This window comes from Amycolatopsis sp. NBC_00438, from assembly GCF_036026695.1.
GTDB lineage: Bacteria > Actinomycetota > Actinomycetes > Mycobacteriales > Pseudonocardiaceae > Amycolatopsis.
Window position 1 is genome coordinate 7584581 of sequence record NZ_CP107923.1, and the last position, 904829, is coordinate 8489409.

The following is a 904829-nucleotide window of genomic DNA, read 5'->3' on the forward strand; positions in this document are numbered from 1 at the left end:
CACCCGTGATGACCACGGGCAGCTCACGCCCGAGCGGAGCCGCGGACGTCCACGACCCGCGTCACGTCTCGCGCGGCGTCGCCCGGACGAGGCGGTCCAGCGCGGCCTGCAGCGCCTCGACGTCCTTCGCCCACGCCAGCACCACTGTGCCGTCCGTCAGCTTCAGCGGCAGCGAATCGTACTTGCGCGGGACCGACCAGCCGCCGCCGAGCACGCGGGCGCCGACCGGCGTGCCGACGTCCGTCACCGACGCCAGCTCGGCGGCCGCGACCTTCTCACGGCCCTGGCGCAGCTGCTTCGTCGTGACTTCCAGCGAGAGGAACCGGCGCCGCGCGTACACCCACGGGATCGTGATGACACACAGGCCGAACCCGACCAGCAGCCAGCCCACGAGGTGCACCGGGCCGCCGGTCGCCAGCTCCGCCAGGGCGCCGATCACGGCGAACACCGGGCCCCACACGATGGCGACCCAGCTCACGCCCGACTCGGCGTAGAGCCGGTCGCTCACGGGCGCTTGCCGGCCTTCGGGAAGTAGCCCGCCACCGACGGCAGGTACAGCAGCACCAGCGCGATGACGAACACCAGCACCGCCACCAGCGTCAGCACGTTGATGATCGGGGCGATGAGCATGATCAGCACGAACATCACGACCGGCAGGATGGTCAGCACCGTCCGGGCCGAGCGGGTGCCTTCGCGGGCCTTGTAGGCGAAGAGCAGGAACAGCAGTACGAAGACGATCGAGCCGCCGAGCAGGTACCACAGCAGCGTCGTGACGCCGTCCGCGATCATCTGCGGCGTGTACTTCGACTCCTTGGTGCCCTCGACGAACTGGGCGATGACCGCCGACTTGCTGCTGAGCAGCTGGACGTAGCCGAGGATCAGGACCAGGCCACCGGCCAGCCACAGCCAGAACGAGACGGCCACCGGCTTCGGCGGCGCGGCCTTCGGCGCGGACTGTCCCGGCAGGACCGGATCCGGCGCGCGGCCCAGTTTGCGGCGTTCGTCGTCGGTGAGACCGCTGAGGTCGTCAGTGCTGCTTTTGGGTGTTTCAGCGTCGGTCACGCGAGGACTCTAACCGGTCAGTCCAGCCAGGCAGCGGCTTCGGCTGCCCAGTACGTGAGGATCATGTCGGCGCCGGCCCGGCGGATCGACGTCAGCACCTCCAGGACGGTCCGCTCACGGTCGAGCCAGCCGTTCGCCGCGGCGGCCTCGACCATCGCGTACTCGCCCGAGATGTTGTAGGCCGCCACCGGCACCGGGGAGATGTCCGCGGCCGCCTTGAGGACGTCCAAATAGGACAGTGCGGGCTTGACCATGATCATGTCCGCGCCCTCGGCGAGGTCCAGCTCGATCTCGCGCAGCGCCTCGCGGGCGTTGCCCGGATCCTGCTGGTAGGTCTTGCGGTCGCCCTTGAGCTGCGAGTCGACGGCCTCGCGGAACGGGCCGTAGAACGCGCTGGCGTACTTCGCGGCGTACGCGAGGATGGCCTTGTCGCTGTGGCCGACCTCGTCGAGCGCCCGGCGGATGACGCCGATCTGGCCGTCCATCATCCCGGACGGCCCGAGCACGTGCGCCCCGGCTTCGGCCTGCGCGACGGCCATCTCGGCGTAGACGCGCAGCGTGGCGTCGTTGTCGACCCCGCCGTCGGCGTCCAGGACGCCGCAGTGGCCGTGGTCGGTGAACTCGTCGAGGCAGGTGTCGGCCATCAGCACGGTGGCGTCGCCGAGCTCGGCCCGCAGGTCGCGCAGGGCGACGTTGAGGATGCCGCGCTCGTCGACGGCGCCCGAGCCTTCGGCGTCGCGGGTCTCGGGAATGCCGAACAGCATCAGCCCGCCGACCCCGGCGTTGACCGCGTCGACGGCGGCCTTCCGCAGGGTGTCCCGGGTGTGCTGCACGACACCCGGCATGCTCGAAATCGGCCGCGGCTGGTCAAGGCCTTCGGCGACGAACATCGGGAGGATCAGCTGGCGTGGCCGCAGCGTCGTTTCACCGACCAGCCGGCGCATAGCGGGCGTGGTGCGGAGCCTGCGGGGACGATGCTCAGGGAACACACCTCCAAGTTACTCCGCGCGCTTTCGCCGGGGTCTCGCAAGGGTGCCCCAGCGCATCTGCCCCGGAAAGCCGTGAAGGCCACCTTGAGGGACTCAGAGTCCCCCAAGGAGGCCTTCACGGACCAGCGAACCTCAGGAGCGGCGGGCCCGCTTCGCCTTGCGCGGCGGCGGCAGGGCGCCCTCCGCGCGGAGCCGGGCGGCGTGCTCGGCCAGGGCGTCCACCAGGTGCGGGACGTCGGCCTTCTCCGGCTGGACGTCGACCCGGAGGCCGAACTCCACCGCCGTCTCGGCCGTTTTCGGGCCGATGCACGCGACCAGCGTGCGGGTGTGCGGCTTGCCGGCGATGCCGACCAGGTTGCGCACGGTCGAGGACGAGGTGAAGCAGACCGCGTCGAAGCCGCCGGTCTTGATCATCTCGCGGGTGTCGGCGGGCGGCGGCGCCGCCCGGACGGTCCGGTAGGCCGTGACGTCGTCGATCTCCCAGCCGCGTTCGCGCAGGCCGGCCGACAGGGTCTCGGTGGCGATGTCCGCGCGGGGCAGCAGGACGCGGTCGACCGGGTCGAGGACGTCGTCGTACGGCGGGAACTCGGCCAGCAGGCCTTCGCTGGACTGCTCACCCTCCGGCACCAGCTCGGGGATGATGCCGAACGAGCGCACCTTCTCCGCGGTGGCCGCGCCGACGCAGGCGATCTTCACGCCGGAGAACGCGCGGGCGTCCAGGCCGAACTCCTCGAACTTCTCCCACACCGCGCGGACCGCGTTGGTGGAGGTGAAGACGATCCACTGGTAACGGCCGTCGACCAGGCCCTTGACCGAGCGCTCCATCTGCGCCGGGCTGCGGGGCGGCTCGACCGAAATCGTCGGGACCTCGTGCGACGTCGCGCCGTGGCCGCGCAGGCGCTCGGCCATCTCGCCGGCCTGCTCCTTGGTGCGCGGCACCAGGACCTTCCAGCCGTAGAGCGCGCGCGACTCCCACCACGACAGCTTCGAACGCTGCCCGGCGGCCTGGCCGATCGTGACGATCAGCGGCCCGACGAGCTCGCCGGCGTCGTTGGCGACCTTCTCGAGCGTGGTGTCGAGGGTGCGCTGGGTGTTGATGGTGCCGTTCGCCGTCACCGCGACCGGGGTCGACGCGGGCAGGCCGTGCCCGGTCAGCGCCGAAGCGGCCTCGGCCAGGTGCGCCGACGACGCGTGCAGCACCAGCGGGCCGGGGGCCGCGGCCAGCGCCGCCCAGTCGACGTCGCCGCGGACGTCGACCTCGGTGTGCGTGCCGCCCAGCGCGACGCCGGCGTACGCCGGGACGGCCGCGCCCGGGGACACGCCCGGGATGACGTCGAACACGGCGCTCGTGCGCGCGACCGCCTGCACCTCGGCCACGACGGCCGGGGTGGTCAGCGGGTCGCCCGCGATGAGGCGCAGCACCAGCCGGCCGGCCTTGGCCTCGTTGGTCAGGTCCTTGGCGACCTCGGTGGCCTCGCCGACGGCGGGGCGGACCTCGGCGCCTTCGGCGGTCAACGCCAGGACGGCCTGGGGCACGTCCGGGTCGGTCACCACGACCTCGGCCTTGGCCAGCAGTTCCTGGGCACGGACCGTGAGCAGGCCGGCGTCGCCGGGCCCGGAGCCCACGAACGCTACGCGCCCGGTGGTCTTTCGCGCGGGGGTCATCTGTGCGTTTCTCCTCTTGCGGCGGCCGTGCGTGATGGCACGGCCGCAGGTCTCCTACGTCTTGAGAAGCGCTCGTGAAAGCGCTACTGCGCGGGTCCGGAGAGGGCTCCGGCTCCGAGGTCCAGCAGCTCTGCGGCCAGGTCCTTGCCCAGCTGGGCGGCCTGGTGCTTGTCGGCCAGCGCGATGGCCCGGACCATGTCCACCACGCCTTCCTCGCCCTCGATCGCGGCGGTGCCGCGCAGCGAGATCCGTTCCACGACCTTGCCCTCGGCGTCGAGATCTTCGACGATCTCGGCGAGCGCGCCCACAGGCGAGCTGCACCCCGCCTCGAGCGCGGCCAGCAGAGCACGCTCGGCCGTCACCGCGGCCCGCGTGCCCTCGTCGTCCAGCGTGGCCGCGAGCAGGTGCTCGAGATCCACGTCGGCAGCCCGGCATTCCACCGCCAGCGCGCCCTGTGCGGGCGCGGGCAGCATCTGGATCGGGTCGAGGGTCTCGGTGATCACCTCGACCTGTCCGACCCTGGCCAGTCCGGCACGCGCGAGCACCACGGCATCGAGCTCGCCGTCGGTGACCTTGCGCATGCGGGTGTCGATATTGCCGCGAATCGGCACGATTTCCAAACCGAGACCCAGCGCGCGCAGCTGCGCGGTGCGCCGCAGCGAGCCCGTGCCCACCGTGGAGCCCGGCGGCAGCTCGCCGAGAGTCAGCCCGTCACGCGCGATCAGCGCGTCCCGCGGGTCCTCGCGCGGCGGCACGGCGGCGAGCGAGATGCCCGGCTCCGGCGCGGTCGGCAGGTCCTTGTACGAGTGGACGATGACGTCGACCTCGTTGCGCAGCAACGCTTCCCGCAGCGCGGAGGTGAACACGCCGACGCCGATCGTGGGGATCGGCGCCATCGATTTGTCCCCGGGCGTGGTCACCGTGACGATCTCGACCTCGGCGCCGGTGGCGCGCAGGGCGTCGGCGACGTGCCCGGTCTGGGCGAGCGCGAGCTTCGATCCACGCGTACCCATACGAATGACTCTGGTCACTGCTGCTTCTTCTCCGGTGGGGACGTCGGGCTCGCCACCGCGGCGGGTGCCTGCGGGTCGAGGCAGAACAGTTCGCGCAACGCGTTCGCGTAGTCGGTGTCGGCCGTCTCGGCGGCCAGCTGCTTGACCCGCACCGTCGGCGCGTGGAGCAGCTTGTCGACCACCCGGCGGACCGTGCGGCCGACCTCTTCGCGGACGGCGCTGTCCAGTTGGGGCAGCCGGTGGTCCAGCCGCAGCAGCTCGGCGTCGACGACCTCGGCCGCGCGGCGGCGCAACGCGGTCACCGTCGGCGTCACCTCGGCGCTGCGCTGGCCGGCGAGGTACTCGCGCACCTCGTCGAGCACGATGCCGGTGGCCTTCGCCGTCTGCCGGTCGGTGGTCGGGGTGCCGGCCTCGCGCATCCGGCGCTGGACGGTGGCCAGGTCGACGACGCGCACGGCGTCGAGCTCGCCGACCGCCGGGTCGACGTCGCGGGGCAGGCCGAGGTCGCAGACGACCAGGGCCCGGCCGGCCCGCGGCAGCACCTGCTCCGGGCCGAAGACGGCGTCCTGCGCGCCGGTGCAGCAGATCACGACGTCGGCGTCACGCACCGCGTCGGCGACCTGGGACAACGGGATCGCGCGGGCGGGCACGCCCTGCTCGGAGACGTTCGCGGCGAGCCGGCGGGCGCGGGCGTCGGTGCGGTTGGCGACGGTGATCTCGCCGATGCCGGCCTTGCGCAGCTGCGACGCGCTCAGCGCGCCCATCGAGCCGGCGCCGACGATGACGGCGTGCTTGCCGGTGACGTCCCCGGCCGCGGCGAGCGCTTCGGACACGACCGACGAGCCCAGCTGGTCGAGGCCGGTTTCGGTGTGCACACGCTTGCCGACGCGCAGCGTGGTCTGGATCAGTTCGTGCAGCGTGCGGCCGACCGTGCCGACCTCGCGCGCGGTGGCGTAGGACGAGCGGATCTGGCCGAGGATCTGCGTCTCGCCGACGACCATCGAGTCCAGGCCGGAGGTGACCGAGAACAGGTGCTCGACCGCGGCGCCGGCGTAGTGCACGTACAGGCTGTCGTAGAGCTCGGCGGGCGTCATCCCGGCCTGGCGGGCGAGGACTTCCGAGACGTCGTTCAGGCCGCCGTGGAAGGTCTCGACCACCGCGTAGACCTCGATGCGGTTGCACGTCGAGACGAGCATGACCTCGCTGATGTGCTCGGCCTGCTGCAGCTCGTCGAGCACCTTGCCGATCTCGGGCGCCGGTACCGCGACGCGTTCCAACGTGCTCAGCTCGGCGCTGCGATGGGACAACCCGACCGCCAGAACGCTCATGCCGTCACCTCGCTGACGCTCGGTGAGCGCCTAAGCGGCTGCGCTGTGTCGAATGATTCACTCGCAGGCTCGCTCATGAGCGCACCACCACTTCCCGTCCGCCGTCCGGACCCGCACCGTTCCGTCCGCTGCCCTTGCCATTGTCGGACGGCCGACCCGCGGCGGGTAATCCGGAATTGCCCTGATTGCTCGCAGCATCATCCGCCCGGCGGGCTACGTGAAATGACAGTATCTGCAGCTCGACGGCCAAATCCACTTTGCGGACCTCGATGTGAGCAGGAACTTGCAGCACGACGGGAGCAAAGTTGAGGATGCACTGGACGCCGCCGGCGACCAAACGGTCGCACACGGACTGCGCCGCGGTGGGCGGGGTGGCGATCACGCCGATGGAGATCCCGCGCTCGGCGCAGACCCGCGGGATGTCGTCCATGTGGGAGACCGGGAGGCCGCCGACCGGCACGCCGATCAGGTCCGAGTCCAGGTCGAACAGGGCCTCGACCGGGAAGCCGCGCCCCGGGAAGCCGCCGTAGTTGGCCAGCGCGTGGCCCAGGTTGCCGATCCCGACCACGGCCACCTTGTGCTGCCGGGTCAGGCCCAGGATCCGCTCGATCTGGCTGACCAGGACGCTGACTTCGTAGCCGACGCCGCGGGTGCCGTACGAGCCGAGGTAGGAGAGGTCCTTGCGCAATTTGGCGGAATTGACGCCCGCCGCCTGCGAGAGCTCTTCGCTCGAAACGGTCGTCGCGCCCTGTTCGGACATCGCGGACAGCACGCGGAGGTAGACGGCCAACCGGGCGACGGCCGCTTCGGGGATCTGCTTCGCCCGGACCACCTCGGGGGCATCCCCGTTGGGGCCGCCGCGACCGTTGACGGCGGCCGCGGGCACGGCGGGCATCTCGGCCGTCGGCGCGTTGTCGGCGTCCGGCTGGACCGGCCTGGGGGTCCGCCGTGGCGGCCGGCCGGCGGAGTCCGCTCCGTCGCGCCCCCCGCGCTGTGTCACCACGCCGTGTCTCCTGCCCGCTGCGCACCTGCCGGCCATCGCCACGGCCGTTCGGAACTGTGTCTTGACCCAGGGCCCGGCGTCCGGTTCGATGCCGGACCACCGGGAGGCGATGGTCCTACGGTAGTCCACTTGTGAACGCACGCACAAAGTCACTGGTCGGAGGCGGTTCGGCACCCCCCGAGCGTGCGCGCGGGCGGCCGTGGCGTGCTCGAGCCCGGGTCCACCGGGCCGGATCACCGGCCGTACAAGGGTTTCCGGGCCGTCAGTGCGCGTCGAGGGTGACCGAGTGCCAGCCGGTGGCGCCATCGGGCACCGGGTCGGCGGTGTTCTCCGTCTGGGTGTAGCCGTCCTGATCGGTGGCCCGGACGAACGCCTGGTGCGTGCCGCCCGGCACGTCGAGCTCGATCCACCAGAGGCGCCAGGTGTCCTTGCTCACCTCCGCCGAAAGGGTGGCTTCGCGCCACGCCCCCTGATCGAGCCGGACCTCGACCTTGGCGATGCCGGTGTGCTGCGCCCACGCCGTGCCTGCCAGCCGGACCTTGCCCGCGGTGACGTTCGCGAAGCCGGTCGGGGTGTCGATCCGGGACTCGGTCTTGATCGGCGCCTGTTCGGCCCAGCCGCGGTTGAGCCAGTACGCCTGCCGCGCGTCCCACTTGGTGAATTCGAGGTCCTTGACCCACTTGGTCGCCGAGACGTAGCCGTACAGGCCGGGGATGACGATCCGCGCCGGGAAGCCGTGCTCGACCGGCAGCGGCTCGCCGTTCATCCCGATCGCGAGCATCGCGCCGCGCTGCGGGTCGAGCGCGACGTTCGCCGGGGTGCCGCAGGTCCAGCCGTCGACGCTGGTCGCGAACATCTGCTCGGCGCCACTCTGCACGCCGGCTTCGTCGAGCAGGTCGACGAGGTCGACGCCGAGGAACGACGCGTTCGAGATCAGCGGCCCGCCGACCTCGTTGGACACGCAGGTCAGCGTCACCCGGCGCTCGACGAGCGGCCGGTTGCGGATGTCGTCGTAGGTGAAGTTCACCTCCCGGTCGACCATGCCGTGGATCTTCAGGCCCCAGTCCTCGGTGCGGATCTGGGGCACGACCAGGGCGGTGTCGATCCGGTAGAAGTCCGCGTTGGGCGTGATGAACGGCGGTGAGCCGAGCTTGACGAAGTCGGCGTCGGCGGGCAGCGGCGGCGCGGTGCGCGCGGGCACGAGCGGCCCGACGGCGGCCCGCGAGTCCTCGGCGTTCGTGCTGGTCCCGGCCACTTCGCCGACCACGGCGGCGACACCGGCCCCGGCCGCGATGCCGACGCCGGTGCGGATGAACTTCCGCCGGTCGAAACCCCGGTCGTAGCGGGCGAGTTCGGGCGGCAGCGCGAGCCGGTGCAGCATCGTGAACACGGTCAGCCCGGCGACGAGCGCGGCGACCGGCGCGAGCAGCGAGACCTGTCCGAGGTCGGTCCGCACGAACACGGCGGCGATCCCGGCCGCGCCGAGCAGCCCGACCAGCACCTGCCCGGCCAGCGGCTTGCGGCGGGAGAGCTGCCCGGCGGCCACCGCGAACAGCACCAGCACCACGGCCAGGCCGAGCTTGAGGATCGGCTTGTCCCAGGTGCCCAGCGTCCGCTCGGCCCACTTCACGATGCCGGTCGGGCTGTGGTCGATGACGTAGTTCGCCACCGCGATGAACGGCGAGGCCGTGTAGCCGACGAACCCCGCGACCAGGTGCCCGACGCCGAGCGCGGCGGCCAGGGCGAGAAGCCCGATCAGGGTCGAGACGGGCAGCGAAAGACGTCGAGGCGCCTCGGCCGGGGCGGGGGCGTCCTGCAAGGTGCTCACCCCTCCATCTTCGACAGCGGTGGGCCGATCGGGTGAGCCCTCGGTGCTTACGGACGTGTTACGGCTTCACCGGGTCGGACACTCAGGACGAAAGCGCCTTCCGCAGCCGGTCCTCTTCGACGCGCCAGTAACCGTGCTCGGCGCCGTCGACCAGGATCACCGGGACGCGGTCGCCGTACTCGGCGCGCCACTCCGGGTCCGTGTCGACGTCCTCGGCCGTCCACGCGACGCCCAGTTCGCCGCAGATGCGGGCGACGTCGGCCTCCGCCACCTCGCAGAGGTGGCAGCCCGCCCGGCCCATCACCGTCACTACCTGTGCCATGACGTCCTTACTACCGCAGCCGCACGCGGCGCAGCTTGCCGGTGGCCGAGTGCGGCAGCGACTCGGCGAACTCCACCGCGTGCGGCACCTTGTACCCGGCCAGGTGTGCCGTGCACTGGTCGACGACCTGCTGCTCGGACAGCGACGCGCCGGCGACCGGCACCACGAACGCCTTCACGGCCTCGCCGCTGCGTTCGTCGACGACCCCGACCACCGCGGCTTCGGCGACCTCCGGGAGCTGCGCGATGACCGACTCGACCTCGTTCGGGAAGACGTTGAAGCCGTTCACGATGATCAGGTCGTTGGCCCGGTCGACCAGGTGCAGGTCACCGTCGACGTCGAGGTAGCCGACGTCGCCGGTGCGGAACCAGCCCTGGTCGTCCGGCCCGTGGTCGCCGTCCGGCCAGTAACCGGAGAACAGGTTCGCGCCGCGGATCGACACCAGCCCGGTCTCGCCCTCGGCCTCGAAGACGTCGTCGACGTCGTCCGGGTCCAGCGGCACGGCCTGGTCGGTGCCGTCGCTGTCGACGAGCCGCAGCTCGACGCCGGGCAGCGGGCTGCCGACCGAGCCGGGCTTCGGATAGCCCGTGACCAGCGTCGACGTCACCACCGGCGCGCACTCGGTGAGGCCGTAACCCTCGAAGACGTCGAGGCCGGTGGCCTCCCGGATCGCGCCGAGCACCTTCGGGTGCAGCGGCGCCGCGCCCGACGTCATCCGCCGGACCGTGGCCAGCCCGCGGCCGAGCTCCCCGGCGTCGAGCGCCGCGAACTCGGCGTACATCGTCGGGACGCCGGTGATGGTGGTGACGCCGTGTTCGGCGCAGTCCTCCAGCGTGCGCTGCGCCTCGAAGCGCTCCGACAGGACGGCGGTCGCGCCGACGGAGACGGCCTGCAGCAGGCCGGGCCCGAGGCCGTAGACGTGGAAGAGCGGGATGGTGATCAGCACGCGGTCGTCGTGCTCGAGGACGCCGTCGACGCCGCTGAGCTGCTCGAGGTTCGCCAGCAGCGCGCGGTGCGACAGCATCACGCCGCGCGGCGGACCGGTGGTGCCGGAGGTGTACGAAATGACCGCGATGTCCTCGCCGGAGCCCCCGGCACCGGCGGCCTCGACTGCTCCATCCGGGTCAGCTTCGGGCGTGAGACCCATCACCCCGGCCGGCAGTGCCGTATCCGTGTCGCGATGGATGACGACCTTGGCGCCGCTGTGCGCGAGCAGCTTCTCGAGCTCGGGTCCCGGCGACTGCGGCGACACCGGGACGGCGATCGCGCCGGCCCGCAGCGCGCCGAAGAACGCGACCGCGAAGTCGGCCGACGTCGGCAGCCTCAGCGCGACCCGGTCGCCGGGTGTGACACCGGCACCCACAAGTGTCTTGGCCTGGGCTTCGACCGCGGCCGCGAGCTCACCGTAGGTCAGCGTCCGGCCGCCTCCGGTCTCCCGCACGGCCGGGTGCTCCGGCCACGTCGCGGCGGCCCTGGTGAGCAGCTCGCCGACCCCGGACAACGTCTCTGCACCGGCACTCACCCGTGGCCCGCCTTCCCGTCGTCCTGCGAAGCGTTGCAAGTCTGTCATCTCGCGCGACGTCATGGGGAGACACCGCGAGCGTCGCCCCTTCGCAACACCCGAGCCACTACCTACTTCGCGGTAACTACACGTATGCTGCACCGAGTCGTGGGGGTGGTGATGATCACTGCCGCGACCGGAGAGAGGGAGTCGCCGTGACGAACTTGCCTGCCCACGAGGCCGTGGGGCATGCGAGCCGGCAGGCCCCTGCTCGCCCGCTGATCGGAGGTACCGTGGCTCACTGGGTCACAGCCGCCGCCGGAGGTGCCGCCCGATGACCGTGCCGACCGCCGTGAACCGCGGGCCCGTTTTCATGTTCGCCGAGCGCGTCTTCGGCCGGCCTTCGGCCGTGCCACTCAGCAGGCAGGCCGCCTCGTCCGCCTCCGACGAAGAGCGCGCCGAAGCCGCCAAGGCCGAGGCGTGGGACCTGGTGCGCGCCGCGCAGGACGGCGACACGTCCGCGTTCGGCCGCCTCTACGACCGCTACGTCGACGTCGTCTACCGCTACGTCCTCTTCCGGCTGGGTGACCGTGACCTCGCCGAGGACGTCACCAGCGAGACGTTCCTGCGCGCGCTGCGCCGGATCACGTCCGTGAGCTACCAGGGACGTGACGTCGGCGCCTGGTTCGTCACCATCGCCCGCAACCTCGTGCTCGACCACGTGAAGTCGAGCCGGTTCCGCCTCGAAGTCGTCACCGACGAGGTGACCGAACCCGGTTCGGCGCCCTTCAGCGTCGGCGCGACCGCGCAGGCCGGCCCCGAGCAGGAGGCCATCAGCCGCGCGACCCGCACCGAGTTGTTGCGCTGCGTCGCGGAACTGGGCGACGACCAGCGGGAATGCATCATCCTGCGGTTCCTGCAGGGACTCTCCGTGGCGGAGACGGCCCAGATCATGAACCGCAACGAGGGAGCGATCAAGGCGTTGCAGCACCGGGCGGTACGCCGGTTGGCACAACTCCTGCCCACCGGATTGCGCTGAACCCGCGAACTTTTCGCTCTCTTCGGCCGATCCGGTAACCCTTACGGCTTCTGGATCGTTACTCCTGCCAGACCGGTGTCAGGACCGGCCACGGCCCGAGATGGAGCTGGCGCAGTGAGGTTTGCGCGTGAGCGAACCGAGATCGACCGGTTCGCGCGTGCTTTGGAGCCGTCCCCGGTACGCCGGGACGGCGAGTTCGCCGACGAGCTGGCCCTCGTCGGCGCCCTGCGCGAACTCGGCGAGGCCGGGTCTCCGGACCTGGAGACGCGGCAGCGGATCCGTGCCGAGATCGCGGGCCGCCTGGAGACGGCGGCGGCCACCCCGGTACGGCGGTGGCGGCCGCGGACCGCCGACCTGGTGGCCGCCGCGCTCTTCCTCTTCCTCGTCCTCTCCGGCCTGACCCTGGTGCTGTCCCGAACCGCGTTGCCGGGCGACGCGCTGTACGCCGTGAAGCGCGCCGGCGAGACGACGTCGTTGAACCTCACCTTCGGTGACCAGGAGAAGGCCCAGAAGCACCTCGAGTTCGCCACCAACCGCGTCACCGAGCTGAGCGAGCTGGCCGCCGAAGGCGCGAGCGAGGCCGACTACCGGACCGCGTACGACGACTTCGCCACCGATCTGCGCGCCGGCGTCACCCAGCTGACCGCGGTCGCGACCAGCGACGGCACCGGCGCGCAGCAGCTCTCCGACGTCCGGCTGTGGGCCCGCAACCAAGCGGCGCGGCTCGCGACGCAGCAGACCGCGCTGCCGGCCGACGCGGCGTCCGTGTTCGGCGACGTGCGGACCCTGCTCGGCAAGGTCCAGGAGCGCACGAGCGGCCTGGTCGCGCGGCTCAACTGCTACCAGATCACCACCGGCACCGCCGACGACCTGGGCCTGCTCCCGGCGACCGGCGAGTGCACGCAGCGTCCGGCGCCCTCTTCGGGCGGCGAGGTGTCCTCGGCGCCGACGTCCCCGACGGCGGCCGAGAGCACCACGCCGGCACCGACCGGCACGCAGCTGCCGCCCTCGGACGCGACGGCCACCGCCGAGACGCCCGCGCCGACCGGCGGGATCACCCCGCCACCGGTGTACGGCGGGCCGACGACCACGCCCCGGCCGCCGTCGACCTCGACGTCGAACCCGCCGCCGCTGGTTTCCATCCCGCCGCTGCTACCAGGCCTGCCGCCGATCATCATCGGCTGAGGTCCGGGCCACACCTGCGACACCGCGGTGGGCGGCTCGCTACGCTGTGCGAAGGATCGGACGTCCGCGAGGACGGGGTCGGACATGGGCAGACGTGGAGGCGGTGTGCGTGTCAGCTTGGCGTGGCAGGGATAAGAGTCAGGAGCTCGAACGGCTCGCCGCGCTCGCGGGCGAAGCGTCGGCCGAAGCCGCTCACGCCCGGGTGGTCTCCGAAGCCGCCGAGCCGCCCGCCCCACCCGCGCCGCCGGACCTCACCGCGGCCGCCTTCTTCGACGTCGACAACACGATGATGATGGGCGCGTCGATCTTCTACTTCGCCCGCGGGCTCGCAGCGCGCAAGTTCTTCACGTCCTCCGACCTCGCCGGCTTCGTCTGGGGCCAGATCAAGTTCCGCCTCGGCGGCCGCGAGAACAAGGAAGACATCAAGACCCACCGCGAACGCGCACTGTCCTTTGTGGCCGGACGCACGGTGGACGAGCTGACGTCGATCAGCGAAGAGATCTACGACGAGCTGATGGCGGACAAGATCTGGTCCGGTACCCGGGCGCTCGCTCAGATGCACCTCGACGCCGGCCAGCGCGTCTGGCTGGTGACGGCGACCCCGATCGAGCTGGCGGCGATCATCTCGCGCCGCCTGGGCCTGACGGGCGCGCTGGGCACGGTGGCCGAAACCCGCGACGGCGTCTACACCGGCCGCCTGGTCGGCGACCTGCTGCACGGCCGCGCGAAGGCCCACGCGGTCCGCGCGCTGGCCTCCCGTGAGGGCTTGAACCTCAAGCGCTGCACGGCTTATTCGGACTCGGCCAACGACATCCCGATGCTGTCGGCGGTGGGCACCGCGGTCGCGGTCAACCCGGACGGCGGGCTACGCGACGTGGCCCGCGCCCGGGGCTGGGAAATCCGCGACTTCCGCACCGGCCGTAAAGCGGCGAAGATCGGGGTACCTTCGGTGCTGGGGGCCGGGGCGCTGGCGGGGGCGGTGGCCGCGGGGATGGCTTACCGCCGCCGCTGATGCGCCCGGCCCAAGACGTCACTTTCCCTAGGAAAGATGCGTCACCTCACACGGACTTCACGCCCGGCCCGAGACGTCACTTTCGCTAGGAAAGATGCGTCACCTCACGCGGACTTCACGCCCGGCCCGAGACGTCACTTTCGCTAGGAAAGGTGCGTCACCTCACGCGGATTTCACGGCCGGCGGGCGGTTCGCTCAGCGGCGGAAAACGGACTTCCGCTGCGAAAGGCGCTGGTAGAGCGTCTGCTGGATCGACTCGCGCACCTGGTCCGTCAGCTGGAAGACCAGCATCGGGTCGTCCACGGCCTCCGGCCCGAACGTGTCCGTCGGGATCGGCTCGCCGAACTCGATGCTCCACTTCGTCGGGAGCGGGATCGCGCCCAGCGGGCCGAGCAGCGGGAAGAACGGCGTCACCGGGAAGTACGGCAGGCCCAGCATGCGGGCCAGCACCTTGATGTCGCCCAGCTTCGGGTAGATCTCCTCGGCGCCGATCACCGACACCGGGATGATCGGGACGCCCGCGCGCAGCGCCGCCGACACAAATCCGCCGCGGCCGAAGCGCTGCAGCTTGTAGCGGGACGAGAACGGCTTGCCGACGCCCTTGAAGCCCTCCGGCCACACGCCGACCAGCTCACCCTTGCGCAGCAGGCGTTCCGCGTCCGCGTTGCAGGCCAGCGTCTGACCGGACTTGCGGGCGAACGAGCCCACCAGCGGCACCTGGAACACCAGGTCGGCACCGAGGCCGCGCAGGTGCCGGCCGCCGGTCTCGTCGTGCACCGCGACCGCCGTCATCAGGGAGTCCAGCGGCAACGTGCCCGAGTGGTTGGACACCAGCAGGGCGCCGCCCTCGGCCGGGAGGTTCTCGACGCCGAACGTGTCGACGCGGAACCAGTTCCGGTAGAGCGCGCGCAGCGGCGGGAGGAACACGGCGTCGGTCAGCTCGGCGTCGAACCCGAACTCGTCGACGGTGTAGTCGCCGGTCAGCCTGTCGCGGATGAAGCCGAGCGCGGATCTCGCCGCGTCCGAGAGCACCTCGGGCGCCGGGGCCGGCGGCTCGGCGCCGGGGAACGCGACGACCGGGGCGTCTTCGCGCGCGGCATCGGCCTCCCGCAGGTCCGCCGCGGCCGCGGAGGCGGCGGGCTGGGCCGCCGGCTTCTCGCGGCCCGGTCCGTGCAGGGGGATGACCTGTGCCTCGGCACCGCCCACCGTCTCCGCCTCGCTTTCGAAGTCGTTCGCGTCGTGCGGTCTGCTCATCGGCTCTGCCCGGTCGCCGCGGCGACGAGCACCTTGCCGGCCAGGCCCGCGAGCCGGCCGCCGTCGAGCACCGGGCGCAGGCCGCGGCCGACGACGTAGTCGTCGAACGCCTCCCGCGTGGTCCACCGCGGCGTGTAGCCGAACTCCTGCTTCAGCTTGGTGATGTCGACCACCCGGCCGAAGTTCAGCAGCCGCACCTGGTCGGCGGAGAAGTCGACGACACGCGCGCCGCGCAGCACCTTGCCGACCGACGGGACCACGCTGCGCGGCATCGGCAACTCGACCCGGCCCGCTCGCCGGATCGCCTGTGAGAGCGTGAGTACCCCTTCGGAGCCGACGTTGAACACGCCGGGCTTGTCTTCGATCGTCGCGCGCTCCAAAACGGACAGCGCGTCCGACGAGTGCAGCAACTGGATGCGCGCGTCATAACCGAAAACGGTCGGCACCACCGGCAGCGCGAAGTAGCGGGACAGGACCGTGTCGGTCGAGGGCCCGATGATGTTGGCGAAGCGGAACAACGTCGTGGTGATGTCCGGACGGCGCCGCGTCAGGCCGCGCACGTAACCCTCCATCTCGACGGCGTCCTTCGCGTACCCGCTGGTCGACGTCGGGATGAGCTCGGAGTCCTCGGTGAACACCGCCTGCGAGCGCGCGCCCGCGCCGTACACGGCCGCGGTCGACTTGACGATCAGCTTGCGCACCAACGGCGAACGCTGGCAGGCCGCGAGCAGCCGCATGGTGCCGATGACGTTGACTTCCTTGATGGCCGTGCGCCGGCCCGGGCCGGCGGGGTGCGCGGTGCACGACGCGTGCACCACGGTGTCCACTTTGGCCGTGCTGATCACCTTGGCGATCAACGGGTTCCGGATGTCCGCGCGGACGAACTCCGCGTTGCCCATGCGCTGCAGCACCGTCTTGTCCGGCGGTACCGTGTCGACGCCGATGACCCGCTCGAAGTCGGGGTTGTTGCCGAGCCGGGCGAGCAGTTTCCCGCCCAGTTCCCCGGCGACCCCGGTCACGAGCACGATGTTCGACGGCATACGACTCCCTGCGGTGTAGGGCGTGTGAGGGGCGGACGATCACCCGACGTGCGCGAACCTGCACTCACTGGAAGCATCGCGCGGACGCCCTTGAGATGTTACCGCTCATCAGTGGTAGCTCCCGGGTGTCTTACATGCTATTAACCGCCACGCCCCGAAAAGCGACGAGCGCCTCACTCGAACAGGGGAGGCGCGTCCACCACATGGACGTGGCCCGTCCAGAGACTGGACGGGCCACGGTCACGCTCGGCTGAGCCGGGTTACTACTTACCGGCCTTACGACGCTGCACACGCGTGCGGCGAAGCAGCTTGCGGTGCTTCTTCTTGGACATGCGCTTACGGCGCTTCTTGATCACAGAGCCCATGGGCGCTCCTTAGTTCGTCGTCGGTCACGCTGCCCGGCGCAGCGTCCAACGGGTGGAGCGCACAGGCACGAGCGGTTTTCCAGGTTACCCGCCACGTCGCGCGGGCCGGTCGGCGGGCACGTCCAAGCCCTGCGCGCCGCTGGCGGCGGCGTGCCCGCTGACCGGTTCAGCTGGCCTTTCGGGGGTCCGGCTGGCGGATCCCCCGGTTGTTTCAGCCCACGTCGTAATACGCACCCTGGAGGTACTCGTGCACTGCTTTCTCCGGCACCCGGAAGGACTTCCCGACCCTGACGGCGGGTAGCTCACCCGAGTGCACGAGACGGTAGACGGTCATCTTGGAGACCCGCATCAGCGTGGCCACTTCGGCGACCGTCAGGAACTGGACCTGCCCGACAGCGGGCAGCTCTTCCTTCTTGTTCGGCGACATTTTTACCGCGTCCTTCGACACGTGTCGCGCCACGAGGCTTCCCCACCTGTGGTATCGACACGCACGTGCTCTATCGAGAGTAGCGGGACTGGTGGGACTAATGCGACGCCTGTCACCGAGATGGGCTCCTACCAGCGCTAACGCACACCCACTCGCGCGTGCAAGACCGCCACAATCGCCCATAACGATGAATCCGGGCACCATCGAGGTCGAGAGAAGCCTCGTTCGAGCGATGAGAGCCCACTCACCGGCCACCGGCGACGGGCCCGGTGCCGAGATCGCGGGGTACCGGCCGCAGACCGGCTCGAGCGGCCTCGTCGTGGACGGCCGGACCGTTCCCGACCAGCCACTAAGACGACCGGAGACGTGCGCGCCGTGACGCGGGCTCAGCTCTCGTGGGCCTTGCCCAGCGCCTCCGAGCGGTCCTTGGCCGCCTCGATGGCGTCGAGCAGGGCCGCGCGGACGCCGTGCTTCTCCAGCTCGCGGATGGCGTTGATGGTGGTGCCCGCGGGCGACGTCACGGCCTCGCGCAGCAGCACCGGGTGCTCGTCCGACTCGGCGAGCATCTTCGCCGCGCCGACGGCCGACTGGATGATCAGCTGGCCGGCGAGCGCGCGCGGGAGGCCGAGCAGGATGCCGGCGTCGATCATGGCCTCGACCAGGTAGAAGAAGTACGCCGGGCCGGAGCCGGACAATGCCGTGACGGCGTCCTGCTGGGCCTCCGGCACCTCGACGACCTGGCCGACGTGCGAGAGCAGGTCCTTGACCACGGCCAGGTGCTCGGCGGTCGCGTGGCGGCCCGCGGAGATGGCGCTCATGGCCTCGCCGACCAGCATCGGCGTGTTCGGCATCACCCGCACCACGGGCACGCCCTCGGCCAGCCGGCGCTCGTACAGCGACGTCGGCAGCCCCGCGCAGAGCGACACCACCAGCGACGACGGGCCCAGCAGCGGCGCCAGTTCGGCCAGCACGGGATCGATGTCCTGCGGCTTGACGGCCACGACGAGCACGTCGGCCTGCTTGGCGGCGTCCTCGACCTCGACGCCGCGGATGCCGTAGCGGGCCGTCAGCTCCTCGACGCGCGCCGGGTACCGCTCGGTGAAGAGCAGGTCGCCCGGCACGTGACCACCGTGCAGCAGCCCCGAGAGCAACGCCTCGCCGATCTTTCCCGCACCCAGCACCGCGATGACCGTCATGCCGTCAAGCGTGCCAGATCGTCGCTCAGCCGCCCGGGGGCGGGCCTGGGCTCGCCGCGACGCGCCCGGTGGCTCCCGTGACCGACGAGACCGCCCTGACAGCGGCGCCCAGCAGGACCGCCGGCACCAGCCCGGCCGGACCCGCGCTCAGCCGCCCGGGGCCGGGGCGAGGCCCAGCTGCCGGGCCTGGCAGACCAGCCGGCCCTGGGCGTCGATCACCGTGGCGTCCGAGTCGAACCACGACTCGTGCACCGACCGGGACTCGACGATGACCCGCAGCCAGCCCGGGGCCGGGCGGGTGCGCAGCAGGGCCGTCAGCTGGACCGTCGGAGCCCAGCCGATGCGGCCCAGGTTCATCACCACCGGCGGGTTGACGTCCGACGCCAGGAGCGTGAAGTACGGGTCGACCAGGCCGTGGCGCGGCCGGACCCACAGGCGCATCCGCGGCGGCTCACCCGTCCGGCCGGACAGGTAGCCCGCGGTCGCCGGGTCGAGCCGGACGTCGCAGCCCTTGGCCAGGTTGAACGGGCCCTCGGGGCTCTCCGGCATGGTCAGCGCCCCCGGCGACGGCTCGGCGGGCATCGACGGCACGTCGGTCCACTCCGGGCGCCGCACCGGCAGCCGGCCGGTGGTCACGCGCGCCTCGACGCAGCTGCGGCCGCGCTGCTCCAGCCGGACCTCGACGACCGTCGCGCGGCGGCCGACCTTGCGGACGTCCGTGCGCAGCAGCACCGGGCCGAGCGCGGGCGCGTGCAGGAACTCCGCGCTGACGACCAGGGGCTCGGCGTGCGGCTCCCCGCGTTCGTGCAGCGCGGCGATCCCCGCCTTGGCCAGCAGGGCCAGCAGGAACCCCCCGTGCGGATGGGACCCGATGGCCCACTCCGCGCGCAGCACCGCGGTGAAGGTGCCGTCCCCCATCGACCGCGTCGCGGTCGCCGTGTCGAAGGACACGGCGGTGCCGTCCGTTGCGCTCACGAACGCGCGGTCCCGTCCGTACCCACGGTCCCGATCGGGGAAAACAGGTCCGGACCGGGGATGGCGGAGATCAACGAGCGCAACGTGTTCACAGTCGGAACTTTACGTGTTCACGTGCCCGATTCGGTGGCGGGAGTAGTCGTGTCCTGTCGGAACGTGCTCAGTTACTGCCCCAGGTGGAAGCGTGCGAACAGCAGCGCCTCGGCGAGGTCGCGGACGCGCTGGGCCTGCGTGAGCGCGTGCCGGGTGTTGATCTCCAGCACGATCTGGCCGGCGAAACCGTTGCTGACCAGCTTCTCCAGCAGCGACGCGCACGGCTGGCCGCCGCGGCCGGGCACCATGTGCTCGTCCTTCGGGATGCCGGTGCCGTCGGCCAGGTGGACGTGGGTGAGGCCCTCCCCCATCCGCTGCGCCAGCGCCAGCGCGTCCATCCGCGCCGCCGCCGTGTGCGACAGGTCGAGCGTGTAGTGCCGGAACCCGACGTCCGTGGGATCGATCGACGGCCGGAACGCCGACACGCGCGAGTTCTTCGACCCGCCGGGCGGCCGGACCTTGAACATGTTCTCGACGGCGATCTCGACGCCGCTGGACTCCTCCAGCTCGTCGACGAGGTCGCCGAACGCGTCGCCGTAGCGGCGCTGCCAGCGGAACGGCGGGTGCACGACGACGGTCCGCGCGCCGAGCTCCACCGCGGCGTCGACCGACATCCGCAGCCGCACCACCGGGTCCGGCGACCAGATCCGCTGGGTGATCAGCAGCGACGGCGAATGGATCGACAGCACGGGCACACCGGTGCGGCGTGACCAGCGGCGCAGGGCCGCGACGTCCTGGCTGACCGCGTCGGCCCAGACCATCACCTCGACGCCGTCGTAACCGAGCTCGGCGGCCAGCTCGAACGCCGAGCCGGCCTTGAGCGGCCACACCGACGCCGTGCTGAGCCCGACGGGCACCGGCTTCTCGTCTGTCACGCCGGACATCCTGCCTCGTCACCGAGGGTGGGCCGCACGGCCGGGCCGGGAAGGGGATCCAGGTCTCATCCTCTACCCGGCGATCAGCGTCCGACCAGCAACAACGCCGCCGGTGAGACGGTCACCACCAAGCCGACCAACACGGCGAGCACGGTGGTCTGCAGGTCCTCGGCGCGGCGGATCTTCCGCACGATCCAGACCAGCGCGACGACCACCAGCACGGCCGCGACCAGCGCGGCGGCCGGGATGTTCACCCACAGCCAGTTGAAGCCCAGCCAGACGGCGGCCCCGCCGACGACGCCGAGGGCGAGCTGCCCGGCCAGGCCGAGCCACTGCTTGCCCGGCGAGCCCGCGGGCGCCGGCTCGGCGGCCGGTTCGGGCGCGTCGTCGTACTCGTCGTCTTCGTAGCCGTCGCCCTGTTCGTACCCGTAGTCGTCCTGCTCGAAGTCCGGGCCGTCGGCCGGGTAGCCGGGCTCGGCGAACTCGCGCTCGTAGGGCTCCAGGTCGTCCGGGATCGGCGTCCGCGAGGCGCGGTCGCCGGGCGCGAACGGCATCGGCGGCGGGTAGGTGCCGGTCGGCGGGCCCGCGTCGTAGGCGGCCTGGTAGCCGCTGCCTTCGGGAGCGAAACCGTCGTCCGGCTCGAAGTCGTCGTCGGGGTAGCCGTCGTCCGGAGCGTCGGCGGGCACCACCGGCATGACACCGATCTCGGTGTCCTCCATCTGCTCCTTCTGGCGGCGCTTGCGCCAGTTGGCGAGGCCCGCGGGCGTGGAGATGTCCGGGGTCTCGGGCTGCGGCTTGCCCTTCTTCGGCCGGGCCGGGGGCGGCGGCTCTTCGTCGGGGACGGCGGAGAACTGCTCGGTGTAGGCCTCCTGCTTCGGCTGCGGACGGCGCGACGGGGCACGGCGCGGCGGTCCGGGCGGCGCGGCGAACGTGCCGCTGGCCATCGGCCCGGGAGGCCCGGGAGGCCCGCCAGGACCGGCTGGGCCGCCGAGGCCGTCCACGTCGGCGTCCGGGGTGCCGTTGAGCCCGTCGAGCCGGGCCGACAGCGGGCTGCCGGGCGGCGGCGGGGTCGGCAGCTGCTGCGAAGGCTGCGGCGGCGGGGGCGGGCGGCGCCGGACCGGCGGCACGGCTGCCCGCGTCTCCTCGGCCGCCGGCGGGGGCGGCGGGGGCACCGGAAGCTGCTGGGACGGCTGGGGCAGCTGCTGGGACGGCTGCTGCGGGGGTGGCGGCTGGCGGCGCGGCGCACGCGGCGGCACCGGCAGCTGGGCCGACTCCTGCGGCCGCTGCGGCGCCGGCGGCTGAGCGGGCTCCGGGCGCCCGAACTGCCCGGACTCCTGGGGCGGCGCCGGGCGGTTGAACTGGCCCGACTCCTGCGGGACCGGGCGCGCGTACTGCCCGGACTCGGGGCCGGGGCGGCCCGGGGGCTGCGGCGGCCGCGGCAACGGCTGCGAGTCCGGCGGGACCACGCGGGGCGCGGGCGGCGGCGGGGGTGGCGGCTCGGAACGGCGCCGGCCACCCGCCGGACGGGCGGGCGGAGCGGGGGGCGGCGGGACCGTGCCCTCGGAGTTGACCCGGTCGATGATCGCCTGCGGGCCGGTGTCGCCGATCCCCGGCCGCCGGTGCGTGCCGGTCGGGCCGGGCGGCTCCGGGGTGGCCGGTTCGTCGTCGTCATCGACGGCGCGACGTCGGCGGCGGCGTCCGCCGTCGACCTGCGCACCGTGCTGGGCGAGCAGCTCAGCCACGGTCTTCTGCGGCTGGTCGCCTCCGGTCTGGTCCGTCATACCTGGTAATCCCTCGCGCGCACCGAGTTGTCAGGGCCGGCACCTCGGGAGGCTCCCGACGGCACGCCGGCGGCGCAGCGCGCGCTGTACGTCGTCCTCTGCATGTCCGTCACCTCTCCATCGTGCCCGTGCTTCAAGCAAAACACCGTCGCGGGCGAAGTCCAGTCGTCTGCTTTCACCGGTCCTCCTGTGCGCCGAAGCGCGCCACGAGCGCGGCTCCAGTTTCATCCGCGCCGGTGGAATGGTCCAGCCGCCGCAGGATGACACCTTCTCGCAGAGCCCACGGGCAAATCTCGAGTTCCGGCACGCCGAGCGCCCGCATCGTGGCCTGCGCGACGAGCGCGCCCGCCACCAGCTGGTGCGATCGGCTCGAACTGACCCCCTCGAGCTGCGCCAGATCGGCCGAGGGCATCCGCGAGATGAAGGCCAGGAGCTGGCGCAAAGCGGTGTCCGAGAGCGTACGGCGCGCTCGCGGGCCCGCGGCCGAGGGGGCGGCGCCGGTCAGCCGGGCCAGCGACCGGAACGTCTTCGACGTCGCGACGACGCGATCCGGTTCACCCCATTTGGTGATCTTCCGCGCGAGATCGGTGAGCTGGTCGTCGAGCCAGGCCGACGTCGCGACGAGCTCCGAGCGCGTCGGCGGGTCGTGCCGGAAGCGGGTCCGGGTGGTGCGGCCGGCGCCCAGCGGCAGCGATTCGGCCAGCACGGGCTCTTCGTCGCGGCCCATCGCGATCTCCAGCGAGCCGCCGCCGATGTCGAGCACCAGCAGCTGCCCGGCCGACCAGCCGTACCAGCGGCGGACGGCGAGGAAGGTCAGCCGGGCTTCGTCGGTGCCGGAGAGGACCTGCAGCTCGACACCCGTCTCGTCGGCCACGCGGGCCAGCACTTTCGCCGAGTTCTTGGCTTCGCGGACGGCGGAGGTGGCGAACGCCATGACCGCTTCGCAGCCGAGCCGGACGGCCGCCGCCTTGGCGGATTCGACCGCGGTCACGAGCTCGTCCGCACCGGTCTTGCTGAGGTCTCCGGTGCGGGTGATCCGCTCGGCCAGCCGGAGCACGGACTTCTCGGAATGCATCGGGGTCGGGTGGGCGCCACGGTGGGCGTCGACCACGAGCAGGTGGACGGTGTTGGAACCGACGTCGAGTACCCCTAGGCGCACGGGGGTCCAGCGTACCGGCCCGAGCGTCAGGTCTCGAACATGTAACCAACAACACTCGGTCCGGCCAAGGCCGCACTTTCGCCGTGAAAGTGTTCCGGAGTTACCACCTCCGGTACACTTTCACGGCGAAAGTGCGGCTTACGAGGGCTTTACGTCTCGAACTTGTAGCCCAGCCCGCGCACCGTCACGAGGTGCCGCGGCGAACCCGGGTCCGGCTCGATCTTCGAGCGCAGGCGCTTCACGTGGACGTCGAGGGTCTTGGTGTCGCCGACGTAGTCCGCGCCCCACACCCGGTCGATCAGCTGGCCGCGGGTGAGCACCCGGCCGACGTTGCGGAGCAGGTACTCGAGCAGGTCGAACTCCTTGAGCGGGAGCGAGACCTCCTCACCGTCGACCGTCACCACGTGGCGTTCGACGTCCATCCGGACCGGGCCCGCCGAGAGCACCAGCGGGGCCAGCTCGCCCTCGGCGCCGGGCTCGCCGCCGCGGCGCAGCACCGCGCGGACCCGCGCGATCAGCTCACGCGCCGAGTACGGCTTGGTGACGTAGTCGTCCGCGCCCAGTTCCAGGCCGACGACCTTGTCGATCTCGCTGTCGCGCGCGGTCACCATGATCACCGGCACCGCGGAGCGCTGGCGCAGCTGCTTGCAGACGTCCGTGCCGCTCATGCCCGGCAGCATCAGGTCGAGCAGGACGATGTCGGCGCCGTTGCGGTCGAACTCCTCCAGCGCGGCCTGGCCGGTGCCGGCCACCGCGGCGGTGAACCCTTCCTTCCGCAGCAGGAAGGCGAGCGGGTCGGCGAACGACTCCTCGTCTTCGACGATGAGAACCCTGGTCACAGGTTTCCTCCATGATCTGGGCTTTCCTGCCCGGTAACCACGAGCCTCTGGGTGCGCTCGGGGGTCTTCTCCTGCCGTGGTGCCGGCGAGGTCTTGGCCGCCCGCGCCGGCTCGGGGGCCGGTTCGGGGCTGACGTGCGCGGGGATGCGGAGGGTGAACGTCGAGCCGGTGCCCGGCCGGCTCCACAGGCCGACCGAACCGCCGTGGTTGGCCGCGACGTGCTTGACGATCGCCAGGCCGAGCCCGGTGCCGCCGGTGGCGCGCGAGCGGGCCTTGTCGGCGCGGTAGAAGCGCTCGAACACGCGGGTCTGCTCGTCCTCGGGGATGCCGATGCCGCGGTCGGTGACGGCGATCTCGACCATGCCGTCGGCCAGCCGCCTGCTGATGGACACCGGGCTGCCGGCCGGCGAGTACGCGACGGCGTTCTCCAGCAGGTTCGACAGCGCCGTGACCAGCAGCGTGCGGTCGCCCTCGATGAGCAGGCCGCTGGCCGGGTCGGTGGTGATGCTGATGTCGGCGGACTCCGCCGAGAGCGTCGTGCGGCCGAGGGATTCGCGGACGACGGCGTCGACTTCGACGACGTTGAGGTCCGGCAGCCGCTCGGCCCCCTGCAGCCGGGAAAGCGCGATCAGCTCGGTGACGAGCTGGCCGAGGCGGGTCGACTCGCGCAGGATCTTGCTGCCGAAGCGGCGGACCTCCTCGACGTCCTCGGCGGCGTCGAGGACGGCCTCGGTGAGCAGCGCGATCGCGCCGACCGGGGTCTTGAGCTCGTGGCTGACGTTGGCGACGAAGTCGCGGCGCACGGCCTCCAGCCGGATGGCCTCGGAGTGGTCGACCGCCTCGACGACGGTGAAGCCGTCGCCGAGGGGCCGGACCTGGCCGAGCACCGCCTCCGGCTGCCGGCCGCGCGCTTCCAGCGGCGAGAGGTCGATCTCCAGCGCCTCGTCGGTTTCGACGACCTGTTCGGCGGCCTTGCGGGCCCGCGGGTCGGCCTGGTTGACCCGGACCAGGCCGAGCTCGTAGGCCCGCGGGTTGTGCAGCACCATGTCGCCGAACTTGTTGAGCACGACGACGCCGTTGTGGGAGGACCGGACCAGGCGCTCCAGGAGCTCCGCGACGGTCGGGCCCGGCGGGCGGGCCTCTTCGCGGCGGGTTCGCGCCCGCGCGAGGAGGTAACCGACCACCGCACCGGCCACCAGGGCGCCGATGGCCAGTGCGAGTGAAACAGGCGTGGTCACGGGCCGATCGTAAGCGCTGTTGTGGCCCTTCGGCCTAGCGTTGTCCGCCCAGTCGTGAGCACCGCGACACCTGAGGACGACTTGTTCGCCCGGGTGTCAGCCCACGTTCACCCGGCCGATTCCCGAGCGAGACATTCCGGGTGAATCAGTTGTCCCGTTCGAGTGTCTTCAGATCCTCGTCGGTGAGTTCCAGGGCCGCCGCGGCGACGTTCTGCTCGAGGTGCGCGACGTCGCCGGTGCCCGGGATCGCGAGCACGTGCGGGCCCTGGTGCAGGGTCCAGGCGAGCCGGATCTGCGCCGGGGTGGCGTCGTGGCGCTTCGCGACCTCCGCGACCCGCGCGTCCTCACCCGTTCCGCTGGCGACGGCGAAGAACGGCACGAAGGCGATGCCGTGGTCGGCGCACAGCCGGACGAGCTCGTCGTCCTCCCGGCGCGCGGTCAGGCCGTACTGGTTCTGCACGCAGACGACCGGCGCGATCGCCAGGGCCTCGGTCAGGTGATCCGGGCCGACGTTGGAGATGCCCAGCTCGCGGATCAGCCCCTTCTCCCGGAGGTCGGCGAGCGCGCCGAAACCGTCGGCGAGGGAGCCGGTGCCGCGGTCGAGGCCTTCGCCGATGCGGTAGTTGGCGACGTCGAGGTGGTCCAGACCCAGCTCGCGCAGGTTCTGCTCGACCTGTGCGCGCAGCTGCTCGGGCCGGGCCGTGAAGAAGGTGCCCTCGAAGTCGCGGCCGGGACCGACTTTGGTGGTGAGCACCAGGTTGTCGTACGGCGCGAGGGCGCTGTTGATGAGTTCGTTCGCCGCGCGCGGGCCGGCGAAGTAGAAGGAAGCGGTGTCGATGTGGTTCACGCCGAGCTCGACGGCGCGGCGGAGCACCGCGATGGACGTCTCGCGGTCGCGGACGCCGCCGTCCGAAGTGGACATCAGGCGCATCGCGCCGTAACCGAGCCGGTTGACTTCGAAGGAGCCGAGCTTCCAGGTGCCCGCCGCGGCGGCGGGAAGGGTGTTCGTGGTCATGCCTCCAGCTTCGCCACGTGGCCGGATCCGGGCCGGGTTTGGCAGTTTGCTGCCACGCAGCGGACACTCGAAGGTGTGGAAAAGGTGACGGACGTCGTCGTGGTGCGCGGCGAAGCGGAGCTGTTCGAGCGGACGAAGCACCTGTTCGCGGCGGCGACCGAGGTTTCGTGCGCGGCGCGGGACCTGCATACGTGGGCGACGGCGCACCCGAGCGCGCCCGAGCGGGAGCAGGCGGTGCGGGAGCACACGACCGTGCGCAAGGTCTACCAGCCCGGCGTGCTGCTCGACCCCGAGCTGGCGGAGCACCTGCGGTTCATGACCACGCACGGCGCGCGCATCCGGATCACCGAACGCGAGATCAACGAGACGATCCTGCTCGACCGCCGGATCGCGATCGTGGCCGGCGACCGCGTCGGCCACGTCCGCAGCTACACCGTCGTCAGCAACCCGGAGCTGGTCCAGGGCATCCAGTCGCTGTTCGAGGCGGCCTGGGCCGGCGCCACCGACCTCGCGGCCTACCAGGCGCGGTTCACCGAGCTCGGTGGGCGGGAGATCCTCGAGCAGCTGGCGTCGGGCTGCAAGGACGAGGTGGCCGCCCGCACGCTCGGCGTCGGCCTGCGGACCTACCGGCGCCGCGTCGCCGAGCTGATGGAGATCCTCGGCGCGTCCTCGCGGTTCCAGGCCGGTGCGCTGGCCCGCGAAGCCGGGCTTCTGTGAGGCGAGCGCTGCTGGCGCTGGTCCTCGCGACGGCGGCGTGCTCGGTGTGCTCGGCGTGCTCTTCGGCCGTCCCGGGCACAGCCGCGGCGATCCCGGGCGCGGAGAACCTCGCGGTGATCGACGCCCCGGGTACGGCCGCCGCGCTCGCCGCCGTGAAGACCGCGGCCGAAGCGGTCTTCACCTACGACTCCGCGGATCCGGCCGCGTTCGGCAAGACCGCCGACGCGCATCTCACGGGCGCCGCCAAAGCGCAGTATGCGACGCTGTTCGCGCAGGTCAAGAGCAGCCCGCAGCGGGTCCGCCTGACCACCCGGGTGCTGGTGTCCGCGGCCCTCGAGCTGACCGGGAACCGGGTGCGGGCGCTGACCGTGCTCGAACAGGTCAACGGGACGACGAAGGGCCTGGCGACGGTCGCGTTCACCGCGCTCAAGGCGAACGGCGCCTGGCGGCTCTCCGACATCGCGGTGAGCCCGGCCCAGGCGCCGCCCGCGCCGCACCCAGCCGACGGCAGCCCGGCCGGCCTGCGCGACTCGGCGCTGACCGGGGCGCGGACCGCCGTGAACGCGCTGGCCTCGGCGGACAGCGCCGATCCCGAAGGCACCTACGCACGGGCCGAAGCCGTCGCCGCCGAGCCGCTGCTGAGCGAGTACCGCCGGTCGAAGGCCGCCTACGTCGACGGGATCCGCAAGGGCGGGGTGCGCGCCGTCGTCCCGCCGGACCTGATGACCGGCGTGACGTCGGTCACCGGCGACAAGGCGACGGTGCTGCTCTACGCGAACCTGCAGGTGACGGACGCGGCGGGCCAGGTGACCACCAAGCCCGTGACGGCCACGCTCGACATCGTCCGCGCGAGCGGCTTCTGGAAGGCGACCGCGATCCAGGCCGTCACCGGCTCCTGAAAGCCGTGAAGGGCACCTTCAGGGACATAGAGTCCCTGAAGGTGCCCTTCACGGCTTTGGCGTGTCAGCGGCCCTGGTTCGCGACCGCGGCCGCGGCTTCCTTGGCGGCGGCCGGGTCGAGGTACTCGCCGCCCGGCTTCACCGGCTCGAGGTCGTCGGTGAGGTCGTAGCGCAGCGGGATGCCGGTCGGGATGTTGAGGCCCGCGATGTCGGCGTCCGAGATCCCGTCGAGGTGCTTGACGAGCGCGCGCAGCGAGTTGCCGTGCGCGGCGACCAGCACGGTCTTGCCCGCGCGCAGGTCCGGCACGATCGCGGACTCCCAGTACGGCAGCAGGCGCGCGACGACGTCCTTGAGGCACTCGGTCAGCGGGGCGCTGTCGCCGAGGTCCGCGTACCGGGCGTCGCCGGCCTGGCTCCACTCGTCCTTCGGGTCGATCGCCGGCGGCGGGGTGTCGTACGAGCGGCGCCAGAGCATGAACTGCTCCTCGCCGAACTCGGCCAGCGTCTGCTTCTTGTCCTTGCCCTGCAGCGCGCCGTAGTGGCGCTCGTTGAGCCGCCAGTCGCGCTTCACCGGGATCCAGTGCCGGTCCGCGGCGTCGAGGGCGATGTTCGCGGTCGAGATCGCGCGCCGCAGCAGCGAGGTGTGCACCACGTCCGGCAGCAGTGCGGCGTCGGCCAGCAGCTGCCCACCCTTGCGGGCTTCGCCCTCGCCCTGCTCCGAAAGGGGTACGTCCACCCAGCCGGTGAACAGGTTTTCCGCGTTCCACGTGCTCTGCCCGTGCCGGAGCAGCACCAACGTCCCAAGTTCGCCCATGGGGTCCAGCCTGCCAGAACGGACCACGGCGCCCGCTGGTGACCTCCCAGGTCTGGGGTTTTCCCCAGCCGACCTACACAGAGTGCGTTACCGCGGAGTAACACCTTCACCCGATGACAAGACCACCTGCCAACAAGGGACAAATTCGGTGCAACATGCTGCACTGCGTTATCGGTCTGCGCAAAGTTCACTCGAACGGACTAGTGTGTAGTCTTGTGATTACAGGTCGAGTTCTGACAGGTTGACTTACGTCCCGAGCGGCCGGATTCCACGCACTCCCCGGCCGGTTTCGGGCTTTGACCGCGGCTCGTCTCCCCCCTGCCGAGCCGCGGCCCGCCGGCCCCGTTGGCACCCCCCTCGTCACCGGGTCCTGATCGGCGGGAACTTCAGCGGGGCGGCTCGAGATCGCGACTCCCCCCTCCCTCGAGCCGTCCCGCCTGCCCGCTTCACACCTCGGGCGTCACGGGCACCGGCCGCGAAGCGCGGCGACGGCGGTGCAGCCACCAGCCCAGCACGGCGAGCGGGCCGATGATGAGCAGGAACGGCGCGATCGCGCCCAGCACCGTCAGCAGGCCGCCGCCGAAGACGAGGAACGCGTCCCAGCCGCCGGCCAGGCCGCCGACGAATCCACTGTGGTCTTCCGTGGCGGGCGGCGGCGCGGCCACACTCCGGATGGTCATCGCGACGGTCGACATCGCGACGCTGCCGGCGAGCGAATTCCGTTGCTGTTCGAGAGATTCGAGGGTCGCTTCGCGACTCGTGAGCTCACTTTCCACCGAAGCGATCTCCGACACCGACGTCGCCTTCGCGAGCAGCGCGCGAATCCGCTCCACGGACGCCCGTTGTGTCGCCAGCCGCGCTTCGACGTCGATGGTCTGCTCGGTGACGTCCTGGGTGTTCATCTCCCGCCGCACCAGGTTGGTGCCCAGGTGGGAAAGCTGGTCGAGCACGCCGTCCAGCTTCTCGGCCGGCACGGCGAGGCTGAGCGTCGCCGTGCTCTCGCCGGTGCTCTCCTGGCCCGTGTAACCCCCGGCGCCCTGCGCGATCCCCCGGGCCTCGGCGACGACGTCGGTGACCTTCGTGGCGGTCAGTTCGAGCCGCGCGCTGCGCGAGAGCTTGCGATCGGCCGCCCCGGCCTGCGGCGCGGGGACCTGCTGCCCCTTGTTCGTCTCGGCCTTCCCGTTCCCCGCGGTCCCCTGCTGCGGTTGCTGGGGCACCGCCGGGGCCGGGCCGATCCCGGCGCTGTCCGCCGAGGACGACGTGCCGCTCTCGTTCGCCGAGCAGCCGGCCAGCACAAAAGCCACGCCCGCGACCGCGAACAGGGTTCTCCATCGAGTCCGCATCCTGCGTCTCCCTCCAGTTTCGACTGGCGGTGAGACGGATGTCCGGTTCAGCCCCGTTGCACGGGCCGGGTCACGACTCGGTCAAGCCGGGTTCGTGCGGCTTCGCGGGTCCGACGAGGTGCTTGAACGCCTCGAGATTGGCCAGGGACTCGCCGCGGGAAACGCGCCAGTCCCACTCGCGCTTGATCGACGTCGCGAAGCCGATCTCCAGCAGCGCGTTGAAGTCGCCGTCGGCGGCCTCGAGGACCTGGCCGAGCACCTTGTCGAGCTCGTCGGCGCTCAGCGTCTCCTTGCCGAACCGGCCGACCAGGTAGATGTCGCCGAGATTGTCCACTGTGTAGTGCACGCCGTAGAGCTTCGCGTTGCGCTGCAACAGGAACCGGTAAACGTCCTCATGGGACTCGTCGGGACGCCGGCAGACGAACGCTTCCACGGAGAACGCGTGGTCGCCGTCGACGAGCCACGCGTTGGTCTGCAGCTTCTTCGTGCCCGGCAGCGTGACGAAGTACTTTCCCGGGCCACGCCGGTCGTACTCGAGCCCCGCTTCGTCCAAAGTGGACTTGATCAGCTCGTCGAGACTCACACCGCCACCTCCGCGCGCAGCTCCAGGGCGCGGGAGAACGCGCTGGTGGCCTGAGCATAGATGTCGAGCAGCGCGTCCGTCGTACGACGCCAGGAGAAGTGCCGTGCGTGCAGGGCGGCGTTGGCGCCGAGCTCGGCGCACCGGTCCGGGCGCAGCGCGATCGCGGCCAGCGCGTCCGCCCACTCGTCGGCGCCGTGCCCGGGCACCAGCAGCCCGGAGACGCCGTGCGGCACCGCCATCGGCAACCCGCCGACGTCGGCGGCGACCACCGGCGTCCCGCAGGCCTGCGCCTCCAGCGCGACCAGCCCGAACGACTCGTTGTAGCTGGGCACCGCGACGACGTCGGCGGCGCGGAAGACCCGGGCGAGCGCCTCGCCCGGCTGCGGCGGCAGGAACCGGACCTGCCGCTCGATACCGAGCGACACGGCGAGTTCGCGCAGCGCCTGCGGCTGCTCCAGCCCGGTGCCGGACGGCCCGCCGACGATCAGCACGATCAGCTTCGACGCCAGTTCGGGGCGCCGTCGCAGCAGCGCTTCGGCGGCGTACAGCAGGACGTCCGGCGCCTTCAGCGGCTGGATCCGGCCGGCGAACGCCAGCACGACGGCGTCGTCGGGCAGCCCGAGCTCGGCGCGTGCGAGGTTCTTCGGGCCGGGGGTGAAGCGTTCGAGGTCGACCCCCGGCGGCACGGCGTGCACCGCGTGCGGCTCGGCGCCGTAGAGGTCGATGAGCTGCCGCGCTTCGACCGGGGTGTTGGCGACCAGCCTGTCCGCCTCGGCGACGACCTGCTCCTCGCCGATCACGCGCAGGCGCGGCTCGGGCTTGTCACCCTCGGCGAGCGCGGCGTTCTTCACCTTCGCCAGGGTGTGCGCGGTGTGCACCAGCGGCACGGACCAGCGGTCGCGGGCGAGCCAGCCGACCTGGCCCGAGAGCCAGTAGTGCGAGTGGATGAGGTCGTAGTAGCCGGGCTCGTGGAACGCCTCGGTGCGCAGCACGCCGGAGGTGAACGCGCACAGCTGCGCGGGCAGCTCGTCGCGGCTCAGCGGCTCGAAGGGCCCCGCCTGCACGTGCCGGACGGTCACGCCCGGCGCCAGCTCGACCTTCGGCGGCTGGTCCGACGCCGTCGCGCGGGTGAACACCTCGATCTCGACCCCGCGGCGGGCCATCTCGGTCGCCGTCTGGCTGACGTAGACGTTCATCCCGCCCGCGTCGCCGGTCCCTGGCTGTTCGAGCGGCGAAGTGTGCACGGACAGCACCGCTACCCGGCGCGGCGCAGCACGGAACCCCCGGATGGAGCTGGTCACCTGTCTCGTCTCCCGCGTTCTACGTCAGCATTCCTCGGCGAACTGCCGGAGCACCGCGTCGAACTCCTCCGCGGTCTCGGCGAAGGGCGCATGACCCCCGCCAAGGAACCAACGTCCGGTGGCCCCCGGAATCTTCCCGACGGCGTACTTCATCGCCGCGGCGTCGATCACCCGATCGCTCGAGCCGTGCAGGACCAGGGCCGGCTTGTCGACCGTGGCCAGCACTTCTTCACTGCCGATGTTCCGCCGGAAGAGGGCGGACCGCACCGCGGGCGGCACGCTGAGAGAAGCGCCGAGCAGAGCTTGGGCCTGGGTACCGGGGATCGGCCGGGTCACCATGTCGCGGCTGAACGCCGTGAGCGCCGGGAGCGCGATGTCCGGATCGTCCGAAAGCATCGCGCGCATGTGCTCCCGCATCAGCGGGCCGATGGTCCCGCCCGGCCGGTCCGGGCCGATCTCGGTGATCGCGCCGACGAGCACGAGCCCGCGCAGCCGTGCGGTGCCGTGCACCCGGATGTGGTCGGTCAGCACCAGACCGCCGTAGGACCAGGCGACCACGATCGCGTCCGGGCCGGCGAAGTCGAGCACCGCGGCGAGGTCGTCGGCCCAGACCACCGGGTCGTCGTACCCCGTGGCCGGCACGTCGGACGCGCCGTGCCCGCGCAGGTCCATCGCGACCAGGCGGAACCGCTCGGTCAGCGCCGGGTCGGCGAGCTGCGCGGCCCAGCAGCCGGACGACTGCGCCCAGCCGTGCACGAACACGATCGGCCTGCTGTTCTCCGCACCCTCGACCCGCAGGCCGAGACGCGTCCCGCCGTGTCCGACGACTTCGGTCCGCATCGGCTACTTGGCGCCCAGCGCCTGCCAAGCCGACCAGGAGTAGTTCCAGTCCTTGACGTCCGAGGCCATCGGCGCGCCCAGCTTGGAGCCGGTGATCTCGACCGGGTCGCCGACCAGCGCGGAGTCGAAGTAGTCCTTGGCGTCGGCCTCGAGCAGGTTGACGCAGCCGTGGGAGTTGTTGGTCTTCCCGATGTTGGCCGCGTTGTCCTGGTTCTCGTGGATGTACTCGCCGTGGTTGGAGAACCGGCAGGCCCACTTCTTGTTGACGTTCGTGTAGCCGTAGCGGGCGTTGTCGAAGACCGCCGTCGGCTCCTTGCTCATCACGATGTAGGTGCCGTTCGGGGTGTTGCGGTCGACCTCGGCGTCCAGCCCGTTCGCGCACGGGTAGCTCTTGACCTGCGCACCACCGCGGTAGACGTGCATCTGGTGCTCGGGGGTGTTGACCTTGACCACCTGGTTGCGGCCGATCTTGAACTTCGTGGTGACGTCGGCCTTGCCGTACGCGCCGCCGCCCAGCTCGACGCCGTACAGCTTCGCCTCGACGTTCACCGTGATGTTCTGCGGCCAGTACTCTTTGGGCCGGTAGTCGACCTGGCTGTCGGACAGCCAGCCCCAGGCGCCTTCGACGGTCTTGTCCGTCTTCACGGACAGGGCCTTCTCGACGGCCGCGCGGTCCTTGACCGGCGACGCGAACTTGACGCTGATCGGCATGGCCACGCCGACCTGGGCGTTGTCGGCCGGGTTGAGCGTGGCGCGGACCTGCTTCGCCGGACTGACCGTGCTGAACGTGCCGGTGAACTCGACCGGCTTGCCGTCGCTGCCGGTGGCCTTGGCCGCGTAGGTGTACTTCTTGCCGTAGCCGAGCGGCTCGGAGCTGGTCCAGGTGAGGCCGTCGGGCGAGGTGTCACCCTTGAGGTCCTTGCCGCCGTCGGCGGTGACCTTGCACTCGGTGAGCTTGCCGTCGGCGACCTTGAGCACGACGGGCTTGAGGACCGAGGCGTCCTTGGCGTCGGCGGCCGGCTCGGCCGTGATCTTCGCCACCGGCTGCGCGCCGCCGCCCTCGCCGTCGGCGTTCGCCGCCCCGGTGGGCAGCGCGGTGCCGTCGTTCGTGCCCGAACACGCCGCGACGACCACAGCGGCCCCCGCCGCGAGAGCCGCCTTGAAGACCAAGCGCCGTTCGATCACGAAATCCTCCCGAGTTCCCCCACTGACCAGCAGGTTCCACGCCCTTAGCGCTGGTGACCCGCCTGACGTTACCCGCCGAAAGGTAAAGACCAGCCGATCAGGTGCACGTCACCGTTGTCGACAAAGACGTCCGATACACGTCCAGGTTGCCCGTTTCGGCTCAAATGACGCAGTTGATCAAGAGCGGTTCGGGGTGCAGGCGGACGCCGAAGCGCTCGTGGACGCCGTCGCGCACCTCGCGGGCCAGGGCGAGCAGATCCTCCGTCGTCGCCTCGCCGCGGTTGGTCAGCGCGAGCGTGTGCTTGGTCGACAGCGAGACGCGGCTCCCCGGCCCGGGGTACCCCTTGGCGAAGCCGGCGCGCTCGATCAGCCAGGCCGCGGACAGCTTGGTCCCGCCGTCGGCCGGGTACTGCGGGGCGGCACCCTCGACGCTCTCCGCGATGCGGGCCAGGACGGCCTCGGCGTCGGCCGCCGGGACGATCGGGTTGGTGAAGAACGAGCCTGCGCTCCACGTGTCGTGGTCGGCCGGGTCGAGCACCATGCCCTTGCCGCGACGCAGCCCCAGGACGGCTTCGCGCGCGTCGGCCGCCGGGACGCGCGAGCCGATCTCGACGCCGAGCGTGCGCGCGAGTTCGGCGTAGCGGACCGGCGCGGAAAGGCCGTCTTCGCGGACCTCGAAGCGGACCGAGAGCACGACCCCGGTGTCGGTTCCCTTGAGGATGCTGGTGCGGTAGGCGAAGCCGAGCTCGTCGGCCTTGAGCGTGCGCACTTCGCGCGTCACGCGGTCGTACAGCTCCAGCGAGACGATCGACTCGGCGACTTCGCAGCCGTACGCGCCGACGTTCTGGATCGGCGTCGCACCGACGCTGCCGGGGATGCCGGAGAGGCATTCGAGCCCGCCCAGCCCGGCCTCGACCAGCCCGGCGACGAAGGCGTCCCAGTTCTGGCCGGCCTCGACGTCGACGATCGCGCCGGCACGCCGCCAGCCGGTGTTCGCCACCTCGACGACCGTGCCCGCGAACCCCGCGTCGCCGACCACCAGGTTCGAGCCGCCGCCGAGCAGCAGCACCGGCTCGCCCGCCGCGTCGGCCTCGCGGACCGCGGCGACGAGATCTTCGCTGGTCGCGGCGCTGACGAACCGGCGGGCCGGACCGCCGAGGCGCAGCGTGGTGTACGCGGAGAGCTTCGGGAGTGCGGGAGTTCGGGCGGGGTTCACGCGCCTGACGGTACTGTCCGGCCCATGGGATCCCGGATCGAGCACCGTGCTGACTTCTCCGCCGACGTCGCGGCCGCGTACACCGCCGTGGCCGGTGAAGAAGCCCTGCGGGCGCGCCTCGAGGAGCTGGGCGGGCACGCCGCGGCCCTGCTGTCGTACGAGGTCTCCGAGAAGGGCCTGCGCTACCAGCTGCGGCAGGGCATCAGCGCCGACAAGCTGCCGCAGGCCGTCCGGACGCTGCACAAGGGCGACCTGATCGTGACGCGCACGCAGATCTGGCAGCCGTCCGGCGCCGAGTACCAGGGCAAGGCGGCGGTCGAGGTCGGCGGCGTCCCGGGTGAGATCACCGCGCGGACCGCGCTGCTGGCCGACGGCGCCAAGACGGTGCTGCGGACGAGCGGCGAGGTGGTCGTGCGGATCCCGCTGTTCGGCGCGAAGCTGGAGAGCGTGATCGCCGAACAAGTCACGAAGCTGCTGGACCGCGAAGCCGAATTCTCCGCGAAGTGGCTGGCCGACGCCGCCTGAGCCCGGTCGGCGCGCCGACCCGAGGAACGACCAACCCGAACCGCCTGCGCCGGGTCGACCGGTGGATCGCCACCGCGCCCCCGACGACCCGCTTGCTGCGCGCAGCCGGCTCACCCCTGGTCGTCGACCTCGGTTACGGCGCGTCCCCGGTGACCACTGTGGAGCTGGCCCGCTGGCTGCGCCGGGTCCGCCCCGACGTCCGCGTACTGGGCCTGGAACTGGACGCCGAGCGGGTCGCTTTCGCGCAGTCCGCGGCGGCACCACCGTGGCTTGCGTTCCAGCGCGGCGGGTTCGAGCTGGCCGGTTCGCGCCCGGTGCTGGTCCGGGCGTTCAACGTGCTGCGCCAGTACGCGGAGCACGAGGTCGCGGGCGCGTGGCAGCTGATGCTGGAGTCGATGCCCCCTGAAGGGCTCCTGGTCGAGGGCACGTGCGACGAGATCGGCCGCCTCTCGACGTGGGTGCTGGTGTCCCGCGACGGCCCGGTCTCGCTGACGCTGTCGGTCCGGCTCGCGGGGCTGGACCGGCCGTCGACGGTGGCCGAGCGGCTGCCGAAGGCGCTGATCCACCGCAACGTCCCGGGCGAGCGCGTCCACGACCTGCTGTCCACCCTGGACGCCTGCTGGGCGGCCGCGGCCCCGCACCAGGCGTTCGGCGCCCGGTCTCGCTGGCTGGAGACGGTGCGGCTGCTGGGTTCCCGCGGCTGGCCGGTGCTGGGGCCGCCGGGGCGCATCCGGCTCGGCGAGCTGACCGTGCCGTGGGCCGCCGTCGCCCCGGTCGCCCCCTAGAACTGCTTGTTCACCGGCCGCACCCCGCTGCGTCACCCGCGGGTGACCTGCGGTGATCACCATGAACGCGTGGAACTCCTGGGGCACGTCACCGAGCTGCTGCGCGGCGCGCTGGGCTCGCCGTGGCTGTGGGTGCTCGTCTTCGCGGTGTCCGGGTCGGACGCGCTGCTGCCGTTCATGCCGAGCGAGACGACCGTCGTGACCGTCGCCGTCCTGTTCGGGCCGGATCCCGCGCAGCTGGCGCTGCTCGCCGCGATCGCCGCCGGCGGGGCGTGGACGGGTGACTGCCTCGGGTACGCCATCGGGCGCTCGGCCGGGCCGCGGGCGATCGCGCGGCTGGAACGCGGGCCGAACGGACGGCGGCGGTACGAGTGGGCGCGGGACCAGGTGCGGCGCAACGGCGGTCTGCTGATCATCGCCGCCCGCTACCTGCCCGGCGGGCGCGTCGCGAGCGCGCTGGCGAACGGCAGCCTCGGTTACCCGGTGGCCCGGTTCGTGCTGGTGGACGCGGCCGGCGCGGCGATCTGGGCGGTCTACAGCGTGCTGATCGGGCTCGCCGGCGGCGTGGCCTTCGCCGACGAGCCGGCGAAGGGCCTGTTGCTGTCCTTCGGCCTCGGGCTTGCTCTGGTGCTCGCGATCGAAGCCGGGCGGCGGCTACGGTCGGCGCATGGAGTTCCTGGAGGCGATCGACGTCCACGCCGACGCGCTGAAGCGGGCGGCGCTGACCGCCGGGCCGTCGGCCCCGGTCCGGAACTGTCCGAAGTGGACTGTCCATGACCTGGTGCGGCACGTGGCGTGGGTGCACTGCTTCGCCGTCGCGACGGCACTGAACACCTCGGCCGAACCGGCCCCGCCCGACGACTGGGACGAGCTGCTCGGCTGGTGGGACGGCCAGCGCATGGCGATGCGCGAAGCCCTCTCCCAGCCACCGGCGACACCGGCGCGCTCGCCGTTCCCGGGCGTCGCGGTGAGCGTCGGCGACTGGACGCGGCGGATGGCGCACGAAGCCGCGATCCACCGCCTCGACGCGGAATCCGCGCTCGACCCGCGGCCGGCCACGAGGTACTCGCCGGAGTTCGCCGCCGACGGCGTCGACGAGTACCTGACGTTCCTCGTCCCACAACGCTCGCCGCGCTACGAAAAGGCCGGGACCGTCCACTTCACGACACCCGGCCGCACGTGGGCCCTGCGGCTGGCCCCCGGCGAACACGCGCGGCCGGTACCACCGGGCACCCCGGACGCCGAACTGCGCGGCGACGCCGACGACGTCTACCGCGCGCTGTGGGGGCGGGCGCACCACGCCGAGGTCAGCGGGGATCCGGCGCTGCTCGCACCGCTGGCGGCCCCGTGAACTCCGGCGGGGGACAATATCCGGCGTGACCGCTCCCGAACGCCGCTACGTCATCACCTTCGGCTGCCCCGACCGCACCGGCATCATCGCCCGGATCTCCGGGTTCCTCGCCGAACACGGCGGCTGGATCGTCGAAGCGGCCTACCACACCGACCCGGACACGAGCTGGTTCTTCACCCGCCAGGTCGTCCGCGCGGACTCGCTGCCGTTCGACGCGACCGGGCTGCGGGCCCGGTTCGCCGAGGTGGCCGCGGACCTGTCCGCGGAGTCGAGCTGGCAGGTCAGCGACACCGGTGAGCGCCGCCGCGCGGTCGTGCTGGTGTCGAAGGCCGGGCACTGCCTGTACGACCTGCTCGGCCGCGTCGCGTCCGGCGAGCTCGACGTCGACGTCTCGGCGGTGATCGGCAACCACGAGTCGCTCGCCGACATCACCCGCGCGCACGGCATCCCGTTCCACCACGTGCCGTTTCCGGCCGGCGGCAAGGCCGAGGCGTTCGAAGAGGTCCGCGAGCTGGTCGACGAGCACGACCCGCACGCGGTGGTGCTGGCCCGGTTCATGCAGATCCTGCCCGCCGGACTGTGCCGCGCGTGGGCCGGCCGGGCGATCAACATCCACCACAGCTTCCTGCCGTCGTTCATCGGCGCGAAGCCGTACCACCAGGCGCACACGCGCGGCGTGAAGCTCGTCGGCGCGACCTGCCACTACGTCACCGCGGACCTCGACGCGGGCCCGATCATCGACCAGGACGTGATCCGCGTGGACCACGGCGACTCGGTCGAGGACATGGTCCGCAAGGGCCGCGACATCGAGAAGGTCACCCTCGCCCGCGGCCTGCGCTGGCACCTGGAGAACCGGGTCCTGGTGCACGGCAACCGCACCGTGGTGTTCTGACGCGGTTGCCGTGCCCGTCCGTCACGCGCCGATGGTGGCCGCGTCGATGACGAACCGGTAGCGCACGTCGGAGTTCTCGACGCGCTCGTAGGCCTCGTTGACCTTGTCGGCCGAGATGACCTCGATCTCGGCACCGATGTGGTGCTCGGCGCAGAAGTCGAGCATCTCCTGGGTCTCGGCGATGCCGCCGATCATCGACCCGGCCAGCACCTTGTTGCCGCCCAGCAGCGAGAAGGCGTTGTAGTTCAGCGGCTCGCCGGGTGCGCCGACGTTCACCATCGCGCCGCCGACCTTCAGCAGGCCGAGGTAGGCGTCGATCGGCAGCTTCGCCGACACGGTGTTGAGGATGACGTCGAACTTGCCCTTGAGGACATCGAACGTCGACTCGTCGCTGGTCGCGTAGTAGTCGGTCGCGCCGAGCTTGAGGCCGTCCTCCTGCTTCTTGAGGCTCTGGCTCAGCACGGTCACCTCGGCGCCCATCGCGGCGGCGATCTTGACACCCATGTGCCCGAGCCCGCCGAGGCCGATCACGGCGACCTTCTTGCCGGGGCCGGCGCCCCAGTGGTGCAGCGGGGAGTAGGTGGTGATGCCGGCGCACAGCAGCGGCGCGGCGACGTCGAGGTCGATGCCTTCCGGGATGCCGCAGACGAAGGCGTCCTTCACGACGATCTGGTTGCTGTAGCCGCCGTAGGTGTTCTCGCCGTCGAAGCCGACGCCGTTGTACGTCTGGATGTTGCCCTTGACGCAGAACTGCTCGGTGCCGGCCCGGCAGTACTCGCACTCGCCGCAGGAGTCGACCATGCAGCCGACGCCCACGCGGTCGCCGACCTGGTACTTGGTGACGTCCGAACCGACCGCGGCGACCACACCGGCGATCTCGTGGCCCGGGACCATCGGGAAGATCGCCTGGCCCCAGTCTTCCTTCGCCTGGTGGATGTCGCTGTGGCAGATGCCGGCGAAGGCGATGTCGATCAGCACGTCGTTCGGACGCAGGTCACGGCGCTCGATCGTGGTCGGCGCGAGCGGCGCGCCCGGCGCCGGTGCGGCGATGGCGTGCGTGGTCGTGCTCATGAAACCCTCCAAAAGAAGTACCGTGTGAACGAGACCCGTTGTAAGTGGCCTCTTACATCGAACTACGTGAGAGGGCTCTTACATATTCCGATCGGAAGATGTGAGCCACGCCATGGGCGGCAAGTACCACCACGGTGACCTGCGAGGAGAGCTCGTGCGCGTCTCCCTGGACCTGATCGCCGAGCACGGCCTGGCCGGGTTCTCGGTGGCCCAGGTGGCCAAGCGCGCCCAGGTCAGTCCCGGCGCGCCCTACCGCCACTTCGCGACGCGGGAGAGCCTGCTGGCCGAGGTCGCGTGCCACGTCGCCTGCCAGCTCGCCGAGCGCGTCACGGACGCGGCCGCCGCCCACGACGACCCGGTGGACGCCCTGGCCGCGGCGGCCGGCGCCTACACGCGCTACCTGATCGAGCGGCGGGCCGGGATGAACGTCATCTACGCCGACGGCCTGCAGGGCCCGGACCACGCGGAACTGCACGAGCAGACCAGGCGGCTGACCGACCAGTTCCTGATGCTGTGCCTGACGGTCGCCCCGGACCCGGGCACGGCGCTGGAGCTGATGGAGCAGCTGTTCACCCAGGCCCACGGCTACGGCACGTTCCAGCTGGACGGCATCTTCGTGAAGCACGGGTATTCGGTGGACCAGGTCGTGGCGAAGTCCACGGAGGCCGCGCGGATCGCGATCACGGGCCGGACCGTCGGCTAGCTTGGCGTCATGGGGAGCATCATCGACAGCCACGAGGCCCTGCGGGAACTCATCGGCGAGTCCTCGCCGACGACGAAGCAGAAGGTCCTCGGCCACATCGACGACCACGCCCGGAACCTGATCGCGCATTCGCCGTTCGTGCTGCTGGCGACGTCGGCACCGGACGGCAGCTGCGACGTCTCACCCCGCGGCGACCCGGCGGGCTCGGTGCTGGTGCTCGACGACCGGACACTGGTCCTCGCGGACCGGCCCGGCAACAAGCTGGTCGACAGCTTCCGCAACATCCTCGACAACCCGCACGCGGGGTTGTTGTTCCTGGTCCCGGGCATGAACGAGACCCTGCGGGTCAACGGCCGCGCGACGCTGGTGTCCGACGCACCGTACTTCGACGACCTGGTCGTCAAGGGCAAACGCCCGCGCCTCGCGGTGGTCGTCGAGGTCGAAGAGCTGTTCATGCACTGCGCGAAGGCGTTCCTGCGGTCTTCGCTGTGGAAGCCGGAGACGTGGCCGGAGCGCTCGACGCTCCCGTCCCTGGGCACGATCCTGCGGGATCAGCTGTCCTTGACGGAGTCGGTGGACGAGCTGGACGCGAGACTCACCGAAGGCGCCCGGACCAAGCAATACTGAACCCATGCTGTGCGTCTTCGACGTCAACGAGACGCTGCTCGACCTCGCCGCGCTCGACGAGACCATCGGCAGCCCCGAACTACGGCGCGAGTGGTTCGGGCTGGCCATCCACACGGTGCTGACGGTGACGGCGTCAGGCGGCTACCGCGACTTCGCGGGCATCGCCGGCCAAGCAGCCGCGGAGATCGCCGCCCGCCACGGCCGCGAGCTGACACCCGGCCAGCTCACCGCGATCGGCGAGGGCCTGCGCTCCCTCCCGGCCCACCCGGACGTCGCGGAAGGCCTGACCAAGCTGCGCAAAGCAGGCCACGACGTCGTCGCCCTGACGAACTCCCCTCTAGCGACGGCCGAGACCCAGCTGCAGAACTCCGGCCTGGCCCCACTACTCGACCGGATCTTCTCGGCCGAGCAGGCAGGCCGCCTCAAACCGGCACCGGAGCCCTACCGGCAGGTCCTCGACGCGTACGCGCTACAGCCGCGCGACGCGGTGATGATCGCCGCCCACGACTGGGACATCGCGGGCGCCCAGGCAGCGGGCATGCAGACGGCATTGCTGACCCGCCCCGGCGTCCGCCCACTGCCCGGCTCCCCCGCGCCGACTTACACGGCGTCGACCCTGCCGGAGCTGGCTGACCTGCTGAGTTAGCCCCGTTCGGTTGGGCTGCCGGGGTGGTCCGCTGAGTCAGCTCCCCGTGGGCCAGCCCTTGGGGCAGTCCGCCGGGTTGGCCCGCTCGGTCAGCCCGCCGGGCTGGTCCGCGTAGTCAGCCCGCCGGGCTGGCTCGTCGGTCAGTTCGCCGGGCTGGCCCGTCGGTCAGTCCGGCGGACTGGCCCGCGTGGTCAGGCCGGCGGATTGGCCCGCGCGGTCGCCCTTGGTCAGACCGCCAGATTGGCCGACGTGACAAGCCCCCTGGTCAGGCCACCGGTTGGTCCGCTTGGTCAGTCCGCCGGACTGGCCCACTCAGTCAGCCCGCCGAACCAGCCCGCGTGGTTAGCCCGCCGGACTGGCCCACTCGGTCAGGCCGCCGGGTTGGCCCACTCAGTCAGCCCGCCGAACCAGCCCGCGTGGTTAGCCCGCCGGACTGGCCCACTCGGTCAGGCCGCCGAACCAGCCCGCGTGGTCGTCCCGTCCGCTTGGCCAGCCCGCCCGGTCGGCCCGCGCGGGTAGCCCGCGGACGTGTCCGCCGATTAGCCCGCGCGGTTCGCCAGCCGGATTGACCCGGCGGGTCAGCCGCTTCGTCGGTCCGCCGAGGTGGTCCGCCGGGTCGCCCGTGTGGTCAACTGCTGGCTGGGCCGCCGGGTCAGTCCGCGATCCGGACCAGCATCTTGCCGGTGTTGGCGCCGGACAGCAGGCCCAGGAACGCCTCCGGCGCGTTGCGGATGCCGTCGACGACCGTCTCCGAGTACTTGATCTGACCGGAGTTCACCAGCGGCGCGATCTCGCTGACGAACTGCTCCTGCAGCCCCCAGTGGTCGATCACCAGCAGGCCGCGGATGGTGATCCGCTTGGCGATGATCTGCGAGAGGTTGCGCGGCGCCGGCGTCGGCTCGGTGGCGTTGTACTGGGAGATCATCCCGCAGACGGCGATCCGTCCGTGCAGGGTGATCGCGTCGATCGCGGCCTCGAGGTGCTCGCCGCCGACGTTGTCGAAGTAGACGTCGATGCCCTCGGGCGCGGCCTTGTGCAACTGCTCCGCGACCGGGCCGTCCTTGTAGTTGAAGGCGGCGTCGAAACCGAGGTCGTCGATCAGGTGCCGGACCTTCTCCGGCGACCCGGCCGAGCCGATGACGCGCTTGGCGCCCTTCAGCTTCGCGAGCTGGCCGACCAGCGAGCCGACGGCACCGGCCGCACCGGACACGAACACCGTGTCCCCCGGCTTGAACTCGGCCGACTCCAGCAGCCCCGCGTACGCGGTCAGCCCCGGCATACCCAGCACCCCGAGGTAGGTCGACAGCGGCGCGGCGGACGCGTCCACCTTCACGAACCGCTTCGCGTCGAGCACGGCGTGGGTGCGCCAGCCGGCCTGATGCAGCACGTGATCACCCGGCTTGACGCCGTCGACGTTCGACTCGACGACCTCGCCGACCGCACCGCCGTGCATCACTTCGCCGACCGCGAACGGCGGCGCGTACGACTTCACATCGCGCATGCGCCCACGCATTGCCGGGTCGACGCTCATGATCAGGTTGCGCACCAGGATCTGGCCCTCGCCCGGGCTGGGGATCTCCGTGTCCACGATGGCGAAGTTTTCGTCCGTGGGGACACCGTGCGGGCGGGAAGCGAGCCGGATTTCGGTCGCCTGGGCGGGTGCGTTCACCGTCGAACTCCTCAAGTCGAGACGTCAACCGGGGCAGGCGCCCCGGATTTCTCCCGGTACAACCAGGTAAGCGGGGCGCACATTCCGATTGTGACGGGTCACACCCGGCCACGTCCCCTGCTCACCGTCACACGATTTCGGCGAGCTTGCCGAGGACGCCGTCGTAGATCTTCTTGAGCCCGCCGGGCGCGAACGTCTTCTCGAAAAACCCGCCGACGCCGCCGGCACCGTCCCAGCTGGTCTCGATCCGGACCAGGCTCTTCTCGCCGGCTTCGCTGACGGTCCAGGTGGTGACCATGCTGGAGTTCGCGTCGGTTTCGACCAGCATGCCGGACTTCGGCTCGCTGACCGTGGCCTTGACGTCGCGCACGCGCTTGGAGGTCGCCTGCAGCTTCCAGCCCGCCTTGGTCCCGGCACCGACGCCGCCCTCGGTCACCTCGTAGTCGCGGTAGTGCTCGGTGAGCAGCTTCGGGCGCGTTTCGGCGTAGTCCGCGACGAGCGCGCGCACCTTGTCGGCCGGGGCGTCGATCGTCCGCTCCGCGGTGGCCGTGACCTTTCCCATCTCACTCCTTCTCCGAGTTACCGGCTCCCAGATACCGGTTTCGCGTCGACCCTAGACCGCGAGCGCGACCCCCAAGGCGGCGGCGTTCACCGCGAGAAAGCCGTTCGCCAGGCCGAACTGGCCGGAGTAGTCACCCGCCCGGATGTGCGTGTAGACGGCGCAGACGAAGAACAGCACCAACCCGGCCGCGGCGGCCGCTCCGACAGGCGGCCACCGCACTCCGGCCAGCAGGCCGAGCGCACCCGCTGTCTTGAGCGTGCCGATGGGAAAGGTCAGCCACGACTCCGGCACCCCGGCGGCGGCCATGCCCGGCAGGATCCGTTTGAAGTGCACCAGGGCCGCGATCCCGGAGAAGCCGTTGAGCGCCACACCAACCAGCGAGACGACCAGGAAAGCAGTGGTCATAGAACTCCTTTCAGTACGCCACGGCGACGGAGTGCCGCACGGTTTCGGGCAAACCGAGCGCACGGAGCGCGAAATGTGCCGCATCCGCCCGCGCGATCCGGAAGCCACCGTGGACGCTCAGCTCGCAGGCGATCCGTAGTGCCCGACCGGCGGCTTGTCGTTCCGTTCAACAACGGCAGCCGCTCATCCGCAGCTCGTGTTCCATCAGGGCGACATCCTCGTAGTGCTTCCGCAACCGCAGGTTCGCCGGCGGCGAGAGCACTGTCCGCGTGAAGAACCCATTCCCGGGCCCGCTTCGGCGGGTCCAGGCGGCTCGGCGTCGGAATCGTCGAGACGCCAGCGACGCTCACGACGACCAGCCGCGGCACCCCGGCCGCCACCATCGCCTCCACGATGGCGCGAGTATCGCTTGACACGACGCCGTACTCGCCGGGTGTCGCCGACCCAGCGCGAAGATCACGGCGTCGCAACCGTCCACTGCGGACTTGAGCGCCAGCGGATCGGGTGCGGCCAGGTCCACACGGACGATCTGAATGGGCGCCGTGACGGCGTCGGGATTCCGCACCACCGCCGTGACTTCGTGCCCGGCTGACAGTGCTTGGTCGAGCACGTGTGCACCCGTCCGCCCGGACGCGGCGAAGAGCGTCAACTTCGTTGTCGCGCCCCGAACTCGGCCGCATGGTCGGCCGCCCACTCGGCGAAGGTGCGCGCCGGCCGGCCGAGGATCTTCTCGACCTCCGGTGCCGGGGGAAACTGCGGCCGCACGAGGTGCGCGGCGTAACGGGCCATCATCGCCGTGACGAACGGTTCCGGCAAACCGTTGGCCAGCATGCCTTTCGCCGCAACGGGAGCCGGGATCTCGTGGAATCGCAACGACCTTCCGAGCGCGACCCCGATCTGCCGGACCATTTCCTCGTGGGACAGCGATTCCGGGCCGGTGAGATCGATGCGGCGGCCGAGCAGGTCGTCGTCGAGGAGCGCCTTTCCCAGCACCTCGACGAGGTCACGCTCGTGGAGTGGCGACTCCTCGAAGGCGGCGTAGACGTAACGGACGTCGTCACCGGCGCGGATCTGGCCGCCCCACGCGGTGAGGGCGTTGAGCGCGAAGGAACTGGGTCGCAAGCTGACCCATTCCAGCCCGCTCGACGCGGCCGCGTCATCGACCTCCTTGTTGCGGTCGCCGCGGAACCGCGACGGCTGCGCGTCGGGCCGGTCGTCCACGTTGGCCGCGGCGAGCGCGACCACCCGGCGGACACCGAGTTCCCGGGCCAATGCGACGACGTCGTACGCTGCGTCACCCACCGCGCGTGAGTGCAGGAAGAGTGCGTCCGCACCGCGCAACGCCTTCTCCAGAGTCGCCGACCGTTGCGGGTCGCCTTCGACGACCTCGACGCCAGGCGGGAAGCCCGGACCGAGTGGCGAGCGTGTGATGGCGCGGACGCCGTGGTCCTCGAGTTCAGTGGCGAGCAGGCGGCCGACCAGCCCGGTCGCCCCGGTGAGCACGATCATGATGAAACCCCTTCCCCCGGGTTACGCTTGTGCCTGAAGTTCAGATCATACGAGGAGAATATCATATGAGTTCCGTACCTGATGATGACGTGGACGCCCCCCGCCGTCGTCGGCGGTCGACCGTTGCGGTGAAGGAGTCGCTGCGCGATCTGCGGAACCAGCTTTCGCTGCTGAATCACCAGGTCAGCGGCCACCTGTCGCTCAAGGACGTCGACCTCGACTGCCTCGAGCTGATCGCCCGCTTCGGCCCGCTCAGCCCGAGCAGCGTCGCCCGCAGCGCGGGCCTGCACCCGGCGACGATGACCGGCATCCTCGACCGGCTGCAGAAGGGCGGGTGGATCGTCCGGGAGCGCGACCCGGACGCGACCGACCGGCGCGCGATCGCCGTGCGCGCGGTCCGCGGCCGCAACGCCGAGCTCTTCCGCCTGTATTCGGGCATGAACGCCGCGCTGGACGAGATCTGCGACGAGTACAGCGAAGCCGAACTGGACCTGATCGCCGACTTCCTCCGCCGTGCGAGCTCGGCGGGCAGCGTCGCGACGGGTGATCTGGCCAACAGCTGACCTGGTCTTTTGTGTGATCTACTCGCAGCGTGGCGGGAGACATGTGGGTGGCCGGGGACGCGTACGAGGCCTACATCGGGCGGTGGAGCCGCCGGGTCGCGGAGCCGTTCGTCCGGCGGCTCGGCGCCCCGGCGAGCCGCCGCTGGCTCGACGTCGGCTGCGGCACCGGCGCGCTGACGTCGGCCGTGCTGGCCGCGGCCGACCCCGCGGAAGTCGTCGGCGTGGATCCGTCCGAGCAGTTCCTGGAGGCCGCACGCGCCGTCGTCACCGACCCGCGCGCGACGTTCCAGGTCGCCGACGCGCGCTCACTACCGTTCGAAGACGGCCGCTTCGACGTCGTCGCGACCGGCTTGGTCCTCAACTTCGTGCCCGAACCGGCGCGCGCCGCCGCGGAGATCGCGCGGGTGACGGCGCCGGGTGGCGTGGCCGCCGCGTACGTCTGGGACCTTGCCGAAGGCATGCAGCTCATCCGGCACTTCTGGGAGGCCGCCGCCGAGCTCGACCCGGCCGTGCCCGACGAAGGCCGCCGGTTCCCGCTGTGCCGCCCGGAACCGCTCGGCCGCCTGTGGACCGAGGCGGGCTTCGACGCAGTGTCCGTCGGCGAAATCAAGATCCCGACCGTGTTCACCGGCTTCGACGACTACTGGACGCCGTTCCTGGGCGGTCAGGGCCCGGCGCCGACGTACCTGATGGCCCTGCCCGAGGCCCGCCGCTCGCAGATCCGCGAGCTGCTGCGCAGCCGGCTGCCGACCAACCCGGACGGCTCGATCCCGCTGACGGCCCGCGCCTGGGTCGTGCGCGGCACGGCTACCGCATGACGAAGGCCGCCCCTTCCGGGACGGCCTTCGTGCGGTCGGTCAGAGACCGGCCTGCGACAGCCAGTCCTTCGCGACGTCTTCGGCCTTTTCGCCGTCGGAGTCGACGCGCTTGTTCAGGTCCCGCATGACGTCGGTGGTCAGCTTCGCGCTCACCGCGTTGACGGCGGTGGCGAAGTCGGCGCCGCGCTCGTCGAGGACCTTCTTGTTCACCGCGGGCACGACGTTCTCGGTCGGCACGATGTTCAGGTCGTCCTTGAGCACGGTGTAGTTCGAGTCACCGGTCAGCGGGCTGACCGAGTCGACCGGGATCACCGTGACGGCCCCGGACTTGAGCTGCTCGACGCGCGGCCCGGCTTCCTGGATCGTCTGGAAGGTCGAGTTCGTCAGCTTGTAGACGTCCTTGAAGCCCTGGTAGCAAGGCAGGCGCTTCTCGCACTCCGGCGGGCCCGCCATGACGACCTTGTCCAGCTTCTTCAGGTCGCTGATCGAGGCGATGCCCTTTTCCTTGGCCAGGTCGGACTTGATGATGTAGGTGTTCTTGTCCTCGGCCGGGGCGAAGTTCAGCAGCGAGACACCGCTGGGCTCGAACAGCTTCGCGAGCTGGTCGTGCTCCTCCTGCGCCGTCTTGCCGGCGTCCTTGCCGAAGCCGGTGGTGATCGCCGCGCCCTGGTACTCCGGGATGAACTGCAGTTCACCGGACTTCAGCGACGGGTAGATCAGCTCGCGCGAGCCCAGGTTCAGCTTGCGCGTCACCGGGTAGCCCTTGGCCTCCAGCGCCTGCGCGTAGATCTCGGCCAGGATCTGGCTGTCGGTGAAGTTGAAGGAGGCGACGACGATCGGCGCCCCACCCTTGCCCGGCGCGGCGGGCTTGTCACTGCTGTCGCTGCCACCCCCACAGGCGGCCAAACCGAGCGTCGCCGCGACGGCCACCGCCACCACGGACGCGTTCCGGAACCAGCGCACGAATCCCCACTCCCTCGTCACTCGAACAGACGAAAGGACCCTAACCCTGCCCACCGACAAGAATCCACATGTTGGGAGATTGGCGCCAGAATTCCCAGTCTGCGGAATTTCACTGCTCGATCGGGGTAGGGTCGGACGGTGCATGTGACCGCGGTGACGCCGTTGGCCGCCGACAGCGGACCGCCGATCTTCCAGTGGCGCTGGGTCGATCGCAACGCCGACGACATCGCCCAGCGCTTCGTCGAGCACATCTCCCTGACCGGCGCCGCGCTCGGCATCGGCTTGGTCGTCTCGATCGGACTGGCCGTATTGTCGCTGCGTTTCCGCTGGTCGTACGGAGTGATCCTGAGCGCCGCGGGCGCGTTGTACGTCATCCCGAGTCTCGGCGCGTTCGCCGTGCTGGTGCCGTTCTTCGGGCTGACGTTCGTGACCGCGATGATCCCGCTCGCGACGTACACGCTGCTCATCCTGGTCCGCAACATCGTCACCGGCGTCGACCAGGTGCCCAACGAGGTCCGCGAGGCCGCGATCGGCATGGGCTACACGCGCGGCCGGATGTTGTGGCAGATCGAGCTGCCGCTGGCGCTCCCGGTGGTGATCGCCGGCCTGCGCGTCGCCGCCGTGACGACCATCGGCCTGGTCACGGTCACCTCGATGCTCGGCCTCGGTGGTCTGGGCTACTTCATCCGCGCGGGTATTCAGACGGCGACCCCCAACCCGACGGAGATCATCGTCGGCGTGTTGCTGTCGGTGGTCCTGGCCGTGGTCGTGGATCTGCTGCTGTGGTTCAGCGAACGGCTGCTGGCACCCTGGACCCGGAAGGTGCGGGCGCGATGAGCTTTCTCGACCAGCTGAACGCCTGGCTGTCCGACCCGAACCGCTGGAGCTGGACGGACAAGGCCGGCATCCCGTACCGCACGCTCGAGCACCTCAGGTTTTCGCTGCTGGCGCTGGTGATCGCGGCCGTGCTGACGATCCCGGCGGCCCTGTGGCTCGCCCACTACCGCCGGGGTGCGTTCCTCGCGAGCAGCGCGGTCAACATCGGCCGCGCGATCCCGAGTTTCGGCTTGATCATCCTGTTCTGGTTCCTGGCCAGCCGGTGGGAGCTGGACACGACGTTCTGGCCGCTGCTGCTGGCGCTGGTCGCCTTGGCGATGCCGCCGTTGTTCACCAACACGTACGCCGGCGTGGTGTCCCTGGAGCAGGAGACGGTCGACGCCGCCCGCGGCACGGGCTACCGCGAGCGGCAGATCATGTTCAAGCTCGAACTCCCGCTGGCATCGCCGGTGATCCTGGCGGGTGCCCGGGTGTCGTTCCTCCAGCTGATAGCCACGGTCGCGATCGGCGCAATCGTCAACGACGGCGGCGGCCTGGGCCGCTACATAGTCGACGGCTTCGCGCTGGGCGCCCAGGGCTACGGCGAGATCTTCGCCGGCGGTCTGGCCGCGGTGGTCCTCGCCCTGGTGTGCGACGGCGCGTTCGCGTTGATCACCCGCTTGGCGACGCCGCGCGGCCTGGCCTTGCAGAACGCTCGCCGCGACTAGGGCTCATTCCGCCTGGTGGCCCCTCCTGCCGGGGCGTGCCCCTCCGTCAAGATGCTGCGCCTTCCGCCGAGTGGTGCCCGCTTGCCGCGCTTCGTCGCGTGGGACGCCGACGTGAGTGTCGCCGAGGCCGACGGCGTCGAGGGTCCGCACGTCCTGAGGTCGCGTCGGCTAGAACGCGCCGGCCAGGATCAGCACGCCGAGCGCGATCAGCACCACCGGCAGCACCACGTCCCCCCAGCGTGCGAGAGCCCTTGCGACGGCCGGTCGGGTCGCGAGGAACCGGCCGATCACGCACCACGCTGTGACGCCCACCAGGAACACCACGCCGTAGCCGACCAGGCCCGCGGGTCCGGTCGCCGCGAACGCGGGGACGTACACGCCGATGTTGTCGCCGCCGTTGGCGAAGCACACCGCCGCGACCGTCAGCACGCCGCTCACCGGCGCCGGTTCGTCGTCGTCCTGGCGCCACGCCTGCCAGGCCGCGCGGATCCCGAGTAGCACCGGCAGCACGCCCAGCCAGCGGACGGCGCCGTCGGGCAGCAGCCCCGCGCCGAGCGCACCCGCGACCGACGCGGCCAAGATCGCCGCGAAGCCGAGGAACTGCCCGGCCACGACCTTGAGCTCACCGCGGTGGCCGGCCGCCTGGCCGAAGAACACCGCGAGCAGCACGAGGTCGTCGACGTTCGTCACCGCGAACATCACGGCCGCACGCCCGATCAGCACGACGTCCACACCCGCTCCTCCGGAAATCCGCTTGGCAGGAGCCGACGCGGCAAAGGACGATTCTGCCCATGCCCGCCGTCACGCGCCGCGACTACACCGGTCCGGACGACCTGCGGGCCATGCAGAGCCTGGCCCAGCGGATCTGGTCGCCGTCGAGTTCGGTGCACGTCGGGGATCTCGCGTGGCAGCGGTTCCAGCACGTGGGCCGCGAAGCCGAGTGGCCGACCGTGCTGTGGGAAGCGGGTGCCGAAGTCGTCGCCTGGGGCTGGGTTTCGCTACCCGGTGAGCTGTCCCTGCTCGTCGATCCGGCGCGCCCTGAACTCGCGTCCGAGGTGCTCGGCTGGTTCGAGGACACCGCCACCGCCGCCGAACTCACGGTCACGGTGCTCGACGCCGAGGAGCATGTCATCGCCGCGTTGGAGAGAAGCGGCTACGCGCTTCCAGAGAGTTCCGTTTACCAGACGTATATGTCTCGCCTCCTCGTAGATCTGCCGGAACCGGTGGTGCCCGGCGGGTTCACCGTCCGCCCGGTCGGCGCGGACGATCTGGCACGACGCGTGGCCGTGCATCGCGCGGTGTGGCACCCGTCGCGGGTAACCGAACCGAGCTACCGCAATGTCATGGCCGCCTGGCCGTACCGCGAGCGGCTGGATTGGGTCGTGGAAGCACCCGACGGCCGGTTCGCCGCCCAGTGCCTGATCTGGCTCGACGAACGCAATGCCGTCGGCGAGCTGGAGCCCGTCGGAACCTTGCCGGAGTTCCGCCGGATGGGCCTGGCCCGCGCGGTGTGCCTCGCCGCGCTACACGCCGCGTGTGAAGCCGGCGCTCGTGAAGCCGTGGTGTATCCCGTGATCGGTCATCCGAAATCCCCAGCTGCCCTCCCGTTGTATCGCGATCTCGGCTTCCGCCCTTATGCGCGCACCCTCACCTTCACCCGGCCCCACGGTCGTATCCCTCCTTCCTCGGGGTCCGCGTCCCCGGAGGGCGCACACCAACGAACGTAGCGGCCGCGATCCTCGGCCTGTCCGGTTCGGGGCCGGATTCGGCACGGTTATCCACATCGGGATCCACCTGTGGACAACTCGGTGGATTTCCCTTGCGCGGCCTGGAATCGTCGGTGCCGGCCGGTAGAGTCAAAGCCGGGGGCGCCCCCACGCGCGCGGGATAGAAGAAGAAAAACCTTGTGAGATAAGGAAGTTCGGCGCCTTGCGAACCGGGCGGCCAGGCGGAGCGACAAGCAGCCATCGGACGCTCTACGTCCAACCGAGCAATCACCGGTATGACAAGCTCGGCCCGGCGATCAGCCAGTCGGCAAGCTAGACCTCCGCCTGAGCGATCGACCTGCACCGCAAGTTTCAGTCGCCGGCAGAACGATCAGACGGCACGTCAGATCCGGCCGATCAACCTGCCCGGCAAGCCGCGATCAGGCGCTCGATCTCTGGCCCGAGCGGGCGATCCTCGTCCAGGGGTGGCACCACCGAGCGCACCCATTCGTACGACTCACGGAGCCCGGCAGCGCCTTCTCCCGAAGCCAGATACCGTGCCTGGGAACCTGTGATCAGCTCGCACGCCGTGATCGCGAACAGGTGCGCCGCGGCTGAACGCAGTTGCTCACCCGCTGCCCACGCAAACGCTTGCACGTCCTCCTGGCCGGCCGATGTGTCGATCGAGCCGAGGGTCGCGGGAGCTGCCAGGCGGCGCAGTGCGTGCAGCTCGCCCACCGCGCGCTTGTGCAGCGGCACCAGTCCCGCCCGCGGCCCGGGATCGGCCGTGAGCTGCGCAGGCAAACCGCTGAAACGCTCGTCGAGCAGCCGGTGCATCCGCTGCACCGACACTTCGCCGACGTGCACGAGCGCCGCCGTCAGCGCGTCCATGCGCAATCCGAGGTCCACCGCGTGGTAACCGGTGCCCGGCACGAAATCGCCGTCGACGAACGACGGGGAATCCCCGGGCATCGACTCCCAGCGCAACCACGTCTCGCGCAGGTCCGCGTTGACGCGGTCCGCGTGGGCGAGGGCTCGCGGCGCTACCCGCACCGAAAGCGGGGCCTGGACAACATCCGTGCGGACCGGGCCGCCGCTGACCAGGTCGTTCAGTTCTTCCAGCAGGCGCCGCAGATGGGCGTCGCCGCCGGCCATGACCGGTGAGAACACCGCGCGGGGCGCACCCAGGACGTCGATCGCGATAGCCGCCGTCAGCGTCTGCAAGCGGATCAGCTGTCGCGCTTCGGCCCAGCCGCGTTGCGCGTGCATCACCGCCAGCGGGGAACCCTGGATCAGCGACGCGCCTTCCTTCGGGCCCAGCACATACGGCGTGGCGCCACGCACGGCGAGTGCTTCGGCCGCGGGCGTCTCGACGCCGTCCTCGAGGACCGTGCCGATCCCGAGGAACGTCTGGAAAGCGTGTGACAGCGGGATGATCTCGCCCGAACTGCCCAGACCGGTCCGCGGCACCGCGGGGGTGAAACCGTCGTTCAAGCGGTCGACCAGGAACTGCACCAGGTCCGGGCTCACACCCGACCACGGACGCAGGAAGTCGCGCAGCCGCAAGACGAACAGCGCGCGGACGTCCTCCGGTGGCAACCACGGCGGACCGCCGACGGCGCGGCCGATCAGCAGGTTGCGCTGGTGTTCGGCCTGCTGCCGCGCGTCGAGCGCGACGCCCGCGAGGCGCCCCATCCCGGTGTTGACGCCGTACACCGGGTTTTCACCCTTTCGGAGGGCCGCCAAGACCTCGTCCCGACGCGCTTTCAGGGCCTCTACCAGCGGTTTGGTCAGAACCAACCGTTCACCGTCGGCGAAATCGCTTCCGGTGACGATCATCGGTACGGCAGCATGGTGCCGACGCCGGAAGCCTCGGCACGGGCCAGGATCATGTTCGCCACCGCGACGTCCGTTGTGGACAGTCCGCGGTGCCAGAACAGGATTCGCTCGGCGTCGTGCTCGCGGCCGGGCTTCTTGCCCGCCACGATGTCGCCGATCTCGGCGTGGACCCCCTCCGCGGTGAGGAGGCCGGCGTTGAGCTGCGGGCGCAGGGCGCCGAATCGCGGGTTGCCGGACTGCGATTCGCGCCAATCGTCGACGACGACCTTGTCGACGTCGTCGAGCAGCGTGAGTTCGAGCGCGCTGATCGTGCCGTAGGGCACCAGGAAAGTGCCCGGCCGGAGGTACTCGCGGCGCACCAGCGCCTCGGGTTCGACCAGCCGGGAGGCCTCGACCTGGATGTCCGCGCCGTCCAGGGTCTCCTCGGCCGTGGCGCAGACGCGGACGTCCTTGCCGAGCCGCTCGGACAGCCGGCGGCCGAAGTCCTCACGCGACTCCGGGCGCTTGCTGGTCACGCGGATCTCGGCGAAGTCGAACAACGAGTCCAGCAGTACGACGTTCCACCAGGCGGTACCGCGGGCACCGATGTGCCCGAGCACCCGTGAGTCCGGGCGGGCGAGGTACTTCGCGCCGACGGCGGTCATCGCGCCGGTGCGGGCTTCGGTGATCATCGTGCCGTCCACGATCGCCCGCGGCATGCCGGTGTCCGGGTCCAGCAGCAGGATCAACGCCATTTCCGAAGGGAGGCCCCGTTCGAAGTTCCCCACGAAGTCACCGACGACCTTCACGCCACTGACCTGCTTCGCCGACAGGTGGCCACGAAGGATGTTGAAGTGGCCCTTGCCGCCGTTGTCCGGCACGAGGTGCATACGCGGCTCGAAGACGACCTGGCCACGGCCGTGGTCGGCGAGCACGTCCTCGACCGCGCCGACGATGTCCGCGTCCGTGACGCCGAGGGAATCGATGTCGGCTCCGGTCAGGTACCGGAGCCAGACCGACGTCACTGCGCGAGACCCTCGATGACCTCGGCCCCGGGCAACGCGGCCAGCGCGGCGCCGGAGATCAGCAGCTTGCTGCCGCGGATCCCGCTGCCGATGACCAGCTCGGGCGCGTCGGCGACGGCCTTGTCGAGCAGGATCGGCCACTCGGCGGGCAGGCCGACGGGCGTGATGCCGCCGTACTCCATCCCGGTGAGTGAGACGGCTTCGTCCATCGGCGCGAACGACGCCTTGCGGACGTCGAGGCGGCGCTTGATCACGCCGTTGACGTCGGCGCGGGTGGTCGCGAGCACGAGCGCGGCGGCGAAGCGGACTTCGCCGGAGCGCTTGCCGGCGACGACGACGCAGTTCGCGGACGCCGTCAACGGCGAGCCGTAGGCCTCGCAGAAGGCGGCCGTGTCGGCCAGAGACGGATCGATTTCCGTGACGCCGACGGCATCCGGCTCGGCGAGTGCGGCCAGCGCCTTGGCGACGGGCTCGGCGAGGAGGTCAGTACGCGTGGGGGCGGGAACGACGGTCAAGCCCCCGGCGATGGTCCAGGTCACGACCCCATTAAAACAGCGCCCCCACCTGACGCGGCAGGGGCGGGAAGGAGATCACCAGTTGGAGCCACCGCGCTGGACCTCGATGAGCTTGGGGCGGACGTCCACGATGTAGACGAGCGCCGCGGCCATCGCGGGCACCCAGAAGATCATTCCCGGGCCCATCACGCTGAACAGCGCCATGGCGAGGGTTGCGCCACCGGTGATCAGCATCCAGATGGGCTTGGTCTTGCGGTCGGCCGCCGAGTAGGCGTCGGCACGCTGGAGCAACGCGTGCACGAAGGCGAAGAGGCCGACCAACGCGCTGCCCCAGTGGATGACTTCGAGGATCCAGATGGCGACTAGCACAGCCACAGCTTACGGCAAACCGCCCGAACGACCCCGGCCCCGCCGTCGGAGGTCCGATGGCGGGGCCGGGCGTTCACGGCGTTTTTACTTGTCGGTCTTCGGCGCGGCCGGCTTCTTCGCGGCGGCGCTGGTGGTCGTCGTGGTGGTCCGGCGGGCCGGGGCGGCCGTCTTCGGGGCCGTCTTGTTCGCGACCTTGCGGGACACCGAGCGGGTCTCGTGGGCGACGTCGTCACCCAGCTCCTCGACGGCCTCGGCGGCTTCGCCGGCGACCTCGGTCACCTTGCGGGCGGTCTTCTCGCCGACCGAGCGGGTGCGCTTGGTGAAGGTCGACAGCACACCGTCGACGCGGTCGCGGACGTCGGAGGTGACGTCCTCGACCTGACCCTGCGCGGTGGTGAGGGCCTCCTCGAGCTGCTCGATGGCCTTCTTGACCTGCGGCTGCGCGGAGAACTTGTCCCACGCCTGCTCGCCCGACTCGGCCAGCTTGTTGTACAGCTTGAGCGCGGCCTCGGTGTACTCGTCGATGACCTTGCGCAGCTCGGCCGGGTCCAGCTTCTCGCGGAGGCTCTCGACGTCGGTCGGCAGCTCCTGCAGGTTCTTGCGGGCGGTCTCGCTGCTCTTGGTCACGTTCTCGCGGGCCTTGGCCACGGCGTCGGTGACGGCCTGGCCGGCCAGGTTGCCGGCGCCGAGCGCGGCGAGCAGCGGGGTGCGGACCTGGTCGAGGGCGGAGTTGACGGCCTTCTTGACGTCTTCGGTCTTGGGGGTGGTCATGCTGACTCCTTCTTGGTGTCTGCGGCTGGTGAGGTGTCCGGGGTGTCTGCGGTGGGGGATTCGGCGGCCGGCCGTGCCGCGGCGTTCTCCCGCCGGAAGGACTCGTAGACGTCGAGCAGGACCTGCTTCTGCCGTTCGGTCAGCTCGGCGTCGGCGCGAATCGCGTCGCCCACCGGACCGCCCGTCGGCAGATCGAGGATCCCGGCCTGCACATACAGCGCTTCGGCTGAAATGCGCAGTCCCTTGGCGATCTGCTGCAGGATCTCGGCGCTGGGTTTGCGCACCCCGCGCTCGATCTGACTCAGGTACGGGTTGGACACTCCGGCGAGCTTCGACAGCTGGCGCAACGAGATCTTCGCGGTGTTGCGCTGCTGGCGGATGTACTCGCCGATGTCGGAAGCGATGTCCGCGACCTTCTCCATGGGGCTGCCGGATCCTGGCTGCGTCCCACCGGCTTCTGTCATCCGGTCACCTCCTCGCGACACCAACGACGCTACGCGCGCGTGCTAGCTATTGCAAGCACTCTGCTTGCAATAGCTGGTGTGGTGGTGCTCACCGCTAACGTGGTCGCATGACGAGCTCGGGCCGGCTGCGGCGACGGCTCGTCGAGCTGCTGCTCGACGAGGACGTCCTGCACGCCCCGGAATGGATCGCCGCGTTCCGCGCGGTGCCCCGCCACGTCTTCCTGCCGCGGTTCTTCACGCGCGCCGGCGGGCTGTGGGCGGCGGTCGAGCGCGGCGACCCGGGGTGGCTGGAGGCCGTCTACTCGCGCGACGTCCTGGTCACGCAGCTGGACGACGACCCCGGCCGCTGGGAGCTCGCCCGGACCACCGGCCCGGTGACGGGCACGCCCACGAGTTCGTCGAGCATGCCGGCGATCATGGCGATCATGCTCGAAGAGCTGCGGGTGCGGGGCGGGCAGCGGGTGCTCGAGATCGGCACCGGCACCGGGTACAACGCCGCCCTGCTCAGCCACCGCTGCGGCGCCGGTCAGGTGTCCACAGTGGACATCGACCCGGTGCTCGCCGCCGACGCGCGCGAACGGCTGGCCGAGGCGGGCTACCGGCCGTCGTGCGCGGTGGGCGACGGCGCGCTCGGCTTCCCGGCGGGGACCGTCTTCGACCGGGTGCTGTGCACGGCGTCGGTGACGTCGATCCCGCCGGCGTGGCTGGAGCAGACGGTGCCGGGCGGGCTGATCGTGACGACGTTGAACCGGCCGATCGGCGCCGGGCTCGTCCGGCTCGTCGTGGGCGAAAACGGCACAGGGCAGGGCCCGGTCCTCGCGCGCGACGGGCGCTTCATGCCGCTTCGCGCGCACCGGCTGCCGGAGGCGGACCCGCTGCCGATGCCGTCGCGCGACGACTGGGAGCAGACGCGGCTGCCGATGTCGACGGTGCTGCAGCCGCGCAAGCAGTTCGAGTTCTTCGCGGGGCTGTCGCTGCCGGGCGTCCGGGCGGTGCGCGAGCACGACGGCCTTGACCCGAACACGGCGGGCGGCCCGGGCGAGGCCGGCCTCGCGCTGGTGCACCCGGACGGCTCCTGGGTCCGCCACCGCAAACGCGCCGGCGCGGACGAAGTCGCCCAGGGCGGCCCGCGAGCGCTGTGGGAAGTCGCCGAAGCGGCGTACGTGGAGTGGTGCGAGCTGGACAAGCCCGACCGCGACCGATTCGGGGTGACGGTGACGGGCGAGCGTCAGGAGTTCTGGCTCGACACCCCGGACGGCCGCACCTGGCCGCTGACCTGAGGCCGCGCCGGCCGCCGTCGCGAACAGCCGCCGCCAGGGCGGCCCCCGCCCTTCCCTGGGGGGCGTCCCCGATCCCAGCGTACCGCCGCTGACCTGGGAAAACGGGGGACGCGGGAATCTGTGGACAACTGCCGGCCTGTGGATCGAGGACTTGACAAGGCGCGCTCAGTCCGGCACGCGGGACCGGATCCACTTCTCCGCGTGGTCCGCCGTCGCTTCCGCTGGGACGTCCGTGGTGTCGAAGACGTCCACGCCGAGTTCCGGCGCCGACTTCTGGAGCCAGTCGTTGAACTCCAGCATCTCCTCGATCCGCGGCTCGTCCCACTCGCGCCACGCCGGGCGCGCTCGCAGCCGGCGGCGCAGGGACTCCGCCGAACCGACCAGGGCCAGGTAGTGGATCTCGCTGAAGAACACTCGTTCCGGCAGCGGTTCGAGCTCCGGCGGGGCGACCGTGCCGCACAGGACGACCGGGCGGCCGTTCTGGTGCAGCATCGCCGCCATCCGGAGCCACGCCGACCGGAACCCCCGGATGTCGCCACGTAGCGCGTCCGCCCACAGGACGTCCTGCTCCAGCACCACCACTTCGCCCGCGAAGCGCGACGCCAGGAGCGGGCCCACCGTCGACTTGCCGGCGCCGCTCGGGCCCGTCAACGCGAACAACGGCAGCCGCCGGAACGGCCACCGGTGTCCGCAGCGGACGCACGAAAGGACCGCGCCGACGGCGACCGGGCGGTCGGCCCGGTCGCCGCACGACGGGCAGATCCGCAGGTCGAGCACCACTTCAGTCGAAGAGGTTCTCGAGGAAGCCGCGCTTGCGGTTGCCGTGGCCGTGCGGCCTCGGCGAATCCGAATACCCGCCGCGGTGCGGCCTCGGCGAATCCGAGTAGCCCCCGCCCCGATACCCCTTCGGCGAGTCCGGGTAGCCCCCGCCGCGATATCCCTTCGGCGAGTCCGGGTGGCCGCCACCGCCTCGGTACGGGCGCGGCGAGTCGGAGCGGCCGTACTGCGGAGCGGCCCCGCCGTACGGCGGTGGCTGCTGGCCGTAGAACGAGCTTTCCGCACCCGAGATCGCTTCGAGCTCACCGCGGTCCAGGAAGATCCCGCGGCAGCCCTCGCACTGGTCGATGTGGACGCCGTTCTTGTCCACGGTTCGCATCTGGTTCTGACACTTCGGACAAATCACTCATCCGAGACTACGCACAAACGGCTCAGCAGGCGCAGAGGCAGAACGGGTGGCCCACCGGATCGGCGTAGACGCGGAACGACTTCGGCGCGTCGTCCAGCAGCTTCGCGCCCAGACCGAGGACGCGCTCGTGGGCTGCTTCCAGGTCCGTGACCTCGAGGTCGAGGTGCATCTGCTGCGGGTTGTCCTCGGACGGCCACGCCGGCGGGCGGTAGCCGGGGACCCGCTGGAACGCGATGCCCGCGCCACCGGCCGGGTTGGGCAGCGTGACCCAGTGCCCGTCGTCGGAGACGTCGGGCTCACCCCAGTCCAGCACCGCCCGGTAGAACGCGGCCAAGGCCACCGGGTCGGGACAGTCGATCGCCACCACACCCAACGTCGGTACCGCACCCATCGTCGCTCCCTTCGATCACGAGTAACCAGTGAACGGATTATGTGGGTTAGGACCCGAGGGTGCAACCACCTTCCGCCGTACACTGGTTCGGTGCACACCGACGCCTCCCTCGTGGTGGAGTTCCTGAACACGGTCAACGTCGAAGAGGGCACGGACCTGCTCGAACAGCCTGGGCCGTGGCGCGAGTGGGCGGCCGGGTACGCGCTGACGGCCAATCCGGCCGCGGAGGCCCGTGCGGCGCGGGACGCGTTGCGCGCCTCGATCGGCGATCCGCGGCTGCCCGGCGGCAGCGTCGACGTGGGCACCCGGATCTCCCTCACCGACCACGGCCCGGCGCTCATGGCGGACGACGTCGTCGGCGCGGTGTTCGCCGCCTGCACCCGGCTGGTCGTGCGCGGCGACTGGATCCGGTTGAAGATCTGCCCCGCCGACACCTGCCTGTGGGCGTTCTACGACGAGTCCCGCAACCGCTCGCGGACGTGGTGCTCGATGCGCGTCTGCGGCAACCGCGAGAAGGCCCGCGGCTGGCGCGCCCGCGCGGCGACGGGCTGACCCCCGCCGGACGACACGCGTACCCGGTTGGACGACACGCGTGCCTGGATGGACGACACGGCCGGAGGTCTCATCCGAGCGGCGGACCCTCGGAGGGCTGTGGACAACTCCCCGGGCCAGCACCACATATCCACGGCCCGCCCGGGCTTACCCCCACACGTTGTGGACAGCGATTAGGCCATCACCGTGAAAAGCTGTGGATAACCCGGGGGATAACTCAGCTTCCTGTGGACAACTGGTTTCAAGGTCCCTATGTGTGGTATACGACACGGCCGTCAGAACAGCAGCTCCGCCACGGCGTAGATGACGAGCCCGGCGAGCGCGCCCACGACCGTGCCGTTGATGCGGATGAACTGCAGGTCACGGCCGACTTGGAGCTCGATCTTGCGGGACGTCTCCTCGGCGTCCCAGCGCTCGACCGTGTCGGTGATGATCGTGGTGATCTCGTGGGAGTAGTTCTTCACCAGGTACGCCGCGGCGCCCTCGACCCACCCGTCGGCCTTCGAGCGGAGCTGGTCGTCGGTGACCAGCCGCGACCCCAGCGACATCAGGCCGGTGCGGACGCGCCGGCGCAGCTCGCTCGACGGGTCCTCCGCCGCGTTGAGCAGCATCTCCTTGGCCGTGCTCCACGCCGAACCGATCAGCCGCTGCACCTCTTCGTGGTGCACGATCTGGCCCTTGACCTGCTCCGCGCGCGCCATCACGTCCGGGTTGGTCTGCAGGTCCTGGGCGAACTCGCCGAGGAACTTGTCCAGCGCCAGCCGCATCGGGTGGTTGACGTCGGTCTTGACCGCCCACGCGAACGAGAGCACCTCGCCGTAGACCTTGTCCGCGAGCATCTCGTCGACGAACTTCGGCGACCAGCTCGGCGCGCGGTCGGACACCACGCGCAGCATCGTCGTGTGGTTGTCGCGGACCCACTCGTACGCCTGGTCGCACATCAGGTCGACGAGCTTGTGGTGCGCGCCGTCGGCGAAGACGCCCTGCAGGATCTTGCCCAGCGGCGGACCCCACGGCTTGTCGATGATCCGCCGCGCGACGGCCTGCTCCATGATCGCCTGGACGTCCTCGTCGCGGAGCACCTTCACGGCGGCGCGGACCATGGTGGCCAGCTCGGACGTCACGCGCTCGGCGTTGTCCTCCTGGGCCACCCACGCACCCAGGCGCCGGGCGATCTCGACGCGCTTGAGCTTGTCGCGGATGACCTCCTCGGACAGGAAGTTCGACCCGACGAACTCGCCGAGGCTGGTGCCCAGCGCGTCCTTCTTGTTCGGGATGATCGCCGTGTGCGGGATCTTCAGGCCGAGCGGGTGCCGGAAGAGGGCCGTGACGGCGAACCAGTCCGCCAGCGCGCCGACCATGCCGGCTTCGGCCGCGGCCCGGACGTAGCCGACCCAGGCCGCCCAGCCGCTGGACTGGGCCCAGCTGGTCAGCAGGAACACGATGGTGGCGCCGATCAGGAACGACAGCGCGACCAGCTTCATCTTGCGCAGCGCGCGCCGCTTTTCCGCTTCACCGGCTGCGCCGCCCGGCGGATCGGCCGGGGTCACCTTGGCGGGGGTCAGTTGCTCCACATCCCCATTGTCCGCGAGGATCGCTGATCGTGCGCGAACCTGCTCTCGTCCCCCGCCTCCGGCCGTTCACGTCGACCATCTTCGCCGAGATGACGGCGCTGGCCGTCAAGCACGACGCGGTCAACCTCGGCCAGGGCTTCCCGGACACCGACGGACCCGCCGGCATGCTCGACGCGGCCAAGAACGCCCTGTTCGGCGGCGCGAACCAGTACCCGCCGGGGCCCGGCCGCCCCGAGCTGCGCGCGGCCATCGCGCGGCACCGGCAGCGCTACGGCACCGAGTACGACCCGGACACGGAGATCCTGGTCACCGCGGGGGCGACCGAGGCCATCACGGCAACGCTCATCGCGCTGACCGAGACCGGTGACGAGGTCATCGTCATCGAGCCGTACTACGACTCCTACGCCGCCGCGGTCGCGATGGCCGGCGCCCAGCGCCGGGTCGTCGGGCTGGTCGAGCAGGAGAACGGCCGGTTCGGCCTGGACGTCGACGGGCTGCGGGCCGCCGTCACGCCCCGGACCCGGGCGATCCTCGTCAACTCGCCGCACAACCCGACCGGCACCGTGTTCACCCGCACCGAGCTGGACGCGCTGGCCGCGCTCTGCGTCGAGCACGACCTGATCGCGATCACGGACGAGGTCTACGAGCACCTGGTGTTCGACGACGCCGAACACGTTCCCCTCGCCACGCTGCCCGGCATGCGGGAGCGGACCGTGAGCATCTCCAGCGCCGGAAAGACGTTCAACTGCACCGGCTGGAAGATCGGCTGGGTCTGCTCGACGCCCGAGCTGGTCGCCGCGGTCAAGGCGGCGAAGCAGTTCATCACCTTCGTCTCCGGCGGGCCGCTGCAACCGGCCGTCGCGCACGCGCTCGACCACGAGCTGCCGTGGGTCGACGGGCTGCGCGAGAGCCTGCAGGAGAAGCGCGACCGGCTTTCCGCCGGGCTCGCCGACGCCGGGTTCGCCGTGCGGCCGACGGCGGGCACCTACTTCGTCTGCGTCGACGTCCGGCCGCTGGGCTTCACGGACGCGGCCGATCTGGCGTGGGAACTCCCCGGCCGGGTCGGGGTCGCCGCCGTGCCCGTCAAGGTGTTCACCGATCACCCGGACGAGTGGAAACATCTTTTGCGTTTCGCGTTCTGCAAGCGCAATGAAGTCATCGACGAGGCCATCACCCGGTTGCGCACACTGGTCTGACGTCCGCCGCGGAGCCGCCGACGACTCGGAGGCGGCGGGTCCCTCACTTGCCGCATCGTTTCGTGACGCTCCGCGATCGCCCGGAGGAGCGGGATGCCGCCGTCGGGCCGCCGGTGATCACGGTCCGCAGCCTAGAGGCTCACGATTCGGAAACATGCTGATCGGTCCATCGAAATAAGCGAACACGCACCGAGCGCGACCGGTCCGGCACGGTCCGCGACCCACTCCGCGAAAACATCAGGTCAACGCCGGATGGGCCCAACAGTGACACTCGTCCGAATGGCCGCAGAGAGGCGTCCGAACGGCACTGAGAGTGATCAACTCGTCGGCCGTAGATACCTTGCCCGGTAGGGCCGTTCCGCCTTACGGGCTGGATAGAACGCGGGAGAGATGAAAGACTCCCGAGCGGTGCTAGAAAGAGTGCAGCCCCCGGGGGATCTGCGACCTGGCCGGAGAAAGACCCAGCAAGAATCAGACTCGAGCGTGCATCGCGAGAGCTTCAGGCGCGGACGGTGGTGGTGGCGATGAGCAGCACAGCATTCGTGCGCCCCGGCGCCGCGCCACGGCCCGCGCTCACCGTCGGTGAAACTCCTTCGCCTACGCGCGCGCCGCGTCCGTGGGCGTCGGCGCTGCCCCGGCCCGCGGCCCGGATCCTGCTCGCCGGCGGGCTGACGCTGGCCGGCTGGCTGCTCGGCGCCGCACTGACCGGGAACACCGCGTCCGCCGCCGAGGCGGCGACCTGCCCGCAGGCCACGACGTCCCACTCCGCGGCGTCGAAAACGTCCACTGTGGAGCACGGCAGGCACGGCCACCACCGCACGAGCCGCCGCGAGACCGGCGCCGCCACCTGCGCGCAGCAGCCGGCGACCGAGGACAGCGCGACGACCGGCGACGCGACGAAGACAGCCGAAACACCGACGGACGAGACGCCGGCCGCCGAGACGAAGACCGTCGAGAAGCAGAGCCTGGCGAAGGTCAGCGCGAAGCAACAGTCCACGAAGGACGTCCAGACCGACGAAGCGCCGGCGGCCAAGGCCACGACGTCGTCCGCCGACCTGCTCGGCGGGCTCGTCGGCGGTGTCCTCAACGTCGTCGGCGGGACGCTCACCACCGTCACGAACACGGTCGGCGCGGTCACGCACACCGTCGCCACCGTCACCGACACCCTCAGCCACACCGTGCTCGCGCCGCTGACCCAGCCGCCCGCGGATAACCCGGACGCGCCGGTGCTGCTCCCCCTCGACGACGTGCTGGATCCGCTGTTCAACGGCGGGTCGAACGCCGGCGGCGTCACGGCGACCGTGCCCGACGTCGTGAGCGGGGTCGTCACGCAGGTGACGGCGCCAGCCGCCGCCACCGTCGGAACCGCGCCCGCCACGACCCCGGCCGCGACGACCGAAACCTCGACCGGCACCCGGTACGCCGTGGTGCACCTGGTCGAGGTGCAGAACACGGTGCACGCCGTCCAGGAGCGGCCGCGCGATTCCGGCGTTCACGCTCGCAACGGCGGCGGCGACTCCACCCCCGGCCTCCCCGGTGGCACCTCGGCGCCGAGCGCGCCGGCCACCAGTGCCGCCCCGGGCCACGACGGCTCCGGCGGCGCCCGCCCGCAGTTCGCACTGCACACCGACGACGTGACCACCACGCAGCTGAAGCTCATCGGAGCCAGCCGGGACCACGACGTCGACGGCGCGGGGCGCGAAGCCGCCCTGCCCACTACCTCCCCCGACTGACACCCGACCGGGCAGCCGGGGACAACTGCGTCCAAAACAAGATCATCTTGACGGACGTCCACGCCGTTCACGCGTGACATTTCCCCAGCTCAAGTACGTAATCCGTGACTCTTTCACGTCTCGTGACGCCTTGCCGCGTCCGACGTACCCCAGGGGCGACCCATGCGCAGCAACCACAGTCTTTCCGACCGGCCGACCGCGCCCGGCCGGGTCGGATCCCGGTCCCGGCGTCGCACTGCCCCTGCGACGCCGGGACCCACACCGGGCGTGCTCCGGGAATTCCTGCTCACCGCGCCGAGCAGGGACTCGCTTTACCGAGAGCCCGCCTGAGCCGCCGGCTTCCCGGCACGTCGAGGGGCTGTGCCGGGAAGCCGCGGTACCCGCAGCGGAGTCACGTACCGCCGCGGGTGGTGGAAACAGACCGGTGCGCCGGATGCACACGAACGCCGCCCATCCCTGGGAGCAGGCTCGCATCCGGCGCACCGGTCTGTTCTTTCTCAGGAAATCGGGACGTCCAGCGAACGCGGGGTGCCCTGAACGGCGGCCGCCGCGGCGCTCAGCCTGCGGACGGCTTCGTCGATCCGCGCCGGCGGCAGCGAAAACGGCAGGCGGATCCAGCGCTCGAGGCCGCCGTGGACGCCGAAGCGCGAGCCCGGCGCGACCTGGATGCCGTGCCCCGCGGCCGCCACCGCCAGCCGCGAGCTCACCGGCTCCGGCATCCGGCACCACAGCGACAGGCCGCCCTTGGGCAGGGTGAACGTCCAGTCCGGCAGGTGCCTGCGCACCGCCGTCGCCAGGGCGTCGCGGTTGCCGCGCAGCTCCTCGCGACGGCGTCCCAGCGCCGCCCAGCCCTCGTCGCCCAGCAGCTCGGTGAACACCACCTGTTCGAACACCGGCGACCCGAGGTCCACCGCGTAGCGCGCCGAAACCAGGCGGCCGAGCAGGTCTTCCGACGCGCGCATCCAGCCGAGGCGCAGCCCGCCCCAGTGCGACTTCGACGCCGAGCCGACGCTGATCGCCAGGTCGCCGGCGAACGCGGCCAGCGGCGGCGGGCCGTCCAGCGGATCACCCTCGAGGTCCAGCTCCACCAGCGTCTCGTCCACCACCACCGGCGTCCGCGCGCGGGTGAGGACGGCACCGAGCCGTTCGCGGCCTTCGGTGTCCAGCCGCAGGCCGGTCGGGTTCTGGAAGTCGACCACGAGGTACGCGAACCGCGGTGACGCCTGGCGCAGCGCCGCGTCGACGCCGGCGATGTCCCAGCCGCGTTCGCCGGTCGGGTCGAGCGCCACCGGCACCGGGATCCCGTGCGCGGCACGGATCGCCTCCAGCGCGTTCGGGTAGGTCGGCTGCTCCACCAGCACCCGGTCGCCGGGGCCCGCGAGCATGCGCAGGGCCAGCACGAACGCGTGGTGCGCGCCGTTGGTGACCATGACCTGCGCGGGCGTCGTCGGCAGGCCGCGTTCGGTGTAGCGCTGGGCGATCTTCTCGCGCAGGCCGAGCAGGCCCCGCTCCTGGTAGCCGTGGCCCCCCAGGTGGCCGAGGAGCTCGCGGCGGGCGACGTCGACCGCCCCGATCATGCCCGGGATGGCCGGCGAGGACGCGTGGGTGAAGTCGATCAGGTCGTCACCGGCCGGCACGAGCGGCTCACGGCGGCGCCGTCCGGGCGCGGCGATCCACGAGCCCGCGCCGCGGCGGCTGGCGACGAACCCGTTGTCCCGCAAGCGGTCCAGCGCCCCGCCGATCAGCGTCCGGCTGGCGCCGAGCGCGTCGGCCAGCTCGCGCTCGGCGGGCAGCCGGGTGCCGAGCGGGAGCTGGCCGTCGAGCACCTGCAGCTCGATCGCGGCGGCGAGGTCGGCCGCGCCCTGCCGGGAGCCTTGCCGCCACGAGCCCAGCATGACGGCCAGTCGCGGGCCAGAGATCCGTCCACCCAGGGGGACCACGGGTTCCATCAGACCAATATCCTGGAATTGGCTATGGTTTACAAGGCCACTTGACGGCGATAGTGGTCATGTGGCTCAGATCGATCTCCGGCCCGTCCGGATCTCCCGTGACCCCGCCCGCCGCAGCTTCCAGCTGTTCGCGGGCCTCGCCCTCTACGGCGCCAGCGTCGCCCTGGTCACCAGGGCCCGGCTCGGCCTGGAACCGTGGAGCGTGCTGGCCGAGGGCGTGATGAACCGCACCGGCCTCACGTTCGGCACCGTGACCGGCGTGGTCTCGGTGGCCGTGCTCCTGCTGTGGATCCCCCTGCGCCAGCGGCCCGGGATCGGCACCATCGCGAACGTCGTCGTCATCTCGGTGGTGGTCGACCTGGTCCGGGCGGTGCTCCCGGACCAGCACGAGCTCGGCTGGCAGATCACGCTCCTGGTCGGCGGGGTCGCGCTGAACGCCGTCGCGACCGCCACCTACGTCGGCGCCCGGCTCGGGCCGGGCCCCCGCGACGGCCTGATGACCGGGCTCGCCGGGCGCACCGGCTGGTCGGTCCGGCTGGTGCGGACCGGCATCGAGATCACCGTGGTCGCCGCGGGCTGGCTGCTCGGCGGGACCGTCGGGGTCGGCACCGTGCTCTACGCCCTCGCGATCGGCCCGCTGACCCAGCTCCTGCTGCCCTTCGTCGTGTGGCGCGAACCGCAGCGCGAAGAGCAGGAGCCCGTGCGCTAACCGGCCTTGCGCCGCTGCACGATCCTTCGCAGCGTCAGGTAGTCGGCCCCGCGTCGCGCCAGGACGTCATCGGTGCCGCGCTGCTGGGCCAGCGCCAGCAGGATGTGCTCCTGCCCCAGGTGCTTGTCCCCCAGCCGGACGGCCTCCTTGAGGCTCAGTTCGAGGGTCTTCTTCGACTGGGCGGTGAACGGGATGTGCCCGCGCTTGGCCGGGCCGAGCCGGCCGGCCAGCGCGCCCTCGCCGTGGGTCTGCTCGACCCGCTCGACGATCTGCGCGACGTCGATGCCGAACTCGGTAAGCGCCTCGGCGTCGGCGTCACTGACCCCGCCCCGGCGCCGGGTGCGCTCCAGCTCCGCGGCGACGTCCTCGGTGGCGATGCCCAGCTCGGTGAGCAACGGGACGTCCGCCTTCAGCAGCCCGGCGAGCAGGTGCGGCGGCGCGATCTCCACCGAACCGGACTCGCGCGCCACGATCTGCGCCTCGACGACGGCCATCCGCGCGTCTTCGGTGAACCTCTCGAACATCAGTGCCTCCCGTACTTCTTGTGCACGGCCTGCCGGCTGACCCCCAGCTCGGCGGCGATCTCCTGCCACGACCAGCCGTGCATCCGCGCACTGCGGACCTGCACGGCCTCCAGTTGTTCCACCAGCCGCCGGAGCGCGGCGACCGCACGCAATCCCACCCGGGGATCGCGGTCGCCGGCCCGGGCGGCCAGGTCCGTCGCTTCCGTCATGCTGTCAACCTACGTTGACACCTTGAGCCTGTCAACCAGAGTTGACAGATTCGACGCGAGGACCCCGCCCGGCGACGTACAGTCGGGGCCATGCCCGAGATCGTGATCGCCGAGCGGGCCGGGGTGGGCGCCGACGGCCTCCCCCGCCCGACCGAAGACCACGTCGTCGTGCTGGACAACGCGGTTCTGCTCCTCGACGGCGCCACCTCGCCGGACCCCTCGCTGCCCCCGGGCGGCTGGTACGCGGAACGGCTGGCCCGGCGGCTCGCCGACGACCTGCGCACCGCGCCCGAAGCCGACCTGACCGACGTGCTGACCACCGCGATCGCCGTCGTCACGGCGGAGAACGAGCTACGCCCGCAGCGGTCGCCGTCGAGCACCGTCGCGGCCGTGCGCTGGCTCGACGACCGCGTCGACGCGCTGGTCCTGGCCGACAGCCCGGTGATCGGCTTCGGCGACTCCGAGGACTTCGGCACCGAGGGCGTCGACGTCGTCTCGGACGACCGGCTCGCCGGCCTGCGGCGGCGCGGGATGCTCCAGACCGGCGCCGACGTCCGGCGCCGGCGCAACGCCCACGACGGCTTCTGGGTCGCCGAAGCCGATCCGGGCGCCGCCGCGCACTCGGTCCGGCGCAGCTGGCGGCGGACCGACGTCGACGCCGTCCTGCTGGCCAGCGACGGCGTGTCCATCGGCGTCGACCAGTACACGCTGTTCGACTGGCGCGGCGTCCTGGCCACCACCCGCGCCAACGGGCCGGACGCGGTGCTGGACGCCGTCCGCACCGCGGAGAAGCAGGACCCGGACGGCGAACGCTGGCCGCGGCCGAAACGCCACGACGACCAGGCGCTCGTCCTCGTCGACTTCGCGGCCTGTTCCAGGGTTTGATCCGGGGGTAGTTCAGGGTCTTCCCGGATCACGGCTGTCCGGTTCTTCGGGACCCTGGACGGCATGGGGACGGAACAGGGGAAGCGCACGAGACCGTGGCGGCTCGTGGCGCTGGGTGCGATCGGGTGGGGTCTCTTCACGGCCGTGGTGCTGCACATCATCAGTTCGCACGACCCGGTGTACGACACCTTGTCGAGCTACACCGTCACCGACCGGGGCGAAGGCATGCTCGCCGCGAGTGTGCTGTCGCTGGCCATCGGCTCGCTGGCGGTGCTCGGCGCGCTGCACGTCGCCGGCGTGCCGCTCTCGCGGACGACGCGGCTGCTGCTGGCGCTCTGGTCGCTCGGGATGGCCGCCGCCGCGGTGTTCCCGGCGAGCTACCCGGCGGCGCCGGACCCGGTGAGCGGCGAGATCCACCTCTACGCGTGCCTGGTCGCGTTCTGCAGCCTGCCCGGCGCGGCGTTCACGCTGCTGGAGCCGCTGAAGGACCGGCCGGAGCGGGTCGCCGTCGTCCGCGCGCTGCGACTGTCCGCGGTCGCGTTCGGTCTCTTCGCCCTCAGCTTCGTGTTCGTGCGGCTGAGCGAAGCCGGGATCGCGCCGTTCCACGAGCTCTCGGACGTCGTGCCGATCGGCGTCACGCAGCGGGCGCTGCTGCTCGCGGACGTCGTGCTGCTGTTCGCCTTGCTGCGGGTGGCGACCCGGCTGGAGTCAGCCTTCGACGGCCGCCGCGAATTCGGGCAGGTAGCCGTACAGGCCGGGCATGCCGCCGGTGTGCAGGAACACCACGTGGTCGTCCGGGGCGAAGTGGCCCGCCCACTCGACCAGCGCGGCGGCCACTTTGCCGCTGTAGACCGGATCGAGCACGACGCCTTCCGTGCGCCCGAAAAGCCTTAGCGCGTCCCACACCGCGTCGGTCGGGATGCCGTAACCGGGGCCGAGCGTGGAGTCGCCCAGCCGGACGTGGTCGAGCGACGGCGGTTCGACGCCGAGCAGCTTCGCCGCGCCGGAGGTGAGTTCGCGCAGGTTCGCCGTGGCCTCGTCGAGCGGGTGGCTGACGCAGGCGACGCCGACGCCGAGGCCGCCGAGCAGCCCGGCGGCCAGCGCCACCCCGGCCGCGGTGCCGCCGCTGGCGTGCGGAACGACGAGGTGGGCGCGGTCGATACCGCGTTCGGCGAGCTGGGTCGCGAGTTCGTGAGTGGCCCGGACGTACCCGAGCGCGCCGAGGTCGTTCGAGCCGCCGACCGGGACCATGGCGATCTTCCGGCCTTCTTGCGCGGCTTCGGCGACGAGCCGGTCGTACGTCCGGCCGGTCTCCTCGCCGTCGGCGCAGACGTGGACGTTCGCGCCGAAGAGCTTGCCGAGCACGATGTTCCCGCCGCGCTCGTACGCGTCGCCGTCGCGCGGGACCTTCGCGGTGAGGACGAGTTCGCAGCGCAGGCCGAGCTTCGCGCACGCCGCGGCGGTCTGACGACCGTGGTTGGTCTGCAGGGCGCCGAAGGTGATGACGGTGTCCGCGCCGGCTTCGAGCGCGGCACCGAGGTGGTATTCGAGCTTGCGGAGTTTGTTGCCGCCGGCGCCGAGCGGGTGCACGTCGTCGCGCTTGAGCAGGAGGTTCGGCAGGCCGAGCGCTTCGCCGAGCCTGGGCGCCGCGTGCAACGGCGTCGGCCAACCGCCCAGGTCGACGCGCGGCACGGCGTCCAGCGCGGCGGTCGGGAATCGGTCGAAGTCGAACGTCATCGGCCCTCCAGGCTCGGTTGTCCACCCACAGTAAAGCGGGAGTGGCCGGAGACCGTCGGTATCCGGTAACGTTCGTTCGAACGAACGAGAACTCTCGGGGGCAGCCATGACCGCGACACCGAAGACCGGCCTCGACTTCACCGGGCTCGCCGCGCAGGCCGCCCAGCTCGCCGCCGGTGCCGTGACCTCGGCCGACCTGACCGCGGCCGCTCTCGGACGGGCCCACGCGAGCCAGCCCACGCTCAACGCGTTCCGCTACCTCCGCGACGACGACGCCCTCGCCGACGCCGCCGAAGCCGATCGGCGGCTCACGGCCGGGGAACGCCCGCCGTTGCTCGGGGTCCCCGTCGCGATCAAGGACGACGTCGACCTCACCGGCCTGCCCACCGCGTTCGGCTGTCCCGGCGAGTTCCCGGCCGCCACGCGGGACGCGCCCGCCGTCGCCCTCCTGCGCGAAGCGGGCGCCGTGATCATCGGCAAGACCAACACGCCCGAGCTGGGCCAGTGGCCGTTCACCGAAGGGCCGGCCTTCGGGACCACACGCAACCCGTGGGACCTCGGGCACACGCCCGGCGGGTCCTCGGGCGGGAGCGCGGCCGCGGTGGCGTCGGGGGTCATCGCGGCCGCGCTCGGCTCGGACGGCGCCGGCTCGGTGCGCATCCCCGCCGCGTGGACCGGGCTCGTCGGGATCAAGACCCAGCGCGGCCGCATCCCCACCGACGGCGAGCTGTTCCACGGCCTGACCGTGCTCGGCCCGCTCGCCCGCACCGTCGAAGACGCCGCCCTGCTGCTCGACGCCACCGCGGGCACCGGCCGGGCGTTCCAGAAGGCCGCGACGCGCGAGCCCGGGCGGCTGCGGATCGGGCTGTCGACGCGGATCCCGTTCACCGCCACCAAGACCCGGCTCGACCCGGTCGTCGAAGCGAACGTACGGCGCCTCGCCGAGTCGCTCGCCGGGCTGGGCCACGAGATCGTCGAGATCGAACCGGACTACGGGCTGATCGGCCTGACCTTCCTGCCGCGCTCGCTCACCGGCGTCCGCGACTGGACGCTGCGGGTGCCCGACCGCACCGGCCTCGATCCGCGTACCCGCAGCAACGCCGGCCAGGGCCGGCTGCTCGCCGGGCCCGCGCTGCGGCTCGCCCGCGCGCTCGAGCCGGGGCTGCACCGCCGGATCGGCTCGGTGTTCGGCCGCGTCGACGTCCTGCTGACCCCGACGACCGCGACCCCGCCGCCGCCGATCGGCACCTTCGACGGCCTGACTGCCTGGCAGACCGACCAGGCCATGATCGCCGCCTGCCCGTACGCTTGGCCGTGGAACGTGCTGGGCTGGCCGGGGGTCGGCGTCCCGGCCGGGCGCACGGCCGGCGGGCTCCCGCTCGGGGCGCAGCTGCTCGGCCCGTCGCACGCCGAGGAGCGGCTGATTTCCCTTGCCGCGCAACTGGAAGAGGTCGAACGGTGGCCGGAACGGCATCCCGAGACAAGCTGGTAAGCACCCGGGACGCCATCCTGCGCGGCGCGCTGAGCGTCGTCGGCGAACACGGCGTCGGCGGCCTAACGAACCGCCGGATCGTGGCCGCCGCCGGGGTTTCGCTCGGCACGCTCACCTACCACTTCGCCAGCCAGACGGCGCTGCTGCGCGAGGCGATGCTGCTGTTCGCCGAGCAGGAGACGACCAAGCTCGGCGCGATCGTCGACGGCTACCGCGCGGACGGCCTGAGCCTCGAGCAGGCGGCCTCGGTCGTCGAGCACGTGATCGCGCAGCTGCCGTTCGGCGCCGACGAGCTCGGCGCGCACGAGCTGTACCTCCAGTCCGCGCGGGACCCGGAGCTGCACGAAGCGTCTTCGCGCTGCTTCGCGGCGTATGACGAACTCGCCGTGACGATCCTCGAAGCGCTTGGTGTGCCGGAGCCGCGGCGGCTGGCCGGGCCGGTCGTCGCGCTGATCGCCGGGCTGCAGCTGCGCCGCCTGGCCACCGGCGACACCGCGACCCCGATCGCCGAGCCGCTGATGATGCTGATCCGCGGGGCTTGATGGCACGGGACATCGTCCGGGGCACGGCGGCGTGGAAGTACTTCGGCGACTTCCGCGACGGACTGCTGGCCGGGCAGGTCCTGGTGCTGCAGGTGGCGCACCCGGTCGTCGCGGCCGGCGTGCGCGACCACTCGGACTACGCCGCGGATCCCTGGACGCGCCTGATGCGCACGGGTGCGTCGCTCTCGATCTACGTCTACGGCGGCCCGGCGGGCGCGCGGGTCGAGGCGTCACGGCTGCGGGAGCTGCACCGCGGCTTCACCGGCGTCGCCGACGGACGCCGGTACAGCGCTTTGAACCCCGCCGCGTATGCCTGGGTGCACGCGACTTTGGTGAAGGTTCCCGTTGACGCGCAACGGTTCTTCGGCCATCCACTGTCCACTTCGGAGCTGGAGGAGTACTACGCGCAGATGTGCGACATCGGCCGGCTGCTCGGCGTGCGCGAGCAGGACCTGCCGCCGGACTGGGCCGCGTTCGAGCGCTACTACGACGAGATGGTCTCGGCCTTCGCGCCGAACCCGACGATCACCACGCTCTTCGAGACCATCCGGACCGTGCGCAAACCGGTCCGGTGGCTGCCGGACTCGTGGTGGCGGCTGCACGCCCGGGCGCAGATGTTCCTGCTCCGGGCCACGCTGCCACCGGAGCTCCGCGCCCGTCTCGGTCTCCAGTGGACAGCCGCCGACCAGCGCCGCTTCACGCGATTCGCTCGGTGGGTACGGCTCGTGAGCCTGCCGATCCCGGCGTGGCTGCGGACGGCGCACATGCGCTGGATCGGCAAGCTCAACGTCTGGTTCCGCGCCCACCCCCGCGCCTACCGCCTCCTGATCCGCCACAACGGCCCCGGCGCACGCCCCAACACGCATCTTTCATAGCGAAAGTGACGCTCTCGGCCTCCGGTGAGCTTTCACAGGGAAAGATGCGTCTGGGGCGTCAGGGGGTGTGGGGGCGGAGTCGGGCGTAGTGGGCGCGGGCTTTGGCGCGGTTTCCGCAGCGGGACATCGAGCACCACTGGCGGTTGCGCCGGGGGGATGCGTCGGAAAAGCGCAGGCCGCAGTCGTCGGCTGCGCAGATGCGGATCGAGGCGTCGCTTGTAGCCAGGTCGATGGCATCCGCGGCCAGGGCCGCGAACGCCGCCGCCACCGGGTCCGGCGGCGGCGGGACTTCGCGACGCAGGCCGCCGTCGCCGAACGCCAGCCGCGCGGGTGGGCCCGGGGCCGCGGCGGCCGCGGTGTTCAGCAGGTCGACGTCCCTCCACCTGGGCAGCTCGGTGAGCAGGACGCGGTCCGTGGCCTCGCGCAGCGCTTTTGCCGCCAGGACGTTTCCGGCCGTGACCGAGCCCGTTGTGAAGCCGGCCAGGTCGAGCCACTCGGCCAGCGCGTCCGGGCCGGTCAGCAGCTCGACGCCCTCGGTGTGCCGGGCGCGCCGCGTGTTGACCAGGTCCAGGCACGGGCGACCGCCGTCGAAGACCCATTCCATGACGCCATCCTAACCCTTGAATGCGGTTAGAAGCCCGCGTACCGTCTAACCGCATGAACCGGTTAGAGAGCATGGCGACGGTGGACGACCTGCGGATGCACTACCTGCGCGCCGGCGACGGGCCGCCGCTGTTCCTGCTGCACGGCTGGCCGCAGACGTCGCACTGCTGGCACAAGGTCCTCGAGCCGCTGGCCGAGACGCACACCGTGATCGCCCCCGACCTGCGCGGTTACGGCCGCACCGACAAACCCCGCCATGGCTACGACAAGCGCACCATGGCCGCCGACGTCGCCGCGCTGGCCGAGCACCTGGGATTCGGAAAAGTCTCCGTCGCCGGGCACGACCGCGGCGGCCGTGTCGCGCACCGCTGGGCGCTGGACCGCCCGGAACAGGTCGAACGTCTCGCCGTGCTCGACATCGCGCCGACCCGCGCGATGTGGCAGCGCCTCGACACCGGCGTCGCGAAGGCTTACTGGCACTGGCTCTTCCACCTCCAGCCCGACCTGCCGGAACTGCTGGCCGGCCAGAACATCGCCGGCTACCTCGGGTACTTCTACGAACGCTGGACCTACCAGCGGCACAGCCTCGACCCGGACGCCGTCGCCGAGTACGTCCGCGCGTTCTCCCAGCCCGGCGCGCTGCGGGCCGGGTTCGACGACTACCGCGCGTCCTTCCCGGACGACGCCGAGCTCGACGACGCCGACTTCGCCGCCGGAAACCGGCTCGGCCAGCCGGTTCTCGCGCTCTGGGGCGCGAACGGCCTGCTCGGCACGCTGCCGACGCTGGACATCTGGCGGGAGTACGCGAACGACGTCACCGGCGTGGCGCTCGCGGAGTGCGGCCACTTCCTGCCTGAGGAGCAGCCCGGCGAAGTCGTCTCCCACCTGCGGGAATTCTTCAACCCCTGAGACTTCAGGGGGTGCTTGTCCCCCGGGCTGGGGACCGAAGTTCCCTCGCCGCCGTGACGCCCGCCACCCCGCCGCGTCGCTAGGTTCGGGACCACGATGGGGACCACACCTAAAGCGACTTTGCTGCTCCTGCTGGCCTTGCTGGGGATCACGCTCGGCACGGGGACCGCGCACGCCGACGGCGCGCCGGCCGGCACCGACATCCAGGTGGCGCAGACGCTCGGCGCGCGCGAACTGACCGTGATCATCCGGCGGGTCGACACGACACCGTCGCCGCTGCGGGTCGACGTCGTGACGCATCAGGGCACCGCGCCCGGCACGCTGCACCTGACCGCCGCGGCCGACGGGGTCGTGACGTCGCGGGGTGACGTCGTCCTCGGCGCCGAGCCGGGGATGTACCCGGGGACCCTGCAGGTCGGCAAACCCGGGCCGTGGCAGCTTTCGCTGAGCGACGGCTCCGGGCCGGCCGCGACGATCCCGTTCGTCGTGCCCGCGCGCGTCGTCCCGCCGTGGGAGAAGGCGACCTACGGCGGGTTCGTCGCGGCGGGTGTGTTCCTGCTGCTCGCGCTGGTCGTCGGGGTCCGGGCGCGGCGGACGGCGTTCGCGCTGATCCCGGCCGGCGGTCTGGTCGCCGCCCTCGCCGTCGCGGTCACCGGCGCGCTGCTGTCGGCGAGCTCTCCCCCGCCACCCGCGCCCGGCAGCCAGCTCGACCCGACGTTCGACAACGTCACCGACCCGTACGCGAACGCGCGACTGTCCACAGTGGACTACTCGCGGCCGCCGGTGAACCTCGCGGTGCGCCCGGCGCCCGACGGGCTCCAGCTCGGCTTCACCGACGGCGCCACCGGCCTGCCGGTCGACGACCTGCTCATCCACGACACCGCGCTCGTGCACCTGGTCGTCGTCTCGCCGTCCGGGCGGATGAGTCACCTGCACCCGGTGCGCGTCGGGCCCGGTGACTACCGCGTCCGCGTCGCCGATCCGGAGGCGGGCACGTACGCGGTGGCCGCGGAACTCGTGCGGCGCGGCGGCGGCGTCCAGCTCGCCCGGTCCACAGTGGACTTGAGCGGCACCGCCGCACCCGGGTCCGAACCGCCCGGCGCCGGCCCGCGCACGATCGACGGCGTCCCGGTCGACCTCACGATCTCACCCGGCACGCCGACCACCGTCACCGCGCACTTCCCCGCCGGCGACCTGCAGCCGTGGCTGGGCATGCTCGGCCACCTCATCGTCGCCGGGCCGATCACCGGCCCGGACGTCGGCGCGAGCGCGGCGAAAGCACCGACGTGGGCGCACGTCCACGCCATGATCCCGCCGCTCGCGGGCCAGCTCGACCGGCCGGACGAGACCGTCGCCGCGTACGGCCCGGACGTCAGCTTCACCTACACCTTCGCCGCGCCCGGCCGGTACCGGATCTGGCTGCAGGCCGAACGCGGTTACCGCGTGCTCACCATCCCCGCGGTGGTCGACGTCCCGACGACAGGAGCCGCCCGATGAAACGCCCGACGTTGCTGATCACCGTGGTCGCGCTGGTCGTCGCGGCCGGCGCCGCCTGGCTGCTCTGGGGCGGCGGCGGCGCGAAACCCACTACGCAGCAGGCGACTTCCGGCCCGTACACCGTCCAGTTCTCCGCGGACGAGCCGCGCATCGGCGGCAACACGTTCGCGGTGGCGGTGACCGGGCCGGCGCCCGAAGCCGTCACCGTCGCGCCGGTGATGGCGCCGATGGGCCACGCGCTCACGCCGGTGCCCGCCGGGCCGGACGGGCCCGGCCGCTTCCGCGCCGCGGACGTCGGGCTGCCGATGTCCGGGCAGTGGGAGATCACCGTTTCGCTGCGTGGCCCCGGTGGGCCCGCGCAGGTCGTCTTTCCGTTGCTGGTCAAATAAAGAAAGGTCGGGGGAAATGGATCTCACCGCATCCGGCGTGCACACCGCGTCGGTGGCGAAACAGGCGCGAACGGGGTTGCTGCCGGCGAACGTCGTGCTCGGCGGTTCGCTGTTGTCGCTGGTCGGGTTGACCTGGGACATCCAGTGGCACAGCGACGTCGGGCCGGACACGTTCTTCACGCTGCCGCACCTGTTCCTGTACGCGGGCAGCGCGGTCGTCGGCCTGGCGAGCCTCGCCGTCGTGCTGCTGACGACGGCGGCGCGGCGCGCGGGCCGGCCGGTCGACGCCCGGGTCGGCGGGCGCGTGGTCAACGTGTTCGGCAAGACCTTCGCGGCGCCGATCGGCTACCTGGTCTCCGGCGTCGGCGCCGCGACGTTCCTGCTGTACGGCCTCTGGGACCAGTGGTGGCACGGCCTTTACGGCTTCGACGCGGTCATCGACTCGCCACCGCACATCGGGCTGCTGCTGTCGATCACGATCTCGCTGATCGGCACGACCGCGGTGTTCGCCGCGGCCCGGGAACACCGCTGGGGGCGGCTCGGCGTACTGGCGTCGCTCACCGTGCTGCTCACCTTCGGGCCGGTGCTGGCGCTCGGGTTGCAGCAGGTGCCGGACGACTACGCCGACGCCGTCTCGATCGGCTGCTCGATGATGGCCGTGCTGCTGGTGACGGTCGGCGCCGGGTTCCTGCGCCGCCCGGGCGGGGCGCTCGGCACCGCGGCACTGGTCGCGGCCGTGCAGGCGGTCTTCTGGTGGTTCTCGCCGTGGGCGGCGAAGGCGTACGCCGACCTCGTCGGCCTGCCGCTGCGGGACGCGATTTCCGGGGTGCCGGAAATGCCGTCGCTGACGCCGATGGCGTTGCTGCCGGTGGCCGCGCTGATGGAGGCGGGCTACCTGCTCGGCCGTCGCCGCGGCTGGCGCGCGGGCCGCGTTTCGGTGGTCGTCGGCGGGGTCGCCGGCCTGCTGATCGGGCTGAGCCTGCCGCTGCAGCGGGCCATGCTCTACACCGGCGCGCACGTGCCGCCGGTCTGGTACCTGACGACGACCGCCGTGCTCAGCGCGGCACTGGGGCTGCTCGGCGGGTTCGCCGGGTGGCGGTTCGGCGGGATGCTCTGCCTGCTGGCGCCCGCGAAGAAGGGGGAAACCGCTGATGCGTAAGGCACTTTTAGCACTGGCCGCCGCGGCCGGCCTGCTGTTCGCCACCGAGGCACCGGCGAACGCGTACGAGCCCGTCAACATCGTGCACACCGAGCACGTGCAGGCCGGCCCGTACGCGATGACCATCGGCTTCAGCACCTGGCCGCTGCGCGCCGAGCAGTCGCTGGACTTCACCTTCATCCCCGACGGCGGGATCGACGACAAGTCCGGCACGCTCACGATGGTCAACCCGGAGGGCGGCAAGAACCGGATCCAGCCGCTGGTCCGGCATCCGCGCAAGCGCGAGGTCTGGGGGCTCGACGTCCGCTCGATGCCGCGCCCGGGCGACTGGACGTTCCGGTTCGTGGTGAACGGGCCGGCCGGGTCCGGCACCGGCGAGCTGCGCGCGCTGCCGGTGCTCGAGCAGCCGGGGCCGCCGATGGGACTGAGCTGGGCGATCAGCACGCTCCCGCTGATCGGGCTCGTGGTGATCGTGGTGCTGGCGTGGCGCCGGACCCGCGGCCGGTTGCGGGGTGGGGAGCTCCCGGCAACCGGGTGAGATTTCGGTCACATACCGCAGTCACGGGTATCCACGCCGTGGCGAAGGCCCCCTTCTCTGCAAGAGGGAAGGGGGCCTTCGTGTTTTTCCTACACGGTCGGGTGATCATGATCACCCGGTCAAGGGATACGTCAGGCGGGCAGGTCGAACTGCCCCGCCTTCACGGCGACCAGGAACGCTTCCCACTCGGCGGCGTCGAACACGAAGACCGGGCTGGTCGAGAGCTTGGTGTCCCGGACGCCGATCAGGCCTTCCCGACCCAGGTTGACCTCGACACAGCTGCCACCGTTGGGCTCGCTGGCGAACGATTTCTCCCACGCGGCCTCTTCGAACAGGGACACGGCCGTGCTCGGATCGTAATCCGCGAACGACGGATAATCCGCCATGGGTCGTACCTCCGTGGATCGATGGGGGGCGCGGCCGCGACCTGGTCGAAGGTACCCGCTCCCGGCTACTCAGTGTCTCAATGGAGCAGAGTGCAGGGCCAAGCGGGTGATCAACTAGCTCCGGCCTCGACATGAAGATTATTCCAGGAGTAGGATTAATCGCATCGGCCGGGGGCGGCGCTGTCGGTGAACGACAACCCGCATGCGGCGGGCGGCAGGATCGCCGCGCCGGCCGCGCACAGCACACCATCCACCTTCGCAGTACCTCATGGGGGAGGACCAGCGTGATTACCGAGGACAGTGCGCCACCGGGCGTCGTCGTCGTGGGCAGGCTCGCCAGGGGAACCGCCGGTGAGGCCCGCCGGGTGGTCCACGTCTTCGACGTGGCGGCCACCGCGGCCACGAGTGAGCTGGTCCGTACCCAATGCGGGGAAGCGCTTTCCCGCACCGATGTCGAATGGCTGGCCCCCGGGGTCGGCATGCCTTGTGAACCCTGTCTCGGACTGACCACGGGCGAACCCGCCCGGTCACCGCGACGAGAGCTGGGGGTGTAGACGATGGCCGTCCGCTTGAACTCGCTCTTCCGTCGTGAGGAAGACCACCACGGTCGCCTCGGCATCGCGGATGAGCTGCGGAACCGGTTCGGTTTCAGCCTGATCCAGGCACCGCTGCGCAAGACCACGACCTGGGCCACGGACGTCGACGTCCCGGCCCGCCCCTCCGACGGTGTCCGCACGACGCGCCCGCTGGAGACCGCGATCGACCTGACCCCGCTGCTGCGCGGTCGCATCGGCTCGCGCGCCTGACTGAGCCCCACCACCACACCGAAGGAGCCCCGGTTCACGACGAACCGGGGCTCTTGCCGTTGTCGGGCTACGGTTTCCGCAGCAGGAGCGCGGCGCGACGGAAACGCTCGCCTTCACCGGGCACGCGGTAGACGCGCCCCATCTCGACGAGGCCCGCGTCCCGGGCCAGCCCGGCCAGTTCGTCCAGGGGCCACCGGTAGGCCGGGGTGACCGCGTGGTCGAACACCGTCAGCGGATCGCCGTCGGATTCGAAGCAGCCCAACAGAACGTGACCGCCCGCGGCCAACGTCCGGGTGAATTCGGCGAAGTACCCCGGCACCTCTTCCGGCGGGCTGTGGATCATCGAGTACCACGTCAGGATCCCGGCGAGCGAGGCGTCCGGGAGGTCCAGCGCCGCCATCGAACCGACCTCGAACCGCAGATCGGGCGCGGCCGCCCGGGCCAGCTCGATCATCGCCGGCGACAAGTCGACGCCGAAGACGTCCAAGCCGCGGTCCCGGAGGTGCGCCGTGAGGTGGCCGGGCCCGCAGCCGAGGTCGGCGACGAGCCCGGCGCCACGCACGTGCTCGACGAACGCGGCCAGGGCGGCGTTGTCCAACGGCGAAGCGTCCCAGACCTCGCGGGCGAACTCGGCGTACCGGACGGCCATCGCGTCGTAGGCGGCGGCCGTCACGCTCACGGCTTGCGGCCGAGGCCGCAGATGTGGCCGCTGAACGCCGGGTCGTTCGCGAGCTTCTTCGTCGCCCGGGACTCGATCTCCTCGGGGTGCCACTCCGGCAGGTAGACGATGCCCGGCTCGACGAGCTCCAAGCCGTCGAAGAACGACGTGAACTCCGCCTTGCTGCGCAAGTACAGCGGGGTGCTGGACTTGTTGTACTGCTCCACGACCGACGCCCGGCTGTCCGCGTCGGCCAGCGCGTCGAGGCCTTCGGTGGTCAGGTGCGAGGACAGGAAGTACGAGCCCGACGGCAGCAGCGACAGGTACTTCTGGATGGTCTCGGCCACCGGCTCGTCCTTGCCGAGGAAGTACAGGACGCCGACGATGATCAGCCCGATCGGCCGGTTCGGGTCGAGGACGCCGGTGTCGAGCGCGCGCTTCCAGATGTCGGCCGGGTCGCGCAGGTCGCCCTGCAGCACCGCGTGCCGGCTCGCGACGCCTTCCTGCTCCAGCAGGATCTGCGAGTGCGCTACGGCGACCGGCTCGTTGTCGACGTACACGCACCGCGCGTCGGGGTTCACCTCCGCCGCGACCTCGTGCACGTTGCCGACCGTCGGGACGCCCGAGCCGAGGTCGAGGAACTGGTCGATCCCGTTGCGCGCCAGGTAGCGCACGCCGCGGCCGAGGAAGTCCCGGCCGACGCGGGCGACCGTCTTGATCATCGGGAAGGTCTTGACCGCCTGCTCGCCGAACTGGCGGTCGATGGCCCAGTTGGCGTCGCCGCCGAGGAACCAGTCGTAGATGCGGGCCGCGTTCGGCCGCTCGAGGTCGACGCCTTCGGGGGCTTCGGGATCCTGCGTCGTCATGCTGTCCGTCCTCCAGGCTTGCGGCCGACACCGCCGACCACGCTCGCGAGGGGGACCGTGGCGGCGCCGGGGTCAGGGCGCCACTCTCCCACAGGCACGATTCCCGGCTCGACGACGTCGAAGGTACCGAAGAACGCGGCGATCTCGTCGAGCGATCGCGAAACCGCCGGCGAACTCGACCGCTCCGACAGCTTCACCAGCCGCCGGATCTGGTCCAGCTCCGCCCCGGTGACGCCGGATTCGGTCGCGTGGGACAGCACGTACGCCGAGCCCGGCGAGAGCAGCGTCCGGTAGTCGCGGATCGCCTCGCGCACGCCGCCGGGGTCGGGCAGGAAGTGCAGCACGGCCACGCTGAGCAGGCAGATCGGCTCGTCCGGGTCGAGCACGCCGGTGGCCAGCGCGGCTTCCCAGACCTCCTCGGCGTCGCGCAGGTCGGCGTGCAGGACGGCGTGGCGCCCGGGATCACCGGTCTCCTCCAGCAGGATCCGCCCGTGCGCGACGGCCACCGGTTCGTTGTCGACGTACACGCACCGGCTGTCGTCGACGTGGTCGTCGGCCACCTCGTGCACGTTGCCCGCGGTCGGGATGCCGGAGCCGAGGTCCAGGAACTGCGTGATGCCCTGGGAAAGGCAGTAGCGGACGGCGCGGCCGAGGAAGTCGCGGTTGCCCCGGGCGAGGGCGCGCGTCAGCGGGAACGCCTGCAGCGCCAGCTCGCCGTACTGCCGGTCGACCGCCCAGTTCGCGGTGCCGCCGAGCGCCCAGTCGTAGATCCTCGCCACGTTCGGCCGTTCCAGGTCGACGGCGCCGGGGAGGAAGTCGGGGTCCACGATGTCCCCTTCGGATGACGCAGCCGGTGGTGGGTTCGGGCGCAACAGCAGCACTCTACCGAAAGTTGTTCACCACGTGGACGTCTCGCGGGGCCGTTCGCCCTATTGGATCTGCTGCATCTGCGCGCGGTAACCCTCCGCGAGCTCCTTGAGGAACTGGCGGGTTTCCTGACGTTCCAACGCGGCTCCGCGCAGCCTGTCCCACGAGTCGACGAAGATGTTGAAGTCCTTGACGTCGTCGAGGTACAGCCCGCCCGCGGAGTGCTCGATGTAGACGAAGTCCCGGGTGCGGTCCGGGAAGCGCATGATCGTGAAGTCGTTGGGCACCGCGGCCAGCCGCGCGCCGAAGGGCAGCACGTGGACGTACACCCGCGGGTGCCGCTCGAGCGAGAGCAGGTGCTCGACCTGGTCCAGCATCACCGCGGGCGCGGACCCGCCGGGCGCCCGGCGAAGGGCGCCTTCGCTGATGATGAACCGGTAGTACGGCGGCTGCTGCTGTTCGAAGACGGCTTTGCGGTCGAGCCGGTTGCGCACCAGCGACGTCACGTCGGTGGCGCCGAACTCGGTGAACTGCTTGAGCATGTAGTGCTCGGACTGCAGCGGGCCGGGGATGCGCTCGCCGTGCCAGGTGAGGATCTCCGCGGCGGCGGGTTCCAGGTCCGTGAAGGTGCGGAACCAGTGCGGCACCACGGAGCGGTAGCCGGACCAGTGGCCGCGCTGCCCGGCGGCCGCGCGCGCCAGGTTCATCAGCGTGTCGGCCTCTTCGCCGTTGATCCCGAACGCGTTCAGCATCGATCGCACATCCCCGAGCTTGACCCCGACGGCACCGGACTCGATCTTGTTGACCTTGCCCTGGGTGCAGCCGAGAACCTCGGCAACCTGCTGCTGTGTCATCCGCGCCGCGGTGCGGGCGTGCCGGAGCTCGTTCCCGAGCTGCTTCCGGCGCGAGGTGACGGTGCTGGCCATCGCCCTGCTCTCCCGGACCACTATCAAGCGATGACGGCCCGTATCCGGAGCCGTCACCACACGCGAACTATCGAACCCACCCAGGTTAGTGCTTGCCCTGCGGATCTCGATGATGACATCGCGCAGCGTTCCAGGAAATGTCGCGGAACGCCAGCCACCTGGGTTGTCACTCGCCTGGACCAGTGAAATTCCGAATTATTCCGCCAACCGGCGGAGCCGGGTTTCGGGCAGACTGATGCGCGTGACCGATCGTTCTCCCGCCGCTGCCGCCGTCACCCGGCTGGCCGACCAGGTCCACGGGTACGTCCAGCCGGACGGCTCCTGGTACATCAACAACTGCGGGTTCGTCGCAGCCGGTGACCACACCGTGCTGATCGACACCTGCTCGACCGAACGCCGCACGCGCGCGCTGCTCGCCGCCGTCGAAGGCGCCACCGGCCGCCCGGTGACGACGCTGGTGAACACCCACCACCACGGCGACCACACCAACGGCAACTACCTGGTCGAGGGCGCCACGGTCATCGGGCACCGCAAGACCCGCGAGCTGATGGTCGCCGAGGGCATCCAGACGTTCGACGGCATCTTCACCGGCAACGACTGGGGCGAACTGCGGTCACGGCCGCCCGAGGTCGTGTTCGACGACCGGCTGACCGTGCACGCCGGCGACGTCACCATCGAGCTGATCCACCCCGGCCACGCCGCCCACACGACCAACGACGTGCTCGTCTGGCTGCCCGAGCAGCGAGTCCTCTACGCCGGTGACCTGGTGTTCAACGGCGGCAGCCCGTTCGCGCTGATGGGCTCGGTGGCCGGCTGGCGGGCCGCGCTGGACGTCATCCGCGAGCTGGAGCCCGAAGTGATCCTGCCCGGCCACGGCCCGGCGTGCGGCCCGGACGTCGTGGACACAGTGGACGACTACCTGGCCTTCGTCCAGCGGACGGCCGAACGCGGGAAGGCCGCCGGACTGGGGCCGCTGGAGCTGGCCAAGGACACCGACCTCGGCGAGTTCGCCGGGCTCAGCGAGCAGGAGCGGCTGCCGGGCAACCTGCACCGGGCGTACGCCGAGCTGGACGGCGCCGAGTGGGGCGCGCAGATCGACCTGGCCGCGGCCGTGATGGACATGGTCGCGTTCAACGGCGAGCCGATCCGCTGTTTTTCCTGAACTGAGTGAGCCGCGTCTTCGTGCCCTTCCTTGAGCGCACGTTCGGACTAGGGTCTGAATCGAGAGAGTCTTCGGAAGGATGCGGATGAGCAAGAAGGCGAGCATCGGGGTCACCGGCCTGGCGGTCATGGGCCGCAACCTGGCCCGGAACCTGGCGCGGCACGGGCACACGGTGGCCCTGCACAACCGGTCCGAGGAGCGGACCCGCAACCTGGTGGACCAGTTCGGCGACGAGGGCGACTTCATCCCGGCGTACTCCGCGCAGGAGTTCGTCGACGCGCTGGAGCGGCCCCGGCAGGTCGTGATCATGGTCAAGGCCGGCGGCCCGACGGACGCCGTCATCGACGAGTTCGCGCCGCTGCTGGAAGACGGCGACGTGATCATCGACGCCGGCAACGCGCACTTCGCCGACACCCGGCGTCGCGAGAAGGCCCTGCGCGAGCGCGGGTTGCACTTCGTCGGCAGCGGCGTCTCCGGCGGCGAGGAAGGCGCGCTCCACGGGCCGAGCATCATGCCCGGCGGCTCGAAGGAGTCCTACGAGTCCCTCGGCCCGCTGTTCGAGGACATCTCGGCGAAGGTCGACGGCGAGCCGTGCTGCACGCACATCGGCGCCGACGGCGCCGGCCACTTCGTCAAGATGGTGCACAACGGCATCGAGTACGCCGACATGCAGCTGATCGCGGAGTCGTTCGACCTGCTGCGCGGCGCGGGCGGCTACTCCCCCGCGGAGATCGCCGACGTGTTCCGCACCTGGAACACCGGCCGGCTCGACTCCTACCTGATCGAGATCACCGCCCAGGTGCTCGCGCACGTCGACCAGGCGTCCGGCAAGCCGTTCGTCGACGTCGTCGCGGACGCCGCCGAGCAGAAGGGCACCGGCCGCTGGACCGTGCAGATCGGCCTTGACCTGGGCGTCCCGATCTCGGGCATCGCCGAAGCCGTCTTCGCGCGTTCGCTGTCCGGCTCGACGTCGCTGCGTTCGGCCGCTCGCGGTCTGGGCGGCCCGGCGCGGTCGCCGCTGACCGGCTCGTCGCTGGAGCGCTTCGCCGACGACGTCGAGCAGGCGCTGTACGCGTCGAAGGTCGTCGCGTACGCGCAGGGCTTCAACCAGATCCAGGCCGGCGCGACCGAGTACGGCTGGGACATCGACCTCGGCAAGGTCGCCTCGATCTGGCGCGGTGGCTGCATCATCCGCGCGAAGTTCCTCAACGACATCACCGCGGCCTACGCCGAAGAGCCGGGCCTGCCGACCCTGCTCACCTCCGGCGGCTTCCGCAAGGCCGTCGAGGACGCGCAGGACTCGTGGCGCTCGGTGATCTCGACGGCGGTGCGGCTGGGCATCCCGACGCCGGGCTTCTCGACGGCGCTGGCGTACTACGACGGCCTGCGCGCCGACCGCCTCCCGGCGGCCCTGGTGCAGGGCCAGCGCGACTTCTTCGGGGCGCACACGTACCGCCGCGTCGACCGCGAGGGCTCGTTCCACACCGCGTGGGCCGAAGACGGCCGCCCGGAGTCCGACGCCTGAGTTCAAGTCCGTGAAGGCCTCCTTACCGGCCATAAGAGCCGGTAAGGAGGCCTTCACGGCTTTCCGGGGTGCCTGAGCGGGAAGACCCCCTGGTCCATCCCGATCAGAGCAGCGTCACTGGCCTCGCGCGGCGAGGATCTCCGTCAGGACCGCGACGATCTTCTCCTCGGCCTTGTCCTTCTTGATCCCGAGGCCGTCGAGCACCTGGAAGCCGACGCCTTCGCCCTGCTCCAGCAGCGCCAGCAGGATGTGCTCGGTGCCGATGTAGTTGTGCCCGAGCCGCAAGCCTTCGCGCAGGGTCAGCTCCAGGGCCTTCTTCCCCCCGGCGCTGAACGGCATCGGGCTGGGCACCTCGCCGGCCGGCTCGGGCAGCTGGGCCTCGGCGGTCTCCTGGACGGTCTCCAGGGTGACGCCCTGGGCGAGGATCGCGCCCGCCGCGAGGGCCGCGGGCTCGGTGAGCAGGCCCAGCACGAGGTGCACGGTGTCGATCGCCGGGCTGCGGTGGTCGATGGCCGCCTTCTGGGCCGCGACGATCACGTGCCGCGCGCGGTCGGTGTAGCGGCCGTAGACGCGCTCGATCGCGCCGGAGGCGTCACCGCCCGGGTCCACCTTCGGCACGAACCGCTTCTGCGCGGCCTGTTTGGTGACGCCCATGCTCTTGCCGATCTCGGTCCAGGAGGCGCCGGAGCGGCGGGCCTGGTCGACGAAGTGGCCGATGAGGTGGTCGGCGACGTCGCCGAGGTGCTCGCCCATGTAGACGGCGTCGGAGAGCTGGGCGAGGGCGTCCTGGTCGTTGTTGCTCTTGATGGCGGTGATGAGGTCGTCGAGTTTGACGGAGTAGTCAGGCAGGTTCATGCCGTCAACTGTAGGTTGACGCACTCGGTGCGTCAACCGCGAGTTGACGATCTCAGGCGACGCGCGCCTTCAGGTGCGCCTTCAGGTCGAACCCGCTCGCTTCCAGGTCCGCGTACGCCGGGTGCGGGTCGGCGGTGAACAGCCGTCGCGCGGCGATGTGGTCGGCCGGGCGGTTCACCGACTCGACCGCGATGAGGACGTCCTCGCGGAAGGACAGCACGGAGAACTTGCCCGCTTCGCGATCACCCGCCACCACCGTCCGGTCGGCGCGGTCGAGGATCCCGGCGATCTGCAGCTTCGCGCCCGACTGGTCGGTCCAGAACCACGGCAGGCTCGCGTACGGCTCTTCGGTGCCGGTCAGCGCCGCGGCCACGCACCGGGCCTGGTCGACGGCGTTCTGCACCGACTCCAGCCGGGTCGCCGCGCCCGCCTGCACACACGGGAAGTTCGCGCAGTCGCCGATCGCGAAGATCCGCGGGTCGGACGTGCGCAGGTGCGCGTCGACGACCACGCCGTTCGCGATGTCCAGCCCGGCGGCCTCGGCGAGCGTCGTCTCCGGCACGACGCCGACGGCGACCACGACGAGATCGGCGGGCAGGCGCGTGCCGTCGGACAGCTCGACCTCGCGGACGCGCTCGTCGCCGTGCAGCGCGGAAACCCCTTGGCCCAGCAGGACAGTGTGCCCGGCCTCGCGGTGCAGCGAAGCGAAGTAGGCGGAGATCTCGGGCGACGCGACGCGGTTGAGCAGCCGGTCCTGCGCCTCGACGATCGTCACCGGCCGGCCGGCGTGGGAGGCGAACTCGAGCCCGATGAAGCCGCCACCGACCACGACGACGTCCCGCGCGCCGGAAAGCGACGCGCGGAGCCGGTCGGCGTCGTCGCGGGTGCGCAGGGCCAGCACGCCCGGGAGGTCCGCGCCGGGCACCGGCAACGCCCGGTTGCGCGCGCCGGTGGCCAGGACGACCTGGTCGTAGGCGAGCTTGGTGCCGTCTTCGAGGGTCGCGTCCTGCTTGGCACGATCGAGGGACGCGACGCGCGCGTCGACGAGTTCGATGCCCTTCTCGGCGAAGAAGTCCAAGCCGCGCAGGTGCAGCTGGTCGAGCCCGGCGGTCCCGGCCAGGTAGGCCTTCGACAACGGCGGCCGCTGGTACGGCACGCCGGGTTCGTCCCCGACCAGCACGACCCGGCCGCCGAAGCCCCGGTCGCGCAGCGACGCCGCGGCCTGGAACCCGCTCTGCCCGGCGCCGACGACGAGAACCGTGCTCACTCCCTGCTCACCCATGGTTTCATCTGAGCACAACCCGCTCGGCTCGTCGAGGAGTCGATCAGTGGGGTTCGCCGCTCGTCCGCAACGCCCGCGGCGCGCCCAGCACGCGCGAGATCCCCCGCGCCGCCGCTCGCACGGCCGGAACCAGCGTCCGCGGGTCGGTGCCCTCGGCCGGGACCACCACCGAAATCGCCGCCGCGACTTCGTCGTCCGAGCCGTAGACCGGGGCCGCCACCGAGAGGGCGATCAGCTCGATCTGGCCGTCGCTGATGGCGTACCCGTTGCGCCGGACGTCGGCCAGGACCCGCCGCAGTTCGCCTTCCGAGCTGATCGTCTTGGGCGTGAACACCTTCAGCGGGCTCTCGACGACCTCCGCTTGGACGTCGGCCGGCGCGTGCGCGAGCAGGACCTGGCCGACACCGGTCGCATGGGCCGGCAACCGGCCACCGACCCGCGTCAGGACGTTCACCGCACCGCGGCCGGAGATGCGCTCGACGTAGACGACCTCGGGTCCGTCGAGCACCGCGAGCTGCACGTTCTGGTGCGTGGCCTCGTAAAGGTCCTCCAGGAACGGCATCGCGCTCTCCCGGAGTTCCGCGCCGTGCGGCGCGAGAGAGGCGACCTCCCACAGCCACAGCCCGACGCGGTACGCGCCGGCGTCGTCGCGGACGAGCGCACCGCGCCGGGTCAGCTCGCCGGCGATCCGGTGGGTGGTGGACAGGGGCAGCCCGACGCGGCGGCTCAGCTCGGACAGCGTGAGTTGCGGCCGCTCAGCCGAGAACGCGCCCAGCAGGTCGAGGACGCGGTCGACCACGGACGGCGGCCGCTGCGCGCTGTGTCGCATGGGATCAGTCTTCGCACCGGCGGGAAGAGCCGCAACCCGCGAGCACCGGTCGTCGACGGGGCCGCCCCGGACTCGCCCGGGGCGGCGCCGCACGTCAGAGCTCGTCGTCCGGGAGCAGCGGCCGCATGAACGACCGCCGGTAGCGCACCACGCAACCGCTGTCCTCGCGGATCTTGTCGGCCTCGATGAAGTCCGGGTCGACGCCGAACAAGGTCCGGTACTGCTCGTACGCGGCGAAGCTCTCGAAGCTGAACAACGCGCGCGCTTCGTCGCTCGCCCCTTCGGAGGGCAGGAAGTAGCCGTGGTGGACGCCTCCTTCGCGCTGCACCAACCGCATCCACGCGGCGGCGAAGCGTTCGAAATCGGCGATCTTCGCGGGGTCGATGACGTAGTCGACGACGCAGGTGATCATCAGTGGCCGCCCCAGACGCGGTCGGCCGTCTTCACGATCAGTTCCAGCTTCCGCAGCTGGTCGTCCACGGTGAGGTCGTTGCCCTCCTCGGTCGAGGAGAACCCGCACTGCCCCGACAGGCAAAGGCGGTCGACGTCGACGTACTGCGACGCCTCCTCGATCCGCCGCACCAGGACGTCCGGGTCCTCCAGTTCCGGCCGCTTGGTGGTGACCAGCCCGAGCACGACCTTCTTGTCCTTCGGCACGAACCGCAGCGGCTCGAAGCCGCCGGAGCGTTCGTCGTCGTACTCCAGGAAGAACCCGTCGACGGCCAGGTCGCCGAACACGGCCTCCGCGACGAACTCGTAACTCCCGGAAGCGGCCCACGACGACCGGAAGTTCCCACGGCACAAGTGCGTCGTCACGGTCAGGTCGTCCGGACGGCCGGCCAGCGCCGCGTTGATCGTCGCGATGTTGCGCAGGTGCTGGGTGTCCGGATCGCCGCCCATCCGCTTGACGAGCTCGCGCTGCGCCGGGTCGTTCAGGTACGCGAGGCTCGTGTCGTCGAGCTGCAGGTAGCGGCAGCCGAGACCGTGCACCGCGGCGACCTGCGCGGAATACGCCGCGCTGAGGTCGGTGAAGAACTCTTCCAGGTCCGGGTAGACGGTCTCGCTGACGGCCGCCCGGCCACCGCGGTAGTAGACCATGCTCGGCGACGGGATGGTCAGCTTCGGCGTCACACCGGGGTCCACATGGGACTGGAGGAACCGGAAGTGGTCGGCGAAAATCGGCTCCTCGAGCCGCACCTTGCCGTCGACCTGCAAGCCGGGCGGGCTGAACTCGAGATCGCCCGCCAGGTTGTGGAACTTGACGTGCAGCCGTTCGTCGCTCTTGGAGATGCCGCCGAGTGCGTAGATGAAGTCCATGTGCCACGAGGCGCGCCGGAACTCGCCGTCGGTGGCCGAGCTCAGCCCGGCCGCCCGCTGCATCTTGATCACGTCACGGATCGCGTCGTCCTCGACCGCGCGGAGCTGCTCCGCACCGATCTCACCGCTTTCGTGCCGCCGTCGCGCGTCGCGCAGCACCGGGGGCCGCAGGAGGCTCCCGACGTGATCGGCGCGAAACGGCGGGCCCACCTGGGAAATACCGCCCGATGTCATGCACCGATGGTCACACATCGCGGCCCGATCCGCCGCACCCCCGGAAACACGATCATGACGGCGGCGTCTTGCTACCGTCATCCGCACCGCGTTGGCTGGCACGGCAAAGGGGGCTGTTCATGACGAAACCCGAGGTCCACCCGGTAGACCAGGGCCTGCCCGCCGGCCGGCTGGCGCTGCTCGGCCTGCAGCACATGTCGATCATGTACGCCGGCGCCGTCGCGGTGCCGCTGATCGTCGGCAGCGCGCTCAAGCTCGACCCGGCGACGATCGGCCTGCTGGTGAACGCCGATCTGCTGGTCGCGGGCATCGCCACGCTGATCCAGTCGATCGGCATCGGCAAGCTGCTGGGCATCCGGCTGCCGGTGGTGGCGGGCGCGACGTTCAGCGTCGTCAACCCGATGATCCTCATCGCGTCGCAGTACGGCCTGCCCGCGGTCTACGGCGCGATGCTGGCGTCCGGCGTCTTCGGGCTGCTCATCGCGAAGCCGTTCGCGAAGCTGATCCGCTTCTTCCCGCCGCTGGTCACCGGGACGCTGCTGCTCGTCATCGGCGTCTCGCTGCTCGGCCCGGGCGCCGGGCTGATCGCGGGCAACGACCCGACCGCGCCGGACTACGCGGCCCTGTCGCACATCCTGCTCGCGTTCGGCGTGCTCGCGCTGCTCGTGCTGTTCACGCGGGTGCTGCGCGGGTTCGCCAACCAGATAGGCCCGCTGCTGGCCCTGGCGATCGGGCTGGTCGTCGCGATCCCGCTGGGGCTGGTGCACTGGGACGGCCTGAGCGCGGCCGGCTGGTTCGGCCTCACGGCGCCGTTCCACTTCGGCGCGCCGACGTTCCCGGTCGCCGCGATCCTGTCGATGTGCGTGGTCATGCTGGTGACGTTCACCGAGTCGACCGCCGACATGATCGCCGTCGGCGAGATCACCGGGCGCCCGCCGACGGACTCCGACCTCGCGCGAGGCCTGGCCACCGACGGCTTCTCGGCCGTGCTCGGCGGCGTGATGAACTCCTTCCCCGACACGGCTTTCGCGCAGAACGTCGGCTTGGTGCGGATGACCGGCGTGCGCAGCCGCTGGGTGGTCGCGGTGACCGGCGGGATCCTGGTGCTGATGGGCCTGGTCCCGAAGATCGGCGCGTTCATCGCGGCGATCCCCCAACCGGTGGTCGGCGGCGTCGCGGTGGTGATGTTCGCGATGGTCGCCGCGGTCGGCGCGCAGAACCTCCGCACGGTGGAGTTCTCCGGCAACCACAACACTTTTGTCGTGGCGGTGGCGTTGGGCGTCGGCCTGCTGCCGGCGTTCGCGCCGAAGATCTTCCAGCACTTCCCGGCCTGGCTGCAGACGATCGGCGGCAGCTCGATCACGGTGACAGCGGTACTGGCCTTCGCACTGAACCTGCTGTTCAACCACCTGGGCCGTGGCGAGGAACCGGATCTGCTCAAAGAGTCCTGAGCAGCCGTTCGACGAGTTGCGCCCCGACGCCCGGCTCGACCGGGAGTCGGAACAACACGCGCAGGTAGAGCGGCGCCAGGACGTGGTCGAGCACCTCCTGGACCTCCGGCACCGCCTCGCCGCGCGACGCGGCCGCGTCGAGCGTCCGCTGCAGGTCGTCGCCGCGGGCCCGGAGGTACTCCACCGGTTCGCGCTCCGGGGCCATCGTCGCGACGAGCGCGCGCAGCAGGATCTGGCCGTGGCGGTCGCGCATCGCGCTTTCGACGCCGTCCGCCCAGCCGGTCAGGTCGCCGCGCAGGGAGCCGGTGACCGGGATCGGGGACGTCGAGCGCAGGCGCGTCACGGCGGCGTCGAGCAGCAAGTTGTCGCGGCTGCCCCAGCGGCGGTAGATGCTCGTCGGGTTGACGCCGGCGCGCTCGGCGATCTTCGGGATCGCCGCGTCGATTTCGCCCGCGCCGAGCAGCTCGATGACGGCGTCGTGCACCGCGTCGCGGACGCGGGCGCTGCGGCCGCCGGGTCGGGTCATGCGGCCATCCTAAAGCAAACACGCTTGCCTTAACGAGCCGCGCCTGCGTACCCTTAAGGCAAATCAGATTGCCTTAAGGAGCTGGGACCCATGGCCCGCAAGATGACCCGCGAACAGCGCGAAGCCTTCCTCGCCGAACCACGCGTCGGCGTCCTGAGCGTCGCCGCCGAGCCCGGACGCGCGCCGCTGACCACGCCGATCTGGTACCGCTACGAGCCGGGCGGGGACGTCATGGTGATGACGTCACCCGGGCTGCGCAAGACCCGGCTGATCGAGGAAGCCGGCCGGTTCGCGCTGTGCGTGCAGGAGCAGGACGGCGTCTACAAGTACGTCTCGGTCGAGGGTCCGGTCGTCAAGACGTGGCCGATGACCAAGGAGGAACGCCACGAGGTCGCCGCCCGCTACCTGCCGCCGGGTGTCAGCGAGGCCTACACGGACGCGACCGACGCCACCCACGGGCACAACATCGCCATCACGATGCGCCCGGAACGCTGGAACACGTCCGACTTCAGCGACCTCAACCAGCAGCTCGCCTGATCACCAGCAGATGATCAGGATGCACGTGATCTGGTGCGGCGCCGAGCTCGCCGGGGGCGGCGGCGACTGAACACCCGCCGGGGTCGTCGTGGTCGAGGTGACCGTGACCCCCGGGCCGCCGCCGGTCGGCGTCGTGGTGGTCGTGCTCGAGGATTCGGTGCTGCTCGGCGTATCCGACGTCGTCCCCGGCACCTCGGTGACGGTGCCCGCGTGCGTGCCGGGGACGACGTCGCCGCCGGTGCCCCCGCCGACTCCGCCGTCGTTCGGCGAGTCCGTCGCCTGGCCCGCGCCGCCGAGGCCGGTGGTGCGCTGCGGCATCGGGACGACCTTGATCTGGTCGACCGGGGCGGCGTCCTGGTGCACCTGACCACTGCTGAACGCGACCAGCACCGCGGCGGCCCCGCAGCCGATGACGACGGCGAGCATCACCGCGACCACCCGCCACCGCGATTGCACCGGCCGGTCGCCCCAACCCTCGCGCACGAGCAGCTCGGCAACCGATACCTCGTCGTTCACGGCGGTATTTTTACCGCACAAAGCACCCGAACGGGTGAGGTACCGGCAAAAATTCGTTACGTGCTGTGCAATCTGACGGTCAGTGACTATCCACAGGGGTTTCACAGCTGCGGTTGGGGAGAATCCCAGCATGCCCGGCGAAGCTGAATCCATGCTGCTGAAAGCCGAACCGCGGGTCCTCGACCTCGCGGGTCCGGCACGGCGGAAGTGGCGGCAGCTCGTCCGGTTCATCCCGAACCCGCGGACGACGCCGTTCACCTTCGGCTATCTCGTCCTCCTGCTCGGCACGACCCTGTTGCTCCGGTTCGCCGACTCGGCGCTGACCGACCGGCTCCTGCGGCTGTCCAGCACCGACGCGCACAACCTGTGGCGGCGGCCGCTGACCTCGCTGCTGACCAGCGCGCTCTGGCTGGCCGACGAAGGCTGGCTCGTCTACGTCCTCATCTTCGCGATCGCCGTCGCGCCCCTGGAACGGCGGTTCGGCATCCGCCGCGCGGCCACCGTGTTCTTCTCCGGCCACGTGCTCGCCACGCTCGTCACCGAACTGCCGGTGATGGGGCTGATCAGCGCGCACGTCCTGCCGAGCTCGGCCGGGCACTGGCTCGACATCGGCGTCAGCTACGGCTTCTTCACCACCGCCGGCGCCCTGGTCTTCCTGCTTCGCGGCCGCACGCGGCTCCTCGCGCTGGCCGCGATGGAGGCGTTCGTCGCGGTGATCTACCTCAGCGACGACCCGACGACCCTCGACTCGGTCGTCACGCTGCTCGGCCACGCCGTCGCCGCGCACTTCGGGCTGCTGTTCTGGGGCCCGCGGCTGCGTCGCGCATCCGCAGGCCGAGCCCGGATTCCGGCGGGTATGCAGGGGCCGGAGTCGGTGGTGTAATCGACGGGCCACAGCCGCGGAGCATGGGGGACGGACGCTCATGGAGGCAGACTCCCTCGCCGGGCTGGTCGAGCTGAGCCCGGACGCGATCTGCGTCCACGAGAACGGTGTCGTCACCTACGCCAACCGCGCCGCCCTGGACGCCTTCGCCGCCTGCTCCGCCGACGAGGTCGTCGGCCGCCGGTTCACGGACTTCGTCGACGAGGACTCCCGGCCCGCGCTGCTGGAGAAACTCGCGCTGCTGGCCGAACCGGGCGCCGCGACCGAGCCCGTCGAAGCACTGATGTCCCGGCTGGACGGCAGCAAGTTCGCCGTCGAGGCGCAGACCGTGCGCACGGCCACGAACGCCTACCAGGTCGTCATGCGTGACATCACCGCGAAGAAGGCGGCCGCCGACGCCCTCCGCTACCAGGCCGCCCTCGTGTCGCACGTCAGCGACGCCTTGATCGCGACCACCGGCGAAGGTGTCGTGACCAGCTGGAACCCGGCCGCCGAGACGGTCTACGGGTGGACCGCGGCCGAAGCCGTCGGCCGCCGGGCGAGTGAGCTGATCGGCGCGCCGCTGGAGCTGCGCCGCGGTGGCGTCGCCGAGGCCGTGCACCGGCGACGCGACGGCGCGCCGCTCACCGTCCGGGTTTCGGCAGCTGAGATGAACGACGGCTGGGTGCTCGTCTGCGCGGACGAAACCGCGCGGCGGCGGGCCGAACAGAACTACCGCACGGTCGTAGCGTCACTCGACGAAGGCGTGCTGGTGATGGGCCCGGCCGGGCTCATCGAGGCGGCGAACCCGGCGGCGTGCCGGATCCTCGGCGTCGCCGAAACCGACCTCATCGGCGTCCCGTGCCACACGCTCGTGCTGTTCACCGAGTCCGGGCAGTGGATCCCGCCGGACGAGATGCCGTCGGTGGAGACGCGGCGGACCGGGGTCACGCACAACGGCCTGGTCGTGCGCCTGCGCCGGCCGGACGGCCGCGACGTCTGGGTGTCGCTGACCTCGCGGCTGCTCAACCCGGACGATCCGACGGCGGCCACGGTCGTCACGTCGTTCACCGACATCAGCGAAACCCGCGCGATCAGCGCGCGGCTCGCGCACGACGCCACCCACGACCCGCTGACCCGGCTGGCGAACCGGACGCTGGTGCTCGACCGCCTCGACGTCCGGGGCCGCCGCGGCCCGGCGACCGTGCTGTTCCTCGACCTGGACAAGTTCAAGGTCATCAACGACTCCCTCGGGCACTCGGTCGGTGACCAGGTGCTGCGGATCGTCGGCGAGCGGCTGCGACGCGGCTCGGGCCGCGCCGACCTCGTCGGCCGGCTCGGCGGCGACGAGTTCGTGGTCGTCACCGACGAAGTCACCGAGCCCGGCGAGGTCCGTGCCCTGGCCGAGCACCTGCGGGCCGCGATGGCCGAGCCGATCGGCGTGCTCGGGCGGCAGCTGCACCTCGACGCCAGCATCGGCGTCGTGCTCGTCGAGGCCGCCGACCAGCGCAGCGCCGAGGACCTGCTGCGTGACGCGGATGTCGCGATGTACCAAGCGAAAACGCTCGGCCGGGGCCGCCACCACGTCTTCGACGTCGGCCTGCGCGAGCGGATGCAGCGGCGGCTGCAGCTGGAACAGGACCTGCGCGACGCCGTGCAGGAGGGCCAGCTCTGGCCCGCCTACCAGCCGGTGGTCGATCTGAAGACCGGCGAAATGGTGGCGGTCGAGGCGTTGCTGCGCTGGACGCACCCCCGGCTCGGCCCGATCTCCCCGGCGGAGTTCATCCCGCTGGCCGAGGAGAGCGACCTGATCAACGTGATCGGCAAGGAGATGCTCCGCACCACCACCCGCGAACTCGCCTCGCGCCGCGCGAACCAGGGGCTCGACCTGACGCTGAAGGTCAACATCTCCACGCGTCAGCTCGACGACCCGCACCTGGTGCCCGCGGTCCGGGACGCGCTCGCGAGCACCGGGCTGCCGGCGGACGCGCTCTGCCTGGAGGTCACCGAAAGCGCGTTGATGCGAGACCAGGAAGCCGCCGGAGAAGTGTTGGCAGCGCTGCGATCCCTGGGAGTGCTGCTCGCGATCGACGACTTCGGCACTGGATATTCGTCACTCGCGCAGCTGCGCCGGCTGACGCTGGACACGCTCAAGATCGACCGCTCGTTCATCACCGGGATCGCCGAATCACGCGACGCCGAGGCGATCGTCACGAGCATCATCGCGATGGCCCACGCGGTCGACCTGACGGTCATCGCCGAGGGCGTCGAGACCGCGGAGCAGCTGGAACTGCTCCGCAGGCTCGACTGTGACCAGGCACAGGGGTTCCACCTCGGCCGGCCGATCCCGGCGGACGAACTGTTCGGGAGCCGGTAGCCGCTCGAGGTCAACCCTCGTGGATCACCTTGCGCACCTCGACGGCGGTGTACCGCGCGTCCGGGATCTTCCCGGCCAGCTCGACGGCCCGCTCCTCGCTCTCGACGTCGACGACGTAGTAACCGCAGAGGAAGGCCTCGGACGCGACGAAGGTGCCGTTCTCGACACGCGGCACGCCGTCCTCGACCCGGACGGTCCGGGTGCCGGCGGGATCGATGAGCGCCTTGGTCTCGACCATCTCGCCGGATCCGGTGACGAGCTTGATGAATTCGCCGTGGCCTTCGTAGACGCCGTTCTTCTGGTCGTCGGTCAGGGTGGCCCAGAGCGTCGGGTTCATGTGCAGCGTGAGCAGGTAGCGCATGGCGGTTCCCCTTGGCAGGTGGCGGCCCGTTCTCGGGCTGCCTTCGCCGGTGGGTCGACGCCGTTCCCGGGGTCCGGACACGCCTGCTTGCCGTTCACTCGTTCGGCCTAACGGGTAGCTCGACGCGGCCGTGGATCCGGATGCTCTCCCGCCACCGGACGCCTCCGCTTGGTACGAGGCCCACTACACGAACCCCGCGACCATCGATCCGACGGTCTACGATCCCGCCGCCGGAAACCGCCGACACCGGACTCGCGTCGTTCGGGCTCCGAGGCGTCGCGACCGGCGAGCTGACCCGGGCGGCCGAGGGGCGCCGGCTGATGGTCGAGAACGCCGGCCCGGCCCCTACCGGATCCAGCCGGGCACGGTGGTCGTGCTCACCGAGGGCCCCAAGCCGGTCGGGTACTTCCACGTCGAGGAAACCGGGCAACGAAAAAACCGCCCCGACTGAGTCGAGACGGTTTTCGTGAGCGGTGGCCAGGGCCGGGGTCGAACCGGCGACCTTCCGCTTTTCAGGCGGACGCTCGTACCAACTGAGCTACCTGGCCGGGAACGCCGGCCTGGAGCCGAACGATCTTGCGACCCTGACGGGACTCGAACCCGCGACCTTCGCCGTGACAGGGCGACGCGCTAACCAACTGCGCCACAGGGCCTTGCGTACTGCTTTCGTGCTTGTCCTACTGTACTGCGTACTCCCAACGGGATTCGAACCCGCGTTGCCGCCTTGAAAGGGCGGAGTCCTAGGCCGCTGGACGATGGGAGCCCGATCAGTTTCGGCTAACCGACCGACCGCGCTCTCAGGTTGTCCCCCGGGAGCGATTACAAGCATAGGGCACGCCACCACCCCGTTGCACCGGGGGTTCCTTAACCCTTCGGCAAAGCCGGGACCTGCGCAAACTCGGCCAGCTCGGCCACGCGACGGCCGAGCTCGGCGCGTTCGGCCTCCGTCAGCGCCGACTCCAGCAGCTCGCCGACACGCTCGTCGGTCAGCGCCTCCGCTCGGTGCCGGCGATCTCGGAGGTCCGGCTTGCGCGCCGCCGACGTGATCAGCTCGTCGACCGCCTCCGACGGCCACGCCGTGCGCAGCAGGCGCTCGCGGCCGCCCTCGGGGTCGGCCACCACGGCTTCCGGCACCGACAGGCCCGACGCCCGCAGCGCCGCGAAGTGCAGGCCGCCGCGCAGCTCGCGGAAGACCATCAGCGCGAAACCGAGCCGTTCCGCGTCGCCTTCCGGGCGCGCGGCGTTCTTCCAGCCCGCGAAGAGCGCGAGGCCGCTCGCGTCCGCCGCGTCGACCACGCGGAACAGCAGGTCCGCCAAGCGGCCCGGCTCCGGTGCGGCCGAAAGGTTGACGCGGGACCAGCGCGCCGATGACTCCGCGTAGGCACGCACCGCGGCGGGCGCGTCCAGGGCCGCCGTCGACGGCGGCAGCACGACCTCGAACAGCCAGTGCGGGAAGATGCCGAACAGCTCCGCGGCCACCTTCGGCGGGACGTCGCCGAGCACCGCCGACCGGCCTCGCACATACAGCGAACGCGGCGGCAGGCCCACTTCGGCTTCGACCTCCGCCAGCTCCGGCGACGTCATGAACTTGCCGCCCAGCACCTGCACCACCGGGCGGATCCGGTTCGCCAGCCCGGCCGCTTCTTCGATCGCCAGCATCTCCGGCCCCTTTCGACGCGGCAAACGTAACACTGTTACGAAACCCGCGTCAAGAAACCTCCGACCACTCGGGAATCACTGCCACAAAAGAACGGCGACCTGCACGAACATCACCGGAAAGGCCCGGCGGCGACCACCCGGGCCGCCGGACCCGCCGACCACCTCACCGCTGGACCGGCGCCTGCCCGTCCTCGTCCAGATTCAAGCCCAGCATCTCCAGCAGCTGGACGCAGTCGCCGACCCCCAGCGCACCGTTCGCCACCGCCAGCCGGGCCCGCCGGACCTGATCGTCCGACACCCGCTGCGTATCGGCGGCACCACTGCGCTGCGCCGGCAAACCCCCAGCGAGCACAGCACCACCCCCATCGGCACCTTCGTACCGAAGGAGGAACTCTCGCACTTCGACAGACCCGCTCATAGCCCCTCCACACGGCTCACAACAACTTGGCCGCGAGGCTAACCAGCACCGGGCGCCACACACAGCCCCCCGGAGAGTGAACCTGGCGCCACGCTGCGCTCAACGCAGCGCAATCAGCACTCCCGAAGAACAACACCACCCGAACGAACGTCACCCCAGCGCAAAGTGACACCGCACGCGGAAATTTCCCGCTCGCCACTCGCCCAACCACGCAAGTCGTGCAACAATCGAGGTGCTGACACACCCCCGGTCAGCGCCTGTGGAGATCCCCTCCGACCCCCGCGTTCCTCCCCCTGGCGCGGGGGTCCTCCATTTCTCGGGGCGGGCTTCGGGCTTCGCCCTTCGCGCCCCGATCATTCCGGCGTATCTCCCGGGGGCCGAGCCCCCGGACCCCCACGGTGCCTTCGCCGGGCTTCCAGCGTGGTTTCGGCTTTGGGCGCTTCGCGCCCTTGCCTTTCTTTTGAGTGGTCCCTTTGTGTGATCGACTCGTACTGTTAGTGACTGGTTGCGGTGTGTTCCATTTACGTTGAGCTATTCGGGTGGGGGTTGGGCTGATTGGGTAAATAAAGGGGCGTGTCGTGGCTCACAGTGGTTTGTGTGGTGAGACCCAACCGTTATCGTGTGGTTCGTGCCCCTTCCCTCACTCGGCCGCTTAGGCAGCCGCACGAACCTCAAGGCAGTGTCCTCCGGGCGTCACCGCGGTGCCGCCAAGACCGCCGACGACGGTGTTGTCGAGGACAAGGAACTCACGAGCTACCTGGCCGCCCTGGCGCCTGATGCGGACAATGAGAGCACCGGAACCGGCAAGCGGTTCGGTGAAGCGCAGGTGTTCCAGCTGCGGATGAGCCTCATCGCCAGCAAGCAGCTCACCGACGTCGCCGAGGCCCGCGGCATTTCGCCCCAGGCCCTCGCTCAGGAGTGGATCCTCGAGCGGCTCAACTGGGAGGGGCAGGCCGCCTCCCTCCAGGACCAGCGGCAGGTCGGGGCCGAAGAGGTCACCGACCTCACCGACGAGTTCCACTTCCCCGCCGACGCGTTCGACGCGCCGGCCGTCGGACGGCGCTGACCAGCCCCGCAGCTCATGAGAAAGGGCCCCCGGCGGAAGCCGGGGGCCCTTCACTCAGGCCTTGAGAGACGCAAAGGGCCTGCGAGACTTGTTCAGCCGTCGCCCGCCGCAAGGGCGTGCGCACGAACCAGCGGGTCTGTGTGCGGGGCGCGGTGGGCTGACCGGAACAAGCCTCGGTCTCAGATCGCGCGGACCTTCTGGGCCTGCGGGCCCTTCTGGCCCTGGCCGACCTCGAACTCCACTCGCTGGTTCTCCTCGAGGGTGCGGAAGCCGCGTCCCTCGATCTCCGAGTAGTGCACGAACACGTCGCCTTCGCCGCCGTCCTGCGCGATGAAGCCGAAGCCCTTCTCCGCGTTGAACCACTTCACAGTGCCTTGCGCCACCGCTGTTCTCCTCGTTACACAGATCCGCTTCGAATGCCACCGAAGCGGCACCCCGGCCGTCCCGGGCGGTTCCAACGAGTCGAGTCAAGAGCGTGTCGGCTCCATGGCTCGCGTCAGAAGTTCCGCGAGTGTGAAGCCACGAACACGCAAAACGACGGCCTGCACGCAGACTACCGGGATCTGGCCAAAGTTGAACCCCGTGATCGAGGCGAAAAACGCCTGCCCGGGCCAAGGTCACCGGAACGTCGTAGGGCTCCGCGCCCGGTTCTGTCGGACCCACCGGTTAGTCTTGCGCGACACATCGACTCCGTGATCACCGGATACGGCTCGGAGTCGGTCGTGCCCCCTCTGTATAAGCCTCTCCGGGCGACTGTGACGCTCGTCACTCGAACACTGCTCAACGTTCGAGGTCCGCGAGGCGTCTCGTAAGAGGGGAAGCACCAAAGGGGCAAAGGGGAATAGCAGTGACGGTGAGGACTTCCACGCGGCGCCGGGGCGCGGCTGTGGCACTGGGCTTGGTCGCCGTGCTGACACTGGGGGCGTGCAGCAGTGAACCCACGGTGTCGGCGAGCGGGACGTCGGGCGGGGGCCCGACGCAGGCGCCGGCGCCCACGGCGCAGCCCGCGAAGCTGGCGGTGACACCGGCCGCGGGCGCGCAGGACGTGGCGCCCGGCGAACCCGTCGGCGTCAAGGTCGACAGCGGCACGATCGTGTCGGTCACGCTGACCAACCCGGACGGCAAGCAGGTCCAGGGACAGACGTCGGCGGACAAGAAGAGCTGGAGCACCACCGAGCAGCTCGGCTACGGCAAGACCTACACCTGGGCCGGCCAGGCCGCGGGCGCCGACGGCAAGAACGTGCCCATCGGCGGCACGTTCACCACCGTCAAGCCGAAGCGGCAGACGCAGGCCAGCCTGAACGTCGGTGACGGCCAGACGTACGGCATCGCGATGCCGATCGCCTTGAGCTTCCCGAGCCGTGTCACGGACAAGGCTTCCGTCGAGAAGGCGCTTTCCGTCGAGACGACGCCGAAGACCGAGGGCTCCTGGGCTTGGCTGGACGGCGACACTTCGGTGCACTGGCGGCCGAAGGAGTACTTCAAGCCCAACACGCAGGTGAAGGTCAACGCCAAGATCTACGGCGTCAAGATCGGCGAAGGCGTGTACGGCAAGCAGGACGTGTCGGCCAGCTTCGCGATCGGGCGCTCGCAGATCGTCAAGGGCAACACCACGCAGCACACCATGCAGGTGATCCGCGACGGCCAGCAGATCGCGGACTACCCGGTGAGCTACGGCCTCGACTCCGACCCGGGCCGCGTCACCCACAGCGGCACGCACGTCGTGATGGGCAAGCAGTCCACGTACGCGATGAGCAACCCGAAGTACCACTACGAGAACGTCGTGGTGCCGTGGGCGGTCCGGATCTCCAACAACGGCGAGTTCATCCACGGCCTGGCCGCGTCGGTCTGGGCCCAGGGCAAGAAGAACATCTCGCACGGCTGCCTGAACCTGTCGCCCGCGCGCGCCAAGGAGTACTACGACGGCGTGCTCACCGGCGACCCGGTCGAGATCACCGGCAGCACCCAGACGCTGACCGCCAAGGACGGCGACTACAGCGACTGGACCTACGACTGGGCGAGCTGGCAGAAGCTGTCGGCGCTCGCCGGCTGAGAAAAGACCTTCGAGGAACACCGGGCGGCCGGGAAGCCCAGCACGGACTTCCCGGCCGTTCGTGCTTTCCGCGAAACCCGGGGAATCCGATGCAACCCCGGCGATCCCCCACCGCATGACTACGGGCAGAGGCGCGGCGATCGACGGCCGCGCCCGCGAGAATGAGGAGCTGTCTTGCGTATCCGCATCGCCTTGTCCCTCGGCGCGCTCGTGCTCGCCGGTGGCGCCCTGACCGGTGGCATCGCCATGGCCGCCCCGTCGCCGACGGCGCCGCCCCAGGCGACGACGACCCGGCCGGCCGAGCCGCCCACCCAGGCTCCGGCCCCGGCCCAGACCACCCGCAAGCCCGTGTCGGCGCCGAGCGCCGTCCCGGCGACGTCGAAGGCCCCGCGCGCCGAGCAGGCTCCGCGTGTCCCCCGCGCCGTCCCGGCCGGCCCGACCGGTGATCTGCACCTGCCGGCCATCGGGGTGACCCGGTAGTCAGGTGATCACCCGCTCCCGTCCGTCGACCGGGCCGGGCTCGCCGTGGGACGGCGAGTTCGCCCGGTACTTCGGCGAGCGCGCGCACAGCCTCCGGTCCACGGCGTACCTGCTCTGCGGTGACTGGCACCAAGCCGAAGACCTCACGCAGGCGGCCCTGATCAAGCTGTACCTCGCCTGGCCGAGGCTGTCGCGCCACGACACCCTGGACGCCTACGCCCGCAAGGTCGTGCTGCGCACGTTCCTCGCCGAGCACCGGCGCAGCAGGTGGAAACGGGAGCGGCTCACCGACACCCTGCCCGAGCTCCCGGCGGAAGCCGCCGGGAGCGAGCAGGACATGCTGGTCCGGCAGGCCTTGGCCGTGCTGGCCCCCAAGCAGCGCGCCGTGCTGGTGCTGCGGTACTTCGAGGACCTGAGCGTCGAGGAGACGGCGCAGGCGCTCGGCTGCAGCACCGGCACGGTGAAGAGCCAGGCCTCCCGGGGCCTGGCCACCCTGCGCAACCGGCTCGGCCCGCACTACACCGCGCTGACGTTCAGCGCGCCCACGGAGGGGAGGTGACGAACATGGACCCCGAAGACGACGTCCGCGTGATCCTGACCGGCGCGACCGGTGACACGCCGCCGATGCGGCTGGAGGCCGCCGACGTGATCGAACGCGGCGGCCGGATCCGGCGGCGGCGAAAGCGCCTGGCGGTCGTGGGCACTTCGACCGCGACGGCGGTGATCCTCGCGGTGGCCGGTTTCCTGGCCGGCCACCGCCTCGGGCCGCCGGACCCGGTGCAGCCCGCCGACCCCGGCCTGTCCACGCTCGGCACCACCGCTCCCCCGTCGCCCCCGTCGCCGCTGCCGATGCCGTCCCAGGAGGAAGTCCCGGCGACGTCGATCGCGCCGCCGGAGGCCCAGCCGGGCCGCTCGGTGCCGCGCACGCAGCGGCCGGCCGGCCCGCCGGTCGCCGCGAGCACCCGCAAGTCGGAGCAGTCCAAGTCGGCCACGCCGCCGTCCGCGAATCCGACCCAGACGGTCCCCGAGGCACCTCGCACGACGTCACCCTGACGATTTCCGCAGTTCAGCGGCGTGGTGCAGATCACTCTTCCGAAGTGGGTTTCCGACGAAATGCCGCGCGGGTTCGTGGCGATATGCCCTGTGGCGTTCGTCCGGACGCCGGGCAACTGCTCAGCCGGCTCGGTCGCCGGCCCGAGAACCCGAGGAGGAAGCACATGGTGTTCGCCGCACTGATCGTCGAAACCGGAGTGGCTGTTGTGGTCGCGAGTGCACTGGCCGCCTGGTCCCGCAAGCGCTTCGCTCCTCGTAGCGACGCCGGCTGACCGGCCCGCAACGTACGTGTGCCCCGCCCGGTGATCCGGACGGGGCACACGTATTTCGAGGCGCGGGACCGCTCAACGCTGAGCGGACGCGCCGGTCAGGGACTTGCCGCCCCCGCTGTCTTCGGTGTCGATCTGCTCGATCGGCACCTGCGATGTCTCCGGGATCTTGATGATCGGGATGATCGCGATCAGCGCCGCGGCCATCAGGTAGTACGCCGGCCAGTCCGGGTTTCCGGTGCTCTGGATCAACGCCGTCACGATGACACCGCAGGTACCACCGAACAGGGACGTCGAGATGTTGTAGCCGATCGCGAACGAGCCGTACCGGACGCGGGTCGGGAACATCGCCGGGAACGTCGAGCCGATCACCGCGAGCATCAGCACCAGCAGGATCGCCACGATCAGGAACCCGACGAACAGCCAGAAGATGCTGCCGGACTGCATGAGCTTGAGCGAAGGCCAGCTCAGCACCAGGAACCCGATGGCCGCGGTGAGCAGCAGCGGTTTCCGGCCGATCTTGTCGGACAGCGCGCCGAGCGGGATGATGATCGCCATCTGCAGGACCTCGACCGCGATGATGATCAGCGTCGAGGTGTTGTCGTTGATCTTCAACGTTTCCGTGAAGTACGTCGGCATCGTGGTCAGCAGCAGGTAGTCCGCGACGTTCAGCAGCAGCACGATCCCGATCAGGTTGAGGATCATCCGCCAGTTGCGGGTGAAGATCTCCTTGAGCGGGGCCTTCCGCGGCTTCTCGCCCGAGGCCTCCAGCCGGCGGAACTCGGGGGTGTCCTCGAGCTTGTTCCGCAGGTAGAGCCCGACGAGGCCCAGCGGCAGCGCGACGAAGAACGGGATCCGCCAGCCCCAGGCGTCGACCTGGTCGGCCGACAGCGAGAGCGTCACGGCGAGCACCACGAGGTTGCCGAGCACGTACCCGGCGAGCGTCCCCAGTTCGAGGAAGCTGCCGAAGAAACCACGGCGCTTCGTCGGCGAGTACTCGGCGATGAACGTCGCCGCGCCGCCGTACTCACCGCCGGTGGAGAAGCCCTGGATGATCCGCAGGAGCAGGATCGCGATCGGGGCCGCGATCCCCATGCTGTAGCCGCCGGAGTACGTCGGCAGGACGCCGACGAGGAAGGTGCAGCCCGACATCAGCAGGATCGTGATGGCCAGGACCTTCTGGCGGCCGATCTTGTCACCGAGCGGGCCGAAGAACGCCCCGCCGAACGGCCGCACGATGAACCCGACCGCGAGCAGTGCCAGCGACTTGAGGACGGCGTTGCCGTCGCCGGGGAAGAACTCCGAGCCGATGCTGACGGCGATCGCGCCCGAGGTGAAGACACCGTAGTCGTACCACTCGGTGGCGTTCCCCATCGCGGAAGCCCACACGGCGCGCTTGACGGTTCTCTCGTCCACTTCCGGTTTGCCCGTCGTAGCTGCTGGTTCGCTCATGCCGGCGACGACCTCCTCCGTACCGTGCCCCGTGGGCCGTTCGAGCTCATCAAGCCAGTCTTGCCCGGTTGCCGCAGGTCGGCAGTCTGAGCCGGAGAATCTCTACAGTGGGGAACTTTCCGGCTACCGAGAGGTGTAGGTTGCCCGGTCACGGCGCGGGTCGGACGAAGTGGACGACTACCGGCGAGTTAACGTCAGCGCATGAGTCGTGTTTCTCAACCCTGGCCGCCGGTACCGGTGGAGCCGGCGGTCCCGCACCCGAAGGCACCCGCGGCGGGCACCGAGCTCGGCGTGCACTTCGGGGAGTGCTTCGGCTGCGGTGACGAGGCCGACGCGGGTCTGCACCTGCGCTCGACCGTCGGCGAGGGCCAGGTCGTGCATTCGCGGTTCACCGTCACCGCGGCCCACCAGGGCGCCCCCGGGCTCGCCCACGGCGGCCTGCTGGCCTGCGCGTTCGACGAGGCGCTCGGCTCGACGGTGGGCAACCTGATGCGCCGCCCGGCGGTCACCGGGAAGCTGGAGACGGACTTCCGCCGCCCGGTGCCGGTCGGCTCGACGCTGTTCATCACCGCCCACCTCGACGGCATCGCCGGCCGCAAGATCTACGTCAGCGCGGACGGCCGCCTCGACGCCGAGGACGGCCCGATCGCGGTCAGCGCCCGCGCGCTGTTCATCGTGGTGGGCTTCGACCACTTCTCCAACCACGGCGACCCGCAGGCCCTGGAGAAACTGGCCGCCCAGCACGAGAAGAACCAGCGCGAACGCGGCGACTGGGAGATCAACCCCTGACGTGCGTCACTCTCCCAGAGAAAGTGTCCCGTACGTATCTTTCCTAGGGAAAGTGACGCCTCAGGGGCCCTCCGGCTTATCTTTCCTAGGGAAAGTGACGTCTCGGAACCCGGTCAGGTGAGGGTGCGGGGGCGGATGGCGTTGGCCTTGTCCACCAGTTCGACGCGCTGCTCGACCGTCGCCGCCAGGCGGGCCAGCGCCCGGTAACAGCGCTCCAGCCCGAAACGCAGCTCACGCTCTTCCAGCGGGCAGCCCAGCACCCGCGCTCCCGGCGTCGGCGGGCCCTGGCGAGGTCCGCGAAGCCACTCGTACGCGGCTTCGAGCACTCCGGCCGAGAGCCTCGTGCGGCGCTCGGCGTCCAGGCGCAGGCGCTCCAGCCGGGCCGACGCGTCGAGCAGGTCGTGCTCGGTGACCAGGGCTTCCTTGCCCGCTGCCCGGGTCGCGGTCGTTTTGATCTTGATCGCCGCGACCTGTGCGTCGATGTAGTGCGTCGACGACGACGGCACCATCTCGAGCACCTCGACCGCGCTGGTCCGCGCGCCTTGCGCGAGGTAGACGCGGGCCAGGCCGAACGCGGCGCTGACGTAGCTGCGGTCCGTGCGCCAGACCAGCTCGTAGAACCGCGCGGCCGCGAAGTAGTCGCCGACACCTTCGGCGCTGACGCCCAGCGCCAGCTTCGGCGCGATCTCACCCGGCAGGTCGTCGTACACCGCTTCGAACGCGACGTGCGCGACGCGCGAGCGGCCGCCCGCGAGCTCGATCAGGCCGCGGTACCAGTCGATCCGCCAGTCGTGCGGGAAGCCGTTCTTGATCGCCAGGTACTGCGCCGCCTGCAGCTGCCGCTGCGCCTCGGACAGCTCGCCCAGCTCGATCCGGGCGCGGACGATCCGCAGCCGCACCTCGATCGACTCGCGGGGCGCGCCGGCCAGCGCTTCGATCGCGCCACGCGGCTCGAGCGACGTCGTCGTGGCGAGCACACCCGCCGCCGGGTCGTCCGTGTCGACCTGCGGGATCGGCAGGCCGGCGACGACCTCGGCCGCGCCGGGCAGCGGCACGCTGCCGCCGGCCTCCGGCACCACGAGCTGGACGCCGAACGTGCGGCTCTCCGGGCCGAACACCGTGGACGCGCCGGGCCGCGGCTTTCCGGTGCCCAGCGCCATGATCTCGCGCAGCACGCCGGTGAGCTGGTCGGCCATCTCCTCGGCGGAGAGGAACCGCCGGTCCGGGTCGGCGTGCGTCGCGCGCTTCAGGAACCGGTGGTACGAACCGAACAACGCGAACAGCGGGACGGTGTCCGAGCCGGGCAGGGTCGTCTTGAACTTGCTGGTGTAACCGGTGAACTCGAAGCTCAGCACGGCGAGCGTGCGCCCGACGGTGAACAGGTCCGACGCGATCGACGCGCCCTGCGTCGCCAGCTCCGGCGCGCTGTAGCCGGTGGTGAAGAACAGCGGGCTCTCGTAGTCGTCGGTCCGCCGGACCGCGCCCAGGTCGATCAGCTTCAGCTGCTCGTTCGTCTGGATCACGTTGTCCGGCTTGAGGTCGCAGTACAGCAGCCCCTGGCTGTGCAGATAACCCATGGCGGGCAGGATTTCCAGCCCGTACGCGAGCACTTGGCCGATCGGCAAGGGCTCCGGGCGCCGGCTTTCCCGGTGGTGCGCCAGCGCGAGCTGCCGCAGCGACTGGCCGCCGATGTACTCCATCACGATGTAGCCGACGGTCGTGCCGCTCTGGCGGTCCGGGTGCTGCACGAAGTTGTGGATCTTGACGATGTTCGGGTGCTCGACCTCGGCCAGGAAACGCTGCTCGTTGGCCGCGGCCGCCATCGCCGTCGCGTCGCCGGTGTCGATCAGTCCTTTGAGGACGACCCAGCGGTCGGACACGTTGTGGTCCTGTGCCAGGTAGATCCAGCCCAGGCCGCCGTACGCGATCGCGCCGAGGACTTCGTACTGCCCACCGACGAGCTCGTTCGGCTGCAGCTTCGGCACGAACGAGAACGGCGTGCCGCAGTTGTCGCACTTTCCTTCCGCCGCACCGGGTTTCCCGTCCTTACCGCGGCCGACCTTCGCGCTGCAGCTGCCGCAGAAGCGCTTTTCCTCCGACACCATCGGGTTCGTCAGCACGGCGGACGCCGGGTCGCGCGACGGGACCGGCGGGACCTCGACGAGACCGGCGCCGAGCCGGCCGCGGCGGGATCGCGAGGTGCGCGACGACGTCCGCCGCGACGTGCCGGGGAACGGGCCCGAACCGGACACCGCGCCACTGCCACTGCCACTGCCGGTGCCCGTCCCGGTGCCGGTACCGGTGCCCGTGTGCCGCCCGTCGCTGCTGCGCTCCGGCAGCACGCTCTCGGTGCCCGGGTCCGGCAACGTGCCCGGCCCGGCCTCCGGCCGCGGGACCGGCGGCATGATGCTCTGGGTCTCCGGCGCCGGCGCCGCGAGCACGCTCGTCGGCTGCGGCGCGTTCGGGTCCACCCGGACGGCCTGGGTCGCCTCCGCCGAAGGCGCGACCGGCGGCGCGACGGGCGGGACGACCGGGTTCATGCTGCCCGGCGGCCGGGTCGGGTCGTCGGCGCCCGGGATCTGCCCGCGTACGAAGGACGACGACTGGCCGCGCGGCGGGGTCGGCGCGGTGGGTGGACGCCGGACCGGGGCGTGGAAGACGGTGCGCTCGGCGGCGGGCGGTTCGGTGTCGTCGAGGCGGCCGGAGATCGACGGTTCCGGCGTCTCCCACCGCACCGGTGGCGGGGGCTGCCAGCTCGGCGTGGCCACCTGCGGCTCGTCGTCCGGCGCGGCGTGCCGAGGACGGCGCGGCTCCTCCGACACTGCTACCTCCCAGATCCCCGACGACGTACGAGGACCGATCCTAGTCGCGAGCGGCTCACTGGTACTGCGGCGACGGCGGCGTGGCCGGGCCCAGCGAGGGCTCCACCCACTTGCGGTAGCTGTCCTGCCAGGCGCCGCTGTTGCGGACGTTGTCGAGCACGGCGTTGACGTACTTGACCATGTCCGTGTTGTCCTTCGGCACGCCGATGCCGTAGTTCTCCTCGGTGAACCGGTCGCCCACGACCTGCAGCGTCGGGTCCTGCGCGGCCATCCCGGCGAGGATGGTGTCGTCGGTCGAGACGGCTTCGACCTGGCCCTGCTGGAGCATCACCAGGCAGTCCGACCAGTTGTCCACCGACACCGGAACCGGCTTCGCGGGGTCCGTCGCGATCTTCGCCAGCGACGTCGACTTCTTCGTCGCGCACACCCGCTTGCCGCTCAGGTCGGCCAGCTTGGTGACCTTCGACTCCTTGGTGACGAGGATCCGCTGACCGGCCTTGTAGTACACGGAGGAGAACTGCACCTTCGCCTTGCGCGCGCAGGTGATGCTGTAGGTCCGGACCACGATGTCGACCTGGCCCTGCGTCAGGACGTCTTCGCGCTGCGACGACGGGATCGCGCGGAACTGCACGCGCCCTTCCGGCGCGCCGAAGATCGCCCGGGCGATCTCGTTGACCATGTCGATGTCGAAGCCCTCGATGTTGCCCGAGGTAGGGTTGCGGAACCCGAAGAGGTACGTGGTCTGGTCGACGCCGGCGATCAGCTTCCCGCGTTCCTTGATCTTCGCCATGGTCGAGCCGTCGGGGATCGACGTGCCGCTCGGCGCGAGGCTGGCCTGCGGGTTGCAGCTGGTGTCGGTGCCGCCGCCGGCCGTCGAGTCCGGGCCGCCGACGTGCGCGGGCTGCGGCCAGGCCGCGTTGCCCACCGGCGCGGGGTCGACCGGTTTCCCGGGGCTCCCGCAGGCCGCCGCCAGCATCGCGACGACCGCCAGCACCCCGATCCGGACCGTGTAACCCCGCCTGCTCACCGGTACTCCCTCAGTCGCTCCCGAATTCCCATGGTGGCCCCCGCCGCGGCGACGATCGCGAGCACGGCCAGGCCCGGCGCGAGGAGCGTCAGCGCGCCGTCGCCGCTGTGGGTGCTGTCGAGGAACTCCTGCCGGCCGACGTCGATCGCGTCCTGGAGGGCGTCGTCGAGCCGCCGGAACGCCGGGGCCGAGCCGTCGGTCTTGTCCTCCAGCACGGCGAAGTCGACGGCTTCCTGGTACTGCCCGGAGTCGTCCTGGGACCGGACCGTCTTGTGCGCCTTGAACCAGTCGTTCGCGGCCTTCGTCGCGTCGACGACCTTCGCGGCGCCGTCGCCGTCGGAGATCAGGCTGCGGGCTTCGCCGAGCAGGCCGCCCTGGCCGTCGGCCCCGGCCAGCTGGACGGCGTTGGCGCCGAAGTCCTTTTCGTACGCCGCGCCGTCGCCGCGGGCGACCAGCGTCAGCGTTTCGTCCGCGCGGGCCTGCAGCGCGGCGATCCGCGCGCGCACGAGGACGTCGACGCGGTGCGAGCCGTCGTCCTGGCCGGCCCCGACCAGGCTGCCCTGCACGACCAGCGCGACCGCGCCCCACAGCAGCGACAGCACGACCGCGACCGTCGCGACGACGAGCCCGACGTTCAGCAGCCGGTTCGTCCGCCGGGTCAGGTAGATCTGGGCGACGACGAGCGCGGCGAGCAGCGCGACCACCAGGATCGTGGCGAGCCACGGGAAGCCGGTGGCGCTGTCCTGCTCTTCGATCAGTTTCTCGGTGTCGACGCGGTAGAGGTCCTGGGCGGCGGGCAGGATCTTCGCCCGCATCAGCTCGGACGCCTCGCGCAGGTAGGACGCGCCGACCGGGTAGCCGAGCCGGTTGTTCGACCGGGCCGTCTCGACCAGGCCGGTGTAGACGGGCAGCTGCTGGTTGAGGACGTCGACCGGGCCGGCGGCGTCGGCGACGTCACCGGAGTCCGAAGCGGCCTTCGCGAGCGCGGCGCCGGCCTCGGCGATGTCACGCTCGTAGCGCTGGCGGAGTTCGGGCGGCTCGGTGCCGATGGAGAGGAACGCGCTCGCCGCGGTCGCGTCCGCGTCGGACAGCGACCGGTAGACCTGCTGGGAAGCGGCGGCGAGGGGTTCGCGGTGGTCGATGACGCCGGTGATCGTGTCGTCGCGGCTCTGCACCGAGAGCGTCGCGACGAGCCCGGCGACGAGGGCCAGCAGCACGAGCCCGACGGCGATGACGGTGAGCCGGCCGGGGGTGGTCGCGGCGGACCGGATGATCGCGCGTATCCCCTGGCCAGGCAGGTCCAGCAGGCCCAGGAAGCCGCTGCGGCCCCCGGCCCGGTCACGGCCTTCCGGCGGTGGCGGTGGTGTCGGCGGCGCGGGCCCGGACGCGGGCGCCGTGGGACCCGGCGCCGTCGCAGTGCTGGTCATCCCCGATTCCTCCCCATGAGCCGTACCCGCAGAAAGGTAGCCGAGTCGCCGTGTGCGCAGCCACCGGCACCGCCCGCTGTCATCAGCACGTGATCTCAGAGCTGGTGGGACAGCGCATACCGGACGGCCTCCGCGCGATGACGGGCGCCGATCTTCGCGAAAGCGTTGTTGATGTGGGTCTTGACGGTCGCTTCGCCGATGAACAGCTCCCCCGCGATCTCCGCGTTGGTGAGACCCCGCGCGATCAGGCCGAGAACCTCGGCTTCGCGGGTGGTCAGGCCGTCCGGCAGCTCGGTTTTGGTACGCGCCGCGGGCCGGCCGTCGAGCGCGGCGACGAGCCGGTCGGAGACCGCGGCGGTGAAGATCGCCTGCCCGGCGGCCGCGGATCGCAGCGCGGCGGCGATCTCGGTGCGGCCGGCGTCCTTGGTCAGGTAGCCGCGGGCGCCGGCGCGCAACGCGTCCGCGATCGACGTGTCGTCGGCGTAGGTCGTCAGCACGACGACGGCGGTGCCGGGGTGGTCACGCCGGATCAGCCGGGTCGCGGCGACGCCGTCCAGCTCCGGCATCCGCAGGTCCATCAGCACGACGTCGGCGGGGTGCGCGGCCAGCGTTTCGACGGCTTCGCGGCCGTTGGCCGCCGAGGCCACGACGGTGATGTCGTCGAGCAGGCCGAGCAGCGCGACCAGGCCTTCGCGGACCGCCTGCTGGTCGTCCGCCACGACCACCCTGATCAACTCCGCACCTCCGCGAGCACGCGCCACCGGCCGTCTTCCGGGCCCGACGCCAGGGTGCCACCGGCGAGCGCGAGCCGCTCGCGCATCCCGGCAAGGCCGAAACCTTCACCTGTTCGAGTGAAGTCGCTCGTCGTGTTGACGACTTCAAGCCGCACGACGCCTGGTTCGTACGTCAACCGCATCCGGACGTCCGCACCGGACGCGTGCTTGCCCGCGTTCGTCAGCGCTTCGCGCGCGGTGCCGACCAGCGCGACGACGGCCGCGGACGGCAACGGGCGCGTCTCCCCTTCGGCGTCGAAGGCCACGGAAACCCCGTGGTCACGGGCGTGCGCGGCGGCGACCGCGGCGAGCGCGTCGGCCAGCGGCAGGACGTCCCGGCGGAGCGCGGCGACGGCGTCGCGCGCTTCGGCCAGGCCGTCGTTGGCGAGCCGCCGGGATCGCCGGACGGTCGCGAGCGCACCGTCCACATCGGACTTCTCGGCGAGCAGCGCCTCGGCCAGTTCGAGCTGGACGCCCAGCGCCCCCAGGGAATGCGCCAAGACGTCGTGGAGCTCGCGCGCGATCCGCGTGCGTTCGTCGAGCGCGGCGGCCCGGGCGTGCTCGGCCTGCGCGAGCCGCGTCTGCTCCAGCAGCGCTTCCGCTTGTTTCGCCTGCGCTTCGTACTGCCGCCGGTTGAGCCCGAGCAGCACGAGCAGGAGCATCACGCCCAAGTCGACGAGCCCGAGGTCCCGTCCGGCGGCGGCGTACGACGTCGCCGCCAGCAGGACGTCGGCCACGCCGGCCGCGACGATCGCCGCGACGCTCACCGTGACCAGCGTCGCGAGCCGGCCCAGCGCGACAACGGACAGGACGATCGCCGACGAGTCCCCGGCCCACCCGAGGACGGCCGCCGGCACCGCGCCGGCCACCGCGAGCAGCGCCGCCGCCGTCCTCGGCAGTCGGTACGCCCGGACGACGAACCCGAGCCAGCACGCGGCGGAGACGCCGTAGCAGGCCCAGATCCGCGGGTCCGGCTCGCGCGCGGTCAGCAGCGTCGCCGCGATGAAGAGCGTGCCGAGCGCTTGGACCACCAGCCAAGACGGCGCGATGGTGTCCGGCAGCAGCGGCCTACGCCGCATTTGGGGGGGTCCAGGGGGGCTTGTCCCCCGGCTGGGGTCTGGGGCTCGGCCCCAGAGATTGCGGCAACGCTCCCCCTCTACTTGTGGGTCAGGCTCGTGATCAGCTCGACGAGGATCAGCCGGTAGGCGATGAACGCCACCAGCACCACCACGCCGATCACGGCCAGTGCGAGCACGGTCTTCCCGGTCATCTTTCCCCCACGGTTGTGTTCCGTCGCCTTGGCCAGCGCCAGGCGGATGAGCTCCGACTTGTCCATGGCGCTGACGCTACGAACGGACCGGGGTGGACCGGGACCGTCGGCGGGTGGAGCCGGGGGTGGAGTTCAGCCGCGGATGGCCGGGGCGAGCGAGTGCGGCAGCACGGCTTCGGCGTTGGCCGGCCGCCGGACCAGCACCTCGACGTCGTCGGCGAAGCGGTACGGCTTCGCGCCGAGGATGCCGCCGAAGTGCCGCCGGAGCCGGGACATCTCGGCGCGGACGGTGACCGTGCGGCCGGCGTCGCCGAACAGGTCGAGCGACAGCTCGGACGCCGAGCGGCCGGCCCGGTGGCTGGCCAGCACGTACAGCATCTCGGCGTGGCGCGGGCTGAGCCGGTGCGTCCAGGTCCCGGCGCCGCCGGAGACGGTCAGCTCGGGCTCGCGCGCCGACCGGACGTCCAGGACGACCCGGGTGGCCGGAGCGGTCTCGGCGTCGGCCTCGGTCAGCCGGATCAGCCAGCCGCCCGGCACCGGTTCGACCGCGACGCTGCCGTACGCGGGCAGCCACGCCAGGCCCGGCGCGAGCCCCGACGGCAGGGCGATCCGGTCGACCGGCGCGAGCCCGGCGGCCGCGGCGATCCAGCCGTGCTCGTCGGCCACGACGGCCGGCCCGCCGACCTTCGCGAGCACCGGAACGGCGAAGCCGCGAAGGCGTTCCAGATCGGTGAGGTGGGTGGTGCGCAGCTGCGTCTCCGCCAGCCGCGTCACGGCGTCGACCAGCGCCAACGTCGACGCGTGGACGGTCGAAGCCGGACCGGAGAGGTCGACGACGCCGAGCAGCCTGCCGTCGCGCGGGTCGTGCAGCGGCGCGGCGGCGCACGTCCAGACGTGCTGGGCCCGGACGTAGTGCTCGGCGGAGTACACCTGCATCGCGCGGCGCGTGACCAGGGCGGTGCCGATCGCGTTGGTGCCGACGGCTTCTTCCTGCCAGTCGGCGCCTTCGACGAACCCGACCCGGTCGGCGAGGCGGCTGACCGCGGTGCTGCCGTCGCGCCAGAGCACCGCGCCGCTCGCGTCGACGATCACCATGATGTGGGCGGCCTGCTCGGCGAGGCTGATCAGCCCGCCCCGCAACGTCGGCAGGGCCTGGACCAGGCCACTCGTGCGGCGGCGGGCCTCGAGCTGCTCGAAGGTCAGGACGGGCGCGGACGGCCGGCCCTCCGGATCGACGCCGAGCCGGCGCATCCGTTGCCAGGACGCGCTGATCACCGGCCGCAGCCGGGTGGGCAGTTCCCGGCCGGCGACCGCCGCTTCGTGCACCCGGGCGAGGGCGCGTGCGTGCTGCCGGGGGTCCACCCCGGCCGGCAACGCTGCCTCGAGGTCCTGCTGACCCAACCGCCGCTCCTCGCGCTCGACCCCGTCAGTGTGCCTTTTCTGCCGGTTGATCGGTAGGTGGGGACGATCTCGCCGTCGGCTCTTGCTTTTGGCGACGACGGCGCCCGAGCTGCGCCGGCCCGCGCGTCAAGTCCACTGTGGACGGCATTGGAGCTGCACCGACACCCGGTCACCGCCGGTACTCCACCACCGCCTTCGCGGCGTTGAGGACCTTCTGCGCGTCCGGGATGTAGAGATCTTCGAGGGTGTCGGAGAACGGCACGGGCGTGTGCGGCGGCGTCACCATCTCGATCGGCGCCCGCAGCGCGCCGAACGCCTCCTTCGCGACCAGCGCGGAGATGTCCGTCGCGAGGTTGCAGCGCGGCGAGGCCTCGTCGACGACGACCAGCCGGCCGGTCTTCGCGACGCTCTCCAGGATCGTTCCGGTGTCGAGCGGGCTGGTGGTGCGCGGGTCGATGACCTCGGCTTCGACGCCGGTCGCGGCCAGTTCGTGCGCGGCCCGCCGGGCCATCGTGACCATGCGGCCGATCGCCACGATCGTCACGTCCCCGCCGTCGCGGACGACCTTCGCCTCGCCGAACGGGATCGTGTAGCTCTCCTCCGGCACCTCGCCGCTGGTGTCGTAGAGCGCCCGGTGCTCGCAGAAGATCACCGGGTCGTCGTCCCGGATCGAGTGGATGAGCAGGCCTTTCGCCTCGTACGGGCTCGACGGGACGACGACCTTCAGGCCGGGGATGTGCGTGAAGATCGGGTACAGGCACTGGGAATGCTGTGCCGCCGCCCGCAGGCCGGCGCCGTAGGTCGTGCGGATCACCACCGGCGTGCGCGCGTTGCCGCCGAACATGTACCGGAACTTCGCCGCCTGGTTGAAGATCTGGTCGAAGGAGACGCCCATGAAGTCGATGGACACGAGCTCCGCGACCGGCCGCTGCCCACGCGTCGCGGCGCCGATCGCCGCGCCGACGAACGCCGATTCGGCGGTGGGCGTGTCCAGGACCCGGCCGGGGAAGAGTCCCCGGGCGGCACCGGGAACCCCACCCAGCACGATGACCGACTCGTCACGGGCCATCTCCTGCGCGAGCGCTTCGTCGATCGCTTCGCGGTAGCTGATCGTCCGGGTCATGGCGATCAGTACGTCGCGTAGACGTCGGTTTCGAGGTCCGCCCAGGTGGGTTTGGGCGCGGACTTCGCCTCGGCGACGGCGTCTTCGACGAGCGACGCGACTTCGGCGTCGATGTCGTCCAGGACCGCTTCGGCCAGCTCGCCGCTTTCGGTGACGCGGGCCCGGAACCACGCGAGGCAGTCGAGCCCCTTCCGGTAGCCGAGGAACTTGACCTCGATCAGTGTCGGCCCGCCGCCTTCGCGGGCGCGTTCGATGGCCTCACCTGCGGCTTCGTACACGGCGAAGAAGTCGAAGCCGTCCACGATCACGCCCGGGATGCCGAAGCCGGCCGCCCGGTCGGCGATGTTGTCCGACGCGACGGACCAGCTGCTCGACGTCACCTCGGCGTACCCGTCGTTCTCGGCGACGAAGATCGCCGGCAGGTGCCAGATCGCCGCGAGGTTCAGCGCCTCCAGCGTCGCGCCCTGGTGGCCGGCGCCGTCACCGAAGAACGCGACCCCGACACCGCCGGTGTCCTGCTGTTTCGCGGCAAGCGCGGTGCCGCAGATGAGCGGCGGGCCACCGCCGACGATGCCGTGGGCGCCGAGCATGCCCTTCGAGAGGTCGGCGATGTGGGTCGAGCCGCCTTTGCCATGGCAGGAGCCGGTCCGGCGGCCGTAGACCTCGGCCATCATGCCCTTGACGTCGACGCCCTTGGCGATGCAGTGGGCGCGGTGGGTGCCGGCGATCGCGTCACGGTCGTCGAGGTGGGCGCAGACACCGGCGGCCGACGCCTCCTCACCGGCGTCGAGGTGCACGAACCCGGGGATCTCGCCGGTCGCGAACTCCTCGTGCACCCGGTCTTCGAAGGCCCGGATGGTGCGCATCGTGCGATACGCCTCGCGCAGGGTGTCCGTCATCGTCGGCGCTCCTTCGTCAGTTCGGCTCGCTGCGCAACAATCCTTTTCGTGCCGCTTCCGCCATGGCCGCCCGGACGTCGACGCACCACGGCCCGTCCGGCTTGAGCTCGACGAACGCGCTCTCCCCGAGCTTCAGTTCGAGTTCGCGCTCGCCGTCGAGCGCGATCACGCCACCCGCCGCGGCGAGCTCGACCCGCATGCCCGGCTGCAGGACGCCCCAGCCCCGCACCCCGACCGGCCGCACCAGCCCGGGCGCGATCGGCGCGTGCACGACGTAGGGCGTCTCCCCGACCGGCCCGAGCTGTAACGCGACGCCGTCCGGGCTCGAGCGCGGGCTCGGGCAGAGCTGGCCGGCGACGCTGGAAAGACCGATGCCGTCGGGCTCGGCGAAGGTGCAGTACAGCTCGGTGAGCGACGCCGGATCCCACAGCGCCCGAGCACCGATGTGCCTGCTCAGGGACACGCAGACGTCGACGAGCGCGATCTCGCGGCGTGCTTTGGTGACGACTTCGAGCACGCTGACCCGGTGCGTGACGAGGTCGGGATCGATCTGCCCGGTGGCGATCAGGCCGGCGGCCAGCCCGGCGACGGTCGCCTCCCGCATCTGCGGGAACGCGTTGTTGGTCCCGGTGGAAAGGGCCAGCAGCGGGACGTCTTCGCAGGCCGCGGCGGCGACGCGGGCGGTGCCGTCACCCCCGAGCACGACGATGACGCCGGCGCCGGCGTCGACCATCCGGCGTACGGCGTTGCTGGTGTCCTTGGCGGTGCCGCTGAGCGGATCTTCGTCCAGGAAATCGACGTTCGGCCAGGTCCCGCCCCGCCCGAGCGCCCGCAGCACGGCGGCGGAGATCCCGCCGAGATCGGTCGAGACGAGGGCGCGATCGACCCCGGCCACGGCGAACGCGGCCAGCAGCCGCTGGACCATGTTGGCCTTCTCCGCGGTGGGGAACACGGAGGCCTGCGCGACCAGCCGGCGGATGTCCCGCCCCGACGCCGGGTTCGCGACGATCCCCGCCACCGTTTCGCCCACCTGACCTCCCGATTCCGTGTCGGGTACCAGGAGACTCCCTCGACGGTGCCGGAGGGAAGGGTTGCAGGGCGTTGCATGTGATGGGCTGCGTGTAACAAGGCGCGGCGAAGGTCACAAAGAGGACTCGCGGCCCGGGCGTGGCGCTGGTGTCGGAGTGGGTGCGGCCGATCGGCCCAACGGGTCAGCTACTGCGTCGAGACTGAGCTGTGTGGACTGTCCAACCTGGATCTTCGCCGGAGAAGAACCAACCGGTGCGGCCTACGGCACCAGGCTGACCACACCGACGTAGGTGAAACCCGCTTCTTCGACCGCGGTGCGGACGTCCTGCTCCGCCAACGCGACGCCGGCGCGCACCACGACCCGGCCGGTCGCGACGTCGACGTCCACTTCGGTCACTCCGGGCAGAGCGGTGATTTCCTCGGTGACCGACTGCGCGCAGTGCCCGCAGCTCATCCCGGAGACGGTGTACCCGTGCTCGATCATGGTGGGAGAGCATACGAAAAGGGCCGCCACCCCGAACGGGTGACGGCCCTTTCCCAAGATCAAAGTCAGATCAAGGTGACCGACGTGGCCTGGGGGCCCTTCTGGCCCTGGCCGATCTCGAACTCGACGCGAGCGTTCTCTTCAAGGGTCTTGAAGCCGTTACCCTGGATCTCGCTGTAGTGAACGAAGACGTCGCCGCCACCGTTGTCGGGGGTGATGAAGCCGAACCCCTTCTCGGAGTTGAACCACTTCACAGTGCCCTGAGTCATAAAAAAGTCTCCATGTGTAACACCAAAACAGGAAGCCACTTCGGCGACCCGGGTCAGTACCCGGACGGTTTGCTTCCTCGGCGAGGAGACACTACGCCCGCGGAATTCTGCGAGCGTGAGCTAACACGAACACAAAAATCGACCATCTGAAGTAAAGCACAGGTTCACCTGCGCCGACAAGCCGTCTTCACCCCGGAGAGGTGAGCTATTCGCCACTCGCCGCGCGCAGGCCCTCGGCCGAGAACGGCGAGCGCCAGGCCGTTTCGTGCTCGGCGACGACGACCGCGTCGTCGTGCGCCTCCGCGCTGGCGCTGAACAGCACCGGTACGACGCCGGACTTCCGCGCTGCTTCGGTTGCGTGCTGCTGATCGGCCACGTCGAAACTCCCCTCGTTCCCTGCCCGCTGCGATGCGGGTGATGACCGTGATGGTGCCATGCGGCACCGACAGAAACCGGTTGTCTCCCGCCGGGACCCGGCCGGGAAGGTTCAGCGGCGAACCACCACCGGAACACCGTCAGATTACCCCAGCCAACGCCGTGCTACCACTGAACATTCCCGGCGTTTCCCAGAACGAAACCGAGGAGAATCGTTACTGGGCCGGAGGTTGCGGGCGCGCTTGACCCAGCAACGCCGAAAGCCGCACGTCCGGAGTCACCACATCGGGGTCCGTCCGCACGTCGATGACGCACGGACGCTGCCGCACCAGCGCGCTGGCGATGATCGGCTCGAGTTCTTCCCGATCGTCCACCGTGTACCCGGCCGCGCCCAGTCCACGCGCCCACGAAGCGAAGTCCGTCAACGGGATCGACACCCCGGACAGCCGGCCGTGGGTGCGGGCCTGGTGCATGGCGAGCCCGCCGTGCAGGCCGTTCTGGAACACCACCACCATCACCGGCGCCCGGTAGCGGACGGCCGTCTCGATCTCCTGGCCGGTCATCAGGGTCCCGGCGTCTCCCACCATGGCTACCACGGTCCGCCGCGGTTCGGCCAGTTTCGCCGCCACGGCCGCCGGCACGGCGTAGCCCATCGCGGCGTTGGACGGGCCGAGCTGGCTGCGCGGCGCCGTGAAGCACCAGTACCGGTGCATGAACTGGGCGAAGTTGCCCGCGTCGCTGGTCACGATGGTGTCTTCCGGGGCCAGTTTACGCAGTGCGCGGACGACGTCCACGGGGTGAACGCGGGTGTTGCCGCTGGTGTCGGGCGGGGTCATGAAGGTGTGCACCGCGGCATTGGCCGCCGAAGCCCGCCGCGTCCGCGGCGACGCGACTGCCCGCAGCTCCCGCAGGAACGGCTCGACCTCGGAATCCACCCGGAACGTCAGCCCGCGCCGGCGCATGCTGACCTCGATGCCGGTGCCGACCATGACCAGCGTCTGCTGGGCCGTCGGGTAGCGGTAGGCCTGGGTGGTCACCTCGTCGAGCTGGGTGCCGAGCGCGAGCACGAGGTCAGCACGTTCCAAGGCGTCGAGCTGCCGGGCCGGGATGCCGAGCCCGAGGTGACCGGCGTAGCGCGCGTGGTTCTCGGGGAAGGCGTCCTGGCGCCGGAAGGCGTTGTAGACGGGCAGCGCGAGCTCGTCGGCGACCGCGATCAGCTCGTCGCGCGCCGACCGCGCCCGCCCGCCGACGATGACGACCGGGTACTTGGCCTCGTCCACCAGCTGCGCCACGGCGTCCGCCGAACGGCCCAGCGTGCCGGACGCCGGCGGCCGCACCCGCGCCATCGGCTTCGCCGCGTCGTAGGGCATCCCCCAGATGTCGCAGGGCACGCCGAGCACGACCGGCCCCGGCCGGCCTTCTTGCGAAGTGGTCAGCGCGTGCGCCAGCAGGCTGGGCAGGCTGTCCGGGTCGGTGACGCTCAAGGTCGACTTGGCGATCGACTCGAACATCGCCGTCAGGTCGGATGTCGGCAGCTCACCGGACGTCCACGTCGCCGGCTCGGTCGCCGGCGTCTCCAGCAGCACGACCATCGGCGTCTCGTCCTGGTACGCCGTTTGGACGCCGATCGCCAAGCTCGCGGCGCTCGGCCCCCGGCTCGCGAGGAGCACGGCGGGCCGTTCGGTGAGCTTGCCCTCCGCCTCCGCCATGAACGCCGCGCCCGCGTCGTGGCGCGCCGAGACGAGGGTGATCTCCCGCTCGCGTTGAAGGGCGTCGAGCAGTTCCAGGAAGGACTCACCGACCACCGCGTAGACACGGCGGACACGCGCCTCGGTCAGGATCCGTACGGCCGTCTGGGCGACGGTCGCTCCCAGTTGGTATCTAATGAGGAGAGCTTAGGCGGGCACCGTTCAGTGCAGTCAAGTGATCTTCGCCGAAACCCCGGCAAGGTTGGGCTGAATGTCCGCTTTGACCGACTGGATCCGATCAAGGGAGCGAGGACCGCAGTCTTGGCCGCGACGGAACATGAAACCGTTTTTACTTACGGTGCACCGGCATTGAAGTACGGCACCGGCGCCAGCGACGAGATCGGCTACGACCTGACGCAGTACGGCGCGCGCCGGGTCCTGGTCGTGACCGACCCGCAGGTCGCCGCGACCGGCTGGCCGCGCCGCATCGCCGACGGCATCACCGGCTACGGCATCGAGACCGAGGTCTTCGACGGCGTACACGTCGAACCCACCGATGTCAGCATGCAGAAGGCGGTTGACTTCGCCCGCGGAACCGGTCCGTACGACGCCTTTGTGGCCGTCGGCGGCGGTTCCTCGATCGACACCGCGAAGGCCGCGAACCTGCTGACCAGCAACGACGGCGACCTCATGGACTACGTCAACGCACCGGTCGGCGGCGGCCGCGCGCCGGACCGCCCGCTGAAGCCGCTCGTCGCCGTGCCCACGACCACCGGCACCGGTTCGGAGAGCACCACCGTCTGCGTCCTGGACGTGCTGTCCCTGCGCGTCAAGAGCGGGATCAGCCACCTGCGGCTGCGCCCGGCCCTCGCCGTCGTCGACCCGCGGCTCACCGTCAGCCAGCCCGCCGGCGTGACCGCCGCGAGTGGCATGGACATCCTGTGCCACGCTGCGGAGAGCTACACCGCCAAGCCGTACACCGAGTTCGACCGCAAGCGCCCGGAGCAGCGCGTGCCGTACTGCGGCGCGAACCCGCTGGCCGACATGTTCGCCGAGCAGTCGCTCCGGCTGCTGTCGTGGGCCCTCCCCGCCGCAGTGCGCGACGGCTCGGACCTCAAGGCACGCGAGGCCATGGCGCTGGCCGCGACGTTCGCGGGCCTCGGGTTCGGCAACGCCGGCGTGCACATCCCGCACGCGAACGCGTACCCGATCGCCGGGCAGGTCAGGGATTTCCACCCGGACGGCTACCCGGGTGACGAACCCATGGTGCCGCACGGGATGGCCGTCTCACTGACCGCGCCCGCCGCGTTCCGCTTCACCTTCGACGCGGCGCCGGACCGCCACCGGCAAGTCGCCCGCCTGCTGGCGCCCGGCTTCGAGTGGTCCGGCGACGCCGCCGGCCACCTGCCCGCGGTGCTGGTCGACCTGATGCGGAAGATCGGCATCCCGGACGGCATCGGTGCCGTCGGCTACACGGAGTCCGATGTGGACTCACTGGTCGAGGGAACCCTGAAGCAGCAGCGATTGCTGGCCACCGCACCCCGCGAGGCGTCCGAGGAGGACCTCGCCGGCATCCTGCGCGACTCGGTGTCCCTGTGGTGAACGGTTACCCGCACTGGCAGACGGTTCCGTTGCGCTGGAAGGACAACGACGTCTACGGGCACGTCAACAACGTGGTGCACTACTCGCTGATGGACACAGTGATCAACACGTGGCTGATCGAGCAGGGTGGTCTCGACCTCGAGACCGGGGAGGTGATCGGGCTGTGCGTCGAGTCGCACTGCGGGTATCACTCATCGGTGTCCTTTCCTGGTTCGCTGCGGATCGGTTTGCGTGTCGCACACCTGGGGAAGTCCAGCGTGCGCTACGAGATCGGGATGTACGCCGCCGACGAGTCACTGGTCGCGGAGGGCCATTTCGTGCACGTGTTCGTGGACCGCGAGACGCGCCGGCCGGTTCCGGTGTCCGGCAAGCTGCGCGGGGCCTTGGAAGAACTGCAACCCGGATGACGTGCCCCGCCGGCTGATCACCTCCCTCTGGCGGTGCGGTTGTCCGAGTCGTGTTCTTCCGTTGCTTCCGATCATGCACGACCCCACCGACAGAACCCGGCGATCGACCCGAGTTATCCACATGTGGTGACAAGAAGGCCGAGTTATCCACAGATTCGCGATGGCGGGTTCCCGAGTCCCTCGGCGGCGGTAGCGTGGACGGTAGTGAATATGTCCACAGTGGACGGGCGAGTGGTCATCTGGCCCGGACGGCACGCGGAACCGGCGAAGGCCGCCACGGAGGTGGCTCCGTGGCGGCGTCGACGGGCACGTCCGCGGCGGTGGTCCCGGGACGGACGGAAAGGTCACCCGAGACAACTGCCGGGGCGTCATCGGCAAGGTCACCCGAGAACGCGCCGCCGACGGGGCTGCTGACGGAGACGGCAATCTCGGAACTATCGGCGGCAGCAGCGGTCGCGGCAGCACAGGCAGCGGTCGTGGCAGCGGAACGGGCTGGACCACCATCGGCGTCGGCGGTCGCGGCACCACCGGCACCAGCAGCGGTGGCGGCAGCGCGCGTGGCAGCACCAACCGCTGAGCCACCGGCGGCAGCAGCGGTCGCGGTACCACCGGCGGCGGTCGTCGTGCCAGCGGCGGCGGCAGCAGCGGTCGCAGTACCACCGGCGGCGGTCGTGGTCGTGCCAGCGGCAGCGGCGGCAGCAGCAGTCGCAGTACCACCGGCGGCGGTCGTGGTCGTGCCAGCGGCAGGGGCTGAACCACCCCCGTCGGCGGCCGGAGCCGTCGCGGCGTCTCGGACCAGACCACCCGCGGCTGCTGCCGCGGACTCCGTGCCGGCGACCCCGCCCGCAGTTGCAGATCCAGCGCCTTCGGCGGCTGCTCCCCCAGCCACCGGCGTCGCCCAGGCCTGCATCAGCTCCGCGTAGCGCGCCGACCTCACCAGCAGGTCGGAGTGCCGGCCCACCGCGGTCTCGCGGCCGTCCATGACCAGGACACGGTCCGCGCGCAGCGCGGACGACAGCCGGTGCGCGATCACCACCAGCACACCACCCCGCGCGGCGAAGGCCCGCTCCGCGCGGGCTTCCGACACCGGGTCGAGATGGGAGGTGGCTTCATCGAGGATCACGAACCGCGCCGAACCGGCGTACACCCTGGCCAGCGCGAGCAACTGCGCTTCGCCTGCGGAGATGCCTTCGCCGCCGTGGCCGATCTCGGCGTCGAGACCGCCCAGCCGTCTCAGCAGCGCGCCCGCGCCCACCGCAGTCGCGGCGGCGGCGAGCGCGTCGTCCGAGGCTGACGGGGCGAACAGGGCGACGTTGTCGCGGACGGTTCCCGCGAAGACGTACGCCTCCTGCGGGATCAGCGCCACGAGCTCGTGGCGCTGGACCGCGGGCACGTCCCGGACCGGGACGCCACCGAGCAGCACCCGGCCGTCCTGCGGGGTGAGCATGCCGGTCAGCAAGCCGGCCAGTGTCGACTTGCCGATCCCGCTCGGGCCGACCACGGCGAGGTGCTCCCCCGGCCGCAGCCCCAGGTCCAGACCACGGACCACGGGTTCGGCCGTCGCGCCCCAGCCGAACGTCAGGGCGTGGACCCGGACGTCGGTGCCGCGCGGGGTCGCCGTGCCGTCCGGACGTTCCGGCAGTTCGGCCGTCTCCGCGAGCCGGCGGAGCGCGACCAGCAGGCGCAGCACGACGGTGCCGGCCGTCGCCGCCAGCCCGCGCAGCGCCGGTTGCATCGTCGTGGCCAGGTAGACCAGCGCGCCCAAGGCCGCGCCCGCGGTCAGCTCGCCGGTCGCGACCAGGCCGGGGGCCAGCCACAGGGCGAGCAGCAGCGGCAAGAACCCGCCGAGCGAGATCACCAGCGACCGGAGGGCACTCGACCGCGCGACCCGCACGGCGGCCGCGGCTTGGGCGTCGACCGCGTCGTACATCGCCAGCGCGGCGATCGGCTCGGCGCCGCACGCCACGACGTCGCGCATCCCGGCCAGGGACGCGCCGGCCGTCGCGGCCGTGTGCTCGTCGGCCAGGGCCAGTGCGCGCTGACGACGAGCCAGCGAAGGGAGGAGACAACCGAACACGACCAGGGAGGCGACCACCGGCACGGCGACCGGGAGCACCAGCGCGCCGGCGACGGTCACGAGCCCGGCGAGCGCCGAGGCCGTCGTCACCAGCATGGCGCGGGCCTGCACCAGCAGCCCGGCGGTCGCGTCGCGGACGACCTCGACGTGCTGGGTGATCCGGGCGACCCCGCTCGAATCGGGCTGGTTGCGCGGCGGGGACTCGTCGTGCAGCACGCCACGCACGACGGCCGTCACGAGTGCGTCGCGCAGGGGTTCCACGACCTTGCCGAGCTGGTGCCAGACCATCCGAGAACCGAACGCGCCCAGCACCGCGGCCAGCCCGAACAGCGCCAGCCAGCCGAGCCCGGTCCGCGGGTCGCCGACGGCGAAACCGCGGTCCACGGACAACTCGACCAACCGGCCCGAAAAGAAAGCAGGGAGCCCTTCGAGCACCGAACACACGAGCAGCACGACGCCGCCACGCCACTGCCCGGTGAGCGCGGACCAGTACAACCGGCGCAGGCTCACTCGTCGTCCTCCGTGAAGACCCCGCGGTATCCCGGCTCCCGCCAGAGGGCCGCGTGCGGGGCGACCGCGCGGATCCGGCCCTCTTCCAGCCAGGCCACGAGGTCCGCGCGGGCGGCGGTGCCGGCCCGGTGGGTCACGACGACGCGCGTCCGGCCGGGCAGCGCGCTCGCCAGCGCGCGCTCGACCGCGGCCTCGGTGACCGTGTCGAGGCTGGCCGTCGCGTCGTCGAAGATCAGCACGCGCGGCTGGTGCACGATCGCCCGGGCCAGCCCGAGGCGCTGGGCTTCGCCGCCCGACAACGGCGTCTCGGCCAGCGGGGTGCGGTAGCCGTCGGGCAGGCGGACGACGACCTCGTCGACCTGCGCGGTCTGACAGGCGGCGCGGATCGCGGACTCGCCCGCCCACGTGCCGTAGCCGACGGCGTCGGCGACCGTCGCGCCGAGCAGTGTGGGGCGTTCGAACGCGTAGCCGACCACCGCGCGCAGCTCCTCGGGGCGGATGCGCGCGAGGGGACGTCCGTCGAGCAGGACCTGTCCCCGGTCGGGCGTGACCAGCCCGCCGAGCACGCCGGCTAGCACGGACTTCCCCGCGCCCGAACGGCCGACGATCGCGAGGCACGTGCCGCCGCGGATGGTCAGGTCGACTTCGGCCAGGGCGCCTGTGACGCCGACGCGGCGCAGGTCCAGCCGGCCGACTCCGGGCCGCAGCGGGAGCATGCCGCGCTCGGGTTCGGGCTCGTCGAGGACCTCGGCGAGCCGTTCGGCGCACCCGCGCGCGCGGGACAGCATCGTGAGCAGCGGGATCTGGGTGACCAGGCCGAGGGCGAGCGCGACGTAGCCGAGCACCGCGACGACATCGCCGACGCTGAGCCGGCCGGCGAGCACGCCGAACCCGGCGGCGGCCAGCACGGCCAGCTCGACGGCCGGGGTGAGCAGGCCGGCGCGCCAGACCATCCGGGCCTGCGTGCGCCAGATGCCCATGCCCGCGAGGGTCAGCTTCGGGAGCGGGCGCAGCACGCGTTCGGCTTCACGGTCGGCGGTGCCGGACGCGGCGATCGTGCGAAGACCGGCGACGGCGTCGACCATCCGGGCTGCCAGCTCGCCGGAAACCTGTTGGTAGGCAAGGACATCGTCGGCGGTGTGCTTGAGGTGACTGCGGGCGAGCAGCAGCGCGAACGGGATGCTGCCGAGGAACACGAGCGCGAGGCGCCAGTCCAGCACCGCGAGCAACACCACGGCGCCGGACGAGATGACCAGCATCGAGCCGCACTGGACGATGATCGTGACGATGCCGCCGGCGCCGACGCAGTCGCCGGTGAGCCTGCTGATCGCGTCACCTTCGGCGAACTTCGACCGGGTGCCGAGCACGAAGAGCTTGTCGGAAAGCGTGCGACGCAACCACGCGGACGCCGTCGCGGTCACGCGGGTGGTCAGGATTCCGCCGATGACGTCCGCGGCGATCTCCGCGCCGCCGACGAGCAGCAGCCAGGAGACTTCGGGCCGGCTCGGACGGCCCGCGACCACGGCGTCCACCGCGGCCGCGAGGGCGCTGGGAAGGAGCAGCCCGGCCGCTGTGGCGACCAAAGCCGTGACGACGATGGCGGCGAGTCTCGGTCGATCGAGGCTGGCCACCCGGGCCAGCAGCCGATCGGCGGAGCCCCGCATCTCACTCCTTCGGACGATGTACCGCGAAGGCGGTACCGGGGCCACAATGAACGTGCGGGAGCGGCGCACTTGGCCTGTGCCGCTCCCGCACTGTTCACCTAGGCACTACTTGCGTGCGATCCGCCAGGTCAGTGGCAGGTCAGCAGCGAGAGGGTGCTGTTGGTGCAGGAGGCCAGCAGGCTCAGGTTCGACGGCGCGCCGCCACCGCCACCGTGACCACCGTTGAGCACCTCGGGGGTCTCCAGGGCCTGCAGCTCCAGAACGAGTTCCATGGTTTTCCTCTCGATTGTTCTTCGATTCCGCCGGTCCTCAGCGACCGGAGGTGTGGGGGGACGGCGTGCCGCCCAGGAAAGGCAGCACCTCCTTGCCGTCCAGGAGAGCGGCGAGCGTGAGGAGGATCCCCGCGCCGCCGGTGGTGACGTCCATCGACAACCGCAGCAGCTGGTTGCCGGGGAAGGCGAGCCCGCCGCGGAACGGCACCGCGTACCAGGCCAGCCGGGCCAGGTGCAGGTCGATCGCGTCGCGGACCCGCTGCTCGGGTTCGGCGCCCATGCCGAGCGCGACCGCGAGCCCGGACCGGCCGTAGAGCAGCCCGGGGTGGATGACGAACTCGCCGCGGCACGACTGGCGCAGCTCGGGCAGACTCTCGCAGGCGGCGGCCTCGGGCCGGTACCGCGCCAGCTGCTCGGCGACCAGGAGGATCCCCGCGCTGCCGATGCCGGCGTACGGGAGCGTCCGTGTGGCGCCGTCCCGGACCTGCAGTGACGCGTCGTCGGCGAGCACGCATTCTTCGAGGTCACGGCCGAGTGCCTGGTCGGCGAACGCCAGCCAGGCGGGCTCGCCGGTGCGCTCGAACAGCCGGATGAACAGCAGCGCCGGCCCGGACCAGCCGGACAGCAGGCCCGCACGGGCGAACTTCCCGGGCGGCGCCGCGGTTTCGAGCGCCTCGGCCAGCCGGACGGCGGTGGTGAGCGCCTGCCGGCCGAACTCGTTGTCCTGCCGGGCCGCGGCGAAGTGCAGCAGGGTCAGCCCGATGCCGGCCAGGCCGCCCTCGAGCGCGTGGTCGGTGGTCTGCTCGACGAGCCGCGCCGACGACGTCAGCAGCCGGCTCGCCTCGTCGTGGTGCCCGAGGTTCTCCAGCACGTAGGCGATGCCGTAGCTGCCGTCGTAGAACCCGGGCCGGGTCGGCGGGTCACGGTGGACCGACTCGATCAGCCAGCGCTCGTGCTCGGGGAACCGCCCGACGCCGGTGACGTCGAGGGTGTGCAGCACGCCCGCGGCACCGACGCCGAAGCAGGCGCCGCCGACCCGGAACTGCTCGATGTCACCGGGGAACAGCCGGTCCTGGCGCTCCGGTGTCGCGCTCGCGAGGATCGCCTCGGCGATCTGCTTGCGGACCAGCGGCCAGTCCGGTTTCTCCTGGTCGAGCTCGGTGTGGACCGGTGCCGGCTCCGTGGATTTCGCACGCGGAGCCAGCACCGCGACTGCGGCGTCGGCGTACCCCTCGGGCAGGCCGAACCGGCGTTCGACGAAGTCGGCGATGCCGCGCAGCTTCGCCGGCGCCAGCTCCAGCAGCGCGGACAGCGGCAGGAAGAGCCACAGCCGCAGCGCCGCGAGAGCGTGCTCGTCGATCTCGAAGCCGACCCGGTCGGCCGGCGCCCGGAAGCCCGGCGCGCCGAGCGCGGGCCGTTCGCCCGACTCGACGTCGGCGGCCATTTCGAAGTCGATCAGCGAAACGCGGCTCTCGTCGTCTTCGTCGATCAGGATGTTCAGCGCGTGCAGGTCACCGAAGACGAACCCGCGGGCGTGGATCGCCTCGACCGTCTCCTCGACCTTCGCCAGCACGGCCAGCGCGCGCTCGGCGTAGGCGGTGAGATCGGCTTCGGTGGTGTCACGCCTGGTCAGCGGGTAGTTGCGGGCCAGCCAGTTGCCGAGCGAGGTGCCGGGCATGTACTCCATGGCGAGGTAGTGGTGCTCCCAGACGGTGAACTGTTCGATGGCGCGGGGCACGCCGGGGATGCCGGTGAGCTTGTCGAGCACGTCGTGCTCGCGCCGCAGCCGTTCGACGGCGTCGACCTGGGCCCGGTCCAGGCCGGCGTGGGGCCGCGCCTCCTTGAGGACGACCTGGTCACCGCCCGCTTTCGGGTCGGCGAGGTAGACGCCGCCGCCGTTGGAGAAGTGCAGCGAACTCGTCACCCGGTAGGGGAACTGAGCCGGGTCGCCGGCCTTGCGGGCGGCGATACTGCTCTGCAAACAGGCCGGAATCTTCACCCAGTCGGGGACGGAGAACGTCGGTTCCCGTTTGTCGGGAACAAGCCTGCCGTCCGGCTTGCGGATCGCCAGGACGCGGTTGCCCTCGTGTTCGACCCACTGCTCGGCGAATCCGCCGTAGCGGACGTACAGGGGGCCGTCACCGTACCGCAAGTCGCTCAGGATATAGGCCCCGTGCTCGCCTTCGAGACGCACCGACAGATCGTCGAGCACCCGCTTGAGCTCGTCTTCATTCGCCGGATAAATCGTGATCAGTTTCCCGCTGCCGTCGCGGGGCGCGTATTTCGAGTTCCGGGCCAGCAGGATCAGCGGGGAGCGCAAGTGCTTGTAGGCGACCCGGTACTCCAGACAGTACTCGTGCACCTGCACGAGCACCCGCCGAGCGTTGCCCAGACCGGCGGAGACGTGGATTTTCCAGCCCTGGCCGGGGAGTTCACGGCCTTCGGGGTGCAGGACCCGCCACACGCCGCGCTGAGCAGTGAGCCAGCCGGCCTCCGGTACGGGCAGGGCCGAGGCGTACTCGTCGACCGACGCACCGATTTCCTGTTGTTCGTCGTAGAACAACGGGTCGGCGAAGCAAAAAGCTTCGTAGCGCAGGTCCATCGAAGATTGCCCCTCTGTGCGTTCCCCCGGTGCGGCATGGCTTCCGGGACGAGGAATATTCCCCCATGCCGAACGGGCCTACGCCAATCCGCCAACCCGGGGGTTCAACTGGGCTATCCGAGGTAGGCAAAAGAGACACTTACCAGGCGGTAGCCGAACCCAGCGTGATTTCCGCCAGGCAACCAACCACTCTGTCGGGGTGTAACACGAAGGTCTTTTCGTCATTCCCGCAGGTCCGAACAAGGCTCCCCGGGAATAACCCGGCGAATTGGCAGAATGCCATCAAGGACACCTCGTGATCAATTTTCCCGATATCGCGAGATCGGGTTGGTTGTCCGGTCCACTGTGGAGCACCCCGGCGTGGCCCGCGCCACGCCCGCGGCACTCGCCCGGCGGGCCGCCGGGTAGCCCGGAGTAAGTTGACGCCGGCGGACCGGAAGGAGGAACGGGTGATCTTCGGATTCGCCGTGACGGTCGCCGTGGCGGCCACGCTCGTCGCGCTCTGGAGCTTCGTCCAGTCGGCCCGCAACCGGGAGCCGGACAACGCGCTCCTGATCGCGCTCGCGGTCATCGAGGTGCTGCTGATCGTCCAGCTGGTGATCGGGATCGTGCTGCTCGCCGGCGGTGAGCGCCCCGGCAGCCTGGCGACGTTCCTCGCCTACCTGATCGGCTGCCTGGTCGTGCTGCCCGCCGGCGCGGCCTGGGCGCTGGCCGAGCGGAGCCGGTCGAGCACGGTCGTGCTCGGTATCGCCTGCCTGGCCATCCCGGTGATGGTGCTGCGACTGAACGAGGTGTGGAGTGGAGCAACAGCGTAGGACGGCCACCGGCCCCGGACGGGTGCTCGTCGCCGTGTACGCGATCTTCGCGCTGGCCGCGACGTCGCGGGCCGGCGTCCAGATCAGCACGAAGTTCCACGAAGCGCCGCTCGCGTACATCCTTTCGGCGTTCGCCGCGGTGGTCTACATCGTCGCGACGGTCGCGCTGGCCCGCCGCGGCGACGGCTGGTGGCGCGTGGCGTTGACCGCCTGCTCGATCGAGCTGCTGGGCGTGCTGACCATCGGCACGCTGAGCATCGTCGACGCGGCCGCGTTCCGGCACCCGACCGTCTGGTCGGTCTACGGCGAGGGGTATCTCTTCATCCCGCTGGTCCTGCCGGTCATCGGCCTGTACTGGCTGCGGAAGTCGGCCCCGGCGCGCGTCACTGCCTGACCGCGCAGTCGAACAGCACCCCGGCCGTCGCGGCGTCCGGCCCGATCCGGGCCGGCGGCACCGGGCGGCAGTGCTTCGCCTCCCAGCCGATCCGGCCGACCAGCTCACCCGCGTCGCCCACGACCTGTTCCGAACCACCGCCGCGCCCGATCTCGAGGTACACCCGCGGGAGCAGCACGAACCGCAGCTTCCCGGCCGTCACCCAGCTCGGCAGGTCTGCCGCGGCCGGCGCCGGGTCGAAGCCGAGGTAACCCCCGAGCGGCGCCACGCGGGCGTCGGTGTCGAGCAGGAACGGGTCCGCGCCGTACGTCCCACCCTCGACGGCGAGAGTGCTTCCCCGCACGTACGCGAGCACTTCGCGCTGCCCGGGACTCAGCTCGTACGCGCTGTCCATGAAGCGGACGTACGCGGCTTCGGCGCCTTCACCCGTGTTGACGCTGACGACTCTGTTCAACGCGGGCGTCGACGACGGCCCGGCGCTCGGATCGGCGGACTCCAGCACGCTGACCGGCCGCGCGGCGGTGTCGACGACGTAGGCCGCCGGCCCAGCGGCGATCGTGACCAGGCCTGTCACGACCACTATCCGGCTTCGCAGCAAGGCCGCGACGACCGTGAGCAGCGCCAGCGCGAGCACGGTGTACCGCAGCCACGGCAGCCACCCGGGCGTCCGGGCCAGGATGACGAACGCGAGCGCGGCCGTCGCGACGACCGCGGCGGGCAGCACGAACCGGGCGTCACGCCACCGCCAGGCCGTGACCAGGCCGGACGCCGCGAGCGCGGCGATCGCCGGCGCGAGTTCGGCGGTGTAGTAACCGTGGAAGATGCCGCCGGTGAACGAGAACACGGCGGCGCCCACGACCAGCCAGCCACCCCACAACGCCCAGCCCGCCTTGGCCTCCGGGGTCGCGCCGCGGGCCCGGCACACGGCGACCACCAGCGACCCGAGCGCGAGCGGCAGCAGCCAGGCGATCTGCCCGCCGACCTCGGCATCGAACAGCCGCAGCGGACCCGGGCCGCCGCCGAGCGCCGCACCGACCGTGGCGCCGTACCCGCCACCGACGCCGGTCGCCCCGCCGACCAGCCGCGTCACGCCGTTGTAGCCGAAGGCGAGCTGCCACACCGAGCCGTCCGTGGTGCTGCCGACGAACGGCTTCGCGCCCGGCCACAGGCTCACGACGACCGGCCAGGACAGCGACACGACCAGCGTCACCAGGCCCGCGAGGCCGAGCCGGAGCAACCGGCGGCCTTCACGCGCCCCGACGAAGTACGCCAGCGCGAGCCCGGGCAGCACGATCCACGCGGCGAGCATCTTCGTCAGGAAGCCGAGTCCGACGAACACGCCGGCCCACACCAGCCAGCGCGTCCCGTTCCCCTCGACCGAGCGCGTGACGCAGTACGCGGCGAGCAGCAGAAGGAGGACGAGCAACGTGTCGGGCAGGTTGTCGCGGTTGATCGCCGCGGTGATCGGCGTCAGCGCGAACAGAGCGGCGGCGAGCAACGCCGTCCCCGGCCCGGCCCAGCGTCGCACGACCCGGTGCAGCACGAACACCGCGGCGACGCCTTCGAGGGCCTGGACCAGCGCGATCGCCCAGGGGTGGAAGCCGAACACGGCCACGCCGAGCGTCTGCGTCCAGAACGCGAGCGGCGGTTTGTCGACCGAGACGACCCCGGCCGGGTCGAAGCCCGCGAAGAAGAACGCTTCGACGTTCCGGGACATCGAATGCACCGCGGCGGCGTAGTAGGGCTGCAGCGTCCGGCTGCCCAACGCCCAGCACCACAGCGTCGCCGCGACGACCAGCACCGCCCCCACCGCGACGCGCTCACTTCTCGCCGTCATGTCTCCCCCTCCGGTCCCTTTTGCACAAGGACGCTAGGGCGGCGCGGCGCCGGAGTCCTCAAGCCCGGGATTGATCCGGGATCTCCACCCGTGGGTTGAGCGCGGAAACAGTAGGTAGCCCGCCCCCGGAAATAAATAGGGGTTCGCCGGGCGACTTTCGGCGGTTCCGGAAATTCGTCCCGTAAACGGACAATCCTCACGTTCGGTCCCCACCGGCCTTTTCCGTGCGGCACCCCGCACCCATGAGGAGTGAGCGTGAAAATACGCTTCGGCAAATTCGTCCTGCTGGCCGCGAGTACGGCGTTGGCCGTGGTCGGCCTCGCCGGCCCCGCGACGGCGCAGACGTCGATCATCGGCGGCAGCAACGCTTCGAGCGGTCCCTGGGCGGCGCGGCTGTTCGTGAACGGCCAGCAGAACTGCACCGCGACGATCATCGCGCCGCAGTACATCCTGACCGCGAAACACTGCGTCAGCAGCGCCGGGACGTACACGTTCCGGATCGGCAGCCTGGACCAGACCACTGGCGGCACCACGGCCACCGGCTCCACGATCACGAGGAATCCGAGCGCCGACCTGGCGATCGTCCGCTTGACGACGTCGGTGAGCGCGACGTACTCCCCGCTCGGCGCCGTCGGCAACGTGGCGGTCGGCCAGAACGTCTCGGTCTACGGCTGGGGCGCGACCAGCCAGTGCGGCTCCGAGATCAACTGCCAGTCGCGGTACCTGAAGGTCGCCACGGTCCGGGTGAACTCGATCGGCTGCAGCGACTACGCGGGCGGCATCGCGGTGTGCGCGAACCGCGTCAACGGCATCACGGCCGGCGGCGACTCGGGCGGCCCGATGTTCGCCTCAGGCCGCCAGGTCGGCGTCGCGTCGACGAGCGACCGCTCGAACAACACCGCGTACACGAACGTCACGCGTTACCGCAGCTGGATTTCCTCGGTCGCCGGAGTCTGATTCAGGCGAAATCCCGCGGCCGGAAGAAAGCGGTCAGCTGGGCCCGCTCGAGACGGGCCCAGCTTTCCGTCACTGCGAATACCGCAACGGCACCGGTCGGAAACGCGTCGATCGCAGTTCTTCCGGCGAGCTGAAAAGTCACCTCGCTGACACTGGGCTCGTGCCCGACAAGCGCAAGCCTCGTGACGTCGTCCGCCGTCCGGCGCGCGATGTCCAGGTAGTCCCCGCCGTAGAGCTCATCATCGAACTCGACGAGCGGCTGTTGTTCGAACTCCCCGGAGACGAGCTGCCAGGTCTCCCGCGCCCGGCGGGCGGTGGAGCAGCGGACGCGCTCGGGCAGGTAGCCGTGTTCCTGCAGCCAGCGCCCGGCCTTGGGAGCGTCTTTGAGCCCCCGCGGCCCGAGCGGGCGTTCGTGATCGTCAACGCCGTCCGGCCAGGCCGACTTGGCGTGCCGGAGAACAAGAAGCAACCGGGTCTGGTCCACGTCACCACCGTCCCACGGATTCCGGCCGCACTCGACGGCTCACGTAGAGGTACCAGCTGCGGGCGGAGACCCCGAGCCGACCCACAGCCACGAAGTCCACACGCTGGAGAGCCGGTCGGCTCACGCGAAGCCTCCACGCAGACGCAACCGCACCCGCCGGCGACGGGGATGGCCGCCGACCAGGGAACTTGAGTGGGCCGCCTGGGGCTCGAACCCAGAACCTACGGAGAATAAGCCCAGGTCAGCGGCTAGTTCTCGTCATCTGTCGATACCAGTCTTTACCTGCATGAGCGTCCGCGCCAAACGATCATGCTCGGTCGCTGGTTCTCGTCGTTCTGTGTCGTTTCCCGGGGGAAAACCGGGGAGATGATCATGCTCTTTTCGAGGCTCTTGCTACCAGCTCGCGCGTACCCACTCTACCGCCCACAGCTCCCCCGCCATCCCGATACGAAGCCAGCACGCGGCCGGTGGCGTCGGGTCAAGGCACGCTTTCCAGCCTTGACGCGGCGTCACCGGCCGTTGTCACGATCAAGCTTCGGGATGGTGCTTACCGCCAGTCGGGCGTAACACACCAACCGTTGATGGCGACCCGGGGTGTACGACTGAAACAAGGGGAGGCCTGGCGTTGGTCGAATGGCAGAGACACGCAGCTGCGAGCGGCGCCACGAACCTGCCCCGAAGGGGCCCACGTCCCTCGGCCGGTCGGCGGAGCGGAGCGGAGCCGGCCGTGTCGAACCGGGGCGTGGGCACCAACGGATACGGCTGCGCAAGGTTGGTTCACGTGCCGCTGAGCGGCACGTGGCTTGATCCAATAGAGCTAAGTTCGGCAGCCACCGTCATACCTTGGCCAACAGACTCAGCGACGTGATCCAGATCACTACTTCTACCGTGTGAACCTGGACTCCCTAGCAAGTCCAACGGCGTTTTCGCTGGTCAGAGCCGGGCAAAGACTGTAGAGTTGGAGGTGGAAAGATAGTGGAAAGCACTGCTGCGACCGAGGGACCGAGGGCCAACATGTTCAACATTCCACCCCTCCGAAACTACAAGCTTCACAACCCGCCGCTAGTCCAAGCTCTTGCGCAGGTACGTTTTCCAGTCATTGCAAAGCTTGCCAGCTTAGAAGGTGTCGCAGGCCTACAGGACGCATTACGGGAGTTTTTCCCCTACATGGATGGCATCACCGAGAACGAGCTATCCGTAGACCTTGCCTCCGATAATGTCACTCGCGAAAAGACTACGAGTTGGCATTTTACCGACAACACTGGAACTTTGCTTTCGGTAAACACGAACAGCGCCACCCTTTCCATGGGAACGCAGTATCTCAGCGCTGAGTCTTTTATCAGCACGTTCGTCAGATCATTAACGATTATTCAAAAGGAACTCGCAATCCTTCGCTGCGACCGTGTTGGCGTTCGATTCCTCGACGTGGTGAATGACTCTGGTTCACCTGAAGCCAGCTGGAAGACCTGGTTTAAACCTGAAGTTGTGGGCTGGCCTGGCAGTGACCTCATCAAACCAGAGACACATGTAGCGTCTTCCATAACCCAGAGTCAGCTTGTTCACAAACCCATTGGCGATTTCGCAAATTTCGCATCCTCGGTAAATGCAGTCGTTCGCCACGGCGTAGCCGAATCGGGAGCCATAGTTCCCGGAATTCCGCCTTACCCGCTCCCCACTCGTTCATTCATTCTAGACCTGGATTTTTACGTAGCAAGCCAGCAGCCTTTCGATGTTAATGAAATCTCCGACCAAGTCCGCTCTCTACATTCTCATATCGACAGGTTTTTCCGCTGGACGTTGACCGAAGCTGGCGAAAAAGAGTTTCGACTTGAGGAGGTAGAGGCATGACTGGAAGTATCTTTACGACTTCCGGCACAGTCCGCCAAGCAATACTTCCAGTCGGCACCTGCCTGGTCGAAACCGGAAGATCTGTATACACATCAACCGAACAGACCTTCTCCGACTGGCTGCGACCAGTTCATGAGCACTATCAAATTTCCGGCAGCGAATCGGTGGCCGAGATGCTAAATGAGATCATTGTCTTGACAGGCTGGTCTCATCGACGTGTCGCATCTCTCTTCGGAACTTCACATCCAACTATCGCATCCGTACTTCGCGGCCACGCTCCAAATCGCGTCTCCGGTCTTGAGGATGCCATTTCCGATACGTTCGATCTCGTTCGAAAACTCGCAGAGATCTGCGGCAGAGATAAGGATTGGTTGAGCAAGATCCTTCTAGTGAAAGGCGAAGAAGGATATTCACCGCTTGACCTTATCAACTCCGGCGATCACGCTGGAGCATATCTTACCGCGCTTGACTTCTTACGCCCGCAGCAAGCGGAAGAATCTTTGGTAGTTTCGGACATGAAGAGAGTTCCGCACCTAGAGACAGAGCCCTTGGCGGATGAATGATGAGTGGCGAAAATCTATACGAGAAGGGATGGCGACAGGGAGCCGTCATCCAAAGCTCATTACCGTACCTTTCTGTTCGGATAAATAATAGTGAAATGCAGTCAGAAAAATGCGTCCATGACACTTGGGTCGTCGTAACGCAGGACTGCAACCTAAACCGTTCGAAGCCAACCAATAACAGCCCCATAGTCGAGTTGCGGCAGGTTCACGGCGACACACCGCCTACGTCATGGGGAATCCACGCTCGAAAATTTCTTCTGGACGCGGACCGCGGCCACTACATCGTGGACGACAAGCCCTCCCTCTTCGTATCGCCCAAGTATCTAAACTCCCTGGACGACTCAGTTCTGATTTACAAGCTTCCACCCGACCGAGTCATGGCACTCAAGACCTGGCTCGGCAATAGGTACGACCGACCTGCCGTGCCAACAGAATATGTCGATCTCGCTAAGGCGATCTCAGAGGCGGTGAGAGAGGAGGGCAGGTCGGACGTTGGTCGTTCTGTGCGCGACGTCTACATGACTTTCTCAGAAACCGAATCCGGCCTTTCATACTCTTTATATGCGGTCATGGTCGACGAAGCTGATCCTAAGATCGTGCGACGCTGGTTAGCGAGTGCCGCCCTGGAGGTCTCCTCAAACCTAGGCGTGGCAGTCCGCATCGAAGCGTTGTACTCGAGGCAGGTATCGCTGGAACTGATTGAAAACTCCTATTGCGCCGACCTCAGCCAGCTAACATGGGACAATGAAGGCGAAATTGACGGCGCGACGTAACCTAAAGACCCAATACTAAGAATTGGCGACTAGACCAGCCATGGTTGAGGTGACAGCGTCAGCCTCAGCAAGAAGCGCAGACTTTCCCACCTTGTTGGCAAACCCGATGGATCGAACTCCCGCCGCCTCGGCAGCTTCGACGTCAGACAGTGAGTCTCCAATGAATACGCATTCATTGGGCGTGACGTCGAGATCATTGATCGCCTGAACCAGAAGATGAGGGTTCGGCTTGAGCAATGCAGTATCTGGACCAGTTCGACCAGAGACCACATCAATCGCCGCACGGATGTCGTAGAGGTCGAGGTACGCGTTAATCGCCGACGTGCTGTTGTTACTGACAATTGCGATTTTCCTACCAGATGCGTGCCATGTACGAATGAGGCCGTGCGCTCCCTCCGTCGGCATCGCACTGGGGATCGCTTCGACTTCGTGAGCGGCAAAGGCGACTTCGACGTAGCGAGCCTCATCGCTGCCGACCGTGGCCGCGTAGTGCAGGACATCGAACGGGTCAGCGCTTGTCGCGACAGAGCCGGGCAGGTTCGCATGACCGCCCTCGGCAAGTACCTGCCTTAGTTGCTCGGCAACAACCGACGCCGGGAAGCCCGCAAAGACCGCACATACTGGACCGTCGAAGTCGAGCAGCAGCGTGCCTGCTTGAGCGATGACCTCAGCCGGCCTCACCGTTGATAGTCCTTGGCGACGCTGTTCCAGAGGCTTTCGAACCATTCCCTGGCCTGCTCGACGTACTGCGATCCGGTCGAAGTGTCGTCGTCGTTGATCGAGTGGTGGAAGAGGATCGCGTCCTTGCCCATGAGGTCGTATATCGCCTGGGTCTCGCCGCCAAAGTTGATGACGTGCTCGCGGACCGGGTAGAAGCCGAAGAAGGTCTCTTCGTTGTTGATCAGGTAGAGCTTGAACATCGGTGGTGCCGGGTGCACGCGGACCTGCGCGGTGGCTTTGTTGACCAGGCCCATCTCGGCGAGTTCGGTCACTGAGTCGACGATGGCCAGGGTGTGACGTCGCATGATCTCTTCGGCGCGCTTGCGGAACAGCGGGCTGTCGGCGTGCTCGTCGACCGTGACTGGGAGGGACCACGGCTGCGTTGGGTCTGGGACCAGCAGTCGGACGGTGATCGACTCTGGTCGTAGCCGGCCAATTCGGATCTTGTCCAGCGGTTCGGTGATGACGCCGTGGAGGGTCTCGCCGGAGAAGCCAGCGAAGTCGATTGTGACATCCTCGACCTCGAAGGCGCGTTCAATGTGCGGTCGGAGTCCCACGGGGCGTTCGGTGCGCTCTCGAACGAAGACTCCGCTGCCCTGGCGCGACACGATCAGGCCCTCGTCGCGGAGTTCACGGATGGCATTTTGCACGGTCATCGGCGCGACGTTGTACGTCTTCGCCAGCTCGTTTCGTGACGGCAGCTTGTCGCCCGGCGTGAACTTCCTGGTCAGGATCGCCGCGCGTAGTGCGTTCGCCACCTGCACATAAGGCGGCCTCGGGTCGTCCGGGTCGAGTGCCATCGATACCGCCTTCCTTGACTGGTGGTCCAGCTACGCGTCAAGTTTCGCGGACTGGGTGCAATCTTGTCTAGGCGACCTAGCGGTCTAGGCCGATTTCGACTTGCTTGACTTGGCTAGTCAACCTAGCTAACCTGATCAAGTCAGCCAAGCACGGCAGCGCCGAGTGAGGCGCCTGACCAGGAGGTACCGACGTGGCAGTAGCACGTGGAACGCGTTTCGAGATCGAGCACGACGTCGTGTTCCCGGCCGGAGCGGCGATCGTGGGTCCGGTCACGCCGGACATGGAGTACGTCTCCAACGAGGACAAGGCCCGGGGCAAGCAGCCCAAGCAGAAGATCGACGAGCAGACCGGCCTGCCCCAGTGGAAGGTCACCGTGACCGACCCGTCTGCGGAGAAGGACCGCGACAAGTCGGCCACGGTCACCCTGCTCGACCGGGTCCAGCCCGTTCCGCCTCCGGCGGCGATGCAAGGGTTCGACTTCCGGCCCGTCGTGTTCGAGGGTCTGATGGTCGAGGCCCGGGTGATGGGCGAGAAGTTCAAGTACCAGGGCTGGGTGCTGCGGGCTACCGGTATGCGTGAGCCGGGGCGGGGCGCTGGCTCGAAGCAGGCTGCTGCGAAGACGCCGGCCGGTGAGGGCTCGGGCAGTCAGCAGAAGGCAGCGTGATGGCGGGGCGGCCGTCGCGTGAGGCGGTCGCTCGGTGGAACGAGGCATACGCGGAGCAGACGTCCGCACTGTTCGCCGCGATGAGGTCAACTTCGGACGACCTGGCAGCAGTGCGGCGTCTTGCTCTCGCCTACCACGCCGTGGCGGTCGCCTGGCGTGCCTTGTCCGCCGATCTGGCTGCACCGCTCTGGGCGCGTCACGCGTCGGCGGTGGCTGCCGAGGAGTTCATGAGGCGGGCACACCTGGAGTTCGGCCGCGCCGATTCGGATCGTCGACCAGGGGAGATGCCATGACTCGGTGGGAGCTGGTGCGAGCCTGGGAGCTGGCCTACGCCCGATACCCGACCGCGTCGGATGCCGAGTTGTCGTCGGTGTCGCGGGCGGTCGCCGCAGCGTGGCGTCACCTTGCGGCCGAGTTCGAGCTTCCCGCGTGGGCGCACGCGGCGGTCATTTCCGCGGCTCAGGCGTTCGAGATCCAGGCCGACAAGTGGGACACCCGCGTCGACGGGTACGGCATTCGAGATGAGGTAGGGCATGTCGACCGGATGGGACGGGTTCGGCGTGACGTGGGTCGTCGGACCGCAGGCGGAACTCACGGTCGAGGAGACTGGTTCGGAACCGACGCACCCACCGATGCTGGTGCTCGAAGGAGCGCCGTGCGTGGTGATGCTCCGGCCGCCGGACGACCCGGCGATGTGGCCGGCGTGCGTGACGTTCCTTCGCCAGCTCCGCGACGGCGCGGAGGACCTGGCGGCGCTCCTCGAAACCCGCATGACGGCCCGGCGGGTGCGTGATGAACAAGCGTAAGGAGCCGCGCACCCTCGGGGACGCGCACGAGATCGCGATGGAACTCCGGCCCGCGCCCAAGGCGAATCCGTCGGCATGGCTGGCCTTTCGGCAGGCCAACGCACGGATGTACGAGACGGTCGCCGACGTCGACCGGGGGCATCACCACGAGGCGCTGTACTGGGCGGACTTCGAACGACGCAAGGCGGCGGAGGTGTCGGCGGCGATCCAGGCCGCGAAGTCCAAGACAGAATAGTCCTGTGTAGAGACACAGTAAGTCAATCACTGCAACAAAAACCGTGCGCTATGACGTGCGGCGCTGAAACGCGTCCTCTTCCGGTGACGCGGAACCGTAAGGCGCAGAAGCGGAAACTCGGCTACCAACCATGCCGCTCCTGCGCTGTCCACAACCGCGAGGTGTGAACAATGCAGACGCTAGACGATGACAAGCAACCATCGCCAGTGGGGGTCACCCGCTCGCGATGCTCCGACTGCAAACGCTTTGCTCGGCTGCTGCCCGGCGAAATCAAGTGCGCCCCGTGTCTGGGTGCGTTGCCGCTGGATCTCTCGGCGGTGCTGGGTGGTGGTCGGCGATGAGCTCCCCCGGAATGCTCGTGATCGCCCTGGCCGGCCTCGGCCTCGGCGTGTGGGTCCTGGCCAAGATCGGGCGCGCGCTGGCATCGATGGCTGACCTTCTGACCGCCATGGTGGTCGTGTTCGTCGGCCTGTGGTGGGCGTGCAAGGTCGTGTTCTGGCTGTTCTCGCAGGTCGTGATCCACTGGCGCACCTCGTTGACTGTTGTCGCGGTCTACTTGTGGTGCGTCTGGGTCGGCTGGGTCTGGCTCGTAATTAATCTCGTCGGCCTGACCCTGATCCTGGGTGTGTGGCGGCTGCTCGACGTCACCTCGTTCGACCAGTGGTGCGGCCGGCCCTTGCGGTCGTGGTGGCTGCGCTGGGCCGTCTATCACCTCAAGCTGCCGGGCTGGCTGCACGCCTGCGGCCTCAGCGTCCGGGACGCGGCGCTGCCGGTCGAGGTGACCGTGAACCTGGTCGGTCGTCGGAAGGCGTCGCGGGCGACGGCTCGGCAGTCCGGGGTGCAGGTGCCTAAGGTTCTCGGCGTTCGCTCCGGCCCGTCCTGGGATGAGGTCCGGGTGCAGCTCGTGCCCGGCCAGAAGCCCGAGGACTTCGACGAGGCGGCCCGTGCTCTGGCTTCGGCGCGGAACGTCGCGAGGTGTCAGGTGCGGGAGCTGAAGCCGAACGTGGTCTCCGTCGACTTCCAACGCCGCGACCAGCTGGCCGCCCTCGTGCACTCCCCCGCGCTCCCGGAGGGGCAATCCGCGGTGGACCTGCGCAAAGTCTGGGCCGGTCGGACCGAGTACGGGCACAACTGGCGAGTGCCGTTGCTCGGCTCCGGCGCGCACTGCCTGACCGCTGGTGCCTCGGGTGCGGGGAAGAACTCGGTGATGTGGTGCCCGCTCGTCGCGGCGGCCCCGGCGATCCGCTCGGGTGTGATCCGCATGTCCGGTATCGATCCGAAGGGGATGGAGCTGGCATACGGGCGTGGGATCTTCTCCCGGTACGCAGTGTCCGGGAAGGACGCGCTCGAGGTGCTTGACGGCCGGTCGAGGAGATGGAATCCCGGAAACGGGAGTTCGCCGGCCGCGTCCGCACCATCCCGCTCTCGACCGAGTACCCGCTTGAGCTGCTGGAGTTCGACGAGATCGGGGCCCTGACCAAGTACACCGACCGCAAGACCCGCGAGCAGATCGTCGAACGGGTGGCGCTGTTGAACACGCAGGGGCGGGCACTGAACATCTCCGTGCGCGGCTACGTCCAGGAGCCGACCAAGGACACCGTCCCCGTGCGGGAGCTGTTCACTCGCCGGGTGTGCCTGCGGGTGACCTCGAAGACGCATGTCGGCATGGTCCTCGGCGACGGCGCGTACGAACGCGGCGCGTGGGCCAACCGCATCGGCGACTCCGAAGCCGGTGTCGGGTTCGTGTGGGGCGAAGGCATCCGCGAACCCCTGCGTATCCGCGCGGGCTGGGTCTCCGACGAGACGGTCAAGGCGCTGGAGCAATACGTCACCAACGGCGGCGTGACCCGCCCTGTGCTTGGTGGCGAGGGGGTGGCGGCGTGAACCGGCTGATGGTCTTCCTCGACACCATCCGAGACCACCTCGACCTCCACCAGCTCCCGCCGGTGGCAACGGTGACCGTGCGGACCTGGTCGGACCCGCTCACAGTCCAGCTCGATGCCCACCGGCTGCCCGACGTCGCCGGGGCCTTGCTGACCTGGGCCAACACGCTCGACGGCGTGGCCGCACAGCTGTGGCGGACCCGTGACGGCCGTTCAGTGCACCTGTCGGTCACTGGCCGGACGCCGTGCGGGATTCCGGTTCTGGTCTACGGCGGCGTCTCGCACGACCCGGCGATGTTCCCGGACCTGCCCGCCGGTGAGCGGCAGGACATGCCCTTGTTCCAGCTTCGGCAATGGTCCCGCCCCGGGGAGGTGGCTGCCTGATGACGGAAGAACAGACCCCGGCGGCCGGGACGCGGGCTGAACGGATGCGGACACCGCTCGCCGCTGACGTCATTCGCGCGACGGCGGAGAAACACGGCGTCTGCGTCCGGCCGTTCACGATGGAAGTCGGCGACACCACGACCGGCGAACTCCGCTACGTTCCGGTTCCCTGCGGCTCCACAGTGGAATCGGTGTGCCTGCCCTGTGCTCGGAAGGCAAAGGCGCTTCGGCAGGCCCAGTGCCGTGAGGGCTGGCACATGACCGAAGAGCCCGTCCTCGCCGCCGAGCCGCCCTCGGAGGATCACAAGGAGCTGTTGACCTACCGCGCCGACCTCGTCGCGGCCTATCGGGAGGTCGGCGAACACGACCAGGCGGAGGCCGAGGAGCTGCGGGAGGAGGTCGCCGGAGTCGATGCGGAACTTCGGCAACTCGGGATGCGGGGCCGGCTGCCCGCTCTCGACGTGCCGACCAAGCGGACGGTGAAGCGGTCGACCAAGCGGAGGCAGGATGCGCCGAACCTGCCTCGACAGAAGGTCGCGAAGACCACCGTCGGGCGGGAGTACGCGGGCAAGTTCCGGCCGTCCATGTTCGTCACGCTGACCTGCGACACCTACGGCCCGGTCCGTGATGGGGCACCGGTCGACCCGGCCCGGTACGACTACCGGCGGGCGGCCCGGGACGCGGTGCACTTCTCGGCGTTGGCGGATCGGTGGTGGCAGAACCTGCGGCGCGTCGTGGGTTGGGATGCGCAGTATTTCGCGACCGTCGAGCCGCAGAAGCGGACTGCTCCGCACCTGCATGCGGCGATCCGTGGTGCGATCCCACACGACGTCATCCGGCAGGTCACCGAGGCCACGTATCACCAGGTGTGGTGGCCCAACCACGACCAGGTCGTCTACGTGGATCGGCTCCCGGTTTGGGATGGCGGCACTCGGATGTTCCTCGACCCGGACACCCGTACGCCGCTGACCGCCTGGGATGACGCCGTGGAAGCGGTCGAGGACCCGGCGCACGTGGTGACGTTCGGGCGGCAGGTGCATTCGAAAGGCATCCTCGGCGGGACGGAGGAGGCCGGCCGCCATATCGGCTACCTGACCAAGTACCTGACCAAGTCCACCGGCGAGGTTGTGGAGGCGGATACGGCGCGGCTGCGGGATCACCACGACCGGCTGCACGCCGAGCTATCGGTGACGCCGTGCTCGCCTCGGTGCGCGGTCTGGCTGCTCTACGGGATCCAGCCCAAGGGCGCGGGCAGCAAGACCACGCCGGGGCACTGCAAGGGACGGGCTCACCGGCGGACCACGCTCGGGCTGCCGGGGCGTCGGGTGCTGGTGTCGCGCAAGTGGTCGGGCAAGACCCTCGACGACCACAAAGCCGACCGCAAGGCGTTCGTCACGCAGGCCCTAGCGGCGATCGGGATCGAGAAGCCACAACCGGACCCCGCCCGGCTGGTCTGGCGGAAGGTCGAGCCGGGAGACCCGCAGGTTCCGCCTCGGCCGCACCTGGTTATGCGCGCGATCGCAGAGCGGATCACGTGGAAGGCCGAGTACGACCGGGCGTTACTCGCTGCCGCCGGACCGCCAGGGGACGGTCCGGAAACTTCGGCAACTCAGCTCGCGGCTTGATTTGGAAGGGGGAGGCATGAACAACTTCGCGGGGTTCAGTCGGTTGTGGACGGTTGAGGACGTCTCGAACTACCTCGGCGTCCCGGTGTCGACGCTGTACCAGTGGCGGACCAAGGGATACGGTCCGGCCGGCCGTCGGATTGGCAAGTACGTCCGGTACCGGCCGGAAGACGTCAGTTCGTGGGTCGACCAGCTGTCGGACGAGGTGGCGTGATGCCTCGCCCTCAGCTGGAGATCGGGACGTACGGGGAGATCCGCTATTCGGCAACTGCGAAGGGCTGGCGAGCTCGCGCGCTCTTCCGCGACTTCGACGGCCAGACGCGGGAGGTCGAGCGCTCGGGAAAGACGAAAGGTAAGGCGGCACAACGACTTCGGGACGCGTTCCTCGATTGGACAGGCTCGACGACCGGTGAGATCACCCGCGAGACCCGGCTCAAGGATCTCGCCGACGTGTGGATGGAACAGGTCCGGCAGGACGTCAGGGAGGGCATCAAGTCGCCGACGACCATCAACACGTACGAGTCCATCCTCAAGCGGCACGTGATCCCGGGGACGGGTGAACTACGGGTGCGCGAGGCGACCGTGATGCGGCTGGATCGGTTCCTGGGCGCTCTTCAACGGACCGTCGGGGCGTCGACCGCGAAAACCGCGAGGACGGCGCTGTCGGGGATGCTCGGCCTGGCCGCGCGGTACGACGCGATCGACAGCAACCCGACGCGGGACACGCGGCGCATCCCGAAGAGCAAGAAGAAGCCCCGCGCCCTGGACGCGGAGGAGCGCACGAAGTGGCTGGCCAGGGTCGAGGCCAACGAGAAGGCGCGGCGCTGGGATCTGCCGGATCTCTCGCGCTTCATGATGGCGGCGGGCGTCCGGGTCGGCGAGGCGCTGGCGACGTTCTGGGAAGACGTCGACTTCGTCGAGGGCACGGTAGACATCACGCACACGGTCGTGCGGGTCAAGGGTGAGGGCCTGCTCCGCAAGCCTCGGCCGAAGACGGAGTCGAGCATGCGCGCACTCCCCCTGCCTTCCTGGGCGCTGGCCCTGCTGGAGCGGCGGTGGGCTGAGGCGAAGGCAGATGGCCGGCCACTGGCTAGCCCGGTCTTCGCTAGCACGGTCGGCACGCTGCGGGACCCGAACAACGTCCTGCGGGTGCTCCGTGAAATCCGGGGATCCGATGACTTCCTGTGGCTCACCTCGCACAACTTCCGCAAGACCACGGCGACTGCGCTGGACGACGCGGGCGTCCCGACGCGGCTGATCGCGGACCATCTCGGCCACTCCCGGGTGTCGATGACGCAGGACACCTACCTGGGCCGGAAGACGGTCGACCCAATGACAGCACAGGCTCTAGAAGGTCTCTTGGACGATACGCAGACTTCCCAGGAAGAAAGTATTACTCCTAAGGTAGACTTCCCTCGCAAATAAATTGAATACGGTACAAGACCGTACTAATTGCAGACTTAACAACAAGGAAGATAACTATGACAGATCCCCTATCGGAGAGGATGAATACCATTCAAGCCGTCATCCTAAGGTGCCATGAAGTTCAAGAACTAATCAAGTCATTACCTACTGAAGTTCGTGAACGATATGCGAACGCTTCATCCTTCAACACGCCAGGGGCGATCAAGCGACTTGATTCCACTCTAGCCTCTACCGTTGACCTACTAGCCGACCTTCTTCGAATCAACGATAAGATTCTCGACCATCGAGCAAGCCAAGAGATCGAGGAAAACCTGCGGCTCGTAATTTCCGAGCTTAAAACGTCACTCAACTTTCCGCAGATGTCACTCAACTCTCTTGCCTATCAAACAAACTCCATTTCGGAGATAAAGAGAAACACAGAACTTATTGATTCCGGAACTTCGGAAATACGGGAGCAACAGAAGCTGATCGTCTCAACGTTAGGCGATCTTCGAGATGCACAAAGAGGCGCGGGGCTTGAAACAGTCGAAATAGACGCGACCCTCAAGACGTGGTCCAACGTACTAGAGATCGAAGATCTTCGCTCATCAGCGGAAAGCGCCGGAGAGCAGGTTGAACGCGTCCTAGAAGTTTCTCGTCAAGCTGCCGGCCAAGTTGCAGAGAACACACTCTCTACTCATTTTAAGACGATCGCCGACAGGGAGCGTAAATCTTCGACCATCTTGCGTATAACCGCAGTAGCTTGCCTATTAGTAGCCGCATCGGCTGGCTATCTTCTTTCCAAAGATAAAGCCACGACTGCCATGCTTACCGAACGTCTGTCCGTAGGCATTCCTTTACTCCTCCTCGCTGCATACTTCGCCAGAGAAGCAGCTCACCACAGGAAGGTTTCCCGATGGGCTGAAGAAATCGAAGTAAAGCTTCTAACCATGGACGCCTACATTGAACCGTTAGATAAATCTCAACGAAACGAACTTCGCACGGACTTTGGCAAGCAAATATACCAGATGCCCGAAGGTTCGACACAAGTCCCAGACATCGGACTAGGGGTTCTCGGAGAAGTGAACGGGCTAATCGACCGAGTATCCAAGCGAAAGGAATCACCCAGCTAAGTACGAAGCGTCATTATCCAATCACCGAGTGCAGTACCTGCCACGAAACGCCGAACCTTCGCCGATACCGACGTCCATCGAGGCGTAAGCCACGACACTGGCCATGCCGCGCCGACGACGAGACAGCCAATAGTGAGCCAGCTCACAGACTACCTCTAGCTCCTGGGTCGCACCTAGTTAACGGGTTCGACCCGAACCCGGGGATAACCCGGGGAGCTGATCTTGACCGGTGGCGACCGACAGGCCGCTGACCAGGGAGTTTGAGTGGGCCGCCTGGGGCTCGAACCCAGAACCTACGGATTAAAAGTCCGCAGCTCTACCAATTGAGCTAACGGCCCGTGCTACCAGCTTAGCGGGGCCCGCTCAGCCGCCGTCCGCGGGTGGATCAGGCCGCCGGGAAGGTCAAGACTGGTCTTGGCCGGCGGAGCTGCCCATGATGGCGTCCATGCCTGACAACGCCGGTTCACTGCTGATCCTGACCGGGCCGCCCGGGGCCGGGAAGTCCACCGTCTCTCAGCTGGTCGCCACGGGGGCGGCGCGGCCGACCGTCCACTTGCACACCGACAGCTTCTACGTCTGGATCCGGACCGGGTTCGTGCCGCCGTACCTGCCCGGCGCCGCGCGGCAGAACGAGGTCGTGCTGGGCGTGCTCGCCGATGCCGCGTGCGGCTACGCCCGCGGAGGCTACGACGTCGTCCTCGACGGCATTGTCGGGCCGTGGGCGCTGCAGCCGTTCCGTGACGCCGCGGTGCGGGACGGTCTGGACCTGTTCTACGTCGTGCTGCGGCCGAGCCTCGAAGTGACCCTCGCGCGCGGGACCGCTCGTGAAGGGCGGGAGCTCACCGAGGTCGAGCCCATCAAGGGGATGCACGGCGCGTTCACCGCGCTGGGTGAGCTCGAGCGGTTCGTGCTGGACACTTCGGAGCAGAGCGTCGAGGAGACCGCGTCCGCCGTGCGGCAACGGGGCCGCACGGCGGACTTCGCGCTCTGACGCTCCCTTATGGACGGATCAGCACGTCACGTAGAGACCCGTGTAGGCCGTGCACTTCTTCGACGCCGCGTCGTTGGCCGTGTTCGGGTCGGCCGGGGTGCTCGCCGCGCGCTGGGCCGTGGCCGTGAACGCGCCCCAGGCGAGGATGCCGCCCTCGGACGTGAACTTGGCCGTCGCCGAGGCGCCCGGGGCCAGGGTGCCGATCGTGCAGCTCAGCGTCGCGCCGGTCTTGGTGCAGCCGGTCAACGAGGTGACCGTGCGGTTCGCACCCGGGTTGACCGTCACGCGGACGCCGGTCGCGGAGGCCGGGCCGGTGTTCGACGCCGTGACCACGTAGTCGACGCGGGCGAACACGCCGACGCGCGGGGTGGCCGTCAGCGCGACCTTGACGTCGGCCTTCTGCGCGGCCGTGATCGTGACGGCCGGGCCGTCCTCGACGCCGAACGCGTAGTTGTCGCCCGCGAACTGGTGCTGCAACGTGAACTGGCCGCCGGCGGCGTCGTCCTTGACCTTGAAGGTGAACGTCACCGACCCGCTCTCACCCGGGGCCAGGTCGCCGACGCCGCCGCGGTAGCTGCTGAAGTACGGCGCGCACGGCGCGATCGAACCGGTGCAGGACACCAGGTCCACCAGGTCGACGATCGGCGTTTCCTTGGTGTAGACCGCCGCTTTCGCCCCGGTGACCGTGAAGTCGTTCGGGTTGTAGAGCTGCTCCGTGACCGTGAACGTGTCGCCGGCGTGGAGGCTGGTGTCGCTGACTTCGAGGGCGCTGACGGGCGGGGCCGCGGACGCCACCGCGGGGATCGCCACCAGGGCCGCCGCGGTCAGCGCGGCCAGGACAGCGGTTCTTCGACCGGTTCGCTCCATAGTTCGTTCTCCTGTTTCCGGACCCGAAGGGTGCCGCTCCGACCGGTGGGGACTGGTACTGCGCAGCAGGTGACGAAGATCAGATCGTCGCTCCCGAAGATTCGTTACCGGGTCCGCGAAACCGTGTCTGAACTGGGGTTTTCGGCCGTTGCCCGGTCACCGCCAGCCGCCGCGAACCGAAATTGTCGTACCCTTCTGGCACGCTCCGCACATGACCGAACACATCGTCTACGGGCCCCGGCTCACCGGTGAGCGCGCCGAGCTGACCCAGGTCGCGGGCGAGCTGCAGGCTCTGACCGAGACCGTCGACTACTACCGGCGCACGTTCGAGCTGAAGTGTGCCGGTCTAGCTCCGGCGCAGCTGGCGGAGCGCTCGGTGTCACCGTCGACACTGTCGCTGCACGGGCTGCTGCGGCACCTCACCGGCGTCGAACGGTGGTGGTTCCGGATCCAGTTCGCGGGCGAGGACGTCCCGAACCTCTACACCTCCGACGACGACCCGGACTTCGAGTTCACCGTGCTGGACGGTGACGTCGAGGAGGCATTCGCGTTGTGGCACGCGGAATGCGAGCGGTCACGCGCGATCGTCGCGGCGAGCTCACTGGATTCGACCGGCACCCGGATCAGCACCGGCACGCCGTTCACCCTGCGCTGGCTGATGTTGCGGATGATCGGCGAGTACGCGCGCCACTGTGGACAAGCCGACTTGATCCGCGAACGGGTCGACGGCGTGACGGGCGAGTGAATCAGGCTTTGCGGAACCGAAGGAGGAGACCGGAAACGAGCGGAACGACGATCCAGCAGGCGTAGGCCCACTCCGTGAAGAACGCGACCGGGATCGACACGGCGAAGGCGGCGATCATCACGCCGGCCCCGCGGTAGGTCCTGCCGAAGAGCTCCGGCGGGGTGTCCGCGCGGTGGAGGTGGTGACGCTGGATCTGCCAGACCATCAGGACGAACACCGTCATCGCGATGACCTGCACAAGGGCGTAGAAGACGAAGCGGAATTCGAACGCGCCGTCTTCGCCGATCACCTTCGTGGCGAAAGGCATGATCACCTGCATCAGCAGCCAGGCGAAGCTGAGCCTGATCAGGCCGGAGTTCACGGTGGTGACGTGTTCGAACAGGCGGTGGTGGGCGCGCCAGTGCCCGCCGATGACCGCGAAACTGATCAGGAAGGAGATGTATTCGGACTTGTGATCGCCGAGTGAGTGCAGCAGCTCGGTGCCGGTGAAGCCCTCCGGCAGCGGCAGCTCGAGCGCGAGCAGGGTGATGGCGATGGCCACGACGGCGTCGGAGAAGAAGACGAGCCGCTCGGCGGCGAACAACCGTTCCTGGGATGCGGCGGCGGTGTCTTCGCCGGGTGTGGCGTCGGTCATGGTCGGAAAGGGTGCCAGACGCGATCGGGTGACGGCGGCCGAGGTCGGCCGACGCGCTCGCGCCTCCCGGGGTGGTTGCTCGGCCGGGCGGGAGGCCGGACGCGTGCGATGCTGACGCCATGACCGTCGACCCCGATTCCGGACTGCTGTCCCCGGTGCGGGCCGGGACCCCGGCCGAGACGTCGACCGGTGACGAAGCCTGGCTGCGCGCCATGCTCGACGCCGAAGCCGCGCTGGCGAGAGCGCAGGCCCGGCTCGGCACGGTGCCCTCGGCGGCCGCGGCCGCGATCACCGAGGCGGCGGGCAGTGCGCGGATCGACGTCGTCGAGCTGGCGCGGGGATCGCGGGCGACCGCGAACCCGGTCGTCGGGCTGGTCAAGGCGCTGACGTCGGCGGTCGGGGCGATCGCGCCCGACGCCGCCGAGTACGTGCACCGCGGCTCGACCAGCCAGGACATCTTCGACACGGCGATGATGCTGGTCGCGGACCGGACGCTGCGGCCGCTCGCCGACGACCTCGACGCCACCGCCGAGGCGCTGGCCGGGCTGGCTCGCAAGCACCGGGACACGGTCATGGCCGGCCGCACACTGACGGCCCACGCCGTGCCGACCACGTTCGGGCTCAAGGCCGCGGGCTGGCGGCAGGTGGTGCTGGACGCGGCCGTCCGGGTCCGGCGCGTCCTGGACGGCGGCCTGCCGGTCTCCCTGGGCGGCGCGGCCGGAACGCTGGCGGCGTACGTCGAGTACGCGCGCCTCGCCGACGCCGCGCCGGCTGACGCGGGGCTGACTGACGCAGGGCTGGCTGACGCGGGGCTGACTGACGCAGGGCTGACTGACGCAGGGCTGGCTGACGCGGGGCTGGCTGACGCGGGGCTGACTGACGCAGGGCTGACTGACGCCGCGCTGGCTGACGCAGGGCTGGCTGACGCCGGGTCGGCCGTTGGCGTGCCCACCGACTCCGGGCCGGCCGTTGGCATACCCGCTGATGCCGGGTGGGCCGTTGGCGAACCCGCCGATGCTGGTCCTGCCGTTGCTGAGCCGGATGACGCTGGGCTTGGCAAGGCTGGGCGTCCCGCAGGCGTGCCTGCCTGCTCTGGGCCTGCTGGCGGAGTGGCTGCCAGCGCCGGGTCGGCCGTTGGCGTGCCCGCCGACTCCGGGTCGGCTGACGCTGGACTCGCGGACGCCGGACCTATCGAGCCCGCGGGTGCTGGGCCTGCGGGCGCGGCGACTGCAGACCGTGGGCCGGCGGGCGCAAGGCCGGCCGATGCTGGGTATGCGGAGCGGCTGACCGCGGCGTTTGCCGAGGAGACCGGGCTGGCTGCGCCCGTGCTGCCGTGGCACTCGCTGCGGACGCCCGTCGTGGACCTCGCCGGGGCGCTTGCCTTCGCGGCCGGCGCGCTGGGGAAGCTGGCGGTCGACGTCGAGACGCTTACCCGGACCGAGCTCGGCGAGGTTGCCGAGCCTGTTGCCGATGGGCGGGGTGGGTCGACGGCGATGCCGCACAAGCGGAACCCCGTGCTGGCGACGCTGATCCGGTCGGCCGCGCTGCAGGTGCCGGTGCTGGCTGCCGGTGTCACGCAGTCGATGCTCGCCGAGGATGAGCGTTCGGCTGGGGTTTGGCATGCCGAGTGGCTGCTCGTCCGTGAGTGTCTGCGGTTGACCGGGGGCGCCGCGCACACGGCCGTCGAGCTGGCGCGGGGGCTGATCGTGCAGCCTGGCCGGATGCGGGACAACCTGGCGTCGACGCATGGGCTGATCGTCTCCGAACGGCTTTCGGCTGTGCTTGCGCCGTTGCTCGGGAAGGCCGCCGCCAAGGAGCTGCTCGGTGAGGCGTCCCAGCGGGCGGTGCGTGAGGACCGGCCGCTGCGTGAGGTGCTGGACGAGGTACCCGCCATCACCGGCGTGCTGACCCCGGCAGCGCTCGACGGGCTTCTCGATCCGGCCGGCTACACCGGTGCGGCGCCCGCTCTGGTCGACCGCGCCCTGGGCGACGACAGGGCGGCCGGCACGACAGCCGGCACCACGGCGGACACCACGACCGGCACGACGGCGGGCGAAGCCGCGGGCAGGTAGAGGCCGACACAACTGCGAGCAGCGCCGCGGGCGGGCGGCGAGCAGCAGGTCGCGACGCGTAGTAAAGGCGACCCGCGGCTGGGCTCAGCGCCTCGGCCTGGGCCGGAAGGTCCGCGAAAATACTTTGAACCGCCTTCGCCGAGTGTCCGTGTAGTGGGTATCAGGCAGCCGCACCGAGCGGCGGAAAACCCTACGGACACAAGGAGAACTTCCATGCTTCGCACGCGCATCGCCGTCTCCGTCGCCGCTGCGGCAGCCGGGCTGGCAGTGCTCACCGCTTGCTCGGGCGCCGAAACCGCACAGCCCGTTGTCGCTCCGGCGGCTGCTGGTGGCACTGGCGGCGGCCAGATCGGGAACGCAGCCCCGGCGTCGAACGAGTCGAAACTCGTCGTCGCCGATGTCGCCAACGTGGGCCAGGTCCTCACCGACCAGAACGGCATGACTCTCTACCGGTTCGACAAGGACACGGCGAAGCCGCCGAAGTCCAATTGCGCCGACGACTGCGCCAAGGCCTGGCCGCCGATGCTGGCCAGCGGGGACGTCCAGGTGCAGGGGGTCGACAAGAGCCTCGTCGGGAAGGTGACCCGGGCCGACGGGACCGAGCAGATCACCGTCGGCGGGTGGGCGCTCTACCGCTACGCCAAGGACACCAAGGCCGGTGACGCGACCGGCCAGGGGGTCGGTGGCGCCTGGTACGCCTCGAACGCCAAGGGTGGCAAGGCCGGGCAGGCCGCGACCGGTGGCACCGAAGCCGGCGTCGTCAAGCTCAGCGCCACCAAGATCGACGGCCTCGGTGACGCGATCACCGACCAGAACGGGATGACGCTCTACCTGTTCACCAAGGACACCAAGAAGGCCAAGACCTCCGCCTGCAACGGCGACTGCGCCAAGACCTGGCCCGCGGTCCTGTCGAACGGCAAGGTCGAACTGCAGGGCATCGACTCGAAGCTGCTCGGCAGCATCAAGCGCGCGGACGGCACCGAGCAGGTCACCATCGGCGGCTGGCCCGTCTACACCTTCTCGAAGGACCTGAAGCCGGGCGACGCGAACGGCATGGGCGTCAACGGCACCTGGTTCGTCATCGAGCCCGCCGGCTGCAAGCTCGGCACCAACCCCGCGACCGCCGCCACCAGCCAGGCTCCGGCCAGCAGCGGCGGTACGGGAAGCAGCTCCAACGACTCTTCGGGCGGCTACAGCTACTGAAAGCCCTGACCACCCGAAGGATCTGATCTAGTGCGCGAGGCCCGGCGGACGCTCTTCACGAGCGACTTCCGGGCCTCGTTCCACGTTGTCCCGGCGACGCAGGAACGAGCGGCGACGCGGCTCTTCGGTGTCGGCGACGGCGACGCGGTCGTCGTTCGCGACGTGGTGCTTCTCGGTCACGCGGTCGTTGTCCACCACGCGGTCCGTGCGCTGCTCGACGACGGTCGGCTCGTCGACCACCTCGTCTTCCTCGGGCACGAGAATGGTGCGGCGGGCCGGCAGGACGGCGATCAGCAGACCGAGCGCGGCGACACCGAGGTGCAGCCAGGTGTCGGCCCGGCCGAGGTCCATCGGGTTGCCGGCGGTGGCGAAGGGGTTGTTCGAGATGAGACCGTCGATCATCAGGCCCCAGACGAACAGGGCGCCGTAACCGATGAACAGCAGCCAGCCGAACGTCCGGGCGCGGCCCGAACCGAAGGCGAGCAGCAGACCGACCACGCCGGTGACGACGCGGACGAGGCTGGTCAGGGGGTTGCCGGAGAACCGCCACAACCCGGCGTCGTGGTGACCGGCGAAGTTCCCGACGCCGGTCCTGGTGAATCCGATGATGCCGACGATGATGAACGCGATCCCGGCCAGTCCGGCCAGTACCTGCGCCGGCTGCAGGCCGCGAACCCGGATGCGTGCGCCTTTCGCGTGAGCCATGACTCCAGTCCTTCCCAGCATGTGGTGACGACTGTCACCGCACCCAGGTACCCCGCGACCACTGTGCGCGAAACGAGGCGAAAACCCCCAGACGTCCGATCACTGGCACCACACCGATGACAACGATGTCGGAAATCGCCGGACCGTCCTCAGTGGACGAATAACGGCTACTGGTCGGTGTCGGCCAGCGCGCCGTGCGCGCCCGAGCGCGGCAACGGCCAGGGCTGCACGCCGCCGGTGGTCTCGACCTGTCGGCCGACCGGGCCGGGAGCCGAGCTGTGCGCGCCGATCCACGCGAGGACGTCGGGGATCTGGGACTTGAAGGTGTTCATGTTGTGGCCGGCGTCCGGGATCCGCCACGACGAAAACCGCAGTGGCGGCCGAGCCGCGTTGCGGATCTGGTCGATGGCAAAGCTTTCGTAGCTCTCTTTGTCACCCGCGATGGCCAGGATGTCCACCGGCGACGGGTGCAGGCGCACGTTCAGCCGGACGTTGTTGGCGTCGTTGATGTCCTGCCGGCCGTGGAAGAGGTCCTCGGTCTCGGAATCGACCTGCGCCTTGTCGTAACCGCTGACGCTGACCGCCTGCCCGTACCACTGCGGGTGCCGCGTCACCAGGTTCATCGCGCAGTACCCGCCGGACGACCAGCCCGCGATCGTCCAGGCCCGGCGGTCCGGCGCCGCGCCGAGCTTCTGCAGCGCCCAGTCCCGCAGGTCCGCGGTCAGGTACGTGTCGTTCGCGGTTCCGTTGACCTCGTCGACGCATTCGGTGTCGTGGCCGACCTTCGGGACGCCGGTCGGGTCCGGCACGACCACCACCGTCGGGGTGAGCAAGCGCTTGCCGATCGCCGCGTCCAGCTGCTCCGGCAGGTGGTAGCCCGCGGTCACGACCTCGGGGCCGGACGGGTAGTTCGGGATCCACTCGATCACCGGGAACTTGAGGTCCTTGAAGCCCGCGTCGAAGTACTGCGGCGGCAGGTAGACGGTGACGTCGCGGGTGATCTTGGTCCGGCGCCCGGTCACCTTCATGTGGACGACCGTGCCCTTGCCCTCGCGGGCGTGCGCCACCGCGGTGTCCCGCAGCTTCTCGAGGTCCTCGCCGTTCTGCGCCGCCTCGGCGTCGGTGCCCTGCGCGGAGTAGACGCCGGTGCCGAGCAGCGAGCCGACCGTCGGGAAGAACCCGCCGATCATGTTGCCCGCCATGCCGGCCGAGACGACCAGGAGGACGACCGCGAGCAGGATCGTCGCGCTGCGCCACAGCCGCTTGCGCTTCCAGCGGTCCCAGAACCACGGCACCGCGATGATCGCGAGCAGCGTCAGCACGACCACCACGATCATGTTGACCGGCGAGTCCAGCCGGATGCTGCTGAGGTGCATGGGACGGGTCCTTCCAGGCGGGCAGGAATGCGCGCCCGGAATGCGGGACTCGCGTATATAGCACGTTTGACCCACCACATGCGTTGCGGCCCTGTGAGTTCCGTCATAGGGCCGCAACGCGGTGCTCGCTCAGCGTTCTCTCAGGAATTCACTTCGCGAACGCGCGCGACAGCACCGAGATCGCCTGCGTGATCGCGGCTTCGGCGGCGTGGGTTTCGCGCATCGAGTTCACCATCACGAAGTCGTGGATGATCCCCTGGTACCGCACGGCAGTGACGGGCACACCGGCCTGACGCAGCTTCGCCGCGTACGCCTCGCCTTCGTCGCGAAGGACGTCCGCCTCGCCGGTGATCACGAGGGCCGGCGGCAGTCCGGCGAGCTCTTCGAGGGACGCGCGCAGCGGCGACGCGGTGATCTCCGCGCGCTGGGCGGGGTCCGTCGTGTACTGGTCCCAGAACCACTTCATGCCTTCGCGGCCGAGGAAGTAGCCCTCGGCGAACTTCGTGTACGACTCGGTGTCGAAGTTCGCGTCGGTCACCGGGTAGAAGAGCACCTGCTGCCGGAAGGTGACGTCGCCGCGCTGCTTGGCCAGGATGGTCAGCGCCGCGGTCATGTTCCCGCCGACCGAGTCGCCGGCGACGGCGATGCGCGTGGTGTCGAGCCCCTTCTCGGCGCCGTGCTCGGCGACCCACTTCGCCACGGCGTAGCTCTGCTCGATGGCGACCGGGTATCGCGCCTCCGGTGAGCGGTCGTACTCCGGGAAGACGACGGCGGCACCGGTCCCGGCGGCCAGTTCGCGCACCAGGCGCTGGTGGGTGTGGAAGTCGCCGAAGACCCAGCCCGCGCCGTGGACGTAGACGATCACCGGCAGCGGACCCTCGACACCCGCGGGACGGACGATCCGGGTTTCGACCTCGCCGGTCGGACCGCCCGGCACCCGAAGGACCTCGATTTCGGCGTCGGCCATGGCGATCTCGCCGTCCTGGACGCCGTCGACGGCCTTGCGCCCCTCCTCCGGCGGCAGCTGGAACAGGTACGGCGGCTGGTCGGCGGCCTCGGCGAACGCCTGCGCGGCCGGTTCCAGGGCGATGTGGTGCGGGTTGGCGGTCATGCCTGCCTCCTCGGGGCGGGTGGAGCAACCTGATGGCACAAACGTAGCCCTCAACTGAGTTGTGCACAACTCAATGACACTCAATGAGATCAGGGGCACTTAAGTTGCCGTGCAACACCCGATCGGGGACCATGGAGAGTTACGAGAGAGGAGGCCGCCATGACGGAGAACGGCTCACTTCGGCTGGACGACCAGCTCTGCTTCGGCCTGTACTCGGCGTCCCGCGCGGTGACGTCGCTGTACCGGGTCGTCCTGGCGGAGCTCGACCTGACCTACCCCCAGTACCTCGTGATGCTGGCGCTCTGGGAGCAGGACCACCGCCTGGTCAAGGAGCTCGGCGCCGAACTGAACCTCGACTCGGGCACGCTGTCGCCGCTGCTCAAACGGCTGCACGCGGCCGGGCTCGTCGAGCGCAACCGGCAGGAGGACGACGAGCGCGCCGTCATGGTCAGCCTCAGCGTCGCCGGGAAGGCGCTGCGCGACAAGGCCGTCGGCGTCCCGAACGTGATCGGCGACGCGATGGGCCTCGACGCGGCCGGGCTCGCCCGGATGCGCGGCGAACTCGACCGTTTGACCGCATCCGTGAACGCCTATCGGGAGGCCTTGTCCCCGGCGTGATCACGCTGTCCCCGGCCGTCGTTAGCATGGGCCACGAAGCAGTCAGGGGACGCGAATGATCAACCACGACGACGCGCTCAAAGCCGTCGAGAGCAGTCTCGACCGGCCGTCCGCCGCCCGGATCTACGACTACTTCATCGGCGGGAACACGAACTACGCGATCGACCGCGCGTTCGCCGAGAAGGTCCGCGCCCGGCTGCCGCTCATGGGCGAGTACTGCCTGACCAGCCGCCAGTTCCTCGGCCGCGCCGTGCGCGAGTGCGTGCGTGCCGGCATCCGGCAGTTCGTCGACATCGGTTCCGGGCTGCCCACGGCCGGCAACGTGCACGAAGTCGCCGACGAGACGCGCGAAGAGCTCGACACGCACGTGCTCTACATCGACAACGAGCCCATCGCCCTCGCGCACTCGACGCTGCTGCTCGCCGACACCGCCGACCCGGAGCGCCACCACGCGATCGCCGCGGACTTCCTGCAGCCCGAGGACCTCTGGGCCCGGGTGGGTGCGTCCGCCATCATCGACGTGCGGCAGCCCGTCGCGCTGGTGATCAACGCCGTCATGCACTTCATCAAGGACGACCAGGAGCCCGACCGGCTGCTCGCGTTCTACCGCCGGAAGCTCGCCCCCGGCTCGCTGCTGGTGCTGTCGCAGATGACCAACGAGAACCCGGTCAACGACGACGAGCGGCAGGCACTGATCGACCTGCTCGAGTACTACGAGACCACGACCAACCCGGGTTTCCTGCGGCCGATGGCCGAGTTCGAACGCTTCTTCGGCGGCTGGCCGATGCTGGAGCCCGGGCTCGTCTACGCGCCGGCGTGGCACCCGGACGCGCGGACCGTGTTCGCCGGTTCGCCGTCCGAGTCGCGGGTGATCGGCGGCATCGCCCGCAAGCCCTGATCCACCCGGCTTCCACCCCGGGGTTGACGCTCCGGGGCGCCGACGCGAGCACCGTGGTGCCCACGCACCGCGAAGGGGAACGCTCGTGAACAGCTCGGTCAACATCCTCATCGGACTCGTCGTCCTGGCCTGGATCCTGTGGCGTCAGACGCAGAAGCGCCCGGTCCGGGAGGACCGCAGGCCCACCGTGCTGCTGATCCTGCTGGTGCTCGGGGTGCTCCAGCTGAGCGCGTTCTTCAAGTCCGCGTCGTCGACGGGCCTGGTGATCAGCCTGCTCGTCGGCAGCCTGGTACTGGCCGCGGGGTTCGGCGTGGTCCGCGGGTACACCGTGCGGCTCTGGCGCCAGGACGGGCAGCTGTTCCGCCAGGGCACCTGGCTCACGATCGTGCTGTGGCCGGCCGGCATCGGTGTCCACATCGGACTCGACGCGCTGATCGACAGCAGCGCGAAGGGCCTGGGCACCGCGTCGATCCTGCTCTACCTGGCCGTCTCGCTGGGGGCGCAGCGGCTGGTCGTCCAGTCGCGCGCGCACCACGCCGTGCGCGTCTAAGACGCTTCGCGCAGACCTTCCAGGACGTCGAGGACGGCGCTTTTGCCCAGGTCGACGGCCTTGCGCAGCACCTCGGGATCGCGTTCCAGCACCGCCACGTCCGGCGCGCCCATCGGCGGCCGGACGCTGAGGATGCGCGGGTCGGTCGCGAGGATCTCCTCGTCTTCGACGTCCCGGCGGTAGGTGTCGTGCCAGGCGGTGATGGTGCCCGGCGCCTGGCGGCGCAGGAATCGCGGCACGACGACGTCCTGCACCCGCGGCGGCCGCAGCGGCAGCTCGTCGGCGCGACGGGTGCGCAGCACCAGGACGTCGGTCGCGTCCTGGGCGAGCGCGGTGCGGAACGGGATCGGCTCGGCCACCCCGGCGTCGACGAACCGGCGCCCGGCCATCGGGATCGGCGGCCCGGCCAGCACCGGCATGCAGGACGACGCGGCGAGCGCGACCTTGATCGCGTCGACGTCGTCCAGAAAGGGGTGCAGGTCGGTGGACTCGCCGGTGTCGGCGTCGGTGGCCAGCGGGTGGAACGTCACCGTGTTGGCCAGGATCGCCGGGAAGTCCATCGGCTCCAGCACCGAATAGACCTGGTGGACGAGGTATTCGAGGTCGATCACCGCGCGGCCGCGCAGGGTGTGCAGCGGGTTGATGATCCGCCGCATGACGACCGGATTCCACCAGGTCCGCACGCCCGTCGACGAGCGGCCGCAGAGCAGCCAGGCGCCGTTCAGCGCGCCGGCCGACGAGCCGTAGACGGCGTCGAGCGCGGGGGTGATCCCCAGTTCGTCCAGCGCCAGGACCATGCCGCTCGAATAGGTGCCCCGGCTGCTGCCGCCCTCGATGGCCAGCGCGAGGCGCCGGCCGTCCGTGCGTTCGCCCGGGACACTGCCGGTCGCCAGCCGTTCGGAGATCAGTTCGAGTACCGGGTGCACTCCTCCCATCCTGGTCTTTTACGGCGATTCGTCGACCCGTTTTGAGAACTACGGAGTGCGTCACTCGCGCGGGTGAAGTGATGCGCGCCTCGTTGCACTGCACCTAGTTGCATAGCACCCTCGGAGCATGGCTTTGGAGCACGCGATCCTCGTTTCGCTGTCCGAGCGCGCCGGCTCGGGCTACGAGCTGACGCGCCGGTTCGAGAAGTCGATCGGGCTCTTCTGGAGCGCCACCCACCAGCAGATCTACCGCGTGCTGAAGCGGATGGAAGAGGCCGGCTGGGTCGCTGTCGACGTCGTCGCGCAGTCGGGGCGCCCGGACAAGAAGGTCTACACGGTCAGCGAAAGCGGTCACACCGAACTGGTCCGCTGGCTCGCCGAGCCGGACCCGTCGGCCGGGCCCGTCGAACTCGCGGTCAAGATCCGCGGCGCGAGCTTCGGCGATCCCGGGGCCGTCGCGGCCGAGATCGTCCGGCACCGCGCCGCGCACGCCGAACGCCTCGACGTCTACCGGCAGATCGAGAAGCGCGACTTCCCCGCCCCGGCCGGTCTCGAAGGCCGGCACCTGCACCAGTACCTGGTCCTGCGCGGCGGCATCCGCGTGGAAGAAGGCCAGGTCGAGTGGTTCGACGAAGTTCTCGCTGCTCTCCACCACGAGAAGGACGCGTGATGACCGACTACCCGAACTTGCTGGCCCCGCTGGATCTCGGCTTCACGACGTTGCGCAACCGCGTGCTCATGGGCTCGATGCACACCGGCCTCGAGGACAAGGCCGCGCACTTCCCCGAGCTGGCCGAGTACTACGCCGAGCGCGCCCGCGGTGGGGTCGGGCTGATCGTCACCGGCGGGTTCGCGCCGAACCGCACCGGCTGGCTGCTGCCGCTCGCGTCGAAGCTGACGACGTCCGCCGAGGCGCGGCAGCACCGGCAGCTCACGGCGCCGGTCCACGAGGCCGGCGGCAAGATCGCGCTGCAGATCCTGCACGCGGGCCGCTACGCCTACCACCCGCTCAGCGTGTCCGCGTCGAGCCGCAAGGCGCCGATCAACCCGTTCCGGCCGCGCGCGCTGACCGGTTACGGCGTGCGTCAGCAGATCCGCGCCTTCGCCGACTGCGCCGCTCTCGCGCGCGAAGCGGGCTACGACGGCGTCGAGATCATGGGCTCCGAGGGCTACCTGATCAACCAGTTCCTGGCCGAGCGCACCAACAAGCGCACCGACGCCTGGGGCGGCACGGCCGAGAAGCGCCGCCGGTTCGCCGTCGAGATCGTGCGCCGGACGCGCGAGAAAGTCGGCGACGACTTCGTCATCATCTACCGGCTTTCGATGCTCGACCTCGTGCCGGGCGGCCAGCGGTGGGAGGACGTCGTCGCGCTCGCGAAGGACGTCGAGGCCGCCGGGGCGACGATCATCAACACCGGCATCGGCTGGCACGAGGCCCGGGTGCCGACGATCGTCACGTCGGTGCCGCGCGGCGCGTTCACCTGGGTCACCGGGAAGCTCAAACCGCACGTCGGGATCCCGGTGGTGACGTCGAACCGGATCAACATGCCGCAGGTGGCCGAGGAAGCGCTGGCGAACGGCGACGCCGACCTCGTCTCGATGGCCCGGCCGTTCCTCGCCGACCCGGAGTGGATCCGGAAGGCCGCGAGCGGCCGCGAGGACGAGATCAACACCTGCATCGCCTGCAACCAGGCCTGCCTCGACCACGCCTTCAAGCGCAAGCTCGTGTCCTGCATGGTGAACCCCCGCGCCGGCCACGAAACGACGTTGACGCTCACCCCAACACGGCGCGTCAAGCACATCGCGGTCGTCGGCGCCGGGCCCGCCGGGCTGTCGTCCGCCACCGCGCTCGCCGAACGCGGCCACCGTGTCGAACTGTTCGAAGCGGACGACGAGATCGGCGGCCAGTTCGGCATCGCGCGGAAGATCCCCGGCAAGGAGGAGTTCGCCGAGACGATCCGCTACTACCAGCGGCGCCTCGAGGTGACCGGCGTGAAGCTGCACCTCGGCACGCGCGTCACCGCGGCGGACCTGACCGGCTTCGACGAGGTCGTGGTGGCCACCGGCGTCGCGCCGCGGGTGCCGTCGCTGCCCGGCATCGAGCACCCGAAGGTGCTGTCCTACGTCGACGTCGTCCGGCACGGGAAGCCGGTCGGCGACCGGGTCGCGGTGATCGGCGCGGGTGGGATCGGCGTCGACGTCAGCGAGTTCCTCACGCACCTCGGCTCCCCCGCGCTCGACCTCGACGCGTGGATGACCGAATGGGGCGTCGCCGACCCCGAGCACGCGCCCGGCGGGCTCACCGAGCCGAAGCCCGAGCCGTCACCGCGGCAGGTCTACCTGCTGCAGCGCAAGAAGTCCGGGATCGGTGCCGGGCTCGGCAAGACGTCCGGCTGGGTGCACCGCGCCGCGCTGAAGGCGAAGGGCGTCGAACGGATTCCCGGCGTCACCTACGACCGCGTCGACGACGCCGGCCTGCACATCACCGTGGCCGGCCGGGCGCGGCTGCTGGAAGTCGACACGGTCGTCGTCTGCGCCGGTCAGGAGCCCGTGCGCGACCTCGCCGACGAGCTGACGGCCTCGGGGCTGCCGGTGCACGTGATCGGCGGCGCCGACGTCGCCGCCGAACTCGACGCGAAACGCGCGATCGACCAGGGCACGCGGCTCGCGGCCGCGCTGTAGCCCGGGGAGCCTCCCACACTGGCAGGATGAACCCCGTGCGAGACGTATGCGTGATCGGGCTCGGGCTGATCGGCGGGTCGCTGCTGCGCGCGGCGGCCGCGAGCGGCCGCACGGCGTGGGGAGCGGCGGTTTCCGAAGTGGACGCCGACGCGGCGAGCAGAGCGGGGTTCGACGTCACGACCGACGTCGAGGCCGCGCTGCACCGGGCCGCCGCCGAGGACGCGCTGGTCGTGCTGGCCGTGCCGCTGCCCGCTGTCGAGGACCTGCTGCGCCTGGTCGCCCAGCACGCGTCGCACTGCCTGCTCACCGACGTCACCAGCGTGAAGGCGCCGGTCCTGGACGCCGTCCGCCGCCGGGTGCCGTACACGCGCTACGTCGGCGGGCATCCGATGGCCGGGACGTCCCACTCGGGCTGGCTGGCCAGTGACGCCTCGCTGTTCCGGGGCGCGGCGTGGGTCGTCGCCGTCGAGGACGACACGGACCTCGAAGCCTGGGCCGAGGTGGCGCAGCTGGTGCTCGACCTCGGCGCGCACGTGGTGCCGCTGCCCGCGGAGTCGCACGACGAAGCCGTCGCGCGGATCTCCCACCTGCCGCACCTGTTCGCCGCGATCCTCGCCACGATCGGCGCCGAAGGCGGCCCGCTGGCGATGTCGCTCGCGGCCGGTTCCTACCGCGACGGGACACGCGTCGCGGGCTCGAACCCGCACCTCGTGCGCGCGATGACCGAAGGAAACCGCGACGCGCTGCTCCCGATCGTCGACGAAGCCCTCGGCCGGCTCGGCGCCGCGCGCGGTTCGCTGGCCTCGACCGGCGGCCTGGCGGCCACGATCAACGCGGGACACGAAGGCGCGCAAGCGTTTGCGGCCGGCCTGGACGCCGAGCGGGCGGGCGTCCGGATCAGCCTGGCCGCCCCGGACGCCCGGGACGGCCTGATCGCCCTCGGCGAGCGCGGCGGCCGGATCACCGGCCTCGCGGACGGCGTCGCGACCGGCGAGGTCCAGTAAAAGCCGTGAAGGACTCCTTACCGGCCTTAAGAGCCGGGAAGGAGTCCTTCACGGCTTTCGGGAACTACGGCTGGGTCGGCTGGGCGGGCGGCGGGTTGTCCGGGGTGTTGTCGAACTTGTTGAGGAAGTCCTTGGCCTTCTCGACGCCGCCGTCGATCTGCGAGTCGTGGCCGGCGAACTTCGACTTCGCGAAGTCGGCGGCCTTGTCGAGGCCCTGCTCGATCTTGTCGTTGTGCTCCCGCAAGGCGTCTTCGGCCTTGCCCTTCAACGCGTCGAAGTCGATTCCCATGAGTGCATTGAACAGCACTCATGTCACGTCCGCCTGTGGTAGGGCAAAAACCGCCTGACCAGCCGCAACGGCGTGTGTTCGACCAGGTCCGGCCCGCGGACCGCGTCGAACGCCGACTCCAGCTGGTCGACCACGCCGGCCAGCTGTGCGCTGTCGGGCAGCGGCACCGACTCCGGCGTCCGCTGCTCGCGGATCGACGACGCCAGCTCCTCGATCGCGGTGGTCAGCAGCCCGACGTCCGACGGCGCCGGCGGCGCCACCCCGCGGCCGATCGTGACGCCGACCTCGGTGACGGCGTCCGCGACCCGTTCCTGCGCCGCGATGACCGGCCACCACGCCACCGCCTGGCGGCCGTTGGCCGACGGCTCGACGACGACCTGCTGGAACGCCGTCCGCAGGTCGGCCAGCGCCCGGTAGGCGCCGCGCCGGGCCCGGGACCGCGCCAGCCGCGCGTCCCCCGACGACGCCTCGACCAGGGCGTACTCGACGTACTTCGCGACGGCGTCCAGCCCGTCGGCCAGCCGGCCGCCGACCTGGGGACGCCGGCTTCCCGGCCACAGCAGGTAGCCGAAGACGAGCACGATCACGCAGCCCAGCACCGTGTCGACCAGCCGGGCCACGACGACGTCCCAGCTCGCCGTGTTCGCCAGGTCCATCTGCAGGATGATCAACGGCGTGACGAACGCGCTGAGGATGCCGTAGTTGCGCACCTTCCCGACCGCGACGCCGCCGGCGAAGATCGCGATCAGCGCCACCAGGATCCAGCCGCGCCCGCCCGCGACCAGCACGGCGGCGCCGATCCCGACGCCGACGACCGTGCCGATGCCGCGCAGCACCGCGCGGCCGAAGACCGAGCCGAAGTCCGGCTTGAGCACGATGCCGACGGTCAGGGTGAGCCAGTACGACCGCTCCAGCGGCACGAGCAGGCCGACGACCTCGGCGATCGCGACGCACAGGGTCAGCCGCAGGGCGGCGATCCAGGTCAGCGGGCCGGACGCCAGCGAGCGCCCCCAGTCCCGCAGCCGCCGGTACCAGGGCGCCTGCTCCCGGCGCTTCCGGTCGTCACCCTTCCCGATCCGGATCAGCCCGGCGTACAGGGCGGCCCGCAGCGGGTCGGCGTCGTCCTCGGGCTCCGGTGGCGGTTCCGGCAGCGGCTGGCTCGCCAGCACCGCGGCCGAGAGCGCGACGAAGTGGTCGATGACGTCGCCGGACACCCGGCGGCCGGCGTTGACCAGCGCCACCGACGCCTCGACCGCGGGGGTCGTCGCCGAGAGCAGGTTGAGCAGCTGCCGGTACGCGGCGTCGCGGCCGGACAGCCACGAGCGCGCGGTGAGCAGCTGGTCGTAGGCGGTGTTCATGGCCGTGGTCAGCCGGTGGCGGGCCACCCGCGAGACGGCCTCGTCGGTCGCCGAGAGCATCGCGGCCAGCTCGACGTAGACGTGCGCGACGGCGCCGCGTTCGGCGCTGGTCGCGCGGACCGTCCAGGTGACGAGCGCGACCAGCAGGCTCCACGCGGCACCGACGCAGAAGTAGCCGAACAGGATCTCGACGCGGACGCCGGTCGCGTGCTGGCCGGTGCCGAGCACGCAGAACACGAACATCTGCAGGCCGGCGACCGAGGCGTTGCTGCCGGCCGCGCTGATCAGCGCGGACACCGCGGCGACCAGGATCACCGCGGGCACGGACAGCGCCGGCGTGCCGCCGGTCAGCAGGCCGACGACGTACCCGGCGGTGGCGGCGAGCGTCGCGCCGCCCAGGCGTCGCGCGCGGTAGCGGTACGGGCCCGCGGACTCGGACAGCACGGCGGGCAGCGCGCCGGTCGAGATCAGGGCGCCGACGGCGATGTCACCCGCGGCGAAGCCCACCGCCAGCGGGACGGCGAGGGCGAGCACGGCCCGGGCGACCATGTTCCACGGCACCGGGACCGGTTTGCTCCGCAGCAGCTGGACGAGCCAGTGCGGCGCGGCGATGTCGGGACGCGGCGTGCTCACGCCCCCATCTTGACCTACGCTGCCGGGAACGCTTAATTATCAACCTGTCAACAACGTGGGAGGTTCCGGTGGGCCGCAAGTACTCCTTCGAGGTCAACCGCACGAGCACAGCGCCGCCGTCGGCGCTGTTCGCGCGCGAAGCCGACGGCCCGCGCTGGGCGGAGTGGGGAAAACCACTGATCATCCAGGCGAGCTGGGCCCGGCAGGGCACCGACGAGCCGAACGGCGTGGGCGCCGTCCGCGCGGTCGGCCTGTGGCCGGTGCTGATCAAGGAGGAGACGGTCGAGTACGAGCAGGACCGCCGCCACGTCTACACGTTCTTCGGGAACAACCCGATCAAGGACTACCGGGCCGAGGTGTTCTTCACCCCGACCGTCGACGGCGGCACGCACCTGCGCTGGACCGGCTCGTTCACCGAGCCCGTGCGCGGCAGCGGCCCGATCCTGGCCGCCGGGCTCAAGAACGTCATCCGGCTGTTCTCGGCGAAGCTGGTCAAGGCGGCCGAAACCGGGCACTGACCTGGGTGCGTCAGGCCACACAAGATCGTTTGACGCAACTTCGCGCCCCACCTGAACGTCACCCTTTCGGGTAGTCCTCGACTACCCTTCGAAAGGGGGACGCGGGGATGTTCAGCAAAAGGCGACACGGAAGAGTGACAGCGGTGGTGGCCGCGGCGGTGTTGGCGCTCACGGCGTGTTCGAGCGCCCAGCCGGCGCCGCCCGAGCCCAGCCAGCCGAACCCGGCGCCCGGTGGCGGCCCCGGCTCGACGCCGTCCGGGCCCTACGCGTTCGGCACCGTGCAGCAGAAGGCGCCGGCCGTGGCGAACGGCGAGGTCCAGGTCGTCCGCAAGATCACCACCGACAAGCCGTACGTCTTCCTCACGATGGACGACGGCGCGGTCAAGGACCCGGACGCGCTCAAGCTGATGCAGCAGTCCGGCACGCACCCGGTGCTGTTCCTGAACCAGAAGTACGTGAAGGGCCACGAGGCCTACTTCAAGCAGATCCTCGACGCGACCGGCGCGACGCTCGGCGACCACACGGTCGACCACCCGAACCTCAAGGGCAAGCCGTTCGAGTTCCAGCGCAAGGAGATCTGCGACGACGCCGACGACTTCCAGAAGGGCCTCGGCGTCCGGCCGTCGATCTTCCGGCCGCCGTTCGGCAACTACGACCACACCACGCTGCGCGCGGCGGCCGCGTGCGGGATGCGCGTCGCGGTGCTGTGGACGGCCGCGGTCAACGACGGCCACGTCCAGTTCCAGGCCGGCGACAAGCTCAAGCCGGGCGACATCGTGCTGATGCACTTCCGGAAGACGTTCAAAGAGGACTACACGGCGTTCGTCGAGCAGGCGAAGAAGGACGGGCTCACACCCGTCCCCCTCGCCGACTTCCTGGGCTAGAGAACGACTGTCGGCGTCACGACGGTCCGGCGGCACGTCACGTCACCCAGGTGCACCAGGATCTGCGTGGTCCCGCGCGGCACGTTGTCGAGCACGAACCGCCCGCCTTCGTCGGCGGTCGTGGACGTCGTCCCGTGCTCGGCGACGCGCACCTCGACGCCGTACTGGCCGGCCGGCACCAGCCAGCCGTCGATGCGGTGCTGCTTGCCGATCTTGGTCAGGTTGATCATCACGGTGAGGTCGCTGACGGTGAAGGTGATCGTCCCGGTGCCGCTACCGCGTACGCCGGCCAGGTTGTCGAGCCGTTCCCAGCGGGCGACCTCGACGTCGAGGTCCTCCAGGGCGAGCGCGAACTGGACCCGCTGCACGAGGTCGTCCGGCGGCGGATCGAGCTCGTCGAGGAAGCGGCCGATGTCGGCCAGCAGGATTTCGTCGTCCGCGGAGGCCGTGCCTCCCGGTGCCCCGACGTCGTTCATCGGCTGCCCCCTTCACTGGCGAGGAGATCGCGCATCTGGTCGAGGCAGCGCCCTCTGGTCGGTCCGACGCTGCCGCGCGGCATCCGCAACGCTTCGGCGACGAGCTGGTACTCCGCACGGCCCGCGAGGACGGTCAGCCGGAGCAACTCCTGACAGCGGTGGGGCAGCCGGACGAAGGCGCGCCAGACCCGGCGGTCGCGGTCGGCGCGGACGGCTTCGTCTTCGGGAGCCGGTTGGGTGCTGGGCATCGCGTCGGCCACCTCGTCGCTCAGCGGGACGGGCTGGATGCGGCGGCCGTGGGGATGGGTCGCCTCGCGCCGGGTCGTGGTGATCAACCAGGCGGCGAGCGCCTTGGGATCACGCAGCTTCCCGAGCTGGCTGAACAAGGCCAGCCACACGGTCTGGACCACGTCTTCGGCGACCGAGCGGTCGAGGCCGTTCGCCCTGGCCACGTGCCAGACGAGCGGGGTGAGCTCGTCGACCAGGCGGGCCATCGCCTGGCGGTCGCCTTCTCTCGCCGCGTGCATGCAGGCGGCATGCAGCTCGGCGCCGGTCAGGCCCTCCCAAGGAGGATCAACCTCTGCGGTTTGCACGTCGGTCACCGTATCTGCCCCTCTTCGGAAACGTCTTCGAGTCGGCTTCGGCAGTATCGCGGGTCCTTCGGGGGGAAGGAGCGTGCAGGTGGATCTCGGATACATCAAGTCTCTTAGTCGTCGGTCACGCTCGCGGTCAACGGCTGCGGGGGAGGTACCGGCCGACGCGGGCGGGTGGACTCGCGCCGACCGGTACTCCCCTCCCTCACGGGCCCGCTCCCCAACGGGCCCCGCCGGGTGACCCCTCCCCCGAAGGGCACCCGGCCGACGGTGTCCGGGGGCCCCCTCGGCTCCCGGCCACCGCGTTTTCCTCCGAATCCGGCACCCCCTGCCGCGATCCGATCTCCGTGCTTGGCTGCTCCACAGGACGCAGTGGGGGGACCCCCAGATACACGAACGCCGAAGTTTTTTCGAAGCTCGACGGAATGCGGCTACTTGATCACCGAGAGTGCACCGGCAAGCGTTTGCGCCCACCGCGCGTATCCCGCAGGCCCGGGGTGGAAGCGGTCCGACGCGAAGGCCGCGGGGTCGAGGAGATCGGGAGCCATGGGTACATGGGTCACGCCGGGGACGCGCGCCACGGCGGCGGCCGCGGCGTCGAGCGCGGTCGACCGGGCGGCGAGGACGTCCCGCAGCGGCCGCGGCAGCGAGGGGAAGCGTGCCATCGGCGGCACCCCGGCGAGGACGACCTCGACCGGGCCGAGGCGGCGTCGCAGGTCGACGACCAGGGCCAGCAGGTCACGGCGGTAGCCCGCGGCGGAGCGCAGCTCGATCGTGTCGTTGACGCCGAGCGCGATCACCACGAGATCGGCGGGCTCCACGAGCGGCGCCAGTTCGGCGCGGACGGTCCGGGCGTTGGCGCCGGTCTTGCCGACGGCCTGCCAGCGCACGGCCCGGCCGCCCTTCGCGAGTTCACGGGCGAGGCAGCCGGTCAGCGCCTCTTCGTGGGTGGCCGCGCCGACACCGTCCACTGTGGATTCGCCGAGCACGGCCAGCCGGACCGGCTCCCCCGCGCCGTCGACGACGCCGTCGCCGGGCCCGGCGGCCCCGGGCAGCCGCGGCGTCGTCCGCTTGACGTAGACCGCCTGGGCGGCGAGGAGGAGAAGCACACCTCGACGTTAGCTGGCGCGGTTCTTCTCTTCGCGCATCTTGTGCCAGCGCTCATACATCCCGTTGAGCTCTTCGAGCATGAACGACAGGAAGTCCCGCATCTCGGCGAGCCGTTCGCCGGCGGGCGAGCCCTCGCCCAGCGCGTCGATGCCGTTCTCGGCCGCGTCGCGCCACATGATGATCATGCGGTCGCGCTTGAGGAACGTGGCGTACCAGAGGTCGTCGAAGAGGCGGTAGTGGTCGCGGCGCTCGCCGGGCTCGCGTTCCTTCGCGACCAGGCCGATCTGCTCCAGGAAGCGCACGGCGCCGGAGACGGCCGCGGGGCTGACCGACAGCTGCGAGGCCAGGTCGGCCGCGGTCAACCGGCCTTCGTCGGTGGTCATCAGGGCCGCGAACACCCGCGCGGACATGCGCTGCATCCCGATCTGCGAGAGCACCAGGGCCAAGCTTTCGACGTACCGGCGGACGGCGTCTTCATCTCGCTTCGTGTCAGGCGTCGTCATCCGGCCATCCTCTCGCACCACCCAGTCAAGATCACTCAGTCTAGACATTTTCTTAACTTCACAACTTCGTGAAATCAGTGTAGCTTCCGAAGCATGGAAAATGCCATCGCGATCTCCGGCTTGCACAAGTCGTTCGGCCGGACCAAGGCCTTGGACGGCCTCGATCTGCAGGTACCTACTGGGGAAGTACACGGATTCCTGGGCCCGAACGGCGCCGGGAAGTCGACCACCGTCCGGGTCCTGCTCGGCCTGCTCCGTAAGGATCCCGGGGCGGATTCGGGGGACGTCCGGCTGCTCGGCGGCGACCCCTGGAAGGACGCGGCGAGCCTGCACCGCCGGCTGGCCTACGTGCCCGGCGACGTCAACCTCTGGCCCAACCTCTCCGGCGGCGAGGTGATCGACCTGCTCGGCCGGCTGCGCGGCGGCCTCGACGAGAAGCGGCGCGCCGACCTGCTCGAGCGGTTCGACCTCGACCCGAAGAAGAAGGGGCGGACGTACTCGAAGGGCAACCGGCAGAAGGTCGCCATCGTGGCCGCGCTCGCGTCCCGGGTCGACCTGCTGATCCTCGACGAGCCGACGTCCGGCCTCGACCCGCTGATGGAGGCGACGTTCCAGTACGCCATCCAGGAGGAGCGCGAGCAGGGCCGCACAGTGCTGCTCTCCAGCCACATCCTCGCCGAGGTCGAAGCGCTCTGCGACAAGGTGAGCATCATCCGCAACGGCCGCACCGTGGAGTCGGGCACGCTCGCCGAGCTGCGCCACCTGACCCGGACGTCGATCACGGCCGAGCTCGCCGGACCGCCCAACGGGCTGGCGAACCTGGAGAACATCCACGACCTCAAGGTCGACGGCAACCGCGTCCGGTTCGACGTCGAGACGCGCTCGCTCGACGAGGCGCTGCGCCAGCTGACCCAGGTCGGCGTGCGGAGCCTCGTCAGCCAGCCGCCGACGCTGGAAGAGCTGTTCCTGCGGCACTACACCACCGAGGCGAGCGCGAAATGACCGCGACCCTCTCCCGCGAAACCGAACCCGCGCCGGCACACGAACTCGCCGGCACCTGGCACCTGACGCGGCTCGCGCTGCGCCGCGACCGCGTGACCCTGCCGATCTGGATCGTGCTGCTCAGCGTCATCCCGGCGAGCACCGTCAAGACGTTCGCGCAGTTCTACCCGACCGACGCCGACCGCCTCGCGCTGCAGGCGGGCGCGAACGCCAACCCGTCGTACGCGCTGCTCTACGGGCCGCCCTTCGACCTGACCAGCGCGGGCGGGTTCATCGCCTGGCGCATGTGCGGGTTCCTGGCGCTGCTGATCGGGCTGATGGCGGTCTTCACCGTCACCCGGCACACGCGCGCCGAGGAGGACACCGGGCGCGCCGAGCTGCTCGCGTCCGCGGTCGTCGGCCGGTACGCGGCGCTGACCGCCGGGGTCCTGGTGGCCGGCGCGGCGAGCGTGCTGATCGGGCTGATCCAGGTCGGCTCGATGATCGGCGCGGGTCTGCCCGCGGCCGGTTCCCTCGCCTTCGGCGCGTCGATCGCCTTGGCCGGGCTGGTGTTCACCGCGGTCGCCGCCGTCGCCGTCCAGCTCGCCGAATACTCCCGCACGGCCAACGGGATCGGCACCGCCGTGGTCGGCGCCGCATTCCTGCTGCGCGGCGCCGGTGACTCCACTGTGGACGCTCGCTGGCTGTCGTGGCTGTCGCCGATCGGCTGGGTGCAGCAGATCCGCGCGTTCGCCGGCGAACGCTGGTGGGTGCTGCTGCTGCCGGTGGCGTTTGCCTTGGTGGTCGGCGCGGCCGGGTACTGGCTGCTGCCCCGCCGCGACGTCGGCGTCGGTTTCCTGCCGCCGCGGCCGGGCCCGGCGCGGGCGGCCGCGAGCCTGCGGTCCCCGCTCGCCCTGGCCTGGCGGCTGCACCGCGGCCCGCTGTTCGGCTGGACGATCGGGATGGCCGTTGTCGGCGCGGTGTTCGGCTCGATCGCCAGCGGCATCGGCGGCCTGGTCGGCTCGAGCCCGCAGGCGCAGCAGATCATGGAACGGCTCGGCGGCGCGCACGGCCTCACGCAGGCGTTCCTCGCCACGATGGCCGGTTTGTTCGCGATGGTCGCGTCGCTGTACGGCATCCAGGCCGTGCTGCGGATGCGCGGCGAGGAGACGGCGATCCGGCTCGAACCGGTGCTGGCGACCAGCGTCGGCCGGCTGCGCTGGGCGGGCGGCCACCTGCTGTTCGCGTTCTTCGGCACGGCGTTGCTGCTGCTGGCCGGCGGTCTGTTCCTGGGGCTGGCCAACGGGTTGCGCACGCACGACGTCGGCGGCTCGGTCGGCGACATGCTGAGCGGGATGCTGGTCCAGCTGCCCGCGACGTGGGTGGTGATCGCGCTGGCGGTGACGCTCTTCGGGCTGCGGCCGGCCTACTCGGCCGCGGCGTGGGGCGTCGGGGCCTTGGCCCTGCTGATCAGCCTGTTCGGCCCGATCGTCAACCTGCCGCAGGGCGCGCTGGACGTCTCGCCGTTTCAGCACCCGCCGAAGCTCCCGGGCCAGGAGTTCGTGGCGACGCCGCTCGTCTGGCTCCTGGTGGTCGCGGCCGTCGCGCTGGGCGCGGGCCTGGCCGGCTGGCGCCGCCGCGACGTCGGCTGAGCGCTACTTCGGCCGGATCTCGCGGTCGGCCCCGACCACGAGCTGCGCTTGCGGCCCCGCCTGTCCGCACGCGGGGCCGCCCGGCTCGACCCAGGCGGGCGTCACGTCGGTGGTGTGCGGCCGCCCGTCGTCGAACCGCACGGTGACCCGGATCGGCTCGGCGGGCAGGCCCGGGAGATCGACGAAGCCCTGAAGCCCGCCCGTCGCGGTCTGCTGGGCGGAGCAGACGCCGGTCGCGCAGGTCGTGCTGCCCGCCGCGGTGCCGGGCATGAGGTCGGCCGGGCGCGTCACGCACCGGCCGTGCCAGCACGCTTCCAAGGTGGCGCGCGAGATCCCGGCCGCGGGCGGGACCGTCAGGCCGACGCCGACCCGGACGCCGATCGCCGGGCACCCCGGGCCCTCCCCGGCGCCACCACATCCGGCGGCGAGGACCAGGACCGCCACGAGCCACAGAACTCCGCGCATGCCCACCAGACGGTGCCGGCCGCACCACGGTTGCATCAGTCCTGACTGGTGATGACCACCAAGGACGTCGAGGTCGGCGTCGGGGCCGGGGTGGTCGTCGACGGCGTCGGCGGCGGGACCGTCACCTGGACGAGCGTGGTCGAGGTGACCGGCGGCGAGGTTTCGACGTCGGTCACCGTCGTGGCCGGGGGCGCCGGGGCCGTCACGGTGATCGGCACCACGGGAGTCGAGGAAAGCAACGTCGGACCGCTGACCTGCGGCGATGGGACTGTGGGACGACCGGCCACGAGCAGCGCGGCGACCAGCAACCCGGTGGCGAAGCCCGCCAGCCCGATCACCACAGCGGAGCCCCAGCTAGGTCGTCCGTGCATCCGGGCACCCCCTCGCCACGCGAAGCGCAGGTACGAGGAAACTCGCGTCGATCTTAACTCTTGTTACACACAGTCCGCCTTGAGCGTATTTGACTCAACTTTATTGCATCCAGTGCGCTCATGTGCCAGGTTCACGATCATGGGGGCGTTGCGGAACCGGGATTTCCGCCGGTTGTGGCCGGCCGACCTGGTGAGTCAGCTCGGCTGCAGGCCGGCGCGTGGTGCGACCGCGTGCGCCACCGGCCGGTGCTGATCGCCGCGGACTTCGGCCGGGCCGCGCTGATCGGCTCGATCCCGGTCGCGGCGCTGTTCGGCGTCCTCGGGCTGCCCCAGCTGCTGGCGGCCGTCCTCGGTGTCGGCCTGCTGACGATGTTCTTCGACATCGCCCACCAGACGTACGTGCCGCGGCTGGTCACGCGCGAGCAGGTGCCCGACGCCAACGCCCGGCTCGCGACGAACCTGTCCATGGCCGCGGTGGCGGGCCCGAGCCTGGCCGGGTTCATCGTGCAAGCCCTGGGCAACGCGACGGCGCTGGCCGCCGACGCCGTCAGCTACCTGTGGTCGGCGCTCTGGCTGCGCCGGATCCGGACGCCCGACGCGCGGCCGGAACCTCGCGAGCGGCACCTGCTCCGCGAGATCGGCGAAGGTCTGCGAGTGGTCCGCGGCGATCCGGTGCTGCAGGCCATCGGCGGGTACTACGCGTTGACGAGCTTCTTCCAGTCGGTGCACCTGGCGATCGTGATCGTCTTCCTCAGCCGCGAAGTCGGCCTCGCGCCGCGCGGCGGCTCGGCGAGCGCATCGGCCCGGCACGTGCGTTCTGGGGTCTCGCGGTGCTGACCGGCCTGGTGTACCAGCTCTACCCGTTCACCGGCCGCGGCTGGGCACTCGCGTGTTACGTCGCCGCCGGAGCTGCTGGGCCGGGTCAACGCGACCATCCGGACGCTGATCTGCGGCGTCATCCCGCTCGGCAGCCTCGCCGGCGGCGGGCTGGCCGGGTGGCTCGGGATGCGCGCTGCGCTGCACGTCGCCGCCGCCGGGATCCTCGTGTCGGTCGCCGTCCTCCGGCCGCTGCGGAAGCTGCGCGACCTGCCGGTCACCGCGTCTTGAGTCCGTCGACGACCACGCGGACCAGGTGCCCGCTGCCCGGCGAGTACCGCTCGACGGCGAGGCAGCCGACCATGAGCGCCCGCAGGTCGTCGCCGTCGATGTCGGCACGGACGGCGCCGACGGCCTGGGCGCGTTCGAGCAGCAGGCCGAAGGCGGCGCGGAAGTCGTCACCCGCGTCGGCCTTGAAACCGATGCCGCCGGCCTCGGTGAGGGCGTCGCAGATGGCGCGGTTGAGCGAGGCCTGCTTGATGACGCGGCCGAAGTACTCGAAGAACACTTCGCCGGGGTCGTCCGCGGCGGCGAGGCCGCGGGCCTCGTCGGTGAACTGGGTGATGCGCTCGAGGACGACGGCCTGGAACAGCGCTTCCTTGCTGGGGAAGTGCCGGTAGACGGTGCCGGCCCCGACGCCGGCCAGCCGCGCGATGTCGTCCAGCGGCACGGCCAGCCCGTCGGCGGCGAACGCCTCTTCGGCGGCAGCCAGGACTTTCGCCCGGTTGCGCCGCGCGTCCGCCCGAAGGCCGGTCTTCTCCATCAAGATCCTCCTCGTTGACAATCGGAACGCAAGTTCCGTATCGTCCTAAGCGGGTGCACCGTTCCGATTCAACGCACATCTTCTCAGGAGAATTCCGATGCCACGCACCGCGTCCGAGATAGCCGAGCTGGTCCGCACCGGGATGGCGACGATCGACGCCTCGGCGCTGTCGGACGTCTTCGCCGAAGACGCCGTCTACGAGCTGCCGTTCCGGTCCGAACGCATCGAGGGCCGCGACGCGATCCTGGCGGCCCTGACCGCGGGCGGCGTCCGCGCCCGCGCGCTGGGCCTGGAGAAGACCGAGGTCACCGTGACCCCGACGGAGTCCGGCTTCGTGCTGGAGCTGGTCGCCGTCGGCCGCGCGTTCCGGTTCCCCTCGTCGGTGGGCGTCGTGACGGTGGTGGACGGTGCGATCACCTCCTACCGCGACTACCCGAACGTCTCGGGCGCGTCCTCGGCGGCGCGGGCCGTGTTCGACGCGTTCCTGGCGGCGTCCGTCGAGAACCGGTGGGACGACCTCGCCGACCTCTACGCCGAGGACGTCGTGCTCGAGATGCCCTTCACCCCGGCCGGGGCCGACCGCTTCACGAAGGGCCGCGAGGAGCTGCGACGCCGGTTCACCGCCGCGGCCGCGGTCCGGCGGATCGTCAAGGCGGACAACGTCGTGGTGCACGAGACGTCGGACCCGGCGGTGCTGGTGGCGGAGTTCGACCTGCACCAGGAGATGGGCGGCGAGGCGTTCGTCTCGACGCACGCGATGGTCATGACGGTCGCCGGCGGCCGGATCACGCACTCCCGCGACTACGCGGACACCGCCGCGTCGGCGGAGCGGATCCGCCGGTTCAGGGAGTCGTCGCCTGCTGGCTCGTCGGGGGGATGAACAGGCGCTGGAACGTGCTGCTCGTGTACTGCCACACCCCCGGCACCAGCAGGATCCCGGCCAGCGCGAAAACCGGGAAGATCAGGCGCTTCTCGACCTTCTTGCCGGTCCGGAACCGCAGCGGCTTCGGCGGCCGGATCTCGTACCAGGTCTCGCCGGCGATGGGGATCGGGAAGAGGAACGGGCAGCCGGCTTCGGTGAGCGCGTCACCGAGGCAGTGGGTCAGGCAGCCCGCCGCGACCGCGACGCCGAGCCAGCCGGTGATCGACGCCAGCTCGCCCGCGCGGTCCGGTGGGGCGGTGAAGAACCACCACGCCACCGCCGCGCCGCTCACCGGCAGGAGCCAGTCGCCCAGGGCGCCTTCCGCCAGCATCAGCCCGAAGACCACCACGCCGACCACGGCCCACGGGCCGCCGGCTTCGGTGCCCCAGGACGTCAGCGCGCCGAGGCCGGCCGCGAACAGGATCGTGTGGGACAGGTGGCGGTGCTTGCCCGTGACGTTCTCGTCGCGAGGCCCCTTCGTCAGGGCGTAGAAACCCGCCGAGACGCGACGCAGCACCCAGGACAGGGCGCCGGTCAGCCAGCCGAGGAGGCGGGACGCGCTCGCGCCGGGGTGGTCCAGGTCGGGCAGCAGGGCGAAGCCCGCCGTCGTCGCGGCGAAGACCACCGCTTGGTGGACCGAGCCCGCGCCGACCGCCGGCGCGATGGCCAAGCCCGCGCACCACCCGGTCAGGGCATGCGTGCGCCCCATCATCGTGCCGCCCCCAGGATCCGCGAATCGAAATCGATCCGCAGGACCGTAGCGGGGGATCAGGCTTTCGGGTCCTCCGACACGCTCAGGTGTTCGGCCACGCCGGTGAGCTCGATCACCCGGCTGACGGCCGGGCTCGGGACGACCGCGAGCTGGACGTCCTGCTCGCCGGCCTGGCGCTGGGCGCGCAGGACCACGTTCAGGGCCGAGGAATCGAAGAAGGTCACCCCGGTCAGATCGGCCACGACCCGCTGCGCTCGCTTGTCCGCGATCAGCCCGGCGAGGGCCTCCTGCAGCTGCGGGCTGGTGAGCAGATCGAGCTCACCCGTGACCACCACCCGGGGCTCCGTCGCGTCGGTGTCCAGCGTGATGCCGAACCCGGGCGGGGTGGCGTTCTGGTCGGCTGCGGGCATGCAGTTTCTCCTCGTCAGGCGCTGCTCCTGCGCCGGGTACGCGCCTGTTGTCTCAAGCGGCAACCGTGTCACCGTGCCTTTCGCAATCCGGGGCGGGAACCCCGGCGTAGCGCGAGGATCGACCCCGCACCGGACACGGTCAAGGCAACTCCGGGACCAACCCTAACCCAGCGAGCGACCGAGCCCGCCACGGCCGCCGCCCTTTCGTGTGGAGTGCTCACCTGCGATGGGATCCTGCCTGCTCAGAGCGGTGTTCGGCGCGTGGTTCAGTGCGCACTGACGGCCTTGCGCTCGGCCCGGCGCTGCCGGAGGAACAGCTGCCGCCGCTCGATCTCGCCGAGGCCACCCCAGATGCCGTAGGGCTCCTGTACGGTCATCGCGTGCGCGCGGCACTGGGCCAGCACCGGGCAGGCCTGGCAGATGGCCTTCGCCCGCGATTCGCGCCGCTCCCGCGCCGAACCCCGTTCGTTGTCGGTGTGGAAGAAGAGGCTGCTGTCCGCACCCCGGCACGAGCCGCGCAGTTGCCATTCCCATTCTTCAGCAACCACATTGGGCAGCCGGCTCACGTCAGCCATGTCGTTCCTGCCTTTCCCCGGATCAGCACGTCGACCGCTATGTGCCCGCCGGTGGAGCGGATCAAACGCGGGTTTGGTTTGCTCACCCCAAGGGCATCTCGCTGACCGGGCGTCGAGGGACACCGCCAGTTACGCCGGCGTGAGTGCGGAGAAAGGAACAAACGTGGAGGACAACGCCCCGCTCGTGCCGGGAGGCGCGCAGGTCATCGAGGTGCGGACGGCCGCGATCCCGCACGTCGTGCCGACGTTGCGCACCATCGTGGCGGACATCGCGATGCGGCAGGACTTCGACCTCGACGCCGTCGAGGACCTCCGGATGGCGGTGGACGAGGCGTGCTCGCTGCTGCTGCCCGCCGCCTCCGACGGCAAGCTCACCTGTGTCTTCTCCTGGAGCGGCCCGCGCATCGAGGTCTCGGTGTCCGTTCTGTCGGACTCGCCCGACCACGGTGACGACACCGGTCTCTCCTGGCAGCTGCTGACCGCGCTCGCGACGTCGGCCGAGCGGACCGTGACCCCCGAGGACGGGCGCTACCTGTCCCGGGTCGACCTCGTCCGGGAGAGCCAGGCGGCCGGCTCGTGACCGATCCCGCCGGGAGCAGCGGGTCCGACCTCGACGTCAGCGCGCTGTTCACCCACCTCGCCGCCTTGCCGGCGGACTCCCCGGAACGGGAGCGCATCCGCGACACCCTGGTCCGGAACCACCTCGAACTGGCGCGCAACCTGGCGCGGAAGTTCCGCAACCGCGACGAGGCGATGGAGGACCTGGTCCAGATCGCCACGGTCGGGCTGATCCACGCCGTCGACCGGTTCGACCCGGCGCAGGGCACGGACTTCCTGGCGTTCGCGGTCCCCACCATCTCCGGCGAGCTGCGCCACCACTTCCGGGACAACAGCTGGTCCGTGCGGGTGCCGCGGCGGCTCAAAGAGCTGAACGCGAACATCTCCGCCGCGCGTGAGGAACTCACCGTGCAGCTCTCGCGCGCGCCGCGCCCGAGTGAGATCGCCTCGCGGCTCGGCGTCCCGATCGAGGACGTCTACGAAGGTCTCCGCGCCGGTCAGGGCCGCTACGGCGCGTCGCTCGACCACCTGCTGGAGAACGCCGCACACACGCGGTTCGGGGCCCCGGACGCCGAGCTCGGCCAGGCCGAGCTACGCGAGGCGCTGCGACCGATGCTGGAGAGCCTGCCGGACCGGGAGCGCAAGATCGTGGCGCTGCGGTTCGGCTCCGGGATGAGCCAGTCGGACATCGCGCGCCGCGTCGGGGTCTCCCAGATGCAGGTGTCGCGGTTGCTGGCTGCGACCCTGAAGAAACTGCGTTCGGGCCTGGACGAATCCGAGCTCGCCGACGGCACCTGATTAGCTGCTCAACGCCGTGGGTACTTCGCGGACAGTACCGAACTCACAGGGAGGGGGGACCCCGATGACGACATCCGAGATGCCGCAGCGCACGGCCGTGCCGGCCGCGCCACTGAAGGTGCTTCTCCCGTCGGACGTCACCGCCCCGGCACTGGCCCGCCACGAGGCCCGCAAGGCCATGCTCGCCTTCGGCGTGGCCGAGGCGCCGCTGGAGGACGTCCTGCTGGCGACCTCGGAGCTGGTCACGAACGCCTTCGAACACGGCGAACGCCCCCAGCGCTTCGAGATGGAGTACGCCGACGGCCACCTGACGCTGCGGGTGTTCGACACCGGCCGGATGCTGCCCGAGCTGCGGGCGCCGTCCCCGGCCGAGGCGCGCAGCCGCGGGCTCGTGCTGGTCCAGGCGCTGTCCGAGGACTGGGGTTTCGAGCGCTGCCCCGGCGGCAAGTACGTCTGGGCGGTCTTCCGCGTCGCCTAGGCGTCACAGCAGTTCGCGGGCGGCTTCCGTCTCCCCGATCCGCTCCCGGAACGGCTTCCGGTCCAGGGCTTCGACGATCGAGTCCAGCAGAGCGCGCAGCGAGTGCGGCAGCTCGGCTTCCAGCGCCTCCCACGCCTCGGTCGTCGCCGTCCACTCCGCCTCCACCAGCGGCAGCAGGTCGCGCGTTTTCGGCGTGAGCGAGACGATCCGCTGCCGCGCGTCGGCGCCGGGTTCGAGCGTCACCAGGCCGGCCCGGTTCATCTGCGCGACGGTCTGGCTGGCCGCCGAGTGCGTCACGCGCATCTCCTCGGCCAGGTCCCGGATGGCCAGCGGCCCCTTCGCCAGCAAGGCGCGCACGACCGCCGAGTACCGCGGCCGGTAGTCCTCGAGGCCGATGTCGGCGAGGAACTTCGCGACGTCGCCGTCGAGCAGTTCGAGGACGTGCCGCAGCCGCGTCCCCAGCCCGTCCGGACCCGCAGTCATGGCCATGACGGCCGATCATAGGTGTGCTTGGATCGCGGCATGGAGAACCGGAAGATCACCCGCCTCGGCCGCGAGGTCTCGGTCGTCGGGCTCGGCTGCTGGCAGCTCGGCGCGGACTGGGGCGAGGTCGACGAGAAGGACGCCCTCGCCGTACTGCACGCGGCGGCCGACGCCGGCGTCACCTTCTTCGACACCGCGGACGTCTACGGCGACGGCCGCAGCGAACGGCTGGTCGGCCGGTTCCGCGCGGACCACGATGCGGTGTTCATTGCGACCAAGATGGGCCGCCGGGTCGACCAGGTGCCGGAGAACTACGTCGCCGCCAACTTCCGCGAGTGGAACGACCGGTCGCGCCGCAACCTCGGGATGGACACGCTCGACCTGGTGCAGCTGCACTGCCCGCCGGCGTCGGTGTACTCCACGGACGCCGTCTACGACGCCCTCGACGCGATGGTCGGGGAAGGCCGGATCAAGGCGTACGGCGTGAGCGTCGAGACCTGCGACGAGGCGCTGGCCGCGCTGGCACGGCCGAACGTCGCGTCGGTGCAGATCATCCTCAACTGCCTGCGGCTCAAGCCGCTGGAGCGGGTGCTGCCGGCCGCGGTGGACGCGGGAGCCGGCGTCATCGCGCGGGTGCCGCTGGCCTCGGGCCTGCTGTCCGGGCGCTACACGGCGAGCACCACGTTCGCCGCCGACGACCACCGGAACTTCAACCGGGGCGGCGACGCGTTCGACGTCGGCGAGACCTTCTCGGGCGTGCCGTACGAGGTCGGATTGGAAGCCGTCGAGCGCTTGCGCGGGCTCGTCCCGGAGGGGCAGACCTTGGCGCAGTTCGCGCTGCGCTGGATCCTCGACCAGCCGGGCCTGAGCACCGTGATCCCGGGCGCCCGCAACCCTTCGCAGGTGTCGGCGAACACGGCCGCGGCCGCGCTCCCGCCGCTGCCGGAGGAGGCGGCGGCCGGCGTCCGCGCGACGTACGAGGAGCTGATCCGCCCGCTCGTGCACGATCGCTGGTAGGCCCGGCATGATGAAGCGATGATGACGCCCGAAGAGCTCCTGACGACCACCAGGACCGTCCGCAAGCGGCTGGATTTCGACCGGCCGGTGCCGCTCGACCTGGTGAAGCACTGCATCCAGGTGGCCCTGCAGGCGCCGAGCGGTTCGAACACCCAGCGCTGGCAGTGGCTGGTCGTCACCGACGACGCCCAGCGGGCGGCGCTCGGCGAGATCTACGGCCGGGCGTGCAATGAGTACCTGGAGTCGGGCAACGCGGCCGGCAAGCTGTTCGCGGACGACCCGACGCGGGCCCCGGTGCAGCAGCGCGTCGGGTCGAGCGTCGCGTACCTGGCCGACCGGATGGGCGACGTCCCGGTGCTGGTGATCCCGTGCCTGGAGACGGCGTCGGACGAGCTCCCGGCGGGCAACCAGGCCGGCCTGTGGGCCTCGCTGCTGCCGGCGGTGTGGAGCTTCATGCTGGCGGCCCGCTCGGTGACCCTGGGCACGGCGTGGACGACGCTGCACCTGAAGTACGAACAGGAAGCGGCGGAGGTCTTGGGCCTGCCGAAGAACGTCCACCAGGCGGCCATGATCCCGACGGCGTTCTACACGGGCGAAACGTTCAAACCGGCGTCGCGCCAGCCGCTGGACGACGTGCTGCACCTCGATCGCTGGTGACGTGGGCCGGAGTCCGGGACCGGCTGGCCGACCTGTCGGCGGCCGACCCGGACTTCACCCGCTTCGGCGCCGGGAAGCATCGGTACCGGCTCGAACCGCCGGTGCCGGCGGCGGAGATCGCGGACTTCGAGGCGCGCCACGGGGTGACGCTGCCCGAGGAATACCGCGGCTTCCTGCTGTCCGTGGGCGGACACGGCGCCGGGCCGTACTACGGCCTGTATCGACTGAGCGCGCCGGAATGCCCCGACGAAGACGGCTGGCGGCCCGGGTTCCTCTCGACGCCGTTCCCGTTCACGGAGGCGTGGAACCGCGCCGAGCACCACCCGACCGACAACGAGATCCCCGACGACCTGTACTCCGACCAGCGGTGGATCACCGGCTCGCTGAAAGTGGCCCACTTCGGGTGCGGTGCCTATTTCCGGCTGGTGGTCACCGGCCCGGAACGCGGGCGGCTGTGGTTCGACGACCGCGCGTCGGACGGTGGCGTTTCCCCGTGCGGCACGGGCTTTCGGGAGTGGTACCTGAAGTGGCTCGACGGCCGCGAGCCATGAAGGCCTCCTTGCCGGGGCGAAGGGGGACGTCGGCAAGGAGGCTTCACGGCCTTTCGGCGGCCAGGTGGCTCTAGCGCACCGTCAGCGTCAGCCGCTGGATGCCCCACGCGTCGGCCTGGGAGCCCGGTAGCCAGACGTCGACGATGTCGTCCTTGATCCAGCTGCCGATGTCCGCCGCGTAGCACTCGCCGTAGCCCGGGACGGAAAACCTGGTGCCCCACGGGATGTTGCGGGCGTCGACCGCGCAGAAGCCCGGGCCGGCGCTGTAGCCCAGCGCCGTCTGGGCGACGTCGTTGTACGACGTGACGCGGTAGCTCAGCGTCGTGCCGGCCGGGATGCGGTAGGTCGCGAGGCGGTTGCCGGTGTCGAGGCGGTAGGCCGTGGAGATCTGGCCGAGCGAACCGGGCGAGTTGTCCTCCGCCGTCATCGCGTAGAGCTGGTAGTTCGCGTTCTGGCACGGGCTCGCGTCGGTCACCGTGAGCGTCGGCTGACCCCAGTCGGAAATCCACTGCAGGGCCTGGCCGTTGCGGAACGCGCGGTACGCCTTGGCGCCGCTGACGCGGGCGAACGTGAACGTCACCTTTCCGTCCGCGCCGAGGCCGCCGGTGACGGAACCCGGTGCGGGCAGCCGGTTCGAGACGTCCGCGGCACCGACGAGGGTGCCGGGGCCGTGGCCGCCGGTGACCGGGCGGTCCGGGATCGGGCCGGTGTAGAAGTGCTGGCACGCGGGCAACGCCGCGGCGGACGCCGGGGCGGCGGGAGCGACGAGCAGGCTGCCGGCGGCGAAGGCCGTCAAGGCGAAGATCCTGGCGAAGCGCATGACGGGGGAACCTCCATGGCGGGGACCGGGGCGGAGGTGAAACAGGTGGGAGGTGCGGGTTCGCCGCGAAACAGACGTTAAGTGGCCTGGACCACACAGTCAATAGGTCTAGACCTTTAAAGGTTGCCGGTAGCCCGAACGGCTCAAAGCTGGGCTAGAGGTAACTCACCAGCTTCTCGGCGATGGCGGCCGGGTGGCTGAGCGGCGCGCAGTGCGGGCCGTCGACTTCGTCCGGCTCGACGCCGAGCCGCGAGCGGGCCACCCGGCGCTGGAAGTCCGGCGTGAAGAACCGGTCGTCGCGGAAGAGCACCGCTCGCGTCGGGACGTCCGGGTGGGCCGGCAGCGGCCACGGCTCGTCCCATTCCTTGCTCACCTGATCACGCACGTGCGCCTGGCACTCTTCGGCCAGCGAAGGCGCGACGCCGTTGAAGAACTGCTCGGTCTCGCTCAGCCCGGTCGGCGCCGCGAAACCCGTGTTGCCCCACCACTGTCCCGGCTGCTCCCCCGGCACCGGGATCATCCCGGCGAGGTAGACCAGCACCCGCGCCCGCACCTTCGCCGCGACCAGCGGCGCGGTGAAGCCGCCGTACGAATGCCCGACGACGGCGACGTCCGAAGCGTCGCCCAACGCGGCCAGCACGGTCTCGGTGAACTCCGCGAGCCCGGCCGAAGGATCGGTGATCGGCAGGTCCGGGGTGACGGCGTCGTGGCCGCGGGCCGCGAGCTCGGGCACCAGCCGGTGGAAGTCCCAGCCGCTGCCCCCGCCGCCGTGGATCAACGCGAACGTCGTCATGGCGGTCAGCTCAGCAGCGGCGGAGCATGTCCGTCAAGGCGGTCTTCTCACCTTCGGTCACGGTCAGCCCGTAGAAGTGCTTCACGACGATCCAGTCGGTCGCGTAGGTGCACCAGAACGCCACGAGCGGCGGCTTCCACTGGTCGGGCGCCTTGTCGCTCTTCTGCTGGTTGAGGTTGTCGGTGACGGCGAACAGCTGCGGCCGGGTCAGGTCGTTGGCGAACTGCCCGCGCTTCTCGGTCGTCCACGCCTTCGCGCCGCTCGCCCAGGCCTGGCCGAGCGGGACCATGTGGTCGATGTCGAGGTCGGTCGCCGTGGTCCACGTCTCGTTGTCGTAGACGCTCGTCCAGGTACCCGATGTCGCCTTGCAGTCCTTGTCGGTCTTGACGTCCTTGCCGGCGCGCTTCAGCACGACTTCCCGCGTGTCACAGCTCGACCCCTGGCTCGCCCAGTGCGGGAACTTCTCACGGGAGTAACCGTCCATGGACGTCCGCGCCGCGACGGTCAGCTCGCCGAGCTGCTTCTGCGCGTCGGCCGCGTTGACCGGGACCGGCCCCGAAGGGGCGGCGGAAGACGTCGATGGGCCGGCGGACGGGGTCGCGCCCGCCCCTCTCGTCGCCCAGTAGCCGAAGAGGGCGACCGCGAGGATCGCGACTACCAGCAGAGTTCGCTGCGTCACGCTGAGCCGAAAGCCGCGGGCCGCCAAGATTTTCTCCTCTCACCTGGGGGTACGCGCGGCGTAGTCTTCCTGCTGTCGACGTGGGAAAACCGCGTCGACACGACGGCCTGGCGCGAATGTGATCTCGCCCACCCATGGCAGAGATGTCACATCGGGCCCATGAACTGCGACTACCGGAGCAAGGACCAGCCGGAGGGAGCAGGCCGATGCCCGGTCGGCTAAAGAAGTGGAACTCGAACTTCGACGACTACCTGCAGCGCAAGGCCGCCGAGGGCGGCAACGTCGTCGCCATGGCCCGGATGGGCGCGGCGATGCGCGAGCGCGGGGAGGTCGACGAGGCCGAGTCGTGGTACCGCAAGGCCGCCATGGGCGGGGACCGCACGTCGATGACGGCGCTGGCGCACCTGCTCAACGAGCGCGGCCTGCTGGAAGAGGCCGAGCGCTGGTGGCACGAGGCGGCGCTGGCCGGCGACCCGCACGGGATGCTGAACCTCGCCCGCTCCTACGAGCGGCAGGGCAAGCGCGACGACGCCCAGCACTGGTTCGGCGAGGCCGCGCGCACCGGCGACCTGTCGTCGATGGCCGCGCTGGGGCACCTGCTGCGTGAGCAGGGGAAGACCGAAGAGGCCGAGTCGTGGCTGCGGCAGGCCGCCGACGCCGGTTACACCGGCGCGATGATCGACCTGGGCATCCTGCTCCGCGACCGCGGCCAGGCGGCGGAGGCCGCCCGGTGGTGGCGCTCGGCCGTGCTGGCCGGCGACCTCGGGGGCGCGTGCCAGCTGGGCCGGCAGGCCGAGCGGCTGGGCCGGCCCACCGACGCCGAGAACTGGTACCGGCAGGGCGCGATCAGCGGCAACGTCGAGGCGATCGTCCGGCTCGGGCTGCTGCTGCACCGGCGCGGCGACCTCGAAGAAGCCGAGAACTGGTACCTCGACGCCGCCGAGCGGGGCGACCCGGCCGCGATGACCAACCTCGGCGTCCTGGCCCGCAACCGCGGCGACGAAGGCGAGGCCGCGGCCTGGTACCGCAAGGCCGCGGAACACGGCAGCGTCCCGGCCCTGACCAACCTCGGGCACCTCGCCGAGCACCGGGAGGACCTCTCCGAAGCCGAGCGGTGGTTCCGCCGCGCCGCCGAAACGGGGGACGTCCAGGGCATGCTCAGCCTGGCCCGGATGCTGCGGTCGCGGGGCGCCGCCCATGAGGCCGAACTGTGGCTGGCCCGGGCGGAGCACGATCGGGGCGACCGCGAGCACCAACACTGATGCCGGAGGAACGAGCGAAAAAGTCACGCTCCGCCGACCATCACGGACCACGAATCACCCGAGTAGATCTATTGTGTGATCCAACTCACACCTCTAGCCTGGGGAAGCTCCCACCACCGAGCAGCTCCCGAGGAAGTGCCGCGATGCCGTGGTCACCGAATCACCCCGACTCCGTCGACGCGCTCTTCGCGCGCCGGGAGGGGCCGGTCCTGGCGTTGGCCGACGACGCGAGGGAGGTCGCGCGGGCGTGCCACGGCATGGCCCGCCGGTTCCACCGCGGCGGCAAGCTCGTCGTCTTCGGCAACGGCGGCCCGAGCACCGACGCCCAGCACGTGGCCGTGGAGTTCGTGCACCCGGTGATCGTCGGCAAGCGCGCGCTGCCCGCCGTCTCGCTGACCGCCGACGTCGCGACCGTCACGGGCGTGGCCAGCCGCGCCGGCCTCGACGACATCTTCGCCCACCAGCTGCGGATCCTCGGCGAACCGGCCGACATCGCGCTGGGCATCTCCACCGACGGCGACTGCGGCAACGTGAAGCGCGCTCTCGAAACGGCCCGTGACCTCGGCATGCTCACCGTCGCGCTGACCGGTCGTAACGGCGGCGCGATCGCCGCGACTACTGGGCTGGACCACGTCTTCATCGCGCACTCGGACGACCCGCGGGTCGTCAAGGAGGTACACGTGACGACCTACCACGTGCTGTGGGAGCTCGTGCACGTCTTCTTCGAGCAACCCGGCGTCCTGGCTCCGGAGGTGGCGTCTTGAGCGCCGCTGACGCCGACAGAGCGGCCACCCCCGTCTGCCACGACGGGGTGTGCATCACCTGCTCGGACACCGCGGTCGAGGTGACCGTGGTCGAACTCCTGGACCTCGGGTTCGCCGTTGTGGAAACCGGCTCCGGCCGGGAAGAGGTGAGCGTGGCGCTGGTTTCGGCCGGCGTCGGCGACCGAATCCTGGTGCACGCCGGGGAAGCCATCGCTCGCCTGGAGAATTCCTAGCCGAGGAGTTGACGCGCCATGTCGCGGGAACACACCCCCGTGGGCGCGGACGGTCTCGAAGCGCTGTACCCGTTCCTCTACGCGGGGTCCAGTGACGTCGACGCCGTCCTCGATCAGGTCGAAAAGTCCACTGTGGACAAAGTGCACGAGATCGTCGCGTTGCGCGCCCAGGTGCTGGCGGCCGATCGCGAGCACCTGTTCGCCTGTGTCCAGGACGTCGCTCGCGCGTTCGCCGGGGGCGGCCGGCTGCTCGCGTTCGGCAACGGTGGCAGCTCGACCGACGCCCAGGACCTCGCCAGCCTGTTCCTGAGCCCGGCGGGTGCCGCGAAACCGTTGCCCGCCTTCGGGTTGACGAACGACATCGCGGTGGTGACCGCGCTCTCCAACGACATCGGGTTCGACGTCGTGTTCGCCCGGCAGCTCGCCGCGTTCGGGCGCGCCGGCGACATCGCGGTGGGCCTGTCCACCAGCGGGAACTCCGCGAACCTGCTGCGCGCCTTCGACGAAGCCGCCCGGCTCGGCATGGTGACGGTCGGCATCGCCGGCTACGACGGCGGGAAGATGGCCGAGCTCGACAGCATCGACCACCTCTTCGTCGTCCCGTCGCCGTCCGTGCACCGCATCCAGGAAGCCCAGACGACCCTTTACCACGCGCTGTGGGAACTCACCCTCGGCGCGCTCGACGAGCTCGGGGTTAGGTGACCAGCCGTGACGCACGCGTCAGACACCGAAGAGAAGCCCATCCACATCCTCTGGATCAACGCCGGCCTGTCGTGCGACGGCGACTCCGTCGCGCTGACCGCCGCCACGCAACCGAGCATCGAGGAAATCGTCCTCGGCGCCTTGCCCGGCCTGCCCAAGATCGCGGTCCACTGGCCGTTGATCGACTTCGAGTGCGGGCCCGAGACGGGGGCCGACACGTTCATCGAGTGGTTCCACAAGGCGGACCGCGGTGAGCTGGACCCGTTCGTCCTGGTCGTCGAGGGGTCGATCCCGAACGAAGCGATCAAGGAAGAGGGCTACTGGTGCGGCTTCGGGAACAACCCCGAGACCGGCCAGCCGATGACGACCAGCGAATGGCTGGATCGGCTGACGCCCAAGGCGCTGGCGGTCATGGCGGTCGGCACCTGCGCCACCTACGGCGGCATCCACGCGATGGAGGGCAACCCGACCGGCGCCATGGGCGTGCCGGACTACCTGGGCTGGGATTGGAAGTCCGGCGCCGGCATCCCGATCGTCTGCGTGCCCGGCTGCCCGACCCACCCGGACAACCTGTCCGAGACCATCGTCTACCTGCTGTACCAGGCCGCCGGCCAGGCGCCGATGATCCCGCTCGACGACCACCTGCGGCCGCAGTGGCTCTTCGGCGCGACCGTGCACGAGGGCTGCGACCGCGGCGGCTACTACGAGCAAGGTCAGTTCGCCGACACCTACGACTCCCCCAAGTGCCTGGTGAAGCTGGGCTGCTGGGGCCCGGTCGTCAAGTGCAACGTGCCCAAGCGCGGCTGGATCAACGGCGTCGGCGGCTGCCCGAACGTCGGCGGCATCTGCATCGGCTGCACCATGCCCGGCTTCCCCGACAAGTTCATGCCGTTCATGGACGAGCCCCCGGGCGCGCACGTGTCGTCGCTGGCCAGCGGCGCGTACGGGTCGGTGATCCGGCGGCTGCGGCAGATCACCGAGCGCAAGCTCGACAAGGAGCCCAAGTGGCGGCGCACGGGCAAGAAGCTCGACACCGGCTACAAGTCCTCGTGGCGCTGAAAGGGATCGGGAAATGACGGACAAGGGCGTGAGCACCAAGGGCCGGACCGACCTCGTCGAGATGGCCTGGGACCCGATCACCCGGATCGTCGGCAGCCTCGGGATCTACACGAAGATCGACTGGGCGGCCAAGCGCGTCGTCGAGTGCCACAGCACGTCGTCGGTCTTCCGCGGCTACAGCATCTTCATGAAGGGCAAGGACCCGCGCGACGCGCACTTCATCACCAGCCGGATCTGCGGGATCTGCGGCGACAACCACGCGACGTGCTCGGTCTACGCGCAGAACATGGCCTACGGCGTCCGCCCGCCGCACCTGGGCGAGTGGATCCTCAACCTCGGCGAAGCCGCCGAGTACATGTTCGACCACAACATCTTCCAGGAGAACCTGGTCGGGGTGGACTACTGCGAGAAGATGGTCGCCGAGACCAACCCCGGCGTCCTGGAGCAGGCCAACCGCACCGAAGCGCCGCACGCGCGCGACCACGGCTTCAAGACCATCGGCGACATCATGCGCTCGCTGAACCCGCTGGAGGGCGAGTTCTACCGGGAAGCGCTGCAGGTCTCCCGGAGCACGCGCGAGATGTTCTGCCTGATGGAAGGCCGGCACGTCCACCCGTCCACGTTGTACCCGGGCGGCGTCGGCACGGTCGCCACCGTGCAGTTGTTCACCGACTACCTGACCCGGCTCATGCGCTACGTCGAGTTCATGAAGCGCTGCCTGCCGATGCACGACGACCTGTTCGACTTCTTCTACGAAGCCATCCCCGGGTACGAAGAGGTCGGCCGGCGCCGGATCCTGCTCGGCTGCTGGGGCAGCCTGAACAACCCGGAGTACTGCGACTTCAGCTACGAGAACATGGAGTCCTGGGGCCGGAAGATGTACGTGACGCCCGGCGTGGTCGTCGACGGCAAGCTCGTCACCACCAGCCTGCTCGACATCAACCTCGGCATCCGGATCCTGCTCGGCAGCTCGTTCTACGAGGACTGGGCCGACCAGCCGATGTTCGTCACGCAGGACCCGCTGGGCAACCCGGTCGACCAGCGCCACCCGTGGAACCAGCACACCATCCCGCGCCCGGCCAAGCGCGACTTCGACAGCAAGTACTCGTGGACGATGTCGCCGCGCTGGTTCGACGGCAAGGACCACCTGGCCCTCGACACCGGCGGCGGCCCGATCGCGCGCCTGTGGGTGACCGCGCTCGCCGGGCTCGTCGACACGCCGTACGTCAAGTCGACCGGGCACAGCGTCACGATCAACCTGCCGCGCACGGCGACCAAACCCGAGGTCAGCTTCGAGTGGAAGATCCCGCAGTGGAGCAACGCGCTCGAGCGCAACCGCGCCCGGACGTACTTCCAGGCGTACTCGGCCGCGATGGCGCTGCACTTCGCCGAGCAGGCCCTCGGTGAGGTCCGCAAGGGCAACACGAAGACGTGGGAGCCGTTCAAGGTCCCGGACGAAGGTGTGAGCTGCGGCTTCACCGAAGCGGTGCGCGGGGTGCTGTCGCACCACATGGTGATCAAGGGCGGCAAGATCGCGAACTACCACCCGTACCCGCCGACGCCGTGGAACGGCAGCGTCCGCGACAGCTTCGGCACGCCGGGGCCGTACGAGGACGCCGTGCAGAACACGCCGATCTTCGAGGAGAACACGCAGGAGAACTTCAAGGGCATCGACATCATGCGCGCGGTCCGCAGCTTCGACCCGTGCCTGCCCTGCGGCGTCCACATGTACACCGGCAAGGGCAAGGTCGTCGAACGGCTGCACACCCCGCACGCGTTCGGCGGCGAGATCGCATGACGGACGTCGGCCGGGTCGGCGAACGCATCGAGCAGCTGCTGGGCGAGTTCTCCGGCCCGGACGCCGAGATCGCCGAGGAGCTCGTCCACACGCTGCTCGAGTTCTACGGCGCGGGGCTGGAACGGATCGTGGACGTCGTCGGCGGGGCGGACCGGCTCCTGCTGGGCCGCCTCGCCGAGGACGAGCACGTCCGGGGCCTGCTCGTGCTGCACGACCTGCACCCGAAGTCCACGCACGAGCGCGTCGCCGAGGCGCTCGACAAGGTCCGGCCGTACCTGGGCTCGCACGCCGGCGACGTCGAGCTGGTCGGGATCGACGCCGACGGCGTGCTCAGCCTGCAGCTGCAGGGCACGTGCGACGGCTGCCCGTCGTCGACCGTCACCGCGAAGTACGCCATCGAAAAGGTGGTGCGGGAAGCGGCGCCGGAGATCTCCGACGTCCACGTCGAAGGGGTCGTGCCCGAGCAGACCGGCCCGGGCGGACGTCCGCTGCTGCCGCTGGAAGCACTCGAGTGCCCGGTCCCCGCGGAGCCGGTGTGACGGGCGGGCTGCGCAGGTTCCGCAACCCCGTCCAGCGGACGGCACCCGGCGAACGGTGCGAGCTGTGCGCCGAGCCGATCGGCGGGGAGCACGGGCACGTGATCGACCTCGAGTCGCGGGCGATCATGTGCACCTGCCGGGGCTGCTACCTGCTCTTCACCCACCGCGGCGCGGGCGGGAAGCGGCACCGCGCGGTGCCGCAGCGGTTCCGGCACGCGCCGCGGTTCGCCCCCGGCGCCGCGTTGTGGGAGACGGCGGGGATCCCGGTGAAGACGGCGTTCCTGTTCCGCAACTCGGTGCAGGACCGGACGGTCGCGTTCTACCCGAGCCCGGCAGGGGCGACCGAGTCGCTCCTGCCGCTCGGCACCTGGGACGAGCTGCTGGCCGACACCCCGGCGTTCGCCGACGTCGCCGACGACGTCGAAGCGTTCCTGCTGAACAAGCTCGACCTGGGTTTCGAGTGCTTCCTGGTGCCGATCGACGTCTGTTACGAGCTGGTCGGGATCGTGCGGACGACGTGGCGCGGCTTCGACGGCGGCACCGAGGCGCACGAGGCCATCGACGGTTTCTTCGCGAGCCTGCGGGAACGCAGTGAGGTCGTGGCGGATGGCTGAGCTGACCTTCGACTGCGTCGACGTCCAGCCGATGAAGTACGCCGCGTCGCCGACGCTGGCGTTCAAGCTGCGGATCACCGAGCTGTCCGGGCAGCCGATCCACGCGATGGTGCTGCGCGTCCAGATCCGCATCGAACCGCAGCGGCGCCGGTACGCCGACGACGAGACCGAGCTGCTCACCCACCTCTTCGGCGACCGCTCCCGGTGGGGCGAAACGCTGAAACCGTTCCAGTTCACGACGGTGTCGGTGGCGGTGCCCGGCTTCACCGGCGCCACCGAGATCGACGCCGAGGTGCCGTGCACCTACGACCTGGAAGTGGCCGCCGGCAAGTACTTCCACGCGCTGACCGAAGGTGTCGTGCCGATGGTGCTGCTGTTCAGCGGCACGGTGTTCGGCAAGGGCGGCACCGGGTTCTGGGTGGAGCAGGTGCCGTGGCACGCCCAGGCCGAGTACCGGATGCCGGTGAAGGTGTGGGACGAGCTGGTCGACCGCTACTTCCCGAACGTCGCGTGGATCAAGCTGCCCAAGGAGACGGTGGACGCGCTGCTCAAGTACAAGGCGCGCCACGCCATCCCGACCTGGGAAGCGGCGATGGAACGACTGCTGGCCGGTGAGCCGTGAACGTCCTCGACCAGGCCCGCGCGGTCGGCGACGCCGTCCTCTACGAGGGTTACCTGCTCTACCCGTACCGCGCGTCGGCCGGGAAGAACAAGGTGCGCTGGCAGTGGGGGGTGCTGATGCCGCCGTCGTACGCCTCGGCGGACATCGGCGAGCACGCGTCGGCGCGCGTCGAATGCCTGCTCGAACCCCTGGCGCACACGATCCTGCACGTCAAGCTGCGGTTCCTACAGGCGCAGGCACGTCTGGTCCACAACGGCGGTCGTTTTGTCGACACGGCGACCGTCGACGGCGTCGAGTACACGACCTGGGACGAAGCCGTCGAGCGTGAGCTGGACTTCGTGCTGCCGCTGGCGGAACTGCCCGCCGACACCCCGTTCTCCGTGCCCGGCGGCGAAGAACGCGAAGACGTCGGCGAGGGCTGTGCGCTGGTCCGGCGGACGCAGGCGCTCTCGGGCGTCCTCAGCGTCCGGCTCGACGCCCTCGACGGCCCGTTCGGCGGCGCCCGGGTGCGCCTGGACCTGTACAACACGACGGCGTCGCGCACGGACGGCACCCGTGAGCAGGCCCTGCACCACGCGCTGGTCGCCGCGCACCTGGTGCTCGGCGTCGACACCGGGCACTTCCTGTCCATGCTGGACCCGCCGGAGTGGGCGAAGCCGGCCGTCGAGGCGTGCCGGCAAGAGCGGCTGTGGCCGGTGCTGATCGGCGACACCGCGCGCAGCCGGGCGATCCTCGCGTCGCCGATCATCCTGTACGACGACCCGGCGATCGCCGCGGAGAGCCAGGGCGACCTGTTCGACGGCACCGAGATCGACGAGATACTGACGCTGCGCACGATGACGTTGACCGACGAAGAGAAACGCCAGGCCCGGGCCACCGACCCGCGCGCGGCGGCGATCGTCGACCGGGTCGACGCGATGCCGCCGGAGCTGCTCGACCGGCTGCACGGCACCGTCCGCTACCTGCGGTCGGTCACCGGGGAGCCCGAGCCGGAGACGGTGACCGTCGCGGGCGTCGACGTCACCGCCGGGTCGAAGGTGCGGCTGCGGCCGAACCTGCGCGGCACCGACGCCCAGGACATGTTCCTCGCCGGCCTGACCGCGACGGTCCGGAACGTGCTGTCCGATGTGGACGGTGTGCGGTACGTCGCGGTCACCCTCGACGACGATCCGGCCGCCGACCTGCAGGTCACGCACGGCCGGTTCCGGTACTTCTCCCCCGACGAGATCGAGCCATTGGAGGTCGCGGAATGAGGCCACGAGTGCTGGTGGCGGGCATCGGCAACATCTTCCTGAGCGACGACGGCTTCGGCGTCGAGGTGATCAAGGAGCTCGAAGGGACCGAACTGCCGGAGTGGGTGCAGATCGCCGACTACGGCATCGCGGGTTTGCACCTGGCCTACGACCTGCTCGGCGGTTACGACACCACGATCCTGCTCGACGCCACCCCGCACGGAAAGCCGCCCGGCACGCTCTCGCTCATCGAAGCCGACGTCGACGACCTGGCGGCGTCGGCCTCGATCGACGCACACGGCATGCAGCCCGAAGCCGTGTTCCGGCTGCTGCGGCTGCTCGGCGGGGACGCCGGGCGGGTGCTGATCGTCGGCTGCGAACCCGCGTGCCTCGACGAAGGGATCGGGCTTTCCCCGGAGGTCGAGGGGGCGGTGCCGGCCGCGGTCCGCGCCGTCACCGAGCTCGCCTGGGGCACCAGCCCGACCCTGCCCGGCAAACAGAAGACGGAGGTCTGAGCCATGTGCCTCGGGATCCCGGGCGAAATCATCGAGATCAGCGAGGATCGACCGGACCTCGCGAAAGTCTCGGTCAGCGGCGTCAAGCGGCTCATCAACATCGGCCTGCTCGACGACGACCCGCCGAAGCCGGGCGACTGGATCCTCATCCACGTCGGCTTCGCACTGTCCAAAATAGACGAAGCGGAGGCCGCGGCCGCGCTGGACTTCCTCGAAAGCATCGGCAAGGCGTACGAGGACGAAATGGCCGCGTTGCTCGAATCCCAGATCGAATAAGGAGTCGTCATGCGTTTCGTCGACGAGTTCCGCGACGCGGAGAAGGCGCGGGCGCTGTCCGCGAAGATCACGTCGCTGTGCGAGCCGGGCCGCCAGTACAAGTTCATGGAGGTCTGCGGCGGGCACACGCACACCATCTACAAGCACGGCCTGGAGGACTACCTGCCCGAGAGCGTCACGCTGGTGCACGGGCCCGGCTGTCCGGTGTGCGTGATCCCGATGGGCCGCGTCGACGACGCCATCCACATCGCGCGGCAGCCCGGCGTGCTCATGACGTCGTTCGGCGACATGATGCGCGTGCCCGGCTCCGGCGGGAACTTCTTCGACTCGAACGCCGAGGGCACCAACATCCGGATGGTGTACTCGCCGCTGGACTCGCTGAAGATCGCCCGCCAGAACCCGGACCTGCGGGTCGTGTTCATGGCCATCGGCTTCGAGACGACCACGCCGTCCACCGCGATGACGCTGCTGCGCGCGGCCGCCGAAGGCATCGAGAACTTCTCGGTCTTCGCCAACCACGTCACGATCATCCCGGCGATCAAGGCCATCCTCGACTCCCCCGACCTGCGGCTCGACGGGTTCATCGGCCCGGGGCACGTCTCGACGGTGATCGGCTGCCGGCCCTACGAGTTCATCGCGCGCGACTACGGCAAGCCCGTGGTCGTCGCCGGGTTCGAACCGCTCGACATCCTGCAGTCGATCTACATGCTGATGGTGCAGCTGTCCGAGAAGCGGTCCGAAGTGGAGAACCAGTACTCGCGGGTGGTTCCGTGGAACGGGAACATGGTCGCGTTGAAGGCCATCAACGAGGTCATGGAGCTGCGGCCGTACTTCGAGTGGCGCGGCCTCGGGTTCATCTCGCACTCGGCGATGGCCGTCCGCGAGAAGTACGCGTCCTTCGACGCCGAGCGCATCTTCGAGATCCCCGGCCTGCGTGTCGCCGACCCGAAGGCGTGCCAGTGCGGCGAGGTGCTCAAGGGGGTGCTGAAACCGTGGGAGTGCAAGGTGTTCGGCACCGCGTGCACGCCGGAGACGCCGATCGGGACGTGCATGGTTTCGCCCGAAGGCGCCTGCGCGGCGTACTACAACTTCGGGCGGTTCAGCCGCACGCGCGTGCGGGAGGCGAGCCGGCATGAGCACGTCTGAGCGGCGCTCGACGATCGCGGTGCCGATGACGACGTCCGACCGCGAGCAGCAGGTGCTCGACCGGATCGACCGCGCCCGCCGCCGGCGCGCGAAGGTCCGCGAAGAGCGCATCACGCTGTCGCACGGCGCGGGCGGCAAGGCGACGCAGACGCTCATCGAGGCCGTCTTCCTCGACGCGTTCCGCAACCCGCTGCTGGAGCCCCTGGAAGACGCGGCCTCGTTGACCATCGGCGACGCCCGCCTCGCCCTGACGACCGATTCGTACGTCGTCTCGCCGCTGTTCTTCCCCGGCGGCAACATCGGTGACCTGGCGATCAACGGCACGGTGAACGACCTCGCCGTCTCCGGCGCGCGGCCGCTGTACCTGACCGCGGGGTTCATCCTCGAGGAGGGTTTCCCGGTCGAGGACCTGCTGAAGATCGTCGAGTCGATGAAGGCGGCGGCGCTCGCGGCCGGCGTCCAGATCGTCACGGGCGACACGAAGGTCGTGCAGCGCGGGAAGGCCGACGGCGTCTACATCAACACAGCGGGGGTCGGCGTGCTCACGCGCACCGGCCTCGGGGTGGCCACCGTGAAGCCCGGAGACGCCGTCCTCGTCTCCGGGCCGATCGGCGACCACGGCGTCACGATCATGCTGGCCCGCGGCGAGCTCGACATCGACGCCGACCTGGAGTCCGACACCGCGCCGGTGCACGACCTGGTGGCCGGCCTGCTGGCCGCGGTGCCGGGTGTGCGCGCGATGCGGGACGCGACCCGCGGCGGCGTCGCGACGATCCTCAACGAGATCGCCAAGGCGGCGGACGTCGCGGTGGTCGTCGACGAGAAGGCCGTGCCGGTCCGCACCGAGGTCCGCGGCGCGTCCGAGCTGCTCGGCATCGACCCGCTGTACGTCGCCTGCGAAGGCCGGATCGTGGTGGTCGTCGACGGCGCCCAGGCTTCGGACGCGCTGGCGGCGTTGCGCTCGCACCCGCTGGGCGCGGACGCGGCGATCATCGGCCGGGTCGCCGACGACCCGCCGGGCCTGGTGCTGCTGAACACCGCGTTCGGCGGTACCCGGATCGTGGACCTGCTGGTCGGGGACCCGCTGCCGAGGATCTGCTGAATGCACGAAATGTCGATCACGCAGTCGGTCGTCGACGCGATCGTCGCCCGCCTCGGCGAGGCGACGGTCACGAGCGTGCGGCTGGAGATCGGAAGGCTGTCCGGCGTGGTGCCGGACAGCGTCCGCTTCTGCTTCGACGTCCTGTGCAGCGGCACGTCGCTCGACGGCGCCCGCTTGGAGATCGACGAGCCGTCCGGGCGGGCGCGCTGCCGCGACTGCGGCGCCGAGTTCGCGCTGGACGACTTCATCCTGCTCTGCCCGTGCACCAGCGCGAACGTCGAAGTGCTGGCCGGGCGCGAACTGCGCATCACATCGGTAGAGGTGGTCTGACATGTGCGATACCTGCGGCTGTTCCGACTCCGACGTCCGGATCACCGACCAGACGCACACAGTGCTGCTGGAGCAGGACATCCTGGCGAAGAACGACGACCTGGCCGAGCACAACCGCGCACACCTGCGCGCGTCCGGCGTCTTCGCGATCAACCTGATGAGTTCGCCGGGCGCCGGGAAAACGACGTTGCTGGAGCGCACCATCTCCTCTTCGGACACGCCGTGCGCGGTGATCGAAGGTGATCAGGAGACGCTGCTGGACGCCGAGCGCATCAAGGCCACGGGCGCGCCGGTCGTCCAGATCAACACGGGTGCCGGCTGCCACCTGGACGCGTCGATGCTGCACCGGGCGCTGCACTCGCTGTCGCCCGCGCGGGGGTCGATGCTGTTCATCGAGAACGTCGGCAACCTGGTCTGCCCGGCCCTGTTCGACCTCGGCGAGGCGGCGCGCGTGGTGATCCTGTCGGTGACCGAGGGACCGGGGAAGCCGCTGAAGTACCCGCACATGTTCGCGGCGACGGACCTGGTGCTGCTGAACAAGATCGACCTGCTGCCGTACGTGGATTTCGACGTCGACGAGTTCACCCGGGACACCCGCCGCGTGAACCCTTCGGCGGCGATTCTCCAGGTCAGCGCGACCCGCGGCGACGGTCTCACCGAGTGGTACGACTGGCTACGGCAACCTGCCCGAAGCTGATCCCGCCGTCGTTGGCCGGCACCCTGCGGTGGGTCAGCACGCGGAAGCCGCTGTTCTCCAGGTTCTCCACGGTCCGGTCCAGCAGGAAGACGTTCTGGAACACGCCACCGGACAACGCGACGGTGGTGCTGTGCTCGCGGAACCGGTCGCACGTCCGCGCGATGGCGTCGGCGACGCCGTTGTGGAACCGCGCGGCTCGCGTCGCCTCGGGACTGGGGTCGTCCAGCAGGGCGGCGATGAGGTCTTCGCCGTGGACGACGTCGTCCACGCGCGCCCGGTACGCGGTTTTCTCCGCCGGATCGGCCAGCTGCTCCAGCTCGATGGCGGCCTGGCCTTCGTAGTTGACGGTCTCCCGGACGCCGAGCAACGCGGCGGCGGCGTCGAACAGGCGTCCCGCACTGGACGTCAACGGTGAGTTGAGGCCGCTGCGGATGAGCTTCACGACGTCTTCCCGCGCCGGTCGCCCGAGTGCGTCCACATAGGACGCGGCCATCCGCCAGGGTTGCCGGATGGCTTGCGCCCCACCGGGCATTCTCACCGGGTTCAGGTGGCTCAGCCGCTGGTAGGTCGTCAGGTCCGCGAGCAGGAACTCCCCGCCCCAGATGGTGCCGTCGGGCCCGAAGCCGGTGCCGTCGAAGGCGACGCCGAGCACGGGCCCGTCTTCCCCGTTGTCGGCCAAGCAGGACGCGATGTGGGCGTGGTGGTGCTGCACGCCGAGCAGCTCGGCGTCCTGGTCGAGGGCGTATTTCGTGGACAAGTACTCGGGGTGCAGGTCGTGCGCGACGACCACGGGGTCGACGTCGAAGAGGCGCTTGAAGTGCTCGATGCCCTCGGTGAAGGACCTGAGGGTCTCGTAGTTCTCGAGGTCGCCGATGTGGTGCGAGAGAACGGCGTGCCGGCCTTTGCCGAGGCAGAAGGTGTTCTTGAGTTCGGCGCCGCAGCCGAGAAGGTGCTGTTTCGCCGGTTGTTTCAGGCTCACGGGCTCGGGCGCGTAACCGCGCGAACGCCGTTGCAACTGCTCCCGGTTCCGCACTATCCGCACCACGGAGTCGTCCGTGCGAATGTGGATGGGCCGGTCGTGGGTGAGAAACGCGTCGGCGATGTCGCCCAGCCGCCCGAGTTCGTCATCCCGGTAGACGATGGGCTCGTCGGAGACGTTGGCGCTGGTCAGCACGATCGGCCCGGTCAGTTCCAGCAGAAGGTGGTGCAGCGGGGTGTAGGGCAGCATGAGCCCGATCCGCCGGTTCCCCGGCGCGACGGCGGCCGCCAGCTCCCCCTTCTTCGGCAGCAACACAATGGGCCGCCGTCTGCTGCACAAGGCCGTTTCCGCGGCATCGTCCACTTCGGCGAGTTCCCTCGCCTGGCCCAGATCGGCGACCATGACGGCGAAGGGCTTGTCCTCCCGATGCTTCCTCGCGCGCAGGTTCCGCGCCGCCTCTTCATGCCGGGCCCCGACGGCGAGGTGATAACCCCCGAGCCCCTTGACAGCCAGAACGGCACCTTGCGCCAGCGCCTCGGCCGCTTTGTGGATCGCGTCACCACCGCCGGGTTCGAACCGCAAGGTGGGCCCGCAGGCGGGGCAGCAGACGGGCTGGGCGTGAAACCGCCGATCCCCGGGGTCCTCGTACTCCTGCTTGCACTCGGCGCACATCTCGAACCCGGCCATGGTGGTGAAGGGCCGGTCATAGGGAACACCGGTGACAATGGTGAAGCGGGGCCCGCAGTTGGTGCAGTTGACAAAGGGATACCCGAACCGCCGGTCGGCCGGATCCCGCATTTCGCGCAGGCAGTCGTCACAGGTGGCGGAGTCGGCGGAAATCAGCGTGTCGGCCACTCCCTCGCCCGGACTCTCGACGATGACGAACCCGACGTCACCCTTCGCCGCGATTTCCCGGACCTGAATCTCGTCGACAACGGCCAGCGGCGGCGCTTCGGTCTTGAGCGCCACCAGAAAGGCCTCGACGGCCTCCCCTTCGACCTCGGCGAAAACCCCGCGAACGTCGTTCCCCACGAAGCCGGCGAGCCCGAGCCGGGAGGCAAGCTGATGAACGAAGGGCCGAAACCCCACGCCCTGCACAACCCCGAAAACCCGGACGGCCACCCGCACGCGCTCAGTCTGCGCCCCAGAAGGCCATCCCAGCCAGCTTGGCCCGCCTGCCGCCGTCACCAGATCCGGTGAAGCCAACCGCCGGCATCAGCGTTCTTGTCGGTCCGTGGCGCTACTGTCGTACACATGTTCGACCACAGCCGTAACGGCAGCGACCGCGTCGTCCAGCGGCTGGTGTTCCCAGATCCGCACGACGTGCCAGCCTGCACGCCCCAAAGCGTCGTTGGCCGCTCGATCACGTTCGACGTTGCGGCGCAGCTTCGGTGTCCAGTACCACTCGTTGGAAGTCGGCTGCCTGCCATGCTCGGGGCAGACGTGCCAGAAGCAACCGTCCACGAAGACGGCCACCTTCCGCGCTGTGAATACGACGTCAGGCCGGACCCGGACCCCCTCAGGCAGATCGAGCCGGAGGTCCTTGCGGTAGCGGTAACCCAGCCGATGCAAGGCACTACGCAACGCCACTTCGGGTTTCGTGTCGGTCCGGCGGTTCGCGCGCATGTTCCGCGACCTGCCTTCGCTCGAAGGCGCTGGGTACAGACCCTTAGCGTGCGCACGCTCCCGGGCGTCCCCGCTGTCAGGTGACGACACGCTCACCACTCATTCGACCCAATCAAGCCGAGCCACTAGTCCGTGAGGGAAGATACCCGATGAGGACTGCGCGCAGCTCGGCTCCACCCGGAAGGCACCACACATGAAGTACAACGTCATCGAGATCTGCGCCGGTGCAGGCGGCCAGGCTCTCGGGCTGCACCGCGCTGGCTTCAAGCACAAACTGGCTGTTGAGCTCGACCAGACCGCGGCCGACACTCTGGAAACGAACTTCCGCGAGAAGCTCAAGATCGATGCCAAAGTAGCCGTTGGGGACGTAGCGGATCCTGACGTGTGGGAGCCGAAGCACTACGCCGGAGATGTCGACCTTCTCGCAGGCGGAGTACCGTGCCCGCCCTTCACCATCGCAGGCAAGCAGCTTGGCGCGAACGACGAACGAGACCTCTTCGCCTGGGCCATCGAGCAGGTTGGCATCATCCAGCCTCGAGCTCTTCTGCTAGAGAACGTCCGAGGGCTCAGCCTCCCCAGATTTGCTGGTTACCGGCAGCACGTTCTCGATCAGCTCGCCGAGTTTGGCTACATCGGCGAGTGGCGCCTGCTCCAAGCGTCAGACTTCGGCGTACCACAGCTGCGCCCTCGTTTCGTCCTGGTTGCGTTCAAGCCCGATGACGCTGCGTACTTCCACTGGCCGGAGCCCCAGGGCGATGCCCCCACGGTGGGGGAAACACTGCGGGAGCTCATGGGATCCCGGGGCTGGAAGCACCTCGACGCCTGGGTCTCCGCTGCCAACAAGATCGGTCCCACGATTGTCGGCGGTTCCAAGAAGCACGGCGGGGCAGACCTCGGCCCGACCCGGGCTAAGCGAGCGTGGGCGCAACTGGGCGTCGATGCGCTAGGCGTCGCCAACGAGCCGCCCGGGCCGGACGACGAATTCGCCGTCGGGCCGAAGCTCACGACCGAGATGGTGGAGCTCATCCAAGGCTTCCCCGGCACCGGAGCCTGGGACTTCTTGGGAAAGAAGACTTCGCGCTACCGGCAAATCGGCAATGCCTTCCCGCCCCGAGTGGCCGAGGAGATCGGGAAGGCTATCTTTGCCGCACTAGAGCACACTGGCACACCCGCCCCCCGGGAGACCGTGGAGCACGATCCCGTCTACAAGGCACTGAAAAATGCCAAGGGCCCAATCCGCGCAGACCAGATGCTGAACGCGGACGGCGAGCCACTGGATACCGGTGAAATCGAGAAGCGGATAACCATGCTCAGCGCGGACTTCGAGATCAACATCGAGGTCAGGAACAACGTGACCCGGTATGAACTGGGCGAATTCAAGGCCTTCACCGGCCAGGACGACCACGGTCGCCACGAGGTTTTCCTGAAGAATCGCGCCAGAATCAGCTAGCCGCTGCCGGTGATCCGGAGTTTTCGTCCGGATCACCGGCAGCGGTCACACATCAAGTGTCATTGTGCTTGCGCGGAACAAGAGGTGCCGGAACAATCGGGTCAGCCGCATCTGCGCGACGCCACCAAGCACCCTCGATTTTTGCCGCCTGCCGAGAGTCCTCAGGCCCAGCAGGCGCAACCCGCGTGACGACGAACTGACCTTTTTCCGGCTGCGGCAGCCCCAATGCGGCAATGACAGCGGGGTCGTTGTCTTGATGTCCGAGCACTAGAAGCCCTTCGGGGCGAAGGGCTTCGCGGGCGCCGCCATTGCTTCGCATCCGCTTCAGCGGGTCATCTAAACCCCATCCCACAGTCTCCACGGTCGGTCGCGTAATCACCTGATTGTGCACTTCGCGGCACAGCTGGAAAAGTCGCGCCTGCCCGTGCCGATCCCCGCGGCGAGCGCGAGCGCTCATTATTCTTTCACGCTTGCTGCGCTCCATGTGCAAGAGAACATTCTCAGGCAGGTGACCAGCAGCTTTCCAGAGCCATCGGACACTGTCCCGTCCCTGCTGATTCAGCGTCCTCTTGGCATCGCGGTTGGTGCTGGTTCGAAGCCTCTCCTGAGTGGCACGAACCAGCCCGGCGCGCCACGCCCCTTTCAGGTCGTCGGCCCACAGGACCAGGCATATCTTTCCGATCAGCTCCGGTCCAACCTCCCAGCCGCCAACCCTCTGCGAAAACTTGCAGTCAACGTCTACGTCAGCGATCTTGTAGTCGGTCGCGTCTCCGTCGTAAAAGTCGAACTCACGATGAAGATTGATTTCGACGAGCGTGCCCATGTGGATCTTTTCAGTCTTCCGGAGATCGTGATAGTCCCACCTCCCACTGCGCCGCCCGTCGAGGAGCTGGTCGTAGGTATCCCGCAGAACCGACGCCACACGCTCGCCCGTTGGATCTAGCCCGATAAGGTGATCCTCGACAGCGTCCAGCTCGGCATCATCGCCTCTGGCCGGAGCCCCGGCAACCAGCAGAAGTTCCTCGCCGATTTCCTCGACCATACTTCAGCATCCCTCCTCCTCGCATTCCGCCACGAAACTAACCAACCATTTTCTCGAGTTCTTTCATCAATTCACTCTTCGCCTTAGCCGACAGTCGGCGCACTTCAGCGTAAGCAATGTCAAGCCTACTCTTGTTCCTTCGGCCAGCCTGCAGCCAGTCCAGAAGCGTTTGCTTGTCTTTTCGCGGGAGTCCCCGGATGTCAGGAAGAATCTCTGGCAGAGTCAACGGGTTCTCCACCCCGTCGCGCACCGTCTCGTTGCATCGAGCACACTCTGCCTGCAACTCGTCAACCGACGCACCGCGCAGAAGTCGCTTACCCGGAATACGGTGCCCGAGCGTCAGCCGAGCCCGCTTTTCCGGCAAATCGTCGTACGATTCTCCGGCCGCGATGCCGCAGACGACACAGGTTCTCCCATCCCTCTCGAAGACCCGTCGCCGGACACTGTCAGACGGGGCATCGTTCTTCGGCCTTGACCGGCCCAACCCCGGGTGCCACCCCTTGGCGTCCAGACGGTACTCGTCATGCCCCAGAGAACCGTCGTCTCTCGCCGAGGGGATCTGCCACCCGTCGCGCTGCCGCAGGACCCGCAAACGCCGGTTGAGGTGCTCCGCCGCATTCGGACGATCCTCCTCGCCGAGAGCCGCACGCAGCTGCCGCATCGTGATCCTGTCGCCCGGTACGCAGTTGAAAGCGAGCCACGCAGCAAGTTTCTGCTCGTCGCCAAACGGCCGTTTGGCGCCTGGAGCGAGCTTGAGCTGCCACCAGAGAGTCCCGTCAGGGACATAAGCCGCAAGCGGATAAGAACCTTGATAGCCCTCCACTCATAAAGATCTACCAGCAACGCTGCCCAGCAGCCGCAGTTATTACCCATTGTCGTTAGCTAGATGCATAGGGTGTCCATCATGAGGGGTTGCCCGCCCATTCGGCCAGGGCCGGGAGGTCCGGCGGCTGCCGCAGCGCGTCGAGCACGACGTTCACCGCCGCGCGCAACGGTGAACCCCGGCGGACCACCGCCGCGATCGTCCGGTTCACCGGGGCCGTCAGCTCCCGCGTCGACACCCGGTACCGCCGGTCCACCGCCAGCCCCGGCAGCAAGGCGATCGACAGCCCGGCCTCGACGTGCTGCAGCGTCATCAGGTAGTTGCCGAACCGGCACGCCACCCGCGGCTCGAAACCCGACTCGCGGCACAGGCGCAGCGTCAGGTTCGCCATGTACGACTGCGGGATGTCGAGCGCCCACGGCTCGTCCGCGTAAGCGGCCAGGTCCGCCGGGCCGCGCGGGCCGTCGGCCGCCGTGACCAGCACGATCGGGTCGGTTGCCAGCTGGACGATGTCGAGGTCCGGGCCCAGCGGCAGCTCGACGAAGTCCGTCGTCGTGATGATGACGTCGGCGTCGCCGCCGCGCAGGGCCGGGATGCTCGCGTGCGGCTCCAGCTCCAGCAGCTCGACGTCGAGGTGCGGGTACGCGGCCGCCAAGCGGGTGACGGCCGGCACCGCCATCGTGTGGATCGCGCTCTGGAACGCGCCGAGCCGGACCAGGCCGACCGGCTCGTCGCCGAGACCGCGCAGCTCCGCCTCGACCGTGTCCATGTGGTCGAGGATCGCCCGCGCGCGCCGCGCCAGCATCAGGCCCGCGGGCGTCAGCCGGACCCGGCGGCCGGTGCGTTCCAGCAGCTGGGTGCGGGTTTCCGTCTCGAGCACGGCCAGCTGCTGCGACACGCTCGACGCGCTCAGGTTCGCGTCCTGGGCGACCGCGCGGACCGTGCCCAGGGTGTCGAGCCGGCTCAGCAGCCGCAAGCGCCACGGGTTCAGCATCCATCCATTGTTGTTCGGATCAACCGAACAGGACAGCCGGAATTGTGAGATGGACGTGACGCTCGGACCGGACTTACCGTCGAAGACATGGCTGCTCCGACTTCCGTAACCACTTCTGGGACCACCTCCGCCGACGCCTTCTGGGCCGACGCCGACAAGCACCTGGTGCGCTACGGCGGCGCGTTCACCCACGAGATCATCGACCACGCCGAAGGCAGCTTCGTCTTCACCGAAGACGGCCGCCGGATCCTCGACTTCACCTCCGGCCAGATGAGCGCGATCCTCGGGCACTCGCACCCGGAGATCGTCGAGACGCTCCGGCGGCAGGTCGGGAAACTCGACCACCTCTTCAGCGGCATGCTGAGCCGCCCGGTCGTCGACCTGGCGCGCCGCCTCGCCGAGACGCTCCCGGCGCCGCTGGAGAAGGCCCTGCTGCTGACCACCGGGGCCGAGTCCAACGAGGCGGCCATCCGGATGGCCAAGCTCGTCACCGGCAAGCACGAGATCGTCTCGTTCGCCCGGTCGTGGCACGGCATGACGCAGGCCGCGGCGAGCGCGACCTACAGCGCCGGCCGCCGAGGCTACGGCCCGGCCGCACCCGGCAACTTCGCCATCCCGGCACCCAACCGCTACCGGCCGGACTTCACCGACGCCGACGGCAACCTGGACTGGCGGCGCCAGCTCGACTTCGGGTTCGAGATGATCGACGCGCAGTCGGTCGGCAGCCTGGCCGCCTGCATCGTCGAGCCGATCCTCAGCTCCGGCGGCATCATCGAGCCCCCGCCCGGCTACTTCGCCGCGCTGCAGGAGAAGTGCCGGGAACGCGGCATGCTGCTGATCGTGGACGAAGCCCAGACCGGCCTCTGCCGCACCGGCAACTGGTACGCCTTCGAGCGCGACGGCGTCGTCCCGGACATCCTCACGCTCTCCAAGACGCTCGGCGCCGGCCTGCCGCTGGCCGCGGTGCTCACGAGCGCCGAGATCGAGCAGAAGGCGCACGACCGCGGTTTCCTGTTCTTCACCACGCACGTCGCGGACCCGCTCCCGGCCGCGGTCGGCAACACGGTGCTCGACGTCCTGACCCGCGACCGCCTCGACGAGCGCGCCCTGCAGCTGGGCGGCCTGCTCCGCCACGGCCTCGAGCGCATCGCCCACCGGCACGAGGTGGTCGGCGACATCCGCGGCCGCGGCCTGCTGGCCGGCCTGGAACTGGTGCTGGACCGCGAAACCAAGCGCAGCTCGGACGAACTGGGCGCGCGCGTCACCAGCCGCTGCCTGGAGCTGGGGCTGCACATGAACATCGTGCAGCTGCCGGGGATGGGCGGGGTGTTCCGGATCGCCCCACCGCTGACGGCGTCCGAAGAGGAGATCTCCCTCGGCCTGGCCATCCTCGACGAGGCGATCGGAGACGCCGTCAAGACGCTTTGACCGGCCTGAAGAGGTTGACGAGCGTGCCGTCCGGGTCGCGGATCAGCAGCGACCGGTTGCCCCACGGCATCGTCGTGGGTTCGTTGACGAACTCGATCTCGCCCTGCTTGAGCCGCGCGTACTCGGCGTCGACGTCGTCCACCAGGAACTCGATGATCGCGCTGTGGTTGTCGGCCGGCCGGGCTGAGCCCGGGGCGAAGATGCCGACCGTGCGCGTGCTGCCGATGGCCAGGGTGAACGCCGGCGTCGAGATCTCGGCGAAGTCCGGCGTGGCCCAGGTCGCGGTCAGGCCGGTGACGTGCTCGTAGAAGCCGGCGAGCCGCGCGACGTCGTCGGTGATGATCCGGAGGGAGGCGATCTGTGTGGTCATGCCGACGACGTTAAGACCAATACCGGACAGGATCCGCCCGGTATTCGGCGCCCGATGAGAAAGGCCTCCTTGCCGGCCCGGGGAGCCGGCAAGGAGGCCTCTGTTCACGACAGCGTCAGAAACCCGCCGTCACCCTGGTGAAGTCCCAGTCGCTCTGGGCGATGCCACTGCAGTCGGACACCACGCCGCCGCCCGGGCAGCCGCGGTCGCGGTTGACCGACCAGAACGCCAGGCGGCCGATCTTGTTCGTCTTGGCCCAGGTGGTGATCTGGGTCCACGTCGGGAGATCGGTCAGCTCCTGCTGGTCGGACAGGCCGTTCATGCCCGAGATGCCGAGGTGGTTGTACGCCGTGGCGTCGTTCCACCCGAACGTCGACTTCAGCTTGTCCCGCAAGCCGTTCGCCGCGTTCACCGTGCTCTGGTACATGTTCGCACCGCCGCCGAAGTCGAACGGCATGATCGTGTAGACGTCCACCCCGGCGCCCAGCGCCTTCGACTGGTCGATGAGCCGGTTCCCGTAGTAGTTCGGGCCGGTCGTCGAGGTGCCGAAGGTCAGGATCGTCTGGATCCCCGGGTTGTTCTGCTTCACGATCTTCAGCGCGTTCAGGATGCGGTCCTGCACGGTCTCGTTCTCGAACTCGTCGGAGTTCTCGATGTCGATGTCGATCGCCTTGAGGCCGTACGCGTTGATGACCTGCTGGTACGCGCCGGCCAGCGCGGCGGGCGTCGAGCAGTTCGGGCCGAGCTTGTTGCCGCTCCAGCCACCGAACGACGGCACGACCTGACCACCGGCCGCCTTGATCTGCGCGATCGCGGTCGCGTCCGCGCTGCCGCTCAGCGGACGGCTGCTGTCCCACGCCGGGTTGCAGCCACCGGAGGCGTTGACGAACGCCATGGTGAACCACTTGACCCCGGTCGCGTTCATCACCGTCTGCGGGTTCGGCGGGCTGCCCCAGCCCATGTAGAGGTACGGCGCGCCGCGGCCACCGGGCTGGTTCGGCGGCGTGGTGGTCGGCGGGGGCGTCGTCGTAGGCGGCGGTGTGGTCGTGGTGGGAGGTGTCCCCCCGGCCGCACACGACCCGCCGTTGAGCTTGCAGTTCGCCGGCGCGGCGTACGAACCCGAGTACGTCACGTTGAAGCCGAAGCTCGCGCTACCGCCGTTGCCGACGTTGCCGTTCCACGTGTTCTTCACCGTGACGTGCTGGCCGGACGCCGTGTAGCTGCCGTCCCACAGCGAGCCGATCTTCGCGCCGCTCGGCAGGTCGAACTCCACCGTCCAGGTCGGCAACACCGAGCCCGAGCCGTTGGCGATCGTGTACTTGCCCTCGTACCCGGTGCCCCAGTCGGAGCCCTTCGCGAAGGTGGCACTCACGCCGCCGGCCGCGCTCGCCGGCGCGATCACGAACATCGCGCCGACCGTGGCGGCCGCGGCCGCCAGCCCGAGCGCCGGCAACCACCGACGCGTCACGACAGGCCGTTCTTCATGGCGGTGATCAGCTCACCGTTGGTGGTGTCGCCGGACAGCTCCCAGAAGAACGCGCCGCCGAGGCCCTGCTGCTTGGTGTAGCTCATCTTCCCGCCGATGGTCGCCGGAGTGTCGTAGCTCCACCAGTTGCTGCCGCACTTGGCGTACGCGGTGCCGGCGATCGTGCCGGTCGACGGGCAGCTGTTCTTGAGGACCTTGTAGTCCTCGATGCCCGGCTCGTACGTCGCCGCCGCGGGGCCGGTCGCCGTGCCGCCCGGGGTGGCCTGCGTGACGCCGGTCCAGCCGCGGCCGTAGAACCCGATGCCCAGCAACAGCTTGCTCGACGGGACACCCTTGCTCTTGAGCTTCTGGATCGCGGCGTCGGAGTAGAAGCCCGGCGTCGGGATGCCCGAGTACGACGTCAGCGGCGAGTGCGGGGCGGTCGGGCCCTGCGCGGCAAAGGCGCCGAAGTAGTCGTACGTCATGACGTTGAACCAGTCGAGGTACTGCGCCGCACCGGCGTAGTCGGCGACGTCGAGCTTGCCACCGTTGGTGCCGTCGGCCGAGATGGCCGAGGTGACCAGGAACGACGAGCCGAACTTGGACCGCAGCGCGGAGATCAGGTTCTTGTAGGCCGCGGCACCGCTGGTGTCACAGCTCAGGCCGCACGAGTTGGGGTACTCCCAGTCGATGTCGATGCCGTCCCAGATGTCGGCCCAGCGCGGGTCCTTCAGCAGGTTGTAGCAGGACTGCGCGAACGCGGCGGCGTTCTGCGCGGCCTGGCCGAAGCCACCGGAGTACGTCCAGCCGCCGAACGACCAGATCACCTTGAGCCCGGGGTGCAGCTTCTTCAGCTTGCGCAGCTGGTTGAAGTTGCCGGCGACCGGCTGGTCCCAGGTGTCGGCGACGCCGTCGACGCTGGTCGAGGCGTCGTAGGTCTTCTGGTAGTCGGCGTACGGGTCGTCGTTGGCCGTGCACTGGCCGTTCTTGACGTTGCCGAACGCGTAGTTGATGTGGGTCAGCTTGCTGGCCGAGCCCGACGTCTCGATGTTCTTGACGTGGTAGTTGCGCCCGTAGACGCCCCACTGCACGAAGTAGCCGACATTCTTCTGCCCACCGGGCGGGGGCGGCGTGGTGGTGGTCGTCGTCGGGGGCGTGGTCGGGGTGGTGGTCGGCTGGGTCGGGGTCGTCGGCGTGGTGGTCGGGGTGCCACCGCCGGCGTCGCAGGAGCCGCCGTTCAGCTTGCAGTTCGCCGGGGCCGAGTAGGTGCCCGAGTAGCTGACGTTGAAGCCGAAGCTGGCGGTGGAGCCGTTGCCGACGTTGCCGTTCCAGGTGTTCTTGACGGTGACGTGCTGGCCGGCCGCGGTGTAGCTGCCGTCCCAGAGGGAGGCGACCTTCGCGCCGGACGGGAGGTCGAACTCGACCGTCCACGCGGCCAGCGTCGAGCCGGAGCCGTTGCTGATCGTGTACTTGCCTTCATAACCGGTGCCCCAGTCGGAGCCCTTGGTGAAGCCGGCGCTGACGCCTCCGGCGGCGCTGGCCGGCACGGTGATCAGACCGACGGTGATCGCGCCGACCGCGGTGAACAGACCGAGGAGGTGCCATCTCTTTCTGGACATTCGTCTCCCTTGACGCAGGTGCTTTGTGCGACGTTCCGGGTACGGCGTTCACGAACACCACCGACGGGACCAGGTGGTGTTTTTGCGCCGTTTGCGAAGACGGTACGTGGTCCAGACCAATTATGGAAGCACGAGTACGGAGAGTGCCGAAGGGCGACTGAACGGCTTAAACCTGTGATCGGCGTTGCGGGTTCACTGGTCCAGTCCAGTTACGCAACGCGGTCGATTCCCTGAAGTCACCACGAGCCGCAGGGGCCCGACGCCGTCCCTCGCCTCGGACCTCAAGAACTACGCCGAGCGCTATCCGCGCTTCGGGGAGCCGATCACGTGCCGCACCTCCGGACGCACCGGACGAGAGCACTCGGCGGTGGGAGTTTCACGGTGGCTTCGACGCATTCCGGGAGAACCTCGCAGCGGGGGCCTCGCTCACCCCGGAAGGCTTTCCCGGCGCCGTTTACGAGGGCGAGCGGGCCTGATGCGGCAACCCGGAAACACAAAAGAGCCCCCTCTTGCGAGGGGGCTCTAGTGCTGTCTCAACCAGACGTGCGCCCGAAGGGATTCGAACCCCTGACCTTCTGATCCGTAGTCAGATGCTCTATCCAGCTGAGCTACGGGCGCGTGTTCAGTTGTAACCTAGCACCCGGCGAACCGAGTACCAGCGGAGGCTCCGGGATTTGAACCCGGGAGGGGGGGTTACCCCCAACCGCATTAGCAGTGCGGCGCCATAGACCAGACTAGGCGAAGCCTCCTGGGCCCAACGACCACTGCTCAGATAGGTTACACACCCCCCGAACCCCCTCGGTAACCACCCCCCGTCACGCCCGGCGCAGCAGCCTGAGCAGGCGTGGAGATCGTCCGCCGAGGCCTTCGGCCTCGAACGTCGCGATGCCGACGCGCGGCAGCTCGCGGACTCCCGGGTACACCAGGTAGCGCGGCACCCAGCGCGGCCGGAACTTGGCGTTGAACTTGTAGAGCGTCTCGATCTGGATCCAGCGCGAGAAGAAGTGCAGCACCTTCGCCGCCGTCTTCGCCACCGGGCCGGCGCCGATGCGCTGGCCCTGTTCCATCAGGGCACGGAACGCCGCGAAGTTCAGCGACACCTGCTTGACGTCGTGGCGGGCCGCCGACAGCAGCAGTTCCGAGATCATCAGCTCGTTGACGCCGTTGTCGGCCGTGCGGTCGCGGCGCATGACGTCCAGGGACAGGCCGGTCAGCCCCCACGGGACGAACTGGAGCACGCCGCGGACCCGGCCGCCCTGCTCGGCCGTCACCAGGACCGATCCCGGGTCGCCCATGCGGCCGAGGGCCATCGAGAAGCCGCGCTCGGTGTCCGTGCCGCGCCAGTTGGCGGCCAGCGTCTCCAGCTCGGCCAGTTCGCCCGGCCGAAGGTCTTCCGTGCGCCGGACCAGGACCTTGTAGCCCGCGCGCTTCGTGCGGGCCGCGGCCTGACGGACGCCGCGCATGACGCGGCCGTCCAGGGTGAAGCCGTCGACGTCGACGACCGCCTCGTCGCCGATCTCCAGGACCTCCAGGCCGAACCGGGCCCAGACCGTCGCGCCCAGCTCCGAGACGCCCATCGCCGCGGGCACCCAGCCGTTGCGGCGGCACACCTCCAGGTACTCCTCGATCGCGCCCGGCCAGGCTTCGTGGTCGCCCAGCGGGTCGGCCGAGCAGAGCGCGACCCCGGCGATCACGCGGTAGGTGACCGCCGCCTTGCCCGTGCGGGAGAACACCGCGAACTTGTCGCGGCGCAGCGCGAAGTAGCCCAGCGAGTCCCGCGCGCCGTGCTCGTCCAGGAGCTTGCGCAGGCGGTCGACCTCGTCGTCGGTCAGCCGCGGCGCGGGCTCGGCCGAGCGCAGCAGGAAGTACGCCGACACCAGCACCGCGGCGATGCCGAACAGCAGGCCGACGGCCGCCGTCAGGTCCTCCAGCCACATGCCGTGGAACACCGCCGGCCCGCTGACCCCGACCAGTGCCAGCGACGACTCCGCCAGCCGGTCCGGGAAGCTCATCGGCTCCAGCACCGCGTGCGAAGCCACCGACAGCAGGATGAGGTTGATCACGAACCCGGCCAGCGCGAGCTCGACGAAGCTCCGCACCGCGCGCCAGCGCCCGACCACCGGGTCCGGCTTCGCGACGAAGTACTTCCGGGTCGCGATCAGGCCGACCAGCAGCACCACCGACACCAGGCCGGCGCCGAAGACGTGCTTGAGCCCGATGTGCGACACCGTGAGCAGCACCGTCGCGCCGACCGCCAGCTGCCACGCGCGCCGCTTGCGACGCCGCAGCCCGGCGGCGAGCAGCACCAGCAGCACACCCGTGACCAGCGCGACGGTCGCCGCGGCGACCGTCGCCTCCTGCGGCAGCTCCAGCCATTCCGACAGGTGCCCGCGCAGGTTCCGGCGCCCGGCCGGGACCAGGACGGCGACGAGCGTCATCAGTCCGGCCAGCCGGGTCACCCAGGTGATCACCCCCACGGAAGTGGCCCCCGCCACCCGCCAGGTGGTCTGCGCGCGTGTCCCCGTCACCACCTGTACAACCCGTTGCGGACGATCATGCTTCCCCCATCCACCCCCCGGCGAGCTCCACGAACGGCGTCAACGCCGCCGGGTTGGCCAGCGCGTCCCGGCTGACGGCCCGGTCAGGAGCCACACCGGCGAGGATCTTCTTCACCGGTACCTCACACTTCTTACCGTTCAAGGTACGAGGTATCTCGGAAACCACTACGAACCGATCGGGTACGTGGCGCGGTGACAGGGCGCTACGGAGCTCTTTCCGCAGCGCAGGCTCGATGTCGTCGATCGCGACGTCGTTCGCGAGCACGACGAAGCAGAGCAGCTGCCCGTCCTCGTTCCCGGCCGCCGAGGTGTCCACGACCAGCGAGTCCGCGATCTCGTCGTAACCCTCGACGACCCGGTAGAACTCCGCCGTGCCCATCCGGACGCCGCCGCGGTTGAGCGTCGAATCGCTGCGGCCGTAGATCACGGCCGAGCCGCGGTTCGTGATCCGGATCCAGTCGCCGTGGCGCCACAGTCCCGGGTACATCTCGAAGTACGCCTCACGCAGCCGCGAGCCGTCCGGGTCGTTCCAGAAGAACACCGGCATCGACGGCATCGGCTTCGTGATGACCAGCTCGCCGACTTCTTCGAGCAGAGCGTGGCCGGCCTCGTCGAACGCGTTGACCGCGGCACCGAGCGCCGGACAGGACAGCTCCCCCAGCCAGACCGGCACGTCGGGCGCCGAGGCGACGAACGCCGCGCACAGGTCGGTGCCGCCGGAGACCGAGCAGATCTGCACCTTCGCGCAGACCTCGTCCACGATCCACCGGAAGCCCTCGACGCTCAGCGGCGCGCCGGTGGAGCCCAGCGCGCGCAACGCCGTCAGGTCGTAGCGCTCGGCGGGCTTGACGCCGGCCTTGAGGCAGCTCTGGATGAACGGCGCCGACGTGCCGAAGTAGGTGACGCGGTGCTGCTCGGCCAGGTGCCAGAGCGCGTTCAGGTCCGGGTAGCCCGGGTTGCCGTCGTAGAGCACGATCGTGGTGCCGACGAGCAGGCCGGAGATGAGGAAGTTCCACATCATCCAGCCGGTGGTGCTGAACCAGAAGAACCGGTCGCCGGGGCCGAGATCGGTCTGCAGGGCGAGGGCCTTGAGGTGCTCCAGCGTGATGCCGCCGTGGCCGTGGACGATGCCCTTCGGCAGGCCGGTGGTGCCCGACGAATAGAGCACCCACAGCGGGTGCGCGAACTCGACCGGCTCGAACTCGAGCGGCGCGCCCTCGTGCTCCGCGAGCAGCTCCGCCCAGTCGAGGGTGCCTTCCATCCGGCCGTCACCGACGTACTCGACGAGCACGGTCGCGGCCAGGGAAGGCAGCTTCTGCCGCAGTTCGGCCACGGTCGTGCGGATGTCGAACCGGCGGCCGCCGTACGCGTAGGCGTTGACCGCGAAGAACAGCTTCGGCTCGATCTGCACGAAGCGGTCCGCGACCGCCCGGACGCCGAAGTCGGGCGAGCACGACGACCAGATCGCGCCGATGCTCGCCGCGGCGAGGAACGCGATCAGCGTCTGCGGGCAGTTCGGGGCCAGCGCGACGACGCGGTCGCCCTTGCCGACGCCCAGTTCGACGAACGCCGCCCGCGCCGCGGCGACCTGTGCGCGAAGGTCGCCGTAGGTGAGGTGGTCCGCGAAGCCGTCTTCACGGTGGAAGATCACCGCGGTCTCTTCGTCGCCCTTCGCGGCGCCGGCGACGCCGGGGGTGAGCGCGTGCTCGGCGTAGTTCAGCGTGCCGCCCTCGAACCAGACGGCGGCCGGCATCCCGCCCGAGAGCACCTCGCCCGGCTGCTCGTGCCAGCGGACGCCGAGGAAGTCCGCGACGGCGGCCCAGAAGTCCGGCCCGCGTTCGACGGAGAACTCCCAGAGCGACTGGTAGTCGCCGACCTCGACGCCGCGTTCGGCGCCCAGCCAGCGGCGGAAGGCGTCGATCTTCGTGTCGGCGACGTGGCCCGGCTCGGGGCGCCAGAGGACTTCGGGAGCGTCGGCGGTGTACGTCACTCCCCGAGCGTAATCCGCCTAACGCAGGTGTGCGTCGAACCAGTTGAGCGTGCGCTGCCAGGCCTCCGCCGCCGCGCCGGGGTCGGCGTCGAAGCGGTGGTTCGCGCCCGGGTAGTGGACGACATTGGTGGCGACCTTCGCCGACGCGGCCGCGTCCCGCAGCCGCTCCACCTCCGCGCCGCCGGCCTCGTCACCGGCGTCGCCGTACATGCCGAGCCACGGGCTGGTGAGCTTCCCGGCGATCTCGACCAGCGCGGGCAGCTCCGCGGCCTGCTGGCCGCCGACGCTGACCGCCGCGCCGAGCCGCCGGTGCGAAGCGACGACGAGCGCCGCCGTGCCGCCGAGGTCGAAGCCCATCACGCCGAGGAGGTCGCCCTGGACGCCGCGTTCGACGAGCCACGCGAGTGTGATGTCCGTCGCCTCGAGCAGGTCCTGCTGGGTGAGGGCCTGGCCGTCGAGGTGGGGTGTGACGGTCAGCCAGCCCTCCGTGGCGAGACTGGCCAGCAGGAGCTTCACGCCGTCGGTGACGCCGTCCGCTTCGTGCAGCACGACCAGGCCGCCCCGCAGCGCGCCTTCGGGTTCCGCGAAGGTGAGGCGGCGGGTGGGGCCGTCGGTGCGCTGGTAGTCCACGGTGCTGGTCGACGTCATAACGTCACTCAATCACTTCGAGGTGAACGGCGGGAACCCGCGGTACCGCCGGAAGGGAGTCGCGGGACGACGGCCCGGAAAGATACGGTGGTCGGGCCGTCCCGCCGATTCCCAGGAGCGCCGAAGATGTCGTCCGTGTCCCCGCGTGCCGATCTCGAATCGTTGCCGAAATACGTCCCAGGCCGGACGATCCAAGGTGCGATCAAGCTGGCGAGCAACGAGGTGCCCGGCGGCGCGCTGCCGAGCGTCGCGGCGGCGATCGCCGAGGCGGCGGCGGGTATCAACCGTTACCCGGACACCGGCTCGCAGCTGCTGCGCGAGCGGCTGGCGCGCGACCTGGCCGTGCCGGTCGAGCGGATCGCCGTCGGCTGCGGCTCGGTTTCGCTGTGCCAGCAGACGATCCAGGCCGTCTGCGCCCCCGGTGACGAGGTCGTCTTCGCCTGGCGCTCGTTCGAGGCGTACCCGATCGTCACGCAGGTCGCCAACGCCGTCTCGGTGAAGGTGCCGATCACCGAGGGCCAGGAGCTCGACCTCGACGCGATGCTCGCAGCGATCACCGACCGGACGCGTGTGGTCTTCGTCTGCAACCCGAACAACCCGACCGGTACGGCCATCCGCCGCGCGGAGCTGGAGCGGTTCCTGGACGCCGTCCCCGAGCGCGTGCTGATCGTGCTCGACGAGGCGTACAAGGAGTTCGTCACCGACCCCGAGGTCCCCGACGGCGTCGAGTACACCCGCGACCGCGCGAACGTCATGGTGCTCCGCACGTTCTCGAAGGCGTACGGCCTCGCCGGCCTTCGCGTCGGTTACGCCGTCGCACCGGAGGCGATCGCGGACGCGTTGCGGCAGGTGTACGTGGCGTTCTCGGTGAACATGCTGGCCCAGGTGGCGGCGGTGGCGTCGCTGGACGCGGCGGACGAGCTGCTGGACCGGTGCAAGGACATCGTCGCCGAGCGCGGCCGGGTCCGGGACGCGCTGATCGCGGCCGGTTACCAGGTGCCGGAGACGCAGGCGAACTTCGTCTGGCTGCCGCTGGGTGAGCAGGCGGTGCCGTTCGCCGAGCACGCGCTCGACCGCAAGCTGATCGTGCGGCCCTTCGCCGGCGACGGCGTGCGCGTGACCATCGGCACGCCCGAGGAGAACGACCTGTTCCTGGCGGCGGCGCGCGAGTTCAGCCGCTGATTCAGCTGAACTGCTTGACGACCAGCTGGATCACGGCCGCCGTGCCGACCACGACGATCACGCCGCGCAGCACCGCCGGCGGCAGCTTCCGGCCGATCTTCGCGCCGAGGAAGCCGCCGGCGGTGGAGCCGATCGCCAGCCAGAGCACGACGGGCCAGCTGATCGGCGCGACGAACGCGTAGATCAGCCCGGCGATGACGTTGACCACGGCGGCCAGGACGTTCTTCACGCCGTTGAGCTTCTGCAGCGGTTCCGACAGCAGCATCCCCATGACGGCCATCAGCATCACGCCCTGCGCGGCGGTGAAGTACCCGCCGTAGATGCCGATCAGGAAGATGAAGAACATCAGCAGCGGGCCGGGTTTGTGCTCGGCGCCGTTCTCGTCGCGGCGCTTCGCGACCCACTTCGAGACGCGCGGCTGCACGATCACGAGGACCACGGCCAGCCCGACGAGGATCGGCACGACGGCCTCGAAGGCGTCCTTCGGCAGCGAGAGCAGCAGGATGGTGCCGCCGATCGCGCCGAGGAACGACGCGACCGCGAACTTCGCCGTCTGCCGCCAGTAGCCCTTGAGCTCGTGCCGGTAACCCCAGGCACCGCTGAGGGTGCCGGGGGCGAGCCCGATCGCGTTGGAGGTCGTCGCCGTCACCGGCGGGTACCCCAGCGCGACCAGTACCGGGAACGTCACGAGCGTCCCCGACCCGACCACGGCGTTGATGGTCCCGGCCCAGATCCCGGCGATCAGGACGATCGCCGCGTGCCACCACGTCATGAAGCACTCACGTGCGGAGCCTAAGCACCGTGGCCGCGTCCCGCGACGCGGATGTGTCTGGTCAGACACCCACCGGGTGGCGAAAGCCGCTTCGCCGGCCGCGATACCGACGTCCCGGCTGCGTAGGATCCGCGCGGACGAAGGGAGCACGGCCCATGGACGTCACCGGCGTGGTGGCCACTGATGCCGGGCTGTTCGGGCTGTGGTCCCCTGCGTCGTTCGCCGGCGTCGTCGACTACCCCACGTGGGAAGCGGCGCTGCTGGACGACGACGACCTCAAGCGCCACATCGTCGCCGGCGCCTTCGTCCCGGTGAACATCGGCGACGACGGGGCGTTCCAGGTCCTCGCCCGGGCCGGCTCGGAGTCGGCCGCGGCCGGCCTGACCCAACGAGAACGCCGGTACCTCCTCGCCGCATCGAAGCCGTACCTGTTCCGCACTACCGGCGACGCGAAGATCAGCGGCATCGAGCACGTCGGAGCCGCGGTGGACGCCGGCCTGCGCGTCCCGCTGCCGGCGGGCCGGTGGAGCGTGACCATCGCCCTGATCGAATGGGATGCCGAACCCGGGCAGAAGGACACCGCCGGCCGGCCCGCGCCGACCGCGTTGCCCGATTTCGTCCTGCTGCTCAACCCGGACCGGGGTGCCGGGCGCTACCGCACCGAAATCCGGACGTTCGACCGGTGACCTCCCGTCACCCGGGGGCGAAGAGGCAGAACTCGTTGCCTTCCGGGTCGGCCAGGATGTCCCACCTGATGTCGTCGTCCTCCGCTCTCACCAGGGTCGCGCCCAGCGCCAGCAGCTCGGCGCGGTCGCCGACGACGTCCAGGTGCATACGGTTCTTGACCGTCTTCGGCTCGGCCACCGGGTTGAGCCAGATCAACGGGCCCTTGCCTTCGGGGTCGACGATCGGGATCGGGTCGCCCGGCGGGCGCTCGGCGGCGGAGGCGTGGCGGACGTAGCCGATCGCCGAGCACCACCAGTCCGCCAGGGCCTGGTGGTCGTTCGCGTCCAGCGCGAGGTCCTTGAACCGGGCCGTCATGCCGGTTCCTCCGCGAGAGTGTCCACGCCCTCGATCATGGCAGCCACCCCCGACAATTCCGGGCGTGCGGCAGGATGGGGCCGTGGGTGAGGACACCGAGCAGGTCTGGAGCGCGACCGTCGACCACCTGCGGGCGATGATCGACTCCGGTGAGCTGGCGCCGGGTTCGCGGCTGCCCGCCGAGCGCGTGCTGTGCGAGGACCTGGGCATCAGCCGCGGGTCGTTGCGGCAGGCGCTGCGTGTGCTCGACTCCATCGGGTACGTCCAGATCCGCGCGGGCTCGGGCACGTACGTCGCCGAGACGCGGGAGCAGCCGCTGAGCACCTGGTTCACCGAGCACGACCAGCTCGTCGAGAAGCTGTTCGACCTGCGCGCGACCGTCGAGCCGACGCTGGCCGACCGGCTCGCCCGGCACGCGACCGCGAAGGTCGTGAGCCGCCTCGAGGACAACGTCGCCGAGATGGCGCAGGCCGCCGAAGACGGCGACATGCTGCGCGTGATCGCCACCGACGCCGAGTTCCACCGGGTCATCGCGCAGAACGCGGGCAACGACGACGTCGCCGGGCTGCTGCGGTCGGTCCTGGCCCTGGTCGGCGAGGAGCGGCGGGCGGCGCTGCGGCTGCCGGGGCAGATCCGCAAGGCCGTCGACGACCACCGCGCGATCCTCGACGCGATCCGCCGGTCGGACCCGGCCGAGGCGCGCGAGCGCACCCTCAAGCACCTGGTGGACGCGAAAACCTACGCGCACGACTTCGCCGCGCACCCCGAAGAGCGCTAGCCTTTTCACAATGTTGTGAAACTTCTGGGGGTCGTGATGGAGAAGGTCCACTTCACCGAAGAAAAGGCCACCATGCTGGCCACCCTCTACGGCCGCGCGCTCGACAGCCGCGAAGCCGACCCGGTGCTCGGCGACCACGCCGCCGACGAGGCCGTCCGGCAGATCGACTACGACTTCACCAAGCTCGGCATGACCCGCGACGCCGCCGTGTCGGTCGTGCTGCGGGCGAAGCCGATCGACGCGTGGGCCGCGGCGTACCTGGCCGCGCACCCGGACGCGATCGTGCTGCACCTCGGCTGCGGCATGGACACGCGCTTCCAGCGCCTCGCCCCGCCGCCGACGGCGCACTGGTACGACGTCGACTACCCCGAGGTCGTCGCCCTGCGCGAGAAGCTCTACGCGGCGACGCCGAACCACACGAACATCGGCACGTCGGTCGTCGACTTCGGCTGGCTCGACCAGGTGCCGGCCGACCGCCCGGCGCTGATCGTCGCCGAGGGCCTGACGATGTACCTGACCGCCGGCCAGGGTACCGAACTGGTGCGGCGCCTGGTCGCGAAGTTCCCGTCCGGCGAGCTGATCTGCGACCTGTTCAGCAGGCTGGGGATCAAGGCGCAGAAGCTCAACCCCCCGGTCCGCAAGTCGGGCGCGACGCTGATCTGGGGCGTCGACGACCCGCGCGAACTGGAGCGCTACGGCCTGACGTGTGTGTCCTCTTTGGACGCCGGCCACTGGGCGACGCCGGAGGTCATGGCGCGGGTGCGGCCGGTCACGCGGCTGCAGCTGCGGATGCTGAAGTATTTCCCGCCGCTGGCCCGGATGGCCCACATCGTCCGGTACCGCTTCTAACGCGACTCCAGCACCCGCGCGACGAACTTGTGCACCTTCTCCTCGAGCCGCGCGAGACGTTCCTCCAGCGTGAGCGTCTCGAACGGCTGGGGCACGTCGGACTTCAGCTCACCGCGCACGTACTGGCAGCACCCGAGGTTGCCGCAGACGTAGATGCCCAGCGTGTTGCCCTCGCGGCCGGGCTTCCCGGCGCGCTTGCCGGAGAACAGCGTGACGTCGGCCAGGCCGTGGGTCGTGGTGCAGAAGCCGCAGATGTTGCTGCGCAGCCGTGACTTCGGCGACGGCGCGGCCCGCAGCGCCAGGCCGACGACCTCGCCGCCGTACGGCAGCACGAGGTAGGCGCGGCCGGGCGCCTTCGGGTCGCGCCAGCCGAGGAACTCCCGCCGGTCCCAGGGGATCTCCTCGGGCCGGGCGGGCAGCGTCACGCCCTTGGCCTCGCCGCGGGTGCAGTTGACGAACGAGGCCCGGATCTCCTCCTGGCCGAGTGGCTCCATGATCGGCACGGTAACCGGGCGGCGAGGGGCGTGGCCACGCCTTTTCCGGCCGCACGCCATACGATCAACGCCGTGCGCGAGAACGCCGGGAGGTTTCGGGTCGTCCTGCGCACCAGCCTGGGCTTCGCCGGGCTGGGGCTCGGCTCCAGCGTCGCCGGCTCCGGCGTGGTCGCGCTGCTCCTGCTGCTGCAGGGCCTGCCCAGCGACGTCGGCGACCGCGGCTGGATCCTCGGGATCGTCGCGGCCGGGATCGTCGCCGTCTCGCTGCTCGTCGGGACACTGTGGACGGCCTGGCTGCAGCGGCGCACGGCGATCTGGTTCGTGCTCGGCCGCCCGCCCGCCGAAAGCGAGGCCCGGCGGGCGCTGCGGCTGCCCGTCGACATGGCCGTGGTCAGCGGCACGCTCTGGCTGATCGGCACCACCGTCCTCGGCGTGCTCGCCGGGGTGCTCGGCTCGGCGGCGGACGCGGCCGCGATGGCCACGACCATCGGGCTCGGCGGCCTCACCACCGTCGGGCTCACCTACCTGGCCGCCGAGTGGGTGGCGCGGCCGGTGATGACGATCGCGCTGCACGTCGTCCCGCCGCGCGGGTCGCTGCCGGTGACCGTGCTGACCCGGCTGATCGTCACCTGGGCGCTGACCTGCGGGGTGCCGCTCGTCGGCGTGCTGCTCGTCGCCACGCCGCCGGACTTCGGCTCGGGCGACCACACCGCGAGCCTGATCATGCTGTCGGTGATCGGCCTGGTCGTCGGCGCGCTCGGCACGGCCCTGCTGGCCCGCGCGGTCGCGGCGCCGCTGCACCGGCTGCGCGGGGCGCTCGACAAGATCGCGCGCGGCGACAACGAGGTCCTCGTCGACGTCGACGACTCCAGCGAGATCGGCCTGCTCCAGACGTCGGTGAACCAGCTGGCCGCCGGACTGCGCGAGCAGGCGCGGATGCGGGACCTGTTCGGCCGGCACGTCGGCGCCGAGGTCGCCCGGCACGCGCTGGAGTACGGCGCGTCGCTCTCCGGTGACGTCCGCGAGGTGACGGCGTTGTTCGTGGACGTCGTCGACTCGACCGCGCTGGCCTACCGGACGCCGCCGGAGGAGCTGGTCGGGAAGCTGAACCGGCTGTTCGCGGCCGTCGTCACCGCGGTGAACGCCCGCGGCGGCCTGGTCAACAAGTTCCAGGGGGACGCCGCGTTGTGCGTCTTCGGCGCGCCGACGCGGCTCTCGGACGCGCCCACCGCCGCCCTGGCCGCGGCCCGGGCGATCCGGGACGCGGTGCGCGAGGCCGGCGAGCTGGACCTCGGCATCGGCGTCTCCAGCGGCCCGGTGTTCGCCGGGCAGCTCGGCACCAGCAGCCGGCTGGAGTACACCGTGATCGGCGACGCCGTGAACGAGGCCGCGCGGCTCACGGAGCTGGCCAAGGCGACACCGTCACGCATCCTCGCCAGCGACGCCGCCGTGTCCGGCGCGCTGAAGGGCGAGCGCGCCTTCTGGGTCGAGCACGGCGAGCTCGAACTGCGGGGCCGCCAGGCGCCGACGCCGACTTGGACAGCCGGCCCGGAACCTCAGGACAACTGACCCAGATCCGGCCAGCGCAAGACCGTCGAACCCCAGGTCAGCCCCGCGCCGAACGCGCTGAGCAGGACGCGGTTGCCGGGCGCGAGGGTGCCGTCGCGCCGGGCGTCGTCCAGCGCGAGCGGGATGGACGCGGCACTGGTGTTGCCGACGCGGTCGATGTTGGCGACCACGGCGTCGGCGGGCATGCCGAGCTGCTTCGCCGTCGCCTGGAGGATCCGGATGTTGGCCTGGTGCCCGACGAAGCGGTCGACGTCGCCGACCATCCAGCCCGCGCGCTCCAGGACCGTCCGGGACGACTCGGCCATCCGCGCGCAGGCGTGCCGGAACACCGCGGTGCCCTGCATCGCGAGGAAGCGGTCGCCCGGGTCGTCCGACAGCCGGCGGCGCGAGCCGCCCGCCTCGACCCACAGCAGGTCGGCGTGCTCACCCTCGCTGTGCAGGTCGAACGGCCCGAACGCGCCGGGTTCGTCCGCGTCCCCGGCGCGCAGAACCACCGCGCCGGCGCCGTCGCCGAAGATCGGGACGGTGGTGCGGTCGTCCGGGTCGATGAGCGTGGTGAAGGTGTCGGCGCCGATCACGAGCACGCGCTCGGCGAGGCCGCCCGCGATGAACCCGGCCGCGGTGGCCAGCGCGTAGACGAACCCGCTGCACACGGCGTTGACGTCGAAGGCCGCGGCGGTGCCGAGCCCGAGCCGGGCGGCCACCTGCGGCGCGCTGGCCGGGCAGGGCTGGTCGGGGGTGGCGGTGGCGAGCACGACCATGTCGGCGCCGCCGTCGGTGGAGGCCAGCGCCTTGCGGCCCGCCCCGACGGCGAGGTCCACAGTGGACTCCCCGGGGCCGGCGACCCGGCGTTCGCGGATCCCCGTGCGGGCGCGGATCCACTCGTCCGAGGTGTCGAGCCGGGCGGCGATCTCGTGGTTGGCCAGGACTTTCGTCGGCAGCCACGAACCGAGTCCGGTCAACACGGCGGCAGGTGCGGGCACGGGAGAGCCTCCCCACGCCGGCGGGTTGGCGGAGCGTCCGGCTGGTCTTCCACTTGTATGGGCTACCCCCTGGTAGACCGGTCAGTTGTGTTCGATGTCACTGAAAAAGTTGTTTCATCTTCCCTGGCCAGGAGGTAGTGAGCACCGTCACGAGCGAGTGAGCCCATCGATAACTCGCGGCGGATCGTCGGTGGTCCCGGTTAGCCTGCTGGAGTGCAGACACCCGACCTCGACCAGCTGGACATCGCCATCCTCGCCTGCCTGCAGGCGGACGCCCGCACGATCGCCGAGACGATCGGCGCGAAGGTCGGCCTCTCGGCCGCGGCGGTGCAACGGCGGATCAAGCGGCTGCGCGAGGCGGGCGTCATCGAGCGCGAGGTGGCGGTGCTGTCGCCGCGGGCGCTCGGGCTGAGCATGACGTTCGTGGTCATGGTCGAGATGGAGCGGGAAAACCTCGCGGTCCTGGACGCCTTCCGCCACCAGGTCCTCGGTGACGACTGCGTCCAGCAGTGTTACTACGTCACGGGCAACGCGGACTTCGTGCTGATCGTGACGTGCCCGGACATGGCGGGCTTCGAGGCCTTCACGCGGCGGATGTTCTTCGACAACCCGAACGTCCGGCACTTCACGACGAGCGTGGCGATGGACCGCGTGAAAGTGGGCCTCAACCTGCCGCTGGGCCCCTAGGCGGCGCGCGCTTTGGCGACGCCGTCGTGGAAGACCGGCTTGAGCGCGGCTTCGCAGACCGTAAGGTCGGCGCAGAGCGCGTAGGCGGTGACGATGTACCCGCCGACCTGGGCGACGTAGGTCAGTTTGGTGGTGTCCGCGCCGGTCGTCACCCTGATCGCGAGGATCTGTTCCGGCTCGGCCTGCGGGTTCGGCAGGACCGCGAACCGGATGACGAGGGAACTGCCGTCACCGACCCGCGCGCACCGCACGGCCGGCTCCTGGACGGCGGCCACGTCGAGGGTCCCGTGGGCGACGGTCGCGCCGACCGTGATCGCCTGGTCCGGCCCCACCACCGTGGTCTTGCCTTCGAAGACGTACGCGTCGAGCGCGAAGGACGTGCCGGAGTAGGGCGCGGCATCCGGGTTGCTGAGGGCCGTGCAGGCCGCCGGGATGTAGACACCTTGCGGCACGAGCGCGCCGAAGACGTTCCAGGACGAGCTCCCGGCGATGTCCGGCAGGGTGAACACCCGGTGGGCGAGCAGGTCGGTCCGCGTCAGGTGCGGTGGGTAGGTGGCCGGGGCGGGCAGCAACGTGAGGAGGTCCGGTCCGGCGGGGACGCCGACCGCCGCCGTTCCGCCGGCCGGGCCGGTGCACGCCGTCGCGCCGATCGCCACCAGGACCGGTACCAGCCATCGCCCGAGCCGCACGGCGTCCTCCTCACGGCGGCCGGGAGCTCCGGCCGTCTCGGGCACCGGAGTCGGCGGAGCGCGAAGCCGTGTTACGCGCGGACCGGAGGCCACGCGATAGCCTGAAGCGCTGTCCACTGGGGGAAAGCATGCTTCGTCACCGCCGGATCTTCCTGGCCGCGACCTTGATCGACGCGCTCGGCAGCGGGCTGTGGGTGCCGTTCGCCCTGCTCTTCCTGGTGCACGGCCAGGGCCTCGGCCTGCTCGACGCGGGCGCGTCGCTCAGCACCGGCGCCCTGCTCGCGCTCGTCTCCGGGCCGGCGACCGGCGCCGCGATGGACCGGTTCGGGCCGCGGGCGCTGCTCATCACCGGCAACCTGGTGCGCATCGTCGCGTTCTGCGCCTACCCGCTGGTGCACAGCAGCTGGCAGGTGATCGTCGTGTCGGTCGTCGCCGGGTTCGGGGACCGGCTGTTCTGGACGTGCAACGCGCCGATGGTCGGCCTGCTCACCGAGGGCCGGGACGCCGATCGGATGCTGGCCACCCAGACCGCCGGCCGGTTCGCCGGCGCGGGTCTCGGCGCCGCGGCGACGGCAGTGCTGCCCGCCATCACCAGCCCGTGGGCCTTCCACCTGCTCGCCTACGTGAACGCCGCGAGCTTCGCCGTCGCGGCCGTCCTGATCCGGCTGCTCCCGGCACTTTCACGTGAAAGTGCCCACCTGGGCGCGGCACTTTCACGTGAAAGCGCCGCCTCGGGCGGCTGGCGCGCGGTGCTCGGCGACCGGCCGTTCACCGGCTTCTGTGTCACCCACATGGCTTTCACGCTCGCCGGCGCGAGCAAGTTCGCGGTGCTGCCGATCGTCGTCCACGACCTGCTGCACGGTCCACAGTGGATCGCCGGGACGGCCATCACGCTCGGCACCGTGGTCGTGGTGGCCGGGCAGCGCCCGATCGTCGCCATGCTCGCCGGCCGGAGCCGGACGGCCGCGCTGATCGGCGCCGCGACGCTCTTCTCGGCCTGCTTCGGGTTGCTGATTCCCCTCGAGGCGGTCTCCCTGCAGGTCGCCACCGGCCTGATCCTCTTCACGAGCGTCGGCTTCTCGGTCGCGGAGGCGATGTTCGGCCCGACCGCCACCGCGGCGGCCGCCGCGGCCGCACCTCCGGGCGCCGAAGGCCGGGCGAGTTCGATCTTCCAGCTGTCCTGGGGCCTGCCGATCGCCCTCGCGCCGGGCCTGCTCGCCGCCCTGCTCAGCGTGGACAACGCGCTGACGTGGTCGGTACTGGCCCTGACCTGCGCGGCAGCCGTCCCGGCGCTGCTCGTGCTGCGGAAGAAGCTGCCGGTCGCGCTGCGCGAACCGTCACCACCAGTCGCCGCCTGAGCGCAAGGGGTATGTGCCCGGCGTTACACCACAATGGACGGATGCAACCGATCAAGTGAACGTGAAGGTTTCTTCGTCATGACCGTAGGCCCTGGTCATCTCCTTGCCGAACAGTTCGCGCCGCGCGAACCGAAGCGAGACTCCAGGAGGGCCCGTGCACACCGAAGCCGTACACCAGAGCCAGTTCGTGGTGCTGAACGAGAGCACCACGCCCGTCCTGTCGCGCCTGTCCTACCACGCCGAGGAGCCGTTCGCGGTCACCGTGGCGTTCCGGACCGAGCGCGGCCGGTGGATCGAGTGGACGTTCGCCCGTGAGCTGCTCGTCGAGGGACTGGACGAGCCGGCCGGCCTGGGCGACGTGCGCGTCCGCCCGGACCTGTCCGAAGACGAAGACTTCCTGACCCTCGAAATCGAGTCACCGGACGGCTATGCGTCGTTCGAGCTGGAGATCGAGGACGTCCGCACGTTCCTCGATGCGTCCTACGAGCTGGTGCCGCTCGGTGAAGAGGGCGCGTACTTCGACGTCGACGGGCTGATCGAGGAGATCAGCAACGTCTGACCCGCAAACCTCCCATTCCCGCGGCGAGGACGAAGGGCGGGTTTCGGCAGCGCTGGAGGCTGCCGAAACCCGCCCTTTCGCTGTTTCCGTGAAGATTCCTCCGGGAAGATCAGCCGAGGCGGAGCGTGGTGCCGGTCGCCGAGAGCGCGGCACCGATGGGGAAGAAGTACGTCACGCTCGTGTTGCCGCCGGACAGGATGCCCTGCGCCGAGTTGCCGGCGATGAAGCCGCCGCCCGAGTCACCCGCGGCCGAGCGGACGTTGGTCGCGGTCATGCCGTTGACCGTGCCTTCGGCGTAGCGGACGCTCTGATTCTTGGCGCCGACGGTGCCGCAGGTCCAGCCGGTGGTCGAGCCGGCCTTGCAGACCGACGTGCCGGTCGCCGCGTTCGACGAGCCGGTGACGCGGGTGCCGTTGTTCATCTGGCCGACCGGGGTCCAGCTGCTGTTCGTCCGGACCGAGGCGTAGTCGCTGCCCGGGAACCGGTAGGTGCCCCACGAGCCGAGCGCGGCGCCGTTGGACCCGGTCAGGGAGCCGCCGCCGGTGAGCGCGGCGCAGTGCCCGGCGGTGAGGAAACCGGTGGTCGTGGAGAAGCCGACCGAGCAGCGCGACGAGCCGCCGATGTAGTAGGCGTCACCACCCCGGATGTTGGCGTACAGCGACGGCTTCGCGGCCGTCTCGAGGATCGTGATCGACGACTTGTCCACCCCGGACTTCGTGAGGAACGCGTCCGCCGCGCTGTTGTGGCCCTGCAGCACGGTCAGCGTGACGCGGTTGGTCGTGGAGTCCACGCCCCAGCCGGTGACCGAAGCGGGCGCCGAGCTGTCGGCCGCGTTCAGGGCGTCCACAGTGGAATCGAGCTGACGGGCGCTGAACTTCACGAGTTCGGCCTCGGCGCCGGCTTCGCGGATCTTGCCGAGCTGGGCGGCGTTCGTCGTTTCGATGTGCGCCTTGCCCGTGGTGGCGTTGTAGGTGACGCCGCCGAGTGCGTCGCCGAGCGCCGCGGAGACGGCCGCGGAGACCTTGCTCGCGACGTCCTCGCTCTTCAGCCGGGCCACCGCCTGGTCGTGGGTCAGGCCGAGGTCACGCTGCATCGCGGGCACGATGTCCGGGTTCAGCAGGTCCTGCCCGGACGCGGGAACGGCGATCGCGGCGAGCGCGCCCGTCGTCATCACGGCAACGGCAGCGGCACCGAAGAGTCTGGCGATCTTCATGCTTCTCCCTAGAGGTGGTTACGCGCGGCTCCCCACCGGCCACGCAGAGGAACTCCCCCGGCAGAGCGTCCCCGCAGTGGGCGTTACGGTGCAATCCGGGCACCCGGCGAATGGGTATACGCATTCCCCTCGGACGAATCCCCTGCTCCAAGCGGTCGTAAGGGCGGGCTGTCACCCGGTCGGACAGGTCCGTAAGTAGGGTTTCCGCGCACTACTTTCGGTAGCCGGCGTGATAACGCGACCGCGTTAAGCGACGCCCGAATGCGAGAGACGCCGACGTTTCGCTCGCGCGGCGGCCCGGGAGCGGCGATTCCACCGGCAACCCGGTGACAGCCGGTAGGCGGACGTGCGTGTGCGGTGTCGGCCACCTATTCGGTGAAAGGTTTACGGACGGGTTGGGCGCTGCTTAGGCTCCCGCGCACAGCCCCCGGTGTGCGTCGAGGAGGTCACATGTGGTTGACCGCGCCCCGCCCCACCTCCGTCTCCGTCCGGTCCGGACCGGCGCGGCTGACCGGCCGCGACCCCGAGCTCGACACGATCGTCGACGTCCTCCGGCAGCGCCCGGCCGCCGTGTTGATCGAGGGCGAGCCCGGGATGGGCCGCACCCGGCTGCTCGCCGAGATCGCCCGGCGCCCGGAGTTCGACGGCGGCCGCGTCCTCGTCGGCGCCTGCCAGCCACTGCGCGAACCCTTTCCCTACGGCCCGATCCTGGAGGCGCTGCGATCCGCGGGCGACGCGCCGCTCGGCCCGCTCAGCCCGGTCGCCGGCGTGCTGCGGCCGCTGCTGCCCGAACTCGCGGAAGCGCTTCCCCCGCGGCCCGAACCACTGGCCGACCCGGTCGCCGAACGCCACCGCGTGTTCCGCGCGGTGCGGGAGCTGCTGACCGCGTGCGGGCCCGCGCTCGTGCTGCTCGACGACCTGCAGTGGGCCGACGAGGGCACCATCGACCTGCTGCGGTTCCTCGCCGGGTCGATGCCGCCGGAGCTGGCCGTGGTCGCCGCCTCCCGGATCGAGCCCGACGTGCGGCCGGGCGCGCCGCTGCGGACCGGGCCGGCCGTGCACTCCGCGCGGGTCACCCTGGGCGCGCTCGACGTCCCCGCGGTGCGCGCGCTCGCCGCCGAGCTCCTCGGCCTTCCGCGCGTCACCGACGAATTCGCCGCGAAGCTGCACGAGTGCACGGCCGGGATCCCGTTCGTCGTCGAGGAAACCCTGCGAGCCCTGCGGGACGCGGCCGACCGGCTGCCGGTCGGCGAGGTCCTCTCCGACCGGTTGCTGGAGAACCTCGAAGTGCCGGTGCTGCTGCGGGAAGCCGTCACCGAACGGCTTTCCGGGCTGCCCGCGCCGGCGGTGCGGCTGGCCGGCGCGGCCGCGGTGCTCGGGGTCGGCGCCGAAGCCGGCGTCCTGGGCGAGCTGGCCGGGCTGGCCGGCGACGAGCTGCGCGCGGCGTTGCTCGCCACGCTGTCCGCCGGGGTGCTCGGCGAGGTCGGCGAGGTCGGCGACAGCAAGTACGGCTTCCGGCACCCGTTGGCGCGCAAGGCCGTCTACGACACGGTGAGCGGACCCGAGCGCGCGCTGCTGCACGCGCAGGCGATCCGCGTGCTCGCCGCGCAGCCGGTGCCGCCGCTCACGCCGCTGGCGCGGCACTCCCGCGCGGCGGGACGCGTCGACCAGTGGCGCCACTACGCCGAGGCCGCGGCCGACGAGGCGATCGCCCGCGGCGAGACGTCCCGCGCGATCGACCTCCTGCAGTCGGTGCTCGCCGAACCCGGCCCGGCGCAGTCCGACGTCGGGCGGGTGGCGGGCAAGCTGAGCCAGGTCGCGCTGCGCGGGTTCCGCCCGGACGTCCTCGGCACGCTGGAGCACGTCCTCGAAGAGGTGACGCTGCCGCCGTCGGTGCGCGGCTCCATCCGGCTGAGCCTCGGCATGCTGCTGGTCCGCACCATCGGGCAGCTCGGCCGCGGCCGGCTGGAGGTCGAGCGCGCGGTCGGCGAGCTGGTCGACCGGCCCGACCTCGCCGCGCGCGGGATCACCCTGCTCGCCCAGCCGATCGACGGGCTGACGCCGTTGTCCTGGCACGAGCTCTGGCGCGCCCGCGCGGGTGAGGTGTACGACCGGCTCGACGACCCCGAGCTGCGGCTGGCGCTGACCGCCGACCGGATCGCGGCCGCGTCGCACGTCGGCGACCCGTCGGCGTGGGCGGAGTTCGAAGCGCTGTCGGACACCGTCGGCACGGTCGCCGAGCGCGTCCAGCTCGCCCGGCTGTGGTGCAACCTCGCCGACGGGCAGGCGTGGGCCGGCTACCTCGACCGGGCGCAGCGGCTGGTCACCGAAGGCGTCCGGCGCGCGACCGACGCGGGCGCGCTGTACGCGATCGGGCTGATCCAGGGCACCCGCGTGCGGCTGGACTGGGTGCGCGGGCAGTGGAGCGGGCTCGCCGAAACCGCCGAGCAGCTGCGCGGCAGCTACCCGGAGCTCGGCCCGATCGTCATGGAGTCGTCGCTGGTGCTGGGCGGGCTGGCCGCCGTCCGCGGGGAGTTCGCGGCCGCGGAACGGCACCTGAGCGCGGCGAGCGTGCACGCGCCGGACCGGGGCCCGATCCCGGTGGTGCTGTCCGCCGCCGGCGTGCTGATCAGCGTCCGGCTCGCGACCGACGACGTCGACGGCGCGTGCGCGGTGGCCGACACGGCGGTGGCCGCGGCCGGGCGCAAGGGCGTCTGGATCTGGGCGGCCGCGCTGGTCCCGGCGGCGGCCCAGGCGTACGCGCGAGCCGGGCGCTGGCCCGAGGCCGACAACGTGGTCGAGGCGTTCGCGCGGGGCATCGAAGGCCGGGACGCGCCGGTGGCGACGGCCGCGCTGGTGGCCGGCCGGGCCGTGCTGCTCGAAGCGCGCGGCAAGCACCTGGCCGCGGCGACCCTGTTCGACGAAGCGGCGTCGGGTTATGGGGCGTTGCCGATGCCCTACCCGGCGACGGCCATGCGGGAGCGGGCCGCGATGTGCCGCCTGGCCGCGGGCAACCGCGACGCCGTCGACGAGCTGAGCGCCGCGGCCGAGGCCTACGAGCAGCTCGGCGCCACCCGCGACGCCGGCCGCTGCCGCCACCAGCTGCGCGAGCACGGCGCGTGGGCGCCCTCGCAGCGTGGCCGTCGTGGTTACGGCAGCGAACTGTCCCCGCGGGAACGCGAAGTCGCGCGGATGCTCGCCGAAGGCCGGACGAACCGGGAGATCGCGGACGGGCTGTTCCTCTCGCCGCGCACGGTCGAGCAGCACGTCGCGAAGGTGCTGCGAAAGCTCGGCGCGCGGTCCCGGACCGACGTCGCGCACAAGATGCCGGCCGACGTCACGACGGCGCCTGCGGGCTGATCGCCGCGGACGTACCGTGACCCGGGTGACAGAAGAGGCACTTCCCGCGTGGCGTCGCCGGACCGCCGGTGAGACGCGCTGGCCGGCGATGGGCGTCGTCGTGGCCACGCTCGCCCTGCAGCTGGCCCTGCCCGGCGAGGTGGCGGTGCGGCCGTGGTGGCTGCTGCCGTCGATGTCCGCCCTGCTGGTGGGCGCGCTGCTGCTGGTCAACCCCGGCAAGATGGACCACTTCAGCGCGGTCGAGCGGGTGATCTCGCTGCTCGTGGTGGCCGCGGTGACACTGGTCAACGGCGGGTCGGCGGTACTGCTGGTCTACGGGATCGCCACCGCGACGCTCACCGCCCCGGCGGGCGCGGTCCTGCTCAGCGGCGGCATCGTCTACTGGACGAACATCGTGGCGTTCTCCCTCTGGTACTGGGAGTTCGACCGCGGCGGCCCGGGTCGGCGGGCGCTGGGCCGCCACGTGTTCCCGGACCTGCAGTTCCCGCAGATGGCCGACCCGGACCTGGCGAAGCAGGACTGGGAACCGTCCTATTTGGACTACCTGTACTTCTCGTTCACCAACGCGGCGGCGTTCAGCCCGACCGACGTCCTGCCGCTGCGGATCTGGGCGAAGATGACGATGATGCTGCAGGCCGTGATCTCGCTGGTGCTGGCCCTGATGGTGGTCGCCTGGGCGATCAACAACCTGAAGTGACACCACCGGTCGTGAGTGTTTAGTCGGGTTCTAACCCGACTAAACACTCACGAGGGGTCAGTGGCGCGAGATGGTGAAGCTCTGGCCGTCCGAGCCGATCGCGCCCGGGGTCCAGGTGTTCGTGCCGCGGTCGTCGGCGCTCAGGCCGGACGGGCTGGTCGAGGCCAGGTTCGTGCCGTTGAACTTGACGCCGGTGAACTTGATGCCGCCGGAGATCGTCGGGTAGGAGTCGGTCGGCGACTCGATGATCGCCTCCGCCGACGCGTGCTTCGAGGTCAGCGACTTCGTCGTGGTCTTGGTCCAGCCCTTGGTGGAGTCGGTGAGGTCCAGCTTGTAGGTGTTGGTCGCGGTCCGCGTCACGGTCGCGGTGATCTTGTCACCCGCGCCGACCGACACGTTGTAGTACACGGGCGCGGCCGGGTACATCTCGTACCAGGCCGAATACACCGGGCGGCCGCTGGAGCAGTCCGTCTCGACGCCGGTCTGTTCCACAGTGGACGATCCGTCGCCGTCGATGCCGACCCAGGGAGCGAACAGGTCGTTGCTGGAGCGGCAGGTCACCGTCGGTTCGGTCCAGCTCGCCGTGGCCGTGGTGAAGCTGCCGAAGCTGACGTAGCCACCCCAGTTGCCCCCGGCGAACTGGTGGCCATGGAAGTGCGAGCCGTACTCGACGGCGGCGTGGGCCGGGCCGGCCATCGCCAGGCCGGCGGCCGCGGCGGCGGCCACGGTGAGCACGCGGACAGCACGCGAAGAAACGAATCTGGTCATGACGGAGACTCCATTCACAGGGTGGGGACCCGGGAAACCGTGTGACCAGTGTTGAATCCGCGACAACCGGAAGGTAGCTACTTTCGAAGGGTCTTCACATTCCGGGAACGAATCACGATATTTGCCGTATTTGCTCCCGAATGGACGAAAAGACCCGTGAAGGCCTCCGCGGGGGAAGAGGCCTTCACGGGTCCATGCTGCTCACCAACCGCCCGGTCAGGTGAGCGGGGTCACTGGACCGCCTGTGCGCGTGCCGCGTCGACGAACTTCGTCGTGTACGTCTTCGACAGGTCGATCTTGTCCTTCTTCGGCTTGACGTTGCTGGACGAATCACCCAGCACCTTCAGCACGTTCTGCGCGCCCGCCGGGTCCATCCGGCCGTCCGCGGTGAACATCGGCAGGCTGTCCTCGAGCGACTTCACGTAGAGCGCCTTGTCCCCGCCGGCGAACGACGGCGGCATGATCGACGCCACCTCTTCCGGCGAGTGCTTCGAAAGCCAATTCAGCGACGCGACGTACGCGTTGGCGAGTTTCTGCACGACGTCGGGATAACGCTCGACAATGGTGCAGCTCATGTACAACGAGCTCGCCGGGTACAAACCGCCCAAAGCGGCTTTGGTGCCTTCGATCGTGCGCATGTCGTAAAGCACCTTGGCCTGGCCCGTGTTCGTGAGCTGCGCGATCGTCGGGTCGGTCGTCATCCCGGCGTCGATCGTGCCCTGGTTCAGCGCGGTGATGAACGTCTGCCCGGCGCCCGCCTTGTACGGCGTGTAGTCCTTCGAGCTGACGCCGCCGCGCTGCGCGAGGGCCTTGGTCAGGAAGTCCGTCGACGAGCCGAGCGACGTCACGCCGAGGGTGCGTCCCTTGAAGTCCTTGCCGGACTTGATCTCGCCCGCCTTGGCCGCGGCGACCATCTCCGCCTCGCCCGGCACGTTGGCGAACTGCACCACGCTCTGCATGCACTGCCCCTTGGCCTGCAGGTCGATCGTGTGGTCGTAGAACCCGACCACCCCCTGCACCTCGCCGGCCAGCAGCGACGTCTCCGCGTTGGCGCCGGACGGCTGGTCGAACAGTTCGACGTCGATGCCCTGCTTCTTGTACTCGCCGAGCTGCTGCGCGAGCTGAGCCGGCAGGTAGATCACCTTGGACAGGCCACCGACCATGATCTTGATGTGCGGCTGCCCGCCGTCGCCGAAGTCGATCGAGCGCGAGTCGCGGCACGCGGTGACCCCGCCGACGGTGACGGCCAGCGCGGCCGTGATCGCGAGTGTCCTCTTGAGACGCATGTCAGATCCCCTGCGCCGCGGAGCTGACGTTCGGCCGCCAGCGCAGCAGGCGGCCTTCCAGGGTGCCGATGCCCCATTCGGCCAGCAGCGCGACGACGGTGATGATCAGCATCCCGGCGTACACCCCGGCGGTGTCGAACGTGCCCTGCGCGTTGCTGATCAGGAAGCCCATGCCGGCCTTGGCGCCGGTGTACTCGCCGACGACCGCGCCGATCAGCGCGAACCCGAAAGCGACGTGCAGCGAGGACAGGATCCAGGACGTCGCGCTCGGCAGCACGATCGACTTCAGCACCTGGCCGCGGGTCGCACCCAGGATGCGGGCGTTGTCGATCAGGTTGCGGTCCACTTCACGAGCGCCGGTGAAGGCGTTGAAGAACACCGCGAAGAACACCAGGACGACGACGGTCGCGACCTTCGACGACAGCCCGAGGCCGAACCAGATCACGAACAGCGCCGCGAGCACGATGCGGGGCAGGGCGTTGGCGGCCTTGATGAACGGCGCGAGCACCTGCGCGAAGTACTCACTGCGGCCCAGGATGACACCGAGCACGACCCCGGCGATCGCGCCGATGACGAAGCCCAGCACGGCTTCCTCGACGGTGGTGAAGATGTTGTACCAGATCGAACCGAAGTCGGTCCCCGTGCTGAACCACTCGACCAGCCGCTGCCAGATGTTCGACGGCTTCGAGTAGAAGAACGGGTCGATCCAGTACGTCGCGGTCAGCTCCCAGCTGCCCAGCCAGACGACCACGATCGCCAGCCGCAGCAGCCAGATGTTGCGCTTGCGGCGTGAGGACGCCTGCTTCGCGCGGGCCATGATGTCCTGCTCGGTCTCCAGAACCGGCAGCGGAGCGGCGGACGGGGCCGCCGGAGTCTCAAGCGACACTGGTCGCTCCCTTCTCGCGGGCCTTGTCGACCTCGCTGCGCAGCGATTCCCAGATGTCGGCGTAGAGCTTGCGGAAGTCCTCGGTGAGGCGCAGGTCCTCGACCTTCCGCGGCCGCTCCAGGGGAATCTCGAAGACGTCCTTGACGGTGGCCGGCGAGGACGTCAGCACGACGACCTTGTCCGACAGCGCGATCGCCTCGTCGAGGTCGTGCGTCACGAAGATCACCGCGGCGCCGGAACCGGACCACAGCCGCAGCAGCTCGTCCTGCATGAGCGCGCGGGTCTGCACGTCCAGCGCCGAGAACGGCTCGTCCATCAGCAGGATCTTGGGCTTGGTGACGAGCGTCTGGGCCAGCGCGACGCGCTTGCGCATGCCGCCGGAAAGCTGGTGCGGGTAGTACTTCTCGAACCCGGCGAGCCCGACCCGGGCGATCCAGTCGACGGCCTGCGCGCGGGCCTCGGCCTTAGGCACGCCCCGGAAACGCGGCCCGGACGCGACGTTGTCCAGCACCGAGCGCCACGGCATCACGGCGTCGGTCTGGAACATGTAGCCGACACCGTCCGGAATGGACTTCACGTCGGTGCCGTTCACCTGCACCCGCCCGGCGGACGGCGGCTGGAGCCCGGACACCAGCGAAAGCGTCGTCGACTTGCCGCAGCCGGTGGGGCCGACGACGGCGACGAACTCGCCGGGCTGGACGGTCATGGTCAGGTCGCGGACGGCCGTGTGCACGGAACCGGACCCGCTGGGGAACCGTTTGGTGGCTCCGGTGAGTTCGATCAGTGGGGGAACCATGGGGAGGTGACTCCTTCGTCGCAGTGTCGGTGTGGGGGTGCAACCCCCACACCCCGGCCCGGGGGGCTTCGCCCCCGCGGACCCCCCAAAACCGGGTGGTGCCTGTCACGTTGGAAGGAACGTTAAGTACGCGAGTCGCCGAGGTGAAGCTTGTCGACGTTCTGCGTGCGAGCTGCGCGTTATGCATGTTTTGCTCATTTAGCGCACCCCCGTGAGCTGGGGGTATGTTCCCAGCCATGCCAAAGTGGGCGCTCTTCCCGCGGATGCGGTTCAGCAGGCAGGTACTGCTGCTGCAGATCGGCGTGGTCGTCCTCGTGGTCGGGCTGGGCGTCGCGCTGGTCAGCGTCCTGCTGAGCCGCACCCTCACCGACCAGTACGGCCGCCGCGCGCTGGCCATCGCGAAGTCCGTGGCCGCCGACCCGGTGGTCGTCGCGAACGCGGCCGCGAAGCTCCCCGGCGGCCCGCTCGAGGACCGCGTCCTGGCGGTGACCGAGGTCAACGACGCGCTGTTCGTGGTGATCACCGACGACCAGGGCATCCGGCTCGCCCACCCGACGACGAGCCTGATCGGCCAGCGGGTGAGCACGTCCCCGGAGCTGGCGCTGGCCGGGCAGGACGAGATCAGCGCGGTGCAGAGCGGCACGCTCGGGCTGTCCGTGCGCAGCAAGACGCCGATCTGGCAGGGGCGGCGCGTGGTCGGCGAGGTGAGCGTCGGCTTCGAGGTCGGCGACCCGACCGGCGACTTCAACCGGCTGCTCGTCATCACGCTGCTGTTCGCCGGCGGCGCGCTGCTGCTCGGCGCGGGCGCGTCCGCGCTGCTCAACCGGCGCCTGCGGCGCGTCACCCACGGCCTCGAGCCGCACGAACTCACCGAATTGCTCTACGAACGCGAAGCCGTGCTGCACGGGATCGGCGAAGGCGTGCTGGCCGTCGACGACGCGAACCGCGTCTCCGTCCGCAACGACGAAGCCGAGCGACTGCTCGGCACGCAGCTCCCGATCGGCGCCGCGCTGGCCGAGCTGGAGCTGTCGCCGCGGCTGCACAAGGCCGTCGGTGAGGGCCGGCCGGTGGACAACCTGCTGGCCGTGGCCGGGAACCGCGTCCTGGTGATCAACTCCCGCGCGGTGCGGCTGGACGACCGGCCGATCGGCACCGTGCTGACCTTCCGCGACCGCACCGACCTCGACACGCTCACCCGGGAGCTCGACGGCATCCGCGCCCTCTCCGACGGCCTGCGCGCGCAACGCCACGAGTTCGCGAACCGGCTGCACACGCTCTACGGGCTGCTCCAGCTCGGCCACCACACCGAAGCCGTCGAGTACCTGCAGACGCTCACGGACTCGCCGTCCACGCACCCGACCGAGCTGGGTGACGCCGTCGCCGACCCGTACCTGCAGGCGCTGCTGGTCGCGAAAACCGAGCAGGCGCAGGAAAAGGGCCTCACGCTCACGCTCGCCGACGACACCTGGGTGCCGGCGGCGGTGACCGACCCGATCGCCGCGAACACCGTGATCGGCAACCTCGTGGACAACGCGCTGCACGCCGCGCGGATGGGGCCGCGGCGGCCGGCGACCGTCGAGATCGGGCTGCTGACCGACGGCGCCACGCTGCACGTGTCCGTTGTGGACAGTGGGCCCGGCGTGCCGGCCGACCTGCGGCGGACGCTGTTCGACGAAGGCGTCTCGACGAAGATCGCGCCCGGGCACGGCCTCGGGCTGGCGCTGGCCCGCCAGGCCGCGCGCGCCCGCGGCGGCGACGTCTGGCTGGCCAACGCGGGCGAAGGCGAGACCGGCGCGCTGTTCGTCGCCAAACTGCCCGGAATGCTGACGGAGGACGGATGATCCGCACGCTGATCGTGGACGACGACTTCCGGGTCGCCGGCGTGCACGCCGGGTTCGTCGAGGAGGTCGCGGGCTTCGCGGTGGTCGGCACCGCGCACACCGCGGCCGAGGCGCGGGCCCGGGTGCGCGAGCTGACGCCGGACCTGGTCCTGCTCGACGTCTACCTGCCCGACGAGTCCGGCCTCGCCGTGCTGCCGGACCTGCAGACCGACACGATCGTGCTGTCCGCGGCGACCGACAGCGCGTCGGTGGCCGCGGCGATCCGGGCCGGCGCGCTGAACTACCTGATCAAGCCGTTCACCACGCGGCAGCTGGCCGAGCGGCTGACGTCGTACGCGCGGTTCCGCGGTCTGCTCGCCGACGGGCGCACGATGGCCCAGGACGACGTCGACCGTGCGTACCGGGTGCTGCACGACCAGGACCGGACGTCCGCGCCGAAGGGCCAGTCGACGGCGACGTCACGGCTGGTCTCGGAGCAGCTGCGGCGCGCCGGACGTCCGTTGTCGGCCGCGGAAGTCGCCGGTGAGCTCGGCATGGCGCGCGCGACGGCGCAGCGGTACCTGACGGCGCTGGCGGAGTCGGGCACGGTCCAGATGCGGCTGCGTTACGGCGCCACCGGCCGCCCGGAGCACGAATACCGCTGGTCCGACGCCTGATTCAGCGCCCGCCGGTGGTCTCCGAGCGGTACTGGTACTGCTGCATCATGCTTTCCGCCGCGTTCATCCAGGACTGGACCGGGTTCGTGGACGACGGCGGGGTCGTCGCCGACGGCAGGTCGACGCGTGGCACGTCCGTGTCATCGGCCGAACGCTTCTTCGGCTGGGCTTTCGCCTGCACCTGAACCTGTTTCGACGCCGGCTTCGACGCGGGCACCGGCACGTAGACGGTCGACGGCGGCGGCGTGACGACCGGCGCCGGCGGCTGGGGCTGGGGTTGCGGCGCCGGAACGGCCGCGACGGCGGGCCGCGGGTCGACCTGGGCGACGTCGTCCGCCGGTGACGGCGCGAACAGCCCGCCGCTCAGCACCCCGCCGGCGACCCAGCCGGCCGCGACGAGCAGCACCGCGGCGCCGCTGCCCAGCCACGTGCGGGCGCGGCGGCGGATCACCACGGACTTCGGGCGCAGGTCCTGATCACACACCGGCGGCCGGGTGTAGATCGGCTCGGCGAGCTCGGGCAGCTCGTCGTCGGTGCGGCGGCGCCGGGGCAGGCTGGCCGCGACGATGCCGGTGCGATCCAGCAGTTCCACCGCGGCGCGGTCGCTGGACGGACGGGTCGCAACGCTCGGTGCGGTGCGCGGCATCGGGGACCTCCGGTACGGGGCTCACGGACCCCACGCATTCTGGACCATTTCGGACGGCCTTGTCAGAAACGCAACTCCATTGAGTGACGCGTTCCGGAGCCGACCAGGCCGCGAACGGCGATCCAGAGTGGCGCAGGTCCGTGTTCCCGGACCAGGGTGTTCGCCCGAAAGGCGCAATAGCGAAAAGAGTTTCAGCTTCCCATCTGTTTCAGGCCGAGTCGCGCGAGGACGGCGAGCGGCCGCTGGTAGGCGGAGCCGAGGACGCGCGGGATGGCGTCGATCACGTAGGCGTCCGGTCCGATGAGGATCCTCGCGGACTTCCGTTCGATCCCGCGCAGAATCGTCGAAGCGGCCTTCTCCGGCGTGGTCTGCGCGATCCGGTCGAAGCCCACCGCGGCCTTCTCCTGGTCGCCGTCGCCGCCTCGCGCGTTGCGCACGATGTTGGTTTTGATCCCACCGGGGTGCACGCAGCTGACGGCGACCGGGCGCTTCGCGATCAGCATTTCTTCGCGCAGCGCTTCGGTGAATCCGCGGACCGCGAACTTCGCCGCGTTGTACGCGCTCTGCGTCGGCACGCCGACGAAGCCGAACACGCTGGAAATGTTCACCACGTGCCCCTCGCCGGAGGCGATCAGGTGCGGCAGGAACGCCTTCGTGCCATTCACGACGCCGCCGAGGTTGACGCCCATCAGCCAGTCGTAGTCCTCGAACGCCATCTCCTCGACAGTGGCGCCGAGCGCGACACCGGCGTTGTTCACGATGACGTTCACACCCCCGAAGTCACTCACGACCTCCTCGGCGTGCGCGAGCACCGCGGCCCGGTCGGCGACGTCGAGGCGGTAGGCCCGCGCGTTCTCGCCGGCCAGCTTCGCCGTCGCCTCCGCGTTCGCGGTGTCGACGTCGGAGACGGCCACCCGCGCGCCCCGCCGCGCGAACTCCAGCGCCGTCGCCCGCCCGATCCCCGACCCCGCTCCGGTGATCACCACGACCTTGCCCGCGAACCGCTTCATCGGCCCTCCCGCCCATTAGGTGTTACTCCCGAGTTACGGATACTAGCGGCTGTGAGGTTGCTGTGGGTGTGCTGAAAGTGTCGGAGTGACGTCCTAAGGTGATCCGGACGACCGAGGGGCGAGCGGACGAGGAGGCGATGCACGTGCGGCGGCCCGCCGTCCTGCTGTCCCTCGCCGCGATCCTGCTGCTCGGCGCGGCCTTCGTCGTGGTCGGCGTCGTCCGGCGACCCGGGTCCGCGGACGCGACGACACCTCCGGCCGACGCGACACCGGCGTCGGCCATCGACCTGCCCGCCGTGTCCAGCCCGGCCGTCGGCGCGCTGTTCGTCGACGGCGCGCACTACTGCACCGCGAGCGTCGTCCACAGCCAGCAGGGTGACGTGCTGCTGACCGCCGCCCACTGCATCCACGACGGCGAGGGTGGCGACTACGTCCCCGGCGTCACCTTCGCGCCCGGCTACCACGACGGCCTCGCGCCGTTCGGCTACTGGACGGTGTCCGACGAGCTCGTCGCGCCCGGCTGGACCGAGTCGTCGGACCCGGACCTCGACGTCGGTTTCGCCACCGCGCACCAGGCGGGCACCACGAAGACCCTCGAAAGCCTGGTCGGCGCGAACACCCTCGCCACCGGCAGCGCGTTCGAGCAGGCGATCACCCTGACCGGCTACCCGGACGACTCCGAGACCCCGGCCGTCTGCCGGAACACGACCAGCCGCCAGGACACCTTCCAGCTCAAGGTGGACTGCGCGGGCTTCCCGACCGGCACCAGCGGCGGCCCGTGGGTGGTCGGCGAGGACCCGAAAACCCGGCTGGGCACGGTCATCGGCGTCATCGGCGGTTTCGAGTTCGGCGGCGACGATCCCGACACGTCGTACTCGAGCTACTTCGACACGGACGTCCAAGGTCTCTACCGGCAGACGGCCGCCCGCGCCTGACCCGGCATGATGCGCGTATGACCGACCCCGTCGACGTACCCATCACCGGCGAGCCGATCCGGCTCGGCCAGTTCCTCAAGCTCGCCGGCCTCGCGGAGGACGGCTCCCACGCGAAGGACCTGATCGACGCCGAGGAGGTCACGGTCAACGGCGAGGTGGAGACCCGCCGCGGCCGCCAGCTGACCGACGGCGACGTCGTGGCCGTCGGCCCCGACCGCGGCAAGGTCATCCTGGTCCGCTGACCCGGGCCTCAGCCCACGTTGGTCAGCGGCGGCAGCCCGAGCGACGCGGCGAGGCCGTCCAGCTCGCGCCGCACCGGGCCGGCCAGCGGGACGCCCAGCGCGCGGCACTGCTCGAGGTGCTGGGCCTCGCGCCAGCCGGGGTAGCGGATCGGGGCGCCGCCCTCCCAGCCGAGCATGCTGCCGAACAGGGCGCTCGCCGCGCGGTAGAAGCCGTCGGCGCTGCGCAGCGTCGTCGGCGCGATGGCCATCACCAGCAGGCCGGTGTCGTGCTCGTGGTCGGCGACGCCGGAGAGCACCCCGGCGAGGACCTCGACGAGCAGCGTGAACCCGGCCGCGGCCTCCTGCCCCGGGTGGTCCATGTCGAAGACGAACTCGGGGTACGCGCCACCCGGCGCGGCCATGCCCAGCGGGTTCATCGGCTGGCCGGGCTCACCGCCGGCCGCCAGCACCAGCCCGATCATCGCGTGCGGCAGCGCCCGCGCGGCGTGGTGCCCGGCCCGGCCGAACGGCCCGACCCCGCGCAGCGAGACGAGCCCGACGCCGAAGCGGCCGGCCCGCGTCACCGCGCGGTCCATCGCGTCGCCGACGGCCCAGAGGCCGGGCGCGCGCCGGTAGTCGAGCAGCGCGGCCGCCCCGCGATCGGCGATCATCAACGGCTCGGCGTGCGGCACGACGTGGCCGTTCTTCACCAACGGCAGGTGGGTCCGGGTCAGCTCGGCGACGCCGGTGCCGGGCGAGCCGGTCAGGTCGCCGTGGCAGAGCGCTTCGGCGGCGATGCGGGCCCGCGCTTCCGGGAAGCCGTGGGCGGCGAAGACGTGTGCCACGAGGGTGACCAGCTCGTCGGCCCGCACGCGGGGCCAGGCCTGTTCCGGGATCGGGGTTTCTTGCCTCTTGTCGACGCCGGCTTCGAGGACGGCGGGTTCGGGGCGGGCGGAACGGAAGGGACGCGGTCTGAGGGGCACTACCCCGACATTGCCCAAGCGCGGGCGGCAGCGTCAACGACGTCGGCGACAGCCAACCCGACCGTGTGATCCGGACCTCCGCGGAGTCGTACCCTGGTCGGCATGTGCCGAAACATCACCACCCTCCGGGGACTGCAGCCGTCCGCGACGGACGAGGAGATCGAGGCCGCGGCGCGCCAGTACGTCCGCAAGGTGACCGGCGTGCAGTCCCTGTCGGACGCCACGCGCGAGCCGTTCGAAGCGGCCGTCGCGCAGATCACCGAGATCACCACGAGACTGCTGGAGCAGCTGCCCGAACGCCGTCAGCCGCCGGCGACCGTGCCGCCGCTGCGCCGCCCCGAGGTGCGCGCCCGGATCGCCGCGAAGCAGCTGCGCCAGCCCTGATTTCGCGGCTCCGTTGCCGAAAACTGTCGGTGGGGGCCGTTAGGGTGCGGGCATGAGCGGACAGGCGTTGGTGCTGGGTGGCGGCGGGGTCGCCGGGATCGCGTGGACCACAGGGTTGCTGGCCGGGCTGGCGGGTCACGGGCAGGACCTCACCGGCGCGGACCTGATCGTCGGCACGTCGGCGGGCGCGACGGTCGCCGCGCAGGTCACCAGCGGCGTGGCGCTGGCGGACCTCTTCGCGCGCCAGGCCGACCCGGCGCGGCAGACCCCGGAGATCCCGGCCGAGATCGACATGGAGAAGTTCGTCGCGGACTTCGGCGCCGCGTTCGAGGACGCCGGCTCGCCCGCCGAGGTGCGGCAGCGGGTCGGTGAGCTGGCACTGAGCGCCGAAACGGTGTCCGAAGCGGACCGCCGCGCGGTGATCGCCGCCCGCCTGCCGTCCCACGACTGGCCGGAGCAGCGCATCGTCCTGGTCGCGGTCGACGCGGAAACGGGCGAGCCGCGGCAGTTCGACCGCACGTCGGGCGTCAGCCTGGTCGACGCGGTGGCGGCCAGCTGCGCGGTCCCGGGCATCTGGCCCCCGACCACGATCGACGGCCGCCGCTACATCGACGGCGGCGTCCGCTCCGGCGAGAACGCGGACTACGCGTCGGGCGCCACGCGCGTCACGGTGGTCGCGCCGCTGGGCCTGGAATCGCCGTTGCCCGGCGAGAAAGCGCTGCTCACCGTGCTGGAGGACTTGCGAAAGGCGGGCGCGGAGATCGCGGTGATCAGCCCGGACGAGGCTTCGGTCGCGGCGATCGGCCAGAACCCGCTGGACCCGTCGACCCGCACGCCGGCCGCGGAAGCGGGCCGAGCCCAAGGCACGGCACTGACGCTCACCTGGAGCTGACTCGCCGACGCCGAAAGCCGGTCAGCTACCCTCGTGACCAGAGGTAGCGTGTCCGAGCGGCCGAAGGATCATGTCTTGAAAACATGCGAGGGGGAAACCTCTCCGTGGGTTCGAATCCCACCGCTACCGCAAGCAGACCGGGTGCGCGGCTGACGCGAAACCGCGTCAGCTCTCCACCTCGGTCAGGTGATCCAGCACCCGCCCGAAGGCCGAGGCGATCGTCGCCTGTTCTTCCGGGCTCAGCAGGTCGATCAGGTGCTCGCGCACGCCCTCGACGTGGGTCGGGGCCGCGGACTCCAGCAACCGCACGCCGTCTTCGGTCAGCTCCGTGATGACGCCGCGCTTGTCCTCCGGGTCGCGGACCCGCCGGACCACACCCGCGTCCTCGAGACGGCCGACCTGGTGCGAGAGCCGGCTCTTCGTCGAGCCCATCAGGGTCGCCAGCTCCGTCATCCGCATCCGGTGCGCCGGCTGCATCTCCAGGCAGACGAGCACCTCGTAGTCGGTCAGTGAGACGTCGTGCCGGTCGGCCAGCTCGCGGTGCAGCCGCTGCCGCAGCCGCAACGTCGCGACGATGTAGGAGCGCCACGCATCAGACTCGGCTTCGTCCAACCACCGCACAGGCCGCTCCTCGGTCATAAGGCAGCGTAGAACGTTGATCAAGGGACCGCGCGGTCCGAGTCCGAGTTGTCTGCCGGTAAAAATACCGTCGCAACATCGCCCGAAGGTGGGGTTACGAAAAGGTTGAGACTCGGCCGGAAAAGGCGCATTCTGCTTGTCGGCGGACGTTGACCAGGGTATGGGCACGACAACGACGACGTGCCGGCCCGGCTCTCCGCCAGAGAGGTCAGGTGGTTGCGTGACGGGTGACTCTCGCGGTTGACCGCCAGCTGCGTCCCCGCGACCGGAACGGACACCTACCGGGTCGGTCGTGACCGAGGCGAACCAGCCTCACTGCGAACAGCTCCGTGCGGACTTCCCTGCGTTCACGCACTCGGCGTCGATCGGGCCTGTGTCAGGTCACGGTCTCAGCAACCGTGACGACAGCGCCTGAACGCCGGTCCGCTCGCGGCCAGCCGCTCTACAACGACAAACCTCGGTACAAGTCCTGGGCGCGGCCGCGAACGCCGCGCCCAGGCCCTTGTCCGGCTACGATCTCCCGCGTGAGATTCGACGACGACGCGGGCCTGGACGCTTCCGAAGTCCAGGACATGCGCGGCAGCGGTGGTGGGGGCGGCGGGATCGGCGGCCGCGTGGCGCTCGGTGGTGGTGGGCTCGGCGTGGTCGGGCTGATCATCTACTTCGTGATCTCGCAGCTCGGCGGGATCAGCCCGGGGGCGGTGAACCTGGGCAGCGGCGGCGGGCTCGGCAGCGTCGGCTCCGGGCAGCAGGTCGACAACTCCCAGCTCGCGAACACCTGCAAGACGGGCGCGGACGCGAACAAGAACCACGACTGCGCCATCGTCGCGATCGTCAACTCCGTCCAGGACTACTGGGCGCAGCAGTTCGCGCGCTCCGGCTCGACCTACCGGAAGGCGCCGACGAACTTCTTCAACGGCGGCGTCCGCACCGGGTGCGGCAGCGCCAGCTCGGACACCGGGCCGTTCTACTGCCCGGCCGACTCCGAGGTCTACATCGACCTGAGTTTCTTCAACGAGCTGAAGACGCGCTTCGGCGCGCAGGGCGGCCAGTTCACCGAGGCGTACGTGCTCGCCCACGAGTACGGCCACCACGTGCAGAACCTGCTCGGCACGTCGAAGAAGGGCACCGGCACCGGCCCGACGTCGGGCTCGGTCCGGCTCGAACTGCAGGCCGACTGCTACGCCGGCGTCTGGGGCAACCACGCGACGACGACGCCGACCGACACCGGCAAGCCGCTGATCCTCGACATCACCCAGGACGACATCGCGTCCGCGCTGGACACGGCGTCCCGGATCGGCGACGACTACATCCAGACCAAGCTCGGCGGCGGCCAGGTGGACAGCTCGCAGTTCACCCACGGCACGTCCGCGCAGCGCAAGAAGTGGTTCACCACCGGCTTCCAGACCGGCGACCCGGCCCGCTGCGACACCTTCGGCGCCAGCAACCTGGGCTGAGGCATGACAAAGGGGCCGTCCCGAGTTCGGGACGGCCCCTTCCGTCTGTCCTCAGGAAGTCAGCGCGTGCGGGTCGCCGGCGACAGCGTGCGCGGAGAAGTTCCGCTGCCCGCTGCGTTCGGCGGCCTTCTGCTTGACGTTCTTGGCCTTGCCCGGCTTGACGCCGTTGATGCTCTCGGTGCTCGTCGCGTAGACGCCGAGGGACCAGGCGACGCCGTCCGCGTTGCGGTCCAGCGCGACCCGGTCGATGTTGCCCAGGTTGTCGCAGGCCTGGTGGTAACACGGGTCGAACGCGATGCCGGCCGTGCCGCCCCACTTCGCCGCCTGCGCCGGGGTCTTCAGGACCTCGGCGCCGGTGTCCAGGCCGCCGGCCGGGATGCCGACGGCGATGAACTCGCCGTAGTCCGAACGGCCGGTGAAGTCGGTGCCTTCGAGGGACACGCCCCGCGCGGCCTGCAGGTAGTCGACGAAGGTCTTCTCGATCTGCGCCGAGCCGTACGGGCCGGGGCCCGCGCCGACACCGTCGGAGTTGTCACCGTCGTAGGCGAAGTACCCGGCGTTCGGCGAGCCGATCATGTCGAAGTTCAGGTACAGCGCGATGTCGAGCTGCTGCTCGAAGCTCAGCGAGTCGACGTAGTAGGTCGAGCCGATCAGGCCGAACTCCTCCGCGCTCCAGAAGCCGAAGCGGACGGCGTTGTTGACCTTCGGGCTGCTCCCCAGCTGCAGCGCCGTCTCGAGCAGGGTCGCCGAGCCGGTGCCGTTGTCGTTGATGCCGGGGCCGGCCGGGACGCTGTCGAGGTGCGACCCGAGCATCACGACGTTGTCCTTGCGCCCGGACTTGGTCTCGGCGATGACGTTGTAGCTGGTCCGCGCCTCCTGGAAGGCCCGCAGCTCCAGTGTCACGGACTGGCCGCCCAGGGTCGCCAGCTGCGCGCCCGCGGCCGCGGTCACGCCGCCGGTCGGGATCTTCGCGCCGGCCGGGTCCCCGAGCGTCCCGTTCAGGTCGCCGTCGGTGTTGTTGTAGACGATGGCGCCGATCGCGCCGGCCGCCGCGGCCGTCGCCTGCTTCTGCGCGAACGAGCAGCCGCCGCGCTTGATCAGCGCGATCTTCCCGGCGACGTCGGCGGTGTAGTCGGTCGCCTCGCAGCCGCTGGTGTCGTCGACCGCGACGACCGAGAGGGGCGCGGTGATGCCGCCGACCGGCGTCGACGGGGTGTACTCCATCGCGATGACGGGCACGTTCGCGCCGCCGGCGGTCAGCTTCTCGGCCAGCGTTTGCGAGAAGGTGAAGGGGAACTCCTGACGGGTCACCTGGAAGCCGGCCGCCTCGAGCTTGGTGGCGATGTACTCGGCGGACTTCTTGTGGCCGTCGGTGCTCGCCGCCCGGTTCCCGCCGTTGGTGTCGGCGATGCGCTGCAGGGCGATCAGGTGGCGGTTGACGCCGTTGATGTCGACCTTCTTGACGAGCTGTTTCGCCAGGGCAGGGCCGTCGGGGACCGTGGTCGCGGCGGCGGCCGGGGTGAGGCCGAGCGCGAGTGTCGCGCAGGCGGCCAGGGCCACCGGCGGGACGAATCTCTTTCGGAAGAGTGACATGGTTGCTCACTTTTGTGCGATATGAGAGGTACGTCAATGCGTCATTCGGCGGGACTCTCACCCACCGGTATACGGTCGACGGATGTACGCGATCACCATCCGTGAACCAGGTGACCCGGACGTCCTCGAGTGGACGGAGATCGCGGATCCGCGGCCCGGACCCGGCGAAGTCCTCCTCGACGTCGCGGCGAGCGCGGTCAACCGCGCCGACCTGCTCCAGCGGCAGGGGCACTATCCCCCGCCGCCCGGCGCTAGCGAAACCATCGGCCTGGAGTGCTCCGGCACGATCGCCGAGCTCGGTCCGGACGTCGAAGGGTGGAACGTCGGCGACGAGGTCTGCGCGCTGCTCGCCGGCGGCGGTTACGCGCAGAAGGTCGTCGTCCCGGCCGGGCAGCTGCTGCCGGTGCCGGGTGAGGTGGACGTCATCACCGCGGCCGGGCTGCCCGAGGTGGCCTGCACCGTGTGGGCGAACGTCGTGATGCACGCGAAGCTCACCGAGGGCGAGGTGCTGCTGGTCCACGGCGGCGCCGGCGGCATCGGCACGCACGCGATCCAGGTCGGCAAGGCGCTCGGCGCGACCGTCGCCGTCACCGCGGGCTCGGCCGAGCGGCTCGAAAGCTGCCGCCAGCTCGGCGCCGACATCACGATCAACTACAAGGACGAGGACTTCGTCGAGGTGCTCCGCAAGGAGACCGGCGGCGCGGACGTCATCCTCGACAACATGGGCGCGTCCTACCTCGGCCGCAACGTCGACGTCCTCAAGTCCGACGGGCGGCTCGTGATCATCGGCATGCAGGGCGGGGTGAAGGGCGAGCTGAACGTCGGCGCCATGCTCGGGAAGCGCGCCGAAGTGTTCGCCGCGGGGCTGCGGTTCCGGCCCCTGGACCAGAAGGCGGCGATCGTCGCCGACGTCCGGGAACGCTTGTGGCCGCTGGTTTCCGAAGGCGCCGTCAAGCCGATCATCGGCCAGGTCATCCCGATGTCCGAAGCCGCGTCCGCGCACCGCGCCATGGAAGAGGGCAGCGTGTTCGGGAAGATCCTGCTGACCGCGAAGTCCTAGCGCAGCTCTTCGAGCACCCGCACGAGCTGGTTGATCTCGAAGACGTTGGAGTAGTGGGCGAGCCCGATCCGCACGGCGCCGCCCACTTCTCCGACGCCGAGGGACGCGAAAACGCCGGCCGCACCGTCGTCGGCGAACGCGCACAACCCTTGTGAGGCCAGGTATTCGGCGACTTCCGGCGACTTCTTGCCGGCGACGGCGAAGGCGAGCGCGGGGATCCGGCGCATGGCGTTGCCGATGACCATGATGTGCCGCAGCGACAGCAGCTCGGTGGACAGCTGCGCGAGCAGCCCGGCGTGGTACGACTTCGCCGAGCCGAGCGAGGTGACGAGGCGTTCGCGCCGCGACCCGGAGGCCGCGTCGTCGAGGCCCGCGAGGTAGTCGATCGACGCGATCAACCCGGCCAGCAGCGGGTAGGCGTGCGGACCCAACTCGAGCCGGGCCGCGCCGCGCGCGCCGGGGTCGAGCGAGACGGACGGGATGCGTTCGATCAGTTCGGGGTCGCGGAACACCAGCGCGCCCACCGAAGGGCCGCCCCAGGCCTGCGCGGACACGACCATGACGTCGGCGCCGAGGGCGTTGATGTCCAGGGGCAGGAACGGCGCGGCGTACGTGGCGTCGACGACGACGAGCGCGCCGACGCGCTTGGCGAACTCGATGATCGTCGGCACGTCCGGGCGGGTGCCGACCGAGCCCGACGCGAGCGTGACCGCGACGGCCTTCGTGCGCGCCGAGACGAGCTGCTCGTACTGCCACGCGGGCAGCTCACAGGTCTCGATGTCGATCTCGCCCCAGCGCACGACCGCGCCGACGCGCTTCGCGGCGCGCTGCCACGGCGCGAGGTTGGCCTGTTCGTCGAGCCGGGAGACGACGACCTCGTCGCCGATCGTCCAGCGTTCGGCGAGCGCGTCACAGAGGCGGCGCAGCATCACCGGCGAACTGGGTCCGAGCACGACGGCGGCCGGGTCGGCACCGACCAGGTCGGCCACGGCCCTGCGGGCCGCGGTCACGATGCTGTCCGCGCGCTGTGAGGCCGGAAACGCTCCACCCGGCCCCGACACCGGGGCGCGCATCGCCGTCGAAACGGCCGAAGCGACCTGTTCCGGGACCAGCATTCCGGCGGCGCCGTCGAAGTGGATCCAGCCGTCACCCAGCGCGGGAAAGAGCCCACGGATACGAGCGACGTCGAACGCCATGGGGACACCGTACGGACGTGCGGTTTCGCCGTGCGTCCGGGGTTGGGTGGAGAGCCACCGGGAACGCCGATTGCGGCTACGCTCGGAGACGGACACCCCTCGGGTGTCGCGGAGCGTGTTGAAGGCAAGCCAGGATGGAGCACATGACCGAGCCGAACTTCCGGGAATCGGGCACAGCGGGTGACGCCGGCCACGAATCTTCACCCCACGTGGTGGTAGTAGGACCGGACGGCGAGCCGCTCGAAGGCGCGGAGCACGCCGAGGCGGTGGGCGAGCTCATCGAAGAGCCGGCCAAGGTGATGCGGATCGGCACGATGATCAAGCAGCTCCTGGAGGAGGTCCGCGCGGCCCCGCTCGACGACGCCTCCCGGACCCGCGTGCGCGAGATCCACCAGACGTCGGTGAAGGAGCTGTCGAACTCGCTCGCACCGGAGCTGCGCGACGAGCTGGAGCGCCTGGTCCACCCGTTCACCGACGACTCGACCCCGTCGGACGCGGAGCTGCGGATCGCGCAGGCGCAGCTGGTGGGCTGGCTGGAAGGGTTGTTCAGCGGAATACAGACCGCGCTGTTCGCCCAGCAGATGGCGGCACGGGTCCAGCTGGAGCAGATGCGCCGGGGACTGCCCGCGGGTCCCTCGGCCGGCGGCGTCGGTGGCATCGGCGGGCCGGGGCTCGAAGGGCACGGGCCGGGGATTTCGGGGACCGGGCAGTACCTCTGAGGTTTGTCCGTTAAGGCTTTCTCGCCCGGGTCTTGTGGCCGATGCAGGGTCCTGAGGTCCGCGGTGTGGCTGTTGTCTGGCACCGGGTGGTCGATGCCGTGAAGGCCTCCTTGAGGGACTCTATGTCCCTCAAGGGGGCCTTCACGGCATTTCTGGGTCTCCCCTGGGGTGCTGGGTCTCCGTCTCGACGCTCGGCTCGGCTCGGCTCGGCTCGGCTCGGCTCGGCTCGGCTCGGCTCGGCTCGGCTCGGCTCGGCTCGGCTCGGCTCGGCTCGGCTCGGCTCGGCTCGGCTCGGCTCGGCTCGGCTCGGAGCAGGTTGTCCACAGGCTTGCCGTCTTGTGGACAACTCCTGTGGACAACCCGCTTTCCGAGGGGTCCGGTCCGGGGGTGCCGATAGACTGGACGTGGGGACGCCCCCCTGGGGAGGGCGGGGGGCGCTGGTCCCCGGCTCAGCGCAAGCCGCGGAAGAACGTGCGGATGTCGCCGATCAGGGCGTCCGGTTCCTCCAGTGCCGGGAAGTGGCCGCCGCTCGGGAACTCCGTCCAGTGGACGATCTTGTCCGTGCGCTCCGCCAGGGCCCGGATCGGCAGGCCGATGTCGTTCGGGAACACGCCCACGCCCGTCGGGACCGTGTTCGGCGGCGGCGGTGCGCCCCACGCCCCCGTCAGGGCCGCGTACAGCCGCGCCGAGGAGTTGGCCGTCTCCGTGAACCAGTAGATCGAGACGTCCGCCAGGAGGTCGTCGCGGTCGATGAGGTCTTCCGTGGTGTTCGAAAACGAGCGGAACTTCTCCGCGATCCACGCCAGCTGGCCCGCCGGGGAGTCGTGCAGGCCGTACGCCAGGGTCTGCGGCTTCGTCGACTGGATCATCGCGTAACCCGTGCCCGTGTAAGAAAACCGCTGCCCCTTCTCCAGCGAACGCCGGCCCGCGGCGACGTCCGGCAGGCCTTCCAGGTCCGCTTCGCTCCGGGCCACCGCGAACGGCAGCATCGTCACGTGGATCCCCAGGACCCGCGCGGGGAACTGGACCGCCAGTTCGCGCGAGATGATCGCGCCCCAGTCGCCGCCGTGGGCGCCGAACTCCTCGTAACCCAGGCGGGTCATCAGTTCCGCGAACGCCCGCGCGACGCGGTCCGGGCCCCAGTCCGGCGTCGGCGTCGGGCCGGAGAAGCCGTAACCCGGGATCGACGGCACCACCACGTTCAGCGCGTCCGCGGGGTCGCCGCCGTAGGCCCGAGGGTCCGTCAACGGCCCGATGACGTCGAGGAATTCGACGATCGAGCCCGGCCAGCCGTGCGTGAGCAGCACCGGCGTCGCGTCCGGCTCCGGCGACACCACGTGCAGGAAGTGCACGTTCGTGCCGTCGATGGTCGTCGTGAACTGCGGGAAGCCGTTGAGCCGCGCTTCCTGCGCCCGCCAGTCGAAGCCCAGCCGCCAGTACTCCGCCAGCTCACGCACGTAGTCGACCGGCGCACCCAGCCGCCACCCCGCGCCGGCGGGCTGGTCGGGCCAGCGGGTGTTCGCGAGCCGCGCGCGGAGGTCGTCCAGGTCGGACTGCGGGACGTCGATGCGGAACGGGGTGATCGTCATGCCACGACTCTAGGAACGATCGCGGACAGGGACGGTCCTCGATCAGAGGGAATCGAGGACCCGATCCACGCCGCGACCATCCACTGTGGACGATGCCGTCGCGGACAGCGTCCGGCGGAGCTCGGCGTCGGACAGCAGTCCGCGCAGCACCGCCGTCACCTCCGGCAGCCGCGAGGCGAGCGAATCCGCGTGGCCCAGCCCGGCCGCGAGACCCAAGTCCAGCGCGGCCCGGTAGCCGGCCTCCTGGTTGGCCACCAGCTGCACGGCCGCCGTCGGTACGCCGAGGCAGCACAGCTCCACGAACGTGACCCCGGCCGCGCTGACGGCGACGTCGGTGGTCGCGAGCAGCTCCGGCAACGCCGGGCTCGGCGCCGAGACCCGGATCGACTGGTCCGGCCGCAGGGCGGGCAGCGCGGGCTCGCCCCGCACCAGCACGTCCGCCACGAACGGCAGCTCCGTGTCGCGAAGTGCGCGGAGCAGCAGCTCGATCGTCTTCGTCCACTCGGCGCCGCCGCCGAGGACCACCGTGACGTGCGGCGGCGGCGCGGCGGATACCCGGTGCGTGCGCAGGACGACGTCCCGCAGCGGTGCGTAGGCGATTCCGCGCAGCAGGACGTCCGAGCCGTCGTCCGGCCGCGGCCCGGGCGCGAACCCCGAGTCGACGACGACGTCGGCGGACCGGCGGCCGAACACGTCGTCCTCGATCGAGACGAGCTTCGCCCCGGCCGCGTTGACCTCTTCGCGCAGGTCACCGAGGCCGTAGTGGTCGACGACCACCGCGTCGAACCCCACCGCGTCGAACCCCGACGGGTCCGGAGTCCCGGCCCGCGCCACCCCCAGCTCGTCGAACCGCGTCGCGAGCCATTCGGCGTTCGCCGTGCTCCCGGCGAAGGAGACCTGCCAGCCCCGCGCCACCGCGCGCTCGGCGTAGGCGATCACCCGCGCGATGTGGCCGGCGCCGATCGACGCCGACGAGTCCGCCCGCAGGAGCAGCTTCACCGCCCGACCTTCTTCTGCTCGACCTCGGCGTTCAGCGCCACCAGGTCCGGCCGCGACCGCAGCAGCGCGACCACGGACCGCCAGTCGCCGACGCGGTCGCCCAGCTCGGCCACCACCGCTTCCAGAAGCGCCCAGTCCTCCGCGGTGTCCAACGTCACCCGCAGGTCGCCGGCCGCCGGGCTCACCACGATCCCGGTGCACGAATAGCGCGCAGGCTGCGAATAGACGCCCGAGGTCACGTGCTCCCGGTCCGCTCCGGTAGCGGTGGAAACCTGTTCCGCCAGAACGGAAGCGCGCACCAGCTCGGCGTCGAACCCGCGCGGCAGGGTCCGGACGAGGGTCGTGCTGACGTAGTCGAGCGACGGCTGGGCGCGCCAGAGCGTCGCCAGCTGGCCGATCAGCGACGGGTCCAGCAGCGGGCAGTCCGCGGTGAGCCTGATCACGGCGTCGGCCGGGTGTTCCCGGAGGGCCAGCCCGAACCGCGCGAGGACGTCGGCCAAGGGGCCTCGGACCACCGAAGCGCCGCACCGCGCGGCCTCGGCGGCGACGTCGTCGTCCGAAGCGTCCGACGAGGTCGCGACGATCACCTGGTCCACGCCGGGAGCGGCCGCCGCGGCCCGGACGACCCAGCCCAGCACACTGCGGCCGGCGAGCGGGCGCAGCACCTTGCCGGGCAGCCGGGTCGACGTCGACCGGGCCTGGATGACGGCGTTGACCCCGGGCACTGCACGCATGGGTGACATGATGTCCGACGGCACCCAACCCCGAACGCGGAGGTCAACGATGTCCGAGCTGGATGGCTCCAGCATCCTGCTCACGGGCGGGACCGGTTCCTTCGGCAAGGCGTTCATCGCGCACGCCCTCGCCGAACTGAACCCGAGCCGGCTGGTCGTGCTCTCCCGCGACGAGCTCAAGCAGTACGAAGCCCGGCAGTTGTTCAACGACGACCCGCGGCTGCGCTGGTTCATCGGCGACGTCCGCGACCGGCGCCGGCTCGAGCGCGCCATGCACGGCGTCGACTACGTCGTGCACGCCGCCGCGCTCAAGCAGGTCGACACCGGTGAGTACAACCCGTTCGAGTTCGTCCAGACCAACGTCATGGGCTCGCAGAACGTGATCGAGGCCGCGATCGACACGGGCGTCAAGAAGGTCGTCGCGCTGTCGACGGACAAGGCGTCCAGCCCGATCAACCTCTACGGCGCCACGAAACTGTGCGCCGACCGGATGTTCATCAGCGGCAACCACTACGCGGCCGCACACGTGACCCGCTTCTCCGTGGTCCGCTACGGCAACGTGATGGGCTCCCGCGGCAGCGTCATCCCGTTCTTCCGCAAGCTCGCCGAGCAGGGCGAGTCGCTGCCGATCACGCACAAGGAGATGACCCGCTTCTGGATCACGCTCCCGCAGGCCGTGCGGTTCGTCGTCGACTCGTTCGACCAGATGCGCGGCGGTGAGCTGTACGTGCCGCGGATCCCGAGCATGCGGCTGGTCGACCTGGCGCAGGCGATCGCGCCGGGCAGCGAGATGCACGAGGTCGGCATCCGGCCCGGCGAGAAGCTGCACGAGGAGATGATCGCGCCGGACGACGCGCGCCGGACGGTCCAGCTGGCCGACCGCTACGTCGTCCAGCCGCACCTCGCGGGCTGGGGTTACGAGTCGCCGGCGGACGGCAAGCCGATGCCCGACGGGTTCGCCTACCGCTCCGACACGAACGACCTGTGGCTGGACGCGCAGGAGCTGCGCGAACTGGTCGAGCAGTATGGCTGAGTCCGATGCAGCCTCCGCGGGAAAGAGTACGTCGGCTGAGCCGTTTCTCCCTTACGGCCGCCAGTCGATCAGTGACGCGGACATCGAGGCGGTCGTCGCGGTGCTGCGCGGCGATTGGCTGACCACCGGGCCCGCCGTCCAGCAGTTCGAGACGGACCTGGCGGCGCACACCGGCGGCACCCCGGCGGTCGCCGTGACGTCGGGAACCGCCGCTTTGCACGTCGCGTACGCGGCGGCGGACATCAAGCCGGGTGACGAGGTCGTCACGAGCCCGATGACGTTCGTCGCGACCGCCGCCACCGCGGCATTGTTCGGCGCGAAGGTCGTCTTCGCCGACGTCGAAGCGGACACCGGGAATCTTTCGGTCGAAGCGGCCGCCGCCGCGGTGACCGAGCGCACCAAGGTCGTCGCCGCGGTCGACTACGCGGGTCACCCCGCGGAGCTGGACGCGCTCGGCAAGCTCGCGCACGACGCCGGCGCACTGCTTCTCGAAGACGCGGCGCACTCCGTCGGCGGCGCGTGGCAAGGACGCGCCGTGGGCTCGATCGCCGACCTGACGACGTTCTCGTTCTTCCCGACCAAGAACCTCACCACCGCCGAGGGTGGCGCGGTCGTCACCCCGGACGCGCACCTGCTGGACCGCGCCCGGAAGTTCCGCAACCACGGCCTGGTCCGCGACCGCGCCGAGCAGCGCTACCCGGACGAAGGCGCCTGGCACCAGGAAGTCCACGAGTTCGGGCTGAACTACCGCCTGCCGGACGTCCTCTGCGCGCTCGGCAGCAGCCAGCTCACCCGGCTCGGCGAGTTCAAGAAGCGCCGCGCCGAGATCCACGCCCGCTACAGCGCGGCGTTCGCGGACGTCGGCGGCGTCGCGACCCCGCCGAGCCGCCCGGGCGCCGATCCCGTGTGGCACCTCTACCCGCTGCGGGTGCTGGAAGGCCGGCGCAAGGCGCTGTTCGAGCACCTGCGCGGCGTCGGGATCGGCGTCCAGGTCAACTACATCCCGGCGTACTGGCACCCGGTGTTCGAGGACCTCGGCTACCGGCGCGGGCTCTGCCCGAACGCCGAGGCGTACTACGAGCAGGAGCTCTCGCTGCCGCTGTTCCCGTCGCTGACCGACGCCGACGTCGACCGCGTCGTCGACGCCGTGCGCGACTTCTTCTAGACGAGGTCCCAGGTCAGGGGCGTGCCCTTCGCGGCGTCGACGCGGAAGGTGCGCCCTGTCACGGCCGTGATCTCGGCCGGGGCCAGGCCGCCGGCGGGCCGGATCGACCGCACGTTCGCCGTCGTCACCTCGTCCCCGGCCCGGACGTCCTCGACGACGTAGAGGGACCGGCGCAGCCGCAGGCCTTCCTTCTCGCTCTCGCGCGGGCCCAGCACGGGCTCGCCCAGCGCTTCCCACGCCCGGTGCGTCTCGGTCACCAGCCCCGCCAGTTCCAGCGGCTCCAGCGAGAACTCCGAGTCGACGCCGCCGTCCGCACGGGCCAGCGTGACGTGCTTCTCGATGGCCACGGCGCCCAGCGCGACGGCCGCGACCGGCGCGCCGATGCCCGGCGTGTGGTCCGACAGCCCCACCAGCGTCTGCGTCAGGCCCGCCAGCAGCGGCAGGCCACGCAGGTTGCTCTCCCGCGGCGACGCCGGGTAGCTCGCCGTGCAGCCGAGCACGATCAGCTGGTCGTTGCCCGCCGCGCGGGCGGTGCGGACGGCGGCGTCGATCTCGGCGACGTTCGCCATGCCGGTCGAGATGACCAGCGGCTTGCCGGTGCGGGCGCAGAGGTCGATGAGTGGCAGGTCGACGATCTCGGACGACGCGATCTTGTACGCGGGTGCGTCCAGCGACTCCAGCAGCTCGACGGCGGTCGGGTCGAACGGGCTGGAGAAGATCTCCAGGCCCTTCGCACGGGCGCGCTCGAAGATCGGCGCGTGCCACTCCCACGGCGTGTGGGCCTTTTCGTACAGTTTGTACAGATTTTCGCCGCCCCACAGGGAATGCGAATCACCGATCCGGAACGCCGGGGTGTCGACGTCGATCGTGATCGTGTCCGGGCGGTAGGTCTGCAGCTTGACCGCGTGCGCGCCGGTTTCGGCGATGGCGTCGACGATGGCCAGCGCCCGGTCGAGGTCGCCGTTGTGGTTGCCGGACATCTCGGCGATCACGAACGGCGGGTGGCCCGGACCGATCTGGTGCGCGCCGAACCGGATGTCGTGCATGGTGCCTCCCCGGGGTGGACTGCGGGTCAGCTCAGAGTCTTGCGCAGCTGCCGGAAGCCGCTGACGGCAGGCGCGGCTTCGGCGTACCCGGCGTGCTCGAAGAGCTTCGCCGAGGCGGTGTTGTCCTGGTGGACGGCGGCCAGGACGACCCGGACGTCGAGCCGCTCGCGCAGCGCCCGCTCCCCCTCGGCGAGCACCGCCCCGGACAGCCCGCGGCCGCGGCTCGCCGGGGCGAGCGTGATGCTGACCTCCCAGCCGTCGGCACGCCGGTCGAACCGGACGGTGCCGACCGGGGCGTCCTCGTGCTCCACGACGAGCAGCAGCCGCTCCTCGTCCGCCAGCACACCGCGCAGCCACGCGGTGTGCTCGGCCAGGGAGACCTCCGCCGTCGACCGGGACGACCGCCGCGTGCGCGGGTCGTTGCGCCAGCTCAGCAGCAGCTCGGCGTCCGCCTCGGTGGCCTCCCGCGCGCGCAAGTTACGGCGCGACCGGCTGCTGCTGCTGCTCGACCTGGTCCTCGACGCGGTCCTCGAGGCGGCGCAGCCGGTCTTCGTAGCGGGAGATGCCGGCCAGCCGGGCGCGGATCTGCGCGTGCTGGCGCTGGATCTCCTCGATCAGCGTGCGGGCCTCGGCGAGCTGCGGGGTGTCGGTGTTCGGGACCAGGGAAATCGACTCGCGCAGCGTCTCCAGCCGGCCTTCCTGGGCGGCGACGTGCGGGATCAGCCGGTCCAGCTCGGCGCGGGCCCAGCCCAGGTCGCCGCGGGCCTGGTCGAGGTTGTGCTCGGCGTTGTCGAGCCGGCGCCGGTGGTCGGCGGTCGCGTGCTCGAGGTTGTTGACGCGGTCGGCGAGCCCGCGGGTGCGCTCGTCCACGCGGAAGTCGACGACGCGGACGATCCGGTCGATCAGGCCTCTGCCGAGTTTCTGCACTGCCATGGGTGTTCCTTACGTACGTGGGGTGGGGACGCGCGTCAGCGCAGGAGGGTGGTGTCGCCGGTCTTGGTCCAGGAGTCCAGCAGCCGCCCTTCGGCGGCGATCTGGTGCTCCGGGCCCACGATGCAGGAGTCGCCCGCGGCGTGCTCCCACGACGTCTGCTCCGGGTTGTCGATGAACGAGAACCCGGTGAGCACGAGCTGCGCGCCCGGGAACGACGTCCGCGCGATCCAGGCCGCCAGGGTGCCGGTGGTCGACCACGTCGGCTCGTCGCGCGTGGGCAGGCCCAGGGCGTCCGAAAGGGGCAGCACGACCTCGCGGTTCGGCACCTGGACCGCGCCCAGGTCTTCGGGCCACCAGCCCGGCAGGTCCTCGGGCTCCCAGTGCATCCGGCCGGGCTCGACCAGCAGGTAGAGCCGCTTGCGGTAGTCCTGGAAGACGTACGGCGTCGCGCGGATCGCGCGGTTGAACACCACCACGTGCGTCCGGGAGCCCACGACCTCTTCACCGGGCTTGTCGACGACGAAGCCGTTGACCCGGATGACCAGGTCGCAAGCGTCGATCGCCTTGGCCCGCTGGGGGTCGGGAGGGAGCGGCTGGTTGCCGACGACGGCCACCGAACGCGGTTCGGGCCGGTCGGCGTAGGCCGCGAGCAGGGTGACCATCAAGCTCGCCGCGCCGAGAGCAGCAGTCATAAGCCGAGAAAGTACCAGCACGCAGCAGCCGGGCAGGCGCATAGCGGCCAGAACGTCTACCACAGCGACGGGGTGGCCAGGACGCCGCTCATCCCATCGGTACCCTCGTCCACGTGCATGCCACCAGCACGGTTCAGGCCGCAGACTCACCCGTAGCGACGTCGGCACCGCCGAGGTCGGACAGTAAGACGTTCTCGCGCGCCTTCGCCGACATCCAGGCCGGTTTCTCCGCCCGCGAGCTGTGGGGTCACCTCGGCTGGCAGGACATCAAGCAGCGCTACCGCCGCTCGGTGATCGGGCCCTTCTGGATCACGATCAGCCAGGCGGTCATCGCGCTCGGGCTCGGGCTGCTGTACTCGCAGCTGTTCCACTCGCCCATCGAGGTGTTCCTGCCCTACCTGAGCACCGGCTTCATCCTCTGGGGCTTCATCAGCGGCTGCCTGGCCGAGGGCATGGAGACGTTCATCGCCAACGAGGGGATGATCAAGCAGCTCCCGGCGCCGCTGAGCGTCTACATGCTGCGCACGGTGTGGCGGCAGACGCTGCTGCTCGCGCACAACATGATCGTCTACGTCGTGATCCTCGTGATCTTCTTCGGCGCGCTGGACAACCCGTATTCGCTGGGCTCCCCGGACGGCCTCTGCCACGCGGACCTGTACTGCCACCCGGGCCTGAGCTGGAACATCCTGCTCGCGATCCCCGGTTTCCTCCTGCTGGCGCTGAACGCGGGCTGGGTGACCCTGCTGCTGGGCATCATCTCCACCCGCTTCCGCGACATCCCGCAGGTCATCAACTCGCTGATCCAGCTGCTGTTCTACGGCACGCCGATCGTGTGGCCGGTCGACCAGCTGCTCGGCGGCGGGGCCCGCGCGAGCATCTCGTGGGTGCTGCCGATCATCCAGCTGAACCCGCTGTACCACTTCATGCAGGTGGTCCGCGCGCCGCTGCTCGGCCAGTCGTTCACGGCGGGCAACTGGATCGTGGTCGGCTCCATCACCATCGTCGGCTGGGCGCTCGCGCTCGTCGCGATGCGCAATTACCGTGCCCGCGTCTCCTACTGGGTGTGACACATGGTCTCCATTGACGTTCAGAACGCTTTCGTCGACTTCCCGATCTTCGACGCGAAGACGCGGTCGATGAAGAAACGCGTCCTCGGCAAGGTCGGCGGCAAGATCGGCACCGACACCAAGGTGCCGATCATCGAGGCCCTCCACGACGTGACCCTCAACCTCCGCGAGGGCGACCGGGTCGGGCTGGTCGGCCACAACGGCGCCGGCAAGTCCACGCTGCTGCGGCTGCTCGCCGGGATCTACGAGCCCACCCGCGGCTCGTCGCGGATCACCGGCAAGATCGCGCCGGTCTTCGACCTCGGCATCGGCATGGACCCGGAGATCTCCGGCGAGGAGAACATCATCATCCGCGGCCTCTTCCTCGGGATGACGGCCAAGGAGATGGAGAAGCGGGTCGACGACATCGCCGAGTTCACCGAGCTCGGCGACTACCTGCAGATGCCGCTGCGGACGTACTCCACGGGTATGCGCGTGCGGCTCGCGCTCGGCGTCGTCACCTCGATCGACCCGGAGATCCTGATCCTCGACGAGGGCATCGGCGCGGTCGACGCGGCGTTCCTCAACAAGGCGCGCGACCGCCTCAAGGACCTGGTGAAGCGCTCGGGCATCCTGGTGTTCGCCAGCCACTCGGACGAGTTCCTCTTCGAGCTGTGCGACTCGGCCCTCTGGATGGACGAGGGGCACCTCAAGCAGCAGGGTTCGCTGCGGGACGTCCTCACCGGGTACAAGGGCCGCGACCCGTTCATGGACATGAGCCAGGAAACGCTGCAGCGCCTGGGCATCGAGCCGGTGGCGACGACGAACGGCGGGGAATGATGGCCAGCGAGACCCAGCAGCTGCCCGACGGCGCGGTCGTCGGCGTCGTCGTCACGCGGCACCGGCGCGAGCTGCTCGCGGACTCGCTGAAGGTCATCGCGGCCCAGACCCGCCCGGTCGACCACCTGGTCGTCGTCGACAACGGGCCGGACAACTCGGCCCGCGAGGTCGTCGAGAACTACCCGCTGCCCCACACGTACCTGCCGTCGCACCGGAACCTCGGTGGCGCCGGCGGGTTCGCGCTGGGCATGCTGCACGCGCTCTCGCTGGGCGCGGAGTGGGTCTGGCTGGCCGACGACGACGGCCGCCCGGCCGACGAGAACGTGCTGGCGATCCTGCTGGAGGAAGCGGAAAAGCGCGGCCTGGCCGAGATTTCCCCGGTGGTGTCGAACATCGACGCCCCGGAGAAGCTCGCGTTCCCGCTGCGCCGCGGCCTGACGTGGAAGCGGTCGCAGTCCGAGCTGGGCGTCGACTTCCTGCCGGGCATCGCGTCCCTGATGAACGGCGCCCTGTTCCGGGCGTCCACTTTGGACGTCGTCGGCGTGCCGGACCTCCGCCTGTTCTTCCGCGGCGACGAGGTCGAGCTGCACCGGCGGCTCGCGCGCTCGGGCCTGCCGTTCGGCACGTCCCTGAAGACGAAGTACCTGCACCCGGACGGCTCGGACGAGTTCAAGCCGATGCTGGGCGGCAAGTTCCACGCGCAGGACCCGGAGAACGAGGTCAAGCGGTACTACACGTACCGCAACCGCGGCTACCTGTTGTCCCAGCCGGGAATGCGCAAGATCGGCGCGCTGGAGGTGCTCCGCTTCGGCCTGTACTTCGTGGGCGTGAAGCGCGACCCGAAGGCGTTCCTGGCGTGGCTGAAGCTGGTCCGCCAGGGCCGGGCGGAGAAGTTCTACCGCTACTGAAACTGCCCTTCCAGCAGCACCGGAACGGCTTCGACCCGGACGTCGGTGAGTTCGGCGGCGGGCACGGTCTGCCGCCACACCCGGTAGTCCACTTCGGCCAGACCGAGGTCGCGCGCAGTCAGGAAGTCCTCGTCGACGAGGATCAGGTCGGCGGCGTCCCGGGTCCGGCCGAGGACCTCGAAGGTGCCGCCGCGCCAGCGGCACAGCGTCCGGACGAACGTGAGCTCGTCCAGCTCGACCTGGTCGACGGCCTTCATCCGGAAGCCGTAGGTCTCCCCGAAGTCGGCCGGCGCCGGAGCACCCGGCAACGGGTGCAGCACGACCCGGGCCGGTCCGGCGAACTCGGCGTCGAAGTCGCCCCCGCGGTAGCGGGCGGTGTACCCGCGCCGCACCAGCGGCGGCAACGACACCGGCGGCGGGAAGAACGTGGCTTCGCCGAAGGCATCCTTCTGTTCCGGGATCCAGCCGACCTTCCGGCTGTGGTATTGCCCGAGCCGGGTCTCACCTTCCGCCGTGCGTACGACCAGTTCCGCGCCGACGGGAAGTTCGATGAGCCGCAGCACGTACTCCGGCAACGGGTGGTCGACGCCGGGGAAGTACCCGGTCCCGAGGAACGGCGGCGGATACACCCGCGCCACCCCCAGCTCGGCCGCGATCTCCCGGTCCGAAGCACCGTAGGACGTGCGGAACGGAAAGGTGTGGCCGGCCTGGAACTTGAGCAGGTACAGCTCGTCGAGCGGCCCCCAGCCGGGGATCTTCGCGAGCCCGTAGTTCCGGACCATGGCGGCGGTGTCGAGCTCGGCGACGTCCTCGGCGCGCCCGGCGAAGCCCTGGACGCGGTGGGGTTCGAAGCGTCCGGGGACGATGACGTTGCCGAGGTAGAGCCCGACGAGCCCGGGCTTGACCGGCAGCTGGACGACGGTGCCGCCCGCGAGTCCGGCGGGAGCGTCAGGACTCACGGGATTCACGCTCTTCCTGCTCTTTCCGCCACGGTCCGAGGAGGTCCGTACGGACCTCGTGGATGTCGGCTACCTTGTCTTTCGGCGTGACCGCGATGAACGTGTACATGTCCTGCCGTTGGAACTGCACGTCCGGGTGAGCTTCCGGCTCGGCCCAGACTCGTGCCGCCCACTGACCGTCGCCGGCCATGTAGAACAGCGAGTAGCAGCCGTCGCGCTCGTCCACCACCTCGAACTCGTGCTCGAGGAAGGTGCCCCAGATGCGGACCGAGTACCACTCGTCGAGGTCCGCGATCGGCACCTCGGCCACCTGGGCATCACCTTCGTAGAGCGCCAGCCGGCCGGGCGGCCGACCGGAGGCCTCATACGTCCTGCCCTGGTGCACGGCATAACTGTCAGGCACCGGATCCTCCTCGACCGCGAACGTCGAACCAACCGCGCTTCTCCAGATAGACACCGGCCAGGGATTCCGTCCCGTCCGCGTGCACCAGCCACATCTCACCACGCCCCGCGTAGCCGCGTGGGGTGTGCATCCACTCCGGCACACCGCCGCCGGTGTAGCCGGTTCCGAGGAACGGCGGCTTCAGCTCACGAGGTCCCTGCTGTCCGGACAGCGATTGCATCTCGTGGGCCGTCACCGGATCCGTGCCGCCGTAGCTGATCTCCATGGCCTTGCTTTCGTCCAACGCGGGGAAGCGCAGCTGGTAAGCCTCACCGGCGCCCGCCTTGATCGGGGTCCACCCGGCCCCTTTGTCGTCGAGTGCGAGCCTGTCCCGGAATTCCTGAGGAGTCCCGTACTGCGCACTGTCGCTGCCGCGGGCGATCGACCCGGCCACTGAGGTGGGGTAATTGGTCTCGGTCGCCCCGGAGTGGAGGTCGACATATGTGGTCTGGTTGGCGAGCGTGGCCTCGCCGATCTCCGGCTTCACGACCTTCGTCATGAGCTCGCCCGGATTGGCCTTCAGCTCGTTGCGCACCGCGACGATCTCCGCACGCTGGGCCGGGGTCAGGCTCGCCGTCGGCTGCAGCGTCATCGCCAGGTGCCGGTCCGGGTCGTAGCCCAACCTGCTTGCGGTGGCGCGGATCTGGTCGTCCGTGGACGTCGGGCGGGTCTGCATCGAGTCGCGGGTGTACTGGCCGCGCAGCTCGTCGTCGGTGGCGTGGTGGCCCCGGTTGTTGTGCATGCCGCCGGGGTCGTCCGGTGGGCGGGGCGGGTTCGCACCGGGCGGTGGGGTTCCGCCGCCGCCCGAACCGCTCGCCGCGGTCTTCTCCGTGGGCGCGTCGACGTGCTTGCCCGCGGCGGTCATCGTGTCGGCGGCGTTCGCCTCGGTGGTCTGGTAATGCTCGCGGACCGCCTTGGTGCGGGTGCCGGCGTCCTCGACCGCCTTGCCCGCCCGGGTGACGTGCTCCTTGGCCGCCGAGACGGTGGTGTTGAGCGTGCCGGTCATGGTGGAGCCGACCAGGCCCATGGACTGGGCACCGAAGTTCGCGCCGGAGACGGTCCGGCCGACCGCGTGCACCTTGTCCTTGGTCCGGCCGAGGTGGCCTTCCATGGTGCCCAGGGACTCCGTGTGCAGGGCGTACCCGCCGCCGTGGCCGCCACCACCCGTCGTCGGACGCGGCTCGGTGGGGTGCGGGCTCGACGTCTCGTGGTGCGCCGGCGAGACGTCCGGAGTGTGGTGAGGCGTGCTCGTGTGGTGCGGGGTGCTGGTGTGGTGGGTCGCCATCACGCCTCCGCCGGCTGCTGGGTCTCGTACGGCTTGGCGGCCTGGTACGCGCCCATCGCGAGCCCGCCGACCGTGGAGAACCGGTCCAGGCCCTTGGTGAGCTTCTCCATGGCTTCGAGGAGCTTGGCCAGCCGGCCGCCTTGGCGCGCGAAGCCCTCGAGGAGCTTGCTGATCTTGCCGGCGATCTTCGACGCGGTCGCCGCGGCGCGGGCCGACGCGACCCCGCAGAACGCGGCGATCGAGCCGCCGAAGGTGCACACCGCCGAGGCGGCCGCGATCAGCGCGTCCCGGATCAGCTCGGCGATCACCGACGAGATCAGCCCGAAGACGATGCCGCGCAACGTCGTGACGAGCATGCCGGAGATGCCGGCCACCGCGGCCGTCCCGTCGAGCGTCTTGCCGAGCGACTCCAGCTCCTCGGCCATCTTCGTGAGGCTGTCGCGGTAGGCGTCGGCGGCCTGGCCGGTCCATTCGGCGACGCTGCGCAGGTCGTCCCGGTGTTCCTGGGCGAGCGTGTGCATCTCGGCCGCGGCGGACTTGAGCTGGTCGACGTTCGCGTTGATCTCGTCGGGGTTGCCGAGCAGGGCGTCCAACGGCTCGCGCAGGAAGCTGATGTGCTCCAGCAGCCAGCCGACGCCGGCGTTGAGGACGGCGCCGAGCGGGTCGATGGCGGCGCCGACGGTGTCGACGACCGCGCCGGCCGCGCTGATGGAGACGTCGAGGACGCGTTGGCCCTCGGACTCCGAGTCGGCGGTCACGGAGTCGACGAGCCCGGCGTAGGTGTCGAAGACGCCGGCCCCGGAAGTGGCGGTGGTCATGTCCGAAATCCCCTCAGTCGCGGCGCATGATCGCGGAGCCGCCGAAGTCGTCATCGTCGTCGCGCGGCGGGCGCGTCGGACGGCGTGGCGGTGGCGGCGGCGTTTCCGGCTCTTCGTGCTGCCAGAGCCGTCGTTCGCGGATGGGCTCGGGAGCCGGTGGCTCCTCGGGTTCCTCCGGCGGGACGTAGCCGGTGACCATGTGCATGGCCTCGGAGTCCCCGCCCAGCGGCGCGAACGCGGCCGCGACGTTGACCGCGGCGTCGCGCTGCGCCTTGCGGGCGAGCTTGAGGATCTCCTCGGCGAGCTTGGCCCCGGACTTGCCGGCGACCGCGGAGTCGGTGAGCCGCAGGTCGGTCAGCGAACCGTTGGGCGCGACCCCGACGTGGATCGTCCCGTCGGGCGAGGCGACGGTCGTGCCGGCGGCCTCGAGCCCGACGCGGAACTCTTCGGCCTTCTCGCGGACGTCGGCGATCTTCGTCTCGAAGTTCGCCAGCCATTCCTCAGGTGTCATCCCGGCCTCCCCGCAGTCCGACGCGCGGGGAAGGTTACTGGTTCCGTGACCAGCGTGGACGCGAAACACCCCGCACCAGGATTCCGGTGCGGGGCGTTTCGCCGAGCTGTTATTCGCCGATGACCGGCGGGGCCGTGCGCATGTCGGTGCCGAAGACCTCGTCGGGGTCGCCCTCGACCAGGTACGTCGGACGCGAGTGCTCCGTGTCCTCGTCGCCCTCGCCCTTCTGGCCGCGGCCCATGCCGCCGCCCGAGCCCATCCCGCCGCGGCCGGCCGCACCGCCCGAGCCGAGCCCGCCCATGCCGCGTCCGGCGGCCGCTTCCGCCGCGCCGATGCCACCCGGCCGGGCCGCGCCCGAGGCGGCGCCCGCGCCGGTCGCGCTGCCGGAGCCCGAGCCACCGGGGCCGAAGCCGGAACCGCCCCGGCCGCTGCCTCCCGCTCCGCCGCCGAGCTTGGAGTTGTAGGCCTCGTCGCCGCCGAAGCCGCCACCCATGCCGCCGCCCATCGGCATCGGGCTCATCGGCATGCCGCCCATGGAGGTGTTCGGGTTCCCCGCCGACCCGGTCGGCACGGCCCCCGGCTGGAAGCCCGACGGCGTGGTGGTCCCGGCCGGCAGGATCCCGGCGCCCGTGGTCGAGCCGGGCCCGGAGATGTGCGGCGTGACGTTGGGGCCGGGAACGTTGCCGCCGGTGAAGTTGCTGCCGGTCGAGTTGTTTCCGGTGGAGTTGCTGCCGCCCGGCATGTTCACCGAGCCGGAGCCGGGCATGTTGACGCCCGACGGGTTGTTGATGCCGTTCTTGTCGCCACTCCCGTTGGGGTCACCGGTGCCGCCCCCGGTGCTGAAGCTGGGCGGCGGCGCGAAGGCGGGCTGCTTCGACGCGGCCTCGTAGAGGTTCTTGTCGTAGGTCGACATCACGCTGGCGGCCTGGTCGTGCGCCGCCTGGCTGTCCTTCTGCTTCTGCAACGACTTGTCGACGTTGTCCGGCAGGCTGAACGGGTTGGACGTCGCCCAGTTCTTCATCTCGTCGGTCCAGCTGAACGGGATGGGGGCGGGCATCGAGTTCTTGGCCGTGGAGGCGGCCTGGCCCTGGTCGTAGATGGTCTCCGAGGCGAGCTTCGCGTTCTGCGAGTTGGCGTCGGACCACTTGCCGAGGCTGGTGAAGTAGGACTGCGCGTTCTCGGCGGCGCCGCCCTCCCAGGTGCCCTTGGACGAGTTCACGGCGGTGTTCATCGACGTGGCGAACTTGTCGAAGACCTTGTGGACCTCGTGGTACGCCGTCGAGACGTCCGAGACCTGATCGACGTTCAGGTTGCTCTGCAGGTAAGCCTGAAGCTGAGTGTGATCGCTGCCCTTGTAGTCCGCGTTCGGAGCGTTCAGGCCGGTGACGTAGTCGACATCGCGGCCCTTCGTGGCCTCCGCGACGTTCTTGTCGCCCATCTCCTGGGACTGGTTCTTGGCCTGCTGCTGGGCGATCCACTGCTGGAGCGGCCCGAAGAGCCAGTTGCCGGGGTCGACGCCTTCATCGGCCTTCGTCTGGAGGTAGGCGTCCCGCTCGGCGGGCGCCATGTCCTGGACCTGCTGAGGCGTCTTGTCCGGCGTCTTGGGCGCCGGCGGCTGCTGTCGCGTGCTCATCTGGGTCCCCTTATCCCTTCGGCAACCGCGGTTCGACGGCCTTGGCCACGGCTTCGACGACCTGGCAAGCTTTTTCGGTCGAGTCGACCGCGGTGACCAGGACATCCACCCGGGACGCGTCCCCCACGGGCAGGGCCAGGGTGCAGCCGATCGTCTTCGTCTCGGGAGCTTCCTTGGCCGACCGGCCGTTGATGTCGCGGTCGAGGATTCCGGCGCCCATGTCGACGAGCTGGTCGGGGCGCGCGTCATCCCGGACACCGACTCCGACGGCCATTCCCTCGTCGCTGGCTGTCTCGGTCTTCTTGAGGTACTTGCACACCCGCGCGCTGCCGAGCGTCGTGTTCTGCGGCGGCTTGAACTCGCCGTACGACCCGAGATCCGCGGCTTCCAGGAGCGTGCACGGGTCGGTGATCGAAGCGGTCGACGCGCTGCCCGGCGCGTCGGAGGTCGGGGCCTCGGACGAGGGTGCCGAACTCGCCGAACCGGCCGGCGAGGCGGTACCCGACTTGGTGCTGTCGCACCCGCTCAACACCAGGAGGCCGACAGCAACCGGCAGAGCAGCCCGCAAAAGGAGTTTCGTCATCCCTGTGCCTTGGTCGACATGGCCGTGACCGCCTGGTTCTCGGCCTCTTTGTACTGGCCCGCCGCACGAGCGAGGGCTTCGTCCGCCTGCTTGGCCACTGCCTTGAGCTGCCCCAGCACGACACGGGCCGATCCTTCGGCTTCCGTGGCACCTTTCTGGTCGTGGGAGGCGACCGTGTGCCCGTAGGGGTGATTCCCCAGCTGCGGAGCCTGGTCGAGCATGGCCGCGTTGAAATCGAGGCTGTCGAGGTCGTTGACCAGGTCGTTCAGCGCGTCCCGGATCGGTTTGACACCTTCGGGGGTGATCTTGAAACCGCCGCCCTTGGCGGCGTCCACCAGCTTCTGGGTCTCCGCGGTGACGCCCTTGATCGCCTCGCTCATGCTGCCCGAGGAGAGCGGGTTGACTATGTCCGCGAACGAGCCGCCTCCGCCGCCGTCGGCAATCAACATCGCTGTTCCACCCCGTATCGCTTCGCCCGTGCGTGTGCACCCGGGAGTCTACTAGCCGGGCACCCTGCGCAACTGCCGTTCACCGATCTTCACTTCGGACGCAGGGCCGCCGCCCGAGGTTCCCGCAGGGTCAGAACTGGCCTTCGAGCTGGGCGTACAGCTGCTGGGCGAGGCGGGCGTTGTCGGCCGGGGCGTAGGTGATCCAGCGCTGGCCGTCGTCGGACCTGCGGGACGACATCAGCCAGCGGCCGTGGTCGGTGTCGAACCAGGCCAGCGGGGGGAACGTGCCGCCTCGGGTCTGGGCCGTGAACTGGCCGATGCGCTTCTTGGGCTCCTGGAAGACGCGCTCGATCATCCGGACCTGCGGACCGCCGCTGCCGCTCTGCGAGCGCGGGCCGGTGACGCCGGCGAAGGGGTCGTACGCGTCGTCGCGGCGCTGCTGGCGAGGCTGCTCGGCCGGGCGGGAGATGGTGACCGACTGGCCGGGGGCGGCCGGGGTCAGCGGCAGCAGGTCGACGATCGCCGGGACGATGCCGGTCGGGCGGACCTCCTCGAAGACGATGAGGTTCTCGTCCTGCTTCGCGAGCACGGCGAACTGGCCGTCGGAGGCGACGCGGGCGAAGAGCTGCTTGCCGCCCAGCTCGGCGACCGCGCTGATGGTCAGGCTGCCGCGGACGAAGGTGGCCAGCGCCAGCTCGACGTCCGCGTCGAGGCGCCCGCGCTGCCACAGCCCGCGCCCGGTGAGGTCGCGGACGACGGCGTCGCGGATCATCCCCCGCTGCTCGACGGTCGTGCCGACGTGCGGGACCTCGAACGGCGTCGGCGCGCGGCCGAGGCCGAGCCGCTCGATCAGGATGTCCACCGCCGCCAGCGACAGCGAGAACGTGTGTGGCATCGCTTGCATCTCCCCCGCGGGTTTCAGTTCTCCGGAAACGGTAGTCCACCGCGGGCGAGGGCCGCAGCCGGACGCCGAAGCCGCTGCGCCCTCAGCGAACTCGCTTGCCGCGCGAAGATCGCCGCTGGTCCGATGGGTGCATGGCTGACCAGAAACCCGCACTCGTGCTGCACCTCGCCACCGGCGGCGAACCGCTGCTGTTCGCGCTGACCACCGAAGAATCCGGGAAGCTGGCGGGCAAGCTCGCCCAGCTGGTGAAGTCCGCCGCGGTGGACACCGTGACGACCAGGAACGAGGCGGAAGTGACGATCAACTTCGCCCACGTCGCCGCCGCCTACATCGACGACCTCAACCGCAAGACCAACGTCTTCGGCATGCACACCTGACGCACGAAGGCCGCCTCACGACGGATCGTGAGACGGCCTCCGGGACGCCTGGGTCAGAGCTTGTAGAGGCGCTTCCAGTTCTCGCGCGAGGTCAGCTCGGGCATGGCGCGCTTGTACTGCTCCTGCACCGCCGCACCTTCCTTGCGCAGCCGCTGGACGACCTTCGCGCCGCGCTTGGCCAGGTCGAACATCTTGACCTTGTCGTAGGACCGGACGCGGACGCCTTCCTGGTTGGCGTCGGTGACGACCGCCGTGTCGAACAGGGCGATGTGCCACCAGTTCGCCTCGTCGATCGGCACGGCGCCGAGCCCGAAGCGGCTGCGGCCGAGCACCCGGTCGAGCACGCGCTTGATCAACACCAGGCGCTGCATGCTGGGCCGCGGCGCGCTGTTGATGATGCCGATGTCGTTGGACGCGATCCCGGGGACGTCGGTGGCCTTGTGGCGCTTGGTCTCCGGGTACTGGTCGCGGATCCGGCGGATCTCCTTCATCGCCTCGACACCACCGTCACGCAGGACCTCAGGGCCTTCGAGGAAGTCCTCCACGGCCTTGATCAGCGTCGCCGACAGCCCGTACTGCATCCCCAGCAGGTACCGCACCAGCTGGGCCAGCAGCACCCGCGAAAGCAGGTTGAGGTTGAACGGCGAGTGCAGCGCGGCGGTGATGATGGAGTTGCGCAGGTTGAAGTAGCGGTGCCACTCGTCCCAGTCCTTCATGTGGAAGTCCGCGTGCCACACCCCCGCACCCGGCAGCGTCACCGTCGGGAAACCGTGCGCGCGGGCCCGGTAGGAGTACTCCGCGTCGTCCCACTGGAAGAAGAACGGCATCGGATACCCGGTGGCCTGCACCACCTCGTACGGGATCAGGCACGACCACCAGCCGTTGTACCCGGCGTCCAGGCGGCGTTCCTGCCGGTTCGGCTTCAACGTCTCCTCGTCCACCCCGAGCAGGTCCGCGGTGGTCAGGGAGTGCTCGACCGGCTGACCGGGCTCGAGGGTGTTCAACCGGGCGTATTCGGCGCCGACGTGGAGCTGGTTGGGGTGGAACAGGTTCAGCATCTGCCCGCCGACGATGATCGGGTTGGCGGCGCGGTTGGAGAACGCCGTCATCCGGATCACCAGGTCCGGCTCCAGCAGCACGTCGTCGTCCATGAACAGGACGTTGGCGTGGGCGGTGGCGGTGTGCCCGGCGACCTCGTAGAGCCCGCGGGTGAACCCGCCGGCGCCACCGAGGTTCGGCTGCTTGATGTAGTGCAGCTTCTCCCCGAGGTCCTTGACGACCTGGTCGAACCCGTCGCGGGATTCGACGAGGTCGGTGCCCTGGTCGGCGACGTAGATCGCGTCCAGCGTGTCCAGCGACGACACGTCCGCGGCCAACGCCTGCAGGTTCTTCAGGCAGTCATCCGCGCGGTTCATGGTGCAGATGGTGACCGCGGTCGGGCGGATCGTCTCGGGCGCTTCGACGGTCCAGCGGACCTGCTCGACGCGCAGGGTCTGCCCGCCTTCAGTTTCGAGGTCGAGCCAGAGGGCGCCGCCGTCGTAGAACTTGTCGAGCTTCCCGGTGAGGGCGATTTTGTGCTGGGTGACGTCGGTGACCTGCTCGGCCTCGATGACCCGCGGTTCACCTTCGACGTCGGAGGCGCCCATGGACAGCAGCCCGGTGCCGGTGACGACGGCCTCGACGGAGACTTCGGTGACGGTGGTCCAGCGCTGCCAGTAGGAGGCCGGGAACCGCCCGAAGTACGTGTTGCCCGACACCTTGGAGGCGGGCTCGAGGCTGATCGCCGCACGCTCCCGCACGGCCGAGCCCCACTCGAGCTCGGCGTAGAGGTCCTTGCTGACGATCGGCGCCGGGCCGGCGTAGAGCCCGCGCTGCGCCGTCAGGCGACCCTGCGGAGTGTGCTCGGTGAACCGCGTCTCGGCGGCCGCGCCGGCAGTGGTGGTCGGCGCCGGGGTAGCTGTTTTACCGGGCATGAAGTTCCTCAGTTCTCCTCAGTCGACGGCTCGCGGAAGACGACCCACTTGAGCATCACGAAATTGATCACGGTGGCGGTGGCCTGCGACACGGCCCAGCACAGGGTGTGCTGCCACGCGGACTCCGGCAGCACCTGCAGCATCAGCTGGTTCACCCCGACCGCGACGAAGAACGTCACGGTGTAGAGCATCACGAACGAGCCGACCTGCGCCTTGCCGTCGCGGCGCCCGCCGGAGAAGGTGAACTTCCGGTTCAGGAAGAACGCCGTGGTCGTGCCCACGATGAAACTGATAGCGCGGGCGACGTCGACCCACGGTGAAGCGGCCATCCCGGCCACCTGGGTCAGCAGCGTGTACGTGCCCAGGTCGACCAGGGCGCAGAAGCCACCGATCAGGGCGAAGCGAATGAGCTGCCCGAGCAGTCCGATCGAGGACGGCTGCGCAGCCGGTATCTCAGCTTGCGGATCGGTCGCCACCACTGCTTTACCTCGTTGCCTGAGTCATGGTCACCCGCGCGGGCGCTTGTGCCTTGATGCGCAAAGTGTAGAAGCGAGCACTTCAGGGTCACGTTCCGGGCGTCGTTCGGCGTGGCTACCCTGGTCGGGTGACCCAAGCACCCGAGACACAGCGTCGCACGCTCACGGGCTGGGCGCGGACGGCACCGACCACCGCCGACGTGCTGAGCACCGCAGACGTCGAAGTCATCGCGCGGGCCGTTACCCAAGCCGGCGAGCGCGGTGTCATCGCGCGCGGCCTCGGCCGCTCCTACGGCGACCCGGCGCAGAACGCGGGCGGCCTCGTCATCGACATGACGGCCCTGAACCGGATCCACTCGATCGACCCGGACAGCGCGCTCGTCGACCTCGACGCCGGCGTGAGCCTGGACCAGCTGATGCGCGAGGCGCTGCCGTACGGCCTGTGGGTCCCGGTGCTGCCGGGCACGCGCCAGGTGACGATCGGCGGCGCGATCGCCAACGACATCCACGGCAAGAACCACCACAGCGCGGGCAGCTTCGGCAACCACGTCGTGTCGATGGACCTGATCACCGCGGACGGCAAGGTCCGCACGCTGACGCCGGAGGGCCCGGACGCCGAGCTGTTCTGGGCGACCGTGGCGGGCATCGGCCTGACCGGGATCATCGTCCGGGCCAAGATCCGGATGACCAAGACGGAGACGGCGTACTTCCTCGCCGACAACGAGCGCACGAACAACCTCGACGAGACGCTGGAGCTGGTCAGCAACGGCTCCGACGACAAGTACACGTACTCCTCGGCGTGGTTCGACACGATCTCCACCGGCTCGAAGCTGGGCCGCGCGGCCTTCGGCCGCGGCTCGCTCGCCAAGCTCGACGAACTGCCGCCGAAGCTGCGGGCGAACCCGCTGAAGTTCGACGCTCCGCAGCTCGCGACGCTGCCGGACGTCTTCCCGAACGGCCTGGCGAACAAGCTGACCTTCGGCACGATCGGCGAGCTGTACTACCGGAAGACGCCGAAGGAAGCCCACGGCGTCATCCAGAACCTGACCGCCTTCTACCACCCGCTGGACATGTTCGGCGAGTGGAACCGGGCCTACGGCTCCAAGGGTTTCCTGCAGTATCAGTTCTCGACGCCGCTGGGCGCGGCCGAGCCGCTGCGAAAGATCGTCAAGAAGATCGCCGAGTCGGGGCACGTCTCCTTCCTCAACGTGTTCAAGCGGATGGGTGAGGGCAACGCGGCACCGCTGTCGTTCCCGCACCCCGGCTGGATGGTCTGCGTCGACTTCCCGATCAAGGACGGGCTCAGCCGGTTCTGCCAGGAGCTCGACGACGACGTCCTCGAGCTCGGCGGGCGGCTGTACACCGCGAAGGACTCGCGCACCTCGCCCGAGACGTTCGCGAAGATGTACCCGCGGCTCGAAGAGTGGCGCAAGGTTCGCGCCGCCGTGGACCCCGAAGGCGTTTTCGCCTCTGACATGAGCCGGAGGCTCGCACTGTGATCGACGCCGTTGGCAACCCCCAGTCCCTGCTGCTGCTCGGTGGCACGTCCGACATCGCGCTGGCGATCGCCGAGAAGTACCTCGCCGAGAAGCCGCTTCGGGTCGTGCTCGCGGCGCGCCCGTCGCCGCGGCTGGACGCGGCTGCGCAGCGCCTGAAGGACAAGGGCGCCGAGGTGGCGACCGTCGACTTCGACGCGAAGGACCTCGCGTCCCACCCGGGCGTGCTGGACAAGGCGTTCGAAGGCGGCGACATCGACGTCGCGGTCGTGGCGTTCGGCCTGCTCGGCGACGCCGAGGAGCTCTGGCAGGACCACGCGAAGGCCGTCGAGCTGGCGACCGTGAACTACTCGGCCGCGGTGTCGGTCGGCGTCGCGCTGTCGGAGAAGCTCAAGGTCCAGGGCCACGGCACGGTGATCGCGCTGTCGTCGGTGGCCGGTGAGCGCGTCCGGCGCTCCAACTTCGTCTACGGCTCGACCAAGGCCGGTTTCGACGGCTTCTACCTGGGCCTCGGCGAGGCGCTCGCGCCGCACGGTGTGAAGGTGACCGTCGTCCGCCCCGGCCACGTCAAGACGAAGATGACCGAGGGCATGAAGGACGCCCCGCTGGCGCAGACCGCCGAGCAGGTCGCCGAGATCGCCGTGTCGGCCGCTCGCGCCGGCAAGGACCTGGTCTGGGCGCCGGCGCCGTTCCGGCTGGTGATGTCGGCGCTGCGGCACGTCCCGCGGCCGATCTTCCGCAAGCTCCCCATCTGAGATCTCTCCTGGGGCCTCCACCCGCGGGTGGAGCCGGATTTCCATCCACGCCCGACCCGCGGGTCGATGTGTCGTGGCGGCAGTCGAAACAGACTGTCGTCATGACGCACACTTCGAGTGACCGCGGCGGGCTGACGATGCTCCTGCGCGACGTCGCTCTCCCGATGGCCCTGTTCTACGTCCTGCGCTCCTTCGACGTCGACGCGCTGTGGGCCCTGCTGGTCAGCGCGCTGCCGCCGGCGATCCGCTCCGGGTACGTCCTGGTACGGCACCGCCGGATCGACCCGATCGGCGCGTTCGTGCTGGCCATGCTCGTGGTCAACGGCGCGGTGGCGCTGATCTCCGGTGACCCGCGGCTGCTCCTGGTCCGCAGTGCCTGGGTCGGGCTGCTGCTGGGCGGGCTGATGCTGGCGAGCCTGGTCGTCGGCCGGCGGCCGTTCCTGTTCCGGGTGATCTGCACGCTCCAGCCGGCCCGTGCCGCCGAACTCGAAGCCGGGTGGGCCGCCGACGAGGACTTCCGGCAGCCGTGGCGCACGGTGACCCTCTGGTGGGGTGTGGGCGGCGTGCTGCTCGGCTGCGCCGTCGTGCTGATGGCGTTCACGCTGCCGGTCGACGTCGTGCCGTTCCTCGACACCGCGCTGACCGTCGGCTGCCTGCTGCTCGGCGTGAAGCTCACCCGGCAGCGGTTGACCGCCGGCATCAACCGGACGGTGGATGCGTAGGAGCCAGGTCGACGATGGCCCGGGCCCGGCCCGGCCGCGAAGCTCGGGTCATGGGGAAATCGCTCGTCGCGCTGCTCTGCGACATCGCCGCGCCGGTCGGCGGGTACTACCTGCTGCGGGCCTTCGACGTCGCGCCGATCTGGGCGCTGACGTTCAGCGGCCTGCCGCCGGCACTGCGGATGCTGTACCTGGCGCTGCGGCACCGGCGGGTCGACGGCATGGGCCTGTTCGTGCTGTTCATCGTCGGGATCGGGCTGGTGACGTCGCTGCTGACCGGCGACGCGCGGCTGCAGCTGATCCGGAGCGCGTGGTTCAGCATCCTGATCGGCGTCTGGATGCTCGCGAGCCTGTGGGTGGGCCGCCGCCCGACGACGTACCAGGCCACGCTGGCGCTGGTTCCCCACCGCGCTGACACGCTGGAGGCGCGCTGGGCGGACACGCCGTCGTTCCGGCGGGTCTGGCGGGTGCTGACGGTGGTCTGGGGCGTCGGTGGGCTGGTGCACAGCGGGCTGAGCGTGGCGCTGGCGTACACGTTCCCGGTGGACAGCGTGCCCGGGCTCGATACGGTGCTGTCGATCGCGAGTTTCGTGGTGCTCCAGGTGGTCACCCAGGTGCTGCTCGCGCGGGAGGGCACGATGAACCGGATGTGGGCGCGCCGATGATCGAGATCCCGCCGCCCGGCGAGTACCGGCTGGACCCGGCGCGGTGCCGGGTCGGCGTCTCCGGCACGCACCTGTTCGGCATGTCGACCGTGGCCGGCGAGTTCCCGCTGCGCGGCGGCACGGTGCTGGTCAGCGACCCGGTCACGGCGTCGCTGGTGACGGCGGAGATCGACGCGACAGGCCTCTCGACCGGTGACCGGCTGCGCGACACCGAACTGCAGTCCCGCAGGTTCCTTCACGGCCGTGAGCACCCGCTGATCACCTTCACCGAGGGCCACCCGCGTCAGGACGGCTCGCGGTGGCTGCTGGACGGCGTCGTGACGGTCCGCGGGACGGCGGGCCGCGTCCGGTGCGCGATCGACGCGGTCACGCTGACTCCCGACGGCTTCACGGCCCGCGCGGCGACGGTGGTGGACCGCTTCGCGTTCGGTCTCACGTACGGCAAGCGGATGGGCGGGCGCGAGTTCACCCTCACGCTGGACGTCACCGCGCTGCGGACTTAGCTCCCGGCCGCGTGGGCGGGCATCAGGTAGAGGTTCTGCGTGCCCATCCACGGCGAGTCGATGCGCCAGCTCGCCAGGGCCGTCGACGGCGGCGTGTGGCGCGTGGTCGCCAGGACCAGCTCCGGGCTCATCGGGGCGACGCTGTGGTCGAAGTTGTGGAAGTTGGCCTCGAGCAGCGCGCGGCCGAGGTCGCCGCTGCGGCGTTTCGTCTCGGCGATCGCCGGATCGACGGCGCCGCGGTCGGAGAACTCGTCCACCAGCTCGCAGTCGCACGCGTATGCGAGCGCGCCGACCTCGCCCGCCGTCTCGACCGTGCGGCCGTGGGCGATCGCCGCCAGTTCCTGGCCGATCTCGCGGTACTCCGTCGTCGACGCGTGGTTGCTGGTGATCGGCGCGAACCGGCGCGGGACACCCGGCAGCACGTACACCGCGACGCTCGCGGCGAGCACCGCGCCGGCGCCGGTCCACGCGGCCTGCTTCGCCCGGTGCGGCGCCGCCGTGACGCAGGCGCCGAGGAAGATCGTCGCGCCGATGATGCTCGGCGCGTAGTACCAGTGGTACGGCGGCACGCCGAGCCGGCTGTAGGCGACGTAGTGCAGCGCGCCCGCGACGGCGAGCAGCGCGAACGGCGTCAAGCGGCGGGCCGTCGCCGAGCCGCGGCGGAACTGGACGAGCCAGAGCACGCCGGCCAGGCCGCCGACCAGCAGCGGCAGGAACGACAGCGTGGCCGCGGCCGGGAAGTTGCGCCAGTAGAGCAACGGGCCGTTGGTGAAGCTGAACGGGCCCCACGACTGCTGGCTGATCTTGATGACCAGCGTGTCCGGCACGGCCGAGCCGAGCACCAGCCAGCTGAAGCCGAACCACGGGACCGTCACGGCGAGCGCGCCGAAGACCGTCCGCCAGATGCCGTCCCAAAACTCGCGGCGGGCCAGGAACACCACCGCCGCGATCAGCAGCAGGTCGATCCGGACGAGCGCGAGCAGCCCGATCACCAGCCCCAGCCGGCCGGGGTGGCGCTCCCCCGCGTAGACGAGCGCCCAGACGACGCCGGTGGCGCCGAGGGCGACCTCCAGGCCGACCGACGACAGCAGCAGCGGGTTGACCAGCAGCAAGCCGAACGTCAACGGCGCGAACGCCGGCGGCAGCTCGGCGCGCTCGGCCAGCCGGCGCAGCCCGAGCACCAGCCCGACCTGCGCGGCGACGAACACGATCCCGGCGGCCAGCACGGCGTCGCGGACGACGAACGTGACCGCGGCGAGAGCCAGGACGTTCAGCGGCGACGTCGCGGTGTTGGCCGTGCCCTGCTCGATCAGGCCCCAGTGCGCGTGGAACGCGAGGTTCTTGGCGTAGGACAGCGTGATGTACGTGTCATCGATCAGATGATGGCTGACCAGGGCGAACACCACGGCGGAGGCCACCGCGACCCCCGCCGGGAGGACCCAAGGACGGGTGACGGAGCGGGCCACCGGCAGCGCACCGGTGGCCTCGTCGAGTTCTGCGGAGGCGCTTCGCATCACGAACACCGTACCCTGCTCGTGATACTTCCGTGATCTGCCCGGTATCAAGTGGCGCAGCCGGACCTTCGCTCGCCCGAGTGCCGTCAAGGCCACCGCACGGGCGTCTGACGTCCGTACGGCGGCCTTGACGGCAGGTCAGGGGTCAGATGCCGGGGCCGGAACCGTCGTCGGTGCCGTTGGTGTTGCCGCCGTTGGGGGTGCCGGAGTTGCCGCCGCCGCGGTTTCCGAAGCCGCCGCGGCCGTCCATGCCCGGGCCGGCGCCCGGACCGGAGTACTGGCGGTGGATGCCCGGACGGCCGTCGCGGGGGCCGTGGCTCGTGGCCGCGGCGATCCCGCCGACGATGCCGCCGCCGACCAGGAGCCCGAGCACGCCGACGGCCACCAGCTGGGTGGCCCGGTGCCCGACGAACCGCCGGAACCCGCCGGGCTGTCGCGGCGCGGCCGCCGCGGGAGCGCCCCAGGCGCCGTAACCCGGGCCGGGAGCGCCGTAGGTCTGCCCGGGGCCGGGCTGGGAGAGCTGCGGGGTGGGCGGGGCCGCCTGCCCGTGCGCGGCGGTCTGGTCGGCCGCCGGAGCGGCGGGATCGCCCTGGGCCGGCGCGGCCGCGGCCGGTGGCCCGGCCGAGGGCAGCGCCATGGTCGGTTGCCCGGACGACGGCTGCCCGGCGGCAGACTGCCCGGCCGCCGGTTGCGCGGCTGACGGCTGCACGGCGGTGGGCTGCTCGGCGGCCGGTTGTCCGGCCGCGGGCGTAGTGGACGGCTGTCCGGCGGCAGGCTGTCCGGCCGACGGCGGTGCCGTGGCCGGGTGCTCAGCCGCGCCGGCCTGGGCCGTGGGCTGTTCGGCGGTCGGTTGCTCCGCGCCCGCGTTCGGCGGGACCTGGTGGGGGTCGCGCGGCTGGTCGGTCATGGTCGCTCCTGTGGTCTACGGGGACGAGCGTGCTGCCCGCCCCCACCACCTCAGGGTGACCCCGTCAGCTGTGCTGAACCTGAAGCCAACCTGTCGATCCGCCATGAGAAGGAGTCACAGGTAGAACGACAGGAACAGCGTGGCCACCCAGGTCGCGCCGAGCACCTGGAGCACGCGGTCCTTGAGCGCGATCTCCTCGGGCTCGCCCGCGATGCCGCCGTCGACGTCGACCGCGTAGCGCAGCACCGCCACCACGAACGGCACCATCGAGATGAGCGCCCACACCGAGTTGTGCTCGGTCTGGCGGATCTCGAACGCCCACAGGCAGTAGGACATGATCAGGATCGCCGCCGACGTCGCCCAGACGAACCGCAGGTAGCTGGCCGAATACTTCTTCAGCGACGACCGGATCTTCGCCCCGGTGCGCTCGAACAGCATGATCTCCGCGTAGCGCTTGCCGGCCACCATGAACAGCGAGCCGAACGCCGTGACCAGCAGGAACCATTGCGACAGGGCCAGGCCGCCCGCGACACCACCGGCGATCGAGCGCATCAGGAAGCCCGAGCCGACGATGGCCAGGTCGACCACCGGCTGGTGCTTGAGGCCGAAGCAGTAGCCGAGCTGGACGGCTTCATAGACCGCCAGCACGACCGCCAGCTGCCAGCTGGCGAGGAACGAGACGCCGAGGCCGGCGAGGAAGAACACGACCGCGGACCCGTACGCGACGGGCACCGGCACGATCCCGGCCGCGATCGGCCGGTTCCGCTTGGTCGGGTGCGCCTTGTCGGCCTCGACGTCGACCGCGTCGTTGATGAGGTAGACCGAGCTCGCCACCAGCGAGAAGGCCACGAAGGCGACGATCGCGTCGAGCAGCAGGCCCGTGCGGTCGGTCGACTTCGAGAAGGCGAAGAACGGGGCCGCGAAGACCAGGACGTTCTTCACCCACTGGCGCGGACGGGCGGTCTTGATCACGCCGCCCACCAGGCCGAACGGGCCGCGTGCCGCGGTCTCCGTCGTCGTCTCCGCCGGCACCGGGGTTTCCGGTGTCTCGGGAGTCACGGCCGCTTCGTCGCTGTTGCGCTGCTCGGTCGTCTCGCTCATGGGTTCTTCTTCAGCTTCCGTCGTATCAGACCACCGACGAGCCCCCCGAGGGCCGCACCGGCCAGAACGTCTGTCGGATAGTGAACGCCGAGCACGAGCCGCGAGGCGAGCATCGGCGGTACCAGGGCGGGCACCAGGTTACGCCCGGTCAATCCGGAGTAGAGCACCGCCGCCGCCGTCGTGGACGTCGCGTGCGACGACGGGAAGCTCAGCTTGCTCGGCGTGCCGACCAGCACCTCGACGCTCGGGTGGTCCGGACGCGGCCGCCTGACCACGCGTTTCACCGCGATCGACGCGGCGTGGGCGCCGACGACGCCGGCCGACGCGATCAGCCAGTCCTTGCGCCGCTTCTTGTCGACCGCCGCGCCGATCAGGCCGATGCTGAACCAGCCGATGGCGTGCTCGCCGAAGTGCGACATGCCGCGCGCGGCTTTCACCGAGACGTCATTCTTCAGAAAACCCTGTGCCTTGGAAAGGACAGCTACCTCGCCCGTCCCAGCTGCAGTTGGGGGGTCCAGGGGGGCTTGTCCCCCGGCCGGGGTCTGGGGCTCGGCCCCAGACGGCACTGCGCCCTTCTCAAGCATCGAGGGACCCGTCGAGCGGCGCGCCGTCGGTCAGGTGCGGGGCGATCTTGTTGTCGAACGCCGAGAGCGCCGACCCGATGGCCATGTGCATGTCGAGGTACTTGTAGGTGCCGAGCCGGCCGCCGAACAGCACGTTCCGCTCGCGCGCCTCGGTCTTGGCCAGTTCGCGGTAGGCCTCGAGCTTCTCGCGGTTGTCCGGGGTGTTGATCGGGTAGTACGGCTCGTCCTCTTCCTTCGCGAAGCGGGAGAACTCGCGGAAGATGACCGTCTTGTCCTTGGGGTAGTCCCGCTCCGGGTGGAAGTGCCGGAACTCGATGATGCGGGTGTAGGGGACTTCCTGGTCGTTGTAGTTGACGACCGAGGTGCCCTGGAAGTCTCCGGTCTCGGCGACCTCGGACTCGAAGTCGACGGTGCGCCAGGTGAACCGGCCCGCCGAGTAGTCGAAGTAGCGGTCCAGCGGACCGGTGTAGACGGTCGGGGTGCCCGCCGGGATGTGCTCGCGCACGTCGAAGTAGTCGACGTTCAGCCGGATCTCGATGTTCTCGTGCTCGGCCATCTTCTCGAGCCACGCGGTGTACCCGTTGACGGGCAGGCCCTCGTAGGCGTCGTTGAAGTACCGGTTGTCGAAGTTGTACCGGACCGGCAGGCGCGTGATGATGTTCTCGCCCAGGTTCTTGGGGTCGTTCTCCCACTGCTTCGCGGTGTACCCGCGGATGAACGCCTCGTAGAGGGGGCGGCCGACCAGCGAGATGGCCTTTTCCTCGAGGTTCTGCGCGGCGCCGGTCTCGAACTCCGACGACTGCTTGGCGATGAGCTCGCGGGCCTCGTCCGGCGTGTGGGACTTGCCGAAGAACTGGTTGATCAGCGCGAGGTTCATCGGGAACGAGTAGACCTGGTCCTTGACCCGCGCGAACACCCGGTGCTGGTAGTTCGTGAACTCGGTGAAGCGGTTCACGTACTCCCAGACGCGCTTGTTCGAGGTGTGGAACAGGTGCGCGCCGTACTTGTGCACCTCGATCCCGGTCTCGGGCTCGGCCTCGGAGTAGGCGTTGCCGCCGATGTGGCTGCGCCGTTCGAGGATGAGGACCTTCTTGCCCAGCTCGGCCGCGGCCCGTTCGGCGACCGTCAGGCCGAAGAATCCGGACCCGACGACGACGAGGTCGTAACCTGCGAAATCGGCTTCAGTAATCTTGGCGGGGTTCGTGTGCGCGCTCACGGGCGTCGAGGGTACGCAGTCCGCTGACCCGGCCCGCACCCGACTATCACAATTCGGCCCACGACACACCTGGAAAGCAGTGCCTGCACCCGAGGACTTCTGGAGTTACTTCGCCGCGGTGGCCACCTACGTGGCCGTGCTGGCGGTCCCCGGCGGCGTCGTCGGGTGGGCCGCCGGCCTGCGCGGCTGGGCCCTCGCGGGCCTCGCGCCGCTGCTCAGCTACGCCATCACCGGCCTGGCCGGGCCGTGGCTGGCGATCGTCCACGTGCCGTACGGCCCGCTCAGCGTCGCCGCGTGCACGCTGCTGCTCGCGGGCGTGCTGTACGGCCTGCGCCGGCTGGCCGTGGCCCGGGGGTGGATGACGCCCGGCGCCGAGGAGCCGCACCAGGCGTGGACCCGCCGGGCGCACGCCGCCGTGGCCGTCTGCGTCGGGATCGCGACGGCCGTGTCGATCGCCGTGGTGGTGTCCGGCCGCGGCGGCACGACCGCCGTCTTCCAGCGCTGGGACACCGTGTTCCACGCGAACGGCATCCGCTACATCGCCGACACCGGCGACGGCTCGCTGACCGGCATGGGCACGCTCAACTGGTACCCCGACGGCTCGTTCTACCCGAACGCGTACCACCTGGTCGGCGCGCTGGTCTACCAGCTGTCCGGGACGTCGATCCCGGTCACGCTCAACGCCGTCACGATGCCGATCGCCGGGCTGTTCGCCCTGGCCCTGGTCGCCCTGGTGCGCCAACTCGGCGGCCGCGCGGTGTTCGCGGGCTGCGCCGCGCTGGTCGCCGGCGGCGCCACGACCGGCGCGTACGAGTCGGTGTCGAGCGGGTTGCTGCCGTTCGCGCTGGGCATCGTCCTGACGCCGCTGGCCGCGGTCGCGCTGCAGCGGTTCGTGGTCCGGCCGGGTGTCGACACCGGCGCGGTGCTGGCGCTGAGCGCGGCGGGCCTGCTCGCCGCGCACTCGAGCGCGTTGTTCGGCGCGATCCTGTTCGCGTTGCCGCTGGTGGTGCAGCGCTGGTACCGGGCGCTGCGCGGCCGCCGCGTCGACGGCGTTCCCGAGGGCAAGGCCGCCTGGCGGGTCGCGGGCGGCGACGTGCTGAAGATGATCCCGGTGATGCTGGGGGCCGGCCTGCTGGCCGCACCGCACATCCTGGGCGCGATCACCTTCACGTCCGGGTCGTACCCGTACCACCCGTGGGGCTCGCACATGCCGGTGTGGAAGGCCCTGGCCATGCTGGCGACGTTCAAGCAGGTGCTGCCGGTGCCGCAGATCTGGCTCACGGTGTTCCTGGCGTTCGGCGCGCTCACGCTGGTGGCGCTGCGGCGGCTGCGCTGGCTGATGCTGTCGGCGCTGGGGCTGTCGGCGCTGTTCGTCGTCGTCGCGTGCTTCGGCGGCGAAGACTGGGTGATCTCGCTGTCGCGGCCCTGGTGGAACGACCGGTTCCGGCTGATGGCGCTGGCGGCGATCCCGATGTGCCTGATCGCGGCGCACGGCATGAGCGAGGCCCAGCGCCGGCTGGCGATGCTCGCCGACGGACGCGCGTGGGTGCGCGCGCGGCCGTGGCTGACCGGCCGGGTCGGGCTGGCGACGGCGGTGCTGATCGTGGTCGCGATGGGTGTGCTGACCGGCGGGTTCTACCGCGCGGCCAACGCCAAGACGGTTTCGCTGCTGTACTACAACGGCCTGCCCGGCGAGGTGGTCCCGCCGGTCAGCCAGGACGAGATCGACGCGATGGACCGGCTCGGCGAGCTGGGCATCCCCGGCGACCAGAAGGTGCTCAACGACCGCCTCGACGGCACGGCCTGGATGTACGCGCTGACCGGCGTGCACCCGGTGGCCGCCCACTACGACGCCGGCGCGGTGAATCCCGACGCCGTCTACCTGGCGGTGCACTTCCGCGACTACGACACCGATCCCCGGGTCCGCGCCGTGACGCAGCGGCTGAACGTGCACTACGTGCTGGTCGGCAGCGGCACGATCCGCCGGGACACGCCGATCGCGCCGGGCCTGCAGAAGCTGGACGGGCTGGACTTCGTGAGCGTCGTCTACCGGAACCCGGGCGCCGTCATCTACCGGATCACCAAGTAGGCCCGATCGTCGAATAGACAAAGCCCTCGTGGCCGCGGCGCCCCGTGCCGCGGCCACGAGGGCCTCCCGTCCCCCAACCACCCCCGGGGTGATCCTTGACGTCTGCTGTGAAGGACGCCTGAGGGACGGCAATCGGTTTCCCGGTCACCCGGATGTCACCCGTTCGGCCTAAGCATGCAGCTCCGGCAGGACATCGTTCGCCACCTGCTCCAGCACCGCTTCACGCCCCTCGTACGGCGACGACGACCGCGGCCAGTGCGAGATCACGTCGGTGAAGCCCAGCTCGCCCGCGCGGCCCACCGCGTCGCGGAACGCCTCCACGCTGCTCAGCGAGAACACTGGCGACGCGTCCAGGCTGAGGTGGCGCTGGATGCCCGCCCGCTCGCGGCCGACGGCGTCGAGGCGCTGGTCGAAGACGGTGCACAGTGCCGCCACCCCGCGCCACCACTCGTCGACGGTCGCGCCGCCCTTGCCGGTGGTCACCCAGCCCGCGCCGAAGCGGGCCGCGAGCGTCATCGTGCGCGGGCCGTTCGCCGCGACCACGAACGGCAGCCGCGGCCGCTGGACCGTGCCCGGCAGGTTGCGGGCGCCGCGGGCCTTGTAGTACTCGCCCTCGAAGTCGAACTTGTCGGTCATCAGCAGCCCGTCGAGCGACTCGACGAACTCCGTGAACCGGTCGGCGCGCTGCTTCGCCGTCAGCTCCGGCGCGCCGAGCACCTCGCCGTCGTAGTGCTGGTGGTCGACGCCCGCGCCGACACCGAGGACGAACCGGCCGTCGGAGACGTCGTCGAGGGTGACCAGCTCACGCATGAACGGCACCGGATGCCGGGCGACCGGCGACGCCACGAACGTGCCGAGCCGGATCCGCGACGTCACCATCGCCGCCGCCGTCAGGGTCGGGACCGCGGAGAACCACGGGCCGTCGACCAGGTTGCGCCAGCCCAGGTGGTCGTACGTCCACGCGTGGTCGAAGCCGTATTCCTCGGCCGCCCGCCACTTCGGCTCGGCGGCCCACCAACGATCTTCCGGGAGAATCACGATGCCTACTCGCACACTGCCGGACGATAGAGGCAACCACCGACATTCGCGCGGACGGGCGGGACCTCACCCGGACGTGTCAGGGACAATGACGGGGTGGAGAGACCCCTTCTGATCGCGTCCGACGTCGACGGCACCCTGCTCGGCCCGTCCGAAGCCCTGAGCGAGCGCACCATCGCGACCGTGCGCCGGGCGGTCGAGGCGGGCGTGCCGTTCGTGCTGGCCAGCGGCCGGCCGCCGCGCTGGATCGCGCCGATCGCGCGGCCGCTCGAGCTGACCGGGTACGCGGTGTGCGCGAACGGCGCCGTCCTCTACGACTGCGGCAGCGAGGAGATCCTCGAGGTCCACGGCCTGCTCGAGCCGACCCTGCTGCACGACATCGCGAGCGCGCTCGACAAGGCGCTGCCGGACTGCCGGCTGGCCGCCGAGCGGGTCGCCACCGGCCCGGTGGACCACGACATGCGCAACTTCGTGATCGAACCGGACTACCACAACCCGTGGGGCGACAGCGAAGGCCGCGTCGGGCCGCGGGCCGAGGTCCTCGGGCACCCGGCGATCAAACTGCTGGTCAGCCACCGCGGCATGACGTCCGGGGAGATGGCCGACGCGATCACGGCACTGTTCGGCACCGAGGTCGACGCCACCTACTCGTCGTCGGGCGGGCTGGTCGAGATCGCCGCCCACGGCATCACGAAGGCGACCGGCCTCGCCGACGTCGCCGCGCGCTTCGAGGTCTCGGCGGACCGCGTGATCGCCTTCGGCGACATGCCCAACGACGTCGAGATGCTGCGCTGGGCGGGCCACGGCGTCGCCATGGAGAACGGCCACCCTGCGGTGCTCAAGGTCGCCGACGAGGTCACCGGCCCGGCCGGGGACGACGGCGTCGCCCAGGTCCTCGAACGCTGGTTCTGAGTCAGGAGCGGTTGTCGAGCTCGGCCGCTTCCTCCGGGGTGGGCGCGGTCCCGCCCAGGTGGGCGGGCAGCCACCAGCGTTCCTCGTCGGAGGCGGGCCGGTCCGGGTAGCCGGCCTGGGCGCGGTCGACGAGCGCGCTCATCCGGGCGCGCAGCTCCTTCGTCACGACGTCCCAGTCGTCACCCTTCGCCGGGTGCATCGGCTCGCCGATGAGGATCGAGATCGGCACGTGCCGGCGGGTCAGGTCCTTCGGCCGGCCCTTCGTCCACAGCCGCTGGGTGCCCCACAGGGCCATCGGCACGACCGGGACGTCCGCCGCCGCGGCCATCCGGACGGCACCCGACTTGATCTCCTTGACGGTGAACGACCGGCTGATGGTGGCCTCCGGGAAGACGCCGACGACCTCGCCGTCCTTCAGCTTCTGGAGGGCCTCGCGGTAGGAGGCGATGCCCGCGGCGCGGTCGACCGGGATGTGGTGCATCCCCCGCATCAGCGGCCCGGCGATCCGGTTGTCGAAGATCTCCTGCTTCGCCATGAACCGCGTCAGCCGCTTGGCCGGGCGCGCGCCGAGGCCGCAGAAGATGAAGTCCAGGTAGCTCACGTGGTTGCACGCGATGACCGCGCCGCCGGTGCGCGGGATGTGCTCCGCGCCCTCGACCCGGATGCGGTTGTCCAGTACCCGGAACATCGCCCGGGCCGCCGCGATCACGGGCGGGTACACGAAGTCAGCCATCCCACCAGGTTACGGGACCGTAGGTTACGGCCGGCCCTTCAGCGGGGAAGAACACAAACCGCGCGAACCTCACACCGCCCGCACGCGCTCCCGCCGGACGGGCACGGCGAGCACCAGAGCGAGCAGGAGCGTGAACAGCGCGACGGACTGGTGCTTGACGCCCTCGATGCCGTCGCCGAGGGCCGCCATGCCGAACTGCGACACCGAGACGACCAGCAGGAACGCCAGCACGACGCCCAGCGCGGCCCGGCGCCGGCTCCACGCACCGGCCAGCACCAGCAGCCAGAGCGGCACCAGCGCGAACAGCCCGAGCGGCGCGATCAGGCCGGTCAGCCACGACACGACCGGCACCCGGTACTCCTGCGCGTGCGGCGCGAAGCCCGCGGACCGGTCGAAGCTGCCGAGGTAGTCCGGCCGCGCGGTGAGCTGGTCGGTCGCGGCGCGGTTCAGCACCTCGAGCGTCCGGCCGGGGTGGCTCGCGAAGTACGCGATGACGTTCGCGCGGTCCATCCGGTCGCGGTAGGCCGGGTAGCGCGGGTCGATCCGCGCCGGGTGCGGGTGCCACCAGCCGTTGCCCGCGTACTGCGCGAACGACGGCGGCAGCCCGAGGTCCGCGAGGTCGGCCCGGGTGTCGTGCCGGCCGTCGACGATGTTCAGGAAGATCGTGTTGAACATGTTGATCTCGCGCGAATCGTCGCCGGGCAGCTCGGCGAGCGTCCCGTCGGGCGCGACGGCCGGTTCGACGCTCTGCTGCGCGGCGAGCGTGGCGACGCCGAGCGCGCCGACGACCAGCACCGCCGCGGCCCACCGCCGGGCGCCGCGCAGGGTCCCCGGGCGGACCAGCAGGATCGCGACCACCAGGATCGGCAGGATGGTCAGCGTCTGGACCTTGGCGTTGACCGCCAGGACGCCGCCGGCGAGCGTCACGGCCATGCCCGCGTAGCTCCACCGGCCCTCGCGGGCGGTGAGCAGCAGGCCACCCGCGATCAGCAGCAAGCCGAGGAAGGCCGCACCTTCGCCGAGCACCGCCGCGAAGTACCCGAAGAACGCCGAATCGGCGACGACCAGCAGCAGCCCGGCCGCTACGGCGAGCCGCGCCCGGCGGCCGTACGGCAGGCCGAGCACGATCGCGGCGACGGCCGCGGCGGCGATCAGGCTGCTCAGCAGGCCGAGGACGACCAGGCTCAGCGTCGAGGGGAAGCCGAAGACCCCGGCGAGCCGGACGGCCAGGTCGGCCAGCCAGCTCTGCGTCAGCAGGTAGGTGGGCCGGCACGGCGCCGCGCCGGGCGGCGCGCTGTAGGCGAGGTGGATGAACGGCTCCGGCAGGCCGCGCCAGGTGATGCCGGCGCCGCAGAGCACGCGGCCGCCGTCGCCGTTGTTGGACATCGCGACCGGGCGTGGCACCAGGAACCGCACCGCGAAGAGGGTGAACGACGCCGCGAAGATCCCGAGCCCGAGCGCGGCATCGGTGGTCAGCCGCCGCTTCGGGACGTCGAGTTTCACGAAGGACAGGGTACGTAGCGGAAGTCCGGGTCCCGGTCGAGGTCGTCGACCAGGGACTTCGCCTGCTCGGCCCGCGGGTAGACGGAGACCCAGTACGGCGTGCCGACGCGCCGGAACGTGGCGACCTCGTACTGGCCCGCGTAGACCGGGTCGATCGCGCAGTGCTGGCGGTCGGCGTAACCGCCGTCGGCGGGGACCGCGACGGTGGGGCGGCGGCCGTTGACCACGTAGTCGTAGTCCGTGGCGTACCCGCCGTCGTGCTGCCCGTCACGGGCGATGTGGTCGTCGGTGCGGCCGAGGACGTCGATGATGAGCAACTGGCCGCCCCGGGCCGAAAGCGCGCCGGGCGCGGCGGCGCTGACGACCGACCCCGGCGGCAGGTACGTGCCCAGCCAGCCGCCGATCTCGGTGAGCTCGGTGCCGTAGGTGCGCCAGTCGCGCACACGGCCGAGCATGTCGGGGCTGAACACCGAGACGAGCACGGCGATCCCGGCCAGGCCGCAGGCGGCCACCGGGACCAGCCGGGTGCCGGCGGGCCAGGCGCGCGGCCGCGGTGACGGCTTCACCTCGACGTCCGCTGTCAGCACGCCGTACGCCGCGACGGACCCGACGGCGAGCAGGGGCGGCACCCCGGCCAGCAGCCGCCACGACGGGCCGGCGTCGCCGCCCGACAGGACGGCGGCCGCGGCGAGCCCGGCCGCCATCGCGAACATCAGCCAGATCAGCGCGCGGGACTCGAGCGCGGCGCCGGCCGCGCGGCGCAGCAGCAAGGCGACCGCGGCGACCAAGGCGAGCAGCAGGAAACCCTGGTGCACCAAGGCGAATCCGGACAGGTACGGCCAGCCGCCGGCGACCTGCGTGCCGAACGGGCCGCCGAGTTTGGCGGCCAGCGGCGCGGGCACGTAGTGCTGGTAGAACGTCAGCCGCCAGGCCAGCCGGGGGATGAGGAACACCAGCGCGCCCAGAATGTAGCCCGCAGGCGCCCACCAGGTGTGCTGCTTCTTCGCGGCCGCGCCCGCCAGCCAGAGACCGCCGAAGACGCCGACGACCAAGCCTTCCGGGCTGGTCATCACGGCGAACGCGACGAGCACGCCGGCCACCACCGGGCGGCGCGCCGCGAGCGAATAGCAGACAGCGAGGACGAGGAGCACGAACAGCGGCACCTCGGACCCGGACGGCCCGTAGACGGCCAGCCCGCCAGCGGCCGCGGTGAGCACCGCGGCCGCGACCCCGATCGCCGGCCGCGGCTCGGCGTCGGCCGGTGTCGCGGCCACGACCACCCGGTTGACGAGGAAGTAGGAAAGCAACACACAACCGAGCGCGGAAAGAACCCCGAACACGATGGCGGTGGTTTGCACGTCGGCGCCGAATGCGGCACGCGGAAGGGCGATCAGCACCAGCCAGAGGAAGTTCGTATATCCCTCGACGCGTTCACCGGGGTTGAAGACCGGGCCGTTGCCCTCGGCGATGTTCGCCGCGTACCGGAACGAAACGAGCGCGTCTTCCGTGACGGTCGCGAACAACAGCTGGTGGAGCAGGGAAAGACCGAGGGTGAGGGCGAGGACGAACCCGCGCAGGCCGCGGTCGGTGCCCAGCCTGCCCCAGGTCAGCACCACGATCGCGGCGAGTACCAGCCACGCCCCCACGACCGCGTAGACCACCCGGCCCCCTCACCTCGTCACCCCGCCGGCCCCGCCAGGTTATCGGTCATCGGGTGACAGACCAGGGGTCAATATAACCCGATCGGGTGGCAATTCCGACGGCTGAACCGACGGCCCCGGAATTCCGGGTAAAAGACCTGATCAGAGCCGTCCCCCGGACTTTCCGGCCGGCCGTTGTCGGCTTAGTCTCCAGCGTGCTCTCCGTCTGCGTCGCCATTGCCGTCATCGCCGTCCCGGGCTTCCTGACCGGGCTCGCGGCGGGCGTGCGCGGCTGGGCCCTGGCCGGGCTGACGCCGTTGCTGAGCTACGCCATCGGCGGGCTGACCGGACCGTGGACCGCGGCGGTGGGCCTGTCGTTCACTCCCCTGACCTACGCCGTGTCGACCGTGGTGTTCGTGGCGATCGCTTTCGGTGTCCGGAAACTGACTGTCCGCCGCTGGGCACCGGAGCCCGAACCGGGGTTGTGGGCGCGGCGCGGGCACGTCGCGGTGGGGGCGTGCCTGCTGTTCGCGGCGGCGATCGGCGTCTACGCGACGCTGCTCGGCCTGGGCCACCTCGGCGCGCTGCCGCAGGGATTCGACGCGGTGTACCACGGGAACGCCGTCCGCTACATCGCCGACACCGGCGACGGCAGCCTGTTCGGCACCGGCCACGTGAACTGGTACGGCGACGCGGCGCCGGTGTTCTACCCCAACGCGTACCACCTGCTGGCGGCCGTGACGTACCGGCTGAGCGGGGCGTCGATCCCGGAGGTGCTGGACGCGAACACCGTGCTGCTGCCGGGTTTGCTGGCCCTGTCCTTGGTGACGCTGGTGCGGGAGTTCCGCGGCCGCGCGGTGCTGGCCGGCGCGGTCGCGCTGACGGCGGTGGCGCCGGTGATGGGCGTCTACGAGTCGATGGACCGCGGCCCGCTGCTGCCGTTCGCGCTGGGGCTGACGCTGACGCCGTTGAGCGCGGTGGCGCTGCGGCGGTACCTGGAGCGGGTCGCGCCCGACACCGGGCTGGTGCTGCTGCTGGCCGCGGTCGGGCTGCTGTGCGTGCACTCGTCGACGTTGTTCGGCGGGATCCTGTTCGCCGGCCCGCTGCTGATCCAGCGCTGGCTCGGCGGCTGGCGCCGGATCGGCCGCGACCTGCTGGCGCTGCTGCCGATCGCGGCGGTGGCGCTACTGGTGGCGTGGCTGCAGCTGTTCGGGGCGCTGGGCCTGGCGAACAGCGCGGTGCCGTACTACGGCTGGCCGAGCGAGTGGCGCGCGTCGACGGCGCTGGGGGCGCTGCTCGGGTTCCAGCACCAGGAGCCGCACCCGCAGATCTGGCTGTCGGTGGCGCTGTTCCTGGGCATCGTGTTCTTCGCCAGGGCGGGAGCGCTGCGCTGGATCGGCCTGACGGCGGCGGTGACGGGCCTGGCGTACATGGCGGTGGCGTCGTCGAACGCCTCGCTGGTGATGGCGCTGTCGAGGCCGTGGTGGGACGACCCGTACCGGTTTTTCGCGATGGCGGCGGTCCCCCTGTGCGTCCTGGCGGCCCACGGCTTGGCTTCGACGCAGGCCTGGCTGTCTTCGCGGTTCTCCCGGCTCCCGGCGGTCGCCGTGGCGGTGGTGGTGCTGCTGGGGTTCGTGCTGCTGTCGAACGGCTTGTACGTCCGGTCGAACGGGTCCCGGGTAGCGGCGGGCTACCAGGCGGCGGACCCCTCGAAGCTGCGGGTGACGCCGGGCGAGGCAACGGCGATGGAGCAACTCGGGCGGCTGGCCAAGCCGGGCGAGTGGGCGATGAACGACCGCTTCGACGGGACGGCGTGGACGTACGCGCTGTCGGGAGTCCGAACGGTGGCGGGCCACTTCGACGAGACGCTCCCGCCGTCGGACGCGGTGCTGCTGGCGGACCGGTTCCGCGACTACGAGACGGACCCGGCGGTGCGGGCGGCGGTGAAGCGGCTCAACGTGCGGTGGGTGATCTTGGGGAAGCCGTCCACGGAGCCGGGCAAGCCGTACCAGCCGGGGCTGATCGGGCTGGCCGGTGAGCCGTTCCTGCAGGAGGTCTGGAGTGACTCGGACGCGGTGATTTATCGACTCCGGCCCTGAAGTTGTCCACAAGTGCACAAGCACCTGTGGACAACTTGGGTACATGTCTGTGGGCAGGTGCCCGATGGGGCGGAAATCGGGGTGGAATGCTGTGACAGCCTCGGAAAGCGCGTGAACGTCACGGTGACGAAAGTGTCCGCGAAGGGCGTCCGGGAGGGCTTGGGCGGGCTAGTTGTCCACAGGCCAAGAGCGAATCGGCAGGTCAGGCGGCTGCGGGGGTCTTGCCGCGCAACGAGCGGGCTGCCAGGGCCGCGCCGCCTGCTGTGAGGAGGTCGGCGACCGTGAACATCACCCGGGAGGCGACCGCGAACGCCGTGGCCTGGCCGACCGTCAGGCCGCTTGCCGTGAGGACCGCTACCTGGGCCACTTCGCGGACACCGACGCCGCTGGGGAGGATGAACGCGAACGTGCCCACTGTCATCGCCACCGCCATGGCGCCGACGCACAGGATGAAGCCGCTGAAGCCGGGGGTGCCGACCGAGTTCGCCAGGAGCCACAGGTGGACGCCCTGCAGGCACCACGCCACCGTCGAGGCGCCGAAGACCTTGCCCACCACTCGCCAGCTCAGCGGGTGCTGCAGCGGCGGGCGGCGCAGCACGCGCAGCACCAGCGACGTGCCCCACGTCAGGATCTTCGGATGCAGCATCGCCAGGCCGACCGGGATCAGCACGAACAGCCACAGGGCGCGCGGGCTGTTGCTGAACACCGCCGGGGCCGCCAGCAGCGACACCACCAGCGCCGACACGATGCCGACGCCGAGCTGGATCAGCGAACCGGTGAAGATCCTGGCGCGGGCCAGGCCCGCTTTGCGGCCCAGCTCCATCTGCAGCAGGTACGCCCAGACCGAGCCCGGCACGTACTTGCCGAGCGAGCCGACCAGGCAGATCTGGGCGCCGCGGGCGTAGCCGATCGGCTTGCCCAGGTCATCGACCATCACCTGCCAGCCCCAGGTGGACACCATGATCGCCGCGACCAGGGCCACCAGGCTCAGCAGTGACGACTCCCACGCGACGTCGTGCAAGGTGCGCCAGAACTCGCCCCAGTTCGACGCGAGCTGCTTGGCCGCGAAGCCGATGACCAGCAGGATCGCGACCCACCTGACGACGTCGAGGATCTTCGCCTTGGTGGACTTCGGCTGCTTTTTGGCAGCCGGCGTCTCCCACTCCGGCGACTCCAGTGTCGTCATCGACGCATCTCCTCAGGCCTGCACGGTGACCAGGCGGCTGAACTCGGCCAGCAGATCGTAACCGTCCCAGACCGCGGAGAACGTCAGGGCGGAGCCGAACGGCACGATCCGGTCGACTCCGCGACCGGCCAGTTCGTGGGCGAACGCCGTGAGCTCTTCCGTGGTAAAGCCGAACTGGCCGACCGTCTGGTCCTTGCGCAGCACGATCGGGACCAGATCGGACAGCGACGCGACGCACGCGTTCGCGAACGTGCCGGCGCCGAGCCACTCGCGCGGCATGACCGCCGAGTCGGTCAGCTCCAAAGTGGCCAGGCCGTTGCCCTCGAACGCGATTTCCTTGACCAAGCCGTCGACCGCCGCGCCGTACGCCGAGACGCGCTTCTGGACCGCCATCGCCGGCTCGGTGACGTGCTGCTTCGTCACGAGCACCTGCGCCAGCAGCGTGCGGAACTCCTGGCCCGCGACACGCGCGCCCTCGTCGTCGCCGACCCAGAACACTGCGCGCGGGGACGAGCAGGCGGCCTGGTCGAACCAGTACGAGTCGTTGTAGAAGCCCTCGGCGGCCGCGCGGCGCTCGGTTTCGGACGCTCGCTGCCAGCCCGCCACCGAGGCGACGGCGAACGACGAGCGGTCCGGGAACGTCAGGTCACGCGCGTGCGGGGCCAGCGGGTACTGCCGCAGGGCCGCGACCGAACTGTCGCCGCCCCAGATGACGCGCAGGTCGGCGGCCAGCGACAGAGCGCCGCTCACCTCGTCGCTGCGGTCGTAGGTGACCATCCGCTGGGTCGCCGTGATCGCCGCCGCGGTGTCCGGGTCCACTTCGGACAGTGCGGCGTTCAGCGCGTCCAGCACCGCCTCGGCGGCACCGGCCGAGCGCGACGACACCCGCACGACGTTGTGGTTGCCCGCCAGGGCGGACAACGCCCACGAGTAGACGAAGATCGTGTCGACGTTCGCCGGCGGCACGTGGAACACGAGCCCGCGCGGGAACCGCAAAGAACCGGCCGAAGTGTCCAAAGTGGACAGCGCCTTGGCGATCTCGCCCTTGCGCAGGAAGAAACCGAGGGACGCCAGCTCCGGGAACCGGCGCGCCGTGGCCGGGGCCAGCAGCTTGCGGGCGAACTTCGTGACGAACTCGACGACCCGCGGGTCACCGACCCGCAGCCGGCCGCCCGGCGGCTCGGCCCGCAGCTCGGAGACCAGGTCGCTCACCGGAACATCGGGAGCAGCGGGGAAACGCTGGGTCAGGGAAGTGCTCACGCCGCCGCTCCCGAGAACGTGTCCGAGCAGCCGCGGGCCTCGGCCTTCGGCAGCCGCCCGAGGACGGAGAAGTGCTTACCCGGCCAGTCGCCGTCGTCGATCCCGTTGTAGACCCCGAGATCTTCGGTGAGCAGCACGTGCCCGGGATAGGACCGCGGCAGCGTCGAGACGACCTCGATTACACCCGGCTCGCCGACCGGCTGCTCTGCCCAGGTCTCCGGGTTCCGGATCACGACGTCGGCGAAGTCCGGGCAGTACAGCGAGTTCCCGGACGGGCCTTCGAGGAACACCGTGCCGATCTGCTCGATCATCCCGTAGTAGTTGTGGATCCGGGTGAGCCCGGTGTCCTCCTTGAACCGGCGCCGGAATTCGGTGTTGTCGACCGCGCGGTCGATCAGCTTCTTCCAGCCACCGGAGTGGACGAGGATGCCGTTCGACAGGTCGAGCTTGTTCTCCCGGGCGACCTCGTACAGGTACTGCCAGACCATGAACGTGAAGCCGAAGATCAGGAACGGCTTGCCACCGTACTCGGCCAGGAACTTCTTGACGGCTTCGACGTCCGGCTTGTCGTTCTCGTCGAGCACGTAGGTGTGCTTGCGGCCGAAGTTGGCCATGCCCAGCACGCCCGCGCCGCGCGCGGAGAACGAGCGGCGGTTCTTGATGATGCCGATGGTGTCGACCATCAGCATCGGCAGCCGCTCGCCGCCGAGGACCTCCTGCAGGGTCGCGCCGAGCTGCTTGGTCTGCGCGCCCGCCGCCTCCTTGTCGAGGTAGATCCGCGACGCGCCGGCGCCGGTGGTGCCCGACGACGTCAGCGTCTTGAAGACCTCGCTGTCCGGGACCGACTTCAGGTCGTGCGTCTTGAACATCCGCACCGGCAGCCACGGCAGGTCGGCGATCGACGCAAAAGACGCGTCCGGCGCGATTCCCAGCGACGACAGGATCCGTTCGTAGCCTTCGGAACTCGCCCGGTGGTGTGCGGTCAGGGCGGCGAGCTCGGGCAGCAGCAACGCCTCCCGGTCAGCCTGCGACCGAGTGAACACACTCATGCGCCGACCTCGCTGACGCTCAGGTCGGCCTGAGCGGCCAGCGCTGTGTTGAATGATTCACTCGCAAGCTCGCTCATACCTTCGCCTCCAACGACCGGTAGTCGATCTTGCCGCTGGCCAGCAGCGGCACGGTGTCGATCGGGCGCACGTCGAACCCGCTCGTGTGCAGGTGCAGCCGCTCGGACAGCGCCTTCGACGCGTCCTTGCAGATGTCCTTGTCGACGCCCTCGGCGAACAGCACGACCTTGTCGCCGGCGGGCACCGCCGCCACGACGTCGATCCCCACCGCCGCGGTGCGGACGGCCTGCTCGAGATCGTCGAGGCTGACGCGGTTGCCGAAGACCTTGCCGATGCGCTTGAGCCGCCCGGTGATGAACAGGAACCCGTCTTGGTCGAGGTACCCGAGGTCACCGGTGGCCAGCACGCCGCCGTATTCGTCACCCTTGGCCAGGCCGGACTCGTCGTCCGCGTAACCCAGCATCACATTGGGCCCACGGTAGACGACCTCACCGACAATTTTCGGGTGCGTGGTCTCCGACCCGTCGTCACGGCGGACGGCGAACCTGCCACCCGGCAGCGCGGGCCCGGCGGAACCGAGCTTTTCGGCCAGCCGTTCGGCGGGCACCGTCGTCATCCGCGGCGCCGCCTCGGTCTGCCCGTACATCACGTACATCCGGCCGCCGACGGCGATCATCTTGTCGTTGAACTCGGCGATCAGCTCGTCGCGCAGCTTCCCGCCGGCCTGCGTCAGCGTGCGCAGCGTCGGGTACTTCGCGGGGTCGAACTTGAGCCGCCGCAGCATTTCGTAGTGGTACGGGACGCCCGAAAGGGACGTCACGCCGTACGTGGTCACCGCGTCCCAGAAGCCGCGGCCGAGCACACCCGACGGCTCGATCACGACGGTCGCGTCGCGCACCAGGTGCGAGTTCAGCACCGACAGGCCGTAGCTGTAGTGCAGTGGCAGGCAGGTGGGCGCGACCTCGTCGGAGTCGATGTGCAGCACCTGCGCGATGGCGTCGGCGTTCGACAGGATCGCCTGACGTGAGAGCCGCACGAGCTTCGGGTTGCCGGTGGATCCGCTGGTCGGGAGCAGTACGGCGAGGTCGGGGTGCGGCGGGACACCCTCCGCGGAGTCGCGGATCCAGTCGTCGCCGCGGGTCGTGTAGCCCGCGGGCGCCTCGCCGGACGCCGACAGCACGGCGGCCGGCCGGAAGCGCGAAACCAGCCCGGCGAGCACGTCGACGTCGAGCGCCGGGTCGATCAGCGCGATCGCCCGGCCGGACTCGAACGCGCCCAGGTAGGTCAGCACGCTCGGCAGGTCGACCGACATCCGCGCGAACACCACGCCGACCGGCAGCGAAGCCAGCTCTTCCATCCGGCGGCCGACCTCGGCCGACAGTTCCGCGCCCGCCAGCGTGCGGCCCCCGGCCACATCGACCAGCCGGGCTCCCGCACCCAACAGCGTCACAACACCAAGCCTCCGTCGACGCCCAGCACCTGACCGGTGATGAAGGACGCTTCATCACTCACCAGGAACCGGATCGCGTTCGCCACGTCCTCCGCCCGGCCGAGCCGCCCGAGCGGCGTCCTGCCGGTGTTCTCCGCCTTCGCATCCTCGCTCAGGCCCGCGGTCAGGTCGGTTTCGATCACGCCGGGCGCGACCGCGTTGACCCGGATCCCGGACCGGCCGAGCTCCTTCGCCGCCGAGCGCGCGATGTTCGCCACGGCCGCCTTCGACGCCGCGTACACCGTCTGACCAGCACTTCCGTACTTGCCGACGATCGAGGCGAGCACCACGATCGAGCCGGTTTTCTTCCGCATCATCGCCCGGGCCGCGGCCTGCACGGTGTGCAGCGTGCCGGCGACGTTCGTGCTCAGGGTCGTGTCGACGAGTTCCTCGCGGATCATCCCGAGGAGCGCGTCCTCCATGATCCCGGCGTTCGCCACGACGATGTCGAGCCGGCCGTGCTCCTTCGCGACGCCCCTGACCAGCGAGGACACCGCCTTCGCGTCGGTGACGTCGAGGGCGAGCCCGGCCGCGGCACCCGCCGCTGAAGCGGCTTCCTTGGCGCGGGCCTCGTCGCGGCCGGTGAGCACCACCGTCGCGCCCGCCTCGGCGAGCGCGCGGACGGTGGCCAGGCCGATCCCCCGCGTCCCACCCGTGACGAGCGCGACGCGACCGGACAGGGACTGGTCAGTCATTCTTCGACTGGAGCTCGGTGACCATGTCCACGGCGACCTTGAAGCTCGACATGTCGATGACCTGGTCGGTGTCGAACTCGACGTCGAACTCGTCCTCGATGGCCGCGACCAGCGCCATGTGGCCGACGGAGTCCCACGCCTCGAGGTCGCGGTACTTCAGGTTCTCGACGTCCACGTCCGTGTCGAGGTCCAGCGCCTCGACGAAGACCTCGCGCAGCTTGGGGGCAACCGACATAGCCATGACTCCTAGTGCTCTTCGCGCGGGCGGGCGTCCCACGCCTTTACCAAGGTAGAGAGGTCGCCAGGCAGGGTGTCGTCCGGGAGACCTTCCTTACCCTTCAGCCACGGCCCGAGCGCTTCGATGGTCGCCTCGTCGAGGCCGCGGCGCGACAGGCCCACCACGTTGACGCCGGTGACCCGGGCCGGGTTGCCGACGGCGATGGTGAACGCGCCGATCTCGCGGCGGACCGCCGAGCCCATCCCGACCATCGCACCGGGGCCGATCACGACCTTCTGGTGCAGCACGGCGCCCATCCCGAGGTTCGCGCCGTCCCAGATGTGGCAGTGGCCGCCGGTGACGACGTTGGACGCGATGGTGACGGCGTCGCCGACCAGGCAGTCGTGCGCGATGTGGGAGCCGCGCAGGTAGTAGCCGTCGCTGCCCAGCGTCGTCGTGCGCCAGGTGCCCTGGTGGACGCTCACGTACTCGCGGATCTTGTTGCGGCTGCCGATGACGACGCCGTGGCCGTCGTGATCCGGGTCACCGGTCGGCGCCTCGTCCCAGGCCGCCGGGTGGGGGCGGCCGCGGTCCTCACCGGGCGTGCCGATCGTCACGTGCGGGCCGATCCAGTTGCCGTCCCCGATCCGCGCCGGACCGGCGATCACCGTGAACGGGCCGATCACGTTGTCCTCGCCGAGTTCGACGCCTTCGCCGAGGACGGCGGTCGGGTGGATGCGGTTGGCCACGGGTCGGGTGTCCGTTCGTCGGCGGCTGGGTACTGGGCGTGCTACCGCGCCCGGTAACGTGAGGCCCGCGTTCATGCAGGGCGGCCGGGCGCAGAACCGGCGGCTCACTGTACCGGACGCGTCGAAATCGCCTGCCGAGAGAGACTGCCCATGATCCCCATCACCGTGGTCGACGTCCGCGACGCGGAGGACCTCGTCGTCGAGGTCCTGCGTTCCGGCGCCATCGCACAGGGACCGATGGTCAAGCGCTTCGAAGACGCCTTCGCGGCGGTCTCCGGGACGAAGCACGCGATCGCGGTCAACAACGGGACGACGGCACTGGTCGCCGCGCTCCAGGTCCTCGACCTGAAGCCGGGCGACGAGGTCGTCACGTCGCCGTTCACCTTCGTCGCGACGCTGAACGCGATCCTCGAAGCCGGCGCGACCGTCCGCTTCGCCGACATCCGGCGCGACGACTTCGCGATCGACCCCGACGCCGTCGCCAAGGCCGTGACGGCTCGCACCAAGGTCCTCATGCCGGTGCACCTCTACGGCCAGACCGCGGACATGGGCAAGCTCGCCCCGCTCGCGGCCGAGCACGGCCTGAAGGTGATCGAGGACTCGGCGCAGGCCGTCGGCGCGTCGTTCGAGGGCAAGCAGGCCGGCTCGTTCGGCATCGGCTGCTTCTCGCTGTACGCGACGAAGAACATCACCACCGCCGAGGGCGGCGTCATCACGACGGACGACGACGCGCTGGCCGACAAGCTGCGCGTGCTGCGCAACCAGGGCATGCGCGCCCGCTACCAGTACGAGGTCGCCGGCCACAACTACCGGATGACCGACCTGCACGCCGCCGTCGGCATCCCGCAGCTGGAGAAGCTCGACCAGCTGACCGCCGCCCGCCAGGCGAACGCGAAGCGGCTCTCGGAGGGCCTCGCGGGCACCCCGGGCCTGGACGTCCCGCAGGTGCTGCCGGGCCGCGAGCACGTGTGGCACCAGTACACCGTGCTGGTCGGGCCGCACGCGTTCCTCTCGCGCGACGAGCTGGCCGCGGCGCTGACCGAACGCGGCATCGGCAACGGGATCTACTACCCGAAGATCGTCTTCGACTACGACTGCTACCGCGGCCACGACCTGATCCCGGGCGCGCGCGTCGAGGACTTCCCGGTCGCGAAAGCCGTTTCGGAGCAGGCGCTTTCACTGCCGGTGCACCCGCACCTGACCGAGTCCCAGCTGGACACCATCATCGAAACCGTTCGCGAGGTACTGGGCGCATGACGCATCGGATCGCTCTTGTCGGGACCGGGAACATGGGTTCCCTGCACGCCCGCGTGCTCGCCGCCAACGAACGCGTCGACCTGGTCCGCGTGATCGATCCGCGCGAGGAGGCCGGCAAGGCCGTCGCCGAGCGCTACGAGACGAAGTGGACGCCGGAGATCGGCTCACTGTCCGATGTGGACGCCGTCGTGCTGGCCTCGGCCACCGAGGTGCACTACGACCTGGCGCAGGAGATCCTCGGCCAGGGCACGCCGATGCTGGTCGAGAAGCCGGTGTGCAACAGCTTCGAGAAGTCGCAGGAAATCGTGGCGCTGTCGAAGAAGCAGGGCGTCGCGCTGATGTGCGGGCTGCTCGAGCGCTACAACCCCGCGGTGATGACCGCGCGGGCGCTGGTGCAGGAGCCGATCCACCTGATGGCCCGCCGCCACGGCCCGTACGCGCCGCGCATCAAGACCGGCGTCGCGTGGGACCTGCTGGTGCACGACGTCGACCTGGCGATCCAGTTCTTCGGCGGCGCGACGCCGGCGCGCGTGACGTCCGGCGCGGGCTACTTCCACCCGTCGTCGGTGGCGGGCGCGGAGGACACCATCGAGACGGTGCTGTCGTTCCCGACCGGCCTGGCCACGGTGTCGGCGTCCCGCTTGGGGCAGAAGAAGGTCCGCTCGCTGGTGGTGTCCGAACTGGACCGGCTGATCGAGATCGACCTGCTGCGCCGCGACGTCACCATCTACCGGCACATCTCGCACGACTCGGTCACCCCGGACGGCCTCGGCTACCGGCAGCAGACGGTCATCGAGATCCCGGAGCTGATCACCGCGCGCGAGCCGCTGGCGACGCAGCTGGACCGGTTCTGCGACCTGCTGGAAGGCAAGATCGACGCCGACACCGAGCGCGACCTGATCCTGCCGTCGCACCACGTCGTCGAGCAGGTCCTCACGCAGGCCGCAGCCTGACGCTCCCCGCCGCCGTGTTGGCCACTCCGGTCAGCACGGCGCACTGGGCCAAGTCGTCCAGGCCGGCTTCCCGGCGCCGGTGCTCAGTGCTTGACCGGAGTGACCAACACGGCGAGGTGGGCTACTTGGTGAGCCGGCTTCCCTTGCTGTCGTAGGCGATCAGCGGCGTCAGCGAAGCCGAATCCGGGACCGCGACCGGGTCGAACCAGAAGATGACCACGTTCGGGTCCTTGCTCCACTTCGCCAGGTTCGCCTGGACCGTCTTGCCGCGGACCGTCGTGGTGATGCTCGCGGCCTGGCCGGCGAAGTAGCCGAACACCGGGATGGTCTGGTCGTTCAGCACCTCGCCGCCGTCGGTGGCGTGGAAGCCGAACGAGCGGTCGGAGCCGCGGAACTCGTTGGTGGCCAGCACGGGTTCCAGGTTCTCGCCGCTGCGGAAGCCGGCGACCAGTCCGAAGTGGATGTCCGGGAAGAGCTGCGGGTCGTCGACCGCCTTCGCGAAGATCACGATCTCCCCGGCCGCGGTGCGGATACCGGTGCCCACGACTTCGCCCAGGGGCTCGGGCGGAGGCGTGTCGGCGGTCGTCGGCGGCGGGACCGACGATGCCGCCGTGGGCGCCGGCGGTCGCGCGACCGGCGCCGGTGACGGCTGCCGGAGCTGGAGGGCGAACACGACCACCAGCACGACGACGGCCGCGGCGGCGAGCCCGCCGGTGGTCGTCAGCACGCGGCGGCGACGTCGGAGACGGGTGCCCTCGGCCATGATCCTGCTCAGGTCCGGCTCGGCGAAGGGCTCGGCCGGCGGTTGCCGGAGGGCGGCGCGGAAGTCGTCGAGGTCGTTCATCGCCCGCTCCCCCCGATCAGCGTGTCTTCGGTGCCCGCTTTGATCCGCAGCTTGGCCAGGGCCCGCGAATTCGTGCTCTTCACGGTACCCAGCGAAACGCCCAGTTCGCGCGCCACGTCGGCTTCGGGCAGGTCGAAGAAGTGCCGCAGCACGACGACGGCGCGTTCGCGGGCGGTCAGCGTCTTCAGCACCGACGTGAGCCATTCCCGCTGCGTGACGGCCTGGTCGACGTCGGCGCGGTCCGGCCGCTCGGGCATTTCCTCGGTCGCGTACTCGCGGATCGGGCGGCGCCAGCCGTCGATGACGTGGTTCATCAGGACGGTCCGGGCGTATCCGTAGGCGTCTTTGTGGCGGACCCGCGACCACGCCGCGTACGTGCGGGTGAAGGCGGTCTGGGCGGCGTCTTCGGCCTGGTGCCGGTCGCCCGTGAGCAGGAACGCGGCGTGTGTGAGACGGGTCGAGGAAGCGCGCACGAAGTCCGCGAACTCGTCGTCGCCGCGCGCCATGCGTCACCCCTTTCGCCCCCAGCGACGGCCGGGCCCCGGAAAGGTTGCGCGGGCGCGTCTCAACCTTTTCGAGCGTACGCCCGTAGTCCCCGTGGACGATCTTGCCGACCGGGAGGGAACCCGTGAAGAAACGCCTCGTCATCGCCGGTACTGTGGTCGCCGCTTGCGGCACGCTGGCGGCCTCCGGCCTCCTGACCAGCGCGAACGCCGAGACGAAGCCGGCCCCGGTGGCAAACGGGGCGCCGGCCGCGCCGGTTTCGCCGCCGCCGACCCGGGACGCCGCGCCCGAGCACGAGGTGCTGGGCGACGTAATCGGCACCGGTCTCCGGGACAGTTCCGGCGAGCTGGTCTTCTACGGCGTCAAGCTGCGGGAGCCGCGGCTGCCGGACACGACGTTCGGCATCATGGGCGGCATCCGCGACGCGGCGGGCGGGCTGACGGACTTGATCGTCGCCAACGAGTTCGCGGGCCGCGACAAGGCCCCGGGCTTCCATTCGGTGACCGGGGGCGCGAACCTGGACGGCCACGACGTGCCGAGCTTCGGCTACTACGCGGGCCCGGCCGCGAAGATCACCTCCACCGGCGGCGTGGTCGCGCACCAGGCGACGTGGAGCGAGGACCCGAACGTGGTGGTGTTCTGGTTCGACTCCGCGGCCGATCCGGGCCGCCTGCGCGCGTACGACGCGGCGGGCAACAAGCTCCCGACGGGCAACACGGGTGTCGGCCACGGCTGAAACGTTGCGTAACCGATATCCTGCGCTCGGTGACCGGGCGCTAGATTGACGTCGGTGCGCCTCTTGGGGGGAATCTTCGCCGCCGCATGCCTGCTGACCTGCGTCACAGCGTGTACGAGCGGCTCCACGACGGCGGCGCCGGCGACCACGCCGGCGCTGCCGTCATCCACTTCGACGAGCAAGCCGAAGCCGACGGCGCCGACCTTCACCCCGGCCACCTCACCGGCGAAGCTGAGCGCGGCGTGCCCGTTCCTGAGCTCCGACGAACTCATCCAGGCGATCGGCCACTCCGTCAGCGGCGGCGCGAAGGAAACCGAGCCGCTCCGGACGAAGGTCGGCACCGCGCTCGTGTGCGAATACGGCGGCGGCCAGACCGCCTCCTTGTTCGTCGGCCCGGACACCTCGGTGGCCCGGTTCGTCGCGGGAGTGAAGTCGGAGTGCAGGAACGCGGTCATGGTGCCGGGCGCGGGTGAGGCCGCGCTGCACTGCGAGTCGACGGGTCAGGACGGCGGCACCGAGCTGGCGGTCGCGAAGCACAGCCACGGTGAGCTGCGGACCGCCGAGCTGAACCTCTACGTCTCGGTCGGCGAGGACACCTACGCCACCCTCGGAAAGCTCCTGGCGGACCGGCTCTAGGGGCGCTGGGCTCGCCGGGTGGTGAGTGCGTTCAGGTCGATGGTCAACGGATGGCCGCCGAAGTCGAGTTCGGCGATGCCGGACTGTTCACCGAAGTTCTCGTAGTCTTCGTCGACCAGCCGGTAGGTGATCATGCTGATCGGCGGGTCGAGGTCGACGATCCAGTAGTGCGCGATCCCGGCTTCCGCGTACTCGGAGAACTTCGTGACCTGGTCGGTCCGCCTGGTGCCCTCGGACAGCACCTCGATCACCAGCTGCACGTCAGCGGCATCGAGCCGAGCCGGGTTCGTCGCCACCAGCGCCGCCGGGGCCACCAGCACATCGGGCACCCGGACGGTCAGCGGTGCTTCGGCGATGACTGCTTCGACTTCGCTCAGCGCACAGTACTCATCCGGGAGCTGCTCGTTGATCAAGTAGCCCAGCCGGGTAAGGGCGAGCTGGTGGAATGGCATCGGACGCGGCGCCACGACAAGAACCCCTTCGACCGCTTCGACCTGGTACTCCGGGGTTTCCGGCAGATCGATCCAGTCTTCAAGGGACAAGAGGTGGTGAGGCCACTCCATGACACTCATCGCCTTCTCCTCGCCGCAGTTACTGGACGTCATCTTCGCACGTCAGACTGCCGGAAAGCTACTGCTCCGAGTAGTCGCCCGATGGTGCTCCCCAGCCCGAAGTGTTCTGCCCTTGTGACTCCGCGATCTCGCGGCGGCGGGCGTTGTCCGCGCGGACCCGGTCCACTTCGGACTGGATGTAGTCCTCGTCGTAGCGCTGGAAGACCCGGGCCGGGTTGCCCGCGACCAGCGTCCGCGGCGGGACGTCCTTGGCCACCACCGAGTTCGGCTGGACCGTGGCGAAGTCGCCGATCGTCACGCCCGCCATGATGACCACCAGGCCGCCGATGAAACAGCCCTTGCCGATCTTCACCGGCTTGCGCTCGATCAGGTCGCTGCCCGAATGGTTCTGCAGCGTCATGTTCGCGAGCCAGCTGGAGTGCGTGAAGATCAGTGTGTTCAGCCCGATGCTGGTGTGCTCGCCGATCTCCAGGCCGCCGCTCGCGTCGAGCGCCGCGCCTTCGCCGACCCAGCAGTGGTCGCCCATCTTCAGGTTCTCGGGGCTGATGATCTTGACGCGCTCGCGCACGCGGCACGTCTCGGGCAGGCCGTAGTACTTCGCCCGCTCGGCGTCGTTCATGTACTGCGAGACGAGCTCGGTCAGGATCTGCGGACGCAGCCGGTGGCTGCGCTCGTCATCGAAGAACATCGGCGTCCGACACCAGTTTCTCGAAGGTCCGCAGGTGCTCCTCGGCCACGACGTCGAGGCCGAAGTTCGCCCGCACCATTTCGCTCTCGCGCTGCGCGATCAGCGCGCGCTTCTCCGGGTCGTCGAGCAGCTCGATGACCGTCGAGGCCACGGCTTCCGCGTCGTCCGGGCGGACCAGCAGCACGTTCTCGCCGTTGCGCAGCTCGATGCCCGGGTAGTTGTCCTCGGTGACCGACGCGATCGTCGCCGTGCCGGACAGCATCGCCTCCAGCGACGCCGTGCCGCAGCCGCCGTTCAGGTCGTGCGTCACGATGTCGGCCGCCGCGAAGTACGCCGGGACGTCCTCCTTCGGCACCGCACCGGTGACGACCAGCGCCTCGGAGACGCCCAGTTCGGCGGCCCGCCTCAGGAACGCGTCGTGGTAGACGCGGCCGACGACGACGACCCGCACGCCCGGGTGTTTGTCCAAAATGGACGGCAAGGCTTCGATGAGCGGCAAGCGGTTGCGCAGCGGGATGACGTGTCCGAGCGAGACGATCAGCGGCGCGTCGCCGATTTCGTGCTCCGCGCGGACGTCCTTCGTGACCGGCTTCGCGAAGTGGCCGGTGTCGACGGCGATCGGGTAGTACTCCGAGTTCGCGTCGCTGGTGCCGTAGCGCTCGACGCAGTAGTCGACGCCGAGCTTGTCGAGGATGACGTACCGCGGCCGGATGTAGCGGAGGATCGGCCGTACGAGCACCGCGTCGAGCAGGCGAAACACGCCGCCGTACAGCTTGTTGTCGCTGATCAGCAGGGTGTGGATGGTCAGCAGCACCGGGATGTTCCGCCGCCGCGCGTAGATCCCGGCCAGCCACGACAGGTCGAAGAACTGGCCGTGCAGGTGGATCGCGTCCGGCTTGAACTCATTCAGCAGCTTCCACAGCCGCCGCCAGTTGCCCGGCCGCGGCGACGCGAAGCTCATGTCGAAGTCGATCGACAGCCCGACCTGCGGCATCTTCACCGCGGGGAGACGCACGACGCGGTAACCGTCACGCTCCTCCTCGGCCGGCGCGTCGGCGTAGGCGGCCGTGATCGCCAGGACCTCGTGGCCCTCCTCGACGAACTGAGCTGCCAGTGACGCCGACATGTGCGCGCTCCCGCCCACCCGGGGCGGGAAGAAGTTGTTGACCACCGCGATGCGCATCGCACGTCCTTGGGCAGGGCCCGCGGCGGCACTCACTCGGAGTCCTTGACCAGCTGTCGCATGCCTTCTTCGACAGTGATCCGCGGCTCCCAGCCGAGCACCTCGCGGGCGCGGGTGATGTCGGCGGCGCGCCGCGAGACCAGCACGTCACGCTCGTTGAACAGCGGCTCGACGTCGACGCCGACAGCCTCGATCAGGATCTTGGCCAGCGCGGCGATCGACGTGTCGATGCCGGTGCCGATGTTGATCGGCAGGTTCGCCCGCTCCGACTCGAGCGCCGCGACGACGGCCCGCGCCAGGTCGGTGACGTGCACGAAGTCCATCGACTGGTCACCGCGGCCGTCGATGATCGGCGGCTGGCCGGCGCGCAGGCGCTGGATGAAGTGGTTGATCACCGAGGTGTAGTACGCCTCGATCTTCTGGCCGGGCCCGTACACGTTGAAGAACCGCAGCGCGTTCCAGGACAGGCCCTTCTGGCGCTCGTAGAAGCCGAGCATGTCCTCGCCGGCGCGCTTCGAGATGCAGTACGGCGTGAGCGGCTTGAGCTCGTCGTCCTCGTGCATCGGCAGCCGCTTCGGCTCGCCGTAGACCGACGCGGTCGACGCGAACACCAGCCGCTCGACGCCTTCGTCGGCGGCCGCGGCGAACACGTTGTGGTTACCGGTCATGTTGATGTCGAACGACTCGTGCGGGTCGGCGATCGACTTGTTGATCGAGACCGTGGCGAAGTGGATGACGTGGGTGCAGCCGCGCATCGCCTCGCGCACCGCGCCGCCGTAGCGGACGTCCTTCTCGACCAGCTCGACCTTGCCGGTGGCGACGAACTCGTTGACGCGGGCGCGGTCGCCGCGGGTCATGTTGTCGAAGATGCGGACGGTGTAGCCGCCCTCGATCAGCAAGGGGATTACGTGTGCGGCGATGAACCCACCGGCCCCCGTGAACAGGACCTTCTTCTCGGACACCAAATTCTCCTCGGTCGGTGGCTTCAGGACAGGGACTGCACGGCGGCGCGCACGACCTCGCCGACGCGCGCCACTTCGGCGTCCGTCAGGTTGGCGTGCATGGGGATGGCGAGCTGACGCGCGAACGCGTCGGCCGACACGGGCAGCGGGGTCTGGGGGCCGTAGATCGGCTGGAGGTGGGAGGCGTAGGTGCCGAAGTTGCACTGGACGCCCTGCTCGCGGATGCGCAGGGCCAGCTGGTCGCGGCTGATCTCCGGAGCGACCGTGAGCAGGTAGGCCTGCCACGGGTGCTCGCGGTCGGGCAGCTCGACGGGGACGGTCAGCGCGCCGACGTCGTCGAAAGCCTCGTGGTAGCGCTTCGCGACCGAGCGGCGGGCGGCGAGGAGGTCGGGCAGGCGGTCGAGCTGGACGTTCATGATCGCGGCCTGGACGTCCGACATGCGGAAGTTGTACCCGAGCTCGTGGAACTCCGGGATCGGCAGTGAGGTGGCGCCTTCGCGGCTGATCGCCGGTTCGATGCCGTACGTGTGGAGCTTGCGGGCGTGCGCGATCAGGTCTTCGCGGTCCGAGACCAGCGCGCCGCCTTCGCCCGCGGTGATGCCCTTGCGGCCGTGGAAGGAGAACGCGGCCAGGTCGGCGAGGCTGCCGGCCGGGCGCGTCTTGTACGTCGCGCCGGCGGCGCACGCGGCGTCTTCGAACAGCCAGAGGCCGTGCTTGTCGGCGATCGCGCGGTACTCGTCGAAGTCGCCCGGCTGGCCCGCGACGTCGACGACGAGGATGCCGGCCGTGCGCGGGGTGATCAGGGTTTCGATGTGCGCCGGGTCGGCGCTGAAGACGTCCGGGCGGATGTCGGCGAAGACCGGCTTCGCGCCGGCCTGGACGACGGCGTGGCCGGTCGCCGGGAAGGTGTAGTCGCCGACGATCACCTCGTCGCCCGGCTGGACGCCGAGCACCTTGAGACCGAGGAACAGCGCCGAGCCGCAGTTCGCGGTGGTCAGCGCGTGCGCGGTGCCGGTGACCTGCGCGAACCGTTCCTCGAAACGGCGGCACGCGGGACCGGCCCCGGCCAGCCAGCCGGAGCGGAAGACTTCGGCGACGGCGGCGAGCTCTTCCTCGCCGACGGTCGGCTGACCTAGGGCAATGCTGTCGGGCGACATACCTCTCCCATTGCGTGGGGACCCGGCGAAGTGTATATACGTACGCTCAGCTGATTCACAGGCCCACACCGAACCCCTCTTTCGAGTGACGCCCACCATGAGCCTGACCACGCCCTACGCTGGGCGCATGCGATTCGGGGTCCTGGGGGCCGTCACCGCGTGGCACCCGGACGGCGCACCAGCGGTGGTGGGCGGCCCGCGCTCGCGCACGCTGCTGGCGCTGCTCGCCCTCGACGCCGGCCGGTTCGTCCCGGCCGAGCGGCTGATCGACGGGATGTACGGCGAGCACCCGCCGGACGGCGCGGCGAACGCCCTCCAATCCCAGGTGTCGCGGCTGCGGACGGCGTTGAAGGACCTGGCGCCGGTCGAGTTCACCGCAGCGGGCTATCGCCTGGTCGTCGATCCGGACGAAGTGGACGTACACCGCTTCGAACGTCTCGCGCGCGAAGGCCGCGGTCTGCTGAAGGCCGGCTCGCCCGCCGCGGACGTGCTGGGCGAGGCCTTGGCGCTGTGGCGCGGGCCGGCGTTCAGCGACCTGGCCGACGCGCCGTTCGCCGCCGCCCAGGCCGCCCGGCTCCACGAGCTGCGGGCCGACGCGGCCGACGACCACGTCGAGGCCCGGCTGGCCCTGGGCCAGGCCGAAGACGTCCTCGCCGGCCTGCGCGAGACGATCGCCGCCCGGCCGCTGCGGGAGCGGCCGCGCACGCAGCTCGTCCGCGCGCTGCACGCCGCGGGCCGATCCGCCGACGCGCTGGCCGCGTTCGAGGACGCCCGCCGCACCCTGGCCGACGAGCTGGGCGCCGACCCCGGCGCGGAACTCGCCGAAGCGCACCTCGCCGTGCTTCGCGGCGAAACCGAGAAGCCCGCGATCTCGGCGCTGCCCGCGCAGCTGACCAGCTTCGTCGGACGCGACGACGAGCTGCGGCAGGTCTCGGAGCTGCTGGCGCGCGCCCGGCTCGTGACGCTCACCGGGCCCGGCGGCACCGGCAAGACGCGGCTGGCCGTCGAGGTCGCGGCGGCCGAGGCGGGCCCGGTCGCCTTCGTCGAACTGGCACCGCACGGCCCCGCGGACGTCGTCGGCGCGGCGCTGACCGCGCTGGGCCTGCGGGACACGCCCCTGCGCCAGCGTGAGGCGCAGGACCCCGCCGACCGGCTGATCGCGGCGCTGCGCGACCGCACGACGCTGCTGGTGCTCGACAACTGCGAGCACGTCATCGACGTCGCGGCCCGGCTGGCCGGGCGGCTGCTCGGCGCGTGCCCCGGGCTGCGGGTGCTGGCCACCAGCCGTGAGCCCCTCGGCATCACCGGTGAGCAGCTGGCGCCGGTGCCGCGTCTGGCCGTGCCGCCGCCCGGGACGTCCGCCGCGCGGGCCGGCGAGTTCGCGGCGATCCGGCTGTTCGCCGACCGCGCGGCCGCGAGCGATCCCGCGTTCGCCGTCGACGAGTCGACGATCGGCGACGTCCAGCACATCTGTGCGGCCCTCGACGGCCTGCCGCTGGCCTTGGAGCTGGCCGCGGCCCGCGTCCGCATCCTGCCGGCCGGTGAGATCGCGGCCCGGCTCGACGACCGGTTCCGGCTGCTCGCGCGCGGCAGCCGCACCGCCGAAGCGCGGCACCGGTCGCTGCGCGGCGTGGTCGAGTGGAGCTGGGACCTGCTCGACGACGAGGAGCGTGAACTCGCGCGGCGGCTGACGGTGTTCCCCGGCGGCGCGACGAGCGCCGCGGCCGCCGAGGTGTGCGGCGCGGACGTCGACCTGCTGCCGGAGCTGGCCGACAAGTCGCTGGTCGAGGCGGTCGGCGGGCGGTTCCGGATGCTGGAGACGATCCGCGCGTTCTGCGCCGAGAAGCTCGCCGAAGCGGGCGAGACGGACGCCTTGCACCGCGCGCACGCCGAGTACTTCCTGCGGTTCGCCGAAGAGGCCGACCCGATGCTGCGCACGGCGGCGCAGCTGGAGTGGCTGGCCCGGATCGACGCCGACTACGACAACATCCTCGCGGCCCTGCGCTGGGCGGCCGACGCGGACATCGTGCTCGCGTTGCGGCTGGTCACGCCCCTGGCGATGTACTGGTGGATGCGCGGCCGGCGGTTCGAGGGCGCGGGGGTGTCGCTGGAGGTCGTCAAGCGCTGCGGGCCGGAAGTGCGGGCGGAGTACCTCGAAGAGTTCCTGCTCTGCATGCTCACCGCGCTGGCCGGCATGCCGAACGAAGAGGCCCTCGCGCCGTACGTGCCCCTGGCCCAGCGGTACGCCCGGGATTCGATGTGGATGCCGCGGCACCCCATGCTGATCATGGTGCTGGCGGTGGTGGTCGGGCCGCCCGCCGACGACGCGGAGCTGTACGGGCGCGGCGAGGCGATGCTGGCGCAGGGCGACGCGTGGAGCTGGGCGCTGGTGCCGACGGGGCTCGGCCTGCGGTCGATGATGACCGGCGACCTCGGCCAAGCCGAGGAGGGCCTGCGCGAAGGCGCCGCGCAATACCGTGCGCTGGGCGAGCGGTGGGGCCTGTCGATGGCGCTGGACCACCTGTCCCAGCTGCTGAGCTGGCGGGGCGAGCACGCCGAGGCGCTGGTGAAGATGGACGAGTCGCTGGCCCTGATGCACGAACTGGGCGCGACGGACGACGTCGCGGACCTGATCACGCGCCGCGCCTGGACCCGGGTGCTGCAGGGTGACCACGACGGCGCGCGGGCGGATTACGAGCTGGCCGCGTCGACCGCCCGCCGCTCGGGCATGCCGGAATCCCGGGCGGCGGCCTACGTCGGCCTGGCGGACCTGTCCCGGCTGGCCGGTGACCTGGCCACGGCGCGCGCCTTCTGCGAACGCGCGCTGGCGGAGTGCGAAGGCGGGTCGTTCGCGGCCGAGACGGCCCACGCGCGCGCGTTGATCTCGCTGGGCTGGCTGGCCCTGGCGGAAGGCCGGGTTTCCGACGCGGCCGGTTCGCACCGGCAGGCGCTGCTGGTGGGCCGGCACTGGCACGCGGGCGACGTCGTGGCGTTCGCGCTGGAGGGCCTGGCCGGCGCGGCGGCCCACCCGGAGCAGGCGGCGGTGCTGCTGGGTGCGGCCGCGGCGGTGCGGGGGACGGCGATCAGCGGCGACCCGGACGCGTCGTCGATCCGGGCGCGGGTGCGGGAGTCGCTGGGGGCAGCGGGTTTCGAACGGGCCTACGGCGTCGGGCTGGGGATGAGCGCGCAGAAGGCGCTGACTACGGCCGGGCTCGCGGACTGACCAGCGGGACCGCGTACCGGTCCCCCGACTTCACCATCGCCAGCAACGGTTTTGTCGCCACGCCCAGCACGCGCGCGGCCCACCGGCGGCCGTTGCGCCGGGCGATGTCCGGGCCGAACCGGTCCATCAACGCCACCAGCCCCGGCAGCGTGCGCACGAACAGCGTCACCTCTTCGATCAAGCCCGCGGAGTTCAGCCGCAGCAGCGCGGCCTCTTCGATCGGCTCGCCGCCGATGCGGGCCGTGTAAACCACCACCCGGGTCCGCTCATCACCCACGTCCGTGTGGAACCGGAGTTCCGTCAGGTGCGAGTACGCCACCTCGATCAGCGCGCGCAGTTCCGCGTGCCCGGTGAAGCGCACCCGCGAAGTCAGCGGCGAGTGCAGCACGGCGTCCGGGGCGAACGCCGTCATCGCCAGGTCCACGTCGCCGGTTTCCGCCGCGATCCGGTACGTCTCGGTGCTCATCGCTCCCCCTTGGTCAGCGTGGCCAGGCCGCGCCACAGCAGGTCGACCGTCAGCGCCACGACCTCGTCGCGCGGGACTTCCCGGTGGCGCCACCACCACGTCGCCACCGCGTTCAGCGCGCTCTTGCTCGCGTCCGCCAGGACCTCGTCGGCCAGCTCACGCGGGATGCGGGCGGTCAGGTCGAGGCTCGGGATGCCGCGGAACAACGCCGTCAGGTTGGCCGTCGCCCGGTCCTGGCCCGCCCGGTGCGTCGCCGCGACGGCCGGGTCCGACGGCGGCTCCGCGAAGATCATCCGCCAGCCGCGTTCGTGGGTTTCGATCCACGCGAAGATCGCCGACACGCGGCTGCGCAGCAACACTTCCGGGTCATCCGAGAGCGGCAGCTCGGCCCAGCCCGCCAGCAGATCGTCCACTTCGGACTCCAGCAGGGCCGCGTACAACTGCGCCTTGGCCGGGAAGTGGTCGTAGAGCACCGGCGTGCTGATTCCGGCCGCTGCCGCGACTTCGCGCATGCCGGCCGCGTCGTAGCCCGCCGAGGCGAACACCTCGGCGGCCGCGGCGACGATCAGCTCGCGCCGCGCTTCCCGGGTCAACCGCTTACCTGACATTGGTCAGGTACGTTACCTGACGAACGTTAGGTAACGCCAGGGGGCGGCGCGCACCAGGGACTCGCGTAGCCTGGTCGATCGTGCGCAACGTGGTGGTCGTCGGGGGCGGGATCGTCGGTCTGGCTGTGGCCTGGGAGCTGACCAGGCGCGGGCTGGACGTCACCGTGCTGGAGAAGGAGCCGCGGTGGGCGGCGCACCAGACCGGGCACAACTCGAACGTCGTCCACGCCGGGCTCTACTACAAGCCGGGTTCCTTCAAGGCGCGGATGTCCGTCGCCGGCAACCGGTCCATCGTGGACTTCGCGCGGCAGTACGGCGTACCGGTCGAGGTGTGCGGGAAGCTCGTCGTCGCCACCGACGAGAAGGAGATCCCGGCGCTCGACACGCTCGCCGAGCGGGCCGAGGCCAACGGCGTCCCGGCGAAGAAGATCTCCCCCGCCGAAGCGCGGGAGTACGAGCCCGAGGTCGCCTGCGTCGCCGCGCTGCGCGTCGAGTCGACCGGGATCATCGACTTCCCCGCCGTCTGCGAGGCCCTCGTGCGGCTGCTCGACGAAGCCGGCGTCGACCTGCGACTGAACAGCCCGGCGGTGGCCATCCGGGCCGGCGCGAACGGCGGGGTCGAGGTCGCCACCGGGTCCGACGTCATCGTCGCGGACGGGCTCGTCAACTGCGCCGGCCTGCACTCCGACCGCGTCGCGCGGCTGGCCGGGCTGACGCCGTCGGCCAAGATCGTGCCGTTCCGCGGCGAGTACTACGAGCTCAAGCCCGAACGCCGCGGGCTGGTCAAGGGCCTGATCTACCCGGTGCCGGACCCGACGCTGCCGTTCCTCGGCGTGCACCTGACCCGGATGCTCGACGGCAGCGTGCACGCCGGCCCCAACGCCGTGCTCGCGCTGCGCCGCGAGGGCTACCGCTGGAGCGACTTCTCCGCCAAGGACGTCGCCGAGGTCGCGGCCTTCCCCGGCGTCTGGCGGCTCGCGAAGAAGTACGCGGTCCCGACCGGCCTCGACGAGGTGCGGCGCTCGTTCTCGAAGAAGCGTTTCGCCGCCAGCCTCGCCCGGCTGGTCCCGGCCGTCACCGAGAACGACATCGTCCGCCACGGCTCGGGCGTCCGCGCGCAGGCGATGCGCCGCGACGGCTCGCTCGTCGACGACTTCCTCATCGAGACCGCCCGCGACCAGGTGCACGTCCTGAACGCGCCGTCGCCGGCCGCGACGAGCGCGCTGGAGATCGCGCGCCACATCGCGGACCAGGTCTCGGCCTGAGGTTCAGGCCGGCAGGTTCGCCGTCACCAGCGGCAGGCCTTGTTTGACGACGTCGCACGTCTTGGTGTCGTCCCCGATGAACCCGCTGACCACCTGCACCGACGAGGTGTCCGTGATCGGCAGGGTCGCGCCGCAGGTCGCGCGCAGGCCGCCCATGTTCGGGAAAACGCCCCACTTCTTGCCGCCGACGTCGACGGTTTCGGTCGGCTGGACGTCCGTCGTGCCCGGCCAGTCGGCCACCGGGGTGCTGGGGCCGACCCAGACCTCGAACGCCTTCTGGCCGTCGTTGCCGTCGGTGTCGTCCCACAGGCAGTAGGACGAGTTCGGCACGACGTTCGAGACGGTCTTCTCGCCGCTCGGCGAGATGTTCTTCAGCTGCGCCAGCTGTTCCGGCTTCATCAGCGTGCACGGGTCGACCGACAGCAGCGGGCCGCCCGGCTCCGGCTTCGCCGACGTCGACGGCGTGATCTGGGGCGCGTCCTGACCGCCCGGCAGGTGCGAAGCGACCTGCGGGATCGCCGGTTTCGCCAGCGCGCAGGACTTGGCCAGGTCCGTGCCGGAGACGCTGACGTAGGCGAACGACTTCTCACCCAGCACGGTGTAGAGCGAGCAGTCACCGGCCAGGATCGACGCGTACTGCGTCCAGCTGAAGCCGCCGATCCGCTCCGGCGAGGACTTCGGGACGGCACCGGCGAGGTACTCGTCGATGCTGATGTCCACCGCCATGCCGACGTTCAGCACCGACGACATCTCGGCGTCGTCCTTCGAGTTCCAGAGGCACATGGCCGCTTGGTTCCGCGATTTGTCGCCCGGCACCGACCGGCCCGCCCCTTGGTAGCCGAGGGCGTCGACCTGCTCCGGGGTCAGCAGCGAACAAGCGTCGACGACCTTGGTCACCGGCCCCTGGCCCGGCACCGGCGACGCCGACCCGCCGACCGTCACCGTGCAGCCGGTCACCACGGTCGCGGCGGCCGCCAGCGCGACCACGGCCTGCCACTTCATGCGCATCCGAAGAATCCTCCCGTTCGGCCCGGACATTACTGGGCCGAACGGGTGCGCACCTGGCATAACCCCAAATCAGCGGGGCGTGAGGACTTCCTTGCCGCCGACGAACGGGCGCAGCGCCTCGGGGACGCGCACGGAGCCGTCCTCCTGCTGGTGGTTCTCGACGATCGCGACGATCCAGCGGGTGGTGGCCAGGGTGCCGTTGAGCGTCGCGGCGATCAGCGGCTTGCCGTTCTCGCCGCGGTAGCGGACCGAGAGGCGGCGGGCCTGGAACGTCGTGCAGTTGGACGTCGAGGTCAGCTCGCGGTAGGCCTCCTGGCTCGGGACCCACGCCTCGCAGTCGAACTTGCGGTGCGCGGACGTGCCGAGGTCGCCGGTCGCGGTGTCGATGACCCGGTAGGGCACCTCGATCTTCGCCAGCATCTGCTCTTCCCAGTCCAGCAGCCGCGCGTGCTCCGCCTCGGCGTCCTCCGGCTTGGTGTAGACGAACATCTCCACCTTGTCGAACTGGTGCACGCGGATGATGCCGCGGGTGTCCTTGCCGTACGAGCCGGCTTCGCGGCGGTAGCAGGACGACCAGCCCGCGTAGCGCTTCGCGTCGTCGTTCAGGTCGAGGATCTCGTCGGCGTGGAAACCCGCGAGCGGCACTTCCGACGTGCCGACGAGGTACAGGTCGTCGTCGGCGAGGTGGTAGATCTCGCTCGAGTGCTGGCCGAGGAAGCCGGTGCCGGCCATGATCTCCGGGCGCACCAGGGACGGCGTGATCATCGGCGTGAAGCCGTTTTCGAGCGCCTGCGCGATGGCCATGTTGAGCAGGCCGAGCTGCAGCTGCGCGCCGATGCCGGTGAGGAAGTAGAACCGCGAGCCGGACACCTTCGCGCCGCGCTCCATGTCGACGCCGCCGAGCGCTTCGAGCAGCTCGAGGTGATCGCGCGGGGTGAAGCCGAGCTTGGTCGGCTCGCCGACGTGCTTGACGACGGCGAAGTCGTCTTCGCCGCCGATCGGCGCGTCCGGGTGCACCAGGTTCGGCACGGTCCGGAAGAGCTGGTCGAACTCCTCCGACGACGTGTTCTGCTCCGCCTCGGCGGCCTTCACCTGGGCGGCGAGCTCCTTGGCCGTCGCCAGCAGCTGCTGCTTCTCCTCCGGCGGGGCCTTCGGGATCTGCTTGCCCAGGATCTTCTGCTCGTTGCGCAGCTTGTCCGCGGCCGCGATCGAAGAGCGGCGCCGGGAGTCGAGGGAGAGCAGCTTGTCGACCACTCCTTCGTCCTCGCCACGGGCGCGCTGCGACGCGCGCACGGCTTCCGGGTCATCGCGCAGAGTCCTGGGGTCAATCACGAAGACAGAGGGTAGTCCGTACAGACTGTGCGCCCGTCAGCGGTTGTCCCGACAGTCTGATCGTTGAAGCTCTGTTCGCGGGCTCCCCATACTCCAAGGAGACCCCGAGGAGGCGCCCCGATGACCGACGAGCTGCTCGCCCGCCACCGCGCTGTGATGCCGTCCTGGATGTCGCTGCTCTACGAGGAGCCGATCGAGATCGTGCACGCGCACGACCGGCGGATGACCGACTCGCAGGGCCGCACCTACCTCGACTTCTTCGCCGGCGTGCTGACGAACTCGATGGGCTACGACGTCGCCGAGATCGGCGACGCGGTCCGCAAGCAGCTCGACACCGGCATCCTGCACACCTCGACGCTGTACCTGATCCGCTCCCAGGTCGAGCTGGCCGAGCGGATCGCTTCGCTGTCCGGCATCCCGGACGCCAAGGTCTTCTTCACGAACTCCGGCAGCGAGGCGAACGACACCGCGCTGATGCTCGCGACACAGTTCCGGCGCAGCAACCAGGTGCTGGCGATGCGGAACTCCTACCACGGCCGGTCGTTCGGGACGGTCGCGATCACCGGCAACCGCGGCTGGTCGGCGTCGGCGCTGAGCCCGGTCAAGGTCAACTACGTCCACGGCGGCTACCGCTACCGCAGCCCCTTCCGCGACCTGTCCGACGCGGCGTACATCGACGCCTGCGTCGCCGACCTGGTCGACGTGCTCGACACGGCGACGGCGGGCGACGTCGCCTGCCTGATCGCCGAGCCGATCCAGGGCGTCGGCGGCTTCAGCCTCCCGCCGGACGGCCTGTTCCGCGCCATGAAGGAAGTGCTCGACTCCTACGGCGTGCTGTTCATCTCGGACGAGGTCCAGACGGGCTGGGGCCGCACGGGCGAGCACTTCTGGGGCATCGACGCGCACGGCGTGACGCCGGACATGATGACCTTCGCGAAGGGCCTCGGCAACGGCCTCGCGGTCGGCGGCGTGGTCGCCCGCGGCGACGTGCTGGACTGCTTCCAGGCCCAGTCGTTCTCGACGTTCGGCGGCAACCCGGTCTCGATGGCCGGCGCGACGGCGGTGCTGGACTACATCAAGGACCACGACCTCCAGGCGAACTGCGCGGCCCGCGGCCGTCAGCTGCTGTCGGGTCTGCAGGCGGCTTCGTCACCGCTGGTGGCGGAGGTCCGCGGCAAGGGCCTGATGATCGGCATCGAGCTGATCAAGCCGGGCACAACAGAACCGTTCGTGGCCGCGGCGGCGCGCATGCTGGAGGAGACGAAGAAGCGCGGCCTGCTGATCGGCAAGGGCGGCCTGCACGGCAACGTGCTGAGGCTGGGCCCGCCGATGACCCTCACCGCCGATGAGGCCCAGGAGGGCCTGGACATCCTGGTCGACTCGCTGGCGGCGACCCACGCGGCGCTCGCCTGACCTGAGCAGCCCCCGATTCAAGCCTAGCGAGCGCCCCCGACAACCCGGGGTCATGAAAAGCCGTGAAGGCCTCCTTACCGGCCATAAGAGCCGGTAAGGAGGCCTTCACGGCTTTAGGGCGAGCGGAACTGTCGGCCCGTCCCGGTAGCGTGGAAATCGGGGGCTGCTCAGCTCAGGATGAAGCGCACCACGTGCTCGGCCAGCTCCTCGCCCGCGTCTTCCTGCAGGAAGTGACCCGCCCCGGTGATCACCGGGTGCTCCAGCCCCTGCGCGCCCTTCAACGAGGCCTGCAGCACCGGGGCCAAGGCGCCCGTGATCGGGTCGCCGTCGGAGAAGGCCACCAGGAACGGGAGCTCCAGCTCCGTCAGCACCTTCCACGCGTCGCGGTTCGCCACGGACGCCGGGTTGTCCGGGCGGTACGGCACCAGGCCGGGCATCGCCCGGGGCGCGGCCTTGTACATCTCGTTCGGGAACGGTGCGTCGTACGCCGCGCGCACCTCGGCCGGCAGCGGTGACTTGCAGCCGGACTGGACGAAGCGCGAGACGTCCAGCACCTGGGCCTTCTCGATGGCCTCGCGGAACGCGTGCCACACCGCCGGCATGTCGTGGTCGCCGGTCGGGAGGCCCGTGTTGGACGCCACGACGCGTGCGAAACGCGCAGGGTGCTCCGCGACCAGGCGGAGGCCGATCAGGCCGCCCCAGTCCTGGCCGACGAGGGTGACGTCGCGCAGGTCGAGGGCGTCGAAGGCGAAACCGCGCATCCACTCGACGTGCCGGGCGTAGGTGTGGTCGACCATGTCGCCCGGCTTGTCGGACCGGCCGAAACCGACCAGGTCCGGCGCGATGGCGCGCAGCCCGGCGGCCGCCAGCACCGGCAGCATCTTGCGGTAGAGGTAGGACCAGCTGGGCTCGCCGTGCAGCAGCAGCACGGGTGGCCCGTCCGCGGGGCCGGCCTCGACGTAACCCACTCTGATGACGCCGCCGTGCGGGTCGTCGAGCTCGACGTACCGCGGCTCGAAGGGGAAGTCGGGCAGGTCCGTGAACCGGTCGTCCGGTGTCCTCAGCAGGCGCACGAACTCCACGCTAGTGGGAACAAGAGAGCCGGGCCACGCACGTGGCCCGGCTCACCTGGATGCGAGGGAGATCAGGAGATGCCGACCGCCACCACGAGGCCCAGGCCGATGTGCGCGGCCGCGACGACGATGCTGACCGGGGCGAACTTCTCGCTCTCGATGGTCGACGCGACGTCGATGCGGGTCGCCCACTCCAGCAGCCGGACGGCGATCACCTGGACGGCGATCCCGAGCAGGCCGTAGACCAGCGAGGTGATGAGGCCCTCGGTGAGGTCGCTCGCCGAGTTGAAGATCGCCACGACGACGATGAACGCCATGGAGAGCAGCCCGGACGCGGTCACGATCACCGCGTTCGGCAGGCCCTGCGTGACCAGCTTCGACAGCTTGCCGGGCGTGGTCCAGTCGATGGCGTAGAAGCCGGCGAACATCAGCAGCAGGCCGATGACGCCGTAGAGCAGGATCGCGCCGATCCCCCGCACGAGGTCGGAGCCGAACGTGTCGGACAGCGCAAGGGTCGTGTTCACGAGTTCTCTCCCAGGAAAAAGAGCTGATCAGCAGCGGTGTTGTATCACGACTCGGGGATGCGGTGTGGGACAAATGCCGCACCGTCGTCGGTGACCAGGCCGCCGGTCTCCCGGATGCCCAGTCCCGCGGAGCTGTCGCCGACGATCCACGCGCCGAGCGCCGGCCGGTAGCCGTCGAACTCGGGTAGTGGGTCGAACGCCTGGTAGACGAAGCCTTCGGCGCCGTAGACCCCGTCGGTCTGGGTCTCGTAACCGGTGGCGACGATCTGGACGTTCGCGCCTTCACGGCCCAGTTTCGGCTTGCGCACGTACTCGGTGAGCAGGCCGGGGTCGTCGGCGAACGCGGGCAGCAGGTTCGGGTGGCCCGGGTAGTTCTCCCACAGGATCGCCAGCAGCGTCTTGTTGGAGAGGATCATCTTCCAGAGCGGCTCGACCCACAGCGTCCGCGGCAGCGACTCGACGGCGTTGCGGCCGAACTCCTCGTCGACCAGCCATTCCCACGGGTACAGCTTCAGCACGGTCGCCATCTGCTGCTCTTCGAGGTCGACGAACCGCTTGAGCACCGGGTCCCAGCCGACCTCCTCGATCGCCAGGCCCACGGTGTCCAGGCCGGCCTCGGCCGCCGTCTCCTGCAGGTACGCCGTGGTGACGTTGTCCTCGCCGGACGGGTCGGCCGCCGACCAGGTGAAGTGCAGCTCGTTCGACGGCAGCTTGTCCTGCAGGAAGGACCACCGCTCGACGAGCTTCTCGTGGATCGAGTTCCACTGGTCGTCGTCCGGGAAGACGTCGGTCTTCCAGTGCCACTGCAGCAGCGACGCCTCGAGCAGCGTGGTCGGCGTGTCCGCGTTGTACTCGAGCAGCTTCGCGGGCGACCGGCCGTCGTAGCGCAGGTCGAACCGGCCGTAGACGTGCGGGTCCTGCCGCTTCCACGACTCGGCGATGTGCGGCCAGACCCACTCCGGGATGCCGAACCGCTGGTAGCCCTCGGTCGTCACGACGTTGTCGACGGCTTCGAGGCACATCGAGTGCAGCAGTTCGACGTCGGCCTCGAGCGAGAGGACCTCGTCCATCTCGAAGACGTAGTGCACCGACTCGTCCCAGTACGGCCGCACCCGGCCGCTGCTGTCACGGGCCGGCGTGCCGTAGACGAGCCCCTGCTCCTCGACGATCCGCTGCCAGTCGCGCCGCGGCTCACGCCGGTCCCGGTACACCTAAGATCCCCCGCTCTTGCCGCTGCCGCCGGTCCCGCCGGTGCTGCCGCTCTTGCCGCTGATGCCGAAGCCGCCGCGCTGGACGGACTTGCCCGACTTGGTGTTGACGTTGGTGCGCGACGACGGCGCGTCGAACGAGCCGCCGGACACGCGCTGGCCGATGGTGCCGGTGCCGCCGTAGTTGTACCGGTAGCTGTTGTAACCGCCCCCGCCGATCGGCAGGAACAGGAAGCCACCGCTGGAGTACCCGCCGTGACTGGTCACGTAGTTCTCGTCGCAGTTGTCGTCGCCCTGGACGATGCCGTTCGAGTCGGTGCAGACGGCGGTGACGTCACCGGCCGGCTTCGCGACCGAGTAGAACGTCGCGACCAGGCCGACGAGCCCGACCGTGACGCCGCTGCCGATGAGGATCTTGCGCCGGGTGGCCGCCTTGGCGTCCGCCTGACGGGCCAGCTCCTCGTCGCGTTCTTCCTGGGCGAGCGCCTGCTGGCGGGCCCGCTGTTCGGCGAGCGAAGGCTCGCGCCGTTGCGTGCTGGAGTCCTGGAACCTCATGGAACCGCGCTTCGGCGGCTCCGAGGGCGGCTGGTCCCCAGTGTTGTTGTCCTGCGTCATATACGCTCCGTAATCACCGGCCACCACGAAACCGTGACCACCCTAACCACCCGGATCGCGCACGTCGCGCGCGACGCGGGCATCATGGACTGCGATGTCTTCCAGCGCCGATCGGTTCCCTGCCGCCACGCAGACGCTGCGCACCCGCGTCGTGATGGGCGGCATCTTCGCGGGCGCGCTCATCGCGCTCGCCCTCAGTGTCGTCTTCTCGTGGGGCGGCGGCATCACGGGCGGCGTCGGGGGTGGGGCCGGCAAGCTGTCGGCCGCCGCCGAAGAAGCCTTCCATTCGCCGCCCGGCAGCTGCCTGACCTGGGACAATCCCGACGCGAGCGACGCGCGCAAGGTGGTCTGCACCCAGCCGCACTTGTTCGAGGTGACCACGCTCGTCGACATCGGCGCCCAGTTCCCGGAGGGCGCGCCGACCCCGACGCTGGACCAGTGGCAGCAGATCGCGCAGCAGAAGTGCACCGCCGACGTGAAGCCGTACCTCGGGCACAACCTCGATCCTTACGGAAAGCTGACGACGAACCTGCTGCGCCCGACGACGTCACAGTGGGATGACGGCGACCGCCAGCTGCGCTGCGGCCTGCAGTGGGCCGGCCCCGGCGGCAAGCTGCTGCCGACCACGGCCCCGGCGAAGGAGCAGGACCAGTCGCTGGTCTTCGAGCCCGGCACCTGCCTCGCGCTGCTCGGCAAGGGCGTCGGCGACCCGGTCGAGTGCACGAAGCCGCACTCCTACGAGATCATCGCGACCCTCGACCTCAAGTCGAAGTTCAAGGACGGCTACCCGAAGCAGGACGACCAGAAGGCCTGGCTCGACACCGAGTGCACCAAGGCGGCCGCGGACTACACCGGCGGCGCCGACCTCGACGCCAAGCACCTGATCCTGACCTGGGACCTGCGGGAGCAGGAGAGCTGGGACGCGGGTTCGACGAAGGTCAACTGCAAGGTGGCGGCGAAACTCCCCGACGGCAGCGGCCTGCAGGCCGTGACCGGCAGCATCAAGACCGCGCCGGCGGGCACCGACGGCGGCCAGCCGGGTGACGGCCCACCCGCCGACGGCCCGCCGTCCGACGGCGGTGGCGGCCCGGAGACGTCGAGCTCCGCGCCGCCGACCTCGAAGCAGAACGGCTGATGCCCGTCGAGATGAGCCGGGAGCGGTTCGAAGAACTGGTCTCGGAGGCCCTGGACGAGGTGCCGGCGGAGTTCGCGAAGGCGATGGACAACGTCGTCGTGCTCGTCGAGGAGTTCAACGACGAGGCGCCGGACATCCTCGGTCTCTACCACGGGATCGCGCTGACCGAGCGGACGTCGTCGTACGGCGGGGTGCTGCCGGACCGGATCTCGATCTACCGGCAGCCGATCCTGTCGATGTGCGAAGACGAGGACGAAGTCGTCGAAGAAGTCCTCATCACCGTCGTGCACGAGCTGGGCCACCACTTCGGCATCGACGACGCCCGGCTCCACGAGCTCGGCTGGGGCTGACACCAGTAGTAACTCTGTGACCACGCTGGGGTGAACGCACCGTTATCCTGTTACCCGAAGTCATTGGGTGACTGCGAACAGTGCCGGGGGCCCCGATGGACACCTCCCGAAGACTCACGTGGCTGCTGACGTCGAGCGCCGCGTCCCACCTCGGGGACGGCATCGGCAAGGTGGCCCTGCCCCTGCTGGCCACGACGCTGACGCGGGACCCGGTGCTCATCGCCGGCCTGTCCGCCACCCAGTTCCTGCCCTGGCTGCTGTTCGCCGCGGTCGCCGGCGCGCTCGTCGACCGGATCGACCGCCGGCGCGCGATGGCCGTCGCGAACACCGCGCGCGCGGTCGCCGTCGGCGCGCTCGCGGTGCTCGTCGCGAGCGGCGGGCTGACGATCTGGCTGGTCTACCTGACCGCGCTGGTCATCGGGACCGCCGAGACGGTCGCCGACAGCGCGGCCAACGCCCTGGTCCCGGCGGTGGTCGGCGACGGCTCACTGGACGCGGCCAACAGCAAGCTCCAGGCGTGCGAGATCGTCGGGCAGACGTTCCTCGGCGGCCCGATCGGCAGCACGGCGTTCGCGCTCTTCGCCGCCTTCCCGTTCGTCCTCGGCTCGGCCGGGTTCGCGATCGCCGCGGCCGTGCTGCTCGGGCTGGCCGGGACCTACCGCCCACGGACCGAGGCGCCCGCGCAGCGGCTGCGCGTCGAACTGGTGGCCGGGCTGCGCTGGCTGCGGGGCCACCCGCTGCTGCTGCGCCTGGTCGCCGTCGCCGGGCTGCTCAGCCTGGTCAGCGAGCTCGCGCAGGCCCAGCTGGTGCTCTACGCGCTCGACGACCTCCACCTGTCCGACGCGGCGTTCGGGTTCTTCGCGTTCGCCGGCGGGATCGGCGGGCTGCTCGGCGCGGGCGCCGCGCCACGGCTGGTGCGTGCGTCGAGCCGGCGCGCGGTGCTGCTCGGCGGGATCCTCGGCTGCGGCCTGGGGTTCGGCGGGATGGGGCTGGCGCGTTCGCCGGTGACCGGGGCGGCGCTGTTCGGCCTGTTCGCGGCGGCGGTCGTCGCGGTGAACGTCGTGCTCGCGACGGCGCGGCACACACTCGTGCCCGGTGAGCTGCTCGGCCGGGTGCTCGGGGTCTGGCGCACGGTCGTCTGGGGCGCGATCCCGGTCGGCGCCCTGCTCGGCGGCGTGCTGACCGAGGCGCTCGGCACCGCCGCGCGCACGTTCGCCGTGTCCGGGATCGCGATGCTGATGATCACCGTGTTCGCGTTCGGCGCGCTGCGGCGGTTCGCACTCGATGACGAATCGGCCTCAGCCGGGGCGCTTCCGCACCAGGATCCGTAAATGTGAGCTGAAATGTCTCATCACCCAGGTGGTGGGAGGCGGATATGCGCACCGTGGACCCCGGTACCGGCACCGACGCCGGTCCCGACTACGAAGAGTCTTCGGCCGAATCCGGTGAGCCCGCGGCGCCGACGCCGCCGTCTCGCCGGTTGCTGGTGCTCTGCGCGGTGGCCGGGTTCGTGCTCGGCGGTGGCGTGCTCGGGCTGCTCTGGGGGCTGTCCGGGGTGCACGCCGGCGCCCTCGACGACGCCCTCGCGGCGTGCCAGGCTCTCGACCGCGTCGGCGACATCCCCGACACGAGCCGCGAGACGCAGCCGGCGCTGACGCCGGGGCTCACGCCGGAGCGGCTGCACCGGATGACCGCCGCCCGCGAGCTTTCGGCGGCGGCCGCCCAGGTCAACGAGAACTACCAGCCGCTGGCCGACCACATCGACGGAGTCAGCCGGATGGTGCTCAGCCTGCACTTCAACGACATCTCCGGCCAGCGGCACCTGACCCAGGCGCGGGAGATCTGCGCCCGCATCTGACGTCTAGGCCGGGTGCACCGTCTTCACCGCGAGCTGGTTGCCGGGGATCTTCGTGCTGGCGCAGCCGGTGCCCGGAGCCGGCACGAAGTTCGACGCCGTCTCCTGCGGCAGGTAGATCCGCAGGCCCTTGACCTCGGCCGGCTGGCAGGTGGCGGAGTCGAAGTTCCGCACGTTCACGAACTGGATGTCGGCGGCCGCGGACTGGCCCGGGTTCAGCTTGACCGCGTTGCCCTTGGCGCCCTCGCGGAAGGCGTCCTTGCCGACCTGGTGCCCGTCGGTCCCGCCGACGTAGGAGACGCCGGGGAAACCCTGGATCTCGCACGGCTTGCCGCTCGAGTTCGTGATGACCAGCGACCGGTACAGCGAGCCGGCGCCCGCGTCCCCCTGGCCGAGCGCGAGCTTGACGTCGCCGGCCTTGCAGAGCCCGTTGTCGACGGGCGCGGCGGTCGGCGAGGTGGCCGGGGCCGGGCTGCTGGAGCTCGGCGTCGCGGTGGGGGCCGTCGAGGAGGTGGCGGACCCGGACGTCGACGGCGTCGAGCTGCTCGCCGCCGGCGTCGTCCCGCCGCTGCCGCAGGCGGAGAGCGCGAGGACGCCGGCCGAAGCCGCGACGACCGGGAAAAACCGTGAAAGCCTCGTACGAACCATTTCACTCGCCTCCCTGTGCTGGGTGCTACTAGTGGGTAGACGCACGGGCCCCCCACCAGGTTGGTTCCGCACCGTGAATCACTCACGAACCCTATGCGGATCTTGTCCGAAGTACCCGGCGGTGACCTGCGCCAACCCGCTGAACTCACCCGTGTGTGTGAGGGGCGGTCAGAGCGGCGTGTCGACCCAGGTGAGGCAGTACCACTGCGCGTCCGGCCGCGCCTGCAGCTCGACGATGCCGGTGTTCGGGATCAGGGCCGCGTTGGCGACGTCGGCGTGCACGTTGGGCGCCAGCCACTCGGCGCCGAGGCGGATCGCGCCACCGTGGCTGACCAGGGCGACGACGCCGTCCGGGTGGGCCTGCTCGTGCTTGGCGCGCAGGCGGCCCACGGCGTCGAGCATCCGGGTGCGCACGCTCGTGCCGTTCTCACCGCCGGGCAGCGCCGGCTCGAGCTCGCCGAGCGTCCACTTCTTCACGGTGTCCATGTAGGTCCGGATCGACTTGTGGTCGGTGGCGCCTTCCAGGTCGCCGGCGACGACCTCGTGCACGCCGTCGACGACCTGCACCTCCAAGCCGAACCGCGCGGCCAGCGGCGCGGCGGTCTGCTGGGCGCGGGTCGCCCGCGACGCGTAGACCGCGACCACCGGCTCCCCCGCCAGCAGGCCCGCGAGCGCCGCGGCCTGCGACTGCCCCAGCTCGGTCAGCGGCGGCCCGGGCAGCGCGGTGTCCAGCGCGCCGCGGACGTTCCCGTCGGTCTGGCCGTGGCGGATGAGCAGCAGCCTCACGCCAGGTCCCCCTTGCGGACGGCGTCGGCCCAGACGGCCGCTTCGACGAAGTCGTCGTTGCCGAAGCCGGGCTCGAGCGTGGTCCGGGTGCTGTCGGCCCGCGGGTGCGAGCCGAGGAAACGCAGGTTGCGGCAGTGCCGGCGCAACGCCGTCAGCGCGTCGAGGATCCGCGGCTCAGCCACGTGCCCCTCGAAGTCGATGAAGAACCGGTACTCGCCGAAGTTGCTGCGGGTCGGACGCGCGTCGAGGCGGGTCAGGTTGATCCCGCGGTCGGCCAGCGCGGTGAGCAGCTCGGCGAGCGTGCCGGTGCGGTTCACGGCCGCGGCCACCACCGAGGTCCGGTCGGCGCCGGTCGGCGCGGGCAGGTCGCCCGGCGGGCGGACCAGCAGGAACCGGGTCGCCGCGTCGGTGACGTCGGCGACCTCGGTGGCCAGCACCTCGAGGTCGTAGTGCTCGACCGCGACGGGCGCGCAGACCGCGGCGTCGAAGTCGCCCTGCAGCACGCCGACCGCGGCCGCGGCGGTCGAGGACGACGCCACCGGGTTCGCGTCCGGCAGGTTCGCCTCCAGCCAGTCGCGGACCTGGGCGAGCGCGTGCGGGTGGCTGGCCACGGTCCGGATCTCGCGGTCACCCGGCCGGGTGAGCACGCTGAAGTGGACCGGCAGGATCGTTTCGGCGATCGCGACCAGCGGCGTCGACTCGCTGAGCGCGTCGAGGGTCGCGGGCACCACACCTTCGACGGAGTTCTCGATGGGGACGCACGCGGCGTCCGCCTCGCCGTTGCGGACGGCCGTCAGCGCCAGCCGGACGGTCTCGACGGGAATCAGGTCCCCGCCGCCGGCGAGGACCCGCGCGGCCTGTTCGGTGAACGTCCCCTGGGGGCCGAAGTATGCGATCCGTGACACAACACCCAGGTTACGGGGCCGGGGCGTGGCGACATTCACTCGGACAGCCGGTACGCCACCCGGTTACGCCGGGTGGTGTTTTTTGCGATGCTTGAGGGGTGACCGCCGACTCGGGCACGCACGCCGGCCACGAGGGCACCCACCCGCCGGTGTCCCCTCGGTCCCCGGAGCTGGTGCTGTGCGCCGTCGATGAACCGCTCGCCACCGCCTGGACCGCCGTCGCCGGGAAGGTGGCGGGCCGCGTCCGGGTGCACCGCGGGTCGGTGCTCGACGTCCTCGCCCAGGCCGTGGTCAGCCCGGCCGATTCCTACGGCCGGATGCGGGGCGGCATCGACGCCGTCTACGCGCGGGCGTTCCCCGGCGTCGAGCAGCACGTCCGCAGCGCCGTCCTGGCGTTTCACGGCGGTGAGCTGCCGATCGGCGAGGCCGTGATCGTGCCGACCGGCGAGGCCGAGCCGGCGTGGCTGATCAGCGCGCCGACCACGCGCGAGCCCGGCGAGGTGCTGCCCGCCGACACCGTGCACCCCTACCTGGCGGCGCGGGCGGTGTTCCTCACGTGGCGGGACGGCCTGCTCGACGACGGCCCGGTGCGCGAGTCCGTCGAGACGATCGCGATGCCCGGGCTCGGCACCGGCGCGGGCGGCGTGGACCCCGCGACCTGCGCGCGTCAGGTCGCCGCGGCATGGGACGACGTCTTCCGTCACTCCAGGTGAGCACCCCCGGGTGGGGTGGACATCACAGCGCGTTCAACGGCCGCAAGCCCTACCGTTGATGGACGCAGGTGAACGTCCGCCAGTGCAGGCGACGGTCGGAGGAGTGTGCGATGACCCGGGTCCGCGAACTCAGCCCTTATGTCGAGCTGCACCGGGAACAGTGGAAAGAACTGCGAAGTTCGACGCCGTTGCCGTTGACGGCGGACGAGCTGCTGCGCCTGCGCGGCCTCGGCGAGCAGGTCGACCTGGCCGAGGTGGCCGACGTCTACCTCCCGCTGTCCCGCCTGATCAACCTGCAGGTCGCCGCGCGCCAGCGGCTCTACGAAGCGACCACGACGTTCCTCGGTGACGACTCCCGCGGCACGAAGGTCCCGTACGTCATCGGCATCGCCGGGAGCGTGGCGGTCGGCAAGTCGACCACCGCCCGCGTCCTGCGCACGCTGCTCGCCCGCTGGCCGGACCACCCCCGCGTCGACCTCGTCACCACGGACGGGTTCCTCTACCCGGGCGCCGAGCTGCAGCGCCGCGGGATCATGCACCGCAAGGGCTTCCCGGAGAGCTACGACCGGCGCGCGCTGCTGCGGTTCGTCACCGAGGTCAAGTCGGGGGCCGAGCGCGTCGCCGCGCCGGTGTACTCGCACCTCGCCTACGACATCCTGCCCGGCGAGGAGCAGGTCGTGCAGCGGCCGGACATCCTCATCATCGAGGGCCTGAACGTGCTGCAGCCCGGCCCGCGGCTGACGGTGTCGGACCTGTTCGACTTCTCGATCTACGTCGACGCCCACACCGACGACATCCAGCGCTGGTACGTCGAGCGGTTCCTGAAGCTGCGGCACACGGCGTTCGCGGACCCGGCGTCGCACTTCCACCACTTCGCCGGCCTGCCCGACGACGAGGCCCGCGCCGAGGCGCGGCACCTGTGGCACTCCATCAACGAGCCCAACCTGATGGAGAACATCAAGCCGACCCGCCCCCGGGCGACGCTGGTGCTGCGCAAGGACGCCGACCACACGATCAACCGGGTCCGGCTCCGCAAACTCTGACACCGTCACCCCGGCCGTTCACCCACATGTCGTCTTTTCCACTGTGGGCGAACGGCCGGGCACGCGCGGTGGCTCTCAGCTCCGGTTTCCCGGCCGATCGGCCGAGGTGGACCGCTCAGCCGTAACCGGTTGGCCGATACCGGCGACCCGTTCCGAAAGCGACCCTGAGGGAACCAGGAAAACGACTCTGAGCTGGGAGGAGGCCCGCGATGTTCGCGATGATCCTGACGTGGGTCGGTGCGGTGCTCGGTCTGGCCCTGCTGATCGCGATGGCCGCCGGGGCGTTCGTCGTCGACTTCGACGACAAGCTGCAGGAGCGACGCCACCGGACCAAGCCCGTCGAACCGGCGGGCCCCCTCCCGTGAGTCAGCTCAGTTCGGCCAGCGCCTCCAGGTAACCGTCGGCGTCGTATTCGAGCGCCTCTTCGGACTCCAGCAGCGTGCTCTCCAGCGCGTCGATCAGCCGGTCGAAGATCTCGACGCGGTCGAGCTCGCCCTCCTGCAGGCGCTGCACGGCCTGCCAGGCCTCGACGGGCTCGTCGTCCCACAGCTGGTCGACGACCGTGGCGCGCAGCACCAGCCGTTCTTCTTCCTCGTCCTCGTCCGCCTCGGCGATGACGAGCGCGCGCCGCTGCTCGGGGTCGGCGGGGTCGAGGTCGACCTCTTCGTCGCCGATCTCCGCCGTCAGCGACGGCACGGCGAACATCCGGCGTTCCAGCGCGTCGGCCAGCTCGGACGGCGACAGGTCGCCGACGTCGCCGAAGTAGCGCTCGAGCGGGGAGTCGTCTTCGTCGTTGTACTCGCCCAGGTACTCGGCGACGGCCTCTTTGAGCGCCGCCGTCGCGGTCTCGGTCAGGCCTTCGCGCCCGGCCGCCCACTGCGCCCACGCCAGCACCACCGGCTCGACGGCCTCCTCGTGCTCGGCGTCCAGCTCGTACTCCTCACCCAAGAGGCCCTCGAGGAACCGCGCGAGCTTCTCCGGCCCGACCCGCAGCGGGTTCGCCGGGTCGGTGCGCAGGCCGTGCTCCAGCAGCAGGCCGCCGATCGCGCGCGCGGCGTCGGCGTCTTCACCGCTTGCGACGGCGAACTGCTCGACGACGGCGGCCCGCTCGGTGTCGGACCACTCGGCCACCTCGGGCACGAGCGACGGCTCGGGCAGCGCGCGGCACCAGGTGAGCGCGACGGCGTGGAAGCGTGCGTAGTCCTCGCTGACGTCCGCCTCGTCGAGGCGGTCGGTCGTGTCGAGGCCGTCGGCGATCAGGCGGTGCGCGTCGGCGGGGTCGACCGGTTCCAGCACGACCAGCTCGGGGTCGGCCTCGGCCTGTTCGCGCATCTCCTTGAGGACCTCGCCGGGCTGGTCGATCACGACGAGGTCGCGCACCCGGCCGCCCTCGGTGAAGTCCAGCAGCGCGAGCAGGCCGTGCACCTGGTCGCCGTGGCCGAAGATGATGAGCAGGGACGACTCGTCGCCGTAGACGTCGCCGGTGCGCCAGCACTCGCCCGCGGTGACGCGGCCCAGCCCGCCGGCCCACGGCGGCGCGGGGATGCCGCGGCCGAGGACGGTCTCCAGGCCGGCGTCGGCGGCCTTGCGCTCGACGTCGGTCTCCGCGACGACGGCCAGCGCGGCCAGCAGCGCGGCCGCGCCCGGGGTGATCTTGCGCTGCGCGAAGGCGATCAGCTCCAGGCCGAGCGTCTCTTCGCCCTCTTCGAGCGGTACGTCGTGGAACTGGCCGAGCACCTCGGAGGCAAGCAGTTCGACGTCCACCGGCGCCGGGTCGGCGCCCATCGCCGAGAAGTCGTTCAGGACGTCCTTGAACAGACCGGTCACGCTGTGCGTGACGGGTTGGGGGGCCTTCTTGCGGGCGCGACTCACCGGGCTCATGGGGTCATGTTTTCATGCACGCTTTGCGGGGGTTCGGGTGGCGGAGCCCCCGGCCCGGGGCAACGCCCCGGACGTCACAGCCTGCTTTGCGGGGGTTCGGTCCGGTTACGGCCGAGCAGGTCGCGGTGGCCCTGGCGCGGGTCCCGCCGGCCGCTCGACGGGGAGGCGCCGAGCCGGCCGGTGGAACAGGGCCACCGCGACATCACTGGCCAGAAGCGGTGTGACCGCCTTGGCGGGCTCGATGCCGGCGATGCACGTGCAAACCGGTTCAGCCGGTCAACGAGCCGCGCGCGGTGAGGTTACGGCTTTCGGCAGGGCGATGCGCGCGGCGCGGATTTCCGTGATCAGCCGCGTTTTCCGCTTGTGGGTTTCCACCAGGGCGCCGAGGTAAGCGGTGAATTCGTCCGGGGTTCCGGCGCGTTTGTGCAAGGTGCGCAACAGCTTCAGCCGGCGCGCGGCGTCCTGGTAGGCCTGCGGGTCCTTGCGCTCGATGAGCTCGTCGACCTCGGCGCGGAACACGGGGATCGTCTCGGCCGGGTGCTCGGCCGAGCGCAGCTCCGCCAGCTCGAGCCTGACCTGCGGTGATGCCTCGAACCGGACGCAGGCGCGCCACGCTTCGTCGGGCCGGCCGTCCTCGAGCAGGACACGCGCCAGCTCGTCGGCGTGCTCGACGCCGTCGGCGGCCCGCTCGCGCAGGCGGGCCAGCGCGGCCCGGCGCTGCACCGGCCACTTCCCCGCGTCCGACGCGGCTTCGCGCAGCGCGGCGTACGTCTCGCGGCCCGGCCGCTCGTCGAACTCCTTGCGGCGGCGCGAAACGTCGTCGTCCTCTTCGGGCTTCGCGGGCGGCGGCCGGAGGTGCTTGTGCGGGGTGAGCGCGCGGGCGGCGTGCGCGATGGCCTCGCTGTGCCGGCCCGCGGCCCGCAGCACTCGCACGATCTTGAGGCTGACGTCGACGCGCGGCGGCTTGGCGGACAGGATCGCGACCAGCCCGTCGACGTCGCCGAGCACCTCGGCCAGCTGTTCCTGCAGCCGCTCGGCCACGTCGCGGCGGTGCCCGGGCCCGCTCGCGGCGAGCACGTCGTCCACAGTGGACTTGATCCGGCGGAGGCCGGGTTCGCCCAGCGGCGGCGCGAACTCGGCGAGGTCGATCACCGGGCGGCCGGGGCCGTCGAACTCGACCTCGAGGATCCAGTCGGCCAGCTTCTCCGGGTCCGGCGGCCGGGCGGCGCACGCGCGGGCGTAGATCTCGACGGCGCGGTCCAGCCGGTCGCCGAGGTCGCCCGGGTGGTCGCCGGCCTGCTCGTACATCTCGCTGATGTCGTCGACGGTGCGGCGGGCCAGCGGCGCCAGGTCGGCGCGGCTGCCGGCGTCGAGCATCCGCTGCAGGGTGTCGAGGACCGCGCCGACTTTCGCGGTGTACTCGACGTTCCCGTCGGTCACCGCCGTGTCCAGCAGCCGGTGCGCCTCGCTGACGTCACCGGATTGGGTCGCGGCGCGCAATTCGAGCGAATGGCGTAGCTCAGGGTCACGCTCGGCTTGGGCGTGCAACAGGTCCGCCAGCGTCTCCGCGTCCAAAGTGCGCAGGTAGGGGCGGAGATCCGAGGGGGGACTCACGCGCACCAGTCTGCCCGACCACGGCGAGGTGGCGTGTGGGCCAACCGCGTGCTCTTTTCGGAGTAGTACTTCACGTTCGGTGAGCGCTTCATCGGTGTCGCAGGTCTTCGAGCACGGCTTTCCTCGGCCACGGCTCCGGCACCCGCGCCGATAGTGACCGAGCGTGGCGGGGCCGCGGGATGACCGTGTGGGCCGCCGGGTGCATCGTGGGCACCATGATCGGCACGACCGGCACCGGCACGCGCGCCACCAGCCGCCGGACGACCACCAGCAGGAGGACGGCGAAGAGCAGGATCCCGGTGCCCGCCGCGAGCGCGCCGGCGAGGGTGCGGCGGCCGTCGTCGAGGGTCAGCTGCACGGCGTACTGGCTCTGCCGGCTGTAGAGCTCGCCGAGCTGCTTGGAGACGGCGTAGGCGGCGCTGCGCCACGCGGATTCGGGGATGGGCAAGGGTTCGGCGGCGCCGAGCGCGTCTTCGGCGGCGGCGAGCCGGCTCCAATCGGCGCTGCGGGTGACGGCCTCGTAGACCTCCCGGCCGGTCTCGGTGAGCTGCCCGGAAACCTGCGCCAGCTCGGCCCGGTAAGCGGCGACGGCGGTGACGAACGACCGCCGCGTCACGCTGTCGAGGCCCGCCAGCGCGAGGGCGTCCGCGCGGTACATGCCTTCCGCCACGGAAAGCAGCTCGATCGCGGTCGTCTGCTGGTACCCGGATTCGGCGTCGGGCGCGCGGCGCGCGTAGTCGCGGAGTCCGGCGATCGCGTCGTCGATCCGCTGGGTGAAAATCGCGTACGCCGACGACCGGTGGTCGGGCGCGGCCATCGCCGCCCCGCGCTGGGCCTGCAACGAGACGACCGCGCGCGCCGTCCGGTCCGCCGCAGCGGCGGTGTCCATGGCCTGGTCGCGCGTCCGAACCGCTTGCTGGACCAGAAAAGCCGCGATCACCAGCGCGACGACGACGAGCGCGGACCCGGGGATGAACGCGATGCCCAGCATGCGGCCGCGCACGGATCGCAGGTACTTCAAGTACGTTCCTTTCCCAGCACCTGGCCCCGCAACCATCCCGACGGTGGTCAACCTATTGAGTGAGAGATTCACCGGTCAACGCCAGTCCGCCATACGGCCGTTAGCGGTCCGTGACCGCCGAGGACAATCGGCCCCGTGACCTTCGACGACGTGACCCAGCGGCTCCGCGACTTCGCGGCCGCGCGCTCCTGGGAGCCGTACCACACCCCGAAGAACCTGGCGATGGCGTTGTCCGGCGAGGTCGGCGAGCTGACCTCGCTGTTCCAGTGGCTGACACCGGAGGAATCCGACGCGTGGCGCTCGGACCCCGAGCTGGCGAAGAACGTCCTGGACGAGATCGCCGACGTCACGCTCTACCTGCTGCAACTGGCGGACCGCCTGGGCGTCGACCTGCCCGCGGCGGCGCACGCGAAGATCGACCGCAACGAGCTGCGCTTCCCGCCGCCCTCGCCGAGCTGACCCCGGAAGATCCCGTGGGGATGGCGACCGGCGCGTCCGGGTAGGCGAGCCACTTGCCGTTGTGATCGGCCCACTTCACCGACCAGATCCCGTGCTCGTCGAGCCGCGGCTGAGCGATCTTCTGTTCGGTCCACTCCGGCCCGGCCTGCGGCCGCCACGGCGCGCGGCACTCCAGGATGGTGACCGTCCGCCCCCGCGTCCGGCACTCGACCCGAGTCTGGTCCAGGACCCGCTCGGGCACCCGCTGAGCACACCACCGTTCGATCTGCCGCAGGGCCAGTTCCGGAATCGCCGCCATGGGACCGGTGAACCCCATCCCGTCCAGACCTACGACGACCTCGTCGTAGGTCTGGTGGGGAGCGCACCCGTCGGTCCACATGACGACACAGCCGGGCCGCTGTGGCAGGTAGGCGGCGAGCTGGTCGTAGATCCGCGCCACGACGGCGGTCCCACCTCGACCCTGGACGACGTCGTCGACGCCGCTGTTCGTCCCACTCGCCACCCGCGCGGCGAACCGCTCCAGGGCGACGGGCTTTTCTGCGGTCAGCAGGATTTCGCGGTACTCGGCCCCGGCCCGCACAGCGGCGGCCTCGAAGGCCTCGATGTCCCTAACCCGCGTAGCGATCTGCGGCATGACGACGTCGTGCCCGTCCGCAGGCGCGCCTCCGCCATGGCGACGGCGAGCACCTGCGCGGCCTTGAAGGTCTAGAAGAGGTCTCCCCGCCACCCGCCGATCAGGCAGACGACCCGATCGGTATCGAGGTTCAGCACCCCCGGCCGCACCTCGGCGTACCGCTGCGCGATCGTCGACTTCCCGATCCCGGACGGCCCGTTCAACTGATCAGTTTCGGCACCGGACCGAGGCGAGGCTACCGAGTTTCCGGTGCCGCCAGCCACCAGCCGCCGAGCAGGGCCCCGACGCCGAAGATCGCAACGAAGATCCCGGCGGCCAACGGGGTCCCGCCGAACATCGCGAGGACCACGCTGAACATCAGCAGCAGCCCGACGCCCATCAGAACCCGCCCACCGATCACCTTTCCGGTCCGGGCAGGCGCTGCCGCGACGGGTTCCGGCACCGGAGGCATGACCGGACGGGGCGTGAACTGCGTCGGCCGGGGCTCCGGAGGACGGGGCGCGACGGGTTTGGGCGACACGGGCGAGGGTGCGGGCGCGACAACGGCGGTACGCGGCGCTGGCGCCGGCTCGACCGGCGCGGCCTCGAACCCGAGAACACCCGGAGCTTCGCGGACGCCGAGCACCACAGCGCCCAGTTCGACAGCACGCGCCAGCCTCGGTTCGTGATCCGGCACCGTGTCGTCGCGAACCAGATGGGTCACCGTCGCGGTCAGCTTCTTGGCAAGCTGCGCACCTTCATCCAGGACGCGGGCGCGGATGCGGTCCGCCGCCGCCGTGCTGCCGAGCACGAGCACTCTCGTGGGCTTGCCATCGCCGGCCGGACGCAAGTCACCGACAATTTCGGCCACGCCGAGCGCGGTCGCCACCTGCTGCAGCTCACGGGCCTCCGTGGTAGTCACCACCCCGTCACCCTCGGCGACGGCCCGGAGTGCCAGCACGAACTGCTCGTGAGTGGAGCGGACCTGCGCTTCGGGAAGCCCGGCCTCGGTGGCTAGCGAGGCCAGGGCCCAGACCTCGTCATGCGTCAGGTGCGCATCGGCGACAACTCCGGCGAGCAGGTCGAGGTACGCGTAACCGAGCGCAGGATCCTCGCCGACCGGCCCCATGGCGACGCGCTCGACGACGTCGGCCATCCACCCCTGCTCGGCCTCCGGCCGCGCAACACGAGGGTGCAGCTTCCCTGCGGTCCCGTACCGCGGCACGGGCGGGAATGCCGGCGCGACCGCGAAGGTGAACCCGTGCCGGCCGAAGAGCGTCGTCACCAGACGCGCGACCATCCGCGCGTCGATCAGCGCCGCCTGCCCGAGTTGGCCGGGCACACCGAAAGCGTGCGCCACGGTCGCAAGCCGGTAGTTGGGCAAGCGGGCGACGTTCTGCGCCGCAGCCACCGTGCCGACCGCGGGAAGCGCCGGCAACCGGATGCCGAGGCGAGCCACTTCGCTGTTCAGGAAGCCGCCGACTAAGGGCAAGTTGTGCGCGGCGATGACGCTGCCGGCGCACAGGTCCAGCAACGGGCCCAGCACCGCGCCGAACGGCGGCGACTCATCGAGTTCTTCCCGCGTGACACCGTGGACGAGCTCCGAGCCCGGCGAGATTCCGCGTCCGGGGTTGACCAAGGTCGTGAATTCACCGATGACGGCACCGTCCGATCGAACCCGCACGGCCGCGAGCTCGACGACGCGCCCCGGCTTCAACCCCGTAGCGCGGATTTCCACCGCGGTGAAGTCGATACCGTGCGCTGAATGGCCTCCGGCGGCCGACAACGGGAGAGATTCGATCACGCTGACAGATCGCTTCGCGACACGGAGCCGTGACAGCTTTTCGACCAAGAACTGTTGTTCGTGACCAAATCGTGACAGCAAGATTCCGCCGGGTAACAGATGATGGTCCGTTACGTGCTGAGGCGTAACGTCGTCCAGAGTTTTCACGAACCCAGGATCGGCACGTCGCGTCGAGGAACGAGGACAACTTCGCATGCACCCATCCGATCCGGGTCACCCGCGCCCGAAAAAGCGATTCCCGAAATGGCTTACGATCACCTTGGCGGTTTTCGGGGTCTTGTTCGTCCTCGGCGCGATTTTCGGGAAAGCACCCCAGCAGGACACGACCGCGGCGCCCGCGGCGACGACGTCGGCCGCGCCGGCCACCAGCGCCTCCCCGGCACCGGTCGCGGTGACGTACACCGTGGCGACCGTGTCGGATGCCGCTACGTTCGAAGCGCTCGGGAGCGACGGCACGCGCAAGACCGTGCACGTGCTCGGCGTCGTCACGACTGGAGCTAGTACGGACTGCTTCGGCGCGGAAACCCTGGCGTGGGCGGGCACGAAGCTCACCGGCACGGTGATCCACCTCGGCGCGGAGACGGCGGAGGGAGTCGCGGTGGCACTGGCCGACGGCCAGGACTACGCGACGCTGGCGCTTCAGAATGGCTATCTCAAGTCCGCGACAGCCGCCGCGTCCGGCGCTGAAACCGCTGCACGACAGGCTGCCAAGGGTTTCTGGGGACCACCGTGCAACGGGTCCGCGAGTCTTCCGGCGCCCCCGGCACCGCAACAGCCGACCACGATGCCCCCGGCGCCGAGCACCAAGGCAGCGCCGAAGCCGCCACCGGCCCGGACGACCACCGAGGAGCCGCCTCCGGCTCCCGAACCGGATACCAGCAGTGGTGTGTACTACAAGAACTGCGCGGCCGCGAAGGCCGCGCACGCGGCGCCGCTGCACATCGGGCAGCCGGGCTACCGGGCCGAACTGGACCGTGACCACGACGGCGTGGCCTGCGAGACGTAACCCGGTCGATCGAAGGCCTGGCCGCGAACCGCGACCAGGCCTTCGCCGTGCTCACGACCCGATCGGCTGCAGGTTCTGCTCCAGATCGTTCAGGATGGCGTGCACCGGCGCCCAGCACAGCATCACGCTGTCCGCGTCGAACCGAGGCTGCTCCGACATTTCCTTTCGGGGATGGATGAAGTTCCGGAAATCGCGGACGTTGTGCGCGAACTTCTTCGCGTCGAGCTGAATCCAGTCCTTCGCGTGCGTGATGTCGATGAGCATCTCCAGCGTCGCCCGATCGGCTTTGATCCGCTGGCTCTGCTGTCGCGGATTGACGAATCCGTTGGCCCTGATGTCGTTGTCGCGTTCGGTCAGCACGGTGAGCAGCAGGCCTTCGACAAAACTGCCGATGCCGATGATCGCCATCGTGTAAGCGCCGCCGGCCTCGCAGGCCTGGGTTTCCTCCACCCGTCGCGTCAGCATGTCGACCGCGCCCGTGTCGGTGATCAATGAACCGAGGCGTTTCCGGATCTCGGGCGGAACCGAGTACCTCGGCTGCTCGCCCTCCGCGGTGAGTTCGCCGATCACCGGCCGGCCACCGATCAACGTAACCACCAGGCCTTCCGGAGCCAGCTTCTCGTTGACCACCGCACGGAAGTCGTCCGCGGTCGCCGCACCGTCGTCGTATTCGATCGGATCACACACCCGGCAGAGCAGGCGTTCGACCTCGGCATGGCTGTCGGCGCGCTCCGTGAGCTGATCTCGTAACCACGGCACTCGCGGGGAGCCGTCGTACTCGGGCGGGTCCGCCCAGCCGGCGTGCCGGAGTAGCTCCTCCAGCTGGTAGCCCTTCCGCTCGTACGCGCCACCCATGTCGACGATGACCTCGGCCAGCCGGCCGACCGTCCGGGAGTCCAACGGGAACATTCAGTTCTCCTCTTTGTCCGCGAGATGTTGCGCGATCTCGATCGCGCGGCTCAGCCGCTCGACGATGCGCTGGCCACGACGCCGGAAACCCAGCTCGGCCACGGCCTGTCCCAGTCGCTCCTCGGCGTCGAGCAGCAAGCCGTCGCTCATGAGCCAGCGGCAGATCTCGATGAGCTGCCGCTCGCTGTATTCCTGGATCGGCAGCCCCGAGGGGATGCGCGGACGCGGTCCGCGGACCGCGGGCGGTGGCGGTTCGGCGCGCGGCGGGGAAATGGGTTCCACAGGCGATTGCGGTGCGGCGTCGGCCTCGGCCATCGCCTGGTGCCAGGCCATGACGATGTTGTCGGCTTCTTTCTCCGGGTCCGCGAACCAGGCTGAAGACCAGACACGGTGGAAGCGCCAGCCGAGGTTTTCCAGGTGGGCCTGGCGGAGCCGATCCCGATCCCGGGCGCTGTGAGACTGGTGGTAGCGGTGTCCGTCAGCCTCGACAGCCAGGACCATCCGCCCAGGCTGATCGCGATGCTCCAACGCGAAGTCGATCCGGTATTCGGAGAAGCCCCACTGCGGGTGGACGGGAACACCCCGGCCCACCAGCGCGTCGAGGATCGACCGTTCGAACCCGTTCAGCGGCAGGTCCGCCGGCCTTCCAACCTGGTCGGCATTCAGGTGGGTGGCGAAATCGAGATAGCGCCGGAGCAGTTCGGTGCCGGTGATCTCGGTGGACGGCTCGATGTCGTGGTGGGTGAACGACGCCACCACCGTCATCCGGCGCTTCGCGCGCGTCACCGCGACGTTGACCCGGCGCTCGCTGCCCTTCCGGTTGAGGAAACCGAACCCCGTCTTGTTGATCTTGCCCGACGCAGTGCGCGCGACACCGACACTGAGGATGATCGCGTCCCGCTCGTCACCCTGGACGCTTTCCAGGTTCTTGACGAAGAACCGGCGGCCCAGCTCCTTTTCGTCGTCGGAAAAGAACTCCTCGAGGTCCGGGTTGTCTCGGCGAGCGCGCATCAGCCCTTGCTCGATGCGCGCCTGATGCTTGATGCCGGGGGTGATGACGCCGAGGCTTTCGCCTCGCCTGGTCCGAGCGTGCTCCATGATCAGCTCAACCACGCGCTCGACTTCCGCCGGAGCCGAACCGCTCTGCCCGGGTGACGCCTCCCCGTTCACCGTGACGAGCGTGACCGGCGTTTCCTGCTCTGCGCCGGGAAAAGTGACCAGGCCGTTGCGGTAGATCTCTTTGTTGGAGAACGCGATCAGACGCTCGTCGGCACTGCGGTAGTGCCACCGAAGCATCTCCTGCGACGGCATGATCGGCCGAAGGGCCGTCAGCACGGATTCGTAGTCCGAGAGATCGCCTTCGTCGTTGTCGTCGTCCTCGTCGTCGACGGTGATGGCCCGGTCGAAGAAGCTGGACGGCGGCAGCTGCTTCTCGTCTCCGGCGACCACGAGGTGCTCGCCGCGCATGATCGACGTGATCGCGTCGTGTGGGCGGATCTGGCTCGCTTCGTCGAAGATCACCAGGTCGAACAGCCGCTCGGCCGGTAACATCCGGCTCACCACCAATGGCGACATGGCCCAGCACGGCCGGAGCGAGAGCAGCACGTCCGACGTCTTCTCGACGAGCTTGCGGGTCGGCATGTGCCTTGTCTTCAGGCTCGCCTGCTTCTTGAGGATCTGAGCCTGGTCTCGATAGGTGTCCTGGGCTTCGCGAGCGTGCTTGGCCACCTGCCGGCGCACTCGCCGGGCCGCAGTCGCGAAGTGCTCTCGATCAGCGGCCCGGAAGTCGGCCGCGGCCCGGCTCTGCCGGTCCGCGACGAACTGCCCGAGTTCCGGCACCCGCAGCTTGAAGTCGTCCTCGATCGACGAGAGCCAGATGCGTTCGAAGGCGCGCCAGGCTTCGTCGGAACCGAGGTTGCGGGCCGCGATGTCGTTGAGCAGCTGGTCGAGGCCCAGCCGCCGGAGCCGGTCAAGCAGCACGTTCAGCCCCGGCATCTTGAACAACATGTTCCGGTCGCTCTCCAGCGCCGCGAGCTTCTGTTCGACCTCGGGCGCGGGTCCGGCGGCCAAATCCGGCCACTGCGCGGACACGGCCACAGCCGCGAGCTGGTTACGCAGCTGCGCGAAGTCCCGGGTGACCTGGTCCAGGCCGATGATCTCGGCGGGCACCACATCCGGACCGCCTAGTTCCCGCCAGTGCTGCCGCTGCCCGAGCACCGTCGTCAACGCCGCGTAGAGCGCGGGCTTCTTCGTCAAGCCGGTCCTGGTGATCGACCGGAGTTGTTTCACCAGCGCTCGTCGCTGTCCCCACGACAGCCGGCGCTGGTAGCGCGCACGCGTGGCCCGATCCCCGGTCGCCTGCGCGAAGTCGTCGAGCTGGGTCCCGAAGATCGTCGGACCGAAGACGCCGACACTCTGGGTGATGCCGTCGAGCAAGCTGAGCACCTGATCCCAGCCGGAGAAGTCCTGGGGCTGTCGCAACCCGACCTGCGCGACCAGCCGCTGCATTCCGGTCTGGCTCCGCTTCAACGTCTGGTTCGCCACCTGATCAAGCTGGACCAGCACCGCTTCGGCTTCGTTTTCGGTGCGGACCTGCGTGTTGCACCACGGCGTCTCACGTCGCAAGATCCGCAAGCCGCCCTGGTCGACAAAATCCTTGATGTCCTGTTCGAGCCGGGCGACGACCGCGGCGTCCAACGCTCGCAACTGGTTGCCGCGAAAGGCGCCCCGGACATCCGGGCCCGGCGGCAGGTCGAGCAGCCGCTGCCGGACGTCGTACGCGCTCAGGTCCCACGGCTGCCGCCGCGTGTGGAGTTCACGAGAGTGGTCGAGCAACCGCTGCCGGGCGCCGGACAGCCGGTTGTGCAACGCCGTGACGTCGACCGGCGGCTCCCTCGACAGCTGGTCCAGGCTGAGCGCAAGCTGCTGCGCTACTTCCCGCTTGCTGATCTTCTGCTGGTGCAGGTCGAACATCAGGCCGTCGAGCCCGACGGCCGCCAGCCGGTTGAGGACCGCCTCGATCGCCGCCCGCTTCTCGGCGACGAACAGCACCTTCTTCCCGGTGGCCGCGGCCCCGGCGATGATGTTCGCGATCGTCTGGCTCTTCCCCGTGCCGGGCGGTCCTTCGATGAAGACGTGCCGGCCCGACAAGGCCGTCATGATCGCCCGGTGCTGCGACGAATCCGCGTCTTGGACCAGGAACTCGTCAGCCGGCGGCAGGGAGTCCACGGGCGGCGGCCGGAACCCACCCTCCGCGACCAGTGACTCGCCGGCCGGTACGAACCCGGCCATGGCCGCGACCAGGTCGTGCGATGCCAGCAGCTCGGTCGCGCTCGCCAGATCTTCGACCATCGGGAGCTTCTCGTAGTTGAAGGTGCCGAGCACGACGGCCTTCTCCAGCTGGAGCTGGATCCCCTGAGCCGCGGCGACCTCGGCCAGCCGGGCGTGCGCGGCCTCCATCTGGGTCGTGTGGTCCGCGGCGGTGTCGATCACCTCGCCGACCCGGTCCGCAAGCCCCTCGACGTCGACGCCGTACTGCTCGTTGAGGGCGTGGAGCAGCACCGGGTTGAGTTCCGGCTCGTCCGTGAGTTCGAGCGTGTAGTCGCTCTCGGAGGTCGTCCTGGCCTTGATGGTGACCGGCCGCAGCAAGAGGGGCGCCCGCAAGGCGGGCACCGGAACTGCGCCTTGCCGCTGCCCGGGTGTGGTGCGCACCAAGCCGAACGCGATCCGGCCGACGTCAAGGCCCTGCTCCTCTTCGAAGAGCTGGATGCGTTTGCCGAGGCTGCGGGCTCGGCTGCAGGCGTCCTTGAGTTTCTCGGGCGCGGGCACCAGTTTGCTCAGCCGCACCTTGGAGCGAGTCGTCAGCTCTGTCAGCGCGGCCGGGTCGGCGTCGGTCAGCTCGAGGCTGCCCAGCTTGGTGCTCTTGAAGTAGAGCAGGGTATTGCGAAAGCTGAGGTCGATGAGGTTGCGCCGCCATTCAACGGCCTTCGCGGCGACGACGTCGAGCCGCCCGGTGTCCAGTTGTGCGGTCATGCCGCTGTTCCCCCTCGGCAGAACGGTTTGGTTGACCTGACGTGACCGGCACGCAAGGGCCCGCCGTTCTGCGACGAGCCCTCCAGTCTTCCAGAAGATCGCATCCGGCGGAACTCACTCGATCGGATTGCATCGAGTGCGGTCATCGCTCTCCTCCCGGGTTCCGGTGAGAGATCGTTTACCGCGACTCGCTTGTCACACCCAAACGATCAATCCACCCATTCGGCCCTGACGGACGACACCATCCGGTGATGGCTAGCCTGGGCCGATGACCACCGCCGACGGATTGCTCGGCCGGCTCGCGGGGCTCGACCGGCAGCGCCTCGCGACCGTGCTGGCCCACCGGCCGGACGTGCTCGGGGAGCCGTGGCCGCGACGGCTGGACGTCGTCGCGGCGCGGCTGGCCACGGCCGCGTCCGTGAACGAGGCCCTGCTCGGGTTGCCGACGCCGCACGCGCAGGTCGTGCGGGCCTTGCAACTCTGTTACGCGCTGGGGACGTGGCCGGCGCCGGTCGCCGAAGCCGCCCGGCTGCTCGGCACCGGGCCCGGCGTCGTCGAGTCCTTTGTGGACGAACTCGCGGAGCGCGCGCTGGCCTGGCGCGAGCCCGGCGGCGTCACGCTGCCGGAGCTGCTGCGCAGGACGGACTTCCGCGCGAACGGCCTCGGCCACCCCGCCGCGGACCTGCTCGGCGAGCTCGGCACGACGCGGCTCGCGCGGCTGTCGCGGGCCGTCGGGCTGCCGGACGACGTGCGGCGAACCGATCTGCTGCAGGGTCTCGTCGGGTTCTTCCGCGACGCCGAGGGCCTGCGCGAACTGGCCGGCACCGCGCCCGAGCCCGTGCAAAAACTGTTGCGGGACATGGCCGAGGGCGTTCCCGAGGTCAACGCCGCGACGCCGCTGCCGGGTACTCCGGAAGCCTGGGCGTTCGAACGCGGCTTCCTGTTCGGGACGTATTACGGCAGCGCCGCCATGCCCGTCGAGGTGTCGCTGGCCCTGCGCGGCCCGGACCACCACCTGCCGTTCACGCCGAACGAACCCGGGTGCCCCGTCGTCGACATCGGGGCCGAGTCGGCCGAAGCCGCGTCGTCGGCCGCCGCGTTACGGCTGCTCGACCGCGTCTCGGCCGTGCTCGAACTCGCGACCGCCGAGCCGTTTCCGCTGCTCAAGGTCGGCACGATCGGGTCGAGGCTGATCAAGAAGGTGGCCAAGGAGGTCCGCGGCACCCCCGAGGAGATCGAGCTGGCCATCGACCTCGCCGTGCAGACCGGGCTGCTGCTGGCCGAGGAGCCCAACCCGCCGCGGCGGGGCCAGAAGACGCCACCGCCGACGCTCGAACCGGACCCCGACGTCCTCCGGCCCGCCCCGGCGCTGCTCCACCGCCTGCTGTTGACGACCTGGTGGGACTCCGCCTCGCCGGTGGACGGCACGGACGTCGGCGCGCAGGTGCGGCGGCTGGTCGTCCGGCTGCTGGCGCGCCTCGACCCCGGCCGCGGGATCACCGACGCCGGCGCGCTGACGCGGCTCGCCGAGTGGCACGCGCCGATGCTGCCGACCGAGGACTTCGCCGGGCACGTCCAGGCCGTGCTCGCCGAGGGTGAGCTGCTCGGCGCCGTCGCGCACGGCGCCGTCACCCAGGCCGGGCGCGCACTGCTCGACCCGGGCAAGCTCGTGGAAGTCACCGAAGCGCTCGTGGCCCACGCCCGCACGACGGCGTTGTTCGGCACCGACCTGACCGCGATCGTCCCCGGCTCCCCCGACGCCCGCCTCGCCGCGCGACTGGACCGCGCCGCCGATCGCGAGACCCAGGGCACGGCGACCAGCTGGCGGTTCTCGCCGTCGACCGTCCGGCGGGCCTTCGACCAGGGCGCCACCGCCGCCGACCTGCTCGACGAGCTGGGCGCGATCGCGTCCGGCGAGCTGCCGCAACCGTTGGTGTACTTGATCAACGACGTCGCGCGGCGCCACGGTGAGGCGCGGGTGCTCGACGTCGCGAGCGTCGTCGTCGGCGAACCGCCGGTGCTCGCCGAGATCGCCGCGCACCGCAAGCTGGCGAAACTCGGCCTGCGTGCGGTGGCCCCGACCGTCTTGACGTCCACAGTGGACGCGTCCGGCACGCTCGAGGCGTTGCGCGAAGCCGGTTACGCGCCGACGCACCACGCCGCCGACGGGAGCATCGTGCTGCCCGCCCGGGAGCAGGCCGAGCCGAAGGTCGCCATCCGCGATCCCGAGGCCGCCGACCGGAAACCCGACCCGCTGGCCCACGCGGACCGGCTGCTGGCGGCCCCGGTTAGCGGCCCGAACCTGCAGCGCGGGCAGCTCGCGCGGGCGATGAGCGACCGCTACGCGGGGCGGCTCACGCCGAAGCAGCAACAACTCTGCTGGCAGCTGGAAGCCGGCGTCCCGGTGGACGTCGTCTACCGCGCGGACGGCGCCGAACCCGCGCGGCTGGTCGTCGCGTACCCGGAGCTGGACGACGACGTCCTCGACGTCTGGTCGCTGCACGACCGCGCCTACCGCCGGCTGGAGCTGGCGCGGATCGACCTGGCCTAAGCCTCGACAGCGGTGAGGTTCGCGAAGGCCACGACGTTGTCGAGGTAGTTCCCGCTCGAGTGGTCGAACGCGCCGCCGCAGGTGATGAGCCGCAGCTCGGGCCCGGTCGTGTCGCCGTAGACCTCGTCCGTGGGGAAGTCGGCCTTGGCGTAGCGGCCGACGCGGTAGACGGTGAAGACCGCCGTCCGGCCATCGGTGCGGCCCACCCGCACCTGCTCGCCGGAGCGCAGGTCCTTGAGCTTGCTGAACGCACCGGGCACGTGCTTGTAGTCGACGTGCGCGGCCAGCACCGCCGGCCCGACCTCGCCGGGCGACGGCGCGCCGGTGAACCACCCGACGGTCGTCGCGTCGGGCGGGACCTGCAGCTCACCGCCGGGCGTGAGCCCGAGGTCGGCGATCGACCCGGCGCGCACGCCGATCGCCGGGATGCTCAGCGACGCCGGTTTCGCCGCCGGGAGCCCGCCGTGGGGCGGGGTGGCCGTGGTACCGGCGCCCCCCGCGGCGCTCGTGTAGGGCGGCGACGGCGGCGGCGCGACCTGATCCGACGCCGGTGCCGAGAAGGCCAGGACGAGTGCCACGACCACGACCACGCCGAGCGCGGCGGCGACCGCCGCGATCGCCGGCCACAGCGGTGGGTGCGGCCGCCTCAACTCGTGCGCCGGCGCAGGTAGAGCACCATCCCGCCGGACGTCGCCGCGGCCAGCAGCGCGCCGCTGAGCAGGAGGAACCCGGGGGTGTCTTCGTCGGGCTCACCGCCGCCGGTGGCCACGCCGCCGACCGGCTTGACCTTGACCTGGCCACCTGTGGTGGCCTTCTTGGTGGTCGTCGACTTCGGGGTGGTGTGCGTCGAGGTCGACGGCTGCGGCTGCGCCGAAGTGGGCGCGGGCTTGGAGGTGTTCTGCACCGGGCGGTGCGGCAGGTCTTCACAGGCCTTGCCGTCGTTGTCCTTCCCGTCCAGGCCGTTGGGGTCGGACGGGTCCTGGTCGTAGACGGCCTGCGCGTCTTCCTGGTACTGGAAGTCCGAGCAGTTCTTGTCGCCGACCGCGAGAGGTGTCGCGAGCTGCGCGGAGGCGAGGGAGACGGGGCCGAGGAGAGCGAGCCCGGCGACGGCTGCGGCCGTCGTCAGGGCACGACGAAATAAGGACAACGGAAGTCCTTCCGGGGAAGAATCGGAATCGAACACGGCTCTGGCGCCGCGATGCGTGGTTAATATCGCGACCACGTCGAGGCCGTTACGGACATTTCCGAAATTCGCGCGGCCGCCGGCGAACGCCAGCGCCCAACCAAAATCCGGGCGCCTCGTGATTCTTCGCCGGATCGCTGGTCGAATCGCCTTGACCAGCGTTTTCTTCCGCCCGGAAATTCGTTGTAATACGTACCGGTCGGAATGTCGGACGATCTCCGTCACCTCTTCGAGCGAATTGGCCGCCCACCCCGTAACCTGGGGGTATGCCGATCCAGGTACTGCTCGTCGACGACCACGAACTGGTCCGCCGCGGGCTCCGCGACCTCCTCGGCGACGAGCCCGACATCGAGGTCGTCGCCGAAGCGGGCAGCGTCGAAGAGGCGTTGGCGGTCGCGATGCACGTCGAGCCGGAGGTCGCGGTGGTCGACGTCCGGCTCGGCGACGGCGACGGCATCACGCTCTGCCGCGAGCTGCGGTCGAAACCGAATCCGCCGGCGTGCCTGATGCTCACGGCGTTCGACGACGAAGAGGCGATGGTCGGCGCGATCATGGCCGGCGCGGCGGGCTACCTGCTGAAACAGGTGCGCGGGCAGGACGTGGTGACCGCCGTCCGCGAGGTCGCGGCCGGCCGGTCGCTGCTGGACCCGGTGAGCACCGCGCGGGTGCTGGACAAGATGCGCCACCCGCCGACGGACGAGCTGGCCGCGCTGACCGAGCGCGAGCGCGACGTGCTCGAGCTGATCGGCCAGGGCCTGTCGAACCGGGAGATCGCCGAGCGGCTCTTCCTCGCCGAGAAGACGGTCAAGAACTACGTCACTTCCGTGCTGGCGAAGCTCGGCATGCAGCGCCGGACGCAGGCCGCTGCCTGGGTCGCGCGCCGGGAGAAGTAACCCGCCGCAGCGGGACTGTCCGCAAGCCGCCGTTCGCTGCGTACTTTTCACGGCCGTGTCACCGTGCGCCACGTCAGGCCGGGTTTACGCACCCCGGATTCACTCGAACGTGAGTCGAATATATGTTCGAGAATTCGGTAAGATTCTTCCCGAGGACGTGGGAAGGAGGCTTGGATGACCCGAGAAGGGTGAGCCCGAGTCAGGTGTGCTTGTCAGTCGAGAGGCAGGTCGAACGCCACCAGGGTGCCGAGGCTGGGTGAGGAGTTCAGGAAGAACTTCCCGCCCGCGGCGTCAGCGCGTTCGGCGAGGTGGCGCAGGCCGCGAGTGGCGACACCTTGGGGGACGCCGGAACCGTTGTCCCGGACGCGGAGCTTCACGCCGTGCGAGTCCCGGGCCAAAGTGACGCGGGTTTCGCTCGCGCCGGAGTGTCTGACCACATTGGACAGTGCTTCGCGCAGGGCGGCCCGGATGTGATCGGCGCGTTCGGCGGGGACGTCGGCGAACTCACCGGACAGCTCCAGGGTCGGCGGGTAGCCGAGCAGCTCCCCCGCGATACGGACCTCGCCGCGCGCCGATTCGGCAAGGTCGGCCGGCGTGCCGGTGTCGTGGCGAGGTTCCGCTGACCGCAGCGCGCGCACGGTCCCGCGGATCTCCTCGATGGTCTGGTCGAGCTGGTCGATCGCGTCGGACAGGCGAGCGCCGTCGGCCTGGGCGAACCGCTTGCGCATGTTGCGCCGCACCCGGTCGAGCTGCATCCCGGCGCCGTAGAGGCGTTGGACGATGACGTCGTGGAGCTCACGGGCGATGCGCTCCCGCTCCTCGTAGAGCGCGACACGGTGGCGAGCGTTGGCGCCCTCGGCGAGCGCGAGCACCACTCCGGCTTGCGCGGCGAAAGCGACGAGCATTTCCACCGTCCCCGCGGAGAAGGGCTCGCGCCCCTGCTTCCGGTAGACGGTGAGTGCGCCGAGCACGCGGCCCCCGGACCCGAACGGCGCGGCGGCGAAGGGCCCGTACCCGTGCAGTTCGGCGGGAACGTAGGGCGCGGTCCGCGGATCGACGGTGAAGTCATCGCTGGCGATGGGTTCACCACCGCGGGCGACCCGTCCGGCCGCGGAGTCGGCGGGAAGGGACAGCCCGCGGAGCGACTCCCCGACCACCGGGACGTCAGTACTGCTGTCGGCGGCTGCCGGTTCGCTGCCGCGCGCGCTCGGCCGCGAAGTGTCCGGCTCCGGTGCGGTCGGCGCTGACGCGGCTGACCCCGCGACGGCGTTGCCGGCCGAGGCGTTCGGCTCGCTCGCGCGTCCGGGCTCGCCTTCCGGCTCGACCTCGGTGACCCCCGTGCGAGTCGGCGTGGCGCGTAGCCCGTCGGCGGACGCGGCGACCTCGCCCGGGTGAGGTGTGGCGTAGTGGGCGGCCTCGACGACCACGCGGCCGTCGTCGGCGCTGACCATGGCCAGGCCGAGGTCGGCGTCGGCGAGTTCGGCGGCGCGGGCGACGACCGTGTCCAGCACCGCGCCCGGGTCGTCGCCGGACAGGGCGGTGCTGGTGATCTCGGTGGCGGCGGACAGCGCCCGCGCGGCAAGCGTCGGATCCATGAGTTCCGTCATTATCGCGCGGCGCAGCGGCGGCGCGGCAAGGACACGGCGCGAATCGATCACGTCGCCCCGGCCACCGGCACTCGTGTGACGACCCGGCCGTCCCGGACCTCGAGCACCACGTCCGCGTCCCCGGCCTCGTCGGCGCGGTGGGTCACGTGCACCACGGTCCGCCCCGCGAGCGCCTCCCGAAGCCGCGCCCGCACGACGCGCGCGGTCGGCTCGTCGAGGTGGGCGGTGGGCTCGTCGAGCAGCACGAGCCCCGCCGAAGGCGCCCCGAGCAAGGCCCGCGCCAGCGCAACACGCTGCACCTGCCCACCGGAGAGCCCGCTACCGCCACTGCCGAGCACAGTCGCCGGCTCGACGTCGTCGAGCGCCACTCGGTGCAAGGCTTCGCGCAGCTCGTCCTCGGTGGCGGCCGGCCGCGCCAGCCGAAGGTTTTCGCCGACGGTGGTGGCGGCAAGCATCGGCTCCTGCGGCGCCCAGGCAACACCCTCGGGCGCGCTGACGACACCCCGAGTCGGCGCGAGAAACCCGAGAAGAGCGGCAACCAGAGTCGACTTGCCGGCCCCACTACCCCCGACGACGGCCGCATAGGTCCCCGGCGCAAGAGCCAGATCGACACCACGCAACACGACGGGCCCATCCGGCCACCCGAGGTCAGCACCCCGCAGCTCAACGGACGGCACCTCGTGGTCCCTCGACGGGTTCCGGACCTGCACAGCAGTCTCGAGCTCAGCCGAAGGTCCGGCAATCTCGACCAGAGCCCGAGCGGCACTCGCGACACCAGCCGACCGCGACCCGGCGGCCTTGCGCGACCAGGAGGCCGTCAACCCCGACCGACGCTCGGCGACACCCTCAAAGCCAGCCGACTCCCACCCGGCAGCCCCAACCTCCGACTCGGCGCGAGACCCAGCGGCACCCCCAAAGCCAGCCGACTCCCGCCCGGCAGCCCGGACCTCCGACTCGGCGCGTGGCCTAGCGACACCCACGAAGCCAGCCGACTCCCACCCGACAGCCCCGGCCTCCGACCCGGCGCGAGACCCAGCAGCACCCACGAAGCCGGCGGGTTGCTGCGCGGCGGTCCAGCCCGACACTGCCGCCACCTCGACCGTCGGCTCAGCGGCATCTGCAACCTCAGCCAGTTGCCGACTGGTGGCCCGGCGCATTCCTGCCGTCGCCGACTCGGCGCGAGACTCCGCGGCACCGGCTGGCCGCGAACTGGCGGCCACTGACTTGCCCTGCCCGGCGCGCGGAGCTGGCTTCGCGGCTCCGTCGGGGGTGTCGGCCAGGCGGTGGCGGGCCTGCTTCAGCGTGTCCCAGTGCTGGGCCACCGGCGGCAGCAGCGCGAGCACCTCCGCCAGCGCCAACGGCACCAACGCCAGCAGTGGCGCCAGCACCGGATCAAGCCGTCCAGCCGAGACTGCCTGGGCCGCGAAGGCCGTGCTCACGATCGCCGCCGTGCCGCAGGCCAGTGTCACCAGGGCCTCCGCCGCGCCCACTCCGAAGGCCTGGCGGCGGGCCTGGGTCACCAACCGGGTGTCGGCCTCGGCGAGGGTGTGGCGATGCCCCGCCGCCCGGCCGAACGCCAGCAGCTCGGCCGCTGCCTCGAAGAGCACCAAGACCCGCGATGCGACGTCGCGTCGGCCGGTCGCCAGCGCTGATGTCGCGCGGCGTTCGGCTCGCAGCGCGACCAGCGGTGCGCACAATCCGGCCGCGACCGCCGCCGCGAGCGTCCAGCCCGCCGCGGGCAGGACCCAGGTCTGGACCGCGATCGCTCCGGCCGCGACCAACGCCACCACCAGCGGCGGCGACACCACCCGGGGCAGCAGGTCGCGCACCGTGTCGACGTCGGCGACCAGGCGACGCTGACCCTCGCCCGCGCGCAGGCCTCGCGCCGGGCCGAGGCGGACCAGGGAATTCCACAGCCGCACGCGGAGGCGGCCTGCGATGCGGAACGCCGCATCGTGCGTGACCAGGCGTTCCGCGTACCGGAGGCCGGCGCGGCCCAGGCCGAACGCGCGGACGCCGACCACGGCGACCGTCAGCGTCAGGATCGGCGGCTGCTGGGACGCCTTGGCGATGAGCCAGCCGGACGTCGCGGTCAGCGCGACGCCGGCCAGCAGGGCCACCGCGCCGAGTGCCGCGCCGCCGAAGAGACGTCCGTCGAGGAGGGCTCGCCAGGGCAGCGGCGTCGCGAATGAGTCCTTTGTGGATGGTTCAGGCGCGCCCGGAGGAGAAATCGACATAGCGACGGCGGCGGTGCGCTCGTGGGCCGCGATCACCGCCGCGGCTCCGTTGTCGACCGCGCGCTGCACCGCGTCGAGCACCAGCCGCGCGCTGGTCTCGTCGAGGTGGGCGGTCGGCTCGTCGAGCAGGAGGAGCCACGCGCCTTCGCGCACTCGCTGCAAGGCCCGCGCGACCGCGACGCGCTGACGCTGCCCCAGCGAAAGCCTCGCCACCGGACGGTTCGCCAGCCCGGCCAGGCCGAGCTCGGCGAGGCCGGCGTCCGAGCCGACCTCTTCGCGGACCGTGCCGCCGGTGAACACCGGCGACTGCGGCACCCACGCGACCTGCTCGCGCCAGCGCGTGAGGTCGGCGTCGGCGAGGTCCGTCGCTCCGACCGTGATGCTTCCGTCGTGCGCGGGAACGAAGCCGAGGAGCGCTGCGAGCGTCGTCGATTTCCCGCCACCGCTGGGGGCGCGGAGCCAGTGCGTCTCGCCCGGGCGGATCGTGAACGTCTCGCCGTCCGGCGCGAAGCCGCCCCGACGGGCCACCCGCAACGAAGAAACGTGCAGGTCACAGCCATCCGGGACCGCAGAACCGATGGCAGGCGCCGGGACGGCCAGCAGGTCGGCGACCCGGCGGACCGCCTCGACGCCGTCCTCGCTGGCGTGGAACGCGGCGCCGACCGCGCGCACCGGCTGGTAACACTCCGGCACGAGGATCAGCACACCCAGCCCGATGGCCAGCGGCAGGTGGCCGCCCGCGAGCCGGACGCCGATCACGACCGCGACGAGCGCGACCGAAAGCGTCGCGATCAGTTCGAGCACGAACGCCGAGGAGAAGGCGGCTTTCAACGTCTTGAGCGTCGCGCGGCGGTGACGTTCGGAGAGCTTCCGGACTGTCTCGGCCTGGGCGGCCGCGCGGCGGAACGCGGTCAGCACCGGCAGCACGCGCACCAGTTCGAGCAGCCGCTCGGACATCCGGTGCGTCGCGTCGGTGGCGCCGGCGACGCGGCCGGCCGTGAACTTGCCGACCAGGATCGCGAACACCGGGAGCAGCGGCACGGTCAGCGCGACGATCACGCCCGACGGCCAGTCGGCGAACAGGATCGCCGCGCCGGCGCCGAGCGGCACGACGGCCGCCGTCACCAGCGCGGGCAGGTACTCGCGGAAGTACGCGTCGAGCGCGTCGAGGCCGCGGGTCGTCAGCGCGGTCAGCTCGCCGTGGCCGCGGCGGGCGATCCACTCCGGGCCGAGGCGCAGGGCGTGGTCGACGGCTTTCGCGCGCAACTCGCGTTGCGCGGTCGCCGCCGCGCGGGCGGCGACCGTGCGCACCGCCCAGCCGGTCAGCGCGCGCGTCGCGACGAGCGCGAGCAGCGCGGCCAGCTGGGCGGTGCGTCCCCCGGAACCCGCTCCGACGATCGCCGCGAGGACGTCGGCGAGCAGGAATGCCTGGGCCACCAGCGCGGCGGCGTTGAGGAACGAGAGGAATCCCACCAGGGCCAGCGCTCGGCGCACGGCCGGCACGAGGGCCGGCAATGCGCCGAGCGGGCCCTTTCCCGGCCGCGCCGAGTCCACTGTGGACTCCGAGGCGAGAAGGGGAGCGCGCCCGGGAAGCTGCGTCATGGTGCGTGGACCGCCGGGATGTGCTGGGTGCCGATGCGCTTGCGGAACACCCAGTACGTCCAGCTCTGGTAGATCAGCACGGCGGGGGCGCCGAAGACGGCGACCCAGGTCATCACCGTCAGCGTGTACGGGCTCGACGCCGTGTCGGCGATGGTCAGCGTGTTGGCGGCGTCGAGGGTCGAGGGCAGGACGTTCGGGAAGAGCGAGCCGAACATGGTGACGGCGGCCCCGGCGATGACGACGCCGAGCGCGGCGAACGCCTGGCCGTCGCGGTCGGCGCGCAGCTTCAGCCAGGCGACTACGGCGGCGAGAGCACTGATCCCAAATGCGAGCAGTGTCCACAGCGTGCCTTCGCGCCACTGGACGACCGCCAGGAACGCGACGACCGGCACCATCGCGAGGGGCAGCAGCCTGATCGCCAGGTTCCGGGCGCGTTCTCGCAGTTCACCGGTGGTTTTGAGGGCGAGGAACGCGGCGCCGTGGGTGATCGAGAAGGCGGCGACGGCGACCGCGCCGAGCAGGGTGTCCCAGCGGAAGGCGGCGAACGCGGAGCCGACGCGGTTGCCTTCGGCGTCGAGGGGCAGGCCGAGGACGGACGTCGCGAGGATCAGCCCGACGCCGAGCGGCGGGATCCACGAGCCGACCATGATCACGCGGTCCCAGGTGCGGCGCCAGCGGTCCGAGTCGACCTTGCCGCGGTATTCGAAGGCGACGCCGCGGCCGATCAGGGCGAGCAGCAGGAGGAGAAGCGGCAGGTAGGCGGCGGAGAAGAGACTGGCGTACCAGCCGGGGAAGGCGGCGAACATCGCGCCGCCGGCGACGATCACCCAGACTTCGTTGCCGTCCCAGACCGGCCCGATGGTGTTGACCATGACGCGGCGCTCGGTGTTGTCGCGCGCGAGCACCGGCAGCAGCATGCCGACGCCGAAGTCGAAGCCTTCGAGGAACAGGTAGCCGGCCCAGAAGAAGGCGATGACGCAGAACCAGATCGTCGCGAGGGTCATCGGACGCCCCCTACCACTTCGGTCCGACGTTCGGCCGTGGCCAAGCCTCGATCGCCGTGAGTTATCCACAAGTGGTCGAGTTGTCCACAGATTTGCTGTGGGTAACCCGTGAGAGTGACCAAGCCGATACGCTGGGTTCGGGGACGCCCCCCGGGACGGGTGGGGGCTGCTTTGGGGGCGATTGGGCCTGCGGCAGAGGGTTTTGGCTGGTCAGCGGGGGTGGGCTCGGCCGGGGTGTGGGTTTTCGTGGTGCTCATCGTCGCCGCCTCAGTAGGCGAACGCGAGCGTGTCGCCCGGTTCGTTGTCGTCGTTCTTGGGCTTCGGCGGGGGCATCACCGCGTCGATGCCGCCGCGGATGTACTTGCGCATCAGGTACAGCTCCACCACGCCCAGCACCGCGTACACCGTGGTCAGGGCGATGAGGGACGTCCAGACCTCGCCCGTCGACAGCCGCGAGACGGCCTGGGCCGTGAACATCCAGACGCCGTCGACGCCGGACGGGTTCGGGGCCACCACGAACGGCTGACGGCCCATCTCCGTGAAGATCCAGCCCGCGCTGTTGCCGAGGAACGGGGTGGCTACGCCGAGGAGCACCAGCCACGGGAACCAGCGTGAGCCGGGGATGCGGTCGCGGCGGGTCAGCCAGAGGGCCAGCAGGCCGATGCCCGCCGACACCGCGCCGAAGCCGATCATCATGCGGAAGCCCCAGTACGTCACCGGGAGGTTCGGCACGTAGTCGATCGGCTTGCCCGCCAGCGAACCCAGGTCCGGGTCGTCCGGGTAGTTCGTGCCGTACTTCGCCTGGTACTCCCCGATCAGGTCCTCGACGCCCTTGACCTCGGTCTTGAAGTCGTTGTGCGCCAAGAACGAGAGCAGCGCGGGCACGTTGAACGTCTTGACGTCCTCGCAGTCGGACCCCGCGACGTCGCCGATCGCGATGATCGAGAAGCTCGCCGGCTTTTCCGTGTGGCACAGGGCTTCCGCCGACGCCATCTTCATCGGCTGCTGCTCGAACATCAGCTTGCCCTGCGTGTCCCCGGTGATCGCCAGGACCGCGAACGCGGCGACGCCGACCCAGCCGCCGAGGCGCAGTGACGTGCGCCAGACGTCCTGGTGGTCGCCGCGCCGCCAGAGGTGCCAGCCCGCGATGCCGACCAGGAACGCCGCCGCCACCGAGAACGCGCCGGCCAGCGTGTGCGGGATCGCGGCCAGAGCCGTGTTGTTCGTCAGCACCGCCCAGATCGAGTTCATCGTCGGCTTGCCGTTCTCGAACGTCACGCCGACCGGGTGCTGCATCCACGAGTTCGCGGCCAGGATGAAGTACGCCGAGGCCATCGTGGCCAGCGAAAACGCCCACGCGCAGGCCAGGTGCACCTTCTTCGGCAGCCGGTCCCAGCCGAAGATCCACAGGCCGAGGAACGTCGACTCGACGAAGAACGCGACGAGCCCTTCCATGGCCAGCGGCGCGCCGAAGACGTCGCCGACGAACCGGGAGTACGCGCTCCACGTCATCCCGAACTGGAACTCCTGCACGATCCCGGTCACCACGCCCATGGCGAAGTTGACCAGCAGCAGCTTGCCCCAGAACTTGGTCATCCGCAGGTGCCGCAGCTCGCCGGTGCGGACCCAGCGGGTCTGCATCGCCGCGACCAGGATCGACATCCCGATGGTCAACGGGACCATCAGGAAGTGGTAGACGGTGGTGATGCCGAACTGCCACCGCGCTAGCTCAAGGACCTCCACGTAGCCCAGCGTGCTCCGGGCCCGGCGGCGCGACCAGTTCAACTGGTCCCGATGTGCCCAGGACCAACGTCCTGGGTGACTACAACCGGTCGAGCGCCGCCCGCGCTTCCTCGGCGACCGCGCGCCGCGGGCCGGTGTCGCCGAGCTCGAGCACGTGCTTCAGGGCCAGCGCGTACGCCGTGTCGAACGCCTTCTCCGCGTCGACCGGGATGTCCGGGCGGACGCCGGTGCCTTCCCAGTTCTCCCCCGTCTCCGGGTGGAACGAGCGGGCGATCGACACGGTCACGTCGAGATAGGTGTCCACTTTGTACTGTTCACGCGGGTGCGCGCCGCCGCGGCTGGGCTCGCCGACGGTCTTCGCGCGGCCCTGCTGCTGCAGGGAGAACGCGAGGTCCTCGCCGCCGGAGAACGTGCGCGGGCCGGTGAGCACCCAGATCGGCTTCGTGCCGCCGAACTTCGCGCCCGGCACGTACGGCAGCGTCCACATCTGGGTCGTGCGGTCGCCCTCGCGCTCGTAGATGTTCAGGTAGTTGACCTGCTCGTCGACCAGGTAGCTCTGCAGCAGCGCGCTCGTGCCCGGGGTGCCGCCGCGGTTGCGGCGCACGTCGAGCAACAGTGCGTCGGTAGGCGCCAGCAGCGTCATCGCCGCCGCGATCGCGGGCCCGGCCAGCTCGGCCGGGTAGAGGAGTGTCGTGTCGAGGTAGCCGACGTTGCCCGCCAGCCGCCGGACCGCCGCGATGCCGAACGCCTCCAGCTCGGCTTCGACCCGGAACTCCTCGGAGTCGAACTTCGCGTCCCCGTCTTCGGGGACCGGGTCGAGGTGGTGGCGCAGCCGCACGTGCTTGTCGCCGTTCACCGACTGCAGATCCACTGTGACGACCGTCGCGAACTCGGCGTCGTCGAGATCCGCGTACGCGCCTTCATCGAGACGCCGGCGAAGCACCTCCGCCAGCTTCGCCGCGACGTCCGGGAAGACGTAGTGCGCGTCCAGCCGGCGGATGACCTCGTTGACCTGCGCAGTGCGCGCTTGTGACCCCATGCCCGCAACCTACCGCAGACCACAACCGAAAATTCGGCGCGCCGAAGAAAATTGTGCGCCCGTCCGCGATGACAAATTCATGGGCACCGATTCGGCAATTTCGCGGAAGCCATCAGCTTGCGACTCGCTGAACCTCCCCTTTATCGTTGCAGTGAAAGGGGAGAGAAATACACATGACTACCGCGATGGTGGCGCTGATCAGCGCGTTCGGCCTGGTCCTCGCCGTGGAGCTGCCGGACAAGACACTGGTCGCGACCTTGGTGCTGACCACCCGTTTCCGTGGCTGGCCGGTATTCGCCGGGGTGTGCGCCGCGTTCGCTGTGCAATGTGTCATCGCGGTCGCGTTCGGCAGTGTGTTGACGTTGTTGCCGGACGTCGTCCTTTCCCTGGTCGTGGCCGGCATGTTCGGGCTCGGCGCTTTCATGCTCCTTCGCGAGGGATTCAGCGGAGCCGACGAAGCAGGCGAAGACGCTTCGCGCACAGGCCCCTCGCCAGCGTCCTTCTGGCGTTCCGCGCTGACGTCCTTCGGTGTGCTCTTCGCCGCCGAGTGGGGTGACGCCTCCCAGCTCGCGACGGCGAGCCTGACCGCCCGGATCGGCAACCCCCTGGCCGTCGGCGTCGGCTCGTTCGCCGCGCTCGTCGTGGTGGCCGGGCTCGCGGTGTTCATCGGCGGGAAGATCCGCAACCGGATCCGGCCGAAGCTGATCCAGCGCATCGCCGGGTTCGTGTTCGCCGGGTTCGCGGCGTTCGCCCTGCTCCAGCTGGCTTTCTGACCTGGACGTACGGACTCTTCACAGGATCACGCGGTAACCTTTCGGGAACGAAAGGGTGAGGGCAAGGTGAACACCACCTTGCCCTTCTCCTTGTCCTCGATGTGCCAGGAGAACCGCAAGTGACCGCACCGCAGCCGCAGACCGCCGTCTCGCCGGTGCACGGCAGGCTCGCGCTGGGCGGCATCGGCCTGGCCGTGGCCATCTCGATCGACCTGCACCTGCGCCTCTCGAGCCAGGTCAGCCCGATCTGGCAGACGCTCTCGGAATACGTCTACGGCAAGCTCGGCGGCTCGTCGGCCGCGCCGCTGTTCAGCGCGATGTGCCTGGCGCTCGCGCTCGGCTCGGTCGCCCTGCTCACCGGCATCGCGAAGGCGCGCCGCCCGGGCACCACCGCCGTCTGCGTGCTGCTCGGTGTCTGGTCCGCCGGGCTGCTGGTGTGCGGGCTCGTGCGCGTCGACCCGGACGGTGAAGCGCGTTCGCTGTCCGGACAGGTGCACAACATCGCCGCGCTGACGGCGTTCGTCGCGTTGCCCGCGGCCGCGTTCGTGCTGACCCGCAGGGGTCGCGAGCGGTGCCCGTGGGAGCCGCGCCGCAGCACGATCCGGCGCCTGGCCACGGCGAGCTTCGCCAGTGTCGGCGTCGTGCTCGGCGGCTTCGTCGTCACGCTGATCATCGGCCCGGCGCACCAGGAGGTCACGCTCGGGCTGTTCGAGCGGCTCCTGTTCAGCGTCGACGTCGCGCTGCTGCTGACCATGGTCCGGCCGCTCGTGGCCGCGTCCCGGCGCTAGTTCGACTCCCCCGGCCCGACCAGGATCGGCTCGACGCCGTGCCCGGTCAGCCACCACGACTCGTACGCCGGATCCGGCCAGACCGACAGCTCGGCGCCGTCGTCGAACGTCAGCGCGAGGCTGCCGGACCGCAGCCGGACGGCGGTCACCGTGCGGCCGAACAGGTCCAGCACCGGCGCCAGCGCGGCCCCGGTGGCCGGCCTGAGGTCGTGGCAGCGGCCTGCGGCGTCACGCAGCCGGAACGCCGTCTCGACGACCAGTTCGGCGTCGACCCGCGGCTCCTCGTCCGCCGGCTCGTCGACGAGTTCGAGACGCACCTGGAAGTCGAACGCGGTCCGGCGGACCGCGCAGCCGACGAGCTCCTCGGGAATCTTCACCGCACCCCCGGCCGGGTCACGGCGGCTCCCCGGCGAGCCGCCTCTGGCACCACGAGATCACATCCCGGCGCCCGTGCGCCAACTACGCATCCGTTCGGAGCACCCCGGTCAGCCGGGCGGCGGCCGCGACGACCTGCGGACCGACCTCGGTGGCCTTGAGAGGTTCGAGGGAGACGACGCCGACGCTCGCCCGCAGCCCGGGCACCCCGCGGACCGGCGCGGCGACACCGGACGCGCCCGCTTCCAGCTCGCCGGCCGACGTCACCCAGCCGTCGCCGCCGGGGCGCAGGGTCATCGCCTTGCCGGCCGCGCCCGAGTTCAGGGCGTGCCGGCTGCCGACGCGGTAGGCGACGTGAAAACTCGTCCAGGACGGCTCCACGACAGCCACCGCAAGCGCTTGCGCCCCCTGGGCGACCGACAGGTGCGCGGTCGCGCCAACCTTCTCGGCCAGCTCGCGCAGCACCGGGCCGGCCGCGTCCCGCAGCTGCGGGAGCACCTGCCCGGCCAGCCTCAGCAGGCCGACGCCGAGCCGGACCTTGGTGCCGTCGCGCCAGACCAGCCCGCGCTCGGACAGCGGCACCAGCAGCCGGTAGACGGCCGCGCGGCTGGCCCCGATGGCCACGGCCAGCTCGGAGATGGTCGCCGCGTCGCCGCCGGCGTCGGCCACCGCCTGCAGCAGCGCCAAGCCCCGGTCGAGCGTCAGCGACCCCTCCCGGCCGGTCACAGCAAGCCGAGTTCGCCCATGTCGGCGACCGGCTCGTCGAACGAAGCGGCCGCGTAGGACGCGAAGAGCTCTCGCACGGCCTTCGCGGCCGGCTCGGGCAACGCGCGGGCTTCGTCGGCCAGCGCCTGGCCGTCGGTCTCCTCCAGGGCCGCCCGGACGTCGCCGCCGGCCAGGCTGCGCGCGGACGCCACGAGCAGGTTGAGGAAGCCGTGGTGCACGAAGCCGGTACCCGGGTCGGCGTGGCGGACGGCGCGGTGGAGGCTGTTCGTCGCCTTGAACGAGGCGCCGGCGGAGCCGCTGACGACGGCCAGGAAGTCCGCCACCTCGTCGACGCTCGGGAAGTTCTCGCCCGCCTTGCCGCCGCAGCGGATCTTCGGCCAGCTGCCGTGCTCGATCACCTTGCGGACGCCGTCGAGCCAGCCGACGCCGCGCCGCGGCTCGACCACCCGGATGACGTCCTCGGGGACGAACTCCGAGACGCGTTCCAGCCACACCTCGTCGACGTCGGAGGGGGCCGGCATCTCGACCATCCGCAGCGCGAGCAGCTCACTGCGCGACTCGACGATGGAAATCGCCTTCGGCACACCGCCGAGCCCGGTGTCGATGATCAAGGAAAGCGGTAGCGGCTGCTTCGGCTTGATCTTGATCAACTCGGTGATCAGCTCGGGCAGACGGGACGCCTGGCAGAGAAAAACCCCCAGTACACCTGCGTGTTCGGACTCCCGGCTCGCGAAATGCGCGCGCAGGGCTTCGGGCATGGCCGCATCGCCCGGCGGGAACAGCGCCGAGTCGTCGACGAGCCTCGCGAACAGGGGAGGGATCCCACGGGGGCCGGGGGGCGTGAGTTCCACAGCGCTTGACACGAATGACACGCTAGTAGCGTACGACATGAGGACAAAATCGTTCGCACAACGGACACGTCAGGAGGGGACATCGATGCCTTACTACCGGCGGGTAGGCGAGATCCCGCACAAGCGGCACACGGCCTTCCGCAAGCCGGACGGCGGGCTCTACGCCGAAGAGCTGATGGGCGTCGAAGGCTTCTCCGCCGACTCCGCGCTGCTCTACCACCGCGGGCTGCCGACGGCGATCGTCGACGCGGTCGCCGTCGAGGAGGACCGCGGGTCGCTCACCCCGAACCACCCGCTCAAGCCGCGGGCCTACAAGACCGGCGAGCTCAAGTTCGGCGGTGACGCCGACGCGGTGACCGGCCGGCGGCGGCTTTTCGGCAACGCCGACGTCTCCATCGGCTTCGTGACGGCGACCGCGCCGAGCCCGCTGTACCGCAACGCGGCCGGCGACGAGCTGTTCTACGTCCAGGGCGGTTCCGCGACCGTCGAGACGATCTACGGCAGCCTCGAGGTCGGCGACGGCGACTACCTGGTGATCCCGACGTCGTGCACCTACCGCGTCCTCCCGCACGGCGAGGTCAGCCTCTTCACGCTCGAAGCGCGCGGGCACATCGGGCCGCCGAAGCGCTACCTGTCGGCGAAGGGCCAGTTCCTGGAGCACTCGCCGTACTGCGAGCGCGACGTCCGCGGGCCGGCCGAGCCGCTTCTGGAAGACGGCGAAGACGTCGAGGTGCTCGTGCGCCACCGCGCCGGCCTGACCCGCTACACCTACGCGACGCACCCGTTCGACGTCGTCGGCTGGGACGGCTGCCTGTACCCGTGGGCGTTCAACATCGACGACTTCGAGCCGATCACCGGCCGCGTGCACCAGCCGCCGCCCGTGCACCAGACGTTCGAGGGCCCGAACTTCGTGGTCTGCTCCTTCTGCCCGCGGAAGGTCGACTACCACGAGGACTCGATCCCGGTGCCGTACAACCACGCGAACGTCGACTCCGACGAGCTGATGTTCTACGTGCGCGGCAACTACGAGGCCCGCAAGGGCTCGGGGATCGGCGTCGGCTCGCTGTCGCTGCACCCGTCCGGTTTCACGCACGGCCCGCAGCCGGGCGCGGCGGAGGCGTCGATCGGCGCGGAGTTCTTCGACGAAACCGCCGTCATGGTCGACACTTTCGCCCCGCTGGAGCTCGGCGAAGCGGCCGACGCGTCCGAAGACCCCGGTTACGCGTGGACGTGGTCCAAGCGCGGCCCTAAGGGATAGTCAAGTTTCGGCAACGTGACCCCGGCGCTCCCCCGCCGACCGGATAATGGAATTCCGGTCGGCGGAGGGGGCGTTTTCGGTGATCAATTCCCAGCCAGCGCGAAGAAAGAGAAAGATTCTGCCCTTTCTCGCCGCGATCGTTGTCGCGGCGGGGCTGATCATCGGGATCCGGGCCTGGACCAGTGGTTCGGACGACGAGGCCGACGCGCCGAAATGCACCGGCTCGGACGCGATCGCGCTGAACGTCGCGTCGTCGCCGGAAAAGGTCGGCATCGTCCAGGAAGCCGCGAAGACCTACTCCGGCCGGTCGGTCGCCGGCCATTGCGTCGACGTCGTCGTGAAGTCGAAATCGTCGGGTGTCGCGATGCAGGCGCTGGCGAACGGCTGGAACGAAGCCACCGACGGGCCGCGCCCCGACGTCTGGACGCCGGCCGCGAGCGGCTGGGTCAACCTCCTGCGTGTCAACGCCAAGGGGGACAGCGGATCGATCGTGCCCGACGGGGACACGCAGTCGATCGCGAACTCGCCGCTGACCATCGCGATGCCGAAGCCGATGGCCGAGGCGCTCGGCTGGCCGTCGAAGCCGATCGGCTGGAAGGACCTGGCCGCGCTGGCCACGGACCCGGCGGGCTGGGCGAAGTTCGGGCACCCGGAGTGGGGCAAGTTCCGGCTGGGCAAGACGAACCCGAACATCTCCACGGCCGGCCTGAACGCCACGATCGGCGCCTACTACGCCGCGACCGGGACGTCGTCCGACCTCACCGCCGCCGCGCTCGAGAAGCCCGAGGTGAAGCAGTTCGTCACGAACATCGAGCAGGCGATCGTGCACTACGGCGACAACACGCTGACGTTCCTGACGAACCTGCAGAAGGCCGACGACAAGGGCGCGGCGCTGTCGTACATCTCGGCGGTGACCGTCGAGGAGAGCTCGCTGATCGGCTACAACCAGGGCAACCCGACGAACGACCCGGCGAAGGTCGGGCAGCACGCGCCGCCGAAGGTGCCGATCGTCGCGATCTACCCGTCGGACGGCACGCTCAACTCCGATCACCCGTTCGTCACGCTCAACTGGGCCGATCAGACGCGCAAGCAGATCGCCGCGGACTTCCTCGGCTACCTGCGCGGGCCGGAGACCCAGCAGAAGTTCGCCGCGCTGGGGTTCCGCTCCTTCGACGGCAAGCCGGGCGCGCAGGTGACCACCGCCAACGGCGCGCAGCCGGACGCGAAGATCAGCTTCCTGCAGCCGCCGTCGCCGTCGGTGCTGGCCAAGCTGCTGACGACGTGGACCGAGCTGCGCAAGAAGGCGAACGTGCTGCTCGTGGTCGACGTCTCCGGCTCGATGGGCGACGAGGTCAAGGGCACCGGCAAGAGCAAGATCGACCTGGCGAAGCAGGCCGCGATCGACGCGCTCGGCCAGTTCGTGCCGCGCGACCAGGTCGGGCTCTGGCAGTTCTCGACCCACCTCGACGGCGACCGGGACTACCAGGAGCTGCTCCCGGTGCAGGCCCTCGGCAACAGCGGCAAGGAGACGCTCGCGTCGCGCCTGAGCGGGCTCACGCCCCAGGCCGGCACCGGGCTCTACGACTCGTCGCTGGCCGCCTACGAGTACATGAAGGCCCACCTCGACCCGGCCGCGATCAACGCCGTGGTCGTGCTGACCGACGGCCGCAACGAGGACTCCGGCGGCGTCGACCTCGACCACCTGCTGCCGCAGCTGCGGCCCGAAGGCAACGCGGAGACGGTCCGGTTGTTCACCATCGCCTACGGCGGCGACGCCGACCAGGACGTGCTCAAGCAGATCGCCGAGTCGACCGAGGGGTCGGAATACGATTCGTCCAAACCGGACTCGATCAACCAGGTCTTCACGTCCGTGATCTCGAACTTCTGATGAGATTCGTCCGCGAGCTCGCCGAACCGTGGGGGCTGCTGCTCGGCGCCACGTCGGCCGGCGTGGCGTGGGCCGTCCAGCTGCCGGTGGCCGCCGCGCTCGGCGTCGGCGTCGCGGTGCTGGCCGCCCGGGCCGGCGTCGCGCTCGCAACCCGCGAGAAGGAGCCTCCGGCCCGCGAAGCACGGGTCCTCGACGTGACGCCGGGGTCGGCCGAGGCCAACTGGCTGCACCGCGCCGAGCACGCCGCCGACGGCTTCGCTTCCCTCAGCGACTCGCTGGACTCGGGGCCGCTGGCCGACCGCGTGTCCGACATGGAACCGGTGGTCCGGGAGACGCTCTCGACGCTGCAGCGTCTGGCCGGCCGGGCCTCGGCGACGGGAAAGGCGTTGTCCCGCGTCGACTTGGACGCCGTCAGCCGCGAACAGCGCCGGCTGAAGGGCGAGCTGCGGTCGGCTCGCGAGGACGTCCGCGGCGACCTCGAGCAGGCGCTGAGCGCGGTCCAGGCCCAGGCGGACGTCCACGCTCGGTTGTCCGGGGCGCGGGACAAGCTGCTGGCGCAGCTGCAGTCGGGCGCGCTGGGCCTGGACAGCCTGGTGGCGCGCGTCGCCGAACTGACGGCGGCGACGACCGACTTCGCCGTGGACACCGGCGCGGTCCGCGAGCTGAGCGACCAGCTGGAGGGGATCCGCCAGGGAGTCTTGGAGACGGAGCAGGCGACGCGGCGGTCGTTGGGCTGACCGCGTGCTTGACCGCACCACCCGGTGGTGTGAACTTCCGTCCCATGAAGGCAGAGTCGCGAAGTCAGTGGGTCCTGGAAGCGCACGGGGTCGGCGACGAGCCCGTGCCGCCGTCGGTGCTCGCCGAATGGCGGCGCTACCAGCGGTCCTCGTGGGCCGCGCGGCGCCGGCACTCCGTCGTCGAGGTCACGAGCCTCTTCGTGACGGCCACGATCCCCGTGCTCGCGGCCTTCGCCATCGACGCGCGGCTCATCGCCGCCGTCGGGTCGCTCGCGGTGCTGGTCAACGGGATCCGGGCGCTGGGCGGCTACAAGGAGAACTGGACCAGCCGGACGCGGGCGCGCTACGCGATCGAAAAGGAGATCGCGCTCTTCGCCGCCAAGCACGGCAACTACGCCGAACCCGGCGCGGCGGCCGTCCTGGTGGAGACCGTCGAGGAGATCTGCGCCGGGGAACGCGACGGCTGGGTCGCGCTCCGGCTGTCCTACGGCAACTCCCGCGAGAAACCGACGACCTAGCTCGCCCAGCTCGGCCGCCACGTCGTGGCGGCCCGGGCGCCCGGGCGGAGGTGGGCGCGCAGCCGGGCCAGCGCGGGGTGCGCGTTGTCGCCCCGCCAGATCAGCGAGTGCGGGTAGACCGGGGTCGGGTTCTCGAGCGGGACCCGGCGCAGGTCGAGGCCGGCCGGCCACGACAGGCGGATTTCCGCGCCGACCAGCGTGGCCACGTCGGGAGCGTCGGCGATGGTTTCGAGCAGGACCTCCGTGCCGAAGTTCGGGCCGACCGCGTCGATCGAGAGGCCGAACGCGGTCGCCAGCTCGGCGTAGTAGGCGGCCCACTCGGTGCCGGGCACCAGGCCGGGCATCCAGATCCGGTGCCCGGTCAGCTGCTCCGGACGCAGGGCCGTGGCGTCGGCCAGCGGGTGCGCGGGGCCGGTGAGCAGCTGGAGCGGCTCGTCGAGGACCCAGGACGCCTCGACGCCGTCGGGCAGCTGCCGCACGGCCACCGCGCGGAACGACGCGTCGATCGAGCCGTCCCGGACCGCCGCGACCGCCGCGTCGGCGTCGAACAGCGTCGCGACTTCGAGAGCGACGTCCGGGTGGGCGCGGTGGAAGCCCCGCAGCAGCGTCGCCGTCCCCAGCCGCCGGCCGATGACGTCGACGCGCAGGGCGCGGCGCCCGGAGCGCACCGACGCCATCGCCCGCGCCTCGGCCAGCAGCAGCTCGCGGGCGTGCGGCAGGAACGCTTCGCCGTCGCCGGTCAGCCGGGCGCCGCGGGCGGTGCGCGTGAACAGCCGCGCGCCGAGTGTCTTCTCCAGCGCGGCGATGCGCTTGGAGACGGCCTGCTGGGTGACCGCGAGGTCGGTCGCGGCGTCCTGGAACCGGCCCGCGTCCGCGGCGGCGACGAACGTACGCACGGCATCGAGATCCACGGCAGCCGACTCTAGGACCACAACGCCACGTTGTGGCTCGCCGCCACGACGGTTGTTTGCTCCGCGGCCGTCTTCTTCGCTTTGCTCTCCGGGTGAGGCGCAGGCGGTCGCTGGGGCCGCGGTTCAGGTGGCTGTGGACGGCTTACGCCGTCAGCGCGTTCGGCACGTGGCTCGGGTTCGGGGCGTTCCCGCTGCTGGCCATCCTCGTCCTGCACAGCGGGCCGACGGCGGTTTCGGTGCTGGCCGCCGTCGGGCCCGCGGTGGGGGCGCTCGTGGCGGTGCCGCTGGGGCCGTGGATCGAGTTCCGGCCGAAGCGGCCGGTCATGGTGCTGATGGACGTGATCCGGTTCGCGGCGCTGATGACCGTGCCGGTGGCCTACGCGCTCGGCTGGCTCGGCTTCACGCAGCTGCTCGTCGTCTCGGTGATCGTCGCCTCGGCGGACATCGCCTTCACGGCGGCGAGCGGCGCTTTCCTGAAGGCGCTCGTGCCGCCGGCGGACCTGCTCGTCGCGAACGGCCGGTTCGAGTCGACGACCTGGACGGCCACCGCACTCGGCCCGCCGCTGGGCGGCGCCGCGTTCGGGCTGCTCGGGCCGGTGACGACGGTGGTCGCCAACGCCGTCAGCTTCCTGCTCTCGGCGCTCGGGATCCGGGCGATCGGCGGGACGGAACCGCCGCCGGCGCGCACGGCGTCGCGGCTGCGGCCGAGCGACCTGGCCGCGGGCTGGCGCTTCCTGCTGACGCACCCGGGTCTGCGGCCGCTGTTCCTCAACACACTGCTGTTCAACGGCCTGATCATGGGGACCGAGCCGCTGCTGGCCGTGCTCATGCTCGGGCAGCTCGGGTTCACGCCGTGGCAGTACGGGCTGGCGTTCGCGGTGCCGTGCCTCGGCGGGCTCGTCGGCTCGCGGCTGACCCCGCGGCTCGTCGAGCGGTTCGGCCGGCACAACGTGCTGTGGACGTCCGGCGTGCTGCGCGCGTTCTGGCTGCTCGGGCTGGCTTTCCTGCCCTCGGGCCCCGGTGGGCTCGCGTTCGTGATGGTCATCGAGTTCGGCCTGATCTTCTTCTGCAGCGTGTACAACCCGGTCCTGGCCACCTACCGGCTCGACCAGCTCCCCGCCGACCGCGTCGCGCGGACGCTGTCGGCGTGGACCGTCAGCACCCGGGCGAGCATCGCGGCGACGACCGCGCTCTGGGGCGTGCTGGCCGGCTTCACCGGCCCACGCGTCGCGATCGGTGTCGCCGGGGTGCTGATCCTGGCGACGCCGTTCCTGCTCCCCCGCCGCGACCGCACGCCCGCTCAGCCGAGCCGGACCGTCCCCAGCACCGGGTAGCCGGGGACGCCGGTCGCGGCGCGGCCCGGGCGCGGGACGCCGGCGATCCACAGGCGTCCGGTCGCCGCGACGTTCGCGGCCATCGACGGGTCGGCGTCGTGGATCCGGAACGGGACGACCCGGCCGTCGGCGAGCATCGTCAGGCCGCTCACCCGGGCGGATCCGTGCGGGCTCATCCGCACCGGCCCGTCCGGCACCGCGCGCAGCTCGGTCCAGTGGTCCGCCGGCTGCGGTCCGAGGTAGGCCACCGAGCGCGCCGCGACGGCGATCGCGGCCACCAGCGCGAGCGCCGCGATCCCGGTGAACACCAGGACGACGAACCCGCTCGCGCGGTCGTCCGCCGGGAAGTCGAGCCGCACCCAGAGCGAGAACCCGGCCAGGGCCAGCAGGAACGTGGCGGCTTCCCGCAGGTCGCGGGCGTGCCGGCGGCGGTGCGCGGCCAGCACGGGGTCGAGGCGCGGCGAGCCGGACCAGGCCGTCGGCGCCACCGCGACGGCGCCGGCGGGCGGCGTGTCGTGGATCCGGGCGCGGCGGACCCGCACGACACCGGGGAAGCCGACGAACACCTTCGGGCCCGAGCCCAGCAGCCACACCCGCCGGTCACCGGCCAGCAGCAGCCGGAACGCCTCGTCGAGCCGGATCCGCAGCCACCGGCCGTCCGGCAGCCGCACGCCGACGGTCCGGCCGGCGGCGACCAGCCCGTCCGCGGCGACGTCGACCCGCCGGAACCGCTCGCGCTTCAGCCGCTTCTCGGGCACCTGGACGCGCCCGCGGTGGAGCCAGAACACCTGGAAGAAGCCGAAGAGCACGACGAGGAACACCGGGATGGCGACGCCGTTACCGGTGAAGAACTGGGAGACGCCGAGGAGCACGAACGGCCAGCCCGCGAGCCGCTGGTTCGTGAGGGTGCGGCCGATCCGGTCGAGGTACTCGCCGAAGATCGGCAGCGCGCCGGACGGCATGGCGGAGTCGAACTCGAACGCTCGCACGCGCTCGGGCACCGGGACGATCTGCACGCTGGGCCCCCACCGTGTCGGCACTGGTCACCGACCCTTTCGGCAAACCGGTCATCGGCGTTACCTGATACTCCGTTCAGCGGAACGGGTCGTGACGCCCGCCGCAAACGAGCGACTACCCAGACCGGCGGATTCAAGTTAGGCTCACCTAAGTAGGAGGTGAGCCGTGACCGAAGCACCGACATCCATCCGCCGCCCGCCGGCCCCGAACCCCGCCGAGCGCGCGAAGACGATCGCGACCCGCAACGGCCCGGCGTCGCTGATGCCCACGTGCGAACGCGCCGGGCTGGAGTCCGAGCGCGTCGTCCCCGTCCTGCACCACGTGCACCACAGCGGCAGCGTGAGCGTGCTGCTGCCCGACGAGCACCCGATGGTCCGCGCGAGCAGCCAGACCCAGCGCGGCGAGCTGGCCGTGCTGGTGGAGCTCGCCGACCAGGCGCCGGTCGACCTGCGCGAGCCGATCCGCGGTCTGCTCTGGATCACCGGCTGGCTGCGGCCGCTCTCGCCGGTCTCGGCCCGCGCGCGGGCGGTGGCGATCGCCGAAAGCCGGCCGGACGAGCGGCTCCTCGACGTCGGCCACGGCCTGACACTGCTGCGGCTCACCCCGGCGTCCCTCGTGCTCGCCGACGCCGAAGGCACGCACTCGCTGCGGCCGCACATGTTCAGCGCCGCGCCGCCGGACCCGTTCCACGACTACGAGGCCCAGTGGCTGCGGCACCTGGAAACCGACCACTCCGACGTCGTCGGGCAGCTGGCGAAGCACCTGCCCGCGGATCTGCGCGGCGGCCGGATCCGGCCGCTCGGGCTGGACCGGTTCGGGCTGCGGCTGCGCGTCGAGTCCGACACCGGCGACCACGACGTGCGGCTGGCGTTCTCGAAGTCGGTGGACAGCCCGCCGCAGCTCGCGATGGAGCTGCGACGGCTGGTCGGCTGCCCGTTCCTGCGGGGCGCGTCAGGCTAGTTCGGCGGGGAAGCCGCCCTTCGCCAGCGGTCCCCAGCTCTCGATCGTCACGCGGATGATGCTCTTGCCCTGCTTGACCATGGCTTCGCGGTATTCGTCCCAGTCCGGGTGTTCGCCCGAAATGCTGCGGAAGTAGTCGACGAGCGGCTCGACCGAATCCGGGATGTCCAGCACCTCGGCGGTGCCGTTGAGCTGGACCCACTTGTCGTTCCACTCGTCGGACAGGATGCAGGCCGAGACCTGCGGGTTGCGCTTGATGTTCACGATCTTCGCGCGCTTCGGGTAGGTCGAGATGACCAGCCGGCCCTCGGCGTCGACACCGCAGGTGACGGGCGAGAGCTGCGGGCCGCCGTCGGCCTTCGTGGTCAGCAGGATCGCGCGGTGGCGGGTGGACAGGAACTCGACCAGCTCGGCGCGGTCGACGGTTTCGTTGGTGGCGATAGTGCGGGGCATGACCCGACGGTAGCGTGCGGCCATGACGTTCACCGCGCGATCGTGGCTGGCCCCGGCCCGCCCGGAGTTCCCCGTGACGATCGAGGACCCGCGGGAACGCAAGGCGATCAAGATCGAGCTGCTGATCGTCTTCGGGATCACGCTGGGCCTGTCCGGCGTCCGCAGCCTGCTGTCCCTTGTGGACTCCCTGCTGCAGCCGGCGCCGTTGGCGCAGCAGCAGGTCCAGCTCAACGTGCCGCAGGCCGCGGCGAGCCTGATCGACCTGCTCAAGCAGCTGCTGTCGGCCGCGCAGCTCGTCGGCTGGGGCGCGCTCGGGCTGTACCTGCTGTGGCGCGCGGGCGTGAAGATCACCCAGGTGGGGCTGGACCGCCGCACCCCCGGCCGCGACGCGCTGCTGACCGTCGCGCTCGCCGCCGTCATCGGGATTCCGGGGCTGGCGCTGTACTTCATCTCCTACCACCTCGGGTTCAGCCTGGCGGTGCAACCGTCCACTTTGAACGACACGTGGTGGCGGCCGATCTCGCTGACCCTCTCGGCGTTCGGCAACGCCTTCGCCGAGGAAGTGCTGGTGATCGGCTACCTGCTGACCCGGCTGCGCCAGCTCGGCGTCCGCGAGAACAACGCGCTGTTCGGCGCGGCCGTGCTGCGCGGGTCGTACCACCTCTACCAAGGCTTCGGCGGGTTCGTCGGCAACCTGATCATGGGGCTGGTGTTCGGGCGGCTGTGGCAGAAGACCAACCGCCTGTGGCCGCTCGTGGCCGCGCACACGCTGTTCGACTTCGTGTCCTTCGTCGGGTACGCCCTGCTGAAGGGTCACGTTTCCTGGTTGCCCTGACTAAGCTCGGGTCGTGATCGACGAAACGACACCTCCCCGGGTGGACAGCGAAGTCGGACCTCTGCGCGCGGTGCTGCTGCACCGGCCCGGCAACGAGCTCAAAAGGCTGACGCCCCGCAACAACGACCAGCTCCTGTTCGACTCGATCCCCTGGGTCGACCGGGCCCAGGCGGAGCACGACGCGTTCGCCGACGTGCTGCGCGGCCGCGGCGTCGAAGTCCTGCTGCTGGCCGACGCGCTCCGCACGGCCCTCGAGGACACCCGCGCGCACGCGTCGGGCGTCCACGCGGCGGTCGACGACCGGCGCCTAGGCGGCGATCTGGCCGATTCCCTGCGGTCGCACCTTTCGGGCGTCGACGCGGCCGGCCTCGCCGAGGTGCTGATGGCCGGGATGACGTTCGAGGAACTGCCGTCGGCCGAAGGCGCGTCGCTGGTGCGGATGATGAACCACCCGCACGACTTCGCCGTCGACCCGCTGCCGAACCTGCTGTTCACGCGCGACTCGTCGGCGTGGATCGGCGACCGGGTGGCGATTTCGTCGCTGACCATGCCCGCGCGGCGCCGCGAAACGGCCGTGCTCGACCTGATCTACGCGTACCACCCGTACTTCCGCCACGCCGCCCGCGCGTACGGCGCGCATTCGGCGCCGATCGAGGGCGGCGACGTCATGCTGCTGGCGCCGGGCGTGCTCGCCATCGGCGTCGGCGAGCGCACGACCGCGGCCGGCGCCGAGTCGCTGGCCCGCTCGGTGTTCGCCGACGGCATCGCGCACACCGTGCTGGCGGTGCCGATCGAGCAGTCCCGCGCGACCATGCACCTGGACACCGTGTGCACGATGGTCGACGCCGACGCGGTGGTGATGTACCCGCTGGCCCGCGACTCCCTGACCGCGTTCACCATCCGCCCGACCGGCGACGGCGGCGTCAAGGTGGCCGGCCCGACGCCGTTCCTGGCCGCCGCGGCGGAGGCGATGGAGATCGACCGCCTGCGCGTCATCGACACCGGCCTGGACCCGGTCACGGCCGAGCGTGAGCAGTGGGACGACGGCAACAACACGCTGGCCCTGGCGCCGGGCGTGGTCGTCGGCTACGAGCGGAACGTCGAGACGAACGAGCGTCTCGAGGCGGCGGGCATCGAGGTGCTGCCGATCGCCGGGTCCGAGCTGGGCTCCGGCCGTGGCGGCCCGCGCTGCATGTCGTGCCCGGTGCGCCGCGACCCCCTGTGAATGAAAGTAAGCCTTCCCTAAATTGCGTCGACAATTTAGGGAAGGCTTACCAAAATTAGGTTCGTCTTCCTTTAGGAATGGTAACCTAATAGGGGGTAGATCACCACTCTGAAGTGGCATTGATTCGCATTCTGACGTACTGTTATGACATGGCCCTCACCAAGAAGAAAGAACCGCGCTCCAAGTTCTACGAACTGCTCCAGGCGCAGATCCACAACGAGTTCAATGCGTCCCAGCAGTACATCGCGCTTGCGGTGTGGTTCGACGCCGAGGACCTGCCGCAGCTGGCGAAGCACTTCTACAAGCAGTCGGTCGAAGAGCGCAACCACGCGATGGCGCTCGTGCAGTTCATGCTCGACCGCGACCACCACGTCGACATCCCCGGCACCGGGGAGGTGCGCAACGACTTCTCCAGCGTCACCGAGCTCCTCGAGCTCGCGCTCGAGCAGGAGAAGGAGGTCGCCACCGACATCTCCGCGATGGCCAAGGCGGCCCGCGCCGAAGAGGACTACATCAGCGAGCAGTTCACGCAGTGGTTCCTCAAGGAGCAGGTTGAAGAGATCTCGCAGATGAACACGCTGCTGACGATCGTCAAGCGCGCGAACGGCAACCTGTTCGAGGTCGAGGCCCACCTGCACCGCGAGTCCGTCGGCGACGCCGGCGTGGACGCGCAGATGCCGCCGGTGGCCGGCGGCGCGCTCTAGGCTTCCCACCACGCTGCGCCCATTTGCAAGAACGCAGAAAACCCGGGCTCTCCCCCTGTGGACAGCCCGGGTTTTCCGTGTGCGGCGCCGGTCAGCCGGCGCAGTCCTGGTTGAGGCTCATCAAGCTGGTCTGCACGACCCCGGTGTCGTCGAGCCGGAAGTGGTACTCCGACGTCGCGCCGGCCGGAGCGCCGATGCCGCCCGACTCTTCCTTGGCCTCGGGATAGGTGGCGAGCACCTGGTCCTTCGTGGATCCGGCGCCGACACCCTCGGCGGTGTGCGCCGCCTGCTGGGGCGTGACGACGGTCAGCCCGACCGCCTTAGAAATGACAACGGTCGCCGCGGCCGGCACTCCGCTGCCCTGCGCCGTGTAGACCGTGCAGCTCGCGCCGGGCTCCGCGCCGCTGAGCGTGACACCCTGCGCGGTCAGCTGGGCCTCGGACATGCCCAGTTTGATGCTGCCGAAGCCGTCCGACGCGAGCAGTGGTCCGCTCAAGACGGGCGGGAGCTTCGAGGGCGGCTGGGCCGACGACGGTCGCACCGTCCGCGGGGGCGCCGAGCCCGGCGGCGGGGAGACGTCGATGTCCTGCGTGCTGGTCGGCGCCGGGATCGACGGCTGCGGCTGCCGGCCGGGCGTGAGGTTCTCGGGCGGTTTGACGCTGATCGGGGCGCCGTCGGCGGACATCACCGCGGTGCCTTCGTCGGCGTGGAGCCGCACCATCGTGAGCCCCCCGGCGACGACCACCACCGCGGCCGCGACACCGACCGCGGTCAGCGCGCCTTGACGACGGTGGCGACGGCGTCGCGCACCGGCGACGATGACCGTGCCGGCGTCGGGTGGCGGAGGCAAGTCGAGCCGCTCATCGGCGAACAGGGCGCGCAGGCGCTGCTCCAGTTCGTCCTCGGAGATGTTCAACCCGCGTCACTCCCTTCACCTTCGCCGTCGGCCGCCTTCAGTTTCATCCGCAGCGACGCGATCGCCTTGCTGGCCTGGCTCTTGACGGTGCCCTGCGTGACCCCGAGCGCACCGGCGATCTCCGCTTCCGAGAGACCTTCGTAGTAACGCAGCACCATCACGGCGCGTTGCCGCGGCGGCAGCGTTCGTAACGCGCGCCACAGCGGCTCGTGCTCGAACGGGTCATCCGGAACGTGCGGGTCGGTGTCCGGCAGGTCGGCCACCAGGTTCTCGCGGCGCGTCCGGCGCCAGCGGCTGACGTGCGCGTTCGCCATCGAGCGGCGGACGTAGGCCAGCGGGTCGCCGGTCTTCTCGTGCACGTAGGTCCAGCGTGAACCCATCTTCTCGAGCACGGTCTGCACCAGGTCCGCCGCGTCGTGCGGGTTGCCGGTCAGCGCGTGGCCGTACCGCAGCAAGCCCGGCAGCACGGCTTGCACGAAGTCCCCGAAGTCGGCGAGCTCACCCGGCAACGTCGCGGCCCTCCCTCGGCCTGCGCTGGTCACCCAGGTATCTCCCCCGGTGAAGACGGGTGCCGCAGCGGTCACCGTATCGCCTCCCATCGGGGTCGGGTAGCCAGAAGCCGAGTCACCTTCCTCCCCAACACGCATCACAACCCCCTCAGGTTGCCCGCGTCCCCGAACGAATCCGGAGACGCTCTGACGTGCTCCGCGTCAGCGGAGCGCGAGCGACTCCGGCAGCCGGAAGCCGCCGTCCGCCACTTCGGTGAACTCGTGGACGTCCACGACGGCGGCCCGCGGGATCGGGCCGTACACGTGCGGGAACCAGACCCCGGCCGGATGCGGTGGCTCGCCGTCCTCCCAGCGGACCGGGACCTCGAGCTTCGCCGGGTCGATCTCGAGCAGCACCAGATCGGTGCGGCCCTGGTAGAGCGCGTTGGCCGGCAGGTGCGCCGTGCCGAAGTCCGAGCAGTGGATGAACCCGACGTCGTCCAGCGACGCCGCCCGGTATTCGCCGCCTTCGACCGCCTCGGCCCACTCGGCCGCTCCGCAGATGTGGAGTATCACGCCGAGAATGGTCCCACCAGCGCGATCCGTCGGCGGTGTCTCGTACGCCACATAATGCCTGGTTGAACGCTCATCGAGCGGTGAGAGAGCACCCGTTGACACCGGCAGTCCGGCGACAGATGACGAAGGGCCGTTCCCGCGTGGGAACGGCCCTTCGTGGCTCTCGTGGCTCCTGGTCAGCGCAGGGTGAGCTGACGGCCGATCAGGCCGTCCCGCGCCCGCCGCTCGGCGGCGTTCAGCGGCTCGGCGTCGAGGGACTTGAGCGCCGTCTCGAGCCGGACGCCGAGGGCGTCCTTCGCATCCGCCCACTCGCGGGCGTGGGCCTCGGAGTCGAGGTCCCAGACCGGGACGAGCAGGCCGTGCGCCCGGAACGAGCCCGCGTAGCGCGACCCCTCACCGAGGCCGAGCTCGCCCGCCGCGGACAGCCGCGCCAGGGCTTGGAGCAGCAGGTTCTCCGGCTCGGGCCGGACCCAGCGCAGGTGCGCCTTCTCGCCGGCGAGCACCCAGTAGGCGCCGAAGCCGAGCCGTTCGGTCGGCATGATCGCCGCGTTGGCGCGCTCGAGGGACACCGCGACGTCACCGCTGGCGTCCGCGTCTTCGGGCAGCCACCACGCGAAGTCGCTGTGCAGCGTGACGTCGAGTTCCGCGCCCGGGGTCAGCAGGTCCTGCAGCCGGGCGTGCTCGTCGGCCTCCGGCGGGGTGGTGGTGTCCGGCACGCCGAGGACGTCGCCCTCCTTGGCGTCCAGCAGCCACTTCAGCGAGCGGCCGAGGTCGCGGCTGATGTCGGAGGACCGGGTCTGCACCTGCAGGCCGAGGTAGCGCTCACCGTCGGAACGGACGAACGCGGCCGCGGCCATCGGCAGCACGGTGGCGATGGTGACGTCCCCGCCGCCGGCGAGGGTGAGCTTCGCCGTCGCGGACGGCACGAACTCGCGCAGCGCGATCAGTTCGGGCTCCGCCGCCAGCCCTTCGAACGGCTGCCCGACGAAGACGTCGCGCACCTTCGGCTTGCGGTCCGACGCCTGCTTGGGACCCTTCTTGCGCGCGCCCTTGCCCACGGCTGCCTCCTCTGGCTCGGCCTGGAACGCTATCGAAGGGTTAGTCTCGCGACGTGTTCGACCCCCGCGATCCCGAGTTCCTCGAAGACCCGTACCCGGCTTTTGCCGCCCTCCGCGCACAGGGCGACGTCCATTTCCACGACGGGCTCGGCTTGGCCGTGGCGGTGTCGCACGCCGCGTCGTCGGCCGTATTGCGCCACCGCGGCCTGGGCCGGATCTGGCAGGACGCCCAGCCGCTCGAACGGTTCGCCTCCTTCAACCTCCTGCACCGCAACTCGCTGCTGGAGAACGAGCCGCCGGCCCACACCCGGCTGCGCCGCCTGATCGCGGGCGCGTTCGGCCGCGGCCACGTGCAGCGCCTGCGCCCGATGGTCGCGACCCTCGCCGCCAAGATGGTCGACGACCTGGCCGCGGCCATCACCACCGACGGCAGCGCGGATCTGCTGGAGCACCTCGCCCAGCCGCTGCCGGTCGCGGTGATCGCCGAACTGCTCGGCGTCCCGGGCACCGACGGGCCGCGGATGGTGCAGCTGTCCAACGCGATCGTGAAGATGTACGAGTTCGGCCTGCCCGAGGAGGATCGCGACGCCGCCGAGCAGGCCGCCGGCGAGTTCGTCGCGTACGTCCGCTCGGTAGCGACGTCCCGGGCCGCCTCGCCCGGCGAAGACATCATCAGTGACCTCCTGCGTAGTGAGCTGACCCCCGACGAGCTGGTCGCAACGGCGGTGCTGCTGCTGATGGCCGGCCACGAAGCGACGGTCAACGTGCTCGGCAACGGCATCACGGCACTCCTCACGCACCGGGACCAGTGGGACCGGCTGCTGGCCGAACCTTCACTGCTCGATTCGTGCGTGGAGGAACTGATCCGGTTCGACGCGCCCCTGCAGCTGTTCGAGCGAACGGCAACCGAGGACGTGACGATCTCCGGCTTCGTGGTGGCACGCGGCCAGAAGATCGGTGCACTGCTGGGAGCCGCGGCTCGCGATCCGAAGGTGTTCGATGAGCCGGATCGCCTCGACATCGGACGGACACCGAACGCGCACCTCGGATTCGGCATGGGGATTCACTACTGCGTAGGCGCTCCTCTCGCTCGGGTGGAGATCGCGGCGGCGCTGACCGCGTTGGTGGAGAAGTTGCCGGGGCTGCGGTTGACGGGGACGCCGCTGCGGCGGCCGGAGTTTGTGATCCGTGGGCTGCGGGAGTTGCGGGTTACGGCCTGAGGTTCGGATTGGCTGTTACGGCTGGGGTTCGCAGAGCCCACGGTTTGTGCGCAGTCGCCTGACCGCCCGGACGCGCGGCAGCCTGCGGCAGCGCCGGCTGTGGCGGGCTCGGCCGGACCTCAAGCCGCGTGGCGCCGGTCGTGGCGGGGTTCGATCGGCCGGGCCGGCGTACCGGGTGCCAGGGCGGCGTTCGGCGAGCCGCGGCCCGCAGGATGGTGGTCCTGGCGGGCTCGGGGAACCCACAGCCCGCAGGGCGGACACCGCGCCAAAGCTCGACGAAGCCGCGGCCCGCGAGGCAGACCCCGAGGTGCGGCTGAGCGAGGCGCGGCCTGCCGGGCGGGCGGGTGGCCATGGCGGGCCCGGGGAACCCACAGCCTGCTAGGTGGACGCCGTGCCAAGGCTCGACGAAGCCGCGGCCCGCGAGGCAGACCCCGGGGTGCGGCTAGGCGAGCCGCGGCCTGCCGGGCGGTAGCCATGGCGGACCCGGGAAACCACAGCCCGTACGGCGGACACCGCGCCAAGGCTCGACAGAGCCGCGGCCCGCGAGGCAGACCCCCGAGGTGCGGCTGAGCGAGGCGCGGCCTGCCGGGCGGGTGGCCATGGCGGGCCCGGGGAACCACAGCCCGTAGGGCGGACACCGTGCCAAGGCTCGGCAGAGCCGCGGCCCGCGAGGCAGACCCTGGGGTGCGACTGGGCGAGGCGCGGCCTGCCGGGCGGTGGTCGTGGCAGGCCAGGGAACCCCCAGCCTGCCGAGCGGCGGCCGTGGCTGGCCAGGCGAGCTCTGGCCTGTGGGGCGGTGGTCGTGGCGGGCTGGGTGGGCCGCACATGCGTGGTGGCCGCCGCGGGGGCTTGGGGAACCGCGGCCGGTCCGGCGGACGCCGTGGTGGGGGTGGGTGACGCGCGGCATCCCGGGGGCGGTGGTCGTGGCGGGGCTCGGTGAGCCGCGGTCTGCGGGCGGATGCCGTGGTGCGGCACGGCTGCGGGGTGTGGGGCCGGATCACGGGGTGACTCCCGTGAACAGGTCTGTTTCCAGGTCGGCGCCGGGCGCCGGGTGGGCGAGGTGGTAGTCCTCGAAGGGCCAGGCCTTTCTCTCTATTTCGCGGGAGTGGTTGAAGAACGGGTGAGCAGGGTCCACCTGCGTGGCGTGGGCCAGGAGGGCTCGATCTCGGGTGGAGAAGTGGTCCTCGCAGCGGATTTTGGTGGTGCTGAGCAGCTTGTCTTCCGGCGGTAACTCCTCCAGGACCGCGCCCATGGCCGATTCGAGGCCGGCTTCGAGGGTGGCGTTGTGCAGGGCCTCGAACCACGCTCGGCTCAGGGTTGCTTGGTAGTACAGCTTTTGTGGTCGCCAGGGGTCTCCTGTGCCGGGGTAGCGGGTGGGGTCGGCGGCCGCTGTGAAGGCCTCGATCGTCACGTCGTGGGTGCGGATGTGGTCCGGGTGGGGGTAGCCGCCTGTTTCGTCGTAGGTGATCACCACGTGTGGGCGGAACTCTCGGATCAGCGCTACCAGCGGGGCTGCCGCCTCTTCGAGCGGGAGGGCTGCGAAAGAGCCTTCGGGTGGTGGCTCGCCTTCCGCTGGGAGGCCGGAGTCCGTGTGGCCGAGGAACTGCTGCCGGATGCCCAGGATCTCGGCCGCCGCGGCCATTTCCCGGCGGCGGAGGGCGGGGAGATCGGCTCGGGTTTCCGGGGTGTCGAGGGCTGGGTTGAGGACGTCGCCGCGTTCGCCGCCGGTGCAGGTTGCTACCAGGACGTCGACGCCTTCGGTGGCGTAGCGGGCGAGGGTGGCCGCGCCTTTGCTGGACTCGTCGTCGGGGTGGGCGTGGACGCTCAGGAGGCGGTAGGTCATGCCAGGCTCCTCTTCGGACTTGAGGATTTCGGGAAGAACGCTGCGGGGACGAGGGTCAAGGCGGACAACGCCAGGGCCCAGGTGAAGGTGGCGCCGAACGCCGTGGGGGCGGCTGTCGCGGCCAGTTCGTGGTGGAGGACCGCCGCCAGGAGTGCGGTGCCCAGGGAGCCGCCGATGCGGTTGACCACGTTGAACGCGCTCGCCGCACGGGGGATGCGGGATCGCTCCAGCGAGCCGTAAAGCGTGGTCATGCCGGGGGTTGTGGCCGCGCCCAAGCCCGCGCCGCGGATCAGCAGGGACACGGTTAGCAGGACGCTGCCAGGGGACGAACCCAGCTGCGTGAACGCGATCGTGCCCAAGAGCGACAACGTGATTCCGGCCAGCATCATCGTGCGGGGACCGAAGCGGGCCAAGAGGCGGCCGCCCGTGAGCAGCACCGCCGCCGAGCCCAGTGCTTGCGGGGCCAGGAGCAAGCCCGCTTGCAACGCGCTCGCGTGCTCCACCTGCTGGTAGTACAGCGGGAGCAGCAACATCGAGCTGTACAGCGACGCGCCCAGCAGGAACGTGCTCGCGCTCGCGACCGCGAAACCCTTGTCCCGGAACAGCTTCAGGTCCAGCACCGCCCAGCGGGTACGGGCCGCGTGGACGCCGTAGGCGAGCAGCAACGCCGCTCCGGCGACCGCCGCGACGACGACGCCTTCGGCCAGGCCGTACACGAACGCGCCCAGCCCTGGGGAAAGCAAGGCGATCCCCCGGACGTCGAGCGGCTCGCGGACGCCGCCCGGTGCCGGGGCCGGGAGCAGGCGCCGGGCGAAGACGAACGTCGCCACGCCCAGCGGGACGATGCCGAAGAACATCCACCGCCAGCCGAAGTCCGCGACGAGGGCGCCGCCGAGCATCGGGCCGAGGACCGGGGCGACCGTGGCCGGCAGGGTGATCACGCCGATCATCCGGCCCAGGGCCGGGCCCGCTTCCTGCGCGAACACCGCCTGGCCGACCGGCTGCATCAGGCCGCCGCCCAGGCCGTGGAGCACCCGGAACACGATCAGCGCGGGCGCCGACCACGCGAAGCCGCACAGCAGCGTGCCCGCGGTGAAGAGCGCGACCGCGGCCAGCCAGACCGCGCGGCCGCCGAACCGGTCGGTCAGCCAGCCCGACAGCGGGATCGCCGCAGACGCCGCGAGCAGGTACGCGCTGGCGACCCACTGCACGGTTGTCAGCGGACTGCCGAGGTCACGGGCGATCGAGTCGATCCCGACGGTCACGATCGTCGCGTCGAGGATCGACAGCACCGCGCCCATGATCAGCACGCCGCCGAGCCGCCACAGTGCCTTGTCCGGCCGGACTGCCGTTGTCATGCCCACTCCCCAGTCGTTAGGTCCGACCTCAGATTAGGTCGGACCCACTCGATGGGTCAAGCACAAGTTTGGGTCCGACCCAGTAGAGTGACGGCATGAGCGAGGGACTCCGGGCCCAGAAGAAGCACGAGACCAGGAGGAACATCTCCGACGTCGCGACTGGCCTGTTCATCCGGAACGGCTTCGAAGACGTGACGATCGCCGAGATCGCCGCCGAGGCGCGGGTGGCCAAGATGACCGTGACGAACCACTTCCCGCGCAAGGAAGACCTGGTCTTCGACATCCGCGCGGACTTCGCGGCCTGGCCCGCGGCGCTGATCCACGACAGCGCCTTCCACGACACGCGCGAGGTCTACTTCGAGGCCCTCGGCGCCGAACACGCGCTGGTCGGCTTTTCCGGCCGGGGGTTCGCGCGGATGATCAGGGACAGCCAGGTCCTGACGAACGCGCTGCACGAGATGCACCGCGAGCGCGAGGCGGCGCTCACGCACCTCCTGCTCGGCCGGCACCCCGAGCAGGCGCTCGAGCCGGTCCTGGCCGCCGCGCACCTCGCGACGGTGCTGCGGGTGCTCTTCCAGGAGGTCTTCGACCGGACGCTCGACAACGAGCCCGGGAAGCGGATCGCCGACGCCGTGTGGCCCCTCGCCGAACAGGCCTTCGACCAGCTGGAACCGATTCTCGGCAGGTACTGAGCCGGCGGTGCTAGCGGACCGCGCCGGCCGGGCGCTGGGGCCGCAGCTCGGGCTCGGGCGCGCCGTCGACCTTCAGCACGCGCAGCTCGCGCACACCCATCGCGTCCGACGGCGCCAGCAACGCCGTGAACCGCCGCACGACCAGCGCCGTCACCACCGCGAGCGCGGCCGCGGCCAGGTCGGTCAGCGCGACCAGGACGACGCTGTCCGCCATCGACTGCACGTCGGTCCGGAAGCGCCAGACGATCGTCACGCCCAGCATGACCCAGTTCAGCAGCCAGGCGCCCCACCAGACGACCACCTGGCGGGACGGCTTCGGGCGGACGTCACGCGGGCGCCCCAGCACCGCGTGTTCCAGCTCGCCGACGATCGACAGCGCCATCGGCAGGTTCGCGAGCGGCACCAGGATGCCGACCAGCACCTGCAACACCGGGCGCGGCGGGTCGTCGCCCGAGGCGTCCGCGGCCGCGTGCCGGGCGACCAGCAGCCACCAGACGGACAGCCCCGCCGGCAGCAGCGCGAGGATCGACGCGAGCAGACCCGCGGTGAGCACGAACCCGTCGGAGAACGCGACGACCGAGCGGGACAGCGCGGCTTCGCGGCCCTGGACGAGCAGCACGTACCGCCAGACCTCGGCGCCGGCGGCGACCACCGCGAGCACGGAGAACGCGAAGAGGATGCCGACCAGGCTGCGGCTGAGCACCCGCACCCGGTCGATCGGGCGGACGGCGTCGGACGCCGTGCCCGGGACCGACGTCGGACGGCGCCAGACCAGGTTCGGGAAGCCCCAGCGCGGCGGCACCGGGTAGGACGGCGGGCCGTAGTAGCGCTCGGGGGCCACCGCGCGCCGACGCGGCCACGCGCCGGGCGGCGGGGTCGCCACCCAGCGCAGCTTCGGCCGGTGGACCGGACGGCGGTGATAGGGGTACGGCTCCGGTTGCGCGGCCAGCGCGCGGCCGTGCAGCTGCTGCGCGTTCGGCGGCGGCGCGGCCGGGCGCGGCCAGTACCCGGGTGGGTACGGCTGCTGACCCGCCGGAGGCTGACCCGGGTGCAAGGCTAGATCACTTCGGGATCGATGCCGGGGTGCTCGCCGACCATCGGCCGCCCTTCGCGGTGCCACGCGCCCATGCCGCCGGCGACGTTCACCGCGTCCCAGCCGCTCTGGTTCAGCCACGCTGTCGCGCGGGCGGACCGGCCGCCGCTGCGGCAGATCACGTGGATCGGCTGGTCGTCGGGCAGGTCGGTCAGCTCGCCGACGCGGGCCGGGAGCTCCCCCATCGGGATGTGCACGGCGCCGGGCGCGTGCCCGGCGGCCCACTCGTCGTCCTCGCGGACGTCGAGCAGTACGAGGCCGTCTTGGGGCAGGTCGCGGACCTCGGCGGTCGGCAGTTCAGCAGGGCTCACCACGTTGACCATGCTGCCACGTCGGGGCGTTGCCCGCGTGTGAGGTGTGCGTACGAACGGTCCGTTCGCGACGGAAGGGACGCGAACGGGGGCGTTCCTATCTGAATCGGCACGGCAGAAAATTGGGAGGTCGACACGGCGAAGGGGCCTTCCGCACGCCAGTGCGGAAGGCCCCTTCGTGAGGTGGAGCTAGTGCGAGACGGCTTTTTCGGCGCCCGCGCCCGTCAGGGCCCGGACCTCCATCTCGGCGTACTTCTTCTTGTTGTGTTCCTTCGACAGGACGGTGCCCAGCCAGCCGAGGAAGAACGCGATCGGGATCGAGAACAGGCCCGGGTTGTCGAGCGGGAACCAGTGGAAGTCGACGCCCTGGATCATCGACGCGCTCTTGCCCGTCTTGGCGTCCACCGGCTTCCCGGAGACCGCCGGCGAGAACACGATCAGCACGATCGTCACGACCAGCCCGCCGTAGATCGACCACAGCGCGCCCTGGGTGTTGAACCGCTTCCAGAACAGCGAGTAGAGGATCGTCGGCAGGTTCGCCGACGCCGCCACCGCGAACGCCAGCGCCACGAGGAACGCGACGTTCTGCGTCTTCGCCAGGATGCCGCCGAGGATCGCGAGCGCGCCGATCACCAGCGCGGTGATCCGGGCGACCCGGACCTCGCCGCCCGTGGAGACCGCGCCCTTCTTGATCACGTTGGCGTAGACGTCGTGCGCGAACGACGCCGACGCCGTGATCGTCAGGCCGGCCACCACCGCGAGGATCGTGGCGAACGCGACCGCGGAGATGAACCCGAGCAGCACCGGGCCGCCCAGTTCCAGCGCCAGCAGCGGCGCCGCGGAGTTCGTCGTGCCGGGAGCCTTCGCGATCTTCTCCGGCCCGACGATCGCGCCCGCGCCGTAGCCCAGCACCAGCGTGAACAGGTAGAAGATGCCGATCAGCACGATGGCCCAGACCACCGAGCGCCGCGCGTCCTTGGCCGTGGGGACGGTGTAGAAGCGCATCAGGACGTGCGGCAGGCCCGCGGTGCCCAGCACCAGCGCGACGCCGAGCGACAGGAAGTCCAGCTTGGTCGTGCCGTTCTTGCCGTACTGCTTGCCCGGGTCGAGCAACGCCGCACCGCCCTTGCCGCCCTTGTCGACGGCGGCCTGGAACAGGTCGGACAGGTTGAAGCCGTACTTCCCCAGCACCCACAACGTCATCGCGAACGCGCCGATGATCAGCAGCGCGGCCTTGATGATCTGCACCCAGGTGGTGCCCTTCATGCCGCCGATCAAGACGTACAGGATCATGATCACGCCGACCACGGCGATCACCAGGTCCTGCCCGAGCTCGCTGTCGATGCCGAGCAGCAAGTTGACCAGACCACCCGCGCCCGCCATCTGCGCGAGCAGGTAGAAGAACGAGACGGCCAGCGTCGAGACGGCCGCCGCGGCACGCACCGGACGTTGTTTCATCCGGAACGCGAGCACGTCGCCCATCGTGAACTTGCCGGTGTTGCGCAGCAGTTCCGCGACCAGCAGCAGCGCGACGAGCCAAGCGACCAGGAAGCCGATCGAATAGAGGAAACCGTCGTAGCCGTTGACCGCGATCGCGCCCGCGATGCCGAGGAACGACGCCGCCGAAAGATAGTCACCGGAAATCGCGATGCCGTTCTGCGGGCCGGTGAACGCTCGCCCGGCGGCGTAGTAGTCGGACGCCGTCTTGGTGTTGCGGCTGGCCCGGAACACGATCACCAGCGTGATCGCGACGAAGACCAGGAAGATGATGATGTTGAGGGTGGAGTTGGAACCCTCCACGCCCGCGGCGAGGTTCATCGGCCGGGCTCTCCTTCGATGCTCGCGCGGATCTTGTCGGCCACCGGGTCGAGCTTCCGGTTGGCGTAGCGCACATACAGCCCGGTGATGACGAACGTCGACACGAACTGCAGCAGGCCGAAGACCAGCCCGACCGTGATGTTGCCGAACAACTTCGTGCTCATGAACGCGTGCGCGTAGTCGGCGAGCAGGACGTAGAGCAGGTACCAGAGCAGGAACAACGCCGTCATCGGGAACACGAAGACGCGCAACCTCCGGCGCAGGCCGGTGAACTCGGGGCTTTCCTGGATCCTCTCCCAATCTGTCTGCGACTCGGCGCCACCGACATCTTCCTCGGTGCTGCTCACAGAGGACCTCCACCTTTCCCGTTTTTTCGTACTGTCCGTACTGTTTGAAGCCAACGGACCGTAAAGAGTTAACGGCGTAGTTGGTAAGCCCCCAATCGGGCGCTTGACCTTGCGTAGAAATTCCGCTTGGGATTCGCGTGGGATGTCCGTTTAGCGGACGGGTGATCACTCGATCGGGTAATGCGTTCTCACGGCGAGTCAGCGAATTACTTGCGGTGCCGTCCCCGACCGGCGACCCGGGTCTTCTCTTCGGCTTGACCGAATCGGGCGACAGCGCGGTCGTGCATGAAGCCGAGCGGGTCCGGAGCGTGTAGGCGCAGCATGATGTCGTGCACGTGGTCCGGCCGGCCGTACCCGGTCACCCGGCTGACCAGATACGTCGTGACGAACGCGACCGGCACCGTGATCAACGCCGGCTGGGTGGCGAACCACGGCGCCCAGCCCCCGGTGTACCCGCTGACGATGTTGACGATCAGCGCGGCCAGCACCAGCCCGCCGCCGACGAACATCCCGGCCAGCGCACCCGGCCAGGACAGCTTGCGCCACCAGATGCCCAGCACCAGCAACGGGCTGAAAGTTGACGCCGCGAGCGCGAACGTCATCCCCACCGACAGCGAGAGGTCCTCCGGCCGCAGCGCGACGGCCAGCCCGATCGGGAACAGCGCGACCAGCACCGTCGCCACGCGGAAGTCCCGCACCCGGCCGGGCAGCAGGTCGGTCGACACCACCCCGGCGACGCTCACCAGCAGACCGGACGTGCTGGACAGGAACGCCGCGAACGCGCCGGCCGCGGTGACCGCGCCGAGGATCTGACCACCGATGCCCGGCAGCATCGCCGAGGGCAACCGCAGGATCGCCGCGTCCGTCTTGCCGGTGACCAGCAGTTCCGGCACGTACATCCGGGACAACGCGCCCAGCAGCGTCGGGAACAGGTAGAACAGGCCGAGCAGCAGCAGGACGTGCACCGTGGTGCGGCGCGCGGCCTTGCCGTCGGGGTTGGTGTAGAAGCGGACCAGCACGTGCGGCAGGCCCATGGTGCCCAGGAACGTCGCGAAGATCAGCGAGTACGTCTGGAGCAGGTCGGTCAGGCTGCCCGAGCCCGGGTGCAGCCAGTCCCCGTTGTCGGCGACGGAGTCGGTGACCACCGGCACCGGCGTGCCGGCCAGGAACTTCAGCTTGGTGCCCTCGGACACCGTGTGCGGCGCCAGCGGGGTCCAGTGCGTCGGCCCGGCGGCCGGGCCGTTGTCCGTGCGGCCGTACGCGTAGAGGAACGTGTCCGAGGTGACGTGCAGGGTGACGTCGGTCTGGACGTCCACTGTGGTGTCGGTGGTGAACACCGGCGGCGCGGGCGTGCCGAGCGGGCGGAAGCCGTCCGGGCCGCCACCGGAGAAGAACACCATGCACAGCACGAACGCGGGCACCGAGATCGCGAACAGCTTGAGCCAGTACTGGAACGCCTGGACGACGGTGATCGCGCGCATGCCGCCGGCGATCACGTTAAACGCCACCAGGACCATCACGACGACCGCGCCCGCCCAGGCCGGCACCGGCAGGATCGTCGCGAGCGTCAGCCCGGCGCCCTGCAGCTGCGGGACCATGTAGAGGATCCCGATGAACACGACGAACGCCGTGGAGAACCGGCGCAGGCCGATCGAGCCGAGCCGCATCTCCAGGAAGTCCGGCAGCGTGTACGCGCCGGAGCGCCGCAGCGGCGCGGCGACGAAGAGCATCAGCGCGAGGTAGCCCGCGGTGAAGCCGATCGGGAACCACAGCGCGTCGGCGCCCTCCTTGAGCACGATCCCGGCGATGCCGAGGAACGACGCCGCGGACAGGTACTCACCGGAGATGGCGGCGGCGTTGCGCCGCGACCGCACGGTGCGCCGCGCGACCAGGAAGTCGTGGGTGCTCGTGGCCGACCGCGACGAGCGGTGCCCGAGGTAGAACGTCGCCACGGCGACCAGCACGATGCCGGTCAACGCCCACGGGTTCAGCTGCACGGAGGAATCCTCGCACGAGGAGGCGCGAAACTAGTTTTCGATCATGTCCACGAAGGCGCGCTCGTTGCGCTCGGCCAGCCGGTTGTACCAGAGGCCGACGCCGAACAGGAACGGGAACGGCAGCACGCCGAGGATCAGCCAGGCCACCGGGATACCGGCCAGGGTCAGCCGGGAGAAGCCGGGGAGCAGGTAGAACAGCACCGGCAGCGAGCCGAACACGACGACGACCAGCAGGGACAGCAGCAACGCCGTCCGCAGCTGCACCTTCACCAGGTGATCCCGGACGAGCAGCTTCCCCCAGCTGGTCTGTTCCTCCAGCTCGACGCGGGCCCTCAGGGTGCCGGAGGCGCCGCGCCGCGGGTCGTTGAGGATCACGCGTTCGCGCTTGGGTTTCGCGTGGTGTTCCGGCTTCGGCGGCTCGTCCGCCGGGGCCGGGGGCAGCGGTTCGACGACGGCGCGCTCGGTCGGCTGCGGCAACGGCCGCTGCGGCCGCCGGCCGAGGGTCGGATCGGGCTCGCGCACACCGTTCGCGCGGCGGTCGTAGAAGTCTTCGGTCATGACCGGTCCCGGCTCAGCCGTTCCGGCCCGAACCGACCAGCCGGTCCTTCAGCGCGCGAGTGTGACGCCGGCTCACCGGCAGCACCTTCTCCTCGTTGCCGATCACGACCTGGTAGCCGCCCTGGCCCATCCGCAGCTCGGTGATCAGCGGCAGGGCGACCAGGAACGACCGGTGGATCCGGACGAAGCCGGCCTTCTCCCAGCGCTCCTCGAGCTGCGCCAGCGGGATGCGGACCAGGTGGCTGCCTTCGGTGGTGAACAACCGCGCGTAGTCGCCCTGGGCCTCGACCCAGCGGACCGAGGAGCGCGGGATGAGCTTGGTGGTGCCGGCCAGCTCGACCGGGATGACCTCGTCGTCGTTCTTCACGCCGGGCTCGCCGCCGGCCGCGCCGGGGGCCGGCGCCGCGGCCGAGGCCAGCTTTTCGATGACACGCAGGATCGCGCGGTCGAGGCGATCCTGCTGGTACGGCTTGAGCACGTAGTCCAGGGCGCCGAGGTCGAAGGCGTTGACGGCCTCTTCGGCGTGCCCGGTGACGAACACCAGCGCGGGCGAGGGCCGCAACGCCGCGAACACGCGGGACATCTCCATCCCGGACAATCCGGGCATGTCGATGTCCGCGAAGACGGCGTCGACGATCGGCAGGCCACGCTCCTTGCGGTCGCGTAGTCTCGGGTCGTCGGTCGACAGGAGCCGAAGGGCCTCCGACGCGTCGATCGCCGGGAACACCTTCGCCACGTGCGGGCTGTTGGTCAGGCAGTGGACGAGTTCGTCCAGACCTCGAGGCTCGTCGTCCACAGCCAGGACCACGAGCTTCCGGGTGTCATCGTGAGCACTCACAGTGAAACGCATCCTGCCCATTGCCGAGTGCAATGTCCAGCCCCCGTCCGCCTGAAGTGAGAGACCCGCGGGCGACAGCGCCGCCCGCGGGTCCCTCGTAATCAATGCACGAAGGTGAACCAGTTGAGGTTCACGAAGTCGGCGGGCTGGCCGCTCGTGAACGTCAGGTACACGTTGTGCACGCCCGTCACGGCGCTGGTGTTCGCCGGCACCGTCCGCCAGGTCTGCCAACCGCCCGTGCTGCCGACAGCGAAGCTCCCGATCGGCGCGTTGGACAAGCTGTCCAGCCGGACTTCCACCAATCCGCTGACCCCGTTCGAGGCACCGGACGCCACGCGCGCCTGGAAGTTCGTCGCCGCACTGCTGCCGAAGTCAACGCTCGGGTAGAGCGCCCAGTCGCCGTTGCCCGCCGGGCCGATGTTCTGGCCGCCGCCGGTGTCGGTGGTTGTCTGCTTGGCCAGGCCGTTCTGCTGGGTGTACGACTCGGCCTGGATGGTGCTGTACGCGCTGCTCCCGCCGGACGGCGGAGTCGTCGTGGTCGGCGGCGTCGTCGGGGTGGTCGTGCCGCCCCCGCCGGAGCCGCGGGTGCTCACCGTGACGTAGTCGACGACCATCGGGTGCCCCGGCACGATCCCCGCGCCCGGCGTCGTGGTGCCGGAGTTGTTGTTGGGGAACGCGCCGCCGATGGCGACGTTCAGCAGCACGAAGTAGCCGGCGTGGCCGGTCATGTTGGCCCAGGTCGTGGAGTCGACCTGGTTCTGGCTGACCGAGTGGAACTGCTGCCCGTCGACGAACCAGCGGAACACCTGCGGGCTGACGCTCGCGTCCCATTCGAAGCGGTAGGTGTGGAAGCCGGCCTGGCAGGTCGCGCCCGGGCAGGCCCGGTTGTTGACGATGCCGGTGGTCTCGTTGCACGGGCCGCCGGGGTTGACGCCGCAGTGCATGACGCCCCAGACGGAGTTGATCCCGTTGACGTTCTCCATGATGTCGAACTCGCCGATGGCGGGCCAGTTCCACCAGTTGCCGCGGTAAGGCCCGCCGAGTGCCCAGAAGGCCGGCCAGTAGCCGAGCGCGGCGGCGCCGGAGACGTTCGGCATCTGGATGCGGCTCTCGATCCGCATCACCCCGCCCGCCGGCGGCTTGAAGTCGGCGCGCTGGGTTTCGATCCGCGCCGACGTCCAGTTGCCCGCGCCGTCGCGCAACGGCGTGATGCGGAGGTTGCCGGAGCCGTCGAGGGCGAGGTTGGACGTGCTCGACGTGTAGTTCTGGATCTCGCCGGTGCCCCAGTTGCCGGGGCCGCCGGGGTAGGCGTGGCCGGTGTCGATGATCCAGTTCGAGCCCGACGGCAAAGCGCCGGAGCCGCCGGTGAAGTCGTCGGCGAACACCGTCGTCCAGCCGGAGTCGGGCGGCGGGATGGACGCCGACGCGGGCAAAGTCAGCGGGATGGCGATGAGCGCGGCGCCGGCCAGGGCACCGAGGGCCAACCGTCTTGAGGTGCGGGAGAGGTGGGGCATCGGGGACGACCTCCTCGTCGATCCGGATTTGTTGCGGGTCACAACAAAGCCCGTTGACGAGGAGACCTCCCGGAGCTCGGTGATCGCCAGAGGCGTTACGAAGCAAGAGTGATACAGGTCACAAAGTATGCCCCGAAGTACCCGAATCGGACAGTCCGAGCAAGGCCGACCCGATGACGTGGACGGCGTCCTCGGCTCCCGGCAGCGCGCGCAGGTGCGGCGTCCGGGCGACGTCGTTGACCACCGTAAGCGCAGCCTGGACGCGCACGCGTGCCAAGTCCGGGTGGACGTCGCGCAGCAGCCGGACCCAGGCCTCGACGTACTCGCGCTGAGTGCGGCGCAGCTCGTGCCGCTCGGGTTCCGGCAGCAGCCCGACCTCGGTGATCAGCAGGTCGACGACGTCATGGTGGGCCAACGAGTATCCCGCGTACGACCGCAGCAGCTCGGACAGCGACGCCGTCCGCAAGCCCTCGCCGAGCGCGTCGGCCCCGGTACGCAGGGCCGTCAGCAGCAGCTCGGCCTTGCTGCCGAAGTGGTGGTAGACGCTCGGCCCGGCGATCCCGGCCGCCGCGCCGACCTCCTCGATGGCCACGCTGTGGAAGCCGCGCTCGGCGAAGAGCCGGGTCGCGGTCGTCAGCAGCAGTTCCCGCCGGGACGCGGGCTCGACGACCGGCTCCGGTGCTCGTTCGCCCAGGTCCGGGAGCCGGACGTCGGCGACCGCGCCGGCCAGCGACGTCATCAGCTCGTCGTAGGCCGGGCGCGGCAGGCCGACGCGCTGGAACGAGACGCTGACCAGCACCGCGAGCACCGACCAGGCCAGCAGCCCGGCCTGATCGGCGGTCAGCTCCCGGCGCCGGTCCCGCAGCTGCCCGGTGAGCTGCCCCGCCAGCCGCCGCAAGGGCTCGCCGACGCGGTGCCGCTCGGCCGGTTCGAGGTGGCGGGACTCGCGCTGCCACAGGACCCCGACGTCCCGCCGGTCGAGCGCGCCGGCCGCCAGGTCGGCGAAGCCGGTGACGGCGAGCGCGGTCAACGCGTCTTCGACCACCGCGGCGAGCAGCTCCTGCTTGCCGCGGAAGTGCCGGTACAGCGCCGACGGGCCGATCGCGACGGCGTCGGCGATGTCGCCCATCGCGACGTGCGGGTAGCCGCGGCGGACGAACAGCCCGGCGGCCGCGGCCACGATCAGCGCGCGGCGGTTGCGCGGCCGGGTGCCGCGAGCGGGTGCGGACAACTCAGTGGACCCCGCGGTCGCCGTCGGTCCAGTGGCGCTTGCGCAGCTCGCGCTTGAGGATCTTGCCCGCGCCGGACATCGGGAGCGCGTCGGTGAACTCGAACGTGCGCGGCACTTTGTAGCCCGCGATCGCTTCGCGGCAGAAGCCGCGCAGCTCGTCACCCGTCGCGTCCCGGCCGTCCAGCAGCACGACGACGGCATGCACCCGCTCGCCCCACTGCTCGTCCGGCACGCCGATCACCGCGCACGCGGCCACCGACGGGTGCCGCGCGAGCGCGTTCTCCACCTCGGCCGAGTACACGTTCTCGCCGCCGGACACGATCATGTCCTTGATCCGGTCGACGACGAAGACGTACCCGCGCTCGTCCATGTAGCCGCCGTCGCCGGTGTGCATCCAGCCGCCGCGCAACGCGGTCGCCGTCTCCTCGGGACGGTTCCAGTAGCCGAGCATCACGTGGTCGCCGCGGCAGACGATCTCGCCTACGCTGCCGCGCGGAACCTCGACGTCGTCGGCGTCGACGATCCGGACCTCGGCGTGCGGCGCCGCGCGACCGGCGGCCCGGCGCAGCGCGGGGTCGTCGTGGTCCTCCGACGACAGCAGCGTCGCGACCGGCGACAGCTCCGTCATGCCGTACGCCTGCACAAAACCCGCGCCGGGGAAGACTTTGCGCGCGCGGTCGAGCACGGCTTCGGAGATCGGCGAGGCGCCGTAGACGACGTGGTTCATCGAAGTCAGGTCGTACTCGGTGACGCCGGGGTGGTCGACGAGCAGCTGGATCATCGTCGGCACCAGCAGGGTGTCCGTGACGCCGCGGCCGCTGATCGCCTCGAGCACGCCGACCGGGGTGAACATCGGGACGATCACATGCGTGGCGCCGACGAGCTGCCCGGCCGCCCAGGCCGCGCCGTCGGCCAGGTGGAACATCGGCGCGGCGTGCAGCAGCTTGCCGCGGGCGGTGAGGAACCGGCCGGTGGCGAGGCTGCCCAGCGCCGACGTCAGCAGGTTGCGGTGGCTGAGCATGACGCCCTTGGGCGTGCCCGTGGTGCCGCCGGTGTAGTAGACGCCGAGCAGGTCGTCCCCGCCGCGGCGGGCGTCGTCGACCGGATCGGCGCCGGCGACGAGGTCTTCGTAACCCAGCATCCCGCCGGGCGTCGGCGTCTCTCCGATGTGGACGACCGTGGTCACGCCGGCTTCGCGCAGCTTCGGCACCATCGGGACGAAGGCGTCGTCGACGAGCAGCACGCGCGTGTCGGATTCGGTGAGCGAGTAGGCGATCTCCGCCGGGCTCCAGCGGATGTTGATCGGGTTGAGCACGGCGTTCGCCCACGGCGTCGCGAGGAGGTACTCGTGGTAGCGGTCGGAGTTGAGGGCGAGGATGCCGACACGGTCACCGGCGCCGACGCCGAGTTCCTTGAGCGCCCCGGCGAACCGGGCGACCCGGCCGGCGACCTCGCCGACGGTCCGCACCCGGTCGCCGAACTCGGTCATCGGCCGGTCGGGTCCCTGCTGCACGGCCTGGTGGAGGGTCTGCGTGAGGTGCATCCGCCGCTCCTTTGCGGTCCGGTTGCCTAGCGCTGATTCACATAGCCTAACCGCGATTCACTTAGAAGGCCAGACCTCGACGGCGACAAGGCCGTCGAGGAGGAGAGGGTCAGAGGCCGAAGCGGGACCAGGCGGCCTTCTGCGTCACGGCGTCGAGCACCGCGGAGGCGGCGGCCGGAGCACCGATGCCGAGGCGGGCCAGGAGCGGCCGCTTCGGTTCGGCGACCGAGATGTCGGCGTCCGGATAGCGCTCGGTGATGATCTGGCGGAGGCTGCCGAGGCCGTCGATCAGGCCCAGCTCCGCGGCCTTCGCGCCGAGCCAGACGTCACCGGTGAAGAGGTCCTCGGTGTCGGTCAGCCGGTCGCCGCGGCGGTCCTTCACCCAGGTCACGAACAGGTCGTGGAGCTGGGTGTGCATCTTCTTCAGCCACTCGACGTCTTCGGCCTTTTCCGGCGAGAACGGGTCGAGCCGCGACTTGTTCGCGCCCGCCGTGTGCAGCCGGCGTTCGATGCCGAAGCGCTCCAGCAGCCCGGTGAAGCCGAAGCCGCCGCTGATGACGCCGATCGAGCCGACCATCGACGTCCGGTGCGCGTAGATCTCGTCGGCCGCGCAGGCCAGCCAGTACCCGCCGGAGGCGGCGACGTCCTCGCAGAACGCCAGGACGGGCACGCCCTTCTCGTCGGCCAGCTGCCGGATCCGCTCGGCGACCAGGCCGGACTGCGTCGGCGCGCCGCCCGGCGAGTTGATCAGCAACGCGACGGCCTTGAGCCGCTCGTGGCCGAACGCCCGGGTCAGCGCGGACTCGACCGCGTTCAGGTTGATCGCGCCCCTGGCCAGCGGGGACGGCGACGGCGTGATCACCCCGTGCAGCTTCACCACGGCCACGACGTCCTTGCGCTCGACCCGGTCGGCGAGACCCGGGATCCGCGAAGCCAGCTTGTCCGTAACGCTCATGACGCCAGGCTAGCCGGATTCAGCCCATGGGGAGGATGCCGGACCGGGTGCCGTTGACGCCGTTCGCCTCGGCGCTGTTGAGCTGCGACGGACCGCCCTGCGACGGGACGTCGGCATCGGCGTCCGAGCTGTAGTCCGGCATGTTGGGCCGGACGCCGGGGACGAACTTGGGCACCCGCAGCGTCACCTTCATGCCGGCGCCGGGTGCGGTCTCGACCATCACCGCGTAGTCGTTGCCGAAGACCTGCTGCATGCGCTGGCTGATGTTGCCGAGCCCGACGTGCGCGCCGGTGCTGTGCGCGTTCTTGACGTCCTTCAGCCGCCGCGGATCCATGCCGATGCCGTCGTCCTCGACGCTGATCAGCGCCTCGGTGCCGTAGTCCTGCGCGATGACCGTGACGCAGCCGCCGCTGGGCTTGCTGGCCAGGCCGTGCTTGACGGCGTTCTCCACCAGCGGCTGGATGATCAGGAACGGCACGACGACGCTGAGCACCTCGGGCGCGATCTTCATCCGGACCTCGAGCCGGCCGCCGAAGCGGGCGTTCTCGATGGTCAGGTAGCGGTCGATGTTGCGCAGCTCCTCGGCGAGCGAGGTGAACATGCCCGACGAGCGGAACGAATAGCGCGTGAAGTCGGCGAAGTCCTGAAGCAGCTCTCGCGCCTCTTCGGGGTCCGTGCGGATCAGCGCGGAGATCGTGTTCAGCGCGTTGTAGACGAAGTGCGGCGAGATCTGCGCGCGCAGCGCCTTGATCTCGGCCTGCTGCAGCTGCTGCTTCGACTCGTCGAGCCGGGACAGCTCGAACTGCGTGCAGACGAACTGGGCGACGGCGTCGGCCATCTGCACCAGCCGGCCGCGGGTCCGGCCGACGACGATCAGCGCCGCCTCGGTCTCGCCCTCCACCAGCAGCGGCACGATCACGGCGGTCTTCATCCGGCAGGTGCCGCGGTGGTTGCAGGGCATCCGGTCGTGCGCGACGACCTCACGGCGGTGCTTGCGGATGGCCGCGCTGATCGCGTCCACGAGGTCGACGTAGTGCTCGTTCGCCTCGCCGTCCCACGACAGCAGCGTGCCTTCGCTGTCGGTGATGCCGACGGCGACGCAGTCGAGCATCTGCAGCAGCTGCGTGGTGATCTTGTCGGCGGCGTCCTCGTCCAGGCCCGAACGGAGGTTCGGCGCGGCTTTCGACATCCGGTGGACCGCCTGCAGCATGGCGTCCTCGACGACGCTGGCCGGCTTCCGCTGCTTGAACAGCAGCACGATCACCACGATGCCGAGCAGCACCGCGAGACCCCACGGGACGATCTGCGCAAGCGGAAACCCGGACACGGCGTCCATGCTCTGCGCTCGACCAACCGGGTGCAAGGCCTGATCCCACTTTCTGTTCAAACGTGACGACCGAGGGTGGGGATGACCCTACTAAGAGTCGGGTGGTGGCCCCCATGGTCACAGTCAGCAACGCGCGGGAAGCTTGTGCTGTTCCGCCGATCCCGGGGAAATCGGCAGGAAGGGCGTGGTTTCGGGGACCGCGACCGAGGGGTGCCGGTGTGGGGACCGGCGACGGCGGAGCACCTGCCGCCGAATGGGGGAATCCGGTGCGTGACGTCGTGACCACGCGTGTCACGCACCGGGTCGGCGCTACTTCAGCAGCCGGGACATCCGGCGATCGGCCAGCGGCTTGCCGCCGGTCTGGCAGGTCGGGCAGTACTGGAACGACTTGTCGGCGAAGGAGATCTCGCGGATCGTGTCGCCGCAGACCGGGCACGGCAGCCCGGTGCGGGCGTGCACCCGCAGCCCCGACCGCTTCTCGCCCTTCAGCCGCGCCGCCTTCTGGCCGACCGAGCGCTCGACGGCGTCGGCCTCGATCTCGTGGATCGCCTCGGCGAGGACTTCCAGCGCGCCTTCGTCGAGCTTGCCGATCGTGGCGTACGGCGAGAGCTTCGCGCGGTGCATGATCTCGTCGGAATAGGCGTTGCCGATGCCGGCGATCAGCGACTGGTCGGTCAGCGCCCACTTCAGCCTGGTGTTCTTCCCGGCGAACAGCTCCCGCAGCTGGGTGGCGTCCAGCGCCAGCGCGTCCGGGCCGAGGCGGGCGACGCTCGAAATCTCCTGCGGGTCCTTGACGATCCACACCGCGAGGCCCTTCTTCGTGCCGGCCTCGGTCAGGTCGAACCCCGGCCCGGTCGCCGACTCGAGGTGCACCCGCAGCGAGATCGGGCCCTTGCCCGGCTTGAGCGGCGTCGCGGACAGCCCGTCCGACCAGCGCAGCCAGCCCGCGCGGGCCAGGTGGATGACCAGGTGCAGGTCGCCGGCGACGAGGTCGAGGTGCTTGCCGTGCCGGGTCGCGTGGGTGATCTCGCGGCCGTGCAGGTCGGTCCACGGCGGGGTCGCCGTCTTCAGCACGCTCAGCGATGCGACATCGATCCGGAAGATCGTCCGACCGACCGCGTTCTCACGCAGGTAGTGGGCCAGCGCTTCGACCTCGGGTAACTCGGGCATGCCCTCAGTCTCACCCTTTCGGCCGAAATCCGGTACCGGCTACTCGACCGGGTGCAGCGGCCCGTCGAAGTCCGGCAGCGAGTGGCGCTGGATGGTCTTGGAGATCTTCTTGACCTCACCCTGCACGGTGAACATGCCGCGGATGGTGCCGACCCAGCGCTCGGACGGCCGGTCGCCGGTCATGTCGCCCTCGGTCTCCGCGACGACCGTCCACGGCCGGCGCAGGATCCACCGCAGGGGGAAGAACAGCATCACCAGCAGCAGCGCGAGCAGCACCCACGCCGGCACGCTGACCTGGTCCGGGGTCCACACGACGAGGATCACGGCCAGCAGCACGGTCACCACGATCATCGCGATGCCCGGACCGTACGTGCCCGCGACGTCGTGTTCGAAGTCGTCGGCCGTGGCCGGTGCCCGCCATTCCATCTGGGCACGGACCACCCAGTCGCGGCCGTCTTCGCCGCGCACCAGCCGGTTCATTCAGTAGCCTCCCGGGCCGCCCGCAGGGTGAGCGTCACCACGGTACCGTGCGCGGCCTCGCCCGCGCGAGGGCGGAATCGGACATCCCGCCACGCGGAGTTGATCACCGCTGTTCAGGAGCCCGCCGACGCGGTCGCCGTCGAATCCGGTGATTCGCCCGAATCGGTGACTTCCGAGGTGCTGCTCGGGCACGGCTTGCCCGAAGTCGGCGTCACCGTCGTGGACGGCTCGGCCGACGGGTCCGTGGCCGCGGAGTCGTCGCCGGACGGCTCGGGCTTGGTGGTCTCGGTCGGCGAACCCGTCGGGCGGCCGGTCGGCGACAGCTCGGGCGCGTCGGCGCTCTCCGGCACGTCGGGGTCACTCGACTCGGTGATGGTCAGGTCCGGGCTCGGCGTCTCCGTGTCGAGCCGCGGCAACGTCGAGGAGTGGTCGGGGGTACTGAACGTCGACGGGGCTTCCTCATCGTCCCGCGGAGCGAGCCCGCCGGTCCCGTTCCCGGTGTCGCCGGCGGAGGTGGTGGTGCCCGCCGGGACGTCGCCGCTCGGCACGCTCGGCACCTCGTTCGCGCCGAGCTGGTTCCCACCACCGCGGGACGCCCGGCCCGGGATGGCGATCCCGGTGCCGCGGCCGTTGAGCACACCGATGCCGATCCGCGGGTCCTGCTGCGGCTGGGGCGGCGGCTGGTGGTGCGCCCCGCTCGGCGGCACGACCACGAGCTCCGGCGCGCCGCCGGTCAGCCCGACGTCCTGCACCGGCGCCGAGCCGAACAGCACCGGCCCGGCGGCAACGCCGACCGCACCCACGGCCGCGGTCGACGCCAGCGCGAGCCCGATCTTGACCTTCGAGCCGACCAGGACACCCTTGACGGTGGCGCCGATCCCGGCCAGCACCCCGCTGCCGCCGACCGCGGCCCCAGCGGCCGGCACCAGCAGCACCAGCACACCGGCGTGAGCGCGCAGCGACGAGCAGACGTCGCGCAGTTCGTCCTGGGTGGCGCGGCACGACGGGCAGCCGTGCAGGTGCGCCTTGATCCGCTCGGCCTCGGCCCCGGTGATACTGCCCGCGGTGAACCCGCCGAGCTTCTCGACGACCGCGCGGCAGGAGTCCGGCCCGCGGTTCACCGAAAGGTGGGCCTGCAGGTAGGCCGCGCGCAGCCCCTGGCGGGCCCGGCGGGCCAGCGCCGCGGTGGCGTTCGCGCTCAACCCGAAGTGGGTGGCGACCATGGAAGGCTGCTCACCCTCGACCTCGGTCTGCCACAGCACGGTCCGCCAGCGCTCGGGCAGGCTGGTGAACGCGGTGGTGATCAGCGTGTGCTCGGCCGTGCGGGCGTGCGTGTCCGCGCCGGCACCGGCGCGGAAGGTCAGCTCGTCGTCGGAGACCGGGACGTCGCGGCGCGCGCCGTGCCACTCCCAGGACACCCGGCGGGCAACGGTCAGCAGGTAGGCGCGGACGTAGTCCCGGGGACCGGAGCCGCGGCGCAGCGCCTGCAGCACGCGGAAGAACGTCTCCGCGGTGATGTCCTCGGCCTCGGACCGGTCGGACGCCAGGCTCTGCGCGAGTCTCCGGACGGCGGCGGCGTGCAGCTCGAACAGCTCCCCGAACGCGGCGTCCTCGCCGTTTCGAAGTCGATGCAGCAGTGCCTGCTCGTCGGATTCCGAGGCCGCTGGTGGCGGCACCGTGCCCAGCTCGGTCATCCGGCCCGGCACCTCCTCCCCGAAGGTCTCCCCACTCGGTCGAATGGGGACACCATACGGAGGGAATCAGCCGTCGTCACCCCTTGTACGCCAGCTGTGACACCGAAGCACCGGGTCAGGGCACTGGGGGACCCGCTCATCGGAGCAGTCTGGCGAGGGTATAGAGTTCTTCTCACAGCAGCCGCAAGGACGCTGTACGCGGATGTAGCGCAGCTGGTAGCGCATCACCTTGCCAAGGTGAGGGTCGCGGGTTCGAATCCCGTCATCCGCTCAGGTTCCGAAGGGCCTGTGTCGACAGAAAGCGTCGACACAGGCCCTTCGCCGTTTCACCCGGGGGGCCGAGCCCCCCGGACCCCCCACGGTGCCTTTCTTGGACTTCCGGGGCTGCCGCTGCCTCTCGGTGCTCGCCTAGCGCTGGTTCTCTCCGCGCTTGCCTGGTGCTGGTTCTCTTCGCGCTTGCCTGGTGCTGGTTCTCTCTGTGCTTGCCTGTGCTTTTCTCGGTGTTCCGGTGGGTGCTACTCCTTGCGTCTTTCGGTCCATTGTCTGGACCGATGGCACCAGCCTCGCGGTGGTGAAGTTGGGCCGGGCGGTGGTCTGAACCATTGACGTGAATTCTTCACACTTCTGGGGTACCTGTTGTGAGAGGAGTCACATGGTCAAGAAGCTCGTCCTCGCCGTCGCAGCCGCTCTCGCCCTTCCGCTCCTGTTCACCGGTGTCGCCTGGGGCCACGGCTACACCACCACCCCGCCCAGCCGGGCGTACAAGTGCAGCACCGGCGCCGTGACCGGCTGCGGCGCCATCCAGTACGAACCGCAGAGCACCGAAGGCCCGAAGAACTTCCCCAGCGGTGGGCCCGCCGACGGGAAGCTCTGCTCCGCCGGCGTCTCACGCTTCGCCGAACTCGACGACCAGCGCGGTGGCACCTGGCCGGCCACCAAGCTCACCAGCGGCGCGACCTACACGTTCAAGTGGACGCTGACCGCGGCCCACTCGACGACGTCGTTCCGCTACTTCGTCACCAGGAACGGCTGGAACCCCTCGGCGCCGCTCACCCGGGCGCAGCTGGACACCACGCCGTTCCTGACCGTGCCCTTCAACGGCCAGCGACCCGGCACCACGGTGTCGCACAGCGGCAAGCTGCCGGCCGGCAAGAGCGGGCGGCACATGATCCTCGCCGTCTGGGACATCGCCGACACGGCCAACGCGTTCTACCAGTGCTCGGACGTTACTTTCTGACCTGGTTCGTGCTGGTTCGGCCACGGTTTTCACTTCGTGTTCCGCTCGCGTTCCCGGTTGCCACCTTTTCGGGTGACAACCGGGAAACGAAGGTGTCAGCCATGACCGAACTGACTCGTCGCCGTCTTCTCGGATCTGCCGCCGGGGTCGCCGCCACCGCGGCCGCGGCCACCCTGATGCCCCCGAACGTCCAGCGCGCGCTCGCCCAGGGCGCCCCCAAGCACGGCTCGCTGAAGGACATCGAGCACGTCGTGCTGCTGATGCAGGAAAACCGCTCGTTCGACCACTACTTCGGCACGCTGTCCGGCGTCCGCGGGTTCGGCGACCCGCACGCCGCGCGGCTGCCAGACGGCAAACCGGTCTTCTACCAGCCGGACGCCGAGAACCCGGCGGGTTACGCGCTGCCGTTCCACCTCGACACGCACGCGACCAACGCGCAGAAGATCCCGTCGACGTCGCACGCGTGGCAGGTCCAGCACGACGCCTGGAACGGCGGCAAGATGGACAGCTGGCTGCCGGCGCACCGCAAGGCCGACGGCAAGAACGGCCCGTACGTGATGGGTTACCACACCCGCGCGGACCTGCCGTTCCAGTTCGCGCTGGCCGAGGCGTTCACCATCTGCGACAGCTACCACTGCTCGGTGTTCGGCCCGACCTGGCCGAACCGGATGATGTGGATGACCGGCACGATCGACCCGGACGGCGAGCACGGCGGCCCGATCCTCGACAACAAGGCGCCGGCCGGCGGCTACACCTGGACGACCTACGCGGAGCGGCTGCAGGCGGCCGGCGTCAGCTGGAAGGTGTACGAGCAGACCGACACCTACGGTTGCAACATGCTGGAGAACTTCGCGAACTTCAAGAACGCGCCGGCCGACTCGCCCCTGGCGGTCAACGGCCTCACGCACCGGCCCGAGGGCCAGTTCGAGTACGACGCGCGCAACGACAAGCTGCCGACGGTCTCGTGGATCATCTGCACCTCGACGGCGTCGGAGCACCCGCAGTACACGCCGGCCGAGGGCGCGGCGTTCGTCGCGTCGAAGATCGACGCGATCGCCGCCAACCCGGAAGTTTGGGCCAAGACCGTCTTCATCCTCAACTACGACGAGAACGACGGCCTCTTCGACCACGTCGTCCCGCCGACGCCGCCCGCGGGCACGCCGGGCGAGTTCGTCACCAAGACGTCCCCCGGCGGCACCCCGGGCAACGGCCTCCCGGTCGGCGCCGGCTACCGCGTCCCGGCCATCGTGATCTCGCCGTGGACCGCGGGCGGCTGGGTGTGCAGCGAGAACTTCGACCACACGTCGACGCTGCGGTTCCTGGAGAAGGTGACGGGCGTGGCGGAGCCGAACATCTCGCAGTGGCGCCGGCGCACCTTCGGGGACATGACGTCGGCGTTCCGCTTCGACGACCACAAGTCCGAGCCGCCGGTGCTGCCGGACACGTCGGGCCCGCTGACGCTGTCGCGGTACGAAGCGGCGAACCTGCCGGCGCCGACGTTCCCGGGCACCGGCCAGAAGCCGCCGAAGCAGGAGCCGGGCGGGCGGCCGCGGGTGCCGCGCCACTGAGGTCCTGGACGGCCACCCTCTTTCGCGAGGGTGGCCGTTTCCCGTCACACGGTCGTTTTGTAGGGATCGTGCTCGGCGAGCAGCTTGTCGAGCCGGGCCTGGTCGACGCGGGAGACGACGGAGGTCTCGTCCTGTCTGTCCCGCACGCACTTGGCGAGCGTGAACGCCGAGGTGACCAGGTAGAGCATGCCGAGGGCGAGAAAGCCGCGGACCCAGCCGTTCACCGGCAGGTACACGATCCCGGCGGTGACGGCGGCCAGGGCGAGCCCGAAGGAGAGGGCGGCCTGCGCGTAGAACGCGGTGGTGGTGGGTGACGCTGCGGAAGAACCGGACTTGGTCATGTGACCACGGTCTCGCCGCGGACCCACGGGTGTCTTGAGCAGTACTACTCAGCCGGCATTGCGATGCGGCTACAGCTCGTAGACGTCCAGGACCGTCGGGGCCACCGGTGTGAGGTGCGGGTCTTCGCGCTCCGTTACCTGGCCTCGGGCCATGCGGTAGACGCGGAAGTCGTTGTCGTGCTCGGTGTCCTGGTCGTCCCAGACGTAGAGCAGGCCGTACGAGCCCGCGGCCAGCTCGCCGACCCTGGTGAACATCTCCAGGAGGTCGGGGGCCAGCTCGCCGCCGTGTTTGTCGAAGCCGCCGAAGTGGAGCATCGGCATGCCCGCGCTCCAGCGGAGGTCGACCAGGTCGAAGTCGCCCGCGTCGCGGATGGCGCGATGCACGCGGTCGACCAGGCGCTCCAGGAGCGCCGCGTCGTCATCGCCGCTCGCGGTCGCCTGGATGGTCACCCAGCCGTGGTATTCGAACACCGGCACAACGGTAGCAAGAGATCAACCAGCGCAGATGCCGGGCTAGCGGGCCAGCGCGGACGGCTTCCCGTCGCGGCGCAGGACGTTGCCCAGCACGCCTTCGCCGAGGCGCTCGAACGCCGACACCAGGGGCTCGCCGAACACGCAGAGCGTGCGCTCCCACGGATGGCCGAGGGTGCCGAACGAGAAGTCCCGGGCCAGGAACAGGTGGTAGTCCGCGCGCGGGAACACCGGCACCGGCCAGCGGGCGCCTTCGGTCACCAGGTGCGGGCGGACGCGGTAGGACTGGTGCTGCCAGTGCAGCGCCCACAGCCAGTCGTCCGGGCCGCAGACCTCGCGGAACGCGGCCAGCGCGATGGACGCGACCTGGCGCTCGTCCACCGCGTACGGGCCGAGGCGGAACTCCGCCGACGCGCGGTCGAGGTCGCCGGGTGAAAGGTCCCAGGTGCGCGACGGCACGGGCTCGCGGAAGCCGGGCCAGGCGTGGGCGTAGGTGCTCGGCAAGAAGGCCAGCTTGTCGTACACCCAGTACCAGGCGGGCTCGTCGGCGACGCGGGAGACGGCTTCCCAGGCAGCATTCACTTTTTCGACCTCTGACTTGGCCAGGCACGAAAGAACACGCGAAAGCTTCGTGTTCGCTCTCCGGTTTGTCCAGTCCTCGTCCGCTCATCGCGAACTGTGTCACTCGACCGGGTGGGTTCTGTCAGGTTGTCACCATAGGGGTCATCTTCGTGCACGGGGCCTTCGTCCGCGACGGCGAGCAGTGGTGGCGGACGTCCTGCCGGCTCAGCCGACGACGTAGCCCAGCAGGAACTCCTTCTTCTTGCCCTCGCAGCCGGCGTCGAGCGAGTCGAAGTGGCTCGCGCCCGCGTCGCAGCGGTAGAGCGCCCGTGAACCGGACCAGGTCGGCGGGTCGGCGTAGACGTAGCCGAGCAGGCCGAGCGCCTGCTGGCCCTCGCACTTGCCGCTCTGGTCGGGCGAGGTGAACCAGTCCTTCTTGTCCTTCACCTTGCAGGCGAACAGCTTCCGGGTGCCCGGCTCGGCCGTCGCGACGAGCGAACCGAAGGCGCCTTCCTTGCTGAAGCCGGCCGGCGGGCCGACCTTCTTCGTCCCGCTGAAGTGGCCGCCGTCCGGGTGGTGGAAGCGGATCAGCGGCACCTTCACCGGATCCGGTTTACCCGCGGTCGACGACGGCGCGCCGGAACTCCGGGACGGCGTGGGTTTCTTGCTGCTGCTGTGCTTCGTGGTCGCCGGCGTCGCGGAAGACGTCGGCGTGGGGCCCGGCGCGCCCGCGGCCACCGGCGTCGTGCTGTCCGGCTTCAGGAGGAAGATCGCGCCGAGCGCGGCGATCACCGCGACCGCCACGCCGGTCAGCACCAACGGCAGCCGCCGTTTCCGGTCCGCGGTGGCCGGCACCGCCTGGAAGGCGGTCGTCGGCAGGTCGGCCGGATCCACGGCTCGTGTCCGCGTGCCGGTGCGCGCGGCTTCCAGCAGCCGCCGCGTGCCGGCCGCGTCCAGCCGGTCCGAAACGGACTGCGTGAGCAGCCCGCGCACGGCGTCGGCGAGCGGGCCGCGGCAACGTTCGAGCACCGGCTGGTCGTACATGATCGCGTGCAGCGTCGCGGCCGTCGTCGTGCGCTGGAACGGCGCCCGGCCTTCGGCGGCGTGGAACAGCGTCACGCCCAGCGACCAGAGGTCGGACGCGGGTGACGGCCCGGCGCCGGCGAACAGCTCGGGCGGCATGTACCCCGGCGAGCCCATCACGCCGCCGGTCTGGGTCAGGCCCGGGTCGTCCATCGCCCGCGCGATGCCGAAGTCGGCGAGCTTCACGCGGTCGCCGGGCAGCACCATGATGTTGCTGGGCTTGACGTCCCGGTGCACGATCCCGGCCGTGTGCGCGCTTTCCAGCGCGCTCAGCACCTGCAGGCCGAGCGCGGCGACGCGGTCGTTCGCCAGGTACCCCTCCCGGCCCACGAGGTCGGCGAGCGTCGGCGCGATCACCAGCTCCATCACGATGAACGTGGCGCCGTGTTCGCTGACGACGTCGTAGACCGTGACGACGCCGGAATGGGTCAGCCGCGCGGCCGTGCGGGCTTCGCGCAGGACGCGCTCGAGGTGCACCGGCGAGGCGCCCGGCGGCGTGGCCAGCTCCTTCAACGCCACCGGCCGCCCGAGGAACTGGTCCTCGCCGCGCCAGACGACGCCCATCCCGCCCCGGCCCAGTTCGGCCGAGATCGCGTACCTGCCCGCGACAAGTCTCATTCGTCGCCCCCCCCTGAGCTCGGGGCGATGCTGTCATATCCGGGGCTTCGCCCCGGCCGGGGGCTCCGCCACCCGGACCCCCGAAAGACGCGTGCCAGGGAGGCGCCGAGCAAACCCGGCGCCTCCCTGGCTCAGGCGACGTCCCAGAGCGTCAGGAACGCCGAGGCCTCACTGCGGGCCCAGGGCCGCAGCCGTTCGCGGTCGCGTGGGGTCAACTGGAACTCCTTCGCCCGGCGGACGTCGATCACCAGCGCCTCGCCGCCCGGCAGGATGTCCGGCATCGCCTGCTCCAGCACCCACAGCGCGAGCTGGGCCGACGACTTGGTCAGGGTTTCCTCCTTGAAGTACAGCCAGGTCGCGTAGCGCCGGCCGTTGCTCTTGCAGAGCCCCAGCTGCGGGCTGACGCCGATCTCGAGGTCACCCAGCCGGCACCGGCCGCGGCCGACCTCGATCAGCCGGGGCGACCTGCGGCCGAGGTAGCGCAGCCAGCCCTCGGCGATCGCGCTGTAGTGCGGCTTCGTCCGTTCGTCCGCCGCGTTGACCAGCGCCCGCAGCGCCACCTCGTCCTGGTTCGCCGCGCGTCCCGACCGCACGGCGTTGGCCGCCCGCCGGTAGTAGTTGAACGCGGCCCGCGCCGGGTCCTCGTACAACCGCCGCTGGCGCCGCACGAACGACGACCGCGACGGACCGGAACTGGCGCTGTAGCCCACGAATGTGGGCAGGGTGATGTAGGCCATGGCCCTGCCTTCCTCCATCACACCACCCGCGGTTGCGAGCGGCATCTCCCTGTACAACGCCAATTTTAGAACATATGTACGACAGTTTCGGGGTCCTGACGGGTGACGCGGGGAGGTTGCCCGGCGGGACTCCCGAAATCCGGCGACTTGCGCTACGTTGCCGATCAACCTCAAACCGCAACCTCGCTGGTCGGCAGCCCGTGCCAGACTGATGCCCCGAATGGTGGATGGGGGTCCAAGGATGAGCTGGCAGGAAGAGCTTCGCCGCCTCGACGCGGAGCTTGCCGAAGGTCGGATCGAGCCCGCTGACCACCGCAAACAGCGGGACGAGCTGCTCGCACAGGCCTCCGGATCGACGGTTCCGTCACCGGTGCCGTCCCCGCTACGCCGTCCGGGTGAAGCCTGGCGGAGCACCAACCCCGCCGGCCACCCCTCGCAGGCCCAGCAGGGCCCGCCGCCGCAGCGCATGGAGTCGCCGCGGCCGATGGTGCCGCACGCACACGCGCACGCGCAGCGGCCGCACCCGCCGTGGCAGCGGACCGGGCTGCCGAAGGCGATGTCGACCAGCAGCGTGCCGGCCCTGCCGGACCACATGACCACCGCGCCGAGCCCGGCCGACATCACCCCGACCCGCTACCTGCGGGTCGACGGCCAGGTCGAGCAGCCCCCCGGCAGCCGGTTCCCGCCGATCACGCCGCCGGGCGGCGAGACCCAGCAGCACGAAACCGAGCCGGTCGACGACGGCCCCGGGAAGCACCGGTGGGGGGTCGACGACGAGGAGTCGTCCGGGCGGACCTGGACGACGTGGCCGTTCATCGCCCTCGGCGTGCTGGTCGTGCTCGGCATGATCATCGGCGCGACCATGTGGCTGGGGAAGGACGACCCGGCGCCGAACGCGCTCACGACGTACACCCCGAGCGTGACGCAGCCGCCGGCCGCCGCGGCCCAGCCGCAGCTGGAGGACCAGGTCCCGCCGCTGCCCGGCGTGCAGCACCCGGAGAGCTCGACGATGTCGCTGGCCAAGGGCCTCGACCTGAACCTCTACCCCAAGGAGACCGCACAGGTCTTCTCGCAGCACGGCGTCACGCAGCTCGTCTACCGCGCGTCGAACTCCGGCGACACCGGGTTCCTCGCCTACGCGATCCCGACGGAGAACGAAGACGGCGCGAAGGCCGTCGTCGAGTACCTCCGCGCCGCCGCCGACGCCGGCGGGTTCAAACCGCTCGACGCCGACGGGAAGGTCGTCAGCGGCCGCAGCGGCGAGCAGCGGATGGACGGCACCTGGTACACCTCGGGCAAGGTCGCCGTGGTGCTCTGGGCGTCCCTGCCGTTCAACCAGGACAAGGCCGGGCTGAAGACCAGCCTGGACAACGCGCTCGCGGTGTTCCAGAAGGCCTTGCCACCCAGCTGATCACGCCCCGTCGAGCACGCCCTCCAGGGTGCGGCGGGCGACGTCCGCGCCGAACAGGCGGTCCACCACGGTCTTGCCCTCTTCGGACAGCCGCTGCCAGAGCTTGTCGTCGTCGAGCAGGGTGACGATCTCCTCGGCGAGCTCCTCGGCCGAGCTGCCGACGAGGACGTCCCGGCCGTGCGTCAGGTGCATGCCCTCGGCGGCCAGCGGGGTGGCGACCACGGGGACGCCGTACCCGAGGCTCTCCCCCAGCTTCCCCTTGACGCCGGCGCCGAAGCGCAGCGGCGCGACGACGGCCCGGGCCTCGCGGTAGGCGCCGTCCAGGTGCTGCACCCAGCCGCGGACGACGACACCCTCGCGCTCGAGTTCGAACATCTCCTGCGGCGGGTTGCTGCCGACGATCTGCGCGACCGCGTCCGGCCGGCGGCGCCGCACCAGCGGCATGATCTCGGTCGCCAGCCAGCGTGCCGCGTCCCGGTTGGGCAGGTGGTCGAAGCTGCCGACGAACAGCACCCCCGACCGTCCTTCCGGGACGGCCACCGAGCCGTCCGCGTGGTGCACGTTGGACAGCACCTCGACCCGCGCCGACGGGACCAGCTCGGCCAGCAGCGCACGCTCCACATCGGACACGACGAAGGTGACGTCGGTGGCGCGGGTCAGGCCCAGCTCGGACTCCCGCAGCACTTCGGCGCGGCGCCGCAGCGTCAGCTCCTCGCGGGTGTCGCCGAGCTGCGCGGCCAGGTCGGCCTGCCGGTTGAGCCGGACGAAGTGCAGGTCGACCGTGTCGTAGGCGATGAGGCAGTCCGGCGCGTGCTCGCGGACCTGCTCCAGCAGCTGCCACGCGACGTGCGGCCGCGATAGGACGGTCAGCTTCAGGTCGGCGCCGGCTTCGCGCAGGAACTCCAGCTGCTCGCCGAGCCCGGTGACGACGGTGACGCCCGCGCGGTACAGCGCGCCGGCGTACGGCTCGGGGAGCGCGTTGTTGAGCGGCATGAACACGACGCGGTGGCCGAGCCCGACGAGCAGCTCGAGGATCCGGAACATCCGCACCGAGCCGGAGTCCTTGTCCGGCATGGGCACCTGGTGGTCGGCGACCAGCACGGTGCCGCCGCGGTGGCCGTCCTTCGTGCGCTGCCGCCCGGCCCACACCGCGCGCGGGCTCGCCTCGGGGAAGTGGTCGCGCAGCTGGACGCTCCACTTGTCGACGAAGACGCCGCGGTTGAGCTCCTGGTGCCGCTTCACGCCGGAGGAGACGTCCGTGCCGTTGGTGATGCCTTCGTGGTGCACGACGACCGACGCGGGCTGGACCATCGTCCGGTACCCGGCCGCCCGCACGGCGAACGCGAGATCGGTGTCCTCGTAGTAAGCGGGCGAGAAGCGCGTGTCGAAGCCGCCGACGCGCTCGAACAGGTCGCGGCGGACCATGAGCGCCGCGCCGGAGCAGTAGTCGACGTCGCGCAGCGCCTGGTACCAAGGCGCGTCCGGCGACTGCAGCCGCCCGTAGTTCCAGCCGGTGCCGTCGGCCCAGATGATGCCGCCGCACTCCTGCAGCCGGCCGTCCGGGTAGACGAGCTTCGAGCCGACGAGCCCGACGTCGGGGCGCGTCTCGACGACGCCGACGAGCTCGTCGAGCCAGCCCGCCGTGACCTCGGTGTCGTTGTTCAGGAAGAAGATGAAGTCGCCGCGGGCGTTCTCGGCGCCGAGGTTGCAGGCGCCGACGAACCCGAGGTTCTTCGGCGCGCGGACCAGCCGGACCCCGGCGCACCCGGCGACGCGGTCGGCGGAGTCGTCCCGCGAGGCGTCGTCGACGACGATGACCTCGAACGGCGTCGAGGGCAGGTGCCGCTGGATCGAGTCGAGGCAGCCGCGGGTGAACGGCCAGTTGCCGTAGACCGGGATGACGACGCTGACGATCGGCTGGTCGCTGGTGGTCACCGCGACCGGGCCGGGCACCGCGGCGGGCTGGCCCGGCAGCACACCGGCCGGGCGCCCGAGCGCCGTCTCGTAGAAGTCGCGACGGCGGGTGCCGCGGGGCGCGAACTTCTCGATCGAGCCGCGGTACTTGCCGATCGCGCGCTGCACGAGCGCGGACGTCTCGGCGCGCAGCTTTTCGTTCTCGGCGGCGAGCCGGCCGATGGTGTCGGAGAGGCCGGAGTTGTTGCTCGCCAGCCACTCCAGCCGTTCGCTGTCGTAGCCGGCCTTGCGCTGCAGTCGGTTCAGCTCGTCGGCCGCGCGCTGCCGGTCCTCGCGGGCTCGGTCGGCCTGGCGCAGCGCCTCGTCGCGTTCGGTCGCGGCCTGCCGCTCGGCGGCCGTCATCTCGGACAGCTGAGTGGTCAGCTGGGAGACGGACGCGGTCGCCTGCGCGCGCTCGGCTTCGGTGCGGCCCAGCTCGTCACGCAGCCGGCCGGCTTCGGCGGCGGCGCGCGCGACGAGCGTCAGCTTCGGGTCGACCATCGCGGACGTCGAGGGCACGTCGATCGGCTTCGCGGAGGCGACCGAGACGAAGTAGGTGTGCGGCGCGCCGGTTTCGACGACCCAGCCGTCGGCGTCGTCCTGCGCCACGGTGAGGACCTCGGCGCCGGAGCCGGCGCCGTTGTCGTGGATCAGCGAGCCGACCGCGACGTTCTGGCGCAGCACGACGACGTGCTCGAAGCTGCCGGCGAGCAGCGACCGGAACGCGGACTCGGTCAGCTCGTGCACGTGGTACGGGTTCTCGTTGCCGTGGTCGTGCGTGTAGACCTCGATGTCCGGCGTGCTGCAGAGGAAGACGCCGCCCGGCGCGAGCCGGCTCGTGACCAGCTCCATCAGCTTGTCCTGCTCGTCGACGTGCTCGATCGCCTCGAAGCAGGTGATGACGTCGAAGGTTTCGCCGTCGAGGGCCTTCGGGTCGGTGATCGAGCCGACCTCGAAGCGCGAGTCCGGGTAGCGGGTCCGGGCGTGCTCGACGGTCCGCGGGTCGATCTCGAGGCCGACGACCTCGGCGGCCGTGCGCGCCAGCAGCGCGCCGCCGTAACCCTCGCCGCTGGCCAGGTCGAGGACGCGCTTGCCGTCGACGAACCGGGCCGCGAACGCGTAGCGGTGGTAGTGCTCGTAGATCACCTGGAGGTCTTCGGTCCACGGCACGCACCGCTCGCCGGTCCAGTCGATCAGCCGCTCGGCGTTCGTCCCCTTGCCCATGCCGGGCAGATTAGCGGCCCCAGCGGCCCCGCCGGGCCGCTACCTCACCTTTCGATCAGGGACAGCCCGACGAGGATGTAGGAGAGCGTCCGCCGGTCGCCGCCGAGCCCGGCGGTCAGCGACCAGTCGGCGTCGACGGACAGCCGCACCTGGCGGTGGGCGTCGAGCCGGACCGGCAGGACCTGCTCGACCAGCCCGGGTCCGACGTCGGCCTTCGCGACCGGGACGCCGTCCACGGAGACGGTGACGCCGCCGTACTCGGTGGCGTCGTCCGGCAGGTAGGTGCGCAGTTCCAGGGCGCCGACCGCGGTGGTCGGCAGCAGCGGGAACTCGATCGACGGCGCCGCCCAGTCATCGTGGTAGAGGCCGTTGATCCGGCCGGTCGCGATCCCCGCGCCGCGCACCAGCCGTTCGCCGCCGGTGCCGCCGGGGCGGAACGACGCGCGCCCCGCCGGATCGACGACGCGGGTGTCGCGAACGGACCGTTCGGGCGTCCGGGTGCCGTGCACGCGCAGTGGCTGCGGTGTCGGGTGGAACAGCGCGGTCAGCCGCGTCCCGGTGACGACCCCGAGGTCGAGCAGGGTGTCGTCGAGCACGCCGACCTGGTCGAGCAGCTCGACGTGGACCGGGTTGCCCAGGTCGACGTTGTGGCCGTAGATCCGGTCGACGAACGGGTCGATCACGTTGCCGTAGGGCAGGAACAGGCTCGGGTGCAGGTGGTCGAGCAGCACCGGCAGGACGTCCTGGGCGCGGATGCCCTCGAAGCCGTCGGCCGCGCAGTCGATGTCGACGAACTGCTCGTCGACCTGCCCGGTCAGCGCGTTGCGGCGCAGCTCCGGCGGCAGCGTCGCCCAGATCCGGTCGACGACCTCCAGGGCTTCCGGCCACCGGCGGTGCCCGTTGCGGCCGATCATGTCGTGCACGACCAGGACGCCGTCCCCGGTGAGGCTGCTCGTGATCTGCGCGTAGAGGTGTTCGAGGTCGAGCACGTGGTGCAGCGCCTGGAAGCCGACGACGACGTCGTGCTCGGCGTCGGCGCGCCAGGTGTTGAAGTCCGCGGTGATCAGCTCGACGCGATCGGCCACACCCTGCTCGCGGGCGGCCGCCTCGGCGCGGGCCTGCATGTCCGGGTTCAGCTCCAGCAGCCGCAGCCGGACATTGTCCAGACCGGCCTCGGACAGGCCGCGCAGCCAGCCGAGCTCCTGGTCGCCGTTGCCGCTGCCCAGCGACAGCACGACGGTGTCGCGGTCGAGCCGCGAAGCGCGTTCGGCGATCTGGCCGACGATCAGCTCGTCGATGCCCGGCACGCCGAGCGCGTCGAGCTTCGGCCGCACGTGCTTGTTGGACCAGCGGTGCGCCGACGGCGGCAGGTTGCCGTGGATGTCCTCCTGGTCGGCGAAGGTGTCCCGTTCCCGGGCCAGCCGCTGGTCGTAGCCCGGCCCTCGGCCACCGTTCATCGCACGTCCCCTCGCGTTCACCTGTTCGGGGCCGCCACGCTCCGGCCCGGCGCTAGGATACGGCCGTGTCCTCCCGTCCTCCGTCGCAGTTGCCCACCGACCCGGGCCTGCCGAGGACCCCGGAGTCCTGGCTGCCGAAGGAGCACAACCTCTACCGGCCCCGGCACAGCAAACGCCAGCGCACGGCGCTCGCCTGCGCCGCCTTCTTCTTCGTGACGCCGCTGCTGCTGTCCGCGGTCGGCGTGCACCCCACCGCCTTCGAGAACCGGCCGCTGCGGGACTTCCCCAGCCTGGGTGACGGCTGGGGCTTCTTCACCGGCATGGCCGGCTGGGCCACCGACCACCTGCCGCTGCGCCAGGCCGGCGTCCAGGCCGCCGACGGCATCAGCACCGGCGTCTTCGGCGACCCGCCCGGGTCCGGCCAGGGCACCAGCCACGAGGGCGGCACCGTCGGCGTCGACCAGGGCCAGCCCAGCACCGGCGACGTCCCGGGTTACGTCTACCCGACCGTGCTCCCGGGCAAGGACGGCTGGATGTACCTCGGCGAGGACATCAACGCGCGGTGCCGGCCGGTGATGGACACCGATCACGTCGTCGCCGCGCTGCGGAAGCTGCGGGCCGCGGTCGAGAACTCCGGGCGGAAGTTCGAGCTGGTCATCGCCCCGGACAAGTACAGCGAAGAGCCGTCGCACCTGCCGGACAACTACGTCGGCAAGCCGTGCGCCCAGGCCCGCACCGCCGAGTTCTGGAACCGCGTGCCCCGCGAGACGGGCGCGATCGACCTGCGGCCCGCGCTCGCCGACGCCGAGAAGCGCACCGGCCACTCGCTGTACGACCCCAACGACACGCACTGGTCGTTCGACGGCGGCCTGGTCATGACGTACGCGCTGGGGCAGTCCATCCAGCCGGGCAGCACGGTCCGCTGGCAGGCGGCGCCGAACGGCACCCGGCCCTGGCCCGCGGACCTCGCCCGCGTGCTCGGCCGTGACGAGCAGCGGAAGCTGACGACCTACAGCCTCTCGACCGACGGCGGCGCCGACCGCACCCGCTACATTGCCAGCGACTTCAAGACCCCGCTGCACCTGACCCAGCCGGACGGCGCCAAACCGGCCGGCTCGATCGGGCAGAACACCGCTGTCGTGGCCGACTCGTTCACCCAGTTCGCGAGCCCGTTCCTGGCCGCGACCTGCCAGGACGTCACCATCGTGCACGCCGAGACGACGGCGCAGAGCAACGCGCGGGAACTGACCGGGTTGTTCGCCGACCGGGACGTGATCACCTTCGAACTGGTCGAACGGAGCGTGATCGGCGGATCGTCGCCGCTGCTGCGGAACCAGACCATCGACCAGCTCGCCGCCGTGCTCGCGCAACACCCCAGGTGACCTGGGAAGCGGGATCCGCCACCCGAAGGTAACGACGGGGTGGTGGGCGACGAACAGGTGAGCACACCCGTGCACAATGACTCCGTGCGGTCACGCGGCTGCACCCACACTCTCGCACGATTTCGCAGGCGATCTACCCGAAGGGGGTACCGGGGTGACCTGGCAGGAAGAGCTGCGCAGGCTTGACGAGGAACTCGCGGCGGGAAACCTGACGGCCGACGAGTACCGGTCGCGGCGTGATCGGGTGCTGTCCATGGCCGTCACGACCGGCGACAGCCAGGCCGCCCCCGCCCAGCCCGCGCCGCAGCAGCCGGTGGGCGACAGCGCCTCCGAGACCCAGATCATCGCGCCGGTGGCCCTGCCCGCGCAGCCGGCCGAGTCGGCCGAGGCGACGCAGGTCGTCTCCGCGTCCGACGCCGGGGGTGGCGAGCGGACCCAGGTCGTCCCGCAGTGGCAGCAGCAACAGCAGCCGCAGTACAGCCAGCAGTCGCCGGCCGGCGGGTTCCCGCAGCCGCAGCAGCAGTACGGCCAGCAGTCCCCCGCCGGCGGCTTCCAGCGGCCGCCGCAGCAGCCGTCCCAGCAGAACCCGTGGGGCGCGCAGCAGCAGGACGTCAGCCCGCCGTGGGGCGGCTCGGACTTCCCGCCGATGTCGCAGCCGGGCAACGCGGACTGGATCAGCCAGGGCCCGGAGAGCTTCCAGACGCAGCCGTCGTCCGGCAAGGGCAAGAAGATCGCCTTCGCCGTGATCGCCGTCCTGGTCGTGGCCGGCCTCGGCTACGGCGTCTGGGCGCTGTTCATCAAGGACAACGGCACCACCCCGCCGGTCGCCCAGCAGAGCACCACCCAGCAGCCGCCGCCGGCCCCGACGGTGAAGCCGCTGCCGGAGCCGCCCGCGGCCAAGCCCGAGCCGAGCGACAACTCCGCGGCGCTGGTCACCCCGGCCGGTACGACCCGCGCCGGTGGTGGCGAGTTCGACCTGGACAAGCTGCAGTCGGCCAAGTACCTGCCGACCACGGTCATCGAGAAGCTCAAGTCCGGCGGCATGACCGACGGCCTGCTCAAGACGACCAAGGACGGCGACGTCACGCTCGGCCTGTTCGCGCTGGAGCTGCCGAACACGCAGGCCGCGTCCGCGGTCGCGGCGGAGTACGCGAACGCCGAGCAGGAGGGCGGCCTGACCGCCAACCGCAACCTGTCCCTGCACGGCGTCCAGGTGTTCTCGGCGGCGGACAGCAGCCAGCAGGTCTACCGCGCCGTCTACGTCCTCTACAACCGCGTCGTCATCGTCGACTCGTTCGGCCCGTCCAAGGACGCGACGCTCGCCTCGTTCAAGACGCTGCTGACCGCCCAGGTCCAGAAGGCGCCGCCGACGGAGCGCACGAACAACTGAGCACGGCTTAGCCCGAAGGTGTGACTTAGGCCGTGTCGGTGAACCCCCTCCCCCTCCCGGACGCCCTCTGAACAGAGCATCGTCCGGGAGAGGAGGCGCCGTGATCTGGATCTGCCTGGTCGGCGTCCTCGCCGTCGTGTTCCTGGTGCGGGCGGTTCGCCTGGTGCGGCGGGTCAAGCGCGGCTGAGCTGTGGTTGGGTCGTCGGCGTGCCCCAGCTCGTGACGCGCCGGATCACCCTCGCCGGCTTCCTGCTCGCCCTGTTGCTCTTCCTGTTCCTGCCGTGCCTGGCCGCGTCCTGCGACGCGCCGGACGGCACCCGGGCCGCGGTGACCTACTCCGGCGCCGATCTGGCCTCCGGCCAGCAGAAGTTCACCGGGATCGACGGCCTCGGCCTGACCCCGGCGGAGCAGACGGCCGTCGAGGACAAGTTCGACATGCCGGGCCTGGTCCAGGTCCTGGCGATCGCCGCCGGGGTGCTGCTGGTCCTCGGCGTGGGGACGGCGTTGCTGCGGACGCCGAAGGCCCGCGCGCTGACCGCGGTCGTCCTCGCCGGCGCGGGTGCCGCGCTGCTCGTGGTGACCGAGGTGTTCGCGCTGCAGAACCTCACCGACTACACGCGGAGGATCGCGGCCACCGTCTCGACCCTGTCGACGAGCCGGCCCGACCTCGACGACGAAGCCAACGCCGCGGTCGACCTGCGGCCCGGGTTCTGGCTGCCGGTGAGCCTGCTGCTGGTCGTCTTCGTGCTGAACGTCTTCGTCGCGTTGCGCCGCTCCCGCGTCACGACCGACGTGGAGTGACCAGGCCGGACTCGTAGGCGAGCACCACCAGCTGGGCGCGGTCGCGGGCGCCGATCTTCGTCATGATGCGGCTGACGTGGGTGCGCGCGGTCGCCGTCGAGATCACCAGGTGGGCGGCGATCTCGTCGTTCGACATCCCGCCCGCGACCAGGCCGAGGACCTCGCGCTCGCGGTCGGTGACCTCCCGGACGGCGCTGGTGTCGATCCGCCGGTTCTCCGGGCGGCCGACGAACTCCTGGATCAGCCGGCGCGTGACGGTCGGCGCCAGCAGTGCCTCCCCGCTCGCGACGACGCGCAGCGCGCGCAGCAGCTCGACCGGCTCGGTGTCCTTGAGCAGGAACCCGCTGGCGCCCGCGCGCAGCGCCTCGTAGACGTACTCGTCGATGTCGAAGGTGGTCAGGACCAGCACTTTCGTGCCGGCGAGCTCGGGGGTCGCGGAGATCCGGCGGGTGGCTTCGAGGCCGTCGACGCCGGGCATCCGGATGTCCATCACGACGATGTCGGGTTTGTGCTCGATGGCGAGTGCGACGGCCTGCTCGCCGTCCCCCGCCTCGGCGCAGACGTCGAAGCCGTCCTCGGTCTCCAGCAGCACCCGGAACCCGGCGCGGACCAGCACCTGGTCGTCGGCCAGCAGGACGCGGATCATGCTTCTCCCTCGATCGGTAGTTCGACGAACACTTCGAAGCCGCCGTCGACCGGCTGGGCGGTGAAGCGCCCGCCGAGCGCCGCGGCGCGTTCGGCCATGCCCCGCAGGCCGTGGCCCGGGGTAGGCCGGCCGGTGCCGCGGCCGTCGTCGCGCACCCGGAGTGTGAAGGCACCCGGCGGCCGCCCGAACCGGACGTCGACGTGGTGCGGCTGGTCGGCGTGCCGGACGACGTTGGTCAGCGACTCCTGCAGGATCCGGTACCCGGCGGCGTCGACCGGTGCCGGGAGCTCGCCGGTCGCGCCGTGGACGTCGACCGTGAGCCCGGCGTCGCGCGCGTGGGCCAGCAGCTCGGCGGCCTGGGCGAGGCTCGGCGCGGGCGCCTTGTCCTCCCCGGACCGCAGCACGGCGAGGGTGGCGCGCAGGTCCTTGAGCGCGGACGCGCTGGCCTCCTTGATGTTGAGCAGCGCCTCCTTCGCCTGCTCGGGCCGCCGGTCGGCGACGTGCGCGGCGACCCCGGCCTGGACGTTGATCATGGCGAGGCTGTGCGCGACGACGTCGTGCACCTCGCGCGCGATCCGCAGCCGCTCCTGCTCGGCGAGCCGGTGGCGGTGCTCGTCGGCCTGCTCACGCCGGGCCGCGACGGCGGCGAACTGGTACCGGACGGCGGTGCCGATCCCGATCACCGCGACCAGCCAGACGACGAGGAACCCGGCGCCGAGGGCCAGCACGAACGACCCCGACGTGACGATGTGGGCCAGGTAGAGCACGGCCAGCGCACTCGCGCCGGTGATCCCGGCGACGAGCGGGCCGCGCTGCCGGGTCAGCACGAACAGCGCGATGGTCGGCACGACGATGACCGGCCCGCCGGGAAACCCCGAGGCGTAGTAGCCGAACGCGGACGCCGTCGTGACCAGGAAGAGCGTCAGCGGGAAGCGGTGGACGAGCAGCAGCGTCAGCGTGGTGGCGACGAGCCAGGCGCCGGCGAGCGGCGTCATCTGCGGCGAGCCGGGCTGCCAGCGCGACGCGCCGCTGGTCGCGCCGAGCACGAAGACCGTGACGACGACGGTGCGCACCCCGCGCCCCACCCACGGGGACAGGCGTGACTGCGGCGGCCGTCTCATACCGCGAAAACTACCGGTCGGCGGCGGTGACCGCGTCCGTCCGGAAGCGACTCTCCGCGTACGTCGGATGCCGTAGTCAGTCGAACATGAGCGGCAGCTTCGCCGCCGTCTCCGCGTCCGCCGGGGTGTAGGTCGACACGGTGATCTCCGAGCGGCGGCCGAAGTAGAGGTAGGTGAAGTTGAAGCACAGCAGCCCGACGTCCGGGTGCAGGTAGCGCTTGGTGCGGATCGGCTCGGAGTTGACGTCGTGGTGCGGCCAGAGCTCGGCGAACAGCGGCGACTCCGCCTTCAGCCGCTTGACCAGCTGCTTCCACGCCGGCTCGGCGACGTGTTCGGCCATCGCCGCGCGGAACGACGCGATGACGCGCGGGATGTTCGTGTCCCAGTCCAGCATCCGCTCGCGCCACCGCGGGTTGAGCAGGCACTGGACGAGGGTGTTGCGGTCCTCGAACGGGATCGCGTCGACGTCGCCCATCAGCCAGCTGTAACCGCGGTTGTAACCCAGCAGGTCGCAGCGGGCGTTGCGCACCGCGACCGGGTACGGCTCGAGCTTCTTCAGCATCATTTCCAGCTGCGGCGAGAGGACCTGGCAGTCCTTCCCGGTCTCCGGCTCGGGCGCGCCGGCCAGCCGGAAGAGGTGGGTGTGCTCGTGCGGGTCGAGGCGCAGGGTGCGCGCGATCGCCTGCAGCACCTGCTCGGACGCGTTGATGTCGCGGCCCTGCTCGAGCCACGTGTACCAGGTGACCCCGACCCCGGCGAGCTGCGCGACCTCTTCGCGGCGCAGCCCCGGCGTCCGGCGCCGGCCCACGAGTGGCAGGCCGACCTGCTCGGGCGTGATCCGCGCACGCCGGCTGCGCAGGAACCGCGCCAGCTCCTGGCGGCGGAGTTCGGATTCGACGGCCGTGGTCATGGTGCCAGGATCGCACGTCACCGGAACTGGTACCAGGTAGTGACGGTACCTGGATAAACAACAACTGGTACCAGGTTAACTCGAGGTCGATGGTAGTACTCATGACCACGACCCAACTCGCGCCGGCCACCCCCGGCGTCCCGGCCAGGCCGGGACTGACCCCCGCCGGCCTGGTCACCGTGCTGCTGGGGGCGGCCCTCCCGATCATCGACTTCTTCATCGTCAACGTCGCCCTGCCCACGATCGACGCCGACCTCCACGCGTCCACGGCCACCCTGGAGCTGGTGGTCGCCGCCTACGGCATCGCGTACGCGGTGCTGCTGGTGGTCGGCGGCCGCCTCGGCGACTCGTTCGGCCGGCGGCGGCTGTTCTTCGCCGGCCTCTGGCTGTTCACGCTGACGTCCCTGGCCTGCGGGATCGCCCCGACGGCGACCACGCTGGTGATCGCCCGCGCCGCGCAGGGGGCGGCGTCGGCGTTGCTGCTCCCGCAGGTGCTCTCGATCATCCAGGCGACGACGTCCGGCGAGGAGCGGTCCCGCGCCCTCGGCTTGTTCGGGGCGACGGGCGGCATCTCGACGGTCGTGGGCCAGCTCGCCGGCGGCGCCCTGGTGGCGGCGAACCTGTTCGGCACCGGCTGGCGGCCGATCTTCCTGGTGAACGTCCCGATCGGCCTGGTGGTGCTGCTGATGGCGCGCCGCCTGCCGGAAAGCCGCGCGCACAACCCGCTGGGCGTCGACCGCCTCGGGACCTCGCTGCTCGCGGTGACGCTGTTGTCGTTGCTGGTCCCGCTGATGGAAGGCCGCGCGCTGGGCTGGCCGGTCTGGTCGATCGTGCTGCTGGCGCTGTCCCCGGTCGCCGCGGCGGCGTTCGTGCACGTCGAGCGCCGTCTCGAGCGCCGGGGCGGGACGCCGTTGCTGCCGCCGTCGGTGATGCGGCTGCCGAGCGTCCGCCGCGGGCTGCTGGTGGGGGTCCCGTTCTTCGCCGCGTTCGGCTCGTTCATGTTCGTGATCGCGATGACGCTGCAGCAGGGCCTGCACTTCGGCCCGCTGGGCGCGGGCGCGGCGCTGACGCCGATGGCGATCGCGTACTTCACCGTGTCGATGCTGAGCAGCCGCCTGGTGGCGCGCTACGGCCAGAAGGTCGTCGCGATCGGCGGCGCGATCAACGCGGTGGGCATGGTGGCGCTGCTGTGCACGTCGCTGGCGCAGTGGCCGCACCTGACGGTCCTCGACCTGGCCCCGGCCATGGTCGCGATCGGCGTGGGCAACGCGCTGGCGATGACGACGTTGTTCCGGATCGTGCTGTCCCACGTCCCGACGGACCTGGCCGGCGTCGGCTCGGGCGTGATGACGACAACCCAGCAGACGTCGCTGGCGCTGGGCATCGCGACGCTCGGAAGCCTGTACGCGGCCCTGTCGGCGACGGGCGCGCGCAACGCGTTCGCGCTGGTCATCGGCCTGGTGGCGGTGCTGGCGGTGGTCGTCGCGATCACCGCGCGCCGGCTGCCGGACCCGCGGGTGTGAAATCGTCAGCTGCTCGGCTGCTCCCACAGCCAGAACTCGATGCCCTGGTTGTCGGTGCAGTCCGCGGTGAAGCCGTACGGGTGGTTCTCGACTTCGCCCGCTTGGCCGCCCTGGTCCCGCACCCGCGTGAGCGCGGCGGCCAGGTCGTCCACGGCGAACATCAGCTTCCAGCCGACCTGGCGGCCGGGCCCGCCCCAGAGGCCACCCGGGCGGCCGTCACCCTCGATGCCCCAGGCGCCTTCGACCGAGCCGGGCGAGAACTGCCAGCCGAGCACCGCGCCGTAGAACGTCTTCGCGGGTTCGGCGTCCGGGACCTGGAACGTGAAGTACATCGACTCGCCCGGCTTGGGCTGCGGCTCGGGCTGAGGCGTGCTCCGGGGCACGGCCTGCGACACGAGCCAGCGCTGGCCGAACGGGTCGCGGAACGAGCCGCCGCGGCCGTACGGCGAGTCGCTCACCGCGCGGATCAGTGTCGCGCCCAGTTCGAGGGCGCGAGTGACGCTGACGTCCGGATCCGGCACCTCGACCCGCACCGACGCGCCACCCTCGGCGGCGACGTGCCCGATCTCCGGGTACTCCTCGGCGAGCATCAGCACGGCGTCGCCGATGGCCAGCTCGGCGTGCCCGACGCGGCCGTCGTCCATCAGGATCGGCTCGCCGCGCCGGGTCGCGCCGAAGACGTCGACGTAGAAGTCGAGCGCCGCACGGGCGTCGGAGACGGCGAGGCAGGGCGTCAGCGACCGCAGCTCGGCGGTGGTGGCAGGGGCTTCCGTCGTGGTCATGTCGGCTCCGTTCAAGATCACGCGACGCAGGTTGTCGCGCAGTTCGGCGGCGAAGTCCGGATCGGGGACGACCCGGTCGGAGGGCCGGCGGAGCGCGTCGAACGGCTCAGGCATCGCGACCCCCCTTCTCGTAGGAACGCCGGAACGCGGCGCGGGCCCGCACGAGCAACGCCTCGGTGGCGTGCACGCTCCGGCCCAGGTGGCCGGCGACCTCGGGCACCCCGAGGCCGTCGACGTAGCGCAAGGTCAGTGCCGCTTGGTGGTGGGGCCCGAGGGATTCGAGCACCTGTCTCGCGCGCAGGGCGTCGAGCTGCTCGTCCCACGGGTCCTCGACGTCGGGCGCACTGTCGTGCACCAGGCGCAACCCGCGTTCCTCACGTTCTCTGCGCCGCCAGTGGTCGGCGAGCTTGTGCCGGGCGACGCCGATCAGCCACCCGGTGCTCACTGGAGGTGCGTACTCCTTGCGACAGGCGGCGACCGCCCCGAGGAAGGTCTCGGAAGTGAGCTCCTCGGCGAGCGTCCGGTCACCGCACCGGGACAGCAGGTACCCGTAGACCTCCGGCAACGCGGTCTCGTAGAGCCCGAGCAGCGCGAAGGCCGGGTCCGGCTGTACCCGAGGTTCCGTCACACCCTCATCGTCGCTCGGGGGCGAGGTTTTCCGACGGGTGAATCCCGGATTTTTTCGATCGGCGCTACCGGCCCGCCGCGTAGCCCTGCATGCCGCGGGCGTTGGCCGCCGCTCGGAGCACGCCGTCGTCCGACCTGGAGACCGCCGAGAGGCGGCCCAGGGCCCAGTCGCCGGCGTCGATCAGCTCGTGGCCGCGGTTTCGCAGGCCGTCCAGTGTGGACGCGCCCAGTCGCGACTCCACCACCAGCTCGCGCGGGTTCCACGAGCGCGGGTAGAACGAGCTGGGGAACGCCGTCGTGTGCCAGGCCGGCGCGTCGATCGACTCCTGGAGGTTCAGGTCGCCGTAGACGTGGGCCAGCCAGAAGCACAGCTGCCACTGGTCCTGCTGGTCGCCGCCCGGGGTGCCGAACGCCAGCGCCGGGACGCCGTCGCGCAGGGCCAGCGACGGCGACAGCGTGATGCGCGGGCGCTTGCGCGGGGCCAGGGAGTTCGGCAGGCCTTGTTCCAGCCAGAACATCTGGCCACGCGAGTCGAGGCAGAAGCCCAGCTCGGGGATCGTCGGGCTCGACTGCAGCCAGCCACCGGACGGCGTCAGCGAGACCAGGTTGCCCGCCGCGTCGACGACGTCGAGGTGGACGGTGTCGCCGCGGGTCTGGCCCTGGGGGCCGACCGTCGGTTCGCCCGTCGCGCCGCCTTCCGCCCGCAAGCCCTGCAGCGAGTCCAGGATCGCCGGCAGCCGGGCCGGGCCGCGAGCGTCGCCGGGGCGCAGGTCAGCGGACGCCGTGTCGGTGATCAGCGCGCGTCGGGCATCGGTGTAGGACGCCGAGAGCAGCACGTCCAGCGGGACGTCCGTGTCGCCGTACCAGGCCTCGCGGTCGGCGAAGGCGAGCTTCGCCGCCTCGACCGCCAGGTGCACTGTGCGCTCCGACGCCACGCCGTCCACAAAGGACAGCTCGTCGCGGAAGCCGTGCATCAGCAACGCCTGCTGCAGCAGCGCCGGGCCCTGCGTCCAGCCGCCCAGCTTCACGAGGCGCCAGTCGTCGACGTCCACCGAGACCGGGTCTTCGTAGCTCGCCGACCACGACGCCAGGTCGTCGCCGGTGAGCAGGCCCGCGTGGTCGCGGCCTGAGTCGTCGCGGAACGCCGTGCGGCTGAACGCGTCGATCGCTTCGGCGACAAAACCCTGTGACCAGGCACGACGGCCGGCGTCGAGCTGCGCTTCACGTCCCGATACGGCCTCGGCCTCGCGCAGGAGACGCTCCCACGTGTCCGCCAGCGCCGGGTTCTTGTGCAGGCCGGCCGCGGGCTTGCCGCCCGGCAGCCAGAGCGCCGCGGACGTCGGCCAGTGCTCGACGAACAGTCCTTCGACGGCGCGGATCGTGTCGCCGACCCGCGAGACCAGCGGGGTGCCGTTGCGCGCGTAGCCGATCGCGTAGCGCAGCACCTCGCGAAGCGACTTCGTGCCGTAGTCGCGGAGCAGGAGGAGCCAGCCGTCCCAGGCGCCCGGGACCGTGGCCGGGAGCAGGCCGCTGCCCGGGATCAGGTCGAGGCCCAGGTCGGCGAAGTGTTCGGGTGTCGCCGCCGCGGGCGACGGGCCCTGGCTCGCGAGCGCGCGGGGTGTCGGGTCGTCCGCCGTCACGAAGATGCCGGGGACCTGGCCCGCAGGGCCGCACAGGTGTGGCTCGGCGACCTGCAGGACGAACCCGGCGGCGACCGCCGCGTCGAACGCGTTGCCGCCGTCCTCCAGCACCGCCATGCCGGTGGCCGAAGCCAGCCAGTGCGTCGACGCGACCATCCCGAAGGTGCCGGCCAGCTCGGGCCTCGTCGTGAACATGCCCCGATAGTACGCATTGCTAAGGACTCCGCGCGCCCCTTGGACGCGCGGAGTCCGGGACAGCTACCAGCGGGCCGGGCGTTGCCGCTCCGGCTCGTACGGCTGCGTGATGATTTCCATCCCGTTCCCGCCGGGATCCAGGAAGTAGACACCACGGCCGCCGTGGTTGTGGTTGATTTCGCCGACCTGTTTCCCCATCGGATCGGCGTGGTAAGTCACGCCGGTTTCGACGAGCCGCGCGAAGACGGCGTCGAAATCGTCTTCCGGGATCAGGAAACAGTAGTGCTGCAGGCGGAGATCCTGCTCGGGGATGGTCGCGAAGTCCAAGCGGACGCCGTTGCGGACCTCGACCGGGATGAACGGCCCCCATTCCTCCCCGACCTCGAGGCCGAGCAGGTGCGCCAGGAATTCGGCGGATTCCCGGTTGTTCCGGGACGGGACGATCAGATGGTTCAATTCAACGGAAACTGATACTGACACGAGTGAAATGCCTCCGGGGCACTCCCGCCACCTCCATGCCTCACCCAGCCGGTGACCGACACGCGATGCCGTGCCGCCGATCTTAGCCAGCCGAGGGCACTCAGGAAACCTTGATTCGCGCCGCCGCCCGCGGCCGCCCGACACCCTGCCAGGACAGCCCCGCGTCGACGATCACCCGCGGGTCCAGCAGGTTGCGCGTGTCGACGACGTCGACGCCGTCCATCAGCTCGGCCATCGCGGTCCAGTCGAGGCGCTTGAACTCGGCCCATTCAGTCAGCACGACGACGGCGTCGGCGTCCTTCGCGACCTGGTAGGCGTCGTCGACCACAGTCATCCCGGGCAGCTCGCAGCCGACCGCCGGGTCGTAGGCGATCAGCTCGGCGCCGAGCGCGCCCAGCACCGAGCACACGGCGAGCGCGGGCGAGTCGCGCAGGTCGTTGGTGCCCGCCTTGAAGGCCAGGCCCAGCACGCCGATCCGGGCGCTGGCCAGCGTGCCGCCGACCGCGCCGGCGATCTTCGCGACGATCCGGTCGCGCTGGGCGATGTTCTCGTCGATGGCCGAGGTGAGCATCTTGAAGTCGTAGTTCACCGACTCGGCCACCTTGACCAGCGCGCTGGTGTCCTTCGGCAGGCACGAACCGCCCCAGCCCGGGCCGGGTTTGAGGAACGTCCGCCCGATCCGGCGGTCGTAACCCATACCCTCGGTGACGAGGTCGATGTCCGCGCCGAGGCGCTCGCACAGCTCGGCGATCGAGTTCACATAGGACAGCTTGAGCGCGAGGTAACAGTTCGCGGCGTACTTCACGAGCTCCGCGCTCGCCGCGTCGGAGACGACGACCGGCGCCGCGAGGTCCGCGTACAGCTCGCCGACCCAGCGCGCGGCGGCGAGGTCGTCCGAGCCGACAACGATCCGGTCCGGGCCCAGGAAGTCCGCGACCGCGGTGCCCTCGCGCAGGAATTCGGGGTTCGACACCACCGGGACGTCGGTGCGGCCCAGCATCGCTTCGATCCGCTTCGACGTGCCGACCGGCACGGTCGACTTGGTGACCAGCGCGCAGCCGGCGGGCAGGACGTCGCCGATCTCGGCGGCCACCGCCTCGACCGCGCGCAGGTCCGCGGAACCACCGGCGCCCATCGGCGTCGGGACGCAGAGGAACACGGCTTCGGCGTCGCGGACCGCGTCCCGCGCACCGACGACGAACTGCAGGCGCCCGGCCGCCACCCCGCGGCCGACCAGCTCGGCCAGCCCCGGTTCGAGGATATCCACGCGCCCCGCGCGCAGTCTCGACACCTTCGCGCGGTCGACGTCCACGCAAGTGACGTTATGACCCAGACTGGCCAGGCAGGCCCCCGTGGTCAGTCCGACGTAACCCGTTCCCACCACCACGATCCGAGCAGGCGTCATGGTGCTGAAGGTGACAGCCGGACGTGACCACCGCGCTAACAGGAACAGTCGCTCCCGGGAGCGGTGAGCGAAGACACGAATCGCGGCCATGCGAACGAGCGTTAACCTTGGGCGAATCGAAGGACGAAGGGACCGCATACATGCAGATCACGGACACGGCCGCACTCGTCACCGGGGGCGCGTCCGGCCTCGGCGGGGCGACGGCGAAGGCCCTCGCGGCCAAGGGCGCGCGGGTGTTCGCGCTCGACCTCGCGACCTCGATCGAGAAGGCCGAGCAGGTCGACGGCATCACCTACGTCGAGGCCGACGTGACCGACGTCGACCAGGTCGAGGCCGCCGTCGCGACCGCGTCCGGCTCGGGGGTGCCGCTGCGGACCGTCGTGAACTGCGCCGGTATCGGGCCGTCCGCGCGGATCCTGTCGAAGAAGGGCCGCCACGACCTCGCTCTGTACGCGAAGGTCGTCCAGATCAACCTGATCGGCAGCTTCAACGTGCTGACCATCGCGGCCGAGGCGATCGCGAAGACCGAGCCCCTCGAAGACGACGCCCGCGGCGTCATCATCAACACCGCGTCCATCGCCGCCTACGACGGCCAGATCGGGCAGGTCGCCTACGCGTCGTCCAAGGGCGGGATCGTCGGCCTGACCCTGCCCGCGGCCCGCGACCTGGCCTCGCAGGGCATCCGCGTGCTGACCATCGCGCCCGGCATCGTCGACACCCCGATGCTCGCCACCGTCAGCGACGACTTCCGCGCGTCGCTCGCCGCCGGCGTCCCGTTCCCGAAGCGCCTCGCGCGCCCGGACGAGTACGCGCAGCTCGCGCTGTCCCTGATCGACCACGACTACCTCAACGGCGAAGTCGTCCGCATGGACGGCTCACTGCGCATGGCCCCGCGCTGACCCCAAGGACGGCACTTTCGCTAGGAAAGATGCGTCCGAGGGGCTCTCGGACGCATCTTTCCTAGGGAAAGCTCGTCTCAGTGGGTGAGACGGACCTCCAGGCCGATGCCGGCCTGGGAGACCGAGCAGCCGCCGAACGCGCTTTCGGCGGCCAGCTCCTCGAACTGCGCCGGGGTGAACGCGCGGCGCCGCAGCCAGCCGAGCGTCTGCCGCACGGTGAAGCCGTTGATCAGGCCCACGTCCATCGAGTCGACCTCACGCTGGATGTCCGCGCCGGTGGCCTGGTGGTTGAGGTCGTGGATCACCGCGAACCCGCCCGGCCGCAGCACCCGGTGCATCTCGTTCAGCGCCGTCAGCGGCTGCCGGAAGTTCTTGAACGCGGCCTGGCAGACCACGAGGTCGAACGACTCGTCCGCGAACGGCGCCGTCGTGACGTCGCCCTGCCGGAAGTCGACGGCTTTCCCGGCGCGCGCGGCCTCTTCGAGCGCGATCTCGACCATCGTGTGACTGATGTCGAGCCCGGTGACGCGGAAGCCGAGCTTCGCCAGCTCGATGGCGAAGAACCCGGGGCCGGGCGCCACCTCCAGGATCTCGGCGCCGGCCGGCAGCCCGGCCGCGACTTCGGCCGCCTGCCGCCGGTACTGCTTCAGCTGCGCTTCGGTGCCCCGGTTCTTGGCGTACCAGCGGGCCTGGCGGCCTTCCATCTCGGGCACTTTGTGCTTGCGGGTCGTTTCCATGGATCTCTCCTCTTCGGATGAGCCGAACCGGAGAGCCGCCCGGTTATCCTTACCGGTGCCACCTAGTGACCGGGCGTGCTCGGTTCGGGTTGAGGACTCCGGGCGGTGTGCCAGCACTGCCCGGAGTCCGTGCTACTTCTCTTTTTCCACGAGCTCCCCCAGGTCAGCGGGAAGTTCGCCGGTCTTGTAGTAGCGCCGCCACGCCTCGATGCCGGGCACGGCGCCACTGGTCAGGTCGCCCAGGAAGGCCCGCGTCCAGTCCACTTCGGCCCGGGTCATGGCGACGTCGTATTCGACTTCCACCAGGAACAGCCGCGGCATCAGCGGCCGCAGCTGCTCGAGTGACGCTCGTTGCGCCTCGATGTGGTCTTCGAGCTGCTCGATGCGGTTCCGCAGCAGGCTGATCGTCTGGTCCGGGCCGAGGACACCCATCATCGACAGCCCGGACTGGAACCGCGGGGGTTCGCGCTCGACCGTGCCGACGAGCTCGCGGACCCAGTCCTCGAACTCCTCGTGCCCGGCCTTCGTGATCCGGTAGACGGTCCGCTCGGGCCGGCCGCCGTCCTTGACGCTCTCGACGGCTTCGAGGAAGCCGTGTTTCTGGAGATTCGCGACGACCGTGTAGAGGGAGCCCCACTTGATCGGCAGGTCGGCTTCCTTGCCGCGGTGCTTGAGCACGGCCGCCATCTCGTAGGGGTGCATCGGGCGTTCCAGCACGACGGACAGCACGGCCAGCCCGAGCATGTTGCCGACCTTCCGCCGCTTCATCCCGCACTCCTCGTCTACGAATACTCGTGAACGAGTATACGCAAGACACGTCGGCAGGCAAGTGTCTTAGCGGGTGAAACAATCAGAGATCGAACATGTACGGGACCTCGGTCTGGGCCCGCTCGCTGATCCAGCTCCGCAGGGCTTGGGTCGCGAGGACGTCGTCCTCGTTGTAGCGCAGCAGCCGTTCGCGCTGGGTGTCGTCCGGCGTCTCGCCGTCCATCCCGACGGCGTCGCGGTACCAGCGCATCGACGCTTCGCCGCCCGCCTCCGGGTCGCGCCAGGAGAAGCCGGCGGCCGGAGCGATCACCTTCAGGCCCTTGCCCTGGGAGCAGAGGAACTGGTCGGTGACGCTGCGGAAGAGGTCGACCCACTCATCGGAATCCACAAAGGACTGGACTTCCTTCTTCGTGGGGATGCCCGGGTGGTCGCCGAAGCGCTCGACCGAGCCGAAGAGCCAGCGGTTCTCGGCGAGCGCGTTGTAGCAGTAGGCGCGGAAGGTCAGCCCGGCTGCTTCGGTGCGCTCGCGGACGTCGGTCAGCCACGCCCAGAACTCGGCGAAGGAACGGGCTTCGTCACCGGTCGGCAGCGGGTCCCACGTCGCGAACGCGCGGTACCCCGGCTCCAGGCCGATGTCGGCGCCGCTGAGCAGGCAGCCCCAGAGGTACGCGCCGGCGTCGCCGAAGCTCTCCATGTCGACGTCGACCTCGACGTCGCCGCGCGGGACGTCGACCCGGTCGACGCGGCGGACGAGCGTGAGGTCGGCCAGCCAGGCGCGGGCGAGCACGACGGCGTCCGGGAACGTCACGCCGGTCCAGTTCACCACCGGCGCCTCGCCCGCCGGATCGAGCGCGGCCAGGTTGTCCACAGTGGACACGCCGGCGCGGCGCAGCTCCATCGCGTCCTCGCCGCGCACCACGAGGCTGACGTCGCGGGTCTCGGTGAGCAGCGCCTCGCACGTCGGCCACCACGGGCAGCTGCGGCACTCCAGCACCCGCGACGGCTCGGCCAGCGGCTCCTCGCCGTTCGCCGCCGCGTTGGCGATGGCGAGCCGGTCGGCGAACCGGGCCTGGTACTCGGTGATCGCGCTGCGCCCGTTCGGCCAGGTGCCCGCCGTGAGGTCGTGCCAGACGACGACGTCGGCGTCGAGGCCGATCACGCCGCCGAGGACGAGGCCTTCGTCGGCCTGCCCGAGCGTCTGCAGCATCCGGCGGATGTGCACCAGCCGGAGCTGGTCACGCGGCTGGGAGCGGACCTTGCGGCCGCTGTCGGACGCGCGGTGGGCCGGGTCGAGGTCGGTCATCCCGGTGACGATCGCGCCGGTGCCGCGGTCGGTGATGCGGTGGCGCACCACGAGCACCGGCACGTACCCGCGGCCGGTGCGGACGAGCAGGTCGATGCCGCCGCGCCGGTGCCCGGCCGGGTCGACCGGCAGCAGCGCGCCCCAGATGAAGCGCGCTTCGGCGGCGAAAGCCCGCTCGGTGCGTTCGACACGCTCACCCGCCGGGAGGTCGCGGTCGATCTTCACCCACTGGCCGGGACCACCGGTCGCGGCCATCAGCCGGGCGACGATGTCTTCGCGATGCGCTGCGGCGTCGGCGATCCGCTGCTGCGCCGTCGGGTCCGGCGGCGACAGCGGGACCTCGCGCATCAGCGGATCGTGCTCGAGGTGCACCCGGCGGCGGCAGCGGCTGACCGCTCCCGCGTCGAGTACCACCTCGCCCTTCATGGAGATCACTCTAGATGCCACCGCCGAGCCGCCATGCCCGCCACGGGCAAGACCAGTAAGTTCGACCTCGACACGTCGCAGGAGGTGCCATGGCGCGCAAGGCCAAGGTCGAGGGTGAAGGCCGATTCACCCCCAAGAAGACGAAGAACGCGGTCGCGGTGGCCAAGGTCCTCGGCCCCGTCGTGATTCCCGTGGTCGCGCCGTACGCGGTGCGCGCGGCGGGCGCCGCCCGGGAGATGTACGACCGCTACCAGGCCCGGAAGCTCGGGGTGGACGTCGACCAGCTCGGCAGCTACACCGGCCGCGGCGCGGCGCTGCACGCCCGGATCGCGGGCATCGCCGAAGGCTGCCGGGACCTGCAGAAGTCCGAGAAGGCGACGCCCGCCGACGTCGAGTTCGCGAAGGACTCGCTCGGGACGCTGGAGCAGCTCTCGGCGACGGTCCGCGCCGCCGAGCGGATGCCCGCGGCGCGCCGGAAGTCGGCGCACCGCGCGGTGGCCGGCGAGCTGGAGCGGTTGGAGGGCCAGCTGCTGCACCGCCTGGGCATCTAGCCGCTAGCGCATCCCGACCTGCTGGCTCTCGGGCTCGATGAGCGCGACGAACCGCTCCTGACCGCGCGGGTACGGGCCGCCGGTGTACTTCTTCGCGATGCCGTCGATGATTTCCCAGCCGGCGTCGCCGTCGACCCATTCGACGACCTTGCCGCGGATGATCACCGGCTGGAACGGGTTGTCGGCCGGCGTCAGGGAGAGTGCGACGCGGGGGTCGCGGTGCAGGTTGCGCGCTTTGCGGGAGTCCGGGCCGGTGAAGACGGCGATGTGGTCGCCGTGGGTGCCGATCCAGACCGGGACGGCGTGCGGGCCGCCGTCGGGCAGGACGCTGGCGAGGTGGGCGATCGGGGTGCCGGCGAGGATTTCGCGGACGTCGTCGTTGATCATGGTGAGCTGCTCCTTCAGTTTTCGACTGCGTATCGAAGATGGGTGACACCGGGCGCCGGGACAACTTCGAGAAGGCGCAGGCGCACGTGCGCCTGCAGGTCCCCGAAGAACGGGCGGCCGCCGCCGAGGAGGATCGGCACCTGGTGCAGGACGACTTCGTCGACGAGCCCCGCTTTGAGTCCTTCGGTCAGGACGCCGCCGCCCATGAGGGTGACGTCCTTGTCGCCGGCGATCTCGCGCGCCGCCGCGACCGCGTCCGCGATCCCGGTGGTGACGAGCGTCTGCCGGTCGGTGATCTCCGGCGCCGGGCGGTGGGTGAGCAGGACCAACGGCGCCGTCGGGTGCGGGCTGCCGCCGCCGAAGCGGTCGGAGTCCTCGTAGGTGTTCCGGCCCGCGACGACCGCGCCGACGCGGCCGGCGACGTCGTCGAAGACCCGGGCGCTCGGCTCGCTCAGCTTGAAGCCGTCGAACACCCCGCTGGGTGTGTCTCCGGAGAAGTACCAGTCGAAGAGCGTCCCGCCGTCGCCGAGCCCGTGCCCGGGTCCGGGACCGCCGCCGGTGATGTACCCGTCGACCGACACCGCGTGTGCGCCGAAGACCTTGCCCATCTCGTCATCCTCCCAGAGTTCCTTCAAGAGACTCCAGAACCGTAGCAGGCAGAGTTCCCTAAGGGAACCCCAAGGCGTAGGCTGGGGTCATGCAGCGCACGAACTTCGGCGGGATGGCGTGCTCGATCGCGCGCACGCTCGACGTCATCGGAGAGCCCTGGTCACCGCTGATCCTGCGGGACGTCTGGGTCGGCTTCACCCGGTTCGAGCAGCTCCAGGCGGACCTCGGTATCTCGCGCAAGGTCCTGACCGAGCGGCTGAACCACCTCGTCGAGCACGGCGTGCTCGACCGGCGGCCCTACGACCAGCGGCCACGCTACGAATACGTCCTGACGGAGAAGGGCACCGACCTCGTCGACCTGCTCATGGTGCTGGCCGGCTGGGGTGACAAGTGGCTCGCCGGCGAGGCGGGGCCGCCGGTGGTCTACCGGCACCACGGGTGCGGCGAGATCAGCGCGGCCGGCCTGCGGTGCACCTGCTGCGGCGAGCCGATGCACGCCCGCGACGTCGACCCGCTGCCCGGGCCCGGCGCGGCCGTCTGACGCGAAAACGGCCGGGCAGCGTGGGCCGCCCGGCCGTCTCCGTGTCGTGGAGGGCTACTTCACGAAGCCCTTCTTGACCATCCAGTCGTGGGCCACCTTGCCCGTGTCCTGGCCGTCGACGTCGACCTGCTTGCAGAGCTGGACCATCTGCTCGTTGTCGATCGCCGCGCTGATCTTCTCCAGCGGGCCGCGGATCTCCGGGTGCGCGTTGACGAAGTCCGTGCGCAGCGTCGCGACCGCGTTGTACTGCGGGAACGCCTTCTTGTCGTCCTCGAGCACCCGCAGGTTGAGCCCGGAGATCCGGCCGTCGGTGGTGAACACCTCGCCGACCGGGCACGTGCCGCCCGCGACCGCCGAGTAGATCGTGCCGATGCCGAAGTTCTCGATCTTCGGGTTCTGGAAGCCGTAGGCCTTCACCGCGGCCGGGAACCCGTCCTGGCGGCTGGTGAACTCCGTCTCCAGGCAGAACACCGCCTGGTCCGGCTTCTGCTTGATGAACGCCGCGAGGTCCGACGTGGTCTTCAGGTTGTTCTGCGCGCCGTACGCCTCGGTGACGGCGAAGGCGTACTGGTCGTTGAGCGGCGAGTAGTTCAGCCAGGTGACGCCGAACTTCTCCGCGTCCGCCTTGGCCGTCGCCTCGTACTGGGCCTTCTCCCCGCCGGGCACCGGGAGCTCGTTGCCCTGGTAGTTGATCCAGCCCGTGCCGGTGTACTCCCAGGTGACGTCCGTCTGCCCGGACAGCAGCGCCTGCCGCGACGAGTTCGACCCCTTGATGTCCGACAGGTCGACGACGTCCGCGCCCGACGCGGTCAAGGCCATCTCGGCCATGTACGCCAGGATGATGTTCTCGGTGAAGTCCTTCGACCCCACCGTCACCTTCAGCCCCTGCAGTGACGGGATCGGCTGGATCGAGCCCGGCTGGATGTCGTACGGTACCCCTGGATTGAGAGACAGCCCGCACGCCGAGAGCGTCGCGCCCAGCACCACCACCCCGAAGAGAGCTTTCAATCGGCGGAGTTTCATCGCAGCCCCTTCGGTCCGAAGAACTGTTCGGCGAGCGCGCCCAGCCAGTCGACCAGCAGCGCGAGCGCCACCGCCAGCACCGAACCGGTGACCAGCACCGAGGTCAGGTTCAGCTTGTAGCCGGTGTCGATGAGCAGCCCGAACCCGCCGGCGTTGACGAACATGCCGAACGTCGCGGTGCCGACCGCCAGCACCAGGGAGGTGCGCAGGCCGGCCAGGATCAGCGGGACGGCCAGCGGCATCTCGACGCGGAACAGCACCGCCGTCGCCGACATCCCGATGCCGCGGCCCGCGTCGATCAGCGACTCGTCGACCTGCTGGATGCCGACCATCGTGTTCCGCAGCACCGGTAGCAGCGAGTAGAAGGCCAGCGGCAGCGCCGCCACCCACAGCCCGCCGGTCGCGCCGGTGACGATGAACCACAGCACCAGCACACCGAGCGCGGGCGCGGCCTGGCCGATGTTCGCGATCGCCAGGAAGATCGGCGCGAGGAACCGCGCCCACGGCCGCGTCACGATCACCCCGAGCGGCACCGCGACCAGTACGACGATCGCGGTCACCACCAGCGTCATCAGCACGTGGTCACCCAGCGCCGTGAACAGCGACGACGCGTTGAGGGTCTCCTTCTCGGTCGCGGTCAGCCCGCTCGAGAACACCCAGATCAGGGTCACGGCGACGATCAGCAGCACCACGACGGGCTGCGCGAACAGCCGGACGCGTTCCGCGCGCTTGGAGCCGGACTCGGTGGAAAAGCCGGTATCGACGGCAGCCGTCATGCGGACACCTCCTCGCCGTTCGTGTGCTCCTCACGCAGCTGCTGGATGGTCGCGATGACCGTGTCCAGCTGGATGGTGCCCGCGTACTCGCCGCGCGCGCCGGTCACCGGCACCGAGCCGCCCTCGGCGAGCATCGCCTCGAGCGCGTCCTGCAGCGTCGACTGCAGGCTGACGATGTCGCGCAGCGGCCGGCCGGCGGTCGCCAGCGACGCCCCCGCCGTCAGCTCGCGTGCGTGCGCCCAGCGGATCGGCCGCTTGCGCTGGTCGAGCACCAGCGCGAAGTGCTTGCGCTGGTCTTCGAGCTTCTTGCGGACCTCGGCCGGGTCGTCGTCGACCGTCGCGGTCAGCGCGTCCTGCTGGAGCTCGACGTCACGGACCCGCAGCAGCGTCAGCTGCTTCAGCGACGCGCCCGCGCCGACAAACCCGGCGACCGTGTCGTTGGCCGGGTTCGCCAGGATCGCCTCGGGCGTGTCGTACTGCAGGATCGACGACTGGTTGCCCAGCACCGCGATCTTGTCGCCGAGCTTCACGGCCTCGTCGAAGTCGTGCGTGACGAAGACGATGGTCTTCTTCAGCTCCGTCTGCAGCCGCAGCAGCTCGTCCTGCAGGTTGCCGCGGGTGATCGGGTCGACCGCGCCGAACGGCTCGTCCATCAGCAGCACCGGCGGGTCGGCCGCCAGCGCGCGGGCGACGCCGACCCGCTGCTGCTGGCCACCGGAGAGCTGCCGCGGGAAGCGGTCGCGGAAGTCGGACGGGTCGAGGCCGACCAGGTCCATCATCTCCTCGACCCGGGAGTTGACCTTCGCCTTGTCCCAGCCGAGCAGGCCCGGCACCACGCCGATGTTCTGCGCGACGGTGAAGTGCGGGAAGAGCCCGGCCTGCTGGATCGCGTAGCCGATCCGGCGCCGCAGGGTGTCGACGTCCAGCTTGAGCGCGTCGTCGCCGCCGATGGTGATCCGGCCCGAAGACGGCTCGATGAGCCGGTTGATCATCCGCATCGTGGTGGTCTTGCCGCAGCCGGACGGGCCGACGAAGACGACGATCTTGCCGGCGGGCACGACCATGGAGAAGTCGTCGACGGCCGCTTCGCGGGTGCCGGCGTACTTCTTGGTGACGTGCTCCAGTTCGATCTCGACGCCGGAGACTCCGTTTTCTTCTGTCACAGCGTTCTCAGCCACGGACACCCCTCGAGATGGTGAAGCGCTTGATCAGGACGTAGACGCCGTCGAGGATCAGGGCGAGGATGACCACCCCGACCGTGCCGGTGACGGCTTGGTTCAGGGAGTTCGTGCTCCCCGCGTTCGTCAGCCCGGAGAAGACCTCCGCGCCGAAGCCGGGACCCTTCGCGTAGGCGGAGATCACCGCGATGCCCATCAGCATCTGCGTGGCGACCCGCATGCCGGTGAGGATCGCCGGCCAGGCCAGCCGCAGCTCGACCCGGGTGAGCACGCCGAAGCGGCTCATCCCGATGCCGCGCGCGGCGTCCGTGATCGCCGGGTCGACGCCGTCGAGCCCCACGATGGTGTTCCGGACGATCGGCAGGAGGCCGTAGAGCACCAGCGCGATGACGGCGGTCGTCGGACCGAGCCCGGAGATCGGGATCAGCAGCCCCAAGAGGGCGAAGGACGGCACCGTCAGGATCGTGCTGGCCAGCGCGGTGGCGACCGCCGAACCGATCGGGCTGCGGTAGACCGCCACCCCGATCAGCACGCCGAGCACCGCCGCGAGGATCGTGCACTGCACCACCAGGCTGGTGTGCAGATAGGCCTCCAGCCACAACTTGCTCGCCCGGTCCGAGATGTACTCGAAGAGATTCATCCGTGTCCGCACTCCCGCCCGCGTCCGTGAGGCTTCACCCGAACGGGCTAGCTCCTGACCGACGGCTCAGTACCCACCGTGCTCCGAAGCCAAACCCCCGTTCCAGGCCTCATTGATTCCGACACCGTTCCGTATCCGAGCGTGATCGGCAACAAAAAGCCGATTTTTCGGAGGTTCGGGTGGCGGAGCCCCCGGCCCGGGGCGGAGCACCGGAGATGACAACGGCTGAACCGATCCCGCTCGGGAACCGTGAACTCCACGTGTGCTCAGTTGACGGGATCCGCAAATCACCCGTCGGGGAGTCGCTTAGAGTGTTCGCCATGAGCACCTCAGGACGGCGTCCCGCCGTGCTGGGTGCTACTCGGGGCGTGTTGCTCGCGGTGACCGCGGGTGCGCTCACCGTCACCGCACACCGGCTCGCCGACGGCGGGCTGCCGGATCCGGCGATGACCGTGCTGCTCAGCGGCCTGTTCGGCTGGACGGCGACCGCACTGGCCCGCAAGGCCCGCGGCCCGCTCGCCACCATCGGCCTCCTGGGCGCCGCCCAGCTCGTGATGCACCTGCTGCTCACGACGCTCGCCGGGCACCACGACATGTACGCCATGCCGGGCACCGAGAGCCTCGGCATGGTCGCCGCGCACGCCGTCGCGACCGTGGTCACGGCGCTGCTGTTGTCCCGCGCGGACCAGACGCTGCTCTCGCTGCTGGCCGCGTTGCGCGCGATCCTGCCGCGGCTGCTCGGCTCGCTGCCGGTGCCGGTCGCGCCCGCCACGCTCGTCCCGGCCCGCACGCCGGCCCCGTCCCACCTCGTCGGCGTCGACCTGCGCCGGATCCACGGGCGGCGCGGCCCGCCGCAGCACTCCTGACCTGACCTTTCCCCCTTCACGGCCCGATCCCCGAATCGGCGCCGTCCCCTTTTGAGTTCATCAGGAGTGAACGACCCATGTCCCAGCACGTCTTCAAGCGCGCCGGTTTCCTCGCCGCCACCATCGGTGTCGCCGGTCTTCTCGGCACCGGCGTCGCGTCCGCGCACGTCACCGCCAACGTCTACGGCGCCCAGCCGACGAAGGGCGGCTACGCGGCGATCGTGTTCCGCGTGCCGAGCGAAGAGCCGACGACCTTGACCACCAAGGTCGCCGTCGACTTCAAGGCCGACTACGGCATCGGCAGCGTGCGGACCAAGCCGATCCCCGGCTGGACCGCCGAGGTCACCAAGTCGAAGCTGCCGGCCCCGATCACCAAGGACAACGGCACGCAGATCACCGAGGCCGTCACCGCGGTGACGTGGACCGCGGCGGCGGGCAGCGAGCTCAAATCCACCAACTACCAGGAGTTCGAGGTCAGCTTCGGCCCGCTGCCGTCCAACGTGGACGAAGTCGAGTTCCCGGCGCACCAGACCTACAGCGACGGCAAGGTCGTCGACTGGAACCAGCCGACCCCGGCCGGCGGCGAAGAGCCCGAGCACCCGGTGCCGGCCATCAAGCTGGCCGCCAAGGCCGCAGAGGGTGACGAGCACGCCGGCATGGGCGCGAACACCGCGGCGACCGCCGGCGAGCACACTGAAGCAGCGGCGTCGTCGACGTCGGACAGCACCGCGCGCTGGCTCGGCGGGGCCGGCCTGCTCGTGGGCGCGATCGGTCTCGGGGTCGGAGCCGGCGCGACCATCCGGGCCCGCAAGGCCACAGCGAAGTCGGGAGGCGCCAGCTAAATGCGGAAAGCGCTCGTGGCGCTGGCGTTGACGGTGGTGGCCGTGCTCGGCACGGCCACCCCGGCGCTCGCCCACAACGTGCTGATCTCCTCCGACCCGGCGAACGGCTCGTCCGTCACCGCCGGGCCGCAGAAGGTCAGCCTGACGTTCGACCAGTACGTGCAGGGTGCGGACGTCAACCAGATCGCGGTGACCGGACCCGGTGGCGGCCAGTGGGCCGAAGGACCGATCAGCGTGGTCAACAACGTCATCAGCGCGCCGCTGCGGCCGCTCGGACCGGCCGGGAAGTACACCGTCGGCTACCGGGTGCTCTCCGCGGACGGCCACCCGGTGACCGGCGAGCTCACGTTCACCCTCACCGCGGCGGGCACCGGCACGCCGGCGACCGTGGACGCGGCGAAGTCCCCCGGCGGCACCACCTCGCAGGCGACGTCGCCGTCGTCGTCGACCGGGGTGCCGATCTGGGTGTGGATCGCCGGCGCGGTCGTCCTGCTGGCGATCGGGCTGGTCGTCGCCCTCCGGTCGGGCGGCCGGGCTGCGGAAGAGAAGAACTAGGACGATGACCCAGGCCGAGACCACCACGAAGCCCCGGTACGTGACGCTGCTCTGCGTCGTGACCGCGGGGCTGCTCGGCGCCCTCATCGGCGTCGCGCTCACCGCCAGCACCCCGGTCCCCGGGGTGGTGGAGCCCGGCGCGGTGGTCTCGGCCGGCATCCCGATCGTGCGCGTCCTGCTCGACCTGGCCGCGGTCACGACGATCGGCCTGGCCCTGCTTTCGGTCCTCGTCGGCTACGACCGGCCGAAGCTCACCGAGCCGATCATGCGGCTGGCCCGCCCGGCCGGCGTCGCGGCCGCACTGGTCTGGGCGACGACCGCGGTGGTCGCGCTGATCCTGCAGACCGCGGAGTACAAGCCGGGCTCGTCGACGCTCACGGCGTCCGACATCGGCGGCTACATCGCGAACGTCGGCGCCGGGAAGGCGCTCGTCATCGTCGCCGTGCTGGCGCTCGCGCACGCCGGGATCGGCGCGCTCGCCCTGCGCTACGGCGAGAAGATCCCCGCCGAGGTCCGCGTCGGGCTCGGGCTGTTCGCGCTGCTGCCGCTGCCGGTCACCGGGCACGCGTCGAACTGGAGCTACCACGACTACACGATGATCTCGATGGAGCTGCACGTCATGAGCGCCGTCGCCTGGACCGGCGGCCTCGGCGCGATGGCCGTGCTGCTCGTCTCGAACCGGACGCTGCTGGCGCACGCGATGCCGCGCTTCTCGAAGCTCGCGACGCTCTGCCTGATCATCTCCGCGGCGACCGGCCTGTTCAACGGCCTGATCGAGATCTCGCTCAACCCGACCATCGGGTTCTGGGCGGCGATCTTCACGACGCCGTACGGGCAGCTGCTCATCCTCAAGCTCGCCTGCACCGGCGTCATCGCGCTGCTCGGCGCGAACGTCCGCTGGCGGCTGATGCCGCAGATCGTCCGGCACAACCGCACGGCGCTTGCCGCGTGGGCGACGCTCGAGCTGACCGTCATGGGATTGGCGTTCGGCTTCGCCGTCGTGCTGACGCGCGCGCCGGTCGTCGCGTCCTGAGCCCCGTCAGCGCAGGTAGAACCGGATGCTGAGTCACGGCGTGTAGCTGCAACTTGCGCATTGGAATGACTGGGCATCCATTGGAGGTGACCGGTCGGGCAGAACTTTCTACCGTGAGCAGACGACATTCCGTAAGCGACGAGCGGTCATCCGCGGTCGTCGAATGCACGTGCAGAATGTGGCACCGGTCACATGATGTGACAGCCTCGGCTCACCGGTAACGCGTCCACCGAGCGTCCGTTCGGCCGTGCCGCAGATCGTCCAGACGCCGGAACAGCTCCGGCCGCACCTGGGGCCGGCTGCGCAGGATGGGCAGCACGCTGGTCGTCAGCTTCAGTTCGCGGATCCCCCGCAGCACGGCGAAACCGGGCCAGGACGTCACGTCGAAGCCGTACGCCGCGGCGAACGTCCGGTACTGCACCGGCGGGTCCCCGAACCGCTCCCGGCCGACGGCGAGCGGCGTCAGGTCCCATTCCGGCGGCCCGACGCACGAGGAGTCGAAGTCGCAGAGCACCGGCCCGTCCGGGCCCGGGATGACGTTGCCGGGGTACGCGTCGCCGTGGACCAGGCCCCGGGGCAGCGGAAACGCCAGTTCGGCCAGCGCGGTCTCGAGCTCGGCGCAGCGCTCCAGCAGGAACGCGCGGTCGGCGGCGCTGATCTCCTCGGCGTCGGACACCCGGGCCCGCACCGCGGCGAACGGCGCCCACTCGGCGAGGTCGTCGGGCGCGGGCAGGGCGTGCACCTGGCTCAGCAGCCGGGCCAGGTCGGCGGGCGACGCCGGACGGCCGATGGTCGGTACCTGGTGCCACACGGTCACGAGGTGTTCGCCGACCTCCATCGGCTGCTCGACGCCGCCGAGCAGCCGGATCGCCGGGACGCCGTGCTCCTCGAAGTGGCGGGCGACGCGGACCACGGTCCCGACGCGGTGCCGGAGCCGGGTCGAGCCGACGATCCGGACCACCACGGGGGCCGTGACCAGCGCGTACACCGCGTTGTTGGTGAACCGCAGCAGCCGCGCGCCGGCGGGGTCGAGGCCGAGCAGCGTGCAGGTCTCGGCCAGCACGCCGCGCAGCTTCTCCTGGGTGAACCGTCCGTCCAAGACGGTTCCGGCGTTATGCGGCGTAGAAAGCGTGGAGGCGATCGGCGAGGTCACGGGCGTCGGCGTTGTTGCGGCGGCGCTCGGCCTCTTCCTGCAGGGGCCGCATCCGGTCCTTGACGCGCTCGGACTTGATGCCCTCGGCGCAGTCGATGGCCTTGCCGCCGACCTTGGAGCCGTGGTCGAGGTCGCCGTCCAGCAGGTGGTTCGTGGCGAGCGCGCTCAGCATGAAGGTCTTGGAACGGGCCATCTCGTCGTCGTAGGAGTCGACGGCCCTGCTCAGCGCGGGGATCGCGAACTTGGTGTGCTCGGCGTTCTTCTGCGCGAGGACCGTGTGGACGGTGCCGACCATGGCGTAGACGTCGGTCTCGGTGAAGAACTTCACCCACGACTCGGCTTCGGCCAGGTTGGCGCGCTCGAACTCGTCCTTGCTCCGGCCGAGCAGCTTCACCGCCTGCTCCTCGTTGCCCATCATCGCGTAGGCCCAGGCCTCGTTCGCGCAGAGCACGGACACGGCCAGCTCCGAGCCCGATTCCTGGGCGGCGATCTGGCCGAGCTGGAACAGCTTCAGCGCGTCGTTCGGGGCGTCCTGGTGCAGGTAGACGCGGCCCATGCGGTAGAGCACGTTGGCCACCAGCGGGTGGTTCTCGCCCTGCTTGGCCAGGTCCAGCGCGTTCGCGAAGTGGCCGCGGGCGGAGTCCATCAGGCCCGTGTCGAACGACGTCCAGCCGGCCAGCGAGTGCAGGTCGGCGAGCGCCACGTAGAGCCGGTTCTTGACCAGGTCGGTGCCGTTGGACTCGAGCATCTGCTGTCCCCAGGACAGCTGCGCCACGACGGCGTCGCGGCAGAACCCGCCGCCGTACTGGTAGTCCAGGGCGCGCAGGGCACGCGTCGCGGCTTCCACCTGGCGCACGTCGGTCATCCCGATGCGCCCGGGAGCCGGCGTCCGCGCCGGTCCCGCCGACCACGTGCCCGATTCCGGACCGAACACCGCCGCACCCATCGTGACCTGGGCGGCGTGCGCGAGGAACCTCCGTCGCTTCACGGACTCGTCCTCCTCAGCCTGCTGGCCGTCGGCGGAGCCGACGACGCGTATCGCCGTGGCCTCGTCGTAGGCGAGGCCCATGTATCCACGGGGGACACCCAGGCCGTCGGCGATCCGCGTGAGGACGTCGTAGGCCATGACCTGGCGACCCTTGAGGATCTCCGACACCTCGGACTGGGACTGGCCGGTCATCGCGGCGATTTGGCGCTGCGAGACACCGTGCTTGCGAAGGAGCCGGTAGACGGCGCTGATCTCGCGGGCGGCGAGAGCAGCTCTCATCTCGGGCTGCTCCCACGCGTCAGCGGGAACGGCGTGGCTCTGCCGGGCTTCGGCACCGCCACCGTTACTGGCGTCCATCGCGCCCCCTCCACTGTCCGGTCGGGCGTCTGTGAAACAGCGTAAGCAAAGCTGACGAACCATGTGAACCAGCCGAACCGCGCCCTGATCGGTCCGGCAGAAGTCCGTTGACCGCTTACCGTGGAACCGAGTCCGGTCACCGCTATGACGCCATTTCGACCTTCTATCGCACCAGGTTTCACCTCACTGTAGTTGTCAGATCTCCGTCACCGCCCGGACACCGGTTGCGATCACGGAGAGCTACGAAAACCGCAGTGTTGTTGCGGAGCGATGTGCAGAAGGCAGTTCGAAGAGGACGACAGAGCGGAGAAGGGCGTGGAGTTCGTGGACTCGTTCGCAGGGGGACATGCCGGTACGGCCACCCGCGCCGTGCGGCCGGCGGTCTCTCCCATCTCCCCTGTCCGTCCGGTCACCCCCGCCGCCGCGGTGGACCCCCGCACCGCGGCCGTCCGCCACTACGAAGGCGGCCAGCTCGTGTGGCGGGTGCAGTGCGGAGACCTCATCGAGCGCGAACGCGCCGTGACGGTCTTCGTCGAGGACAACCAGGTGGTACTGGTCTCGCCCCCCGGCGAGACCGCGCGGTTGACGTCCGGCCAGCTCGGACAGCTGCGCGCCGCGCTCAACGAAGCCGCCAAGATGGCGGAAAGGTAACGGTGAGCTGATCATGGATCAGGTACTCGGGCAGGTCCTCCGCAATGCGGTCTGGGAGCGCCTCGACATGCTGACCGACCTGGCGAACCGCGCCGACGCCCAGTCGCTCGTCTCGGTCGCGCGCTCCGAACTCCCCCGCCTCACGGAGGCGTGGCGCGCGATGCTGAAGATGCACGAGCCCGACGAGCGTGGCGACTGCCCCACCTGCTCGACCCGGTGGCACCGCTGCAAGGCGCCGTGCTCGGTCTGGCAGGTCGCGCACGAGCACCTGGTGGCCGGCGGCCTCGCCCCGCAGCAGGCCCCCGCGGCCCGTGGGCTGCAGGGCCGGCGCACCAGCCCGGTGCCGGCGCAGAGCCGTCCGGTGCCCGCCGCGTCCCCGGCCGAGACCACCGGGCGCCACGCCCTGGTGAACCCGCGTCGCGCGGTCACGGCCTGATCCACCCCGCTCAACCACTTTCCCGATGTGAAATCCGCGTGAGCAGATGCATCTTTCCTAGGGAAAGTGACGGCATCAGCCGAGCCACCCCCAAGTCTGGCGAGCGCGGCCGACCGATCGCCCCATCGGACCCGCGCCGGCTCTCGCCTCGGCCGAGGACTGTTTCGCCCGCACCCCCGAGTAGTGCGAACCAGTCCTCGGCCACCCCCTGGTCCCTATCGCGATTAATCGAAAAAAATACGCGTTAGACCTAGCCCGGGCGGTAATCGCCCGCTAGATTGATCATCAAGCGCAGCGTGACCGGTACCTGGTTCGCCGCGCGCCCCGCCCCTTACGTGCGGCCCCGAATTCCGCGGGCCGGTGCCGTTGCACTCCCCTCCCCCGACCGGCACCGGCCCGCGGTTCCACGTCTGCGTCCGGTCCCTACCGGACCGCCTTCACCCGCAGGACCAGCACCGCGGCCAGCAGCGTCGCGACGGCCGACGCGGCGAAGAGTCCCGAGTAACCGCCGAGGTACGCGAGCACCAACGGCGTCAGCAGCGGGGCGACCACCTGCGGCAGCGAGTTCGCGATGTTGATGACGCCCAGGTCCTTCGCGCGGTCCTGCGCCGTCGGCAGCACCTGCGTCAGCATCGCCAGCGCGACGGCCATGTACGCGCCGAAACCGACGCCCAGCAGCGGCGAAGCGGCGAGCGCGACCGGCCAGCTCTGCCAGATCACCAGCAGCAAAGCGGCCAGCGCCATCACGCCGGAGGCCGCAAGGACGTATGGCTTACGCCGTCCGGACTTGTCGGAGAAGTGCCCGGCGAGCACCGCGCCGATCACGAGGGCGACGCCGTAGAGCCCCATCATGATCAACAGGCCCGTGTCGGGGTCCGGGTAGTGCACCGCGTCCTTGAGGAAGAACAGCAAGTAGAGCGTGCCGAACGCGTTGCCGAGGTTGATCATGAAGTGGCACGACCAGGCCCACGCGAAGTCCGGATGCCGCCGCGGCGAGACCCAGAGGTTGCGCAGCACCTCACCGGCCGCCGACGACGGGCGGTGCTCGACCGGCAGCCGCGCGTCCGGCGTCCGGAGCACGAAGAACGCGGCCCCGACCAGGACGATCCCCGCGCAGACCGCGTAGGCCAGCGGGATCCCGGCGATGCCGAGCATCACGACGACCACCACCGCGCCCAGCACCGTGCCGAGCATCTGCGCGATGCCGACCAGCCCGCCGACCTGCGCGCGCTGCCCGACCGGCACCCGGTCGGCGATGGCGGACATCAGGGTGGCGAGCATGCCGTTGAGCCCCGCCTGCACCAGGCACCAGCCGGCGATCAGCAGCGCGACGTCCGGCGCGAACCCCAGCACCAGCAGGCCCACCGCGGCGACGACCGCACCGACGACCGTCCACGGGTGGCGGCGGCCGAAGCGCGAGCACGTCCGGTCCGACAGCAGCCCGACCGCCGGGTTGACGATCAGGGCCACGATCGCCCCGGCACCCATCACGATGCCGAGCACGAACTCCTTGTTGACCTGGTCCAGCAGCTCGGCCTGCTGCGGCAGCAGCACCTGGATGGGCGCGTAGATCCCCAGCCAGAGCGCGATGTTCGCGAAGAACAGCAGGCTCATCCAGCCGGGCCGCACCCGCACGACGGGTTCGGCGAGCGCTTCGGGCAGGCCCGTGGCCTCGGTCGTCTCACTGCTCATCCCGCACCAGCTTCCGGTACCAGTGGAACGAGTCCTTCGGCGTGCGCCGGAGGGTCTCGTAGTCGACGTGCACCAGGCCGAAGCGCGGCGCGTAACCCTTGGACCACTCGAAATTGTCCATCAGAGACCAGCAGAAGTACCCCCGGACGTCGACCCCGGCGTCCATCGCCTCGCGCACCGCGACGAGGTGACTGTGCAGGAAGTCGATCCGCTCGGGGTCGTGCACGCCGCCGTCCTCGGCGACGACGTCGGCGAAGCTGCAGCCGTTCTCGGTGATCTGGATCGGCGGCAGGCGGTCACGGTAGCGCCGGTGGAAGTCCAGCAGCAGCTCCCGCAGCGCGTGCGGGACGATCGGCGAGTCGTTGGTCGTCATCGGGTAGCCCTCGATCGGGCGGAGGTCGAACGGCAGCGGGTTGCCGGGGCTCGGTTTCGCGACGCCTTGGGGTTCGTAGTAGTTGACGCCGTAGAAGTCGAGCGGCTGCGCGATGACCGGCAGGTCGTCGGCGAACCCCGCGGGCAGGTGCTCGTGAAGCTCTTCGGGGTAGGTGCCGAGCAGGACGGGATCCGCGAAGAGCCGGTTGAGCAGCGCGTCGAGCCACACCGCGGCCGCGTCGTCCTCCACACTGTCGGCGACCGGCCAGATCGGCGAGTGGTTGTTGGCCGTGCCGATGTTCGTGGCACCGGCCGCGCGCAGCGCCTGGACGGCGAGACCGTGCGCGAGGTTCTGGTGGTGGGCGGTCGGGATGGCGTCGAGCAGGAGGGTTTTTCCGGGTGCGTACTCGCCGATCGCGTAGCCGAAGATCGACATCACCATCGGCTCGTTCAACGGGATCCACAGCTTCACCCGATCGGCGAAACGTTCCCCGAGGATGTGGGCGTACTCCGCGAAGCGCTCAGCGGTACCGCGGGCGAGCCAGCCGCCCTCGTCTTCGACGGCTTGCGGGGTGTCCCAGTGGTAAAGCGTGACGGCGGGCGCGATGCCGGCCTCGCACACGGCGTCGATGAGCTTGTCGTAGAACCCGAGCCCTTCGGCGTTGGGCGCGCCTTTCCCGTCGGGCTGGATCCGGGGCCAGGCGATGGACATCCGGTAGGCGCCGACGCCGAGTTCCGCCATCAGCGCGATGTCTTCGGGGTAGCGGTGGTAGTGGTCGGCGGCTACGTTTGCCTCTTCACCGCGCGCGATCTTGCCTTCCGTCGCGGTGAACGTGTCCCAGATGGACGGACCGCGCCCGCCTTCGGTGGTGGCGCCTTCGATCTGGAACGCCGAGGTCGAAACACCCCAAAGGAAGTCTGGCGGGAAGTTCGGGTTCTGCACCGGCTGCTGACCCCTTCGTCAGGCCACCCGTACGGGTGAACATGAAAAGTTCTCATATACTAGGTCTTCACTCGTCCGGGGGGAAGCCCGTCGGCGCGATAAAGTCCCAGATCAGACGAGGAGGAGTGCCGTGTCCGACATCCAGGCCGCGAAGGTGCCGGCAGAAGCGACCCCCCTACGCCGGCAGCCGGTCCAGCAACGCAGCGCGAAACGGGTCGAGCAGATGCTCGACGCGAGCGCGGCGCTGATCGACGAGCTCGGTTACGACGCCCTGACGACCACCCTGATAGCCAAACGGGCAGGGGTCGCCGTCGGTTCGCTGTACCAGTTCTTCCCCGACAAGCGCGCCGTCGTCCAAGCGCTGACCGCCCGGAACCTCGAACGGTTCGTCGGCGCGGTCAACGAGCGCCTCAAACAGCTGGGCCCGGAACACTGGTGGGACGTCGTCGACTCGATCCTCGACATCTACCTGGAGATGCACCGCTCGGTACCGGGCTTTTCGAAGGTCCACTTCGGCGACATCATCGACCGCCAGCTGCTCGACGAGACCCGCGACAACAACGCCGTGATCGTGGATTCGCTGACGGATCTCCTGGCGTCGCAGGTGGACCGCCCGGTGGAGGACCTCCGCTTCGCGATCACGATCGCCAACGAGGTCGCGGACGCGCTCCTGAAGCTGGCGTTCCGCAAGGAGCCGAGCGGCGACGAGAAGTTCGTGGCGGAGGCGAAGTACGTGGTCAAGGGGTACCTCGCGGCCCGGTTCGGGGAGAAGTAGGCGCAGTTGTCCCCAGAAGTTGTCCACAGCTGTCCGTGGCTGTGGACAACCACCTGTTCGAGGCGTGACTGTCGGTGTGTACCGGTAGACTGAACGTGGGGGTTCCCCCGGGGAAGGGCGGGCTGCGTCCGGCCGGCGCGCCCGCTCGCTCACTCGCTCAGCCGAAGTTCCGGTGCTCACCGCGGTACGTCGGGACCGTGCGCTCCACCCGGTCACCCAGCACCAGGTGGTAGTGCGTGAAGCGCTCCGCCAGTTCGCCCGCCTTCGCGTGCCGCAGCCACACCCGGTCGCCCAGTTGCAGGGTCCGGGCGGCTCGGCCGGTCACCGGGGTCTGGACCTCTCCCGCGCCTTCGAAACCGAGGAACTTCAGGCCCGTCGGCAGATACGGCGAAGGCTGGCGCGAAGGACCCGTCGGGCCGGAAGCGATGTAGCCGCCGGAATACAGCGTGGCGATCTTGCGCGTGGGGCGGCGGACCACCGGCAACGCGAACAGCGCCGCCGGGCGGGGCTTGAAGCGGGTGTACGCGTCGAACAGCGTCGGGCCGATCAGGCCCGAGCCGGCCGCGATCTCCGTGACCACCGCGTCCGCGCCTGTCGACTCGATGCTGCCCGTGCCGCCGCCGTTGACGAACTCCAGGTCCGTCACCTCGCGGACCGCGCGGACCGCGGCGCCGCGGCGGCGGGCCAGTTCGGCCGCCGACCGGCGTTGCATCCACCCGACCACCACCCGGTTGACACGGCGACCCGCCGCGTCGCCGAGGCCCGCGATCTGGCCTTCGTACGCCATGACGCCGACCAGGCGGAAACCCGGGCGGGCCACGACCTGGCGGGCGAACGTCGAGGCCTGCTTCGGTGTGAAGATCGGGGACCGCCGGGTGCCGACGTGGATGCCCGGGATCGGGCGCCACGACGCGTCGAGCTCCAGGCAGACCCGGATCTCCGGGTGGCCGTGGCCGAGGGCGGCGTCCACCAGGTCCAGGTGCTCGGGCGAGTCGACCATGATCGTGATCGACGCGCGAGCGCGGTCGGACGCGGCCAGGCGGCGGAGGGCGTCGTGGTCCGCGGTCGGGTACGCGACGACGACGTCGTCGGTCGTGCCCTCCTCGACGTGCCAGATGGCTTCGGCCAGCGAGTAGCACATCAGGCCTTCGAAGCCCGGCATCGCGAGGACCCGTTCCAACAGCGCCCGGCAGCGGACCGACTTGCTCACGACGCGGATCGGCTTGCCGCCCGCGCGTCGGTGGAGGTCGTCGGCGTTCGCGTCGAACGCGGCCAAGTCGACGACGGCCAAGGGTGGATCGAGGTCCTTGGTCGCCAAGTCGTACACCGTCGCACTGGTCACGAGGTCTAAAGTACGACAACAAAGCTTGAAACGCGAATACTGTTCACATACTGTCTCGGACATTCGACCGATGGAGGGGGCGCGCATGACCCGGTGGACCAACTGGGCGGGCACGGCGTCCGCCTCACCGCAGTACGTTCACCAGCCGCGCAGTGTGGCCGAGATCGCGGCGACCGTCGCGAAGATCGCCGCGGCCGGCCGGACCGTGCGCGCCTGGGGCAGCGGCCACTCGTTCACCGCGATCGCCGTCGCCGACTCCGACGCGCTCGACCTGCGTGGCTGGACCGGCATCGAGCGGGCCGACCTCGAAACCGGGCACGTCACCGTCCGCGCGGGCACCACGATCAAGCAGCTCAACGCCGCGCTCGACACGCTCGGGCTGGCCATGACCAACCTCGGCGACATCGACGCGCAGACCATCGCCGGCGCGATCTCCACCGGCACGCACGGCACCGGCGCCCGCCTCGGCGGCATCGCCACCCAGATCGTCGCCCTGGAACTGGTCCTGGCGGACGGCTCGGTCGTCACCTGCTCGGCCGGCGAGCGCCCGGACCTCTTCGCCGCGGCCCGCGTCGGGCTCGGCGCGCTCGGCGTTATCACCACCGTGACCCTGCAGTGCGAGCCGTCGTTCGTGCTGCGCGCGCAGGAGCGTCCGGAGCCGCTGGAGCAGGTCCTCGAAGGCTTCCACGACTCCGCCGCCGACAACGAGCACTTCGAGTTCTACTGGTTCCCCTACGGCAAGAACGCACTGGTCAAGCGCAACAACCGCTGCGAGACGGCGGAACCGCTGAGCAAGGTCCGCGAGTTCGTCGACTACCAGATCATGGAGAACGTCGCGTTCGGCGGGCTGTGCCGGACGGGCCGCCTGATGCCGCGGCTCGTCCGCCCGCTCAACAGCTTCGCGTCGAACATGCTTTCCGCGCGCGAGTACAGCGACCTCTCGCACCGGGTCTTCGTCACCGCCCGGAACGTCCGGTTCACCGAGACCGAATACGCGGTTCCACGTGAATCAGTGCTCGACGTCCTCGCCGAGCTGCGCGCCCTGGTGCCGAAGCTGAGGGACCCGGTGATGTTCCCGGTCGAGGTCCGCGTCGCGGCCGCCGACGACATCTGGCTCTCGACCGCGCAGGGCCGCGACTCGGCCTACATCGCGATCCACCAGTTCACCGGCATGCCGTACCGCGAGTACTTCAGCGCGTTCGAGAAGATCGCCGGCGCGGTCGGCGGCCGCCCGCACTGGGGCAAGATGCACGACCTCGACGCCGGCGTCCTCCGCTCGCGCTACCCGCACTTCGACGACTTCCTGCGGGTGCGCAAGGAAACCGACCCGAGCGGCGTCTTCACCAACACCTACCTGGACCGGGTGCTCGGCCCCGTCGGCTAGAAGAGCGCGGACACCGATTCGCCGTTGTGGATCCGGCGGATCGCTTCGGCCATGGCCGGCGCGATCGAGAGGATCTTCAGCTTCTCGGTGCGTTCCTCTTCCGGGACCGGGACGGTGTTGGTGCAGACGATCTCCAGCACTTCCGGCCGGTCGCCGATGCGCTCGATGGCCTTCGCCGCGAACAGGCCGTGCGTGCAGGCGACGCGGATCGAGCGCGGTTCCAGCTCGGCCAGCCGGTCGAGCAATTCGAGGACCGTGCTGCCCTTGGCGATCTCGTCGTCGAGGACGATCACGTCGCGGCCGGTGATCTCGCCGATCACCGAGGTGATCTGGACGCGGTCGTCGGGGAACCGTTCCTTCGCGCCGGCCGCGACCTGGACGCCGAGGAGCCGCGCGAAGTGCGACGCCTCCTTCGCGTTGCCCAGGTCGGGCGAGACGACGGTGGTGCGCGAGAGGTCGTACTGCCGGAAATGCTTCGCCAGCTCCTGCAGCGCGTGCAGGTGGTCGACGGGGACGCTGAAGAAGCCGTGCACCTGCGGCGAGTGCAGGGTCATCGCGAGCACGCGGTTCGCGCCGGCCGCCACCAGCAGGTCGGCGACCAGGCGGCCGCCGATGGAGATGCGCGGCGCGTCCTTCTTGTCCGAGCGCGCGTACGAGTAGTGCGGCATCACCGCGGTGATCCGGGACGCCGAGGCGCCGCGGGCCGCGTCGAGCATCAGCAACAGCTCGACGAGGTGTTCCTGCACCGGCTTCACCAGCGGCTGGATGATGAAGACGTCCCGCTCGCGGCAGTTCGCCTGCAGCTGGACGCCGAGGCAGTCGTTCGCGAAGCGCTCGATCTCGACGGGCCGCAGCGGCACGCCGAGCTGCTCGCAGATCTCTTCGGCCAGTTCGGGGTGCGCGCTGCCGCTGAAGACGGCGATTTCTCTGGATTCTTCGTTCACAGTGCTGAAATCGCCTCGTCGATCGCGGTTTCGCCCGAAATCAGTTCCAGGGTACGACGCACGGTCGCCGGGGCGTCGAGGAGCGCGACGAGCGTCGCGGCGACGTCGTCACGCGGGATCGGGCCCCGGCCGGTCTTGTCGGCCAGCAGGACCTGGCCGGTGCCGGGGTCGTCGGTCAGGGCGCCGGGCCGGAGGATCGTCCAGTCGAGGTCGCGGGCCTTGAGGTCGTCCTCGGCCGCGCGCTTGGCACGCAGGTAGACGCGGAAGTCCTCGGTGACGTCGGGGTTTTCCGGGTTGTCGGCCCCCATGGAGCCGACCTGGATGTGCCGCCGCACGCCGGCCTGCACGGCCGCGTCGGCGAAGAGGGCCGCCGCGCCGCGGTCCACAGTGTCCTTGCGGGCGGCCCCGCTGCCCGGGCCGGCGCCCGCGGCGAACACCGCGGCGTCGGCGCCCTTCAGCGCCTCGGCGACGGTGTCCACATCGGAGTTTTCCAGGTCGAGCACGACGGCTTGGGCACCGGCGGCTTCGAGATCCGCCGTGTGGGCGGGATTCCGGATGATCCCGACCCCTTCGTCACCGCGCGCGGCGAGCAACCGCTCGAGCCGCAACGCGATCTGACCGTGTCCACCAGCTATGACGACTCGCATGGCCCCGACCCTAGTAGGGATCGATCAAGACCGTCAGTCGAGCTCGGCGGGCACTTCGGCGGTGCGGAGCAGGTGGTCGTAGACGATCTCGTTCACCAGCCGGGAAACCGGGTCCTCCGCCAGCACGACGCGCTCCGTGCGGCCCTCGAGGTCGAGGTCGACGACCGCGTTCGGGTCGGCCGAGACGATCGCGAGGCCGTACGCGCGGGCTCGCGGCAGGCAGTTGCCGACGTAGTCCTCGGTCAGCACGGCCGGCGACGGGAGCACCATCGCGGCCTCGCCGTAGCGGGCGAACGGAACCGCGGAGGCCATCGCGGTGCGCCAGTGGCGCGCGACGGCCAGGACGCCGATGATCTCGGCGGCCGGGGCGGGGGCGGTTCCGGCCAGCTCCGGCCAGGTCCAGGTGTCGACAGTGGCCCGATCGGCCACCGGGCCGGCACCCATCGCGATGCGTTCGGCGTGCACGTCGGTGCGAAGCTTGGCGACCACGCAGACCTTGCGGCCCAGGATCGTGATCTCGGGGAGGACGACGCCGTTCCAGCCCAGCTGGGCGGCGGCGGTGCGGGCGAGCTCGTCGACGGTCGCGGGAAGCTCGATCGGCGGCACCACCCGGCTCGGCATCGACCGGCTGCGCTTCGCGCCACCGGCGACCGTCGAGCGCTCGGTGTTCTGAGGTGTAGCCGCCACGAGTCCGCCTCCTTCAAACCTGCACTGCTTCGTGACCGGGGAAAACCGGCACCTCACTTGTCTAACAGCGCGGCGGCGCGGCGTCGCCGGGTAGCGCGAGTGGCTGCGATCGGCGGCGGCCAGCGGTCGATGACCGGTCGGTAGGCGGTCATGGGACTTCGGTCGAACGGTGCGGCCAACCGAGTGATCGCGAGGTGAGTGGCACTACGGTCCGCCCGCGAACGATTACCCAGGGCGCGAATCCGGGCCGGTGGATCACCTTCACCCGACTAGCCCGTTCGGCGCAACCCGGGGAGAATCCACAGTGGACGCAGGTCGCTGAGCTGCGGTTGTCCGCCGTCACCCACATGGCGGTGAGCCACGCCGCAGCGGGCACGCGCGCCCGCGACTAAAGTTACCGACCAGTCACTTAGCTGCCGCCAGTCGTCGCCGTGGAGGACCGATGCGCTCCCCGAAGGACTTCTTCGCCCCGCTCGCCCTGGGCGCGCCCGCCCCCGTGCGGGAGATCCCGGTGACGCCGTCCCGGATGATCCACTTCTTCGACCCGAGCAACGAGAAGATGGCCGCGAAGGCGCCGGACATCGCCAAGAAAGTCGACGTCCTGCTGGGAAACCTCGAGGACGCCGTGCGCGCCGACCGCAAGGAGGCCGCGCGCGCCGGGCTCGTCGCCATCGCCCAGGCGAACGACTTCGGCAAGACGCAGCTGTGGACCCGGGTCAACAGCCTGGACTCGCCGTGGGTGCTCGACGACCTGGTGACGCTCGTCACCGAGATCGGCGACAAGCTCGACGTGATCATGGTGCCGAAGGTCGAGGGCGCGCAGGACATCCACTACGTCGACCGGCTGCTGGCCCAGCTCGAGGCGCGCGCCGGCCTGACGAAGCCGTTGCTGGTGCACGCGATCCTCGAGACGGCGAGCGGCGTGGCCAATGTGGAGGAGATCGCCGGCGCGAGCCCGCGGATGCAGGGCATCTCGCTCGGCCCGGCCGACCTGGCCGCGAGCCGCCGGATGAAGACCACGCGCGTCGGCGGCGGCCACCCCGGTTACCTGGTGCGCACCGACCCGACCGGCGACGACCTGACCGAAGGCCGGACGACGTACCAGCAGGACCTCTGGCACTACACGGTCGCGCGGATGGTCGACGCGTGCGCGATGCACGGGATCCTGCCGTACTACGGGCCGTTCGGGGACATCCGCGACGTCGTCGCGTGCGAGGACCAGTTCCGGAACGCGTTCCTGCTCGGCTGCGTCGGCGCGTGGAGCCTGCACCCCGTGCAGATCGACATCGCGAAGAAGGTGTTCTCGCCTTCGCCGTCCGATGTGGCCTGGGCGCGGCGCGTGATCGCGGAGATGGGCGACGGCACCGGCGCGGTGATGATCGACGGGAAGATGCAGGACGACGCGTCGGTGAAGCAGTGCCGCGTGGTCGCCGAACTGGCCGACGCCCTCGCGGCGGACGACCCCGGACTCGCGAGCGCGTACGACGCCGCCACCAAGGAGATCCTCGGATGACCGAGCTGAAGCCGAGACGTTCCGTCCTCTACATGCCGGGCGCCAACGAGCGCGCGCTGGAGAAGGCCAAGACCATCCCGGCGGACGCGCTGATCCTCGACCTCGAGGACGCCGTCGCGCCGGACGCGAAGGAAGCGGCGCGCGAACGCGTCTGCGCGGCCGCGTCCTCGGGCGACTACGGCGATCGCGAGGTGACGATCCGCGTCAACGGCCTGGACACCGAGTGGCACGACGCCGACCTGCGCGCGGCCGCGGCCGCCGGGCCGGCCGCGGTGGTCGTGCCGAAGGTGAACTCGGCGTCCGAAGTGCACAACATCGAGCGCGCGCTGGAGCTGGGCGGCGCGCCCGGCCACACGAAGATCTGGGCGATGCTCGAGACGCCGGTCGCGATGCTGCACGCCGAGGAGATCGCGGCGGCGTCCGAACGGCTGACCGTGCTGGTGATGGGCACCAACGACCTGGCGAAGGAACTGCACGCGGAGTTCGTCCCGGGCCGCGGCCCGCTGCTGGGCGGGCTTTCACTGTGCCTGCTGGCCGCGCGCGCGACCGGCAAGGTGATCCTCGACGGCGTCTACAACGACGTGAAGGACCTGTCCGGGTTCGAAGAGGAGTGCGTCCAGGGCCGGCAGTACGGCTTCGACGGCAAGACGCTCATCCACCCGTCCCAGGTGGAGCCGTGCAACCGGGTCTTCGCGCCGTCCGAAGAGGAGATCGACCGGTCGCGGCGGATCATCGAGGCGTTCGAGAAGGCCGGCAGCGGCGTGGTCACCGTGGACGGCCGGATGATCGAGAACCTGCACGTCGACAACGCGCGCCGGGTGCTCGCGCTCGCCGAGGCGGTCAAGGCCTGACGCGAATGTCGGTGGTCGCCCGTAGAGTGAGGTCATGGCCAGGCAGCCGCTGAAAGCGATCCGGATCGAGGGCTTCACCTCGATCCGGTCGGCGACCGTCGACCTCGGGCAGCTGAACATCCTCGTCGGAGCCAACGGTGCCGGGAAGAGCAATTTTGTCCAGGCGTTGGAGCTGCTCGGCCGGATCGTCGAGAAAGAGCTGGGCTTGTTCGTCGGGCTGAACGGCGGCGCCTCCGCCCTCCTCCACATCGGCGGCGAGCCGGCCAACATCCGTCTCGAGCTGGACGCCGATCCGAATTCGTACGAGGCCACACTGATGCCTGCGGCGAACGACGAACTGATCTTCATGCAGGAAAAGACCTCGTTCTGGGCGGAAGGCTACGACCGGCCATATTCCGACGTCCTCGGCTCCGGACACCGGGAGACACGGTTGACGGAGGAGGCCGAGCGCAGGCCGGGCAGGATCGCGTCCTACGTCATCGATCTGCTGAAGGGCTGCAAGGTCTTCCATTTCCACGACACCAGCGCCGACGCACCGGTGAAGCGCTTGGTGCCGACTGCCGACAATGTCTCCTTGCGCAAAGACGCCGGCAACCTCGCGGCCTATCTGCTTCGTCTGAAGGAAAGCACGGATCGCGCCGATCAGGCGGGTTACCGCAGGATAGTCAAGTCGATCCAGCTCGTCGCGCCGTTCTTCCGCGACTTCGTCCTGGTCCCCGACAGCAACGACCGGATCCTGCTGCGCTGGCTGCAGCAGGACTCGGACGCGGTCTTTTCCGGCAACCAGATGTCCGACGGAACACTTCGGTTCGTTTGCCTCGCGACTTTGCTGCTCCAGCCGGAGCTGCCGGCTTTGGTCGTCCTCGACGAACCCGAACTGGGCCTGCACCCATTCGCGATCGTCCAGCTCGCCGGGCTCCTCCGGCAGGCCTCGGCGAAGAGCCAGGTGTTGATCGCCACACAGTCCGTGACCCTCATGAACCAGTTCGAAGTCGAAGACCTGATCGTCGTGGAGCGGAAAGCGGGTGCCTCCGAGTTCACCAGACCGGATCTGGCGGCGCTGCAGGTGTGGCTCGACGAATATTCCCTGGGTGAGCTGTGGGAGAAGAATCTCCTCGGTGGACGCCCCAGCCGCGAGGAATCCGCCCAGGCATGACGAGTGGCTATCGGCGCCTGCACATCCTGGTCGAGGGGCAGAGCGAAGAGATCGTCGTCACGAACGTCCTCGAACCGTACCTACGAGGTCGTGGCTGGACGGTAAGCCAGTCGATCGTCGTCACGAAACGGTCGGCCAGTGGATCGCTCCACCGCGGAGGTGTGAGCAGCTGGGCCAAGATCGAACGCGAGATCCGCCTTCTCCTGCGGAACAGCGATCTGGACGTTCTCACCACGCTGTTCGACTTCTATGCCTTCCCGGAGGACGCCCCCGGCATGGATTCACTGCCCGCAGCTGATCCCTACCAGCGAGTCGAACATGTCGAGAACGCCATTGCCGAGTGTGTCGGTGACCGGCGCTTCGTTCCGCACCTGATCCTCCACGAACTCGAGACCTGGGTGTTCGCAGCCGCCGAGCAGCTCGGCTGGCTGCTCCCCGATCCGGGCCTGGTAGCGCGGCTGGAGGCCGACGTGATCGACGCGGGTGGGCCGGAGTTGGTCAACGACCATCCGTCGACCGCACCGTCCAAGCGGCTGGCTGCCTACTGCGCGACTTTTTCGAAGACGAATGACGGGCCGCTGGCGATCGCGGATCTGGGCATCGAGCCGCTTCGTGCGCGGTGCCCGCACCTGGACAGGTGGCTCTCGGCCCTGGACAGCTGACGCCGGTGGCCGGGCTACCCCATGGCCCGGCCACCGGAGGAGTTCAGTTCGGCAGGTTGTCCGTCCACCCGGAACCGATCTCGAAGGTGGTGCCCTCGGCGGCCTGGGCCACCGCGCCGTCCGCGGTCACGTACATCGAGGTCTGGTTCACGCGGCCGGTCGCCGGGTCGACGACGAGCAGTGCGCTGCCTCCCGGTCCCGGCACCTGCAAGCCCTGCCCACCCGGCACCGCGCCGACCGCGCGCACCCCGGGGTACGCGGCGATCGCCCGGAACGACGCGGCCCGGACCGCCGGGGGCGCCGGCAGCGTGGACACGAGGGAGACCAGGCCTTCGAGCACCGCCTGCTTCCGCTGATCCGCGGTCAGCGGTCCGGCGCTGGTCCGGATGTCGCTGTGGGCCACCAGGTTCGCGATCCAGTCCCGCAGGGCCGCCGGTTCGGCGGGGAGGGCCTGGATCCGGTCCATGGTCACCTCGGCACCACCCAGCCTGAAGGGCGTCGGCATCGCCAGCGGCACAACCCGGTGACCGGACTTCGCGCCGCGGAACCACACGTGCCCGTCGGCCTTGGTCCAGTACTCGTAGGTCTCCGACTCGGCGATCTTGACGTGCCAGTAAGTGCCGGTGCTCGCCGGGGCCTTCGCGGCGACTGTGGCCGCCGCGAGCAGGACTTCCTGGCCGGTGACGGCGACCGGCGCCGCGGCCTGCGGGGCCGGCGTCGGGGCCTGGGCCGGGGTTCCGGGCAGGGTCGCCACCACGACGGCGGCCGCGGCCGCGACGGCGACGAGGCCGGCCCCGACCGCCACGCGGCCGGTGCGCTTGCGCCGGCCGGTGAGCATGTGGTTCTGCAGCCGGTGCCGGCTGCGGTCGGCGACGTCCTGGGTGGGCTCTTCGGGGGTCAGCGCCGCGCGCAGCGTCTGCAGGTCATTCATCACGGGCCTCCGGGGTGAGAACAGGGGTGAGCTTCTTGCGGGCGCGGCTGAGCCGGGAGCCGACCGTGCCGGGGGAAATGCCGAGGGCCTCGGCGACTTCCGCGTAACCGAGGTCGGCGAGAGCGACGAGCAGCAGCACGTCACGCTCCCCCGAGGTCAGTCGCGACAACGCTTTCGCCAGTTGCCCGCTCAGCGCGACGCGGTTTTCGTGGCCCTCGGCGGGCCGGGGCGTTTCGAGCCGCGAGAGCGCGCGGTAGTGCCGGGCTTCCTTGCGGCGGTGCCGCGACACGAGGTTCGTCGCGATGCCGAACAGCCAGGCCCGCAGCTCGCCGCGGGTGGCGTCGAACGTCTTGCGCCGGTCGAAGGCGACGAGGAACGTCTCGGCGGCGAGGTCCTCCGCCGCCTGGGCGCCGAGCCGGCCGGCGACGTACCGGTAGATGGCCGCGAAGTGGCGGTCGTGCACCTCGGTGAACAGCTCGGTGCCGAGCACCGGGGCCGCCGTCATGTGGCTGCCTCTGTCATGGAGATCCTTCCCGTCGGCGACAGTTTCACCACCACTTCGCCGCGGGCCCGGATCTTCTTCCCTCGTTCTTTAACCGACCGGCCAGGGCCGCTGCGGCGGGCGGATCGCTTCGTACGCCGCGGCGGCGCGCAGGACGCCGATGTCGTCGAAGCGGCGGCCGCTGATCTGGAGGCCGATCGGCCGGCCGTCGTCGGTGTAACCGCAGTTCAGCGACACCGCGGGCTGGCCGGACATGTTGTAGGGCACGGTGAACCCGATGTGCTCGAACGGCCGCGCGGGGTCGTTCGTCGGGGACGCCCACTCCGCCGGCGGGGCCGCGACCGGGCAGGTCGGCGAGAGCACAACGTCGAACGACGAAGTCGCGCGCAGGGTCGCGACGCTGATCGCGTCGATCCGGGCGAAGCCGCGGTAGACGTCCACCCCGGACAGGTCCGCGCCGCCCGCGGCCCATTCCGCGATGTAGGGCAGCACCTTCGCGCGCCGGTCGAGCGGCAGCGACGTCAGGTCGGCCCAGGCGCGGGTGCGCCAGAACGTGTCCAGGCCACTGAGCATCTCGCGGGTGAGGAACGGCCCGACCGGCTCGACGACCGCGCCCGCGGCCTCGAACGCGCGGGCCGCAGCGGTGACGGCGTCACGGGTCGCCGGGTCGACCGGGAGGCCGGGCCCGGAGTCGAGCTGCAGGCCGACGCGCAGCCCTTCGAGCGAGCCGTCGAGCGAAGACCACGGCAGGTCGGCGGGCGGCAGGCTCAGGTGGTCGCGCGGATCGGGCGCGGACAGCACGCTCATCAGCAACGCCGTGTCGGCGACCGTGCGGGTCATCGGGCCGGCGACGCGGCCGAGGAACGGCGGGTCGACCGGCACGCGGCCGAAGCTCGGCTTCAACCCGACCAGGCCGCACCAGCCCGCGGGCAGCCGGATCGAGCCGCCGATGTCGGTGCCGACGTGCAGCGGGCCGTACCCCGCCGCGCCCGCCGCACCGGCGCCGGCGCTCGAGCCGCCGGGCGACGCCGACGGCTGCCACGGGTTGCGCGCGGTGGTGTGGAAGCTCGACAGGCCGGACGTCAGCATCCCGTAGTCCGGCATGGTCGTCTTGGCCAGCAGGACGCCGCCGGACTCGCGGATCCGCGCCGCGGCCGGGGCGTCTTCGGCCGCGGGGACCAAGGCGGTGGCCGCGGTGCCCAGCGGGACCGGGGTGCCGCGGGTCGCGATGTTCTCCTTGAGCGTCAGCGGGACGCCGTCGATCGGGCCCAGCGGTTCGCCCGCGTGCCAACGCGCTTCGGCACCCTTCGCGTCATCACGCGCGGCCGAAGGGTCGTACGCGTACAACGCGTGCAACTCGGGTTCCCGCGCCTCGATGCGCGCCAGGACCGCTTCGGTCACCTCGACCGGTGAAAGCGTCTTCGCGCGGTACTGCGCGACAAGTTCGACGGCGGTCAGGTCGGGCAGCTCGGTCATGAGCCCTCCTTCACGAAGCGGGCGGTTCGAAGCGGCCGTCGACGGCGGTCCAGCCACCGTCCACCGCGAGCACGGAGCCGGTGACGAACGTCGAAGCGTCCGAAGCGAGGTAGACGACGGCGCCGGCGAGCTCGTCGGGACGTGCCCAGCGACCCAGCGCGCCCTTCCGCGCGTACGCGTCGTACCACTCCGGATTCGCCTTGATCTGCGCGGTCAACGGCGTCTCGACGACGCCGGGGGCGATCGCGTTGACCCGGACGCCGGCCGGGCCGAACTCCGCGGCGGCCGTCCGGAACAGCTGGACGAGCCCGGCTTTTGTGGCGGCATAAGGGCCCTGACCGGGCTCGACGGTCGTACCGCGGATCGACGAGAAGCCGATGATGCTCCCCCGCCCGCGCGCGACCATGTCGGCGCCGAACGCGCGGACGACCTCGAACGTCACGCCGAGGTTGAGCGCGATGACCCGGTCGAACTCTTCGCGGGTGTAGTCGAGCAAGCGCTTGCGGACATTCGTCGCGGCGGTCAGCACGACGACGTCGAGCGGCCCGAGGTCACTCGCCGCGCGGTCGACGGCGCCGGGTTCGAGGAGGTCGATCTCGTACGCCTCGCCGACGCCGGTTTCGCGGGCCGCTGTGACATCGCGGTCCGCGACCACAACTGACGCGCCGTGCGCGGCCAGGGCCCGGGCGGCTTCGCGGCCGATCCCGCTGCCACCGCCGAGCACAACGGCACGGCGTCCGTCCAAGCGGAACAGGTTCTCGTAGTTCATGGCCGCAGCACCGCCATCCTCGTCACGGTCAGCTCTTCGACGGCGAAGCGCGGGCCCTCGCGGCCGATGCCGGAGTCCTTCACCCCGCCGTACGGCATGGTGTCCGAGCGGAACCCGGGCACCTCGTTGACGACGACGCCGCCGACGTCCAGTTCGTCGAGCGCGCGGAACGCCGTGCGCAGCGACCGGCTGTAGACGCTGGCGTGGAGGCCGTAGCGGGACGCGTTGACGGCGGCGAAGGCTTCGTCCACATCGGACACCGTACGCAGGCAGACGACCGGGCCGAAGATCTCCTCGTCCCAGGCCTCGACGCCGTCCGGGACGTCGAGCAGGACGGTCGGGCGCAGCACGGTGCCTTCGACACCGCCGCCGACCTGGCGAGCGCCGGACTTCTCGATCCACGTGGCGACGCGGTCGGTGGACGCGGGGTCGATCAGCGCGGACACCCGCGTCTTCTCGTCGCGGGGATCGCCGACGACGACCTCGTCGAGCCGCGCCAGCACGCGTTCGGTGAAGTCGGACGCCACCGACGCGACGACCAGCACGCGCTGCACCGAGATGCAGGCCTGGCCGGACGCGTAGAACCCGCCGCGCAGGACGGCGTCCGCGGCCGCGTCGAGGTCCGCGTCTTCGGCGACGACGAGGGCCGCGTTCGAACCCAGCTCCAGCAGCGTTTTTGTCGGGGCCGCGTCGCGGGCGATGCGGTGGCCGACCGCGGCCGAGCCGGTGAACGAGACCGCGCCGATCCGGCGGTCGGTCGTCAGCGCCGCGCCGACGGACGCGTCGCCGGTGATCAGCTGGACCATCGCCGGAACAGGCGCGATCTCCCTGATCAAGTGCACGAGCCACAGCGTCGTCAGGGGTGTCTGCGGCGCGGGTTTGACGATCACCGGGCAGCCGGCGGCGATCGCGGGGGCGATCTTGTGCGACGCGAGCAGCAGGGGGTAGTTGAACCCCGCGATGCCGACGACCACACCGATCGGCTTGCGTTTCCAGAAGCCGACCAGCCCATCACCGGAAGGCAGGAGATCCAGCGGCACGGTCTCGCCGTGCAGCCGGGACACTTCCTCGGCCGCGGCCTCCCACGTGACGATCGTGCGGGCGACCTCGACGCGGCAGTCCACCAGCGGCTTGCCGGTCTCCAGCACCAGCAGGTTCTCGAACTCCTCGCGGCGTTCCTGCAACGCGGAAGCGACGTCGTTCAGCAGGGTGCGACGAGTCCGCGAAGGCAGCGAAGCCACTTCGCGCGCGACGGCGACAGCCTCGTCTACAGCACGCGTAGCCAGCTCCGGCGTGCCGATGGGCGCGGTGCCGATGACACTCCCGTCGTACGGGAACACCACCTCCAAAGTGTCCACAGTGGACATCCAGCCCGCGCCGATCGGCAGGCCGTCCGGGTAGTCAGGCATCCTCGCCTCCGCTCAGCCGGGCCAGTTCCGCGCGCAGGTTCGGCGCGGCGGCCAGGAGTTCCCGGGTGTACTCGTGCTGCGGCGCGTCGTAGACCTGCTCGACGTCGCCGAGTTCGACGATCTCGCCGCGGCGCATCACCGCGACGCGGTCGCAGACGTGCCGGACGACGCCGAGGTCGTGCGACACGAAGATCAGCGTCAGTGCGAACTGGTCGACCAGCGAGCCGAGCAGGTCGAGGATCTGGCCGCGCACGGAGACGTCGAGAGCGCTGACCGGCTCGTCCGCGATGAGCACACGAGGGTTCGGCGCGAGCGCACGCGCGATCGAGATGCGTTGCCGCTGGCCGCCGGAGAACTGGTGCGGGTACCGCCCCGCCGCGTCCTCGGGCAGGCCGACGGCGGCGAGCAACTCCGCGACCCGGTCCGGATCGCGGTGGCCGAGCGGCTCGGAAATGATGTCCCGCACACGCATCCGCGGGTCGAGCGAGCCCATCGGGTCCTGGAAGACGATCTGCAGTTCCGACCGCAGGAACCCCAGTTTCCGTTCCGGCAGGTTGTCGATACGTCGACCTTGGAACGACACTGTGCCGGCGGTCGGCTTGTCGAGCGCCGCCAGCAGCCGGACCAGCGTGGACTTGCCGGAACCGGACTCGCCGACGATGCCGAACCGCTGGCCGGCCTCGACGTCGAAGCTGACACCGCGCAGCGCGTGCACGTCTCGTCGGGCGTAGCGCCGTTCCAGGTCGCGGACTTCGATGATCATCGGCGCGCCTCCAGATCCGACGCGTCCAGGAGCTTCCGCGTGTACTCGTGCTTCGGCGACGTCAGCACTTCGCGCGTCGAGCCCGCTTCGACGATCTCGCCGTCGAGCATCACCAGTACGCGCTCGCACACCGACGCCACCACCGCGAGGTCGTGCGTGATGAACAGAAGGGCACTTTCACGTGAAAGTGACGTCTTGATGAGCGCGAGGATCTGGGCCTGCACGGTGACGTCGAGGGCGGTCGTCGGCTCGTCGCAGATCAGCAGGGACGGTTCGTTGGCCAGCGCCATCGCGAGGACGACGCGTTGCCGCTGGCCGCCGGACAGCTGGTGCGGGTACGCGCGGGCCGTGCCCGGCAACCCCACAGCGTCGAGGAGCTCCTCGGCACGACGGCGACGGCCGTGGATCCGGCCCGGCTCGGTGACCTGCCGACCCACGCGCATGGCCGGGTTCAACGCCGTCATCGGCTCCTGGAACACCATCGCCAGCTCGTCACCGCGCAGCCGGGAAAGGTCCTTTTCGGACATTCCCAGTAGCTCGCGGTCACCGAGCCGCACCGAGCCGGCCGCGCGCAGCTCGTCGGGCAGCAGGCCCGTGATCGCCAGCGCCGTCAACGACTTCCCGGAGCCGGACTCGCCGATCAGGCCGACGCGCTCCCCCGCGCCGATCTCGAAGGAGACGTCCCGGACCAGCGAAGACACCGACAACCCCGTTACCGAGAGAGTCATACGCGGGCCGCCAATCGGGGGTCGAGGCGGTCGCGCAGGCCGTCACCGAGGAGGTTGAACCCGAGGACGGCTACGGCGATCGCGATGCCCGGCACCAGCGCCAGCCGCGGCTGGACCGTCAGCAGCTCTTGGGATTCCTGCAGCATCCGGCCCCACGACGGGGTCGGCGGCCGGGTGCCGAACCCGAGGAACGACAGGGCCGCCTCGGCGAGCACGGCGATCGCGAACGACACCGACGCCTGCACGATCAGCAGCCCGGAGATGTTCGGCAGCACGTGCCGCACGGCGATGGTGAGCCGCGACCGGCCGCCGGCGCGGGCGGCGAGCACGAACTCCGTGCTCATCACCTGCAGCGTCCCGGAGCGGGCGATCCGCGCGAACGACGGGATCGTGGCGATGCCGATCGCGACCATCGCGGTCAGCGTGTCCGCGCCGAACACCGCGCCGAACATGATCGCCAGCAGCAGCGCGGGAAACGCGAGCACCAGGTCGTTGACGCGCATCACGAACTCGCCGAGCCACCTCGGCGACATCCCGGCGAGGATCCCGAGCGGCGTCCCGATCACGGCGGCGATGCCGACCGCGACCACGCCGACGTACAGCGTGGTCCGCGCGCCGACCATGAGCTGGCTGAGCAGGTCACGCCCGAACTTGTCGGTACCGAACCAGTGAGCGCCTCCGGAGCCGAGCAGCCGGTGGGCCGCGTCGACCTTCACCGGGTCGAACGGCGTCCAGAAGAACGACAGCACCGCGGCCAGGACAACCAGGCCGACCAGTACCCCGCCGATCACGAGATTGCGCATCACGAACCTCGCAATCGCGGGTCGAGCACGGTGTAGAGGACGTCGACGACGAAGTTCACCAGCAGCACGCCCACCACCAACACCAGCACGATCCCCTGCACGGTCAGCAGATCTCGCGACGCGACCGCGTCCAGCAGCATCGAGCCCAGCCCCGGCAGCACGAACACGCGCTCGACGACGACCGCACCGATCAGCAGCGTCGCGAGCTGCAAGCCGAGCACAGTGACGACCGGGACGGACGCGTTGCGCAGGCCGTGCCGCACCAGCGCCTGTCCGGGACGCAAGCCCTTGGACCGCGCGGTGCGCAGGTAGTCCTGGCCGAGCGTGTCCAGCACGGCCGTGCGCACATACCGCGTGAGCACCGCGCCCTGCACCAGACCGAGGGACAGCGCGGGAAGAACGAGCCCGCGGAGGAACTCGCCCGCGTCCTGGTCCGGCGGCGTCCACCCGCCGGACGGCAGCCAGCGCAGCTGCACCGCGAAGATCTGCACCAGGATGATCCCGGCGAGGAACGCGGGGATCGCGACGCCGATCTGCGACAGCCCGGAAACGCCCGCACCGGACGCCTTCCGGTGCTTGACCGCGGCGAACGTGCCCGCGGGGATGGCGATCACCAGCGCCACCAGCGTCCCGGCGCCGACCAGCCAGAGCGTGACGCCGAGGCGGTCGAGCAGCTGCGGGCCGATGGTGTCGCGGGTGACGTACGAGCGGCCGAAGTCGCCGTGCAACACACCACCGATCCAGTCGAAGTACTGCGTGACCAGCGGCCGGTCGATGCCGAACTCGGCGCGGGTCTTGGCGAGCAGCTCCGGCGTCGCGTTGACACCGAGCGCGACCTGCGCCGGATCACCCGGCAGCACGGCCATGAAGAGGAACACCACGATCGACGCGACCAGCACGCTGACCACGAAGATCGCCACCCGGCGCAGCACCTTGGCGGTCATCGCGGCGCCAATCCGGTCAGGTCGAACGACTCGCTGACCTGGTTCGCCGCGAACCCGCCGACCTTGGCCTTCGCGACGATGACGTTGGGGAACAGGAAGAGCCAGTCCGCGGCCGCATCCGTATTCAGCTGCTTGGCCACCTGCTTCATGTCCGCGACCTGCTGCTCCGGCGTCCCGCTGTCGGCTTCGGCGAGCAGCTGCTGGACCCGCTTGTTGTCGTAGCCCCAGTAGTACGTCGGCTTGCCGAACGTCGTGATGTCGCGCGCCTCGACGTGCTGGATGATCGACAGGTCGTAGTCGTGGTCGGTGAAGACCTGCTTCAGCCAGACGGCCGGGAAGTCGAGCGGCTCGATCGTCGTCCGGACGCCGACGTCGGCCAGCTGCGACTGCACGACCTGCGCGGCCGAGACGGCGTAGGGCAGGTTCGGGATCCGCAGCCGCAGGTTCAGGTTCGTCGCGCCGGCCTCGCTCAGCAGCGCCTTCGCCTTCGCCGGATCGAACGGGTAGATGTTCGACAAGTCCTCGTACCAGGGGTCGGTCGGCGGGACCATGCTGCCGATCAACGTCCCGCGCCCGGCCCACGCCGTGTCGAGCAGCGCCTTCCGGTCGATCGCGTACGTCAGCGCCTGGCGCACCCGCGGGTCGGTCAGCGGCGCGCGCTTGTTGTTGAACGCCAGCGTGACCTCGCTGTTCGACGTGCCCTGCACGACCCGGAACCGGTCGTCCGCCTGGAACTGCGGGATCGAGTCGGGCGCGGTGATCGCCGAGATGACGTCGATCCCGTTGCTGTACAGGGCGTTGTTCAGCGCGGTCGGGTCCTTGATGTACTTCAGGACGACCGTCTTGTACGCCGGCTCCCGGCCCCAGTACCCGGGATTCGCCTTGAGCACGACGGAGTCGCCGCGCTTGCGGGCGGCCACGACGTACCGCCCGGTGCCGATCGGTTTGTTCGCCAGATCCGCGACGCCGGTGGGGCTGAACATCGCGCCCAGCCGGCTCGCGAGGCTGAACAACCAGCCGTTCGACGGCTTCGAGAGCACGACCCGCGCGTGGTCCGGCGCCACGACGTCGACGTGGTCGACGACGTCCATTGTGGACTTGATCGAGATCGTCCAGTCGGTCTTCACGCGCAGCAGCGAGAACTTGACGTCCTCGGCGGTGAACGGCGCGCCGTTGCTGAACTCGACGCCCGGCCGCAGCTGGAAGTCGTAGGTCTTGCGGTCCGGGCTGATGGTCCACGACTTCGCGAGCAAAGGCACCACGCGACCCTGCGAGTCGAGCTTCACCAGGCCTTCGTAGACGTTGTACAGCAACGCCTGCGGGATCGCGGCACCGTCGGTCTTGGTGAAGTCGAAGTTCGCGGGCTCCGCTGTGAAACCCACGGAAAGCGTGTCCGGACCTGCGGAAACGCTCGCCGACGAGCCGGCCGAGCAGCCCGACACCACGAGCAGCAGCGCCGCTGCCAGCGCGGGAATCCGGGCTTTCATCTGGCCTCCAGGTAGGTACACTGGTCTGACCAGTAGCCTGCACGCGACGGACGTCGAGGTCAAGGGATGCGGTTCGAACCGGTGGCTCCGGTCCGCGCGTACGAGCGGGTCGTCGAACAGATCGAGCAGGCCGTGATCAGCGGCGAGCTCAAGCCGGGTGAACGGCTGCCCAGCGAGCGCGAGCTGATGATCCAGTTCGGAGTCGGCCGCTCGACGATCCGCGAAGCTCTGCGCGTGCTGCAGGCCGCCGAGATGATCCGTTCGCGCCCCGGCGATCCGCGGGGGCCCGAGGTGCTGGCCGCGTCCCCGGTCGCGTTGCACCGCTCGATGCACCGGCTCGCCCGCGCCGACCACGTCGGGCTCGCGGACCTGTTGCAGTTCCGGATGATCCTCGACGGCTCGGCCCACCTGCTGGCCGCGGAGCTGCGCACCGACGACGATCTGACCGGCCTGGCCGAAGCCCTCGAAGCGATGCGCGAAGGCGTTTCACGCGGGTACGCCGAGTTCAGCCGCGCGGACGTCGCGTTCCACGAGGTCATCGCGCGGATCTCGCGGAACCCGTTGCTGGTGGTCAGCGAAGAAGTCGTGCGCGGAGTGGTGCTGGAACTGATCGAAGACAAGCTGGAGCACGCCAGCAACCGGGCGTCGTTGATGCGCACCTGGCTCGCGCACCACGCCGAAGTGCTCGACGCGGTCCGCGCGGCCGACGGCGCCGGCGCGGCCCATCTGGCCAAACAGGCGTTGTACGACAACTACGCCGAATACGTCCCCGCCGGGCAACGCCCGCTGCTGACGCCCTTGCTGCGGTAATACACTCGGCCGGGTGGATTCCACGGAGCGTTCCGGCGTCGGCCTGGCCCTGTCCGGCGGCGGTTACCGCGCGATGCTCTTCCACACCGGCGCGCTCTGGCGCCTCAACGAACTCGGCTGGCTGCCGAAACTGACCACCGTCTCCAGCGTGTCCGGCGGGTCGATCGCGGCCGGCGTCCTGGCCCACGCGTGGCACAAACTGTCGTTCGGGGACGACGGCATCGCGGACAACTTCGGCAAGTTCGTCGTGGAACCGATCCGGAAACTGGCGCGGACGAACCTCGACGTCCCGGTGACGCTGAAGGCGATGTTCATCCCGTGGCGCAGCGCGGGCGAGGAACTCGCGCGCGTCTACGCGAAGCACCTCTTCGGCGACTTCCGCCTCGACCAGCTCGACCCGGCCGGGCCGCACTTCGTGTTCACCGCGACCAGCCTGCAGGACGGCTCGCTGTGGTGGTTCTTCCGCCAGGACGGCCCGCACGGGCAGATCCCGCTGGCCACCGCCGTCGCCGCGTCGTCCGCGTTCCCGCCGCTGCTCTCGCCGGTGGTGATCCCCGACCCGAACCGGCCCGACCGCAAGATCGTGCTCAGCGACGCGGGCGTGTACGACAACCTCGGCCTGGACCCGATCGAGAACCAGCGCGCGGTCGTCCTGGTCAGCGACGCCGGCAAGAAGATGAAGCACGAGGACAACCCGAAGCGGAACTGGCCGATGCAGCTGCTGCGCGTGCTGACCGTGATGGACAACCAGGTCCGCGAGCTGCGCACCGGCACGCTGCTGAAGTCCTACCAGGACAAGACGTACGCCGGGACGTACTGGGCGACCTACAGCGACATCGAGCACTTCGAGCTGCCGGACGCGCTGCCCGCGCCGGTCGCGCAGACCCACGCGCTGGCCGTGACGAGCACCCGGCTGACCCACACCTCGGAACGACTGCAGGACCAGCTGATCAACTGGGGTTACGCCGCCTGCGACGCGGGCATGCGCAAGTGGGTCGACCGGGCCGCGGTCGCGCCGAAGACGTTCCCGTACCCGGGCTCAGGCGTTGGCTAGGTTCGCGTAGACGACGATGTTGTCCTTATAGCTGTGGGCGGCGTGGTCGAACACCCCACCGCACGTGATCAGCCGCAGTTCCGGCTTGGCGCTGTTGCCGTACACCGCGTCGCGCGGGAACGTGTCCTTCGGGACCTGCGTGACGTGGTCCACGACGAACTTCAGCTTCTTGCCGTCGCTGCGGTCGACGTCCACCTCGTCGCCGGGCACGAGGTCCTTGAGCTTGTAGAAGATGCCGGGCTGCTTGTCGCCGTCGACGTGGCCGAGCACGATCGCCGGGCCGACGTCACCGGGTACCGGCGAGAGCTTGTACCAAGCCGCTTGCATCGGCGTGTGCACCGACGGGACGGAGATCGAGCCGTCGGTCTTGAGCGCGACCGCGAGCAGGCTGGACTCGGCGCCGATCTTGGGGATCTTCACCGACGTCGGCCGCAGGCCCTTGAACGGCGCGGTCACCGGGACCGACGACGGCACCGGCGCGGCGGCCTTCGGCGTCTCGGCGGAGCTGCAGCCGACCAGCGTCAGGGCGAGGGCGAACGCGGCGACCGCCGCGCCCGCCCGGCGGACGGTCACCTGGCCGTGCCGCCGAAGCCCGTTTCGATCCCGCCCTGGGGCGCGACCTTGACCTGGGCCTTCGGGGCGGCGTTGCCGGAAGTGCTGGTTGTGGTGGTGGTCGACGCGCTCGGCACGCTCGACGTCGTGGTCGGCGCGGTGCTCGACGGCGCGCTGGTCGTGGCCGGCGCGCTGGTCGTGGTGCCGCTGGTCGGCGGGATCGTGGTGCTGGTCTCCGGCGGCGGCGCCTGTTCGAAGTCGACGACACCTTCGCCGTCGACGCCGTTGCAGGTCCAGCTGAACTTGCCGGTGGTGGTGCCCGGAGGCAGGTTGTTGACGCGCACGGAGTAGTTCCAGGTCCGGCCGTCGGACTCGTCCTGGTCCGGACCGCCGGTGACGTCGAGGTACTGGGTCGCCACGTTGCCGGGCGCGCCCGAGGCGCAGTTGATGACCAGGACTCCCTCGCCGCCGACGCCGACGAAGCCGTGGCCGGTGTTGTCCTGGTAGCCGTCCGACGGCGGCTCGGCCGTCGTGGTCGTGGTCTCCGGGGTGGTGGTCTTCGTGACGTCGGTGGTCGGGTCGGCCGAGGTCGTCCCGGTGGTCGTCACCGGGGTGGTCGGGGCCGTCGTGGTCTCCGAGGTGCTCGGGACCGTCGTCGTGGTCGTCTCGGAGGTGGAGGTGGTCGTCTCCGTGGTCGACGGCGCGGTCGTCGTCCCGGTCTCCGCGAATGCCGCCGGTGCGGCGGCGAAAGTGATCAGCGCGCCCGCGGAAACGATCCCCGCGACCCGGTGCAGCGTTCTACCCACGGTCAGACTCCCAACGGCATTGAACTGCGATGCCGCGACTATCGAGGATTCCTCCGTTGGTGTTACTCCGCGAGGGCGATGGACAAATCGCGCCAAAGGTCATCCGGATCTTCGAGACCGACGCTGAACCGCACCAGACCGGCCGGCACACGTTCCTCACCCGGCAGCCACGCCCGCCGCTCGACCAGGCTTTCCACCCCGCCGAGGCTGGTCGCGGACCGGATCAGCCGGACGGCCGCGCAGAACTTGTCGGCGGCCTCGCCGCCGGCCAGTTCGAAGGCGACCATCATCCCGAAACCCGGGTAGCGCACCTTCGTCACCGCGGGGTGCTCGCGGAGGCGCTCGGCCAGCAGCGCGGCGGTCCGGGACTGCTCGGCCAGGCGCGCCGGCATGGTCCGCAGCCCCCGCAGCGCGAGCCAGGCTTCGAGGGCGCCCGGCGTCGACCCGACGCGGGTCCGCGCGCCACGCAGCTCGTCGGCGACGGCCGGGTCCTTGGCCACGGTGAGGCCCAGCAGCAGGTCACTGTGCCCGCCGATGAGCTTGGTCGCGCTGTGCACGACGACGTCGGCGCCGAGTTCGAGCGGCCGCTGCTGCAACGGCGTCGCGAAGGTGTTGTCGACGACGACCCGGCCGCGCGCGGCCGCGGCGATGGTCTCGATGTCCATGACGTCGAGCGTCGGGTTGGTCGGCGACTCCAGCCAGACCAGGTCGGACGTCGCCGCCTCGGCCACCCAGGCCGCGGTGTCGGTCGGCTCGAGCTCGGTGACGGCGAGCTTGCCGAGCTTCTGCGCGTGGGCGAGCACCCCGCGCGTCACGGCGTAGCTGAACGTCGGGACGACCACCCGCGACCCGACCGGCAGCAGGTCCAGGACCGCCGACAGCGTGGCGACGCCGGACGCGAACGCCGTCGCGTAGCCGCCTTCGAGCGCCCCGATGGTCTCCTCGAGCGCGTGCCAGGTCGGCGTGCCGTCGCTGCGCGCGTACACGGAATCGCCACCGGCCTGGTACGTGCTGGTGGCGACGAGCGGGGTGTTCAACGGCTCACCGGGACCGTGCGGCCGGCCGGCGGCGATGGCCTTGGTGCGGGGCGTCCAGTCGTCCATGCGATCACCGTAACCGCAGGTCATCTCCCCGGTCACTGTGACGAAGGCGGCCGGCTCGCCCGCGCGTCCGCGGGCGAGCCGACCTGGCTTCAGTGGGCGTACACCTCGAACTCGTACAACGAGTAGCCGTACTTCGTGCCGCGCTGGACGCCCTGCAGTTTCACGAACCGGGCCTGCGTCGGCGCGAAGGACACGTTGTCCTGCCCGCCGTCCCCGTTGGTGACGACCGCGGCGTCCGTCCAGTTCACGGCGTCCGGCGAGGTCTGGATCTTGTATCCCTTGCCGTACGCCGATTCCCAGCTGAGGGCTACCCGCGAGACCGGCTGGACCGAGCCGAGGTCGACGGTGATCGCCTGGTCGTCGCTCCAGTCGCTGGCCCAGCGGGTCGAGGCGTTGCCGTCGATCGCGTTCGACGCCGGTGAGGGGTAGAAGCCGGTTTCGGCGCTGGTGGCGCTGACCGTCTTCCCGGGCGCGAGGTTGGCGATGTTGTCGCCTCGGTGCGCGGTGTACTCGACGACCTGCTGGAACGTCGGGCGGTTCTGCCAGGTGATCTTGTCCTGCGTGATGCCGCCCAGCGGGTTGTGCACGATCGTGTCGGCACACCACTGGTCGCCCGCGGAGCAGCTCGCGTCACCGGGGTAGACGGTGTTCGCGGCCTGGCCCGCGGCGGTGGTCAGCGAGTCGACGAGCGCCTGGCGGCACGTGGTGACGTTGCCGCCGCCGCAGAACGTGCTGCCGAGCGGGCCGGCCACCGGCTGGCCGAGCACCTGCCGGATGTCCTTGCTGACGTAACCCCACCAGCCGAACTGGAACGACGAGCCCTTGTGCGGCTGACCGGTGTGCTGGCCGTTGCCGTTCTGGAAGCCGGACGGGCTTTCGTTGATGCCCAGCACGCCCGTCATCGCGTTGTAGGCGTTGTCGCCCATTCCCGGCTTGAACTCGGCCTGGACCAGCAGCGGCCACCACGCGTCGAAGATCCGGATCGCGTCGGCGTCGGCGTACGCCTTGCTGCCGGCCGTGGTTTCCGTCCGCTTGTGGCCGTTGGCCATCCACGCCTTCAGCTTCGCCTCGGCATCGGCCGCCGCACCGGTGGTCGGCGTCTTGTCGAGCACCTGCAGCAGCAGCGGCAGGACGCGCTCGGCACGCAGGTCGGCCAGCGCGGCGTCCTCCATCGCCTGGGTCAGGTTGACCCGGGTGACCTTGGTGCCGGTGAGGATCATCGTCTTGACGCGCGTGTCGAGCAGGTCGACGCGGTGCACGGCGGACTTGTCCGCACCCGCCGCCGCGTAGCCGTTGACCTGCGCGTTGTTCCAGCTGACGTAGTAGTCCTGGTTGACCGACTGCGGGTGCTGCGACGCCGGGGTGTAGTTCGCGACGTTGCCCGCCGGGTTCCAGCCGATCCAGTCGTGCCCCTGGTCACCCCACACCGGCAGGTTCGGGTCCACATTGGACTGCCGGGCCGGGTTGGCGCCGGAGTTGAAGTACGCGATGTCCTTCGAGTCGGCGTAGAACCAGTTGAACGTGAAGTTGATGTCGGCCGCGGCCTTCTGGAAGTCCGCCGCGGACTTGACGTAACCCGGGTCGTTCAGCTCCTGGAAGCCGATCAGCGAGTCGGCCTCGTGGAAGAGCGAGGACCGCAGCTGCGCGTACGCCATGGGTTTGCCGCCGACCGTCGCCCGGCTCAGCACCGGGCCGTACTTCGTGCGGTAGGCACGCAGGGTGTACGAGCCGGCCGCGGTGCCGTCGGCCACCGTCGGGCTCCAGGAGTCCTTGACCTCCACCGTGTCCATCGGCAGGCACTGGCCCTTGTACGTGTAGTAGTTCGAGTCCTTCGTCGGCGCCTTGCCGCTCGGGTCGCACAGGTTCAGCGCGTAGGTGTCGATGATGTCCTGCGCCGACGTCGTCGCGCTCCACGAGTAGTCCTGGCCGCGACCGAGGAGCACGTACATGCTCAGCCCGGCGAAGGCCGCGCCGCGGGCGCTGATGCCCGGGCCCTGCAGTTCCTGCAGCAGGAGCAGCTGCGGCGCGAAGTACCCGGTCTGCGGGCCGAAGACGGCGACCGGGTGGCCGCTGGCGGTCTTCGAGCCGGACACGACCAGCGCGTTCGACATGCCGTGCTTGTCGGTCAGCATGTCGCCGGGCAGCACGCCGTTGTCGAACATCCCGCGGGCGGGCTCCTGCGCGGCCGGCGCCGGGACGTCCACAGTGGACGGAGTCGCGGTCGACGCCGAACCGGTCTGGTCGAACACCAGCTGCTGCGGGGTCACCGAACCCTTGTCCGGCAGGGCCTGCCCGACGGCGTTGGCCGGGGTCTTGCCGTAGGGGAACGTCTGCCCGTCGTGCAGGGTCTTGACGGCCTCGGGGTCGTCCTCGGACCGCAGGCTCTGCCAGACCTTCTCCCCCTGCGCGGCGCCGTACTGCTCCTGCAGCGCCAGCTTCGCGACGGCGTTCTGCACCTCACCGCCACCACCGGCGCCGAACTCGGCGCCGACCAGCGACGCGAGCGCGACCAGGTCGGTCAGCTTGAACGGGTCGATGGTGCCGTTGTTGGTGATCGCGTCGACGTGCCCGGTGAGCACGTACTCGCCCGGGAAGTAGCGGCCGCTGTGGGAGTCGGTGATGTACTTGTTGATCCCGTCGACGTACGCCTGCGCGTCGGACAGGCCCTGCGCGCCGCGCGGGCCGCTCGCGGCGACGTGGTCGATCTGCTGCTGCAGCTCGGCTTCGGTGTAGGGCGCGTTCGCGAAGAAGCTCTGCTCCAGCTCGCGGTTGGCCTGGGCGCCGCCGGCGAACGACGTCACCTGGCCGCGGGCGGCGTGGCGCAGGACGTCCATCAGCCACAGCCGGTCCTGCCCGGCCGCGTACCCGGCGCCGAACTCGGTGCCGGCGCGCGTGGTGCCGGTGATGTGCGGGACGCCGAGGGCCTTGTCGCGCACGATCGTCACGTCGGAACGCGGCTGGATCGTGCTGGCGACCTGGTCGGCGGCTACGCCGAACGACGAGTCGTTGAAGTACTGGTTGATCGCCCCGGTGGTCAGCGTCTGGTAGCCACCGGCCAGCGAGGAGTACTTGCCGAGCTGGTCGGCCGCGTGCGCCGGGCGGGTGCCGAGCACCTTGTGCGCCAGGATGTCCGCCAGCGTGCCGTTGCCGTTTTCGCCGGGCGGCAGGATGTCGCTGCACTGCCCGCCGCAGTAGTCGTTGGGTGCTGCGGCCGCCTCGGCGGCCGGAGCGGTGACAGCGACCTGGGTGAGCCCGGCGACCAAGCCCGCCAAAGCCGTCAAGGTCAGGGTGCGGATGCCGCGTCGCATCAGGGCTCCCTCGGGGTCAAGGAGAGTGACGAAGCGCACGCTACCGAGCAGTAGCACACATGTGAAGAGTTTTCGCGTTTTTCAGCCCTTGGGCGTAGTCCGAACGGCGCAGCCTCGCGCGCGTGGGTACGGTGGGCGCCATGACCTTGGAAAAGCCCCAGATCGACCGCCCGGACGGCACCCCGCCGGCCGACCTCGAGATCACCGACATCACCGTCGGCGACGGCGCGGAGGCCACTCCCGGCAAGGCCGTCACCGTGCACTACGTCGGTGTCTCCCACTCCACCGGCGAGGAGTTCGACGCATCCTGGAACCGCGGCGAGCCGCTGCGCTTCGGCCTCGGCGCGGGCCAGGTCATCTCCGGCTGGGACCAGGGTGTCGCGGGGATGAAGATCGGCGGGCGGCGCAAGCTCGTCATCCCGCCGCACCTGGGCTACGGCGACCGCGGCGCGGGCGGCGTCATCAAGCCCGGCGAGACCCTCATCTTCGTCGTCGACCTGGTCGGCGTGAACTGATTTCCGCCGGCGGTGGCGGGACTTCCCGCCACCGCCGCACCGGGTTTCGCTACCCTCGCCCCCATCGCCGGCCGGACGCCGGCCCAACCAGGGGGTTGAGAATGCGCATCCGCGCTTTGCTTTCCGCAGGTCTGTTCGCGCTCGCCGCGGCGGTCGTCACCGCCGCACCGGCATCGGCCGTGGCCAACGGCGCCGACGTCCCGCAGGGGACGTTCAAGTTCGCCGCGAAGCTGACCATGACGGACATCCCGCGCACCGACGGCACGAAGTACAACAGCGCGTGCTCGGGTTCACTGATCGCCAAGAAGTGGATCATCACCGCCGGCCACTGCTTCCACGACGCGGCCCGCAACCCGGTCTCCGGCCCGGTCCCCTACCCGACGTCGGTGCTGCTGGGCACCACCACCGTCGACAAGCCGGGGATCACGCGCAACGTCGTGACGGTGTACCAGTCACCGAGCAACGACATCGCGATCGCCGAGCTCGACAAGCCCGTCTTCGGCGTCGAACCGCTGTCGCTCAACCACAAGACGCCGGTCGTGGGCCAGAAGGTCGTGCTCGCGGGCTGGGGCAGCTTGACGTCGGTCGACCCGACGCCGGGCACGAAACTGCAGCAGGGCTTGATGAAGGTCGCCACCGTCGACCCGCTGTACACCGGCGTGACGGGCTTCGCCCCGACGTCGACGACCAGCGCGTGCACCTACGACTCGGGTGCCCCGTACTTCGTGCCGACCGGCAAGAACGGCGGCCGCCTGGTCTCCATCGAGAGCGACGGCCCGGACTGCCCCCACGACCAGGCCGAGTCCACCGCGCGCGTCGACGTCGTCGCGGACTGGATCGCCTCGCACATCGGCTGAGACTTTCCCGGGACATTCCCGGGACATTCCCGGGACATTCCCGGCAAAACGGCCCCGGCGCTGAGCGTCGGGGCCGTTTTCTTACTCCGAGCAGCGCAGTCCGACCCCGCCCGCCGTCGCTACGCTCGAAGGTGATCGCCGGCGCGAGCCGCCGGTGCGTGACAAGGGGGATCCACCGATGCGCGTTCGCGCTGTGCTTTCCGCTGCCCTGTTGACCCTCGCCACCGCGGGTCCGGCTTCGGCCGTGGCCAACGGTTCCGACGTCCCGGCGGGCCAGTTCCAGTTCGCCGCGAAACTCACGATGACGAACATCCCGAAACCCGACGGCACCAAGTACAACAGCGCCTGCTCCGGCGCGTTGATCGCGGCGAAGTGGATCATCACCGCCGGGCACTGCTTCCACGACGCCAACCGCAACCGCGTCTCCGGCCCGGTGCCGTACCCGACGTCGGTGCTGCTCGGCACGGTCAACCAGAGCACGCCGGGCGTGACGCGCAACGTGGTGACCGTCTACCAGGCCGCCGCGAACGACATCGCCATCGCGACCCTCGACGCCGACGTCACCGGCATCACGCCGCTGACGGTCAACCGGCTCACGCCGTCGCTCGGGCAGCAGCTGACGCTCGCCGGCTGGGGCAGCCTCACGGCGACCAACCCGACGCCGTCGACGAAGCTGCAGCAGGGCACGGTGAAGGTCGGCCAGGTGGCCACCTCGACGCTGGGCGTGCAGGGCGTCGCGCCGACGTCGACGACGAGCGCCTGCGTGTACGACTCGGGCGCGCCGTACTTCGTCGCGGCCGGCACCGGCGGGCAGCTGGTCTCGGTGGAGTCGTCCGGTCCGGACTGCCCCCACAACCAGCTCGAGACGACTTCGCGGGTCGACGTCGTCGCGGATTGGATCTCTTCGCACACGGGCTGACCTCCTTCCGGGCGTCACCCGGTGGCCCACCGGGTGACGCCCGGCCAGGGAATTCCCCCGGCCCGGCCGCGGCAATAACCTCGAACGTCGATCATCGGTTCGACGAAGGGGAAGAATGCGCCTGCGCGCCCTGCTAGCCGCTGTTGTCCTGACCATCACCACCGCCCCTGCCGCCTTGGCCGCGCCAGGGATCGCCAACGGCTCAGACGTCCCCCAGGGTCGGTTCGGGTTCGTCGCGAAGCTCGCGATGACGAAGATCCCCCGCCCGGACGGTTCGACGTACAGCAGCTACTGCACGGGCGCGCTGGTCGCGCCCGGATGGCTCCTCACCACCGGCCACTGCTTCCACGACGCGGCCCGCAACCGCGTCTCGGGCAAGGTCCCCTACCCCACCACCGCGACCCTCGGGCTGACCGACGAGGCCACGGAGTCGGGCGTGGCCCGCAAGGTGACCGAGGTGATCCAGGCGAAAGAGAACGACGTGGCGCTGGCCCGCCTCGACACCCCGGTGAGCACGGTGAAGCCCCTGCCGCTCGACCGCACGCTCCCCAAGGTGGGCGACCAGCTGACCTTGGCCGGCTGGGGCAGCCTGACCAGCACGAACCCCAAGCCGGCCACCCGGATGCAGCAGGGCACGGTAGCGGTGGCGACGGTGGCCCCGACAACGCTGGGAGTCCGCGGCGCGAGCCCGGCGATCACCACGAGTGCCTGCACCTACGACTCCGGAGCCCCGTACTTCACCCCGAACGGCCTAGTAGCGCTGGAAGCAACGGGCCCCGGCTGCCCGCACGCGGGCATCGAAACCACGTCCCGCGCGGACGTCCTGGCCGACTGGATCACCAAGACGACGGCCTGAACCAGCCAGACAGGGCCTAAATACACCCCGAACTCAGCCGTAAGCGAACACCACGCAGAGCCAAACGGGTGATATTCCCCACCAGGAGAACCCCGCTCAGCCACGCTGGAAGGTGAGCGAAGGCACCGTGGGGGGTCCGGGGGCTCGGCCCCCCGGGAGACACAAGGACAACGGGAAGAGCCCCGGTCGCGCTAGCGACCGGGGCTCTGAACAGCGTGGGCGAGGAGGGAGTTGAACCCTCACGTCCTTTCGGACACACGGACCTGAACCGTGCGCGTCTGCCATTCCGCCACTCGCCCGAGTGCTTCCTTGCGGCAGCGAGGAGAACACTAGCAGGTCGTTCGCACCGGTTTCACCGGGGGCCGTGTCGAGGCTCGCTCACCCGGATAGGATCGGGGCGGAAGCACAAGTGTGAGGAGGTTTTCCCCGGTGGGCCGCGCCGAAAGATTCGACAGGCGACTCGAGAACCTGGTGGGGAACACTTTCGCGCGCATGTTCGGTGGCAACGTCGTCACGCAGGAAGTGGCGATCGCACTCGAGCGGGAGAGTGAGGAGAACGTTCGTGAGCTGGCAGGCGGTCGGCAGCTCGCCCCGAATCACTACATCGTGTCCTTGGGGACGGCTGACCACGAGCGCATGGCCGGTGACGAGCAACGCGTCACCCAGGTGCTGGCCAAGGCGGTGGCCGAACACCTCGCCGCCGAAGGCCTGGACACCTATGGTGACGTCGTCGTATCACTCGAGCGCAACGAGGCGCTGCATACTGGACAGTTCAAGACCCGTTCGTCCGTCGATCCCGACGCCCGCCCCGCAGGCGCCGGTTCACCGCGGTCGGCACGACCCAGCAACGCAGGAGACCCAGCAATGAGCCAGCCCCCCGGCTACGGCCAATACGACCAGGGTGACCCGTACGGCCAGCAGGGCCAGTACGGCTACGGACAGCAGGGTGGCCAGCAGCCCGGGTACGACCAGGGTTACGGCCAGCAGCAGGGCGGCTACGAGCAGGGCGGCTACGGTCAGCAGCCCCCGGCCGGTGGCTATGAGCAGGGTGGTTACCAGCAGGGTGGCTACGACCAGGGCGGGTACGCCCAGCAGCCCCCGCAGGGCGGCTACGACCAGGGTTACGCCCAGCCCCCTCAGGGCGGTGGCTACGACCAGGGCGGGTACGCGCAGCCCCAGCAGGGCGGCGGGTACGACCAGGGCGGCTACCAGCAGGGTGGCTACGACCAGTACGGCGGCCAGCAGCAGCAGCCCGGGTACGACCAGTACGGCGGTCAGCAGCAGGCCGGTTACGACCAGTACGGCCAGCAGCAGGCGTACGGGCAGCCGGCCGGTGACCCCTACGCGCAGCAGCAGGGTGGCTACGCCGCCCCCGCGGCGGGCCGTCAGCTCGCGGCGAGCCTGCAGCTGGACGACGGCTCGAACCGGACGTACTCCCTGAAGCAGGGTGGCAACGTCGTGGGCCGCGGCCAGGACGCCGACTTCCGGCTCCCCGACACCGGTGTCTCGCGCCGTCATCTGGAGATCACCTGGGACGGTCAGAGCGCCACGCTCGCCGACATCGGGTCGACGAACGGCACGACCGTGAACGGCACTCCGGTGCAGACCTGGCAGCTCGCGGACGGTGACGTCATCCGGGTGGGGCATTCGTCCCTGGTGTTCCGTACGCAGGGCTGACTCCGGGCCCGTAATACTGTTCCCGCAGAATTGACGTGCGGGGGGACCGCGGCGTACCCGCGTCGCGGCTGCACGGAAGAGTCGGGAGCGGACACACCAAGTGCCAGAGCTGGTCGTACAACTCACCAGGGTGGGCTTCCTCGTGCTGCTCTGGCTCTTCGTGTTCGCCGCGCTCAGAGTCGTCCGCTCGGACCTCTACGCGGCGTCCGGCATGCGTGTCCAGGTGCCGACCTTCGGTCGCAAGAAGGAGAAGAAGCCGCGCGGCGGGAAATCGCCGCAGCAGCTGCTGGTGACCCACGGGGCGCTCGCCGGGACCCGCATCGCGCTGGACGGCAGGCCGATCCTGATCGGCCGCGCCGACGACTCGACGCTGGTGCTCGACGACGACTACGCGTCGACCCGGCACGCCCGGATCGCCCAGCGCGGTGAGGACTGGTACGTGGAAGATCTGGGCTCGACGAACGGCACTTATCTGGACCGGGCTAAGGTCACTGCACCCCTCCGGGTCCCGCTCGGAGTCCCCATCCGGATCGGCAAGACGGTGATCGAGCTTCGCCCATGACTCTCGTCCTCCGCTATGCAGCCCGCAGCGACCGGGGCCTGGTGCGTTCGAGCAACCAGGACTCCGTGTACGCCGGCCCTCGCCTGCTCGCGCTCGCCGACGGCATGGGTGGTCATGCGGCGGGCGAAGTGGCCAGCAAGGTCGTCATCGCCTCCCTCGCCCCGCTCGACGACGACGAGCCGGGTGACGACCTCCTCGCCCAGCTGCGCGAGGCGGTGGCGAACGGCAACGCCGCGATCGCCGAGCTCGTCTCGCAGGACCCGGACCTCGACGGGATGGGCACCACGCTCACCGCCGTGCTGTTCGCCGGGACCCGGCTGGGCCTGGTGCACGTCGGCGACTCGCGCGCCTACCTGTTCCGCGGCGGCCAGTTCGCGCAGATCACGCGCGACGACAGCTTCGTCAACGAACTGCTCGAACAAGGCCGGATCACGCCCGAAGAGGCGGCGGTGCACCCCCAGCGGTCGCTGCTGCTGAAGGCGCTGACCGGGCACGAGGTCGAGCCGAGCCTCACCGTGCGTGAAGCGCGCCCCGGCGATCGGTACCTGATCTGCTCGGACGGCTTGTCCGGCATGGTCAGCGACGAGACGCTCGCGGAGGCCGTGCAGATCCCGGACCCGCAGCAGTGCGCGGACCGGATGATCGAGCTGGCGCTCAAGGGCGGCGGCACCGACAACGTCACGGTGATCATCGCCGACGTCGTCGACGTCGACTTCGGTGAGGACGCGCCCATCGTGGGCGGCGCCGCCGGGGACGGCAGCGACGAGCGGCACCAGGGCGACTCGCCCGCGGCGCGGGCCCGGGCGCTGACCCAGCCCCCGCCGCAGCCGCGCCAGGAGCTGCCGCAGCCGAGCGTGGACCCCAAGGCCAAGCGCCGGAAGCGGTTCCGCTGGCTGGCCGGCGCGCTGGTGGTGCTCGTGGTGCTCGCCGCGGCCGCCATCGCCACCCGCTACTTCGTGCTGAGTCAGTACTATGTCGGCGAAGGTGCGGACCAGGAGGTCGTGATCTACCGCGGCGTTCCCGGCAGCATCCTCGGCATCGACCTGCACACCTACGAGCAGGGTTCGTGCCCGCCTAACCAGGTGTGCACGGACAAGCTCCGCGTCAACCAGCTCCAGGAAGACGCGCGGCTGGCGGTGCAGAACGGCGTCAAGAAGGACAGCCTCGACGACGCCCGGAAGTACATCGACGACTTCCTGCAGCTGCACAAGCGCTTGAACAACTGCGCGCCGGTGAACGGCCAGCCGTCGCTGACGCCGACCCCTACGGCCACGCCGACGACGACTCCGTCGGCACCGGCCGGTTCCACCGCTCCGTCGTCGGCGAACCAGCCTGCGGGGAGGGACTGCTCGACGCCGAGTTCGACGGCACCGACGACGGGAGGCGGTAACTGATGGGCCAGCCTGCCGCGAACACCGCCGAGCCGCTCGCGGCCCAGTTCCAGACGAACCCGCCGCGGGACGTGCCGACCCGGCGCAACACCGAACTGGTGCTGCTGGGGTTCGCGGCCTTCATCGTGACCATCGCGCTGGTCCTGGTGGAGGCGAACCAGGAGCAGGAACTCACCGCGTCGATCCTCTGGCTCGGGCTCGCCTACCTCGGCGTGCTGACCGGGGCGCACCTCGCGGTGCGCAAGTGGGCGCCGTACGCGGATCCGGTGCTGCTCCCCTGCGTCGCGCTGCTCAACGGCATCGGCCTGGTGATGATCCACCGGATCGACCTGGCGCAGGCCGAGAAGGCGCTGCAGAACGGCAAGGACTTCTCGCCGGACGTCACCAAGCAGGTGCTGTTCACGGTCATTTCGCTGGCGCTGTTCATCGTGGTGCTGGTGGTCGTCAACGACCACCGCACGCTGACCCGTTACGGCTACACCGCCGGCCTGATCGGCATCGTCGCGCTCGCGCTGCCGGCGCTGCTGCCGTCGAGCCTGTCCGAGGTCAACGGCGCCAAGGTGTGGCTGAAGCTGCCGTTCTTCTCGATCCAGCCGGGCGAGTTCGCGAAGATCCTGCTGATGATCTTCTTCGCCTCGTTCCTGGTGTCGAAGCGCGACCTGTTCATGGTGGCGGGCAAGAAGTTCCTCGGCGTCGAGCTGCCGCGCGCGCGTGACCTCGGCCCGATCCTGATCGCCGCCGTCGTCTGCATCGGCGTCCTGGTCTTCGAGAAGGACCTCGGCACGTCGCTGCTGTTCTTCAGCGTCATCCTGGTGATGCTCTACGTGGCGACCGAGCGGGCCATCTGGGTCGTGCTCGGGCTGAGCTTCTTCGTCGTCGGCTGCGTGATCGCCTACAACCTCTTCGGGCACGTGCAGCAGCGCGTGGCCAACTGGCTGGACCCGCTGGCCACCTACGACAAGCCCGGCGGCGGCTACCAGCTCGCCCAGGGCCTGTTCGGGCTCGGCACCGGCGGCGTCGGCGGCACCGGCCTCGGCGCGGGCCGGCCGGACATGGTGCCCGAGGCCGCCACCGACTTCATCACCGCGTCGATCGGCGAAGAGCTCGGCTTCATCGGGCTGGCCGCGGTCCTGATGCTGTACCTGCTGGTGGCGATGCGCGGCATGCGGAGCGCGCTCGCCGTGCGCGACACGTTCGGCAAGCTGCTCGGCGGCGGGCTGGCGTTCACCATGGTCATGCAGATCTTCGTCGTCGTCGGCGGCGTCACGAAACTCATCCCGGAGACCGGTATCACCGCCCCCTTCCTCTCCAAGGGTGGTTCGTCGCTGCTCGCGAACTACATCCTGGTCGCGCTGCTGCTGCGGATCTCCGACGCCGCCCGCAGGCCCAGCGCCCGGCCGAAGCCCCAGCAGCCGCAGGCGCCGATCGCCGAAGCGCACACCGTGCTCGTGCAGCGCCCGCCGGCGAACGGGGGCGCCCAGGCATGAACACCCCGCTCCGCAAGGTCGGCATGGCGATGCTCGTGATGGTCGTCCTGCTGCTGGCCAACGCCACCTACATCCAGGTCGTGAAGGCCGACGACTACCGCACCGACTCGCGCAACGCCCGCGTGCTCTACGACGAGTTCGCCCGCCGGCGCGGCCAGATCGTGTCGCAGGCGAACGGCGAGGTGCTGGCCAAGGTCGACCCGTCGAACGACAAGTACAAGTACATCCGGTCCTACGTCGACGGCCCGATGTACGCGCCGGTCACCGGCTACTACTCGATCAACTACGGCTCCGGCGGCCTCGAGCGCGCCGAGGACGACGTGCTGAACGGCTCGGACCCGCGGCTGTTCGTGCGGCGGCTGTCGGACATGGTCACCGGCCGCGACCCGAGCGGCGGCAACGTCCGGCTGACCATCGACCCGGCCGTGCAGAAGGCCGCGTACGACCTGATGACGCAGCGGAACTACACCGGCGCCGTCGTCGCGCTGGAGCCCAGCACCGGCCGGATCCTGGCGATGGTCTCGACGCCGTCGTACGACCCGAACCAGCTCGCGTCCCACACGTCGAAGACGCAGATCGACGCCTGGAACGCGAACATCAAGAACGACAAGAACCCGATGCTGAACCGGGCGATCTCGGAGACCTACCCGCCGGGGTCGACGTTCAAGCTGGTCACCGCGGCCGCCGCGCTCGAGGACGGCAAGGGCCCGGACACCCCGGTCAACCCGGCGCCGAACACGAAGCTGCCCGGTACGAGCGTCACGCTGGAGAACTACGCCGGCGAGGCCTGCCCCGGCGCCACGTTCAAGGACGCGCTCGCGCACTCCTGCAACGTGCCGTTCGCGGAGTTCGCCGGCCAGCTCGGCGCCGACAAGATGAAGGCGACGGCGGCGAACTACGGCATCGGGCAGACGGACCTGACCGTGCCGATGAAGGTGGCGCCGTCCACCGTCGGGCCGCTGGACTCCCAGGGCGCGCTGTACCAGAGTGGCATCGGCCAGCGCGACGTCCGGCTCACACCGCTGCAGGACTGCCTGCTCGCCGCGACCGTCGCCAACGGCGGGATGGCGATGAAGCCGCAACTGGTCCAGTCGGTACTGGCTCCGGACCTCTCCACCATCGAGGACTACAGTCCCACCGAGCTCACCGGCACACCGGCGCTGTCGTCGTCGAATGCCGCGATCCTCAAGGACATGATGATCGCTTCCGAGGGCTTCACCAAGGGCGGCGGCAAGCGCCCGGACATCCAGATCGCGTCGAAGACCGGCACCGCCGAGCACGGCACGGACTCCAAGAACACTTTCCCGCACGCCTGGTACACCGCGTTCGCCCCGGCGAACGACCCGAAGATCGCGGTCGCCGTGATCGTCGAAGACGGCGGCAACCGCGGGCTCGCGGCCACCGGCGGCTCGGTCGCCGCGGAAATCGGCCGCGCGGCGATCAACGCCAAACTCGGGGGTGGATAGCGCATGCTGTCCTCCGGTCAGCTACTGGCCGAGCGCTACAAGCTGACGAGCCGGATCGCCGTCGGCGGGATGGGCGAGGTCTGGCAGGCCAGCGACACCCGGCTGGACCGGACCGTGGCCGTCAAGATCCTCAAGGCCGAACTCTCCGGCGACGCCGAGTTCCTCCACCGCTTCCGCACCGAGGCGCGGATGACGGCGTCCTTGAACCACCCCGGCATCGCCGCGGTGCACGACTACGGCGAGACCATCTTCGACGGCGACCTGTCGATCGCGTACCTGGTGATGGAGCTCGTCGACGGCGACCCGCTGGCCGGGTTGCTCGCCAAGCACGGCCGGCTGTCGGCGGAGTTCACGCTCGACATGCTGGAGCAGGCGGGCAACGCGCTGCAGGCCGCGCACGAGCAGGGCCTGGTGCACCGCGACGTCAAGCCGGGCAACATCCTGGTGACGCCGGCGGGCCAGGTGAAGATCACCGACTTCGGCGTCGCGAAGGCGGCCGACGCGGCACCGGTCACCCGGTCCGGCATGGTCATGGGCACGGCGCACTACATCGCGCCGGAGCAGGCGCTCGGGCACCCGGCCGAGCCGGCGTCCGACGTCTACTCGCTGGCGGTGTGCGGCTACGAGTGCCTCGCCGGGCACCGGCCGTTCCTCTCCGAAAACGCCGTCACGGTCGCGATGATGCACATCCGCGACATGGCACCGCCGCTGCCACCGGACGTCCCGCCCGCCGCGCGCGCGGTGATCGAGGCGACCCTGGTGAAGGACCCGCGGCAGCGCTACAACAGCGGCGGCGAGTTCGCGGCCGCCGTCGCCGCGGTGCGCGCCGGGATGCCGCTGCCGGCGCCGTCCGGCCTGGTCAACGCGTCCTACGCCACCGGCCAGCACCCGGCCTCGACCGGTCAGCACCCGATCCAGCAACAGCCGCCCGTCCAGCAGCCGGTGCCGCAGCAACAGCAGCACATGCCGATCGGGCCGCCGTCCCCCGCGATGAACCCGATGCCCGTCATCGGCCCGCCGTCCCGGCCCGCGATGCGCCCCGTCATGGTGCCGGTCACCCGCAAGAAGTCGCAGTGGGGCTGGTGGGCGCTGCTGGCGGCGATCCTGCTCGTCGTCCTGGTGGCGGGCATCGTGCTGATCGCGAAGATGATCGGCGGCTCCGGCTCCGGCTCGCAGCAGCACGGCGGCCAGACGACGAGCCAGGTGGTCCCAGGCAGACAGCCGCCCGCGGAGGATCCGCCCGCTTCTTCGAGCGCCTACCCGGCGGACACTCCCGGCACGACCGACGATGGCCAGCAAGGCATCATGAACACACCTTGGACGGAATGGAACGGCACCCAGAGATGAGCACACCCAGACTGCTCTCCAACCGGTACGAGCTGGGCGAGACGCTCGGCTACGGAGGCATGTCCGAGGTCCATCACGGCCAGGACGTGCGTCTCGGCCGGGAAGTCGCGATCAAGATCCTCCGTGCCGACCTCGCCAGGGACCCGCAGTTCCAGGAGCGTTTCCGCCGGGAAGCGCAGAACTCCGCCGCGCTGAACCACCCGGCGATCGTCGCGGTCTACGACACCGGCGAAGCGAACACCGAGTTCGGTCAGCTGCCGTACATCGTCATGGAGTTCGTCGAAGGCCGGACGCTGCGCGACATCGTCAAGACCGAGGGCCCGATGTCGCAGAAGCGGGCGATGGAGGTCATGGCCGACGTCTGCGCGGCACTCGACTTCTCGCACCGCCACGGCATCGTCCACCGCGACGTCAAGCCGGCCAACGTGATGATCACGAAGAACGGCGCCGTCAAGGTGATGGACTTCGGCATCGCGCGCGCGATGCACGACGGCCAGTCCGCGATGACCCAGACCGCCGCGGTGATCGGCACGGCGCAGTACCTGTCGCCGGAGCAGGCCCGCGGTGAGTCGGTCGACGCCCGGTCCGACGTCTACGCCGCCGGTTGTGTGCTGTACGAACTGATCACGGGCGAACCGCCGTTCACCGGCGACTCCCCGGTCGCGGTGGCCTACCAGCACGTCCGGGAGGACCCGAACCCGCCGTCGTCGGTGAACCCGGCGGTCGCGCCCGAGCTGGACGCCGTCGTGCTGAAGGCGCTGGCGAAGGGCCCGGCGAACCGCTACCAGTCGGCCGCGGAGATGCGTTCGGACCTGGTCCGCACCCTGTCGGGTCAGCGCCCGGCCGCGCCGATGGTGATGTCCGAAGACGAGCGCACGCAGGTGATGAACAACGACCGGCGGCAGCCGCAGCGCTACGAGGAGTACGCCGAGCCGGACGACGAGGACCCGAAGGCCAAGCGCCGGCGCCGCACGATCCTGGGTGTGCTGGCGGCGGTGTTCGTGCTGGGCGCGGTGCTGCTGATCATGTGGCTGGCGGGCTCCTTCAAGAGCAGCACCGACACGGCCGCGATCCCCGACGTGGTGCACCAGACGGTCCCGCAGGCGCGGGAAACCCTGACGGGCGCCGGTTTCACGTCGATCGAGACCAAGAACGTCACCTGCGGGGTGCAGCCGACGGACGGCAGCCCGCAGTGCGAGCAGGGTGACGTCAACCGGGTCATCAAGATCGACCCCGCGGCCGGGACGACGGTCAGCACCAGCACGAAGATCGCGCTGTACGTCGGGGTCGCGCCGGGCAAGGCCCGCGTACCGGACCTCAAGAACAAGACGCGCGACCAGGCGCAGCAGGCACTGACCGACGCGAAGCTGACGCTGGACACGAACGTCGCGGAGGTCGAGGTCGACGACCCGAACCAGGCCGGCTTGGTGCAGCAGCAGACCCCGACCGCGGATTCCGAGGTCGACGAGGGCACCTCCGTGAAGATCACGGTGGCCAAGTCGAAGGAACTGAAGCAGGTCCAGGACTTCACGGGCAAGCCGTACTCGCAGGCCGACGCGGCGCTGCGGGGCCAGGGCTTCAAGACGAAGCGCGTCGACCAGGCTTCGGACAGCGTTCCGAAGGACAGCGTCATCACCCAGAACCCGAACGGCGGTTCGGTGATACCGGGCACCACGATCACCCTCACCGTGTCGACCGGTCCGGAGCAGACCGACAAGATCGAGATGCCGAACCTGAGCGGCATGACGACCGATGAGGCGCAGTCGAAGCTGCAGAGCATGGGCTGGACCGGGAACCTCCGGACGCAGTCCGACAAGACCAGCAAGGAACCGGAAGGCACGATCACCAAGCAGAACGTGACCCCGGGCACCCAGATCGACAAGAACCAGGCGATCACCGTGGGTGTGTCGGAGGGCAACGGCGGCTTCCCGTTCCCGACGACGTCGTCGGGCACCCCCGGCGGCTGACGGATCCACGAGAAAGGCCCGCACGGTTCGCCGTGCGGGCCTTCTTCGTTTTCAGGCTTTGTCGAGAAACCCTTGGACGGCGCCGAGAACCTGCTCGGCGTCGCTGCCGGCGCCGCAGTCGATTTCCAGTTCTTCGGCGGCGCCCGAGCGCTTGACCTTCAGGGAGACGCGGGACTGGCAGCGGCGCAGCCACCCGAAGAGCGAGCGGCAGAAGACGCCGGCGGAGTTGCTCGTCACGCCGACGAGGACGGCGTCGAAGAGCTGGACCCGGCCGCGGAGCTCGTCCTCGCCGCGAAGCCAAGCCGCGAGGTCCCGGAGCTCACCATCGGAGTCGGGCACGGTGATCGCTACGATCCCAGCCGTCACCCGGTCTCCCTTCACCCAGAACCGGAGAGGACCCGAACCTTAGTCGTGTTCGAGGACCCCCGGGAAGCCCGGCGGGGGAATTGAAGATTGCAAATTGCACTCAGGAACGACGCTGCACCAGCCGTGAGACGACCACGAAGCTGACGCCCAGCAGCACCGCCGACGTCACCACCGCCAGTGCCAGCGGACCGCCGACCGGTTCCTCGTCGGTCAGGGCGTGCAGCAGCGGGTGGACCAGCGGAATCTTCGCCAGCAGCACGACGAACAGGGTCACCACGGCGGCCAGCACCGTCCAGCCGATCCGGTGCACCAGCAGCCGCGAGCACGGCAGCGCGATCGCGATGCCCAGCAGGGCGCACGCGATGTGCGCCAGCAGGCCGATACCCAGCGCGGCCGGCTGGATCTTGAACGACTTGAGCGCCGACCACGCCTCCGTGATCACCGTCAGGACCAGCGAGCAGCCCAGCACGGTCAGCACCGCGCCGGTGATCAAGCGCCGCCACTGCCGCGCGTGGCTCAAGGTCACCAGGCGCTGCACCGGATCCTCGATGTCGAGCAGCGCGATCGTCAGCCAGCACGACACGACCAGCAGCCCGCCGGCGCTCACCCCGAACAACGGCAGCGGCGGCGAGTGCGGATCGGCGTAGAGGATCACGCAGAGCGCGAGGTAGGCCAGCAGCGCGGGCAGGTACCGCTGCGAATGTCCGAGCAGTGCCAGGTAGTACCGCGTCAACGCGAGCACGGCGCGACCTCCCGGACCGACCAGCCGTCCTTCAACGCGCGCAGCAGCACGGCGTCGACGGAATCGACCTCGACCGTGAGCACGACTTGAACTCCTTCGACGACCGCGTGCCGCACACCGGGTTCGTCCGCCCAGCCGGTGCCGTGGCCACGCAGCACGATCCGCGTCGTGGGCTCGGAGTCTTCTTCCGTCAAACGGCCGGCGTCCATCAGGTGCACGACGTCCGCGTGGTCGTGCACCACCGGCGGCCGGTGGTCGGTGAACACGACGCTCGCGCCGCGCGCCCGCGTCTCGTCGACGACTTCGCCGAGGATCGCGTGCGTGGCGACGTCGAGCCCGGACCACGGCTCGTCGAGGATCAGCAGGTCCGGCCGCACCAGCACGGCCTGCGCGAGCCCGACCTTCTGCGCGTTGCCCTTGGACAGCGTCCGCAGCGGTGCCGTCGGACCGCCGACCAGGGCGAGCCGTTCGAGCAGCGGGTCGATCATCGAGAGGTCGGTGAGGCCGCGGATGCGGCCCATGTGCCGCAGGTAGGCCCGCGCGCCCATCCGCTGGCCGGCCGGGAACCGGTCCGGCAGGTAGCCGATCCGCGGTCTGCCGGTGACCGTGCCGGTGGTGGCGTGCGAGACGCCGGCCATGATCCGCAGCAGCGTCGACTTGCCGGAGCCGTTGGTGCCGAGGATGCCCACGACCCGCCCGGGTTCGACGCTCAGGTCGACGTCACGCAGGACGAAGTCGCCGCGCCCGTACCGCTTTCCGACGCCCTCGAGCCGGATCACGCAACGGCGGCCTTCTGCAGTGCCTTCGTCGCGCGCTCCAGCTCGGCGACGCGCTGGGCGTCGACGGGGTGGCCGGCCGACGCCATCCAGGTGGCCAGCATCCGGTGGCCGCCCTCGGTGAGCACGGACTCGGGGTGGAACTGGACGCCCTCCAGCGGCAGCTCGCGGTGCCGCATGCCCATCACGATGCCGGTGGCGGTGCGGCCGGTGACTTCGAAGACGTCGTCCGGGATCGTCTCCGGAAGCACCGTCAAGGAGTGGTAGCGGGTCGCCGTGAATTCTTCCGGCAAGCCCTTCAGGACGCCGACGCCGGAGTGGCGCACCTGGCTCGTCTTGCCGTGCAGCAGCTCGGGTGCGCGGTCGACGGTCGCGCCGTAGACGACGCCGAGCGCCTGGTGGCCGAGGCAGACGCCGAGCATCGGGGTCGACGTCTCGGCGCACTTGCGGATGACGTCCATGCTCTGACCAGCGCGTTCGGGAGTGCCGGGGCCGGGCGAGACGAGCACGGCGTCGAACTCGGAGACGCGGTCGAGGTCCACGACGTCGTTGCGCCAGACGGTGCAGTCCGCGCCGAGCTGGGCCAGGTACTGGACCAGGTTGTAGACGAAACTGTCGTAGTTGTCGACGACCAAGACGCGCATGCGGCGAGCTTACCGGCTCCCACTGGGTGGACCGTACCGCAAATCACATTTTAGGTTAGGTAAACCTAACTTACCGTGGTAAGGGTGAGCCGATCCCTTCGCGTAGCCGTCGTGGGCGCTGGTCCCGCCGGCATCTACGCCGCCGACATCCTGGACAAGTCCGACGCCGACGTCACGATCGACCTGTTCGAGCGGATGCCCGCGCCCTTCGGGCTGATCCGCTACGGCGTCGCGCCCGATCACCCGCGCATCAAGGGCATCGTGACCGCGCTGCACAAGGTGCTCGACAAGCCGAACATCCGGCTGCTGGGCAACATCGACTACGGCACCGACATCAAGCTCGACGAGCTGCGCGAGTTCTACGACGCGGTGATCTTCTCGACCGGCGCGTCCGCCGACCGCGCGCTCGACATCCCGGGCGCCGACCTCGACGGCAGCTACGGCGCCGCCGACTTCGTCTCCTGGTACGACGGCCACCCGGACGTCCCGCGCAGCTGGCCGCTCACCGCGACTTCGGTCGCGGTGCTGGGCGTCGGCAACGTGGCCTTGGACGTCGCGCGCATCCTCGCGAAGACGGCCGACGAACTGCTGCCCACGGACATCCCGGACAACGTCTACCAGGGCCTCAAGGCGAGCCCGGTGACCGACGTCCACGTGTTCGGCCGCCGCGGCCCGGCGCAGGCGAAGTTCACGCCGCTGGAGCTGCGCGAGCTGGACCACGCGCCGAACGTCGAGGTCATCGTCGCCCCCGAGGACATCGAGTTCGACGAGGGCAGCATCGCCGCGCTGCGGGCGTCGAAGCAGATCGACATGGTCGTGAAAACGTTGCAGGAGTGGGCGATCCGCGACGAAGGCACCCGCCCGAAGCGGCTGCACCTGCACTTCTTCCACTCGCCGTCGGAGGTCCTGGGCGCCGACGGCCGCGTGACGGGCCTGCGCACGGAACGCACCGAGCTGACCGGCGACGGCAACGTCCGCGGCACGGGCGAGTTCCACGACTGGGACGTCCAGGCGGTGTACCGCGCGGTGGGCTACCTGTCGTCGCACCTGCCGGAACTCCCGTTCGACCACGTCAAGGGCGTCGTCCCGAACCAGGCGGGCCGCGTGCTGGACCTGGACGAGGACCAGTTGCCGGGGGTGTACGTGACGGGCTGGATCAAGCGCGGCCCGATCGGCCTGATCGGCCACACGAAGGGCGACGCGGCGGAGACGATCGCGAGCCTGCTGGCCGACGCCGACACACTGACCGCCCCGAAGTACACCGCGCCGGACGCGATCCTGGACTTCCTGGCCGCGCGCGGAATCCCGTTCACCACCTGGGAAGGCTGGGGCAAACTCGACTCGCACGAGAAGTCGCTGGGCCTCGCGGCCGGTCGAGAGCGGATCAAGGTGGTGGAGCGCGAGGAGATGACCCGGGTCTCGCGCACCTGAGTTTCCCCGACGCCGTGGCGGCCATTCCCGGATAGGCCGGACCGGCCGCCACGGACCAGTTTCGACCCCCGCCCGCCCACGAGCAGCCCCCGCCACTCCACGAGCAGCCCCCGCCACTCCACGAGCAGCCCCCGCCACTCCCTGGGGGGCGTCCCCTGTCCAGCGTATCGAGACTGGGTCGCTCAGAAGAGTGACGCGGTGGATCTGTGGACAACTCGCCTGCTGTGGATGGTTTGGTTGCGCTTCAGCTCGCGCCGAGGTAGGCGAGCACCGCGAGGACCCGGCGGTTCGTGTCGTCCGAGGCGGTGATGGCCAGCTTGGCGAAGATGTTCGCCGTGTGCTTGCCGACCGCTCCTTCGCTGAAGTGCAGCCGGGAAGCGATCGCCGCGTTCGAGCAGCCTTCCGCCATCAGCCCCAGCACTTCACGCTCGCGCGGGGTCAGCGCGGCCAGCGGGTCGGATGCGTTGCCCGCCAGCAGTTTGGCGATCACCTCGGGGTCCATCACCGTGCCGCCGGCGGCGACCCGGCGGACCGCGTCGACGAACTGGTCCGCGTTGAACACGCGGTCCTTCAACAGGTAGCCGATCGCACCGGTGCCGTCGGCCAGCAGCTCGCGGGCGTACAGCTGCTCGACGTGCTGGGAGAGCACCAGGATCGGCAACGCCGGAATGTCGCGGCGGACCGCGAGGGCCACTTGGATGCCTTCGTCCGTGTTCGTCGGCGGCATGCGTACGTCCACAATGGACACTTCCGGCCGGTGAGAACGCAAGGCCGACTCGAGTTCCGGACCGGTGCCGACCGCGGCGACGATGTCGAAGCCGTGGGCGGTCAGCAGGTGCGTCAGGCCGTCTCGGAGGAGGTACTGGTCTTCGGCGATGACGGCTCGGGGTCTATCTGGCACGGGATCTCCACGGACGCCCTCGTCGGCCCGCCGATCGGGCTGGTCAGCGTCAACCTACCGTCGAAGCCGCCGAGCCGGCGCTCGATCCCGCGCAGTCCCGAGCCGCGCGCCGGGTCCGCGCCGCCCGGGCCGTCGTCGGTCACCACCAGGGCCAGCAGGTCGTCCGCGAACGAGACGTCGATCGTCGCGCGTCGCGAGCCGTGCTTCGCCGCGTTGCCCAGCAGCTCCGACACCGCGAAGTACGCGCACGCCTCCACCGGTTCCTCGACGCGCCCGGGCAGCGAGCCGGTGACCTCGGCCTTCAGCGGGCTGTCCAGCGCGATCGCGCGCACCGCGTCCAGCAGCCCGCGTTCGGACAGCACCGGCGGGTGAATGCCGCGGATCAGCACCCGCAGTTCGGTGAGCGCCTCCGCCGACGACGACCGCAGCTCGGCCGCCAGCCGTTTCGCCGCCGCCGGGTCGTGGTCCACCAGCGCTTCGACCGCGCCGAGCTTCATCCCCATCGCGACCAGCCGCGACTGGATCCCGTCGTGCAGGTCGCGCTCGATCCGCCGCAGCTCGGCGGCCTGGGCGACGGTGACGTCCGTGCGCGTCTGCTTCAGCCGTTCGACGCGCTGGGCGAGCCGGGACGCCTCGGTCGGGCCCAGCAGCAGCCGGGCGAGCTTGCCCGCGTGCCGCGCCAGGAACGCCGTCGGGACCAGCCCGAGGAGGAACGCGCCGAGCGCGAGCGGGGTCAGCGCGAGCGCGTGCCCGGTGTCCGGCGGAACGCCGAAGAACCACGGCCAGGTGACGTTCCACACCGCCATGATCGGCCGCCAGATCCACAGGCCGATCAGGCCGAGGAAACCCCCGAACACCAGCACGGCCGTCGGCAGCGCCAGCAGCCCCGAACCCAGCGGCAGCACGACGGCCGCGAGCACGTCGCGCCAGGTCGCCCGGTCGCGCAGCACCCACCGCGTCCGCGAGAGCTGCATCGGCCACCACGGTTCTTCGTAGAGCTGGTTGCCCACCTGGAAGAGCCCGTCGGGCCGCGGCGTCGGCAAGGGTGGCGGCGGGAGGTACGGCGACAGGATCCGCACGCCCGTCCAGTTGCCGACCTCGCGGCGCAGGGTGTTCGCGATGTCGCGGCTCCACCGCACCGTCCGCGCCGCCATCGGCGGGGCCACCAGGAACAGGGCCACCGGCCACACGGCGAATGCCGTGAGCACCACCGAAAGCGCGAAGATCCCCAGCTGGTGCCCGAGCGAATCCAGCCGCTGGTGCACCCACCGCAGCGCGCCGATCTTCGCCACCGCGCCGGGACGACGGCCGATCCACCAGCGCGTCCAGTGGCCGTAACCGCGCAGTGCCATCGGCCCGCCGAGCAGCACGAAGACCGGCAGCAGCAGCGTGAGCAGCGGGTTCACCAGCTGCCAGCCGAACTCGCGCTGCGCCGCCGGATCCTCCATCACCCAGGTGAGCCGGCGGCTCCAGCGGATCCAGAACGCCCGCTTGTAGAGCGTGTTGCCGTCGCGGTACCAGCCGTCGCGCTCCCGTTCCGGCTCCGGCGGTTCGGGCTGGTAGGGCGATTCGACCTCGACACCGCACCAGCGCGCGGCCAGCGCGCGGGCCGTCGTCGACCGGTGCCGGGTCCATTCGATCGCGGGGCCGAGGAAGAAGACCAACCCGAGGCACAGCAGCGCGAACGTGAGCAGCTTGACCAGCACGTCGAACCAGCTCAGCAGCGCGAACGCGGCGAGCGCGAACGCCCGGCCGACCGCACGCACGTAGGTCATCGGCGCCTCCTTCCCCCGTGATCCTCGCCGATCCGCCCGCTCGCGCGCACTGACCGAGGCCCTACGACCGGGGTGGGCCCAGCCCCACCCCGGCGTCAACAAAACCCTACTTGAGCTGGGGATTCAGCAGGATTCTGCGCGCCGCGCCGAGTTCGTAGCGTTCGAGTCATGCCCCTCATCGAAGTCACCGACCTCCGCAAGGTCTACGGCAACCGGGTCGCGGTCGACGGCGTTTCGTTCTCCGTCGACCGCGGCGAAATCTTCGGCATCCTCGGCACGAACGGCGCTGGGAAGACAACCACGGTCGAATGCCTCCAGGGCCTGCGCCAGGCCGACGCCGGCACGCTGTCGGTGCTCGGCTTGAACCCCGCGACCGACCGGGCGGCGCTGACCCGCCGCGTCGGCGTCCAGCTGCAGGAAAGCCGGCTGCCCGCGAAGGTGCGGGTGCGCGAGGCGCTGGAGCTGTTCGCCGCCTTCTACCCGGAGCCGGCCGACGTCGACGTCCTGCTCGACCAGCTCGACCTGCGCGACCACGCCCGCAGCTACTTCGGCAAGCTCTCCGGCGGCCAGAAGCAGCGCGTCTCGATCGCGCTCGCCCTGGTCGGGAACCCGGAGCTGGCGATCCTCGACGAGCTGACGACCGGCCTCGACCCGCACGCCCGCCGCGACACCTGGCAGCTCGTCGAGGCCATTCGCGACGCCGGGGTCACGGTCCTGGTCGTCACGCACTTCATGGACGAGGCCGAGCGGCTCTGCGACCGCGTCGCGATCTTCGACGCCGGCCACGTCGTCGCCACCGGCACCCCCGCCGAACTCCGCGCCGCGGCCGGAGAATCCACTTTGGACGACGCGTTCGTCTCGCTCACGAGGAGTGCCCGGTGAACACCTTCGCCAAGATCACCGCCACCGAAACGAAACTCTTCCTGCGCACGCCGATGTGGGCGGTGTTCGGCCTCCTGCTGCCGCCCGCCCTGCTGCTCGGCATCGGCGCCATCCCCGGCATGTCGGAACCGAGCGAGGTCACCGCCGGCTACCGGTTCATCGACCTGTGGGTGCCGTCGCTGATCGTCGTCAGCCTCGCGATGCTGGCGCTGCAGGCGATCCCCGGCGCCGTCGCGAGCTACCGCGAACAGGGCGTGCTGAGACGGCTGGCCACCACGCCCGTCCACCCGGTGAACCTGCTGGGCGCGCAGCTGCTGATCCACGCCGTCGTCGCGCTGGCGGGCGTCGCGGTCGTGCTCGGGCTGGGCCACGCCGTCTACGACATCCCGCTGCCCCGCCACCCGCTGATGTTCCTGGTGACGCTGCTGCTCGGCACCGTCTCGGTGTTCGCGCTCGGCCTGATCGCGGCCGCGGTCGCCCGCACCGCGAAGAGCGCCGGCGGGCTCGCGATGATCGCGTTCTTCCCGATCATGTTCTTCGGCGGCGTCTACCTGCCGCGGCCGCTGTTGCCGGACGTCATCCGCCGGATCGGCGACTACGTCCCGCCGGGCTCGCAGCCGCTGCAGGACGCCTGGGTCGGCAACGGCGTCCAGCCGCTGCAGCTCCTCGTGCTCGCCGCCTTCGCGGTGCTCGGAACGGCGTTGGCGGCCAAGCTCTTCCGCTGGGAGTGACCGGCCTTCCGCCATATTGGTGATGATCATCGTTTTCTCTTGTGGCCGGGCCACCCGGCCGGTAGCCAAGAGGGTGGCCCTGCTCAAACTGGAGGTTCGATGTCCCTGGACGTGTCACCCGCGCTGCTGGAGAAGGCCGAGCGCGGGGAGGTCTCCGACGCCGAGTTCGTCACCTGCGTCAAGGAATCCCTGCCCTACGCCTGGGAGGTCATCACCGGCGTCATCGCCGACGCCGAGGGAGCGGCGGACGGCTTCGCCGACAACGAGACGCCGCCGCCGAGCGAGGTCGCCCGCGGGCAGCTGCTGCGGGCGCTGGCCTCGGACGCGATCCGCGGCGGGCTGGAGCGGCACTTCGGCGTCAAGCTGGCCTTCCAGAACTGCCACCGGGTCGCCGTGTTCAAGAACTCCGAGCTCGACAGCGACCGCTACCGCGCGTTCGTCTCCCCGCGCGGGCAGCTGCTCAACCAGAGCCCGGAGCTGCGGGACTGCTAGCCCGCAGCGCGGGCAGCACCTCGGCGCCGATCCGCGCGATTCCCTCCGGCGTACCGGACGCCTCCACGAGCATCAGCACGTGGGAGACGCCCGTGCGCCGGAGGCTCGTTCCCGGCGTCCGCACGCAGTGCGCCGACCAGGAAGATCCCGAATTCAGTTGACCGCGACCTCGTTGAACCACAGCCGCGGCTCGAGCCACGGGAACACGATGAACATCAGCAGGGCGACCACGCCGAGCGCGAGGACGACGGACACCGTCAGCTTCGCCGCGAACGGGCCCGGCAGCTTCCGCCAGAGCCAGCCGTACATCAGGCCTCCCCGATCTTCGAGAGCAGGTCGCCGTAGTCCTTGACCTGGTTCTTCGGCACCTGCTGGGTGAGCACCGAGGTGATGATGAGCCGCTGCTGGGCGGAGAACTGCGGGTGACACGTGGTGAGCGTGAGCAGCGCGGCCTGCTGGGCCTTCGGCAGTGTCTCGGCGTCCTTGTACGGGACCGGGTTCACCGCGGTGCCCTGGCTGGGTAGCACGACCTTGCGGCCGAACGTCTCGCTGTACGCGCCGCCTTCTTCGGCGTTCGTGTCGCGCAGCGTCGAGACGCCCTTGCACCGCGGGTCGGCGCCCTTGCCGCCGGCCCAGTCCTTCATCTCGTCGTCGTACGGGAGGACCTTGTAGATGTAGAAGTCGGTCGAAGTCTCGATCACGATCTGGTCACAAGATGAGAGGTTGTCCAGATCGTTGAACGGGGCGCCCTTGCCGACGCGGTGGCCGGCGACGGCGAAGTTGCCGGGCTCGCCGGGCAGCGCCGTGCCCTTGTAGTGGCCGGGACCGACTTCGAGCGAGGCGTCGTCGGTGCCCTCCTGGATGGTGAAGTTGTAGTCGACGCCGAACGTCGGGATGTGGATCCGGGCGAACGCCTTGCCGTCGACCAGCTCGGGGTGCAGCGTCCGGTCGTGCTCCCACTCGCCGTTGAGCTGGTCGCTCGCCTCGGACTGCTTGCCGGCCGAGAACAGGTCGGTCACGTACAGCTCGTAGACCATGAACAGCAGCACGACCAGGCCGAGCGTGATGAGGATTTCGCCGGCCGTGCGGATGGCGACGCCACCCTTGCCCAGCGGGGCCGGGGCGGGTTTCTCCTTGGTCGCGGTGCCGCCCTTCCCGACCGGGGCGAAGACGACGGTCTCCTCTGCCGAGCCGGGTGGCGGGGCGGGGCTGGTGTAGCGGCGGGGCGGCGGCCCCTGGGGACGGCGCGGCGGCGGGCCCTGCGGCACCTGGCCGCGCGGCGGCGTCGGGGGCCGGCGGCGCTGGGGCACCGGCCGCTGTCCGGGGTGTCTGCGCCGGTCGTCATCCGGTCCTTCGCGCGTAGCCACGCAAGCTCCTCTCAAGCCGCGTCGAACCCTGGGTGACGCCGTTGTCACGGTCCGGGAAATCCGACCACTCCTGGCCGCTGCTTTCCTGCGGTCATTTACGTTAACGTGTGCACGTGGCGCCGGTTGCGCACCCTCAGCGGGACAGCGCCACCTGACGAGCCCGAAGAGCACCGCGAGGAATCACACGATGCCCAAGTCCAAGGTCCGCAAGAAGACCGCTTACACCCCGCCTGCCGACCGGCGTACGCCGGTGAAGGTGCGGGCCGCAGGCCCCACCGGCCTCGCCTGGAAGATCCCGATGTTCGGGTTCATGGTCCTGGGCTTGGTGTGGCTGCTGGTGAACTATATCGCCGGGGACAAGATCTCCTGGATGGCCGACCTGGGCAACTGGAACTTCGCCGGCGGGTTCGCGCTGATGATCGCGGGTCTGCTCATGACGATGCGCTGGCGCTGATTATTACTCCGAATGGCGGCTTGACGTCGAATTACACCGGTGTGACTCATCCCCAGTGTGGATAACCTCTGTGGATAACTACCCCACCTCCTGGGCGCCGCGCCGGGCCCTTGTGGTAGCGGCTTGGGCCGTCACGGCGTTGCTCGTGCTCGGCGTGGTCGTCGACGCCTTGACCGGGGACCGCGGCGGGCTGGTGCTGTTCGCGCTGGCGGCGATCGCGGTCGGCGCCTTCGCGACGCACGCCACGATCGTCCGGCCGAGGCTGGCCGCCGACGCCGAAGGCCTGCTGGCCAGGACACTCGGCGGCACGCAGCGGCTGCCCTGGGCCCAGACCCGCACCCGGCTGCGCACCACGCGCCGGATGGGCCGCGACGGCGTCACCCTCGAGATCGAGCACGACGACCGGTTGTACGTCTTCGGGTGGCTGGAGCTCGGCGAGGACCCGCGGGATGTCCTGGACGTCCTCAGCAGCCTGCGGGCGCGCGGCTAGCCGCAGTTGTAGTACAGGCCGTCGCGGTACTGGACGAACTGGCAGGTCTCGGCCGCGAACTGGGTGTCCCGGTAGAACAGCAGGCCGAGGATCGCGAGGGCGATGATGGCGATGCCCCCGGCCTGCCAGCGCGCCTGGTCGACCTGCGGGGCGTAGAGCAGCGCGACGGCGACCAGGGCCCCGGTCAGCAGTCCGCCGACGTGCGCGTAGATCGAGATGCCCGGGATGCCGAACGTGATGAACGCGTTCAGGGCGAGGGTGATGAGCAGGCTCGTCGGGTTCAGCCGCAGCTTCAGCACGATGATCGCGTAGGCGCCCATCAGCCCGAACAGCGCACCGGACGCGCCGGCCGTCCCCGGGTACTCGGCCGGGTTGCCGAAGAGCAGGACCGCGGCGGACGCGCCGAGCATCGAGACGAAGTAGAGCGCGAGGTAGCGGCCCCGGCCGCAGACCTGCTCCAGGGCCCGCCCCATCATCCACAGCGAGAACATGTTGACCGCGATGTGGATCGGCCCGTAGTGCAGGAAGCCGCTGGTCAGGACGCGCCACCACTCGCCGTGGCCGAGGGTCGCGTCGCCGTAGAGGCTGCCGTACTGGAAGAGCGATCCCAGGTGGTTGTCCGTGAGGCTCCGCGCCTGGAGCGCCGTGACCAGGAAGACCAGGACGTTCACCGCGAGGATGACCTGCGTGACGAGCACCGACTGGGACAGCCGCGCGCCGAAGACGGTGCGCTGGCCGAACCCGGCCTCCTGGTAGCTGCGTTGCTGGCGGCGCTGCTGCTGGCTGCCGGCGTGCACGCAGTCGGTGCACTGGAAGCCGACCGGGGCCTCCTGGAGACAGTCCGGGCACGCCGGACGCCCGCACCGGGAACAGCTCAGCCCGGTCGGGCGGTTCGGGTGCCACCAGCACCCGGGCAGTGCGGCCTGGGGGTGCGCGGCGGGGTTCGGCGGTTGGCTCACGATGAGAACCAACCTACCGAAACCTCCGCGGCTCAGCCCTCGTGGTCGATCGTGACCTTCTCGATGACGACGTCGGACAGCGGACGGTCCGCCGGCCCGGTCGAGGTGCGCCCGATCGCGTCGACGACGTTGCGCGACTCCTGGTCGGCCACCTCGCCGAAGATCGTGTGCTTGAAGTTCAGGTGGGTGGTCGGCGCCACGGTGATGAAGAACTGCGAGCCGTTCGTGCTCGGCCCGGCGTTCGCCATGGCCAGCAGGTACGGCTTGCTGAACTGCAGCTCCGGGTGGAACTCGTCGCCGAACTTGTAGCCCGGGCCGCCGCGACCGGTACCGGTCGGGTCGCCGCCCTGCAGCATGAAGCCGTCGATGACGCGGTGGAAGATCGAACCGTCGTAGAACGGGCCGGAGTTCGTCCCCGCCGCGTTCGGCTGGGTGTACTCCTTGGTGCCCTCCGCGAGACCGACGAAGTTCGCGACCGTCTTCGGCGCGTGGTCGGGGAGCAGGATCAGGTTGATGTCACCCTGGTTGGTGTGCAGCGTCGCTTTCACGCCTTTCATCGTGCCATCTGCGGCGGGCGGCGGGGAAAAGGGGCACGATAGGTTACGGGCAACAGAGCAGTGTCAAAACGATTGATGAGGTGAAGGCCATGTCCCGGGCGACAGCCCAGGCCGTCGATGCCGCCGACAAGCTTGTCTCCGAAGGAGCCAAGACCGGCCGCCGCGTGCAGAAACAGCTCGCGAAGAAGACGGAACTGACCCGCAAGGAGCTCAAGAAGAGCTCGAAGGCCGCCCGCAAGGAGGCCCTCGCCCGGCTCTCCGAGCTGCGCAAGCCTGGTCGCAAGGCGAAGAAGGCCGCCATCAAGGCCGCGAAGGCGGCCGGCGACTCGAAGCGTCGCGGCAAGAAGGACTTCAAGTCCGCGAAGAAGGACTTCGCCGCTGCTGTCGTCGAGGCGAAGGCTGCCGCCAAGGGCACCCGCAGCCGTCGTCGCTGGCCGTGGCTGCTCGGGCTGGTCGTGGTCGGCGCCGGCGCCGCCTACGTGCTGCGCTCGAAGCAGGAGCCGCCGGTCGCCCCGGCGCCGCCGAAGGCCACCCCGCCTGCTCCGCCGAAGCCGGCCGAAGCAGTGAAGCCCGCCGCGGCCCCGGCTCCCAAGCCGAGCCCGCAGGCGAACGGCAAGGCGCCGACCTCGACGCCCGCCGAGAAGAAGAACTGACGGCGACACGAAGAGGCCCCCGGTGGTGCACCGGGGGCCTCTTCAGTCGTGCTCAGGGGCTGCTCAGACGGCAGCGGCGTGCTTGTCGACCAGCTGGCCGAGGCGGGGCAGCGCCTCCTCGACGTTCTTCTTGCCGTTCGGGCGCAGCTTGCCGTAGACCTTCTTGATGCTGTCGCGGCTGCTCTTCTCCGCGCGCGAGTCGGTGACGCTCAGCAGCGCGTCCGACGCCTCGTCCGAGCGGCCGACCAGGTAGGCACCGAAGTCGTTGCCACCCTTGGCGCGGTAGTCGCCGTAGAACGGCTCGAGCGCGCCGACGAAGTCGGGCAGCAGCGTGTCGACGGCCGAGGGGATGATGCCCGGCTTGATCTTCTTGACCGCGGCGAAGCCGGTCTTGACGACGGCACCCGAAACGCCGCCCTTGTCCGAGACCTCGGCGTCCACGAGGCCTTCGAAGTCGCTCACGACAGCCGGGCGACGGCTGGAGTCGAGCAGGATGTCCTTGAGGGTGTCAGCCACGAATCTTGTCCTTTGTCGTTGCAGAGTTGGTGCCCCGCCCCGGGGTGGGGGTTCCCCGGCGGCTGCGGTGCGCGAGTCCACGAAGCCTGCGCGTGACGCACAGGGTAATACAAGATCAACTTCACTCACCCGTGTGGCTACGACTACCTAGAGCTTCAGGGCGGTGATGGCCTTCCTGACCACAGAGCGTGCCTTCACGCTCTGTTTCTGGTTGGTCGTCGCGACGACCGCCGCGGTCCCCTTCGAGACCGCGTAGACAGCGCCGTCGTCGGTGGATTGGTAGCCGCCTTTCCAGCCGGTCGGGTCGCTGGCCGGGTTGGACGTCTCGACCGGCGCCGCCCGGTTGACCAGCGCCGTTGCGACGGTGGCCGCCCCGACGTAGACCCGGACGGTCAACTGGATCTTGCCGTCCGGGCGGTAGAAGAAGCACGCCGGATGGGGCTCGTCGGTGGACACGCGTACCTTCGAAACGTGCTGACCGTTCGCATCGGCCACGAACTGGCTGTCGAGGTACGGGCAGTCTTCGGTCGCTCCCGGTTGCGGATCCGGTGGTAGTTCGGTGCCCGCCGCCGCGCCGGCGGACTTGGACGGCGGACTGGGAGTCGCGGTCCCGGACACGATGGTGGCGCTGCAGCCGGCGAGGAGAGCCACGGCGGGCGCGAGAAGTACGAGTCGTCGCATAGCGCGCTCAGTCAATCATGTCCAGTCACACGACCGAGCGCGGTCGAAAGTTCAAGTACCGCTCAGTATCGGACCAATCACACATTGTGTTCCCTGGAGGATTAGGGTCTCCTAACCTGGCTGTCACGTTTCTTTCCAACAGCCAGCCTGGGAGACAACGATGATGACGCTGTTCGACAAGGGTCGAGACCACGTGATGGCGCTCTTCCGCATTGTGTTCGGTTTCCTGTTCCTGTGCCACGGCGCTTCGCGGCTTTTCGGCCTCTTCGGGGCCAGAGCGGCAGATTTCGGGGCGTGGCCGTCGTGGTGGGCGTCGGTGATCCAGGTTGTCGGCGGCGTGCTGGTGACGATCGGCGTCGCCACCCGGCCCGCCGCGGTGCTCTGCTCCGGCTCGATGGCGTTCGCGTACTTCACCGTGCACCAGGGCGGCGGGCTCCTGCCGATCGAGAACGGCGGCGAGGCGGCCGCGTTGTTCTGCTGGGGCTTCCTGCTCATCGCGTTCGCCGACCGCGGCCGGTGGTCGATCGCAGGGGCGTTCCGCCGGACCCCCGCCCGGGTGGAAACCGCAGCGTGACGCGACCGGCCTGACGACGTCGGCGCCGCCCGGCATGGGACCATGACCGGGCGGTGCCCGTCTGTTCGTCCGTGTTCGTGTTCGGTGAGGGAGGTCCCCCGGCGTGCTCACCTCCGAGCAGTACCTCGGTGCGGTGGCCGAGCGCATCCAGCGCTCCGGTGGCCGGCTGAACTCCGTGCAGTTCGGGCCCGCGGTCGCCGTGGTCGGCCTGTTCACCGAGTCGGTGATGCTCTCGACGATGAACTACTGCGTGGTCGCCTGCGCCGTCCCGGAGGTCACCGCCGCCGCGCTGTACGACTTCACCGGCCGCGCGACGCAGCACGCCCGCGCGAACGTCATGGGCACCGTCGGCTGGACGGCGGCTTCGGTCGTCATCGCCGGGCTCATCGGCCAGCGCGTCCACCCGGACGCCGCGCAGGCAGCGTCGGCGAAGTCGGGCAACCAGTTCGGCGGCGAGACGCGGATGGTCGCCGTCGACGTCTCGGCCGGGCAGATGTACGCGTTCGTCGGCGGGAAGTTCTGGGGCGCCGCGGTGCAGGGCTCGGTCAACGCGAAGCTGACGTACTGCTTCCCGCAGCCCGCCGAGGTCTACCAGCAGGTGCAGTGGCAGCAAGCGCAGCAGCAGCAACAGCTTCCGCCGGCGCCGGCGGGTCAGCAGCCGGGCCAGCAGCCGCCGCCGGGCTGGCAGCAGCAACAGCCGTACTACCCGCCGCAGCACCAGCCCCCGTACGGTTACTGACATGGTCGCGTTGCGCGGATGGCCGTCGTTCCCCGAAGAACTCCCGGCGTTCACGCCGGAAACGGCGTCACCGGACCCCCGGGAGCTGTTCCTGGAGTGGCTGACCGAAGCCGGCGAGCACGTGCTGGCACCGCACGCCGTCACACTGTCCACAGTGGACGCCGAGGGCGCGCCGGACGCGCGGGTGGTGATCCTCAAGGACGTCGGCCCCGGCGGCTGGGCGGTCGCGACCAGCTCGGAAAGCCCGAAAGGCCTGCAGCTGCGCAAGGATCCGCGCGCGGCGTTGACGTTCTTCTGGCCTGGCCGCGGCCGCCAGGTGCGGCTGCGCGGGCCGGTCTCCGCCGCCACGCCCGAGGTGTCGGCCGAGGACTTCCTGGCCCGGCCGCCGGCGTCGCGCGTCGAGGCGTTCATCGGGCACCAGTCGCAGGTGCTGCGCGACCCGGCCGAACTCGACACCGCGGCCGCGGAAGCCGCGCGGTGGGTTGCGGACAACCCCGGCGTCGCCCCGGAAACCTGGACGCGGTACCTCGTCGACCCGGACGAGGTCGAGTTCTGGCAGGCGAGCCACGACCGCCGGCACGTGCGGCTGCGGTACCGGAAGGCCGACGGCGCATGGGTCCGCGAACGGCTGTGGCCCTGACACCGGGGCCTTGACGCGCCGGTGCGGGCAGGCGGGGAATCCGACAAACGGCGGCACCGGCCAGGACCGTGTGTGGCGAGCTGCCGGACAGCCGGCTGTGCGTCACGCGGTCCGACGGCGGCCGGCGGGACAACTCTTCCGAACCCCGCGGGCGAAGGTTTCCGGCGTACGCCGGTGAGTCGGTCCATTCGGGGGTTTACGGCACCCGGGCCGGTGTGGCCATGATGGATCATGCGTTCGAAACTGCTGACCGCCGGGCTGGTCCTGGCGCTGACCGCCGCGCTCGGGGGTGTGGCCGCGGCCGGCCCGCGTCCCGGGGGACGACCGGCGCTGACGGACTCGCACCCGTGCCCGGGACAGCCGGGCTTCACGTGCTCGACCCTGACCGTCCCGCTCGACCACACCGGCCGCGTCCCGGGCACGCTGAAGCTGCCGATCGCGGCCGCGGACAACGTCGACGCGCCGAAGGGCGTGCTCCTGTTCCTCACCGGCGGCCCCGGCCAGGGCGGCGTCGGCACCATCACGCGGATCGCCACGCAGCGGCTGCCGGAGGTCGCGAAGGACTACCGGTTCGTCATGCTGGACCAGCGCGGCACCGGCCCGTCGGGGGCGCTCCTGTGCCCGGGCCTGCAGGCGCAGATGGGCAGTTCGGACATCGCGACGCCGACGCCGGACGCGGTCACCGAGTGCGCCCGCATCCTCGGCGACACGGCGCCGCTCTATTCGACCGACCAGACCGTCGAGGACTTCGACCAGCTGCGGCAGGCGCTGAACGTGCCGAAGATGGTCGTCGACGGCGTCTCGTACGGCTCGTTCACGGCGGCGCGGTACGCGATCGCGCACCCGGGCAACGTCAGCAAGGTCGTGCTGGACTCGGTGCTGCCGCACCACGCGACGGCGTCGGCCTCGCTGTACCTGACCGGCCTCCAGGCCGAGGCCCGCGTCCTGCGGCTGGCCTGCGCGACGCCCCCGGCGTGCGGCTACGACCCGGCGGAGGACCTCGCGTGGGTGGTCCGCCACCGGAGCACCGCGGACGGCGTGAAGATCTTCGACACGATCGTCTCGTACGAGTTCAGCGACCCGTCGTACCGCAACCCGGCGGCCGGCGACATCATCGGCGCCCTCCACGCGGCCCGCGGCGGCTCGAACGGACCGCTGGACGACCTGCTGGAAGCGTACAAGTCCGGCGGAGACAACCCGGCGTCGTTCAGCGCCGGCCTCCACGCGGCGACGCTGTGCGCGGACCAGCGCTTCCCCTGGGGCTCGGCGGCGACGCCGGTTTCCCTGCGCCAGCCGCTGCTTTCGCTGACCGCGCGCGCGTTGCCGCCGCAGGCGACGTGGCCGTACACGACGGCGGTGGCGACCCAGCAGGGGTTCATCCAGAGCTGCCTGCCGTGGCCGGCCGAGCGTCCGGGCTCGAACCCGTCGGTACGGCTGCCCAACGTCCCGGTCCTCCTGCTGAACGGCGACCACGACCTGTCGACCCCGCTGGAGTGGGCGAAGGAAGAGGCTCGCCAGGCACCGCGAGGGAAGCTGGTGGTGGTCCCCGGGGCGTCGCACTCGATCCAGAACCGCGAGCTCGGCCACGCGGGCCGCGACGCGGTGATCGGATTCCTCGGCTGAACGACCTCAGGGCCAGGTCAACGGATGACCTGGCCCTGAGGGGTCGTGGAGCTGAGGGGAATCGAACCCCTGACCCCCGCCTTGCAAAGGCGGTGCTCTACCAATTGAGCTACAGCCCCGGGTGCGGGCGGCGAACCGCCCGCACGAAGACTCAGTTGTGGGACGCGCCCGCCGGCTTGGCCGGGGTGGTTCCGTTGTTGGAGGGGACCGGAGCGGTCGCCTCGCGCCAGAGGTCGGCCTCGGCCTTCGCCGCCTTGTTGCGCTTGACCACGAACAAGACGCCGCCCGCGATGACCGCGAGTGCCAGCAGCTTCTTCACCGAAGCCCCCTTCTCAGCTTGCTTCCCGTACCCCGCGATGTTACTGCACCCGCCCGGCCGGAGGTCGGGCGGTGCCGGAGCGCGCTGTTCCACGTGGAACCACTGGGAACACTGGTAACCCACGTCACACCAGGCCGGAAATACCGCAGCCTATGACGTCGTTATATGGAGTGGTCGACCACGCACTCAGCCCTGCCGGTTCCTTCTCTTCCCGGCAGGGCTGACCTGTACGCGCTGATCACCGGCGCCGAACGATCCGCTTCCCTTCGCGCCCCCGGTCCTTGAGATCGACGACCAGGGCGATGGACAGAAGCACCACGATCATGGTCCCGGCGATGACCCAACCCATGAGAAGCCCCCTTCGTCCCAGTCAACGTAAGGGAAGACGACGGCGAAGGAACCGCCACTTGACCAAAATTTAGGAAGAAACCCCCGGAACGGAACAACGCCGGGTCAGGAACCAACCGCGCGCGCTCAGATCACCGTGGTGCCGCCGTCGGCGACCAGCTCCATGCCGTTGACGTAGCTCGAGTCGTCCGAGGCGAGGAACAACGCGACCGAGGCGATCTCTTCAGGGCGGCCCATCTCTCGCCGCGGGATCACCGATTCGAATTGCGCTTTCGCCTGCTCGTCCATGACCTCCGCCAGAATCGGCGTGGCGACCTGGCCGGGGGTCAGCACGTTCACCCGGATCTTCCGGTCCCTCAGTTCGGCCACCCACACCCGCGCGTAGGCGGGCAGCACGGCCTTGCTCGCCGCGTACACACTCCAATCGGGGTAGCCGCGGAGTGACGCGTTCGACCCGGTCATGACGATCGAGCCGCCGTCGTTGAACAGCGGAAGCGCTTTCTGGACCGTGAACAGCGTGCCGCGCGCGTTCAGCGAGAAGGCGGCATCGAACTGCTCCGGGGTGATTTCACCGAGCCTGCCCTGCTCGCCCGTTCCGGCACTCGCCCACACCACGTCGAGCGTGCCCTTTTCCCGTTTGACGGTCTCGAACAACCGGTCCAGGTCATCGAGGTCCGCCGAATCGCCTTGCACACCGGTCACGTTCCGGCCGATCTCCTTGACGGCTTCGTCCAGCGCGTCCTTCCGCCGGCCCGAAATGAAGACGTAGGCCCCTTCGTCGACGAACAGCTTCGCACCGGCCAGCGCCATCCCGCTCGTCGCGCCGGTGATCACCGCGACCTTGCCATCGAGTTTTCCCACGATCACTCCGTTCACCTGCCGTGCCGATGTTATGTACACCGATCTGAGTGCTTAACGTAGCGAGGCGTCGCGCAGGGCGCAAGCTATGCACACCGATCGGTACCCGAGTGCGCTACGCTGGGGTTGTGACAGAGTCGGAGAAGGGGCCGCGAGGACTGCGCCGCGGCCGGGGCGCACGAGAGCGCATCCTCAGCGCGTCACAGCAGCTGTTCCGCGATCAAGGCATCAACAGCACCGGCATGGACCAGCTCTGCACGGTGGCCGAGGTGTCCAAGCGCACGCTCTACCAGCACTTCGCCGGCAAGGACGAGCTGATCGCCGAATGCCTGCGCCGATTCGATCCCGACGTCCTGCCCGAAGTGTTCGACCGCACCGACCTCACACCTCGCGAACGACTCCTCGGCGCGTTCGACGTGCACTCGCCCTTGTGCCCTTTCATCGCGGCGGCCGTCGAAATCCCCGATCCGGGCCACCCGGCACGCGTACACGCCCGCGACTACAAAAAGGCCTTCGCCGCCCGGCTCACCGAAACCGCCCGCGAAGCCGGCGCCGCCGACCCCGAACAGCTCGGCGAACAATTGGCGCTTTTGCTGGACGGCGCCTCGGCCCGCAGCCGGGTCCTCAACGCCGAAGCGTTCACCACCGCCGCCGCCATCGCCGCTGTCCTCGTCGACAACGCCATCCCCGCAGCAGCACCGGCCGGTGCTTCGCGCGGGTGATGACGACCGGGCAGCGCAGCGATCGAGAAATTGCCGCGCAGCAAGGGATTGCGGCAGCGCACCAGGCAAGGTGGCTCTCACAGTACCTGGTTCACCAGGGTCTCCCAGCTGTCCAGGAAGCCTGTCAATCTGCTTCCACGACAGAAGGGACGAAGACCAATGACGGACAACCAGTTCACCGCTCACGCAGATCTTTTCGATCTGAGCGGGAAGTACGCACTTGTCACTGGCGGCACCAAGGGAATTGGAATGATGATCGCGCGCGGCCTTCTGCAGGCCGGCGCCCGCGTCGTTATCAGTTCACGTGACGCGGACACATGCGCGGACGCCCAGCGTCTGCTGTCCGAATTCGGCGATGTTCAAGCAATCCCCGCCGACCTGTCCAGGTACGACGAGTGCCGGCGTCTCGCCGATCTTGTCGAGGCCGACTCGGAACGCCTGGACGTTCTCGTCAACAACGCGGGAGCGATGTGGCGCGAGCCGCTGGAGACGTTCCCGGTCGAGGCCTGGGACTCGGTGATCGACCTCAACCTCAAGTCGCCGTTCTGGCTGGTGCAGGCGCTGCTCCCGGCACTTCGCAAGGCGGGCACCGCCGATGATCCCGCGCGGATCATCAACATCGGCAGTATCGCCGCCATCCACGTCGCCGCGTCGCCCAACTACTCGTACGCCAGCAGCAAAGCGGGACTCCACCAACTCACCAGGGTGCTTGCCAGAGAACTGGGTCCCCAGCACGTCACGGTGAACGCGGTGGCCCCAGGACCGTTCCCGTCGCAGATGATGGCGTCCACGCTCGACGCCATCGGCGACACGATCGCGGCGAAGGCCCCGCTGCGCCGGCTCGGCCGCGACGACGACATGGCCGGTATCGCCGTGTTCCTCGCCAGCCGGGCCGCGACTTACCTCACGGGCACCATCATCCCGGTCGACGGCGGCATCGCCACGACCGCGACGGGTACCTAGGCGTCGGCGCGAGGCGGGTACCAGCAGAACCTCCCTTCGCCTGCGGACAGGGCCTACCGTGACGGGGTGGCCACGATCGACCTGCGCACCGAGATCAAGGAGTTCCTGCGCTCCCGTCGCGCGCGGATCACGCCCGAGCGGGCCGGACTGCCCGCCTACGGCGGCAACCGCCGGGTCAAAGGCCTGCGTCGCGAAGAGGTAGCTCTTCTGGCCGGGGTTTCGGTCGACTACTACGTGCGTATGGAGCGCGGCAGCCTCGCCGGCGCCTCCGACGGGGTGCTCGACGCGCTGGCCTCCGCCTTGCAACTCGACGAGGCCGAGCGCGATCACCTGGTCCACCTCGCGCGGCAGTCCAAGGCCCCCAGCGGTCCACGCCGCCGGCGACCCGCTTTGACGGTGCGTCCGGCGCTTCAGCAGGTGCTCGACGCCATCACGGATGCGCCGGCGTGGATTTGCAACGGCCGCTATGACGTGCTGGCCGTGAATCACCTTGCCCGCGCGCTGTATTCCCCGCTGCTGGCCGACACGCGACGGCCGGCGAACACCGCGCGGTTCGTATATCTGGATCCCGAATCGGCGAGAACGTTCTTCGTCGACTACGACCGAATCGCCTGCGATGTGGCGGCGAAGCTCCGCATGGAAGCCGGTCGCGATCCGCACGACGAGGAGCTGATCGCCCTGGTCGGCGAGTTGTCAACCCGCAGCGAACTGTTTCGGCGGCGGTGGGCATCCCAGGACGTTCGGCTCCACCGCTCCGGACGCAAGCGTCTGCACCACCCGGTGGTAGGCCAGCTCGACTTGGACGTCGAGTCGATGGAACTGCCCGCCGAACCCGGCTTGCACCTGACCGTCTACACCGCGCCCGCCGGCACGGCGCCCGCGGACGGTCTGGCCCTGTTGGCGTCGTGGGCGGCCGGCCAGGAGAAGCTGGTGCGGTGAGCGGCAAGGATCACCGGGGTTGGTGACAGTCACCCGGTTTGTCACCCAGGTCACGCAAAAGCCCGGCTCGCACATCGCGAACCGGGCTTGCCTTGCGTGGGCCTACCAGGACTTGAACCTGGGACCTCTTCGTTATCAGCGAAGCGCTCTAACCACCTGAGCTATAGGCCCTTGAACGAGGAGAACTTTACAGGACCCCCGAGGGGGCCCTGCAACCGGGTTACTCCCGTTCCGACAGCGTGACTTCCAGGCCTCCGGCGAGGTCGGCCGACACGTTGTAGATGAACGCGCTGACCGTGGCCAGCGCCGAGACCAGGACGATGTTGATCGCGCCCAGGATCGCGGCGATGCCGAAGACGCGGCCCGCGCTGATCAGCGGTTCGGAGGACGCGTTCGCGCCTTCGCCGCCGACCAGCGAGGAGTACGTGCCGTTCAGCTTGTCCCAGACGCCCATGCCGTCGAGGACCGTGTAGAGGACGCCGACCGCGACGAGCCAGACGAAGAACATCGCGACGCCGAGCACCAGGGACAGTTTCAGCACCGACCACGGGTCGAACCGCTTGACCTGCAGGCTCGCCCGTCGCGGGCCGCGGCCCGGGCGCCGGAGGGCGCTCGGGCGGGCTCGCTGAGTCGACGCCGACGGGATGGCGGCCGCGGACGGCTCGCCTCCCGGCGGGGTGTCGCCGCCGCCGAAGAGGCGGGGGGCGGCGCTGCCGGTCACCACCGGGTGCTCGGCCGGCGAGACGGGCTGCGTCTCGCCGGCCGGGCGCACCTCATCCGTGGCCAGCCCGACCGTCGCCTCAGCGTCGCCGCCGTCCTTGCCGACCCGCTGCCAGGGTGGGCTCGCCGGAGTCCCGTTCGAACCCGCTGCCTCGGGATTCTCGGATGGTGTCACGAAGAGTCAGTCCTTACCCGTGCCGTGGTGACGCCGTCTCACTGCTCCGGCGGCGCCGTCGTTTCTTCGTCCGCGTCTGTCGTCTCGGCCACCGCTTCGGTCACGGCTTCCGCCGTTTCTTCCACGGTGACGTCCGCTTCCGCGGTTTCCGCGTTGTCGTCACCTGTGGCGACGTCCGAGGGCTCGTCCGCGTTGCGTGCGACCGCGAGAAGAGTGGTGCCTTCGCCGAGATTCATCAGCCGCACCCCCTTCGTCTGCCGCCCCGCCTTGCGCACGTCGACCGCCGGCGTGCGAATCACGCCGCCGCTCGAGGTGATCGCGTACAGCTCGTCCTCGGCGTCGACGATGAGCGCCCCCACCAGCCTGCCACGTTTGCGGTCGTGCTGAATGGTGAGCACACCCTTGCCACCGCGACCCTGCACCGGGTAGTCCTCGATCGGCGTGCGCTTCGAGTATCCGCCATCGGTCGCGACCAGCAGGAACTTGTCCGGCTTGACCACGCTGATGCCGAGCAGCTCGTCGCCGTCGTTGAACCGCATGCCGAGCACGCCGGACGTCGGGCGGCCCATCGGGCGCAGCGCTTCGTCCGTCGCGTGGAAGCGGATCGACTGGCCTTCGGCCGATACCAGGAGCAGGTCGTCCTCGGCCGCCGCCAGCACGGCGCCGACCAGCTCGTCACCTTCGCGCAGGTTGATCGCGATGAGGCCGCCGGAGCGGTTCGAGTCGAAGTCGGTGAGCTTGGTCTTCTTCACCAGGCCGCGCTTGGTCGCGAGCACCAGGTACGGCGCGACCTCGTAGTTCTTGATCTCGATGACCTGGGCGATCTGCTCGTCCGGCTGGAACGCCATGAGGTTCGCCACGTGCTGGCCGCGCGCGTTGCGGTTGGCCTCGGGCAGGTCGTACGTCTTGGTCCGGTAGACGCGGCCCTTGTTCGTGAAGAACAGGATCCAGTCGTGCGTCGAGCAGACGAAGAAGTGCTGGACGATGTCGTCCTGCTTCAGCGTCGCGCCCTGCACGCCCTTGCCGCCGCGCTTCTGCGAGCGGTACAGGTCGGTTTTCGTCCGCTTGGCGTACCCCGTGCGGGTGATGGTGACGACGACGTCCTCGACGGCGATGAGCTCTTCGTCGGTGACGTCGCCGCTGAAGCCGATGATCTTCGTGCGCCGGTCGTCACCGTACTTCTCGACGATCGCCATCAGCTCGTCGCGGATGATCCCGCGCTGCCGCTCGGGCTTCTCGAGGATGTCCTTGAGGTCGGCGATCTCGAGCTCGATCTCGGCCAGCTGGTCGATGATCCGCTGCCGCTCCAGGGCGGCCAGGCGCCGCAGCTGCATGTCGAGGATCGCGGTGGCCTGGATCTCGTCGACGTCCAGCAGCTCCATCAGGGCCGGCCGGGCCTCGTCCGCTGACGGCGACCGCCGGATCAGCGCGATGACCTCGTCGAGCATGTCGAGGGCCTTGACGTACCCACGCAGGATGTGGGCCCGCTCCTCGGCCTTCTTCAGGCGGAAACGGGTCCGCCGGACGATGACCTCGACCTGGTGCTTCACGTAGTGCCGGATGATCTGGTCGAGCCGCAGCGTGCGCGGCACGCCGTCGACCAGGGCCAGCATGTTGACACCGAAGTTCTGCTGCAGCTGGGTGTGCTTGAACAGGTTGTTCAGCACGACCTTCGCGACGGCGTCCCGCTTGATCGTGACGACGATCCGCATGCCGGAGCGGCTGTTGGACTCGTCGGCGATGTCGGCGATGCCGGTGAGCTTGCCGTCGCGGACCAGGTTCGCGATGTTCTCGACGAGGTTGTCCGGGTTGACCTGGTACGGCAGCTCGGACACGACCAGGATCGTGCGGCCCTTCGCGTCCTCTTCGACCTCGACGACCGCGCGCATCCGGATCGAGCCGCGGCCGGTGCGGTAGGCGTCCTCGATGCCGGACGTGCCGAGGATCATCGCCTTGGTCGGGAAGTCCGGGCCCTTGATCCGCACCAGCAGCGCGGCCAGCAGCTCGTCGTCGTCGGCCTCGGGGTTCTCGAGCGCCCAGACGACACCCTCGGAAACCTCGCGCAGGTTGTGCGGCGGGATGTTCGTCGCCATCCCGACCGCGATCCCGGAACCGCCGTTGACCAGCAGGTTCGGGAACCGCGACGGCAGGACGTCGGGCTCCTGCGTGCGGCCGTCGTAGTTGTCGGAGAAGTCGACGGTGTCTTCTTCGATGTCGGCCAGCATCTGCATGGCCAGCGGCGCGAGCCGGGACTCCGTGTACCGCATGGCGGCGGCGGGGTCGTTGCCCGACGAGCCGAAGTTGCCCTGGCCGTCGATCAGCGGGTACCGCAGCGACCACGGCTGGGCGAGCCGGACGAGCGCGTCGTAGATCGCTGAGTCACCGTGCGGGTGGTAGTTGCCCATGACGTCGCCGACGACGCGGGAGCACTTGTTGTACCCGCGGTCCGGCCGGAAGCCGGAGTCGAACATCGAGTACAGGATCCGGCGGGCGACCGGCTTGAGCCCGTCGCGCACGTCCGGCAGCGCGCGCGACACGATCACGCTCATCGCGTAGTCGATGTACGAGCGCTGCATCTCCTGCTGGATGTCGACCGGTTCGATCCGGTCGTGGTCCGGAGCCGGCGGCAGAGTTTCCGTCATGGGTCCTTCTCGAGTGCGGGTGGTCCTGGCGGGACGACGAACGGGGGACGGCTACACGTCCAAGAAGCGCACGTCCTTGGCGTTGCGCGTGATGAACGAGCGGCGGGCCTCGACGTCCTCGCCCATCAGGACCGAGAACAGGTCGTCGGCCTGGGCGGCGTCGTCCATCGTGACCCGGCCCAGCAGGCGGTTGGCCGGGTCCATCGTGGTCTCCCACAGCTCTTCGGCGTTCATCTCGCCGAGACCCTTGTAGCGCTGGATCGCGTCGTCCTTCGGCAGCCGCTTGCCGGCCTCGACACCCGCGCGGATGACGGCGTCGCGCTCGTTGTCGGAGTACACGTACTCCGGCTCCGCCCGCGGCCACTTGATCTTGTACAGCGGCGGCCGCGACAGGAAGACGTGGCCGTGCTCGATCAGCGGCTTCATGAACCGGAACAGCAGGGTGAGCAGCAGCGTGGTGATGTGCTGGCCGTCGACGTCGGCGTCGGCCATCAGCACGATCTTGTGGTACCGCAGCTTCTCGAGGTCGAACTCGTCGTGGATGCCGGTGCCCAGCGCGGTGATCAGCGACTGGACCTCGGTGTTCTTGAGGACGCGGTCGATGCGGGCCTTCTCGACGTTGATGATCTTGCCGCGGATCGGCAGGATCGCCTGGTACATCGAGTCCCGGCCCTCCTTGGCCGAGCCGCCGGCCGAGTCACCCTCGACGATGTAGAGCTCGCACTCCTCCGGCTTGGTGGAGCGGCAGTCCTTCAGCTTGCCGGGCAGGCCGCCGATGTCGAGCGCGCCCTTGCGGCGGACGAGGTCACGCGCCTTGCGCGCGGCCATCCGGGCCTGCGCCGAGGAGATCGACTTGTTGATGATCGTCTTCGCCTCGGCCGGGTTGCGCTCGAACCAGTCGGCCAGCCACTCGTTCGACTGCTGCTGCACGAACGTCTTGGCCTCGCTGTTGCCCAGCTTGGTCTTCGTCTGGCCCTCGAACTGCGGCTCGCTCAGCTTGATCGAGACGATCGCGGCGAGGCCCTCGCGCACGTCGTCACCGGTCAGGTTGGTGTCCTTCTCCTTGAGCAGCTTCTTGTCGCGCGCGTACGTGTTGACGACGCGGGTGAGCGCGGCGCGGAAGCCCTCTTCGTGGGTGCCGCCCTCGTGGGTGTTGATCGTGTTGGCGAACGTGTAGACCGACGGCGTGAACCCGGTGTTCCACTGCATCGCGACCTCGACCTCGAGGCCGGGGCCCTTGGCGTCGAAGGAGATCACGCTGGCGTGGATCGGGTCCTTGCTGCCGTTGATGTGCTTGACGAAGTCCTCGAGCCCGCCCGGGTAGCAGTAGACCTTCTCCTTGACCCGGGCGACCTTGCCTTCGGCGTCCGCCTCGGCCTCCTCGTCGGCGACGCGCTCGTCGCGCAGCGACAGCGTCAGTCCCTTGTTGAGGAACGCCATCTCCTGGAGGCGGCGCGAGATCGTCTCGAAGTTGTAGGTCGTGGTCTCGAAGATGTCGCCGTCGGCCCAGAACGTCATCGTCGTGCCGGTGTCGGTCGCCGGGCCGAGGTCCTCGAGCGGGCCGGGGATCTGGTCCGTGTAGAGCTGGCGCCAGCTGCGGCCGCCGTACTTGACCTCGGCGAGCAGCCGCGTCGACAGCGCGTTCACCACGGAGATGCCGACGCCGTGCAGGCCGCCGGACACCGCGTAGGAGTCGCTGTCGAACTTGCCGCCCGCGTGCAGCTGGGTGAGCACGACCTCGATGGTCGGCTTGTGCTCCTTGGGGTGCATGTCGACCGGGATGCCGCGGCCGTCGTCGACGACGCGCACCCCGCCGTCGGCGAGGAGGGTAACCTCGACCTTGGTGGCGTGGCCGGCCATCGCCTCGTCGACCGAGTTGTCGACGACCTCCTGGACGAGGTGGTGCAGCCCGCGTTCACCGGTGGAACCGATGTACATACCGGGGCGCTTGCGGACCGCTTCGAGGCCTTCGAGCACCGTGATCGATGACGCGTTGTACTCGCTCTTGTTCTCGGTCACAGGCCTTGTTTCTCCTCGTCTCGCCCGAGCGGACGTTCGCTCCCTCCCAGTGTACTTGGCCACGTCCGCTGACATGCGGCAAGGACACCCCTGAACGCGTCACAGGCGGACGAAATCGGTCCGACCCGAGTCTTGACGTATTTCAGCGCGTCTGGATGCGTTCTCGGGGCATTCAACCGAGCAACGCGCAACCCGGGTCAGCCGTACGTGTCACGCGGGCCGCGACCCGACACGTGCCGGGGCCCTTTCCGCCAGCTCGGGGCCATCGGACCCTGGATCCGCATGCGCTTGACCACGCCGTTCCCGACCCCCGCCGCGATCTTGGCCAGCAGCTTTCCCTGCAGCAGCCGCAGCTGGGTGGCCCACGCCGTGGAGCTGGCGCGGACCGTGAGCTCGCCGTCTTTCAGCGCGACGGGCTGGGCGTGTTCCGCGACGTCCTCGCCGACCAGGCGCGCCCACTGCGCGAAGACGCGGGCGCCGGAGACACTTTCGTTCCAGCCGCGGTCGCTGACGAGCCGCGAGACGAGCCGGCCGAGGGGCTGCGGGTCACGCGCGTCCGCACCGGGTCCCGACCAGCGGCGGCGCCGCGGGTTCTGGCCCCCGCTCGCGACGCGGCGGCGGTGTCCCGGCGGGACGCCTCGCTCCTTCGCCTTGGCTTTCGCGGCCTCGAGCGCGGCGTGCGCGAGGTCCCGGCCCGTCATCGCCGCCCCGTTCGGAGCAGTGCCGTTCTCACTCTGCGTACTCGGCGTGGCGTCGACCGCCGGATTGACCCCCTTGAGGGGCTTGTCAAGCGGCCGATCCGGCCGTTTGGTCACGCGCGGCGATAACCCGGGCACGGGTTTATCCACACTGTCCACAGGTTTGTCCCCAGATCGGTGGGCAACTCCTGTGTCAGCGGTCACACCGGGTGGTCGAGTCGATCTTGGGGCGCCTTGTTTGCGCTGTTCAGCCACGCGTGACCTCACCATCCGCCACCACGAACCGGCTCCCCGCCAGCTCGCTGGGCACGTCTTCGTCGACCGCGGCGGTCACCAGCACCTGTTCGGCGCTCGCGGCCACCTCGGCCAGCCGGGCCCGGCGCTTGCGGTCCAGCTCGGCGAACACGTCGTCGAGCAGGAGCACCGGCTCACCCGCCTCCCCGCGCAGCAGCTCGTAGCTGCCGAGCCGGAGGGCGAGCGCGAACGACCACGATTCGCCGTGGCTCGCGTAACCCTTGGCCGGCGCCTCCCCCAGGATCAGCTCCAGCTCGTCCCGGTGCGGGCCGACCAGGCTGATCCCCCGCTCCAGCTCGGCCTTGCGAGCTTCCCCGAGTGCCTTGAGCAAGACGTCCTTCAGGACTTCGGGTTGCGCCCGTTCCCCGTCCGGTACGCCGTACGTCTCCGGCAGGCCGTCGCCCAGCGAAGACTTGTACGAGATCTTCGCCGGCCGTGAGTCCGGAGCGACGCCCATGTACGCGGCGGCCGCGTACGGCCCGAGGTCGGCGACGAGGTTCAGGCGCGCGGCCAGCAGCTCCGCCCCCGCCACCGCGAGGTGGTCGTCCCAGACTTCGAGCGTCGACAGCGCGTACGGGTCCTCACGCCCGGTCCGGCGTTTACCGGCCGTCTTGAGCAGGGCGTTGCGCTGCTTCAGCACCTTCTCGTAGTCCGCACGAACCCCGGCGTACCGCGGCGCGCGCAGCACCAGCAGCTCGTCGAGGAACCGGCGTCGCTCACCCGGGTCCCCCCGCACGAGCGCCAGGTCCTCCGGGGAGAACAGCACCGTGCGCAGGATCCCCAGCACGTCCCGCGGCCGGCCGACCGCGCCGCGGTTGACCCGGGCGCGGTTCGCCCGGCCGGCGGTGATCTCGAGCTCGACGGTCAGTTCGCGGTCGTCGTTGACCACCGCGACCCGCACCAGCGCGCGCTCACAGCCGTGCCGGATCAGCGGCGCGTCCGTCGCGACGCGGTGCGAGCCCAGCGTCGCGACGTACCCGATCGCCTCGAGCAGGTTGGTCTTGCCGCGACCGTTCTGGCCGACCAGCACGGTCGGCCCCGGTTCGAGGGCGAGATCGGCCTGGGGCCAGGAGCGGAAGTCGGTGACCTGCAGATGCCGCAGATACACGTGGTTCCTTCCCGGACGGGACCTACCCGCCGACCTTCTTCACGGCGTGCCCGCCGAACTGGTTGCGCAGCGCGGCGACCGCGCGCATCGCGGCCGAGTGCTCCTGGCGGGAGGCGAACCGGGCGAACAGCGCGGCCGAGATGACCGGCGCCGGCACCGCGTTGTTGATCGCCTCTTCGAGGGTCCACCGGCCTTCGCCGGAATCCTCGACGTACCCCTCGAGGTCGTCCAGGTCCGGGTCCTCGTCGAGCGCGCGCACGAGCAGGTCGAGCAGCCAGGACCGGACGACGGTGCCGCGCTGCCAGCCCTTGATCACCGCGGGCACGTCGTTGACGACCTTCGCGGCCTCGAGCAGCTCGAAGCCTTCGGCGAAGGCCTGCATCATGCCGTACTCGATGCCGTTGTGGATCATCTTCGCGTAGTGACCCGCGCCGACGTCGCCGGCGTGCGAGAAGCCCTCTTCGCGCGGGCCCTCCGGACGCAGTGCGTCGAAGATCGGCATCGCACGCTCGACGTCGGCGGCGGTGCCGCCGACCATCAGGCCGTAGCCGTTGTCCTTGCCCCACACGCCACCGGAGACACCGCAGTCGGCGTACCCGATGTTCTTCGCGGCGAGCAGGTCGGCGTTCAGCCTGTCGTCGGTGTACTTCGAGTTGCCGCCGTCGATGACCATGTCACCTTCGGCGAGCAGGTTGCCCAGCTCGGTGATGGTCTGCCGCGTCGGGTCGCCGGCGGGGACCATGATCCAGACGATCCGCGGAGCGTCCAGTTTGGACACCAGGTCCTCGAGCGACGTCGTGTCGCTGACGTCCGGGTTGCGGTCGTAGCCGACCACTTCGTGACCGGCCGCGCGCAGCCGCTCACGCATGTTGAAGCCCATCTTGCCCAGGCCGATCAGACCGAGCTGAACCATGAGATCCCCTTACGTACTAACAAAAAGTTGTGGGTCAGCCCGGAAGACGGACGGGCATCAGGAGGTAGAGGTAGCCGGGGACGAGGTTGCCCTCGGCGTCGGCCGGCTTGATGAGGGCGGGGCGGTTCGGCGTCGTGAACGTCAGCTCCGCCCGGTCGCTGTGGAGGGCGCCGAGGCCGTCGACGAGGTAACCCGGGTTGAACGCGATCGTCACCGGCTCACCTTCGTAGTCGACCTGGAGCTCTTCTTCGGCGCTTCCCTCGTCGTCGCCGCCCGCGGACAGCCGCAGCGTGTTGTCCCCGAACTCCAGTCGTACCTGAGTCCCCCGCTCCGCGACCAGGGAAACGCGCTTGATCGACTCCGTGAGAGCCGACACGTCGATGACCGCGCGCGACGTGTGCGTCGCGGGCAGCAGCTGGCGGTACGGCGGGAACTCGGCGTCGAGCAGGCGGGTCGTCGTGTAGCGCCCGGAGCCGGACAGGCCGAGCAGGCCCTCGCCGCTGGCGAGCGCGAGCCGGATCGTGGCGCCGCTCGCGCCGAGCGTCTTGGCCGCCTCGGCGAGGGTGCGCGCCGGGACGAGCACCGCGGCGTCGGCCAGGCCTTCGGCGGGCTGCCAGGTGAACTCGCGCATGGCGAGCCGGAACCGGTCGGTCGCGACGAGGGTCAGCGAGCTGCCGGAGATCTCGAGCCGCATGCCGGTCAGCATCGGCAGCGTGTCGTCCTTGCCCGCGGCGACGACGACCTGGGTGACGGCCTGGCCGAACGCGTCGCCGGCGAGCTCACCCGCGAAGGCGGGCTGCGAGGGCAGCTGCGGATAGTCCTCGACCGGCATGGTCGGCAGGGAGAAGCGCGCGCTGCCGCACGTGATCGTGGCGCGAGAGCCGTCCACGGCGATCTCGACCGGCTGGTTCGGCAGGGACTTGGTGATGTCGGCGAGGAGCCGGCCGGACACCAGCAGCCGGCCGCCGTCGGCGATCGTCGCCGGGACGCCCACCGTCGCGGACACCTCGTAGTCGAAACCCGACACGGTCAGCGCGTCGGAGTCGCCGTCGGAACCGGCGTCGAGGAGCACGCCGCCCAGTACCGGCACCGGAGGCCGGGAGGGGAGGCTTCTCGCCACCCACGCGACGGCGTCGGCGAGCCCGTCACGCTCGACGCGGATCTTCATGCGCGCATCCTTTCGACGACCGAGCACGTTCGGCTCGGACAGGGCGACGGGGCCGGCCCGGCCTCGCTCTGGCTGGGCAGTGACCGGCTGCCCGCTCCGGCCGGTCCGCCCTCCGCCTCGACTGCCGGAGCACGGACCAGGTGCAGACATCCACGGTAGGCCGTCGCGGGGTCGGCCGTCACCTCGGCCTCCCCTTGACTTTGTCGACTTGACGACACGCTCTCACGGTTGTCCCCAGATTCGTCCTCCGCCTGTTTTTATCTTTTTCTCTCTTAGAAGAGATCTAAAAGGCAGTAGCAGTAGTAAGTCCTGTGGATTGTGTGGATTGAGGTCGTTCGCGCAGGTCGGAGGGCGTGCGGGCGTGTGGAGAACCCTGGTGGCGGATCTGGGGACAGATCGGGCCGTCCGTGGACAACTTCGGGCGGCCCCGGATCCGTCCACAGTTGTCCCCAGTTATCCCCACGGTTGTCCCCAGGTGTGAGGCCTTCTGTACCCAGGGTCTGTGGGTCTTCCCCGTGGTCCGGTTCGCTCGTCCGAGTGACGGGGCCCTCCTGTGCACACAATGTGGGCAACCTGTGGAATCAGCGTGGACAACGGTGTGGATTTCTTGTGGATCGCCTGTGGGCGGGGTGTGGACGGATTTCGGGTCGTCGCTGGTGGGAGATCCGCCGGCACTGTGGGCAAACTGCCCACACCATGGGGAAACTTCCTTGTGTACAAACAATTTTCGCGACTTTGCGAAGCGCGCGTACGTACGCTTCGCCGCTTCGCGGGCGTAGGCGTGCCTCAGGCAGTCCAAAAACGACTCAGGGGCGTCCGCTCGATGCGGACGCCCCTGAGTCGTGAGGAGTTTGCTGGGAGGTAAGGAAGAACGGGCTACTGGCGGGCGCGCTGCTTGATGCGCGACGTCAGCTCCTGCACCTGGTCGTAGATCCGCCGGCGCTCGGCCATCTCCTTGCGGATCTTCTTGTCCGCGTGCATGACGGTCGTGTGGTCGCGGCCGCCGAACGTCTGCCCGATCTTCGGCAGTGACATGTCGGTCAGCTCGCGGCAGAGGTACATCGCGATCTGGCGGGACGTGGCGAGCGCCTTCGTCTTGCCCGGGCCGCACAGGTCGTCCAGCGAAACGTCGAAGAACTCGGAGATGACGCCCATGATGGTGGGCGCGGTGATCTCCGGGGCGTGCGAGTCGGGGATGAGGTCGCGCAGCACGATCTCGGCCAGCCCGGCGTCGACCGGCTGCTGGTTCAGCGACGCGAACGCCGTGACCCGGATCAGCGCGCCTTCGAGCTCCCGGATGTTCGCCTCGACTCGCGAGGCGATGAACTCCAGGACGTCACCCGGCACCGCCAGCCGATCCTGCGCCGCCTTCTTGCGGAGGATCGCGATGCGCGTCTCGAGCTCGGGCGGCTGGATGTCGGTGATCAGGCCCCACTCGAACCGCGTCCGCAGCCGGTCCTCCAGCGTTTCGAGGCGCTTGGGCGGGCGGTCGGAGCTGACGACGATCTGCTTGTTCGCGTTGTGGAGGGTGTTGAAGGTGTGGAAGAACTCTTCCTGCGTACCTTCTTTGCCCTCCAGGAACTGGATGTCGTCGACGAGCAGGATGTCGATGTCGCGGTAGCGGCGCTGGAAGGCGACCTTGCGGTCGTCGCGCAGCGAGTTGATGAAGTCGTTCGTGAACTCTTCGGTCGAGACGTACCGCACGCGCATGCCCGGGAAGAGCCGTTGCGCGTAGTGGCCGACCGCGTGCAGCAGGTGCGTCTTGCCGAGCCCGGACTCGCCCCAGATGAAGAGCGGGTTGTACGCGCGGGCCGGTGCTTCGGCGACGGCGACCGCGGCCGCGTGCGCGAAGCGGTTGGACGCGCCGATGACGAACGTGTCGAAGGTGTACTTCTCGTTCAGCTTCGTCTTCGACGTCTGCGGCTGCGCCGGCGCGGTGTAGGGCTGGCCGGCGATCGGCTGCCCGGAGAACGTGGGCCAGATCTCGTGGACCGCGGCGAGCGCTTCGCCCTCTTCGTCGACTTCCTCGTCGGTGTCGTCACCGTCGTCGGGCTTCGGCCCGGCGGACTGGTGCGCCGGCCGCGGCGGGGTGGGCTCGGGGCGCGGCGGCGGCAGCATCGGGCCGGGGCCGGGCATCGGCGCGGGGGCCGGCTCGGCGCTCACGCCGCTTTCCACCCGGCCGGGTGACGGGACGTAGCGCGGCGCGGCGATCGGGGCGAGGGTCTCGGCGGTGTCGACCTTGACCGCGAGCGAAATGGCGCGGCCGAGCCGCCGGGAGAGCGCGTCGGTGATCGCGCCGCGGAGCCCGCGTTCGATCGCTTCCTTCGCGAAGTCGCTGGGGGCCGCGAGCAGGGCAGTGCCGTCGAGCAGGCCGATGGGGCGGGTCACGCGCATCCAGGCACGCTGCTGGGGGGACAGGGTCCCGTCGGACAGTTCGCGTACCACCTGTTCCCAGATGACACCCAGGTTGTGCTGGTGCTCCGACACCTGTCTGGCCCCTCCCCTCGACGGCGTGTGCGGCCCGACCGGCTCCGGAACGCCCCTGGTCACACCGCCCGAGGACCCCCTGCGGACCTGGCCGGGTACCGGCACAGCGAATATCCACATAGTTGTCCACAGCTGTGCACTAATGTACGGCGACCCGCGGCGACGCCACCTGCGGGCTCGTCGTAAGCCGGTGGGCACTCCACCACCCGGATACTCGTGCACCTCGACCGGTGACCCGAGAGAAGGCACGCTAACAAGCCCCGCTCGCTGCCACAAGGCATCCTGGGTCGCAAGCATTTCACGGTGTACGGCGTGTTGCCATTCGATGCCACGGCGTCGACTAACGCGCCTCGCGCGGCCCGTCGCGGACGGTGGCCGAGGGGGTGGTTACCGGGCGCCGGTCGGGGGTGCGTACCCTCGTAAGGTCTCCCGTATGCGACGGGCGCGTTTCGCGTGCCCTAGTTGTCGTCGCTCGTCGTGACGAGGCCACACGTTGGTAGGAGACACCAGAGACTGCCGTGCGCCCGCACGACACGCCAGGTGCGAGGGATGATCGTGTCCCTCTCCGGGCGGGTGGGCAGACGACACAGCGACACACAGGAGAAGCAGTGAGCAAGGGTAAGCGGACCTTCCAGCCGAACAACCGCCGTCGCGCCAAGACCCACGGGTTCCGGCTGCGCATGCGGACCCGGGCAGGCCGGGGCATCCTGGCGGCTCGCCGTCGCAAGGGCCGCGAAGCGCTGTCGGCCTGATCCGGCACGTCGGGGCGCGCCGTGCTGCCGGCTGCCGCACGTCTGCGGCGGAGTGAGGATTTCCGCGTGGTCCTCCGTCGCGGATCCAAGGCAGGCAGGCGCCGCCTCGTCGTCCACGCGTTGACCACGGACCCGTCCATGGCCGCCGATGCTTCGTCGGCGACCAGGGCGGGTTTTGTGGTGAGCAAGGCCGTGGGGAACTCGGTGGTCCGCCACCGGGTGTCCCGCAGGTTGCGTCATCTCGTTTCGGCCCGGCTCGGAACCCTGCCCGCCGGCAGTGCGTTGGTCGTACGGGCATTGCCGCCGTCCGCGACCGCGTCCAGCGCGGAGCTCGGGGCCGATCTCGACGCCGCGCTGCGTCGGCTGGGACTACTGTCGTCGCGCCGTCCGGCCGGGGATGTCCTCCGCCCGACGCGTCCCGCGGACGCGGCCCCCGACCACGGATCAGCGGTGTGACCGGTATGCGAGCCACCCCCGAGCACTCAGTGCACGACGAGCACGACCACGACGACGAGCCAGGGCCCGCCCGGCCCGGCCCGGTCGCGTGGGTCCTGTTGCTCCCCATCAAGCTCTACCGCAAGGCGATCTCGCCCTTCTTGCCACCGGCGTGCCGGTTCTACCCGAGCTGCAGCGCGTACGCAGTCGAAGCCCTCACCCGGCACGGTGCCGGCCGTGGCTCCTACCTCGCGTTGCGCCGGCTGCTGCGTTGCGGCCCGTGGACCATGCCCGGCCGCGACCCCGTGCCCGAGACGTTCTCGTGGCGGCACCGCAGACCTGAAACACCGATCGAGGAGTAGCAGCAGTGCTCGATTTCATCTACTACCCCGTGTCCTTCATCCTGTGGTGTTGGCACAAGGTCTTCGGACTCGTCTTCGGTGAATCCGCGGCGATCTCGTGGATCCTCGGCATCATCTTCCTGACGTTCACGGTCCGCGGCATCATGTTCAAGCCGTTCGTGAACCAGGTCCGGTCGATGAAGAAGATGCAGGACTTCGCGCCGGAGATGAAGAAGCTCCAGAAGAAGTACGCGAACGACAAGCAGCGCCAGGCGCAGGAGATGCAGAAGCTCCAGAAGGAGCACGGCGTCAACCCGCTGGGCAGCTGCCTGCCGATGCTGCTTCAGATCCCGGTCTTCATCGGCCTGAACCACGTCCTGCGCGCGTTCACGATGCCGCCGCCCGGTGGTGGCCCGAAGACCGAGAACTACTTCTTCTCGCAGGCCGACGTCCACTCCTATGTGAGCGCGAAGCTCTTCGGCGTCAACCTCGGCGAGGCCGTCTACAACGGTGTCGGGGTCGTCAGCGGTGGTGCCGCGAACGTCGGGTTCCAGTGGAGCGTGCTCCCGGTCGCGCTGCCCCTGATGATCGTCGCGTCCATCGCCACGCACCTCACCGCGCGGCACTCGGTGGCCCGCCAGAACGCCGCGTCGGCCACCTCGCAGACCGCGATCATGAACAAGCTGACGATGTACATCTTCCCGCTCGGTGTCCTCGTCTTCGGTGCGCTGTTCCCGCTCGGCCTCCTCTTCTACTGGCTGGCGAACAACGGCTGGACCCTGATGCAGCAGCGCCTCGTCTACACGAAGATCGACAAGGAAGAGGCGGCTCGCAAGGCGGAGGCCGCGGAGAAGCGCGCGACGCTCGGCCCGAAGCCCGGGCAGAAGCCGACGGCGCCGAAGGTCGGCCAGAAGCCCGTCCAGCAGCGGAAGAACCAGCCCGCCCAGACCGGCTCGCAGAAGAAGGTCACCAAGGCGGGTTCGGCGCACGGCTTCGCGCAGACCACGCCGGCGGAGGCCGCCGCGGCCAAGGCCGCCGAAGCCGCGGCCGCCAAGGCGGACGGCGCGACGGCCGTGGACCAGACCCCGGCCGCCACGAACGGCCAGAACGGCTCACAGGAGAACGGCACGGGCGTGCCCGGGCTCCTCAAAGACTCGACCAGGAAGTCGGGCCGGAAGCGCCGCTGAGGCGCGACCGGTTCGGAGAGGAGACGAATGATGTCGGAGACGATCGACACGATCGACGCCGATCAGGACGACGCGGCCGCGGGCGCGGCCACCGAAGAGGAGAGCGACCGGAAGGCGGGAGGTGGCGACGACGTCCTCGTCCAGGAGGGCGACATCGCCGGCGACTACCTCGAGCGCCTGCTGGACCTGCTCGACTACGACGGTGACATCGACCTGGACGTGGAAGCCGGCCGCGCGATCGTGAGCATCGACGGCGGCGAGGACCTCGAGAAGCTCGTCGGCCCCCGCGGCACGGTGCTCGAAGCGCTGCAGGAACTGACCCGCCTGGCGGTCCAGCAGGAGACCGGCTCGCGCAGCCGCCTCATGCTGGACATCGCGGGCTGGCGCGCGGACCGCCGCGAGGAACTCCGCGAACTCGGCCGTTCGACGGCGGAGTCCGTGCTGTCGAACGGCGAGCGGGTGCGGCTCCAGCCGATGAGCCCGTTCGAGCGCAAGGTGGTCCACGACGCGGTGGCGACGGTCTCGGGCGTCATGAGCGAGAGCGAGGGCGAGGACCCCAAGCGTCGCGTGGTGATCTTCCCGGAGTCCTGAGTCCACGGACTCCGCGGCGGCCCATCGGACTTCGGTCCGGTGGGCCGCTTTTTGTTGTCCTTGGCCCGGGCTCGCCCGACTGCGACGGTTTGTGGCGCGCGTCTGGTGCGTCGGACTGCCGGGCGGCTGGCCCCGAACTTGCCTGCGTTCTAGTCCGGCTCGACTCCGTGAACCGGGTTCGCGGAGTCGAGCCCGGTCACGCGCTACTCGCCCTTACCGCCGTGGAGCCGGCTGGCGATGTGCCGCGGTTCTACGCGGAGGCGGTGGTCGTTCGTCGAGCGACGCCTTCGGCTGCTTCTGCGGGGAGGGGTTCGGCCAGACCTCACCGACTGGCCGATCGGAGACAGCTGGGCCGACGCGGTCCGCCGGTCATCGGCGGTCGCGATGACGAGGCTGCGGCCAGTCCCCGTCCCGCCGCTGCGCGACGGGTTTTCGAGTGGGACCGTCGCACGCCCGCCGCGTGGTCCTGGGACCGCCGTCGATCACCTGCTGGCGGCCAGCAGTGCCGCGTGCCCGGACTTCTGCCACGCGATCGCGGTCATCTCGCGACGGCCAGTGCCGAGCCTGCAGCCGCTTCAGGGAGGGATGGGGAGGTGCAGGCCGCTCGATCTCTCCCCTGCCGGCCTCTTAGGTCGCCCGCTGTTGCCCTTATCGCCACGGGCACCGGCTGCCGCAATCGCCCGTGGCCGGAGGTGCAGGCACCACGTGACAATCGATGCGCCGTGGGTGCCACCTGTCTGCCTCCACGGACGTCGCCTGCCGCCGCTACCCCGCCTGCCGCCGTCCCTTGGCCAGCCGCCACCGATGGTGCTGTGCGCGGCCACCCGCCTGCGTCACCGATGCGCCTTGGCGTGGCCACCGGCCGTCCGCGTCAAGGGTGCTGCGGCTCCGCGACCGCGACAGGAGCGGCAGCCGAGCCTCAGCCGCAAAGCGGCTGAGGCTCGACCGCTCGTCTCTCTCGCCAAGCGCCCGGCTACGACTGCCTGTCAGTTGACCCACGCTGATGCTGTCTGCAGACGCCGCCCTGCTGGTCCCTCAGCCGTAACCGCACGACCACGAGAGCTGCGATCACCGCCGCCGCCACCGCAGCCGGTACGACGACTGTGAGCCGATCCTCCTCCTCTGGCCGGGAGCGTCTGACCGCCACCGCGCAAAATGCTTGGCAGCTGTGCCGCGGTCTGCGGTTGATCTGGACTAGGGCGCCACGGCTGCCAGCGCTGTGTCCGTTGCCGCCGCCACCTCCATCGCTCAGGACGCTGCTGCCACCGACGTCGCCGAGGCGCCGCCGGTGTTGGCCGCCATCGTTGCCGCCGTGCCCGCCGCCTCGGTCGAGGTGTCGCCTTAGGCGACCACGATCGCCGCACCGCCCGCGCCGCACCGCCCGCACCGCACCGCCCGCACCGCACCGCCCGCGCCGCACCGCCCGCACCGCACCGCCCGCACCGCGCCGCCCGCACCGCGCCGGCCGCCCGCGGGGGCCGCGTGCCGTGACTGCCGCGGCCCGCAGTTGCGGCCGGCGGCTGCGGCCCAACCGTCGCGACCGCTCGCTGGCGCGTTCGCGTCTCAATGCGCGGCTGGGTGCTAGTGCCTGCTGCTGGCTGGCGCGCCACCGACGCTCCAGAGGGGCCGCGGTCGCCCTGCGGTCGCAACGGTCACAGGGCACGTGGGCACGGGGTCGCCGGGCTGCGCGGGGGCGCGGTGATGCGGGGTCGCTGCGGGGGCGGGGTCGCTGCAGGGCGCGACGGTCGAGGAGTCGCGTGGCCGCCGGCGGCCGCAGCGGCGACAGCGACGGTCGCGGCGGGCGAGCGGGACCGGGCTCGAGTGCGCGGGCAACGGAGGCGACGGAGACAGTGGTTACGAGGCATCGATGAGATGGCGACAGCTGAGCGGCCTGCAGCCTCATTGCCGTTGCCGCCGCTGCTGCTGCTTGCGCCCGGCCGCTGACAGCGCCTCACGGTCGGTGCCGTCGGCCCACGTGTTGCTGCCGCGCGCTGGCCGTCGTCGTGCGTCGTTGCTCGGTGACTGCTGCTCGCCGCCGGGCTCGGTCGCAGCGGCGGCGATCGTGCTTGCCCGCGCTCGCGGCTGAGGCGCCGGAGGTCGACTGCCGCTGTCCGTGCCGCCACCGGACCCGTGAGGCGATCGCACCTGTGACTCGTCGGCGCCGGTTGCGTGGTGGCCGGCGGCGATACCGAGGTCTCCTCCGGGCGGACCGCGCGGGCGGGGAGCGAATTACAGCCGTGATGTTTCACGTGGAACTCGCGCCGGATCGGCCGGCCCTGCCGACCTCCGTGCGGTCGTGCCGACGGGGGCGCGGGGGCGGTGTTTCACGTGGAACCGTCCGCTGGCTGAGTGGAGTTGTCCACATCTGCGGTCTGTCGGCTCGTTTTCGCGTGGACATCAGGGACAATCGCTTGAGCGCCGTTTCACGTGAAACGCGCGGACTAGGAGTAGTCGGAGTGAGCTTGGAGCAGGCCGCTGGTGCGGTGCGGACCGCGGCGGAGCGAGTGTTCGGGGCGCACGTCGACCAGGCGGCTGGGTATGTCGAACTCCTCGAGAGTCACGGGGTCGAGCGTGGGCTTATCGGTCCGCGGGAAGTCGAGCGGCTGTGGGAACGGCACGTGCTCAACTCGGCGGTGATCGGCGAGCAGATGCCTGAGGGGGCTCGCGTCGTCGATGTCGGGTCGGGGGCGGGGCTTCCGGGAGTACCGCTCGCGATCGCGCGACCGGACCTCGATATCGTCTTGCTCGAACCTATGGCCCGCCGGGTGGACTGGTTGGCCGAGGTGGCCGAGAAGCTGGAACTCCCGATCACCATCGTCCGGGGACGCGCGGAGGAGCGGCCTGTGCGTGAGCAGCTCGGTGGGGCCGACATCGTCACCGCTCGTGCGGTCGCCCCCCTTGCCCGGCTTGCGGACTGGTGTTTGCCGCTGGTTCGTCCCGACGGCTTCCTGGTCGCTCTCAAGGGCGCCAGTGCGGCGGAAGAGATCGAGCGGGACGGGGTCGCCATCAGGAAGGCGGGCGGCGCCGATCCGGTGATCGTGGAGTGCGGTGTGGCAGTACTAGAGGTCCCCAGCACGGTCGTGAAGATCCGTCGCCAGCCGTCGAAGGTGGCTCAGGGGCGGAGCAGGAAGCGCTAGCGCAGACAACGAGCCGCGGTGTTCCACGTGAAACGACGCGACTCGTCCATCGACCAGACGTCTATATGGAGGAGGTGTCGAGACCGGTGAATCCCCCGCCGTCCGACTCCACGGAGACCAGCCACGACGTGGGCTGGACGCCGATCGCCGAAGAAGCCACCCGCGCCGCTCGTCTGCTGCACCCGGACGGGTCGCTGCCGCGGCCCGGCCACCGCCGCGTGATGACCGTCGCCAACCAGAAGGGCGGCGTCGGCAAGACCACCAGCACGGTCAACCTCGCCGCCGCGCTCGCCGTCCACGGGCTCAAGACGCTCGTCGTCGACCTCGACCCGCAGGGCAACGCGAGCACCGCGCTCGACGTCGACCACCGGTCCGGGACGCCCTCCATCTACGAAGTGCTCATCGGCGAGGTGACGCTCGCCGAAGCGGCGCAGCCGACCGAGCAGTCCCCCAACCTCTTCTGCGTCCCCGCGACGATCGACCTCGCCGGCGCCGAGATCGAGCTCGTCTCGATGGCGTCGCGCGAGTCCCGGCTCAAGGAGGCCATCTCCTCGGAGATCCTCGACGAGATCGGCGTCGACTACGTCTTCATCGACTGCCCGCCGTCGCTCGGCCTCCTGACGGTCAACGCGATGGTCGCCGCGCAGGAGGTGCTCATCCCGATCCAGTGCGAGTACTACGCGCTGGAAGGTCTCGGGCAGCTGCTGAGCAACATCGAGCTCGTGCAGCAGCACCTCAATCGCGAGCTCCGCGTCTCGACGATCCTCCTCACCATGTACGACGGCCGGACCAAGCTGGCCGACCAGGTGACGAACGAGGTGCGGAACCACTTCGGCGACACGGTCCTGAAGACCGTCATCCCGCGCAGCGTGAAGGTCTCCGAGGCACCTGGGTACGGCCAGACCGTGCTCGCCTACGACCCCGGTTCGCGCGGCGCGTTGAGCTACGTCGACGCGGCGAAGGAGATCGCCGAGCGAGGCGCACAGTTGGAAGGGAGTAGTTCGACATGACCGAGCGCAGAGGAGGGCTGGGGCGCGGCCTCGCCGCTCTCATCCCGACCGGGCCGGCCGGCGGTCCGCTGCCCGCGCCCGGTGAGGGGTCGGCTGCGGACAAGAAAGCGGCCGAGGAAAAGGGCTGGTTCGCGGCGAACGGTCAGGCGAAGCAGCACAGCGGCGAGGTCGCCGGGGCGGTCTACCGCGAGATCCCGGTCGGCTCGATCAAGCCGAACCCGAAGCAGCCGCGCCTGGCTTTCGACGAAGAAGCACTCGCCGAACTCGAGCACTCGATCCGCGAGTTCGGGCTCATGCAGCCCATCGTGGTCCGCGAGCTCGGGAACGACGAGTACGAGCTCGTCATGGGCGAGCGGCGGCTCCGGGCGTCGCAGCAGGCGGAGCTCGAAGCGATCCCGGCGATCGTCCGGCAGACCGCCGACGAGTCGATGCTGCGCGACGCGCTCCTGGAGAACATCCACCGCGTGCAGCTGAACCCGCTCGAAGAGGCGGCGGCGTACCAGCAGCTGCTCGACGAGTTCGCGGTCACGCACGAGGAGCTGGCGAGCCGGATCGGTCGCAGCCGGCCGGTCATCACCAACACCATCCGGCTCCTCAAGCTCCCCCTGCCGGTGCAGCGCCGGGTCGCCGCGGGCGTTCTCTCCGCCGGGCACGCGCGTGCGTTGCTGTCGCTGGAGGACGCCGACAGCCAGGAAGAGCTCGCCGCCCGCATCATCGCGGAGGGCATGTCGGTGCGGGCGACCGAGGAAGCCGTCACGCTCAAGAAGAGCGAGAAGCCGGCCAAGCCGAAGCCCGCGCCGCGCAAGCCGATCCAGGCGCCCGGACTGCAGGACCTCGCCAACCGGCTTTCGGATCGGTTCGACACCCGCGTGAAGGTCGACCTCGGCCGGCGCAAGGGCCGGATCGTGCTCGAGTTCGGTTCGGTCGACGACCTCGAGCGCATTGTCTCGATCATCGACGCGAATGGGGCGAATCAGACACCGGATTCCGATTAGGGATCACCCCAGGGTGTTTCGTCACGGTGATGATTGCGAATCGCTGACATCGCCGCGACGCTGAGCAACGAGGGCGGCAGCGTGTGGGATCCGACCGGAACGCTCGGCCGAGTGCTCCGGATCGGGGGAACCGAACCGGGTCCGCCGCGCGCCGGAAGAGATAGCGGCTGACGCTCGCGCGATTCGCGGTGCGGGTTCGAGTGGGCGCTCGACGACTTGCGTGCGCTCGACTCGCCGGCCGCGAAGGCGCGAGAATTCGGCTTCCGGGTACTGGAAGTCGACAGCCCCCGGAAACAGAAGAAGTGGCCGACCCGGTGGCCGACCACTTCTGTCCGTACTTCTGGTTCAGCGGGAGATCGCGCGCCCGATCAGGTCGGCGAACACTGTGCCGAGTGACTTGCCCGCCGCGTCGATCGCCATCGGGACCGTCGACGTCTCGGTGAGCCCGGGTGACGGGTTCACTTCGAGGAAGTGGACCGTGCCGTCTTCGGCGACGATCGCGTCGGTCCGCGAGATGTCCCGGAGCCCGAGAACTCGGTGCGCGGCGACGGCCAGCTCGGCCGCCGCCTTGGCCGCGGCGTCGTCGAGGCGGGCCGGGGTGAAGAAGTCCGTCAGGCCGGCGGTGTAGCGGGCCGTGTAGTCGTAGACGCCGCTCTCCGGCACGATCTCGACCGCGGGCAGGGCCTCGGGGCCGTTCTCGCCCTCGATGACCGTCACGGCCACCTCGACGCCGGCCACGAACCGCTCGGCGAGCACCGTGTCGCCGTAGGCGAAGCAGCCGACCATCGCCGCGGGCAGTTCCGCCGCTTCGCGCACCACCTGCGTGCCGAGCGCCGAGCCACCCTGGTCCGGCTTGAGGATCAGCGGCAGGCCGAGCTGCTCCACCATCGCGTCGAGCACCGCTTGGGCGCCGAGCTCCCGGAACGTGCTGTGCGGCAACACGACCCAGCCCGGCGTCACGAAGCCGGCGTTCTCGATGAGCGCCTTGGCCGTCGGCTTGTCCCACGCGCGGCGGCAGCCCTGGGAGCCGGTGCCGACGAACGGCACGTCCAGCATTTCCAGCACCGTCTGCACCGAGCCGTTTTCGCCCTCACCGCCGTGCAGCGCGACGACCACGGCGTCCGGGCGCTGCGTGCGCAGGCGCTCCAGCAACCCCGCGTCGGTGTCCCACTCCTCGATGCCGAGGCCTTCGGACTTGAGCGCCGCAGAGAGCCGTCGCCCGGACCTCAGCGAGACGTCGCGTTCGTGCGAAAGCCCGCCGGCGAGCACGGCAACGGTACGGTCGACCACCGTGGAAACTCCTTAGCTGGAATGAATTTCAGACCGTGTCGGGGGACGGGTTCGGCGGCCCCTGGATCTGGCGCGCGCTCACGTTACCGAAGGTGCGGGCCAAGTCCATTTCGGACTCCAGCACGGCGGCCAGGCGCCGGACGCCCTCGCGGATCCGCTCCGGCGTCGGGTAGCAGTAGGACAACCGCATCTGGCGGCTGCCGAAACCGTCGGCGTAGAAGCCGGTGCCGGACGCGTACGCCACCCGCGCGGTCACCGCTCGCGGCAGCATCGCCTTGGTGTCGACGCCTTCCGGCACGGTCACCCAGACGTAGAACCCGCCGTCCGGCTTCGTCCACGAGCAGCCCGGGGGCAGGTACTGGTCGAGCGCGGACAGGATCGCGTCGCGCCGTTCGCGGTAGTTCTCGCGGAACTTCTTGATCTGGCCCTTCCAGTCGTGCGTGGCCAGGTACCGCGACACGATCAGCTGGTTGAGGGTCGGCGGGCACAGGGTCGCCGACTCCGCGGCCAGCACGAGCTTTTCGCGGACGGCGTGCGGCGCCAGCACCCAGCCGACGCGCAGGCCGGACGCGAACGTCTTCGAGAACGAGCCGAGGTACACGACGTTGTCGGGGTCCGTCGAACGCAATGCCGGGTACGTCTGCCCGTCGAACCCGAGTAGCCCGTACGGGTTGTCTTCGACGACCAGGACACCGTGCTCGCGGCAGATCTCCAGGATCTCCGCGCGGCGCTCCACGGCCAGCGTGACGCCGGCGGGGTTGTGGAAGTTCGGGATCGTGTAGAGGAACTTGACGCGCCGGCCGGCCTTTTCCGTCTGCGCGAGTGCCTCGCGCAGCAGTTCCGGCACCAGGCCGTTTTCGTCCATCGCGACGTGCACGACCTGCGCCTGGTACGCGGCGAAGGAGCCCAGCGCGCCGACGTAGGAGGGGCCTTCGGCGATCACGACGTCACCCGGGTCGCAGAACAGCCGCGTGACCATGTCCAGGCCCATCTGGGAGCCGACGGTCACCACGACGTCGTCCGGGTGCGCCTTGATGCCTTCCAGCGCCATGATTTCGCAGATCTGCTCGCGCAGCGCCGGGACGCCGTGCGCCGAGCCGTACTGCAGGGCCACCAGGCCGTCTTCGGCGATGATCTCCGCCACCTGCGCCGAGAGCGTGTCGAGCGGCAGCGCGGCCAGGTTCGGCATGCCACCGGCGAGGGAAACCACCTCGGGCCGGCTGGCGACCGCGAACAGCGCCCGGATCTCGGAAGCGGTCATCCCGGCGGTGCGCGCGGCATACCGCTCGAGGTGCGGGTCGAGGTTCTGGCGGCCGCTGTGCGGCTTGCTGGGGCGGTTCTCGGTCATCGACGATTCACCCGGGGGTCGGTGGACACGGTCCGCTCCCGCGCGGGAGCGGTAGATCCATCGAGTGTAACCGGGGCCTGTCGAGGACCCCTGACCTTTCGGTGCTTCTCACATCGGCCTACCATCGACCATGGCTCCCGTGTTCGTGCGGTGTTTCCGCGCGGCTTGACGGCCGAGGAGTCCACCGGGAGCGCAGGTCAGGGAGGTCGCGGGTGTCGCGTCGCGTCGTGGGCGTCACACTGGACAACCTCGAGCATCTGCCGAAGAGCTGTCGCAGGTGCGTGTACTGGGAGCTGGCCCCGCACCTGAAGAACCAGGCCGAGGAGTTCGGCGCCACCGAGGTCGAGAAGGAAGCCTGGGTCTCGAGCGTGCTGCTCGAGTGGGGTTCCTGCGGCCGCATCGTCTACAGCGATACGCTGCCGGTCGGGTTCGTGCTGTACGCCCCGCCGAACGCCGTCCCGCGCTCGCTGGCCTTCCCGACGTCCCCGCCGAGCGCGGACGCGGTGCTGCTGACGGCCTTCCAGATCCTCCCCGAGTTCCGCGGTGGCGGCCTCGGCCGGATGCTGGTCCAGGCGGTCGCGAAGGACCTCACCAAACGCGGCGTCCGCGCCATCGAGGCGTTCGGTGACGCGCGCCCCGACGAGTCGGACCCGGACGGCGGCCACAGCTGCGTGCTGCCGTCGGCATTCCTGCAGAGTGTCGGCTTCAAGACCGTCCGTCCCCACCAGAAGTGGCCGCGCCTGCGTCTCGAGCTGCGTTCGGCGATCACCTGGAAGGAAGACGTCGAGGCGGCGCTGGAGCGGCTGCTCGGCCAGGTGACGATCACCACGGCCGAGCCGAGCCTCGGCCGCGCCTGACCACTCGCAAACGTTTGCGCCGGTGTTTCAGCACGCCTGGAACACGGATTCCGTCGTGCGTGCCCAGCTGTGGAAGAAGTGCCGAGTTATCCACAGAGCGCTGATAGGCGCGGTGGACAACCTGTGGATGACTGCGCCAAAACCTGGGGACGGCGCGTAAGCGTCCCCAGGTGTGGTGGAGCAGGTAAAGGTGAGCCGCTAGGGGTTGTGGTCGCCCTACTCGGCCTTCGCGAGTTCGTGCGCCAAGACGTCCGCGAACGTGAACGTGCCCGTCGGCTGGTCGCCCTCGCCGAGCAGATACAGGCGCTTGACGGCGATCAGGATGCCCTCGGCGACGATGTCGCGGAAGGCCGGGTCGCCGAGCTTGCGGCTGTCGTCCGGGTTCGTCAGGTAGCCGATCTCGACCCGGACCGCCGGACAGCGGGTGCGGGTGAAGATGTCCCACGACTTGTAGTGCGTGCGGTTGTCCTGCAGGCCCGTGCGGGCCGCGACCTCGCGCTGGATGAAGCCGGCCAGCAGCTCGCCCACGGTCGAGGTCGTGCCGTTGCCGTTGCCGAAGTGGAAGCTCGCGACGCCCTGGGCGCGCGGCGAGGGGTTCTTGTCGCTGTGCAGCGAGAGGAACAGGTCGGCGCCCGCGTCGTTCGCGAACTTCGCGCGCTCCAGCTCGGTGGGGCTGTGGTTCGGGCCGCGGGAGATCAGCGCTTCCATGCCCGTGGCCTTCATCCGGCCTTCGAGGCGGCGCGCGAGGTCCCACGCGATGTCGGCCTCGCGGAGACCGCCGGCGACCACGCCGAGGTCGTCGCCGCCGTGGCCGGGGTCGATCACGATGCGCTTGCCGCGCAGGCGGGGACCGGCCTGGCGCACCTGCTCCTGCTCGCGCAGGAACACGGGGCGGCCGCCCCGGGCCCGCGGCGAGGACAGGCGGTGCAGCTCACGGATGGTCGCGGGGCCGCACATGCCGTCCGGCGTCAGGCGCATGTCGCGCTGGAACGTCTTGAGGGCGCGCTCGGTCGCCGCGCCGAAGTAGCCGTCCGGGCGGCCGGCGTCGAAGCCGAGTTCGGTCAGCCGCTCCTGCAGCGTGAAGACGTCGTCACCCTGGATCGGGGCCGCGATCGTGTACGACAGCAGCCGGCTGCCCAGGTGGTAGCTGGCGCCCTTGAGCGCCTGGAAGGTGGCCTGACCCACGATGCCGTCGGTCATCAGCCCACGGCTCTGCTGGAAGGCCCGAACGGCGTTCTCGACGGCGACATCGAACGTGTCGTAGGCGTCGGTACCGGTGACCGGCGGGAGCAGGTCCATCCCGGCCAGGATCGACCTGATCTCGGCGACGTCCGGACCGGCGTCACCGCGGCGGAGTACCCGCATGCACTCCTCGCTCTTCCTCAGGCACCGATGGGGGTTCGGCGCGGGGTAAAACCTCGGGGGAAAACCATCACTGGGACGTACCCAGGTCTTCTATTGTGCCTTGCGAACTCTCGGTGACACCGCAGGCCCGGTCGGTGCGTCAAGAGCCCGTTCGTGGCGTACCGGTGGTGGCCCTCGTCACGCAGGATTCACCCACACCGGTGAGATTCCCCCGAACGACGAGAACCCGGGGCCCGCAGGAGGGTTCCCGCAGGCCCCGGGTTCGCCGGGCTTGCTCGGTTCAGAGGACGTCGGCGAGATCCGACAGCAGCGCGGCCTTCGGCTTGGCGCCCACGATCTGCTTCACCGGCTTGCCGCCCTGGAACAGGATCAGCGTCGGGATGGACATCACCTGGTAGTCACGCGGCGTGTTCGGGTTCTCGTCGATGTCGATCTTGGCGATGGTCAGCTTCTCGCCGTTCTCCGCCGCGATCTCCTCGAGCACCGGGGCGACCATCTTGCACGGCCCGCACCAGGTGGCCCAGAAGTCGACCAGAACGGGCTTCTCGCTGGTCAGGACCTCGTCGACGAACGTCGCGTCGGTCACCTTGACGGTGTTGGACATGGTTTCTCCTTCAGGTGGTTGTACGCCGGAAAGTCAGTTGGTGCCCGGGCCGTAGCCGCCGCCGACGAGCTCGGCCGCTTCGTGCGCGTCCGATTCGCCGTGCTCCGCGAGCCAGCGTTCCGCGTCGATCGCGGCGCTGCAGCCCGAGCCGGACGCCGTGATCGCCTGCCGGTAGGTGCGGTCCACCAGGTCACCGGCCGCGAAGACGCCGTCGAGGTTCGTGTACGAGCTGCGGCCCTGGGTGATGACGTAGCCGTCCTCGTCCAGGTCGATCTGCCCGCGCACGAGCTCGCTGCGGGGGTCGTGCCCGATCGCGACGAAGAAGCCGGAGACGTCCAGGGTCGACTCGGAGCCGTCCTGGGTGTCCTTCAGCTTCAGGCCCTCGACCTTGTTGCTCCCGACGACGCCGGTGATCTGCGAGTTCAGCTTCCACTTGATCTTCTCGTTCGCGCGGGCGCGCTCGAGCATGATCTTCGACGCGCGGAACTCCTCGCGCCGGTGCACCACCGTGACGGACTTCGCGAACTTCGTCAGGAAGGTCGCTTCCTCCATCGCCGAGTCGCCGCCGCCGGCGACCACGATGTCGTGATCGCGGAAGAAGAAACCGTCACAGGTCGCACAGGCCGACACACCGCGCCCGAGCAGCTCCTGCTCCCCCGGCACGTTGAGGTAGCGCGCCGCCGCGCCCATGGCGAGGACGACCGCGCGGGCGGCGTACCGCTTGCCGTTCGCGGTCACGTACTTGACTTCGCCGGTCAGCTCGACCGACTCGACGTCCTCCGCCCGCAGCTCGGCGCCGAAGCGCTCCGCCTGCTTGCGCATCTCCTCCATCAGGTCCGGACCCATGATGCCGTCGCGGAACCCCGGGAAGTTCTCGACCTCGGTCGTCGTCATCAGAGCGCCACCGAACTGCGTCCCCTCGAACACCAGCGGTTCGAGTTGCGCCCGCGCCGCGTAAACGGCAGCGGTGTATCCGGCAGGACCCGATCCGACGATGATCAGGTTCCTGATGTCTTCGGCAGCCACCCGTGACCTCCGCTCGTAGTGACCCGTGTACCAGGCTCAACACGATCGTAGGTGGCCATGTTCCCAGCCGTGACAGCCGCTACTTCTCCCCGACGACCTTGTCGAACAGGACGGCCGGATTTCCCGGTCCGCAGTCCGCGCCGAAGGCGACCAGACGGAACTGGGCCAGCTTGCCGGTGGTCAGGATGATCATGACGCCGGCCTTGCCGCCGACGTTGACCGGGCGGATGCCCTCGGGCCGCACCTTCGGGTCCATTCCGGCGGCCTGGACGCAGGCGTCGAGCCGGTCCTCGGTGCCCAGCGGGCCGAAGTCGCGGACGCCGACCGCCTTGCCGACGAGGGCCTGCGCGCCGCTGCCGTCGGCGCCGACCGTCGGGCCGGACGGCGGCGGGGCCGCGACGTTCGGCGTGCCGCTCTGCTGCGACGTGCTGGGGATCGCGACCGTCACCGCGACGACCGCCGCGGCGGCCGCGGTCAGGACGCCGGCCGCCCAGCCGAGCCGCTTGTTCCGGCGCCGCCGGGCCGCCGCGAGGTCCACCACCTGGGCGTCCCCGGTCCCGGTCTGCTCCGGTGCCGGCGCCGTGCGTTGCTGGGGAAAGGCGGCGGCCGCCTCGGCCGCCAAGGCCGCGTCGAGCCGCGCCGCGAACTCCGCCGGCATCGGCGGAGCGGGTGCCTCGGCGAGCGAGGCCAGGTCGGCCTGCGTCGCGTCGAGGGCGTCCAGGATCGCGCGGGCCTCCGGGTCGGCGTTGACGGCCGGCCACAGCTGCGCGGCCCGGTCGTCGTCCAGCACGCCGGCGTGGAGATCGGCGAGCACGTCGACAGACCAGGGTGGACCGACGGTCCCCCCGATCCCCCGGCTTTCGTCCGTCATCGTCCCTCCCCGCTACCCGGCTGGCGCCCGGCCCGTTTGCTTTCGTGAGTTGGGACGTTCGCAATCGCATCGGGGTTCCGCAGGTGTCCGAGAACCTTCGCGAGTTTTCCGCGGCCCCGGGCACACCGGCTCTTCACGGTGCCCTCGGCGATCCCGAGCATCTTCGCCGTCTCGGCCACGGAATAGCCCTCGACGTCGACGAGCAGGATCGGCGCGCGCTGGTCTTCCGGCAGCTGGTCGAGCGCCTCGCGCACGAGCAGGCTCGTCTCGCGCTCGGCCATCGAATCGCGCGGGGTGGCCGGCTCGTTGAAGCCGGTTTCCGGCAGCGGGACGGTCGGGCGCGCCTGGCGGCGGCGGATCCGGTCGAGGCAGGCGTTCACCACGATCCGGTGCAGCCACGTCGTGACCTGCGACTCGGCGCGGAACTTGCCGGCGGCCCGGAACGCCGAGATGAACGCGTCCTGCAACGCGTCGGCGGCTTCCTCCGGGTCGCGGACCGTGCGCAGGGCGACCGCCCACATGCGGTCGCGATGTCGCTGGACGAGTTCGCTGAACGCATGAGGGTCCCCCGCGGCGTGAGCCGCTATCAGATCCGCATCCGTGGGAGCTGCAGCTGTCACCCGCGAGAGCCTACTGACCCTGTCGGGTGCGTCACCCCGCAGGCAGGAAGGACAGGTCCGCGATCTGGGTCAGGAACTGGCCGTCCTCGCCGCCCAGCTGGGTGATCCAGACGATGAAGTACTCACCCTGGGTGGGCTGAGCCAGCGGGATCGTGGTGTCGCCGTCCTGCAGGTCGCCGTTGCCGACCACCTTCGTGTCGGCCAGGTCCGGGTTCTTCTCGGTCGCCGAGCGGATCTCGACCTTGGTGCCCGCGGTGCCCCCGGAGACCTTGACCTGGCTCAGGTTGATCGGGTCCTTGAAGGTGACGACCAGCCCGACACCCGACTTGATGACGGGGAACTGCTGCTTGTACTTCTCGGTCCGCCAGACCGTCTCGGGCTTGCCGTCGGTCGCGTACTTCGCCCGGGCGGTGTTGTCGCCCTTGCCGTCCGGGTTGTAGACGGCGACGGCCTGCGGTGTCGCCGCGGGGCCGACCGTCGGCGACGGCGGGGGCGCGGGCTGGCTCGACGCGGGCGGCTGCCCGGCCGGCTGGCTCGACGCGGGCGGCGCCGCGACGTTGATCGTCGGCCCGCTCGCCTTCGAGTCGCCTTGGAAGACGTTGATCAGCATCAGCCCGCCCCAGGCGAGGATGACGACCGTCGCGACCACCAGCACGGTGACGCCGAGCGCGAGCTTGCGCCGCCGGGCGACGTCCTTGACCGGCTTCTTCGTGGTCCAGACGGTGCCCTCGGTCTCGGCGGCCGGATCACCGCCGACGGCCTTGATCAGCTGGGTGCGCTCTTCTTCCTCGGCCACCTGCTCGAGGACGCGGAGGATGGCCGCGCTGGTGCGGATACCGCCGTTGCCGCCGTCCTCGATCGTGCGGACGGCCAGCGACGACAGGTCGGCGGGCACGGTCGGGATGAGCTGCCGCGGCGGCACGATCCGGCCCTGCGGGGTCAGCGGCGCCGCCGGGATGGCGGGCGGCCCGCCGGGCAGCGCCCAGCGGCCGGTCAGCAGCAGGTACAGGACCGCGCCGAGCGCCTTGACGTCGTCGCGCAGCGTCGCCTCCGGCAGCGGGCCGGGGAACGCGAGCTTCAGCGCGCCGTTCGGCGTCAGCCGGAGCCGCTGCGGGTGGTCGAGACCGAGGACGAGACCGTTCTGGTGGGCCTGCTCGACCGCTTCGGCCAGCGCCTGCACCATCCGGGCGGCCGCACCGGGCGCCACCGGGCGCTGCGCGACGAGGTCGACCAGGTCGCTGCCCTTGGTCCATTCCGCGACGACCACGCCGAGCAGGCCTTCACTCGACGTGATGCCGCTGCCGAGCGCGAGCACGTCGAGCACGCGGGCGACCCCGCCGTGGCCGAACTTGGACGCGTGCGTCGCGCGTTCGAGGGTCCGCCGCGCGAGCCGCGCGGCTTCCGGGTCCGCCGGGTCGCCGACCAGCAGGGTCAGCGCGACGTCCCGCTTCAGCTGGCCGTCCCGCGCGCGCCACAGGTGCGCGTCACCCCGCTCGTCCACGCCGAACTGTGCGAGGAGGCGGTAGCGGCCGTCGCCGACCACACGTCCGGGGGCGAGCGATCCGACCTGGGTCTTGCCCACGTGGTTCGCACCCCCTGCCTGTTCGCTGCGCCTCGTATCCACCCGCACTCTCCCGTTAGCTCCCCGCGTCGAGGGTACCCAGAATACGACGCGGGAGTCGTCGTCATCCGTACCGGAATCGTTACCCGCGCTTGATCAACCGGGTGAACCTGCTCGTGGCCGGCTGAAGCTCCTCCACCTTCAGGGCCATCAGCACCCCGAACGAGACCACGATGCCCACGACGCTTTGCAGCAGAAGCTTCACCCAGGCCCCGAAAGTAGGCCCGAACGAGTCCGGGACGACCTTGCCCACGACCCACGCCGCGGCCACCCCGAGCCCGCTCGCCACGACCGTGAACAGGATCACGCCTATGACGCGCTTGCTCCGCAGGTTGCCCAAAGTCACCCAGAGCCACACCTGGCCGAGGATCGCGCCGACGACGAACGTCAGCGCGTTGACCATCATCACGCCGAGCACGACGTTGTCCGGCGACAGCAGCACCGGGCAGAGGTAGAGCAGCGGCACCTTGACCAGCGTCATCACGATCATGATCAGCGTCGGCGTCCGGGCGTCCTTCATCGCGTAGAACACGCGCATCTGGAGCATGACCAGCGCGTACGGCAGCAGCGCGAACGCCGAGATGGCCAGCGCGTCACCCAGCCGCTCGGCGGTCTCGACGGTGCCCTTGCCGAACGTGAACAGCGCGATGCCGATCGAGCCGCCGACCACGGTCATCACCGCGGAGATCGGCACGAGCATCACCGTCGAGATCCGCGACGCGTAGGACAGGTCGCCGATCAGCTTCTTGTGGTCGCCGTCGGCGGCCGCGCGGCTCATCCGCGGCATGATCGCCGTCAGCAGCGAGACGCCGATGACGCCGTACGGCAGCTGGAAGAGCAGCCAGGCGTTGCTGTAGGCCGTCACACCGCCGGGAGAACCGCTGGTCAGGACGCGGGTGTTGATCGTGTAGCCGATCTGGCTGACCGCGACGTACCCGAGGATCCAGAGTGCGAGGCCGCCGAACTCCTTCATCTGCTTGTCGAAGCCCCAGCGCCACTTGAACCGGAAGCCCGACCGCAGCAGCGGCGGGACCAGCAGGATCGCCTGCGCGACGATGCCGGCGGTGACGCCGATGCCCAGCGTCAGCACCTTCGGGTCGGTGAGCGACGGGTGCACGGTGTCGATGTCGCCCGGCATGATCCAGACGACCAGGATCGTGAAGATGACCACCAGGTTGTTGATCACCGGCGCCCAGGCCGTGGGCCCGAAGATCTGCTTGGCGTTCAGCACCGCCGAGAGCAGCGCGAACACGCCGTAGAAGAAGATCTCCGGCAGCAGCAGGTAGGCGAACGCCGTGGTCAGCCCCGAGCTGGCCTTGCCGGAACCGTCGACGTAGAGGCTCGTGAACGCCGGCGCCGCGACGACCGCGACCGCCGTGCCGACCAGCAGCAGCGAGAACGCGACCGTGATCAGGCGCTGGGTGTAGGCCGCGCCGCCGTCGGGCTCGTCCTGCGCGCGCACCAGCAGCGGCACCACCACGCTGGCGAGCACGCCGCCCATCAGCAGCTCGAAGATGATGTTCGGCATCGTGTTCGCGACGTTGAACGAGTCGTTCGCGATGCCCTGGCCGATCGCGCCGACCAGCAGCAGCTTCCACAGGAAGCCGGTGATCCGGCTGATCAGCGACGCGATGGCCATCCGGCCGGACGCCTTCGCGAGCGACGGCGCCTTGGCCGGGGCCGCGCCCTCGGTGCCGGGTTCGGCCGGCTTGACGAGCGGCGTCTTGATCGCCGGCATGACCTGCGTCGCCAGCGCGTCGTAGGGCCGCATGACGTCGGGGTCGGCGACCGGCCAGCGCGAGGCCATCGGGACGCCGGCGGTGCGCGGGATGAACCGCGTCGCCTCCGGGTCGACGGGGCGCTGGGCCTCCTCCTGCCACGGCCGGACCGGCGCCGGACGACGCGGCGCGCGGCCACGCGGCGGCACCGGGATGCCCGGGGGCGGGGTGCCCATGGCCGGGCTGCCGGCGGCCGGGGTGCCGGGCGGCGGTGTCGCCGGCGGCACGGCGACCGGAGGCGTCACCGGCGGGGCCGGCTGCGGCAGCCGCCCCTGGTGCGCTGGCGGGCCCTGCTGCGGAGGCGGGCCCGCCGGGTTCGGCGGCGGCGGGATGGGCGGCACCGGCTGGACGCGGGTGGGCGCCGGACCGGCCGCGTTGCGCGGCGGTTGCCCGCCACGCGGCGGCTGGGGCGGCGGACCCTGCGGGGGCGGGACGCGGCGGGGCGGCCGGTCGTCGCGCAGCGCGCGGTCCTCCCGGCCGGGGTGGTCGTCGGGGCCGGGGCGCTGGTCGCGGACCGGGCGCGCCGGTCGCTCGTCGTGGCCCGGCCGGTCGTCCCGGGGCGGACGTTCGCGGACCGGGCGGTCGTCCTGGACCGGCGGCTTGCCGCGGGCGGCCCGGCCGTCACGCACCGGGGGTTCCGCGCGGTCTTCCCGCGGCGGGCGGCCGTCACGGACCGGCCGGTCGTCGCGCGGCGGACGGCCTTCGCGGACCGGCTGGTCTTCGCGGGGCATCTGGCGGGTGTGGCCGTTGCGGGGCGGCTGGCGGCGGCCGCGCTCCGGGGGTGGCGGAGGCGGCTGCTGCTTCGGCGGGGGCTGGCGGCGGCCCGGCTGGGCCGCGCGGGGCGGCCCGTCACCGCGTTGCGGGGGCGGTGCGCCTTCGCGCCGAGGACGACTCGCACGCTCGGGTGGTAGGCCCGGCTCTCTCTCCAACGCGTGCCCAATCCTCAGTGCTCGGTCCCCGGCGCCGCGGCCCGTTCGCCGCGTGCGTGCGGACCCAGGGTAATCGGGAACCGCCCGGAACACTCAAAGGCCGAGGGATCAGTCCACCGGGCCCCGGCCGGCCTTGGCGTCCTTTACCCGCCGGTAGATGCGCCGGGAGGCGAGCAGAAGCAGCGCCGCACCTGCGGCGACGGTCGCGATGATGGTGATCGCGCCGTACTCCGTGGACGTCAGTTCGAACCGCGCGGATGACCCGAGAGGGGTATCGGTCGGCGTGCGCAACGACACATCGACGCTGAACCGGCCGGCCCGCAGCGCCTCGACGGGGAGGAAGTAGTTCTTGCCGCCGCCGGCCGGGAAGAACCGGGCCTTGGCGTCGTCGGAGCGCAGGCCGGTGTTGTTGGTCAGCACGAACCGCGCGTTGATCCCGACCGGCAGGTCGTTGCTGACGTACACCGGCAGCGGCGAGTTGCCCGAGGCCAGGGCGATCGTCTGCTTGGGCTGCGAAACGGACACCTGTTCGCTGATCGCGGCCAGATCGGCCCGTGCGTTCGCGGTCGCCGCATCGGCGGGCAGGCCCCGCCACGACGTCGACGCGGCCCGCAGCTCGGCCAGCCGGACCGGCGCGACGACGTCGTCCGGTTTCACCCGTTTGGTGGGATCCAGCTGCATCGCGCTCGCCAGCCCGGTGGTCTTTTCGTCGAGGCTCGACAGCGTCGAGACGACGGCGGGGTCGGCGGCCGCGGCCTGGCCGCCGTCGCCGACCGGGCCGGGGCCCGCCGGGTCGGTGGCCAGCAGCGTCGGGAGCGAGGTCGCCGTGACGAGCCCGGCGTCGAGGAAGTTGCCGACCTGCTGCAGGTACGCGGTGAGCTCGGCGGCCGGGGCGTCCCAGCGCCGCGGCGGCGCGACCAGCAGGTGATCGGGCCGGTCCTGCCCGGCGGGCAGGCCGAGGCCGGCGCGGAAGGCGAGTGCGCCGAGGCCGTTCTGGCTCGTGACGGCCGCCTCGGTGGTGGCGGGCATGGTGACCGAGTCCGGCACGGTCGGCACGCCCGTCATCGCCGAGGAGATGAGCGAATCGGTCGGCTGCGCGCGGACGGTGCTGCCCTGCACGGTGACGCCGCCGCCGGCCGCGGCGGGCGCGAGCTTGCCCGCGTCGGTGAGCACGGTCCGGATCCCGGCCTGCGCCAGCGCGGCGAGCACGGACGCGTTCGGCGTGCCGTCCGGCCACAGCACCCCCGACTGCGGCGTGACGCCGGTCAGCCCCTGGATCGTGGCCGCGCCGGCGGCCGCCTGGGCGATCAGGGTCGCGTCACCGGGACGGATCTGCGAGACGGTGTCCAGGTCGGCGTCGGCGAAGGGCAGCGCCACCACGCACCGGCTGCCGACCAGCGAACGGACGGCGGCCAGCCACGTCTGCGCGGTCTGGGCGCCCTTGCCGTCGATGGTCCCGGCGTCGGTGTGCACCTGGTAGCCGCGGCTCATCGCGTCGACGGTCGCCAGCAGGTCCGGGTCGAGTGCGAAACACATCGACCGGGCCAGGCTCGGGTCGCCCTGCACCGCCGTGTGCGCGGCCGTGACCAGCGCGTTCAGCCGGCCGTCCGGCCCGATCTCGTCGGCCAGGCGGTCGTCGGCCAGCACCGCCCTGCCGCCGAGCGGCGACGCGTACACGTGCGGGACGCTGCTGGTCAGCGGCCAGAGCAGGGTCATGCTCGGCGCCCCGGACCCGCGGCTCACCGTCTTGCCCGGCCCCGCCAGCACCGGCATCAGCATGCTGACCGCGCCCAGCCGGGCCGGCCCGCCGAACTCGGGGGTGCCGTTGACGTTCACCAGCAGCGGGTAGACGCCGGGGCGGCTGAACTGCGCCGCGCGCGCGCCGGTCAGCGTCACCGAGATGTTCAGCGGCGCGCTCTGCCCGGGCTCCAGGGTGTCCGCGACGGACGTGAAGTCCGTCAGCGGGCTGTCCTTGATGACCGCGCCGGACAGGACGTCGCCGATCCCGCGTTCGGTCGTCTGCCGCTCGCCGACCTGCAGCCGCACCTGCGGCCGGGTGACCTTGCGGTCGCCGGTGTTGGTGACGGTGCCGGCGACGGTCAGCGTCGTCGTCGAACCGGTGATCACGCGCGGGTTGAGCTCGTTGAGCTCGACGCGCAGTCGGGCGCCCTCTTCCGCGTCGGCCACCGTGGCGCCGGCCAGGGCGGGGACGGCCAGGAAGAGGACGGAAAGGAAGGCTGCGGCGAACCGCTTCACTCGGGGGCTCCCTCAGGGGCGTGCTCGTCTCGTCCGTGGACGTCCGGGCGCGCCAAAAGTTCCTTGGCTTTCCGGACGAGCTTCCGCTCGTCGGAGTAAGCGAGTTTGGTCTCCAGCTCGGCCAGCGGGACCCAGGCCACCTCGGTGACCTCGACGTCTTCGTCGGACAGCTCACCGCCGAGCGCTTCGAGCAGGAAGTGGTGCACGGTCTTGTGGATCCGCCGCTTCTCGGCGACGAACCAGTAGTCGATGGTGCCCAGTGGCCGCAGGACCCGCGCGGAGATGCCGGTTTCCTCCTTCACCTCGCGCACGGCCGTCTGTTCCACCGTCTCACCGTCCTCGATGTGGCCCTTGGGCAGCGACCAGAGCAGTCTGCCGTGCCGGTCGAGCCGGCCGATCAGCGCCGCCTGTTCGCGTGCCTCGTCCAGCACGAGGCCACCGGCCGACGTCTCGTCGACCGTGGTCAGGCGCCTGCCGCGCTGCCGCCTCCGCCGCCTCCGCGGCTTCGAGGCGCCGGGGCGGCCGGCTGATCCAGACATGCTGCGATGCTAGAGCAAACGGTTGCCCCGGTAGGCTGGCTCTCCGTGTCCTGTCCGGTGGTGCCTGTAGTAATCGCACCCGAAAGTAGTGGGTTTTCCGTGAACGACGTGGTCGCCAAGCAGAACGCGGTGGTGGAGCGGATGCACATCCCTCCCCTGGCGGAAGAGCTGGCGGAAAGGTTCGCCAGGGCCGGTCACCGCCTGTACCTCGTCGGTGGCAGCGTGCGCGACACGCTGCTCGACCGGCGCTCCGGTGACCTCGACTTCACCACGGACGCGCGGCCGGACCGCGTGCTGAAGATCGTCAGCGAGTGGGGCGACGCCGTCTGGGACGTCGGGATCGCGTTCGGCACGGTCGGCGTGACGAAGAAGGGCATGCAGCTCGAGATCACGACGTTCCGCGCGGACACCTACGACCGCGTCGGCCGCAATCCCGAGGTCACCTTCGGCGACACCATCGAGGGCGACCTGCTGCGCCGCGACTTCACGGTGAACGCGATGGCCATCGACCTGGCGTCCAAGACCTTCATCGACCCGCACGACGGCCTGCACGCGCTGGCCGAGCGGGTGCTCGACACCCCGGCGACGCCGCAGGAGTCGTTCGCCGACGATCCGCTGCGGATGCTGCGGGCCGCGCGCTTCGCCGCCCAATTGGGCTTCACCGCCGCGCCGCGGGTGATCGACGCGATGACGTCGATGGCCGAGGAGATCGACCGGATCACCGCCGAGCGGGTGCAGGCCGAGCTGTCGAAGCTGCTGCTGGCCGCCGACCCGCGCCCGGGCCTGGAGCTGCTGGTCGACACCGGGCTGGCCGAGCGGGTGCTGCCCGAGGTCTCCGGGATGCGGCTGGCGATCGACGAGCACCACCAGCACAAGGACGTCTACCAGCACTCGCTGACCGTGCTGGCCCAGGCGATCGACCTGGAGACCTCGCACGAGCCGACGTCGGAGCCGGATCTGATCCTGCGGCTGGCGGCGCTGCTGCACGACGTCGGCAAGCCGGCGACGCGGGAGTTCCAGGCCGGCGGCGGGGTGAGCTTCCACCACCACGAGGTGGTCGGCGCGCGGATGGCCCGCAAACGTTTGCGGGCGCTGAAGTTCTCCAAGGAGATCATCGACGACGTCTCCCAGCTCGTGTTCCTCCACCTGCGGTTCCACGGCTACGGCAAGGGCGAGTGGACGGATTCGGCGGTCCGCCGGTACGTCACCGACGCCGGCCCGCTGCTGACCCGGCTGCACAAGCTGGTCCGCGCCGACTGCACCACGCGCAACCGCAAGAAGGCGGCCGCGCTGCAGGCGACCTACGACGACCTCGAGGCCCGGATCACCGCGCTCAAGGCCAAGGAGGACCTCGACCGCGTGCGGCCGGACCTCAACGGCGAGGAGATCATGGAGCTGCTCGGCCTCAAGCCGGGCCCGGACGTCGGCAAGGCGTGGAAGTTCCTCAAGGAGCTGCGGCTGGACCGCGGGCCGCTGGAGCACGACGACGCCGTGGCGGAGTTGAAGAAGTGGGCGAACGCGGAGGGAATCGGGAACTCCTGACCAACCTACGGTGAATTCCGTCGAAAGCTGGACCTCGGCGCCGCGGATTGGGGATACTCCGGACCTCGGCTCACCGATGTGACCAGGGAGTTGTCTGCGCGATGTCCACCGAAGCGCCCGACTCGCCGAAAGCGGTGGGCGGGGGCAGCTTCTTCGTGGCGCTGCTGCGGCAAGGCGCGCCGGCGATCGCGACGGCCACCAGCGAGCTGTCGGACGAGATCGGCGACCCGACCCCGATCCACGCGCTGAAGCGGATCTCGAAGATGGCCGGGCCGATCGACCCGGCCCAGCGCGACGGCCTGCTGCTGCGCGCCACCCGGTACGTCGTGCTCATCCCGCTCGCCTACCGGCTGCTCGCGGTGCCGGGTCAGTTCGGCGTCCACGTGCTGGAGCACGGGACGACCGGGCTGCTGCCGGTCGGCGTGTTCACCCTGCTCTCGGTCGTGCTGAACGTCGTCGGCTTCCGCTGGATGTTCCGCTCGGCGCCGTTCCACGGCCGCGACGCCGGGAAGCTGCTCGCCGTCGACATCGCGTTCACCGTGCTCTCGCCGCTGGTCCTCGCGCTGACCGTGCCGCGGGGGGTGTACTTCGACGCGCTCGCCGTCAGCAGCATCCACCTCTTCGGCGAGGCCGGGCTGCTGACGCTCGCCCTCGGCGTCCCGGCCGGGCTGGTCTTCGCCTTGATCAGCTTCCCGCTGCGGATGCTGGCGAACTGGCTGAACACCGGCCAGTTCCACGTCGACGCCGCGTTCTCGACGTACTCCGCGCTGCTCGCGCTGATGTTCCTGGCCACCGCCGCGCTGGTGCTCACCGGCCTCGGCACCCGGCTGGCGCTGGCCTACGGCACGCGCAACGGCCGGCTCGCCGAGCGCGCCCAGCAGCACCGGATGCTGCACGACACCGTGCTGCAGACCCTCGAGGCGATGGCGCTGTCCGGCAGCGCCGACCCCGAGCAGCGGCTGATCGAGATCCAGCGGCTCGCCCGGGCGCAGGCGATGGAGATCCGGCACACCATCGAGTCGGCGGCGTCCGAGCGCGCCGAAGCCGGGGCCCGGCCGCTGGGCGAGAAGCTCGCCGGGCTCGCCGCCGAGATGGCGCGTGACGGTCTGCGCGCCCAGCTCGTGGTGGCCGAGCTCGACGACGACACGCTGTCCGAGGTCCGGCAGATCGCCATCCGCGACGCCGTCCGCGAGGCCCTGCGGAACACCATGAAGCACTCCGGCACCGACCGCGTCGTCGTGCGGGTCGAGGCGCGTGACGGCGGGATCGCGGTCATCACCCGCGACCACGGCACCGGCTTCAGCCCGGACGACCGCCCGGCCGGCTTCGGCATCAGCGAGTCGATCACCGCGCGGCTGGCCGAGGTCGGCGGGACGTCCCTGGTGGAATCGAGCCCCGGCGGGGGCACTCGGGTGACGCTCTGGGTCCCGTTCTGATATCTCCTGAGCATGACCTCGATCGAGCTGCTCGCCGACGCCCTTGCCGCCTACCGCGCCGGTGACCGCGACCAGGCCACCGAACTCGCCGCCCGAGCCGGCCGCGACGGCTCTTCACTGGCCGACGAACTGCGGACCTACCTCGCCGGCGACGGCGCCGCGCCGGTGTACGACGCGCCGAGCGCGTTCACGGCGTTCATCCGCGGCGGCGGCAACGTGGGCCTCTACCGGGCCCTGAGCGCCGAACTCGCCGCCCGCTACGACGCCGGGAAGCCGGAATCGCTGCTCGACCTCGGCTGTGGTGACGGCCTGGCCGTCGTGCCCGCGCTGGAGCAGGCGACGCACGTGCCGAGCCGGATCGACCTGGTCGAGCCGTCGGCCGCGCTGCTCGAAGGCGTCCACGAGCGGGTGCCGGCGGCGCAGTGCTGGCAGTCGACCGCGCAGGAGTTCCTGGCCCGGGACGATCTCGGCTGGGACTTCGTCCAGTCGACGTTCGCGCTGCAGTCCATCGAGCCGGAGCAGCGCGCGGAGGTGCTTCGCACGCTCCAGCTGCGCGCCGGGACGCTGGTGCTGGCCGAGTTCGACGTCCCGGAGTTCACCGAAGGATCGCCCGAGCACCTGCGCTCGCTCGTCGAGCGCTACGAGCGTGGCGTCGCGGAGTACGGCGAAGACGCCTCGCTGGTCGCGCAGGGATTCCTGCTGCCGGTGCTGCTCGGCCTGGTCGCCGGCCAGGAGCGGACCAACTGGGAGCACCCGGCCGCGGCCTGGGCCGAGCAGCTGAAGACGGCGGGCTTCACCGACGTCGTCGTCGAACCGCTCGCCGACTACTGGTGGTCGCCCGCCGTCCTGATCACGGCCTCCTGATCAGACCCGGCTGAGCGAGCCCGTCTCGAGGTGCTGGGCGAGCGGCCGCGGCAGCAGGTACGCGACCGCGCCGCCCGGCATCCCGCTCCACGGCGCGGTGACGCCGGTCAGCACCCGCACCGACCGCAGCACCCGGTACAGCCGCTTCTCCCGCTCGCGCTCGAACGCCAGCGACGTCTCGACGAACCGCGTCGGCTCGGCGTGGACCAGGTTGCCGGTCTCGTTGCCGAACCGGACGACCGTCGTGCCCGGCGGCAGGACGATCAGGCGCTTGCCGCGGTAGAAGTTCAACGGCGGTTCGCCGCGCATCGGCAGGATCGGCCAGTCGGCGGGCTGGTCGGACTCCTCCGCCGGGCGCACCGGCTGCATCAGCAGCACCCCGAGCAGGAACCGGGCCGCGTCACCGAGCGAGGGGAACGCCACCGGCTCGTCGGCGGGCGGGCGCGAGACCTCCCAGCCGTTCTCGGCGCGGCGGAGCGTCCAGACGCCTTCGGCCGGCACCTCGTTCGCGCCGATCCGGTAGGCCGCGGCCGGCACGCCGTGCTCGGCGAGCCGCTGCTGGAGCAGCTCCAGCGTCTCCGCGCCCTTCAGGTTCCGCACCTGCTCGCCCTGGGCGACGCGGGTGAGCGCGCGCTCGTCGGGCAGGTCGGCGGCCGTCTGCGGCGGCCGCGGGTGCCCGGCGACCTCCGCCTCCGCCGTCGCCCGGACGAGCTCGCCGACGAACGGCGGCCGGAAGCCGGCCGCCCGGACGTGCTCGACCAGCTCCGGCTCCGGCGGCACGCCGTACTTGCGCAGGTAGTGCGGCACGGCGGCGGGCCAGATCCAGGTGCCGTCGGTGTGGAACGCGTTCGGCACTTCCGGCTTCGCGCCCGGCACTCCGAAGATGTCCGGCAGCGGCGTGGGCCGGTGCAGCGCGACCGGCGCCCGGAACAGGTAGTCGAGCACGCCGCGGACCTGGTCCGGCGGCACCGGCGGCCGGTTGACGACCGGACGTTCGCCCTCGGCGTGCGAGTCGGCTGCCCGCGCGAGCCGGAAGGTCAGGTCGAGCGGGAGCCCGGCGCGCGCGGTCAGCCACGACGGCAGGTGCTTCGCCGAGCGCGGGAACGTCGCCAGCTCCAGCTCGTAGGCCGCGGTCGACGGCCGGCCGCCGTCGTTCGGCGGGACGCGCCAGTCCGGCTCGCGGTCGGCGTCGAAGTCGAAGTCGAACTGCGACGCCGAGTCCAGCGTGAACGTCCCCTGGAACCACGTCCCGGACTCGGGCTGGTACATCGACGCGCGCAGCCGCGCGAAGAGCCCGCCGAGACGCGGGACGGCGGGCAGCGACACCGAAACCGGGCCGTCCTCGTCGCCGACCGCGCGGAGCTCGATCTCGGCGTAGTCGCCGACCTGCCGGAACTGCGCGCCGACGCGGGTCCAGCCGCCCGGCACGGTGTGCAGCAGCGTCCGCCCGATGGCCCGCAGCAGCGCGTTCTGGTCGCCCTCGCCCGGCTTCGGGCGTGCGTCCGGCGCTTCGGTGAAGTCCTGCCGCGCCTGCCAGATCGACTGGACGCGCTTCGCCGGCACGGTCACCGAGAAGTCGGTCAGGCCCAGCTGCGCCGCTCGCGCGGCGTCATCGCGGACCCAGCGCAGCGTCAGCTCGGGCCGCTCGCCCGGAGCGACTTCGAAGATCTCGTCGTCGTACTCGCAGAAGGTGCGCAGCGTGAACGTCGCCGGCACCTCGCTCGCCGGCACCACCCGCGCCGGATGGCCTTCGTGCTCCTTGTCGAAGCCGGCAGGTGCTTCGTCGTCCGGCAGCACGGACAGCAGCACCGTGCCGTCCGTGGTGGAGCGTTGCGCGCGGTAGGTCCCCTCACCCCACGCGGCGTACAGGCCGTCCGGGCGTTCGGCGACCTCGACCCGGTAACGCACGTTTTGTCCTCCCCTGACCCCAGTGACCCCAGAAATCTAGTCGAGCGGGTACCGAGCGAACCACCGGTCTTCGTCCGGCGCATCCGCGCCGAACTCGGTGAGCGCGTCGTCCGCCAGCTCGACGATGACATCGCGGAGCTCGAGCCGGTCGAGCCAGCTCCCCCGCAGTGCTTCCTCGCCGTACATCGCGCCGACGAGGTTGCCGCAGACCGACCCGGTGGAATCGCTGTCCCCGCTGTGGTTGACGGACGCCAGCAGCGCCGTGTCGGCGTCCGCCGTGGTCAGCGCGACGTACACGGACATCGACAACGCCGTCTCCCCGACGTTGCCCTGCCCGAGCGACTCCACCTTCTCCGGCGTCGGCGGTCCCTGCTCCGCCAGCGCCAGCGCGGCATCGAGCGCCGCGCTCTGCTCCTCGTGCGCCGGGTACTCCACCAGCTCGGCCCGCGCGGTCGCGACGGCGTCGAGGAGTGCCCTTCCGTGCAGCAGTTCGTGCACGATGACCGCGAAGCAGCCCGACGACAAATACCCGCTCGGGTGACCGTGGGTCAGCGCCGCGCTCTCCGCGCCGAGCCGGAACACCTCGGCGAGGTCGTCCGACCAGAGCGCGACCGGCGCCGCGCGCATCACCCCGCCGCAGCCCTTCGAGTTGTTCACCGGCCGGTCCATGGTGCCGCGGACGCCGGAGCGGCCGTACGCCTCCAGCTCGCCGAAGCACGTCAGCCCCGGCGCGCGGCGGCTGAACAGCTCCTGGTGCGTGACCAGCCAGCCGTCCGGCGCTTCGACGTCGGAGCGCGGCCCGCGCGCCCGGTCCCACGCGACACCCTGGGTGTGCAGCCAGCGCTGGTAGGCCAGCTGCAGCGAGTGCACGACGTCGGCCGAGCCGGTGTGCCGCCGCTGGGCGTGCGCGCGGATCAGCGCCTCGAGCGTGAACAGCGTCATCTGCGTGTCGTCGGTGATCCGGCCGACGCCGCCGTACGCGGGGATGAAGTCGGTGATCCCGGCCGGTCCGGCGATCTCGCGGATCCGGTCGATCGAGTCGAACTCCGTCTTCGCGCCGAGCGCGTCGCCGATGGCGCCGGCCAGCAGGCTGCCGCGCAGCCGGGACCGCCGGTCCGGCCCCGCCGGAGCAGGGTGCGAGGAGGGTTTCGGGGTGAACCGGCCGCTCGGGTACCGGCGCTCCCACCGCGCGTGCTCGGCCGTCTCCGTCTGGAGGCCGTTGCGGTTGAAATACCAGAAGACGTCGCTCGCGACGTCGTCGAGCAGCCCGAGGTCGGGCAGCGCCGCGACCCAGGCGGCGGGCAGGCCGGGCACGCCGAGCCGGGCGCCGACGAGGGCTCCGGCCAGGGAGCCGGCGACCGGGCCGGACCGCGCGGCGAGCGTGATCGCCGCCTCCGGGTCGTGGCCGCGCTTGGCCGCGGCGAACAACGCCCGGCCCAGCACCGACCGGACGCTCCGGCCGTCACCGATGCTCTCGAGCTGCGTGACGTCGTCGGCGTCGCGGTCCTCGCGCAGCGCCAGCGTCGAGGCCGCCTGCTCGCCGCCGAGCTCCCGCAGCCGCAGGTACACCGGCGGCGCGAACTCCTCCCGCGTGAGCAGGGCCTGGAACAGCGCCACCAACAGCTCGACGCCTTCGGTGACCTCCGCCCCGGCCGCACTGCCGGTCAGCTCGCGGGCGACGTCCTTCGCGTACTGCTCGCCGTCGACGTCCGCCAGCGCCACCGCGCCGGCCGGCGTCGCGGCCAAGGCCGTGGCCAGCAGCGAGGAGAACTCCGCGGGCGCGGGCCCGGCGTGCCGGGTCGCGACGGCCAGCCAGCCGACCGGATCCGGCTCGGGCAGCGTCGCGGGCACCTCGCCGGTGGGAACGGGCGGGAGGCCGCGCAGCACGGCGTCGGTGTGGAACAGCAGGTGCCGGGTCAGGCCACCCATCGCCAGCGGGCCGCCCGGGTCGGCGCCGCCGCCGAGCGCGTCACCGATCGCGAAACCGACGTACGCGCCGACGATCCGGTGCCACGCGAAGCGTGCGCCGAGCGTGCCCTGGGCGAAGAACTTGCCGAACGTCCACGGCACCGGCCGCGCGCCGGCGTCCTCGCCGACGTGCGCGATCAGGCCGTTCCCGGCCAGGTCGGCCGGCCATTCCGGGTCCTGGCCCGCCCGGCGCCGGACGCCGTTGCGGTGCTGCCAGGCGAACCCGCGCAGGTACCGGACGCACTCCTCCGGCGTCAGCTCGACGCGGTGGTCGCGGGCCTGGTCGACGGCGTAGCGCAGGTGGCGGGTCAGCAGGTCCGGCGGCTCGATGCCGAACTCCCCGACCAGCGCGGGCAGCGCCTCGGCGACCTCCGGCCCGGCTTCGGGTGCCGGCTCGTCGATCCACGGCCGCGGCTCGGTGTCCTCCGGGACGTCCGCCAGCTCGGTCGCGGCCAGGCTGCGGACGAGCCCGGTGCCCGGGTCGAGCGTCAGGCCGGTCCCCGGCCGGTGCCGCAGCAGCTCGCGGACGACCACCCGCCACCGCTGCGGATAGCGGCCGGGCACCTTCGCCGAGGAGCTGTAGGCGATGACCTCGTGGCCCGAGGTCCCGGGAACCGGCCGCAGCAGGGGCTCGCCGTCCGGCGTCGGCACGAGGACCTCGGTGTCGAGCAGCGCGTGCGCGAACTCGGCCCGGCTGATCCAGTTCGCGCCCAGGTAGTTCAGGAGTTTTTCGGCGTCGGTCGCCGGCTTCGGGAAGCCGCGCCAGGCCGGGCCCAGGGTGTACCCCTCGTTGCCGCGCCGGGCGCCGGTCGCCTCGCCGAACGGCGAGTACTCCGTCCAGCCGCGGATCGCCCGGGCCGGGATGCCCAGCTCGGGGAACGCCTTCTCGTCGAACTCCGGGTCGACGTCCGGACGCCACTCGGTCTCGGCCGGGGGGCCCGCCATCGCCGCCAGGTCGTAGGTGATCTCGCCGTCGTCCGGCACGAGCAGCACCGGGCTGGGGACCAGCCCCGCGCCGACGTCGGTGCCGTCGAGGTAACCGGCGGTGTTGACCGTGAAGCGCCAGCCGTCCGGCCGCCGCGCGGAGTACTCCGGCCGGATCCGCAGCCGGTCGCCGCCGGGCCGCGTGCGCAGCCACTCCCGCACGCGCGCGGCGGCTTCCTCTTCGTTCATTCTCCCCATCCTCGCGCTAATGCCGCGGGTACCGCTCGACCCACTGGCCGCCCTGCGCGCTCAGCGCCGAGTGCCGGTCGAAGTGCCAGTAGGCGTCCGAAGCCACGTTCTCGACGAGGTAGCGCAGCTCCAGCTGATCGACCCACTTCTGCGGCAGCCCGGGGATGCCGGTGCGCGCGCCGAGCAGGGCGCCGGCGATCGCGCCGGTGAGCGCGCTGCGGCCGGAGTGGTTGACCGCGCGCAGCAGCGCCTGCTCCGGGTAGTTTTCGAAGCCGGACAACGCGGCGAACGCGCGGCCGAGCACCGAGAGCGTGCTCTTGCCGTCGCCGATCAGCTCCGGCATCCGCAGGTCGGGCAGCCCGTGCTCACCGAAGAACGGCACCGACTCGGCGACCATCTCCTTGATCTCGGTCCACTCCGGACCCTGCTGGAACTGGTTGTCCGGGTTGAGGATCTCCCGGCCGAGGTTCCAGATCGGGAAGCTGAACGCGTCCTTGGTCAGGGCCTGCTCGAACAGCCAGCTCAGGTAGGTCGCGGCAGCCAGATCGGGCTCGCCGGGGTGGGTCACGCCGGCCATCTCGCGCACCGCCTGGCGCGCGCCGCCGCTGAGCCCGCTGCCGGGGCCGGCCATGGTGAGCGCGGCGGCCAACGCGGGGATCAGCGCTTCCGGGCCGGTCAACGGCGTGCCGCCGGCCCCGGTGGCGAGCTGGTGGTAGGCGTTGAGCTCGGCGTCGTCGGCGTCGCGGCGGGCGTGCAGGTCGGTGACCTGTACGAGCCAGCCGTCCGGGTGATCCAGCGGCGCGCCCTGCGTCTTCAGCCAGCGCTGCAGCGCGCCGCGCGTGACGTCGGGGAGCAGCTGCTCGGCCTCGCGGGACTCCGGCTGCTCGCGGTGCGGGCTGCGGATCACGGCTTCGGTGTAGAACAGCAGCCGCTGCGTCAGCGAGCCGATCCGGCCCGGCTGGTCGAACGCCTGGACCAGGTCGGTGACACCTTCGATGCCGTACTGCGCGTGGATGTCGTGGAGCGGCATCCGGTCGACCGCGGCGCCGAGAGCTTCGCCGAGGGCGAAGCCGACGTACGCGCCCGTGACGCGCTGCCAGCCGTAGCGGAACCCGTCGAGGTCCCGCTCGAAGTACTTGCCGAACGTGTCCAGCCGCGGCACCGGGCGCCCGGCGTTGTCGTACGTCGGGGCCAGCCCGTTCGCGCGCAGGTCGTTGGGCTTGCTGCGCGGCGGCTCCGGCATGGTCATCCGCTTCAGCCACGACTCGCCGAGCACGGTCTTCGCGCACTCCTCGGCGGTGAGCTCGTACCCGCGCTTGCGGGCCCGCTCGGCCGCGGCGAGCGGCGGCCGGACCGGCGCCGGCAACCCCATCCGCGACGCCGTGTCGGCGGCGACGCGGATCAGGTCCTCTTCGGCCTCCGGGCAGCGGCCGTGCACGTCGATGCGCGGCTCGTGCCGCGGGAACCGCTTGACGATCTCGGCGAGCTCGCCGCTGGAGACGTCTTCGATGGTCGTCGGGCCGCCGTTGATCACCAGGTTCGGCGGGTGCTCGAACTCGGCGAGCGTGGCGACGTCGACCCGCCACCAGCCGTGCTCGCGCGAGGGCAGGTGCCGCGTCGAGCTGAAGACCTTGAGCTCGTTGCGCTCCTCGGCGAAGTAGAACCGGTCCGTCTTGCCGGTCTCCAGGTCGAGCGGGACGAACACCTCGCACCGGATCAGCCCGATGAGCAGCAGCTCCCGGGTCAGCCAGCCGACGCTGGCGAACGACAGCAGCGTCTCGAGCGTGTTCTCCGGCTTCGGGTACCCGCGGCGGATCGGCCCGGCCTTGTACTCCGGGTTCTCCCGCTCCTCGCCGGTCTGGTTGCCGTCGGCGTCGACCTTCACCCAGCCCGCGACGGCCTGCAGCGGCACGCCCAGCTCGCCGAGCCCGGCCTTCACGTACTCGGGGTCGACGACCTCACGCCAGTTCTCCTGGCCGGGGAACGCCACCGGCACCGAGAGCCCGCCGGGGTGCGGGTGCGCCTGGCGCAGCTCGCCGTCCGGCTCGCGGACCACCACCGACGGCGGCGGGAAGATCTCCTTGTCCGGCCGTCCCTCGTCGAGGAACGCGATCGTGTTGTAGGGCACGGACCAGCCCTCGGGGATGCGCAGCACCTTCTCGGTGTCCACCCGGAGCCCGGCGGGACCGGAGACGTCCGGGCCGTGCACCGCGCGCAGCCACTGGCCGACCTTGGCAATCGCTTCCGCCGCTTCCACCTACTCGATCCTCTCCAGGCTTCCGTCGGACTCGTGCTCGGCGATCGTCTTCGGCAGCACGCAGGCCACCGCACCGCCCGGCAGGTTCGCCCACGGCACCGTGATGCCGGTGATCACGTGCAAGGGGCGTCTCAGCCGGTAACTCCGCCGCACCCGTTCGCGTTCGAGCGGCAGCGACGTCGTGGCGAACCGTACCTCCCCGTGGTGAACGAGGTTGCCGGGTTCCTCGCCGAAGCGCAGCACGACCGTACCCGCCACCAGCCGGGTGATGCGCTTGTTGCGGAGCAGGGTGAGGGGAGGCTCACCCGGGGCCGGGTGCACCGGCCAGTCGTCCAGTTCCCTGGCCGTCTCCAAGGGGGTTTCGTGGCCGGCGGTCATCCGGGCGGGGTGCAGCAGCAACGCGCCGAGCAGCTGCTGCGCGGCGTCCTCGAGCCGGTCGAAGTACTTCGGTTCGCGGGGCGCTTCGTCGGCGTACGCCGCGACCTCCCAGCCGTCCGGCGTGTAGTTGAGGCACCACGTGCCGTCCGCGCGGTCGCCGACGCGGTACGCCTCGGGCCACACCCCGTGCTCGCCGAGCCGCTGCACCAGGACGGTCAGCAGCTCCTCGTCCCCCAGCGCCGGATCCGGCGTGGTCTCCAGCTCCGCGACGACGTCCCCGGCGGTCTTCTTCCCGTCCCCGCGGCCCGGCTTCGGCCGCGGCTCGCCGAGCAGGTCCGCCTCGGCGGTCCGCCGCACCAGCGGCTCGACGTACGGCGGCTGGAAGTGGTGCCGCCGGATGTGCGCGACCAGGTCCGGTTCGGGCGGCAGGCCGTACTTCGCCAGGTAGTGCGGCACCGCCGCGGGCCAGATCCACGTGCCGTCGGTGTGGTGACGGTCGGGGACGTCGGCCGGCGCGTCCGGCGTGAAGACGTCGGCGCCGAGCTCGTCGCCGGCCCGCACGACGGCCTCGCGCTCGAGGTACTGCAGCACCAGCGGCGCCTCGGTGTCGGTCAGCAGCGGCCGTTCGGTCTCCGGCCCGCCGACGTCCGCGTGCCGGAAGACGAGGCCGAGCGGCAGCTGCGCGCGCAGCCGCCACCAGTCCGGGATGTGCTCGTCGGGCCGCGGGAACTCGCCGAGCTCCGCCGGGTAGGCCGCCGCCTCGGGCGGGTCCGTCCACACCGGATCGTCGTCGAGCGCGAAGTCGAAGTCGAAGCTGCCGTCGGGGACGAGCGTGAACCGCGCCTGCAGCCAGGTCCCGCGCTCCTCGGTGTACATCCCCTGCCGCAGCCGGCCGAAGAGGTCGGCGAGCTCGTCCGGCGTCGCCGAGTTGTGCCCCTCGATCTCGACGTGCTTCCCGACCTGCCGGAAGTCGACAACGGCCGGCCGCTCGGCGTCGGCCCGGTGCGCGCGCACGAGCTTTCCCAGCTGCACCAGGAGGGCACGCTGCTCATCGGGCGAAAGTCGTTGTTCCACGTGAATCATTGCCTCGGGTAGCGCGGCTTGGCTTCGAACGTCGGCGCCTCACCGGCCGCACGACGGGTGGCTTCGTCTTCCCACATCTTGAAGGTCCGCTTCCAGAGTGCCTGGACCAACGCGGTTTCCTGCGGGGTCCGGCGGCGTCCTTCCCGGACAGCGACGTCGTCTATACCTTTCACGGTCTCGTAGAGCGCGAAGATCGGACCGTCGCCCGTCAGGTACCGGCTCCGCAGCTTTTCGGTCTCCCGGACGAAGTCTTCCTCGCTCATCGGACCTTTGATGTTCGAATCGGTGGTGGCCCGCAGGACCTCACGGATGTGGCTGCCGTCCTGGACGAAGAAACCCGTCTGCAGGTCGAGGAGGGTGCCCGCCAGACCGCCGTTGGGCACCTTGTCGATCCGATAGGTCTGGGCGTAGTACCGGTAGAACGTGGGCTCCTGGATGGCCATCAGCTACTCCCCTCGGATGACAGTCCCTGCCGGAACGCTTCCTCGAAACGGCCTCGGACCTGCTCGGTTAGCGCCGCGTCGAGCGCCGCCTCTTCCGGCGAAAGGACGCCTTCGCGGCCGTCCTTCTTGCTGAAGGTCTCGAAGTCGCGGCGGACCTCGTACAGCGCGTGCTCGTACGACGCGACGTCGTCGATGTGCGTCAGGTGCAGCCGCAGCTCGGCCACGTGCCCGTTCGGCAGCCGGACGTTGAGCTGCAGGTCCCGGTAGCCGCTGTCCTGCGGGCTGGCCAGCCGGTCCGAGAAGTCGACGATCGTGAGTTCGGGATCGTTGCGCACCGCGTCCAGCGCGCGGTACATGTCCGCCACCTGCTCGAACTGGATCTTGGTGCCGACGAGGTCGTGCAGCAGTGAACCGTCCCAGTTGCGCTTCTCGATCTTCGCCAGAGCCCGCACGTCGTCCTTCGGTTCCGGCCGGAACCCCGCGTGGCCGTCGGTCTCACCCGCGATGCGTTCGGTGATCCGGTTCAGCGTGCCCTGGGTCTCGGGCCAGCGCTCACGTTCTTCGGCGACCCACTGGCGGCAGTACTCCGGATCGCCGATCCTGCCTTGGTCGAAGCTTTCGTGCTGCAGCTGCTCTTCCGGGGTGTCGTGGGCGATCGCCGCGACGTCGGCGGAGATCTCCGCCTGCTCCGGAGTCGGGTCGAACGGCTCGACACCCTGGTGCTCGACGTCGTCGACCACGCTGTACCCGCGCTCGTTCACCTCGTGGACGGCGTCCTCCAGGATCGGGATCGCCTCGGGGTGCTTGAGCAGGCTGGCCAGCGTCTTCGGGTTGTCGAGCAGCGAGCGCGTCAGGTAGTCGTTGGCCGGGTCGGCGAGCATCCTGGCCAGCTCGGGGTGTTCCGGCAGGTGGGCGCGGATGTAGTCCGCGTCCGCGTGGCCGTCGAGCGCCGCGGCGACGTCGTCGCGGTCCAGGAAACCGGATTCGGAAATGCCGTAGCCGCCGTGTTCGCCGTGCACCTCGGTCCGGACGTGCTCGGTGCCGGGCGTACCGACGTGCAGCAGCTTGATGTCCTTCGGCGGCTGCGGCAGGTGCATCAGGTCGCCGGACTGCGGGTCGATGAACGCAATCACCGCGTCGCGCGTGTGCACGACCATCGCGACGTGCCCGTACTCGACGCCGCCGCGGCCCTCGTACTTCACCGCGACCACGGCGTGGTGGTCCACCGGCCGCTCGCGCATCTCGCGGATGACGTCTTCGTAGCTCGCGCGATCGGAGAACGTCTCGCCGAACCGGCTCTCGATGTGCTCGAGCGTGCCGCGGGTGCCCATCTCGTGCAGCGGGATCGGCTCGGCCGTCGCGTCGCCGCCGTGCAGCCGGTCCCAGTACGCCTCGGGGCCGCGGGTGCAGTTGGAGATGTAGCCGTTCTCCAGTGCGCCCGGCTCGTGGAAGCCCGGGTTGACCTCGCGCAGGTGCGGGTGGCGGTCCTGGACGTAGGCCGCGCGCTCCGCCGGCGTCGCCGCGCCGGCGTGGATGGCCGGCTCGGCGGGCGGGTTCGTCGCGCGTGCCAGCGACGAGTAGTCGTGCACCGGCGCTGGTTCGATGTGCTCGGCCGGGCCGTCGAGGACGTCGCTGACCTTCGGCTGCTCCGGCTGGTGGTGCTCCGCGACCGGCTCGTTGAGCCCGCCTAGGCGTTCGGCGATCGACTCCTGCTTGCGCCGGTCGAACTCGGCCGCGTTGTGCTCGTTCTCGGCGCGCCGCTCGGCCATCGTCCGCTGCGCGGCCTCGGGGTCGAGGTAGCGCGGGTGCCCGGGCCCGATCTCCTCGGCCTCGATCACCCACTTGCGGCGGCCCCCGGGCGTGATCTCGAGCCGCTTGTCGTGCACCAGCAGCTGTGTCCCGGGCGGCGACAGCGACTCGCGCTCGCCCGGGTTCTCGGCGAGCTTCGAGATGTCGCGGACGTTGTCCGACCGGACGTGCAGCTCGACGTCGTCCCCGAACTTCGACGTCGAGAGCTCGCCGGTCTTGATGGACGCGCTGGAGAACGCGGGCTCGACGACCACCGCACCCGGCTCGTACGGCCCGGCGACCAGCTCGGCCAGCCGCGGATCGCCGCCGACGTCGATGCCGCGGACGGTCTCCCCGGACGTCCGCGGGACCTGGCCGAGGCCGTCGACGATCGCGCGGGTGTTCGCCTGCGCGAGGTCGAAGCCGGGGTGGCCGGGGCCGCGGCGCAGGGCGTCGTTGACGTCGTAGGCGTACTCGCCGCGGGTGTAGCCGTGGACCGCGACGGCGCCTTCGTCGGTCAGCGGCAGCCCGGCGGCGTCCCGGCGGGCGAGCGCGCGGTCGTGGACGTCCTGGTAGACGCCGTCGTCGCCGACCGCACGGCGGATGCTGTCGTGGTCGGCCGGGGTGGCGTGGTGCTCGCCGTCGAAGAGGTAACCCTCGTCGTGCGGGACGCGCTCGGGCGTGGGGTTGAGCCGGTCCGCGATCTCCGGCACGTGGTGCGGCGCGTCCCCGCCGCCCAGCGGCATCTCGTGGATGCCGGTGGCGTCGTGGGGCAGCTCGGCCAGACGTCCGGTGACCGGATCGGCGAACACGACACCGTGCTCGGTGTGCACCCCGGCGACCAGCCGCGTCTCGCCGTCGATCTCGAAAGCGACGGCCGTCCGCGCGCCGACCGGACGTTCGCCCAGGTCATGGGCGACGTCGCCGAAGCTGTCGCGGCCGCTCCACTGCCCGCCGAGCTGCTCGCCGACGTGCGCGAGGCTCTGGTTCGTGCCCGGCCCGGCGACGACGTCTTCGCCGTTCATCCGCCGCTCGAAGGCGACCATCGACTCGGCGGAGTTGGTCCGGAAGCCGTGGTCGAGCGCGTCCGGGCCGTAGTGGTTGCGGGAGTTGACCGAGCCGAGCTCGGGAACGGCGTCGCGAACGAGCCGCGCGTGCTGTTGCGGGCTCTCGACGGACCCGGCGTGGAGCACGGGCTCGCCGCCCGGCGTGAGCGGCTCGGCGAGCCGCGACCAGCCACCGTCGGGCTCGCGGGTCGCCGGCACCCGCCGCTCGGGCGCGGGCGTGTCGGCGTCGTCCCCGCCGAGCAGCTTGAACAGGTTGCCGCTCGGCTTGAGCTCGGGGTGTTCGGCGTAGAACTTCTCGGTCTCGGCGTCGGCCTCACGCTGGAACCGCTCGTCGTCGGCCCGCTCCTGCGCCCGCCGCTCGTCGATCGCGTGCTGCGCGTCGGCCTCACCGAGGTGCCGCGGATCGCCGGCGGTGACCTCTTCGGCGTGCACGATCCACTGCGGCTGGTCCATGGTGCCGCCGGAACCGCGGACGTGATCGGGGTGCTCCGGGTGGCCCGGCCCCTTCTCGATCCCGGTGATCTCGAACTGCGACCCGGCCTTGAACAGCACCTCGCGCTCACGCCCGATGCTGGCCATGGACTCGACGTCCCGCCCGGACCGGGACTCGATCCGCATCTCGACCTCGCCGGGGAAGATGCTCCGCGGGTGCTCGGCATCGACCTTCGACGAGCTGAGGAACGACGGCTCGGTGACGTGCGCACCCTCGTGGAACCGCCCGAGGAAAGCCTGGACCCGCGCGGGATCCCCCTGGAAGTCGATCCGCCGCGAAACGGTCCCGACATGCGGCGGCAGCTCGTTCAACCCGGAGACCAGCGCCCCGGCCTGCGGCGCGAGGCCCGCAAGCTCCGGCCCACCGAACCGCAGTGCCCGGTTGAGCGGCCCGACCAGCTCGTGCCGCGTGTAGGCGTGCACGGCGAAGGCGCCGTCGTCGGACATGCCGGGATGGAACTCGTCGCGCCGGAGGAGCGCCTCCCGGCGGACCTGCTCGTGCCGCCACTCACCGGTCTCGGAACTCTGCCGCCCGGAGTCGATGAAGGTGTCCTCGATCCGCCGAACCCCGGCGGGATCGTCGGTGTGGAAGTGCTCGTCGGTGAGATACGGCTCGTCGACGACGTGCATCGATTCGTGTGCGGCCGGGTCCTCGACCCCGAAGCCGTCCTGCTCGCCGGTCGCCTGCTCGGTCGCGTGCTCAGCAGCCACGTGCTCGGCAGGCACCTGTTCGTCGTGCACCGGTTCGGCGGGCGTCTGCTCCACCAAGTGCTCGGCCGGCACCTGCTCGGCAGCGGACTGCTCGTCGCCCGATCGCCGCGCCGACTGGTCGACCGCGGCGGTCTCGCCAGGCCGTTCAGCCGCCGCCTGCTGTTCGGCAGGGGCCTTCCCCGCGGCTGGTTCTTCGGGAGGTCGTTCTGCCGCGGGTGTGCGCTCAGCCGCGTGATCGGCCGTGGACGGCTGCCGGCCCGCCCGGTCCTCGGCTACCTGCTCACCGGCGTGGTTCTGCTCGTCCGTGCGCGCCGGCTCGGGCGCGTGGTGGTGGGCAGGCGCCTGTTCGACCGGCCGCGGGCCGGCGGGCTGCTCCGTCGGCGTGGCAGGCGGACGCTGTCCAGGAGGCAGACCCTGTTCGCCGGGTGCCGGACGGTGCCCCTGCGGCTGCTCCGGCGCGCGATCGATCGGTCGAGGCTGGTCGAAGGCCCTCGGCGGTTGGTTGTGCGGGCCTCGTGGAAGGTTCTCCTGCGGCGGACCGAAGCGGGGCGGCGGCACCTGCGGCGGCCCGGCCGGACGCGGCGGACCCACCCGCGGATCGTGCGGCGGCATCGGCGGGCGGCCACCAGGCGGCGGAGGCGGCATCGCCGGACGGCCGCCCGGACCCTGCGGCCCACGCGGCTGGTTCGGATACCCCGCCGGTCGTTGCCCACCCGGCATCGGCGGACGCTGCTGAGGCCCACCCTGCGCCGGCCACCCACCCGGCGGCATCCGGCGCGGATCGTTCGGATGCGGCCCACCCTGCGGCGGCTGCGCACCCTGCGACGGATGACCCTGCGGAGGCTGGCCACCGTGCGGCGGCTGCCCACCACGTCCACCCTGCGACGGCACACCGTTCGACGGCCCCTGCACTGGCCGCCCAGTCTGCGGCGGCTGCCCACCACGGGGCGACCCACCCTGCGGCTGCCCACCGTGAGCAGCCTGCCCACCCTGCGGCTGCCCACCCTGCGACTGCCCACCGTGAGTAGCCTGCCCACCCTGCGGCTGCCCACCCTGGAGCGGCTGCCCGCTACGCGGAGCCGGCCCACCCTGCGGCTGCCCACTATGCGGAGCCGGCCCACCGTGCGGTTGCCCGCCCTTGGGCACCTGGCCCCCGTGTAGCGGTTGCCCGCCTTGCTGAACCTGCCCGCCCTGTGGCGGCTGTCCACCGCGCGGGGCCTGCCCACCGTGCTGCGGTCCGCCTTGCTGTGGTTGCCCACTGTGCTGAGCCTGCCCGCCGTGAGGTGGCTGCCCAGCTTGCGGCGGCTGTGCGCCATGCGGGGCTTGTCCACCGTGCTGAGCCTGCCCGCCGTGTGCCGGCTGCCCGCCCTGCGGTGGTTGCCCACCGTGGATTGGTTGCCCGCCCTGAGGTGACTGCCCAGCTTGCGGCGGCTGTCCGCCATGCAGGGCTTGTCCACCGTGCTGCGGTTGCCCGCCGTGGATTGGCTGTCCGCCCTGCGGTTGTCCGCCATGCGGGGCCTGCCCGCCCTGAGGCGGGCGGCCACCCTGCGATATCGGCGGCTGACCAGGCTGACCACCCGGCGGCATCCGGCGCGGGTCCTGCGGTGGCACGCGTCGCGGCTGTTCGTGCGGCGGCTGGCCACCTCGCGGCGGGGGCATCGGCGGCGTCGGTCCGCCGGCACGCGGGCCACCCGCGCGACCGCCCGGACCACCGCCGTTCGGCATTCCTCCCGGCGGTGGCGTGAGTCCACCCGCAGGCGGGGGCGACATCTGCTGCGGCGCCCCGCCACCCTGGAACGGCGTCGGCCCCGCGTCCGCGGCCGGCGGCTGGCCCGTGAACCCGGCCGCGCCGACGTTGTCCGCCGCCGGACGTCCGCCGCTCTGCCGTCCCGGCTCGGGGCCAGTCCCCGGTGGGGCCATGCCGTATCCGCCGTTCGACGGACCGGCGGCCGCACTCTCGCCGTGCGGCGAGCCTCCGGCCCGTGCCGGGCCACCTGACGTGCCGCCCGAGAAATCCGCACTGTGCGAACCGCCGGACGACGTCCCGCCCGCCGCGCTCGGCATCCCGCCACCACCCATCGGCGGGGGCGATCCACCCACCGGTGCCTGCTGTTGGGGAGCGGAACCGTCCGACGCCACTCGCTGCTGTGCGACAGGCTCCACCTGACGCTGGGCCCCCTGTTGTGCCTCGGGCTCCGAACGGTGCGACGCGGATTCCGGCGGAGCCTCGCTCCGCGATTCCGGCTCCCGGTGAGACGGAGCCTGCTCACCTCGCGACTCCGAGCCCCCGGACTCCGGATCGGAAGACGACGCACTCCGGGTTTCCGGCTCCGACGAAGTCCCGCTCCGAGACTCCGCCTCGGCCGACGACTCCGCCCGCGACGATGGCTCTTCACCCCGCGACGCCGGTTCCGACGACGAACTCGGCTCCTCCGAGCCCCGCCGCGATTCCCCGGACTCGTCAGCACGCCGAGACTCCCCGGAGTCACGCGAATCCCCAGCGCCGCTCGGCTCACTGGAGCTGCGCGAGTCCCCGGATCCGCCCGACTCACTCGAGCTCCGGGACTCCCCAAAGCCGCTCGGCTCACCGGAGCTTCGGGACTCCCCAGCGCCGCTCGGCTCACCCGAGCTTCGGGACTCCCCAGAGCCGCCCGAGTCCGAGCCGGAGGCGCCCGAGCTGGAACCCCCGGGCTCGCCGGCGCCGCGGGACTCCCCAGCGCCAGAGTCCCTCGCGCCCGGACCCCCAGAGTCCGAATCCCCCGAGCCGGAATCCCCCGAGCCGGAAGACGAGCCCGAGTCCCCCGACCCCGAGTCCCCCGCGCCGGAATCCCCCGAGCCGGAAGACGAGCCCGAGTCCCCCGACCCCGAGTCCCCCGCGCCAGAGCCAGAGTCCCCGGAGCCAGAGCCAGAACCCGAGTCCCCCGAACCATCCGGCTCAGCCCGCGGAATGTTCGCCTCGTGCACCGAGTGCATCTGTTCCTTGGCGCCCCCGACAGCTCCACCGACCGCCCCGCTGGACGCGCCTGTCAGCAGCTGCTCCGGCGTCAACGACCCCAGATCCCCCGTCACCGCCGCCTGACCGACGGTCTGCGCGACACCCTCGACCGCACCCCGAGCCCCAGCCCGCATCGCCGCATCCGCGATCTGCCCACCAGCGCTGTGCGACAGCCCCTCGGTCGCCCCGCGGCCGATCGCGCCGCTCCCAGCGCCGACGACGCCGCCGACCGCGCCCGAGATCGCCGCATCGGACGTCTTGGACCAGTCCCAGCTCTGCCTGTCGCCCTTGGCCATCTGCAGGCCCTGGATGCCGGCGTCCATGCCGAGGTTGATGGCCTCGTTCTTGAGGACCTCCATGCCGATCTTCTTGATGCCCTGCTTGAGCAGCTTCTCCAGCAGCTCCTTCGCGACCTGCTTGAACCCCTGCTGCGCCAGCTTCTCGAGCAGCTGCCGGAACAGCATCTGCACGGTCATCCGCGTCGCGACCTGGGCCGGCGCGATGCCCGCCGTCGAGCCGCCGAACGTCACCGCCACGGCCGCGATCATCGCCGCGATCTGGGCGGCCAGCACGATCAGCGAGATGATGATCATGTACTTCGTGTACTCGACGTCCAGGGCCGTCTGGTCACACGAGTCGCCGAGGGCCTTGGACGCGTCGGCCAGCTGCTTGAAGTACGCCTCGTCGCCCTCGACGAACTTCTTCCACTGCTCGACGAACGCGTCGGCGCCGTCACCGGTCCAGTTGTCGCGGATGCCGGAAGCCGCTTGGTTCCCCGCGTCCGAGGCCGGGCCGATCGCGGACGACGCCGTGTGCCACGCGTCGCGCAGCGCGCGCAGCTTGGTCTCGTCGCCCTCCGGCCAGCTCTCGCCGACGACGATCGGCAGCAGCCACTTGACCGCGTCGGGCATCTCCATACCCACGGGTCATTGCCCCTTGCTGAGCTGCGAGGTCACGTCGTCGTCGGCGCCCGACAAGGCTTTCATCGACTTCGTGACGTTTTGCTGCATCCCGCGCAACCCCTGCACGAGGTTGGTGAAGCCCTCGACGGCGCCCTGTGCGCCCGGCACGTAGTCCTTCGCGAACTCCTTGCCGGAGTCGTCGTCGCCCCAGCACTCGCCCTGCGCGGACAACGCGCCCTGTAACGCCTTCAGCGCGTTGTCGAGTCCGTCCGCGGCCGTGACCAGCCCGTTCGACGCGCTCAGCACGGCGTCCGGCTCCGCGGTGAACCCGGCACCCCCGTCCGGCATCAGTCGCCCCTCGTCATCCAGGACGACGGCGGCTCCTCGTCCTCGTCCGCACGCGGCGGGCGGGCGCGCTGGGGTGCGGGCGCGGGAGCCGGAGCCGGAGCGGGCACCGGCGGCTGCTCGTTGCGCAGGATCGAGCCGCCGTCTTCGAAGGATTCGGGGCGCGGCGGCTCGGGAGCTTCCTCTTCCTCGGCGAAGTCCGGGATCGGCGGTACCAGCCCGGCCAGCGACGGCGCGCCCTCGACCAGGTCGGCGAGATCGGGCAGGCCTTCGGTGATCGGCGCCATCAGGTCCGCGATCTTCTGCTTGACCTGCAGCGATCCTTGCCGCACCAGGGCCTGGACGGTGTTCGCGAGCTGCGCGGGGGTCGTGCGCTCGAACGTGTTCGGCGAGAACTCCAGCTTCGCGAGGCTGCCGCCGGCGTCGATGGTCGCGCGGACCAGCCCGTCGGCGGACGCGACCTGCGCGGTCGTTTCGGCGGCCGCGGCCTGGGCGTCGCGCAGCTGCGCCGTCTGCCGCTCGAAGTTCTCCAGGAGGGTGTCCATCTGGTCCTTCATCGCGGCATTGCGCGCCTCAAGGCGCGCACGGTCGTCGCCCGCGGTGGTCACAGGAGCCCCCGGTGTCCCTCGAACCTACTAATGACTTGCCGTCACCCTAATGCCAATGGAGCAGTCATCGGAGCCGGTTCGGGCTTTTGCCTCAGCTGATCGTGCGGCGCCGGGCGAGGAGGTACCCGGCTCCGCCGACCAGGTAGCAAACGGTTGCGGCGATGAGCAGCCCGGGCGACCGGCCGTCGTCCGGGATGACCAGCGCGCCCAGCGATACCGCCGCCACCTGGGTGATGTTGAAGAGCGTGTCGTAGAGCGCGAAGACGCGGCCGCGGGCTTCGTCGGCGACGTCGAGCTGGATCGACGAATCGACACAGAGCTTCAGCACCTGACCCGCGCCGGTGATGAAGAACGACGCGAGCAGCGCGCACGGCAGCACCATCGGCAGCCCGAGCGCGGACTGCGCGATCGCCGCGACGACCAGCGCGCCGAGCACCGCGCGCACCCGCCCGGCACGGCGGATCAGCCGGGCCGTCAGCAAGCCGGCGATGAGCAGCCCGGCCCCGGCCAGCGCCGCCATCTGCCCCAAGCCGGGCAGGCCGGCGCGCAGGAGGCCGTGGTCGGTGAAGTAGTTGCGCATCAGCAGGACGGTGACCAGCAGCGAGACGCCGAACGACGCCCGGTGCGCGAACAGCGCGATGAACCCGGCGGTGACGCTCGGCGCGCGCCACGCGTGCTTCGCGCCGTCGGCCAGCCCCCGGGCGACCGCGACGAGCGGGTTCGCCGGTTCGTCGACCACGGAAGGCCCGAGCAGCCCGCGCGCGAACCCGCGGGCGATGAACGCCGCGACCAGCGTGCCGAGCACCGCGAACGCCGTCGTGTACGCCGAGCCGGCGTCGTCGCTGCCGAACAGCGCGCGCAAGCCGATCGCGCAGCCGCCGCCGATCACGGCGATGACCGAGCCGATCGTGGTGGCGAACGCGTTCGCCGTCACCACACTCGGCGGCGGGACGACGTGCGGCAGCGATGCCGAGAGCCCGGAGCCGATGAAGCGGGAGATCCCTTCCGCGGCCAGGGCCAGCGAAAACAGGCCGACTCCGCCGAACCCGAACCCGACGGCGGCGGCCGACGCGAGGATCGCCAGGCCGCGCAGGAGGTTCGCGAAGATCAGGACCTTGCGCCGGTCCCAGCGGTCCAGCAGAGCGCCCGCGAACGGGCCGACCAAGGAGTACGGCAGCAGCAGCGCCGCGAACCCGCCCGCGATGGCCAGCGGGTCGGCGCCGCGTTCGGGGTTGAAGAGCACAGCGCCGGCGAGGCCGGCGCGGAAGACGCCGTCACCCCAGCTGGCGGCGAAGCGGGTGAAGAGCAGACGCCGGAAGGCCGGGTCCTTGAGCAGCTCGCGAGGGCCCTTTCGCCCTGTGGCCACGTCGGCGCTGATCGTCACGAAGCCAGACTAGAGGGTGGCCGACGCACTGAGGTCGCCTCTCGGCGGCTATGCGCAGTGTGGCTCCTGCCGGACGGTATTCCACAAAGGCGGTTCTTCAGTGAGCCCGGGGGACACGGAGTGCGCCGACCACTGTTTCAAACGGGGCGGGTGGGGCGATTGTTCCCGAGCCGAAGTAATTCGCCGGGCCAGAGGTGAGATCATGGGTCGCGTGCCAGCGGACGCCGAGGTTGAGCCGGGAACGCTCCTGGTCGCCGCCCCCACCATGGTCGACCCCAATTTCCGCCGGACCGTGGTGTTCGTCATCGATCACCGCGAGGAGGGCACGCTCGGCGTCGTCCTGAACCGGCCCAGTGACGTCGCCGTGCACGACGTGCTGCCCAACTGGGGTGGCCACGTCGCCGAGCCGCAGTCGGTGTTCGTCGGCGGGCCGGTGGAGAAGAAGACGGCGTTGTGCCTGGCCGCGCTGCGCACCGGCGAGACCGCGGCGAGTGTGCCGGGCGTGATCGCGGTCCGCGGGCCGGTCGCGCTGGTCGACCTGGACACCGATCCCGAGGTCCTGGTGCCGAAGGTCCGCGGCGTGCGCGTGTTCGCCGGCTACGCGGGCTGGGACTCGGGTCAGCTGGCCGGCGAGATCGAGCGGGACGACTGGGTGATCGTGCCGGCCCTGCCGAGCGACATCCTGGCCTCGCCGAGCGGCGACCTGTGGAGCCAGGTGCTGCGCCGCCAGGGCGTGCCGATCGCGCTGCTGGCCACCCACCCGGGTGACCTCCAGCGCAACTAGCTCGTCAAAAGATCAGGCCTTCTTGAAGACGCCGCAGCCGCCCTCGCCGCACGCGCAGCCGCTGCAGCCGGCGGGCGCCGCCGGAGCCGGCGCGGGGACGGTCAGCGCGGCCCGGTTGCCGAGCACGCCACCGCCAACGACCAGCACGAACATCGCCACGATGCCCCCGAGCGCGGCGGCGATCAGGCCCCCGGTCGACGGCATCGCGAGCCCGGCCAGCCCGGAGAGGATCGAGATCGCGCCACCGGCGGCCGTCGGCAGCCCGGCGACGCGGTTCGCGAGCTTGAACGCGTCTTCGCTGCGCAACGCGGCTTGCGTGCGCACGCCGGTGCCGCCTTCGCGCGTCAGTTTTTCGCGGACGCCGAGGACACCGCCCCAGCCGACGACGACACCGAGCAGGATCGGAACCAGCGCGATAGCGAACACGGGTCAAGGATAAGCGTGACGTCCCGGCAACCTGCTGGATACCCTGGTCGACTGTGCTACAGGCCATGTCACCCCGCGTACTGCCCACCGTGCTGGCTCTTGCTCTGATCGGGGGATTGGCCGCCGCAGCGCCGGCCAGTGCCACCGAGAGTCACCAGCGTCCGATCCGGTTGCTCGGCGAAAAGATCGTCCCGAACTCCCTGCCGTACCAGGGGACGATCGTCGGCGGCCTCTCCAGCATCGACTACGACCCGCGGACCGGCGGTTACGCCCTGATCTGCGACGACCGGTCGGCGATCAACCCCGCCCGGTTCTACACCGCGACCTTCCCGGTCACGGCGAAGGGCGTCGGCGACGTCACCTTCACCAGCACGAAGCCGCTGCTGCGGCCCGACGGCACGCCGTACCCGCCGCTCACGCAGAACGACCCCACCCGGCCGCAGAACGAGCAGACGATCGACCCCGAAGAGCTGCGCGTCGACCCGTGGACCGGCGACTACTACTGGTCGCAGGAGGGCGAGCGCACCACGACGACTTTGATCGACCCGTCGATCCGCGAGGCGCGCCGCGACGGCAAGTACGTCCGTGACCTGCCGATCCCCGCGAACGAGAAGATGACACCGACGGCCGGCCCGCGGCAGAACCTGGTGCTCGAGGGCATCACCTTCGCCGGTTTCGGCGCGCTGCTGGCCAGCGAGGTCGAGGGCCCGCTGCTGCAGGACGGCCCGGAGCCGACCACGACGTCCGGCGCGCTGTCGCGGATCACCTTGCAGGCGCGCTTCGGCCCCGTCCTGGCGCAGTACGCCTACCCGCAGGAGCCGCTCTTCGCCGCGCCGGTGCCGTCGACGGCGTTCGCGACGACCGGCGTCTCCTCGATGCTGGCCGTCGACCAGGCCGACCCGACGAAGTTCCTGATGATGGAGCGCTCGTTCGTCACCGGCGTCGGCAACAAGGTGCGCGTCTACGAAATCGACACGAAGGGCGCGACGAACGTCCTGGACGTGCCGTCACTGGGTGCGGCGAAGCACGTCACGCCGGTCAAGAAGCGCCTGCTCTTCGACGCGGCCGACCTCGGCTTGTCCACTGTGGACAACATCGAGGGCATGACCTGGGGCCCGAAGCTGCCGAACGGCGAGCGCAGCCTGGTGATCGTCAGCGACAACAACTTCTCGCCCACCCAGGTCACGCAGTTCGTCGCACTGGCGGTCCCCTCCGAACGGCTTTGACCAGCAAGTTACGATGAAGCTATGAACACGGCTCGGCTGCTCCTTAGCCTGCCGCGCTGACCGGGCCCCGGCCGGCGCGGCGACCCCTCATGCCCTCGAGGCTGAGGGGTCGAGTTGTTTCTGGAGTACCTCGCGACGAAGGAAGACGGCGATGACCGAGACAACAGGGACCGACGTCCCGGCGCACCGCTACACGGCCGCGCTGGCCGGTCAGATCGAGCGGCGCTGGCAGGACTTCTGGGCCGACCACGGCACGTTCCACGCGCCCAACCCCGTCGGGCCGCTCGCGGTCGAGGGGCAGCCGGTCCCCAGCGACAAGCTGTTCGTCCAGGACATGTTCCCGTACCCGTCGGGCTCCGGCCTGCACGTCGGGCACCCGCTGGGCTTCATCAGCACCGACGTCTTCGCCCGCTTCCACCGGATGATCGGGCGCAACGTGCTGCACACGATGGGCTTCGACGCGTTCGGCCTGCCGGCCGAGCAGTACGCGGTCCAGACCGGGCAGCACCCGCGCAAGACGACCGAGGAGAACATCCGGACCTACCTGCGCCAGATCCGGCGCCTGGGCCTGGGCCACGACGAACGCCGTCGCATCTCCACGATCGACCCCGAGTACTACCGCTGGACGCAGTGGATCTTCCTGCAGATCTTCAACTCCTGGTACGACGTCGAGGCGGGCGGCGCGCGCCCGATCGCCCAGCTGGAGGCCGCCTTCGCCGACGGCTCGCGCCCGACGCCGGACGGCCGTGACTGGGCGTCGCTGAGCACGGTCGAGCGCAAGACGATCATCGACGACCACCGCCTGGTCTACATCTCCGAGGCGCCGGTCAACTGGTGCCCGGGCCTGGGCACGGTGCTGTCGAACGAGGAGGTCACCGCGGACGGCCGCAGCGAGCGCGGCAACTTCCCGGTGTTCCGCCGCAACCTGCGTCAGTGGATGATGCGGATCACGGCGTACGCGGATCGCCTGGTCGACGACCTGGACCTGCTGGACTGGCCGGAGAAGGTCAAGTCCATGCAGCGGAACTGGATCGGCCGCTCGCACGGCGCCCGCGTCACGTTCAAGGCCGGCGAAGACGCGATCGAGGTCTTCACGACCCGGCCGGACACCCTGTTCGGTGCCACCTACATGGTGCTGGCGCCGGAGCACCCGCTGGTCGACAAGCTGACTGCGGCCACCTGGCCCGAGGGCGTCGACAAGCGCTGGACCGGCGACGCGGCGACGCCCGCCGACGCCATCGAGTCCTACCGCGTCGCGGCGTCGCGCAAGTCCGAGCTGGACCGGCAGGAGAACAAGGAGAAGACCGGCGTCTTCACCGGCGCGTACGCGACGAACCCGGTCAACGGCAAGCAGATCCCGGTCTTCGTCGCCGACTACGTGCTGATGGGCTACGGCACCGGCGCGATCATGGCCGTACCCGGCCAGGACGTCCGGGACTGGGAGTTCGCCGAGAAGTTCGGGCTGGAGATCATCCGGACCGTGCAGCCGACGGAAGGGTTCGACGGCAAGGCGTTCACCGGCGACGGCCCGGCGATCAACTCCGGCTTCCTGGACGGCATGGACGTCGCCGAGGCCAAGAAGACGATCATCGAGCGCCTGGCCGAAGACGGCACCGGCGTCGGCACCGTGCAGTTCAAGCTGCGCGACTGGCTGTTCTCGCGCCAGCGCTACTGGGGCGAACCGTTCCCGGTGGTCTACGACGAGGACGGCGAGGTCCACGCCGTCCCGGAGTCGATGCTGCCGATCGAGCTGCCCGAAGTCGCCGACTACTCGCCGGTGACGTTCGACGCCGACGACCGCGACTCGATGCCGTCGTCCCCGCTGGCCCGCGCGACCGACTGGGTCGAGGTCGAGCTGGACCTGGGTGACGGCCCGAAGACCTACCGCCGCGACATCAACACGATGCCGAACTGGGCCGGTTCGTGCTGGTACCAGCTGCGCTACGTCGACCCGACGAACGCGGAGTCGTTCTGCGCGCCGGAAAACGAGGCGTACTGGATGGGCCCGCGCGCCGCCGAGCACGGCGCGGACGACACCGGCGGCGTCGACCTGTACGTCGGCGGCGTCGAGCACGCGGTGCTGCACCTGCTGTACTCGCGGTTCTGGCACAAGGTGCTGTTCGACCTGGGCCACGTGACGTCCAAGGAGCCGTACCGGAAGCTGTTCAACCAGGGCTACATCGAGGCGTACGCGTACACCGACGCCCGCGGCGTCTACGTCCCGGCCGAGCAGGTCGAGGAGCGCGACGGCAAGCACTTCTTCGAGGGTGAGGAAGTCAGCCAGGAGTACGGCAAGATGGGCAAGAGCCTGAAGAACGTCGTCACGCCGGACGAGATGGCCGAGAACTACGGCGCCGACACGTTCCGCTTCTACGAGATGGCGATGGGCCCGCTGGCCATGTCGCGCCCGTGGGCGACCAAGGACGTCGTGGGCTCGCACCGCTTCCTGCAGCGGCTGTGGCGCCTGATCGTCGACGAGGCGAGCGGCGAGCTGCGAGTGTCCACAGAGGACGCTTCGGAGGCGGACCGCAAGGTGCTGCACCGAACTGTGGCCGGCGTCCGCGAGGACTACGCGGAGATGCGCTTCAACACGGCCGGCGCCAAGCTGATCGAGCTGAACAACCACGTCACCAAGGCGTACGGCGCGACCGCGTCGACGCCGCGTGAACTGGCCGAGCCCCTGGTGCTGATGCTGGCCCCGCTGGCCCCGCACATGGCGGAGGAGCTGTGGCACCGCCTGGGCCACGCGGATTCCCTGGTGCAGGGCCCGTTCCCGGTGGTGGACGAGAAGTACCTGGTCGAGGACTCGGTCGAGTACCCGATCCAGGTCAACGGCAAGGTCCGCTCCCGCGTCACGGTCCCGGCAGGCGCCGCCGCGGACGCGGTCCAGGCGGCGGCGCTGGCGGACGAGAAGGTCGCGGCCCTGGTCGGCGACGGAACGCCGCGCAAGGTGATCGTGGTGCCGGGCAAGCTGGTCAACATCGTCCTGTGACCCCTGTGGTGGCCACCTCTTTCGCGGGGGTGGCCACCGCCGGTTTCCTTTCCGGCAGGTTGTCCGCATCTGCCACCGGCTTCGCGCATGCCGCGGTTGCCCGCACTCGACGTCGCCTTCCGGCAAGAGCTCGACGTCCTCGATCCGCCTGCGCGGCGGCTGTCCGTACGCGCCGCCGTTTCCTGCGGGCGCCAGTTGTCCACACCCACCGCCGAATGTGGACAACCGTTGCCGCACAGCCCCTTTTCCGGCCCTTCGTCGTACCCCGCCGATAGACTGGACCTGGGGACGCCCCCCTGGGAGTGGCGGGGGGACGGCCGGGCTCGCAGCGCGACGGCGGAAACGTGCCAGTGCTCGCGAGGGGTTCGCGATGTGATTGAGCGGTCAAGGAAATCCGCTCGATCGAAGGAGAACCCGGCATGACCCTCGACGGCAAGGTGGCACTGGTGACGGGCGGCAGCCGCGGCATCGGCGCGGCCACGGCACTGCGGCTCGCCGAGGACGGCGCGGACGTCGCGCTGACGTACCAGCACAACGCAGGGCAGGCAGCTGAGGTGGTCGACAAGATCAAGGCTCTCGGCCGTCGCGCGCTGGCGATCCAAGCGGACTCGGCGGACGCCGCGGCGGCGTCGGCGGCCGTGGAGACCGCGGTCGCGGAGTTCGGCCGGCTCGACGTCCTGGTGAACAATGCCGGCGTCGGCTTCGTCGGCCCGCTGTCGGACACCGCACTCGAGGACGTCGACCGCGTGCTGGCGGTGAACGTCCGCGGCGTGCTCGTCGTGACCAAAGCGGCGGCGGGCCACCTGGGCGACGGCGGCCGCGTGATCACGATCGGCAGCTGCGTGACGGACCGCGTGCCCGGCCCGGGCATGGTCCTGTACGCGACCAGCAAGGCGGCGATGGTCGGCCTGACCAAGGCCCTGGCGCGCGAGCTCGGCCCGCGCGGCATCACGGTCAACCTGGTCCACCCGGGCCCGACGGACACGGACATGAACCCGGCCGACGGCCCGTACGCGGCCGACCAGCGCGCCCTGACGGCGTTCGACCGCTACGGAACGCCGTCGGAAGTCGCCTCGGCGGTGTCGTTCTTGGCGGCCCCGGCCGGCGCCTACGTCACGGCGTCGACCCTCTCGGTCGACGGCGGCCACGCGGCCTAGCTGCGGTCGAGCCCGATTTCCTTCGCGAGGTCGATCAGCATGGCCTCGAAGAGGACGTCCGGCTTGGACATCGGGATCGGGTAGTTGCCGAAGACCTCGAGCGTGACGTGCCCGTAGAGCCGGGCCCAGAACTGGATCATCAGGTACGTCACGCCGAGGTCGAGCCGCTCCGCCGGAATGTTCTGCCCGGACTCCGACAGCACGTCGGCCAGCGACTGCTGGAACGTCATGAGGTCGTCGCGCAGCTCGTCCGGCACCCCGCTGCTGGGCGGCGTCACCAGATCGTGCATCGCCAGCACCCGCCCGGCGGCGGCCAGGAAGATCCGCCCGAACGGCTCGTCGACCCGGCTCAGCGCACTCCCGGCCGCCGACCCGACCCCACCGGTCGGCGACGCGAAGACGAGCGTGAACTCCTTCGTGTGAGTGAGCGCCCACCGCCGGAAGCCCTTGCAGATGGCGAACAGCTGCAGCATCCCGTCATCGGGCAGCTCGGCGATGTCCTCGGCGAGCTCGTCGGCCAGGTCCGCGCAGACGTCCAGCCGCAGGTTCTCGACCAGGTCATCACGAGACTCGTAGTACCGGTACAGCGCGGGCGCGGTGATCCCCAGCTCCCGCGCGATCGCGCGCAGCGTGACCGCCTCGGGCCCCTGCTCGACCAGGAGCCTCCGGGCGGTCCGCCGGATGTCCAGTTCGGTAGCCGCACGCGCGCGACCCCTCCGCGTGGGGTGGCTCATCCGAACAGTCTAGGCGCTTACGACAACAAGTCCCGAACCAACGCGGCGGCGAAGGTTACGGAAAGGTGCAGCTCAGGCCTTCGCCTTGAGGTTCAGCGCGACCACGTCCGCAACCTGCCGCCCGAGGTCGAACGAATCTTTGCCCTCACTGGTGGCCTTGTCGCCGAGCGTCAACCCGATCGAGAACGCGAGCTCGTCGGTGACACCTACGACGATGACGCACGCGCGTATGTCGTCCGAGTTCGCGTAGGCGACGGCCGGAAATCCCTGGATCGGTTCGAGCGGCTGCCACCGCGCGGCAACGGGTTGCACGTTCCGATAGGCCAGACCGATCCCCTGGTCGGACTTGGTTTGGTAGCTGATCGCGATGCCGGCGCCGCTCCCCGTGTTGCTGCTCCAGTTGCAGATGGGCCCGAGCTGGCTGTCGCTCTCCCTCCCTCGAGTCGCGTCGCCCAGGAATGTGCTGACTTGATCGGACGTCAACGCCGTCTCACACGGGCTGCCGTCCAAAGCATCCGCAGACAGTGGGTCGCTCACCTGCGGGGCGCCGCTGTCCGGCGTCTCCGTGGTGCTCACCGGCGCCGGGGTGGCCATCCCGGCGGTTCGACGTGCACCGGCGCAAGCCGTCAGCGACGTCGTTCCCACGGCGACAACGGTCGCCGCCACCAGCATTCGACGAATCACTATGCGCGGGCCTTGAGGTTGGTCATGACCGTGTCTGCCACACCTCGCCCGACCTGACAGGCGTCCTTGCCCGCTTCCGCGGCTTCGTCGCCGAGCACCAATGAGAGCGAGTAGGCGAGTTCGTCGGAGACCCCGACAACGATCACGCAGCTTCGTTTGCCGCTGGCCCCCACGTCCACGTAGCCGACCGTCGGATAGCCCTGCACGGCTTCCAGGTCGTCGACCCAGCGGGAAGCTTTCGGCTTCTCATTCTTGTAGGTGAAGCTGATTCCTTGTCCCGTCTTAGTTTCGTAGGCGACGAGGATGCCGGCGCTGCTGCCCGAGCTACTTGCCCAGTCGCACATGGGACCCAGCTCGGAGTCCTTCGGTTTCGGCGCACCTGTTTGTCCGAGATAGCCGGTCACCTGTTCCCCGGTGAAAGCCGAATCGCACGGGCTGCCGTCCAGAACCTTGGCGGGCAGCGGGTCGTTCACCTTGGGAGCGCCGCTGTTCGGCAGCTCTGTGCTGCTGCTCGGCGCGGCTGTTGCGGTACCGGGTGTGCGGCGTTCACCGGTGCACGACGTCAGCAACGTCGCACCGACGACCACCGTGGTGGTACCGATGAGAACTCGTCGGATCATTCGAGCGACCCCTTGATCGTTTTCGTCGAATCCGCAGCTTGCTGGTCGGCCGCTTCAGTGATGCCGAGGGCTTGCCTCATTCTCAGGGTCAGCTCCGTGTAGTAGTCCAGTTGGTACTGCAGGTGGCCCTGGTAGTAGCGCCCGGTTTCGTTGACCCCGTTCGGACCGTTCACCGCCTGCTGGCTGACCGGCTCCTCAGCCGGCGGTTTGGCCCTGCTCAGGATTTCGGCGCTTCGCATCTGTTCGCTGATGGTGTTCTTCTGGTCTTCGGCCTTCTTGAGCATCGCCCGCATCTCCGAGCTGCTCATCGCGAACCCCTGCCCACCGGCAGGCCGCGAAGTCCCGCTGGGCATATCCGTCGCCCAGAAGCCGACGCCGCTGAAGATCGCGCTTCCCGGATCCGTCATCGTGCTCCTCCCCCTAGACCGTTGAGCGTCGCGTACAGCACGTCGACCAGTGCCGCCCGGGTGCCCGGCTGGAAGCTGACCATCCGTTCGCGTCCCGGGAACGCGTACGTCAGCACCCGTCCGACGCCGAGCGCGTCCACCGCTGTGATCGGCGCGCTGCGGGAACCGCCGTTGACCGCGTAGCACTGGTGCAGCCCCGTCCGCTTTGCCGCCATCAATCGCCGGGCCCATGGCAGGGGGTCGCGGGCGTCGTCGGACGTCGGGTCGGAGAGGTCGTACGAGTCTTCGACGGCTCGGCCCGAGAACCTCGACTCCGGGATCGCCACGCGCTCGATCCGGGCGGGCGGGACCGGCGGCAGCACGTCCACCAGCGCTTCGGCGAGCCGCGCCGGCTCCACGGTGTCGATCCGGACCGTGTCGTCCTTCCGGATCAGCCGGAACGCGGCCGGGCCGTCGGCCGAGACGAGGACCGTGCCCGACTCGTCGGCTTCGATGTCGCCCAGCCACGCCGTGAACTGCCGCGAGCCGCGCGCCAGGACGCGCAGGATGTCGCGGAACTCGCGTGTCAGCGTGCCGCGGGCGGCGAGCCGAAGTGACGTGAGGACGTCGAGCACCTTGTCGTCGAGCCGCTTGCGGGTTTCGTCGCCGAGCCAGAGGTTGTCCGGGCCGAGGACCGCCGGGGGTGGGCCGTGCCGCTCCCACTCCCAGGCCGTGAGCAGCGCGGACTTGGGCAGGTAAAGCACCGTCACAGCCCGATCACCGGGGGCACGGTCCTCTCGTCGGAGCCGCCGAAGACGCTCTCCGGGTCGGCTTCCACCAGGTACGACGCGCGCTGGTGCTCTTCGTCCTCGGTCTTGCCGCCCTTGGCGCCCTGGCCCATGCCGCCCATCCCGGACGCGCCCGGCTTGCCCGCCGCGCCGCCGCGGATCCCGCCGGCCGCGCCTGGACGTCCTTCGCCGGGAAGCCCCGCTCCGGTAGACGCGCCGGGAGCACGGGCGCCGGTGGCGCTGCCCGTTCCCGGCGACGAGCCCGAGCCCGGGCCGAATCCGCCGCTGCCACCAGGGCCGAAGCCGCCACCGGGACCGAAACCACTACCGGGACCGAAGCCGCCACCCGGGCCGAAGCCGCTTCCCGGTGAATACGGCGAACTGCCCGGCGGCTGGTAGCCCGGCGGGAACTGCGTCGACGACGGTGGGACGTAACCCTGCGCCCGGACGCTGTCGTCCACGCCCGGTACCTGCGTGTGCGAGCCCGGCGGCGTGACCTGGCCCGGCGGCGTCACGTGGCCCGGCGGTGTCACCTGACCCGGAGGCGGCGGCGCGACAGGCGGATGGACCGCCGGCGGTGGCTGCACCTGTGCGTCGATCGAGTGGTCGTGGTCGCCGCGGACCTGGGTGCGTTCCTTCTTCCCCGGCGGCTCGACCGGGTCCTTCACCTCGAAGTCGCCGCCGTCGTACGCGCCTAGCCGGCCGTAGTCGATCGTCCGGCCCGCGGTATTCGTGCTCGACTGCTGCGAATACGAGTTGTACCGCTCGACGTTCTCCTGGGCCTTCTGGTTGTACTGGTTGATCTTGTCTTCGGTGTCGGTGTCCCACGGGGTCGCGACGTCCCAGGCGCTGCGCGTCGGCGGCTGGTCGGTGACGTCCGGGTGCAGCGAGTTCCGCATCTGGTGGAACTGGTCGATCTGCGTCTGGGACAGCGTCGAGTTGCGGTCCAGGGTCGCCGACGCCGAGGTCGCCGACGCCGTCAGCGGCTGGAGCCGTTCCCGGGCCGCGTCCGAGGCGCCGCCGGTCCACGCCGACTCGAGCCCGGACGTCAGCTCGCGCGTTCCTTGCTCCAGCTGCCGCTGGTACGTCGACTGGTCGACGCCGGCCTTGTGGACGTCCTGCAGCGAGCCGGTGCCCGGCCCGGTCAGCACGGCGTGCACCAGCTGCCCCGGCGACAACCCGGCGGCCTGCGGATTGTCCGCGCCGGTACCCGTTTGTGAAGCGATGTAGCCACCCGCGATCGCGCCGAGCGGACCGCCCGCGAGCAGGCCGACGCCCGCTCCGGTCAGGACCTTGCCGAGCCCCTCGGCCCCCGACTCGACGGTGTGCGCGATCTCCGACCCGACGTGCTTGGCAGCGTCGAGCATGTCGCCGAACAACCCCACCGAACTGCGCTCCCCTCGCGTTCGATCTCCCCTCTTGCGTTACGGACAATAGCGCACCGGTTACAGCTGGTGGGAGGAAACGACCTGGTCGGGGCTCCGGGTCTGCCACCGCGTCAACGGCCGCAGCAGCCACATGCAGGGCACGGTCATGCCGAGCGCGCAGAAGAAGTGCACGATCCACGCCCCGGTCAGGGAGGGCCCGCCCCACGAGCCGGCGGCGTCGGCGTCACTCCAGAAGAACCCGAAAGTCGCGATGCGGCCGACGAGGTACCAGACCAGCAGCGAGACGAGGAACGCCGCCGCGCCGGCGGCGACGCCCCCTCGCCGAGGTTCGGCGCCCAGCAGCCGCCGCGCCAGCCGTCGCCGCACCTCGGGGCCGCCCAGGTACGCGGGGAGCGCGAGGAGGGCGTAGATCGTCCGCTTCCAGTCGGAAATGCTCATGAAGAGCACGCTAGGACGCGCTGAACAGCGCAAACACCCGGTTGGCCGCCCAGTCGGGTGGGGAAAACCACGGGGCGTTCGTCACAAAGTGCGCAACTGCCCGCGACTGTCGGTGCCGTATGCCACACTCGGTCGCCGTACGGTTACTGACGTGAACGGGGAGGTTCGCGTGACGAACCCTGAGCAGTTGATCGCGGACTTCGAGTCCAGGATGGCCGAGTCTCAGCGCAAGGCTCAGCAGATGGTCGGCGAGATCGAGGCGGTCTCGGTTTCCGAGCGCAGCAAAGACGGCCAGATCGGGGTCGAGGTCGACCACGCCGGCAATCTGGTCGGCTTGGAAATCGGCATGAGCGTGCGCGAAAAGCCGAACCTCGCCGACGAGATCCTCCGCACGGTCAAGGCCGCCCAGAGCAAGCTCGCGGCGGCTGTGCAGGCCGGGGTCACCGACCCGGTCGGACCGGAAGTGATGAACGAGCTGGTGAGCCGGCTCCGGCAGAGCTTTCCGCCACCGGACCCCGAAGGTTTTCCGACGCCGCAGGCGACACCTCAGGAAGACGTCCGGTTCGTTCCCGAAGAGGAACGCGGGTTGCCGCCAGAGCCGAAGCCGCCGGCTTCGCCACCGCGCCAGAGCCGGCCGCCGACCGGTGACGGCCATGACGACGACTACTTCAGCGACGGCGATTACCTGCGCTGAAGCGCGGGAGGGGAGGGCAAGTCATGGCGGGACCAGGTGGCCCGGGCTTCGCGGTCGACACGCATGAGCTGCAGACGCACCGGGAACACATTGAGGCACTCACGGACCGGATCGATCGGTGCAAGGAAGCCGCTCAGGCGACGGAGCACCCCGAGGCTTTCGGCCTGCTGGGGATCCCGCTCGCGGCGATCTGCGCCGTTGCCCAGCAGGTCGCGGAGATCGCGATCGAATCGGCGTCGACCGCGTCGTACGACCACTCGGCCCGTATTCAGCTGTGGCAGCAGATGAAGAACGCCGACGAGGCTGAATTCAAGGACCTGTTCAAGGTGGAGGACTGATGGCCGAGTCGCAAGCGGCCGCGAATCCGCTGATCAAGACGGATGCGGAAGACGACCGCAGCGCGCTCGAAGGTGCGGGTCTCTTCCAGGACTTCTGGGACGCGGGCACCGCCGTCGCCGACGGCAACTGGACCGAGGGACTGGCCAACGCCGCGTTCGGCGCGGGGGGCATCGCGGAACTCGTCGCGGATCCCATCGGCACGCTGGCCTCCGCTGCGGTCGGCTGGGCGATGGAGTTCTTCCCGTGGTTGCGAGAGCCGCTCGACTGGCTCACGGGCGATCAGACGGCCTTGGAGAACATGGTCGGGACCTGGGAGAACGTCGGTAAAGAGCTGGAGAAGATCAGCACCGACCTCCAGGACACGGTCAAGAAGGACAGCGAAAACTGGACAGGTCCCTCGGCCGACGCGTATCGCGCTTTCACCGACGATCGCGCGGCGACGTACGCGGGCGTGGCGACCGGCGCCAACGCGATCTCGAAGCTGGTCGAGATCTGCAAGACGATTCTGAGCGTCGTGCGCTCGATCGTGCGGGACCTGATTTCCGAATGCGTCGGCAAGCTCATCAGCATCGCCTGTCGCTACCCGGGGCCGGCGTTGCCGGCGGGCATGGCCACCGAGGGCACCGCGGAAGCCGTCAAGACCGGCAGCAAGTGCATGGAGTGGATCAAGAAGCTGGTCAAGGCCTTCAAGAAGGCCCAGGAGCTCTTCCACCGGATCAGCGGCATCTTCAACCGGGTCAAGGACGTCCTGCGGCGGGGCGCCGACCGCCTGCCCGGCCCGCTCCGGCGAGTCGGCGGCATGCTCGAGTCGAAGGATGCGCAGTCCTTCGCCGACAAGGTCCGGAAAGCGCGCCCCACCCGGCAGAAGTGGGGCCAGGTCGTTTCCTCGGAGCACTCCATCGGCGAGAACCTGCGGGACGCCGGACGGGAGTTCACCAACGACGCCCGTCGGGAGTTCAGTGAGAAGTTCGGCGAGAAGTTCGGCGAAGAGCTCAAGAACGCCACCAAGGAGGAAGCGGGCAAGGAAGTCCTGAAGCACTTGGCCGAGGGGCTCGACGGCGATGACGATGACGATGTCGAGTCGCCGGACGAGCAGTCCGCCGCTCGACAGCCTGTCTTCGACCACCAGGGTGGCCGGCGGATCTCGGGTTCGATCGAGTGAGCGTGCCGGAAGGGGACCGATTCGTCGTTTCCCGGACCGCCGGCCGGCACTGGGTCTTCGCCGTCGTCTTGCTTCTGGTGGCGTCCGGGTTTCTGTGGATGGCACTGGCCTCGACCCAGCAAAGCCCGCGGGTCGCCGGGTTCGTCTTCGGCGGTGCGTTCGGGCTCCTCGGCCTGAACCTGGTCCGGCGGTCGCTGAAGAAGCCCGTGGTCAACGAGCTCGTCATCGATTCGACGGGGATCTCGCGGGTGATCGGCGGTGTCGCCTGGGCGGTTCGCTGGGACGAACTTCGCGCAGCTTCGGTGGTGACGCGGAAGAACGATCAGGTGGTGCTCAGCCCCGCCGTCGATCGGTTCGAGGACCTGCACCGGAGCTTGGTTCGCATCAGCGACGGCGACTACCTGGTGGCGGGAATCGAGTTGGACGACCGCGAAACCCCGCGCGTGCGCGATGCGCTGGCGAAGTACGTCAAGGTCAACGCCGAACGCGTGACCGATGACCGCCCGGTCCGGCAAGGGCGAACAGTGGCGGCTCCGCTGTCGCCGATGCCGTCCGGTGCGGTGCTCGCCACCGCCGTCACGATCCACGTGAACGGCTGGAACCGAGCAGGGCTGCGGCTGATCCAGTTCTTCGCCCTCATGATCGAGCTGGGGCTCGGCGTCGCGATCGAGTTCGGTCCGCGGAACGGGTTTCGCTCCGCGTGCCAGGTCGTTTTCATCGCCGTCTTCGTCGGAGCGGTCTGGCTGGAGATCTTCGAACAGCGGAGTCGCTCCCGGAAGTTCCGCATCACCCTGGAGCTTTCGGCCGCCGGTCTCCACTGGAGGTCCTACTACCGGCAGATCGTGGTCTCTTGGCCGGAAATAGCGGAGCTGCGCGCGCCGTCCGGACTGGTCGAATTCCGGCCCGCAGACGACGACTTCCCGCTCGACCGCCCCGAACTCGGGCACCTGCGCCAGGGCGATGGCTGGTATCGGCTGCCGTGCGCGCTGAGCGCGACGGCTGCGAAGGAGTTCGAGGCGCGCATTCGCGGGGTCCTGCCCGCGAGCGTGCGCTTGGCCGAGCGCGCTGGTGTACGCCAGTGACTTCGTTGCCGATCGGCCCCAAGCCGGTTTCCGGGAGTTCGCCGCCGGCGTGGCGGCGGGGGCGCCGCCGACGCCGATCACTCGGGGGGCTACGTGATCGGCGCCGGCGACCCGATGCCCTGCCCGGCTCGCGCCGGTCGGGCCACGTCATCACGTCTCCGCGATGACGCACCAAGAGAGCGGAGCCGGTCTCTGAAGTGACGTCCGGGGGACATGCATCCCCCGAACGAGTGACGGACATCCGCTGCTCGCATGATTGTCGCACTCAGCCCCGGATAAGTTACAAAAACCTTCACTTTCTTCCGCCGCGACCCTGATGACCTGGTCGGACGGTGTTTCGTGGCAAAGTACGTCCATGAACTCGGACGTGCTCGTTGTGGGATCCGCCAACGCCGACCTCGTCGTCGCGGTGGATCGGCGTCCGGGCGGGGGCGAGACCGTGCTGGGCGGCGACACCGTGCTCTCCCCCGGCGGCAAGGGCGCCAACACGGCGGTCGCGGCCGGGCGGCTCGGGGCGGACGTCGCGATGCTCGGCGCCGTCGGCGACGACACGTACGGCCGGCTGCTGCTCGATTCGCTCCGCGCCGCGGGCGTCGACACCGGGCTGGTGCGGACCAGTGACCGGCCGACCGGCATCGCCTACATCACCGTCACCCCGGACGGCGAGAACTCGATCCTGGTCTCCCCGGGCGCCAACTCGAGCCTCGAACCCGCCGACGTCGAAGCCGTCTTCGACGGGGTACAGGTCATGGTCGCCTCGCTCGAGGTGCCGGTGCCGACCGTCGAGCACGCCGTCGCGAAGGCCGCCGAAAAGGGCGTCAAGGTCCTGCTGAACCTGTCGCCGGCGGCGAAGGTCTCCGCCGAGACGCTGGCCAAGCTGGACGTCCTGCTGGTCAACGAGCACGAAGCCGCCTGGCTGACCGGGCCCGGCGCGGACTTCCGGAAGCTGCTCGACCTCGGCCCGCGCGCCGCCGTCGTCACACTCGGCGCGGCCGGCGCGGTCGTCGTCGAAGCCGGTTCCGCCACCGAAGTCGCGTCGCCGAAGGTCGAGGCCGTCGACAGCACCGGGGCGGGGGACGCCTTCGCCGGCGCGCTCGCGGCGTCCCTCGCCGACGGCGCCGACCTGGTCGTCGCGGCGAAGCGTGCCGTGCGCGTCGCGGCGTTCAGCGTGACCCGGCACGGCGCACAGCCGTCCTACCCGACGGCCGCTGACCTGGGGGAATGATCATCCGGACGCCCGTGTTGCACCTCACATGGGCGATTCGTTCGGCTCGGCCTGGTGGCGTGGCTACGCAGCTCAGCTGAGGGCGATAGCCGAAGCGAGACGCGCGGACCACCTCGCGATCATGCCGCTCGACGAGACGCTGAAGGCGCTCGGCAGGCAGTTCGAGATCGACGAAGGCGGCTACGACGTGCCGCTGGAGGACATCGTCGGCACCGTGGCCCGCGCCGGCGACTTCGACCGCGAGTTCCGGCCGCGCAACCGGGCTCTGCGCGAACGCTGGGAGAGCCTGACGCGGACGTCGGCCGAGCTCCCGCCGGTGCGGCTCGTGCGGCTCGAAGGCGGCACCGACATGTTCTTCGTCGACGACGGCCACCACCGCGTCGCCATCGAGCGGGCTCGCGGCGCCCGCACCATCCGCGCGCGGGTCCGGCGGATCTGCACGATCGCGTGCGCGATGCGCTGCCTGACGCTCGCGGACCTGCCGTCGAAGACCGCGGAGCGGCTGTTCCTGGAGCGCGTGCCGCTGCCGGACGACGTCCGCTTCGGCCTGTGGCTCGACGATCCGGCCGACTGGTTCCGGCTCGCCGACAGCGCGGAGGCCTGGGGGTTCCGTCGTATGCTGGCCGGACGGCCGGTGTCCAGCCGCGACGAACTGGCCGAATCCTGGTGGCACGAGGAGGTCCGGCCGGTGCTCGAACAGGTACGTCGCCGTGGCTTGTGCCCGCCACCACGAGATATCCAGGCCTATCTGAGCTATGGTCTAGACCATGTCGTCTGAGCTTGATGCCGCCTCCGCTGAGGGACGTACGTCGGTGGGGCCTTTGTCCGGGGTCGCCGTCAGCCCCGGCCGCGCGAGTGGTCCCGTCGTCCGCGTCGCGGAGCCGCTGGGTGAGCCCGCCGCCACTCCGGCCCCGGCCGATCCGGCCGCCGAGGCCGCCCGGATCGCGCCCGCTGCCGAGGCCGTGGCCGCGCGCCTGGAGAAACAGGCCGAGACCGCGTCCGGCGAAGCGGCGACGATCCTGATCACGACCGCCGCGATGGCCGCCGACCCGGCGCTCGCCTCGCAGGCGGAACAGCTGGTCAAGACCCAGGGACTGCCCGCCGCACGCGCCATCTACCAGTCCGCCGAGGGCTTCGCCGAGGCGCTGGCCGCCGCGGGCGGGTACATGGCGGAACGCGTCCGCGACGTCCGCGACGTGCGTGACCGGCTGATCGCCGAGCTGCTCGGCATCGCGCCGCCGGGGGTGCCCGAGCTGGCGTCGCCGAGCGTGCTGGTCGCCCGCGACCTCGCGCCGGCCGACACCGCCGGTCTCGACCCGGCGAAGGTGCTCGCGCTGGTCACCGAAGAAGGTGGCCCGACCAGCCACACCGCGATCCTGGCCCGCGCGCTCGGCATCCCGGCCGTCGTCGCGGTCCGCGGGCTGCTGGCGCTGGATGCGCAAGCGCTTGCGGTCGACGGTGACACGGGTGCCGTCGAGGTCGCCGACCCCGCGGCCCCGGTCGTCACCGCGACGGTGGCGCAGCTGGCCGAGTGGAACGGCACCGGCGCGACGTCCGACGGCCACCGCGTGAAGGTCTACGGCAACGTCGGCTCCCCGGCCGACTCACAGGCCGCGGCGGACGCGGGCGCCGAAGGGGTCGGCCTGTTCCGCACCGAGTTCTGTTACCTGGACGCGCCGGACGAGCCGTCGGTGGCCGACCAGCGCGCGGCCTACACCGCGGTGCTGTCGCCGTTCCGCGGCAAGCCCGTGATCGTCCGGACCTTGGACGCGGGTGCCGACAAGCCGCTGGCGTTCCTGTCACCGGAAGCCGAGCCGAACCCGGCGCTCGGGGTGCGCGGGCTGCGCGTGGCGTTCGACCGCCCGGAGGTCGTGGACCGCCAGCTCGAAGCGATCGCGGGTGCCGCGGAGGACTCGGGAGCCGAGGTCTCGGTGATGGCCCCGATGGTCGCGACGGTCGAGGAAGCCGCCTGGTTCGCCGACCGCGTCCGCGCGGCGGGGATCGCCCGGGCCGGCGTGATGATCGAAATCCCGGCGGCGGCGCTGAGCGCCCGCGAAATCCTCGAGGTCGTCGACTTCGTCTCGGTCGGCACGAACGACCTGGCGCAGTACACGTTCGCGGCGGATCGCCAGCTGGGCGCGGTCGCGAAGCTGAACGACCCGTGGCAGCCGGCGCTGCTGCGCCTGCTCAAGCTGATCGGCGACGCGGCCAAGGCCACGGGCAAACCGGCGGGCGTCTGCGGCGAAGCGGCGGCCGACCCCCGGCTGGCGCTGGTCCTGACGGGCCTCGGCCTGACGAGCTTGTCGATGAACGCCCCGGCGGTCCGCACGGTGGGCGCCAGCCTGGCGAGCACGACGCTGGCGGAGTGCGAGGCTGTGGCGGAAGCGGCCTTGGCGACGTCGGACCCGACGGCGGCGCGTGCCGCCGCTCGCCCCTGATCCTCGGTACCCGGTCATCCGGCAGGTCGGGCGCAGACGTGCCGCCTCGGGCCCAGACGCCTGAGCCGGTCGAAGGGATGGCCCCGGCAAAGTCGGAGTCACCCCGCGCCTTGCCCGATCGGGTGACGAGGTTGCCGCGCCCCCCGCCCTCCCCAGGGGGGCAGCCCCACGCTCAGTCTATCGGTCATCACCGACGGTCCGGGTTTGTGCGAACCTGGGAGGCGGAGTTGTCCACAACGTTCGAGGGGTGTGGACAACAACGTCCGTGAAGGCCACTTCGGACCAAGTCCGAGGTGGCCTTCACCGCGTCCGGAAGACGTTCGGAAGAAGTAAGAAGCGGAGAACTGTCGATTCCGGCCCGTCCCGCTCGACGCAGGGGTGAAAGGGAAAGCCGAGCCGGGAGGACAGCGACATGACCACAAGTACCCGGGCCGGGCGGCGGGAGTGGGTCGGGCTGGCCGTGCTCGCGCTGCCTACCCTGCTCGTTTCGCTCGATGTCTTCGTACTCGTCCTCGCGCTGCCGAAACTCGCCGTGAGCCTGCACGCCGATGGGACCGAACAGCTCTGGATCATGGACACTTACGGCTTCATGGTCGCCGGGTTCATGGTCACCATGGGGACCCTCGGGGACCGGATCGGCCGGCGGAAGCTGCTGCTCGTCGGGGCCACTGCCTTCGGGCTCGCCTCCGTCGCCGCCGCCTTCTCGACCAGCGCCGCCATGCTCATCGCCGCGCGGGCGGTCCTCGGGATCGCCGGGGCGACGCTCGCTCCCTCGATCCTGGCGCTCATCGGGACCATGTTCACCGACGCCCGGCAGCGCGCGTCGGCGATCGGGATCTGGGCCGGGTGCTTCACCGTCGGGGCGATCATCGGGCCGATGGTCGGCGGGTTCCTGCTCGAACACTTCTGGTGGGGCTCGGTCTTCCTGCTCGGCGTCCCGGCGATGGTGCTGCTCCTGGTCATCGGCCCGAAACTGCTGCCCGAGTACCGCGACGAGACCGCCGGCCGCCTCGATCTGCCCAGTGTCGGGCTCTCCCTCGCCGCGATCCTGCCCGTCGTCTACGGCGTCAAGGAGCTCGCTCGCGACGGCGTCCACCCGCTGCCGGTCACGGCGCTGGTCGCCGGGATCGCCGTCGGGTACGTCTTCGTGACGCGGCAGCGGACGCTCGACGAACCGCTGCTCGACCTGCGGCTCTTCGCCGGGAAGGCGTTCCGCACCGCGCTCGGCGGGATGCTGCTGTTCAGCATGCTCGGCGGCACCACGATGCTGTTCGTCGCGCAGTTCTTCCAGCTCTCGCTGCACCTCTCGCCGGTCGGGGCCGCGCTCGGGCTGCTGCCCGGGATGGCCGCCTCCACCGTCAGCTTCCTCGCCGCGCCCGTGCTGGCCCGGCGGTTCCCGACCGGCACGCTGATCGCGGGCGGTGTCGCCTTGGCCGCGCTCGGCATGGTCGTGCTGGCCTTCGCCGACGCCGGGCCGGTATGGCCGGCGATCCGGTTCGCCGTGACGTCGCTGGGGGTCGGGCCGATGGTCGCGCTCGGCACCGACCTCGTCATCGGCTCGGTGCCGCCGCGCAAGGCCGGGGCGGCCGCGTCGCTCGCCCAGACCGTCAACGAGTTCGGCTACGCGCTGGGCATGGCGACCGTCGGCACGCTGGGCAACGCCATCGTCCGCTCGCACGACGAGGCCGTCGGCCTGCACGCCGTCGCCGGGCTGAGCGCGGTCGCCTTCGCCGTGCTGGTCTGGTTCGTCGCCCGGCACCTGCGGTCCGCGCAGCCGCTCGCCGTGTGACGGGCGAAGGCCTCCCCTGCCCGATGCCTGGGCGGGGGAGGCCTTCTTGACGCCGGGGGCAGAGGGGCCCCGGCTAGCCGAAGAGCCCGCGCCGCGGGTGGCGGATCACCAGGGAACCGCCGTGGACGCGGCCGCTCAGCACGTACCGCGGGGTGCCCATCCGCCCGTTGCTGTGGGTCTTGTCCTCCATCGAACCGAACTTGACGTCGCTGATCGCGTTGACGTCGACCGCGGCGTGCTCGGGGATGACGATCTCGACCGAGCCCCACTTGGCGTCCAGCTCGATGTGCACCACCGGCGACTGGACCTGGGCTTCGGTGAAGTCCAGCTTGGTCGAGCCGTACTTGTTGCGCACCACCATCTCCGACGGCACCACCCACGGGCCGCCGCGGTGCAGCGACGAGTACTTCGCGTTGAGCTCGAAGCGCTGACCGGGCACGTAACCGCCGCTGAAGCCCACCGGGGGCGCGTACGACGGCGCGGCCGCACCGGCCGCGGCCGGGTGGTAGAGGCCGGCGAGGTCGGCCAGCACGGTGTTCAGCTCGCCCCGCGTCCTCGACGCGAGCGCGCGGTCCGTGCGTTCGGTGAACTCGTCCAGATCGATCATCCCGCGGCCGATAGCCTTCTGGAGTACCCCGACGACGTGCTCGCGCTCGTCGTCGGAGACCCGAAGATCGCGCTCGCTCAACGGCTTGGTCTCGGTCATCGGTTCCGCCGTCGTGGTCTCTTCCTCGCCCATGTCCACGATGGTAGAACCGGATTTCTCCAGGGAGATCGGGGGAAAACCCTGAACGGACCCGTATTCCGCGGTGCCGCGCTCGGCGCGGCGCTCCTCGTGCTGGCCGCGTGCACCGGTGACGAGCCCGCTCCGCCGCCGGCCCCGGCGAGGACCAGCGCGCCGCCGACCGCCGCGGCACCGCTACCGGAGGGCCTCCACGGTGTGGCCGCCACCGGCGGGATCGGCGTGAGCGCGCTGCTCCCCACCACGGGCCCGACCCTCTTCGACGCCGACCGCGGGCCCGCGGGCACCCCGCCCGGTTACCCCGGCGGTGACGTCGGGATGAGCGTCGTGCGCGTCGGGAAGTCCGCCGTCCTGACCGCCCACAACGACAAGGACCCGTTCGACGTCTTCGTCTACACCGGCCCGGCGACGCCGCCGCGGTCGCTCGGCCGTGCCTGGTCGGTGGCGCCGGGTGCCGACGGCACGAGTGCGTGGGTGATCCGGCAGGACGCGCCGGACAGCTGCCGGCTCCAGCACGTCAAGCTCGACGGCGGTGAGCTCGGTCAAGGGCAGTCCGCCAGCTGCCACACCCAGGTCCGCGCCGAGACGGAAAACGGCCTGCTGATCACCATCAACGCCGACGGCGCCGAGTCGACGGACGCGCTCATCGAGCCGGAGACCGGCCGCACGGTGCAGCAGGCGCCACGCATCCTCGCCGTCGCCGGGAACTGGATGCTGCTCGACGGCCTCACCGATCTCACGCTCGTCGACCTGCGGGACAACAGCCGCAAGAAGCTCAGCCGGCCGACGGTCGGGCCCGCGCCGACCGTGGTGCCGTCGCGGGAGGGCGCCCTGTTCGCCGCCGACTTCGCGGTCCATTCCTACCGGGCCACCAACACGCAGCTGCGCGACGTCTGGCTGCTCCGCCCGGACTCGCTGAGCTGGGAACACGCGCCGGGGATGCCGTTCATCACCGAGCACCTCCAGGACGGTGGCGGCATGGACTGGAGTGACGCGGGTGACCTCGTGCTCGCGGACGGCGTCCTCGCCGCCTGGCACCCGGGCGAGCCGAACTGGCGGCTGGGCAAGGCCGCGCTGCCGAACGGCGACTGGAGCGGCATCACCGTGCTGCCGTGACTACTCCTCGTCGAGGCCGTGCTCGATCGCGTACCGGGCCAGCTCGACGCGGTTGTGCAGCTGCAGCTTCCGCAGCGTCGACTGCACGTGGTTCTCGACCGTCCGGTGTGACAGCACGAGCCGTTCGGCGATCTGCCGCGCGGTGAGCCCCTTCGCGACCAGGCGCAGGACGTCGGTCTCGCGCTCGGTCAGCCGCGGCGGCTCGGCCCCTTCGGCCGGGGCGTCGGCCATCCGTCGGTACTCGCCGAGCACCAGGCCGGCCAGGCCGGCGGTGAACACCGGGTCGCCGGCGGCGGTCCGCCGGACGGCGTCCACCAGCTCGACCGCGGACGCCGACTTCACCAGATAACCGGACGCGCCGGCCTTCACGGCTTCCAGGACGTCCTGGTGTTCCCCGCTCGCCGAGAGCACCAGCACCCGCGTCGAGGGCAGCGCCGCGGTGATCTCGCGGGTGGCGTCGACGCCGGAGGTGGTGCCGAGGTTGAGGTCCATCAGCACGACGTCCGGCTGCACGGTCCGCGCGATCCGCAGCGCCGCGTCGGCGTCCGGGGCGGTCGCCCGCACGTCGAAGCCGTGTTCGGTCAGGTCGCGGGCCACCCCGTCCCGCCAGATCGGGTGGTCGTCGACCACCATCACCGAAATCCGTGGTTCGCTCATGACGCGCTCCTGGTGCTCGGCACCCTGACCTCCCACTCCGTGCCCCGGCCGGGACCGGTGTCGAGGGCCGCGCTCCCGCCGAGGTCGCGCACCCGGCCCCGGATGGATTCCACCACGCCGAGGTGCCCGTTCGCGGCCGCTCGCTCGAGAACGCCGTCCGGAATGCCCGGTCCGTCGTCGCGGATGCTCACCACCACCTCGGTGCCGAGGTCCTCCAGCAGCACCCACGCCCGCGCGTTCGTGCCCGCGTGCTTCTCGACGTTGGCCAGTGCTTCGCGGGTGACGGCGGCGAGCTCTTCGGTGACGTGCGCCGGCAGCTCGACGTCGTCCGCCGGGGTCGAGACCTGCACCGACGGCGTCGCGAGCAGCTGCAACGCGGTGCGCAGGCTCGTCGTCCCGGTCTCGCTCGGCTTCAGCGGTTCCGTCGTCACCAGCGACCGCAGCGCGATCTCCTGCTCGCCCGCCAGCCGGGCCAGCTCGGCCGCCTCGCCGCCGACCTCGTTGCCGCGCTTGCGGACGCGGGCCAGGACCTGCAGCACGCTGTCGTGGATCGACCGGGCCAGCCGTTCGCGTTCCGCCGTCGCCGCTTCCTTCCGCAAGGCCTGCGCCAGGCGGGTCGCGGCCTGCCGGCTCAGCGTCGCCGCCATCCCGACCAGCAGCCCGGCGGCCGCGAGCAGGACGCCGTCGCGCGCGACGTCGAGGTCGAACTTCTCGCGCGCGATCCCGGTCGCGACCCCGACGACCAGGCCGGCGAGCACCCCGCCGACCGCGCCGAACCGCGCGCCCGCGGCCACCGGCGGCACCGCCGCCCAGACCGTGGTGATCAGCGGGACGTTCAGTGCGAACTGCGCGTCGCTCAGCACGAAGGGCGAGGTGAGCAGCAGTCCGGTGCCGACCACTAGGTCGACGACGACCAGCCACGGCGGCCGCGTCCGCTCGCGCAGGTACAGCAGGCTGATCACGACCGACCAGACCGCCATCGCGCCCAGCAGCGTCCAGGCCAGCCACTCACGCCGGTAGTGCTCGTGCTGCACGATCACCGTGCCGCCGGCGAACGCCCAGGTGAGCACGCGGAACGCGTTCACGCCGCGCCACAGCGGCGTGATCGGGTCCGGCGTCCGCGCGGTGGTCATTCCTTCTTTTCGTCCTTGTTCACGGCGGTCGCCGCGCGGGCGTTCTTTTCTTTGTCTTCTTCGTCGTCCTCACCGATCGTCGGCACCTCGGCGTCGGGTGTGCCGGGTTCGGCGTCGTTCGGCTGCGCGGCCTGGTCCTTGAGGACGTCGACCTCGGCCGGGTCCGGGTTGCGCTCGTGCAGCAGCGACCGGACGCCGGCGTTCAGCACGGCCAGCAGCGGCACGGCCAGCAGCGCGCCGGCGATCCCGCCCGCGACCAGGCCGGCGGTGATGGCCAGGACCACGGCCAGCGGGTGCAGCTTCACCGCCCGCCCGAGCAGCAGCGGCTGCAGGATGTGGCTCTCCAGCTGCATCACGCCGATCACGATGCCGAGCACGATGACCGCGCCGATGGGGCCGTTCGTCACCAGCGCGATCAGCACGGCGACGCCACCGGTCAGCACGGCGCCGATGATCGGGATGAACGCGCCGATGAAGACCAGCGTCGCCAGCGGGATCACCAGCGGCACACCCATGATCCACAGGCCGACGCCGATGCCGACCGCGTCGACGACGGCGACCGCGGCCGTCGCGCGGACGTAGCTGACCAGCGAGGCGAACCCGCGGCGCCCGGCGACGTCGACCCGGTTGCGGACCCGGCCCGGCACGACGCGGACCAGGAACGTCCAGATGCCGTCGCCGCCGCTGAGGAAGAAGATCGTGATGAACAGCGTCAGCAGGAAGCCGGTGAGGATCTCACCGACGGTGCTCGCCGTGGTCAGCGCCGTCGTGGTGATGGACGCCTGGTTGTTCTGGATGAAGCCGATCGCCTGGTTGATGAAGTCCTGGATCTGCTCCTGGCGCAGGTGCGGCGGCCCGTTGAGCAGCCAGTTCTTGATCTGGTCGAGGCTCGCGTTCAGCTGCTGCTGCAGCTGGGGCAGCCCGGAGGAGAACTGCGTGATGACGAACGTCAGCAGCCCGCCCAGCACGGCCAGCCCGGCGATCACCACGATCGCGGTCGCCAGCCCGCGGGGGAACTTCAGCGCCACCAGCTTCTGCACCGCCGGCGCCAGCAGCGCGGAAACCAGCAGGGCGATGGACAGCGGGATGACGACCACCGAGAGGTAGCCGATCACCCACACCACCGCGTACAGCGCGGCGACGATCACGATGAACCGCCACGCGAGCGCGGCGCTGATGCGCAGCCCCCGGGGGATCAGTCCCGTGATGTCCTCGTGCTCCGGCAGGAACGGGTCTTCTCCTCGCGCGTGGCTCACCGCCACACCGTACTGGCTGGGACGTCCGATTCGCCGGACTGCCAGCTGTGATCACTGATCGTCAGTCCGGAATACACCGTGTGTTCTTCACACGATGGGGGCATCAAGTCGGTTCGAGGGTGCGCGTCACGCCCTGTGTTTGGTTAGGTCGCTACCGCAACGTTATGTGGCAGTAGGTCACGAGACAGACACAGCACCAGCGCGTCAGGAGACAACGAGTGGCGAACACCGCGACGAACGAGGGGCAGGGCGCCAAGCGCTCGCGCCGTCTCGTGTCGCGTGCGCTCCTCGTCGTCGGTGGCGCCATCGCCGGCACCGCCGCCGCGTGGCTCGTCTCCGGTGCGACCGCTTCCGCCGACACAGTCGAGGCGGGCACGGCTGCCGTTACGCCGGCCACCGACGCGACGGTCGGCAGCCTCGGCGACGTCTCGCACGTCCCCGGTGACGTCGCCGAAGCCGGTTCGCCCCAGGACGTCACGTCGTGGAGCAAGCCCCGCGTCCTCGAGCACGAGGTCTCCGAGCGCGTCAGCGACTCGGTTTCGGACCTCACCGAGGACGCCGTCGTCAGCCCGGCGCACCGCGCCCTGGGCGCGGTCGAGCACATCGCCCGCAAGCCGCAGGACACCCGCGAGGTCCTCGAACAGACCTTCACCCCCGAGCCGGCGCACGATGTGCTGCAGCTGCTCGACCCGGCCGGCAAGGGCGACCTGGTCCCGCTCCCCCAGCTCCCGGGGCTCGCCCCGGTCGAGCAGGAGCCGGTGACCGAAGGCGTCGGCCAGGCCACGGACACGGTCGCCGTCTCGACCGTCCAGCTCCCCGCCGTGTTGCGAGCCGCGCTCGCGATGCCGACGGGTGTCCAGCAGAACGACGTCACCGGTGCCGCGGGCGAGTCCCGCGACTCGCACCGTGAGCTGCCGTCGTCGCCGCTGGTCCCGGTGCAGCTTCCGGCCGCACCGTCTGTTCCCACTGCCCCGGGTGGCAGCTCTGCCCCCGGTGGTCACCTCGACGGCTTGAACTTCGGCGTCCCCTCGTGGGTCTCCGCTGCCGTCAGCGATGCCGCCGCCAGCGCTTACCGCGGCGGCCTGCGGCACACGCCGCGCACCCCGGGCACGCAGCCCGGTGTCACTCCTGACTGAAACACCTCCCTCCACGGGTAGCTGACGCGCCCAAGTCCGTCTTCATCTGACGGCATTCGCGTCCGCACGAATCCCCGTGGCACGGCGGTGCGCGCCTTCTTGGAATGTTCCAGCGCGCCCGCAAGAAGTTCCTTCCCCTCTGGTGTTGCTCGGACGCACCTATTTCGAATTCGACGAGCGCACCCCCATAAGCCCGTAAGGGAACCCGAAATAAAGGAGAAACACCCCATGCAGACGTGGGCAAAGCGCGGCCTCCAGACCGCGCTGGTCACGGGTGGTTTGCTGATGCTGGGCACCGGCATCGCCTCGGCTGACGAGAACGTCAACCCCGACTCCCCGGCCTCCCCGCTCGACCTGAACGTGACGGCTCCGATCTCGGAAGCCAACAACGCGGTCGGCACCCCGTTCGGCCAGCTGGACCTGCCCGCCGGGCAGACGGAGCTGAGCACCAAGCCGGTCACCAAGGCCGCGAACGAAGCGGTCAAGCAGCTCGACGAAGCGAGCCCGATCAGCCAGAGCACCCTCGGCGGTGCGACCAAGGCCGACGGCGCGGGCGCCTTCACCCCGGGCCACCGGAACCTCAAGGGCAACAAGGTCGCCGGCGACGTCGTCGTGCCGATCCAGATCGTGGACAACGCGATCGGCGTCATCGGCGACGCGAACGTCGACGGCACGGACCACTCCCAGACCTGGGCGCACAACCAGGACGTCGCGACCGACGGCTCCAAGTCCGGCCTCGCCGGCAACGCCGTCGTCCTCGACTGGGCGCTCCCCGTCCAGATCGCCGGCAACGCCGGTGGCGTGGCGGGCGGCAGTGGCGCGGTGCACGGCGGCTCGGCCAGCCAGAGCACGACCGAGACCGGCGACATCGACACCGACGGCACCGGCTCCGGCCTGTCCGGCAACGTGGTGGCCGGCCAGTTCGCCACCCCGGTCCAGGTGACCGGCAACGCCGTGTCCTACCTCCTCGGCAACGCGTACAGCCAGTACGACGCCGACAGCGACGCCACCTCGGGTGGCTCCATCAAGTCCGCCGGTGACGGTGGCGCGGGCTCGGGCAACATCGTCGGTGCGCCGATCGCCCTGCCGGTGAAGTTCAACGGCAACGCCGGTGGCGTGTGGGGTTCGGACGCCGACACGGTGTCGAACTCGGCCGCCGACGCCAAGGCCGGGGACACCCGCGAAGGCTCGCTGGGCATCCCGACCTACGAAGAGACGAGCGGCAACGACTCGTTCCTCGACGGCAACGCGGGCGCCGTGTCGCTGTCCCCGGTCGCGAACGTCGCGGGTGTCGCGGCGTCGTGGATCGGCAACGCGGCCACCGGCAACGCGACCGCGGGCCGCGACGGCGAAGAGACCCAGGGCGGCAGCTCCTCCAGCACTGTCGACTCGGGTGGCTTCGTCAAGACGGCCGGCGACGGCTCGGGTGCGGGCGGCAACGTCATCAACCCGTCGGTCGCGCTCCCGGTCGAGGCGTTCGGCATCGGTGGCACGTACATCGGCAACTCGCACGCCAGCCACGACAACACCACCGACGTCAACGCGGGCAACGGGTCCTACACCCGCGGCAACGACGGCGTGCTCGGCGGCAACATCGTCAACACCCAGACCGCGGGCGCGCCCGAGGTCTACGGCATCGGCGCCAGCCACATCGGCAACGCGACCGGCCAGTCCACCGAGGACAAGACGGTCACCGCCGGGGCGTACGACGGCTCGCAGGGCGACGACTCGTCCGGCTCGGGCAACGTCGTCCAGGTGCCGGTCGCCGTCCCCGCCGAGGTCTTCGGCGTGGGTGGCTCCTTCATCGGCCAGGGCTCCGGCTCGGCCGAGGAGACCAAGACCGTCGTCGGCGGTGGCGGCGGCAGCACCAAGGACGACAACGGTTTCCTGAGCTCCAACCTGGGCACCGTCCCGGCGTCGCTCCCGGTGCAGGTCGCCAACATCGGCGGCGCGTTCATCGGCCAGGGCCACGGCAAGGGCTCGACCGACACCACGTCGGCCGCGGGTGGCGACGTCACCGCGAACGGCCCCGCGGGTGCGGGCGCCGGCAACATCGTCGAGGCTCCGGTCTCCCTGCCGGTGCTGGCCGCCGGCTCGGGTGCGGCCCTCGGCGGCATCGGCACCGGTGAGAACGACAACATCACCGACTCGACCGCGGGCGGCAACGCGCTGACCGACGGCCAGGACGGTGCGATCGCCGGCAACATCGTGAAGGCCCCGTTCGCGGGTGCCGCGCAGCTGTTCAGCGACGGCGTCGCGGGTGCGGCCCTGGGCCACGGCACCGGCACGAGCGACACCGTGTCCACCGCGGGCGGCGACGCCACGACCAACGGTGACCGCGGCGCGATCGCCGGTGACATCGTCGGTGTCGACGGCCTGCCCGTGGCGCAGATCTTCGGCGACGCGGTGAGCGTCGGCGGCGTCTCCAGCGGCAACGGCATGAACACCACCACGGTGACCAACGCGGGCGACGACACCACCTCCGGTGTCGAAGGCGCGCTGGCCGGCGACATCCTGGACATCCCGGTGACGGCGATCGCCCAGGTCTTCGGCGACGCGGTGGCCGTGGGCGGCGTGGCCCACGGGACCGGCGACGACGTCCTCACCACGGAGAACGGCGGCGAGCCGGTCACCGAGGGTGACGGGTCGAGCCTGTCGGGGTACAACTTCTACCACGACCTCGCCGTGCCGGTGCAGATCTTCGGGGTGCCCCTCGAGCTGATCGGCAACGCGACCGCCGACGCGACGGACATGACCAGCATCGACGGTGACTCGGCCGACTCGGCCGACGCCATCTCCAACCCGGTCGAGGGTTCGGAGCTGGGCGCCGGCGAGCTGCCGTCGCTGACCGGGCTGGCCAGTGGCCTGCCGACCGCCGGGCTGCCCACCCAGGGCCTGCCCGCGCTGCCGACGGCCATCCCGACCCAGCGCGCCGACGTGCCGGACTCCCCGGTCTCGGGGATGCCGCACCTGCCGACCCCGGGTCTGCCCACCGCTGGTGGCCTGCCCGGCCTGAGCAGCCTCTCCGCGCTGGGTGGTGCCCTGCCCGGGCACAGCACCGAGCGTGCGGACCTGCCGACCGGTGGCCTGCCGGTGCACGTTCCGGCCCTGAGCGGCGGCCTGCTGCCCACCCTGCCGGCCGTCCCGGCCCTGGGTGGCGGCGTCCCGACGCTGCCCGTCGCGCTCCCGGTGACCCCGGCCCTGCCGGCGAACCCGCAGCTGCCCGCCGCCCCGACGACGCTGCCGGCCGCGCCGGCCGCGCTGCCGGTGAACGCGAAGCTGCCCGTGCTCGACGGTGCGGCTCCGGCCGCGCAGGTCCCGGCCATGTCGGGCCTGGACTCCACCAGCTTCCTCTCGAAGCTGCTGGGTTTCGTCAAGCGCAAGTAGTTCTGATTTCGCGCAGTAGTACTGCACTAACGGTTTCGGGGGCTCCGGGTGGCGGAGCCCCCGGCCCGGGGCGAAGCCCCGTTGTAACTGAATAGACTCTCCCTCCCTGGAGACGACGAGCCCCAGGAGCCAGCGCCGGCTCCTGGGGCTCGTTCGCGTCCCAGGTCAGGAGAACTGGAGAGAGCGCTTCGCCAGTCCGTGCCAGAAACCGTCGATCACCGTGCGGCCTTCGCCGGAGCTGGCGCCGAGTGAGACGAACAGCGGCGCGAAGTGCTCGATCCGCGGGTGCGCGAGCGTTGCCGCCGGCGCCTTGTGCCGGAAGTCGAGCAGCGTGTCGACGTCGCCGCTGCGCAGGACCTCTTCACCCCAGTGGTCGAACTCGGCCGACCACGCCGGCGGCGTCCCGTCGGTGGCGCGGGCCATGCCGCTCAGGTTGTGCGTGAAGAAACCGCTGCCGATGATCAGGACGCCCTCGTCGCGCAGCGGCGCGAGCTTGCGGCCGAGTTCGTAGAGTTCCCGCGGGTCGAGCGAGGGCATCGAGACCTGCAGCACCGGGATGTCGGCGTCCGGGTACATCTCGACGAGCGGCACGTAGGCGCCGTGGTCGAGGCCGCGGTCGTGCGCGTCGTGGACCGGCGTCTCAGGCGTGCGAAGCAGCTTCTTCACCTTCGCCGCGAGCTCCGGCGCGCCGGGCGATTCGTACTTCACCTGGTAGTAGCGGTCCGGGAACCCCCCGAAGTCGTAGACCAGCGGCACGGTCGTCGTGGCCGAGAGGGTCAGCGGCGCTTCTTCCCAGTGCGCCGACACGACCAGGATCGCGCGGGGTTCCGGCAGGCCGGCGGACCAGGCGGCGAGCTGACGGGTCCAGGTGGCGTCGTCGGCGAGCGGCGGCGCACCGTGGCTGAGGTAGAGGACCGGGGTGCGGGTCATCGACGGCTCCAGTGCTTGAAAGTTCAACTACTAGAGTACCTGACGTCGCCTCGGCCCCGGTTATTCCTCAGGCTGGTTCGAGGTTCGCCGCGCACCGCTCGAGGGTGCGGATCGTCGTGCGGTAGTCGTCGTCGCTGACGCCGTCGGTCACCGACGTCCGGAACTCTTCGACGCGCGCTTCGGCCCGGGCGTGCGCTGCGCGGCCTTCGCCGGTGAGCTCGCCGGTTTCGGCGACCCAGCCACGCTTGCGCAGCTCGGCGAGCTGCGCGGACGTCGAGCCGAACGGCGCCAGCGCGACGTCGATCTCCGCCGGCGTGCGGGCGCCGAGAGCGATCGTATTGAGCACCTGCCACTGCCGGCGGGTCAGCGACTCCGGTTCGAGGGCCCGGGCCATGGAAGATTCGAGCAGCTCGTGGACGTGGCGAAGCCACCAGCCGAGGGGTTTCATGGATACTCCTGAATGTTGTAGAACAACTACATGTAAAAGTACATGCAGCTGGGGAGTGGAGCAACCATGACGGACGCGGTGGCCGAGGTCGAGCGCGCGATGATCGCGATCCGCCGCAGCCAGCAGCGGCGCGCGCTGAGCCGGATCGCCAAGGAGCGCGGCCGCGGCGGCCACGACCCGGTGCACGAGCTGCTCGACGTCGTCGAAGAGCTCGCCGAACGCGGCGAAGCCGGCACGGTGACGGCGCTGAGCGCGGCGATGGGCGTCGACCAGCCGCGCGCGAGCCGGCTGGTCGCGCGCGCGGTCGAGCAGGGACTGCTCCGGCGCGAAGCGGACCAGCACGACGGACGGCGTGCGGTGCTCGTGCCGACCGAGGCCGGTCAGGCCCACCTCGACGAGCTGCACACCTTCCGCCGCGCGGTGTTCGCCGAGGTCATGGCGGACTGGCCGGCCGACGACCGGGAGAACTTCGGCCGCCTGCTGGCGGCGTTCGTGCGCGGGTACGGCGAACTCGGCCGCCGGGCGCTGCCGGAGTAAGCCTGCGCGAAGACCGCGGGCGTGACTTGCTCCGGCAGCGCTTAGTCGTGGGACAGGTCGACGAACCGGCTGTAGTGCAGCTGGTGCGCGACGACGATCGTCGCGGTCGGGCCGGCACGGTGCTTCGCGATGATCAGGTCCGCCTCTCCGGCGCGGGGGTCGTCGCGCTCCCAGGCGTCCGGGCGGTTGACCAGGATGACGAGGTCGGCGTCCTGCTCCAGGGAGCCGGACTCACGCAGGTCGGACAGCATTGGGCGCTTGTCCGTCCGCTGCTCGGGACCACGGTTCAGCTGGCTGATCGCGATCACCGGGACCTCGATCTCCTTCGCCAGCAGCTTCATCTGCCGGGAGAACTCCGAGACTTCCTGCTGCCGCGACTCGACGCGCTTGCCGGACGTCATCAGCTGCAGGTAGTCGAGGACCACGAGCTTGAGATCGTGCCGCTGCTTGAGCCGGCGGGCCTTCGCGCGGATCTCCATCATCGTCATGTTCGGCGAGTCGTCGACGAACAGCGGTGCTTCGGAGACCTCGCTCATCCGGCGGGCCAGGCGTGTCCAGTCGTCGTCGGACATCTTGCCACCGCGCATGTCGGCGAGCCGGATCTTCGCCTCGGCCGAGAGCATGCGCATGACGATCTCGGTCCGGCTCATTTCCAGCGAGAAGATGACGCTGGTCAGGCCGTGCCGGATGGACGCCGAACGCGCGAAGTCCAGCCCCAGTGTCGACTTGCCGACACCGGGACGGGCGGCGACGATGATCATCTGGCCCGGGTGCAGGCCGTTCGTCAGCTCGTCGAAGTCGGTGAAGCCGGTCGGGATGCCCCGGGACTGCCCGCCACGGGACGCGATCGCGTCGATCTCGTCCATCGTCGGCTGCAGCAGTTCTTCCAGCGCGACGTAGTCCTCGCTGGTCCGGCGCTCGGTGACGTCGTAGATCGCCGCCTGGGCGCGGTCGACGACCTCGTCGATGTTCGCGCCGTCCGCGGCCGCCGCGCCGTAGCCGTACTGCACGATCCGGGTGCCCGCCTCGACCAGCCGGCGCAGCACCGCCTTCTCCGCGACGATCTCCGCGTAGAAGCCGGCGTTCGCCGCCGTCGGCACCGTCGCGATCAGCGTGTGCAGGTACGGCGCGCCGCCGATGCGGCCCAGCTCGCCCCGGCGTTCGAGCTCGGCGGAGATGGTGATCGGGTCGGCGGGCTCGCCGCGGCCGTAGAGGTCGAGGATGCAGTCGTAGATGGCCTGGTGTGCCGGGCGGTAGAAGTCGTCGGGGCCGAGCGCCTCGATGACGTCGGCGACCGCGTCCTTGGACAGCAGCATGCCGCCGAGCACGGACTGCTCGGCCGTGATGTCCTGCGGCGGCTGGCGGTCGAACCCGCCCCCGGAGCCGGGGTCGCTCGGACCCGGGTCGTTCTCCGCATACATCGGGCCGCGGTCGTCGGTCAGCGCCACCGCTACGGACACCTCCTCGTCATCATGCGAACACCCGTTCGATTATGCCGGATCTTCGCTCTCGAAGCACGTGGCGCGAGCCGCGCCACCAAGTCCTCTTCCGCCGTGTCCTCCGATGATCGGCGACAACGTCGCGCGGCTCCCGCAGACACGCGGGGCGCCACCGTGAGTACAGGCTCGGCGGGGACGCTATGTCCCCCGGAAGGCCGAAAGCAATTCAGGGTGGGGACCCATCTGTGGACAACCTGTGGATGAATGGGGGTAACCAGTCACAGGTGCCGCGAGAGCTGTGGACAAGTTGGGGACAAAGGTGATCGGCTTCCACGAATCCGCAGGTCACGCCCTGTGAGTAAGGTGTGGAGAACTTCCGCAAAACTCGTGCGGCGTGTCGTGTGAAACCCGTCGTTCGGCGTGTCGTGGACCAGTCCGGGTCCATTGAACCCCAGGGCCTGTGGATGAAAACTACGGACGGTAGAGGCGTAACCCGGTGGGCTGAACGGCCGTCGTGTCACGCCGCGGTGAGCCGGCCCTGTGCGCTGCGTAACCGATCAGCGAGAACGCGCTGGTCGGCCGGGGTGAAGGCGATCCGGTTCTCCCCACGCCCCGGAATCTCCTCGGTCAGCCAGCGGCCTTCCGAGGTATCGATGTAGTTCACCGGACGTTCGATGCGCTGCCACGATCCGGTGCGGCTGCGGGCCGCGACGTACAGGCTGCCGCTGCCCATTCGGCGTAGCGCGAGGATCCGCCGGAGCTCGTCGGCCTCCTGCGAGCCGTCGGCAGGCCGGTCGTTGCGCATCAGCGCGAAGCCGTCGTCGTCCCGGCGTCCGGAGCCCTCGAGCCGGCTCTTCGGCACCGCGAGCGGGGTCCCGCGGCCCGGCGCGAGCTTCGGGATCTGGCCGAGGAAGTCGTCGAGCACCTCGCCGGGCCGGGTCGACTCCAGCACGACGACGTCGAGCTGCTCGTGCTTGGCCAGCACGAACGCCTCGCCGCCGGCGCTGCCGGCGAGCAGCCGGTAGCTGACCGGCTTGCCCTGGAACCCGCCGTCCACCCAGCCGTAGTACTCCAGCTGCGGTTGCGCGACGGCTTCGATCGTCGCGACGAACCCCGGGTGCATGCCGCGCGGGCCGAACAGACCCGCCTTGGTGAGCTCGGCGTTGACGCGCTCGTCCTCGGCGCGCTGGGCCTCGTCGCTGTACCAGGTCGGCGCCTCGGCCAGCACCGTGTGCGGCTCCCCGCCGCGGCGCCGGATCAGGTTGATCACGGTGCCGGTCGAAAGGGTGACCTGCCTGTCCAGCACCGCTCTTCCCCCTAGTGAAGATCAGCTTGATGAACCCGGAAAAACCGGGCGCGCCCATCTTGGCACGCGCCCGGTGGTCCCGCGTGTGTTACTCGCCGATGACCGGCGGCGCGGTCAGTTCGTCGGTGCCGAAGATGTCGTTCGGGTCGTCGCCGAGCAGGTACTTCGACGTGCGTTCCTCGTCGCCGCCGCCCTGGCCCTTCGCGCCGTGGCCCATGCCGCCCATGCCACCCATCCCGGTGGAGCCGCCCCGCCCGGCCGCCGCGCCGCCCGCGCCCATCGCGCCGCCGGCTCCGGCACCCATGCCGCCGCGGCCGGCGCCGGACGCGCCCGCGCCGCCGGGCATCGACGCGCCGGTCGAGCCGCCGGGCCCGAAACCCCCGCTGCCGCCCGGCCCGAATCCCGCCGTCGGGTCGCCGATCCCGCCCAGGCCACTGGAACCGCCGGGGCCGAAGCCGCCGGCGCCGCCGCCTCCCGGAACGGAGAAGTTCGGCGTGCTGCCCGGCCCGAACCCCGGCATGCCGGGCACGTCCGAAGGCGAGAAGCCCGACGAGTGCGTGCCGTCGGAGGTGAAGTTCGGCGGGGTGTAGTTGCCGGTCGGCACCTTCGACGGGTCGTAGTTGCCGCCGCCGGGGACCTGCGACGGGTCGAAGCTCGGCACCTTGGAGGGGTCGTAGCTCCCGCCCGGCACCTTCGACGGGTCGAAGCTGCCGCCGGGACCGCCGCCGGGGCCGCCGCCGAAGGACGGCACGCTGCCGGGCCCCGGCATGTTCACGCCGCCCGGACCGCCACCGGGACCGCCGCCCGGCTCGCCGCCGCCGTTCCCGTTGCCGTTGCCGTTCTTGTCGTCCTTCTTCTTGCCGTCTTTGCCCTGGTCGACGTTGACGTTCTCCTGCTGCCCCTGCAGCGCGGAGTACGTCGGCATCTTCTGGCCGTTGTCGTTGCTCGCCTTGTAGTAGGTGTTGAAGGCGTCGACGTTGGCCTGGCCCTTGGTGTTGTAGTCGCGGATCGCCCGGTCCGTGTCGGTGGTCCACGGCGTCACCGCGTTGAGCAGGTTGTTCTTCGGCGGGTCCTTCGGGACCTCCTGCACCTGGGCGTGCACCGTGGTGAAGGCGTTGTTCTGCTCGCCGAGGTACTTGTCGGAGTCGGTCAGCTTGGTGCCCGAGTCCTCCATCCACACCCGCAGCGGGTGCGCGCCCGCGTTCTGCGCCGCCTCGGAGCCGCCGCCGGTCCAGGCCGCGTCCATGTCCTTGGCCAGGCCGTCGATCGTGGTGAGCCGGTCCTGGTAGGCGCCCTTCAGCCGGCTCGCCGCCGCCTGCCCGTTCGAGATCGAGCCCGTGCCGGGACCGGTGGTGATCTGGTTCCAGATGTCGTAGCAGTCGATCTTGCGATCACCCTGCACCGAATCGTGGTCGTCCGAGTGCGTGGTCGCCATGTTGTACGCGGCGAACCCGCCGAGCAGGACCAGTTCCAGCATCTCAGCCCCCCATCAAGGTCTGGATCATCGACTCGCCGAACTTCTGCGCCACCGAGCACGGGTCCGACGCGCCGGCGCCGTTGTCGTACTGCACCAGGATGTTGACGGCCAGCTCGTCGGTCACCCCGATGAAGACGCCGCACTTGCCGTCCTTGCGGTCGTCCACCGCGGCGGCGTAGACGGCGGGGTACCCGTAGGCCTGCGTCTCTTCGAAGTAGGCGTCGTTCGCCTTGGTGTCGTAGACGTCCTGGAGGCCGTTCTTGTTCGCCGTCACCGTGGTCACGTCGATCTGGTTGCCCGGGTCGGCGGACTCCTGGAACGTGCAGCTCGGGCCGTTCGCCGTGGTGCGCGGGGTGCCGTCGCCGAGGCTCAGCTTGGAACGGCCGGTCGCGTCGATCGTCGTGCAGGCGTCCGAGGTGATGTTCGCGGCGTTCAGCGCGTTCGGCACCCGCGGCGCGGAGTCGGCGGCGGACCGGGACGTCTCGCTGCCGCTCGAATCGGCGGTCGGCGCGGGGTTGGCGGTGCCCCCGGTGCGGCTGGAGCAGCCGGCGACGGCGAGCACGGCGAAGGCCAGGGCCGGGACGGCGAGGAGTCGTCGGTTCACGTGGCCTGGTTCCCCGTCTTCGAGAGGTCGGCCTGGGTGTCCGACTCCTTGGTGGTGATCTTCTTCTTCGCGGCCGTCAGCGCCTCGATGTAGTTCTTGACGTAGTCCTGCATCTTCTTGTTCTGCTCGAGGAACGCCTTGCCGGACGGGTTCGCGAGCTTCTCCCAGTCACCGCTGGCGAACTCCTTGCCGGGCGCCTTGACGTTCGCCATCAGGTTGGCGTCGTCGTAGTCGCGCTTCAGGTCGGCCTGGAGGTCCTGCCACTGCTTGATGACGCCGTCGATCTTGTCGGCGTCGAACGTGAACCCGCCGCCGCCGGCCGGCGCGGACATGTTGACCTCGTTACCCATCCGGATCCACCCCTTCGCGTCCCCGCCCATTCTCCTACGACGTGGCCGTGGTGTCCGGGGTTCCCCCGAAACGCGTGAAGGCGGGCCGCCCACCAGGGGCGACCCGCCTTCACGACGGTGGAACGGGCTACTTGGCCTTGACCTCGAGCCGGACCTCGACCTTGACGTCGGGGTGCAGCCGGGCGCCGACCGAGTGCTTGCCGACCGTCTTGATGTGGTCACGCAGCTCGATGACGCGCTTGTCGAGCAGCGGGCCACCGGCCGCCTTGATCGCGTCCACGATCTCGCCCGAGGTGATCGAGCCGAAGAGCTTCTTCGAGCCCTCGGCCGCCTTGCCGGTGAGCTGGATGGCGCCGAGGCCCTCCAGCGTCGCCTTGATCTCCTTGGCGTGGTCGAGGTCGCGGATGCGACGGCTCTCCTGCGCGCGCTGGATGGTGCGCACGTTCTTCTCCGCGCCCTTGGACGCCGCGATCGCGTAGCCCCGCGGGAGCAGGTAGTTGCGCGCGTAACCGTCCTTGACCTCGACGATGTCGCCGGGGCCGCCGAGGTTGGCCACGTCGGTGGTGAGGATGATCTTCGCCATCTCCGGGCCTCCTTAGCGCGCGGTCGAGGTGTAGGGCAGCAGCGCCATTTCGCGGGAGTTCTTGACCGCGATGGCGATGTCACGCTGGTGCTGGCTGCAGTTGCCGGTGACGCGACGGGCACGGATCTTGCCGCGGTCGGAGATGTACTTCCGCAGCAGGTTGGTGTCCTTGTAGTCGATCAGTTCCGGACGGCCCTTTTTCTCGGCCTTGCAGAACACGCAGACCTTCTTCTTGGGCTTGCGAATGGGTGGCTTGGCCACTGGTTACTCCTGGAATTCAACTCTTGTGGATGTGTACGAGATCAGAAGGGAGGCTCGTCGGAGAAGCCGCCGCCGCCGCCACCGCTGCTCGCGGCCGGGGCGGAGCCCCACGGGTCGTCGGCCGGCATACCGCCGCCACCGCGGTTTCCGCCGCCACCGCCACCGCCGCCGCCGAAGTCACCACCGCCGCCGCCACCGCGGCTGACCTTGTTGACCTTCGCCGTGGCGTAGCGCAGCGAGGGGCCGATCTCGTCGACCTCGAGCTCGACGACGGTGCGCTTCTCGCCTTCCTTCGTCTCGAACGACCGCTGCTTCAGCCGGCCCTGGACGACGACGCGAGCGCCGCGCGTCAGCGACTCGGCGACGTTTTCCGCCGCCTGCCGCCAGATGTTGCAGCGCAGGAACAGCGCCTCGCCGTCCTTCCACTCGCCCGACTGCTTGTCGAGCGTGCGGGGCGTGGACGCGACGGTGAAGTTCGCGACCGCCGCACCGGACGGGGTGAAACGCAGTTCCGGGTCGGACGTCAGGTTGCCGATCACCGTGATGACGGTGTCTCCAGCCATCGGGAATACCCTTCGGCTCAGGCCTTGGCGGCGGCGACGGGCGGCTTGGCCGCGGCGGCGCGCTTGATCTCGCGACGCATGACCTTGGTGCGGAGCACGGTCTCCTGAAGCGACAGCTGGCGGTCCAGCTCCTTCACCGCGTCCGAGGACGAGTTCAGGTCCAGCAGGGCGTAGATGCCCTCGGCGTGCTTCTTGATCTCGTACGAAAGCCGGCGCCGGCCCCAGACGTCGACCTTCTCGACGCTTCCGCCCGAAGTGCGGATCACGTTGAGGAAGGTGTCCAGCGTCGGAGCGACAGTGCGCTCGTCGAGCGTGGGGTCCAGGATGACCATTACCTCGTAATGGCGTGACACAACCACTCACCTCCTATGGGCTCGCGGCCACGGACTGTCCGTAGCAGGAGGGTTTGTCCAGGTAAGGCTACCTGGCGGGGCCGGGAGGCCCGGACAGCGGGGTGGGCTGGGCCTCAGGCGGCCCGGCGCAGGACCCAGGTCCGCACGAGGCCCGCCGTGACGCCGGCGAGCACGATCACCGCGAGCAGCATCGGCAGCTGGACGTCGTTCGAGCCGAGGGGCGAGGACAGCGACTGCGCGTTGCCCGCGTCGCGGATGTCGGCGCCCTGGCCGGTCTGGTCACCGGTCCCGGCCTGGGGCGCGGAGGCGTCACCGGGGAGCGTGCCGTTCGCCGGGTAACGCACCCCCGGGGCGACGGCGGTACCCGCGGTCGCGGTGGGGATGCCGCCGTAGTCGCGCATCGGCGCGGTCCCGCCGCTGCCGCCCGCGGTGCCCGGGTTCAGGTTGGAGAGGTTGCCGGTCGAGCCGCCGGGGGCGGTCGCGGTGCCGCCGCCCTGCTGCGCACCGGTCCCGCCGGCACCGGGCTGGCCGCCCGGGGTGCTCGGTGCGACGTAGTTGGCGGCGAGCAGGGTGAGGTTGCAGCTCTTGGCGACCGTGCTCTCGACGCTGTTCAGCGTCTTGTTCCAGTCCAAGCCGAGACCCCACGTGCCGGAGGCCGACAGGGCGGCGCGCACGGCCTTGCCGATCGCGGCCCCGCTCGCCTCGCCGCCGGCTGTGTTCGGCACCTGTCCCACCAGGATGGCGTGGTTCTTGGCGATCGAGTCGCCGGCCCAGCTGCCGACCGCCAGCGTTCCCGCGTTGTTCGCGCCGTTCGTGACCAAGGTCTTCACCGAAGCGCCGTCGATCGCGACCTGGTCGCCCATCTGCCCGGAGACCGTGCCCGTGCAGCTGTTGCTCACAACCTGCTGGCCGGCCGAGGCGGTGCCCGCGGACAGGAAGGCGCCCCCGGTGACGAAGGCGGCGACTGCGGTGACGGTCAGTGCGCGGCGGGTCGTCTGCCAGGTGGGGATCTTCCGCACGAGCACTGACCTCCGGAGGTCTATCGGGGCGTCGTCCTGGGCAACAGCAACACCAGGTGTACCAGGATCAACGACGGGGGTACGTGAAAGATACTCGGCAGTCGGCTCAATTCGCAGCGGCCATCCGGCGGAGTACCCAGGTGCGGACCAGACCCGCGCTGACTCCGGAGAGTGTCAAAACCGCGATCAGCAGGGGCAGATTCGACCCGTTCGTGAAACCGTCCTGTGCGGACGGTAGCGCTTCGGCCTGCCCGGCCGTCTGGATTCCGGAGTTGCCGGCCGCCGCGTCGTTCGGACCGGTGAGGCCGTACTGCGGGGCGTAACCCGGGATCTGGCTGCCGTACCGGATCGCCGGCGACGGCGTGAACAGCCCGGCCGTCGCGAACGGGATGCCGCTGTAGTCGCGCATCGGCGCGTAGCCGGTGCCGATGGAGAACGGGAAGCCGCCGAACACCGGGCTGGTCGCGAAGCCGGGCAGAAGCGGGCTGTTGGCGTCCGGGATCGGGGTGGTGCCCTGCGGGGTCCCGCCCTGCGGCGCGCCACCGGGGTTGCCCTGGGCCGGCGGGTTCTGCTGCTGGTTGCCACCCGAACCGGGCGCGGGCGACTGCTGCTTGCCGCCGCCGGACAGCGCGGTCAGGCCCTGCTGGGTGCCGCTGGTCAAACCTTCGACGCCCTGGTTGACGGCGCTCGCGGCGGGCGCGCCGATCACCGGGACCGGCGACACGACGGTGTTCACCACGGTCACGGTCACCTTGCAGAGCGTGCCGAGGATCGAGTTGATCGTCCCGGTCAGCACCTGGGTGCCCTGGGTGACGATGCCGAGGTTGAGCGGGATGCCGAGGAGCGGGGTCGTGCCCTGGACCGTGTCGCCGGGCTTCGCCGTCACGCTGCCACCGCAGGGAGCCGTTTTCGTCTCGGCCGCGGACGCGGTCCCGGGCAGGCCCAGGACGGCCGAACCCGCGAGGACGAACGCCGTCGCACCGACCGCCGTTGCTCTGCGTGCCCGGTTCGCCATGCTCGCCGCCCCTTGTCTCGTGCCCTCTGCCCAGGACAACGACGTTAAGGCAGACGGGTAACGCCCGCTCGCTCAGGAATGTCCGGCATTCGAGTGGAAGCGGGCGTCACGGTGGGTGAATCTCAGGCGGGGCGGCGGCGGATCCAGGCCCGGACGAGGGCCGCCGCGACGATCGCGAGGGCCAGCACCGCGAGCAGCATCGGCAGTTTCGCCGGCGGCGTGACGCCGGGCAGCGCCTCCGCGGTGCCGGACTTCTGCTCGTCGACCGTCGGGACCTGCGCGCCCGGGATGATCTGGGTGATCACCGGCACCTGCACCAGGCTGCCGGGCAGCAGCGCGGCGTTGGTGAAGACGCCCGAGATCGCGTCACCCGGCAGGCCCGCGCCACCGGCGCCGGTGAGCACCGGGCCGAGGCTGTCGCCGGGCGAGGTCTGCCCGGGTGGCGTCGGCTGTCCGGGAGGCGGCGTCTGCCCGGGTGGCGTCGGCTGCTGGGGCGGCGCCGGGGGTGTGCCGGGCGGCAAGGGCAGCGGCGGCGCGCCGGCTTCTTGCAGGATGCCCTGTGTCGTGTTTCCGACAGCGTTGACAGCGCCCTGCGCGACGGGGCAGACGGCCTTCGCGGCGGCGTCGCCGACCACCGGCACGTCACCGAGGCCCAGCGCCCGCACGGTGTCGCCGACGGGGAGGTTCAGCAGGGGCGTCGAGCCGTTCGTGTTCTTCGCGCTCGAGTCGAGGCCGACGGTCAGCCGGTCCGGGGAGTTGAGGGGCGCGCCGGCGTCCAGGAGCAGGCCGTTCGACCCGCCGCGGGCCTGGCTGTTCTGGAGCGTGGCCGCGCAGTCGCCGCCGAGGGTCGGGCTGGTGTCCGCGCTCGCCACGCCCGGTGCCGCGAGGGCGGCGGAAGCGGCGAGGGTGAACCCCAGTGCGGTGATCCGGGCGACGTGCTTCCCCATCGATGCCCTCCGGCAGTCGGACCAATCTGGATCACGGAACGCGCTCACGGTACTCCACGAGCGTCACCATCCGGGTCCGCAGCCCGAAGTTCATCCGGGAGTAGCGTGCTCGGCATGCTGATTGGCGCCCATGTCCGTGACGACGACCCGTTGACCGCGGTCGCCGACCGCAAAGCCGACGTCGTCCAGTTCTTCCTCTCCGACCCGCAGGGCTGGAAAGCCCCGAAACCGCACCCCCACGGCGAGGCCATCCTGGCCGACCCGGTCGAGGTGTTCATCCACTCGCCCTACCTCATCAACGTGGCGTCCCTGAACAACAAGATCCGGATCCCGTCCCGCAAGAACGTCACGCAGCACGCGGACGGGGCCGCCGCGGTCGGCGCGAAGGGCCTGATCGTGCACGGCGGGCACGTCGGCGACAACGACGACATCGAGGCCGGTCTCGACAACTGGCGCAAGCTCTTCGAGCGCGAGCAAGAGAAGGGCGGCTTCAAGGTCCCGATCCTGATCGAGAACACCGCCGGCGGCGAGAACGCGATCACCCGCGACCTCGAGGTCATCGCCCGGCTGTGGGACAAGGTCGGCGAGTTCGGTGCCGGGTTCTGCCTGGACACCTGCCACGCCTACGCCGCCGGCTGGGACCTCGCGACCGCCGTCGAGAAGGTCAAGGCCATCACCGGCCGGATCGACCTGGTGCACCTGAACAACTCCCGCGACGAGTTCGGCTCGACGCGGGACCGGCACGCGAACGTCGTCGACGGCGAGGGCACGATCGACCCCGAGGTGCTGGTCGCGGTCGCCCGCGCGGCCGGCGCGTCGGTCGTCGTCGAGACGCCGCCCGACGGCCAGGCCGCCGACATCGCCTACCTGAAAGAGCAGCTGAGCTGAGCCGTGCGGGGCACCCTCATGGCGACAAGAGCCGTGAGGGTGCCCCTCACGCCTGCGGGACGGCGACGGCTTTGCGGCGGCGCTGGGTGGCGTTCGGGATGATCACGTCCCGGGCGCCGTCGAGGAAGCCGCCGGCCGGGTCGTCGTCGCCGGCGAGCCGGACCAGGTCGGTGGCCGGGCGGTAGATCTCGCGGATCACCAGCACGCACAGCCCGACCACGGCCAGGTCGCGGACCACGACCGTGCCGAGGAAGAAGCCTTCGGGCAGGCCCTTGTGGTCGACGCCGAGGTAGTAGAACATCCGCGGCACCCAGACCAGCGCGTCGATCAGCATCCAGCCGAGCAGCAGCCGCCAGCGCGGGATCGCCAGCACCGCCAGCGGCACCAGCCACAGCGAGTACTGCGGGCTCCACACCTTGTTCGTCAGCAGGAACGCGGCCACGACGAGGAACGCCAGCTGCCCCAGGCGCGGCCGCCGGGGTGCCGCGAGCGCTACGTACGCGATGCCCGCGCAGCAGGCGAGGAACAGCACGGCGATCGTCCAGTTGAGGTACGTCGGCGGCTGGTTCTTCTGCAGCACGCCGTCGAAGCCGGCCCAGCCGGTCGTGTACGAGAAGACGTTGTAGAGCGAGTCCGGGTCCATCGGCCGCAGGGTGTTCATCCGGAAGAACTCCCACCAGCCGCGGGTCGCGGTGAGGATGAACGGCGCGTTCACCGCCACCCACGTCACGACGGCGGCCGCCGCGGTGCGCCAGAACGGGCCGAGCTTCCCCGCGCGCAGGCAGAGCACGAACAGCACGCCGAGCAGGAGCAGCGGGTAGAGCTTCGCCGTCGCGCCCAGGCCGAGCAGGAGCCCGGCGAGCAGCGGCCGTTTCCGGGACCAGGCGAGCAGACCGGTGGCCGTGAACGCGGTCGCGATCGTGTCGAAGTTGGTGAAGGCGTGCACCAGGACCAGCGGTGACGCCGCCACCAGCACCATGTCCCACGGCCGGCGTTTCATCGTCCGGCCGGTCGCCCACACGGTGACCAGCCAGGCCATCGACAGGAAGAACGCCGTGATGTCGAAGTAGATCGCCACCGGTAAGGCGCCGGGTAGCCAGCCGGTCTCGGCGATGTTGAGCCAGCCCGCCGCCAGCTTCGCGTTCACCCACTGGAAGAGCCCGGTGAACACCGGGTACTCCATGTACCGGGTGTCGTTCTCCGCGGTCTGCGAGCTCTCCTTCCACGACGTGTAGTACGGGAAGGTGCTCGGCCGGTCGAGCCGCTCGGAGCTGTAGAGCGGCACGATGTCGGAGTAACACATCGCGACGAACGGGCGGCCCGCGCGCCAGTCGAGCTGGGTGGCGCCGCTCGAGTCCTGGTACTGCTGGATGCACGAGCCCTTGCCGAACCAGCAGAGCATCAGGGCCAGCGTCGCCAGGAGCAGGCCGACGCGCTGCGGGGACCAGAACCAGTGCCTGCCGACCGCCGCGTGCTCGCCCAGCGGGCCGCCGACGGGTCTGGTGACCGCCGCCGCGAGGGGGTCGTTCCAGCTCGGGACGACCCGATCCGCCCTGCTCAGCGTCACGGGGCCGGGGTCCGGCTCGCGCGTGGTCTCCTCTGGCACGACCGGGATGTTATCGGTGATCGCCCGACGGCGAGGTGAAGGTGACGATCACGCCGGATTCGCGTAGTACGAGGCCAGGACCTCGGCCGCCGCGCCACGCGTGACGATCTCCTCGCCGAAGGAGTCCTCGACGACCTCGATGCGCTGCCAGTGCGGCAGCGGCAGCAGCTCCTCGAGCCGCTCCGAAACGGCGTCACGGAACGTGCCCGGTTCGTCCCGCACCGCACGTCCGGCCAGCACGATCCGTTCCAGATCGAGCACCTGGACGAGGTCGGCGAGGCCGATCCCGAGGAAGCCGGCGGCGGTCCGCGTGTCGGGGGCCTGCTTGGCCATGATCTCGACGCAGCCGCGCCGCCCGCAGGCGCAGCGGGGGCCGTCGTAGGCGATCGTGGTGTGCCCGAACTCACCCGCGTTGGTGCGCGGGCCGCGGTAGAGCCGGCCGTCGATCAGCAGGCCGACGCCGATGCCGGTGCCGACCAGCACGACCGCCGTCGCCGTCGGCTCGCCGTGCGGCCAGAGCTGGGCGAACGCGGCGGCGTTGGTGTCCTTGTCCAGCAGCACGGGCAGCCCGGTGCGCTTCTCGAGCAGGTCGCGCAGCGGGACGTCGTGCCAGCCGGGCATGCTCGTCGCGTCGCGGACCAGGCCGGCGAGGTGGTCCAGCGGGCCGACCGAGCCCAGGCCGAGGCCGAGCACTTCGAAGCCGTCCGCCAGTTCGAGCGCCGTCGAGCCGATGGCCTCGACGGCCTGCTCGGGGGTGAACCCGACCGGGAGCGGGCCGCCGGCGGTCTCTTCGACCTCGCCGATGAGGTTGGTCCGCAGCACGCGGTACTCGTCGCGGTCGAGGCGTGCGCCCAGCGCGTGCCGCGCGCCGGACCGGACGGTCAGCTGCGTGCGGGGCTTGCCGACCCCCACGGACGGCTGACGCTCCTCGTCCAGGAGGCCGGCGTCGAGGAGCTCGGGCACGATCTTGGAGACGGCCTGCTGGGTGAGGCCGGTGCGTTCGGCGAGCTCGACCCGGCTGAGGCCGCCGGCCCGCAGGATGTGCGACAGGAGGAGGGCGCGGTTGTGCTCGCGCACGTTGCGCAGGTTCCTCCCGGTGGCCGCCATGGCCAGATCTTCGCACGCCTGGTCAATTTCGCAACACTGTTGTTTAATGGGCGTCATGGTGGACGACTTGCGGGTGGGCATCCTCGGCTACGGCATCGGGGGACGCGTCTTCCACGCCCCGCTGGTGGCGGCGACGCCCGGGCTGACCCCGGCGGTCATCACGACTTCGAGCAATGCCGTTCAAGCGCGCACCGACAACCCCGGCGCGACGGTCGTCCCGGACGCCGACGCGCTGTTCGAGCGCGCGGGCGAACTCGACCTGATCGTGGTCAGCACGCCGAACCGCACGCACGTGCCGCTCGCGCTGCGGGCCATCGAGGCCGGCGTACCGGTGGTCGTCGACAAGCCGTTCGCGCCGACCGCGGCCGAAGCCGAGCAGGTCGTCGCCGCGGCGAAGGCGGCCGGCGTCGGGCTCACCGTGTTCCAGAACCGCCGGCTCGACTCCGACTTCCTCACCGTGCGGAAGGTCCTCGAATCCGGCCGCCTCGGCGACGTCTTCCGCTTCGAGTCCCGCTACGACCGCTGGGTGCCGAAGCCGAAGGACAACTGGCGCGAGTTCGGCGACCCGACCGAGGCCGGCGGCCTGCTCTACGACCTCGGCGCGCACATCGTCGACCAGGCGCTGCAGCTGTTCGGCCCGGTCACGCGGGTCTACGCGGAGGTCGACCGCCGCCGCGCCGGCGTCCAGGTCGACGACGACGTCTTCGTCGCGCTGCACCACGCCAACGGTGTCCGCTCGCAGCTGTGGGCGTCCGCGCTCACCGGCATCCAGAACCCGCGGTTCCGCGTGCTCGGCGACCAGGCGACGTTCACCAAGTACGGCCTCGACGTCCAGGAACCCCAGATCAAGACCGGGATGCGGCCCGGCGACGACGGCTGGGGCGTGGAACCGACGGCGGACGCGGGGAAGATCGGCGTCGGCAACGACGTCAAGACCGTGCCCACCGAAACCGGCCGCTACGAGCAGTTCTACGCCCAGGTGCGCGACGCCCTGCGCGGCGAAGGCGAGTTCCCGGTCGATCCCGGGTCGTCGGTCGCGGCGCTGCGGGTGATCGAGGCGGCACACCGCTCCGGCGTCGAAGGGATCGTCGTCGAGCTCTGACCCCCAGACCGGCCGTGACCTCGGTGTCCCCCAGCTCCGAGGTCACGGCCTTCTTTTCGGCTGCGGGTGGTCAGCCGCCCGGATTCGGGTCGCCGCTCTGGCCGGAGTCGTTGCCACCGTTGTTGGTGGTGGTGGTGGTGGTGGTCCCGGTGGTGACGCCGTTGTTGTTCCCGTTGTTGTTGCCGCCGTTGCGGTTGCGCTGCCGGTCCTGCAGCTCCTGAAGGCGTTGCTGGAACTGGCGAAGCTGGTCCTGCTGCTGCCGGTTGCCGGGCTGGGCCTGGTTCCGCTGGTCGCGCGGCGGCTGTTGTTGTTGCTGCTGTTGCTGTTGCGGCGGTTGCCGGACCTCGACCTGCTGCTGGTCCACCGGCGAACTGATCGCCGCGACGCGGTCGAAGCGTTCCGCCGGTTTGCCCTGCAGGTACAGCTGCATGAAGCGGTCCCAGATCGGGCCGGCGAGCGTCGACCCGAAGATCGGCGCGCCACCCGGGCCGTGCAGCGCCTTGTCACCGTCACTGCCCACCCACACCGCCGCCGAGACCGAGGGTGTGTAGCCGACCATCCACGTCTGGGCGTTCGCGTTGGCGGCCGACGCCGGTTCGTCGTTCTGCGGGGTGTGCTGCTGGGTGCCGGTCTTGCCGGCGCACTCGTGGCCGGTCGGGCAGGTCAGCCGCGAGAACTGGATGACCGGGGCCAGCGCGGCCGTCACGTTGCCCGCGATCTGCGCGCTGCGGGCCGCGTCGTTGTCGGCGAACGCGTCGCTCGCTCGAGCCTTGGCCTCGTAGGCCGTTTCGCCGTTCGCGTTGGTCACCTTCTGCACGAAGTGGCGGTCGCGCTGGACGCCGCCGGCGGCGAACGTCGCGTAGCCCGACGCCATGTCCGCCGGCGTCACCTGGGTGCCGCCGCCGCCGATCGAGATGTTGTTGTCGCCGGTGAACAGCTGGCTGCGCCCACCGTTTCCGGAGGTCCGGATACCCGCTTCCTGCGCGGCTTCCGCCACCCCGGACGGCTTCGTCACGTTCAGCACCATGTCGTAGAACACCGTGTTCGTGGACCGCTGCATCGCTTCCGCGACAGTGCACTGATCGGAACAGCTGCTGCTGTCACCCGCGTTGCGGATCGGCAGGTCGACGCCGGGGAACGTCCGCGGTGAGGTGCCGTCGAACCGCGCGTCGAGGCCGCGGCCGAGCTTGAGGAACGCCGCCAGGTCGAACGGCTTCATCGACGACCCGGGGTTGTGCGGCTCGTCGGCCCAGTCGCGTCCGGCCTGGTCCTCGCCGTTCGGGCCCTTCACCACCGGATCGCCGCCGTAGTAGGCGAGCACCCCGCCGGTCTTCGGGTCGACGGCGACCAGCGCGTCGAGGATCTGGTTGTCGGTCTGCTCGGCCATTCCCTCGGTCACGGCCTGCTCGGCCGACTGCTGCGCCTGCGAGTCGATCGTGGTGAACACCTGGAACCCGCCGCGGTAGTACTCCTGCTCGCTGATCCCCTGCGCCGCCAGCTCGGCCTTGACCTGCTTCTTGACGAACGGGTTCAGCGCGCCGGCCTGCTTGCTCTCCACCAGCGGGATCGGGGTCGGGAACTTCGCCCCGGCACGCTGGGCCGGCGTCAGGTAACCGTTCTTGAGCATCCGGTCCAGCGCCGTCGTCCAGCGGGCCGTGGCGACCGCGGTGTTCTCCGAGCGGCCCGGCTGCTGGATCAGCCCGGCCAGCAACGCGGCCTGCGAATAGTCGAGCTGGCCGACGTCCTGGCCGAAGTACGCCTGCGCGGCGGCCTGGATGCCGTACGCGCCGCGGCCGAAGTAGATGATGTTGAGGTAGGCGGTGATGATGTCCGCCTTCTCGTAGGTCTGGTTCATCTTGAACGACTTCGCGAGCTCGGTCCACTTGCGCGTCAACGTCGGATCGTCGTCGCCGGACGCGTTCTTGATGTACTGCTGGGAAATCGTCGAACCGCCACCGGATCCGCCGGTGACCTGGTTGTACGCCGCCCGCAGGATGCCGCCGACGTCGAAGCCCGAGTTCGTCTCGAACGACGCGTCCTCGGTCGCGATCACGGCTTTCTTGACGACGTCCGGGATCTGGTTCGCCGCCAGGATCTGCCGGTTCCCGCCGGCGGGGGTGTCCTTGCCCATCTCGGTGCCGTCGCGGTAGAGGTACGTCACGGCCTGGCCCTGCGCCTGCGCGACGGTCTCCGGTGACGGGACGTCGACGGCCAGGTAGGTGATCACGAACGCGATCGCGGGGACGACGACGAACAGTCCCGCCGCCACGTACCCGATCCGCCGGATCCGCCGCCAGCGCCGTTTCCGCACGTCCTGCTGGGTGCTCGGCCGGGGCCGCTGCGGCGGCCGGCCCGGGCGCGGCACCAGGATCGGCACCGTCGGCGGGTCGTCCGGCTCGGTGCCGTTGTGCACGTGGTGGGTGATCAGCTCCGGTTCGCTGCCCTGCAGCCCGGCGCGGGGCAGCGGCCGGGCGGCCGGTCGCCGGGTACGGCGACGCGGATCGGGAGCGCGACCGGAAGACGTGCGGGTTCGGTCGTTGTTCACGGGCCGGCCTCCACGGTGGGCTGCGGACGCAGTCCTCTCGGAGGGCACACGTACCGCGGCCCACCGTGGTTCAGCCGTGACTAGTTGCCCGGGTCGGCTCCCGAGGTCGGCGTCTCCTTCGACGACGTCGGCTTCGTGTGCTTCGGCGTGCTCTCCTGCGTCGACGACTGGTTGCCGTGGCCGTTGTCGTTGCCGTTGTCCCCGCCGTTGTCACCCTGGTCGCCGCCCTGGTCGGGGTTCTCGTCCGTCGGCGTCGATTCGGTCGTCGTCGCCACGTCCGACGACGGCGGCGGCGCGACCTCGCCGCCGATCCGGTCCACCTTGTCGAACTTCTCGCCCGGCTTGCCCGCCAGGTAGAGCGACATGAACTTCTGCCACATCGGGCCGGCGATCGTCGAGCCGTAGATCGGCGAGTTGTTCTTGCCGTGCAGCGGCTTGTTGCCGTCACCGCCGACCCAGGCCGCCACCGAGACCGACGGCGTGTAACCGACCATCCACGTCTGCGAGTTCGCGTTCGCCGCCCACGACGGCTCCCCCGCGGTCTTCGTGTGCTGCTGCGTCCCGGTCTTGCCGGCGCACTCGTGGCCGGCCGGGCACTTCAGGTGCGAGAAGTCGATGACCGGCTTCAGCGCTTCGGTGACGTTCCCGGCGATCTGGCGGCTCTTGTCCGAGTCGCTGTCGAACGCCGGCTTGGAGTCCGCCGAAGCCTCGTACGCGACTTCGTTCTGCGCGTTGACGACCTTCGTCACGAAGTGCCGCGCGCGCTGCTCGCCGTTGGCCGCGAAGGTCGCGTACGCCGAGGCCATGTCCACCGGCGTGATCTGGGTTTCCCCGCCGCCGAGGGAGATGTTGTTGTCCTTGGTGGAGATGATCGACTGGCCGCCGTCGTCCTTGGTCGTGACGCCGGCTTCCTGCGCGGCTTGCTTGACCGGGCCCTGCTTCGTCTGGTTGAGGACCATGTCGTAGAACACCGTGTTCGCCGAGCGCATCATCGCCTCGGAGACGGTGCACTCCTTCGAGCAGCTGCTACCCGGGCCGGCGTTGCGGACGACACGGCCGTCGAACGTGCGGTTGTTGGAGCCGTCGAACGTCGCGTCGAGGCCCTTGCCCATCTTGAGGAACGCCGTGAGGTCGAACGCCTTCATCGACGAACCGGGGTTCTGCGGGGTGTCCGCCCAGTCGCGCCCGGCCTGGTCCTGCCCGTTGACCTGGATGATGGGCTTGCCGCCGTAGTAGGCGAGCACGCCACCGGTCTTCGGGTCGACCGCGACGAGCGCGTTGAGCAGCTGGTCGTCGACCTGGCCCTTCATCGCCTCGGTGGCCGCCTGTTCCGCGGCCTGCTGCGCCTTCGGGTCGATCGTCGTGTGCACCTGGAAGCCGCCGGAGTAGTAGCGGTCCTCCGGGATGTCGTGCGCCGCGAGCTCGTCCTTCACCTGCTGCACGACGAACGCCGGCGGCGCGCCGGCCTGCTGCTTGCTGTCCTCGAGCGGGATCGGCGTCGGGAACTGCGCCGACTGGCGCTCGGCCGCGCTGATGTAGTTGTTCTTCAGCATCCGGTCGAGCGCGGTGTTCCAGCGGTCGTGCGCGACCTTGTCGTTCTCCGACCGGCCCGGCTGCTGGATCAGCCCGGCGAGCAGCGCCGCTTCCGAGTAGGTCAGGTCCTTCGCGTCCTTGTGGAAGAAGGCCTGCGAAGCCGCGCCCACTCCGTACGCCCCGCGTCCGAAGTAGATGATGTTCAGGTACGCGGTGATGATGTCCTTTTTCTCGTACGTCTGGTTCATCTTGAAGGACTTGGCCAGCTCGGTCCACTTGCGCGTCAACGTCGGGGCGTCGTTGTCGGTGGCCTTCTTGATGTACTGCTGCGAAATCGTCGAGCCACCGCCGGTACCGCCGGTGGCGTTGTTGAACACCGCGCGCAGCAGGCCGCCGACGTCGAAGCCGGAGTTCGTCTCGAACGAGTCGTCCTCGGTCGCGATCGCCGCGTGCTTCATGATGTCGGGGATCTGGTCCGGGCTGAGCAGCACCCGGTTGCCGCCGCGCGGCACGTCCTTGCCCATCGGCGAGTTGTCGGCGTAGAAGTACGACACCGCCTGGCTCTGGTTCTGCGCGACCTCCGTCGGCGACGGGACGTCGACCAGGAAGTACGTGATGACGAACGCGATCGCGGGGAGCACGAGGAACACCCCGACGAAGCCGTAGCCGACGCGCCGGATGATCTTCCAGCGCCGCTTCTTGCGCTGTTCCGGCGTGAGGACCGGTTTGCCGTCGCCGTCGGGCTCCGGGTCGTCGTAGGCGTCCGGCTCTTCGTACGCGTGGTGCGTCATCAGCTCCGGACCCCCGCTCAGCGGCGGCGGTTCGGGCCGGTGGCCGCGTGGCTGCTGCCACGGCTGCTGTGGCTGCGCCGGGGGTTGCTGCTGCGGCCGGCCCCCGGGCGGCGTCGGCGGGCGGCGCGGACCCTGGCCGCGGGGTCCCTGTGGTCCGGACGGCCCCTGACGGCGCGGATCAGGACCCTGGCCGGGCCAGGAGCGGGATCGATCGTCGGGCACGGGGCAGTCCTCCAGTCGATGACATCCGGGACTTCGCCCCGGCCGGGGGCTCCGCCACCCGGAACCCCCGCAAAACAGCCAGTGGGCGGCAATGGTCGCCACCCCTGTTGGAAGGGACGCGCGTGAAGCGCCCGGGTTGCCGATGATCACTCCGGAAACGGTTCAGGGCCCTCCGCGCGATCGCGGAGGGCCCTGAACGGAGTGGTTAACCCGGGCCTGCGCCCGGTGGGGCAGCGATCCCGCCACCACCTCCGTTGCCGAACGTGTTACCGATCCCGGGATCGGGGGTTCCCGGCGGGCCGGGTCGCGTCCGGCTCGTCTTCGTGGTCGACGTGTTCGTCTCGGTGCCCGTCGGCTCGGTGCTGGTGGTCGTCTCCGGGGTGCTCGGCGGCGGCGTCGTGGTGGTCGGCGTGTCCGGCGGCTTCGTCGGCGTGGTCGTCACGGCGTTGACGTCCTTGCCGATCGCCTGCACCTTGTCGAACTTCTCCGCCGGTTTGCCCTTGAGGTAGAGGTTCATGAAGTTCTGCCACGTCGGACCGGCGACGGTGGCACCGAAGATCGGCTTGTTCTTCGGGTCGTGCAGCGGCTTGTTGCCGTCACCGCCGACCCAGACCGCGGCCGACACCGACGGCGTGTAGCCCACCATCCACGTCTGCGCGTTGCGGTCTTTGTACGCGGCCGGGTCGCTGTCCTTCGCCGTGTACTGCTGCGTACCGGTCTTGCCGGCGCACTCGTGGCCGGTCGGGCACTTCAGGTTCGAGTGCGCGATGACCGGCTGCAGCGCCTCGGTGACGTTGCCCGCGATCTGCTGGCTCTTCGACGCGTCGTCGGCGAACGCCGGGTTGGTCTTGATGTTGTTCTCGTCGAACTCCACCTCGTCCTGCCCGTTCGTCAGCTTCCCGACGAAGTGCTGCTCGTGGTAGACACCGCCGCTGGCGAACGACGCGTACGCCGCCGCCATGTCCTCCGGTGTCACGGCCGTGCCACCACCACCGAGCGAGATGTTGTTGTCGTCGGTGTAGAGGACGCTCTTGCCGTCCGGCGCGACCTTGACCCCGGCTTCCTTCGCCGCTTCCGCGACCCGCGACGGCTTCGTCACGTTCAGGACCATGTCGTAGAACACGGTGTTCGCCGAGATCTCCATCGCCTTCGCGACGGTGCAGTCCTTGCCGCAGCTGGCGCTGTCACCCGCGTTCCGGACGACACGGCCGCCCAGCGACCGGTTGTTGGAGCCGTCGAACGTCTCGCCGAGGCCCTTGCCCATCTTCAGGAATGCCGTGAGGTCGAACGCCTTCACCGACGAACCCGGGTTTCGCGCCTGGTTGGCGTGGTCCTGGTTGATCTGGTCCTTGCCGTTCGGGTCCTTCACCAGCTCCGGGCCGCCGTAGTAGGCGATCACCCCGCCCGTTTTCGGGTTGACCGCGACCAGCGCGTTCAGCAGGTTCTCGTCCGTCTGGCCCTTCATACCCTCCTGGGCGGCCTGCTCCGCCGCAGCTTGGGCTGCCGGGTCGATCGTGGTGTAGATCTTCGCGCCGGTCGAGAACAGCTTGTTCTCGTCGTACCCCTTGGCGAACAGCTCGTCCTTGATCCGCTGCTGGAGCTGGTAGGTCATCTTCCCCGAATCCTGCTCCTTGTTGGAGTTCTTCGGGATGGGCGTCGGGTACTGGGCGGCGGACCGGTCGGCCTGGGGCAGCCACTTGTTGGCCACCATCTGGTCCATCACGTACGTCCAGCGCTTCTGGGCGTACGCCTCGTTCTCCGAGCGGCCGGGGCCCTGGATCAGGCCGGCCAGCAGGGAGGCTTCGGAGGCGTTGAGGTCCTTGGCGTCCTTGTTGAAGTAGGCCTTGGCGGCCGCCTGGATGCCGTTCGCCCCGCGTCCGAAGTAGACGATGTTCAGGTAGGAAGTGATGATCTCTTCCTTGGACTGCTGGTTGTTCATCTTGAACGACTTCGCCAGCTCGGTCCACTTGCGGGTCAGGGTCTGCTGGTCGTTCTGCGTCGCCTGCTTGATGTACTGCTGGGAGATCGTCGAACCACCACCCTGGCCGCCGGTCACCTGGTTGAAGACCGCGCGCAGGATGCCGGTGACGTCGAAGCCCGAGTTGGTCTCGAACGTCGCGTCCTCCGCCGAGTAGACGGCGTGCTTGACGACCTCGGGCACCTCGCCCGGCTTCAGCAGCTGGCGGTCGCCGCCCGGGGGCAGCTCGCGGCCCAGCTGCTGGCCGTTGGCGTCGAAGTAGGTGATCGGCTGGCTCTGCAGTGCCTTGATGCTCTCCGGCGTCGGCACGTCCACCAGGAAGTAGGTGATGACGAACGCGATCGCGGGAACGACGAAGAACAGGCCGACGAAGACGTAGGCGCACCGGCGGATGATCTTCCAGCGGCGCTTCTTCTTCTGCGCCGGCGTCAGGACCCTCTTGCCCTTTTCGTCGAGCTCGGCCTGGGGCTCGACGTCGTCGGCGTACTCGTTGAACGCGACGTCGTCGTCGTAACCGTCGTCGTACGGGTCGCGGCCGAGGTCGTCGGTGCCGTTGTGCGCGTGGTGGGTGATCAGGTCCGGCTCGCGCCCGGGCGGCGGCACCGGACGACGGCCGCCCGGTGGCTGGCGGAAGCCCTGCGGCGGCGAGCCGGGCGGACCCTGCTGCGGCCGCTGACCGGGCGGCGGCGGGACCGGCCGCCGCGGCGGCATGCCCTGCTGACGGGGTCGCTGCGGACGGCGCGGGGGTTCGTCGGCGGGCCACTGGGGACCGCCTTCGTCGCCGGCCGGCCACTCGGGCGCGGCGCCGCGGCCGTTGGGGACACCGCGCGGCGGCGTGCCGCGCTGGGGTCGCCGGGGGGCTTCTTCGCCGGGCCAGGCCGGTCCGGGGTCCTCCCCGGGCCACGGGCCCGACTGGGCACGGCGAGGTGCATCTGGCTCCTGGCCGGGCCAGGAGCGGTTGCGATCGTCGGTCACGAATGGGCCTCCCAGACCGGCACCCGGTAGCGCGCCGTTCTGCGCTCTTCAGCGGTAGTGATACAGCTCACCGGCCCGCGGTCCTTCGCGGACCGTCGGCCGGCTCCCCCGTGCCCAGGACGTACGACCGGACCAGGTGGTTCCAGTGGCACGCTTGGCACACCTCGACGTCATACACGGTGAACTCGGCGAACAGGCCGGCCATCCTGGCCAGCTCTTCGGGGGTCCTCGCCGAGCCCGCGACGTGCTTGAGTTCGTCACCGTAGACCCAGGACACCAGGGTCAACGGTTCCTGGCGGCAGATCGGGCAGGGCTGGTCACCGGCCCGGCCGTGGAACTTCGCCGCCCGCAGCAGGTACGGGCTCGCGTCGCAGGCTTCATAGCCGCCGACGCGCCCGGAGCGGACTTCGGCCAGCAGCGCACGGCGCTGCAAGGCGAAGTCCACGACCTGCCGCTGGTTAATCACCAGGACAGAGTACGGGCTCTTCCTGTGTGGTCCACGCCCCCTAGCGTGACCTCTCTCGCGGTTGCCGGGGACACGCCGGACGTTCGATAACTCTCCGGTGAATTTCGCCCACGATCTGCTGATCCCGCCTGTTGGCTTCGCCACTTCGATGTATCGGAGCGATATAGTGGCTGAGTAGGTTGAACCGAAGCGATCATTCGGAGCAACGTCGATCGCCGAGGTTTGTTCCCGGAAGGGGGTGCGCTGTGCTGGAGTTCGCGATCCTGGGTCTTCTGCACGAAGCGCCCATGCACGGGTATGTGCTGCGCAAGCGGCTGCACGAGACGCTCGGCACGCTCCGGACGTTCTCGTACGGCTCGCTGTACCCGACCCTGCGGCGGCTGCTGCGGGCCGGGTACCTGGTCGAAGAGCTCGACGAAGCCGACGATCGCGCGTGGTCCCGGCGGGGCAAGCGGGTCTACAAGCTCACCGCGGAGGGCAAGGAGCGCTTCGGTGAGCTGCTCGGCGACGCCGGGCCGCAGACCTGGGACGACGAGGGGTTCGGCGTGCACCTGGCCTTCTTCTCGCGGACCCCGGCCGACGTGCGGCTGCGGATCCTCGAAGGCCGGCGCCGGCGCGTCGAAGAGCGCCGCGAGGGTTTGCGCGCCGCGCTGGCCAGGACCGAGGAGAGGATCGATCGCTACACCCGCGAGCTGCACCGGCTGGGCCTGGAGACCAGCGAGCGGGAGGTGCGCTGGCTCAACGAGCTCATCGCGCACGAACAACACGAACAAGCCGAGCGGCAGGGTCCCGAGACCTGAGCCGGGCGGCCGCGCCGCAGCGTAGCGGCAGACCTACTGAACAGACACGGATTGAAGGAGAAACCCCCATGGGCGAGAACCGCCGCGTACGGGTGGCCATCGTGGGCGTCGGCAACTGCGCGGCGTCGCTGGTCCAGGGTGTCCAGTACTACCGCGACGCGGACCCGGCCACCCGCGTCCCCGGTCTGATGCACGTCGACTTCGGCGGCTACCACGTCCGCGACATCGAGTTCGTCGCCGCGTTCGACGTGGACGCCAAGAAGGTCAGCCGCGACCTGTCGGAGGCGATCTTCGCGTCCGAGAACAACACCATCAAGATCGCCGACGTGCCGCCGCTCGGCGTCACCGTCCAGCGCGGTCACACCCACGACGGCCTCGGCCGCTTCTACCGCGAGACGATCGAGGAGTCCGACGAGACCCCGGTCGACATCGTCGCGGCGCTCCGCGAAGCGCAGGTCGACGTGCTGGTGTCCTACCTGCCGGTGGGTTCCGAGGTGGCCGACAAGTTCTACGCGCAGGCCTGCATCGACGCGGGCGTCGCGTTCGTCAACGCCCTGCCGGTGTTCATCGCGTCCGACCCGGAGTGGGCGAAGAAGTTCACCGACGCCGGCGTCCCGATCGTCGGTGACGACATCAAGTCCCAGGTCGGCGCCACCATCACGCACCGCGTGCTGGCGAAGCTGTTCGAGGACCGCGGCGTCCAGCTCGACCGGACGATGCAGCTCAACGTGGGCGGGAACATGGACTTCCTGAACATGAAGGAGCTGGAGCGCCTCGAGTCGAAGAAGATCTCGAAGACCCAGTCCGTCACCTCGCAGATCGACCGCGACCTCGGCAAGGCCAACATCCACATCGGCCCGTCCGACTACGTGCAGTGGCTCGACGACCGCAAGTGGGCCTACGTCCGGCTCGAGGGCCGCGCCTTCGGCGACGTGCCGCTGAACCTGGAGTACAAGCTCGAGGTGTGGGACTCGCCGAACTCGGCGGGCATCATCATCGACGCCGTCCGCGCCGCGAAGATCGCGCTCGACCGCGGCATCGGCGGCCCGATCCTGTCGGCCTCCTCCTACTTCATGAAGTCGCCGCCGGAGCAGTACGACGACTCGACCGCGCGCGACGCCGTCGAGAAGTTCATCCGCGGCGAGCTCGAGCGGTAGCTCTCGCGTTCGGTCGGAGGCCACCACCGGGGGAAACCCTGGTGGTGGCCTTCTTCGCGTGCTGCACTAAACCGGTGGGGTGGGGCGCGCGTGAGCGTGGTGTGAGTGCGAGCGTCGGGGAAAGCGTGCCGGGGGACCTGGGCGCGCCGACCTTCCACGCCCTGTTCCAGGAGTACTTCGCCCAGATGACCCGGCTCGCTCACCTGCTCGGCGCGGACGACGCGGAAAACGTCGTCCAGGAGGCCTTCGTCAAGCTCCACCAGCGCTGGGACACCCTGACGGACCACACCCGCGTAGCGGGTTACCTGCGCGCGACCGTGGTGAACATGTCCCGGTCGCGGACCCGGCACCTGCGCGTCGTCCGGCGGACGCCGCAGGAGGTGGCCCCGGACGAGCTGTCGGCCGAGGTCCGGGCGGTGGCCAACTGGGAACACCAGCGGATCCGCGCGGTTCTGGGCAAACTGTCCAGGAGGCAGCGCGAGGTGCTGGTGCTGCGCTACTGGCTGGACCTGAGCACGGCGGGCATCGCGGAGACATTGGGGATCTCTCCGGGCACGGTCAAGGCGACCACGCACCACGCGATGGAGAATCTGCGCAAGCACCTGGGGGACGACCTGGGAGGTGAGCGATGACCGACCTCGAACGCAAACTGGCCGAGACACTGCGGGAGCAGGGCGGGGAGGTCACGCCCGACCTCGCCGGCGCGTGGGCGGAACAGCTGCGTCGCCAGCGAAGGCCGCGAGCGGCCCGCCGCCGGTTGACCCTGGTGGTCGCCCCGCTGGCGGCGGCGCTGGTGGTGCTGACCAGCGTGCTGCTGGCGACCCAGCTGCAGACGGCGCCTGCTCCGGTGCCGCCCGCGAGCCGGGGTCAGGAGCTGACGCTGCCCAAGCCCGAGTACTCGCCCGCGGGCTTCATCGAGAAGGGTGAGCCGATCGCCCTCACCGACTTCGTGGGGCAGACCGACAACTGGACTTCCTACGCGGTCTTCGCCTCCGCCCTGAACACGACCTTGTTCTGTGTCGAGGCGTTTCCCAAGGACCTCAAGGGCGCACCCAGTCCCGGCGTGGTGCAGGCGCAGTTCGGGATCAAGTCGCCGTCGTGCGTTCCTCTTTCGACCGGCAGCGTGTGTGCCGGCTACGTGGGCGAGGCCGGCGGTCCGCTGCCGGCGGGCAAGGCGATCTACCTCGTCGACCCGGCCGTGCGGGAGCTGAACCTCTTCGACGCCAAGGGCGACCTGAGCCAGGCCAAGCTGGTCGGCCGGCTGGGACAGCAGCAGCTCTTCCTCGCCGACGTGAACCCGGATTCGTCGCCGGTGCGCTTCGAGGTCAGCTCGGACGAAGCGCGGCCGGCAAGCCGGTGATCGTCTCCACCACCGCCGTCGCCTGCTTCAGCACCTCGGGATCCGGCGGGAAGTGCGGGTTCGGCACGGCGTACACCGCCATCCCCGCCGCCAGCGCCGACCGCAGCCCGTTCGTCGTGTCCTCCACCGCCGCGCACTCCGACGGCGCCACCCCCAGCAGCTCCGCCGCCCGCAGGTACACATCCGGCGCCGGCTTCCCCGCGCCGACCTGCTCGGACGACACCGCCGCGCCCACCGGCAGGCCCGTGACGTCCAGGAAGCCCTTGATCAGGATCACCGGCGACGAGCTGGCGATCGCGACCGGCCACTTCTTCGCCACCGCCCGGACGACGTCGACCGCGCCGTCGATCAGCGGCGGCTGCTCGGCGTACCGGGCCGCCATGCGCTTGACGACGATCGTCGCGATCTCGGGTGGCGTGAGCCGCGCGCCCAGCTCTTCGACCAGGTAGCGGGCCCATTCCGGGGTGCTCATCCCCTGCTGCGCCCGCGTCGCCTCCTCGCGCCAGGTGCCGCCGTGTTCGGCGACGACCGCGCGGCGGACCTCGTCCCAGATCCGCTCGGAGTCCACGAGTACGCCGTCGAGGTCGAAGATCACCGCGTCCATGCTCCCGAGCGTAGCCTGTGAGACGAGTTACTTAGCTACCCTTACTAATATTTGTTAGCCTGGCTAAGTGACTTCCCCGATCGCCGATCTCGCCCACCGGCTCCGGCCGCTGGTCTTCCGGCTGTACCACCAGGTGCGCCGCACGACCCCGCAGCTGACGCTGACCCTCACCCAGGGGTCGGTGCTGAGCGAGCTGGTCAACGGCGGGCCCCGGCGGATGAGCGCGCTGGCGGAGTTCGAGCAGGTGAAGCTGCCGTCGATGACCGACGTGGTCGGCCGCCTCGAACGCCTCGGCCTGGCCACCCGCACGCCGGACCCCGCCGACCGGCGGGCGGTGCTCGTGGACGTCACCGACGAGGGTCGTCGCTTCTACGCCGAGATGGTCACCGCCCGCGAAGAGTTCCTTCGCGATCGCCTGATCGCGATGGACGACGCCGACCGCGCTGCGATCGAAGCCGCCCTGCCGGCTCTCGCCAAGCTACTCATCGACACGAAGAAAGAAGCACTGATCAGTGATGAGCGCTGAACACCACTCGAGCCTGCTGGACGCGGTCAAGGGCCAGCCCAAGCAGGTGTGGATCACCGCGTTCGCCGCGGTCATCGCCTTCATGGGGATCGGTCTCGTCGACCCGATCCTGCTGTCCATCGCCAAGGGCCTCGACGCGACGCCGTCGCAGGTCACCCTGCTCTTCTCGTCCTACCTCGGCGTCCAGGTCATCGCGATGCTGGTCACCGGCGCGGCGAGCGCCAAGTTCGGGCCGAAGCGCACCGTGCTGGTCGGGCTGACGCTGATCGTCGCGGCCACCGCGCTGTGCGCGGCCGCCGGGTCGATCGAGCAGCTCGTCGGGCTGCGCGCGGTCTGGGGTCTCGGCAACGCGTTCTTCATCGCGACGGCGCTCTCGGTGATCGTCGGCGCCGCGACCGGCGGCCAGTCCGGCGCGATCCTGCTCTACGAAGCCGCCCTCGGTGTCGGCCTGTCGGTCGGCCCGCTGCTGGGTGCCCTGCTCGGCAGCATCTCGTGGCGCGGCCCGTTCGTCGGCACGTCGATCCTGATGGCCGGCGCGCTCGTGCTGTGCGCGATGTTCCTGAAGAGCGACAAGCACGAGAAGCGTGATCCGATCAAGCTGCTCGACCCGCTTCGCGCGTTGAAGCACGCCGGCCTGCTGCGCACTTCGGTCGCGTCGGCGCTGTACACCGCCGCGTTCTTCACGGTGCTGGCCTGGTCGCCGTTCGTCCTCGGCTGGAGCGCCATCGCCGTCGGCCTGATCTTCTGCGGCTGGGGCCTGGGTGTCGCCGTCGCGGGCGTTGCGCTCGCGCCGCGGCTGGCCGCCAAGCTCGGTGAGCGCCACGCCGCCGCGGCCGCCGTCTTCGGGTACGCCGTCCTGATGCTGGTGCTGGCCGTGCCGAGCAAGCCGGTGCTGGTCGCCGGGATCATCGTCTCGGGGCTGGTGTCCGGGCTGCTGAACACGCTGTTCACCGGCACCGCGATGTCCATCAGCGACGCGCCGCGCCCGGTCGCCAGCGCGGGGTACAACTTCTGCCGCTGGCTCGGCGGCGCCGTCGCGGCGACGCTGGTCGGGCACGTGGCCGAGTGGTTCGGTTCGCCGCAGTCGCCGTTCATCGCCGCCGCCGTCCTGTGCGTCGTCGCCGGTGGCCTGCTCTCGCTGCGGGAGAAGAAGACCGACTCGCACGCCGTCCCGCAGGAAGCCGCGCTCGTCGGCGAAGAGTTCTGACGAAGGCCAGTACATCCGGCGTTCACTCGAATGTCTGTATTGACTGGTTTGGGAGACTTACGGTCGGTTCGTTCCCGAACTCCCACCATGGAGGCCTCGTGCCCGACCGTCTGCTCCCGCTCTTCCCCGCCCACCCCGGCGGCCGCTCCCCGGTCACCTGCGAATACCGCTGCGGCAACGCCTGCGCGCACCCCGAGCCGAACGAGTCCGGGAACGCGTACTTCGGCGACGTCGTCAAGGACATCTCCCGCCGCCGGGCCTTCCAAGCGGGAGCCGTGATGGCCGCCGCCGCGGGCGGGTTCGCCGCACTGTCCGGGACGGCGGCCGCGGCGCCCGCGCCGAAACCGCGTCCGGCGCCCGGCACCGACTTCGACCCCGTCCCGCCGAACAAGCTGGACGCGGTCGTCGTCCCGGACGGTTACGCGCAGCGCATCGTCATCCGCTGGGGCGACCCCGTGGTGCCGGGCGCGCCGAAGTTCGACTTCACGAAGCAGACGGCGGCCACGCAGGCGAAGCAGTTCGGCTACAACAACGACTTCGTCGGCCTCATCCCGCAGGACGCGCTGGGCCTGGACAACTTGCTCGTGGTGAACCACGAGTACACCGCCGAGGTGCACCTGTTCCCGGCCGACCAGTACGACCCGGCGAACCCGACCGAGGAGCAGGTGAGGATCGCCTGGGCGGCGCACGGTCTTTCGGTGCTGCAGGCGCGTCGCGACCCGATCCGCGGCGGCCTCGAGGTCGTGCCGAGCCGGTTCGCCCGCCGGATCACGCTCGACACCGTCTTCGAAGTCCGCGGCCCGGCCGCCGGCTCGAAGTACCTGAAGACGTCGGCCGATCCGAGCGGGCGCAGGGTCCGCGGCACGCAGAACAACTGCTCCGGCGGCGTGACGCCGTGGGGCACCGTGCTTTCCGGCGAGGAGAACTTCCACCAGTACTTCGCGAACTCCGAGACGGTGACCGACCCGGTCGCCGCCGCGCGGCTCAAGCGGTACGCCATCGGCACCGGCGCCAGCACCCGCAAGTGGGAGCGGTTCGACAAGCGCTGGGACGTCGCGCAGGAGCCGAACGAGCCGAACCGGTTCGGCTGGGTCGTCGAAATCGACCCCAACGACCCGCACTCGACGCCGGTCAAGCACACCGCGCTGGGCCGCTTCAAGCACGAGGGCTCGAACATCAAGATCACCGCGGACGGCCGGGTCGCCGCCTACTCCGGGGACGACGAACGCTTCGAGTACATCTACAAGTTCGTCTCCAAGGGCAAGTACAAGCCGGGCAAGAGCGCGCACGCGCGGCGCCACAACTCGGCGCTGCTCGACGACGGCACGCTGTACGTCGCGCGCTTCACCGGTGACAGCCCGGTATCCGAGATCGACGGCACCGGAAAGCTCCCGTCGGACCACGAGTTCGACGGCACCGGCGAGTGGCTCCCGCTGGCGAGCGGCAATAAGTCCTTTGTGGACGGATTCACCGCCGAGGAGGTCTACGTCTTCACCCGGCAGGCGGCCGACAAGGTGGCCGCCACGAAGATGGACCGGCCCGAGGACATCGAGCCGAACCCGGTCACCGGCCGGGTCTACGCGGCGCTGACCAACAACAGCGACCGCGGCGCGGCGGGCAAGGCCGGCGTCGACGAGGTGAACCCGCGCGTGGCCAACAGGAACGGGCAGGTGCTGGAGTGGGAGGAGGCCCGCGGCGACGCGGCGTCGACGACGTTCTCGTGGCGGCTGCTGCTCGTCTGCGGTGACCCGGCCGCGGCGGACACCTACTACGGCGGTTTCGACAAGAGCCAGGTCAGCCCGATCTCCTGCCCGGACAACGTCGCCTTCGACCGCCACGGCAACCTCTGGGTCTCGACCGACGGCAACGCGCTCGGCGTGAACGACGGCCTGTTCTCGGTCCCGGTCACCGGTCCGGAACGCGGGCACGTCAAGCAGTTCCTGTCGGTGCCGGTCGGCGCCGAGACGTGCGGCCCGAACGTCACCGACCACGTCGTGCTCGTCGCGGTGCAGCACCCGGGTGAGAACGCGGCGAGCTCGGCGGCGCCGACGTCGCACTGGCCCGACGGCGGCACCGCGCAGCCCAGGCCGTCGCTCGTCTCCGTGTGGAAGAAGGGCCGCTTCGGCCGGCCCGGCCGGATCGGCGAGCGCTGACGCGCCGGGTCCGCACCGGCCGAGGTTCACTCTGAAGTGGACCGCTCTCGGCCGGTGCGGGCCCGGGCCCCGCGCCATAGTCGGGGGGTGATCTTCTCGGCGCGCGCGATGGCAGTGGCGATGGCGGTCTCGGGCGCGGCGGTGCCCGTGGCCGCGGCTTCCCCCGCGGACCCGCCCCCGGCCTGTGGCGGCGTCGCGGCGAACCCGAGCGTCGAAACGACGGCGGCGAACGGCGCGCCGGACGGCTACGTCTTCACCCCGGCCGCGCCGGTGCCGCCCGGAACGCCGTCCGCGAAGCAGCCGAAGCTGCTGACCGAGCAGGCGTACGCCGTCGACGGCCGGCGGTCGGCGGTGATCCAGACCCCGGACGGCAAGGCGAGCACGGCCTCCCAGACCGAGAAGTTCGTGCCGGGCGGCGTTTACACACTCAGCGTGTCGACCGGCGCCGCGCTGCCGAGCGGGAATCCGGCCACCGGCCTGCGGTTCTACGACGCGACCGGCGCCCAGGTGCTGGAGAACAAGCTCGTCGCCGACCACAACGCGAGCGACGGGCACCTCGCCAAGCAGGACTTCCCGGCGTCGACCGCGCCGGCGAAGGCGTCGGCGGTGAAGTTCTTCGCGACGACCAGCGCGGAACGGCTCCGCTGGGACTGCGTCGTCGTGCAGCTCGCGGCGTACTCGGTGAAGAAGGAAGTGCAGAACCCGGCGACCGGCGCGTGGGGCCCGTTCGCGACGGTCACGGCGGGCGAGACCGCGCACTACCGCGTCACGGTGACGAACGAGGGCACGCAGGACCTGAGCGGGATCACCGTCCAGGACCCGTGGTGCGCCACGCCGTTCGAGCCGTTCACGCTGGCCGCGGCTGCGAACCAGCAGCTGACCTGCGATCACCCGAACCTGACGGTGGCCGACACCGGGCACGTCAACACGGCGAAGGTGACCGGCGTCCACTACCCGGGCGGCACGCTGGGCGACAAGACGTCGTCCGCGACGATCACCGTGGTCCCGCCGCCGGCGATCGCCAAGATCGGCGACTTCGCCTGGAACGACCGCAACCGCGACGGGCTCCAGGACCCGGGCGAACCCGGCGTCGCGGGCGTGCGGGTGACGCTGAAGGACGGCGCCGGCGGCACGGTCGGCACCGCGACGACCGACGGCGGCGGCAAGTACGGCTTCGAAAAGCTGAAGGACGGCACCTACCAGGTGTGCTTCGCCGTCCCGGCGGACTTCACCGTGACGCGCAAGGACGCCGGCAACGACGACCAGGACTCCGACGCGGACCCGGACGGCTGCACCGCGCCGCGCACGCTGGGCGGGCCGAAGCGCGAGGACTTCGGCGTGGACCTCGGCCTGGCCCCGCCGACCAACCGGATCGGCGACTTCGCCTGGACCGACACGGACGGCAACGGCCTGCAGGACGCGGGCGAGCCGGGACTGGCCGGGGTGAAGGCGACCCTGAACACCGGCACGAGCGTCGTCACCGGCCCGGACGGCGCCTACGCGTTCACCGGCCTCGAAGACGGCACCTACCAGGTCTGCTTCACCGCGGAGGGGCACACGCCCACGAAGAAGGACGCCGGTGACGACGCGCGCGACTCGGACATCGACCCCTCGGGCTGCGCCTCGCGGACGCTCGGCCCGGGCAACCGCGAAGACCGCACGGTGGACGCCGGATTCGCCGTTACGGTGGGGGCATGACGGATCTTCCCCTCGCCCTCGTCACCGGAGCCTCGCGCGGCATCGGCGCGGCGGTCGCCCACCAGCTCGCCCCGACTCACCGCCTCCTCCTCGGCGGCCGGGACGCGGATGCACTGGCCGCACTGGCGAAGGACCTGCCGGGCGCGACGCCGTGGCCGGTCGACCTGGCCGACCCGGCCTCCCTCGAGCGGGCGGCCGCGGACATCGCGTCCCTGGACGTCCTGGTCCATTCGGCCGGCGTCGCCCGCCTGGGCCGGATCGAAGAGGCTTCCGCCGAAGCGTGGCGAGAGAACTTCGAGGTCAACACCCTCGCGGTGGTCGAGCTGACCCGGCTCCTGCTCCCGGCCCTGCGCGCGGCCCACGGCCACGTCGTGGTGATCAACTCGGGAGCGGGCCTGAACGCCCGCCCCGGCTGGTCCCCGTACGCGGCGAGCAAGTTCGCCGTCCGCGCCTTCGCCGACGCCCTCCGCGAGGAGGAACCGGACATCCGCGTGACGTCGGTCTACCCGGGCCGCACGGACACGGAGATGCAGCAGACGATCTTCAAGGGCGAAGGCCGCGAGTACGACACGTCGCACCTGCTGAAGGCGGACTCGGTCGCGACCGCGGTGGTGACGGCGATATCGGCCACCCCGGACGCCCACCTGACCGAGCTCATCCTGCGCCCCCGCTGACCAGAGCGGCACTTTCACGTGAAAGTGCCGCTCGCTTTCCTCTGCGGATTCGACTGGGCAAGAGCGTATTGCCCGGGTCATGTCAAAGGGTGGCGAGGGCGAGGACGCGGCCATGAAGCTGTGAAGGCCGGCGGGGAGATTTTCGGTGCGGCAAGTGGTGGAGCCGTGGGCCTCGTTCTGGCTGGACCTGACGGTGCCATTGTTGGTGGGCGGCAGGAACTGCGATTGGTCTTACGCTGAAGGAGGTCGCCGGACGGATTCTGAGCAAGCGTGAAAAAGTTCGAGTCGGTGCTGCTCTTCTATTTGTGGTCGTGGCAGTGAACGAGAGACTGTCTGCCGGGGATGAAATTCGTCAAGATGACTTCTTCAACTCTCATCTCGGCGGGCAGAGCAAGGCGGCTGAGTTCGTTGAAGGCGTCGTGATCTCAGCGCAGCGCAGCACGAAGAGCGTAAGGTGGAGTACCTGGGCTACCTGCTGGGAAACGTGACTTTCGAGGAAGGTGTCGACCCTAGTCTGGCCAACCTGCGGCCACATGGAGTTCAGTGGGAATTCACGAGCAACTGCTGGATCTCGGCCTCGGTAGGCGTGACCCTATCGGCGCTCAGTCGCACAAGACTCCGAGACTTGGTCTCAATGTTCCAAATCTTGTGCTCCGTGAGCAAGTGTCAAGGAATATGGGTTGCGCTGGCGATCGAGAATTCGCAGGCGTCGGCCGATGGATCAGCGGGGGCCTGACAGGACAGCAACTCGACCTTGTCAAGCCCCCGCTAAGACCTCAAGCCCGCAGCCGGGCCGCCGTATCCGCCACCCCGGCCTGGACCTTCGCCCGGTCCACCTTCGTCGACTCGCCGTCCGTGACCACCTGCTCGCCCGCGACCCACACGTCGCGGACCCGCCGCGATCCCGCCGCCCAGACCAGGTTCGACAGCAGCTGGACGTCCGGGACATCGAGGCCGCACGCGAACGCCGGGTCGTCCAGGTCGACGTGCACCAGGTCGGCCCAGCGGCCCGGCTCCAGCGCGCCGATGTCGTCACGGCCCAGCGCCGCTGCTCCACCGCGGGTGGCCAGCAGGAACGCGTCCGCCGCCGTCAGCACCGTCGAATCGCCCGTCGCGAGGCGGGCGAACATCGCCGAGAGCTGCAGCTCTTCCCACAGGTCGATGTCGTCGTTGGACGCCGGGCCGTCGGTGCCGAGGCCGACCGCCACGCCGGCCGCGCGCAGGTCCGCGATGCGCGCGATGCCCGAAGCGAGCTTCGCGTTCGAACCCGGGCAGTGCCCCACGCCCACGCCGTGGGCGGCGAACAGCGCGATGTCGGCGTCCGACAGGTGGATCGCGTGCGCCGCCAGCACCCGGCCGTCCAGCATGCCGAGCTCGGCCAGCAGCGCGGGTACCGAGCCGTGCGAAGAACGCACGTCCGTGTCTTCCGCTGCCGCCTCGGCGATGTGGATCTGGATCAGCGCGCCACGGGAAGCAGCCGACTCCGCCGTCGCGCGCAGGCCCTCTTCCGACAGCATGTACGCCGAGTGCGGGCCGTAGCCGAGTTCGATGCGGTCGCCGTGGCCGAAGCGCAGGCCGTCCGTGTCGATCCAGCGCTCGATCGCGGCCAGCTGGGCGCGCCAGTCGAGGCCCGGCAGCTCCATCACCGGCGGTGCGACCAGCACGCGGCCGCCCGTCGTGAGGACCGCGTCGACCAGCTGCTCGCCTTCGAAGTACATCTCGGCGCTGGTCGTGACGCCGTGGCGCAGCATCTCGACCGAGCCCAGCAGCATGCCGGTGCGGACGTCCTCGGGCCGCAGCTTCGCCTCGGCGGGCCAGATGATCTCGTTGAGCCACGGCAGCAGCGGCAGGTCGCCGCCCATGCCGCGCAGCAGCGTCATCGGGCTGTGCGCGTGCGTGTTGATCAAGCCGGGCAGCAGGATGCCGGTCAGGGTGGTGACCGGTGCGGCGGACTCGGGGGCGGTGGCCGCCGGTCCGCAGTACGAAATTCGCCCATCGGTGTCGACATCGACGACCGCGTCGCGCAGGAGTGAACAGGACGGGTCGGCGGGGAGAACGACAGGAGCGTGGAAACGGCGTTGCATGTCGGGATACTACGCACCCGCAATTACGAGACGACTCCGCTCCGCCACGCCCAGGCCGCGATTTCCACCCGGTTCCGCGCGCCGATCTTGCCCTGCACCGACGCGAGGTGCGTCTTCACCGTCGAGAGCGACAGGTAGAGCTCCGACCCGATCTCGGTGTTCGTCAGCCCACGCGCGGCCGCCTTCACGACGTCCATCTCACGCGCGGTCAGCGGCTCGGAAGGCGGCTTGACCTGCGGTTTCGCTGGGCCACTCCCGTCGAAGTGCTTGAGCAGCCGGACGGTGATCTGCGGCGACACCAGCGCGTCGCCGCGGTCGGCCGCGCGGACCGCTTCGATCAGCAGCGCCGGGCCGGCGTCCTTCAGCAGAAATCCGGACGCGCCGTTGCGCAACGCCGTGTGCACGTACTCGTCGAGGTCGAAGGTGGTGACCACCACTACCTTCAGCGGGTCGGTGACGTCCGGGCCGGCCAGCTGCCGGGTGACCTCGAGACCGTCGAGGCCGGGCATGCGGATGTCGAGCAGGCAGACGTCCGGGCGCAGCTCGCGGGCTTTCGAGACCGCCGAGACGCCGTCCGCGACGTCGGCGACGACCTCGATGTCGTCCTGCGCGTCCAGGATCATGCGGAACCCCATCCGCACCATCTCCTGGTCGTCGGCGATCAGTACCCGGATCACTCGTCCCCTTCCGCTTCTTCGGTGGCCGCCAGCGGCAGCCAAGCTTCGACGCGCCAGCCGCCGTCCGGGCCGCGCCCGGCCGAGAGCCGGCCCTTCAGCAGCGCGACGCGTTCGCGCATGCCGACCAGACCGTAACCGCCCGATCCCCCGGCCGGCCGTTGCGTGCGCTCGCGCCCGTTGTCGGTCACCCGCAGGTGCAGCTCCGGGCCGCTCACCTCGGCGAGCACGAACGCGTCGGTCGCGCCCGAGGCGTGCTTGCCGACGTTCGTCAGCGACTCCTGCACCAGCCGCAGCGCCGAGCGGCCGACCTCGTGCGGCAGGTCCGGCGGCAGGTCGAGGTGCATCGACGTCGGCACGCCGTGGTTGGCGCCCTCGACCAGCTTCCGCAGGTCGGCGCCGAGATCCGTGGTGGCCTGCTCGCTGAACTCGCTCGACCCGGCGGGCGCGTCGCCGCGCATCGAGCGGACCAGCCGCCGCATCGCCGCGAGCGCCTCGACGCCGGCGTTCTCGATCCGGCCCATCGCCTCGACCGCGATCTGCGGATCCCGCTCGGCCATCATCCGCGCGGCCTGCGCCTGCACCACGATCCCGGTGACGTGGTGGGCGACGATGTCGTGCAGCTCGCGGGCCAGCGCCATCCGCTCGGCGGTCTGCGCCTCGGACACCGCCGACTGGACGACCGTCGTGCGCTCGGAGTCCCGGGATCGCAGCATCAGGCCGACGGCGATCGAGATGCCCAGCATCAGCGCCGCGGCGAAGGCCAGGATCGAAAGCGTTTGCGGGTCGGTCTGCAGGTTGCCGGCGGGCTGGTTCGAGTTGAGGATCGCCCCGAGCGCGACGACGGCGGACAGCACGGCCACCCGTGGCCACGAGGCGCTCAGCCCCCGGGCGCGGGTCAGGTTCACGACCACGCCCATCCCGGCGATGACCTGCACGAACGGCACCCCGCCGGGCATCGGGTAGGAGCTTCGCAACTGCAGCAACGGCGTGACGACCGCGGAGAGCAGCAGGACCCCGGCGATGCCGAGGACCGCGTCCGCGGGCCGCCGCGGCGACAGCACCGCGATGACGGCCGCGACGAGCGAGCAGAACAGGATCGGGAAGCCGCGGGCGGTGCTGGAGTACGTGTAGCCGAACTCGAAGAGCAGGGCGAAGGCGAGCAGCCCGATCAGCGGCCACTGCCCCAGCGCCAGCTGGCTGACCCGGTTGAGCTTGCGCGCCCGCGGCTCACCCTTCGGGCTGCGGTCCCGCGCCGCGACGGCGGGCACCACCGCCCCGAGGAGCAGGAGCAGGCCGAACAGCATGGCCTGGTAGGCCGCACCGCTGTCGATCCCGCCGACACTCTCGTAGCGGCCGAAGACCGCGACCAGGCACCCGACGGTGAGGGCGCTGACCACGCAGAACGCCACGCCCGCCCGCGCCCGGCGCGTCACGTAGTAGAGCATCAGCTCGCCCGCCACGACCTCGGTGATCGTCACCTTCGGCAGCACGCTCGAGTACGGCGGGATGTGGAACGCGTGGATGAAGAGGGTGGAGAACACCAGCACAGCGGCGCCGGTCGCACCGGCGACGGCGGCCCGCTTCTGGGCCCAGAGCGCGCAGGCCACCATCGCGAAAATGCCGGGCAGCAGCCCGAAGTCGACGAAGCGCGGGCCGTGTTCGTCGAGCGCGGCCTGCGTCGTGAAGACGACGTCGAACAGCAGCGCGGCGAACAGCACGGCCGCGGGCACGCCGATGCGCCGCACCAGGGCGGCGGTGCGGGTGTAGAGCGTGTTCGGAGGAGGCGCGGCGGTCACAACGTGACGTTAGAGGATCCGCGGGCGTCCGCACCTTGGCCGAGTGGCTCGCGCTCCCTCGGCCGATCGGCCGATGCGGGCGGGCCCGTGACTGGCCGTCTGCCCGAAGTGGACACCCCCTGGTCTCGGCGAAGCTCATCGGCATCAAGATCCCGACCGACAGGGGAGAACCTCGTGGACCCGAACACTCCACAGTGGACCGATGGCCCGGTGTTGTCCGGCCGTGGGCTGGTCAAGCGCTACGGCGCCCAGCACGCTCTGGCCGGCATCGACATCGACATCCAGCCGCGCGACGCGGTCGCCATCGTCGGGCCGTCCGGCTCGGGCAAGACGTCGCTGCTGCATGTGCTGGCAGGCATCCTCCGCGCCGACGACGGGCAGATCTTCCTGGCGGGGCAGCGGATCGACCACCTCGGCGAGAAGAAGCGCAGCGAGCTGCGCCGCACCGAGTTCGGTTTCGTCTTCCAGTCCGGGATGCTCGTCGCTGAGCTGTCGGCGGAGGAGAACGTCGCGCTGCCGTCGCTGCTGGCCGGCCTCGGCCGCAAGGAAGCCATCGACGCCGGCCGTCAGTGGCTCGCGCGGCTCGGCCTGGCCGGCAAGGAGGGCCGGCGTCCCGGCGAGCTCTCCGGCGGTGAGGCCCAGCGCGTCGCGATCGCCCGGGCGCTCACCCACCGGCCGAAGGTGATCTTCGCCGACGAGCCGACCGGCGCCCTCGACACGCGCACCGGCCGCGACACGATGGACGCACTGCTCGGCGCCGCGCACGAGACGGGCGCCGCGGTGATCGTCGTGACCCACGACCGCGAGCTGGCCGAGTCGATGCCGAAGACCGTCGCCATCCGGGACGGCCTGATCGCCACGAGGCTCGCGGCATGAACTCGCTGCAGATCGCCCTGCGGGTGCTGAAGGTCGACCGGCGGACCCGGACGTCGGCGATCCTCACCGCGATCGGGGTGGCCGTCGCGACCGGGCTGGTGCTGCTGCTGGCGACGCTGCCGTTCGCCACGGTGCACCGCGAGCAACGCGCCCTCTGGCAGGGCGACCAGTTCTACAGCCGCACCAACGACGGCCCGGCCAAGATGGCCTTCGCGGCGACGAAGGACTACTTCGACGGCAAGCAGATCATCCGCGTCGACGTCGCACTGGCGCCGGGCGCCACCGCGGCCGGCATCCAGCTGCCGGCGGGGGTGCCGCAGCTGCCGGGACCCGGCGAGACCGTCGTGTCGCCCGCGCTCGGCCGGCTGCTGCAGAGCAACTCGGCCGCGCAGCTCGGCGACCGGTTCGGCAAACCCGTCGGCGCGCTGGGCGACGACGCTCTGCGCTTCCCCGAACAGCTCGTCGCGCTGACCGGGCACACGCCGGACGCGATGCCGGAGGCGTCGTCGCAGGTCTCGGGCTTCCCGAGCGGCGAAGCCCGGCCGGACGGCCTGCTGATGCTGCTGTCCTGGGTCGGCATCATCGTGCTGCTGGTGCCGAGCCTGGTGCTGGTCGCGTCCTCGGCGCGGCTGACGGCGGCCCGGCGGGAACGGCGGCTGGCCGCGCTCCGGCTGGCCGGCGCGACGCCGGGGCAGGTCACGAACATGGTGGCCGCCGAGACGACGTTGTCCGCGGGCATCGGCGCGCTGCTCGGCCTGCTGCTCAGCCCGGCGCTGCACGGCCTCGCGTCGTTCGTGCCGTGGGCGGGCGGCACCTGGCAGGCCGCGGACTTCGTGCTGCCGATCGGCTTGACGGTGTTCATCGTCGTGGCGATCCCGGTGCTCGTGGTGCTGGCCGGTGTCCTCGGCCTGCGTCGTGTGCTGAAGAACCCGCTGTTCGCCACCGGCGGCCACACCAAGAAGCCGTTGCGCTGGTGGCGGCTGCTGGCCCTGCCCGCGGCCGGGCTGTTCTTCCTCTACGCGGTGTCGACTTCGGGTGACTCCGGCGGCATCGGCATGGTGATGGTGGGGCTGTTCCTGCTGGTCGGCTCGGCCGCGATCGTCGGGCCGTGGGTGACGTCGGCAGTGGGCGGCACGTTCGTCCGGATCTGGCGGCGGCCGTCGTCGCTGCTCGCCGGACGTCGCCTGCGTGACGACCCGAAGAGCGCCTACCGCGCGTCCGCCGGGATCGTGCTCGCGGTGTTCGCCGGGTCGATGGCCCTGACGCTGCTGCCGACGTTCGAGTCGATGGCGGGCGGCGGCCGGTCCTTCCAGGACTCCGTGCTCTACGTCGACACCGACGGTCAGCACGCGAGCAGGATCGTCGACCAGGCCAACGGTTCGCTGCAGAAGTACGGTCAGTCCGAGAAGGCCGTCGCGGTCGGCCAGGTCTACCTGGTGCAGGGCGAGGGCTCGCACCGCAGCGGCCACCGGGCGCTGGTGATGAGCTGCGCGGACGCGGTCAAGCTGACCCGGTTCGGGCTCACTGCGGAGAACTGCACGGGCGGTCCGGCCGTCTTCGGTGACTCGGCGCTCGACCTGGCGCAGTACAAGATCGCCGACAACTGGGAAGGGCCGGCCGTGGCCGTCCGGTCGGGGACGCGGGCGGAAGCCGTCCACCTGCCGGACTCCGACCTGGCCGGCACGTCGATCATCGACCCGGCCGCACTGCCGGACGGCCTGACGCCGAAGTACGTCACCGTGGTCGCGCCGACCACCGACGCCAACCGCGAGATCATCCGGACGGCGCTGGCCGGGCCGGCCGCCGGCGAGGAGATCGGCAGCCGCGACCAGTACCTGTTCAACCAGCAGACCGAGCTCGGCGACCTGCGCCGGGTGACCGTGATCGGCCTGATCGCGGCCGGAGTCCTGGCCGGCTGCAGCGCCGCGGTCGCGACCGCGGGCTCGGTGATGGACCGCCGCCGCACCTTCGGGGCGCTGATGGCCGCCGGCACGCCGGTTCGGGTGCTCTCGAGGGCGTTGCGGATGGAAGCCGCGCTACCCGCGCTGGTCGCCACCATCGGCGCGGGAATCGTCGGGGTACTCGTCGGTGTTGGGCTCTACAGCATGGTCGATCCACGCGGGATCGTGCTGAGTCCGTGGCTCCTGGCGCCGGTGGTGCTCGGGGTGGGCGTGGCCCTGCTCGGCGCGTCGGTCTGCACGCCCGCCCTCAAGCGGGTCCAGGCCGAGCCGCTGGCCGAGGAATAGGACGTTCGCCCCTCTGTCGGGGGAGGGGCGAGCACCGGGGGTAGTGAGCTGAAGGGGACCTTTCTCCGCGGGGATCCGGGGAGAGGTCCCCTTCAGCGTTTCTAACGCTTCTCGAAGATCAGGTCGTGCGAGACGCGGCCGTCGACGTCGGCGCGCTGTTCGAACTTGGTCACCGGCCGCCACTCCGGCCGCGGCGCCCAGCCGCCCGGCTCGTCGGCGTACCGGTTGCGCAGCGCGGGCTCGGCGGAGCAGACCTCGAGCATCTGCTCGGCGTAGTTCTCCCAGTCGGTCGCCATGTGGAACGTCCCGCCGGGCGCGAGCCGCGACGCCACGAGGGCGGCGAACCACGGCGACACGATCCGCCGCTTGCGGTGCTTCTTCTTCGGCCACGGGTCCGGGAAGAACAGCCGGACGCCGTGCAGCGTCCCGGGCTCGACGTGCTCGGTGAGCAGCACGACGGCGTCCCCGTGCAGCAGCCGCAGGTTCTCGACGCCGAGTTTTTCGGCGCGCAGCATCAGCTGGCCGAGGCCCGGGTCGTAGACCTCGACGGCGACGTAGTTCAGCTCCGGCGCCGCGGCGGCCAGCTGCGACGTCGTCTCGCCCATGCCGGAGCCGATCTCGACGAGCACCGGCGCCTCGCGGCCGAACCACGCGCCGAAGTCCAGCGTCCCGGCGGGCAGTTCGCCCACCGTGCGGCCGACTTCCGGCCACAGCTCGTCCCACGCGCGTTGCTGCCCGACGGTCATCCGGCCGCCGCGTTTGACGTAACTGACCACGCTGCGCAGCCGTCGACTGTCTTCGTTCTCCACGCACTGAATGTAGCCGGGCGCGGAGCGCCTCCGTTGAGGGTGGTGGCGGGGGCATGGATGGATAACGAACGGTCACCGAGCGGCTTCGAACTCCCCGAGCCGGGACCGCAGCCCGGCCAGTCCGGCGACCGGGATCGGGTCCGGCGTCGGCCCGGTGTGCGCCGGGAGGACGTCGATCCAGCCGGCGTGCCGGTCGGTGTTCATCACCGTCGTGGGAATCGCGTGTCCCGATTTCCCGCGTTCGGACGGCATGAACTCCCAGTAGCCCGATTCGCCGTCCGCGGCCCAGGGAACGAATTCCCAGCCCGGCCGCCTGCCGAGCAGTTGCGCGATGCGGTCCTCGACGCGGAAACCCTGTTCCCGGGAATCGAGCTTGCCGTCCGCGACCGCGCGCAACCACCACGGCGCGGGGATCGGCCCGGCCATCCCGGCCGACGCGCGGAACAGGGCGAGGACGCTGTCCTCGGGTGCGCGATGCACCCAGGCGCGGCGAAGTTCGGCGGGCGTGCCCGCCGCCATGGCGTTCTGCGGGAGTTCGATGGCCCGCGACCATTCAAGATCCAACATGGGTTCGAGCCGTGGTGCGTCGTCTTCGACGCGGGCCCGGGGAATCGTGCTGCCCAATTCTTGACCGGTGTCCACCGCCAAGGATCACCTCCAGGGGAGCTCAGACGGGTCCGGTTCGCTCTCTTACGAATATTGCCTGGTCATAACATTATGTCCGGCGCCTGTGAGAGAAGCCACAACGTTTTCATCTTCTCTTAACACAGTTTTGTGGAGTAGTGAGACGACGATCACGCTCAGGCGTCACGCCTCGCCGTGACGAGCACCCCGGCCACGAACAGGGCAACGCTGATCGCCGCGAAGTAACCGAGATAGCCCCACGGGCCGAGTGGCGCAGCCGGCAGCTGCAGCGCGCCGGCGCCGAAGCCACCCGCGCCGACGAACTGGTCCGCGGCGTGGAACGGCATCCACTGGTAGATGTGCCGCCCGGCGCCCGGGATGAAGACGACCAGCCCCTCCAGCAGCTGCGTCCATACGAGCACCGCCGTCAGCGCGAAGGCGACGTTGCGCAGGAGCAGCGCGACCCCGACCCCGGCCACCGCGGTGAGCAGGAAGACCAGGCTCTGGCCGAGCACCGACCGCCACTCGGCGCCGGAGTGCAGCGCGAGATCGGCGTCCGGCTGCACCAGCGTCCCGACACCCCAGGCCCCAAAGCCGACGACCAGCCCGAGCACGGCCCCCACCGCGCCGATGATCGTCACCTTCGCCAGCAGCGCGGGGACCCGGCCCGGGACGGCCTGGAAGGTCAGCCGCATCGTGCCCCAGCCGAACTCCGACGCCGTCGTGAGCACGGCGAGCACCAGCAGCACGGTCCGGCCGTTGCCGCTCGCGAGCTGCGTGTTGCCGACGGTCGCCGGGATCTCCGGTCCGGCCAGCGCGAAGAACAGCGCGGTGAAGCCGAGCGGCGCGACGAACGCGAGCGCCAGGCACCACCACGGCGCCCGGGTGCTGAAGAGCTTGATCCGCTCCGCGCGGAGGAGGTTCGACGTCGTCGTGGTCACTGCGCGACCTCCGAGGCGGAGAATTCGACGGCCTCGCGGGTGAGGTCGAGGTAGGCCTGTTCCAGCGAGCCGGCGATCGGGCTCAGCTCGTGCAGCGTCGCGCCGGCGTCGAAGGCGAGCTGCCCGATCCGGTCACTGTCCACTCCGGACACCACGAACGCGCCGTCGGCTTCGGTGAACTCCACCTGCCCGGTGAGCGCGGCCCGCAGCTCGGCGGCGTGCGGGGTCCGCACGCGCACGCCGTGGTGGCTCGTGCGCGCCACGAACTCGTCCATCGTGCCCTGGTAGATCAGCCGGCCGCGGCCGATCACCACCAGGTCCTGGGCGGTCTGCGCCATCTCGGGCAGCAGGTGGCTCGACACGAACACGGTCCGGCCCTCGGCGGCCAGTGAGTGCAGCAGCTGCCGGATCCAGGCCATGCCCTCGGGGTCGAGGCCGTTCACCGGCTCGTCGAACAGCAGCACCCGCGGGTCGCCGAGCAGCGCGGCGGCGATCCCCAGCCGCTGCAGCATGCCGAGGGAGTACCGCCCGGCCCGCGTCTTCCCGACGCTCGTCAGCCCGACCAGGGCCAGCACCTGGTCGACCCGCCGGTCCGGGATGCCGTTGGTCGCGGCCAGCCAGCGCAGGTGGTCGCGGCCGCCGCGGCCGGGGTGGCGCCAGGCGGCGTCCAGCATCGTGCCGACCGTCTTCAGCGGATCCTTCAGGTCGCGGTACGGGACGCCGTCGATGAGCACGGTCCCCGCGTCCGGGGTGTCGAGGCCGACGGCGAGCCGCATCGTCGTGGACTTGCCGGCGCCGTTCGGGCCGAGGAAGCCGGTGACGCGGCCGGAGCGCGCGGTGAAGCTCAGCTGGTCCACGGCGGTCGTGTCGCCGTACGCCTTGGTCAGTGCCGTTGCTTCGATCATCCGCCCACCCGTCCCGTCGCGGTGAGCCTAGCGAGAAACGAAAAATCCGGGTCGCCCCCCGACAGCGCGACCCGGATTTTCCGTTTTCCCCTGTTTCCCCTCAGGCGTCCCGCTTCTTCGCCACCCCGAGTGCGATGAGCAGGAACACGATCGAAACCCCGGCGAAGTAGGCCAGCGCCCAGCCCGGGCTCAGCGGCGAGTCCGACGGCATGGGGCCGTTTCCGGCCGGCGTCGAGCCGACGAGGAACTTGTTGGCCACGTTGAACGGCAGCCACTCGTGGATGTGGTTGCCGATCTTCGGGATCAGCTGCACCAGGCTCTCGACGGCCAGTGCGTAGATGAGCAGCAGGGCGATCGCGCCGGCGCTGTGCCGGATCATGATGCCGACGGCGACGGCGAGCACCGCGCTGAAGGCGAAGACCACGCCGAGCCCGGCGACGGTGGCCCAGTCCTGGCCGGTGGCCAGGGCGAGGTTGTCGTTCGGCCGCATCACCTTCGCGAGGCCCCACGCGCCGAACGCCGAGATCTCGCCGATGACCAGCGCGAGCAGCCCGACGACCGTCGCCTTGGCGACCAGCGCCGGCGAGCGGTGCGGCACCGCCTGGAACGTGGTGCGGATGGTGTTGAAGCGGTATTCGGTGGTCACCGCGAGGGCGGCGAGCACCATGACGACGGCGATACCGAACTGCGTACCACCGAACTGGGTGGCCGAGACGGTCAAGGAGTCGCCGGCTTCGGTCGCGCCGGCCAGGATGGCGGCGAAGCCGACGGACAGGACGATGGTGATGAGCGCGCACCACCACGGCGAGCGGGTGGTGAACAGCTTGATGCGTTCGACCGCGAGCAGGTTCATGATCTTGGTTTCCCCGTGGAATTCGGTTACTTGGCGGACTCGAGTACTTGCTGCGCCTCGGTTTCGAGACCGGTGTGGTACTCGACGGAGTCGCCGGTGATCTGCATGAAGGCCTGTTCGAGCGAGCCGGTCTGCGGGCTCAGCTCGTGCAGCACGATCCGGTGCTCGGCGGCGATCTCGCCGATCTTGTCGCTGTCCATGCCGGACACGACGAGCGCCTTCTCGTCCCCCGTGACGCCGGCGCTCGCGCGCTGGAGGACGTCACGCAGCTCGGTCAGCTGCGGCGAGCGGACCTTGACCGTGTTCTCCGCGGCGCGGGAGACGAAGTCCTCCGTCGACGACTGCGAGATCAGCTGCCCGCGGCCGATCACCACGAGGTTGCTGGCGGTCAGCGCCATCTCCGAAAGCAGGTGGCTCGAGACGAAGACCGTGCGGCCTTCCTCGGCCAGCCGGTGCATGAACTTCCGGATCCAGAGGATGCCCTCCGGGTCGAGGCCGTTCACCGGCTCGTCGAACAGCAGCACCTCGGGGTCGCCCAGCAGGGCGGCCGCGATGCCGAGCCGCTGCGACATGCCGAGTGAGAACCCGCCGGCGCGCTTGTTCGCGACGTTGCTCAGGCCGACGGTGCCGAGCACCTCGTCGACGCGGGCGGTCGGGATCTTGTTGGACTTCGCCATCCACTGCAGGTGGGCGCGAGCCGAGCGGTTGGGGTGCACCCACTTCGCGTCGAGCAACGCCCCGACGGTCCGCAGCGGCTGCTTGAGGTCGTGGTACTTCTTGCCCCCGATGGTGACCTGGCCCCCGGTGGGGTTGTCCAGGCCCAGGATCATGCGCATGGTGGTCGACTTGCCCGCCCCGTTGGGGCCGAGGAAGCCGGTGACCTGGCCCGCGGCCACGGAGAACGACAGGTTGTTCACCGCCAGCGTCTTTCCGTACCGTTTGGTGAGGCCCGTTGCCTCGATCATGGCTTGCTCCTCTTCGCCCCTCGCTTACGACGTACCTATCGTCGCGGGTGAGGACCTGTTCGCGCGTCACCCTGTAGACCGAACCGGGCCCCCTACCTGAGTAGTACCTTCCTGGCTTTTCGGCCGATGCGCGATCGGTGATGACCCTGACCCGACCCTGATGCGTCCCCGGGTGACACCATTAATGAACTGTGGTTCAATAATGGGGTGGCCAGGCCGAGGAGCATCACCGACGAGCGCCTGCTGGCCGCGGCGGAGGTCGTGATCGGCCGGTGCGGACCGGGCTTCACCCTGGCCCAGGTGGCCGCGGAGGCCGGGGTCGCGGTCGGCACGGCCGGGCAGCGGTTCGGCTCGAAGGCCGGTTTGCTGCAGGCGCTGAGCCGGCGCGCGACCACCCGCGCGGTCGAGCAGATGCGGGCGTGCGCGGATTCCTCGGATGACCCGATCGTGGGACTACGGGCCGCGGCCGTGACGGTCTACGCGGTGCTCGGCGACGCCGAAGAGGCGGCCAACCACCTGGGCCAGCTCGGCGTCGACATCGGCGACCCGGTGCTGCGGTCGCTGCTGGGCGAGCACTACGCGGCGGTGGAGGCGGAGCTGGGCCGCCTCGTCCGCGCGGCGGCGGCCGAGCTGCCGCACGCGCCGAGCGTGCCGCGCGCCGCGCGGGCCCTGCTGGCGGTCATCAACGGAGTGTCGCTGGACTGGTCGATCCGGCCGCAGGGGCGGCTGGCCGACCGGCTGGCCGAAGACGTCGACGCGGTGCTGACCGCGTGGCGGGGACGGGAGAGCAGATGAGTTTGCAGGGCAAGGTCGCGGTGGTCACGGGGGCGACCCGGGGCTGCGGCCGCGCGATCGCGGTGGAACTGGGCCGCGCGGGGGCGACGGTGTACGTCACCGGCCGGTCGACGCGCGAAACGGCGTCACCGATGAAGCGCCCGGAGACGATCGAGGAGACGGCGGAACTGGTCGAGGCGGCGGGCGGCAAAGCCGTCCCGGTCCGCTGCGACTTCACGTCGGTGTCCGATGTGGACGCGCTGAAGGCGCGCATCGAGTCCGAAGCAGACGGAGTCGACATCCTGGTCGACGACGTCTGGGGCGGCGACATGTACTTCCACTTCGACGCGCCCTTCTGGGAGACGCCCCTGGAAGACGCGCTGAACCTGACGCACAACGCGCTCGACACGCACCTCATCGCGCTGCACAAGCTCCTGCCGCTGGTGGTCGCCCGCCGCGGCCTGGTCCTCGAGGTCACGGACGGCGACAACGACGACTACGTCGGCGCGGGCCTGCCGTACTACCTGGCCAAGTGCGGCATCCGCGCACTCGGCCGAGCGCTGGGCGTCGAGCTGAAGAAGAACGACTGCGTCGGCTTGGCGGTCACCCCGGGCTTCCTGCGCTCGGAGTCGATGCTGGACGTCTTCGAAGTCACCGAAGCCACTTGGCGCGACGCGGTGGGCAAGCTCGCCCCGGTCGACTTCAAGATCTCCGAGACCCCGTACCTGCTGGCCCGCGGCGTCGCAGCCCTGGCGCAAGACCCCGACGTCGCCCGCTTCGCCGGCCAGACACTGGCGTCCTGGACCCTGATGCACGAATACGACTACACAGACATCGACGGAGACCGCCCGGACTTCGGCCGCTGGCTCACCGAAGTCCGCAACGCCGGCAAAAACCCAGCAACAACCCCACCCGACAACTACCGCTAACCCAACCTCGCCACTTTCTCCAGGAAAGATGCGCCCTGGAGGGGCTAAAGCGTCACTTTCTCTAGGAAAGATGCGGGGTTGTGGAGGGATTTCGGGGGATGTGGATAAGTAGGCCGTAGTTGATCTTCTGCGGGCCTGGTTGTCGGTGGTGTGACGCAGGTTTGATGGGTGTTCCAACGTCGCAGCAGAGACCTGGTCGACTTCATCGAGCCCTTCGTCGGAAGCCACGCCGTGGCCGAAGACGCGTTGACGTTGCTCGAATTGCGGTCCCCGTCGTTCACCCGGTTGTTCCGGAACGTCTACGTCGCCTCGACGACTGAAGTCACGCACTCGATGCGGTGCCGGGCCGCTGCACTGCTCGCACCGAGTGGTGCCGTCCTGACCGGGTGCTCGGCAGCGGCCGTCTGGGGCCTTGAACTGGTCGGTCCGCAGGACCTGGTCGAATTCGTCGTGCCCGAGAACCTGAAGTTCAATCGGCAGGCCGGACTGCACATCCGGCGGACCAGCCGGGTGATCGACAGCGAGCCGTGGGGTGACATCCAGCTCGCTACGCCACCTCGGCTGGCGTTGGACGTCGCCACGAACACCAAGCTTCATCGTTCGCTTCCCCGCACTGTCGGCTACCTCGATGCCTTCCTCGGCAGCGGGCTGGTGAACCTGGCCGAACTGCAGCGTTATCTCATGCCGCGCCGCGACAACGGAATGGTGCGAGCCAAGAAAGCGCTCGCGCTGGTAGACGCTCGGGCAGAGAGCGTTCCCGAGTCTGAGCTACGGGTGTGGCTCACCGTCGCCGGGCTCAAGCCGGAGGTCCAAGTCGACGTCATGACAGGGGCGGGTGGCTTCCTCGGCCGCCTTGACCTGGCATTCCCTGCGCAGAAGCTGGCCGTCGAGTACGACGGTGAGTGGCATCTCGACGGCATTCAGCCGCACCTCGACGCGCAACGCCGCTCCGCGATCGAGGCCGAGGGCTGGCGCTTCGTGATCGTCACCAAAGCTGACCTGTACGGCGATCCGAAGCGAGTGGTCGCGACCGTCCGAGCGTCACTTTCCCTATGAAAGATGCGTCCAGGGGCCCTCCGGACGCATCTTTCATAGGGAAAGTGCGGACCTCAGTCAGGCGAGGCCGGGGCGGGCCAGGCCGGTTTCGTAGGCCAGTACCACCGCCTGCACCCGGTCGCGCAGGTCCAGCTTCGCCAGGATCCGGCCGACGTGCGTCTTCACCGTCGCCTCCGAGAGGAACAGCGCCTCGGCGATCTCCAGGTTCGACATGCCCTTGGCGATCAGCACGAGCACCTCGCGCTCGCGGTCGGTGAGCACGTCCAGCTCGGCCGTGTCGCGCATCGGCGTGCCGCCCGCGCCGACGAAGCGGTCCAGCAGCCGGCGCGTCACCGACGGTGAGACGACTGCGTCGCCCGAAGCCACCGCGCGCAACGCCGAGACCAGGTGGTCGGGCTGGGTGTCCTTCAGCAGGAACCCGCTCGCCCCGCCCTGCAGCGCCGCGTAGACGTACTCGTCGAGGTCGAACGTCGTCATCACGAGCACGCGCGCGGTGCCGTCGGCGACGATCTTCTTCGTCGCCTCCACCCCGTCGAGCACCGGCATCCGGACGTCCATCAGGACGACGTCGGGGCGCAGCTCCTCGGCCATCCGGATGGCCTGGGCGCCGTTGCCGGCCTCGCCGACGACGTCGATGTCCTCCTGCGCGCCCAGCACCATCCGGAACCCGACACGCATCAGTTCCTGGTCGTCGACGACCACCACACGGATCACTGCGCCAACCTAACCGGCAGCGCCGCGCGGACCTGCCACCCGCCACCTGGAGCCGGACCGACCTCGAGGGTTCCGCCGTAGACGTGCGCGCGTTCGCGCATGCCGATCAGTCCGTTGCCGCCGGGGACGGACAGCCCGCGTCCGGCCGGGGTCAGCTGGGGCAGGCGGCCGGCGCCGTCGTCCGAGACCAGGACTTCCACCAGGTCGCCGGTCCGGTGCAGCCGCACGGACGCGGTCGCGCCGCGCCCGGCGTGCTTGAGCGTGTTGGTCAGCGACTCCTGCACGATCCGGTACGCCGCGAGCGACACCCCGGCGGGCAGGTCGCCGAGCTCGTCGGTCTCCAGCGTCACCGGCACGCCCGCCGCGCGCATCCGCTCGGCCAGGTCGGCGATCGCGTGCGCGTCCGGCTGCGGGACGCGCGGCTCGCCTTCGGCGCGGTCGTTGCGCAGGACGTCGAGCAGCGCGCGCAGCTCGCCGAGCGCGCCGCGGCCGGTCTCGGAAATCGTCTGCAGGGCCCGCTGGGCGAGCTCGGGGTTGCTGCGGATCGCGTACGAAGCGCCGTCGGCCTGGACCACCATGACGCTGACCGCGTGCGCGACGACGTCGTGCAGTTCGCGCGCGATGCGGCCGCGTTCCTCGGCCACCGCGATCCGGGTGGCCTGGTCGCGTTCGGTTTCGAGCAGGTGCAACCTCGCCTCCACTTCCACGTCGTAGGCGCGGCGCGCCCCGACGAACTCGCCGAGCGTCCAGCAGAGCGCGATGCCGAACGCCAGGAAAAGCACCGCGATGAGGATGTCGCCGGACTGCTCGATCAGCAGCTGGATCGCCGACGCGACCACGACCGCGCCGACGAACACCACGCCCTGGCGCCGCCCGGCGTAGACGACGACGGAGTAGATGCTCATCGCCAGCCCGGCCGCGCTGCCGATGCCGAGCATCAGCGCCGCGTGCACGATGCTGATCACGAGCACGACGTACGCCGACCACAGCGGCGACTTTCGCCGGAAAACCAGCGGCGTCACCATCGCGATGATCACCGGGATCCCGACGTACCAGGGCGGCAGCTCGGGCACCTCGGCGAAGCCGTCGGCGGCGAAGAGCATCAGGTCGAACAGGCCGAGCAGGACAGCGAGCACCGAGTCGCCCGCCATGGGGTGGGCACGCATCCAGAGACTCAGCCGTCGCACCAGACAACACTAGGTCCCGGCCCGGGGCCCGCGCGTCGGTCGCCGGTACCACCTTCGGTGCGACCCGAGGATGAGGCGCATGGGACGATTCCCCGGGTCGTGTCCGTTCGACCGGGGAGGACTGGGGGTCGTGACGTCACCGGAGCAGAACCGGCTCGCGGGTCCGCTGTCGATGTCCGTGGCCAACCTGTGCCACCGCCTGCAGTCGCAGGTGTCCGCGCGGACGTCGGCCGGGTTCGCCGAGGTGCTGCGCCGGCTCGGCGCGCCGCTGCAGGTGGCCGTCGCCGGGCGGATCAAGTCGGGCAAGTCGACGCTGGTGAACGCGCTGATCGGGCGCCGGGTCGCGCCGACCGACATCGGTGAGTGCACCCGGCTGGTGACCCGCTTCCAGTACGGCACCGTGGACCGCGTCGAGATCGTCTTCACCGACGGCCGCAAGCAGGTGCTCCCCTTCGCCTCCGACGGGATGATCCCGGCCGAGCTGGGCGTCGACATCACCAAGGTCTCGCACATCGAGGCCTACCTGACCAACGCCGTGCTGCAGGGCATGACCGTCATCGACACCCCCGGCCTCGGCTCGCTCGACGCCGCGTCGGTGTCGCGCACCGAGCTGCTCCTCGGCGCCGCGAAGCACCGCAAAGACGACGAAGAGGGCTCCGACGACCTCGACGACACCTCGCGCAACGCCGTCGCCGGCGCCGAGGCCGTTCTCTACGTCGTCACGCAGGGCGTCCGTGCCGACGACCAGCAGGCGCTCGCCGCGTTCACCGCCGCCACCGCGAGCCGCGAGGCCGGCCCGGTCAACGCCATCGCCGTGCTGAACAAGGCCGACACCATCGCGCCCGAGTCGGTCGAGGGCGCCGACGGCGACATCTGGAAAGCCGCGACGATCCTGTCGGAGAAGCAGGCCTCGACGCTCAAGCCGCGCGTCGCCGACGTCCTGCCGGTGATCGGGCTGATCGCCGAGTCCGCCGAGTCGGGCGGCTTCACCTCCGCCGACGCCGAGGCGCTGCGGCAGCTGGCCGAGCTCGACGACGACGTCCTGCAGACCATGCTGATCTCGGCCGACATCTTCACCAGCTGGGAGTGCGACGTCCCGGCCGGCACCCGGCTGCGGCTGCTGGAGAAGCTCGACCTGTTCGGCGTCTCGCACGCCGTCGACGTCATCCGCAAGGAACCGGAGATCACGGCGGGCGGGCTGCGGCGGTCCCTGCTGGACGCGTCCGGCCTGGAAGCCGTGCGGCAGCGGCTGTCGATCGTGTTCGCCGCCCGCGCCGACGGGATCAAGGCGGCCGCCGCGCTCGCGTCCGTCACCGCGCTCGCGCACGCCTCCGGCGATCCGGCCGAGCGCCAGCGCGTGCACGACGCCATCGAGGTGCTGCTCGCCAAGCCCGAGGCCCACCAGCTGCGGCTGCTCGAAGCGCTGACGCTGGTCGCCTCCGGCGCCGTCGACATGCCCGAAGACCTCTCCGAAGAGGTGCTGCGGGTGGGCAGCAACGCCGACATCGGCGCCCAGCTCGGCAAGCCGGGCGCGCCCCGGCCGGAGCTGGCCGCGCACGCCCTCGAGCGCGCGGGCTGGTGGCGGTCCTTTGCGTCGTTCGGCGCAACGCCGGCGCAGAGCCGCGTCGCGCATGTGGTGCACCGTGCGTATTTCCTGATCTGGCAACAGGTGCGCGAGCAACCGGCCTGACGCTTGTTTCACCTTGCCGACTTTGCCGGGATCAGCGGCTTTCCCGCGTACTCTGGAAAACGTGCAGCTGGAGAACACGACATCCTGGCGAGCCGGGTGGAGCAGCGAGACCGAGATCGACGTCGCGCTGTACATCCGTGACGCCCTGGCGCTGTCCGTTTCCGAAGGACAGGTCCTGCCGCCGGTGGAGCCGCAGGTCCCGGTGCACGTCCCGCCGGAGATCGACCGCGCCGCCGTCCAGGAGCAGTGGGCGGACTGGTGGAACGACCTCCTCGCGTTCCTGCGCGGCCGGGTGGACCCGGATCCGCGCAGTCCCCGCAACCGCTACGGCCGGCCCGCGCTCGCCCACGATTCGGCGATGCGGCAGGCGATCGAGTACTTCGCGCCGGCCGCGTCCCGGCACTTCGCCAACGCGCGCGGCCCGGCGCTGCGCGGTGCGGGCGAGCCGTCGGGCACGACCCCGTGGGCACCCGGCTTCTACCGGCGCCAGATCGTCGCCGGCGAACGGCTCGGCCAGCTCGTGCGGGAGGCCGAGGTGCGGCAGGGGCGGCGCGCGTACCCGTTCCGGCTGAACGTCATCGAGATCTCCGTGGCCGGTTCGATCTGCCTGCGCACGGCCGACGACCAGCTGCTGGTCTCGTCCCGGTTCGCCGAGGACGGCCCGGGGCTGGAGGCCAAGCTCCGCGAAGTGATCAACGAACTGGTCTGACCCGGCTTTCATAAACCGAGCGCGCGGTCTGATAATAGGCGGCATGGAGACGACCGTCGACGAGCCGTCGTGGCTGCGCACCGGGTCCTGGGTCGGCTGCCCCCTGGCCGGCGCCGCCGTGGGCGTCGGGGTCTGGGCCGTCGCCGCGTGGGTCGCAGGCCTGCCGGCCTTCCCGTTCCAGGGTGTGTTCAAGGTGCTCACGAAGCTGCCGCAACCCTGGGCGACGCTCGCCGCCGTCGCCGGCGGCCTGGTGCTCGGGTTCGCGTTCGCGGTGATCTGGGCGCACGACCGGCTGGTCGTCACGGTGTCGCCGACCCGCGTCACCCTGGTCCGCGGTGAGAAGACGCGACGCATCGAAGCCGAGCTCGACGCCGTCTACCTCGACGGCAAGGAGCTCGTCCTGCACACCGCCGACGGCCGCGAGATCGCCCGCGAGAAGACCGACCTCGGCGGGCCCGAGCTGGCCCGGGCCTTCGCCGAGCACGGGTATCCCTGGCGCGACGAGCCGCCGGCCGAGCGATGAGGACCGTCGACCCCGCGAAGCACGCGGCCAAGCGCCGGGCGATCGTCGACGCCGCCGCCGGGTGCTTCGCCGAGAAGGGCCTCGAGCGGACGACGACCGCGGACATCTGCCGCGCCGCGGGCATCAGCTCCGGCAGCCTCTTCCACTACTTCCCGAACAAACGCGCGGTGTTCACGGCGATCTTCGAGGAGGACGCCCGCGACACGGCCGAACGGCTCGCGGCGGCGGCCGAGGCGGGCGACCCGTGGACCGCGCTGCTCGACGTCGCGCTCGCGCTGGCCGCCGAGGTCGCGCACCCCGCCATCGCCCGGCTGGTGCTCGAAGCCGCCGCGCAGGCCGCGCGTGACGACGAGTTCGCCGAGCTGATCCGGCACAACGAACGCGCGCTGGCCGACGGCCTCGCCGTCTTGATCGAGCGGGCCGTGGCCGCCGGCCTGATCGACCCCGGCGTCCCGCCGCACGCCGCGGCCGGCTGGGTCGCCGCCCTCGCCGACGCGCTGATCACCCGGGCGGCTTTCGACCCGGACGTCGACACCGCGGCCGAACTGGTGATCCTCCGGACGATCTTGATCCGCTTCCTGCGCCCGGTCTCGGCCGTTTCGCCCCCGGATGGCGCTTGAGTGCTCCAAACTGGTGGAATCTCAGCGGAGCCGGACGGGGTGGTGCGGGTGGCGTGGTTTCGTAAGGACGGCGTGGTGGATGCCGATGAGACGCCCACCGGCCAGATCCCGGCGCTGAGCATCGCGCAGATCATCGAGGAAGCCGATGCGGAGAAGGGAACCGACGGCGCGAAGCCGGCGTCGGACACCGATGTGCACCCCTTGCAGCCGGTCATCACGTCCCCTGTAGGCCTGGAGCGCGCACTCGCGGACCGTGACGCGCTGATCCAGATGTGCTTGTACGCGCTGGATCGCGCCCGCAGCGGCGGTGTTGTCGAACGCCTCGAAGAGGGGCTGGCCGCGATCGGCGTCCACGCCTTGCGGCCCGACGGCGAGCGGTTCGACCCGGCCTGGCACGAAGCCGGCGGCGCGCTGCCGACCGAGGACCCGGCGCTGGACGGCGTCGTCGCGGAAACCGAGGTCACCGGGTTCGCCGACCACGACCGCCTGCTGCGTGCCCCGATCGTCATCGTCTACGCGAAGAAGACCCCGTGAGCGCGCCCACCGCGCCGAGCCTGCCCGCGCAGGTCCAGGCGGCCCGCGACCAGCTGCTGACCGTCGTCCGCGACGCCGATCCCGACGCCGCCCGGTGGGTCGACGACATCCGGAAGGCGCGGCCGAAGAAGCCGGCCGTCGTGGTCGTCGGTGAGACGAACCGCGGCAAGAGTTCCCTGGTCAACGCCCTGCTCGCGCGGCCGGGACTATCCCCTGTGGACGCCGACGTCGCCACCGCCACCTACCTCGTGTTCGACCACGCGGACGCCTGGGGCGCGCAGGCCTGCTACCCCGGCCAGCTGGCGCCGGTGCCGATCGACCTCGGCCAGCTGATCAACTGGGTCTCCGCCGCGCATGAGCTGCCGCCGGGCCAGATCCCGCCGCGCTACGTCGAGGTCACCGGGCCGGTGCCGCTGCTCGAACGGCTTTCGCTGGTCGACACCCCCGGCGTCGGCGGGCTCGACTCGATGCACGGCGAGCTGGCCAAGGAAGCCGCCGCGGGCGCGACGGCGCTGCTGTTCGTGGTCGACGCCTCGGCGCCGTTCACCTCGAGCGAGCTGCAGTTCCTGCGCGACGTCGGCGAGCGCGTCGAGACGGTGGTGTTCGCGCTGACCAAGGTGGACATGTTCCGCGGCTGGCGCGAGGTGCTGGCGGCCGACCGGCAGCTGCTGGCCGAGTACGCGCCCCGCTTCGCCGACGCCGTGTTCCACCCGGTGTCGGCGCGGATGTTCGAGACCGCCGCGAAGGCGCCCAACGAGCAGATGGCCGCGATGCTGCGGGAGAAGTCCGGGGTCGCCGCGATCCAGACCGCGTTGCAGGAACTGCTGGTGGGCCGCTCGGCGATGCTCGGCGAGGCCAACACGCTGCGCGCGCTGTCCAGCGCGCTCGCCGTGCTCAAGGCGAAGCTGCAGGCCGAGAGCCGCGCGCTGTCGGCGGGCGAGGCCGAGGCCGAGCAGCTGCGCGAACGCCGTGACCAGCTGCAGGCCGAGCGCCGGACGTCGACCCGCGGCTGGCAGCTGAAGCTGCGCGGCGAGGTGCAGCGCACCCGCGTCGAGGTGCTGCACGAGAGCAGCCGCCAGATGCGGGACGCGCAGACCCACTTCCGGCAGCTGATCGACGCCGCCAAGCGGGACGAGCTGGCCGCGTTGCCGCAGCAGGTCGACATCGCGCTGCAGACGACGTCGCAGCGGATCTCGATGCTGCTTTCCCAGCGGCTCAACCAGGTCACGAACGTCTCCCTGTCCGAGCTGTTCTCGCCGGAGGAGCTGGACGTCATCCGTGCGCAGTTCGCGCGCGCCGGCGGCCCGCCCGTGGTGCTGCGCCCGCCGGACAAGAAGCCGCCGACGGCCGAGGACAAACTGCTCGTCTTCATGGGCATCTCGGGCGGTGTCGGCGCGGGCAAGGTGGCCGCGCTCCCCCTGGCCGGCGTCGCGATCCTGAACCCCGTGGTGCTGCCGGTGACGATCATCATCGGCCTCGGCGCGGGCTGGTGGATGGCCCGCACGCGCAAGCACGCGGCCGACAAGCAGCACCTGAAGCAGTGGCTCGTCGAAGCCATCGCGGACGCCCGCTCGACGCTCGACCAGCTCGTCGCCGAGCAGCTCATCGAGGCCGAGCAGCAGCTGTCGATGGCCCTGGACGAGGCCCTCGGCCGGCGCATCGACGCGATCGAGGGCGAGCTGAAGGAAGTCGACAAGACGATCAAGATGGGCGCCCAGGAGCGGGCGAAGAAGATCGCGATCGTGTCGAAGCGCCTGAAAGAGGTCAGCGACGGCCGGGACCGGGCGGAAGCCTTCCTGACCCGGATCCGGGCATTGCGGGACAAGACGGCCTGAGCGCGCGTCCGGTTGTGGTGGGGAACCGAACCGGCCTACGGTGAGTCATACCCTCAGACAGCAGGTCGGAGAACGGCGTTACCCGGTTCGAAGGGGGAAGTCCCATGTGGGTCGACGAGAGTGGCGGCAGCGACACCGACGCCAACGGTGCCGAGGCGATGACCGTGCACGTCGACGGCCAGGAGTACCAGGCCGAGGTCAACTACGACGTGAACGACGACGGTGTCAACGACACCGCGATCGTCGAGCACGACGACGGCACGGCCCAGGCCTTCATCGACTCGAACCACGATGGTGAGGCCGACCAGTACGCCGTCCTCGACGACACGGGGCACGTCGTCGAGCAGGCCGTCTACGACGAGGCCAGCGGTGAGTGGGTCCAGTCCGGTGGCGGGGGCCACGATGACTCGGACACCGGCAGCGGCCACGAGGACAGCTCCGGCGGCCACATCCACGCGGACATGCCGGACGGCGAGGTCGACGCGGGCGCGGCGACCATCGACACCGACCACGACGGGCACAACGACACCGCTGTCGTCGAGACGAAGAGCGGCGGCACCATCGCCTTCACCGACAAGGACGGCGACGGCGAAGCGGACATCGCGGTGCAGGTCGACGCCGACGGCACGAGCACGACGTTCGAGCACAGTGGCCCGGGCCAGTGGACCGAGGTCTCCAGTGGACTGCTGGATTCGGGCGGCGACCAGCAGATCGGTGACCCCGCGGGTGACGCCGAGTGGGGCGGCGCGGGAACGCAGACGCTCGAGGGCGTCGCGCACATCGACTCCGGCACCGGACAGTGGATCTCACCCAACTGAAACGTTACCCAGGTCACAGTTTGAAAGCCCGGCGCACCAGCGTCGGGCTTTTTTCATGTCGAAAATGAAAACAAGCAGGTCACGGGTGTGAGGCCGCCCACCGCAAGATTTACTGCAAATGCACCGATCCGGTGACGTCTGAATCGATTCCCTTATCGTTCTTGTGAGAGAACGTACACGTCAGCTCTCGGTTACCTGCCGGTCATGCGGCTACTCTCGGGGAATCCCAAAAAACGCACACCGGCTTCGCCAGCCGGTGTGCGAAGCCATTCGGTCGCCGGCAACGAAGCCCGCATCGGAACACCGTCGTTCCGAGCGGGCTCATTTGTCGTCGGAAGTCAGGAGTAGAGATGACCGCAGTCGCCATCCCCGGACTGGACACCGCGCCGACGACGCACAGTGGCGTGCTGTCCTTCGTCCGGGAGGTCGCCGAGCTGACGACCCCGGACCGCGTGGTGTGGGTCGACGGGTCTGACGAAGAAGCCGCCCGGATCAACCAGGAGCTCGTCGAAGCCGGCACGTTCGTGCAGCTCAAGTCGAAGCCGAACTCCTTCTGGGCCACCTCCGACCCCAACGACGTCGCCCGCGTCGAAGACCGGACCTTCATCTGTTCGGAGCGTCCCGAGGACGCCGGTCCCACCAACAACTGGACCGACCCGGCCGAGATGAAGGCCACCATGACCGAGCTCTTCCGGGGCTCGATGCGCGGCCGCACGATGTACGTCATCCCCTTCTGCATGGGTCCGCTCGCCGACGAGAATCCCAAGCTGGGTATCGAAATCACCGATTTCGCCTACGTTGTGGCGTCGATGCGCGTGATGACCCGCGCCGGCAAGGCGGCCCTCGAGAAGTTCGTCGGGCCGGACGGCAGCGAGCGCGAATTCGTGCCCGCGCTGCACTCCGTGGGCGCGCCGCTCGAGCCGGGTCAGAAGGACTCTTCCTGGCCCTGCAACGAAACGAAGTACATTTCGCACTTCCCCGAAGAGCGCGCGATCTGGAGCTACGGCTCGGGTTACGGCGGCAACTCGCTGCTCGGCAAGAAGTGCTACTCGCTGCGCATCGCCTCGGTGATGGCGCGCGACGAGGGCTGGCTCGCCGAGCACATGCTGATCCTCAAGCTGATCTCCCCCGAGGACAAGGTCCACTACGTCGCGGCGGCGTTCCCGAGCGCCTGCGGCAAGACCAACCTCGCCATGCTGCAGCCCACCATCCCGGGCTGGCGCGCCGAAACCCTCGGTGACGACATCGCGTGGATGCGCTTCGGCGAAGACGGCCGCCTGTACGCGGTCAACCCGGAGTTCGGCTTCTTCGGCGTCGCGCCGGGCACCGACTGGCACACCAACCCGAACGCCATGCGCACCATCGAGCAGGGCAACACGGTCTTCACGAACGTCGCCCTGACCGACGACGGTGACATCTGGTGGGAGGGCATGGAGAACCAGCCCGAGCACGCCACCTCCTGGAAGGGCCAGGAGTGGACGCCGGAGTCGAGCGAGAAGGCCGCGCACCCGAACTCGCGCTACTGCACGCCGATGTCGCAGTGCCCGATCCTCGCCGACGAGTGGGACGACCCGAAGGGCGTGCCGATCTCGGCGATCCTGTTCGGCGGCCGCCGCAAGACCACGGTGCCGCTGGTGAACGAGGCCCGCGACTGGCAGCACGGCGTGTTCATGGGCGCCACCATGTCCTCGGAGACGACGGCCGCGGCCGCCGGCGCGGTCGGCAACGTGCGCCGCGACCCGATGGCGATGCTGCCGTTCCTCGGCTACCACGCCGCCGACTACTTCAAGCACTGGCTGACGCTGGGCAAGAACGCCGACGCGAACAAGCTGCCGAAGATCTTCTACGTCAACTGGTTCCGCCGCGGCGACGACGGCCGGTTCCTGTGGCCGGGCTTCGGCGAGAACTCGCGGATCCTGAAGTGGGTCATCGAGCGCGTCGAGGGCAAGGGCAACGCGGTCGAGACGCCGGTCGGGTTCGTGCCGCGCGCCGAGGACCTCGACACCGAGGGCCTGACCGAGCCGATCGAGGACATCCAGGCCGCCCTCGACGTCAAGCCCGAGGAGTGGCGCGCGGAGCTGCCGCTGATCGAGGAGTGGTTCGACAAGATCGGCGACAAGGTGCCGACGTCGCTGCGTGACGAGCTCGACGCGCTGGCCCAGCGCCTCGCCTGAGTCCGCTGAGAAGAAGGGGACGTCCCACGCGGGACGTCCCCTTCTCCGCGTCTGCGGGTAGGTTCGCGGCCATGAGACCGTTCCGGTTCGGGGTGGCGCTGGTGGCGCCCGGCTCACGGGCCGAGTGGGTGGCGAAGTGCCGTCAGGCCGAGGACCTCGGTTACGACGTCGTCGGCGTGGTCGACCACCTCGGGCGGGTCGCGCCGGTGCCGGCGCTGCTGCTGGCGGCCGAAGCCACCGAGCGCGTCCAGGTCGGCACGTACGTGCTCAACGCGAGCTTCCACAACCCCGTGCTGCTGGCCCGCGACCTCACCGGGCTCGACGAGTTCACGGGCGGCCGTCTCGAGATCGGGATCGGCGCGGGGTACGTCCGCGCGGAGTTCGAGGCCGCCGGGATCGAGTGGGGCACACCCGGGCAGCGGTTCGCGCGGCTGAAGCGGGTGGTCGCCGAGATCGAGCGTGCGTACGAGGGTCGCCCCCGGCCGCCGCTGCTGCTCGGTGGCCGCGGCGACCGGATGCTGCAGTTCGCCGCCGAGCACGCCGACACCATCGCCTTCACCGGCACCGCGCCCGGCGCGGCCGAAGGGCGCCTGGCCCTGGCCGCGCCCGCCGCGGTCGCCGAGCGCGTCGGCTTCGTGAAGCGGGCGCTCGGCGGCCGGGACACCGAGCTCAACCTGATGGTCCACCTCGTCCGGATCACCGACGACCGGCAGGCGGCACTCGAAGTGGCCCGCCGGCTCGTGCCGCACCTCGGCGCCGCCGAGCTCGCCGAGCTGCCCACCGTCCTCATCGGTTCGGCGGAAGCGGCGGCCGAGCAGCTGCTGCGCACCCGGGAGACCCTCGGCGTCAGCTACTTCACGGTGATCGAAGAGGACCTGACCAGGCTGGCCCCGGTGATCGAAAAGCTCCGCTGAGTACCTTGTCGGTATGACTGGGGACTTCCGCTTCGGCGTGAACATGGTCGTGCCGGACAGCCGCGCCGCGTGGGTCGGGAAGTGCCGCCAGGCCGAGGACCTCGGCTTCGACGTCGTGTCCGCGGCCGATCACCTCGGGATGGCGCCGCCGTTCCCGGCGCTCGTGCTCGCCGGCGAGGTCACTTCGCGCGTCAAGCTGAACACCTTCGTGCTGAACACGCCCTTCTACAACCCGGTGCTGCTCGCCCGCGACGTCACGGGCACCGACCAGTTCACCGAAGGTCGGCTGGAGCTCGGGCTCGGCGCGGGGTACGTCAAGCAGGAGTTCGAGGCCGCCGGGATGCCGTTCCCGTCCGCTCGCGAGCGCGTCGACCACCTCGAACGCACGATCCTCGAACTCGAGCGGAGTTACGCCGACCCGGAGCACAAGCCCGCGCCGGTCCGCGCCGGAGGACCGCCGCTGCTGCTCGCCGGCCGCGGCGACCGGATCCTGACGCTGGCCGCCGAGCACGCCGACATCATCGGCTTCACCGGCACGGCCAAGTCGCCGGACGGCGCCGCGCTGATCCCGGCGAGCGCCGAGGACATCGAGGAGCGCGTCGAGTTCGTCCGGTCGAAGCTCGGTGACCGCGACCCCGAGTTCAACCTGCTGTGCCACTTCGTGAACATCACCGAAGACCGCGCAGCGGCGCTGGAAGAGCTGGCGAAACGGACGCAGGGTGTGCTGAGCGCCGGCCAGCTTGCCGAGGTCCCGACCGCGCTCGTCGGCTCTCCCGCCGACGTCGCCGAGCAGCTCCACGCGCACCGCGAGCGGTTCGGGCTGACCTACTACACCGTCCTGGAGCAGGACATGGCCCAGTTCGCCCCGGTGCTCGAAGCGCTCCGATGATCGACGCGAAGGGGATCGGCGTCCGCGCCGGCGACATCTGGTTGTTCGACGACCTCGACTTCGGCGTCGACGCCGGTGAAGTCGCCGCGATCGTCGGGCCGAACGGCGTCGGCAAGTCGACGTTGATGCGCTGTTTCTACGGCATGCAGAAGCCGCAGCGAGGGCGTGTGCTGGTGGACGGCAGGCTCCCGGACGAGCGGGACGTCGAGTTCCGGCGGAAGGTGTCGGTGCTGTTCGACGACTCCGACTTCTTCGCCGAGCTGACCCCGTTGCAGCACCTGGATCTTCTCGCCGGCACGTTCGGCGCCGACCTCGGCGACCACCGGGAACTGCTGCGCGACGCGGGTCTCGGCGAGCGCATGCACGTCACCGCCGGGCATTTCTCGGCCGGCCAGCGCCGCCGGTTGCTGCTGCTCGGCGTCACCGCGCGGCCGCACCGCGTCCTGCTGCTCGACGAGCCGGAGCGCGCGCTGGACACCGCGGGCAAGGAATGGCTGGTCGACGTGATCGCCCGCTCGACGGCGGCCGGCGCGGCGGTCGTGGTGGCCACCCACCACCCGCCGCTGCTGGAGGCCGCGGACAGTGTGCTCGAACTGTGGTGACCCTTTCGCCGCGGCGGATGAAGATCCCGGGCCGCAAGCGGTTCGGCGGGATCTTCAGCGGCGACACGGCGTCGTTCGTCTTCCTGTTCGGCTTCGGGTTCCTCTTCACCGCGTTCTTCCACGTCGACGGCTGGCGCCCGGCGGTCTACGGCTCGTCGCAGGTGGACTTCCCGGCCGTGCTCGGGCTGCTGACGCTGTGCTGCGCGGTGGGCTGGCGCGGCCTGCTGCGCCGCGGGTTCGCGTGGGTGGAGCCGGCGGAGCTGACCTGGCTGGACTTCGCGCCGGTCGACCGCGGCCGGGTTGTCGCGCTGCGGCTGCTCGGCGCGTGGACCGGCGTGGTGGCGGTGACCGGTTACCTGGTCGCGCTGCTGCTCGCGGTCGGCGGCGGCGGGCTCGACGAGTGGCGCGCGGGGATCGCCGTCGTCGCGGCGACCGCCGTGGTGGCCTACGTGACCGCGCGGCGGACGGCGTTGTGGTTCGACGCGGCCGGCCCGCTGGTGCTGGCGGTGCTCGGGCTGGCGATCGCCGCGTTCCACCTCGGCGCCGCCACGGTGGAGTTCGTCGCGGCCGGCGTGGTGCTCGCGGCCCTGCCCTTGGCGTTCGGCGGCGAGCCGGTGACGCGCGCGGGCCGGTCGACGCTGCTCGCCGGCTGGGAGGGCCGGGTGCTGCGCTCGGTCGCCGTCACCTTCCTCGACCCGATGATGCTGCTCCCGCCGTCGGCGCCGGTGGGGCGGATCCCGGTGCGCCGGCCGACACCGTTGCGGCTGGCCTGGGCGGGCACGCTCGGACGCTCCAAGTACGCGGGCGCGGCCGTGCTGGTCGGTTTCGCGATCGTCGTGGCGCACATCGCGCTGCCGACGTTGCCGGCCCCGGTCCTCGTCGGCCTCGGCGCGTACCTCGCGTTGACGCCGTTCAGCGCCGGGCTCGGCGAGCTGTGGCGCAACGCGGGCCGCCGTCGCTGGCTGGGCTCGCCCAACCGCGACCTGGTGCTGGCGAACGGCCTGGTGCTCGCCGGCGTCGGCCTGCTGTGGGCGGCGGTGCTGTACGGCGTCACGCTGGCGGCCGGCACCTCGTTCGCCGGGCCGGCGTGGCTCGCGGTACCGCTGTCGGTGCTCTCGATCCTGCGGACGGTCACCCGCAAGGCCATCGACTACGGCAACCCGGCGTTCGTGGACACCCCGATGGGGCCGATGCCCGCGAACCTCGTGCGGCAGCTCTTCCGCGGGCTCGACCTGCAGGTTATTGGGATCGTGCTGCTTTCAGCGGCCATCTGACCTACCCTCGATGCGACGAATGGAGCAGTCATGGGTGGCGGACACGCGTCGGGGGTCGGGCGCAGGGCGACCAGCGAGTTCCCTCCGGGCTGGAGCGACGAGCACATCATCTCGGTGGTGAAGGACGTCGCGAACGACCCGAGTGAGGCCCGGCGACAGCAGCGGAACGGCCGTTGGCGGTGTGCGGGCGAGCGGTTCAACGTGCACATCGTCGTGCTGGTCGAGGAGAACGGGTACGTGCACACGGCCTACCCGGTGGCGGGCCCCGGCGTGACCCGCAACCCGGACGCGGCCCGCGACCCGGCGAACCCGACGGTCGCCGACCTCAAGGAGAACCGGATCAGCTTCTTCGCCGACAGCGTCCTCACGATGCTCGGCGACCGGCTCTCCCCCGAGGACTTCACGCACTACCGGACCCTGCTGTGGTCGGGCGAGTGGGAAGAGCTGGCCGACGTCCTGGCCGCGCACGCGACAAAGGTCGACCTGAAGTTCTCGGCCGACGAGCTGTCGGACTTCGAGAAGCTGCTGAACAGCTACGACCTACCGGTGGCGGGCTGCGCGTTCCTCAACGACCGCGACCACATCCTGACCCAGCTGCGCACCTCGTGAGTGGTTAGGGCGGTTAGAACCGCCCTAACCACTCACGAGGCTTGGGAAAGTGATGGTGACGCGGCTGTCGCGACCGCCGCGCGCAGTGCGTCCAGCGGCAGCCCGACGGCGTCGGCGATCGCCGTGACCGTGAAGAACGCCGGCGTCGGGATGCGGCCGGTCTCGATCTTCCGGAGCGTCTCCACCGAGATCCCGGCCTCGATTGCGACGTCGACCATGCTCCGGCCGGCCCGTGCCGTCCGCAGCGCCTGACCGAGGCGTTCGCCTCGCTCGCGCTCTTCGTCCGTCAGCGGCACCCGCACCATGAACCCGATTCTAATACCACCAGTTGTCCACCGCCTGTGGATAACTCTGTGCACAGGTCGGGGACAGATGTGGAAAAGCCCCGCCGAACCGGAGTTCGACGGGGCTTCCACAACACCTAGTGGCGTCAGGCGCCCGGAGGCACCGGAAGTGCCACACCGGGCAGGCTCTGGTCGTTCGGCACGACGCCGTCGACCAGGTAGGCCTCCACGACCTTGTCCACACCCGCGTTGCCGCCGGCGTAGATGCCGTGGTCACCCTCACCGGTGATCGTCAGCATCCGCGAACCGGCGAACGCCTTGTGCGCGCGGCGCGCGCCCTCGATCGGCGTCGCCGGGTCGTGCTCCGACTCGACGATCAGCACCGGCGGGACACCCTTGCCGTCCAGCACGGGCAGCGGGGCCGGGGTCTTCTTCCAGAACAGGCACGGCTGGATGAACCAGCCGGCGCCGAGCAGCGGCTGCTGCTTGTCGATCAGCTTCTGCGAGTCCTTGATGGCACTGTTCGTCGTGCCGGTCCACGGACCCTCGTTGCACGGGATGGTCCAGAAGCTGGCGTCGTAGGCGTCGCCGTCGGTCGGCACCATCAGCGGCTGCGCGCCGTAGGTCGTGGTGCTCTTGTCGGCGGCCTTGACCTTCTGCGCGGCCGCGGTCTTCGCCTGGGCCGACGTGCCGCCCTGGGTCAGCGTGCGGACGCTGACCAAGTAGTCGGCCAGCCCCGGGAAGGAGCGCTTCGAGTAGATGCTCGACGCGATGAAGGCGTCCAGGCCGTTGGCCGACACGCTCGAACCGTCGGGCAGGGTGACCGCGCCCTGGGTCAGGACGTAGCGGACCTGCTCGTAGGTCTGGCGAGCGGCTTCACCGGTGGTGCCGAAGTGGTAGAGCTTGTCGTACTTCGCCATCCACGGGAGGAAGTCCTGCCGCCAGCGGCGCTCGAAGCCGAGCGGCTGCCAGTCGAAGGACTTCTGCCAGGTGGTCGTGAACTCCGTCGACGAGTCGAGGACGAACCGGCCGGTGCGCGTGGGGTAGGCCTGGGCGTAGTGCGCGCCCATCCAGGTGCCCGCCGAGTAGCCGACCCAGTTGATCTTGTCGCGGCCGAGCAGCACGCGCAGCAGGTCGATGTCCTTGACCGTCTGGTCGGTGTTGATCAGCGGGCCCAGCTCGCCGGACTTCACCTGGCACGACTGCGCGGCGTACTTCGTCGCCTGCAGGATCAGGTTCAGGTTCGCGCGGTCGCGGTCACGCGGGTCCAGGTCCGAGCCGGTGCCGATCGCACCGCCGCACGTGATGTTCGTGCTCTTGCCGGTGCCGCGCGGGTCGAACCCGACGATCTCCTGGTGCTCCCGCAGCTTCGGCTGGTTGCGCAGCCGGGCCGGGAAGTTCCGGCCGGGCGCGCCGGGGCCGCCGGGGTTGGTGACGACGCTGGCCGTCGCGTCGCCGGTCGCCTTCAGGCGGCTGACGGCGATGGTCAGGTCGATCTGGGCGTTCGCCTGGTACCAGTTGCGCGGCGTCTTGTAGGTCGCGCACTCCATGCCCTCGGCGCCCGCGGGCGGGGCCGTCGGCAGCTCGGAGGGGACGGCGCACTTGTGCCAGTCCAGCTTCTGGTTCGCGTACTGCGCCGGGATGTTCGTGGAGTTCCGCGGCAGCTTGGCCGCCGCGGCCTCCTGACCTGCGAACGCAGGCGTGAACCCGGCCAGCAGGGTGCCCGCGATCGCCGGGATCACCACCGCGTAGCGGAGTCGTGTCATACGGTTGCCCCTTTGGCTTTTCTCAAGTGGAGTCGCGCTATTGATATAGGGCGGGTAACGGCGGGGCAACCGACGTTGGTCGGCAACGCGGTGCGCGGCGATCAAATCGATATCGGACAGACGTGACGGCCTCCTCACCCAGGTTCTAAGGTCGGACGGTCGGTTACGGGAGTGTTAGGTGAGGTCCGATGTCGACTGTGAAGCAAGACAGGAAGGTGCCCCGGAAGCCGTTCAATCCGTGGTACCTGCTCTTGATCGTCCCGCTGCTGGTCCTGGTCACGCCACTGTTCAACATGGACGGTCCGCGGCTGTTCGGGATGCCGTTCTTCTACTGGTTCCAGTTCCTCTTCGTCGTGGTCGGCGTCCTCAGCACGTGGATCGTCTACCTGATGACGCGGGACAAGCCGGCCGGTGACGCCCCGGACAAGCTGAGCGTCGACGACCTGGACGAGGGGGACGCTCGATGAGCAACCTGCAGTGGCCGGAACTGATCATCTTCACGATCCTGTTCCTGCTGGTCACCGTGCTCGGGTTCCTGGCGGCGCGCTGGCAGCGCGGCGGCGGGCTGGACCACCTGGACGAATGGGGCCTCGGCGGCCGCAAGTTCGGCTCGTGGGTCACCTGGTTCCTGCTCGGCGGTGACCTCTACACGGCGTACACGTTCGTCGCGGTGCCCGCGCTGGTGTTCAGCGCCGGCGCGCTCGGCCTCTACGCGCTGCCGTACACGATCGTCGTCTACCCGATCGTCCTGCTCCCGGCGCTGCGGATGTGGTCGGTGTCGCGGGTCCGCGGCTACGTCACCCCGGCCGACTTCGTGCGCGGCCGCTTCGGCTCGCCGATCCTCGCGCTGCTGATCGCCATCACCGGCATCGTCGCGACCATGCCGTACATCGCGTTGCAGCTGGTCGGCCTCGAAGCCGTGCTGCGGACGATGGGCATCAACGGCTCCGGCATCGTCGGGCACCTGCCGCTGCTGATCGCCTTCATCATCCTGGCGGTCTACACCTACCAGTCCGGCCTGCGGGCGCCCGCGCTGATCGCGTTCGTCAAGGACATCCTGATCTACATCGTCATCCTCGTGGCGATCATCTACCTGCCCTCGAAGCTGGGCGGCTGGTCGCACATCTTCGACACGGCGGCGGCGAAGCTCGGCACGCCGAACCCGGCCACCGGCAAGCCGGCCGGGTCGATCCTGCTGAACGCCAACAACCAGCTGCAGTACGCGACGCTGGCCCTGGGTTCGGCGCTCGCGCTGTTCCTCTACCCGCACTCGCTGACCAGCGTGCTGGCCTCGCGCGGCCGCAGCGTCATCAAGAAGAACATGGTCGCGCTGCCGGCGTACTCGCTGGTGCTGGGCCTGCTGGCGCTGCTCGGGTACGTCGCGATCACGGCGGGCGTCAAGCCGCTGACGAACGCGGCGACCGGCAAGCCGGACGGCAACACGATCGTCCCGGTGCTGTTCGACAACCAGTTCTCGTCGTGGTTCGCCGGCATCGCGTTCGCCGCGATCGGCATCGGCGCGCTGGTGCCGGCCGCGATCATGTCGATCGCCGCGGCCAACCTGTGGACGCGCAACATCTACAAGGAGTACATCCGCAAGAACGCGACCCCGCAGGAAGAGGCGAAGCAGGCGAAGCTCGCGTCGCTGGTCGTGAAGCTCGGGGCGGTCGCGGTGATCATCCTGATCGACCCGCAGTTCTCGATCGACCTGCAGCTCATCGGCGGCGTGCTGATCCTGCAGACGCTGCCGGCGGTCGCGCTCGCGCTGTACACGCGCTGGTTCCACCGCTGGGGCCTGATCGCGGGCTGGGTCGTCGGCATCGGCTGGGGCCTGATCATGCTGTACGGCATCCCCAACCCGGCCAACGGCAAGCTCCACTTCGGCGGCTCGGCGCTGTCACTCGGCAACCTGTCGATCTTCGGCTGGCACCCGTTCTCGGGTTCGCTGGTGCAGATCTACGTCGGCTTCGTGGCCCTGATCGCCAACCTGGTGGTCGCCGCGATCGTCACGGTGATCGCGCGGCAGATGAAGGTGTTCAACGGGACGGACGACACCGACCCCGCGGACTACCTGGCCGACGAGCACGACAAGAACCTGCGCCCGATCGGCGCGGCTCACTGAGTGGTGCGCCGGAGGACCAGCGTGCGGGAAACGAGGTAGAGCACCACGCCGTTGAGCAGGTGCCAGAGGAAGTGCGTGCCGGCCGGGACGTAGTCACAAACGTCCCGGTCGAGCGTGCGCAAGCTCAGTGACAGCGCGAAAATCGCGCCGGCCACGGCGAAGTGCGTCCAGTCGTCGTCGCGCGAGAACACGAGAAGCGCGACGACGACGCCGAACGCGATGAGCGCGGAGAGGTAGAGCCCGCCCCCGAGCAACGCCGTGACGGCGGTGAGCACGAGGAACGCGGGCGCGGCCAGCCACGACAGCCGCCGGCCGTAGAACACGCGCGCGAACAACACGACGTACACCAGCACGAACACGAGGATGCTCACCGAATCCGCGACGCCGGCCCAGCGCGTCGCGAGCAGGTGGAACACCGTGCTGGCCGCGAAAACCAGCCCGATCAGCGCGGCGAGCAGCCGCCCGGCCCGACCTCCCGCGGCCAGCCGCCACACCAGTACAGCGGCCACGAGGAACGCGAGATTGCCGAGACTGTTGAGCGGCTCTCCCCAGAGCCCGGGCGCGACCCGTTCGCAGTACCCGTCGACGTAGTCCGTCACGGGGACAGCCAACCATGACTAGCGTGGGGTGGATGAGCGACGCGGTGAGCCGGTTCCCGGTGACGGAACTCGAAGACCTGCCCGACGACCTGCGCGAGCGCGTCGGCGTGATCGCGGAGAAGTCCGGGTTCACGCCGAACATCTTCCGCGCGCTCGGCCACCGGCCGGCCGAGCTGCGGGCGTTCCTCGACTACCACGACGCGCTGATGGAACGATCCGACGGACTCAGCAAGGCCGAGCGCGAGCTGGTCGTCGTCGCGACCTCGGGCGCCAACCACTGCACCTACTGCGTCGTCGCGCACGGCGCGATCCTGCGCATCCGCGCCAAGGACCCGGAGCTCGCCGACCGCGTGTCGAGCAACCCGTGGCAGGTGGAGCTGGACGAACGCGGCCGCGCGATCGTCGACCTGGCGCTCGCGCTGGCGCAGGACTCGGCGCTGTTCGGCGAGGGTGACCTCGAAGCCGCGCGCGACGCGGGCCTGACCGACGACGAGATCTGGGACGTCGGCGCGATCACGGCGTTGTTCGCGATGTCGAACCGGCTCGCGCACCTGACGGCGTTGCGGCCGAACCCGGAGTTCTACCTCCTCGGCCGCGTCCCGCGTTAGAAATCCAGGCGCCAGATCTCCTCGGTCAGCTCGGGACCCCAGCCGTCGAAGGCCGTCTCTTCGACGAGTTCGAACCCGGCCGCGCGGTAGAGCGCCCGGGCGGCGTCGAGGATGGACACCGTCGACAGCTCCACCGCGCGGTAGCCGCAGGCCCGGGCGAACTCGACGCACTCGGTCACCAGCCGCTTGCCCACGCCGCGACCCCGGGCCGACGGCTCCAGCAGCAACAGCCGCAGCTTCGCGACGTCCGTGTCGGCTCCGCGGGCGCACCCGATGCTGCCGGCGCGCTCCCCGTCGAGCTCCGCGATCCAGAACGCCTGGCGCGCGTCGTCGTGCACGGCGAAATCCGCGACGATCCGGGCGACCAGCCCCTCGAACCGGGTGTCGAAGCCGTACTCGCGGGCGTACAGCGCGCCGTGGCGCTGCACCACCCAGCCGAGGTCGCCCGGTCGTGGCGGGCGGAGGACGAGTGCCGGGTCGCGAGGGCGGTCGCCGACGACGTCGCCGATCGTGCGCATGGCGGTCAGGAGGCGCCGCTGGTCTTCGTCGGGAAAGCGCCGCAGCAGTCCGCCGATCTGCTCGGTGGACCGGTGGTTGAGCAGGGCGAACGCGTCCCGGCCGGCGTCGGTCGGCCGGACGAGCTGACGGCGGGCGTCCTCGTCGGACCGTTCGCGGGTGATCAGGCCGCGGGACTCGAGGCGGGCCAGCAGCCTGCTGGCGTACCCGGCGTCGAGGTCGAGGCGTTTCCGCAGGTCGGTGACGGCCAGCGGGTCGCGCTGGGTCAGCTCGAAGAGCACCCGGGCTTCGGGGAGGGAGTACTCGGCGTCGGCCGGGCCTTCGTCCAGCACGCCGATGACTCCGGTGTACAGCCGGTTGAAGGCGCGGACCGTGGCGACCCGGTCGGCCAGCTCAGCGTCGTTCATTGACCACCTCAAGCAAAGTCGTTGACGAAGTCAATGATTACTCGACAGAGCGGCGTCGGCAAGGGAGTTTCGGGGAAATGGAAAACCCCGTGATGCTGCCAGGTCGGGGGTCCGCCAGCATCACGGGGTCGTAGGGGGTATCGACGCGGATTTGCGCGGCGTTACACCTTCACCAGTTTGTGGCCTAGGTCACCCGAATGGGCGACCGCCACCTGGTGAGTCGATCAGCGCATGTAGCCCGAGCGAGCCTGCGCGATAGCGATGAGTTCCTGACGGACCGTCGCGGTGGCGGCGGTGTCGATCGCCCGATCCAGCGCCCGGCGAGTGCGAACCTCGGCGCGACGGGCTCGGAGCTTGGCGGCGATGTTGTTCATCGGTTTCTGCATCCCCTTCGGAGGGTCTTGGTGGCTTGTAGCTCTAGTATGCACCTTTTTTCACAAGGAATCCAACGAATGTCCGGTGATGTGGCGCACTCGCCGATGAATCATCGGCAAATTTGGGAAACAGCCGAAGAGATCAAGGTGTCGGCGGTCACGGCAGGGCAACCCCTCTGTCGTTGTCTACGACCGTCTAGCGATTTGCCGATATTTGGCTAGCGACGCGCATAGAGCGCAAGACGCCCAGGTCGGCAGCGTCGGACGCGTCAGTCGCGGCTGAGCAGGTAGTGCCCGAAGTGCGGGACGGTGAAGGCGATCTGTCCCCGCTCGGCGGAGAACACGAGGCCCTTCTTCATCAGGCTGTCGCGCGCCGGCGACAGCGACGACGGCTTCCGTCCTAGGAAGACGGCGACGTCGGCGGTCCCGGCGGCCTCGTCGCGGCCCTGGGTCAGTTCGGCCATCGCGAGCAGGTACTCCCGTTCGGCCGGCGTCGCGCGCTCGTAGCGCGAGCCGAAGAACCCGACGGCCAGCTCGGACTCCGCCTCCGGGGCGGCGACCTGGACGTCCTTGAGGGTGATCGGGTCGGCCGGCGCCGCGTCCCAGGCCGCCTTGCCGTAGGCCTGGATGAAGTACGGGTAGCCGCCGGACGCGTCGAAGAGCGCGTCGAGCGCCTCCGGCTCGATGCTGGCGTCCTCGCGCTCGATCGGCGCCATCACGGCGAAGTCGGCGTCCGCCCGGTCGAGCCGGTCGATGCGCGCGTAGCGGAAGAGCCGCTCGGAGTACGACTTGGACGCCGAGAGCACGGCGGGCACGTGCGGCAGCCCGGCGCCGACGACGACCAGCGGCGCCCCGGACTGCGAGAGCTCGTGACAGGCGGCGCAGAGCGCGGAGACGTCGTCGGGCTGCAGGTCCTGGATCTCGTCGATGAGCAGTGCGACGCCGGTTCCGACGTCCGCGGCCAGCTCGGCGACGTCGGTGAACAGCTCGACGAGGTCGATCTCGATGTCCCCGGAGTCGGCGCGCCCCTGAGCGGCGGGCACGTCGATGCCCGGCTGCCACCGGTCCCGCAGCTTCGCGTCGGCCTTGTTGGCCCGCAGCGCAAACGCCTTGAGCACCCCGAGCACCTCTTCGACCCGATCCGGCGCCCGATGCCGCACGGCCAGATCCCGGATGGCCCGGTGCAGCGCGGCGGAAAGGGGCCGCCGCAGTTCGGCGTCCGGCCGAGCCTCGATCTTCCCGGCACCCCACTTGTGCCGCACGGCCATCGCCCGCAGCTCACCGAGCAACACGGTCTTCCCGACCCCGCGCAGCCCGGTCAGCACCAGACTGCGTTCAGGTCTCCCGCGCGCCACGCGCTCCAGCACCACTTCGAAGGCCTTGAGCTCACGCTCACGCCCGGCCAGCTCGGGAGGCCGTTGCCCGGCGCCCGGCGCGAAGGGGTTGCGGATGGGGTCCACTCTGCCAAGCTATCGACGTATCTAGCGCGAGCCCGATATTCGGCCATAGACAGCTAGCGCGTGTCGCCGGAGTTCGACCGGATGGCCGAACGACCACCGGCAGTGCCGCCATCTCGCCACCTCGACCTACCGGCGGCCCCCACCCATCCCTGGGGGGCTGCCCCGTGTCCAGCGTATCGGCGCCCACCGACGAACCGGCTCGGCTGCCGCGATTCCGGCCCAGTTGTACACAACGGCACCGTCCTGTGGACAACTGTCGTCGGAGCCTCCTGGCAGCCTGCTCCGCCCAGTGGGTACATAGAGACGAACAGGTCTGCAGCCCTGCTCGTCCCTACCCCCAGCGCGCACTACGACGCAGCGCTAGTCGCTCAGGTTCCGCTCCGCGTAGATCTTCATCGCGTCGCGCACGAATTCCGCCGTCGCGCCTTCGAACCCGTAGCGCGGGTCGTCCACGTACAGCTGCCCGAGGCCCGCGAAATAGCCCGCGGACACCGACGAAACCGCCGGCCGGAGCCACTTGTGCAGCCGGCGCGTGATCCCTTGGACCTCGACGGAGTCCGGGGCGAGTCCGGCGTCGCGAGCGGCGCCGAACGCGGTCGAGACGTCCACCTGCTCCTGCTGGTGCGCCTTCTTCTCCTCGGCCGACAGCGAGCTCCACCACTGGTCGCCCGCCTTGTACGCCGAAGCGCCCCAGCGTCGCGTGACCTCTTCCTGGTACTGCGTGTGGTCGAAGCCGTCGAACACTTCTTCTGCCATCAGTCGTTCACCTCCCTTCATCTTCCGTAGCGTCGTGCGGACCGAGGCGATCTGCCGTCCGATCCGCCGCTGCTCCTGTTCGAGCAGGTCCAGGTGGGTCTCGAGCGCGGCCGCGCTGTCGCGCTGCCCGCCGAGGACCTCGGCGATCGCCGGGAGCCCGAGGCCGAGCTCGCGCAGCAACAGGATCCGCTGCAGCCGGACGAGCGCCTGCTCGTCGTAGTAGCGGTAGCCGTTGCCGCCGATCCGGCTGGGCTCGAGCAGGCCCACCGCGCCGTAGTGGCGCAGCGTCCGGCTCGTGGTCCCGGCCGAGCGGGCGATGTCCTGGATCGACCACTCCATGCCTTCGACGATAGAAGTTGACGCAACGTCAAGGTCAAGCGCTAACGCTTTCTAGCGCTCTCTAGCAGCGACACGATATTTGCCCAGACAGTGCTAGGAGGGTTCGGCGCCGGGCCGAGCGGGCATTCCAGCTGTAGGTTTGACCAGGAAGAAGCCCGGACCAGGAAGGCAACGACCGTGATACTCCGTCGTGTGGCTCGCCCACTGATCGCTGCGACATTCGTGTACGGCGGGATCAACGTGCTCCGGAACACGCAGTCGCACGCGAAGACCGCCGAGCCGTTCCTCACGGACGCCTTCGACAAGCTCGAAGGCGTCATTCCCGAGCAGGTGCCGCGCGACCCGGCCACGCTCGTCCGGATCGACGCCGCCGTGAAGATCGGCGCGGGCCTCGCGTTCGCGACGGGCAAGGCGCCGCGGCTGGCGTCCGCGCTGCTGCTCGGCAGCCTGGTCCCGACGACGCTGGCGGCGCACAGCTTCTGGACGTTCCAGGACCCGGCCGAGAAGAAGAAGCAGCAGATCCAGTTCCTGAAGAACGCCGGCCTGGCCGGCGGGCTGATGCTGGCCGTCGCCGACACCGCGGGCAAGCCGTCGGTCGGCTGGCGGGCACGTCGCGCGGCGAAGGACGCCGGTCACGGCGTCGAGAAGCTGGGCCGCAAGGCCGAGAAGCGCGCGAAGAAGCTGGCGAAGAAGGCCGAGAAGGCTCTCCCCAACTGACGTAGAAAGCCGTGAAGGGCACCTTCAGGGACTTAGAGTCCCTGAAGGTGCCCTTCACGGCTTTGAGCGCTACTTCTCCAGGATGGCCGTGACGCCCTGGCCGCCCGCCGCGCAGATGGAGATCAGGCCGCGGCCGGATCCCTTCTCGTGCAGCAGCTTCGCCAGCGTCGCGACGATCCGGCCGCCGGTCGCGGCGAACGGGTGCCCGGCCGCCAGCGACGAGCCGTTGACGTTCAGCTTCGCCCGGTCGATCGAGCCCAGCGGCTCGTCGAGGTCCAGCTTCTCCTTGGCGAACGCCGGGTCCTCCCACGCCTTGAGCGTGGCCAGCACCTGCGACGCGAACGCCTCGTGGATCTCGTAGTAGTCGAAGTCCTGCAACGAAAGCCCCGTGCGCGCGAGCATCCGCGGCACGGCGTACGCGGGCGCCATCAGCAGGCCTTCCTCGCCGTGCACGTAGTCGACAGCCGCGGTCTGCGAGAACGTCAGGTACGCCTGCACCGGCAGCTTGTGCGCCTTCGCCCACTCCTCGGTGGCCAGCAGCACGGTCGACGCGCCGTCGGTCAGCGGCGTCGAGTTGCCCGCGGTCATCGTGCCGCCCGGGCCGCCGAACGCCGGCTTGAGCTTCGCGAGCTTCTCCGCCGTCGAGTCCGCGCGCAGGTTCTGGTCGCGCGCGAGCTTGAGGAACGGCGTCACGAGGTCGTCGAAGAACCCGCGGTCGTAGGCGGCGGCGAGGTGCTGGTGGCTGGCGGCGGCGAGTTCGTCCTGCGCCTCGCGGGTGATCTCCCAGATCTTCGCGGTCAGTGCCGCGTGCTCGCCCATCGACAACCCGGTGCGCGGCTCGGAGTTGCGCGGGATCGCCGGGACGATGTGCCCGGGGCGGATCTTGGCGACGAGCTTCAGCCGGTCGGCGAGCGTCTTCGCGGAGTTGAGCTGGATGAGGATCTGGCGCAGGTCCTCGTTCACGGCCAGCGGCGCGTCGCTGGTGGTGTCGACGCCGCCGGCGATGGCCGAGTCGATCTCACCGAGCGCGATCTTGTTCGCGACGTTGACGATCGCCTGCAGGCCGGTGCCGCACGCCATCTGCACGTCCGACGCGGGCGTCGCGGGTGAGAGCTTGCTGCCCAGCACGCTCTCGCGGGCCAGGTTGAAGTCCTTCGAGTGCTTGAGCACGGCGCCGGCCGCGACCTCGCCGATGACCTCGTCCTGTAGCGAGAAGCGGCTGACCAGGCCGTCGAGCGCGGCGGTGAACATGTCCTGGTTCGACGCCTTCGCGTACGGGCCGTTCGACCGCGCGAAGGGGATCCGGTTGCCGCCGATGATCGCGACCTTGCGGACGGCTGGTGCTTTCTTGGGCGGCATGAACGTCACCTCTCTGGTCGGCTCTCTCACACTGTAACCTACTCGCAAGTAGGTTAGACTGCGGCGTGACGCAGACTGCACGGGAGGCAACCGATGGCTGACAGGTACCAGCAGTTCACGAAAACCCCGGTGGGGAAGTTCGTGGTGCCGAAGCTCGGCCTGCCCAACCCCGCCACACTGCGCCGGTACCAGCCCGGGCAACCCGCCCTCGAGGGTCCCGCACTTCTCGGCGCCGCGCCCGGCGGACGTCTGGAGAAAAAGGTCCGTGACCAGCTCGCGGACGCGGGCATCAACGTCGTCACCACTTCGGGTGACAGGCACGCGGCGCTCGTGTTCGACGCCACCGGCGTCACCGAGCCCGGTGGCCTGCGCGCGGTCTACGACTTCTTCCACCCGGTGATCCGCAGCGTCGGCCCGTCCGGCCGCGTGGTCATCCTGGGCACGCCGCCGGAGCAGGTCGAAGGCCGTGAACGCATCGCGCAGCGCGCTCTCGAAGGCTTCGTGCGCTCCGTGGGCAAGGAGCTGAAGCGCGGCGCGACCGCTCAGCTCGTGTACGTCGCCGAAGGCGCCGAAGACGCGACGGAGTCGACGCTGCGCTTCCTGCTGTCCGCGAAGTCGGCCTTCGTCGACGCGCAGGTCATCCGGATCGGCGCCGAAGGCAAGACGGCTGTTGCGCCCGCGAACTGGGAGAAGCCCCTCGACGGCAAGGTCGCGCTGGTCACCGGCGCGTCCCGCGGCATCGGCGCGGCGATCGCCGACGTCCTGGCCCGCGACGGCGCGCACGTCGTCGCCCTCGACATCCCCGCCCAGGGCGCCGACCTGTCGAAGGTCGCCAACAAGATCGGCGGCTCGGCGCTGCAGCTCGACATCACTTCGCCGAGCGCGCCCGCGAAGCTCGCGGAGTACCTGAAGGAGCGTCATGGCGGCGTCGACGTCGTTGTGCACAACGCGGGCATCACGCGCGACAAGACGCTGGGCAACATGAGCGAAAGCGCTTGGGACTCGGTGATCGCGGTCAACCTCGCGTCGCAGCTCGCGGTGAACGACAAGCTGCTCGGCGACAAGATCCTGAACGAGAACGGCCGCGTCATCGGCGTCTCGTCGATCGCGGGCATCGCCGGCAACGTCGGCCAGGCGAACTACGCGACGTCGAAGGCGGGCGTCATCGGCATGGTGAACGTCGGCGCGCCGCAGCTCGCGGAGTACGGCGGCACGATCAACGCCGTCGCGCCGGGTTTCATCGAGACGAAGATGACGGCGGCGGTCCCGCTGTTCATCCGCGAAGCCGGCCGCCGGCTGTCCAGCCTCGGCCAGGGCGGCCTCCCGGTCGACGTCGCCGAGACGATCGCCTGGTACGCGAACCCGGCGTCGGCCGCGGTCAACGGCAACGTGGTCCGCGTCTGCGGCCAGGCCCTGCTGGGGGCCTGACGTGGCGATCCGCGAACTCGACAGCACGCCGAGCTTGGCGACGCTGTACCCGAAGGCGCTGCTCGGCGGCGTACTGCGCAAGCCGTCCGGCTCTTCGCTGCCGGACACGGAACTGGTCCGCACCGGCGTCGTCGTCGACCCGGCACACCTCGCCGCGTACAACACGGTGTGCGGCTTCCGGCTGAGCGACGAGCTGCCGGCGACGTACCCGCACATGCTGGCGTTCCCGCTGCAGATGGCGCTGATGACCGAGCAGGGCTTCCCGTTCCCGCTGCTGGGCATGGTCCACGTCGCGAACCGCATCACCCAGCACCGCGCCCTGCGGCTGGGCGAGCCGCTGACGATCCGCGTCCGCGCGGAGAACCTGCGCCCGCACGAGAAGGGCCGCCAGTTCGACGTCATCAGCGAGGCCCAGGTCGGCGACGAGACGGTGTGGACGGACGTCAGCACGTACCTGCGCCGCGGCGGCTCTTCTGGCTCCACGTCCCGCCGCGAGCAGCTCGCGCCCCCGACCCCGGACGCGATCTGGCGCGTCCCAGGCGACATCGGGAGGCGTTATGCGGAGGTTTCGGGCGACCGCAACCCGATCCACCTCCACCCGCTGACGGCACGGCTGTTCGGCTTCCCTCGCGCGATCGCGCATGGCATGTGGACGAAGGCCCACGCGCTCGCGGCGTTCGAAGGTCGGCTGCCGGAAGCGTTCACGGTGGCCGTCCGGTTCAAGCAGCCGGTGCTGCTGCCGGCCAAGGCGGGCTTCACGTCGTGGTCCACCCCGGAAGGCTGGGCGTTCGAACTGTGGAGCAAGTCGAAGCCTCACCTGGACGGCTCGATCACCTCACTCTGAGGGCTTCCAGACCTCGCCCTCGATGAGGTCGTTGAAGCCGAGCCAGACGAGGTTCATCAGCCAGGACGCCAGGACGCCGTCCGAGATGTCGGGGTGGTCGAGGGCCCAGTCGGCCAGTGACTCGGCCGCCCCGACCAGGGCCGCGGACAGGCCCTCGCCGGAGAACTCGGCCTGCTCGCCGACGCCCTTGCGAGTGCCGGCCGAGACGACGAGCGCCGCGACCAGCTGGATCGCGCGGGCCCGCATGTCGGTGATCTCCGCGGCGAACGCGCCACCGACGGTCATCGCCTGGCGGTGCAGGACCGTCCACGACTCGCGGTACTCGGCGACGAACCGGTAGAACGACCGCAGCCCGTGCCACAGCTGCATGTCCGGCGGGAGGTCGGGCTTCACGCCGGCCTGGATGGCCTCGAGCAGCCGCGTCGCCTCGCGGCGGATGCACGCGCCGAACAGGTCCTCCTTGGAGCCGAGATAGGTGTAGATCATCGGCTTCGAAACGCCGGCGACGTCGGAGATCTCGTCCATCGACGCCGCGTGGTACCCGTGGCGCGAGAAGACCTGGACGGCCGCGTCCAAGATCTGGCGCTCGCGCACCGCACGGGGCAGCCGCCGAGCCCGTTCGGGCGGACGCTGATCATCCTCTGACACGCTGGACCTCCCTGTTACTGACCGGAGACGGTACCGGGCGTTGACCCGGTGGGGTGATTTCGGCACGCTTGCCCGCCTACCTACTCACGGGTAGCCTTACGCTCGGGTAACTGGAGAGGGAGTGACCATGGCCGACAATGCCGGGATGACCAGCGACGATCAGATCGTCGGCCTCCGCGGCGCGGCGTTGCTGGACACGCTGGAGCGGCTCGACCCACTCAGCCCCGACGCGCACGCCCTCGACGTCAACACCCTCGCCGACGCGGTGAACCCCCGCGATCTCGGCAAGGACGACTTCCGCCGGCTCCTGAACGCGCTCCTGCGCCTGGCCGAGCGCGCCCCCGCGTTCGACCTGAGCAAGGTCGACCCGGCGCGGTTCGCGTCGCTGGTCGCTGCCGCGTCGCGCGCCCAACTCGAAAGCGTCGTCGCGGAGCGGCCGTTGCGGGAGCGTGTACTGGACGAGATCTTCGCCCGGATGGGCGCCCACACCCGGTCCGATCGTGCCCGCGACCTGCACGCGGTCGTCCACTGGCGCATGGCCGGTGGCACCGGTGAAGGCGGCTACGACCGCTACGAGACGGTCATCTCGAAGGGTTCGTGCACGGTCAGTCGCGAGATGCGCGAACGCCCCCGCGTCACGATCACGATCGCCCCCGTGGACTTCTTCCGGCTCATCACCCACCAGGCGACGCCGGCCGTGTTGTTCGTCACGGGAAAAATCAAAGTCAAAGGTGACCTCGCCTTTGCCGCCGGCTTGATCGGTTTTTTCGATCTACCGAAACCCGCCTGACCGGATACACTTTCGGCCGTGCCCCGAAATGCGGATGACCGCCCCTGGCGATCCCGCCTACGCGCTTCCCGCCGTCCGGTCCGCATCCGGGCGAGCCATGCGATCAACGGCTTCGCCGAGAAGCTGGTGATCGGCAACCTGACGGCCAAGCAGTTCATCCAGGTCCTGGAAACCCTGCACATGCTGGGAAACGCGGGCGCGGGCATCGAGCTGAGTTCACTGTCGACAGACGTTCTGGTCGACGTGGTCCGCCGCGCCTCCCGCGATCAGCTGAAGGCCATCGCCGACCACCCGGAACTCCGTTCGGTCTTCTTGGACGAGATATTCCGCAGAATGTCGGAACACTTCCTCCCCGAGCGGGCTCGCCACGTGGACTTCGTGGTTTCCTGGCGCTTTTCCGACGGCACCGGCGAAGACGGCTACGACCGCTTCCAGACGGTGATCGAGGACGGAGTGTGCGTTTCTTCGACGGATCTGTCCAGGACCCCGGACACGACGATCACCCTGTCGGTGGACGACTTCATCCGCATGGCCACGGGCAACGCGGCGGTGGCAGCGATGTTCGTGACGGGCCGGGTGAAGGTGAAGGGCGAGTACGCCCCGGCGGTGCGGTTCTCGAGCTACTTCGACATTCCGAAGCCAACGGTGGACTAGCTCCTGGTCGCGTCATGCCGGCGTGTCGACTTCGGCGGGACCAGTTCGTGTCGGGGCTGCCTTTTGGACTCCCGTTCCATGACCGACGGACAGGTGCCCCTGCCTCTTCCTGCGCAGGTCGAGATGGTGGACTCTTCGCCGGTCCGGGTGGTCTCGACGTTGCCACCCACTGGCTCGGTGTGTCCGTCGCCAGGGTCGAGTGGGATGAAGCGCGTGCGCCACTCGCGCGAAAGCCGGGCTGCACACCAAGCAAAGCGATGTCCGCCTCTCGAAGCCTGCCAACTACCCGGAGGCACGTCTTCTGAGCGGAGGGCCGCCGTGTCAGACGTACACGGTCCGCCGGGCCGGGAGCCGGCAGGCGAACGCTGGAACAGGTGCTGACGTTCGTCAAAGCCATCGCCGGCGGCGAGGAGATCGCCGAAGAGCTGGCGCAACTCGACGATGAGCGCACCGGTTTGGTCTTGGAGCCCCTCCGGTGGATCGTCGACGCAGGTGTTCCCTATGAGGCGATCGTCCTGGAGCAGGTTCCCGCGGTGCTCCCGGTCTGGGGAGCTTACGCGGAGGTGCTCGAAGGCCGCGGTTACAGCGTCGACTACGGAATTCTCCACACGGAAGACTTCGGCGTACCGCAGACGCGGCGCCGGGCAATCCTGATCGCCCGGCGCAACGGAGAGGCGAAACTGCCGAAGCCCACCCATCGGCGTTACTACAAAAGCCAAGCGCGTGGGGAAGGCGATCAAAGCCTGCGTCCGTGGAAGACCATGGGCGAGGCGCTCGGTTGGTCGGAACAGTTCACCGTGGTGTCCAACTACGGCACCGGCGGTGACCCGAAGGCTCGTGGTCAGCGGCTTTCGACGCAACCGGCTTTCACGGTCACCGGCAAGGTTTCCCGCAACCGCTTGGTCGGACGACCGAAGGGAATGCCCGACCGCTTCTCCGACGACGAAGCGGGCAGGCTTCAAACCTTTCCGCACGACTACCCTTGGTCCGGGCGTGGCATCGCCCAACAGATCGGGAATGCGATCCCGCCGCGGTTGGCGGCGCATGTCCTCGCTGCGGCGCTGGGCAAGGAACTCGACGTGACGGTCTTGGATCGATGCGTCAAGCAAAGTTGGAAGCAGACTCGCAACGGGGTCGACGGACTGCTGAAAGACGTCGACAAGAGCTGAGTCTCAGCGGCGTTCCCGGACCGCGGTGATCACCCGGGTCGCGGCGGCTTCGACGGTCTCGTGCTCCCAGATCCGGAGTGCGAGCCAGCCGGCTTCGTCGAGCCGTGCGTCCGTGTCGGTGTCCCGTCTGCGGTTGGTCTCGATCTTGTCCCGCCAGAATTCGGCGTTGTTCTTGGGCCAGGTGCCGTGATCCGGGCAGCCATGCCAAAAACAGCCGTTTACGAACACCGCGACACGAGCAGGGCCGAACACCAGGTCCGCCTCGCGGCGTACACTTTTCACCGGCCGACGGTGCACTCGATACCGGAAGCCGGCACTGTGCAGGGCCTTGCGCAGCGCCACTTCGATCCCGGTGTCCCGGGACTTCTGCTTGCTCATTCGGACGCGCACCGCGGACGTGGTCTTCAGCTGCTCCACGCGCTCATTGTGGCAAGGTTCCTGCGTCCAGGGGGCTCAACCCTCGATGACGCGGCCTTCGATCACCGGGTGTGGCTTCTCCGTCGACGACGGTGATGACGATGGCGGCACCACCTCGCTGTCCACCACCATCACCGGACCGCGGTGTTGGTTGGCGAACTTCACCGCTCGCTTCTCCATCCGCTTCAGCCACAGCCGACGGGCCACCGCGCGCGACGGCGGCAGCATCAGCAGCAGGCCGAGCACGTCGCTGACGAAGCCCGGGATCAGGATCAACACCCCGCCAAGGCCGACGAGCATGCCGTCGGTGAGTTCCTTCTCCGCGGAACGCCCAGCTCGGGACGTCTCCATGAACGCGCGCATCGCCTTGGCGCCTTCGCGGCGGGCGAGCCAGGAGCCGACGAACGCGCCGGCCAGGAGGAGGCCCAGCGTGCCGAGCACGCCGACCGCTGAGCCGACCGCCCAGATCGCGGCGATCTCGGCGAAGACGTAGAGCAGGAACGCGACAGCCATACCTGGACAACGAACGAGCTGTCCGATTTGATCCCGGGCCCGCCGGCCACCGGCTAGTCTCACCCTTCGTGTCCGACTGGCTCCGGTGGCTTCTGATCGCGATCGCGGTGCTCGCGGCGGGGGTGCTCCTGGTCGGGAGACGGCGGCCTCGGGTCACGTTGCCACAGGTCAGGGTGCGTGGTGGCATCGCGATGTCCGTGTTGGCGTGGCTGGTCATCGGGATCGTTGTCGCGGGCGCGACCGCTGGTGGGCTGCTGTGGTTCCTCGGCTGGCCGCACCTGCCGAGCGCGGCTGTCTTCGATGTCACCCAGGTGCTCGACCTGCTGAAGATCGCCCTGTCCGTGGTCGCCGGGTTCGGCGGGGTCGTGCTGCTCGCCGTCAACTACCGGAAGCAGCGGATCACCGAGAACGAGCACGCTCTCGCCGTCGAGAAGGCTGAGCGCGAGACCGTCCAGGGTTTCAACGAACGTCTCGGCACCGCCGCCGAGCAGCTCGCTCACGACAACCCCGCGGTGCGCCTGACCGGCGTTTACGCGCTCGCGGGCCTCGCCGACGACTGGGAGGACAAGCGCCAGGTCTGCGTCGACGTCCTCTGCGGGTACCTGCGCCTCGCGCCCGATGCGGTGTCTCCTGGCGAGGACGAGGTGCGACAGGCGATCCTGCGGATGATCCGAGATCGCCTCGGGGCCGGCGTCCGGTGGCGGCGGCCGGTCGACTTCGACTTCACCGGTGTTGTGTTCGAGAACGCGGACTTCTCCGGGCTGCGCTTCCCCGGCCGGGTGATCTTCGACGGGGTCGAGTTCACCGGCGAGCTGACCTCGTTCGAGGGCAGTTCGTTCGTAGGCGAGCTCAGCTGTCATGGAACGCACTTCGCCGCGAGCCGGACGACCTTCGCTCGCGCCAACTTCAAGGGTGGCACCGAATTCGTCGGGGCCGAGTTCGCCGGCGGCGATCTGGATTGCTCGTCTTGGGACGTCGACGGCCGGATCGCCTTCTACCGGTGCGAGATCCGGTGCACCCGGATCGATTTCTCCTACCTGACCATCCAGCGAGGTGAGGTCCGGTTCGAACGGATCGAGTTCGCCGACGCCGAGGTGAAGTTCGACGTCTTCGGCGACTGGGACAAGAAGAACTTCTCGCGGCTCGTTTTCGACGAGGTGCGGTTCCTGCGTTGCCGCCTGCGGCTCGAGCTCTCCCAGGATCGGGAACGCATGGTCTGGTTCATCGACTGCCTGCTGGACTCGGTGACCGTCGAGCTCCCCGATTTCGACTGGTCGATGCCCTGGCTGAACCTCCGCGACGTCGAGCTCCGCGGCACCGAAATCCCCGAGCCGTACATCCGGCGATCAGCGCAGGAGCGTCTCGATCATCGAACGGAGTCCGGCCGCCAGCCGATGTGATTCGCCCGTGCGCAGCAGGTGGAGCGCCCGCACCCGCTCCTCGACCACCGCGCGCATCAGGCCTTCGCGGTTGCCGAAGTGGTGGAACACCGTCCCCTTGCCGACGCCGGCCGCCTGCGCGACGCGATCCATCGAGACGTGCTCCAGGCCGTGTGTGGCCAGGAGTTCCTCGGTCGCGCGCATGATCGCCTGGCGGTTGCGTGCCGTGTCCGCGCAGCACGGCACGGGTGGTCCCGAAGTGCTGAAGTTCGAGGAACGACCGGAACCGGGCCGCGGCGAAGGTGAGGTGCTGATCCGCGTCGAGGCGATCTCGGTGCTGTTCTACGAAACCCAGCTGCGGTCCGGGATGCTGCCTGGTGGGGAGCCCGCGGTGTTCGGGCACGAGGCCGTCGGTGTCGTGGCCGAAGCCGATGACGAACAGCTGGTCGAAGCCGCGTCCGGGGCGATCGGCGGGCTGCGGGCCGCCGAGATCCTGGCGAAGGTCGTGCCGCGCGAGCGGATTCTCGCGTACGGCCTGCTCAGCGGCGAGTTCCCGGCGATCACCGTCGCCGATTTCATCCCGCGCGGACTCACGCTGATCGGTTTCGGCGGGCCGGCCGCCTATGGGAAGGACGTCGCCGCCCGCCCGCGACGAAGTAATGAGCCTCGTCGCGGACGGCACCCTGACGCTCGTGATCGACCGGACGTACGCGCTCGACGACGTCGTCGAGGCGCACGCCCGGGTCGAGAGCCGCGAGGGTCTCGGCAAGGTTCTTCTGGTGCCCTAGCTCGGGATCTCGTCCAGGTACGCCTGCGCCTGGAGCGTGAACAGCTCCGCGTAGCCCGCCTTCGCCGCCATCAGCTGCTCGTGCGTGCCGTACTCGGCGACCTTTCCGTGCTCCAGCAACAGGATCCGCTCCGCCTGGCGCACGGTCGAGAACCGGTGCGAGATGTACAGCGTCGTGCGGCCCTCGGACAGTTCGCGCAGGCGCGAGAACAGGTCGTGCTCCGCCTGCGCGTCCAGGGCCGACGTCGGCTCGTCGAGGATCAGGATCGGTGCCTCCCGCTGGAACGCCCTGGCCAGCGCCACCTTCTGCCACTCGCCACCGGACAGGCTGACGCCCTGGTCGAACCAGCGTCCCAACGGTGTTTCGTACCCCTGGGGCAGGCGCTCGATGCGCTCGTCCGCGCCGGCTCGGCGGGCCGAGTTCTCGATGTGCGGGCGGTCTTCGAGCCGGGTCAGGTCGCCGAGGCCGATGTTCTCGGCCGCGGTGCCCTGGTACGTCACGTAGTCCTGGAACATCGCGCTGATCCGCGTCCGCAGCTCGTCCGGGTCGTACTCGCGGATGTCGACGCCGTCGAGGCGGATCCGGCCGCCGGTCGGGTCGTAGAGCCGGCAGAGCAGCTTGAACAGCGTCGACTTGCCCGCGCCGTTGCGGCCGACGACCGCGACTGTTTCGCCTGGCCGGATCTCGAAGCTGACGCCGTCGAGGGCCGGTTCTTCCGCGCCGGGGTAGGCGAACGTCACCGAGTCGAACTCGATGTGACCCTCCACAGTGGACGGCATGGGGCGCGGCGAAGCCGGCGCGGTGATCTCCGGTTTCGTGCCCAGGAAGCGGTAGAGCGTGTCGAGGTAGAGGTTGTTCTCGTACATCCCCGAAAACGCGGTGAACAGCCCGGACACCGACGTCTGCACGGACGCCGCCGCGGCCGTGTACAGCGCCAGGTCGCCCAGCGTGAGCCGGCCGCCGACCGCCTCCAGTGCGATGTACAGCGCGATCGCCGAGCCCACGAGCGTGCTCAGCAGCCCCCAGGACGTCGAGCTGATGTTGCGGTTGATCGTCAGCTTCCGCTGCCGCTCGTAGGAGACGACGCCGAGCCGGCGGAACCGGTCGACGAAGTACGGGCCGAGCCCGAACAGTTTTGTCTCCTTGGCGTACGTGTCCGTGGTGACCAGCGAGGACAGGTAATCCATCCGCCGCTTGATCGGCGACATCAGGAAGGTGAGCCAGAACGCGCGCGAGCCGTACTTCGACTGCGAGATGAACGCCGGGATCGGCGCGAGCAGCGCGACCAGCGCCAGCAGCGGGCTGACGGCCACCAGCAATGCGATCATGCTGCCGAACGTGATCAGCGTCCGCACGAGACCCAGCGCGGAGTTCATCATCGACAGCGGTCGCGTCGGTGCCTCCTGCGCGGCCTGGCGCAGCATGTCGTAGGACGCCGAGCCCTCGAAGTACGCCAGGTGCAGTTCGCTGGAGTGCGCCATCACCTGGTGGCGGATGGTCAGTGTCATCCGCTCCTGCAGCAGCGTCTGCGCGATCGACGTCATCGCGCTGCTGATCGCGGTCGCGGCGAGCACGCCGAACTGGAACAACGCGACGTTGACGATGTCCATCGTCGTCCCGCGGTGCTGGATCGCCGCGACGACCGAGTCGAGCAGCAGCTTCGCGATGTACGCGGTCGCTGTCGGCAGCAGGCCCGACAGCAGCGTGATCAGCGCCAGCATGATGGTCAGGACCGGGCTCGCCTGCCAGGTCAGCTTGATGACCTTGGGCAGGCCGCGGACGGTGCCCGAGACCGACGTCTTCGCGCGTTTCAGCCGGGAGCGCCAGTCCTTCGGCTGGTCGTCCTGCTTCGGCTCCGGGATGTCGACCGGGCCGGTCAGCCCGCTGTCCGGGACCGTCGAGATGGCTCGCCGCCGGCCGCGCCGCGCGATCGCGAACTCCATCCCGCCCCCACCACCCGGGATCATCTGGCCTCCACGGCGCCGTGCAGGAAGACGTCGACCACCTGGCGCGTGGTGGGCGCGTCGTCGTCCGGGGCCATCCGGCGGCCGCTGAACAACATGGTCAGGAACAGTGCGGCCAGGTGCTCGGGCGACAGGCGCAGGCGGTCCTTCTCGGGCTCGAACAGTTCGGTCATGGCGCCGCGCATGGCGGCCATCGACTCCCGGCGGCCGCCCTTCCAGCTGCCGCGCAGGCGCTGTTCGGGGTCGCGGTGCTTGACGCGGCCGGAGGCGTGCAGGGCGCCCATCAGCGCGCCCATTCGCTCGAGGTGCGCGCCGAGCGCTTCGGCGGCTTCGACGAGCCGGTCCTCCAGGGGCTGGTCGACGGGGATCTCGGCGATCGCGTCGAGCACGTGGTCGGGGCGCAGGGCCTCGGCGGTGCAGGCGTCGAACAGCTCGTCCTTGTCCTTGAACGCGCGGAAGATGGTGCCCTCGCCGATGCCGGCGGCGCGGGCGATCTGGCTGGTCGTGACGGTGGCCCCGTGCTCGATGAGCAGGGGCAGCACCGCGTGCACGATCATGCTGCGCCGGGCTTCGACGCTCATGCCCGGCGCTCTACGCCGGGTTTCGGGTGCTGGTGTCATGCGACCAGTGTGCGGAGTGAGCACTCACTCCGTCAAGCGAGTATAAGTTGGCTCTCATGGGTGTGGTCTGGGCGATGGCGTTCCCGATGCTGCTCGTGCTGCTGTTCCTGCTCGCCGTGCTGGAGGTCTGGGGCCGCCGGTTCCTGCCGTGGCACCGTCGCGGCGACGGCCAGCGCGTGGCGAGCGTCGCCGCGACCGAGGAGGTCGAAGCGCTGCTCGGCGGCACCAAGCACCACGACCTCGAGCAGCGTCAGGTCCAGCTGATGCTGGTCGACGACGAAGCCGACGGCGCCCCGCCGCGCACCCGCGTCGACCTGGACGCCGGGAAGTTCGTGATCCGCGAACGCTGAAGGCCGCCCCGGAACTCCGGAGCGGCCCTCAGCGGTCAGTGCGTCAGTAGGTCATCGCCATGGCCGGGTCGGCCAGCAGCGCGCCGACGTCGGCCAGGAACTCCGAGCCCTGCTGGCCGTCGACCACGCGGTGGTCGAAGCTCAGCGACAGCTGCAGCACCTTGCGGACCTTGATCTCGCCGTCCACGACCCACGGCTGGTCCTTGATCGCGCCGAGGCACAGGATCGCGGACTCGCCCGGGTTGATGATCGGCGTGCCGGTGTCGACGCCGAACACGCCGACGTTGGTGATCGTGATCGTGCCGTTCGCCATCGCCGCGGGGGACGTCTTGCCTTCGCGCGCCACGTCCGTGAGCTCCGTCAACGCGGCCGCGAGCTCCTTCAGCGACAGCGAGTCGGCGTCGCGGACCTTCGGCACGATCAGGCCGCGGGGCGTCGCCGCCGCGATCCCGAGGTGGACGTAGTCCTTGTAGACGATCTCCTGCGCCGCCTCGTCCCAGACCGCGTTGATGTCCGGGGTGCGCTTCGCCGCCAGGCAGACAGCCTTCGCCGCGAACGTCAGCGGCGTGACCTTCACGCCGGCGAACTCCCGCGACTTCTTCAGCTTCTCGCGGAACTCCATCATCGGCGTGACGTCGATGGTCAGGAACTCCGTGACGTGCGGAGCGGTGTACGCGCTCTGCACCATCGCGGCCGCGGTCATCTTGCGGACGCCCTTGATCGGGACACGCCGCTCGCGGGTGGCGGGGTCGTAACCGCTGTCCACAGTGGACGGCGCTGCGGCCGGTGCCGAACCGTTGGCCGCCTTGTGGACGTCGTCGCGCGTGATGACGCCGCCGTCGGCGGTGCCGGTCAGCGCGTGCAGGTCGACGCCCAGCTCCTTGGCCAGCTTCCGCACCGGCGGCTTGGCCAGCGGGACGTAACCCCCGCGCGGCGCAGGCGCGGGGGCAGCGGGAGCAACAGGCGCGGGAGCGGGAGCGGCGACAGCAACAGCGGGCGCGGGCGCCGAACCCTTCCGGGCCCGCCGCTGCGTGACGACGGCCTTGGAGCCGTAGCCGACCAGCGGCTTCATCTCCTCTTCCTCGACCGGAGCCGACGCGGCGGCCGCAGGAGCGGCGGCCGGCGCGGGAGCCGCCGCGCCACCGGGGTCGACGTCGATGGTGAGGATCGGCGTGCCGACCTCCACCGTCTGACCCGGCTCGACGTGCAGCTCCGTGACCACACCGGCCCACGGGATCGGCAGCTCGACGGCGGCCTTCGCGGTCTCGATCTCGACGACGATCTGGTTGACCGTCACCGTGTCGCCCGGCTTCACGTGCCAGCTCAGGATGTCGGCTTCGGTCAACCCCTCGGCCGTGTCGGCCAGGGGGAACTGCTTGAACGTTGGCATGACGCGGAAGTCCCCCTTACCAGGCGAGCGAGCGGTCGATGGTGTGCAGCACCCGGTCCAGGTCGGGGAGGTAGTGCTCCTCGAGCTTGGCCGGCGGGTACGGCGTGTCGAACCCGGTCACCCGGAGGACGGGCGCCTCCAGCGAGTAGAAGCACTCCTGCTGGACGCGCGCGGCGATCTCCGATGTCAGCGACGACTCGGACGGCGCCTCCGACAGCGCGATCAGCCGGCCGGTCTTGCGCACCGACTCGAACACCGGGCCGAGGTCCAGCGGCGAAAGCGTGCGCAGGTCGATGACCTCGAGGGACTTGCCCTCGTCTTCGGCCGCGGCAGCCGCGTCGAGGGCGACCTTCACGGTCGGGCCGTACGCGACGACCGTCGCCGTCGTGCCCTCGCGCACGACCTGCGAGGAGAACACCGGCGACGGCGTGCCGGCGACGTCGATCTCCGCGCGCAGCGCACCCGAGTGGTAGAGCCGCTTGGGCTCGAAGAACAGGATCGGGTCGTCCGACTTGATCGCTTCCTGGATGCCCCAGTAGGCGTCGACGGCGTTCGAGATCGAGACGACCTTCAGGCCCGGGATGTGCGCGAACAGCGACTCCGGGGACTCCGAGTGGTGCTCGACCGCACCGATCCCGCCGCCGAAGGGCACCCGGATCACGACGGGCATCTTGATCTTGCCCTGCGTGCGGTAGTGCAGCTTCGCCAGCTGGGACGAGATCTGGTCGAACCCGGGGAAGATGAAACCCTCGAACTGGATCTCGCACACCGGCCGGAAGCCGCGCACGGCCAGGCCGACCGCGGTGCCGATGATGCCGGACTCGGACAGCGGCGTGTCCAGCACGCGCTGCTCGCCGAAGTCCTTCTGCAGGCCGTCGGTGATCCGGAAGACGCCGCCGAGCTTGCCGACGTCCTCGCCCATGATCAGGACCTTGGGGTTCTCTTCCATCGCCCGGCGCAGGCCGAGGTTGAGCGCCTTGCCGATGGTGAGTTTCTGGAGGTCGGTCATCAGTGCTCACCCGCCGCTGCGAAGCCGTCGAGGTAGGACAGGAACTCTTCGCGCTGCGCGTCCAGCACCGGGTTGCCCTCGGCGTAGACGTTGCTGAAGATCCGCTCCGGCGGCGGCTCCGGCATGTTGAACGTGTACTCGCGCAGGTCGGCGGCGAAGGCGTCGGCCTCGGCCTGGACCTGTTCGAAGAAGTCGTGGTCGGCGCCGCCCTTGCGGGCCAGGAACGCCCGGACGCGCTCGATCGGGTCCTTGAGCTTCCACTCTTCGAGCTCGTCGGACAGCCGGTAGCGCGACGGGTCGTCGGTCGTCGTGTGCGCGTCCATCCGGTAGGTGAACGCCTCGATCAGGACGGGACCGTTGCCGTGGCGGCACTCGTCGAGCGCCCAGCGGGACACCGCGAGGCAGGCCAGGACGTCGTTGCCGTCGACGCGGATGCCGGGGAAGCCGTAACCGCGGGCGCGCTGGTAGAGCGGCAGGCGCGACTGGCGCTCGGTCGGCTCGGAGATCGCCCACTGGTTGTTCTGGCAGAAGAACACCAGCGGCGCGTCGTAGACCGCGGCCCAGACGAAGCCCTCGTGGACGTCGCCCTGCGAGGTCGCGCCGTCACCGAAGTAGCAGATCGTGGCTTCGTCAGTGTCAGAAGGAGAGCCGTCACCGTCGGTGTTTCCTACTCTGCCCTCGAACCGCTGCCCCATCGCGTAGCCGGCGGCGTTGAGCACCTGGTTGCCGATGACGATGCAGTACGGGTGGAAGCCGTGCTCCTTGTAGTCCCAGCCGCTGTGGTCGGTGCAGCGGAAGATGCCCAGCAGGTCCTTCATGTCGACCCCGCGCGCGTACGCGACGCCGTGCTCGCGGTAGCTGGGGAACGCCATGTCGTTCTTCTTCAGCGCGCGGCCCGACCCGATCTGCGCGGCCTCCTGGCCGAGCAGCGGGACCCAGATACCGAGCTGGCCCTGGCGCTGCATCGCGTTGGCTTCACGGTCCGCGCGGCGGACGAGCACCATGTCGCGGTACAGGTTGCGCAGGGCTTCGTCGTCGACGTCGTCGACGTACTTGTCGAACTGCGGCGACGGGACCCGTTCGCCTTCGGGGGTGAGCAGCTGAGTCAGCTCAGCGCCACCTTCGCTGGTCGCTCGCAATCCGGCGATCACCTGCTCGGGGGACGGCTGGGCCGCGACGGCGGCCGGTCCATCTCCTGGCTCCGGGTGCGTCCACTGTTCGGACGGCATGGGCGTTGCTCCTCGGTGTCGGTGCCTCTGGCGGCCGCTTGTGGCGACCACAGCGACTGCACCGGCGGGGACCAGCGTTTCGGGTCTCCGAAGCGCTCGGTCACCGTCGGCGTTGACGGTTCACGCCGACATCCTGGCACGAAGGTCCACGTCTTGGTCAGTCGCGGTTGCTGATTTGTTGCTGAGAAACGGGCTCTGAACAGGCAAAACGCTAGGAAGCCCGAGCATTGGACCTACGAGAGTATGGCGCCGGTCCGCGCGTTCACCAGGCTCGCACGCTTGGGTGCGTACCTGTGCGTGTGCGCGCCTGCGCCCTCCGGAGACGACCTTGTGATGTGCCGCACGCCCGAACCCGCGTGGCACGATGGACGTTGTGGAGCCGAAAACCGTGCGTGAATCCGTCGTGTCCGGCTGGACCGACGACGTCATCCCGAGCCTGTCCGGGCTGGTGGCCATCCCCGCGTTGTCCCCGGCGTTCGACGCCGACTGGGCGAAGACCGGGCACCTGGCCGCCGCCGTCGAGCACGTCCGCGCGTGGATCGCCGCGCGCGACCTGCCCGGCGCGACCCTCGACGTCGTCGAGCTGCCGGACCGGACCCCCTTGCTGCTCGTCGACGTCCCGGCGACCCCGGGCGCGGCGGCCGAGGGCACCGTCCTGATGTACGGCCACCTCGACAAGCAGCCCCCGGTGGGCGGCTGGTCCGACGGCCTCGACCCGTGGACCCCGGTGATCCGCGACGGCCGGCTGTACGGCCGCGGCTCCGTCGACGACGGCTACTCCGGCTACGCGGCGACGACGTCGATCGAGGCCGTGCACGCCGCCGGCGGTGAGCACGCGCGCATCGTCGTGCTGCTGGAGACCGGCGAGGAGTCCGGCAGCCCCGACCTGCCCGCCTACGTCGAGCACCTGGCCGACCGGATCGGCGAGGTCTCGCTGGTCGTCTGCCTCGACGCCGGCGGCAGCGACTACGAGCGGTTGTGGCTGGTCACGAGCCTGCGCGGGATGCTGCACCTGGACGTCAACGTGCAGCTGCTGGGCTCGGCGCAGCACTCCGGCGTCGCCTCGGGCGTCGTCGCGAGCTCGTTCCGCATCCTGCGAAGCCTCATCGAGCGGCTCGAGGACAGCGCGACCGGCGAGCTGCTGCTCGACGAGCTGAAGGTCGACGTCCCGGCGGACCGGCTGGCCGAGCTGGAGGCCGTCTCGAAGGACTTCCCGGAGGCGCTGTCGAAGGCGTTCCCCCTGGTCGAGGGCGGTCGCGTGATCACCGAAGACGCGCTCGAGCTGATGCTCAACAACGCGTGGCGCCCGACCCTGTCGATCATCGGCGCCGACGGCTTCCCGAAGCCGGCCGACGCGGGCAACGTCCTGCGCGAGAGCACGACGTTGACACTGAGCTTCCGCCTCCCGCCGACGGTCGACGCCGCGAAGGCCCTCGAAGCCGTGAAGCGGACCCTGACCACGGACGTCCCGTACGGCGCGAAGGTGACCTTCGGCGACAACACGCAGTCGGAGGACGGCTGGAACGCGCCGACCGAGGCGCCGTGGCTGACGGCGGCGCTGCAGACGGTCAGCGATGGCGTCTTCGGCCAGCCGCACCGCGCGACCGGCATGGGCGGCTCGATCCCGTTCATGGGCCTGCTCTCGCGCAAGTACCCGGAGGCGCAGTTCCTGGTCACGGGGGCGTGCGGATCGGACTCGAACATCCACGTGCCGGACGAGTGGCTGCACCTGGAGTATGCGCAGCAGGTCACGGAGGCCGTCGCGCACATCCTGGACGCCCACGCCCGCGGCTGACCCAAGCCGAGCCGGCGCGTTCCGACCTTGGGGCGCGCCGGCTTTGGTGTTGCCCCGATCGGGTTTGCGTATTACGGTGTAATACGTTACTGGAGTGAGAGGCGAGTTTTACGATGGAATCCCTCTGGAGCTCCTGCTCTTCGAGGAGGTGCGAGTACTCGACCCGACGCATCTGCGCCGGTCGCTGCGTTATCGAGGTGCCATGGACATCGAACCGGAGCACGCGGTGGAGGCTGCGCTGGATCCCCGCCGGTTGGTCGGTCGCGACCCCTCGTCGAGAACCGGCGAGTCGATCCGGGTGGTCGGCCATTCAACCGGGATGGGGCGCTTGCTGACAGTTGTCCTGCTACCGGACCGGCATCCGCCGGACGGCGTTTGGCAGGTTGCGACGGCTTGGCCCGCGGACAAGCGAGTCCGGCAGGTTTATCAAGGACTTTGGGAGGTTCCGTGATCACGGACGAAGAACTTGTCGCTCGCGTGGCTGAGGCCGCGGAGGCCGATCCGGACGCTGACGCCGAGGTCAACTGGGTGCGGCATCAGCGGCCGTCCAAGAATCCCACCGCCGTCTACAGCGTGCGCATTCCCGTCGACCGGATCGAGGAGCTGCGGCAGCTCGCCGTGGCCCGGAACGTGCAGCCGACCGCGTTGATCCGGACCTGGGTGCTCGCCCAGCTCGACGCCGCCAAGAGCGGGGACGAGGACGCGCGGCAGTGGGAAACCGAAGTCCGCGCGACCATCGACCACCTGCGCGCCTTGCTCGACGGGCGAGGATCGCGAGCCGAGCCCGAAACCGCCTAGGCCAGCCGGGTGAGGTGGACTGAGACGTCCAAAGTGGACTGCCCACCCCCGGTGAAGATCCCCTTCAACGGCGCCACGTCCGCGTAGTCCCGCCCGGTCGCCACCCACACGTGCCGCGGGCCGACCGGGATCGCGTTCGTCGGGTCGTACGCCCACCAGCCGCCCGTCCAGACGTCGACCCAGGCGTGGGACTCGCCGGCCACCACTTCGCCCAGCTTCGCGTCGCGCTTCGTGTGCAGGTAGCCCGAGACGTACCGCGCCGGGACGCCGATCGCGCGCAGCATCACCAGCGTCACGTGCGCGAAGTCCTGGCACACGCCTTCACGCGCGTTCCACGCGTCGGTCGCCGTCGAGTGCACGCCCGTGGTGCCCGGCTGGTACTTCAGCTGCTTGTGGACCCACTCGCACACGGCCAGCGTCGCGTCCGCCGGGTCGAGACCGGTCCGCAGCGCGCGGGCCTCGCGGGCCAGCGCGAGGTCGCGCGGGGTGTAGTCGGTCGGCGTCAGGTACTCCGTGCGGTGGTCGACCACCGTGTCGCTGCGGAGGTCCTTCCACGACGCCGTGCGGATCGGCTCGGCCTCGTCCGCCGTCTCGACCACCGACGTCGCCAGCACGGTGAACTCCGTGTGCGGCGCGTGGAGGTCGAACGACGTCACGACCGTGCCCCAGTAGTCGGTGTAGCGGTACGCGCGGGTCGCGGGCGTCGTCTCGATGCGCGTCGCCACCGTCGTCTGGCGGCGGTCCGAGCGCGGGGTCAGCCGCGCCTCGTTGTACGACTGCGTGGCCGGCGTCGCGTACCGGTACCCCGTCCGGTGGGCCACCCGAAGCTGCCAGGTCACAGCGAAACCTCCGCACCGCTCCACGCCACCCACGGCGACGTGCTGAAGTACTGCATCGACACGGCTTCGCCGATCTCCTTGATCGACGTCTGCAGCGTCCCGAGCCGCCGCGGCAGGTCGGTCAGCAGGTCCGACGGGCGCAGGAACTCCAGCTCGCTGCGGGCCCGGCCGAGTTCGCGCAGCGCCTCGGACTTCTCGTTGTTGCGGGACGCGCCGCCGGGGTCGAGCCGCTGCAGGCACTCCTCCGCCTGCCGCAACGCGTGGAATACCGAACGCGGGAACAGCGTGTCCCGCAACAGGAACTGGACGACGCGGCCCGCGTCGAGCGCACCGCGGTAGGTGCGCAGGTAGGTGTCCTGCGCGCCGGCCGAGCGGAGCACGGTGATCCAGCCCGGGGACGACGCGCGGTCCGCGACGACCCGGGACAGCAGCAGCCGCACGACCATGTCCGCGCGTTCGATCGACCGGCCGAGCACCATGAACAGCCAGCCGTCGTCGCGGCTCATCGTCGAGTCGGCGAGGCCGGCGAACATCGCCGCGCGCTCCTCCACGAACGACAGGAACGCGTGCGGCCCGGCGCGCCGGGCGTACCGCTGGCGGTCCGGCACCGCGTTCCACGTCGCGTTCAGGCATTCCCACAGCTCGGTCGAGACGACTTCACGGGCGCCGCGGGTGTTCTCGCGGGCCGAGTTGATCGAGCCGACGATCGACGCCGGGTTGTCCTTCGCGTACGCCACCAGCTCGGTCAGCTTCCACACGTCGAGGGACTCGGTGCCCTCCGACTCGATGCCCAGGACGGCGAGCAGCTGACGGCTCGCGTGGTCCGGGTCGACACTCGCGTCCTCCAGCAGCTGGTGGACCGAGACGTTGAGGATCCGGGAGGTGTCGTCGGCGCGTTCGACGTACCGGCCGATCCAGTACAGCGACTCCGCGTTGCGTGCCAGCATTTCGAACCCCCTAGCTCTGCTGTTGCTGCTGTTGTTGCTGCTGTGACAGAGACAGCTCGGGACCCTGCTCCGCGATCATTCCGTCCACAGTGGACACCGCGCCCAGTGCCGGCTGTTCCAGCTCGCGTTCGGCGGTGGACGTCCGGGAGGCCAGCACCCACGTGTCCTTCGAGCCGCCGCCCTGCGACGAGTTGACGACCAGGCTGCCTTCCGGCAGTGCCACCCGGGTCAGTCCGCCGGGCAGCACGAAGATGTCCTTGCCGTCGTTGACGGCGAACGGGCGCAGGTCGACGTGCCGTGGTGCCAGCCGGTCCTCCACCTTCGACGGCACGGTCGAGAGCTGCACCACCGGCTGCGCGATCCAGCCGCGCCGGTTCGCCCGCACCTTCCGCCGCAGCGCCGTCAGCTCCGACGGCGTCGCCTCCGGCCCGAAGACGATGCCGTAACCGCCGGAGCCTTCGACCGGCTTGACGACCAGTTCGTCGAGGTGCGACATCACGTAGTCGAACTCGTCCGGCAGCCAGCAGCGGTAGGTGTCCACATTGGGCAGCAGCGGCTTCTCGCCGAGGTAGTACCGCACCATCTCCGGCACGTAGGTGTAGACGAGCTTGTCGTCCCCGACGCCGTTGCCGATGGCGTTCGCGACGACGACGTTGCCCGCGCGCGCCGCGTTGAGCACGCCGGCGATGCCGAGCACCGAGTCCGGCCGGTAGTGCACCGGGTCGAGGAACTCGTCGTCGATCCGCCGGTAGATGACGTCGACCGGGCGTTCGCCCTCGGTGGTCCGCAGGTAGACGACGTTGTCACGGCAGAACATGTCGCGGCCTTCGACGAGTTCGACACCCATCAGCCGCGCCAGCAGCGAGTGCTCGAAGTACGCCGAGTTGTGGACGCCGGGGGTGAGCACCACGACCATCGGGTCGGCGACGTTCGCCGCGGCCGCCGCGCGCAGGGCCCGCAGCAGGTGTGCCGCGTAGTCGCCGACCGGGCGCACCCGGTGCTGGGCGAACAGGTCGGGGAAGACCCGCGCCATCGTCCGCCGGTTCTCCATCACGTACGACACCCCGGACGGGTTGCGGAGGTTGTCCTCCAAAACCCGGAACGTGCCCTCCTCGTCGCGCACCAGGTCCACACCGGACACGTGGATGCGCACGCCGTTCGGCGGGTTGATGCCGTACGCCTCACGCTGGAAGTGCTCGCACGACGTGATCAGCCGCCGCGGGAAGACCCCGTCCCGCAGGATCTGGCGATCGCCGTAGATGTCGGCGAGGAACGCTTCGAGCGCGCGGACCCGCTGCGCCACCCCGCGTTCGAGCTTCGACCACTCGGCCGCCTGGATCACCCGCGGCACCAGGTCCAGCGGGAACGGCCGCTCCTGGCCGGACAGCGAGAACGTGATGCCCTGGTCGACCATCGCCCGGTCCAGCGCGAGCGACCGCGAGTTGAGGTCGTGCGCGTCGAGCGCCGCGATCGATTCGTAGAGCGCGCGGTACGGGCCGCGGACCGTGCCGTCGTCGGCGAACATCTCGTCGTAGGCGTCCGCGTGCGGGCGTTCCGGGGAGAGGTACCCGTCGAACCGGGCACCCGGCCGGGTGATCCGGCGGGTCGTCGCCTTCCTCGCGCGTCGACCGGAGGGGGGCAGCCGGGGCGGGATCGCGTTCATGAACGACATCCTCACCTACGTGCCCACCAACGCGCGACACTCCCACGCTGGTGGGCGCGGTGCGAAACGTCGCTGTAACTCGACAGTGCTGTGCTTTGGTATGGATGAGTGGCAATATGCGTGCTCTCACGAACTGAGAACTACGAGGAGTGACGACGTGGCCCGAGGACCCCAACTCAAGGCGCTCGCCCTGTTGCCGGCATTCGCCCTGGTCGGACTGACCATGGCCTGTGGCGCGGGTGGTAGCGGTGCCGGCGACGTCGGCTCGAGCAGTGCCGCTCCGGCGGGCACTGGTTCGGGTGACGCCGGCACGGTCGCGAAGGACGACGCGCTCGCCGCGCTCGTGCCCGCCGACGTCAAGACCGACGGCAAGATCCTCGTCGGCCAGGACCAGAGCTACCCGCCCAACGAATTCCAGGACAACGGCAAGGCCACCGGCTTCGACGTCGACCTCGGCACCGCCATCGGCCAGGTGCTCGGCGTGCAGATGGAGTTCCAGAACTCCTCGTTCGACGGCATCATCCCGGGTCTCGGCGCCAAGAAGTACGAGATGGGCATCTCGTCCTTCAGCATCAACGCCGACCGGCTGCAGTCGGTCGACATGATCTCCTACTTCAGCGCCGGCACGTCGCTGGCCGTGCTCAAGGGCAACCCCGACGGCCTGAAGATCGACGACCTCTGCGGCAAGAAGATCGCCGTGCAGAAGGGCACCACGCAGGTCGAGGACCTCGACAAGAAGAACGCCGCCTGCACCGGCGGCGGCAAGCCCGCCATCGAGGTGACGCAGCTGCAGGCCCAGACCGACGTCAACCTGGCCCTCACCGCCAAGCGCGTCCAGGGCGAGCTGGCCGACTCCCCGGTCATCGACTACGCGGTCAAGCAGACCAACGGTCAGCTCGAGTCGGTCGGCACGCCGTACGACACGGCGCCGTACGGCATCGTGCTGCCGAAGAACAGCGGTGACTACGGCAAGGCCGTCCAGGGCGCGATCCAGAAGCTCATCGACAGCGGCGCCTACAAGAAGATCATGGACAAGTGGGGCCTGAACGCCGCCGGCGCGGTCACCAAGTCGGAGATCAACCCGGCCAGCTGAGTTAGGACTTGTTGCGCGTGTCCAGTTCTTCCGAGGCGTCGCCTGTCGACGCCGAGCCGATCAAGGCCGTCCCGGTGCGCCACTACGGGCGCTGGGTGGCCGGGGTCGTCATCCTCTTCGTGGCGTTCATCGTGATCCGCAGCGTGATCACGAACGACGCACTGCAGTGGCCGGTCGTCGGGGACTACCTCTTCGACGACCGGATCCTGCGCGGCCTGCAGAACACGTTGATCCTGACGGTGATCTCGATGCTGATCGGGATCTTCGGCGGCATCCTGCTGGCCGTCATGCGCCTTTCGCCGAACCCGCTGACCTCCGGCGCCGCGGCGCTCTACATCTGGCTGTTCCGCGGGACCCCGCTGATCACGCAGCTGATCATCTGGAACTTCCTGGCCCTGGCCTACCCCCGGCTCGGGCTCGGGATCCCGTTCGGGCCCGAGTTCGTCAGCTGGGACACCAACCAGCTGATCACGCAGTTCACGGCGTCACTGCTCGGCCTGGGCCTCAACGAAGCCGCGTACATGGCGGAAATCGTGCGAGGCGGCATCCAGTCGGTCGACGACGGCCAGCTGGAAGCGGCGGGCGCGCTCGGGATGAGCCGCACCAAGACGTTGCGGCGGATCATCCTCCCGCAGGCCATGCGGGTGATCATCCCGCCGACCGGCAACGAGACGATCTCCATGCTGAAGACGACGGCACTGGTCGTCGTCATCGGGTACTACGAGCTGATGGTCGCGGCGCAGACCATCTACGCGCAGAACTACAAGACCGTGCCCCTGCTGCTCACCGCCGGGGCCTGGTACTTGTTCATGACGTCGGTGCTGACGCTGATCCAGATCCAGATCGAGAAGCGGTTCGCACGCGGCACTTCGCGTGGTGAGGCGAACAAGACCAAGTGGGCGGGCCGGATGCTGGGCTTCCGGTTCGGCTCCGGCGCCAGCGGCGGAGGGGGGAAGGCCTGATGACTCCGGTCGTATCCGCGCAGAAGATCCGCAAGAGCTTCGGCACCGTCGACGTCCTCAAGGGCATCGACCTCGAGGTGCAGGAGCGTGAGGTGCTCTGCTTGATCGGGCCGTCCGGCTCGGGCAAGTCGACGCTGCTGCGCTGCATCAACCACCTCGAGAAGATCGACGCCGGCCGGCTCTACGTCGACGGCGTGCTCGTCGGCTACCGGGAGCGCGGCGACAAGCTGCACGAGCTGCGGGAGAGCGAGGTCGCGTTCCAGCGCAAGGACATCGGCATGGTGTTCCAGCGGTTCAACCTCTTCCCGCACATGACCGCGCTGGAAAACGTGATGGAGGCGCCGATCCAGGTGCGCCGCGAGCCGAAGGCCCAGGTGCGGCAACGCGCGTTGGAGCTGCTGGACCGCGTCGGCCTCGGTGACAAGGCGAAGAACTACCCGGCGCAGCTGTCCGGTGGGCAGCAGCAGCGCGTCGCGATCGCCCGGGCGCTCGCGATGAAGCCGAAGCTGATGCTGTTCGACGAGCCGACGTCCGCGCTGGACCCGGAGCTCGTCGGCGACGTCCTGGGCGTGATGAAGCAGCTCGCCAAGGACGGCATGACCATGGTCGTCGTCACGCACGAGATGCAGTTCGCGCGCGAGGTGGCGGACAAGGTCCTGTTCATGGACGGCGGCGTCGTCGTCGAAGAGGGCCCGCCCGACCAGGTCATCGGGGAGCCGCGGGAGGAACGGACCAAGTCGTTCCTCGCGCGTGTGCTCAACCCCAACGCCTGAGGATCTCGCGGCGGAAACGGTGTTCCGGCACCGTTTCCGTCGCGTTTTCGCTACCGTGATGGCGGGGTGAGGGGAGATCCGCCATGTCGACCGAAGGCGTGCTGCCGCCGTTGGACCCGTTCGCGGGTATCCCCGACAAGCGTTACGAGGTCAAGGCCTCCGAGCTGCTGAAACCCGGCAACGGCGGGCTCCTGCGCTGGCGCCGGCAGGCCACGAACGCGCCGACCGTCTACGTCGAGGACGCCTACATCACCGGGACGCTGGACCTGCGGGCCGCGGACCTGAAGTACCTGTTCCGGTTCGAGCGCTGCCGCTTCGAGCAGCCGCCGGACGTGCGCGAGGCGAACCTGCTCGGCCTGGTCTTCCGCAAGTGCTGGCTGCCCGGGCTCAAGGCCCGCAACATGCGCAGCCGCAACGACGTCCGGCTGATCCGCTGCGTCGTGCAGGTCGACGGCGACGACCGCGAGATCGAGGAGACCACGGTCCAGCGCGGCGACGACCGCGAGCGCGGCATGCCGAACGCCGCCGTCAACCTGACGGACGCGGTGATCGAAGGCTCGATGGTGCTCACCCGCACGGTGATCTCGCACCCGCACGGCAAGGCGATCCAGGCGGACCGGCTGGTGCTCACCGGCGCGCTGCTGGCGTACCGGATGGTCGCGAACGGCGAAGTGCGGCTCCCCGGCCTGCGGACCGGCGGTAACGTCAACTTCTCCGGCGCCACGCTGAACAACCCGGACGGCTTCGCGCTCAACGGCAACGGCCTGCACATCGGCGGCAGCCTGCTGTGCGAAGTCGATAACTACGGCCCGGCCAGCCAGCGGAAACGCTTCTCCGCCACCGGGATCATGTACCTGCCGAGCGCCACGGTGGACAGCGACATCATCCTGCGCGAGGCGAAGCTGACGGTGTCCCAGCAGGGCCCGATCGCCGTCGACGCGTGGAAGTCGAACGACCCGTACCTCGACCCGCGCCCGGCGCTGGTCGCCGACCGGCTGAGCGTCGACGGCAACCTCGAGCTGTCCGACGGCCTGCAGGCGCTGGGTACGTTGCGCATGGTCAACGCGCGGATCGGCGGCTCGCTGCGGCTGGCCGGCGCCGAGGTCAGCGTCGTGCGCGGGAAGACGGCGCCGTACTACGACCGCGCGCTGCACCTGGACGGCACCGAAATCGGCGGCGACATCGAGGCGACGAGCCTGCGCGTGCCCGCCGGGCAGCTGCGGCTGGCCGACGTCACGGTCGGCGGCAACTTCCTCGCCTGGAACTCGATGTTCCGCCATCCCGGCCGGGACGTGTTCTCGGCGCGACGGTCGAAGATTGCCGGCAACTTCCAGCTCACGGACGCCACCATCCACGGCACGCTGCGTCTGCAGGGCCTCGAGGTCGGCGGCAGCATCAACCTCGCGGGCACCCGGCTGACGGACCCCGGACGCCGCGCGACCAGCAGTTTCTCTCTCGACGTCCGCACCGGCCGGATCGGCCGTGACCTCCTGCTGCGCGACGACAACAGCCGCGCGTTCGTCGCCGAAGGCGGCATCAACCTGGACGGCGCCCAGGTCGCGCGGCGGGTGGACATCCGCGGCGCCCAGCTGGGCTCGTTCCCGCCGTTCAACGTCGCCCTGGACGCGGGCGACGTCGCCGCGGACGAGTTCACGTTCACGCCGAGCAGCCCTCCGGGCGGCCGCGTGGTGCTGCGCCGCGCCCACTGCGGGACGCTGACGGACAACGAGGCGTTCTGGGCCGCGACCGAGGGCATCGAGCTGGAGGACTTCCGCTACGACGCGTTGAAGAAGGGCATCCCCCTCGACGACGACAAGGCTCTCGACCACCGCATCGAGCTGCTGCGCAACGCGATGCGCGGCTACCGCCCCGGCCCGTACGACCAGCTCGCGCACATGCTCCGCGCGGCGGGCAACGAGGAGCACGCGTCGACGGTGGCGCTGCGCAAACAGCAGTTCCGCTACGAGGCGCTGGCCCGCGGCTTCAAGTTCTTCGGCCCCGGAGTCCGGTTGTGGAGCTGGCTGCAGCGCTCGATGGTCGGCTACGGCTACCGCCCGGTCCGCGCGCTGGGCTGGCTGTTCACGCTGCTGGTGCTGGGCAGCCTGTGGTTCGGCCTGGGCTCGGACGACTGCGTGAACTGGCCCGCCACGGATCAGGCCCACCAGATCATCGCGAACGGGCCGCGCTGCGTGGTGAACCAGCAGGACACGGGCCTGCAGTGGAACCCGGTGATCTACACAGCGGACCTGCTGGTCCCGATCGTCGACTTCGGCAACAAGTCCCGCTGGTACATGCACGGAGCGGACAACTGGGTCGCGGCGGGCTTCACGGCGTCAGGCTGGATCCTGGCGACGACGGTGGCCGCGGGCGTCAGCCGGATGCTGCGCCGCGAGAGCTGACGCCGTCTCGCGGTTCCTAGCCGCCTATCGGCCTTTCTAGCGCGAGCCCGATAGCGCCCCAGAAACCCCGAGCAACCCTCGGCGGAGGCCTCAGCCACCCCTACCCAGCCCCCGCCCTCTCCGGGGGGCGTCCCCAGGTCCAGTCTATCGGCGGCCTCTGACGAACTCGGTCGATCGGCGGGTTCGGGGCCGAGTTGTCCACATCGCCCGGACGCCATCCACAGGCTCTTCACCTGACCGCGGTCGGTGACATACTCTCGGTATGTCACCGTCGACGCGGAGGTCACCATGAGCGAACCCGACGCCACCGGCCGGATCGAGGTCGGTGCGGCTCCGCAAGCCGTATACGCCCTGGTCAGTGACCCGGCGAGGCTGGCCGACGTCGCCGAGGAGTACGCCGGGCATCGGTGGGTCGGCCGTGTGCGCGGGGCCGTTGTCGGCGCCCGATTCCGGGGGCGCAACCGGCGCGGCCTCAGGCGCTGGAGCACCCTGTCCACCATCACCGACGCCGATCCGGGACGCCGGTTCGGCTTCGAGGTCACCTCGGTCGGGCTGCCCGTCGCACGGTGGCAGTACGACTTCGAACCCGCCGGTGACGGCTGTGTCGTCGTCGAAAGCATGTGGGAGCGGCGGCCGGCGTGGTTCCGGGTGCCGACGTCGACGGTCACCGGGGTCTGGAACCGGCGCGAGGCCAACACGGCGAACATCGCCGCGACCCTCGCGCGGCTCAAAACAGCCGTCGAAGCTAGTCGATGAAGCGGGACCAGAACGGTATGTAGCGGGGGCCGTCCGGCGGGGCCGTGCTGATGCCGCCCGTCGAGAACTCGCGGTGCAGGTAGTCCCGCAGGTCGGAGCCGTAAACGATGATGTCGGTCTGGTACACCGACAGCACCGGGTTGCCGGACGTGCCGGCGAGACCGGGCAGATAGCGGTGGCCGCACACCGGCACGAGCTGCGGGACGCCGGCCAGGCGTTGCCGCGCTTCGCGGACCGCGTCCTCGGGGCCGACGGGGCGCGTGCCCCAGTCGGGCAGCCAGAAGCCGTTGTGTTCGACGTCGTACAGCACGCCGTCGACCGGCCATGCCAAACGTTTGCGCAGCTGCTCGGCGTTACCGCAGCGCCAGTCGGGCCAGCGGTCGCCGATCGGGACGCCCGCGGCGAGGAACGTGCGGTGATCCGTGGCGAAGCGGAAGCCGAACCGGCGCTCGACGTCGTCGAGCTCGGCCTCGCTCAGCCCGGGACGCACCGGTTCCCGGAGGTTTTCCTGCAGGTGCCGCGCCTCCTCCGGGGAGAGGGCGCCGGCCGGCTGGACGGGTGTCATGACTCAAGAGCGTAAGTGGCGCCCGACCCCGCCGCGCGTTCTTTTCTGCCGTCTTGACGGCCGGCCAGGGGTGACCCCGAGCGGGTGAGTTTGTTCTCTCATCGGCTGGACTCCGGAACAGAGGGTGAGCGCGTGTAGTTCACTCTTGCCGTGACATCTCCCCGACCGCAGGCCCGCGTGCGCGCTCCCGAGCTGCGCGGCGACGTCTGGCTGAACACCGGCGGCCGCCCGATCACCCTGGCCGAACTGCGCGGCCGCATCGTGCTGCTGGACTTCTGGACCAGCGGCTGCGTCAACTGCCTCCACGTCCTCGACGAGCTGCGCCCGCTCGAGGCCGAGTTCGCGGACGTGCTGGTCACGATCGGCGTCCACTCGCCGAAGTTCCTGCACGAGGGCGAGCGCGCGTCCATCGAGGCCGCGGTGCGCCGGTACGAGGTCCACCACCCGGTGGTCAACGACCCGAAAATGGAGCTGTGGTCGCAGTACGCGGTCCGCGCGTGGCCGACACTGGTGATCGTCGACCCCGAGGGGTACGTCGTCCACGTCGCCGCCGGTGAAGGGCACGAAGAAGCGCTTCGCCGCGTCGTCGCCGACCTCGTGAAGAAGCACGAAGCGAAGGGGACGCTTCGCCGCGGCGGCAGCCCGTACGTGCCGGTCGAGGAGCAGCAGAGCGAGCTGCGGTTCCCGAGCAAGGCCGTCGCCACCGCCGAAGGCCGCATCCTGGTCGCCGACACCGGGCACCACTCCGTCGTCGAGTTCGCTTCGGACGGCGAGACCGTCATCCGCCGCTTCGGCAGCGGCGAGCGCGGCGGGCAGGACGGACCGTTCGACATCGCCACGTTCACCGAGCCGTCGGGCATCGCGCTGCTGCCCTACGACGTCGCCGAGCGCGCCGGTTACCACGCCGTCGTCGCCGACACGGCCGGTCACCGGCTGCGCGGCCTCGACCTGATCACCGGCGAGGTGACCACGGTCGCCGGCACCGGCGCGCAGTGGCGCAACGGGCCGGACGCGGGCAAGGGCGTCGAGGTCGACCTGACCAGCCCGTGGGACGTCATCTGGTGGGGCCCGGCCGGCGGGGTCGTCGTCGCGATGGCCGGCAACCACACGCTGAGCGTCTTCGACCCGGTGTCGGGACGCATCCGCCGCTTCGCGGGGACGACCGTCGAAGGTCTTAAGGACGGCGACGTCCGCGAAGCGTTCTTCGCACAGACGTCCGGCCTCGCCGCGGACGGCGACAAGCTGTGGCTCGCCGACGCCGAGACGTCCGCCCTGCGCTGGATCGAGCCGGCAGGCGACTCGTTCACCGTGCAGACGGCGATCGGGATCGACCTCTTCTCCTTCGGCCACACCGACGGCCCGGCAGACAAAGCGCTGCTCCAGCACCCGCTCGGCCTCGCCGTGCTGCCCGGCGAACGGATCGCGATCGCCGACACCTACAACGGCGCCGTCCGCCGCTTCGACTTCTTCACCCGCGACGTGACGACGCTCGCCACCGGCCTCGCCGAGCCGCAGGGGCTCCTGCTGACCGACGGCCAGCTGCTGGTCGTCGAGTCCGCGGGCAACCGGATCGGCCCGGTCCCGCTGGGCGACCCGTCGGTGGTGAGCGGCGACGCGCACGCCGTGCGCCGCCCGCCGACGGTGCTCGCGCCCGGCGAGATCGACTTTTCGGTCGTCTTCACCGCGCCGCCCGGCGAGAAGCTGGACGACCGGTTCGGCCCGTCGACACGGCTGGAGATCAGCGCGTCACCGCCGGAACTGCTGGCGGACGGCGTGGGTGCCGGGACCGAGCTGACCCGCAAGATCCGCTTCGCCCCGGGGGTGACCGAGGGCGTGCTGCAGGTCGTCGCGCAGGCGGCGAGCTGCGACGACGGCAGCGAGCACCCCGCCTGCCGGATCACCCGGCAGGACTGGGGCGTCCCGGTGCGGTTCGACACGGGCGGGGCGCGCGAGCTGAGCTTGGTCATGGCCGGGGAACCGCGCGAGGCCGAGTAGGATGCGGACCGTGTCAGCCGGGCCGAAACTCGAAATCCAGATGCTGCACGACCGCGTGCTCGTGCGGCTGTCGCCGGAAGAGGGCGAGCGGCGCAGCAGCGGTGGCATCGTGATCCCCGCCACCGCGCAGGTCGCGCGGCGGCTGTCCTGGGGTGATGTACTGGGCATCGGGAACAGTGTGCGGAACGTCAAGATCGGCGACCGCGTGCTCTTCAACCCGGAGGACCAGCTCGAGGTCGAGATCCAGGGCGAGGGGCATTTGGTGATGCGCGAACGCGACATCCACGCCGTGGCGACCGAGCGAACCGAACACGGCACCGGGCTCTACCTCTAGGGCCCGCGAAGGGCAGGGGCGTGGCAGACGACGAGGTGCGCGACCGCGCCGACGCGCCCGAAGCGCCGAAGGCCGGACAACCGCCGAAGCCGCCCGCTTCGCCGAACGGTGTGGCTGCCGCGGAGCCGCTTGCTGCCGAGCCCGGGTCTTCGCCGGAAGGGCCCGCGGCCGGGGTACCGCAGGCGGGGGTGCCGCTCGTCGAATCCGACGTTGTGAAAGCGGCCGGCGCCGAGGTGCCGCAGGCGGAGGTGCGACCCCTCGAATCCGACTTTGCTGAGGTGACCGGGTCGGCTGATGCCGGGGTACGGCAGGCCGACGTGCCGCTCATCGAATCCGACTCTGCTCGGGTGACCGAGTCGGCTGATGCAGAGGTGCCGCAGGCGAGGGTGCCGCTCGTCGAATCCGACTTTGCGGAGGCGCCCGGATCAGCCGGCGCTGAGGTACCGCTTGCTGCCGGGTCATTGCCACTGCGGGAACGGTTTGCTGAATCCGAGTCGGCTGAGGCGACCGCGTCGCACGAAACTGAGGTGCCGTCCGCCGCCGGGGCTGGGCCGTCCTGGGACGGGGCTGCTGCTGCTGAGGCGCGGTTCGCTGCCGAATCCGAGTCGGCCGTTGCGAACGGGTCGGGCCGTGCCGAGGTGCCGCTTGCCGACTCCGGGGCGTTGCTGGAGGAACCTGCGAGTGCGGTGAAGTTTGCGGCCGGGTCTGGGGTTGTTGTGGCGATCGGCTCGGCCGGTGCCGAGGTGCTGACCGCCGGCGATCCTGCGTTGTCGCCTGAAGTGCCTACCGTTGCGGTGCCGTCGGCCGGGCCGCCGTCGGCCACCGGGTTCGACAGCCCTGTGGCGGACGAGGCAGCGGAGGTGCCGTTCGGGGCGTTGCGGCCGGCGGCTGAGGCGGTGTCGCAGCCGGATGGACCCGTGGCCGTGGAACCAGCTGCGCTGGTCACCGACAGTGCCGAATCCGGGCGGTCGCTGGCTGAACCGGAGGGCGCCGGGCCGTGGCCGGATGAGCGTGCCGCTGCCGAGGCCGAGACTGCTGCCATCGCGGCGGCGCCCGGCCGTGCGACGGTTGTCGACGATGCCGTGGTCACCACCGATCTCTTCGCCGAAGATCTGCTCGGCGAGCTTCTCGAAAACCCCGCCGCCCCAGCGGTGCCGGAGACTCCGGCGAAGAAGCTGCGCAAGGGTGTCGCGCGGACCATGATGATCATCGGGCTCGCGCTCGGGCTCTTCGTCATCCTCTACGCCGTCGACCTCCTCGCCAGCGCCGGCGATGTGCCGCGCGGGGTGACGGTGGCCGGGATCGATGTCGGGGGGATGACGCACGCCGAAGCGGAAGCCAAGCTGCGCAAGGAACTCGAGCCGCGGCTTACCCGGCCGGTCGTGGTGCACGGCGGGGACGTTCAGGCCGAACTCGTTCCGTCGCGTTCCGGGCTCGGGCTCGACTGGCCGAACACGCTCGGGCTCGCCGGGCATCAGCCGCTCAGTCCGATCACGCGGATCATGTCGTTCTTCAGCAGTCGCGAGGTCGGTGTCGCGACGCGGACCGATGAGAACCAGACCAGCCAGGCCGTTCGCGCACTGGCCGACGGCAAGCTGAACCACGCCGCCACCGAAGGCGCCGTCGGGTTCATGCCGCTGCAGGGCAGCGACGGCGGTGTCACGCCCTACCCGATCCTGCCGCGCCAGGGGCAGCAGCTGACCGACCTCGCCGGCGCCGTCCACGCCGTCACCGAGCACTGGCTGGACCCCGGCGGGGTCAAGCTGCCGATGGCCGTCACGCCGGTGCGGGCGACCGTGGCCGGGGTGCAGGCCGCGTACCAGCAGATCGTCGTGCCCGCCGTGGCGAAGCCGGTCGTGGTGCACGGCCAGGGCAAGGACGTGCCGCTCAAGCCGGACGCGATCGCCTCCTCGTTCCAGTTCGCGCCCGTCGAAGGCGGTGCCGTCGAAGTGCGGATCGACCAGGGCAAGCTGCAGGCCGCGCTCAAGGACGGCCTGGCAAGCACCGAGACCGACGGCAAGGACGCGCAGATCGTCTTCGCCGGCGACCAGCCGGCCGTCGAGCCGTCCGAGGACGCCCGGAAGATCAACTGGGAGAAGACCTTCCTGCCGCTGATCGACGTCCTCAAGAAGACCGACGGCCGCGATCTGCCCGTCGCCTACAACGCGTCGAAGCCCAGCGTGACCACCGAAGCCGCGGGGGCGCTCGGCATCACGGAGGTCATCGGCGAGTTCACCACCGGCGGGCTCACCGGCCCGGCGGCGACGAACAACCGCACGCTGGCCGACCGCGTGTCGGGCACGATCGTCAAGCCCGGCGAGACGTTCAGCCTCGGCGGCCGCTCCGGTCCGCGCACCGCGGACAACGGCTACGTGCCCGCGCCGGCCAACGAAGACGGCACCGGGCCGACCGTCGTCGGTGGTGGCGTCTCGCAGCTGGCGTCCACGTTGTACAACGCGGGTTACCTCGCCGGCCTGGCCGACGGCGGTCACCTCGAGCACGACACCTACCTCGACCGCTACCCCGTCGGCCGCGACGCCAAGGCGATCAACGCCGACGGCAGCCCGGTCGAGCTCAAGCTGACCGACGACGCGCCGACCGGCATCGCCCTGCAGGCCGTGGTTTCCGGCGACTCCGTGACGGTCCGGATCTGGGGCACCCGGCACTACCGCGTCGAGGGCTCGACCGGCGGGCAGACTCCTGGCGACCCGCCGCCGGTTCAGTTCGGGGGCACCACCCCGTGCCAGCCGTCGATCGGCACACCCGGCTTCAGCGTCACCGACACGCGCGTGCTCTACGACGTCGCGAGCGGCGCCGAGGTCCGCCGGTCGTCGCACACCGCGAACTACGGGCCGCGTCCGACGATCCTGTGTTGAGTTGTCAGCGAAGGACCATGCAACCCGCCTCCTCGAAGTCCCGCAGCCACGACGGCTCCCGGAAGTGCTTGTTCCACCGCAGGTCCAGTTTGTCCAGTTTGGACAGCTGTGCGACCGACGCGGGCAGCGTCACCAGCGAGTTCTCCCGCAGGTCCAGCTGACGCAGCTCGCTCAACGACCCGATCGACGCCGGCAGCTCGCGCAGCCGGTTGCCGCGCAGGTGCAGCTCCCGCAGAGAACCGAGCGCGCCGATCGACTCCGGCAACGCGCTCAGTTCGTTGTGGTACAGCCGGAGTTCGCGCAGCGACGCGAACCCGGAGAGGTCGGGCAACGCGCCGATCCGGTTGTCCGTGCACCCGAGGTACCGCAGTTTTCCCAAGCGGCACAAGGCCGACGGGAACTCCGTGAGCCGGTTGTCGCTGAGGTACAGGTACTCGGTGAGCCCCGCCAGCTCACCCAGCTCACCGGGCAAGGAAGTGAACCGGTTGTGGCCCAGGTCGAGCGTGTGCAAGGACGACAGCGCGGAGATCCCCGGTGGCAGCTCGGTCAACCGGTTCGTGGCCAGGTTGAGCACCTGCAACCCGGTCAACCGCCACAGGGAAGGCGGAACGGCGGAGATCTCGTTCGCGTACAGGCTCAAGTGCTCCAGCTCGATCCCCAGGTCGGGCACCGACGTCAGCCGGTTGCGATCCAGATCGAGCCGAGTGACGTCGTCCGGCACGGAAGGCACCGAAGTCAGCTCCTGCCCGCTGAGGTCCAGCCACGTCACGAGCCCTCCCGGGGGAACCGGGTCGCGGGCAGCAACGCCCAGGTGGCGGCGTCCTTCGGCGTCGACACCTGGATCCGCAGGCCCGGCACCTCCGACACCGCCAGCTCGGTCAGCCGGAAGTCCAGCCGCCCCGCTCGCGGGTGGTCGAACCGCCGCAGCCGCGCCCGCGGTTCGGCGACCTCGTTGCGCGCCCACAGCTCGGCGAACTCCGGGCTCAGCGCCGACAGCCGCCGGATGTCCTCCTCCCAGCACGGGTCGCCGAGGTGCCGGCCGTATTCGGCCCGCATCCGCGCGACCATGTGCGGCACCTCCTCGTCGTAGTTCAGCAGGAACGCCCGCGCGTTCGGCTCGGTGACGCAGCACCAGAGCAGGTTCTTGTGCAGGCACGGCAGGCTGTGCCACTCCCAGAACAGCTCCTCCTGCGCCGCGTTCGACTCGAGGACGTCGAACCGGCCGTTGACGACCGCGGCCGGCAACGGTTCCAGCGCGCGCAGCACCTCGCTCACCGCGTCCGGCACCGTCTCGACCGCCGACGGCAGCCGCGAAGGAGTCAGCTCCGCGAGCCGGTAAAGGTGCTCCCGCTCGGTGTGGTCCAGCCGCAGGGTCCGCGCCACCGCGTCGAAGACCTGCGCGCTCGCGTTGATCGGCCGCCCCTGCTCCAGCCACGTGTACCAGGTGACGCCGACCCCGGCGAGCAGCGCGACCTCCTCCCGCCGCAACCCGCTCGTGCGACGGCGCAGGCCGGGAGCGAGCCCGACCTCCTCGGGGCCGATCCGCGCCCGGCACGCCTTGAGGAACCGGCCGAGTTCCTCCCGGCGGCTCGCGTGGACCTGCGTCTGGGTCATGAGGGCATCGTGCCCGAGGGGTACGACAGTTTCCGGAACAAGCAGGTACCGGGGGTACCAGCAGCACCGGGCTCTCGGTGTCCCCGAAGGAAAAGCCGCAGGGTCGGGGCATGACACTCACCACCCCGGCCCCGGCCGTCCCGGGCCGCTCGACGCGGCCGTGGTTCATGCTCGGCGTGCTGCTGCTCGGCCAGTTCATGGCGCTGCTCGACGTCACCGTCGTGAACGTCGCCATGACCGACATCCGCGCCGACCTGCACACGTCCGGCGCCGCGCTGCAGCTCGTCGTTTCCGGTTACACCGTGGGTTACGCGATGCTGCTGATCACCGGCGCCCGGCTCGGCGAGCTGTACGGGCGACGCCGGCTGTTCGTCACCGGCGTCGTCGGCTTCACCCTCTTCTCCGCCCTCTGCGGCCTGGCGCCGGACGCGCAAACCCTCGTCGTCGCCCGGATCGCGCAGGGCGCCGGCGCGGCGCTGATGATGCCGCAGGTCATCAGCGTCATCCAGGCGCAGTTCAGCGGCCCCGCGCGGGCGAAGGCGCTGAGCGCGTACACCGCGGTCATCTCGGTCGCGTTCGTCGCCGGTCAGGTGGTCGGCGGTGTGCTTGTCGGCGCGGACCTGTTCGGCGCCGGCTGGCGGCCGATCTTCCTGGTGAACGTGCCGATCGGCGTGCTCGTCGCCGTGCTGGCGGCGAAGCTGGTGCCCGGCGGCGGAACACCGAACGGCCGTCGGCTCGACCTGGCCGGGCTGGTGATCGCGGTGCCCGCGGTGGTGTTCCTCGTGCTGCCGCTGGTGCTCGGGCACGAAACCGGCTGGCCCGCCTGGACGTTCGCCTCGCTGGCCGCCGGCGCTCTCCTGGCCGTGCTGTTCGTGGTGGTGGAACGCCGCGTGCGCGACCCGCTCGTGCGCCTCGACGTGCTGCGGATCCGGGGTGTCGCCCCGGGTCTGGCCGCACTGGCCGCCGGGGTCGCGTCCTACGGCGGGTTCCTGTTCTGCCTGGCCTTGCACCTGCAGACCGGATTGGGTGACACGGCGTTGACGGCCGGCCTCACGATGGCACCCGGTGGCGTGGTCTTCGGGCTGTGCGGGTTCTTCTGGAACCGGCTGCCCGCGCGGATCCACGCCGCGCTGACGCCGATCGGTTACGTCGGCTCGGCGGTGGCGTACGGCCTGCTCGCGCTGAGCCTGCGCGATGGCGGCCACGGCGGCGCGTTGTTCTTCACGGCGTTGACGCTCTTCGGCCTGTCGATGGGCCCGGCGTTCGGCTCGCTGATGACGCAGGCCCTCACGCACGTCCCGGTCGCGAGCGCGGCGGACGCCAGCGGGCTGCTGACCACGACGTTGCAGCTGGGTCAGGTCATCGGCGTCGCGACGTTCGGCAGTGTCTTCCTGACGATCGCGACGGCGTCGTCCGCGCACGCCATCACCACGACGATGACCTGGGCCGCCGTGCTGCTGCTCGGGGGCGCCGGGTTCGCCGTGGTGCTGGCGCGCGCGTCGGTCAGGCGTTAGTGCGGCTGCCGCCCTTGATCCGCGCGTAGATCGCCGAAGCCGCGACGACGCCGACGACGGCGGCGACGATCTGGAAGATGTGCCGGATCCAGTCGATGCCGTTCGTGTCCCGGACGCCGAACACGCCGGCGAGCCAGTTGCCGATGAATGCGGCCACGATGCCGACCACGATCGTCAGCCAGATCGGGATCTTCTGGTCGCCGGGCGCGAACAACCTGCCGAGCACGCCCAGGATCAGGCCCACGATGATCGTCGAGATGATGCCCCAAAGTCCGCCGAGCACAGTGCCTCCTCCGATAGCCCAATAAGCGCAACCGTGACACCTATTCGGACGGCCCGCCTCTCTGGACCCCTGATGGAGTGAGACACAAAAAGGCCCGGTCCGGCTCGCCCCCGACGGCGAACCGGACCGGGCCGGGATCGTGGGTGTTACCTCGATACCCCGCGACGGCCGTAGGCGCCGGCGGCGATCGACACACCGATGGCCGCGAGGACGACCTGGGTGAGGATCTCCAGCCAGTCGATGCCGTTGGTGTCGGCGTAGCCGATACCGCGCGCGATGGCCGTGCCGATGAACGCGGCGACGATACCGATCACGATGGTCAGCCAGATCGGGATGCTCTGCTTGCCCGGGGCGACCAGCCGCCCGAGCACACCGATGATCAGGCCGATGATGATGGCGCCGATAACACTGGCGATTGTCATCGCTTCTCCTCTCAAGGGATCCGCGGTCCCGGTGTTCCGGGGCTCCGCGGCTCGATCGTCGGAATGCCCCGGGTGGGTGACGGCGAAACACGGTGTACCGGGAATTACCCTCCCCGCCGCCGCATCGTTACGACGTCTGCCGGACACGGCGAAGGGGCCCTTCCCGGCCGGGAAGAGCCCCTTCGGACGTGGCTCAGAACGCGGCTTCGTCGAGCTCCATGAGCGCGTTGTCCGCGGCTTCGACGATCGCGCGGCGAGCGGTCAGCTCCGGCAGCACGCTCTTCGAGAAGAACGACGCCACGGCGATCTTGCCCTCGTAGAACGGGACGTCCTTGGCGGACGCGCCCGCGTCGAGCTTGGCGATGGCGACCTCGGCGTGCTTGAGCAGCTGCCAGCCGATGAGCAGGTCGCCGACCGACATCAGCAGGCGGACCGTGTGCTGGCCGACCTTGTTGATGTTCTGCGGGTCCTCCTGCGACGCCGTCAGGTAGCCGATCAGCGAGCCCAGCATGCCCTGCGTGTCTTCGAGGGCCTGCTTGAGCAGCCCGCGCTCGTTCTTGAGCCGGCCGTTGCCCGCCTCGGACTCGATGAACTTTGTGATCTCGCCGGCGACGAAGCCCAGGGACGCGCCCTTGTCGCGGACAATCTTGCGGAAGAAGAAGTCCAGCGACTGGATCGCCGTGGTGCCTTCGTACAGCGAGTCGATCTTGGCGTCGCGGATGTACTGCTCGATCGGGTAATCCTGCAGGAAGCCGGAGCCACCGAGGGTCTGCAGCGACTGCACGAGCTGCTCGGTGGCGCGCTCGGAGCCGACACCCTTGACGATCGGCAGCAGCAGGTCGTTGACGCCGTGCGCGACCTTCTGGTCACCTTCGCCGGTCCACAGCTGGTCCTGGAACGACGCCGTGTAGAGGTACACCGCGCGCAGGCCCTCCGCGTACGCCTTCTGCAGCATCAGCGAGCGGCGGACGTCCGGGTGGTGCGTGATGGTGACGCGCGGCGCGGCCTTGTTCAGCATGTTCGGCAGGTCGGCGCCCTGGACGCGCTCCTTGGCGTACTCGAGCGCGTTGAGGTAACCGGTCGACAGCGTGGCGATGGCCTTGGTGCCGACCATCATCCGGGCGTACTCGATGACCTGGAACATCTGCGCGATGCCGTCGTGCACCTCGCCGAGCAGCCAGCCCTTGGCCGGGGTGCCGTGCTGGCCGAAGGTCAGCTCGCACGTCGTCGAGGCCTTGATGCCCATCTTGTGCTCGACGTTCGTGACGAAGGCGCCGTTGCGCTCGCCCAGCTCACCGGTCTTCGAGTCGAAGTGGAACTTCGGCACGAGGAACAGCGACAGGCCCTTGGTGCCGGCCTTGGTCTCGATGCCGGGACCCTCGGGGCGCGCCAGCACGAGGTGCATGATGTTTTCGCTCATGTCGTGCTCGGCGGAGGTGATGAACCGCTTCACGCCGTCGATGTGCCAGGAGCCGTCCTCCTGCTGGACGGCCTTGGTGCGGCCCGCGCCGACGTCGGAGCCGGCGTCCGGCTCGGTCAGCACCATCGTGGCGCCCCAGGCGCGGTCGATCATCAGCTGGGCCCAGTGCTTCTGCTCTTCGGTGCCGTTCTTGTTCACGATCATCGCGAAGTTGGGGCCCGCGAGGTACATGAACAGCGGGGCGTTGGCGCCGAGGATCAGCTCGGACGCGGCCCACTGGACGGTCGGGGGCAGGCCGAAGCCGCCGAGGTCGTCGGTCAGGCCCAGGCGCCACCACTCGCCGTCGAGGAGCTGCTTGTAGCTCTTCTTGAACGACTCGGGGATCTTGACGCTGAAGGTCTTCGGGTCGTACACGGGCGGGTTGCGGTCGGCGTCGGCGAAGGACTCGGCCAGCGGGCCGGACGCGAGCTTGTTCAGCTCGGCCAGCACCCCGCGCGCGGTCTCCTCGTCCGACTCGGCGAGCACACCCTTGCCCAGGCGCTCCTGCACGCCGAGTACCTCGAAGAGGTTGAACTCCAGGTCTCGGACGTTGCTCTTGTAGTGGCCCATGTCGTCACTCCAATGTGTTCGGCTCCCCGGCCGGGCACACACTTGCCTTACTCGCCGGTAACTTCAGGATATTACCTGCGGGTAACTGGAGCAAGCAGATCCGCACTTCCGGGTACCGGAAATCCACCGGAAAGTGGGCCTGGACCAGGCTGGCGCGGGTCAGCGGTGGCCCGGGACGGCCGTTGTGTCCGCCGTCACCGGTGTGTGGCCGTCCTCCGCCCTCGCGATCAGTATCCCGCCCCGGAACGCGATCGTCACGGCGTGTGTCCGGTCGCGTGCGGAGAGCTTCCGCAGGATGCTCTTCACGTGGGTCCGCACGGTCTCGACGGACAGGAACAGCAGCTTCGCGATCGCCGAGTTCTCGAGGCCTTCGGCCACCAGCTGCAACACCTGGTATTCGCGCCTGGACAGCGGCATTCCGCCGCGCGGCGCCGGTGGGCTGTCGTGGGCGAGGTCCCCCTTCGGCACGGTCGAGCGCTTCGGCCGGGCGGTGAGCGCGGCCAGCCCGGGGTCGATGTACCGGCGTTCGGTGTGAGCGCGGCGGATCGCTTCGGCGAGCCGTCGTGAGTCGATCGACCGCGGCACGATCGCGTGCGTCCCGGCGGCGATGGCGGTCGCCAGGTACTGCTGCGTGCGATTCGCGTCACGGATGAGCGTGACGATGATCAGCGCCGGGTCGCCGGCGTTGAGCAGCTTCGTCAGGTGGCAGTTCGGATCCAGCGCCGAATCGAGCACGACGACGTCCGGTTTCACCTGCTCGCACAGCTGCAACGCGGCGTGGTGGCTGGCCGCCTGACCGGACCAGTGCAGCCCCTGGCTGCGGTGGACCAGCGCGGCGAGGCCGTCGCGGTAGATCGGGACCGGGTCGACGACAGCCACGCCGAGACTGCGCCCGCCGGGTCCGGCCGGCCCGATGGGCCTGCGGGTGGGCTCGATGCCGTGCATCGTGGGCCTCCGTCTCTGCGCTGTCGCTCTTGGGACGCCGGACGTGTCCCCTCGGTTTCACGCGATCCGGCACCACCCGGTCCCCCCTGCCGGGACCGGCCAAAAGTGACTCCCTCTGCTTGGTACGAGTCGCAAGTGCGCAGCTCATGACGCCAATTCCCCCTCATGGCCCAACCCGCCGGTTACAGCAAACTCTGGGTAGAAAACCCCTCCAGGAGTGCGGCTCGACCGAGAGCAGAACGACCTGATGGGGCGGCGGGTGCTACTGAGGGTGGCCCGGGGCGCGGGACGTGGAACCGGCTGTCGCTCCCCTTCCTTCCGGCTCGTCCCCCTCTAACGTCCGATGCGGCCGTTGGATGCGGGTTGTGACTGGTCAGCAGGGTGCGAGCAGGGCTAGCGACTCACGACCGCGGCCCGCAGCGCGGCGAACTCCGCCGCCAGCCCCTCGGGCGTCCAGTGGGCGTTCAGGCCGCTCGGATTCGGGAGCACCCACACGTGTGTCCCTCCGATGCGCAGCTCCTGCGGGCCGACGCGCGCCTTCGGAAAGCCGAAGGCGGTCCGGTACGCCGTGATCCCGACGACCGCCAGCCACCGCGGCCGGTGTTCGAGCACCTTCGCGGCCAGCACTTCGCCGCCGTCGCGCAGCTCGTCGTCGGTGAGCTCGTCGGCCCGCGCGGTGGCCCTGGCGACGACGTTCGTGATGCCGAGCTTCAGGCCGAGCAGCTCGTCCTGTTCGGCCGGGCCGAACCGCCGCGGCGTGAAGCCCCCGCCGTGCAGCGCCGGCCAGAACCGGTTCCCGGGCCGCGCGAAGTGCTGCCGGAGCGCGCCGGAGTAGAGGCCGGGGTTGATCCCGCAGAACAGCACGTCGAGGCCGGCCGCGATGACGTCCGGGATGGTGGTGCCGTACGCGGCGGCCAGCTGGTCCTTGGTGGGTCGGGTGTTCACCCGTCCAGTCTCCGGTACGACTTTCGGACCGGCAGGGCACAACTCCCCCCGCCGGCGACGCCGATCACCCGTCCGGTTCGGTGGGTCGCGGCCCGGTGGTTGTCCACAGGCTCCCGCTGTTGTGGACAACTGCTGTGGATTTCCCCGCTCCGCCCGGGTTCGTCGGTGGGCGCCGATACGCTGGAGGCGGGGCCGGCCCCCAGGGATGGGCGGGGGATGTTCTGGGGGGCGGATTTCCGGCGCCGGACCTCGCGGGGCCGGACGGACGGGAGCCGCGCGGGCCGTTCGGGCAAGCTCGGGGGATGGACTCCGGCCAGGTCACCGCGGACGGCTGTGCCGTCGACGTCTACCTCCTGCTTCCGCCGGACGGCGAACCCGAGATCGTGCACGCCGCGCTCCCGCCGGGCTCCTCGATCCTCGAGCTCGGCTGCGGAGCCGGCCGGGTCACGCATCCGCTGCAGGCCCTGGGGCACGAGGTGGTCGCCGTCGACGACTCGGCCGCCATGCTCGCGCACGTCCGGGCCGAGACCGTCCGCGCCCGGATCGGTGACCTCGACCTCGGCCGGGAGTTCGACGCCGTCCTGCTCGGCAGTCACCTGATCAACACCGCGCGGGACGAAGACCGCTTGGCCCTGCTCGCCGCCGCGCGGCGGCATCTCGCGGCCGACGGGCGGCTGATCGTCGAGTGGCACCCGCCGGAATGGTTCGACACCGTGCGAGACGGTCAGGGCGGGCGCCTCGGCGACGTCGCCGTGGAGCTGGCCGACGTCGTCCGCGACGGTGATCTCCTGTCCGCGACGGTCCGCTACGAGGCCGAGGGCCGGCGCTGGGACCACGAGTTCACGTGCCGCCGGATCGACCTCGACGCCGTCCTGACCTCGGCCGATCTGATCTTCGACGCCTGGCTCGCCGGGGAGCGGACCTGGTTCGCCGCGCGGGGCCGTCGCCGGGGGTAGCGAATTCACCACTGACCTGCGTACCCTGTGTGATCTCCCGCACAGCGCCGTACCGAGGAGGATTTTGTGCAGCTTCCGCTCGTCCTCGGACTGGTCGCGCTGGTCCTGGCCGTGGCCGCTCTCCTGGTCGTTCTCGAGGACCGCCGTGCCACGAAGCGCGCCGCGCTGCAGCGCAAGGCCCGGTTAGCGCGTCTGGGCGAGGTGGATCCGCGGGCTCCGGGCCGGCTGCACGTCGACCGGTGAACGCTCGGCCCGCAGCAGGGTCAGCAGGAGCGCCCCGAACACCCAGCCGACGCCGGCGCCGAACGTGTTGTTCATGAGGTCGTCGACGTCGAAGATCCGGTAGACGTACGGCGCCGTGCCGAAGTTCGCGGTGACCTGCGTGAGCTCGATGAGCAGCGACGCCGTGAAGCCGATCAGGGTCGTGCCGATCAGGCCGCGGCGCCACAGGATCCGGGCGAACACCCCGAGCGGGACGAACAGCAGGACGTTCATGCAGGCCTGCTGGAACGTCTGCGTCATGAACCACTGCGACAGCGGCTCACCGTGCTTCAGCAGTTCGGTGTGGATGTCGGTGATCCACTGGAACGGGTGCAGCTGCACGGTCTGGCTCAGCCGGCGGGTGCCGGGGCCGGGCAGCGGCAGGAACACGACCGCGAAGGTCATGCACCCGTAGAGCAGCACGGCCGCGGTGGTGACGATGCCGCGCAGCCGAAGGCCGCCGTGCCGCGCGAGCTGGGTGAGCAGCTGCGGCACCAGCACCACGGTCCACAGCGCGAAGAAGCCGATGAGTCCGTACTGCAGGGCGGTGACCTGTGCGTTCGTCATGCCACCGACGGTATGGATCTTGACCGGGGTGCCACTTCGGTCGATCAGCCGGACGCCGCGCGCGCCCATCGGCCACTTGGCCGATCCGGGGACGGGCCGATCGGTCAGGGCTGATCGGGCAACGGCTCGTCCTCGCGCTCTTCCGTGCGCTCGGCACGCCACGCGCTGAACACCGTGCCGCCGATCATCAGCACGACGACGGCCAGCACCACGAGTACGACCTCGATGCCCATTCTTCCCCCACTGCCGGAACTCATCGCCTCATCGTGACCGCGATAGCCGGTGTTACCGGACACGCCGGAGTACTTCGGCTCGCTCGTCTGCGGCTGGCCGGATGCGGCCGAATGGCTGGTCTTCTCGATGTGGGTTGCGCCACAACTACGTGGTCACGGCTTGGCCGCGCTGCTCGTGGACGCGGTCCGCGCGGCGGCCGGAGAAGCCGGCGCGCAGGCCATCGCCCTGCACGTCTTCGAGGGGAACGACCGCGCGAGACGCGTCTACGAGCGGCTCGGCTTCGTGCTCACCGGGGACAGTGAGGACGTTCCGGGCCACGGCCGTCGTCACCGGATGCGGCTTGCGCTCACGCGGGAATGACCGCGACGCTCGGCACGTAAGTCTTGTGGGGGAAACGAAAGGAACACTCATGGCACCGGTCCGGGTCGGCATCATCGGGCTCAGCGCGAACGGCGGCTGGGCCGCGACCGCGCACGTGCCCGCGCTGGCCGCGGTGGAGGGCTACGAGCTTCGCGCGCTGAGCGCGAGCAGCGCCGAGTCGGCGCGCGTGGCCGGCGAGAAGTACGGCGTGCCGCTGACCTTCGGCGACGCCGGGGAGCTGGCGCGGCACCCGGAGGTCGACCTGGTCGTGGTCGCCGTGAAGGTGCCCGAGCACCGGGCCCTCATCGAGCCCGCGCTGGCCGCGGGCAAGCAGGTGCTGAGCGAGTGGCCGCTGGGCGTGAGCCTCGCGGAGACCCGGGAGCTGGCCGAAGCCGCGAAGGACGGTCAGACGGCTGTCGGGCTGCAGGGCCGCTCCGCGCCCGCGTTGCGTTACCTGCGTGACCTGATCAAGGACGGTTACGTCGGCCGCGTGCTGTCGACGTCGCTGATCGCGTCCGGCGGGAACTGGGGCTCGAGCGTGCGCGCCGGCCGTGACTACCAGCTGCACCCCGAGGGCGGGGCGACGCTGCTGACGATCCCGTTCGCGCACACCGCCGACACGCTGCACATGGTGCTCGGCGGGTTCGCCGAGCTGTCGGCCACGATGGCGACCGTGCGGCCGCGGGTGCGCGACGAGGTCACCGGCGACGCCGTCCCGATGACCGTGCCCGACCAGATCGCCGTCTCCGGCGTGCTGAACGGCGGCGCGATCGTGTCGCTGCACCTGCGCGGCGGCACGTCGCCGGCCACGGACTTCCTCTGGGAGATCAACGGCACCGAGGGCACCCTGGTCGTCGACGCCGCGGATCCGCTGTTCTGGATCTCCAAGCTGACGTTGCGCGGCAGCCGCACCGGGACGCTGGAACGGCTCGCCGTGCCCGCGCGGTACGAGCTGCCGCAGCTGGCCGGGCGCGAGTCCGAACCGTCGTACAACGTCGCGCACGCGTACGCCCGGCACCTCAAGGGCGACCTGCCGGACTTCGGGCACGCGCTGCGCGTGCACCGGGTGCTCGACGCCGTCCAGCGATCGGCCGACACCGGGACGCGGGTTCACCCGGACGCAGAGTAACTGTTACCGGCGGTAGTAGATTTTCCGCCGGCCCGGACCTACTCTCGGGTAATGGACGACGTTGTCTACGACCGCGCGGGCCGGGGCGAACCGCTGGTGCTGATCCACGGCATCGGCCACCGCCGCCAGGCCTGGTCCCCGGTGTTTCCGCTGCTCACGCCGCACCGGGACGTCATCGCCGTCGACCTGCCCGGCTTCGGCGACTCGCCCGAGCCGGCCGGCGGGTACGGCGTCGAGCCCGCGCTGGTGATGTTCAAGGACCTCTTCACCGAGCTCGGCCTCGACCGGCCGCACGTCGCGGGCAACTCGCTCGGCGGCCTGCTGGCGCTCTCGCTCGGCCAGGCCGGGCTCGTCCGCAGCGTCACCGCCCTGTCGCCGGCCGGGCTGTGGAACCGGCGGCAGAAGCTCTACGCGATCGCGACGCTCAAGGCCCACCGCGCGCTCGCCCAGCGCACCCCGCCGAACGTCGTGCGCCGGCTCGCCGCGACGGCGGCCGGGCGGAAGGCGCTGGTGGGCATGATCGTCGGACGCCCCCAGCTGCTCTCGCCCGAGATCGTCGCCGAGGACGCGCACGCGCTCGCGACCGCGCCGGGCTTCGAGCCGACCGCGGCCCAGTCCCGCGGCAGCTTCCGCTTCACCGGCCCGGTCACCGGCGTCCCGGTGACGATCGCGTGGGCCCAGCAGGACCGGATCCTCGCCCGGCCGCGCCTCGCCGAGCTGCGGAAGGTCGCGCCGGACGGGACGTTCAAACTGCTGCCCGGCTGCGGGCACGTGCCGATGAGCGACGACCCGCAGCTGGTCGCGAAGACCCTGCTCGCAGGAAGCCGTTAGGTGACATTCGCTTTACGTCCGTCTTTTGACCCTGGTCGCTGACCCCTCAGCGAGGCAGAATCCTCCGCCGTGCGCCCGTTTGGGGACCTTGGGCGCGAATCGGAGGAAACACGCATGAGGCTTTCAACCCGGCTCGTGGTGCTCGCCGCGGCCGCGCTGGCGACGACGGCGGTGACCACCGCACCCGCGTCCGCGGGCCAGCGCCCGGACCCGACCACCGACGTCCGGATCATCGCTTTCAACGACCTGCACGGGAACCTGGCGCCGCCGACCGGCTCCAGTGGCCGCGTCACGCAGTCCGACGGGACCACTGTGGACGCCGGCGGTGCCGCTTACCTGGCGACGCACGTGAAGCAGCTGCGGTCGCAGGTGCGCAACTCGTTCGTCGTTTCCGCCGGTGACAACATCGGCGCGTCGCCGCTGACCTCGGCGCTGTTCCACGACGAGCCGACCATCGACTTCCTGAACATGCTGGGCGTCAACGCGTCCGTCGTCGGCAACCACGAGTTCGACGAGGGCTACAAGGAACTGCAGCGCATGCAGTTCGGCGGCTGTCACCCGACCGACGGTTGCCAGTTCGACAAGAAGTTCAAGGGTGCGGGTTTCCCGTTCCTCGGGTCCAATGTGTACTTCACCAACGGCCTGCCGGCGCTGCTGCCGTTCACCGTCAAGTTCGAGGGTGGCGTGCCGATCGGCGTCATCGGCGCGACGCTGAAGGACCTGCCCTCGGTCGTCACGCCGGAGGCGATCAAGGGCCTGAAGTTCGGCGACGAGGTCGAGGCGATCAACCGCACCGCGAACCTGCTCGACTTCCTCGGCGTCAAGTCCCAGATCGTACTGCTGCACCAGGGTGACAGCACCGAGCTCGAGGGCCCGAACGACTGCAAGGTCCTGCCGGGCCCGGCCACCGCGATCGCGAAGGCGGTGACCCCGAAGGTCGACGCGATCTTCACCGGCCACAGCCACCAGCAGTACAACTGCGTGATCAACGACCCGGCCGGCCAGCCGCGCCCGGTCATCCAGGGCGCGTCCTTCGGCCGGCTGCTGTCGGTCGTCGACCTGAAGATCAACCTGAAGACGCGCGACGTCGTCCGGTCGGCGACGCAGGCCCACAACGAGATCGTCACCCGCACGGTCACCCCGGACCCGGCCGTGGCGGCGCTGGTCGCCGACGCGACGGCGAAGGCGGCCCCGATCGGGAACAAGCAGGTCGGCACGATCACCGCGGACCTGAAGGCGGCCGGGAACGCGGCCGGCGAGTCGGCACTCGGCGACGTCATCGCCGACGCGCAGCTGGCGGGCACGCAGTCGAACAGCGCGGTCATCGCGATGACCAACCCGGGTGGCATCCGCGCCGACCTGACCTACGCGTCGTCCCCGGCGGGCGAAGGCGACGGCGTGGTGACCTACAGCGAGGCGTTCACCGTCCAGCCGTTCTCGAACATCATGCAGACGATCACGCTCACCGGCGCGAACTTGAAGAACGTGCTGGAACAGCAGTGGGCGCCGGGCGTGAACCCGAAGTTCCTGCAGATCTCGAGCTCGCTGCACTACAGCTACTCGGCGTCCGCGCCGCAGGGCTCGCGGGTCTCGAACATCACGGTGAACGGCACGCCGGTCGACCCGGCGGCGACGTTCCGCGTGTCGGTGAACAACTTCCTCGCCGCCGGCGGTGACGGCTTCACCGAGTTCACCAAGGGGACGAACCTGGCGGGCGGGCCGGTCGACCTGGACGCGCTGACCGCGTACCTGGGCGCCCACCCGAACCTGGCCCCGCCCGCGGCGGACCGGATCACCCCGCTGCCGTAGGTCCGGTTTTTCCAAGACGCCGGGTCCGACGGGGTTCGACAATGGACCCATGACGACTTGGGAAGACGTCGTCCGCCTGGCCTCGGAACTGCCCGAGGTCGAGGCGGCGACCTGGTACCGCACGCCCGCGCTGAAGGTGGCGGGCAAGGGGTTCGCGCGGCTGCGCGACGAGGCCGAAGGCGGCTTGGTCGTGCTGTGCGGACTCGAGGAGAAGGCCGCGTTGCTGGAGTCCGGCGACGCGGCCTTCTTCACGACACCGCACTACGACGGCTACGGCTCGATCATCGTCGACCTGGACGAGGTCGACGTCGATCAGCTGCGTGAGCTGCTCGAAGAGGCGTGGCGGCTGAAGGCGCCGAAGCGGCTCACCAGGTGAGTTCGCCCTTGAGCATGCTCATCAGGATCATGTCGTGGCGCTCGCCGTCGGGCGCCACGAACGCCTCGCGGTGGCGGCCGTCTTCGGAGAAGCCGACCTTGCGGTAGACGTGCCGGGCGCGTTCGTTCTCGGCGACCACCCAGAGCGTGATCATGTGCAGCCGCATGGCGTTGAAGCCGTAGCGGCACATCAGGCGCAGCGCCTCGGTGCCGTAACCGCCGCCGCCCCGGTAGTCGGCGTCGCCGATGTAGATGTCCAGCTCGGCGTTGCCGATCTCGGGCTCGGCGTCCCGCAGGTCGATGACGCCGATGAGCTTGCCGTCGGCCTCGATCCCCAGGACGACCAGTTCGTAGCTGTTGACCGGCCGTTCTTCGGCGTGCTTGCGCAGCTGTGCGAGGGAGCGCGGGTGGCTGGTGGTCATCCACCGGCCGATCTCGGGGTCGTGGATCCACAGGTGGATCTTCTCGGCGTCCTCCGGCTCCAGCGCGCGCAGCCGGACGAGCTCCCCCTCGAGCATTTCTCCCCCTAGTCCCGCTTGAGCAGCAGGAAGTCGTGGACGTTCAGCAGGCCGAGGAACTGCCGCACGGGGGTCGGCATGGCCTGGCGCGACTCATCATGCACGAGCCGGGCGCCGTGCACGGAGTGGTTTTTCCGCTGGGTGACGACCGTGCAGCCGCCCGCGGCCAGCACGTTCTTCACCCAGTCGGCGTCCGGCCCGTAGGTCAGCGCGACGACGAAGCCCTCCGCCGTGCCGAAGACGTTCACCGGCGTCCGGTACTCCTTGCCCGACTTCCGTCCCTTGTGGACGATCATGCCGAACCCGGGTGCCCAGTTGACGACGTACTTGTTGACGCGGTTGGTCGCGACGCGGTTGAACCGGGCGAGGCCCTTGGGGAGCACCATGGCGGTCATAATATCAACGTGTGATGAATTTGGCGACCGGACGACCCCGGCTCCCGGTCCGTCGTCGCCCGATGGTGGGATACGGGGCATGTCGACCGAATGGCCGTTGCGCCAGGATCCGGAAGCACCGGTGATCATCGCCCTGGCGCTGGTTTCCGACGCGGACGCGCTGGGCTTCGTCGTCCTGGACGACGAAGACGACTGGTTCATCAGCGACGGCACCGAGCTGTCGGAAGAAGTGCAGGTCAACCGCGAGAACTTCGGCAAGCTGTCGGTCCGCGAGGCGCTCGAGCTGCTCCCGCAGCTGGCCGCGCTGGCGGACCTGCCGACGGGCATGGCCGCCGACTGGGACCCGGACCACCGCACGTGGCTGCTCTCCTCGGTGACCGGCTCCGACGACGAGGACGAGGACATCCGGCTGCTCGCCCAGCGCCGCGCGGCCTGGGAGTTCGAAGGTTCGCCGGACGACGAAGCCCAGATCAGCAGCGGCCTCACGGAGCTGCCGACCGGCTCGGAGCGCCCGGTCCGCGCGGTCCGCCAGGTCGTGCGCGAGCAGGACGGCACGTGGCTGTTCGTCGGCTTCGAGGTCCCGGAAGCCGAGGACTTCGAGGTCGAGGGCCTCGAGCTGGAGCACGTCGCGAAGCTGTACCCGGAGGTCCGGACCGTGCTGAAGGCCGCGCCGGGCCAGGTCTACGACCGCGCGACGCCGGACGCCGAGTGGGAGCTCGTCGAAGGCTGAGAAAAAGTCCGGCGCGGTTGTCCTGGAGACGTCCGCGCCGTTCGTCCTTACAGTGAGAGCCGGCGATCGGCGCCGGCCGACCTCTGTGAGGAGCTGTCATGCCCAAGTACGCCGCCATCATCTACGCTTCCGACGTCGACCCGACCCAGCCCGAGGCCACCGGGATGATGCGGGACTACGACGAGTTCGGCGCGGCCGCGCAGGCCGTCATCCGCGGTGGCGCGGCCCTGTACCCGACCGCGACCGCGACGACCGTCCGCGTCACCGGCGGCAAGGGCGGCGACATCGTCACCACCGACGGCCCGTACGCCGAGACGAAGGAAGCCCTCACCGGCTTCTACCTGATCGAGTGCGCCGACCTCGACGAAGCCGTCAAGGTCGCGGCGCAGATCCCGGGCGCCTGGGACGGCGCGATCGAGGTCCGGCCGGTCGTCGAATTCGGCAAGTGACCCTCGCCGGTGACGCGATCGCGAGGCTGGTCCGGGACGAGGGCACCCGGGTACTGGCCACGCTGGTCCGCGTCACCGGCAGCGTCGACCGGGCCGAAGACGCGGTCCAGGACGCCGTGGTGCGCGCCCTCGAGACGTGGCCGCGCGACGGCGTCCCCGCCAACCCGCGCGGCTGGCTGCTGGTCGCGGCCCGCCGGCGCGCGGTCGACGTCGTCCGCCGCGAAGCGAAGCGCCTCGGGAAGGAGGCCGACGCGATGCCGCCCGTCGACCCGTTCCCCGACCCCCTCGCGGTCCGCGACGACCTGCTGAGGCTGGTCTTCACGTGCTGCCACCCGGCGCTGTCCCTGGACGCGTCGGTGGCGCTGGCGCTCCGGACGCTGGGCGGCCTGTCGACGGCGGAGGTGGCCCGCGCGCTGCTGCTCCCCGAAGCGACGCTGGCGAAGCGCCTGACGCGCGCGAAGCAGAAGATCGCTCAGGCGCGGATCCCCTACCGCGTGCCTTCTTGCGAAGAGCTGCCCACACGGTTGGCCGGCGTGGCGTCGACGGTCTACTTGATCTTCAACGAGGGCTACACGGGCCGTCTTTCGTTGGCCACCGAAGGCGTGCGCCTCGCCCGTTTGCTGGCCGAGCTGATGCCGGACGAGCCGACGGCGCTGGGCCTGCTGGCGTTGGTACTGCTGCAAGACGCCCGCCGCGCGGCCCGCGTCTCCGCGGGTGTGCCGGTGTTGCTGTCGTCGCAGGACCGCTCGCTCTGGGACCCGTCGCTGATCAAGGAAGGCGTGTCGCTGGTGGGCGCAGGCCTGCGCCGGACGCCGTCGGTGCCGGACCCGTACGTGATCCAGGCGGCGATCGCGGCTTGTCACGACCTCGCGCCCACGTACGCGGAGACGAACTGGGACGCGGTGATCTCCTGGTACGACGTCCTGTTGTCGGTCCAGGACACGCCGGTGGTCCGCCTGAACCGCGCGGCGGCGGTGGCGGAACGGGACGGTCCGGCGGCGGCTTTGGCGCTGGTGGACGGATTGCCGGGCTTGGCGGACTACCCGTGGTGGCACGCGTCGCGGGCGGAGTTGTTGCACCGCTTGGGTTCCCCGGCGGCGTCCGAGGCCTTGTCCCTCGCGGTGGAGGCCGGACTTCCGGCCGCCCACGCGGCCCACCTGCGGGCGCGGATCGGTCCACAGTAGACGCCGGAATTCGGGGCCGGGAAAGCGAAAAGCCCCGGATGTGAAATCCGGGGCTTTCGGCTGAGAGCGGATGACGGGAATCGAACCCGCGTATTCAGCTTGGGAAGCTGATGTTCTACCATTGAACTACATCCGCAGTGCGTGGCCAGCATACACGGCGTGGTGATCCTCCTGTCCAGACCCCTCCTCGCTCGACCTCCTTGACGTCGGCGCGTCAAGTGACAACACTTGTTGTCGACATCGGAGGCGATATGGACGATCCCGAGCTGTTCCGGCAGGGCGGGTTCCGGCTCGCGTCGCGGCTGTTCATCGAGGGTGACATCCGGGGCGACGAACGGCAGGTCGCCCGGTTGCGGGAGTTCGCGCAGGTCGAGGACCGGCTGGCCGATGACGTGGTCGCCTGGATGGCGCGGCAGCCGAAGGGGCAGGGGCGTGAAGCGTTCGAAGCCGCCCTCCGTGACGGGGTTGCGGTCGATGCGCCCGGACCCTTGAGGGACTTCTTCGCCGACGTCGAGGCCAAGCCCTACTGGGTTGATGACGAGCGGCTCGAGCGCGGTGCGAAGGCCATCACGCGGGCCGGCTTGCTCGGGCTCTTCCCGCTCGGGGACATGTCGCTCATGGGCGGTTACCTCGCCTCGCGCGCGACGAAGTCGCTGGTCGGGACCGGGGAGATCGAGTACCAGGCCACTCGGCGGCTCGTCGAGACCGCGGCCTGGTGGATCGACGTCACCACGCCCGGCGCGCTGAAGCACGGCGCCAAAGGGTACGTCTCCGCGTTGCGGATCCGGGTGGTGCACGCCCACGTGCGCGCCGCCATGAACCGGCGGGAGGACTGGGACTACGCCGCCTGGGACAAGCCCGTCAACCAGGTGCAGACCGCCGGCACCCTCCTGCTTTTCTCGCTCGTCTACGTCTTCGGGACGCAGCTGCTCGGCCTCCGGTACTCCGCCCGCGAGCGCAGCGACATCCTGCACCTCTGGCGCTACATCGGCTGGCTGATGGGCGTCGACGACGAACTGCTGCCCAGTGACGAAGAGGACGCGTGGCGGCTGCTCTGGCTGCTCGCGGCCACCGAGTTCATCCCGGACGACGACTCCAAGCGGCTCGCGAAGGCGCTGGTCGAGGCCAACGCCGCCGTCGGGGAAGGGCGCGGCGCCGTCGGGAAGGTGCTCTCGCACGTCTCCGTCGCCGTGCACTCCTCGATCTCGCGGCTCGTGCTCGGGAAGACCAACGCCGACTTCCTCGAGCTGCCGAACGACCCCGTCGCGCAGGCCGTGATCGTCACCGCGGCCGGGGTCAACTTCGCCGCCGAGACGGTGCGGCGGTTCATTCCCGGGGCCACCGCCCTGCAGGAACGGATCGGGGAGGCCGGCCGACGCGGGTACGTGAGGCGACTGGAGAAGATCTTCGGACCTGACACGACCTACGCGCAGCACATGCGGGCGGCCTAACCGGCTTTCGGGGGGTCCGGGTGGCGGAGCCCCCGGCTCGGGGCGGAGCCCCGGATATCCCAGCCCACCGGATAGGCTTCCCGGCGTGCTGCTCAGTGACCGTGACCTCCGCAAAGAGCTCGACGCCGGCCGGCTCGGCATCGACCCCTTCGATCCCGGCATGGTCCAGCCGTCCAGCGTCGACGTCCGGCTCGACCGGTTCTTCCGCGTCTTCAACAACAGCAAGTACACCCACATCGACCCGCAGCTGCAGCAGGACGAGCTGACCTCCATGGTCGAGAAGGAGGGCGACGAGCCCTTCGTGCTGCACCCGGGCGAGTTCGTGCTCGGCTCGACGTTCGAGCTCGTCACCCTGGCCGACGACCTCGCCGGCCGCCTCGAAGGCAAGTCGTCGCTCGGCCGGCTCGGGCTGCTCACCCACTCGACGGCGGGCTTCATCGACCCCGGCTTCTCCGGGCACATCACGCTCGAGCTGTCGAACGTCGCGAACCTGCCGATCACGCTCTGGCCGGGCATGAAGATCGGCCAGCTGTGCATCTTCCGGCTGTCCAGCTCGGCCGAGCACCCGTACGGCTCCAGCGAGGCCGGCTCCCGCTACCAGGGCCAGCGCGGCCCGACGCCGAGCCGGGCGTACAAGAACTTCCACCGCGTCGACACCTGGCGCTAAGCCGCGACCTTCTCGTTCCAGTCGATGTGGTGGTTCCACATGAAGGCGTTCGGGTCCTCGGTCTGCGGCTTCGCGAACGCGCGTTTGATGAAGAAGTCGCGGATCACCCGGCCGACCGGGCCGATCACCTTGTCGTCGCCGTTGCGCTTGCCGCGGGCGACGACCGCTTCGACACGCTCGCGCCGCAGGCCCTCGTAGGTGGCCAGCGCCTGCTCGACGTCCGGCACGTCGCGCAGGCATTTTCCCAGCGTGACGGCGTCTTCGATGGCCATCGACGCGCCCTGGCCCGCCGCCGGTGACGTCGCGTGGGCCGCGTCGCCGATGATCACCATGCGGCCGCGGTGCCAGGTCGGGACGGTCGGGAAGTCGTATGTCGGCCACGCCGGGTAGACGTCGCGGGTCGCGCGGATGATCTCGGCGGCCGGTGTCCGGTCGCGGGCCACCAGGTCCAGCAGCTCCGTCCGTAGTTTCTCGCCGGCGAGCGCGGCCAGCTCGGAGCCGGTCGGCTCGGTCTTGCGGGCCGGGTTCGCGAACCACCAGACACGCCCGTCCGGGCTGACGACGTGGCAGAAGAACAGGCGCCGGCCGAAGACCATGTTCAGCACGCCCGGCTCGTCCGGCAGGGTCAGGCCTTCGGCGAACCCGCCGGTGTTGAGCAGCGGCACGTACCGCGGCGACGGCGCGTCCGGGTCGATGATCGTGCGGACCCGGGAGCGCAGGCCGTCGGCGCCGATCAGCAGGTCGCCCTCGGCGTGCGAGCCGTTCGAGAACTCGGCTTTGACCTGCGCAGACGTCTGGTGCGCGCCGATCAGGCGCTTGCCGTATTCGGCGTGGATCCCGCGCCTCGCGGCTTCGTCGCGCAGGGCGACGTACAGGTCCGAGCGCAGCACGGTCTGGCTCACGGTGCCGTCCGGCAGTGTGCCGCCGAGCGGGAACTCGGCCAGCCGCGTGCCGTCGCCCAGGCCGATCGACATCCGCGGCGAGTCGAAGCCGGCGCTCTTGACCACGTCTTTCAGGCCGAGGGGCAGCAGCGCGTCGAGGCCGTTGACGGCCAGCGTCAGGAACGCGCCGACGCCCTCGGCGCCGCGGTCGTACGCCTCGAACAGCAGCGGTTCGTGGCCGGCTTCGTGCAGCGCGATGGCCGTGATCGTCCCCGCGATCCCGCCCCCGATGATCAGTGCCCGTGTCATGTACTTCGTCCTCTCGAAACTCTTAGAAACTAATTCGTTCTGTCGAACTAAAGAGTGGGCTACGCTGATCGCCGTGTCAAGCGAGCGAGCGAAGCTGGTCGAAGAGGTCCTGCTCGGGGCGCGGGAGCTGTCGACGGAGACGGTCATGTTCCACACCGCGATCGCCGAGACGCGCGGCCTGTCGCCGGTCGAGAACAAGGTGCTGGACTACCTCGCCCGGCTCGGCCCGCAGATGCCGAAGGAGCTGGCGCGGCTGTCCGGCCTCGCGCCCGCGTCCGTGACGGCGTTGATCGACCGGCTCGAGCGCAAGGGGTTCGTCAGCCGCGAGCCGCACCCGGACGACCGGCGCAAGGTCCTCATCGCACTCGACCCGGGCGCGATCGAGCGCAGCGTGCACCTCTGGGACCACCTGATCGCCAAGGTGCTCGAACTCTGCGAGGGCTATTCCGACGACGAGCTCCGGACGGTGATCGGGTTCGTCGCGGCGGCCGCGGCCATCACCCACGAGTCGACGGTGAAGCTGACGGATTCCCCGGGCGGGTGATCACCGGGGTCAAAAAGGGCGGGAAAGACGGGAGCGTGCCAGGCTCCGAAAGTCGCCTCGGCCCCCGGGAGTGCTCGTATGTCGCCGTCCAGAAAACCACTCCGGCTCCTGCTGGTCCTGGCACTGGTTTTCGCAGCCTCGGTTATCACCCCGCTCGCCGAAGCGGCGGTGGTGAAGCCGTTCGAGCTGAACTACGACGACGTCGTCTACGGCGATTTCCTCTACGCGGGCAACGGCGTGGTGCGGTGCCCGGTGAACGCCGACAACGCGCCGACGACCGGCAGTGGCAACACGCCCGCGACCTGCGCGAACACCGCCGACCGGCGGGACACCCTCGTCAACGACAACTTCTTCATGCAGTGGGCCGACGTCGACGCCGACCGCGGCACCTTCGATTCCGCGAAGGCGACGGTCACCATTCCGCCGGGCGCGAAAATCGTCTTCGCGCGGCTCAACTGGGCGGGTAACACCGGCGCCTACACGACGTCGCCGGGGGTGCTGTCGCCGACGAAGATGTGCCAGTCGCGCAACAACAACACGGCCGCGATCGTGCCGCCCGGAACGCCGGCGAAACAGGACGTCCGGCTCACCATCGGCGACGGGAAATCCGTCGACGTGCCGCCTGCGGCCTACACGGAAGACCCGCTCGACACGTTCAGCGGCGGCCAGTACTACTCCGCCTACGCCGACGTCACCAAGCAGTTCGCCGCCGCGCCGACCGGGTCCGCGCTGGACCTGACCGTCGGCAACGTCTGGGCGCCGAAGGGCTTCAACTGCATGGGCGGCTGGTCGGTCGCCCTGGTCTACGCCTACCCGGAACGCAACGCCGACTACGCGCCGAACAAGCGCGAGGTGTTCGTCTACGACGGGCACGTCCGGCAGAACAGCACCGACAAGCCCACGAACACGACGATCACCGGGTTCCGCGCCGCCGCCGCGGACGCGCACGTCGGCGTCACCGCCTACGAGGGCGACTGGGGCATCTCGGGCGACCAGTTCCTGATCAACGACAAACCGGCCGCCGAACCGTCGGCCGGCGGGACGTCGAACTTCTTCATCTCCAACGCCGACGGCGCCGCCGATCCCGCGGTGAAGAACAACTTCAGCGTGGACGCCAAGTCGTTCAACGTCGACACCATCCCGGCCGGCGCGACCAGCGCCAAGCTCGGCTTCGCCACCAGCGGCGACTCCTACCTGGCCCAGAACCTCGCTTTCTCGACGCCGGTGCCCGAACTGCAGATCAGCAAGCGCGCGGAACCGGCCCAGGTGCACCCGGGCGAGCCGGTCACGTTCACCATCGTCGTGACCAACCCGAGCGCCGCCCCGGCGTCCGGGGTGAAGGTCGCCGACGACGCGTTTCCCGCGTGCAGCAAGGACATCGGCACGCTCAAGGGCGGGCAGACGGTCAGCTACACCTGCACCACGACGGCGTCGGACAAGGACTTCACGAACACCGCGAAGGCCACCGGCACCAGCGCGCTCGGCGATCCGCTGGACGGCACGGCGACCACCTCGGTGAACGTCATCCACCCGGCCATCGGCATCACGAAGATCGCCGACAAGCCCGCCTACCGCGCCGGCGACACCGTGACCTTCACTCTCAAGGTCACCAACACCGGTGACGCCAACCTGACCGCGGTGCAGGTGACCGACCCGAAGACGCCGTCGTGCGCGCAACGGCTCGCGGGCGTGCTGAAGCCCGGCGAGACCCGCACCCTCACCTGCACGACGAAGGCCCCGGTCGCCGACGGCGTCAACACCGCCACCGCCGAAGGTGTCGACGGGCTCGGCAAGCGCGTCACGGCCACCGCCGACGCACCCGCGCCGACGATCGCCCCGGCCATCGACGTCACGAAGACCGCGACCCCGCCGGTGATCCACGCCGGTGAGGCCGTCACGTGGACGATCACGGTCAAGAACACCGGCGACAGCCCGCTCGCCCCGGTGAAGCTCACCGACGACACGACGACGTCGTGCTCGCGCACCGTCGACCGCCTCGCCGCGGGCGCGTCGCAGACCTACACCTGCACCGCGAACCCGTCGAAGACCACGACGAACACGGTCACCGCCACCGGCACCGACCGCTCCGGTCAGCCGGTCACCGACACGGCCCAGGCGACCGTCACGGTGATCAGCCCGGCGCTGACCATCACGAAGGACGCCTCGCCGACGACCGTCCGCATCGGCGACCAGATCACGTTCACGATCACCGTCACGAACTCCGGTGACGTGCCGCTGGCCGACGTCGCCGTCACGGACGACCGGACCCCGGCGTGCGCGAAGACGTTCGGCACCCTGGCGCCACAGGCGAAGCAGAGCTACACCTGCACCGCCCCGGCACCGGCCGACGACTTCACGAACACCGCGACCGCTACCGGCAAGGACCAGCTCGGCCGCGAGGTGAAGGTCACCGACGACGCCGTCGTCGACGTGATCCACCCGGCGGTCGCGATCGTCAAGGACGCCGCTCCCGCGCAGGTCCGCGAGGGCGACACCGTGACCTGGACGATCACCGTGACCAACACCGGAGACGTGCCGCTGACCGGCGTCGCCGTGGCCGACGACCGGGTCGCCCCGTGCGCGAAGCCGCTCGGAACCCTGGCGCCGCAGGCGAAGCAGACGTACACCTGCACCACCGTCGCAGGTGCGGCCGGCTTCACGAACACCGCGAAGGCCACTGGCACCGACCCGACGAAGCGGCCCGTGGACGCGTCCGACGACGCCTCGTTCACCGTGCAGCACCCGGCCGTCACGATCACCAAGGACGTCACCGGCGGGCCCTTCCGCCAGGGCGACACCGTGCCGTTCCGGCTCACCGTCCGCAACACCGGTGACGTGCCGCTGACCGGTGTCCGGGTCACGGACGCGCTCGTCGCAGGTTGTGCGCAAACCTTCGACGGCACGCTCGAACCCGGTGGCACGTGGGGCTTCGGCTGCACCGGCACCGTGCCGGCCGACGACTTCACGAACACCGCGCAGGTCACCGGCACACCACCGGTCGGCCCGGCGGTGACCGCCATTGATACAGCCGCAATCGACGTGATCCACCCCGGCATCACGATCACCAAGGACGCCGACCCGAAGGTCGTCCGCGCGGGCGACACCGTGACGTTCACGCTCACCGTGACGAACACCGGCGACAGCCCGCTGCGGGACGTCTTCGTGGCCGACCGGCTCGCCCCGGAGTGCGCTCAGCGTCTCGGCACGCTGGCGCCCCAGGCGAAGCAGACCTACACCTGCAAGCTCGTGGCCGGCGAAGCGGACTTCACCAATACCGCCACCGCCAACGGGACCGACGGCACGAACCGCCCGGTGACGTCGACCGCCGAGGCCGCGGTGGACGTGATCCACCCGGCGATCAGCATCACCAAGGACGCCGCGCCCGCCCAGGTCCGTGAGGGCGACACAGTGACGTTCACGATCGTCGTGAAGAACACGGGCGACGTGCCGCTGACCGAAGTGTCCGTTGTGGACAGCCGGACGCCGTCGTGCGCTCAGACCATCGGCTCCCTCCCTCCTGGTGCCGAACAGCACCACTCCTGCACCGTAACCGCGGGCACCGACAGTTTTACGAACACGGCCACCGCGACCGGTACGGATCCGACCGATCGCCCGGTCACGGCCACCGACGACGCGTCGTACACGGTGCTGCACCCGGGGCTGGCCATCACGAAGGACGTCAAGGGCGGGCCGTTCCGCGCGGGCGACACGGTGACGTTCACGATCACCGTCGAGAACACCGGCGACTCGCCGCTGACCGCGGTGACGGTGACCGACGATGTCGCGCCGGCGTGCGCCAAGACGTTCGAAACGCTGGCACCGAAGGAAAAGCAGACCTACGACTGCACGATGGCCGCGCCGGCGGACGACGTCGTCAACCGGGCCGAGGTGACCGGGAAGCCGCCGACCGGGCCGCCGCTGGACGCCGACGACACCGCGAAGGTCGACGTCATCCACCCGGCCATCACGATCACGAAGGAAGCTTCGCCGAAGACAGTGCGTGAAGGCGACGAAGTCACCTTCACCATCGTTGTGACGAACACGGGCGACGTCCCACTGTCCACTGTGGTCGTCACAGACGACAAGACGCCGGATTGCGCCAAGACGTTCGACACCCTGGCGCTCGCCGGAGTCCAGACCTACACCTGCACCACCAAGGCCTCGAGCGACGACTTCACCAACACCGCGAGCGTCACCGGCACCGACCCGACCGGCCGTCCGGTGACGTCGACCGCCACGGCCGCGGTCGACGTCATCCACCCGCAGCTCGCGCTGATGAAGGACGCGACGCCGTACGAGGTCCGCGAAGGCGACACCGTCACCTTCGCCATCCTGGTGAAGAACACCGGCGACGTGCCGCTTACCGACGTCACGGTCGCCGACGACCGCACCCCGGCCTGCGCGCACACCGTCGCGAGCCTGGCGCCCGATGCCGAAGAGACGTACACATGCACCACGGTGGCGGGTCGGGACGGCTTCACCAACACGGCCACGGCCACCGGCCAGGACTCGACGAATCGGCCGGTGACAGCGACCGACAGCGCCACCTTCGTCGTCCAGCACCCGGGCCTGAGCATCACCAAGAACGTCCGCGGCGGCCCGTTCCGCGTCGGCGACTCGGTGCCGTTCGACATCGTGGTGACCAACACCGGGGACGTCGACCTGCACTCCGTGACCGTCGCCGACACGATCGCCCCCGAGTGCGTGCGCAGCATCGGCGCGCTGCCGGCGAAGGGCGTCGAGCGCTACGCGTGCACGATGACCGCGCCCGCCGACGACGTCACGAACGTCGCGAAGGTGACCGGAACGCCGCCGACGGGCGACCTCGTGACCAGCGAGGCGAAGGCGGACGTCGACGTCATCCACCCGGCGGTGAAGATCGACAAGTCGGTCTCGCCCGCGCAGGTCCGCCCGGGTGACGAGGTCACTTACACGATCGTGGTGTCCAACACCGGCGACGTGCCGTTGTCCACTGTGGCCGTCACCGACGACAAGACGCCGGGGTGCGCCTTCACCGTCGCGAAGCTGGACGTCGGGGGCACGCAGACGCGCCAGTGCACGGTGGCGGTCCGCGAGGACGTCACGAACGTCGCGTCGGTGACCGGCGACGACCCGACCGGGCGACCGGTCACCGCTTCGGACGACGCCAGCGTCAACGTGATCGGCCCGGGCATCACGGTCACGAAGACCGGCCCGGCGAAACCGCTTCTCCCCGGACAGGAAGCCGTATTCACGGTCGTCGCGAAAAACACCGGCGACGTTACGCTGACCGGAGTAACGCTGAATGACCCGATCGCGCCGAAATGCTCGGTCGTGATCGGGACTCTCGCGCCCGGAGAATCGTCGAAACCGATCTCCTGTTCCGTGACGATGAGCGAGGACGACGTCACGAACACGGTGACCGCGACCGGCGACGATCCGAACGGAAAACCCGTCACGGCGACCGACGACGCGCCGGCCAAGGTCGCGAAACCCGCGATCGACCTGCAGAAGGAGGCCGACCCGACGATCCGTCCGGGTGGGACGGTGACCTTCACGCTCGTCGTGCGCAACACCGGGAACGTCGACCTGGTCGGCGTCGACGTCACGGATCCGGCGTATCCCGCCTGTGCCCGGAAATTCCCGCGGCTTCCCGTCGCCGGCCGGCAGGAATGGACGTGCACGACGACCGCGCCGGCCGGTGGTGATCTGAGCAACACCGCGACGGCCACCGGGACGCCCGATACCGAGCAGCCCGGGAAACCCGTGCAGGACAGCGCATCCACCACAGTCCGCGTCACGACGACGCCGGTTTCCCCTGGTCAGGACCCGAAGCCGGCGCCGTTGCCGAACACCGGTTACGACCCGGTGCCCGCGGGTCTGACGGCGTTGTCGCTGCTGGGATGCGGTGTGCTGCTGCTACTGGGCCTCCGAAGGTCGCGTCGGAGCTGACGGAAACCGTTCTCGAAATCGCGTGTTCGGCACAATGCGAAGAGTCACAGTTCGTTAGGAGGGTTCTCGCTGTAATCGTTCCGTGATACGTTCCTGCGCCGTGTCCCCCATTGGTGAACGTGCTCGCGTGGTGATGGTGTCACTCAGTGTGCTGCTCGGCGTCTTTTCCGCGGCGACCGGCACCTGGATGGCCACCGCCGAAGGAAACACCTCCGAGGCGGCCGCCGCGGCTCTGGTGCTTCCGAACGAGCCCGGCGGGTCCGGCGGTGCCAGCGGCACGGAGCTGAACGGCCAAGCGAAGAACTCCGGGGGACAGCAGCCGGCGCCGACGACTTCGGCCGCGGCGCCGACGACGTCCAGCGCGGCCCCGGCGCCGACCGAGACGTCCGCGGCCCCGCCGCCGTCCACCTCCGCCGCGCCGGCGCCGACCACGAAGCCCGCGGCCCGCGTCGCCTCCTCGGTCGCCGAACAGGTCCTCTCCCTGGTCAACGACGAGCGCGGGAAAGCGGGCTGCAAGCCGCTGGCCGAGGAATCACACCTCACGAAGGCCGCGCAGGACTACAGCGACGACATGTCCGCCCGGAACTTCTTCTCCCACACCAACCCCGAGGGCGTCACGTTCGACCAGCGCATCAAGACCGCCGGTTACTCGAAGCCGGGCGCGGAGAACATCGCGAAGGGTCAGACGTCGGCGGCGCAGGTCATGGACTCGTGGATGAACTCCGAGGGCCACCGCGCGAACATCCTGAACTGCTCGCTCACGAAACTCGGCGTCGGCTTCACCAAGGCCGGCAACTACTGGGTCCAGGACTTCGGGTACTGAGCTAGGCCGGTTTGTTCCACCGCTCCGCGACCTCGCCGTAGCGGGCCAGGACGGTCGCGCGCAGGTCGGGATCCGTCCGCGGCACCGGCTCGATGAACACCTCGGTGACGTCGTTGAACGACTCCGTCAGCTCGGCGGCGATCCGGACGCAGGCGCGCTCCAGGTCCGCGGCGCCCAGGGAGTCGTCGAAGTCCACGCGGGTGCAGACGAGGACCTGGTCGGTGCCCATCAGCATGGTCTGCAGGTCCACGACGGCCTCGATCTCCGGCGCGGCCGACAGGTGGTCGCGAACGCCGCGGACGATCTCCGGGTTGGCCTGACGGCCGATGAGCAGGCCGCGGTTGGTCCGCCCGAGCAGGTAGGCGACGCAAGCGAGCAGCACGCCGATGACGATCGACGCGACGCCGTCCCACACCTCCGAGCCGGTGAGCTGGTGCAGCCCGATGCCGGCGAACGCGACCAGCAGGCCGACCAGCGCGGCCGAGTCCTCGAACAGCACGGTCTTCGGCGTCGGGTCGTCGATCAGGCGCAGGTAGGCCCAGAAGGACCGGTTCTCGGCCTTGGACTCCCGGCGGGTCTGGCGCACGGCCTGCACCCACGACGTGCCTTCGAGCAGGAACGCCACGGCCAGCACGATGTAGCTGAGGATCGACGTGCTCTGCGCTTCGCCGTGCCCGAAGAGCGTCGCGACGCCTTCGTAGAGCGCGAACATCGAGCCCGACGCGAAGATCGACACGGCGGCGAGCAGCGACCAGAAGTAGCGCTCCTTGCCGTAGCCGAAGGGGTGCACGCGGTCGGCCGGGCGGTCGGAACGTTTCAACGCCGTCAGCAGCAGGGCCTCGGTGAACGTGTCGGCCACCGAGTGCGCGGCCTCGGACAGCATCGCGCCCGAGCCGGTGATGATCCCCGCGACCAGCTTCATGATCGCGATCGCCAGGTTCACCCCACCGGCGAGCAGAACGGTCAGGGTGCTTTCGCCGCCGGTGTTGCCGGATTCCTCGCTCACGTGGTGAGCGTAATGGTCAAAGCTGTCGCAGGCCGTGCAGCACGCGTTCCATGAGGGCGATCGCGGGCCGGCCGTCGACGCTCACCCGGGTGTCGTGGATGGTCACCAGGCCCTGCTCGGCCATGTCGTCGAGCAGCACCCGGGCGACGCCGAGCGGCACGCTGAGCCGGGCCGCGACCTCGGCGACCGACCGCGGGTGGTGGCACAGCGTCCGCACCGACCGGAACTCCCCGGTCAGCCGGGCGCCGTTCCAGTGCACGCCGGCCCGGGTCGAGACCATCGCCTCGATGGCGAGGTGACGCCGTGACTGCGTACGGCCGCGCGTGAGGACGTACGGGCGCACGAGCGTCCGCGAGGCGAGTACGTGGTCCTGGGGCGGGATGACGGGCTCGGCGAAGGCCTCGTTGAGTTCGACCTCGACGAGGACTTCGGGTTCGGGGGACGGCTCGGGCGCCGGCACGATCCGGTCCGCGGCCGCCACGGACGGGAAGCGGGCGCCGACCCGGCCGACCGAGGGCGACGGGTCGGGCGACGCGAAGCGCTCTTCGGCGTCGTCCGGGAGGGTGTTGAGGGCGTGCCGGCCGGCCGACGGGAAGCGTGCGCCCACTCGTCCGGTGGTGGTCCGCCGGTCCTCGCCCATCCTTGCCGCCCCCTGATTACGCGTTTGTCAAAGGTGATCCCGGCGGCTGCGCCGACGTCGGGGAAAGGCCAGGATACGCCGGTTGTCCGGCGGACAGTCCCGGATTTGTCCTCGTCCTGCTCCGCCATTTCGGTGATTTTTGCGATCGCTATTGGGGTAATCGATTGCCTTGAGGAATTCCCAGCTAGTGGACCTTCGGAACACTCACCTGGGTACGAACTCTGCGGGCCGTGACAACGAGTAGTGCCACGGACACGAAAATGACCGCGGGCTGTTCGAATATCGCCGCGGCCCGTGCTCGATCACCGTTTTCGGTCCCAGCTGGCAAAAGGTGAGCCGCGCTCCGGCGGCCTGCGGGAACGCGACCCCGGGCCGGGCCCGGCGCCCGGAACCGGAACGCCGCCACGACCAGGGCGACAACGACCACGGCCCGGCCATGACATCCGTCGTGGCCGGGCCGGGTGCGCGTCAGGCTTCTTCGGACGTCTCCGCGAGCGACGGTGCCCCGAGGGCCACCGGCTTCGGCTCCGGCTTGCGCTTCACCGACTCGAGCAGCATCTGCGCGACGTCGACGATCTCGACCTTCTCACTCGCGCTGCCGTCGGCCTGGCGGGCCGTGAGGCCGTCGTTCAGCATGACCTTGCAGAACGGGCAGCCCGTCGCGATCTTCGACGGCGCGGTGCCGAGCGCCTCGTCGACGCGCTCGACGTTGATCCGCTTGCCGATCTTCTCTTCCATCCACATCCGCGCGCCGCCGGCGCCGCAGCACATCGACTTGTCGCCGTGCCGCGGCATCTCGCGCAGCTGCGCGCCGGTCGCGCCGACCAGCTCGCGCGGCGCGTCGTAGACCTTGTTGTGGCGGCCGAGGTAGCACGGGTCGTGGTAGGTGACGTCCTCGGCGACCGGCGCCACCGGCACCAGCTGCTTCTCCCGCACCAGCCGGTTCAGCAGCTGCGTGTGGTGCACGACGTCGAACTGGCCGCCCAGCTCCGGGTACTCGTTGGCGAGGGTGTTGAAGCAGTGCGCGCAGGTCACGACGACCTTGCGCGTCCTGCGCTCCCGGCCCTCGAACACCGAGTTCAGGATCTCGACGTTCTGCTGCGCCAGCATCTGGAAGAGGAACTCGTTGCCCGCGCGCCGCGCCGGGTCACCGGTGCACGACTCCTCCGAGCCGAGCACCTTGTACTTGACGTCGGCCATGTGCAGCAGCTCGGCGACCGCGCGCGTCGTCTTCTTCGCGCGGTCCTCGAACGCGCCGGCGCAGCCGACCCAGAACAGGTACTCGGCGTCGCCCATGTCGCCGTCGAACACCGGGACCTCGAAGTCCAGGTCCTCGGTCCAGGCCAGCCGGTCCTTGGCGTTCTGGCCCCACGGGTTGCCCTTGTTCTCCAGGTTCTTGAACATGCCGTTCAGCTCGCTGGGGAACGACGACTCGATCATCACCTGGTAGCGGCGCATGTCGACGATGTGGTCGACGTGCTCGATGTCCACCGGGCACTGCTCGACGCAGGCGCCGCAGCTGGTGCAGGACCAGAGGACGTCGGGGTCGATGACGCCACCGGTAGCACCATCGCCGCCGATTAGAGCTTTTTGCGACTCGGCGATCGCGAGGACGTCGATCCCCGCGTACATGTTGTCGCCGGACAAACCGACCTCGTCACCGGCCATGTCGCGCTTTCCACCGGCCAGCAGGTACGGCGCCTTCGCGTAGGCGTGGTCACGCAGCTGCGTGATGAGCAGCTTCGGCGACAGCGGCTTGCCGGTGTTCCACGCGGGGCACTGCTCCTGGCAACGGCCGCACTCGGTGCACGTCGAGAAGTCCAGCCAGCCCTTCCAGCTGAAGTCCTCGATCTTGCCGACGCCGAAGGTGTCCTCGTCCGGGTCGGCTTCCTCGAGGTCGAGGACCTTGCCGCCGCTCATCATCGGCTTGAGCGCGCCGAGGGCGACGCCGCCGTCCTGGTCGCGCTTGAAGTAGATGTTGAAGAACGCGCTGAAGCGGTGCCACGCGATGCCCATGGTCATCGTGCGGGCGACGACGATCAGCCAGACCGTGGCGCTCATCAGCTTGACGAACGCGAAGACCGTGACCAGGTTCGGGCTGGCCGGCAGCAGCTCGCCGAGCGGGTTCGAGACGAAGGCGGCCCAGGTCGGCGTCTCGTGCGCGCCGAGCGCGGCCTTCGCGGCGCGGACGCCGATGATGCCGATGCCTTCGATGAGGACGACGGCCTCGATGAAGTAGGCCCACTTGAAGTTGGAGCCCTGGAAGCGCGACTGGCGGTCGGCGCGGCGCGGGTGGTTGCGCTGGCGGATCGCCATCAGCACCAGGATGCCCACGATCGTGCCGAGCCCGAGCAGCTCCATGAGCAGCTGGAACGGCGGGAAGTCGTCGAGGACCGGCCAGCCCCAGGTCGGGACGAACACCTCGCCGTAGGCCTCGAACAGGGCGAGCGAGCCGAGCAGGAAGCCCCACATGACCAGCCAGTGGGCCGGTCCGACACTGCGCTTCCGGTTCATCCGGGTGTGGGCCGCGAACTCCTTGATCAGCGTCTTCATGCGCGGCATGAAGGGGCCGTTGCGGGTCGCGTCGGGCTGTCCGAGGCGGATGACCCGCACGAAGCGGGCGATCGTCGCGGCGAACATGCCCCAGGCGACGAGGCCGAGCAGGACGGAGATCCCGCCGAGCGTCAGTTGCAGAGCGCCCATCGTTCGGGTGCCTTTCGTCCGGATGGATCAGTGGTGGTGCCGGGAGACTAACCTTCCTTACTGATGAGTAACCCGTTGAGTGGGGCTAAGTCCCACCGATGTGGTGTACGTCGCTCTTTGTTTCGGGACGATCGTCCAGGTAGTTTTCACCCTATGGGTGCGTACCTTCTCCTCGCGCTGGCGATCGCCGCCGAGGTCTCCGCGACGGTCTCGCTGAAGCTCTCCGAGGGCTTCTCGAAGCTCGGCCCGTCGATCATCGTGGTGCTCGGGTACGCCGTCGCGTTCGTCGCGCTGGTCGCCATCGTCGGCGTCGTGTTCCTCAAGGAACCGGTCAACGCGGCCATGATCGCCGGGCTGGCGCTGGTGATCGGCGGGGTAGTGCTGATCGAGATCGGGAGTGCGTCCACGTGAAACTGCAGGTCGACGGCCGGAAAGTGCGCGGCGAGAAGCGTCGCGCGGAGCTCATCGAGGCGACGCTGCGGGTGATCGAGCGCGACGGCGTCGCGGGCGTCACCCACCGCACGGTCGCCACCGAGGCCGGCGTGCCCACGACGTCCACGACCTACCACTTCTCGTCGCTGGACGACCTGCTGGTCGCGACGCTCATCTCGTGCGCCCGCGACATGGCGACCGAGGTCTACTGGATGATCGACCGCGCCCGCTCGCGCGGCAGCCGCGGCGCCGACGAGGTCGCCGGCCTGCTGGCGGAAGCGCTCGGCCCGCGTCGCGGCCGCACGATGGCGGAGTACGAGCTGTACCTGCTCGCCGCGCGCAAGCCCGAGCTGCGCCCGGCCGCGCGGCGCTGGCTGGACGTCCTGACGTCGATGGTCCGGCACGACGACGAAGTGGCGTTCCGGGTGTTCCTCGCCGGGATCGACGGGCTGCTGATCCAGGGCCTGATCGACGACGAGCCGCCGTCCGCCGACGAACTTCGCCCGGTTGTCGCCTACCTGCTGAAACCTCGTTGATCTAGCGTCGGCCCATGACGACCAAGCAAGAAGCCGCGGAAGCCGTTCTCGCCGCGAAAGTCCGGCTCGGCCTCAGCTGGGCCCAGCTCGCCGAAACCCTGGACGCGCCGCTCGCCTGGACGACGTCCGCGCTGCTCGGCCAGCACCCGGTGCCCGCGGAGATCGCCGCGAAGGCCGCGCAGGTCCTGGAGCTGGACGCCGACGCCGAGGCCGCGTTGCGCCTGCAGCCGACCCGCGGCGCGCTCGACGACGTGGTGCCGACCGACCCGACGATCTACCGCTTCTACGAGGTCCTGCAGGTCTACGGGCCGACGATCAAGGAGCTGATCCACGAGCAGTTCGGCGACGGGATCATGAGCGCGATCAACTTCAAGCTCGACGTCTCGCGGCGGGAAGACCCGGGCGGCGAGCGCGTGGTCGTCACCATGGACGGCAAGTTCCTCAAATATCAGTGGGGCTGAGCCGTTTCCCTGGTAGCTTGCCGATCATGCGGACATTCGGCGACTACGAACTCGACGACGACCGGGCGCGGCTGGACCTCGAAGTGGTGTGGAAGTTCCTCTCCACCGAGGCGTACTGGGGCCGCTGGCGCACCCGCGCGCAGATCGAGGCGGCCGTCGAAGGCTCGTGGCGGGTCGTCGGCGCCTACCGCGGCGAGGAGATGGTCGGCTTCGCGCGGGCGTTCTCCGACGGCGTCTCGTCGGCGTACCTGGCCGACGTGTTCGTCGTGGACTCCGCGCGCGGCACCGGCGTCGGCAAGGAGATCGTGCGCGAGATGATCGACAACGGGCCCGGCGCCGGCTTCCGCTGGATGCTGCACACCGCCGACGCGCACGGGCTGTACCGGCAGTTCGGCTTCGGCGAGCACACGAAGGGCCGCTACCTGGAGCGCGAGGGCGTCAACGCGGAGTCGTTGCGCTGACGGGCTTCGGCCGGGGTGGGACCGGGGTGTCGTTGCCGATACCCCGATCCGGCGCCGTCAGCCCTTGTTCTCGTAGACCGGCGTGAGCACCGCGCGGGCCAGCGTGTGGCCGAACATGTTGAAGCCGAGGAACGCCGGTGTCGAGTCCTCGCCGATCTCCAGCTTGTCGACGTCGAGCGCGTGCACCGCGAAGTAGTAGCGGTGCGGGCCGTGCCCGGGCGGGGGCGCGGCGCCGAGGTACTGCTTGACCCCGCCGTCGCCCTTGAGCGTCACCGCGCCTTCGGGGAGACCCGAGCCGTCGCCCGCGCCCGAGGCCAGCTCCGTCACCGACGCCGGCAGGTTGAACACGGCCCAGTGCCAGAAGCCGCTGCCCGTGGGCGCGTCCGGGTCGTAGCAGGTCACGACGAAGCTCCTGGTCTCCGCCGGGAAGCCCTCCCACGACAGCTGCGGCGAGCGGTCCTCGCCGCCGGCGCCGAAGATGCCGGACAAGTGGGGCGTCGCCAGGGTTTCGCCGTCGGCGACGTCGGTGCTGCGGAGGGTGAAGGACGGCACGTCGGGCAGGGATTCGTACGGGCCGGGTTGCTGCGGCATGGATCCTCCTGATCACGGAACTGGAGACGTCCGCCAGGTTAGGCCCCGGAGCGCGACCCCGCGTGTCAGGGACGGATCTCAGGGTTCTTCGGGGGGTTACCCCCATGTACTGGGTGGTGCCCCGGTCCTAACGTTTTCCGGGCAGAGGAAACTCACTGAGGGGACCAAAGACCATGGCGCGCCCGCTTCTGGCTCTGGGTGGCATCGCACTGATCGGCGTCGGCCTGGCGACCGCCTTCGGCTGGGGCTGGGGATCGGACTTCCAGAACGACAACACGCTTGCGCAGACCATTCGCAGCGTGAAGCTCGACGGCGACTCGGGTGACGTGAAGATCCGCACCGGCACCGGGCCGTCGACCGTGCACCAGGAGATCAACTACCACTGGCGCGGCAACCCGGGCGACACCTTCTACCGCGTCGACGGCGACCAGCTCGTGCTCGGCGACTGCGGGAACAACTGCTCGGTCGACTTCGAGGTCGTCGTGCCGGCCGGGGTGCCGGTCACCGGCAAGGTCGACTCGGGCGGGCTGGACATCGCCGGCGTGGCGAGCGTCGACGTCCAGGCCGACTCCGGGAGCGCCCGCGTCGAGGACGTCTCCGGCGCGGTGCAGCTCCACCTCAGCAGCGGGTCCATCGACCTGCACGACGTCGGCGCGGTGACGGTGCAGAGCGATTCCGGCAGCGTGACCGGCGACGGCGTGCGCGGCCCGGTCGACGTCGGCGCCGAAAGCGGCCGCGTCGAGTTCACGCTGGCGCAGGCGAACGACGTCAAGGTGCACGCCGACAGCGGCAGCGTCGAGCTGACCGTGCCGGGCGGCCCGTACCGCGTCCAGGGCGACAGCGACAGCGGGCACCGCGAGATCGACGTCCCGACCGACGGGTCCGCCGCGCACACGCTCGACCTCACCACCGACAGCGGCAGCGTCACGGTCCGCGCGGCCTGACGCTTCCCTATACACACAGGGGAAAACTTTCATGGGCAAGATCGAACGGCGCGTGCTGGCGGCCGCGCTGCTGGGGGCCGTCGCGATGTTCGGGGTCGTGGGGTTCACCCGCGGCGAGAACGCCGAGACGCCGGCGCAGGGGGTGCCGGTCGCGGTGGATTCCCACTATCGGGTGACTTCGTGGTCGGGTACCGCCGCGGAAACCATTGTGCTGCAAGAAACTCCGGATTTCTTCTTCTCGTCCTGGACCGGCCGCCGCTCCTGAATTGTCGGGGGCCGCTGTTAGGAAGGGGGCACGCCGAAGGCCGGCGTGCAGGGGAGGAACAGATCATGGACATGCGCCGGATCGCCGCGGCTCGCCGGACATCGCCGGCTCCGGGTTGACCTCGTGGCCTCGTGGCCTCGGCGGCCCCGAGCCGGCCTCCTTCGTGGACGTGGGCCCGCGGCTCCCGGTGCTCGCGCGCAGGTGCTCGGCGCGGTGTTTGAACGGCGGCCGGCGGTGCCGTCCGGCTGTCTCGGCGAGGCGGTGCCGGGCGGCCACGAGCGTCGCCCTCGCTTCGACCCCGTGCGCCGGTCTCGCGACGCCGTGCCGTTCGGCACGCCCGTCATCCCAGGTCACCTGCGTGGTGAGCGGCCTCACACCCGGTCGAGGTCAAGTCCGTAGGGCAGGCCGGGAACAAGACGGCCGAACGGCTCGTTAGGCTGCATGTAGAGGTTGAGCGCAGTCGACTCAAGTCCGACTTGACGAGTCGCGCAAAGGCCCGATAGAACTTGCCAGTACCTCGCTCAAGGCGAGGACGAATGTGCAGGTCACGAACCAAGCAGGTTTACACAGGAGGAAGCACCATGGCGCGAGCGGTCGGCATCGACCTCGGCACGACCAACTCGGTCGTCGCCGTCCTGGAGGGCGGCGAGCCGACGGTCATCGCCAACTCGGAAGGCTCCCGGACCACCCCGTCGATCGTCGCCTTCGCCAAGAACGGCGAAGTGCTGACCGGTCAGCCGGCGAAGAACCAGGCGGTCACGAACGTCGACCGGACCATCCGGTCCGTGAAGCGGCACGTCGGTACCGACTGGAAGACCGAGATCGACGGCAAGAACTACACGTCGCAGGAGATCAGCGCGCGTGTGCTGATGAAGCTCAAGCGCGACGCCGAGGCGTACCTGGGCGAGACGATCACCGACGCGGTGATCACCGTCCCCGCGTACTTCGAGGACGCGCAGCGGCAGGCCACCAAGGAAGCCGGGCAGATCGCCGGCCTGAACGTGCTCCGCATCGTCAACGAGCCGACCGCCGCCGCGCTGGCGTACGGCCTGGACAAGGGCGAGAAGGAACAGACCATCCTGGTCTTCGACCTCGGTGGCGGCACGTTCGACGTCTCGCTGCTGGAGATCGGCGAGGGCGTCGTCGAGGTCCGCGCGACCTCCGGTGACAACCACCTCGGTGGCGACGACTGGGACGAGCGCATCGTCAAGTGGCTGGTCGACAAGTTCAAGGCCACGAACGGCATCGACCTCACCAAGGACAAGATGGCGCTGCAGCGCATCCGTGAGGCTGCGGAAAAGGCGAAGATCGAGCTGTCCAGCTCGAACTCGGCCGGCATCAACCTGCCCTACATCACGGTCGACGCCGACAAGAACCCGCTGTTCCTCGACGAGCAGCTTTCGCGCGCCGAGTTCCAGAAGATCACCTCGGACCTGCTCGAGCGCACCCGGAACCCGTTCAACAACGTGATCCGGGACGCGGGCATCGCCGTCGGCGACATCGACCACGTCGTGCTCGTCGGTGGTTCCACCCGCATGCCGGCCGTGTCGGACCTGGTCAAGGAGCTGACCGGCGGCCGCGAGCCGAACAAGGGCGTGAACCCGGACGAGGTCGTCGCGGTCGGCGCGGCGCTGCAGGCCGGTGTGCTGAAGGGCGAGGTCAAGGACGTCCTGCTGCTGGACGTGACCCCGCTGTCGCTGGGCATCGAGACCAAGGGCGGCGTGTTCACCAAGCTCATCGAGCGCAACACCACGATCCCGACCAAGCGCTCGGAGATCTTCTCCACCGCGGACGACAACCAGCCGTCGGTGCAGATCCAGGTGTTCCAGGGTGAGCGCGAGATCGCCGCGCACAACAAGAAGCTCGGCATGTTCGAGCTGACCGGTCTCCCGCCCGCCCCGCGTGGCGTGCCGCAGATCGAGGTCACCTTCGACATCGACGCGAACGGCATCGTGCACGTCCTGGCGAAGGACCTGGGCACGAACAAGGAGCAGTCGATGACGATCACCGGTGGCTCCGCGCTGCCGAAGGACGACATCGAGCGGATGGTCAAGGACGCCGAGGCGCACGCCGAGGAGGACAAGACCCGTCGCGAAGAGGCCGAGACCCGCAACCAGGCCGAGACGCTGGTCTACCAGACCGAGAAGTTCCTCAAGGACAACGACGACAAGCTGCCCGAGGACCTCAAGGGCAAGGTCAAGTCCGCGATCGACGAGTCGACCGAGGCCCTGAAGGGCACCGACTCCGCGAAGATCCGCGAGTCGATCGAGAAGCTGAACACCGCTTCGCAGGAGCTGGGCACCGCCCTGTACGCCAACGCGAACGCCGACGCCGCCGCCGGTGCCGCCGGTGCTTCGGGCGCGGCCGGTGACGCCGGCGCGGCCGGTCCGGACGGTGCCAAGGCCGATGACGTGGTGGACGCCGAGATCGTCGAAGAGGACGAGAAGAAGTGACTCACAGCTACGACGAATCCGAGAACCAGGGCCGTAGCCCCGAGGAGCCGGTGGTCGTGCGTGATCGGCGCCGCGTGGACCCGCAGACCGGGCAGGTTCGCCCGCCCGGTCCGGCCCACGCCGCGCCGGAGCCCGACGAGGCGCCCGTGGAACACGCGGGCCCCTCGCTCGGCGAGTCCATTGTGGACGATTCGGTGACCGTGGTCTCCGACGTCGAGAAGGAGCTCTCCGAGCGCACCGCCGACCTCCAGCGGTTGCAGGCGGAGTACGCCAACTACCGCAAGCGGGTCGAGCGTGACCGCGAAGCGGTCGTGATCGGCGCGAAGGCGACGGTGGTGAACGACCTGCTGCCGCTGCTCGACGACCTCGAGCGGGCCGACCAGCACGGTGACCTCACCGGGGCGTTCAAGGCCGTCGGCGACAAGCTGATCAGCGGCCTGCAGCGCGCGGGGCTCGAGTCGTTCGGCAGCGAGGGCGAGCCCTTCGACCCGAGCGTGCACGAGGCCGTGCAGCACAACACCTCGCCGGACGTGGCGGGCCCGACGGTCACCGTGGTCATGCGCCGCGGCTACCGCTTCGGCGACCGCGTGCTGCGGGCGGCGCTGGTCGGCGTGACCGACCACGAGCCCGGTGCGGCCCCGGTGGACCCGCCGGTCGGTGGCGAGCTGCCACTCGACGGCGCGCCCGATGCGCAGCAGCAGTAAGCAGTATCCGGTTCCAGCGGAAGGAGGAGGCGCCCGATGAGTGCTCGGGAATGGATCGGTAAGGACTTCTACCGGGAACTGGGCGTCTCCTCCGACGCCACGGCGGACGAGATCAAGAAGGCCTACCGCAAGCTGGCCAAGGAGAACCACCCGGACGCGAACGCCGGCAACGCCGAGGCGGAGCAGCGGTTCAAGGCGGTCTCCGAGGCCTACGGCGTGCTCTCCGACGCGAGCAAGCGCAAGGAGTACGACGAAGCGCGGCGCCTGTTCGGCGGCAGCGGGGGTGGCTTCAACTTCCCCGGTGGCGGCGGCGGTTCCGGCAGCTTCGACGTGGGCGACATCTTCGGCCAGGCCGGCGCGGGTGCGGGCCAGCAGCAGGGCTTCGGCGGGCTCGGCGACATCCTCGGCGGGCTCTTCGGCCGCGGCCGGACGACGGCGGGCGCGACGGCCAACCGGCCGCAGCGCGGCGCCGACGTCGAGACGGACGTCCGGATCGACTTCACCGAGGCGGTCAAGGGCGCGACCCTGCCGCTGCGGTTGTCGAGCCCGGCGACCTGCTCGACGTGCGGCGGCAACGGCGCGAAGCCGGGGACGTCGCCGCGGACCTGTCCGACCTGCAGCGGGTCGGGTCTGGTCAGCCGGAGCCAGGGGGCGTTCGCGTTCTCGGAGCCGTGCCGCGACTGCCGCGGCCGCGGGCAGATCATCGACGACCCGTGCCCGGAGTGCGGCGGCGAAGGCATCAGCACGCGGACCCGCACGCTGACCGTCCGGATCCCGCCGGGCGTCGACGACGACCAGCGCATCCGGCTGGCCGGTCAGGGCGAGCCGGGCCGGGGTGGCGCGCAGGCGGGCGATCTGTACGTCCGGGTGCACGTCGCGCCGCACGCGCTGTTCGGGCGCAAGGCGCTCGACCTGACGATCGCCGTGCCGGTGGACTTCACCGAACTCACGCTCGGCACCACGATCACGGTGCCGACGCTCGAGGGCAAGGTCTCGCTCAAGGTGCCGCCGGGCACCGCGAGCGGGCGGGTGCTGCGGGTGCGCGGCAAGGGCATCGCGAAGCGCGACGGTTCGCAAGGTGATCTGCTCGTCACCCTCCAGGCGGCGATTCCCGCCAAACTGGACGACAAGGCGCGCGAAGCTCTGCAGTCGTACGCCGAGGCGATGGCCGGGCACGACCCCCGGCCGGAGATCACTGAGCTGCTCGAAGGCAGGTGAGTGGGATGTTCGGCGGGATTCCCCCGGAGGGGGACGAAGAAACCCCGGTGTTCGTCATCTCGGTGGCGGCCCAGCTGGCCGGGATGCACGCGCAGACGTTGCGCACCTACGACCGGCAGGGCCTGGTGTCGCCGGGCCGCACTTCCGGTGGCGGGCGCCGCTACTCGATGCGGGACATCGCGCTGCTGCGCGAGGTCCAGCGGCTGTCGCAGGAAGACGGCGTGAACCTGGCCGGCATCAAGCGCATCATCGAGCTGGAGAACCAGGTCGACGCGCTGCGGGCCCGCCTGACGGAGCTCACGGAGGAACTGGCGGCGGCGTACGCGGCCGGGGAACAGGCCGCGGCGGCGGCGCACGCCTCCTACCGCCGGGACCTCGTCCCGCTGAACCAGCAGACCGCGATGGTGGTCTGGCGCCCCAAGCGCCGCTAGTCCGCAAAAGCCCGTGAAGGCCCCCTCACCGACTCGGTGAGGGGGCCTTCACGGCGTTCAAGCCCCGGGCGCGTCAGAGCTTGAAGTTCAGCAGCTGCTTCACCTCGGCGCTGCGCGACTCGATGACCCGGCGGGCCAGGTCGCGGGCCTGGGCGTTGACGCCGCCACTCGTGCCGTTCTCGGTCTGGGCCAGCTCGACGGCGCCCTGCTGCTGACCGGTCAGGACGTCCAGGAACTTGCGGCCGAACTCCGCCTCGGGTGCGGTCTTCAGCGTGCCCACCAGGTCCGGGGCGGTCATCTGCATGCCTCCGTGGCCGGCGTGGGCCTGCGGGTTCATGTCCATCGCCTCGGGCTGGTGCCAGTCGCGCAGCCAGTTCTTCATGTCGTCGATCTCGGTCTGCTGCGTCGACTCGATCGCCGCCGCCAGCACCTTCAGGTCCGCGGGCAGCGAGCCGCGGTCCCGCACGAGCCGGACGATCTCGATGCCCTGCTGGTTCTGGGGGATCAGCATCTGCAGGAACATCACGTCGGCCGCGTTGTAGGAGGGGGCGGACGCCGTCGCGCCGCTGCCGCATCCGGCCAGCAGCAGTGCGACGGCGACCAGCAGGAACCTCACTGGCGCTGCCAGAGGGCCGGGGTGTTCGGCGGCTCCCAGCCCGCGATCGCCGTGTGCGGCTGGAGACAGCGGTAGCTCACGCCGCCGTAGGTCACGACGTCACCGGCCTTGTACGCCTTGCCCGCGGTCCACGTTCCGCCGGCCGGCGGGGTCGTCGTCGGGGGCGGGGTCGTGGTGGGCGGCGGGGTCGTGGTCGGGGGCGGCGTGGTGGTGGGCGGCGGGGTCGTCGTGCCGCCGCCACCGATCTGGAGGTCGACGCAGCTGTAGAACGCGTTGGCCGTGTCCGAGATGTTCCAGATGGCCAGCACCTTCACCCGGCCTGAATAGCCGGCCAGGTTCACCGTGTGCGACAGCGTCGCCGGTGGCTGCTGGTTGTTGCCGGCGAACGTCGCGACGCGCGTGTTGCCGATGTAGTAGTCGTAGCTCGAGGTGGCGTGCCGGGCGGTGAACACCCAGTTGAACGTCACCGTGGTGCCGACGGACTTGGCCGGCCACGGCTTCGACTCGTCGGTCAGCTCGGCGAACTGGGACAACCCGGCGTTGCAGCTGCGCAGGCCCTTCGGGCCTTCGACGCTCTGGGGTTCGTAGACGATCTGGCCGCAGTTCGGCACCTTCCCCGCCGCGCAGTTGGCCTGCCTGCTGGGTGGGTCGGAGATGTAGCCGTGGGCGCTGGCGGAGGCAGCGGGCAGGACGACCACCAGCACCGGCGCGAGGATCGCACCGGCGGCAGCCGCGAACAGCTTGCGCTTCAAGGTCATTTCGGCTCCTCGAAGGGGGAACGACGTCGTTCCGGAGGGAGGGCGAACGAGCACATCCGGGGGAGATGTGGTCTAGACCATAAGTCGATTCGGGCACAACGGTCAACGAACTACCGCCATTCGGCGGTTTTGCTGCTCCGCTCGGCTCAGCGCGAAGGTCGGTCCAGGTGTTCGCCGAAGAAGCTCGTCACCCGGCGCCACGCGTCCTCGGACGCTTCGTGGTGGTAGGTGAAGCCGACGACCTTGAGCAGCAGGTTCAGCGGCGCCGCGACGTCGACCTTGTTGGCGAACCCGTGGCCGGCGCCCGGGTACTCCTTGACGTCGTGCGGGATCTCACGCTCGGTGAGAGCCGTCTCGAGTTTCGCGGCCGCGCCGCGCAGGCCGAAGTCCTTCTGGCCGAAGCTCGCGACGATCGGGCAGGCGTCGTCCAGCACGGAGAGGTTCTTTGGCAGCTGGCCGTAGTAGGGCGCGGACGCTTCGAAGCCGCGCGACGCCGCGACGAGCGCGAAGCCGCCGCCCATGCAGAACCCGGCGATGCCGATCCGCCCGCTGCAGTCCGGGCGCGCGGCCAGGAGCGCGCGGGACGCCTCGATGTCGTCGAACGCCCGGCCCTTGTTCGCGAACATGTCCGAGAACACGCGTCGTACGCACTTGCGCATGCCGCCGCGCGAGTACAGGTCGGGGCTGAGCGCGAGGAAGCCCTCGCCGGCGAAGCGGTCGGTGATGTTCCGGGTGTCCTGGCTCAGCCCGAACGCGTCGTGGATGAGCACCACGCCCGGGTGTGGTCCCGGCCCCTCGGGTTCCGCCAGGTAACCGCCGATGCCGCCCGAAACCGGAATAGTCATCTCCATATCGGCGACGATAGCGAGGATCGGGAGTTCGCGCGCGCCTCGGATTCCGCCATTCCGGACACCGGTCAGTCGAGGGTGAACGGGTCGTACGATATTCGTTCCAGGTCGACGCCCTTGGTCAGCAGTTTCGCAATGGTCGCCTGGATCATCGGCGGGGAACCGGAAACGAGCACGTCGTGGTTCTTCCACGCGCCGCGCTGGGTCACTGCGTGGGCGAGCGTGCCGCGGTCGCCGCCGGACAGCGCGCCTTCTTCGGTAACCGGGGTTACCGTCAGCCACTTCGACGTCGCGGTCAGCCGTCGCAGTTCTTCCAGCACGTAGAGGTCTTCGGGTTTGCGGCCGCCGAAGAACAGGTGCACCGGCGGGTTCCGCTTCCAGCGCTGGAGGTCGTCGAGGATCGCGAGCAACGGCGTGACCCCGGTGCCGCCGGCGATCATCAGCAGCCGTTTCTTCGTGGTGCTCGGCCGCACGTTCAACGCGCCCATCGACGGCCCGAGGCGCCAGACGTCGCCCGGTTTGGTGTGGTTGACGATGGCGCCGCTGACCCAGCCGCCCGGCACGGTCCGCACGTGGAAGGTGAGCTCGCCGTCGCCGCGCGGTGCGTTCGCCGGCGAGAGGTAGCGCCACAGCCGGGGCCGTTGCGGCACCTCCACGCTGACGTAGCCGCCGGCGCGGTAGGGCAGCAGGCCTTCGGTCCGCACCTTGACCAGCGCGACGTCGCGGGTGAACTTCTTGTGTTCGATCACGGTCGCCGACCACGACGCCGGCCCGGTCTCGGCCTGGGCGGCCTCGCGCATGGTCTTGGCGATGATGCTGTACGCCCTGGACCACGCGGACTCCACCTCGGGTGTCCACTTCTCCTTGAGGAACCGCTTCAGCGCCGCGAGCAGCGCGATGCCGACGGCGTCGTAGTGGCGCGCGACGACGGCGAACTTGCGGTGGTCGCGGCCCAGCTGGCCGAGGAACGTGACGAGCTCGTCCGGCCGGTCGACCATCTGCACGACGTACACCAGCGCGCGCAGCAGCCTGCTGCGCTGGGTCGCCATGGAGATCGGGAACAGGTCACGGCAATCGGGCGCGACCACGAACAACGCGCCGTAGAAGTACTGCGCGAGTTCGTCGGCTTTCGGCTCGACGACGGCGAAACTTTCCCGGATCAGCCGGGCCATCTCTCGGCCTTCCACGGCCGTAACGGGAACGGGGGCGGGTGCGGGCAGGGTGGGGATCTTCACGGATTCAGCAGTCATCGGGAACGGTTTTCTCCAGTCGTGCATGGCTTTTTGGCGCCGTCCACGCGGCACAGCTGTAGCGGTACCGCCCCCGAGGGTTCCCGACTGTAGGCGCATTCCCGTGCAGATGCGCGTGATTTCGCGCGTTCCCCTCGAACGGAGCAATTTCGCCACGCGCGGTCAACCCCGCCTGGCACTGCGTAAAAACGATCACCCGGATGGATTCACGAAAACCGGTAACAATTGCCGAAGTTTGGCCGATTCATTCACCGGACAGATGCGTCGCGATTACCGGACAAGGCCGGACGGCTAGTCGATCGTGAACGGGTCGTACTGGATCTGGTCGAGCGCGCTGCCCGCGACGAGCATCCGCGAGACGGTCGCCCGGATCATCGCCGGCGAGCCGGAGACGAGCACGTGGTGCCCGGGCCACGAGCCGTAGCGCGTAACGGCCTCGGCGAGCGTGCCCTGCTCGAACCCGGGGACGTCGCCGCCGCGTTCCACTACGGGCGTCACGTTCAGCCAGGGGTTGATGGAGGCCAGCGCGCGCAGTTCTTCGAGGTCGTAGAGGTCCTCGCGGGACGCGCCGCCGTAGAAGAGGCGCACCTTGGGGTTCTCGCCCCACAGCGCGAGGTGGTCGAGGATCGAGCGCAGCGGCGCGATCCCGGTGCCGCCGGCGATCATCAGCACGTTCCGGGCCGCCTCGCGGTCGACCGTCAGCCGGCCCAGGGGCGGCCCGAGCCGCCAGACGTCGCCGGGCTGCGTGTGGCTGACGATGGCGCGCGAGACCCAGCCGCCGTCGACGGCGCGGACGTGGAACTCGATGCCGCCGTCCTCCCGCGGCGCGTTCGCCGGCGAGAGGTAGCGCCACAGCCGCGGCCGCTGCGGTACTTCGACGCTCATGTACTGGCCGGGGTGGTAGGGCACCAGCTGGTCCGGGACGAGCCGCACCAGGGCGAGGTCCCAGGTCAGCCGCCGGTGCTCGACCACCGTGGCGTGCCACGACGGCGGGTTCTGGTCGGCCGCGGCGGCGTCCTGCATGGCCCGCGCGGCGATGGTGAACGCCTCGGCCCAGGCCCGTTCGACCTGGGGCGTCCACTCCCGGCCGAGGTGGTTCTTCAGCGACGCCAGCAGTGCCGTCCCGACGGCCTCGTAGTGCCGGGGCACCACCCCGAACTTCCGGTGGTCACGCCCCAGCTGCCGCAGGAACGGCGCCAGGTCGTCGGGCCGGTCGACCATCTGCACGATGTGCACCAGCGCGCGCACCAGCCGGCCGCGCTGGATCTCCATGTTGATCGGGAAGAAGTCGCGCGTGGTCGGGGCCAGGGTGAACAGCATCCCGTAGAAGAACTGGGAGATGTCCGCGATGTACGGCTCGGACTTCGCCCAGCTGTCCCGGATGAGCTGCACCATCGCGGTGACGGCCGCGGGCGCTTCGCGCGATGTCGAGGAGCGTGGGAGCGGGCTGACCGAGTCGGCGGTCATGGGCCGGCGGTCGCGGGTCGGGGACGGCGGGAGGGCGGCACTCGATCAGCCACCGCCGGCTCGGGCAGGGTGACGGCGGTTCTGCGCACAGCCGCCTCCTGTGTCCATCGCTTCCGCCTCTGTCACTCGGCGCACGCGTCGCGCGCGGCCCGTCCGCAGGGTAGCGGCCGGGCGCCCTTTTGCCCGCATTGTTGCTCCGACCGGGTGTACTCGCCCCGGTGACGGCGTGGGCGACCTCACCGGTCCGATGCTTGCCCTGCGCAAGTGTCCGGCAATAAACTTGTATTGAACAACTAACAGGCAGTACCGGGAGGGTTCCGATGAGCTTCGACGACACCGAGGACGACGTCCGGGTCGAGCTCATGCGCGAGCTCAAAACGGCGTCGCAGCTCCAGCACGCCTGGGTCATGCAGGCCTGGCAGGACCAGCCGGGACTGCACCCCGCGGCCGCGATGCTGCTGTCCGACCTGGCGAAGAACGGCGAGGCGCGGCCGTCCGAGCTGGCGAAACGCCGGTTCGTCGACCTGTCCGTCGTCAGCAGGCAGATCACGCAGCTCTCCGCCGCCGGCCTGATCGACCGCCGTCCCGCGCCCGAGGACGGCCGGGCGACGCTGGTGAGCGTCTCCGAGAAGGGCCGCGACGCGCTGTCCCACTGGCGGACCAACTACCTCGAGTTCATGGAGCAGGCCCTCGGCGGCTGGGACGACGCGCGCGTCACCGACCTCACCGGGCGGCTCGCGGAGATGAACACCGACCTCCGCCGCGCGCTCGGCAGCGCCGCGTGCCTCGCTGACACGACCAAGTGACGGGCAGGCAATCGGTCACACCGCCAGTTGCATTCGGCGTGACCGATTGTCTCCGTTCGGTCCTGACTTCCCGGTGCTGCGCAGAGTTAACGTCGATGGGTGACGCGTAGCCGGGTCGCACTGCTGTGCGCGTTGGGGATCGACAACTTCGGCTCAGGTCTTTTTCTCCCGCTCGCCCTGGTCTACGTGACCCAGGCGCTCGGCGTGCCGCTCGCCGTCGCGGGCACGGCGGTCACCCTCGGTACGGTCGGTGGCCTGGTCGTGCCGCCGCTGGCCGGCCGGCTCGTGGACCGCGTCGGGCCGCGCGTCGTCGTCATCTGCGCCCAGCTGCTGCAGGCCGCTGGGGCCGGCGCGTACCTCCTGGCCGACGGCGCCGGGACGGTGGTGTTCGCCGCGGTCCTGCTCGCCGCCGGGCAGCAGCTGTTCTACAGCTCCCTGTTCGTGCTCATCGCCGACGTCGCGGGCGACGTCCCGAAGGATCGGCCGTTCGCCGAGGCGGGGATGGTGCGGGCCGGCTGTTTCGGCCTCGGCGGCCTGGTGGCGGGGGTCCTGCTGACCTGGCGGGGCACGGACGGGTACCGGGTCGCGCTCCTGCTGGACGTCGGCACGTTCGTCGTCGCCGCCGGCATCCTCGGCTTCTGCGTCCGGCTGACGCGGCCGCACCAGCGGGACTGCGACCGGCCCGCGCGGGTGCTGCGCAACCGGCCCTACCTCGCGTTGATCCTGTTCAGCGGCCTCTTCGGGCTCTCGCTGGACTTCTTCCTGATCGGCACGCCGGTGTTCGTCCTCGACCGGCTGCACGGCCCGGCCTGGCTGCCGGGCGCGATCCTCGCCCTGCTCACCGTGCTGACCAGTGTCGGCGGCACGCTCGCGCTGCGGCTGACGGCGAAGCTGACCCGGATCGGCGCGATGCGGGCCGGCTCGGCGCTGTTCGCCGCTTGGTGCCTGGTCAGCCTCGGTGTCCTGCTCGTCCCCGACGACTGGCGGGTGGTCTACCTGCTGGCCTCGACGCTGGTGTTCGCCGCCGGCGACCTGGTCTTCGGGCCGCGATCGGGGGCGCTGGCCGAGGCCGCGGCACCTCCGGACGCCCGCGGGCGTTATCTGGCTGCGTACCAGTACGCGTTCACCATGGCGCAGGTCCTGGCGCCCGCCGTGGTGGCCTTGTTCTCGGTCGCCGACTGGTTACCCTGGGTGCTGGTCGGGGTGTGCGCCGGCCTCGCCGTCGCCGGGCTCGGGACGCTCGCACCCCGGCTTCCGGCGAAAGCGGTCGCACCCGGGCAAAGTTGAGCGGAACAGACTCAAGTCTTCGTGCGTTGTATCAGACGATGGGTCTCGGCCAGGCCTGTCACCAGGACTTTCTTGTAATCGAGCATGAGGTGAGGGATGGACGCTTTCAACCCGACCACGAAGACCCAGCAGGCGATCTCGTCCGCGGCGCAGGCGGCCACCATGGCCGGCAACCCGCACGTTGCGGCCGCCCACCTGCTGGGCGCCCTGCTGGCGCAGGGTGAGGGGCTGACCGCGCCGCTGCTGACCGCGGTCGGGGCCGACCCGGAGGTGGTGCACAAGGAGCTCGAGCCGATCACCGCGGCGCTGCCGTCGGCGACCGGCGCGACCGTGTCGAGCCCGCAGTTCGACACCTTCGCCGTGAAGTCGCTGACGCACGCCCAGAAGCTGGCGACCGAGCTGGGCGACGAGTACGTCTCGACCGAGCACCTGCTGGTCGGGCTCGCCACCGAAGGCGGCCAGGTGGCCGACCTGCTCAAGCGGCACGGCGCCACCCCGGACGCGCTGCGGGAGGCGTTCGCCAAGGTCCGCGGCTCCGCCCGGATCACCAGCGCGGACCCGGAGAGCACGTTCAAGGCGCTGGAGAAGTACGGCGTCGACCTCACCGCGCGCGCCCGCGCCGGCGAACTCGACCCGGTCATCGGCCGGGACACCGAGATCCGCCGGGTCGTGCAGGTGCTCTCGCGGCGCACCAAGAACAACCCGGTCCTGATCGGCGAGCCCGGCGTCGGCAAGACGGCCATCGTCGAAGGCCTGGCCCAGCGGATCATCGCCGGCGACGTCCCCGAGTCGCTGCGCGGCAAGCGCGTCATCGCCCTCGACCTCGGGTCGATGGTGGCCGGCGCGAAGTTCCGCGGCGAGTTCGAAGAGCGGCTGAAGGCCGTGCTCAAGGAGATCACCGACTCCGCGGGTGAGGTCGTCACCTTCATCGACGAGCTGCACACCATCGTCGGCGCGGGGAGCTCGGGCACTGAGTCTTCTATGGACGCCGGCAACATGATCAAGCCGATGCTCGCCCGCGGTGAGCTGCGGATGGTCGGCGCGACCACGCTCGACGAGTACCGCCAGCACATCGAGAAGGACGCCGCCCTGGAGCGGCGCTTCCAGCAGGTGCTGGTCGGCGAGCCGTCGCCCGAGGACACCATCGCGATCCTTCGCGGGCTGAAGGAGCGCTACGAGGTGCACCACGGCGTCCGGATCACGGACGCCGCGCTGGTCGCCGCGGCGACGCTGTCCGATCGCTACATCACCGCGCGCTTCCTGCCGGACAAGGCCATCGACCTGGTCGACGAGGCCGCGTCCAAGCTGCGCATGGAGATCGACTCGCGGCCGGTGGAGATCGACGAGGTCGAACGCGCCGTGCGCCGCCTGGAGATCGAGGAGATGGCGCTCGCCAAGGAGAGCGACGCCGCGTCCAAGGACCGGCTCAACGCGTTGCGCGCCGAACTGGCCGAGAAGCGCGAGACGCTGACCGCGCTGACCGCGCGCTGGCAGAACGAGAAGGGCTCCATCGAGAAGGTCCGCGAGCTCAAGGAGCAGCTGGAGCAGCTGCGCGGCGAGTCCGAGCGCGCCGAGCGCGACGGTGACCTGGGCAAGGCCGCCGAGCTGCGCTACGGCCGGATCCCGGCGCTGGAGAAGGAGTTCGAGGCCGCGACGGCCGCGAACGAGGCGAGCCAGCAGAACGTGATGCTCAAGGAAGAGGTCGGGGCCGACGACGTCGCGGACGTCGTGGCCGCGTGGACCGGCATCCCGGCCGGCCGGCTGCTCGAAGGCGAGACCGGCAAGCTGCTGCGGATGGAAGAGGAGCTGGGCCAGCGGGTCATCGGGCAGGCCGAAGCCGTGCAGGTCGTGGCGGACGCGGTGCGCCGCGCCCGGGCCGGCGTCGCCGACCCGGACCGGCCGACCGGGTCGTTCCTGTTCCTCGGCCCGACCGGTGTCGGCAAGACCGAGCTGGCCAAGGCGCTGGCGGAGTTCCTGTTCGACGACGAGCGGGCGATCCAGCGGATCGACATGAGCGAGTACGCCGAGAAGCACTCGGTGGCGCGCCTGGTCGGCGCCCCGCCGGGTTACGTCGGGTACGACCAGGGCGGGCAGCTGACCGAAGCCGTCCGGCGCCGGCCGTACTCGGTGGTGCTGCTCGACGAGGTCGAGAAGGCCCACCCGGACGTCTTCGACGTGCTGCTGCAGGTCCTCGACGACGGGCGGCTGACCGACGGCCAGGGAAGGACGGTCGACTTCCGGAACACCATCCTGATCCTGACCTCGAACCTCGGTTCGCAGGCCATCGCCGATCCTTCGCTGGACGAACGCCAGCGGCGGGACGCGGTGCTGAACGTGGTGCAGCGGCAGTTCAAGCCGGAGTTCCTCAACCGGCTCGACGACATCGTCGTGTTCCACTCGCTCGGCACCGAGCAGCTGACGTCCATTGTGGACATCCAGGTGGCCCGGCTGGCCGCGCGGCTTGCCCAGCGCCGGCTGCACCTGGAGGTCACCGACGGCGCCCGCGAGTGGCTCGCCCTCAACGGCTTCGACCCGATCTACGGCGCCCGCCCGCTCCGGCGGCTGGTCCAGTCGGCGATCGGCGACAAGCTGGCGAAGGAACTGCTGTCGGGCGAGGTCCGCGACGGCGACACGGTCCGGGTCGACATCCCGGACATCGAGGCGGGCAACGCGCTGACGGTGACCCGCGTCTGACCTCGTGAGTGGCCGGCCGGGTGCCGGCCACTCGCGACTGTTCACCCGGCCAACCGGCGCTCGCCTTTGTCAGGCGGCGCCGGTTGGCCCGTTTTCGTCCACAGTGGCCGGCCGCGGGGTCGAGGTCGTCGTCACCGACGCGGGACGTGCGGAAGCCGCCCGCACGCGGCCGGTGCACGCCGCCGCCGTACCGCTCACCTGGTCCAACCGCTCGGAAAGGCCGACCGGGCCACGTTCTTCGCGTGCCTTGCAGCCCTGGCCGAATCGCGAGATTAAGCGATTTGTCGACGTAACAGACGAGAAATGCTCCGAACGGGCGCGGCGACACGGGTACCGTCGCTCATCTCTTCGGCGTAGCAGGCGATACCCTGGCGATCGTGGGTATTCCGGCGTGGATCTGGTTCGTCATCGCGGCCGTCGCCCTGGTGGCGGGGCTGGGGCTGCTCGCTGCCGACCGGGCGAAGGAGGGCTCGCGCAACCGCGAGCGCATGCGCTGGGCACAGTTGCGCGGCTGGCAGTTCGTCGAAGAGGACGAGCGGCTGCCGCAGCAGTGGTCCAACGGTGCGATCGGTTACTTCGGCGCGGACGCCGCCGTCAACGTCGTCGCGGGCTCGACCTTCACCTCCGACGGCCGCCGCCCCGTGTTCATCTTCGACATCGAGTCCGAGGGGCAGATCCCGGCGGTCGTCGTCGCCGTGCGCTGCAACAAGAAGCACAAGATCCCGATCGAGATGTGGCTGTCGAGCGTGCCTTTCCAGCGCGCCGACATGCCCGAGATGCTCGGTCCGATCGGCTCCCGCTACGCCTTCGCCGACGACGCCGACGGCGCCCGTGCGGTGATCACCCAGGAGCTCGTCGACGCCGCTGACCAGCTCGGCGGCGACGTCGGCGTGGCGTGGCTCGAGGCCGAGTGGGTGCTCGCCAGCGTCGTCCCGACCGCCGGCCCGTCACGGCTCGAGCGCCTGCTGCGGGACCTCGGCGAGATCGCGGACATCGTCGACCCGTTCGACGAGGACTACGACGCCGGGCGCCACCAGGCGAGTGCGCCGATCCCCGCCGTGGGCACCGCGCCGGGCACCCCGGCCGCCGGGATCCCGGCGCAGCAGCCGCCGCCCGCGGACCAGCCGACGAAGGACTAGAGCAACGGCCGGTCCCGCACGCTCACCGACACCGAGGGGTGCTGGTCGAGCGTGCCGCGCACCGACGTCGTGCTGCCCTGGACGTGGACGACGTGGTCGACCCCGAAGTCGCCGCCGAACGAGCCCGACGTGAGGCTCTGCGACGTCTTGACCAGGCCGGACGCCGGACCCAGCTCGCCGCCCACCTCGTGCCTCTGCCCGACGTCGAGCACGCCCCGGAAGCTGCCGATGACGTGCTGCTCCGACGTCGTGCCCACCGCGCCCAGCTGGCCGAGGTCGACGGCCTGGCCGGACGAGCGGCGGGCGGCGATCCCGCCCGTGAGGTCTCCGGTGAACAGCCCGGTGTCGAGCTGCTCGGCGTGCTCGCTCAGGACGTCGATCCCGTGGCCCAGCCAGACGCCCTGGTGAGCGCTCTCGGCGACCCCCGCGCGGTTGCCGCTCGTGGCGATGGCCTCGGTGCGGTCGGAGACGAGCCGGGCGTCCCCGAGCCGCTTGCCGACGACGTCGCGGCGGGTCGCGGAGAGGGCGTCACCGTCGTTGTTCAGCGTGGTGGTGTGCCGGTGGTCGATCGGCAGCGCCAGGTCGGACGGCGCGGCGAACGCGGCGACGGGGGCGGCGAAGAGGAGGGCGACGGGCGCCGCGCCGGCGGCGACCCTGGGCAGATAGCCGCTCTTGCGCCTGCTGTGCTTACCCATGCCGGGGACGATAACCCGGGCGCCAAACGGCTGCACCTCGGGCCCTGACCAGCGGGTATGGTTCACCCACATGACCACCACCAACTTCTTTGCCGGGGGTCCGGGTGGCGGAGCCCCCGGCCCGGGGCGAAGCCCCGGACGTCGCACCGCCGTGATCACCGGAGCCACCGCGGGCATCGGCGCGCAGTTCGCGCGCACGCTCGCCGCCGAGAAGTACGACCTGGTGCTCGTCGCCCGCGACGCCGCGCGACTGGAGGCCTACGCCGCCGAACTGCGGGAACGGTACGGCGTCGCCGTCGAGGTGCTGCCCGCCGACCTGTCCGAAGTGGACGGACGCGCCGCCGTCGAGGAGCGGCTGGCCGCCGGCCCGATCGACCTGCTGGTCAACAACGCCGGGTTCGGCCTGGGCGGCGACTTCTGGACCGTCTCGCCCGACGCGCTCCAGCGCCAGCTCGACGTCAACGTCACCGCGGTCCTGCGGCTGACCCGCGCGGTGCTGCCCGGCATGGTCGAGCGCGGCCGCGGTGACGTCATCCAGGTCAGCAGCGTCGCGGGCTTCTTCAGCGGCCGCGGCTCGACCTACACCGCGAGCAAGAACTGGGTCACGTCGTTCACCGAAGGCATCGCCGCGTCGCTGCCGAAGGGCGTCCGGATGATGGCCCTCTGCCCGGGGTTCACCGCGACCGAGTTCCACGAGCGCGCCGGCATCGACAAGCCGGGCCCGAAGATCGCCTGGCTGGGCGTCGAACAGGTGGTCAACGAGGCGCTCGCCGACCTGCGCCGCGGCAAGGTGATCTCGGTGCCGAGCCTGCAGTACAAGGCCGTCGTCGCGATCGGCGGCCTGCTGCCGCGCGCGGTGCTGCGCAAGATCAGCGGCGGCTTCGGCGGCAAGGGCCGCACCTGAGTAGGGCTGTCCCTACCTTCGAAACGCGCGTCTGCACCAGGGAGGTCCGGGCGCTACCTGCCTAGCGTTGTTCCCATGACAACTGGGTGGCACGAGGCAGCCGACGCGGTCCGGCTCGAAGCCGTGCGCAAGGAGTACGGCGAAGGCGTGGTCGCGCTGGACGGGGTCTCGATCTCTTTCCCCCGCGGCGGTTTCACGGCCGTGATGGGCCCGTCGGGCTCGGGCAAGAGCACGTTCCTGCACTGCGCGGCGGGCCTCGACCGGCCGACGTCGGGCCGGGTCGTGCTCGACGGGCAGGACCTCGACGGCAAGAGCGAGACCTACCTGACCAAGCTGCGGCGCGACCGCGTCGGCTTCGTGTTCCAGGCGTTCAACCTGCTCCCGGCGCTGACGGTCGAGCAGAACGTCGTCCTGCCGCTGCAGCTGGCCGGGAAGCGCGCGGACAAGCGGCTCGTCCAGCGGATCCTGACGCACGTCGGGCTCGACGGGCGCCGCAAGCACCTGCCGGGGCAGCTCTCCGGCGGGCAGCAGCAGCGCGTCGCGATCGCGCGCGCCCTGGTCACCGACCCGGCCGTGCTGTTCGCCGACGAGCCGACCGGCGCGCTCGACACCCGCACCGCCGCCGACGTCCTGGGCCTGCTGCGCGAGTCCGTCCGGGCGTCGGGCCAGACGGTGATCATGGTGACGCACGACCCGGTCGCCGCGTCCTACGCCGACGACGTCGTGTTCCTGGCCGACGGCCGGATCGCCGGGCGGCTGGCCCGGCCGACCGCGGCGGCCGTCGCCGAGCGGATGACCCACCTCGGCGCCTGGGACCGGTCGGAGGTGCGGGTCTGATGTTCAAGCTCGCATTGCGCACCCTGCGCCAGCGCAAGGGCGCTTTCCTGGCGACGTTCGTCGCCGTGTTCTTCGGCGCGCTGATCGTCTCGGCGTGCGGTGGCCTGATGGAGTCGGGCATCCGCTCCGAGACGCCGGTGCAGCGGCTGGCCGGGGCGCCGATCGTCGTCGGCGGGCAGCAGACGCTCAAGCTGCCGGAAGACGACCCGGCGACCCTCGACCCCGACGACAAGCACAAGTTCGAGAACGGCACCCTGGCCGAGCGTGTCCGCGTGGACGCCACACTGGCCGACCGCATCCGCGCGGTCCCCGGCGTCACGAACGTCGTCGGCGAGGTCAGCTTCGCGGCGCAGATCGGCTCCGCGAGCGCCCTCGGGCACGCCTGGGACTCGGCCGTGCTGACGCCGTACACGTTGCAGGGCCAGGCGCCGAAGCCCGGCGAAGTCGTGGCGGACGTCGGGCTGGGGCTCGCCGTCGGCGCCACGCTGCCCGTCGCGGCGCACGGCGAGGTCGCCCAGTACCGCGTCTCCGGCATCGCCACCGCGCCACAGCCGATGCGGGACCCGGCCGTGTTCTTCGCGCCTTCGGACGCCGAACGCCTGGCCGGGCACCCCGGCCGGTTCGACACGATCGGGGTCTTCGGCGGTGACGTCGCCGCGGTGACGTCGGCAGTCGGCGACGCCGGTGTGGTCCTGACCGGCAGCGACCGGGGCCTGCTGGAGTTCCCGGAGGTCGACAAGGGCGGCGAGAACCTCATCGTGCTGTCCGCGGTGTCCGGCGGGCTGTCGGCGTCGGTCATGGTGTTCGTCGTCGCCGGGACGCTCTCGCTGTCGACCCAGCAGCGCCAGCGCGAACTCGCGCTGCTGCGCGCGATCGGCACCACCCCGCGTCAGCTGCGGCGGATGGTCCTCGGCGAGGCACTGGTCGTCGGGCTGCTCGCGGTGGGGGCCGCGATCGCCCTCGGCCCGGTGCTCGGACGGTGGCTGTTCGACCGGCTCGCGGCCAACCACGTCGTCCCCGACGTGCTGCGTTTCGAGCAGGGCTGGCTCCCGGCGACCGTCGCCGCGGGCGCGTCCCTGCTGGCGGTCGTCGGCGCCGCGTTCGTCGCGGGACGGCGCGCGTCGAAGGTCCGCCCGACCGAGGCGCTCGCCGAAGCCGCCGTCGAGCGGCGCTGGCTGACGCCGATCCGCCTGATCACGGCGATCCTGTGCTTCGGCGGCGGAACGGCCCTGGCCATCGTCACGGTCGCGGTGATGACCGGCCCGGTCGCGGCCAGCACGTCCGGCCCGGCGGTGATGCTGTGGGCGTTCGGCCTGGCGGCGATCAGCCCCGGCGTCACCAAGGTGATGGCGACGCTGCTGCGCTGGCCGGTGCAGGCGATCACCGGCGTCACCGGCCGGATCGCCATGCTCAACACCCGGGTCGTCGCGGTCCGGACGGCCGGCGCGGTCACCCCGATCATGCTCGCGGTCGGCATCGCGACCGCGAACATCTACCTGCAGACCACCCAGGAAGCCGTCTCGAACCAGGCCTACACCGAGGACCTGCGCGCGGACGCCGTCGTCGGTTCGCCGATCGGGCTCGACCCGTCGGTGGTCAGCCGGGTCCGGGCGGTCCCGGGCGTCGCCACGGCGTCGGAGTACGTCACGAGCACGGTGTTCATCGAGAAGCCGTTCGACTCGAACCAGGACAAGGACGGCTGGCCCGCCATCGGTGTCAGCGAGCTGACCGGCAACGCCGTCACCGTGCCGGACACGCTCGGCCGCCACGTCGGCGACACGCTGTCGCTGCGGCTCGGTGACGGCACCCCGGTGGACGTGCGGGTGGGGGCCGTCGTGCGGCAGCGCGCCGGGTTCGAGAACCTCGTCCTGCCCGCCGGGTTGCTGGCGCCGCACACGACGATCGGGCTCGCCCCGCAGCTGCTGGTCCGGGCCGCTCCCGGCGTCGACCCGGCGACGCTCACTTCGCACCTTCGCGAGGCGACAGCCGGGTTGCCGGTCCAGGTCGGCGATCGGGACGCGCTGATCGCGGCGCACGCGAAGGGCAACGAGGTCGGTGCCTGGGTCAACTACCTGCTCGTCGGGATGATCATCGCCTACACCGTGATCTCCGTGGTGAACACGCTGGTGATGGCGACCGGCAAGCGGCGCCGCGAGTTCGGGTTGCAGCGGCTGAGCGGGTTCACCCGCGGCCAGGTGCTGCGGATGGCAAGTGTCGAAGGCGGGCTGATCGCGACCATCGCGATCCTGCTCGGCACGGCGACGGCGGCCGGCGCGATCGTCCCGTTCTGCCTCGTGGTGACCGGTTCCGTGCTGCCGTCGGGGCCGCTCGCGATCTACCTGACGGTGCTCGCCGTCGCCGTAGTGCTTGCGCTGGTGGCGATCTTGGTCCCGGCCTGGGCGGCGACGCGCGGGCGTGCGGTCGACGCCACATCCATCGGGGAGTGAACCCGGTCGTGTGTAAGACTCACGGCCGTGGCGAACCCCGTTCTGGATCAAGCGGCGAAACTCGAACTGGCCAGGCTGGTCACCGATCTTTCCGTGGTGCACGGAAAAGTGACCCTGGCGTCCGGCAAGGAAGCCGACTACTACATCGATCTCCGGCGGGCGACGCTGCACCACGCGGCCGCGCCGTTGATCGGCAAGCTGCTGCGGCAGCTGACGGCGGACTGGGACTACGTGGCGGCCGGCGGGCTCACGCTCGGCGCCGACCCGGTCGCGCTGGCGATGCTGCACTCCGCGGCGACCGACGGTGTCGTGCTCGACGCGTTCGTCGTCCGGAAGGACACGAAAGCGCACGGGATGCAACGGCGGATCGAGGGCATGGAGGTCCGCGGGCAGCGCGTGCTGGCCGTCGAGGACACCTCCACGACCGGCGGCAGCGTGCTCACCGCCGTCGAGGCGCTGCGTGAAGCCGGCGCCGACGTCATCGGCGTCGTCACGGTGGTTGACCGCGACACCGGCGCGCGTGAGGCCATCGAGAAGGAAGGCCTGCCGTACCGGTACATCCTCGGCCTGGACGACCTGGGCCTGAAGGGCTGAACCCCGTCAGTCCGTGAAGGCCTCCTTGAGGGACTCAGAGTCCCTCAAGGAGGCCTTCACGGACTTGGGTGACAGCTCACTTCTTGCCGAAGAGGTCCTTCGCCGCGTCCTTGACGTGCTCGACGGCGTCCTTCAGACCGGCCTTCGCCTGGTCGCCCTGGCCCTCGGCCTTCAGCTGCTCGTCGCCGGTGACGTTCCCGGCGGTCTCCTTGGCCTTGCCGCCCAGGTCCTCGGCCTTGTTGCTGATCTTGTCGCCCAGCGACATGGTGTACCTCCCTCACCTCGGCGCCCCGGTCGGGCGCCTGTTGCCGGAAGGACCACCGCGGCGGCCGATCGTCACGGAGTCGCACGAGTGATGGCTGTCACCCACAATCAGGGCGTGACGTTTCCCGGGCTCAGGTGTCCTCTCTCCGAGGAGGTGCCGTGACGACGACCAGCGCGGAACCCGGCACGCCGCTCGACGACGCGACCCTGGTGGGCCGCGCGCGGGACGGCGACGTCCGGGCGTACGAACAGCTCGTGCTGCGCTACCAGGGCCCGATGTTCCGGCTCGCCGCGAAGATGCTCGCCAACCGCGGGGACGCCGAGGACGTCGTCCAGGAGGTGTTCCTCAACGCCTGGCGCAAGCTCGACCAGCTCGGCGAGGACGCCGCGTTCGTCGGCTGGCTCTACCGGGCCACGACGAACCGCTGCCTGAACGTCATCCGCGCGCGCCGGCCCCAGGCCGACGTCGACCTGGACACAGCGGAGTCGCCGCGCGGCGACCTCCAGCCCGAGCGGGCGGCGCAGGTGAGCGGCCAGCTCGCGGCGTTGAACACGGCCTTGGCGCAGCTCACCCCGGAACAGCGGGCGTGCTGGCTGCTGCGTGAGGTGCACGGCCGGTCCTACGAGGAGATCGGCGAAATCGTCGGCGTGAACGGCACCGCGGTGCGGGGCCGGATCGCGCGGGCCAGGGCACAGCTGGCGGAGGTGATGAAGCCATGGCGATGACGGACTACGAACTGCCCTGCGAACGCGATGTCGAGCAGGTGTGGGAGCGGCTCGACGCGGTCGGCGCCGGGCTGGCCGACGAACACGAGCTGACGTGCCCGCACTGCCGGGCCGCGCGCGAAAGCCTGCTCGCGTTGCGCGAGGCGACGTCGGAACTGGTTCTCGAGCAGGACGCGCCGCCGCCGGACCTGTTCGGCCGGATCATGTCGGCCGTCCGGGCCGAGGTGCGGCGCGGGCAGATGGTGCCGCTGCCGACCCCGGAACCCGGGTTCGTCGAGATCAGCGAGCAGGCGGTGGCGGCGGTGCTGCGGTACGCGGCGGACACCGTCGAGGGCATCCGCGCGCGGCGCTGCCGGATCCGCGACGACGGCGCGGGCGTCGTCGAAGTCGAACTCACCCTTGCGGTGAGTTTCCGGAACGTTACGGGCGGTGAAGCGTTGTCGCTGGTGCGGGAGCGGGTGACCGCGGCGGCCGCGGCCCGGGTGGGCCTGACGCTGGCGAGACTCGACCTGCTGGTGGATGACGTCTACGGGGAGCCAGGGGAATGAGTGTGGAGTACGTCATCGCCGACCCGGTGATCGCCAGCGTGGCGGCCCGGGCGGCGATCACCGCGCCGGGCGTGGTGCGCCTGGAGCCGGGCCTGCGCGGACTGGTGACGGCGTGGACGCGAGCGGCCCGCCAGCGCTGGAAGGGCCTCGACCCGGCCCCGGCCGACGGCGTCCGCGTCCGCACGGTCGACGGCCGGCTGAGCGTCCAGGTGGATCTGGTCGCGTCGGGCATCGACCAGGCGGCGACGGTCGGCCGATCGGTGCAGCGCGCGGTGAGCCGGTACGTGACGTCGCAGACCGGCCTGGTCGTCGACGAGGTGTCGGTGTCCATCATGGACATCGAAACGGCGAACCGGTGATCGCGGGCGAAGCGGTCGAGAAGATCGTCGTCGCGATCAAGGGCGTCCCCGGCCTCCGCCCGGCCACCCCGGTCTCCCCCGGGACGACGTGGCTCCCGGTTGACTGGGAGGGCATGGCCGTCGATCTGACCCCGGAACTGGTGCAGATCCGCCTGATCGCGTCGCGGTTGCCGATCCCGCCGTTGCTGGACCGCGCGACGGAAGTGGTGCGCCCGGTGCTGGCGGGCACGGAGTGGGAGAACGCCCGGCTGCGCCTGGTGGTCACGGACCTCGACGGCGCGGCCTTCGCCTGACACCGGCATTTGCCCCCACATGCGCTCCTGGCGGGGTTCCCGGCAACGTCGATCCAAGCGTCCGCCGGCCGTTTCCGGAACGGGGTTGGGGAATGGTCGCTGGGATGTGTCGTCGGCGTAGGTAGGAGCGGATGGCCCGGCTGGAATGGCCCTTGTCCGCCGGCACTCGGCTCGGCCGGGTCGGCGGACGGTCTGGACCCTGCCGACGGAACTCGATCCCGGCCATGGCCTGGGTGAGCATTGTGCAGTCGTTGACGTTGCCGCCGGTCGACACGATCGACAAGGGCCGTCTGTGACCGTCGCAGGCGAGGTGGATCTTGGTGGTGGGTCGCGTCGGCGACCACCCGGACCTGTGTCACCAGGACGGACGGGGTGCTGGTGCGTGATCAGTGCCAGAACCGGTTGTGGACCGTCTTCCACGGCCCGTACCGCTCCGGCAGGTCCCGCCAGGTCACCCCGGTCTTGGCCTTGCACAACATCCCGTTGATCACCCGCCGGTCATCGGTCAGCTCATGCCTGCGCACCACAACTCAAGCTCAAAGCAGGTCACATCACCTAATGCGAGGACAGGCCCTAGGGGGGCGTGCCCTTGTCCAGCGTATCGGCGCCCACCGACAGAACCGGTTTCCCGAAGCGAGAACCGCCGAGTTGTCCACATGTGGCTCACCCTGGGGACAACTCGGCCGGAAGGCCACGGATCCGGGTGACAGACCGCGGTTCGGGACGACCGGCGCCGTCGACGAGAGCCGAGACCCACGTCACACGATCGGGGCAGTGACGATCTCCCATCCCCGGTGTCCTTACCTACGAACCAGGCGGAAAAGCCTGATTCCCCAGGACATTCCCAGGACATCCGAGGAGTACCTCATGACCGCGACCGCCGAGAAGACCGTGGTGACCACCGCGAACGACGCCACCAGCGCGCTCGTCTCGAAGCAGGGCACCACCACCATCGCCGACACCGTCGTGCAGAAGATCGCCGGTCTCGCCGCCCGTGAGGTCAACGGGGTGTACGACCTCGGCGGCGGCGCCGCGCGGGCGCTCAGTGCCCTCCGCGACCGCATCCCCGGTGCGTCCGCCAGCGTCGGCCAGGGGGTTTCGGTCGAGGTCGGCGAGAAGCAGGCCGCCGTCGATCTGCAGCTGCTCGTCGAATACGGCGTCGCCATCGCGGATCTCGCGCGGGCCGTGCGCCGCAACGTGATCACCGCGATCGAGCAGATGACCGGGCTGGAGGTCGTCGAGGTGAACATCAACGTCAACGACGTCCACATCCCGGGTGACGACGACGCGCCCGTCGTCAGCGACCGGGTGCTCTGATCGTGAACGGCACCCTGATCGGCCTGCTCTTCGGCCTGGCACTGGGGTTCGCGGCCGCGTTCGGCGGGTTCGGCGCCTTCGTCGCCGTGCTCGTGCTGGGCGGCCTCGGCCTGCTCGTCGGCCGCTGGGCCGACGGCAAGCTCGACCTGTCCGCCCTCGTCGGGGCCGCCCGGGATCGGAGGTGACCGTGTCCACGCCCACCGCTCGCCACCGTCGCGACGACCAGACGGCCGACGAGGAAGACGAGCGCGGCGAGACGACCGTCGAACCGCGTGCGGTCGGGCGCATCGCCGCCCGGGCCGCGCGGGAGGTCGACGGCGTCGCCGCCGACGTCACCGCCAAGGCCACAGTGGACGGTGAAGTGACCACTGTGGACATCCGGCTCCCGGTGGTCTACCCGGCGCCCGTCACCGGCACCGCCGACCGGGTCCGGGCCCACCTGCTCGGCCGCACCACCGAGCTCACCGGCCTTCGCACGCAGCGCGTCGACATCACGATCGCGCTGCCGCCGGTCGAACGGCCGAAGGGGCGCGTCCGATGAGGCGGCCACGGCGGAGCGTGCCGGCGGTGCTCACCGCGCTCGTCCTGCTCGCCGCCTGCGCGTTCGTCGTGACGGCGCTCGTCCAGCGGCTGCTCGGCGCGCCGCCGGTGCTGTCCTACGACGCGGTCGCCGCCCGCGTGCACGACACCTCCTGGAACGAACTGCCCGTGCTCGTCGGGGGCGGGGCAGCGGTTCTGGTGGGGTTCGCGCTGCTCGCGGCGGCCGTGCTGCGCGGCCGTCCGGTGGTGCTGCCGCTGGCGCCGGAGCCGGGGTTCGACACCGGCACCACGCGTCACGGCCTGCGGACGTCGCTGCGGGCGACCGCCGCGCGCGTCGACGGCGTCTCGGCGGCCGCGCTCAAGCTGCGCCGCCGCACCGTGCGGGTGAAGGTGAAGACCAGCCGGACGCGCACCGACGGGCTCGCCGACGCCGTCCGGTCCGCGCTCGAAACGCGGCTCGGCCAGGTCGGCCTGGCCACGCCGCCGCGGGTCCGCGTCCGCGTGCGAGGTGCGCGATGAACCGGCCCGCCGCGCTCAACCGCGTCCTGCTCGCCCTGATCGGGCTCGTCCTGCTCGCCGCCGGCGGGTTCGCGCTGGCCACCCACTTCGGCCGGTTGCGCGTCCTCGACCCGGCGTCGTCGCTGGTCCCGGGATCGACGGCGCCGCCGACCTGGGTGTTCTACGCGGCCATCGCGGTCGCCGTGGTGCTCGGCCTGCTGTGCCTGCGCTGGCTGGCCGCCCAGGCGTTCCGGCGGCCGAAGACCGTCTCCTGGCGGGCCGAGGACGTCGACGGCGACACCGTGCTGGACTCGGCCACGGCCGCCGCGCCGGTCGCGGCCGACGTCGAGGGCTACGACGGCGTCCGGTCCGCGTCGGCTTGGCTTACCGGACCGCGCGACGCGCCGGCGTTGTCGCTGGTCGTGACCACCGACCAGGACGCCGACGCGGGTGCGATCCGGGAGCGGATCGCCGGGCACGCCCTCCCGCGGCTGCGCCAGGCCCTGGAAGTGGACGCCCTGCCGGTGCGGCTCGAAGTTCGGCTGACGGCGAAATCCGGCGCTCGCGCGCGGTGATGTGGTGGCCGCCGGGGTTACCGTCGACGGATGGACGAGCAGCCGTCGACGCCCGGTGAGCCGCACCGCCCGGGGGACCCGAACCGGAAGAAACCGGATGGCGCGCCGGATCAGTACCCCCACGAGGAACCGACGAACTATCCGGCGAAACGCCCGCCCGAATTTCCACCCGGTGTGACCCCTCCGTCACCGCCCAGGTGAAGAAGTTGCTCCGGTGGGTTGAACATCACACGCCTGGGCATTCTTCGAGGAGGCCGATTCCGGGCAGCGGAGTAAAGTCGCTGGTAGGGGGATCGGGGTAAGGGGGTGGACGGTGGCGAAGTTCCTGGCCGACGTGACCGTTGCGGTGCACATTCTCGCCCTCTTCCTGATCGGGTTCGGCGGATTTCTCGCGTGGCGCTGGCCCAAGCTGATCTTCGTCCACATGTTCGCCGCGGCGTGGGGCATCCTGGTGAACGTCGCGCCGGTGCCGTGCCCGTTCACCGCGCTGGAGAACTACTTCCGCCACCAGCAGGGCCTCGGTGACCTGCCCGGCGGGTTCAACGCGTACTACCTCTACGACACGGTGTTCCCGCGCACGTGGCTGCCGGCGATCGGGATCGTCGCGATCATCGTCGTCGCCTACTCCTACGTCGGCGTGTACCACCGCCGGCACCGCGACCACCACGAGGACGCCCACGCGCACGCCGTCCACCTGGGTTAGGCGACAATCGACGCCGTGAGCACACCCCACGACGTCGGGCCCACCGAGTGGGTGAGCCGCGAAGAGGTCGGCGTCGGCCCCTGGCCGGGTGACTGGCCCACGGACGAGCGTTACGACCCGGACCTCCTGCGCGACGGCGACCGCCGCAACGTCGTCGACAAGTACCGCTACTGGCGCCGCGAGGCGATCGTGTCCGATGTGGACGCGCGCCGGCACCCGTTCCACGTCGCCATCGAGAACTTCCAGCACGACCACAACATCGGCACGGTCGTCCGCACGGCCAACGCCTTCGCCGCGGCCGAAGTCCACATCGTCGGCCGCCGCCGCTGGAACCGCCGTGGCGCGATGGTGACGGACCGCTACCAGCACCTCCGCCACCACGACGACGTCGCCGGTCTGCTCACCTTCGCGGCCGAGCAGGGCCTCGCGGTCGTCGCGGTCGACAACACGCCGGGGTCGCAGCCGGTCGAGACCGCCGACATCCCGCGCGAGTGCGTGCTGCTGTTCGGCCAGGAAGGGCCGGGTCTGTCGGAGGCCGCTCAGGCCACGTCGTCCCTGGTGGTGTCGATCGCCCAGTTCGGCACGACCCGCTCGATCAACGCCGGCGTGGCGGCGGGCATCGTGATGCACGCGTGGGTCCGGCAGCACGCGGACCTGTCCCAAGCCTGGTGACCAGCGCCTGTTCTAGGCCGGCGCGACCTCGACCGGGATGCCGTTCAGCACCGACGTCCCGGACGGCACGTCCAGCAGCGTCTCGTCGGCGACCAGGTTCGAGTTGACGCCCGGGTTCGCGCTGGCCACCCGCGTGCGCGAGCCGGCCGCGTCGTGGCCCCAGCCGTGCGGGATGCTGATCACGCCCTCGCGGATCTCGTCCGTCACCTCCACCGGGACCTCGAGCTTCCCCGCCCGGGAGGTCACCGACGCGAGGCCGCCGTCGGTCAGGCCCAGCCGCGTCGCGTCGCTCGGGTGAACCTGGACCGTGCAGCGGTTTCCGCCGCGGACCAGCGGCGCCAGGTTGTGCATCCACGAGTTGTTCGAGCTCAGGTGCCGCCGGCCGATCAGCACCAGGCCGTCGTCGAGCGGGCGGTTCAGTTCCTCGCGCAGGCGAGGGACGTCCGCGACGATCGTCGGCGGCGCCAGCTCGATCCGCCCGGACGCCGTGCACAGGACCTCCGGGATCCGCGGTTTCAGCGGTCCGAAGTCCACGCCGTGCGGCGCTGCTTCGAGGTCGGCCAGCGTGACGTCGTACGGGCCGCCGCGCAGCATCAGGTCGACCAGCCGTGCCGGGCCCGTCCGGTCTCCGGTGAGCTCCACCTTGTTCCGCCGCGCGGTCTCGGCCGCGACGAAGTCGTCGAGCGCCGCGACGTCCGCCTCAGGCCCCTGACCGGTGACGATGCCGGTGAGCCGCAGCATGGTCTCCCACTCCTGCGGGAGTTTCGACGGCAGCGTCGGCGGTGTCCAGTTGGCGATGTTGCGCACCGAAAGCTGGTAGAAGGCCAGGTCGAAGTGCGGGCGCTCGAGCGGCGACGGCCCCGGCAGGATGACGTCGGCCTGGCGGGACGTCTCGTTGAGGTAGACGTCGACCGAGATCATGAAGTCGAGGCTCTCGATGGCCGCGGCCAGACGGCCCGCGTTCGGCGTGCTCAGGCACGGGTTGCCGCTGACCGTGATGAGCGCGCGGACCTGGCCTTCGCCGGGGGTTTCGATCTCGTCGGCCAGGGTCGCGACCGGCAGCTCGCCGACGACCTCGGGGTAGCCGCGCACGCGGCTGTGCCAGCGCCCGACGGCGAACGGCCGCTTGTTGCCGGTCGGGGTGCACGCGGCCAGCGGGAACATCGCGCCGCCGGGCTCGTCGAGGTTGCCGGTGAGCACGTTGAGGACGTCGACCAGCCAGCTCGCGATCGTGCCGAAGGTCTGGGTCGTGGTGCCGATCCGCCCGTAGACCACGGCGTTCCCGGCGTCGGCCAGCTCCAGGGCCATCCGGCGGATCTCGCCGGCTTCGATGCCGGTGCGCGGCGCGACGGCCTCCGGGGTGAACGGCTGGGCCAGCGCGCGGACGTCGTCGAGGCCGTTGAGGTGCTCCGCCAGCCGGCCGAGCTGGACGCGGTTCTCCGCGAACAGGACGTTGACCAGCGCGAACAGCAGCAGCGCGTCGGTGCCGGGCCGGATGGCGTGGTGCTCGTCGGCGAACTGCGCGGTGCGCGTGCGCCGCGGGTCGACGACGACGATCTTGCCGCCGCGTTCGCGGATCCCGCGCAGCCGGCCGCGCATGTCCGGCGCGGTCATCAGGCTGCCGTTGGACACCAGCGGGTTCGCGCCGAGGATCAGCAGGTGCCGCGTGCGGTCGAGGTCGGGCACGGGGATGGCGATCGGGTCGCCGAACATGGTGCCGGCGGAGTAGTGCTTCGGCATCTGGTCGACCGACGTGGCGCTGTAGAAGTTCTTGGTGCCCAACGCTTTGTAGAGCACGCGGCTGTAGAGCGTCAGCGCGATGTTGTGCACGCCGGGGTTGCCCGCGTACACGGCGACGGCGTTGCGGCCGTACTGCTCGAGGATCGGCGGCAGCCGGCGCTCGATCTCGTCGTAGGCCTCCTGCCAGCTGACCTCGACGAACTCGCCGTCGCGCTTGAGCAGCGGCGCGGTCAGCCGGTCGGGGTCGTGGTGCAGCGCCCCGAGCGACGCGCCCTTCGGGCAGATGTAGCCCTTCGAGAAGACGTCCTCCTGGTCGCCGGTCACGCGGGTGACCTGCTGGTTCTCGTCCAGCGTCACATCGAGGCCGCAGGTCGCTTCGCACAGCGGGCAGGTGACGTGTGCCGTGGTCATGAGTACCTCGCAGGCCGTCGGGTCCCTCAACGTACCGAGCGGTATGTCGGTGGGCAAGGCAGGATTGCGACATGGACGTCTCGGCCGCCGAACGCGCGGTGACCTCGCGGCACCTGCGCCGGGTGTGGGGGCTGCCCGGCACGGTCCTCGGCCGCGGCGGCTGGCCGGCGACGCCGGGGCAGCGCCTGCACTGGCACTGGAACTACTGGTGGCAGGCGCACCTGCTGGACACGCTGATCGACGCGCAGCTGCGCGCGCCTTCTCCCGCGCGACTCGCCTTGATCCGTTCCTTCGTCCGTTCGGTGCGGTTGCGCAACTTCGGCCGCTGGACGAACGACTTCTACGACGACATCGCGTGGCTCGGTCTTGCGCTGCAACGGGCTTCGTCACTGGGCATCGACGTCGGCCCGGCCTTGGCGGCGATCGACACGCAGCTGCTGTCGGGCTGGACGGAAGCGGCGGGCGGCGGCATCTGGTGGCGCGTCGGCGACGAGTTCAAGAACGCCCCGGCCAACGGCCCGGCGGCGATCTTCCACGCCCGATCCGGCAACATCACGCGCGCCCGCGAGATGACGGACTGGATGACGTCGACCCTGGTGGACCCTTCGACGGGCCTCGTCTGGGACGGCATCCGGACGGACACGGGCGAGCTGGTGAAGCACATTTACACGTACTGCCAAGGGGTTTACCTCGGCGCGTGCCTGGAACTGTCCTTAGTGGACGAGGCGGCGCGGACGGTCCGGGCGGTGGCGGCACACTGCGCCCCCGGTGGCATCATCCGCGGCCAAAGCGGCGGCGACGGCGGCTTGTTCGCGGCGATCCTGGCCCGCTACCTGACTCTGGCGGCCCGTTCTCTACCCGGCCCCGAAGCTTCGGTCGCCCGGTCGCTGGTGCTCGACTCCGCCGAGGCGTGCTGGTCAGGCGCCGCGGAGGGCCTGGTTTTCAGCGCGTTCTGGGACCGCCCGGCGCCGTCGCCGCTGCCGGAAGACGCCCCGGAGCGCGACATGTCCGTCCAGGTGGGCGGCTGGATGCTCCTGGAAGCGGCGGCCACGCTGTCCCAGACGTCGTGAGTGGTTAGGGCGGTTAGAACCGCCCTAACCACTCACGACAAGCCGCGGCAGGATGATCAGCAGCCGCAGGAAGCGCCGTGCAGGAAGCGTGGTGTCAGCTGCACCGACTCCGGGGGCCGGTCCGGGTCCGCCATCCGGGACAGCAGCAGCTGCACCGCTCGGCGGCCGATATCGGCGATCGGCTGGACCAGCGTCGTCACCGCCGGGCTCACCCGGCGGGCCCAGTCCATGTCGCCGTAGCCGACCACGGCCAGTTCCGAGCCGATGTGGATGCCCCGGCGGTGGGCCTCGTACTGGACGCCCACCAGCATGGCCTCGTCCGCCACCACCAGCGCCGTCGGGGAGGGCCAGCCGTCCAGGAGCTTGGCCGTCGCGCGGGCCGCGCCGCCCGAATTCGAGAGGCCGGACTCCACCAGTTCGCGGTTCCAGCGCAGGCCCGCCTGCTCCAGGCCCAGGCGATAACCCCGGACGCGCTCGCGGCTGACGTCCAGGCCTTCGTCCCCCGAGATCAGGGCGATCTTGCGGTGCCGGCGCTCCGTCAGGTGCTTCACCAGCCCGCACACCGAGTGGACGTTCTCCGTGCCCACCTGGTCGACGTCGTTGCGCGCGGCGACGCGGTCCATCAGGACCGTCGGCACGCCCATCCGGACCAGGCCGTTGACCACCGCTTCGTCGCCGGGCGTGGGGACCAGCAGCACGCCGTCCACCAGATCCGCCCGCAGCGCGCGGACGACCGCGGCCTCTTCGCTGACGCTGTCGCCGGTGTCGGCCAGGGTGACGTCGCAGCCGGCCTGCGCGGCGGCGGCTCGGATCGAGCGCAGCAGTTCACCCGAGTAGGGGTGCGCGTTCGCACCCATCGCGACGCCGATCCGGTAGGTGACCGGGGGGTCCCACAACCGGAGCTCCGGCGAAAGTGCCGTCATAAGCCCTCGCAGACGCTCAGCCGAAAGGTATCCGCTGAACGGCCGGGTAGCGGCCTTAACACCCCAGAATCACTGATGTGAGTGAATCGCCGGGCAGCCGCACGACTCACGGTGACGCAGGGTTGGCGGTAGGCGCACGGTTTCGGCCTTGCGGGCCGGGTCGTTGATGCGTGCCAGCAGCAGCCGCACCGCCTGCCGGCCGATCTCCTCGATCGGCTGCGCCATCGTCGTCAGTGGCGGGTCCACCAGGTCCGCCCACTCGACGTCGTCGTAGACCACGACCGGCAGGTCCTGCCCGATCTTCAGCCCGCGCCGCCGCGCTTCGTGCAGCACCCCGACCATCATGCTGTCGTTGCCGACGACCAGCGCGGTCGGCGGTTCGGGCAGCGCCAGCAGCTGGCTGACAGCGAGTGCGCCGCCCTCGTGCGACGAGTTTCCGCAGGCCACGAGGTCGGCGGACCACGTCAACCCGGAGCGGCCGAGCCCCAGCCGGTAGCCCAGCACGCGCTCCTCGCTGGTCGACAGCCCGGGCGCGCCGCTGATCATCCCGATCCGCCGGTGCCCGAGCGTCGCCAGGTGCGCGGTCAGCGCCGAGGTCGCCTGGATGTTCTCCGTGCCCACCTGGTCGACGTCGACGCGGGTGGTCAGCCGGTCGATCAGCACCGTCGGCACGTCGAGGGAAACCAGCTCGCCGATCACCGAGCCGTCGCCCGGCGCCGGCGTGATGAGGAGACCGTCGACACGGCGGGAGCGCAACGTCCGGACCGTCTCACGCTCCGTGTTCACCGTGTCGTGCGTGTCCGCGAGCAGCACGGTGTAGCCGTGGGTGGACGCCTCCCGCTCGATCGCCTGCATCAGCGTCGCGAAGTAGGGGTTCGCGACGAGCGAGATCGCCATCCCGATCGAGCGGGTGCCGCCGGTGACGAGCGAGCGCGCGATGGCGTCGCCGGTGTAGCCGGTCGTCTCGATCGCCCGCAGCACCGCGGCCTTGGTGTCCTCGGCGACCGCGCGCGTTCCGTTCACCACGTGCGAAACGGTCGTGATCGAGACGCCGGCGAGCTCGGCGATGTCCCGCTGGGTCGGCCGCGATGATCTCGGCTGGGGCATACCAATCCTTACTTGGGAGTATCTCGGCAAGCGTTTGCGCAAACGCTTGCGTCCGGGGTTGAGTCTGTCTACCTTCCCGACCATCGGCAAGCTTCGACCTATAAAAGGGTGGGAACTCCATGAGACAGCGAAGTCTCACAGCACTCGCGCTGGCCGCCGTCCTCGCCACGACGACCGGGTGCACCGTGGAACGCCACTGGGGTGGCAACACGAACACCGGTGGCAGTGGGAAGGCGAAGGTCGGCCTGGTCACCAAGACCGACACCAACCCGTACTTCGTCGCCCTGCGCGATTCGGCGAGAGCCACCGCGCAGGCCAACGGCGCCGATTTCAGCGCCCTCGCCGGTCAGTTCGACGGCGACAACGACGGCCAGGTCCGCGCCATCGAGAACCTCGTGCAGCAGGGCGCGAACACCATCCTCATCACCCCCAGCTCCTCGACCGGCGTGCTGAAGGCGATCAAGGACGCGCGCGACGCCGGGATCCTGGTCATCGCGCTCGACACCGCGACCGAGCCGCCGGACGCCGTCGACGCCACCTTCGCCACCGACAACTTCGCGGCCGGCCAGCAGCAGGGCGCGTACGTCAAGGCGGCGCTCAAGGGCGCCCCGCCCAAGCTGCTGATGGTCGACGGCACCGCCGGCAGTTCGGTCGACACCCAGCGCCACGGCGGGTTCCTCAAGGGCATCGGGCTCACCGACGGCTCGCCCGAGATCAAGGGGCACACCGCGGCCAACGGCGACCAGAGCCTCGCCCAGCAGGGCATGGAAAACCTGCTGCAGCGCACCACCGACATCAACGCCGTCTACTCGATGAACGAGCCGATGGGCCGCGGCGCGAACGCGGCGCTGAAGGCCCGCGGGCTCACGAACCAGATCGTGATGGGCTCGATCGACGGCGGCTGCGAAGGCGTCCAGAACGTCAAGGACGGCCTCTACGCCGCGACCGTCATGCAGTTCCCCAAGAAGATGGCCGAACAGGGTGTGCTCGCCGCCGTCGAGTACGCGAAGACCGGCAAGAAGCCGACCGGCTTCGTCAACACCGGGTCCGCTGTGATCACCGACAAGCCGCTGCCCGGAGTCGAAAGCCACGACACCGCGTGGGGCCTGCAGAACTGCTGGGGAGGCACGAAGTGACTACGGCCACCGTCACCCGTCCATCCACAAAGGAACGCGAGTCGCTCGGCGAGTTCCTGCTCCGCGCCCCCGCGGTCGGCCCGGCGCTCGCCCTGATCGTCGCGATCGTGGTGTTCTCGCTGTCCACGGACACCTTCTTCGACCTCGACAACCTCTCCACCGTCGTCCAGCAGTCGCTGGTCGTCGGGACGCTCGCGCTGGGCCAGACGCTCGTCATCCTCATCGCGGGCATCGACCTGTCCAACGCGTCCTCGATGGTCGTCGCGACGCTGATCATGGCGAAGCTCGCCGCGGCCGGCACGAACGGCTTCGTCGCGCTGCTGGCCGGTGTCGCGCTGACGATCATCGTCGGCATCTTCATCGGCGGGCTCGCGACGCGGATCAAGCTCCCGGCGTTCATCATCACGCTCGGCACGTTCACCATGCTCACCGCGGTGTCCAAGCTGATCGCCGGCGGCCAGGCCGTGCCGGTGACCGACGGCCTGCTGCAGTGGCTCGGCACCAAGCGCTACCTCTTCGGCGGCATCCCGATCACCTACGGCATGACGCTGGCGCTGCTGATGTACCTCGGCGTCTGGTACGCGCTGACAAAAACCGCGTGGGGCAAGCACGTCTACGCGGTCGGCAACGCGCCGGAGTCCGCGCGGCTGTCCGGTATCAAGGTCAACCGCACGGTCCTGTCGGTGTACATCGTGGCGGGCCTCGCCTTCGGCCTCGCCGCGTGGCAGGCGCTCGGCCGGACGCCGAACGCCGACCCGAACCAGTTCCAGCTCGGCAACCTCGACTCGATCACCGCCGTCGTCCTCGGCGGGACGAGCCTGTTCGGCGGCCGCGGTTCGGTGCTGGGCACGCTGATGGGCGCGCTGGTCGTGGCGGTGCTGCGATCCGGGCTGACGCAGATGAACGTCGACGGCAACTACCAGGACCTCGCCACCGGGGCGCTGCTCATCGCCGCGGTCGTGGTGGACCGGATCGCGCGGAGGCAGCAGTCATGACCGAACCGATCCTGCAGGCCCGCGGCCTGGTGAAACGCTACGGCCGGGTGACCGCCATCGACGGTGCCGACTTCGACCTGCTCCCCGGCGAGGTGCTCGCCGTCGTCGGCGACAACGGCGCCGGGAAGTCGTCACTCATCAAAACCCTTTCCGGGGCCGTGATCCCGGACGAGGGAGAGGTCAAAGTGGACGGTGAGACCGTCCACTTCAAGTCCCCTTTGGACGCCCGGCAGTACGGGATCGAGACGGTGTACCAGGATCTCGCCGTCGCACCCGCGCTGGACATCGCGTCGAACATGTTCCTCGGCCGCGAGAAGCGCATCGGCGGCGCGTTCGGGTTGTTCCGCAAGCTCGACACCGCCACCATGCGGAGTGAGGCGCAGCGGATCCTCGACGAGCTGGGCATCAACATCAAGTCGATCACCCAGCTCGTGGAGACGCTCTCCGGTGGCCAGCGCCAGGGTGTCGCCGTCGCGCGGGCGGCGGCGTTCGGCACCAAGGCTGTGATCATGGACGAGCCCACCGCCGCGCTCGGCGTCGCCGAGTCCGGCAAGGTGCTCGACCTGATCGGCCGGATCCGCGACCGCGGCCTGCCGGTGGTGCTGATCAGCCACAACATGCCGCACGTGTTCGACATCGCCGACCGCATCCACGTGCACCGCCTCGGCAAGCGCGTCGCGGTCGTCTCGCCGAAGACGCACTCGATGAACCAGGTCGTCGGCCTGCTCACGGGGGCGTTGCGGCTCAACGAGAACGGCGAGATCGAAGAGGCGGCTGCCGCGACACATGTGGCCGGCTTGAAATGAGGGTGCTGCTGGCGGGTCTGTGCACCGTGGACGTCGTCCAGCGCGTCGCCGAACTCCCGGCCCCGGGCGAGAAGGTGCAGTCGCTGCAGGTGGACGTCGCGGCCGGGGGGCCCGCGACGAACGCCGCGGTGACGGCCGCCGCGCTCGGGGCCGAGGCGACGCTGCTGACCGTCCTCGGCGCACACCCGCTGGCGGCGCTCGCCCGCGCCGACCTCGAAACCCACGGCGTCAAGGTCGTCGACCTGGCCCCTGACCACCCCGACCCGCCGCCGGTCAGCGCGGTCGCCGTCCGCGACCGCGACGGCGAACGCACAGTCGTCTCCCGCAACGCCGAAGACCGCACTTTCCTAGGGAAAGATCCGTTTTTTGGGGCTGGCGAGGTTGGTGGGGCTGATGTGGTGTTGGTCGACGGGCACCTTCCGGAACTCGCGCTGGACGTCGCGAAGGCGGCCAGGGCAGCTGGCGTGCCGGTCGTGCTCGACGCCGGGAGCTGGAAGCCCGTGCTCGACGAACTGCTCCCGCTGGTCGACGTCGCCGCCTGCTCCGCGCACTTCCGGGCGCCGGAACCCGGCCTCCACCAGCGGGGTGTGCCGACCGTCATCACCACCGCCGGCCCTGGTCCGGTGCGGTGGTCGACCGCCGACGGCGCTTCGGGAGAGGTGCCCGTGCCGGCCGTCGAAGCGCGGGACACACTAGGTGCGGGAGACGTCTGGCACGGCGCGCTCGCCGTCGCCGTGGCGCGAAAACTCACGGTGACGGGCCGGATCCGCTTTGCCAACGAGGTGGCCGCCGAACGGGTGCGGTTGGTGGGACCGCGGTCTTGGACGACCGCGATCGCAGGAAGGAACAGGACATGACGGCGTTCGACGATCTGCTCGCCCGGGCCGAGGGACTGACCGTGCGCGGGCAGCGCAACGTACTCGGCATCATCGGCGCGCCCGCGTCCGGCAAGACCACGCTGGCCTGGGCGCTGGCCAACGCGCTCGGTTCGCGCGCCGCCGTGGTCGGGATGGACGGCTTCCACCTCGCGCAGGTCGAGCTGCGCCGGCTCGGCCGCGCCGAGCGCAAGGGCGCGCCGGACACCTTCGACGCGGCCGGCTACTACCACCTGATCCGCCGGCTCGCCGAAGGCCGCGAGACGGTGTACGCGCCGGAGTTCCGCCGCGAGATCGAAGAGCCGATCGCGGGCGCGGTCGCGGTCGCGCCGGAGGTCCAGCTGGTCATCACGGAGGGCAACTACCTCCTGCTGCCGGACGACCCGTGGAGCGCCATCCGGCCGCTGCTCACCGAGGCCTGGTTCCTCGCGCCGGACGAGCCCGAGCGCATCGAACGGCTGGTGTCGCGCCACCGCCGGTACGGCCGTTCGCTCGTCGAGGCGCGGCAGCGCGCCCTCGGGTCGGACCAGCGCAACGCCGACCTGATCACGCAGACGCGGGACCGCGCGGACCTCGTGCTGGAGAACCTTCCGCTGGTCAACTTCGCGCTGTGAGCGTCCTGATCGTCACCGGCGGCAGCCGGGGGATCGGTGCCGCCATCTGTGAGCTGGCCGCGTCGCGGGGTTACGACGTCGTGGTCAACTTCTCAGGTGATCCGGCGCCCGCGGAAGAGGTCGCGGCGAAAGTGCGGGCCCTCGGCCGGCAGGCGCTGGCGGTCCGCGCGGACGTCTCCGCCGAGGACGACGTGCGTGCGCTGTTCGACGCCGCCGCAGGCCTCGGGACGGTATCCGCGCTGGTCAACAACGCCGCCATCACCGGAAACACCCCCGGCCGGCTCGACGAGTACGAGGTCGAGGTGGTCCGGCGGACCCTCGACGTGAACGTCACCGGCGTCTTCCTCTGCTGCCGCGAGGCGGTCCACCGGATGTCGACGCGCCACGGCGGCGCGGGCGGCGCGATCGTCAACATCTCCTCGACGGCCGCGCGCACCGGCTCGGCCGGGGAGTGGGTGCACTACGCCGCGTCGAAGGCCGCCGTCGACACGCTGACCTTCGGGCTCGCCCAGGAGGTCGCCGGCGAGGACGTCCGGGTCAACGCCGTCGCGCCCGGGATGATCCACACCGGGCTGCACGAGGCGGCCGGACTGCCGGGCCGGATGGCGAAGTACGCCCCGCAGATCCCGATGGGGCGCGCCGGCCAGCCGCACGAAATCGCCGAAGCCGTGCTCTGGCTGCTGTCGCCGGCGGCGTCGTTCACCACCGGAGCGGTGCTCGACGTCGGTGGCGGTCGGTGATCGGCCGGGTACGGTACGATACGTCGATCTGACCGTCCGTCACCGTTGTCCGCGTACTGGGACGGCCGGAGACGGCGAGATCACGATTGTCCCGGGAACTTGGTCACCGACGTTTTGCCAAGCGAACGCTGTGCAACTCTGGGGAGCCGCCACGCGAAAGGACGGCTTCGAAAGCCATGGCAAAACTCATGTCCGTGCACCACCTGGCGCTGACCGTGACCGACGTCGACCGCAGTGTGCCGTGGTACGCCCGGGTCCTGGACCTCGAGGAGGTCACCCGGCGCGAAGAGCCGGACACGGGACTGCGGAAGGTCGTGCTGCGCTCGGCCGGGGACGAGTTCTCCGTCGTGCTGGTGCAGCACGCCGACACCGGCAGACGCGGGTTCGACGAACGCCGGACCGGTCTGGACCACGTCGCGTTCAAGGTGGGCTCGGCGGCCGAGCTGGCCGAGTGGGAAGACCGGCTCGCCGAGTTCGGCGTCTCCTACGTGCCGGCCGCGCCGTCCCGCACCTTCGAGGGATCCCGGGTGGTCGTGTTCCGCGACCCCGACGGCATCCAGCTGGAGATCTGGGCCGACCCCGAGCTGTGAGTCACGCTCGGGCGTCGTCGGTCTCCTCGACCTTTTCGATGGGCCGGCGCATTTCCTGGCGGTAGCGCAGCACGCCGTACGCGGTCCCGAACACGAAGAACGCGACGCTGGCCCAGAGTGCGGCCGTCTTCAGCCACGGCAGGACGTCCAGCAGGCCGGCGCCGTAGTAGCCGAGCAGCACGAGCGTCGGTACCCAGAGCAGGCCGCCGAGCGCCGTCGCCAGCATGAACCGGCGCGGATCCATCCGGGCGGCCCCGGCGATGAGCGGCGCGAGCGTGCGGATCCACGGGATCCACCGCGCGGCGACGATCGCGAAGAAACCCCGGCGGTCCAGGAACTCCTGCGCGCGCTCGAGGCTCTGCCGGTTGAGCACCTTCCCGTCGCGGCGCGCGAGCAGCTTGGAGCCACCGGTGCGCCCGATGTAGTACCCGATCTGGTTGCCGAGCACGGCGACGATCAGCGCGGCGCCCGACAGCAGCCACGCGTTCAGGTCCGAGCCGTGCTGGGCCAGCACCACGCCGGCGCCGAACAGCAGCGAATCACCGGGCAGGAACAGCCCGATGATCAGCGCGCATTCCACGAGCACGAAGCTCAGCACGATCACCCAGACGAGCAGGGGCCCGGCGGTGTCCAGCCAGCTCACGCCGACGCCCGCGGCCTCGATGCTCACGACGTTCACACGACGAGCCTACGTGGCCGAGGTGAACGCTCCGCGGCCAATGACCGAATCGAGCTCTCCGGGATATTCACCTCGTACGAACCGTGAAGGCCCCCTCACCAGCGGTGAGGGGGCCTTCGACGCGGTGGCTCAGAACTGCGGCAGTGACTCGCCCTGCACCGCTTCGACGTCCAGCTCGACCTTCACCGTCGTGCCGACCGCCGCGACGCCCGCGCGGACCATCGCGCTGTAGTTGATCGCGAAGTCGTTCCGGTGCAGCGTCGTCTCGGCGTGGAACGCGACGCGCACGCCGCCCCACGGGTCCGGGCCCCAGCCGCCGTAGGTCAGGGCGAGCTCGATCTCGCGGCGCTCGCCGTGCAGCGTGAGGTCGCCGACCAGGGTCCACGAGTCCACGCCGTGCTGGCGCATCCCGGTGCTCACGAACGTGATCACCGGGTGCACGTCGACGTCGAGGAAGTCCGGCGACCGCAGGTGGTCGTCGCGCATCCGGATGTTCGTGTCGATGCTCGCCGCCTTGATCTCGGCGTGCACCGACGACCGCTCGGCCGGGCGGCCGATCTCGATCCGGCCGGACACGTCCGGGAACCGCGCCTTGATGCTCGCGATGCCCAGGTGGCGGGCGGTCGCGACGACCGACGAGTGCATCGGGTCGATCACCCACGGCCCGGCGGGCGGCAGGTCGATCGCCTCGGCGACCGGGGCCAGTACGACGTCGCCGAGCGAGCCGGAGCCGTCCGAGGCGATCTGCGCCATCCGGGCGACCGGGGTGTACCCGGCCGCTGTGACGACCGCGGTGTAGGTGCCCGGCGCGAGCGCGTCGGTGGCCACCTCGCCGCGGACGTCGGCCGCCTGCCGCGAGACCTGCCGCCCGGCCGGGTCGGTCACGGTGAGCACCGCGTGCTCCACCGCCCAGCCCTCGGCCGTGCGGAGGGTGGCGCGCAGGCCGGTCATGACCGGTCGACCAGCTCGTCGAGGGCCTGGTCGTAGCTCAGCCGGACGTCGTGGTCCGCTTCGCCGCCGGTCAGCTCCACCTGGCTGGTCGCCGGCGGGTAACCGCTCGCGACCACGGTGTACGCGCCCGCGGGCAGGTCGCTGACCACGTACCGGCCTTCACCGTCGGTCCGGGCCACGGCGGCCACGTTGCCTTCGGCGTCGAGCACGGTGATCCGCGCGTCCGGGACCACCCGGTCGCCCTCGGTCCGCGCGGTGCCCGCGAGGAGCACCGAGCTGGCCAGTTCGACGTCGTGGCGCAGCACGCCGCTGTCCGGCACGGTGAGCGTCACCGCGACGGGCCGGTAGCCCGGGCCGCTGGCGACCAGGGTGTAGGCCCCGGCGCCGACCCCGACGAAGGCGTAGGTGCCGTCCGTGGTCGTGATGAACGCGCCGTTCACCTCGCCGCGGCTGTCGGTCAGCGTGACCGTGACGTTCGCCAGGGGCGAGCCGGTCGCGGCGGCCTTGACGGTGCCGGTCAGCTCGCCGGACCCGGTGAGCGTGACGTCGACCGTCGCCGGCCCGTTGCTGATCACGACGCTGGAAGCCTGCGGCTGGTGGCCGTGGGCCGACACGATCAGGACGTAGGCGCCCGGACCCTGGCTGGGCACCGAGTAGCTGCCGTCGCCGGCCCCGGTGGCCCGCGCGACCTGGCGGCCGCGCTGGTCGATCAGCGTGAGCGCGGCGCCCGGGACGTGGCTGCCGTCCTGGCGGCGCACGTGCCCGACCACCGGCACGCCACCCGCGTTGACGGGGGTGTCGAGCTCGGCGTCCGAGATCGAGTTCGTGATCGGCAGCGCGCCCGACACGGCCTGGTAGTCACCGTGCCCGTTGCTCAGCGCGTGCTTCCCGCCGCCCACGAGCGCCGGTTCGCGGTCGAGCGGGCGGACCGGCTCGACGATCTCGGTGGGAGCGTCCGCGAAGTCCTCGGCTTCGGCCTCGTCGAGGAACGCTTCGCCGCCTTCGACGGCCGCCGCGGCGGGGTTCATCCCGGCCAGCGGGATCTCCTTCATGAACAGCAGCACGATCGTGGCCAGCAGGGCCACCGCGCCCGCGACGTAGAACACCGTGGTGATCGACTCGGTGAAGCCGATCAGCACCGGGGTCTTGATCGCCTCGGGCAGGTCCTGGATGCCGCTGGTGTTCTCGGACAGGTTGCCGATCCCGGCACCCGCGCCGGCCGGCAGCTTGCCGCCGAACGCCTTGGTGATGTTCGGGCCCAGCGTGTTGAACAGGATCGTCAGGAAGATGGCGACACCGGCGGTACCACCGATCTGGCGGAAGAACGTCGCCGACGCGGTCGAAGCGCCCATGTCACTGCGCGGGCCGGCGTTCTGCACCGCGATGACCAGCGTCTGCATGCACTGGCCGAGACCGAGGCCGATGATGGCCGCGGCGACCAGCGGGTGCCACAGCGCCGAGTTGTACTCGACCTGCGCGAAGAAGAACGCGCCGATGGCGATCAGCAGGGTGCCGAGGATCGGGAAGATCTTGTAGTGCCCGGTCTTCGACGTGATCCGGCCGGAGACGATCGAGCTGGTCATGATGCCCGCCATCAGCGGCAGCATCAGCAACCCGGACTCGGTCGGCGTGTAGCCCTGCACGACCTGCATGAATTGCGGGATCATCGTGATCGCGCCGAACATCGCCACACCGACGATGACACCGCCGATGATCGCGACGGTGAACGTCGAGTTCTTGAACAGCCGCAGCGGGATCAGCGCGGCGTCCTTCATCATCCGCTCGATCAGGATGAACGCGATCACGCCGACGCCGCCCACGACGTAGCAGAGGATCGCCTTGCCGTCGCCCCAGCCCCACTTCTGGCCCTGCTCGGCGACGATCAGGAACGGCACGACCGCGACGACCAGCGACAGCGCGCCCCACCAGTCGATCTTCTGGTCGTGGCGCTCGTGCGGCACGTTCAGCACCTTGGCGACGACGAACAGCGCGATGACGCCGATCGGGACGTTGATCAGGAAGACCCAGCGCCAGCCGGCGATGTCGTAGCCGAAGAAGCTGCCCAGGGTGTCGAAGCCGGCGAAGAAGCCGCCCAGCACCGGGCCGAGCACGGTGGAGAGGCCGAACACGGCGAGGATGTAACCCTGGTACCGCGGGCGTTCCCGCGGCGGGACGACGTCACCGATGATGGTCATGGCCAGCGACATCAGACCGCCGGCGCCGAGGCCCTGGACCGCGCGGAACGCGGCGAGCTCGTACATCGACTGCGAGAACGTCGAGGCCAGCGAACCGGCGACGAAGATGGTGATCGCGGCCAGGTAGAACGGCTTGCGCCCGTAGATGTCGGAGAGCTTGCCGTAGATCGGCGTGACGATCGTCGAGGTGATCAGGTACGCCGTGGTGGCCCACGCCTGCAGGTCGAAGCCGTGCAGGTCGTTGGCGATCTTGACGATCGACGTACCGACGATCGTCTGGTCGAGCGCCGCCAGGAACATGCCGCACATCAGGCCGCTCAGGATCGTGACGATCTGGCGGTGGCTCAGCTGCGGCAAGGCCTTCGACGGCAAGGGCAGATCGGGTTTTTCGACGGTGGTGCTCATGCAGTGGCCCCCTTGGCCGGTGCAGCGGTCGGCGCCTGCGCGTCGGCCAGCTGTGGAGAGTGTGTCTCGATACCTGTGTTCAGCCGGCCGAAGAGCCGATTGAGGTTCTGGCGGTCCTCTTCCGACCAGTCCTCGAGCACTTCGGCCAGCCACTGATTGCGTTGCTTGCGGTTCTCTTCGAACACCCGGAGGCCCTCGGCTGTCGGCGCGAGCAGGCAGGCCCGCCCGTCCTCGGGGTCGGCCTGGCGCTCGACCAGGCCGTGCTGGACGAGCGAGCTCGACTGCCTGCTGATCGTCGAGATCTCGGCGTGCAGCGACTCGGCCAGCCGGCTGGTGCGCTGCGGGCCCTCGTGGATGAGAGTGAAGAGGATCGCGTAGGCCGCCCGCTCGATCCCGTCCGGTCCCTGCTTGGAGACCTGGGACTTCGCCTTGTTGATCAACCGGATGAAGCGCACGAGCTCATGGCCGAGCGAGTCGGCCAGGTCCAGTTCGGCCTTCGGCCGGGCTGCTGCTGAGCTGTTCGGTGCCATGGTTGATCCTCACGCGGCTTTGGTTGGCGGCTGCAACTAGTTGCCTCAGGCAAGGATGTGCCTTTACGGACGGTTGTGCAAGCGAGGACCTGCTCGATGTGTCACAACACACTTTAGTTGCCGTATGCAAGCAGATTTCCGCGCCCCGGTTTGTCGCTTCTGCGCGGTTCGGTGGCCCTGAGCTGCACTTTCAGGTGACACTCGGCCGTGGCGAGCGCGTCCTCCGCCCTGCGGAACAACGAGAGCGGCGACGGGTTGGAAAGGGTATGACCGACGACACAGCGTTGAGGGATTTCATCACCACGCACCGCCACGGCGTCCTGGCGACCATCCGCCGCGACGGCCGGCCGCAGCTGTCCACCATCACCCACCTCTACAACCCGGAGACGGACACGATCACCGCGTCCATCACCGAAACCCGGGCCAAGACGAAGAACATGCGCCGCGACCCGCGGGTCACCTACCACGTGGGCAGCGAGGACGGCTGGAGCTACGTGGTCGCCGAAGCCCGCGCGGAACTGACGCAGCCGGCTGCCGCGCCGGACGACGCCACGGTGGAAGCCCTGGTCGGCTACTACCGCCGCGCGGCGGGCGAGCACCCGGACTGGGACGAGTACCGCGAGGCGATGGTCACCGACCAGCGCGTCCTGCTGACCTTGCACTTCGACAAGGTCTTCGGCGTGATCCGCTGACCCCCGGCCCGCTGGTCTTCGAGGTGGATTCGAAAGAAGATTTCCGCAGTGCGGACTATTCGGGCTTACCATGAGGTCATGAGCGACGAAGCTTTGGTCACCCGGCTGCGTGAACTGCTCGGCAAGAGCGCCGTGCTCACCGACTCCGACGTCACGGCGTCGTACTCGCGCGACATGATGCCGCTCGCGCCCTCCGGGAAGCCGCTGGCCGTGGTGCTGCCCGAGAACACCGAGCAGGTGCAGGCCGTCGTGAAGGCCTGTGCCGCGGCGAAGGTGCCGATCGTGCCTCGCGGCGCCGGGAGCGGGCTGTCCGGCGCCGCGAACGCCATCGACGGCTGCGTCGTGCTCGCGCTGACCAAGCTCAACGAGATCGTCGAGATCGACGCCGGGAACCGGCTGGCCGTCGTCCAGCCCGGGGTCGTCAACCTGGACTTCCGCAACGCCGTCGAGAAGCACGGCCTCTTCTACCCGCCGGACCCGTCCAGCTACGACTGGTGCACCCTCGGCGGCAACCTCTCCACCAACGCCGGCGGTCTCTGCTGCGTGAAGTACGGCGTCACCACCGACTCCGTCCTCGGCCTCGAGGTCGTCCTGGCGGACGGCGAGATCCTCAGGACCGGACGCCGGACCGTCAAGGGCGTCGCCGGCTACGACCTCGCGCGCCTGTTCGTCGGCAGCGAGGGCACGCTCGGCGTCATCACCCAGGCGACCGTGCAGCTCAAGCCGCTGCCGCAGGCGCCGGCGACGTTCGTCGCGGGCTTCACCAGCACCGAAGCCGCCGGTGAGGCCGTCGCGCGCGTCGTCCGCGAAGGCCTGGTGCCGTCGCTGCTGGAGATCATGGACGCGTCGTCGATCAAGGCGTCCGAGGCCTACCTCAAGACCGACCTCGGCGCGGGCTCCGACTGCCGGGCCCTGCTGCTCGGCCAGTCCGACGCCGGGGGCGAGGTCGCCCGCCGCGAGCTGGCCAAGCTGGAGCAGATCTGCGTCGACTGCGGGGCCGACCTCGCGTACACCACCGAAGACCTCGAAGAAGGCCGGATGCTGCTGCAGGCCCGCCGGGTCGTGCTGACGGCCCTGGAGACCTACGGCCTCTGGCTCACCGACGACGTCTGCGTGCCGCGCACGCGCATCGCCGAGCTCATCCGCGGCTGCGAGAAGGTCAGCGAGGACGTCGGCCTGCGGATCGCCGTGGTCGGGCACGCCGGCGACGGCAACATGCACCCCACGATCGTCTACCAGCCCGACGACCCGGACGAGTTCGCCCGCGCCCAGCGCGCGTTCGACGAGATCCTCGAGATCGGGCTGGCCCTCGGCGGCACGGTGACCGGCGAACACGGCGTCGGCAAGATCAAGCGCGAGTGGCTGGAACGCGAGATCGGCCCGGTCGGGATGCGCGTCCACCGGCAGATCAAGGGGGCCCTCGACCCGGAGAACCTGTTCAACCCGGGCTCGATGTTCTCGATGACCTGATCCCGTGGAACGGCGAAGGGCCCTCACCGCCGACCGGTGAGGGCCCTTCGCCGTTTTCGGGAAAGAGTCAGTCCTTGATGCGCGGGATGCGCTGCGTGACCTCGGGGTCGGACGACGCCATCGTGGCCGACGCCTTCTTCTCGCGGCGCGCCTTGAGGTACTCGATCACGATCGGGACCACCGAGACCAGCACGATCAGCACGAAGATCGAGTCGACGTTGTTCCGGATGAAGCCGATGTTGCCCAGCAGCGAGCCGAGCACCGTGATGCCCGCGGCCCACAGGATGCCGCCGATGACCGTGTACGTGAAGTAACGCTTCGGATCCATCCGGCCGATGCCGGCGATCCAGGTGATGAACGTCCGGACGAAGGGCACGAACCGGGCCAGCACGACCGCCTTGGGGCCGTGCTTCTCCAGGAATTCGTGCGTCTTGTCGATGTACTCGCGCTTGAAGAACTTCGAGTCCGGCCGGTTGAACAGCTTGGGCCCGGCGAAGTAACCGAGATAGTACCCGACGACGTTGCCGAGCAGTGCCGCGACCGTGACCAGCACACACACCAGCCACAGCGAGGCGTCGAGGGTGCCGTTCGCGATGAACAGACCGGCGGTGAACAGCAGGGAGTCACCGGGCAGCACCGGGAAGACGCTGCTCTCGATGAAGATGATCAGGCACAGCACCGCCAGGACCGGGGTCGTCAGGCCGCTCAGCAAGTGCTGCGGGTCCAGCCATGACGGCAGCAGCGACATCGTGTTGACCGTGCTCTGGGCGAGAATCACCTCAAAAACGGTACAGGGTCACCCTGAGTGCCTGATAAGACCCGTTCAGACCAGGGTGAGCAGGCCCACCACGGACCCCGCGGCGAGGCCCAGCAGGACCGCCAGCATCAGGATCCAGTACGCCGGGAGCTGCGCGCCGGACGACGCCGGCTGCCGGAAGGTCTCCGGCTCCGGGCGCGGGGTGAACGTCGTGGCCGCGTCGGCGTCGACGGCGTCCAGCGCCGCGCGTTCCCGTTCGAGGGAGTCCGCGCTGGCCCCGGAGAGCAGCCCGTACGCCGAGGGCAGCTCGGCGGGGGTGGCCAGCGCGTCCGTGGGCACGGCGTCGGTACCCGGCTCGGAATCCCGGGCCGGGGCGGGTGACACCTGCGGGGCGAAGACAGCTTGCGCGCGAAGGGCGTCCGCCAGCAACTGCTCGGGGTCCTTCGGCTCGCTCATCCCGCCCGTCTCCTCGAAGTTGAAAACTAGGTGCTCAAGGTAGCCGTTCCCACCTCGGCGACCCATTGTCCCCGGCGCAGCACCTTGGCCGGCCGCAGGTCCGTGTCGAGCACCACGACGTCGGCCACCTTGCCGGGCGTCAGCGAGCCCGTGCGGTCGGCGATGCCGAGCAGCTCGGCGGGCCGCAGCGACGTGGCGTGCACCGCGTCGAGGATCCCGAGTTTCGCACCGTTGACGAGGTTGCGGAAGGCGGTGTCCATCGTCAGGGTGCTGCCGGCCAGCGAGCCGTTGTCCGCGAGGGTGGCGACGCCATCGTGCACGTCGACCTCGAGGCGGCCCAGCGTGTAGCGGCCGTCGGCGGCGTCGGTGGCCGACATCGCGTCGGTGATGAGCACCGTCCGGTTGCGGCCGGCGTGCTTGGCGGCCAGCCGCACCACGGTCGGGTGCAGGTGCACCAGGTCGCAGATGAGCTCGATGGTGATGCGCTCGTCGTCCAGCAGCGCGCCGATCGGGCCGGGCTCGCGGTGGTGCAGCGGGCGCATGCCGTTGAACAGGTGCGTCGCGACGCTCGCCCCGGCGTCGATCGCCGGCAGCAGCTGCTCCTCGACGCCGTCGGTGTGCCCGATGGCGGCGATGACGCCCGATTCGGCCAGCTGCCGCACGGCCTTCACGCCGCCGTACAGCTCGGGGGCGATGGTGACCATCCGGATCGCGCCCTGGCCGGCCCGCAGCAGCTTGTCGACCGTGCCGGTGTCGGGCTCGAGCAGCGTCTGCGGGTCGTGCGCCCCGCAGCGGGCCTTCGAGATGAAGGGACCCTCCAGGTGGATGCCCGCGACCTCGCCGTCCTGGACGATCTCACGCAGCGCGGCCACCTGCTCACACAGGATGTCGATCGGATCGGAGACCAGGCTGGCGAGCATGGTCGTGGTGCCGTGGCGGCGGTGCGCCCGCACGGCCGTCAGCAGCTCCTCGGGATCGAGGGAGGTGAACGAAGCACCTCCCCCGCCGTGGCAGTGGGTATCGACGAATCCAGGCACGACCAGTGCCCCGCCGACGTCCACGTGCTCGCCGGACGGCGGGGTCCCCGAACCCACGCCGGCGATCCGCCCGTCGGAGACGGCCAGCCAGCCGTCGTCGAGTACACGGTCCGGGGCGGCGACCCGGCCGCCCATGATCACGAAATCTCCGGCGCCTCTCACGCACCCCAGCATATATTGGTCTGGACCAAGCATGGTGATACGACTCAGTGATCGGGATGGTCCACCCGGGTCACTGTGGGGCCTGCATGGCCTTCTGGAGGGCCTCGAGCGCCCGGCTGGCGGTCGACTTGACCGTACCCTTGGAGATGCCTGCGGCCTCAGAGATCTCGGCTTCGCTCAGCCCGCCGTAGTACCGCAGCACCAGCACCTCGCGCTGGCGGGGCGGCAGCTTGGACAGCGCGCTGACCACGGCCTGGTGCTCGCTGGAGAGCATCGCGAGGCTCTCCGCGGACCGCGCGTTGACCGCGTGCGGCGGCACGTACTCCCGGGCGGTCTTGCGGCGGCGCAGCACGCTGCGCGACCCGTTGACCACGGCGGTGCGCAGGTAACCGACGGCGGCCGCGGCGTCACGCAGCCGGCCCCAGTTGCGGTGCAGGCCGGTGAAGGCCTCCTGGACCACGTCTTCCGCCGTCGCGGGCTCGTCCACCAGCAGAATCGCCAGCCGGACCAGCCGCATCCGGTGCTGGCGGTAGAGGTCTTCGAGGTTCAGCGGCGCCGGCGTCTGCACCGGCGCCGGCCCGTCCATGACCCGCAAGTGGCCGAGGGTCGCCTCGACACTGCGTTCCGCATTGCCTTCGAGCATGAACCCCTGCCTGTCCTCGACCCCGGTTTGCACGGTGTGCCGCGTCAGCAGGTTCACGGTATTCACAGCGCTCACACAGGTACTGACGCACACCTAGCCTATCGGGTTGGCCCCGCGTCGCCAGCGTTCGGATGCTGGGACACAGAGTAGCGTCGGTCGCATCCCGCCCTTCCGAGCACGGAGATCCACATGGCCTGGTACCTCGTCGAAATCACCTACGTCCAGGAGAAACTGCAGGAGGTGCGGCCGCGCCACCGCGAGTTCCTGGCCAAGCTCGCCGAAGAGGGCCGCGTCGCGGTCGCCGGACCGCTCGGCGACGGCACCGGCGGCGTCACGCTCTACCAGGCCGACGACGAGGCGCACCTGCAGGAGACGATCGGCAAGGACCCGTACTACCTGGAAGGCGTCATCGCGCAGCGGTCGGTCCGCGAGTTCAAGCCGGTCATCGGCGCCTGGGTGCCCGAAGGCTCATAACTCCAGCGTCGCGGGGCCGCGGTCGACGCAGAGCCGCATCGACCCGCCGCCGGCCGCCGGCACCGCGCAGGTCCCGCAGAAACCCTGGCGGCACGAGTACGGCGTGTCGGGCAGGACCTCGCGGACGACGTCGAGGGCGGACCGGTCGCCCGGGACGTCCAGCACCCGTCCCGAGCGGCGCAAAGTCAGCCTGAACGGCTCTCCGGCGACTATCGGCGGCGGGGCGAACCTTTCGAAGTGCACCGCGCCCGTGGTCAGGGCCAGGTCGACCCGGACGCCGGTGATCATCGGCACCGGGCCGCAGCAGTACACCGAAGCGCCGTCGGGCATGCCGTCGAGGAGCTCGGCGCCCGAGGCCGGGATGCCGTACTCGGTGTCCGGGCGGATCCAGGCGCGCTCGTAGGCCGCCAGTTCGTCGACGAACGGCATCGACGCGCGGCTGCGGCCGGTGTAGACCAGCCGCCAGTCCGCTCCGCTCGCGGCCACTTGGCGGACCATCGGCAGGATCGGCGTGATGCCGATACCGCCGGCGATGAACAGGAACGGTCCCTCGCCGACGAGCGGGAACGCCGTCCGCGGCCCGCGCACGACGACCCTCGTGCCCGGTGTCAGGGCGTGGACCTCGGCCGACGCAACGCCGATCTTCCGCACGGCAATGCGGTAATGGTCCTTTTCGGACGGGTCGCCGCAGAGGGAGTACTGCCGCACCCGGCCGGACGGCAGCACGAGGTCGATGTGCGCCCCCGGCCGCCAGCTCGGCAGCGGCGCGCCGCTCGCCAGGCGCAGGCTCACGACGCCCTCGGCTTCGGGGCGAACCGCTTCGACCGTCAATGGCAGGTCCCGGTCGACCGCGCGCACCGGCGGCCGCCGCTTCCCGCTGACCTGCGAGAGCCGGCGGTACACCCCGACCACCCCGACCATCGCGGACATCAGCCGGTCGGTCCGGTCGCTGCCGTCCAACCGGGTCGGCCGCCCAAGTCCGGCACTTTCACGTGAAAGCGCCCACCTGGGGGCGGCACTTTCACGTGAAAGTGCCGCTTTCGGCTCGGTCACCTCGGTGCGTCCGCCGCCCGCGCGGCCGGTGAACTCGCCAGGTAGGCCACGGCCTGCTCGGTGTTGCCGGTCTCGGTCGGGTGATACGACTTCCGGAAGTACGGCCGGATCTCGCGCAGCAGCTCGCGCCCGGTCGGCAGCAGGCCCTTCTTCGCCGCTCGGCGATAGCCCCGCAGTGACGCGCGGCCCGGGCGTGTCGGGTCGTTGCGCATCAGGAACCGCGTGCCGCGGGCGAACACCCAGGCCAGCACCGGCGTCACCGCGGCCATGCTGCGCACGCGGCGGGTGTAGCGGCCGTCGAGGTGCGTGAACAGGTCGTAGGCGACCGACCGGTGTTCGACTTCTTCCGCGCCGTGCCAGCGCAGCAGGTCGAGCATCACCGGGTCGGCGCCGGCTTCGGCGAGCGGCGCGTCGAGCACCCACTGGCCGAGGAACGCCGTGTAGTGCTCGATCGCGGCGATGATGCCGAGCCGTTCGATCAGCCACTCCTCGGCGGCCTGACCGGTGAGGTCGCGGTCGCCGAGCAGCTTCCGGAACAGCCACTCCATCTGCGCGATGTACGGCCGGACGCGCACGCCGGCGGCTTCGAGGTGCGCCGCGGCACCGTCGTGGGCCTCGGCGTGGACCGCTTCCTGGCCGATGAAGCCGAGGACGTCCTCCTTGAGCCGCTCGTCGCGGATCAGCGGCACGGCCTGCTTGAACACCTCGACGAACCAGCGCTCGCCCTCGGGCAGCGCGAGGTGCAGGACGTTGATGGTGTGCGTGGCCTGCGGTTCGCCGGGGATCCAGTGCATCGGCAGGCTCGTCCAGTCGAACTTGACGTCCCGGGCGTGGAGGACGACCTGTTCGTCCGTCATGACGCGCGCCCGGAAAGCTCGTAGTCGGCGGGGTCCACCTTCCGCGTCTCCAGCCAGTAGCGCCAGGTGAAGCCGGGCCAGATGGTCCGGTTCACGCCCTTGGCGTCGAGGTACCAGCTCTTGCAGCCACCCTGCGTCCAGACGCCCTTGACCAGCTTGTCCTGGATGTCCTGCTGGAACTTGTCCTGCACACCGGGCCGGACGTCGACCGCGGCGGCGCCGCGCGAGTCGGCGAGCTTGATGGCGTCGACGACGTACCGGGACTGCGACTCGATCATGAACACGACGGAGTTGTGGCCCAGCGCGGTGTTCGGGCCGAGCAGGAAGAACAGGTTCGGGAAGCCGGAGACGGTGATGCCCTTGTGCGTCTGCATCCCTTCGGCGGCCCACTCCTTGGCCAGGTTGCGGCCGTCGACCCCGGTGATGTCCAGGTACTCCAGCGCGTCGGTGACCTTGAACCCGGTGCCGTAGACGATCGCGTCGACCTCGTGCTCCACACCGGCGCTGTCGACGATCGAATGCGCCTTGACCTCCTTGATCCCGGAGGTGTTCACGTCGACGTTCGGCCGGTCGAGCGCCGGGTAGTAGTCGTTGGAGATGAGGACGCGCTTGCAGCCCATCGTGTAGTCCGGGGTGACCTTCTTGCGCAGCGCGCGGTCCTTGATGCCCTTGGTGATGTTCCGCTTGGCGATCAGCTCGCCGGCCTTCATGACGCCCGGGTGGCCGTTGAAGCCGATGGCGCGGGCTTCGAGGAGCCAGTAGAGCGCGTTGCGGTAGGCGCGCTGGGTGCCGGGGACGCGGCGGAACAGCGTCTGCGCCCACTCCGGCATCGCGTGGTCGGGCTTGGGCATGATCCACGGCGGCGTCCGCTGGAAGAGCGTCAGCTCGGCGACGTCCGGGGCGATCTTCGGGACGAACTGGACCGCGCTGGCGCCGGTGCCGACGACGGCGACGCGCTTGCCGCGCAGGTCGTACTCGTGGTTCCACTGCGCGGAGTGCCAGGTCTGGCCCTGGAAGTTCGCGATCCCGGGCAGCTCGGGGACCTGCGGGATGTGCAGGCCGCCGACGCCGGAGACGAGGAACTGCGCGGAGAACTCCCGGCCGTCCTTGGTCGTCGCCGTCCAGCGGCGCTCCCGCTCGTCCCAGTGCGCGCCGGTGAGCTCGACGCCGAAGCGGATCTTCTCGCGCAGCCGGTACTTGTCCGCGACACCCTTGAGGTAGTCGAAGATCTCCGGCTGCGGCGAGAACGACCGCGACCAGTCCGGGTTCTGCTCGTAGGAGAACGAGTACATGTGCGACTGCACGTCACAGGCGCACCCGGGGTACGAGTTGTCGCGCCAGGTGCCGCCCACCTCGGTGGCCTTCTCCAGGATCACGTAGTCCCGGATGCCGGCCTTTTCGAGCTGGATCGCCTGGCCGAGCCCGGAAAATCCGGTGCCCACGATCACGACCTTGAACCGCTCGGTCATCTGTCGGCCTCCGCTGCGCTGGGGGTCTGCCGCAGATGACGTTACCTCAAGTAACAGTTACTTGGAAGTACTACCTACCCGCTAGTACGTCCCGCCGAGCTTCGTGTGGTCCCAGCTGACGATCTTAGTCGGCCGGAAGATCAACCCGACCCGCTTGGGGGCCTGACCTGCGATGAAGCCGCTCAGCTCGGACGGTACGGGGTCGCCCGGCTTGGCGCCCGCGTAGCGCTGCATGAGCGTGATCCCCATCCGGGTGACTTCTTCGGTGTCCTCGACGAGTTCGACGTCGGCCTCCAGCGAGACACCGCGGAGCTTCTCGTAGCTTTCGCCGTCCTCGATGAGCACGGTCGCCTCCGGCAGCCGGCGCAGGTTCTTGGCCTTCTGCGACGTGCCGTAGGTCCAGGTCGCGACGCCGTCCTCGTGCGGGTAATACCAGAGCGGCGCGAGGTGCGGGCGGCCGTTCGGGCCGACGCTGGCGACGTTGATGACCTTCTGCTCGGCGAAGAACCCGCGGACCTCGTCCTCGGTCATCCTGATCTGGTCGCGACGTGACATCCGCAGCTCCTACGACTTCGTCGTGGCCGCGCGGCCGCCGTGCCCGGTGACCGCGGACTCGAACGCGCCGCGGGCCTCGATGTCGGCGAGCGCGGCCTTGTCCGCCGAAGGTACCCGGCTGCGGGACCCGAGTTCGATGATCGGCGGCAGGAACGCGCGGATCAGCTTGAGGCCGCCGACCCAGCGCGGCACGTGGATCGTCCGGCCGCGCTTGAGGATCCCGGCTTCGAGGTCGTCGAGGGCGACGTCGAGCGGGTAGGTCTTCCCGATCAGGCCGGGCATCGACGAGCGGAGCTTGCCGAACACCGGGTGCGCGTCGGCGCTCTCGACGAGGTCGGTGCGGATCCACGTCGGGTGCGCGACGCCGACCTTGACGCCCAGGTGGGCGACCTCGGCGCGGAGGCTGTTGGCGAACGCCTCGACGCCGGCCTTGGCCGCGGAGTAGTTCGCCATGCCCGGCGCGTGCGTGATCGCGGCCAGGCTCGAGATCGCGAGCAGGTAGCCCTTGCGGTCGATGACGTGCGGCAGCGTGACGCGGAACGTGCGCCAGACGCCGAGCAGGTCGACCTCGATGACCTTCTCGAACGCGGCCCGGTCGACCGAGCGGACGAAGCCGGCGGTCGCGATGCCGGCGTTCGCGATGACGATGTCGATCCCGCCGAAGTGCTCGACGACACCGGCGGTGGCGGCCTCCAGGGCGTCCCAGCTGGTGACGTCGGCTTCCCAGGATTTCGCGTTCGGCCCGATCCGGTCGGCGACCTTCTGCTGCTCCTCGGCTTCGAGGCCGACGAGGGCGACCTTCGCGCCGCGCGCGGCGAGGCGTTCGGCCAGCCCGGCACCGATGCCGCGGGCCGCGCCGGTGATCAGGACGACTTTGCCGTCGACCTTCTTGGTGCTGCCGCTGAGCAGCGAAAACGGGTTGGCCACGGTGCCCTCCTGGACGTCGCACGTCGCTTCTGAAGGGCACCGTACCTCAACTTACCCGCAGTAAGCTACCCGATAGTAGGTGTCACTTTCGCAGGGAAAGTTACGTCGTCAGGGCCTCGGGACGCATCTTTCATAGGGAAAGTGACGCTACTTCGTCTGTAGTCAGGTCGAGTGCTACTGACGCGATCAGGTCTGTCAGTTGCTCGGGGGTTCGGGCGCTGGCGATCGGCGCGGCGACCGTCGGTTGAACCCGCAGCCAGGCCAGCGCCACCGTGGCGACCGAGACGCCGTGCGCCTGCGCGACCTCGTCGAGCGCCGCGAGCACGCGCTCGCCGTGGGCGTCCAAATAGGACGACGCGCGGGCGGCGCGCGGGCTGTCGACCGTTTCGTCCTTCGAGCGGTACTTGCCGGTGAGGAAACCCTTGGCGAGAGCGAAGTACGGCAGGGTGGCCAGCCCTTCGCGGGCGACGAGCGGCGCGAGGTCCTGTTCGTAGTCGCGCTCGACCAGGTTGTAGTGCGGCTGCAGCACGGCGAACCGCGCGAGGTTGTTCTTGTCCGAAGTGGACAGTGCGTCGGCGAGGCGTTCGGCGCTGTAGTTGGACGCGCCGAGGTGGCGGACCTTGCCCGCGCGGACCAGCGCGTCGAACGCGGTGAGCGTCTCCTCGAGCGGGGTGTCCGGGTCGTCCCGGTGCGCGTAGTAGAGGTCGATGTGGTCGGTATGCAGGCGCCGCAGGGAGTCCTCGGCCGCGGCCTGGATGTTCTTGGCCGAGAGACCCGGCCGGCCGTCCCACATGCCGACCTTCGTCGCGACGACGACGTCGTCCCGGTTGCCGCGCGAGGTCAGCCAGTTGCCCAGGATCTCCTCGGAGCGGCCGCCACCGCCGTAGAGGTCGGAAGTGTCCACGAAGTTGCCGCCGGCCGCGGTGTAGGCGTCCAGCACGGCGAAGGACTGCGGCTCGTCGGCCGTCCAGCCGAAGACGTTGCCGCCGAGGTTGAGCCCGTACACGTCGAGGTCGGTGTTGCCCAGCTTGGTCATGTCACCACGCTAGCTTTCCCACGAACTGGGAGGGTGGGAGGAAAACGGCCGTCCCACGCGTTGGAGTGTTCCATGGCAATCGAACTGGGCAAGCTCGGAATCTGGCGGTACCACGGGAACGTCGACGCGAAGTTCGCGGCCGACGCGGAGGAGCTCGGCTACGGCGCGATCTGGCTGGGCGGCTCACCCGGCGGCGACCTCGCGTACGTCGACGAACTGCTCGCCGCGACGGACTCGCTGGTCATCGCGACCGGCATCGTGAACATCTGGCAGGACGAGCCCGCGGACATCGCGAAGGCCTACCACCGGATCGCCGGGAAGTTCCCGGACCGCTTCCTGCTCGGCGTCGGCGCGGGGCACCGCGAGGCGACCAAGGAGTACAAGAAGCCGTACGCGGCGCTGGTCGACTACCTCGACGGCCTCGACGCGGCGGACGTCCCGGTCGAGGGCCGGGCGCTGGCCGCGCTGGGCCCGAAGGTCGTCAAGCTGTCCGGCGACCGCACGGCGGGCGCGCACCCGTACCTGACCACGCCGGAGCACACCCGCGACACCCGCGGGATCCTCGGCGCGGGCAAGCTGCTGGCCCCGGAGCACAAGGTCGTCGTGTCGACCGACGCCACCGAAGCGCGCGCGATCGGCCGCAACACGGTGAAGTACTACCTCGGGCTGTCGAACTACGTCGCCAACCTGCGGAAACTCGGTTTCACCGACGCCGATCTGGAGGGTGAGGGCAGCGACCACCTGATCGACGCGCTGGCCCTGCACGGCGACGCGGAGACGGTGGCCCGCGGCCTGTCGGCCCACCTGGAGGCGGGCGCGGACCAGGTGGTCGTCCAGGTCCTGAACGAGGACCCGTGGCCGGCCTACCGCGCGCTGGCTTCCGAGCTGCGGTGACCCTCGTCCGGCCGCCGGTTCGCGGCGGCCGGACGCACTCCTTCTGAACCGATTCCACGTGCGGAGAAGTTTCGGAGCGGGGACCGGTGTGCGGCGGCGGTACACCTCGTACGATGCGGTCGGGACCCATCCCTGCCAAGGAGGAACACCGATGCCCATCGCGACCCCCGAGGTCTACGCGGAGATGCTGGATCGGGCCAAGGCGAACGAGTTCGCCTACCCCGCCATCAACGTGACCTCGTCCGAAACCGTGAACGCCGCCATCCGCGGCTTCGCCGAAGCGGAGAGCGACGGGATCATCCAGTTCTCCACCGGCGGCGCCGAATTCGCCTCCGGCCAGAAGATCAAGGACATGGTCGTCGGCGCGTCCGCGCTGGCCGAGTTCGCGCAGGTCGTCGCCGCGCGCTACGACGTCAACGTCGCCCTGCACACCGACCACTGCCCCAAGGACAAACTCGACGGATTCGTCCGCCCGCTGCTGGAGATCTCCGCCGAACGGGTCAAGAACGGCGGGCTGCCGCTGTTCCAGTCCCACATGTGGGACGGCTCCGCCATCGACCTCGACGAGAACCTCGTCATCGCGCAGGAGCTGCTGGCCAAAGCCGCCGCCGCGAAGATCATCCTCGAGGTCGAGATCGGTGTCGTCGGCGGCGAAGAAGACGGCGTCGAAGCCGAGATCAACGAGAAGCTCTACACCGCCGAAGGCGACTTCCTCAAGACGATCGACGCGCTCGGCTCCGGCGAGAACGGCCGCTACCTGCTGGCCGCGACGTTCGGCAACGTCCACGGCGTCTACAAGCCCGGCAACGTGAAGCTGCGCCCGGACGTCCTCAAGGGCGGGCAGGAAGCCGCGTCGAAGAAACTCGGCCTCGACGCCGGCTCCAAGCCGTTCGAGCTGGTCTTCCACGGCGGGTCCGGGTCGCTGCCGGAAGAGATCCGCGAAGCGGTCTCGTACGGTGTGGTGAAGATGAACGTGGACACCGACACGCAGTACGCGTTCACCCGCCCGATCGTGGATCACTTTTTCAAGAACTACGACGGTGTGTTGAAGATCGACGGTGAGGTCGGCAACAAGAAGGTCTACGACCCGCGGTCGTACCTGAAGGCTGCTGAGGGTGGCATGGCCGCCCGGATCGTGGAGGCCTGCCAGGCCCTCGGTTCGGCCGGCACCAAGCTCAAGTAAGACGCACACACGAAGGGCCGCCACGGTTTCCGTGGCGGCCCTTCGTCGTGTGGTTGATGATCTTCACCAGTCAATTGTCGCGTGCTACGCCGCGACTCGCCGGGCCACCCACCGCCGGGTCACCGGCCCGGCCGCCGCCCACAGGACGAACACCGCCACCAACGCCACTCCCGCCGTCCAGTACTCCACCGGGGGTGCCGACTCCGTGTGCGCGTCCCCGAGCACCCACGGCCTGAACTGCGACTGCGCCCACAGCGCCCCGTACCCGAACGCCGTCACCAGCAGCGCTCCCGCGCCCGCCGTCAGCAGGCCGTGACCGCGGCCGATCGTGAACGCCAGGTCCACGGCGAGACCCACGAAAAGCAGGTAGAACGGGATCGTCGAGACCGGGAAGCCCAGGCCCAGCAGCAGCGGCCACATCACCGCGCGGTACACGATGTACGCCAGCGCCACCAACGACGCCGACCAGCGGAAGCCCAGCGTGCGCCGCGCCAGGGCCAGGATCAGCGCCATCACGCCGATGCCCCACAGCGGGTACACCCACTCCGGGATCGGCATCGTGAAGTGCAGGATCGCGGTCCGGTCGACCGGGTGGCCGATCTGGTTCGCGGCGAACGACAGCAGGGACGGCTCGGCCTCCGGGGCGCCGCGTTCCCAGGCGCGCAGGCCGAGGATGCCGTACTCCTGCTGGCCGTTCGGGAAGAACGTGTTCTCCAGGAAGAACGCCCACAGCGCGAGCAGCACGCCGGTGCGGAAGCGGCCCGGCGGCGACGACCGCAGCCAGCCGAGCAGGACGCCCGCCTGCATGATGCCGGTGCCCAGGTAGAGCATCATGTGCGACGGGCTCCACGCGGTCAGGTCGAGGCCGTTGACGCGGTGGTTGATGACGTCCAGCGGCGCCGCGACCAGGAACGTCAGCAGGCCGATCTGCATCAGCCGCAGCGACGTCTTGTCGGCGCCCAGGCCGGTGTAGCTGTGGATCGCCACCAGCACGACGATGATCACCGTGCCGACGGTGTTGATCAGGTGCGGCGGCGCCAGGTCGTCGCGCAGCCACATGAAGTGCCACGACATGTCCCACGACGAGCCGACCAGCTTGAACGCGAACGCCGCGAGCCACATCCCGTAGCAGAACCGGAGCACCCAGCCGGGTGTCGGCTGCCCGGGTGCGCCGCGGTGCCAGTGCCGCGTGAAGAACAGCCGCGTCTTGCCGATGGGGCTGCGCGGGATCACGTCCACGACCGGGACGTCGACTGCCTTGGCCATGCGGACATCATGGCCGTTCATGGTCACGAGCGGGCCAAGACAGTGGTAAACGACGCCAAAATCGGGGTTCACCCCTACGGGTGGACGATTTGCTTTCGGGCTGCGGGGCTTGGCAGTGTGTGCCGCCATGATGCCGAAACGAGTTGTGGCCGCTGTCCTGATCGGCGCGCTGGTGCTGGCCGGCGGCGGGGTTCTGGCGGGCCTGTTCTTCTAGCCGGCGGGCGTGGGCAGAATGGGCGCATGACGCACAACCTGCTCGGCCCCGAGCCGACGCTGCTGCCCGAGCACACCGCCGCCCAGGCCGCGCTCGACGCCGGGAACGACCCGGCGACCGTCGCGGCCGAACACCCCGACTACAGCGAGGCGTGGGCCACGCTGGCCGAGAAGGCCTTCGAGTCGGGCGAGACCGTCGCCGCCTACGCGTACGCGCGCACCGGCTACCACCGCGGTCTCGACCAGCTGCGCCGCGCGGGCTGGAAGGGCTTCGGCCCGGTGCCGTGGACGCACCGGCCGAACCAGGGCTTCCTGCGCGCCCTCGCCGTGCTGGGCAAGGCCGCCGGCAAGATCGGCGAGACCGAGGAGTACGACCGCTGCCGGACGTTCCTCGCCGACTCCGACCCGGCCGCCGCGGAAGCCGCCGGCCTCAAGTGACCCCCAAGCCGTGAATGGCCCGTTGAGGGACTCAGAGTCCCTCAACGGGCCATTCACGGCTTTCCGCGTGCCCGGTGAGCAGAACCAGTGAGGTGGGTCACCCATGTCCAGCCCCGCTCCGCGCGGGCGGCCGCGGAAGCTCCCGGTCGGGGAGCAGCGCGCCCGCGTGCTGCGGGCGACGGCGAAGGTCGTCGCGCAGCACGGGATGCAGGGCGCGACGATCGAGCAGATCGCGCGTGAGGCCGGTGTCTCGCGGCAGGCCGTCTACGAACAGTTCGGCGACCGGACGACGCTCTTCGCCGAGGTCGTGGCGGAGGTCGAGGAGCGGGCCTTCGCGGCCATCGCGAGGGCGTCCGCGGCCGACCCGCAGGCCGGCCTGCGGGAGTGGGCGCGGGCCAACTACGCCTCCATGGTCACCTTCGTCGCCGACAGCCCGGAGGCCTACGGCGTGCTCCGGGCGGCGGAACGAGCCGGCGACCCCGCGCTCACGCGGCTGCGGGAGCGGCTGGCGAAGGTCTACGCCGACGCCAGCGCCAAGCGCTGGGCCGCGCACGGCATCGACTCCGGCCGCGCCGACCGGGCGCTCGTCACGCTCTTCTTCGCGATGACCGAGTCGCTGGTCCAGGCGACCTGGGACGGCGAGCCACCGCCGCAGGACGCCCTGATCGACCTGCTGACCGAATTCACCGTCGGCGGCGTCGCCCGCCTGCAGACCAAGGCGAGCGACGTCATCGAGCGGCTGCGCTAAGCGGCCGCCATCGCCAGGGCCGGCGACCCGACCACGCGGTTGCGGCCGCCGTCCTTCGCCGCGTAGACCGCCGCGTCGGCGGACGCCATCACTTCCTCGATGGACGTCCCGTCGAGCGGGTAGGCGGCGACGCCGATGGACGCCGTCTGCCGTTCGATGTCGACGGCTTTGCCTTCGTTGGTCTTGGTGCTGATGATCAGCTCGCTGACCCGTTGCCGGATCCGTTCCGCCGTGACGATCGCGTCGTCCTTGGACGTCGACGGCAGCAGCGCGACGAACTCCTCGCCGCCGAACCGGCCGACCAGGTCGTGCGCCCTGGTCTCCTGCTTGACCACGGCCGCGACCGCCTTGAGCACGTCGTCCCCCGCGAGGTGCCCGTAGGTGTCGTTGATCCGCTTGAAGTGGTCGAGGTCGATCATCATGGCGCCGAAGCTGCCGTTCTCGCGCGCCGCGCGCGAGATCTCCCGCTGTGCGCCGTCCTGCCAGGTGGTGGCGTTGAGCAGCTGCGTCTTCTGGTCGGTGGTGGCGAGCTCCTCGAGCCGCTTGATCAGCACCGACCGCTGCAGTACGTAGAGCGGCAGGATGACCAGTACGGACAGCAGTGGCTCGGTGGTCAGGACCATGACCAGCAGACCGCCGACGCACAGCGTGGCGAGCTCCAGCAGGTTGTCGTCCATGTTGCCGAGGCAGCCTTCGACGGTCGCCTTCTCGGGGGCGGCCAGGTACAGGCCGAGCCCGGTGAGCGCGGTGTTGGTGGCGAAGAAGGCGATGGCGGCGAGCGCCACGGCCGTCATGCCGTGCCCGTGGAGCAGGTCCGCGACGACCCCCGCGGCGAACCCGGACAGGATCATCGTGGTCGCGTTGGCCGCGACACGGTGAGCTTCACCCGGACGGGTTCCGGACCAGCTACGGAACGCGAGGTACACGTAGAGCAACGTGCCGAGTACCGCGACCAGCTGCGGCGGCACCAGCAGTCCGGCGGGCAGCAGCCAGACCGAAGTCATGTTGATGTGCGGGCCGTTGCTCAGGATCCGGCGCTGCCGTTCGATCCGCCTGCTGACCTCGGTCTGTGCCACCGCGAGTCCGGTGAGCAGCGCAAACGTCCCCACGTTCGCGAGCGTGACCGGTATCGTCAGTGCTGTGGTGACCGTCCAGGCGAGCATCACGGCGATCGCGGACAGCGTCGCCGCGATCCACGCGCGCGGCCTCGACCACAGTGCCCAATGCGCAACACCGTGTACCGAGTCTTGTCCAGCCTGTTCCCCCGATGTGACCATTTTTCCCCCAGCCCCTTGCGCAGGTACTCAGTGACAATCTACTCACGGACAGTTTCAGTCCGTTTGCCTGCTGTCCACAAGGGCAAGAGGTGTGTACTTTTTTCTTTGACACCGGAGTGAGAGGTGGCCAGCGATGCGCGGCAAAGATCAGTGACCGCACAGCGCACCGCAAGGTCGCGCAGGTCAAGCCCACGCGCGGGGCAGGTTCAGGCAGGTTCTGCGCGTGCGGCTTCTTTGTCGATCCATCGATCAGGCTCTCCGGACAGGGCGCGCGCCCACAGCACGGCCAACGGCAGGGTGAGGACGATCCCCGCGAGGCCGAAGATGCCGACCGTCGAATGCGGGCTCAGCTGATCGGCCAGGACACCGCCGATCAGTGGGCTGATCCCCATCATCGTCGTCAGGCCGGTGTTCGACAGGCCCATCACCTGCGCCCGCTGTTCGTCGGGCACGGCCAGCGTCAGTGACGCGGTCGCCTGCAGCAGGCACACCGTGCCGAACCCGCCGGACACGATGAACAGGATGATCGAGGTGACCGGCCCCGGCACGAGGAAGCAGGCGATCAGCGGGATCGCGCAGAGCGCCGACAGCGGGCCGATCAGCTTCGGCCGGGCCGAAGCCGGGACCCAGCGGGTGTAGACGAACGTCGCGATCACGCTGCCGATCGGGTCTGCCGCGAGCAGCAGGCCGATCGACTCGGGGCCGCCGCCCGCCGCCGCGACGTACGGCGCCGCGATGCCCTCGTAGACCGGCAGCAACCCCATCAGCCAGGTGAACAGCACCAGCGTCCGCAGCGGCGAGTTCGCGAAGGCGGCGCGGCCACCGCCGCCGAGGGTCGCGAAGAAGGACTTGCGCTTCTCGCCGCGCGCCGCGGCCGGCCGGGCCCGCACGCCGAAGCGGACGAACGCCGCCGAGAGCAGGAACGTCGCGGCGTCGATGGCGAGCGCGATGTGCGGGTCGAGGGCGATCAGCAGCGCGCCGCCGCCGGCGAAACCGAGCAGCTGGGCGCTCTGCACGGTCATGCTCCGGATGCCCATGCCGACGACGAACCGGTCGCCTTCGAGCACCTGCGGCAGCATGGCCAGCTGGGACGCCTTGAACGGCGGGTTCAGCAGCGAAACCCCGCCGACGAGCACGCACATCAGCCAGAACGGCATGCCGGGCACGGCGACGAGCAGGATCAGGGCCGCGCGCAGGACGTCGACCAGCACCATCACGCTGCGGCGGGGGAAGCGGTCGGCCAGCCCGGTCAGGAAGATCCCGCCCAGCAGCGAAGGGGCGTAGGTGAGCGCGTAGGTCAGACCGGTGAGGGTGGCCGAGTTGGTGCCGGTGAACACCAGGATGGACAGAGCGACTCTCGCCAGCTGGTCGCCCGCGATCGACAGCAGTTCCCCGAACCAGAGCGCACGGAACTCGGCGATTCCGAACACCTCGCGGAACGTGATCCGATCCGGCGGTGCTGCCATGCGTGTCTCCCGACCTCTTCTGCGGATCGTGCCCCGTGCATGACCGGCGGTGAGGGTGAGGACCGGACGGTCATGGGGTGGTCACGAAACGTGATTTACCCAAGCCAGTGTCCCGTGACTGTTGGTGAATCTCTAGGTGCTTTCGCCGGTATCGAAGGTGTCACGGAGCTTTCCCGAACGTGTCAGACGATAGCCCGCAGTGTCTGAGTGGTCGCCCAGGAGTCACCAATGGATCATTCCGTACCCCTTGGCCCAGGGCCAGAGGCAAAAGTAGCCACCTCGCGCGGGGCGAGGTGGCTACTTGGGGGAACGAGACTCAGCCGTCGACGGCGAGGGCGTCCTCCGCGGGAGTCCGGGTGGTTCCGGCGGCCCGGGCCGCGTCGCGCTTGGCGACCTCTTCGCGGACGATCGGGATGACGTACCGGCCGAAGTCGATGGTGTCGCCGAGCATGTCGTAACCCCGCGCGGACAGGATCCCGACGCCGAGGTCGTAGTAGTCCAGCAGCGCCTGCGCGACCGTCTCCGGCGTGCCGACCAGCGCGTTCGAGTTGCCGGCGCCGCCCGTCGCGGCCGCCGTCGGGGTCCACAAAGCCCGGTCGAACCGCTCACCCCGCTCGGCGACCGCCAACAGCCGCTGGGAGCCCGTGTTCTCCGGTTCGGTCAGGTTGTGACGACGGGTCAGTGGCTGCCCACCCTTCGTGCGATCCTTGATCGCGCCGACCGTGCGGTGGGCCTTCTCCCAGGCCAGCTCCTCCGTCGGGGCGATGATCGGCCGGAACGCGACCTGGATGCGCGGCACGTCCGTGCGGCCGGCGGCCCGCGCCGCCGCCTTGACCGACTCGATCTGCTCGGCGGTCTGGGCCAGCGGCTCGCCCCACAGGCAGAAGATGTCCGCTTCGGCGCCACCGGCGGCGTACGCGGCCGGCGAGGACCCTCCGAACGAGACGCCCGGCCGGGGCTGCTGCACCGGCTTGATGTCGCTGACGTAGTCCGCGAAGCGGTAGTACTCACCCTCGAAGTCGAACGGCTCGTCCGACGTCCAGGCCTTCTTGATGATCTGGATGGCCTCGCGGGTACGCCCGTAGCGCTGGTCTTTCGTCAGGAAGTCGCCCTCGCGCTGCTGCTCGTGGTCGTTGCCGCCGGTGATGAAGTGGACCGTCAGCCGGCCGTCGGAAATCCGGTCGAGCGTGGCGAACGTCTTCGCGGCGAACGTCGGGTACGAGACGTTCGCCCGGTGCGCGAGCAGGATCTGCAGTTTGTCCAGCTTCGTGGCGACGTACGCGGCCGCCTGCGCGGGATCCGGCGAACCCGAGCCGTAGGCGAACAGCACGCGGTCCCAGCCGAAGTCTTCGTGCGCGCGGGCCAGGCGCAGCGTGTACTCCTTGTCGAACACCCCGCCCGAGCGGGCGTGCGTCTCCGACCCGTCGTGCGTGCCCCCGATGCCCAGGAACTCCACCGGCATGACGTCCACCTTCTCTCGCTTCGCTGCCTCCACGGCTACGCCTGGGCGCACCGCGGCGGCAACGACGTCCGCAGGGTGGAACGGCTCAACGCCGGCGGACGCGTTCGATCACCTCGATCGACGCGCGCACCTGGTCGAAGGTGGGCGGGTCCGCCCGGTTGAACACGACGGTCAGGGACCGGCGCGGGATGACCACGAACTCGACGTCGACCCCGGCTCCTTCGGCGGCGGCCTCGACGACGTCCCGCCAGTGCTGCGGGTCGAGGCCGTCCTGGTCGCCCCATTCGTGTGCGTAGATCGCCCAGTTGCCCTTGAGCAGGGTGCCGACCACGTCCTGCGCGGTGTGGACGCGGTGCGGCGTGCCGATGTCATCGGCCAAGTCTTCGGCGGCCGGGCGACGTCGAGAAGGCCCGGGCGCCTGGGTGGGTGAGGGACAAATCCGCTCCTTTTCGCCAGGTGGGCGGGGCACTGCGGCGGGGATTCGGCGCCACCGGGCGAAGTGATTGGTCCGGCTCGGATTCCGCTCGGGAATTCCGCACTGTGAGAAGCACGTCCGGCGCCCCGGCTCCGGCGTAGCTTCGATCGCGTGGCCGATCCAGCGCCGTTCACACTCGCCGTCGTGGGCGCCGGACCCCGCGGGGTCGGCGTCCTCGAACGGCTCGGCGCGAACGCCGCCGAACTGCTCGGCGACCGGCGCCTCGAGGTGCACCTGATCGATCCCTTCCCGCCCGGGCCGGGCCGCGTGTGGCGCTACGACCAGTCGCCGTTGCTGCGGATGAACTCCATGCCCGAGGACGTCACGATGTTCACCGACGAATCGGTGAAGATGGCCGGCCCGGTGCTGCCGGGGCCGTCGCTGCTGGAGTGGGCGCGGCAGGTGCGGGACGGGTCGCTCGAGGCCGAAGTGCCCGCCGACGTCGGCGCCGAACTCACCGCGCTGGACGCCTTCCACTTCCCGACGCGGCGGCTGCAGAGCGCGTACCTGACCTGGGTGTACCGGAAGATCCTCGGCGACCTGCCCGGCGGCATCGGCGTCGTCGAGCACGCGGCGCGCGCGGTGGACGTCGACGGCTCGCTCGTCCGGCTCTCGGACGGTTCGGAGCTGAACGCGGACGCCGTCGTGTTCACGGTCGGGCACCTCGACGCGGAACCGGACGAGCGGGAGCGCGAGCTGGCGTCGTTCGCCGGGCGCCACGGCCTGGCCTACTATCCCGCCGGCTACACCGCCGACGTCGACTACTCCGGCGTCGAACCGGGGGAAACCGTGCTGGTGCGCGGGTTCGGGCTGGCGTTCGTCGACCTGATGCTGCTGCTGACCGAAGGCCGCGGCGGCCGCTTCGAGGAGCTGGACGGCGGCGGCCTGCGCTACCACCCGAGCGGCGCCGAGCCGGTGCTGCACGTCGGCTCGCGGCGCGGTGTGCCCTACCACGCGAAGATCGGCTACCGGCTGCGGGGGAAACCGTTGCGGCTGCCCCGGTTCTTCGACGCCTACGCGATCGACGAGCTGGCCGGGGCGCCGGGCGCGCTCGACTTCCGCGCCGACGTCTGGCCGCGGGTCGCGAAGGAACTGGCCTGGGGTTACTACAGCGAGCTGTTCACCGGGCACCCGGACCGGGTGCGGCTGGACTTCGCCGTGTTCGCCGACGCTTTCGCCGACCTGGCCTGGGATTCGCCGGGGATGCGGGACCTCGTCGCCCGGGCCGTGCCCGCCGAGGAGGACCGCCTCGACCTCGACCGGCTGGACCGGCCGATGGCGGACCGCGCGTTCGGCACGGCCGAGGAGTTCGGCAAGGAGCTGCGCGAATACCTCGAGGCCGACCTCGCGCGCCGCGCCGACCAGACGTTCAGCGCCGACCTGGGCGCGTTCATGGCGCTGCTCTCGGTGTACGGCCAGATGCCCGCGCTGGTCCAAAAGCGACGGTTGAACGCGGCCTCCCAGGTGTCCGATATGGACGGCTGGTTCCACGGATTCTTCTCGTACTACGCCAGCGGCCCGCCGCCACGGCGGCTGGAAGAACTGCTCGCGCTGCACGAGGCGGGCGTGGTTTCGTTCGCGGGCGCGGAAATGCGTGTCACGGCGGACGCCGCGCGCGGCGTCTTCGTGGCGTCCGGCGCGAGCTACCCGGGCGAGGTCGAGTCCCGCACGTTGATCGAGGCGCGCCTGCCGGCCCCGAGCGTGACCCGCGCGGCGGACGGCTTGCTGCAGCAGCTGCGCGACACGGGTCAGCTGGCCGAGGAGACGGTGGCGGACCCGGAGACCGGCGTGCACCTGCCGTCGGGCCGGATCCACACGCGCGTCTCGGACTCCCGTCTTCTGGACGGCGCGGGCCACCCGCACACGCACCGGTTCGCGGTGGGTCCGCACACGAGCGCCCGCTCGGCCGCGGCCTTCACGCGGCCGCGCACGAACGCGGCGTCGTTCCGGCAGAACGACGCCGTGGCGCGCGAGATCCTGGCGCTGGTCAACCCACCCAGCTGACGAGTTCGGCAAGCACCTGTTCCGGCGCGGGCATGGCCGCGATCTCTCGTGCGACGCCCTGGGCGATCTCGCGCGGTTCGGGGTCGGCCAGCAGTTCGCGGGCCGCGGCCGCGATCGCGGCCATCCGCACGGCGTCGCCCACCAGGGACTTCGCCGCGCCCAGGGCGGTGAGCGCCTCCGCGTTGACGAACTGGTCGGCGCCCTGCGGCAGCACCAGCTGCGGCAGGCCGGCGGCGAGCGCGGCGAGCACCGTGCCGGTGCCGCCGTGGTGTACCACCAGGCCCGCGTGCTTCAGCACCTCGGACTGCGGCACGAACCCGGCGGCCCGCACCCCGGGCGGCAGCTCACCCAGCAGCGCGGGATCACCGGGGCCGAGCGCCACCAGCACGTCGGCCGGCAGCCGGGCCAGCGCGTGGAGCGCGCCGCGCAGCACCTGCGTCGCGCCGAAGACGACCGTGCCCAGGGTCAGGTAGACGAACCCGTCGGCCGGCAGCGGCGGCAGGGGGACGTCGGGATGGACCGGCGTCGGACGCATCCGGAACACCTTCGGCACGCCCGCGGTGCCCGGGTCGCGGACGCTGTCGGGCCAGACGTCGACGCAGGCGTCGCCGAACATCGCGTCCGCGGGGAGCGTGCCCCAGAGCGGGGCCAGGCGTTCGGTGGCGAGGGCCAGCAGCTCCGGCGGCATGGACCGGCCGATCACGACGGAGACGGCGGGGATGCCCGCCCGTCGGGCCGCCACCCCGGCGCCGACGTCGCTCTGCTCGTAGACGACCAGGTCCGGGCGCAGCCGCGGGAGCAGCGGCGTCAGGTCGTCGAGCAGTGCCGCCGGCAGCAGCTCGCCGAACATCGTGATGCCGACCTCGGCGAAGCCGGCGTCCTCACCGTGCCGCGCTTTGGCTTCGGTTTCGGCGTCGCTGATGGAGATGCCGGCGCGGTGGACCTCGAAACCGAGGTCGCGCACGGTCGCGAGGAACGCCTCACCGGTGCCGAACACGACGTCGTGCCCCGCCGCTTTCGCCGCGTTCGCCAGCGGGAGCAGGGGAAAGAGGTGGCCGTACGCCGGGCGGCACGAGAAGAGGATTCGCACGCACCCGAGCGTAGTAGTTCAGCGACTCACGACGGGACGAGTCTCGTCAGACCTCCTGCACCGAACGCCCGGGGATCGCCGCCAGTAGTTCCTTCGTGTACTCCGCCTTCGGCTCGTGCAACACCTGCGCGGCCGGGCCCAGCTCCACCAGCGCGCCCGCCCGCAGGACGCCGACCTGGTCCGCCAGCTGCCGGACCACCGCCAGGTCGTGCGAGATGAACAGGTACGACAGCCCCAGCTCCGCCTGCAGCTCCGCCAGCAGCCGCAGGATCTGGGCCTGCACCGAGACGTCCAGCGCCGACACCGGCTCGTCGCACACCACCAGGTCCGGCCGCAGCGCCAGCGCGCGGGCGATCGCCACCCGTTGCCGCTGGCCGCCCGACAGCTCCGCCGGCTTGCGGCGGGCGATCGACGCCGGCAGCGCCACCTGTTCCAGCAACTCCGGGACCCGGTCGCGCGGAAGCCCGAACGCCCGCAGCGGCTCGGCGACGACGTCCTCGATCGAGAACTTCGGGTTCAGCGACGCATACGGGTTCTGGTAGACGATCTGCATCCGCCGCCGCAGTCTTCGCAGTTCGGTGCCGGACAACGCGGTGATGTCCCGGCCGTCGAACTCCACCGAACCCGCCGACGGTGTCTCCAGCCGGAGCACCATGCGGGCGGTCGTCGACTTGCCCGAGCCCGACTCGCCGACCAGCGCCAGCGTCTGGCCGCGCGGGATGTCGAACGAGATCCCGTCGACCGCGCGGATGCCGCCGTCGAACGTTTTCGCGAGGTCGCGCACCGACACCAGCGGCTCGGCGGTCGGGGCCGCCGGACGCAACGTGCTCGTCATGCTCGGCGCCGCCGCGAGCAACTGCTGCGTGTACGGCTGCGAAGGCGCGCTGACGATTTCGGCGGTCTTGCCCTCTTCGACGACCGAGCCCTGCGAGAGCACCACGATCCGGGACGCGCGATCGGCGGCGACACCCAGATCGTGCGTGATCAGCAGGATCGCCGTGCCCATTTCGAGAGCCAGCGACGTCAGGTGGTCGAGGATCCGGCGCTGCACGGTGACGTCCAGCGCCGATGTCGGCTCGTCCGCGATGATCAGCTTCGGCCGCCCGGCCAGCGCGGACGCGATCAGCACGCGCTGCCGGAGCCCGCCCGACAGCTGGTGCGGGTACTGCTTCGCGCGCAGCTCCGGCGAGGGCACGCCCGCGCGTTCGAGCAGTTCGACGGCCTGCAGCGCGGCACCGCGCCGGTCCGCGAGCCCGTGGATCTTCAGCACCTCCGCGACCTGGTCGCCGACCCGGTGCACCGGGTTCAGCGACACCGCTGGGTCCTGCGGCACCAGCGCGATCTCGCGCCCGCGCACCCCGCGCCACTGCTTGTCCGACAGGGAAAGCAGGTCCCGGCCGTCGAAGGTGATCGAGCCGCCGTCGACGCGGCCGCCGCGGGGCAGCAGGCCGATCGCCGCGTGCGCCGTGGTCGACTTGCCCGAGCCCGATTCCCCCACGACGGCGACCACCTCACCCGCGGCGACGTCCAGGCCGACGTCACGGACCGCCGGGATCTTCCGGTACGACACGGCCAGGTTTTCGATGCGCAGCAGGGTCATCGCTCGCCTCCGTCCAGTGCGCGGGACAGCCGGTTCGCGGAGAGGACCACCGCCGCGACCGTCAGTCCCGGGAAGGTCGTCATCCACCAGGCCGTGGCCAGGAAACTGCGGCCGCCGGCGACGAGTGAGCCCCACTCCGGCGTCGGCGGGGTCGCGCCGAACCCGAGGAAGCTCAGCGCCGACACCTCGAGCACGGCCGTGCCGAGGGTGAGCGTCGCCAGTGCGAGCACCGGGCCCGCCGCGTTCGGCAGGACGTGCCGCAGCAGCACGCCCGACCAGCGCACGCCGCTGGCTCGCGCGGCTTCGACGAAAACGCCGCTTCGCACGCGAAGCACCTCCGCGCGCATGACGCGTGCGAAGGACGCGAGGTTCGCGATGCCGACGGCGATCGCGACGTTCGTCGTGCCGAAGCCCAGCGCCGTGACCAGGGCCAGCGACAGCAGGATCGGCGGGATGGCCAGGAAGACGTCGACGATCCGCATGATCACGGTGTCGGCCCAGCCGCCGCGGAACCCGGCGAGCAGGCCCAGCGCCGAGCCGGCGATCAACGCCGTGAGCACGGCGATCGCGGTCGCGCGCAGCGAGAGCGACGCGCCGTGGATCACCCGCGCATAGACGTCACGGCCGGTTTCGTCGGTGCCGAAGAAATGGTTCAGGGACGGCCCCTGCAGCCGTTCGGCCGGGACGCCGGTGATCGGGTCGTAGCTGGTCAGCAGCCCCGGCACGAACGCGGCGAGCAGCACGAACGCCAGCACCACGACGGCGATCACGAGCCCGGGTGAGAACGGCACTTTCACGTGAAAGTGCCGCTTGGTCGCGAGGTCAACCACGGGCCACCGCCTCGGGGGTACGCGCGATCCGCGGATCGAGCAGCGGGTACAGCAGGTCGACGATCAGGTTGAGCACCACGAACACCAGCGCGGCCAGCACGATCACCGCCTGCACCACCGGGACGTCCTGCGCGGTGACGGCGGCCGCGGTGACCCGGCCGACGCCGTCGCGCGAGAACACCGTCTCGGTGATCACCGAACCGGCGACCAGGTTGCCCGCCACCACGCCGGCGACGGTCAGCGTCGGCACGGCGGCGTTGCGCAGCAGGTGTCCGAAGTGGACGCGCCAGCGGCTCGCGCCCTTGGCCGCGGCGATCTCCGCGTACGGCTGCTCCTGCTGCGTGGCCAGGCTCTTCGCCAGCACCTGGCCGATGATCGCGCCGGTCGGCAGGGCGAGGGTGATCGCGGGCAGGATCAGCGCCGCGAACCCCTGCGTGCCGAGCGCGGGCAACAGCCGCAGCCGGAACGAGAAGAACTGGATCAGCAGCAGCCCGACCCAGAACGGCGGCAGCGAGATCGCCAGCGACGGCAGGGACAGCAGCGCCTGGCGCAACCAGCGGAACCGCGTGAACGTGCCGAGGAACGCCGAGCCGCCGCCGAACAGCACGGCGAACACCAGCGCCAGGCTCGTCACCGCGAGCGTCGGCGGCAACGCCGTGACGACCATGTGCGTCGCGTCGTCACCGGTCGCGACACTGCGGCCGAAGTCGCCGTGCAGCGCCGAGACCAGCCGTTTCAGGTACTGCACCGGCAGCGGCGAGTCCAGACCGTACTCCGCGCGGGCCGCGGCGAGCTGCTCCGGCGTCGTCGACGACCCGGCCTCCCCGCCGGCGAGCTTCGCCGAAACGGCGTCCCCCGGCAGCAGGTAGAGGATCAGGAACGACAGCGTGAACGCCGCCCACAGCACGAAGACCGCTTGCGCGACCCGGCGGAGCAGGTAGTTCCTCACGACAGCCACGCGTCGAACAGCTGCAGCCGTGACGACGCTTCGAAGTCGACGGCGTGCGCCTGCGCGCTCTGCGCGACGACCTGGGTCAGCTCGAACACCGGCACCGCGTAGGCGTGGTCGACGATCAGTTTCTGGGCCTCGTCGGCCGACGGCTTGCGCTTGGCGTTGTCCACAGTGGACGACTGGGCGTCGAGGGCGACGTCGAGCGGGTTGCCCGGCGTGAGCCGGCTGCGGTTGCCGGCCTTCGTGGAGAACTGGCCGCGCAGGATGTCCGGGTCGGCGCGGGTCACGTTGTACCAGAGGAAGTCGTAGTTCCCGGCGAGCTGGATCTGCGTGGTCTCGGCGTTGGTGTGCTGCTCGATCTTCAGGTCGAAGCCGATCTTGCGCAGCTGCTGCTGGATCAGCTCCAGCACGCTGCGGTTCTGGTTGAACACCGGCGAGAACACCACGGCCGCGCTCAGCCGCTGCCCGTTCTTCGTGCGGATCCCGTCGGCGCCGGGCACCCAGCCGTCGCCGTCCAGCAAAGCTGCGGCGCCCTTCTGGTCGTACGCGAGCTGCGCGGACAAGTCGCTGTGCAACGGCGTCGCCGAGCCCAGGATGCTGGTGGCCGGCTTGTAGCTGGGCGTCAGCACGGTGTTCACGACCTCGGTGCGGTCGACGCCCTTGAGCACGGCCTGGCGCACCTTTTCGTCGGTGAGCACGCCGCGGGTGGTGTTCGCGTGCAGGTTGAACACGACGCCGGGGTTCGGCCGGATGTTCTCGGTGAAGCCGTTGCTCGTGAACTGCGGCTCGTCGACCGGCTGGACGTCGGTGATCGCGTCGAGCTGGCCGGAGGCGAGGCTGCCGGTGCGGACGCCGGGCTCCGGCACGATCTTGTAGTCGATCTTGTCGAGGTACGCCTCACCCTGGTGCTTGAACAGCGACGAGCCCCAGGTGTAGCCCTTGCGCTTGGCCAGCACGATCTCCTGGTTCTGCTTCAGGCTTTCGAAGACGAACGGCCCGGAGCCGACCAGGCCGTTGCCCTGGCAGCGCTGCTCCGGCGTCTTCTTGAAGGCCGCGGGGGCCAGGACGCCGAGTGACACCGTCGAGCTGGCCTGCAGGAACTGGGCGCTGGGCGCGGAGAACTCGAGGCGCGCGGTCCGCGGGTCGACGACGGTCGTGCTCTTGTAGGCCGCGAGGTAGCCGAAGCCGAGCTGGGCCTTCGTGCCGAGGGCCTTGATGCCGTCGAAGCTGGTCTTGATCGCGGTGGCGTCGACCGGAGTGCCGTCGGAGAACGTCGCGCCGGCCCGCAGGTGGAAGGTGAACGCCGTCGAATCGGCGTTGCTCTCCCACTTCTCGGCCAGCCACGGCTTGATCTCGCCGGTCTTCGGGTCCTGGTCGGTCAGCGAGTCGACCAGCTGGCGCGCGACGTTGATCGACGCGTTCGTGGCGGTCTGCTGCGGGTCTATGCAGTCGGGCGCGGACGAGATGCCGAGACGGAGCGTGCCGCCGGCCTTGGGCGGCCCGGAAGCGGCTTGTTCGGTGCCGGCGGCGGCGCAGGCGGTCAGGAGGATGGGCAGGGTGAGCAGGGCCGCGGCGTTGCGGGCACGGGAAAGCGGGGACACCGACGGCCTCCAGCGGGGAGTGGTTGCGTCTTCAAGCGCGACGCTAGTTCCGCCCTTGAGGCCGTCCCACAGAGCGAACCGGGGTCCCATTCCCTGGCACCGCAGGGATTCCCCCTTGACACGCCATGAGGGGCACCCTCAGGGACCTGGAGTCCCTGAGGGTGCCCCTCATGGCGAACCGGAGGTCAGCAGCGGCCGAGCATGTCCGTCAGCGCGCTCTTCTCGGCGGTGTTGACGGTGAGCTTGAACTTGGTCTTCACCGCGACCCACATCTTCGCGTAGGTGCACCAGTAGCTCGTGAGCGGCGGCTTCCACTGGTCGGGCGACTTGTCGCCCTTCGACTGGTTGACGTTGTCCGTCACGGCGATGAGCTGCGGGTCGGTCAGGTCGTTCGCGTACGCCTGGCGCTGGGCCGTCGTCCAGGACGACGCCCCGGTGCGCCACGCGGCGGCCAGCGGCACCACGTGGTCGATGTCCACATCGGACGCCGCCGTCCAGGTCTCGCCGTCGTACGGGCTGAACCAGCTGCCGGAGGTGGCGGCGCAGTTCGACCCGGTGACGACGTTCGTGCCGTCGCGCTTCAGCACGACTTCGCGCGTGTCGCAGCTGTTTCCCTGGTCGATCCAGTGCGGGAACTTGTCGCGGCTGTAGCCGGTCTGGGACCCGTCAGCCTTGACGCTCAGCGAAGCCAGCTCGGACTTCGCCGTCGCGGCGGACGGGATGCCCGGCGGGGTGGCGTCGGCGACGCCGGCCAGCGTTCCGGAGAACACCGCGGTAGCGGCGAGGACGGCCAAGGAATGACGAACAGCACGCCTGGTTGGCATATTGCTGCCTCCATGTCAGGTGTGGGGACAGCTCACCCTGATACACCTGAGTGGCGAGTGCAACACGTATAGGTGACATGTTGCTGGCCGTTCGCGAACGCTGAGTGTGCAGATCTGCACTTCAGAGTGAACAGTGCAGGTCAGGCGGCGCCACGAACGAGTCGCAGATCCTCCGTGTGCCGATACCAGGTCCACTTGTTCACCGCACGGTCGAAGACCACGTCGTCGCTCACCGGCCGCGTGGGGATGCAGCCGATCTGGAACGCGCGCGAGTAGAGCGTCGTCGGCCGCTTGAAGACGGTCCCCTTCACGACCCGGACGGCCAGCCCGGGCCCGCCCGGATCCGGTGTCACCTCGATCGACGCGGCCGGCCCGCGCAGCGCGACCTGCTCGTCGCAGTAGGCCACCCCGCGGACGAGCCGCAGCAGCCCGCGCCCGACGAGCACACCACCGACGTCGTCGCGGATCAGCGGCACCGGGTCGACCTCGCCGCGCAACGCCAGGGCGAGCGCCTGCAGCGGCGTCTTCGGCAGTCCCCAGAGCGCGGCGACCGACGAGTCCGGCGACGACGGCACGAACCCGACCGACACGCCGGAGATCGCGTCCTTCCGCAGCAGCCGCAGCACGACCGCGGCGAGATCGGCGTCCGTGCCCGACACGACGAGGTGATCGTGTTCGCCCAGCAAGGGGTCGATTTCCGCCTTGCCGGGACGGCTCGGCACGCGGATCGATTCGACGTCGTCGACTTCCTCGAACCCCGCCGCGCCGTCGCCACAGGCCACCACTATTCCGCGCACCCGCGGGTCCTCCGTTACAGTCATGCACCGGCATTTACCAGCGCCACCGGTGTCCGTCCCGGACACTAAACCTCACGTCGTCGAACACCTTGGAGTGTCACATGCCGGCCATCGTGCTCATCGGTGCCCAATGGGGAGACGAAGGCAAGGGCAAGGCCACCGACCTGATGGGTGACCGCGTCCAATGGGTCGTCCGCTACCAGGGTGGCAACAACGCCGGTCACACGGTCGTCCTGCCGAACGGCGAGAACTTCGCCCTGCACCTCATCCCCTCCGGCATCCTCACCCCCGGCGTGACCAACGTCATCGGCAACGGCGTGGTCGTCGATCCGGGTGTGCTGCTGGACGAGCTGTCCGGACTGGAAGCGCGGGACGTCGACACGTCCAAGCTGCTGATCTCCGCGGACGCGCACTTGATCATGCCGTACCACGTGGCCATCGACAAAGTCACCGAGCGCTACCTGGGCAGCCGCAAGATCGGCACCACCGGCCGCGGCATCGGCCCGTGCTACCAGGACAAGATCGCCCGCGTCGGCGTCCGCGTGCAGGACCTGCTCGACGAGAAGATCTTCCGGCAGAAGGTCGAAGCCGCGCTGGAGTTCAAGAACCAGGTGCTGGTGAAGGTCTACAACCGCAAGGCGCTGGAGGCGAACCAGGTCGCCGACGAGGTGCTCGCGGCCGGCGAGAAGTTCGCGCACCGCATCGCCGACACGCGGCTGCAGCTCAACCAGGCCCTCGAGCGCGGCGAGACGGTGCTGCTCGAAGGCTCACAGGGCACGCTGCTCGACGTCGACCACGGCACCTACCCGTTCGTGACGTCGTCGAACCCGACGTCCGGTGGCGCGAGCGCCGGTTCGGGCATCGGCCCGGGCCGGATCGGCACGGTGCTCGGCATCCTCAAGGCCTACACCACGCGCGTCGGCTCCGGCCCGTTCCCGACCGAGCTGAACGACGAGTCCGGCGAGTACCTGCGCAAGCAGGGCGGCGAGTTCGGCGTCACGACCGGCCGCTCGCGGCGCACCGGCTGGTTCGACGCGGTGATCGCGCGCTACGCGGTCCGCGTCAACGGCATCACCGACTACTTCCTCACCAAGCTGGACGTGCTGTCCGGGCTGGAGAAGGTGCCGGTGTGCGTGGGGTACGAGGTCGACGGCTTCCGCACGCAGGACATGCCGATGACGCAGACCGACGTGCACCACGCGATCCCCATCTACGAAGAGCACCCGGGCTGGTTCGAGGACATCTCGGGCTGCCGCACGTTCGAGGAGCTCCCGGCGAACGCCCGCGCGTACGTCGAGCGCCTGGAAGAGCTGTCGGGCGCCCGGATCTCGGCGATCGGCGTCGGCCCGGGCCGCGACCAGACGATCGTGCGGCACCAGTTCGTTTAGGTCAGCTTCGTGCTGACCGGCGTCTCGTTGCGGAACAGGTCGAGCACCGGGCAGTGCTCGTCGACCTCGCGCTTGAGGTCTTCGTAGCGCTCCCGGCTCGCCGGCCCGTCCAGCTCGACGGACACCCGGACGTCCCCGAAACCGGGGCGGGTGTTGAGCGAGAAGCCGAAAAAGCCGTGGAGGTCGAGGTCACCGTCGACGGTGACCTTGATCGAGTCGATCGGGATCCCGCGCTTCGCCGCCCAGAACTGGTACGTGATCACCTGGCACGACCCGAGCGCGGCGAGCGCGAACTCGACGGGGTTCGCGGCCTGGTCGGTCCCGCCGAGCGCCGGAGGCTCGTCGACGGTGAACTCGTGCCCCCGCACCTTCACGGCGACTTCGGTCTTGGTGCCGGGCTTCAGGGTGTGGTCCACGCTGAAGGAAGCAGCGGCGTTGTGCGGGTCGGCGTCGACGGCCTTGCGAGTGCCGTCGATGACATCGGTCAGCGACATGGGATCTCCTGAAGATCGTGATCGGGATCTCGCCCAGGGTGGGGGATTCTGGCGCGGCTCGCGCGAGTTCCCACGCGCTGGGAGCGGCGGTTCCCGGGATGCGGAAGCGCTTGCCTGACCGGCCGATGCGGGGATCATGGCGCGGTGGTCCGCCTTCTGGCGTGAGCCGGGCTTGCACGGCCATCCCGCCGCCGAGGCCCACCCCGCCCTTCCCTTGGGGGGCCGGTCCCGTCTCCAGCGTATCGGCACCCCCGGCGCGAAAACGGGGCCGGACGAAATCTGTGGACAACCGAACCCATTGTGGATAAGTCCGCTTCTCAAGCGCTGAGAAGCCGGAAACCGGTGGCAGCGCTCGCTAACTTGGAACGCATGACCATCGGAGTCACGCTTCCCTCAGGCGATACCGCCTCCGCGCCCAACCTCGTCGACGAACTCCTGCAACAGGTGCGGCAAGCCGCCGATGCCGGGCTCAAGTCCGTCTGGTTTTCGCAGCTTCCGCTCAGCCAGGACGCCATCACCGTCGCCGCGCTCGCGGGGCGGGAGAATCCCGGGCTCGAGGTCGGCACCTCCGTGGTGCCCATCTACCCGCGGCATCCGCTGGTGGTCGCGAACGCGGCGCAAACCGCGCACGCCGCCACCGGTGGGCGGTTCACCCTCGGGGTCGGGCTCGGCTCGAAGGGCTTTCTCGGGCCCGTCTACGGCGTCGAGTACCCGCCGCCCATCAAGCACCTGCGCGAGTACCTGACCGTGCTCAAGAAGGTCTTCACCGGCGAGGAGGTCGACTTCGACGGCGAGACCGTCCAGGCCCACGCGCCCGGACTGTCCACTGTGGGCGGTGACGTGCCGATCATCGTGGCCGCGATGGGGCCGCAGGCGCTGCGCGTCACCGGTGAGCTGGCCGACGGGACGCTGCCGTTCCTCGCCGGGCCGCGGGCGCTCGCCGAACAGATCGTGCCTCACCTGCCCGCGGGCAAGCGGATCCTCGCCGCCGTGCCCGCGATCGTCACGAACGAGCCCGATGCCGTGCGCGCCCTCGCCGTCGAACAGATGGGTTTCTACGCGCAGATCCCATCGTATCAACGGATCCTGGCCGCGGAAGGCGTCGATCATCCGGCGGACCTGGCGATCATCGGCGACGAGAAGACCGTCCTGGCCGGGCTTCAGCGCTACTACGACGCCGGCGCGACCGACGTCCTCGTGTCGCAGACCGGCCTCCGCTCGTCCGAAGAGCGGCGACGGACCTGGGAGGTGATCAGCTCAATCGGTTCGTGAGCGTCGTCGACACCGACAGCTCCTCCAGGTCCAGCTCACGCAGCATCTTCCCGAGGATCTCGTCGTCGAGCCGGCCCGCGCGGTTCTCCTCGATCATCGCCTTGCGCTGGGTGATCAGCAGCTCGCGCCGGGCCTTCGCGAACTGCGCCTGCGGGCTGCCGGTGCGGTCCTCGCCGGACAGCGTGATCGCCGCCTTGGCGAACCGGTAGCGCGTGTCGACGAGCCGTTCGAGGCGCTCCTTCAGGCGCTGGACCTTCTCCGGCGGCAGGTCCAGCTGGGCGAGCCGGTCGCGGCTGATCTCGCGCAGCCGCGCGTGCGCCGCCTTCTGCGCGACCTCGCGGGCCGCGAGTTCCTCCGCCTCGTCCCGCGAGGTCTCCGAAGGGTCCTGCACCTTCAGCACCCGGATCAGCGGCGGCAGCGTGAGGCCCTGGATGAGCACCGTGCCGATCGCCACCGCGAACGCGAACAGCTGGATCTCCTCACGCCCCGGTGTGCCGGCCGGGACACCGGCGGCCGCCGCGAGCGTGACGACGCCGCGCATGCCGGTCCACGAGATCACCGCGATGGTCTGCCAGTCGGGCGCCCGGCGGACCTGGCCGAACAGCCGCAACGTTTTCGGCAGGTACGCGAAGAGGGCCACCGCCGGGATCCGCACCAGCATCGTCACCGCGAGCACGGCCAGCGCCACCAGCGCGAGGGTGCCGTTGTCGCGGGCCGCGTGCGCCGCGTCGTCGAGCACGAACGGCAATTGCAGGCCCATCAGCGCGAACACCAGCGCCTCCAGCAGGACGTCGATCGACGCCCAGACGGATCTGTCCTGCATGCGCGTCGCCGGTGACGCGTAGAGCGAGCGATGGCCGAGGTAGAGGCCCGCGGCGACGACGGCGAGCACGCCGGAGCCGCTGAACTCCTCGCCGAACGGGTGCAGGTGTTCGGCGGTGACGTACGCGCCGAAGGGCACGATGATCCCGAACGCCGACTCCAGCAGCGGGTCGTCGAGCAGCCGCCGGATCCCGACGACGAGCGCGCCGATCGCCAGGCCGACCCCGATGCCCAGCACGGTCGCGACGCCGAACACCGCGACGCCGTGCCCGGCCGAGCCCGCGGTGCCGGCGACGGCGGCCAGCGCGACCTTGTAGAGCGTCAGCGCGGCGGCGTCGTTGACCAGGCTTTCGCCGGTCAGCACGGTCATCACGCGCCGCGGCAGCCCGAGCTTGCGGCCGATCGCCACCGCCGTCACGGCGTCCGGCGGCGCCACGACCGCGCCCAAGACCAGCGCCGAGGCGAACGGCACGTCCGGCAGCAGCAGGTGCACGACCAGCGCGACGACCACCGCCGTGACGGCCACCAGCACCACGCCCAGCGCGACGATCGGCCGCAGGTTGCGCTTGAAGTGCGTCAACGAGCTTTCGAGTGACGTCGAGTAGAGCAACGGCGGCAGCACGACGGTGAGGACGAGCTCCGGCTCCAGCTCCAGCCGTGGCACGCCGGGGATCAGCGCCACCCCGAGGGCGACCACCACGACCAGCAGCGGCGCGGACAGGTTGTAGCGCCGCGCGATCGCCGTCAGCGCCAGCGAACCGGCGAGCACGCCCATGAGCACCAGGATCTCCACGCGCGTGATCTTCGCGCAGGTAGACGGCTTGCGCTTGCCTTCCGGTGAATGGAAGCGACCTGGATTACGGCAAACCGGATGTGCATACTTGTGCGCACTACGCACACTTGTGCGGATGACGTGCACCGACGCACATCCGGAGGTTCCCCATGTCCCCTGGCACCCGTTCCTGGGTCGTGCCCCTGGCCTGGACCGCCGTTCTGCTCGACGGGTTCGACCTCGTCGTGCTCGGCTCCGTGCTGCCCGTGCTCCTGCGTGACCACGTCTGGGGCCTGACACCCGCCACGGCGTCGATCGTCTCGACGGTCGGCCTCGCCGGGATGATGCTGGGCGGGCTGGCGATCGGCACGATCACCGACGTCATCGGCCGCCGGAAGTCCCTGATCATCTCGGTCGCGTTGTTCTCGCTGTGCACGCTCTTGTGCGCGTTCGCGCCCTCGACGTTCATCTTCGGCCTGCTGCGCTTCGTCGCCGGGCTCGGCCTCGGCGGCTGCCTGCCGACGGCGATCACGCTGGTCACGGAGTACGCGCGCCGCGGCAAGGCCGGCAGCGCGACGACCACGGTGATGACCGGCTACCACGTCGGCGCGGTGCTGACCGCGTTGCTGGCGATCGTGCTGATCTCACCGCTGGGCTGGCGTGCGATGTTCGTCGCCGGCGCCCTGCCCGCGGTGGTGCTGATCCCGCTGATGCTGAAGTTCCTGCCGGAGTCCGAGTCGTTCCAGCGGGTCCGCGAGACCGAGCGGTCGGCCGGGCACGCCGTCGCCGGCCTGTTCCGCGGCGGGCTGCTGCGCGCCACCATCGCGTTCTGGGTGACGTCGTTCATGGGCCTGCTGCTGGTCTACGGCTTGAACACGTGGCTGCCGGAGATCATGCGCCAGGCCGGTTACCCGCTCGGCGCCGCGCTCAGCCTGCTGCTGACGCTGAACGTCGGCGGCATCGTGGGCCTGCTCGTCGCGGGCCGGGTCGCCGACCGCGTCGGCATCCGGCCGTCCGCGCGCGTCTGGTTCATCGCGGGTGCCGTGTTCCTGGCGCTGCTGAGCGTGCGGCTGCCGGCAGTCGGGCTGTACGCCGCGGTGTTCCTGACCGGCTGCTTCGTCTTCAGCGCCCAGGTGCTGGTGTACGCCTACATCGGCCGCATCTACCCGGACGCGATCCGCGCGACCGGCCTCGGCTGGTCCGCCGGCATCGGTCGGATCGGCGCGATCTCCGGCCCGCTGCTGGGCGGCGCGCTGCTGACGGCCGGAATCGCGTACCCGTGGGGCTTCTACGCCTTCGCCGCGGTCGGCGCCCTGGGCGCGGTGGCGGTCACGGTGGTCCGCCCGGGCCACGAGGTCCGGGCCGAAGAACCCGCCCCGGCGCGGGAAGCCCGGGCTTCCTGAGTCTGCCGCGGCTTGTCGTGAGTGTTTAGGGCGGTTCTAACCGCCCTAAACACTCACGACAACTTGCACCGAGCGTCAGCCGAGTTCCTTGAGTTCCTGTTCCACGGCGGCGAGTTCGGCTTCGGAGCCCTGGACCTTGGGGCCCTTGAACCACTTCCGGGCCGAGAGCACCCACCACAGACCCGCGCCGCCGAGCACCACCAGGAACGCGATCGGTGTGTAGTTGAACGAGTCCACCGTCACCGGGGACGCCTGCGGCAGCATGAACAGCACGAAGATCAGCACGACCCAGACCGTCGCGATGATGCCGACCGGCTTGCCCCAGCGGCCGAGGTGCCACGGCCCGCGCTCGAAGTCGTCACCCTGCCGGACCCGCAGGAACACCGGGATCACGTAGGCGACGTACAGGCCGACGACGGCGATGGACGTGACCGCGCTGTAGGCGGTGTAGCTCCACAGGTAGGGCAGCGCCAGGATGAGCGCGCCGCCCGCGCCGAGCCAGACGGCGTTGGTCGGCGTCTGCGTCCGCTTGTTGATCTTGTGCCAGAACTTCGACCCCGGGATCGCGCCGTCGCGGGCGAACGCGTAGATCATCCGCGAGTTCGCGGTCACCGACGCCATGCCGCAGAACAGCTGCGCGCCGATGCAGATCAGCAGCAGGAACTTGCCGGTGACCGCGCCGGTCGCGTCGATGAAGATCTGCGCGGGCGGGACGCCGGTGGCCGAGCCGACCTCGCCGGCGTAGTCCTGGATCGCGAACGTCAGGCCGATCAGCAGGATCCAGCCCGCGACGAGCGAAACGACGATCGACATCACGATGCCGCGCGGCCCGGCCGTCGCCGCGCTCTTGGTCTCCTCGGTCATGTGCGCCGACGCGTCGTAACCGGTCAGCGTGTACTGCGCGACCAGCAACCCGATCGCGAAGACGTAGAACGCCGAGCCCCAGCCCGTCTGGTTCACGAAGCTGCCGAAGACGAACGACGCGTCCTGGTGCTTGGCCGGCACGATGATCAGCACGCCGACGATCACCAGCACGCCGATGAGGTGCCACCACACGCTGACGTTGTTGAGGATCGCCACGATCCGGACGCCGAAGGTGTTCAGCAGGCCGTGCACCACGAGGATGATCGCGAGCAGCAGGATCGTGTGCCCCGGCGTCGCCGAGAAGCCCCACTGCAGGTCGAGGAACGCGTTGAGGAACAGCGCCGCGCCGAAGTCGATGCCCGCGGTGACGGCGATCTGCCCGACGAGGTTGAACCAGCCGGTGAACCACGACCACGCGGGGCCGTTCTTCCGCGCCAGCCGCGCCGCCCAGTAGTACAGCCCACCTGCGGTCGGGTAGCTGGAGCAGACCTCGGCCATGCCGAGGCCGACCAGGATGACGAAGATCCCGACGAGCGGCCAGCCCCAGATCATCGCGGCCGGCCCGCCGGTCTTCATGCCGAAGCCGTAGAGCGTCAGGCAGCCGGACAGGATGGAGATGATGGTGAACGAGACGGCGAAGTTCGAGAACCCCGACATCGTCCGCTTGAGCTCCTGCGCGTAGCCGAGCTGGTGCAAGCGCGCGGAGTCGTCGTCTTGGGCGGGATCGTGGTCGGGAGTGGTCTGCTGGTCGGAGACATCCATCGGGCACCTCTTGAAAGGTATGCGGCCAGACCATTGAATTCGCCGAAGTTAGCCCTGGTGGGCGAGGGGTGTCAAGGCTTCGTCAAGAACTCGTCCAGCTGCCGGAGCAGCGGTCCGCCGCCCCGGTGGTGGTTCGAGATGAGCGTCGCGGTGACGCCGTTCGCGTGCGTGCTCCGGAACGAGACGCCGTGGTCGCCGCCTTCCAGCCGCACGGCGCCGGGCCACGGCAGCCAGAAGCCGAGGCCGTACCGGTCCGTGTGCGGGCGCAGCATCCGGGTCACCCACTCGCGCGCCACGATCCGGCCGCCGAGGAACGCGGGCCAGAACTTCCGGATGTCCGGTGCGGTGCTGTAGATCCCGCCGTCGCCGAAGCCCGCGACCGGCAGGCTGAACACGTTGGTGCGGCCGTCTTCCAGGTAGCCGGTGGCGGTCCGGCCGGGCAGCGCGTCCGACCGGAGGAACGCCGTGTCGGTCATCCCGGCGGGCGCGCAGACGCGCTCGTGCACGAGGTCGGGGAACGGCCGGCCCGCGACCCGTTCGGCGAGCAGGCCGAGGACGGCGAACGCGCCGTTGCTGTACCGGAACTCCGTGCCGGGCACGGATCTCTGCGGAAAGCCGTCGAGCGCGCCCAGGTAGTCGGCGGAGGTGGCGAGCAGCGGAGTCGGCGGTGGATCCGCCTCTTCGTCGCAGTAGTCGCCGATGCCGGAGGTGTGCGTCAGCAGGTGCTCGACCGTCACGGCGTCGTCGATCAACGGCAGGTCGGCGCCCAGGATCGAGCGGGCCGTCGTCTCCAGCGAAAGCCGTCCCTCGGCGATCAGCCCGACGACGACCAGCGCGGTGAACCCCTTGGTGCCGCTGGCGATCGCGAACCGCGTGTCGGCGGTGTTCTCGACGCCGTAGCCGCGGTGCGCGAACCCGCGCGCCTCGGACACCAGCGTCTCGTCGCCGCGGCTCACCAGCACCACGCCGGAGAACGCCGTGAGGGGCACCTTCATGGACGAAGAGTCCCTGAAGGTGCCCCTCACGGCAAAGGGATTACCGGCCCAGGAACGCGTGCAGCGACTCGAGCGCCGTGTCGGCCTGGTCGGCGAAGAAGCCGTCGACGCCCGCCTGGAGGAACGCCGCCTCCTCGGTGAACACGTCACCGTAGGCGTCCGGCTCGGCCGAGGACCGCAGGTTGGCCGGCAGGAACGGGTTCTCGTTCCGGAACGTGTACGGCTGCACCTTCAGGCCGGCCTTGTGCGCGTCGGCGACGATCGCGGACGGCTTCGTCAGGTTCCCGGCGGCGTCCAGCGGGATGATCTGGCTCTTGTCCGGCCCGAGGTACTTCGCGTACTTCGCGACGTCCTTCAGCCCGGACGCCGAGACGATGTCCGCGTACGTCCGCTTGTCACCGCTCGCGACGAAGTCCGCCGGGGCGCCGGTCGCCGACGTCAGCTGCAGCAGCGGCGTCCGGACCTGCTTGTGCAGCGCGATCAGGTTCGACACCTCGAAGGACTGGATGATCGCCGGCGCGTCCGGCCGGTCGAGGCCGTTGCGCTTCAGGGCCGAGACCAGCTTCGGCTCGATCGGGTTGCCGATCGACTGGAAGAACGTCGAGTGCTTGACCTCGGGGTAGGTGCCGAGCGTCCGGTGCAGCTGCTTGCCGAGCCGCTTGGTCAGGTCGAGCACCTCCTGGAAGGAGGCGATCTGATAGCGCCCGTTGTACAGCGTGTTGTGCGGCCGGTTGACCGGGATCCGCTCGACCGCGCGCAGCGTCTTCAGCTCGGCCAGCGTGAAGTCCTGGGTGAACCAGCCGGTCGTCGAGACGCCGTCGATCACCAGGGTCTTCTTGCGGGACGCGAACTCCGGGTGCCGCGCGACGTCGGTGGTGCCGCCGATCTCCGGCTCGTGCCGGGCGACCAGCTGGCCGTCCTTCGTGGGCACGAGGTCGACATCGACCCAGTCGACGCCGAGGCGGTAGGCGAGCTCGTACGAGGCGAGCGTGTGCTCCGGCCGGTACCCGGGCGCGCCGCGGTGTCCGATGATCACGGGATCATCGTGACCCCGCCCGTGCGCGGCCGCATCGGCGGACCCGGTCTCGGCCGCGTTCGCCGACCCGATCGCGAATCCGGTGACGCTCAGCAACGCCAGTCCGGCGAGTGCCAGGACGCCGACACGTTTGCGCTTCATCTGGTGACCTCTTTTCACAGGGTGTGCCCTGACTACCCGCGTCACCCTTGATGCCGCAAGCGTCCGAAGGTCGTACCTGGGCGGTCAGCGCGGTAAACGACACGTGGACACCCGCCCCGGGGACGGCGGGATGTCCGGCGCGGAGCCGTCCGGATACGCTGTGCGGCGTGCGCGTACTGGTAATCGGCTCCGGCGCCCGTGAGCACGCTCTCGTCCTCGCGGCGTCCGGCGACCCCACGGTCACCGCCCTGGCCTGCGCGCCCGGCAACGCCGGGACGGCCGCGATGGCCGAGCAGCTCGGTGTCGAGGCGGCGGACCCGGACGCGGTCGCCGCCCTCGCGAAGAGCTGGCAGGCCGACCTGGTGGTGATCGGGCCCGAGGTCCCGCTCGTCGCCGGCGTCGCCGACGCCGTCCGCAAGGCCGGCATCGCCTGCTTCGGCCCGTCGGCCTCGGCGGCCCGCATCGAAGGCTCGAAGGCGTTCGCCAAGGACGTCATGGCCGCGGCGAACGTGCCGACCGCGCGCAGCGAGGTGGTCGACAACCCGGCCCGCCTCGACGCCGCGCTCGCCCGCTTCGGCCCGACCTGGGTGGTCAAGGACGACGGCCTCGCCGCGGGCAAGGGCGTCGTCGTCACGACCGACTACGACGTCGCCCGCAAGCACGCCATCATGCTGCTCGACGGCGGCCACCCGGTCCTCCTGGAGTCCTTTTTGGACGGTCCGGAGGCCTCGCTCTTCTGCTTCGTCGACGGCCACACCGTCGTGCCGCTGCTGCCCGCGCAGGACTTCAAGCGCGTCGGCGACGACGACGCCGGCCCGAACACCGGCGGCATGGGTGCCTACGCCCCGCTGCCCTGGGCGCCCGAAAACCTGGTCGACGACCTGGTCGAGCGGGTCGTCCAGCCGGTCGCCGACGAGCTGGTCGCGCGCGGCGCGCCGTTCTCCGGCCTGCTCTACGCCGGGCTCGCGCTGACGTCCGAGGGCCCGCAGGTCATCGAGTTCAACTGCCGCTTCGGCGACCCGGAGACCCAGGTCGTGCTGGCCCTGCTGCGCACGCCGATCGCCGGGCTGATGCAGGCCACGGCCACCGGCAAGCTCGCCGAGCACCCGCCGCTGGAGTGGTCCGGCGGCGCCGCGGTCACCGTCGTGATCGCCGCCGACGGTTACCCGGGCAAGCCGCGCACCGGCGACGTCATCACCGGCGGCGAGATCGACGGCGTGCTGCACGCCGGCACCCGGCGTCGTGACGACGGCGCGGTCGTGTCCTCCGGCGGCCGCGTGCTGTCGGTCGTCGGCACCGGCAAGACGCTCAAGTCGGCGCGCAAGCACGCGTACGAAGCCGTGGAGAAGGTGCACCTCGCGGGCTCGCACCACCGCACGGACATCGCGCTCAAGGCGGCGAACGGCGAGGTCGGCGCCCCGGTGGCGCAGCAGAACGCGTGAGCTGACGCATCGCGGGAACCGGCGGGGGACGAACTTCGTCCAAACTCAGGCTGCTGCTACACCCAGGTTGGTAGCCTCTTGAGGAGTCGGCCGGTCACTGTCGGTTTCACGTCAGGGGAGAGCATTGTCAGGACCCTCGTACGACCTCAGCACGGCCGTCCCGGTGGCGCCGGCCGCCGCGGACGTCCTGGTCCACCCGGACAAGGTCCTCGCCGTCGCCCGGATCGTCGAAGAACAGGCCAACGCCCTCGAAGACCAGCTGCTCACGCGGCTCGGCGAGCTGCGGATCGACGCGCCGTCCGCCGACGTGATCAGCACCCAGTCGATGGCCGCCTGGAACTCCCTGATCGCCGACGGCGACCGCTCCTACGCGGGCCAGGTCCGCGAGTACGTCGCGGGCCTCAAGCGCCTGGTCTCGCAGCTGCGTGACGCCGCGAAGGACTACCAGGTCAGCGAAGACGAGAAGGCGGCGGTGTTCGGTGACCGCGGCAAGCACGGTGCGTAACCGGACCTTGCGGATCACCGGGGGCGTGCTCGCCACAGCGGCGCTCGCCGGCTGCTCGGCGGGCACCGAAGGCACCCCCTACCCGGTCGAGACGGCCGCGACCGCGGCGTCGCAGAGCGCCAAGGCGGCTCAGCTGCCGCAACGGCCCGCCGAACTGACCCTGCAGGGCGTGAACCTGTGCGACGTCTTCCCGCAGGTGCAGCTCGACGCGCTGAAGATCACCAGCACGCCCCGGGAAGCGCCGGAGCAGGACGGACCGACCTGCGTGTTCGACGCGGACGGCGCCGAGCCGGTGCACTCCTACCACGTGCGGGCGGTGTCGTCCGACCTCGAGCAGTGGATCACCGGCGCCCGCAAGAAGAACAGCATGACCACCGAACCGAAGAACATCGGCGGTTATCCGGCGCTGACGAACTACCGCGCGGCCGGCGAACCGGCCGACTGCGAAACGCTCGTCGGCGTGGCGAGGGGCCAGACGCTGGCCGTCCAGACCTTCGCCATCACCCGCGGCCAGCTCACGCAGCCGCAGCTGTGCGACATGTCGGCGCACGCCGCCGACCTGGCGCTGCAGTCCTTGAAGTCACGCAACTAGGGAGGGCGCGTGGAATTCTCCGAGCTCGCGGCCGGGATCCAGGACCACCGGTTCGACGGCTGGACCAACACCGCGATCGCCGACCAGATCACGCGGATGATCACCGGCGACGGCACCGGCAGCATCGGCACCGCCGTCGACGCGCTGAAAGCCGTCGCGACGGCGCTCGCCCACACCGACCAGACGCTGCGCGCCCAGCTGCTCAAGCTCGGCGTCGAATGGCAGAGCCAGGCCGGCGGCGCGGCGAGCCAGGTGCTCACCGAGCAGGCCGGGTTCTCCCAGGACGCCACCACGAAGGTCGCGCACGCCGCGGAGATGGTGTTCGAGCAGGGTGAGGCGTTCAACCGCACCAAGTACAAGCTCCCGGACGCCGAAACGGTCCGGAAGGGCGCGGGCGGCTACACCCTCGGCGACGGCCTGCTGCTGAGCCTGATCGGCTTCGAGACCGACCACGCCCGGCAGGTCGAGGCCGCGAACAACGCCAAGGCGCAGGCGACGCAGGCGCTGAACGAGTACGCGCAGGACAGCGGCACCAACCTGCTCTCGACGCAGTCGCTGGCCGACCCGGAGTCGCTGAAACTGGCCGCCCCCGGCGTCACGCCCGGCGTGCTGGACGTCGCCGCCGCGTCCGTCGCGGTCACCCCGGACGGCAGTGTGCGGCCGGCGTCGGACAAGGTCCGGTCGGTGCACGTCGACCCGCCGGTGGTGCAGCCGGTGTCGCACACCGTCCACGCCGACCCGCCGACCCCGGCCTACGGCACCCCGGTCCAGCAGCAGCAGCAGCCGTCCCGGCCCGTGGCGCCGCCGCCGCGGCACACCGGCGCGACCGCCCCGGTGAGCCAGGGCACGACGCCGAGTTCGGCGACGGCGCCCTCGAGCGCGAAGCCGCCGACGTCACCCGGCCCCGGCTGGGTCAACGCGCCGGGCCGCGGCACGTCCGGGGAGCCCGGCCGGCCGGGTGGATTCAACCCGGGCCTGCCCGGTGGCGGCGACCCGAACACCTTCGTCCCGCCGGGCGCCCCGGGTTCGGCCGGCTCCGGCCAGCTGCCCGGCGGTCCGGGCACCGGCTCGACGTCGACGTCGCCGATCAAGGCCCTCGGCGGCGGCGGTGCGTCCGGCGCCGGCGTGACCGGGCTCGAAGGTTCGGCCGGCGGCGCGAACCGCGGCGCGGACGGCCTGCTGGCGAAGGGCCGCACGGTCGGCTCCGCCCCGCAGGCCCCGATCGCCCCGGGGCAGTTCACCGCCGAACGCGGGTTCGCGGCGAAGCCGGGCGCGACCCCGGGCGAGCTGGGCGCGGGCGCGGCGGCGGTCGGCGCGGGTGCCGCCGGTGGCGCGCTCGCCGGCGACAAGGACCGCCAGAAGCGCGGCCAGAGCCAGTCGAAGGGCCCGGTGCGGCCGCTGCCGGTCGGCGAGCTGCCCGAGGAAGAGGCGGCCGCGCTGCGGAAGTCGGAGCAGATCGGCACTAAGCAGAAGGGCGAAGATCCGAAGTTCCTGTCGAAGGCCGCGCCGCAGGAGGAGGACGCCGAGCACGTCCGCCGCTTCGGCGTCGACGACCAGGACCTGTTCGCCGACCAGCGGATGGTCTCGCACGACGTGATCGGTGACCACGACGGGGACGGGCACTGACCGTGACACTGGTGCTGTCCGCGCTGGAGTTCGACGTGCTCTGGGAGTCGCTCGAACTGCCCCGCCGGCACGTCGTGCTGGACGTGCCGAGCGGGGGAACCACCCGCACGGAACGTCTCGAGCTGGTGGACGCGGCGTGGGCGTCGCTGGGCGAACGGCGCCTGGCCCGCAACCGCCGCGTGTCCGGCGAGATCGCCGACATGCTGCACCTGCTGGCGCGCCCGCAGTCCGGCATCGACGTGTGGGTCTGGGCGGAGCGCGAGATCCGCGGCCGCGCGGTCAGCGTCCGTGGCCAGGCGGTCCTGGCGGTGCTCGACAACAACGAGGTCTGGCTGATCCCGGCCACGGAGGACGGCCTGCCGGAGGCGGCGGTCTCGGTGACGGGCGACCTGGGCCCGGGCATCGGCCAGACGGTCAGCATCCCGTACGACACCCTGCGCGCGGCCGACGCGGCCGCGAAGGGCGACCCGAAGGCGCTGGTCACGGCGTTGGAAGACCAAGGCGTGGTGCTGTTCCAGGCCCAGGAGCTGTCGGGAATGCTGCTGGGCCAGGAAGCCCGCGGCCAGTTCGGCGCGGAACGCACGGGCCGCGACGGCATGGCCCACCGGGCACCCCGGGTACTGGCGTTCTTCGACACGGACGCGGGCCGCTACCTGTTCCAGGTGGCCAAGGACCGCGACGGCCGCGAGTGGGCGACCGTGACGCCGGCGGACAACGCCCTGCTGGCGACCCGGATCCGCGAGCTGATGGCGGAGGCCTGAGCCCCGCCGGGTGGAAGTTGGCGGAGATCGGTACGCACCGTGCGCGGGACGTCATAAAGTATGCGGGGAACCGTCCTGGTCGTGACGACGTCTGATCGGGCGGACACCAGTTTTCCGAAGGGGATGACGAACCGTGCCTGTCTACGACACCGACTCGATGGCCATCGCGGCCGGCCAGGTGGAGAAGCTGAAGGACGAGTTCGAGAAGTCCAAGCGGAAGGTCACCGGCTTGGACCACGAGAAGGAAAGCCCCTTCGGCGGCATGGACGACAAAGGCGACGCGCACGGCGCGGTCGGCAAGTTCAAGGACGGCGTGCACAGCCAGTTCGACGCCGCGGGCAAGCACATGGAGGCGCTGGGGTTCGCCATGCGCAAGGCCGCCGGTTTGATCGCCGAAACCGACCAGGTCGGGGCGAGCGACCTGAAGCTGCACGTCGACAAATGAGCTGAGCAGGGGGCACGAGAGTGGCATTGAACGGGGTCGGCGCCGGAACACCGGACAATTGGGACGCCTTCATGAAGAAGGTCGACCAGGTCGAAAAGGTCAATCTGCAGAAAATCACCGACGCCGCGACGCAGTTCCGCGACGCCGGGAAGAACGCGGGTGACCACAATGCCTCGCTGAAGACCTCCACCGAGGCGCTGGACGCGAAGGTGTGGGCCGGTCCGGCGGCGGACCAGTTCTTCACCTACGTCCGCCAGGTCCGCGACGCCGGCACGAAGGTGCAGACCCACCTCGAGGACGTCGCCAAGGACCTCGACGACCTGCAGCAGAACCTCGCGCAGATCAAGAAGACCGTCCAGGACAAGCAGCTGGCCGCGGAAAAGGCCGTCAACGACCGCAACACCACGGCCGAGACAGCCATGAACAAGGCCCTGGCCGACGCCAAGACGGCGATCGACAACGGCAAGCCGGCCCCGAGCCCCAGCGCGGCCGAAATCCTCGCCACGGCCAAGACCGACATCCACACCATCACCGCGGGCTACGACGGTGACGTCGCCGGGCTGCAGACCCAGGCCGACACCGCGATCAAGGCCTCGCAGAAGCTGATGTCCCAGCAGATCGAGGGCGGCTACGACCAGGTTCCGCTGCCGGCCAGCACCCCCTCGGCGCCCAAGAGCACCGGCGGCATCCACTCCAACGGCGCGTCCCACGGCGGCGGTGGGGGCGGAGGCGGCGGTGGTGGGGGTGGCGGCGGTGGTGGCCTCGGCCCCAGTGGCGGCCCGCCCGCGTCACCGCCCCCCGGGAACGTCCAGCAGTGGATCCAGGAGGCCATCAAGGCGCTCCAGGCCGCCGGCGTGCCGGTGACCGACGCCGACATCCCCAACATCTGGGCGATCATCCAGCACGAGTCCGGCGGGAACCCGAACGCGATCAACAACTGGGATTCGAACGCGGCCGCGGGGCACCCGTCCAAGGGGCTCATGCAGTGCATCGACTCGACGTTCAACGCGCACAAGCTGCCCGGCCACGACAACATCTACAACCCGGTCGACAACATCATCGCCGGCGTGAAGTACTCGATCGACCGCTACGGCGGCCTCGGGAACGTGCCCGGCATCAAGGCGATGGCCCACGGCGGCGCCTACCAGGGCTACTGAGCCAAAAGCCGTGAAGGCCTCCTTACCGGCCATAAGAGCCGGGAAGGAGGCCTTCACGGCTTTTCGGTGACCGGGAGCTAGCCTGGCGGCATGGTCGACCTCGGAGCCTTCGCCGGGCCCGCGCTGCGGGCCGCGGTGCCGCCCTTCCACGTCATGGACGTCCTTTCCGCGGCCGGAGCACGGCAGCGCAGCCACGGCGATCTCGTGTCGCTCGCCGCCGGGCAGCCGTCCGCACCCGCGCCGAAACCCGTGCTCGATGCCGCGGAGAAGGCGCTCCGGAGCGGCACCCTCGGCTACACCGAGCAGCTCGGCGTCCCCGAGCTGCGGGACGCCGTCGCGGGGCACTACCAGCGGAAGTACGGCCTCGACGTCTCCGCGCGGGACGTCGTCATGACGACCGGGTCGTCCGGCGGGTTCCTGCTGGCCTTCCTCAGCGCGTTCGACCCCGGTGCCCGGGTCGCGATGGCGCGGCCCGGCTACCCGGCCTACCGGAACCTGCTGTCGGTGCTCGGCTGCGAGGTCGTCGAGTTCGCGACGACCGCCGAGACGAACTTCCAGCCCACCGTGGCGCTGCTCGACGAACTCGGGCCGATCGACGGCCTGATCGTCGCGAGCCCCAGCAACCCGACCGGCACCGTGCTGCCGCCCGGAGAGCTCGCCGCGATCACCGGCTGGTGCGCGTCGCACGGCGTCCAGCTGATCAGCGACGAGATCTACCACGGCGTCTCCTACGGTGCCGAACTTGAGTGCGCGTGGCAGTTCGGCCGCGAGCCGATGGTGCTCGGCAGTTTCTCGAAGTACTTCGCGATGACCGGCTGGCGGCTCGGCTGGATGCTCGTGCCGCAGCGCCTGCACCGCGCGGTCGACGTCCTGACCGGCAACTTCACCATCTGCCCGCCCGCGGTCTCGCAGTACGCGGCCATCGCCGCCTTCACGTCCGAGGCGTACGCCGAGGCCGACGCGCACGTCGAGCACTACCGCGCCAACCGCGACCGGCTCTTCGCCGGCCTGAAGGGCATCGGCCTCGACAAGCTCGCCCCCGCCGACGGCGCCTTCTACGCCTACGCCGACGTCAGTGCCCACACCGAAGACAGCCTCAGCTGGTGTCAGCGGCTGCTGGCCGACACCGGGCTCGCCATCACCCCCGGCATCGACTTCGACCCCGTCGACGGCGGCAAGTACGTGCGCTTCTCCTTCGCGGGAAGCGCCGGCGACATCGACGAGGGCGTCCGCCGGCTGGGGGCCTGGCTGGGCCAGGGGGAACCCTGATTCATCCCTGAACGTTGCTCTTCCGAGGGGAGTTTCCCCGGCCGAGGTGGCACGCTTGAGTCACCGGGCCGGAGGGGCCACGGGAAGACATCGGAGGAGCCATGTTCTGGAAGATCGTCGGCGGCCTGATCGTCGCCTGGGTGGCGTTCATGGTGCTGGGTGCCGTGATCGGCTTCGTGTTCAAGGCTGTTCTGTGGATCGCCATCATCGGCGGCGTGATCTTCCTCGGCACGGCCGCCTACGGCGCCATCAGCGGCAAGAAGGACCCCAAGCGCATCAACCGCTACTGAGCGGGACGCCGGAGCGGCGCCGGGCGGCTCAGTCGAGCCACGCCCGCGCCGCCTCGGCGCCGTTCCACAGCTGGGCCTTGAGCCCGACCGCCTTCGCGCCGTCCACATTGGACTGACGGTCGTCGAAGAACAGGCAGTCGCCCGGCTCGGCCCCGAGCTGCTCCAGCAGCAGCTCGAAGATCTTCGCGTCCGGTTTCACGCACCGGACGTCGCCCGAGAACAGCGTCACCTTGAACAACCGCGCCCAGTCCTGCGCGCGGACCCACTCGCCGAACACCGACGGCGCGTTCGAGAGCAGGGCCAGCGACGCGCCCGCCTCGGCCAGCGCTTCGAGCAGGTCCTTCGATGACGGCTCCAGGTGCGCCCAGCCTTCGACGTCGATCCTGGTCAGCTCGTCGGAAAGCGCCTCGTCGACGGGCCGGCCCACGGCGTCGCCGACCGCCTGCCAGTACTCCAGCGGCGTGCTGCCGGCGTCGTAGGGGATCCGCAGGTCCCAGTAGGCCTGCTCGAACGCCGGCAGCGGCGCGCCCAGCTTGGCGGCCAGCTCCGGCCGGGCCGCGCTCGGCTTGCTGAGCACGTCGCCGTAGTCGAAGACGATCCAGTTCACTGTTTCTCCATCCGGCGCAGGGTTTCGTCGATGTCGGCCGCGCTCAGGTCCCGGTGCGTGACGAACCGGACCTTGCCCGACATCGGGCCGGTGCGGATGCCGAGCGAGTCGAGCCAGGCCAGCGCCGCCGGGACGTCGGGCACCTCGGCCAGCACGATGTTCGTGTCCGGCGTGTTCGTCGGCCAGCCGTGTTCGTTCAGGCCTTCGGCCAGCCGCCGCGCGTTCTCGTGGGAGGCGGCCAGGTCGGGCACGCGGTCCAGGGCCACCAGGCAGGCCGCGGCCAGGACGCCGCCCTGCCGGACGCCGCCGCCGAGCATCTGCCGCATCCGGCGGGCCCGTTCGACGAAGTCCACGCTGCCCGCGACGACCGAGCCGACCGGCGCGCCGAGGCCCTTGCTGAAGCAGGCCGACACGCTGTCGACCCCGACCGTCAACGCCGCCGGCGGCACCTCCAAGGCCACCGCGGCCTGCCAGAGCCGGGCGCCGTCGAGGTGCACGGTCAGCCCGGCTTCCTTGGCGACGGACAGCAGCTGAGCGTGCTCGTCGGGCGGGGTCACCGCGCCGCCGGCCGCGTTGTGCGTGTTCTCGAGGCAGAGCAGAGATGTCCGTAATGTGAAGTACGGCCCGGGTTGTCCGATCGCCGCTTTGAGGGTGCCCGGCGAAGGGCGGCCCGGGCCGCCGTCGTGCGCCAGCGCCTCCGGCATGCCGCCGGCCAGCCACGCGGCCGAGCCCAGCTCGTTGGCGAGCACGTGCGCGCCGCGCGTCGCGAGGAACCGGTCGCCGCGCTGCAGGTGCAGGCTCAGCGCGACGAGGTTGGCCATCGTCCCGCTCGGCACCCACAGGGCGGCCGGCATGCCCAGGACGTGCGCGGCCCGCTCTTCGAGCTGGGCGACGGTCGGGTCGCGTTCGAGCACGTTGTCCCCGACCTCCGCGGAGGCCATCGCCGCCCGCATCGTGTCGTCCGGCCGGGTGACGGTGTCGGAACGGAAGTCCAGCGGCTGCGGCGTGAAGGTCACGGAGTGATCACATCACACCGGCCGGACGGGGATCAATGAGCCCTTGAGTGGTCGAACCCGGGCCGTCCGTGCAACCGTGGACGCCCCTGATTCCGTCCTACCCACCGACGACAACAGAGCGGAGCACGACAGCGCGTGGATCAGCGCGACGAACAGGAGTTCGCGGAGTACTTCGCCGCCCGGCGGGACGCCGTGCGCCGGACCGCGTACATGCTCTGCGGCGACTGGCACCGGGCGGACGACCTCGCGCAGACGGCGTTCGTCGCGCTGCACCGGAGGTGGAAGAAGATCAGGGATCGCGCGGCGACCGACGCGTACGTCCGCAAGACGCTCGTGCGGGCGACGATCGACGAATCGCGGCGTCCGTGGCGGCGCGAGTGGCAGACCGAGACGTTGCCGGAGCGGGTCGACGACGGCCCCGGGCTCGACGATCTCGTCGCGACCCGGGAAGACCTGCTCGCGGCGTTGGAGGAAGTGCCGCCCAAGCAGCGGGCGGTGCTGGTCCTGCGGTTCTTCGAAGGACTGGACGTGACCGGCGCGGCGCAGGCCCTGGGCTGCAGCGAAGGCAACGTGAAGAGCCAGACCGCCCGCGGGCTGGCGAACCTGAAGCAGGTACTCGAACGGGAGGTGGAGACCAATGGATGAGCAGGAGCTGCGCTCGTTGTTCTCCGCCGCGCCCGGTGACGGGCCTTCGGCGGGGTTCACGCAGGAAGACGTCGTCCGCGAATCCCGCCGCCAGACCGTGCGGCGCCGGAACCGGATCACCGCCGGGGTGAGCGCCGCGGCCCTGGTCGTCGTCGGTTTCGGCGCATACGGACTGCTCTCCGGGGGTACCCCCGGGTCACTGACCGCGGCGAAGGACAACGCCGTGTCGGCGCAGTCGGGGCAACCCGGCGTCGGCCCGGCACGTCCTCAAGCCGGTGGGGAGTCACCGAACTTCACGTCGACGCCGCCCCAGCAGGGGGGCAGCGGAGACGGGAAGACCGGCCAGCTGGCCGAAGGCGCCTCCGGGTGCGAAGAGGTGGACGGGGAGCTCGCCATCGCCCTCGCTGGCGAGCTCCCCGGCCACTTCGCCGCTTCCCAGGCGTCCCCGGGCAGCGCCTGTACGACGGCGTCGCGGTCCGCGGGGTTCCCGGTTCCGGGCGGCGAGGTCGCCGCGGCGGTGTACCCGAAGGGCATTCCGGCGGCCTTCAAGTCCCAGCCGGCCGGCACGGTGACGGCGCGGGTGGCCACGGCGTCCGGCGGCACGTTGGTGCTGGTCAGCGTCCCGGACGCGGCGAACGCGGCCCCGTACGCGGGTGACGTCGACCGGTTCGCGAGCGAACTCGCGCCCCGCTTCTGAGCGGCCGCCGGGCCGCTTGGCAGAATGAGCGGCCATGACCGCTGCGGCAACTCCCAAGGGGGAACGACGGCGCGCCGCGCTCGTCGAGGCCGCCGCGAAGCTGCTCGTCGAGGGCGGGTTCGACGCCGTGCGGCACCGTGCGGTGGCCGAGCGGGCCGGGCTGCCGCTCGCGTCCACGACGTACTACTTCGACTCGCTGGAAGACCTGGTCGCGGCGGCCGTCGAGCACCACGGCAACGCCGAGCTCGACACCGGCCGCCGCCGGCTGGAGGAGCTCGCGACCCGCAACCGCGGCGTCCAGGCGATGGTGGAGCTGGTGCTCGACCTGCTGCTCGGCCCGGAGAGCGGCGACGAGGCGGCGGACGCCGAAGCCGTGCTCCTGCGCTACGAGCGCCTGGTCGCCACCGGCCGCCGGCCGTACCTGCGGCCGCTGATGCGGACGCTGTCGGTGCAGCTCAACGAGCTGCTGACGGAGATCTTCGCCCGTTCGGGCACGCCGGTGAGCGAGACCGAGCTGGAGAAGCTCGTGGCGCTGGTCGACGGCGCGGTCGTCAACGCCCTGATCGCCGTCGACCCGGCTCCCCGCGCCGCGGCGGCCCGCATGCTCCAGGCAGCGCTCGACGGCTCGTGAGTGGTTAGGGCGGTTCTAACCGCCCTAACCACTCACGAGCGGGTGCGCTGAGCTTTCGCCAGGTCGTCGCGGGACTTGGTGACCAGCGCCAGCATCGCCTGCTCGGCCGCCGCCGGGTCCTGAGCGATGATCGCGTCCAGCACCTTGCGGTGCGACGGCACCGGGTCCTCCGCCGCCGACGCGCCGTGCACCACCTTGTCGCGCTCGGCGAGGCCGATCGCGATGATCCGCTCCATCCGCATCAGGAAGTTGTTGTGGGTCGCGGTCATCAGCCGCCGGTGGAAAGCCAGGTCGGCCTGGACGCTGGCCTCCGGACCGTCCGCCGCGGCCATGTCGTCGAGGGCCTCCCGCAGCGACTCGACGTCCTCATCGGACGCTCGCTCGGCCGCGATCCGCGCCGCGGCCGGTTCGACGACCGCGCGGACCTCCGTCAGCTCGTCGAGCAGGCCCGGGTCGTCGGCGGCCGCGGTCTGCCAGCGCATGACGTCGGCGTCGAGCATGTTCCACTTTTCGCGCGGCTGGACGAACGTGCCGCGCTTCTGGCGCGCGTCGATCATCCCCTTCGCGGCCAGCACTTTCAGGGCCTCGCGCAGCGCGGTGAGGCTGATGTCGAGCTCTTCGCGCAGCGCCGGCAGGTCGAGGACGGTGCCCTCGCCCCACTCGTTCGAGAGGATCCGGCTGGCCAGCGCCTCCACGGTTTGGCCGTGCAGCCCGCGTGGCCGGTGTTCGGTCAATGGAGGAGCCCTCTCAGCTGGCGGCGATCTAGCTGGCTGCATCCTACGCCGCCTGCGAAGTCGTCATAAATTATGAATACATCTTGACAGCGACGGCGCCCGGTTGCACTCTTTGGCAGCAGTTACGCCCGTGCGGACATCGAGACAAAGGGGTCAAGAGATGACGAGTGCCGGCCTGTCCCGCCGTCGTTTCCTGCGCAACGCGAGCTTGGCCGGGCTGGGCGCGATCGGCTCGAGCAGTTTCCTCGCCGCCTGCGCCACTTCCGCGTCCAACGGCCCGGTCAAGCAGGCCGCCGGCGCGGTCACCGTCCAGTCGAACCTCTCTTCGCCCGAGTCGAAGAAGGCGATCGAGGCGCTGGCGAACGCGTTCAGCGCGAAGGGCGGCACGAAGGCGACGGTCAACACCGTCGCGTCGGAGACCTTCCGCACCCAGCTGCCCAGCTACCTCACCGCGGCCAACCCGCCGGACACCTTCACGTGGTACCCGGGTTCGCTGCTGTCGGGCTACGCGCGCAAGGGCCTGCTGCTCGACGTCGGCGACGTCTGGCAGACCATGGGCAACTACAGCGCGGCCTTCCGGTCGCTGTCCGGCGACGGCGCCGGGCACCAGGTCTTCGTCCCGACGTCGTACTACTGGTGGGGCTTCTTCTACCGCAAGTCGAACTTCGCCAAGTGGGGCGTGCAGCCGCCGACGAACTGGAGCGAGTTCCTCGCCCTGTGCGAAACGTTGAAAAGCAAGGGCATCGCGCCGATCGGCATGGGCGCCGGCGGCACCACGCCGTGGACCGCGTCGGCCTGGTTCGACTACCTGAACATCCGGATCAACGGCGCGCCGTTCCACCGCGAGCTGCTGGCCGGCAAGCAGCGCTTCGACGACCCGCGCGTCAAGAAGATCTTCGACCCGTGGCGCCAGGCGCTGCCCTACACCGACCCGAACGGCACCGCGATCGCGTTCCAGGACGCGACGACCGTGCTGCTGCAGGGCCGCACCGGGATGATCCTGACCGGCACGTTCTTCGCCGACGCCGCCCCGAAGGACGCCCTGGACGACCTCGACTTCTTCCAGTTCCCGATCCTCGACCCGGCCGTCCCGGTCGCCGAAGAGGGCCCGACCGACGGCTTCTTCGCCAGCGCGCGCACCCCGCACGTCGCCGAGGTCAAGGAGTGGTTCTCCTACGCCGCGACGGCCGAGGCGCAGGAGCTCTACATCAAGAACTCCTCCGGCACGGTCCTGCCGACCAACCCGGACGCCAAGGACAACGGCACGCCGCTCGTCCGAAAAGGACGGAAGCTGCTCACCGACGCCAAGGAGATCACGCAGTTCTTCAACCGCGACTCCTCCGACGCGCTGCAGCCGACCGCCGACGCGGCCCTGATCCGGTTCATCCAGAAGCCGAACGAGCTCGACTCGATCCTGGCCGACTGGCAGACCGCCGCGCAGAAGGTCTGGCAGTCCTGACATGGCGGTGCTGACCGCGAAACGGCCCGAGACGGCGTTCCCGGCCGCGAAACGCCGGCGCCGCCGGGTCTCGCCCGTGTTGCTGGCGTTTGTACTGGTTCCCCTCGTCGTCGAGGGGTTCTGGGTGTTCTGGCCCGCGCTGCAGGGGTTCTACCTGGCGCTGACGAACTGGGACGGCGTCTCCGCGCCCGAGTTCGTCGGCCTGGGGAACTTCGCCGAGATGTTCTCCGACGACATCTTCGGCACGGCGGCGCTGGACACGGTGATCTGGATCGTGCTCTTCGGCGGCCTCTCGGCCGTCGGCGGGCTCGCGTTGGCCACGCTCCTGCAGAAGGAGCGTCGCGGCGTCGGGTTCTACCGCGCCGCGCTGTTCACGCCGGTGGTGTTCTCGCTGGTCGCGACGTCGCTGATCTGGCAGGTGATCTACCAGCCGGACGGCGTCTTCAACAAGGTGCTCGGCGCGATCGGGCTCGGCGGCTGGCAGCACGCGTGGCTCGCCGACCCGGATACCGCGCTGTACGCGGTGCTCGTGCCGGCGCTGTGGCGGCAGCTCGGTTACGTCATGGTCCTGTACCTGGCCGGGCTCAAGGGGATCGACCCGGTGCTGTACGAAGCGGCCGAATTGGACGGTGCCACGGCGTGGCAGCGGTTCCGCAACGTCACGTGGCCGCAGCTGCGCACCGTCAACTCAGTGGTCCTGTCGGTGATCATCATCGACTCGCTGCGCTCGTTCGACGTCGTGTGGTCGATGACCAAGGGCGGGCCGTACCATTCGTCCGAGCTGCTCAGCACGTACATGTACGCGACGGCGTTCCAGTCGCTGCGGCTCGGCTACGCGTCCGCGCTGGCCGTCGTCATCTTCGTGCTGGCGTTCGGCGTGATCGTGACGTATCTCGTGCGCGCATTCCGGGAGGACTCGTGAGGAGCTCGCGGACCTTCGGGTTCCACCTGCTCGCCGGCGGGCTGTCGGTGCTGTGGCTGCTGCCGATCGCGCTGGTGCTGACGACGAGCGTCCGGACGTTCTCCGACATCGCGTCGAACGGCCTCGGCGCGCTGCCCGCATCGTTCTCGCTCGACGGCTTCGGCCAGGCGTGGGGCGAGGGCGGCGGCGGGCACGCGATGCTCAACAGCCTGATCGTCACGATCCCGACCGTGCTGCTGTCGCTGCTGCTCAGCGCGGCGGCGGCGTTCGCGCTCAGCCGGTACCGGATCCCGTTCCGCCGCACGATCATCCTGGTGATGCTGTCCGGGAACCTGCTGCCACCGCAGATCCTGCTGGTCCCGGTAGCGAAACTGGCGGAACTGCTGGGGATCTACGACACGCTGACCGCGCTGATCATCGTGCAGGTCGGGTTCGGCCTCGGCTTCTACACGTTCGTGCTGCAGGGATTCATGCGGTCCATTCCGGACGAGATCCAGCAGGCGGCGCTGATCGACGGCGCCGGCGTCGTGCAGATCTTCGCGCGGATCATCCTGCCGATGACCCGCCCGGCGCTGGCCGCGCTCGGCGCGCTGGCGTTCACCTGGACGTTCAACGACCTGCTGTGGTCGATCACCGTGCTGCGCACCGGCACGGTGATGCCGGTGACGCCGGCGCTGCTCGGCCTGCAGGGGCAGTACGTGTCGAACTGGAACGTGATCGCTGCGGGCTCGGTCATCGCGGCCGTGCCGACCGTCGCGGTGTTCCTGCGGTTCCAGAAGCACTTCATCTCAGGGCTCGCGATCGGAGCGATCAAGTGATGTGGACCGTGACCATGAAGTCCACTTCGTACACCGTGGCGCTGGATCCTTCTTCCCGATGGGCCGAACTCGTCGCCTGGGGGCCGTCCGGGATCGAGGACGGGCCGTCGGTGTTCGCGAACGCGGGCGACGTCCACTTCATCACCGACGCGGACGCGGCCCCGGTCGAGTACGCGCCGCTGGGCCTGCGCCCGTTCTCCGGCGCGGATGTCTCCGTGCGGGGCGGTTCGTGGTGGCGGTTCGACGGCTCCTCTTCGGATGCCGACCTGCGGTTGTCCTTTGTGGACGAACTGACCGGGCTGCGAGCGGTGCTCTGCTACCGGCCGGTGCCCGAAACCGACGTGCTAACCCGCTGGGTCGAGTTCTCGAACGGCGGTTCGTCGACGCTGGAGTTCGACCGGCTGGGTTCGGCGGGCGTGTGCGTCCCGACGGTCGGCGGCGCCCAGCTGACGTATCTGACCGGCCAGTGGTCACAGGAGTTCACGCGGCGGTCGGTGTCGCTGCCCGCCGGCGGTTTCCGGATGGAGAGCCGGTTCGGCGTGCCTGGCCACGCGTACGTGCCGTGGCTGGCCGTGCAGGACACTGCCGGCGGACCTGCTTGGGGCGTCTCCCTGGAGTGGCCGGGATCCTGGGAGATCTCCGCCGACATCGAGCCTTCCGGCTTGACGCGCGTCCGGGCCGGGCGGCTGCCGTCACCAGGCCCGGTGCTTTTGGAACCCGGCGCCTCTCTGTCCACACCGGCGGTCGCCTTGGCGTCCAGTGTGGACGGCCTATCGGGGTTGGCTTCGGTCTGGCACGACTACGACCGCGTACTGGCCGGCTCGCGCTGGCGGCGCCCGCGTCCGGTGCTCTACAACTCCTGGGAGGCCACGGGTTTCGACGTCCGGAGTGCGCATCAGCTGGAGCTGGCGAAACGCGCGGCCGACATCGGCGTCGAGCTGTTCGTGGTGGACGACGGCTGGTTCACCGGCCGCGACGACGACACCGGCGGCCTGGGCGACTGGACCCCGGCGGAGGCGTCGTTCGGCACGTTCGTGGAGTCGGTGCGCGAGCTGGGCCTGGAGTTCGGCCTGTGGGTGGAGCCGGAGGCGGTCAGCCCGAAGTCGCAGCTCTACGCTTCGCATCCGGACTGGGTGTACCGCATCGACGGGCGTCCCTTGACGTTGATCCGGAACCAGCTCCTGCTGGACCTGGGCCTCCCCGCGGTGGTCGCGTTCGTCAAGTCCACTCTGGACACACTGTTGTCGACGTACCCGATCTCGTACCTGAAGTGGGACATGAACCGCCCGCCGACGGAACGCGGCCGCCCTGGGGCCCCCTTCGCGGACCTCGACGCGGAGCACGTCGCGGGCTACTTGTCGGTGCTGGACCACCTGCGCACGGCGCACCCCCACGTGACGATCGAGGCCTGCGCGGGCGGCGGCGGCCGCACGGACCTGGCGACGGTGGCCCACACTGACGTCGTCTGGCCGAGCGACAACACAGGCCCCCTGGATCGCCTGGCCATCCAGGACGGCTTCCTGCTGATGCACGCGCCGCACCTGATGAGCTCGTGGGTGACGGACTCCCCGGGCATCTTCGACCCGCGGCCCCGGTCGCTCCGGTTCCGTTTCGTGACGGCGATGGCCGGAGTGCTGGGCATCGGCGCGGACCTGTCGCAGTGGTCTTCCGCGCAACAAGCAGAAGCGGCTTCGCTGGTATCCCTCTACAAATCGATCCGTTCGGTGATCCACCACGGCGCCGCTCGCGTGCTGGCCGGCCCATCCGAACCGACGGCGGCGACCCAATACACGTCCGAGGACGGCGACACGGTGGTCGTCCTGGCCTGGAGCACCGGCCCCCTGACCGGTGCGCCGCTGGTCCCGGGCCGCTCGTCGCGGGTACGCCTTTCGGTGCTTCCGTACTCGTCCTATGTGGACTCGGCGGGGAACCGCTATTCGGGAGGACACCTGAAGCACGCGGGGCTGCCGTTCGACTGGACCGCCGACCACGACGCCGACGTCGTCATCCTCCGTCGAAGGGAGTGAAGGCCTTCACAGCTTTATGGTGCGACGGATCTGGTTGACATAGGCAGGCATTACTCTGCGGATGGAAGCCTCGTCGGCGTCGCCTGCGAGCGCGGCGATGGCCATCCGGACACCTGGTGTGTCAGAGCCACCGAACTGTTGTTGCAGGTACCGCAGACCGTTCGTGGCAACTTCGCCGACCCGGTTGTTGCTAAGTGCTGATTCGAACCCCTCAGCTATTTCGCGGGGGCTGATTTTGAGCATGATGCGGTAGACGTCTGCCGCGTCTTTATCGCTGAGCCTGTCCGGCTTGGTTGCTTGCTGTTCGAGCCGGTCGTTGATCTTGTACGCCTTGGCCACGAGCAATGCTGTTGGGCCGGCCACGTTGACGGTGATCGCGCGTGAGTCCTGGCTCTCCAGTGCGATGATGGTCAACGGTGATCGATCGACTGCGGCAACTTCCAGACCCGGTACTTTCTTGGCGGTCTTCGGGTCGTGCGGTGGAATGCGGGCGCTACGTTTACCTTGCTTGGGCGCCAGTGTCTCGCCGACCAGCAGGTCGAGTTCGACAGGGACTGGCTCGTACGAACCGGCTACCACCTCGAGGCGACACCACAGGCCGGGCTGGTTCACGTCCATGAGTTCGAAGCCTGCGTCGCGAAGAGCCTGTTCGATCAGTGGTTCGTTCACCAGAAGCAGGGGATCGAGGCTGAGGTCGCCATCGGAAGTGAACGCGGATGTCGCCAGCGGTACATCAGGCGTACGCAGGTACACCGCTTGTGCTCCCACCACGGTGACGGCCGGCAGTTGGGTCGCGAGAGCGGTCAGGCCGTCCAGGAGTACCCGGCGTGCCACGACAGTGAGCTGTTGGTCATCGACGTTTCCCGGCTTCTGTGACATCTCTTCCCGCCTCGATTGAAGGGGAGACAGTAACGTGTCGCACGAGTTCGCGTGAATCACCGATTCAGGCGAACTCGCCAGCTTTCGTCCTCGCTAAGCACCTTCAGGATTGTCTCGCCTTCGGCGGGCATCCGGCCGGTGCCTGTGAGGCTGTCCAGCACGAGCTGGCTATACCCGACCTGCGTTACGCCGTCGACGACGCGGTAGCGGTCGAACACGGCGGTATCCGGGGCTCGGAGCAAGAGCACGTCGGGGTGTTCGTCCACGCGGATCAGCCCGAGCTGTTCCTGCCATTCGTCGATAACGTGCGGCAGATGGTCGACGTACAGCATCAGCTGGCCGCCGACCGTGTGTGGGGCGATCGTTCGTGCCGCATATGAACCTGTTACCGCGATGTTCGGGCTCCCTGACAACAGGGATGGGATGTTCCGCAGCCTGTCGAGTACGGCTTTCGCTCCGCTGGGAGCGACCATCTGCTCGTGATTTCCGGGACGTAGCAAGGTGTACGCGTCGGCCCTGGCTCGGAGGAGTTCGGGCCAGCGGACCTCGACGATGTCACGCCCTTCCCGTTGGATCAGCAACTGGTCTTCCAGCTGACCGAGCAACCGCGACACCCATGGCGCGCTCACGTTCGCCTGGGTGACGATCTCGCTCGCGCGGTAAGGGGGCAGGTAGTCGGCGAGGAAGCGGACGATGCGACCGGCGCGTGGGCCGGCGAGTGTCACGCTCCGGGTGGAAGTTTCCCGGCTCGGTGCTCGCGAGGCACCTTGGGTGTGGATCCGGATCGCCGGGTAGGTAACCGCCAAGGACACGTTCCCGGTCAGATCCAGGTAGGCGATGTCGTGCTTGCGCAGTACCTCCTGCGTGCGGGGGCTGAGCCACGGTGAGATGACGAGCAATGCGACCCTCGACTGCGCTTGCCGCAGCACGGTGATCATGGGGACTGTTCTGTTCAGGACCTCTCGCGGGCTCAGCGGCTTGCTGCGCACCTCGACCAGCAGTTCGGTGTAGGGGCTGCTGTCAGGTGGCGTGACCTGGACTCTGGCGTCGAAAATGGCAGACGGCAGCGCTGACCTTTCGTCAGTGAGCTGCGCCACCTTCCAGCCGTGTCCCAGCAGCTGCTCGAGCGCGGCCAGCCCGGCTGCGAGTACCTCTTTAGTGCTCTGGGCTGCAGGTTCGTCGTCGACCACGTGTCAAGCATGCCACATGATCAAGGAGCGTGCGAGGCAAAGTTGCCTCAAAATGCAATTTGCCTCTATGGGGCAAGGTGCGATCAGAGGCAAAGTTAGTTCGAAGCGCTCCTTGCCTGGTGCAGGCAAAAGTGGTCGGTACGCAAGTTTGCCGCCGAACTGCAGCTCGCGACATCTAGGAAGCCTTCACGGCTTCAGGGAAGCGAAACCGGCAGCACGAACGTCGGTGACCCCGTCGGGTATCGGTGCAGCTCCGCGTCCCCGGAGGCCGTCAGCGTGAACGCCGTGATCGCGTCGTCGCTCTGGGCCGCGACGTAACACGTGCCGTCCACCAGGGCGAAGTGCCGTGGGTTCGCGCCGCAGGGCTGGTCGGCGACCGCCAAGGCGTCGTCGAGGGCGAACTCCGTGACGCAGTCCGGGCCGCGGTTCGACACGTACATCCGCGAGCCGGCCAGTTCCAGGTGGGCCACCAGGTTGGGCGTCACCGTAGACAGGGTCGATGCGGCGACCGACACCACCGAGAAAGCGCCCGGCGAAGTCTCGCGGACCGTCACCACCGTCCCGGCCAGCTCGCCCACCACGTACGCCAAGTCGGTGCCGGGCCGCCGCACCAGTTGGCGCGGACCCGTGCCCGGCGGCAGGGAAGACACCGCGAGCAAGTCCAACGAGCCCTCAGAAGACAGCGTGTAGCTACGGATCTCGTCCGTGCCGAGGTCGACCGCGCTCACGATGCCATCGCCGGGAACCGCCATGTGGACGTGCGCTGCCTCCTGCCGATCCGCGGAAGGGCCGCTTCCGGTGTGCTGGACCACGGCCGTCCGGGAGACCAAGGCGCCCGAGGGAGACAGCGAGAACACGGCCAGGCTGCCGCCGGTGTAGTTGGCGCACAGCAGGAACCGGCCGTCCGGGGTCACCGCCAGGTGGCACGGGTGCGCGCCACCCGTCTCCAAAGTGCTCAGCACAGAAAGGGCCCCGGAAGAGGAGACAGAAAGCGCCGTGACGCCACCCGAAGCTGTCTCGTTCGCCGCGTAGATCACCGGCAGCGACGGGTGCCGGACAAGCCACGACGGTGACTCCAACGGCAGCGAAGCGACCTCGGTCAGGTCGCCGGACGACGATCGCGAGAACGTCGTGATCCCGGTGCCGTTCCCCGCGTCGCCGGTGTAGCACCCGACGAAGACCAGCTCAGCCATGTGCGCTCCTCAACAGCGTCTCGACGCGGGCGGAGATCTCTTCGGTGGTGCCGCGGGTCAGCGCCGAGCCGACCCCGCACGCCACCGCGCCCGCCGCCAGCCAGCGTGGCACGTCGTCCGGGCCGATGCCGCCGGTGGGTACCAGCGGCGCCTGCGGCAGCGCCGCCCGCACGTCCGAGATCCACGACGGCGCCAGCGCGGACGCCGGGAACACCTTCACGGCGTCCGCGCCTTCCTCCAGCGCCCGCACGATTTCCGTCACCGAACCCGCGCCCGGGAACGCCGCGACGCCGTACCGGTGCGCGGTCCGGATCACCGCCGCGTCCACCGACGGCGACACGAGGAACCGCGCGCCCGCGCGGATCGCCAGCACCGCCGACGCCTCGTCGAGCACCGTGCCGGCGCCGATCGTCGCGTCCGGGTACGCCGCCGAGAGGCCCGAGATCGCGTCCAGCGCGCCGGGGTTCGTCAGGGGCAGCTCGACCGAGCGCAACCCGGCCTCCAGAACAGCGCGTGCGGCTTCCACCGCGGACTCCGCGTCGTGCGTCCGTACGATCCCGACGACGCCTTGGCGCAGCGCATTCGCCGTGATCTCCCAGCGGTAGGTCATCGGTCCACCTCCATGCCGATCAGTGCCTTGGTGAGTTCGCCCTGGTCGGGCAGGCCTTCGAGGTCGGTCCGCGTGCCGACGACCAGCGCCGCGCAGGCCGCGCCCGCGCGCAACGCTTCGGCCGGCGAAGCGCCCCGAAGCCACGCCGACAGGTAACCCGACGTCAGCGCGTCACCCGCACCGACCGGGTCGACGACCTGCGTGACCAGGCTTTCCTGCTTCCACGAGCCATCCGCCGTGACGGCTCGCGCGATCTTGTCCCGCTGCTTGACGACCACCGTCTGCGCCCGGCCCGCGAGCAGCGTGTCGGGCGTCTGCCCGAGCAGTTCGAGTTCGTCCTCACCGGCGAAGACGAGGTCCGCTCTGGTCAGCAGCGGTCCGACGGTCTCGCGCCAGCGCTCCGGGCTGCCGAGCTTCAGCCGGACGTTCGGGTCGAAGGACACCCAGGCGCCCGAAGCGCGCGCGAGCGCGAAGAGCGCTTCGACGGCTTCGTGCGCTCCCTCGGACAGCATCGCCGTGATGCCGGAGACGTGTACGAGACGAGCGCCATCGAGGCCCGCGTAGCGCACGTACGCGGCCGACACTCCCGAAGCAGCGGAGCCGCTTCGGTGGTACTCGACCGTCTCGGGGTCCCGGATCAAGAAGCCCGTGAAGCGCTGAGGATCAACCTCGACCTGCGAGACGTCGACGCCGTCCGCGCGCAGCGTCGCGAGGACGTGAGCGCCGGACGGGTCGTCGCCGACGCGGCTGAGCCAGCGGACGCTGTGGCCGAGCCGGGCCAGGCCGACCGCGACGTTCGTCTCGGCGCCGGCGACCGATGAGGTGAAGGTGTGCGCGCGCCGCAGCGCGACGCCGGGCTCGGCGAGCAGCAGCCGCATCGCCTCGCCGAGAGTGACGACTTCGGTGTTCATCGAGCAGAGCATAGCGCATGAAATCTTAATTTAGGATTTATTCTTGACGGAGGATCACGCGCCCCGGCATGCTGCTCCCGGCTTAGCTCGACGCTGTAACAACCGGGACTCCGCCCCGGGCCGGGGGCTCCGCCACCCGGAACCCCCGAAAAGCACCTGTTCACTGGAGAAGGGTGTCCAGCAACATGCTCCTCAAGAGATCCCTTGCGGTCGCAGCAGTGGCAACCGCCGCGCTCACCGCGATCGCGATCCCGGCCGAGGCAACCCCGGCCGTAGACCAAGGCGCTCCCGACTACTACGACAGCGGGGTCGCGAAGACCCCGTACATGGGCTGGAACACCTACTACGGCCTGGGTGCGCCCAGTGAGGTGTCGGTCAAGTCCGTCGCGGACTTCCTCGCCTCCAGCGGCCTGCGCGACGCCGGCTACCGCTACGTCTGGATCGACGGCGGCTGGACCGCCCCCGACCCGCGTGACGCGCACGGCAACCTCCTCGCGGACCCGGCCAAGTTCCCGAGTGGACTGTCCACTTTGGTCAATTACCTGCACGCCCGCGGTCTCAAGGCCGGCATCTACACCGACGCGGGGGCGTCGGACGGCAAGAACTGCGCGGCCGGCTCCGGCGGTCACTACGAGCAGGACACCAAGCGGTTCGCGAACTGGAAGTTCGACGCCGTCAAAGTCGACTTCCTCTGCGGCATCGCCCAGAACCTCAAGCCCGCCGACGCGTTCTCGCAGTTCAGCAAGGCCCTCGCCAAGGCGGGCCGGCCGATGGTGCTCAACGTCTGCAACCCGGTCACCGACGAGTGGGGCACCCCGCACGGACCGGACCAGGTCGCCGGCATCGCCTACAGCTACGGCCCGCTCGTCGCCGACTCCTGGCGCACCAGCACGGACATCGCGTTCGGCACGCCGTACGAGGGGATCTGGACGGACGTCCTGCGCAACATGGACGCCAACGCCGCGCACCCCGAGGCGAACGGGCCGGGGCACTACAACGACCCCGACTACCTGATCCCGATGCGCAAGACCGAGCAGGGCACCTACGAACTGAACGAGGAGGAGTCGACCACCCAGTTCGTCATGTGGGCGGAGATGGCCTCCCCGCTGATCCTCGGCTCCGATCCGCGCACGCTGCCCGCGTCGATGATCAGCACGCTGAAGAACCCCGAAATCGTGGGCGTCAACCAGGACCGCCTCGGCACGCAGGGCGTCCGCGTCGCGAACAACGGCAGCACCGACACCTACAGCAAGGTCCTCTCGCGAGACGGTGACCGCGCGGTGGTGCTGCTCAACCGCGGTGAGACGCCGACCCAGATGACGCTGGACTTCGCCGACGCCGGGCTCAAGGGCCGGGTGTCCATTCGGGACCTCCGCGCCCGCGCCGACCGCGGCAGCGCCAGCGGCTCGTACACGGTCACCGTGCCCGCGCACGGCACGGCGTTCCTCCGCCTGCACGGCACCGACCTCGTCCCGGGTGACGACCTCGGCGGCGACGCGTCGGCCAGCCCGGCGATCGTCCGCACCGGCGGCAAGACGGTGACGTTCTTCCGCGACCAGAGCGGCTCCCTGCAGGTCAAGGGTCTTGACGGCCCGCGTCAAGTCGGGGGCAAGTTCCTCGGCCAACCCGCCGCGGTGACCACGCCCACCGGCATCGACGTCTACGTCCGCGGTGTCGACAACGCCCTCTACCAGCGCAGCTACTCGAAACGCTGGAGCGACTGGAAGCGGCTCGGCGGCACGCTCACCGACTCGCCGTCCGTCACCGCCGACGGGACGGTCTTCGTCCGGGGCGCCGACGGCCAGGTCTGGCAGCGGACCAGCGCCGGTCAGTGGTCCGGTCTCGGCGCGCCCGGCGGCAAGCCGATCTACGGCCGTCCCGGCGCGGCGACGTCCACGAGCGGCACGGTTGTCGCGGTCCGCACCGCCGACGACAGCGTCTGGACGCGCACCAAGACCGGCGGCACGTGGTCGGACTGGACGGGCATCGGCGGCACGGTCAGCAGCAGCCCGACACTCGTCGCGGTCGGCGCGAAGGTCGCACTCACCGCGTCCGCGAGCGACTACTCACTGTGGGCCAACGAGTGGTCCGGCACCTGGGCGGGCTGGTTCAACCGGCCGGACTACCCGAGCGGGAGCATCGTGGGAACCCTCGGCGCGGCATCCGACGGCGCGTCGCTGTGGTTCGCCGCCCGCGGGCCGGACGACCATGTCCATGTAGCGAAGTTCTAGGAACGGGAGAGGCGATGTCCACGCGGACAGCGGTGGTGACCGGAGCGGCGTCCGGGATCGGGGCGGCGACGGCCCGGAAACTGCTCGACGACGGCTACCGCGTGCTCGGCGTGGACATCGCCGAACTCCCCGGCGGTGTCACCCCGGTCCGGGGCGACGTCGCCGACGAGGCGACCTGGGCGGCCATCGGCGAGGTGGACGCCCTGGTCAGCAACGCCTACGTGCCCAGCACGGGCGCGCTGCACGAGATCGACCGCGACGAGTGGCGGCGCCAGCTCGACGTCAACCTGACCGGCGCGTTCCTCGCCGTGAAGGCCTGCCTGCCGTCCCTGCGGGCCCGGCGCGGCGCGATCGTGCTCGTCTCCTCGGTGCACGCGCACTTCGGCCTGCCGGGCCACCCCGCGTACGCCGCGAGCAAGGGCGCGCTGGTCGCGCTGGCCCGGCAGCTGGCCGTGGAGTACGCCCCGGACGTGCGCGTCAACTCCGTGCTGCCGGGGCCGGTGCTCACCCAGGCCTGGGACCGCATCCCACCCGAGGACCGCGAACGCAGTGCCCGGGCGACGCCGGCCGGGCGCCTCGGCACGCCGGCGGAAGTGGCGAACGTGATCGCCTTCCTGCTCTCGGAGGCCGCGTCGTTCGTCTCCGGGGCCGAGCTGACCGTCGACGGCGGCTGGTCGGCCGCCAAGGATTCCGCATGATGGGGACGCAGATGGGGGACACGGGTGAAGATCACCGGGGTTGAAACGTTTCTGGTCGCGCCGCGCTGGCTGTTCCTCAAGGTCAGCACGGACGAGGGCGTCAGTGGCTGGGGCGAGCCCGTGGTCGAGGGCCGCGCGGAGACCGTGCGCGCGGCCGTGCACGAGCTGTCCGAGCTGCTGATCGGCCAGGACCCGCTGCGCATCGAGGACCACTGGCAGGTGCTGCGCCGCGGCGGTTTCTACCGCGGCGGGCCGGTGCTTTCCAGCGCCTTGGCCGGGTTCGACCACGCGCTGTGGGACATCGCCGGGAAGGTCCGCGACGCGCCGGTCCACGAGCTGCTCGGCGGCCCGGTCCGCGACCGCGTCCGGGTCTACAGCTGGGTCGGCGGTGACCGGCCGGCCGGCATCCGCGAAGCGGTGACCGCGCAGGTCGAGGCCGGGTTCACGGCGGTGAAGATGAACGTCGCCGGGCCGATGACGGCGATCGCGTCCCCGCGTGAAGCCGACGCGGCGGTGGCGCGCGCGTGGGAGGCGCGGGAGGCGCTCGGGCCGGACCGCGACCTCGCGATCGACTTCCACGGCCGCGTCTCGCCCGCGATGGCCCGGCGGCTGGTCAAGATGCTGGAAGACGTCCAGCCGATGTTCGTCGAGGAGCCGATCCTGCCGGAGACGCAGGGCGACGCGCTGCGCTCGGTCGTCGAGGCGTCGACCGTGCCGATCGCGGTCGGCGAGCGGCTCTATTCACGCTGGGAGTTCAAGCCGGTGCTCGACGCCGGGGTCGCGGTCGTGCAGCCGGACCCGTCGCACGCCGGCGGCATCTCCGAGCTGCGGCGGATCGGCGCGCTGGCCGAGATGTACGGCGCGTCGCTCGCGCCGCACTGCCCGCTCGGGCCGATCTCGCTGGCCGCGTCGCTGCAGGTCTCGTTCGCGACGCCGAACTTCCTGATCCAGGAACAGAGCCTCGGCATGCACTACCACGAGGGCAGCGAACACTCCTACCTCGTCGACTCGTCGATCTTCACCTTCCAGGACGGCTACGCGGCCCGCCCGCTCGGCCCGGGTCTCGGCATCGAGGTCGACGAGGCCGCCGTCCGCCGGGCCGACGAGATCGGGCACGCCTGGCGCTCGCCGGTGTGGCGCCACGACGACGGCGGCCTCGCCGAATGGTGACCTGGCTCGAGCGCGGTGACCTGCGCCTCGGTCTGGTGCCGGAGCTGGGCGGCCGGCTGCTCTCGGTGCGCCATCGCGGCGTCGAGCTGCTCTGGCGCAACCCGGCGCTGCTCGGCGACGACCTGCGCGGCGACCACGTCCCGAACTCCGGGCGGATGGGCGACTGGGTCAACTACGGCGGCGACAAGACGTGGCCCGCACCGCAGGGCTGGGACGGCCCGGACCAGTGGGCCGGCCCGCCGGACCCGGTGCTGGACTCCGGCCCGTACGCCGTGGCCGCCGACGGCGACACGGTCACCATGACCAGCGCCCCGGACCCGCGCACCGGCCTGCGGTTCACCCGCGCGATCACGATCCTCGACGACGGCTACCGGCTGGACCTGCGCGCGGAGAACGTCTCCTCGCGGGTGGTGCGCTGGGCGCTGTGGAACGTGACACAGTGCCCCGGCGGCGGCGCGGTCACCGCCGGACTGCGGCGGCCCGACGTCGTCGGGCTGGTGGCCGGCACCGGGACGCCGGAGTACACAGTGGACGGTGACCGGCTGGTGGTTCCCGCGCAGGACGTCGTCGGAAAGCTGGGCGTGCCGGGCACGGCGGGCTGGGTGTCCTACGGCGCCCTGACGCTCTCCTTCGACGTCGACCCGGCCGGCGAGTACCCGGACGAAGGCTCGCCGCTGGAGATCTGGCTGGAGCACCCGCTGCCCGCGCCCCTCGCGTCGCTCGGCGACCTGGACCCGCCGGCGCGGATCGTCGAGCTGGAGGTCCTCGGCCCGCTGACGACGCTGGAGCCGGCGGCCTCGACCGCCCTCACGATCCGCGCGACCCTCGCCTGACCTGCACAGGTATCGTGAAAGCCGTGACGGACAAGCCCCGCATTCCCAACGTGCTCGCCGCCCGCTACGCCTCGCCGGAGCTGGTTTCGCTCTGGTCGCCGGAGTACAAGGTCGTGCTGGAGCGGCAACTCTGGCTTGCCGTCCTGCGCGCGCAGAAGGACCTCGGCGTCGACGTGCCCGACGGCGTCGTCGAGGCGTACGAGCGGGTCATCGACCAGGTCGACCTCGAGTCGATCGCGGCCCGCGAGCGCGTCACCCGCCACGACGTCAAGGCGCGCATCGAGGAGTTCAGCGAGCTCGCCGGCCAGGAGCACATCCACAAGGGGATGACCTCGCGCGACCTCACCGAGAACGTCGAGCAGCTGCAGCTGCTCCGTTCGCTGGAGCTCGTGCGCACCCGCGTCGCCGCGGTGCTGGCCCGGCTGGCCGTGCTCGCCGTCGAGCACTCCGACACCGTGATGGCCGGGCGCTCGCACAACGTCGCCGCGCAGGCCACCACCCTCGGCAAGCGCTTCGCCACCGCCGCGGACGAGCTGCTGGTCGCCTTCGAGCGGCTCGACAACCTCATCGGCCGCTACCCGCTGCGCGGCATCAAGGGCCCGGTCGGCACCGCGCAGGACATGCTCGACCTGCTCGGCGACGAGTCCACTTTGGACGAACTCGAAGACCGCGTGATGCAGCACCTCGGCTTCAACCGCCGGTTCGTCAGCGTCGGCCAGGTCTACCCGCGCTCGCTCGACTTCGACGTGCTGTCCACTGTGGTTCAGGTCGCGGCGGCACCGTCCAGCCTGGCCAAGACGATCCGGCTGATGGCCGGCCACGAGCTCGTCACCGAGGGCTTCAAGCCCGGCCAGGTCGGCTCGTCCGCCATGCCGCACAAGATGAACACCCGCTCCTGCGAGCGCGTCAACGGCCTCGCCGTCGTGCTGCGCGGGTACCTGTCGATGATCGGCGAGCTGGCCGGCGACCAGTGGAACGAGGGGGACGTCTCCGACTCCGTCGTCCGCCGCGTCGCGCTGCCGGACGCCTTCTTCGCGCTCGACGGCCTGCTGGAGACGTTCCTCACGGTGCTCGCCGAGTTCGGCGCCTTCCCGGCCGTCATCGAACGTGAGCTGGATCGCTACCTGCCCTTTCTCACCACGACGAAGGTGCTCATGGCGTCGGTCCGCGCGGGCGTCGGACGTGAGACGGCCCACGAAGCCATCAAGGAGCACTCCGTCGCCGTCGCGCTGGAGATGCGTGAAGGCCGCGCGGAGAACGATCTGCTCGACCGGTTCGCGGCCGACGAGCGCATCCCGCTCGACCGCGGTGAGCTGGACAAGCTGCTCGCCGACCGGATCTCGTTCACCGGGACGGCCGGGCGCCAGGTCGACCAGCTGCGGGCGCGCGTCGAAGAAGTCCTCGAGCGGTTCCCGGAAGCGGCGGGCTACGCGCCCCAGCCGATCCTGTGAGCTGACGCACGAGTCCACGGACTGGAACGAATCCACACGAACGGGCGAAATCCCTAATCTCGACCGCTGAACCCGGAGCGTCAGAACGTCTACCCGATGAACTGACGTGCTTTTCTCGCGCCACCGGCGCGCCGACCTCTGGAAGAAGCGATGAGATCCACGCTGTCGAAGATCGCCGCTGTTGTCACCGCGGGCGCGCTGACACTGACCCTGGCCGCCTGCGGTGGCTCGGATTCCGCCGCCGCGGGCACCCTGCGCGTCGGCACCTTGGGTGACGCCCCGCCCTCGATCTTCCTGGAGAACGGCCGGTTCACCGGCTACGACAACGAGCTGCTGCGCGACATCGCGAAGCGGGAAGGCTTCGAGGTCGAGTTCGTCGGCACCGAGTTCTCCGGCCTGCTGGCCGGCGTCGCGACCGGCAAGTTCGACATCGGCAGCTCGACGATCTCCAGCACCGAGGCGCGGAAGAAGACGGTCTCGTTCTCCAACGGCTACAACACCGGCTTCACCACGGTCGTGACCAAGAAGGGCGCGAACCTCAAGGACCCGGCGGCGTTCGCGGGCAAGCGGCTCGGCGTCGTCCAGGGCTCGGTGCAGGACGAGTTCGCGGGCAAGGCCGCCGGTGCGCAGGTCGTCCGCTTCCCCGACTACAACGCGGGTTTCGCGCAGCTGAAGAACGGCACGCTGGACGGCTGGGTCGTGCCGCAGGACATCGGCCAGAAGTACCTGGACCAGAACCCGGCGGTGCCGCTGGAGCTCGGCTACACGGTCGAGGACAAGGACACGCCGTCGGCGTTCGCGGTCGCCAAGACCAACCCGGACCTGCTGAAGAAGCTGAACGACGGCTTGGCCAAGGCCATCGCGGACGGCACGGTCGCGCGCATCTACGGCCAGTTCTACAAAACGACGCCGTTGTCGAAGGAACTCCGGCAGGGCGGCCCCGGCCTGCCCGTGACGAACCTGGGTGCGTGACATGAAGAAGCTGATCGTCACCGCACTGGTCGCGGCCCTCACGCTCACCGCGTGCGGCGGCGGCTCGGACAGCGCTTCCCCGACGTTGCGCGTCGGCACCCTCAGCGACGCGCCGCCGAACATCTACCTCGAGAACGGCAACTACACCGGCTTCGACAACGAGCTGCTCAAGGCCATCGCGGCCAAGCAGAACCTGAAGCTGGAGTTCGCCGCGACGGACTTCTCCGCGCTGCTCGGGCAGGTCGCGTCGGGCCGCTACGACCTCGCCAGCTCGGCGATCGCGCAGACCGACGAGCGCAAGAAGACCGTCGACTTCTCGGCGGCCTACGACTTCGAGACGATGAGCATCCAGGCCAAGCAGGGCACGCCGATCACCGACGAGAAGGCGCTGGCGGGCAAGCGGGTCGCCGTGATCCAGGCGACCGTCGGCGACCACTGGCTGGGCACCACGGTGCCGACCGCGCAGGCCGTGCGCTTCCCCGACTACGCCGCCGCGCTGACCGCGTTGAAGACCGGCGGCGTCGACGCGTACATCCTGGACCAGAGCATCGCGGAGAAGAACGTCACCGCCAACCCGGACGAGAAGCTCGTCGTCGTGAAGAGTTTCGTCACGGACGTGCCGCACGGGTTCGCGGTGAAGAAGGGCAACACGGAGCTGCTCGGCAAGATCGACACCGGGCTCAAGCAGGTGATCTCCGACGGCACCTGGCTTAAGCTGCACCAGCAGTTCCTGCCGACCGCTCCAGTGCCGGCCGGGTTCCAGGGTTAGGAGAACCATGAAGAAGACACTGGTCACGGCGCTCACCGCGACGCTGCTGGCCGCGCTCACGGCGTGCGGCGGGGGCTCGGACAGCGGGTCGGGCACCCTGCGCGTCGGCACGCTGAGCGACTCGAAGCCGAACGCCTACCAGGAGAACGGGAACTTCACCGGGTTCGACAACGAACTCCTGAAGGCCATCGCGCAGAAAGAGGGCCTCAAGCTCGAGTTCGTCGCGACGGACTTCTCCGCCCTGCTCGGCCAGGTCGCGAACGGCACCTTCGACATCGGCAGCTCGGCGATCTCGCAGACCGACGCCCGCAAGAAGACGGTCGACTTCTCGGCGCCGTACAACTACCAGTCCCTCGGCATCGAGGCCAAGGAGACCGCGGGCATCACCGACGAGAACTCCTTGGCGAGCAAGCGGATCGGCGTCGTCCAGGGCACGGTGTCGGACACCTGGCTCGGCACGAACGCGCCGACCGCGCAGGCCGTCCGGTTCCCGAACGACGCGGCCGCGCTCAGCGCGCTGAAGACCGGCGCGGTCGACGGCGCGGTGTTCGACCAGGCCACCGCCGAGGACTACGCGAAGAACAACCCGGACGCGAAGCTCAAGGTGACCAAGGCGATCACCACGACCATCCCGCACGGCTTCGCCTTCAAGAAGGGCAACAACGACCTCATCACCAAGGTCAACGACGGCCTGAAGAAGGTCATCGCGGACGGCACCTGGGTGAAGGTGCACGACCAGTTCGAGGCCACCGCTCCGGTGCCGGCGGAATTCAAGGCGGGGCAGTAGCCAGGATGGAAAACTCAGCTGCGCGAAGCGCTTCCGTTGAGGGTGGAGGTGGGTGACGGGTGGGACAGTTCTTCAGCACCTTCCTCGACTGGGAGTACATCTGGCAGGTCTTCCCCGACCTGCTGAAGACCGGCCTGCTCAACACGCTGATCCTGGCGTTCGCCTCCGCGGTGATCGGCACCGTGCTCGGCATGGTCGTGGCCGTGATGGGGCTGTCCACCAAGGCGTGGCTGCGCTGGCCGGCCCGGGTGTACACCGATATCTTCCGCGGCCTGCCGGCGATCCTGACCATCCTCGTGATCGGCCAGGGGCTCGGCACCCTGGCGCGGGGCGTCATCGGCAACAACCCGTACCCGCTGGGCATCCTGGCGCTGAGCCTGATCGCCGCCGCCTACATCGGCGAGATCTTCCGGGCCGGCATCCAGAGTGTCGAAAAAGGACAGCTGGAGGCCAGCCGCGCGCTCGGGATGAGCTACAGCAGGGCGATGCTGCTGGTCGTCATCCCGCAGGGCGTGCGCCGGGTGCTGCCGGCCCTGGTGAACCAGTTCATCTCGCTGGTCAAGGACTCCAGCCTGGTGTACTTCCTCGGCCTGCTGTCCGAGCAGCGCGAGCTGTTCCGGATCGGGCAGGACCTCGCGGCCAACACCGGGAACCTGTCGCCGCTGGTCGCCGCCGGGTTCGTCTACCTGGTGATCACCGTGCCGCTGACGCACCTGGTGAACTACATCGACAAGAAGCTCCGGACCGGGCGGAAGGTGCGCCCGGAGGAGCCGGACGAAGGTGACCCGGTGGAGATCGGTCCCGGCGGAAGGGTGAGCGCGTGGTGACGACGGCGGTGCGATCGTCCAGTGTGGAACTGCGCGACATCCACGTCAGCTTCGGCACGCTGGAAGTTCTGCGCGGGGTCGACCTCAAGGTCGAGAGCGGCAAGACGACCTGCGTGATCGGGCCGTCCGGCTCCGGCAAGTCGACACTCCTGCGGTGCGTGAACCGCTTGCAGGAGCCCGACTCCGGCGACCTGCTGCTCGACGGCGAGTCCGTGATCAGGTCCGACCCGGACGCGCTGCGCCAGCGGGTCGGCATGGTTTTCCAGCACTTCAACCTCTTCGGTCACCGGAGCGTGCTGGACAACATCGTGCTGCCGCTGCGCAGCGTGAAGAAGCTGAGCAAGGAGGAAGCGGCGGCCGTCGCCCGCGCGCGGCTGGCGGACGTCGGCCTGGCCGACAAGGCGCCGTACCGGCCCAGCGCGTTGTCCGGCGGTCAGCAGCAGCGCGTCGCGATCGCCCGGGCCTTGGCGATGGACCCCGAGGTCATGCTGTTCGACGAGGCCACCAGCGCGCTCGACCCGGAGCTGGTCAAGGGCGTGCTGACACTGATGGCGGGCCTGGCCGAACGCGGGCTGACGCTGATCGTGGTCACCCACGAGATGGGCTTCGCGCGCAGCGTGGCCGACGAGGTCGCGTTCATGGACGCGGGCAAGATCGTGGAGCAGGGCTCCCCGGCGCAGCTCTTCGACGAGCCGCAAAGCCCGCGGCTGCAGCGGTTCCTCTCCCAGGTGCTCTAAAAGCCGGGGCTACCCGGGCGAGTGCCCGGGTAGCCTGCGGACATGGCGAGGATCGCGCGGCTGACGTACTACCCGGTGAAGGGCTGTGCCGGCACTTCGGTGCCGGTCGCCGACGTCGGGCCCGCCGGGCTGGCGTACGACCGGGTCTTCCAGGTCGTCGCGCCGGACGGCGACTTCCGCAGCCAGCGGCGTTACCCGGTGCTGGCCGCGGTCCGCCCGCAAGTACGGGGTGACCAGCTCGCGCTGTCCGCCCCGGGTGTCGAAGACCTCGTCCTCGACGTCCGGCGGGACGGCCCGCGGCACCCGGCGTCGACCTTCTCCTGGCACGGCGACGGCGTCCACCAGGGCGCCGAAGCCGCGGAGTGGTTCTCGACCGTCCTCGGCCTGCCGTCGGTGCTGGTCGGCGTGGCGCCGGACCACGAGCGCGTCACCGGCGGCGACACGCCGGGCACGGCCGCGTTCGCCGACGGCCACGCGCTGCTCCTCGCCTCCGAGTCCTCTTTGGACGAACTGAACGCCCGGATCCTCGAACGCGGCGGCGAGCCGGTGCCGATGGATCGCTTCCGGCCCAACGTGCTCCTGTCCGGCTGGCCCGAACCGCACCGCGAGGACGACGTCCGGGTGATGTCCGCCGGCACCGCGAAGTTCGGCTACGCCCGGCAATGCGTGCGCTGCACCGTGCCGATGGTCGACCAGGAGACCGGCGCGAAAGCCGGCCCCGAGCCGATCCGCACCCTCGCGAGCTACCGCCGGCACCCCGACGGCGGCGTGGTGTTCGGGATGAAGGCCGCGGTGCTCCGGCCGGGTCAGGTGGCCGTCGGCGACGAGGTGATCGTGCACTCCTGGGCCGGGCCCAGCCCGAGCACGGCCGCCGCCGAACCGCCGTTGATCGCGACGGCGAGCCGTCCCGCCGAGTCGGTGTAGAGGACGCTCGCCCCGGCCGGCACGTCCGCGAAGGTCCGCCCGACCGCCGTGGTCACCGCGACCCGCTCGCTGTGCACCGAAACCGCGCCGGTCAGCCCGCTCAGCTCGAGGTCGGCCGGCGTCGCGGCGAGCTGGACGTTGCCGAAGTGGTCGACCGTCAGCACCTCCGACACCAGCTTGCCGGGGAACGCCGCCACGAACGGCTCGGGCAGCTCGACCAGCGTCTCGACGGCGTCGCCGAAGTCCGCCGGCGCGACGCCCAGCGCCAGGTGCGCGGCCGCGGGCGCGAAGACGTCCCGCCCGTGGAACGTGGCCGACGTCACGGCCAGCTGCAGTGACGGCTCGGCCAGCTCGTACGCGGCCCGCACGCCGCCCAGCGCCTGCGCGGCGGGCAGCAGCAGGCCGTTGTCCGGCCCGACAAGCAACCCGCCGCCGGCGACGACGACCACGCCGAGCCGCGCGGTGCCGACGCCCGGGTCGACCACGGCGACGTGCACCGCCTCCGGCAGGTACGGCGCCGTCTGCGCCAGCGCCATGGCCCCGTGGCGGACGTTCTGGGGCGGCACTTCGTGCGTCACGTCGATGACCCGGACGGCCGGCGCCAGCCGCGCGATCACGCCGTGGCAGGCCGCCACGAAGCCGTCGCGCAGGCCGTAGTCGGTCGTCATCGAGACCCATGTCAGCGGCATGTGCAGCATCATCCTCGGTGGCGGAGCGTGCCCGTTAGGGTTCAGCCCGTGACACCCCTCCCCAGACACCCCAAGCTCGCCACCGGCAAGGTCCGCGACCTGTACGACGCGGGCGACGACCGGCTCCTGATCGTTGCTTCCGACCGCATTTCCGCATTTGAACGTGTATTCGCCACACCCGTCCCGGACAAGGGCCGGGTGCTCACGGCGATGAGCGTGTTCTGGTTCGGCGAGCTCGCCGACGTCCTCCCGAACCACCTCGTCGCCTGCGACGGGCCCGCCGTTCCGGACACGGTCCGTGGTCGGGCGATGCTCGTCGAGCGGCTCGACATGCTGCCCGTCGAAGCCGTCGTCCGCGGTCACCTCACGGGCCGCGGTTACGCGGACTACCGCCGCGAAGGTGCGGTGTGCGGCGTCGTGCTGCCGCCCGGGCTGACCGAATCCGCGCGGTTGCCCGAGCCGATCTTCACGCCGTCGACCAAGGCCCGTCCCGGCGAGCCCGACGAGAACATCGACTTCGGCACGTTCGTCTCGATCCTCGGCCGGGCGCTCGCCGAGGAGGTCCGGGAGGCTTCGCTCGAGCTGTACCGCCGCGGCGCCGCGCGCGCCGCGGAGCAGGGCCTGCTGCTGGCCGACACGAAGTTCGAGTTCGGCATCGGCAAGGACGGCGGCCTGGTGCTGGCCGACGAGGTGCTGACGCCGGATTCGGCGCGCTACTGGCTCGCCGACGGCCACCGGCCGGGGCGCCCGCGGCCGGCGGTCGACAAGCAGCACGTGCGCGACTGGCTGATCGACCCGGCGTCCGGCTGGGACTGCGTGTCCCCGCTGCCGCCGCTGCCGCCCGAGGTGGTGACGGCCACCCGGGACCGCTACATCGAGGCGTATCACCGCATCACCGGGCTTTCCCTGGCAGACTGGCCCCGTGATCCTGCTGATCTGCGGCAGCCTGCGAGCAGGCTCGGGCAATGCGGCGGTTCTGGGGACCGTCGCGACCCTCACGGAGAGCACGACGTTCACCGGGCTCGGCGAACTCCCGCACTTCAACCCCGATGACGACCGCGACCCGCTGCACCCCGCCGTCGCGGGGTTGCGGGCGGCCATCAGGGACGCCGACGCGGTACTGATCTGCACCCCGGAGTACGCCGGTGGTTTGCCGGGCTCGTTCAAGAACCTGCTCGACTGGACCGTCGGCGGCGGTGAGATCTACGGCAAGCCGGTCGCCTGGATCAACGCCTCGTCCGTTGCGGCGCCGACTGGCGGCGGCGACGCACACGACTCGTTGCGCAAGGTGCTGACGTACGCGGGCGCCAAGATCGTCGACGACGCCTGCGCACGGATCCCCGTGTCGCGCGCGGTGGTCGCCGACGGCGAGGTCTCCGACCCCGACCTGCGTGGCCGCATCGCCGTGGCGGTCCAGCGCCTGCGTGAAGGCGTCTGACCCTTCCGGCAACGGCCGCCCGCCCGTTCTGCGCAGTTCACGCCGACGTCAGACGCGTGCGTCCCAATGGTGGGGTGGACGCTCAGTTGCTGGTTTCGCTGTCGGGCATCACCCCGCGCACGCTGCACCGGTGCGCCGATCTCGCGGCCGAGCTCGACCGCCGCAAAGTACCGCTGTCGGTGCTGTACGCCGCTCGCACCGGCGAAGGCCCGGTGACGGAGTGGGTGCGCACTCGCGCCCGCACGGGTGATTCCGTGCTGCTGCACGGTTACGACCACGTCGTCACACCCACGCACCGCACCGTGTACCTGGGCAAGAAGGCGGAGTTCGCGACGCTCCCGGCGCACGAGGCGCGGCTGCGGCTGATCGCCGCGAAGGCCGCGCTGGACGCCGCCGGGCTGGGCGTGGACGGCTTCGCGCCGCCGCGCTGGATCGCGTCCCAGGGCACGCTCCAGGCGTTGGCCGAGCACGGCTTCCGGCTGTGCGCGGACCTCGGCGCGGTGCGCGACCTCGTCACCGGCGAGGTGCGCCGCGCCCGCGTCCAGGAGTTCACCAGCCAGTCGCAGCGCACCGAGACGGTCCGCTGTTTCGCGCTGGTGCTGGCGTCCGCACGGGCGGCTCGCCGAGGCGGCCTGGTCCGGCTCGGCGTCGACGCCGTCGACCTCATCCGCCCCGGCCTCCGCCAGGCCCTCCTCGACGCGGTCGACGTCGCGCTGGAGAACCGCGCGTTCGGCGCGACCTACGGCTCCCTGCGCACGGTCGCCGCTTAGAGCTTCACCGGCTCCGCGCGATCCAGCACCTTCACCTCGGTGCCCTCGGGCGCGAGGTTCCCGAACAGGCCGTAGTGCAGGCCCGGGTTGGCGAGCACGGCTTCGTGGATCGGCACGGCGATCCGCGGCGCCACCGCGCGCAGGTAGTCGACGGCTTCGCCGGCCTTGAGCCACGGCGCGCCGGTCGGCAGGCCGAGGACGTCGACCTTCTGCTCGGGCACGAAGAACGAGTCGCCCGGGTGGAAGAACGCGCCGTCGTCGAAGACGTACCCGATGTTCGGGATCGTCGGGATGTCGCTGTGGATCACGGCGTGCTCGCCGCCGACGGCCTTGATCGACGTGTCCCCGACCGCGAAGGCGTCCCCGACGTTGGCGACGTCGAACTCGACCCCCAGCTTCCCGACGGCCTCGGCCGAACCGGGATCGACGATCAGCTTCGCGCCCGGGTTGGCTTCGAGCACCTTCGGCAGCCGCTCGACGTCGAGGTGGTCGAAGTGCTGGTGGGTGATCAGCACGGCGGACAGCTCACGCTCGCCCTCGAAGTCCGTGGAAAAGGCGCCGGGGTCGATCAGGATCCGCTCCGAGCCGGTCTCCAGCAGCACACAGGCATGTCCGAAATGGACGATACGCATCGATGATTCTCCTTCACGGGTGGTCATTCCAGCCTAGTCAGAGTTTGCCGGTGAGCAACGCGTCGCCGAGAGCCGTTCGCCGGTACAGGACCCGGTGCCCGCTGCGGTCCGACGCGAGCAGGCCGGCCGCGCGCAACGCCGTCAGGTGCGCCGACACCGTCGCCGGGGCAAGGGCGAAGCGGTGTGCCAGGTCGGCTGTCGCGGCGGGGACGTCCAGTGTCGCCAGCAGCAGGGCCCGCGTCCGGCCGAGCACCTCGGCCAGCGGTTCCGGGGGCGCCGCCGCCGACGTCCACAGGGACGCGACGCCGCGGGCGGGGTAGAGCAGCGACGTCTGCCACGGCGGCACCGTCACCACCCCGACGTTCGGCCACGCGAACACGGCCGGGATGAACAGCAGGCCGCGGGAGTCGATCTCCAGCCGTTCCCGGGACCGGACGTCGACCAGCACCGACGTCCCGGTCAGCCGCACCTGCGGGTGGAGCTCGGCCAGCATCGCGGTGATGCCCCCGGAACCGAGCTGCCGCGTCCGGTACGCGATGTCGGCCGCCAGCAGCTCGCGCAGGCGCGGCCACTGCGGCGCGAGCAGTGCGTCCCAGACGATTTCGAGCTGATCGGCCAGCAGGTCGCGCGCGGTCGCCGGGTCGTCCGGGAGCAGCGAAAGGTCGGCGTCGACCATCGCCAGCTCCAGCGCGACCTGGTGCGGTGGCGTCTCGCGGACCACCCGCAGCTGGGCCTCGGCCGTCGTCTCCGGGCCCGCGGGCGGCGGGCTGAGGAACTCCGTGATGTAGTGCCGCGCGCTCAGGACCGCCGTCAGCTCGGGGACGTCGAGCGACGGCGCGCCGGCCACCCACGGCAGGTGCGCCGGGTGCCCGCGCAGCCCGAGCAGGGTCTGGACGGCGCCGAGGACCTCTTCCAGCGGCGAGATCGCGAAGCGGACGCGCTGGCTGCCGGCCGCGCTCAGGACCAGCTCGATCATGGCGACCTCACGATTCGCTCGTGCCCGAATCAGTATGGCGCAAACCGTCGCCGTAAGAGCGTGCTCGCATGTCGTTGTTCACCCATCGCGCCTACTGGCGCTGGTCGGCCGGCGTCCAGTTCGCCCGGCTCCCGGCGACCATGGCGCCGCTCGCGTTCACCCTGCTGACCACGGCCACCACCGGCTCGTACCGGCTCGGCGGCGTGCTGATGTCGGTCTACGTCGTCGCCGAGATGGCCGGCGCGGTGCCGGTCGGGCGGCTGCTGGACCGCGTCGGCGTGACGCGCGGCCTGCCCGCGCTGCTGCTCCTGACCGCCGCCGGCTTCGCGGTGCTCGCCTTCGCCGCGTCCGCCGGCGCGCCGAACGCCGTGCTGCTCGCGCTGGTCCTGCTGCCCGGCGCCACCGCAGGTGCGTTGTCCGGCGGGTTCCGGACGCTGCTCGCGGACACCGTCGACGACGCGCTGCTGCCGCGGGCCATCTCCGTCGACGCGATGCTGCTCGAAGGCGTGCTGATCGGTGGGCCGGCGCTGGTCGCGCTGCTCGACCTGGCCGGTCCGTTCGTCCCGCTCGCCGCGATGGCCGCCGCCTGCGTGGGCGCGGCGGTGCTCGTCCCGCGCCGCGCGGCCGAGCGCGAGCGGGAGGAAGCCGGGCCGGACGTGCCGCCGGTCGGTGTCGGCACCTACCTGCCGTGGCTGTGCTGCGCGTTCACCGTCGGGCTGCTGCTCTCGACGATCGAGGTTGCGCCGCTGCCGCTCGTCCAGCGGCTCGGCGCGCCCGACACGGCCGCGCCGGTGGTGATCGCGGTGCTGAGCGGCGCGAGCATTCTGGGCAGCGCGCTCTACGCGTGGCGCGGCAAGACCGGCGACCCGCGGCTGTTCCTCGGCGGGTTCGTCGTCGGCGGACTCGCCCTCGCGGGCGACTTCGGCTGGCCGGGCCTGATCGGGTCGGTGGCCGTGATCGGCGGCTGCACCGGGCCGCTGGTGGCCGCGACCTCGGTCAACCTGCAGCGACTGCTGCCGAAGAATCGCAGGTCAGCGGGGTTCTCGCTGTCGTTCACGGTGCAGGCGTGCGGCTTCGGGCTCGGCTCGCTGGCGGTCGGCGTGCTGCCGCTGTGGCTCGCTCCGGTGTTCGGTGTCTTTGCTGCGGCCATCGCCGGTGCAATGCTGGTGGCGAAGCCCGTGGGCGCTATTGGCACTACGTCAGTAACGTCGTAACCTGGGCTGAACCTCGACCCGCGGGAGACGCCGATGACTGCCGTCCAGCCTAAGCCGACGTCGCTCGGCGAGACCTTCGACTCGCTGAGCCCGGCGACCGACGAGGTCGTCGGCACCTACCCGGTGCACAGCTCCGAAGATGTCCAGGCCGCCGTCGCGCGGGCGCGCGTCGCGGCGAAGTGGTGGGCTGACCTCGGCTTCGCCGGACGCGCGGAGCGGCTTCGCGCCTGGAAGGGCGTGCTGACGCGGCGGCTGCCGCAGCTGTGCCAGGTGGTGCGCGACGAGACCGGCAAGCCGATCGCCGACGCGCAGCTCGAGAGCGTCCTGGCCATCGAGCACATCGCGTGGGCCGGCAAGCACGCGAAGAAGATCCTCGGCAAGCAGAAGCGCTCGGCCGGCCTGCTGATGTCGAACCAGGCGGCCACCGTCGAGTACCAGCCGCTCGGCGTCGTCGGCGTGATCGGCCCGTGGAACTACCCGGTGTTCACGCCGCTCGGCTCGATCGCGTACGCGCTCGCGGCGGGCAACGCCGTCGTCTTCAAGCCCAGCGAGTACACCCCGGGTGTCGGCAAGTGGCTGGTCGACGCGTTCGCCGAGATCGTGCCGGAGCAGCCGGTGCTGCAGCTGATCACCGGCTTCGGCGAAACGGGCGCGGCGCTGGTCGGCGCCGGCGTCGACAAGATCGCCTTCACCGGCTCGACGGGCACCGGCAAGCGGATCATGGCCGCGGCCGCCGAAACGCTCACCCCGGTCGTCATCGAGGCGGGCGGCAAGGACCCGGTGCTGGTCGACGCGGACGCCGACCTCGACGCCGCGGCCGACGCGACGGTCTGGGGCGCGTTCTCCAACTCCGGCCAGACCTGCATCGGCGTCGAGCGGGTGTACGTCCACGAGAAGGTGCACGACGAGTTCGTCGCGAAGGTCGTCGAGAAGTCGAAGGACGTCCGCGCGGGTTCGGACGAGGCCGCCCAGTACGGCCCGGTGACCATGCCGTCGCAGCTCGGCGTGATCAAGCGCCACATCCAGGACGCCCTGGCCCGCGGCGGCAAGGCGGTGCTGGGTGGCGAGGAGTCGGTCGGGGACCGCTACGCGCAGCCGACGGTGCTGATCGACGTCCCGGAGGACTCCGAAGCCGTCACGGAAGAGACGTTCGGCCCGACGGTGACCATCGCGAAGGTCCGCGACATGGACGAAGCGATCGAGAAGGCGAACAACACGAAGTACGGCTTGGGTTCGACGGTCTTTTCGAAGTCCCGTGGCGTCGAGCTGGCGGAGAAGCTGCGCACGGGCATGACGTCGATCAACGCCCCGCTCTCGTTCGCGGGCATCGCCTCGCTGCCGTTCGGCGGCGTCGGCGACTCGGGCTTCGGCCGCATCCACGGCCCGGAAGGCCTGCGCGAGTTCGCCCGCACGAAGGCCATCGCCCGCCAGCGCTTCACGGCACCGCTGACGCTGACGTCGTTCACCCGCAAGCCGTCGACGGACGCCATGGTCGCCAAGCTGGTGACCATCCTCCACGGCAAGCGCTGACCCGCTCCGGGGTTGTGGACAACTCGTGTCCGCAGCCCCGGAACTGTCGGTAGCCCCCGGTAAACTGGATACCGGGGGCCGCGGCCCGCCCGCCCTCACCGCCCCCGGATGAGGTCCGCCGCCTTCTCCGCCACCATGATCGTCGGCGCGTTCGTGTTCCCGCGCGGCACCACCGGCATCACCGACGCGTCCACCACTCGCAGCCCCTCGACCCCGCGCACCCGCAGCTGCGGGTCGACCACGGCCTGCTCGCCGGTGCCCATCGCGCACGTCCCGACCGGGTGATACAGCGTCTGCGTGTTCTCGCGGATGTGCTCGACGAACTCGGCGTCGGTCAGATCGTGCCGGGTGGGCAGGTACGGCTTGTCGAGGAATCGCTTGAGCGGCCCCGACTTCCCGATCTCGACGAGCGCCTTCAGCCCGGCGATCATCGCGTCCATGTCCTTCGGCTCCGCGTAGTACGCCGGGTCGATTTCCGGCTTCCACAAGGGGTTCGCCGACTTCAGCCGCAGCCGGCCGCGGCTCGCGACGTCCACCACGGTGGCGGCGGAGGTGAACCCGGCGACGTTCGGCTCGCGCAACCCGTTTTCGTAGAACAACGACGGCACGACGTGGATCTGCATGTCCGGTGCGGTCTGACCGTCCACAGTGGAGAAGAACGCACCCGACTCGCCGATGTTCGACGTCAGCGGCCCGCGCTTGGTCAGCTGGTAGCGCACGAGCCCGGCCGGCGTCGCCGCGTCGACCAGGTCGGTGGTGCCGCGGGTGGTCCAGATGATCCCGCAGGCCGGGTGGTCGTGCAGGTTCTCGCCGACGCCGGGCAGCGCGGCGACGACGTCGACGCCGTGTTCGCGCAGGTGCTCGGCGGGGCCGACGCCGGAGACCATCAGCAGCTGCGGCGAGTTGACCGCGCCGCCGCTGAGCAGCACCTCGGTGGACGCGCGGGCCGTGCGCTCGACACCGTTGTCCAAATAGGACACGCCGACGGCGCGGGTGCCCTCGAAGACGATCCGGGTGGCCGGCGCGGACGTCTTGACGGTGAGGTTCGGCCGGTCCAGCGCCGGGCGCAGGTAGGCGTCGGCGGTCGACCAGCGGCGGCCCTTCTTGCAGGTCACCTGGTAGTCGCCGGCGCCGTCCTGGGTCTCGCCGTTGAAGTCGTCGGTGCGCTTGAGGCCCCACGCGACGGCGGAGTCGACCCACGCGCTCGACAGCTCGTGGGTGAACCGGCGGTCCTCGACGTTCAGCGGGCCGTCGGTGCCGTGCAGCGGCCCGCCGAGCCGCTGGTTGCCCTCGGCGCGCTTGAAGTACGGCAGGACGTTGTCCCAGCCCCAGCCTTCGGCGCCGTGGGAATCGCGCCAGCCGTCGTAGTCGGCGCGGTTGCCGCGGATGTAGATCATGGCGTTGATCGACGAACAGCCGCCGAGCATCTTCCCGCGCGGCCAGTACGCGGGCTTGCCGGTGTGCTTCTGCTCGACGGTCTCGTAGTTCCAGTCCCACCGGGTCTTGAACAGCGACGCGAACGCGGCCGGGATGTGGATTTCGTCGGCGGTGTCCTCGGCGCCCGCCTCCAGCAGCAGGACCTGCGCCGACGGATCTTCGGTGAGCCGGTTCGCCAGCACGCACCCGGCGCTGCCCGCACCGACGATCACGTAGTCATAGGAGTCCACGGTGCCTCCACAGCTGTTGGCGCGATGTCAACGACTCATCATGGCGCAGGGGCGCGCCGTCGGCCAGTCTAGGTTTTCCGGTGGCCCTCGACACCTGGGCGGCGGGTCGGCGGACCGGGTGAACTATGCTCGCCGGGTACCCACGACCTGCGTGAATAAGGAGCAGCCTGCCGTGGCCCGAGTCGTCGTCGACGTCATGCCCAAGCCCGAAATCCTCGACCCGCAGGGACAGGCCGCGCTCGGCGCCGCCGGCCGTCTCGGCTTCACCGGGATCAAGGAGATCCGCCAGGGCAAGCACTTCGAGATCGAGGTCGACGACTCCGTCGACGACGCGACGCTCGAGAAGATCGCCGAAGGGTTCCTCGCGAACCCGGTGATCGAGCAGTGGATCATCACGCGGGTCGGCGCGTGAGCGCCCGCATCGGCGTCATCACCTTCCCCGGCACCCTCGACGACGGCGACGCGGCCCGCGCGGTCCGCTACGCCGACGCGGAGGCCGTGCCGCTGTGGCACGCCGACGAGGACCTGCGCGGCGTCGACGCCGTGGTCGTCCCGGGTGGCTTCTCGTACGGCGACTACCTGCGCGCGGGCGTCATCGCCCGGTTCGCGCCGGTGATGACGTCGGTGATCGAGGCCGCGCGGGCCGGGATGCCGGTGCTCGGCATCTGCAACGGGTTCCAGATCCTCTGCGAGGCCGGCCTGCTGCCGGGCGCGATGATCCGCAACCAGGGCCTGCACTTCATCTGCCGCGACCAGTGGCTGCGCGTCGAGAACACCTCGACGGCGTGGACCTCGCGGTACGAGCAAGGTGCCGAGATCCTCATCCCGATGAAGAACATCGACGGCTGCTACGTGGCCGAGCAGTCCACTTTGGACGCGCTGGAGGCCGAGGACCGGGTGGTGTTCCGCTACGTGGGCGGCAACCCGAACGGCTCCCGCAACGACATCGCGGGCATCCGCAGCGAGAACGGCCGCGTGGTCGGGCTCATGCCGCACCCGGAGCACGCGATCGACGCGCTCACCGGCCCGTCGGACGACGGTCTCGGCATGTTCTTCAGCGCGGTGGACGCGCTGGTCAAGGCCTGAGGCTCGGACCGCGGCCGGGCCTCACAACCCGGCCGCGGCGCCGCCCTCCAGCCACGCGTGTCGTCCACCCAGGTACGCGTGTCGTCCACCCAAGTACGCGTGTCGTCCACTCGGGTACGCGTGTCGTCCACTCGGGTACGCGTGTCGTCCCGCCGATCACGTGTGTCGTCCATCCGGGTGCGCGTGTCGTCCACTTGCGTGCGCGTGTCGTCCTGCTGATCACGTGTGTCGACCCTTCAATCACGCGAGTCGACTCTTCAAGCACGGGTGTCGGCGCTTCCCGCACGGCCACCGGCCGGAACTCGCGACCCGAGCGCCGCACTCCCCGCGGGAAGTGCGGCGCTCGGTCGAAGGGGCAGGTCAGCTCGCCGCTGCCACCAGCCGGGCGTACGAACCTCCGGCCGCCAGCAGTGCCGCGTGCGGGCCCAGCTCCGTGATGCGGCCGCCCTCGACCACCGCGACGCGGTCGGCCGCCGCCGCCGTGTGGAGGCGGTGGGCGATCGCGATCACCGTGCGGCCGGCCAGCACGCTGTTCAGCGACCGCTCCAGGTCGCGCGCCGAGCCTGTGTCCAGCAGCGACGTCGCTTCGTCGAGCACCAGCGTGTGCGGGTCCGCCAGCACGACCCGGGCCAGGGCCAGCTGCTGCGCGACCGCCGCCGGCACCGGGTACGCGCCCGAGCCGATCTTCGTGTCGAGGCCGTCCGGCAGGGCCGCGACCCAGGCGGACGCGCCCGCCGACGCCAGTGCGGTCGTCAGCTCGTCGTCCGTCCAGTCGCCGCCGGCGCGGCGGGCCGGCAGGGCCAGGTTCTGCCGGAGCGTTCCCGAGAACACGTGGTGCTCCTGGGTCAGCAGCAGGACCTCGCCGCGCAGGACGTCGTCGGCCAGGGCCGAGACGTCCTGGCCGCCGATCCGCACCGAGCCCGCGGACGGCACCGCGATGCCGGCCAGCAGCCGCCCGAGCGTGGACTTGCCCGCGCCCGACGGCCCGACGATCGCCAGCCGTTCGCCCCGCGGGACGCGCAGGTCGATGCCGTGCAGCACCTCGCGGTCGGCGGTGTAGGCGAACCGGACGCCGTGGACGTCGATGTCCCGCCCGCGCGGCACCTGCGTCACCTTCGGTGTCTCCTCGACCGCGACCTCCCGGACGCCGAGGATCCGGCGCGCCGCGGCGGCCGCGACCTGCAGGTCTTCCAGCCAGAACAGCGCGGAGTTGAGCGGGTTCGCCATCGCCTGCATGTACAGCAGCATCGTGGTGATCACGCCGAGCCCGGCCCAGCCTTGCGAGTAGGCGAGCAGCCCGAGCAGCAGCATGACGGCCAGCGGCAGCACGTAGCTGATCTCCAGCGACGGCAGCCAGCGCAGCTGCAGCGCCCGCATCCGGCGTTCCGCGAGGATGCTCCGGTCCAGGTCGTCGTGGGCACCGGCGACCCGCCGCTCGGTCAGCCCGAGCGCCTCGACCGTGCGGGCGCCCTCCGCCGTCTCGTGGACGCTGGTCGTCAGGTCCGCCCAGCGGTCCAGCATCCACTGCATCAGCGCCGGGATCCGCCGCTGGTACCAGACGTTGACGCTGATCAGCAGCGGCGCCGCGACGAGCAGGCCGAGTGACAGCAGCGGCGACGTCAGCACCATCGCCGCCACCGTGAACACCACGGTCACCGCCGCGACCAGGATCTCCGGCGCGGCGAACCGCGCCGCGTGGTCGATCCGGCCGAGGTCGGTGGTGGCCCGGCTGAGCAGGTCGCCGGTGCCGGCCGCCTCGACGGTGCCGAGCGGCAGCTGCAGCGCCGTGCCGACGAACTCTTCGCGGGTCTCGGCCAGCACCAGCTCGGCGAACACCGCGCCGCGCAGCCGCGCGACCTTCCGGGAGAGGGCCTGCAGCAGCAGGATCACGACGAACACACCCGCCAGCACGTCGACGTGCGTGGTCGTGGTCCCCGCCGCGACGGAGTCGACCAGCGAACCGAGCAGCTGCGGCCCGGCCAGCCCGATCAGCGTGGACCCGGCGAGCGCGCCGAGCAGCAGCGCGCACTCGCGTTTGTGGGTCGCAGCTGTCCGCAACGCCCAGCGGCGGACGTCCCGCCGGGACGCCGTGGGGAGCCGCTTCATACCGTCACTACCTTCGTCGTGAAAACCTCGTCGGCCACATGTGTCCACAAAGGACTCTGGCTGAACACCACCGTCGTCTTGCCGCGGCGCAGCGCCGCGACACGCTCGGTGATGCGTGCCTCCGTGTGCGCGTCGACCGCCGACGTGGGCTCGTCCAGCACCAGGACGTCCGCGTCCACGGCCAGCGCGCGGGCCAGGTTCAGCCGTTGCCGCTGGCCACCGGACACCTCGCGGCCGCGTTCGCCGATCACTTCGTCGACGCCGTCGGGCATCGCCTCGACGATGTCGTCGGCGTCGGCCGCGTACAGCGCTTCGGTGATGTCGACGCCGCTCGGCCGCGCCGGCGTCAGCTGCTCCCGCAGCACGCCGGAGAACCAGATGTCCTGGTTGTGCGCGTACACCACCCGCCGCCGCAGCTCCACGAGCGCGACCTGGTCCGCCCGGACCCCGCCGACCAGCACTTCTTCGCCCGCGGCCGGGTCGGCGAACCGGGCCAGCCGATCGGCCACGGCCTCGCCGCCGGCGCCGAAGTCGACGACCGTCAGCTGCCCGGCCGCGACCCGCACGCCGGACTCGGTGTCGACCAGTTCCAGTGGCCCGTCGGGCAGCCGCACCGGCGTCTCCGGATCCGCCAGCGCGGGTTCCAGTGCCAGCAACGCCACCACCTTCCGCGACGCCACCAGGCCGGACGTGAACGACCCGACCGCCTCGGTGGCCGCGGAAACCGGCCAGATGAGGAACATCGAGACGCCGTAGAACGCCACCAGCTGCCCGACGCTGATGGTGCCGCCCACGGCCAGCCGGGCGCCCAGCCAGGTGATCACCACGGTGACCAGGCCGGGCAGCGCGATCTCCGCCGCGGCCAGCCACGACTCGGCCTTGCCGACCTCGATACCCGCCCGGCGCACCCGCTGGCTGGTCTCGCGGAAGCGGCCGGAGAACCGCCGTTCACCACCGATGCCGCGCAGGATCCGCAGGCCAGACACGATGTCCGCGCCGAGCGCGTTGACCTCGCCGCGCATCTCGCGCTGGCTCGCCTTGCGCTTCTGCAGCGGGGCCAGCAGCGGCCCGATGCCGAGCACCGCGAGCGGCACGCCGACCAGCGCGACCAGGCCGAGCAGCGGCGACGTCGAGACCAGCCAGATCGCGACCACGACGAACGCCAGCAGCGAGCCGAACGCCCGCCCGGCCATCTCGACGGTGTTGCCGATGTGGTTGATGTCGGTCGTGGCGATCGCGACCAGGTTGCCGGTGGTCGTCTTCTCGCGCAGGCCGGCGCCGACGCGCGTGGTGTGCGCCGAGACGAGCCGCTGGGTGGAGCCCGCGCCGTGCAGCCACAGGCCGTAGTTGAGGAAGTGCATCCAGGTCCCGGCCAGGGTCTGGGCGACGCCGAGCGCGGCCGCGGCCAGCGCCCAGCGCCCGACGCCCGCCCCGTCGTGCGCGGTGATGGCGCCGATGCCCTGGCCGATCACCAGGGGCAGCAGGGCGCCCGGCAGCGCCCACACGACGCCGATCGTGGCCGAGCCCAGCACCGTGCCGAGCCGGGCTCGGAACACGGCGAGCAGGAACCGGCTCGCGGTCGGCCGTGCGGGCAGCCGCAGCGGCGGAAGGGGGTATGTGGCGGAAAGCACGATTCCCGACGTTAAGCCGACAACCAGCGGAAGGCGACCGATTTTCGCCCGCCAGCCTGCGGCCGCACCTCCGCTCGGTGGTCACGCACCGGGCCGGTCGCCCGGATGCCGCAGCGCCGGATCAGCCGATCCGGGACCGGAAGAGCTACTCCGCGCGGGCCTTCCGCCGTGGCTCGCGGGTGATCTTCGCCCACTCGGGTTGTCTGCTCCGTCACACCCGGAACGGTGATATCCGGTGGGGCGGCCCAGTGTCCGGGGCACCCGGGCCCGGCACGTATCCTGGCGGCCGTGGCGAACCCTGACACGGACACCGTGACCAGCACCGTTGACACCACCGAGCGGGCCGGGGCGACCCCGGACCACACCCAGCCCTATCGCGAGCTCGGGCTCGCCGACGACGAGTACGCCCGCATCCGGGAAATCCTCGGCCGCCGGCCCACCGACGCCGAGCTGGCCATGTACTCGGTGATGTGGAGCGAGCACTGCTCCTACAAGTCCTCCAAGAAGCACCTTCGCTACTTCGGCGAGACCGCGACCGACGAGATGAAGGCCAAGATGCTGGCCGGCATCGGCGAGAACGCGGGCGTCGTCGACATCGGCGAGGGCTGGGCGGTCACCTTCAAGGTGGAGAGCCACAACCACCCGTCCTATGTGGAGCCCTACCAGGGTGCCGCGACCGGCGTCGGCGGCATCGTGCGCGACATCATGGCGATGGGCGCGCGCCCGCTCGCGGTGGCGGACGCGCTGCGCTTCGGCCCGGCCGACGCCCCCGACACCAAGCGCGTGCTGCCCGGAGTCGTCGCCGGCGTCGGCGGTTACGGCAACTGCCTCGGCCTGCCGAACATCGGCGGCGAGCTGGTCTTCGACCCGTCGTACGCGGGCAACCCGCTGGTGAACGCGCTGTGCGTCGGCGCGATGCGCGTCGAGGACCTGCACCTGGCGTTCGCGTCCGGCACCGGCAACAAGATCATCCTGTTCGGCGCCCGCACCGGCCTCGACGGCATCGGCGGCGTGTCCGTCCTGGCGAGTGACACCTTTTCGGGTGACGAGTCCTCGGGTGGCCGCAAGAAGCTGCCGAGCGTCCAGGTCGGCGATCCATTCACCGAGAAGGTGCTCATCGAGTGCTGCCTCGAGCTGTTCGCGGCCGACCTCGTCGTCGGCATCCAGGACCTCGGCGGCGCCGGGCTGTCCTGCGCGACGTCGGAGCTGGCCGCGGCCGGCGACGGCGGCATGCACGTCTACCTCGACCGGGTTCCGTTGCGCGCCACCGGGATGACGCCGGCCGAGGTGCTCTCCAGCGAGTCGCAGGAGCGCATGTGCGCGGTCGTCTCGCCGGAGAACGTCGAGGCGTTCATGGCGGTCTGCCGCAAGTGGGATGTCATCGCCACCGACATCGGCGAGGTCACCGACGGCGAGCACCTGGTGATCACCTGGCACGACGAGGTCGTCGTCGACGTCCCGGCGCACACGGTGGCGCACCAGGGGCCGGTGTACGACCGGCCGATCGAGCGACCGTCCTTTCAGGACGCTCTGATCGCCGACACCTCGGCGAACCTGCCGCGTCCGTCCACTCCGGACGAACTGCGCGCCGACGTGTTGCGTCTCATTTCCTCGCCCAACCAGGCATCGAAGGAATGGGTGACGTCGCAGTACGACCGCTACGTGCGCGGTAACTCCGTGCTGTCACAGCCGTCCGACTCGGGCATGATCCGGATCGACGAGTCGAGTGGCCGAGGCGTCTCGGTGGCGACGGACTGCAACAGCAAGTTCGTCTACCTCGACCCGTACCGCGGCGCGCAGCTGGCGCTGGCGGAGGCGTACCGCAACGTGGCGACCGGCGGCGCGACCCCGGTCGCGGTGTCGGACTGCCTGAACTTCGGCGCGCCGACCGACCCGGGCGTGATGTGGCAGTTCGAGCAGGCCGTGCACGGCATCGCGGACGGCTGCGTCGAGCTGGGCATCCCGGTCACCGGCGGCAACGTGAGCTTCTTCAACCAGACCGGGTCGACGGCGATCCTGCCGACGCCGGTGATCGGCGTGCTCGGCGTGATCGACGACGTCACCCGCCGCATCCCGACCGGCATCGGCGCCGAAGCCGGCGAAACCCTGCTGCTGCTGGGTGAAACGCACGACGAGCTGGACGGTTCGGCGTGGGCCCGCGAGCTGCACGGCCACCTCGGCGGCGTGCCCCCGAAGGTCGACCTCGCCCGCGAGAAGCTCCTCGCGGACATCCTGGTGGCGGGTTCCCGCGACGGCATGATCTCGGCCGCGCACGACCTGGCGGACGGCGGCCTGATCCAGGCGTTCGTCGAGACCGTCCTCATCGGACAGTGCGGTGCCCGGTTCTTCCTCGACGACGGCCAGGACCCGTTCGTCCAGCTGTTCTCCGAGTCGTCGGGCCGCGTGCTGGTGGCGGTCCCGCGCACCGAGGAGCTGCGCTTCACGGAGATGTGCACCGCGCGCGGCCTCCCCTGGCGCAAGACCGGCGTGGTCGACCCGGAGTCGGGCAAGCTGGAGCTGCAGGGCATCACGGAGTTCACGCTCGACGAACTGCGCGAAGCCTGGGAGAAGACGCTCCCGGCCCTGTTCGACTGACCTGGTAGACCTGGGGACAGCTGACCGGAGGGCACCGATTGTTGTCGGTGCCCTCCGCTAGCCTGGAAAACGGGGGCTGCTCAGGGCAGTTTCGTCCCGTCCGGAAAGGTCGCCTCGCCGAAATCGGGCGGCAGCGCGAACTCGACGCCGTCGAACGTCACTTCGTCGTGCACGGTGAAACCGCGGAAGCCCGTGCCCGAACCGAACTTCGTCCGCACGAACTCGACGGGCCCGTGCATTTCCGCGCCGGTGAAGAACGCCGAACTTTCGAACGACGTGTCCACGAACCGGGCGCCGGTGAAGATCTTCATCTGCTGCCCGCCGAGCCAGGCGATCCGCTTGTGCGCGAGGGTGAACCGTTCGAGCCGGGCACCGGAGAGGTCGAGTGCGTACGCCGGCCCGTCCGGCTCGTCGACGTCCGCCAGCAGGGTCTGGACCAGCTGCTGAGCCGTCCGCCGGACCTGCCGCTCCCGCTCGGCCGCGGCGGAATCCTCGACGACGTCACCGAAGTCCTCGTGGGCGAACGGCAGCCGCAGGTACGCGCACAGCACGTCGAGCACGGTCTGCGCGTAGACGTCGGGCCGGGTCCGCGCGAGCCCGGCCAGCGCGTGCATCGCCCCGACCCGGACCTGGTCGGCCTGGTGCCCGAGCAGTTCGACGGCCTTCGCGAAGCGCTCGTCGGAGATCCGGCCGCGTTCCAGCTCGTGCCGGTCCTCTTCGGTGCGCCGGCGGCGGTCGTTAAGCCACAGCCCGTACAGCGCCGCGACCGCGCCGCCCGCCAGCCCGGCCGTCTTGAGCGCGTCACCCCGGCTGGTCCCGCGGTCGGCGAGCAGCCACACCAGGACACCGGCGAAGATGACGGCGCTGAACAGAAAAGCGGCCACCAGGGGCGAAAAGCGCTTCACTCGGCCACGATCCGCACGCCGCCGTCACGCAGTTTTTCGAGCTTCCAACCGGCCGGCAGCTGAACGTCCTTTTCGGACTGGACGCGCGTGTTGTACAGCGAGACGGACTCGGGCAGCGCGGAGAACCGCAGGTCGGTCTGACCCTCGAAACGGGTTTGGTGCAGATCTAGCGAGCCTGTCGCGCGAACATCCTTGAAGACCGCGTCGCGGGCGAACTCCGCGTCCTTGAAGGTGGTCTCACCCGCGAAGGTCGTCTCGGTGAAGTCGGCGAGTTCGGCGAACCGGGTGCCGCTGAACCAGGCGTGGCTTTCGAAAACCGCGCCACGGCACCGGAAGTTGCCGATCAGGCGCCCCGCGTCGATGCCCGCCGCCGTGAAGTACACCCGGCGGGTGAAGCGGCAGCCGCTCAGGTTGGTGCTGCTGTGCAGCGCCGCGTACCGCAGCACCAACCCGCCGATTTTGCACGCAGAGAGATCGAGGTATTCGACGACCGCCCCGGTCAGGTCGAGGTCGTAGCCCGGGCCGTCCGCCTGGCCGGCGGACGGCAGCAGCTCCCGGATCAGCCGCTGCGCGGTCAACCGGACCTGGAGTTCCTGTTCCTGCTCGGGGGTGCCCCGCCTGGCGTCGCGGTCGTGCCGGTCGACGCCCGACTCGTACCGCGGGTGCTGGAACGGCCGCCGCAGGTAGGAGCACAGCACGTCCAGCACCGTCTGCGTGTACTCCGGCCGGCTTCGCGCGAGCCCCGCCAGTGCGTGCAGCGCCCCCACCCGCACCTGGTCGGCGGCGTGGCCGAGCAGCTCGACCGCCTTTGCGAACCGCTCGTCCGCCACCCGCTCGCGGTCCTGCTCCGCGCGTTGCGACTCGAGTTCGTGACGCTGCCGCTCGATGTCCTGGCGGCGTTCCTCGACGCGGCGGCGGCGGTCGTTCAGCCAGAGCGCGTACAGCGCCACGATCGCGCCGCCGGCCAGGCCGCCGGTCTTGAGCGCGTCACTGCGGCTGGTGGCGGGGTCGGTCAGCAACCAGCCGCCGACCCCGAGCAGCAGCACCAGTGACGCGGCGAACGTCCACGCCAGCGGTGATCGCCACAGCTTCACCAGCTCAGGACACCAGCATGGTGCTGACGCAGAAGCCCTTGTCGTCGAAGTTCGTCGCGCTCAGCGTGCCCTTGACGGACTTGCCCGCGGACGTCCCGGTGACCTGGCCCTCGACGAGGTACTCGTCGTCGGGCACGTCGCCGAGTTCGAGCTGCAGCGGCGACTTGAGGAACGTCTTGAGCCACGAGTCGAGCAGGTCCTTCGAGTCCGAGCAGCCCATCGCGATCGCGGCGTTGTTGTCGCCGGCGTTCAGCTTGTCGATGAAGCCCTGCAGCACGACCTTGCCCTGGCCCGAGCCCGAGCCACCGCCCGGCGTCGAGGCCTTGGTGCTCGGGGTCGTCGACTTCTTCGGGGTGCTCTTCGGCGTCGTCGGCTTGGCCGAGGTGCTCGTGCCCGGGGACGCCACGTTCGTGTTGTCGTCCTTCGAGAGGAAGAACCCGGGTGCCACGAACCCGGTGATGCCCAGGCCGGCCAGCACCAGCACCACGACGGCGCCGACGGCGATCCACATCCCGGTCTTGCTCTGCTTGGGCGGCGCCGGCGGCCCGCCGAAGCCCTGCCCGTAACCACCCTGCTGGTCCCAGCCCGACATCTGGCCGCCGGAGTTCGGGTCCCACGCCTGCTGGCCGTACTGCTGGGCGTTCGGGTCCGCCCACGCCTGCTGCTGCTGCGCGTTCGGGTCGGCCCAGCCCTGCTGCTGCTGCTGGTTGGGGTCACCCCAGCCCTGCTGCGGGTAGCCGGCGGTACCGGGCTGCTGGTAACCCTGCTGGTTCGGGTCCCAGCCCTGCGGGTACTGCTGCGTCGGGTACGGCTGTTGCTGCTGGTTCGGGTCCCACCCGCCCTGCTGGGGATACGGCTGCTGCGGGAAGCCGCCGGACTGCGGCTGCTGGCCGTACGGGTCGGGCTGGCCGGGCTGGCCCGGCTGAGGCGGGTAGGTCATCGGTCATGCCTTCCGGGCGCGGGGTGTTCGTGCGCATCCGACGCCCGGCGGACGCGTGCGGTTCCCCCAGGACGTCGTGAGCAGCATTCTGCAAGCTCGGACGGTACGGCATGAAACCGGCTCCCGGCCGAGACGACGCGAAGTCGTCACGATCCGGGAGCCGGGGGTGGTGCGGGTCAGCCGTTGGCGAGGGCCTGGAGCCGGTCGATGGCACCGTTGAAGGTGTCCTGGTCGAGCGGGCTCGAGGTGTACTGCCAGACGGTGTAGAAGCCCCAGTTGTAGGGCAGGGTGCCGACCGACGACGCGTACCGCGCGACCCACAGCGGGGCCGTGCTGGCGAAGTCGGCGTTGACACACTGGTTCCACCAGCTCTGGGACGTGTAGATCACCGGGTACCGGCCGGTCTTGGCGTGGTAGGTGTCGTGGAAGTCGAGGATCCACGACGTCATCGCCGCCTTGCTCAGCCCGTAACAGGTGGCGCCGTACGGGTTGTACTCCATGTCCAGGGCGCCGGGCAGGGTCCTGCCGTCCCGCGACCAGCCGCCGCCGTGGGCCAGGAAGTAGTTCGCCTGGGCGGCGCCGCTCGCCGTGTTCGGGGTGGCGAAGTGGTAGGCGCCGCGGATGAAGCCCTGGTTGAAGGAACCGTTGTACTGCTGGGCGAAGTACGGGTTGGTGTAGCTCGTGCTTTCGGTGGCCTTGGTCCAGACGAACCGCTTGCCCTGGTTCCACCAGCTCGCCCAGTCGACGTTGCCCTGGTAGCTGGCGACGTCCATGCCGGCCACCGTGGCCAGCACCTGGCCGGGGATGGCCTGGGCGGGTTGCGGCTGCTGCGCCGCTTTCTGCGTGTCCGGCGTCGACTTGTCACCCTCGACGCGCCGGATCTGCGAGCCCATGTCGTGGTTGTGCACGGCGATGTCCGCGTTGATCGCGGACACCGGATCGACCTCGGGGGAGATGGTCGCGGCCGTCGCCTGGACCGTGCTGCCGAGCAGGAGCAGCGTGGCGGGGACGGCCAGGGCAGCGAACAGCCGCCCTCTTCGGGAAGTGGACATCGTTGAATCCCTTCACAGATACCCTCGCTGAGGACGGCTTACTGCAGGTAGCCGCCCGAGCACGATTGTTAGCGACGCACCAGGGGTTTGTCACTCATTTCCGTGAAATTGGGTATACGCGTGGGTGATTTTCCCGGGAAGTTGATCGTCAATTGGTGACTGGTTAACACCTATTACCGCGAACGGCTGAGCCGTTCAGCCGAGTGCGAGCGCCCGCAGACGGGCGGCCGCGCCGTTGAACCAGTTCTGGTCGCCCGGCAGCGTGCCGCGGTCGGCGAACTGCCAGATCGTGTGCACGCTCCAGCCGGCCGGGAGCTCGCCGATGGAGGTGTTGTAGCGGGCGATCCAGAGCGGGTTGGCGCCGAAACCGCCGTTGTTCGCGGTGCACCGCTTCCACCAGCTCGTCGACGTGTAGATCGTCGGGTACCGGCCGGTGGCCGCGCGGTAGGTCTCGGAGAAGTCGCTGAGCCAGCGGACCATTCCGGCGGCGTCCTTGCCGTAGCAGGTTTCGCCGTACGGGTTGTACTCCGCGTCGAGCGCGCCCGGCAGCGTCTTGCCGTCGGCGGACCAGCCGCCGCCGTGGGCCAGGAAGTACTTCGCCTGCGACGCGCCGTCGGAGACGTCCGGCCGGGCGAAGTGGTAGGCGCCGCGGATCAGCCCGGCGTCGTAGGACCCGTTGTACTGCTGGGCGAACTGCGGGTTGACGAAGCCGGTGCCCTCGGTCGCCTTGACGTAGACGAACTTCGCGCCCGCCCCCGCCGCGCCGCCCCAGTCGACCGGCCCCTGGTGGCCGCTGACGTCGTGACCGAGCTGCTGGTCGTCGGCCGCGTACAGCACGTCCGGGAGCGCGTCGATGCCTTCGGCCTTGGCGATCTGCGAACCGGCGTAGTGGTCTTCGGCGCCGTCGTAGAGGTCGACGGCGGTCGCCGGGGCCTGCCCGGCGACCAGGAACACGGCGGCGGCGAGGAGCGGCAACGAACGGCCTCTTCGTAAACGGCCCAGCACCCTCATGCCCCCCACCTGTCCCGTGAGCCTCATCGAGCCTCACGATGCACCCGTGTCGCCGGATCGGCTACCCGGTGACACTCGAAAGAGTGAGGGGCTCAAGGGCGACGCCGTCAGCGCTGCTGTTCGTCCGCCAGCGCCTTCATCAGGTGTTCCGCCGGCACGACGGCGGTGATCAGGTCGTGCGGGTTGATCGCGACCGGGTGACCCCCGAGCAGGCCGACGATGTCGCGGCCGACCACCGCGCGGGCGTGCGGCCACTCGCGCGGCACCAGGGCCTTGCGGGTGTAGGCCGGCACCATGACCCGGCCGTCGGTGTTGTGGAAGCCGATCACCGTGCGCTGCACCGGCGACATCGCGTAGACGAACAGCGTCGAGTCGAGGACGACCTTCGGCAGGTCCGACGGCGGCCGGTGCTCGGTCCGGACGAGCTGCAGCAGCTGCTCGAGGTCGTTCGACGGCTCCGGGAACCCGAGCGCCTTGGGCGAGGGCCGGTAGCGGTCGTTCGCGTGGAAGTCCGCGACCACGTCGCCGGCGTCGTTCACCGGGTACGCGCCGACGACCGCCCACGACGGCACCGGGCCGTTCGGGTCGAAGGCCTCGTCGATGACGTAGAGCCAGCTGTTGGGGTTGGCGCGCGCGTTCGCGCGCATCTCCTCGGTGATCTCCGGCGTGCCGTGCTTGCCGGAGCGCCGGGCCTGCTGGCCGCCTCGCCGCGCCGACCGGCTGTGCTTGCCGTGCTTGCCGGGGCGATCCGGTCCGTTTCCGGCTGGCTGCTGCGAAACCATCCGATCTGCCTCGTCCCGCTGCGCCATCGTGATCCCCACGTTCTCGGGTGTGCCGGAAAACTCTTGGTGCGCCACTCTACTGTTTGCCCATGGCCTCTTCGCGTTCGGTCGACCCCGGACAGTTACGTGCGGCGGTGCAGGCGATTTCCCCGTGGCTGCAGGGCGACGGGCCCGACCCGGCCCGCCCGGAGCTGGCCGCCGCCGTCCGGCTCAGCCTGCGCGCGCTGGCGGCCGACGCTCCCGGAAGGACGGTCGAGGTCCGGGTGCCCCCGTTCGCGGCGGTCCAGTGCGTGGACGGTCCGCGCCACACCCGCGGCACGCCGCCCAACGTGATCGAGACGGACCCGCGCACCTGGCTCGAACTGGCCACGGGCCGATTGGACTGGACCACTGCGGTGGCCGGTGGCCGGGTGTCCGCTTCGGGCTCCCGGGCCGACCTTTCGCAGTGGCTCCCGCTCGTCCGCGTCTAGTTACGGCTTGCGGCCGACGCCGCCGGCGATGGTGCGCTGCGCGACGTTGAGCTCCTTGAGGCGCGGGCCGTCCGGCCACCAGTCGGCGCACAGGGTCACGCCGGGATCGACCATTTCGAGGCCGGCGAACAGGGCCTCGATGTCCTTCTGCGTCCGGAACGTGCCCGAGCCCATCGGGCTGTGCACGAAGAAGTCCTCCATGCGGCGCGCGGTCGCGGAGTCTTCGTTCTCCGGGTCGAAGAAGTGGCTGAGGCCGACGAACGAGCCCGACGGCAGCGCGTCGACGTACTCCCTCATGATCTCCGCCGGCCGGTCGTGGTCGCCCTTGAAGTGGTGCAGGGTGCCCATCTGCAACATGATCAGCGGCTGCGTGAAGTCGATGTGCTCGCGCACGATCTCGTTCTCGAGGATCCGCGCCGGCTCGAAGATGTCCTCGGCGACGAAGTGGGTGTGCTCGTTCTCTTCCAGCAGCGCCCGGCCGTGGGCGAGCACGACCGGGTCGTTGTCGACGTAGACGACCCGGGTCTCCGGGTTGATCCGCTGGACGACCTGGTGGGTGTTCTCGGCGGTCGGGAGACCGGACCCCAGATCGAGGATCTGGGTGATACCCGTTTGGCTCGCGAGGAAGCGGCACGCGCGAATGAGGAAACCGCGGTTTTCGAAGGCCAGGTCCTGCGCTTCGGGAGCGGCCTGCTGCACCTGCTTCAGGACCTCCCGGTCGATCTCGTAGTTGTCCTTACCCAGCAGGAACGCGTCGTAGACCCGCGCGATGCTGGCCCGGGTCGGGTCGACTCCGACGGGAACTCGTTCGGTCCGGGTCGCGGCGTCGGGCATCTTGAACCTCGCAAGTTCTGTGTCGTAAGTCTCGTACTCTACGTAGAGTAGGACTACACAAGCATGCGGTAAACCGGGTCACCTCTTTGCGCAGGACGGCCCAACGTGTACTTTCGGTAGTCGGGCTAGAGCCCCCTGGTGACTGACGCGCGGAAGGTCCGGGAATGAACGCGGTGAACGCGTCCAGTGCTGAACAGAACATCGGCCCGACGGCGCGGCGGATGATCCTCGGCTCACAGCTGCGCCGGCTCCGTGAAGAAGCGGGCATCACGCGGCAGCAGGCCGGCTACAACATCCGCGGGTCCGAATCGAAGATCAGCCGCCTCGAGCTGGGCCGCGTCGGCTTCAAGGAACGCGACGTCACCGACCTGCTGACGATGTACGGCGTCGAGGAGTCCACCGAACGCCAGACGTTCCTCGACATGGTCAAGCAGTCGAACGAACCTGGTTGGTGGCGCCGCTTCGGCGAGACGATGCCGAACTGGTTCACCGACCTCGTCGGCCTGGAAGAGGCCGCGGCCCGGATCCAGATCTGGGAGCCGCTCTACGTCTCGGGCCTGCTGCAGATCGAGGGGTACGCGCGAGCGATCTTCAGCCACGGCCGGCCGGAGATGGCCGACGACCGGGTCGACCAGCTGGTCGCGCTGCGGATGCGGCGGCAGAAGATGTTCAGCAGGCCGGACGCGCCGCGCGTCTGGATGGTGCTCGACGAATCGGTGCTGTACCGGCCGATCGGCGGCGTCAAGGTCCTCAAGCGGCAGATCGAATACCTGCTCGAGATGAGCGCGCTGCCGCACGTGTCGGTGCAGGTCCTGCCGTACTCGCGCAGCGGGCTGTCCGCGGAGCACGCGTTTTCGCTGCTGCGGTTCGGCGAGCCGGAACTGCCGAACATCGCCTACGTCGAGTACCTCACGGGCGCGCACTACATCGAGAAGCGCGAAGAGATCGAGAAGTACAGCCGCGCGCTGGACATGCTCGCCGTCGACGCGGAGACCCCCGACCGGAGCCGCTCGATGCTCGCGAAGCGCCGTCAAGAGATCTGAACGACCCGCGTTCGACAGCATCGACTAGTACCGCTGAGCGGTAACCAGGGGTAGCGACTCGTCCATTCGAGGACGTTTCTGTAGCCCGTTGGATGAAGTGTGACCTGGTGATCCTTCACTGGGGGAGAACTTTGCAAGAAATTCTGCACGTGCATTTACCGCTGCAAGCACACGTGCTAGCGTGCTCCACGCGGGCAAATGCACATGCATCTGCACCGCCCCAGGTTTCCGCATCGAGAGGTTGGGACCATGGCAGAGCGATTCGAGAACGGCATCCCGGCCGATCGGCTGTCCGGTGCCCCGTGGCGCAAGGCGAGCTACAGCGGCGCCGTCGGCAACTGCGTCGAGGTCGCCCCCCTGTCCAACGGCGAGATCGCGATGCGCAACTCGCGCTTCCCGACCGGCCCGGCGCTCGTCTACACGCGCGCGGAGATGGCGGCGTTCCTCGCGGGCGCCAAGGACGGTGAGTTCGACGATGTCCTCGGCTGAGGCTCCCGTCGCTCCCGTCTACGACATCGAGACCGGGCTGCAGGAACTGGTGGCCCGTGGCTACCAGTTCGTCCACCCCGCCGACGACCGGGGCGAGGTCCTCGCCGTCGTCGGTGTGCGAGTGCACGACGACGTCGTGGACGTGGTCCGGCTCAACGCCGAGGACGACGTGGTGGCGACGCGCATGCCCGGTACCGAAGAGAACATCTTCGAACCCGAGCGGTGGCTGTGGCGCCGCAGCGGTGACGGAGCCCGGGTGCTCTCGGAGATTCTCTCGCTGCCGGATGCCTGCTAGCGCACGGAAAAAACTTCAGGCCCTGTCCGAAGTGGTCAGAACCACGTCGGGCGGGGCCTGACTCATGTCCGGACCGTTTACACTGAAACCGGCCTGACCGCGTCTTCCTGGGAGCACCTCGGTGGTTTCCGACCCACAGCTCGTGTCCTCCGACCAGCCCGACCCGGAACCCCGCGAGGAGTGTGGCGTCTTCGGCGTCTGGGCTCCCGGGGAAGAAGTCGCCAAACTGACCTACTACGGCCTCTACGCCCTGCAGCACCGGGGCCAGGAGGCCGCCGGCATCTCCGTCTCCGACGGCTCCCAGATCGTGGTCTTCAAGGACCTCGGCCTGGTCAGCCAGGTCTTCGACGAACAGATCCTGCAGTCCCTGCAGGGCCACATCGCCGTCGGCCACTGCCGGTACTCGACCACCGGCGCCACCATCTGGGAGAACGCGCAGCCGATCTTCCGCACCACCGAGACGGGCAGCGGCCTGTCCTTCGCGCACAACGGCAACCTCGTCAACACGGCGGAGCTGCGTGAGCGCACCATCGCCGCGGGCCTCAAGCCGCACGCCGGGCTGACCGGCTCGTCCAGCGACTCGGACCTGATCTGCGGGCTGCTCGCCGCGAACGCCGCCGACAAGGGCATCGAAGGCGCCGCGATGGAGCTGCTGCCCACGCTCAAGGGCGCGTTCTGCCTGGTGTTCGCCGACGAGAACACGCTGTACGCCGCGCGTGACCCGCACGGCGTGCACCCGCTGGTGCTCGGCCGCCTCGAGCGCGGCTGGGTCGTCTCCAGCGAGACCGCGGGCCTGGACATCGTCGGCGCGTCGTTCGTGCGCGAAGTCGAGCCGGGCGAACTGATCGCCATCGACGCCGAAGGCCTGCGCTCGTCGCGGTTCGCCAACCCGGATCCCAAGGGCTGTGTCTTCGAGTACGTCTACCTGGCCCGCCCCGACACCACGATCGCCGGCCGCGGCGTGCACGCCACCCGCGTCGAGATCGGCCGCCGGCTCGCCGGCGAGCAGCCCGTCGAGGCCGACCTGGTGATGCCGGTGCCGGAGTCCGGTACCCCGGCGGCCATCGGGTACGCGCAGGGCTCGGGCATCCCGTACGGCACCGGCCTGGTGAAGAACGCCTACGTCGGGCGCACGTTCATCCAGCCGTCGCAGACCATCCGCCAGCTCGGCATCCGGCTCAAGCTGAACCCGCTGCGCGACGTCATCCGCGGCAAGCGGCTGGTCGTCGTGGACGACTCGATCGTCCGCGGCAACACCCAGCGCGCGCTGGTGCGGATGCTGCGCGAGGCCGGCGCACTCGAGGTGCACGTCCGGATCGCGTCGCCGCCCGTGCGGTGGCCGTGTTTCTACGGCATCGATTTCGCGTCGCGGGCCGAGCTCGTCGCGAACGGCGTCGACCTCGACGGCATCCGCCGCTCGATCGGCGCGGACTCGCTGGGCTACATCTCGCTCGACGGCCTCGTCGCGGCGACGGAACAGCCGAAGACGCGGCTGTGCACGGCGTGTTTCTCCGGCGAATACCCGATCGCCCTGCCCGACGACGCGCTCATCGGGAAGAACCTGCTCGAGAGCCTCGACGCGGTCAATGGCGCGGCGACCCCGGTCAGCCCGGCCGGGTACGGTGCCGAGGACGCAGTTCGGCGTCCCTAGCCCTCCGGCTAGTCCTTCCAGTTGGGAGTCCTTCTACCGTGAGCGAGTCCACGAGCGCCACGTACGCCGCCGCCGGCGTCAGCATCGACGCCGGCGACCAAGCCGTCGAGCTGCTCAAGCCGCACGCCGAACGCGCCACGCGGCCCGAGGTGCTGGGCGGCGTCGGCGGTTTCGCCGGGCTCTTCTCGTTGAAGCTCGACAAGTGGAAGGAACCGATCCTCGCCTCCTCCACCGACGGCGTCGGCACGAAGATCGCCGTCGCGCAGGCGCTGGACAAGCACGACACTGTCGGCATCGACCTGGTCGCGATGGTCGTCGACGACCTGGTCGTGACCGGGGCCGAGCCGCTGTTCCTGCAGGACTACATCGCCGTCGGCAAGGTGCACCCGGAGAAGATCGCCGCGCTGGTCGGCGGCATCGCCGAAGGCTGCGTCCAGGCCGGGTGCGCGCTGCTCGGCGGCGAGACCGCCGAGCACCCGGGCCTGATGGGCGAGCACGACTACGACATGTCGGCCACCGGCGTCGGCGTGGTCGAGGCGTCCGCGCTGCTGTCGCCGGAGAAGGTCCGCCCGGGTGACGTCGTACTGGCGCTCGGCTCGTCGGGACTGCACTCGAACGGGTACTCCCTGGCCCGGCACGTGCTGCTGGACATCGCGCGGATGCCGCTCGGCGGCCACGTCGAGGAGTTCGGCCGCACGCTCGGCGAGGAACTGCTGGAGCCGACGCGGATCTACGCGAAGGACTGCCTCGCGCTGGCCGCGGAGACCGAGGTCCGGACCTTCGCGCACATCACCGGTGGTGGCCTGGAGGCGAACCTGGCCCGCGTCATGCCGCGCGGCCTGGTCGCCCGGCTCGACCGCGGCACCTGGTCGCCGTCGGCGGTGTTCGCGCTGATCGGCCACCGCGGCCGGGTCGAGCGCGCCGAGCTGGAGAAGACGTTCAACATGGGCGTCGGCATGGTCGCAATCGTCGGGGCCGAGGACGTCGACCGGGCCCTGGCCATGCTGACCGCGCGGCACGTCCCGGCGTGGGTGCTGGGCGACGTCCAGCCGGCGGACGACGTCGACGGCCCGCGCGCGCTGCTCTCGGGTGACCACCCTCGCTTTTAGAAACATAGTTGAACGCGGCTGTCACACTGATGACATGGCAGCCGGAGACGTGGTGATCGGCTCCCGGTTCACGATCCCGGGAGCCGAGCTGAACGAGCGCTTTTCGCGGTCGTCCGGCCCGGGCGGCCAGGGTGTGAACACCACGGATTCGCGGGTCGAGCTGTCGTTCGACGTCGCCGCGTCGCCGTCCATCCCGGAGCACCTGCGGGACCGCGTCCTGGCCGGGCTCGAGGGCCGGCTGGTCGACGGCGTCCTGACGATCGCCGCCAGCGAACACCGCTCCCAGCTGCAGAACCGCGAGGCCGCGCGCGGCCGCCTGGCCAACCTGCTGCGCGACGCGTCGGCCCCGCCGCCCGCCAAGCGGCGTCCCACGAAGCCGTCCCGAGGTTCGAAGGAACGCCGCCTGGCGTCGAAGAAGCGCCGGAGCGACGTCAAACGAGGCCGCTCCGGCCGCTTGAACGACTAGCGCCTAGCTCAGCGAGAGGTGCACGCACTCCCCGGCCGGCCGGTAGCCGACCCGGGCGTAGACGTTCCCGATCCCCAGGTCACCGGGGGTGAGGAACGCCGTGTGCGCGCCGGACTCGTGTGCTTCGCGGGTGAGCCGGGCGGTGATCGCCGCGGCGATCCCGCGGCCGCGGTACGGCTCGAGCACGGCGACGCCGACGACCTCGGTGGTGCCGTCGACGATCGCGAGCGTGAGCCCGCCGCCGATGACCGCGCCGGTGGTGGCGTCCTCCGCCAGGAGGTGCCGCACCCCGGCCTCGATCCCGGACCGCAGCCGCTCGACCTCCGCGTCGGAGACCTCCGGTGACTCACCGAACGCCGTGTTCTGCGCCGACCGCAGGCCCCGGATGTCCTCGCCGGACTCCGGCGCGCGCAGCCGGATCCCCGCCGGGACCGGCCGGTCGACCAGTTCGGCGGGGGCGCACGTCATCAACGGCACCCGCCGTTCGAGCTGATAGCCGGCCTCGACCAGGAGTTTCTCCAGGCCGGGGGCGACGTCGGTGAAGTACTCCAGCCGCGGGAGCAGGCCCCGCCGCCGGTACGCGCCGGTCAGCGCGTCGATCTCGGCCGCCGACGGCCGCGCGCCGTCGTCCGGGATCGCGTAGTTGAGCATCGGGTGGTCGTTGTCCGGTGAGTAGGTGGCCAGGAACGGCCCGACCTGTTCGGTCGCCCGGCCGCGGGGCGCCGTCTTGCGGACATACGTCTGAATGGCGGACATTGCTGGTGGAAGCCCTTTCGAGAGCACGTCAAGGAACCGCAGCTCAGTGCGGTGGATCGCTGGGCGTCGGGCCTAGCGGAGGCCGACGCCGGAGACGGCGCCAGGCATAGGCGTTCATTCCTCGAGTCGAAAGGGCTGTTCCAGGCCAGTGTGGCACGGCCCGCAAGCCGGTTACTGCCGGTCGGGGTGGGCGATGGCCGCGTACCGCGCGTCCCAGACCGACCGCGGGACCCGCATGGTGAGGGTCGGGGCTTCGCAGACCGTGCGGCGCTGCTGCGTCGGGATGACCACCGGCGGTGGTGGCGGCGGCGGATCCAGCGAGCGCCAAACGCGCCTGCTCAACGCGGCGCCGAGGATCGCGCCGGTGGTGTTGAGCAGGACGTCGTCGGTGGAGGTCACCCGGCCGGTGTGGATCAGATATTGCGTACCTTCCACCAGCACGGAGACGAGCAGAGCGGCCAGTGCGATCCGCACGAGCGCGCGCAGGCCAGGCAGCCGCAACGGGAGCAGCGCGCCGAGCGGGCAGAGCAGCAGGACGTTGCCGATCACCTGCCAGAGCGAGCCGTCGTCGCCGAACGCGGCGGTGATGTCGGCGCCCGGTACGAGGTCGAGCGTGCTCTGGCCGGACCCGCCGACCGGCATCGTGACCAGGCACAACACCAGAAAACCGACCAGGACGGCGGCGCTGTCGACGCCGGCGGTGGCGCTCGCGTAGCGGGGCGGAAGTCTTCGCCGTCGTCGCGCCGCGAGCAAGGGCCACCCGAGCAGCGCGTACGGCAGCGCGATGGCCGAAACCGGAATCATCCCCCAGAAGGCGCGCAGCAGGGTTTCCATGCGCCTCCCTCCTTGAGCACCCAAAGATCGTCTGTGCGCTGGAAACGGCCCTCCCAAGATCACCTTCGCATCACAAGATCGTCTCGGCACGCTGAGGGAGGCGCACTAATCGGTGATCTTTCCGGTGGCGCGACGGAACTTTCCGTGGTTCGGTCGGGAGGCGCACTGTCCACAGTGGATGCTGTGGACAACCCTGTGGATGAATCGGGGGATACTTTCGAAACCCCTTATTTCACAACGGAAACTCTCAGAGGGTGCCTGTGTACTACTTTTCGCCGGCCAGCTCGCGAGCGCGCTCGATCAGGCCCTGCAGGTGCAGGCCGCGGCGGACGTCGCAGGGGTGGGCCGTGGTGCCGCTGGCGATCATCGCCGCGAAGTCGTCCAGCATCGCCGTATAGGACTCCGACGCCGAACCGGGCTTGCGGCCGAGCGTCCGGTAGCCGTGATCGCCCCAGACGGCGACCTCGACGACGGTCGGCTGCACGGGCAGCCGCAGGGACAGCGTGGCGGTGCTGATCACGCTGTTCTCGTGGGCCAGCATCAGGTGCCACAGGTCGCCGGGGCTCCGCCGCGCGGCGACGACGTCGGTGATCGGCCCGAGCGCGGCGTCCAGCAGGTCGAGGGCGTGCGGGCCGATGTCGAACAGCGCGCCGCCGTCGTCCTGGCGCCACTCCGAGGCCGCGTACTGGCCGCCGAGCAGGGCGCCGGACAGCCAGCGCGCGCCGCCGCCGGCCCAGCCGCCCGCCTGGGCGAGGTCGGCGAGCCACTCCTGGGTCTGTGCCGAGTACCGCAGGGTCAGCATGACGAGCGCGGCGACGTCGGCGGCCGCGACGGCGTCGGCCAGCCGCTGCGCGCCGGCCAGGTCGGCGGCGATCGGCTTCTCGAGGATCAGGTGCTTCCCGGCCTCGGCCGCACGGACGCCCAGCTCGGCCTGGATCGACGGCGGGACGGCGAACGCGACCGCGTCCACCTGCGCGAACAGGTCTTCGATGCTCTCGGCGGCGGTCGCGCAGTGGGTGTCCGCAAGCGCTTGCGCCGCCTCTGGGCGCCGGGCCCAGACCGCGGTCAGCGCCGTGCCGGGGTGATCCGCCAGGCCGGGCGCGTGAATCGTCGTCGCCCACGGACCGGCGCCGACGAGGCCGACCCGCAGCTGTCCCTCCGCGATGAGCTGTCCCACGGGCCGCAGTCTAGGTGTGGTCGGCGTCGCGCCGGAACCGCACCTGCGACGGCGGTCGTCCTGGTTAAAGTGCCTGCATGATCACCCTGCCGTCCCGCATCGCCGCGGTCTGTCTCCTGCTCCTGGCCACCTGCTTCGCCGGGGCCGCGCCCGCGTCGGCGACGGGCGCGGACGGCACCTGCCCGGCCGGCGGCGGCGTGACGGTGGTCGTCGACTTCGGCGACCTGGGTCCGCAGCCGCTGATCCGCTGCGCTCCCGGCACGCCCGCGTCCGGCATCGCGGCGCTGCAGGGCGCCGGGATCGACGTCGCGGGTTCGCAGAAGTACGGCCTCGCCGTCGCCTGCCGGATCGACGGCAAACCCGGCCCGGACGTCGAGTCCTGCGCGGGCATGCCGTCGGCGACGGCGTACTGGAGCTACTGGCACGCCCCCGCGGCCGGTGGTACGTGGGAGTCGAGCCAGGAAGGCGCCCAGACGTCGAAGCCGGCGGCCGGCGGGTTCGAGGGCTGGGCGTTCGCGCGGCCGAAGACGGCCAACGACCTGCCGGCGCCGCCGCGCGTGGCGCCGGTCCGCCAGGCCGGCTCGACCCCGGCCCCGGCGCCCGCGGCCGAGGGCAGCTCGTTCCCGTGGGGGCTGGTCATCGCCATCGCGGCGATCCTGCTGATCGGTGGCGCGGCTTGGGTCGCCGCACGACGTCGTCGGACGTGACCGGCAGGGCCCTGCACCCCGGCGCGTGGTGGGCGTGGGCGCTCGCGCTGGCCGTCGCGGCCAGCCGGACCACGAACCCGCTGCTGCTGGGCCTGCTCATCGCGATCATCGGCTTCGTCGTCGCGAACCGGCGGAGTGACGCGCCCTGGGCGCTGGCGTTCCGGCTGTACGCGTACGTCGGCGCGGTGATCGTCGCGACGCGGGTGCTGTTCCGGATCCTGATCGGCGGCGAGGACGGCGGGCACATCCTGTTCACCCTGCCGACGATTCCGCTGCCGGCGTTCGCGGCCGGGGTGTCGCTGCTCGGCTCGACGTCGGCGGAGGAGCTGCTCGGCGGCTTCTACGACGGCCTCCGGCTGGCGACGATGGTGCTCTGCGTCGGCGCGGCGAACGCGTTGGCCAACCCGAAACGCCTGCTCAAGGCCGTGCCGGGGGCGTTGTACGAGGTCGGCACGGCCGTGACGGTGGCGCTCACGGTGGCGCCGCAGCTGGTCGAGAGCGTCCAGCGCGTGCGGCGGGCTCGGCGGCTGCGAGCGGGGCGGACTCGCGGGCTGCGGGCGGTCAAGGGCATCGTGGTGCCGGTGCTGGAGGACGCGATGAACCGCTCGCTGCTGCTGGCGGCGGCGATGGACTCGCGCGGCTACGGGCGGCGCGCGTACCTGAGCGCCGGCGTGCGCGCGGCGATCGCCGGCTGCGTGCTCGGCGGGCTGGTGGGCGTGTGCGTCGGCGTCTACGGCGTGCTCGACGGGACGTCGTCGTGGCTGGGCGTGCCGCTGCTGGCCCTGGGCCTGGCCGTGGCCGCGGCCGGGTTCGTGCTGGGCGGGCGGCGGATCCGGCGGACGGCCTACCGGCCGGATCGGTGGCGGTGGCCGGAGACGCTGGTCGTCGCGTCCGGGGTCGGGGCGTGCGCGCTGCTGTTGTTTTCCTCACGGGTCGACCCGGGGAACCTGTACCCGTCGCTGAGCCCGCTTCGCTGGCCCGAGGTGTCGCTGTGGCACGCGGTGCCCCTGCTCATCGGGGTGCTGCCCGCGTTTGCCGCACCCCGTCCCCCGTCGTTGTCGGAGGTGGTCCGGTGATCGAGTTTTCGCAGGTCACGGTGACCTACCCGGACGCTCTCGCGCCGGTGCTGTCCGACGTCTCGCTGCTGGTCGAGGAGGGCGAGCTGTGCCTGGTCGCCGGGCCGACCGGCGTCGGCAAGTCGACTTTCCTCGGTGCGATCAACGGTCTCGTCCCGCACTTCACCGGCGGCCGGCTGGCCGGGCGGGTGCTGGTCGACGGCTTGGACACTTCCTCGCACCCACCGCGCGAGCTGGCCGCGGTGGTCGGCGTCGTCGGGCAGGATCCCCTCGCGGGGTTCGTGACCGACACCGTCGAGGAGGAGCTGGCGTACGCGATGGAGCAGCTCGCGGTGGCGCCGGACGTCATGCGCAAGCGCGTCGAGGAAACCCTGGACCTGCTGGGTATCGCGGAGCTGCGCCACCGTCCACTTCGGACACTGTCGGGCGGGCAGCAGCAGCGCGTCGCGATCGGCTCGGTCCTGACGGCGCACCCGCGCGTCCTGGTGCTCGACGAACCGACGTCCGCGCTGGACCCGACGGCGGCCGAGGAGGTGCTCGCGGCGATCACGCGGCTGGTGCACGACCTCGGGACCACGGTGGTCGTCGCGGAGCACCGGATGGAACGCGTCGTGCAGTACGCCGACCGGCTGTTGTACCTGCCGGGCGACGGCTCGGTGCGGTCCGGGCCGCCGTCGGAGATCCTCGCGACGGCGGAGATCGCGCCCCCGATCGTCGAGCTGGGGCGGCTCGCGGGCTGGTCGCCGTTGCCGCTGTCGGTGCGGGACGCGCGGCGGGTCGCGGGGCCGCTGCGCTCGCGGCTTCAGGAATTGTCGGTGGTGGGTCGTACCCTCTCGGTGACCGGTCGAGCACTGGATGTGAGAGGGGTGGTGGTCCGCTACGGAGATGTCCTGGCGGTGCGTGGGGTGGACCTGCGCGTCGGGCCGGGGGAAATCGTCACGCTGATGGGACGCAACGGCTCCGGCAAGTCGTCGCTTCTCTGGGCGGTGCAGGGCAGCGGGCCGAGGTTGGCGGGGAAGGTCGACGTCGGCGGTGTGGATCCTGCGTCGCTCAAGCCGAGAGCGGCCCGTCAGCGTGTGGGGCTGGTCCCGCAGTCACCCGCCGATCTGCTGTACCTCGATTCGGTCGACGCCGAGTGCGCACAGGCCGACACCGAATCCGGGGCTGCGGCAGGCACGGCGAGGTCACTGCTGGACCGCCTGGCCCCCGCGATCGCCGGTGAAGCGCACCCCGGCGACCTGTCCGAAGGGCAGCGACTGGCGTTGGTGCTGGCCGTCCAGCTGGCGGCGGCACCCCCGGTGGTCCTGCTCGACGAGCCGACGCGCGGCCTCGACTACCACGCCAAACGGCGCTTCGCGGCGATCCTGCGAGAGCTGGCCTCGCAGGGCCACGCGATAGTGCTGGCCACCCACGACGTCGAGTTCGTGGCGTCGGTGGCCCACCGGGTGGTGGTCATGGCGGAGGGCGAGGTGGTGGCGGACGGCCCGACGAAGGATGTCATCGTCGCGTCCCCGGCGTTCGCGCCGCAGGTGGCGAAGGTGCTGGCACCGCAGGAGTGGCTGACGGTGGACGAAGTAGCGGAAGCCCTGTCATGACGACCGCCACTCGACGTCGCTCGCCTGCTGCGCCCTCGCGCAGCTTCGCGCCGCTGGTCGGCTCGCGAGCCGGTGTCGGCGGGTGGGCGCGGTCTCGCGCAAGTTCGTGCGAGTGGTCGCGCGTCGACCCCGCGTGGTGCCTGAACGCGCCGGGAGCCGCTTCGCGCACCTCCGCCTCGCCGGTCGATTCGCGAGCCGGTGTCGGTGGGTGGGCGCGGTCCCGCGCGACTTCGTGCGAGTGGCCGTGCGTCGACCCGGCGCCGTGCGTGAGTGCGCCGGGAGCTGCATCGCGCACCTTCGCACCGCCGTTCGGTTCGCGGGCCGGTGCCCGTAGGCGGGCGCGGTCCCGCGCGACTTCCGGCGAGGTGCTGACGTGACCGGTTTCCTCGACCCGCCGCCCCGGGTCATCCGTCTCCGCCCGCGTCCCGCGCTGGTGCTCACCGTCGCGGCGGTGCTCGGCCTTGTCATGTTCTGCTGGCCGCTCTTCGCGCACCCCGCGCCGAGCGCGTCCGCGCACACCGCCGATGCGCCGTTCGTCTTCATGGCGACCCTGCCCGTGCTGATCCTCGTCGTGCTGGCCGAGCTGTCGCGCGGTGGAATCGATGCGAAAGCGCTGGCGCTGCTCGGTGTCCTGTCCGCGGTGAACGCCGGGCTGCGGCCGCTCGGGGCCGGGACCGGGGGGATCGAGCTGGTGTTCTTCCTGCTCGTGCTCGCCGGGCGGGTGTTCGGGCCCGGGTTCGGTTTCGTTCTCGGCTCGACGTCGCTGTTCACCTCGGCGCTGCTGACCGCGGGCGTCGGGCCGTGGTTGCCGTTCCAGATGCTCGCCTCGTCGCTCATCGGGCTCGGGGCCGGGCTGCTGCCGCCCGGCCGCGGGAAGGCGGAAATCGCCCTGCTCGTGGTGTACGGCGTCTTCGCGGCGTACCTCTTCGGGCTGCTGATGAGCCTGTGGTCGTGGCCGTTCCTCGCCGGCTCGTCGCTCGGCGGTGCCACCGCGGGCCTCGGTTACGTGCCCGGCGCGCCGGTGCTGGACAACCTGCACCGGTTCGCCGTCTTCACCGTCCTGACCTCGACGCTCGGCTGGGACACCGGCCGCGCGATCACCAACGCCGTCGCGATCCTCGTGCTGGGGCCGGCGGTCCTGGCCGTCCTGCGTCGCGCGTCGCGGCGGGCGGCCTTCGACGCGCCGGTGAGCTTCGATCAGGAGCGCGTCAACCCGTCGTAGATGTCGACCAGCTCGGCCATCTTCGGCGCGTCCGGGACGTGGCTCGTGTCCAGGTCGACCACGTGAAAGCGGTTTCCCGGCGTGGCGGCGTCGGCCTCGCGGATCATGCGGTCCTGGAGGGCGAGCGGGATGATCCGGTCCCGCAGGTGCCGGACGTAGACGCGGGGCACCCGGCCCCACCGGTCGCGGTCGCCACGGGCCGGGGTGGCTCCCTTGCCGAGGAGGTCGTCGGGCGCCATCGTGTTGAGGAAGGCGTAGAACTCGGCGTCCGTGCCCTCGGCGACGAACGCCTCCTTGGCCTTCGCGAGCAGCGCGCGGTCCGCCGTGCGCCAGTTGAACCGGACGGCGCCGATCACCGACGGGTCGGCCGCGGCGAACCCGAGCAGATCGCCCACGCGGGTGTCGGCCGCCTCCGGGGTGGCCATGTACTCGTCCGGGGTCGCGAGGGTGGCGCAGCAGAACGCCGCGTCGTAGACGAGCAGGTCGATCAGGTCCGGCACCGCGTCCGCGACCAGGCTGATCGCCGCACCGCCGATGCTCGCGCCGACCAGGATCACCGGGCCGTGTGCCGCCGCGCGGCGGACGACCTCGACGGTGGCCGCCACCTGGTCGGCGACCGTGACGCCGGCCAGCGCCGACGGCTCCGTCGCGAACGCCGCCAGGTCCTGGGGCGCCTGATAGGAGAGCCGGAACTGCTGTCCCGGCTGATCGACGCCGACCCCGCGGTGGCCGCGCAGGACCAGCTCGTCCGGGGCGGCCGAGACACCGTTGGCGCCCGCGGCGAAGACGAAAGTGGTCACTGCGTGACGCCGTTGCGTGGTGGCGTCCGCGGGCGAAACACCCGCGAAAGCGGGCGCGACGACGCCGGCGGCGGAAGCGGCGGAAGCGGCGAGGGCGGCACGGCGGCTCAGATCAGGCATGCCTGACAGTCAAGCGAGCCCGGCCGTCCGGCCCAAGACGACAAAGTCGCCGCACGGACCACCGAAAGTGGATCGTGCGGCGACGAAGGTCGCTCAGCCGTAGGAGTAGAAGCCGCGGCCGGTCTTCTTGCCCAGCAGGCCCGCGTCCACCATGCGCAGCAGCAGCGGCGGGGACGAGTACAGCGGCTCCTTGAACTCCGCGTACATCGAGTCCGCGATGGCCTTGATCGTGTCCAGGCCGATCAGGTCCGACAGCCGCAGCGGGCCCATCGGGTGGGCGGTGCCCAGCTCCATGCCGCGGTCGATGTCCTCCGCCGAGGCGAAGCCAGACTCGATCATGCGGATCGCCGACAGCAGGTACGGGACCAGCAGGGAGTTCACGATGAACCCGGCGCGGTCCTGGGACCGGATGACCGTCTTGCCCAGGGCCGTCGTCGCGTGCTCCTCCGCGCGGCGGGCGGTCTCCTCGCTCGTCAGCAGCGAGGGCACCAGCTCCACCAGCGGCAGCACCGGCACCGGGTTGAAGAAGTGGATGCCGACCACCTGCTGGGGGCGGTTCGTCGCCATGCCCAGCTTCATGATCGGAATGGACGAGGTGTTGGACGCGAACAGCGCGTCCTCCGCCTCGACGATCTTGTCGAGCTGGCGGAAGACGTCGACCTTCGCCTGCTCTTGCTCGAGGATCGCTTCGATGACCAGTTCGCGGTCGGCGAACTCGGCGATGTCCGTGGTGAAACGGAGGCGGCCGCGGGCCTCATCGGCGTCCTCGGGGGACAGCTTTCCGTTCTTGACGCCGCGCTGGAGCGACTTCTCGATCCGCGCCTTGCCCGCGTCGAGCGCCGGCTGGTTCACCTCGGTGACCACGACGTCCAACCCGGACCGGGCGTGCACCTCGGCGATGCCGGAACCCATCAGTCCCGCCCCGACGACTCCGACCCGACTTACCACCGGCTTGCTCCTTTGTCCGCCTCGTAGCCCAGATCTTGGGCAGCACACAGCGCGCGAGGGCGGTCGCCAGGTTGTGCCCGGCTATGCCCTCGCGCGGTTACGCGTGCTCAACGACGGTACTCGTCGTACCCGTCGTCGTACGGATCTTGATCATTGCTATCGGGCTCCTCATAGTGACCACTAGAGGAACCAGTCGACAGCTCGCGCTGCAAAGCATCGAAGTCGGTTTCGTGCGAGCTGTACTTGAGCTCACGCGCCACCTTCGTCTGCTTGGCCTTAGCCCGGCCGCGCCCCATGGCTCGACCCCCTCGCACAGGGGCGGGGCGGCCGGGGGAATCGGCGGCCCCGCATCGTCTCGACAATTCTTTCCTGCCCACACCGTACCGTGTCCGGGGGGTTCGATGCGACGTGGCACGGTGTGCCGGGGGTGACAGTGTCCGCCGGACACCGGTTACCGGCCGGTCGGTGACGATCGGCGCAGGTCGGCGTGCCACGATCTACTCGTGCTCCGTCCCTTCGTGGCCTATCTGCGGGTGTACGAACCCCTGCTCGCCCTGGGCGAGCCGCCGGACGATCGGCTGCGCGCGGCCGTCGCGGCGGCCACGCTGGGGCGGACCGACGCGGGCCCCCGCGAGCAGGCCATGTGGCTCAAGTCACAGGTCGCCGCGCCGCGCCGGTTGCTGCCCGCCGAGCTCGCCAACGGCAAGGCCGCGCCCAGCCTGCAGACCGACGTCCTGGTGCTCGACCCGGCCGACGTGCCGGCCGCCCAGCGGGTGCACGGCCCGTTCGTCTGCCCGCTGGAGCTGCGCGCCCGCTCGGCTGCCGCGCTGGTGACCTTCCTCGGTGACGCGCACCCGGCGCTGAAGAACGTCGTCCTCGACGAAGGCGGCTTCACCCAGGACACGATCCGCGCCCGCACGAAGTCCGCGCTGTCGGACCTCAGCACGTCCGCCGCGCACACGCTGTCGACCACCTGGACCGTCCCGCTGCCGTGGTTCGTGCTGGTCGACCCGGAGGAGCGCAAGCTCGTGCTCGGCACCGGCCGCGACGACCCGAAGCGCGAAATGTCCTGGCGGACCACCCTCGCCGACGCCCAGCACCGGGCGCGCGAGGCCGGTGACCTGCTGGAACAGACCTTCGGCGACTCCGGTCCCGGCCGGGTGCTGTTCGAGACGCGGCGCTGGCTCGACAACTTCCACGCGGACTCGATCGTCGAGCTCGACTACGGCGGGCTCGTGCAGCTGTTCGCGGATCCCATCCTCGAAGCCGACACGACCGCCGACGAGGTGCACGACATCCTGGACGCGCTGCGCTCGGGCAACGTCGAGGAGCTCGCCGAACTGTTCTCCGACCTGCGGGAGTTCTGGGGCGACCTGGCCTCGCGGGAACGCGCCAACTAGGCGCGCAGCTCCGGCACCCGGATCTCGCCGACCGGGCGGCCGCCGCCGAGCACCGAGCCGTGCGCGAGCTCGCCGAGGTCGGAGACGTCCACACCGAGGAACCGCAGGGCTTCGACGGCCAGCGGCGCGCAAGCCCGCTTCGCGCCGTCGTCGATCTTCAGTGCCACCGCGAAGCCGTCCGGCAGCGAGAACGCCTGGACGCCCTCAGCCCCGCCCTTCGCGACGAGACCGTCCACGGCGGACATGAGCTCGGTGTCCTCACGCCCGGTGCCGGCGACCAGCCACGGGTTCGCGCGCATCGCCTCGGCCACTGTCGCTTCCGGACCGCCGGAAGCGCTGCCGACCCGGCCGAACGCGCGGGCCAGCCCGGTCAGGGAGAACGCGAAGAGCGGCGCGCCGCAGCCGTCGATGCCGGTGTGCGCGATCGGCTCGCCGGTCAGATCGGCGACGGCGGCCGCGATCGCCTGTTGCAGCGGGTGGTCCGGCGCCTCGTACCCCGCGGTCGGCCAGCCGGCGCGGACGCAGGTGGTGAGCATGCCGGTGTGCTTGCCGGAGCAGTTCATCATCACGCGCCGCGGCTCGGCGGCGTCGCGCATGCTCGGCACGTGCAGCGGGAAGTCGGCCGGGCACGCGAGGTCGTCCTCGGTCAGGCCCGCCGCCTGCAGCAGCTCCAGCACACGCTTGACGTGACTGGGCTCCCCGGAATGGGACGCGCAGGTCAGCGCCAGGTCCTCCCCGGTGAAGTCCAGTCCGGACCGCAGCATGCCGACGGCCTGCAACGGCTTGTTCGACGAACGCGGGAACACCGGCGAGGTGACGTCGCCCAGCGCCAGCCGGACGTCGCCTTCCGGGCCGGTGACCACGAGGGCGCCGCGGTGGACGCTTTCGACAAAATCGGAGCGGACGACTTCGGCCAGGACGGGGTTGGTCACTGAGCCTCGTGCCCGCCTTCACTCTCGAGCAGCTCGTCCACAGTGGCCGAACCCTGCTGGTACCGCTGCGCGATTTCCGCGTTGAGGGTGTCCATGACGTTTTGGACCTCGCGCCGGAACGACGACACCGAAAGCTCTTCGCGGGCGTAAGTGTCCAAAGCGGAGGCGAGCTTGTCGTCGGTCAGGGAGCCGACGTCGGTCAGGTCGGTGTCGCCGATCAGCGCCTCGGCGTGACGCCGGTGCTCGCCGGCGCGCGACGGTTCGAGCTGCTGGTGGCGTCCGGAACCCGCGGCCGGGCCCAGCGCGTTGTCGGCGAGGATCGTCGCCAGCTGGTCGACGATGCTGGACTCGCCGCCGGAGCTGCGCCGGGTCTGCTCGGCGCGGACGATGTCGATCCGGGCGTGCAGCAACCGGCGCAAGTAGGACAGATCGGTCTCTTCTTGGGCGGCTTCGTCGCGCCGCTCGCGGAGCACCTTCAGCGGCAGGTCACCCAAGCCGCTGAGGTATCCCGGGCCGAGCACGCGGTCGATCCGCCGCCTGCCGCCCGGCCGCACTTCGATCACAGCGCAGTTTATCCCGGTTGGGCGTGATCCTGCTGTCAGGGGTTTTTGATCAGCCACGAAGTTGCGCCGCCGCGGCCCGTCCGGGCGCCGGCTGTTCCGACGGCACGGAGTCGGGGTCGATCGCCGCTTGGACGAGCTCGTCGGGGTGGTCTTCGGAGCCGGCCAGCAGCTCCGCGTCCACCGGCGTCGACCGCTTGACCAGGGCCAGCGCGATCGGGCCGAGCTCGTGGTGCTGGATCACCGTGCCGACGCGGCCGACCTTGCGGCCGTCGAGCAGCACCGGGTCGCCGGGCTCCGGGCGGATCTCGGGTGAACCGTCCAGGTGGAGCAGCAGCAGGTTGCGCGGCGGCCGGCCGACGTTGTGCACCTTCGACACCGTCTCCTGACCGCGGTAGCAGCCCTTCGCGACGTGTGCGGCCGAGCCGACCCAGCCCACTTCGTGCGGGATCGTGCGATCGTCGGTGTCGACGCCCAGCCGCGGCCGCAGCGACTCGACGCGCAGCGCGTCGAACACCCAGCTCCCGGCCGCCCGGGCGCCGGCGTCGGTGAGCCGTTTCCACCAGCTTGCGAGCTCGGCGCGCGGTACCGCGAGATCGACGCTGAACCGGCCGGGCCACGGCATCCGCCGCGCGAAGCCGCCACCGGGCAGCGCCGCGACGGCGTACGGCTCCGGCCCGACCTCGGCGCCGACCGCGCTCAGTACGCGCTCGCTGTCCGGGCCGAGCACGGTGAGCAGGGCCAGCTCGTCGGTCGCGTCGCGGATGTCCACCTTGGACCAGAACTTCATGGCTTCGAGGTACTCGCGCAGCGTCTGGGGGCCGCCCTTCGGCAGTGCGCTGGTGACGCTCGTGTCCGGGTCGCTGTCGAGGTACACGGTGCCGTCGAGGTGCGCGACCACCATGTGCGTCTCGACCCGGCCCTGGCTGTCGAGCACCAGCGCTTCGGTGCCGGAGCCTTCGGCGAGCTCGGTCACGTGCTGTGAGATCACCAGGTGCAGCCAGGTGAGCCGCTCTTCGCCGGACACGGCCAAGACCTCGCGGTGTGACCGATCGATCACGACGACGCCGCGCGAAGCGGTGCGCTGCTCCGCGAAGGGGTCTCCCCAGTGCCAGGGGACGCCGGCTTCGGGGTGGTCGTCAGGCGGGGGGATGGATCCGGGCACGTCCAGCAGCGGCGAGCGGTACGGCATACCGCCCAGCCTAGGTGAGTACCGTGTCGGCATGCGCGTGCTCGTCTTCCTCGACGGAACCCTGGCCGACCCGGACACCGCCCAGATCAAGGTGGACGACCTCGGATTGACCCGCGGCGACGGCGTCTTCGAGACGATCCTCGTGGTCGACGGCAAGCCCCGGGAGCTGCGGCCGCACCTCGACCGGCTGGCGCGGTCGGCGGCCATGCTCGACCTGCCGGAGCCCGATCTCGCGGCCTGGGAGCGGGTGGTTTCGCTCGTGCTCGAACAGTGGAGCGGCAGTGCCGAAATGGCGCTGAAACTGGTGTACACCAGGGGTTCCGACGGTGATCCCGACGCGGTACCGACCGGCTTCGCACTGGGTTCGGAGGTCGCGCCGTCGATCCTGAAAGCGCGTGCCGAGGGGGTCGCCGCGATCACCCTGGAACGCGGCTTCCCGCCGGACCTCGCCGAGCGCGCGCCGTGGCTGCTGCTCGGCGCGAAGCCGTTGTCGTACGCCATGAACATGGCCGCGCTGCGCGAAGCGCGCCGCCGCGGCGCCGAAGATGTGATTTTCACCGCCGCCGACGGCTCGGTGTTCGAAGGCCCGACGTCGACCGTGGTGCTGGCGAAGGGGCGGACGCTCTTCACCCCGCCCTCGAGCGTCGGCATCCTGCCGGGCACGACCCAGGCCGCGCTGTTCCGCGGCGCCGAGAAGGCCGGCTGGTCGGTCAAGGTCGAGCCGCTGCGCGTGGCCGACCTCGTGGCGGGCGACGGCGTGTTCATGGCTTCGTCGGTCCGCAAGCTGACGCGGGTGCGCACGCTGGACGGCGCGCCGCTGCCGGACTCGTCGGCGGTGTACGCGGAACTGGTGGCGGCTTACGAGGCCGAGTACGCCTGAGTGATCCGCACGACCGCCGGGGCGATCTCTTCGGCCCGGTAGGCGGCGATCTTGTGGTGGCCGTCGAGGATCAGCTCGCGTTCGGCGTCGGCCAGGACCACGGCGACCGGCCGGTGCCCGGTGCGGATCGCGGTCCGGTAGTAGCCGACCCGCGCCTCGTCGGACGGCGGCCAGGTGTCGGTGGGGGTGAGGTCCTGGTCGTCCGGCACGCGTTCCGGGCCGCTGACGCGGTAGTCGCCGTCGACGAGCAGGTCGAGCACCGGGCCGAGCGTGGTGGCCAGCGGACGCCGCAGCTGCCCGGTGGCGAGCGCGATCCGCAACGCCTGGGGCAGCTCCGCCCGCGCACGCCTGTTCACGTCCAGGAAACCCGTGCCACCGCTGATCGTCACCTGTTCCACAGCTATCAGGACGGGCGGCGCCGCGACATGGTTCCAGCCCTTACCCGGACGGGTGCACGGCGTGATCCGGGTCTCACCCGCGTGGCGGTACAGACCTTTCACGTCACCCGGAAGCGCACCCGAGTACCGGGCCGGGCCTGGGCGAGCGCGCCCAGCGCGGCGGTCCGGACCACTGCGGCCACGGGGTAGCCGCCGGTGGTCGGGTGGTCGGCCAGGAACACCACCGGGAGGCCGCTCGGCGGCACCTGGATCGCGCCCGTGACGACGCCTTCGCTCGGCAGTTCCGTCTCGGCGAACTCCTCGGCCCGGCGCAGCGGCGTGCCGTCGAGACGCAGGCCGACGCGGTTCGACTCCGACGTCACCGTCCACCACGCCGACAGGCCCGCGGCCGGGGACGCCAGCCAATCGTCGCGGGGGCCCGGAGTCACCGGGACGACCAGGTCCGGCGGCGCCGCGGCCGGGACGACGACGTCCGCGCCCGCCGGGACTCCGCGCGCCACGCCGAGCGGGAGGACGTCACCGGCGCTGAGCGGCGAGGGGCCGATGCCCGACAGGACGTCCCGCGAACGGCTGCCCAGCACCTCCTCGACGTCGATCCCGCCGGACACCGCCAGGTAGCAGCGCAATCCCACCGCGGGGGTGCCCACGGCAAGCGTCTGTCCGGCCCGCACCGCCACCGGCGTGTGGGAGCCGACGGAACGGCCGTCGACGTCGACCGCGACCGGCGGGCCGGTCACCGCGACCGTCGCCGACGTCGTGAAGCGCACCGAAAGGCCGCCCAGCAGGGCTTCGACGCCGGCGAAGCCTTCAGGGTTGCCGGCGAGCCGGTTCGCCAGCCGCAGGGAGGCCGCATCGAGAGCGCCCGACGGCGCCACGCCGAGGTGCGCGTAACCCGGCCGGCCGAGGTCTTCGATCAGCGCGTGGGGGCCCGGCGAGACGACTTCCAGGGACCTCACCGGACGCTCCGGAACCGCACCCGGTCGCCCGGTGCGAGCAGGGCGGGCGGGTCGGCGTGGGCGTCGAACAGCGGCGTGGACGTGTGCCCGAGCAGCCGCCAGCCGCCCGGGGACTCGCGCGGGTAGACGCCGGTGAACTCGCCCGCCAGGCCGACCGCGCCGGCCGGGACGCGGGTGCGGGGTGTCTCCAACCGGGGCTGCCGCAGGGGGGCCGGAAGTCCGGTCAGGTAGCCGAAACCGGGCGCGAAGCCGGTGAACGCGACCGTGTAGCCGGCGCCCGTGTGGAGGTCGGCGACGGCGTCGGCGGAACAGCCGGCGTCCTGGGCCACCAGGGCGAGGTCCTCGCCGTCGTAGTGGACGTCGAGGGTCACTTCGCGCGGGTCGTCGGCGGGCGGGTGCGTGAGGTCGGCGCCGTCCAGCAACGCGCGTACCGCGGCGACCCCGCCGACGACCAGCAGGCTGCGAGCGCCGGGTACGAGGTCGGTGACGCCGTCCGGGCGCGCGGCGAGCACGGTCGCGTGCGCCGCCCGCATCTGGTCGAGCGAATCGCAGTCCAGCAGGGCGGCGTCCTCGCCACACCGCCGCCAGCGCATGCCGGGTGCCGTCAGCCGACCACGCGGTGCAGCAGGGCCGAGGTGTGCGGCTGCAGCTCCTGGCCCATCATCGCGCGCTCCTCGACGTAGCCGAGGGAGCCCTCGATCAGGCCGTACAGCCGCTGGGCGGCCTTGACGTCCTTCGCGCTGGCCGTGCGGATCACCGCGTCGGTGCCCAGCTCCCAGGACGTCTGGTTGCGCGGCTTGCCGTAGTACAGCTCGACGAGCCCGGTGTTGTGCGTGAGCAGCAGCTCGAGCGTGTCGTCCGCCTGCGGCCGCCAGAATCCGGACTCGCGCGCGGCGGGGCGGATGACGTTGCCCTCGTCGTCGAGCAGCCAGGACCGCGACTCGTGGATCAGGAACGGCCGCCCGTCGTGCGCGATCGTCAGCTGCTGCGCGAACTTGCGGGGGCCTTCGATGGTCGGGTAGTCGACCTCGCCCTCACCGCGCCAGACACCGACCATCGGCAGCAGCGCGAGGCAGGCCTCGTTGAGGTCCGGCCCCTCGCGCAGGTTGGCCGTGTCGTTGGGGATGGGCAGGTCGTCCCACAACGGGAGGTTGCGCGCGCGGGTGCTCTGCGCGCGCATGTCCGCTGCTGCGATGGCGTCGTCGCCGCTGTCGGTCATGGGTCAGCGCTGGTCCGCGTAAAGCCGGTAGACGACGTACACGGCGAACCAGGTGATCGCGACGCCGGCGAGCACCAGCAAGGTCGTAAACAGTGCTTCCACGCCCAGCAGGATAGTCCGCCGCCGCTCACCCGGCCCGGCGCAGGGTCACCGCGGTGAGCACGGTCACCGCGAGCAGCACCACGCCGGCCACGCCCATCGCCGCGTGCAGGCCGCTCGGCAGCGTCGCGCCGCCGGCCAGCAGCGCGCCCAGCGCGGCGACGCCGAGGGCGGTGCCGGTCTGGCGGGCGGCGTTGACCGTCGCCGACGCGATCCCGCTGCGGTGGCCCGGCAGCCCGGCCAGCCCGACGATGTTCGACGGCGTCACCGACAGCCCGACCCCGGCGCCGGCCAGCGCGAACGCGATCGCCACCAGCCAGTACGGGCTCCGCGCGTCCAGTACCAGGAACGCGAAGGAGCCGACGGCCGCGACGAAGTAGCTGATCGGCAGGAGCCGCTCCGCGCCGTAGCGCGCCGAAAGCCGGCCGGCGGCGAAGGCCGCGGCGACGTTCGCCAGCACGTACGGCAGCATCTGGACACCCGCCTCGGTCGCCGTCGCGCCGCGGGCCTGCTGCAGGTAGACGCCGATCAGGAAGACCGCCGGGTAGGCCGCGAACCCGAGGCTCCACGCGGCGAAGATGGCCACCGAGAACCGCGTCCGGGCGAACAGCCGCACCGGCAGCATCGGGTGCTCCGCGCGCAGCTCGACCACGATGAACGCCGTCAGCGCGGCGAGCCCGAGAACGCCGGTGACCAGCACGGACGTGCTCAGCCCGAGCCGGCCGGCCTCGATCACGGCGTACGTCAGCAGGCCGATCCACAGGGCGCCGAGCACCTGCCCGGTCAGGTCGAGCGCGCCGTGCGCCGGGTCGCGGGACTCGGTGATCCCGCGGCGGCCCAGCACGACGGCGACCAGCCCGATCGGCACGTTGAGCAGGAAGATCGACGGCCAGCCGAACGCGTCCGTCAGCGGGCCGCCGATCAGCGGGCCGAGCACCAGCGCACAGCCCGCGACCGTGCCCCACAGGCCCATCACCCGCGCCCGCGCGGCCGGCTCCGGGAACGCGTGCGCGAGCAACGCGACCGAACCCGGGATCACGGCGGAGGCGGCGAAGCCCTGGATGATCCGGGCGACGACCAGCAGTTCGAGCGTCGGCGCGAGCGCGCAGCCGACCGAGGCGACGGTGAACAGCGCCAGCCCGCACAGGTAGACGAGCTTGCGGCCGTAGCGGTCGCCGAGCGTGCCGCCGGAGAGGATCACGGCGGTGAGCGCCACGGTGTAGCCGTCGATGATCCACTGCAGGCCGCTGAAGCTCGTGCCCAGCGTCCGCTGCATGGTCGGCAGCGCGACGCTCACCACGCTGACGTCGAGCAGGGCCATGAAACTGCCCAGGAACACGGCCACCAGCAGGCCGGCCCGGCGCGTCACAGGAGCGGTGAGGGTCACCTGGACAGCTTGCGACCTCAACCCGGTTCGAGGTCAACTCGTCGCATGCGATCCACCGCGTCCGGGCTGCCGCCGAAAAGCCGTGAGGGGCACCTTCAGGGACACGGTGTCCCTGAAGGTGCCCCTCACGGCAGTGCAGAACTCAGGCGACCGAGATGGCCAGCTGGTGCAGGCCGGGGCCTTCCGCGGTGACGGACACTTCGCCGTTGCCGCTGCGGTGCAGCGCGCGCACGGTCCACTCGCCCGGCGCCGCGTAGAAGCGGAAGTCGCCGTCGGCCGAGGAGACGACCTCGCCCGTGAAGTCGCCGCCGCCGTCCAGGAGCCGGACGAACGCGCCGCCGACCGGCCCGTCCGCGCCGGTCACCTTGCCGGCCAGGACGACCTGGCCCTTGGTGTCGTAATCCGCCGGCGTGGCCTCCTGGACCGGTGCGCCGCAGCTGTCGTCGACCGCCATCACTTGGCTCCCAACTCGACCGGCACGCCGACCAGCGAGCCGTATTCCGTCCAGGATCCGTCGTAGTTCTTGACGTCCTGGTGGCCCAGCAGCTCGTGCAGCGCGAACCACGCGATGGACGAGCGCTCACCGATGCGGCAGTAGGCGATGGTGCCCTTGCCGGCGTCGATGCCCTGCTCCTTGTAGAGCTCGTCGATCTCGCCCTCGGTCTTGAAGGTGCCGTCCTCGTTGGCGACCTTCGCCCACGGCACGTTCAGCGCGCCCGGGATGTGGCCGGGGACCTGGGACTGCTCCTGCGGCAGGTGCGCCGGGGCGAGCAGCTTGCCGGAGAACTCGTCCGGCGACCGGACGTCGACGAAGTTCTTCGCGCCGATGGACTGGACGACCTCGTCGCGGAACGCGCGCAGGGACAGGTCCTGGTCCTTGGCCTTGTAGTCGGTGGCGTCGCGCTTGACCTCGTCGGAGTTCAGCTCGCGGCCGTCGAGCTCCCACTTCTTGCGGCCGCCGTCGAGCAGCTGGACGTTCTCGTGGCCGTAGAGCTTGAAGTACCAGTACGCGTAGGCGGCGAACCAGTTGTTGTTGCCGCCGTAGAGGATCACGCGGTCGTCGTTCGAGATGCCCTTCTCCGACAGGAGCTTCTCGAAGCCCTCCTTGGAGACGAAGTCGCGGCGCACCCCGTCCTGCAGGTCCTTGCGCCAGTCGAACTTCACCGCGCCCCGGATGTGGCCTCCGTCGTACGCGGTGGTGTCCTCGTCGACCTCGGCGAACACGACGCCGGGGGTGTCCAGGTTCTCCTCGGCCCACTGGGTGGTGACCAGGACGTCTTCACGGCTCATGGAGATGAACTCTCTTTCTGGGGTTGAACTTCAGGACGACGCGCGGGCGGGGCTGAAGCGTTTGATCAGCAAGAACATTTCGCAGCCCAGGCAGAAGTCGAAGGCCGCGTTGAGGAAGGCCGCGAAGAGCGCGAAGGCCGTCGCGACGATGCCGAGGGGCGTGATCCCGACGGCGAAGCCGATGGTGCCGACGAGCGCGAACACGAACCCGACGGCCTGGGCGAACCGCAGCGGCGCCGCGTCCTCCCGCTCGGTCGTCGGGCCGAGGCGCGGGGCCACCAGGTAGCGGTACAGCAGCGAGTACGGCGCGGGCCTGAGCCCGGCGAACGCGCCGATGGCGAAGACGACGGTCTGGATCGCCAGCAGCGGCCACCACTGGGTGACCAGGACGACCGCGAGCACGATCGTCGTCAGGATGGCGGCGAACCGCGGGCCACGCGGGTCGACGGCCGGTCCGGCGGACATGGTTCCTCCAGCTGGAGCGGAGAGAGTGCGTGCGAACGGCACGCGTCAGCGTTTTCAGGCTGGCTGGGGACCGAGGCGAAGAAGGCGTCGTTCAGCGCCGGTCGGACTGAACCCGACACAGGCTGCTGCGGACGCGGCAGAAGTCCACTGCGCGCCGCTGCGTCAAGAAGGTGGTCAGCCTGGTCACGGGTGCGAGGGTACCCAGTGCTCCCTCAGAGTGGGAACCACGTTCACACCTTGGGACGATTCCCGCCTACTGGGACCCTCCGACCCCCCGGACGCATCTTTCCTAGGGAAAGTGACGACGTCGTGTGCGAGTGCGAACGGCGGGTCAGGATGTTCGCGCGGTGAGGTGCGGGCGCAGCGCGTCCAGTAGGTCGGCGCCTTTCGGGACGCCGCCGACGCGCAGCAGCTCCCGGCCGTCCGGGGTCAGCGCGATCGTGGTCGGCGTCCGCAGCACGGCCAGTGCCTGCGCGACCTCCGGCTGGTTCGTGACGTCCAGCTCGACGTGGTGCAGGCCCTCGGTGCGCTCGGCCAGCGGCTCGAGCACGGCCTTCGCGTGCCGGCAGGGCGCGCAGAAGGTGGTGGAGATCTGGACCAGCGTCACAGCGGACGCCGGGTCGAGCGCGGCGGCGACGGGGCCGGGCAGCTCACGCACGGGCTGGGCGTCCCGCGCCTCCCGCACGCGGCCGTTGCGCGCCCGCAGCACGAGCCCGGCGGCCGTCCCGGCCACCAGTACCGCCACGAGCACCCACAGCCCCGTCACCGGCCACTCCTACTTGCTCAGGTCCGCGAATGAGACGTTCGACGCCTCACCCTTGATCGTCACCGATCCGCTCTGCACCCGCACGCCGGTCGGGGTGACCGACAGCGGCAGGTCCTTCGTCGCGATCGACGCGTTGAAGTTCGGCAGCAGTGCCTTCTGCACCGCCTGGGGAACGACGGTGGTCTCCTGGTCATTCCCGAACTGCAGCCGCTTCGGCGCGAAGGTGATCGTCCCTTGCTTCGCGTCCGCCTCGATCATCGCGAAGCAGAAGATTTCCAGATCCTTGCCCGCGAACTGAAGGTGTCCCGAAATGCGGACACCCGTGCTCGACTCGTCGACGGGCTGGCCGTCGGCGGCGGTCGTGGTCGTCGGCGTCGGCTCGGCCTGCCCGGAGTCGCCGTTCTGGACGTAGTCCGTGGTCGCGGGGTCGATCCGCAGGTCCTTGATCTTGTCCAGCGGCGAGATGCGGGCCAGGTCGGCGGCCTTGATGGTGACCGCGCCGGTCAGCTTGCCGATGGTGATGGCCTTGGTGTTGCCGTTCGTGAGATCCGACAGCGGCGCGGTGACGTCCTCGAGCTCGGCGTTCAACGCGACGTCCTGGAGCTTGTCGCCGACCGGCACGCCGGCGGCCGACACGCTGATGTGACTGTAGTCACCGCCCAGCGCCTGGGTGAGGAACGGGAAGCCGTGGATGGTGACCGACGGGTCGTCGGTCAGCTGCAGCTGCGTGCGCGCCTTCTGCGAGATCATGTGCTCGGCGAACGCGGCGGCCCCGAAATCGGCGCCGACCAGCAGGAGGACCAGTACCACGAGGGCGATCACCCACCGCCGGCCGCGGCGGCCCCGGCGTTGCGCGTCCGGCCTCGGTGCGGGTCGGTCGTCCCGGGCCACGGGCCTGCTCACCATCGCGTCCGTACTCCTGTTCCGTCGGGGTTCATCGGGGTTCGTCGGGCGCACCGGGGGTTTCTCCAGGTGTGATCGATCCAGCAAGGGTTAGGTACCCGGCCGTTCAGCCGCTATTCTCACTTAGCACCGACTAACGCCACCGTGAGGCGACGACTTGAGAAGGCGGTGCGGCTCATGAGCCTGGACCTTCTGGTACTGACTGCGGAAGCGGATGCCACGTCGGTGCTTCCCGCGCTGGACCTGCTGCCGCACACCGTACGCGTCCGGCCCCCCGAGGTGACCGCCCTGCTCGACGCGGGTCACCGGGACGTCATCCTGCTGGACGCGCGCAGTGATCTGGCCTCGGCCAAGAGCCTCTGCCGGCTGCTCAAGGGCACCGGCGAGGACGAGGCCTCCACCCCGATCATCGCCGTCGTCGGCGAAGGCGGGCTGGTGGCGGTCAGCGCCGAATGGCGCACCGACGACATCCTCCTGCCGACGGCCGGCCCGGCCGAGGTCGACGCCCGGCTGCGGCTGGTCACGACCCGCGACGGCG

The 904829-nt window shown here is 70.5% G+C and carries 892 protein-coding genes, 12 tRNA genes and 6 pseudogenes (1 of these 910 cut by a window edge); 413 read left to right on the top strand and 497 right to left on the bottom strand.

The window, feature by feature from the left end; all coding sequences use genetic code 11:
* Window positions 1-61: 61 nt before the first annotated feature.
* The 10 genes from OG494_RS34315 to OG494_RS34360 form a co-directional block, all read right to left on the bottom strand.
* Window positions 62-508, bottom strand: coding sequence for a hypothetical protein (locus OG494_RS34315; RefSeq protein ID WP_328445830.1), 447 nt, complete (start codon window positions 506-508; stop codon window positions 62-64).
* Entirely contained in the window at window positions 505-1062 is a 558-nt protein-coding gene (locus OG494_RS34320; RefSeq protein ID WP_328445832.1) for a hypothetical protein, read from the bottom strand. Before OG494_RS34320 ends, OG494_RS34315 begins: the two co-directional genes overlap by 4 nt.
* Window positions 1063-1079: 17 nt before the next feature.
* Entirely contained in the window at window positions 1080-2051 is a 972-nt protein-coding gene (gene hemB / locus OG494_RS34325) for a porphobilinogen synthase (protein ID WP_247060290.1), read from the bottom strand.
* Window positions 2052-2183: 132 nt separating this feature from the next.
* Complete coding sequence (locus OG494_RS34330) at window positions 2184-3716, bottom strand: bifunctional uroporphyrinogen-III C-methyltransferase/uroporphyrinogen-III synthase (protein ID WP_328445834.1); 1533 nt, start codon at window positions 3714-3716, stop codon at window positions 2184-2186.
* Between the two features lie 83 nt (window positions 3717-3799).
* Entirely contained in the window at window positions 3800-4729 is a 930-nt protein-coding gene (hemC, locus tag OG494_RS34335; protein WP_328445836.1) for a hydroxymethylbilane synthase, read from the bottom strand.
* Between the two features lie 14 nt (window positions 4730-4743).
* The gene (locus OG494_RS34340; RefSeq protein ID WP_328445838.1) at window positions 4744-6057 is read right to left on the bottom strand and encodes a glutamyl-tRNA reductase; all 1314 of its coding nucleotides are present in this window, start codon (window positions 6055-6057) and stop codon (window positions 4744-4746) included.
* A 73-nt stretch (window positions 6058-6130) separates the two neighbouring features.
* Complete coding sequence (locus OG494_RS34345) at window positions 6131-7060, bottom strand: redox-sensing transcriptional repressor Rex (protein WP_328445840.1); 930 nt, start codon at window positions 7058-7060, stop codon at window positions 6131-6133.
* Window positions 7061-7322: 262 nt separating this feature from the next.
* Entirely contained in the window at window positions 7323-8888 is a 1566-nt protein-coding gene (locus OG494_RS34350) for a molybdopterin-dependent oxidoreductase (protein ID WP_328445842.1), read from the bottom strand.
* Window positions 8889-8970: 82 nt separating this feature from the next.
* The gene (locus tag OG494_RS34355; RefSeq protein ID WP_328445844.1) at window positions 8971-9210 is read right to left on the bottom strand and encodes a glutaredoxin family protein; all 240 of its coding nucleotides are present in this window, start codon (window positions 9208-9210) and stop codon (window positions 8971-8973) included.
* A gap of 10 nt (window positions 9211-9220) precedes the next feature.
* Window positions 9221-10780, bottom strand: a complete 1560-nt coding sequence (locus OG494_RS34360) for an AMP-binding protein (RefSeq protein ID WP_442874319.1) — start codon at window positions 10778-10780, stop codon at window positions 9221-9223.
* 265 nt (window positions 10781-11045) lie between these two features.
* Between OG494_RS34360 and OG494_RS34365 the strand changes: the two genes are divergently transcribed.
* From OG494_RS34365 to OG494_RS34375, 3 genes are all read left to right on the top strand, one after another.
* Window positions 11046-11750, top strand: a complete 705-nt coding sequence (locus OG494_RS34365; protein ID WP_328445848.1) for a sigma-70 family RNA polymerase sigma factor — start codon at window positions 11046-11048, stop codon at window positions 11748-11750.
* Window positions 11751-11864: 114 nt separating this feature from the next.
* Window positions 11865-12935: a DUF5667 domain-containing protein gene (locus OG494_RS34370; RefSeq protein ID WP_328445850.1), complete on the top strand. Its 1071-nt coding sequence runs from the start codon at window positions 11865-11867 to the stop codon at window positions 12933-12935.
* Between the two features lie 109 nt (window positions 12936-13044).
* A complete protein-coding gene (locus OG494_RS34375) occupies window positions 13045-13947 on the top strand; it encodes an HAD family hydrolase (RefSeq protein WP_442874320.1) in 903 nt (300 codons plus the stop codon).
* A gap of 195 nt (window positions 13948-14142) precedes the next feature.
* Here the strand turns inward: OG494_RS34375 and OG494_RS34380 are convergent, their stop codons facing one another.
* The 12 genes from OG494_RS34380 to OG494_RS34435 form a co-directional block, all read right to left on the bottom strand.
* Entirely contained in the window at window positions 14143-15201 is a 1059-nt protein-coding gene (locus tag OG494_RS34380) for a lysophospholipid acyltransferase family protein (protein WP_328445854.1), read from the bottom strand.
* A complete protein-coding gene (locus tag OG494_RS34385; protein ID WP_328445856.1) occupies window positions 15198-16241 on the bottom strand; it encodes an NAD-dependent epimerase/dehydratase family protein in 1044 nt (347 codons plus the stop codon). The genes OG494_RS34380 and OG494_RS34385 overlap by 4 nt, the downstream gene beginning before the upstream one ends.
* A 263-nt stretch (window positions 16242-16504) precedes the next feature.
* Window positions 16505-16606, bottom strand: coding sequence for a 30S ribosomal protein bS22 (locus tag OG494_RS34390; protein ID WP_007030867.1), 102 nt, complete (start codon window positions 16604-16606; stop codon window positions 16505-16507).
* 211 nt (window positions 16607-16817) lie between these two features.
* On the bottom strand, window positions 16818-17033 hold the full coding sequence (locus tag OG494_RS34395; protein WP_285456379.1) for a helix-turn-helix domain-containing protein: 216 nt from the start codon (window positions 17031-17033) through the stop codon (window positions 16818-16820).
* A gap of 386 nt (window positions 17034-17419) precedes the next feature.
* Window positions 17420-18229 (bottom strand): pyrroline-5-carboxylate reductase, encoded by an 810-nt coding sequence (proC, locus tag OG494_RS34400; RefSeq protein WP_328445863.1) that lies wholly within the window; start codon window positions 18227-18229, stop codon window positions 17420-17422.
* A 147-nt stretch (window positions 18230-18376) separates the two neighbouring features.
* Window positions 18377-19147, bottom strand: a complete 771-nt coding sequence (locus OG494_RS34405) for a thioesterase family protein (protein ID WP_328459107.1) — start codon at window positions 19145-19147, stop codon at window positions 18377-18379.
* A 221-nt stretch (window positions 19148-19368) separates the two neighbouring features.
* Entirely contained in the window at window positions 19369-20181 is an 813-nt protein-coding gene (locus OG494_RS34410) for a sugar phosphate isomerase/epimerase family protein (protein ID WP_328445865.1), read from the bottom strand.
* 74 nt (window positions 20182-20255) lie between these two features.
* On the bottom strand, window positions 20256-21953 hold the full coding sequence (locus OG494_RS34415) for a hypothetical protein (RefSeq protein WP_328445867.1): 1698 nt from the start codon (window positions 21951-21953) through the stop codon (window positions 20256-20258).
* Window positions 21954-22128: 175 nt separating this feature from the next.
* Complete coding sequence (locus OG494_RS34420) at window positions 22129-23112, bottom strand: Ppx/GppA phosphatase family protein (RefSeq protein ID WP_328445869.1); 984 nt, start codon at window positions 23110-23112, stop codon at window positions 22129-22131.
* 149 nt (window positions 23113-23261) lie between these two features.
* Window positions 23262-23951: a response regulator transcription factor gene (locus OG494_RS34425; RefSeq protein WP_247060263.1), complete on the bottom strand. Its 690-nt coding sequence runs from the start codon at window positions 23949-23951 to the stop codon at window positions 23262-23264.
* Window positions 23948-25189, bottom strand: a complete 1242-nt coding sequence (locus tag OG494_RS34430; protein WP_328445871.1) for a sensor histidine kinase — start codon at window positions 25187-25189, stop codon at window positions 23948-23950. The genes OG494_RS34425 and OG494_RS34430 overlap by 4 nt, the downstream gene beginning before the upstream one ends.
* A gap of 145 nt (window positions 25190-25334) precedes the next feature.
* Window positions 25335-26204, bottom strand: a complete 870-nt coding sequence (locus OG494_RS34435; protein WP_328445872.1) for an oxidoreductase — start codon at window positions 26202-26204, stop codon at window positions 25335-25337.
* A 75-nt stretch (window positions 26205-26279) separates the two neighbouring features.
* On the opposite strand from OG494_RS34435, the gene OG494_RS34440 reads away from it, so the two are divergent.
* Window positions 26280-26921, top strand: a complete 642-nt coding sequence (locus OG494_RS34440) for a DNA-binding response regulator (RefSeq protein ID WP_328445874.1) — start codon at window positions 26280-26282, stop codon at window positions 26919-26921.
* Window positions 26918-27820: a hypothetical protein gene (locus OG494_RS34445; protein WP_328445876.1), complete on the top strand. Its 903-nt coding sequence runs from the start codon at window positions 26918-26920 to the stop codon at window positions 27818-27820. Before OG494_RS34440 ends, OG494_RS34445 begins: the two co-directional genes overlap by 4 nt.
* A gap of 64 nt (window positions 27821-27884) precedes the next feature.
* Here the strand turns inward: OG494_RS34445 and OG494_RS34450 are convergent, their stop codons facing one another.
* The 7 genes from OG494_RS34450 to OG494_RS34480 form a co-directional block, all read right to left on the bottom strand.
* The gene (locus OG494_RS34450; protein WP_328445878.1) at window positions 27885-28634 is read right to left on the bottom strand and encodes a phosphoglyceromutase; all 750 of its coding nucleotides are present in this window, start codon (window positions 28632-28634) and stop codon (window positions 27885-27887) included.
* Between the two features lie 446 nt (window positions 28635-29080).
* Complete coding sequence (locus tag OG494_RS34455; RefSeq protein ID WP_328445880.1) at window positions 29081-29977, bottom strand: DUF4349 domain-containing protein; 897 nt, start codon at window positions 29975-29977, stop codon at window positions 29081-29083.
* A gap of 70 nt (window positions 29978-30047) precedes the next feature.
* Window positions 30048-30560, bottom strand: coding sequence for a YbjN domain-containing protein (locus OG494_RS34460; RefSeq protein ID WP_328445881.1), 513 nt, complete (start codon window positions 30558-30560; stop codon window positions 30048-30050).
* Window positions 30557-31861: a D-inositol-3-phosphate glycosyltransferase gene (gene mshA / locus OG494_RS34465; RefSeq protein WP_328445883.1), complete on the bottom strand. Its 1305-nt coding sequence runs from the start codon at window positions 31859-31861 to the stop codon at window positions 30557-30559. Before mshA ends, OG494_RS34460 begins: the two co-directional genes overlap by 4 nt.
* Window positions 31862-31885: 24 nt before the next feature.
* The gene (locus tag OG494_RS34470) at window positions 31886-32701 is read right to left on the bottom strand and encodes an alpha/beta fold hydrolase (protein WP_328445885.1); all 816 of its coding nucleotides are present in this window, start codon (window positions 32699-32701) and stop codon (window positions 31886-31888) included.
* A 3-nt stretch (window positions 32702-32704) separates the two neighbouring features.
* Window positions 32705-33886, bottom strand: a complete 1182-nt coding sequence (locus OG494_RS34475) for a L,D-transpeptidase (RefSeq protein WP_328445887.1) — start codon at window positions 33884-33886, stop codon at window positions 32705-32707.
* 160 nt (window positions 33887-34046) lie between these two features.
* Window positions 34047-35102 carry a UDP-N-acetylmuramate dehydrogenase gene (locus OG494_RS34480; RefSeq protein ID WP_328445889.1) on the bottom strand — a complete coding sequence of 352 codons (1056 nt, stop codon included), beginning with the start codon at window positions 35100-35102 and terminating at the stop codon, window positions 34047-34049.
* A 24-nt stretch (window positions 35103-35126) separates the two neighbouring features.
* On the opposite strand from OG494_RS34480, the gene OG494_RS34485 reads away from it, so the two are divergent.
* From OG494_RS34485 to purU, 5 genes are all read left to right on the top strand, one after another.
* Window positions 35127-35627 carry a DUF2505 domain-containing protein gene (locus OG494_RS34485; RefSeq protein WP_328445891.1) on the top strand — a complete coding sequence of 167 codons (501 nt, stop codon included), beginning with the start codon at window positions 35127-35129 and terminating at the stop codon, window positions 35625-35627.
* The gene (locus OG494_RS34490) at window positions 35606-36412 is read left to right on the top strand and encodes a class I SAM-dependent methyltransferase (RefSeq protein ID WP_328445893.1); all 807 of its coding nucleotides are present in this window, start codon (window positions 35606-35608) and stop codon (window positions 36410-36412) included. The genes OG494_RS34485 and OG494_RS34490 overlap by 22 nt, the downstream gene beginning before the upstream one ends.
* Window positions 36413-36481: 69 nt before the next feature.
* Window positions 36482-37189: a DedA family protein gene (locus tag OG494_RS34495; protein WP_328445895.1), complete on the top strand. Its 708-nt coding sequence runs from the start codon at window positions 36482-36484 to the stop codon at window positions 37187-37189.
* Window positions 37080-37763 (top strand): maleylpyruvate isomerase family mycothiol-dependent enzyme, encoded by a 684-nt coding sequence (locus tag OG494_RS34500; RefSeq protein ID WP_328445897.1) that lies wholly within the window; start codon window positions 37080-37082, stop codon window positions 37761-37763. The genes OG494_RS34495 and OG494_RS34500 overlap by 110 nt, the downstream gene beginning before the upstream one ends.
* Before the next feature lie 25 nt (window positions 37764-37788).
* The gene (purU, locus tag OG494_RS34505; RefSeq protein ID WP_328445899.1) at window positions 37789-38655 is read left to right on the top strand and encodes a formyltetrahydrofolate deformylase; all 867 of its coding nucleotides are present in this window, start codon (window positions 37789-37791) and stop codon (window positions 38653-38655) included.
* Between the two features lie 21 nt (window positions 38656-38676).
* On the opposite strand, the gene OG494_RS34510 is transcribed toward purU, so the two are convergent.
* Entirely contained in the window at window positions 38677-39726 is a 1050-nt protein-coding gene (locus OG494_RS34510; protein WP_328445901.1) for an NAD(P)-dependent alcohol dehydrogenase, read from the bottom strand.
* Window positions 39727-39826: 100 nt separating this feature from the next.
* Between OG494_RS34510 and OG494_RS34515 the strand changes: the two genes are divergently transcribed.
* Genes OG494_RS34515 through OG494_RS34525 form a run of 3 tightly spaced genes read left to right on the top strand, consistent with a single transcriptional unit; the run spans window position 39827 to window position 41702 of the window.
* Entirely contained in the window at window positions 39827-40429 is a 603-nt protein-coding gene (locus OG494_RS34515) for a TetR/AcrR family transcriptional regulator (RefSeq protein ID WP_328445903.1), read from the top strand.
* 9 nt (window positions 40430-40438) lie between these two features.
* On the top strand, window positions 40439-41056 hold the full coding sequence (locus tag OG494_RS34520; protein WP_328445905.1) for a pyridoxamine 5'-phosphate oxidase family protein: 618 nt from the start codon (window positions 40439-40441) through the stop codon (window positions 41054-41056).
* A 4-nt stretch (window positions 41057-41060) separates the two neighbouring features.
* Window positions 41061-41702: a haloacid dehalogenase type II gene (locus tag OG494_RS34525; protein ID WP_328445907.1), complete on the top strand. Its 642-nt coding sequence runs from the start codon at window positions 41061-41063 to the stop codon at window positions 41700-41702.
* Window positions 41703-42354: 652 nt separating this feature from the next.
* Here OG494_RS34525 and OG494_RS34530 read toward each other — a convergent pair.
* The 5 genes from OG494_RS34530 to OG494_RS34545 form a co-directional block, all read right to left on the bottom strand.
* Window positions 42355-43371, bottom strand: coding sequence for an NADP-dependent oxidoreductase (locus OG494_RS34530; protein ID WP_328445909.1), 1017 nt, complete (start codon window positions 43369-43371; stop codon window positions 42355-42357).
* Window positions 43372-43498: 127 nt separating this feature from the next.
* Complete coding sequence (locus OG494_RS34535) at window positions 43499-43933, bottom strand: SRPBCC family protein (protein WP_328445911.1); 435 nt, start codon at window positions 43931-43933, stop codon at window positions 43499-43501.
* 51 nt (window positions 43934-43984) lie between these two features.
* A complete protein-coding gene (locus tag OG494_RS34540) occupies window positions 43985-44338 on the bottom strand; it encodes a DoxX family protein (protein WP_328445913.1) in 354 nt (117 codons plus the stop codon).
* Between the two features lie 346 nt (window positions 44339-44684).
* Window positions 44685-45032, bottom strand: coding sequence for an NAD(P)H-binding protein (locus OG494_RS48475; protein ID WP_442874321.1), 348 nt, complete (start codon window positions 45030-45032; stop codon window positions 44685-44687).
* Complete coding sequence (locus OG494_RS34545) at window positions 44984-45847, bottom strand: SDR family oxidoreductase (protein WP_328445915.1); 864 nt, start codon at window positions 45845-45847, stop codon at window positions 44984-44986. Before OG494_RS34545 ends, OG494_RS48475 begins: the two co-directional genes overlap by 49 nt.
* A 65-nt stretch (window positions 45848-45912) precedes the next feature.
* On the opposite strand from OG494_RS34545, the gene OG494_RS34550 reads away from it, so the two are divergent.
* Window positions 45913-46410: a MarR family transcriptional regulator gene (locus OG494_RS34550; protein WP_328445917.1), complete on the top strand. Its 498-nt coding sequence runs from the start codon at window positions 45913-45915 to the stop codon at window positions 46408-46410.
* Window positions 46411-46439: 29 nt separating this feature from the next.
* Window positions 46440-47228: a class I SAM-dependent methyltransferase gene (locus OG494_RS34555; protein WP_328445919.1), complete on the top strand. Its 789-nt coding sequence runs from the start codon at window positions 46440-46442 to the stop codon at window positions 47226-47228.
* A gap of 39 nt (window positions 47229-47267) precedes the next feature.
* On the opposite strand, the gene OG494_RS34560 is transcribed toward OG494_RS34555, so the two are convergent.
* Window positions 47268-48191 carry an ABC transporter substrate-binding protein gene (locus OG494_RS34560; protein WP_328445921.1) on the bottom strand — a complete coding sequence of 308 codons (924 nt, stop codon included), beginning with the start codon at window positions 48189-48191 and terminating at the stop codon, window positions 47268-47270.
* 138 nt (window positions 48192-48329) lie between these two features.
* Here OG494_RS34560 and OG494_RS34565 point away from each other — a divergent pair, with 138 nt between their 5' ends.
* Window positions 48330-49028, top strand: coding sequence for an ABC transporter permease (locus OG494_RS34565; RefSeq protein ID WP_328445923.1), 699 nt, complete (start codon window positions 48330-48332; stop codon window positions 49026-49028).
* Window positions 49025-49735 carry an ABC transporter permease gene (locus tag OG494_RS34570; RefSeq protein WP_328445925.1) on the top strand — a complete coding sequence of 237 codons (711 nt, stop codon included), beginning with the start codon at window positions 49025-49027 and terminating at the stop codon, window positions 49733-49735. The genes OG494_RS34565 and OG494_RS34570 overlap by 4 nt, the downstream gene beginning before the upstream one ends.
* Window positions 49736-49903: 168 nt before the next feature.
* Here OG494_RS34570 and OG494_RS34575 read toward each other — a convergent pair whose 3' ends face one another.
* A complete protein-coding gene (locus OG494_RS34575; RefSeq protein WP_328445927.1) occupies window positions 49904-50467 on the bottom strand; it encodes a cadmium resistance transporter in 564 nt (187 codons plus the stop codon).
* 59 nt (window positions 50468-50526) lie between these two features.
* Between OG494_RS34575 and OG494_RS34580 the strand changes: the two genes are divergently transcribed.
* Entirely contained in the window at window positions 50527-51462 is a 936-nt protein-coding gene (locus OG494_RS34580; protein WP_328445929.1) for a GNAT family N-acetyltransferase, read from the top strand.
* A gap of 396 nt (window positions 51463-51858) precedes the next feature.
* Here OG494_RS34580 and OG494_RS34585 read toward each other — a convergent pair whose 3' ends face one another.
* The 6 genes from OG494_RS34585 to OG494_RS34610 form a co-directional block, all read right to left on the bottom strand.
* Window positions 51859-53280, bottom strand: a complete 1422-nt coding sequence (locus tag OG494_RS34585) for an aromatic amino acid lyase (protein WP_328445931.1) — start codon at window positions 53278-53280, stop codon at window positions 51859-51861.
* Window positions 53277-54284 carry an ornithine cyclodeaminase family protein gene (locus tag OG494_RS34590; RefSeq protein ID WP_328445933.1) on the bottom strand — a complete coding sequence of 336 codons (1008 nt, stop codon included), beginning with the start codon at window positions 54282-54284 and terminating at the stop codon, window positions 53277-53279. The genes OG494_RS34585 and OG494_RS34590 overlap by 4 nt, the downstream gene beginning before the upstream one ends.
* On the bottom strand, window positions 54281-54823 hold the full coding sequence (locus tag OG494_RS34595; RefSeq protein ID WP_328445935.1) for a YbaK/EbsC family protein: 543 nt from the start codon (window positions 54821-54823) through the stop codon (window positions 54281-54283). The genes OG494_RS34590 and OG494_RS34595 overlap by 4 nt, the downstream gene beginning before the upstream one ends.
* A 51-nt stretch (window positions 54824-54874) precedes the next feature.
* The gene (locus OG494_RS34600) at window positions 54875-55168 is read right to left on the bottom strand and encodes a DUF2516 family protein (RefSeq protein ID WP_328445937.1); all 294 of its coding nucleotides are present in this window, start codon (window positions 55166-55168) and stop codon (window positions 54875-54877) included.
* 84 nt (window positions 55169-55252) lie between these two features.
* On the bottom strand, window positions 55253-55939 hold the full coding sequence (locus OG494_RS34605; RefSeq protein WP_328445939.1) for a hypothetical protein: 687 nt from the start codon (window positions 55937-55939) through the stop codon (window positions 55253-55255).
* Window positions 55936-56361, bottom strand: coding sequence for a helix-turn-helix domain-containing protein (locus OG494_RS34610; protein WP_328445941.1), 426 nt, complete (start codon window positions 56359-56361; stop codon window positions 55936-55938). The genes OG494_RS34605 and OG494_RS34610 overlap by 4 nt, the downstream gene beginning before the upstream one ends.
* A gap of 149 nt (window positions 56362-56510) precedes the next feature.
* On the opposite strand from OG494_RS34610, the gene OG494_RS34615 reads away from it, so the two are divergent.
* Window positions 56511-57683: a methyltransferase domain-containing protein gene (locus OG494_RS34615; RefSeq protein ID WP_328445943.1), complete on the top strand. Its 1173-nt coding sequence runs from the start codon at window positions 56511-56513 to the stop codon at window positions 57681-57683.
* 165 nt (window positions 57684-57848) lie between these two features.
* Here the strand turns inward: OG494_RS34615 and OG494_RS34620 are convergent, their stop codons facing one another.
* The 3 genes from OG494_RS34620 to OG494_RS34630 are packed head-to-tail and all read right to left on the bottom strand — an operon-like array spanning window position 57849 to window position 59260.
* On the bottom strand, window positions 57849-58463 hold the full coding sequence (locus OG494_RS34620; RefSeq protein WP_328445944.1) for a nucleoside kinase: 615 nt from the start codon (window positions 58461-58463) through the stop codon (window positions 57849-57851).
* Between the two features lies 1 nt (window position 58464).
* Window positions 58465-58866 carry a TFIIB-type zinc ribbon-containing protein gene (locus OG494_RS34625; RefSeq protein ID WP_328445945.1) on the bottom strand — a complete coding sequence of 134 codons (402 nt, stop codon included), beginning with the start codon at window positions 58864-58866 and terminating at the stop codon, window positions 58465-58467.
* A 25-nt stretch (window positions 58867-58891) separates the two neighbouring features.
* Window positions 58892-59260, bottom strand: coding sequence for a VOC family protein (locus tag OG494_RS34630; RefSeq protein ID WP_328445947.1), 369 nt, complete (start codon window positions 59258-59260; stop codon window positions 58892-58894).
* 90 nt (window positions 59261-59350) lie between these two features.
* Between OG494_RS34630 and OG494_RS34635 the strand changes: the two genes are divergently transcribed.
* Window positions 59351-59812 (top strand): CGNR zinc finger domain-containing protein, encoded by a 462-nt coding sequence (locus OG494_RS34635; RefSeq protein WP_328445949.1) that lies wholly within the window; start codon window positions 59351-59353, stop codon window positions 59810-59812.
* A gap of 275 nt (window positions 59813-60087) precedes the next feature.
* Here OG494_RS34635 and OG494_RS34640 read toward each other — a convergent pair whose 3' ends face one another.
* On the bottom strand, window positions 60088-61386 hold the full coding sequence (locus tag OG494_RS34640; RefSeq protein WP_328445951.1) for a DUF445 domain-containing protein: 1299 nt from the start codon (window positions 61384-61386) through the stop codon (window positions 60088-60090).
* A gap of 29 nt (window positions 61387-61415) precedes the next feature.
* Here OG494_RS34640 and OG494_RS34645 point away from each other — a divergent pair, with 29 nt between their 5' ends.
* Together OG494_RS34645 and OG494_RS34650 are read left to right on the top strand one after the other, a co-directional pair.
* The gene (locus OG494_RS34645; RefSeq protein ID WP_328445953.1) at window positions 61416-62582 is read left to right on the top strand and encodes a pyridoxal phosphate-dependent aminotransferase; all 1167 of its coding nucleotides are present in this window, start codon (window positions 61416-61418) and stop codon (window positions 62580-62582) included.
* 524 nt (window positions 62583-63106) lie between these two features.
* Window positions 63107-64315, top strand: coding sequence for a hypothetical protein (locus tag OG494_RS34650; RefSeq protein ID WP_328445955.1), 1209 nt, complete (start codon window positions 63107-63109; stop codon window positions 64313-64315).
* A gap of 497 nt (window positions 64316-64812) precedes the next feature.
* Here the strand turns inward: OG494_RS34650 and yczR are convergent, their stop codons facing one another.
* Window positions 64813-66264, bottom strand: a complete 1452-nt coding sequence (yczR, locus tag OG494_RS34655; protein WP_328445957.1) for a MocR-like transcription factor YczR — start codon at window positions 66262-66264, stop codon at window positions 64813-64815.
* Window positions 66265-66325: 61 nt separating this feature from the next.
* Here yczR and yczE point away from each other — a divergent pair, with 61 nt between their 5' ends.
* Window positions 66326-66973, top strand: coding sequence for a membrane protein YczE (gene yczE / locus OG494_RS34660; protein ID WP_328445959.1), 648 nt, complete (start codon window positions 66326-66328; stop codon window positions 66971-66973).
* On the opposite strand, the gene OG494_RS34665 is transcribed toward yczE, so the two are convergent.
* Both OG494_RS34665 and OG494_RS34670 read right to left on the bottom strand, forming a co-directional pair.
* Window positions 66970-67497 (bottom strand): Clp protease N-terminal domain-containing protein, encoded by a 528-nt coding sequence (locus tag OG494_RS34665; protein ID WP_328445961.1) that lies wholly within the window; start codon window positions 67495-67497, stop codon window positions 66970-66972. The two genes, yczE and OG494_RS34665, sit on opposite strands and share 4 nt — an antisense overlap.
* The gene (locus OG494_RS34670) at window positions 67497-67706 is read right to left on the bottom strand and encodes an ECF-type sigma factor (protein ID WP_328445963.1); all 210 of its coding nucleotides are present in this window, start codon (window positions 67704-67706) and stop codon (window positions 67497-67499) included. The genes OG494_RS34665 and OG494_RS34670 overlap by 1 nt, the downstream gene beginning before the upstream one ends.
* 90 nt (window positions 67707-67796) lie before the next feature.
* Between OG494_RS34670 and OG494_RS34675 the strand changes: the two genes are divergently transcribed.
* Together OG494_RS34675 and OG494_RS34680 are read left to right on the top strand one after the other, a co-directional pair.
* Window positions 67797-68591, top strand: a complete 795-nt coding sequence (locus OG494_RS34675) for a hypothetical protein (protein ID WP_328445965.1) — start codon at window positions 67797-67799, stop codon at window positions 68589-68591.
* A gap of 63 nt (window positions 68592-68654) precedes the next feature.
* Window positions 68655-69218 (top strand): annotated as a pseudogene (locus OG494_RS34680) (DUF998 domain-containing protein); the annotation flags it as partial.
* An 81-nt stretch (window positions 69219-69299) separates the two neighbouring features.
* Here OG494_RS34680 and OG494_RS34685 read toward each other — a convergent pair.
* On the bottom strand, window positions 69300-70328 hold the full coding sequence (locus OG494_RS34685; protein WP_328445967.1) for a D-cysteine desulfhydrase family protein: 1029 nt from the start codon (window positions 70326-70328) through the stop codon (window positions 69300-69302).
* A gap of 106 nt (window positions 70329-70434) precedes the next feature.
* On the opposite strand from OG494_RS34685, the gene OG494_RS34690 reads away from it, so the two are divergent.
* From OG494_RS34690 to OG494_RS34700, 3 genes are read left to right on the top strand one after another with little or no spacing between them, the layout of a single operon-like run.
* Window positions 70435-71820 carry an amidase gene (locus OG494_RS34690; RefSeq protein ID WP_328445969.1) on the top strand — a complete coding sequence of 462 codons (1386 nt, stop codon included), beginning with the start codon at window positions 70435-70437 and terminating at the stop codon, window positions 71818-71820.
* Window positions 71787-72362 carry a TetR/AcrR family transcriptional regulator gene (locus OG494_RS34695; RefSeq protein ID WP_328445971.1) on the top strand — a complete coding sequence of 192 codons (576 nt, stop codon included), beginning with the start codon at window positions 71787-71789 and terminating at the stop codon, window positions 72360-72362. Before OG494_RS34690 ends, OG494_RS34695 begins: the two co-directional genes overlap by 34 nt.
* Window positions 72362-73237: an oxygenase MpaB family protein gene (locus tag OG494_RS34700; protein WP_328445973.1), complete on the top strand. Its 876-nt coding sequence runs from the start codon at window positions 72362-72364 to the stop codon at window positions 73235-73237. Before OG494_RS34695 ends, OG494_RS34700 begins: the two co-directional genes overlap by 1 nt.
* A 58-nt stretch (window positions 73238-73295) precedes the next feature.
* Here the strand turns inward: OG494_RS34700 and OG494_RS34705 are convergent, their stop codons facing one another.
* Complete coding sequence (locus tag OG494_RS34705; protein WP_328445975.1) at window positions 73296-73841, bottom strand: CGNR zinc finger domain-containing protein; 546 nt, start codon at window positions 73839-73841, stop codon at window positions 73296-73298.
* A 53-nt stretch (window positions 73842-73894) separates the two neighbouring features.
* Here OG494_RS34705 and OG494_RS34710 point away from each other — a divergent pair, with 53 nt between their 5' ends.
* From OG494_RS34710 to OG494_RS34730, 5 genes are all read left to right on the top strand, one after another.
* Complete coding sequence (locus OG494_RS34710; RefSeq protein ID WP_328445976.1) at window positions 73895-74749, top strand: alpha/beta fold hydrolase; 855 nt, start codon at window positions 73895-73897, stop codon at window positions 74747-74749.
* 96 nt (window positions 74750-74845) lie between these two features.
* Window positions 74846-76246 (top strand): hypothetical protein, encoded by a 1401-nt coding sequence (locus tag OG494_RS34715; RefSeq protein ID WP_328445977.1) that lies wholly within the window; start codon window positions 74846-74848, stop codon window positions 76244-76246.
* Window positions 76243-76635 (top strand): FixH family protein, encoded by a 393-nt coding sequence (locus OG494_RS34720; RefSeq protein ID WP_328445979.1) that lies wholly within the window; start codon window positions 76243-76245, stop codon window positions 76633-76635. The genes OG494_RS34715 and OG494_RS34720 overlap by 4 nt, the downstream gene beginning before the upstream one ends.
* Before the next feature lie 16 nt (window positions 76636-76651).
* Window positions 76652-77794, top strand: a complete 1143-nt coding sequence (locus tag OG494_RS34725; protein ID WP_328445981.1) for a hypothetical protein — start codon at window positions 76652-76654, stop codon at window positions 77792-77794.
* Complete coding sequence (locus OG494_RS34730) at window positions 77787-78332, top strand: hypothetical protein (protein WP_328445983.1); 546 nt, start codon at window positions 77787-77789, stop codon at window positions 78330-78332. The genes OG494_RS34725 and OG494_RS34730 overlap by 8 nt, the downstream gene beginning before the upstream one ends.
* 131 nt (window positions 78333-78463) lie before the next feature.
* On the opposite strand, the gene OG494_RS34735 is transcribed toward OG494_RS34730, so the two are convergent.
* A complete protein-coding gene (locus OG494_RS34735) occupies window positions 78464-78718 on the bottom strand; it encodes a DUF397 domain-containing protein (protein ID WP_328445985.1) in 255 nt (84 codons plus the stop codon).
* A gap of 557 nt (window positions 78719-79275) precedes the next feature.
* Here OG494_RS34735 and OG494_RS34740 point away from each other — a divergent pair.
* Window positions 79276-79524, top strand: a complete 249-nt coding sequence (locus OG494_RS34740) for a hypothetical protein (RefSeq protein ID WP_328445987.1) — start codon at window positions 79276-79278, stop codon at window positions 79522-79524.
* Between the two features lie 67 nt (window positions 79525-79591).
* On the opposite strand, the gene OG494_RS34745 is transcribed toward OG494_RS34740, so the two are convergent.
* The 4 genes from OG494_RS34745 to OG494_RS34760 form a co-directional block, all read right to left on the bottom strand.
* Window positions 79592-80197: a class I SAM-dependent DNA methyltransferase gene (locus OG494_RS34745; protein WP_328459108.1), complete on the bottom strand. Its 606-nt coding sequence runs from the start codon at window positions 80195-80197 to the stop codon at window positions 79592-79594.
* A gap of 2 nt (window positions 80198-80199) precedes the next feature.
* Window positions 80200-81048, bottom strand: coding sequence for an SAM-dependent methyltransferase (locus OG494_RS34750; protein WP_328445989.1), 849 nt, complete (start codon window positions 81046-81048; stop codon window positions 80200-80202).
* The gene (locus tag OG494_RS34755) at window positions 81045-81875 is read right to left on the bottom strand and encodes an SAM-dependent methyltransferase (RefSeq protein ID WP_328445991.1); all 831 of its coding nucleotides are present in this window, start codon (window positions 81873-81875) and stop codon (window positions 81045-81047) included. The genes OG494_RS34750 and OG494_RS34755 overlap by 4 nt, the downstream gene beginning before the upstream one ends.
* Window positions 81876-81977: 102 nt before the next feature.
* The gene (locus OG494_RS34760) at window positions 81978-82841 is read right to left on the bottom strand and encodes a helix-turn-helix domain-containing protein (protein ID WP_328445992.1); all 864 of its coding nucleotides are present in this window, start codon (window positions 82839-82841) and stop codon (window positions 81978-81980) included.
* 241 nt (window positions 82842-83082) lie between these two features.
* Here OG494_RS34760 and OG494_RS34765 point away from each other — a divergent pair, with 241 nt between their 5' ends.
* The gene (locus OG494_RS34765) at window positions 83083-84003 is read left to right on the top strand and encodes an MBL fold metallo-hydrolase (RefSeq protein ID WP_328445994.1); all 921 of its coding nucleotides are present in this window, start codon (window positions 83083-83085) and stop codon (window positions 84001-84003) included.
* 85 nt (window positions 84004-84088) lie between these two features.
* Complete coding sequence (gene gndA, locus OG494_RS34770) at window positions 84089-85528, top strand: NADP-dependent phosphogluconate dehydrogenase (RefSeq protein WP_328445996.1); 1440 nt, start codon at window positions 84089-84091, stop codon at window positions 85526-85528.
* 114 nt (window positions 85529-85642) lie between these two features.
* On the opposite strand, the gene OG494_RS34775 is transcribed toward gndA, so the two are convergent.
* From OG494_RS34775 to OG494_RS34795, 5 genes are all read right to left on the bottom strand, one after another.
* The gene (locus OG494_RS34775; RefSeq protein ID WP_328445998.1) at window positions 85643-86383 is read right to left on the bottom strand and encodes a Clp protease N-terminal domain-containing protein; all 741 of its coding nucleotides are present in this window, start codon (window positions 86381-86383) and stop codon (window positions 85643-85645) included.
* A 52-nt stretch (window positions 86384-86435) separates the two neighbouring features.
* The gene (locus tag OG494_RS34780) at window positions 86436-87650 is read right to left on the bottom strand and encodes an NAD(P)/FAD-dependent oxidoreductase (RefSeq protein ID WP_328459109.1); all 1215 of its coding nucleotides are present in this window, start codon (window positions 87648-87650) and stop codon (window positions 86436-86438) included.
* Between the two features lie 58 nt (window positions 87651-87708).
* Window positions 87709-88494 carry an IclR family transcriptional regulator gene (locus tag OG494_RS34785; RefSeq protein WP_328445999.1) on the bottom strand — a complete coding sequence of 262 codons (786 nt, stop codon included), beginning with the start codon at window positions 88492-88494 and terminating at the stop codon, window positions 87709-87711.
* A gap of 94 nt (window positions 88495-88588) precedes the next feature.
* Window positions 88589-88906: an NIPSNAP family protein gene (locus OG494_RS34790; protein WP_328446000.1), complete on the bottom strand. Its 318-nt coding sequence runs from the start codon at window positions 88904-88906 to the stop codon at window positions 88589-88591.
* The gene (locus OG494_RS34795; protein ID WP_328446001.1) at window positions 88906-90045 is read right to left on the bottom strand and encodes a 5-methyltetrahydropteroyltriglutamate--homocysteine S-methyltransferase; all 1140 of its coding nucleotides are present in this window, start codon (window positions 90043-90045) and stop codon (window positions 88906-88908) included. The genes OG494_RS34790 and OG494_RS34795 overlap by 1 nt, the downstream gene beginning before the upstream one ends.
* Before the next feature lie 119 nt (window positions 90046-90164).
* On the opposite strand from OG494_RS34795, the gene OG494_RS34800 reads away from it, so the two are divergent.
* Window positions 90165-91496: a nucleobase:cation symporter-2 family protein gene (locus OG494_RS34800; protein WP_328446002.1), complete on the top strand. Its 1332-nt coding sequence runs from the start codon at window positions 90165-90167 to the stop codon at window positions 91494-91496.
* On the opposite strand, the gene OG494_RS34805 is transcribed toward OG494_RS34800, so the two are convergent.
* Window positions 91483-92022: a TetR/AcrR family transcriptional regulator gene (locus OG494_RS34805; RefSeq protein WP_328446004.1), complete on the bottom strand. Its 540-nt coding sequence runs from the start codon at window positions 92020-92022 to the stop codon at window positions 91483-91485. The two genes, OG494_RS34800 and OG494_RS34805, sit on opposite strands and share 14 nt — an antisense overlap.
* 90 nt (window positions 92023-92112) lie before the next feature.
* Between OG494_RS34805 and OG494_RS34810 the strand changes: the two genes are divergently transcribed.
* Window positions 92113-92559: a pyridoxamine 5'-phosphate oxidase family protein gene (locus OG494_RS34810; protein ID WP_328446006.1), complete on the top strand. Its 447-nt coding sequence runs from the start codon at window positions 92113-92115 to the stop codon at window positions 92557-92559.
* Here OG494_RS34810 and OG494_RS34815 read toward each other — a convergent pair whose 3' ends face one another.
* Window positions 92560-93075 carry a hypothetical protein gene (locus tag OG494_RS34815; RefSeq protein ID WP_328446008.1) on the bottom strand — a complete coding sequence of 172 codons (516 nt, stop codon included), beginning with the start codon at window positions 93073-93075 and terminating at the stop codon, window positions 92560-92562.
* A 130-nt stretch (window positions 93076-93205) separates the two neighbouring features.
* Between OG494_RS34815 and OG494_RS34820 the strand changes: the two genes are divergently transcribed.
* Together OG494_RS34820 and OG494_RS34825 are read left to right on the top strand one after the other, a co-directional pair.
* Complete coding sequence (locus OG494_RS34820; protein WP_328446010.1) at window positions 93206-93958, top strand: rhomboid-like protein; 753 nt, start codon at window positions 93206-93208, stop codon at window positions 93956-93958.
* Window positions 93959-93998: 40 nt separating this feature from the next.
* Window positions 93999-96314: a sensor domain-containing protein gene (locus tag OG494_RS34825; RefSeq protein ID WP_328446012.1), complete on the top strand. Its 2316-nt coding sequence runs from the start codon at window positions 93999-94001 to the stop codon at window positions 96312-96314.
* A 10-nt stretch (window positions 96315-96324) separates the two neighbouring features.
* Here the strand turns inward: OG494_RS34825 and OG494_RS34830 are convergent, their stop codons facing one another.
* The 6 genes from OG494_RS34830 to OG494_RS34855 form a co-directional block, all read right to left on the bottom strand.
* Complete coding sequence (locus OG494_RS34830; protein WP_328446014.1) at window positions 96325-96675, bottom strand: YciI family protein; 351 nt, start codon at window positions 96673-96675, stop codon at window positions 96325-96327.
* Window positions 96676-97149: 474 nt separating this feature from the next.
* A tRNA-Phe gene (locus tag OG494_RS34835) sits at window positions 97150-97223 on the bottom strand.
* Between the two features lie 31 nt (window positions 97224-97254).
* A tRNA-Asp gene (locus OG494_RS34840) sits at window positions 97255-97328 on the bottom strand.
* Window positions 97329-97365: 37 nt separating this feature from the next.
* Window positions 97366-97438: transfer RNA gene (locus tag OG494_RS34845), tRNA-Glu, on the bottom strand.
* Window positions 97439-97539: 101 nt separating this feature from the next.
* Window positions 97540-98334: an SCO6745 family protein gene (locus OG494_RS34850; RefSeq protein ID WP_328446016.1), complete on the bottom strand. Its 795-nt coding sequence runs from the start codon at window positions 98332-98334 to the stop codon at window positions 97540-97542.
* Window positions 98335-98497: 163 nt separating this feature from the next.
* On the bottom strand, window positions 98498-98752 hold the full coding sequence (locus OG494_RS34855; RefSeq protein WP_328446018.1) for a hypothetical protein: 255 nt from the start codon (window positions 98750-98752) through the stop codon (window positions 98498-98500).
* A 628-nt stretch (window positions 98753-99380) separates the two neighbouring features.
* Here OG494_RS34855 and OG494_RS34860 point away from each other — a divergent pair.
* A complete protein-coding gene (locus OG494_RS34860) occupies window positions 99381-99818 on the top strand; it encodes a hypothetical protein (protein WP_326945766.1) in 438 nt (145 codons plus the stop codon).
* Window positions 99819-99997: 179 nt separating this feature from the next.
* Here the strand turns inward: OG494_RS34860 and OG494_RS34865 are convergent, their stop codons facing one another.
* Window positions 99998-100201: a cold-shock protein gene (locus tag OG494_RS34865; RefSeq protein ID WP_003097368.1), complete on the bottom strand. Its 204-nt coding sequence runs from the start codon at window positions 100199-100201 to the stop codon at window positions 99998-100000.
* Window positions 100202-100671: 470 nt separating this feature from the next.
* On the opposite strand from OG494_RS34865, the gene OG494_RS34870 reads away from it, so the two are divergent.
* From OG494_RS34870 to OG494_RS34885, 4 genes are all read left to right on the top strand, one after another.
* Window positions 100672-101871: a L,D-transpeptidase gene (locus tag OG494_RS34870; RefSeq protein ID WP_328446024.1), complete on the top strand. Its 1200-nt coding sequence runs from the start codon at window positions 100672-100674 to the stop codon at window positions 101869-101871.
* A gap of 174 nt (window positions 101872-102045) precedes the next feature.
* Complete coding sequence (locus OG494_RS34875) at window positions 102046-102351, top strand: hypothetical protein (RefSeq protein ID WP_328446026.1); 306 nt, start codon at window positions 102046-102048, stop codon at window positions 102349-102351.
* Window positions 102352-102355: 4 nt separating this feature from the next.
* Entirely contained in the window at window positions 102356-102910 is a 555-nt protein-coding gene (locus tag OG494_RS34880; protein WP_328446028.1) for a SigE family RNA polymerase sigma factor, read from the top strand.
* Between the two features lie 5 nt (window positions 102911-102915).
* Window positions 102916-103404: a hypothetical protein gene (locus OG494_RS34885; RefSeq protein WP_328446030.1), complete on the top strand. Its 489-nt coding sequence runs from the start codon at window positions 102916-102918 to the stop codon at window positions 103402-103404.
* Between the two features lie 344 nt (window positions 103405-103748).
* Here OG494_RS34885 and OG494_RS34890 read toward each other — a convergent pair whose 3' ends face one another.
* Window positions 103749-105125: an MFS transporter gene (locus OG494_RS34890; protein WP_442874322.1), complete on the bottom strand. Its 1377-nt coding sequence runs from the start codon at window positions 105123-105125 to the stop codon at window positions 103749-103751.
* A gap of 201 nt (window positions 105126-105326) precedes the next feature.
* Here OG494_RS34890 and OG494_RS34895 point away from each other — a divergent pair, with 201 nt between their 5' ends.
* Window positions 105327-105914, top strand: a complete 588-nt coding sequence (locus tag OG494_RS34895; protein WP_328446032.1) for a PaaI family thioesterase — start codon at window positions 105327-105329, stop codon at window positions 105912-105914.
* A gap of 113 nt (window positions 105915-106027) precedes the next feature.
* Here OG494_RS34895 and OG494_RS34900 read toward each other — a convergent pair whose 3' ends face one another.
* From OG494_RS34900 to OG494_RS34965, 14 genes are all read right to left on the bottom strand, one after another.
* Entirely contained in the window at window positions 106028-108736 is a 2709-nt protein-coding gene (locus OG494_RS34900; protein ID WP_328446034.1) for a serine/threonine-protein kinase, read from the bottom strand.
* Between the two features lie 55 nt (window positions 108737-108791).
* Window positions 108792-109712 carry a glutamate ABC transporter substrate-binding protein gene (locus OG494_RS34905; protein WP_328459111.1) on the bottom strand — a complete coding sequence of 307 codons (921 nt, stop codon included), beginning with the start codon at window positions 109710-109712 and terminating at the stop codon, window positions 108792-108794.
* Window positions 109713-109759: 47 nt separating this feature from the next.
* Complete coding sequence (locus tag OG494_RS34910; protein WP_328446036.1) at window positions 109760-111190, bottom strand: hypothetical protein; 1431 nt, start codon at window positions 111188-111190, stop codon at window positions 109760-109762.
* Window positions 111191-111285: 95 nt separating this feature from the next.
* A complete protein-coding gene (locus OG494_RS34915) occupies window positions 111286-111924 on the bottom strand; it encodes a response regulator transcription factor (protein WP_328446038.1) in 639 nt (212 codons plus the stop codon).
* Entirely contained in the window at window positions 111921-113042 is a 1122-nt protein-coding gene (locus OG494_RS34920) for a sensor histidine kinase (RefSeq protein ID WP_328446040.1), read from the bottom strand. Before OG494_RS34920 ends, OG494_RS34915 begins: the two co-directional genes overlap by 4 nt.
* 77 nt (window positions 113043-113119) lie before the next feature.
* On the bottom strand, window positions 113120-113299 hold the full coding sequence (locus OG494_RS34925) for a hypothetical protein (protein WP_328446042.1): 180 nt from the start codon (window positions 113297-113299) through the stop codon (window positions 113120-113122).
* A gap of 66 nt (window positions 113300-113365) precedes the next feature.
* The gene (locus OG494_RS34930) at window positions 113366-114634 is read right to left on the bottom strand and encodes a GAF domain-containing protein (RefSeq protein ID WP_328446044.1); all 1269 of its coding nucleotides are present in this window, start codon (window positions 114632-114634) and stop codon (window positions 113366-113368) included.
* Window positions 114635-114803: 169 nt separating this feature from the next.
* The gene (locus OG494_RS34935) at window positions 114804-115757 is read right to left on the bottom strand and encodes an alpha-ketoacid dehydrogenase subunit beta (RefSeq protein WP_328446046.1); all 954 of its coding nucleotides are present in this window, start codon (window positions 115755-115757) and stop codon (window positions 114804-114806) included.
* Between the two features lie 5 nt (window positions 115758-115762).
* A complete protein-coding gene (locus tag OG494_RS34940; RefSeq protein WP_328446048.1) occupies window positions 115763-116656 on the bottom strand; it encodes a thiamine pyrophosphate-dependent dehydrogenase E1 component subunit alpha in 894 nt (297 codons plus the stop codon).
* Between the two features lie 16 nt (window positions 116657-116672).
* Window positions 116673-117686: an ATP-NAD kinase family protein gene (locus tag OG494_RS34945; RefSeq protein WP_328446049.1), complete on the bottom strand. Its 1014-nt coding sequence runs from the start codon at window positions 117684-117686 to the stop codon at window positions 116673-116675.
* Window positions 117687-117944: 258 nt separating this feature from the next.
* On the bottom strand, window positions 117945-118169 hold the full coding sequence (locus OG494_RS34950; RefSeq protein WP_328446050.1) for a heavy-metal-associated domain-containing protein: 225 nt from the start codon (window positions 118167-118169) through the stop codon (window positions 117945-117947).
* 65 nt (window positions 118170-118234) lie between these two features.
* Window positions 118235-118438 carry a cold-shock protein gene (locus OG494_RS34955; RefSeq protein WP_328446052.1) on the bottom strand — a complete coding sequence of 68 codons (204 nt, stop codon included), beginning with the start codon at window positions 118436-118438 and terminating at the stop codon, window positions 118235-118237.
* Window positions 118439-118643: 205 nt separating this feature from the next.
* Window positions 118644-118814: a hypothetical protein gene (locus OG494_RS34960; protein ID WP_328446053.1), complete on the bottom strand. Its 171-nt coding sequence runs from the start codon at window positions 118812-118814 to the stop codon at window positions 118644-118646.
* Window positions 118815-119028: 214 nt separating this feature from the next.
* The gene (locus OG494_RS34965) at window positions 119029-120687 is read right to left on the bottom strand and encodes a thiamine pyrophosphate-dependent enzyme (protein ID WP_328459112.1); all 1659 of its coding nucleotides are present in this window, start codon (window positions 120685-120687) and stop codon (window positions 119029-119031) included.
* A 183-nt stretch (window positions 120688-120870) separates the two neighbouring features.
* Here OG494_RS34965 and OG494_RS34970 point away from each other — a divergent pair, with 183 nt between their 5' ends.
* Both OG494_RS34970 and OG494_RS34975 read left to right on the top strand, forming a co-directional pair.
* The gene (locus OG494_RS34970; RefSeq protein WP_442874323.1) at window positions 120871-122103 is read left to right on the top strand and encodes a hydroxyacid-oxoacid transhydrogenase; all 1233 of its coding nucleotides are present in this window, start codon (window positions 120871-120873) and stop codon (window positions 122101-122103) included.
* Window positions 122097-122510: an acyl-CoA thioesterase gene (locus OG494_RS34975; RefSeq protein WP_328446055.1), complete on the top strand. Its 414-nt coding sequence runs from the start codon at window positions 122097-122099 to the stop codon at window positions 122508-122510. The genes OG494_RS34970 and OG494_RS34975 overlap by 7 nt, the downstream gene beginning before the upstream one ends.
* A gap of 235 nt (window positions 122511-122745) precedes the next feature.
* Here OG494_RS34975 and OG494_RS34980 read toward each other — a convergent pair whose 3' ends face one another.
* From OG494_RS34980 to lanKC, 4 genes are all read right to left on the bottom strand, one after another.
* Window positions 122746-125097, bottom strand: a complete 2352-nt coding sequence (locus OG494_RS34980) for an ABC transporter ATP-binding protein (protein WP_328446057.1) — start codon at window positions 125095-125097, stop codon at window positions 122746-122748.
* Window positions 125094-126761 (bottom strand): ABC transporter ATP-binding protein, encoded by a 1668-nt coding sequence (locus tag OG494_RS34985; RefSeq protein WP_328446058.1) that lies wholly within the window; start codon window positions 126759-126761, stop codon window positions 125094-125096. The genes OG494_RS34980 and OG494_RS34985 overlap by 4 nt, the downstream gene beginning before the upstream one ends.
* 128 nt (window positions 126762-126889) lie before the next feature.
* Window positions 126890-127033 carry a SapB/AmfS family lanthipeptide gene (locus OG494_RS34990; protein ID WP_155548626.1) on the bottom strand — a complete coding sequence of 48 codons (144 nt, stop codon included), beginning with the start codon at window positions 127031-127033 and terminating at the stop codon, window positions 126890-126892.
* Between the two features lie 37 nt (window positions 127034-127070).
* Complete coding sequence (gene lanKC / locus OG494_RS34995; protein ID WP_328446061.1) at window positions 127071-129635, bottom strand: class III lanthionine synthetase LanKC; 2565 nt, start codon at window positions 129633-129635, stop codon at window positions 127071-127073.
* 449 nt (window positions 129636-130084) lie between these two features.
* Here lanKC and OG494_RS35000 point away from each other — a divergent pair, with 449 nt between their 5' ends.
* Entirely contained in the window at window positions 130085-130450 is a 366-nt protein-coding gene (locus OG494_RS35000) for a hypothetical protein (RefSeq protein ID WP_328446062.1), read from the top strand.
* 22 nt (window positions 130451-130472) lie between these two features.
* Window positions 130473-130844 carry a hypothetical protein gene (locus OG494_RS35005; RefSeq protein ID WP_328459113.1) on the top strand — a complete coding sequence of 124 codons (372 nt, stop codon included), beginning with the start codon at window positions 130473-130475 and terminating at the stop codon, window positions 130842-130844.
* Here OG494_RS35005 and OG494_RS35010 read toward each other — a convergent pair.
* Complete coding sequence (locus OG494_RS35010) at window positions 130834-132681, bottom strand: ArnT family glycosyltransferase (protein WP_328446063.1); 1848 nt, start codon at window positions 132679-132681, stop codon at window positions 130834-130836. The two genes, OG494_RS35005 and OG494_RS35010, sit on opposite strands and share 11 nt — an antisense overlap.
* Before the next feature lie 261 nt (window positions 132682-132942).
* Between OG494_RS35010 and OG494_RS35015 the strand changes: the two genes are divergently transcribed.
* Entirely contained in the window at window positions 132943-133638 is a 696-nt protein-coding gene (locus tag OG494_RS35015) for a S1 family peptidase (protein ID WP_328459114.1), read from the top strand.
* Window position 133639: 1 nt separating this feature from the next.
* Here OG494_RS35015 and OG494_RS35020 read toward each other — a convergent pair whose 3' ends face one another.
* Window positions 133640-134122: a SixA phosphatase family protein gene (locus OG494_RS35020; protein WP_328446064.1), complete on the bottom strand. Its 483-nt coding sequence runs from the start codon at window positions 134120-134122 to the stop codon at window positions 133640-133642.
* A gap of 975 nt (window positions 134123-135097) precedes the next feature.
* On the opposite strand from OG494_RS35020, the gene OG494_RS35025 reads away from it, so the two are divergent.
* From OG494_RS35025 to OG494_RS35035, 3 genes are all read left to right on the top strand, one after another.
* Window positions 135098-135970 carry a TIGR04255 family protein gene (locus tag OG494_RS35025; protein WP_328446065.1) on the top strand — a complete coding sequence of 291 codons (873 nt, stop codon included), beginning with the start codon at window positions 135098-135100 and terminating at the stop codon, window positions 135968-135970.
* Window positions 135967-136533 (top strand): hypothetical protein, encoded by a 567-nt coding sequence (locus tag OG494_RS35030; protein WP_328446066.1) that lies wholly within the window; start codon window positions 135967-135969, stop codon window positions 136531-136533. Before OG494_RS35025 ends, OG494_RS35030 begins: the two co-directional genes overlap by 4 nt.
* 95 nt (window positions 136534-136628) lie before the next feature.
* A complete protein-coding gene (locus tag OG494_RS35035) occupies window positions 136629-137306 on the top strand; it encodes a hypothetical protein (protein WP_328446068.1) in 678 nt (225 codons plus the stop codon).
* Between the two features lie 15 nt (window positions 137307-137321).
* On the opposite strand, the gene OG494_RS35040 is transcribed toward OG494_RS35035, so the two are convergent.
* Both OG494_RS35040 and OG494_RS35045 read right to left on the bottom strand, forming a co-directional pair.
* On the bottom strand, window positions 137322-137987 hold the full coding sequence (locus tag OG494_RS35040) for an HAD family hydrolase (RefSeq protein ID WP_328446070.1): 666 nt from the start codon (window positions 137985-137987) through the stop codon (window positions 137322-137324).
* Window positions 137984-138826, bottom strand: coding sequence for a GntR family transcriptional regulator (locus OG494_RS35045; RefSeq protein WP_328446072.1), 843 nt, complete (start codon window positions 138824-138826; stop codon window positions 137984-137986). Before OG494_RS35045 ends, OG494_RS35040 begins: the two co-directional genes overlap by 4 nt.
* Window positions 138827-139017: 191 nt before the next feature.
* On the opposite strand from OG494_RS35045, the gene OG494_RS35050 reads away from it, so the two are divergent.
* The 9 genes and pseudogenes from OG494_RS35050 to OG494_RS35090 all read left to right on the top strand — a co-directional run bounded on the left by OG494_RS35050 (window position 139018) and on the right by OG494_RS35090 (window position 146961).
* Window positions 139018-139491 (top strand): hypothetical protein, encoded by a 474-nt coding sequence (locus OG494_RS35050; protein WP_328446074.1) that lies wholly within the window; start codon window positions 139018-139020, stop codon window positions 139489-139491.
* 533 nt (window positions 139492-140024) lie between these two features.
* The gene (locus OG494_RS35055) at window positions 140025-140297 is read left to right on the top strand and encodes a hypothetical protein (protein ID WP_247059402.1); all 273 of its coding nucleotides are present in this window, start codon (window positions 140025-140027) and stop codon (window positions 140295-140297) included.
* Entirely contained in the window at window positions 140284-140532 is a 249-nt protein-coding gene (locus OG494_RS35060) for an AMED_5909 family protein (RefSeq protein ID WP_328446076.1), read from the top strand. The genes OG494_RS35055 and OG494_RS35060 overlap by 14 nt, the downstream gene beginning before the upstream one ends.
* A gap of 337 nt (window positions 140533-140869) precedes the next feature.
* A pseudogene (locus OG494_RS35065) lies at window positions 140870-142416 on the top strand (FtsK/SpoIIIE domain-containing protein).
* Window positions 142413-142799: a hypothetical protein gene (locus OG494_RS35070; protein WP_328446078.1), complete on the top strand. Its 387-nt coding sequence runs from the start codon at window positions 142413-142415 to the stop codon at window positions 142797-142799. The pseudogene OG494_RS35065 and the gene OG494_RS35070 overlap by 4 nt, the downstream one beginning before the upstream one ends.
* A complete protein-coding gene (locus OG494_RS35075) occupies window positions 142799-144424 on the top strand; it encodes a replication initiator (protein ID WP_328446080.1) in 1626 nt (541 codons plus the stop codon). Before OG494_RS35070 ends, OG494_RS35075 begins: the two co-directional genes overlap by 1 nt.
* 16 nt (window positions 144425-144440) lie before the next feature.
* A complete protein-coding gene (locus OG494_RS35080; RefSeq protein WP_328446082.1) occupies window positions 144441-144638 on the top strand; it encodes a helix-turn-helix transcriptional regulator in 198 nt (65 codons plus the stop codon).
* Window positions 144638-145849 carry a site-specific integrase gene (locus OG494_RS35085; protein WP_328446083.1) on the top strand — a complete coding sequence of 404 codons (1212 nt, stop codon included), beginning with the start codon at window positions 144638-144640 and terminating at the stop codon, window positions 145847-145849. The genes OG494_RS35080 and OG494_RS35085 overlap by 1 nt, the downstream gene beginning before the upstream one ends.
* Before the next feature lie 56 nt (window positions 145850-145905).
* Window positions 145906-146961 (top strand): hypothetical protein, encoded by a 1056-nt coding sequence (locus OG494_RS35090; RefSeq protein WP_328446084.1) that lies wholly within the window; start codon window positions 145906-145908, stop codon window positions 146959-146961.
* 265 nt (window positions 146962-147226) lie between these two features.
* Here OG494_RS35090 and OG494_RS35095 read toward each other — a convergent pair.
* A tRNA-Lys gene (locus tag OG494_RS35095) sits at window positions 147227-147299 on the bottom strand.
* 107 nt (window positions 147300-147406) lie between these two features.
* Here OG494_RS35095 and OG494_RS35100 point away from each other — a divergent pair.
* Window positions 147407-147952, top strand: coding sequence for an AAA family ATPase (locus OG494_RS35100; protein ID WP_328446085.1), 546 nt, complete (start codon window positions 147407-147409; stop codon window positions 147950-147952).
* 18 nt (window positions 147953-147970) lie between these two features.
* Here the strand turns inward: OG494_RS35100 and OG494_RS35105 are convergent, their stop codons facing one another.
* On the bottom strand, window positions 147971-148819 hold the full coding sequence (locus OG494_RS35105; RefSeq protein ID WP_328446087.1) for a hypothetical protein: 849 nt from the start codon (window positions 148817-148819) through the stop codon (window positions 147971-147973).
* Between the two features lie 211 nt (window positions 148820-149030).
* On the opposite strand from OG494_RS35105, the gene OG494_RS35110 reads away from it, so the two are divergent.
* A complete protein-coding gene (locus OG494_RS35110; protein WP_328446089.1) occupies window positions 149031-149564 on the top strand; it encodes a DinB family protein in 534 nt (177 codons plus the stop codon).
* A gap of 1 nt (window position 149565) precedes the next feature.
* Here OG494_RS35110 and OG494_RS35115 read toward each other — a convergent pair whose 3' ends face one another.
* Window positions 149566-150198: a TMEM175 family protein gene (locus tag OG494_RS35115; RefSeq protein ID WP_328446090.1), complete on the bottom strand. Its 633-nt coding sequence runs from the start codon at window positions 150196-150198 to the stop codon at window positions 149566-149568.
* A gap of 119 nt (window positions 150199-150317) precedes the next feature.
* Between OG494_RS35115 and OG494_RS48480 the strand changes: the two are divergent.
* From OG494_RS48480 to OG494_RS35125, 3 genes and pseudogenes are all read left to right on the top strand, one after another.
* A pseudogene (locus OG494_RS48480) lies at window positions 150318-150959 on the top strand (lyase family protein); the annotation flags it as partial.
* A gap of 378 nt (window positions 150960-151337) precedes the next feature.
* Window positions 151338-152270, top strand: coding sequence for a lyase family protein (locus OG494_RS48485; protein ID WP_442874514.1), 933 nt, complete (start codon window positions 151338-151340; stop codon window positions 152268-152270).
* Between the two features lie 213 nt (window positions 152271-152483).
* Window positions 152484-153473, top strand: a complete 990-nt coding sequence (locus OG494_RS35125) for an SCO0930 family lipoprotein (protein ID WP_328446092.1) — start codon at window positions 152484-152486, stop codon at window positions 153471-153473.
* 27 nt (window positions 153474-153500) lie between these two features.
* On the opposite strand, the gene OG494_RS35130 is transcribed toward OG494_RS35125, so the two are convergent.
* The 3 genes from OG494_RS35130 to OG494_RS35140 form a co-directional block, all read right to left on the bottom strand.
* Window positions 153501-154178, bottom strand: coding sequence for a DUF4383 domain-containing protein (locus OG494_RS35130; RefSeq protein WP_328446095.1), 678 nt, complete (start codon window positions 154176-154178; stop codon window positions 153501-153503).
* Window positions 154179-154345: 167 nt separating this feature from the next.
* Window positions 154346-155554 (bottom strand): alpha/beta hydrolase, encoded by a 1209-nt coding sequence (locus OG494_RS35135; protein WP_328446097.1) that lies wholly within the window; start codon window positions 155552-155554, stop codon window positions 154346-154348.
* Between the two features lie 148 nt (window positions 155555-155702).
* Window positions 155703-156665, bottom strand: coding sequence for an alpha/beta hydrolase (locus OG494_RS35140; RefSeq protein WP_328446099.1), 963 nt, complete (start codon window positions 156663-156665; stop codon window positions 155703-155705).
* Between the two features lie 159 nt (window positions 156666-156824).
* On the opposite strand from OG494_RS35140, the gene OG494_RS35145 reads away from it, so the two are divergent.
* From OG494_RS35145 to OG494_RS35155, 3 genes are all read left to right on the top strand, one after another.
* Window positions 156825-157283, top strand: a complete 459-nt coding sequence (locus tag OG494_RS35145) for a MarR family winged helix-turn-helix transcriptional regulator (protein WP_328446101.1) — start codon at window positions 156825-156827, stop codon at window positions 157281-157283.
* A gap of 55 nt (window positions 157284-157338) precedes the next feature.
* Window positions 157339-158181, top strand: coding sequence for an SAM-dependent methyltransferase (locus OG494_RS35150; RefSeq protein ID WP_328446103.1), 843 nt, complete (start codon window positions 157339-157341; stop codon window positions 158179-158181).
* A gap of 85 nt (window positions 158182-158266) precedes the next feature.
* A complete protein-coding gene (locus tag OG494_RS35155; protein WP_328446105.1) occupies window positions 158267-158731 on the top strand; it encodes a hypothetical protein in 465 nt (154 codons plus the stop codon).
* Here OG494_RS35155 and OG494_RS35160 read toward each other — a convergent pair.
* Window positions 158728-159657 (bottom strand): patatin-like phospholipase family protein, encoded by a 930-nt coding sequence (locus tag OG494_RS35160; protein ID WP_328446107.1) that lies wholly within the window; start codon window positions 159655-159657, stop codon window positions 158728-158730. The two genes, OG494_RS35155 and OG494_RS35160, sit on opposite strands and share 4 nt — an antisense overlap.
* 127 nt (window positions 159658-159784) lie before the next feature.
* On the opposite strand from OG494_RS35160, the gene OG494_RS35165 reads away from it, so the two are divergent.
* Genes OG494_RS35165 through OG494_RS35175 form a run of 3 tightly spaced genes read left to right on the top strand, consistent with a single transcriptional unit; the run spans window position 159785 to window position 163343 of the window.
* On the top strand, window positions 159785-160327 hold the full coding sequence (locus OG494_RS35165) for a PadR family transcriptional regulator (RefSeq protein WP_328446109.1): 543 nt from the start codon (window positions 159785-159787) through the stop codon (window positions 160325-160327).
* A complete protein-coding gene (locus tag OG494_RS35170; protein ID WP_328446111.1) occupies window positions 160327-162339 on the top strand; it encodes an NADPH-dependent 2,4-dienoyl-CoA reductase in 2013 nt (670 codons plus the stop codon). Before OG494_RS35165 ends, OG494_RS35170 begins: the two co-directional genes overlap by 1 nt.
* Before the next feature lie 26 nt (window positions 162340-162365).
* Window positions 162366-163343 carry a prephenate dehydrogenase gene (locus OG494_RS35175; RefSeq protein ID WP_328446113.1) on the top strand — a complete coding sequence of 326 codons (978 nt, stop codon included), beginning with the start codon at window positions 162366-162368 and terminating at the stop codon, window positions 163341-163343.
* 64 nt (window positions 163344-163407) lie between these two features.
* Here the strand turns inward: OG494_RS35175 and OG494_RS35180 are convergent, their stop codons facing one another.
* Both OG494_RS35180 and OG494_RS35185 read right to left on the bottom strand, forming a co-directional pair.
* On the bottom strand, window positions 163408-163632 hold the full coding sequence (locus OG494_RS35180) for an antitoxin (protein ID WP_328446115.1): 225 nt from the start codon (window positions 163630-163632) through the stop codon (window positions 163408-163410).
* Between the two features lie 23 nt (window positions 163633-163655).
* Entirely contained in the window at window positions 163656-165623 is a 1968-nt protein-coding gene (locus OG494_RS35185) for an FUSC family protein (RefSeq protein WP_328446117.1), read from the bottom strand.
* Window positions 165624-165691: 68 nt separating this feature from the next.
* Here OG494_RS35185 and OG494_RS35190 point away from each other — a divergent pair, with 68 nt between their 5' ends.
* The gene (locus OG494_RS35190) at window positions 165692-166141 is read left to right on the top strand and encodes an SRPBCC family protein (protein ID WP_328446119.1); all 450 of its coding nucleotides are present in this window, start codon (window positions 165692-165694) and stop codon (window positions 166139-166141) included.
* A 143-nt stretch (window positions 166142-166284) separates the two neighbouring features.
* Entirely contained in the window at window positions 166285-167025 is a 741-nt protein-coding gene (locus OG494_RS35195; protein WP_328459116.1) for a polysaccharide deacetylase family protein, read from the top strand.
* Here OG494_RS35195 and OG494_RS35200 read toward each other — a convergent pair.
* From OG494_RS35200 to OG494_RS35215, 4 genes are all read right to left on the bottom strand, one after another.
* Entirely contained in the window at window positions 167022-167501 is a 480-nt protein-coding gene (locus tag OG494_RS35200) for a carboxypeptidase regulatory-like domain-containing protein (RefSeq protein WP_328446120.1), read from the bottom strand. The genes OG494_RS35195 and OG494_RS35200 overlap by 4 nt on opposite strands.
* A complete protein-coding gene (locus tag OG494_RS35205) occupies window positions 167498-168103 on the bottom strand; it encodes an RNA polymerase sigma factor (RefSeq protein WP_328446122.1) in 606 nt (201 codons plus the stop codon). Before OG494_RS35205 ends, OG494_RS35200 begins: the two co-directional genes overlap by 4 nt.
* Before the next feature lie 422 nt (window positions 168104-168525).
* Window positions 168526-169203, bottom strand: a complete 678-nt coding sequence (locus tag OG494_RS35210; protein ID WP_328446124.1) for an SGNH/GDSL hydrolase family protein — start codon at window positions 169201-169203, stop codon at window positions 168526-168528.
* Between the two features lie 9 nt (window positions 169204-169212).
* Window positions 169213-169707: a GbsR/MarR family transcriptional regulator gene (locus OG494_RS35215; protein WP_328446126.1), complete on the bottom strand. Its 495-nt coding sequence runs from the start codon at window positions 169705-169707 to the stop codon at window positions 169213-169215.
* Between the two features lie 93 nt (window positions 169708-169800).
* Here OG494_RS35215 and OG494_RS35220 point away from each other — a divergent pair, with 93 nt between their 5' ends.
* Both OG494_RS35220 and OG494_RS35225 read left to right on the top strand, forming a co-directional pair.
* Window positions 169801-170709, top strand: coding sequence for an ABC transporter ATP-binding protein (locus tag OG494_RS35220; protein WP_328446128.1), 909 nt, complete (start codon window positions 169801-169803; stop codon window positions 170707-170709).
* Entirely contained in the window at window positions 170706-172340 is a 1635-nt protein-coding gene (locus OG494_RS35225; RefSeq protein WP_328446130.1) for an ABC transporter permease, read from the top strand. Before OG494_RS35220 ends, OG494_RS35225 begins: the two co-directional genes overlap by 4 nt.
* A 3-nt stretch (window positions 172341-172343) precedes the next feature.
* Here OG494_RS35225 and OG494_RS35230 read toward each other — a convergent pair whose 3' ends face one another.
* Together OG494_RS35230 and OG494_RS35235 are read right to left on the bottom strand one after the other, a co-directional pair.
* Window positions 172344-172805 (bottom strand): hypothetical protein, encoded by a 462-nt coding sequence (locus OG494_RS35230; RefSeq protein ID WP_328446132.1) that lies wholly within the window; start codon window positions 172803-172805, stop codon window positions 172344-172346.
* Window positions 172806-172840: 35 nt separating this feature from the next.
* Window positions 172841-173176 (bottom strand): hypothetical protein, encoded by a 336-nt coding sequence (locus OG494_RS35235; RefSeq protein ID WP_328446134.1) that lies wholly within the window; start codon window positions 173174-173176, stop codon window positions 172841-172843.
* 231 nt (window positions 173177-173407) lie between these two features.
* Here OG494_RS35235 and OG494_RS35240 point away from each other — a divergent pair, with 231 nt between their 5' ends.
* The gene (locus OG494_RS35240; RefSeq protein WP_328446136.1) at window positions 173408-174013 is read left to right on the top strand and encodes an MFS transporter; all 606 of its coding nucleotides are present in this window, start codon (window positions 173408-173410) and stop codon (window positions 174011-174013) included.
* A 256-nt stretch (window positions 174014-174269) separates the two neighbouring features.
* Here the strand turns inward: OG494_RS35240 and OG494_RS35245 are convergent, their stop codons facing one another.
* On the bottom strand, window positions 174270-174815 hold the full coding sequence (locus OG494_RS35245) for a TetR/AcrR family transcriptional regulator (protein WP_328446138.1): 546 nt from the start codon (window positions 174813-174815) through the stop codon (window positions 174270-174272).
* Between the two features lie 97 nt (window positions 174816-174912).
* On the opposite strand from OG494_RS35245, the gene OG494_RS35250 reads away from it, so the two are divergent.
* Window positions 174913-175695 carry a nuclear transport factor 2 family protein gene (locus OG494_RS35250; RefSeq protein WP_328446140.1) on the top strand — a complete coding sequence of 261 codons (783 nt, stop codon included), beginning with the start codon at window positions 174913-174915 and terminating at the stop codon, window positions 175693-175695.
* Here the strand turns inward: OG494_RS35250 and OG494_RS35255 are convergent.
* The 3 genes from OG494_RS35255 to OG494_RS35265 form a co-directional block, all read right to left on the bottom strand.
* Window positions 175658-176446 (bottom strand): metal-dependent hydrolase, encoded by a 789-nt coding sequence (locus OG494_RS35255; protein ID WP_328459117.1) that lies wholly within the window; start codon window positions 176444-176446, stop codon window positions 175658-175660. The genes OG494_RS35250 and OG494_RS35255 overlap by 38 nt on opposite strands.
* A 59-nt stretch (window positions 176447-176505) precedes the next feature.
* Complete coding sequence (locus OG494_RS35260) at window positions 176506-176859, bottom strand: STAS domain-containing protein (RefSeq protein ID WP_328446141.1); 354 nt, start codon at window positions 176857-176859, stop codon at window positions 176506-176508.
* A 266-nt stretch (window positions 176860-177125) separates the two neighbouring features.
* Window positions 177126-177434: a WhiB family transcriptional regulator gene (locus OG494_RS35265; protein WP_328446143.1), complete on the bottom strand. Its 309-nt coding sequence runs from the start codon at window positions 177432-177434 to the stop codon at window positions 177126-177128.
* Window positions 177435-177597: 163 nt separating this feature from the next.
* On the opposite strand from OG494_RS35265, the gene OG494_RS35270 reads away from it, so the two are divergent.
* The 3 genes from OG494_RS35270 to OG494_RS35280 all read left to right on the top strand — a co-directional run bounded on the left by OG494_RS35270 (window position 177598) and on the right by OG494_RS35280 (window position 179268).
* Window positions 177598-178014 carry an anti-sigma factor gene (locus OG494_RS35270; protein ID WP_247060051.1) on the top strand — a complete coding sequence of 139 codons (417 nt, stop codon included), beginning with the start codon at window positions 177598-177600 and terminating at the stop codon, window positions 178012-178014.
* Window positions 178011-178790 carry a SigB/SigF/SigG family RNA polymerase sigma factor gene (locus OG494_RS35275; protein ID WP_328446147.1) on the top strand — a complete coding sequence of 260 codons (780 nt, stop codon included), beginning with the start codon at window positions 178011-178013 and terminating at the stop codon, window positions 178788-178790. The genes OG494_RS35270 and OG494_RS35275 overlap by 4 nt, the downstream gene beginning before the upstream one ends.
* A gap of 64 nt (window positions 178791-178854) precedes the next feature.
* On the top strand, window positions 178855-179268 hold the full coding sequence (locus OG494_RS35280; protein WP_328446149.1) for an ATP-binding protein: 414 nt from the start codon (window positions 178855-178857) through the stop codon (window positions 179266-179268).
* A 3-nt stretch (window positions 179269-179271) separates the two neighbouring features.
* Here OG494_RS35280 and OG494_RS35285 read toward each other — a convergent pair whose 3' ends face one another.
* Window positions 179272-179751 carry a MarR family winged helix-turn-helix transcriptional regulator gene (locus OG494_RS35285; protein ID WP_442874515.1) on the bottom strand — a complete coding sequence of 160 codons (480 nt, stop codon included), beginning with the start codon at window positions 179749-179751 and terminating at the stop codon, window positions 179272-179274.
* A gap of 39 nt (window positions 179752-179790) precedes the next feature.
* Between OG494_RS35285 and OG494_RS35290 the strand changes: the two genes are divergently transcribed.
* From OG494_RS35290 to OG494_RS35300, 3 genes are read left to right on the top strand one after another with little or no spacing between them, the layout of a single operon-like run.
* Window positions 179791-180768, top strand: coding sequence for an aldo/keto reductase (locus tag OG494_RS35290; protein WP_328446153.1), 978 nt, complete (start codon window positions 179791-179793; stop codon window positions 180766-180768).
* A gap of 18 nt (window positions 180769-180786) precedes the next feature.
* Complete coding sequence (locus tag OG494_RS35295) at window positions 180787-181425, top strand: nitroreductase family protein (RefSeq protein WP_328446155.1); 639 nt, start codon at window positions 180787-180789, stop codon at window positions 181423-181425.
* Window positions 181422-181976, top strand: a complete 555-nt coding sequence (locus OG494_RS35300) for an SMI1/KNR4 family protein (RefSeq protein ID WP_328446157.1) — start codon at window positions 181422-181424, stop codon at window positions 181974-181976. The genes OG494_RS35295 and OG494_RS35300 overlap by 4 nt, the downstream gene beginning before the upstream one ends.
* Window positions 181977-182046: 70 nt before the next feature.
* Here OG494_RS35300 and OG494_RS35305 read toward each other — a convergent pair whose 3' ends face one another.
* The 3 genes from OG494_RS35305 to OG494_RS35315 form a co-directional block, all read right to left on the bottom strand.
* Window positions 182047-182796, bottom strand: coding sequence for a 3D domain-containing protein (locus tag OG494_RS35305; protein ID WP_328446159.1), 750 nt, complete (start codon window positions 182794-182796; stop codon window positions 182047-182049).
* A gap of 154 nt (window positions 182797-182950) precedes the next feature.
* On the bottom strand, window positions 182951-183589 hold the full coding sequence (locus OG494_RS35310; protein ID WP_328446161.1) for an alpha/beta fold hydrolase: 639 nt from the start codon (window positions 183587-183589) through the stop codon (window positions 182951-182953).
* A 10-nt stretch (window positions 183590-183599) separates the two neighbouring features.
* Window positions 183600-184295 carry an HNH endonuclease family protein gene (locus OG494_RS35315; RefSeq protein WP_328446163.1) on the bottom strand — a complete coding sequence of 232 codons (696 nt, stop codon included), beginning with the start codon at window positions 184293-184295 and terminating at the stop codon, window positions 183600-183602.
* Window positions 184296-184474: 179 nt separating this feature from the next.
* Here OG494_RS35315 and OG494_RS35320 point away from each other — a divergent pair, with 179 nt between their 5' ends.
* From OG494_RS35320 to hypB, 16 genes are all read left to right on the top strand, one after another.
* The gene (locus OG494_RS35320) at window positions 184475-185530 is read left to right on the top strand and encodes a tetratricopeptide repeat protein (protein WP_328446164.1); all 1056 of its coding nucleotides are present in this window, start codon (window positions 184475-184477) and stop codon (window positions 185528-185530) included.
* Between the two features lie 143 nt (window positions 185531-185673).
* Complete coding sequence (locus OG494_RS35325; RefSeq protein ID WP_328446166.1) at window positions 185674-186294, top strand: D-sedoheptulose-7-phosphate isomerase; 621 nt, start codon at window positions 185674-185676, stop codon at window positions 186292-186294.
* Entirely contained in the window at window positions 186291-186527 is a 237-nt protein-coding gene (locus tag OG494_RS35330; RefSeq protein WP_442874324.1) for a HypC/HybG/HupF family hydrogenase formation chaperone, read from the top strand. Before OG494_RS35325 ends, OG494_RS35330 begins: the two co-directional genes overlap by 4 nt.
* 18 nt (window positions 186528-186545) lie before the next feature.
* Entirely contained in the window at window positions 186546-187229 is a 684-nt protein-coding gene (locus OG494_RS35335) for a D-sedoheptulose-7-phosphate isomerase (RefSeq protein WP_328446169.1), read from the top strand.
* Window positions 187230-187235: 6 nt separating this feature from the next.
* Window positions 187236-188288 carry a hydrogenase expression protein HypE gene (locus tag OG494_RS35340; RefSeq protein WP_328446171.1) on the top strand — a complete coding sequence of 351 codons (1053 nt, stop codon included), beginning with the start codon at window positions 187236-187238 and terminating at the stop codon, window positions 188286-188288.
* A 13-nt stretch (window positions 188289-188301) separates the two neighbouring features.
* A complete protein-coding gene (locus OG494_RS35345) occupies window positions 188302-190086 on the top strand; it encodes a nickel-dependent hydrogenase large subunit (protein WP_328446173.1) in 1785 nt (594 codons plus the stop codon).
* Window positions 190083-190625: a NifU family protein gene (locus OG494_RS35350; protein ID WP_328446175.1), complete on the top strand. Its 543-nt coding sequence runs from the start codon at window positions 190083-190085 to the stop codon at window positions 190623-190625. Before OG494_RS35345 ends, OG494_RS35350 begins: the two co-directional genes overlap by 4 nt.
* A complete protein-coding gene (locus OG494_RS35355) occupies window positions 190622-191239 on the top strand; it encodes a DUF5947 family protein (RefSeq protein WP_328446177.1) in 618 nt (205 codons plus the stop codon). Before OG494_RS35350 ends, OG494_RS35355 begins: the two co-directional genes overlap by 4 nt.
* Window positions 191232-191861 carry a DUF6084 family protein gene (locus OG494_RS35360; RefSeq protein ID WP_328446179.1) on the top strand — a complete coding sequence of 210 codons (630 nt, stop codon included), beginning with the start codon at window positions 191232-191234 and terminating at the stop codon, window positions 191859-191861. The genes OG494_RS35355 and OG494_RS35360 overlap by 8 nt, the downstream gene beginning before the upstream one ends.
* On the top strand, window positions 191858-193114 hold the full coding sequence (locus tag OG494_RS35365; RefSeq protein WP_328446181.1) for a hypothetical protein: 1257 nt from the start codon (window positions 191858-191860) through the stop codon (window positions 193112-193114). The genes OG494_RS35360 and OG494_RS35365 overlap by 4 nt, the downstream gene beginning before the upstream one ends.
* Entirely contained in the window at window positions 193111-193608 is a 498-nt protein-coding gene (locus tag OG494_RS35370) for a hydrogenase maturation protease (RefSeq protein WP_328446183.1), read from the top strand. Before OG494_RS35365 ends, OG494_RS35370 begins: the two co-directional genes overlap by 4 nt.
* 3 nt (window positions 193609-193611) lie before the next feature.
* Window positions 193612-193884, top strand: a complete 273-nt coding sequence (locus OG494_RS35375; protein WP_323329030.1) for a HypC/HybG/HupF family hydrogenase formation chaperone — start codon at window positions 193612-193614, stop codon at window positions 193882-193884.
* A 9-nt stretch (window positions 193885-193893) separates the two neighbouring features.
* Entirely contained in the window at window positions 193894-195030 is a 1137-nt protein-coding gene (gene hypD / locus OG494_RS35380; RefSeq protein ID WP_326956280.1) for a hydrogenase formation protein HypD, read from the top strand.
* 25 nt (window positions 195031-195055) lie between these two features.
* Window positions 195056-196132, top strand: coding sequence for a hydrogenase expression/formation protein HypE (hypE, locus tag OG494_RS35385; protein ID WP_328459118.1), 1077 nt, complete (start codon window positions 195056-195058; stop codon window positions 196130-196132).
* Window positions 196133-196462 (top strand): hydrogenase maturation nickel metallochaperone HypA/HybF, encoded by a 330-nt coding sequence (locus tag OG494_RS35390; RefSeq protein ID WP_328446186.1) that lies wholly within the window; start codon window positions 196133-196135, stop codon window positions 196460-196462. It begins immediately after the preceding gene.
* Window position 196463: 1 nt separating this feature from the next.
* Window positions 196464-197159 carry a hydrogenase nickel incorporation protein HypB gene (hypB, locus tag OG494_RS35395; protein WP_328446187.1) on the top strand — a complete coding sequence of 232 codons (696 nt, stop codon included), beginning with the start codon at window positions 196464-196466 and terminating at the stop codon, window positions 197157-197159.
* Here hypB and hypF read toward each other — a convergent pair.
* Window positions 197116-199266 (bottom strand): carbamoyltransferase HypF, encoded by a 2151-nt coding sequence (gene hypF, locus OG494_RS35400; RefSeq protein ID WP_328446189.1) that lies wholly within the window; start codon window positions 199264-199266, stop codon window positions 197116-197118. The two genes, hypB and hypF, sit on opposite strands and share 44 nt — an antisense overlap.
* An 87-nt stretch (window positions 199267-199353) precedes the next feature.
* Window positions 199354-199863, bottom strand: a complete 510-nt coding sequence (locus OG494_RS35405; RefSeq protein ID WP_328446191.1) for a very short patch repair endonuclease — start codon at window positions 199861-199863, stop codon at window positions 199354-199356.
* A gap of 94 nt (window positions 199864-199957) precedes the next feature.
* Here OG494_RS35405 and OG494_RS35410 point away from each other — a divergent pair, with 94 nt between their 5' ends.
* Window positions 199958-201214 (top strand): DNA cytosine methyltransferase, encoded by a 1257-nt coding sequence (locus OG494_RS35410; RefSeq protein ID WP_328446193.1) that lies wholly within the window; start codon window positions 199958-199960, stop codon window positions 201212-201214.
* Between the two features lie 52 nt (window positions 201215-201266).
* On the opposite strand, the gene OG494_RS35415 is transcribed toward OG494_RS35410, so the two are convergent.
* The 3 genes from OG494_RS35415 to OG494_RS35425 all read right to left on the bottom strand — a co-directional run bounded on the left by OG494_RS35415 (window position 201267) and on the right by OG494_RS35425 (window position 204073).
* Window positions 201267-202256, bottom strand: coding sequence for a NaeI family type II restriction endonuclease (locus tag OG494_RS35415; protein WP_328446195.1), 990 nt, complete (start codon window positions 202254-202256; stop codon window positions 201267-201269).
* 37 nt (window positions 202257-202293) lie between these two features.
* A complete protein-coding gene (locus OG494_RS35420; protein WP_328446197.1) occupies window positions 202294-203079 on the bottom strand; it encodes an HNH endonuclease in 786 nt (261 codons plus the stop codon).
* A gap of 79 nt (window positions 203080-203158) precedes the next feature.
* Window positions 203159-204073, bottom strand: a complete 915-nt coding sequence (locus OG494_RS35425) for a LysR family transcriptional regulator (RefSeq protein ID WP_328446198.1) — start codon at window positions 204071-204073, stop codon at window positions 203159-203161.
* An 87-nt stretch (window positions 204074-204160) separates the two neighbouring features.
* On the opposite strand from OG494_RS35425, the gene OG494_RS35430 reads away from it, so the two are divergent.
* Window positions 204161-205501: an aspartate aminotransferase family protein gene (locus tag OG494_RS35430; protein ID WP_328446200.1), complete on the top strand. Its 1341-nt coding sequence runs from the start codon at window positions 204161-204163 to the stop codon at window positions 205499-205501.
* Here OG494_RS35430 and OG494_RS35435 read toward each other — a convergent pair.
* The 8 genes from OG494_RS35435 to OG494_RS35470 all read right to left on the bottom strand — a co-directional run bounded on the left by OG494_RS35435 (window position 205488) and on the right by OG494_RS35470 (window position 214151).
* Window positions 205488-205871 carry a VOC family protein gene (locus OG494_RS35435; RefSeq protein ID WP_328446202.1) on the bottom strand — a complete coding sequence of 128 codons (384 nt, stop codon included), beginning with the start codon at window positions 205869-205871 and terminating at the stop codon, window positions 205488-205490. The genes OG494_RS35430 and OG494_RS35435 overlap by 14 nt on opposite strands.
* A gap of 115 nt (window positions 205872-205986) precedes the next feature.
* Window positions 205987-207279 (bottom strand): cellulose binding domain-containing protein, encoded by a 1293-nt coding sequence (locus tag OG494_RS35440; RefSeq protein WP_442874516.1) that lies wholly within the window; start codon window positions 207277-207279, stop codon window positions 205987-205989.
* A 56-nt stretch (window positions 207280-207335) separates the two neighbouring features.
* Window positions 207336-208955, bottom strand: coding sequence for a glycosyl hydrolase family 18 protein (locus OG494_RS35445; protein ID WP_328446206.1), 1620 nt, complete (start codon window positions 208953-208955; stop codon window positions 207336-207338).
* Window positions 208956-209499: 544 nt separating this feature from the next.
* Window positions 209500-209573 (bottom strand) — tRNA-Arg (locus OG494_RS35450).
* A gap of 41 nt (window positions 209574-209614) precedes the next feature.
* A tRNA-Ser gene (locus OG494_RS35455) sits at window positions 209615-209704 on the bottom strand.
* Window positions 209705-209770: 66 nt separating this feature from the next.
* Complete coding sequence (locus tag OG494_RS35460; protein ID WP_328446208.1) at window positions 209771-211486, bottom strand: phosphatidylglycerol lysyltransferase domain-containing protein; 1716 nt, start codon at window positions 211484-211486, stop codon at window positions 209771-209773.
* Between the two features lie 22 nt (window positions 211487-211508).
* Window positions 211509-213503 (bottom strand): acetoacetate--CoA ligase, encoded by a 1995-nt coding sequence (locus tag OG494_RS35465; protein ID WP_328446210.1) that lies wholly within the window; start codon window positions 213501-213503, stop codon window positions 211509-211511.
* Window positions 213504-213521: 18 nt separating this feature from the next.
* Window positions 213522-214151: a dienelactone hydrolase family protein gene (locus OG494_RS35470; RefSeq protein WP_328446212.1), complete on the bottom strand. Its 630-nt coding sequence runs from the start codon at window positions 214149-214151 to the stop codon at window positions 213522-213524.
* Between the two features lie 126 nt (window positions 214152-214277).
* On the opposite strand from OG494_RS35470, the gene hisC reads away from it, so the two are divergent.
* Entirely contained in the window at window positions 214278-215333 is a 1056-nt protein-coding gene (gene hisC, locus OG494_RS35475) for a histidinol-phosphate transaminase (RefSeq protein ID WP_328446214.1), read from the top strand.
* Between the two features lies 1 nt (window position 215334).
* Here the strand turns inward: hisC and OG494_RS35480 are convergent, their stop codons facing one another.
* Window positions 215335-216105 carry a sulfite exporter TauE/SafE family protein gene (locus tag OG494_RS35480; protein WP_328446216.1) on the bottom strand — a complete coding sequence of 257 codons (771 nt, stop codon included), beginning with the start codon at window positions 216103-216105 and terminating at the stop codon, window positions 215335-215337.
* Between the two features lie 155 nt (window positions 216106-216260).
* Here OG494_RS35480 and OG494_RS35485 point away from each other — a divergent pair, with 155 nt between their 5' ends.
* On the top strand, window positions 216261-216791 hold the full coding sequence (locus OG494_RS35485; RefSeq protein ID WP_328446218.1) for a hypothetical protein: 531 nt from the start codon (window positions 216261-216263) through the stop codon (window positions 216789-216791).
* Window positions 216792-216798: 7 nt separating this feature from the next.
* On the opposite strand, the gene OG494_RS35490 is transcribed toward OG494_RS35485, so the two are convergent.
* Window positions 216799-217146, bottom strand: a complete 348-nt coding sequence (locus tag OG494_RS35490; protein WP_328446220.1) for a VOC family protein — start codon at window positions 217144-217146, stop codon at window positions 216799-216801.
* Between the two features lie 82 nt (window positions 217147-217228).
* On the opposite strand from OG494_RS35490, the gene OG494_RS35495 reads away from it, so the two are divergent.
* Both OG494_RS35495 and OG494_RS35500 read left to right on the top strand, forming a co-directional pair.
* Window positions 217229-217924 (top strand): FadR/GntR family transcriptional regulator, encoded by a 696-nt coding sequence (locus OG494_RS35495; protein WP_328446222.1) that lies wholly within the window; start codon window positions 217229-217231, stop codon window positions 217922-217924.
* Window positions 217925-217939: 15 nt separating this feature from the next.
* The gene (locus tag OG494_RS35500; protein WP_328446224.1) at window positions 217940-218773 is read left to right on the top strand and encodes a class I SAM-dependent methyltransferase; all 834 of its coding nucleotides are present in this window, start codon (window positions 217940-217942) and stop codon (window positions 218771-218773) included.
* Here the strand turns inward: OG494_RS35500 and OG494_RS35505 are convergent.
* Window positions 218770-219267 (bottom strand): FBP domain-containing protein, encoded by a 498-nt coding sequence (locus OG494_RS35505; RefSeq protein WP_328446226.1) that lies wholly within the window; start codon window positions 219265-219267, stop codon window positions 218770-218772. The two genes, OG494_RS35500 and OG494_RS35505, sit on opposite strands and share 4 nt — an antisense overlap.
* Window positions 219268-219339: 72 nt before the next feature.
* On the opposite strand from OG494_RS35505, the gene OG494_RS35510 reads away from it, so the two are divergent.
* Entirely contained in the window at window positions 219340-220836 is a 1497-nt protein-coding gene (locus OG494_RS35510; RefSeq protein WP_328446228.1) for an adenylate/guanylate cyclase domain-containing protein, read from the top strand.
* Here OG494_RS35510 and OG494_RS35515 read toward each other — a convergent pair.
* Window positions 220824-221819, bottom strand: a complete 996-nt coding sequence (locus OG494_RS35515; RefSeq protein WP_328446230.1) for a beta-ketoacyl-ACP synthase III — start codon at window positions 221817-221819, stop codon at window positions 220824-220826. The genes OG494_RS35510 and OG494_RS35515 overlap by 13 nt on opposite strands.
* 213 nt (window positions 221820-222032) lie before the next feature.
* Between OG494_RS35515 and OG494_RS35520 the strand changes: the two genes are divergently transcribed.
* A complete protein-coding gene (locus OG494_RS35520; protein ID WP_328446232.1) occupies window positions 222033-222506 on the top strand; it encodes an Lrp/AsnC family transcriptional regulator in 474 nt (157 codons plus the stop codon).
* Here the strand turns inward: OG494_RS35520 and OG494_RS35525 are convergent.
* Window positions 222503-223195 (bottom strand): hypothetical protein, encoded by a 693-nt coding sequence (locus tag OG494_RS35525; protein ID WP_328446234.1) that lies wholly within the window; start codon window positions 223193-223195, stop codon window positions 222503-222505. The two genes, OG494_RS35520 and OG494_RS35525, sit on opposite strands and share 4 nt — an antisense overlap.
* A 128-nt stretch (window positions 223196-223323) precedes the next feature.
* On the opposite strand from OG494_RS35525, the gene OG494_RS35530 reads away from it, so the two are divergent.
* Window positions 223324-224553, top strand: coding sequence for an MFS transporter (locus OG494_RS35530; RefSeq protein WP_328446236.1), 1230 nt, complete (start codon window positions 223324-223326; stop codon window positions 224551-224553).
* A gap of 154 nt (window positions 224554-224707) precedes the next feature.
* Entirely contained in the window at window positions 224708-225112 is a 405-nt protein-coding gene (locus OG494_RS35535) for an SsgA family sporulation/cell division regulator (RefSeq protein WP_328446238.1), read from the top strand.
* A 109-nt stretch (window positions 225113-225221) separates the two neighbouring features.
* On the opposite strand, the gene OG494_RS35540 is transcribed toward OG494_RS35535, so the two are convergent.
* Window positions 225222-226325: a S1 family peptidase gene (locus OG494_RS35540; RefSeq protein ID WP_328446240.1), complete on the bottom strand. Its 1104-nt coding sequence runs from the start codon at window positions 226323-226325 to the stop codon at window positions 225222-225224.
* Between the two features lie 450 nt (window positions 226326-226775).
* Here OG494_RS35540 and OG494_RS35545 point away from each other — a divergent pair, with 450 nt between their 5' ends.
* Both OG494_RS35545 and OG494_RS35550 read left to right on the top strand, forming a co-directional pair.
* A complete protein-coding gene (locus OG494_RS35545) occupies window positions 226776-229685 on the top strand; it encodes an ATP-binding protein (RefSeq protein WP_328446242.1) in 2910 nt (969 codons plus the stop codon).
* Between the two features lie 88 nt (window positions 229686-229773).
* Complete coding sequence (locus tag OG494_RS35550; RefSeq protein WP_328459119.1) at window positions 229774-230382, top strand: hypothetical protein; 609 nt, start codon at window positions 229774-229776, stop codon at window positions 230380-230382.
* 57 nt (window positions 230383-230439) lie between these two features.
* Here the strand turns inward: OG494_RS35550 and OG494_RS35555 are convergent, their stop codons facing one another.
* The 4 genes from OG494_RS35555 to OG494_RS35570 all read right to left on the bottom strand — a co-directional run bounded on the left by OG494_RS35555 (window position 230440) and on the right by OG494_RS35570 (window position 234118).
* Window positions 230440-231150 carry a G1 family glutamic endopeptidase gene (locus OG494_RS35555; protein ID WP_328446244.1) on the bottom strand — a complete coding sequence of 237 codons (711 nt, stop codon included), beginning with the start codon at window positions 231148-231150 and terminating at the stop codon, window positions 230440-230442.
* A 230-nt stretch (window positions 231151-231380) separates the two neighbouring features.
* A complete protein-coding gene (locus OG494_RS35560; RefSeq protein ID WP_328446246.1) occupies window positions 231381-232436 on the bottom strand; it encodes an ABC transporter substrate-binding protein in 1056 nt (351 codons plus the stop codon).
* Window position 232437: 1 nt separating this feature from the next.
* Window positions 232438-233322, bottom strand: a complete 885-nt coding sequence (locus OG494_RS35565; RefSeq protein WP_328446247.1) for an ABC transporter permease — start codon at window positions 233320-233322, stop codon at window positions 232438-232440.
* Complete coding sequence (locus OG494_RS35570; RefSeq protein WP_328446248.1) at window positions 233312-234118, bottom strand: ABC transporter ATP-binding protein; 807 nt, start codon at window positions 234116-234118, stop codon at window positions 233312-233314. Before OG494_RS35570 ends, OG494_RS35565 begins: the two co-directional genes overlap by 11 nt.
* A 263-nt stretch (window positions 234119-234381) precedes the next feature.
* On the opposite strand from OG494_RS35570, the gene OG494_RS35575 reads away from it, so the two are divergent.
* Both OG494_RS35575 and OG494_RS35580 read left to right on the top strand, forming a co-directional pair.
* On the top strand, window positions 234382-235959 hold the full coding sequence (locus OG494_RS35575; RefSeq protein WP_328459120.1) for a sensor histidine kinase: 1578 nt from the start codon (window positions 234382-234384) through the stop codon (window positions 235957-235959).
* Window positions 235956-236615, top strand: coding sequence for a response regulator (locus tag OG494_RS35580; RefSeq protein WP_328446250.1), 660 nt, complete (start codon window positions 235956-235958; stop codon window positions 236613-236615). The genes OG494_RS35575 and OG494_RS35580 overlap by 4 nt, the downstream gene beginning before the upstream one ends.
* A 1-nt stretch (window position 236616) precedes the next feature.
* On the opposite strand, the gene OG494_RS35585 is transcribed toward OG494_RS35580, so the two are convergent.
* Window positions 236617-237207: a hypothetical protein gene (locus tag OG494_RS35585; protein WP_328446252.1), complete on the bottom strand. Its 591-nt coding sequence runs from the start codon at window positions 237205-237207 to the stop codon at window positions 236617-236619.
* Between the two features lie 245 nt (window positions 237208-237452).
* Window positions 237453-238271 carry an SDR family oxidoreductase gene (locus OG494_RS35590; RefSeq protein ID WP_328446254.1) on the bottom strand — a complete coding sequence of 273 codons (819 nt, stop codon included), beginning with the start codon at window positions 238269-238271 and terminating at the stop codon, window positions 237453-237455.
* Between the two features lie 137 nt (window positions 238272-238408).
* Between OG494_RS35590 and OG494_RS35595 the strand changes: the two genes are divergently transcribed.
* Together OG494_RS35595 and OG494_RS35600 are read left to right on the top strand one after the other, a co-directional pair.
* Window positions 238409-239206, top strand: a complete 798-nt coding sequence (locus OG494_RS35595) for a trypsin-like serine peptidase (RefSeq protein WP_328459121.1) — start codon at window positions 238409-238411, stop codon at window positions 239204-239206.
* Window positions 239207-239223: 17 nt separating this feature from the next.
* On the top strand, window positions 239224-239448 hold the full coding sequence (locus OG494_RS35600) for an RNA-binding S4 domain-containing protein (protein WP_328446256.1): 225 nt from the start codon (window positions 239224-239226) through the stop codon (window positions 239446-239448).
* A gap of 8 nt (window positions 239449-239456) precedes the next feature.
* On the opposite strand, the gene OG494_RS35605 is transcribed toward OG494_RS35600, so the two are convergent.
* Window positions 239457-240410, bottom strand: a complete 954-nt coding sequence (locus OG494_RS35605) for an Ldh family oxidoreductase (protein ID WP_328446258.1) — start codon at window positions 240408-240410, stop codon at window positions 239457-239459.
* 102 nt (window positions 240411-240512) lie between these two features.
* On the opposite strand from OG494_RS35605, the gene OG494_RS35610 reads away from it, so the two are divergent.
* The 3 genes from OG494_RS35610 (at window position 240513) to OG494_RS35620 (ending at window position 241815) form a co-directional block, all read left to right on the top strand.
* On the top strand, window positions 240513-240794 hold the full coding sequence (locus tag OG494_RS35610) for a DUF2277 domain-containing protein (RefSeq protein ID WP_328446260.1): 282 nt from the start codon (window positions 240513-240515) through the stop codon (window positions 240792-240794).
* 52 nt (window positions 240795-240846) lie between these two features.
* Window positions 240847-241686, top strand: coding sequence for a patatin-like phospholipase family protein (locus OG494_RS35615; RefSeq protein WP_328446262.1), 840 nt, complete (start codon window positions 240847-240849; stop codon window positions 241684-241686).
* Between the two features lie 42 nt (window positions 241687-241728).
* Window positions 241729-241815: transfer RNA gene (locus tag OG494_RS35620), tRNA-Ser, on the top strand.
* A 36-nt stretch (window positions 241816-241851) separates the two neighbouring features.
* On the opposite strand, the gene OG494_RS35625 is transcribed toward OG494_RS35620, so the two are convergent.
* Window positions 241852-242325: a MarR family winged helix-turn-helix transcriptional regulator gene (locus OG494_RS35625; RefSeq protein WP_328446264.1), complete on the bottom strand. Its 474-nt coding sequence runs from the start codon at window positions 242323-242325 to the stop codon at window positions 241852-241854.
* Window positions 242326-242849: 524 nt separating this feature from the next.
* Between OG494_RS35625 and ypfJ the strand changes: the two genes are divergently transcribed.
* On the top strand, window positions 242850-243782 hold the full coding sequence (gene ypfJ / locus OG494_RS35630; protein WP_328446266.1) for a KPN_02809 family neutral zinc metallopeptidase: 933 nt from the start codon (window positions 242850-242852) through the stop codon (window positions 243780-243782).
* 51 nt (window positions 243783-243833) lie between these two features.
* On the opposite strand, the gene OG494_RS35635 is transcribed toward ypfJ, so the two are convergent.
* A complete protein-coding gene (locus OG494_RS35635; RefSeq protein WP_328446268.1) occupies window positions 243834-245375 on the bottom strand; it encodes a M28 family metallopeptidase in 1542 nt (513 codons plus the stop codon).
* 82 nt (window positions 245376-245457) lie between these two features.
* Here OG494_RS35635 and OG494_RS35640 point away from each other — a divergent pair, with 82 nt between their 5' ends.
* Window positions 245458-246435, top strand: coding sequence for an NAD(P)H-quinone oxidoreductase (locus OG494_RS35640; protein ID WP_328446271.1), 978 nt, complete (start codon window positions 245458-245460; stop codon window positions 246433-246435).
* Here OG494_RS35640 and OG494_RS35645 read toward each other — a convergent pair.
* Window positions 246432-247631: a cysteine desulfurase-like protein gene (locus OG494_RS35645; protein WP_328446273.1), complete on the bottom strand. Its 1200-nt coding sequence runs from the start codon at window positions 247629-247631 to the stop codon at window positions 246432-246434. The genes OG494_RS35640 and OG494_RS35645 overlap by 4 nt on opposite strands.
* Window positions 247632-247765: 134 nt before the next feature.
* On the opposite strand from OG494_RS35645, the gene OG494_RS35650 reads away from it, so the two are divergent.
* Window positions 247766-248350, top strand: coding sequence for a bacterial proteasome activator family protein (locus OG494_RS35650; protein WP_328446275.1), 585 nt, complete (start codon window positions 247766-247768; stop codon window positions 248348-248350).
* Between the two features lie 449 nt (window positions 248351-248799).
* On the opposite strand, the gene OG494_RS35655 is transcribed toward OG494_RS35650, so the two are convergent.
* From OG494_RS35655 to OG494_RS35665, 3 genes are read right to left on the bottom strand one after another with little or no spacing between them, the layout of a single operon-like run.
* Window positions 248800-249939: an epoxide hydrolase family protein gene (locus OG494_RS35655; RefSeq protein WP_328446277.1), complete on the bottom strand. Its 1140-nt coding sequence runs from the start codon at window positions 249937-249939 to the stop codon at window positions 248800-248802.
* Between the two features lie 42 nt (window positions 249940-249981).
* The gene (locus OG494_RS35660) at window positions 249982-250938 is read right to left on the bottom strand and encodes a spore coat protein (protein ID WP_328446279.1); all 957 of its coding nucleotides are present in this window, start codon (window positions 250936-250938) and stop codon (window positions 249982-249984) included.
* The gene (locus OG494_RS35665; RefSeq protein WP_328446281.1) at window positions 250935-251672 is read right to left on the bottom strand and encodes a glycosyltransferase family protein; all 738 of its coding nucleotides are present in this window, start codon (window positions 251670-251672) and stop codon (window positions 250935-250937) included. The genes OG494_RS35660 and OG494_RS35665 overlap by 4 nt, the downstream gene beginning before the upstream one ends.
* Window positions 251673-251721: 49 nt before the next feature.
* On the opposite strand from OG494_RS35665, the gene pseB reads away from it, so the two are divergent.
* Window positions 251722-252705: a UDP-N-acetylglucosamine 4,6-dehydratase (inverting) gene (gene pseB / locus OG494_RS35670; RefSeq protein WP_328446283.1), complete on the top strand. Its 984-nt coding sequence runs from the start codon at window positions 251722-251724 to the stop codon at window positions 252703-252705.
* Complete coding sequence (pseC, locus tag OG494_RS35675) at window positions 252698-253870, top strand: UDP-4-amino-4,6-dideoxy-N-acetyl-beta-L-altrosamine transaminase (protein ID WP_328446285.1); 1173 nt, start codon at window positions 252698-252700, stop codon at window positions 253868-253870. Before pseB ends, pseC begins: the two co-directional genes overlap by 8 nt.
* Here the strand turns inward: pseC and pseI are convergent.
* Genes pseI through OG494_RS35695 form a run of 4 tightly spaced genes read right to left on the bottom strand, consistent with a single transcriptional unit; the run spans window position 253867 to window position 256511 of the window.
* Window positions 253867-254916, bottom strand: a complete 1050-nt coding sequence (gene pseI / locus OG494_RS35680; protein WP_328446287.1) for a pseudaminic acid synthase — start codon at window positions 254914-254916, stop codon at window positions 253867-253869. The two genes, pseC and pseI, sit on opposite strands and share 4 nt — an antisense overlap.
* A 26-nt stretch (window positions 254917-254942) precedes the next feature.
* Window positions 254943-255392, bottom strand: a complete 450-nt coding sequence (locus OG494_RS35685) for a GNAT family N-acetyltransferase (RefSeq protein ID WP_328446289.1) — start codon at window positions 255390-255392, stop codon at window positions 254943-254945.
* A gap of 1 nt (window position 255393) precedes the next feature.
* Entirely contained in the window at window positions 255394-255849 is a 456-nt protein-coding gene (locus OG494_RS35690; RefSeq protein WP_328446291.1) for a hypothetical protein, read from the bottom strand.
* A gap of 35 nt (window positions 255850-255884) precedes the next feature.
* A complete protein-coding gene (locus OG494_RS35695; RefSeq protein WP_328459122.1) occupies window positions 255885-256511 on the bottom strand; it encodes a glycosyltransferase family 29 protein in 627 nt (208 codons plus the stop codon).
* A gap of 143 nt (window positions 256512-256654) precedes the next feature.
* Here OG494_RS35695 and wzm point away from each other — a divergent pair, with 143 nt between their 5' ends.
* The 3 genes from wzm to glfT1 are packed head-to-tail and all read left to right on the top strand — an operon-like array spanning window position 256655 to window position 259335.
* Window positions 256655-257608, top strand: a complete 954-nt coding sequence (gene wzm / locus OG494_RS35700) for a galactan export ABC transporter permease subunit Wzm/RfbD (protein ID WP_328446293.1) — start codon at window positions 256655-256657, stop codon at window positions 257606-257608.
* A 3-nt stretch (window positions 257609-257611) separates the two neighbouring features.
* Complete coding sequence (wzt, locus tag OG494_RS35705) at window positions 257612-258427, top strand: galactan export ABC transporter ATP-binding subunit Wzt/RfbE (protein WP_247059962.1); 816 nt, start codon at window positions 257612-257614, stop codon at window positions 258425-258427.
* Window positions 258427-259335 (top strand): galactofuranosyltransferase GlfT1, encoded by a 909-nt coding sequence (glfT1, locus tag OG494_RS35710; protein ID WP_326945628.1) that lies wholly within the window; start codon window positions 258427-258429, stop codon window positions 259333-259335. Before wzt ends, glfT1 begins: the two co-directional genes overlap by 1 nt.
* Here the strand turns inward: glfT1 and OG494_RS35715 are convergent.
* From OG494_RS35715 to OG494_RS35755, 9 genes are all read right to left on the bottom strand, one after another.
* Window positions 259329-260294, bottom strand: a complete 966-nt coding sequence (locus tag OG494_RS35715; protein ID WP_328446298.1) for a hypothetical protein — start codon at window positions 260292-260294, stop codon at window positions 259329-259331. The genes glfT1 and OG494_RS35715 overlap by 7 nt on opposite strands.
* Window positions 260284-260697, bottom strand: a complete 414-nt coding sequence (locus tag OG494_RS35720; protein WP_328446299.1) for a hypothetical protein — start codon at window positions 260695-260697, stop codon at window positions 260284-260286. Before OG494_RS35720 ends, OG494_RS35715 begins: the two co-directional genes overlap by 11 nt.
* Entirely contained in the window at window positions 260690-262021 is a 1332-nt protein-coding gene (locus OG494_RS35725; RefSeq protein WP_328446300.1) for a hypothetical protein, read from the bottom strand. The genes OG494_RS35720 and OG494_RS35725 overlap by 8 nt, the downstream gene beginning before the upstream one ends.
* Window positions 262021-262839 (bottom strand): WXG100 family type VII secretion target, encoded by an 819-nt coding sequence (locus OG494_RS35730; protein ID WP_328446302.1) that lies wholly within the window; start codon window positions 262837-262839, stop codon window positions 262021-262023. Before OG494_RS35730 ends, OG494_RS35725 begins: the two co-directional genes overlap by 1 nt.
* Window positions 262840-262852: 13 nt before the next feature.
* Complete coding sequence (locus OG494_RS35735) at window positions 262853-263350, bottom strand: YbaB/EbfC family nucleoid-associated protein (RefSeq protein WP_328446304.1); 498 nt, start codon at window positions 263348-263350, stop codon at window positions 262853-262855.
* Window positions 263351-263459: 109 nt separating this feature from the next.
* Window positions 263460-264983 (bottom strand): hypothetical protein, encoded by a 1524-nt coding sequence (locus OG494_RS35740; RefSeq protein WP_328446306.1) that lies wholly within the window; start codon window positions 264981-264983, stop codon window positions 263460-263462.
* Between the two features lie 10 nt (window positions 264984-264993).
* Window positions 264994-265566, bottom strand: coding sequence for a DUF3558 family protein (locus OG494_RS35745; protein WP_328446308.1), 573 nt, complete (start codon window positions 265564-265566; stop codon window positions 264994-264996).
* Complete coding sequence (locus OG494_RS35750; protein ID WP_328446310.1) at window positions 265563-266015, bottom strand: hypothetical protein; 453 nt, start codon at window positions 266013-266015, stop codon at window positions 265563-265565. The genes OG494_RS35745 and OG494_RS35750 overlap by 4 nt, the downstream gene beginning before the upstream one ends.
* Window positions 266016-266145: 130 nt before the next feature.
* The gene (locus tag OG494_RS35755; RefSeq protein WP_328446312.1) at window positions 266146-266910 is read right to left on the bottom strand and encodes an ESX secretion-associated protein EspG; all 765 of its coding nucleotides are present in this window, start codon (window positions 266908-266910) and stop codon (window positions 266146-266148) included.
* A gap of 140 nt (window positions 266911-267050) precedes the next feature.
* Between OG494_RS35755 and OG494_RS35760 the strand changes: the two genes are divergently transcribed.
* Entirely contained in the window at window positions 267051-267296 is a 246-nt protein-coding gene (locus OG494_RS35760) for a hypothetical protein (RefSeq protein WP_328446314.1), read from the top strand.
* 53 nt (window positions 267297-267349) lie between these two features.
* Here the strand turns inward: OG494_RS35760 and OG494_RS35765 are convergent, their stop codons facing one another.
* Together OG494_RS35765 and OG494_RS35770 are read right to left on the bottom strand one after the other, a co-directional pair.
* The gene (locus tag OG494_RS35765; RefSeq protein ID WP_328446316.1) at window positions 267350-269269 is read right to left on the bottom strand and encodes a glycosyltransferase; all 1920 of its coding nucleotides are present in this window, start codon (window positions 269267-269269) and stop codon (window positions 267350-267352) included.
* Window positions 269270-269277: 8 nt separating this feature from the next.
* Entirely contained in the window at window positions 269278-269748 is a 471-nt protein-coding gene (locus tag OG494_RS35770; RefSeq protein WP_328446318.1) for a GtrA family protein, read from the bottom strand.
* 125 nt (window positions 269749-269873) lie between these two features.
* Between OG494_RS35770 and OG494_RS35775 the strand changes: the two genes are divergently transcribed.
* The 5 genes from OG494_RS35775 (at window position 269874) to OG494_RS35795 (ending at window position 273883) form a co-directional block, all read left to right on the top strand.
* On the top strand, window positions 269874-271244 hold the full coding sequence (locus tag OG494_RS35775) for an FAD-binding oxidoreductase (RefSeq protein WP_328446320.1): 1371 nt from the start codon (window positions 269874-269876) through the stop codon (window positions 271242-271244).
* Window positions 271241-271996: a decaprenylphospho-beta-D-erythro-pentofuranosid-2-ulose 2-reductase gene (locus OG494_RS35780; protein WP_328446321.1), complete on the top strand. Its 756-nt coding sequence runs from the start codon at window positions 271241-271243 to the stop codon at window positions 271994-271996. The genes OG494_RS35775 and OG494_RS35780 overlap by 4 nt, the downstream gene beginning before the upstream one ends.
* A 101-nt stretch (window positions 271997-272097) precedes the next feature.
* The gene (locus OG494_RS35785) at window positions 272098-272718 is read left to right on the top strand and encodes a VC0807 family protein (RefSeq protein WP_328446323.1); all 621 of its coding nucleotides are present in this window, start codon (window positions 272098-272100) and stop codon (window positions 272716-272718) included.
* 50 nt (window positions 272719-272768) lie between these two features.
* On the top strand, window positions 272769-273380 hold the full coding sequence (locus OG494_RS35790; protein ID WP_328446325.1) for a VC0807 family protein: 612 nt from the start codon (window positions 272769-272771) through the stop codon (window positions 273378-273380).
* On the top strand, window positions 273377-273883 hold the full coding sequence (locus OG494_RS35795) for a YceI family protein (RefSeq protein WP_328446327.1): 507 nt from the start codon (window positions 273377-273379) through the stop codon (window positions 273881-273883). The genes OG494_RS35790 and OG494_RS35795 overlap by 4 nt, the downstream gene beginning before the upstream one ends.
* Here OG494_RS35795 and OG494_RS35800 read toward each other — a convergent pair.
* The 5 genes from OG494_RS35800 to glf all read right to left on the bottom strand — a co-directional run bounded on the left by OG494_RS35800 (window position 273880) and on the right by glf (window position 279205).
* Window positions 273880-275397 (bottom strand): hypothetical protein, encoded by a 1518-nt coding sequence (locus tag OG494_RS35800; RefSeq protein ID WP_328446329.1) that lies wholly within the window; start codon window positions 275395-275397, stop codon window positions 273880-273882. The two genes, OG494_RS35795 and OG494_RS35800, sit on opposite strands and share 4 nt — an antisense overlap.
* 145 nt (window positions 275398-275542) lie before the next feature.
* Window positions 275543-276304 carry a hypothetical protein gene (locus tag OG494_RS35805; RefSeq protein ID WP_328446331.1) on the bottom strand — a complete coding sequence of 254 codons (762 nt, stop codon included), beginning with the start codon at window positions 276302-276304 and terminating at the stop codon, window positions 275543-275545.
* A 114-nt stretch (window positions 276305-276418) separates the two neighbouring features.
* Window positions 276419-277405 carry a decaprenyl-phosphate phosphoribosyltransferase gene (locus tag OG494_RS35810; RefSeq protein WP_328446333.1) on the bottom strand — a complete coding sequence of 329 codons (987 nt, stop codon included), beginning with the start codon at window positions 277403-277405 and terminating at the stop codon, window positions 276419-276421.
* Complete coding sequence (locus tag OG494_RS35815) at window positions 277402-277989, bottom strand: phosphatase PAP2 family protein (protein WP_442874325.1); 588 nt, start codon at window positions 277987-277989, stop codon at window positions 277402-277404. Before OG494_RS35815 ends, OG494_RS35810 begins: the two co-directional genes overlap by 4 nt.
* Window positions 277982-279205, bottom strand: a complete 1224-nt coding sequence (glf, locus tag OG494_RS35820) for a UDP-galactopyranose mutase (RefSeq protein ID WP_328446335.1) — start codon at window positions 279203-279205, stop codon at window positions 277982-277984. Before glf ends, OG494_RS35815 begins: the two co-directional genes overlap by 8 nt.
* Window positions 279206-279284: 79 nt before the next feature.
* Here glf and OG494_RS35825 point away from each other — a divergent pair, with 79 nt between their 5' ends.
* On the top strand, window positions 279285-281294 hold the full coding sequence (locus OG494_RS35825) for a DUF6541 family protein (protein WP_328446337.1): 2010 nt from the start codon (window positions 279285-279287) through the stop codon (window positions 281292-281294).
* A gap of 168 nt (window positions 281295-281462) precedes the next feature.
* Here OG494_RS35825 and OG494_RS35830 read toward each other — a convergent pair whose 3' ends face one another.
* A complete protein-coding gene (locus OG494_RS35830) occupies window positions 281463-282347 on the bottom strand; it encodes an LLM class flavin-dependent oxidoreductase (RefSeq protein ID WP_328446339.1) in 885 nt (294 codons plus the stop codon).
* Window positions 282348-282443: 96 nt separating this feature from the next.
* On the opposite strand from OG494_RS35830, the gene OG494_RS35835 reads away from it, so the two are divergent.
* Window positions 282444-283244: an HAD family hydrolase gene (locus tag OG494_RS35835; RefSeq protein WP_328459124.1), complete on the top strand. Its 801-nt coding sequence runs from the start codon at window positions 282444-282446 to the stop codon at window positions 283242-283244.
* A 1-nt stretch (window position 283245) separates the two neighbouring features.
* Here OG494_RS35835 and OG494_RS35840 read toward each other — a convergent pair whose 3' ends face one another.
* The 3 genes from OG494_RS35840 to OG494_RS35850 all read right to left on the bottom strand — a co-directional run bounded on the left by OG494_RS35840 (window position 283246) and on the right by OG494_RS35850 (window position 287141).
* Entirely contained in the window at window positions 283246-283977 is a 732-nt protein-coding gene (locus tag OG494_RS35840) for a lysophospholipid acyltransferase family protein (RefSeq protein ID WP_328446340.1), read from the bottom strand.
* 69 nt (window positions 283978-284046) lie between these two features.
* A complete protein-coding gene (gene wsfD, locus OG494_RS35845) occupies window positions 284047-285480 on the bottom strand; it encodes a glycan biosynthesis hexose transferase WsfD (protein WP_328446341.1) in 1434 nt (477 codons plus the stop codon).
* The gene (locus OG494_RS35850; protein WP_328446342.1) at window positions 285477-287141 is read right to left on the bottom strand and encodes a hypothetical protein; all 1665 of its coding nucleotides are present in this window, start codon (window positions 287139-287141) and stop codon (window positions 285477-285479) included. Before OG494_RS35850 ends, wsfD begins: the two co-directional genes overlap by 4 nt.
* 194 nt (window positions 287142-287335) lie before the next feature.
* Between OG494_RS35850 and OG494_RS35855 the strand changes: the two genes are divergently transcribed.
* Entirely contained in the window at window positions 287336-289219 is a 1884-nt protein-coding gene (locus OG494_RS35855) for a DUF6541 family protein (RefSeq protein ID WP_328446344.1), read from the top strand.
* Window positions 289220-289421: 202 nt separating this feature from the next.
* Here the strand turns inward: OG494_RS35855 and OG494_RS35860 are convergent, their stop codons facing one another.
* The 7 genes from OG494_RS35860 to OG494_RS35890 all read right to left on the bottom strand — a co-directional run bounded on the left by OG494_RS35860 (window position 289422) and on the right by OG494_RS35890 (window position 295882).
* A complete protein-coding gene (locus tag OG494_RS35860) occupies window positions 289422-290405 on the bottom strand; it encodes a lysylphosphatidylglycerol synthase transmembrane domain-containing protein (protein WP_328446346.1) in 984 nt (327 codons plus the stop codon).
* 12 nt (window positions 290406-290417) lie between these two features.
* Window positions 290418-291665, bottom strand: coding sequence for an acyl-CoA reductase (locus OG494_RS35865; RefSeq protein WP_328446348.1), 1248 nt, complete (start codon window positions 291663-291665; stop codon window positions 290418-290420).
* Window positions 291662-292714 carry a LuxE/PaaK family acyltransferase gene (locus OG494_RS35870; RefSeq protein ID WP_328446349.1) on the bottom strand — a complete coding sequence of 351 codons (1053 nt, stop codon included), beginning with the start codon at window positions 292712-292714 and terminating at the stop codon, window positions 291662-291664. The genes OG494_RS35865 and OG494_RS35870 overlap by 4 nt, the downstream gene beginning before the upstream one ends.
* A gap of 73 nt (window positions 292715-292787) precedes the next feature.
* A complete protein-coding gene (locus OG494_RS35875; protein WP_328446350.1) occupies window positions 292788-294182 on the bottom strand; it encodes an AMP-binding protein in 1395 nt (464 codons plus the stop codon).
* A complete protein-coding gene (locus OG494_RS35880) occupies window positions 294179-294916 on the bottom strand; it encodes a glucose 1-dehydrogenase (RefSeq protein WP_328446351.1) in 738 nt (245 codons plus the stop codon). Before OG494_RS35880 ends, OG494_RS35875 begins: the two co-directional genes overlap by 4 nt.
* Window positions 294909-295151, bottom strand: a complete 243-nt coding sequence (locus tag OG494_RS35885) for an acyl carrier protein (protein ID WP_328446352.1) — start codon at window positions 295149-295151, stop codon at window positions 294909-294911. Before OG494_RS35885 ends, OG494_RS35880 begins: the two co-directional genes overlap by 8 nt.
* Window positions 295152-295162: 11 nt before the next feature.
* On the bottom strand, window positions 295163-295882 hold the full coding sequence (locus tag OG494_RS35890) for a UDP-N-acetylglucosamine acyltransferase (protein WP_328446353.1): 720 nt from the start codon (window positions 295880-295882) through the stop codon (window positions 295163-295165).
* Window positions 295883-296032: 150 nt separating this feature from the next.
* Between OG494_RS35890 and OG494_RS35895 the strand changes: the two genes are divergently transcribed.
* Both OG494_RS35895 and OG494_RS35900 read left to right on the top strand, forming a co-directional pair.
* Window positions 296033-297139, top strand: a complete 1107-nt coding sequence (locus OG494_RS35895; RefSeq protein WP_328446354.1) for a DegT/DnrJ/EryC1/StrS family aminotransferase — start codon at window positions 296033-296035, stop codon at window positions 297137-297139.
* Window positions 297136-298092 (top strand): Gfo/Idh/MocA family protein, encoded by a 957-nt coding sequence (locus OG494_RS35900; RefSeq protein ID WP_328446355.1) that lies wholly within the window; start codon window positions 297136-297138, stop codon window positions 298090-298092. The genes OG494_RS35895 and OG494_RS35900 overlap by 4 nt, the downstream gene beginning before the upstream one ends.
* 121 nt (window positions 298093-298213) lie before the next feature.
* Here the strand turns inward: OG494_RS35900 and OG494_RS35905 are convergent, their stop codons facing one another.
* Both OG494_RS35905 and OG494_RS35910 read right to left on the bottom strand, forming a co-directional pair.
* Window positions 298214-298936 (bottom strand): hypothetical protein, encoded by a 723-nt coding sequence (locus OG494_RS35905; protein ID WP_328446356.1) that lies wholly within the window; start codon window positions 298934-298936, stop codon window positions 298214-298216.
* Window positions 298933-299442: a SigE family RNA polymerase sigma factor gene (locus OG494_RS35910; RefSeq protein WP_328446357.1), complete on the bottom strand. Its 510-nt coding sequence runs from the start codon at window positions 299440-299442 to the stop codon at window positions 298933-298935. Before OG494_RS35910 ends, OG494_RS35905 begins: the two co-directional genes overlap by 4 nt.
* 122 nt (window positions 299443-299564) lie before the next feature.
* Between OG494_RS35910 and OG494_RS35915 the strand changes: the two genes are divergently transcribed.
* Both OG494_RS35915 and OG494_RS35920 read left to right on the top strand, forming a co-directional pair.
* Window positions 299565-300176: a hypothetical protein gene (locus OG494_RS35915; RefSeq protein ID WP_328446358.1), complete on the top strand. Its 612-nt coding sequence runs from the start codon at window positions 299565-299567 to the stop codon at window positions 300174-300176.
* 54 nt (window positions 300177-300230) lie between these two features.
* Window positions 300231-300812, top strand: coding sequence for a hypothetical protein (locus tag OG494_RS35920; RefSeq protein ID WP_328446360.1), 582 nt, complete (start codon window positions 300231-300233; stop codon window positions 300810-300812).
* Here OG494_RS35920 and OG494_RS35925 read toward each other — a convergent pair.
* The 5 genes from OG494_RS35925 to OG494_RS35945 are packed head-to-tail and all read right to left on the bottom strand — an operon-like array spanning window position 300809 to window position 305374.
* Entirely contained in the window at window positions 300809-301384 is a 576-nt protein-coding gene (locus tag OG494_RS35925) for a Uma2 family endonuclease (RefSeq protein ID WP_328446362.1), read from the bottom strand. The genes OG494_RS35920 and OG494_RS35925 overlap by 4 nt on opposite strands.
* A gap of 58 nt (window positions 301385-301442) precedes the next feature.
* Window positions 301443-302072, bottom strand: coding sequence for an acyltransferase (locus OG494_RS35930; RefSeq protein WP_328446364.1), 630 nt, complete (start codon window positions 302070-302072; stop codon window positions 301443-301445).
* The gene (locus OG494_RS35935; RefSeq protein ID WP_328446366.1) at window positions 302059-303255 is read right to left on the bottom strand and encodes a glycosyltransferase family 4 protein; all 1197 of its coding nucleotides are present in this window, start codon (window positions 303253-303255) and stop codon (window positions 302059-302061) included. Before OG494_RS35935 ends, OG494_RS35930 begins: the two co-directional genes overlap by 14 nt.
* Window positions 303256-303287: 32 nt before the next feature.
* On the bottom strand, window positions 303288-304217 hold the full coding sequence (locus tag OG494_RS35940; protein WP_328446368.1) for an NAD-dependent epimerase/dehydratase family protein: 930 nt from the start codon (window positions 304215-304217) through the stop codon (window positions 303288-303290).
* Window positions 304218-304240: 23 nt separating this feature from the next.
* Complete coding sequence (locus OG494_RS35945; protein WP_328446370.1) at window positions 304241-305374, bottom strand: DegT/DnrJ/EryC1/StrS family aminotransferase; 1134 nt, start codon at window positions 305372-305374, stop codon at window positions 304241-304243.
* Window positions 305375-305501: 127 nt separating this feature from the next.
* Between OG494_RS35945 and OG494_RS35950 the strand changes: the two genes are divergently transcribed.
* Window positions 305502-308597: a BTAD domain-containing putative transcriptional regulator gene (locus tag OG494_RS35950; protein ID WP_328446372.1), complete on the top strand. Its 3096-nt coding sequence runs from the start codon at window positions 305502-305504 to the stop codon at window positions 308595-308597.
* On the opposite strand, the gene OG494_RS35955 is transcribed toward OG494_RS35950, so the two are convergent.
* Complete coding sequence (locus OG494_RS35955) at window positions 308575-309063, bottom strand: nuclear transport factor 2 family protein (RefSeq protein WP_328446374.1); 489 nt, start codon at window positions 309061-309063, stop codon at window positions 308575-308577. The genes OG494_RS35950 and OG494_RS35955 overlap by 23 nt on opposite strands.
* On the bottom strand, window positions 309060-309656 hold the full coding sequence (locus OG494_RS35960) for a TetR/AcrR family transcriptional regulator (protein ID WP_328446376.1): 597 nt from the start codon (window positions 309654-309656) through the stop codon (window positions 309060-309062). Before OG494_RS35960 ends, OG494_RS35955 begins: the two co-directional genes overlap by 4 nt.
* Window positions 309657-309751: 95 nt before the next feature.
* Here OG494_RS35960 and lhgO point away from each other — a divergent pair, with 95 nt between their 5' ends.
* Window positions 309752-310936 carry an L-2-hydroxyglutarate oxidase gene (gene lhgO, locus OG494_RS35965; protein WP_328446377.1) on the top strand — a complete coding sequence of 395 codons (1185 nt, stop codon included), beginning with the start codon at window positions 309752-309754 and terminating at the stop codon, window positions 310934-310936.
* 3 nt (window positions 310937-310939) lie between these two features.
* On the opposite strand, the gene OG494_RS35970 is transcribed toward lhgO, so the two are convergent.
* Entirely contained in the window at window positions 310940-311944 is a 1005-nt protein-coding gene (locus tag OG494_RS35970) for a DUF3558 family protein (protein WP_328446379.1), read from the bottom strand.
* A 69-nt stretch (window positions 311945-312013) separates the two neighbouring features.
* Window positions 312014-313276 (bottom strand): serine--tRNA ligase, encoded by a 1263-nt coding sequence (gene serS / locus OG494_RS35975; protein WP_328446381.1) that lies wholly within the window; start codon window positions 313274-313276, stop codon window positions 312014-312016.
* A gap of 120 nt (window positions 313277-313396) precedes the next feature.
* On the opposite strand from serS, the gene OG494_RS35980 reads away from it, so the two are divergent.
* The gene (locus OG494_RS35980; protein WP_328446383.1) at window positions 313397-314689 is read left to right on the top strand and encodes an aspartate aminotransferase family protein; all 1293 of its coding nucleotides are present in this window, start codon (window positions 313397-313399) and stop codon (window positions 314687-314689) included.
* Between the two features lie 167 nt (window positions 314690-314856).
* On the opposite strand, the gene OG494_RS35985 is transcribed toward OG494_RS35980, so the two are convergent.
* From OG494_RS35985 to OG494_RS36000, 4 genes are all read right to left on the bottom strand, one after another.
* Window positions 314857-315762: a haloalkane dehalogenase gene (locus OG494_RS35985; protein WP_328446384.1), complete on the bottom strand. Its 906-nt coding sequence runs from the start codon at window positions 315760-315762 to the stop codon at window positions 314857-314859.
* 71 nt (window positions 315763-315833) lie between these two features.
* Window positions 315834-316286, bottom strand: a complete 453-nt coding sequence (locus OG494_RS35990) for a DUF350 domain-containing protein (protein ID WP_247059881.1) — start codon at window positions 316284-316286, stop codon at window positions 315834-315836.
* A gap of 44 nt (window positions 316287-316330) precedes the next feature.
* A complete protein-coding gene (locus OG494_RS35995; protein WP_328446386.1) occupies window positions 316331-317497 on the bottom strand; it encodes a glutathionylspermidine synthase family protein in 1167 nt (388 codons plus the stop codon).
* Window positions 317498-318049 (bottom strand): hypothetical protein, encoded by a 552-nt coding sequence (locus tag OG494_RS36000; RefSeq protein WP_328446388.1) that lies wholly within the window; start codon window positions 318047-318049, stop codon window positions 317498-317500.
* Between the two features lie 154 nt (window positions 318050-318203).
* Between OG494_RS36000 and OG494_RS36005 the strand changes: the two genes are divergently transcribed.
* The 4 genes from OG494_RS36005 (at window position 318204) to OG494_RS36020 (ending at window position 321452) form a co-directional block, all read left to right on the top strand.
* Window positions 318204-319244 carry a septum formation family protein gene (locus tag OG494_RS36005; RefSeq protein ID WP_328446390.1) on the top strand — a complete coding sequence of 347 codons (1041 nt, stop codon included), beginning with the start codon at window positions 318204-318206 and terminating at the stop codon, window positions 319242-319244.
* Window positions 319244-319594 carry a metallopeptidase family protein gene (locus OG494_RS36010; RefSeq protein WP_155548455.1) on the top strand — a complete coding sequence of 117 codons (351 nt, stop codon included), beginning with the start codon at window positions 319244-319246 and terminating at the stop codon, window positions 319592-319594. The genes OG494_RS36005 and OG494_RS36010 overlap by 1 nt, the downstream gene beginning before the upstream one ends.
* Before the next feature lie 95 nt (window positions 319595-319689).
* Window positions 319690-320925 (top strand): MFS transporter, encoded by a 1236-nt coding sequence (locus tag OG494_RS36015; RefSeq protein ID WP_328446393.1) that lies wholly within the window; start codon window positions 319690-319692, stop codon window positions 320923-320925.
* A gap of 44 nt (window positions 320926-320969) precedes the next feature.
* A complete protein-coding gene (locus OG494_RS36020) occupies window positions 320970-321452 on the top strand; it encodes a hypothetical protein (protein ID WP_328446395.1) in 483 nt (160 codons plus the stop codon).
* 3 nt (window positions 321453-321455) lie between these two features.
* On the opposite strand, the gene OG494_RS36025 is transcribed toward OG494_RS36020, so the two are convergent.
* The 3 genes from OG494_RS36025 to pheA all read right to left on the bottom strand — a co-directional run bounded on the left by OG494_RS36025 (window position 321456) and on the right by pheA (window position 323788).
* Window positions 321456-322097 (bottom strand): DUF4232 domain-containing protein, encoded by a 642-nt coding sequence (locus OG494_RS36025; protein WP_328446396.1) that lies wholly within the window; start codon window positions 322095-322097, stop codon window positions 321456-321458.
* A 168-nt stretch (window positions 322098-322265) separates the two neighbouring features.
* A complete protein-coding gene (locus OG494_RS36030; protein WP_328446398.1) occupies window positions 322266-322883 on the bottom strand; it encodes a histidine phosphatase family protein in 618 nt (205 codons plus the stop codon).
* Window positions 322880-323788: a prephenate dehydratase gene (gene pheA, locus OG494_RS36035; RefSeq protein WP_328446400.1), complete on the bottom strand. Its 909-nt coding sequence runs from the start codon at window positions 323786-323788 to the stop codon at window positions 322880-322882. Before pheA ends, OG494_RS36030 begins: the two co-directional genes overlap by 4 nt.
* 98 nt (window positions 323789-323886) lie before the next feature.
* On the opposite strand from pheA, the gene OG494_RS36040 reads away from it, so the two are divergent.
* The 3 genes from OG494_RS36040 to OG494_RS36050 all read left to right on the top strand — a co-directional run bounded on the left by OG494_RS36040 (window position 323887) and on the right by OG494_RS36050 (window position 325909).
* Window positions 323887-324501 carry a macro domain-containing protein gene (locus tag OG494_RS36040; RefSeq protein WP_328446402.1) on the top strand — a complete coding sequence of 205 codons (615 nt, stop codon included), beginning with the start codon at window positions 323887-323889 and terminating at the stop codon, window positions 324499-324501.
* A gap of 110 nt (window positions 324502-324611) precedes the next feature.
* A complete protein-coding gene (gene coaA / locus OG494_RS36045; RefSeq protein WP_328446404.1) occupies window positions 324612-325544 on the top strand; it encodes a type I pantothenate kinase in 933 nt (310 codons plus the stop codon).
* A 209-nt stretch (window positions 325545-325753) separates the two neighbouring features.
* The gene (locus OG494_RS36050; RefSeq protein WP_328446406.1) at window positions 325754-325909 is read left to right on the top strand and encodes a hypothetical protein; all 156 of its coding nucleotides are present in this window, start codon (window positions 325754-325756) and stop codon (window positions 325907-325909) included.
* A 1-nt stretch (window position 325910) separates the two neighbouring features.
* Here OG494_RS36050 and OG494_RS36055 read toward each other — a convergent pair whose 3' ends face one another.
* The 3 genes from OG494_RS36055 to OG494_RS36065 all read right to left on the bottom strand — a co-directional run bounded on the left by OG494_RS36055 (window position 325911) and on the right by OG494_RS36065 (window position 330060).
* A complete protein-coding gene (locus tag OG494_RS36055) occupies window positions 325911-327425 on the bottom strand; it encodes a hypothetical protein (RefSeq protein WP_328446408.1) in 1515 nt (504 codons plus the stop codon).
* A gap of 276 nt (window positions 327426-327701) precedes the next feature.
* Window positions 327702-329039, bottom strand: coding sequence for a hypothetical protein (locus OG494_RS36060; protein ID WP_442874326.1), 1338 nt, complete (start codon window positions 329037-329039; stop codon window positions 327702-327704).
* A gap of 88 nt (window positions 329040-329127) precedes the next feature.
* Window positions 329128-330060 carry a nitrate- and nitrite sensing domain-containing protein gene (locus OG494_RS36065; RefSeq protein ID WP_328446410.1) on the bottom strand — a complete coding sequence of 311 codons (933 nt, stop codon included), beginning with the start codon at window positions 330058-330060 and terminating at the stop codon, window positions 329128-329130.
* A 135-nt stretch (window positions 330061-330195) separates the two neighbouring features.
* Here OG494_RS36065 and OG494_RS36070 point away from each other — a divergent pair, with 135 nt between their 5' ends.
* Complete coding sequence (locus tag OG494_RS36070) at window positions 330196-330519, top strand: nucleotide pyrophosphohydrolase (protein WP_328446412.1); 324 nt, start codon at window positions 330196-330198, stop codon at window positions 330517-330519.
* On the opposite strand, the gene OG494_RS48490 is transcribed toward OG494_RS36070, so the two are convergent.
* The 4 genes from OG494_RS48490 to OG494_RS36095 all read right to left on the bottom strand — a co-directional run bounded on the left by OG494_RS48490 (window position 330407) and on the right by OG494_RS36095 (window position 333338).
* Window positions 330407-331153, bottom strand: a complete 747-nt coding sequence (locus OG494_RS48490) for a DUF3024 domain-containing protein (protein WP_442874327.1) — start codon at window positions 331151-331153, stop codon at window positions 330407-330409. The genes OG494_RS36070 and OG494_RS48490 overlap by 113 nt on opposite strands.
* 71 nt (window positions 331154-331224) lie before the next feature.
* Complete coding sequence (locus OG494_RS36085; protein WP_328446413.1) at window positions 331225-331356, bottom strand: hypothetical protein; 132 nt, start codon at window positions 331354-331356, stop codon at window positions 331225-331227.
* Between the two features lie 32 nt (window positions 331357-331388).
* Window positions 331389-333083 (bottom strand): 3'-5' exonuclease, encoded by a 1695-nt coding sequence (locus OG494_RS36090; protein WP_328446415.1) that lies wholly within the window; start codon window positions 333081-333083, stop codon window positions 331389-331391.
* Window positions 333084-333149: 66 nt separating this feature from the next.
* Window positions 333150-333338, bottom strand: coding sequence for a hypothetical protein (locus OG494_RS36095; RefSeq protein WP_328446417.1), 189 nt, complete (start codon window positions 333336-333338; stop codon window positions 333150-333152).
* A gap of 10 nt (window positions 333339-333348) precedes the next feature.
* Between OG494_RS36095 and OG494_RS36100 the strand changes: the two genes are divergently transcribed.
* Window positions 333349-333942 carry an excalibur calcium-binding domain-containing protein gene (locus tag OG494_RS36100; protein WP_328446418.1) on the top strand — a complete coding sequence of 198 codons (594 nt, stop codon included), beginning with the start codon at window positions 333349-333351 and terminating at the stop codon, window positions 333940-333942.
* Between the two features lie 51 nt (window positions 333943-333993).
* On the opposite strand, the gene OG494_RS36105 is transcribed toward OG494_RS36100, so the two are convergent.
* Both OG494_RS36105 and OG494_RS36110 read right to left on the bottom strand, forming a co-directional pair.
* Entirely contained in the window at window positions 333994-334797 is an 804-nt protein-coding gene (locus tag OG494_RS36105) for a hypothetical protein (protein WP_328446420.1), read from the bottom strand.
* Between the two features lie 54 nt (window positions 334798-334851).
* Window positions 334852-338883 (bottom strand): AAA domain-containing protein, encoded by a 4032-nt coding sequence (locus OG494_RS36110; protein WP_328446422.1) that lies wholly within the window; start codon window positions 338881-338883, stop codon window positions 334852-334854.
* A 268-nt stretch (window positions 338884-339151) separates the two neighbouring features.
* Between OG494_RS36110 and OG494_RS36115 the strand changes: the two genes are divergently transcribed.
* On the top strand, window positions 339152-341434 hold the full coding sequence (locus tag OG494_RS36115) for a helicase-associated domain-containing protein (protein WP_328446424.1): 2283 nt from the start codon (window positions 339152-339154) through the stop codon (window positions 341432-341434).
* Here the strand turns inward: OG494_RS36115 and OG494_RS36120 are convergent.
* Both OG494_RS36120 and OG494_RS36125 read right to left on the bottom strand, forming a co-directional pair.
* Window positions 341431-342084, bottom strand: coding sequence for a class F sortase (locus OG494_RS36120; RefSeq protein WP_328446426.1), 654 nt, complete (start codon window positions 342082-342084; stop codon window positions 341431-341433). The two genes, OG494_RS36115 and OG494_RS36120, sit on opposite strands and share 4 nt — an antisense overlap.
* Window positions 342081-342581 (bottom strand): calcium-binding protein, encoded by a 501-nt coding sequence (locus tag OG494_RS36125; RefSeq protein ID WP_328446428.1) that lies wholly within the window; start codon window positions 342579-342581, stop codon window positions 342081-342083. Before OG494_RS36125 ends, OG494_RS36120 begins: the two co-directional genes overlap by 4 nt.
* 302 nt (window positions 342582-342883) lie before the next feature.
* Here OG494_RS36125 and OG494_RS36130 point away from each other — a divergent pair, with 302 nt between their 5' ends.
* Window positions 342884-343510, top strand: a complete 627-nt coding sequence (locus OG494_RS36130; RefSeq protein WP_328446429.1) for a response regulator transcription factor — start codon at window positions 342884-342886, stop codon at window positions 343508-343510.
* Between the two features lie 212 nt (window positions 343511-343722).
* Here the strand turns inward: OG494_RS36130 and OG494_RS36135 are convergent, their stop codons facing one another.
* The 5 genes from OG494_RS36135 to OG494_RS36155 form a co-directional block, all read right to left on the bottom strand.
* Complete coding sequence (locus OG494_RS36135) at window positions 343723-345105, bottom strand: GAF domain-containing protein (RefSeq protein WP_328446430.1); 1383 nt, start codon at window positions 345103-345105, stop codon at window positions 343723-343725.
* Window positions 345106-345164: 59 nt separating this feature from the next.
* A complete protein-coding gene (cydD, locus tag OG494_RS36140; protein WP_328446431.1) occupies window positions 345165-348956 on the bottom strand; it encodes a thiol reductant ABC exporter subunit CydD in 3792 nt (1263 codons plus the stop codon).
* The gene (gene cydB, locus OG494_RS36145) at window positions 348953-349960 is read right to left on the bottom strand and encodes a cytochrome d ubiquinol oxidase subunit II (protein ID WP_328446432.1); all 1008 of its coding nucleotides are present in this window, start codon (window positions 349958-349960) and stop codon (window positions 348953-348955) included. Before cydB ends, cydD begins: the two co-directional genes overlap by 4 nt.
* 267 nt (window positions 349961-350227) lie before the next feature.
* Entirely contained in the window at window positions 350228-351703 is a 1476-nt protein-coding gene (locus OG494_RS36150; RefSeq protein ID WP_328446433.1) for a cytochrome ubiquinol oxidase subunit I, read from the bottom strand.
* Window positions 351704-351782: 79 nt separating this feature from the next.
* Window positions 351783-352742: a S41 family peptidase gene (locus OG494_RS36155; protein ID WP_328446434.1), complete on the bottom strand. Its 960-nt coding sequence runs from the start codon at window positions 352740-352742 to the stop codon at window positions 351783-351785.
* 185 nt (window positions 352743-352927) lie between these two features.
* Here OG494_RS36155 and OG494_RS36160 point away from each other — a divergent pair, with 185 nt between their 5' ends.
* On the top strand, window positions 352928-353515 hold the full coding sequence (locus tag OG494_RS36160) for a TMEM165/GDT1 family protein (protein ID WP_328459127.1): 588 nt from the start codon (window positions 352928-352930) through the stop codon (window positions 353513-353515).
* Between the two features lie 119 nt (window positions 353516-353634).
* Window positions 353635-354303 (top strand): DUF998 domain-containing protein, encoded by a 669-nt coding sequence (locus tag OG494_RS36165; protein ID WP_328446435.1) that lies wholly within the window; start codon window positions 353635-353637, stop codon window positions 354301-354303.
* Here OG494_RS36165 and OG494_RS36170 read toward each other — a convergent pair.
* The 3 genes from OG494_RS36170 to OG494_RS36180 all read right to left on the bottom strand — a co-directional run bounded on the left by OG494_RS36170 (window position 354300) and on the right by OG494_RS36180 (window position 356255).
* Entirely contained in the window at window positions 354300-354680 is a 381-nt protein-coding gene (locus OG494_RS36170; protein WP_328446436.1) for a DUF6188 family protein, read from the bottom strand. The two genes, OG494_RS36165 and OG494_RS36170, sit on opposite strands and share 4 nt — an antisense overlap.
* An 82-nt stretch (window positions 354681-354762) precedes the next feature.
* Window positions 354763-355404 (bottom strand): IclR family transcriptional regulator, encoded by a 642-nt coding sequence (locus OG494_RS36175; protein ID WP_328446438.1) that lies wholly within the window; start codon window positions 355402-355404, stop codon window positions 354763-354765.
* Window positions 355401-356255 (bottom strand): hypothetical protein, encoded by an 855-nt coding sequence (locus OG494_RS36180; RefSeq protein WP_328459128.1) that lies wholly within the window; start codon window positions 356253-356255, stop codon window positions 355401-355403. The genes OG494_RS36175 and OG494_RS36180 overlap by 4 nt, the downstream gene beginning before the upstream one ends.
* A gap of 85 nt (window positions 356256-356340) precedes the next feature.
* On the opposite strand from OG494_RS36180, the gene OG494_RS36185 reads away from it, so the two are divergent.
* Genes OG494_RS36185 through OG494_RS36200 form a run of 4 tightly spaced genes read left to right on the top strand, consistent with a single transcriptional unit; the run spans window position 356341 to window position 360656 of the window.
* Complete coding sequence (locus OG494_RS36185) at window positions 356341-357513, top strand: homogentisate 1,2-dioxygenase (RefSeq protein ID WP_328446439.1); 1173 nt, start codon at window positions 356341-356343, stop codon at window positions 357511-357513.
* A gap of 46 nt (window positions 357514-357559) precedes the next feature.
* Window positions 357560-359401: a substrate-binding and VWA domain-containing protein gene (locus tag OG494_RS36190; protein WP_328446440.1), complete on the top strand. Its 1842-nt coding sequence runs from the start codon at window positions 357560-357562 to the stop codon at window positions 359399-359401.
* On the top strand, window positions 359401-360138 hold the full coding sequence (locus OG494_RS36195) for a hypothetical protein (RefSeq protein ID WP_328446441.1): 738 nt from the start codon (window positions 359401-359403) through the stop codon (window positions 360136-360138). The genes OG494_RS36190 and OG494_RS36195 overlap by 1 nt, the downstream gene beginning before the upstream one ends.
* A gap of 44 nt (window positions 360139-360182) precedes the next feature.
* Complete coding sequence (locus OG494_RS36200; RefSeq protein ID WP_328446443.1) at window positions 360183-360656, top strand: DUF4231 domain-containing protein; 474 nt, start codon at window positions 360183-360185, stop codon at window positions 360654-360656.
* On the opposite strand, the gene OG494_RS36205 is transcribed toward OG494_RS36200, so the two are convergent.
* Window positions 360653-361567 (bottom strand): LysR family transcriptional regulator, encoded by a 915-nt coding sequence (locus OG494_RS36205; protein ID WP_328446445.1) that lies wholly within the window; start codon window positions 361565-361567, stop codon window positions 360653-360655. The genes OG494_RS36200 and OG494_RS36205 overlap by 4 nt on opposite strands.
* A 92-nt stretch (window positions 361568-361659) precedes the next feature.
* Between OG494_RS36205 and OG494_RS36210 the strand changes: the two genes are divergently transcribed.
* Entirely contained in the window at window positions 361660-362901 is a 1242-nt protein-coding gene (locus OG494_RS36210; RefSeq protein WP_328446447.1) for an MFS transporter, read from the top strand.
* Here OG494_RS36210 and OG494_RS36215 read toward each other — a convergent pair.
* Window positions 362868-363917: a hypothetical protein gene (locus tag OG494_RS36215; protein WP_328446449.1), complete on the bottom strand. Its 1050-nt coding sequence runs from the start codon at window positions 363915-363917 to the stop codon at window positions 362868-362870. The genes OG494_RS36210 and OG494_RS36215 overlap by 34 nt on opposite strands.
* A 166-nt stretch (window positions 363918-364083) precedes the next feature.
* Here OG494_RS36215 and OG494_RS36220 point away from each other — a divergent pair, with 166 nt between their 5' ends.
* Window positions 364084-364878, top strand: a complete 795-nt coding sequence (locus tag OG494_RS36220; protein ID WP_328446450.1) for a DUF2470 domain-containing protein — start codon at window positions 364084-364086, stop codon at window positions 364876-364878.
* On the opposite strand, the gene OG494_RS36225 is transcribed toward OG494_RS36220, so the two are convergent.
* Window positions 364870-365331 (bottom strand): PPOX class F420-dependent oxidoreductase, encoded by a 462-nt coding sequence (locus OG494_RS36225; protein ID WP_328446452.1) that lies wholly within the window; start codon window positions 365329-365331, stop codon window positions 364870-364872. The two genes, OG494_RS36220 and OG494_RS36225, sit on opposite strands and share 9 nt — an antisense overlap.
* Before the next feature lie 22 nt (window positions 365332-365353).
* Between OG494_RS36225 and OG494_RS36230 the strand changes: the two genes are divergently transcribed.
* From OG494_RS36230 to OG494_RS36240, 3 genes are all read left to right on the top strand, one after another.
* A complete protein-coding gene (locus tag OG494_RS36230) occupies window positions 365354-366166 on the top strand; it encodes a CPBP family intramembrane glutamic endopeptidase (RefSeq protein WP_328446454.1) in 813 nt (270 codons plus the stop codon).
* Between the two features lie 40 nt (window positions 366167-366206).
* The gene (locus OG494_RS36235) at window positions 366207-367391 is read left to right on the top strand and encodes an arginine deiminase (RefSeq protein WP_328459129.1); all 1185 of its coding nucleotides are present in this window, start codon (window positions 366207-366209) and stop codon (window positions 367389-367391) included.
* Window positions 367392-367540: 149 nt separating this feature from the next.
* Window positions 367541-368095 (top strand): ferritin, encoded by a 555-nt coding sequence (locus OG494_RS36240; protein ID WP_328446456.1) that lies wholly within the window; start codon window positions 367541-367543, stop codon window positions 368093-368095.
* A gap of 91 nt (window positions 368096-368186) precedes the next feature.
* Here OG494_RS36240 and OG494_RS36245 read toward each other — a convergent pair whose 3' ends face one another.
* From OG494_RS36245 to OG494_RS36260, 4 genes are all read right to left on the bottom strand, one after another.
* Window positions 368187-369011, bottom strand: coding sequence for a hypothetical protein (locus OG494_RS36245; protein ID WP_328446458.1), 825 nt, complete (start codon window positions 369009-369011; stop codon window positions 368187-368189).
* Window positions 369008-369520, bottom strand: a complete 513-nt coding sequence (locus OG494_RS36250) for a SigE family RNA polymerase sigma factor (protein ID WP_247063846.1) — start codon at window positions 369518-369520, stop codon at window positions 369008-369010. The genes OG494_RS36245 and OG494_RS36250 overlap by 4 nt, the downstream gene beginning before the upstream one ends.
* Window positions 369521-369721: 201 nt before the next feature.
* Entirely contained in the window at window positions 369722-370075 is a 354-nt protein-coding gene (locus OG494_RS36255) for a DUF952 domain-containing protein (protein WP_328446460.1), read from the bottom strand.
* Window positions 370076-370251: 176 nt separating this feature from the next.
* A complete protein-coding gene (locus tag OG494_RS36260; protein WP_328446462.1) occupies window positions 370252-371133 on the bottom strand; it encodes a DUF5926 family protein in 882 nt (293 codons plus the stop codon).
* Between the two features lie 53 nt (window positions 371134-371186).
* Between OG494_RS36260 and OG494_RS36265 the strand changes: the two genes are divergently transcribed.
* A complete protein-coding gene (locus tag OG494_RS36265) occupies window positions 371187-372353 on the top strand; it encodes a cytochrome P450 (protein WP_328446464.1) in 1167 nt (388 codons plus the stop codon).
* A 997-nt stretch (window positions 372354-373350) separates the two neighbouring features.
* Here the strand turns inward: OG494_RS36265 and mca are convergent.
* Together mca and OG494_RS36275 are read right to left on the bottom strand one after the other, a co-directional pair.
* Window positions 373351-374196, bottom strand: coding sequence for a mycothiol conjugate amidase Mca (mca, locus tag OG494_RS36270; protein ID WP_328446465.1), 846 nt, complete (start codon window positions 374194-374196; stop codon window positions 373351-373353).
* Window positions 374193-375554, bottom strand: a complete 1362-nt coding sequence (locus tag OG494_RS36275) for an MDR family MFS transporter (protein WP_328446467.1) — start codon at window positions 375552-375554, stop codon at window positions 374193-374195. Before OG494_RS36275 ends, mca begins: the two co-directional genes overlap by 4 nt.
* A gap of 95 nt (window positions 375555-375649) precedes the next feature.
* Between OG494_RS36275 and OG494_RS36280 the strand changes: the two genes are divergently transcribed.
* On the top strand, window positions 375650-376246 hold the full coding sequence (locus tag OG494_RS36280; protein ID WP_328446469.1) for a TetR/AcrR family transcriptional regulator: 597 nt from the start codon (window positions 375650-375652) through the stop codon (window positions 376244-376246).
* 10 nt (window positions 376247-376256) lie between these two features.
* On the opposite strand, the gene OG494_RS36285 is transcribed toward OG494_RS36280, so the two are convergent.
* The 15 genes from OG494_RS36285 to OG494_RS36355 form a co-directional block, all read right to left on the bottom strand.
* The gene (locus OG494_RS36285) at window positions 376257-377300 is read right to left on the bottom strand and encodes a DUF4328 domain-containing protein (protein WP_328446471.1); all 1044 of its coding nucleotides are present in this window, start codon (window positions 377298-377300) and stop codon (window positions 376257-376259) included.
* Window positions 377301-377302: 2 nt separating this feature from the next.
* Window positions 377303-377662 (bottom strand): rhodanese-like domain-containing protein, encoded by a 360-nt coding sequence (locus OG494_RS36290; RefSeq protein WP_323325508.1) that lies wholly within the window; start codon window positions 377660-377662, stop codon window positions 377303-377305.
* 177 nt (window positions 377663-377839) lie between these two features.
* Window positions 377840-379468 carry a solute symporter family protein gene (locus OG494_RS36295; RefSeq protein WP_328446473.1) on the bottom strand — a complete coding sequence of 543 codons (1629 nt, stop codon included), beginning with the start codon at window positions 379466-379468 and terminating at the stop codon, window positions 377840-377842.
* On the bottom strand, window positions 379465-379815 hold the full coding sequence (locus tag OG494_RS36300; RefSeq protein WP_328446474.1) for a DUF485 domain-containing protein: 351 nt from the start codon (window positions 379813-379815) through the stop codon (window positions 379465-379467). The genes OG494_RS36295 and OG494_RS36300 overlap by 4 nt, the downstream gene beginning before the upstream one ends.
* Before the next feature lie 206 nt (window positions 379816-380021).
* On the bottom strand, window positions 380022-381812 hold the full coding sequence (locus OG494_RS36305) for a sodium/solute symporter (RefSeq protein WP_328446475.1): 1791 nt from the start codon (window positions 381810-381812) through the stop codon (window positions 380022-380024).
* 30 nt (window positions 381813-381842) lie between these two features.
* Complete coding sequence (locus OG494_RS36310; protein WP_328446477.1) at window positions 381843-382370, bottom strand: hypothetical protein; 528 nt, start codon at window positions 382368-382370, stop codon at window positions 381843-381845.
* A gap of 13 nt (window positions 382371-382383) precedes the next feature.
* Window positions 382384-383220, bottom strand: a complete 837-nt coding sequence (locus OG494_RS36315; protein ID WP_328446479.1) for a LytR/AlgR family response regulator transcription factor — start codon at window positions 383218-383220, stop codon at window positions 382384-382386.
* A gap of 89 nt (window positions 383221-383309) precedes the next feature.
* Entirely contained in the window at window positions 383310-384722 is a 1413-nt protein-coding gene (locus OG494_RS36320; RefSeq protein ID WP_328446481.1) for a glycoside hydrolase family 16 protein, read from the bottom strand.
* A gap of 118 nt (window positions 384723-384840) precedes the next feature.
* Complete coding sequence (locus OG494_RS36325; protein ID WP_328446483.1) at window positions 384841-385953, bottom strand: TetR/AcrR family transcriptional regulator; 1113 nt, start codon at window positions 385951-385953, stop codon at window positions 384841-384843.
* Window position 385954: 1 nt separating this feature from the next.
* On the bottom strand, window positions 385955-387553 hold the full coding sequence (locus OG494_RS36330; RefSeq protein ID WP_328459130.1) for a long-chain-fatty-acid--CoA ligase: 1599 nt from the start codon (window positions 387551-387553) through the stop codon (window positions 385955-385957).
* Window positions 387554-387605: 52 nt separating this feature from the next.
* Window positions 387606-388451, bottom strand: a complete 846-nt coding sequence (locus OG494_RS36335) for a S49 family peptidase (RefSeq protein ID WP_328446485.1) — start codon at window positions 388449-388451, stop codon at window positions 387606-387608.
* A 19-nt stretch (window positions 388452-388470) separates the two neighbouring features.
* Window positions 388471-389787 carry a histidine kinase gene (locus OG494_RS36340; RefSeq protein ID WP_328446488.1) on the bottom strand — a complete coding sequence of 439 codons (1317 nt, stop codon included), beginning with the start codon at window positions 389785-389787 and terminating at the stop codon, window positions 388471-388473.
* Between the two features lie 300 nt (window positions 389788-390087).
* Window positions 390088-390948 carry an Fpg/Nei family DNA glycosylase gene (locus OG494_RS36345; protein ID WP_328446490.1) on the bottom strand — a complete coding sequence of 287 codons (861 nt, stop codon included), beginning with the start codon at window positions 390946-390948 and terminating at the stop codon, window positions 390088-390090.
* A gap of 39 nt (window positions 390949-390987) precedes the next feature.
* On the bottom strand, window positions 390988-391428 hold the full coding sequence (locus tag OG494_RS36350) for a DUF983 domain-containing protein (RefSeq protein ID WP_328446492.1): 441 nt from the start codon (window positions 391426-391428) through the stop codon (window positions 390988-390990).
* Window positions 391429-391541: 113 nt separating this feature from the next.
* Window positions 391542-393122 carry a sigma-70 family RNA polymerase sigma factor gene (locus OG494_RS36355; RefSeq protein WP_328446493.1) on the bottom strand — a complete coding sequence of 527 codons (1581 nt, stop codon included), beginning with the start codon at window positions 393120-393122 and terminating at the stop codon, window positions 391542-391544.
* Between the two features lie 198 nt (window positions 393123-393320).
* Here OG494_RS36355 and OG494_RS36360 point away from each other — a divergent pair.
* The 3 genes from OG494_RS36360 to OG494_RS36370 all read left to right on the top strand — a co-directional run bounded on the left by OG494_RS36360 (window position 393321) and on the right by OG494_RS36370 (window position 395927).
* Window positions 393321-393393: transfer RNA gene (locus OG494_RS36360), tRNA-Gly, on the top strand.
* A gap of 381 nt (window positions 393394-393774) precedes the next feature.
* Window positions 393775-394359 carry a lytic polysaccharide monooxygenase auxiliary activity family 9 protein gene (locus OG494_RS36365; RefSeq protein ID WP_328446494.1) on the top strand — a complete coding sequence of 195 codons (585 nt, stop codon included), beginning with the start codon at window positions 393775-393777 and terminating at the stop codon, window positions 394357-394359.
* A gap of 101 nt (window positions 394360-394460) precedes the next feature.
* Window positions 394461-395927 (top strand): phosphocholine-specific phospholipase C, encoded by a 1467-nt coding sequence (locus OG494_RS36370; RefSeq protein ID WP_328446496.1) that lies wholly within the window; start codon window positions 394461-394463, stop codon window positions 395925-395927.
* A 44-nt stretch (window positions 395928-395971) separates the two neighbouring features.
* Here the strand turns inward: OG494_RS36370 and OG494_RS36375 are convergent, their stop codons facing one another.
* The 5 genes from OG494_RS36375 to OG494_RS36395 all read right to left on the bottom strand — a co-directional run bounded on the left by OG494_RS36375 (window position 395972) and on the right by OG494_RS36395 (window position 399756).
* Window positions 395972-396268, bottom strand: a complete 297-nt coding sequence (locus OG494_RS36375) for a YiaA/YiaB family inner membrane protein (protein WP_328446498.1) — start codon at window positions 396266-396268, stop codon at window positions 395972-395974.
* A gap of 69 nt (window positions 396269-396337) precedes the next feature.
* On the bottom strand, window positions 396338-396739 hold the full coding sequence (locus tag OG494_RS36380) for an immunity 7 family protein (RefSeq protein ID WP_328446500.1): 402 nt from the start codon (window positions 396737-396739) through the stop codon (window positions 396338-396340).
* A gap of 42 nt (window positions 396740-396781) precedes the next feature.
* On the bottom strand, window positions 396782-397321 hold the full coding sequence (locus OG494_RS36385) for a DUF2716 domain-containing protein (RefSeq protein ID WP_328446502.1): 540 nt from the start codon (window positions 397319-397321) through the stop codon (window positions 396782-396784).
* A 204-nt stretch (window positions 397322-397525) separates the two neighbouring features.
* Complete coding sequence (locus tag OG494_RS36390) at window positions 397526-399001, bottom strand: serine/threonine-protein kinase (protein WP_328446504.1); 1476 nt, start codon at window positions 398999-399001, stop codon at window positions 397526-397528.
* A gap of 131 nt (window positions 399002-399132) precedes the next feature.
* Complete coding sequence (locus OG494_RS36395) at window positions 399133-399756, bottom strand: hypothetical protein (protein ID WP_442874328.1); 624 nt, start codon at window positions 399754-399756, stop codon at window positions 399133-399135.
* 223 nt (window positions 399757-399979) lie between these two features.
* On the opposite strand from OG494_RS36395, the gene OG494_RS36400 reads away from it, so the two are divergent.
* Window positions 399980-401149 carry a hypothetical protein gene (locus OG494_RS36400; protein WP_328446506.1) on the top strand — a complete coding sequence of 390 codons (1170 nt, stop codon included), beginning with the start codon at window positions 399980-399982 and terminating at the stop codon, window positions 401147-401149.
* Here the strand turns inward: OG494_RS36400 and OG494_RS36405 are convergent, their stop codons facing one another.
* A complete protein-coding gene (locus OG494_RS36405; protein ID WP_328446508.1) occupies window positions 401150-404326 on the bottom strand; it encodes a glycosyltransferase in 3177 nt (1058 codons plus the stop codon).
* 44 nt (window positions 404327-404370) lie between these two features.
* A complete protein-coding gene (locus OG494_RS36410) occupies window positions 404371-405783 on the bottom strand; it encodes a class I SAM-dependent methyltransferase (RefSeq protein WP_328446510.1) in 1413 nt (470 codons plus the stop codon).
* A 65-nt stretch (window positions 405784-405848) separates the two neighbouring features.
* Here OG494_RS36410 and OG494_RS36415 point away from each other — a divergent pair, with 65 nt between their 5' ends.
* The 3 genes from OG494_RS36415 to OG494_RS36425 all read left to right on the top strand — a co-directional run bounded on the left by OG494_RS36415 (window position 405849) and on the right by OG494_RS36425 (window position 409356).
* Window positions 405849-407165, top strand: a complete 1317-nt coding sequence (locus tag OG494_RS36415; protein WP_328446512.1) for an alginate O-acetyltransferase AlgX-related protein — start codon at window positions 405849-405851, stop codon at window positions 407163-407165.
* Between the two features lie 154 nt (window positions 407166-407319).
* Window positions 407320-408555 carry a DUF1707 domain-containing protein gene (locus tag OG494_RS36420; protein ID WP_328446514.1) on the top strand — a complete coding sequence of 412 codons (1236 nt, stop codon included), beginning with the start codon at window positions 407320-407322 and terminating at the stop codon, window positions 408553-408555.
* Window positions 408556-408762: 207 nt separating this feature from the next.
* Complete coding sequence (locus OG494_RS36425; RefSeq protein WP_328446516.1) at window positions 408763-409356, top strand: hypothetical protein; 594 nt, start codon at window positions 408763-408765, stop codon at window positions 409354-409356.
* On the opposite strand, the gene OG494_RS36430 is transcribed toward OG494_RS36425, so the two are convergent.
* From OG494_RS36430 to OG494_RS36440, 3 genes are all read right to left on the bottom strand, one after another.
* Window positions 409337-410002, bottom strand: a complete 666-nt coding sequence (locus OG494_RS36430) for a response regulator transcription factor (RefSeq protein WP_328446517.1) — start codon at window positions 410000-410002, stop codon at window positions 409337-409339. The genes OG494_RS36425 and OG494_RS36430 overlap by 20 nt on opposite strands.
* On the bottom strand, window positions 409999-411123 hold the full coding sequence (locus tag OG494_RS36435; protein WP_328446519.1) for a sensor histidine kinase: 1125 nt from the start codon (window positions 411121-411123) through the stop codon (window positions 409999-410001). Before OG494_RS36435 ends, OG494_RS36430 begins: the two co-directional genes overlap by 4 nt.
* Before the next feature lie 76 nt (window positions 411124-411199).
* Window positions 411200-412033 (bottom strand): helix-turn-helix transcriptional regulator, encoded by an 834-nt coding sequence (locus tag OG494_RS36440; protein ID WP_328446521.1) that lies wholly within the window; start codon window positions 412031-412033, stop codon window positions 411200-411202.
* Between the two features lie 101 nt (window positions 412034-412134).
* Between OG494_RS36440 and OG494_RS36445 the strand changes: the two genes are divergently transcribed.
* A complete protein-coding gene (locus OG494_RS36445) occupies window positions 412135-413556 on the top strand; it encodes an MFS transporter (protein WP_328446523.1) in 1422 nt (473 codons plus the stop codon).
* A gap of 5 nt (window positions 413557-413561) precedes the next feature.
* Here OG494_RS36445 and OG494_RS36450 read toward each other — a convergent pair whose 3' ends face one another.
* The 5 genes from OG494_RS36450 to OG494_RS36470 all read right to left on the bottom strand — a co-directional run bounded on the left by OG494_RS36450 (window position 413562) and on the right by OG494_RS36470 (window position 418685).
* Entirely contained in the window at window positions 413562-414452 is an 891-nt protein-coding gene (locus OG494_RS36450; RefSeq protein WP_328446525.1) for a VOC family protein, read from the bottom strand.
* The gene (locus tag OG494_RS36455) at window positions 414445-414966 is read right to left on the bottom strand and encodes an RNA polymerase sigma factor (protein ID WP_328446527.1); all 522 of its coding nucleotides are present in this window, start codon (window positions 414964-414966) and stop codon (window positions 414445-414447) included. Before OG494_RS36455 ends, OG494_RS36450 begins: the two co-directional genes overlap by 8 nt.
* A 64-nt stretch (window positions 414967-415030) precedes the next feature.
* Window positions 415031-416800 (bottom strand): gamma-glutamyltransferase family protein, encoded by a 1770-nt coding sequence (locus tag OG494_RS36460; RefSeq protein WP_328446529.1) that lies wholly within the window; start codon window positions 416798-416800, stop codon window positions 415031-415033.
* A gap of 63 nt (window positions 416801-416863) precedes the next feature.
* On the bottom strand, window positions 416864-417256 hold the full coding sequence (locus OG494_RS36465) for a VOC family protein (RefSeq protein WP_328446531.1): 393 nt from the start codon (window positions 417254-417256) through the stop codon (window positions 416864-416866).
* 124 nt (window positions 417257-417380) lie between these two features.
* Entirely contained in the window at window positions 417381-418685 is a 1305-nt protein-coding gene (locus OG494_RS36470; RefSeq protein WP_328446533.1) for a UDP-glucose dehydrogenase family protein, read from the bottom strand.
* Window positions 418686-418825: 140 nt separating this feature from the next.
* Here OG494_RS36470 and OG494_RS36475 point away from each other — a divergent pair, with 140 nt between their 5' ends.
* The gene (locus tag OG494_RS36475; protein ID WP_328446535.1) at window positions 418826-419584 is read left to right on the top strand and encodes an SDR family NAD(P)-dependent oxidoreductase; all 759 of its coding nucleotides are present in this window, start codon (window positions 418826-418828) and stop codon (window positions 419582-419584) included.
* A 77-nt stretch (window positions 419585-419661) separates the two neighbouring features.
* On the opposite strand, the gene OG494_RS36480 is transcribed toward OG494_RS36475, so the two are convergent.
* The 3 genes from OG494_RS36480 to OG494_RS36490 form a co-directional block, all read right to left on the bottom strand.
* Complete coding sequence (locus tag OG494_RS36480; protein ID WP_328446537.1) at window positions 419662-420321, bottom strand: class I SAM-dependent methyltransferase; 660 nt, start codon at window positions 420319-420321, stop codon at window positions 419662-419664.
* Between the two features lie 132 nt (window positions 420322-420453).
* Window positions 420454-421089, bottom strand: coding sequence for a PadR family transcriptional regulator (locus OG494_RS36485; protein ID WP_328446539.1), 636 nt, complete (start codon window positions 421087-421089; stop codon window positions 420454-420456).
* 82 nt (window positions 421090-421171) lie between these two features.
* On the bottom strand, window positions 421172-422818 hold the full coding sequence (locus tag OG494_RS36490; RefSeq protein WP_328446540.1) for a TM0106 family RecB-like putative nuclease: 1647 nt from the start codon (window positions 422816-422818) through the stop codon (window positions 421172-421174).
* An 89-nt stretch (window positions 422819-422907) separates the two neighbouring features.
* Between OG494_RS36490 and OG494_RS36495 the strand changes: the two genes are divergently transcribed.
* Window positions 422908-423369, top strand: coding sequence for a DUF6474 family protein (locus tag OG494_RS36495; protein WP_328446541.1), 462 nt, complete (start codon window positions 422908-422910; stop codon window positions 423367-423369).
* 3 nt (window positions 423370-423372) lie between these two features.
* On the opposite strand, the gene OG494_RS36500 is transcribed toward OG494_RS36495, so the two are convergent.
* Both OG494_RS36500 and OG494_RS36505 read right to left on the bottom strand, forming a co-directional pair.
* The gene (locus tag OG494_RS36500) at window positions 423373-423756 is read right to left on the bottom strand and encodes a PPOX class F420-dependent oxidoreductase (RefSeq protein ID WP_328446542.1); all 384 of its coding nucleotides are present in this window, start codon (window positions 423754-423756) and stop codon (window positions 423373-423375) included.
* A gap of 14 nt (window positions 423757-423770) precedes the next feature.
* Entirely contained in the window at window positions 423771-424364 is a 594-nt protein-coding gene (locus OG494_RS36505) for a dihydrofolate reductase family protein (protein ID WP_328459132.1), read from the bottom strand.
* An 89-nt stretch (window positions 424365-424453) separates the two neighbouring features.
* On the opposite strand from OG494_RS36505, the gene OG494_RS36510 reads away from it, so the two are divergent.
* Window positions 424454-424906, top strand: a complete 453-nt coding sequence (locus OG494_RS36510; RefSeq protein ID WP_328446543.1) for a winged helix-turn-helix transcriptional regulator — start codon at window positions 424454-424456, stop codon at window positions 424904-424906.
* A gap of 54 nt (window positions 424907-424960) precedes the next feature.
* Here OG494_RS36510 and OG494_RS36515 read toward each other — a convergent pair whose 3' ends face one another.
* From OG494_RS36515 to OG494_RS36530, 4 genes are read right to left on the bottom strand one after another with little or no spacing between them, the layout of a single operon-like run.
* Complete coding sequence (locus tag OG494_RS36515; RefSeq protein ID WP_328446544.1) at window positions 424961-425929, bottom strand: glycine betaine ABC transporter substrate-binding protein; 969 nt, start codon at window positions 425927-425929, stop codon at window positions 424961-424963.
* Window positions 425926-426705, bottom strand: a complete 780-nt coding sequence (locus OG494_RS36520) for an ABC transporter permease (RefSeq protein WP_328446545.1) — start codon at window positions 426703-426705, stop codon at window positions 425926-425928. The genes OG494_RS36515 and OG494_RS36520 overlap by 4 nt, the downstream gene beginning before the upstream one ends.
* Window positions 426702-427889, bottom strand: coding sequence for an ABC transporter ATP-binding protein (locus OG494_RS36525; protein ID WP_328446546.1), 1188 nt, complete (start codon window positions 427887-427889; stop codon window positions 426702-426704). Before OG494_RS36525 ends, OG494_RS36520 begins: the two co-directional genes overlap by 4 nt.
* Window positions 427876-428523, bottom strand: coding sequence for an ABC transporter permease (locus OG494_RS36530; protein ID WP_328446547.1), 648 nt, complete (start codon window positions 428521-428523; stop codon window positions 427876-427878). The genes OG494_RS36525 and OG494_RS36530 overlap by 14 nt, the downstream gene beginning before the upstream one ends.
* Window positions 428524-428894: 371 nt before the next feature.
* Here OG494_RS36530 and OG494_RS36535 point away from each other — a divergent pair, with 371 nt between their 5' ends.
* From OG494_RS36535 to OG494_RS36550, 4 genes are all read left to right on the top strand, one after another.
* Complete coding sequence (locus tag OG494_RS36535; protein ID WP_328459133.1) at window positions 428895-429389, top strand: hypothetical protein; 495 nt, start codon at window positions 428895-428897, stop codon at window positions 429387-429389.
* 77 nt (window positions 429390-429466) lie between these two features.
* Window positions 429467-430231: a YcnI family copper-binding membrane protein gene (locus tag OG494_RS36540; protein ID WP_328446548.1), complete on the top strand. Its 765-nt coding sequence runs from the start codon at window positions 429467-429469 to the stop codon at window positions 430229-430231.
* A complete protein-coding gene (locus OG494_RS36545) occupies window positions 430232-430786 on the top strand; it encodes a copper resistance CopC family protein (RefSeq protein ID WP_328446549.1) in 555 nt (184 codons plus the stop codon).
* Between the two features lie 4 nt (window positions 430787-430790).
* On the top strand, window positions 430791-431819 hold the full coding sequence (locus tag OG494_RS36550) for a copper resistance D family protein (protein ID WP_328446550.1): 1029 nt from the start codon (window positions 430791-430793) through the stop codon (window positions 431817-431819).
* A 211-nt stretch (window positions 431820-432030) separates the two neighbouring features.
* On the opposite strand, the gene OG494_RS36555 is transcribed toward OG494_RS36550, so the two are convergent.
* Both OG494_RS36555 and OG494_RS36560 read right to left on the bottom strand, forming a co-directional pair.
* Entirely contained in the window at window positions 432031-432918 is an 888-nt protein-coding gene (locus tag OG494_RS36555) for a phosphotransferase family protein (RefSeq protein ID WP_328446551.1), read from the bottom strand.
* Window positions 432919-432931: 13 nt separating this feature from the next.
* Window positions 432932-434317 (bottom strand): helix-turn-helix transcriptional regulator, encoded by a 1386-nt coding sequence (locus OG494_RS36560; protein WP_328446552.1) that lies wholly within the window; start codon window positions 434315-434317, stop codon window positions 432932-432934.
* Window positions 434318-434632: 315 nt separating this feature from the next.
* Here OG494_RS36560 and OG494_RS36565 point away from each other — a divergent pair, with 315 nt between their 5' ends.
* Window positions 434633-434968 (top strand): hypothetical protein, encoded by a 336-nt coding sequence (locus OG494_RS36565; RefSeq protein ID WP_328446553.1) that lies wholly within the window; start codon window positions 434633-434635, stop codon window positions 434966-434968.
* Window positions 434969-434981: 13 nt separating this feature from the next.
* The gene (locus OG494_RS36570; protein WP_328446554.1) at window positions 434982-435404 is read left to right on the top strand and encodes a hypothetical protein; all 423 of its coding nucleotides are present in this window, start codon (window positions 434982-434984) and stop codon (window positions 435402-435404) included.
* A 423-nt stretch (window positions 435405-435827) separates the two neighbouring features.
* Here OG494_RS36570 and OG494_RS36575 read toward each other — a convergent pair whose 3' ends face one another.
* Window positions 435828-437096: an MFS transporter gene (locus tag OG494_RS36575; RefSeq protein WP_328446555.1), complete on the bottom strand. Its 1269-nt coding sequence runs from the start codon at window positions 437094-437096 to the stop codon at window positions 435828-435830.
* Complete coding sequence (locus OG494_RS36580; RefSeq protein ID WP_328446556.1) at window positions 437086-438411, bottom strand: GH1 family beta-glucosidase; 1326 nt, start codon at window positions 438409-438411, stop codon at window positions 437086-437088. The genes OG494_RS36575 and OG494_RS36580 overlap by 11 nt, the downstream gene beginning before the upstream one ends.
* A 130-nt stretch (window positions 438412-438541) precedes the next feature.
* Between OG494_RS36580 and OG494_RS36585 the strand changes: the two genes are divergently transcribed.
* On the top strand, window positions 438542-439186 hold the full coding sequence (locus tag OG494_RS36585; protein WP_328446557.1) for a TetR/AcrR family transcriptional regulator: 645 nt from the start codon (window positions 438542-438544) through the stop codon (window positions 439184-439186).
* A 157-nt stretch (window positions 439187-439343) separates the two neighbouring features.
* On the opposite strand, the gene OG494_RS36590 is transcribed toward OG494_RS36585, so the two are convergent.
* The gene (locus OG494_RS36590; protein WP_328446558.1) at window positions 439344-440528 is read right to left on the bottom strand and encodes an amino acid deaminase/aldolase; all 1185 of its coding nucleotides are present in this window, start codon (window positions 440526-440528) and stop codon (window positions 439344-439346) included.
* A gap of 85 nt (window positions 440529-440613) precedes the next feature.
* On the opposite strand from OG494_RS36590, the gene OG494_RS36595 reads away from it, so the two are divergent.
* Window positions 440614-441912 carry a D-arabinono-1,4-lactone oxidase gene (locus tag OG494_RS36595; RefSeq protein WP_328446559.1) on the top strand — a complete coding sequence of 433 codons (1299 nt, stop codon included), beginning with the start codon at window positions 440614-440616 and terminating at the stop codon, window positions 441910-441912.
* Here OG494_RS36595 and OG494_RS36600 read toward each other — a convergent pair.
* From OG494_RS36600 to OG494_RS36610, 3 genes are read right to left on the bottom strand one after another with little or no spacing between them, the layout of a single operon-like run.
* Window positions 441909-442856 carry a ribose-phosphate diphosphokinase gene (locus tag OG494_RS36600; RefSeq protein ID WP_328446560.1) on the bottom strand — a complete coding sequence of 316 codons (948 nt, stop codon included), beginning with the start codon at window positions 442854-442856 and terminating at the stop codon, window positions 441909-441911. The two genes, OG494_RS36595 and OG494_RS36600, sit on opposite strands and share 4 nt — an antisense overlap.
* Window positions 442853-443503 carry an NAD(P)H-binding protein gene (locus OG494_RS36605; RefSeq protein ID WP_328446561.1) on the bottom strand — a complete coding sequence of 217 codons (651 nt, stop codon included), beginning with the start codon at window positions 443501-443503 and terminating at the stop codon, window positions 442853-442855. The genes OG494_RS36600 and OG494_RS36605 overlap by 4 nt, the downstream gene beginning before the upstream one ends.
* A gap of 33 nt (window positions 443504-443536) precedes the next feature.
* The gene (locus tag OG494_RS36610) at window positions 443537-444190 is read right to left on the bottom strand and encodes a hypothetical protein (protein ID WP_328446563.1); all 654 of its coding nucleotides are present in this window, start codon (window positions 444188-444190) and stop codon (window positions 443537-443539) included.
* Between the two features lie 442 nt (window positions 444191-444632).
* Here OG494_RS36610 and OG494_RS36615 point away from each other — a divergent pair, with 442 nt between their 5' ends.
* Genes OG494_RS36615 through OG494_RS36630 form a run of 4 tightly spaced genes read left to right on the top strand, consistent with a single transcriptional unit; the run spans window position 444633 to window position 448372 of the window.
* A complete protein-coding gene (locus OG494_RS36615) occupies window positions 444633-445703 on the top strand; it encodes an HpcH/HpaI aldolase/citrate lyase family protein (RefSeq protein ID WP_328446565.1) in 1071 nt (356 codons plus the stop codon).
* Window positions 445700-446554, top strand: coding sequence for an HpcH/HpaI aldolase/citrate lyase family protein (locus tag OG494_RS36620; RefSeq protein WP_328446567.1), 855 nt, complete (start codon window positions 445700-445702; stop codon window positions 446552-446554). Before OG494_RS36615 ends, OG494_RS36620 begins: the two co-directional genes overlap by 4 nt.
* Window positions 446555-446588: 34 nt before the next feature.
* Entirely contained in the window at window positions 446589-447710 is a 1122-nt protein-coding gene (locus OG494_RS36625; RefSeq protein WP_328446569.1) for an AAA family ATPase, read from the top strand.
* Entirely contained in the window at window positions 447707-448372 is a 666-nt protein-coding gene (locus OG494_RS36630) for a DUF4276 family protein (RefSeq protein ID WP_328446571.1), read from the top strand. The genes OG494_RS36625 and OG494_RS36630 overlap by 4 nt, the downstream gene beginning before the upstream one ends.
* Before the next feature lie 43 nt (window positions 448373-448415).
* On the opposite strand, the gene OG494_RS36635 is transcribed toward OG494_RS36630, so the two are convergent.
* The 10 genes from OG494_RS36635 to OG494_RS36680 all read right to left on the bottom strand — a co-directional run bounded on the left by OG494_RS36635 (window position 448416) and on the right by OG494_RS36680 (window position 458184).
* Complete coding sequence (locus OG494_RS36635) at window positions 448416-449303, bottom strand: CU044_5270 family protein (protein WP_328446573.1); 888 nt, start codon at window positions 449301-449303, stop codon at window positions 448416-448418.
* On the bottom strand, window positions 449296-449808 hold the full coding sequence (locus OG494_RS36640) for an RNA polymerase sigma factor (RefSeq protein ID WP_328446575.1): 513 nt from the start codon (window positions 449806-449808) through the stop codon (window positions 449296-449298). Before OG494_RS36640 ends, OG494_RS36635 begins: the two co-directional genes overlap by 8 nt.
* 87 nt (window positions 449809-449895) lie before the next feature.
* Window positions 449896-451281: an amidase gene (locus OG494_RS36645; RefSeq protein WP_328446577.1), complete on the bottom strand. Its 1386-nt coding sequence runs from the start codon at window positions 451279-451281 to the stop codon at window positions 449896-449898.
* 10 nt (window positions 451282-451291) lie between these two features.
* Entirely contained in the window at window positions 451292-452050 is a 759-nt protein-coding gene (locus OG494_RS36650) for an SDR family NAD(P)-dependent oxidoreductase (protein ID WP_328446579.1), read from the bottom strand.
* A complete protein-coding gene (locus OG494_RS36655; protein ID WP_328446581.1) occupies window positions 452047-453459 on the bottom strand; it encodes an aldehyde dehydrogenase family protein in 1413 nt (470 codons plus the stop codon). Before OG494_RS36655 ends, OG494_RS36650 begins: the two co-directional genes overlap by 4 nt.
* Complete coding sequence (locus OG494_RS36660; protein WP_328446583.1) at window positions 453452-454222, bottom strand: ABC transporter ATP-binding protein; 771 nt, start codon at window positions 454220-454222, stop codon at window positions 453452-453454. Before OG494_RS36660 ends, OG494_RS36655 begins: the two co-directional genes overlap by 8 nt.
* Window positions 454219-454950, bottom strand: a complete 732-nt coding sequence (locus OG494_RS36665) for an ABC transporter ATP-binding protein (RefSeq protein ID WP_328446585.1) — start codon at window positions 454948-454950, stop codon at window positions 454219-454221. The genes OG494_RS36660 and OG494_RS36665 overlap by 4 nt, the downstream gene beginning before the upstream one ends.
* Window positions 454947-455753, bottom strand: coding sequence for an ABC transporter permease (locus OG494_RS36670; protein WP_328446586.1), 807 nt, complete (start codon window positions 455751-455753; stop codon window positions 454947-454949). Before OG494_RS36670 ends, OG494_RS36665 begins: the two co-directional genes overlap by 4 nt.
* Window positions 455753-456697, bottom strand: a complete 945-nt coding sequence (locus tag OG494_RS36675) for an ABC transporter permease (RefSeq protein WP_328446588.1) — start codon at window positions 456695-456697, stop codon at window positions 455753-455755. The genes OG494_RS36670 and OG494_RS36675 overlap by 1 nt, the downstream gene beginning before the upstream one ends.
* Window positions 456694-458184: an ABC transporter substrate-binding protein gene (locus OG494_RS36680; protein ID WP_328446589.1), complete on the bottom strand. Its 1491-nt coding sequence runs from the start codon at window positions 458182-458184 to the stop codon at window positions 456694-456696. Before OG494_RS36680 ends, OG494_RS36675 begins: the two co-directional genes overlap by 4 nt.
* 66 nt (window positions 458185-458250) lie before the next feature.
* Between OG494_RS36680 and OG494_RS36685 the strand changes: the two genes are divergently transcribed.
* Together OG494_RS36685 and OG494_RS36690 are read left to right on the top strand one after the other, a co-directional pair.
* On the top strand, window positions 458251-458994 hold the full coding sequence (locus OG494_RS36685) for a FadR/GntR family transcriptional regulator (protein ID WP_328446590.1): 744 nt from the start codon (window positions 458251-458253) through the stop codon (window positions 458992-458994).
* 13 nt (window positions 458995-459007) lie between these two features.
* Window positions 459008-460048 (top strand): patatin-like phospholipase family protein, encoded by a 1041-nt coding sequence (locus tag OG494_RS36690; RefSeq protein ID WP_328446592.1) that lies wholly within the window; start codon window positions 459008-459010, stop codon window positions 460046-460048.
* Here the strand turns inward: OG494_RS36690 and OG494_RS36695 are convergent.
* From OG494_RS36695 to OG494_RS36710, 4 genes are all read right to left on the bottom strand, one after another.
* Complete coding sequence (locus OG494_RS36695) at window positions 460034-460621, bottom strand: class F sortase (protein WP_328446594.1); 588 nt, start codon at window positions 460619-460621, stop codon at window positions 460034-460036. The genes OG494_RS36690 and OG494_RS36695 overlap by 15 nt on opposite strands.
* Complete coding sequence (locus OG494_RS36700) at window positions 460618-461406, bottom strand: hypothetical protein (protein WP_328446596.1); 789 nt, start codon at window positions 461404-461406, stop codon at window positions 460618-460620. The genes OG494_RS36695 and OG494_RS36700 overlap by 4 nt, the downstream gene beginning before the upstream one ends.
* A 62-nt stretch (window positions 461407-461468) precedes the next feature.
* Complete coding sequence (locus OG494_RS36705) at window positions 461469-462509, bottom strand: trans-sulfuration enzyme family protein (RefSeq protein ID WP_328446598.1); 1041 nt, start codon at window positions 462507-462509, stop codon at window positions 461469-461471.
* 89 nt (window positions 462510-462598) lie between these two features.
* On the bottom strand, window positions 462599-465817 hold the full coding sequence (locus OG494_RS36710; protein ID WP_328446600.1) for a penicillin acylase family protein: 3219 nt from the start codon (window positions 465815-465817) through the stop codon (window positions 462599-462601).
* Between the two features lie 140 nt (window positions 465818-465957).
* Here OG494_RS36710 and OG494_RS36715 point away from each other — a divergent pair, with 140 nt between their 5' ends.
* From OG494_RS36715 to OG494_RS36730, 4 genes are all read left to right on the top strand, one after another.
* The gene (locus OG494_RS36715; RefSeq protein WP_328446602.1) at window positions 465958-466332 is read left to right on the top strand and encodes an FKBP-type peptidyl-prolyl cis-trans isomerase; all 375 of its coding nucleotides are present in this window, start codon (window positions 465958-465960) and stop codon (window positions 466330-466332) included.
* A 101-nt stretch (window positions 466333-466433) separates the two neighbouring features.
* Window positions 466434-467189, top strand: a complete 756-nt coding sequence (locus OG494_RS36720; protein ID WP_328446603.1) for a S1 family peptidase — start codon at window positions 466434-466436, stop codon at window positions 467187-467189.
* Window positions 467190-467367: 178 nt separating this feature from the next.
* Entirely contained in the window at window positions 467368-468108 is a 741-nt protein-coding gene (locus tag OG494_RS36725) for a S1 family peptidase (RefSeq protein ID WP_328446605.1), read from the top strand.
* 115 nt (window positions 468109-468223) lie between these two features.
* On the top strand, window positions 468224-468964 hold the full coding sequence (locus tag OG494_RS36730) for a S1 family peptidase (RefSeq protein ID WP_328446607.1): 741 nt from the start codon (window positions 468224-468226) through the stop codon (window positions 468962-468964).
* A gap of 216 nt (window positions 468965-469180) precedes the next feature.
* On the opposite strand, the gene OG494_RS36735 is transcribed toward OG494_RS36730, so the two are convergent.
* Window positions 469181-469263: transfer RNA gene (locus OG494_RS36735), tRNA-Leu, on the bottom strand.
* A gap of 130 nt (window positions 469264-469393) precedes the next feature.
* Between OG494_RS36735 and OG494_RS36740 the strand changes: the two genes are divergently transcribed.
* The 7 genes from OG494_RS36740 to pknB all read left to right on the top strand — a co-directional run bounded on the left by OG494_RS36740 (window position 469394) and on the right by pknB (window position 478861).
* Window positions 469394-470641, top strand: a complete 1248-nt coding sequence (locus OG494_RS36740) for a DUF3662 and FHA domain-containing protein (protein WP_328446609.1) — start codon at window positions 469394-469396, stop codon at window positions 470639-470641.
* Window positions 470642-470741: 100 nt separating this feature from the next.
* Window positions 470742-471203 (top strand): FHA domain-containing protein FhaB/FipA, encoded by a 462-nt coding sequence (locus OG494_RS36745; protein ID WP_247059705.1) that lies wholly within the window; start codon window positions 470742-470744, stop codon window positions 471201-471203.
* Window positions 471200-472597, top strand: coding sequence for a PP2C family protein-serine/threonine phosphatase (locus OG494_RS36750; RefSeq protein WP_328446613.1), 1398 nt, complete (start codon window positions 471200-471202; stop codon window positions 472595-472597). The genes OG494_RS36745 and OG494_RS36750 overlap by 4 nt, the downstream gene beginning before the upstream one ends.
* Complete coding sequence (locus tag OG494_RS36755; RefSeq protein ID WP_328446615.1) at window positions 472597-474081, top strand: FtsW/RodA/SpoVE family cell cycle protein; 1485 nt, start codon at window positions 472597-472599, stop codon at window positions 474079-474081. Before OG494_RS36750 ends, OG494_RS36755 begins: the two co-directional genes overlap by 1 nt.
* Window positions 474078-475547: a peptidoglycan D,D-transpeptidase FtsI family protein gene (locus tag OG494_RS36760; RefSeq protein WP_328446617.1), complete on the top strand. Its 1470-nt coding sequence runs from the start codon at window positions 474078-474080 to the stop codon at window positions 475545-475547. Before OG494_RS36755 ends, OG494_RS36760 begins: the two co-directional genes overlap by 4 nt.
* A 3-nt stretch (window positions 475548-475550) precedes the next feature.
* The gene (locus OG494_RS36765) at window positions 475551-476894 is read left to right on the top strand and encodes a serine/threonine-protein kinase (protein ID WP_328446619.1); all 1344 of its coding nucleotides are present in this window, start codon (window positions 475551-475553) and stop codon (window positions 476892-476894) included.
* Complete coding sequence (pknB, locus tag OG494_RS36770; protein ID WP_328446621.1) at window positions 476891-478861, top strand: Stk1 family PASTA domain-containing Ser/Thr kinase; 1971 nt, start codon at window positions 476891-476893, stop codon at window positions 478859-478861. The genes OG494_RS36765 and pknB overlap by 4 nt, the downstream gene beginning before the upstream one ends.
* A gap of 51 nt (window positions 478862-478912) precedes the next feature.
* Here the strand turns inward: pknB and OG494_RS36775 are convergent, their stop codons facing one another.
* The 4 genes from OG494_RS36775 to OG494_RS36790 form a co-directional block, all read right to left on the bottom strand.
* On the bottom strand, window positions 478913-479227 hold the full coding sequence (locus OG494_RS36775) for an effector-associated constant component EACC1 (RefSeq protein ID WP_328446623.1): 315 nt from the start codon (window positions 479225-479227) through the stop codon (window positions 478913-478915).
* Window positions 479228-479327: 100 nt separating this feature from the next.
* Window positions 479328-479969, bottom strand: coding sequence for a hypothetical protein (locus OG494_RS36780; protein ID WP_328446625.1), 642 nt, complete (start codon window positions 479967-479969; stop codon window positions 479328-479330).
* A complete protein-coding gene (locus OG494_RS36785) occupies window positions 479957-480748 on the bottom strand; it encodes an ABC transporter ATP-binding protein (protein WP_328446627.1) in 792 nt (263 codons plus the stop codon). Before OG494_RS36785 ends, OG494_RS36780 begins: the two co-directional genes overlap by 13 nt.
* On the bottom strand, window positions 480745-481389 hold the full coding sequence (locus OG494_RS36790; RefSeq protein WP_328446629.1) for an aminodeoxychorismate/anthranilate synthase component II: 645 nt from the start codon (window positions 481387-481389) through the stop codon (window positions 480745-480747). The genes OG494_RS36785 and OG494_RS36790 overlap by 4 nt, the downstream gene beginning before the upstream one ends.
* A gap of 111 nt (window positions 481390-481500) precedes the next feature.
* Between OG494_RS36790 and OG494_RS36795 the strand changes: the two genes are divergently transcribed.
* Complete coding sequence (locus OG494_RS36795; protein ID WP_328446631.1) at window positions 481501-482820, top strand: FAD-dependent oxidoreductase; 1320 nt, start codon at window positions 481501-481503, stop codon at window positions 482818-482820.
* Window positions 482821-483064: 244 nt separating this feature from the next.
* Here the strand turns inward: OG494_RS36795 and OG494_RS36800 are convergent, their stop codons facing one another.
* Window positions 483065-483721, bottom strand: coding sequence for a response regulator transcription factor (locus OG494_RS36800; RefSeq protein WP_328446633.1), 657 nt, complete (start codon window positions 483719-483721; stop codon window positions 483065-483067).
* Window positions 483661-485496 (bottom strand): sensor histidine kinase, encoded by a 1836-nt coding sequence (locus OG494_RS36805; protein WP_328446635.1) that lies wholly within the window; start codon window positions 485494-485496, stop codon window positions 483661-483663. The genes OG494_RS36800 and OG494_RS36805 overlap by 61 nt, the downstream gene beginning before the upstream one ends.
* Before the next feature lie 168 nt (window positions 485497-485664).
* On the opposite strand from OG494_RS36805, the gene OG494_RS36810 reads away from it, so the two are divergent.
* The 3 genes from OG494_RS36810 (at window position 485665) to OG494_RS36820 (ending at window position 487601) form a co-directional block, all read left to right on the top strand.
* Window positions 485665-486378: an ABC transporter ATP-binding protein gene (locus tag OG494_RS36810; RefSeq protein WP_328446636.1), complete on the top strand. Its 714-nt coding sequence runs from the start codon at window positions 485665-485667 to the stop codon at window positions 486376-486378.
* Entirely contained in the window at window positions 486375-487109 is a 735-nt protein-coding gene (locus OG494_RS36815; RefSeq protein WP_328446638.1) for an ABC transporter permease, read from the top strand. The genes OG494_RS36810 and OG494_RS36815 overlap by 4 nt, the downstream gene beginning before the upstream one ends.
* Before the next feature lie 99 nt (window positions 487110-487208).
* On the top strand, window positions 487209-487601 hold the full coding sequence (locus OG494_RS36820) for an SCO5389 family protein (RefSeq protein WP_328446640.1): 393 nt from the start codon (window positions 487209-487211) through the stop codon (window positions 487599-487601).
* Window positions 487602-487754: 153 nt separating this feature from the next.
* On the opposite strand, the gene OG494_RS36825 is transcribed toward OG494_RS36820, so the two are convergent.
* Complete coding sequence (locus tag OG494_RS36825; protein WP_247059681.1) at window positions 487755-487910, bottom strand: hypothetical protein; 156 nt, start codon at window positions 487908-487910, stop codon at window positions 487755-487757.
* Entirely contained in the window at window positions 487910-488968 is a 1059-nt protein-coding gene (locus OG494_RS36830; RefSeq protein ID WP_442874329.1) for a class E sortase, read from the bottom strand. The genes OG494_RS36825 and OG494_RS36830 overlap by 1 nt, the downstream gene beginning before the upstream one ends.
* Before the next feature lie 187 nt (window positions 488969-489155).
* Here OG494_RS36830 and crgA point away from each other — a divergent pair, with 187 nt between their 5' ends.
* The gene (gene crgA, locus OG494_RS36835; RefSeq protein WP_020642616.1) at window positions 489156-489422 is read left to right on the top strand and encodes a cell division protein CrgA; all 267 of its coding nucleotides are present in this window, start codon (window positions 489156-489158) and stop codon (window positions 489420-489422) included.
* A 112-nt stretch (window positions 489423-489534) separates the two neighbouring features.
* Window positions 489535-489912: a PH domain-containing protein gene (locus OG494_RS36840; protein WP_328459135.1), complete on the top strand. Its 378-nt coding sequence runs from the start codon at window positions 489535-489537 to the stop codon at window positions 489910-489912.
* On the opposite strand, the gene OG494_RS36845 is transcribed toward OG494_RS36840, so the two are convergent.
* Window positions 489909-490871 (bottom strand): rhomboid family intramembrane serine protease, encoded by a 963-nt coding sequence (locus OG494_RS36845; RefSeq protein ID WP_328446645.1) that lies wholly within the window; start codon window positions 490869-490871, stop codon window positions 489909-489911. The two genes, OG494_RS36840 and OG494_RS36845, sit on opposite strands and share 4 nt — an antisense overlap.
* Window positions 490872-490903: 32 nt before the next feature.
* Window positions 490904-491428, bottom strand: a complete 525-nt coding sequence (locus tag OG494_RS36850; protein ID WP_328446648.1) for a peptidylprolyl isomerase — start codon at window positions 491426-491428, stop codon at window positions 490904-490906.
* Window positions 491429-491517: 89 nt separating this feature from the next.
* Between OG494_RS36850 and OG494_RS36855 the strand changes: the two genes are divergently transcribed.
* Entirely contained in the window at window positions 491518-492081 is a 564-nt protein-coding gene (locus OG494_RS36855) for a hypothetical protein (RefSeq protein WP_328446650.1), read from the top strand.
* Window positions 492082-492144: 63 nt separating this feature from the next.
* On the opposite strand, the gene OG494_RS36860 is transcribed toward OG494_RS36855, so the two are convergent.
* Complete coding sequence (locus OG494_RS36860) at window positions 492145-492597, bottom strand: DUF6918 family protein (protein ID WP_328446652.1); 453 nt, start codon at window positions 492595-492597, stop codon at window positions 492145-492147.
* Window positions 492598-492744: 147 nt separating this feature from the next.
* Window positions 492745-493248: a DUF2020 domain-containing protein gene (locus OG494_RS36865; RefSeq protein ID WP_442874330.1), complete on the bottom strand. Its 504-nt coding sequence runs from the start codon at window positions 493246-493248 to the stop codon at window positions 492745-492747.
* A 193-nt stretch (window positions 493249-493441) separates the two neighbouring features.
* On the opposite strand from OG494_RS36865, the gene OG494_RS36870 reads away from it, so the two are divergent.
* The 4 genes from OG494_RS36870 to OG494_RS36885 all read left to right on the top strand — a co-directional run bounded on the left by OG494_RS36870 (window position 493442) and on the right by OG494_RS36885 (window position 496854).
* Window positions 493442-493852 (top strand): DoxX family protein, encoded by a 411-nt coding sequence (locus tag OG494_RS36870; RefSeq protein ID WP_328459137.1) that lies wholly within the window; start codon window positions 493442-493444, stop codon window positions 493850-493852.
* Window positions 493853-493955: 103 nt separating this feature from the next.
* Entirely contained in the window at window positions 493956-494591 is a 636-nt protein-coding gene (locus OG494_RS36875; protein WP_328446654.1) for a hypothetical protein, read from the top strand.
* Window position 494592: 1 nt separating this feature from the next.
* Window positions 494593-495231: a pyridoxine/pyridoxamine 5'-phosphate oxidase gene (locus OG494_RS36880; RefSeq protein WP_328446656.1), complete on the top strand. Its 639-nt coding sequence runs from the start codon at window positions 494593-494595 to the stop codon at window positions 495229-495231.
* Window positions 495232-495462: 231 nt separating this feature from the next.
* Window positions 495463-496854 (top strand): alpha/beta fold hydrolase, encoded by a 1392-nt coding sequence (locus tag OG494_RS36885; RefSeq protein WP_328446658.1) that lies wholly within the window; start codon window positions 495463-495465, stop codon window positions 496852-496854.
* 46 nt (window positions 496855-496900) lie between these two features.
* On the opposite strand, the gene OG494_RS36890 is transcribed toward OG494_RS36885, so the two are convergent.
* The 3 genes from OG494_RS36890 to OG494_RS36900 form a co-directional block, all read right to left on the bottom strand.
* Window positions 496901-496973: transfer RNA gene (locus OG494_RS36890), tRNA-Ala, on the bottom strand.
* Between the two features lie 32 nt (window positions 496974-497005).
* Window positions 497006-497173, bottom strand: a complete 168-nt coding sequence (locus OG494_RS36895) for a DLW-39 family protein (RefSeq protein ID WP_086679331.1) — start codon at window positions 497171-497173, stop codon at window positions 497006-497008.
* 474 nt (window positions 497174-497647) lie between these two features.
* Window positions 497648-498382, bottom strand: coding sequence for an SDR family NAD(P)-dependent oxidoreductase (locus tag OG494_RS36900; RefSeq protein ID WP_328446665.1), 735 nt, complete (start codon window positions 498380-498382; stop codon window positions 497648-497650).
* Between the two features lie 125 nt (window positions 498383-498507).
* Between OG494_RS36900 and OG494_RS36905 the strand changes: the two genes are divergently transcribed.
* The 3 genes from OG494_RS36905 (at window position 498508) to OG494_RS36915 (ending at window position 501003) form a co-directional block, all read left to right on the top strand.
* A complete protein-coding gene (locus OG494_RS36905) occupies window positions 498508-499101 on the top strand; it encodes a TetR/AcrR family transcriptional regulator (protein WP_328459138.1) in 594 nt (197 codons plus the stop codon).
* A 159-nt stretch (window positions 499102-499260) separates the two neighbouring features.
* Window positions 499261-500064, top strand: coding sequence for an SDR family oxidoreductase (locus OG494_RS36910; protein WP_328446667.1), 804 nt, complete (start codon window positions 499261-499263; stop codon window positions 500062-500064).
* Window positions 500065-500130: 66 nt separating this feature from the next.
* Entirely contained in the window at window positions 500131-501003 is an 873-nt protein-coding gene (locus tag OG494_RS36915; protein WP_328446669.1) for a helix-turn-helix transcriptional regulator, read from the top strand.
* A 97-nt stretch (window positions 501004-501100) separates the two neighbouring features.
* Here OG494_RS36915 and OG494_RS36920 read toward each other — a convergent pair.
* The 9 genes from OG494_RS36920 to dnaA form a co-directional block, all read right to left on the bottom strand.
* Window positions 501101-501174: transfer RNA gene (locus OG494_RS36920), tRNA-Ile, on the bottom strand.
* A gap of 49 nt (window positions 501175-501223) precedes the next feature.
* The gene (locus tag OG494_RS36925; protein ID WP_328446671.1) at window positions 501224-501898 is read right to left on the bottom strand and encodes a DUF3566 domain-containing protein; all 675 of its coding nucleotides are present in this window, start codon (window positions 501896-501898) and stop codon (window positions 501224-501226) included.
* A gap of 38 nt (window positions 501899-501936) precedes the next feature.
* Complete coding sequence (gyrA, locus tag OG494_RS36930; RefSeq protein WP_328446673.1) at window positions 501937-504540, bottom strand: DNA gyrase subunit A; 2604 nt, start codon at window positions 504538-504540, stop codon at window positions 501937-501939.
* A gap of 51 nt (window positions 504541-504591) precedes the next feature.
* Window positions 504592-506559 carry a DNA topoisomerase (ATP-hydrolyzing) subunit B gene (gyrB, locus tag OG494_RS36935; RefSeq protein WP_328446675.1) on the bottom strand — a complete coding sequence of 656 codons (1968 nt, stop codon included), beginning with the start codon at window positions 506557-506559 and terminating at the stop codon, window positions 504592-504594.
* Window positions 506560-506756: 197 nt separating this feature from the next.
* A complete protein-coding gene (locus tag OG494_RS36940) occupies window positions 506757-507260 on the bottom strand; it encodes a DciA family protein (RefSeq protein ID WP_328446677.1) in 504 nt (167 codons plus the stop codon).
* Window positions 507261-507504: 244 nt separating this feature from the next.
* Window positions 507505-508659 (bottom strand): DNA replication/repair protein RecF, encoded by a 1155-nt coding sequence (gene recF / locus OG494_RS36945; protein WP_328446678.1) that lies wholly within the window; start codon window positions 508657-508659, stop codon window positions 507505-507507.
* A gap of 22 nt (window positions 508660-508681) precedes the next feature.
* The gene (gnd, locus tag OG494_RS36950) at window positions 508682-509572 is read right to left on the bottom strand and encodes a phosphogluconate dehydrogenase (NAD(+)-dependent, decarboxylating) (RefSeq protein WP_328446680.1); all 891 of its coding nucleotides are present in this window, start codon (window positions 509570-509572) and stop codon (window positions 508682-508684) included.
* Window positions 509573-509606: 34 nt separating this feature from the next.
* On the bottom strand, window positions 509607-510740 hold the full coding sequence (gene dnaN, locus OG494_RS36955; protein WP_328446682.1) for a DNA polymerase III subunit beta: 1134 nt from the start codon (window positions 510738-510740) through the stop codon (window positions 509607-509609).
* A gap of 876 nt (window positions 510741-511616) precedes the next feature.
* Window positions 511617-513227 (bottom strand): chromosomal replication initiator protein DnaA, encoded by a 1611-nt coding sequence (gene dnaA / locus OG494_RS36960; RefSeq protein WP_328446684.1) that lies wholly within the window; start codon window positions 513225-513227, stop codon window positions 511617-511619.
* A 608-nt stretch (window positions 513228-513835) separates the two neighbouring features.
* Between dnaA and rpmH the strand changes: the two genes are divergently transcribed.
* From rpmH to OG494_RS37000, 8 genes are all read left to right on the top strand, one after another.
* Window positions 513836-513979, top strand: a complete 144-nt coding sequence (rpmH, locus tag OG494_RS36965) for a 50S ribosomal protein L34 (protein WP_247059643.1) — start codon at window positions 513836-513838, stop codon at window positions 513977-513979.
* A gap of 21 nt (window positions 513980-514000) precedes the next feature.
* Window positions 514001-514435 (top strand): ribonuclease P protein component, encoded by a 435-nt coding sequence (rnpA, locus tag OG494_RS36970; protein WP_328446686.1) that lies wholly within the window; start codon window positions 514001-514003, stop codon window positions 514433-514435.
* Window positions 514436-514440: 5 nt separating this feature from the next.
* Window positions 514441-514776 carry a membrane protein insertion efficiency factor YidD gene (gene yidD / locus OG494_RS36975; protein ID WP_323325269.1) on the top strand — a complete coding sequence of 112 codons (336 nt, stop codon included), beginning with the start codon at window positions 514441-514443 and terminating at the stop codon, window positions 514774-514776.
* Window positions 514777-514781: 5 nt separating this feature from the next.
* Window positions 514782-515942 carry a membrane protein insertase YidC gene (gene yidC, locus OG494_RS36980; RefSeq protein WP_328446690.1) on the top strand — a complete coding sequence of 387 codons (1161 nt, stop codon included), beginning with the start codon at window positions 514782-514784 and terminating at the stop codon, window positions 515940-515942.
* A gap of 30 nt (window positions 515943-515972) precedes the next feature.
* Window positions 515973-516533: a Jag family protein gene (locus tag OG494_RS36985; RefSeq protein WP_328446692.1), complete on the top strand. Its 561-nt coding sequence runs from the start codon at window positions 515973-515975 to the stop codon at window positions 516531-516533.
* A gap of 2456 nt (window positions 516534-518989) precedes the next feature.
* Complete coding sequence (gene rsmG / locus OG494_RS36990) at window positions 518990-519670, top strand: 16S rRNA (guanine(527)-N(7))-methyltransferase RsmG (protein ID WP_328446694.1); 681 nt, start codon at window positions 518990-518992, stop codon at window positions 519668-519670.
* Between the two features lie 86 nt (window positions 519671-519756).
* A complete protein-coding gene (locus tag OG494_RS36995; protein ID WP_442874331.1) occupies window positions 519757-520680 on the top strand; it encodes a ParA family protein in 924 nt (307 codons plus the stop codon).
* Window positions 520677-521675, top strand: coding sequence for a ParB/RepB/Spo0J family partition protein (locus OG494_RS37000; protein WP_328446698.1), 999 nt, complete (start codon window positions 520677-520679; stop codon window positions 521673-521675). Before OG494_RS36995 ends, OG494_RS37000 begins: the two co-directional genes overlap by 4 nt.
* Window positions 521676-522020: 345 nt before the next feature.
* Here OG494_RS37000 and OG494_RS37005 read toward each other — a convergent pair whose 3' ends face one another.
* Together OG494_RS37005 and OG494_RS37010 are read right to left on the bottom strand one after the other, a co-directional pair.
* Entirely contained in the window at window positions 522021-522965 is a 945-nt protein-coding gene (locus OG494_RS37005; protein ID WP_247059635.1) for a D-alanine--D-alanine ligase family protein, read from the bottom strand.
* Between the two features lie 28 nt (window positions 522966-522993).
* Complete coding sequence (locus OG494_RS37010) at window positions 522994-524313, bottom strand: aminotransferase-like domain-containing protein (RefSeq protein ID WP_328446701.1); 1320 nt, start codon at window positions 524311-524313, stop codon at window positions 522994-522996.
* Window positions 524314-524525: 212 nt separating this feature from the next.
* Here OG494_RS37010 and OG494_RS37015 point away from each other — a divergent pair, with 212 nt between their 5' ends.
* Entirely contained in the window at window positions 524526-525170 is a 645-nt protein-coding gene (locus tag OG494_RS37015; RefSeq protein WP_328446703.1) for a GNAT family N-acetyltransferase, read from the top strand.
* A 216-nt stretch (window positions 525171-525386) separates the two neighbouring features.
* On the opposite strand, the gene OG494_RS37020 is transcribed toward OG494_RS37015, so the two are convergent.
* The 9 genes from OG494_RS37020 to OG494_RS37060 form a co-directional block, all read right to left on the bottom strand.
* Window positions 525387-526535: an N-acetylmuramoyl-L-alanine amidase gene (locus OG494_RS37020; protein ID WP_247059629.1), complete on the bottom strand. Its 1149-nt coding sequence runs from the start codon at window positions 526533-526535 to the stop codon at window positions 525387-525389.
* Between the two features lie 280 nt (window positions 526536-526815).
* Window positions 526816-527139 carry a thioredoxin gene (gene trxA / locus OG494_RS37025; protein ID WP_020642536.1) on the bottom strand — a complete coding sequence of 108 codons (324 nt, stop codon included), beginning with the start codon at window positions 527137-527139 and terminating at the stop codon, window positions 526816-526818.
* Between the two features lie 33 nt (window positions 527140-527172).
* Window positions 527173-528165, bottom strand: a complete 993-nt coding sequence (trxB, locus tag OG494_RS37030; RefSeq protein ID WP_328446707.1) for a thioredoxin-disulfide reductase — start codon at window positions 528163-528165, stop codon at window positions 527173-527175.
* Between the two features lie 79 nt (window positions 528166-528244).
* Entirely contained in the window at window positions 528245-529036 is a 792-nt protein-coding gene (locus OG494_RS37035) for a hypothetical protein (protein ID WP_328446709.1), read from the bottom strand.
* A complete protein-coding gene (gene sigM, locus OG494_RS37040; protein ID WP_155548287.1) occupies window positions 529033-529656 on the bottom strand; it encodes an RNA polymerase sigma factor SigM in 624 nt (207 codons plus the stop codon). Before sigM ends, OG494_RS37035 begins: the two co-directional genes overlap by 4 nt.
* Before the next feature lie 31 nt (window positions 529657-529687).
* Window positions 529688-531280 carry a protein kinase family protein gene (locus tag OG494_RS37045; RefSeq protein ID WP_442874332.1) on the bottom strand — a complete coding sequence of 531 codons (1593 nt, stop codon included), beginning with the start codon at window positions 531278-531280 and terminating at the stop codon, window positions 529688-529690.
* A gap of 79 nt (window positions 531281-531359) precedes the next feature.
* A complete protein-coding gene (gene murJ / locus OG494_RS37050) occupies window positions 531360-533231 on the bottom strand; it encodes a murein biosynthesis integral membrane protein MurJ (RefSeq protein ID WP_328459139.1) in 1872 nt (623 codons plus the stop codon).
* An 861-nt stretch (window positions 533232-534092) separates the two neighbouring features.
* Window positions 534093-536240, bottom strand: a complete 2148-nt coding sequence (locus OG494_RS37055; RefSeq protein WP_328446715.1) for a DUF6049 family protein — start codon at window positions 536238-536240, stop codon at window positions 534093-534095.
* Window positions 536237-536779, bottom strand: a complete 543-nt coding sequence (locus OG494_RS37060; protein WP_328446717.1) for an NUDIX hydrolase — start codon at window positions 536777-536779, stop codon at window positions 536237-536239. The genes OG494_RS37055 and OG494_RS37060 overlap by 4 nt, the downstream gene beginning before the upstream one ends.
* A gap of 99 nt (window positions 536780-536878) precedes the next feature.
* Between OG494_RS37060 and OG494_RS37065 the strand changes: the two genes are divergently transcribed.
* The 3 genes from OG494_RS37065 (at window position 536879) to OG494_RS37075 (ending at window position 540621) form a co-directional block, all read left to right on the top strand.
* On the top strand, window positions 536879-538321 hold the full coding sequence (locus OG494_RS37065) for a CCA tRNA nucleotidyltransferase (protein WP_328446719.1): 1443 nt from the start codon (window positions 536879-536881) through the stop codon (window positions 538319-538321).
* A 101-nt stretch (window positions 538322-538422) separates the two neighbouring features.
* The gene (locus tag OG494_RS37070) at window positions 538423-539757 is read left to right on the top strand and encodes a sensor histidine kinase (protein ID WP_328446721.1); all 1335 of its coding nucleotides are present in this window, start codon (window positions 538423-538425) and stop codon (window positions 539755-539757) included.
* A gap of 12 nt (window positions 539758-539769) precedes the next feature.
* On the top strand, window positions 539770-540621 hold the full coding sequence (locus OG494_RS37075) for a class I SAM-dependent methyltransferase (protein WP_328446723.1): 852 nt from the start codon (window positions 539770-539772) through the stop codon (window positions 540619-540621).
* Here OG494_RS37075 and OG494_RS37080 read toward each other — a convergent pair whose 3' ends face one another.
* Genes OG494_RS37080 through OG494_RS37105 form a run of 6 tightly spaced genes read right to left on the bottom strand, consistent with a single transcriptional unit; the run spans window position 540622 to window position 553943 of the window.
* Complete coding sequence (locus tag OG494_RS37080; RefSeq protein WP_328446724.1) at window positions 540622-542529, bottom strand: TNT domain-containing protein; 1908 nt, start codon at window positions 542527-542529, stop codon at window positions 540622-540624.
* A gap of 36 nt (window positions 542530-542565) precedes the next feature.
* Window positions 542566-545670, bottom strand: coding sequence for an ADP-ribosylglycohydrolase family protein (locus tag OG494_RS37085; RefSeq protein WP_328446726.1), 3105 nt, complete (start codon window positions 545668-545670; stop codon window positions 542566-542568).
* Window positions 545671-545686: 16 nt separating this feature from the next.
* The gene (locus OG494_RS37090; protein WP_328446728.1) at window positions 545687-547927 is read right to left on the bottom strand and encodes an ADP-ribosylglycohydrolase family protein; all 2241 of its coding nucleotides are present in this window, start codon (window positions 547925-547927) and stop codon (window positions 545687-545689) included.
* Complete coding sequence (locus OG494_RS37095; protein ID WP_328446730.1) at window positions 547928-549388, bottom strand: TNT domain-containing protein; 1461 nt, start codon at window positions 549386-549388, stop codon at window positions 547928-547930.
* Window positions 549385-549831 carry a hypothetical protein gene (locus tag OG494_RS37100; RefSeq protein ID WP_328446732.1) on the bottom strand — a complete coding sequence of 149 codons (447 nt, stop codon included), beginning with the start codon at window positions 549829-549831 and terminating at the stop codon, window positions 549385-549387. The genes OG494_RS37095 and OG494_RS37100 overlap by 4 nt, the downstream gene beginning before the upstream one ends.
* On the bottom strand, window positions 549831-553943 hold the full coding sequence (locus OG494_RS37105) for a toxin glutamine deamidase domain-containing protein (RefSeq protein ID WP_328446734.1): 4113 nt from the start codon (window positions 553941-553943) through the stop codon (window positions 549831-549833). Before OG494_RS37105 ends, OG494_RS37100 begins: the two co-directional genes overlap by 1 nt.
* Before the next feature lie 1110 nt (window positions 553944-555053).
* Here OG494_RS37105 and OG494_RS37110 point away from each other — a divergent pair.
* A complete protein-coding gene (locus tag OG494_RS37110; RefSeq protein WP_328446736.1) occupies window positions 555054-555302 on the top strand; it encodes a hypothetical protein in 249 nt (82 codons plus the stop codon).
* Window positions 555303-557369: 2067 nt separating this feature from the next.
* On the opposite strand, the pseudogene OG494_RS48495 reads toward OG494_RS37110, so the two are convergent.
* The 4 genes and pseudogenes from OG494_RS48495 to OG494_RS37125 form a co-directional block, all read right to left on the bottom strand.
* A pseudogene (locus tag OG494_RS48495) lies at window positions 557370-557801 on the bottom strand (WXG100 family type VII secretion target); the annotation flags it as partial.
* 9 nt (window positions 557802-557810) lie between these two features.
* Entirely contained in the window at window positions 557811-558134 is a 324-nt protein-coding gene (locus OG494_RS37115; RefSeq protein WP_328446738.1) for a WXG100 family type VII secretion target, read from the bottom strand.
* Window positions 558134-558688, bottom strand: coding sequence for a YbaB/EbfC family nucleoid-associated protein (locus OG494_RS37120; protein ID WP_328446740.1), 555 nt, complete (start codon window positions 558686-558688; stop codon window positions 558134-558136). The genes OG494_RS37115 and OG494_RS37120 overlap by 1 nt, the downstream gene beginning before the upstream one ends.
* A 142-nt stretch (window positions 558689-558830) precedes the next feature.
* The gene (locus OG494_RS37125; RefSeq protein WP_328446742.1) at window positions 558831-560123 is read right to left on the bottom strand and encodes an MFS transporter; all 1293 of its coding nucleotides are present in this window, start codon (window positions 560121-560123) and stop codon (window positions 558831-558833) included.
* A 202-nt stretch (window positions 560124-560325) separates the two neighbouring features.
* On the opposite strand from OG494_RS37125, the gene OG494_RS37130 reads away from it, so the two are divergent.
* Window positions 560326-560907 (top strand): YqgE/AlgH family protein, encoded by a 582-nt coding sequence (locus tag OG494_RS37130; protein WP_328446744.1) that lies wholly within the window; start codon window positions 560326-560328, stop codon window positions 560905-560907.
* A gap of 12 nt (window positions 560908-560919) precedes the next feature.
* Here OG494_RS37130 and OG494_RS37135 read toward each other — a convergent pair whose 3' ends face one another.
* Window positions 560920-561333, bottom strand: a complete 414-nt coding sequence (locus tag OG494_RS37135) for an SdpI family protein (protein ID WP_326945401.1) — start codon at window positions 561331-561333, stop codon at window positions 560920-560922.
* Between the two features lie 65 nt (window positions 561334-561398).
* On the opposite strand from OG494_RS37135, the gene OG494_RS37140 reads away from it, so the two are divergent.
* The 3 genes from OG494_RS37140 (at window position 561399) to OG494_RS37150 (ending at window position 566708) form a co-directional block, all read left to right on the top strand.
* Entirely contained in the window at window positions 561399-562559 is a 1161-nt protein-coding gene (locus OG494_RS37140; protein WP_328446749.1) for an esterase-like activity of phytase family protein, read from the top strand.
* 151 nt (window positions 562560-562710) lie between these two features.
* Window positions 562711-565551, top strand: coding sequence for a leucine--tRNA ligase (gene leuS / locus OG494_RS37145; protein WP_328446751.1), 2841 nt, complete (start codon window positions 562711-562713; stop codon window positions 565549-565551).
* A gap of 419 nt (window positions 565552-565970) precedes the next feature.
* Window positions 565971-566708 (top strand): 3-oxoacyl-ACP reductase family protein, encoded by a 738-nt coding sequence (locus OG494_RS37150; protein WP_328446753.1) that lies wholly within the window; start codon window positions 565971-565973, stop codon window positions 566706-566708.
* Here the strand turns inward: OG494_RS37150 and OG494_RS37155 are convergent.
* The 7 genes from OG494_RS37155 to OG494_RS37185 form a co-directional block, all read right to left on the bottom strand.
* Complete coding sequence (locus tag OG494_RS37155; protein ID WP_328446755.1) at window positions 566705-567442, bottom strand: TetR/AcrR family transcriptional regulator; 738 nt, start codon at window positions 567440-567442, stop codon at window positions 566705-566707. The genes OG494_RS37150 and OG494_RS37155 overlap by 4 nt on opposite strands.
* Before the next feature lie 72 nt (window positions 567443-567514).
* Window positions 567515-568114 carry a DUF3558 domain-containing protein gene (locus OG494_RS37160; RefSeq protein ID WP_328446757.1) on the bottom strand — a complete coding sequence of 200 codons (600 nt, stop codon included), beginning with the start codon at window positions 568112-568114 and terminating at the stop codon, window positions 567515-567517.
* 11 nt (window positions 568115-568125) lie between these two features.
* Window positions 568126-568746: a DUF3558 domain-containing protein gene (locus OG494_RS37165; protein ID WP_328446758.1), complete on the bottom strand. Its 621-nt coding sequence runs from the start codon at window positions 568744-568746 to the stop codon at window positions 568126-568128.
* Window positions 568743-569153, bottom strand: a complete 411-nt coding sequence (locus OG494_RS37170) for a hypothetical protein (RefSeq protein ID WP_328446759.1) — start codon at window positions 569151-569153, stop codon at window positions 568743-568745. Before OG494_RS37170 ends, OG494_RS37165 begins: the two co-directional genes overlap by 4 nt.
* Window positions 569150-569902, bottom strand: a complete 753-nt coding sequence (locus OG494_RS37175) for an ESX secretion-associated protein EspG (RefSeq protein ID WP_328446761.1) — start codon at window positions 569900-569902, stop codon at window positions 569150-569152. The genes OG494_RS37170 and OG494_RS37175 overlap by 4 nt, the downstream gene beginning before the upstream one ends.
* Complete coding sequence (locus OG494_RS37180) at window positions 569899-571305, bottom strand: hypothetical protein (RefSeq protein ID WP_328446763.1); 1407 nt, start codon at window positions 571303-571305, stop codon at window positions 569899-569901. The genes OG494_RS37175 and OG494_RS37180 overlap by 4 nt, the downstream gene beginning before the upstream one ends.
* Window positions 571306-571365: 60 nt before the next feature.
* Window positions 571366-571746, bottom strand: a complete 381-nt coding sequence (locus tag OG494_RS37185) for a hypothetical protein (protein WP_328446765.1) — start codon at window positions 571744-571746, stop codon at window positions 571366-571368.
* A 169-nt stretch (window positions 571747-571915) separates the two neighbouring features.
* Between OG494_RS37185 and OG494_RS37190 the strand changes: the two genes are divergently transcribed.
* The 8 genes from OG494_RS37190 to OG494_RS37225 all read left to right on the top strand — a co-directional run bounded on the left by OG494_RS37190 (window position 571916) and on the right by OG494_RS37225 (window position 580475).
* The gene (locus OG494_RS37190; protein ID WP_328446767.1) at window positions 571916-572440 is read left to right on the top strand and encodes a YbaB/EbfC family nucleoid-associated protein; all 525 of its coding nucleotides are present in this window, start codon (window positions 571916-571918) and stop codon (window positions 572438-572440) included.
* A 23-nt stretch (window positions 572441-572463) separates the two neighbouring features.
* On the top strand, window positions 572464-572778 hold the full coding sequence (locus OG494_RS37195; protein ID WP_328446769.1) for a hypothetical protein: 315 nt from the start codon (window positions 572464-572466) through the stop codon (window positions 572776-572778).
* Window positions 572778-573941: a WXG100 family type VII secretion target gene (locus tag OG494_RS37200; RefSeq protein WP_328446771.1), complete on the top strand. Its 1164-nt coding sequence runs from the start codon at window positions 572778-572780 to the stop codon at window positions 573939-573941. The genes OG494_RS37195 and OG494_RS37200 overlap by 1 nt, the downstream gene beginning before the upstream one ends.
* Window positions 573938-575023, top strand: coding sequence for a hypothetical protein (locus OG494_RS37205; RefSeq protein ID WP_328446773.1), 1086 nt, complete (start codon window positions 573938-573940; stop codon window positions 575021-575023). Before OG494_RS37200 ends, OG494_RS37205 begins: the two co-directional genes overlap by 4 nt.
* A gap of 355 nt (window positions 575024-575378) precedes the next feature.
* Complete coding sequence (locus OG494_RS37210; RefSeq protein WP_328446775.1) at window positions 575379-576248, top strand: ribokinase; 870 nt, start codon at window positions 575379-575381, stop codon at window positions 576246-576248.
* 28 nt (window positions 576249-576276) lie between these two features.
* A complete protein-coding gene (locus OG494_RS37215) occupies window positions 576277-577026 on the top strand; it encodes a hypothetical protein (protein ID WP_328446777.1) in 750 nt (249 codons plus the stop codon).
* On the top strand, window positions 577016-578686 hold the full coding sequence (gene ptsP, locus OG494_RS37220; RefSeq protein WP_328446779.1) for a phosphoenolpyruvate--protein phosphotransferase: 1671 nt from the start codon (window positions 577016-577018) through the stop codon (window positions 578684-578686). The genes OG494_RS37215 and ptsP overlap by 11 nt, the downstream gene beginning before the upstream one ends.
* 412 nt (window positions 578687-579098) lie before the next feature.
* A complete protein-coding gene (locus OG494_RS37225) occupies window positions 579099-580475 on the top strand; it encodes an MFS transporter (RefSeq protein ID WP_328446781.1) in 1377 nt (458 codons plus the stop codon).
* 73 nt (window positions 580476-580548) lie between these two features.
* Here the strand turns inward: OG494_RS37225 and OG494_RS37230 are convergent, their stop codons facing one another.
* Window positions 580549-581214, bottom strand: a complete 666-nt coding sequence (locus OG494_RS37230) for a DUF1707 SHOCT-like domain-containing protein (RefSeq protein ID WP_328446783.1) — start codon at window positions 581212-581214, stop codon at window positions 580549-580551.
* Between the two features lie 225 nt (window positions 581215-581439).
* On the opposite strand from OG494_RS37230, the gene OG494_RS37235 reads away from it, so the two are divergent.
* The gene (locus OG494_RS37235; protein ID WP_328446785.1) at window positions 581440-582333 is read left to right on the top strand and encodes a hypothetical protein; all 894 of its coding nucleotides are present in this window, start codon (window positions 581440-581442) and stop codon (window positions 582331-582333) included.
* Here the strand turns inward: OG494_RS37235 and OG494_RS37240 are convergent, their stop codons facing one another.
* Genes OG494_RS37240 through OG494_RS37250 form a run of 3 tightly spaced genes read right to left on the bottom strand, consistent with a single transcriptional unit; the run spans window position 582334 to window position 585379 of the window.
* A complete protein-coding gene (locus tag OG494_RS37240; protein ID WP_328446787.1) occupies window positions 582334-582990 on the bottom strand; it encodes a response regulator transcription factor in 657 nt (218 codons plus the stop codon). It lies immediately after the preceding gene.
* On the bottom strand, window positions 582987-584123 hold the full coding sequence (macS, locus tag OG494_RS37245) for a MacS family sensor histidine kinase (RefSeq protein WP_328446789.1): 1137 nt from the start codon (window positions 584121-584123) through the stop codon (window positions 582987-582989). Before macS ends, OG494_RS37240 begins: the two co-directional genes overlap by 4 nt.
* A complete protein-coding gene (locus OG494_RS37250) occupies window positions 584120-585379 on the bottom strand; it encodes an AI-2E family transporter (RefSeq protein WP_328446790.1) in 1260 nt (419 codons plus the stop codon). The genes macS and OG494_RS37250 overlap by 4 nt, the downstream gene beginning before the upstream one ends.
* Before the next feature lie 218 nt (window positions 585380-585597).
* Here OG494_RS37250 and OG494_RS37255 point away from each other — a divergent pair, with 218 nt between their 5' ends.
* Together OG494_RS37255 and OG494_RS37260 are read left to right on the top strand one after the other, a co-directional pair.
* Window positions 585598-586515, top strand: coding sequence for a hypothetical protein (locus tag OG494_RS37255; RefSeq protein WP_328446792.1), 918 nt, complete (start codon window positions 585598-585600; stop codon window positions 586513-586515).
* 228 nt (window positions 586516-586743) lie between these two features.
* Entirely contained in the window at window positions 586744-589902 is a 3159-nt protein-coding gene (locus OG494_RS37260; protein WP_328446794.1) for a beta strand repeat-containing protein, read from the top strand.
* A gap of 165 nt (window positions 589903-590067) precedes the next feature.
* Here OG494_RS37260 and OG494_RS37265 read toward each other — a convergent pair whose 3' ends face one another.
* Together OG494_RS37265 and OG494_RS37270 are read right to left on the bottom strand one after the other, a co-directional pair.
* Window positions 590068-590832: a dioxygenase family protein gene (locus OG494_RS37265; RefSeq protein ID WP_328446795.1), complete on the bottom strand. Its 765-nt coding sequence runs from the start codon at window positions 590830-590832 to the stop codon at window positions 590068-590070.
* A gap of 67 nt (window positions 590833-590899) precedes the next feature.
* Entirely contained in the window at window positions 590900-591280 is a 381-nt protein-coding gene (locus OG494_RS37270; protein WP_328446797.1) for a MarR family winged helix-turn-helix transcriptional regulator, read from the bottom strand.
* 66 nt (window positions 591281-591346) lie between these two features.
* Here OG494_RS37270 and OG494_RS37275 point away from each other — a divergent pair, with 66 nt between their 5' ends.
* Window positions 591347-591817, top strand: a complete 471-nt coding sequence (locus tag OG494_RS37275; RefSeq protein ID WP_328446799.1) for a MarR family winged helix-turn-helix transcriptional regulator — start codon at window positions 591347-591349, stop codon at window positions 591815-591817.
* Window positions 591818-591858: 41 nt separating this feature from the next.
* Here OG494_RS37275 and dnaB read toward each other — a convergent pair whose 3' ends face one another.
* The 12 genes from dnaB to OG494_RS37335 all read right to left on the bottom strand — a co-directional run bounded on the left by dnaB (window position 591859) and on the right by OG494_RS37335 (window position 601734).
* Window positions 591859-593265, bottom strand: a complete 1407-nt coding sequence (gene dnaB / locus OG494_RS37280) for a replicative DNA helicase (protein ID WP_328459140.1) — start codon at window positions 593263-593265, stop codon at window positions 591859-591861.
* 508 nt (window positions 593266-593773) lie between these two features.
* On the bottom strand, window positions 593774-594562 hold the full coding sequence (locus OG494_RS37285) for an ESX secretion-associated protein EspG (protein WP_328446801.1): 789 nt from the start codon (window positions 594560-594562) through the stop codon (window positions 593774-593776).
* Window positions 594563-594650: 88 nt separating this feature from the next.
* Window positions 594651-596039 (bottom strand): hypothetical protein, encoded by a 1389-nt coding sequence (locus tag OG494_RS37290; protein WP_328446803.1) that lies wholly within the window; start codon window positions 596037-596039, stop codon window positions 594651-594653.
* Window position 596040: 1 nt separating this feature from the next.
* The gene (locus OG494_RS37295; protein WP_328446805.1) at window positions 596041-596643 is read right to left on the bottom strand and encodes a DUF3558 domain-containing protein; all 603 of its coding nucleotides are present in this window, start codon (window positions 596641-596643) and stop codon (window positions 596041-596043) included.
* Window positions 596640-596993, bottom strand: a complete 354-nt coding sequence (locus OG494_RS37300) for a hypothetical protein (protein ID WP_328446807.1) — start codon at window positions 596991-596993, stop codon at window positions 596640-596642. Before OG494_RS37300 ends, OG494_RS37295 begins: the two co-directional genes overlap by 4 nt.
* 127 nt (window positions 596994-597120) lie before the next feature.
* Window positions 597121-597576, bottom strand: coding sequence for a 50S ribosomal protein L9 (gene rplI / locus OG494_RS37305; RefSeq protein WP_328446809.1), 456 nt, complete (start codon window positions 597574-597576; stop codon window positions 597121-597123).
* A 12-nt stretch (window positions 597577-597588) separates the two neighbouring features.
* Window positions 597589-597837, bottom strand: coding sequence for a 30S ribosomal protein S18 (gene rpsR / locus OG494_RS37310; protein ID WP_003098744.1), 249 nt, complete (start codon window positions 597835-597837; stop codon window positions 597589-597591).
* 41 nt (window positions 597838-597878) lie between these two features.
* A complete protein-coding gene (locus OG494_RS37315; RefSeq protein ID WP_328446827.1) occupies window positions 597879-598400 on the bottom strand; it encodes a single-stranded DNA-binding protein in 522 nt (173 codons plus the stop codon).
* A 17-nt stretch (window positions 598401-598417) separates the two neighbouring features.
* Window positions 598418-598753 carry a 30S ribosomal protein S6 gene (gene rpsF, locus OG494_RS37320; RefSeq protein WP_328446829.1) on the bottom strand — a complete coding sequence of 112 codons (336 nt, stop codon included), beginning with the start codon at window positions 598751-598753 and terminating at the stop codon, window positions 598418-598420.
* Between the two features lie 113 nt (window positions 598754-598866).
* Window positions 598867-599778, bottom strand: coding sequence for a hypothetical protein (locus OG494_RS37325; protein ID WP_328446831.1), 912 nt, complete (start codon window positions 599776-599778; stop codon window positions 598867-598869).
* A gap of 100 nt (window positions 599779-599878) precedes the next feature.
* Window positions 599879-600787 (bottom strand): hypothetical protein, encoded by a 909-nt coding sequence (locus OG494_RS37330; RefSeq protein ID WP_328446833.1) that lies wholly within the window; start codon window positions 600785-600787, stop codon window positions 599879-599881.
* Window positions 600788-600909: 122 nt separating this feature from the next.
* Window positions 600910-601734: a hypothetical protein gene (locus OG494_RS37335; protein ID WP_328446835.1), complete on the bottom strand. Its 825-nt coding sequence runs from the start codon at window positions 601732-601734 to the stop codon at window positions 600910-600912.
* Between the two features lie 114 nt (window positions 601735-601848).
* On the opposite strand from OG494_RS37335, the gene OG494_RS37340 reads away from it, so the two are divergent.
* Window positions 601849-602622 carry a deoxyribonuclease IV gene (locus OG494_RS37340; RefSeq protein ID WP_328446837.1) on the top strand — a complete coding sequence of 258 codons (774 nt, stop codon included), beginning with the start codon at window positions 601849-601851 and terminating at the stop codon, window positions 602620-602622.
* 46 nt (window positions 602623-602668) lie between these two features.
* On the opposite strand, the gene OG494_RS37345 is transcribed toward OG494_RS37340, so the two are convergent.
* Both OG494_RS37345 and OG494_RS37350 read right to left on the bottom strand, forming a co-directional pair.
* The gene (locus tag OG494_RS37345) at window positions 602669-604228 is read right to left on the bottom strand and encodes a glycosyltransferase family 87 protein (RefSeq protein WP_328446839.1); all 1560 of its coding nucleotides are present in this window, start codon (window positions 604226-604228) and stop codon (window positions 602669-602671) included.
* 48 nt (window positions 604229-604276) lie between these two features.
* The gene (locus OG494_RS37350; RefSeq protein ID WP_328446841.1) at window positions 604277-605335 is read right to left on the bottom strand and encodes an ROK family transcriptional regulator; all 1059 of its coding nucleotides are present in this window, start codon (window positions 605333-605335) and stop codon (window positions 604277-604279) included.
* Between the two features lie 55 nt (window positions 605336-605390).
* Here OG494_RS37350 and OG494_RS37355 point away from each other — a divergent pair, with 55 nt between their 5' ends.
* On the top strand, window positions 605391-606437 hold the full coding sequence (locus OG494_RS37355; protein ID WP_328446843.1) for a Gfo/Idh/MocA family oxidoreductase: 1047 nt from the start codon (window positions 605391-605393) through the stop codon (window positions 606435-606437).
* Window positions 606438-606507: 70 nt separating this feature from the next.
* Here OG494_RS37355 and OG494_RS37360 read toward each other — a convergent pair whose 3' ends face one another.
* The 4 genes from OG494_RS37360 to OG494_RS37375 all read right to left on the bottom strand — a co-directional run bounded on the left by OG494_RS37360 (window position 606508) and on the right by OG494_RS37375 (window position 614947).
* Window positions 606508-608982, bottom strand: coding sequence for a transglycosylase domain-containing protein (locus OG494_RS37360; RefSeq protein ID WP_328446845.1), 2475 nt, complete (start codon window positions 608980-608982; stop codon window positions 606508-606510).
* 80 nt (window positions 608983-609062) lie between these two features.
* Window positions 609063-611306, bottom strand: coding sequence for a transglycosylase domain-containing protein (locus tag OG494_RS37365; protein ID WP_328446847.1), 2244 nt, complete (start codon window positions 611304-611306; stop codon window positions 609063-609065).
* A 427-nt stretch (window positions 611307-611733) separates the two neighbouring features.
* The gene (locus tag OG494_RS37370; RefSeq protein ID WP_328446849.1) at window positions 611734-614481 is read right to left on the bottom strand and encodes a transglycosylase domain-containing protein; all 2748 of its coding nucleotides are present in this window, start codon (window positions 614479-614481) and stop codon (window positions 611734-611736) included.
* A gap of 67 nt (window positions 614482-614548) precedes the next feature.
* Entirely contained in the window at window positions 614549-614947 is a 399-nt protein-coding gene (locus tag OG494_RS37375) for a DUF5318 domain-containing protein (RefSeq protein ID WP_328446851.1), read from the bottom strand.
* Between the two features lie 245 nt (window positions 614948-615192).
* Between OG494_RS37375 and OG494_RS37380 the strand changes: the two genes are divergently transcribed.
* From OG494_RS37380 to OG494_RS37395, 4 genes are all read left to right on the top strand, one after another.
* On the top strand, window positions 615193-615747 hold the full coding sequence (locus OG494_RS37380) for a PadR family transcriptional regulator (RefSeq protein ID WP_328446853.1): 555 nt from the start codon (window positions 615193-615195) through the stop codon (window positions 615745-615747).
* Between the two features lie 68 nt (window positions 615748-615815).
* Complete coding sequence (locus OG494_RS37385; RefSeq protein ID WP_328446855.1) at window positions 615816-616904, top strand: inositol-3-phosphate synthase; 1089 nt, start codon at window positions 615816-615818, stop codon at window positions 616902-616904.
* 101 nt (window positions 616905-617005) lie between these two features.
* Complete coding sequence (locus OG494_RS37390) at window positions 617006-617536, top strand: RNA polymerase sigma factor (protein ID WP_328446857.1); 531 nt, start codon at window positions 617006-617008, stop codon at window positions 617534-617536.
* Window positions 617533-618264: a hypothetical protein gene (locus OG494_RS37395; RefSeq protein WP_328446859.1), complete on the top strand. Its 732-nt coding sequence runs from the start codon at window positions 617533-617535 to the stop codon at window positions 618262-618264. The genes OG494_RS37390 and OG494_RS37395 overlap by 4 nt, the downstream gene beginning before the upstream one ends.
* On the opposite strand, the gene OG494_RS37400 is transcribed toward OG494_RS37395, so the two are convergent.
* Window positions 618230-618868: an HAD family hydrolase gene (locus tag OG494_RS37400; protein ID WP_328446861.1), complete on the bottom strand. Its 639-nt coding sequence runs from the start codon at window positions 618866-618868 to the stop codon at window positions 618230-618232. The genes OG494_RS37395 and OG494_RS37400 overlap by 35 nt on opposite strands.
* A 67-nt stretch (window positions 618869-618935) precedes the next feature.
* Here OG494_RS37400 and OG494_RS37405 point away from each other — a divergent pair, with 67 nt between their 5' ends.
* The 5 genes from OG494_RS37405 (at window position 618936) to OG494_RS37425 (ending at window position 625126) form a co-directional block, all read left to right on the top strand.
* On the top strand, window positions 618936-619394 hold the full coding sequence (locus tag OG494_RS37405) for a MarR family winged helix-turn-helix transcriptional regulator (RefSeq protein ID WP_328446863.1): 459 nt from the start codon (window positions 618936-618938) through the stop codon (window positions 619392-619394).
* Window positions 619384-620601: an MFS transporter gene (locus tag OG494_RS37410; protein WP_328446865.1), complete on the top strand. Its 1218-nt coding sequence runs from the start codon at window positions 619384-619386 to the stop codon at window positions 620599-620601. The genes OG494_RS37405 and OG494_RS37410 overlap by 11 nt, the downstream gene beginning before the upstream one ends.
* 98 nt (window positions 620602-620699) lie before the next feature.
* The gene (locus tag OG494_RS37415) at window positions 620700-622754 is read left to right on the top strand and encodes a PhoX family protein (protein WP_328446867.1); all 2055 of its coding nucleotides are present in this window, start codon (window positions 620700-620702) and stop codon (window positions 622752-622754) included.
* 87 nt (window positions 622755-622841) lie between these two features.
* Window positions 622842-624452, top strand: coding sequence for a DUF7850 domain-containing protein (locus OG494_RS37420; RefSeq protein WP_328446869.1), 1611 nt, complete (start codon window positions 622842-622844; stop codon window positions 624450-624452).
* A complete protein-coding gene (locus tag OG494_RS37425) occupies window positions 624449-625126 on the top strand; it encodes an SDR family oxidoreductase (protein WP_328446871.1) in 678 nt (225 codons plus the stop codon). Before OG494_RS37420 ends, OG494_RS37425 begins: the two co-directional genes overlap by 4 nt.
* 776 nt (window positions 625127-625902) lie before the next feature.
* Here the strand turns inward: OG494_RS37425 and OG494_RS37430 are convergent.
* The 3 genes from OG494_RS37430 to OG494_RS37440 are packed head-to-tail and all read right to left on the bottom strand — an operon-like array spanning window position 625903 to window position 629683.
* On the bottom strand, window positions 625903-627210 hold the full coding sequence (locus tag OG494_RS37430; protein WP_328446873.1) for an amidohydrolase family protein: 1308 nt from the start codon (window positions 627208-627210) through the stop codon (window positions 625903-625905).
* Between the two features lie 23 nt (window positions 627211-627233).
* The gene (locus OG494_RS37435) at window positions 627234-627887 is read right to left on the bottom strand and encodes a response regulator transcription factor (protein WP_247059526.1); all 654 of its coding nucleotides are present in this window, start codon (window positions 627885-627887) and stop codon (window positions 627234-627236) included.
* Window positions 627884-629683: a sensor histidine kinase gene (locus OG494_RS37440; protein WP_328446875.1), complete on the bottom strand. Its 1800-nt coding sequence runs from the start codon at window positions 629681-629683 to the stop codon at window positions 627884-627886. The genes OG494_RS37435 and OG494_RS37440 overlap by 4 nt, the downstream gene beginning before the upstream one ends.
* Window positions 629684-629857: 174 nt before the next feature.
* Here OG494_RS37440 and OG494_RS37445 point away from each other — a divergent pair, with 174 nt between their 5' ends.
* Window positions 629858-630559, top strand: coding sequence for an ABC transporter ATP-binding protein (locus tag OG494_RS37445; RefSeq protein ID WP_328446876.1), 702 nt, complete (start codon window positions 629858-629860; stop codon window positions 630557-630559).
* Window positions 630556-632805: an FtsX-like permease family protein gene (locus tag OG494_RS37450; RefSeq protein ID WP_328446877.1), complete on the top strand. Its 2250-nt coding sequence runs from the start codon at window positions 630556-630558 to the stop codon at window positions 632803-632805. The genes OG494_RS37445 and OG494_RS37450 overlap by 4 nt, the downstream gene beginning before the upstream one ends.
* Before the next feature lie 101 nt (window positions 632806-632906).
* Here OG494_RS37450 and trmB read toward each other — a convergent pair whose 3' ends face one another.
* The 6 genes from trmB to OG494_RS37480 form a co-directional block, all read right to left on the bottom strand.
* Entirely contained in the window at window positions 632907-633590 is a 684-nt protein-coding gene (trmB, locus tag OG494_RS37455; RefSeq protein WP_442874518.1) for a tRNA (guanosine(46)-N7)-methyltransferase TrmB, read from the bottom strand.
* Between the two features lie 96 nt (window positions 633591-633686).
* Window positions 633687-634238 (bottom strand): hypothetical protein, encoded by a 552-nt coding sequence (locus tag OG494_RS37460; protein WP_328459141.1) that lies wholly within the window; start codon window positions 634236-634238, stop codon window positions 633687-633689.
* 176 nt (window positions 634239-634414) lie between these two features.
* Complete coding sequence (locus OG494_RS37465) at window positions 634415-635179, bottom strand: hypothetical protein (RefSeq protein ID WP_328446881.1); 765 nt, start codon at window positions 635177-635179, stop codon at window positions 634415-634417.
* On the bottom strand, window positions 635176-636084 hold the full coding sequence (locus OG494_RS37470; protein ID WP_328446883.1) for an ATP-binding cassette domain-containing protein: 909 nt from the start codon (window positions 636082-636084) through the stop codon (window positions 635176-635178). Before OG494_RS37470 ends, OG494_RS37465 begins: the two co-directional genes overlap by 4 nt.
* Before the next feature lie 100 nt (window positions 636085-636184).
* A complete protein-coding gene (locus tag OG494_RS37475) occupies window positions 636185-636937 on the bottom strand; it encodes an ABC transporter permease (RefSeq protein WP_328446885.1) in 753 nt (250 codons plus the stop codon).
* 26 nt (window positions 636938-636963) lie between these two features.
* Window positions 636964-637902 (bottom strand): ABC transporter ATP-binding protein, encoded by a 939-nt coding sequence (locus tag OG494_RS37480; protein WP_328446886.1) that lies wholly within the window; start codon window positions 637900-637902, stop codon window positions 636964-636966.
* Window positions 637903-638109: 207 nt separating this feature from the next.
* Here OG494_RS37480 and OG494_RS37485 point away from each other — a divergent pair, with 207 nt between their 5' ends.
* The 3 genes from OG494_RS37485 to OG494_RS37495 all read left to right on the top strand — a co-directional run bounded on the left by OG494_RS37485 (window position 638110) and on the right by OG494_RS37495 (window position 640661).
* A complete protein-coding gene (locus tag OG494_RS37485) occupies window positions 638110-638697 on the top strand; it encodes a TetR family transcriptional regulator (protein ID WP_328446887.1) in 588 nt (195 codons plus the stop codon).
* Complete coding sequence (locus OG494_RS37490) at window positions 638694-639605, top strand: SDR family NAD(P)-dependent oxidoreductase (protein ID WP_328446888.1); 912 nt, start codon at window positions 638694-638696, stop codon at window positions 639603-639605. The genes OG494_RS37485 and OG494_RS37490 overlap by 4 nt, the downstream gene beginning before the upstream one ends.
* Window positions 639606-639773: 168 nt before the next feature.
* Window positions 639774-640661, top strand: a complete 888-nt coding sequence (locus OG494_RS37495; protein WP_328446889.1) for an endonuclease domain-containing protein — start codon at window positions 639774-639776, stop codon at window positions 640659-640661.
* A gap of 57 nt (window positions 640662-640718) precedes the next feature.
* On the opposite strand, the gene OG494_RS37500 is transcribed toward OG494_RS37495, so the two are convergent.
* Both OG494_RS37500 and OG494_RS37505 read right to left on the bottom strand, forming a co-directional pair.
* The gene (locus tag OG494_RS37500) at window positions 640719-641375 is read right to left on the bottom strand and encodes a response regulator transcription factor (protein WP_328446891.1); all 657 of its coding nucleotides are present in this window, start codon (window positions 641373-641375) and stop codon (window positions 640719-640721) included.
* Complete coding sequence (locus OG494_RS37505) at window positions 641372-642541, bottom strand: sensor histidine kinase (protein ID WP_442874519.1); 1170 nt, start codon at window positions 642539-642541, stop codon at window positions 641372-641374. Before OG494_RS37505 ends, OG494_RS37500 begins: the two co-directional genes overlap by 4 nt.
* Window positions 642542-642734: 193 nt before the next feature.
* On the opposite strand from OG494_RS37505, the gene OG494_RS37510 reads away from it, so the two are divergent.
* The 13 genes from OG494_RS37510 to OG494_RS37570 all read left to right on the top strand — a co-directional run bounded on the left by OG494_RS37510 (window position 642735) and on the right by OG494_RS37570 (window position 655753).
* The gene (locus OG494_RS37510; protein ID WP_442874520.1) at window positions 642735-644252 is read left to right on the top strand and encodes a dynamin family protein; all 1518 of its coding nucleotides are present in this window, start codon (window positions 642735-642737) and stop codon (window positions 644250-644252) included.
* A gap of 61 nt (window positions 644253-644313) precedes the next feature.
* Entirely contained in the window at window positions 644314-644961 is a 648-nt protein-coding gene (locus tag OG494_RS37515; protein ID WP_326945347.1) for a hypothetical protein, read from the top strand.
* A gap of 43 nt (window positions 644962-645004) precedes the next feature.
* On the top strand, window positions 645005-645484 hold the full coding sequence (locus OG494_RS37520) for a YqeB family protein (RefSeq protein ID WP_328446896.1): 480 nt from the start codon (window positions 645005-645007) through the stop codon (window positions 645482-645484).
* A complete protein-coding gene (locus tag OG494_RS37525) occupies window positions 645481-646104 on the top strand; it encodes a TetR/AcrR family transcriptional regulator (protein ID WP_328446898.1) in 624 nt (207 codons plus the stop codon). The genes OG494_RS37520 and OG494_RS37525 overlap by 4 nt, the downstream gene beginning before the upstream one ends.
* A 192-nt stretch (window positions 646105-646296) precedes the next feature.
* Window positions 646297-646638 carry a nucleotide exchange factor GrpE gene (gene grpE / locus OG494_RS37530; protein WP_442874521.1) on the top strand — a complete coding sequence of 114 codons (342 nt, stop codon included), beginning with the start codon at window positions 646297-646299 and terminating at the stop codon, window positions 646636-646638.
* A complete protein-coding gene (locus tag OG494_RS37535) occupies window positions 646635-648473 on the top strand; it encodes a dynamin family protein (RefSeq protein ID WP_328446902.1) in 1839 nt (612 codons plus the stop codon). Before grpE (OG494_RS37530) ends, OG494_RS37535 begins: the two co-directional genes overlap by 4 nt.
* Window positions 648474-648577: 104 nt before the next feature.
* Window positions 648578-649291: a hypothetical protein gene (locus OG494_RS37540; protein WP_328446904.1), complete on the top strand. Its 714-nt coding sequence runs from the start codon at window positions 648578-648580 to the stop codon at window positions 649289-649291.
* A 350-nt stretch (window positions 649292-649641) separates the two neighbouring features.
* On the top strand, window positions 649642-651465 hold the full coding sequence (locus OG494_RS37545; RefSeq protein ID WP_328446906.1) for a phosphoenolpyruvate carboxykinase (GTP): 1824 nt from the start codon (window positions 649642-649644) through the stop codon (window positions 651463-651465).
* Window positions 651466-651536: 71 nt separating this feature from the next.
* A complete protein-coding gene (locus OG494_RS37550) occupies window positions 651537-652379 on the top strand; it encodes a TIGR03621 family F420-dependent LLM class oxidoreductase (RefSeq protein ID WP_328446908.1) in 843 nt (280 codons plus the stop codon).
* Between the two features lie 13 nt (window positions 652380-652392).
* The gene (locus OG494_RS37555) at window positions 652393-653268 is read left to right on the top strand and encodes a TIGR03621 family F420-dependent LLM class oxidoreductase (protein WP_328446910.1); all 876 of its coding nucleotides are present in this window, start codon (window positions 652393-652395) and stop codon (window positions 653266-653268) included.
* Entirely contained in the window at window positions 653265-653870 is a 606-nt protein-coding gene (locus tag OG494_RS37560) for an ABC transporter ATP-binding protein (protein WP_328446912.1), read from the top strand. Before OG494_RS37555 ends, OG494_RS37560 begins: the two co-directional genes overlap by 4 nt.
* On the top strand, window positions 653864-655144 hold the full coding sequence (locus tag OG494_RS37565; RefSeq protein ID WP_328446913.1) for a hypothetical protein: 1281 nt from the start codon (window positions 653864-653866) through the stop codon (window positions 655142-655144). Before OG494_RS37560 ends, OG494_RS37565 begins: the two co-directional genes overlap by 7 nt.
* A gap of 30 nt (window positions 655145-655174) precedes the next feature.
* Window positions 655175-655753, top strand: a complete 579-nt coding sequence (locus tag OG494_RS37570; RefSeq protein ID WP_328446915.1) for an EndoU domain-containing protein — start codon at window positions 655175-655177, stop codon at window positions 655751-655753.
* Window positions 655754-655785: 32 nt separating this feature from the next.
* Here the strand turns inward: OG494_RS37570 and OG494_RS37575 are convergent, their stop codons facing one another.
* Window positions 655786-656058: a helix-turn-helix domain-containing protein gene (locus OG494_RS37575; protein WP_328446917.1), complete on the bottom strand. Its 273-nt coding sequence runs from the start codon at window positions 656056-656058 to the stop codon at window positions 655786-655788.
* Between the two features lie 125 nt (window positions 656059-656183).
* The gene (locus tag OG494_RS37580; protein ID WP_328446919.1) at window positions 656184-657803 is read right to left on the bottom strand and encodes an alpha/beta hydrolase; all 1620 of its coding nucleotides are present in this window, start codon (window positions 657801-657803) and stop codon (window positions 656184-656186) included.
* Between the two features lie 188 nt (window positions 657804-657991).
* Here OG494_RS37580 and OG494_RS37585 point away from each other — a divergent pair, with 188 nt between their 5' ends.
* Both OG494_RS37585 and mctP read left to right on the top strand, forming a co-directional pair.
* Window positions 657992-658270: a DUF3311 domain-containing protein gene (locus OG494_RS37585; RefSeq protein ID WP_328446921.1), complete on the top strand. Its 279-nt coding sequence runs from the start codon at window positions 657992-657994 to the stop codon at window positions 658268-658270.
* Complete coding sequence (mctP, locus tag OG494_RS37590; protein ID WP_328446923.1) at window positions 658267-659925, top strand: monocarboxylate uptake permease MctP; 1659 nt, start codon at window positions 658267-658269, stop codon at window positions 659923-659925. Before OG494_RS37585 ends, mctP begins: the two co-directional genes overlap by 4 nt.
* Here the strand turns inward: mctP and OG494_RS37595 are convergent.
* Entirely contained in the window at window positions 659919-660524 is a 606-nt protein-coding gene (locus OG494_RS37595; protein ID WP_328446925.1) for a hypothetical protein, read from the bottom strand. The genes mctP and OG494_RS37595 overlap by 7 nt on opposite strands.
* Window positions 660525-660556: 32 nt before the next feature.
* Here OG494_RS37595 and OG494_RS37600 point away from each other — a divergent pair, with 32 nt between their 5' ends.
* A complete protein-coding gene (locus OG494_RS37600; RefSeq protein ID WP_247059492.1) occupies window positions 660557-661132 on the top strand; it encodes a peroxidase-related enzyme in 576 nt (191 codons plus the stop codon).
* Here the strand turns inward: OG494_RS37600 and OG494_RS37605 are convergent.
* The 4 genes from OG494_RS37605 to OG494_RS37620 all read right to left on the bottom strand — a co-directional run bounded on the left by OG494_RS37605 (window position 661129) and on the right by OG494_RS37620 (window position 664984).
* Window positions 661129-662055 carry a bifunctional helix-turn-helix transcriptional regulator/GNAT family N-acetyltransferase gene (locus OG494_RS37605; protein ID WP_328446927.1) on the bottom strand — a complete coding sequence of 309 codons (927 nt, stop codon included), beginning with the start codon at window positions 662053-662055 and terminating at the stop codon, window positions 661129-661131. The two genes, OG494_RS37600 and OG494_RS37605, sit on opposite strands and share 4 nt — an antisense overlap.
* Window positions 662056-662279: 224 nt before the next feature.
* Window positions 662280-662429: a hypothetical protein gene (locus tag OG494_RS37610; protein ID WP_247059489.1), complete on the bottom strand. Its 150-nt coding sequence runs from the start codon at window positions 662427-662429 to the stop codon at window positions 662280-662282.
* A gap of 269 nt (window positions 662430-662698) precedes the next feature.
* Window positions 662699-663889, bottom strand: a complete 1191-nt coding sequence (locus OG494_RS37615; RefSeq protein WP_247059488.1) for an ATP-binding protein — start codon at window positions 663887-663889, stop codon at window positions 662699-662701.
* Between the two features lie 360 nt (window positions 663890-664249).
* Window positions 664250-664984 (bottom strand): MerR family transcriptional regulator, encoded by a 735-nt coding sequence (locus tag OG494_RS37620; RefSeq protein WP_328446930.1) that lies wholly within the window; start codon window positions 664982-664984, stop codon window positions 664250-664252.
* 177 nt (window positions 664985-665161) lie between these two features.
* Between OG494_RS37620 and OG494_RS37625 the strand changes: the two genes are divergently transcribed.
* Entirely contained in the window at window positions 665162-665701 is a 540-nt protein-coding gene (locus OG494_RS37625; RefSeq protein WP_328446932.1) for a DoxX family protein, read from the top strand.
* Between the two features lie 69 nt (window positions 665702-665770).
* On the opposite strand, the gene OG494_RS37630 is transcribed toward OG494_RS37625, so the two are convergent.
* Window positions 665771-667060 carry an acetyl-CoA C-acetyltransferase gene (locus OG494_RS37630; RefSeq protein WP_328446934.1) on the bottom strand — a complete coding sequence of 430 codons (1290 nt, stop codon included), beginning with the start codon at window positions 667058-667060 and terminating at the stop codon, window positions 665771-665773.
* Window positions 667061-667153: 93 nt separating this feature from the next.
* On the opposite strand from OG494_RS37630, the gene OG494_RS37635 reads away from it, so the two are divergent.
* Complete coding sequence (locus OG494_RS37635; RefSeq protein WP_328446936.1) at window positions 667154-668488, top strand: 3-oxoacyl-ACP reductase; 1335 nt, start codon at window positions 667154-667156, stop codon at window positions 668486-668488.
* Between the two features lies 1 nt (window position 668489).
* On the top strand, window positions 668490-669332 hold the full coding sequence (locus tag OG494_RS37640; protein ID WP_328446938.1) for a MaoC family dehydratase: 843 nt from the start codon (window positions 668490-668492) through the stop codon (window positions 669330-669332).
* On the opposite strand, the gene OG494_RS37645 is transcribed toward OG494_RS37640, so the two are convergent.
* A complete protein-coding gene (locus OG494_RS37645; RefSeq protein WP_328446940.1) occupies window positions 669324-669980 on the bottom strand; it encodes a TetR/AcrR family transcriptional regulator in 657 nt (218 codons plus the stop codon). The two genes, OG494_RS37640 and OG494_RS37645, sit on opposite strands and share 9 nt — an antisense overlap.
* Before the next feature lie 127 nt (window positions 669981-670107).
* Between OG494_RS37645 and OG494_RS37650 the strand changes: the two genes are divergently transcribed.
* The 3 genes from OG494_RS37650 (at window position 670108) to OG494_RS37660 (ending at window position 672593) form a co-directional block, all read left to right on the top strand.
* A complete protein-coding gene (locus OG494_RS37650; RefSeq protein ID WP_328446942.1) occupies window positions 670108-670770 on the top strand; it encodes an SCP2 sterol-binding domain-containing protein in 663 nt (220 codons plus the stop codon).
* Between the two features lie 102 nt (window positions 670771-670872).
* The gene (locus tag OG494_RS37655) at window positions 670873-671424 is read left to right on the top strand and encodes an SCP2 sterol-binding domain-containing protein (protein ID WP_328459143.1); all 552 of its coding nucleotides are present in this window, start codon (window positions 670873-670875) and stop codon (window positions 671422-671424) included.
* 374 nt (window positions 671425-671798) lie between these two features.
* Window positions 671799-672593, top strand: a complete 795-nt coding sequence (locus tag OG494_RS37660) for a DNA cytosine methyltransferase (RefSeq protein ID WP_328446944.1) — start codon at window positions 671799-671801, stop codon at window positions 672591-672593.
* A 3-nt stretch (window positions 672594-672596) separates the two neighbouring features.
* Here the strand turns inward: OG494_RS37660 and OG494_RS37665 are convergent, their stop codons facing one another.
* Both OG494_RS37665 and OG494_RS37670 read right to left on the bottom strand, forming a co-directional pair.
* Complete coding sequence (locus OG494_RS37665) at window positions 672597-672971, bottom strand: very short patch repair endonuclease (RefSeq protein WP_328459144.1); 375 nt, start codon at window positions 672969-672971, stop codon at window positions 672597-672599.
* Window positions 672972-673046: 75 nt separating this feature from the next.
* The gene (locus tag OG494_RS37670; protein ID WP_328446946.1) at window positions 673047-673523 is read right to left on the bottom strand and encodes an FxsA family protein; all 477 of its coding nucleotides are present in this window, start codon (window positions 673521-673523) and stop codon (window positions 673047-673049) included.
* A 191-nt stretch (window positions 673524-673714) separates the two neighbouring features.
* Between OG494_RS37670 and OG494_RS37675 the strand changes: the two genes are divergently transcribed.
* Window positions 673715-674923, top strand: coding sequence for a hypothetical protein (locus OG494_RS37675; RefSeq protein ID WP_328446948.1), 1209 nt, complete (start codon window positions 673715-673717; stop codon window positions 674921-674923).
* Here OG494_RS37675 and OG494_RS37680 read toward each other — a convergent pair.
* Entirely contained in the window at window positions 674870-675106 is a 237-nt protein-coding gene (locus OG494_RS37680; protein WP_328446950.1) for a TetR/AcrR family transcriptional regulator, read from the bottom strand. The two genes, OG494_RS37675 and OG494_RS37680, sit on opposite strands and share 54 nt — an antisense overlap.
* Between OG494_RS37680 and OG494_RS48500 the strand changes: the two are divergent.
* Window positions 675105-675329, top strand: a pseudogene (locus tag OG494_RS48500) (alcohol dehydrogenase catalytic domain-containing protein); the annotation flags it as partial. The gene OG494_RS37680 and the pseudogene OG494_RS48500 sit on opposite strands and share 2 nt — an antisense overlap.
* 232 nt (window positions 675330-675561) lie before the next feature.
* The gene (locus OG494_RS37685) at window positions 675562-675690 is read left to right on the top strand and encodes a zinc-binding dehydrogenase (protein WP_328446952.1); all 129 of its coding nucleotides are present in this window, start codon (window positions 675562-675564) and stop codon (window positions 675688-675690) included.
* Here the strand turns inward: OG494_RS37685 and OG494_RS37690 are convergent.
* Both OG494_RS37690 and OG494_RS37695 read right to left on the bottom strand, forming a co-directional pair.
* On the bottom strand, window positions 675687-677633 hold the full coding sequence (locus tag OG494_RS37690) for an ABC transporter ATP-binding protein (protein WP_328446953.1): 1947 nt from the start codon (window positions 677631-677633) through the stop codon (window positions 675687-675689). The genes OG494_RS37685 and OG494_RS37690 overlap by 4 nt on opposite strands.
* Window positions 677634-677653: 20 nt before the next feature.
* Window positions 677654-678235, bottom strand: coding sequence for a TetR/AcrR family transcriptional regulator (locus OG494_RS37695; RefSeq protein ID WP_328446954.1), 582 nt, complete (start codon window positions 678233-678235; stop codon window positions 677654-677656).
* 95 nt (window positions 678236-678330) lie between these two features.
* Here OG494_RS37695 and OG494_RS37700 point away from each other — a divergent pair, with 95 nt between their 5' ends.
* Complete coding sequence (locus OG494_RS37700; RefSeq protein WP_328446955.1) at window positions 678331-678624, top strand: DUF6191 domain-containing protein; 294 nt, start codon at window positions 678331-678333, stop codon at window positions 678622-678624.
* A gap of 43 nt (window positions 678625-678667) precedes the next feature.
* On the opposite strand, the gene OG494_RS37705 is transcribed toward OG494_RS37700, so the two are convergent.
* From OG494_RS37705 to pdhA, 3 genes are read right to left on the bottom strand one after another with little or no spacing between them, the layout of a single operon-like run.
* Entirely contained in the window at window positions 678668-680014 is a 1347-nt protein-coding gene (locus OG494_RS37705) for a dihydrolipoamide acetyltransferase family protein (RefSeq protein WP_328446957.1), read from the bottom strand.
* 16 nt (window positions 680015-680030) lie between these two features.
* Window positions 680031-681023 carry an alpha-ketoacid dehydrogenase subunit beta gene (locus OG494_RS37710; protein WP_328446959.1) on the bottom strand — a complete coding sequence of 331 codons (993 nt, stop codon included), beginning with the start codon at window positions 681021-681023 and terminating at the stop codon, window positions 680031-680033.
* Window positions 681023-682252, bottom strand: a complete 1230-nt coding sequence (gene pdhA, locus OG494_RS37715) for a pyruvate dehydrogenase (acetyl-transferring) E1 component subunit alpha (protein WP_328446961.1) — start codon at window positions 682250-682252, stop codon at window positions 681023-681025. The genes OG494_RS37710 and pdhA overlap by 1 nt, the downstream gene beginning before the upstream one ends.
* A gap of 373 nt (window positions 682253-682625) precedes the next feature.
* Here pdhA and OG494_RS37720 point away from each other — a divergent pair, with 373 nt between their 5' ends.
* From OG494_RS37720 to OG494_RS37730, 3 genes are all read left to right on the top strand, one after another.
* Window positions 682626-684047, top strand: coding sequence for a M20/M25/M40 family metallo-hydrolase (locus OG494_RS37720; protein ID WP_328446963.1), 1422 nt, complete (start codon window positions 682626-682628; stop codon window positions 684045-684047).
* A gap of 202 nt (window positions 684048-684249) precedes the next feature.
* Window positions 684250-684498, top strand: a complete 249-nt coding sequence (locus OG494_RS37725) for a hypothetical protein (RefSeq protein WP_328446964.1) — start codon at window positions 684250-684252, stop codon at window positions 684496-684498.
* A gap of 26 nt (window positions 684499-684524) precedes the next feature.
* A complete protein-coding gene (locus OG494_RS37730; protein ID WP_328446966.1) occupies window positions 684525-684845 on the top strand; it encodes a hypothetical protein in 321 nt (106 codons plus the stop codon).
* Here the strand turns inward: OG494_RS37730 and OG494_RS37735 are convergent.
* Genes OG494_RS37735 through OG494_RS37745 form a run of 3 tightly spaced genes read right to left on the bottom strand, consistent with a single transcriptional unit; the run spans window position 684842 to window position 688303 of the window.
* On the bottom strand, window positions 684842-685684 hold the full coding sequence (locus OG494_RS37735; RefSeq protein ID WP_328446968.1) for a transglutaminase family protein: 843 nt from the start codon (window positions 685682-685684) through the stop codon (window positions 684842-684844). The genes OG494_RS37730 and OG494_RS37735 overlap by 4 nt on opposite strands.
* On the bottom strand, window positions 685681-686631 hold the full coding sequence (locus tag OG494_RS37740) for an alpha-E domain-containing protein (protein ID WP_328446970.1): 951 nt from the start codon (window positions 686629-686631) through the stop codon (window positions 685681-685683). Before OG494_RS37740 ends, OG494_RS37735 begins: the two co-directional genes overlap by 4 nt.
* Window positions 686632-686641: 10 nt before the next feature.
* Window positions 686642-688303, bottom strand: coding sequence for a circularly permuted type 2 ATP-grasp protein (locus OG494_RS37745; RefSeq protein ID WP_328446972.1), 1662 nt, complete (start codon window positions 688301-688303; stop codon window positions 686642-686644).
* Between the two features lie 148 nt (window positions 688304-688451).
* On the opposite strand from OG494_RS37745, the gene OG494_RS37750 reads away from it, so the two are divergent.
* From OG494_RS37750 to OG494_RS37770, 5 genes are all read left to right on the top strand, one after another.
* Window positions 688452-689387 (top strand): ABC transporter substrate-binding protein, encoded by a 936-nt coding sequence (locus tag OG494_RS37750; protein ID WP_328446974.1) that lies wholly within the window; start codon window positions 688452-688454, stop codon window positions 689385-689387.
* A gap of 17 nt (window positions 689388-689404) precedes the next feature.
* The gene (locus OG494_RS37755; RefSeq protein WP_328446976.1) at window positions 689405-690349 is read left to right on the top strand and encodes an amino acid ABC transporter permease; all 945 of its coding nucleotides are present in this window, start codon (window positions 689405-689407) and stop codon (window positions 690347-690349) included.
* Window positions 690349-691122, top strand: coding sequence for an amino acid ABC transporter ATP-binding protein (locus OG494_RS37760; RefSeq protein WP_328446978.1), 774 nt, complete (start codon window positions 690349-690351; stop codon window positions 691120-691122). Before OG494_RS37755 ends, OG494_RS37760 begins: the two co-directional genes overlap by 1 nt.
* Window positions 691123-691205: 83 nt before the next feature.
* Window positions 691206-693521, top strand: a complete 2316-nt coding sequence (locus OG494_RS37765) for an oxidoreductase (RefSeq protein WP_328446980.1) — start codon at window positions 691206-691208, stop codon at window positions 693519-693521.
* Between the two features lie 288 nt (window positions 693522-693809).
* On the top strand, window positions 693810-694277 hold the full coding sequence (locus OG494_RS37770) for an SRPBCC family protein (protein WP_328446982.1): 468 nt from the start codon (window positions 693810-693812) through the stop codon (window positions 694275-694277).
* Here the strand turns inward: OG494_RS37770 and OG494_RS37775 are convergent.
* Window positions 694267-694842, bottom strand: a complete 576-nt coding sequence (locus tag OG494_RS37775; protein ID WP_328446983.1) for a hypothetical protein — start codon at window positions 694840-694842, stop codon at window positions 694267-694269. The genes OG494_RS37770 and OG494_RS37775 overlap by 11 nt on opposite strands.
* 177 nt (window positions 694843-695019) lie before the next feature.
* On the opposite strand from OG494_RS37775, the gene OG494_RS37780 reads away from it, so the two are divergent.
* From OG494_RS37780 to OG494_RS37790, 3 genes are all read left to right on the top strand, one after another.
* On the top strand, window positions 695020-696837 hold the full coding sequence (locus OG494_RS37780; RefSeq protein WP_328459145.1) for an NHL domain-containing thioredoxin family protein: 1818 nt from the start codon (window positions 695020-695022) through the stop codon (window positions 696835-696837).
* Window position 696838: 1 nt separating this feature from the next.
* Window positions 696839-697171 (top strand): GroES family chaperonin, encoded by a 333-nt coding sequence (locus OG494_RS37785; RefSeq protein ID WP_328446985.1) that lies wholly within the window; start codon window positions 696839-696841, stop codon window positions 697169-697171.
* A gap of 794 nt (window positions 697172-697965) precedes the next feature.
* Window positions 697966-700047, top strand: a complete 2082-nt coding sequence (locus tag OG494_RS37790) for a VanW family protein (protein WP_442874522.1) — start codon at window positions 697966-697968, stop codon at window positions 700045-700047.
* A gap of 4 nt (window positions 700048-700051) precedes the next feature.
* On the opposite strand, the gene OG494_RS37795 is transcribed toward OG494_RS37790, so the two are convergent.
* Window positions 700052-700816 carry a leucine-rich repeat domain-containing protein gene (locus OG494_RS37795; protein ID WP_328446987.1) on the bottom strand — a complete coding sequence of 255 codons (765 nt, stop codon included), beginning with the start codon at window positions 700814-700816 and terminating at the stop codon, window positions 700052-700054.
* Complete coding sequence (locus OG494_RS37800) at window positions 700813-701661, bottom strand: helix-turn-helix transcriptional regulator (RefSeq protein WP_328446989.1); 849 nt, start codon at window positions 701659-701661, stop codon at window positions 700813-700815. Before OG494_RS37800 ends, OG494_RS37795 begins: the two co-directional genes overlap by 4 nt.
* Before the next feature lie 110 nt (window positions 701662-701771).
* Between OG494_RS37800 and OG494_RS37805 the strand changes: the two genes are divergently transcribed.
* Entirely contained in the window at window positions 701772-703175 is a 1404-nt protein-coding gene (locus tag OG494_RS37805) for an MFS transporter (RefSeq protein WP_328446991.1), read from the top strand.
* Here the strand turns inward: OG494_RS37805 and OG494_RS37810 are convergent.
* From OG494_RS37810 to mug, 5 genes are all read right to left on the bottom strand, one after another.
* Complete coding sequence (locus OG494_RS37810) at window positions 703165-703458, bottom strand: GlsB/YeaQ/YmgE family stress response membrane protein (RefSeq protein ID WP_328446993.1); 294 nt, start codon at window positions 703456-703458, stop codon at window positions 703165-703167. The genes OG494_RS37805 and OG494_RS37810 overlap by 11 nt on opposite strands.
* 146 nt (window positions 703459-703604) lie before the next feature.
* Window positions 703605-703880 carry a GlsB/YeaQ/YmgE family stress response membrane protein gene (locus OG494_RS37815; RefSeq protein WP_328446995.1) on the bottom strand — a complete coding sequence of 92 codons (276 nt, stop codon included), beginning with the start codon at window positions 703878-703880 and terminating at the stop codon, window positions 703605-703607.
* Between the two features lie 193 nt (window positions 703881-704073).
* Window positions 704074-705909: an acyl-CoA dehydrogenase gene (locus OG494_RS37820; RefSeq protein WP_328446997.1), complete on the bottom strand. Its 1836-nt coding sequence runs from the start codon at window positions 705907-705909 to the stop codon at window positions 704074-704076.
* 159 nt (window positions 705910-706068) lie between these two features.
* Window positions 706069-706854: a response regulator transcription factor gene (locus tag OG494_RS37825; protein ID WP_328446999.1), complete on the bottom strand. Its 786-nt coding sequence runs from the start codon at window positions 706852-706854 to the stop codon at window positions 706069-706071.
* Window positions 706855-707247: 393 nt separating this feature from the next.
* Window positions 707248-707799 carry a G/U mismatch-specific DNA glycosylase gene (gene mug, locus OG494_RS37830; RefSeq protein ID WP_328447001.1) on the bottom strand — a complete coding sequence of 184 codons (552 nt, stop codon included), beginning with the start codon at window positions 707797-707799 and terminating at the stop codon, window positions 707248-707250.
* A 302-nt stretch (window positions 707800-708101) separates the two neighbouring features.
* On the opposite strand from mug, the gene OG494_RS37835 reads away from it, so the two are divergent.
* Complete coding sequence (locus tag OG494_RS37835) at window positions 708102-708755, top strand: class I SAM-dependent methyltransferase (RefSeq protein ID WP_328447003.1); 654 nt, start codon at window positions 708102-708104, stop codon at window positions 708753-708755.
* A 183-nt stretch (window positions 708756-708938) separates the two neighbouring features.
* On the opposite strand, the gene OG494_RS37840 is transcribed toward OG494_RS37835, so the two are convergent.
* Both OG494_RS37840 and OG494_RS37845 read right to left on the bottom strand, forming a co-directional pair.
* Window positions 708939-709583, bottom strand: coding sequence for a VanZ family protein (locus tag OG494_RS37840; protein ID WP_328447005.1), 645 nt, complete (start codon window positions 709581-709583; stop codon window positions 708939-708941).
* A 104-nt stretch (window positions 709584-709687) separates the two neighbouring features.
* Window positions 709688-709840 carry a hypothetical protein gene (locus tag OG494_RS37845; protein ID WP_328447007.1) on the bottom strand — a complete coding sequence of 51 codons (153 nt, stop codon included), beginning with the start codon at window positions 709838-709840 and terminating at the stop codon, window positions 709688-709690.
* A gap of 25 nt (window positions 709841-709865) precedes the next feature.
* On the opposite strand from OG494_RS37845, the gene OG494_RS37850 reads away from it, so the two are divergent.
* From OG494_RS37850 to OG494_RS37870, 5 genes are all read left to right on the top strand, one after another.
* Window positions 709866-710177, top strand: a complete 312-nt coding sequence (locus tag OG494_RS37850) for a GNAT family N-acetyltransferase (RefSeq protein ID WP_328447009.1) — start codon at window positions 709866-709868, stop codon at window positions 710175-710177.
* Window positions 710178-710226: 49 nt separating this feature from the next.
* Window positions 710227-711306, top strand: a complete 1080-nt coding sequence (locus OG494_RS37855; RefSeq protein ID WP_328447011.1) for a Gfo/Idh/MocA family protein — start codon at window positions 710227-710229, stop codon at window positions 711304-711306.
* A gap of 51 nt (window positions 711307-711357) precedes the next feature.
* Window positions 711358-712137 (top strand): alpha/beta fold hydrolase, encoded by a 780-nt coding sequence (locus tag OG494_RS37860; protein ID WP_328447013.1) that lies wholly within the window; start codon window positions 711358-711360, stop codon window positions 712135-712137.
* Between the two features lie 114 nt (window positions 712138-712251).
* Window positions 712252-713946: a bifunctional metallophosphatase/5'-nucleotidase gene (locus OG494_RS37865; RefSeq protein WP_328447014.1), complete on the top strand. Its 1695-nt coding sequence runs from the start codon at window positions 712252-712254 to the stop codon at window positions 713944-713946.
* Between the two features lie 49 nt (window positions 713947-713995).
* A complete protein-coding gene (locus OG494_RS37870; RefSeq protein WP_328447016.1) occupies window positions 713996-714322 on the top strand; it encodes an MmcQ/YjbR family DNA-binding protein in 327 nt (108 codons plus the stop codon).
* On the opposite strand, the gene OG494_RS37875 is transcribed toward OG494_RS37870, so the two are convergent.
* Both OG494_RS37875 and OG494_RS37880 read right to left on the bottom strand, forming a co-directional pair.
* Entirely contained in the window at window positions 714312-714839 is a 528-nt protein-coding gene (locus OG494_RS37875; protein ID WP_328447018.1) for a GNAT family N-acetyltransferase, read from the bottom strand. The two genes, OG494_RS37870 and OG494_RS37875, sit on opposite strands and share 11 nt — an antisense overlap.
* Window positions 714840-714847: 8 nt before the next feature.
* On the bottom strand, window positions 714848-715225 hold the full coding sequence (locus OG494_RS37880; protein ID WP_328447020.1) for a nitroreductase family deazaflavin-dependent oxidoreductase: 378 nt from the start codon (window positions 715223-715225) through the stop codon (window positions 714848-714850).
* A gap of 88 nt (window positions 715226-715313) precedes the next feature.
* On the opposite strand from OG494_RS37880, the gene OG494_RS37885 reads away from it, so the two are divergent.
* From OG494_RS37885 to OG494_RS37895, 3 genes are all read left to right on the top strand, one after another.
* The gene (locus tag OG494_RS37885; protein WP_328447022.1) at window positions 715314-715964 is read left to right on the top strand and encodes a hypothetical protein; all 651 of its coding nucleotides are present in this window, start codon (window positions 715314-715316) and stop codon (window positions 715962-715964) included.
* A gap of 98 nt (window positions 715965-716062) precedes the next feature.
* Window positions 716063-716413 carry a YciI family protein gene (locus tag OG494_RS37890; protein ID WP_328447023.1) on the top strand — a complete coding sequence of 117 codons (351 nt, stop codon included), beginning with the start codon at window positions 716063-716065 and terminating at the stop codon, window positions 716411-716413.
* Window positions 716410-717597: an RNA polymerase sigma factor gene (locus OG494_RS37895; RefSeq protein WP_328447025.1), complete on the top strand. Its 1188-nt coding sequence runs from the start codon at window positions 716410-716412 to the stop codon at window positions 717595-717597. Before OG494_RS37890 ends, OG494_RS37895 begins: the two co-directional genes overlap by 4 nt.
* A 65-nt stretch (window positions 717598-717662) precedes the next feature.
* On the opposite strand, the gene OG494_RS37900 is transcribed toward OG494_RS37895, so the two are convergent.
* A tRNA-Gly gene (locus tag OG494_RS37900) sits at window positions 717663-717733 on the bottom strand.
* A gap of 115 nt (window positions 717734-717848) precedes the next feature.
* Here OG494_RS37900 and OG494_RS37905 point away from each other — a divergent pair.
* Window positions 717849-719048, top strand: a complete 1200-nt coding sequence (locus tag OG494_RS37905; RefSeq protein WP_328447027.1) for an oxygenase MpaB family protein — start codon at window positions 717849-717851, stop codon at window positions 719046-719048.
* 85 nt (window positions 719049-719133) lie between these two features.
* Window positions 719134-719715 (top strand): dCTP deaminase, encoded by a 582-nt coding sequence (gene dcd / locus OG494_RS37910; protein WP_328447029.1) that lies wholly within the window; start codon window positions 719134-719136, stop codon window positions 719713-719715.
* Here dcd and OG494_RS37915 read toward each other — a convergent pair.
* The gene (locus OG494_RS37915) at window positions 719712-720905 is read right to left on the bottom strand and encodes an FAD-dependent oxidoreductase (RefSeq protein ID WP_328447031.1); all 1194 of its coding nucleotides are present in this window, start codon (window positions 720903-720905) and stop codon (window positions 719712-719714) included. The genes dcd and OG494_RS37915 overlap by 4 nt on opposite strands.
* A gap of 73 nt (window positions 720906-720978) precedes the next feature.
* Here OG494_RS37915 and OG494_RS37920 point away from each other — a divergent pair, with 73 nt between their 5' ends.
* The 3 genes from OG494_RS37920 (at window position 720979) to OG494_RS37930 (ending at window position 728203) form a co-directional block, all read left to right on the top strand.
* Window positions 720979-721449 carry a MarR family winged helix-turn-helix transcriptional regulator gene (locus OG494_RS37920; RefSeq protein ID WP_328447033.1) on the top strand — a complete coding sequence of 157 codons (471 nt, stop codon included), beginning with the start codon at window positions 720979-720981 and terminating at the stop codon, window positions 721447-721449.
* A 78-nt stretch (window positions 721450-721527) separates the two neighbouring features.
* Window positions 721528-727380 carry a DUF7507 domain-containing protein gene (locus tag OG494_RS37925; RefSeq protein ID WP_328447035.1) on the top strand — a complete coding sequence of 1951 codons (5853 nt, stop codon included), beginning with the start codon at window positions 721528-721530 and terminating at the stop codon, window positions 727378-727380.
* Between the two features lie 127 nt (window positions 727381-727507).
* Window positions 727508-728203: a CAP domain-containing protein gene (locus tag OG494_RS37930; RefSeq protein ID WP_328447036.1), complete on the top strand. Its 696-nt coding sequence runs from the start codon at window positions 727508-727510 to the stop codon at window positions 728201-728203.
* A 1-nt stretch (window position 728204) separates the two neighbouring features.
* On the opposite strand, the gene OG494_RS37935 is transcribed toward OG494_RS37930, so the two are convergent.
* From OG494_RS37935 to OG494_RS37945, 3 genes are all read right to left on the bottom strand, one after another.
* On the bottom strand, window positions 728205-729209 hold the full coding sequence (locus tag OG494_RS37935; RefSeq protein WP_328447038.1) for a cation diffusion facilitator family transporter: 1005 nt from the start codon (window positions 729207-729209) through the stop codon (window positions 728205-728207).
* Between the two features lie 16 nt (window positions 729210-729225).
* Window positions 729226-729816 carry a DUF742 domain-containing protein gene (locus OG494_RS37940; protein ID WP_328447040.1) on the bottom strand — a complete coding sequence of 197 codons (591 nt, stop codon included), beginning with the start codon at window positions 729814-729816 and terminating at the stop codon, window positions 729226-729228.
* A 501-nt stretch (window positions 729817-730317) separates the two neighbouring features.
* Window positions 730318-732552 (bottom strand): (Fe-S)-binding protein, encoded by a 2235-nt coding sequence (locus tag OG494_RS37945; RefSeq protein WP_328447042.1) that lies wholly within the window; start codon window positions 732550-732552, stop codon window positions 730318-730320.
* Between the two features lie 153 nt (window positions 732553-732705).
* Here OG494_RS37945 and OG494_RS37950 point away from each other — a divergent pair, with 153 nt between their 5' ends.
* Genes OG494_RS37950 through OG494_RS37965 form a run of 4 tightly spaced genes read left to right on the top strand, consistent with a single transcriptional unit; the run spans window position 732706 to window position 734442 of the window.
* Window positions 732706-732963, top strand: coding sequence for a DMT family transporter (locus OG494_RS37950; protein WP_328447044.1), 258 nt, complete (start codon window positions 732706-732708; stop codon window positions 732961-732963).
* On the top strand, window positions 732960-733520 hold the full coding sequence (locus tag OG494_RS37955; RefSeq protein ID WP_328447046.1) for a TetR/AcrR family transcriptional regulator: 561 nt from the start codon (window positions 732960-732962) through the stop codon (window positions 733518-733520). The genes OG494_RS37950 and OG494_RS37955 overlap by 4 nt, the downstream gene beginning before the upstream one ends.
* 14 nt (window positions 733521-733534) lie before the next feature.
* Window positions 733535-733981, top strand: a complete 447-nt coding sequence (cynS, locus tag OG494_RS37960; RefSeq protein ID WP_326945268.1) for a cyanase — start codon at window positions 733535-733537, stop codon at window positions 733979-733981.
* A 26-nt stretch (window positions 733982-734007) separates the two neighbouring features.
* Entirely contained in the window at window positions 734008-734442 is a 435-nt protein-coding gene (locus OG494_RS37965) for a GNAT family N-acetyltransferase (RefSeq protein WP_328447054.1), read from the top strand.
* A gap of 57 nt (window positions 734443-734499) precedes the next feature.
* On the opposite strand, the gene OG494_RS37970 is transcribed toward OG494_RS37965, so the two are convergent.
* On the bottom strand, window positions 734500-735033 hold the full coding sequence (locus OG494_RS37970) for a YbhB/YbcL family Raf kinase inhibitor-like protein (RefSeq protein ID WP_328447056.1): 534 nt from the start codon (window positions 735031-735033) through the stop codon (window positions 734500-734502).
* Window positions 735034-735206: 173 nt separating this feature from the next.
* Between OG494_RS37970 and OG494_RS37975 the strand changes: the two genes are divergently transcribed.
* From OG494_RS37975 to OG494_RS38000, 6 genes are all read left to right on the top strand, one after another.
* Window positions 735207-735977, top strand: a complete 771-nt coding sequence (locus OG494_RS37975; protein WP_328447058.1) for a DUF4097 family beta strand repeat-containing protein — start codon at window positions 735207-735209, stop codon at window positions 735975-735977.
* Between the two features lie 31 nt (window positions 735978-736008).
* Window positions 736009-736242, top strand: coding sequence for a hypothetical protein (locus OG494_RS37980; protein WP_328447060.1), 234 nt, complete (start codon window positions 736009-736011; stop codon window positions 736240-736242).
* Window positions 736243-736823: 581 nt separating this feature from the next.
* Complete coding sequence (gene dnaK, locus OG494_RS37985) at window positions 736824-738695, top strand: molecular chaperone DnaK (RefSeq protein WP_328447062.1); 1872 nt, start codon at window positions 736824-736826, stop codon at window positions 738693-738695.
* The gene (gene grpE, locus OG494_RS37990; protein WP_328447064.1) at window positions 738692-739399 is read left to right on the top strand and encodes a nucleotide exchange factor GrpE; all 708 of its coding nucleotides are present in this window, start codon (window positions 738692-738694) and stop codon (window positions 739397-739399) included. The genes dnaK and grpE (OG494_RS37990) overlap by 4 nt, the downstream gene beginning before the upstream one ends.
* A 36-nt stretch (window positions 739400-739435) precedes the next feature.
* Window positions 739436-740617: a molecular chaperone DnaJ gene (gene dnaJ / locus OG494_RS37995; protein ID WP_328447066.1), complete on the top strand. Its 1182-nt coding sequence runs from the start codon at window positions 739436-739438 to the stop codon at window positions 740615-740617.
* 5 nt (window positions 740618-740622) lie between these two features.
* Complete coding sequence (locus OG494_RS38000; protein WP_328447068.1) at window positions 740623-741048, top strand: heat shock protein transcriptional repressor HspR; 426 nt, start codon at window positions 740623-740625, stop codon at window positions 741046-741048.
* Between the two features lie 73 nt (window positions 741049-741121).
* On the opposite strand, the gene OG494_RS38005 is transcribed toward OG494_RS38000, so the two are convergent.
* The 5 genes from OG494_RS38005 to OG494_RS38025 all read right to left on the bottom strand — a co-directional run bounded on the left by OG494_RS38005 (window position 741122) and on the right by OG494_RS38025 (window position 745987).
* On the bottom strand, window positions 741122-741664 hold the full coding sequence (locus OG494_RS38005; protein ID WP_328447070.1) for a DUF305 domain-containing protein: 543 nt from the start codon (window positions 741662-741664) through the stop codon (window positions 741122-741124).
* Entirely contained in the window at window positions 741661-742422 is a 762-nt protein-coding gene (locus tag OG494_RS38010) for a lytic polysaccharide monooxygenase (RefSeq protein WP_328447072.1), read from the bottom strand. Before OG494_RS38010 ends, OG494_RS38005 begins: the two co-directional genes overlap by 4 nt.
* A gap of 146 nt (window positions 742423-742568) precedes the next feature.
* Window positions 742569-743273 (bottom strand): dienelactone hydrolase family protein, encoded by a 705-nt coding sequence (locus OG494_RS38015; protein ID WP_328447074.1) that lies wholly within the window; start codon window positions 743271-743273, stop codon window positions 742569-742571.
* Window positions 743274-743338: 65 nt separating this feature from the next.
* Window positions 743339-744442 carry a globin domain-containing protein gene (locus OG494_RS38020; protein ID WP_328459147.1) on the bottom strand — a complete coding sequence of 368 codons (1104 nt, stop codon included), beginning with the start codon at window positions 744440-744442 and terminating at the stop codon, window positions 743339-743341.
* A 369-nt stretch (window positions 744443-744811) separates the two neighbouring features.
* Window positions 744812-745987 (bottom strand): globin domain-containing protein, encoded by a 1176-nt coding sequence (locus tag OG494_RS38025; protein ID WP_328447076.1) that lies wholly within the window; start codon window positions 745985-745987, stop codon window positions 744812-744814.
* A gap of 320 nt (window positions 745988-746307) precedes the next feature.
* Here OG494_RS38025 and OG494_RS38030 point away from each other — a divergent pair, with 320 nt between their 5' ends.
* From OG494_RS38030 to OG494_RS38045, 4 genes are all read left to right on the top strand, one after another.
* Window positions 746308-746793 carry a MarR family winged helix-turn-helix transcriptional regulator gene (locus OG494_RS38030; protein WP_328447077.1) on the top strand — a complete coding sequence of 162 codons (486 nt, stop codon included), beginning with the start codon at window positions 746308-746310 and terminating at the stop codon, window positions 746791-746793.
* Window positions 746794-746892: 99 nt separating this feature from the next.
* Window positions 746893-748080 carry an MFS transporter gene (locus OG494_RS38035; RefSeq protein WP_328447078.1) on the top strand — a complete coding sequence of 396 codons (1188 nt, stop codon included), beginning with the start codon at window positions 746893-746895 and terminating at the stop codon, window positions 748078-748080.
* 96 nt (window positions 748081-748176) lie between these two features.
* Entirely contained in the window at window positions 748177-750774 is a 2598-nt protein-coding gene (clpB, locus tag OG494_RS38040) for an ATP-dependent chaperone ClpB (protein ID WP_328447080.1), read from the top strand.
* 377 nt (window positions 750775-751151) lie between these two features.
* Window positions 751152-751913 (top strand): hypothetical protein, encoded by a 762-nt coding sequence (locus tag OG494_RS38045; RefSeq protein WP_328447082.1) that lies wholly within the window; start codon window positions 751152-751154, stop codon window positions 751911-751913.
* On the opposite strand, the gene OG494_RS38050 is transcribed toward OG494_RS38045, so the two are convergent.
* On the bottom strand, window positions 751910-752608 hold the full coding sequence (locus OG494_RS38050; protein WP_328447084.1) for a hypothetical protein: 699 nt from the start codon (window positions 752606-752608) through the stop codon (window positions 751910-751912). The genes OG494_RS38045 and OG494_RS38050 overlap by 4 nt on opposite strands.
* Here OG494_RS38050 and OG494_RS38055 point away from each other — a divergent pair.
* From OG494_RS38055 to pyrE, 4 genes are all read left to right on the top strand, one after another.
* Complete coding sequence (locus OG494_RS38055) at window positions 752607-753512, top strand: SDR family NAD(P)-dependent oxidoreductase (protein WP_442874333.1); 906 nt, start codon at window positions 752607-752609, stop codon at window positions 753510-753512. The two genes, OG494_RS38050 and OG494_RS38055, sit on opposite strands and share 2 nt — an antisense overlap.
* 75 nt (window positions 753513-753587) lie before the next feature.
* Window positions 753588-754349 carry an ABC transporter ATP-binding protein gene (locus OG494_RS38060; protein WP_328447087.1) on the top strand — a complete coding sequence of 254 codons (762 nt, stop codon included), beginning with the start codon at window positions 753588-753590 and terminating at the stop codon, window positions 754347-754349.
* Window positions 754349-756796: an ABC transporter permease gene (locus OG494_RS38065; protein WP_328447089.1), complete on the top strand. Its 2448-nt coding sequence runs from the start codon at window positions 754349-754351 to the stop codon at window positions 756794-756796. The genes OG494_RS38060 and OG494_RS38065 overlap by 1 nt, the downstream gene beginning before the upstream one ends.
* A gap of 27 nt (window positions 756797-756823) precedes the next feature.
* Window positions 756824-757390 carry an orotate phosphoribosyltransferase gene (gene pyrE, locus OG494_RS38070; protein ID WP_328447091.1) on the top strand — a complete coding sequence of 189 codons (567 nt, stop codon included), beginning with the start codon at window positions 756824-756826 and terminating at the stop codon, window positions 757388-757390.
* 76 nt (window positions 757391-757466) lie between these two features.
* On the opposite strand, the gene OG494_RS38075 is transcribed toward pyrE, so the two are convergent.
* The gene (locus OG494_RS38075) at window positions 757467-757655 is read right to left on the bottom strand and encodes a CsbD family protein (protein ID WP_247059337.1); all 189 of its coding nucleotides are present in this window, start codon (window positions 757653-757655) and stop codon (window positions 757467-757469) included.
* A gap of 158 nt (window positions 757656-757813) precedes the next feature.
* On the opposite strand from OG494_RS38075, the gene OG494_RS38080 reads away from it, so the two are divergent.
* From OG494_RS38080 to OG494_RS38095, 4 genes are read left to right on the top strand one after another with little or no spacing between them, the layout of a single operon-like run.
* A complete protein-coding gene (locus OG494_RS38080; protein ID WP_328447093.1) occupies window positions 757814-758380 on the top strand; it encodes an RNA polymerase sigma factor in 567 nt (188 codons plus the stop codon).
* Window positions 758371-758928: an Asp23/Gls24 family envelope stress response protein gene (locus OG494_RS38085; protein ID WP_328447095.1), complete on the top strand. Its 558-nt coding sequence runs from the start codon at window positions 758371-758373 to the stop codon at window positions 758926-758928. The genes OG494_RS38080 and OG494_RS38085 overlap by 10 nt, the downstream gene beginning before the upstream one ends.
* The gene (locus OG494_RS38090; protein WP_328447097.1) at window positions 758925-759287 is read left to right on the top strand and encodes an Asp23/Gls24 family envelope stress response protein; all 363 of its coding nucleotides are present in this window, start codon (window positions 758925-758927) and stop codon (window positions 759285-759287) included. Before OG494_RS38085 ends, OG494_RS38090 begins: the two co-directional genes overlap by 4 nt.
* Complete coding sequence (locus OG494_RS38095) at window positions 759284-759580, top strand: hypothetical protein (protein ID WP_328447099.1); 297 nt, start codon at window positions 759284-759286, stop codon at window positions 759578-759580. Before OG494_RS38090 ends, OG494_RS38095 begins: the two co-directional genes overlap by 4 nt.
* A 43-nt stretch (window positions 759581-759623) precedes the next feature.
* Here OG494_RS38095 and OG494_RS48505 read toward each other — a convergent pair.
* A pseudogene (locus OG494_RS48505) lies at window positions 759624-760107 on the bottom strand (transposase); the annotation flags it as partial.
* 340 nt (window positions 760108-760447) lie between these two features.
* Here OG494_RS48505 and OG494_RS38105 point away from each other — a divergent pair.
* From OG494_RS38105 to OG494_RS38135, 7 genes are all read left to right on the top strand, one after another.
* Window positions 760448-760897 (top strand): Asp23/Gls24 family envelope stress response protein, encoded by a 450-nt coding sequence (locus OG494_RS38105; RefSeq protein WP_328447101.1) that lies wholly within the window; start codon window positions 760448-760450, stop codon window positions 760895-760897.
* Between the two features lie 2 nt (window positions 760898-760899).
* The gene (locus OG494_RS38110) at window positions 760900-761082 is read left to right on the top strand and encodes a hypothetical protein (RefSeq protein WP_328447103.1); all 183 of its coding nucleotides are present in this window, start codon (window positions 760900-760902) and stop codon (window positions 761080-761082) included.
* 2 nt (window positions 761083-761084) lie between these two features.
* The gene (locus OG494_RS38115; RefSeq protein ID WP_328447105.1) at window positions 761085-761438 is read left to right on the top strand and encodes an Asp23/Gls24 family envelope stress response protein; all 354 of its coding nucleotides are present in this window, start codon (window positions 761085-761087) and stop codon (window positions 761436-761438) included.
* The gene (locus OG494_RS38120) at window positions 761435-761956 is read left to right on the top strand and encodes a DUF6286 domain-containing protein (protein WP_328447107.1); all 522 of its coding nucleotides are present in this window, start codon (window positions 761435-761437) and stop codon (window positions 761954-761956) included. Before OG494_RS38115 ends, OG494_RS38120 begins: the two co-directional genes overlap by 4 nt.
* Window positions 761953-762510 carry an alkaline shock response membrane anchor protein AmaP gene (locus OG494_RS38125; RefSeq protein ID WP_328447108.1) on the top strand — a complete coding sequence of 186 codons (558 nt, stop codon included), beginning with the start codon at window positions 761953-761955 and terminating at the stop codon, window positions 762508-762510. Before OG494_RS38120 ends, OG494_RS38125 begins: the two co-directional genes overlap by 4 nt.
* A gap of 313 nt (window positions 762511-762823) precedes the next feature.
* On the top strand, window positions 762824-763213 hold the full coding sequence (locus tag OG494_RS38130; protein ID WP_328447110.1) for a DUF2784 domain-containing protein: 390 nt from the start codon (window positions 762824-762826) through the stop codon (window positions 763211-763213).
* A 15-nt stretch (window positions 763214-763228) separates the two neighbouring features.
* The gene (locus tag OG494_RS38135; RefSeq protein WP_328447112.1) at window positions 763229-763885 is read left to right on the top strand and encodes a TrmH family RNA methyltransferase; all 657 of its coding nucleotides are present in this window, start codon (window positions 763229-763231) and stop codon (window positions 763883-763885) included.
* Window positions 763886-763897: 12 nt separating this feature from the next.
* Here OG494_RS38135 and OG494_RS38140 read toward each other — a convergent pair whose 3' ends face one another.
* A complete protein-coding gene (locus OG494_RS38140) occupies window positions 763898-766036 on the bottom strand; it encodes a molybdopterin-dependent oxidoreductase (RefSeq protein WP_328447114.1) in 2139 nt (712 codons plus the stop codon).
* A gap of 71 nt (window positions 766037-766107) precedes the next feature.
* Here OG494_RS38140 and OG494_RS38145 point away from each other — a divergent pair, with 71 nt between their 5' ends.
* Window positions 766108-767106, top strand: coding sequence for a glycoside hydrolase family 76 protein (locus tag OG494_RS38145; protein ID WP_328447116.1), 999 nt, complete (start codon window positions 766108-766110; stop codon window positions 767104-767106).
* Between the two features lie 56 nt (window positions 767107-767162).
* On the opposite strand, the gene OG494_RS38150 is transcribed toward OG494_RS38145, so the two are convergent.
* Window positions 767163-768029 (bottom strand): LacI family DNA-binding transcriptional regulator, encoded by an 867-nt coding sequence (locus tag OG494_RS38150; protein ID WP_328447117.1) that lies wholly within the window; start codon window positions 768027-768029, stop codon window positions 767163-767165.
* A 69-nt stretch (window positions 768030-768098) separates the two neighbouring features.
* Entirely contained in the window at window positions 768099-769136 is a 1038-nt protein-coding gene (locus OG494_RS38155) for a LacI family DNA-binding transcriptional regulator (protein ID WP_328447119.1), read from the bottom strand.
* Window positions 769137-769255: 119 nt separating this feature from the next.
* On the opposite strand from OG494_RS38155, the gene OG494_RS38160 reads away from it, so the two are divergent.
* The 7 genes from OG494_RS38160 to OG494_RS38190 all read left to right on the top strand — a co-directional run bounded on the left by OG494_RS38160 (window position 769256) and on the right by OG494_RS38190 (window position 774892).
* Window positions 769256-770272: a substrate-binding domain-containing protein gene (locus OG494_RS38160; RefSeq protein WP_328447121.1), complete on the top strand. Its 1017-nt coding sequence runs from the start codon at window positions 769256-769258 to the stop codon at window positions 770270-770272.
* Entirely contained in the window at window positions 770269-771267 is a 999-nt protein-coding gene (locus OG494_RS38165) for an ABC transporter permease (protein WP_328447123.1), read from the top strand. Before OG494_RS38160 ends, OG494_RS38165 begins: the two co-directional genes overlap by 4 nt.
* A complete protein-coding gene (locus tag OG494_RS38170; protein ID WP_328447125.1) occupies window positions 771264-772073 on the top strand; it encodes an ATP-binding cassette domain-containing protein in 810 nt (269 codons plus the stop codon). The genes OG494_RS38165 and OG494_RS38170 overlap by 4 nt, the downstream gene beginning before the upstream one ends.
* Window positions 772070-772930: a PfkB family carbohydrate kinase gene (locus OG494_RS38175; RefSeq protein ID WP_328447127.1), complete on the top strand. Its 861-nt coding sequence runs from the start codon at window positions 772070-772072 to the stop codon at window positions 772928-772930. Before OG494_RS38170 ends, OG494_RS38175 begins: the two co-directional genes overlap by 4 nt.
* Complete coding sequence (locus OG494_RS38180) at window positions 772927-773562, top strand: nucleoside/nucleotide kinase family protein (RefSeq protein WP_247059300.1); 636 nt, start codon at window positions 772927-772929, stop codon at window positions 773560-773562. Before OG494_RS38175 ends, OG494_RS38180 begins: the two co-directional genes overlap by 4 nt.
* Window positions 773559-774302 (top strand): SDR family oxidoreductase, encoded by a 744-nt coding sequence (locus OG494_RS38185; RefSeq protein ID WP_328447129.1) that lies wholly within the window; start codon window positions 773559-773561, stop codon window positions 774300-774302. Before OG494_RS38180 ends, OG494_RS38185 begins: the two co-directional genes overlap by 4 nt.
* 176 nt (window positions 774303-774478) lie before the next feature.
* Window positions 774479-774892, top strand: a complete 414-nt coding sequence (locus OG494_RS38190) for a VOC family protein (RefSeq protein ID WP_328447131.1) — start codon at window positions 774479-774481, stop codon at window positions 774890-774892.
* Window position 774893: 1 nt separating this feature from the next.
* On the opposite strand, the gene OG494_RS38195 is transcribed toward OG494_RS38190, so the two are convergent.
* The 4 genes from OG494_RS38195 to OG494_RS38210 all read right to left on the bottom strand — a co-directional run bounded on the left by OG494_RS38195 (window position 774894) and on the right by OG494_RS38210 (window position 779652).
* The gene (locus OG494_RS38195; RefSeq protein ID WP_328447133.1) at window positions 774894-775571 is read right to left on the bottom strand and encodes a DedA family protein; all 678 of its coding nucleotides are present in this window, start codon (window positions 775569-775571) and stop codon (window positions 774894-774896) included.
* A 129-nt stretch (window positions 775572-775700) separates the two neighbouring features.
* On the bottom strand, window positions 775701-776522 hold the full coding sequence (locus tag OG494_RS38200; RefSeq protein ID WP_328447135.1) for a YceI family protein: 822 nt from the start codon (window positions 776520-776522) through the stop codon (window positions 775701-775703).
* On the bottom strand, window positions 776519-779122 hold the full coding sequence (locus tag OG494_RS38205) for an MFS transporter (RefSeq protein WP_328447137.1): 2604 nt from the start codon (window positions 779120-779122) through the stop codon (window positions 776519-776521). Before OG494_RS38205 ends, OG494_RS38200 begins: the two co-directional genes overlap by 4 nt.
* The gene (locus OG494_RS38210) at window positions 779119-779652 is read right to left on the bottom strand and encodes a MarR family winged helix-turn-helix transcriptional regulator (RefSeq protein ID WP_328447139.1); all 534 of its coding nucleotides are present in this window, start codon (window positions 779650-779652) and stop codon (window positions 779119-779121) included. The genes OG494_RS38205 and OG494_RS38210 overlap by 4 nt, the downstream gene beginning before the upstream one ends.
* 266 nt (window positions 779653-779918) lie before the next feature.
* On the opposite strand from OG494_RS38210, the gene OG494_RS38215 reads away from it, so the two are divergent.
* Both OG494_RS38215 and OG494_RS38220 read left to right on the top strand, forming a co-directional pair.
* Window positions 779919-780344, top strand: a complete 426-nt coding sequence (locus OG494_RS38215; RefSeq protein WP_328447140.1) for a PPOX class F420-dependent oxidoreductase — start codon at window positions 779919-779921, stop codon at window positions 780342-780344.
* 78 nt (window positions 780345-780422) lie between these two features.
* On the top strand, window positions 780423-781814 hold the full coding sequence (locus OG494_RS38220; RefSeq protein ID WP_328447142.1) for an FAD-binding oxidoreductase: 1392 nt from the start codon (window positions 780423-780425) through the stop codon (window positions 781812-781814).
* Between the two features lie 67 nt (window positions 781815-781881).
* Here OG494_RS38220 and OG494_RS38225 read toward each other — a convergent pair whose 3' ends face one another.
* The 4 genes from OG494_RS38225 to OG494_RS38240 form a co-directional block, all read right to left on the bottom strand.
* Window positions 781882-782592, bottom strand: a complete 711-nt coding sequence (locus OG494_RS38225) for a DedA family protein (RefSeq protein ID WP_328447144.1) — start codon at window positions 782590-782592, stop codon at window positions 781882-781884.
* A 45-nt stretch (window positions 782593-782637) separates the two neighbouring features.
* Entirely contained in the window at window positions 782638-783027 is a 390-nt protein-coding gene (locus OG494_RS38230; protein WP_328447146.1) for a hypothetical protein, read from the bottom strand.
* Between the two features lie 26 nt (window positions 783028-783053).
* The gene (gene nagA, locus OG494_RS38235; RefSeq protein ID WP_328459148.1) at window positions 783054-784205 is read right to left on the bottom strand and encodes an N-acetylglucosamine-6-phosphate deacetylase; all 1152 of its coding nucleotides are present in this window, start codon (window positions 784203-784205) and stop codon (window positions 783054-783056) included.
* Between the two features lie 91 nt (window positions 784206-784296).
* Window positions 784297-784869: an RNA polymerase sigma factor gene (locus OG494_RS38240; RefSeq protein WP_247063810.1), complete on the bottom strand. Its 573-nt coding sequence runs from the start codon at window positions 784867-784869 to the stop codon at window positions 784297-784299.
* A gap of 189 nt (window positions 784870-785058) precedes the next feature.
* Here OG494_RS38240 and OG494_RS38245 point away from each other — a divergent pair, with 189 nt between their 5' ends.
* Window positions 785059-785343: a YciI family protein gene (locus OG494_RS38245; protein WP_328447151.1), complete on the top strand. Its 285-nt coding sequence runs from the start codon at window positions 785059-785061 to the stop codon at window positions 785341-785343.
* Here OG494_RS38245 and OG494_RS38250 read toward each other — a convergent pair.
* The 6 genes from OG494_RS38250 to OG494_RS38275 all read right to left on the bottom strand — a co-directional run bounded on the left by OG494_RS38250 (window position 785338) and on the right by OG494_RS38275 (window position 791240).
* A complete protein-coding gene (locus OG494_RS38250; protein ID WP_328447153.1) occupies window positions 785338-786273 on the bottom strand; it encodes a PDR/VanB family oxidoreductase in 936 nt (311 codons plus the stop codon). The genes OG494_RS38245 and OG494_RS38250 overlap by 6 nt on opposite strands.
* 119 nt (window positions 786274-786392) lie before the next feature.
* Window positions 786393-787253, bottom strand: coding sequence for a metal-dependent hydrolase (locus OG494_RS38255; RefSeq protein ID WP_328447154.1), 861 nt, complete (start codon window positions 787251-787253; stop codon window positions 786393-786395).
* Window positions 787250-788722: a flavin-containing monooxygenase gene (locus tag OG494_RS38260; RefSeq protein ID WP_328447156.1), complete on the bottom strand. Its 1473-nt coding sequence runs from the start codon at window positions 788720-788722 to the stop codon at window positions 787250-787252. The genes OG494_RS38255 and OG494_RS38260 overlap by 4 nt, the downstream gene beginning before the upstream one ends.
* An 81-nt stretch (window positions 788723-788803) precedes the next feature.
* Window positions 788804-789277: a pyridoxamine 5'-phosphate oxidase family protein gene (locus tag OG494_RS38265; RefSeq protein ID WP_328447157.1), complete on the bottom strand. Its 474-nt coding sequence runs from the start codon at window positions 789275-789277 to the stop codon at window positions 788804-788806.
* A gap of 9 nt (window positions 789278-789286) precedes the next feature.
* Entirely contained in the window at window positions 789287-790204 is a 918-nt protein-coding gene (locus tag OG494_RS38270) for an SDR family oxidoreductase (protein ID WP_328447158.1), read from the bottom strand.
* 130 nt (window positions 790205-790334) lie between these two features.
* Window positions 790335-791240, bottom strand: a complete 906-nt coding sequence (locus OG494_RS38275; protein WP_328447159.1) for an aldo/keto reductase — start codon at window positions 791238-791240, stop codon at window positions 790335-790337.
* Between the two features lie 72 nt (window positions 791241-791312).
* Here OG494_RS38275 and OG494_RS38280 point away from each other — a divergent pair, with 72 nt between their 5' ends.
* Entirely contained in the window at window positions 791313-792134 is an 822-nt protein-coding gene (locus OG494_RS38280) for an LLM class F420-dependent oxidoreductase (RefSeq protein ID WP_328447160.1), read from the top strand.
* A gap of 151 nt (window positions 792135-792285) precedes the next feature.
* Window positions 792286-793317 carry a class II fructose-bisphosphate aldolase gene (gene fbaA, locus OG494_RS38285; protein WP_328447163.1) on the top strand — a complete coding sequence of 344 codons (1032 nt, stop codon included), beginning with the start codon at window positions 792286-792288 and terminating at the stop codon, window positions 793315-793317.
* 84 nt (window positions 793318-793401) lie between these two features.
* Here the strand turns inward: fbaA and OG494_RS38290 are convergent, their stop codons facing one another.
* Window positions 793402-794583 carry a hypothetical protein gene (locus OG494_RS38290; protein ID WP_328447165.1) on the bottom strand — a complete coding sequence of 394 codons (1182 nt, stop codon included), beginning with the start codon at window positions 794581-794583 and terminating at the stop codon, window positions 793402-793404.
* A 240-nt stretch (window positions 794584-794823) separates the two neighbouring features.
* On the opposite strand from OG494_RS38290, the gene OG494_RS38295 reads away from it, so the two are divergent.
* Both OG494_RS38295 and OG494_RS38300 read left to right on the top strand, forming a co-directional pair.
* The gene (locus OG494_RS38295; protein ID WP_328447166.1) at window positions 794824-795234 is read left to right on the top strand and encodes a DUF3151 domain-containing protein; all 411 of its coding nucleotides are present in this window, start codon (window positions 794824-794826) and stop codon (window positions 795232-795234) included.
* A 103-nt stretch (window positions 795235-795337) separates the two neighbouring features.
* Entirely contained in the window at window positions 795338-795982 is a 645-nt protein-coding gene (locus OG494_RS38300; RefSeq protein ID WP_328447168.1) for a TetR/AcrR family transcriptional regulator, read from the top strand.
* Here OG494_RS38300 and OG494_RS38305 read toward each other — a convergent pair.
* The 4 genes from OG494_RS38305 to OG494_RS38320 all read right to left on the bottom strand — a co-directional run bounded on the left by OG494_RS38305 (window position 795979) and on the right by OG494_RS38320 (window position 800566).
* Window positions 795979-797145, bottom strand: coding sequence for a GGDEF domain-containing protein (locus OG494_RS38305; protein WP_328447169.1), 1167 nt, complete (start codon window positions 797143-797145; stop codon window positions 795979-795981). The genes OG494_RS38300 and OG494_RS38305 overlap by 4 nt on opposite strands.
* 320 nt (window positions 797146-797465) lie before the next feature.
* Entirely contained in the window at window positions 797466-798725 is a 1260-nt protein-coding gene (locus OG494_RS38310; protein ID WP_328447170.1) for an MFS transporter, read from the bottom strand.
* A gap of 316 nt (window positions 798726-799041) precedes the next feature.
* Window positions 799042-800187 carry an LLM class flavin-dependent oxidoreductase gene (locus tag OG494_RS38315; protein ID WP_328447171.1) on the bottom strand — a complete coding sequence of 382 codons (1146 nt, stop codon included), beginning with the start codon at window positions 800185-800187 and terminating at the stop codon, window positions 799042-799044.
* Window positions 800188-800272: 85 nt separating this feature from the next.
* Window positions 800273-800566 (bottom strand): hypothetical protein, encoded by a 294-nt coding sequence (locus OG494_RS38320; protein WP_328447173.1) that lies wholly within the window; start codon window positions 800564-800566, stop codon window positions 800273-800275.
* A gap of 207 nt (window positions 800567-800773) precedes the next feature.
* Between OG494_RS38320 and OG494_RS38325 the strand changes: the two genes are divergently transcribed.
* A complete protein-coding gene (locus OG494_RS38325; protein WP_328447175.1) occupies window positions 800774-802666 on the top strand; it encodes an FAD/NAD(P)-binding protein in 1893 nt (630 codons plus the stop codon).
* Here OG494_RS38325 and OG494_RS38330 read toward each other — a convergent pair.
* The 7 genes from OG494_RS38330 to OG494_RS38360 all read right to left on the bottom strand — a co-directional run bounded on the left by OG494_RS38330 (window position 802650) and on the right by OG494_RS38360 (window position 810384).
* Window positions 802650-803756: a glycosyltransferase gene (locus OG494_RS38330; RefSeq protein ID WP_328447177.1), complete on the bottom strand. Its 1107-nt coding sequence runs from the start codon at window positions 803754-803756 to the stop codon at window positions 802650-802652. The two genes, OG494_RS38325 and OG494_RS38330, sit on opposite strands and share 17 nt — an antisense overlap.
* Window positions 803757-803802: 46 nt before the next feature.
* On the bottom strand, window positions 803803-805356 hold the full coding sequence (locus OG494_RS38335; protein ID WP_328447178.1) for an ABC transporter ATP-binding protein: 1554 nt from the start codon (window positions 805354-805356) through the stop codon (window positions 803803-803805).
* Complete coding sequence (locus OG494_RS38340; RefSeq protein ID WP_328447180.1) at window positions 805353-806186, bottom strand: ABC transporter permease; 834 nt, start codon at window positions 806184-806186, stop codon at window positions 805353-805355. Before OG494_RS38340 ends, OG494_RS38335 begins: the two co-directional genes overlap by 4 nt.
* On the bottom strand, window positions 806179-807135 hold the full coding sequence (locus OG494_RS38345; protein ID WP_328459149.1) for an ABC transporter permease: 957 nt from the start codon (window positions 807133-807135) through the stop codon (window positions 806179-806181). Before OG494_RS38345 ends, OG494_RS38340 begins: the two co-directional genes overlap by 8 nt.
* Window positions 807132-808739 carry an ABC transporter substrate-binding protein gene (locus OG494_RS38350; protein WP_328447182.1) on the bottom strand — a complete coding sequence of 536 codons (1608 nt, stop codon included), beginning with the start codon at window positions 808737-808739 and terminating at the stop codon, window positions 807132-807134. Before OG494_RS38350 ends, OG494_RS38345 begins: the two co-directional genes overlap by 4 nt.
* Before the next feature lie 185 nt (window positions 808740-808924).
* Window positions 808925-809563, bottom strand: coding sequence for an HNH endonuclease family protein (locus tag OG494_RS38355; protein WP_328447183.1), 639 nt, complete (start codon window positions 809561-809563; stop codon window positions 808925-808927).
* 140 nt (window positions 809564-809703) lie between these two features.
* Window positions 809704-810384 (bottom strand): hypothetical protein, encoded by a 681-nt coding sequence (locus OG494_RS38360; RefSeq protein ID WP_442874334.1) that lies wholly within the window; start codon window positions 810382-810384, stop codon window positions 809704-809706.
* A 77-nt stretch (window positions 810385-810461) separates the two neighbouring features.
* Here OG494_RS38360 and OG494_RS38365 point away from each other — a divergent pair, with 77 nt between their 5' ends.
* Window positions 810462-811748, top strand: a complete 1287-nt coding sequence (locus OG494_RS38365; protein ID WP_328447185.1) for an adenylosuccinate synthase — start codon at window positions 810462-810464, stop codon at window positions 811746-811748.
* Here the strand turns inward: OG494_RS38365 and OG494_RS38370 are convergent.
* Entirely contained in the window at window positions 811745-812242 is a 498-nt protein-coding gene (locus tag OG494_RS38370) for an OsmC family protein (protein WP_328447187.1), read from the bottom strand. The two genes, OG494_RS38365 and OG494_RS38370, sit on opposite strands and share 4 nt — an antisense overlap.
* A 369-nt stretch (window positions 812243-812611) precedes the next feature.
* Between OG494_RS38370 and OG494_RS38375 the strand changes: the two genes are divergently transcribed.
* The gene (locus OG494_RS38375) at window positions 812612-813514 is read left to right on the top strand and encodes a TIGR03564 family F420-dependent LLM class oxidoreductase (protein WP_328447189.1); all 903 of its coding nucleotides are present in this window, start codon (window positions 812612-812614) and stop codon (window positions 813512-813514) included.
* Here OG494_RS38375 and OG494_RS38380 read toward each other — a convergent pair.
* Window positions 813495-815129: a Na+/H+ antiporter gene (locus OG494_RS38380; RefSeq protein ID WP_328447190.1), complete on the bottom strand. Its 1635-nt coding sequence runs from the start codon at window positions 815127-815129 to the stop codon at window positions 813495-813497. The genes OG494_RS38375 and OG494_RS38380 overlap by 20 nt on opposite strands.
* Before the next feature lie 149 nt (window positions 815130-815278).
* Here OG494_RS38380 and OG494_RS38385 point away from each other — a divergent pair, with 149 nt between their 5' ends.
* Window positions 815279-816511 (top strand): MFS transporter, encoded by a 1233-nt coding sequence (locus tag OG494_RS38385; protein ID WP_328447192.1) that lies wholly within the window; start codon window positions 815279-815281, stop codon window positions 816509-816511.
* 75 nt (window positions 816512-816586) lie between these two features.
* Here the strand turns inward: OG494_RS38385 and OG494_RS38390 are convergent, their stop codons facing one another.
* The 3 genes from OG494_RS38390 to OG494_RS38400 form a co-directional block, all read right to left on the bottom strand.
* Window positions 816587-818137 carry an amino acid permease gene (locus OG494_RS38390; RefSeq protein ID WP_328447193.1) on the bottom strand — a complete coding sequence of 517 codons (1551 nt, stop codon included), beginning with the start codon at window positions 818135-818137 and terminating at the stop codon, window positions 816587-816589.
* Window positions 818138-818208: 71 nt separating this feature from the next.
* Window positions 818209-819132, bottom strand: a complete 924-nt coding sequence (locus OG494_RS38395) for a serine hydrolase domain-containing protein (protein WP_328447195.1) — start codon at window positions 819130-819132, stop codon at window positions 818209-818211.
* A 40-nt stretch (window positions 819133-819172) separates the two neighbouring features.
* Window positions 819173-820309: a glycerophosphodiester phosphodiesterase gene (locus OG494_RS38400; RefSeq protein WP_328447197.1), complete on the bottom strand. Its 1137-nt coding sequence runs from the start codon at window positions 820307-820309 to the stop codon at window positions 819173-819175.
* A gap of 167 nt (window positions 820310-820476) precedes the next feature.
* Between OG494_RS38400 and purD the strand changes: the two genes are divergently transcribed.
* The 9 genes from purD to OG494_RS38445 all read left to right on the top strand — a co-directional run bounded on the left by purD (window position 820477) and on the right by OG494_RS38445 (window position 828396).
* Window positions 820477-821751: a phosphoribosylamine--glycine ligase gene (gene purD, locus OG494_RS38405; protein WP_328447199.1), complete on the top strand. Its 1275-nt coding sequence runs from the start codon at window positions 820477-820479 to the stop codon at window positions 821749-821751.
* A 163-nt stretch (window positions 821752-821914) separates the two neighbouring features.
* Complete coding sequence (locus OG494_RS38410) at window positions 821915-822256, top strand: hypothetical protein (protein WP_442874523.1); 342 nt, start codon at window positions 821915-821917, stop codon at window positions 822254-822256.
* 25 nt (window positions 822257-822281) lie between these two features.
* The gene (locus OG494_RS38415; RefSeq protein WP_328459151.1) at window positions 822282-822848 is read left to right on the top strand and encodes a DUF3558 domain-containing protein; all 567 of its coding nucleotides are present in this window, start codon (window positions 822282-822284) and stop codon (window positions 822846-822848) included.
* 9 nt (window positions 822849-822857) lie between these two features.
* Entirely contained in the window at window positions 822858-824474 is a 1617-nt protein-coding gene (locus OG494_RS38420; RefSeq protein ID WP_328447202.1) for a hypothetical protein, read from the top strand.
* A gap of 2 nt (window positions 824475-824476) precedes the next feature.
* Entirely contained in the window at window positions 824477-825235 is a 759-nt protein-coding gene (locus OG494_RS38425; RefSeq protein ID WP_328447204.1) for an ESX secretion-associated protein EspG, read from the top strand.
* 133 nt (window positions 825236-825368) lie between these two features.
* Complete coding sequence (locus OG494_RS38430) at window positions 825369-825680, top strand: hypothetical protein (protein WP_328447206.1); 312 nt, start codon at window positions 825369-825371, stop codon at window positions 825678-825680.
* A 20-nt stretch (window positions 825681-825700) separates the two neighbouring features.
* A complete protein-coding gene (locus tag OG494_RS38435) occupies window positions 825701-826837 on the top strand; it encodes a transglycosylase SLT domain-containing protein (protein WP_442874335.1) in 1137 nt (378 codons plus the stop codon).
* 90 nt (window positions 826838-826927) lie between these two features.
* Window positions 826928-828106: a pyridoxal phosphate-dependent aminotransferase gene (locus OG494_RS38440; RefSeq protein ID WP_328447210.1), complete on the top strand. Its 1179-nt coding sequence runs from the start codon at window positions 826928-826930 to the stop codon at window positions 828104-828106.
* Between the two features lie 101 nt (window positions 828107-828207).
* Complete coding sequence (locus OG494_RS38445) at window positions 828208-828396, top strand: hypothetical protein (protein ID WP_247059237.1); 189 nt, start codon at window positions 828208-828210, stop codon at window positions 828394-828396.
* Window positions 828397-828424: 28 nt separating this feature from the next.
* Here the strand turns inward: OG494_RS38445 and OG494_RS38450 are convergent, their stop codons facing one another.
* Window positions 828425-829003 carry an HAD family hydrolase gene (locus OG494_RS38450; RefSeq protein ID WP_328447212.1) on the bottom strand — a complete coding sequence of 193 codons (579 nt, stop codon included), beginning with the start codon at window positions 829001-829003 and terminating at the stop codon, window positions 828425-828427.
* Window positions 829000-830019, bottom strand: coding sequence for a threonine aldolase family protein (locus OG494_RS38455; protein ID WP_328447213.1), 1020 nt, complete (start codon window positions 830017-830019; stop codon window positions 829000-829002). Before OG494_RS38455 ends, OG494_RS38450 begins: the two co-directional genes overlap by 4 nt.
* Window positions 830020-830154: 135 nt before the next feature.
* Between OG494_RS38455 and OG494_RS38460 the strand changes: the two genes are divergently transcribed.
* From OG494_RS38460 to OG494_RS38470, 3 genes are read left to right on the top strand one after another with little or no spacing between them, the layout of a single operon-like run.
* Window positions 830155-830664, top strand: coding sequence for a SigE family RNA polymerase sigma factor (locus OG494_RS38460; protein WP_328447215.1), 510 nt, complete (start codon window positions 830155-830157; stop codon window positions 830662-830664).
* On the top strand, window positions 830657-831361 hold the full coding sequence (locus OG494_RS38465) for a hypothetical protein (protein WP_328447217.1): 705 nt from the start codon (window positions 830657-830659) through the stop codon (window positions 831359-831361). Before OG494_RS38460 ends, OG494_RS38465 begins: the two co-directional genes overlap by 8 nt.
* Before the next feature lie 34 nt (window positions 831362-831395).
* Window positions 831396-831992, top strand: coding sequence for a TetR/AcrR family transcriptional regulator (locus OG494_RS38470; RefSeq protein ID WP_328447219.1), 597 nt, complete (start codon window positions 831396-831398; stop codon window positions 831990-831992).
* A gap of 32 nt (window positions 831993-832024) precedes the next feature.
* On the opposite strand, the gene OG494_RS38475 is transcribed toward OG494_RS38470, so the two are convergent.
* Window positions 832025-832726 carry a FadR/GntR family transcriptional regulator gene (locus tag OG494_RS38475; protein ID WP_328447221.1) on the bottom strand — a complete coding sequence of 234 codons (702 nt, stop codon included), beginning with the start codon at window positions 832724-832726 and terminating at the stop codon, window positions 832025-832027.
* A 160-nt stretch (window positions 832727-832886) separates the two neighbouring features.
* Between OG494_RS38475 and OG494_RS38480 the strand changes: the two genes are divergently transcribed.
* From OG494_RS38480 to OG494_RS38495, 4 genes are read left to right on the top strand one after another with little or no spacing between them, the layout of a single operon-like run.
* Window positions 832887-834185: an ABC transporter substrate-binding protein gene (locus tag OG494_RS38480; protein WP_328447223.1), complete on the top strand. Its 1299-nt coding sequence runs from the start codon at window positions 832887-832889 to the stop codon at window positions 834183-834185.
* Window position 834186: 1 nt separating this feature from the next.
* On the top strand, window positions 834187-835107 hold the full coding sequence (locus OG494_RS38485) for a carbohydrate ABC transporter permease (RefSeq protein WP_328447225.1): 921 nt from the start codon (window positions 834187-834189) through the stop codon (window positions 835105-835107).
* Window positions 835104-835925, top strand: a complete 822-nt coding sequence (locus tag OG494_RS38490; protein ID WP_328447227.1) for a carbohydrate ABC transporter permease — start codon at window positions 835104-835106, stop codon at window positions 835923-835925. Before OG494_RS38485 ends, OG494_RS38490 begins: the two co-directional genes overlap by 4 nt.
* Before the next feature lie 14 nt (window positions 835926-835939).
* Window positions 835940-837952, top strand: coding sequence for an alpha-galactosidase (locus tag OG494_RS38495; RefSeq protein WP_328447229.1), 2013 nt, complete (start codon window positions 835940-835942; stop codon window positions 837950-837952).
* A gap of 6 nt (window positions 837953-837958) precedes the next feature.
* On the opposite strand, the gene OG494_RS38500 is transcribed toward OG494_RS38495, so the two are convergent.
* From OG494_RS38500 to OG494_RS38520, 5 genes are all read right to left on the bottom strand, one after another.
* A complete protein-coding gene (locus tag OG494_RS38500) occupies window positions 837959-838831 on the bottom strand; it encodes a hypothetical protein (RefSeq protein ID WP_328447231.1) in 873 nt (290 codons plus the stop codon).
* A 56-nt stretch (window positions 838832-838887) separates the two neighbouring features.
* Window positions 838888-840021, bottom strand: a complete 1134-nt coding sequence (locus tag OG494_RS38505) for a hypothetical protein (protein ID WP_328447233.1) — start codon at window positions 840019-840021, stop codon at window positions 838888-838890.
* A 194-nt stretch (window positions 840022-840215) separates the two neighbouring features.
* Window positions 840216-841214, bottom strand: coding sequence for a lactonase family protein (locus tag OG494_RS38510; RefSeq protein WP_328447234.1), 999 nt, complete (start codon window positions 841212-841214; stop codon window positions 840216-840218).
* Entirely contained in the window at window positions 841207-841824 is a 618-nt protein-coding gene (locus tag OG494_RS38515) for a bifunctional 4-hydroxy-2-oxoglutarate aldolase/2-dehydro-3-deoxy-phosphogluconate aldolase (RefSeq protein ID WP_328447235.1), read from the bottom strand. The genes OG494_RS38510 and OG494_RS38515 overlap by 8 nt, the downstream gene beginning before the upstream one ends.
* Entirely contained in the window at window positions 841821-842735 is a 915-nt protein-coding gene (locus OG494_RS38520; protein WP_328447236.1) for a sugar kinase, read from the bottom strand. Before OG494_RS38520 ends, OG494_RS38515 begins: the two co-directional genes overlap by 4 nt.
* Before the next feature lie 218 nt (window positions 842736-842953).
* On the opposite strand from OG494_RS38520, the gene OG494_RS38525 reads away from it, so the two are divergent.
* The 11 genes from OG494_RS38525 (at window position 842954) to OG494_RS38575 (ending at window position 854134) form a co-directional block, all read left to right on the top strand.
* Entirely contained in the window at window positions 842954-844966 is a 2013-nt protein-coding gene (locus OG494_RS38525; protein ID WP_328447237.1) for a hypothetical protein, read from the top strand.
* 14 nt (window positions 844967-844980) lie between these two features.
* Entirely contained in the window at window positions 844981-845664 is a 684-nt protein-coding gene (locus tag OG494_RS38530; RefSeq protein ID WP_328447238.1) for an SDR family NAD(P)-dependent oxidoreductase, read from the top strand.
* Between the two features lie 24 nt (window positions 845665-845688).
* Complete coding sequence (gene dgoD, locus OG494_RS38535) at window positions 845689-846834, top strand: galactonate dehydratase (RefSeq protein ID WP_328447239.1); 1146 nt, start codon at window positions 845689-845691, stop codon at window positions 846832-846834.
* On the top strand, window positions 846828-847667 hold the full coding sequence (locus OG494_RS38540) for a DUF4380 domain-containing protein (protein ID WP_328447241.1): 840 nt from the start codon (window positions 846828-846830) through the stop codon (window positions 847665-847667). The genes dgoD and OG494_RS38540 overlap by 7 nt, the downstream gene beginning before the upstream one ends.
* 23 nt (window positions 847668-847690) lie before the next feature.
* On the top strand, window positions 847691-849118 hold the full coding sequence (gene purB / locus OG494_RS38545) for an adenylosuccinate lyase (RefSeq protein WP_328447243.1): 1428 nt from the start codon (window positions 847691-847693) through the stop codon (window positions 849116-849118).
* 150 nt (window positions 849119-849268) lie between these two features.
* Window positions 849269-850090: a substrate-binding periplasmic protein gene (locus OG494_RS38550; RefSeq protein WP_328447245.1), complete on the top strand. Its 822-nt coding sequence runs from the start codon at window positions 849269-849271 to the stop codon at window positions 850088-850090.
* 1 nt (window position 850091) lies between these two features.
* On the top strand, window positions 850092-850859 hold the full coding sequence (locus OG494_RS38555) for an ABC transporter substrate-binding protein (RefSeq protein WP_328447247.1): 768 nt from the start codon (window positions 850092-850094) through the stop codon (window positions 850857-850859).
* Window positions 850860-850866: 7 nt separating this feature from the next.
* Window positions 850867-851646: an ABC transporter substrate-binding protein gene (locus tag OG494_RS38560; RefSeq protein WP_328447248.1), complete on the top strand. Its 780-nt coding sequence runs from the start codon at window positions 850867-850869 to the stop codon at window positions 851644-851646.
* A 59-nt stretch (window positions 851647-851705) separates the two neighbouring features.
* Window positions 851706-852473, top strand: a complete 768-nt coding sequence (locus OG494_RS38565) for an amino acid ABC transporter permease (RefSeq protein ID WP_328447249.1) — start codon at window positions 851706-851708, stop codon at window positions 852471-852473.
* Window positions 852470-853210 (top strand): amino acid ABC transporter ATP-binding protein, encoded by a 741-nt coding sequence (locus tag OG494_RS38570; RefSeq protein ID WP_328459152.1) that lies wholly within the window; start codon window positions 852470-852472, stop codon window positions 853208-853210. Before OG494_RS38565 ends, OG494_RS38570 begins: the two co-directional genes overlap by 4 nt.
* Window positions 853211-853252: 42 nt before the next feature.
* The gene (locus OG494_RS38575) at window positions 853253-854134 is read left to right on the top strand and encodes an MOSC domain-containing protein (protein WP_328447250.1); all 882 of its coding nucleotides are present in this window, start codon (window positions 853253-853255) and stop codon (window positions 854132-854134) included.
* Here the strand turns inward: OG494_RS38575 and OG494_RS38580 are convergent.
* Window positions 854017-854823 carry an SAM hydrolase/SAM-dependent halogenase family protein gene (locus OG494_RS38580; protein ID WP_328447251.1) on the bottom strand — a complete coding sequence of 269 codons (807 nt, stop codon included), beginning with the start codon at window positions 854821-854823 and terminating at the stop codon, window positions 854017-854019. The two genes, OG494_RS38575 and OG494_RS38580, sit on opposite strands and share 118 nt — an antisense overlap.
* Window positions 854824-854871: 48 nt before the next feature.
* Between OG494_RS38580 and OG494_RS38585 the strand changes: the two genes are divergently transcribed.
* From OG494_RS38585 to OG494_RS38595, 3 genes are all read left to right on the top strand, one after another.
* The gene (locus OG494_RS38585; protein ID WP_328447252.1) at window positions 854872-855876 is read left to right on the top strand and encodes a phosphoribosylaminoimidazolesuccinocarboxamide synthase; all 1005 of its coding nucleotides are present in this window, start codon (window positions 854872-854874) and stop codon (window positions 855874-855876) included.
* A complete protein-coding gene (locus OG494_RS38590) occupies window positions 855770-856261 on the top strand; it encodes an NADPH-dependent FMN reductase (RefSeq protein ID WP_328459153.1) in 492 nt (163 codons plus the stop codon). The genes OG494_RS38585 and OG494_RS38590 overlap by 107 nt, the downstream gene beginning before the upstream one ends.
* 74 nt (window positions 856262-856335) lie before the next feature.
* Window positions 856336-857031: a DUF2334 domain-containing protein gene (locus tag OG494_RS38595; protein WP_328447253.1), complete on the top strand. Its 696-nt coding sequence runs from the start codon at window positions 856336-856338 to the stop codon at window positions 857029-857031.
* Here the strand turns inward: OG494_RS38595 and OG494_RS38600 are convergent.
* Together OG494_RS38600 and OG494_RS38605 are read right to left on the bottom strand one after the other, a co-directional pair.
* The gene (locus tag OG494_RS38600) at window positions 857028-857663 is read right to left on the bottom strand and encodes an MBL fold metallo-hydrolase (RefSeq protein ID WP_328447254.1); all 636 of its coding nucleotides are present in this window, start codon (window positions 857661-857663) and stop codon (window positions 857028-857030) included. The two genes, OG494_RS38595 and OG494_RS38600, sit on opposite strands and share 4 nt — an antisense overlap.
* Before the next feature lie 37 nt (window positions 857664-857700).
* Window positions 857701-858639 carry an ArsR/SmtB family transcription factor gene (locus OG494_RS38605; protein ID WP_328447255.1) on the bottom strand — a complete coding sequence of 313 codons (939 nt, stop codon included), beginning with the start codon at window positions 858637-858639 and terminating at the stop codon, window positions 857701-857703.
* A 68-nt stretch (window positions 858640-858707) separates the two neighbouring features.
* Between OG494_RS38605 and OG494_RS38610 the strand changes: the two genes are divergently transcribed.
* Both OG494_RS38610 and OG494_RS38615 read left to right on the top strand, forming a co-directional pair.
* Window positions 858708-859853 (top strand): MFS transporter, encoded by a 1146-nt coding sequence (locus OG494_RS38610; RefSeq protein WP_328447257.1) that lies wholly within the window; start codon window positions 858708-858710, stop codon window positions 859851-859853.
* A 33-nt stretch (window positions 859854-859886) separates the two neighbouring features.
* The gene (locus tag OG494_RS38615) at window positions 859887-861383 is read left to right on the top strand and encodes an aldehyde dehydrogenase family protein (RefSeq protein WP_328447259.1); all 1497 of its coding nucleotides are present in this window, start codon (window positions 859887-859889) and stop codon (window positions 861381-861383) included.
* 95 nt (window positions 861384-861478) lie between these two features.
* Here OG494_RS38615 and OG494_RS38620 read toward each other — a convergent pair whose 3' ends face one another.
* Window positions 861479-863050, bottom strand: a complete 1572-nt coding sequence (locus tag OG494_RS38620; RefSeq protein ID WP_328447261.1) for a GMC family oxidoreductase — start codon at window positions 863048-863050, stop codon at window positions 861479-861481.
* Window positions 863051-863222: 172 nt separating this feature from the next.
* Here OG494_RS38620 and purS point away from each other — a divergent pair, with 172 nt between their 5' ends.
* Both purS and purQ read left to right on the top strand, forming a co-directional pair.
* Entirely contained in the window at window positions 863223-863462 is a 240-nt protein-coding gene (purS, locus tag OG494_RS38625) for a phosphoribosylformylglycinamidine synthase subunit PurS (RefSeq protein ID WP_328447263.1), read from the top strand.
* Window positions 863459-864136: a phosphoribosylformylglycinamidine synthase subunit PurQ gene (gene purQ, locus OG494_RS38630; RefSeq protein WP_328447265.1), complete on the top strand. Its 678-nt coding sequence runs from the start codon at window positions 863459-863461 to the stop codon at window positions 864134-864136. Before purS ends, purQ begins: the two co-directional genes overlap by 4 nt.
* A 360-nt stretch (window positions 864137-864496) precedes the next feature.
* On the opposite strand, the gene OG494_RS38635 is transcribed toward purQ, so the two are convergent.
* The gene (locus OG494_RS38635; protein WP_328447267.1) at window positions 864497-866242 is read right to left on the bottom strand and encodes an ABC transporter ATP-binding protein; all 1746 of its coding nucleotides are present in this window, start codon (window positions 866240-866242) and stop codon (window positions 864497-864499) included.
* On the bottom strand, window positions 866239-867873 hold the full coding sequence (locus OG494_RS38640; RefSeq protein WP_328447269.1) for an ABC transporter ATP-binding protein: 1635 nt from the start codon (window positions 867871-867873) through the stop codon (window positions 866239-866241). The genes OG494_RS38635 and OG494_RS38640 overlap by 4 nt, the downstream gene beginning before the upstream one ends.
* 288 nt (window positions 867874-868161) lie before the next feature.
* On the opposite strand from OG494_RS38640, the gene purL reads away from it, so the two are divergent.
* A complete protein-coding gene (gene purL, locus OG494_RS38645; protein WP_442874336.1) occupies window positions 868162-870468 on the top strand; it encodes a phosphoribosylformylglycinamidine synthase subunit PurL in 2307 nt (768 codons plus the stop codon).
* Between the two features lie 80 nt (window positions 870469-870548).
* Here purL and OG494_RS38650 read toward each other — a convergent pair whose 3' ends face one another.
* From OG494_RS38650 to OG494_RS38675, 6 genes are all read right to left on the bottom strand, one after another.
* A complete protein-coding gene (locus tag OG494_RS38650; RefSeq protein ID WP_328447270.1) occupies window positions 870549-871373 on the bottom strand; it encodes a hypothetical protein in 825 nt (274 codons plus the stop codon).
* A complete protein-coding gene (locus tag OG494_RS38655; RefSeq protein ID WP_328459155.1) occupies window positions 871370-872470 on the bottom strand; it encodes a pentapeptide repeat-containing protein in 1101 nt (366 codons plus the stop codon). The genes OG494_RS38650 and OG494_RS38655 overlap by 4 nt, the downstream gene beginning before the upstream one ends.
* 1 nt (window position 872471) lies before the next feature.
* Window positions 872472-873407, bottom strand: a complete 936-nt coding sequence (locus tag OG494_RS38660; RefSeq protein ID WP_328447272.1) for a hypothetical protein — start codon at window positions 873405-873407, stop codon at window positions 872472-872474.
* 176 nt (window positions 873408-873583) lie between these two features.
* A complete protein-coding gene (locus OG494_RS38665) occupies window positions 873584-874459 on the bottom strand; it encodes a lysozyme (protein WP_328447274.1) in 876 nt (291 codons plus the stop codon).
* A 195-nt stretch (window positions 874460-874654) separates the two neighbouring features.
* Window positions 874655-875470 carry a lysozyme gene (locus OG494_RS38670; RefSeq protein ID WP_328447276.1) on the bottom strand — a complete coding sequence of 272 codons (816 nt, stop codon included), beginning with the start codon at window positions 875468-875470 and terminating at the stop codon, window positions 874655-874657.
* A 107-nt stretch (window positions 875471-875577) separates the two neighbouring features.
* Window positions 875578-876285, bottom strand: coding sequence for a type VII secretion system-associated protein (locus OG494_RS38675; RefSeq protein WP_328459156.1), 708 nt, complete (start codon window positions 876283-876285; stop codon window positions 875578-875580).
* Between the two features lie 56 nt (window positions 876286-876341).
* Between OG494_RS38675 and OG494_RS38680 the strand changes: the two genes are divergently transcribed.
* A complete protein-coding gene (locus OG494_RS38680; protein WP_328447278.1) occupies window positions 876342-876722 on the top strand; it encodes a sterol carrier family protein in 381 nt (126 codons plus the stop codon).
* Here OG494_RS38680 and OG494_RS38685 read toward each other — a convergent pair whose 3' ends face one another.
* The gene (locus tag OG494_RS38685) at window positions 876723-877556 is read right to left on the bottom strand and encodes an SAM-dependent methyltransferase (RefSeq protein ID WP_328447280.1); all 834 of its coding nucleotides are present in this window, start codon (window positions 877554-877556) and stop codon (window positions 876723-876725) included.
* Between the two features lie 164 nt (window positions 877557-877720).
* Between OG494_RS38685 and OG494_RS38690 the strand changes: the two genes are divergently transcribed.
* The 6 genes from OG494_RS38690 to arfB all read left to right on the top strand — a co-directional run bounded on the left by OG494_RS38690 (window position 877721) and on the right by arfB (window position 882609).
* Complete coding sequence (locus OG494_RS38690; protein WP_328447282.1) at window positions 877721-878599, top strand: helix-turn-helix domain-containing protein; 879 nt, start codon at window positions 877721-877723, stop codon at window positions 878597-878599.
* Window positions 878600-878848: 249 nt separating this feature from the next.
* On the top strand, window positions 878849-879088 hold the full coding sequence (locus OG494_RS38695) for a DUF397 domain-containing protein (protein ID WP_328447284.1): 240 nt from the start codon (window positions 878849-878851) through the stop codon (window positions 879086-879088).
* The gene (locus OG494_RS38700) at window positions 879075-879383 is read left to right on the top strand and encodes a hypothetical protein (RefSeq protein ID WP_328447286.1); all 309 of its coding nucleotides are present in this window, start codon (window positions 879075-879077) and stop codon (window positions 879381-879383) included. The genes OG494_RS38695 and OG494_RS38700 overlap by 14 nt, the downstream gene beginning before the upstream one ends.
* A gap of 121 nt (window positions 879384-879504) precedes the next feature.
* Window positions 879505-881034: an amidophosphoribosyltransferase gene (gene purF, locus OG494_RS38705; RefSeq protein ID WP_328447288.1), complete on the top strand. Its 1530-nt coding sequence runs from the start codon at window positions 879505-879507 to the stop codon at window positions 881032-881034.
* Between the two features lie 38 nt (window positions 881035-881072).
* Window positions 881073-882143: a phosphoribosylformylglycinamidine cyclo-ligase gene (gene purM, locus OG494_RS38710; protein WP_328447290.1), complete on the top strand. Its 1071-nt coding sequence runs from the start codon at window positions 881073-881075 to the stop codon at window positions 882141-882143.
* 34 nt (window positions 882144-882177) lie between these two features.
* Entirely contained in the window at window positions 882178-882609 is a 432-nt protein-coding gene (arfB, locus tag OG494_RS38715) for an alternative ribosome rescue aminoacyl-tRNA hydrolase ArfB (RefSeq protein WP_247059164.1), read from the top strand.
* Window positions 882610-882612: 3 nt separating this feature from the next.
* On the opposite strand, the gene OG494_RS38720 is transcribed toward arfB, so the two are convergent.
* The 3 genes from OG494_RS38720 to OG494_RS38730 all read right to left on the bottom strand — a co-directional run bounded on the left by OG494_RS38720 (window position 882613) and on the right by OG494_RS38730 (window position 885376).
* Entirely contained in the window at window positions 882613-883365 is a 753-nt protein-coding gene (locus OG494_RS38720; protein ID WP_328447292.1) for a GNAT family N-acetyltransferase, read from the bottom strand.
* A 171-nt stretch (window positions 883366-883536) separates the two neighbouring features.
* Complete coding sequence (locus tag OG494_RS38725; RefSeq protein WP_328447294.1) at window positions 883537-884199, bottom strand: VanZ family protein; 663 nt, start codon at window positions 884197-884199, stop codon at window positions 883537-883539.
* 265 nt (window positions 884200-884464) lie between these two features.
* Window positions 884465-885376 (bottom strand): Gfo/Idh/MocA family protein, encoded by a 912-nt coding sequence (locus OG494_RS38730; RefSeq protein ID WP_328447296.1) that lies wholly within the window; start codon window positions 885374-885376, stop codon window positions 884465-884467.
* Window positions 885377-885453: 77 nt separating this feature from the next.
* Here OG494_RS38730 and OG494_RS38735 point away from each other — a divergent pair, with 77 nt between their 5' ends.
* From OG494_RS38735 to OG494_RS38750, 4 genes are all read left to right on the top strand, one after another.
* A complete protein-coding gene (locus tag OG494_RS38735) occupies window positions 885454-886083 on the top strand; it encodes a hypothetical protein (RefSeq protein ID WP_328447298.1) in 630 nt (209 codons plus the stop codon).
* Window positions 886080-887159: a CbiQ family ECF transporter T component gene (locus OG494_RS38740; RefSeq protein ID WP_328447300.1), complete on the top strand. Its 1080-nt coding sequence runs from the start codon at window positions 886080-886082 to the stop codon at window positions 887157-887159. The genes OG494_RS38735 and OG494_RS38740 overlap by 4 nt, the downstream gene beginning before the upstream one ends.
* Window positions 887156-888754, top strand: a complete 1599-nt coding sequence (locus tag OG494_RS38745; RefSeq protein ID WP_328447302.1) for an ABC transporter ATP-binding protein — start codon at window positions 887156-887158, stop codon at window positions 888752-888754. Before OG494_RS38740 ends, OG494_RS38745 begins: the two co-directional genes overlap by 4 nt.
* 373 nt (window positions 888755-889127) lie before the next feature.
* Window positions 889128-889976 (top strand): ECF transporter S component, encoded by an 849-nt coding sequence (locus tag OG494_RS38750; protein ID WP_328447304.1) that lies wholly within the window; start codon window positions 889128-889130, stop codon window positions 889974-889976.
* On the opposite strand, the gene OG494_RS38755 is transcribed toward OG494_RS38750, so the two are convergent.
* From OG494_RS38755 to OG494_RS38765, 3 genes are all read right to left on the bottom strand, one after another.
* Window positions 889952-890896, bottom strand: coding sequence for an alpha/beta hydrolase (locus OG494_RS38755; protein WP_328447305.1), 945 nt, complete (start codon window positions 890894-890896; stop codon window positions 889952-889954). The genes OG494_RS38750 and OG494_RS38755 overlap by 25 nt on opposite strands.
* Window positions 890897-890989: 93 nt before the next feature.
* Window positions 890990-891844, bottom strand: coding sequence for a 3-hydroxybutyryl-CoA dehydrogenase (locus OG494_RS38760; RefSeq protein ID WP_328447306.1), 855 nt, complete (start codon window positions 891842-891844; stop codon window positions 890990-890992).
* Between the two features lie 107 nt (window positions 891845-891951).
* A complete protein-coding gene (locus OG494_RS38765) occupies window positions 891952-892140 on the bottom strand; it encodes a DUF3073 domain-containing protein (protein ID WP_247059144.1) in 189 nt (62 codons plus the stop codon).
* A gap of 207 nt (window positions 892141-892347) precedes the next feature.
* On the opposite strand from OG494_RS38765, the gene OG494_RS38770 reads away from it, so the two are divergent.
* The gene (locus OG494_RS38770) at window positions 892348-893244 is read left to right on the top strand and encodes a hypothetical protein (protein WP_328447308.1); all 897 of its coding nucleotides are present in this window, start codon (window positions 892348-892350) and stop codon (window positions 893242-893244) included.
* Here the strand turns inward: OG494_RS38770 and OG494_RS38775 are convergent.
* The 3 genes from OG494_RS38775 to ygfZ are packed head-to-tail and all read right to left on the bottom strand — an operon-like array spanning window position 893241 to window position 895928.
* Entirely contained in the window at window positions 893241-894176 is a 936-nt protein-coding gene (locus OG494_RS38775; protein ID WP_328447309.1) for an asparaginase, read from the bottom strand. The two genes, OG494_RS38770 and OG494_RS38775, sit on opposite strands and share 4 nt — an antisense overlap.
* The gene (locus OG494_RS38780; protein WP_328447311.1) at window positions 894173-894739 is read right to left on the bottom strand and encodes an RsiG family protein; all 567 of its coding nucleotides are present in this window, start codon (window positions 894737-894739) and stop codon (window positions 894173-894175) included. Before OG494_RS38780 ends, OG494_RS38775 begins: the two co-directional genes overlap by 4 nt.
* A gap of 49 nt (window positions 894740-894788) precedes the next feature.
* Window positions 894789-895928, bottom strand: a complete 1140-nt coding sequence (gene ygfZ / locus OG494_RS38785) for a CAF17-like 4Fe-4S cluster assembly/insertion protein YgfZ (protein ID WP_328447313.1) — start codon at window positions 895926-895928, stop codon at window positions 894789-894791.
* 31 nt (window positions 895929-895959) lie between these two features.
* On the opposite strand from ygfZ, the gene OG494_RS38790 reads away from it, so the two are divergent.
* Window positions 895960-896808, top strand: coding sequence for an aminodeoxychorismate lyase (locus OG494_RS38790; protein WP_328447315.1), 849 nt, complete (start codon window positions 895960-895962; stop codon window positions 896806-896808).
* On the opposite strand, the gene OG494_RS38795 is transcribed toward OG494_RS38790, so the two are convergent.
* The 10 genes from OG494_RS38795 to OG494_RS38840 form a co-directional block, all read right to left on the bottom strand.
* Window positions 896787-897206 (bottom strand): hypothetical protein, encoded by a 420-nt coding sequence (locus tag OG494_RS38795; protein ID WP_328459157.1) that lies wholly within the window; start codon window positions 897204-897206, stop codon window positions 896787-896789. The two genes, OG494_RS38790 and OG494_RS38795, sit on opposite strands and share 22 nt — an antisense overlap.
* Before the next feature lie 98 nt (window positions 897207-897304).
* The gene (locus OG494_RS38800; RefSeq protein ID WP_328447317.1) at window positions 897305-898162 is read right to left on the bottom strand and encodes a biotin-dependent carboxyltransferase family protein; all 858 of its coding nucleotides are present in this window, start codon (window positions 898160-898162) and stop codon (window positions 897305-897307) included.
* Window positions 898159-898755 (bottom strand): 5-oxoprolinase subunit B family protein, encoded by a 597-nt coding sequence (locus OG494_RS38805; RefSeq protein ID WP_328447318.1) that lies wholly within the window; start codon window positions 898753-898755, stop codon window positions 898159-898161. The genes OG494_RS38800 and OG494_RS38805 overlap by 4 nt, the downstream gene beginning before the upstream one ends.
* Before the next feature lie 11 nt (window positions 898756-898766).
* Window positions 898767-899381 (bottom strand): FABP family protein, encoded by a 615-nt coding sequence (locus OG494_RS38810; protein ID WP_328447319.1) that lies wholly within the window; start codon window positions 899379-899381, stop codon window positions 898767-898769.
* A gap of 127 nt (window positions 899382-899508) precedes the next feature.
* A complete protein-coding gene (locus OG494_RS38815) occupies window positions 899509-900867 on the bottom strand; it encodes a DHA2 family efflux MFS transporter permease subunit (protein WP_328447321.1) in 1359 nt (452 codons plus the stop codon).
* Between the two features lie 142 nt (window positions 900868-901009).
* Entirely contained in the window at window positions 901010-901321 is a 312-nt protein-coding gene (locus OG494_RS38820; protein ID WP_328447323.1) for a DUF1416 domain-containing protein, read from the bottom strand.
* On the bottom strand, window positions 901321-902157 hold the full coding sequence (locus OG494_RS38825) for a sulfurtransferase (protein WP_328447325.1): 837 nt from the start codon (window positions 902155-902157) through the stop codon (window positions 901321-901323). Before OG494_RS38825 ends, OG494_RS38820 begins: the two co-directional genes overlap by 1 nt.
* A 30-nt stretch (window positions 902158-902187) precedes the next feature.
* Window positions 902188-902622 (bottom strand): DUF4395 domain-containing protein, encoded by a 435-nt coding sequence (locus OG494_RS38830; RefSeq protein WP_328447326.1) that lies wholly within the window; start codon window positions 902620-902622, stop codon window positions 902188-902190.
* 331 nt (window positions 902623-902953) lie between these two features.
* Window positions 902954-903388, bottom strand: coding sequence for a TlpA family protein disulfide reductase (locus OG494_RS38835; protein WP_328447328.1), 435 nt, complete (start codon window positions 903386-903388; stop codon window positions 902954-902956).
* Between the two features lie 9 nt (window positions 903389-903397).
* Window positions 903398-904294, bottom strand: a complete 897-nt coding sequence (locus tag OG494_RS38840) for an LmeA family phospholipid-binding protein (protein ID WP_328447332.1) — start codon at window positions 904292-904294, stop codon at window positions 903398-903400.
* Window positions 904295-904468: 174 nt separating this feature from the next.
* Here OG494_RS38840 and OG494_RS38845 point away from each other — a divergent pair, with 174 nt between their 5' ends.
* Window positions 904469-904829, top strand: partial view of a winged helix-turn-helix transcriptional regulator gene (locus tag OG494_RS38845; RefSeq protein WP_328447334.1) — the start only. 392 nt of this gene lie beyond the right edge of the window; 361 of the gene's 753 nt are visible here — the first part of the coding sequence; it begins with the start codon at window positions 904469-904471; the stop codon falls past the right edge of the window.

What these genes read in the sequence shown, in the direction of transcription:
- OG494_RS34330 (WP_328445834.1), bottom strand. Translation starts at nt 3,716, where the DNA reads ATGACCCCCGCGCGAAAGACCACCGGGCGCGTAGCGTTCGTGGGCTCC.
- hemC (WP_328445836.1), bottom strand. Translation starts at nt 4,729, where the DNA reads ATGGGTACGCGTGGATCGAAGCTCGCGCTCGCCCAGACCGGGCACGTC.
- OG494_RS34340 (WP_328445838.1), bottom strand. Translation starts at nt 6,057, where the DNA reads ATGAGCGTTCTGGCGGTCGGGTTGTCCCATCGCAGCGCCGAGCTGAGC.
- OG494_RS34355 (WP_328445844.1), bottom strand. Translation starts at nt 9,210, where the DNA reads ATGGCACAGGTAGTGACGGTGATGGGCCGGGCGGGCTGCCACCTCTGC.
- OG494_RS34360 (WP_442874319.1), bottom strand. Translation starts at nt 10,780, where the DNA reads ATGACAGACTTGCAACGCTTCGCAGGACGACGGGAAGGCGGGCCACGG.
- OG494_RS34365 (WP_328445848.1), top strand. Translation starts at nt 11,046, where the DNA reads ATGACCGTGCCGACCGCCGTGAACCGCGGGCCCGTTTTCATGTTCGCC.
- OG494_RS34380 (WP_328445854.1), bottom strand. Translation starts at nt 15,201, where the DNA reads ATGAGCAGACCGCACGACGCGAACGACTTCGAAAGCGAGGCGGAGACG.
- OG494_RS34385 (WP_328445856.1), bottom strand. Translation starts at nt 16,241, where the DNA reads ATGCCGTCGAACATCGTGCTCGTGACCGGGGTCGCCGGGGAACTGGGC.
- OG494_RS34390 (WP_007030867.1), bottom strand. Translation starts at nt 16,606, where the DNA reads ATGGGCTCTGTGATCAAGAAGCGCCGTAAGCGCATGTCCAAGAAGAAG.
- OG494_RS34395 (WP_285456379.1), bottom strand. Translation starts at nt 17,033, where the DNA reads ATGTCGCCGAACAAGAAGGAAGAGCTGCCCGCTGTCGGGCAGGTCCAG.
- proC (WP_328445863.1), bottom strand. Translation starts at nt 18,229, where the DNA reads ATGACGGTCATCGCGGTGCTGGGTGCGGGAAAGATCGGCGAGGCGTTG.
- OG494_RS34405 (WP_328459107.1), bottom strand. Translation starts at nt 19,147, where the DNA reads ATGGGGGACGGCACCTTCACCGCGGTGCTGCGCGCGGAGTGGGCCATC.
- OG494_RS34410 (WP_328445865.1), bottom strand. Translation starts at nt 20,181, where the DNA reads ATGTCCGGCGTGACAGACGAGAAGCCGGTGCCCGTCGGGCTCAGCACG.
- OG494_RS34415 (WP_328445867.1), bottom strand. Translation starts at nt 21,953, where the DNA reads ATGACGGACCAGACCGGAGGCGACCAGCCGCAGAAGACCGTGGCTGAG.
- OG494_RS34435 (WP_328445872.1), bottom strand. Translation starts at nt 26,204, where the DNA reads ATGACCACGAACACCCTTCCCGCCGCCGCGGCGGGCACCTGGAAGCTC.
- OG494_RS34450 (WP_328445878.1), bottom strand. Translation starts at nt 28,634, where the DNA reads ATGGGCGAACTTGGGACGTTGGTGCTGCTCCGGCACGGGCAGAGCACG.
- OG494_RS34455 (WP_328445880.1), bottom strand. Translation starts at nt 29,977, where the DNA reads ATGCGGACTCGATGGAGAACCCTGTTCGCGGTCGCGGGCGTGGCTTTT.
- OG494_RS34470 (WP_328445885.1), bottom strand. Translation starts at nt 32,701, where the DNA reads ATGCGGACCGAAGTCGTCGGACACGGCGGGACGCGTCTCGGCCTGCGG.
- OG494_RS34485 (WP_328445891.1), top strand. Translation starts at nt 35,127, where the DNA reads ATGGGATCCCGGATCGAGCACCGTGCTGACTTCTCCGCCGACGTCGCG.
- OG494_RS34500 (WP_328445897.1), top strand. Translation starts at nt 37,080, where the DNA reads ATGGAGTTCCTGGAGGCGATCGACGTCCACGCCGACGCGCTGAAGCGG.
- OG494_RS34510 (WP_328445901.1), bottom strand. Translation starts at nt 39,726, where the DNA reads ATGAGCACGACCACGCACGCCATCGCCGCACCGGCGCCGGGCGCGCCG.
- OG494_RS34520 (WP_328445905.1), top strand. Translation starts at nt 40,439, where the DNA reads ATGGGGAGCATCATCGACAGCCACGAGGCCCTGCGGGAACTCATCGGC.
- OG494_RS34525 (WP_328445907.1), top strand. Translation starts at nt 41,061, where the DNA reads ATGCTGTGCGTCTTCGACGTCAACGAGACGCTGCTCGACCTCGCCGCG.
- OG494_RS34535 (WP_328445911.1), bottom strand. Translation starts at nt 43,933, where the DNA reads ATGGGAAAGGTCACGGCCACCGCGGAGCGGACGATCGACGCCCCGGCC.
- OG494_RS34540 (WP_328445913.1), bottom strand. Translation starts at nt 44,338, where the DNA reads ATGACCACTGCTTTCCTGGTCGTCTCGCTGGTTGGTGTGGCGCTCAAC.
- OG494_RS34545 (WP_328445915.1), bottom strand. Translation starts at nt 45,847, where the DNA reads ATGATCGTGCTCACCGGGGCGACCGGGCTGGTCGGCCGCCTGCTCGCC.
- OG494_RS34550 (WP_328445917.1), top strand. Translation starts at nt 45,913, where the DNA reads ATGAGTTCCGTACCTGATGATGACGTGGACGCCCCCCGCCGTCGTCGG.
- OG494_RS34570 (WP_328445925.1), top strand. Translation starts at nt 49,025, where the DNA reads ATGAGCTTTCTCGACCAGCTGAACGCCTGGCTGTCCGACCCGAACCGC.
- OG494_RS34580 (WP_328445929.1), top strand. Translation starts at nt 50,527, where the DNA reads ATGCCCGCCGTCACGCGCCGCGACTACACCGGTCCGGACGACCTGCGG.
- OG494_RS34585 (WP_328445931.1), bottom strand. Translation starts at nt 53,280, where the DNA reads ATGATCGTCACCGGAAGCGATTTCGCCGACGGTGAACGGTTGGTTCTG.
- OG494_RS34605 (WP_328445939.1), bottom strand. Translation starts at nt 55,939, where the DNA reads ATGACCACCCCCAAGACCGAAGACGTCAAGAAGGCCGTCAACTCCGCC.
- OG494_RS34610 (WP_328445941.1), bottom strand. Translation starts at nt 56,361, where the DNA reads ATGGAGAAGGTCGCGGACATCGCTTCCGACATCGGCGAGTACATCCGC.
- OG494_RS34615 (WP_328445943.1), top strand. Translation starts at nt 56,511, where the DNA reads ATGACGAGCTCGGGCCGGCTGCGGCGACGGCTCGTCGAGCTGCTGCTC.
- OG494_RS34630 (WP_328445947.1), bottom strand. Translation starts at nt 59,260, where the DNA reads ATGGGTGCGGTACCGACGTTGGGTGTGGTGGCGATCGACTGTCCCGAC.
- OG494_RS34650 (WP_328445955.1), top strand. Translation starts at nt 63,107, where the DNA reads ATGAGCAGCACAGCATTCGTGCGCCCCGGCGCCGCGCCACGGCCCGCG.
- yczR (WP_328445957.1), bottom strand. Translation starts at nt 66,264, where the DNA reads ATGGAACCCGTGGTCCCCCTGGGTGGACGGATCTCTGGCCCGCGACTG.
- OG494_RS34665 (WP_328445961.1), bottom strand. Translation starts at nt 67,497, where the DNA reads ATGTTCGAGAGGTTCACCGAAGACGCGCGGATGGCCGTCGTCGAGGCG.
- OG494_RS34670 (WP_328445963.1), bottom strand. Translation starts at nt 67,706, where the DNA reads ATGACGGAAGCGACGGACCTGGCCGCCCGGGCCGGCGACCGCGATCCC.
- OG494_RS34675 (WP_328445965.1), top strand. Translation starts at nt 67,797, where the DNA reads ATGCCCGAGATCGTGATCGCCGAGCGGGCCGGGGTGGGCGCCGACGGC.
- OG494_RS34685 (WP_328445967.1), bottom strand. Translation starts at nt 70,328, where the DNA reads ATGACGTTCGACTTCGACCGATTCCCGACCGCCGCGCTGGACGCCGTG.
- OG494_RS34690 (WP_328445969.1), top strand. Translation starts at nt 70,435, where the DNA reads ATGACCGCGACACCGAAGACCGGCCTCGACTTCACCGGGCTCGCCGCG.
- OG494_RS34700 (WP_328445973.1), top strand. Translation starts at nt 72,362, where the DNA reads ATGGCACGGGACATCGTCCGGGGCACGGCGGCGTGGAAGTACTTCGGC.
- OG494_RS34705 (WP_328445975.1), bottom strand. Translation starts at nt 73,841, where the DNA reads ATGGAATGGGTCTTCGACGGCGGTCGCCCGTGCCTGGACCTGGTCAAC.
- OG494_RS34710 (WP_328445976.1), top strand. Translation starts at nt 73,895, where the DNA reads ATGAACCGGTTAGAGAGCATGGCGACGGTGGACGACCTGCGGATGCAC.
- OG494_RS34715 (WP_328445977.1), top strand. Translation starts at nt 74,846, where the DNA reads ATGGGGACCACACCTAAAGCGACTTTGCTGCTCCTGCTGGCCTTGCTG.
- OG494_RS34720 (WP_328445979.1), top strand. Translation starts at nt 76,243, where the DNA reads ATGAAACGCCCGACGTTGCTGATCACCGTGGTCGCGCTGGTCGTCGCG.
- OG494_RS34725 (WP_328445981.1), top strand. Translation starts at nt 76,652, where the DNA reads ATGGATCTCACCGCATCCGGCGTGCACACCGCGTCGGTGGCGAAACAG.
- OG494_RS34730 (WP_328445983.1), top strand. Translation starts at nt 77,787, where the DNA reads ATGCGTAAGGCACTTTTAGCACTGGCCGCCGCGGCCGGCCTGCTGTTC.
- OG494_RS34735 (WP_328445985.1), bottom strand. Translation starts at nt 78,718, where the DNA reads ATGGCGGATTATCCGTCGTTCGCGGATTACGATCCGAGCACGGCCGTG.
- OG494_RS34740 (WP_328445987.1), top strand. Translation starts at nt 79,276, where the DNA reads ATGGCCGTCCGCTTGAACTCGCTCTTCCGTCGTGAGGAAGACCACCAC.
- OG494_RS34750 (WP_328445989.1), bottom strand. Translation starts at nt 81,048, where the DNA reads ATGACGACGCAGGATCCCGAAGCCCCCGAAGGCGTCGACCTCGAGCGG.
- OG494_RS34760 (WP_328445992.1), bottom strand. Translation starts at nt 82,841, where the DNA reads ATGGCCAGCACCGTCACCTCGCGCCGGAAGCAGCTCGGGAACGAGCTC.
- gndA (WP_328445996.1), top strand. Translation starts at nt 84,089, where the DNA reads ATGAGCAAGAAGGCGAGCATCGGGGTCACCGGCCTGGCGGTCATGGGC.
- OG494_RS34775 (WP_328445998.1), bottom strand. Translation starts at nt 86,383, where the DNA reads ATGAACCTGCCTGACTACTCCGTCAAACTCGACGACCTCATCACCGCC.
- OG494_RS34785 (WP_328445999.1), bottom strand. Translation starts at nt 88,494, where the DNA reads ATGCGACACAGCGCGCAGCGGCCGCCGTCCGTGGTCGACCGCGTCCTC.
- OG494_RS34790 (WP_328446000.1), bottom strand. Translation starts at nt 88,906, where the DNA reads ATGATCACCTGCGTCGTCGACTACGTCATCGACCCCGCGAAGATCGCC.
- OG494_RS34795 (WP_328446001.1), bottom strand. Translation starts at nt 90,045, where the DNA reads ATGACATCGGGCGGTATTTCCCAGGTGGGCCCGCCGTTTCGCGCCGAT.
- OG494_RS34800 (WP_328446002.1), top strand. Translation starts at nt 90,165, where the DNA reads ATGACGAAACCCGAGGTCCACCCGGTAGACCAGGGCCTGCCCGCCGGC.
- OG494_RS34805 (WP_328446004.1), bottom strand. Translation starts at nt 92,022, where the DNA reads ATGACCCGACCCGGCGGCCGCAGCGCCCGCGTCCGCGACGCGGTGCAC.
- OG494_RS34810 (WP_328446006.1), top strand. Translation starts at nt 92,113, where the DNA reads ATGGCCCGCAAGATGACCCGCGAACAGCGCGAAGCCTTCCTCGCCGAA.
- OG494_RS34820 (WP_328446010.1), top strand. Translation starts at nt 93,206, where the DNA reads ATGCCCGGCGAAGCTGAATCCATGCTGCTGAAAGCCGAACCGCGGGTC.
- OG494_RS34825 (WP_328446012.1), top strand. Translation starts at nt 93,999, where the DNA reads ATGGAGGCAGACTCCCTCGCCGGGCTGGTCGAGCTGAGCCCGGACGCG.
- OG494_RS34830 (WP_328446014.1), bottom strand. Translation starts at nt 96,675, where the DNA reads ATGCGCTACCTGCTCACGCTGCACATGAACCCGACGCTCTGGGCCACC.
- OG494_RS34850 (WP_328446016.1), bottom strand. Translation starts at nt 98,334, where the DNA reads ATGCTGGCGATCGAAGAAGCGGCCGGGCTGGCGAACCGGATCCGCCCG.
- OG494_RS34855 (WP_328446018.1), bottom strand. Translation starts at nt 98,752, where the DNA reads ATGAGCGGGTCTGTCGAAGTGCGAGAGTTCCTCCTTCGGTACGAAGGT.
- OG494_RS34885 (WP_328446030.1), top strand. Translation starts at nt 102,916, where the DNA reads ATGGACCCCGAAGACGACGTCCGCGTGATCCTGACCGGCGCGACCGGT.
- OG494_RS34890 (WP_442874322.1), bottom strand. Translation starts at nt 105,125, where the DNA reads ATGAGCGAACCAGCAGCTACGACGGGCAAACCGGAAGTGGACGAGAGA.
- OG494_RS34895 (WP_328446032.1), top strand. Translation starts at nt 105,327, where the DNA reads ATGAGTCGTGTTTCTCAACCCTGGCCGCCGGTACCGGTGGAGCCGGCG.
- OG494_RS34905 (WP_328459111.1), bottom strand. Translation starts at nt 109,712, where the DNA reads ATGCTGGCGGCGGCCTGCGGGAGCCCCGGGAAACCGGTCGACCCCGCG.
- OG494_RS34910 (WP_328446036.1), bottom strand. Translation starts at nt 111,190, where the DNA reads ATGACCAGCACTGCGACGGCGCCGGGTCCCACGGCGCCCGCGTCCGGG.
- OG494_RS34920 (WP_328446040.1), bottom strand. Translation starts at nt 113,042, where the DNA reads ATGCGGCGTAGGCCGCTGCTGCCGGACACCATCGCGCCGTCTTGGCTG.
- OG494_RS34925 (WP_328446042.1), bottom strand. Translation starts at nt 113,299, where the DNA reads ATGGACAAGTCGGAGCTCATCCGCCTGGCGCTGGCCAAGGCGACGGAA.
- OG494_RS34935 (WP_328446046.1), bottom strand. Translation starts at nt 115,757, where the DNA reads ATGACCCGGACGATCAGCTACCGCGAAGCGATCGACGAAGCGCTCGCG.
- OG494_RS34940 (WP_328446048.1), bottom strand. Translation starts at nt 116,656, where the DNA reads ATGACGGACACCCTGCGCGAGGCGTATCGCACGATGCGCACCATCCGG.
- OG494_RS34950 (WP_328446050.1), bottom strand. Translation starts at nt 118,169, where the DNA reads ATGATCGAGCACGGGTACACCGTCTCCGGGATGAGCTGCGGGCACTGC.
- OG494_RS34955 (WP_328446052.1), bottom strand. Translation starts at nt 118,438, where the DNA reads ATGACTCAGGGCACTGTGAAGTGGTTCAACTCCGAGAAGGGGTTCGGC.
- OG494_RS34985 (WP_328446058.1), bottom strand. Translation starts at nt 126,761, where the DNA reads ATGCGGGGCTCCGCCGATCGGCTGCTGGCCCGGGTGGCCAGCCTCGAT.
- OG494_RS34990 (WP_155548626.1), bottom strand. Translation starts at nt 127,033, where the DNA reads ATGGAACTCGTTCTGGAGCTGCAGGCCCTGGAGACCCCCGAGGTGCTC.
- lanKC (WP_328446061.1), bottom strand. Translation starts at nt 129,635, where the DNA reads ATGGACCTGCGCTACGAAGCTTTTTGCTTCGCCGACCCGTTGTTCTAC.
- OG494_RS35010 (WP_328446063.1), bottom strand. Translation starts at nt 132,681, where the DNA reads ATGACGGCGAGAAGTGAGCGCGTCGCGGTGGGGGCGGTGCTGGTCGTC.
- OG494_RS35030 (WP_328446066.1), top strand. Translation starts at nt 135,967, where the DNA reads ATGACTGGAAGTATCTTTACGACTTCCGGCACAGTCCGCCAAGCAATA.
- OG494_RS35035 (WP_328446068.1), top strand. Translation starts at nt 136,629, where the DNA reads ATGCAGTCAGAAAAATGCGTCCATGACACTTGGGTCGTCGTAACGCAG.
- OG494_RS35045 (WP_328446072.1), bottom strand. Translation starts at nt 138,826, where the DNA reads ATGGCACTCGACCCGGACGACCCGAGGCCGCCTTATGTGCAGGTGGCG.
- OG494_RS35055 (WP_247059402.1), top strand. Translation starts at nt 140,025, where the DNA reads ATGTCGACCGGATGGGACGGGTTCGGCGTGACGTGGGTCGTCGGACCG.
- OG494_RS35060 (WP_328446076.1), top strand. Translation starts at nt 140,284, where the DNA reads ATGAACAAGCGTAAGGAGCCGCGCACCCTCGGGGACGCGCACGAGATC.
- OG494_RS35075 (WP_328446080.1), top strand. Translation starts at nt 142,799, where the DNA reads ATGACGGAAGAACAGACCCCGGCGGCCGGGACGCGGGCTGAACGGATG.
- OG494_RS35080 (WP_328446082.1), top strand. Translation starts at nt 144,441, where the DNA reads ATGAACAACTTCGCGGGGTTCAGTCGGTTGTGGACGGTTGAGGACGTC.
- OG494_RS35085 (WP_328446083.1), top strand. Translation starts at nt 144,638, where the DNA reads ATGCCTCGCCCTCAGCTGGAGATCGGGACGTACGGGGAGATCCGCTAT.
- OG494_RS35090 (WP_328446084.1), top strand. Translation starts at nt 145,906, where the DNA reads ATGACAGATCCCCTATCGGAGAGGATGAATACCATTCAAGCCGTCATC.
- OG494_RS35100 (WP_328446085.1), top strand. Translation starts at nt 147,407, where the DNA reads ATGCCTGACAACGCCGGTTCACTGCTGATCCTGACCGGGCCGCCCGGG.
- OG494_RS35105 (WP_328446087.1), bottom strand. Translation starts at nt 148,819, where the DNA reads ATGGAGCGAACCGGTCGAAGAACCGCTGTCCTGGCCGCGCTGACCGCG.
- OG494_RS35110 (WP_328446089.1), top strand. Translation starts at nt 149,031, where the DNA reads ATGACCGAACACATCGTCTACGGGCCCCGGCTCACCGGTGAGCGCGCC.
- OG494_RS35115 (WP_328446090.1), bottom strand. Translation starts at nt 150,198, where the DNA reads ATGACCGACGCCACACCCGGCGAAGACACCGCCGCCGCATCCCAGGAA.
- OG494_RS35125 (WP_328446092.1), top strand. Translation starts at nt 152,484, where the DNA reads ATGCTTCGCACGCGCATCGCCGTCTCCGTCGCCGCTGCGGCAGCCGGG.
- OG494_RS35130 (WP_328446095.1), bottom strand. Translation starts at nt 154,178, where the DNA reads ATGGCTCACGCGAAAGGCGCACGCATCCGGGTTCGCGGCCTGCAGCCG.
- OG494_RS35135 (WP_328446097.1), bottom strand. Translation starts at nt 155,554, where the DNA reads ATGCACCTCAGCAGCATCCGGCTGGACTCGCCGGTCAACATGATCGTG.
- OG494_RS35140 (WP_328446099.1), bottom strand. Translation starts at nt 156,665, where the DNA reads ATGACCGCCAACCCGCACCACATCGCCCTGGAACCGGCCGCGCAGGCG.
- OG494_RS35145 (WP_328446101.1), top strand. Translation starts at nt 156,825, where the DNA reads ATGACGGAGAACGGCTCACTTCGGCTGGACGACCAGCTCTGCTTCGGC.
- OG494_RS35150 (WP_328446103.1), top strand. Translation starts at nt 157,339, where the DNA reads ATGATCAACCACGACGACGCGCTCAAAGCCGTCGAGAGCAGTCTCGAC.
- OG494_RS35165 (WP_328446109.1), top strand. Translation starts at nt 159,785, where the DNA reads ATGGCTTTGGAGCACGCGATCCTCGTTTCGCTGTCCGAGCGCGCCGGC.
- OG494_RS35170 (WP_328446111.1), top strand. Translation starts at nt 160,327, where the DNA reads ATGACCGACTACCCGAACTTGCTGGCCCCGCTGGATCTCGGCTTCACG.
- OG494_RS35175 (WP_328446113.1), top strand. Translation starts at nt 162,366, where the DNA reads ATGAACCCCGTGCGAGACGTATGCGTGATCGGGCTCGGGCTGATCGGC.
- OG494_RS35180 (WP_328446115.1), bottom strand. Translation starts at nt 163,632, where the DNA reads ATGGGAATCGACTTCGACGCGTTGAAGGGCAAGGCCGAAGACGCCTTG.
- OG494_RS35200 (WP_328446120.1), bottom strand. Translation starts at nt 167,501, where the DNA reads ATGAACGACGTCGGGGCACCGGGAGGCACGGCCTCCGCGGACGACGAA.
- OG494_RS35215 (WP_328446126.1), bottom strand. Translation starts at nt 169,707, where the DNA reads ATGACGACGCCTGACACGAAGCGAGATGAAGACGCCGTCCGCCGGTAC.
- OG494_RS35220 (WP_328446128.1), top strand. Translation starts at nt 169,801, where the DNA reads ATGGAAAATGCCATCGCGATCTCCGGCTTGCACAAGTCGTTCGGCCGG.
- OG494_RS35225 (WP_328446130.1), top strand. Translation starts at nt 170,706, where the DNA reads ATGACCGCGACCCTCTCCCGCGAAACCGAACCCGCGCCGGCACACGAA.
- OG494_RS35230 (WP_328446132.1), bottom strand. Translation starts at nt 172,805, where the DNA reads ATGCGCGGAGTTCTGTGGCTCGTGGCGGTCCTGGTCCTCGCCGCCGGA.
- OG494_RS35235 (WP_328446134.1), bottom strand. Translation starts at nt 173,176, where the DNA reads ATGCACGGACGACCTAGCTGGGGCTCCGCTGTGGTGATCGGGCTGGCG.
- OG494_RS35245 (WP_328446138.1), bottom strand. Translation starts at nt 174,815, where the DNA reads ATGGAGAAGACCGGCCTTCGGGCGGACGCGCGGCGCAACCGGGCGAAA.
- OG494_RS35250 (WP_328446140.1), top strand. Translation starts at nt 174,913, where the DNA reads ATGCCACGCACCGCGTCCGAGATAGCCGAGCTGGTCCGCACCGGGATG.
- OG494_RS35255 (WP_328459117.1), bottom strand. Translation starts at nt 176,446, where the DNA reads ATGGGGCGCACGCATGCCCTGACCGGGTGGTGCGCGGGCTTGGCCATC.
- OG494_RS35260 (WP_328446141.1), bottom strand. Translation starts at nt 176,859, where the DNA reads ATGCCCGCAGCCGACCAGAACGCCACCCCGCCCGGGTTCGGCATCACG.
- OG494_RS35265 (WP_328446143.1), bottom strand. Translation starts at nt 177,434, where the DNA reads ATGGCTGACGTGAGCCGGCTGCCCAATGTGGTTGCTGAAGAATGGGAA.
- OG494_RS35280 (WP_328446149.1), top strand. Translation starts at nt 178,855, where the DNA reads ATGACGACATCCGAGATGCCGCAGCGCACGGCCGTGCCGGCCGCGCCA.
- OG494_RS35285 (WP_442874515.1), bottom strand. Translation starts at nt 179,751, where the DNA reads ATGACTGCGGGTCCGGACGGGCTGGGGACGCGGCTGCGGCACGTCCTC.
- OG494_RS35290 (WP_328446153.1), top strand. Translation starts at nt 179,791, where the DNA reads ATGGAGAACCGGAAGATCACCCGCCTCGGCCGCGAGGTCTCGGTCGTC.
- OG494_RS35295 (WP_328446155.1), top strand. Translation starts at nt 180,787, where the DNA reads ATGATGACGCCCGAAGAGCTCCTGACGACCACCAGGACCGTCCGCAAG.
- OG494_RS35305 (WP_328446159.1), bottom strand. Translation starts at nt 182,796, where the DNA reads ATGCGCTTCGCCAGGATCTTCGCCTTGACGGCCTTCGCCGCCGGCAGC.
- OG494_RS35310 (WP_328446161.1), bottom strand. Translation starts at nt 183,589, where the DNA reads ATGACGACGTTCGCGTTGATCCACGGCGGCGGGGGCAGCGGCTGGGAC.
- OG494_RS35320 (WP_328446164.1), top strand. Translation starts at nt 184,475, where the DNA reads ATGCCCGGTCGGCTAAAGAAGTGGAACTCGAACTTCGACGACTACCTG.
- OG494_RS35325 (WP_328446166.1), top strand. Translation starts at nt 185,674, where the DNA reads ATGCCGTGGTCACCGAATCACCCCGACTCCGTCGACGCGCTCTTCGCG.
- OG494_RS35335 (WP_328446169.1), top strand. Translation starts at nt 186,546, where the DNA reads ATGTCGCGGGAACACACCCCCGTGGGCGCGGACGGTCTCGAAGCGCTG.
- OG494_RS35345 (WP_328446173.1), top strand. Translation starts at nt 188,302, where the DNA reads ATGACGGACAAGGGCGTGAGCACCAAGGGCCGGACCGACCTCGTCGAG.
- OG494_RS35350 (WP_328446175.1), top strand. Translation starts at nt 190,083, where the DNA reads ATGACGGACGTCGGCCGGGTCGGCGAACGCATCGAGCAGCTGCTGGGC.
- OG494_RS35360 (WP_328446179.1), top strand. Translation starts at nt 191,232, where the DNA reads ATGGCTGAGCTGACCTTCGACTGCGTCGACGTCCAGCCGATGAAGTAC.
- OG494_RS35370 (WP_328446183.1), top strand. Translation starts at nt 193,111, where the DNA reads ATGAGGCCACGAGTGCTGGTGGCGGGCATCGGCAACATCTTCCTGAGC.
- OG494_RS35375 (WP_323329030.1), top strand. Translation starts at nt 193,612, where the DNA reads ATGTGCCTCGGGATCCCGGGCGAAATCATCGAGATCAGCGAGGATCGA.
- hypD (WP_326956280.1), top strand. Translation starts at nt 193,894, where the DNA reads ATGCGTTTCGTCGACGAGTTCCGCGACGCGGAGAAGGCGCGGGCGCTG.
- hypE (WP_328459118.1), top strand. Translation starts at nt 195,056, where the DNA reads ATGACGACGTCCGACCGCGAGCAGCAGGTGCTCGACCGGATCGACCGC.
- OG494_RS35390 (WP_328446186.1), top strand. Translation starts at nt 196,133, where the DNA reads ATGCACGAAATGTCGATCACGCAGTCGGTCGTCGACGCGATCGTCGCC.
- hypB (WP_328446187.1), top strand. Translation starts at nt 196,464, where the DNA reads ATGTGCGATACCTGCGGCTGTTCCGACTCCGACGTCCGGATCACCGAC.
- OG494_RS35410 (WP_328446193.1), top strand. Translation starts at nt 199,958, where the DNA reads ATGAAGTACAACGTCATCGAGATCTGCGCCGGTGCAGGCGGCCAGGCT.
- OG494_RS35415 (WP_328446195.1), bottom strand. Translation starts at nt 202,256, where the DNA reads ATGGTCGAGGAAATCGGCGAGGAACTTCTGCTGGTTGCCGGGGCTCCG.
- OG494_RS35425 (WP_328446198.1), bottom strand. Translation starts at nt 204,073, where the DNA reads ATGCTGAACCCGTGGCGCTTGCGGCTGCTGAGCCGGCTCGACACCCTG.
- OG494_RS35430 (WP_328446200.1), top strand. Translation starts at nt 204,161, where the DNA reads ATGGCTGCTCCGACTTCCGTAACCACTTCTGGGACCACCTCCGCCGAC.
- OG494_RS35435 (WP_328446202.1), bottom strand. Translation starts at nt 205,871, where the DNA reads ATGACCACACAGATCGCCTCCCTCCGGATCATCACCGACGACGTCGCG.
- OG494_RS35440 (WP_442874516.1), bottom strand. Translation starts at nt 207,279, where the DNA reads ATGTTCGTGATCGCGCCGGCGAGCGCGGCCGGCGGCGTGAGTGCCACC.
- OG494_RS35445 (WP_328446206.1), bottom strand. Translation starts at nt 208,955, where the DNA reads ATGTCCAGAAAGAGATGGCACCTCCTCGGTCTGTTCACCGCGGTCGGC.
- OG494_RS35470 (WP_328446212.1), bottom strand. Translation starts at nt 214,151, where the DNA reads ATGACGTCGACCAGCACCGTGGACTACCAGCGCACCGACGGCCCCACC.
- hisC (WP_328446214.1), top strand. Translation starts at nt 214,278, where the DNA reads ATGTCGTCCGTGTCCCCGCGTGCCGATCTCGAATCGTTGCCGAAATAC.
- OG494_RS35480 (WP_328446216.1), bottom strand. Translation starts at nt 216,105, where the DNA reads ATGACGTGGTGGCACGCGGCGATCGTCCTGATCGCCGGGATCTGGGCC.
- OG494_RS35485 (WP_328446218.1), top strand. Translation starts at nt 216,261, where the DNA reads ATGGACGTCACCGGCGTGGTGGCCACTGATGCCGGGCTGTTCGGGCTG.
- OG494_RS35490 (WP_328446220.1), bottom strand. Translation starts at nt 217,146, where the DNA reads ATGACGGCCCGGTTCAAGGACCTCGCGCTGGACGCGAACGACCACCAG.
- OG494_RS35505 (WP_328446226.1), bottom strand. Translation starts at nt 219,267, where the DNA reads ATGGAGCCACTCGGCCAGGAGGAGATCCGGGCCTCGTTCGTCAACTGC.
- OG494_RS35530 (WP_328446236.1), top strand. Translation starts at nt 223,324, where the DNA reads ATGCTTCGTCACCGCCGGATCTTCCTGGCCGCGACCTTGATCGACGCG.
- OG494_RS35540 (WP_328446240.1), bottom strand. Translation starts at nt 226,325, where the DNA reads ATGAAGATCGCCAGACTCTTCGGTGCCGCTGCCGTTGCCGTGATGACG.
- OG494_RS35545 (WP_328446242.1), top strand. Translation starts at nt 226,776, where the DNA reads ATGTGGTTGACCGCGCCCCGCCCCACCTCCGTCTCCGTCCGGTCCGGA.
- OG494_RS35550 (WP_328459119.1), top strand. Translation starts at nt 229,774, where the DNA reads ATGGGCGTCGTCGTGGCCACGCTCGCCCTGCAGCTGGCCCTGCCCGGC.
- OG494_RS35555 (WP_328446244.1), bottom strand. Translation starts at nt 231,150, where the DNA reads ATGACCAGATTCGTTTCTTCGCGTGCTGTCCGCGTGCTCACCGTGGCC.
- OG494_RS35560 (WP_328446246.1), bottom strand. Translation starts at nt 232,436, where the DNA reads ATGCGTCTCAAGAGGACACTCGCGATCACGGCCGCGCTGGCCGTCACC.
- OG494_RS35570 (WP_328446248.1), bottom strand. Translation starts at nt 234,118, where the DNA reads ATGGTTCCCCCACTGATCGAACTCACCGGAGCCACCAAACGGTTCCCC.
- OG494_RS35575 (WP_328459120.1), top strand. Translation starts at nt 234,382, where the DNA reads ATGCGGTTCAGCAGGCAGGTACTGCTGCTGCAGATCGGCGTGGTCGTC.
- OG494_RS35580 (WP_328446250.1), top strand. Translation starts at nt 235,956, where the DNA reads ATGATCCGCACGCTGATCGTGGACGACGACTTCCGGGTCGCCGGCGTG.
- OG494_RS35590 (WP_328446254.1), bottom strand. Translation starts at nt 238,271, where the DNA reads ATGAAGCGGTTCGCGGGCAAGGTCGTGGTGATCACCGGAGCGGGGTCG.
- OG494_RS35595 (WP_328459121.1), top strand. Translation starts at nt 238,409, where the DNA reads ATGCACGTGCGGCGGCCCGCCGTCCTGCTGTCCCTCGCCGCGATCCTG.
- OG494_RS35600 (WP_328446256.1), top strand. Translation starts at nt 239,224, where the DNA reads ATGACCGACCCCGTCGACGTACCCATCACCGGCGAGCCGATCCGGCTC.
- OG494_RS35610 (WP_328446260.1), top strand. Translation starts at nt 240,513, where the DNA reads ATGTGCCGAAACATCACCACCCTCCGGGGACTGCAGCCGTCCGCGACG.
- OG494_RS35615 (WP_328446262.1), top strand. Translation starts at nt 240,847, where the DNA reads ATGAGCGGACAGGCGTTGGTGCTGGGTGGCGGCGGGGTCGCCGGGATC.
- OG494_RS35625 (WP_328446264.1), bottom strand. Translation starts at nt 242,325, where the DNA reads ATGACCGAGGAGCGGCCTGTGCGGTGGTTGGACGAAGCCGAGTCTGAT.
- OG494_RS35635 (WP_328446268.1), bottom strand. Translation starts at nt 245,375, where the DNA reads ATGTCACTCTTCCGAAAGAGATTCGTCCCGCCGGTGGCCCTGGCCGCC.
- OG494_RS35640 (WP_328446271.1), top strand. Translation starts at nt 245,458, where the DNA reads ATGTACGCGATCACCATCCGTGAACCAGGTGACCCGGACGTCCTCGAG.
- OG494_RS35645 (WP_328446273.1), bottom strand. Translation starts at nt 247,631, where the DNA reads ATGGCGTTCGACGTCGCTCGTATCCGTGGGCTCTTTCCCGCGCTGGGT.
- OG494_RS35650 (WP_328446275.1), top strand. Translation starts at nt 247,766, where the DNA reads ATGGAGCACATGACCGAGCCGAACTTCCGGGAATCGGGCACAGCGGGT.
- OG494_RS35655 (WP_328446277.1), bottom strand. Translation starts at nt 249,939, where the DNA reads ATGACGATCACCCCGTTCCGCATCGACGTCCCGCAGTCCGACCTGGAC.
- OG494_RS35665 (WP_328446281.1), bottom strand. Translation starts at nt 251,672, where the DNA reads ATGCGTGCAGTGCCCGGGGTCAACGCCGTCATCCAGGCCCGGTCGACG.
- pseB (WP_328446283.1), top strand. Translation starts at nt 251,722, where the DNA reads ATGTCCGAGCTGGATGGCTCCAGCATCCTGCTCACGGGCGGGACCGGT.
- pseC (WP_328446285.1), top strand. Translation starts at nt 252,698, where the DNA reads ATGGCTGAGTCCGATGCAGCCTCCGCGGGAAAGAGTACGTCGGCTGAG.
- pseI (WP_328446287.1), bottom strand. Translation starts at nt 254,916, where the DNA reads ATGCACGACATCCGGTTCGGCGCGCACCAGATCGGTCCGGGCCACCCG.
- OG494_RS35690 (WP_328446291.1), bottom strand. Translation starts at nt 255,849, where the DNA reads ATGGCAGTGCAGAAACTCGGCAGAGGCCTGATCGACCGGATCGTCCGC.
- OG494_RS35695 (WP_328459122.1), bottom strand. Translation starts at nt 256,511, where the DNA reads ATGGTCACCCTGCTCGCGGCCTACGCCGACCGGCCCGAACCGCGTTCG.
- wzt (WP_247059962.1), top strand. Translation starts at nt 257,612, where the DNA reads ATGGTCTCCATTGACGTTCAGAACGCTTTCGTCGACTTCCCGATCTTC.
- glfT1 (WP_326945628.1), top strand. Translation starts at nt 258,427, where the DNA reads ATGGCCAGCGAGACCCAGCAGCTGCCCGACGGCGCGGTCGTCGGCGTC.
- OG494_RS35725 (WP_328446300.1), bottom strand. Translation starts at nt 262,021, where the DNA reads ATGGCGACCCACCACACCAGCACCCCGCACCACACGAGCACGCCTCAC.
- OG494_RS35730 (WP_328446302.1), bottom strand. Translation starts at nt 262,839, where the DNA reads ATGACCACCGCCACTTCCGGGGCCGGCGTCTTCGACACCTACGCCGGG.
- OG494_RS35735 (WP_328446304.1), bottom strand. Translation starts at nt 263,350, where the DNA reads ATGACACCTGAGGAATGGCTGGCGAACTTCGAGACGAAGATCGCCGAC.
- OG494_RS35740 (WP_328446306.1), bottom strand. Translation starts at nt 264,983, where the DNA reads ATGAGCACGCGACAGCAGCCGCCGGCGCCCAAGACGCCGGACAAGACG.
- OG494_RS35745 (WP_328446308.1), bottom strand. Translation starts at nt 265,566, where the DNA reads ATGACGAAACTCCTTTTGCGGGCTGCTCTGCCGGTTGCTGTCGGCCTC.
- OG494_RS35750 (WP_328446310.1), bottom strand. Translation starts at nt 266,015, where the DNA reads ATGTTGATTGCCGACGGCGGCGGAGGCGGCTCGTTCGCGGACATAGTC.
- OG494_RS35755 (WP_328446312.1), bottom strand. Translation starts at nt 266,910, where the DNA reads ATGCCACACACGTTCTCGCTGTCGCTGGCGGCGGTGGACATCCTGATC.
- OG494_RS35760 (WP_328446314.1), top strand. Translation starts at nt 267,051, where the DNA reads ATGGCTGACCAGAAACCCGCACTCGTGCTGCACCTCGCCACCGGCGGC.
- OG494_RS35765 (WP_328446316.1), bottom strand. Translation starts at nt 269,269, where the DNA reads ATGCCCGGTAAAACAGCTACCCCGGCGCCGACCACCACTGCCGGCGCG.
- OG494_RS35785 (WP_328446323.1), top strand. Translation starts at nt 272,098, where the DNA reads ATGACGCACACTTCGAGTGACCGCGGCGGGCTGACGATGCTCCTGCGC.
- OG494_RS35790 (WP_328446325.1), top strand. Translation starts at nt 272,769, where the DNA reads ATGGGGAAATCGCTCGTCGCGCTGCTCTGCGACATCGCCGCGCCGGTC.
- OG494_RS35795 (WP_328446327.1), top strand. Translation starts at nt 273,377, where the DNA reads ATGATCGAGATCCCGCCGCCCGGCGAGTACCGGCTGGACCCGGCGCGG.
- OG494_RS35800 (WP_328446329.1), bottom strand. Translation starts at nt 275,397, where the DNA reads ATGCGAAGCGCCTCCGCAGAACTCGACGAGGCCACCGGTGCGCTGCCG.
- OG494_RS35805 (WP_328446331.1), bottom strand. Translation starts at nt 276,304, where the DNA reads ATGACCGACCAGCCGCGCGACCCCCACCAGGTCCCGCCGAACGCGGGC.
- OG494_RS35810 (WP_328446333.1), bottom strand. Translation starts at nt 277,405, where the DNA reads ATGAGCGAGACGACCGAGCAGCGCAACAGCGACGAAGCGGCCGTGACT.
- OG494_RS35815 (WP_442874325.1), bottom strand. Translation starts at nt 277,989, where the DNA reads ATGCTTGAGAAGGGCGCAGTGCCGTCTGGGGCCGAGCCCCAGACCCCG.
- OG494_RS35840 (WP_328446340.1), bottom strand. Translation starts at nt 283,977, where the DNA reads ATGGCTGACTTCGTGTACCCGCCCGTGATCGCGGCGGCCCGGGCGATG.
- OG494_RS35860 (WP_328446346.1), bottom strand. Translation starts at nt 290,405, where the DNA reads ATGACGACACTGGAGTCGCCGGAGTGGGAGACGCCGGCTGCCAAAAAG.
- OG494_RS35870 (WP_328446349.1), bottom strand. Translation starts at nt 292,714, where the DNA reads ATGAGTGTGTTCACTCGGTCGCAGGCTGACCGGGAGGCGTTGCTGCTG.
- OG494_RS35880 (WP_328446351.1), bottom strand. Translation starts at nt 294,916, where the DNA reads ATGACTGACCAGTCCCTGTCCGGTCGCGTCGCGCTCGTCACGGGTGGG.
- OG494_RS35885 (WP_328446352.1), bottom strand. Translation starts at nt 295,151, where the DNA reads ATGTCGGTTGCCCCCAAGCTGCGCGAGGTCTTCGTCGAGGCGCTGGAC.
- OG494_RS35895 (WP_328446354.1), top strand. Translation starts at nt 296,033, where the DNA reads ATGATCCCCATCACCGTGGTCGACGTCCGCGACGCGGAGGACCTCGTC.
- OG494_RS35900 (WP_328446355.1), top strand. Translation starts at nt 297,136, where the DNA reads ATGACGCATCGGATCGCTCTTGTCGGGACCGGGAACATGGGTTCCCTG.
- OG494_RS35905 (WP_328446356.1), bottom strand. Translation starts at nt 298,936, where the DNA reads ATGAACGACCTCGACGACTTCCGCGCCGCCCTCCGGCAACCGCCGGCC.
- OG494_RS35910 (WP_328446357.1), bottom strand. Translation starts at nt 299,442, where the DNA reads ATGGCGCGCGGCGACGACGAGTTCGCGGACTTCGTGCGCGCTTCCTCG.
- OG494_RS35925 (WP_328446362.1), bottom strand. Translation starts at nt 301,384, where the DNA reads ATGAGTGTCATGGAGTGGCCTCACCACCTCTTGTCCCTTGAAGACTGG.
- OG494_RS35930 (WP_328446364.1), bottom strand. Translation starts at nt 302,072, where the DNA reads ATGTTCTTCGATGACGAGCGCAGCCACCGGCTGCGTCCGCAGATCCTG.
- OG494_RS35935 (WP_328446366.1), bottom strand. Translation starts at nt 303,255, where the DNA reads ATGCGCATCGCGGTGGTCAACAACTTCTTCCCGCCCCGGGTGGGCGGG.
- OG494_RS35945 (WP_328446370.1), bottom strand. Translation starts at nt 305,374, where the DNA reads ATGTCGCCCGACAGCATTGCCCTAGGTCAGCCGACCGTCGGCGAGGAA.
- OG494_RS35950 (WP_328446372.1), top strand. Translation starts at nt 305,502, where the DNA reads ATGCGATTCGGGGTCCTGGGGGCCGTCACCGCGTGGCACCCGGACGGC.
- OG494_RS35955 (WP_328446374.1), bottom strand. Translation starts at nt 309,063, where the DNA reads ATGAGCACCGAGACGTACCGGATCGCGGCGGAAACCGGCGACGTGGAC.
- OG494_RS35970 (WP_328446379.1), bottom strand. Translation starts at nt 311,944, where the DNA reads ATGCGCATGAAGTGGCAGGCCGTGGTCGCGCTGGCGGCCGCCGCGACC.
- OG494_RS35980 (WP_328446383.1), top strand. Translation starts at nt 313,397, where the DNA reads ATGACCGACGAGCTGCTCGCCCGCCACCGCGCTGTGATGCCGTCCTGG.
- OG494_RS36000 (WP_328446388.1), bottom strand. Translation starts at nt 318,049, where the DNA reads ATGAGGTTCCAGGACTCCAGCACGCAACGGCGCGAGCCTTCGCTCGCC.
- OG494_RS36005 (WP_328446390.1), top strand. Translation starts at nt 318,204, where the DNA reads ATGTCTTCCAGCGCCGATCGGTTCCCTGCCGCCACGCAGACGCTGCGC.
- OG494_RS36010 (WP_155548455.1), top strand. Translation starts at nt 319,244, where the DNA reads ATGCCCGTCGAGATGAGCCGGGAGCGGTTCGAAGAACTGGTCTCGGAG.
- OG494_RS36015 (WP_328446393.1), top strand. Translation starts at nt 319,690, where the DNA reads ATGGACACCTCCCGAAGACTCACGTGGCTGCTGACGTCGAGCGCCGCG.
- OG494_RS36020 (WP_328446395.1), top strand. Translation starts at nt 320,970, where the DNA reads ATGCGCACCGTGGACCCCGGTACCGGCACCGACGCCGGTCCCGACTAC.
- OG494_RS36025 (WP_328446396.1), bottom strand. Translation starts at nt 322,097, where the DNA reads ATGGTTCGTACGAGGCTTTCACGGTTTTTCCCGGTCGTCGCGGCTTCG.
- coaA (WP_328446404.1), top strand. Translation starts at nt 324,612, where the DNA reads ATGACCCGGGTCCGCGAACTCAGCCCTTATGTCGAGCTGCACCGGGAA.
- OG494_RS36050 (WP_328446406.1), top strand. Translation starts at nt 325,754, where the DNA reads ATGTTCGCGATGATCCTGACGTGGGTCGGTGCGGTGCTCGGTCTGGCC.
- OG494_RS36055 (WP_328446408.1), bottom strand. Translation starts at nt 327,425, where the DNA reads ATGAGCCCGGTGAGTCGCGCCCGCAAGAAGGCCCCCCAACCCGTCACG.
- OG494_RS48490 (WP_442874327.1), bottom strand. Translation starts at nt 331,153, where the DNA reads ATGCCGCAGATCGCTACGCGGGTTAGGGACATCGAGGCCTTCGAGGCC.
- OG494_RS36105 (WP_328446420.1), bottom strand. Translation starts at nt 334,797, where the DNA reads ATGGGTGGCGCGTACGAGCGGAAGGGCTACCAGCTGGAGGAGCTACTC.
- OG494_RS36110 (WP_328446422.1), bottom strand. Translation starts at nt 338,883, where the DNA reads ATGACCGCACAACTGGACACCGGGCGGCTCGACGTCGTCGCCGCGAAG.
- OG494_RS36115 (WP_328446424.1), top strand. Translation starts at nt 339,152, where the DNA reads ATGACCACCGCCGACGGATTGCTCGGCCGGCTCGCGGGGCTCGACCGG.
- OG494_RS36130 (WP_328446429.1), top strand. Translation starts at nt 342,884, where the DNA reads ATGCCGATCCAGGTACTGCTCGTCGACGACCACGAACTGGTCCGCCGC.
- OG494_RS36135 (WP_328446430.1), bottom strand. Translation starts at nt 345,105, where the DNA reads ATGGATCCGACGCTTGCCGCGCGGGCGCTGTCCGCCGCCACCGAGATC.
- cydD (WP_328446431.1), bottom strand. Translation starts at nt 348,956, where the DNA reads ATGACGCAGCTTCCCGGGCGCGCTCCCCTTCTCGCCTCGGAGTCCACA.
- cydB (WP_328446432.1), bottom strand. Translation starts at nt 349,960, where the DNA reads ATGACCCTCGCGACGATCTGGTTCTGCGTCATCGCCTTCTTCTGGGCC.
- OG494_RS36155 (WP_328446434.1), bottom strand. Translation starts at nt 352,742, where the DNA reads ATGGGGTCACAAGCGCGCACTGCGCAGGTCAACGAGGTCATCCGCCGG.
- OG494_RS36160 (WP_328459127.1), top strand. Translation starts at nt 352,928, where the DNA reads ATGGTGGCGCTGATCAGCGCGTTCGGCCTGGTCCTCGCCGTGGAGCTG.
- OG494_RS36185 (WP_328446439.1), top strand. Translation starts at nt 356,341, where the DNA reads ATGCCTTACTACCGGCGGGTAGGCGAGATCCCGCACAAGCGGCACACG.
- OG494_RS36190 (WP_328446440.1), top strand. Translation starts at nt 357,560, where the DNA reads ATGGAATTCCGGTCGGCGGAGGGGGCGTTTTCGGTGATCAATTCCCAG.
- OG494_RS36195 (WP_328446441.1), top strand. Translation starts at nt 359,401, where the DNA reads ATGAGATTCGTCCGCGAGCTCGCCGAACCGTGGGGGCTGCTGCTCGGC.
- OG494_RS36200 (WP_328446443.1), top strand. Translation starts at nt 360,183, where the DNA reads ATGAAGGCAGAGTCGCGAAGTCAGTGGGTCCTGGAAGCGCACGGGGTC.
- OG494_RS36225 (WP_328446452.1), bottom strand. Translation starts at nt 365,331, where the DNA reads ATGCCCCGCACTATCGCCACCAACGAAACCGTCGACCGCGCCGAGCTG.
- OG494_RS36230 (WP_328446454.1), top strand. Translation starts at nt 365,354, where the DNA reads ATGACGTTCACCGCGCGATCGTGGCTGGCCCCGGCCCGCCCGGAGTTC.
- OG494_RS36240 (WP_328446456.1), top strand. Translation starts at nt 367,541, where the DNA reads ATGGCCCTCACCAAGAAGAAAGAACCGCGCTCCAAGTTCTACGAACTG.
- mca (WP_328446465.1), bottom strand. Translation starts at nt 374,196, where the DNA reads ATGACCTACCGCCTCCTGAGCGTCCACGCCCACCCCGACGACGAGTCC.
- OG494_RS36275 (WP_328446467.1), bottom strand. Translation starts at nt 375,554, where the DNA reads ATGACAACGGCAGTCCGGCCGGACAAGGCACTGTGGCGGCTCGGCGGC.
- OG494_RS36280 (WP_328446469.1), top strand. Translation starts at nt 375,650, where the DNA reads ATGAGCGAGGGACTCCGGGCCCAGAAGAAGCACGAGACCAGGAGGAAC.
- OG494_RS36290 (WP_323325508.1), bottom strand. Translation starts at nt 377,662, where the DNA reads ATGGTCAACGTGGTGAGCCCTGCTGAACTGCCGACCGCCGAGGTCCGC.
- OG494_RS36295 (WP_328446473.1), bottom strand. Translation starts at nt 379,468, where the DNA reads ATGAACCTCGCCGCGGGCGTGGAGGGTTCCAACTCCACCCTCAACATC.
- OG494_RS36310 (WP_328446477.1), bottom strand. Translation starts at nt 382,370, where the DNA reads ATGACCGAAGACTTCTACGACCGCCGCGCGAACGGTGTGCGCGAGCCC.
- OG494_RS36315 (WP_328446479.1), bottom strand. Translation starts at nt 383,220, where the DNA reads ATGCGTTTCACTGTGAGTGCTCACGATGACACCCGGAAGCTCGTGGTC.
- OG494_RS36320 (WP_328446481.1), bottom strand. Translation starts at nt 384,722, where the DNA reads ATGCCCCACCTCTCCCGCACCTCAAGACGGTTGGCCCTCGGTGCCCTG.
- OG494_RS36335 (WP_328446485.1), bottom strand. Translation starts at nt 388,451, where the DNA reads ATGAGCGTTACGGACAAGCTGGCTTCGCGGATCCCGGGTCTCGCCGAC.
- OG494_RS36340 (WP_328446488.1), bottom strand. Translation starts at nt 389,787, where the DNA reads ATGGACGCCGTGTCCGGGTTTCCGCTTGCGCAGATCGTCCCGTGGGGT.
- OG494_RS36345 (WP_328446490.1), bottom strand. Translation starts at nt 390,948, where the DNA reads ATGCCCGAGTTACCCGAGGTCGAAGCGCTGGCCCACTACCTGCGTGAG.
- OG494_RS36350 (WP_328446492.1), bottom strand. Translation starts at nt 391,428, where the DNA reads ATGAACCGGCTGGTGCGCGGCGAAGACGGCCGCGACTGGGTGGTCCGT.
- OG494_RS36355 (WP_328446493.1), bottom strand. Translation starts at nt 393,122, where the DNA reads ATGACCGAGCTGGGCACGGTGCCGCCACCAGCGGCCTCGGAATCCGAC.
- OG494_RS36365 (WP_328446494.1), top strand. Translation starts at nt 393,775, where the DNA reads ATGGTCAAGAAGCTCGTCCTCGCCGTCGCAGCCGCTCTCGCCCTTCCG.
- OG494_RS36370 (WP_328446496.1), top strand. Translation starts at nt 394,461, where the DNA reads ATGACCGAACTGACTCGTCGCCGTCTTCTCGGATCTGCCGCCGGGGTC.
- OG494_RS36375 (WP_328446498.1), bottom strand. Translation starts at nt 396,268, where the DNA reads ATGACCAAGTCCGGTTCTTCCGCAGCGTCACCCACCACCACCGCGTTC.
- OG494_RS36390 (WP_328446504.1), bottom strand. Translation starts at nt 399,001, where the DNA reads ATGAGACTTGTCGCGGGCAGGTACGCGATCTCGGCCGAACTGGGCCGG.
- OG494_RS36395 (WP_442874328.1), bottom strand. Translation starts at nt 399,756, where the DNA reads ATGGAGGAAGGCAGGGCCATGGCCTACATCACCCTGCCCACATTCGTG.
- OG494_RS36400 (WP_328446506.1), top strand. Translation starts at nt 399,980, where the DNA reads ATGAGCTGGCAGGAAGAGCTTCGCCGCCTCGACGCGGAGCTTGCCGAA.
- OG494_RS36405 (WP_328446508.1), bottom strand. Translation starts at nt 404,326, where the DNA reads ATGGGCAAGGGGACGAACGCCGAGCGGCTGATCGACTGGACCGGCGAG.
- OG494_RS36410 (WP_328446510.1), bottom strand. Translation starts at nt 405,783, where the DNA reads ATGAACGGTGGCCGAGGGCCGGGCTACGACCAGCGGCTGGCCCGGGAA.
- OG494_RS36430 (WP_328446517.1), bottom strand. Translation starts at nt 410,002, where the DNA reads ATGATCCGCGTCCTGCTGGCCGACGACCAGGTGCTGGTCCGCGCCGGG.
- OG494_RS36435 (WP_328446519.1), bottom strand. Translation starts at nt 411,123, where the DNA reads ATGAGACGGCCGCCGCAGTCACGCCTGTCCCCGTGGGTGGGGCGCGGG.
- OG494_RS36440 (WP_328446521.1), bottom strand. Translation starts at nt 412,033, where the DNA reads ATGACCACGGCCGTCGAATCCGAACTCCGCCGCCAGGAGCTGGCGCGG.
- OG494_RS36445 (WP_328446523.1), top strand. Translation starts at nt 412,135, where the DNA reads ATGACCACGACCCAACTCGCGCCGGCCACCCCCGGCGTCCCGGCCAGG.
- OG494_RS36450 (WP_328446525.1), bottom strand. Translation starts at nt 414,452, where the DNA reads ATGCCTGAGCCGTTCGACGCGCTCCGCCGGCCCTCCGACCGGGTCGTC.
- OG494_RS36460 (WP_328446529.1), bottom strand. Translation starts at nt 416,800, where the DNA reads ATGTTCACGACGAGGCCCGAGCTGGCCGGCACCTTCGGGATGGTCGCG.
- OG494_RS36470 (WP_328446533.1), bottom strand. Translation starts at nt 418,685, where the DNA reads ATGACGCCTGCTCGGATCGTGGTGGTGGGAACGGGTTACGTCGGACTG.
- OG494_RS36475 (WP_328446535.1), top strand. Translation starts at nt 418,826, where the DNA reads ATGCAGATCACGGACACGGCCGCACTCGTCACCGGGGGCGCGTCCGGC.
- OG494_RS36480 (WP_328446537.1), bottom strand. Translation starts at nt 420,321, where the DNA reads ATGGAAACGACCCGCAAGCACAAAGTGCCCGAGATGGAAGGCCGCCAG.
- OG494_RS36485 (WP_328446539.1), bottom strand. Translation starts at nt 421,089, where the DNA reads ATGAAGCGGCGGAAGGTCGGCAACATGCTCGGGCTGGCCGTGCTGTCC.
- OG494_RS36490 (WP_328446540.1), bottom strand. Translation starts at nt 422,818, where the DNA reads ATGAAGGGCGAGGTGGTACTCGACGCGGGAGCGGTCAGCCGCTGCCGC.
- OG494_RS36495 (WP_328446541.1), top strand. Translation starts at nt 422,908, where the DNA reads ATGGCGCGCAAGGCCAAGGTCGAGGGTGAAGGCCGATTCACCCCCAAG.
- OG494_RS36500 (WP_328446542.1), bottom strand. Translation starts at nt 423,756, where the DNA reads ATGATCAACGACGACGTCCGCGAAATCCTCGCCGGCACCCCGATCGCC.
- OG494_RS36505 (WP_328459132.1), bottom strand. Translation starts at nt 424,364, where the DNA reads ATGGGCAAGGTCTTCGGCGCACACGCGGTGTCGGTCGACGGGTACATC.
- OG494_RS36510 (WP_328446543.1), top strand. Translation starts at nt 424,454, where the DNA reads ATGCAGCGCACGAACTTCGGCGGGATGGCGTGCTCGATCGCGCGCACG.
- OG494_RS36515 (WP_328446544.1), bottom strand. Translation starts at nt 425,929, where the DNA reads ATGAAACTCCGCCGATTGAAAGCTCTCTTCGGGGTGGTGGTGCTGGGC.
- OG494_RS36520 (WP_328446545.1), bottom strand. Translation starts at nt 426,705, where the DNA reads ATGACGGCTGCCGTCGATACCGGCTTTTCCACCGAGTCCGGCTCCAAG.
- OG494_RS36530 (WP_328446547.1), bottom strand. Translation starts at nt 428,523, where the DNA reads ATGAATCTCTTCGAGTACATCTCGGACCGGGCGAGCAAGTTGTGGCTG.
- OG494_RS36540 (WP_328446548.1), top strand. Translation starts at nt 429,467, where the DNA reads ATGTCCCAGCACGTCTTCAAGCGCGCCGGTTTCCTCGCCGCCACCATC.
- OG494_RS36545 (WP_328446549.1), top strand. Translation starts at nt 430,232, where the DNA reads ATGCGGAAAGCGCTCGTGGCGCTGGCGTTGACGGTGGTGGCCGTGCTC.
- OG494_RS36550 (WP_328446550.1), top strand. Translation starts at nt 430,791, where the DNA reads ATGACCCAGGCCGAGACCACCACGAAGCCCCGGTACGTGACGCTGCTC.
- OG494_RS36560 (WP_328446552.1), bottom strand. Translation starts at nt 434,317, where the DNA reads ATGGACGCCAGTAACGGTGGCGGTGCCGAAGCCCGGCAGAGCCACGCC.
- OG494_RS36570 (WP_328446554.1), top strand. Translation starts at nt 434,982, where the DNA reads ATGGATCAGGTACTCGGGCAGGTCCTCCGCAATGCGGTCTGGGAGCGC.
- OG494_RS36575 (WP_328446555.1), bottom strand. Translation starts at nt 437,096, where the DNA reads ATGAGCAGTGAGACGACCGAGGCCACGGGCCTGCCCGAAGCGCTCGCC.
- OG494_RS36595 (WP_328446559.1), top strand. Translation starts at nt 440,614, where the DNA reads ATGACCCGGTGGACCAACTGGGCGGGCACGGCGTCCGCCTCACCGCAG.
- OG494_RS36605 (WP_328446561.1), bottom strand. Translation starts at nt 443,503, where the DNA reads ATGCGAGTCGTCATAGCTGGTGGACACGGTCAGATCGCGTTGCGGCTC.
- OG494_RS36615 (WP_328446565.1), top strand. Translation starts at nt 444,633, where the DNA reads ATGCGCTCCCCGAAGGACTTCTTCGCCCCGCTCGCCCTGGGCGCGCCC.
- OG494_RS36620 (WP_328446567.1), top strand. Translation starts at nt 445,700, where the DNA reads ATGACCGAGCTGAAGCCGAGACGTTCCGTCCTCTACATGCCGGGCGCC.
- OG494_RS36625 (WP_328446569.1), top strand. Translation starts at nt 446,589, where the DNA reads ATGGCCAGGCAGCCGCTGAAAGCGATCCGGATCGAGGGCTTCACCTCG.
- OG494_RS36630 (WP_328446571.1), top strand. Translation starts at nt 447,707, where the DNA reads ATGACGAGTGGCTATCGGCGCCTGCACATCCTGGTCGAGGGGCAGAGC.
- OG494_RS36635 (WP_328446573.1), bottom strand. Translation starts at nt 449,303, where the DNA reads ATGAATGACCTGCAGACGCTGCGCGCGGCGCTGACCCCCGAAGAGCCC.
- OG494_RS36640 (WP_328446575.1), bottom strand. Translation starts at nt 449,808, where the DNA reads ATGACGGCGGCCCCGGTGCTCGGCACCGAGCTGTTCACCGAGGTGCAC.
- OG494_RS36645 (WP_328446577.1), bottom strand. Translation starts at nt 451,281, where the DNA reads ATGACCGAGCTGCCCGACCTGACCGCCGTCGAACTTGTCGCGCAGTAC.
- OG494_RS36650 (WP_328446579.1), bottom strand. Translation starts at nt 452,050, where the DNA reads ATGAACTACGAGAACCTGTTCCGCTTGGACGGACGCCGTGCCGTTGTG.
- OG494_RS36655 (WP_328446581.1), bottom strand. Translation starts at nt 453,459, where the DNA reads ATGCCTGACTACCCGGACGGCCTGCCGATCGGCGCGGGCTGGATGTCC.
- OG494_RS36660 (WP_328446583.1), bottom strand. Translation starts at nt 454,222, where the DNA reads ATGATCATCGAAGTCCGCGACCTGGAACGGCGCTACGCCCGACGAGAC.
- OG494_RS36665 (WP_328446585.1), bottom strand. Translation starts at nt 454,950, where the DNA reads ATGACTCTCTCGGTAACGGGGTTGTCGGTGTCTTCGCTGGTCCGGGAC.
- OG494_RS36670 (WP_328446586.1), bottom strand. Translation starts at nt 455,753, where the DNA reads ATGCGCAATCTCGTGATCGGCGGGGTACTGGTCGGCCTGGTTGTCCTG.
- OG494_RS36675 (WP_328446588.1), bottom strand. Translation starts at nt 456,697, where the DNA reads ATGACCGCCAAGGTGCTGCGCCGGGTGGCGATCTTCGTGGTCAGCGTG.
- OG494_RS36680 (WP_328446589.1), bottom strand. Translation starts at nt 458,184, where the DNA reads ATGAAAGCCCGGATTCCCGCGCTGGCAGCGGCGCTGCTGCTCGTGGTG.
- OG494_RS36685 (WP_328446590.1), top strand. Translation starts at nt 458,251, where the DNA reads ATGCGGTTCGAACCGGTGGCTCCGGTCCGCGCGTACGAGCGGGTCGTC.
- OG494_RS36705 (WP_328446598.1), bottom strand. Translation starts at nt 462,509, where the DNA reads ATGGACGACTGGACGCCCCGCACCAAGGCCATCGCCGCCGGCCGGCCG.
- OG494_RS36710 (WP_328446600.1), bottom strand. Translation starts at nt 465,817, where the DNA reads ATGCGACGCGGCATCCGCACCCTGACCTTGACGGCTTTGGCGGGCTTG.
- OG494_RS36715 (WP_328446602.1), top strand. Translation starts at nt 465,958, where the DNA reads ATGACCTTGGAAAAGCCCCAGATCGACCGCCCGGACGGCACCCCGCCG.
- OG494_RS36720 (WP_328446603.1), top strand. Translation starts at nt 466,434, where the DNA reads ATGCGCATCCGCGCTTTGCTTTCCGCAGGTCTGTTCGCGCTCGCCGCG.
- OG494_RS36725 (WP_328446605.1), top strand. Translation starts at nt 467,368, where the DNA reads ATGCGCGTTCGCGCTGTGCTTTCCGCTGCCCTGTTGACCCTCGCCACC.
- OG494_RS36730 (WP_328446607.1), top strand. Translation starts at nt 468,224, where the DNA reads ATGCGCCTGCGCGCCCTGCTAGCCGCTGTTGTCCTGACCATCACCACC.
- OG494_RS36750 (WP_328446613.1), top strand. Translation starts at nt 471,200, where the DNA reads ATGACTCTCGTCCTCCGCTATGCAGCCCGCAGCGACCGGGGCCTGGTG.
- OG494_RS36755 (WP_328446615.1), top strand. Translation starts at nt 472,597, where the DNA reads ATGGGCCAGCCTGCCGCGAACACCGCCGAGCCGCTCGCGGCCCAGTTC.
- OG494_RS36760 (WP_328446617.1), top strand. Translation starts at nt 474,078, where the DNA reads ATGAACACCCCGCTCCGCAAGGTCGGCATGGCGATGCTCGTGATGGTC.
- OG494_RS36765 (WP_328446619.1), top strand. Translation starts at nt 475,551, where the DNA reads ATGCTGTCCTCCGGTCAGCTACTGGCCGAGCGCTACAAGCTGACGAGC.
- pknB (WP_328446621.1), top strand. Translation starts at nt 476,891, where the DNA reads ATGAGCACACCCAGACTGCTCTCCAACCGGTACGAGCTGGGCGAGACG.
- OG494_RS36790 (WP_328446629.1), bottom strand. Translation starts at nt 481,389, where the DNA reads ATGCGCGTCTTGGTCGTCGACAACTACGACAGTTTCGTCTACAACCTG.
- OG494_RS36805 (WP_328446635.1), bottom strand. Translation starts at nt 485,496, where the DNA reads ATGACCTACGTGCGTGCGGTCGGCCGGGCGTTCGCGCTCGCCGCGTTC.
- OG494_RS36810 (WP_328446636.1), top strand. Translation starts at nt 485,665, where the DNA reads ATGCCCCTCATCGAAGTCACCGACCTCCGCAAGGTCTACGGCAACCGG.
- OG494_RS36820 (WP_328446640.1), top strand. Translation starts at nt 487,209, where the DNA reads ATGTCCCTGGACGTGTCACCCGCGCTGCTGGAGAAGGCCGAGCGCGGG.
- OG494_RS36825 (WP_247059681.1), bottom strand. Translation starts at nt 487,910, where the DNA reads ATGTACGGCTGGCTCTGGCGGAAGCTGCCGGGCCCGTTCGCGGCGAAG.
- crgA (WP_020642616.1), top strand. Translation starts at nt 489,156, where the DNA reads ATGCCCAAGTCCAAGGTCCGCAAGAAGACCGCTTACACCCCGCCTGCC.
- OG494_RS36850 (WP_328446648.1), bottom strand. Translation starts at nt 491,428, where the DNA reads ATGAAAGGCGTGAAAGCGACGCTGCACACCAACCAGGGTGACATCAAC.
- OG494_RS36855 (WP_328446650.1), top strand. Translation starts at nt 491,518, where the DNA reads ATGTCCCGGGCGACAGCCCAGGCCGTCGATGCCGCCGACAAGCTTGTC.
- OG494_RS36870 (WP_328459137.1), top strand. Translation starts at nt 493,442, where the DNA reads ATGACGCTGTTCGACAAGGGTCGAGACCACGTGATGGCGCTCTTCCGC.
- OG494_RS36880 (WP_328446656.1), top strand. Translation starts at nt 494,593, where the DNA reads ATGGTCGCGTTGCGCGGATGGCCGTCGTTCCCCGAAGAACTCCCGGCG.
- OG494_RS36885 (WP_328446658.1), top strand. Translation starts at nt 495,463, where the DNA reads ATGCGTTCGAAACTGCTGACCGCCGGGCTGGTCCTGGCGCTGACCGCC.
- OG494_RS36910 (WP_328446667.1), top strand. Translation starts at nt 499,261, where the DNA reads ATGACGGACAACCAGTTCACCGCTCACGCAGATCTTTTCGATCTGAGC.
- gyrA (WP_328446673.1), bottom strand. Translation starts at nt 504,540, where the DNA reads ATGACGGAAACTCTGCCGCCGGCTCCGGACCACGACCGGATCGAACCG.
- OG494_RS36940 (WP_328446677.1), bottom strand. Translation starts at nt 507,260, where the DNA reads ATGACGGGCCGGGACCTCGCGCACGCCGCGCTCGAGGCCGCGAAAGCC.
- gnd (WP_328446680.1), bottom strand. Translation starts at nt 509,572, where the DNA reads ATGGTTCAGCTCGGTCTGATCGGCCTGGGCAAGATGGGCTTCAACATG.
- dnaN (WP_328446682.1), bottom strand. Translation starts at nt 510,740, where the DNA reads ATGAAGATCCGCGTCGAGCGTGACGGGCTCGCCGACGCCGTCGCGTGG.
- yidD (WP_323325269.1), top strand. Translation starts at nt 514,441, where the DNA reads ATGCGAGCCACCCCCGAGCACTCAGTGCACGACGAGCACGACCACGAC.
- OG494_RS36985 (WP_328446692.1), top strand. Translation starts at nt 515,973, where the DNA reads ATGTCGGAGACGATCGACACGATCGACGCCGATCAGGACGACGCGGCC.
- OG494_RS37000 (WP_328446698.1), top strand. Translation starts at nt 520,677, where the DNA reads ATGACCGAGCGCAGAGGAGGGCTGGGGCGCGGCCTCGCCGCTCTCATC.
- OG494_RS37010 (WP_328446701.1), bottom strand. Translation starts at nt 524,313, where the DNA reads ATGACCGAGAACCGCCCCAGCAAGCCGCACAGCGGCCGCCAGAACCTC.
- OG494_RS37020 (WP_247059629.1), bottom strand. Translation starts at nt 526,535, where the DNA reads ATGCGGGTACTCCGCCGCGGTGACGCCGGTCCGGACGTCGCCGAGATC.
- trxA (WP_020642536.1), bottom strand. Translation starts at nt 527,139, where the DNA reads ATGTCCAACACCGTCAAGGTGACCGACGCGACGTTCGTCGACGAGGTC.
- OG494_RS37035 (WP_328446709.1), bottom strand. Translation starts at nt 529,036, where the DNA reads ATGACGGACGAAAGCCGGGGGATCGGGGGGACCGTCGGTCCACCCTGG.
- murJ (WP_328459139.1), bottom strand. Translation starts at nt 533,231, where the DNA reads ATGGGCACCCCGCCCCCGGGCATCCCGGTGCCGCCGCGTGGCCGCGCG.
- OG494_RS37060 (WP_328446717.1), bottom strand. Translation starts at nt 536,779, where the DNA reads ATGTCTGGATCAGCCGGCCGCCCCGGCGCCTCGAAGCCGCGGAGGCGG.
- OG494_RS37070 (WP_328446721.1), top strand. Translation starts at nt 538,423, where the DNA reads ATGTCCACCGAAGCGCCCGACTCGCCGAAAGCGGTGGGCGGGGGCAGC.
- OG494_RS37075 (WP_328446723.1), top strand. Translation starts at nt 539,770, where the DNA reads ATGACCTCGATCGAGCTGCTCGCCGACGCCCTTGCCGCCTACCGCGCC.
- OG494_RS37085 (WP_328446726.1), bottom strand. Translation starts at nt 545,670, where the DNA reads ATGAACGAAGAGGAAGCCGCCGCGCGCGTGCGGGAGTGGCTGCGCACG.
- OG494_RS37095 (WP_328446730.1), bottom strand. Translation starts at nt 549,388, where the DNA reads ATGATTCACGTGGAACAACGACTTTCGCCCGATGAGCAGCGTGCCCTC.
- OG494_RS37100 (WP_328446732.1), bottom strand. Translation starts at nt 549,831, where the DNA reads ATGGCCATCCAGGAGCCCACGTTCTACCGGTACTACGCCCAGACCTAT.
- OG494_RS37115 (WP_328446738.1), bottom strand. Translation starts at nt 558,134, where the DNA reads ATGCCGGACGGGGGTGCCGGGTTCACCGCGGAGCCGGACGCCGTGCTG.
- OG494_RS37120 (WP_328446740.1), bottom strand. Translation starts at nt 558,688, where the DNA reads ATGAAGGACCAGATGGACACCCTCCTGGAGAACTTCGAGCGGCAGACG.
- OG494_RS37130 (WP_328446744.1), top strand. Translation starts at nt 560,326, where the DNA reads ATGGGTCGCGTGCCAGCGGACGCCGAGGTTGAGCCGGGAACGCTCCTG.
- OG494_RS37140 (WP_328446749.1), top strand. Translation starts at nt 561,399, where the DNA reads ATGTCACCCCGCGTACTGCCCACCGTGCTGGCTCTTGCTCTGATCGGG.
- leuS (WP_328446751.1), top strand. Translation starts at nt 562,711, where the DNA reads ATGACCGAGACAACAGGGACCGACGTCCCGGCGCACCGCTACACGGCC.
- OG494_RS37150 (WP_328446753.1), top strand. Translation starts at nt 565,971, where the DNA reads ATGACCCTCGACGGCAAGGTGGCACTGGTGACGGGCGGCAGCCGCGGC.
- OG494_RS37155 (WP_328446755.1), bottom strand. Translation starts at nt 567,442, where the DNA reads ATGAGCCACCCCACGCGGAGGGGTCGCGCGCGTGCGGCTACCGAACTG.
- OG494_RS37160 (WP_328446757.1), bottom strand. Translation starts at nt 568,114, where the DNA reads ATGCTGGTGGCGGCGACCGTTGTCGCCGTGGGAACGACGTCGCTGACG.
- OG494_RS37165 (WP_328446758.1), bottom strand. Translation starts at nt 568,746, where the DNA reads ATGATCCGACGAGTTCTCATCGGTACCACCACGGTGGTCGTCGGTGCG.
- OG494_RS37170 (WP_328446759.1), bottom strand. Translation starts at nt 569,153, where the DNA reads ATGACGGATCCGGGAAGCGCGATCTTCAGCGGCGTCGGCTTCTGGGCG.
- OG494_RS37185 (WP_328446765.1), bottom strand. Translation starts at nt 571,746, where the DNA reads ATGAGCATTTCCGACTGGAAGCGGACGATCTACGCCCTCCTCGCGCTC.
- OG494_RS37195 (WP_328446769.1), top strand. Translation starts at nt 572,464, where the DNA reads ATGGCGGGACCAGGTGGCCCGGGCTTCGCGGTCGACACGCATGAGCTG.
- OG494_RS37200 (WP_328446771.1), top strand. Translation starts at nt 572,778, where the DNA reads ATGGCCGAGTCGCAAGCGGCCGCGAATCCGCTGATCAAGACGGATGCG.
- OG494_RS37210 (WP_328446775.1), top strand. Translation starts at nt 575,379, where the DNA reads ATGAACTCGGACGTGCTCGTTGTGGGATCCGCCAACGCCGACCTCGTC.
- OG494_RS37215 (WP_328446777.1), top strand. Translation starts at nt 576,277, where the DNA reads ATGGGCGATTCGTTCGGCTCGGCCTGGTGGCGTGGCTACGCAGCTCAG.
- ptsP (WP_328446779.1), top strand. Translation starts at nt 577,016, where the DNA reads ATGTCGTCTGAGCTTGATGCCGCCTCCGCTGAGGGACGTACGTCGGTG.
- OG494_RS37225 (WP_328446781.1), top strand. Translation starts at nt 579,099, where the DNA reads ATGACCACAAGTACCCGGGCCGGGCGGCGGGAGTGGGTCGGGCTGGCC.
- OG494_RS37230 (WP_328446783.1), bottom strand. Translation starts at nt 581,214, where the DNA reads ATGGGCGAGGAAGAGACCACGACGGCGGAACCGATGACCGAGACCAAG.
- OG494_RS37240 (WP_328446787.1), bottom strand. Translation starts at nt 582,990, where the DNA reads ATGAGCGAACCACGGATTTCGGTGATGGTGGTCGACGACCACCCGATC.
- macS (WP_328446789.1), bottom strand. Translation starts at nt 584,123, where the DNA reads ATGACCACCGCGCGGACGCCGGACCCGATCACGCCGCTGTGGCGCGGC.
- OG494_RS37260 (WP_328446794.1), top strand. Translation starts at nt 586,744, where the DNA reads ATGCAGACGTGGGCAAAGCGCGGCCTCCAGACCGCGCTGGTCACGGGT.
- OG494_RS37265 (WP_328446795.1), bottom strand. Translation starts at nt 590,832, where the DNA reads ATGACCCGCACCCCGGTCCTCTACCTCAGCCACGGTGCGCCGCCGCTC.
- OG494_RS37270 (WP_328446797.1), bottom strand. Translation starts at nt 591,280, where the DNA reads ATGAAACCCCTCGGCTGGTGGCTTCGCCACGTCCACGAGCTGCTCGAA.
- OG494_RS37275 (WP_328446799.1), top strand. Translation starts at nt 591,347, where the DNA reads ATGACGGACGCGGTGGCCGAGGTCGAGCGCGCGATGATCGCGATCCGC.
- OG494_RS37290 (WP_328446803.1), bottom strand. Translation starts at nt 596,039, where the DNA reads ATGCTGGAACTGGTCCTGCTCGGCGGGTTCGCCGCGTACAACATGGCG.
- OG494_RS37300 (WP_328446807.1), bottom strand. Translation starts at nt 596,993, where the DNA reads ATGGGTAACGAGGTCAACATGTCCGCGCCGGCCGGCGGCGGCGGGTTC.
- rplI (WP_328446809.1), bottom strand. Translation starts at nt 597,576, where the DNA reads ATGGCGAAGATCATCCTCACCACCGACGTGGCCAACCTCGGCGGCCCC.
- OG494_RS37315 (WP_328446827.1), bottom strand. Translation starts at nt 598,400, where the DNA reads ATGGCTGGAGACACCGTCATCACGGTGATCGGCAACCTGACGTCCGAC.
- OG494_RS37330 (WP_328446833.1), bottom strand. Translation starts at nt 600,787, where the DNA reads ATGGCGAACCGGGCACGCAGAGCAACGGCGGTCGGTGCGACGGCGTTC.
- OG494_RS37335 (WP_328446835.1), bottom strand. Translation starts at nt 601,734, where the DNA reads ATGGGGAAGCACGTCGCCCGGATCACCGCACTGGGGTTCACCCTCGCC.
- OG494_RS37340 (WP_328446837.1), top strand. Translation starts at nt 601,849, where the DNA reads ATGCTGATTGGCGCCCATGTCCGTGACGACGACCCGTTGACCGCGGTC.
- OG494_RS37350 (WP_328446841.1), bottom strand. Translation starts at nt 605,335, where the DNA reads ATGGCGGCCACCGGGAGGAACCTGCGCAACGTGCGCGAGCACAACCGC.
- OG494_RS37355 (WP_328446843.1), top strand. Translation starts at nt 605,391, where the DNA reads ATGGTGGACGACTTGCGGGTGGGCATCCTCGGCTACGGCATCGGGGGA.
- OG494_RS37365 (WP_328446847.1), bottom strand. Translation starts at nt 611,306, where the DNA reads ATGACGCACCACGCGTACGAAGAGCCGGACGCCTACGACGACCCGGAG.
- OG494_RS37385 (WP_328446855.1), top strand. Translation starts at nt 615,816, where the DNA reads ATGGGCGAGAACCGCCGCGTACGGGTGGCCATCGTGGGCGTCGGCAAC.
- OG494_RS37395 (WP_328446859.1), top strand. Translation starts at nt 617,533, where the DNA reads ATGACCGACCTCGAACGCAAACTGGCCGAGACACTGCGGGAGCAGGGC.
- OG494_RS37400 (WP_328446861.1), bottom strand. Translation starts at nt 618,868, where the DNA reads ATGGACGCGGTGATCTTCGACCTCGACGGCGTACTCGTGGACTCCGAG.
- OG494_RS37410 (WP_328446865.1), top strand. Translation starts at nt 619,384, where the DNA reads ATGAGCGCTGAACACCACTCGAGCCTGCTGGACGCGGTCAAGGGCCAG.
- OG494_RS37425 (WP_328446871.1), top strand. Translation starts at nt 624,449, where the DNA reads ATGACGGATCTTCCCCTCGCCCTCGTCACCGGAGCCTCGCGCGGCATC.
- OG494_RS37430 (WP_328446873.1), bottom strand. Translation starts at nt 627,210, where the DNA reads ATGCAACGCCGTTTCCACGCTCCTGTCGTTCTCCCCGCCGACCCGTCC.
- OG494_RS37450 (WP_328446877.1), top strand. Translation starts at nt 630,556, where the DNA reads ATGAACTCGCTGCAGATCGCCCTGCGGGTGCTGAAGGTCGACCGGCGG.
- OG494_RS37470 (WP_328446883.1), bottom strand. Translation starts at nt 636,084, where the DNA reads ATGATCGAAGCAACGGCACTGACCAAGGCGTACGGCGACACGACCGCC.
- OG494_RS37475 (WP_328446885.1), bottom strand. Translation starts at nt 636,937, where the DNA reads ATGAACCTGCTCGCGGTCGAACGCATCAAGCTGTTCACCACCCGCTCG.
- OG494_RS37480 (WP_328446886.1), bottom strand. Translation starts at nt 637,902, where the DNA reads ATGATCGAGGCAACGGGCCTCACCAAACGGTACGGAAAGACGCTGGCG.
- OG494_RS37490 (WP_328446888.1), top strand. Translation starts at nt 638,694, where the DNA reads ATGAGTTTGCAGGGCAAGGTCGCGGTGGTCACGGGGGCGACCCGGGGC.
- OG494_RS37505 (WP_442874519.1), bottom strand. Translation starts at nt 642,541, where the DNA reads ATGCGTGCCCACCCCATGGCGGGCGACTCGGTGCTCGCTGTCCTGCTC.
- OG494_RS37510 (WP_442874520.1), top strand. Translation starts at nt 642,735, where the DNA reads ATGTCCGTGGCCAACCTGTGCCACCGCCTGCAGTCGCAGGTGTCCGCG.
- OG494_RS37520 (WP_328446896.1), top strand. Translation starts at nt 645,005, where the DNA reads ATGGAGACGACCGTCGACGAGCCGTCGTGGCTGCGCACCGGGTCCTGG.
- OG494_RS37525 (WP_328446898.1), top strand. Translation starts at nt 645,481, where the DNA reads ATGAGGACCGTCGACCCCGCGAAGCACGCGGCCAAGCGCCGGGCGATC.
- OG494_RS37540 (WP_328446904.1), top strand. Translation starts at nt 648,578, where the DNA reads ATGTGGGTCGACGAGAGTGGCGGCAGCGACACCGACGCCAACGGTGCC.
- OG494_RS37545 (WP_328446906.1), top strand. Translation starts at nt 649,642, where the DNA reads ATGACCGCAGTCGCCATCCCCGGACTGGACACCGCGCCGACGACGCAC.
- OG494_RS37550 (WP_328446908.1), top strand. Translation starts at nt 651,537, where the DNA reads ATGAGACCGTTCCGGTTCGGGGTGGCGCTGGTGGCGCCCGGCTCACGG.
- OG494_RS37555 (WP_328446910.1), top strand. Translation starts at nt 652,393, where the DNA reads ATGACTGGGGACTTCCGCTTCGGCGTGAACATGGTCGTGCCGGACAGC.
- OG494_RS37560 (WP_328446912.1), top strand. Translation starts at nt 653,265, where the DNA reads ATGATCGACGCGAAGGGGATCGGCGTCCGCGCCGGCGACATCTGGTTG.
- OG494_RS37570 (WP_328446915.1), top strand. Translation starts at nt 655,175, where the DNA reads ATGGGTGGCGGACACGCGTCGGGGGTCGGGCGCAGGGCGACCAGCGAG.
- OG494_RS37575 (WP_328446917.1), bottom strand. Translation starts at nt 656,058, where the DNA reads ATGGTGCGGGTGCCGCTGACGGACGAAGAGCGCGAGCGAGGCGAACGC.
- OG494_RS37580 (WP_328446919.1), bottom strand. Translation starts at nt 657,803, where the DNA reads ATGACACGACTCCGCTACGCGGTGGTGATCCCGGCGATCGCGGGCACC.
- OG494_RS37585 (WP_328446921.1), top strand. Translation starts at nt 657,992, where the DNA reads ATGTCGACTGTGAAGCAAGACAGGAAGGTGCCCCGGAAGCCGTTCAAT.
- mctP (WP_328446923.1), top strand. Translation starts at nt 658,267, where the DNA reads ATGAGCAACCTGCAGTGGCCGGAACTGATCATCTTCACGATCCTGTTC.
- OG494_RS37600 (WP_247059492.1), top strand. Translation starts at nt 660,557, where the DNA reads ATGAGCGACGCGGTGAGCCGGTTCCCGGTGACGGAACTCGAAGACCTG.
- OG494_RS37605 (WP_328446927.1), bottom strand. Translation starts at nt 662,055, where the DNA reads ATGAACGACGCTGAGCTGGCCGACCGGGTCGCCACGGTCCGCGCCTTC.
- OG494_RS37610 (WP_247059489.1), bottom strand. Translation starts at nt 662,429, where the DNA reads ATGAACAACATCGCCGCCAAGCTCCGAGCCCGTCGCGCCGAGGTTCGC.
- OG494_RS37620 (WP_328446930.1), bottom strand. Translation starts at nt 664,984, where the DNA reads ATGGAGTGGTCGATCCAGGACATCGCCCGCTCGGCCGGGACCACGAGC.
- OG494_RS37630 (WP_328446934.1), bottom strand. Translation starts at nt 667,060, where the DNA reads ATGCCGCCCAAGAAAGCACCAGCCGTCCGCAAGGTCGCGATCATCGGC.
- OG494_RS37635 (WP_328446936.1), top strand. Translation starts at nt 667,154, where the DNA reads ATGGCTGACAGGTACCAGCAGTTCACGAAAACCCCGGTGGGGAAGTTC.
- OG494_RS37650 (WP_328446942.1), top strand. Translation starts at nt 670,108, where the DNA reads ATGGCCGACAATGCCGGGATGACCAGCGACGATCAGATCGTCGGCCTC.
- OG494_RS37665 (WP_328459144.1), bottom strand. Translation starts at nt 672,971, where the DNA reads ATGAGCAAGCAGAAGTCCCGGGACACCGGGATCGAAGTGGCGCTGCGC.
- OG494_RS37670 (WP_328446946.1), bottom strand. Translation starts at nt 673,523, where the DNA reads ATGGCTGTCGCGTTCCTGCTCTACGTCTTCGCCGAGATCGCCGCGATC.
- OG494_RS37675 (WP_328446948.1), top strand. Translation starts at nt 673,715, where the DNA reads ATGTCCGTGTTGGCGTGGCTGGTCATCGGGATCGTTGTCGCGGGCGCG.
- OG494_RS37680 (WP_328446950.1), bottom strand. Translation starts at nt 675,106, where the DNA reads ATGCGCGCGACCGAGGAACTCCTGGCCACACACGGCCTGGAGCACGTC.
- OG494_RS37685 (WP_328446952.1), top strand. Translation starts at nt 675,562, where the DNA reads ATGAGCCTCGTCGCGGACGGCACCCTGACGCTCGTGATCGACCGGACG.
- OG494_RS37690 (WP_328446953.1), bottom strand. Translation starts at nt 677,633, where the DNA reads ATGGAGTTCGCGATCGCGCGGCGCGGCCGGCGGCGAGCCATCTCGACG.
- OG494_RS37695 (WP_328446954.1), bottom strand. Translation starts at nt 678,235, where the DNA reads ATGAGCGTCGAAGCCCGGCGCAGCATGATCGTGCACGCGGTGCTGCCC.
- OG494_RS37700 (WP_328446955.1), top strand. Translation starts at nt 678,331, where the DNA reads ATGGGTGTGGTCTGGGCGATGGCGTTCCCGATGCTGCTCGTGCTGCTG.
- OG494_RS37705 (WP_328446957.1), bottom strand. Translation starts at nt 680,014, where the DNA reads ATGCCAACGTTCAAGCAGTTCCCCCTGGCCGACACGGCCGAGGGGTTG.
- OG494_RS37710 (WP_328446959.1), bottom strand. Translation starts at nt 681,023, where the DNA reads ATGACCGACCTCCAGAAACTCACCATCGGCAAGGCGCTCAACCTCGGC.
- pdhA (WP_328446961.1), bottom strand. Translation starts at nt 682,252, where the DNA reads ATGCCGTCCGAACAGTGGACGCACCCGGAGCCAGGAGATGGACCGGCC.
- OG494_RS37725 (WP_328446964.1), top strand. Translation starts at nt 684,250, where the DNA reads ATGGACATCGAACCGGAGCACGCGGTGGAGGCTGCGCTGGATCCCCGC.
- OG494_RS37740 (WP_328446970.1), bottom strand. Translation starts at nt 686,631, where the DNA reads ATGCTGGCACGCAACGCGGAGTCGCTGTACTGGATCGGCCGGTACGTC.
- OG494_RS37745 (WP_328446972.1), bottom strand. Translation starts at nt 688,303, where the DNA reads ATGTCGTTCATGAACGCGATCCCGCCCCGGCTGCCCCCCTCCGGTCGA.
- OG494_RS37760 (WP_328446978.1), top strand. Translation starts at nt 690,349, where the DNA reads ATGACTCCGGTCGTATCCGCGCAGAAGATCCGCAAGAGCTTCGGCACC.
- OG494_RS37765 (WP_328446980.1), top strand. Translation starts at nt 691,206, where the DNA reads ATGTCGACCGAAGGCGTGCTGCCGCCGTTGGACCCGTTCGCGGGTATC.
- OG494_RS37770 (WP_328446982.1), top strand. Translation starts at nt 693,810, where the DNA reads ATGAGCGAACCCGACGCCACCGGCCGGATCGAGGTCGGTGCGGCTCCG.
- OG494_RS37775 (WP_328446983.1), bottom strand. Translation starts at nt 694,842, where the DNA reads ATGACACCCGTCCAGCCGGCCGGCGCCCTCTCCCCGGAGGAGGCGCGG.
- OG494_RS37785 (WP_328446985.1), top strand. Translation starts at nt 696,839, where the DNA reads ATGCGGACCGTGTCAGCCGGGCCGAAACTCGAAATCCAGATGCTGCAC.
- OG494_RS37800 (WP_328446989.1), bottom strand. Translation starts at nt 701,661, where the DNA reads ATGACCCAGACGCAGGTCCACGCGAGCCGCCGGGAGGAACTCGGCCGG.
- OG494_RS37805 (WP_328446991.1), top strand. Translation starts at nt 701,772, where the DNA reads ATGACACTCACCACCCCGGCCCCGGCCGTCCCGGGCCGCTCGACGCGG.
- OG494_RS37815 (WP_328446995.1), bottom strand. Translation starts at nt 703,880, where the DNA reads ATGACAATCGCCAGTGTTATCGGCGCCATCATCATCGGCCTGATCATC.
- OG494_RS37820 (WP_328446997.1), bottom strand. Translation starts at nt 705,909, where the DNA reads ATGGGCCACTACAAGAGCAACGTCCGAGACCTGGAGTTCAACCTCTTC.
- OG494_RS37825 (WP_328446999.1), bottom strand. Translation starts at nt 706,854, where the DNA reads ATGCACGGCATCGAGCCCACCCGCAGGCCCATCGGGCCGGCCGGACCC.
- OG494_RS37835 (WP_328447003.1), top strand. Translation starts at nt 708,102, where the DNA reads ATGGACTCCGGCCAGGTCACCGCGGACGGCTGTGCCGTCGACGTCTAC.
- OG494_RS37840 (WP_328447005.1), bottom strand. Translation starts at nt 709,583, where the DNA reads ATGACGAACGCACAGGTCACCGCCCTGCAGTACGGACTCATCGGCTTC.
- OG494_RS37845 (WP_328447007.1), bottom strand. Translation starts at nt 709,840, where the DNA reads ATGAGTTCCGGCAGTGGGGGAAGAATGGGCATCGAGGTCGTACTCGTG.
- OG494_RS37855 (WP_328447011.1), top strand. Translation starts at nt 710,227, where the DNA reads ATGGCACCGGTCCGGGTCGGCATCATCGGGCTCAGCGCGAACGGCGGC.
- OG494_RS37860 (WP_328447013.1), top strand. Translation starts at nt 711,358, where the DNA reads ATGGACGACGTTGTCTACGACCGCGCGGGCCGGGGCGAACCGCTGGTG.
- OG494_RS37865 (WP_328447014.1), top strand. Translation starts at nt 712,252, where the DNA reads ATGAGGCTTTCAACCCGGCTCGTGGTGCTCGCCGCGGCCGCGCTGGCG.
- OG494_RS37870 (WP_328447016.1), top strand. Translation starts at nt 713,996, where the DNA reads ATGACGACTTGGGAAGACGTCGTCCGCCTGGCCTCGGAACTGCCCGAG.
- OG494_RS37875 (WP_328447018.1), bottom strand. Translation starts at nt 714,839, where the DNA reads ATGCTCGAGGGGGAGCTCGTCCGGCTGCGCGCGCTGGAGCCGGAGGAC.
- OG494_RS37880 (WP_328447020.1), bottom strand. Translation starts at nt 715,225, where the DNA reads ATGGTGCTCCCCAAGGGCCTCGCCCGGTTCAACCGCGTCGCGACCAAC.
- OG494_RS37885 (WP_328447022.1), top strand. Translation starts at nt 715,314, where the DNA reads ATGTCGACCGAATGGCCGTTGCGCCAGGATCCGGAAGCACCGGTGATC.
- OG494_RS37890 (WP_328447023.1), top strand. Translation starts at nt 716,063, where the DNA reads ATGCCCAAGTACGCCGCCATCATCTACGCTTCCGACGTCGACCCGACC.
- OG494_RS37905 (WP_328447027.1), top strand. Translation starts at nt 717,849, where the DNA reads ATGGACGATCCCGAGCTGTTCCGGCAGGGCGGGTTCCGGCTCGCGTCG.
- OG494_RS37915 (WP_328447031.1), bottom strand. Translation starts at nt 720,905, where the DNA reads ATGACACGGGCACTGATCATCGGGGGCGGGATCGCGGGGACGATCACG.
- OG494_RS37925 (WP_328447035.1), top strand. Translation starts at nt 721,528, where the DNA reads ATGTCGCCGTCCAGAAAACCACTCCGGCTCCTGCTGGTCCTGGCACTG.
- OG494_RS37945 (WP_328447042.1), bottom strand. Translation starts at nt 732,552, where the DNA reads ATGGGCGCTCTGCAACTGACGCTCGGCGGGATCTCCGTCCTGCTCGGC.
- OG494_RS37950 (WP_328447044.1), top strand. Translation starts at nt 732,706, where the DNA reads ATGGGTGCGTACCTTCTCCTCGCGCTGGCGATCGCCGCCGAGGTCTCC.
- cynS (WP_326945268.1), top strand. Translation starts at nt 733,535, where the DNA reads ATGACGACCAAGCAAGAAGCCGCGGAAGCCGTTCTCGCCGCGAAAGTC.
- OG494_RS37965 (WP_328447054.1), top strand. Translation starts at nt 734,008, where the DNA reads ATGCGGACATTCGGCGACTACGAACTCGACGACGACCGGGCGCGGCTG.
- OG494_RS37970 (WP_328447056.1), bottom strand. Translation starts at nt 735,033, where the DNA reads ATGCCGCAGCAACCCGGCCCGTACGAATCCCTGCCCGACGTGCCGTCC.
- OG494_RS37975 (WP_328447058.1), top strand. Translation starts at nt 735,207, where the DNA reads ATGGCGCGCCCGCTTCTGGCTCTGGGTGGCATCGCACTGATCGGCGTC.
- OG494_RS37980 (WP_328447060.1), top strand. Translation starts at nt 736,009, where the DNA reads ATGGGCAAGATCGAACGGCGCGTGCTGGCGGCCGCGCTGCTGGGGGCC.
- dnaK (WP_328447062.1), top strand. Translation starts at nt 736,824, where the DNA reads ATGGCGCGAGCGGTCGGCATCGACCTCGGCACGACCAACTCGGTCGTC.
- dnaJ (WP_328447066.1), top strand. Translation starts at nt 739,436, where the DNA reads ATGAGTGCTCGGGAATGGATCGGTAAGGACTTCTACCGGGAACTGGGC.
- OG494_RS38000 (WP_328447068.1), top strand. Translation starts at nt 740,623, where the DNA reads ATGTTCGGCGGGATTCCCCCGGAGGGGGACGAAGAAACCCCGGTGTTC.
- OG494_RS38010 (WP_328447072.1), bottom strand. Translation starts at nt 742,422, where the DNA reads ATGACCTTGAAGCGCAAGCTGTTCGCGGCTGCCGCCGGTGCGATCCTC.
- OG494_RS38015 (WP_328447074.1), bottom strand. Translation starts at nt 743,273, where the DNA reads ATGGAGATGACTATTCCGGTTTCGGGCGGCATCGGCGGTTACCTGGCG.
- OG494_RS38020 (WP_328459147.1), bottom strand. Translation starts at nt 744,442, where the DNA reads ATGGCCCGGCTGATCCGGGAAAGTTTCGCCGTCGTCGAGCCGAAAGCC.
- OG494_RS38025 (WP_328447076.1), bottom strand. Translation starts at nt 745,987, where the DNA reads ATGACCGCCGACTCGGTCAGCCCGCTCCCACGCTCCTCGACATCGCGC.
- OG494_RS38030 (WP_328447077.1), top strand. Translation starts at nt 746,308, where the DNA reads ATGAGCTTCGACGACACCGAGGACGACGTCCGGGTCGAGCTCATGCGC.
- clpB (WP_328447080.1), top strand. Translation starts at nt 748,177, where the DNA reads ATGGACGCTTTCAACCCGACCACGAAGACCCAGCAGGCGATCTCGTCC.
- OG494_RS38055 (WP_442874333.1), top strand. Translation starts at nt 752,607, where the DNA reads ATGCCGGGGACGATAACCCGGGCGCCAAACGGCTGCACCTCGGGCCCT.
- OG494_RS38050 (WP_328447084.1), bottom strand. Translation starts at nt 752,608, where the DNA reads ATGGGTAAGCACAGCAGGCGCAAGAGCGGCTATCTGCCCAGGGTCGCC.
- OG494_RS38060 (WP_328447087.1), top strand. Translation starts at nt 753,588, where the DNA reads ATGACAACTGGGTGGCACGAGGCAGCCGACGCGGTCCGGCTCGAAGCC.
- OG494_RS38065 (WP_328447089.1), top strand. Translation starts at nt 754,349, where the DNA reads ATGTTCAAGCTCGCATTGCGCACCCTGCGCCAGCGCAAGGGCGCTTTC.
- OG494_RS38075 (WP_247059337.1), bottom strand. Translation starts at nt 757,655, where the DNA reads ATGTCGCTGGGCGACAAGATCAGCAACAAGGCCGAGGACCTGGGCGGC.
- OG494_RS38085 (WP_328447095.1), top strand. Translation starts at nt 758,371, where the DNA reads ATGGCGATGACGGACTACGAACTGCCCTGCGAACGCGATGTCGAGCAG.
- OG494_RS38090 (WP_328447097.1), top strand. Translation starts at nt 758,925, where the DNA reads ATGAGTGTGGAGTACGTCATCGCCGACCCGGTGATCGCCAGCGTGGCG.
- OG494_RS38105 (WP_328447101.1), top strand. Translation starts at nt 760,448, where the DNA reads ATGACCGCGACCGCCGAGAAGACCGTGGTGACCACCGCGAACGACGCC.
- OG494_RS38120 (WP_328447107.1), top strand. Translation starts at nt 761,435, where the DNA reads ATGAGGCGGCCACGGCGGAGCGTGCCGGCGGTGCTCACCGCGCTCGTC.
- OG494_RS38125 (WP_328447108.1), top strand. Translation starts at nt 761,953, where the DNA reads ATGAACCGGCCCGCCGCGCTCAACCGCGTCCTGCTCGCCCTGATCGGG.
- OG494_RS38140 (WP_328447114.1), bottom strand. Translation starts at nt 766,036, where the DNA reads ATGACCACGGCACACGTCACCTGCCCGCTGTGCGAAGCGACCTGCGGC.
- OG494_RS38145 (WP_328447116.1), top strand. Translation starts at nt 766,108, where the DNA reads ATGGACGTCTCGGCCGCCGAACGCGCGGTGACCTCGCGGCACCTGCGC.
- OG494_RS38150 (WP_328447117.1), bottom strand. Translation starts at nt 768,029, where the DNA reads ATGACGGCACTTTCGCCGGAGCTCCGGTTGTGGGACCCCCCGGTCACC.
- OG494_RS38155 (WP_328447119.1), bottom strand. Translation starts at nt 769,136, where the DNA reads ATGCCCCAGCCGAGATCATCGCGGCCGACCCAGCGGGACATCGCCGAG.
- OG494_RS38160 (WP_328447121.1), top strand. Translation starts at nt 769,256, where the DNA reads ATGAGACAGCGAAGTCTCACAGCACTCGCGCTGGCCGCCGTCCTCGCC.
- OG494_RS38170 (WP_328447125.1), top strand. Translation starts at nt 771,264, where the DNA reads ATGACCGAACCGATCCTGCAGGCCCGCGGCCTGGTGAAACGCTACGGC.
- OG494_RS38175 (WP_328447127.1), top strand. Translation starts at nt 772,070, where the DNA reads ATGAGGGTGCTGCTGGCGGGTCTGTGCACCGTGGACGTCGTCCAGCGC.
- OG494_RS38180 (WP_247059300.1), top strand. Translation starts at nt 772,927, where the DNA reads ATGACGGCGTTCGACGATCTGCTCGCCCGGGCCGAGGGACTGACCGTG.
- OG494_RS38190 (WP_328447131.1), top strand. Translation starts at nt 774,479, where the DNA reads ATGGCAAAACTCATGTCCGTGCACCACCTGGCGCTGACCGTGACCGAC.
- OG494_RS38200 (WP_328447135.1), bottom strand. Translation starts at nt 776,522, where the DNA reads ATGACCGGCCTGCGCGCCACCCTCCGCACGGCCGAGGGCTGGGCGGTG.
- OG494_RS38205 (WP_328447137.1), bottom strand. Translation starts at nt 779,122, where the DNA reads ATGAGCACCACCGTCGAAAAACCCGATCTGCCCTTGCCGTCGAAGGCC.
- OG494_RS38210 (WP_328447139.1), bottom strand. Translation starts at nt 779,652, where the DNA reads ATGGCACCGAACAGCTCAGCAGCAGCCCGGCCGAAGGCCGAACTGGAC.
- OG494_RS38215 (WP_328447140.1), top strand. Translation starts at nt 779,919, where the DNA reads ATGACCGACGACACAGCGTTGAGGGATTTCATCACCACGCACCGCCAC.
- OG494_RS38220 (WP_328447142.1), top strand. Translation starts at nt 780,423, where the DNA reads ATGAGCGACGAAGCTTTGGTCACCCGGCTGCGTGAACTGCTCGGCAAG.
- OG494_RS38230 (WP_328447146.1), bottom strand. Translation starts at nt 783,027, where the DNA reads ATGAGCGAGCCGAAGGACCCCGAGCAGTTGCTGGCGGACGCCCTTCGC.
- OG494_RS38240 (WP_247063810.1), bottom strand. Translation starts at nt 784,869, where the DNA reads ATGCTCGAAGGCAATGCGGAACGCAGTGTCGAGGCGACCCTCGGCCAC.
- OG494_RS38245 (WP_328447151.1), top strand. Translation starts at nt 785,059, where the DNA reads ATGGCCTGGTACCTCGTCGAAATCACCTACGTCCAGGAGAAACTGCAG.
- OG494_RS38250 (WP_328447153.1), bottom strand. Translation starts at nt 786,273, where the DNA reads ATGTCCGCGATGGTCGGGGTGGTCGGGGTGTACCGCCGGCTCTCGCAG.
- OG494_RS38255 (WP_328447154.1), bottom strand. Translation starts at nt 787,253, where the DNA reads ATGACGGACGAACAGGTCGTCCTCCACGCCCGGGACGTCAAGTTCGAC.
- OG494_RS38260 (WP_328447156.1), bottom strand. Translation starts at nt 788,722, where the DNA reads ATGACCGAGCGGTTCAAGGTCGTGATCGTGGGCACCGGATTTTCCGGG.
- OG494_RS38265 (WP_328447157.1), bottom strand. Translation starts at nt 789,277, where the DNA reads ATGTCACGTCGCGACCAGATCAGGATGACCGAGGACGAGGTCCGCGGG.
- OG494_RS38275 (WP_328447159.1), bottom strand. Translation starts at nt 791,240, where the DNA reads ATGACCAAGCTGGGCAACACCGACCTCGACGTGTACGGGCTCAACCTC.
- OG494_RS38280 (WP_328447160.1), top strand. Translation starts at nt 791,313, where the DNA reads ATGGCAATCGAACTGGGCAAGCTCGGAATCTGGCGGTACCACGGGAAC.
- fbaA (WP_328447163.1), top strand. Translation starts at nt 792,286, where the DNA reads ATGCCCATCGCGACCCCCGAGGTCTACGCGGAGATGCTGGATCGGGCC.
- OG494_RS38290 (WP_328447165.1), bottom strand. Translation starts at nt 794,583, where the DNA reads ATGGCCAAGGCAGTCGACGTCCCGGTCGTGGACGTGATCCCGCGCAGC.
- OG494_RS38295 (WP_328447166.1), top strand. Translation starts at nt 794,824, where the DNA reads ATGACGCACAACCTGCTCGGCCCCGAGCCGACGCTGCTGCCCGAGCAC.
- OG494_RS38300 (WP_328447168.1), top strand. Translation starts at nt 795,338, where the DNA reads ATGTCCAGCCCCGCTCCGCGCGGGCGGCCGCGGAAGCTCCCGGTCGGG.
- OG494_RS38305 (WP_328447169.1), bottom strand. Translation starts at nt 797,145, where the DNA reads ATGCTCGCCTGGACGGTCACCACAGCACTGACGATACCGGTCACGCTC.
- OG494_RS38310 (WP_328447170.1), bottom strand. Translation starts at nt 798,725, where the DNA reads ATGGCAGCACCGCCGGATCGGATCACGTTCCGCGAGGTGTTCGGAATC.
- OG494_RS38315 (WP_328447171.1), bottom strand. Translation starts at nt 800,187, where the DNA reads ATGCCGGTGGAGTTCCTGGGCATCGGGGGCACGCACGACGGGTCGGAG.
- OG494_RS38335 (WP_328447178.1), bottom strand. Translation starts at nt 805,356, where the DNA reads ATGACCCTGCTGCGCATCGAAAACCTGGCCGTGTCGTACCGGAAGATC.
- OG494_RS38355 (WP_328447183.1), bottom strand. Translation starts at nt 809,563, where the DNA reads ATGCCAACCAGGCGTGCTGTTCGTCATTCCTTGGCCGTCCTCGCCGCT.
- OG494_RS38360 (WP_442874334.1), bottom strand. Translation starts at nt 810,384, where the DNA reads ATGACTGTAACGGAGGACCCGCGGGTGCGCGGAATAGTGGTGGCCTGT.
- OG494_RS38365 (WP_328447185.1), top strand. Translation starts at nt 810,462, where the DNA reads ATGCCGGCCATCGTGCTCATCGGTGCCCAATGGGGAGACGAAGGCAAG.
- OG494_RS38370 (WP_328447187.1), bottom strand. Translation starts at nt 812,242, where the DNA reads ATGTCGCTGACCGATGTCATCGACGGCACTCGCAAGGCCGTCGACGCC.
- OG494_RS38375 (WP_328447189.1), top strand. Translation starts at nt 812,612, where the DNA reads ATGACCATCGGAGTCACGCTTCCCTCAGGCGATACCGCCTCCGCGCCC.
- OG494_RS38385 (WP_328447192.1), top strand. Translation starts at nt 815,279, where the DNA reads ATGTCCCCTGGCACCCGTTCCTGGGTCGTGCCCCTGGCCTGGACCGCC.
- OG494_RS38390 (WP_328447193.1), bottom strand. Translation starts at nt 818,137, where the DNA reads ATGGATGTCTCCGACCAGCAGACCACTCCCGACCACGATCCCGCCCAA.
- OG494_RS38395 (WP_328447195.1), bottom strand. Translation starts at nt 819,132, where the DNA reads ATGAAGGTGCCCCTCACGGCGTTCTCCGGCGTGGTGCTGGTGAGCCGC.
- OG494_RS38400 (WP_328447197.1), bottom strand. Translation starts at nt 820,309, where the DNA reads ATGAAGCGCAAACGTGTCGGCGTCCTGGCACTCGCCGGACTGGCGTTG.
- OG494_RS38440 (WP_328447210.1), top strand. Translation starts at nt 826,928, where the DNA reads ATGGTCGACCTCGGAGCCTTCGCCGGGCCCGCGCTGCGGGCCGCGGTG.
- OG494_RS38445 (WP_247059237.1), top strand. Translation starts at nt 828,208, where the DNA reads ATGTTCTGGAAGATCGTCGGCGGCCTGATCGTCGCCTGGGTGGCGTTC.
- OG494_RS38465 (WP_328447217.1), top strand. Translation starts at nt 830,657, where the DNA reads ATGGATGAGCAGGAGCTGCGCTCGTTGTTCTCCGCCGCGCCCGGTGAC.
- OG494_RS38470 (WP_328447219.1), top strand. Translation starts at nt 831,396, where the DNA reads ATGACCGCTGCGGCAACTCCCAAGGGGGAACGACGGCGCGCCGCGCTC.
- OG494_RS38480 (WP_328447223.1), top strand. Translation starts at nt 832,887, where the DNA reads ATGACGAGTGCCGGCCTGTCCCGCCGTCGTTTCCTGCGCAACGCGAGC.
- OG494_RS38485 (WP_328447225.1), top strand. Translation starts at nt 834,187, where the DNA reads ATGGCGGTGCTGACCGCGAAACGGCCCGAGACGGCGTTCCCGGCCGCG.
- OG494_RS38495 (WP_328447229.1), top strand. Translation starts at nt 835,940, where the DNA reads ATGAAGTCCACTTCGTACACCGTGGCGCTGGATCCTTCTTCCCGATGG.
- OG494_RS38500 (WP_328447231.1), bottom strand. Translation starts at nt 838,831, where the DNA reads ATGTCACAGAAGCCGGGAAACGTCGATGACCAACAGCTCACTGTCGTG.
- OG494_RS38510 (WP_328447234.1), bottom strand. Translation starts at nt 841,214, where the DNA reads ATGGCTGAGCTGGTCTTCGTCGGGTGCTACACCGGCGACGCGGGGAAC.
- OG494_RS38515 (WP_328447235.1), bottom strand. Translation starts at nt 841,824, where the DNA reads ATGACCTACCGCTGGGAGATCACGGCGAATGCGCTGCGCCAAGGCGTC.
- OG494_RS38520 (WP_328447236.1), bottom strand. Translation starts at nt 842,735, where the DNA reads ATGAACACCGAAGTCGTCACTCTCGGCGAGGCGATGCGGCTGCTGCTC.
- OG494_RS38530 (WP_328447238.1), top strand. Translation starts at nt 844,981, where the DNA reads ATGTCCACGCGGACAGCGGTGGTGACCGGAGCGGCGTCCGGGATCGGG.
- OG494_RS38540 (WP_328447241.1), top strand. Translation starts at nt 846,828, where the DNA reads ATGGTGACCTGGCTCGAGCGCGGTGACCTGCGCCTCGGTCTGGTGCCG.
- OG494_RS38550 (WP_328447245.1), top strand. Translation starts at nt 849,269, where the DNA reads ATGAGATCCACGCTGTCGAAGATCGCCGCTGTTGTCACCGCGGGCGCG.
- OG494_RS38555 (WP_328447247.1), top strand. Translation starts at nt 850,092, where the DNA reads ATGAAGAAGCTGATCGTCACCGCACTGGTCGCGGCCCTCACGCTCACC.
- OG494_RS38560 (WP_328447248.1), top strand. Translation starts at nt 850,867, where the DNA reads ATGAAGAAGACACTGGTCACGGCGCTCACCGCGACGCTGCTGGCCGCG.
- OG494_RS38575 (WP_328447250.1), top strand. Translation starts at nt 853,253, where the DNA reads ATGGCGAGGATCGCGCGGCTGACGTACTACCCGGTGAAGGGCTGTGCC.
- OG494_RS38580 (WP_328447251.1), bottom strand. Translation starts at nt 854,823, where the DNA reads ATGCCGCTGACATGGGTCTCGATGACGACCGACTACGGCCTGCGCGAC.
- OG494_RS38600 (WP_328447254.1), bottom strand. Translation starts at nt 857,663, where the DNA reads ATGCGTATCGTCCATTTCGGACATGCCTGTGTGCTGCTGGAGACCGGC.
- OG494_RS38605 (WP_328447255.1), bottom strand. Translation starts at nt 858,639, where the DNA reads ATGATCGAGCTGGTCCTGAGCGCGGCCGGCAGCCAGCGCGTCCGCTTC.
- OG494_RS38610 (WP_328447257.1), top strand. Translation starts at nt 858,708, where the DNA reads ATGTCGTTGTTCACCCATCGCGCCTACTGGCGCTGGTCGGCCGGCGTC.
- OG494_RS38615 (WP_328447259.1), top strand. Translation starts at nt 859,887, where the DNA reads ATGACTGCCGTCCAGCCTAAGCCGACGTCGCTCGGCGAGACCTTCGAC.
- OG494_RS38635 (WP_328447267.1), bottom strand. Translation starts at nt 866,242, where the DNA reads ATGAAGCGGCTCCCCACGGCGTCCCGGCGGGACGTCCGCCGCTGGGCG.
- OG494_RS38660 (WP_328447272.1), bottom strand. Translation starts at nt 873,407, where the DNA reads ATGACCTACCCGCCTCAGCCGGGCCAGCCCGGCCAGCCCGACCCGTAC.
- OG494_RS38665 (WP_328447274.1), bottom strand. Translation starts at nt 874,459, where the DNA reads ATGTCCACTTCCCGAAGAGGGCGGCTGTTCGCTGCCCTGGCCGTCCCC.
- OG494_RS38670 (WP_328447276.1), bottom strand. Translation starts at nt 875,470, where the DNA reads ATGAGGGTGCTGGGCCGTTTACGAAGAGGCCGTTCGTTGCCGCTCCTC.
- OG494_RS38680 (WP_328447278.1), top strand. Translation starts at nt 876,342, where the DNA reads ATGGCCTCTTCGCGTTCGGTCGACCCCGGACAGTTACGTGCGGCGGTG.
- OG494_RS38685 (WP_328447280.1), bottom strand. Translation starts at nt 877,556, where the DNA reads ATGCCCGACGCCGCGACCCGGACCGAACGAGTTCCCGTCGGAGTCGAC.
- OG494_RS38690 (WP_328447282.1), top strand. Translation starts at nt 877,721, where the DNA reads ATGAACGCGGTGAACGCGTCCAGTGCTGAACAGAACATCGGCCCGACG.
- OG494_RS38695 (WP_328447284.1), top strand. Translation starts at nt 878,849, where the DNA reads ATGGCAGAGCGATTCGAGAACGGCATCCCGGCCGATCGGCTGTCCGGT.
- OG494_RS38700 (WP_328447286.1), top strand. Translation starts at nt 879,075, where the DNA reads ATGTCCTCGGCTGAGGCTCCCGTCGCTCCCGTCTACGACATCGAGACC.
- arfB (WP_247059164.1), top strand. Translation starts at nt 882,178, where the DNA reads ATGGCAGCCGGAGACGTGGTGATCGGCTCCCGGTTCACGATCCCGGGA.
- OG494_RS38720 (WP_328447292.1), bottom strand. Translation starts at nt 883,365, where the DNA reads ATGTCCGCCATTCAGACGTATGTCCGCAAGACGGCGCCCCGCGGCCGG.
- OG494_RS38725 (WP_328447294.1), bottom strand. Translation starts at nt 884,199, where the DNA reads ATGGAAACCCTGCTGCGCGCCTTCTGGGGGATGATTCCGGTTTCGGCC.
- OG494_RS38735 (WP_328447298.1), top strand. Translation starts at nt 885,454, where the DNA reads ATGATCACCCTGCCGTCCCGCATCGCCGCGGTCTGTCTCCTGCTCCTG.
- OG494_RS38755 (WP_328447305.1), bottom strand. Translation starts at nt 890,896, where the DNA reads ATGCCTGATCTGAGCCGCCGTGCCGCCCTCGCCGCTTCCGCCGCTTCC.
- OG494_RS38765 (WP_247059144.1), bottom strand. Translation starts at nt 892,140, where the DNA reads ATGGGGCGCGGCCGGGCTAAGGCCAAGCAGACGAAGGTGGCGCGTGAG.
- ygfZ (WP_328447313.1), bottom strand. Translation starts at nt 895,928, where the DNA reads ATGCCGTACCGCTCGCCGCTGCTGGACGTGCCCGGATCCATCCCCCCG.
- OG494_RS38790 (WP_328447315.1), top strand. Translation starts at nt 895,960, where the DNA reads ATGCGCGTGCTCGTCTTCCTCGACGGAACCCTGGCCGACCCGGACACC.
- OG494_RS38805 (WP_328447318.1), bottom strand. Translation starts at nt 898,755, where the DNA reads ATGCGCTGGCGGCGGTGTGGCGAGGACGCCGCCCTGCTGGACTGCGAT.
- OG494_RS38810 (WP_328447319.1), bottom strand. Translation starts at nt 899,381, where the DNA reads ATGACCGACAGCGGCGACGACGCCATCGCAGCAGCGGACATGCGCGCG.
- OG494_RS38820 (WP_328447323.1), bottom strand. Translation starts at nt 901,321, where the DNA reads ATGGCGGTCGACGACAGCTGCGGCGCACCGGTCCAGGAGGCCACGCCG.
- OG494_RS38825 (WP_328447325.1), bottom strand. Translation starts at nt 902,157, where the DNA reads ATGAGCCGTGAAGACGTCCTGGTCACCACCCAGTGGGCCGAGGAGAAC.
- OG494_RS38830 (WP_328447326.1), bottom strand. Translation starts at nt 902,622, where the DNA reads ATGTCCGCCGGACCGGCCGTCGACCCGCGTGGCCCGCGGTTCGCCGCC.
- OG494_RS38840 (WP_328447332.1), bottom strand. Translation starts at nt 904,294, where the DNA reads ATGGTGAGCAGGCCCGTGGCCCGGGACGACCGACCCGCACCGAGGCCG.